The organism is Paenibacillus sp. RC67, from assembly GCF_030020805.1.
GTDB lineage: Bacteria > Bacillota > Bacilli > Paenibacillales > NBRC-103111 > Paenibacillus_S.
The window spans coordinates 4,667,644-5,590,389 of sequence record NZ_CP125098.1 but is presented as its reverse complement, the minus strand read 5'-3'; the positions used below and the strand labels follow the sequence as shown (position 1 = coordinate 5,590,389).

At 45.7% G+C, this 922,746-nt stretch carries 761 protein-coding genes, 29 pseudogenes, 1 riboswitch and 1 other annotated feature (2 of these 792 cut by a window edge); of the genes and pseudogenes, 611 read left to right on the top strand and 179 right to left on the bottom strand.

What is annotated here, in order from left to right; all coding sequences use genetic code 11:
• The 9 genes from QMA13_RS25375 to yidC all read left to right on the top strand — a co-directional run.
• On the top strand, window positions 1–56 hold the 3' portion of the coding sequence (locus tag QMA13_RS25375) for a DUF2500 domain-containing protein (RefSeq protein WP_282936497.1). 304 nt of this gene lie to the left of the window's left edge; 56 of the gene's 360 nt are visible here — the last part of the coding sequence; its start codon lies beyond the left edge, outside the window; the stop codon is at window positions 54–56.
• A 166-nt stretch (window positions 57–222) separates the two neighbouring features.
• Window positions 223–1,260 (top strand): alpha/beta hydrolase family protein, encoded by a 1,038-nt coding sequence (locus QMA13_RS25370; RefSeq protein ID WP_282936496.1) that lies wholly within the window; start codon window positions 223–225, stop codon window positions 1,258–1,260.
• 96 nt (window positions 1,261–1,356) lie between these two features.
• Window positions 1,357–2,775, top strand: a complete 1,419-nt coding sequence (locus tag QMA13_RS25365) for an extracellular solute-binding protein (RefSeq protein ID WP_282936495.1) — start codon at window positions 1,357–1,359, stop codon at window positions 2,773–2,775.
• Window positions 2,776–3,026: 251 nt separating this feature from the next.
• A complete protein-coding gene (locus tag QMA13_RS25360) occupies window positions 3,027–4,346 on the top strand; it encodes an ABC transporter substrate-binding protein (protein WP_282936494.1) in 1,320 nt (439 codons plus the stop codon).
• A gap of 28 nt (window positions 4,347–4,374) precedes the next feature.
• Complete coding sequence (locus QMA13_RS25355) at window positions 4,375–5,433, top strand: SGNH/GDSL hydrolase family protein (protein ID WP_282936493.1); 1,059 nt, start codon at window positions 4,375–4,377, stop codon at window positions 5,431–5,433.
• Window positions 5,433–6,200 carry an SDR family NAD(P)-dependent oxidoreductase gene (locus tag QMA13_RS25350; protein WP_282943550.1) on the top strand — a complete coding sequence of 256 codons (768 nt, stop codon included), beginning with the start codon at window positions 5,433–5,435 and terminating at the stop codon, window positions 6,198–6,200. The genes QMA13_RS25355 and QMA13_RS25350 overlap by 1 nt, the downstream gene beginning before the upstream one ends.
• Window positions 6,197–8,227, top strand: a complete 2,031-nt coding sequence (locus QMA13_RS25345) for a heparinase II/III domain-containing protein (protein ID WP_282936492.1) — start codon at window positions 6,197–6,199, stop codon at window positions 8,225–8,227. Before QMA13_RS25350 ends, QMA13_RS25345 begins: the two co-directional genes overlap by 4 nt.
• Before the next feature lie 210 nt (window positions 8,228–8,437).
• Window positions 8,438–8,806, top strand: a complete 369-nt coding sequence (locus QMA13_RS25340; protein ID WP_282936491.1) for a hypothetical protein — start codon at window positions 8,438–8,440, stop codon at window positions 8,804–8,806.
• Window positions 8,740–9,558, top strand: coding sequence for a membrane protein insertase YidC (gene yidC, locus QMA13_RS25335; RefSeq protein ID WP_282936490.1), 819 nt, complete (start codon window positions 8,740–8,742; stop codon window positions 9,556–9,558). Before QMA13_RS25340 ends, yidC begins: the two co-directional genes overlap by 67 nt.
• A gap of 108 nt (window positions 9,559–9,666) precedes the next feature.
• Here the strand turns inward: yidC and QMA13_RS25330 are convergent, their stop codons facing one another.
• On the bottom strand, window positions 9,667–10,572 hold the full coding sequence (locus QMA13_RS25330) for an SDR family oxidoreductase (RefSeq protein WP_282936489.1): 906 nt from the start codon (window positions 10,570–10,572) through the stop codon (window positions 9,667–9,669).
• Window positions 10,573–11,011: 439 nt separating this feature from the next.
• On the opposite strand from QMA13_RS25330, the gene QMA13_RS25325 reads away from it, so the two are divergent.
• From QMA13_RS25325 to QMA13_RS25310, 4 genes are all read left to right on the top strand, one after another.
• Window positions 11,012–11,905 (top strand): DUF2167 domain-containing protein, encoded by an 894-nt coding sequence (locus QMA13_RS25325; protein WP_282936488.1) that lies wholly within the window; start codon window positions 11,012–11,014, stop codon window positions 11,903–11,905.
• 39 nt (window positions 11,906–11,944) lie between these two features.
• Complete coding sequence (locus QMA13_RS25320; protein ID WP_282936487.1) at window positions 11,945–12,490, top strand: hypothetical protein; 546 nt, start codon at window positions 11,945–11,947, stop codon at window positions 12,488–12,490.
• A gap of 247 nt (window positions 12,491–12,737) precedes the next feature.
• Window positions 12,738–12,878: a hypothetical protein gene (locus QMA13_RS25315; RefSeq protein WP_282936486.1), complete on the top strand. Its 141-nt coding sequence runs from the start codon at window positions 12,738–12,740 to the stop codon at window positions 12,876–12,878.
• 211 nt (window positions 12,879–13,089) lie between these two features.
• On the top strand, window positions 13,090–14,358 hold the full coding sequence (locus QMA13_RS25310; RefSeq protein WP_282936485.1) for an alpha-L-fucosidase: 1,269 nt from the start codon (window positions 13,090–13,092) through the stop codon (window positions 14,356–14,358).
• Between the two features lie 62 nt (window positions 14,359–14,420).
• Here the strand turns inward: QMA13_RS25310 and aroC are convergent, their stop codons facing one another.
• Window positions 14,421–15,476 (bottom strand): chorismate synthase, encoded by a 1,056-nt coding sequence (gene aroC / locus QMA13_RS25305; RefSeq protein WP_282936484.1) that lies wholly within the window; start codon window positions 15,474–15,476, stop codon window positions 14,421–14,423.
• 434 nt (window positions 15,477–15,910) lie between these two features.
• Between aroC and QMA13_RS25300 the strand changes: the two genes are divergently transcribed.
• Complete coding sequence (locus QMA13_RS25300) at window positions 15,911–21,841, top strand: S-layer homology domain-containing protein (RefSeq protein ID WP_282936483.1); 5,931 nt, start codon at window positions 15,911–15,913, stop codon at window positions 21,839–21,841.
• 96 nt (window positions 21,842–21,937) lie between these two features.
• Here the strand turns inward: QMA13_RS25300 and QMA13_RS25295 are convergent, their stop codons facing one another.
• Window positions 21,938–23,671 carry an ATP-binding cassette domain-containing protein gene (locus QMA13_RS25295; RefSeq protein ID WP_282936482.1) on the bottom strand — a complete coding sequence of 578 codons (1,734 nt, stop codon included), beginning with the start codon at window positions 23,669–23,671 and terminating at the stop codon, window positions 21,938–21,940.
• On the bottom strand, window positions 23,653–24,516 hold the full coding sequence (locus tag QMA13_RS25290; RefSeq protein WP_282936481.1) for an energy-coupling factor ABC transporter ATP-binding protein: 864 nt from the start codon (window positions 24,514–24,516) through the stop codon (window positions 23,653–23,655). Before QMA13_RS25290 ends, QMA13_RS25295 begins: the two co-directional genes overlap by 19 nt.
• Window positions 24,517–24,613: 97 nt before the next feature.
• Here QMA13_RS25290 and QMA13_RS25285 point away from each other — a divergent pair, with 97 nt between their 5' ends.
• Window positions 24,614–25,204 carry a biotin transporter BioY gene (locus QMA13_RS25285; RefSeq protein WP_282936480.1) on the top strand — a complete coding sequence of 197 codons (591 nt, stop codon included), beginning with the start codon at window positions 24,614–24,616 and terminating at the stop codon, window positions 25,202–25,204.
• Window positions 25,205–25,325: 121 nt separating this feature from the next.
• Here QMA13_RS25285 and QMA13_RS25280 read toward each other — a convergent pair whose 3' ends face one another.
• The gene (locus QMA13_RS25280) at window positions 25,326–26,087 is read right to left on the bottom strand and encodes a DeoR/GlpR family DNA-binding transcription regulator (RefSeq protein WP_282943548.1); all 762 of its coding nucleotides are present in this window, start codon (window positions 26,085–26,087) and stop codon (window positions 25,326–25,328) included.
• A 337-nt stretch (window positions 26,088–26,424) separates the two neighbouring features.
• Between QMA13_RS25280 and QMA13_RS25275 the strand changes: the two genes are divergently transcribed.
• The 9 genes from QMA13_RS25275 to QMA13_RS25235 all read left to right on the top strand — a co-directional run bounded on the left by QMA13_RS25275 (window position 26,425) and on the right by QMA13_RS25235 (window position 38,426).
• On the top strand, window positions 26,425–27,765 hold the full coding sequence (locus tag QMA13_RS25275) for an ABC transporter substrate-binding protein (protein ID WP_282936479.1): 1,341 nt from the start codon (window positions 26,425–26,427) through the stop codon (window positions 27,763–27,765).
• Window positions 27,766–28,024: 259 nt separating this feature from the next.
• Window positions 28,025–28,660 carry a VC0807 family protein gene (locus QMA13_RS25270; protein ID WP_282936478.1) on the top strand — a complete coding sequence of 212 codons (636 nt, stop codon included), beginning with the start codon at window positions 28,025–28,027 and terminating at the stop codon, window positions 28,658–28,660.
• 21 nt (window positions 28,661–28,681) lie between these two features.
• Complete coding sequence (locus QMA13_RS25265) at window positions 28,682–29,221, top strand: GNAT family N-acetyltransferase (protein WP_282936477.1); 540 nt, start codon at window positions 28,682–28,684, stop codon at window positions 29,219–29,221.
• A gap of 215 nt (window positions 29,222–29,436) precedes the next feature.
• Window positions 29,437–31,767: a helix-turn-helix domain-containing protein gene (locus QMA13_RS25260; protein WP_282936476.1), complete on the top strand. Its 2,331-nt coding sequence runs from the start codon at window positions 29,437–29,439 to the stop codon at window positions 31,765–31,767.
• A 151-nt stretch (window positions 31,768–31,918) separates the two neighbouring features.
• Entirely contained in the window at window positions 31,919–32,890 is a 972-nt protein-coding gene (locus tag QMA13_RS25255) for an ABC transporter permease (protein ID WP_282943546.1), read from the top strand.
• Between the two features lie 24 nt (window positions 32,891–32,914).
• On the top strand, window positions 32,915–33,811 hold the full coding sequence (locus tag QMA13_RS25250; RefSeq protein WP_282936475.1) for a carbohydrate ABC transporter permease: 897 nt from the start codon (window positions 32,915–32,917) through the stop codon (window positions 33,809–33,811).
• Window positions 33,812–33,865: 54 nt separating this feature from the next.
• On the top strand, window positions 33,866–35,545 hold the full coding sequence (locus QMA13_RS25245) for an ABC transporter substrate-binding protein (protein WP_282936474.1): 1,680 nt from the start codon (window positions 33,866–33,868) through the stop codon (window positions 35,543–35,545).
• 274 nt (window positions 35,546–35,819) lie between these two features.
• Window positions 35,820–38,027, top strand: a complete 2,208-nt coding sequence (locus tag QMA13_RS25240) for an alpha-galactosidase (RefSeq protein ID WP_282936473.1) — start codon at window positions 35,820–35,822, stop codon at window positions 38,025–38,027.
• A gap of 24 nt (window positions 38,028–38,051) precedes the next feature.
• Window positions 38,052–38,426 carry a cupin domain-containing protein gene (locus QMA13_RS25235; protein ID WP_282936472.1) on the top strand — a complete coding sequence of 125 codons (375 nt, stop codon included), beginning with the start codon at window positions 38,052–38,054 and terminating at the stop codon, window positions 38,424–38,426.
• A gap of 132 nt (window positions 38,427–38,558) precedes the next feature.
• Here the strand turns inward: QMA13_RS25235 and QMA13_RS25230 are convergent, their stop codons facing one another.
• Window positions 38,559–39,020, bottom strand: coding sequence for a DinB family protein (locus QMA13_RS25230; RefSeq protein WP_282936471.1), 462 nt, complete (start codon window positions 39,018–39,020; stop codon window positions 38,559–38,561).
• A gap of 101 nt (window positions 39,021–39,121) precedes the next feature.
• Window positions 39,122–39,994, bottom strand: coding sequence for an AraC family transcriptional regulator (locus QMA13_RS25225; protein WP_282936470.1), 873 nt, complete (start codon window positions 39,992–39,994; stop codon window positions 39,122–39,124).
• A gap of 268 nt (window positions 39,995–40,262) precedes the next feature.
• Here QMA13_RS25225 and QMA13_RS25220 point away from each other — a divergent pair, with 268 nt between their 5' ends.
• The 7 genes from QMA13_RS25220 to pckA all read left to right on the top strand — a co-directional run bounded on the left by QMA13_RS25220 (window position 40,263) and on the right by pckA (window position 47,804).
• A complete protein-coding gene (locus QMA13_RS25220; protein WP_282936469.1) occupies window positions 40,263–42,056 on the top strand; it encodes a glycoside hydrolase family 36 protein in 1,794 nt (597 codons plus the stop codon).
• Window positions 42,057–42,151: 95 nt separating this feature from the next.
• Entirely contained in the window at window positions 42,152–42,922 is a 771-nt protein-coding gene (locus QMA13_RS25215) for a sugar phosphate isomerase/epimerase family protein (protein WP_282936468.1), read from the top strand.
• Window positions 42,923–43,036: 114 nt separating this feature from the next.
• Window positions 43,037–43,522 carry a MarR family winged helix-turn-helix transcriptional regulator gene (locus QMA13_RS25210; RefSeq protein WP_282936467.1) on the top strand — a complete coding sequence of 162 codons (486 nt, stop codon included), beginning with the start codon at window positions 43,037–43,039 and terminating at the stop codon, window positions 43,520–43,522.
• A 125-nt stretch (window positions 43,523–43,647) separates the two neighbouring features.
• Entirely contained in the window at window positions 43,648–44,772 is a 1,125-nt protein-coding gene (locus tag QMA13_RS25205) for an MFS transporter (protein ID WP_349254168.1), read from the top strand.
• Window positions 44,773–44,991: 219 nt separating this feature from the next.
• A complete protein-coding gene (gap, locus tag QMA13_RS25200) occupies window positions 44,992–46,032 on the top strand; it encodes a type I glyceraldehyde-3-phosphate dehydrogenase (RefSeq protein ID WP_282936466.1) in 1,041 nt (346 codons plus the stop codon).
• Entirely contained in the window at window positions 46,005–46,187 is a 183-nt protein-coding gene (locus tag QMA13_RS25195) for a GapA-binding peptide SR1P (RefSeq protein WP_282936465.1), read from the top strand. Before gap ends, QMA13_RS25195 begins: the two co-directional genes overlap by 28 nt.
• A 36-nt stretch (window positions 46,188–46,223) precedes the next feature.
• On the top strand, window positions 46,224–47,804 hold the full coding sequence (pckA, locus tag QMA13_RS25190; RefSeq protein WP_282936464.1) for a phosphoenolpyruvate carboxykinase (ATP): 1,581 nt from the start codon (window positions 46,224–46,226) through the stop codon (window positions 47,802–47,804).
• A gap of 121 nt (window positions 47,805–47,925) precedes the next feature.
• Here pckA and hrpB read toward each other — a convergent pair whose 3' ends face one another.
• The 3 genes from hrpB to QMA13_RS25175 form a co-directional block, all read right to left on the bottom strand.
• Window positions 47,926–50,454, bottom strand: a complete 2,529-nt coding sequence (gene hrpB, locus QMA13_RS25185) for an ATP-dependent helicase HrpB (protein WP_282936463.1) — start codon at window positions 50,452–50,454, stop codon at window positions 47,926–47,928.
• A 201-nt stretch (window positions 50,455–50,655) separates the two neighbouring features.
• Window positions 50,656–50,883 (bottom strand): hypothetical protein, encoded by a 228-nt coding sequence (locus tag QMA13_RS25180; RefSeq protein WP_028549766.1) that lies wholly within the window; start codon window positions 50,881–50,883, stop codon window positions 50,656–50,658.
• Window positions 50,884–51,100: 217 nt separating this feature from the next.
• Window positions 51,101–51,529, bottom strand: coding sequence for a cell wall hydrolase (locus QMA13_RS25175; protein WP_282936462.1), 429 nt, complete (start codon window positions 51,527–51,529; stop codon window positions 51,101–51,103).
• Between the two features lie 346 nt (window positions 51,530–51,875).
• Between QMA13_RS25175 and QMA13_RS25170 the strand changes: the two genes are divergently transcribed.
• Window positions 51,876–52,922 (top strand): glycoside hydrolase family 88/105 protein, encoded by a 1,047-nt coding sequence (locus QMA13_RS25170; RefSeq protein ID WP_282936461.1) that lies wholly within the window; start codon window positions 51,876–51,878, stop codon window positions 52,920–52,922.
• Window positions 52,923–52,986: 64 nt separating this feature from the next.
• Here the strand turns inward: QMA13_RS25170 and QMA13_RS25165 are convergent, their stop codons facing one another.
• Together QMA13_RS25165 and QMA13_RS36710 are read right to left on the bottom strand one after the other, a co-directional pair.
• Window positions 52,987–53,838 (bottom strand): IS3 family transposase, encoded by an 852-nt coding sequence (locus QMA13_RS25165; RefSeq protein ID WP_481858025.1) that lies wholly within the window; start codon window positions 53,836–53,838, stop codon window positions 52,987–52,989.
• A complete protein-coding gene (locus QMA13_RS36710) occupies window positions 53,835–54,164 on the bottom strand; it encodes a transposase (protein WP_481858024.1) in 330 nt (109 codons plus the stop codon). The genes QMA13_RS25165 and QMA13_RS36710 overlap by 4 nt, the downstream gene beginning before the upstream one ends.
• Window positions 54,165–54,491: 327 nt before the next feature.
• On the opposite strand from QMA13_RS36710, the gene QMA13_RS25160 reads away from it, so the two are divergent.
• The 9 genes from QMA13_RS25160 (at window position 54,492) to QMA13_RS25120 (ending at window position 67,475) form a co-directional block, all read left to right on the top strand.
• Window positions 54,492–55,355 (top strand): VOC family protein, encoded by an 864-nt coding sequence (locus QMA13_RS25160; RefSeq protein WP_282936460.1) that lies wholly within the window; start codon window positions 54,492–54,494, stop codon window positions 55,353–55,355.
• A 312-nt stretch (window positions 55,356–55,667) separates the two neighbouring features.
• On the top strand, window positions 55,668–57,998 hold the full coding sequence (locus QMA13_RS25155; protein WP_282936459.1) for a helix-turn-helix domain-containing protein: 2,331 nt from the start codon (window positions 55,668–55,670) through the stop codon (window positions 57,996–57,998).
• Window positions 57,999–58,295: 297 nt separating this feature from the next.
• Window positions 58,296–59,201 carry an ABC transporter permease gene (locus QMA13_RS25150; protein WP_481858247.1) on the top strand — a complete coding sequence of 302 codons (906 nt, stop codon included), beginning with the start codon at window positions 58,296–58,298 and terminating at the stop codon, window positions 59,199–59,201.
• An 18-nt stretch (window positions 59,202–59,219) separates the two neighbouring features.
• Complete coding sequence (locus QMA13_RS25145) at window positions 59,220–60,104, top strand: carbohydrate ABC transporter permease (RefSeq protein ID WP_282936458.1); 885 nt, start codon at window positions 59,220–59,222, stop codon at window positions 60,102–60,104.
• 156 nt (window positions 60,105–60,260) lie between these two features.
• Entirely contained in the window at window positions 60,261–61,802 is a 1,542-nt protein-coding gene (locus QMA13_RS25140) for an extracellular solute-binding protein (protein WP_282936457.1), read from the top strand.
• Between the two features lie 181 nt (window positions 61,803–61,983).
• Entirely contained in the window at window positions 61,984–62,685 is a 702-nt protein-coding gene (locus QMA13_RS25135; RefSeq protein ID WP_282936456.1) for a DUF1961 family protein, read from the top strand.
• A gap of 3 nt (window positions 62,686–62,688) precedes the next feature.
• Complete coding sequence (locus tag QMA13_RS25130) at window positions 62,689–63,375, top strand: rhamnogalacturonan acetylesterase (RefSeq protein ID WP_282936455.1); 687 nt, start codon at window positions 62,689–62,691, stop codon at window positions 63,373–63,375.
• Between the two features lie 44 nt (window positions 63,376–63,419).
• Complete coding sequence (locus QMA13_RS25125; protein WP_481858023.1) at window positions 63,420–66,029, top strand: exo-rhamnogalacturonan lyase family protein; 2,610 nt, start codon at window positions 63,420–63,422, stop codon at window positions 66,027–66,029.
• A 117-nt stretch (window positions 66,030–66,146) separates the two neighbouring features.
• Complete coding sequence (locus tag QMA13_RS25120) at window positions 66,147–67,475, top strand: ABC transporter substrate-binding protein (RefSeq protein WP_282936454.1); 1,329 nt, start codon at window positions 66,147–66,149, stop codon at window positions 67,473–67,475.
• A 106-nt stretch (window positions 67,476–67,581) separates the two neighbouring features.
• Here the strand turns inward: QMA13_RS25120 and QMA13_RS25115 are convergent, their stop codons facing one another.
• Window positions 67,582–68,754, bottom strand: coding sequence for an aminotransferase class I/II-fold pyridoxal phosphate-dependent enzyme (locus QMA13_RS25115; RefSeq protein WP_282936453.1), 1,173 nt, complete (start codon window positions 68,752–68,754; stop codon window positions 67,582–67,584).
• A gap of 208 nt (window positions 68,755–68,962) precedes the next feature.
• Window positions 68,963–69,175, bottom strand: a binding site (T-box leader).
• Between the two features lie 173 nt (window positions 69,176–69,348).
• On the opposite strand from QMA13_RS25115, the gene QMA13_RS25110 reads away from it, so the two are divergent.
• Window positions 69,349–70,179: an amidohydrolase family protein gene (locus QMA13_RS25110; RefSeq protein ID WP_282936452.1), complete on the top strand. Its 831-nt coding sequence runs from the start codon at window positions 69,349–69,351 to the stop codon at window positions 70,177–70,179.
• 146 nt (window positions 70,180–70,325) lie between these two features.
• Here the strand turns inward: QMA13_RS25110 and QMA13_RS25105 are convergent, their stop codons facing one another.
• Window positions 70,326–70,781 carry a MarR family winged helix-turn-helix transcriptional regulator gene (locus QMA13_RS25105; RefSeq protein WP_282936451.1) on the bottom strand — a complete coding sequence of 152 codons (456 nt, stop codon included), beginning with the start codon at window positions 70,779–70,781 and terminating at the stop codon, window positions 70,326–70,328.
• Between the two features lie 179 nt (window positions 70,782–70,960).
• On the opposite strand from QMA13_RS25105, the gene QMA13_RS25100 reads away from it, so the two are divergent.
• A complete protein-coding gene (locus QMA13_RS25100) occupies window positions 70,961–71,737 on the top strand; it encodes a type III pantothenate kinase (protein ID WP_282936450.1) in 777 nt (258 codons plus the stop codon).
• Window positions 71,738–71,804: 67 nt separating this feature from the next.
• Here the strand turns inward: QMA13_RS25100 and QMA13_RS25095 are convergent, their stop codons facing one another.
• Window positions 71,805–72,476 (bottom strand): DUF2642 domain-containing protein, encoded by a 672-nt coding sequence (locus QMA13_RS25095; RefSeq protein ID WP_282936449.1) that lies wholly within the window; start codon window positions 72,474–72,476, stop codon window positions 71,805–71,807.
• A 264-nt stretch (window positions 72,477–72,740) separates the two neighbouring features.
• Complete coding sequence (locus tag QMA13_RS25090; RefSeq protein WP_282936448.1) at window positions 72,741–73,436, bottom strand: hypothetical protein; 696 nt, start codon at window positions 73,434–73,436, stop codon at window positions 72,741–72,743.
• Between the two features lie 405 nt (window positions 73,437–73,841).
• On the opposite strand from QMA13_RS25090, the gene QMA13_RS25085 reads away from it, so the two are divergent.
• From QMA13_RS25085 to QMA13_RS25040, 10 genes are all read left to right on the top strand, one after another.
• Complete coding sequence (locus QMA13_RS25085; protein WP_282936447.1) at window positions 73,842–74,465, top strand: hypothetical protein; 624 nt, start codon at window positions 73,842–73,844, stop codon at window positions 74,463–74,465.
• 73 nt (window positions 74,466–74,538) lie between these two features.
• Complete coding sequence (locus QMA13_RS25080) at window positions 74,539–75,594, top strand: CotH kinase family protein (RefSeq protein ID WP_282936446.1); 1,056 nt, start codon at window positions 74,539–74,541, stop codon at window positions 75,592–75,594.
• Between the two features lie 140 nt (window positions 75,595–75,734).
• A complete protein-coding gene (locus tag QMA13_RS25075) occupies window positions 75,735–77,930 on the top strand; it encodes a RelA/SpoT family protein (RefSeq protein ID WP_282943539.1) in 2,196 nt (731 codons plus the stop codon).
• Window positions 77,931–77,976: 46 nt separating this feature from the next.
• Complete coding sequence (gene dtd / locus QMA13_RS25070; RefSeq protein ID WP_282936445.1) at window positions 77,977–78,417, top strand: D-aminoacyl-tRNA deacylase; 441 nt, start codon at window positions 77,977–77,979, stop codon at window positions 78,415–78,417.
• Window positions 78,418–78,545: 128 nt separating this feature from the next.
• Entirely contained in the window at window positions 78,546–78,722 is a 177-nt protein-coding gene (locus QMA13_RS25065) for a hypothetical protein (protein WP_282936444.1), read from the top strand.
• Window positions 78,723–78,954: 232 nt separating this feature from the next.
• Window positions 78,955–80,910: an FAD-dependent oxidoreductase gene (locus QMA13_RS25060; RefSeq protein ID WP_282936443.1), complete on the top strand. Its 1,956-nt coding sequence runs from the start codon at window positions 78,955–78,957 to the stop codon at window positions 80,908–80,910.
• Between the two features lie 165 nt (window positions 80,911–81,075).
• Window positions 81,076–81,207, top strand: a complete 132-nt coding sequence (locus QMA13_RS25055; RefSeq protein ID WP_282936442.1) for a hypothetical protein — start codon at window positions 81,076–81,078, stop codon at window positions 81,205–81,207.
• A gap of 179 nt (window positions 81,208–81,386) precedes the next feature.
• A complete protein-coding gene (gene hisS, locus QMA13_RS25050; protein ID WP_282936441.1) occupies window positions 81,387–82,646 on the top strand; it encodes a histidine--tRNA ligase in 1,260 nt (419 codons plus the stop codon).
• A gap of 41 nt (window positions 82,647–82,687) precedes the next feature.
• Window positions 82,688–84,463, top strand: coding sequence for an aspartate--tRNA ligase (gene aspS, locus QMA13_RS25045; protein WP_282943537.1), 1,776 nt, complete (start codon window positions 82,688–82,690; stop codon window positions 84,461–84,463).
• Window positions 84,464–84,544: 81 nt separating this feature from the next.
• Window positions 84,545–85,300: a tRNA threonylcarbamoyladenosine dehydratase gene (locus tag QMA13_RS25040; RefSeq protein WP_282936440.1), complete on the top strand. Its 756-nt coding sequence runs from the start codon at window positions 84,545–84,547 to the stop codon at window positions 85,298–85,300.
• A gap of 79 nt (window positions 85,301–85,379) precedes the next feature.
• On the opposite strand, the gene QMA13_RS25035 is transcribed toward QMA13_RS25040, so the two are convergent.
• The gene (locus QMA13_RS25035) at window positions 85,380–86,327 is read right to left on the bottom strand and encodes an AraC family transcriptional regulator (RefSeq protein WP_282936439.1); all 948 of its coding nucleotides are present in this window, start codon (window positions 86,325–86,327) and stop codon (window positions 85,380–85,382) included.
• A 214-nt stretch (window positions 86,328–86,541) separates the two neighbouring features.
• Here QMA13_RS25035 and QMA13_RS25030 point away from each other — a divergent pair, with 214 nt between their 5' ends.
• The 11 genes from QMA13_RS25030 (at window position 86,542) to QMA13_RS24980 (ending at window position 101,695) form a co-directional block, all read left to right on the top strand.
• Window positions 86,542–88,605 (top strand): glycoside hydrolase family 65 protein, encoded by a 2,064-nt coding sequence (locus tag QMA13_RS25030; RefSeq protein WP_282936438.1) that lies wholly within the window; start codon window positions 86,542–86,544, stop codon window positions 88,603–88,605.
• 82 nt (window positions 88,606–88,687) lie between these two features.
• Window positions 88,688–90,007, top strand: coding sequence for an ABC transporter substrate-binding protein (locus QMA13_RS25025; RefSeq protein ID WP_282936437.1), 1,320 nt, complete (start codon window positions 88,688–88,690; stop codon window positions 90,005–90,007).
• A gap of 20 nt (window positions 90,008–90,027) precedes the next feature.
• Complete coding sequence (locus tag QMA13_RS25020) at window positions 90,028–90,231, top strand: hypothetical protein (protein WP_282936436.1); 204 nt, start codon at window positions 90,028–90,030, stop codon at window positions 90,229–90,231.
• A 53-nt stretch (window positions 90,232–90,284) separates the two neighbouring features.
• Window positions 90,285–91,373 carry a Gfo/Idh/MocA family protein gene (locus tag QMA13_RS25015; protein ID WP_282936435.1) on the top strand — a complete coding sequence of 363 codons (1,089 nt, stop codon included), beginning with the start codon at window positions 90,285–90,287 and terminating at the stop codon, window positions 91,371–91,373.
• Window positions 91,370–92,266: a sugar phosphate isomerase/epimerase family protein gene (locus tag QMA13_RS25010; protein ID WP_282936434.1), complete on the top strand. Its 897-nt coding sequence runs from the start codon at window positions 91,370–91,372 to the stop codon at window positions 92,264–92,266. The genes QMA13_RS25015 and QMA13_RS25010 overlap by 4 nt, the downstream gene beginning before the upstream one ends.
• A 1-nt stretch (window position 92,267) precedes the next feature.
• Window positions 92,268–93,386 (top strand): DUF6807 domain-containing protein, encoded by a 1,119-nt coding sequence (locus QMA13_RS25005; RefSeq protein WP_282936433.1) that lies wholly within the window; start codon window positions 92,268–92,270, stop codon window positions 93,384–93,386.
• Window positions 93,387–93,411: 25 nt separating this feature from the next.
• Window positions 93,412–95,904, top strand: a complete 2,493-nt coding sequence (locus QMA13_RS25000) for a glycosylhydrolase-like jelly roll fold domain-containing protein (RefSeq protein WP_282936432.1) — start codon at window positions 93,412–93,414, stop codon at window positions 95,902–95,904.
• A gap of 27 nt (window positions 95,905–95,931) precedes the next feature.
• The gene (locus tag QMA13_RS24995) at window positions 95,932–97,224 is read left to right on the top strand and encodes an ABC transporter substrate-binding protein (protein WP_282936431.1); all 1,293 of its coding nucleotides are present in this window, start codon (window positions 95,932–95,934) and stop codon (window positions 97,222–97,224) included.
• A gap of 70 nt (window positions 97,225–97,294) precedes the next feature.
• The gene (locus QMA13_RS24990) at window positions 97,295–98,620 is read left to right on the top strand and encodes an ABC transporter substrate-binding protein (protein WP_282936430.1); all 1,326 of its coding nucleotides are present in this window, start codon (window positions 97,295–97,297) and stop codon (window positions 98,618–98,620) included.
• A gap of 159 nt (window positions 98,621–98,779) precedes the next feature.
• The gene (locus QMA13_RS24985) at window positions 98,780–100,102 is read left to right on the top strand and encodes a replication-associated recombination protein A (protein ID WP_282936429.1); all 1,323 of its coding nucleotides are present in this window, start codon (window positions 98,780–98,782) and stop codon (window positions 100,100–100,102) included.
• A gap of 216 nt (window positions 100,103–100,318) precedes the next feature.
• Window positions 100,319–101,695, top strand: coding sequence for a hemolysin family protein (locus QMA13_RS24980; protein WP_282936428.1), 1,377 nt, complete (start codon window positions 100,319–100,321; stop codon window positions 101,693–101,695).
• A 43-nt stretch (window positions 101,696–101,738) separates the two neighbouring features.
• Here the strand turns inward: QMA13_RS24980 and mnmA are convergent.
• Window positions 101,739–102,823 (bottom strand): annotated as a pseudogene (mnmA, locus tag QMA13_RS24975) (tRNA 2-thiouridine(34) synthase MnmA).
• A 250-nt stretch (window positions 102,824–103,073) separates the two neighbouring features.
• Between mnmA and cymR the strand changes: the two are divergent.
• The 16 genes from cymR (at window position 103,074) to QMA13_RS24895 (ending at window position 120,892) form a co-directional block, all read left to right on the top strand.
• A complete protein-coding gene (cymR, locus tag QMA13_RS24970; protein WP_282936427.1) occupies window positions 103,074–103,493 on the top strand; it encodes a cysteine metabolism transcriptional regulator CymR in 420 nt (139 codons plus the stop codon).
• Window positions 103,494–103,510: 17 nt separating this feature from the next.
• Window positions 103,511–104,659 carry a cysteine desulfurase family protein gene (locus QMA13_RS24965; protein WP_282936426.1) on the top strand — a complete coding sequence of 383 codons (1,149 nt, stop codon included), beginning with the start codon at window positions 103,511–103,513 and terminating at the stop codon, window positions 104,657–104,659.
• Between the two features lie 44 nt (window positions 104,660–104,703).
• The gene (locus QMA13_RS24960) at window positions 104,704–105,225 is read left to right on the top strand and encodes a PRC-barrel domain-containing protein (protein ID WP_282936425.1); all 522 of its coding nucleotides are present in this window, start codon (window positions 104,704–104,706) and stop codon (window positions 105,223–105,225) included.
• Between the two features lie 10 nt (window positions 105,226–105,235).
• Window positions 105,236–105,433: a hypothetical protein gene (locus tag QMA13_RS24955; protein ID WP_282943535.1), complete on the top strand. Its 198-nt coding sequence runs from the start codon at window positions 105,236–105,238 to the stop codon at window positions 105,431–105,433.
• A 231-nt stretch (window positions 105,434–105,664) separates the two neighbouring features.
• Window positions 105,665–106,735, top strand: coding sequence for an AI-2E family transporter (locus QMA13_RS24950; RefSeq protein ID WP_282936424.1), 1,071 nt, complete (start codon window positions 105,665–105,667; stop codon window positions 106,733–106,735).
• Between the two features lie 270 nt (window positions 106,736–107,005).
• On the top strand, window positions 107,006–108,286 hold the full coding sequence (locus tag QMA13_RS24945; RefSeq protein ID WP_282936423.1) for an ArsB/NhaD family transporter: 1,281 nt from the start codon (window positions 107,006–107,008) through the stop codon (window positions 108,284–108,286).
• Between the two features lie 530 nt (window positions 108,287–108,816).
• Window positions 108,817–111,444 carry an alanine--tRNA ligase gene (gene alaS / locus QMA13_RS24940; RefSeq protein WP_282936422.1) on the top strand — a complete coding sequence of 876 codons (2,628 nt, stop codon included), beginning with the start codon at window positions 108,817–108,819 and terminating at the stop codon, window positions 111,442–111,444.
• A 137-nt stretch (window positions 111,445–111,581) separates the two neighbouring features.
• On the top strand, window positions 111,582–111,845 hold the full coding sequence (locus QMA13_RS24935) for an IreB family regulatory phosphoprotein (RefSeq protein WP_028549809.1): 264 nt from the start codon (window positions 111,582–111,584) through the stop codon (window positions 111,843–111,845).
• 59 nt (window positions 111,846–111,904) lie between these two features.
• A complete protein-coding gene (ruvX, locus tag QMA13_RS24930; protein WP_282936421.1) occupies window positions 111,905–112,324 on the top strand; it encodes a Holliday junction resolvase RuvX in 420 nt (139 codons plus the stop codon).
• Window positions 112,325–112,329: 5 nt separating this feature from the next.
• Window positions 112,330–112,638 carry a DUF1292 domain-containing protein gene (locus tag QMA13_RS24925; RefSeq protein ID WP_282936420.1) on the top strand — a complete coding sequence of 103 codons (309 nt, stop codon included), beginning with the start codon at window positions 112,330–112,332 and terminating at the stop codon, window positions 112,636–112,638.
• Between the two features lie 22 nt (window positions 112,639–112,660).
• Entirely contained in the window at window positions 112,661–112,960 is a 300-nt protein-coding gene (locus tag QMA13_RS24920) for a DUF1292 domain-containing protein (RefSeq protein WP_282936419.1), read from the top strand.
• Between the two features lie 62 nt (window positions 112,961–113,022).
• Window positions 113,023–114,132, top strand: a complete 1,110-nt coding sequence (gene mltG, locus QMA13_RS24915; protein ID WP_282936418.1) for an endolytic transglycosylase MltG — start codon at window positions 113,023–113,025, stop codon at window positions 114,130–114,132.
• 15 nt (window positions 114,133–114,147) lie between these two features.
• Window positions 114,148–115,077 carry a peptidase U32 family protein gene (locus QMA13_RS24910; RefSeq protein WP_282936417.1) on the top strand — a complete coding sequence of 310 codons (930 nt, stop codon included), beginning with the start codon at window positions 114,148–114,150 and terminating at the stop codon, window positions 115,075–115,077.
• Between the two features lie 42 nt (window positions 115,078–115,119).
• Complete coding sequence (locus QMA13_RS24905) at window positions 115,120–116,400, top strand: peptidase U32 family protein (protein ID WP_282936416.1); 1,281 nt, start codon at window positions 115,120–115,122, stop codon at window positions 116,398–116,400.
• A 298-nt stretch (window positions 116,401–116,698) separates the two neighbouring features.
• Window positions 116,699–118,852, top strand: a complete 2,154-nt coding sequence (locus QMA13_RS24900) for a methyl-accepting chemotaxis protein (protein WP_481858246.1) — start codon at window positions 116,699–116,701, stop codon at window positions 118,850–118,852.
• 285 nt (window positions 118,853–119,137) lie between these two features.
• Window positions 119,138–120,892 carry a peptidoglycan D,D-transpeptidase FtsI family protein gene (locus QMA13_RS24895; RefSeq protein WP_282936414.1) on the top strand — a complete coding sequence of 585 codons (1,755 nt, stop codon included), beginning with the start codon at window positions 119,138–119,140 and terminating at the stop codon, window positions 120,890–120,892.
• Here the strand turns inward: QMA13_RS24895 and QMA13_RS24890 are convergent.
• Together QMA13_RS24890 and QMA13_RS24885 are read right to left on the bottom strand one after the other, a co-directional pair.
• Window positions 120,886–122,175, bottom strand: a complete 1,290-nt coding sequence (locus QMA13_RS24890) for an ATP-binding protein (RefSeq protein ID WP_282936413.1) — start codon at window positions 122,173–122,175, stop codon at window positions 120,886–120,888. The two genes, QMA13_RS24895 and QMA13_RS24890, sit on opposite strands and share 7 nt — an antisense overlap.
• Before the next feature lie 138 nt (window positions 122,176–122,313).
• Entirely contained in the window at window positions 122,314–123,372 is a 1,059-nt protein-coding gene (locus tag QMA13_RS24885) for a metallophosphoesterase family protein (RefSeq protein ID WP_282936412.1), read from the bottom strand.
• A 376-nt stretch (window positions 123,373–123,748) separates the two neighbouring features.
• Between QMA13_RS24885 and QMA13_RS24880 the strand changes: the two genes are divergently transcribed.
• The 4 genes from QMA13_RS24880 to QMA13_RS24865 all read left to right on the top strand — a co-directional run bounded on the left by QMA13_RS24880 (window position 123,749) and on the right by QMA13_RS24865 (window position 126,406).
• Window positions 123,749–124,135 carry a DoxX family protein gene (locus QMA13_RS24880; RefSeq protein WP_282936411.1) on the top strand — a complete coding sequence of 129 codons (387 nt, stop codon included), beginning with the start codon at window positions 123,749–123,751 and terminating at the stop codon, window positions 124,133–124,135.
• A gap of 263 nt (window positions 124,136–124,398) precedes the next feature.
• Window positions 124,399–125,619 (top strand): DUF2157 domain-containing protein, encoded by a 1,221-nt coding sequence (locus QMA13_RS24875; RefSeq protein WP_282936410.1) that lies wholly within the window; start codon window positions 124,399–124,401, stop codon window positions 125,617–125,619.
• Entirely contained in the window at window positions 125,616–126,155 is a 540-nt protein-coding gene (locus QMA13_RS24870; protein WP_282936409.1) for a GDYXXLXY domain-containing protein, read from the top strand. The genes QMA13_RS24875 and QMA13_RS24870 overlap by 4 nt, the downstream gene beginning before the upstream one ends.
• 101 nt (window positions 126,156–126,256) lie before the next feature.
• A complete protein-coding gene (locus tag QMA13_RS24865; RefSeq protein ID WP_282936408.1) occupies window positions 126,257–126,406 on the top strand; it encodes a hypothetical protein in 150 nt (49 codons plus the stop codon).
• 95 nt (window positions 126,407–126,501) lie between these two features.
• Here QMA13_RS24865 and QMA13_RS24860 read toward each other — a convergent pair whose 3' ends face one another.
• The 5 genes from QMA13_RS24860 to QMA13_RS24840 are packed head-to-tail and all read right to left on the bottom strand — an operon-like array spanning window position 126,502 to window position 132,334.
• Window positions 126,502–128,256, bottom strand: coding sequence for a hypothetical protein (locus tag QMA13_RS24860; protein WP_282936407.1), 1,755 nt, complete (start codon window positions 128,254–128,256; stop codon window positions 126,502–126,504).
• Between the two features lie 46 nt (window positions 128,257–128,302).
• Window positions 128,303–129,544, bottom strand: coding sequence for an efflux RND transporter periplasmic adaptor subunit (locus QMA13_RS24855; protein ID WP_282936406.1), 1,242 nt, complete (start codon window positions 129,542–129,544; stop codon window positions 128,303–128,305).
• 43 nt (window positions 129,545–129,587) lie between these two features.
• A complete protein-coding gene (locus QMA13_RS24850) occupies window positions 129,588–131,177 on the bottom strand; it encodes a DHA2 family efflux MFS transporter permease subunit (RefSeq protein WP_282936405.1) in 1,590 nt (529 codons plus the stop codon).
• Between the two features lie 36 nt (window positions 131,178–131,213).
• The gene (locus tag QMA13_RS24845; protein ID WP_282936404.1) at window positions 131,214–131,867 is read right to left on the bottom strand and encodes an efflux RND transporter periplasmic adaptor subunit; all 654 of its coding nucleotides are present in this window, start codon (window positions 131,865–131,867) and stop codon (window positions 131,214–131,216) included.
• A 38-nt stretch (window positions 131,868–131,905) separates the two neighbouring features.
• Complete coding sequence (locus QMA13_RS24840) at window positions 131,906–132,334, bottom strand: MarR family winged helix-turn-helix transcriptional regulator (protein ID WP_282936403.1); 429 nt, start codon at window positions 132,332–132,334, stop codon at window positions 131,906–131,908.
• A gap of 232 nt (window positions 132,335–132,566) precedes the next feature.
• Here QMA13_RS24840 and QMA13_RS24835 point away from each other — a divergent pair, with 232 nt between their 5' ends.
• Both QMA13_RS24835 and QMA13_RS24830 read left to right on the top strand, forming a co-directional pair.
• The gene (locus tag QMA13_RS24835) at window positions 132,567–133,001 is read left to right on the top strand and encodes a MarR family winged helix-turn-helix transcriptional regulator (RefSeq protein ID WP_282936402.1); all 435 of its coding nucleotides are present in this window, start codon (window positions 132,567–132,569) and stop codon (window positions 132,999–133,001) included.
• A gap of 107 nt (window positions 133,002–133,108) precedes the next feature.
• Window positions 133,109–133,942 (top strand): lipoate--protein ligase family protein, encoded by an 834-nt coding sequence (locus tag QMA13_RS24830; protein WP_282936401.1) that lies wholly within the window; start codon window positions 133,109–133,111, stop codon window positions 133,940–133,942.
• A gap of 82 nt (window positions 133,943–134,024) precedes the next feature.
• On the opposite strand, the gene QMA13_RS24825 is transcribed toward QMA13_RS24830, so the two are convergent.
• Window positions 134,025–134,753, bottom strand: a complete 729-nt coding sequence (locus QMA13_RS24825; protein ID WP_282936400.1) for an alpha/beta hydrolase — start codon at window positions 134,751–134,753, stop codon at window positions 134,025–134,027.
• A gap of 208 nt (window positions 134,754–134,961) precedes the next feature.
• Between QMA13_RS24825 and pdhA the strand changes: the two genes are divergently transcribed.
• The 9 genes from pdhA to QMA13_RS24780 all read left to right on the top strand — a co-directional run bounded on the left by pdhA (window position 134,962) and on the right by QMA13_RS24780 (window position 145,516).
• Complete coding sequence (gene pdhA / locus QMA13_RS24820) at window positions 134,962–136,035, top strand: pyruvate dehydrogenase (acetyl-transferring) E1 component subunit alpha (RefSeq protein WP_282936399.1); 1,074 nt, start codon at window positions 134,962–134,964, stop codon at window positions 136,033–136,035.
• Between the two features lie 18 nt (window positions 136,036–136,053).
• Window positions 136,054–137,034, top strand: a complete 981-nt coding sequence (locus QMA13_RS24815) for an alpha-ketoacid dehydrogenase subunit beta (RefSeq protein ID WP_282936398.1) — start codon at window positions 136,054–136,056, stop codon at window positions 137,032–137,034.
• 221 nt (window positions 137,035–137,255) lie between these two features.
• On the top strand, window positions 137,256–137,414 hold the full coding sequence (locus QMA13_RS24810; RefSeq protein ID WP_282936397.1) for a hypothetical protein: 159 nt from the start codon (window positions 137,256–137,258) through the stop codon (window positions 137,412–137,414).
• A gap of 162 nt (window positions 137,415–137,576) precedes the next feature.
• A complete protein-coding gene (locus QMA13_RS24805; protein WP_282936396.1) occupies window positions 137,577–138,899 on the top strand; it encodes a dihydrolipoamide acetyltransferase family protein in 1,323 nt (440 codons plus the stop codon).
• A 5-nt stretch (window positions 138,900–138,904) separates the two neighbouring features.
• Entirely contained in the window at window positions 138,905–140,326 is a 1,422-nt protein-coding gene (lpdA, locus tag QMA13_RS24800; protein WP_282936395.1) for a dihydrolipoyl dehydrogenase, read from the top strand.
• 401 nt (window positions 140,327–140,727) lie between these two features.
• Complete coding sequence (locus QMA13_RS24795) at window positions 140,728–141,327, top strand: TetR/AcrR family transcriptional regulator (protein ID WP_282936394.1); 600 nt, start codon at window positions 140,728–140,730, stop codon at window positions 141,325–141,327.
• A gap of 46 nt (window positions 141,328–141,373) precedes the next feature.
• On the top strand, window positions 141,374–142,585 hold the full coding sequence (locus QMA13_RS24790; protein ID WP_282936393.1) for an HlyD family secretion protein: 1,212 nt from the start codon (window positions 141,374–141,376) through the stop codon (window positions 142,583–142,585).
• On the top strand, window positions 142,566–143,720 hold the full coding sequence (locus QMA13_RS24785) for an ABC transporter permease (protein WP_282936392.1): 1,155 nt from the start codon (window positions 142,566–142,568) through the stop codon (window positions 143,718–143,720). Before QMA13_RS24790 ends, QMA13_RS24785 begins: the two co-directional genes overlap by 20 nt.
• On the top strand, window positions 143,717–145,516 hold the full coding sequence (locus QMA13_RS24780; RefSeq protein WP_282936391.1) for a hypothetical protein: 1,800 nt from the start codon (window positions 143,717–143,719) through the stop codon (window positions 145,514–145,516). Before QMA13_RS24785 ends, QMA13_RS24780 begins: the two co-directional genes overlap by 4 nt.
• An 85-nt stretch (window positions 145,517–145,601) precedes the next feature.
• On the opposite strand, the gene QMA13_RS24775 is transcribed toward QMA13_RS24780, so the two are convergent.
• Complete coding sequence (locus QMA13_RS24775) at window positions 145,602–146,363, bottom strand: IclR family transcriptional regulator (protein ID WP_282936390.1); 762 nt, start codon at window positions 146,361–146,363, stop codon at window positions 145,602–145,604.
• A gap of 295 nt (window positions 146,364–146,658) precedes the next feature.
• On the opposite strand from QMA13_RS24775, the gene QMA13_RS24770 reads away from it, so the two are divergent.
• The 5 genes from QMA13_RS24770 (at window position 146,659) to QMA13_RS24750 (ending at window position 151,844) form a co-directional block, all read left to right on the top strand.
• Window positions 146,659–147,774, top strand: coding sequence for an ABC transporter substrate-binding protein (locus QMA13_RS24770; protein WP_282936389.1), 1,116 nt, complete (start codon window positions 146,659–146,661; stop codon window positions 147,772–147,774).
• A gap of 10 nt (window positions 147,775–147,784) precedes the next feature.
• On the top strand, window positions 147,785–148,909 hold the full coding sequence (locus QMA13_RS24765) for an ABC transporter ATP-binding protein (RefSeq protein ID WP_282936388.1): 1,125 nt from the start codon (window positions 147,785–147,787) through the stop codon (window positions 148,907–148,909).
• Between the two features lie 3 nt (window positions 148,910–148,912).
• Window positions 148,913–149,779 (top strand): ABC transporter permease, encoded by an 867-nt coding sequence (locus QMA13_RS24760; RefSeq protein ID WP_282936387.1) that lies wholly within the window; start codon window positions 148,913–148,915, stop codon window positions 149,777–149,779.
• Window positions 149,776–150,579 (top strand): ABC transporter permease, encoded by an 804-nt coding sequence (locus QMA13_RS24755; protein WP_481858022.1) that lies wholly within the window; start codon window positions 149,776–149,778, stop codon window positions 150,577–150,579. The genes QMA13_RS24760 and QMA13_RS24755 overlap by 4 nt, the downstream gene beginning before the upstream one ends.
• A gap of 128 nt (window positions 150,580–150,707) precedes the next feature.
• Entirely contained in the window at window positions 150,708–151,844 is a 1,137-nt protein-coding gene (locus QMA13_RS24750) for a M20 family metallopeptidase (RefSeq protein ID WP_282936386.1), read from the top strand.
• 183 nt (window positions 151,845–152,027) lie between these two features.
• On the opposite strand, the gene QMA13_RS24745 is transcribed toward QMA13_RS24750, so the two are convergent.
• Both QMA13_RS24745 and QMA13_RS24740 read right to left on the bottom strand, forming a co-directional pair.
• Entirely contained in the window at window positions 152,028–152,483 is a 456-nt protein-coding gene (locus QMA13_RS24745) for a DUF2269 family protein (RefSeq protein WP_282936385.1), read from the bottom strand.
• A gap of 116 nt (window positions 152,484–152,599) precedes the next feature.
• Window positions 152,600–153,334 (bottom strand): hypothetical protein, encoded by a 735-nt coding sequence (locus tag QMA13_RS24740; RefSeq protein WP_282936384.1) that lies wholly within the window; start codon window positions 153,332–153,334, stop codon window positions 152,600–152,602.
• Window positions 153,335–153,543: 209 nt separating this feature from the next.
• Between QMA13_RS24740 and QMA13_RS24735 the strand changes: the two genes are divergently transcribed.
• From QMA13_RS24735 to QMA13_RS24705, 7 genes are all read left to right on the top strand, one after another.
• On the top strand, window positions 153,544–154,197 hold the full coding sequence (locus tag QMA13_RS24735; RefSeq protein WP_282936383.1) for an HD domain-containing protein: 654 nt from the start codon (window positions 153,544–153,546) through the stop codon (window positions 154,195–154,197).
• 281 nt (window positions 154,198–154,478) lie between these two features.
• Window positions 154,479–155,807 carry an ABC transporter substrate-binding protein gene (locus tag QMA13_RS24730; protein WP_282936382.1) on the top strand — a complete coding sequence of 443 codons (1,329 nt, stop codon included), beginning with the start codon at window positions 154,479–154,481 and terminating at the stop codon, window positions 155,805–155,807.
• A gap of 38 nt (window positions 155,808–155,845) precedes the next feature.
• Entirely contained in the window at window positions 155,846–157,135 is a 1,290-nt protein-coding gene (locus QMA13_RS24725) for an ABC transporter substrate-binding protein (protein ID WP_282936381.1), read from the top strand.
• Between the two features lie 36 nt (window positions 157,136–157,171).
• Window positions 157,172–158,968: a sialidase/neuraminidase family protein gene (locus QMA13_RS24720; protein ID WP_282936380.1), complete on the top strand. Its 1,797-nt coding sequence runs from the start codon at window positions 157,172–157,174 to the stop codon at window positions 158,966–158,968.
• A 154-nt stretch (window positions 158,969–159,122) separates the two neighbouring features.
• Window positions 159,123–160,025: a 4-hydroxy-tetrahydrodipicolinate synthase gene (gene dapA / locus QMA13_RS24715; RefSeq protein ID WP_282936379.1), complete on the top strand. Its 903-nt coding sequence runs from the start codon at window positions 159,123–159,125 to the stop codon at window positions 160,023–160,025.
• 51 nt (window positions 160,026–160,076) lie between these two features.
• The gene (locus QMA13_RS24710) at window positions 160,077–160,763 is read left to right on the top strand and encodes a GntR family transcriptional regulator (protein WP_282936378.1); all 687 of its coding nucleotides are present in this window, start codon (window positions 160,077–160,079) and stop codon (window positions 160,761–160,763) included.
• Between the two features lie 83 nt (window positions 160,764–160,846).
• The gene (locus QMA13_RS24705; RefSeq protein WP_282936377.1) at window positions 160,847–161,929 is read left to right on the top strand and encodes a Gfo/Idh/MocA family protein; all 1,083 of its coding nucleotides are present in this window, start codon (window positions 160,847–160,849) and stop codon (window positions 161,927–161,929) included.
• Window positions 161,930–162,079: 150 nt separating this feature from the next.
• Here QMA13_RS24705 and QMA13_RS24700 read toward each other — a convergent pair whose 3' ends face one another.
• Entirely contained in the window at window positions 162,080–163,120 is a 1,041-nt protein-coding gene (locus QMA13_RS24700) for a LacI family DNA-binding transcriptional regulator (RefSeq protein ID WP_282936376.1), read from the bottom strand.
• 466 nt (window positions 163,121–163,586) lie between these two features.
• The gene (locus QMA13_RS24695) at window positions 163,587–164,945 is read right to left on the bottom strand and encodes an ABC transporter substrate-binding protein (RefSeq protein ID WP_282936375.1); all 1,359 of its coding nucleotides are present in this window, start codon (window positions 164,943–164,945) and stop codon (window positions 163,587–163,589) included.
• 618 nt (window positions 164,946–165,563) lie between these two features.
• Between QMA13_RS24695 and QMA13_RS24690 the strand changes: the two genes are divergently transcribed.
• The 9 genes from QMA13_RS24690 to QMA13_RS24650 all read left to right on the top strand — a co-directional run bounded on the left by QMA13_RS24690 (window position 165,564) and on the right by QMA13_RS24650 (window position 181,086).
• Window positions 165,564–168,842 carry a glycosyl hydrolase gene (locus QMA13_RS24690; RefSeq protein WP_282936374.1) on the top strand — a complete coding sequence of 1,093 codons (3,279 nt, stop codon included), beginning with the start codon at window positions 165,564–165,566 and terminating at the stop codon, window positions 168,840–168,842.
• A gap of 38 nt (window positions 168,843–168,880) precedes the next feature.
• Entirely contained in the window at window positions 168,881–170,413 is a 1,533-nt protein-coding gene (locus tag QMA13_RS24685; RefSeq protein ID WP_282936373.1) for a sulfatase family protein, read from the top strand.
• Between the two features lie 506 nt (window positions 170,414–170,919).
• Window positions 170,920–171,897: an ABC transporter permease gene (locus QMA13_RS24680; RefSeq protein ID WP_481858021.1), complete on the top strand. Its 978-nt coding sequence runs from the start codon at window positions 170,920–170,922 to the stop codon at window positions 171,895–171,897.
• A 204-nt stretch (window positions 171,898–172,101) separates the two neighbouring features.
• On the top strand, window positions 172,102–172,968 hold the full coding sequence (locus tag QMA13_RS24675; protein ID WP_282936371.1) for a carbohydrate ABC transporter permease: 867 nt from the start codon (window positions 172,102–172,104) through the stop codon (window positions 172,966–172,968).
• Between the two features lie 30 nt (window positions 172,969–172,998).
• Window positions 172,999–175,404 (top strand): helix-turn-helix domain-containing protein, encoded by a 2,406-nt coding sequence (locus QMA13_RS24670; protein WP_282936370.1) that lies wholly within the window; start codon window positions 172,999–173,001, stop codon window positions 175,402–175,404.
• A gap of 172 nt (window positions 175,405–175,576) precedes the next feature.
• Window positions 175,577–177,136 carry a type 2 periplasmic-binding domain-containing protein gene (locus QMA13_RS24665; protein WP_282936369.1) on the top strand — a complete coding sequence of 520 codons (1,560 nt, stop codon included), beginning with the start codon at window positions 175,577–175,579 and terminating at the stop codon, window positions 177,134–177,136.
• Window positions 177,137–177,335: 199 nt separating this feature from the next.
• Entirely contained in the window at window positions 177,336–179,525 is a 2,190-nt protein-coding gene (locus QMA13_RS24660; protein ID WP_282936368.1) for a glycoside hydrolase family 88/105 protein, read from the top strand.
• 440 nt (window positions 179,526–179,965) lie between these two features.
• A complete protein-coding gene (sigK, locus tag QMA13_RS24655) occupies window positions 179,966–180,667 on the top strand; it encodes an RNA polymerase sporulation sigma factor SigK (RefSeq protein ID WP_282936367.1) in 702 nt (233 codons plus the stop codon).
• Between the two features lie 44 nt (window positions 180,668–180,711).
• Window positions 180,712–181,086 carry a hypothetical protein gene (locus QMA13_RS24650; RefSeq protein ID WP_282936366.1) on the top strand — a complete coding sequence of 125 codons (375 nt, stop codon included), beginning with the start codon at window positions 180,712–180,714 and terminating at the stop codon, window positions 181,084–181,086.
• Window positions 181,087–181,355: 269 nt separating this feature from the next.
• Here the strand turns inward: QMA13_RS24650 and QMA13_RS24645 are convergent, their stop codons facing one another.
• Window positions 181,356–181,979, bottom strand: coding sequence for a DUF6805 domain-containing protein (locus tag QMA13_RS24645; protein ID WP_282936365.1), 624 nt, complete (start codon window positions 181,977–181,979; stop codon window positions 181,356–181,358).
• Between the two features lie 147 nt (window positions 181,980–182,126).
• Here QMA13_RS24645 and QMA13_RS24640 point away from each other — a divergent pair, with 147 nt between their 5' ends.
• The 6 genes and pseudogenes from QMA13_RS24640 (at window position 182,127) to QMA13_RS24615 (ending at window position 188,584) form a co-directional block, all read left to right on the top strand.
• On the top strand, window positions 182,127–182,645 hold the full coding sequence (locus tag QMA13_RS24640; protein ID WP_282936364.1) for a hypothetical protein: 519 nt from the start codon (window positions 182,127–182,129) through the stop codon (window positions 182,643–182,645).
• A 672-nt stretch (window positions 182,646–183,317) separates the two neighbouring features.
• Window positions 183,318–183,599, top strand: coding sequence for a hypothetical protein (locus QMA13_RS24635; protein ID WP_282936363.1), 282 nt, complete (start codon window positions 183,318–183,320; stop codon window positions 183,597–183,599).
• A 355-nt stretch (window positions 183,600–183,954) separates the two neighbouring features.
• Complete coding sequence (locus QMA13_RS24630; protein WP_282936362.1) at window positions 183,955–184,806, top strand: hypothetical protein; 852 nt, start codon at window positions 183,955–183,957, stop codon at window positions 184,804–184,806.
• A gap of 571 nt (window positions 184,807–185,377) precedes the next feature.
• A riboswitch (cyclic di-GMP riboswitch) is annotated at window positions 185,378–185,466 on the top strand.
• 52 nt (window positions 185,467–185,518) lie between these two features.
• Window positions 185,519–185,998, top strand: coding sequence for an aspartyl-phosphate phosphatase Spo0E family protein (locus QMA13_RS24625; protein ID WP_282936361.1), 480 nt, complete (start codon window positions 185,519–185,521; stop codon window positions 185,996–185,998).
• 136 nt (window positions 185,999–186,134) lie between these two features.
• A pseudogene (locus QMA13_RS24620) lies at window positions 186,135–186,669 on the top strand (dihydrofolate reductase family protein).
• A gap of 1,807 nt (window positions 186,670–188,476) precedes the next feature.
• On the top strand, window positions 188,477–188,584 hold the full coding sequence (locus QMA13_RS24615; RefSeq protein WP_282936360.1) for a YjcZ family sporulation protein: 108 nt from the start codon (window positions 188,477–188,479) through the stop codon (window positions 188,582–188,584).
• A gap of 780 nt (window positions 188,585–189,364) precedes the next feature.
• On the opposite strand, the gene QMA13_RS24610 is transcribed toward QMA13_RS24615, so the two are convergent.
• Complete coding sequence (locus tag QMA13_RS24610; RefSeq protein ID WP_282936359.1) at window positions 189,365–190,249, bottom strand: AraC family transcriptional regulator; 885 nt, start codon at window positions 190,247–190,249, stop codon at window positions 189,365–189,367.
• A 125-nt stretch (window positions 190,250–190,374) separates the two neighbouring features.
• Between QMA13_RS24610 and QMA13_RS24605 the strand changes: the two genes are divergently transcribed.
• The 7 genes from QMA13_RS24605 (at window position 190,375) to QMA13_RS24575 (ending at window position 196,423) form a co-directional block, all read left to right on the top strand.
• Window positions 190,375–191,376 (top strand): glycoside hydrolase family 130 protein, encoded by a 1,002-nt coding sequence (locus tag QMA13_RS24605; RefSeq protein ID WP_282936358.1) that lies wholly within the window; start codon window positions 190,375–190,377, stop codon window positions 191,374–191,376.
• A complete protein-coding gene (locus tag QMA13_RS24600; RefSeq protein ID WP_282936357.1) occupies window positions 191,348–191,734 on the top strand; it encodes a hypothetical protein in 387 nt (128 codons plus the stop codon). The genes QMA13_RS24605 and QMA13_RS24600 overlap by 29 nt, the downstream gene beginning before the upstream one ends.
• 138 nt (window positions 191,735–191,872) lie before the next feature.
• On the top strand, window positions 191,873–192,823 hold the full coding sequence (locus tag QMA13_RS24595) for a DUF1861 family protein (protein ID WP_282936356.1): 951 nt from the start codon (window positions 191,873–191,875) through the stop codon (window positions 192,821–192,823).
• Window positions 192,824–192,947: 124 nt separating this feature from the next.
• Window positions 192,948–193,190 (top strand): MgtC/SapB family protein, encoded by a 243-nt coding sequence (locus QMA13_RS24590; RefSeq protein WP_282936355.1) that lies wholly within the window; start codon window positions 192,948–192,950, stop codon window positions 193,188–193,190.
• A 139-nt stretch (window positions 193,191–193,329) separates the two neighbouring features.
• A complete protein-coding gene (locus tag QMA13_RS24585) occupies window positions 193,330–193,470 on the top strand; it encodes a hypothetical protein (RefSeq protein WP_282936354.1) in 141 nt (46 codons plus the stop codon).
• 177 nt (window positions 193,471–193,647) lie between these two features.
• Entirely contained in the window at window positions 193,648–194,958 is a 1,311-nt protein-coding gene (locus QMA13_RS24580) for an ABC transporter substrate-binding protein (protein WP_282936353.1), read from the top strand.
• Window positions 194,959–195,085: 127 nt separating this feature from the next.
• Entirely contained in the window at window positions 195,086–196,423 is a 1,338-nt protein-coding gene (locus QMA13_RS24575) for an ABC transporter substrate-binding protein (protein ID WP_282936352.1), read from the top strand.
• A gap of 107 nt (window positions 196,424–196,530) precedes the next feature.
• On the opposite strand, the pseudogene QMA13_RS24570 reads toward QMA13_RS24575, so the two are convergent.
• Together QMA13_RS24570 and QMA13_RS24565 are read right to left on the bottom strand one after the other, a co-directional pair.
• Window positions 196,531–196,779 (bottom strand): annotated as a pseudogene (locus QMA13_RS24570) (glycoside hydrolase family 88 protein); the annotation flags it as partial.
• A gap of 318 nt (window positions 196,780–197,097) precedes the next feature.
• Window positions 197,098–197,922, bottom strand: coding sequence for a helix-turn-helix transcriptional regulator (locus QMA13_RS24565; RefSeq protein ID WP_282936351.1), 825 nt, complete (start codon window positions 197,920–197,922; stop codon window positions 197,098–197,100).
• A 134-nt stretch (window positions 197,923–198,056) separates the two neighbouring features.
• Between QMA13_RS24565 and QMA13_RS24560 the strand changes: the two genes are divergently transcribed.
• Both QMA13_RS24560 and QMA13_RS24555 read left to right on the top strand, forming a co-directional pair.
• A complete protein-coding gene (locus tag QMA13_RS24560; protein ID WP_282936350.1) occupies window positions 198,057–199,376 on the top strand; it encodes an ABC transporter substrate-binding protein in 1,320 nt (439 codons plus the stop codon).
• 163 nt (window positions 199,377–199,539) lie between these two features.
• Window positions 199,540–199,764: a hypothetical protein gene (locus tag QMA13_RS24555; protein WP_282936349.1), complete on the top strand. Its 225-nt coding sequence runs from the start codon at window positions 199,540–199,542 to the stop codon at window positions 199,762–199,764.
• A gap of 83 nt (window positions 199,765–199,847) precedes the next feature.
• Here QMA13_RS24555 and QMA13_RS24550 read toward each other — a convergent pair whose 3' ends face one another.
• The gene (locus QMA13_RS24550; protein ID WP_282936348.1) at window positions 199,848–200,372 is read right to left on the bottom strand and encodes a hypothetical protein; all 525 of its coding nucleotides are present in this window, start codon (window positions 200,370–200,372) and stop codon (window positions 199,848–199,850) included.
• Here QMA13_RS24550 and QMA13_RS24545 point away from each other — a divergent pair.
• The 6 genes from QMA13_RS24545 to QMA13_RS24520 all read left to right on the top strand — a co-directional run bounded on the left by QMA13_RS24545 (window position 200,361) and on the right by QMA13_RS24520 (window position 206,653).
• Window positions 200,361–201,386, top strand: a complete 1,026-nt coding sequence (locus QMA13_RS24545) for a hypothetical protein (RefSeq protein ID WP_282936347.1) — start codon at window positions 200,361–200,363, stop codon at window positions 201,384–201,386. The genes QMA13_RS24550 and QMA13_RS24545 overlap by 12 nt on opposite strands.
• Window positions 201,362–202,900, top strand: coding sequence for a hypothetical protein (locus tag QMA13_RS24540; protein ID WP_282936346.1), 1,539 nt, complete (start codon window positions 201,362–201,364; stop codon window positions 202,898–202,900). The genes QMA13_RS24545 and QMA13_RS24540 overlap by 25 nt, the downstream gene beginning before the upstream one ends.
• A gap of 395 nt (window positions 202,901–203,295) precedes the next feature.
• Window positions 203,296–203,874, top strand: a complete 579-nt coding sequence (locus QMA13_RS24535) for a DUF1349 domain-containing protein (RefSeq protein ID WP_282936345.1) — start codon at window positions 203,296–203,298, stop codon at window positions 203,872–203,874.
• A 407-nt stretch (window positions 203,875–204,281) separates the two neighbouring features.
• Window positions 204,282–205,274 carry an L-glyceraldehyde 3-phosphate reductase gene (gene mgrA, locus QMA13_RS24530; protein ID WP_282936344.1) on the top strand — a complete coding sequence of 331 codons (993 nt, stop codon included), beginning with the start codon at window positions 204,282–204,284 and terminating at the stop codon, window positions 205,272–205,274.
• Between the two features lie 542 nt (window positions 205,275–205,816).
• Entirely contained in the window at window positions 205,817–206,236 is a 420-nt protein-coding gene (locus QMA13_RS24525; RefSeq protein WP_282936343.1) for an NAD(P)H-dependent flavin oxidoreductase, read from the top strand.
• 291 nt (window positions 206,237–206,527) lie between these two features.
• The gene (locus QMA13_RS24520) at window positions 206,528–206,653 is read left to right on the top strand and encodes a hypothetical protein (protein ID WP_282936342.1); all 126 of its coding nucleotides are present in this window, start codon (window positions 206,528–206,530) and stop codon (window positions 206,651–206,653) included.
• A 94-nt stretch (window positions 206,654–206,747) separates the two neighbouring features.
• Here QMA13_RS24520 and QMA13_RS24515 read toward each other — a convergent pair whose 3' ends face one another.
• From QMA13_RS24515 to QMA13_RS24490, 6 genes are all read right to left on the bottom strand, one after another.
• The gene (locus QMA13_RS24515) at window positions 206,748–206,870 is read right to left on the bottom strand and encodes a sporulation protein YjcZ (protein WP_282936341.1); all 123 of its coding nucleotides are present in this window, start codon (window positions 206,868–206,870) and stop codon (window positions 206,748–206,750) included.
• Window positions 206,871–207,482: 612 nt separating this feature from the next.
• A complete protein-coding gene (locus tag QMA13_RS24510) occupies window positions 207,483–207,671 on the bottom strand; it encodes a hypothetical protein (RefSeq protein WP_282936340.1) in 189 nt (62 codons plus the stop codon).
• 232 nt (window positions 207,672–207,903) lie between these two features.
• Window positions 207,904–208,206 carry an alpha/beta hydrolase gene (locus QMA13_RS24505; RefSeq protein ID WP_282936339.1) on the bottom strand — a complete coding sequence of 101 codons (303 nt, stop codon included), beginning with the start codon at window positions 208,204–208,206 and terminating at the stop codon, window positions 207,904–207,906.
• A 261-nt stretch (window positions 208,207–208,467) separates the two neighbouring features.
• Window positions 208,468–209,340 carry a LysR family transcriptional regulator gene (locus QMA13_RS24500; protein ID WP_282936338.1) on the bottom strand — a complete coding sequence of 291 codons (873 nt, stop codon included), beginning with the start codon at window positions 209,338–209,340 and terminating at the stop codon, window positions 208,468–208,470.
• 15 nt (window positions 209,341–209,355) lie between these two features.
• Entirely contained in the window at window positions 209,356–210,573 is a 1,218-nt protein-coding gene (locus QMA13_RS24495; RefSeq protein WP_282936337.1) for an MFS transporter, read from the bottom strand.
• 81 nt (window positions 210,574–210,654) lie between these two features.
• Window positions 210,655–211,317 (bottom strand): type 1 glutamine amidotransferase domain-containing protein, encoded by a 663-nt coding sequence (locus QMA13_RS24490; protein ID WP_282936336.1) that lies wholly within the window; start codon window positions 211,315–211,317, stop codon window positions 210,655–210,657.
• A 495-nt stretch (window positions 211,318–211,812) separates the two neighbouring features.
• Between QMA13_RS24490 and QMA13_RS24485 the strand changes: the two are divergent.
• Both QMA13_RS24485 and QMA13_RS24480 read left to right on the top strand, forming a co-directional pair.
• A pseudogene (locus QMA13_RS24485) lies at window positions 211,813–212,387 on the top strand (class I SAM-dependent methyltransferase).
• Window positions 212,388–213,326: 939 nt separating this feature from the next.
• Window positions 213,327–213,539, top strand: a complete 213-nt coding sequence (locus tag QMA13_RS24480) for a hypothetical protein (RefSeq protein ID WP_282936335.1) — start codon at window positions 213,327–213,329, stop codon at window positions 213,537–213,539.
• A 22-nt stretch (window positions 213,540–213,561) separates the two neighbouring features.
• On the opposite strand, the gene QMA13_RS24475 is transcribed toward QMA13_RS24480, so the two are convergent.
• Window positions 213,562–213,741, bottom strand: coding sequence for a hypothetical protein (locus QMA13_RS24475; protein ID WP_282936334.1), 180 nt, complete (start codon window positions 213,739–213,741; stop codon window positions 213,562–213,564).
• A 21-nt stretch (window positions 213,742–213,762) separates the two neighbouring features.
• Here QMA13_RS24475 and QMA13_RS24470 point away from each other — a divergent pair.
• From QMA13_RS24470 to QMA13_RS24460, 3 genes and pseudogenes are all read left to right on the top strand, one after another.
• A pseudogene (locus QMA13_RS24470) lies at window positions 213,763–214,238 on the top strand (ATP-binding cassette domain-containing protein); the annotation flags it as partial.
• Window positions 214,239–214,491: 253 nt separating this feature from the next.
• On the top strand, window positions 214,492–215,037 hold the full coding sequence (locus QMA13_RS24465) for a response regulator transcription factor (protein ID WP_282936333.1): 546 nt from the start codon (window positions 214,492–214,494) through the stop codon (window positions 215,035–215,037).
• Window positions 215,038–215,224: 187 nt separating this feature from the next.
• Window positions 215,225–215,773 (top strand): DUF420 domain-containing protein, encoded by a 549-nt coding sequence (locus tag QMA13_RS24460; RefSeq protein ID WP_282936332.1) that lies wholly within the window; start codon window positions 215,225–215,227, stop codon window positions 215,771–215,773.
• 192 nt (window positions 215,774–215,965) lie between these two features.
• Here the strand turns inward: QMA13_RS24460 and QMA13_RS24455 are convergent.
• From QMA13_RS24455 to QMA13_RS24445, 3 genes and pseudogenes are all read right to left on the bottom strand, one after another.
• A pseudogene (locus QMA13_RS24455) lies at window positions 215,966–216,181 on the bottom strand (IS5/IS1182 family transposase); the annotation flags it as partial.
• A 156-nt stretch (window positions 216,182–216,337) separates the two neighbouring features.
• Window positions 216,338–217,249 (bottom strand): stalk domain-containing protein, encoded by a 912-nt coding sequence (locus tag QMA13_RS24450; RefSeq protein WP_282936331.1) that lies wholly within the window; start codon window positions 217,247–217,249, stop codon window positions 216,338–216,340.
• Window positions 217,250–217,419: 170 nt separating this feature from the next.
• Window positions 217,420–218,037: a 3-phosphoshikimate 1-carboxyvinyltransferase gene (locus QMA13_RS24445; RefSeq protein WP_282936330.1), complete on the bottom strand. Its 618-nt coding sequence runs from the start codon at window positions 218,035–218,037 to the stop codon at window positions 217,420–217,422.
• Between the two features lie 231 nt (window positions 218,038–218,268).
• Here QMA13_RS24445 and QMA13_RS24440 point away from each other — a divergent pair, with 231 nt between their 5' ends.
• The 8 genes from QMA13_RS24440 (at window position 218,269) to QMA13_RS24410 (ending at window position 223,119) form a co-directional block, all read left to right on the top strand.
• Window positions 218,269–218,397 carry a hypothetical protein gene (locus QMA13_RS24440; RefSeq protein WP_282936329.1) on the top strand — a complete coding sequence of 43 codons (129 nt, stop codon included), beginning with the start codon at window positions 218,269–218,271 and terminating at the stop codon, window positions 218,395–218,397.
• A 199-nt stretch (window positions 218,398–218,596) separates the two neighbouring features.
• Window positions 218,597–218,935 (top strand): hypothetical protein, encoded by a 339-nt coding sequence (locus QMA13_RS24435; protein ID WP_282936328.1) that lies wholly within the window; start codon window positions 218,597–218,599, stop codon window positions 218,933–218,935.
• A complete protein-coding gene (locus tag QMA13_RS36705) occupies window positions 218,929–219,135 on the top strand; it encodes an aminoglycoside phosphotransferase family protein (RefSeq protein WP_481858019.1) in 207 nt (68 codons plus the stop codon). Before QMA13_RS24435 ends, QMA13_RS36705 begins: the two co-directional genes overlap by 7 nt.
• 279 nt (window positions 219,136–219,414) lie before the next feature.
• Window positions 219,415–219,969: an AAA family ATPase gene (locus tag QMA13_RS24430; RefSeq protein WP_282936327.1), complete on the top strand. Its 555-nt coding sequence runs from the start codon at window positions 219,415–219,417 to the stop codon at window positions 219,967–219,969.
• A 268-nt stretch (window positions 219,970–220,237) separates the two neighbouring features.
• Entirely contained in the window at window positions 220,238–220,732 is a 495-nt protein-coding gene (locus tag QMA13_RS24425; RefSeq protein ID WP_282936326.1) for a GNAT family N-acetyltransferase, read from the top strand.
• 414 nt (window positions 220,733–221,146) lie between these two features.
• Window positions 221,147–221,815, top strand: coding sequence for a 3'-5' exonuclease (locus QMA13_RS24420; RefSeq protein ID WP_282936325.1), 669 nt, complete (start codon window positions 221,147–221,149; stop codon window positions 221,813–221,815).
• A gap of 88 nt (window positions 221,816–221,903) precedes the next feature.
• On the top strand, window positions 221,904–222,758 hold the full coding sequence (locus QMA13_RS24415; protein WP_282936324.1) for a hypothetical protein: 855 nt from the start codon (window positions 221,904–221,906) through the stop codon (window positions 222,756–222,758).
• 256 nt (window positions 222,759–223,014) lie between these two features.
• Window positions 223,015–223,119, top strand: coding sequence for a YjcZ family sporulation protein (locus QMA13_RS24410; RefSeq protein WP_282936323.1), 105 nt, complete (start codon window positions 223,015–223,017; stop codon window positions 223,117–223,119).
• A 552-nt stretch (window positions 223,120–223,671) separates the two neighbouring features.
• Here QMA13_RS24410 and QMA13_RS24405 read toward each other — a convergent pair.
• Window positions 223,672–224,818 (bottom strand): IS3 family transposase gene (locus QMA13_RS24405; protein WP_481858018.1). Its coding sequence is split into 2 segments (ribosomal slippage): window positions 223,672–224,548 and window positions 224,547–224,818, totalling 1,149 coding nucleotides; the frame shifts between segments, so codons are not numbered across the junction.
• 114 nt (window positions 224,819–224,932) lie between these two features.
• Window positions 224,933–225,451: a DUF3231 family protein gene (locus QMA13_RS24400; protein WP_282936321.1), complete on the bottom strand. Its 519-nt coding sequence runs from the start codon at window positions 225,449–225,451 to the stop codon at window positions 224,933–224,935.
• Between the two features lie 177 nt (window positions 225,452–225,628).
• Between QMA13_RS24400 and QMA13_RS24395 the strand changes: the two genes are divergently transcribed.
• From QMA13_RS24395 to QMA13_RS24385, 3 genes are all read left to right on the top strand, one after another.
• Window positions 225,629–226,624 carry an IS1595 family transposase gene (locus QMA13_RS24395; protein WP_282936320.1) on the top strand — a complete coding sequence of 332 codons (996 nt, stop codon included), beginning with the start codon at window positions 225,629–225,631 and terminating at the stop codon, window positions 226,622–226,624.
• A gap of 792 nt (window positions 226,625–227,416) precedes the next feature.
• Window positions 227,417–227,587, top strand: coding sequence for a hypothetical protein (locus tag QMA13_RS24390; RefSeq protein WP_282936319.1), 171 nt, complete (start codon window positions 227,417–227,419; stop codon window positions 227,585–227,587).
• Between the two features lie 546 nt (window positions 227,588–228,133).
• The gene (locus tag QMA13_RS24385; RefSeq protein ID WP_282936318.1) at window positions 228,134–228,250 is read left to right on the top strand and encodes a YjcZ family sporulation protein; all 117 of its coding nucleotides are present in this window, start codon (window positions 228,134–228,136) and stop codon (window positions 228,248–228,250) included.
• Window positions 228,251–229,528: 1,278 nt separating this feature from the next.
• On the opposite strand, the gene QMA13_RS24380 is transcribed toward QMA13_RS24385, so the two are convergent.
• Entirely contained in the window at window positions 229,529–230,794 is a 1,266-nt protein-coding gene (locus QMA13_RS24380) for an IS110 family RNA-guided transposase (protein ID WP_282936317.1), read from the bottom strand.
• 290 nt (window positions 230,795–231,084) lie between these two features.
• Here QMA13_RS24380 and QMA13_RS24375 point away from each other — a divergent pair, with 290 nt between their 5' ends.
• Together QMA13_RS24375 and QMA13_RS24370 are read left to right on the top strand one after the other, a co-directional pair.
• Window positions 231,085–231,873, top strand: coding sequence for a class I SAM-dependent methyltransferase (locus QMA13_RS24375; RefSeq protein ID WP_282936316.1), 789 nt, complete (start codon window positions 231,085–231,087; stop codon window positions 231,871–231,873).
• A gap of 318 nt (window positions 231,874–232,191) precedes the next feature.
• A complete protein-coding gene (locus QMA13_RS24370) occupies window positions 232,192–232,956 on the top strand; it encodes a class I SAM-dependent methyltransferase (protein WP_282936315.1) in 765 nt (254 codons plus the stop codon).
• Between the two features lie 195 nt (window positions 232,957–233,151).
• Here the strand turns inward: QMA13_RS24370 and QMA13_RS24365 are convergent, their stop codons facing one another.
• Window positions 233,152–234,141, bottom strand: a complete 990-nt coding sequence (locus QMA13_RS24365) for an SH3 domain-containing protein (protein ID WP_282936314.1) — start codon at window positions 234,139–234,141, stop codon at window positions 233,152–233,154.
• Window positions 234,142–234,511: 370 nt separating this feature from the next.
• Window positions 234,512–236,248: an Imm51 family immunity protein gene (locus tag QMA13_RS24360; protein ID WP_282936313.1), complete on the bottom strand. Its 1,737-nt coding sequence runs from the start codon at window positions 236,246–236,248 to the stop codon at window positions 234,512–234,514.
• 392 nt (window positions 236,249–236,640) lie between these two features.
• Between QMA13_RS24360 and QMA13_RS24355 the strand changes: the two are divergent.
• A pseudogene (locus tag QMA13_RS24355) lies at window positions 236,641–236,838 on the top strand (SDR family oxidoreductase); the annotation flags it as partial.
• Window positions 236,839–236,912: 74 nt separating this feature from the next.
• Here QMA13_RS24355 and QMA13_RS24350 read toward each other — a convergent pair.
• Together QMA13_RS24350 and QMA13_RS24345 are read right to left on the bottom strand one after the other, a co-directional pair.
• On the bottom strand, window positions 236,913–237,389 hold the full coding sequence (locus QMA13_RS24350) for a GyrI-like domain-containing protein (protein ID WP_282936312.1): 477 nt from the start codon (window positions 237,387–237,389) through the stop codon (window positions 236,913–236,915).
• Window positions 237,390–237,411: 22 nt separating this feature from the next.
• Window positions 237,412–237,891, bottom strand: a complete 480-nt coding sequence (locus QMA13_RS24345; protein ID WP_282936311.1) for a hypothetical protein — start codon at window positions 237,889–237,891, stop codon at window positions 237,412–237,414.
• Between the two features lie 150 nt (window positions 237,892–238,041).
• Between QMA13_RS24345 and QMA13_RS24340 the strand changes: the two genes are divergently transcribed.
• Window positions 238,042–239,025 carry a helix-turn-helix transcriptional regulator gene (locus QMA13_RS24340; protein WP_282936310.1) on the top strand — a complete coding sequence of 328 codons (984 nt, stop codon included), beginning with the start codon at window positions 238,042–238,044 and terminating at the stop codon, window positions 239,023–239,025.
• Between the two features lie 333 nt (window positions 239,026–239,358).
• Here the strand turns inward: QMA13_RS24340 and QMA13_RS36700 are convergent.
• From QMA13_RS36700 to QMA13_RS24325, 3 genes and pseudogenes are all read right to left on the bottom strand, one after another.
• A pseudogene (locus QMA13_RS36700) lies at window positions 239,359–239,706 on the bottom strand (transposase); the annotation flags it as partial.
• A 36-nt stretch (window positions 239,707–239,742) separates the two neighbouring features.
• The gene (locus QMA13_RS24330) at window positions 239,743–240,291 is read right to left on the bottom strand and encodes a hypothetical protein (protein ID WP_282936308.1); all 549 of its coding nucleotides are present in this window, start codon (window positions 240,289–240,291) and stop codon (window positions 239,743–239,745) included.
• A 359-nt stretch (window positions 240,292–240,650) separates the two neighbouring features.
• The gene (locus QMA13_RS24325; protein WP_282936307.1) at window positions 240,651–241,265 is read right to left on the bottom strand and encodes a cysteine hydrolase family protein; all 615 of its coding nucleotides are present in this window, start codon (window positions 241,263–241,265) and stop codon (window positions 240,651–240,653) included.
• A gap of 483 nt (window positions 241,266–241,748) precedes the next feature.
• Here QMA13_RS24325 and sigK (QMA13_RS24320) point away from each other — a divergent pair.
• From sigK (QMA13_RS24320) to QMA13_RS24250, 13 genes and pseudogenes are all read left to right on the top strand, one after another.
• A pseudogene (gene sigK, locus QMA13_RS24320) lies at window positions 241,749–242,254 on the top strand (RNA polymerase sporulation sigma factor SigK); the annotation flags it as partial.
• 777 nt (window positions 242,255–243,031) lie between these two features.
• Complete coding sequence (locus QMA13_RS24315; RefSeq protein ID WP_282936306.1) at window positions 243,032–243,946, top strand: hypothetical protein; 915 nt, start codon at window positions 243,032–243,034, stop codon at window positions 243,944–243,946.
• A gap of 32 nt (window positions 243,947–243,978) precedes the next feature.
• Window positions 243,979–244,785, top strand: coding sequence for a sensor histidine kinase (locus QMA13_RS24310; protein WP_282936305.1), 807 nt, complete (start codon window positions 243,979–243,981; stop codon window positions 244,783–244,785).
• Between the two features lie 425 nt (window positions 244,786–245,210).
• Window positions 245,211–245,402: pseudogene (locus QMA13_RS24300) on the top strand (sigma factor-like helix-turn-helix DNA-binding protein); the annotation flags it as partial.
• 295 nt (window positions 245,403–245,697) lie between these two features.
• Window positions 245,698–246,700, top strand: a pseudogene (locus QMA13_RS36455) (hypothetical protein); the annotation flags it as partial.
• A 444-nt stretch (window positions 246,701–247,144) separates the two neighbouring features.
• Window positions 247,145–247,528, top strand: a complete 384-nt coding sequence (locus tag QMA13_RS24285) for a hypothetical protein (protein ID WP_282936303.1) — start codon at window positions 247,145–247,147, stop codon at window positions 247,526–247,528.
• On the top strand, window positions 247,525–248,889 hold the full coding sequence (locus tag QMA13_RS24280) for a right-handed parallel beta-helix repeat-containing protein (protein ID WP_282936302.1): 1,365 nt from the start codon (window positions 247,525–247,527) through the stop codon (window positions 248,887–248,889). The genes QMA13_RS24285 and QMA13_RS24280 overlap by 4 nt, the downstream gene beginning before the upstream one ends.
• Window positions 248,886–249,449 (top strand): nitrous oxide reductase accessory protein NosL, encoded by a 564-nt coding sequence (locus QMA13_RS24275; RefSeq protein WP_282936301.1) that lies wholly within the window; start codon window positions 248,886–248,888, stop codon window positions 249,447–249,449. The genes QMA13_RS24280 and QMA13_RS24275 overlap by 4 nt, the downstream gene beginning before the upstream one ends.
• The gene (locus tag QMA13_RS24270) at window positions 249,446–250,264 is read left to right on the top strand and encodes an ABC transporter permease (RefSeq protein ID WP_282936300.1); all 819 of its coding nucleotides are present in this window, start codon (window positions 249,446–249,448) and stop codon (window positions 250,262–250,264) included. Before QMA13_RS24275 ends, QMA13_RS24270 begins: the two co-directional genes overlap by 4 nt.
• Window positions 250,257–251,012, top strand: coding sequence for an ABC transporter ATP-binding protein (locus tag QMA13_RS24265; RefSeq protein ID WP_282936299.1), 756 nt, complete (start codon window positions 250,257–250,259; stop codon window positions 251,010–251,012). The genes QMA13_RS24270 and QMA13_RS24265 overlap by 8 nt, the downstream gene beginning before the upstream one ends.
• Entirely contained in the window at window positions 251,005–251,547 is a 543-nt protein-coding gene (locus QMA13_RS24260) for a redoxin domain-containing protein (protein ID WP_282936298.1), read from the top strand. The genes QMA13_RS24265 and QMA13_RS24260 overlap by 8 nt, the downstream gene beginning before the upstream one ends.
• 87 nt (window positions 251,548–251,634) lie before the next feature.
• Window positions 251,635–252,264 carry a histidine kinase gene (locus tag QMA13_RS24255; protein ID WP_282936297.1) on the top strand — a complete coding sequence of 210 codons (630 nt, stop codon included), beginning with the start codon at window positions 251,635–251,637 and terminating at the stop codon, window positions 252,262–252,264.
• Window positions 252,233–252,883, top strand: coding sequence for a response regulator (locus QMA13_RS24250; protein ID WP_282936296.1), 651 nt, complete (start codon window positions 252,233–252,235; stop codon window positions 252,881–252,883). Before QMA13_RS24255 ends, QMA13_RS24250 begins: the two co-directional genes overlap by 32 nt.
• An 85-nt stretch (window positions 252,884–252,968) precedes the next feature.
• Here the strand turns inward: QMA13_RS24250 and QMA13_RS24245 are convergent, their stop codons facing one another.
• On the bottom strand, window positions 252,969–253,676 hold the full coding sequence (locus tag QMA13_RS24245; protein ID WP_282936295.1) for a response regulator transcription factor: 708 nt from the start codon (window positions 253,674–253,676) through the stop codon (window positions 252,969–252,971).
• A gap of 308 nt (window positions 253,677–253,984) precedes the next feature.
• On the opposite strand from QMA13_RS24245, the gene QMA13_RS36695 reads away from it, so the two are divergent.
• Window positions 253,985–254,110, top strand: coding sequence for a cytochrome c oxidase assembly protein (locus QMA13_RS36695; RefSeq protein WP_481858017.1), 126 nt, complete (start codon window positions 253,985–253,987; stop codon window positions 254,108–254,110).
• A gap of 58 nt (window positions 254,111–254,168) precedes the next feature.
• Entirely contained in the window at window positions 254,169–254,492 is a 324-nt protein-coding gene (locus QMA13_RS24235; protein ID WP_282936293.1) for a cytochrome c oxidase assembly protein, read from the top strand.
• A gap of 4 nt (window positions 254,493–254,496) precedes the next feature.
• Here the strand turns inward: QMA13_RS24235 and QMA13_RS24230 are convergent, their stop codons facing one another.
• A complete protein-coding gene (locus QMA13_RS24230; protein WP_349254167.1) occupies window positions 254,497–254,727 on the bottom strand; it encodes an SCO family protein in 231 nt (76 codons plus the stop codon).
• A gap of 1,153 nt (window positions 254,728–255,880) precedes the next feature.
• On the opposite strand from QMA13_RS24230, the gene QMA13_RS24225 reads away from it, so the two are divergent.
• Genes QMA13_RS24225 through QMA13_RS24205 form a run of 5 tightly spaced genes read left to right on the top strand, consistent with a single transcriptional unit; the run spans window position 255,881 to window position 261,205 of the window.
• Entirely contained in the window at window positions 255,881–258,205 is a 2,325-nt protein-coding gene (locus tag QMA13_RS24225; RefSeq protein ID WP_481858245.1) for a xanthine dehydrogenase family protein molybdopterin-binding subunit, read from the top strand.
• Window positions 258,192–259,031: an FAD binding domain-containing protein gene (locus tag QMA13_RS24220; RefSeq protein ID WP_282936291.1), complete on the top strand. Its 840-nt coding sequence runs from the start codon at window positions 258,192–258,194 to the stop codon at window positions 259,029–259,031. Before QMA13_RS24225 ends, QMA13_RS24220 begins: the two co-directional genes overlap by 14 nt.
• Window positions 259,028–259,501: a (2Fe-2S)-binding protein gene (locus QMA13_RS24215; RefSeq protein WP_282936290.1), complete on the top strand. Its 474-nt coding sequence runs from the start codon at window positions 259,028–259,030 to the stop codon at window positions 259,499–259,501. The genes QMA13_RS24220 and QMA13_RS24215 overlap by 4 nt, the downstream gene beginning before the upstream one ends.
• A gap of 44 nt (window positions 259,502–259,545) precedes the next feature.
• On the top strand, window positions 259,546–260,589 hold the full coding sequence (locus QMA13_RS24210) for an XdhC family protein (RefSeq protein WP_282936289.1): 1,044 nt from the start codon (window positions 259,546–259,548) through the stop codon (window positions 260,587–260,589).
• Window positions 260,576–261,205 carry a nucleotidyltransferase family protein gene (locus tag QMA13_RS24205; RefSeq protein ID WP_282936288.1) on the top strand — a complete coding sequence of 210 codons (630 nt, stop codon included), beginning with the start codon at window positions 260,576–260,578 and terminating at the stop codon, window positions 261,203–261,205. Before QMA13_RS24210 ends, QMA13_RS24205 begins: the two co-directional genes overlap by 14 nt.
• Here QMA13_RS24205 and QMA13_RS24200 read toward each other — a convergent pair.
• From QMA13_RS24200 to QMA13_RS24185, 4 genes and pseudogenes are all read right to left on the bottom strand, one after another.
• Complete coding sequence (locus QMA13_RS24200) at window positions 261,163–262,191, bottom strand: FUSC family protein (protein WP_282936287.1); 1,029 nt, start codon at window positions 262,189–262,191, stop codon at window positions 261,163–261,165. The two genes, QMA13_RS24205 and QMA13_RS24200, sit on opposite strands and share 43 nt — an antisense overlap.
• Before the next feature lie 21 nt (window positions 262,192–262,212).
• Window positions 262,213–262,331, bottom strand: a pseudogene (locus QMA13_RS24195) (SDR family oxidoreductase); the annotation flags it as partial.
• 582 nt (window positions 262,332–262,913) lie between these two features.
• Window positions 262,914–263,906, bottom strand: a complete 993-nt coding sequence (locus tag QMA13_RS24190; RefSeq protein ID WP_282936286.1) for a Gfo/Idh/MocA family protein — start codon at window positions 263,904–263,906, stop codon at window positions 262,914–262,916.
• Window positions 263,907–263,974: 68 nt separating this feature from the next.
• On the bottom strand, window positions 263,975–264,310 hold the full coding sequence (locus QMA13_RS24185) for an AbrB/MazE/SpoVT family DNA-binding domain-containing protein (RefSeq protein ID WP_282936285.1): 336 nt from the start codon (window positions 264,308–264,310) through the stop codon (window positions 263,975–263,977).
• A 190-nt stretch (window positions 264,311–264,500) separates the two neighbouring features.
• Between QMA13_RS24185 and QMA13_RS36690 the strand changes: the two genes are divergently transcribed.
• Window positions 264,501–264,803, top strand: a complete 303-nt coding sequence (locus QMA13_RS36690) for a transposase (protein WP_481858244.1) — start codon at window positions 264,501–264,503, stop codon at window positions 264,801–264,803.
• Window positions 264,804–264,956: 153 nt separating this feature from the next.
• Here the strand turns inward: QMA13_RS36690 and QMA13_RS24180 are convergent, their stop codons facing one another.
• The 3 genes from QMA13_RS24180 to QMA13_RS24170 are packed head-to-tail and all read right to left on the bottom strand — an operon-like array spanning window position 264,957 to window position 270,270.
• Window positions 264,957–265,181, bottom strand: coding sequence for a hypothetical protein (locus QMA13_RS24180; protein WP_282936284.1), 225 nt, complete (start codon window positions 265,179–265,181; stop codon window positions 264,957–264,959).
• A 13-nt stretch (window positions 265,182–265,194) separates the two neighbouring features.
• The gene (locus QMA13_RS24175; RefSeq protein ID WP_282936283.1) at window positions 265,195–265,458 is read right to left on the bottom strand and encodes a DUF5132 domain-containing protein; all 264 of its coding nucleotides are present in this window, start codon (window positions 265,456–265,458) and stop codon (window positions 265,195–265,197) included.
• 57 nt (window positions 265,459–265,515) lie between these two features.
• Window positions 265,516–270,270 carry a cation-translocating P-type ATPase gene (locus QMA13_RS24170; RefSeq protein ID WP_282936282.1) on the bottom strand — a complete coding sequence of 1,585 codons (4,755 nt, stop codon included), beginning with the start codon at window positions 270,268–270,270 and terminating at the stop codon, window positions 265,516–265,518.
• Window positions 270,271–270,476: 206 nt separating this feature from the next.
• Between QMA13_RS24170 and QMA13_RS24165 the strand changes: the two genes are divergently transcribed.
• From QMA13_RS24165 to ppk1, 3 genes are all read left to right on the top strand, one after another.
• On the top strand, window positions 270,477–270,701 hold the full coding sequence (locus tag QMA13_RS24165) for a hypothetical protein (protein WP_282936281.1): 225 nt from the start codon (window positions 270,477–270,479) through the stop codon (window positions 270,699–270,701).
• Window positions 270,702–270,826: 125 nt separating this feature from the next.
• Window positions 270,827–271,183: a glycine zipper domain-containing protein gene (locus QMA13_RS24160; protein ID WP_282936280.1), complete on the top strand. Its 357-nt coding sequence runs from the start codon at window positions 270,827–270,829 to the stop codon at window positions 271,181–271,183.
• Between the two features lie 173 nt (window positions 271,184–271,356).
• On the top strand, window positions 271,357–273,540 hold the full coding sequence (ppk1, locus tag QMA13_RS24155) for a polyphosphate kinase 1 (RefSeq protein WP_282936279.1): 2,184 nt from the start codon (window positions 271,357–271,359) through the stop codon (window positions 273,538–273,540).
• 5 nt (window positions 273,541–273,545) lie between these two features.
• Here ppk1 and ytfJ read toward each other — a convergent pair whose 3' ends face one another.
• Window positions 273,546–273,938, bottom strand: a complete 393-nt coding sequence (ytfJ, locus tag QMA13_RS24150; RefSeq protein WP_282936278.1) for a GerW family sporulation protein — start codon at window positions 273,936–273,938, stop codon at window positions 273,546–273,548.
• Window positions 273,939–274,126: 188 nt separating this feature from the next.
• Between ytfJ and ftsH the strand changes: the two genes are divergently transcribed.
• From ftsH to QMA13_RS24125, 5 genes and pseudogenes are all read left to right on the top strand, one after another.
• Window positions 274,127–275,977 (top strand): ATP-dependent zinc metalloprotease FtsH, encoded by a 1,851-nt coding sequence (gene ftsH / locus QMA13_RS24145; protein WP_282936277.1) that lies wholly within the window; start codon window positions 274,127–274,129, stop codon window positions 275,975–275,977.
• Window positions 275,978–276,279: 302 nt separating this feature from the next.
• Window positions 276,280–276,429: a hypothetical protein gene (locus QMA13_RS24140; protein ID WP_282936276.1), complete on the top strand. Its 150-nt coding sequence runs from the start codon at window positions 276,280–276,282 to the stop codon at window positions 276,427–276,429.
• 62 nt (window positions 276,430–276,491) lie between these two features.
• Window positions 276,492–276,698: pseudogene (locus tag QMA13_RS24135) on the top strand (transposase); the annotation flags it as partial.
• Window positions 276,699–276,719: 21 nt separating this feature from the next.
• A pseudogene (locus tag QMA13_RS24130) lies at window positions 276,720–276,920 on the top strand (IS3 family transposase); the annotation flags it as partial.
• Between the two features lie 49 nt (window positions 276,921–276,969).
• Window positions 276,970–277,077, top strand: a pseudogene (locus tag QMA13_RS24125) (sigma factor-like helix-turn-helix DNA-binding protein); the annotation flags it as partial.
• An 804-nt stretch (window positions 277,078–277,881) separates the two neighbouring features.
• Here QMA13_RS24125 and QMA13_RS24120 read toward each other — a convergent pair.
• The gene (locus QMA13_RS24120) at window positions 277,882–278,346 is read right to left on the bottom strand and encodes a VOC family protein (RefSeq protein ID WP_282936275.1); all 465 of its coding nucleotides are present in this window, start codon (window positions 278,344–278,346) and stop codon (window positions 277,882–277,884) included.
• 99 nt (window positions 278,347–278,445) lie between these two features.
• Between QMA13_RS24120 and QMA13_RS24115 the strand changes: the two genes are divergently transcribed.
• Window positions 278,446–279,372: a helix-turn-helix transcriptional regulator gene (locus QMA13_RS24115; RefSeq protein ID WP_282936274.1), complete on the top strand. Its 927-nt coding sequence runs from the start codon at window positions 278,446–278,448 to the stop codon at window positions 279,370–279,372.
• Window positions 279,373–279,436: 64 nt separating this feature from the next.
• Complete coding sequence (locus QMA13_RS24110) at window positions 279,437–279,772, top strand: SRPBCC family protein (protein WP_282936273.1); 336 nt, start codon at window positions 279,437–279,439, stop codon at window positions 279,770–279,772.
• Between the two features lie 240 nt (window positions 279,773–280,012).
• On the opposite strand, the gene QMA13_RS24105 is transcribed toward QMA13_RS24110, so the two are convergent.
• The gene (locus tag QMA13_RS24105; protein WP_282936272.1) at window positions 280,013–280,417 is read right to left on the bottom strand and encodes a CBS domain-containing protein; all 405 of its coding nucleotides are present in this window, start codon (window positions 280,415–280,417) and stop codon (window positions 280,013–280,015) included.
• Between the two features lie 175 nt (window positions 280,418–280,592).
• A pseudogene (locus QMA13_RS24100) lies at window positions 280,593–280,661 on the bottom strand (DJ-1/PfpI family protein); the annotation flags it as partial.
• A 542-nt stretch (window positions 280,662–281,203) separates the two neighbouring features.
• On the opposite strand from QMA13_RS24100, the gene QMA13_RS24095 reads away from it, so the two are divergent.
• On the top strand, window positions 281,204–281,647 hold the full coding sequence (locus tag QMA13_RS24095) for a cell wall hydrolase (RefSeq protein ID WP_282936271.1): 444 nt from the start codon (window positions 281,204–281,206) through the stop codon (window positions 281,645–281,647).
• Between the two features lie 709 nt (window positions 281,648–282,356).
• Here QMA13_RS24095 and QMA13_RS24090 read toward each other — a convergent pair.
• Window positions 282,357–282,569, bottom strand: coding sequence for a hypothetical protein (locus tag QMA13_RS24090; protein ID WP_282936270.1), 213 nt, complete (start codon window positions 282,567–282,569; stop codon window positions 282,357–282,359).
• 269 nt (window positions 282,570–282,838) lie between these two features.
• On the opposite strand from QMA13_RS24090, the gene QMA13_RS24085 reads away from it, so the two are divergent.
• The 6 genes from QMA13_RS24085 (at window position 282,839) to QMA13_RS24060 (ending at window position 290,539) form a co-directional block, all read left to right on the top strand.
• Window positions 282,839–284,632: a sensor histidine kinase gene (locus QMA13_RS24085; protein ID WP_282936269.1), complete on the top strand. Its 1,794-nt coding sequence runs from the start codon at window positions 282,839–282,841 to the stop codon at window positions 284,630–284,632.
• A 3-nt stretch (window positions 284,633–284,635) separates the two neighbouring features.
• Entirely contained in the window at window positions 284,636–285,691 is a 1,056-nt protein-coding gene (locus tag QMA13_RS24080) for a response regulator transcription factor (protein WP_282936268.1), read from the top strand.
• A gap of 140 nt (window positions 285,692–285,831) precedes the next feature.
• Complete coding sequence (locus QMA13_RS24075) at window positions 285,832–286,734, top strand: ABC transporter permease (protein WP_282936267.1); 903 nt, start codon at window positions 285,832–285,834, stop codon at window positions 286,732–286,734.
• Window positions 286,735–286,753: 19 nt separating this feature from the next.
• Window positions 286,754–287,614, top strand: a complete 861-nt coding sequence (locus tag QMA13_RS24070) for a carbohydrate ABC transporter permease (protein WP_282936266.1) — start codon at window positions 286,754–286,756, stop codon at window positions 287,612–287,614.
• A 42-nt stretch (window positions 287,615–287,656) separates the two neighbouring features.
• The gene (locus QMA13_RS24065; RefSeq protein ID WP_282936265.1) at window positions 287,657–289,201 is read left to right on the top strand and encodes an extracellular solute-binding protein; all 1,545 of its coding nucleotides are present in this window, start codon (window positions 287,657–287,659) and stop codon (window positions 289,199–289,201) included.
• Between the two features lie 45 nt (window positions 289,202–289,246).
• Window positions 289,247–290,539: a Gfo/Idh/MocA family protein gene (locus tag QMA13_RS24060; RefSeq protein ID WP_282936264.1), complete on the top strand. Its 1,293-nt coding sequence runs from the start codon at window positions 289,247–289,249 to the stop codon at window positions 290,537–290,539.
• 219 nt (window positions 290,540–290,758) lie between these two features.
• Here the strand turns inward: QMA13_RS24060 and QMA13_RS24055 are convergent, their stop codons facing one another.
• From QMA13_RS24055 to QMA13_RS24045, 3 genes are all read right to left on the bottom strand, one after another.
• Complete coding sequence (locus QMA13_RS24055) at window positions 290,759–291,994, bottom strand: multidrug effflux MFS transporter (RefSeq protein ID WP_282936263.1); 1,236 nt, start codon at window positions 291,992–291,994, stop codon at window positions 290,759–290,761.
• A gap of 488 nt (window positions 291,995–292,482) precedes the next feature.
• Window positions 292,483–292,731, bottom strand: coding sequence for an SGNH/GDSL hydrolase family protein (locus QMA13_RS36685; protein ID WP_481858016.1), 249 nt, complete (start codon window positions 292,729–292,731; stop codon window positions 292,483–292,485).
• Window positions 292,706–293,044 carry an SGNH/GDSL hydrolase family protein gene (locus QMA13_RS24045; protein WP_282936261.1) on the bottom strand — a complete coding sequence of 113 codons (339 nt, stop codon included), beginning with the start codon at window positions 293,042–293,044 and terminating at the stop codon, window positions 292,706–292,708. The genes QMA13_RS36685 and QMA13_RS24045 overlap by 26 nt, the downstream gene beginning before the upstream one ends.
• Here QMA13_RS24045 and QMA13_RS24040 point away from each other — a divergent pair.
• Together QMA13_RS24040 and cyoE are read left to right on the top strand one after the other, a co-directional pair.
• Window positions 292,969–293,212: pseudogene (locus tag QMA13_RS24040) on the top strand (IS3 family transposase); the annotation flags it as partial. The gene QMA13_RS24045 and the pseudogene QMA13_RS24040 sit on opposite strands and share 76 nt — an antisense overlap.
• A 340-nt stretch (window positions 293,213–293,552) precedes the next feature.
• The gene (gene cyoE, locus QMA13_RS24035; RefSeq protein WP_282936260.1) at window positions 293,553–294,473 is read left to right on the top strand and encodes a heme o synthase; all 921 of its coding nucleotides are present in this window, start codon (window positions 293,553–293,555) and stop codon (window positions 294,471–294,473) included.
• A gap of 80 nt (window positions 294,474–294,553) precedes the next feature.
• Here the strand turns inward: cyoE and QMA13_RS24030 are convergent.
• Window positions 294,554–295,056: pseudogene (locus QMA13_RS24030) on the bottom strand (IS110 family transposase); the annotation flags it as partial.
• Window positions 295,057–295,460: 404 nt separating this feature from the next.
• On the opposite strand from QMA13_RS24030, the gene QMA13_RS24025 reads away from it, so the two are divergent.
• Both QMA13_RS24025 and QMA13_RS24020 read left to right on the top strand, forming a co-directional pair.
• Window positions 295,461–295,547 (top strand): putative holin-like toxin, encoded by an 87-nt coding sequence (locus QMA13_RS24025; protein ID WP_282943529.1) that lies wholly within the window; start codon window positions 295,461–295,463, stop codon window positions 295,545–295,547.
• A gap of 396 nt (window positions 295,548–295,943) precedes the next feature.
• Window positions 295,944–296,546 carry a YdeI/OmpD-associated family protein gene (locus tag QMA13_RS24020; RefSeq protein WP_282936259.1) on the top strand — a complete coding sequence of 201 codons (603 nt, stop codon included), beginning with the start codon at window positions 295,944–295,946 and terminating at the stop codon, window positions 296,544–296,546.
• 97 nt (window positions 296,547–296,643) lie between these two features.
• On the opposite strand, the gene QMA13_RS24015 is transcribed toward QMA13_RS24020, so the two are convergent.
• From QMA13_RS24015 to QMA13_RS24000, 4 genes and pseudogenes are all read right to left on the bottom strand, one after another.
• A complete protein-coding gene (locus QMA13_RS24015; RefSeq protein WP_282936258.1) occupies window positions 296,644–296,985 on the bottom strand; it encodes a hypothetical protein in 342 nt (113 codons plus the stop codon).
• 30 nt (window positions 296,986–297,015) lie between these two features.
• The gene (locus QMA13_RS24010; protein WP_282936257.1) at window positions 297,016–298,221 is read right to left on the bottom strand and encodes an ATP-binding protein; all 1,206 of its coding nucleotides are present in this window, start codon (window positions 298,219–298,221) and stop codon (window positions 297,016–297,018) included.
• A gap of 705 nt (window positions 298,222–298,926) precedes the next feature.
• Complete coding sequence (locus QMA13_RS24005) at window positions 298,927–299,355, bottom strand: SRPBCC family protein (RefSeq protein ID WP_239614626.1); 429 nt, start codon at window positions 299,353–299,355, stop codon at window positions 298,927–298,929.
• A gap of 175 nt (window positions 299,356–299,530) precedes the next feature.
• Window positions 299,531–299,780: pseudogene (locus tag QMA13_RS24000) on the bottom strand (IS1595 family transposase); the annotation flags it as partial.
• 12 nt (window positions 299,781–299,792) lie between these two features.
• On the opposite strand from QMA13_RS24000, the gene QMA13_RS36450 reads away from it, so the two are divergent.
• From QMA13_RS36450 to QMA13_RS23975, 6 genes and pseudogenes are all read left to right on the top strand, one after another.
• On the top strand, window positions 299,793–299,966 hold the full coding sequence (locus tag QMA13_RS36450) for an SGNH/GDSL hydrolase family protein (protein WP_349254235.1): 174 nt from the start codon (window positions 299,793–299,795) through the stop codon (window positions 299,964–299,966).
• Window positions 299,967–300,179: 213 nt separating this feature from the next.
• A pseudogene (locus QMA13_RS23995) lies at window positions 300,180–300,344 on the top strand (IS110 family RNA-guided transposase); the annotation flags it as partial.
• A gap of 360 nt (window positions 300,345–300,704) precedes the next feature.
• Window positions 300,705–301,067 (top strand): hypothetical protein, encoded by a 363-nt coding sequence (locus QMA13_RS23990; RefSeq protein ID WP_282936256.1) that lies wholly within the window; start codon window positions 300,705–300,707, stop codon window positions 301,065–301,067.
• A gap of 148 nt (window positions 301,068–301,215) precedes the next feature.
• The gene (locus QMA13_RS23985) at window positions 301,216–301,635 is read left to right on the top strand and encodes a DUF1801 domain-containing protein (protein WP_282936255.1); all 420 of its coding nucleotides are present in this window, start codon (window positions 301,216–301,218) and stop codon (window positions 301,633–301,635) included.
• Window positions 301,636–301,972: 337 nt separating this feature from the next.
• Window positions 301,973–302,392: an HIT family protein gene (locus tag QMA13_RS23980; RefSeq protein ID WP_282936254.1), complete on the top strand. Its 420-nt coding sequence runs from the start codon at window positions 301,973–301,975 to the stop codon at window positions 302,390–302,392.
• A 27-nt stretch (window positions 302,393–302,419) separates the two neighbouring features.
• Window positions 302,420–302,992 (top strand): P-loop nucleotide/nucleoside kinase family protein, encoded by a 573-nt coding sequence (locus QMA13_RS23975; RefSeq protein WP_282936253.1) that lies wholly within the window; start codon window positions 302,420–302,422, stop codon window positions 302,990–302,992.
• 290 nt (window positions 302,993–303,282) lie between these two features.
• Here the strand turns inward: QMA13_RS23975 and QMA13_RS23970 are convergent, their stop codons facing one another.
• The gene (locus QMA13_RS23970; RefSeq protein WP_282936252.1) at window positions 303,283–303,687 is read right to left on the bottom strand and encodes a VOC family protein; all 405 of its coding nucleotides are present in this window, start codon (window positions 303,685–303,687) and stop codon (window positions 303,283–303,285) included.
• A gap of 977 nt (window positions 303,688–304,664) precedes the next feature.
• On the opposite strand from QMA13_RS23970, the gene QMA13_RS23965 reads away from it, so the two are divergent.
• The 4 genes and pseudogenes from QMA13_RS23965 to QMA13_RS23950 all read left to right on the top strand — a co-directional run.
• Window positions 304,665–305,159, top strand: a complete 495-nt coding sequence (locus tag QMA13_RS23965) for an NUDIX hydrolase (protein ID WP_282936251.1) — start codon at window positions 304,665–304,667, stop codon at window positions 305,157–305,159.
• Window positions 305,160–305,393: 234 nt separating this feature from the next.
• Window positions 305,394–305,852: a VOC family protein gene (locus QMA13_RS23960; RefSeq protein WP_282936250.1), complete on the top strand. Its 459-nt coding sequence runs from the start codon at window positions 305,394–305,396 to the stop codon at window positions 305,850–305,852.
• A 693-nt stretch (window positions 305,853–306,545) separates the two neighbouring features.
• A complete protein-coding gene (locus tag QMA13_RS23955; RefSeq protein ID WP_282936249.1) occupies window positions 306,546–307,436 on the top strand; it encodes an MBL fold metallo-hydrolase in 891 nt (296 codons plus the stop codon).
• Window positions 307,437–307,710: 274 nt separating this feature from the next.
• A pseudogene (locus QMA13_RS23950) lies at window positions 307,711–307,914 on the top strand (sigma factor); the annotation flags it as partial.
• 132 nt (window positions 307,915–308,046) lie between these two features.
• On the opposite strand, the gene QMA13_RS23945 reads toward QMA13_RS23950, so the two are convergent.
• The 3 genes from QMA13_RS23945 to QMA13_RS23935 are packed head-to-tail and all read right to left on the bottom strand — an operon-like array spanning window position 308,047 to window position 311,780.
• Complete coding sequence (locus QMA13_RS23945; protein ID WP_282936248.1) at window positions 308,047–309,363, bottom strand: glycoside hydrolase family 28 protein; 1,317 nt, start codon at window positions 309,361–309,363, stop codon at window positions 308,047–308,049.
• A gap of 43 nt (window positions 309,364–309,406) precedes the next feature.
• Complete coding sequence (locus tag QMA13_RS23940) at window positions 309,407–310,714, bottom strand: ABC transporter substrate-binding protein (RefSeq protein ID WP_282936247.1); 1,308 nt, start codon at window positions 310,712–310,714, stop codon at window positions 309,407–309,409.
• A gap of 10 nt (window positions 310,715–310,724) precedes the next feature.
• On the bottom strand, window positions 310,725–311,780 hold the full coding sequence (locus tag QMA13_RS23935) for a Gfo/Idh/MocA family protein (RefSeq protein WP_282936246.1): 1,056 nt from the start codon (window positions 311,778–311,780) through the stop codon (window positions 310,725–310,727).
• A 160-nt stretch (window positions 311,781–311,940) separates the two neighbouring features.
• Between QMA13_RS23935 and QMA13_RS23930 the strand changes: the two genes are divergently transcribed.
• The gene (locus tag QMA13_RS23930) at window positions 311,941–312,810 is read left to right on the top strand and encodes an AraC family transcriptional regulator (RefSeq protein ID WP_282936245.1); all 870 of its coding nucleotides are present in this window, start codon (window positions 311,941–311,943) and stop codon (window positions 312,808–312,810) included.
• Window positions 312,811–313,001: 191 nt separating this feature from the next.
• Window positions 313,002–313,556, top strand: a complete 555-nt coding sequence (locus tag QMA13_RS23925) for a dihydrofolate reductase family protein (RefSeq protein ID WP_282936244.1) — start codon at window positions 313,002–313,004, stop codon at window positions 313,554–313,556.
• A 177-nt stretch (window positions 313,557–313,733) separates the two neighbouring features.
• Here the strand turns inward: QMA13_RS23925 and QMA13_RS23920 are convergent, their stop codons facing one another.
• Window positions 313,734–314,807 (bottom strand): bifunctional 3-deoxy-7-phosphoheptulonate synthase/chorismate mutase, encoded by a 1,074-nt coding sequence (locus QMA13_RS23920; protein WP_282936243.1) that lies wholly within the window; start codon window positions 314,805–314,807, stop codon window positions 313,734–313,736.
• A 1,182-nt stretch (window positions 314,808–315,989) separates the two neighbouring features.
• Between QMA13_RS23920 and QMA13_RS23915 the strand changes: the two genes are divergently transcribed.
• From QMA13_RS23915 to QMA13_RS23900, 4 genes are all read left to right on the top strand, one after another.
• Entirely contained in the window at window positions 315,990–316,109 is a 120-nt protein-coding gene (locus tag QMA13_RS23915; protein WP_282936242.1) for a sporulation protein YjcZ, read from the top strand.
• Window positions 316,110–317,066: 957 nt separating this feature from the next.
• On the top strand, window positions 317,067–318,812 hold the full coding sequence (locus QMA13_RS23910) for an ABC transporter ATP-binding protein (protein ID WP_282936241.1): 1,746 nt from the start codon (window positions 317,067–317,069) through the stop codon (window positions 318,810–318,812).
• On the top strand, window positions 318,796–320,574 hold the full coding sequence (locus tag QMA13_RS23905) for an ABC transporter ATP-binding protein (RefSeq protein WP_282936240.1): 1,779 nt from the start codon (window positions 318,796–318,798) through the stop codon (window positions 320,572–320,574). The genes QMA13_RS23910 and QMA13_RS23905 overlap by 17 nt, the downstream gene beginning before the upstream one ends.
• 190 nt (window positions 320,575–320,764) lie before the next feature.
• Window positions 320,765–321,382: an FMN-binding negative transcriptional regulator gene (locus QMA13_RS23900; protein WP_282936239.1), complete on the top strand. Its 618-nt coding sequence runs from the start codon at window positions 320,765–320,767 to the stop codon at window positions 321,380–321,382.
• A 165-nt stretch (window positions 321,383–321,547) separates the two neighbouring features.
• Here the strand turns inward: QMA13_RS23900 and QMA13_RS23895 are convergent, their stop codons facing one another.
• Both QMA13_RS23895 and QMA13_RS23890 read right to left on the bottom strand, forming a co-directional pair.
• Entirely contained in the window at window positions 321,548–322,564 is a 1,017-nt protein-coding gene (locus QMA13_RS23895) for a phosphotransferase (RefSeq protein ID WP_282936238.1), read from the bottom strand.
• Window positions 322,565–323,650 carry a glycosyltransferase family 4 protein gene (locus QMA13_RS23890; protein ID WP_282936237.1) on the bottom strand — a complete coding sequence of 362 codons (1,086 nt, stop codon included), beginning with the start codon at window positions 323,648–323,650 and terminating at the stop codon, window positions 322,565–322,567.
• Between the two features lie 376 nt (window positions 323,651–324,026).
• Between QMA13_RS23890 and QMA13_RS23885 the strand changes: the two genes are divergently transcribed.
• From QMA13_RS23885 to QMA13_RS23875, 3 genes are all read left to right on the top strand, one after another.
• Window positions 324,027–324,479, top strand: a complete 453-nt coding sequence (locus QMA13_RS23885) for a MarR family winged helix-turn-helix transcriptional regulator (RefSeq protein WP_282936236.1) — start codon at window positions 324,027–324,029, stop codon at window positions 324,477–324,479.
• 24 nt (window positions 324,480–324,503) lie between these two features.
• Window positions 324,504–325,022: a spermidine/spermine N(1)-acetyltransferase gene (gene paiA / locus QMA13_RS23880; protein WP_282936235.1), complete on the top strand. Its 519-nt coding sequence runs from the start codon at window positions 324,504–324,506 to the stop codon at window positions 325,020–325,022.
• Window positions 325,023–325,132: 110 nt separating this feature from the next.
• Window positions 325,133–326,134, top strand: coding sequence for a Gfo/Idh/MocA family protein (locus QMA13_RS23875; RefSeq protein ID WP_282936234.1), 1,002 nt, complete (start codon window positions 325,133–325,135; stop codon window positions 326,132–326,134).
• 424 nt (window positions 326,135–326,558) lie between these two features.
• Here QMA13_RS23875 and QMA13_RS23870 read toward each other — a convergent pair whose 3' ends face one another.
• The gene (locus tag QMA13_RS23870) at window positions 326,559–327,104 is read right to left on the bottom strand and encodes a DoxX family protein (RefSeq protein ID WP_282936233.1); all 546 of its coding nucleotides are present in this window, start codon (window positions 327,102–327,104) and stop codon (window positions 326,559–326,561) included.
• A 410-nt stretch (window positions 327,105–327,514) separates the two neighbouring features.
• Here QMA13_RS23870 and QMA13_RS23865 point away from each other — a divergent pair, with 410 nt between their 5' ends.
• The gene (locus tag QMA13_RS23865) at window positions 327,515–327,919 is read left to right on the top strand and encodes a hypothetical protein (RefSeq protein WP_282936232.1); all 405 of its coding nucleotides are present in this window, start codon (window positions 327,515–327,517) and stop codon (window positions 327,917–327,919) included.
• 436 nt (window positions 327,920–328,355) lie between these two features.
• On the opposite strand, the gene QMA13_RS23860 is transcribed toward QMA13_RS23865, so the two are convergent.
• Window positions 328,356–328,709, bottom strand: a complete 354-nt coding sequence (locus tag QMA13_RS23860) for a hypothetical protein (RefSeq protein WP_282936231.1) — start codon at window positions 328,707–328,709, stop codon at window positions 328,356–328,358.
• A 238-nt stretch (window positions 328,710–328,947) separates the two neighbouring features.
• Between QMA13_RS23860 and QMA13_RS36680 the strand changes: the two are divergent.
• Window positions 328,948–329,064 (top strand): annotated as a pseudogene (locus QMA13_RS36680) (SF0329 family protein); the annotation flags it as partial.
• A 635-nt stretch (window positions 329,065–329,699) separates the two neighbouring features.
• Here the strand turns inward: QMA13_RS36680 and QMA13_RS23855 are convergent.
• From QMA13_RS23855 to QMA13_RS23845, 3 genes are all read right to left on the bottom strand, one after another.
• Entirely contained in the window at window positions 329,700–330,626 is a 927-nt protein-coding gene (locus QMA13_RS23855) for an alpha/beta hydrolase family protein (protein ID WP_282936230.1), read from the bottom strand.
• A 618-nt stretch (window positions 330,627–331,244) separates the two neighbouring features.
• Window positions 331,245–331,934: a response regulator gene (locus QMA13_RS23850; protein WP_282936229.1), complete on the bottom strand. Its 690-nt coding sequence runs from the start codon at window positions 331,932–331,934 to the stop codon at window positions 331,245–331,247.
• Complete coding sequence (locus tag QMA13_RS23845) at window positions 331,934–333,526, bottom strand: ATP-binding protein (RefSeq protein WP_282936228.1); 1,593 nt, start codon at window positions 333,524–333,526, stop codon at window positions 331,934–331,936. Before QMA13_RS23845 ends, QMA13_RS23850 begins: the two co-directional genes overlap by 1 nt.
• Window positions 333,527–333,762: 236 nt before the next feature.
• Between QMA13_RS23845 and QMA13_RS23840 the strand changes: the two genes are divergently transcribed.
• From QMA13_RS23840 to QMA13_RS23815, 6 genes are read left to right on the top strand one after another with little or no spacing between them, the layout of a single operon-like run.
• Complete coding sequence (locus tag QMA13_RS23840; RefSeq protein ID WP_282936227.1) at window positions 333,763–334,590, top strand: ABC transporter ATP-binding protein; 828 nt, start codon at window positions 333,763–333,765, stop codon at window positions 334,588–334,590.
• A gap of 35 nt (window positions 334,591–334,625) precedes the next feature.
• Window positions 334,626–335,417, top strand: a complete 792-nt coding sequence (locus QMA13_RS23835) for an ABC transporter permease (protein ID WP_282936226.1) — start codon at window positions 334,626–334,628, stop codon at window positions 335,415–335,417.
• 47 nt (window positions 335,418–335,464) lie between these two features.
• Window positions 335,465–336,562, top strand: coding sequence for an ABC transporter substrate-binding protein (locus QMA13_RS23830; protein WP_282936225.1), 1,098 nt, complete (start codon window positions 335,465–335,467; stop codon window positions 336,560–336,562).
• A 25-nt stretch (window positions 336,563–336,587) separates the two neighbouring features.
• Window positions 336,588–337,481, top strand: coding sequence for a methylisocitrate lyase (gene prpB, locus QMA13_RS23825; protein WP_282936224.1), 894 nt, complete (start codon window positions 336,588–336,590; stop codon window positions 337,479–337,481).
• Window positions 337,482–337,534: 53 nt separating this feature from the next.
• Complete coding sequence (locus tag QMA13_RS23820; RefSeq protein ID WP_282936223.1) at window positions 337,535–338,977, top strand: bifunctional 2-methylcitrate dehydratase/aconitate hydratase; 1,443 nt, start codon at window positions 337,535–337,537, stop codon at window positions 338,975–338,977.
• Window positions 338,978–339,847 carry a LysR family transcriptional regulator gene (locus QMA13_RS23815; RefSeq protein WP_282936222.1) on the top strand — a complete coding sequence of 290 codons (870 nt, stop codon included), beginning with the start codon at window positions 338,978–338,980 and terminating at the stop codon, window positions 339,845–339,847.
• 72 nt (window positions 339,848–339,919) lie between these two features.
• Here QMA13_RS23815 and QMA13_RS23810 read toward each other — a convergent pair whose 3' ends face one another.
• The gene (locus QMA13_RS23810; protein ID WP_282936221.1) at window positions 339,920–340,549 is read right to left on the bottom strand and encodes an RraA family protein; all 630 of its coding nucleotides are present in this window, start codon (window positions 340,547–340,549) and stop codon (window positions 339,920–339,922) included.
• Between the two features lie 267 nt (window positions 340,550–340,816).
• On the opposite strand from QMA13_RS23810, the gene QMA13_RS23805 reads away from it, so the two are divergent.
• The 12 genes from QMA13_RS23805 to QMA13_RS23750 all read left to right on the top strand — a co-directional run bounded on the left by QMA13_RS23805 (window position 340,817) and on the right by QMA13_RS23750 (window position 362,257).
• Entirely contained in the window at window positions 340,817–341,953 is a 1,137-nt protein-coding gene (locus QMA13_RS23805) for a PrpF domain-containing protein (protein ID WP_349254166.1), read from the top strand.
• A 36-nt stretch (window positions 341,954–341,989) separates the two neighbouring features.
• Window positions 341,990–344,716 carry an aconitate hydratase AcnA gene (gene acnA / locus QMA13_RS23800; protein ID WP_282943527.1) on the top strand — a complete coding sequence of 909 codons (2,727 nt, stop codon included), beginning with the start codon at window positions 341,990–341,992 and terminating at the stop codon, window positions 344,714–344,716.
• A 103-nt stretch (window positions 344,717–344,819) separates the two neighbouring features.
• On the top strand, window positions 344,820–345,188 hold the full coding sequence (locus QMA13_RS23795; RefSeq protein WP_282936219.1) for a hypothetical protein: 369 nt from the start codon (window positions 344,820–344,822) through the stop codon (window positions 345,186–345,188).
• Window positions 345,189–345,885: 697 nt separating this feature from the next.
• Window positions 345,886–347,712: an exo-alpha-sialidase gene (locus tag QMA13_RS23790; protein ID WP_282936218.1), complete on the top strand. Its 1,827-nt coding sequence runs from the start codon at window positions 345,886–345,888 to the stop codon at window positions 347,710–347,712.
• 14 nt (window positions 347,713–347,726) lie between these two features.
• Complete coding sequence (locus tag QMA13_RS23785) at window positions 347,727–350,819, top strand: exo-alpha-sialidase (RefSeq protein ID WP_282936217.1); 3,093 nt, start codon at window positions 347,727–347,729, stop codon at window positions 350,817–350,819.
• 246 nt (window positions 350,820–351,065) lie between these two features.
• Window positions 351,066–352,706, top strand: coding sequence for an extracellular solute-binding protein (locus QMA13_RS23780; protein ID WP_282936216.1), 1,641 nt, complete (start codon window positions 351,066–351,068; stop codon window positions 352,704–352,706).
• Window positions 352,707–352,786: 80 nt separating this feature from the next.
• The gene (locus QMA13_RS23775) at window positions 352,787–353,713 is read left to right on the top strand and encodes an ABC transporter permease (RefSeq protein WP_282936215.1); all 927 of its coding nucleotides are present in this window, start codon (window positions 352,787–352,789) and stop codon (window positions 353,711–353,713) included.
• A gap of 14 nt (window positions 353,714–353,727) precedes the next feature.
• Window positions 353,728–354,603: a carbohydrate ABC transporter permease gene (locus QMA13_RS23770; RefSeq protein ID WP_028550736.1), complete on the top strand. Its 876-nt coding sequence runs from the start codon at window positions 353,728–353,730 to the stop codon at window positions 354,601–354,603.
• A gap of 23 nt (window positions 354,604–354,626) precedes the next feature.
• On the top strand, window positions 354,627–357,116 hold the full coding sequence (locus tag QMA13_RS23765) for an alpha-mannosidase (protein WP_282936214.1): 2,490 nt from the start codon (window positions 354,627–354,629) through the stop codon (window positions 357,114–357,116).
• A 25-nt stretch (window positions 357,117–357,141) separates the two neighbouring features.
• Window positions 357,142–358,083, top strand: coding sequence for a dihydrodipicolinate synthase family protein (locus tag QMA13_RS23760; protein ID WP_282936213.1), 942 nt, complete (start codon window positions 357,142–357,144; stop codon window positions 358,081–358,083).
• 219 nt (window positions 358,084–358,302) lie between these two features.
• Window positions 358,303–360,642, top strand: coding sequence for a helix-turn-helix transcriptional regulator (locus tag QMA13_RS23755; protein ID WP_282936212.1), 2,340 nt, complete (start codon window positions 358,303–358,305; stop codon window positions 360,640–360,642).
• Between the two features lie 52 nt (window positions 360,643–360,694).
• The gene (locus tag QMA13_RS23750) at window positions 360,695–362,257 is read left to right on the top strand and encodes an extracellular solute-binding protein (RefSeq protein ID WP_282936211.1); all 1,563 of its coding nucleotides are present in this window, start codon (window positions 360,695–360,697) and stop codon (window positions 362,255–362,257) included.
• Between the two features lie 234 nt (window positions 362,258–362,491).
• Here the strand turns inward: QMA13_RS23750 and QMA13_RS23745 are convergent, their stop codons facing one another.
• Complete coding sequence (locus tag QMA13_RS23745) at window positions 362,492–363,334, bottom strand: AraC family transcriptional regulator (RefSeq protein ID WP_282936210.1); 843 nt, start codon at window positions 363,332–363,334, stop codon at window positions 362,492–362,494.
• 181 nt (window positions 363,335–363,515) lie between these two features.
• Between QMA13_RS23745 and QMA13_RS23740 the strand changes: the two genes are divergently transcribed.
• From QMA13_RS23740 to QMA13_RS23705, 7 genes are all read left to right on the top strand, one after another.
• Window positions 363,516–364,580, top strand: a complete 1,065-nt coding sequence (locus QMA13_RS23740) for a Gfo/Idh/MocA family protein (protein ID WP_282936209.1) — start codon at window positions 363,516–363,518, stop codon at window positions 364,578–364,580.
• A gap of 39 nt (window positions 364,581–364,619) precedes the next feature.
• A complete protein-coding gene (locus QMA13_RS23735; protein WP_282936208.1) occupies window positions 364,620–365,609 on the top strand; it encodes a sugar phosphate isomerase/epimerase family protein in 990 nt (329 codons plus the stop codon).
• 89 nt (window positions 365,610–365,698) lie between these two features.
• On the top strand, window positions 365,699–366,019 hold the full coding sequence (locus tag QMA13_RS23730) for a hypothetical protein (protein WP_282936207.1): 321 nt from the start codon (window positions 365,699–365,701) through the stop codon (window positions 366,017–366,019).
• Window positions 366,020–366,470: 451 nt separating this feature from the next.
• Window positions 366,471–366,776, top strand: a complete 306-nt coding sequence (locus QMA13_RS23725) for a hypothetical protein (protein WP_282936206.1) — start codon at window positions 366,471–366,473, stop codon at window positions 366,774–366,776.
• 195 nt (window positions 366,777–366,971) lie between these two features.
• Window positions 366,972–370,331 carry a pectate lyase family protein gene (locus QMA13_RS36445; protein WP_349254165.1) on the top strand — a complete coding sequence of 1,120 codons (3,360 nt, stop codon included), beginning with the start codon at window positions 366,972–366,974 and terminating at the stop codon, window positions 370,329–370,331.
• Window positions 370,231–374,055 (top strand): S-layer homology domain-containing protein, encoded by a 3,825-nt coding sequence (locus QMA13_RS23710; RefSeq protein WP_282936205.1) that lies wholly within the window; start codon window positions 370,231–370,233, stop codon window positions 374,053–374,055. The genes QMA13_RS36445 and QMA13_RS23710 overlap by 101 nt, the downstream gene beginning before the upstream one ends.
• A 720-nt stretch (window positions 374,056–374,775) precedes the next feature.
• Window positions 374,776–376,515 (top strand): Rieske (2Fe-2S) protein, encoded by a 1,740-nt coding sequence (locus tag QMA13_RS23705; RefSeq protein ID WP_282936204.1) that lies wholly within the window; start codon window positions 374,776–374,778, stop codon window positions 376,513–376,515.
• 663 nt (window positions 376,516–377,178) lie between these two features.
• On the opposite strand, the gene QMA13_RS23700 is transcribed toward QMA13_RS23705, so the two are convergent.
• The gene (locus tag QMA13_RS23700) at window positions 377,179–379,059 is read right to left on the bottom strand and encodes an FAD-dependent oxidoreductase (protein WP_282936203.1); all 1,881 of its coding nucleotides are present in this window, start codon (window positions 379,057–379,059) and stop codon (window positions 377,179–377,181) included.
• On the bottom strand, window positions 379,037–379,912 hold the full coding sequence (locus QMA13_RS23695; RefSeq protein WP_282936202.1) for a hypothetical protein: 876 nt from the start codon (window positions 379,910–379,912) through the stop codon (window positions 379,037–379,039). Before QMA13_RS23695 ends, QMA13_RS23700 begins: the two co-directional genes overlap by 23 nt.
• Window positions 379,913–380,243: 331 nt before the next feature.
• Between QMA13_RS23695 and QMA13_RS23690 the strand changes: the two genes are divergently transcribed.
• The 30 genes from QMA13_RS23690 (at window position 380,244) to QMA13_RS23545 (ending at window position 417,786) form a co-directional block, all read left to right on the top strand.
• Window positions 380,244–382,412, top strand: a complete 2,169-nt coding sequence (locus tag QMA13_RS23690) for a hypothetical protein (protein ID WP_282936201.1) — start codon at window positions 380,244–380,246, stop codon at window positions 382,410–382,412.
• Between the two features lie 79 nt (window positions 382,413–382,491).
• Window positions 382,492–383,649 (top strand): alginate lyase family protein, encoded by a 1,158-nt coding sequence (locus tag QMA13_RS23685; protein WP_282936200.1) that lies wholly within the window; start codon window positions 382,492–382,494, stop codon window positions 383,647–383,649.
• Window positions 383,650–383,956: 307 nt separating this feature from the next.
• On the top strand, window positions 383,957–385,273 hold the full coding sequence (locus tag QMA13_RS23680) for an ABC transporter substrate-binding protein (RefSeq protein ID WP_282936199.1): 1,317 nt from the start codon (window positions 383,957–383,959) through the stop codon (window positions 385,271–385,273).
• Window positions 385,274–385,382: 109 nt separating this feature from the next.
• On the top strand, window positions 385,383–386,216 hold the full coding sequence (locus tag QMA13_RS23675; protein WP_282936198.1) for a helix-turn-helix domain-containing protein: 834 nt from the start codon (window positions 385,383–385,385) through the stop codon (window positions 386,214–386,216).
• A 538-nt stretch (window positions 386,217–386,754) separates the two neighbouring features.
• On the top strand, window positions 386,755–387,594 hold the full coding sequence (locus tag QMA13_RS23670; RefSeq protein ID WP_282936197.1) for a helix-turn-helix transcriptional regulator: 840 nt from the start codon (window positions 386,755–386,757) through the stop codon (window positions 387,592–387,594).
• 119 nt (window positions 387,595–387,713) lie between these two features.
• On the top strand, window positions 387,714–388,535 hold the full coding sequence (locus QMA13_RS23665) for a sugar phosphate isomerase/epimerase family protein (RefSeq protein WP_282936196.1): 822 nt from the start codon (window positions 387,714–387,716) through the stop codon (window positions 388,533–388,535).
• 18 nt (window positions 388,536–388,553) lie between these two features.
• On the top strand, window positions 388,554–389,735 hold the full coding sequence (locus QMA13_RS23660; RefSeq protein WP_282936195.1) for a Gfo/Idh/MocA family protein: 1,182 nt from the start codon (window positions 388,554–388,556) through the stop codon (window positions 389,733–389,735).
• A 106-nt stretch (window positions 389,736–389,841) separates the two neighbouring features.
• Window positions 389,842–391,164, top strand: a complete 1,323-nt coding sequence (locus QMA13_RS23655; RefSeq protein ID WP_282936194.1) for an ABC transporter substrate-binding protein — start codon at window positions 389,842–389,844, stop codon at window positions 391,162–391,164.
• A gap of 24 nt (window positions 391,165–391,188) precedes the next feature.
• On the top strand, window positions 391,189–392,142 hold the full coding sequence (locus QMA13_RS23650; protein ID WP_282936193.1) for a carbohydrate ABC transporter permease: 954 nt from the start codon (window positions 391,189–391,191) through the stop codon (window positions 392,140–392,142).
• Window positions 392,139–392,972: a carbohydrate ABC transporter permease gene (locus tag QMA13_RS23645; RefSeq protein WP_282936192.1), complete on the top strand. Its 834-nt coding sequence runs from the start codon at window positions 392,139–392,141 to the stop codon at window positions 392,970–392,972. The genes QMA13_RS23650 and QMA13_RS23645 overlap by 4 nt, the downstream gene beginning before the upstream one ends.
• 84 nt (window positions 392,973–393,056) lie before the next feature.
• Entirely contained in the window at window positions 393,057–394,058 is a 1,002-nt protein-coding gene (locus tag QMA13_RS23640) for a phosphotransferase (RefSeq protein WP_282936191.1), read from the top strand.
• A gap of 755 nt (window positions 394,059–394,813) precedes the next feature.
• A complete protein-coding gene (locus tag QMA13_RS23635; RefSeq protein ID WP_282936190.1) occupies window positions 394,814–396,541 on the top strand; it encodes a sensor histidine kinase in 1,728 nt (575 codons plus the stop codon).
• Between the two features lie 64 nt (window positions 396,542–396,605).
• The gene (locus QMA13_RS23630) at window positions 396,606–398,228 is read left to right on the top strand and encodes a response regulator transcription factor (RefSeq protein WP_282936189.1); all 1,623 of its coding nucleotides are present in this window, start codon (window positions 396,606–396,608) and stop codon (window positions 398,226–398,228) included.
• Window positions 398,229–398,306: 78 nt separating this feature from the next.
• Complete coding sequence (locus QMA13_RS23625; protein ID WP_282936188.1) at window positions 398,307–399,239, top strand: ABC transporter permease; 933 nt, start codon at window positions 398,307–398,309, stop codon at window positions 399,237–399,239.
• Window positions 399,240–399,255: 16 nt separating this feature from the next.
• Window positions 399,256–400,140, top strand: a complete 885-nt coding sequence (locus QMA13_RS23620) for a carbohydrate ABC transporter permease (protein ID WP_282936187.1) — start codon at window positions 399,256–399,258, stop codon at window positions 400,138–400,140.
• Between the two features lie 55 nt (window positions 400,141–400,195).
• Window positions 400,196–401,698 (top strand): ABC transporter substrate-binding protein, encoded by a 1,503-nt coding sequence (locus QMA13_RS23615; RefSeq protein ID WP_282936186.1) that lies wholly within the window; start codon window positions 400,196–400,198, stop codon window positions 401,696–401,698.
• A gap of 16 nt (window positions 401,699–401,714) precedes the next feature.
• Window positions 401,715–402,530, top strand: a complete 816-nt coding sequence (locus QMA13_RS23610; protein WP_282936185.1) for a sugar phosphate isomerase/epimerase family protein — start codon at window positions 401,715–401,717, stop codon at window positions 402,528–402,530.
• Between the two features lie 41 nt (window positions 402,531–402,571).
• On the top strand, window positions 402,572–403,699 hold the full coding sequence (locus QMA13_RS23605; protein ID WP_282936184.1) for a Gfo/Idh/MocA family protein: 1,128 nt from the start codon (window positions 402,572–402,574) through the stop codon (window positions 403,697–403,699).
• Window positions 403,700–403,781: 82 nt separating this feature from the next.
• On the top strand, window positions 403,782–405,005 hold the full coding sequence (locus tag QMA13_RS23600) for an MFS transporter (protein ID WP_282936183.1): 1,224 nt from the start codon (window positions 403,782–403,784) through the stop codon (window positions 405,003–405,005).
• A 273-nt stretch (window positions 405,006–405,278) separates the two neighbouring features.
• Window positions 405,279–406,112 carry a histidine racemase CntK family protein gene (locus tag QMA13_RS23595; RefSeq protein ID WP_282936182.1) on the top strand — a complete coding sequence of 278 codons (834 nt, stop codon included), beginning with the start codon at window positions 405,279–405,281 and terminating at the stop codon, window positions 406,110–406,112.
• Window positions 406,113–406,154: 42 nt separating this feature from the next.
• Window positions 406,155–406,949: a class I SAM-dependent methyltransferase gene (locus tag QMA13_RS23590; RefSeq protein ID WP_282936181.1), complete on the top strand. Its 795-nt coding sequence runs from the start codon at window positions 406,155–406,157 to the stop codon at window positions 406,947–406,949.
• A gap of 24 nt (window positions 406,950–406,973) precedes the next feature.
• Window positions 406,974–408,287, top strand: coding sequence for an opine metallophore biosynthesis dehydrogenase (locus QMA13_RS23585; protein WP_282943525.1), 1,314 nt, complete (start codon window positions 406,974–406,976; stop codon window positions 408,285–408,287).
• 32 nt (window positions 408,288–408,319) lie between these two features.
• On the top strand, window positions 408,320–409,927 hold the full coding sequence (gene cntA / locus QMA13_RS23580) for a staphylopine-dependent metal ABC transporter substrate-binding lipoprotein (RefSeq protein ID WP_282936180.1): 1,608 nt from the start codon (window positions 408,320–408,322) through the stop codon (window positions 409,925–409,927).
• A gap of 22 nt (window positions 409,928–409,949) precedes the next feature.
• On the top strand, window positions 409,950–410,882 hold the full coding sequence (gene opp1B, locus QMA13_RS23575; RefSeq protein WP_282936179.1) for a nickel/cobalt ABC transporter permease: 933 nt from the start codon (window positions 409,950–409,952) through the stop codon (window positions 410,880–410,882).
• Window positions 410,883–411,791 (top strand): staphylopine uptake ABC transporter permease subunit CntC, encoded by a 909-nt coding sequence (cntC, locus tag QMA13_RS23570; protein WP_282936178.1) that lies wholly within the window; start codon window positions 410,883–410,885, stop codon window positions 411,789–411,791.
• The gene (cntD, locus tag QMA13_RS23565) at window positions 411,784–412,626 is read left to right on the top strand and encodes a staphylopine uptake ABC transporter ATP-binding protein CntD (protein WP_282936177.1); all 843 of its coding nucleotides are present in this window, start codon (window positions 411,784–411,786) and stop codon (window positions 412,624–412,626) included. The genes cntC and cntD overlap by 8 nt, the downstream gene beginning before the upstream one ends.
• Window positions 412,592–413,335: an ABC transporter ATP-binding protein gene (locus tag QMA13_RS23560; protein WP_282936176.1), complete on the top strand. Its 744-nt coding sequence runs from the start codon at window positions 412,592–412,594 to the stop codon at window positions 413,333–413,335. Before cntD ends, QMA13_RS23560 begins: the two co-directional genes overlap by 35 nt.
• A gap of 7 nt (window positions 413,336–413,342) precedes the next feature.
• Window positions 413,343–414,545: a staphylopine family metallophore export MFS transporter CntE gene (gene cntE, locus QMA13_RS23555; RefSeq protein ID WP_282936175.1), complete on the top strand. Its 1,203-nt coding sequence runs from the start codon at window positions 413,343–413,345 to the stop codon at window positions 414,543–414,545.
• A gap of 508 nt (window positions 414,546–415,053) precedes the next feature.
• Window positions 415,054–416,364, top strand: coding sequence for an ABC transporter substrate-binding protein (locus QMA13_RS23550; protein WP_282936174.1), 1,311 nt, complete (start codon window positions 415,054–415,056; stop codon window positions 416,362–416,364).
• Between the two features lie 141 nt (window positions 416,365–416,505).
• Window positions 416,506–417,786 carry a family 43 glycosylhydrolase gene (locus QMA13_RS23545; protein ID WP_282936173.1) on the top strand — a complete coding sequence of 427 codons (1,281 nt, stop codon included), beginning with the start codon at window positions 416,506–416,508 and terminating at the stop codon, window positions 417,784–417,786.
• A gap of 132 nt (window positions 417,787–417,918) precedes the next feature.
• Here the strand turns inward: QMA13_RS23545 and QMA13_RS23540 are convergent, their stop codons facing one another.
• Window positions 417,919–419,037: a GntR family transcriptional regulator gene (locus tag QMA13_RS23540; protein WP_282943523.1), complete on the bottom strand. Its 1,119-nt coding sequence runs from the start codon at window positions 419,035–419,037 to the stop codon at window positions 417,919–417,921.
• A 553-nt stretch (window positions 419,038–419,590) separates the two neighbouring features.
• On the opposite strand from QMA13_RS23540, the gene QMA13_RS23535 reads away from it, so the two are divergent.
• The 5 genes and pseudogenes from QMA13_RS23535 (at window position 419,591) to QMA13_RS23515 (ending at window position 427,894) form a co-directional block, all read left to right on the top strand.
• Window positions 419,591–420,757, top strand: coding sequence for a Gfo/Idh/MocA family protein (locus QMA13_RS23535; protein ID WP_282936172.1), 1,167 nt, complete (start codon window positions 419,591–419,593; stop codon window positions 420,755–420,757).
• A 31-nt stretch (window positions 420,758–420,788) separates the two neighbouring features.
• On the top strand, window positions 420,789–421,568 hold the full coding sequence (locus tag QMA13_RS23530) for a sugar phosphate isomerase/epimerase family protein (RefSeq protein ID WP_282936171.1): 780 nt from the start codon (window positions 420,789–420,791) through the stop codon (window positions 421,566–421,568).
• A gap of 157 nt (window positions 421,569–421,725) precedes the next feature.
• The gene (locus tag QMA13_RS23525) at window positions 421,726–426,030 is read left to right on the top strand and encodes a glycosyl hydrolase family 28-related protein (RefSeq protein WP_282936170.1); all 4,305 of its coding nucleotides are present in this window, start codon (window positions 421,726–421,728) and stop codon (window positions 426,028–426,030) included.
• A 425-nt stretch (window positions 426,031–426,455) separates the two neighbouring features.
• Window positions 426,456–426,713: pseudogene (locus QMA13_RS23520) on the top strand (CD3324 family protein); the annotation flags it as partial.
• A 216-nt stretch (window positions 426,714–426,929) separates the two neighbouring features.
• Window positions 426,930–427,894, top strand: a pseudogene (locus QMA13_RS23515) (alpha/beta hydrolase fold domain-containing protein).
• Window positions 427,895–428,063: 169 nt separating this feature from the next.
• Here the strand turns inward: QMA13_RS23515 and QMA13_RS23505 are convergent.
• On the bottom strand, window positions 428,064–428,600 hold the full coding sequence (locus QMA13_RS23505) for a histidine kinase dimerization/phospho-acceptor domain-containing protein (RefSeq protein WP_282936167.1): 537 nt from the start codon (window positions 428,598–428,600) through the stop codon (window positions 428,064–428,066).
• 6 nt (window positions 428,601–428,606) lie between these two features.
• Window positions 428,607–428,960 carry a hypothetical protein gene (locus QMA13_RS23500; RefSeq protein WP_282936166.1) on the bottom strand — a complete coding sequence of 118 codons (354 nt, stop codon included), beginning with the start codon at window positions 428,958–428,960 and terminating at the stop codon, window positions 428,607–428,609.
• A 59-nt stretch (window positions 428,961–429,019) separates the two neighbouring features.
• Here QMA13_RS23500 and QMA13_RS23495 point away from each other — a divergent pair, with 59 nt between their 5' ends.
• Window positions 429,020–429,310: a hypothetical protein gene (locus QMA13_RS23495; RefSeq protein WP_282936165.1), complete on the top strand. Its 291-nt coding sequence runs from the start codon at window positions 429,020–429,022 to the stop codon at window positions 429,308–429,310.
• A 162-nt stretch (window positions 429,311–429,472) separates the two neighbouring features.
• Here the strand turns inward: QMA13_RS23495 and QMA13_RS23490 are convergent, their stop codons facing one another.
• Window positions 429,473–430,378 (bottom strand): ArsR/SmtB family transcription factor, encoded by a 906-nt coding sequence (locus QMA13_RS23490; RefSeq protein WP_282936164.1) that lies wholly within the window; start codon window positions 430,376–430,378, stop codon window positions 429,473–429,475.
• Between the two features lie 418 nt (window positions 430,379–430,796).
• On the opposite strand from QMA13_RS23490, the gene QMA13_RS23485 reads away from it, so the two are divergent.
• The 11 genes and pseudogenes from QMA13_RS23485 (at window position 430,797) to QMA13_RS23430 (ending at window position 444,547) form a co-directional block, all read left to right on the top strand.
• The gene (locus QMA13_RS23485) at window positions 430,797–432,098 is read left to right on the top strand and encodes an ABC transporter substrate-binding protein (protein ID WP_282936163.1); all 1,302 of its coding nucleotides are present in this window, start codon (window positions 430,797–430,799) and stop codon (window positions 432,096–432,098) included.
• A gap of 259 nt (window positions 432,099–432,357) precedes the next feature.
• Window positions 432,358–434,202: a family 43 glycosylhydrolase gene (locus QMA13_RS36440; RefSeq protein WP_349254164.1), complete on the top strand. Its 1,845-nt coding sequence runs from the start codon at window positions 432,358–432,360 to the stop codon at window positions 434,200–434,202.
• 70 nt (window positions 434,203–434,272) lie between these two features.
• Entirely contained in the window at window positions 434,273–435,118 is an 846-nt protein-coding gene (locus tag QMA13_RS23470) for a helix-turn-helix domain-containing protein (protein WP_282936162.1), read from the top strand.
• Window positions 435,119–435,495: 377 nt separating this feature from the next.
• Window positions 435,496–437,256, top strand: coding sequence for a glycoside hydrolase family 2 protein (locus QMA13_RS23465; protein ID WP_282936161.1), 1,761 nt, complete (start codon window positions 435,496–435,498; stop codon window positions 437,254–437,256).
• Window positions 437,257–437,546: 290 nt separating this feature from the next.
• Complete coding sequence (locus tag QMA13_RS23460; protein ID WP_282936160.1) at window positions 437,547–437,708, top strand: TraB/GumN family protein; 162 nt, start codon at window positions 437,547–437,549, stop codon at window positions 437,706–437,708.
• A gap of 75 nt (window positions 437,709–437,783) precedes the next feature.
• Window positions 437,784–438,095 (top strand): annotated as a pseudogene (locus QMA13_RS23455) (YbjQ family protein).
• Between the two features lie 348 nt (window positions 438,096–438,443).
• Entirely contained in the window at window positions 438,444–439,592 is a 1,149-nt protein-coding gene (locus QMA13_RS23450; RefSeq protein WP_282936159.1) for a response regulator, read from the top strand.
• 34 nt (window positions 439,593–439,626) lie between these two features.
• Complete coding sequence (locus tag QMA13_RS23445; protein WP_282936158.1) at window positions 439,627–439,788, top strand: hypothetical protein; 162 nt, start codon at window positions 439,627–439,629, stop codon at window positions 439,786–439,788.
• Entirely contained in the window at window positions 439,789–439,962 is a 174-nt protein-coding gene (locus tag QMA13_RS23440; RefSeq protein WP_282936157.1) for a hypothetical protein, read from the top strand.
• Window positions 439,959–440,174 carry a sensor histidine kinase gene (locus tag QMA13_RS23435; protein ID WP_282936156.1) on the top strand — a complete coding sequence of 72 codons (216 nt, stop codon included), beginning with the start codon at window positions 439,959–439,961 and terminating at the stop codon, window positions 440,172–440,174. Before QMA13_RS23440 ends, QMA13_RS23435 begins: the two co-directional genes overlap by 4 nt.
• A 416-nt stretch (window positions 440,175–440,590) precedes the next feature.
• Window positions 440,591–444,547: an InlB B-repeat-containing protein gene (locus QMA13_RS23430; protein ID WP_282936155.1), complete on the top strand. Its 3,957-nt coding sequence runs from the start codon at window positions 440,591–440,593 to the stop codon at window positions 444,545–444,547.
• Between the two features lie 281 nt (window positions 444,548–444,828).
• On the opposite strand, the gene QMA13_RS23425 is transcribed toward QMA13_RS23430, so the two are convergent.
• The 5 genes from QMA13_RS23425 to QMA13_RS36435 form a co-directional block, all read right to left on the bottom strand.
• The gene (locus QMA13_RS23425; RefSeq protein ID WP_282936154.1) at window positions 444,829–445,182 is read right to left on the bottom strand and encodes a hypothetical protein; all 354 of its coding nucleotides are present in this window, start codon (window positions 445,180–445,182) and stop codon (window positions 444,829–444,831) included.
• Window positions 445,175–446,605, bottom strand: coding sequence for a radical SAM protein (locus QMA13_RS23420; RefSeq protein WP_282936153.1), 1,431 nt, complete (start codon window positions 446,603–446,605; stop codon window positions 445,175–445,177). Before QMA13_RS23420 ends, QMA13_RS23425 begins: the two co-directional genes overlap by 8 nt.
• The gene (locus QMA13_RS23415; RefSeq protein WP_282936152.1) at window positions 446,589–447,404 is read right to left on the bottom strand and encodes a prolipoprotein diacylglyceryl transferase; all 816 of its coding nucleotides are present in this window, start codon (window positions 447,402–447,404) and stop codon (window positions 446,589–446,591) included. Before QMA13_RS23415 ends, QMA13_RS23420 begins: the two co-directional genes overlap by 17 nt.
• Before the next feature lie 297 nt (window positions 447,405–447,701).
• Complete coding sequence (locus QMA13_RS23410) at window positions 447,702–448,583, bottom strand: IS3 family transposase (RefSeq protein WP_349254163.1); 882 nt, start codon at window positions 448,581–448,583, stop codon at window positions 447,702–447,704.
• Window positions 448,584–448,598: 15 nt separating this feature from the next.
• Window positions 448,599–448,835, bottom strand: a complete 237-nt coding sequence (locus tag QMA13_RS36435) for a transposase (RefSeq protein ID WP_349254162.1) — start codon at window positions 448,833–448,835, stop codon at window positions 448,599–448,601.
• Between the two features lie 338 nt (window positions 448,836–449,173).
• Here QMA13_RS36435 and QMA13_RS23405 point away from each other — a divergent pair, with 338 nt between their 5' ends.
• The 11 genes from QMA13_RS23405 to QMA13_RS23355 all read left to right on the top strand — a co-directional run bounded on the left by QMA13_RS23405 (window position 449,174) and on the right by QMA13_RS23355 (window position 461,727).
• Window positions 449,174–449,767 (top strand): CD3073 family putative ECF transporter S component, encoded by a 594-nt coding sequence (locus QMA13_RS23405; RefSeq protein WP_282936151.1) that lies wholly within the window; start codon window positions 449,174–449,176, stop codon window positions 449,765–449,767.
• Window positions 449,754–450,248: a CD3072 family TudS-related putative desulfidase gene (locus tag QMA13_RS23400; protein WP_282936150.1), complete on the top strand. Its 495-nt coding sequence runs from the start codon at window positions 449,754–449,756 to the stop codon at window positions 450,246–450,248. The genes QMA13_RS23405 and QMA13_RS23400 overlap by 14 nt, the downstream gene beginning before the upstream one ends.
• A gap of 18 nt (window positions 450,249–450,266) precedes the next feature.
• Window positions 450,267–451,079 carry an ATP-binding cassette domain-containing protein gene (locus QMA13_RS23395; RefSeq protein ID WP_282936149.1) on the top strand — a complete coding sequence of 271 codons (813 nt, stop codon included), beginning with the start codon at window positions 450,267–450,269 and terminating at the stop codon, window positions 451,077–451,079.
• Entirely contained in the window at window positions 451,076–451,984 is a 909-nt protein-coding gene (locus QMA13_RS23390) for an energy-coupling factor ABC transporter ATP-binding protein (RefSeq protein ID WP_282936148.1), read from the top strand. Before QMA13_RS23395 ends, QMA13_RS23390 begins: the two co-directional genes overlap by 4 nt.
• Window positions 451,963–452,754: an energy-coupling factor transporter transmembrane component T family protein gene (locus QMA13_RS23385; protein ID WP_282936147.1), complete on the top strand. Its 792-nt coding sequence runs from the start codon at window positions 451,963–451,965 to the stop codon at window positions 452,752–452,754. Before QMA13_RS23390 ends, QMA13_RS23385 begins: the two co-directional genes overlap by 22 nt.
• Before the next feature lie 309 nt (window positions 452,755–453,063).
• Window positions 453,064–453,348: an HPr family phosphocarrier protein gene (locus QMA13_RS23380; RefSeq protein WP_282936146.1), complete on the top strand. Its 285-nt coding sequence runs from the start codon at window positions 453,064–453,066 to the stop codon at window positions 453,346–453,348.
• Window positions 453,349–453,360: 12 nt separating this feature from the next.
• Entirely contained in the window at window positions 453,361–454,593 is a 1,233-nt protein-coding gene (locus QMA13_RS23375) for an MFS transporter (RefSeq protein WP_282936145.1), read from the top strand.
• 100 nt (window positions 454,594–454,693) lie between these two features.
• Complete coding sequence (locus QMA13_RS23370; protein WP_282936144.1) at window positions 454,694–456,208, top strand: stalk domain-containing protein; 1,515 nt, start codon at window positions 454,694–454,696, stop codon at window positions 456,206–456,208.
• Window positions 456,209–456,559: 351 nt separating this feature from the next.
• Window positions 456,560–457,885, top strand: a complete 1,326-nt coding sequence (locus tag QMA13_RS23365) for an ABC transporter substrate-binding protein (RefSeq protein WP_282936143.1) — start codon at window positions 456,560–456,562, stop codon at window positions 457,883–457,885.
• On the top strand, window positions 457,885–458,940 hold the full coding sequence (locus QMA13_RS23360) for a lactonase family protein (protein ID WP_282936142.1): 1,056 nt from the start codon (window positions 457,885–457,887) through the stop codon (window positions 458,938–458,940). The genes QMA13_RS23365 and QMA13_RS23360 overlap by 1 nt, the downstream gene beginning before the upstream one ends.
• A 69-nt stretch (window positions 458,941–459,009) precedes the next feature.
• Window positions 459,010–461,727, top strand: coding sequence for an alpha-mannosidase (locus tag QMA13_RS23355; protein ID WP_282936141.1), 2,718 nt, complete (start codon window positions 459,010–459,012; stop codon window positions 461,725–461,727).
• A 76-nt stretch (window positions 461,728–461,803) separates the two neighbouring features.
• On the opposite strand, the gene QMA13_RS23350 is transcribed toward QMA13_RS23355, so the two are convergent.
• On the bottom strand, window positions 461,804–462,898 hold the full coding sequence (locus tag QMA13_RS23350; RefSeq protein ID WP_282936140.1) for a GntR family transcriptional regulator: 1,095 nt from the start codon (window positions 462,896–462,898) through the stop codon (window positions 461,804–461,806).
• Between the two features lie 296 nt (window positions 462,899–463,194).
• On the opposite strand from QMA13_RS23350, the gene QMA13_RS23345 reads away from it, so the two are divergent.
• Genes QMA13_RS23345 through QMA13_RS23335 form a run of 3 tightly spaced genes read left to right on the top strand, consistent with a single transcriptional unit; the run spans window position 463,195 to window position 466,737 of the window.
• A complete protein-coding gene (locus tag QMA13_RS23345; RefSeq protein ID WP_282936139.1) occupies window positions 463,195–464,166 on the top strand; it encodes an ABC transporter permease in 972 nt (323 codons plus the stop codon).
• A gap of 24 nt (window positions 464,167–464,190) precedes the next feature.
• The gene (locus QMA13_RS23340; RefSeq protein ID WP_282936138.1) at window positions 464,191–465,078 is read left to right on the top strand and encodes a carbohydrate ABC transporter permease; all 888 of its coding nucleotides are present in this window, start codon (window positions 464,191–464,193) and stop codon (window positions 465,076–465,078) included.
• Window positions 465,079–465,135: 57 nt separating this feature from the next.
• Window positions 465,136–466,737, top strand: coding sequence for a type 2 periplasmic-binding domain-containing protein (locus tag QMA13_RS23335; protein WP_282936137.1), 1,602 nt, complete (start codon window positions 465,136–465,138; stop codon window positions 466,735–466,737).
• A gap of 64 nt (window positions 466,738–466,801) precedes the next feature.
• Here QMA13_RS23335 and QMA13_RS23330 read toward each other — a convergent pair whose 3' ends face one another.
• Both QMA13_RS23330 and QMA13_RS23325 read right to left on the bottom strand, forming a co-directional pair.
• Complete coding sequence (locus QMA13_RS23330) at window positions 466,802–468,376, bottom strand: response regulator transcription factor (protein ID WP_282936136.1); 1,575 nt, start codon at window positions 468,374–468,376, stop codon at window positions 466,802–466,804.
• A complete protein-coding gene (locus QMA13_RS23325; RefSeq protein WP_282936135.1) occupies window positions 468,348–470,018 on the bottom strand; it encodes a sensor histidine kinase in 1,671 nt (556 codons plus the stop codon). The genes QMA13_RS23330 and QMA13_RS23325 overlap by 29 nt, the downstream gene beginning before the upstream one ends.
• A gap of 312 nt (window positions 470,019–470,330) precedes the next feature.
• Between QMA13_RS23325 and QMA13_RS23320 the strand changes: the two genes are divergently transcribed.
• Genes QMA13_RS23320 through QMA13_RS23310 form a run of 3 tightly spaced genes read left to right on the top strand, consistent with a single transcriptional unit; the run spans window position 470,331 to window position 475,662 of the window.
• Complete coding sequence (locus tag QMA13_RS23320) at window positions 470,331–473,513, top strand: alpha-mannosidase (protein WP_282936134.1); 3,183 nt, start codon at window positions 470,331–470,333, stop codon at window positions 473,511–473,513.
• Window positions 473,514–473,565: 52 nt separating this feature from the next.
• The gene (locus QMA13_RS23315) at window positions 473,566–474,777 is read left to right on the top strand and encodes an enolase C-terminal domain-like protein (RefSeq protein WP_282936133.1); all 1,212 of its coding nucleotides are present in this window, start codon (window positions 473,566–473,568) and stop codon (window positions 474,775–474,777) included.
• Between the two features lie 24 nt (window positions 474,778–474,801).
• On the top strand, window positions 474,802–475,662 hold the full coding sequence (locus QMA13_RS23310) for an NAD-dependent epimerase/dehydratase family protein (RefSeq protein WP_282936132.1): 861 nt from the start codon (window positions 474,802–474,804) through the stop codon (window positions 475,660–475,662).
• A 97-nt stretch (window positions 475,663–475,759) separates the two neighbouring features.
• Here the strand turns inward: QMA13_RS23310 and QMA13_RS23305 are convergent, their stop codons facing one another.
• The 3 genes from QMA13_RS23305 to QMA13_RS23295 form a co-directional block, all read right to left on the bottom strand.
• Window positions 475,760–476,521: a polysaccharide lyase family 7 protein gene (locus QMA13_RS23305; RefSeq protein ID WP_282936131.1), complete on the bottom strand. Its 762-nt coding sequence runs from the start codon at window positions 476,519–476,521 to the stop codon at window positions 475,760–475,762.
• A gap of 118 nt (window positions 476,522–476,639) precedes the next feature.
• Window positions 476,640–476,843 (bottom strand): hypothetical protein, encoded by a 204-nt coding sequence (locus tag QMA13_RS23300; protein WP_282936130.1) that lies wholly within the window; start codon window positions 476,841–476,843, stop codon window positions 476,640–476,642.
• Between the two features lie 38 nt (window positions 476,844–476,881).
• A complete protein-coding gene (locus QMA13_RS23295) occupies window positions 476,882–477,841 on the bottom strand; it encodes an aminoglycoside phosphotransferase family protein (protein ID WP_282936129.1) in 960 nt (319 codons plus the stop codon).
• Window positions 477,842–478,055: 214 nt separating this feature from the next.
• On the opposite strand from QMA13_RS23295, the gene QMA13_RS23290 reads away from it, so the two are divergent.
• Window positions 478,056–479,702: a sensor histidine kinase gene (locus QMA13_RS23290; RefSeq protein WP_282936128.1), complete on the top strand. Its 1,647-nt coding sequence runs from the start codon at window positions 478,056–478,058 to the stop codon at window positions 479,700–479,702.
• Window positions 479,703–479,962: 260 nt separating this feature from the next.
• Here the strand turns inward: QMA13_RS23290 and QMA13_RS23285 are convergent, their stop codons facing one another.
• Window positions 479,963–480,889, bottom strand: a complete 927-nt coding sequence (locus tag QMA13_RS23285) for a helix-turn-helix domain-containing protein (protein WP_282936127.1) — start codon at window positions 480,887–480,889, stop codon at window positions 479,963–479,965.
• Window positions 480,890–481,071: 182 nt separating this feature from the next.
• Here QMA13_RS23285 and QMA13_RS23280 point away from each other — a divergent pair, with 182 nt between their 5' ends.
• Both QMA13_RS23280 and QMA13_RS23275 read left to right on the top strand, forming a co-directional pair.
• On the top strand, window positions 481,072–482,871 hold the full coding sequence (locus QMA13_RS23280) for a glycoside hydrolase family 35 protein (RefSeq protein ID WP_282936126.1): 1,800 nt from the start codon (window positions 481,072–481,074) through the stop codon (window positions 482,869–482,871).
• A gap of 264 nt (window positions 482,872–483,135) precedes the next feature.
• Window positions 483,136–484,419 (top strand): ABC transporter substrate-binding protein, encoded by a 1,284-nt coding sequence (locus tag QMA13_RS23275; RefSeq protein ID WP_282936125.1) that lies wholly within the window; start codon window positions 483,136–483,138, stop codon window positions 484,417–484,419.
• A 32-nt stretch (window positions 484,420–484,451) separates the two neighbouring features.
• Here the strand turns inward: QMA13_RS23275 and QMA13_RS23270 are convergent, their stop codons facing one another.
• Entirely contained in the window at window positions 484,452–485,291 is an 840-nt protein-coding gene (locus tag QMA13_RS23270; protein ID WP_282936124.1) for a helix-turn-helix domain-containing protein, read from the bottom strand.
• Window positions 485,292–485,530: 239 nt separating this feature from the next.
• Between QMA13_RS23270 and QMA13_RS23265 the strand changes: the two genes are divergently transcribed.
• From QMA13_RS23265 to QMA13_RS23215, 11 genes are all read left to right on the top strand, one after another.
• Window positions 485,531–485,815 (top strand): hypothetical protein, encoded by a 285-nt coding sequence (locus QMA13_RS23265; RefSeq protein ID WP_282936123.1) that lies wholly within the window; start codon window positions 485,531–485,533, stop codon window positions 485,813–485,815.
• Window positions 485,763–486,977 carry a LamG-like jellyroll fold domain-containing protein gene (locus QMA13_RS23260; protein WP_282936122.1) on the top strand — a complete coding sequence of 405 codons (1,215 nt, stop codon included), beginning with the start codon at window positions 485,763–485,765 and terminating at the stop codon, window positions 486,975–486,977. Before QMA13_RS23265 ends, QMA13_RS23260 begins: the two co-directional genes overlap by 53 nt.
• 36 nt (window positions 486,978–487,013) lie before the next feature.
• The gene (locus QMA13_RS23255) at window positions 487,014–488,801 is read left to right on the top strand and encodes a family 43 glycosylhydrolase (protein ID WP_282936121.1); all 1,788 of its coding nucleotides are present in this window, start codon (window positions 487,014–487,016) and stop codon (window positions 488,799–488,801) included.
• Window positions 488,802–488,912: 111 nt separating this feature from the next.
• A complete protein-coding gene (locus QMA13_RS23250) occupies window positions 488,913–490,706 on the top strand; it encodes a cache domain-containing sensor histidine kinase (protein ID WP_282936120.1) in 1,794 nt (597 codons plus the stop codon).
• A complete protein-coding gene (locus tag QMA13_RS23245; protein ID WP_282936119.1) occupies window positions 490,699–492,303 on the top strand; it encodes a response regulator in 1,605 nt (534 codons plus the stop codon). Before QMA13_RS23250 ends, QMA13_RS23245 begins: the two co-directional genes overlap by 8 nt.
• A 115-nt stretch (window positions 492,304–492,418) precedes the next feature.
• A complete protein-coding gene (locus QMA13_RS23240; RefSeq protein ID WP_282936118.1) occupies window positions 492,419–494,002 on the top strand; it encodes an extracellular solute-binding protein in 1,584 nt (527 codons plus the stop codon).
• A gap of 27 nt (window positions 494,003–494,029) precedes the next feature.
• Window positions 494,030–494,986: an ABC transporter permease gene (locus QMA13_RS23235; RefSeq protein WP_282936117.1), complete on the top strand. Its 957-nt coding sequence runs from the start codon at window positions 494,030–494,032 to the stop codon at window positions 494,984–494,986.
• A gap of 13 nt (window positions 494,987–494,999) precedes the next feature.
• Entirely contained in the window at window positions 495,000–495,893 is an 894-nt protein-coding gene (locus tag QMA13_RS23230) for a carbohydrate ABC transporter permease (protein WP_282936116.1), read from the top strand.
• A 27-nt stretch (window positions 495,894–495,920) separates the two neighbouring features.
• Window positions 495,921–497,936, top strand: coding sequence for an alpha-L-arabinofuranosidase C-terminal domain-containing protein (locus tag QMA13_RS23225; protein WP_282936115.1), 2,016 nt, complete (start codon window positions 495,921–495,923; stop codon window positions 497,934–497,936).
• A 14-nt stretch (window positions 497,937–497,950) separates the two neighbouring features.
• Window positions 497,951–500,317, top strand: coding sequence for a glycoside hydrolase family 43 protein (locus QMA13_RS23220; RefSeq protein ID WP_282936114.1), 2,367 nt, complete (start codon window positions 497,951–497,953; stop codon window positions 500,315–500,317).
• Between the two features lie 31 nt (window positions 500,318–500,348).
• The gene (locus QMA13_RS23215) at window positions 500,349–502,112 is read left to right on the top strand and encodes a glycoside hydrolase family 2 protein (protein WP_282936113.1); all 1,764 of its coding nucleotides are present in this window, start codon (window positions 500,349–500,351) and stop codon (window positions 502,110–502,112) included.
• A 60-nt stretch (window positions 502,113–502,172) separates the two neighbouring features.
• On the opposite strand, the gene QMA13_RS23210 is transcribed toward QMA13_RS23215, so the two are convergent.
• Window positions 502,173–503,099: a LysR family transcriptional regulator gene (locus QMA13_RS23210; protein ID WP_282936112.1), complete on the bottom strand. Its 927-nt coding sequence runs from the start codon at window positions 503,097–503,099 to the stop codon at window positions 502,173–502,175.
• A gap of 130 nt (window positions 503,100–503,229) precedes the next feature.
• On the opposite strand from QMA13_RS23210, the gene garD reads away from it, so the two are divergent.
• The gene (gene garD / locus QMA13_RS23205) at window positions 503,230–504,765 is read left to right on the top strand and encodes a galactarate dehydratase (protein ID WP_282936111.1); all 1,536 of its coding nucleotides are present in this window, start codon (window positions 503,230–503,232) and stop codon (window positions 504,763–504,765) included.
• 128 nt (window positions 504,766–504,893) lie between these two features.
• Here the strand turns inward: garD and QMA13_RS23200 are convergent, their stop codons facing one another.
• Entirely contained in the window at window positions 504,894–505,208 is a 315-nt protein-coding gene (locus QMA13_RS23200; RefSeq protein ID WP_282936110.1) for a polysaccharide lyase family protein, read from the bottom strand.
• Window positions 505,205–505,867, bottom strand: a complete 663-nt coding sequence (locus QMA13_RS23195) for a rhamnogalacturonan lyase B N-terminal domain-containing protein (RefSeq protein ID WP_282936109.1) — start codon at window positions 505,865–505,867, stop codon at window positions 505,205–505,207. Before QMA13_RS23195 ends, QMA13_RS23200 begins: the two co-directional genes overlap by 4 nt.
• 407 nt (window positions 505,868–506,274) lie before the next feature.
• On the opposite strand from QMA13_RS23195, the gene QMA13_RS23190 reads away from it, so the two are divergent.
• The 8 genes from QMA13_RS23190 to QMA13_RS23155 all read left to right on the top strand — a co-directional run bounded on the left by QMA13_RS23190 (window position 506,275) and on the right by QMA13_RS23155 (window position 524,598).
• Window positions 506,275–507,360: a putative 2-aminoethylphosphonate ABC transporter substrate-binding protein gene (locus QMA13_RS23190; protein ID WP_282936108.1), complete on the top strand. Its 1,086-nt coding sequence runs from the start codon at window positions 506,275–506,277 to the stop codon at window positions 507,358–507,360.
• A gap of 31 nt (window positions 507,361–507,391) precedes the next feature.
• Window positions 507,392–508,465 carry a putative 2-aminoethylphosphonate ABC transporter ATP-binding protein gene (locus QMA13_RS23185; protein WP_282936107.1) on the top strand — a complete coding sequence of 358 codons (1,074 nt, stop codon included), beginning with the start codon at window positions 507,392–507,394 and terminating at the stop codon, window positions 508,463–508,465.
• A 14-nt stretch (window positions 508,466–508,479) separates the two neighbouring features.
• On the top strand, window positions 508,480–510,186 hold the full coding sequence (locus QMA13_RS23180; RefSeq protein ID WP_282936106.1) for a putative 2-aminoethylphosphonate ABC transporter permease subunit: 1,707 nt from the start codon (window positions 508,480–508,482) through the stop codon (window positions 510,184–510,186).
• A 112-nt stretch (window positions 510,187–510,298) separates the two neighbouring features.
• A complete protein-coding gene (locus tag QMA13_RS23175) occupies window positions 510,299–515,740 on the top strand; it encodes a LamG-like jellyroll fold domain-containing protein (RefSeq protein ID WP_282936105.1) in 5,442 nt (1,813 codons plus the stop codon).
• 49 nt (window positions 515,741–515,789) lie between these two features.
• Window positions 515,790–521,117 carry a DUF2341 domain-containing protein gene (locus tag QMA13_RS23170; protein WP_282943519.1) on the top strand — a complete coding sequence of 1,776 codons (5,328 nt, stop codon included), beginning with the start codon at window positions 515,790–515,792 and terminating at the stop codon, window positions 521,115–521,117.
• A gap of 78 nt (window positions 521,118–521,195) precedes the next feature.
• A complete protein-coding gene (locus QMA13_RS23165) occupies window positions 521,196–521,990 on the top strand; it encodes a DeoR/GlpR family DNA-binding transcription regulator (protein ID WP_481858243.1) in 795 nt (264 codons plus the stop codon).
• A 107-nt stretch (window positions 521,991–522,097) separates the two neighbouring features.
• A complete protein-coding gene (locus QMA13_RS23160) occupies window positions 522,098–523,033 on the top strand; it encodes an HAD family hydrolase (RefSeq protein WP_282936103.1) in 936 nt (311 codons plus the stop codon).
• Between the two features lie 284 nt (window positions 523,034–523,317).
• Window positions 523,318–524,598: an ABC transporter substrate-binding protein gene (locus QMA13_RS23155; protein ID WP_282936102.1), complete on the top strand. Its 1,281-nt coding sequence runs from the start codon at window positions 523,318–523,320 to the stop codon at window positions 524,596–524,598.
• 66 nt (window positions 524,599–524,664) lie between these two features.
• On the opposite strand, the gene QMA13_RS23150 is transcribed toward QMA13_RS23155, so the two are convergent.
• Window positions 524,665–525,570 carry a helix-turn-helix transcriptional regulator gene (locus QMA13_RS23150; RefSeq protein WP_282936101.1) on the bottom strand — a complete coding sequence of 302 codons (906 nt, stop codon included), beginning with the start codon at window positions 525,568–525,570 and terminating at the stop codon, window positions 524,665–524,667.
• A 172-nt stretch (window positions 525,571–525,742) separates the two neighbouring features.
• Here QMA13_RS23150 and QMA13_RS23145 point away from each other — a divergent pair, with 172 nt between their 5' ends.
• From QMA13_RS23145 to QMA13_RS23090, 12 genes are all read left to right on the top strand, one after another.
• Complete coding sequence (locus tag QMA13_RS23145) at window positions 525,743–527,032, top strand: ABC transporter substrate-binding protein (RefSeq protein WP_282936100.1); 1,290 nt, start codon at window positions 525,743–525,745, stop codon at window positions 527,030–527,032.
• Window positions 527,033–527,242: 210 nt separating this feature from the next.
• On the top strand, window positions 527,243–529,084 hold the full coding sequence (locus QMA13_RS23140; RefSeq protein ID WP_282936099.1) for a cache domain-containing sensor histidine kinase: 1,842 nt from the start codon (window positions 527,243–527,245) through the stop codon (window positions 529,082–529,084).
• Window positions 529,062–529,826, top strand: a complete 765-nt coding sequence (locus QMA13_RS23135; RefSeq protein WP_282936098.1) for a response regulator transcription factor — start codon at window positions 529,062–529,064, stop codon at window positions 529,824–529,826. The genes QMA13_RS23140 and QMA13_RS23135 overlap by 23 nt, the downstream gene beginning before the upstream one ends.
• 108 nt (window positions 529,827–529,934) lie before the next feature.
• Window positions 529,935–531,263 (top strand): ABC transporter substrate-binding protein, encoded by a 1,329-nt coding sequence (locus tag QMA13_RS23130; protein WP_282936097.1) that lies wholly within the window; start codon window positions 529,935–529,937, stop codon window positions 531,261–531,263.
• A 64-nt stretch (window positions 531,264–531,327) separates the two neighbouring features.
• Window positions 531,328–532,017 carry a beta/alpha barrel domain-containing protein gene (locus QMA13_RS23125; protein ID WP_282936096.1) on the top strand — a complete coding sequence of 230 codons (690 nt, stop codon included), beginning with the start codon at window positions 531,328–531,330 and terminating at the stop codon, window positions 532,015–532,017.
• Between the two features lie 12 nt (window positions 532,018–532,029).
• Complete coding sequence (locus tag QMA13_RS23120; RefSeq protein WP_282936095.1) at window positions 532,030–532,947, top strand: carbohydrate ABC transporter permease; 918 nt, start codon at window positions 532,030–532,032, stop codon at window positions 532,945–532,947.
• Window positions 532,937–533,431: a carbohydrate ABC transporter permease gene (locus QMA13_RS23115; RefSeq protein WP_282936094.1), complete on the top strand. Its 495-nt coding sequence runs from the start codon at window positions 532,937–532,939 to the stop codon at window positions 533,429–533,431. The genes QMA13_RS23120 and QMA13_RS23115 overlap by 11 nt, the downstream gene beginning before the upstream one ends.
• Entirely contained in the window at window positions 533,431–533,793 is a 363-nt protein-coding gene (locus QMA13_RS23110) for a carbohydrate ABC transporter permease (protein WP_282936093.1), read from the top strand. Before QMA13_RS23115 ends, QMA13_RS23110 begins: the two co-directional genes overlap by 1 nt.
• 12 nt (window positions 533,794–533,805) lie before the next feature.
• A complete protein-coding gene (locus QMA13_RS23105) occupies window positions 533,806–535,149 on the top strand; it encodes an FAD-dependent oxidoreductase (RefSeq protein ID WP_282936092.1) in 1,344 nt (447 codons plus the stop codon).
• A 448-nt stretch (window positions 535,150–535,597) separates the two neighbouring features.
• Window positions 535,598–537,988, top strand: a complete 2,391-nt coding sequence (locus tag QMA13_RS23100) for a substrate-binding domain-containing protein (RefSeq protein ID WP_282936091.1) — start codon at window positions 535,598–535,600, stop codon at window positions 537,986–537,988.
• A 311-nt stretch (window positions 537,989–538,299) separates the two neighbouring features.
• On the top strand, window positions 538,300–538,629 hold the full coding sequence (locus QMA13_RS23095) for a transposase (protein WP_282936090.1): 330 nt from the start codon (window positions 538,300–538,302) through the stop codon (window positions 538,627–538,629).
• Window positions 538,626–539,477, top strand: a complete 852-nt coding sequence (locus tag QMA13_RS23090; protein ID WP_282936089.1) for an IS3 family transposase — start codon at window positions 538,626–538,628, stop codon at window positions 539,475–539,477. The genes QMA13_RS23095 and QMA13_RS23090 overlap by 4 nt, the downstream gene beginning before the upstream one ends.
• A gap of 65 nt (window positions 539,478–539,542) precedes the next feature.
• On the opposite strand, the gene QMA13_RS23085 is transcribed toward QMA13_RS23090, so the two are convergent.
• On the bottom strand, window positions 539,543–539,983 hold the full coding sequence (locus QMA13_RS23085; protein ID WP_282936088.1) for an RrF2 family transcriptional regulator: 441 nt from the start codon (window positions 539,981–539,983) through the stop codon (window positions 539,543–539,545).
• A 144-nt stretch (window positions 539,984–540,127) separates the two neighbouring features.
• Complete coding sequence (locus QMA13_RS23080; RefSeq protein ID WP_282936087.1) at window positions 540,128–540,781, bottom strand: nitroreductase family protein; 654 nt, start codon at window positions 540,779–540,781, stop codon at window positions 540,128–540,130.
• Window positions 540,782–541,021: 240 nt separating this feature from the next.
• On the opposite strand from QMA13_RS23080, the gene QMA13_RS23075 reads away from it, so the two are divergent.
• From QMA13_RS23075 to argC, 7 genes are all read left to right on the top strand, one after another.
• Entirely contained in the window at window positions 541,022–541,777 is a 756-nt protein-coding gene (locus QMA13_RS23075) for an ABC transporter ATP-binding protein (RefSeq protein ID WP_282936086.1), read from the top strand.
• Entirely contained in the window at window positions 541,778–543,712 is a 1,935-nt protein-coding gene (locus QMA13_RS23070; protein WP_282936085.1) for an FtsX-like permease family protein, read from the top strand.
• Window positions 543,713–543,731: 19 nt separating this feature from the next.
• Entirely contained in the window at window positions 543,732–544,091 is a 360-nt protein-coding gene (locus QMA13_RS23065) for a YxeA family protein (RefSeq protein ID WP_282936084.1), read from the top strand.
• A 27-nt stretch (window positions 544,092–544,118) separates the two neighbouring features.
• Window positions 544,119–545,162, top strand: coding sequence for a DUF418 domain-containing protein (locus QMA13_RS23060; protein ID WP_282936083.1), 1,044 nt, complete (start codon window positions 544,119–544,121; stop codon window positions 545,160–545,162).
• A 143-nt stretch (window positions 545,163–545,305) separates the two neighbouring features.
• A complete protein-coding gene (locus tag QMA13_RS23055; RefSeq protein ID WP_282936082.1) occupies window positions 545,306–546,013 on the top strand; it encodes a response regulator transcription factor in 708 nt (235 codons plus the stop codon).
• A gap of 3 nt (window positions 546,014–546,016) precedes the next feature.
• Window positions 546,017–547,420, top strand: a complete 1,404-nt coding sequence (locus QMA13_RS23050; protein WP_282936081.1) for a sensor histidine kinase — start codon at window positions 546,017–546,019, stop codon at window positions 547,418–547,420.
• Between the two features lie 204 nt (window positions 547,421–547,624).
• Complete coding sequence (gene argC, locus QMA13_RS23045) at window positions 547,625–548,578, top strand: N-acetyl-gamma-glutamyl-phosphate reductase (protein WP_282936080.1); 954 nt, start codon at window positions 547,625–547,627, stop codon at window positions 548,576–548,578.
• Window positions 548,579–548,762: 184 nt separating this feature from the next.
• On the opposite strand, the gene nspC is transcribed toward argC, so the two are convergent.
• The 3 genes from nspC to QMA13_RS23030 form a co-directional block, all read right to left on the bottom strand.
• Entirely contained in the window at window positions 548,763–549,890 is a 1,128-nt protein-coding gene (gene nspC / locus QMA13_RS23040; RefSeq protein ID WP_282936079.1) for a carboxynorspermidine decarboxylase, read from the bottom strand.
• Between the two features lies 1 nt (window position 549,891).
• Window positions 549,892–551,130 (bottom strand): saccharopine dehydrogenase family protein, encoded by a 1,239-nt coding sequence (locus tag QMA13_RS23035; RefSeq protein ID WP_282936078.1) that lies wholly within the window; start codon window positions 551,128–551,130, stop codon window positions 549,892–549,894.
• 967 nt (window positions 551,131–552,097) lie between these two features.
• Window positions 552,098–552,643, bottom strand: a complete 546-nt coding sequence (locus tag QMA13_RS23030) for a TetR/AcrR family transcriptional regulator (RefSeq protein WP_282936077.1) — start codon at window positions 552,641–552,643, stop codon at window positions 552,098–552,100.
• Window positions 552,644–552,840: 197 nt separating this feature from the next.
• Between QMA13_RS23030 and QMA13_RS23025 the strand changes: the two genes are divergently transcribed.
• The 3 genes from QMA13_RS23025 to QMA13_RS23015 all read left to right on the top strand — a co-directional run bounded on the left by QMA13_RS23025 (window position 552,841) and on the right by QMA13_RS23015 (window position 556,154).
• On the top strand, window positions 552,841–554,001 hold the full coding sequence (locus QMA13_RS23025) for an MFS transporter (RefSeq protein WP_282936076.1): 1,161 nt from the start codon (window positions 552,841–552,843) through the stop codon (window positions 553,999–554,001).
• Between the two features lie 65 nt (window positions 554,002–554,066).
• A complete protein-coding gene (locus tag QMA13_RS23020; RefSeq protein WP_282936075.1) occupies window positions 554,067–555,050 on the top strand; it encodes an aldo/keto reductase in 984 nt (327 codons plus the stop codon).
• Between the two features lie 63 nt (window positions 555,051–555,113).
• Window positions 555,114–556,154 (top strand): NAD(P)-dependent alcohol dehydrogenase, encoded by a 1,041-nt coding sequence (locus tag QMA13_RS23015; RefSeq protein WP_282936074.1) that lies wholly within the window; start codon window positions 555,114–555,116, stop codon window positions 556,152–556,154.
• A 175-nt stretch (window positions 556,155–556,329) separates the two neighbouring features.
• On the opposite strand, the gene QMA13_RS23010 is transcribed toward QMA13_RS23015, so the two are convergent.
• Complete coding sequence (locus QMA13_RS23010; RefSeq protein ID WP_282936073.1) at window positions 556,330–558,261, bottom strand: TOMM precursor leader peptide-binding protein; 1,932 nt, start codon at window positions 558,259–558,261, stop codon at window positions 556,330–556,332.
• Window positions 558,258–559,823, bottom strand: coding sequence for a hypothetical protein (locus QMA13_RS23005; RefSeq protein WP_282936072.1), 1,566 nt, complete (start codon window positions 559,821–559,823; stop codon window positions 558,258–558,260). The genes QMA13_RS23010 and QMA13_RS23005 overlap by 4 nt, the downstream gene beginning before the upstream one ends.
• Window positions 559,824–560,181: 358 nt before the next feature.
• Between QMA13_RS23005 and QMA13_RS23000 the strand changes: the two genes are divergently transcribed.
• From QMA13_RS23000 to QMA13_RS22975, 6 genes are all read left to right on the top strand, one after another.
• Window positions 560,182–560,295 carry a YjcZ family sporulation protein gene (locus tag QMA13_RS23000; protein WP_282936071.1) on the top strand — a complete coding sequence of 38 codons (114 nt, stop codon included), beginning with the start codon at window positions 560,182–560,184 and terminating at the stop codon, window positions 560,293–560,295.
• A 614-nt stretch (window positions 560,296–560,909) separates the two neighbouring features.
• Window positions 560,910–561,104, top strand: coding sequence for a sulfatase-like hydrolase/transferase (locus QMA13_RS22995; protein WP_282936070.1), 195 nt, complete (start codon window positions 560,910–560,912; stop codon window positions 561,102–561,104).
• Window positions 561,105–561,143: 39 nt separating this feature from the next.
• Window positions 561,144–561,755, top strand: coding sequence for a hypothetical protein (locus QMA13_RS22990; RefSeq protein ID WP_282936069.1), 612 nt, complete (start codon window positions 561,144–561,146; stop codon window positions 561,753–561,755).
• A 95-nt stretch (window positions 561,756–561,850) separates the two neighbouring features.
• Window positions 561,851–562,099 carry a hypothetical protein gene (locus QMA13_RS22985; protein ID WP_282936068.1) on the top strand — a complete coding sequence of 83 codons (249 nt, stop codon included), beginning with the start codon at window positions 561,851–561,853 and terminating at the stop codon, window positions 562,097–562,099.
• Window positions 562,100–562,158: 59 nt separating this feature from the next.
• Complete coding sequence (locus QMA13_RS22980) at window positions 562,159–563,295, top strand: glycoside hydrolase family 88 protein (RefSeq protein ID WP_282936067.1); 1,137 nt, start codon at window positions 562,159–562,161, stop codon at window positions 563,293–563,295.
• 122 nt (window positions 563,296–563,417) lie between these two features.
• Window positions 563,418–564,728, top strand: coding sequence for an ABC transporter substrate-binding protein (locus QMA13_RS22975; protein ID WP_282936066.1), 1,311 nt, complete (start codon window positions 563,418–563,420; stop codon window positions 564,726–564,728).
• A 110-nt stretch (window positions 564,729–564,838) separates the two neighbouring features.
• Here QMA13_RS22975 and QMA13_RS22970 read toward each other — a convergent pair whose 3' ends face one another.
• Window positions 564,839–565,606 (bottom strand): helix-turn-helix domain-containing protein, encoded by a 768-nt coding sequence (locus QMA13_RS22970; RefSeq protein ID WP_282936065.1) that lies wholly within the window; start codon window positions 565,604–565,606, stop codon window positions 564,839–564,841.
• 357 nt (window positions 565,607–565,963) lie between these two features.
• On the opposite strand from QMA13_RS22970, the gene QMA13_RS22965 reads away from it, so the two are divergent.
• The 11 genes from QMA13_RS22965 to QMA13_RS22915 all read left to right on the top strand — a co-directional run bounded on the left by QMA13_RS22965 (window position 565,964) and on the right by QMA13_RS22915 (window position 585,593).
• The gene (locus QMA13_RS22965; protein ID WP_282936064.1) at window positions 565,964–567,283 is read left to right on the top strand and encodes a Gfo/Idh/MocA family protein; all 1,320 of its coding nucleotides are present in this window, start codon (window positions 565,964–565,966) and stop codon (window positions 567,281–567,283) included.
• A 36-nt stretch (window positions 567,284–567,319) separates the two neighbouring features.
• A complete protein-coding gene (locus QMA13_RS22960; protein WP_282936063.1) occupies window positions 567,320–568,765 on the top strand; it encodes a sulfatase family protein in 1,446 nt (481 codons plus the stop codon).
• Window positions 568,766–568,841: 76 nt separating this feature from the next.
• A complete protein-coding gene (locus QMA13_RS22955) occupies window positions 568,842–569,285 on the top strand; it encodes an OsmC family protein (RefSeq protein ID WP_028551595.1) in 444 nt (147 codons plus the stop codon).
• A 280-nt stretch (window positions 569,286–569,565) separates the two neighbouring features.
• Window positions 569,566–571,164 carry a sensor domain-containing diguanylate cyclase gene (locus QMA13_RS22950; RefSeq protein ID WP_282936062.1) on the top strand — a complete coding sequence of 533 codons (1,599 nt, stop codon included), beginning with the start codon at window positions 569,566–569,568 and terminating at the stop codon, window positions 571,162–571,164.
• A gap of 148 nt (window positions 571,165–571,312) precedes the next feature.
• A complete protein-coding gene (locus QMA13_RS22945) occupies window positions 571,313–573,664 on the top strand; it encodes an ATP-dependent DNA helicase (RefSeq protein ID WP_282936061.1) in 2,352 nt (783 codons plus the stop codon).
• A gap of 428 nt (window positions 573,665–574,092) precedes the next feature.
• Entirely contained in the window at window positions 574,093–574,425 is a 333-nt protein-coding gene (locus tag QMA13_RS22940; protein WP_282936060.1) for a PadR family transcriptional regulator, read from the top strand.
• Window positions 574,418–574,942 (top strand): DUF2812 domain-containing protein, encoded by a 525-nt coding sequence (locus tag QMA13_RS22935; protein ID WP_282936059.1) that lies wholly within the window; start codon window positions 574,418–574,420, stop codon window positions 574,940–574,942. Before QMA13_RS22940 ends, QMA13_RS22935 begins: the two co-directional genes overlap by 8 nt.
• Window positions 574,943–575,047: 105 nt before the next feature.
• Window positions 575,048–575,470 (top strand): MarR family winged helix-turn-helix transcriptional regulator, encoded by a 423-nt coding sequence (locus QMA13_RS22930; protein WP_282936058.1) that lies wholly within the window; start codon window positions 575,048–575,050, stop codon window positions 575,468–575,470.
• A gap of 735 nt (window positions 575,471–576,205) precedes the next feature.
• Complete coding sequence (locus tag QMA13_RS22925; protein WP_481858012.1) at window positions 576,206–578,665, top strand: hypothetical protein; 2,460 nt, start codon at window positions 576,206–576,208, stop codon at window positions 578,663–578,665.
• Between the two features lie 59 nt (window positions 578,666–578,724).
• Window positions 578,725–583,647, top strand: a complete 4,923-nt coding sequence (locus QMA13_RS22920; protein ID WP_282936057.1) for a pectinesterase family protein — start codon at window positions 578,725–578,727, stop codon at window positions 583,645–583,647.
• Window positions 583,648–583,724: 77 nt separating this feature from the next.
• Complete coding sequence (locus QMA13_RS22915) at window positions 583,725–585,593, top strand: S-layer homology domain-containing protein (RefSeq protein WP_282936056.1); 1,869 nt, start codon at window positions 583,725–583,727, stop codon at window positions 585,591–585,593.
• Window positions 585,594–585,850: 257 nt separating this feature from the next.
• On the opposite strand, the gene QMA13_RS22910 is transcribed toward QMA13_RS22915, so the two are convergent.
• From QMA13_RS22910 to QMA13_RS22900, 3 genes are all read right to left on the bottom strand, one after another.
• Window positions 585,851–586,765 (bottom strand): serine hydrolase domain-containing protein, encoded by a 915-nt coding sequence (locus QMA13_RS22910; RefSeq protein WP_282936055.1) that lies wholly within the window; start codon window positions 586,763–586,765, stop codon window positions 585,851–585,853.
• 273 nt (window positions 586,766–587,038) lie between these two features.
• A complete protein-coding gene (locus QMA13_RS22905) occupies window positions 587,039–588,328 on the bottom strand; it encodes a pectate lyase (RefSeq protein ID WP_282936054.1) in 1,290 nt (429 codons plus the stop codon).
• 793 nt (window positions 588,329–589,121) lie between these two features.
• Window positions 589,122–590,840, bottom strand: a complete 1,719-nt coding sequence (locus QMA13_RS22900) for an alpha-keto acid decarboxylase family protein (RefSeq protein ID WP_282936053.1) — start codon at window positions 590,838–590,840, stop codon at window positions 589,122–589,124.
• Between the two features lie 413 nt (window positions 590,841–591,253).
• On the opposite strand from QMA13_RS22900, the gene QMA13_RS22895 reads away from it, so the two are divergent.
• Both QMA13_RS22895 and QMA13_RS22890 read left to right on the top strand, forming a co-directional pair.
• A complete protein-coding gene (locus QMA13_RS22895) occupies window positions 591,254–591,859 on the top strand; it encodes a pentapeptide repeat-containing protein (protein WP_282936052.1) in 606 nt (201 codons plus the stop codon).
• Between the two features lie 126 nt (window positions 591,860–591,985).
• Window positions 591,986–592,675 (top strand): queuosine precursor transporter, encoded by a 690-nt coding sequence (locus QMA13_RS22890; RefSeq protein ID WP_282936051.1) that lies wholly within the window; start codon window positions 591,986–591,988, stop codon window positions 592,673–592,675.
• A gap of 171 nt (window positions 592,676–592,846) precedes the next feature.
• Here QMA13_RS22890 and QMA13_RS22885 read toward each other — a convergent pair whose 3' ends face one another.
• The gene (locus QMA13_RS22885) at window positions 592,847–594,358 is read right to left on the bottom strand and encodes a hypothetical protein (RefSeq protein ID WP_282936050.1); all 1,512 of its coding nucleotides are present in this window, start codon (window positions 594,356–594,358) and stop codon (window positions 592,847–592,849) included.
• A gap of 178 nt (window positions 594,359–594,536) precedes the next feature.
• On the opposite strand from QMA13_RS22885, the gene QMA13_RS22880 reads away from it, so the two are divergent.
• A complete protein-coding gene (locus tag QMA13_RS22880; RefSeq protein WP_282936049.1) occupies window positions 594,537–595,691 on the top strand; it encodes a serine hydrolase domain-containing protein in 1,155 nt (384 codons plus the stop codon).
• A gap of 276 nt (window positions 595,692–595,967) precedes the next feature.
• On the opposite strand, the gene QMA13_RS22875 is transcribed toward QMA13_RS22880, so the two are convergent.
• From QMA13_RS22875 to QMA13_RS22860, 4 genes are all read right to left on the bottom strand, one after another.
• On the bottom strand, window positions 595,968–596,447 hold the full coding sequence (locus tag QMA13_RS22875; protein ID WP_282936048.1) for a hypothetical protein: 480 nt from the start codon (window positions 596,445–596,447) through the stop codon (window positions 595,968–595,970).
• Complete coding sequence (locus tag QMA13_RS22870; RefSeq protein ID WP_282936047.1) at window positions 596,447–597,250, bottom strand: DUF3100 domain-containing protein; 804 nt, start codon at window positions 597,248–597,250, stop codon at window positions 596,447–596,449. Before QMA13_RS22870 ends, QMA13_RS22875 begins: the two co-directional genes overlap by 1 nt.
• Window positions 597,251–597,271: 21 nt before the next feature.
• Window positions 597,272–598,531 (bottom strand): M20/M25/M40 family metallo-hydrolase, encoded by a 1,260-nt coding sequence (locus tag QMA13_RS22865; RefSeq protein ID WP_282936046.1) that lies wholly within the window; start codon window positions 598,529–598,531, stop codon window positions 597,272–597,274.
• Window positions 598,532–598,811: 280 nt separating this feature from the next.
• Window positions 598,812–599,219 (bottom strand): MarR family winged helix-turn-helix transcriptional regulator, encoded by a 408-nt coding sequence (locus QMA13_RS22860; RefSeq protein WP_282943516.1) that lies wholly within the window; start codon window positions 599,217–599,219, stop codon window positions 598,812–598,814.
• A 212-nt stretch (window positions 599,220–599,431) separates the two neighbouring features.
• Here QMA13_RS22860 and QMA13_RS22855 point away from each other — a divergent pair, with 212 nt between their 5' ends.
• From QMA13_RS22855 to QMA13_RS22845, 3 genes are all read left to right on the top strand, one after another.
• Window positions 599,432–600,397, top strand: a complete 966-nt coding sequence (locus tag QMA13_RS22855) for a quinone oxidoreductase family protein (RefSeq protein ID WP_282936045.1) — start codon at window positions 599,432–599,434, stop codon at window positions 600,395–600,397.
• 7 nt (window positions 600,398–600,404) lie between these two features.
• Complete coding sequence (locus QMA13_RS22850; RefSeq protein ID WP_282936044.1) at window positions 600,405–600,662, top strand: hypothetical protein; 258 nt, start codon at window positions 600,405–600,407, stop codon at window positions 600,660–600,662.
• Between the two features lie 307 nt (window positions 600,663–600,969).
• Window positions 600,970–602,403, top strand: coding sequence for a DHA2 family efflux MFS transporter permease subunit (locus QMA13_RS22845; protein ID WP_282943514.1), 1,434 nt, complete (start codon window positions 600,970–600,972; stop codon window positions 602,401–602,403).
• A gap of 231 nt (window positions 602,404–602,634) precedes the next feature.
• Here QMA13_RS22845 and QMA13_RS22840 read toward each other — a convergent pair whose 3' ends face one another.
• Window positions 602,635–603,408 (bottom strand): ANT(4')-I family aminoglycoside nucleotidyltransferase, encoded by a 774-nt coding sequence (locus QMA13_RS22840; protein ID WP_282936043.1) that lies wholly within the window; start codon window positions 603,406–603,408, stop codon window positions 602,635–602,637.
• Between the two features lie 340 nt (window positions 603,409–603,748).
• Entirely contained in the window at window positions 603,749–604,588 is an 840-nt protein-coding gene (locus tag QMA13_RS22835; protein WP_282936042.1) for a glycoside hydrolase family 73 protein, read from the bottom strand.
• 277 nt (window positions 604,589–604,865) lie between these two features.
• On the opposite strand from QMA13_RS22835, the pseudogene QMA13_RS22830 reads away from it, so the two are divergent.
• From QMA13_RS22830 to QMA13_RS22770, 13 genes and pseudogenes are all read left to right on the top strand, one after another.
• Window positions 604,866–605,996: pseudogene (locus QMA13_RS22830) on the top strand (sulfite reductase subunit alpha); the annotation flags it as partial.
• Window positions 605,997–606,139: 143 nt separating this feature from the next.
• Complete coding sequence (locus QMA13_RS22825) at window positions 606,140–607,927, top strand: sensor histidine kinase (protein WP_282936040.1); 1,788 nt, start codon at window positions 606,140–606,142, stop codon at window positions 607,925–607,927.
• Window positions 607,917–609,539, top strand: a complete 1,623-nt coding sequence (locus QMA13_RS22820) for a response regulator (RefSeq protein WP_282936039.1) — start codon at window positions 607,917–607,919, stop codon at window positions 609,537–609,539. Before QMA13_RS22825 ends, QMA13_RS22820 begins: the two co-directional genes overlap by 11 nt.
• 145 nt (window positions 609,540–609,684) lie before the next feature.
• Window positions 609,685–611,013 (top strand): ABC transporter substrate-binding protein, encoded by a 1,329-nt coding sequence (locus QMA13_RS22815; protein ID WP_282936038.1) that lies wholly within the window; start codon window positions 609,685–609,687, stop codon window positions 611,011–611,013.
• 103 nt (window positions 611,014–611,116) lie between these two features.
• Window positions 611,117–612,010, top strand: a complete 894-nt coding sequence (locus QMA13_RS22810) for a carbohydrate ABC transporter permease (RefSeq protein WP_282936037.1) — start codon at window positions 611,117–611,119, stop codon at window positions 612,008–612,010.
• Window positions 612,011–612,028: 18 nt separating this feature from the next.
• Window positions 612,029–612,856 (top strand): carbohydrate ABC transporter permease, encoded by an 828-nt coding sequence (locus QMA13_RS22805; protein ID WP_282936036.1) that lies wholly within the window; start codon window positions 612,029–612,031, stop codon window positions 612,854–612,856.
• Between the two features lie 30 nt (window positions 612,857–612,886).
• Entirely contained in the window at window positions 612,887–613,972 is a 1,086-nt protein-coding gene (locus QMA13_RS22800; protein WP_282936035.1) for a Gfo/Idh/MocA family protein, read from the top strand.
• A 19-nt stretch (window positions 613,973–613,991) separates the two neighbouring features.
• Window positions 613,992–615,077 carry a Gfo/Idh/MocA family protein gene (locus QMA13_RS22795; RefSeq protein ID WP_282936034.1) on the top strand — a complete coding sequence of 362 codons (1,086 nt, stop codon included), beginning with the start codon at window positions 613,992–613,994 and terminating at the stop codon, window positions 615,075–615,077.
• Window positions 615,078–615,098: 21 nt separating this feature from the next.
• Window positions 615,099–616,016, top strand: coding sequence for a dihydrodipicolinate synthase family protein (locus QMA13_RS22790; protein WP_282936033.1), 918 nt, complete (start codon window positions 615,099–615,101; stop codon window positions 616,014–616,016).
• Between the two features lie 159 nt (window positions 616,017–616,175).
• Window positions 616,176–616,862 (top strand): N-acetylmannosamine-6-phosphate 2-epimerase, encoded by a 687-nt coding sequence (locus QMA13_RS22785; protein WP_282936032.1) that lies wholly within the window; start codon window positions 616,176–616,178, stop codon window positions 616,860–616,862.
• Window positions 616,863–616,875: 13 nt separating this feature from the next.
• Window positions 616,876–617,856, top strand: a complete 981-nt coding sequence (locus QMA13_RS22780; RefSeq protein ID WP_282936031.1) for an ROK family protein — start codon at window positions 616,876–616,878, stop codon at window positions 617,854–617,856.
• Between the two features lie 44 nt (window positions 617,857–617,900).
• A complete protein-coding gene (locus QMA13_RS22775; protein WP_282936030.1) occupies window positions 617,901–618,401 on the top strand; it encodes a NanQ anomerase/TabA/YiaL family protein in 501 nt (166 codons plus the stop codon).
• Between the two features lie 197 nt (window positions 618,402–618,598).
• On the top strand, window positions 618,599–619,240 hold the full coding sequence (locus QMA13_RS22770) for a hypothetical protein (RefSeq protein WP_282936029.1): 642 nt from the start codon (window positions 618,599–618,601) through the stop codon (window positions 619,238–619,240).
• Between the two features lie 127 nt (window positions 619,241–619,367).
• On the opposite strand, the gene QMA13_RS22765 is transcribed toward QMA13_RS22770, so the two are convergent.
• Window positions 619,368–619,967, bottom strand: a complete 600-nt coding sequence (locus tag QMA13_RS22765; RefSeq protein ID WP_282936028.1) for a TetR/AcrR family transcriptional regulator — start codon at window positions 619,965–619,967, stop codon at window positions 619,368–619,370.
• Between the two features lie 155 nt (window positions 619,968–620,122).
• On the opposite strand from QMA13_RS22765, the gene QMA13_RS22760 reads away from it, so the two are divergent.
• From QMA13_RS22760 to QMA13_RS22695, 14 genes are all read left to right on the top strand, one after another.
• Window positions 620,123–621,370 (top strand): MFS transporter, encoded by a 1,248-nt coding sequence (locus tag QMA13_RS22760; protein ID WP_282936027.1) that lies wholly within the window; start codon window positions 620,123–620,125, stop codon window positions 621,368–621,370.
• Window positions 621,360–622,004, top strand: a complete 645-nt coding sequence (locus tag QMA13_RS22755; RefSeq protein ID WP_282936026.1) for a peroxiredoxin-like family protein — start codon at window positions 621,360–621,362, stop codon at window positions 622,002–622,004. Before QMA13_RS22760 ends, QMA13_RS22755 begins: the two co-directional genes overlap by 11 nt.
• Before the next feature lie 140 nt (window positions 622,005–622,144).
• Window positions 622,145–623,599 (top strand): hypothetical protein, encoded by a 1,455-nt coding sequence (locus QMA13_RS22750; protein ID WP_282936025.1) that lies wholly within the window; start codon window positions 622,145–622,147, stop codon window positions 623,597–623,599.
• 907 nt (window positions 623,600–624,506) lie between these two features.
• The gene (locus QMA13_RS22745; protein ID WP_282936024.1) at window positions 624,507–626,039 is read left to right on the top strand and encodes a hypothetical protein; all 1,533 of its coding nucleotides are present in this window, start codon (window positions 624,507–624,509) and stop codon (window positions 626,037–626,039) included.
• Window positions 626,040–626,831: 792 nt separating this feature from the next.
• Window positions 626,832–628,265 (top strand): L-fucose/L-arabinose isomerase family protein, encoded by a 1,434-nt coding sequence (locus tag QMA13_RS22740; RefSeq protein WP_282936023.1) that lies wholly within the window; start codon window positions 626,832–626,834, stop codon window positions 628,263–628,265.
• A gap of 24 nt (window positions 628,266–628,289) precedes the next feature.
• Window positions 628,290–629,135, top strand: a complete 846-nt coding sequence (locus tag QMA13_RS22735; protein WP_282936022.1) for a transketolase — start codon at window positions 628,290–628,292, stop codon at window positions 629,133–629,135.
• 2 nt (window positions 629,136–629,137) lie between these two features.
• A complete protein-coding gene (locus QMA13_RS22730) occupies window positions 629,138–630,082 on the top strand; it encodes a transketolase family protein (RefSeq protein WP_282936021.1) in 945 nt (314 codons plus the stop codon).
• 2 nt (window positions 630,083–630,084) lie between these two features.
• A complete protein-coding gene (gene glpK / locus QMA13_RS22725) occupies window positions 630,085–631,590 on the top strand; it encodes a glycerol kinase GlpK (RefSeq protein WP_282936020.1) in 1,506 nt (501 codons plus the stop codon).
• 67 nt (window positions 631,591–631,657) lie between these two features.
• The gene (locus tag QMA13_RS22720; RefSeq protein ID WP_282936019.1) at window positions 631,658–632,578 is read left to right on the top strand and encodes a nucleoside hydrolase; all 921 of its coding nucleotides are present in this window, start codon (window positions 631,658–631,660) and stop codon (window positions 632,576–632,578) included.
• A 296-nt stretch (window positions 632,579–632,874) separates the two neighbouring features.
• Window positions 632,875–633,867 (top strand): ABC transporter substrate-binding protein, encoded by a 993-nt coding sequence (locus QMA13_RS22715; RefSeq protein ID WP_282936018.1) that lies wholly within the window; start codon window positions 632,875–632,877, stop codon window positions 633,865–633,867.
• Window positions 633,868–633,930: 63 nt separating this feature from the next.
• Window positions 633,931–634,944: a FecCD family ABC transporter permease gene (locus QMA13_RS22710; protein WP_282936017.1), complete on the top strand. Its 1,014-nt coding sequence runs from the start codon at window positions 633,931–633,933 to the stop codon at window positions 634,942–634,944.
• Window positions 634,941–635,984, top strand: coding sequence for a FecCD family ABC transporter permease (locus QMA13_RS22705; RefSeq protein ID WP_282936016.1), 1,044 nt, complete (start codon window positions 634,941–634,943; stop codon window positions 635,982–635,984). Before QMA13_RS22710 ends, QMA13_RS22705 begins: the two co-directional genes overlap by 4 nt.
• A 68-nt stretch (window positions 635,985–636,052) precedes the next feature.
• Window positions 636,053–636,631, top strand: a complete 579-nt coding sequence (locus tag QMA13_RS22700) for a nitroreductase family protein (RefSeq protein WP_282936015.1) — start codon at window positions 636,053–636,055, stop codon at window positions 636,629–636,631.
• Window positions 636,632–636,853: 222 nt separating this feature from the next.
• Window positions 636,854–638,311 carry a helix-turn-helix domain-containing protein gene (locus QMA13_RS22695; protein WP_282936014.1) on the top strand — a complete coding sequence of 486 codons (1,458 nt, stop codon included), beginning with the start codon at window positions 636,854–636,856 and terminating at the stop codon, window positions 638,309–638,311.
• 68 nt (window positions 638,312–638,379) lie between these two features.
• Here the strand turns inward: QMA13_RS22695 and QMA13_RS22690 are convergent, their stop codons facing one another.
• Entirely contained in the window at window positions 638,380–639,276 is an 897-nt protein-coding gene (locus QMA13_RS22690) for a LysR family transcriptional regulator (protein WP_282936013.1), read from the bottom strand.
• 153 nt (window positions 639,277–639,429) lie between these two features.
• Here QMA13_RS22690 and QMA13_RS22685 point away from each other — a divergent pair, with 153 nt between their 5' ends.
• Together QMA13_RS22685 and QMA13_RS22680 are read left to right on the top strand one after the other, a co-directional pair.
• Window positions 639,430–640,917 carry an SLC13 family permease gene (locus tag QMA13_RS22685; protein WP_282936012.1) on the top strand — a complete coding sequence of 496 codons (1,488 nt, stop codon included), beginning with the start codon at window positions 639,430–639,432 and terminating at the stop codon, window positions 640,915–640,917.
• Window positions 640,918–640,935: 18 nt separating this feature from the next.
• Window positions 640,936–642,174, top strand: coding sequence for a 2,3-bisphosphoglycerate-independent phosphoglycerate mutase (locus tag QMA13_RS22680; RefSeq protein ID WP_282936011.1), 1,239 nt, complete (start codon window positions 640,936–640,938; stop codon window positions 642,172–642,174).
• A gap of 77 nt (window positions 642,175–642,251) precedes the next feature.
• Here the strand turns inward: QMA13_RS22680 and QMA13_RS22675 are convergent, their stop codons facing one another.
• Window positions 642,252–642,527 (bottom strand): hypothetical protein, encoded by a 276-nt coding sequence (locus QMA13_RS22675; RefSeq protein WP_282936010.1) that lies wholly within the window; start codon window positions 642,525–642,527, stop codon window positions 642,252–642,254.
• Window positions 642,528–642,847: 320 nt separating this feature from the next.
• On the opposite strand from QMA13_RS22675, the gene QMA13_RS22670 reads away from it, so the two are divergent.
• The 9 genes from QMA13_RS22670 to QMA13_RS22630 all read left to right on the top strand — a co-directional run bounded on the left by QMA13_RS22670 (window position 642,848) and on the right by QMA13_RS22630 (window position 652,841).
• Window positions 642,848–644,800, top strand: a complete 1,953-nt coding sequence (locus QMA13_RS22670; protein WP_282936009.1) for an ABC transporter substrate-binding protein — start codon at window positions 642,848–642,850, stop codon at window positions 644,798–644,800.
• A 294-nt stretch (window positions 644,801–645,094) separates the two neighbouring features.
• Window positions 645,095–646,123, top strand: a complete 1,029-nt coding sequence (locus tag QMA13_RS22665) for an ABC transporter permease (protein WP_282936008.1) — start codon at window positions 645,095–645,097, stop codon at window positions 646,121–646,123.
• 3 nt (window positions 646,124–646,126) lie between these two features.
• The gene (locus QMA13_RS22660) at window positions 646,127–647,272 is read left to right on the top strand and encodes an ABC transporter permease (RefSeq protein ID WP_282936007.1); all 1,146 of its coding nucleotides are present in this window, start codon (window positions 646,127–646,129) and stop codon (window positions 647,270–647,272) included.
• A gap of 36 nt (window positions 647,273–647,308) precedes the next feature.
• Window positions 647,309–648,346 (top strand): ABC transporter ATP-binding protein, encoded by a 1,038-nt coding sequence (locus tag QMA13_RS22655; RefSeq protein ID WP_282936006.1) that lies wholly within the window; start codon window positions 647,309–647,311, stop codon window positions 648,344–648,346.
• 4 nt (window positions 648,347–648,350) lie between these two features.
• Window positions 648,351–649,370, top strand: coding sequence for an ABC transporter ATP-binding protein (locus QMA13_RS22650; protein WP_282936005.1), 1,020 nt, complete (start codon window positions 648,351–648,353; stop codon window positions 649,368–649,370).
• A complete protein-coding gene (locus tag QMA13_RS22645) occupies window positions 649,360–649,914 on the top strand; it encodes an HAD family hydrolase (RefSeq protein ID WP_282936004.1) in 555 nt (184 codons plus the stop codon). Before QMA13_RS22650 ends, QMA13_RS22645 begins: the two co-directional genes overlap by 11 nt.
• 29 nt (window positions 649,915–649,943) lie before the next feature.
• A complete protein-coding gene (locus QMA13_RS22640; RefSeq protein ID WP_282936003.1) occupies window positions 649,944–650,969 on the top strand; it encodes a LacI family DNA-binding transcriptional regulator in 1,026 nt (341 codons plus the stop codon).
• Window positions 650,970–651,015: 46 nt separating this feature from the next.
• On the top strand, window positions 651,016–652,074 hold the full coding sequence (locus QMA13_RS22635; protein ID WP_282936002.1) for a Gfo/Idh/MocA family protein: 1,059 nt from the start codon (window positions 651,016–651,018) through the stop codon (window positions 652,072–652,074).
• Between the two features lie 47 nt (window positions 652,075–652,121).
• Window positions 652,122–652,841, top strand: coding sequence for a ThuA domain-containing protein (locus tag QMA13_RS22630; protein WP_282936001.1), 720 nt, complete (start codon window positions 652,122–652,124; stop codon window positions 652,839–652,841).
• A 44-nt stretch (window positions 652,842–652,885) separates the two neighbouring features.
• On the opposite strand, the gene thiM is transcribed toward QMA13_RS22630, so the two are convergent.
• Both thiM and QMA13_RS22620 read right to left on the bottom strand, forming a co-directional pair.
• Window positions 652,886–653,698, bottom strand: a complete 813-nt coding sequence (thiM, locus tag QMA13_RS22625) for a hydroxyethylthiazole kinase (RefSeq protein ID WP_282936000.1) — start codon at window positions 653,696–653,698, stop codon at window positions 652,886–652,888.
• A gap of 189 nt (window positions 653,699–653,887) precedes the next feature.
• Complete coding sequence (locus QMA13_RS22620; protein ID WP_282943513.1) at window positions 653,888–655,357, bottom strand: aminotransferase-like domain-containing protein; 1,470 nt, start codon at window positions 655,355–655,357, stop codon at window positions 653,888–653,890.
• Window positions 655,358–655,504: 147 nt separating this feature from the next.
• On the opposite strand from QMA13_RS22620, the gene QMA13_RS22615 reads away from it, so the two are divergent.
• Window positions 655,505–656,119 carry a LysE/ArgO family amino acid transporter gene (locus QMA13_RS22615; protein WP_282935999.1) on the top strand — a complete coding sequence of 205 codons (615 nt, stop codon included), beginning with the start codon at window positions 655,505–655,507 and terminating at the stop codon, window positions 656,117–656,119.
• 90 nt (window positions 656,120–656,209) lie between these two features.
• Here QMA13_RS22615 and QMA13_RS22610 read toward each other — a convergent pair whose 3' ends face one another.
• Window positions 656,210–657,646, bottom strand: coding sequence for an aspartate ammonia-lyase (locus tag QMA13_RS22610; RefSeq protein WP_282935998.1), 1,437 nt, complete (start codon window positions 657,644–657,646; stop codon window positions 656,210–656,212).
• Between the two features lie 240 nt (window positions 657,647–657,886).
• Here QMA13_RS22610 and QMA13_RS22605 point away from each other — a divergent pair, with 240 nt between their 5' ends.
• The 22 genes from QMA13_RS22605 (at window position 657,887) to QMA13_RS22500 (ending at window position 685,895) form a co-directional block, all read left to right on the top strand.
• Window positions 657,887–659,371, top strand: coding sequence for a response regulator (locus QMA13_RS22605; RefSeq protein ID WP_282935997.1), 1,485 nt, complete (start codon window positions 657,887–657,889; stop codon window positions 659,369–659,371).
• Complete coding sequence (locus tag QMA13_RS22600) at window positions 659,368–661,080, top strand: sensor histidine kinase (RefSeq protein ID WP_282935996.1); 1,713 nt, start codon at window positions 659,368–659,370, stop codon at window positions 661,078–661,080. Before QMA13_RS22605 ends, QMA13_RS22600 begins: the two co-directional genes overlap by 4 nt.
• A 138-nt stretch (window positions 661,081–661,218) precedes the next feature.
• Window positions 661,219–662,178: an ABC transporter permease gene (locus QMA13_RS22595; RefSeq protein WP_282935995.1), complete on the top strand. Its 960-nt coding sequence runs from the start codon at window positions 661,219–661,221 to the stop codon at window positions 662,176–662,178.
• Entirely contained in the window at window positions 662,172–663,068 is an 897-nt protein-coding gene (locus QMA13_RS22590) for a carbohydrate ABC transporter permease (RefSeq protein WP_282935994.1), read from the top strand. Before QMA13_RS22595 ends, QMA13_RS22590 begins: the two co-directional genes overlap by 7 nt.
• Window positions 663,069–663,087: 19 nt before the next feature.
• Complete coding sequence (locus QMA13_RS22585; RefSeq protein WP_282935993.1) at window positions 663,088–664,674, top strand: type 2 periplasmic-binding domain-containing protein; 1,587 nt, start codon at window positions 663,088–663,090, stop codon at window positions 664,672–664,674.
• A gap of 29 nt (window positions 664,675–664,703) precedes the next feature.
• Window positions 664,704–665,747, top strand: a complete 1,044-nt coding sequence (locus QMA13_RS22580) for an alpha-amylase family protein (RefSeq protein ID WP_282935992.1) — start codon at window positions 664,704–664,706, stop codon at window positions 665,745–665,747.
• Window positions 665,748–665,804: 57 nt separating this feature from the next.
• Window positions 665,805–666,776, top strand: coding sequence for a hypothetical protein (locus tag QMA13_RS22575; RefSeq protein WP_282935991.1), 972 nt, complete (start codon window positions 665,805–665,807; stop codon window positions 666,774–666,776).
• Between the two features lie 43 nt (window positions 666,777–666,819).
• Window positions 666,820–667,548, top strand: coding sequence for a phytanoyl-CoA dioxygenase family protein (locus QMA13_RS22570; protein ID WP_282935990.1), 729 nt, complete (start codon window positions 666,820–666,822; stop codon window positions 667,546–667,548).
• A 327-nt stretch (window positions 667,549–667,875) separates the two neighbouring features.
• Window positions 667,876–668,643 carry a ThuA domain-containing protein gene (locus QMA13_RS22565; protein WP_282935989.1) on the top strand — a complete coding sequence of 256 codons (768 nt, stop codon included), beginning with the start codon at window positions 667,876–667,878 and terminating at the stop codon, window positions 668,641–668,643.
• A 35-nt stretch (window positions 668,644–668,678) separates the two neighbouring features.
• Entirely contained in the window at window positions 668,679–669,902 is a 1,224-nt protein-coding gene (locus QMA13_RS22560; protein ID WP_282935988.1) for an MFS transporter, read from the top strand.
• Window positions 669,903–669,974: 72 nt separating this feature from the next.
• A complete protein-coding gene (locus QMA13_RS22555) occupies window positions 669,975–670,991 on the top strand; it encodes a Gfo/Idh/MocA family protein (RefSeq protein ID WP_282943512.1) in 1,017 nt (338 codons plus the stop codon).
• Window positions 670,992–671,096: 105 nt separating this feature from the next.
• Entirely contained in the window at window positions 671,097–671,864 is a 768-nt protein-coding gene (locus QMA13_RS22550) for a ThuA domain-containing protein (RefSeq protein ID WP_282943510.1), read from the top strand.
• Between the two features lie 27 nt (window positions 671,865–671,891).
• Window positions 671,892–672,860, top strand: coding sequence for an ABC transporter permease (locus QMA13_RS22545; protein WP_282935987.1), 969 nt, complete (start codon window positions 671,892–671,894; stop codon window positions 672,858–672,860).
• Window positions 672,861–672,905: 45 nt separating this feature from the next.
• Window positions 672,906–673,796, top strand: a complete 891-nt coding sequence (locus tag QMA13_RS22540; protein ID WP_282935986.1) for a carbohydrate ABC transporter permease — start codon at window positions 672,906–672,908, stop codon at window positions 673,794–673,796.
• 79 nt (window positions 673,797–673,875) lie between these two features.
• A complete protein-coding gene (locus tag QMA13_RS22535; RefSeq protein WP_282935985.1) occupies window positions 673,876–675,606 on the top strand; it encodes a type 2 periplasmic-binding domain-containing protein in 1,731 nt (576 codons plus the stop codon).
• Window positions 675,607–675,685: 79 nt separating this feature from the next.
• A complete protein-coding gene (locus QMA13_RS22530) occupies window positions 675,686–677,311 on the top strand; it encodes a response regulator transcription factor (RefSeq protein WP_282935984.1) in 1,626 nt (541 codons plus the stop codon).
• Window positions 677,308–679,047: a sensor histidine kinase gene (locus tag QMA13_RS22525; protein WP_282935983.1), complete on the top strand. Its 1,740-nt coding sequence runs from the start codon at window positions 677,308–677,310 to the stop codon at window positions 679,045–679,047. The genes QMA13_RS22530 and QMA13_RS22525 overlap by 4 nt, the downstream gene beginning before the upstream one ends.
• A gap of 283 nt (window positions 679,048–679,330) precedes the next feature.
• The gene (locus QMA13_RS22520; RefSeq protein ID WP_282935982.1) at window positions 679,331–680,350 is read left to right on the top strand and encodes a sugar phosphate isomerase/epimerase family protein; all 1,020 of its coding nucleotides are present in this window, start codon (window positions 679,331–679,333) and stop codon (window positions 680,348–680,350) included.
• A 310-nt stretch (window positions 680,351–680,660) separates the two neighbouring features.
• Window positions 680,661–682,343 (top strand): TIM barrel protein, encoded by a 1,683-nt coding sequence (locus QMA13_RS22515; protein ID WP_282935981.1) that lies wholly within the window; start codon window positions 680,661–680,663, stop codon window positions 682,341–682,343.
• A gap of 134 nt (window positions 682,344–682,477) precedes the next feature.
• Window positions 682,478–683,770, top strand: a complete 1,293-nt coding sequence (locus tag QMA13_RS22510) for an ABC transporter substrate-binding protein (protein ID WP_282935980.1) — start codon at window positions 682,478–682,480, stop codon at window positions 683,768–683,770.
• A gap of 215 nt (window positions 683,771–683,985) precedes the next feature.
• Window positions 683,986–685,005, top strand: coding sequence for a LacI family DNA-binding transcriptional regulator (locus QMA13_RS22505; protein ID WP_282935979.1), 1,020 nt, complete (start codon window positions 683,986–683,988; stop codon window positions 685,003–685,005).
• Between the two features lie 161 nt (window positions 685,006–685,166).
• Window positions 685,167–685,895, top strand: a complete 729-nt coding sequence (locus tag QMA13_RS22500; protein WP_282935978.1) for an SDR family oxidoreductase — start codon at window positions 685,167–685,169, stop codon at window positions 685,893–685,895.
• Between the two features lie 96 nt (window positions 685,896–685,991).
• Here QMA13_RS22500 and QMA13_RS22495 read toward each other — a convergent pair whose 3' ends face one another.
• On the bottom strand, window positions 685,992–686,705 hold the full coding sequence (locus QMA13_RS22495) for a 2OG-Fe(II) oxygenase (RefSeq protein WP_282935977.1): 714 nt from the start codon (window positions 686,703–686,705) through the stop codon (window positions 685,992–685,994).
• Window positions 686,686–687,246: a methylated-DNA--[protein]-cysteine S-methyltransferase gene (locus QMA13_RS22490; RefSeq protein WP_282935976.1), complete on the bottom strand. Its 561-nt coding sequence runs from the start codon at window positions 687,244–687,246 to the stop codon at window positions 686,686–686,688. Before QMA13_RS22490 ends, QMA13_RS22495 begins: the two co-directional genes overlap by 20 nt.
• 239 nt (window positions 687,247–687,485) lie before the next feature.
• Between QMA13_RS22490 and QMA13_RS22485 the strand changes: the two genes are divergently transcribed.
• Window positions 687,486–688,502, top strand: a complete 1,017-nt coding sequence (locus tag QMA13_RS22485) for a globin-coupled sensor protein (RefSeq protein WP_282935975.1) — start codon at window positions 687,486–687,488, stop codon at window positions 688,500–688,502.
• Window positions 688,503–688,589: 87 nt separating this feature from the next.
• Here QMA13_RS22485 and QMA13_RS22480 read toward each other — a convergent pair whose 3' ends face one another.
• Window positions 688,590–690,002, bottom strand: a complete 1,413-nt coding sequence (locus QMA13_RS22480) for a helix-turn-helix domain-containing protein (protein WP_282935974.1) — start codon at window positions 690,000–690,002, stop codon at window positions 688,590–688,592.
• Between the two features lie 240 nt (window positions 690,003–690,242).
• Between QMA13_RS22480 and QMA13_RS22475 the strand changes: the two genes are divergently transcribed.
• Window positions 690,243–691,532, top strand: coding sequence for an MFS transporter (locus QMA13_RS22475; RefSeq protein ID WP_282935973.1), 1,290 nt, complete (start codon window positions 690,243–690,245; stop codon window positions 691,530–691,532).
• Between the two features lie 30 nt (window positions 691,533–691,562).
• Window positions 691,563–692,969, top strand: coding sequence for a M20 family metallopeptidase (locus tag QMA13_RS22470; RefSeq protein WP_282935972.1), 1,407 nt, complete (start codon window positions 691,563–691,565; stop codon window positions 692,967–692,969).
• 225 nt (window positions 692,970–693,194) lie between these two features.
• On the opposite strand, the gene QMA13_RS22465 is transcribed toward QMA13_RS22470, so the two are convergent.
• The gene (locus tag QMA13_RS22465) at window positions 693,195–694,511 is read right to left on the bottom strand and encodes an ABC transporter substrate-binding protein (protein WP_282935971.1); all 1,317 of its coding nucleotides are present in this window, start codon (window positions 694,509–694,511) and stop codon (window positions 693,195–693,197) included.
• 276 nt (window positions 694,512–694,787) lie between these two features.
• Here QMA13_RS22465 and QMA13_RS22460 point away from each other — a divergent pair, with 276 nt between their 5' ends.
• The 6 genes from QMA13_RS22460 (at window position 694,788) to cydD (ending at window position 707,564) form a co-directional block, all read left to right on the top strand.
• Window positions 694,788–695,804 (top strand): LacI family DNA-binding transcriptional regulator, encoded by a 1,017-nt coding sequence (locus QMA13_RS22460; protein ID WP_282935970.1) that lies wholly within the window; start codon window positions 694,788–694,790, stop codon window positions 695,802–695,804.
• A 250-nt stretch (window positions 695,805–696,054) separates the two neighbouring features.
• Complete coding sequence (locus QMA13_RS22455) at window positions 696,055–699,861, top strand: Ig-like domain-containing protein (protein WP_282935969.1); 3,807 nt, start codon at window positions 696,055–696,057, stop codon at window positions 699,859–699,861.
• Window positions 699,862–700,062: 201 nt separating this feature from the next.
• Entirely contained in the window at window positions 700,063–701,097 is a 1,035-nt protein-coding gene (locus QMA13_RS22450; RefSeq protein WP_282935968.1) for a DUF4303 domain-containing protein, read from the top strand.
• A gap of 357 nt (window positions 701,098–701,454) precedes the next feature.
• The gene (locus QMA13_RS22445) at window positions 701,455–702,840 is read left to right on the top strand and encodes a cytochrome ubiquinol oxidase subunit I (RefSeq protein WP_282935967.1); all 1,386 of its coding nucleotides are present in this window, start codon (window positions 701,455–701,457) and stop codon (window positions 702,838–702,840) included.
• 40 nt (window positions 702,841–702,880) lie between these two features.
• Window positions 702,881–703,891 (top strand): cytochrome d ubiquinol oxidase subunit II, encoded by a 1,011-nt coding sequence (gene cydB / locus QMA13_RS22440; protein ID WP_282935966.1) that lies wholly within the window; start codon window positions 702,881–702,883, stop codon window positions 703,889–703,891.
• Between the two features lies 1 nt (window position 703,892).
• On the top strand, window positions 703,893–707,564 hold the full coding sequence (gene cydD / locus QMA13_RS22435) for a thiol reductant ABC exporter subunit CydD (protein ID WP_282935965.1): 3,672 nt from the start codon (window positions 703,893–703,895) through the stop codon (window positions 707,562–707,564).
• Between the two features lie 87 nt (window positions 707,565–707,651).
• On the opposite strand, the gene QMA13_RS22430 is transcribed toward cydD, so the two are convergent.
• Entirely contained in the window at window positions 707,652–708,512 is an 861-nt protein-coding gene (locus QMA13_RS22430) for an AraC family transcriptional regulator (RefSeq protein WP_282935964.1), read from the bottom strand.
• A 343-nt stretch (window positions 708,513–708,855) separates the two neighbouring features.
• Between QMA13_RS22430 and QMA13_RS22425 the strand changes: the two genes are divergently transcribed.
• On the top strand, window positions 708,856–710,166 hold the full coding sequence (locus tag QMA13_RS22425) for an ABC transporter substrate-binding protein (RefSeq protein WP_282935963.1): 1,311 nt from the start codon (window positions 708,856–708,858) through the stop codon (window positions 710,164–710,166).
• A gap of 70 nt (window positions 710,167–710,236) precedes the next feature.
• On the opposite strand, the gene QMA13_RS22420 is transcribed toward QMA13_RS22425, so the two are convergent.
• On the bottom strand, window positions 710,237–711,109 hold the full coding sequence (locus QMA13_RS22420) for a helix-turn-helix transcriptional regulator (protein ID WP_282935962.1): 873 nt from the start codon (window positions 711,107–711,109) through the stop codon (window positions 710,237–710,239).
• A 199-nt stretch (window positions 711,110–711,308) separates the two neighbouring features.
• Here QMA13_RS22420 and QMA13_RS22415 point away from each other — a divergent pair, with 199 nt between their 5' ends.
• From QMA13_RS22415 to QMA13_RS22405, 3 genes are all read left to right on the top strand, one after another.
• Window positions 711,309–712,424: a glycoside hydrolase family 88/105 protein gene (locus QMA13_RS22415; RefSeq protein ID WP_282935961.1), complete on the top strand. Its 1,116-nt coding sequence runs from the start codon at window positions 711,309–711,311 to the stop codon at window positions 712,422–712,424.
• Window positions 712,425–712,507: 83 nt separating this feature from the next.
• Window positions 712,508–715,063 (top strand): hypothetical protein, encoded by a 2,556-nt coding sequence (locus QMA13_RS22410; protein WP_282935960.1) that lies wholly within the window; start codon window positions 712,508–712,510, stop codon window positions 715,061–715,063.
• A gap of 75 nt (window positions 715,064–715,138) precedes the next feature.
• Window positions 715,139–716,827, top strand: coding sequence for a hypothetical protein (locus QMA13_RS22405; RefSeq protein WP_282935959.1), 1,689 nt, complete (start codon window positions 715,139–715,141; stop codon window positions 716,825–716,827).
• A 114-nt stretch (window positions 716,828–716,941) separates the two neighbouring features.
• On the opposite strand, the gene QMA13_RS22400 is transcribed toward QMA13_RS22405, so the two are convergent.
• A complete protein-coding gene (locus QMA13_RS22400) occupies window positions 716,942–717,376 on the bottom strand; it encodes a GlcG/HbpS family heme-binding protein (protein ID WP_282935958.1) in 435 nt (144 codons plus the stop codon).
• A 198-nt stretch (window positions 717,377–717,574) separates the two neighbouring features.
• Between QMA13_RS22400 and QMA13_RS22395 the strand changes: the two genes are divergently transcribed.
• The 3 genes from QMA13_RS22395 to QMA13_RS22385 all read left to right on the top strand — a co-directional run bounded on the left by QMA13_RS22395 (window position 717,575) and on the right by QMA13_RS22385 (window position 720,608).
• Window positions 717,575–718,453 (top strand): radical SAM/SPASM domain-containing protein, encoded by an 879-nt coding sequence (locus QMA13_RS22395; RefSeq protein ID WP_282935957.1) that lies wholly within the window; start codon window positions 717,575–717,577, stop codon window positions 718,451–718,453.
• Window positions 718,454–718,644: 191 nt separating this feature from the next.
• Window positions 718,645–719,373, top strand: a complete 729-nt coding sequence (locus QMA13_RS22390) for a hypothetical protein (RefSeq protein WP_282935956.1) — start codon at window positions 718,645–718,647, stop codon at window positions 719,371–719,373.
• A 17-nt stretch (window positions 719,374–719,390) separates the two neighbouring features.
• Window positions 719,391–720,608, top strand: coding sequence for a hypothetical protein (locus QMA13_RS22385; protein ID WP_282935955.1), 1,218 nt, complete (start codon window positions 719,391–719,393; stop codon window positions 720,606–720,608).
• A gap of 229 nt (window positions 720,609–720,837) precedes the next feature.
• Here QMA13_RS22385 and QMA13_RS22380 read toward each other — a convergent pair whose 3' ends face one another.
• The 3 genes from QMA13_RS22380 to QMA13_RS22370 all read right to left on the bottom strand — a co-directional run bounded on the left by QMA13_RS22380 (window position 720,838) and on the right by QMA13_RS22370 (window position 723,036).
• Window positions 720,838–721,950 (bottom strand): Gfo/Idh/MocA family protein, encoded by a 1,113-nt coding sequence (locus QMA13_RS22380; protein ID WP_282935954.1) that lies wholly within the window; start codon window positions 721,948–721,950, stop codon window positions 720,838–720,840.
• A gap of 175 nt (window positions 721,951–722,125) precedes the next feature.
• Window positions 722,126–722,740, bottom strand: coding sequence for a hypothetical protein (locus QMA13_RS22375; protein ID WP_282935953.1), 615 nt, complete (start codon window positions 722,738–722,740; stop codon window positions 722,126–722,128).
• An 89-nt stretch (window positions 722,741–722,829) separates the two neighbouring features.
• Entirely contained in the window at window positions 722,830–723,036 is a 207-nt protein-coding gene (locus QMA13_RS22370; RefSeq protein ID WP_282935952.1) for a hypothetical protein, read from the bottom strand.
• A gap of 447 nt (window positions 723,037–723,483) precedes the next feature.
• Between QMA13_RS22370 and QMA13_RS22365 the strand changes: the two genes are divergently transcribed.
• From QMA13_RS22365 to QMA13_RS22355, 3 genes are all read left to right on the top strand, one after another.
• The gene (locus QMA13_RS22365; RefSeq protein WP_282935951.1) at window positions 723,484–724,194 is read left to right on the top strand and encodes a glycosyltransferase; all 711 of its coding nucleotides are present in this window, start codon (window positions 723,484–723,486) and stop codon (window positions 724,192–724,194) included.
• Window positions 724,194–724,886, top strand: a complete 693-nt coding sequence (locus QMA13_RS22360) for a class I SAM-dependent methyltransferase (protein ID WP_282935950.1) — start codon at window positions 724,194–724,196, stop codon at window positions 724,884–724,886. Before QMA13_RS22365 ends, QMA13_RS22360 begins: the two co-directional genes overlap by 1 nt.
• A gap of 86 nt (window positions 724,887–724,972) precedes the next feature.
• Window positions 724,973–726,868 (top strand): glycosyltransferase, encoded by a 1,896-nt coding sequence (locus QMA13_RS22355; protein ID WP_282935949.1) that lies wholly within the window; start codon window positions 724,973–724,975, stop codon window positions 726,866–726,868.
• 87 nt (window positions 726,869–726,955) lie between these two features.
• Here the strand turns inward: QMA13_RS22355 and QMA13_RS22350 are convergent, their stop codons facing one another.
• Window positions 726,956–730,399, bottom strand: coding sequence for a BclA C-terminal domain-containing protein (locus tag QMA13_RS22350; RefSeq protein ID WP_282935948.1), 3,444 nt, complete (start codon window positions 730,397–730,399; stop codon window positions 726,956–726,958).
• Between the two features lie 408 nt (window positions 730,400–730,807).
• Between QMA13_RS22350 and QMA13_RS22345 the strand changes: the two genes are divergently transcribed.
• The 17 genes from QMA13_RS22345 to solA all read left to right on the top strand — a co-directional run bounded on the left by QMA13_RS22345 (window position 730,808) and on the right by solA (window position 748,875).
• The gene (locus tag QMA13_RS22345; RefSeq protein WP_282935947.1) at window positions 730,808–732,151 is read left to right on the top strand and encodes an ABC transporter substrate-binding protein; all 1,344 of its coding nucleotides are present in this window, start codon (window positions 730,808–730,810) and stop codon (window positions 732,149–732,151) included.
• Between the two features lie 231 nt (window positions 732,152–732,382).
• Window positions 732,383–733,276 (top strand): LysR family transcriptional regulator, encoded by an 894-nt coding sequence (locus tag QMA13_RS22340; protein ID WP_282935946.1) that lies wholly within the window; start codon window positions 732,383–732,385, stop codon window positions 733,274–733,276.
• Between the two features lie 143 nt (window positions 733,277–733,419).
• Window positions 733,420–734,433, top strand: a complete 1,014-nt coding sequence (locus QMA13_RS22335; RefSeq protein ID WP_282935945.1) for an LLM class flavin-dependent oxidoreductase — start codon at window positions 733,420–733,422, stop codon at window positions 734,431–734,433.
• Between the two features lie 55 nt (window positions 734,434–734,488).
• Complete coding sequence (locus QMA13_RS22330) at window positions 734,489–735,823, top strand: LLM class flavin-dependent oxidoreductase (protein WP_282935944.1); 1,335 nt, start codon at window positions 734,489–734,491, stop codon at window positions 735,821–735,823.
• Between the two features lie 20 nt (window positions 735,824–735,843).
• Window positions 735,844–737,490, top strand: coding sequence for an ABC transporter substrate-binding protein (locus tag QMA13_RS22325; RefSeq protein ID WP_282935943.1), 1,647 nt, complete (start codon window positions 735,844–735,846; stop codon window positions 737,488–737,490).
• Window positions 737,491–737,511: 21 nt separating this feature from the next.
• Window positions 737,512–738,444, top strand: a complete 933-nt coding sequence (locus tag QMA13_RS22320) for an ABC transporter permease (protein ID WP_282935942.1) — start codon at window positions 737,512–737,514, stop codon at window positions 738,442–738,444.
• A 57-nt stretch (window positions 738,445–738,501) separates the two neighbouring features.
• The gene (locus QMA13_RS22315; RefSeq protein ID WP_282935941.1) at window positions 738,502–739,395 is read left to right on the top strand and encodes an ABC transporter permease; all 894 of its coding nucleotides are present in this window, start codon (window positions 738,502–738,504) and stop codon (window positions 739,393–739,395) included.
• A gap of 18 nt (window positions 739,396–739,413) precedes the next feature.
• Window positions 739,414–741,465 carry an ABC transporter ATP-binding protein gene (locus QMA13_RS22310; protein WP_282935940.1) on the top strand — a complete coding sequence of 684 codons (2,052 nt, stop codon included), beginning with the start codon at window positions 739,414–739,416 and terminating at the stop codon, window positions 741,463–741,465.
• Window positions 741,466–741,522: 57 nt separating this feature from the next.
• Window positions 741,523–742,353 carry a transporter substrate-binding domain-containing protein gene (locus QMA13_RS22305; protein ID WP_282943508.1) on the top strand — a complete coding sequence of 277 codons (831 nt, stop codon included), beginning with the start codon at window positions 741,523–741,525 and terminating at the stop codon, window positions 742,351–742,353.
• 36 nt (window positions 742,354–742,389) lie between these two features.
• Window positions 742,390–743,115: an amino acid ABC transporter permease gene (locus tag QMA13_RS22300; RefSeq protein ID WP_282935939.1), complete on the top strand. Its 726-nt coding sequence runs from the start codon at window positions 742,390–742,392 to the stop codon at window positions 743,113–743,115.
• Window positions 743,105–743,887 (top strand): amino acid ABC transporter permease, encoded by a 783-nt coding sequence (locus QMA13_RS22295; protein WP_282935938.1) that lies wholly within the window; start codon window positions 743,105–743,107, stop codon window positions 743,885–743,887. Before QMA13_RS22300 ends, QMA13_RS22295 begins: the two co-directional genes overlap by 11 nt.
• Window positions 743,811–744,563: an amino acid ABC transporter ATP-binding protein gene (locus QMA13_RS22290; RefSeq protein ID WP_282935937.1), complete on the top strand. Its 753-nt coding sequence runs from the start codon at window positions 743,811–743,813 to the stop codon at window positions 744,561–744,563. Before QMA13_RS22295 ends, QMA13_RS22290 begins: the two co-directional genes overlap by 77 nt.
• A 48-nt stretch (window positions 744,564–744,611) precedes the next feature.
• Window positions 744,612–745,145, top strand: coding sequence for a GNAT family N-acetyltransferase (locus tag QMA13_RS22285; RefSeq protein ID WP_282935935.1), 534 nt, complete (start codon window positions 744,612–744,614; stop codon window positions 745,143–745,145).
• Window positions 745,126–745,590, top strand: a complete 465-nt coding sequence (locus QMA13_RS22280) for a DinB family protein (RefSeq protein ID WP_282935933.1) — start codon at window positions 745,126–745,128, stop codon at window positions 745,588–745,590. The genes QMA13_RS22285 and QMA13_RS22280 overlap by 20 nt, the downstream gene beginning before the upstream one ends.
• On the top strand, window positions 745,590–746,774 hold the full coding sequence (locus QMA13_RS22275; RefSeq protein WP_282935931.1) for an amidohydrolase: 1,185 nt from the start codon (window positions 745,590–745,592) through the stop codon (window positions 746,772–746,774). Before QMA13_RS22280 ends, QMA13_RS22275 begins: the two co-directional genes overlap by 1 nt.
• Window positions 746,775–746,780: 6 nt before the next feature.
• A complete protein-coding gene (locus QMA13_RS22270; protein ID WP_282935929.1) occupies window positions 746,781–747,356 on the top strand; it encodes a GNAT family N-acetyltransferase in 576 nt (191 codons plus the stop codon).
• A 385-nt stretch (window positions 747,357–747,741) separates the two neighbouring features.
• The gene (gene solA / locus QMA13_RS22265; RefSeq protein WP_282943506.1) at window positions 747,742–748,875 is read left to right on the top strand and encodes an N-methyl-L-tryptophan oxidase; all 1,134 of its coding nucleotides are present in this window, start codon (window positions 747,742–747,744) and stop codon (window positions 748,873–748,875) included.
• A 268-nt stretch (window positions 748,876–749,143) separates the two neighbouring features.
• Here solA and QMA13_RS22260 read toward each other — a convergent pair whose 3' ends face one another.
• Window positions 749,144–749,989, bottom strand: a complete 846-nt coding sequence (locus QMA13_RS22260) for an AraC family transcriptional regulator (RefSeq protein ID WP_282935927.1) — start codon at window positions 749,987–749,989, stop codon at window positions 749,144–749,146.
• A gap of 148 nt (window positions 749,990–750,137) precedes the next feature.
• On the opposite strand from QMA13_RS22260, the gene QMA13_RS22255 reads away from it, so the two are divergent.
• Window positions 750,138–751,283, top strand: coding sequence for a Gfo/Idh/MocA family protein (locus QMA13_RS22255; protein ID WP_282935926.1), 1,146 nt, complete (start codon window positions 750,138–750,140; stop codon window positions 751,281–751,283).
• 276 nt (window positions 751,284–751,559) lie between these two features.
• On the opposite strand, the gene QMA13_RS22250 is transcribed toward QMA13_RS22255, so the two are convergent.
• Complete coding sequence (locus tag QMA13_RS22250) at window positions 751,560–752,360, bottom strand: helix-turn-helix domain-containing protein (protein WP_282935925.1); 801 nt, start codon at window positions 752,358–752,360, stop codon at window positions 751,560–751,562.
• A gap of 191 nt (window positions 752,361–752,551) precedes the next feature.
• Here QMA13_RS22250 and QMA13_RS22245 point away from each other — a divergent pair, with 191 nt between their 5' ends.
• Both QMA13_RS22245 and QMA13_RS22240 read left to right on the top strand, forming a co-directional pair.
• Complete coding sequence (locus QMA13_RS22245; RefSeq protein WP_282935924.1) at window positions 752,552–753,361, top strand: phytanoyl-CoA dioxygenase family protein; 810 nt, start codon at window positions 752,552–752,554, stop codon at window positions 753,359–753,361.
• Window positions 753,339–754,250 carry a sugar phosphate isomerase/epimerase family protein gene (locus QMA13_RS22240; protein WP_282935923.1) on the top strand — a complete coding sequence of 304 codons (912 nt, stop codon included), beginning with the start codon at window positions 753,339–753,341 and terminating at the stop codon, window positions 754,248–754,250. Before QMA13_RS22245 ends, QMA13_RS22240 begins: the two co-directional genes overlap by 23 nt.
• A 45-nt stretch (window positions 754,251–754,295) precedes the next feature.
• Here the strand turns inward: QMA13_RS22240 and QMA13_RS22235 are convergent, their stop codons facing one another.
• On the bottom strand, window positions 754,296–754,514 hold the full coding sequence (locus QMA13_RS22235) for a hypothetical protein (RefSeq protein ID WP_282935922.1): 219 nt from the start codon (window positions 754,512–754,514) through the stop codon (window positions 754,296–754,298).
• Between the two features lie 170 nt (window positions 754,515–754,684).
• On the opposite strand from QMA13_RS22235, the gene QMA13_RS22230 reads away from it, so the two are divergent.
• From QMA13_RS22230 to QMA13_RS22210, 5 genes are all read left to right on the top strand, one after another.
• The gene (locus QMA13_RS22230; protein WP_282935921.1) at window positions 754,685–755,074 is read left to right on the top strand and encodes an enolase-like domain-containing protein; all 390 of its coding nucleotides are present in this window, start codon (window positions 754,685–754,687) and stop codon (window positions 755,072–755,074) included.
• A complete protein-coding gene (locus tag QMA13_RS22225) occupies window positions 755,001–755,153 on the top strand; it encodes an SDR family NAD(P)-dependent oxidoreductase (protein WP_282943505.1) in 153 nt (50 codons plus the stop codon). Before QMA13_RS22230 ends, QMA13_RS22225 begins: the two co-directional genes overlap by 74 nt.
• Window positions 755,128–755,502, top strand: a complete 375-nt coding sequence (locus QMA13_RS22220; protein ID WP_282935920.1) for an SDR family oxidoreductase — start codon at window positions 755,128–755,130, stop codon at window positions 755,500–755,502. Before QMA13_RS22225 ends, QMA13_RS22220 begins: the two co-directional genes overlap by 26 nt.
• A gap of 88 nt (window positions 755,503–755,590) precedes the next feature.
• Complete coding sequence (locus QMA13_RS22215) at window positions 755,591–756,277, top strand: GntR family transcriptional regulator (RefSeq protein WP_282935919.1); 687 nt, start codon at window positions 755,591–755,593, stop codon at window positions 756,275–756,277.
• Window positions 756,278–756,421: 144 nt separating this feature from the next.
• A complete protein-coding gene (locus tag QMA13_RS22210) occupies window positions 756,422–758,377 on the top strand; it encodes a YjhG/YagF family D-xylonate dehydratase (protein WP_481858241.1) in 1,956 nt (651 codons plus the stop codon).
• Between the two features lie 265 nt (window positions 758,378–758,642).
• On the opposite strand, the gene QMA13_RS22205 is transcribed toward QMA13_RS22210, so the two are convergent.
• On the bottom strand, window positions 758,643–759,617 hold the full coding sequence (locus QMA13_RS22205) for an aldo/keto reductase family protein (protein ID WP_282935917.1): 975 nt from the start codon (window positions 759,615–759,617) through the stop codon (window positions 758,643–758,645).
• Between the two features lie 164 nt (window positions 759,618–759,781).
• A complete protein-coding gene (locus QMA13_RS22200) occupies window positions 759,782–760,738 on the bottom strand; it encodes a D-2-hydroxyacid dehydrogenase (RefSeq protein ID WP_282935916.1) in 957 nt (318 codons plus the stop codon).
• Window positions 760,739–760,928: 190 nt separating this feature from the next.
• Between QMA13_RS22200 and QMA13_RS22195 the strand changes: the two genes are divergently transcribed.
• From QMA13_RS22195 to QMA13_RS22175, 5 genes are all read left to right on the top strand, one after another.
• On the top strand, window positions 760,929–762,671 hold the full coding sequence (locus QMA13_RS22195) for an ABC transporter ATP-binding protein (RefSeq protein WP_282935915.1): 1,743 nt from the start codon (window positions 760,929–760,931) through the stop codon (window positions 762,669–762,671).
• Window positions 762,672–762,711: 40 nt separating this feature from the next.
• The gene (locus QMA13_RS22190; RefSeq protein ID WP_282943504.1) at window positions 762,712–764,538 is read left to right on the top strand and encodes an ABC transporter ATP-binding protein; all 1,827 of its coding nucleotides are present in this window, start codon (window positions 762,712–762,714) and stop codon (window positions 764,536–764,538) included.
• Between the two features lie 101 nt (window positions 764,539–764,639).
• A complete protein-coding gene (locus QMA13_RS22185) occupies window positions 764,640–765,458 on the top strand; it encodes a rhamnogalacturonan acetylesterase (RefSeq protein ID WP_481858008.1) in 819 nt (272 codons plus the stop codon).
• A 297-nt stretch (window positions 765,459–765,755) separates the two neighbouring features.
• Window positions 765,756–767,081 (top strand): ABC transporter substrate-binding protein, encoded by a 1,326-nt coding sequence (locus tag QMA13_RS22180; RefSeq protein ID WP_282935914.1) that lies wholly within the window; start codon window positions 765,756–765,758, stop codon window positions 767,079–767,081.
• 128 nt (window positions 767,082–767,209) lie between these two features.
• Window positions 767,210–768,163: a D-2-hydroxyacid dehydrogenase gene (locus tag QMA13_RS22175; RefSeq protein ID WP_282935913.1), complete on the top strand. Its 954-nt coding sequence runs from the start codon at window positions 767,210–767,212 to the stop codon at window positions 768,161–768,163.
• Window positions 768,164–768,180: 17 nt separating this feature from the next.
• On the opposite strand, the gene QMA13_RS22170 is transcribed toward QMA13_RS22175, so the two are convergent.
• Window positions 768,181–769,044, bottom strand: a complete 864-nt coding sequence (locus QMA13_RS22170; RefSeq protein ID WP_282935912.1) for an AraC family transcriptional regulator — start codon at window positions 769,042–769,044, stop codon at window positions 768,181–768,183.
• 142 nt (window positions 769,045–769,186) lie between these two features.
• Between QMA13_RS22170 and QMA13_RS22165 the strand changes: the two genes are divergently transcribed.
• Entirely contained in the window at window positions 769,187–770,980 is a 1,794-nt protein-coding gene (locus QMA13_RS22165; protein WP_282935911.1) for an alpha-L-fucosidase, read from the top strand.
• 161 nt (window positions 770,981–771,141) lie between these two features.
• On the opposite strand, the gene QMA13_RS22160 is transcribed toward QMA13_RS22165, so the two are convergent.
• Window positions 771,142–773,334 (bottom strand): hypothetical protein, encoded by a 2,193-nt coding sequence (locus QMA13_RS22160; protein WP_282935910.1) that lies wholly within the window; start codon window positions 773,332–773,334, stop codon window positions 771,142–771,144.
• Between the two features lie 382 nt (window positions 773,335–773,716).
• On the opposite strand from QMA13_RS22160, the gene QMA13_RS22155 reads away from it, so the two are divergent.
• The 5 genes from QMA13_RS22155 (at window position 773,717) to QMA13_RS22135 (ending at window position 778,728) form a co-directional block, all read left to right on the top strand.
• Complete coding sequence (locus QMA13_RS22155; RefSeq protein ID WP_282935909.1) at window positions 773,717–774,766, top strand: aminoglycoside phosphotransferase family protein; 1,050 nt, start codon at window positions 773,717–773,719, stop codon at window positions 774,764–774,766.
• A gap of 164 nt (window positions 774,767–774,930) precedes the next feature.
• Window positions 774,931–776,085, top strand: a complete 1,155-nt coding sequence (gene wecB, locus QMA13_RS22150; protein WP_282935907.1) for a non-hydrolyzing UDP-N-acetylglucosamine 2-epimerase — start codon at window positions 774,931–774,933, stop codon at window positions 776,083–776,085.
• Window positions 776,086–776,279: 194 nt separating this feature from the next.
• On the top strand, window positions 776,280–776,789 hold the full coding sequence (locus QMA13_RS22145; RefSeq protein ID WP_282935906.1) for a MarR family winged helix-turn-helix transcriptional regulator: 510 nt from the start codon (window positions 776,280–776,282) through the stop codon (window positions 776,787–776,789).
• 123 nt (window positions 776,790–776,912) lie between these two features.
• Window positions 776,913–778,001: a Gfo/Idh/MocA family protein gene (locus QMA13_RS22140; RefSeq protein WP_282935905.1), complete on the top strand. Its 1,089-nt coding sequence runs from the start codon at window positions 776,913–776,915 to the stop codon at window positions 777,999–778,001.
• Window positions 778,002–778,449: 448 nt separating this feature from the next.
• A complete protein-coding gene (locus QMA13_RS22135) occupies window positions 778,450–778,728 on the top strand; it encodes a hypothetical protein (RefSeq protein ID WP_282935904.1) in 279 nt (92 codons plus the stop codon).
• A gap of 96 nt (window positions 778,729–778,824) precedes the next feature.
• Here the strand turns inward: QMA13_RS22135 and QMA13_RS22130 are convergent, their stop codons facing one another.
• Window positions 778,825–779,985 carry a nitric oxide synthase oxygenase gene (locus tag QMA13_RS22130; RefSeq protein ID WP_282935903.1) on the bottom strand — a complete coding sequence of 387 codons (1,161 nt, stop codon included), beginning with the start codon at window positions 779,983–779,985 and terminating at the stop codon, window positions 778,825–778,827.
• 145 nt (window positions 779,986–780,130) lie between these two features.
• On the opposite strand from QMA13_RS22130, the gene QMA13_RS22125 reads away from it, so the two are divergent.
• The 31 genes and pseudogenes from QMA13_RS22125 to QMA13_RS21975 all read left to right on the top strand — a co-directional run bounded on the left by QMA13_RS22125 (window position 780,131) and on the right by QMA13_RS21975 (window position 812,946).
• Window positions 780,131–780,727 (top strand): TetR/AcrR family transcriptional regulator, encoded by a 597-nt coding sequence (locus tag QMA13_RS22125; protein ID WP_282935901.1) that lies wholly within the window; start codon window positions 780,131–780,133, stop codon window positions 780,725–780,727.
• A gap of 217 nt (window positions 780,728–780,944) precedes the next feature.
• A complete protein-coding gene (locus QMA13_RS22120; RefSeq protein WP_282935900.1) occupies window positions 780,945–782,159 on the top strand; it encodes an MFS transporter in 1,215 nt (404 codons plus the stop codon).
• A 351-nt stretch (window positions 782,160–782,510) separates the two neighbouring features.
• Window positions 782,511–784,121 carry a ribosomal protection-like ABC-F family protein gene (gene abc-f / locus QMA13_RS22115; RefSeq protein WP_282935899.1) on the top strand — a complete coding sequence of 537 codons (1,611 nt, stop codon included), beginning with the start codon at window positions 782,511–782,513 and terminating at the stop codon, window positions 784,119–784,121.
• Window positions 784,122–784,269: 148 nt separating this feature from the next.
• Window positions 784,270–784,743 carry a GNAT family N-acetyltransferase gene (locus QMA13_RS22110; RefSeq protein ID WP_282935898.1) on the top strand — a complete coding sequence of 158 codons (474 nt, stop codon included), beginning with the start codon at window positions 784,270–784,272 and terminating at the stop codon, window positions 784,741–784,743.
• A gap of 257 nt (window positions 784,744–785,000) precedes the next feature.
• Window positions 785,001–786,326, top strand: a complete 1,326-nt coding sequence (locus tag QMA13_RS22105; protein WP_282935896.1) for an LLM class flavin-dependent oxidoreductase — start codon at window positions 785,001–785,003, stop codon at window positions 786,324–786,326.
• A 45-nt stretch (window positions 786,327–786,371) separates the two neighbouring features.
• Window positions 786,372–786,892: pseudogene (locus QMA13_RS22100) on the top strand (GNAT family N-acetyltransferase).
• A gap of 3 nt (window positions 786,893–786,895) precedes the next feature.
• A complete protein-coding gene (locus QMA13_RS22095) occupies window positions 786,896–787,738 on the top strand; it encodes an amino acid ABC transporter substrate-binding protein (protein WP_282935895.1) in 843 nt (280 codons plus the stop codon).
• 24 nt (window positions 787,739–787,762) lie between these two features.
• A complete protein-coding gene (locus QMA13_RS22090) occupies window positions 787,763–788,434 on the top strand; it encodes an amino acid ABC transporter permease (protein WP_028552852.1) in 672 nt (223 codons plus the stop codon).
• Between the two features lie 10 nt (window positions 788,435–788,444).
• On the top strand, window positions 788,445–789,176 hold the full coding sequence (locus tag QMA13_RS22085) for an amino acid ABC transporter ATP-binding protein (RefSeq protein ID WP_282935894.1): 732 nt from the start codon (window positions 788,445–788,447) through the stop codon (window positions 789,174–789,176).
• A gap of 58 nt (window positions 789,177–789,234) precedes the next feature.
• Complete coding sequence (locus QMA13_RS22080; protein ID WP_282935892.1) at window positions 789,235–790,392, top strand: amidohydrolase; 1,158 nt, start codon at window positions 789,235–789,237, stop codon at window positions 790,390–790,392.
• Window positions 790,389–791,750 carry an MmgE/PrpD family protein gene (locus QMA13_RS22075; RefSeq protein WP_282935890.1) on the top strand — a complete coding sequence of 454 codons (1,362 nt, stop codon included), beginning with the start codon at window positions 790,389–790,391 and terminating at the stop codon, window positions 791,748–791,750. The genes QMA13_RS22080 and QMA13_RS22075 overlap by 4 nt, the downstream gene beginning before the upstream one ends.
• Before the next feature lie 281 nt (window positions 791,751–792,031).
• Complete coding sequence (gene eutL / locus QMA13_RS22070; RefSeq protein WP_282935888.1) at window positions 792,032–792,688, top strand: ethanolamine utilization microcompartment protein EutL; 657 nt, start codon at window positions 792,032–792,034, stop codon at window positions 792,686–792,688.
• A gap of 56 nt (window positions 792,689–792,744) precedes the next feature.
• A complete protein-coding gene (locus QMA13_RS22065; RefSeq protein ID WP_282935887.1) occupies window positions 792,745–793,191 on the top strand; it encodes a BMC domain-containing protein in 447 nt (148 codons plus the stop codon).
• A 15-nt stretch (window positions 793,192–793,206) separates the two neighbouring features.
• Window positions 793,207–794,703, top strand: coding sequence for an acetaldehyde dehydrogenase (acetylating) (locus QMA13_RS22060; protein WP_282935886.1), 1,497 nt, complete (start codon window positions 793,207–793,209; stop codon window positions 794,701–794,703).
• 82 nt (window positions 794,704–794,785) lie between these two features.
• A complete protein-coding gene (eutM, locus tag QMA13_RS22055; RefSeq protein ID WP_028552846.1) occupies window positions 794,786–795,073 on the top strand; it encodes an ethanolamine utilization microcompartment protein EutM in 288 nt (95 codons plus the stop codon).
• Between the two features lie 5 nt (window positions 795,074–795,078).
• Window positions 795,079–795,867: a phosphate propanoyltransferase gene (pduL, locus tag QMA13_RS22050; RefSeq protein WP_282935884.1), complete on the top strand. Its 789-nt coding sequence runs from the start codon at window positions 795,079–795,081 to the stop codon at window positions 795,865–795,867.
• Between the two features lie 4 nt (window positions 795,868–795,871).
• Window positions 795,872–796,753, top strand: a complete 882-nt coding sequence (locus tag QMA13_RS22045) for a hypothetical protein (RefSeq protein WP_282935883.1) — start codon at window positions 795,872–795,874, stop codon at window positions 796,751–796,753.
• Window positions 796,754–796,765: 12 nt separating this feature from the next.
• Window positions 796,766–797,044, top strand: a complete 279-nt coding sequence (locus tag QMA13_RS22040) for a EutN/CcmL family microcompartment protein (RefSeq protein WP_282935882.1) — start codon at window positions 796,766–796,768, stop codon at window positions 797,042–797,044.
• Window positions 797,045–797,055: 11 nt separating this feature from the next.
• Window positions 797,056–797,397, top strand: a complete 342-nt coding sequence (locus QMA13_RS22035) for a BMC domain-containing protein (protein ID WP_282935881.1) — start codon at window positions 797,056–797,058, stop codon at window positions 797,395–797,397.
• A gap of 4 nt (window positions 797,398–797,401) precedes the next feature.
• The gene (locus tag QMA13_RS22030) at window positions 797,402–797,854 is read left to right on the top strand and encodes a EutP/PduV family microcompartment system protein (RefSeq protein ID WP_282935880.1); all 453 of its coding nucleotides are present in this window, start codon (window positions 797,402–797,404) and stop codon (window positions 797,852–797,854) included.
• Between the two features lie 105 nt (window positions 797,855–797,959).
• A complete protein-coding gene (locus tag QMA13_RS22025; RefSeq protein ID WP_282935879.1) occupies window positions 797,960–799,390 on the top strand; it encodes a sensor histidine kinase in 1,431 nt (476 codons plus the stop codon).
• 19 nt (window positions 799,391–799,409) lie between these two features.
• Window positions 799,410–800,009: an ANTAR domain-containing response regulator gene (locus QMA13_RS22020; protein WP_282935878.1), complete on the top strand. Its 600-nt coding sequence runs from the start codon at window positions 799,410–799,412 to the stop codon at window positions 800,007–800,009.
• Window positions 800,006–801,505 (top strand): ethanolamine ammonia-lyase reactivating factor EutA, encoded by a 1,500-nt coding sequence (locus tag QMA13_RS22015; protein ID WP_282935877.1) that lies wholly within the window; start codon window positions 800,006–800,008, stop codon window positions 801,503–801,505. The genes QMA13_RS22020 and QMA13_RS22015 overlap by 4 nt, the downstream gene beginning before the upstream one ends.
• Window positions 801,506–801,509: 4 nt before the next feature.
• Window positions 801,510–802,871, top strand: coding sequence for an ethanolamine ammonia-lyase subunit EutB (locus QMA13_RS22010; RefSeq protein WP_282935876.1), 1,362 nt, complete (start codon window positions 801,510–801,512; stop codon window positions 802,869–802,871).
• A 34-nt stretch (window positions 802,872–802,905) separates the two neighbouring features.
• Window positions 802,906–803,841, top strand: a complete 936-nt coding sequence (gene eutC, locus QMA13_RS22005) for an ethanolamine ammonia-lyase subunit EutC (protein ID WP_282935875.1) — start codon at window positions 802,906–802,908, stop codon at window positions 803,839–803,841.
• Window positions 803,842–803,898: 57 nt separating this feature from the next.
• Complete coding sequence (locus QMA13_RS22000; RefSeq protein ID WP_282935874.1) at window positions 803,899–804,027, top strand: hypothetical protein; 129 nt, start codon at window positions 803,899–803,901, stop codon at window positions 804,025–804,027.
• Window positions 804,028–804,085: 58 nt separating this feature from the next.
• Window positions 804,086–805,648: an amino acid permease gene (locus tag QMA13_RS21995; protein WP_282935873.1), complete on the top strand. Its 1,563-nt coding sequence runs from the start codon at window positions 804,086–804,088 to the stop codon at window positions 805,646–805,648.
• A 203-nt stretch (window positions 805,649–805,851) separates the two neighbouring features.
• A complete protein-coding gene (gene rbsK / locus QMA13_RS21990) occupies window positions 805,852–806,772 on the top strand; it encodes a ribokinase (protein ID WP_282935872.1) in 921 nt (306 codons plus the stop codon).
• Window positions 806,773–806,907: 135 nt separating this feature from the next.
• Window positions 806,908–807,924: a peptidoglycan-binding domain-containing protein gene (locus QMA13_RS21985; protein ID WP_282935871.1), complete on the top strand. Its 1,017-nt coding sequence runs from the start codon at window positions 806,908–806,910 to the stop codon at window positions 807,922–807,924.
• Window positions 807,925–808,364: 440 nt separating this feature from the next.
• Window positions 808,365–812,105: a rhamnogalacturonan lyase family protein gene (locus QMA13_RS21980; RefSeq protein ID WP_282935870.1), complete on the top strand. Its 3,741-nt coding sequence runs from the start codon at window positions 808,365–808,367 to the stop codon at window positions 812,103–812,105.
• A gap of 193 nt (window positions 812,106–812,298) precedes the next feature.
• Window positions 812,299–812,946, top strand: coding sequence for a rhomboid family intramembrane serine protease (locus QMA13_RS21975; protein ID WP_282935869.1), 648 nt, complete (start codon window positions 812,299–812,301; stop codon window positions 812,944–812,946).
• 87 nt (window positions 812,947–813,033) lie between these two features.
• Here QMA13_RS21975 and QMA13_RS21970 read toward each other — a convergent pair whose 3' ends face one another.
• The gene (locus QMA13_RS21970; protein WP_282935868.1) at window positions 813,034–813,465 is read right to left on the bottom strand and encodes an SRPBCC family protein; all 432 of its coding nucleotides are present in this window, start codon (window positions 813,463–813,465) and stop codon (window positions 813,034–813,036) included.
• A 186-nt stretch (window positions 813,466–813,651) separates the two neighbouring features.
• Here QMA13_RS21970 and QMA13_RS21965 point away from each other — a divergent pair, with 186 nt between their 5' ends.
• The 11 genes from QMA13_RS21965 (at window position 813,652) to QMA13_RS21915 (ending at window position 820,212) form a co-directional block, all read left to right on the top strand.
• Window positions 813,652–814,431 carry an alpha/beta hydrolase gene (locus QMA13_RS21965; protein WP_282935867.1) on the top strand — a complete coding sequence of 260 codons (780 nt, stop codon included), beginning with the start codon at window positions 813,652–813,654 and terminating at the stop codon, window positions 814,429–814,431.
• A gap of 13 nt (window positions 814,432–814,444) precedes the next feature.
• Window positions 814,445–815,245 carry an alpha/beta hydrolase gene (locus QMA13_RS21960; RefSeq protein ID WP_282935866.1) on the top strand — a complete coding sequence of 267 codons (801 nt, stop codon included), beginning with the start codon at window positions 814,445–814,447 and terminating at the stop codon, window positions 815,243–815,245.
• 5 nt (window positions 815,246–815,250) lie between these two features.
• On the top strand, window positions 815,251–815,742 hold the full coding sequence (locus tag QMA13_RS21955; RefSeq protein ID WP_282935865.1) for a GNAT family N-acetyltransferase: 492 nt from the start codon (window positions 815,251–815,253) through the stop codon (window positions 815,740–815,742).
• 78 nt (window positions 815,743–815,820) lie between these two features.
• A complete protein-coding gene (locus QMA13_RS21950; RefSeq protein WP_282935864.1) occupies window positions 815,821–816,003 on the top strand; it encodes a hypothetical protein in 183 nt (60 codons plus the stop codon).
• A 16-nt stretch (window positions 816,004–816,019) separates the two neighbouring features.
• Window positions 816,020–816,142 carry a hypothetical protein gene (locus QMA13_RS21945; RefSeq protein WP_282943707.1) on the top strand — a complete coding sequence of 41 codons (123 nt, stop codon included), beginning with the start codon at window positions 816,020–816,022 and terminating at the stop codon, window positions 816,140–816,142.
• Window positions 816,103–816,747 (top strand): serine hydrolase domain-containing protein, encoded by a 645-nt coding sequence (locus QMA13_RS21940; RefSeq protein WP_282943500.1) that lies wholly within the window; start codon window positions 816,103–816,105, stop codon window positions 816,745–816,747. The genes QMA13_RS21945 and QMA13_RS21940 overlap by 40 nt, the downstream gene beginning before the upstream one ends.
• Before the next feature lie 239 nt (window positions 816,748–816,986).
• Complete coding sequence (locus QMA13_RS21935) at window positions 816,987–817,280, top strand: Dabb family protein (RefSeq protein ID WP_282935863.1); 294 nt, start codon at window positions 816,987–816,989, stop codon at window positions 817,278–817,280.
• A gap of 174 nt (window positions 817,281–817,454) precedes the next feature.
• Window positions 817,455–817,814 carry a hypothetical protein gene (locus QMA13_RS21930; RefSeq protein ID WP_282935862.1) on the top strand — a complete coding sequence of 120 codons (360 nt, stop codon included), beginning with the start codon at window positions 817,455–817,457 and terminating at the stop codon, window positions 817,812–817,814.
• A gap of 233 nt (window positions 817,815–818,047) precedes the next feature.
• Complete coding sequence (locus tag QMA13_RS21925; protein WP_282935861.1) at window positions 818,048–818,569, top strand: cation:proton antiporter regulatory subunit; 522 nt, start codon at window positions 818,048–818,050, stop codon at window positions 818,567–818,569.
• Window positions 818,550–819,788 (top strand): cation:proton antiporter, encoded by a 1,239-nt coding sequence (locus QMA13_RS21920; RefSeq protein ID WP_282943498.1) that lies wholly within the window; start codon window positions 818,550–818,552, stop codon window positions 819,786–819,788. The genes QMA13_RS21925 and QMA13_RS21920 overlap by 20 nt, the downstream gene beginning before the upstream one ends.
• 61 nt (window positions 819,789–819,849) lie before the next feature.
• Entirely contained in the window at window positions 819,850–820,212 is a 363-nt protein-coding gene (locus QMA13_RS21915) for a hypothetical protein (protein WP_282935860.1), read from the top strand.
• Between the two features lie 59 nt (window positions 820,213–820,271).
• On the opposite strand, the gene QMA13_RS21910 is transcribed toward QMA13_RS21915, so the two are convergent.
• A complete protein-coding gene (locus QMA13_RS21910) occupies window positions 820,272–820,919 on the bottom strand; it encodes a hypothetical protein (RefSeq protein WP_282935859.1) in 648 nt (215 codons plus the stop codon).
• Between the two features lie 175 nt (window positions 820,920–821,094).
• On the opposite strand from QMA13_RS21910, the gene QMA13_RS21905 reads away from it, so the two are divergent.
• The 7 genes from QMA13_RS21905 (at window position 821,095) to hpaB (ending at window position 830,497) form a co-directional block, all read left to right on the top strand.
• Entirely contained in the window at window positions 821,095–822,867 is a 1,773-nt protein-coding gene (locus QMA13_RS21905) for a sensor histidine kinase (RefSeq protein WP_282935858.1), read from the top strand.
• Window positions 822,851–824,419: a response regulator transcription factor gene (locus QMA13_RS21900; protein WP_282935857.1), complete on the top strand. Its 1,569-nt coding sequence runs from the start codon at window positions 822,851–822,853 to the stop codon at window positions 824,417–824,419. The genes QMA13_RS21905 and QMA13_RS21900 overlap by 17 nt, the downstream gene beginning before the upstream one ends.
• A gap of 117 nt (window positions 824,420–824,536) precedes the next feature.
• On the top strand, window positions 824,537–825,865 hold the full coding sequence (locus QMA13_RS21895; protein ID WP_282935856.1) for an ABC transporter substrate-binding protein: 1,329 nt from the start codon (window positions 824,537–824,539) through the stop codon (window positions 825,863–825,865).
• Window positions 825,866–826,051: 186 nt separating this feature from the next.
• Window positions 826,052–826,951, top strand: coding sequence for a carbohydrate ABC transporter permease (locus tag QMA13_RS21890; protein ID WP_282935855.1), 900 nt, complete (start codon window positions 826,052–826,054; stop codon window positions 826,949–826,951).
• A gap of 1 nt (window position 826,952) precedes the next feature.
• Window positions 826,953–827,795, top strand: coding sequence for a carbohydrate ABC transporter permease (locus QMA13_RS21885; protein ID WP_282935854.1), 843 nt, complete (start codon window positions 826,953–826,955; stop codon window positions 827,793–827,795).
• Between the two features lie 75 nt (window positions 827,796–827,870).
• Entirely contained in the window at window positions 827,871–828,896 is a 1,026-nt protein-coding gene (locus tag QMA13_RS21880; protein WP_282935853.1) for a glycoside hydrolase family 88/105 protein, read from the top strand.
• Between the two features lie 155 nt (window positions 828,897–829,051).
• Complete coding sequence (gene hpaB / locus QMA13_RS21875) at window positions 829,052–830,497, top strand: 4-hydroxyphenylacetate 3-monooxygenase, oxygenase component (protein WP_282935852.1); 1,446 nt, start codon at window positions 829,052–829,054, stop codon at window positions 830,495–830,497.
• A gap of 30 nt (window positions 830,498–830,527) precedes the next feature.
• Here the strand turns inward: hpaB and QMA13_RS21870 are convergent, their stop codons facing one another.
• Window positions 830,528–830,809 (bottom strand): hypothetical protein, encoded by a 282-nt coding sequence (locus QMA13_RS21870; RefSeq protein WP_481858007.1) that lies wholly within the window; start codon window positions 830,807–830,809, stop codon window positions 830,528–830,530.
• Window positions 830,810–830,997: 188 nt separating this feature from the next.
• Here QMA13_RS21870 and QMA13_RS21865 point away from each other — a divergent pair, with 188 nt between their 5' ends.
• Entirely contained in the window at window positions 830,998–832,689 is a 1,692-nt protein-coding gene (locus tag QMA13_RS21865; protein WP_282935850.1) for a GDSL-type esterase/lipase family protein, read from the top strand.
• A 53-nt stretch (window positions 832,690–832,742) separates the two neighbouring features.
• On the opposite strand, the gene QMA13_RS21860 is transcribed toward QMA13_RS21865, so the two are convergent.
• From QMA13_RS21860 to QMA13_RS21850, 3 genes are all read right to left on the bottom strand, one after another.
• On the bottom strand, window positions 832,743–834,569 hold the full coding sequence (locus QMA13_RS21860; RefSeq protein WP_481858006.1) for an ABC transporter ATP-binding protein: 1,827 nt from the start codon (window positions 834,567–834,569) through the stop codon (window positions 832,743–832,745).
• Complete coding sequence (locus QMA13_RS21855) at window positions 834,550–836,307, bottom strand: ABC transporter ATP-binding protein (protein ID WP_282935849.1); 1,758 nt, start codon at window positions 836,305–836,307, stop codon at window positions 834,550–834,552. The genes QMA13_RS21860 and QMA13_RS21855 overlap by 20 nt, the downstream gene beginning before the upstream one ends.
• 260 nt (window positions 836,308–836,567) lie before the next feature.
• Entirely contained in the window at window positions 836,568–836,768 is a 201-nt protein-coding gene (locus QMA13_RS21850; protein ID WP_282935848.1) for a spore gernimation protein GerPD, read from the bottom strand.
• A gap of 94 nt (window positions 836,769–836,862) precedes the next feature.
• Here QMA13_RS21850 and QMA13_RS21845 point away from each other — a divergent pair, with 94 nt between their 5' ends.
• Genes QMA13_RS21845 through QMA13_RS21815 form a run of 7 tightly spaced genes read left to right on the top strand, consistent with a single transcriptional unit; the run spans window position 836,863 to window position 839,357 of the window.
• Window positions 836,863–837,117 (top strand): spore germination protein, encoded by a 255-nt coding sequence (locus QMA13_RS21845; RefSeq protein ID WP_282935847.1) that lies wholly within the window; start codon window positions 836,863–836,865, stop codon window positions 837,115–837,117.
• A complete protein-coding gene (locus QMA13_RS21840; RefSeq protein ID WP_282935846.1) occupies window positions 837,114–837,317 on the top strand; it encodes a spore germination protein GerPB in 204 nt (67 codons plus the stop codon). The genes QMA13_RS21845 and QMA13_RS21840 overlap by 4 nt, the downstream gene beginning before the upstream one ends.
• Before the next feature lie 60 nt (window positions 837,318–837,377).
• Window positions 837,378–838,034, top strand: a complete 657-nt coding sequence (gerPC, locus tag QMA13_RS21835; RefSeq protein ID WP_282935845.1) for a spore germination protein GerPC — start codon at window positions 837,378–837,380, stop codon at window positions 838,032–838,034.
• Window positions 838,034–838,207 carry a spore gernimation protein GerPD gene (locus QMA13_RS21830; RefSeq protein WP_282935844.1) on the top strand — a complete coding sequence of 58 codons (174 nt, stop codon included), beginning with the start codon at window positions 838,034–838,036 and terminating at the stop codon, window positions 838,205–838,207. The genes gerPC and QMA13_RS21830 overlap by 1 nt, the downstream gene beginning before the upstream one ends.
• Window positions 838,208–838,247: 40 nt before the next feature.
• A complete protein-coding gene (locus QMA13_RS21825; protein WP_282935843.1) occupies window positions 838,248–838,631 on the top strand; it encodes a spore germination protein GerPE in 384 nt (127 codons plus the stop codon).
• A gap of 23 nt (window positions 838,632–838,654) precedes the next feature.
• Window positions 838,655–838,867, top strand: coding sequence for a spore germination protein (locus tag QMA13_RS21820; RefSeq protein ID WP_282935842.1), 213 nt, complete (start codon window positions 838,655–838,657; stop codon window positions 838,865–838,867).
• A gap of 31 nt (window positions 838,868–838,898) precedes the next feature.
• The gene (locus QMA13_RS21815) at window positions 838,899–839,357 is read left to right on the top strand and encodes an Hsp20/alpha crystallin family protein (protein WP_282935841.1); all 459 of its coding nucleotides are present in this window, start codon (window positions 838,899–838,901) and stop codon (window positions 839,355–839,357) included.
• Between the two features lie 45 nt (window positions 839,358–839,402).
• Here the strand turns inward: QMA13_RS21815 and QMA13_RS21810 are convergent, their stop codons facing one another.
• Window positions 839,403–840,413 (bottom strand): aldose 1-epimerase, encoded by a 1,011-nt coding sequence (locus QMA13_RS21810; RefSeq protein ID WP_282935840.1) that lies wholly within the window; start codon window positions 840,411–840,413, stop codon window positions 839,403–839,405.
• A gap of 241 nt (window positions 840,414–840,654) precedes the next feature.
• Here QMA13_RS21810 and QMA13_RS21805 point away from each other — a divergent pair, with 241 nt between their 5' ends.
• A complete protein-coding gene (locus tag QMA13_RS21805) occupies window positions 840,655–840,837 on the top strand; it encodes a hypothetical protein (protein ID WP_282935839.1) in 183 nt (60 codons plus the stop codon).
• Between the two features lie 37 nt (window positions 840,838–840,874).
• Window positions 840,875–841,855: a phosphotransferase family protein gene (locus QMA13_RS21800; RefSeq protein ID WP_282935838.1), complete on the top strand. Its 981-nt coding sequence runs from the start codon at window positions 840,875–840,877 to the stop codon at window positions 841,853–841,855.
• A gap of 82 nt (window positions 841,856–841,937) precedes the next feature.
• Here QMA13_RS21800 and QMA13_RS21795 read toward each other — a convergent pair whose 3' ends face one another.
• Entirely contained in the window at window positions 841,938–843,575 is a 1,638-nt protein-coding gene (locus tag QMA13_RS21795; protein ID WP_282935837.1) for an RNA polymerase sigma factor, read from the bottom strand.
• 186 nt (window positions 843,576–843,761) lie between these two features.
• Between QMA13_RS21795 and QMA13_RS36430 the strand changes: the two genes are divergently transcribed.
• From QMA13_RS36430 to QMA13_RS21785, 3 genes are all read left to right on the top strand, one after another.
• A complete protein-coding gene (locus tag QMA13_RS36430; protein WP_349254160.1) occupies window positions 843,762–844,013 on the top strand; it encodes a GNAT family N-acetyltransferase in 252 nt (83 codons plus the stop codon).
• Window positions 843,992–844,342: a GNAT family N-acetyltransferase gene (locus QMA13_RS36425; protein ID WP_349254159.1), complete on the top strand. Its 351-nt coding sequence runs from the start codon at window positions 843,992–843,994 to the stop codon at window positions 844,340–844,342. The genes QMA13_RS36430 and QMA13_RS36425 overlap by 22 nt, the downstream gene beginning before the upstream one ends.
• A gap of 461 nt (window positions 844,343–844,803) precedes the next feature.
• Window positions 844,804–845,829: a phosphotransferase enzyme family protein gene (locus tag QMA13_RS21785; protein ID WP_282935836.1), complete on the top strand. Its 1,026-nt coding sequence runs from the start codon at window positions 844,804–844,806 to the stop codon at window positions 845,827–845,829.
• Window positions 845,830–845,895: 66 nt separating this feature from the next.
• On the opposite strand, the gene greA is transcribed toward QMA13_RS21785, so the two are convergent.
• Window positions 845,896–846,369: a transcription elongation factor GreA gene (gene greA / locus QMA13_RS21780; RefSeq protein WP_282935834.1), complete on the bottom strand. Its 474-nt coding sequence runs from the start codon at window positions 846,367–846,369 to the stop codon at window positions 845,896–845,898.
• 274 nt (window positions 846,370–846,643) lie between these two features.
• Here greA and QMA13_RS21775 point away from each other — a divergent pair, with 274 nt between their 5' ends.
• Window positions 846,644–847,081 carry a small multi-drug export protein gene (locus QMA13_RS21775; RefSeq protein WP_282935832.1) on the top strand — a complete coding sequence of 146 codons (438 nt, stop codon included), beginning with the start codon at window positions 846,644–846,646 and terminating at the stop codon, window positions 847,079–847,081.
• A 79-nt stretch (window positions 847,082–847,160) separates the two neighbouring features.
• Here QMA13_RS21775 and QMA13_RS21770 read toward each other — a convergent pair whose 3' ends face one another.
• Window positions 847,161–848,888, bottom strand: a complete 1,728-nt coding sequence (locus QMA13_RS21770) for a hypothetical protein (RefSeq protein ID WP_282935831.1) — start codon at window positions 848,886–848,888, stop codon at window positions 847,161–847,163.
• 294 nt (window positions 848,889–849,182) lie between these two features.
• Here QMA13_RS21770 and QMA13_RS21765 point away from each other — a divergent pair, with 294 nt between their 5' ends.
• Both QMA13_RS21765 and QMA13_RS21760 read left to right on the top strand, forming a co-directional pair.
• Window positions 849,183–850,226 carry a hypothetical protein gene (locus QMA13_RS21765; RefSeq protein WP_282935830.1) on the top strand — a complete coding sequence of 348 codons (1,044 nt, stop codon included), beginning with the start codon at window positions 849,183–849,185 and terminating at the stop codon, window positions 850,224–850,226.
• Window positions 850,227–850,427: 201 nt separating this feature from the next.
• A complete protein-coding gene (locus QMA13_RS21760; protein WP_282935829.1) occupies window positions 850,428–850,991 on the top strand; it encodes an NUDIX domain-containing protein in 564 nt (187 codons plus the stop codon).
• Window positions 850,992–851,533: 542 nt separating this feature from the next.
• On the opposite strand, the gene QMA13_RS21755 is transcribed toward QMA13_RS21760, so the two are convergent.
• Window positions 851,534–852,583 carry a ParB/RepB/Spo0J family partition protein gene (locus tag QMA13_RS21755; RefSeq protein ID WP_282935828.1) on the bottom strand — a complete coding sequence of 350 codons (1,050 nt, stop codon included), beginning with the start codon at window positions 852,581–852,583 and terminating at the stop codon, window positions 851,534–851,536.
• Window positions 852,584–852,799: 216 nt separating this feature from the next.
• Here QMA13_RS21755 and QMA13_RS21750 point away from each other — a divergent pair, with 216 nt between their 5' ends.
• Together QMA13_RS21750 and QMA13_RS21745 are read left to right on the top strand one after the other, a co-directional pair.
• Window positions 852,800–853,444, top strand: a complete 645-nt coding sequence (locus QMA13_RS21750) for a DUF6886 family protein (protein WP_282943706.1) — start codon at window positions 852,800–852,802, stop codon at window positions 853,442–853,444.
• On the top strand, window positions 853,377–853,958 hold the full coding sequence (locus QMA13_RS21745; RefSeq protein WP_282935827.1) for a Type 1 glutamine amidotransferase-like domain-containing protein: 582 nt from the start codon (window positions 853,377–853,379) through the stop codon (window positions 853,956–853,958). The genes QMA13_RS21750 and QMA13_RS21745 overlap by 68 nt, the downstream gene beginning before the upstream one ends.
• A gap of 33 nt (window positions 853,959–853,991) precedes the next feature.
• Here the strand turns inward: QMA13_RS21745 and QMA13_RS21740 are convergent, their stop codons facing one another.
• Window positions 853,992–854,294, bottom strand: a complete 303-nt coding sequence (locus tag QMA13_RS21740; protein WP_282943494.1) for a CPBP family intramembrane glutamic endopeptidase — start codon at window positions 854,292–854,294, stop codon at window positions 853,992–853,994.
• Between the two features lie 12 nt (window positions 854,295–854,306).
• The gene (locus tag QMA13_RS21735) at window positions 854,307–854,603 is read right to left on the bottom strand and encodes a hypothetical protein (RefSeq protein WP_282935826.1); all 297 of its coding nucleotides are present in this window, start codon (window positions 854,601–854,603) and stop codon (window positions 854,307–854,309) included.
• A gap of 170 nt (window positions 854,604–854,773) precedes the next feature.
• Here QMA13_RS21735 and QMA13_RS21730 point away from each other — a divergent pair, with 170 nt between their 5' ends.
• Together QMA13_RS21730 and QMA13_RS21725 are read left to right on the top strand one after the other, a co-directional pair.
• Window positions 854,774–855,553 carry an SDR family oxidoreductase gene (locus QMA13_RS21730; RefSeq protein ID WP_282935825.1) on the top strand — a complete coding sequence of 260 codons (780 nt, stop codon included), beginning with the start codon at window positions 854,774–854,776 and terminating at the stop codon, window positions 855,551–855,553.
• A gap of 14 nt (window positions 855,554–855,567) precedes the next feature.
• Window positions 855,568–856,551, top strand: coding sequence for a nucleotidyltransferase domain-containing protein (locus QMA13_RS21725; RefSeq protein WP_282935824.1), 984 nt, complete (start codon window positions 855,568–855,570; stop codon window positions 856,549–856,551).
• Window positions 856,552–856,630: 79 nt separating this feature from the next.
• Here QMA13_RS21725 and QMA13_RS21720 read toward each other — a convergent pair whose 3' ends face one another.
• Window positions 856,631–857,470, bottom strand: a complete 840-nt coding sequence (locus QMA13_RS21720; protein WP_282935823.1) for an SDR family oxidoreductase — start codon at window positions 857,468–857,470, stop codon at window positions 856,631–856,633.
• A gap of 103 nt (window positions 857,471–857,573) precedes the next feature.
• Entirely contained in the window at window positions 857,574–857,984 is a 411-nt protein-coding gene (locus QMA13_RS21715; protein ID WP_282935822.1) for a MarR family winged helix-turn-helix transcriptional regulator, read from the bottom strand.
• Between the two features lie 205 nt (window positions 857,985–858,189).
• Here QMA13_RS21715 and QMA13_RS21710 point away from each other — a divergent pair, with 205 nt between their 5' ends.
• The 3 genes from QMA13_RS21710 (at window position 858,190) to QMA13_RS21700 (ending at window position 863,375) form a co-directional block, all read left to right on the top strand.
• A complete protein-coding gene (locus tag QMA13_RS21710) occupies window positions 858,190–860,367 on the top strand; it encodes a glycosyl hydrolase family 95 catalytic domain-containing protein (RefSeq protein ID WP_282935821.1) in 2,178 nt (725 codons plus the stop codon).
• Window positions 860,368–860,570: 203 nt separating this feature from the next.
• A complete protein-coding gene (gene spoVB, locus QMA13_RS21705) occupies window positions 860,571–862,130 on the top strand; it encodes a stage V sporulation protein B (RefSeq protein ID WP_282935820.1) in 1,560 nt (519 codons plus the stop codon).
• A 138-nt stretch (window positions 862,131–862,268) separates the two neighbouring features.
• The gene (locus QMA13_RS21700; protein WP_282935819.1) at window positions 862,269–863,375 is read left to right on the top strand and encodes an ATP-binding protein; all 1,107 of its coding nucleotides are present in this window, start codon (window positions 862,269–862,271) and stop codon (window positions 863,373–863,375) included.
• A 43-nt stretch (window positions 863,376–863,418) separates the two neighbouring features.
• Here the strand turns inward: QMA13_RS21700 and QMA13_RS21695 are convergent, their stop codons facing one another.
• Window positions 863,419–863,517 (bottom strand): YjcZ family sporulation protein, encoded by a 99-nt coding sequence (locus tag QMA13_RS21695; protein ID WP_282935818.1) that lies wholly within the window; start codon window positions 863,515–863,517, stop codon window positions 863,419–863,421.
• A gap of 171 nt (window positions 863,518–863,688) precedes the next feature.
• Here QMA13_RS21695 and QMA13_RS21690 point away from each other — a divergent pair, with 171 nt between their 5' ends.
• The 3 genes from QMA13_RS21690 (at window position 863,689) to QMA13_RS21680 (ending at window position 865,778) form a co-directional block, all read left to right on the top strand.
• Window positions 863,689–864,579: an MORN repeat-containing protein gene (locus QMA13_RS21690; protein WP_282935817.1), complete on the top strand. Its 891-nt coding sequence runs from the start codon at window positions 863,689–863,691 to the stop codon at window positions 864,577–864,579.
• Between the two features lie 137 nt (window positions 864,580–864,716).
• A complete protein-coding gene (locus QMA13_RS21685; protein ID WP_282935816.1) occupies window positions 864,717–865,229 on the top strand; it encodes a GNAT family N-acetyltransferase in 513 nt (170 codons plus the stop codon).
• 63 nt (window positions 865,230–865,292) lie between these two features.
• Entirely contained in the window at window positions 865,293–865,778 is a 486-nt protein-coding gene (locus QMA13_RS21680; protein WP_282935815.1) for an NUDIX domain-containing protein, read from the top strand.
• Here the strand turns inward: QMA13_RS21680 and QMA13_RS21675 are convergent.
• Window positions 865,756–866,220, bottom strand: coding sequence for a hypothetical protein (locus tag QMA13_RS21675; protein ID WP_282935814.1), 465 nt, complete (start codon window positions 866,218–866,220; stop codon window positions 865,756–865,758). The genes QMA13_RS21680 and QMA13_RS21675 overlap by 23 nt on opposite strands.
• 90 nt (window positions 866,221–866,310) lie before the next feature.
• On the opposite strand from QMA13_RS21675, the gene QMA13_RS21670 reads away from it, so the two are divergent.
• Window positions 866,311–867,270 (top strand): D-2-hydroxyacid dehydrogenase family protein, encoded by a 960-nt coding sequence (locus tag QMA13_RS21670; RefSeq protein WP_282935813.1) that lies wholly within the window; start codon window positions 866,311–866,313, stop codon window positions 867,268–867,270.
• Window positions 867,271–867,500: 230 nt separating this feature from the next.
• Window positions 867,501–868,505 (top strand): nucleotidyltransferase domain-containing protein, encoded by a 1,005-nt coding sequence (locus tag QMA13_RS21665; RefSeq protein WP_282935812.1) that lies wholly within the window; start codon window positions 867,501–867,503, stop codon window positions 868,503–868,505.
• A 78-nt stretch (window positions 868,506–868,583) separates the two neighbouring features.
• On the opposite strand, the gene QMA13_RS21660 is transcribed toward QMA13_RS21665, so the two are convergent.
• The gene (locus QMA13_RS21660; RefSeq protein WP_282935811.1) at window positions 868,584–869,867 is read right to left on the bottom strand and encodes an alpha-L-fucosidase; all 1,284 of its coding nucleotides are present in this window, start codon (window positions 869,865–869,867) and stop codon (window positions 868,584–868,586) included.
• Between the two features lie 155 nt (window positions 869,868–870,022).
• Between QMA13_RS21660 and QMA13_RS21655 the strand changes: the two genes are divergently transcribed.
• The 5 genes from QMA13_RS21655 to QMA13_RS21635 all read left to right on the top strand — a co-directional run bounded on the left by QMA13_RS21655 (window position 870,023) and on the right by QMA13_RS21635 (window position 874,852).
• A complete protein-coding gene (locus tag QMA13_RS21655) occupies window positions 870,023–871,573 on the top strand; it encodes a LysM peptidoglycan-binding domain-containing protein (RefSeq protein WP_282935810.1) in 1,551 nt (516 codons plus the stop codon).
• A 200-nt stretch (window positions 871,574–871,773) separates the two neighbouring features.
• A complete protein-coding gene (locus QMA13_RS21650) occupies window positions 871,774–872,574 on the top strand; it encodes an ABC transporter ATP-binding protein (protein ID WP_282935809.1) in 801 nt (266 codons plus the stop codon).
• Window positions 872,574–873,587, top strand: a complete 1,014-nt coding sequence (locus QMA13_RS21645; RefSeq protein ID WP_282935808.1) for an ABC transporter substrate-binding protein — start codon at window positions 872,574–872,576, stop codon at window positions 873,585–873,587. The genes QMA13_RS21650 and QMA13_RS21645 overlap by 1 nt, the downstream gene beginning before the upstream one ends.
• Before the next feature lie 41 nt (window positions 873,588–873,628).
• On the top strand, window positions 873,629–874,375 hold the full coding sequence (locus QMA13_RS21640) for an ABC transporter permease (RefSeq protein WP_282935807.1): 747 nt from the start codon (window positions 873,629–873,631) through the stop codon (window positions 874,373–874,375).
• A 27-nt stretch (window positions 874,376–874,402) separates the two neighbouring features.
• A complete protein-coding gene (locus QMA13_RS21635; RefSeq protein WP_282935806.1) occupies window positions 874,403–874,852 on the top strand; it encodes an OsmC family protein in 450 nt (149 codons plus the stop codon).
• Window positions 874,853–874,915: 63 nt separating this feature from the next.
• Here the strand turns inward: QMA13_RS21635 and QMA13_RS21630 are convergent, their stop codons facing one another.
• Complete coding sequence (locus tag QMA13_RS21630) at window positions 874,916–876,175, bottom strand: MFS transporter (RefSeq protein ID WP_282935805.1); 1,260 nt, start codon at window positions 876,173–876,175, stop codon at window positions 874,916–874,918.
• 36 nt (window positions 876,176–876,211) lie between these two features.
• Window positions 876,212–876,676 carry a MarR family winged helix-turn-helix transcriptional regulator gene (locus QMA13_RS21625; RefSeq protein WP_282935804.1) on the bottom strand — a complete coding sequence of 155 codons (465 nt, stop codon included), beginning with the start codon at window positions 876,674–876,676 and terminating at the stop codon, window positions 876,212–876,214.
• Between the two features lie 217 nt (window positions 876,677–876,893).
• Between QMA13_RS21625 and QMA13_RS21620 the strand changes: the two genes are divergently transcribed.
• Both QMA13_RS21620 and QMA13_RS21615 read left to right on the top strand, forming a co-directional pair.
• The gene (locus QMA13_RS21620) at window positions 876,894–879,350 is read left to right on the top strand and encodes a S9 family peptidase (RefSeq protein WP_282935803.1); all 2,457 of its coding nucleotides are present in this window, start codon (window positions 876,894–876,896) and stop codon (window positions 879,348–879,350) included.
• Between the two features lie 236 nt (window positions 879,351–879,586).
• Window positions 879,587–879,877, top strand: a complete 291-nt coding sequence (locus QMA13_RS21615; protein ID WP_282935802.1) for a hypothetical protein — start codon at window positions 879,587–879,589, stop codon at window positions 879,875–879,877.
• Window positions 879,878–880,023: 146 nt separating this feature from the next.
• Here QMA13_RS21615 and QMA13_RS21610 read toward each other — a convergent pair whose 3' ends face one another.
• Window positions 880,024–880,761, bottom strand: coding sequence for a metallophosphoesterase family protein (locus QMA13_RS21610; protein ID WP_282935800.1), 738 nt, complete (start codon window positions 880,759–880,761; stop codon window positions 880,024–880,026).
• A gap of 189 nt (window positions 880,762–880,950) precedes the next feature.
• Between QMA13_RS21610 and QMA13_RS21605 the strand changes: the two genes are divergently transcribed.
• The 34 genes and pseudogenes from QMA13_RS21605 to QMA13_RS21440 form a co-directional block, all read left to right on the top strand.
• Window positions 880,951–882,192, top strand: coding sequence for a PucR family transcriptional regulator (locus QMA13_RS21605; protein ID WP_282935799.1), 1,242 nt, complete (start codon window positions 880,951–880,953; stop codon window positions 882,190–882,192).
• A 115-nt stretch (window positions 882,193–882,307) separates the two neighbouring features.
• Window positions 882,308–883,420 (top strand): alanine dehydrogenase, encoded by a 1,113-nt coding sequence (ald, locus tag QMA13_RS21600; protein WP_282935798.1) that lies wholly within the window; start codon window positions 882,308–882,310, stop codon window positions 883,418–883,420.
• Window positions 883,421–883,462: 42 nt separating this feature from the next.
• A complete protein-coding gene (alr, locus tag QMA13_RS21595) occupies window positions 883,463–884,641 on the top strand; it encodes an alanine racemase (RefSeq protein ID WP_282935797.1) in 1,179 nt (392 codons plus the stop codon).
• 18 nt (window positions 884,642–884,659) lie between these two features.
• Window positions 884,660–885,670 carry a serine hydrolase domain-containing protein gene (locus QMA13_RS21590; protein WP_282935795.1) on the top strand — a complete coding sequence of 337 codons (1,011 nt, stop codon included), beginning with the start codon at window positions 884,660–884,662 and terminating at the stop codon, window positions 885,668–885,670.
• Window positions 885,671–885,914: 244 nt separating this feature from the next.
• A complete protein-coding gene (locus QMA13_RS21585; RefSeq protein ID WP_282935794.1) occupies window positions 885,915–886,685 on the top strand; it encodes an HAD-IIA family hydrolase in 771 nt (256 codons plus the stop codon).
• 45 nt (window positions 886,686–886,730) lie between these two features.
• Window positions 886,731–887,285 carry a glycerol-3-phosphate responsive antiterminator gene (locus tag QMA13_RS21580; protein ID WP_282935793.1) on the top strand — a complete coding sequence of 185 codons (555 nt, stop codon included), beginning with the start codon at window positions 886,731–886,733 and terminating at the stop codon, window positions 887,283–887,285.
• 172 nt (window positions 887,286–887,457) lie between these two features.
• Window positions 887,458–889,152 (top strand): glycerol-3-phosphate dehydrogenase/oxidase, encoded by a 1,695-nt coding sequence (locus QMA13_RS21575; RefSeq protein ID WP_282935792.1) that lies wholly within the window; start codon window positions 887,458–887,460, stop codon window positions 889,150–889,152.
• A gap of 15 nt (window positions 889,153–889,167) precedes the next feature.
• Entirely contained in the window at window positions 889,168–889,932 is a 765-nt protein-coding gene (locus QMA13_RS21570; RefSeq protein ID WP_282935791.1) for an MgtC/SapB family protein, read from the top strand.
• A gap of 360 nt (window positions 889,933–890,292) precedes the next feature.
• The gene (locus QMA13_RS21565) at window positions 890,293–891,603 is read left to right on the top strand and encodes an ABC transporter substrate-binding protein (protein ID WP_282935790.1); all 1,311 of its coding nucleotides are present in this window, start codon (window positions 890,293–890,295) and stop codon (window positions 891,601–891,603) included.
• A gap of 20 nt (window positions 891,604–891,623) precedes the next feature.
• Window positions 891,624–892,574, top strand: coding sequence for a carbohydrate ABC transporter permease (locus QMA13_RS21560; RefSeq protein WP_282935789.1), 951 nt, complete (start codon window positions 891,624–891,626; stop codon window positions 892,572–892,574).
• Window positions 892,575–892,585: 11 nt separating this feature from the next.
• Entirely contained in the window at window positions 892,586–893,416 is an 831-nt protein-coding gene (locus QMA13_RS21555; protein ID WP_282935788.1) for a carbohydrate ABC transporter permease, read from the top strand.
• 42 nt (window positions 893,417–893,458) lie between these two features.
• Window positions 893,459–894,589 (top strand): hypothetical protein, encoded by a 1,131-nt coding sequence (locus QMA13_RS21550; protein WP_282935787.1) that lies wholly within the window; start codon window positions 893,459–893,461, stop codon window positions 894,587–894,589.
• Between the two features lie 14 nt (window positions 894,590–894,603).
• Window positions 894,604–895,320: a glycerophosphodiester phosphodiesterase gene (locus QMA13_RS21545; protein ID WP_282935786.1), complete on the top strand. Its 717-nt coding sequence runs from the start codon at window positions 894,604–894,606 to the stop codon at window positions 895,318–895,320.
• Between the two features lie 190 nt (window positions 895,321–895,510).
• Window positions 895,511–896,836 carry a sugar ABC transporter ATP-binding protein gene (locus QMA13_RS21540; protein ID WP_282943492.1) on the top strand — a complete coding sequence of 442 codons (1,326 nt, stop codon included), beginning with the start codon at window positions 895,511–895,513 and terminating at the stop codon, window positions 896,834–896,836.
• 18 nt (window positions 896,837–896,854) lie between these two features.
• Window positions 896,855–897,196, top strand: a pseudogene (locus QMA13_RS21535) (ABC transporter permease subunit); the annotation flags it as partial.
• Window positions 897,197–897,307: 111 nt separating this feature from the next.
• Entirely contained in the window at window positions 897,308–898,405 is a 1,098-nt protein-coding gene (locus QMA13_RS21530) for a GntR family transcriptional regulator (protein ID WP_282935785.1), read from the top strand.
• Window positions 898,406–898,482: 77 nt separating this feature from the next.
• A pseudogene (gene araD / locus QMA13_RS21525) lies at window positions 898,483–899,173 on the top strand (L-ribulose-5-phosphate 4-epimerase).
• A 57-nt stretch (window positions 899,174–899,230) separates the two neighbouring features.
• The gene (locus QMA13_RS21520; RefSeq protein ID WP_282935784.1) at window positions 899,231–900,901 is read left to right on the top strand and encodes a ribulokinase; all 1,671 of its coding nucleotides are present in this window, start codon (window positions 899,231–899,233) and stop codon (window positions 900,899–900,901) included.
• A 49-nt stretch (window positions 900,902–900,950) separates the two neighbouring features.
• Complete coding sequence (gene araA / locus QMA13_RS21515; protein ID WP_282935783.1) at window positions 900,951–902,441, top strand: L-arabinose isomerase; 1,491 nt, start codon at window positions 900,951–900,953, stop codon at window positions 902,439–902,441.
• 234 nt (window positions 902,442–902,675) lie between these two features.
• Window positions 902,676–903,458, top strand: a complete 783-nt coding sequence (locus tag QMA13_RS21510) for a squalene/phytoene synthase family protein (RefSeq protein WP_282935782.1) — start codon at window positions 902,676–902,678, stop codon at window positions 903,456–903,458.
• Between the two features lie 135 nt (window positions 903,459–903,593).
• Complete coding sequence (locus QMA13_RS21505) at window positions 903,594–904,094, top strand: DinB family protein (protein WP_282935781.1); 501 nt, start codon at window positions 903,594–903,596, stop codon at window positions 904,092–904,094.
• A 232-nt stretch (window positions 904,095–904,326) separates the two neighbouring features.
• A complete protein-coding gene (locus QMA13_RS21500) occupies window positions 904,327–905,517 on the top strand; it encodes a Gfo/Idh/MocA family protein (RefSeq protein WP_282935780.1) in 1,191 nt (396 codons plus the stop codon).
• Window positions 905,518–905,531: 14 nt separating this feature from the next.
• On the top strand, window positions 905,532–906,692 hold the full coding sequence (locus QMA13_RS21495; protein WP_282935779.1) for a dihydrodipicolinate synthase family protein: 1,161 nt from the start codon (window positions 905,532–905,534) through the stop codon (window positions 906,690–906,692).
• 50 nt (window positions 906,693–906,742) lie between these two features.
• Window positions 906,743–907,564 (top strand): sugar phosphate isomerase/epimerase family protein, encoded by an 822-nt coding sequence (locus tag QMA13_RS21490; protein WP_282935778.1) that lies wholly within the window; start codon window positions 906,743–906,745, stop codon window positions 907,562–907,564.
• A gap of 114 nt (window positions 907,565–907,678) precedes the next feature.
• Window positions 907,679–907,846 (top strand): hypothetical protein, encoded by a 168-nt coding sequence (locus tag QMA13_RS21485; protein ID WP_282935777.1) that lies wholly within the window; start codon window positions 907,679–907,681, stop codon window positions 907,844–907,846.
• Between the two features lie 170 nt (window positions 907,847–908,016).
• Complete coding sequence (locus QMA13_RS21480) at window positions 908,017–908,820, top strand: helix-turn-helix transcriptional regulator (protein ID WP_282935776.1); 804 nt, start codon at window positions 908,017–908,019, stop codon at window positions 908,818–908,820.
• Window positions 908,821–909,129: 309 nt separating this feature from the next.
• Window positions 909,130–910,512 (top strand): extracellular solute-binding protein, encoded by a 1,383-nt coding sequence (locus QMA13_RS21475; protein WP_282935775.1) that lies wholly within the window; start codon window positions 909,130–909,132, stop codon window positions 910,510–910,512.
• Window positions 910,513–910,603: 91 nt separating this feature from the next.
• Window positions 910,604–911,497: a carbohydrate ABC transporter permease gene (locus QMA13_RS21470; protein ID WP_282935774.1), complete on the top strand. Its 894-nt coding sequence runs from the start codon at window positions 910,604–910,606 to the stop codon at window positions 911,495–911,497.
• 17 nt (window positions 911,498–911,514) lie between these two features.
• Window positions 911,515–912,360, top strand: a complete 846-nt coding sequence (locus QMA13_RS21465; RefSeq protein ID WP_282935773.1) for a carbohydrate ABC transporter permease — start codon at window positions 911,515–911,517, stop codon at window positions 912,358–912,360.
• Window positions 912,361–912,473: 113 nt separating this feature from the next.
• Window positions 912,474–912,986 carry a L,D-transpeptidase gene (locus QMA13_RS21460; RefSeq protein ID WP_282935772.1) on the top strand — a complete coding sequence of 171 codons (513 nt, stop codon included), beginning with the start codon at window positions 912,474–912,476 and terminating at the stop codon, window positions 912,984–912,986.
• A 527-nt stretch (window positions 912,987–913,513) separates the two neighbouring features.
• The gene (locus QMA13_RS21455; RefSeq protein WP_282935771.1) at window positions 913,514–915,748 is read left to right on the top strand and encodes an efflux RND transporter periplasmic adaptor subunit; all 2,235 of its coding nucleotides are present in this window, start codon (window positions 913,514–913,516) and stop codon (window positions 915,746–915,748) included.
• The gene (locus tag QMA13_RS21450; protein WP_282935770.1) at window positions 915,745–918,888 is read left to right on the top strand and encodes an efflux RND transporter permease subunit; all 3,144 of its coding nucleotides are present in this window, start codon (window positions 915,745–915,747) and stop codon (window positions 918,886–918,888) included. The genes QMA13_RS21455 and QMA13_RS21450 overlap by 4 nt, the downstream gene beginning before the upstream one ends.
• Before the next feature lie 46 nt (window positions 918,889–918,934).
• Window positions 918,935–921,823 (top strand): RCC1 domain-containing protein, encoded by a 2,889-nt coding sequence (locus QMA13_RS21445; RefSeq protein ID WP_282935769.1) that lies wholly within the window; start codon window positions 918,935–918,937, stop codon window positions 921,821–921,823.
• 177 nt (window positions 921,824–922,000) lie between these two features.
• A protein-coding gene (locus tag QMA13_RS21440; protein WP_282935768.1) for a metallophosphoesterase family protein crosses the window boundary here: on the top strand, window positions 922,001–922,746 show its 5' portion. The gene runs 196 nt beyond the window's last position; only the first 746 of its 942 coding nucleotides appear in the window; it begins with the start codon at window positions 922,001–922,003; its stop codon lies beyond the right edge, outside the window.

The following is a 922,746-nucleotide window of genomic DNA, read 5'->3' as shown; positions in this document are numbered from 1 at the left end:
AAGGAACTTTGAATTACCAAGGTACGAGGTTTAATGATTTTCAAAGAGACATCTAATGAAAAATCGCCGACTTATTTCTTGCGTATCGCAAGGCTTGAGGGCGATTTTTTTGAATAATGACATATTTTAGAGAATATTCCGTTTTTCTATGGTATGGTTAAACCAGCACAACAATTGAACACCAGAAAAGTAAGCGCTAACATTATGAGGAGGTAAAGATTTATGTCTCATTTGGACTCTTTTCTTAGCCATATTTATGATTCCTTACAACAGGAACGTGAACAAAACGACTTGCCCTCGGAGCAGAAACGGGCATATCTAATGGAAAAACTAATTCCGGCATTAGGCGAATTCAAATTGCCAGAAGGAGATGATGCCGATTTTAGGCCGGTTCTTCTTGAAAGTGTGGAGCTAGATGATGTGATTCGTGAACGTGTTGAAATCACGACTTTGGGTGGGCTGCGGATGCCTGTTTACATTATGAAACCAAAGCTCATGCAAAAAGGAGAACAAAGGCCGGCTGTCTTGCTTTGGCACGGTCACGGCTACGGGAGCAGATCGATGGTCGGTTTGCTGGAGGATGGATCGCCGAAACCTGAGACAGGCAAACGGTCGGACAATATCGCATTGGAGCTTGTACGCCGAGGGATGATCGCATTGGCACCTGAGGAAGCGGGATTTGGTGACCGAAGATTGCAGCGTGACCGTGTGCAGGACCCTGAGCTGAAAAATTCTTGCTATAACTTATCGGTTTCACTGTTTATGACTGGAAAATCGACGGCTGGCTTACGCGCCTATGAGGCAATTCGCGTGTCAGAATATGCATCCACTTTGGATTATGTTGATGCCAGCCGGATAGGGAACATGGGACATTCAGGCGGGGGGACCGTCGCATCGTTATCTGCTGCACTTGATTCCAGAATCAAAGCCTCCGTAGTCGGAATCTATCCGAATACATATAGGGGCAGCATCCTAGCGGTACGTCATTGCCTTTGCAATTATATACCAGGTATTCTACATCATGCTGAAATGCCGGAGTTGCTCGGGTTAATTGCCCCTAAACCATTGTTTATTGAAGCCGGAATCAATGACCCTATTTTCCCAATTACAACGACACGAGAAGCCGTAGGGATATTGGAGCAAATATACGGGGAGATGGGGATAAGTGCGAGCTTTGAGTCTCATCTATTCGAAGGGGGACATGAAATTAGTGGAGCAAGGTCTTTTGATTGGATGGCAGATACTTTGAAGGCGCTCTAATCATCTTGACAGCATGTGACTTGTTCTCTCCCCATATTTTCAGTATGCTAATAAAAGGAAAAGACAAGGAATATGAGGCAGATGTGGGGTAGGTCCATGCAGAAAAGAAACAGCCGTAAACATTTTCGAGCTCGATTGGATGAGATGGTCGTTACTTTGAGGGAGGAAATCCTCTCGGGTAAGTTTCCTGTTGAGAGTTATCTTCCTTCAGAGAGCGACTTGGAATTAAGGTTTCAATTAAGTAATAACTCGATTCGCAAAGGGCTGGAAACCCTTGTTGAGGAAGGCTTGATCGAAAAGATTGCCCGTGTGGGAAATAAAGTGGTAAGTCCATCACGTAGGAACGGCACGGTAATCAAGTTCGGATACGTCCAGGCGACTGGCGAGCTTGCTGGGGTGGACGGTTTGCTGCAGGCTTTTCATGAGAAGTATCCGCATATTCAAGTACAGCCGATCGAGCTGGCATCGATGAATTACAGCCGAACGCTGCTCGAATATATGGACGCTGAGATGCTGGATGTCGCAATGATCAATAACAACAGCTTTCAGGATTTTGCCGAAGCCGGTCAAACCGGATTGTTGGAGCCGTTAGAAGCTGATAGCGAGCTATATCCGTTTGCAACGGCGCCTTTTGAGCAAGCTGGCAGCACGCTGGTCCAGCCGTTTATTCTGTCGCCTGTTGTTCTATGCTACAACAAGGAGCATTTCCGTGAAGCTAGAGTTCCCGAGCCAGACAGCAGCTGGACCTGGCAGGACTTATTCCGCTTTGGGAAACAGCTTGCTGTGAAGGGCAAGCGGTTCGGATTTTATTTTTACCTTCCCTCTCGTAACCGTTGGCCTATCTTTATGCTGCAGAGTGGCGGAAAATTTGAACCAGACCCTAATGGAGAATATCTTTTGGCAGCGAGCAAAGCTGTGGATGGTCTAGGGATATGCAGGGAGCTAATGGAGATGACAGACGTATTTCCTGTCCTGCTCTCGGAAAGCGATGCCGATGCGGAGGCTCTTTTCCTGGAAGGCAAGGTGTCGGTCATCATGACGACATACTATTTCCTAAACCAGCTCAAGGATGCGGGCATCTCATTCGATATCTCGCCGCTTCCGGGATTAGAGAACAACAAGACGCTGCTGATCGTCAATGGCCTAGCCGTGAACAGCCGCTCTCGAAACAAGGAAGCAGCCAAATTGCTCGTGGAGTTTATGACTTCGTACGAAATGCAGCTGAAGATACGGCGTCAAACCTTAAATATTACAGCTCACCGTGCGGCTATGGAATGGCATGGGGAGGAGACTACGTACCGCCCTTCGCGTTTTTTCATGTACCGTGAAATCATTCCGACATTCCGACTTGTTACGGAGATGGGGCTTAGCAACAACCAACTCAAAGAAATGCAGCGTGAAGCGATGCAGTTTCTATCCGGTCTGCAGGACAAAGAGATGCTGTGCCGCAGGCTCGAACAGCTGCTTCCTGCTGTGGATAAGACGAACGGGGCGGAATCATCGTCTAAAGCTTAATTGAGGTCGCTTAACAAGTAAGGCAGGATAGAAGCAGCAGCCCATTCGGTGCAGGCTCTTAAAAGAGCTTGCGCCTTTTTTGTATGAGCAAACTAAACGATAGGCTTGTCACTGACTCATATTTAACCTATAAATATCATGTTATAGTATTGACCACGCTTACAATGTGTTATATAGTTATTTTGTGAGTCAGATAAGAGTCAATAGTCATTGTATAAGCTAGTCAATAGAATATACAAGGAGGGGTACGAATGCGGACGAAATCAAGGCGCCTTGCTGGGATTATTGTATGCTTGCTTGCAGTATCACTAGCGGCATGCCAACAACCGGGGAAGAGTGAAGAGGTGACGGTAAAAGGAGCGGATTTAGTCAAGAAGGTTAGCGATACGCCAACGGAGCTTGTGTTCTATGTATGCGTCAATGGCTGGACGGAAGATCAGTTTATGAGCACGTATGGGAATCAAATCAAGAAGAAGTTCCCGAATTATACGCTCAAGTTCATCCCGCAAAAGGATGCGCAGACGCTGCCGAGTGTTATCACATCGGGACAGACTATTGATATTTTGATCACTTCCATCGGCCTGACCTCGAATTTCTTGCTTGCCTATGAAATGCAGGATGACATCAGCGAGCTCATCAAAAAGTACAATTTTGATTTGTCACGTCTTGAGCCTTCGACGATTGACATTCAAAGGCAGCTTGCTGGCGGTGGAATTTATGGACTGCCTGTTAGTACGACATCGGCTGCGCTATTTTATAACAAAAGCTTATTCGATAAGTTCGGTGTCTCCTATCCAAGAGACGGCATGACATGGGATGAAATCTACGATTTGGCCAAGACGATGACTCGTACGGACAACGGGCAGCAGATTAAAGGAATGACCATGTCCGTACAGCACTTGATGCAGTTGAACCAGCTCACGGCACCGCATATTGACTCCAAGACATCCAAGGCGGCGTTCACTTCTGACTCATTTCGGCAAGCCTTCGGCAATCTGACGAGATTTTATAAAATTCCAGGAAATGGATTGCTAGATAACAAATATAATCTGGTAAGCCAACAGGAGCCTTTCTACAAAGACCAGAACGTTGCCATGTTCGCTGCTCTTAGCACCACGGGGAGAGTGTTCAAGGATACGCTCAATTGGGATATCGTACAGCTGCCAGTCTTCAAGGAGAAGCCAAATGTTGGTCCGCAATCGTACCCTACTTACTTTTATCTTTCCAAAGGAAGCAAGAACAAAGATGCCGCATTCCAAGTCATGTCCTACATGACATCGGATGAGGCTCAAGATTTTATTGTCAAGGATGGCTATTCCTCTGTCTTAAAAAATCAAAGCCAGATCATGAAAAGCTTTGCTACGAACGATCCGGTTTTAGCTAGTAAAAATGTGAAATCGCTGCTGCCTGCGAAATTCGCAGATCCGACGGAGAAAACGAAGTACCAGGCTATCGCGGATAAAGAAATGCTCGCTGCGTTAGTCGATATCGCCTCGGGTAAAGATGAGAATACCGCTTTGCGAGAAGCCGAGGAGCGGGCGAATAAAGCAATAGAGGCTGAAAAGAAATAAGATATGGACTTAGGGTGGAGGGGAACTCATGGAATATCAAGGCATTCGCTTTCATAATGTGGTCGAACTGGAGCGTAAGGAGCTGCTGCCAGGCTTGAGGCTTCATCGGTTTCCTAAGCACGTGCGGTATGCTTTGAGTGAAAATGGAAGGATAAAAGCCGTTCAGTCGAACGGATGCGAGCTTCGTTTTGTAACCGACGCGAAACATGTGAGGGTTACGCTGGCTTCGCTTGAAACAAACGGGCGCGTGCTTGTATTCCGGGGAGACTTCTTTCACTCCTCCCATCATCTTCAAGCAGGCATAGCTCACACGATTCACCTTGAAGTACCGGAACGATTTGCGGATGTAGACCCGGAACGTCTGCATAACCGAGCTTTTTCTTCAAAGGTTTGGCGCGTTTTTTGTGAGCGATTTAACGCTGTATTTTATGATATTGATGCATTGGGTCACGAGGTTCGTCCTCCTTACAAGTTGGAAGAGCCGAGTCTGGCTTTCGTTGCTTACGGTTCATCCATTACTCAAGGAGCCGGTGCTCTGAGCCACTATAACAGCTACGTGCAGCAGGCAGCTCGAAGGCTGGAGGTGGACGCACTGAACCTTGGGTTAAGCGGCTCCTGCCATTGTGAACGAGAGGTGGCCGATCATATCGCCGAACGAGAGGACTGGGATTTCGCATTTCTTGAAATAGGCGTCAATATGATGTCGAGCGTCCCTATCGAAGAATTTTCACGCCGTGCTGCGTATTTGTTGGACACAATTATTGAGAAGCAGCCGGATAAGCCGGTCTTCTTGACGACGATTTACCCTAACCGTGCCAGTTACTATAAGGATCAAAGCCACACGGCTAGCGATAACTTAAGGAAATACAATCAATTTCTAAGGGAATATGCAGCAGCAAAGAAACATAGCCAGCTTCATCTGCTGGAGGGAAGCGACATTATGACCGATTTTACGTCGCTGACCAGCGACTTGACGCACCCATCCGATTACGGTCACATTACGATGGGAGAACGTCTGGCCGAGAAGATGCGTTCAGTAGTGGAACAATTGCGAATGACCAAACAACATGAGGAGGCGGCATTATGATAACGATGAATTTATCCGGACAAATTGCTTTGGTAACAGGAGGTAACGCAGGAATCGGTTTTGCTATTGCAAGTAAGCTGGCCCAAGCAGGCGCTCGGGTAGCGATTAACTATTTAAGTAAAAAGGAAGCGGCGGAACAAGCTGTGCAGGCTATTAGAGACGCTGGCGGTGAGGCACAATGCTTTCAGGCTGATGTTACCAATGTCGAACAAATATCTTCTCTTATCGAGCGTGTAGAAGCAGCGTTCGGAGGAACGATTGACATATTGATCAATAATGCCGGACATATGATTCAGCGTATTCCGAATACGGAGATGACAGAAGAAGGCTATCAACGTATCATGGATGTCAATTTTAAAAGTACGGTATTCTTGTGCAAAGCAGTTCTGCCCGAAATGATCGAGAAAGGAAAAGGCAAAATAGTCAATATGGCTTCGCTTGCCGCACACAACGGTGGCGGTCCTGGAGCTTCGGTCTATGCGGCCAGTAAGGCGGCAGTTATAGCTTACTCTAAAGGGCTAGCCAAGGAGGCTGCGCCTCACGGTATTCAAGTCAATGTACTATCCCCTGGTTTCATTGGTCAGACGGCGTTCCACTCGACATTTACGACGGATGCTGCAAGAAAGGCTACCGTGAATGGTATTCCGCTGGGTAGAGAAGGTGTTCCGGAGGATGTGGCTAATAGTGCCCTATTCCTGGTGTCTTCGCTGTCCAACTACTTAACGGGGGAAACCATCGAGATCAACGGTGGTATGTTCATGCGATGAATATTAGCGATAAGGTGACGAAATACGAGTGGGCAGCAAGTGTGCTAGAGCATCTTCAGAAAGAGCTGGATTCGGTAATGGCTTCTCCACTCGACATTCCGGTCGAGCCCGGCGGCTGGTGGCATCAATACGTGTGTCCAGAGCATCATACAGAGCTGTTGTTCGACCCGAACGAAGCGGATGCCCAGCAGTTTAACTGCCCTTATGGCTGCAAGCTTCATGGTGAGCCTTATCGCGGCGCTTGGCTGGTGATGAAGCACCAGTCTTATGCTCGCTATGCGCTTCAAGCTGCAGCGGTGTACGCTGGGACGCATGATGAGCGATACGCCAAGTGGAGCATGGACATTCTTTTGCGCTATGCGGAGCAATTTCCGAAGTACCCTGTACATCCTGAAGCCGAAAGCTGGATGCTGAAGGGGCGTGCGTTCCATCAAGCGTTGACGGAGGCCATCTGGGCTACGACTCTGCTTCGTGCCTATCTGCTGCTTCAAGATGTGGGTGGGGCAGCGGTAGGTGTAGAGGCGCTAGAACGGTTGGAGCCCTTCTTCACCATGCTGGAAGAAAGCATGACGCAATCGCGAATGCTGCTCGTTCATGAACAGAAGAAACCGGAGAGTAATTATACCGCCTGGCTCAATGCTGCTCTTGCTTGCTTGTATGCTCGAAGAAACGACACCGAGCGGTTGAAAGAACTCGTTGAAGGCGAAGGAGGGCTTAAGCATCATCTAACGATTGGGGTTAATCCAGATCAGTTGGAGTACGAGGGCAGTACGTATTATCACGTTTTTGTCCTTAGAGCCTATTTCATCCTGGCGGAGATGGCAGAACGGCTGGGTATTGACCTTTATTCCATTACAGGAGAGAAAGGACAATCGTTTGAAGGGATGCTGGATGTGATGGTTACACTAGCCAACGATCAGGGAGAACTGATCGCCCTTCATGACGGTCCTTACCAACGAGTACCTTATGCAAGAGAGATTGCAGAAACGGTCGAGATCGGATTAAGCCGTTATGCCAAAGGGGATTATGTTCCTATCCTTCGCGAAGCATACCGTCAAATGTATGGTAAACCGGATCGGGCAGGCCTGGAGGCATTGGTGTATGGACAAGGAAGACTGGACGAATATAAGGTGTCAATTCCAGAGTTGAAAGCCTCCTGCTTACTGGAGTCGTCCGGCTTTGTTATTGGTAAAAGAAGCAGCGGGCTGCTGTCATTTTATGCTGATTTTGGAGAACATGGCGGCTCACACGGGCATTACGACAAGCTGCATCTGACATTGAGCAATAAAGACGGCTGGTTGACGCCAGAGCTAGGAATGGTTCCCTATGGCTCTCGGATGAGAAAGGATTGGTACGCGTGTACTGAAAGCCACAATACGGTTGTGATCGGAGAGGGGTCACAGGCTGCCCATAAAGGCGAGCTTATCCATTATGAAGATGCTCAGGATTGGACTTACGTATGGCTTCGGTCAACCGAAGCATATGAAGGGTGTAAGTTAGATAGACATTTGCTGCTTACCGCAGATTGGCTGATGGATTGGTTCGATGTGGAGCTTGAAGCAGTGGAAACTATAGACTGGTGGATGCATGGCCCTAAGCTATACCCGGCTGAAGATGAGCTATGGCGGCCGACGGAAGGTCTGCTTCAGGAATCGGGACCTTACAGTAACGTTAGAACTGTCTCGGAATGGATCGGAGCCCCTAACGAATGCGCCCACTTGCACTTGTCCGGCTTGGAGGGTGAAGGTATCAGTATGACATCGCTGCTTTCCCCAGCTTCCCGATTAGTGCTAACGGAGACGCCTGGAACAGCGGACCGACCGCTCGATAAGATAAAAGGACTGCTTCATCGTCAAATGGATAAAAAAGCTTCCTTCATAAATGTATATAGTCGTATCGGTGATCCTGCTAAATTGAGCTCCTTCCAGGAAGCTGATACTATTCAATCGGTTGAATTCTCTATCCAATCTACGGATTGGCGGGCTGTTAGGCATGCGGAACGTGGACTTGAGATTGTGAAGCTGTAAATGTTCTAATAAATGGTTGGACTTGGGCCGTCGCCTCTATCCATAGAGTCGGCGGTTTATTGCCGATTTAAGGCTTATGTACAAAATGGTTCTGGACTTAATGTGAATAAGAAAGTAACATTACTATTGTAATGAAACATATTTGATATGGACTCGTATACATGAAGTATTCCCATCGGTTACGATTATTAATAAAAGGAGGTGAATGCATTGTTTGAGGTTCAGGAAATCGTCATCCATGAATGGATACCTTATTTGATTTCAATCAGTCTGATCTGTTCATTTACGTATGTTTATTTAGCCCACTTCCATGAAGGGGCCGTAGAAGGGCTGTTCCCCGTTCATCATGAATGGGTGCCCATTCTGCCGAAGCCGGAGCCAATAGGGAACCGGGTTGAAAAGCATCATTGGTTAACTAGAAGAGTCAAGCGTAAAGAAGCGCCTGATGGTGATTCGGATGATTGTTACCCTTCGTTTGGATTAAAGAATGATATCCAACGAGGAGGGCTTCTATGGGCAATCACAGTGCATTCACCTATTTCAAAAAATACAGTATATTCGCGGCTATTGCCGCACTAGTTCTTTTAAGCGGCTGTGGGGTTAGCGGGCCGAACGCCACGATTGATGCTAACACCCCGGGTTTTTTCAATCATTATATTGTGTATCCTTTTTCGTATTTGATTCAGCATTTTGCTTCGTTCTTCGATGGCAGCTACGGTATGGGGCTTATTCTTATTACTTTGCTGGTGAGACTAGTTCTGCTGCCGCTCATGATGAGGCAGTACCGAAGCCAACATATGATGAAGCAAAAGATGAACCTCTTGCAGCCAGAGCTGAAGGAGCTTCAGGAGAAATATAAGGACAAGAACGACACAGAGTCCAAGGCGAAGCTACAGCAGGAAACGATGCAGCTGTATCAGAAGCATCAAGTAAACCCTCTGGCCGTAGGCTGCTTGCCGATGCTGATTCAACTTCCCATCTTGTCCGGTTTGTATTACGCAATCAAGTTAACACCGGAATTGGCCGATCATTCCTTCTTATGGTTTCAACTGGGACGTCCAGATATGGTCCTGCCGTTTATTGCTGCGATCATCTATTTCTTTCAGTATAAGGTTTCGCAGATCGGCACCGATCCTGCTCAACAGAAGCAGTTTGCCATAGTAGGCTATATATCGCCGATTATGATGGCTGTATTCTCGTTCAGTGCTCCTGCCGCGGTTCCATTGTACTGGGTTGTTGGCGGCGTATTCGTTCTATTGCAGACTTGGCTGGCCAAAAGGATCTACCACCCGAAGTCTGTGGAAACACTAAGTTTAGAAAAGAATAGTTAATCTATAAAAGGCTGTAGCTGCGGGTAAGATAGCAGACAGCCTTTTTTGTCGTTAAAGAAGGTACGACTCCATGAGATTGACGGCGAGAGTGCGCTTTCGATCCTTAGCTTAGGATGTGATAAATTGCCCACCGTTCACGTGCATCGTTTCCCCGGTGACGAATCTTGAATCGTCGCTAGCTAGGTAAACATAGGCGGGAGCAAGCTCAAAAGGCTGACCCGCACGCTTCATAGGGGTATCCGTACCGAAGGTAGATACTTCGTCCGCCGGGTAGCTGGATACAGTCAATGGTGTCCAAATCGGACCTGGTGCAACCGAATTGACCCTTATATTTTGATCGACCAACGACATAGACAGTGAGCGGGTAAATGTAACGATAGCCCCTTTTGTAGAAGAATAATCGATCAGCTCCTTATTGCCTCTGTATGCTGTTATAGAAGCCGTATTAATTATCGAGCTGCCTGACTTTAAATGAGGTAACGCTGCCTGAGTCATATAAAAATAAGAGAATATATTGGTGCTGAATGTATTGATCAACTGCTCTTCGGTAATGTCGAGCAAGCTCTGTTGAGGGAACTGGACGCCGATATTGTTGACAAGAATATCTAGTTTGCCAAAGGCTTGAAGCGTTTGTTCTACGATGAGAGCACTATGGGCTTTATAACGAAGATCAGCTTGTATCGCAAGGCAGCGCCCGCCTAATTCCTCGATTCGCTTCTTGGTTTCTTCGGCATCCGGTACTTCATATAAATATACTATGACAACATTGGCTCCTTCTTTGGCAAAAGCAACGGCTGCCGCGCGACCTATACCACTGTCGCCCCCGGTTATAATAGCCACTTTATTTCTTAGTTTGCCGCTTCCGGTGTATGAGGGATTTTCGAAGATAGGGCGAGGGTTCATTAAGTATTCAAGCCCAGGCTGTTGATCCTGATGCTGTGGCGGGAAAGCAATGGGCTGCTCTTTACAGACCGTTTCTTTGCTGTAGTAAGGATAAACAGGGTATAGGTTCATGGGGACCTCCAAACATTCTAGGTATTTGCTCGGAGTTATTGTATTCGATTCACAAAGCTTAGGTTACTGGGCTTAGATTATTTTGTGAGAACGAGCCGACTTCACTTGTGAAGGTTGTTTTTTTTTGTGTGTTCACAAATTGTCCACATTCAAAACCTAAACAATAACCAGGTTAAAGTCGAAATAGTTAAAGTGTCTTAAAGTAAATTAAAACCATTAATGTTAAAAAATACACATTATTTGATGGTGAGGACAAGGATTTTAACAGCATAACGCAGCCTATGCTCTCTGTGATATGGGGATTAAGGCACAAATTGATGAAGGAAAGGAGTAGGCTATTGGACCTGGTCGTACACGGACGACAGGGATGATGAAGTAAGACAATTTGCATGCAAAAAAAGAGAGAGTAGTTAAACCGAATGTGGAGGATCAGAAAAAGATGAAAAAACGCTTGTTAGGAATGACTCTTGCTTTAACATTATTGTGGAGTACTGCCGTCTCGGCAGCGGAAAGCAAGTACAATTGGATCGATGGCGGAAAAAAAGTAGATTTGAAACAGATAGCAACGTTGGATTTAGACTCATCCTTTGTTTTTCTGGATGCAGCTAATACAATGAAAATGAGTAAAGAGAACCACGACTCACCGTCAGGTAAGGAAATTGGGAGTATATATCCGAAGGATGAGAATCAGAGTTGGGCTGTCATTTTTGAGTACGAGGAATCCGGCCACATTAAAGATGATGAGAAGCAAAAAATCGATGCCAAGGCTATTCTGAAGAGCTATAAGAAGGGGACAGAGGAAGCTAACAAGGACAAGCAGCCGGGAGAACGATTGTATGTCACCGGTTGGGATGTGGAACCTTTTTATGATGAGAAGACCCACAATTTGACTTGGTCTATGCTGGCGGAGGATGACAACAAAGAGCAGCTATTGAACTATAACGTCCGACTCCTGACTAGAAAAGGCTATGTTTCGGCTATTTTGGTTTCCGATCCGAAGCACCGCGAGGCAGATAAAAAAGTGCTGACTGAGCAAATTTTGACGAAGCTGGAGATAAAAGCGGGAGAGCGCTATGAGGAATTCGATGCTTCTAAAGACAAGGTATCGGAATATGGACTGAGTGCGCTTATCTTGGGTGGAGCCGGGCTGGCTGTTGCGAAGAAGGTAGGCTTACTTGCCACAATAGCGTTGTTCGGTAAAAAGTTTTTTATCGTGATCATTGCGGCGTTCGGTGCCATTATAGGCCTTGTTAAGAAATTGTTCGGAAGAAGGAAACCAGAACCAGTTCAAACTCATCCTTCAGAACAACAAGAAAATACGCCGACAATATAGAGAAGTTAATTTTCTTCATGCTAGAGAGGGGGAGTTGAAATGAATCACGTCTTTGCGAGGTTTATAAATAAATATGTGTTGGGCTATGCATTTCAACCTGCTCGAAGAAATCGACGTGGCGAAATGGTGCTTGTCAAAGGAAAGCTGATCAATTGGGGTGTCTACATAGGTTTTCTTATGGCGCTAAGTGCTTTTACATTATTTTACTTGAACGACGAAGATTCTGAAGAATGGATATATAATCTCATCTATATGGGAGCAGTAGCTCTGTTTCTTGGTGCGTGCTCTTTCATACTAGCTTGTTCACGGACAGTGGTTAACGAGCTGTCGGTAACGAGATATACATGGCTTGGGAAAAAAACGATGGATTTTGCAGATATTCATATGGTGTCTTTCACCCGATTTTTCGGAGGCTGTTTTGTTCTAAAGAGTGGAAAAAAAACAGTGTGGGTGCCGTTGGAAAATGTGGGTAGCGCTGAATTCGTTGAGCTTCTTTGTGAAAAGCTGGGTAAAGAGCGCTGCACTCCCGCTGTAGAAGCCATCAGCAAAAGAAGAAGAGAATTAGCTCAGTTGTTTCAGCATTAAAACATTTAGTATACATTTGACCGATTCCTAATTGGGGGTCGGTCTTTTTTATTAAAAGGCATTCAGATCATAAACTACGACATGCGAACTTAAAAAATCATATAGCAGGGAAGATGAGGCCTTTGTATAGTAAAAGAGGCATTACAGATGATGGAAATGGGGGAGAAAAAGAGATGAAATAGCTCCATGGCTCGAGTGAATCAGAAGTCGCTGGCTTATGTAGACCCAAAAACGAATAAAGCAGCTGTTGCTACGGAAGATTTCAAAAAGATTTTATCGGATTCCAGGCGCAGAATTCCCTAAGGATGTGAACACGGCGCTCCGCAAAGCTGCCGAGCTTGCCAACGCAGATATTGAAGCAGCTGTGAAGGCTCCTTCAGGCAAATAGGAGAATGACGGTAATGCTGTTAGGCAAATGAATCAACCTCGAAACCAAGGCTTCACTTTGTGGGGCTATTTGGGCTGCTTCAAGCTGAACGCGGATGATCTTATTTTTGTGCAAATGTGCATCAGCATTGGACATTCTTCCTGACCATCCCGTGACTTATAATAGAGCCACAAGCAATGGATAGACAGTTTAAAGTCAAGGAGGAAACAGGATGATACCTAAGTTTCACGATGCACGTGATGTGTTTTTTGAAAGGCGGTTCGGGCTTTTCATCCATTGGGGATTGTATGCTATACCCGCCTGGCACGAGCAAATCTTGTGGCGCGGTAAGATGAAGCGTAAGGAATACGAGCAGCTTATTCATCAATTTAATCCGACGAAGTTTGATCCGGATGCTTGGCTTGATCTGGTTGAAGAAGCGGGAATGCAGTATGTCTGTTTTACGACGAAGCATCATGACGGCTTTTGCATGTGGGATACGGCGCACACGGAATATAACATTATGAATACCCCATATGGTAAAGATATTTTAGGTATGCTGGCTGAAGCCTGCCATCGGCGAAATGTGCCGCTGAGCTTGTACTATTCATGTCCCGATTGGCACCATCCCAATTATCCGAATCAAGGGCGTCATCACGAAATGTTTGGTCCCCGAAGCGGGGACGATCCGGATATTGAGAAGTATTACGATTTTGTCAAAAAGCAGCTGGAAGAGCTGCTTACGAAATACGGCAGCATCTATCAGCTGTTCTGGGACGTCAATGTAGCGGAGTACTATGATCCGAGCATTAATGAATGGATTCGTACCCTGCAGCCTGGCATTCTCATCAACGACCGGGGTCCTGGAAAAGGGGACTACAACACACCTGAGAGGCATGTCCCCGAGGGAGGATCGTTCAGCAAGCCGACGGAAGCGTGTCAATCACTGGGACGTGAAAGCTGGGGCTTCCGCGAGGATGAAGATTATTATTCACACAAATTTATTATGCAGAGTGTAGATAAAATATTGGCTATGGGCGGCAACTATTTATTGAATGTAGGGCCTAAGTCTGACGGGGCGATCACGGAAGAGAATGTGGAGGCGCTTCGCAAGATCGGTACATGGTACAAGTCAGTGCAAGAGGCGTTCATTGGGACTGTTCCTGCGTCGGATATGGGCGGTCATGATGAAATCGTGATGGCTGGTTCACAGCGCAAGGTCGAACGTGATCATGTGCTGCTGACGCGAAAAGGCAACACGATCTACGTGCATCTGTATCGGGATACCCAGAGCACTTCTGTAGTGCTCAAGCCACTCGATATTCTGCCTATCAGAGCGGTACTGCTGAATAACGGCCAAGAGCTCCCTTGCAGTGTTGATCTTCTTCCATGGTATTGGAGAGAACGGCCATATCTACGGATTCGCCAATTGCCTGTCAACGAGCTGACAGATACCGTAATGGTCATTAAGCTGGAGTTTGATGAAGAGGTGTGTGACTAGGGAGATCATCATAAGAAAAACCAGCATGTCCTTACCGGAATGCTGGTTTATTGTATGTCGAACTAGCCATGCATAGCAGCCTGACGCTTGCAATGATCCTCAATAACCAGGCAGGCCATTGCCTCAATGACAGGTACAATTCGAGGGCAGATGCAAGGATCATGCCTTCCTTCGGTAACGATAGTCTGTTCTGCTCCATTGATACCGATTGTCTGTTGAGGAACGGAGATCGAGGAGGTCGGTTTGATGGCTACACGGAACACGATCTCATCTCCTGTGCTGATGCCTCCAATGATGCCTCCAGAGTGATTGCTCATGAAGCCGGAGGCGTTCATCGCATCGTTGTGCTCGCTTCCGAGCATCGCTGCAGCGGCGAAGCCTGCGCCGAATTCGATCCCTTTGACTGCACCGATGGAAAGCATTCCTTTGGCAATATCCGCATCGAGCTTATCGAATACGGGTTCTCCAATGCCAGGCAATACCCCTCTAATTCTGCATTCCACAATACCTCCGCAGCTGTCTCCGACGGCAGCCAACGCCTCAATTTTCTCGATCATCCTTACTGCTGCGTCCGGATCGGCGGCTCTAACTGAATTGCGTTCGATTTCACTTTCGATCAATTTGTTGCTTGTAATCCCGCCAATTTCTTTGGTGTAAGCAACAATAGAGATGCCTCGTTTCTCCAGAAGCTTGCGAGCTACGGCTCCCGCAGCCACCCTTCCCGCTGTTTCTCTGCCTGAGGCTCTTCCGCTGCCGCGATGATCTCTGATCCCATACTTTTGTAAATACGTGTAATCAGCATGTCCGGGACGGAATGCCAGCTTGATATCGTCATAAGCTGACGGTCTCATGTCTTTATTATATAAAATGATGAACAATGGTGTACCCGTCGTTTTGCCATCAAACATCCCAGACAAAATGTGAACTTGATCGTACTCACGTCGAGGAGATGTAACGGATGATTGTCCAGGCTTTCTGCGATCCATCTGAATTTGAATATAAGCTTCGTCAATCTCCACACCGGGCGTCACGCCATCAATGATGACTCCAACCGCTTCTCCGTGAGATTCTCCGAATGTAGTTATTTTGAATATATCGCCAAAAGAATTTCCTGCCATATGTCGTAGCTCCTTTAATTGAACGGTTTTGAATAGTTAATAGGATTATTATAAAGCGGAAAATGAAATAGATGAAATAGCAATAATCAAGTAATGATATAGAACGGATTAATATCATTTTAATCATTACTAGAGTTGGATAGTAGAGTAATACGAAAACGTTGCTGCCCGAAACTTTTTAACGCAGCTGAGTTTGTGCTAGAAAGGGAGCATCTCATGAAGAATGGTTCTGAAAGGGCTAAATAAAGGCGCTTTTGGATGTTAATACATTGTCATAAGGTGAACGAAACTATGTTTTATATAGAAAAATTAACGAAAAAATAGAAGATTAATGTAACATTTTACAGTATAATGGTAAATGTTTACTCGTTTTTATGCGAAACTATGGAGGTAGATCGGAACGAATGATTCGGCGAGAGATTTCGAAATTACTAGTGAGCGTATTGCTGCTCACCCAACTGTTTGCAGCCGTAGATGTAACGGATTCGTGGGGGAACCGTACGTATGCTGCAGAATCGGGCAGCATTGAAACGCCCGCCTCGGCAGAGGCAGAGTCAACTGTAAAACCAACAGCCGGATTTCAAGACATTAATGAGTCCTACGCAAAGAAAGAAATTAAAGCGCTGACAGACGCTGGAATCTTATCCGGATATTCCGACGACAGATTTGCTCCGGAGCAGCCGATGACCCGTGCGGAATTGGCAAAAATTATTGTAATGTCACTAGGCTTAAAAGAAAATGCTGATAAGGCTTCGGCATTCACGGATGTGGACCCGGATAGCTGGTACCGTGGCTTTGTGGGGTCGCTCATTCAATCGGGAATTACGCAAGGAACTTCCGATACTACCTTTTCACCTGAAGAGCGCGTAACCAGGGAGCAGCTTGTCGTATTTTTCATACGGGCGATGGGCTTGCAAACGGTTGCGGATAAATTATCGGCAGAATTGCCGTTTACAGACCGGAATGCGATCTCCGCATGGGCGCGCAGCAGTGTGCTGCTAGCCTCCAAGATTAGCTTTGTTCAAGGCATGGATAACGGAGATGGCGGTATACGCTTTGAACCGGGAACTCCGGCGCAGAGACAAGCACTGGCCCGACTAGCCTATGAGTTTCATAAGAATCGCCAGCAATACATAGAGGCAGCGCAAAAGCTGACTACAACCGAGCCAAAGAAAGAAGAAGTCGTGCAGGAAGAAGCACCAGCTACCTGTTGTTTCGGTGGAGGCGGTGGTGGCGGAGGGGGCAAAGGCAACAGCGGAGGAAGCACTTCGACGCCATCGCTCGATATTCCAGGCATCATTAATGGGAACGCAAGCATTTCATCCAGCGGGACCTATGGACCAAAGGATGGGGTAGGCACTGCGAATGTCACAGGAACATTAGTTATTGATCCTGGACCTAACGCCGAAGTTGTGATCCAAAATGTGACGGCAGCCACCCTTGAGGTGCGCTCAGGATCGTCCAATACGATCAAGCTGCGCAATGTTCATGGAGAACTGCTTATCATAAAAGCGAACCAGTCCCAAAGCGTTCGAGTAATGACGCAGGAAGGCACAGAGATTAAGAGAACCGAAATCCGTTCCAAAGCCATAGTTGAGCAAGAGGCAGGAAGCTTCGGTGCCGTGATGGTGACAACAGACGCGGCCAACCAAAACGTAGAGCTTCGCGGAATCTATAACGAAGTGACTACTGCTGCCGAAGGTGCTTCTATTACATTTGCTCCAACTGCCGGCGGCAAGGAATCTAACGTGAAGTCGCTCTCTATGCAAGCCGGAGGAAAGCTGGTCGTACAGCCTAAGGCTGCTATAGAGGCATTATCGGTATCTAAAACTGGCTCTTCCATTGAATTGGACGGATTGGGCAAAATAACAAGTATTACTTTCAATGCAGAAGCTCAGAACGTAAAACTAAATGTTCTTTCTGAGTTGGTTATTGAAAAGCTGGTATTAGAAAATGTGAAGATAGCGTTGAAGGGGAATGTCAAAGCCTTTTCGAATATGATTTTAGAGCTGAAAGGCGACAATGCTTTCCTGGACGCTGACCCTGCAATCGTTACAGCTTTGAAGAACAAGCTCATTGATGTTGTTCAAAAGGCAATCGATAGCATTGGAGAAGTAAAACAGTATTCTGCTGAATTGGAAGAGAAGATAGCAACTGTGGACAGCACGCTTAAAACAGCATTTAAGCTCGGTGCTAAAGAGTCGGAAATAGCTAATCTGTCGAAGTTCCGGACAGCTCAAGCGGCATTAACGGATCTTGCTTTGGCAAAGGCATCCGAGCTGCTTCAAATCGAATTCAAGCAGGGCGATCAGCTGGATCGCGTGACACAGAACATTACCCTGCCGAAGAATGGCTTTGCATCTACAACGGTAAGCTGGGATACCAATGACTCAGCTCACGTAACCAAAGAAGGTGTAGTTACACGTCCTTCCGCAGGATCTGCGGATGTTGTCGTCAAACTGACAGCTGTTATCTCTCGTAATAACAAGACAGTAGCTAAAAGTTTCACGATTACCATTAAAGCCTTACCGGCTTCGGGTACAGAGCCGACAAACGTACCGACGGTGTCAACTTCTGTTTATACTGATACGGCATGGATCATGGTATGGACGGAAGATAATGCGAACTTGACATTAACAGATGAACGAGCCCAGCTTATTGGAAAGACAATGGCAAACTCCTACGGGTATGCCATCATACCACTTCGCCGAGAGTTAGCAGCTAACGAGCAACTTCAGCTGGTTGCTCAAGGAAGCGGAAAGCTGGCAAGTACTCCTGTGAATATTGCGGTTAAAGCTGCAGCCGCGCCATCATTGATTACGGCGATGCCAGTGATTGTTGATAATATTTACGAAGATACCTCAAGTATTACATTGGAGATATTTGAACCATCTGTAGTTGTGTTGCAAGATGAAAAAGGCTTAGTATTGGATGCGGCATTTGTTGAGGGTAATATGCCTGGCCGTCGTACGTATGAACAGTTCGATCTAGATACAAAGCTTGTATCAGGCCAGAGATTAACTTTGTCAGCTAGAGGTAACGGTAAGAAATATAGTGGAACCATTCAACGAACGGTCAAGGAAGTTAATGGTAAAACTGCTCCTCCAGTACCCTTAGAGAGTTTATATGAACCAAATTCTATATTGCAAATTAAAACAGAACGAGATGCTGAAGTATTTTTTATGGACGAAACCATCATTTTAAGATCATCGGGAGTCATTTACACTGATGATACATCGTCCGTCATTGAGTATAATATTGAATCTTTAATTGCTGGGAAGAAGATTAATATCAAAGCCAAGTCGCCCGGGAAAGCAGAGAGTGATGAGGTTGAACTGACTGTTCTTCAGCAGCCTACTGTTAAATCTAAAGCACCGATTGTATACAAAGAGTCACCAAATGGTGTTATTGGCGGAGTTATTACTGAAAAGGCGGCAACAATTTATATAAGAGACAGTAAAAATAAATTGGTTTATGAACGCTCGCCAGATTCAATTTTATGGTACGATGATCCCTACCAATTCAAATATGAATACAGTAATTATGATCCGTCTGCTGATGTTGAAATTTATACAGTGACAGCAAAGGAGTTTGGAAAAGCAGAAAGTGAGTCTATCAAAGTCAATGTACACAAGAAAAGTAATGTTGTCGGTGGTGGAGGCAGCGGAAATAGCGGAGGTAGTGGAGGAATACCAGCGGAAAATGAATCAAAGAAGCCTGAGCTCATTTCGGCTAAGCTCTACCCAGATGGAGGGACTATAGAAGTAGTATCCACTGTGGTGGATAGAACTCTTTATTTAAAAACTGGTTGGGGAGAGTTAATTGCAACGGCAAAAGTGGACGCTGGACAAACCAAGGTTCAGTTTAGCTATCCCGGATGGAGTTCTATTCTTTATCCAGGTGTTGTAGTTTATATTACGTCCGAGGAGACAAATAAATCGATTAGTCCTGCAGTGGGAGTGGAGATAAGATCAAACAAACCTCCTGAAGCACCGTTACAGAGCGTTTCGATAAGTTTTAATGGATTTGATCTATTTATTTCGGGTAGGACCACAATAGGATCTACATTAAGTATTAAGAGAGCATCTGATGGCAAAACCTTATTTGGACCTGTGTTAGCGTATAGCTCTGATTTTTACTATTGGCTTTCTAAAGCATCTATTGTGGAGCTGCGGGCGGGGGATTTATTGGAGGTAAGCGCAAAAAACACATATGGGATCGAAAAAGCCATGTATGTAGCAGTTCCAGATATCGCAAAGACAACAAATGTTGAATTAAAAGCAAATGTGTTTAACAATGGTTTGTTTATCGAGGGACAATCTAAGGGTATCCCAATGGACATGGTAATTGTGGATGATCAAGGACACATTTGGGACCAATCCTCTTACAATGACAAAATTCAATTACATTTAGGAAAAACTCGAAATTTGGCTAAGCAAATAGCCATATATGTGCAAGAAAGCGATAAGCTATTCAGTGATCCCATTTATGCAAAAGTAGATTCTGTTCAGGACCAAAGAGCACTTCTTGGTATAGAGGAGCAAGTAAATGAACCATTCAAGGGTATTAAAGGTTTTTCAATTCCATATTCTACGATAGTGGTTAGGAATATGACTGGAGCTATTGTAGCTCAATATAACCTTGAGGAAAATAGAGATTTTAACATTACTGAATTTGATCGTCCTCTTGTAGTTGGTGAGGAGCTTTATATCACTACGAATCATTACGGTATGAAGGAAAGTACCCCTATTTCCGTAACCGTTCGGGAGAAGGAAATAACCGAAAAGCCAACGGTTAATAGTAGCGTTTATGACGAAAGTGTAGAAGTTAGTGTGACGACCAGTAAATATAGTAAAATCATTTTGGTAGATTATCAGGATTATTTGGTTGGTACATCTTATTCCAGTACATGGCGTGATGAAACTTATGTACCTGTTAGTGGAAAGATGACGGAAAATACAAAATTAAAGGTTTATGCAATGGCTCCTAATCAGCTACTAAGCCTTGCCAATAATGTACCAATCCTATCGGCACCAAAGACAAATAAACCTACTGTCCAAAGTGCTGTATATGATGTTGATAATTCTTTTAGGCTCTCAGTTGCAGCAGAGTATGATTCTGATCTTACACTAAAAAAAGAAGATGGAACTAAAGTAGGAACAGGACATGTCTATACTAGTAATTCTGGATACATTGACTTCTACAGCAATATTACACTCATTGCGGGAGAAACACTGCTGCTTACGGCAAAATTAAAAGGTATGAAAGAAAGCGATCCGTGGAAAATTATTGTTCAAGCTAGGCCTTTCACAAAAACACCAACAGTAAATGATGTTGTATATTCCGAGTCATATGTAATTACAGGCTCCACTGAACCGGCAGCAGATGTCTACTTAAAGAACGAGACAGGAAGCATAGTAGGAAGTACACATTCTTCATCCTATGATGGAACCTTTACTATGTATCTGTATCTGTATAGTCCTTTCGGTGTGGGAGAAACGTTGAATCTAAGTGCTAAGGTTATTAATAAAAAGGAAAGCTTACCGCTTCCAATTGTTGTTCAACAGTCACCTAAAACATTGCAACCCACTGTCACCAATACAGTCTACACTATGTCAAATTTCATTCTGGGACGTAGTGAGCCTTCAGCAGAAGTCGTTGTAAAAACAGCCAGTGGGCAGCTTTATGGATATTCAAATACTGCAGATTCAAAAGGCGACTATAGTATTTATAAGTTCATTTCGCTTAACCTGAACCCTAGTGATACGTTATTTGTAACAGCTAAGGTCAGGGGGAAAAGTGTAAGTGATCCGACAAAGATAATGCTTCTGGCTTCTCCTAAAACAAGCAAACCCATTGTAACGGGAGCTGTCTATGAAAATGGTTTTATTGTTTCGGGTACGGCCGAAAATGATTCTGAAATAAGTGTCAAGCAAATGGATGGTACTTTGATAAACAAGTTTAACACGAGTTATTATAATTCATCGTTCTTTGCAAAATATATTGCTAGTTTTTCTTTAGGGAGCCAAGTGCAAATAACAGCTAAGGCGTATGAAAAAGCGGAAAGTGATCCAGTTCTCGTTACAGTTCAGTCCGTCTCAGGTAAGACACCTACTCCAACGGTAACTGGTAGCGTGTATCAGGGTTACAGTAACGTATATGTTCAAACAGAACCCTACGCCAAAGTAACGACAAGATCATCAAGCAGTTTTGTTGAGGATAATACATATGACTATAGTGGATTATTCCCTAGCATCTGGCGCTTCCCAAATCGTCAAATCGGCGAAGAACTAACTATTACAGCAGAGGCAATAGGCAGAAAAGAAAGTGATCCAGTCCGGATTATCGTAAAATCAAATCCTTAAAATCTTAAAATAAAAAGATCGCTAACCCTTTTGCGGGTAAGCGATCTTTTTTATCCTTATTACGTCAGCATTATAAGTACCACCCAACCACCTTACCTACAACCCCTTCTCCACCGCAACCAACACCCCAAGCAGCACAAGCCCGGCCCCTACAAGTATCCAGTCCTCCTTAGCAAACTTGATAGGTTCTTTGATAGAACCTCCCAGCCTCCGCATCTTATACCCCCTAGCTTCCAAAGCCAGAGACAGATCTTCTGTATGCTTCATCATGGCAAGCAGAAGCGGGATCATAAATACCGGAACATCGCGCATGCGGAGTGTTCCTTGTTTTGCGGCAGATTTTCCACGAGCTTTTACAATCAACGACATCCGTTCTATCTCCTTAGCTATGAGCGGGATGAACCGCAGCAGCAAGGAAGCGGAGAAGGTAAACACAGAAACAGGAATCCGAAACCGTTCCAGAAAAGAGAGTCCTTGCTCTAAACCATGCTGCATCATGGATGGAGTGGTGCTGGAGGCAAAGGCGACTCCAGTCATCAACACAAGGAAAAAGACAACCAATTGGCGGATCGTACCGGAAGCGGCAGCAAACGAGAAAGAAATGCTCTGCCATTGCCACCACGCATCAGCAACAGAAATCTGTAAGCCAGAGATAATACCAGAGATTAGAATAAAGAGGGCAAATGCTTTTCCGGCTTTATATAAACTTTGCAGGGAAACACGAGCAACCTTCACGATACCCAGCGCCAGAAGAAGTGAAGCTAGGACGCCTATCCAATGGCTTTGAATAAGCATTCCCGTAGACACAGCTACATAGAAAACCCATTTTGCGATCGGATGAAGCTTATGGACTCCCTGAACTTCTGATGTTTGGGTTTCGACCGTTGGAGTTAGCTTTTTTTGAAAGTTGTCCGAACGATCGTCGACCCCATCAACAAGCAAGGCTGGCTCGTTAATGACATGCCCTACTGCAGCTTCAGCGTACGGCTTGCTCAAGCTTTGTAAAATGGCATCAGCGGTTTCCTCTGCGGTGAATGGTCTTTCCTCACTGATATTTATTCCTACCGCTCTTAATCTCATGGCAATTTGCATTGAAGTGGGTAATCCTACATGAGCCCGAATTAGCAGAGCAGGGTCCGCATATAGCTCCTTCGGTTCCAAAACCGCATCAACGGCCCCGCGGCGTATAATGATCACTTGATCGGCTATGGGGAGAAACGTATCGAGGTCATGACTAACGACAATGACCCCTCCGTCACTTTTATCCCTTTGATTTCGAATCGCATCCAACATTGGGCCAATACTTTGAGGATCGATACCTGCAGTCGGCTCATCAAGCAGCAGCCATGCCGGCTTGACAGCCAACGTTGTTGCCAATGCGGCTTTCCTTTTCCATCCATCCGACAGAGTAAAGACAGATTCACTCAGAATCGATTCGGGCAGATCTAATTGCTTTAAGACAACAAGGATTCTGTGCTTCTCATCCTCTTTCGTAAGTCGTAAATGCCGCAGCGAATAAGAGAATTCTTTCATCACACTATCTGCAAATAGCTGCCGCTCAGGGTATTGAAATACAAGTCCTGTCTGAAGAAGTGCGTTACGGTTCAATTTGTTTCCAACCCATAACGGGTTGTCATCATACGTTATGGAACCCGATTCCAAAGGAAGCAATCCCGCTAATGCATTCAGCAGCGTCGTTTTTCCCGACCCCGTTTGCCCGACAATGAGTGTAACGGTTCCTTTACGGAATTGGTGGTTGAAATGAGAGAGTATCGGTTTCCGATCCAACTTAGGCGATAATATTGTAGCATCTACGAGTTGTATTGACATAGTTCCTCCACAGCATCGCTCAGTTCTTCTGGAGAAAGCGGCTTGGACTTTAGCACGCAGCCTTGTCTCATCAACCGCTGAGCCACTTGAACAACATAAGGCATTGTAAAGCCAAGACGCTCACAAGGGCTCACTTCACTTTCCGAGAAGCTCTTGTCCGAGTCATCGATCGCTCTCCCATAAAAAAAATCCCTGCTGGACCCATCAAAAGCGACTCGCCCCTCCTCCAACGCGATAACACGATCCGTTCCTGTCAGTTCGTCAAGCAGCTGAGTAATCCATATTATGGTGCTGCCGTCGGCATGAAGCTGATGCGCAAGATCGAGGATGGTCTTCCTGGACATTGGATCAAGCATAGATGTCGTTTCGTCAAAAATATAAACGGAGGGACTCACAGCCAGACACCCGGCTATGGCGAGCAGCTGCTTTTGTCCTCCGGATAAGGAAGAGGCTGGAGTATGCGCAAGAGAAGTAAGCCCAACCTTACTCAACGCCTTCATAGCTAGTTGCTCCAATGCTGGTTCGATCACTCCATAGTTTACTAGACCAAAGCATACATCTTCATATACGGTTTCTCCGATGATGGAAGTATCCGGATTTTGAAAAACGAGCTGAACCGCAGGATTTCCATGATAGGAAGTAGTTAAGCTGCCCTCAGAAACCGGATGAAGTCCTGCCAGTACTTTGGCTAACGTGCTTTTCCCGCTGCCGTTTGTCCCGACAAAGGTCACCCATTCCCTGGAATGAATCTCGATATGTATGTCATGAAGGACAGTCTTCACTGTATCTTGAAAAGGAATGGCGCAGGATACATGATGAAGCGAAAAGATCACCGGTGTGTTCATATTAAATAACTCTTTTCTAACCGAAAGGTTTGTGCTAGAATTCAATTGTCAACTTGGTTCGTCATACATAGGTTAACAAATAAAAGGAGCGGTTGCAATGAAAAATGTTATAACCACAAGAGGGATGGCTTTCAGCGCCCTATTCGGCGCGTTATTGGTCGTATCGAGTTACTTGAATATTCACTTGGGCTTTACCCCGATTCCTATTTCGTTGGAAAATCTGGTCGTTATGCTGACGGGAGCTATTCTCGGCCCGCTATATGGATTTATTAGCGTAGCGCTCGTTGTCATTCTCACTTTGCTTGGGATTCCTTTGCTGCACGGGAGTGGGGGCTTCGCCTTGCTGCTTGGACCGACAGGAGGATTTATTTGGGCTTATCCATTTGCCGCACTATTGATCGGGTTGCTGGTTAAACGAGTTAAAGGACGCGGTCCGCTGACATTTGTTTTTACCTTTCTGATCTTGGAGCTGATCGGCTCGCTGTTTCTTTACCTGCCTGGGGTTCCGTGGCTGGCTCATAAAGCAGGTGTATCTTTGCAAAAAGCAATGGTTATGGGCTGCTATCCTTATTTGCCTGGAGATGCGGTGAAAGCTGCCTTAGCGGCAATTATTCTTGTTCCCATACGGCAGGTTTTTCCTACATCTAGAATCGTTGGTACGAAACAAGGAATGACTTCAGCAAAATAATAAAACGGCGCTTCGCAATATGCGGGGCGCCGTTTTATTTAAAAAGTTTCGGGGCTCCCTGCAAAGTACCTGAATCGTCTTCGAGGCCAAGGCACCACTTTGTGTTTTTTTATTTCAATACTTAGACCGTAATCAACTGTACGCCTGAATCTCTGAATAGCTTCATTTGAGATTCGGAAGCTTCAGAGCCGGTAATGAAGGTGTGCACGCTGTTTATTGGCGCTACTGTGTGCAAAGAAACCTTGCCTATTTTCGTATCGTCGGCTACAACAATGATTTCTTGGGCTGATTTAATCATACCTTGCTTAGTCGGGACTAGTTGAGCTTCAGGATGGGTCAAGCCATGGACAGGGTGAATGGCAGGAGTACCAATAAACGCCTTTTGCACATGGAGGCTCTGTAACAGTGCATCGGTATACATTCCGTTAAGCATAAAGCTGGAATGATAAAGCGTTCCCCCAGTCACAATGACATTAATGCCCGGCGAATCACGCAGCTCGGCAGCTACATTGATATCGTTGGTAACGACAGTAATGTTCGTTCGATTGATCAAATGGCGAGCAATGTGAATTGTGGTCGTACCGGAATCAATAATAACGTGATCCCCATCTTCAATTAAGGAAGCCGCTTTTTTCCCGATGCGGGCCTTCTGATCCACTTGATCGCTGACGCGTTCTGAGAAAGAAGGCTCTATATTGGCGCCCTTATCGACGATAACTCCACCGTGGGTCCTCTTCAGAAGCCCTTCCTGCTCTATTTCCGCCAAATCACGCCGTATGGTGGCCTCGTGCACCTGGAATTCTTTGGCCAAATCCGTTACCGTAGCCACATGCTGATGTTTCACAAGCTCGATGATGCGCAACTTACGCTCAGCTGCTAACAAGAATAACACCTCCAATATCGTAATCCGTTTCGCGAAAATGTTCATTTATATCATTATACATTTTTTTAGATTGTTTGCATGATTTTAGATTATGAAGAAAAATGGCTTGTGTCAAGAAAATCTTAACATTTTTTGCATTGACATAAAAATATCCGTTTAAGTAAAATGAATACAAATAAACATAAATAAACGTATTTTTGTTTGTAAATGAACATTGTGTAAAGGAGGGAATACCAACTTAAGCATTGGCAAAAGCATCAGGGGCGAGACATCCAAGTGCGGTATTAACGAAATACAGTGAACAAGAGCAATACACTATTTTCGTGGGGGCGCTGATATGGGGAATAATAGATCCGTTTCTTTGATTGCTTTAACAGCAATAGCAGGGGGAGTACTGCTTGCAGGATGCAGCACCACAAGGGATGTCAAGCCAAGCGCCGATCCGGCAAAGCCTGTCGTTGAAGAGCTGTACAACAATGAACCGGTTACACTGAGGTTTTACTCGCATAATGCGGGAATCCTTAGTGATGCCGATCTGGAAGAGCTTGTAGGTAAACCAGTCCGAGCCAAATATCCGAACATTACGGTAGAACTGATCAAAGGAACGAATTTGGATAAAATGCTAGCTGCGGGTGAAGTACCGGACATTATTGCGACGAGCAATTATTATTTGCATGATGTTCTTCAAATGGGGCTCGGCAGCGACTTGAACGAATTTGTGAAAAGCCAGCGGATCGATATGAATCGATTTGAACCTGAAGCTGTCAATGTGATGAAGGGCTTCGGCAAAAAGGGCGAGCTCTATGGCATCCCCTATGCCATGAACTACGGTGTTCTGGCGTATAACAAAGATATTTTTGATAAATATGGTGTTCCTTATCCCAAGGACGGGATGACCTGGAACCAAATTATAGATCTAGCCCGCAAGGTAACCCGTGTAGATCAAGGTAACCAGTACATAGGGCTGGATATGGGAGACCCCCAAACCTTAACCCGCGCTTATTCACTCCCTGTTGTAGACGAGAAACAAGAGAAGGCTGCACTAACATCGGATGGCTATAAAAAAGTGTTTGGCTTATACCAGCAGCTATACGAAATCCCGGGTATCGTTGATTCAAAGAAAAAGTATACGTACGGCATCGATGCATTTCTGAAGGAGCAGAAGGTAGCTATGTTTCCTTACTGGATTTCGGCTTTGACCGCTCGTTTGCCGCAGTTGAAGGAACCGGGCAAGGATTTCAATTGGGATGTCGTCTCATTCCCCTCTATAGATGACCGCCCCGGTCTAGGAAGAGAAATCGATTTTCATCTCGCCATGGTTCCACCGAACACCCCGCATCAGAAGGCTGCTTACGCGGTTATTCAAAGTATGATCAGTGATGCGGCGCAAACGACAATGAACAAATCGGGTAGCCGCTTGTCCATACTCAAAGATCCGGCCATTCGCAATCAGTTTGCTTCAGATGCTAAGCTGTATGATGGGAAAAACCTGCTGGGTATTTTTGCAGTGAAGCCAGCTCCATTGCCTGAGGCTACAGCTTACGATGTGAAGTCATACGGGTTTTTAAAAGAAGGGATCAAATCGATGGTCAACGACGGCAAAGATATTAACACGGCGTTAAGAGAATCCAATGATAAAGCGGATAAGTATATCCAGGAAATGAAGGCAGCCAAATAACAGAATAGCAAAATAAGGACTGTTCCATAATGGGAGGAGTCCTTTTTTCTATACCTTATGTAGAGGCGGAGGTAAGAGAGTCGATGGAGAAAAAATTTGCAAAACGTGGAAAAAGGTTATTGACAAACCGACGGTCGGTATCTATTATATGAGTATCAATTAACTGATGGTCGGTGATGGAGAGGAAACCAGTGCCCTTTGAATGAAAGAATGGATTGTGTAAGCAGTTAGATAATATTTTAGAGGAGGATACTATTTTATGTCACGTGTGTTTCGCGGAATTATAGTTACGTTGCTCATTAACGGAGCGGTTCCTTATATTTTGTACGTCTGGTTGTCTCATTATATGTCCAGCTTTGCTGCCTTATCCATTGCAACTGTCGTACCCATGGCCGATAATCTCATTCATTTGGCTAGGCATAAGAAGCTGGACGTGTTTGGAGGCATGATGCTATTCACCTTTTTGCTCGGGATCGGTCTTATTTTGTTAGGGGGCGACGAGAGGCTGCTGCTTATTCGAGAATCATTCATAACCGCTGCCGTAGGATTACTATTCTTGATATCCCTTATGTTCAAGAAGCCTTTGATCTATCACCTTGCGATACGTTTTACAGTAAAGGACAATGTGGATGAGAAGTCGACCTTCGCCACTAATTGGGATTATTCGTACTTTCGCTTTGTCGTACGACTGATGACGGCCGTATGGGGTGGCATGCTGCTAGTAGAGGCGGGGATTCGTATCATCCTTGTATATGAATTGACTACAGCTCAATTTTTGGCGGTCTCAAACCTTGTTTTTTACGGCTTCATCGGCATTACGATCTTATGGACCGCGCTGTATCGAAGACGTTCCAAAGCCCGTTTGCTGGAAATCAAATCAAGCAAGACTGTATAATCGTTATGGAGGGTGAGAGATATGCCGAATACAGATCAAGACATGAGTATTGTGCGAGCCGACTATACAGAGCTAGAAGCGGTAACGGAGCTGTATGCTGCAATAACGCGTGATATGCGGGAAAGAAACATCGATCAGTGGGACGAATATTATCCGACTATAGCGGTGTTTCAGAACGATCTTCATAACAAGCAAATGTATGGGATTCAAAAGGAAGGTCAGTGGATCGGTGCAGTGGTGGTGAATGAAGCGCAAGATACGGAGTTCGAGGGTCTGTCTTGGCAGGATCAATCTGGCAAAGCCGTGGTGATACACCGTTTGGCCGTCCATCCGGATTACCAAGGTCAAGGCATCGGCAAAAAGCTGCTCCAGTTTGCAGAAATGGAAGCCGCAGCGCATCCTTACACAAGTATTCGGCTTGATGCTTACTCAGCTAATCTCGCGGCTATTGGGATGTATGAAAAAGCGGGCTATACCAAGGTCGGAGAGGTGCGGTATCCATTTCACAATCATCCATTTTATGTATATGAAAAAATCATTTCCAAGGAGCTTCGCCCTTAATAGGCGAGGCTCTTTTTTCTGCTGACGATGCTTCTGTAAAGCAATCATTAATAATATTAATTGATGTCATGATGCGGTAAAGGAAGATATGGTACAATGTGAGAGCCGGGGAAGGATGCGCTTACATTTGAAAAAAGTCCTAATACAAGTGCATATCTATGACCTGAAGCAGCTTATCAAGTTGGAATCCGATTGAATTGGGGGGATCTCGATTGATGGTGAAAAGCGACGCTGTACGTGCCAAGGGAAGACACCGTCTTTTTGCGCGTCTTCTAATTCCATATCTTGTCTTTCTTATGCTTGCCATGATGATCGGCTGGATGATTTATCAGAAGACGATCGTTTTGATAGAGAAAGAAGCTACGGAGAGTCATATGAACCTGCTAGAGCAGAGTAAGGATGTGTTGGATCGAAGGCTGGAGGAGCTGGCTTCCATTACCCAACAGCTGGCGGCAGATACACGAATCATTCAGTTTCAACCGGTAACCAACCCTTTTAACGGAACGAATACATACCGAATTATGGATATGAATAAAAGCTTGTACGATTACAAGCTGTCCAACAACTTTGTCTTCAATTATTACGTTCTGTTCAAAAACAGCGAGATGGTATTCTCTCCAGGAGCCAGTTACTCTTATGAGCATTTTTTTCAGCGGGTTGCGAATTTCAACCAGATGGATTCCCGAGCTTGGTCAACCCTAATTGCGAATCAATTTCACACCCGGCATATGCTGCCTGCGCAGAGTGTAATGATGGAAGGGCTGCCTTATTCGATGCTGACCTATCTCCAGTCCATCGGCTACCCGGGTAATCCCCAGGGGGTTATCGCTGTAATGATTGATCAGAAGGAAATACAGAAGCTGTTTCAAGGGCTTCATATTTCGGATGGTGGCTGGGCTTATATATTGGATAATGAGGGGAAGATCATCAGCTCCTTGTCTCCTGGAATGGAGTTGGATAAAGTACCTTTTGAAACTAAGCGGCTTATCGGCTCCAAAGGTGTCATAGAACAGGAGCTGGATTCCAAACCCATGATGGTCACTTATACCAAATCCAGCTATAACGGCTGGACTTACTTAGTTGGGCAGCCAACGGCAGTGGTATTAGGTAAGGTTCGATATATCCAAAAAATTATTTTCACTTTCGCTTGCATCTTCCTGATAGCGGGCATATTCGTCGCCTATTTGTTAGCTTATCGTAACAGTCGGCCTCTAAGGAACATTGTGAATATGATCATGGAAAAAACAGATGCACTCTCGCAGCAGCGAGATGCCATTGGCTTTATAGGTGAGACGGTAAGCGGGCTGTTTCAAAACAATCATCGATTGCAATCGGAGATCGAACAGCAGGTTCCCTTGCTTAGAGCCGCCTATTTTCAAAGGCTTCTTAACGGACAATTCGTTTCGTCTCGCGATGCAGATGTGCTGCTGAAGCATGTGGGACTGGACTTGCAAGGCATGTCCTATCTAGTGACCATCGTTCATTTGCGAGGCTTTGATAATGGCTACAGCAGTGACCTGCTTGAGGAGCTCGATATGAAACGGGTATTGGCAAAAGAGATGCTGCGAAGGGCGCTGGATTATGATGGCTTCGTCTATGATATAGCTGATGATCAATTTGCTGTGCTTTTTATTTATAAGGCGGATCAAGTTGACTCTTATAAAGCGCTTGTTGAGCAAAAGCTGAAGGAAACGAGAGCGACAATCAACAACCAGCTCAAGCTGGTGTCTGTCTATGGCATGGGCAGTGTATGTGACAGTCTCACGGGGATATCCAGATCCTATGAACAGGCGCGCGAAGCGTTAAATGCGCAAATATGGAACAACAAGGAAGGCGGGCTCTGGTATGACGAGCTTCCTACCGATAGGAACCATTACTATTTTCCCCAGGATGTCGAGACTCGCCTGATTCATTTGGCTAAAGCAGGGGATCAGACCGAGGTCGAGCATCTGCTGGATGAGCTGTATCGCGAAAACTTCGAACAACGGCATCTTTCGATGTCTGTTATGAAGCTGTTTCTGTTTGAAATGTGGGGCTGCCTGGTCAAGCTGCTGCCGCAGATGGAACTGGATCAACAGACCGTATACAGTCGAATGGCCGTACTGAATGGCAGCAATGATTCGTACGACAGCATGCGCAAAAATTATGAATCGGTTCGAGATACCTTTCAATGGGTTTGTGAAATTGCGAACGAGAATAAGAAAAGCCAAAATGTTGAGCTGATTGAAACGATCATTGCTTTGCTTCAAATCTCTTATATGGACAGTGAGCTGTGTCTAGACAAGGTAGCTGATCAGATTCGGATATCCAAAGTGTATTTATCGCAATTTTTCAAAGAGCAAACCGGAATTAATTTTTCCGATTATTTGGAAAGCTTGCGTATGGAGCAAGCTAAAGTGCTGCTTCAATCGTCGGGTAAGACGGTAAACGAGATTTCAGAGTATGTGGGCTACAGCTCCTCCAATACATTCTGCAGAGCGTTCAAGCGGCTGCATGGGGTAAGTCCTACGGTTTATAAGAAGCTGAATACGCAAAAATACGGCTGAATAAGCCGTTTTCTTTATTTTTGCACAAAAAATAACGAGGTGCACAACCGATATCCTAACTTTTGCATAACATTTTAAGTCTTTCTTCTTACGCTTTTACGGTCATTCCCTTTATGATGAACTCATTCACATGAAAGGAGTTGAACGTATGATGAAAGCGGTTGCGCCGGCGAAGGCGGAAACTAACAGTATTATGAAGACAAGAAGCCAGCCGTTTTCCCGATGGAAGCAGATGAAACGCAGCTGGCAATTGTACGCCTTGCTTATATTGCCGGTTGTCTACGTCCTTGTATTCAAATATTATCCGATGTATGGAGCGCAGATCGCGTTTAAGGATTATATTGCATCCAAGGGAATTACGGGAAGCGAGTGGGTGGGCTTCAAACACTTTATCCGTTTTTTCAATTCGTATGAGTTTGGAAAGCTGATGAAGAACACGTTGATTATCAGCGTATACAGTTTGCTTGCCGGTATCCCGTTTCCAATCATTCTGGCTTTATCCTTAAATTATGTAAAAAACCAGTTTTTCAAAAAAACAGTACAAATGATTACTTACGCGCCGCATTTTATTTCTGTGGTCGTTATGGTAGGGATCATCCTGGAGCTGCTGGAGCCCCGTAAAGGGCTTGTGAATTTGCTGCTGGTCCAATTAGGCTTTGAACCTATTAATTTCATGGCGATTCCAGAATATTTCAGCTCCATCTATGTTTGGTCCGGCATTTGGCAGAACGTTGGTTTTTCCTGCATCATTTATTTAGCTGCCCTTGCTGGAGTAGACCCGGCTCAACATGAAGCGGCTGTAATTGATGGTGCCAACAAATTTCAACGTATGCTCCATATCGATCTTCCAAGTATTATTCCGGTCATGATTATTTTGCTTATCCTGAACACCGGTAATATTCTGGATCTTGGCTTTGAGAAGGTGCTGCTGATGCAAAATTCCTTGAACGCGCGGACCTCCGAAGTTATTGATACGTTCGTGTATAAGGTCGGTCTTGCTTCCCAGGCCATGAATTACTCTTACTCTACGGCTATTAATCTGTTCAAATCGGTTGTTGGTTTGATTCTGCTGGTAACGGTTAATTCCATCGCCAGAAGAACGAAGCAGGAGAGCCTATGGTAGCACCGAAGAGGGGAGGAAGCCGAGATGGAGTACGTCAATATTAAAGAAGGCAGAACAGATCGTTGGTTTAACATCATCAATTATGTCGTCCTTATGTTATTTCTCATCACGGTGCTGTATCCGCTAGTATTTATTGTAAGCGCATCCTTCAGCAGTCCGAATGCGGTGACCTCAGGACGTGTCTGGCTGTGGCCTGTTGAGCCGAGCCTGGAAGGCTATGCTGCGGTGTTCAAGCACAAGCTCATTTGGAGCTCGTTTCGAAATTCCGTATTTTATACGGTTGCTGGGACATTGATTAATGTCGTCTTGACGGTTATGGCTGCCTATCCATTGGCGCGAAGAGATTTGTTCGGTAAAAATGCCTTTATGCTTTTGTTCGTATTTACAACGATTTTTTCCGGAGGACTGATACCAAGCTATATTCTGGTGAAAGACTTAGGCATGCTAAATACGGTATGGGCGATGATTTTGCCTAGTGCCATGAGCGTGTTCAACGTCATTATTGCTCGTACTTATTTTAAGACAACAATACCGGATGAATTGCTGGAAGCTGCCCAATTGGATGGCTGTAACGATTTCAAGTTCGTATGGCGAATCGTAATCCCGTTGTCCGGTCCTATCATTGCCGTCATTATGCTTTATTCAGCCGTCGGCTATTGGAATCAATATTTCAATGCTTTGATTTATTTAAAACAGCCTTCCTTGTATCCGCTTCAGCTCGTGCTAAGGGAAATTCTAGTACAAAATGAGGTTGATGTAAGCATGCTAGCCAGTTTGGAAGATCAGGCGAGCCGTGAAGGCTTGCGATCGTTGCTGAAATATTCGCTCATTGTCGTATCCTCGTTACCACTGCTTGCCGTATATCCGTTTGTGCAGAAGCATTTCGTTAAGGGTGTCATGATCGGTTCTTTAAAAGGATAGAACGAAGAAGTCTATAGTCTATTGGATGGGCAAAATTAGAAGGGGGTTTTACAAATGCAGAGGAAAAAATGGCTTCCGGTGAGCTTAGGCTTGGCATTGGCAACAACAGCGGTATTAAGCGGATGCGCGGATAAGGGAGATTCTAAGGAGGCTTCTGGAAAGACTCAGCAGGTGACGGTGAGTCCAGCTGGACAACTGCCGATCACTAATGAGAAGACGACGATAAAGGTACTTGTGAAAGGAAGTCCGTTCGTAGAGGATTTCTCCAAAAATGAATTTACCAAGTTTCTGGAAGAGAAGACAAACATTCATATCGAATGGGACGTTGCTCCAGAGAAATCGGCGACAGAGAAGCTGAATCTTGTGCTCGGAAGCGGCGATTTGCCCGATGTTATTATGGGCTTTGGTGTCTCGCCAACTCAACAGCTGATCTACGGAAGTCAAGGCGATTTCCTTGATCTTACTCCTTATATCGAGAAGTATGGTGTGGAGACCAAGAAAATGTTCGACAAGGTTCCAGGAGTCAAAGAGGCCATTACAGCCCCAGGAGGCAAAATTTATGCTCTTCCTATGGTCAATGAATGCTTCCATTGCTCGATGTCGCAAAAGCTGTGGATCTATAAACCATGGCTGGATAAATTGGGACTGGCAGTGCCTAAGACGACCGATGAGCTGTACGAAGTGCTGAAAGCCTTCAAGACCAAGGATCCTAACGGCAACGGAAAGGCCGATGAAATTCCACTTGCAGGAGCGGCTGTAGGCCCGAACGTCAATATCGATTCATTCATTATGAACTCCTTTATATTAGATTCCAGTGCCAATGGAGTCGGACAAAACAACTGGAATCGTCTGTTTGTAAACAATGGGAAAGTGGACGTACCTTATAACAAACCGGAGTGGAAAGAAGGCTTGGCTTATTTGCACAAGCTGTATGCTGAAGGCTTGATTGCTCCTCAATCGTTTACCCAAGATAGGGATCAGGCTAGACAAATGGGAGAAAATCCAGATGTCAACATTTTGGGAGCAGAAATTGCGCAGCACAATGGGGTATTCACAACATTCAGCGGACCAAGCGGGAGATGGCTTGAAGTCGTGTCGGTTCCGCCTCTTAAAGGACCTAAGGGGACACAGATCACACCGCTTAACAATAGCGTAGGCCAAGGACGGTATATCATTACGAAAGCAAGTAAAAACCCGGAGGCTGCTTTCAGGCTTGCGGATCTGCTCTATAGTGAAGAGATGACGATGCGCGAAACGATTGGTCGCTTGGATGTAGAGTGGAAGTATGCCGATAAAGGCGAAGTAGGCATTAACGGCAAGCCAGCCATTTGGAAAAAAACCGACGTTGTCCTGCCAACCGTACAAAACGTAAGCTGGTCGCAAACGGCACCGACGCTTAGAACCAATGACTTCCGTCTCGGCCAGGTTGCCGATCCAAAAAATCCGCAAGAAACGATTCTGTACAATGAAACGAAGCAAAACTATGAGCCTTACAAACAGAATATGAATACGGTTCTGCCGCAAATGTTCTTTACTAATGAGCAGGCCATGGAACTCGCCGATCTCGAGAAAACCATTACAGACCACGTGCAGGAGATGATTGCGCGCTTTGTCATCGGGGATGCCAGCCTAGATAAAGATTGGGACGGTTACTTGAAAAATCTGCAAAATATGAATTTGAAGCGCTACTTGGAAATTTATCAAGCGGCCTATGATGCGAAGATGAAGAAATAGAACGTTTATGATTTATTTGAGGGTGAGATGGAAGGTTTCCTTGCCCGTGCGGCGATATTATCATTAATAATAAATTCTGATTCTGGAACCAACTGGAGCTTTGCTGACGCTTTCGCTATCTTGACCACAGTCCGAGCCTCTCGATAGGCTCGGACTTTTTTGAAGTTCAGGCTGAAACAGAAGTAATTTCTCCATATAAAAGTGTGTTTTGTCCATATTCGAACGTATGACTGCGTTATATAATGTTGGGTATATCTAACAACTGGAGGTAGCCATGAGCATAAGCTTTGATTCTGCAACGCAAACCTTTCATTTACAGGCTCGAAATGCAAGCTATATTATACAAATCATCAAGTCGAAATATATTGCACACGTACATTGGGGAAGTAAGGTGCGCGGTACCAATGTAGGAGGCTTATTGGCCAACCGCAAGCGCTGCTCGTTCTCTCCGTCAACGGATCCGAACGATCTTAGCTTGTCACTGGATACCCTGCCACAGGAGCTTCCTGCCTTCGGGGGAAGCGATTTCCGTGTTCCGGCCTACCAGGTTCAGCTGGAAAATGGCACAACCGTCAGCGAGCTTGTTTATGAGTCGCACCGCATTTACCCTGGCAAGCCGCAGCTTGAAGGGCTTCCAGCTACTTACGTTGAGCATGACGCGGAAGCGGACAGTCTTGATATCGTGTTGACGGACAAGCTCATTGGCTTGAAGGTGGTTCTTACATATACCGTTTTTCGCGATTGTAATGCGGTTGCCCGTTCTGTTCGCTATTACAATGAAAGCGGTGGGCCTATCAGACTGCTTCGGGCGCTCAGTATGGGCATTGATTTGCCACATCCGAATTTTGATATGCTTCATTTGTCAGGCTCTTGGGCGAGGGAACGGCACATTGAACGACGTCCTCTGACGACAGGAGGGGCAACCATTGAGAGCCGCCGTGGCTCGAGCAGTCACTCGCTCAATCCGTTTATAGCGCTGTTATCGAAAGATGCGGATGAGGATCGTGGTGAGGCTTATGGCTTCAGCCTGGTCTACAGCGGCAGCTTCCTGGCTCAGGCGGAAATTGATCCGTACAGCACCACGAGGGTCGTGATGGGAATTAATCCTTTTGACTTCACTTGGCTGCTCGAGCCGGGCGAATCGTTCCAGACTCCTGAGGCGGTGCTCGTATATTCTGCGGAAGGCCTAGGCGGAATGTCGCGCACTTATCATAAGCTGTATCGTACACGGCTATGCCGAGGTGAATTCCGCGATAAATCGAGACCAGTGCTCGTAAACAATTGGGAAGCGACTTATTTTAATTTCAACGCCAACACAATTGAAGAGATTGCCAAAGTCGGCCAAGAGCTTGGTTTGGAGCTGTTCGTGCTGGATGATGGCTGGTTCGGCAAACGTGATAATGATAAGAGCTCACTCGGCGATTGGTTCGTTGATGCGAAGAAGCTTCCTCAGGGCTTGGAAGACCTAGCTGCCCGGGTGAACAAACTAGATCTGCAGTTCGGGCTTTGGTTCGAACCGGAGATGGTATCGCCGGATAGTGAGCTGTACCGTGCCCATCCGGATTGGTGCTTGCATGTCCCGGATCGCAGACGTACGGAAGCGCGCCAGCAGCTTATCCTTGATTTCTCACGCAAGGATGTACAAGACTACATTGTCCAAGTTGTATCCGACATTTTGGCAAGCTGTCCAATAAGCTATGTCAAATGGGATATGAATCGCAATATGACGGAAATCGGCTCTGCATTGCTGCCTTCGGAGCGTCAAAGGGAGACTGCTCATCGTTACATGCTCGGTCTTTATGAGGTACTGGAGCGCATTACTTCCTCATTCCCACATATTTTGTTTGAAAGCTGCTCTGGAGGAGGAGGCCGCTTCGATCCCGGTATGCTTTACTATATGCCGCAAACTTGGACCAGCGACAACACGGATGCTGTGGAGCGCTTAAAGATCCAGTATGGAACAAGTATCGTTTATCCGATCAGCTCCATGGGCTCCCATGTATCTGCGGTACCGAACCATCAGGTTCACCGTGTCACACCTATCGAGATGCGCGGTCATGTTGCGATGTCGGGAAACTTTGGGTATGAGCTGGATTTAACCAAGTTTTCAGAGCAGGACAAGGAGATTGTGAAGCAGCAGGTTGTTGTATACAAAGAGTTAAGACCGTTGATCCAGTTCGGCGACTTTTACCGCCTGCTAAGTCCATTTGAGGGGAACGAGACGGCGTGGATGTTCGTATCCGAGGATCGTTCGTCAGCGCTGGTTGCTTACTTCCAGGTACTATCGAAGCCGAATGCGCCATTAGCTAAGCTGCGCTTAAAAGGTCTCGATCCTAATAAAGATTACCATGTGCTGGAAGATGGGATGTCGGAAGCTGAAGAGATTTTGTTTGGTGGGGACGAGTTGATGCACATAGGGCTTAATCTGCCTCAGTGGAAGGGTGACTTCCGTAGTCGCTTGTACCGCTTAACGGCACAATAATATACATGAATTGGAGGAATCGATATGAAAAAGTACCGTTTGTCTGATCTGCAGGATACGAGAGAAGGACACTTTTTACAAGGCATTTTACCAGGAGAGTATTTATCCTCTGGCGGTTTGGCTTTCGAGAAGCCGGGCTTCCGCACACATTCGAACGATGGTCCTGAAGGTAGAGACTACCATGTTCACAAGGATTGTGAAGTGTTCATTATTGCCCAAGGCAAAGGTGAAATGGAAGTGGATAAAGTATTTCATCCCGTCGTTACCGGTGATATCTTTGTTATCGAGCCAGGAGAGGATCATCATCTGATCTCCAGCAAGGAAGATCCTATCGTCACATTATGGGTTCACGCTGGACCGGCTCGCCATAAAAATCAATTGGAAGAACAGCAGGCTTAATCTGTCCCAATCATTCTGCCTACTATTGAAAAAAAAGTCCTCATATCTTTCGCCGTTGCTGCGGAAGAATGAGGGCTTTTTGCTGCTGCGTTTAACCTGACGCTTATCGCGATATAGGATTCAACTCTCTGTCTAACGATTCAAAGCTTTAAGCAAACCGCTGACCATACCGGAGTGAGTGCTTTCATGCATAATATGGAAGGGAAGGAGCTCGTCGATCGACTCCGCTTTCATAAAGTTCTCTTTCGCCAAACCCTGAGACAGCTTTCCGGATAAGACGGATTGAATACGGCTTGGCTGTTCCTTCAACTGCTCAATGATTGTTTCCCAGGCAGGTGGTTCTTCGGTCCAATCAGCAGGTTTAGTTCCATTACCGAAGAAAGAGCGGTACGATGCTGGGCATTCCGTAGGATGTCCCGAGATACTGAAGACCAATCCGTCCGTCACCGTAAGGACATGCCCCATCTGCCATAGGATATTGTTATTGAAGCCTTCGGGGACAACGGTTCTTTGATCTGCCGGGCACTGCTCCGCCTGTTTCAGAAGCTTATCTCTAGTTCTGGAAATTAATGAAAAAATAAACTCTTCTCTCATCTTCTTACCTCCAAATGGGTTCTGTTCATTCCATATTATACTATGCTTCGACGAGTATTTGCACGTAACGGAGTGGAGTAAGGGAATGTTCCGAGCACGCATTACTCGAATCCGCGAAACCGCTGCCGATACTGTGTGGCAGACTCCTGTACATATTTGCTGAATTGTCTTGCAAAATAATGCAACGATGAGAAACCTAGCTTAAATGCAATTTCTGTAACCGGCATATTCGTTTCCCGCAGGAAGGCCTTGGCTTTATCAAGCTTACATTGAAGCAGGTAGATTTGCGGACTAGTTCCTGTCTGTTTGCGGAACAGCTCGTATAAATATGCCGTACTGATGCCTAGCCGTCGGGCCCACTCGGTAACATTAGCGTTAGAGGCTTCGGCCTCTCCGAGCCATTCGATCATTTTGGCGATCCGCAAGTCATAAAAGGTGTTTTGCGGTTTCAATGTGTATTGAAGGTAACGGACAAGAAAGGACTCAAAATAGGAGCGCAGCAGCAGATCGTTACCGAGTGACAAATCGAAGTAGGTTTCGATGACAGAGAAAAAAGGCTCCAGCCAAACTGCATTTCGCGGCACACGTGTATGAACCGGTATAGTAAAGCCATCCGTAAAATCTACCTTAGAAGCGCACAATGACAGATCGTACTTGGAAATATCGTGGACATTTAATTGGGTATCTCCCTTTAACTTGGGAGTGGAGGGAGAGATTAGATCTACATACACGGACGCGTGGACCATTGGATCATCTTGCTTCGCAGTGAACACGTGAGCAGCGCCAGGGGCGATATAATACAAATCTCCCTTTTCTGCCTCCCACGTCTCCTCCCCAATCTTAATGTGGCCTGAGCCTTCTGTAATGTAGATAAAGATATGAACATAAGGCCAGCGTGGACCCACTGCTTGTCCTGGTTTGAACGGATAAAAGTTGGCGCTAAGAATGCGTGAATGAAGCTCATTTATAGACACAGTGCTGGAATGCAAACGAAGTCACCTCGCTTAAGATACGCTGATGTCATGGCAGCATGGTGCTATGGACTAGCTCAAGGCTATCATGGAACAACACCTATAACAATATTTTATCCTACAATCGTGCAAATCGTCGACATTTGGGTAAATGCAAGCTATGTCTTCATTGCTATAATATTTACTAATACTTCTGGAGTAAAAGAAGTAAGGAATGAACCTTTAGCTAGTAGAGAAAACAACAAATTAGAGCAATGGAGTGTTTACGGCGATGATTTCTACTCATACGTACTTTATTCAAAGAGCCTCTTCCTTTGTAAGAGAGACCAATGGCAATATTAGCGACCAAGCCCGCATTATCACGGTATGGGATGGCTCTACCGCCACGTTCCGCCTTGTCAATGAAGGCGATGCACCTGTATCTGTCAAAGAAATGGTGCTGTTTAAAGGAGAGTGGCCTTATACAAATAAAACTAAGTTTTACGGCGAAGGCTACAGTATGCTGTCCCAATATGGAGGGACCATCGGGCAACCGGGTCTTATTGGGAAGTTCGACGATCGTAAGCATTACAAGCTTCCTGCTACGGAAGGCTTCTTCACTGCCTATAACTTTGTGCTGCTATCGCCGGATACATCGAGCTATATGCTGATGGGCTTTACTTCCTGCAGCTGTTATACAGGAGAAATCCGATTGGGCGATGGTCATTATGAGGTCGTGCTGGACGGAGAACAGCTGGTCATCGAACCAGGACAAAGCTGGGAGCTGGAAAGCTTCGCTATCTTCGAAGGAAGTGATCGAGAAGCACTTCTGGAGCAATTCGGCAAACAGCTGGAGTCTCACCATCCTAGACTTGAGACACCAAACGCGCCTAACGGCTGGTGCTCCTGGTACTGCTTCGGACCCGAAGTGACTGAGCAAAATATATTCGATAACTTACGCGCGATAGGCGAGCAAGCGCCTCAATTAAGATATATTCAAATCGACGATGGATATCAAGCTTATATGGGCGATTGGCTTGTTCCAGGCAAATCGTTCACCGATATGGAGAAGCTGTGCAAGCAGATCAAATCCGAAGGCTTTGAACCTGCTATCTGGGTAGCACCATTTATCGCCCAGCAGGAATCGGCATTGTTCCAGGAGCATCCGAATTGGTTCATTCAAGATGAGCATGGACAACCGCTTGCTTCGAACAAAATATCGTTCGGCGGCTGGCGCGAAGGACCTTGGTACATGCTCGACGGCACGCATCCGGAAGCGCGTGATTATCTGCGCCATGTGTTCAGGACCATGCGCGAAGAGTGGGGATGCCATTACTTTAAGCTGGATGCGAACATGTGGGGCGCTCTGCCGGGTGGACGCCGCTATATTCCGGAGGCAACGAAAGTAGAAGCCTATCGGATGGGTATGGAGGCTGTATTGGAGGGTGCTGGACAAGACAGCTTCTTGTTAGGCTGTAACGCTCCTATGTGGCCGTCGCTTGGAACAGTTCACGGGATGCGTGTAACAGGCGATATTGCTCGGAAATGGCCTGTATTTGCTTTGCTAGCGGCTGAAGGCTTCTCCCGCAACTGGCAGCATAATCGTCTGTGGGTTAACGATCCAGACTGCCTGGTGCTTGAGAATCGCAATATTAAGCTCGTGGATCCTGATGGAACCGTGCGTCGAGGGTTATCCTCCATTACACCGGATGAGTTTACCTTCCATGCGGCATATATCGTGGCTTCCGGGGGTATGGTACTGTCTGGCGACGATATGTCTTCTATGTCTTCGAACCATATGGACATGGTGAAAAAAGCATTGACTACACGCAATATAGCGGCTCGGTTTGATGATGACAGCTTCCGCGTAGGCAGAGTCAATGAACATGACCGTCAGCTGCTGTGCTTGTTTAACTGGCAGGAAACGGCTTCAACGCTGACTGTCCAATTAGATCAAGCGGGGCACATAGAGGATTTCTGGACGGGCGAAGAGCTTGGCCTTAACCAAGAGCAGCTTACCTTAACGGATATGCCTCCGCATTCGGCGCGCGTACTTGTACTCTATCCATCAACACCAAAGATATAAGAAATAGGGAAGTTATGGTAGAACAATGAAGGCGAATATGGTAAATTGATGTTGAACTACTAGATCCTCATTTTATATGAATGGAGATGTCCTAATTGAAAATTGCAGCACAGCTCTATACGTTAAGAGAGTTTTTGAAAACACCGGAAGATATTGCCGAAACGCTGAAAAAAGTAAAACAAATCGGTTACAATGCTGTACAAGTATCTGGTGTAGGACCTATTGACAATGAAGCGTTGAAGGAATTGGCGGATCGAGAGCAGTTGACGATTTGTGCGACGCATATCGGTTATCCGGATTTGGCGAACAATCTCGACAGTGTTATCCAGAAGCATAAGATCTGGGGCTGCCAGTACGTAGGCTTGGGCGGTTTGCCACAGGAGTATCGGACAAGTGCTGAGGGCTACGCGGCTTTCGCGAAAGAAGCTTCCGAAATCGGAAGAAAGCTGAAAGCGGCAGGATTAACGTTCATCTATCATAATCATAGCTTTGAATTTGCTAAATTTGATGGTCGGACAGGGATGGATATCTTATTTGAAGAATCCGATCCGTCAGCATTTGATTTCGAATTGGATGTGTATTGGGTACAAGCAGGCGGTGCCGATCCGGTTGACTGGATTCGCAAGGTGAATGGCCGAATGAAAGTTGTTCACTTGAAGGATATGGCGGTTACTGGTGATCGCGAGCAGCGTTTTGCTGAGGTTGGAGAAGGTAACATGAACTTCAATCGTATCCTTAAAGCCTGCAATGAAATTGGTGTTGAATGGGGAGCTGTCGAGCAGGATCAGTGCTACGGACGGAATCCGTTTGAGAGTCTTACCATCAGCTTTAATAACTTGCAAAAGACAGGTCTTATTGACCTATAAAAGTATTAGATCGTGTGCCCGTACCGCTTCGAAGGAAGCGTACGGGTTTTTTTGTTACAAAATAAAAATTGCAGCATTTAGTTGTTTGTGATATTGTTGTTATAACAATTAAATATGAGATGGAAAGGACGAGCTGAATTGCAATTTTATGATTTGGATGGATCGTTCGGCTTTTTGCTTGGAAAAGCATATCGAAGAATGTTTCAGCTTCTGCTGATTCGATTTAAGCCCTTTAACATTACTCCGGAGCAGTGGACAGTGCTTTGCCGATTGCAGGGCAATGACGGGATTAGTCAGAAGGAGCTTGCTGCCCGTGCGGATAAAGATCCGCCTACCACAACTCGAATTTTGGACGTTTTGGAGCGGAAAGGGTATGTCCGCAGAGAAATGAATGCAGAGGATCGCAGGTCATTTTGCGTTTATTCGACGCCGCTTGGCATCGAGCTTGCGGAGAAGCTTGTGCCGATCGAGCTGCAAGCGCTGAAGGATGCTGCCAGCGACATTCCATTTGCTCAACAGGAACTATTGAAGCAATTGCTTTTGCAAATCAGCCGTACAGCCGAGCAGCTTCATGATGACTCCCAGGGTCAAGGCAAATAATTAGCCAACTTGCTACTACAACTATGGAAAGACTGGAAGGGAATTTACAACACAATGAAACCACCACAAACCTCGTCGTCCAGGCTCTGGACGATGAATTTTATTTTTCTGACCTTATGTAACTTATGCGTCTATTTAAATCTTCAAATGATTACTCCTTCACTGCCAGCTCATGTATCAAACACATTGGCAGCAGCGGCACGATGATCAGCTTCGTCATCAGCTTATTCGCGGTATCGGCGATAGCCACCCGTTTATTTGCAGCTAGACTGTTTGCGCTCATGGGAGAAAGACGCCTTATGTTTATAGGGCTTATCATATTTGCAGTTTCTACTGCAGGATACGCTTTTATGCACTTCTTGGGATCCTTGCTTGTACTTCGAATCGTGTATGGGATTGGTTTTGCTATTGCAGGAACGGCATTCGGTACATTAGCTTCTGAAATTATTCCGAAAAATAGGATGGGGGAAGGCATGGGGTATTTTGGTTTATCGACCAGTTTGTCGATGTCCATCGCCCCGGTTATTGGACTTTGGCTGTTGAATGCGTATGGCTTTAATACGCTTATCGGGGTTACATCCGTACTAGCCGTAATCGTATTTCCACTCGCAGCCTTCATTCGCTTTCCAGCAAAAGAAGCAGCAGCTTCTTCTCATACTAAAACTAGAGGAAGCAGCGGGATATGGGAGAAAGGTGCTGTATTCCCATGTGGCTTGAATCTGCTCTTGTCTGTCACTTATGGAGGTCTTATTACGTTTATTGCCTTGTTCGGCAAAGAAGTTTCGCTTGGCAATGTGGGCTGGTTCTTCTTGTTTAACGCTATGATGGTTCTTATTATTCGGCCATTTTCGGGTAAGCTCTTCGATCGAAAAGGTCATGCAGCTGTACTGCCGCCAGGAGCTTTATTTACAGCTCTGGGTTTGATCCTGCTATCCTATGCATCAGGCATGACGCTGCTCGTCATATCCGCGTTTTGCTACGGTATTGGATATGGAATGCTTCAGCCATCGCTGCAAGCATGGACCATTCAGCGAAGCGCTCCTGAGAGACGTGCAGTGGCGACGGGAATGTTCTATAATTCTATCGATTTAGGAATTGCCATAGGCTCCGTTTGCTTAGGTTTTGTCGCAGCAGGAACGGGCTATGCGGGGATGTATAGAGTTTCTGCTGTCAGTATGCTCCTGTTCTTGATTTTATATGCTTTGTACGTTATAGGCGCCAAGCGGAGTCAGCCTGTCACGAAGTCTTAATCCTTTACATTTACAATGAAGACCTGAAAACACTCTTACTATAAACTACGTAATCCTACGTGTTTTGTAGTATAGGGTGTTTTTTTGTTAAGATTATGACGCTATAAACAAAACTTTTCACCCATTATAGTACATCTTATCGATTATATATTGCGTCATAAATACAAATATGATATACCATATATATAAGTGATGCACAATAACTGAGGGAGGCAGAACATGACAACAGGTGTAGGCATTAGCGGTATGGGAAGAATCGGCAGATTATTGGTGAGAAGAATGTGCTCTAGCCCGGAATCGTCCATCATTTTAAAAGCTATTAATAGTATTTATCCGGTGGAAACGGTTGCACACTTATTGAAATACGATACGGTGCATGGAACATGGGGGGCGCAAATATCCATTCAGGATGGAGTATTGATTATTAACGGTCATCCGATTCAAGTGGTTTATGAGCGTGATCCCGACAATATTTCATGGTCCCAGCTAGGCGTTCAACTTGTTGTCGATGCTACGGGTAAATTCAATGATCGTGAAGGCGCTCAGAAGCATTTGAGAGCTGGCGCATCATCAGTCATCGTAACCGCACCCGGAAAGCAAATGGATCTTACTGTTGTTATGGGAGTTAATGATCAATCTTATGATCCAGCCCGACATTCGATTTTGTCGGCGGCTTCCTGCACGACCAATTGTGTCGCTCCTGTCTTAGCTATTCTGGACAATGCGTTTCAAGTGAAAAGCGGCTGGTTGACGACGATCCATTCCTCAACATCGGATCAGAATCATCTGGACAATCCGCACAAGGATTTAAGAAGAGCTCGTGCCTGCACGCAGTCCATTGTTCCAACGACAACCGGAGTAGGCAAAGCTTTGGTAGACGTACTTCCGCATTTGGCACCTCACATTGAAGGTCTCTCGGTTCGAGTTCCTACTCAGGACGTTTCGTTAATTGACTTAACGGTTCAAGTTAAACGCCCGGCTGAGCTGGAAGAAGTAAGAGAATCACTTCGATCCGCAGCTAAAGGAGCTTTTGCTCATTATGTAGATTACTCCGAAGAGCCTTTAGTATCCGTTGACTTTGTCGGCTGCTCGAAATCCGCAGTTATTGATGGCTTATCTGTTATGGCATCCGGCGATCAAATTAAAGTGTTGGCATGGTATGACAACGAGTGGGCTTATGCTTGTCGCGTTGTGGAATTAACTCAAACCGTAGGCGAAAGGGTGGGAGAAGCATGCGAAGCATCTATGGCGGTTCTTTAGAGTTGGGGGTCATTGTATGCAAACATTGTGGAGAAATCATCGATACAGTAGATACGGAAAAAGTAATTACTTATTATAGCCAATGCGATCATACACAATGCAAGGAAAAAAACAACAAACAAGAAGTATTGTCTGCCAAAACGGCATCGATATAAACCATTACACTCACCTGAGAGAGGATTCAAAAACCAATGAAAATAAATGAACTTACACTTGATCCGTTCGCTTTGGCGAAAGAAAACACACATAGGAATGGTTCAGCTGAGCAATTGGTTGAATATGCCCTAAGCCGTAAGGAAGGGAAGCTTGCATCTACGGGTGCGTTTGCGGCCACTACAGGCAAATATACCGGGCGCTCGCCAAAGGATAAATTTATCGTAGAAGAGCCGTCGGTTATGGAGCATGTAGCTTGGGGCGCAGTCAACCAGCCGATGTCACAAGTTCATTTTGAAAAGCTATACGCTAAGGCGTTGGATTATATGAAAGAACGTGAGCTATTCGTCTTCGATGGCTTTGCAGGGGCAGATAGTGAATATCGACTACCGATCCGTGTGATTAACGAGCGTGCTTGGCACAATCTGTTTGTTCGCCAATTGTTCATTCGTCCAACGGAGGAGCAGCTGGCAGCTCATCAACCTGAGTTTACGGTTATAGCAATGCCGGGCTTAAAAGCAGAGCCTGCTGAAGACGGAACGAACTCGGAGACGTTCATCGTCGTTTCTTTCGAGCGTCGGGTCGTACTGATTGGCGGTACAGAGTACGCCGGAGAGATGAAAAAATCGATTTTCAGTATATTGAATTACTTGCTTCCCTTCAAAGGAGTTTTTCCTATGCACTGTTCAGCCAATGTTGGTGAGCAGGGAGATGTGGCTTTGTTCTTTGGCTTGTCTGGTACAGGCAAAACGACACTGTCTGCGGACCCTAACCGCAGCTTGATCGGTGACGATGAGCATGGTTGGTCAGACCGGGGCGTATTCAACTTCGAGGGCGGCTGTTATGCCAAATGCATCGGACTTACCAAGGAGAAAGAGCCTCAAATTTGGGATGCTATTCAAAAAGGAACGGTACTCGAAAATGTCGTTCTGGATCCTCAGAGCGGCGTCGCTGATTACTCGGATAACTCCTTAACGGAAAATACACGTGCGGCATACCCGGTTGAATACATCGCTAATGCTGTCATTCCTGGTACTGCCGGACATCCTGGTGTTATTGTATTTTTAACTGCGGATGCATTCGGAGTGCTTCCTCCCATCTCCAAGCTGACGAAGGAGCAAGCAATGTATCATTTCCTTTCTGGCTATACGTCGAAGCTGGCAGGTACAGAGCGTGGAGTGACAGAACCTGAAGCAACATTCTCTTCTTGCTTTGGGGCGCCGTTCCTGCCGCTTCGCCCAAGTGCTTATGCAGAAATGCTCGGCAAAAAGATTGATGAGCATCAAGCCAAAGTGTATCTCGTAAATACCGGGTGGTCTGGAGGCAGCTACGGAGTAGGCAAAAGAATGAACTTGGCCTATACAAGAGCCATGGTTACTGCAGCATTGAACGGAAGCTTGGAGCAGGCTGAGTTTACACCGGATCCGATCTTTGGTGTTGGCATTCCGGATCATGTCGAAGGTGTTCCGAGCGAAGTGCTTCAGCCTCGCAAGACTTGGGAGGATCCAGCAGCTTATGATATGAAAGCTCTGGAGCTCGCAGGCCGTTTCATTCGAAACTTCGAGAAGTTAGGAGATGTTTCGGAGGCTATCCGTAACGCAGGTCCCAAGCCTGAATGATATGTTATTGTAAACGATAGGTGCTAGTACAACTATTTAAGAAGCTTCTATAACAGCATAAAGACCCGGTCTATGCCTTAACAGCATGCCGGGTCTTTTGGCGCTTCCTATTAGTATAGAGTCACACCCGGGGGCGTGTACGATTCGTAGGCATGGCTTCCAGAGGATTGTCAGGCCAATAATGCTTTGGGTAACGTCCTTTTAGATCTTTTTTGATCTCAAAATACGCATTGGCCCAGAAGCTGGCCAAATCCTTAGTCACTTGCACAGGCCGCCGTGCAGGTGAGAGTAAATGAAGCGTGAGCGGAACGCTGCCACGCCCAATGAGTGGCGTTTGCGTAAGACCGAACATCTCTTGAAGACGAACGGCAAGCAGCGGTGATGACGGATCGGAATAATCTATTGGTATACGGGAGCCGCTAGGGACGACTATATGGGTCGGAGCATAGGTATCCAGCTCCCGGCGTTGGTCCCATGTAAGCCAAGCTTCCAGTATATCGGCTAGATGAAGCCTTTCAAGCTCGCTGCGATTTTTCAGGTTGTACAAGTGAGGCGAGAGCCATTCGCCGAGTGTTGAAATTAATGCTTCTTCCGAAGCGTCTGGCCATGAAGGATCAACCTGATGCATGAAACAGATGCGCTGCTGCAGCTGTCTTGCCGCTTTGGTCCACGTCAGGATGGATAAGCCTTCTAGGGAGATTCCCTCAAGCAAGGCGTTGAGCGCTGCATCCGGATCAGGCTGAGTGATTTGCACATCCTTCAAGACCAAGGCTCCCAGGCGCTGGCGCTTTCTAGCACGTACAGCCTGAACAGAGGAGTCCCAGCCAACCCAGGTTTCTTCCTCAAGCTGATCTATCATATACTTTTCCAAATCGTTTAGCTCTACAGGTGCTGCCAGATGGATGCGGCTTTCTGCGCCTTGATCATCCAGTTCCGCTGCGACCAAGTAAGGAGAGCTAGCCAACGGCTGCATGTCATTAAATGCAGCTCCACGACCATTTTGCAGCAAGTAGCGGCCGTTCGGTCTACGCTGACCGATCCGGTCAGGGTAGGCAAGCGCAAGCAGGATACCGCAGCTGTCCACATCTTCAATAGAGTGGAATTTCGGCAGCTTAAGCGCGCGTTTCCATTGATTGGCCTCGGCATTTATTCTTTTACAGGCAGCCATATCGATTCGGAAGCCTTCATGATAAGGCTCATGGGAACGATCAGCAGAAGCCGCTTTACGGAGAGCTTCAATGCGTAACCGAATGTCGGCATTTCTGCCGGTGCCTTCGCTTCTCAGGATATCGCGTTCATTCAGAAGTGCAGCCAGCTCACATGCGAGGCTGCCCAGCTGCATCTCGACTGCATGAAGGAGCATATGCGCAAGACGGGGATGAAGACCTAGCGCAGCCATGCCTTTGCCGTGCTCGGTGATGCTGCCCCTGGCATCAAGCGCTCCTAGGCTGCGCAGCAGCTCACGGGCTTGCGAGAATGCCGCTGCAGGCGGAGGATCTAGCCAGCACAGCTCGGCCGGATCCATGACGCCCCATTGCGCCAGCTCTAGAGCAAGCGGCGCCAAATCGGCTTCCGCAATCTCGGGCACGCTGCGCGGCTGAAGATTGCGGTCTTCCTGCTCCGTCCAGAGCCGGTAGCACACACCAGGCGCTGTCCGCCCGGCACGGCCTCGGCGCTGATCCGCGGACGCTCTCGAGACGTGAATCGTCTCGAGCCGAGTCATCCCTGTGCGCGGAGAAAAGCGGGGGACTCGCATGAGTCCCGCATCGATAACGATGCGTACGCCCTCTACCGTAAGGCTCGATTCAGCAATCGAGGTTGCGAGCACAACCTTACGCTCATCCGGACGACCGGGTGCAATGGCTATATCTTGTGCGTCTTGAGGCAAACTGCCATAGAGTGGAGCAATCTTCAGGAACTGGCCCGGTACAGGGGAGTGGGATTGCTCCAAGAGCAAAGCCTCCACCCGCCTTATTTCTCCTTCGCCTGGGAGGAAGACGAGCAGATCGCCTGGATCATTGGAGAGTGCATTCACAATGCAGCGGACGACGGAGGCCTCGAGCCTTGCCCCTGCATTGCGGCTCCAATATCGTGTCTCCACAGGAAAGCTTCGCCCTTCACTAACAATGATCGGAGCATCGTCCAATAGCTGAGCGACGGGTTCAGCGTCTAGGGTTGCCGACATAATCAATATCCTCATATCGTCACGCAGCAGTGATTGAGATTGAATACACAAGGCGAGGCCGGTGTCGGCATGCAAACTGCGTTCGTGAAATTCATCGAAAATGACAATTCCTACATCTTCTAATGCGGGGTCAGCTTGAAGCATGCGGGTAAGAATGCCTTCAGTTACGACCTCGATTCGCGTCGACGCGCTTACCTGAGTATCGAGCTTCACGCGGTAGCCCACGGTATGGCCTACTTTCTCCCCGAGCGAGGCAGCCATGAATCGGGCTGCGGATTTAGCAGCGAGCCTACGTGGCTCCAACATGAGGATGCGGCGTCCCGCCAGCCAAGGCTCGTCCAGTAATGCAATGGGAATACGAGTTGTTTTTCCTGCACCCGGTGGAGCAACCAGCACGGCGTTACAGCTGGATCGCAGCGATTCTTTAAGTTGAGGTAATACGGGATCAATCGGTAATAGATTCATAGATTCACTCTTCCCTTAATCAACGGAAAATATAGCTGTCCTATCATTGTATACGAAAAGGGAAAATGCGAACAAGTGTAGTGTTGGGTCTAAGGGAATAGCAAGGGAGAAGAATGGAAATAAGAGGGTCGGCTGAGACCCTCCAGGAGACAAACGTATAGTAAATAAGAAGCTGAATAAGCGTTCTGCGGCGGTTATCTCTTAGTAGAGAGACAACGCAAGTGAATCACGTTCATTAAGAGAATGAAGAATGGCTTCGCACCCGACGATTTCGATACTGATGAGCGAATCGAGACATTTTTTAATTGCTTTTCTCCCTTTGGTTACTTTAGATTCCAAAGCGGATTTTAATAAATTAAATTTTTTACTTGTTTTCTCATCGGTGTATACGGGTACGGTTTTGTTTTGGACAGTAATAAATAGTTTCATCAATGATCACCAACCTAATATTGGATATGTAAATAGGATATATTACGATTATTAAAATAACATTAAAAAAGTTTTACAATTTTACTACAGAAACTATTATTTTTTTCTCTAACTATATCATAAGACGGATGATAGCTGGAAAAGGTTACACAAAATATGAAAAAACCTCGCAGAGAGAGAAGAAAAATATTTTTCTCCGCCGCTGCGAGGGGCCGATTTAATAAGTATTATAGATGTTCTCGCATTCTTCTCCTGTTGGCTGATAGAAGCAATGCAATTTCCAACGACCTACCAGCGGTTGATTATACCAAGTAGCTGGACAGTCTCCTGCGGGTCTGAAATACCACAAGCTGTATTTCCCTGGCCACAATCTTTCTCCATTTATCGACCGTTGGGCCAAACGTCTTTCTCTTTCCCTTGGCGATTGATAGAAATAACCATGCTGTACTGCTTCAAAGGCGTGCTCCTGGTACACCATTTGCGGAATGGTCCGCAGCCCTTTAAAGTCGGAGCAGTTCGAACGAATTCGGTTAATGCCTACGTTCCCTACGAGCAGCATCCCCTGTTCTCCCTCGCCTTCGGCTTCAGCACGGAGCAATCTTGCCAGCAAATTGACATCCTGTTCCCTGGCTTTTACAACAGCCATGGTTTCACCTCCTTATTCGGATTTATCCATAACATATGTGGTTTAAGGTCGATTTATGAGGCGACAAGGACTGTCCTGTCGTACTTTGGCAAGGAAGTCTCAAGAATTCAAAATAGTGCAAGTACAATTCATAGCTTAATCAAAATTGTGTAATTGTGTTCTAAACTGGCATCGTATAAGGTTAATTAAAGAAGATGGGATAACGATACAGGAGGGGAATCTCATGTTTGACTTGGAACAGCTTTGTACAAGGCAAGGTATGCAAATCAAGGCAAATATATTACATAAGCCATACATTAAAACCAATCACTAGTTAACTAGTTGAAAATAAGAGAGGAAGATCACAATGCCAAACCTTCAATTTGATGTAGAAACAATTAAACAAACCTTGGATCGAATCGTAGAAAGAACGAGCAATATGGATTTTACATGGGACTGGCCTGCTGGCGTTGCTTACTACGGAATTAGCTGCGCTTATGCCGCCACCAAGAATGAAGCCTATTTGAATATTATGACAAAATGGGTGGATGAGCAGCTGGAAGAAGGTATCCCTCCATTAACCGTCAATGCGGTTTCCATCGGTCATACGCTGCTCAGCTTGTACGAAGTAACCAAGAAAGAAGAGTATCTGGACACCGCCATTAAAATGGCGGAGCATTTGAAAAATGATGCAGTGCGCTTTGCCGACGGTATTTTTCAGCATACGGTTTCTCAAAACTATTATTTTCCGGAGCAAGCATGGGTGGATACGATGTTCATGGCAGGGTATTTCCTGATTCGCATCGGGACCATGCTCAATCGTAACGATTTCCTCGAGGATGGCTTGCTTCAATACCATGGTCATGAAAGATTTTTGCAAAATATGGATACAAACCTGTACTACCATGGGTGGGACAATATCGTGCAGAACAACATGTCTTCTGTGTACTGGGCTAGAGGCAACAGCTGGGCAGCTTACACGATGGGTCAAGCATTGGCTATCGTTGAGGTTACCCATCCTGGCTATATGAAAATCTACGATTCTCTCAGAGATCAGCTTAGTACGGTAGTTCGCCTTCAAGCGGAAGACGGTTTATGGCACACGGTACTGAATGATCCGACGGCTTATACGGAAACATCGGGCTCGGCGGGTCTGGCGGCAGGTTTAGTTCGATTCAACGAAGCTATCGGTTCGCCACTTTACAACAAGCAGATTCAGAAGGCGATTGATGGAGTACTGGGTCGGGTGAGCGCTAACGGAACGGTAAACGGAGTTTCGGCAGGAACAGCCGTTATGAAGGATGCCGATGGATATAAAGGGGTTGCCAATCAGCGCATTCAAGGCTGGGGACAAGGTCTTGCACTCGTCTTCTTGTCCTCATTGCTTACTTATAAATGGAAAGTAACCGAGTAAAATAGTATTTTTAAAAAACCTGCACCTCTGGTCATACCCCTGTCAAGTAGACAGATGAAAAAAGCTAAGCTGCCAACGCGCACCGGTACTCTATCGGTGCACGTTGTTTTAATTTGGCTTGAAAACGGTGGTAGTTGTACTCGTAAATATATTCTTCCACGGCTTGCCGAATTGCCGCTCCTGATTTAAACTGGTTGAGGTACAACTTCTCTGTTTTGAGATGCGAAAAGAAGGATTCGATGCACGCGTTATCCAGGCAGGTTGCTTTGCGAGAGTGGCTGCCTTTAACGCCGAATGCCTCTAATCGTGTGTTGTACGCCTGAGACGTGTATTGGAAGCCCTGGTCCGAATGGAGCACGGCCTCTGAGACGTCTCTTTTTCTTGTCCACTGCGTAATCGTATCCAGCACAAGCTGGAGATCGTTACGTTCAGACAATTGCCAAGCGACAATCTCGTTGTTGAAAAGATCTTGAATAACAGATAAGTAATGGAAATTCGTTCCATCGGAAATATAGGTAATATCCGTGACCATTTTTTGCTGCGGTGCCGTAGCATGGAATTGTCGCTTTAAACGATTTGGATACACAACAGAAGGCGTGTAGTTGGACTGTTTCCGCTTCCTACGTATGACCGACTGGATCGATAATTCTTTCATGATCCGGCATACTTTCTTGTGATTTACTTTGTAGCCAGCCTCCCACAAGGCGGTCGTCATCCGAGGGTAGCCATAGTAGGGATGTGCAAAATGGATGGCCATCATGTGTTCCTTGATCTCATGATCCTTTTCTTGACTTGCCTTTCGCTGAGGCTGTGTGGCTCTCCATTTGTAATAACTGGCCCGTGGTATTCCCGCAATAGCTAACAGGACTGTAATGCCGTGCTGGTGGCGCAGCTCCTCCATGATTTCATAATTCATTCGTTGGGTTGGCGCTTCTCCTTTACTAGATTTGGATACCGCTTTTTTAAGTAATCCACCTGCACCTTCAGGTAATCTCGTTCTTCCTCAATGCTTTGGAAGGACGTGCGTGGCCGCCCTTTCATTGGATTTGGCTCACTTTTACGCACATCGAACGACTCTCCGTTTTGCCATTTCCTCACCCACACCTTCAGTTGAGAACAGTTACGGATCCCTTCTCGCTGAGCTACCACCTTGTAACTCGCAGAACCCTCTACATACGCTCTAACCGCCTTTAATTTGAATTCTTCTGTATACGTTTGAAATGTTTGTCCTTTTTTAGCCATGAAAAAATCCCCTCCAAGTGGCACTCAAGCCTCCATGATAACATGAAGGTTTTTTTGAGTGTCTACTTGAAGGGGATAATACCACTCTGCAGGTTTTTTCTTTTTTCCCATATTTCCCCGATATGAATTCGATTACAAATAGTAATTGAGTTACAAAATGATATGATATTACATTGTTTCGAGCTGTTTACTGGGTTATAATAAGTGAACATTATGAGATCGAGGGTACCTAACATTTATGACAATAAGAAAATGGCATTGATTGTATTTTCGCTTCATAAGTGGAGCGGCAGATATCTGTATATTTAAACGGAGGTGAATTTTCTTATGTCATATGCCATTCATCCGGCAATGGAGCTTGGGGAGATCTGCTTAAGGGTAAGCGATTTAAACCGATCCCTTCAATTTTACGAAGAAGTTGTAGGTTTTAGTGTTCTCAAGCAGAGCAGCAAAACCGCTGAATTGACAGTGGACGGGAAAAATACGCTGCTCATTCTCGAAGAAATCCCGAATGCCGTGGGGGTTCCGAGGAGATCTGCCAGCGGGCTGTATCACTTTGCATTGCTGCTGCCGACACGCAAAGATTTGGGTGTTGTACTACAGAGGCTTATTGAATCCGGGATTCATATCGGTCAAGCGGACCATTTGGTCAGCGAGGCACTTTATATTACGGATCCGGATCATCACGGAATTGAAATTTACAGGGATCGCCCACGAGAGACGTGGGAGAGAGACGTACAAGGATATTACAAAATGGCGACGGATCCGATCGACTGGGACGGACTATTGAATGAGGTCAAGGGTAGTAAAGAGGGCAAGCTGCCTGCGGGAACAACGATCGGGCACGTTCATTTTCACGTTGGAGATTTGCTCAGGTCCAAACATTTTTATTGTGATGTGCTTGGTTTTGATATTACATCCGATGTTATGAGGCAGATGGGGGCACTCTTCATTTCCGCGGGAGGGTATCATCATCATATCGGCTTGAATATATGGGCAGGAAACGGCGTTTCCTCACCTCCTCCGAACGCGACCGGCATTGAGTATTTCACAATTGTTCTTCCCGATGATTCTGAATGGCTGAAGACACTGGAGCAGCTTAGGAGTGCAGGAATAACTGTCAAACAGCAGGAGCGGGCAATGCAAACCCAAGATCCATCCGGGATAGGCATACGCTTCATCGTCAAGTAACCTGGTTGGCTCTCAACAGGCGTATCATATTTGGAGACGATTTTGTCATTGGCATTACAACCTACCTCTACGCGGTCGTTCATTGTGAACAGCCGTGATAGAGGTTTTCTCATTACAGGCGACGTTTAAAGAATATTCCAAACAAACAAACATCTTTGTATTATTTCAAAATAAAACGGTTGAAAACAAAAACAAATAAAGGTATGGTAGTAATAGAATGATGTAAGAAAAGGTAATTTTTTTCAATGGTGCTTCCTTTCAGAACGTGACTAATTACTTTATACTTCGTGGTGGTGAATTGGATTGCTCGGTATGATGATGAAGCGCTTGACTAACTGGGGCTCCAGCTTTTATGGAGGGAAAGGGACACATTATCGGAAAATGCTTGTCCTTATTCTGATCATTGCCAGTATCCCAGGATTGATAACTGGAGCTTTAATCTACTGGTTTGTCGGTGGCCGGATAGAGAACGAGCTGCTTCAGCTGCATAAAAATCAAATTATTAAGAGAGCGGAAAATATTGACGGGCAGTTTGCAAATATGGAGCTATCCATGTCACATGGGGCGTTGGATACCAAGTTTGATTATACTTTGAAGGAAGTCGATTTTTATCGCCAGTTCTTACTCACAAGAGATATTTCCAAAACGATTGTGTTGATGCAAGGTGCCATGCCATTAGCCAAGCGATTGGATTTGTACATCGATGGGTTGCTCCCGGTTCACTTTAACCCAGAGATCAGTGTAATGGATAAAAATACGGATGAATGGAACCAGGTTAAACGAGCCAGTGAAAATGGACCTAATGTATATTGGACCACGCTTCCAACTTTGACTAAAAACCAAACGGGAAATGATGTGGCCCTTGTCCATAAAATCCCCGGTGGCACATCCGAGCCTTTCGGACTCATGGTAGCACGTCTGGACCGTGATAATGTCGTCTCTCTATTGAAAACGGTTGCTCCTTATGATGAAGGGGAAGCGTTCATGATGCAGGAAGACGGAGATATTCTGATTTCAACAGAAGAGAACAAACAGGCATCCACCTTGATTGAAGCAGTTAAAAAGGAAGTGCTCAGTCGCAATGTAGAGCAAGCATCTTTCCTGTATAAATGGGATAAAAATACGTATTCGGTATCTGTCGGAGCGTTGGATCGAATCGGTAATAAGTGGATCTATGTTTCTATTGCTCCTACTAGTGCTATTAAAAAGCCTATCGTTTTTCTTTCTCAAGCCATTATACTTGTTAGCTGTGCAGGACTGCTTCTGGCGGCTGTGCTGTCGTGGCTTGCTTCACGCAAAATATATTCTCCGTTAAACCAGCTTGTTGGTTTATTGAACGGTGGGAACCAGACGTACGGTAATGAATTTGAACTGATCGAGAAGCATTGGCAGCATTTAAATCGGGAAAGTCTGGAGCTGCAGACGAAGCTGGAGAACCAGCTGCCGCAGGTGAAGGAGGGCTTCCTGCTTCAGCTTATCCAGGGATATTTATCCGCTTATTCGGAAGCCGATCTTATGGAACGAATGAATCACTACGGCTGGAATACGGATCAACGCCAATATATTGTACTTTATATTCAATTGGTTGGAATGACGGAATTGGATACCGTTGGCCGATTTTCACATGGGGATGAAGGACTTATAACTTTTGCCGCAGCCAATATGGTCGAGGAGCTTGCTAGCGAACGGTTTGAGCATTGTCATGTCATTAATTTCCATAATTTAACTGTCGGACTTATGATCAATATTCCAGAAGGACAGTCGTTTAAAAATGAGCTGCTTCAATTAAGCGATACTTTAATGAAAACCATCAATCAAATTCTCAAGATGCAGGTTACTATAACACTAGGTAAAGCTACGAGAAAGATCAGGGAAATTCCTTTCTTGTTCGAAGAAGCGAAGCTTGCCATGAGCTATCGGAATTTCAGTAAAGAGAACCAGATCATTGATCTGGAGGCTTTGAGCAAAATGGAGGAGCACCAGTCTTTTCAGTATCCTTTTACCTTGGAAAGAGATATTATTCAAGCGATGCGGATGGGACAAGCAGACGAAGCAAGACACCATGTGCATGCTTTCATGGATGCCGTTGCTGCAGATGGAGTCAAGGAAATGGATGTGCAGCAGGGGATGATGAATCTGCTTGGATCCCTCGAGCACGCTATTATGCAATCCGGTCTTAATCCGAATCAATTGTTCAAGTCCGCGAATTTATTCGAACAGCTCTCCACGCTGAAAGAGCCGGAGCAGATCGAACAATGGTTTATGAATAAAGTCATTAATCCGTTTATTGAAGCGATGGAAAATCGCGCGGATTTCCAAATTAAGAAAATGATCGAGCAAGCCATGCTCTATATCCAAGCTAATTACATGAACGATATTTCACTGGACAGCTGTGCGGATCACTGCGGCACGAATGCCTTTGTGATGAGCCGAACCTTCAAGCAAGTCTCAGGCAAAAATTTCATTGATTACTTAACGGATCTCCGTATGGAAAAAGCAAAGGAAATGCTGCGCAATTCCGAGCTGAAGATTAACGAGGTGTCGGAAAAAGTCGGATACCAGCATAGTTATTTCAACCGTATTTTCAAAAAATACGAAGGCGTCACACCAAGTCAATATCGCGACATGAGTCGTAAAGCGTAGCCCGGAAACCCGCTTGTGGAGCGGGTTTTTTCTTTTTTTAACAAAAAAAGAGTAGGTTTGCAAAAGAAGTACAACAAGCCAAACCAGACCAAAACAAGAATATCTAATTGAAAACAAATGTCCCATACAACACAATGTGACTATGACTTAACCGAACGACGAAACAAGTCTTAATGTATCGTTAAAGGTCGAAACTTGTCACAGCATAAATAGGATATTCGAATAAGGAGTGAAACTATGGGACACACAACAACGACAGACAACATCCAAATGAAGGTGCGTAAAAAACAAAGTACCATGGACCTATTCCTCAATCGGTTAAAAAGAGACAAATGGATGTATATTCTTTTATTGCCCGGCTTGCTGTACTTCCTCATCTTTAAATATGTGCCTATGTGGGGCGTGCTGCTTGCTTTTAAAAACTATCAGCCTTTTACAGGCTTTTGGAACAGTGAATGGGTTGGCTTCGATCATTTCCGCAACTTCTTTCAAAATCCGGATTTTGTCCGCTTGCTGAGAAATACGCTGCTGCTTTCTTTATATAATCTGGTGTTCTTTTTTCCGGCTCCGATTGTTATCGCACTGCTGCTGAACGAGATTCGTAAAGACCTCTATAAGCGGACGATTCAAACGCTCATTTATGTGCCGCATTTTATATCCATGGTTATTGTGGCCAGTATTTCATACGTTTTTTTAACGACCGAAGGCGGTATTGTCAACAGCATGCTGGAGCAATATACCGGACATAAGATTGATTTTCTATCCAATCCGGAATGGTTCAGACCTCTCATTATTTTGCAAACGATGTGGAAGGAATGCGGTTGGGGGACAATCATTTTCCTTGCTGCCTTGGCGGGAGTAGATACGGAGCAGTATGAAGCAGCTATCGTGGATGGGGCTAACCGCTGGCGCCAGATGTGGCACATCACTCTTCCTTCCGTTCGCAGCACGATCATTATTTTGTTAATTCTTAGAGTCGGCGATGTGCTGGAAAATGGCTTCGAGCAAATTTACTTGATGACCAATGCTCTGAACAGGGAAGTGGCCGACGTATTCGATACTTATGTCTATATGATGGGGATTACGCAGGGAGCATTCAGCTACAGTACGGCAGTCGGATTATTCAAGTCGATTGTTGGTGTCATTCTCGTCTTTACAAGCAATTATTTGGCCAAACGATTCGGGCAATCAGGCATTTATTAATAAGGGAGGTTCGAGATTATGGGGAGACATCATAGAAGCTTTCTAGGCAATTTGTTCGACGGGTTCAATTATACGATTCTCGGATTACTTGGAATTTTAACGATACTGCCCTTCCTTTATGTTATTGCGGGCTCCTTCGCCACCGAGGCGGAATTGACTCAAAGAGCGTTCTTTCTTATACCGAAGACGTTCTCGCTATCCGGTTATCAATTCATTTTTTCTTCTGATACGTTGTTCCGAAGCATCCTGGTTTCGATCTATGTGACAGCGATGGGTACATTGGTGAACCTGATATTTACCGTTACAATGGCCTATGCCTTAGCTAGAAAAGATTTGATGGGGCGCCATACGATATTGAATATGGTTCTGTTCTCCATGTTATTCTCCGGAGGGATGATTCCGACATACTTAGTCGTGAAAAACCTGGGCTTGCTCGATTCCTATTGGGCATTGATGCTGCCGGGAGCGATAAGCGCTTTTAACTTGATTGTCGTGAAAAACTTTTTCCAGGAGCTGCCTCCTGGGCTTGAAGAAGCGGCTAAGATTGACGGCTGTACCGAACTCGGTGTTCTGTGGCGTATCGTACTCCCGTTGTCCAAGCCTGTGCTCGCTACCTTCGGTCTCTTTTATGCCGTAGGCCACTGGAACAATTTCTTCACAGCTTTGCTGTATATTAATGATCCGGATAAATGGCCGCTGCAGGTTATGCTTAGACAGCTCGTTATGCTATCCCAGGGAAGTATCGGGGATATGAGCCAGCTCGACCCGACCTTCGTTCAGCCTCCAGAGCAAACGATCAAAATGGCGGTTATCGTCGTCGGTACCATTCCGATTTTGCTTGTATATCCGTTTTTGCAAAAACATTTTGCTAAAGGCGTGTTGATAGGCTCAATTAAAGGCTAAACCACTGCGATATTAAATCCCTAATAACCGATTAGTTCTTCGCATTGCTAGAAAAAGGGGGATACCATCCGGTAGTGCGAATTATTATAAATTTTAAGCCAATCATTTAGCTAAAATTGTTATACTTTATGAAGATAAAAAGGGAGGCAATTATTCATGGAATCCAAAAAGAAATTGAAACGTTTAGTAAGCGGAGTGATGATCTCGACGATTGCGGTTACTGCAGTTGGCTGTGGAGACAAGGCTCCAGCAGCAGGGAAGGACACCGGTTCCTCCGCATCTTCTGCTCCACTTGAGCTCAGCATCATGCTTCCTGCATTTAAGCCTACATTTCCTAAGGATGGAAGCCCTGTAGTCGCGGAATTGGAGAAATTCACCAATACGAAAATGCATTTGGAATGGGTACCGGATTCCTCCTATGCGGAGAAAATGAACATCACTCTTGCATCCGGTAAATTGCCTACCGTCATGGTTATTAAAGATAAAACAGCTAGCTTCATCAACGCTGCGCGTTCCGGGGCATTCTGGGAAGTCGGCCCGTATTTGAAAGACTACCCGAACCTGAGCAAAGCCAATAAGATTGTAAACAACAATATCTCCGTTGATGGAAAAGTGTATGGTGTATACCGCGCCAGACCGCTTGGAAGAAATGGTATTGTGTACCGCAAAGAGTGGCTGGATAATCTCGGGATGAAAGAGCCAAAGACAATTGACGATTTTTACAACATGCTGAAAGCCTTTACAACCCAAGATCCGGATAAAAACGGCAAAAACGATACTTACGGGATGGTCATTTCCAAATACACCGGTCCTTTCGATATTATGCAAACGTGGTTCGGCGTGCCGAATAAATGGGGTACGGATACCAGCGGTAAGTTAATTCCTGCACACTACGCTCCAGAGTATATGGATGCTCTCAAGTTCTTCAAGAAGCTGTATGACGAGAAGCTGATCAATGCGGACTTTGCGGTTATGGATTCCAACAAATGGACCGATCCAATCGTAAATGGACAAGCTGGCGTTATGGTTGACGTTACAGATAATGCGGCAAGGATCGATGACAAAATTCACAACGCTTTGCAGCAAGCAGGCAAGGATGATAAGAACAAATACTTTATGGATATCTTAGGCTCTGTTTCCGGTCCAAAAGGCAATCGTGCGCTTCCTACTTCAGGTTACGCAGGTATGCTTGTTATCTCCAAATCTACTGTGAAAACAGAGAAGGATCTTCGCCAAGTGCTTGGTTTCTTGGATAAATTAAATGAAGCAGAAGCACAAAACCTGGGCTTCAACGGTATCGAAGGCAAGCACTACAAGAAAGTAGAAGGCGGCATAGAGCCAATTAAGGATACGGCTTTGATGGATCAGGAAGTAAGCGGCTTGAACCAAATGTTCATGGGTATTCCAGATAATAGATACTATGAAGTGGTTCAAACCCCAATTCGTATTAAATCGAACGAAGTACAAAAAGCAAACGAATCGATCGTAGTTGCAAACCCTGCTGAGCCTCTTGTTTCCAACGTATATGCACAAAAAGGACCTCAATTGGATAACATCATCAATGATGCTAGAACCAAATTTATCGTAGGTCAAATTGATGAAGCGGGCTTTAAGGCAGCTGTTGAGCTGTGGAAAAAAAGCGGTGGCGACGATTATGTAAAAGAAATCAACGACTTGTACCAAACATCGAAAAAGTAACTAAAGCAAAAGGGCTGTGTCCTGTGACACAGCCTATTTTCTTGCTTAAATACAAGGTTTTGCAAGGAAGTGATAAGCAGTGCAACAAAGTCTAAACGATAATAGGCAGCTTCACAAGAATATCCAATGGCTGTAAAAGGCAATGTCAGTTACATTAGAAACTAGATTAAGGGGGAGAGACATGACTGCGATTAGTGAAACATTGCCATATCAGCTAGGCGAGCTCATCTATCACAATCCTTTAAGCTGTGAGCAGGATGTGCAGAACTTTATTATGGAAGGGCAAGCGGCCATCAGCTTCCCTCAGCAAAGAATGCGAATGGAAAATGTGCTGGATCCTCAGCTGGGACAGCAAGCGAACTTTGTATTCTGGTGCCCGCAGCACTTTCCGGACTCCATTGCTATTACTTGGGATTTTTGGCCGATTCGGGAACCAGGACTGTGCATGACCTTCTTCTCGGCAACTGGGGCAAACGGTGAGGATTTGTTCGATGCAAGCCTTGCACCGCGGACAGGCATTTATCCTCAATATCATAACGGAGATATGAACGCCTACCATGTATCCTATTTCCGACGCAAAGAAGCCGATGAGCGAAGCTTCCATACCTGCAACCTGCGCAAAAGCCGCGGATTACACTTGGTAGCTCAAGGAGGAGATCCGATTCCTTCGGTTAGCGATGCATCAGGGCCATACAAGATCAAAATTTTAAAATGGAAAGATGAAATCGTATTCATGATCAATGACATGCCTGTATTCCAATGGAATGATGATGGACTAACCTACGGCAAACGACTTGAAGGTGGAAAAATCGGTTTTCGTCAATTAGCCCCTATGGTTGGGGAATATGCGAATTTACATGTTTATGCATTGGAGAGAGGATAGCTTATGCAGCCAAAGACACGGTTCTATATAGCCGGAGATTCCACAGCGGCCAACTATCCCCCGGAGCAATCACCAATGGCGGGCTGGGGACAAATGATCGGCGAATTGCTGACTAACGATGTGGCAGTCTACAACGAGGCCTCATGCGGAAGAAGCTCGAAGAGCTTTATGGACGAGGGACGTCTTAAACCGATAGCCGATAACATTCATCAGGATGACTATTTGTTCATCCAGTTCGGTCACAACGATCAGAAGCCGGATGAAGAGCGTCATACCGAGCCGTTCACCTCATATTTGGACCACTTGCTCCAATACATTGCGGCAGCTCGTAGAAAAGGGGCGACTCCCGTTTTATTCACCTCGGTTGCCCGCAGAAACTTTAATGAAAAAGGCGTTCTTGTCCCTACACATGGAGACTATCCCGCAGCTATGAAGAAGCTGGCGTCGGAGCAAAGGGTACTTCTGATCGATATGGAGGCAAAGACGGATGAACTTTACCGTTCATTAGGGTCTGAAGCTTCCAAGCAGCTGTTCGTATGGCTTGAGCCTGGAGAGAACCCGAATTATCCTGATGGCGTCCGGGATAACACCCATTTTAATGAGCAGGGAGCCAGGGAAGTCGCTAAGATCGTTGTGTCGCAGCTGGTCAAGATATGCCCTGAATTGACAAGATTTATTAAACGATCGTGAGATGAAATTCAAGCTATCACATCGATAAAGGAGAGGGTAAAACAGTGGGTGCACAAGCAGAACGAATTCAACTGCAATGGTTGGGGAAAAGCGGACATGTCTCCGATGGATTAGGTGTGACATGGGGTATTCCATGGGCAGAAGGAGAGCTTCAACGCAGCGAATCATTAGCCTTGATCGGATCCCTCGGGGAGGATGTTCCCGTTCAGAGCTGGCCTACGGCATTTTGGCCTGATGGAAGCGTCAAGTGGTCAGCACATGCAGCCTCTATTAAGAGGGAGCGCTCCGATACATACTATTTAAGCAGAGGAAGCTCTGCAGGGCCAGGAGCCGTCGTAACGGTGACGGAAACAGAAGAAACGATTGTTGTAGATACAGGACCGATAGTTTGCCAATTGAATCGCCAAGGGCAGTCCATCATCCGATCCATTCACCGTGAAGGTTCCCTCGTATGCGCGGACGGCAAGCTTCAATGCATTCGTGAGGAGCGTCATGTGACGGGTGGAAGCAAGACCTTCAAGGAGCATGCGTTCACAAGCTTTATTTCGAAGGTTGTGGTAGAGCAAAAGGGGCCTGTTCGAGCTGTAGTGAAGGTTGAGGGTAAGCATAAGCTGAATCATGGTGTAAGAGAATGGATGCCTTTCACGCTGCGCTTTTATTTTTATGCAGAACAGCATTCTATCAAGGCGATCCACACGTTCGCTTATGACGGCAATCCCCATATGGATTTTGTCAAAGGAATCGGAATGACATTCAAGGTTCCTATGCAAGGACCATTATATAATCGTCACGTGCGGTTTACGGGGGATAGCGGTTTGTTCAGCGAATCGCCGAAGCACCTAATGACAATTCGCACCACAGGTAAATATGAAGAACTGTTCAGACGGCAGACTGCGGGTGAAAATGTCAGCTTTGACCCTGTTGAAGACGAACGTTTTATCGGACTTATCGAAGAGTCTGCGGTATGGGACAGCTTCAAGCTTGTCCAAGGCACAGCGGATTCGTACACGATAACCAAACGCACTCAAGAAGGCTGCGCATGGATTCGCGCCGCATTCGGGCAGCGTTCTCTCGGAACGGTGTATGCGGGCGGCGAGAACGGTGGACTAGGCATAGGAGTGCGCAACTTCTGGAAGAAGTATCCTTCCTCTCTTGAGCTCCACCACACCTCCAAGGATGAGGCAGAAATGACCGTATGGTTCTGGTCTCCGGATGCAGAACCAATGGATTTGCGCCATTATGACACAACTACGCACTTACAGTCGTCGTACGAAGGCTTTGACGAAATGAGAAGCACTCCGTTTGGTGTCGCGAACACAAGCGAGCTGGCCATTTGGTGCTTCGACAAGACGCCGAGTCACGAGACTCTTCATGCAGCGGCGCTGGAATGCCAATCTCCGTCTCTGCTAGTATGCGAGCCGGAATATTATCATAAGGCCAAAGCTTTCGGTGTTTGGAGCCTTCCTAACCGCAGCACTGCGGTTCATACCAAAATTGAAGATCAGCTGGACGCAGCTATCGAGTTCTACAAAGAAGAGATTGAGCAGCGTAGATGGTATGGTTTTTGGGATTTCGGCGACGTAATGCACGGGTATGACCCGACCCGCCATACATGGCGTTACGATATCGGGGGCTGTGCTTGGCAAAATACGGAGCTAGTGCCGAATATGTGGCTTTGGTATATGTTCCTTCGTTCCGGACGTGAAGATATATTCCGTATGGCTGAGGCTATGACTCGTCATACCAGTGAAGTTGATCTGTATCACTTCGGCGAGTATTCCGGACTTGGCTCCCGTCATAACGTTATCCATTGGGGCTGTGGCTGTAAGGAAGCTCGGATCGGTATGGCAGGTCTTCACCGTTTCTTCTATTACTTAACAGCGGACGAACGGATCGGGGATATCATGGATGAAGTGACGGATTCGGATTATACGACCGCACATTTGGATCCAATGCGCTATTATTTCCCGAAAGACGAGTATCCGACCCATGCCCGAGTAGGTCCGGATTGGGCTGCCTTCAGCTCGAACTGGCTGACCCGTTGGGAACGCCATGAGGATACGACTTATCGCGACAAGCTGCTGGTCGGCATAGAAAGCTTGAAAAACATGCCGAACCGAATGAAAAACTTGGCTGTTCACGGCTATGATCCGAAAACCGGTACGCTATACGATATGGGCAATAATGCCGGCGGCCATTTGGCCATTTGTATGGGAGGTCCGCAGGTTTGGATGGAGCTTGCTCTTATACTGAAGGATGCCGAGTGGGAAAGCATGTTAGTTGAGATCGGAGAGTTTTATAATCTTCCTAGAGAAGAGAAGAGTGCGAAACTGGTGGGTGATCTTGGTAAAGGCGGCTATGCTTGGCCTATGTTCTCAACCGGTATTGCGGCATATGCTTCCGTCCATAACAAAGATGAAGCTTTGGCTGAGCTTGCATGGAGCATTTTACTCAAAGATGAAGTAGGTCAGGTCAAACTTACGGATATTACAAAACCGGTAGGAACTCTGGAGTACATCAGACCGATCCATGAAATTCCTTGGATCGCTACCAACACCATCTCCCAATGGTCGCTTAATGCTATTGTGTGCATGGAATTAATCAGCAGCTCTTTAGAGAAAGCCGCAGCAGCAAATGCAGCGATACATCAATAACGAATACACCACAGATAAAGCACAAGGCTCGTTCGACTTATTTGAGCGGGCTTTTGTGTGAATCTTAGATGTAATATTTTTCACTATTTGGGATAAATACGAAGGGGGTATATCAATATGAAAAAGAAAATGGTAGGTACATTGGCTGCGCTGGCCGCTGTAAGCATGGTTGCAACCGCTTGTGGCGGAGGAAGTAACGGTGCTAGTGCACCGGAAACCAAGGATTCTACGGTAAAGGAAAACAAGGATCCAGTAGAGTTGGTGTTCTATTCGATGAGCCGTGACTCCGAAGCCAGCTTTAATGACCGCTACGGTGAGGCAATTCGCAAGAAATTTCCGAACTACACGATCAAATACATACAAAGAGCGACGGGTAGCGATCTGCAGGATTTGATCAATGCCGGTCAAAGAATCGATATTCAGTGGGATTCTATCGGTTCCTTTCCAGGGAGCAATATGGTATTTGAGCTGAGCTATGACATGACGGAGCTAATGAAAAAGCATCAAGTAGATGTAAGCCGCTTCGAGCCTTCCTTGATCGATGCTATGAAGCAGCTGGGGAATGGAGCGATATATGGACTCCCTGTGTACAATGAACGTATGGCGTTATTCTATAACAAAGACATTTTCGATAAGCTGAACGTTCCTTATCCAAAGGACGGCATGACTTGGGTCGAGCTGAATGAAATCGCCAAAAAACTGAACGTAGAGAAGGACGGAGTGACCTACACAGGATTCTCGCCTTCCGTTAATCATCTTTTCTTGGTCAACCAGTATTCATTGCCGCTGCTTAACAAAGATCTGAGATCGAACATTTCGAACGAAAAATGGAAGCAAATATTGGATTTGCAGCTGCTTCAGCCGACGCAGAATCCGGTTTATCAAAAAGCGATGGCCAACAATAAAGGCAAAATTCTCGATTTGAACCAATTTGCCAAAGACCAGTCCCTGGCTATGTTCATTTCCTCGCCGATACTTCCTCAAGTGATGAAGGACGAATTGTCCAAATTTAACTGGGATGTCGTATCTGAGCCTACTATGCCGGATGCTCCAGGTGTAGGACCGCAATCCTATCCAGGCTATTTTGCCATAACGAAGACGGCTAAAGATAAAGATGCGGCTATGGAAGTTATTAAATTCTTGACTTCGGACGAATATCAAATGGAATATTCTAAGAAAGGCATTATGACGACGTTGAAAAATGAATCCATTCAAAAGGCGCTGGGGCAAGAAAGTGCATTCAAAGGGAAAAACTATGGTGCGTTCTTCTATAACAAATTCCCGGCCATTGCCGATAAAACCATCCAGGAGAGCCAAGTCGCCATCCTTGGAACTTACACGAAAAACCTGAACAAGCTATCCGCAGGTGACATGGATATCAATACCTTCATGCGTACAGCAGAGGAAGAATCTAACAAGCTGCTGGATAGCTTGAATAAAAAATAAGATAGTTAGCACCATTAGCGAGTGAAGCAATCGCTCCTTAAGGTATCACAGCCTCCAAGCAGGCCACGATACCTGAGGGGTGATTGTTTTTATATTAGGGTACTCCTTACTTAAAGCGCTGTACAAAGCTTCCCATTCGTTCGATTGCCTCAGTAATATTTTGGATCGAGGAAGCGTAGGAGCAGCGAATATGTCCCTCACCGCATGAGCCCAGCACATTGCCAGGGACGACAGCTACCTTCTTATCCTCCAGCAGTTGATCGGCGAATTGCTCAGAAGTCAGGCCTGTATGCTGTATCGAAGGGAAGGCATAAAATGCACCCTTGGGCTCGAAGCAGGGAAGACCGATCTCTTCAAAGCCTTTTAGTATAAGTCGTCTGCGTTGATCGTAGGAAGCGACCATTTCGTTCACCTCATGAGAGCCGTTGCGAAGCGCTTCGATAGCTGCCCTTTGAGTTGTGATGGGTGCGCAAATCATGGTGTATTGATGAATCTTGGTCATAGCTGCAATGACTTCGGAATGGCCGCAGGCATAACCGAGTCTCCAGCCTGTCATTGCGTAAGCTTTGGAAAATCCGTTGAGAAGGATCGTACGGTCTCTCATGCCAGGCAGCTCGGCGAAGCAGGTATGTTGGCCGACGTAGGTCAGCTTTTCGTACACCTCATCGGATATGACGATTAAATCGTATTTTTCCACCACTTTTGCAATTTTTTCTAGCTCTTCCCTTGGCATTGTAGCTCCGGTGGGGTTATTCGGATAGTTGATTAGCAGAGCCTTGGTTCGAGAGGTTATCGCAGCTTCAACCTGCTCGGCGGTAATTCTAAATTCATTGTCTGCACTTGTGCTAAGAGGCACCGGAACGCCACCAGCCATAATCGTGCAGGGAGAATACGATACGTAGCAGGGCTCAGCGATCAGTACTTCGTCCCCAGGATGCAGAATGGCTCTTAAAGCCAAATCCACTGCCTCACTAACGCCGACGGTAACGAGAACCTCATTGCGCGGCTCATACTTCACTCCATGGTTTCCGTGCAAGTGGAGAGCAATTTCTTCTCTCAATTCAAGCAATCCTGCATTGGATGTGTACATGGTATAACCTTTACGCAGGGAGTCGATACCGTTTTCTCGAATATTCCATGGTGTCACGAAATCAGGCTCGCCGACACCAAGCGAAATGACACCTTTCATCTCAGCAACCAAGTCAAAAAAACGACGAATGCCTGAAGGAGGAAGATCCCTAACCGTAGGAGAAATGCGATTGGACCAATTCATATTCATAACGTTCACCAGCTTTCTTCAAAATAAAAAGCCCCCGCCCCTGGAAAGGGACGAGAGCTTGAGCTCACGCGATACCACCCTAATTGACATCATAAAGCCAACCCCTTGCAAGTTAGACGGCTGGATCCAAGCCATATAACGAGAAACGGATAAAGGTGTTTCCGGGCAGGCTTCTGTTCATGGACAACAAAAAAAGCCCCCATCCCCGGAAAGGGACGAGAGCTTAGCTCACGCGGTACCACCCTAATTGACAATAATATGTCCACTCTTTCCGGTAACGGCGGAAGACCGGCCTTCTCCTACTATAAAGTTCAGAGGGCGACTCCGGGGCGGCTTTCAATCAGGCTTCACTCCCAGGCTCTCACCATCCCCGGGTCTCTTTGAGGTCTGCCTTATTTACTTTCCCCATCACTGTCTTTGGTTCACTAAATTAATGAAAACTATAACACGGTCGATTTTACCTGTCAATCGGTTATTGTAAAAAATGGGTTTGCTGCTTCAGCTCGGTGTTGTCTAATGCCATAACATGTATTATCATCAGACAAGTAAGGCTAATCATTCGGAACCATAAGCAGGAAAGAGGAGGAAAAGAAGTTGAGAATCGATGCGCACCAGCATTACTGGAAGCTGGACCGTGGGGACTATGGCTGGCTAACACCGGAGTCGACCGTGTTGTATAAGGACTATTTGCCTGAGCAATTGAATGCTCATTTGAAAGCGAATGGGATAAACAAGACGGTGGTTGTACAGGCGGCACCTACTTTAGCAGAGACGGAGTTCATGCTCAGCTTGGCAGAGAATAACGATACGATTGCAGGCGTCGTTGGCTGGCTAGATCTGGAGGACGAGAGCTTCAAAGAGCATTATGCGAGACTGAAGCAAAATCCGTATTTCAAAGGGATTCGCATCATGCTGCAGGATATCGATATGGAATATGCATTCCGACCTGCGGTTTTGGAAGCGCTGCGCTTTTTCGAACAGGAGCAGTTTCCCATTGATCTACTGATCAAAACACACCAGCTGGAGGAAACGGCAAAGCTGTTAAAGCTGCTGCCTAATTTACGCGGGGTTATCGATCATATCGCAAAGCCTATCATTTCTGAGCAGCAGTTGGAGCCATGGAAAACACATATGGCACAGATTGCCGCGGACAATCCTAATATTTATTGCAAGCTATCCGGGATGGTAACGGAAGCCGACCACCTGAATTGGCAGAAAGAGCACTTCATTCCTTATGTTCATCATGTGGTTTCTCAATTCGGTCCTCAGCGCGTTATGTACGGAAGCGATTGGCCCGTCTGCTTGCTTGCGGCTGAATACGATGAGGTCTACAAGCTTTTGGAGCTTACACTTCCAGAATCATTAAACGTATCGGACCTAAAGGATGTATTTGGCCTTAATGCCTCCCGATTTTATCGGTTGTAAGTTGGATCTTGATACAACAATAAACCGCTTCACTCCGTAAAGCCGGATGTAGAAGCGGTTTTTAGCATTGTATGGGGAAATAGAAGGATCTGACAGCGTTTTCAACAAGGGTTAGCTCTCGGCTCCTCATTTGGTCTTTTGCGATTTTAAGATTGCTTGCTAGTGCTTTCGTTGTAAGAAACTAACAAGGATTCCAAGCTTTCTGCCAAAAGAATATAATTCTGTAAGTCCGCATCAGAAGCTTTACTAAAGATGACTTTGGCTTCGTTCAATATATGATTACGCAATGACTGCACTTTCTCCTTACCTATCTCCGTAAGCTGGACGTAAATAATGCGTCGGTCCTCGACGGAACGAATTCGTTCTACAATATCCTGGCGTTCAAGCTTGTCGACAAGACTGGTTGCTGCACCTAATGTGATGCACAAGTAGTCAGCAATATCGTTCATTTTCATCGAGTGGTGCTCAAGTTGAAAAATAACGGATAACGTTGAATTGTTTAGGTTGGGATCTGTATTCATGGCTTGTAGAGAGCGCTTTAATTGACGGCTCACACAAAGAAGCTTACTCAACAATACGGTAGTGTCTTGTTCTTTGCTCATCTAACCTGTCTCCTATCTTATTGACATCTAGTATTATTTTACTACATTACGACAGAAATTAATATGTAAGTTGTCGATTTAAAGGAATTGGTTTCTAAATGAGTCGATTGGCTCTCTTGTTAGGATTGTATATAATAACAATAAAGAACACGGATAGAAATTTTGTTGGGGGATAAGTTATGAAATCTGGGCTGTTGGTAATAGATGTGGGCAATACGAATACGAAAATAGCGGTTTACCGCGACAACCGGATGGATCATTTCTGGAGGATTACGACACAAAGAGAAATGACAGAGGAAGAATTGTGGATCATTTGGAATCAGCTGTTCATACAGAGCGGCTTTGCTTATGAGGAAATAAGCGGAATCATTATCAGCTCTGTTGTGCCGCCTCTTATGACAGCTTTAAGGGAGGTGTGCCGCAACAAACTCGGAATTACACCGCTCGAACTTGGCCCTGGTATTAAAACGGGGTTGAAAATTATGACAGATCATCCAGCGCAGGTGGGAGCAGATCGAATCGCAAGCGCTATTGCAGCTATACATCTTTACGGAGCTCCTGTGATTATTATCGGATTAGGTACAGCGACAACGATCAGTGTCGTCAACGAGCATAACGAATTTATAGGCGGTGCTATCCTGCCCGGAGGTGTCATCTCTGCTGAAGCGATGTATGAGAGAACCGCGCAATTACCTACCGTTAATATAACAAGCCCGCAAAGGCATCTCACTCACGATACGGCTTCAAGCATGACCTACGGGATTGTGAATGGAATAGCCGGGCAAGTAGATGGTATTGTGACCAGGATCATCGAAGAAATGGGTCTGCCGTTTACAGTGGTAGCATCGGGCGGATTATCGGAATTGATATCTCCGGAATCAAAAACCATTCAGCACACGCATCCCGATCTTGTACTGGAAGGGTTAAAGATTACATGGGAGCTTAATCGATCATAACTATATTTCAATATATATCAAAAAGAAAGGTCCAACGCATCTTGCGAAGCGATGGACTTTTTGTCGTTTACGGTAAATGCACTGTTTTGATGTGATCCATATGCAGGAAAAGGGTCTCTCCTCCAGCTGCGACCAGCTCGATCAAGTTGTTTTGCAAAGATTTGAGTTGACCAATTTTATTGGGGTTCTCTCCAATATCGAGGACAACGAATTGACCTTCTAATTTTTTTAACTGTTGATCAAATGTTCTCGCCAACGTTATGGTCGATGGACTTAACGGAAATTTTTCCTGCGTTAGAGAGTATGGGGTTACATTCGGGTCATAAGGGATAATATATTTCATATGTTGCATAGGAATATATACTATGTGATATACCGGTGAGTAGAAAACAAAATAGTCGTTCATTATGCTTGTCACATATCCATGCAGCGATTGATTGCCACTGGTATATATTTCGGTAAAAACTCCCTTTGCATTCATCAAGATTTTGCGAAATGAAATATCCTTTTGATCTTCAAACGGCAGATCGGTCGGGACGGTTATAAAGGCGTCTTCCTTACTTTCATCGCACAGCGTCAATTGCTGTAAGTGCAGAAGTGGAACATACAGAAACTGTTGACCATTGTAGAGCACCAAGATGTCACCGCCGAGATTGATGAGTTTTCCACGGATTGGTGTTTTTTTTCCTGATACGAACAGTTCTACCTGTTTATCGAGCAATGCGTTCAAGATGGTCATAAAGCACCTCCTATTCTTAAAAAGTGGGAGATCAGGCTTAACCCAATCGGAGTGCCGGAAAGAAAACAACCAGCACTCCCGAAAGATGATTTTATGATTGGGTTGTTATTCATAAAGACGGCGTTAAATGCGGATGCGGTAACCCTTACTATCCGGTAAGAATGCCATTTTAGAAAAATAACCGTCATAAGAAAGACGGTTTAATTTGCTTCAGATGAATCAAGCAAGTGAATTCTAAGACTTGGATCATAGGCTAGTACCCTATTAGCGTCTATTGTTGTTGGATTTTTGTTTGCCGCTGGAGTTTTTATTGCTGTTGTTATTGTTTTTATTGCCACTTTTATTGTTATTGTTGTTGTTTTTATTGCCACTTTTATTGTTGTTATTGTTGTTGCCGCTTTTATTGTTATTAGTGTTGTTATTGTTATTATTATTGTTGTTTTTATTGCCGTTGCTTTTGTTTGCAGAGACGCTGATTGTTTTAATATGGAAAATAGGAACACGGATTAGCTCTCTGTTAACGACCACGAGGACGAAATCTTGAGTGACTTCAGCTATGAAACCTTCAATTTTTTCAGGACCTCCACGGTTGATCTGAACGAATTTGTGGCGCAAGCTTTGCAGTAGTTGATTGATTGTGTTGGCTTGGATGACATTAGTAGTACCGAGCGATCTGCCGCTTTTATTTCCGCCGGAACTCATTTGTGTAATACTTTTAATATGGGATCGATTCACATAGACCATACCGTCTGTTGTTCTTATTACAATAAATTGATTTTGGCTTGAAACCATGGTACCTGCCATGGAATCCGGACCACCGCGATTCACTTTTACTTGTGTGCCTAAAAGGTTGGACATCATATTGCCTGTCGACGTTTGAGTGTAAGTGGGTCTAAGACTTCCACTGGTGTTCTGGCCGCTCGGCATCATATTGGATGCCATTTGATGAAAATAACTCATTATACATTCCCCTCTCGATAAGTTGTCCCTGTTATTTTTTAATTGCTTGACTCTTCTTTGCTTCTTTTTCAACTCTACCTCACTCTGTTTGACTACCTTGCATTTTCACTCTACCTACACGCTGCCTGCTAGTGAATTAATTCATAGGCAGCGACCTCCTTTCATTAATCATGATAGGGAATTCATAGTTTATATATATGTATCCGGCAAGCGATGGTACTAGTTGAGAATCTATATTGCTAGAAGTTCCACATCTATCTATTAGAGATTGCAAGAAGGTAATAGGAAGGGTGATCGTATATTTTTTGTCTGACAAACTATTGTCTAGTTCACTTCATGAGCTGTTCTCATAGACTGAAATATCTTAATAGAGGAGGTATTTTCATATGCCGGGTTCAGGAGGAAATGGCAACGGAAGAAGCAGTGGCAACAACAGTAATGGAGGCAGAGATAACCGCAGTGGAGGTAGCAGAGACAGCCGTGACGTTAGAAGTACGGGCAATCAAACCGGTAGAAGCGTGGGCAACCAAACTGCTGAAAACAAGGGCAATCGCAGTGGAGGAAGCAGAGGTAACCACAACGGTAGAAGCGTGGGCAACCAAACTGCTGAAAACAAGGGCAATCGCAGTGGAGGTAGCAGAGACAGCCGTGACGTTAGAAGTACGGGCAATCAAACCGGTAGAAGCGTGGGCAACCAAACTGCTGAAAAAAAGGGCAATCGCAGTGGAGGAAGTAGAGGTAACCACAACGGTAGGAGCGTGGGCAACCAAACTGCTGAAAACAAGGGCAATAGCAGTCAAGGAAGTAGAGGTAACCGCAACAGTGGAAGCATGGGAAACCAAACTGCTGAAAACAAGGGCAATCGCAGTGGTAGGAGCATGGGAAACCGCAGTAACAACACCACCAACACTAACAACAACCGCAGTAACCGTAATAACAGCAGAGGCAATCCATTCGGCTGCTAGTATCGAAGCAGCATTTATTTGCATGGGAACAAGTGCCGTGACAGCTATGCTTACAGCCGCATAAGGTGAATTACCTAGAAAAGTCTATCAATCATTTGATAGGCTTTTTGCTTTCTACAGAAAGGCGGAATCGTTCCATGGAACTTTCTACTCGGTCAATTGTGATTGGGGATGAAGAGCGTTCAACTCTGCAGAAAAACGTATGGAGTGATAAATTCGTCAGTGCCCATATGCTTATTAAGGGAAAAAAAGAGCCCATTCTCCTACGCTATAGGGGAGGTCATACGCGCGATTATCCTAAAAAATCGTTCGAGGTTGTGCGTAACGGCAAAACGTATCATTATAATGCCGAATTCGACGATCCTTCCATGATTCGCAACGCGTTGTCTTTTCAATTCTTTCAATGGATCGGGGTACCTAGTCCAAGGACGAACCACTGCTTGCTCAAGCTGAACGGGCAAAGCCTGGGAGTGTATTTGGAGATAGAAGGAGTCGATCGAATTTTCTTCCGCCGAAGAAATATTTCTGTTAAATCTTTGTTCTATGCGGTTAATGATAATGCAGATCTAACTTTGGTGAATCCCGAGACGCAGCGCAAAAAATCGTCCCTATTCAAGGGCTATGAACAAATCATGGGGACGGAATCAGACCGTCAACAGTGGAAATCGTTCATAATGAATCTGAACACGCTTAAGGGCGCAAATTTAGGTCGATACTTGAAAGAACGGGTTGACATTGATAATTATCTCCGATGGCTGGCGGGGGCCGTCTGTACAGGAAATTACGACGGTTTTGACCAAAACTATGCAGTATACCGACATAAGAAAACAATGAAGTATCGCATGATCCCTTGGGATTACGAAGGAACATGGGGCCGTAACTGTTACGGTAAAAAATGCGGGAGCGATCTTGTTCGTGTCGAAGGTTATAATCAGCTTACCAAGAAACTGCTATCCTTCAAAAGCATCCGCAATCGGTATAAAGTTTTGTTGCGCTCCATTGTTAATCAACATTTGACGGTAAAGAAGATCGATCCTATCGTGCAGAGAATGTACGAAAGCATTGCTCCCCACATCTACGAGGATTCCATGCGCAAATGGTCATTATCGGTCTTTGATGGAGAGCCTCAGATGATTCAAAGCTATATTAAAGAACGGCGTAAAATTATTCTCGATTCGCTTAAAAAGCTGTGAAAATCGAGAAGTTCAAGCAACCTTTCCCAAAAGCTATAAATTTTTCGACAAAGTTTGTCGAAATGATGCAAATAAGTTGACGTAGCGCCTATTTCAAAGGCATAATGGATTAAAATCGAATTAAGGGAATGGATAAACGAATGGGCATTGAGCAGCTTCTTGAGAAGGCGTCCGGCTATGTAAAAGAAAATGATCTGAAGCGTATAAGAGAAGCCTACGAGTTCGCTGAACAGGCTCATTCGGGCCAGGTTCGCAAATCAGGGGAGCCTTATATCCTGCATCCGTTGGCCGTTGCGGAAATTTTGGTCAACATGCAGATGGATACAACTTCGATTATCGCCGCACTGCTTCACGATGTGGTTGAGGATACGACCGTTTCTCTTGAAACCGTAAACGAAAAATTCGGTAAAACCTGCGCTATGCTGGTGGACGGTCTGACCAAGCTCGAAAAAATTAAATTTAAAACCAAAGAAGAGCAGCAAAACGAAAATTATCGTAAAATGTTCGTGGCGATGGCACAGGATATCCGCGTCATTTTGATTAAATTGGCCGATCGCCTACATAATATGCGCACGCTTAAGCATCAATCGGAAGAAGCTCAGCGTCGGATAGCGGATGAAACGCTGGAGATCTTTTGTCCGATTGCTCACCGTCTCGGGATTTCCGCAATCAAGTGGGAGATGGAGGATATTGCACTCCGTTATTTGAACCCTCAGCAATATTATCGTATTGTGAACTTGATGCAGAAAAAACGAACGGAACGAGAGAAATATATCGAGGACGTTATTTCAACGGTCAATGAGAAGCTGTCTGAAATGGGAATTGACAGTGATATTTCCGGTCGTCCCAAGCATATTTACAGCATTTATAAAAAGATGACGGCCCGTAACAAGCAGTTTAATGAAATCTATGACCTGCTTGCGCTCCGAATCATTGTTGACAATATTAAGGATTGCTATGCAACGTTAGGCATTATTCATACGCTTTGGAAGCCAATGCCCGGGCGATTCAAGGATTATATTGCTATGCCTAAGCCCAATATGTATCAATCGCTCCATACGACAGTTATCGGACCGAAGGGTGAACCGCTTGAGGTGCAGATTCGTACGTTCGAAATGCATAAGACGTCTGAGTACGGGATTGCAGCGCATTGGGCGTACAAAGAAGGCAGCATGGTTCCCTCTGGGAGCTTTGAGGACAAGATGAATTGGTTCCGGGAGATTCTGGAGCTCCAACAGGATGCTCAGGATGCATCCGAATTCGTCGAGTCTTTGAAAATGGACTTTTTCTCTGATCTCGTATTCGTATTTACTCCTAAAGGAGAAGTCATCGAGCTGCCAGCAGGATCGGTACCGCTAGATTTTGCCTATCGGATTCATACGGAGGTCGGTAATCGGACCATCGGCGCAAAGGTAAACGGACGTATCGTACCGCTTGATTTTCGCCTGCAGACTGGGGACATCGTAGAAATTTTAACGTCCAAGCATTCTTACGGTCCTAGTCAGGATTGGATCAAGCTGGCGCAGTCTTCTCATGCACGCACGAAAATTCGTCAATGGTTTAAGAAGGAGAAACGGGAAGAAAACGTCGAGAAGGGCAAGGATTCGATTGAACGTGAGCTGAAACGTCTTGGGATTGATCCCCCGACCTTGATGAAGGACGATGACCTGATGGAGGTCGCAAAGAAATTCAACTTCAATGAGATTGAAGATATGTATTCTGCGGTCGGCTTTAACGGCATCACGGCGGCCCAGATCGTAACTCGATTGACGGAGAAGCTTCGCAGGCAGCAGGAGGAGGCTCGTCAGCAAGCGATGCAGCTTACTGAGGAAGTCAAGGAACTCAAGGCAGCTCCTTCATCAGAGCGGAAAGGCCGGCCTACGCATGGCGTACGTGTTAAAGGAGTGGACAACCTTCTGGTCCGTTTCGCGCGCTGCTGTAACCCGGTTCCTGGGGATCAAATTGTCGGATATATTACGCGCGGCAGAGGAGTATCCATCCATCGGCTCGATTGCACCAATATCCCTATTGCAGACGGCGGAGAGGAAGGCAACCGTGTCATAGAAGTGGAATGGGCGGATTCCATTGAAGCCAATTATAATGTAGAGATTGAAATTACAGGCCATGACCGCTTCGGTTTCCTGAATGAGGTGCTTCAAGCGGTATCTGAGAGCAAGACAGTGATTTCGGCCGTATCAGGACGTACGGACAAAAATCGAATGGCGATCATTCACATGACCATTTTGATACGCAATATCGAACATCTCCACGCAGTCGTGGAGAAAATTAAGCGAGTCAGGGATGTGTATTCCGTGCAGAGGATTATGCAATCCTAAGCGCCTTGAGTCTGCACCATCAACAGGAATTGAGGTTGTATTCAAAATGAGAGTTGTTGTTCAACGAAGCAAGCAAGCTCAAGTAACGGTCAATGGCGCCACTGTTGGTGCCATTGACCATGGGCTTGTGCTTTTAGTAGGGATAACCCATGAAGATACGGAGCAGGACGCTAAATTTGCTGCCGATAAAATTGCTGGTCTTCGTATCTTTGAAGACGAATCCGGTAAAATGAATCATTCGGTTATAGATGTTGGGGGACAGATCCTGTCCGTATCCCAGTTCACTCTTTATGGTGATTGTCGCAAGGGCAAGCGTCCGAATTTTATGGCAGCCGCCCGTCCGGAACAGGCCAAGCCGCTCTACGACCGGTTTAACGAGCTGCTCCGTGAGCTAGGCTTGACTGTAGAAACCGGAACGTTCGGAGCGATGATGGACGTATCCCTAATTAATGATGGTCCTGTCACTTTAATTATAGAAAGCAAGTAGTTAACTTTTTGCGTATTTTATTGATTCCATGGCTAAGAAAAGATGCGGCAAATAAGCATATCTCGTGGTTAGGTTTACTCCTGTTTGGACAAAATAAGAGTATACTCATACAAGGAGATAACATTCGCATGCACCAATCCGGCAAAGAAAAAGCAGTCGTTCAACCGGAGCAGCAGCTGCTCTTTTGCAGTATGGATGAATCATTGGGGATGGTCGCCGTTGCGCTGTCCGATAACGAATTGTCCGCAGGATATTCTTCCGTGAGCGAGCAATTAAAAAGACAGACTCGTCAAACATTCCGATAAAATCGAGAGGCCCCTGGGAGAACGATAAATCCTTGGGGTCTATTTCTTTTCGTTGAAGCAAACGTTGTGGTACACTATGTCTAGTTTTGTTTTTTTAGGCAGCAAACCTTGTAAATTGGAATTTTTCAGGGAGAAATGAAACATTCTGAGCGGTTACACCGTATATAGAGTTTGGGGAATTGTTCCTTTTTGCTCTTAAGCAAAGCTATAAAATACGTCAACGAGGTGTGTAATGGGGAAAGCAGGTTATTCGACCGGCAATGCAAAGGGCTGGCTGCTGGCAGTCATAGCTCTTGTGTTGGTGGCAGCCGTTGGAGCGGCAGCTTATTGGTATGCAGTGAAGAAAGAAGGCTCGACGGGCGTTAAACCCGCATCAAAAGCATTGATGGAAGTGAAGTCTAGCAAGGACATTAAAAGTAGCTATGATGTTATCGTCGTAGGTACGGACCCGGAAGGCGTCGCAGCAGCAGTATCCGCAGCCCGCAATGGAATGAAAACCTTGCTGGTTGACGGGAAGGATCGTACGATCTTGGGCGGGCTCATGACCGAAGGCTGGTTGAACAGCATCGACATGAACTATGACCCTACCAAAAGCATGCTTGGAAAGCATGATATCATGAACAAGGGTATTTTCAGCGAATGGTACGGCAAGATTGAAGGGGATTCCTTCGATATTACAACCGCAGCCAACGCATTCTATTCTATGGTATTGAAAGAGAAAAATATCGATTTGCTCATGAAAGCCAAATCTATTGAACCGTCGGTAGCAAAAACGACTGACAAAACAACGGTAACAGGCATTACAGTTACCAAGGCCGATGGTACTAAGCAATCCATTCAGGCTAAATCGGTGATTGATGCAACTCAGGATGGTGACATCGGGGATCTGGCCGGCGTTCCATTCACACACGGAAGAGAAGACTTGGCCGATGTGAAGAGTCGAATGGCTGTCACAGCGGTGTTCAGACTCACGAATATTACTCCTGAGCGCTGGAAGCAATTCGGCAAAACGATTCTCGCTGAGGATAAAGGCCAGCAAAAATATGGCATCAATGAAATGAGCCTATGGGGCTTTGATAAGATGCAGGATTACCCTGCTGTAAACAAGGAACGCGTGAGAATGCGCGGTTTGAACGGCGGACGCCAGAATGACAATACGATGCTGGTCAATGCGCTGCAAATTTTCGGCGTAGATCCGTTTGATCCGAAATCCAAGCAGGAAGCGCAGCAAATTGCGAAGGACGAGCTTCCAAACGTGCTTGCGTATTTGAAGAAAAGCTACCCGGATTTTGAAGGGGTAGAGCTCGATGGAATTGCTCCTGAGCTCTATGTGCGTGAATCTCGCCATATGGTCGGCGAATACAGATTGTCCATCATTGATTTACTGGAAAACCGCGATCAATGGGATCGCATTGCTTTCGGCGGTTATCCTGTTGATATTCAACGGACAAGCCCTACCGACAACGGAGCCGTTGTTATCGATCCGGACAAATATGCCGTTCCGTTCCGCAGTATCGTTCCCCAAAAGGTTGACGGTCTTCTGGTTGTCGGCAGAGCGGCAAGCTACGACACACTTCCGCACGGCAGCGCACGGGTCATCCCAGTAGGGATGGCCGAAGGAGAAGCGGCCGGAGCAGCAGCTAAGATCGCCATCGAGCAGAATATGACGTTCCGTCAAATGTCTGCTTCCAAAGAAACGATCGCGGTGCTTCAGGATACGTTGAATAAGCAGGGCATGGATTTGAAGCCTTACACAATCAAGCCGGCTCCTTTCATGGAGAACAAATCGTATGAGGGTCTGAAGACGGCTATCAGCTTAGGATTAGCTACAGGCGGTTACAAGAACGAATTCAGCCTTGACAGCACATCGAATCAACAGCGTATGATCAATATGTTGAACGGGATACGCAAGTTTAAGCCTACGGTATTGACAGGAAACCCGGCCGCGGTCATTCCGAACGAGAAGGAACCGCAAAAACAGCCGTTGTCCTTAGATATTGCCGCTGGCATGATCGCTTCTCTGCTGAAGCTGGATAGCTCCCAAGGAGATGCACTCAGTGTGCTGCAATCCAAGGGATATGTGACCAAGCAGACGATTGACGGCATTAGCAAGAAGCAGGAATTGACCAATGGAGACACTTATATGTTGATCCATGACGCATATAAACAGCTGAACGCGGCAAAATAATGACAGCTAAAGCGGAATTACACTGAATTTACATGGTTTTTGCTTGACTTTGCCAAATTTCAATATTACAATTATTCAAAGACTGAAGATCATGATCCGTTGAAGGGACAAAGTACTTCGAGCGCAGCATAACCAGAGAGGGAAGCCTAGGCTGCAAGCTTCCTTATGCAAACCGAACGAAAAGACCTCCCGGAGGACACACAGGGAACCATCGGCTGTACAGCCGAGGTAGTAGCTGTAGTGCGTAACGCGGGCGTTAACCGCTTAAGAGTGAATTTGCATTGTTCTGTTTTATAGGCGGAGCAAGATCTGCAGGTTCAAATCGTGGGTGGTACCGCGGGATGATTTGGATTACGAATCTCTCGTCCCTGACATAGACGTCAGGGGCGGGAGATTTTTTGGTTTTTATTGACCCGTAACCGAAGTTGTGAAATCGAATCTATGGGGATGAATTTCTAGAAAGGAGTGGCGTTATAGTGAGCATTCAAAAACCAAAAGGAACTCAGGATTTGCTTCCTGGAGAAGTAGAGAAATGGCAGTATATCGAAGCGAAAGCCAGAGAGCTGTGCCAGCGATTTAATTACCGCGAAATCCGCACTCCGATCTTTGAGCATACCGAGCTGTTTCAACGTGGAGTCGGAGAGACGACAGATATTGTCGAGAAGGAGATGTACACCTTCTTGGACAAAGGAGATCGGAGCATCTCGTTACGGCCTGAAGGGACTGCCGGTGTTGTAAGGGCTTATGTAGAAAATAAGCTGTACGGAGAACCAGACGTAAGCAAGCTGTATTATATTGGGCCGATGTTCCGGTATGAGCAGCCTCAGGCAGGGAGATACCGCCAACTGCACCAATTCGGTATTGAGGCATTCGGATCCGTTGATCCAAGTATCGATGCGGAGGTCATCGCTTTAGGCTACACCTTTTACAGCGAAGTAGGTATCAAGGATGTAACTGTTGAAATTAACTCCGTCGGTAATCCTGCTGTCCGTGCTGCTTACCGGGATACGATTCAGCAATTTTTTGCACCGGTTAAGGATAAGCTGTGCAAAGACTGTCAATCTCGTTATGATCGCAATCCGATGCGGATTCTTGATTGTAAAATCGATCAAAAGTATTGCGAAGGAGCTCCAACTATTCTGGAGCATTTGGATGAGGAGTGCAGCGTCCATTTCCAAGCGGTGCAGAAATATTTGACGGAGATGAACATTCCGTTCCGTATTAACCCTCGTCTTGTCCGCGGCTTGGATTACTACACGCATACCGCGTTCGAATATAAGGCTGCTGGTATCGGTGCTATCGATACTATCGGCGGCGGCGGACGATACAACGGGCTTGTAGGTCAAATCGGCGGCAACGACCAGCCGGGCGTCGGTCTCGGACTTGGCTTGGAACGCACCTTGCTTATTCTGCAAGCACAGGGAGTCGAAATTCCTACAACCAAGCCATTGGATGTGTACTTGATCGGCCTTGGAGAAGCAGCTGAACAAGAGATTCCACGTTTGCTGCATCAGCTGCGCCTGGAAGGCTTAAAGGCTGAGAAAGATTACTTGGGCCGCAAAATCAAGGCCCAAATGAAATCCGCTGACCGTTATCAAGCACATCATGTAGCTATTCTTGGCGATGATGAGCTGTCACGCGGGGAAATTACAGTGAAGACGATGGCAACCGGCGAACAGCAAACGATGAAGCTGGACTCCTTCGCTGCAGAAATGCGCAAGCTTAGAGAACAATAATCAACTAATTAATACTCATATATGGAGGTAGATGAATCATGATGTTGAAAACACACCATTGTGGATCTTTAACGAAAGCAAACGTCGGAGAAACCGTCGTATTAAACGGCTGGGTGCAGCGTAGACGTGACCTTGGGGGCGTATTGTTTATCGACTTGCGTGACCGCAGCGGTCTTGTGCAAATCGTATTTAACCCGGACTTCTCGGGTGAGGCACTGAATATTGCAGATCGTGCCCGTAATGAGTTCGTTCTTGCCGTTACTGGTAAAGTCGTAGAACGCGACGCCGCAACGGTGAACGCAAACCTGGCAACAGGTGAGATCGAAATTCAAGTGACTGAAATTGAAATTATGAACCCTGCTAAAAACCCTCCGTTCTTTATCGAAGACGGAATCGAAATCGACGAATCCTTGCGTTTGAAATACCGTTACCTGGATTTGCGTCGTCCGGAAATGCAGCGTACCTTAATGCTTCGCTCCAAAGCAGCCAAAGTGTTCCGTGATTTCTTGGACGATACCGGCTTCCTGGAAGTAGAAACACCTATTTTGACTAAGAGCACACCGGAAGGCGCGCGCGATTATCTGGTACCGAGTCGTGTGCATCCAGGCGAATTTTTCGCTTTGCCGCAATCGCCGCAAATTTTCAAACAATTATTGATGGTCAGCGGCTTGGAACGTTACTACCAAATCGCTCGCTGCTTCCGTGACGAAGACCTTCGTGCAGACCGTCAACCGGAATTTACGCAAGTGGACATCGAGACTTCCTTCTTGTCGCAGGATCAATTGCTCACTATGATGGAAGAACTGGTTGTACGCTTAATGAGCCAAACGGCTAACGTGGAGATTGAGCGTCCGTTCCAACGCATCAGCTATGCGGATGCAATGGGCAAATACGGTTCTGACAAGCCGGATCTTCGTTTCGGTCTGGAGCTTCAGGACGTATCGGATATCGTGTCTACTTCCGGTGTGAAAGTATTCGCATCCGTTGTAGAAAAAGGCGGCCAAGTGAAAGCATTGAACGCTAAAGGCTGCGGCAGCTGGAGTCGTAAGGAAATCGACGATCTGGGTACGTTCGCATCCCGTTACGGAGCGAAAGGCTTGGCTTGGGTTGTACTGAAAGACGGAGAAATGAAAGGACCGATCGTGAAGTTCTTCTCTGAAGAGGAGCTTGCTGCATTGAAAGAGCGTCTCGGAGCCGAAGAAGGCGACTTGCTGCTGTTCTCTGCAGACACGAAAAAAGTGGTTGCCGATGTGTTGGGTAACCTTCGTTTGAAAATCGGACGCGATCTTGGATTGATCGACGAGAGCAAGTTCAAGTTCGCATGGGTTGTTGACTTCCCGCTTCTGAGCTATGATGACGAGGCTAAACGCTATGTAGCAGAACACCATCCGTTCACACGTCCGAAGGAAGAAGATGTGCATTATTTCAACACCGATCCGGGCCAAATCCGCGCTCAAGCTTATGACCTTGTACTGAACGGTTATGAAGTAGGCGGCGGCTCCATGCGGATTTACAAACGCGAAGTTCAAGAGCAAATGTTCCAAGCACTCGGCTTCTCCAAAGAAGAAGCTCAAGAGAAGTTCGGCTTCTTGCTTGAAGCGTTCGAATATGGTACGCCTCCACATGGCGGTATTGCTTTTGGTTTCGACCGTCTGGTAATGCTGATCGCAGGCCGTACGAACCTTCGTGAAACGATTGCATTCCCGAAAACTGCTAGCGCAACGGACCTGTTGACCGATGCACCGGGAACGGTAGATGACAAACAGCTGGAGCAATTGTCCATCCGTGTGGCATTGAAGCAGCCAGCTTCCAAGTAAATAGATACACAGAGAAGATGCCGGGCATGTCCGGCTCTTCGCGTGTTCATGATCATGTACTATATAAGGAGGGCGGCCCTTATGCTGCACCAGTTTTCTAGAACAGAGCTTGCCATCGGCCCGGAAGGGCTTGACATTATGCGCAACAGCTGCGTAGCCGTCCTCGGCATCGGCGGCGTCGGCTCCATTGCGGCTGAAGCACTGGCACGCACAGGCGTAGGCAAACTCATCCTGATCGATAAAGACGTTGTCGATATTACGAATATTAATCGGCAGGTTCATGCGCTATTATCAACAGTGGGTCAGCCCAAGTCCGATTTGATGAGAGACCGCATCCTTCAGATCAATCCGGAATGCGATGTCGTGTCCTTGAGGATGTTCTATACGGAAGAAACGTATGAACAGCTGTTTGAGTATCCTCTCGATTATGTTATCGATGCCTCGGATACGATCAGTTACAAGATTCATTTGATCAAGCAATGCTTGCAGCGCAAAATACCGATCATTTCGAGTATGGGCGCCGCTAATAAAATGGACCCGACAAAGTTTCAGGTGGCCGACATTTCCAAAACGTCGATGGATCCTTTAGCTAGAGTCATCCGTCACAAGCTGCGGAAAGACGGCATTAAAAAAGGCGTTAAGGTCGTGTTCTCCACAGAAGAGCCGATCAAGCCACGGGAAGACGTTACTCAACGCATCGTTCCTGAAAACGCGCCAGAAATCCGTAAGGCACAGCAGCCTCCGGCGAGCAATGCGTTCGTTCCTCCGGTTGCCGGTCTTATTGCGGTCAGTGTCGTCGTACAAGATTTATTGGCGAAGGGCAATGCCAAAGACTAGTCCTCTCTACACGCGAAAAGCATGGTATGCGAGCAGCTGCTCGACATACCATGTTTTTTTGTAATGGAGCTAAACCCCTTTATCTGAAATGACTAGTAGGCAGACTCAATATGTTTGCGTTTTCAATTAGACCCGGAAAACATTTATCGACGAGATTAGGAAGAACGTAATCATTTTTACGATATTCTTGTGGAGTCATTCCCGCTCTTTGACGGAACAGCGTATGGAAAAACTTCATGTCATGATAACCGACGGCGCCCGCGATTTGCTGTACAGTCATTGAAGTGGTTTTCAGCAGCTCGCAGCACTTTTGAACTCTTAAATGCTGAACATAGGAAGTGAAGGAAGTACCTGTCGCTTGTTTAATGAGTCTCTGCAAATGACTGACACTCAAAAAAGCATGCTCGGCAACCTGCTTCAAATTAATATCATCATGAAAATGCAGCTTAATAAATTGCAGCGCATCCTGAACCTTCAGATTCATGGACTCGGGTGCAGTTTGAGACAATGTGTCCCTATGGAGCATGGCTAGAATTTGCGTTAGTAGAGATTGTACTATAACTTCGTAGCCAGGAAGCTTCAAGCGATATTCTGACAGAAGATTGTGAAATAGCTCACCGTATTTACTGTCTTTATCATAGTGATGAAACCAGGGGCACCTCATATTTTCGGCGTGAAATAACGAGTTATGCAGTTCGGAGCCTACTGGGGGGAAAGGTGCCCCCTGGAGCAGTTCAGGTCGAAACACACAGTTAAGAATGGACAAAGTTCTGACTTTATCCGGTGAAGGAGGCCGATACACATGAGAAGTACCCATGGGCAGCAGGTAAATGTCTCCGCGTTTGACCGGGACTACGGTATTATTAATGAATTGGTACCCTATCCCTTCGGTAACATAGCTGATTTCAATGGCGTCATGCGTATGCTGAGGGATACTGAACGCTTCAAATGCTCGATTGACGAAAATATTCATACCCGGACGAAATCGCTCTTCCGCTCTGAATACCTCTGAAGTCATTGGATTCATAATCCACCCCCGGTAACATTTTACAATCCTCAAGTTGATTATAAGCTTCAGTTCATGATGTAATCAACCCATAATCCAAGTTCATTTAGATGGTTTTATATCAAAAATGAGTTGTGACCCCTATAAATTTCGTGTAACCCCCCCATATGTCAGGTTATCAGACTGGTATATGATTTTAGAAGATTCTTTTTTCTTTAAAAGGGGGCGCATCCGTGTGAAGATTAACAGAAAGGCATTGGTTACCCGGCATAATCCGGTTATTAGAGAAATCATTTCTTTGTCTCCGCTCTCCGTAGGGAACGGAGAATTTGCTTTTACAGCAGATGTTACAGGGCTGCAGACTTTTCCGGATCAATACACGATTCCGTTAGGCACACAGACTCAATGGGCGTGGCATAGCTCAGGAGGAAGAAATGTATGGAGCCTGGACGATGTACGGTTGCAGTATCGTGATGAGGAACGTCAGCTGGGGGGTTACCCAATCCGTGCGGAAGACAAGGAAGAGGCTTACCACTGGCTCAGACAGAATCCACATAGACTTCAGCTCGGCCAATTTGGCTTTACCTTTAAATCTGCATCCGGTGAGCTGTTGACGTACGATGCGATTACCCATATAGAGCAATCTCTTGAACTTTGGAGCGGGATATTAATCAGCCGTTTTTGTGTTGAGGATCAACCTGTAGTTGTGCACACCTTCTGCCACCCAGAGCAGGACAGCTTTGGAGTCACTGTTGAAAGTCCGCTCTTAACGGAAGGGCGAATGAACATTCAGATTCGTTTCCCGGCTCCAGGCATGACTTCACGCAGTTGGGATCGATCGATAGACATGAATTGGGGAGAGACAGACAGTCACGTAACAAAATGGCTCAAACAGTTGCCTTCGAGTGCACTGATTGAACGCACCATGGATGATGATGGCTACACCGTAGCATTAAGCTGGTCGCAGGGCGATTTGGAGCAGACAGGTGTGCATGAATTTATACTGCATGGAAGCGGTTTGTCGGAAAGATTGGAATTCACAGCGCAATTTTCACCACTGTCTAAAGTGAGAACGCTTGCAACAGCACAAGAGATGATTCATGCAAGCCGCGATCATTGGGAAAGGTTCTGGCTAGAAGGAGGCGCGATTGAGCTTGCAGAGAGTACCGATTCTCGTGCGTTGGAGCTGGAGAGGCGCATCGTGCTATCTCAGTTCAACACGGCGATCCATAGTGCAGGATCTGTTCCTCCTCAGGAAACGGGATTATTGTATAACAGCTGGTTTGGAAAGCTTCATCTGGAGATGCATTGGTGGCATGCGTTTCATTTTCCACTGTGGGGCAGAGCGCAAATGCTTGAACGCAGCATGGGCTGGTACAAAGAAATACTTCCAGTAGCGCGTGATTTGGCTCAATCTCAAGGATACCAGGGGGCCCGCTGGCCCAAAATGGTTGCAGCTGAAGGAGCACAAAGTCCGTCAGTCATTGCGCCTTTACTCATTTGGCAGCAGCCGCATCCTATCGTCATGGCAGAGTTGTGCTACTTGGCGGAGCCTACATCAGAGACATTAGCGCGATACGAAGATGTGGTGTTGGAATCGGCTGAATTCATGGCTTCGTTCGCCGAATGGGATGAAGGACGAAATCGTTATGTGCTCGGCCCGCCTGTCATTCCCGCACAAGAGAATCATAAAGCCGAGAATACGTGGAACCCGACTTATGAGCTGGAATATTGGCGTCATGGTTTGGAAGTCGCTATGAATTGGCTACGAAGGCTGGGTAAGCCGGTGAATCCGAAATGGTTGGAGGTTAGTGAACGGCTATCCGAGCTTCCCCATGCTGAAGGTGTTTACCTTGCTCATGAAAACTGTCCTAACACCTACACGGAAGCCAATATTGACCATCCGTCCATGCTCGGTGCTCTTGGAATGCTGCCAGGTAAGATGGTGGATCCGAGCATCATGCGAAATACACTTCAGCGGGTGATGGACAGCTGGTGCTGGGAACGCACGTGGGGATGGGATTATCCGATGGCAGCGATGACCGCAGCGCGGCTAGGTGAAGGAGAATGGGCTGTTGACCTGCTGTTGAAGGAGGTTACGAAAAACACTTATTTGCCGAACGGACATAACTACCAGCGCCCTGGATTGTATGCTTATTTACCTGGCAACGGCGGTCTATTGACTGCTGTAGCCATGATGGCTTGCGGCTGGCAGGGAGGGCCTGATCGCCATGCCCCGGGCTTCCCTTCGGATGGAAGCTGGACTGTTCGCTGGGAAGGGCTGCATCCATGGATGTAGGCTAAGCCCAAAGTCAGCAACGATTACTGATGATCTAGGTGCATGAGGTACAAGGTTTGCATCAAGGAAAGGGGTTATCCTATTGCTCGCCAAACATATTTCGTTAATGACCGCCTTCCTGTTAACGGCTTCCATAGCCGCAGGCTGTGCCAAAGAGGCAGTGGAAAATGAACAGACAAACAAGAATACAACAGCTCCAATCAGCCAGCCAGTAGAACTTACGATCTATTCGGCCGGCGGGACTAACAACGATGAATTTGAGAAAAATTTCGGCAGCTACATTAAGAAAAAATTTCCTCATGTGACCCTTAAATATTTGAGTCCCAAAGATGGAGCTGGCGCTGCCAACTTGGAAACCTTGATTACGGCTGGGATTAATATAGATCTATATTACGAATCCATTGGCACCTTTTTTTCGACTTTGCCTAGAAATAAAGCGACTCTTGATTTAACGGATCGAATTAAGAAGAGTAAGTTGGATCTTAATCGTTTTGATCCCACACTTATCGAAGCCTTAAAGCAAAATGGCAATGGACAAATATGGGGTTTACCAGTAACGACGAATTCGCTGTCACTTTATTACAACAAAGATATATTTAATAAATTCGGGGTTCCTTATCTGAAGGATGGAATGAGCTGGGATGAGCTGTACGAGGTTGCGAACAGACTTAACCGCACAGATGGAGGGAAGAAGTATGTAGGCTTGGCGATTTCGCCAAGCCATAGCACAAGAATGAACAACTATTCGATCCCTTTTGTCGATCCGAAGACGGGTAAATCGACTTACGACAACGAAAAATGGAAGCAGCTGCTACAGCCGATTCTTGCTCCTGCCGGAGATTCCTTGTATCAATCCAAAATGGAGGATCTGGGAAACAAGCTGCCTTACTCCAGCGAGTGGTTGAAGACACAAGATTTGGCCATCTTTGGTGTATTCTCGGATTGGCAGGTCGTAAGTCTGGAGCCGCTTCCATTCGATTGGGACTTGGCAGCGTATCCTACCTATAAGGATCAGCCGGGAGTGGGAAGCCAACAATATCCGGTCTACTGGGCTATTCCGTCCTTCTCTCAAAATAAGGATCAGGCTTTCGAGGTATTGAACTATCTGGTTTCCGATGAATACCAGCTTGAATTGTCCAAGAGAGGAAGCATGACGGTACTGACGAACCCCGAGATCCGTAAAGCGTTCGGGGAGAGCAGTCCCAATAAGAATAAAAATCTTGAGGCAGCCTATTTTAACAAGTCAGCGCCGATTTCCGTGAAAACGGAATATGACAAGAATGTAGAGAAAGCGCTTACGGATAAACTTCCGGATCTGGCACTAAATAAAATCGACGTGAACACGGCTTTGCGTAAAGCAAAAGAAGAAGCGGATAAAGCGATAGAAGCGGCAAAGAAATAACAGGTTGAGGAGGAAGCGGCATGGCCAAGAAAATAATGCTGCTGAGTGGGTTGTTCGTCCTTCTTTTAGTCATATGGATCGCGGCAGGACTATTCTTCTCTTCGGTTTATGGAAACGCCGGTTTTGGCGGGACTCTGTTAATCGGATTTTGCATCGTACCGATCGTCCTCCGTTTGGCGGTAACCAAGCTATTTCGAGCTAACGAGAAGACGATTGATCAATAAATGCAATTCAATACACATGAACGAAACAGATTAGGTGAAGGAGAGATTAAACAATGTCATCAAAAGAAATTGGTTATGCTGTATTCGGTCTTGGGGTCGGCAAAAGTCATCTTGCCAGTGCGGTAAAAGCAAATGGGTGTAAGTTTGTCGCGATTTGCGATATGAATGAAACGGTATTGAACAAGCTCGGAGATGAATATGGAATCGATCCGGCAAACCGATATACGAGCTATGAAGAGCTTTTAAAGCGTGAGGATATTGATGCGATTAGCATTTGTACACCGAGCGGCTGGCATAAAGAGCATACAGTGATGGCATTAAGAGCAGGCAAGCACGTGCTGACCGAGAAGCCTCTTGAGATTAGCGTTGAACGTATCGATGAGATGAACCGGGTTGCTGCGGAAGAAGGAAGATTTCTGGGCTGTGTATTCCAAAACCGTCTCGCACCAGCAAATCAGCTGATTAAAGAAACCATCGATAGCGGGCGAATGGGCAAAATGATCACCAGCAATTTTCATTTAAAATGGTATCGCGACGACAAATACTACGCCAAAAACGGGGGCTGGCGGGGCACTTGGGCAATGGATGGCGGTGGAGCGATCATGAACCAAACGATTCATACCGTGGATCTGATGCAATGGTTTATGGGGCCAGTTCGAAGCATTTTTGCAAAAATGGGAACGTACAACCATCCGATCGAAACAGAGGATACGGCAGTAGCCGTCATTACCTTTGAGAGCGGAGCGATCGGAACGCTGATTGGCACAACATGCGCATATCCAGGTCTAGAGGTTTCCGTTCAAATCCATGGAGCGAAAGGCTCCATATATTCCAAGAGCAACAAGATCGAGCTGTTTAAAATGGCGGACGACGATGAACAGCGTTCCGAAGAATCGCGCGTTTTGGAATCTTATGGTATCAACGCTACAGCCAAGCCAACCTCCGAATCAGTAGGACTTCCTAAGACAGGTCACGCGGGCCAAGTGCAGGATATGATCAATGCTGTCATTGCAGGGTGCCCCCCAATGATTGAAGGTAAGGAAGGCAGGGCTTCCGTTGAGATTGTGCAAGCACTCTATGAATCCGCAAGAACGGGCAAAGAAGTATTTATGCCCTATGTGCAGGAGCTGAACAGAGTATGAGCGGGCTGAAAGAACGAATAAGTTCTCTTCCGGCGATTGGCTGCTGTTTGACTTCAGGCTCATTTATGCCACAGAGCGGGAATCAGGTGGACGCAGTGGAGGATCATGTTGATGTGCTTTTTGAAGGAGTATGCGCACTGCTTCAAGCAGGCTATGATTATGCGGAGCTGACAGTCGGATCGTTGGCCCAACTGACGGATGGTGAATTTGAACGGCTTCTTCATAAGCTGAGAAGTGCCGGGATTTCCATTCCTGTGTTTAACAGCTTTATTCCCCCTACGTTGAAATTGACGGGGCCGGATGTTCAGCAGCTTGCGGTTGAGCAGTATGTCAAGCATGCGATGAAACGAATCCATGACGTTGGCGGAGAGCTGATTATTTTTGGAAGTGGCGCAGCTAGAACCATACCTGAAGGTTTTGCAATCGAGCAGGGATTAGATCAGATTAAAGAGTTCTTAATCATGTGTGACCGATACGCAGCACAATATGAGCTTTCTGTTGCCATAGAACCGCTGAACAGCAAAGAGAGTAATGTGATCAATAAAGTGGAGGAAGCACTGGATATAGCTCAGGGATTGAACTTAGGGCATATTCAAGTGCTTGCCGATGCTTATCATATGCATTTGGAGCAGGAGTCGCCGGAAATCGTTAAACGGGCGATTGACAATAGGCTTCTCGCACATGTCCACTATGCCGAGTTCGACCGCAGCTTCCCAGTTAGGGATGTCGAAGGCGGAGTGGATTTAACCCACTTGTTCTCGCTTCTTAGAGACAGTCGTTATGAGGGCCGTGTATCCGCTGAATGTATGACGGAGAGTGCAGCGACTAGCAGCGGGGATTCGTTGGACTACGTAAAAAGCTTATTAACACAATTACATGAAAGAGGCGAATAACATGTCTTTATTCACTTTATTAGTCAAATCGGGCCATCACAGCCGACAGTTTTGTCCGGTATCCTATCGAGTAGCAGGAGATGCCGAGTTATTGAAGGGCGCAGATGAACTGCACATGTCAGGACCTAATGGAGAACTGGTTGCTCTGCAATGTGAGAGAGACAACGGGGATCTCATTTTGCATTGGATCGTAGAAAGCCTTCCAGCAGGAGAGAGCCATTCCTATACTGTGCATGCGGGAAAAGGTAAGCAAGACCAAGCTGCAGCGGGCGTTCATTTGGAAGAAAAAGAAAGTCAGATCGATGTTCTCATCGACGGCAGTTATTTTACCTCTTATGTGTTCGATCCTGAAATCGCCAAGCCTTATCTCGGACCCATTATGGGGCCATACGGAGAAAGCTATACGCGGCTTGATTTTGAAACTAGGGAGCATCCGCATCACAGGTCTCTATGGCTTGCTATCGGTGACGTCAACGATATTGATATGTGGAATGAGCCTAAAGAGCGACACGGGAAACAAATCGTAACCGGATTCGGGGAGAAAACCGAGGGTGCTGTATTTGCAAAGCTGACCTCAACTCAAAATTGGTGCTCATTCGGAGGAAAACCACAGCTAACCGAGACACGGACGATGACCTTTTATAATACGCCAGCTGAGGGAAGGTTTATCGACATCGACTTTGTACTGCTTGCCAACGGACGCGTTGAGCTAGGAGCAACAAAGGAAGCAGGGCCGCTAGGCATCCGGGTAGCTGAGTCAATGAAGGCTGATAACGGAGGAGTTATTCGCAATTCCTTCGGTTCTGTCGGCGAGAAGGAGTGCTGGGGGCAGCGTGCTCAATGGTGCGACTACTACGGCAATGTAGGTGGCAAGACACTGGGTATCGCGGCTTTCGATCATCCTGAGAATGTGGATTACCCAACCTACTGGCATGTGCGGGACTACGGTCTTTTGGCAGCCAACAATTTGTATTTCCTGGGCGGAAAGCTGCTGCAGAAGGGTCAATCTATTCGATACAAGCATCGCGTTTATTTCCATACAGAAGATACGTTAGCTGGTCGGGTTGCTGAGAAATATCAGGATTATATTCATCCGCCGGTTGTGTCTTTGGTTGAATAATAACAAAAAGAGGGGGCCTGATTCCATGCATGATCCACAAGTGAATCGATCATTGCAACAGCAATTTCTAGAGCCTTCCGAAGAATTCACGCCTGTCCCGTTCTGGTTCTGGAATGATGCGCTGACTTCTGAGGAAATTGTGAAACAAATTAACGGATTCGCGGAAAAAGGAGTTATGGGATTTGTAATCCATCCGAGAATCGGGATACCGGAAAGCATTCCATACTTATCCGATGTGTATATGGATCTTGTTGAAGCAGCTGTAAAAGAGGCCAACCATCTCGGCATGACCGTATTTCTATATGATGAGGCCATGTATCCGTCAGGTTCTGCCAAAGGGTTAGTGGTTCAGGATGATCCTGCGTTTGCCAGTAGAGGCCTGAGGATGCTGGAGTTAGATGGCTCTAAGCCTGTCGTTCTCTCAGATGTACTCGAACCAGGGGATGCGCTGATTTCTGCTCAATCCGTAACGAAGCAGGATGATAAGAAGATTGATTCGGAGGCGACGCAAGTTGTTGAACCTGTGAATGGAACAGTCCAGTGTCCTGCTGGCAGTTCCAATCTGGTACTATTTATCGAAACGTACTCGAGAGGTACCATCAGAGGGATTCATTTCGGAGAGGACGATGGGGAGCCTAACGCCCCAGCAGCTGCTGACCTGCTGAATCCGCTCGCTACTCAGAAGTTTATCCGATTGACGCATCAACGGTACTACGAGAGAGTGGGGACTTACTTTGGCAATACGATTCAGGCTATGTTCACTGATGAGCCGGACATTCTTGGACGTCGTCATGTGAAAGGTTTGAAGGCATGGACGGGGGAGTTTCTGGCATGTTTTATGCAGGAGGGTTGTAAGGAAACCGATCTGCCTTTGTTGTGGTTCGAAGCAGATAATTCAGAAACGGTACGAAGTGCCTACCGTAAGGCTGTGAATAAACGGATGGTTGAAGCCTACTATAAGCCGCTAAGCGATTGGTGCGCGGAGCATGGCATTGCTTTGACAGGACATCCTGCTGCAAGCGATGAGATCGGTCTGCTGGAGCATTTCCAAATACCAGGTCAAGATGTCGTTTGGCGCTGGGTAGCCCCAGAGAACGGTAAAGCTTTGGAGGGCAGACACACCACGATGGCCAAATGCTCTTCTGATGCGGCAAGACACAGGGGGAGACGTAGAAATTTGAACGAATTTCTAGGTGTGTGCAGCTCTGGGGGAGGATGGGCGTTAAACGGTGGAGATGTGAAGTGGTACATGGATTGGCTGCTGGTTCGTGGAGTCAATTTATTATGTCCTCATGCATTCTATTATTCAGTCGATGGACCGCGAAGATTTAACGAGCGTCCGCCTGATGTGGGGCCGAACAATATTTGGTGGCCTCATTATCGCTTGTTTTCCGATTATATGAAAAGAATGAGCTGGTTGATGACGGACAGCGTGAACATGGCACCGATCGCCGTGTTATGCCGTGAGGATTGGCTGCCGTGGCAAGCAGTTAAGCCTTTATTTGAGCATCAGATAGAGTTCAATTATTTGGAAGAAAGCTTGCTTGTTAAGGCAAGTACAATAGACAACGGTTATATTCGCATTAAGGACCAAGCTTACTCTATCGTATTGGTTGAAAATGAACGGCTGTGGGAAGAGAAAACGAAGAAAGCATTGCAATTATTCCGAGACGGCGGCGGTATCGTAATCGTCCTTCATACCGATAAGCAGGAGCAGAGCTTGGCGGCAACCATACGAATTACGGCACCAAACCGTTTGATACCCGAGCTGGATAATGTGATGCCGCGAGATGTCGTCTTGGATCCACCTTCCCCAGATATACGTGTAAGCCATGTTGTCAAAGAAGACCATCATTTTTACGTACTGGTTCACGAGGGAGAGCAGGCATATGAAGGAAAGCTAACCGTTGCTGTGACAGGCCGGGTGGAGCGTTGGGATCCATGGGAATGTTCAATCGATTTAGCAGATGCTCGACTGTCGAACGATGGTACGACCATTCCTGTTCTGCTGGATAGAAGGCAAAGTATGGTTTATAGCATAGATCCTTCCGTTCAAGTGCACGAGGAGAGTAACACGGTGAATACCGATGTGAGTACCGACCTCGATAAAACGGTTCACTCTCTCACGGACGAGTGGATGGTAGCTGCATCGCAGTTCCCAGTTCCATCAACACTTACAGGATTGGGCGATTGGTCACATATGGAAGGATTAGAGCACTTATCGGGTACGGTCCATTATGCTAACCACTTTGTAGTGGAGAGCGAGCACTTGCAGCAGCCTACACCTGTCGTTCTTGATTTGGGAGAAGCATATGAAATGGCTGAAGTATGGGTGAATGAACAGTTCGTCGGAGTGCGCATGTGGCATCCTTATACGTTCAATATCGAGTCGTTCGTTAAACCGGGTGACAATGAACTGCGAATAGCAGTAACCAATAGCTTAGCAAATCGAATTGATCGTGTACAACTTCCGTCTGGCTTGATCGGTCCGGTCAGCGTTACCGAATACCGTATGTAGACTGTCTTAGAAATTGGGGGGCTTACGGTGAATAAGAAAACATGGTTTCTCATGATGCTTGTTATTTTACTTCTGGTGGCAGGCTGCTCGACCCCAAAGTCAGGTCAAACCCAGAATGCGAAGACTACGGATGAAATGCCTTCCGGACCTGTAAAGCTTAGCTTTTATCTGGATGTCCCACTCACTGATGAAGAGTTCGATAAAATCTTTATCAAGCCTATTGCTGTTAAATATCCCAATGTCACACTGGAGCTGATTCGTAAAGCAAAAGGGATGATGCCTCAAGATTTGATGGCTGCGGGGATTGTACCGGATATTATTTTGGCTGCCAGCACGACCGTAATGAATTGGCAGGGGTTAGGCATGGTAGATGACTTGACTCCACTTATAAAGGGAGCCGGCATCGATATGAACCGATTCGACTCTGCCATTACGGAATCTTTGAAAATGTACACGGACAAAAACGAAATTGTAGGTTTGCCATACGTAATGAACTGGGTGGCGTTGTTCTACAATAAAGATATTTTCGATAAGCTGGCTGTGCCTTATCCCAAGGATGGAATGGACTGGGAAGCTGCACATGAATTGAACAAGAAGCTCACTCGAACTGTGGATGGCGTACAGTACCGTGGTCTTGATCCAGACACTGTCGATAAGATGGGATTTGGGTTATCTCTTGATTATGTGGATACGAAGACTGGAAAAGCAGTGCTGGATACGCCGGAATGGAAAAAAGTACTGGAAACCGCTCTTACGATTACAAGCATTCCAGGGCACAACATTGGAGGCAGCTCAATACCAAACTTTACGGATAAGCAAAATACGGCCATGCTGGTCGGCGGAATCACGTCTGATTTGCAGAAGCTTCACAGTGACGGTCACCCTATGAACTGGGATATGGTGACAATGCCGAACTTCAAGGAAGGACTTGGAACAGCGCGTGAGCTGGATGCCCATTACATGGTACTTAATAAGCAAAGTGCCAATAAACAGCTGGCTTTTCAAGTCATGCGTCACATTATTTCAGATGAAGTGCAGAACATCGTCGTACGTTCAGGCAGGCTGTCCAGCTTGAAGCAAACGGAAGAACATAAAAAAATATTTGCCAGCGATTTGCCAGCGCTTCAAGGCAAAAACTTCAATGCGGCTTTCGGAGCCAAAATTCGCAAAAACCATTACACAACTCCTTACGACGGGCAAGGGAGAACGGAAATCAAGAAAGCGCTAACCGACATGCAGCAGGGAAAAGACGTCAACACGGCATTAAGGGATGCGAATGAGAGATTTGCTCAATATTTGGAGAAGGAGAAAGTGAAATAAAAGAAAATCATCTGGGGCTGCACTTAAGATTTGGATCGAAACTGAAGTAGAGAAGGGGAGTTGTAAAAAGATGAAATTCAATAAGTCAATCCTGTCTGTTATTGCGTCCAGTATGCTTATTTCCATGCTCGCAGCGTGTGGGGGAAGCGGAGGAGGAGCGGGAGCCGATAAAGGTACGTCCGATAAAGCGGCGAGTAACACGGATAACGAACCAGCTAATCTGGTCATTTATTCGAACAGCGGCGATTCGCCAGACAGCTGGAACGAGCGTTTCGGCAATGCGCTTAAACAAAAATTTCCTAATTACAACATTAAGTACATTCAGAAGCAGTCGAACTATGGGATTAAGGAGCTGCTCACAGCCGGTGAGACGATCGACATTTATTGGGATTCTATCGGCGGCTTTGCTTCCGGTCTTCTCGATAACGGACTTGAGTATGATATGACCGATTTGATGAAGAAGCATCAGATCGACTTTTCGAAAATGGAACCCTCGGTAGCAGATTCTGTCAAACAGATCTCGAAGGATAAAATTTATGGTATTCCTGTTTTCAATAACAACATGGTTTTGTATTACAATAAAGATTTGTTCGATAAATTCGGCGTTCCGTATCCGAAGGACGGTATGACATGGACAGAAGCCAACAAGCTGGCACAGCAGTTGACGCGTGTAGATGGCAAGACCTATGTCGGTCTGTCATCGTCCCAAACGCATATGCTCCCTATGAATCAGCTGTCGATACCTTTTGTCGATGCAGCCGATAAACCGACCATCTTCACCAATGAAAAATGGCGGGAGTATTTCGACACTGTCTTTGTAGGACCAAGTAAAGCACAAGGGTATGTCGAATATATGAAAGAGCTTAAAGAAGCGATTCCATATCGAAATGAATTTTTGAAAGAAAAAAATGTGGCGATGTTCGCTTGGCTATCATCTATCGTATTTGTATTTCCAGAAGAATTCCAAAGCATGAACTGGGATATGGTATCTCTGCCAACGTTCGACAGCCTGCCTAAGGTCGGATCGCAAGCTTATCCAACTTATTTCACCGTAACCTCCATGTCCAAACAGCAAGACCAGGCGATGAACGTGATCAAATATTTAATTAGCGATGAACATCAAACCAAGCTGTCTAAAATCGGACTGATGCCGGTGTTGAATAACGATGCCGTGAAAAAAGCGTACGGACAGGAAAGCATCTTCAAAGGGAAAAACTTTGGCGCTTCTTTCTATAACAAATTCGCTCCGATTCCTGAAAAATCACGTTATGATAGCCTTCTGTTAACCCCTTACGCTAAAGCGGTTCCTAAGGTCATCATGACTGGAGATTACAATACGGTATTCCGGGCGACCGAGGAAGATACGATGAAAAAAATAACGGATGCCAAAAAATAATGCGTTGCGGGCTGTGATATGAACTAAGCGGTGGGGCTTGGTTTCAGACAGTCCGAGCTACAGGAACGTTGTAATTCCCTGAGGGTCCTTTATAATAGAGCATGAACGGTATTATGCCGTGCATGCTCTATTACAGTTTTATATAAAGGTAGTGATCGTATGGATTTATTCTCTTTTGCTGCGGAAGAAAATCAAACAGGTAAGCTGCTCGCGGATCGAATGAGGCCGCTTACGCTAAGTGAATATATAGGACAAGAACATATTGTCGGACCCGGAAAGCTGCTGCGTCGAGCTATTGAAGCAGATCAGGTGTCGTCCATTTTGCTGTACGGACCGCCGGGAACCGGGAAAACGACGCTCGCGAATATTATTTCGCATGCAACGCAGGGAGCTTTTGTTAAGCTCAATGCGGTAGATGCTACAGTGAAGGATGTTCGAGAGGTCATTGAGCAGGCAAGAACGAACAAGGATCTTTATGGTCGTAAAACGATCCTGTTTCTCGATGAAGTACATCGCTTCAATACGTCGCGTCAGGATGCGCTGCTTCCAGCGGTAGAGCAGGGAATTATAATATTCATCGGTGCCACGACCGAGAATCCGTTTCACCACGTGAACGGGGCGCTGCTGTCCCGTTCTACGCTCTTTGAGCTTCATGCGCTCACGCATGAGCATTCCCTTGTCGCGCTGCGGCGTGCGCTCAGCGACAAGAACCGCGGCCTCGGCATGCTGCCGATTGAGGCCGATGAAGATGCGCTAGCGCATCTGGCGCACATGGCGGGCGGAGACATCCGCCGTGCGCTCAATGCGCTCGAGCTCGCTGCGCTAACCACCCCTCCGGCTGCGGACGGGGTGGTTAGCGTGAATCTTGCGGTCGCCGAAGAATCAATTCGGCGGCGTATCGTGAAGGCCGACGAGTCGACGCAGTACGACGTCCTCTCGGCCTTCCACAAGAGCGTACGCGGCTCTAGTGACGCCGCGCTGTTCTGGTTCCTCTATGCCGTAGAGAAGCTCGGCATGGATCCCATGACCTTCCTGCGACGGCTGATTGTCGCCTCCAGCGAGGATATCGGCTTGGCCAATCCACAGGCAATGGTGCAGTCCGTATCCGCAATGGATGCGTATCATAAGATTGGCTGGCCGGAATCAAAGTACGTAATCGCTCAGGCGATTCTTTTTGCAGTGGAAAGCCCCAAGTCGAACGCCATTCCGATGGCGATCGCCAAGGTGATGGATGCTTTCGACGCCATCGGCTCTGCAGAGGTTCCAATGCATTTACGGGATACGCATTATTCAGGAGCTGAGAAGCTCGGGCACAAGGGGTACAAATACCCACACAATTATCCGGGGCATTATGTGGAGCAGCTGTATGTACCGCAGCCACTGGAAGGCCAGTATTTCTATGAAGCGACGCAGCAGGGAATGGAAGACAAAATCAGGCAGAATCAAGAACGTCGCAGAAACAGCAAAGGGACTCTACGCTAGTAAAACAGGCTTTCATATGATGGATATTCAAAAACGGCCGAATATTACGATTTGCGGTCGTTTTTTCCAAATTGTTCAAGCTTTTATAGCCCACATTCGTTATTTTTGGGCATAGCACAGCGTTTGACTGTATAGCTTATTAATATATAATTTACAATATAAACCTAAGGGAGGTGTACCTATTCACCTCGAGCGAGGGGAATAGGAAACGTATTGATGGATAGTGACCCGTTACCCGCGATATGGAATTTTAGTCTTGTGTTATTTCTGGTGCTACTGAACGGTTTCTTCGTGGCTGCCGAATTTGCCATGGTCAAAGTCCGCAACAGCCGCATTGATGCGCTGGTGCAGGAAGGAAATCGAAACGCCAGATTCGCCAAAACGATCGTGAGCAACTTAAATGGTTACTTATCGGCCTGCCAGTTGGGCATTACGCTCGCTTCTTTAGGGCTTGGCTGGATTGGCGAACCCGCAATCGCTAGACTCCTTGAGCCGGTGCTGCTTCCGCTGCAGTTCTCCACTGCGGTTATTCATACGATCTCCTTTGTCATCGCCTTCACAATCATTACCGCCTTTCACATAACGCTGGGAGAGCAGTTCCCCAAAACCTACGCCATCCGGATGTCAGAGAAAGTCACTTTGCTGTCTGCCGGACCTCTCATATTATTCTATAAGCTCATGTTTCCACTGATTTGGTTTTTGAACGGTACTTCGAATTGGATGCTGCGCAAGGCGGGGATAGAGCCTACAGAAGAGCATCACACCGTACACACCGAGGAAGAAATTCGCGTTCTCATGAAAGAAAGCAACAAGAGCGGGCTTATCGATAACACCGAATTGGCACTCGTAGACAACATCTTTGATTTTACCGAAACCAACGCCCGCGAGATCATGATCCCAAGAACCGAAATGATATGCCTCTACGCCAACTTATCCTATGAGGAAAACAAAAAGATCGCCATCACCGAGATGCACACCCGTTATCCGGTGTGTGATCCCGACAAAGACAATATTATCGGCTTCGTTCATATTAAGGATTTGCTGAAATTCAATCAAGGCAACGGGCAGATTAGCAGTATCGTCCGGCCTATCACCAAAGTACCCGAATCGATGCAAATCAGCGCATTGCTTAAGCTTATGCAGAAGAAAAAGAATCAGATGGCGTTGCTGATTGATGAATACGGAGGAACATCAGGCTTGGTGACCTTCGAAGATATCATTGAAGAAATCGTCGGAGAAATTCAAGACGAGTTTGACGAAGAACGTCCGCAAATTGAAAAAAAGGATGACGCGACGCATTCCATCGACGGTCGATTGCTTATTGAAGAAGTAAACAGTTATTTCGGATTAGAGATTGAGTCGGACGATTATGATACCATAGGCGGTTGGGTCTATTCGCAAGTGGAAATGCCACCGAAGAAGAGTCAGCATATCCGATACGACGACAACTATGAATTCATTATCGATGAAACGGATCAACTGCGAATCTCGAGAATCGTAGTGAAAAAAAAGGTAAGGGGCCTCATTCGGAGCACTCATCCATCAGTATATAAAGGTTATAATAAAAAGGTCACCTTATGGCTAAAACCATAAAGTGACCTTTTTTGTTCTTAAGCGAACTTATTTCGGAAGAAAGCTAAGGAACCATGACATCGATAGTAGCCCCGCCAAGACAAACCTCGCCGTCGTAAAATACAACAGACTGTCCTGGAGTAATTGCTTTTTGCGGCTGATCGAATGTTACCACACAGTTCCCGTCGCTGCCGAACGCTACGGTAACGCCTTGATCCGGTTGGCGATAGCGGAATTTGGCGGTGCAACGAATTGGTGCTTCGGGCAGCTTGCCGCTGATCCAATTCAGATCTGTAGCGCGAAGTCCGCTTGTGTATAGGCTTGGATGCTTCTCACCCTGAACTACATACAAAATGTTCTTCTCCAAATCCTTACCGGTAACGAACCAAGGTTCACCATTACCGGAGCCTCCAATGCCGAGTCCTTGACGCTGCCCGAGGGTGTAATACATTAAGCCGTCGTGACGGCCTTTAACCTCACCGTCCAAAGTAACCATGTTACCAGGCTTGGCTGGCAAATACCCGCTTAGAAACTCTTTGAAGTTCCGCTCGCCGATGAAGCATACACCGGTGCTGTCTTTTTCTTGGCGGTCGCAAGACCTGCGTTCTCAGCAATGGCCCGCACTTCCGGCTTTGGAAGATGTCCTATCGGGAACATGGCCTTGGACAGTTGGTACTGATTGAGAGCATTCAAGAAATAAGTTTGATCCTTGTTGTTGTCTACGCCGCGCATCAGACGGAACAGCCCGTCCTTTTGCTCCACTCTTGCATAATGGCCTGTCGCGATATAATCGGCGCCAAGCTCAAGCGCTTTTTGCAAAAACTCGCCGAACTTGATCTCGCGATTGCACATTACGTCAGGGTTCGGTGTTCTTCCTTTGCGGTATTCATCCAGGAAATATTGAAACACCTTATCCATGTATTGTTTCTCAAAATTTACCGTATAATAGGGAATACCGATTTGGTCGCATACTCTGCGAACGTCTTCCGCATCTTCTTCTGCGGTGCAGTGACCGAATTCGTCGGTATCATCCCAGTTTTTCATAAAAACGCCGATAACCTCGTAGCCCTGTTCCTTCAACAGGAGAGCGGAAACGGAAGAATCGACTCCGCCGGACATGCCGAGGACGACACGTGTTTTGTTGTTCATGCGGGTTACCTCTCCTTACAGCTTGTTCGACCTTAAGCTTGAAACCAGCTGTGGCTGTTCAAGTTGATTTATCCCTGTTGATCTGTTTAAAAGCAGTTTCAGGAAAGTCGTATCTATTGTATTATACATAGGTTTGCTTGAATAATAAAATATTTCATGAATATGTCAAGGTTTTTCTCCCACTTTAGAGGGTTTTATGTTACCATATAAACGATACCAAAATGTATGAAATGTAAATGAGGTGCTTTATTTGAAAATTTCTACCAAAGGCCGATACGGATTAACCATCATGATGGAATTAGCAACCCGATATGGAGAAGGTCCTACCTCTTTGAAAAGTATTGCCGAGAAGCATCAACTCTCCGAGCATTACTTGGAGCAATTGGTTGCGCCTCTGCGGAATGCGGGCTTGGTTAAAAGTATTCGCGGCGCTTATGGGGGATATATTTTATCGAAAACAGCGGAAGACATTTCTGCAGGCGATGTGATACGGGTGTTGGAAGGGCCAATTAGCCCAGTCGACTTTACCGAAGAGGACGATCCGGCTAAACGTGACCTGTGGGTTCGTATCCGCGATAGCATTGCTGAAGTTCTCGACTCTACGACTTTGCACGACCTGATATCCTATAAGGATGAAGGACAAAACGATAATTATATGTTCTACATATAGTTTAACGGAGCACGGATATGATGTTCATTTACTTCGATCATGCTGCGACAACGCCGGTTCATCCGGAAGTTGTCGAGGCTATGCTGCCCCTATTTACACAATCTTTCGGGAACGCCTCCAGTACCCATAGCGCAGGAAGAGAAGCACGTTCGGTCATCCATCATTCGAGAGATACGTTAGCTTCCTTTATCGGCTGCGCGCCTTCCCAACTCATTTTCACAAGCGGTGGAACAGAAAGCGATAATATGGCTCTATTTGGTGCTGCTTATGCAAGGGCATCTGAAGGGAAACACATTATTACGACTCAGGCCGAGCACCATGCCGTGCTGCATGCCTGCGAACATTTGGAACGGCAAGGGTTCGAGGTCACTTATTTGCCGGTAGATAGTACCGGTCGTGTCAGCGTATCGGATGTAGAGCAAGCCATCCGTCCGGATACGATATTGATCAGCATTATGTATGCCAATAATGAAGTCGGAACGATTCAACCGATAACGGAAATCGGAACGATTGCACGGAACCGTGGCATTTATTTTCATGTGGATGCCGTGCAAGCGCTTGGAAATATACGTATGGATTTGAGTAGTCTGCCAGTTGATCTCATGAGCTTTTCCGCGCACAAGATTAATGGACCCAAAGGTGCCGGAGCGCTGTACATATCGAAGAAAGTGAAGATTGAACCTCTATTGCACGGGGGCAATCAGGAACGCAAACGTCGCCCGGGGACTGAAAATGTCGCTGCTATTGCCGGGTTGGCCAAAGCGGTAGAAATCCTAAACGGTGAAATGTATGAAAAGCAACAAAAGTTGGAAAAACTACATAATGCAATGACTTCAAGGCTTCAGGAACTGCTTGGCAAGGATCAAGCCGTTGTCAACGGACATCCGACTGAACGGGTACCCCATATTCTCAACGTGAGTTTTCCAGGTGTAACAACGGAAACTATGCTTATGAATCTGGACCTTGAAGGTGTAGCGGCTGCAAGTGGCTCGGCCTGCACTTCAGGTTCTTTGGAAGTCTCTCATGTTTTAAAAGCTATGGACCTTCCGGAGTCACTTATGACTTCGGCCATACGCTTCAGCTTTGGCCTCGGCAATACATTGGAGCAGATTGAAATAGCAGCTCAAAAAATTGCAACCATCGTAAACCGAGTCCGTAGTACATAGTAAACAAATGTTTAATTAACAGCTGCTTCAGGAGGAAGTCTCCATTGAAAAGAGCGCGTGATGTGATCGGTTTACCGATAATTTGCGTACAATCCGGTAAGCAGGTAGGTACAGCAAAGGACCTTTTGCTGGGTGATGCTTGGCAGGTCGAAGCGGTATTGTTGGAGACGAAACATTGGTTTGCCACTCCAAGCTGTATTTTGTGGAAAGATGTTATCGCATTGGGCGAGGATGCCATTACGATTGAGCATGAAGAAGTTATAAGCCGTCTGGATGATGAGCAATGCTATACCTCATTGGTTAACGGAGACAGGAAGCTGAAAGGCATGCCCGTCTTAACAATAAACGGTCAGCAATTAGGAATCGTTGACGACGTTTATTTGGATCAAAATAGGGGTAAAAAGGTAATAGGATATGAATTAACAGAAGGTTTTATCTCCGACTTGAAGGAAGGGCGCAAATGGCTTCCTTTGCCTGATTCCGTAACTGTAGGTAAAGACGCGATTATCGTACCCGTTCACTGCAATGATACATTGGAGGAAAGTATAATACCAATTGAAGAATAGGGTGATTCAGATGCTACGTTGTCCAAATTGCAATTCCAAAGATATCGGCAAAATTGGCTCCCACCAGTTTTATTGCTGGGGCTGCTTTATTGAGCTGACGGTGAACGGAGAAAAAATGTCCGTCTATCAGGTTGAAGAGGACGGAACACTTAGTTCCCTCGATGATTTATTTTTTGAAGATGAAATGCCACAGGTTCATGCCAACTGAGTAGTTGAATGAATTCAATGATACAGTTTCTACCGGTCTCAACGCTTATTTATGCGTGGGGGCCGGTTTTTTTGCATTCAATCCAAGGTAGCCGTGCTATTAATCAGTGTATTCTGATTCAATCGAGTTATGACGTTCCATTGCAATTCTCGGGAGTTCAGGATTAAGATACCAGGGTTGTACATATACTGTAAGAGTACGATAGAACGTGCTACGAGGTAGGTGATCCGATTGGAACGATTTTATAAGAGCCATCTATTTATGGTCCTAGTTTATATCTTATTGAGTTTGCTGATATTGTTCTTTTTAATACAAATTAAACCGATGATCATGGCTATCTATAGCTTTCTTAAAGAAATCTTGGCCCCTTTTATTATAGCAATGATCATTTCCTATGTGCTTAATCCGGTCGTATCCTTGCTTAATGCTCGAAAGGTACCAAGAACGGTAGCCGTGCTGCTAATCTATGCGGTGTTCATCCTATCGACAACGGTCGTTCTCATGAACGCCATTCCCATGTTTATGAGTCAGCTGGCTCAGCTCAACAATCACTTGCCGCAGATGGCTATGAAGGCTCAAGGCTTCGTAGATGGAATGAACAGCGTGCAATTTTTACCGGACAGTGTCCGGACAGGCATTAATCAATCGCTAGCAAAGCTGGAAAATGGTATTTCGTTGGCTATTTCTCACTATATAGATGGCATTGGAAGCACAATCAATATGGTGTTTATTGCTTTTATTATCCCGTTTTTAGCATTTTACATCTTAAAAGATTTTCAGCTTATTGAAAAGACGGTATTGGCTATTGTGCCTAAGGCTAAACGAAAGCAGGTTATCACGCTGCTAGTTGATATGGACACAGCGCTTGGTAACTATATCCGCGGTCAATTCCTCGTCTGCATGATTATCGGAGTATTGGCCTATTTGGGGTATTGGATGATAGGCATGCCCTATGCCTTATTACTGGCCTGCGGGGTGGCAATATTTAATATCATCCCGTATTTGGGACCCTTTTTCGGAGCGGCACCGGCGATTATTATGGCATCAACCATTTCTTTAAAAATGGTGCTTATGGTCGTTATCGTCAATACGATATGTCAGATAATGGAGGGGAATATCATTTCTCCCCAGGTGGTGGGCAGATCGCTTAAAATGCATCCTTTGGTGATCATATTCGCTTTGCTGGTCGGCGGCGAGCTGGCCGGTGTTGTTGGCTTGATCTTGGCGGTCCCTTTTTTTGCTGTTATGAAGGTTATCCTTCAGCATGTGTTGATGTACTACGTACACCGCAGAACGACATAATATTTTCATAAGCTGAAGCAGCCCAAATTTTTGAAACCAACTATAGTTTGGCTGCGTATTACCTTAAGCTCGGAAAATTAGAGCGGTACAAGTGCATATGCATATGTTTTTGGAGGAGCCTGTCACCAAGGGCTCCTTTTTGCCGTTTTCAGGCTTACGAAGTAAGTTTTCTTACGAAAACTCAGCAATGCTTATGAAGCAAGTTTTCTTGCGAAAACTCAGCAACGCTTTCGAAGAAAGTTTGCTTCGCAAACTCTAAGGAGGGTCAACATGGATCAACAAGCATGGATTGCCATCGGAATTTTTTTAGTTATTTACGCGTTAATTATTAGCGAAAAGATCCATAGGACCATCGTCGCTATGATCGGCGGAATATTGATGGTAGCGTTAGGGATCGTCAGCCAGGAGACTGCGGTACACCACATCGACTTTAATACACTGGGTCTATTGATTGGAATGATGATCATCGTTGGTGTTACGGCTGATACGGGACTGTTCAAGTATATAGCCGTATGGTCCGCTAAAAAGGCAGGAGGGCATCCAGTACGGATTCTGGTTGTTTTATGCATAGTGACGGCTGTCGGCTCCGCTTTCCTGGATAACGTAACAACCGTACTGCTAATGGTGCCAGTTACATTGAGTATCACAAGGAAGCTTCAGGTTACGCCGATTCCATTCCTTATATCGCAAATTATGGCGTCCAATATCGGAGGGACGGCGACCTTAATCGGTGATCCTCCGAACATAATGATTGGCAGTGCCGTCAAAGAACTGACGTTTATGGCTTTTATCAACAATTTATCACTCATATCCATGTTGATTCTGATAGTGACACTGCCTTTTTTCGTTCTAATTTATCGCAAAAAAATTCAGACAACCGCTGAACTGCGACAAGGGATTATGGAAATGGATGAGAGGGCGGAGATTACGGATAAGAGATTGCTGAAAAAATGTCTTACTGTTCTTGGGCTCACCGTATTTGGATTTTTTATCCATCAAGTCGTTCATTTGGAGTCGGCAACTGTTGCGCTGGCTGGAGCGTTCCTGCTGTTATTGCTGACAGGAGAACATGCTTTGGAGCAGGCATTTCAACGTGTAGAATGGACCACAATATTCTTTTTCGTCGGGCTGTTTGTTTTGGTGTCGGGATTAGTGGAAACGGAGGTCATTGCTGCGCTTGCTGAATACGCAATTGGGATTACGGGGGGAGACGTCACAAAATCAGCAATCCTCATCTTGTGGCTTAGTGCGATCGCATCCGCTTTTCTCGATAACATTCCATTTGTCGCTACGATGATCCCTCTGATTCAAGAAATGGGAACCATGGGAATTGCGAATCTCGAGCCTTTATGGTGGAGCTTGGCATTAGGTGCTTGCTTAGGCGGAAACGGCTCTCTTATCGGAGCGAGCGCAAATTTGATTGTAGCTGGAATATCGGGAAAAGAAGGACATCCGATCTCTTTCATGACCTTTTTCAAAGTGGCTTTCCCACTGATGCTGTTATCGATTGTCATCGCCAATATTTACATTTATTTGCGTTATTTAATGTAGAGAAAGAAAATACTATGACCTCTGAAGAACAAACCGGTGCTGAGTTGACATAGATATCGTGAAACGTATATAATTTCCTTAATTACTGCAAAAAATGGATAATTGAAAGCGTTGATGAAATCAAGTAAGCCATAGTCCATGATCCAGAGATAAGGTTCTAGACTTCATGCCGCATGAAGACTAGCTGAGAGAACCTTTGAATGAAGGATGGCTGAAAGCTCATTTCGGAGTGCGGAACAAATCCGCCGGATGGACTCGTTATTCGTCTACTAAGGAGATTGTGCAGTCTGTAAAAAGCTTGTTATAAGCTTGAACGAGAGGCTGTACGGTAACCAGGGTGGTACCGCGATTGATTCGTCCCTGTTAGCAGGGGCGATTTTTTGTTGTTAAAGCAGTTTTTGTGGCTCAGCTGGCGGCTTATCGGGGTAAGGATTTGTTATAAGCGGGTACTTGGAACAAGGATTGCATCTGTCTGCTGACGGAACCGGGTTAACACAAAAACAGATTATATAGTAGGAGGACATATTAATATGAAAGCTAGTGAAATCCGTTCCAAATGGTTAGCTTTTTTCGAAAGTAAGGGACATAAAATCGAGCCGAGCGCTCCGCTTGTTCCTCATAATGACCCGTCGTTATTGTGGATTAACGCAGGGATGGCGCCGTTGAAGCCTTATTTTGATGGGCGAGTTGTTCCCGACAATCCGCGTATTGCCAATTCTCAGAAGTGTATCCGTACCAACGATATTGAAAATGTAGGCAAAACCCGCCGTCACCAAACGTTTTTTGAGATGCTCGGCAATTTCTCTATCGGCGATTACTTCAAAGAAGAAGTCATTACTTGGGCATGGGAGTTTTTGACCGGCAAAGAGTGGCTCGGTCTGGATCCAAACCTTCTTTCGGTGACGGTATATCCTGAGGATACCGAAGCGTTCGAATTTTGGAATAAAAAAATCGGTCTTCCTGAGGAACGCATTTACAAGCTGGAAGATAACTTCTGGGATATTGGCGAAGGCCCTTGCGGACCTTGTACGGAAATTTTCTATGACCGTGGGGACGCGTACGGTGATCTGAATGATCCCGAATGCTGGCCTGGGGGTGAGAACGAACGCTTCCTTGAAGTGTGGAACCTTGTATTCTCCCAGTTCAATCACAATAAGGACGGCAGCTATACGCCTCTTCCTAATAAGAACATTGATACGGGTGCAGGCTTGGAGCGTTTCGCGAGCGTGCTGCAGAATGTAGATTCCAACTTCGATACGGATTTGTTCCAGCCGATTATTCAGCAAACCTGCAAACTCACAGGCGTGAAATATCACGAGAATGAAGAGTTTGACGTGGCTTTGAAGGTTATAGCCGACCATATTCGTACGGTTGTTTTCTCCGTTGGAGATGGAGTGCTTCCTTCCAATGAAGGCCGTGGCTACATTATCCGCCGCTTGCTGCGCCGCGCGGTACGTTTCGGTAAAGTCATCGGTATGAATAAACCATTCCTGTACACCTTGACACCAGTCGTAGGTGAAGTGATGGGCGTATACTATCCGGAAGTGGTGGACAAACGCGAGTTTATCGAGAAGGTTATCCGTACTGAAGAGGAGCGCTTCCACGAAACATTGTCCGATGGCTTGATTATTTTGGCTGAGATGACGGAAAAAGCACTCAAAGAGGGCTGTACGCAAATTAGCGGTTCTGACGCTTTCAAACTGTATGATACTTACGGATTCCCGTTTGATTTGACCGAGGACTTTGCTGCCGAAAAAGGAATGACTGTAGATAGAGAAGGCTTTGACCGTTCTATGCAGGAGCAGCGTGATCGTGCAAGAGAAGCGCGTAAGGATGCAGATAGCATGAAGGTTCAAGGAGGACCGCTGTCTGAGTTAACGGATAAAAGCGAGTTTGTTGGGTATACTGATTTGGTAACAACTGCTAAAGTTATCGCGATTGTGCATGAGAACCAATTTGTCGATTTGGTCGGCGTAGGCGAAACTTGCCAAGTTATTTTGGATAAGACCCCTTTCTATGCTGAAAGCGGAGGTCAAGTAAGCGACCATGGCTTAATGACGGCAGGGGATCTTCAATTGCGTGTCGATGATGTCGGCAAAGCTCCGCATGGTCAGCATGTTCATACCGTCACTGTTGTAACCGGGGTCCTTCGTAAAGGTGATACCGTACAGGCGGCTGTCAACGTTGAGCTGCGTGACGACATCATTAAAAATCATACGGCGACCCATTTGCTGCACAAAGCTTTGAAAGAAGTATTGGGTGACCATGTCAACCAAGCGGGCTCTCTAGTGGCTCCAGAGCGTCTGCGCTTTGACTTCTCGCATTTTGGCAGTATTAGTGCGGAAGAACTGCAGGATATCGAACAGCGTGTCAACCGTCAAATTTGGAAAAGCACTCCACTTAGCATCTCGCTCAAACCGATCGCTGAAGCAAAAGCGATGGGCGCGATGGCGCTGTTTGGTGAAAAATATGGCGACGTCGTCCGCGTCGTACAAGTTGGCGGATACAGCTTAGAGCTGTGCGGCGGCTGCCACGTAGCCAATACAAGCCAAATCGGCTTGTTCAAAATCGTTAGTGAATCAGGAATTGGTTCCGGAGTTCGCCGTATTGAGGCAGTAACCGGACGCAATGCATACGAATATTTGGATCAACAGCTTCAATTGCTGCACGACTCCGCAGTGCTCCTGAAAGCAAACATTCAAGATGTCCCTAAACGGATCGACGGCTTGTTTGTTCAACTGAAGGAGCTCTCCCGTGAGAATGAATCGCTAAAAGCGAAGCTGGGTAAGATCGAAGCAGGTTCCTTAACGGATCAAGTGAAGGATGTACAAGGAGTTCCGGTATTGGCGGCTCAAGTAAGCGCCGGCGATATGGAATCACTACGCGGCATCGTGGATCAAATGAAGGCCAAACTAAGTTCGGCTATCATCGTTCTTGGAGCAGCATCCGAGGATAAAGTAAACCTTGTGGCAGCTGTAACGCCTGACTTAATCGCAAAAGGCTTCCACGCAGGTAAGCTGATCAAAGAAACGGCTGCTATTGTAGGAGGCAGCGGCGGTGGTCGTCCAGATATGGCGCAAGCAGGCGGCAAAGATGCTTCCAAGCTTCAAGAAGCGCTGCAGCAAGTAGAACAGCTTGTAGCACAAGTGACTGCTTAACAATTGGAGCTAAACTTTCCTATATGGTAAAATAAATTTGCTCTGTCAACAGGAATTATTCGACACGCAGCGAATATAAGAAGATATCAGCTGTTGTCAGCTATGCTTTACATTTATGTTTCTAAGGGGGTGTTGGGATGAGTTCGATGGATAAAACGATGAAGTTTAACGTAAAAGCAGAGGAAATCGAAACATCGCCCAAGGAAGTCATGTTGGCGGTATATGACGCGTTACAGGAAAAGGGCTATAATCCGATCAATCAAATTGTGGGGTACCTTTTATCCGGCGACCCGGCTTATATTCCCCGTCATAACAATGCAAGGAGCATAATTCGCAAAAGGGAGCGCGATGAACTGATCGAAGAGTTGGTTCGTTCCTATTTGCAGCAGCATAAATCGTAACAGGATGTCGGAGTCGGGCATTCTAGTAATGTCCGAATCTGCTTTTGGGAGTATAACAAATGGAACGTTTAATGGGGTTGGATTATGGTGATAAGACCATTGGTATTGCTCTAAGCGACGAATTGGGCTGGACTGCTCAAGGATTAGAAGTCATACGTCGCACTACCGTGGAGAAGGATTATGCCAGAATCCGTGAAATTATTGAGCAATACGGTGTCCGTGAGCTGGTTGTCGGATTGCCGAAGAACATGAACAATACGATTGGGCCGCGGGGAGAAATTTGTATCGCATTCGCCCAGTCTTTGCATGAAACTTTGCAAATGCCCGTTCATCTATGGGATGAGCGGCTGACTACTGCGTCCGCACAGCGAACGCTGCTAGAAGCCGATGTAAGTCGCAAGAAACGGAAACAGGTCATTGATAAAATGGCAGCTGCGCTTATTTTGCAAGGATATATGGATTCCAATTCGAAGAGGTGAATGGTATGTCTAAAGAGGAACAACTACAAGAAGAAGAACTGGATATCATTGTTATTCCGGATGATGACGGTAATGAAGAGGAATTTGAAGTGGTTGCAAGGTTCGAAGTGGATAGATCAGACAAAAAGTATTTGATGGTTGTTCCGATGGACGCCGATGAGGAGTCTGACGAAGTGTATGCTTTCCGCTACGAAGAAGACGGAGACGACTTACAGCTCTATACCATCGAAGATGAAGAAGAGTGGAACATTGTGGAAGAAACTTTCAATACTTTGATGGATGAAGCGGCCGAGGACGAAGAAGAATCCCGATAATCGCAATACAGGAGGCAGTCCTTTGTACGAATTGAAAGATATGAAACCAACGAATCAGTTGCGCAGCGCATACGGAGATGATATTATTTTGTATGATGACCGCGAACAATCCATTGCCTACAAGCTTCTGGCCGAATTTCAACTGGGTACCCAAAGCTATGCGGTGCTGCAGCCTGAGAAAGGCAAGAATGAAGAACCTGAAATTTTCAAGGTGACTTCGAATGACGGGGAGCTTGAACTCGAAACCATAGAAGACGATGACGAGTGGGAAACCGTTTCGGAGCTGTATGACGAAATGACGTTCCCGCAAGAAGATATGTAGCAAACTACAATTTGCTTTCAAACGGAGGCGAGCGGAGACAATCCGCTCTTTTTCGTTGTTTAATGGTACATTATGGAATTACTGTGGAAGGAGCACATGACAGCGTGACTGCAGGACAAAGGATGACGGTGGGCAAAAAAATCGTCATTACCATGATAATCGTAATCCTGGTAGGTGCAGCAGGTATAGGTTGGTATGCAAGGCAGATGCTGCAGCCTGTATCTCCTTCGGAAAAGCCTGTACGCGTGGTGATACCTTCCGGTACGGGATCTTCGGCTATTGCGCAAAAGTTAGAAGCATCTGGGATTATTCGCAATGCGGAGATGTTTACATTCTATTTAAAATACAAGGGACAAGGGGATAAGCTGCAAGCGGGTGAATATGAATTCACTCCAGGCATGACTCTTGAAGTTATCATTGATGTACTCAACAAAGGATTAACCGTAAAAGAACAGGGCATTAAACTGACCGTTCCCGAGGGCTATACGGTGAAACAAATCGCTGAAAAGGTGAATCAGCAGTTCGGTACAAATGTTTTATTGTTCATGGAAACCGCCCAACAAAAGAAAGACTTTACCGCGCAATCGTTTTCTTATATTCCTAACAATTTGCAGCTTAACAGCAGGCTGGAAGGCTATTTGTTCCCTGATACGTATGAGTGGAAGAAGGATATTAAGATAGAGGACATGCTCGATCAAATGATGCTGGAGCTGGATAAGAAGCTTGCAGCGCTGCCTGAGGGCTGGCAGGAGAGCTTGAAAGCGCGAGGACAAAGCTTCCATCAAATGATGACTATTGCTTCTCTCATTGAAAGGGAAGTCGTTTTGGATGAAGAACGCCCCATGGTAGCTAGCGTTATCTACAACAGACTTCAAAAATCGATGCCTTTGCAAATCGATGCTACGATTCAGTATTTATTGGATAAACCCAAAGATCGCTTATTTGAGAAGGATCTCCAAATCGAGAGTCCTTACAATACGTATTTGCATACCGGACTGCCACCAGGCCCGATAGCTAGCCCAAGCCTAGCATCCATTAAAGCTGCGATTTATCCCACTGACTCCAAATACTTGTTTTATGTGACAAAGAAGGATGGGAGCAAGGGGCATTTGTTTGCGGAAACCTATGAGCAGCATCAGCAAAATATTGCGGCGAGCAAAAAGAATCAATAAGGGGAGAACAGTACGATGAAAAAACCGGAGCTGTATATATCAGCGGGCTCGGCGGAAGAAGTAAAAGCTTATATTGAAGCCGGTGCAGACGCCGTTGCCGTCGGAGAGCACCGATTTGGAATGCGTTTGCCGGGAGAGATCAAGCTAGATGAGTTAAGTGAGTTAATTCCTTGGGTTCATGATCGCGGTGCGAAACTTGTGGTCGTAGCTAATAAAATCATGGAGAATGATCTGCTTGCGGAGTTGGCTGAATATTTACGGAGAGTAAAGGAACTGGGTGCTGATGCCGTTGTATTCGGTGATCCAGCAGTGCTTATAGCGATTCGTCAAGGGGCTCAAGGGCTGCCGCTGCATTGGAATGCAGAAATGACCTCCACCAATTATGAAACGTCCAATTACTGGAAATCTAAGGGGGCAACGCGGGTGGTTCTGGCGCGTGAGCTTAACCTAGAGGAGACTCTCGAGATCAAGCGACAGCTTCCCCACATGGAGGTCGAGGTGCAAGTGCATGGCATCACGAACATCTACCATTCCAAACGGAGCCTGCTAAAGAACTATCAAGACCATCAGGGACATTCCGACCGTCGGGGCACTAGCAAAGAAGAAGGGCTGTTTCTGATCGAGCAGGAACGACAGGATGAGCGCTATCCAGTTTATGAGGATGTCAATGGAACTCATATAATGAGTTCTGACGATATCTGTATGCTTGAAGATTTGCATGAGCTGATGGGTGGTCAAATCAATAGCTTCCGAATTGACCCGCTGTTAAAGCCTTTGGCCTATAATATTACGGTGCTTCAGAGCTATAGAAAAGCGATCGATGCTTATTTTGCCGATCCAGAAAATTACGCATTCCAGGAAGAGTGGATGGACGCGATTCGCGAGCTCCAAGACTCGCGGCGCGAGCTGTCTTTCGGATTCTTTTATAAAGAGCAAGTCTATTAATACGAGATTGTTTGAATAACATTTTTTAAAGGGGTTGAAACCATGACTTTAGTACAGCAAGATCTACTTGGTAAACGAGTTCGCCTGGAAAAGCCCGAGCTGCTCGCACCTGCAGGTAGTCTGGAGAAGCTGAAATTTGCCGTCCACTATGGTGCAGACGCGGTCTATATCGGAGGCCAACAGTACGGTTTACGTTCGAATGCGGATAATTTCACATTTGAGGAAATGCGTGAAGGCGTAGAATTCGCAGCTCGCTACGGAGCCAAGGTGTTCGTCGCTACGAATATTTATGCGCATAACGAAGATATTGCCGGAATTGAGGAATACTTGCGAGGCATTCAGGACGCAGGAGTGGCTGCGATTATCGTTGCCGACCCAGTTATCATTGAAACCTGCAAACGGGTAGCTCCCAAGCTGGAGATTCATCTGAGCACTCAGCAGTCGACGATGAACTGGCAAGCCGTGCAGTTCTGGAAAGAAGAAGGCGTGGACCGTGTCGTCCTGGCACGTGAAGCGAACATGCAGGAAATCGTAGACATCAAGAAGAATGTCGAGATTGAGATTGAAGTGTTCGTTCATGGAGCGATGTGCAGCTCGTATTCGGGCCGCTGTGTGTTGTCCAATCATTTCACCGATCGCGACTCCAACCGTGGCGGATGCTGCCAATCCTGTCGTTGGAAGTACGACCTGTTCACGAGCGAGGGAGATCAGCAGGAGGGTGTTAAGGAGATCCCGCTGTTTGATGAAGAAGATAACGCGTTCTCTATGAGCTCGAAAGACCTATGCATGATTGAACATGTGCCTGATCTTGTCCGTTCGGGCGTAGACAGCTTCAAAATCGAGGGACGTATGAAGAGCGTTCATTACGTTGCGACCGTGGTGAATGCGTATCGTCAAGCGATCGATGCGTATTTTGAAGATCCTGTAAATTATTCTTTGAAGCCGGAATGGCTGTACGAAATTCAAAAAGCGGCGAATCGCCCTCTGAACACAGGCTTTTTCTATGACGAACCAGGACACGAAGATCATATTTTTGAACCTGAGGATAAAGCAGCTCCTTACGATTTTGTTGGTGTAGTGATGGAGTATGACGAAGAGTCAGGTGTAGCCACAATTCAACAACGTAATCATTTCAAGCCGGGGCAAGAGGTTGAATTTTTTGGGCCTAAAGGTACGTTCTTCAAACAAGTGGTGTCGGCTATTCATGACGAAGCAGGGCAAGAGCTAGACGCGGCTCGTCACCCACTGCAAAGAGTGAAACTGAAGGTGGATCAACCTGTCAGACCGTTCGATATGATGCGCAAAAAAATGGGTAAGGCATAAAAGAAAGCTTAATATACAGGAAGTTCCTATAAAATAGGGACTTCCTTATTTTTTTCTAGGAAGTTAGGCCCATGGACAAAGTTGAAAAAAAGGAATATTATGCTACGTGTTACTATGGAAATGTTTGTGTGTTGACAGAATAAAGAAAAGTAAGTCAACGGAACTATTTTTTTGTAATGAAAGCGATTTTTTGAGAGGAAATAGGCGGACCGTGTCGAATATCATGGTAAGCTAAGCTACATCCCAACATACGCAGAATAACCTATTTCAGATCAGGGTGGTGGGTCCTTTGAAGGGGATACTGTCTTTATTTAAACAATGGACAGAGAAAATTGGAAACTGGTTCAAGGCAAAACAATTACAAGGTAAAGCATCAAGCAGGCAATCGCTGAAAGAAGCTGTACCCGTTAGCGGGGCAAGTCTTCGATTGGAGAATCCATTAAAGTCTGTAGGTACTAAGCTGTTCCTTATTTTCCTCGTCAGCATTTTGTTTTTTGTATTAGTGGTTGGTTTTACGTCATTCAATATTTCCAGCGGCGTGCTGCAGAAGAAAGTGGTTGATGCGTCGGAGCAAACGATCATTCAAGCCGGACAGAAAATGGATTTATTGTATGGGATTTATGAAGACTTATCTATGCAAGTGCTACTGGACGATGATATGAAGAAGCTTCTCCAAGAGGTTGAGAATGTAAACAGGAGCAGCTATGACTTTCTACAGTTGAGACAAAAAATCGGGGATAAGCTGAACGTATATACATATTCGAATAAAACGATTAAAGCTATCCACTTGCTTCGGGCTAACGGAGAGCCGCTCAGTTCCTCAGGGAGCTCTATTAACAAAGAGAGTGTAGCTCAAGAGGAATGGTACAAAAGAATCATCGAGAACAACGGGAAAGCGACATGGCTTGAAGCAAAAGCAAAAGGCTATACGGAGTCAACTAACGGATCTACCTTTGCACTTGGTCGCGTCCTGAAAAATACATCCACGAATACGCCACAAGCTATTTTGTTAATGGAAGTCAGTGTAGACGCTATCGACAAAGAGCTTGGCGACATCAAGATGGGCGACGATGGTCAGACCATGATTCTGACACAGGATATGAATGTTATTTTCTCCAAGGATCGCAGCCAGATTGGTGAGAAATCCAACTTGGAAGTTGCTAAGGATTCTCTAACCGAAGAATCTCACAACACGATGACAGCTAAGAAAGATATGCAAGTCGTCTATTATAAATCGGCGAAAACGAACTGGTACCTGGTAGGCGCTATGCCTGTCGCTGAGTTGGTTAAGGATGCAAAAGCGATATTTAATCTTACTTGGATTATGGCTGGAGTGGCTGCGCTTATCGCCATTGGTATTGGTATATTCGTGGCAAGAATGATCGGCCGTCCTGTTGTTACTCTGCGTAACCTGATGAAAGAAGGGGAAGAGGGTAACCTTACCGTAAGGATGAATGTCAACTCTCAGGATGAGATCGGACAGTTGGGGCATAGCTTCAACCAGATGATGGAGAAGATTACCCAGTTGGTGAAGCAAACGAATCTTTCTGCACAGGAAGTGCTCGCTACTGCAGCTGAACTGTCAGATGCCTCGAAGAAAACGGCGATATCAGCCAAAGAAATTGCTGTTGCTACCGAAGAGATTGCAGGCGGAGCTTCCAGCTTGGCGGTCGAGTCGGAACGAGGCAATGAATTGACACACAATATTAGCATGCAAATGAAATCGGTTATCGATTCCAATCTCGTTATGGGAACGGCGGCATCCAGTGTTCAGCAATCCAGTGAACAAGGGATTCAATATATGTCCGAGCTCATCGGCAAAACGAATGAGACTGAGACCATGACTCGTGATATGGTTGAAAAAGTAGACAACCTGAAGGAAAGCACGCGTTCCATTCGGAAAATTCTCGATGTGTTGAACAATTTGACTAAGCAGACGAATATTTTGTCTCTGAATGCGACAATTGAAGCGGCTCGTGCTGGAGCGGCAGGCAAAGGCTTTATGGTGGTTGCTGATGAAATCCGCAAGCTGGCGGATCAATCCCGTCAATCGATTGCGATTGTAGGGCAAGTGACGGAAACGATTCAAAAAGAAATCGACGAAACCGTAAACGCATTATCGAATGCTTATCCAATGTTCCAACAGCAGATTGTCTCGGTAAAAGAGGCCGATTCGATCTTTAAGGAAGTTCATTCTCATATGAACGGTTTAATAACTCAATTGTCCGATGTAACGGAATCGATCGATAATCTGAATGCATCCCAAGTGGTGCTGTCGGATGCGATGTCTAATGTAAGTGCCGTTGCCGAAGAATCTTCCGCTACTTCACAAGAGGTAGCATCGCTTAGCTCGGAACAGTTAAGCATCAGCTCTGGGCTGGTTCGCTTGTCAGACAAGCTGGAACAGCTGTCGAATTCACTGCAGGAGTCCTTGTCCAAATTTGAGGTTTAAGCGATTCCTACACAGCTTTACGCTACAATAAAGATTTCGGTATTGAAAGCTCTTTTCAGGGTGTGTATTAGCCTTGAAAAGAGCTTTTTTATATTTCTAAGGGCAAACCAGAGTGTGAAACCAATGGATGGTTGGAATCCAGAAAGAGCTTGGGATGAATGCCAGCGTGGGTTTGTAAACGGAAGAAGAAGCTCATACTGCTAATATCAGGCTCGAAGGGACGACAACCATATGGCGAAACGCAATCCTATAAAAAAGCACCGTCTTTTCTACATCTTATTACTTATGATTGCAGTGCTAGTTGTGTTAAATGGACGATTGTTTTGGGTTCAGGTAGCTGCGAGTCGGAATTTGACGAAACATCATATTGATTTGGTAGAAAACTCTGTGATTCAGAGGGAAAAGGGAATTGTGCTGGATAGCGGAAGAGGTGACTTTTTTGATAGAAGCGGAATCCGACTAACAGGTAAGAAGCTATCTGTCTTGACGGTATTTCCAGTAAGTCATTATTTCCCGGAAAATAAAAAAGAAACCGAAGACGAAATGCGTATGGCCCAAATATTGAATGTCTCCTTTGAGGATTGGAGCCGATATATCGTAGACTTGAAATCACCGCAAGTATGGTCCATTGCTGGGCATCCAGTAGAGCTTTCCGAGCAGCAGATCCAGCAAATTCAAGCACTCCAACTGCCCCATACAGCAGTAACGCAATTAAAGCAAAGATATAATTCGGAGCCAATCGCAAGTCAGCTCATTGGCTTTATTGGGCAAAATCCGGAACGTATTACCCGGCAATTCACAGACCAGTTCCATAGCGGCGAACTGCAGCTGACAAGTGAAATAGGTGGCTCTGGATTGGAAAAAAGCTTCGAGCCTTGGCTACAAGGGATCGGCTCAACCTCCGTTTCCCTTTTTACTGACGCTAAAAGAAATCCGCTGTCCGGTTTGGCGACAAGAATCTTTTCACCTCAGAATGATTATTATCCAATTAAAGTCATGACGACTTTGGATGCTGGGATCCAGCAGAAGGTGGAACAGATCATGTACAAGCTTCAAGTGAAGGAAGGTGCCGTTGTTGTGTTGGATACGGAAAACGCTGATGTAGTAGCGATGGCAACACAACCGTATTTTGATCCCGAGCATATCGATTTGGAGAAGGGGACCTGGAGTAATAAGGCGCTAAAAGCGGTTGCCCCTGGTTCAATATTTAAAACTGTGACAGCGGCAGCAGCATTGGAGGAGCACGCTGCGAGTCTTGAGGAAACGTTCGAATGTGACGGCGAGCTGGGTAAGTATGGATTGACCTGCTGGAAGAAGGATGGTCACGGGACTCTTACCTTAGAGGAAGGATATGCTCAATCGTGCAATATCGTCTTTGCCAAAATAGCTGCTAGACTCGACGGGGAAAAGCTCAATGAGTATGCGAATAAGCTGGGACTAGGGGTTCAGGTTGGCTGGCAAGGTGACTTGATGGAGCAAAAGGATTTTCGGGAATGGGATGCTGAAGAACAGGGGCAGGTATTCTCAGCCGATACTCCCCGGCAGGATGGCGGTGTGAAGGCGCAGACTTCCATAGGTCAGCGAGATGTGCTTGTTACGCCGCTGCAGGCAGCGAATATGGTAGTCACACTTTTGCATGAGGGGAAGGTAAGCTCTCCACGCATTGTGAAAGAGCTGCGTTTTGGTAATGACAGGGTCATGGACACATTAGCTCCCAAGGGAGTTGATGGGCTTCCACCCAGCATTGCTCCAGGCACGGCTAAGCTCCTGCTCTCTTGGATGCAGAATGTGGTGGACCATGGTACAGGTAGAGGACTCAAGAAAGCATCCTGGCCATTAGCCGGTAAATCAGGAACGGCCCAGGTTATTAACAAGCAAGGTGAGGAAAAAGTTAATCAATGGTTTATCGGATACGGACCGGTAGACAAGCCTCGATATGCTGTAGCTGTACTTGTGCAAAATATGGAGCCGGATCAAAAAAATACATCCATACCTTTGTTTAATCAGGTCATGGATGCGTTAGCTCAACAGACTCAATGATAGGAGTTGGTATGAATTGAGGGAATAAGCAGTGAAAAGCAGGTTCCTTTTCCTACTTCGCTAGTGACATCGATTTTGCCGTGAATTGTTTGGATAACACGGTAAGTAACCATCATGCCGAGCCCCGTTCCTTTTTCTCGGGTGGAATAGAATGGTGTGCCGAGTCTGCGAATTTCTTCCGGCGTCATTCCTACACCATGGTCGATGATATCAATACAGACGGTTCTGTTTTGTACCGTTCCGATAATTTTAAGTGTCCCACCGTTCGGCATGGCTTCGATTCCGTTCTTGCATAAATGCATGATGCATTGAACGAATTTGTCCTTATTGGCACTAATCGTTAGCTTGTCGTCCAGCTGAGCTTCGAAATCAACACGGCATAGCTTGGCATAGGGCTCTAGTGTTTGCAGAGCTTGTTCAATCAACAGCTTGGCATCAACAAGTGCGATAGCTTCCAGATGCGGTTTGGCGAAAGCAAGATAATCGTTAACGATAGAATGAGCCTTGTCGATTTCCTCCATGACCATAGAGGTATACAGGGTTCGTTTCTCTTCGGCAAGATCCGGCTGTTTTAATATTTGCATGAAGCCTCGAGCCACGGTCATTGGGTTTCTAATTTCATGAGCAAAGGAAGCTGCAAGCTCACTCAACACATTCATTTTATCGGTTTGTTGCACTTGGTGGCGTCTGCGCGAATTCGTCCTGATTTGCTCAACAATATATACGACGAGACCCAAGGTTATGCCACAAAATAAACTGTAAGAGCTAAAAAAAGTCCAAAATGTGATATCCATCTTCTGCTCTGTGAACCAGAAGGCTATACAGGAATAAAGTGTGGATATCATTCCGATGCCTAATCCGAGTAGGATTGCTGCGATTACGTTTTTACCTCTGGATTGATGAATAACGAATCGTTTGCAGCCAGTGACAAGAACCATCAGAGTCACTAAAAGAGAGGTGCTTACGATTAGTGCGGCAGGATTCCCGCCAAGATAGAATCGGTGAGCAAGAATGGCTAGCATAACCCACAGCGACGGAATTAGCCCTGCATATAAAATGCACATGGCCAATGGAATCAGTCTGAAGTCATAAAAAAATCCGGAAGAAAACCGGAATGGGTATGTCATGCACAATATGGCTATTATCGTCGATAATATGACAATAATCCGCTTATTGGTTGATGAAAGACTTTGATTATGCCGATCGCCCCAAAACAATTGATACAGTAATACAGGAGTAATAATGATAAGCATGTTCAAAAGAAGTTGATTAACTACGTCCAAATGAGATCACCTTATGCGAATGATGTGAGCGGCTAAAACACGACTCTTATTATATAACATTCGACAAAAACATATAATTTCCTACAAGCATTTAGAAAAAAGGAAATAAAGTCCTAATCCCATTATTCCACGCTGGGTTTAGGTAAATACAAGAGGAATCGTCCATTGAGCAGATTCAATCCAGCTGCGATCGCTAAATTCCCTGGCTTTAAGAACGACTTGATGGCCGTAGACTTCAACATACAATCCTTGCGCAGCAGTAGCGTTCTGACCGGGAAGTACGCTTCGGGTTCTGCCTACGGAGGCATTGTTGAACCAATGGAACGTATTTTGCCTGTTGTAATGGTCTTCATTTACGAAATTCCGGTGCGTATGCCCAGACAGCACGAATACGTTGCGATAAGGGGCAAGTATTTGCCGAAACGCCTTAGCTCGAATTAATTGATGCGTCCGGCCGTCACTGCCTAACTCAGGCAGCGGTTGGTGAATAAAGACGATAGCCGGTTTGCCATCCTCGTGAGCTTTCATTGTGTCCCTAAACCAATCCATTTGGGCATCCGAGTACCATGCTCCCTCACCTACGTCCGATTTCTCCTGAACATACAGCTCTTGAGAAACCATAATTAGATGGACGTCATTTATCCACACATCGAGATAGGGTTGATCCTTATAACCTATAAAATCTTGAAAACGTTTGCGAGACATTGCATCCGTTTTCCCATTGGGCATTGTTTCTGTGGAAAAAGCGCCTTGGTCTGTTAACCAAATATCGTAGTAATCATGATTTCCCATATTGGCATAGAGAGGGGGCAATGTATATTGATTCAGAATACTCTTGAGAAGCTTGTAATCGCTTTCCCTTCCGAAATCAGTTAAATCGCCGCCAAGTACGATAGCATCCAGTGGATTCTCCCAATCCCTTATATCTTGAAGAGCCATATGAAGCTTATCCGTCATGGAGGATTCGCCGACAGAGATGTGGAGATCACTTAACAGGAAAAAAGAAAGCAGTTTTTCTGTGGATGGTTGGGCTTTAATCGCTACAGGCTCTTCTGATTTAGGTTCGATAACCGTTTCAGTATCCGAGTCGGCTTGTGCAATCCAGCGGCGCAGATAAGGGGCGCTAAGGCCGACACCACCTGCAAGAACAGCAAGGGAGAACAACATTTTTTTTACAAAATTGCGTCGAGTTAACACAGCTCATCATCCTATCCAGTGAAGTGCGTTGATAAGGTTTGCTTTCATTATAACTGTACCTATGAGGGATCACAATAAAGGAATGGCCTCGAAAATAATCACCTTAACATTTTTTTACCACATAGGAAAGTTTAAGCTCACAAAAGCATTATCGTAGTGAAAAAGTTTCCTGTTGGCGATTAAAAACTTCAGCTAAACGCGGTCGCTCGTCTAAGAAGAGACATCGATAAAACGTTTTTCTCATAGGAATGTTGTTGAAGTATTCAGCATAAAAATAAAACGTAAGTTATTTTTTGTTAGTGACTTGACAAATGTAACTAATATATTTTAATATACTAACATAAAGTAAGTTATTAATTATTGAGGAGTGATTTTCATGATGAGTTGGGGTCTTCTTATTATTCGTTTGATCGTAGGGATCAGTTTTATGGGGCATGGGGCTCAGAAGTTATTTGGTTGGTTTGGAGGGTACGGCCTGAAGGGTACCGGAGGCTGGTTTGATTCCATAGGAATGAAACCTGGGGTCGCTATGGCATTCATAGCCGGGCTGTTTGAGCTCGTTGGCGGATTGCTGTTTGCGGCAGGCGTGTGGACACCTATCGGAGCCGCACTAATCGTTCTTACCATGCTGGGAGCAATCGTCAAGGTTCATGGTAAAAACGGATTTTGGGTCACATCAAACGGTATTGAGTATAACCTGGTTCTCATTGCCATTGCGGTTGGAGTAGCTTTGATTGGACCTGGAGCCTACGTTTTGTTTTAATCGTCAAGTGAGTTCCAGAAGGAGCCTTCGGAAAGCCGAGGGCTCTTTTTTTCATATATAAGAATTTATAAGTTTCGGGGCTCCCCGCAAAGTACCTGAATTGACTTCGAAGCTATAGTCCGCACATAGTTGGGGTTATTTTCATATACGATGTTATTGTTTATTTCCGTTTGCCCAAGGGTACTAGAGAAAGATAGTACTTTTATTTCCAGCCATGCGAGCTATACTTTAATTATGGATGTCATTGAAAGAGGTGCAGCGGAATGAGCCGTAAATGGTTGGAGAAAGAAGGTCTCCGTTGGGTAGACGAAAATATTGTAACCCCTGATCAGTATCATCGTATTCTCGGTTTATATGAAGATAAAAAGCATGCTGTAGGTGTATTACCTATACTTGGAAGTATCTTGGTCGGTCTTGGCATCTTGAGCTTTGTTGCGGCTAACTGGCAGGATATTCCCCAAATTATGCGGTTGTCTCTAATTATGATTGTAATGGTAGCTTGTTATGCTACAGGAGAGATTTTTCGGAGAAAGGATCACGAAAAGCTGGGCATCGCTTTAACGGCTCTTGGCTTTATTTCCTTCGGCGCAGGGATCGTCCTGATTGGTCAAATGTTTCATCTTATTGCTTACGATATTACATCATTTATTGTGTGGGGAACGGCAGGCATTGGCTTAACCTATTTGTATCGCAGCCGCTTTATTTATTTGCTAAGCTTGATAGTGTTCACGGCGGCGCAGCTCTATAATACGCTGGAATTTCACCAGTTCAGCTATACGGGATTTGCTATTATGGCGGCAGGACTTGGTTACTACGCATGGCAACGCAAGAACACGCTGCTAACTTGGTGCTTCAGCCTAAGCTATGTACTGCACGCACTTATATTCATATTGAATAAGGAATGGAAATTTCTATGGTTCTTCATTCCTGTTATGGTATTGTACACTCTGGGTGATTGGTATAAGGATCGTGTCACCGGCTACGCATTACAGTCAGTACCGCTTGCAGCAGCCTATATATTTGGGGTAGTAGCGGCAATAGCCTGGGATCATCATTCTACTGATCTGGATGATATCTGGGCAAACCCATGGTTTTATCTCATTTCCTTACTCGTCTTGTTTATCCTATCCGTTGCTGGAAAGTGGAAAAATAAACGATTATCGAGTGCTTTGGAGTGGATATTGGTTGTGCCTTTTATTTATCTGCCTTCTGGAATTGCTGTCCTTTATCTGCTTGCGCTGTTTTTCTTCTCATTTTATGTGCTCTGGAGAGGGTATATAGAGGAATGGCGTTTCAAAATTAACTTCGGCACCGTGTTATTCATCTGCAGCTCTATGGTTGCTTATGGGAAGCTGACGTGGAACTTCATGGATAAATCGTTATTCTTTATTATAGGCGGAATCTTATTGCTTGTGCTGAGCTGGTTCTTAAATCGGCGCAACAAACGATTTCTTGAAGAAATGAAAGGAGGGAAGCCGTCATGATCGATGTTCGTTCGCGTATACATCAAAGAAGAACATGGCTGCTTAGCCTTCTGGTTCTTCTTCAGGTATTGTTTCTTGTAGGAATCGCTTGCTCCTATTACGCAGTGGGCTGGTTCGGTACGGAAATTAAGCTGAGAACAGCTCCAGTTGATCCGAGAGACTATTTATACGGTGATTACGTGAGACTCGGCTACGACATTAGTTTATTGGATACAAGCTTATGGAAAGAGAGTGAAAAAGCAGTTCAAAATGGCGATCCCGTATATGTAAAGCTAAAGGCGTCCGCAGATGGTGTTTATGAGGCTATCGGAGTCTATGCAAGCAAGCCTTCTATTCAGTCTGGCGAAGCTGTACTTCGTGGAACAGTCACGAGTAATTGGAGGGATGGCATTAACCTTACCTATGGCCTGGAAAAATATTATGTTCCAGAAGGGACGGGACAGGAGCTGGAAAAACAAGCGGCCAATATGATTGCCAAGGTGAAAGTCGCTTCATGGGGGCAGGCTAAGATCGTAGCCTTAGAGCCTCATAGCTAATACTTTCAGCAAACATTCAGTTTGTGTTCAGATTCGATTCATCTTTAAGTGGGATAATAGGTATATAGAGAGTAAACCTATGAAACTTGGAGGTATCGAACATGACAAATCGCAGAGCAATTCGACTTGTACTGGCTGCTTTCATAATGTTCGGAGGAACCGTGGCACTGTACGAATGGGACCAAGCCGTCTCCGCGCATCAAGCGCAAACCATTAATGCCGCACAGCAACGTACTATTCCGGCTTCGTGATGGACTGATACCATTCTATCAGAAAGAATCCGCTAAACTTATGAAGGCGCATGGAACGATTCCATGCGCCTTCTTGCTTTTGAAATATATAGAGATTAGTCTCTTTCGAGCTGAGCTACAAGTTTTCTTGCCTGACCAGCAGGAGTATCGATTGTCTCATATATTTTTAAACGCAGCCTATTCTCAAGTTGATCTAACTGGGTGTCATTGAAGTAAATGAGCTGTTCCCCACTCGTTAAACGGCTTTCCCCGCTTAAATTTTTCGAAGTAGAAGCAATTTTTCTTCCATCCTTTGTTTCGAGCACCAACAGCAGCTTATTGTAATTGGCGTCGACCATGACGGTGTCCACACTTTTTAATTCCGTATTGATACGCAGCTTGTAATTGTAGCTGTACGTTTGAGTTGCCTGATTCATACCCGCTAGATTGCTAAGCGCCCAGTCTTTGATAGTTACCTGATATGGGTACGTATTCAATAGATTATTATCCAGTGCAGTCTTGTTCATGGCTACATAAGCTTGAGATATCGTTATCTTATAAGGTGCCGCTGTCTTATCGTCGATTAATTTGAGCGTATATTGACTATTGGCATCATTCATAGGGAGCACGAACGAATAATTGACAACGTAATCCGTACCTGGAACAACGAGGGTTCCCGTGCTGTTCAAACGGCTGCCTGCATAAGTGAATCCTCCACCGACAAGCTCTGCTGCGAATTGGGGCACTGGTAGAGGCTTATCACTTTTATTGTTGAATTTCATTTTAACGATACCCGTTTGATAGCCCATGCCTTCATTCTCATAGGTTTGCATATCCACAACGGATACAGAAATATCAGGGTTCACCGAATTATTGATCGGATCGATACGAAGCGGCGTGTTCATAGTATACGGAGCTGGCTCGGTCGTATCCTTGTCTGTTAGATTTCCCTCCGGAAGCTGAATGCTCAGTCGGCCGAGCTTATAAGAAATATTGGCGGAAGCGTCAGTCCGGTTTGGTACCTTATAGGTTTCCATGGTGGAGATAGTAAAGCTGTTTAGCTGAGTATCCAAGTCTGTCGGCACGGCATAATAAATATATTTTTTGTCACCGGGATCGAGCGTTGTTACGGTTTGGTCGGCACGAGTGCCTTTGTAGGTCAAAGCAGTCGATTTACCGTCAAGTGAAAAGCTAGGTATGGCTTCCGTTTTAGTTCCAGGGTTTTGAACTAGCAGCTTCAGGACTTTAACGGGTGTTTGATCTTTAAAATTTGTAGCCAAATGAATGGGCGTATAAGTTAATGAAGAGTCCAATGATGGGATAGTGAACGTTTCACCCCAAGCCTTAATCGCATTTGGATCGGAAATCTGTGTTTGGTCCCCATACCACACAAGATTGCTGACAGGCACATCCAGCATGGTTGTCTCAACCTTAGGATATACATCCTTATTCACATCGATCCACACCATATCAGTAAGCTGGAGATCATCTCCGCCATCGACCTGAGTCATGTAGCCGAGCTCGATGCTGGACATTGGGGGAACGGAAACCGCATTATCCGCGCTGCCCTTCAATACATATTTAGCGCCATTTCCGGTCGCAATACGTGGTTCATAATCGGGAACCCGTACCGTACCATTTGAAACGTTGTACATTTTGATTTTAACGCCGATTCGTGTGCCGTTTAAAGAGTGTTCACTTAGCAAGCCGTTGATTTTCACCTGGAGCGGACCATTCAGGGTAGTAGGGTAACGATTATCAATGGCAGCGGTAGTATCCGCTTCATCAGCTAGAGTGACGCTTCCTCCAAAAGTCAGGGCGAGGGAAGATATGATAACGGCCGACAGCGCTTTTTTTAGATGGTTTTGCATTGTATGTCCTCCATTATTAAAAGTAGTCTGAAGAAACTGGACGTCGCTATTTTCGAACCTCCACTTTATCCTTGTCTTTCAACTCCTGAATGCCTGAGACGATAATCGGTTCGCTTTCCTTGACACCGGAGAGGACTTCTCTGCTGGAATCAGCTGCGGTGCGACCCAACGCTACTTTTCTTCTTTCGGCTGTATCATTGGTTACGACAAACACATAATTGTCATTGCCTTCCTTGGTGATTGCAGCTGCCGGAATCGTTACGACATCCTGAGTGGCGTCTCCGCCCAGTTGAAGCTTTACTCTCATACCTGATTTGAGCTTCTGATCCGCGTTGGGGGCACTTAATTCAAGTACGAACGTTTTACTTTGCGGACTCATAACCTCAGCGAGATAGGTGATGGTGCCGGTCATTTTGGTTTCTGTACCTTGGAGTGTAAAAGGAAGCTCTTTTTTGCCGCGAACAAGTTTAAGCGCGCTTTCCGTGACATCAGCATGTATTTTAATCGGATTTTGCTGTTGGATGACTCCCGCAACATATCCGGCTGGCACCGTTACACCTTGTTCCGGATTCAAATCCGTTAGGATGCCGCTGATCGGCGCTTTCACTTCAAAGTCGGACAGCGTTTTGTCAATATCCTGAAGGGCGACATTCGCTGACTCAATTTGAATTTTGAAGGAAGCGAGAGGGTCAGTCGAATCGAGATTGGCCAACTGCTTTTGGGCTGTATCCAGATCCAGCTTCGTGGTTTCTAACTGTGTTTCTGCCTTTTCCAGCTGTGTCTTTGGAACGAGGCCGGCATCGTAATCGTTGCGGATATTGTTATAGCTTTTTTCCAGATCGGCGATAGTGAGCTGGAGCTTTTCGATCGTATTCTTGTAGACACCACGGTTCGTAGCGATATCTTCACGAGTTTTGTCCAGCTGAGCCTGCAGATTTTGGCGGGATAGCTCGGTCTTTTCCCGGTTTCTGGCTGCATCGGTCGAGTCCAGCTTAAAGATGACTTCCCCTTGTTGAACGGAATCTCCACGTTTTTTCTTCATTTCGACCACATCGCCGCCGACTTTGGTTAGAACATTGACTTGGGAGGAAGAAACGACGTCAGCATCCAACTCCTGCTTATTATCCATTTTTTGTTTGGCAGCTAGTTCGGTTTTAACGGATTTGGTCTGGCTTCCGTTCGCACTCGTAATCGAGCAGCCCGCGGCCAAAGCACCGCTGAGTATAACAACAAGACCTGTCATAAGTACGCGTTGAAGTCTGTTTGGATTATCTATCATACTGGTCATTGGATTGGTTGCCCCTTTGCTATAAGATCGGTAGCTGGTTTCCTTATTCACCCATAACGTGAGCTTTAGGACCGCCTTTAGCTTTTGAATTTTTCAAAAATAAAGAAAGAATCGCGGCGAAGACAGACAGGACGGCGGTTACAACGAAAACATCTTCAAGACCGTTTACTGTAGCCTGAATCTGTACCTGCCCATTAATAAAGGTAAGTGCGCTCGCTTTGGCCTGTGCTGCCGATTGACCCATGCCCAAATATTGGCCCTGCAGCTGGTTGAAATGATTGGCAACGTTGGAAGAGAACATATTCAACTGATCCGACAAGTCTGCAACATGGAACGTCCTGCGGTCGGAGTAGAGCAAGGCGAGCCAGGCTATGCCGAAGGAGGCGCTGATCTGACGAATCGTATTGGATAGTGCGGTCCCTTGACCCATTTTGTGCATCGGTACTGTATTCATTCCAGCAGTTTGGATAGGCATCATCATCAGTCCCATTCCTATAGCCCTAAGCACCAGCCACGTGATGAGTACAGAGAATGCGGTATTCAAATCGAGAGCCGAGGATAAATACAAAGACAGCGCTGTAAAGAGAAGCCCGACAACGGCGAGAAGACGAGCACCTATCTTGTCGAACAGGGCTCCCGCAATCGGCATCATAATACCCGATACTATAGCTTGTGGAAGCAGGATCAGACCGGTTTGAATCGCCGATAGGCCCGATAGTGTCTGTAAAAATATCGGGAGGAGGAAAAGAACGCCCATCATAATTAACGTAGCGATACTGGAAATGATGAGGGACAAGGTATAAGTCGAGTTCTTCAGCAATGACAAATCCAGCATAGGATGGTCAATCAGCAGTTCAATGAAAACGAATATCGTTAGGCAAGTGATCCCTATTGTGACGAAGGTGATGACCTCAGAATCTCCCCAGCCCTTCTCCGATACTTTGCCAATCCCGTATAGAAGCGTTGCGAGTCCGGTGGTTGAGGTAAGAAACCCCCATAAATCAAATCGTTGGGTGACAGGCGCTTTAAATTCTTTAAGCACGGCCATGGCGAGGAAAAAATCGATGATACCAATAGGGACATTAATAGTGAAAATGAGCCGCCAGTCCAAATATTCCACGATATATCCACTTAATGTTGGTCCAGTAGCAGGAGCAAACATGATGGCAATACCGAACAACCCCATAGCCATTCCGCGCTTCTCCGGAGGGAACATACGGAAGATCATCGCCATACTGATTGGCATCAGTGCTCCTCCCCCAATGGCTTGAACGATACGGAATACGATCATGCTGTCGTTGCTCCAGGCTGCGCCGCAAAGCCCTGACCCAAGGGTGAAGATCACGTTAGCGATCAAGAAAATTCTTTTATAGCCGAAGCGGTCGCCCAAATAGCCAGTTACAGGAACAAGCGCTCCGCTAACCAAGGCGTAGGCGGTAACGACCCACTCAATATCCGATTGGGTGACGCCGAAGACGGACATCATCTTGGGTAGAGCTACGTTGACGATACTCGTATCGAGAATGGCCATGAACACTGCAATGATAACGGCTAGCATAGCCAGACCGGGTCCTTTGGCTGCAGTTTGAGCCTGGGGGGCCGATTCTGCTGAGGCCGTGTTTGTGGATGCCACATCAATTCCTCCTTTCTTTACGTGTAACTTAGAAGGTTATTTCTCGATTTTTATGGCTACGTTCAAACCGGGAACGAGACGGAGTCCTTGATGATCGTCAAGCGAAATTTTGACAGGAATACGTTGGATGACTTTAGTGAAGTTGCCGGATGAATTGGAGCTTGATAGCAAGGAGAATGAGGAGTTTGTGCCCAATCCGAGACGTTCGACATGACCCGTAATGACAGATCCGGGATAAGCGTCGACTTTTATCGTAACTTTACTTCCTACCTTAACATCGGCGATTTCCGTCTCTTGGAGATTGGCGGAGACATACAGTTGATCCAAATTGGCGCTCATCGCGATAGCGCTGCTGGAAGATACCATTTGATCCTTTATTCCATTGAATTGAATAATGGTTCCATCCTCAACAGCAATAATTTCTTGCGTAACCGCTGGAGTATTACCGCGTGCAGGAGTCGTTTCGACTATGCCCAAGACGTCGCCTTTCTTGAAGGAATCGCCCTCCTTATAATTCCATTCGATCAACTTACCGGAGCCGGGTGCACCAATCGCCCGTAAGTCGCCTTGAATTTTTGCGTCCTCGGTGTTTATGTATTTGCTTGCAACCGCATAGTAATAAGTGCCGCCTGCTCCTCCTCCAAGAAGGATCAACGCGAGCAGGATGAGTAAAATGACTTTTTTCTTCATTGCGCAATAAGCCCCTTTCTTGTGTGGGAAACGATATATTATCCCAAATCCTTTGCATTGGACAGCATTTTACGAAAAGTAGTTACGAATTGTTCGGTCTCGTCATGGCTTAAGTTGACCAGCATAGCTTGTAAAATCATTTTTCGCCGTTGTCTTAGCTCAATAACGGTATCACGGCCTAATTCCGATAACTCGACCCACACCACTCTACGATCTGTATCATCTCGTGTTCGGATAATACGACCGTCTCGCACAAGACGATTAATGGCAATTGTCGTTGCGCTGGGTGATAGACTAAGCTCTTCGGCAAGCTCGCTTACGGTCATCCGGCTGTTGCCTGACAAAGTAGCCAGCAGCAAAAACTGCTGTTTGGACACAGCGGGGCATGGCATCCACCTGTTGGACTGCCGCATAGCTATATGGATAAGCTGTTCGAACTCATTCAGCCTGTCGTCGATGCTTACCAACGAATAACTCCCTCCTTTTCCGAAACAGGTTTACAAATTAAGGTATTATACATAAGTCATAAAAATGTTTTTCGGAATATATTTTTATAATAAAACTATTCATGGAAAAAATATCATGTTGGCTATTACACCGTCAATATATTTTTTTGTAAACTTGTTTGAAACAAAATCTCGGTTCGTCCGTATTAAAGATAAAACTACTTATAGATCTTTTGTATAAAGGAGCAAAACCATGAATGACCACCGCAACCTCTTTGAGCTAGAGGAGGTATCGAGGCAGCTATACCGCAAAATGTCTTTGGCCTGGAACCGGTTTAATGAGAAAGGAATGAGCTCCGCTCAAGGGTTTATTCTGGAGAAGCTGGAGACGGAAGGACCACTTAAGGTGTCGCAGATGGCAGAAGCAATGTGCTACACAGCTGGAGCTATTACGACGCTAGCGGACAAACTGCTGCTGGCAGGCTATGTGGAACGGGAGAGAGACGATGAGGATCGCAGAGTCGTCTATTTACGCATTACAGAAGAAGGCCGCACCATGCTGGGTTCGATCCGAGAACAAAGAAAATCAAATATTGATACGTTCTTTGGGGATTTGCCTGATGAGGACGTGCAGCATTTAATACGCATCTATAAAGGGATTTTGGCCCATTCGGAGAAAAAGGCTTAGTCAAACAACTCCACAGCCCCTATAATGAGACCATGGAGAGAGCTCGCAGCAAATGCAGGCTCCTTACGATATAAAGAGCGAAACGTATTTGGAAAGAGGAGTATTCAATGGAACAGATGACTTGGTCGTTACCAGAAGGAACCCTTATTTGGGACCGTACTCAGCACCCGGAGCAAGGGGAAGTGCTGTATCCTTTTGCCCTGGAGGAGCTGCTGTGCAGACTTGTAGGGGAAGGGAACGCCGCCCCGATTGTTCATTTGTGGAGACATCCAAGAGCATTCGTCATGGGACTGAGGGACAGCAGACTGCCTCATGCCAAGGAAGCCAAGCGTTGGCTTGAGGATCAAGGGTACTCGGTTGCCGTCAGAAATTCAGGTGGTGCGGCGGTGCCGCTTGATATGGGCGTTGTCAATGTCTCATTAATTTTGCCCAAAAAGCAAGGACAGATTGACTTTCGCCAAGATTTCGAGACTATGTACAGGCTAATGCGGGATGCGCTGCTTTCCGTAACACCTGATGTTACCAAAGGTGAAGTGGAGGGCTCCTATTGCCCCGGCGATTACGATCTTAGCATAGGAGGACGGAAGTTTTGCGGGATTGCCCAGCGGCGGCAGGCGCATGCTTTTGTTGTACAAGCCTTTGTCGTAGTAACGGGGAAAGGGCAAATCAAGGCGGAGCTTGCAAGAGAGTTCTATCGAATTGCGGCTGAAGGTTCAGACGGGACAAGCTATCCTGATGTGCAAGAGAACAGCATGGCTAGCTTACAGGAACTGGTCGGATTAAATGACGAGCAGCAATTTATCGATGCGGTAAAGCATACAGTAAGAACTCATAAGCTGGAAAACGGCGTTACGGAAGATCTTGGCCTGAGAATTCCAGAGGAAGCCCAGGTTCTGGATATGATAGCATCTATGAAGAGCCGATATGGAATTGAGGGGTAATCCACCATTAATTATTGGTATGAAAAAAGGCATAACCTGAATCCTCCTGAGAGGAGCGGGTTTGCCTTTTTGGCTTTTGACCTCATTTAAGAAAAAGCTTCATTGCGGCAGGCAGTTCATTTTGCCAAAATCCCCAGAGATGCTTGCCGGACTTTTCCTCGTACCACAGCCGACAGTTTTTGTCCTCAAGCCGCTTCTTGGTGATTCGGTTTGCCTCAAGGAAATCAAAGGTGCCGCGTTCCGTTTTTACTTCCGTTTCATCAAGACCGATCAGCATGTACAAATATAACCAAGACAAATCGTTTTCTTGCTCCAGCCTTGCTCTTGTTTCATCTAAAAATGCCCCCGACAAGGATATAACGTTGCAAAATAGGCTACGATAATCTAAGGCAAGATGTAGGGAGACGGTTCCCCCCAAGGAGTCTCCGGCAAGAATGCGATCTGCCGGTTCGGTTCTCACTGAATACTTGGACTCTATATAAGGAAGCAGCTCCTCGGCAAAAAAACGGGTATAAGCATGGAACCTTTCACCTTCCGGTGCATATTCGCTTGTTCTGATCGCTGTATCCACATCCACACCGACGATAATGGCGGGATTAACGCCTTCATCGAAGATGAGCCGATTCATATGGGTGACAATGCGGCCGAAGTTGAAAAATTGCTCTCCGTCCTGGCAGTAGATGACAGGGTAGGTGACCAATTCCTGATAACCCGGCGGTAAAAAAACGCGGACAAGTCTATCCGTATCCAATAATTGGGATGGCACTTGTTCTTTAACTACGGTGCGTTTGTAATAAATGGAATCATCCATGGAAAATCCTCCAAGTGTATTATAATAGTTTGCTCTTATTTTGCGATCTGTACTATATATTTATGTTAGCTGTTATAGTCCATCTTCTGGAGAGAACGTATATTTTTCAAGTAAGTAGTTGTGTTATTTATGAAAACAGGTTTATAATACTACTATAACAGAAACTCCGGTTTCAAGGCATCAAAATCTATCGCTGAGGTGAATGTACATGAGTAAGCCATATGAAGTGGCAGTGTCAAAGGTGCAGCCTTTGTCTGTTTTAGCGCCAGACGGTACTGTGGTTAACGAGCAAGAAATGCCGAAATTGGCGGACGATCAATTAAAAGAATTAATGAGACGCATGGTATTTACCCGTACTTGGGATCAACGGGCTGTTAACTTGACCCGCCAAGGACGTCTTGGTTTCTATGCACCGGTTTCCGGTCAAGAAGCGTCCATGATCGGAAGCGAGTTCGCTTTAAATAAAGATGATTTTATTTGCCCAGGTTATCGCGACATGCCGCAAATCGTATGGCATGGTCTTCCGATGTACCAAGCATTCTTATATTCCCGTGGTCATCAGCACGGCGGACAAATTCCTGCTGATGTGCATGTATTGATGCCGCAAATTATTATCGGTGCACAAATTTTGCACGCAATGGGCGTTGCAATGGCATTCAAAAAACGCGGAGAAAAACGCGTAACCATTACGTACACAGGGGACGGCGGTTCCTCCGAGGGCGATTTCTACGAAGGCTTGAACTTCGCAGGCGCATTCAAACTTCCATCCATTTTCGTTGTACAAAATAACGGCTATGCAATCACAACTCCGTTTGCCAAACAAACCGCAGCGGAATCCGTAGCTCATAAAGCAGTAGCAGCAGGTATTAAAGGCGTTCAAGTTGACGGTATGGACGTGCTTGCTGTTGTTAAAGCAGTTCAAGACGCAGCAGAACGCGGACGTAACGGCGAAGGCGCGACATTGATCGAAGCCATCACTTATCGCTTCCTGCCTCACTCCATGTCCGGTGATGATCCGTCCAAATACCGTACTAAAGAAGAAACAGCTGAATGGGAAGCAACAAGAGACCCGTTGAACCGTTTCCGCACGTACTTGGTTGGCAAAGGCTTGTGGTCGGAAGAAGAAGAGAACAAAGTAGTCGAAGAAGCGAAAGCTACGGTAGCTGAAGAAATCAAGAAAGCAGAAGCTGTTGAAAAAATGACGGTTCCTGGCTTGATCGACAGCATGTTCGAAACGACACCGGCTTACTTGGAAGAGCAAAAAGCGGATTATATCGGGTAAAGGAGAGGACACCATACCATGGCTCAAATGACAATGATTCAAGCGATAAAGGATGCAATGCGTGTCGAGTTGGAACGCGATCCTAACGTTGTTGTATTCGGGGAAGACGTAGGTAAAGTAGGCGGTGTGTTCCGTGCAACGGAAGGACTGCAAGCTGAATTTGGCGAAGAGCGTGTATTTGATACTCCGCTGGCTGAATCCGCAATCGGCGGTTTGGCAGTAGGGATGGGGATTCAAGGATTCCGTCCGGTAGCTGAAATTCAATTCGTAGGTTTTATTTATGAAGCAATGGACCAAATCTGTGTTCAAGCAGCTCGTATGCGTTACCGTTCCGGCGGTCGCTACAATGCTCCAATTACTTTCCGTACTCCATTTGGCGGCGGCGTAAAAGCAGCTGAGCTTCATACAGACCCATTGGAGGGCTTGCTCGTTCAAACTCCAGGGATTAAAGTGGTTGTTCCATCGAACCCATATGATGCAAAAGGCTTGCTGATCTCTGCAATCCGTGATAACGATCCTGTTTTCTTCATGGAGCACTTGAACCTGTACCGTTCGTTCCGCGCTGAAGTACCTGAAGGCGAGTATACTGTGCCTATCGGTAAAGCAAACGTAGTTCGTGAAGGTTCTGATGTTACTATCATCACTTACGGTGCTATGGTTCATACTTCACTTAAAGCTGCTGAAGAAATTGAAAAAACTCGCGGCGTAAAAGTTGAAGTTATCGACCTTCGTACTTTGATTCCATTGGATATCGAAACGATTGTAGAATCCGTTAAAAAAACAAACCGCGTTATCGTGGTTCAAGAAGCGCAAAAAACTTCCGGCGTTGCAGCTGAAGTTATCGCTCAAATCAACGAAAAAGCGATTCTTCACCTAGAAGCACCTGTGCTTCGTGTAACACCTCCAGATACGGTATATGCTTTCGCGCAAGTGGAAGATCAATGGCTTCCTAACCCGGCTCGCATTATTGCTGGTTTGAATAAAGTTCTAGATTTCTAAGATGGCGCTCCTGTGAAGGAGCGACTGTCAAAACCATTCGCGAAAGAGTTCAAGAAGGAGGGTGTGTACCTCCGGCCGCTGTTGAGATTGTGTATCTTAGAATGTAAGAGGAAGTTGTGGATACACAATCTCAAAGGCGGACGCAGGCTCCTCCGGTACACACCCTTCCTTTCTTTTCACTTTCGCGGTTGCTTTGACAAAACGCTCCTTTCAAGGAGCGTTTGAGCGATACTATAACGTTTGCTGATACAAGCAAACGGGTAATTTATTTAAAAGCGCAGCGTGAGCAGCTTTTTGGAAGTGAACTGGTGTATGAGATTTCGAGTGAGCTTAAGGTGGAAGATTGTGTAACTGTAGGAGAGTTTACGCGCCGCCTTTGAAAACGGGTTTCATCTGAGACATGATCATTCAAGAAACCCGTTTTCAATAGCGGCCGGAGGCAGTTGACACAAACTGGAACCGACCTGCTCACGAGTATCACACGCCTTATTCACTTCCAACCTACATACTCACGCTGCGCCACCATTAGGAGGGTCAGAATCGTGGCTATATTTGAATATAAATTCCCTGAGCTCGGTGAGGGCATTCACGAAGGCGAGATCGTCAAATGGCTTGTTAAGCCGGGCGATGTTGTAAATGATGAGACCATCATCATGGAAGTTCAAAACGACAAGTCCACTGTAGAAGTACCTTCTCCAGTAGAAGGTAAAATCGTGGAAATCAAAGTTAGCGAAGGCACTATGTGTACTATCGGCGACCTTATCGCTACGATCGAAGTCGAAGGTGCGGTGCCGCAGCAAGCTAGCCACGGTGGCCACAGTGAGAGCGCAGCTCCTGCTGCCCCAGCGGCACCGGCAGCTGTTCCAGCTCCGACGGCTCCTGCAGCAGCACCAGCTGCAGCGGCGCCTGCTCCGACCGCGGCTGCAGGCAGCGCGGTCCTGGCAACTCCAAGCGTGCGCAAGCTGGCACGCGAAAAAGGCTTGAACATCGCGCAAGTCACAGCAACGGGCCGCAACGGCCGTGTGACGAAGGAAGATGTTCTCGCGTTTGCTGCAGGCGGCAGCGCGCCTGCGGCAGCACCATCAGCTGCAAGCGAAGCGCCAGCAGCTGGATCAGCACCGGCAGCAGCGGCTTCCACAGCTGCAGCAGCAGTATCCGGCGACCGCGTCGAAGAGCGCGTGCCGCTTAAAGGCATTCGCAAAGCGATTGCGAACGCTATGGTTAAATCCGCGTACACGGCTCCTCACGTAACATTGATGGACGAAGTGGACGTAACTCAATTAGTTGCTTTTCGCGGTAGAGCCAAAGCAGCAGCTGAGAAAAAAGGCGTGAAATTGACGTACTTGCCATTCATCGTCAAAGCATTGGTTGCAGCTGCTCGTCAGTTCCCTGCTATGAATGCGATGATCGACGAAGAGAAGAACGAGATTGTCTACAAAAAGTACTACAACATCGGTATCGCTACAGATACAGACAACGGCTTGATCGTTCCTGTTATCCAAGATGCAGACCGTAAAAATATTTGGACTATTGCTGAAGCAATCAAAGATCTGGCAACACGCGGTCGCGATGGCAAGCTTAGCGGTAACGAAATGAAAGGCAGCACTATCTCCATCACAAACATCGGTTCTGCTGGCGGTATGTTCTTTACTCCGATCATCAACTTCCCTGAAGTTGCGATTCTGGGAACAGGACGTATTACTGAGAAACCGGTTGTGAAAAACGGAGAGATCGTAGTGGCTCCAGTTATGGCATTGTCCTTGAGCTTCGACCACCGTATCATCGATGGCGCAACAGCACAAAACTTTATGAATTACATTAAACAGCTGCTGGCTGATCCAGAGCTGCTCATTTTGGAGGTGTAATACAAATGGTAGTAGGAGACGCTTCCGTTGAGATAGACGTTCTAGTTGTGGGTGCAGGTCCTGGTGGTTATGTGGCCGCCATCCGTGCTTCCCAATTGGGCAAAAGCGTATTGATCGTGGATAAATCCGAACTGGGCGGCGTATGCTTGAACCGCGGATGTATCCCTTCCAAAGCGCTGATCTCGGCTGCTCATCATTATGAAGCAGCAAGCCATAGCTCCGAAATCGGAATTACGGCTGAGAATGTAAAAGTGGATTTTACTAAAGTCCAAGAATGGAAAGCTGGGATTATCAAGAAACAAACTGGCGGTGTTACTCAACTGCTGAAAGGCAACAAGATTCAAATTTTTAACGGCGAAGCACTGTTCATCAATGAGCATGAAGCTCGCGTATTTAACGATAATGAAACGGCTCGTTACCGTTTCAATCATTGCATAATCGCGACAGGTTCCCGTCCGATTGAGCTTAAAGCATTCCCTTACGGCGGCCGCATCATGTCGTCCACCGAAGCGCTAGAACTTCCGGAAATTCCGGAAAGCCTGGTTGTTATCGGCGGCGGCTACATCGGTATCGAGTTGGGTCAAACCTACGCGAAATTCGGAACTAAAGTAACGGTATTGGAAGGCTCTGATGCCGTACTTCCTGGTTTCGAGAAAGAAATGTCGCAGCTGGTAGCGCGCAACTTGAAAAAGCTGAACGTGGAAGTATTCACAGAAGCTATGGCTCAAGGCTGCGAGCAAACCGATAAAGACGTTACAGTTACCTTCACAGTGAAGGGCGAAGAGAAGAAAGTAACGGCACAATACGTGCTTGTTACGGTTGGACGTCGTCCTAACACCGATGGTGATCTTTCCTTGGAGCTTGCAGGTATAGAAGTTGGCGAGCGCGGTTTGATCCAAGTTAACGAGCAATGCCAAACGAATGTACCGCACATCTATGCCATCGGTGATATTGTTCCAGGTCTTGCTTTGGCGCACAAAGCTTCTTACGAAGGTAAAGTAGCAGCTGAAGCGATCGCTGGATTGCCTAGTGCTGTAGATTACAAATGCATTCCTGCCGTTGTGTTCTCCGATCCGGAAATCGCAAGCGTAGGCTTGAATGAAACGGAAGCAAAAGCTAAGGGAATCAACGTTGCTGTTGGCAAATTCCCTTACGGAGCTAATGGTCGTGCTCAATCTATGAACCTGAAGGAAGGTTTCGTGAAGCTGGTAAGCGACAAAGACTCCGGTCTTCTCTTGGGCGCACAAATCGTTGGTGCGGAAGCATCCAACCTGATTGCTGAGATGGGTCTTGCTATCGAGATGGGAGCAACAGTTGAGGATATCGCATTGACGATTCATGCTCATCCGACTCTGGGCGAAATCACGATGGAAGCGGCTGAAGTGGCTATAGGCCATCCGATTCACATTCTTGGAAGCAGTAAATAATACGTAACTCCAAGCTTGGCGCTGCAGCGTTTTGCAGCACCAAGCTTTTTGCTTTGTCTGCAAGAGGCGAGTAGTTTTCGAACCCAACATTTATCATGAGAACAGATAGAGAATGGATTTTAATAAAAGATATGAGGCTGTCCTTCCGGATCGAATTCTGGAGTGACAGTCTTTTTTTTCATTGGATTCTTCTTATTAGCCCTATTGACAAACCAGTGGAGCGGAGGTATTATCCATTTATAGCTAATTTGAACGGTTGTTCAAAACGATTGTTCAAAACAGTTGTTCAACATGATTCTGCTTATATTATCAAAGGATGGAACATGTATACATAGCTTAATAGCAAAATGCATTGCACATTGAAGAATAGCAGCAACAATGCAGCTATAAGGAGGAATCTCATGAAACAAGACCAGAAAGCCGTCAAAACTAAAATTTTGGAAGCCGCCAAGCATTTGTTTGCACGCAAAGGCTTCGAAGGCACAACAGTCCGTCAAATATGCGACGAAGCGGGAGTAGCGCTTGCGCTGGTGTCCTATCATTGCGGAGGCAAAGAGAATGTGTACTATGCGTTATTCGAAGCTTTAACTCCGCAATTTGCGCAAACGACCTATGATTTGAAGGATCCTGAAGCTGATTTGCGAAGCTTTATTCGGGATTTTGTACAGTTTCGTATCGCGGAGCCGGAGCTTATTAACATGCTCCAGCAGGAAGTCATGATGCAAAGCCCGCGGCTGGAGAAGATACAATCTATCGTCTTCTCCATATGGATGCAGCTGAGACATATTCTAGAGGCTGGCCGCGAAATGGGTCGATTCGATTATGAATCGTTGAAGCATACCATGCACTTTGTATTCGGAACGTTGATTTTCTCAAGAGTCAGTCCGTTTCTGGAGCCGGTATTTGAATCCGATTCGGCGCAAGGTAAGGAAGAAAGCTTGGAAACAGTAGTCGCTTATACGACGAAGTTTATTTTTAACGGACTGCAGTGTAAGGAGTAACAGTTCGTCCTAGAGAGAATGCACCATGTGGGAGGAGAACAGAGAGATGAAGCGGAATACGGCAGTAATTGCAGTGGTGGCATTGGCAATAGCTTTGGGTAGCGGGGGGTATATGTTAGCTGCTGAAGGGAAAGACGCAGTGACGCTTGCGGCCAGTAAGAAGGCGAGTATTGTGACTGCGGAGCAGGTGAATGTATCATTTCAAGGTGTTGGCGGGAAGATTATAAAGCTTCCGGTACAGGAAGAGCAGAAGGTAACTAAAGGAACCGTTCTACTAACTCTAGATCCAACGGATATTGATCTGCAGCTGCAAAAAGCTCAGGCGGATATCGATGTGACAAGTCTAAAGCTGAAGCAGACAGAGGATGGTCTTGAGGTAGCCCAGCAAAAATTGAGTAATGCTTTGAAGCAAGCTCAAATCGGTGTATCACAAGCACAAACCTCGCAAGAGCAGGTACATGAGGGAGCTCGGTCGGAAGATATCGAAAGACAAAAGCTGGCGGTAGCCGCAGCTGACGAGTCTTATACTCACGCATTGAAGCTATACAATCAATTGTTAAATATGGAAGAAACTTATGATAATAATCCATACTCCTACAAGGATCACAGGGATGCTCTGGAAAATGCACGCAGTCAGCTCACTACACTTCAGAATGCACGAGACCAGCAAAATGCTGCATTAAGCAAGATGGTAAACGGTGCGACATCTCAGGAGAAGCAGCAAGCATCCTTGTTAACGGATAAAGCGCAGGCCGTATTGGAGCAAAACCAGCTGGGGCAAGAGGATATCAATAACCAGCGTATAGGGCTGGATGCTTTAGGCAAGCAGCTGGAGCAGCAAAAAATATTGCTTCAATCCCTTCAAATCCAAAAGGAACGGATGACATTGAAATCACCGGTGGACGGGAAGGTCGTCAAAATCGTTCCGAAGGCTGGGGAGAACGTTGGCTCCGGTACGCCAGTCATTATAGTGGAAACAGAGAAGCTATATTTTGACTTGTATGTCGATGAACAACAAGTAGGCAAACTGAAGCCTGAGATGGCGGTTCCTGTACATTTTGCTGCAATACCGGATCAAGTGCAGGGACGTATACAGTTCGTTACTGCAGCACCGCAATTTGCAAGTCTTAGAATGAGCCGCGAAAAAGGGACAGCTGATCTCAATACATTCCAGGTTCGGATATACGTCGACCGGACGGATAAGCTGCTGCCGGGCATGACTGCGGAGGTGCGTGTCGATGAGATCCCAGCTCGATGAATGGCGAATTGCCCTAACGGGCAAGTTTGTTCCTGCCATACTGATTGCTCCGCTAATTGTAGCTGCATTATTCGGGTACATGTTTCAGAGCAGCCAAATCAATGAAGCTCCAATAGCGGTTGTAGATGAAGACAACAGCATCTACAGCCGGCAGTTTACGGAGAAGGTAAACGCCTCCCAGTACTTGCAGGTTACGGATGTGTTTCACCAGGCTATGCAGCCAGACACCTTATTAGCAAATGAAAAGTATATGGCGGTAATCTACTTGCCTCGTGGCATGGAACAGTTAAGATACCAAGGCAAGCAGGTAAATATTGGGGTACTAATAGATAACTCAATGCCTTCTGCTGTAGGGAATATTCGTAACGGAATACAAGAGCTGATAACCATCGAGAACTTGACCTTATCCGTTGGCAAATTGAAGGTGTTGGGGCTGAGTGACGAGGCTGCTGCAGGAATTGCCGCACCTTTGTCCATGCAGCAAAGACTGCTGTATAACCCAACCTCTGACTTTATTGGCTTCATGGTTATCGGATTCGTTAATGTAGTTGCATTAGGTGTCACCGCCATTGCTTCGGCATCTATCGTTCCACGATTAAGAATCGAAGGTAAGCTGCAGCAGGAGCTGGACCATCCGATCGGCTTATGGCTGAGAATCGTACCGTACGCCGTCATTTCCTGCATTAGTTTATTTCTTGCTATTGGGCTGTTGAAGCAGGTCGGAGGGCTTCGGTTTGCGGGAAGTGCACTGGAGTTTCTTATTCCTCTGCTGCTTTATACGTTGACCGTATCCTGGATGGGCATGCTGGTCGGATGGTCGGCTGCCGATCCTTCCAAGGTTGCGCTACGTACATACGCCATTGTTTATCCATCTTTCATGCTGTCAGGGGTACAGGTAGCACCGATTGTATTCCCGTATCCGATCCAAGTGATTAGCCATATGCTGCCTCTGACCTGGCTGTTCAAGTTTATTAGGGGAATAGGCTATCGTGGCGGGAGTCTCAAATATTTTTCGGCTGAACTTGGCGTTTTTATTGTAATGATCGGTGTGTTGTCCTTAGGCATCGGATTGATGATGATATGGGAATATCGGAAGTTGAGAGTGAATACAAGATTGGAGGAAATTGCAGCATGAGAAAGAACAGAAAAAAAGCGTCCTTATCGATCATAATGAGTTTATGCCTAATGGCTTCAGCACAAGCAGCTTGGGCCGACACAGGAGCCTCCGTACCTATAGAGACTGCTTCGACCGCGGCTGTGAACGTGCTTACCTCGCCAACCTATAAGTTATCGGATAACTTGAATGTAGAAATTAAAAGCTTGCTGAACGAGTCTTCTTCAGATGGAGTAAAGATTGCCGCCGTTGTTAGAATGAAAAGCAGCGCCGGTAAAGTGGTGAAAATTCCTGACTTGGATTTAAGGGTGAGAACGACGGAAGGCGACGAATATACGCTTCAAGCTAGCGTGCTAAACGCTCATGCGATACGTCCAAACACAACAGAGGAATTAAGCTACATCGTGACGGTAGACCGGAAGGATCCAGTAAGCTTGTCCGAGCTCGTCTGGTTATCCGTCGATTGGTATTCTTTTCCTAGAACGGAAACCGAAGTGCTAGCTGTTCCGGTAGCAGGGCAAAGCTGGGATGGGCCATTATCCTCCTTGAGTCAGCCGGCTTACTTAAAAACATGGGGAGAGTCCTTCCAAATTCCTAATATCGACTCCCCAGTGTTCTACACTCCGGTAGCGATTAGCAAAGAGAATTCACAACAAGGAACTATAACTTCCGTTAAGCTGTTGGTACAGAACCGGTCGGCTAAGAAAGAAACACTGCCTGAGTTTAATATGGACGGAAGAGCGGTTAACATTTCTGGAACGGATGCTTCGATTTTTGCAGGAAAAAGGGTGGAGCAAGGAGCTATCTCGCTCGACCCCCAAGAACAGAGATATATTCATTATGCAATTCCAACCGATAAAAATACGATTATCAGTAGTTTGAACCTTGTTACCAACGAGACGTTCAAACAGCTCGATGCAAAGGGAAGTCCAATTGTAACGCCTTTTTCCATTGGCAGACTGAATATCGCTTTGCCTACCAACGGGCAATCCGATATCTCTGTTGAAGGAGCTCCATACGAATACAATACTCCGTTCAAGTTCGATTCGAATACGGATGCGATCGATCCCAATATGGATGTGTCCCTTGTTGAGCTCCATATGCATGAGAATGAGGGGGAGGGATACCAGACGGTTATTGGAAAGTATAAGCTAACCAATCATGGAGAGCAGCCATTGCCTATTCCGGTATTTCAAACCAAATTAATGACCGAGAGTGGATTAACTTACTCAGGCAACCGTCAAAGCGCAACAACTCAAGAGATTATGCCGAACACGTCGTATGTTATCAGCTATTCGTATATCATGCCTTCAGAGCTAAAGGATAAAAACTTCGTTCTGAAAATCGTAGATACAAAAACGGCAGCACCGGTTTCAACGACGATAGGAGCATATCGGTTGGCCTTACAAGCGAATTCGCTTAACGAAGACATGTTGATGTTCTACCCGTTCAAGGTCAAATTGAATCAATGGCAGCTATCCGCAAGAGCCAATTTGTCGTCAGCTGCAGCACCTAGTCCGACTACCTATTCCTATAAGTTAAAGCTGGATCTGGATATCGAACGCCAGGAGCAGGTCATTGTCGATCAGAACTTCTCTAAAATGTCTTTCGAACTAATCGATCCTACAGGAAGACTGTTGTCGGTTAAAACATTAAGCTTTACTGGTGTCAATCGGCTTGTCAGTGGAACGCAGTTCATCCAATTCGACAACTTGAAAACGGATGAGCAGGAATATCCTCTCACGGTTAACGTTTATGAAACTATAACGACTCCTACAGGAGAGGCTAAGCGTCTTGTAGCCTCCTTGAAGCAATAGATTAAACTAAAATGACATTCGATCGATTCCGATTCGAATGTCATTTCATGATTATAGAGAAAAAATGATACTACTACGTCAACATTTAGTGGCTGCCCTTGAAGCCAAGACCTAATGAGATCGAATGTGTTGTGTCCAGTACAGCAGCAATCCATTCTTCCTTAGCAGGGACCATGCGGTCAGTAGGGCCTATCGTGCTTATCGATGCAATGACTTGACCGGCTGCATCAAAGATAGGGGCTGCGATCCCGGTAACCCCGACGTTACGAAGATTAGAGCTCATTTCATAGCCTTTCTCGCGAATCTGAGCCAAGCGGTCTTTGACATCTGCAGGATTTTTCAAGGAATGCTGAGTAAACGTACGCAGCTCTTCGCTTAAGACGCCGTCAATGAAGGATTCGGTTTGATAAGCGAGAATGGACCGCGAAGCGGAAGTTGCGTATAGCGGAAAGCGGCGGTACACTTCAATATCGAAACGGATCGGATATTGCGAATCAATTTTATCTACATAAATGGCGTCCGTACCGTCAATGACACACAGACACACCAATTCCTTGGTAGTAGACGCTAGACGATGCATATGCGGACGCGCAAATTCAACCATGTTATGGTCCTTGAGCACTTTGTTGCCGAGCTCGAGCAGCGTGTAGCCTAGTGCGTACTGCTTGTTCGCTGGATTTTGGCGGATCAATCCTTCACTTTCCAAAGTGATGAGAAGCTTGTGGACGGCGCCCTTGGATAAGCCTAGCCGTTTGCTGAGATCTGTAACGCCCAGCTCTTTAGGTGAGTCGAGAAACAGCTTCAGCAGATGGCAGCTATTTTTGACGGAAGATAAATACGTTTCCATAGAATTCCTTCTCCCTTAGACAAGTACGAAAATATTGGTATTTTATCACAATCGTTACATTTTTCCTAGTCTAAAAATTGAATATTTACAATTGCGCAAAATTTTAAATCATGCTAGAATTTATTTATGGTTCACATATAGTATACAACGTTCACATATAGTGAACAAGTGGTTCGAGGGATTTTTTTATCCAATGTATTGGAAGGCGTTTGCTGCAAAGGCTGATCGTTCGTGCTGCTGCTCCAGTAAATTCCTATACCATATAAACAGCTATTATAAGGGAGGATCAACATCAATGAAGAAAAAGACAATCTCTGTATTATCCGCTGTAGTTCTGTTTGGAAGTGTACTGGCGGGCTGTGGCACCTCAACGGATAAAGCGGCTAAGCCGGCTCCGGCTGCTGAAGGAAAAGCTGGAGAGGGTGGGCTCACCCCGGAAAAGCAGTTGGTCGTAGCAGGTAATGGAGCTACGGTTGAGCAGCTGATGAAGGATGAAATTTTTAAGAAATTTAATGAAAAGTATCCTGATGTGAAACTGACTTATGTATCTGGCGTTTCCACAGAGATTGTTGCAAAGGCTAAAGCGCAAAAGGCTTCTCCGCAAATGGATGTAACGATCGTAGAAGGCGGAGAGCAGGAAGCGGGCCGTGTAGAGGGATTATGGGATACCCTGAGCGATAAAGACATCCCAAGCATGAAAAAGGTTTCTGAAGATTTGAAGATGAAGGACAGCAGTGGGGTCGCCGTTAACTTTACTCCGATGGGTATCTCCTACAACGAGGCGATGGTAAAAGAGAAAAACCTGCCGATTCCGACTTCTTGGAACGATTTGACCCGTCCTGAGATGAAAGGCAATCTAACCATATCTGAGATTTCAAGTAATTTCGGACGCTCAACTCTCATTATGCTGGCTTATGCCAACGGCGGGAACGAGAAAAATATGGATGCTGGTTTTGCCAAAATGAAAACGATCGCAGGCTACATGCCTACCTTTGCGAAGAGTGCGGCACAGCTGCAGCAAAACCTGCAAAATAAGAGTTCGGCTTATACGACCTGGACGATGGCGCGCAGCTTAGTACAAAAGGATGCCGGATTGGAATTAAAATTTGTCATACCTAAGGAAGGCACGAACCTGGTACCGAACGTGGCGACGATTATCAAAGGAACGAAGAACCCGAATGCAGCTAAGCTGTTCGTAGAATTCTTGCTGTCGGACGAAGTTCAGAAGATGTATGCAAGCAAGCTATACTATAACCCTGTAACGAATGTTAAGCTGCCGGATGAAACGGCGAAGCTGCTGGACTTTGACCGCAGCAAGGTAGTGAAGTTCGACTTGGAAACCGTAGGTGCCAAAACACCGGAATGGATTGACCGATTCAACAAAGAGATTGCACCCAGTGTAGGAAAATAGGTGAGAGAACGTGGCCAAAACTTACGATGTAGAGCTTCACGGTATACGGAAAACGTTCGGTTCGAACGTAGTTGTTGACAATTTCGATTTGCAAATCGAGCAGGGAGAATGCATCTCCTTCCTCGGCCCATCTGGATGTGGCAAGACGACGACATTGAACATGATCGCAGGATTTCTTGATCCGGACCAAGGGGAGTTGATCGTCAAAGGGAAGAGAATGAATGGGGTCCCTTCCAACAAAAGAGATTTGGGTATGGTATTCCAAACGTATTCGCTGTTTCCTCATATGACGGTTGCGGGGAATGTAGGTTATGGTTTAAAGCTGCGTAAAGTACCTAAAGCTGAGATCGCTTCCAGAGTAGCCCGTGTGCTAGAACTGGTAAAGCTGCCTCATGTGGCTGACCGTTATCCGAAGCAGCTGTCCGGAGGGCAGCGTCAGCGCATTGCGATTGCCCGGGCGCTTGTTACGGAGCCGTCGCTGCTCCTGCTGGATGAGCCTTTAAGTAACTTGGATGCGAAGCTAAGGGAAGAGCTGCGGGATGAATTAAAGCGTCTTCATCAGGAAACCGGCGTTACGACTATTTTCGTTACACACGATCAGGAAGAAGCACTCTATTTGTCCGATCGCATTGTGGTTCTGGATCATGGTAAAGTCGAGCAAATCGGGACGCCTTGGGAAATATATAACGAACCGGCAAGTGAATTCGTTCATACGTTTATAGGCAAATCGAATCGATTGACGGGAAAAATGAAGGGCTTTGCTGGCTCCAAGCTAGTGCTTGAAGCAGGGCAGACTGGCGGCTCATTTGAGCTGGAAGCGGGACCGAGAGGAAAGAGCTTTACGGCTGGAGAATCGGTATCCATCTATATTCGTCCGGAGAAGCTTATGCTGGCATTGGATGAAGAAACATCCGAATCGCTTCAACGCAATAATACTTATGCTCATAACGAAGGTGTTGTGAAGCAGCTGTCTTTTCTAGGTTCCTTCGTGGAATGCGAAGTCGCAATAGGCAGCGAAACCTTGATGGTGCGGGTTCAATCCGCCGTTCAGCAAGGAAGACTGCAGCCGGGACAAAGAGTAAGGCTGTATTGGAACCCGGAGGACGTGTTCGTCTTTCCCGGAAAGGAGCGATAAGCGATGGCTGCATCCTCAGTAACGTCAAAAGGATCGCTGCGCACTGCGCTCCTACTACTGGCACCTGGACTTATCGTACTGCTCGGCGCCTTCTTAATCCCGATGCTGTATATCTTCTTGCAGAGCGTTCAGGATGAGCACCAGCAGTTCACTTTGAAAAATTATTTGTTGTTCGTTCAAGATCCTTACTATATCGGAGTGTTGTGGCGGACGATTCGAGTCAGCTTGTACACGGTTATCGTAGCGCTTGTTCTTGCGTATCCGGTGGCTATGTTTATGGCAAGAACAAGCGGCAGGCTCCGCGGGATCGTGACTTTTCTCATCATTTCACCGCACTTGATAAGTGTTGTTATCCGTAATTTCGGATGGGTCGTCATTCTCGGTGAGAAGGGGTGGATCAATACGACATTGATGCAGCTGGGCTTGATCGATAAGCCGCTTCGTCTGCTCTACAATGAGCTGGGTGTCGTCATAGGCTTGACCGATTCGTTCGTCGTCTATATGGTGCTTTCCATTGCAACGAGCTTGTATGCAATCGATTCATCGCTCTACAAAGCTGCCGGAATATTAGGGGCTTCGAGAATGCGTTCCTTCTTTACGATCACGCTTCCGTTAAGCTTGCCTGGCATGATCGCAGGGATTACCCTGGTGTTCAGCTTGTCCATGAGCGCGTTCGTAACTCCAGCATTAATGGGGGGAACATCGGTTAAGGTGCTGCCTGTTATTGCTTACGAGAAAATTATGGCTACGCTGAATTGGCCGTTAGGCGCAGCGCTATCCTTCCTGCTGCTGGCTTCGACGTATGCGTTGGTAGCGCTGTTCACGAAGATTATTGAAACGAAACGGTATAAAGAGGTGTTCTCATCATGATGCGGCGGTTTCCATTGTTAGGTCTCATTACGTTCTTCGTTATCTTGTTCGTCATTTCGCCGCTTCTGGTCGTAATACCGGTTTCATTGACTTCCAAAAACGTGCTTACGTTTCCGCCCCAGGGCTTTTCGTTCAAATGGTATGCTAAAATTCTGGATCGACCGGAATTTATCGATGCCTTTGTATTTAGTCTTGAGCTAGCCGCCATCACGGCGGTGCTGGCAACATTAGTTGGTGTGGTTGGCGCATTGGCGCTGCATAAATATAGTTTCCGGGGCAAAAAGTTCATTCACGCGCTTATGCTGTCTCCTTTAACGATTCCTTCCTTAATTATAGGGATAGCAGCGCTATTGTTCTTTACCCGAATTGCTATTGCAGGAACATTCTGGGGACTGTTGGCGACTCACATTCTGATCTCGGTACCGTTCGTTATTCGGTTGACTTTGACTGGACTGAGTGCTTACGATTACACGTTGGAAAGAGCGGCTTACATTCTTGGAGCAAAGCCGGGGCAAGTGTTTCGGGATATTACGCTGCCTCTGCTGAAGCCGGCGCTCATATCAGGATTTATTTTCTCGTTCTTGACCTCGTTCGATAATGTGACGGTTTCTTTGTTCTTGGTGTCCCCTCAGATGACGACATTACCGCTTGCTATTTTCAGCTACATGCAGGAAACATTGGATCCGTTAGTAGCATCTATATCGTCTGTTGTTATTTTGTTAAGCTTAGTTTTTATTTTGATTCTTGAATTTGTGTATGGATTGGATCGGTTGTTCGGGTCAAATTCCCAAGCACATTAACAGATGAAGCCCCCCTAAGAAAAAGAAAACAGTCATGAGGGGCTCCTCCATTTGTATTAGTACCTGGTTATAAGTGATAAAGAGATGCTGTACTTTCGGAGGATTTACAGGAAAGGTTATGGAGAGCGATGTCATTACTTACTAGAATAGAAACTTATATGCCGGAGCTGCTTGAGCTGCTTGAGGCGTGTGTAAATATGGACTCGCCCTCAAAAAGTAAGTCGCACAATGATCAGATGGCGGATTGGTTCACCGCATTAGCTGAAAAGCTCTTGGGTGCTCATGTTGTGAGACTGGCTCACGAGGAAGCGGGCGATCGCTTGCTGATCGAAGTCGGGCAAGGCTCGCGCCGCATCCTGCTTGTAGGCCATTACGATACGGTATGGCCTGTGGGTGAAGCGGCGAAGCGGCCCTTCTCCATCCGTGACGGACGGGCGTATGGCCCGGGCGTATACGATATGAAAGCCGGCGTACTGCAGGCGCTGTACGCCATGAAGGTGCTGCAGGACAGCGGAGCATGGCCTGCGGATACGCAGGTGTCGCTGTTTCTGAACAGCGACGAGGAGATCGGCAGCCCGGCGTCGCGCGGGCTGATAGAGCAGCTCGCGCGCAAATCGAGCGCGGCGCTGGTGCTGGAGCCGCCCATGGCACCCATGGGCGCGCTCAAAACCGCCCGCAAAGGGAGCGGGCGGTACAAGCTCGAAGTGCGCGGCGTTTCCGCGCACGCGGGGGTGGCACCGGATCGTGGCGTTTCCGCGATCCATGAGCTGGCGCTGCAGGTGCAGCGCCTGCACGCGATGTCCGACCCGGCGGTCGGAACGAACGTCAACGTCGGTATCATCCGCGGAGGCATCGGCACCAATGTGGTAGCCGATTACGCGGAGGCGGAGATCGACGTTCGTGTGCCATCCATCGCGGAGGCTGAGCGCGTGCATGCGGAGCTCATGGCGCTGCAAGCACATCATCCGCTGGCGCAGGTGGCAGTAAGCGGCCGGATGATGCGCCCGCCGATGGAGCGCACCGCTGCCAGCGCGAGGCTGTTTGAAATCGCGCAGCGCATTGCAAGCGAGGAGCTGGGTCTGACGCTGACGGAAACCGCCACTGGCGGGGTCAGCGATGGCAATTTCACCGCAGCAAGCGGCATTCCGACGCTGGATGGACTCGGCGCAAGCGGAGATTTTGCCCACGCTCCAGGTGAATATGTGACAGTGTCGGACATTCCTGTCCGCACATTGCTGCTAGCTCGTTTGATTGCAACGATATAAATGGACAAAGCCTGCTCTCAGGATTATGAACATAATCCTGAGAGCAGGCTTTTTTACCACAATAAAATTTATAAGATTCCGGGGTCATTGGGGGTGAAAATATTATTTGGCGATAAAACCAACCACTGAACGCGATCGCTCGTCTTTGAAAGGCCTCGATATAGGTTTTCTCATGTGCTATAGCTACATTACTGGTTTCATGAACATGAGTACGAACAATAGAATGCCTAATAAGGCTATGAGTAGCAGCATTCGGTTAATAGAAGCAACCTGCAGCTGTAACGGCTCCGATAGCATTTCCTGATCCTTGAGAGAAGTTTCTTCCAGCAAGTCTCTTAGTCTCATTTGTTTAGGTGTTATAACTCCAAAAACCAAAATTTGAATCATGACGTACAGCAATAGTGAACCAATAATCCAAAAATCAAGAAAATGTATAGGAGACATGGCGACAAGAGCAATACCACTAATAACTGCAATGCTTCCTCCGATCTTAGGGAATAAGTCGAGCAAAGCACTCAATCTTAAGGATTGCTTCAGTTCACCCACGGATTGTCTTTTGCGATACAATACATGAATGAAATACGTCGGTCCTATCCCTATGATGGAAGATAACACATGCAGCAATACTAACCACTTCAACTAATTTACCTCCTACAAATGAAAGTGAGTCCTTTATAACTATACATGGTTGAAGTGTTTTTGAGATACAGTTAAAACAAAAAATGGATATTAAATTTTCTTTATACATTTTTTTCCTAATGCTTGTGAGGCTTTGTCTTTTCTCTCTTCGGCTTATTTTTCTGGTGCAGCACAGGTGTTTGTGATTTGCGAACAGATTTGGCTGCTCGCTTCACATTTTTGCTGATTCCGGCTTCAACGGATTTATTCATCACAACACTTAATACTTTCGTTGTTTGATTATAAGCGAACTTCCATTTCTTTCTTGGTGTAAGACCCATCGCTTTCAAATTCGAAGCGCTCATCCGAAGCGTTTCATCCAGTTCATTTTCCGGTATAATCACTCTCAAGCGCCTAGTGATAGACCCATTATTCACTGTAATCATAGTTCCGGCTGCATCCTCCGGTATGCCTAACCAGCTTAATAATGCGTAGCCGATAGTAATGACTCCGTCTCTGTTCTTCCTCGAATCTACAAGCAATAGCCCACTTGCGCTGCTGGAATTTAGACGCTGCATTTGTAGTGTTTTGGTGTCGTTCCTATAATCCAAAACAACGCGGTCTCCATGCTCCAATGCGAATTTTTGGGCTGTCTCCGGACTCATCTCCATGTAATTGAAAGAGCATTCGTCTCCTTTTTCCTGAACTAACGTAATTTCACTAGTGACATTTCCCCGTTTTAACAAGAGGCCCTCGGTGTCTGTTATAAGATGAAGATCGTTCGGTAATCCGCCACCGCAGCCCAACACGAGATTCACATTATTATATTCCATCTCTGATAACACATTAACGTCCACGATACCCTTCGCCACGATCTCCACTCCTTGTCAAGCGTTTTAGCTGACTCTGACATTACACATGTTGTGTAGAATATGACTAGCCAAGTTATTGTGCTTGGATGGTTGTACCGAAATGGTAGAAATCAGCACGGCAATGCCTTATTGAAGTTGGTAAAGGAACAGGTTATAGTTATAATCTTGGCGCGAAACAGGCTTTATATGAAGGAAGGGAGTAATAGGTGATGAATCAACAACTTATAATAGACAAAGCGGCTGAAGATGTGAAAAGAGAGCTTGAATCGGATTCAAGCGGACATGACTGGTGGCATATCGTACGTGTGACACGTATGGCTCGATTGATCGCGGAGAGGGAGCAAGCGGACGTGTTCGTGTGCGAGCTGGCTGCGCTGCTCCACGATATAGCCGATGAGAAGCTGAACCCATCTGCTGAAGCGGGAATGAACAAGGTCCGTGATTGGTTGGTATCCTATGAAGTTGAGGCTCAGGTTGCATCCCATGTGCTGGATATTATCGGTACCATGTCGTTTAAGGGAGGTCATAATCCCCCCGTGAGGACCAAAGAAGCTCAGGTCGTACAGGATGCAGATCGAATCGATGCTTTGGGGGCGATTGGCATAGCACGTACTTTTGCTTATGCAGGCTGGAAGGGCAGCTTGATGTATGATCCGGAACTATCTCCCCGTGACCAATTAACCTATGAGCAGTATAGGAATGGCAAATCGACGGCAATCAATCATTTTTACGAAAAGCTGTTGAAGCTGTCCGATATGATGAACACAGAAACTGGCAAGCAGATCGCCCGCAGCAGACATCAGTATATGGAAGCCTTTTTGGAGCAGTTTTATGCTGAATGGGAGGGGAAGGACTCACTGTAAAGTGGCTCATTTCCTCCGAAGGTTGAATATTGAAAAGCTCTATTGTAACACGTAAAGGATTGCAAGCTATCTGACCAGGGAACGGATAGCTGCAATCTTTTTGTTTTATCTGGAACTTTTCAATTCAACAGACCTACATCCACCCTAATTATTTCATTTATCCATTATTTACATATTGTTGTATACAACATATAATATGAAATATATATTGTAATCGCCTTCATATTCATGCATTTGAAACTAATGGTAAACAAATTAGGACTAAAGAGGTGAAGGAGACCGTGAAATGGTTGAAGGGATGTGCAATTCTGCTTTCCGCAGCATCTATCCTCGTTACGATCCCAGCGTGTAATGGAGACCCCAAGAATGCCCCCGAAGAAACGAAAGCTTCAGAAGAAGAATTAAGTAAGAAGATTAACGAACCGACTGAATTGACGGTTTTTTCGCTAGAAAGCCCTGACGCGTGGAATCAGAAATACGGCGAATATCTCAAGAAAAAACTGCCCCAGTACAAAATCACTCACATCTCACAAACAGAAACTTCCCGGCTCGAACACTTGTTAAGCTCCGGCACAATGATTGATTTATATATGGCTAATGCCCGATCAGTTAAGCAGCAATACATACCTACTAACCTTGCGTTAGATATGTCGAATCTAGTGAAATCGCACCAAATCGATTTGAATGCTTTTGAGCCTGAAGGAATTAATCAGATGACTTCGGTCGAGGGCGCTGGTGGATTATACGGGCTGCCCTTATCCAATTACACGATGGTTATGTACTACAATAAAGATATTTTTGACAAATTGGGAGTTCCCTATCCAGTAGACGGCATGACTTGGGATGAAACGTATGCATTGGCCCAAAAACTGACGGTGAACAATGGAGAAAAACAGTACCTTGGTTTCTGGATATCCCCCAAGCATTATTTAAGGACGAATCAATTGTCTCTTGCATTAGTGGACCCCAAGACGGAAAAGGCGTCTGTTTCCACTGACGAGTGGAATCGGCTATTCGACACCATGTTCAAAAAGTTCTCGGATATTACCGCCTTTAGAGAAAGAGCGATTACTGCATGGCCCAGTCATGACGCATTCAATGTCTCTCAGGAATTAGCCATGTATGTTATGCAGTCCAGCTGGCTTATGGCCGCCCAAGAATCACTGAGCAAAATGAATTTTGATATGGTGGCTATGCCTACTTTTAAAGACAAGCCGAAAGTTGGCGTACAGGCATCCTACACCTATATGGGTATCACATCCATGAGTCAGAAAAAAAATCAGGCCATGGAGGTTATCCGACAGTTAACTTCTGAGGAGTATCAAATGGAGATGTCCAAGTTGGGCATCATGACCTCGCTCAAAAGTCAGGCAGTCCAAAAGGCCTATGCAACCAACACTCCATACAAGGACAAGAAACTGAACATGAATGCAGCGTTTTATAATACATTTGCTCCGACCGCGCCAATTACGCAGTACGATGAGTTTGTGGTGGAGGACGGCTTGGAGAAAACCCAGCTAAGGGATATTGTGAAAGGTTTGATTGACCTCAATTCGGGATTGAGAAAGGCTGAAGAAATTGCTAACCAGAAAATAGCGACATCAAAGTGAGGACCTTGCCAATTATTCATGATTCGGGGGGGAATTCCATGATCTTGAGAAAAGTGTTGCCTGTAATGATGATTGCTGTCTTGTTAGCTGCCACTGCTTGCACCAAGAGCCAAGATGCGAGAGGACAAGAGGAACCCTCAACTAAAGCGGTTGAAGAGGGACCGAAGACCCCCGTTGAGATCACATTTTATAGTTCGAGTAAGGAGCCTTTGTTTGTTGAAGCGGTCCGAAGAAAGTTCCCGGATTATACCATTAAGTATATTCAGAAGGGAGCGGGCTTCTCTTTTCCGGAAATGATCGCCAGCAATCAAACCTTCGATATCTATGTAGAGAGTGCGCGAACCTATGCAAGAGATTTGCTTGGAGCTAAGCTTGAGATGGATATGACTGATTTGGCTGCCAAGCATCAAGTGGATCTGAGCCGTTTTGATAAAAACGGGTTGGATCAAATGCGGTCAGCGGGTGGGTTATACGGCCTCCCTATCTATGGAAGCGGCATGGCGCTGTATTACAATAAAGAAATTTTCGACCGTTTCGGGATCCCTTATCCAAAGGACGGCATGACCTGGGAAGAGACCTATGAACTGGCCAAAAAGCTGACCCGCGTCGATGACAAATCGTATTACGGGTACTGGATAAAGACGAAAAGCTATTTGCGTAAAAACCAATACTCGCTGCCCTTTGTCGATATGAAGACGGAAATGGCACTGATCAATAACGAGAAATGGAAAAAGACGATCGAAACCGTATACGAAAAATTCAGCTCGATCGAAGGCATGGAAGGGAAGTTCGGCACTCAATGGCCGGGCTCCGATGTGTTTTATAAAAATAAGGATGTGGCAATGTATTTAACAGATTCGGATATGCATCAGGGTGTGAAGGAAATGAGGGATATGAAGTGGGATATGGTATCCGTTCCAACCTTTAATGATGCACCTCGGATCGGGCCTCAGATTATGTACACGTATTTGGGAGTTCCATCATTCAGTAAGCATAAGGACGAAGCAATGAAGGTTATTCAATATTTGACTTCAGACGAATTCCAGATGGAACTATCCAAGCAAGGCTTTCTAACGGCTCTGAACAATCAGGATATTCAAAATACGATCGGTCAGGATACGGTGGATAAGGACAAAAATTTGAAGGCGATTTATTATAACCCGTTTGCCCCATCAGGTCCGACTACCAAATACGATGAGTATGTCATCGAAGATGGAATTGACAACGTAGCACTTCGCGAGCTGGTTAATAAGAAGACCGATCTTAATACGATGATTCGCAAAGCGGAGGAACTGGCTAATCAATCCATACAGAAAAATAAAAACTAAGCTGGAAGTTATTCAAGTGAATGGAGGAACGCTAGGATGGATGACAACGATCTAATCCGTTATATCGGTGGAGAGTCGGCCAATACCGATTATCATGACGGACAGCTGAGACCTGTGGTGGGTACGCATAACTATCAAATAATTCGCGCCAATCGTACCCGGATAGAGTTTGCCGATGATTTGGGGTGGACGTACAATCATGCTCCGATGCTGGCTCATTGGCACGGGAAATTTTATTTGCAATATTTAAGCAATCCGGTTTCAGAGCATGTTCCTCCAGGACATACGCTGCTGACCGTGTCTGTTGACGGCATTAGTTGGGAGAAACCCAAGGTCGTGTTCCCGGCCATCAAGATTCCAGAGGGTGTATATCATAACCCAGATGCCCCGGAGCTCCCCCCTGATAGCTATGCTGTTATGCATCAACGGATGGGATTTTATGAAGCGCCGAACGGGAAATTACTTGTGCTTGGATTTTATGGCATTTGCCCTACTTATCGTGTACATCCGAATGATGGCAACGGGATAGGTCGTGTGGTCAGAGAGATCTATAGGGATGGCAGCTGGGGACCAATTTATTTTTTGCGCTATAACCTTCATGCTGGCTGGAACGAAGCGAATACGGAGTTTCCATACTATCCATCATCGCCGGATCCAGCATTCATAGAGGCTTGTGAGGCACTGCTTGCCGATAAGCTGATCACCATGCAGTGGTGGGAGGAAGACCGCAGCAAGGATGGATTCTACACGATAACTGGAGGCAAAGCTTCATCTACCTACCGTCTGCCTGATGGCAGGGTTATCGCGGTATTCAAGTCTTCCAAGGCTGCTGTGACGGAAGACGAAGGACAGACATGGTCTAAGCTGCACGATGTACCGTCGTTCATCATGGCGGGAGCTAAGGTGTGGGGACAGCAAATGGCTGACGGGAAGTACACACTCGTATACAACCCGACGCCGACAGGAAAATACCGCTGGCCGCTTGCTATGTTAACCAGTGTTGACGGCTTGCAATTCGACCATATGGCGGTCATTCATGGAGATGTATCGCCGATGCGTTTCTCCGGGCACTACAAAGACTATGGCCCTCAGTATATTCGGGGGATCGAAGCGGGGAATCCACTGCCGACAGGAAGCGACATGTGGCTAACCTACAGTGTGAATAAAGAAGATATATGGGTAAGCCGAGTTCCTGCACCTGCAGAGCTTCGAGTGGATAAGCCGGTACGGGACCTATTCGACGATATGCCTACTGGGGGCTATGTCCGGGACTGGAACATTTACAGCTGCCAATGGGCACAGGTGTCGATTGAGCCTTTCCCTTCACAAACCAATAAAAGCTTGAGACTGCATAATATGGATCCGTATGATTACAGTAAAGCAGTCCGCGTATTTCCCGAAAGCCGTAAAGTTCGTATTCATTTCAAGCTGCTCGCCGTTCCATCCGATACGGGGCAACTGCAAATCGAAGTTTGCGCTTACAAAGGAACGATACCGCTTCGCCTGATTTTGGATCATGACGGCTGGATCAAAGTGCAGCACGGAGGATTACACAAAGTCATGAGCTATAAGCCAGATCTATGGTATGAGGTTGTGCTGAACATCGATGTGCTCAGGCAAAAGTATGAATTGATCATAGAAGATTTCTGCAAAACATTTAGCTTCTTCTCCCCGGTGTTGTCCGTGGAGCGGCTTGTTTTTCGAACAGGCGCTTTCCGGAAGGAGCCGAATATCGATACGCCCTTAGAGTTTGACGATTGTTATGGAGCCGACGATCCCATAGAGGAATCTGTCTATTACATTCAATATGTGGAAACCTCGGAGCATGGATAAACAGGACGGTTAAGAGGCTAACGAGCGTTACGGGGAAACGTGATCTTTTATTCAAGCCAAATGGAAAGTTTTTCAAACATGTTGTATACAACGTTCCAAATATACATTATCATAATATTATTCCAAAAAAACGTGGATATGGAAGGGGAATTCAATGTTCCAGCCTAATGGGATCATACCAGCCATGATTACTCCGTTTCACAGCAATCAGGAATTGAATGAATCTGCACTACGGTTGCTAGTTTCAAAGTTACTCGCAGCAGGTGCTCACGGGCTTTTTTGCCTCGGGACCAATGGTGAATTTTTCTCCATGACCTTTGAGGAAAAAATACGAGTGGCTGAGGTCATCGTGGATGAAGTGAAGGGCCGGGTTCCGGTATACGTTGGTATTGGTCATATATCTACGGTCGAAACCGTGCAGCTTGCCCGAAGGATGGAAGATATCGGAGCAGATACGCTGTCGGTTATTACTCCATTTTTCTTAAAATTTACCCAGAAGGAATTGTTCGAGCATTTTCGGCGTATTGCCGAGTCGACATCTCTGCCGATCCTTTTATACAATATCCCCGCGCGTACGGGAAACCATTTGCAGCCGGAGACTGTTGCGGAATTAGCAGCTGTTGATAATATTGTCGGCATTAAAGACAGCAGCGGCAGCTTTGATACCATTCTCCAATATATTGAGTTGTCCGGGCCGGATTTTTCGGTTCTTGCCGGTACGGATTCTCTCATACTGCCCACCTTGATGGCTGGAGGACAAGGGGCGATTGCAGCAACTGCCAACGTGTTCCCCGAAGCAGTGGTCTCTATCTATGAGAATTGGAAAAAAGGCAACTATGATCAAGCAGAAAGCAGCCAAAGGGTGCTAAGAGACTTACGGAACGCATTCCAGCTCAGCACACTGCCATCTGTGCTTAAAGAAGCATTGAATATACTTGGGTTTCCTGCGGGACCTCCCCGGTTGCCAGTCAATCCTCTTTCCGGAAAGGAGAGGTCGGAGCTGATCTATGTGATGGAGAATTATCTTAGCAAAGGACTGCTTCGAGCGGAGTGTTGATTTTAAGTTAATCGAAATCGAAGTGCAATAAAATAGAAGGTGTGAACAACCATGGAATTGCCTAGAATTGATACCTCCAACTTATGGGACAAAACGTACAGCGTATTAAAGCATCAAATTATTCGCCGTCACTTTACTCCGAATGAAAAAATATCTATCCCGGATCTGGCTTTCAAGCTTGGCGTTAGCCGCACCCCAGTTCGAGATGCTTTAAATCGCCTGGAAATGGAAGGACTTGTGAAAACAGTGTCCAAAGTAGGCACCTTCGTGGTAGCGATTAATACTCAGGATATCATAGATATTATGGATACCCGGCTTATGCTTGAGCTTTGGGTGATCGAGAAATTGGGGCAGGCGGATAAGGATGTTAGGCAAAACGCTATTATGAATATGGAAAATATACTTCTGCGTTCCTCACAACTGATCGGAGCCGATCAAGTGGATGACTATTTATCAGCAGATTATAATATGGCCTTTCATATCGAATTTATGAAAATCGGACAAAATCAAAAACATATCGATATTTATTTGAGGCTGATGGATTACCGCTATATTACGATGAAATCTTCCATTGTTTCCTCGGAAATGGTCAGAGCAGCGCAGCTTCAACATGAGGAAATCATCCATGCCATGAAAAGCGGGACCACTGAGGAGATACGTAAAGTAATCCGGCTACACTTGGAAGATTCTCAACAACGACTTCTGAAGGTCATTAGCGATCACGGGGGAATGATATAATTTTTTGACCAAGCAGACGCCAAGGCGGCTGCTTTTCACTATTCAAGAATCCTCGATAAAGCTTAAAACTGGAGGTTCACCATATGTGCAAAGTTTGGACACTTGGTGTGTTAGGACTAGGAGAAGGCAGAAGTATTATATCGGCTGCGCTGCAGAGTGAGAAATGGATATTGGGGAATATTTGCGATTTGAACGAAGAGCTCTGCATAAAAAGGTGCCAGGAATTCGAATACCCGAGATATACATTGAAATATGAAGATCTCCTTAATGATCCGTCCATTGATGTCATAGGTATTTATACACCGGATCAACTTCACGCCATGCATATCAAACAGGCGCTGGAAGCCGGAAAACATGTCATTTGCACCAAGCCTCTGTTGGTTTCCTTAGAGCAGGCTAACGAGCTTCTAGAAACTCAGCGAAAAGCAGGGAAAAGTGTGTTTGTTGGCCAAAGCTCTCGATATTTTGAGCCTCTGATGATGCAGAGAAATGATTTCGATAATGGCTTGCATGGTGAGCTGTTGACGGTAGATACACACTATATCAGTGATGCCCGATGGTTCCTGAAAAAGGGCTGGAGCCATCAAAAAGGCTTCTCATGGATGTATAATTTTATGATCCACGCGGTCGATCTGGCGGTCTGGTATATGACCGATATCGAAGAAGTTTACGGCGTAGGAATCGTAAGTTCAAATACGATGGAATACCAACTATCTGTTCCAGATACCATGAAATTTATTTTGAAAAACAGAGAGGGCAAGTGCGTTAACGTTAGCGGGGTTTATGCAGCTCCAACACTAGGGAAAGAGGTTCAACAGCAAATCAGCTGCACCCTGACAGGAACAAAAGGGATCAGTAGAGCAGGATATCCCAAACTTGCTTATTATACTAATTTTGAACCTATTACCAAAACAGCACAGCTGCACCAGTATGACGAAAAACATGGTTATTATTTCCGCTTTGAGGGAGAAAGTCATCATGCTGGAGAATATCAGAACTATATTGAGGCATTTTCCGATAGAATGAATACTGGACAAGCACCAAAACCGGATTTGCAGGAAGGCATTCGCACTCTTGCGGTAATGGAAGCGATGGAAGAATCCATGAAGACAGGGCAGGTTGTCAGAGTTGAGGATGTTCTCAACAGACGCAACATTGTATTGTAAGGACAAAAAGACAGTTTCCCGATTGAATTGAAGATGATTACAATAAAACAAGCTGACTCTGTGGATTACGGAGTCAGCTTGCAGCTGTTTTTTTGTTGTTACATAATAGAGTCCTTGAGAAATATTCAAAAGCAATCTGCTTTGATAGATTTAGGTTAAGTCCTGAAGGGGCCTTGACGATTTGCGCAGGACAAGTCGAGTATCTACGAATGCCTTCATGTTTACACAATCCCCGGTTTCGATCATACTCATTAGCTTTTTGACAGCCATTTTGGCGATGGTTTCCTTCTCCACGTGGATGGTCGTCAGCTCTGGAGTAATGACCATGGATTCATGAATATTGTCAAAACCGACAACAGATATGTCATCCGGGACGCGTAATCCGGCTTCGGCTAGCGATTTGATAACGCTGATAGCGATATAATCACATTCGCAGAACAATGCCGTAGGCAAAGCTCCTTTACGCTCCTGAAACTGGGCTATAAGGCTCGGCTGAGCCGTTATGGCAGTAGGGGAGCTAGTAAAAACATCGGCTTCCTTCAGCGATTCTCCGTTCTCTTCCAGACAAGCGAGGACTCCCTTTCTCCGCATATCAAAATTGTACATCCGATAATTGGATTTAACATATCCGATCCGCCGATGCCCAAGCTCCAATAAATGCTGCACGGCTTGGTATGCACCCATCATATTGTTCATGACTATGAAATTGGCCTGTTCGGTCACGAAACACGTGTCTAGAACAACCAGATTCGGTTGTATGTTCTTGATCAAACGGATGTGTTCTTTCGATAAATTCGTACCCAACAATATAATGCCGTTGGACTCGTTCTCGGTCTCGAGTTGATCAATCCTTTGCTCCAACTGATCAGAAGGCACAGAGGAGAACAACAAGGAGTATCCATTAGTCCGGCACTGCTCTTCAAAGCAGCGAATCAACTCCATAAAGAACGGCTGTTGCGCATATTGCTCTAATACGATACCGGAATTGGTGCAGGCAACAAAGCGTAAAGTTTGAGTTATGCCGCTCGTTTTTTCGGTTCGAGCTTGAATGCGGGGAGTATATCCGCCTTCCTTGGCAATATTGATAATTTTGAGCCGAGTTTCTGGACTGATACCCGGTTTGCCATTGAGTGCCAGGGATACCGCAGATTTGGATACATTTGCCAGTTTGGCGATATCCTCTATTTTCAAAAATATGCACTCCTTTAATAGGGTTACTGATCGGTCAGAAAGAGATCACTAAACATTATACTAAATCAGATTCTAATAGACAAGAAACGAACAGAAATATATAAAAAAGTTTAGTTATTCTAGTATCCTTATAACAGACGGCAATCATCGACAACCAGCACAGTTTTAAAGACCAGAAATTCTATGAAGAACATAAAAGAAACTGCTTTCATTCATGAGCTGGCTACTAAAATAATCAAAAGTTTAGTCTCGTTACATCCTGAACGAGCACAACCGTATGGAGGAGGGAGATTTATTAAGCTAATCGGGCTCGAACGTCTTCACCCGACAAGACAGCTATTGTAATGCTTACTCTGTAGCAATTGACTGACGAATAACAACAAGCAGCCTAAGACGAATTCGGGTCCCTGGCTGCTTGTTATTCAATGGATTGGTATATATTATTGTAAAAAGCGCGTATGCTGCATCACTTCTTCAGCTTCTCGGTCTCAATCTTCTTATTGCCTTCTTCCTCCGCCTTTCTCAATACGGAGTTGACGTCCACATTACCTAGTGATAGATCGATGAATTGAGAGGTTAGTGCTCCTTCAGCAAGCCCGTCATAAGTAGTTTTATTCGGTATCGGGGCGAATTGATTTCGGAACACTGCTCCGAAATTAATATCTTTATAGTCCGTTTCCGTTGCAAATACTTTTTTGTAGCTTTCATCCTTTAATACCGGCATGACCCCTTTCTTCGAATATTCCATCTGATACTCGCTGGATACCAAATACTGGATCGCCTGAAAAGCCTCCTCTTTATGCTGGCTATTAGCTGGAATTGTAAAGAAAGTAGGGTAGGCTTGCGACCCGATTCCCGGCATATCTTTGAAGGTCGGAAGCGAGACCATATTAAAGTTCGTTGTCTTATAACTGGAATCGATAAAAGGAAGGTTGGATTGATGAACATACATCGCCAAGTCTTGAGTTCGTGTGAACTCGGTCGCATAGGGCAGCTTATTGTTTAAGCTGCGGATTTTCTCTTTATAGCCCTCACTTGCGGCAGGCCTGACGAACATCGTCTGGAGCAGCGTTCTCCACTTTTCATCTGTAAATGTCGTTGTGTTTGTCTTGGAATTAACGACTGGCAGAGAAAAGGGGTTCATTCGCAAGATATGGTTGGGGGATACAGCCAATCCAGCGTATTGTTTCCCTTCCTCAGACTTGTTAAACTGCTGCGACATTTCAATCGCTTCATCCCACGTCATGCCATCCTTAGGATACGAGACGCCGAAACGATCGAAAATATCTTTGTTGTAATACATGACCATATTGTTATTGTTGACGGGCAGCCCCCATATTTGCCCACCACCGGAATTCGACTTCATGGCATCGATTAATGTAGGCTCGAATGCATTCAAATCTACATTATACTTCTTAATAAGCGGTGTTAGATCCTGCTGCAGATTGTATTGAGGCACGCTAACGAAAAATCCGCCAATAGATTCGTAATAAATATCTACAGTGACGCCGGCAACGATCAAATTTTGCAGCTTCTGTGCTTCGTTGTTTCGAGGATTAATAAACTTGAATGTAATGTTAGGGTACTTCTTGCGGATCGGGTCGCCAAATCGTTCGTTCCACGATTCTTCTGAATCTCCGGGAGCAGAGTATACGGTAAGCTCTATCGGTTTATTGCTGGACGTCAAAGATGGTGCAGGAGTATTTTGAGAGTCGCCCATTCCTGTTGTATTGTCTTTGGTTCCAGTATTGCTGCAACCGCTAATGGAGGTAGCAAGCATCACAGATGATAAAAAAAGAGCTATACCTTTATTTCCACTTAACATACAAACACCCCTCTGGATTCATTCCTTTTTAAAGCCCAAAATGATACCTAGATTGTTTAGTAAAGTTTATATCGATCTAGTTAGAAAAGAAGAAATGCGATATGTAAGCGCTGTATTTTTGTGTCAAATTCATGATATCACCTTCGTTTATAGCCTGTCAATTAGATAATTTAATAAAATATGACTAAAATAAACTAAATTTAAATATATTTTAGTTGCTAAATTTGTGAAACGATTAGTTGAGTTCTTGGGTTCGTCAATTCTTATTGAATAATGTCGAGAATAAGCTGTGATAGTGTTAACCAGAAATATCTGGTTAACCTTTTTTATGGTCGTATACGATGGTGGTAGAACGTGGTTGATCAAGTCTTCCCTCCATATGAGGGAGTGTTCACCGTTCTGTATTCAAAAACAATGCAGTGTGTTGTATTACCATTCCGAAAATGGATAGCGATGGTTAAATGCTTGGTTTCGCAAGGATGTGCAAATCCCGCAAGATAGTTGAAGACGAAATCGCATGGCGTCAAAATAGTACGATTGTTATGCAAAAGGTACTTCCTATATAGTTTTAAATAGGTTAATGAAATAGTTATTCATATGTCGAGGAGATGAGCTTACATGGCCCAATTCAATATGCAATCTTTTGCGCAGCCGGAAGCTGCTTACCGGATTCATCCGTTTTGGTTTTGGAACGGGGAAATGGACGACGAGCAAATTCGTTATCAGATCGATGAGATGGCGGACAAGGGCTTGGGGGGATTTTTCGTCTGTGCGAGACAGGGGCTGCAAGTACCTTACTTATCCGATGCCTGGTTTCAAAAAGTACGCGTAGCTGTTGAAGCTGCCGAGCGCCGTAATTTGCATGTGTGGCTCTACGACGAGTATCCGTATCCAAGCGGTATCGCTGGCGGTGAGGTGACGCTGGAGCATCCGGAGGCCAAGCACTACACGCTGGAGCATCGGGCTGAGCGGGTGCAGGGCGGACAACATCTGTCCATCGAGCTGCCTTGGGCGCGTATTCTGTACGCGAAGGCGATTCCAATTAGTCAGGATGGCGAAAAGCTATGGAATAAAGTGGTGGATATCCGTTCGTCCATCGGGAACTTCCAAGCGGAGCCGATTTTTCAAAAAGCGGGCTTGACTGCTTATAACCAAAAGCGGTTCTTTACTTACCGCACAGTTCAGAAAATGGAATGGACCGCGCCGTCAGGCGATTGGGAAGTGTTGATCCTCCAGGAGAAGGAAATCGAGGATTTCAAATATTACGGCACGTTCGTCGATCCGTGCAATCATGAAGCGATGGCAACCTTTATTCGGTTAACTCATGACAAGTATGCCCAGCATTTGGGCGAATATTTTGGCGGAACGATCAAAGGAATGTTCACCGACGAAATCGGGCTCTTGGGCAGTATGCCATGGTCGCCGAAGCTGCCTCAATTTTTCATGGAGCAAAACGGCTATGACCTCCGGGAACATCTGCATGCACTGTTGTATGAAGAAGCCGATCAGGCGGCCCGCATTCGGTATGACTATTACCAGGCCATTCATGAGCTCTTGCTCGGTGCTTATCATAAGCAGGTGCATGATTGGTGCGAGCGGTACGGACTGCAGTATGTGACCGAGGTGCCGTCCGTACGACATACGACACAGCGGTACAGCCATGTGCCTGGAGGGGATACCGCGCATGAAAAGCTCGGACGTTCATTGGATTGGATTCTGAACAACGCTGCTGAAAGCTTCCGGAGCAGTGCCAAAATGGTCAGCTCCATCGCCCGCCAGTTCGGTCGTGAACGCAATTTAATCGAGTGCTTCCATAGTGTAGGATGGTCGATGACACTTCAGGATGCCAAGTGGATGATTGATCGGATGGCAGCGCAAGGAACGAACTTCTTTAACTTCCATGCCTTTTTCTATACGCTCGATGCGCTGATGAAGCATGACGCTCCGCCGTCGCAGTTTTTGCAAAATCCGTATTGGAAGCATTTCAGACATCTTGGCGATTATGTCGGACGGATCAGCTACGTCATGAGTTGTGGACAAGCGGAAATCAAGGCAGCGGTTCTTCAACCGACAACCTCGCTGTGGGCGCACATGGGTAATCCTTTCCACAATTTTGATTACGGCGGGAAACAAGCCGATGAGAAAAGGAAACTCGAAGACCTGAAAGCTTGGTGGACACGCATTTGCAATGAGTTGACGTACAGCGGCAGAGACTATGATCATTTGGATACGGGACTGTTGGCGGAAGCTGTAGTGGAGAACGGTCTTATTACGCTGGGGAATGCCAGTTATTCCATCGTAATCGTGCCGCCAATGACCAATCTGGAGAGCGGCGCATGGGCGAAGCTCGAAGCCTTCCTCGCGCAGGGCGGAACAGTGATCAGCATGGGGCAGTTGCCTTATCAGGCTATTGAATCGAACGGCTGGGACGCAGCTTCAGCTGCGAGCGCCTTCGGTTTGCCGCAGCCTAGCACCGAACAATTCTGGAGCGAAAGCGGTGAACAAGCGCTGTCGTGGTCCAAAGGCACAGCGAACGCGTATCATTTGCCGTACACGGCAAAGGCGGACGAAACCGCCGCGCTGGGTAGCATGACTTCGCTGCTGGAAGAGCTGCAGCCGCTGACCGTGAAGCTGGAGCCAGCTTATGGCGGACACAGTATATTGATGCAAACACGAAGAATTGATGCGGATAGCTTCCTTGTCTTCGTAAGCAATCAGGAGGAAGCGGTACGCGACTTGTCCTTGCAGGTATCGGCCGCCTTATGGGGTGCAGCTGGGGCGTCAGCCGCAGAGTTCACAGAGCTATCGTTGGATCGTGGAGACGAAGCTGTGGTGCACGCAGAGCAATCGGGTGATGGCTGGACGCTGCCTGTTCTGTTAGGCTCCTTCGAATCCAGACTGTTCCGTATTACCCGTAGTGAAGCAACTGAAGCGGTTCTGAGCAAACCATGGGATTTGAAGGTTGATGCGTCTGAGGTGACATTGTGGACTATGCAGACCGAAGAGGATAACGCGGTCCGATTGGATGCGTTCCAGCTCTCACTTCAAGGAGTGAATGGTTCGGAATCCGTAATTGAGGATGCAGGACAGCTGGTGCAGGTCAAGACATTCATTGATCAATGTGCGGATCTGGCAGCTTCCACAAAGCTTCCGGTGCAAATGAGTCAGCTCTTCGGAACCCCGATGCGCATCCGCTTGGCTTATCCGCTGCAAGCACGCTATACGGCAACCATCGTCGCAGAGAAGTCGCTCGATAAGGTGCATCTAATCATGGATCAAGGTGCGTTGTCCGGGGAGGGCTCGATTCTGATTAACGGTCATCGTCTCCAGAAGTCGGACTTTGCTCGCAGCAACTTGTATGACTATATGAACGTAGGCTGCGATATCACTTCTTTTATCCAACCAGGCGTAAATGAGATCGCGGTAGAGGTGACTATCGAGCATGATTGGAACGGTCTTATCGATGCGTTGTACATTACAGGCGCCTTCCAAACCGGCTTTGACGCTGAGCAGCGTCCAGTCTTGAAGCGTCCGGCCGTTCAGGAGCATCCGCTTGCAGCTAGTCCCTACACGGGTTATCCGTACTTTGCAGGAACCATGACATTCCGCCGCGAGCTTCAGATTGACGTATTGCCAGCGGAGGATAGCTTTGAGCTTACGTTTGAAGACTTGGACAGCGAGTTCCATGACGTGGCTGAAGTATTGGTAAACAGTGTGTCCCTTGGGGCCCGCACTTGGATGCCTTACCGCTTCCGCGGACAGACGTCAATACTTGAAGAAGGTACGAACCGCATCGAAGTTCGTGTGACCAATACGTTGATCGGTTTGCTGGAAGGTAAATATTTCGATTATGCGAAGCATGAGTTAAAGCCGGTCTATACGGCTCCACGTGCATAAGAGGAATACAATAAGCTTCGAAGGGAAGGAAGACGAAGATGCAAAACAATACAGAAAGCGAACCAACCAAACCGAACATTATTTTTTTCATGACGGATCAGCAGCGCTGGGATTGTATCGGCAAATACAACCAGCATATTCATACACCGAACATCGACAAGCTGTCGGCTCAGGGCATAACCTACAGCCAGGCGGTATGTCAGGCACCGATGTGCGTGCCTAGCCGCACCTCGATGATGTTTGGCTACTATCCATCGCAGCTTGGGGTGCGAACCAATCACGGCGGATTGTACAATGAAGACAAGCTGCCTAGTGATCCGCTCCCTGAATTAATGCGAAAAGCAGGGTATCAGACCGCAGGCTTCGGGAAGACGCATTGGAATCACGGCGTGAAAAATCCATCCCCTTCCACCCGCGGCTTCGAGGTGCGAGCTGTCGGGCTTTCCCACGACAGCGGGCATTACGAGGATGGCGCCGTCATGATGGGAGATGTCGAGCCGGAAGGGCTTGCAGCATATTATGAAGAAACAAAAGACTATGGTGGCGGCGAGGAAAATTCCAAAGGCTATATCGGCTGCACGAGTCAAGTGCCGATGCATTTGCACCGCGACGGATGGGTGGCCGAGCAGTGCTTGAAGTTCATCGATGAGGGACTGGATGAGTCGCGCCCGCTGTTCTTGTATCTTTCCTTCTTAAAGCCGCATGCCGGCTTCAATGTTCCGAAGGAGTTCGAGGATCTCTACGATATCAATGATATCCCGGATATGGATCAACCCCCATGGGAGCTTGAAGAAGGAACGCATCTGGCAGCCACAGACGCTGTCAACGAGAGCAGTCAGCGCAACTATTGGGAGAAACGGCATGTATGGGAAGCAATGACTCCGGAGGAGCGCAAGCGGACGACGCTTCGTTATTGGGCGAATTGCTCCTGGCTCGATGATTATTTAGGTAAGGCAATGGAGAAGCTGGAGCGGCAAGGTCGGCTCGACAATGCCCTGATCGTCTTCGTCTCCGATCACGGCGAAATGCTGGGCGAACGACAGCACCGCTTCAGCAAATACTGCTTGTATGAGAGCAGTGTCCGTGTGCCTATGATCTTGGCCGGCAGCTATTTATCGCAAGCGGCGCACGGGACGGTAGATGACCGCCCGGCTGAGCTGGTGGATCTCGTGCCGACCTTGTCTAGGGTAGCAGGACTGCCGCGCAATCCGCAGCTGCCCGGACTCGATTTGCTGGGAGAGACACAACGTCTCGGAACCTTCTGCGAATTCCACGGCAAAGGAGCAGAGCCGCATCATTCGGCTCCTGCATTGATGTGGAGAAAACAGGACTATAAGCTTATCGTGTATATGCCGGGTACACTCGGAGAGGCGATTGGCCGAATCGGCGAGTTTCAGGGAGAGCTGTATGATCTGGCAGCAGATCCTAACGAATGGCACAATGTGTATGCCGATGAGAGATATGCGGCGGTGCGCGAACGTATGACCGGAGAGCTTCTGATGCATTTGGCATGCGTCTGGTCTCGCGGCCCGGTCTTTTATGACAGACACGGACTTGCGGCAATGGAATAATTAGGGCTTCATTTTAACAATATAGAGTGATGTAGGGTCCAAGCACCGAGTGCTTGGGCCCTTATTTCTGTTACGCAAGAACCTATCGTCTGAATCCGGTTCCTATACTCGGGTACTACTGTGTCGAAACATTACGTACGAAGGTGTGAGAAGCTGCTGCTCTAATAACTGGACAAACTCCTGTCAGCTTTTTGGTTCAACAGCTACGGATGTGTATCGGTGGACCGAGAGCAAAGAGGGACCTTACTGCGATAGGCCTTGCACTCGATTAATCCGCGCTGCGACGCCGTTCTCACGCCTTTGTACAATATTGTCTCAATCGGCAAAATAGTCTCAACCCCCATTCTGACTGCGACAAATTTGCCTTCATTCAGGACAATAATGTCTGATTGTCAACGGTATGATTTTAATTTAAGTTGTTAATCATCCGGTGTTTAAGTCTTAAGCACTCCGCGTTGATGACGCATTACAATTCAACATGAATACGAGAAAAACTAGAAAGGGGAATGGAGAGGATGGCATTAGTACAACCAGAACCTCTGGCTTCCAGCAATTCCGCGAAATCCCAAACTCAGCGTAAGGGAGGCATCTTAAGGGATTTAAGACGTGACAAATATTTATATTTGCTGGCTTTGCCAGGTGTGTTGTTTTTTCTGATTTTCAAATTTGTCCCGATGTGGGGCGTTGTCATTTCATTTCAGAATTTTTCTCCGTTTGCCGGTATCACCGGCAGCGAATGGGTAGGGCTTGAGCATTTCCAGCGATTTTTCTCCAATCCGGACTTTATGCTGCTCTTCCGTAATACGATGGCGATTAATCTGATGAGCCTCGTACTCTTTTTTCCACTTCCGATCGTGCTCTCTCTGCTCTTGAATGAGCTGCGCAGCGTTGTGTATCAGCGAGTTATTCAATCCATCGTGTACATGCCGCATTTCTTGTCCTGGGTTATTATTTCCGGCTTGACGTTCTTGTTGTTCGCAAAAGGCGAAGGTTTGGTCAACAAAATGCTGGAAGGCATTGGCTTGGCAAGAGTTGACTTCTTAACGAATCCGGATACGTTCTGGATCATGCTCACGGTTCAATCCATCTGGAAGGAATGCGGTTGGGGAACGATTCTGTTCCTGGCAGCGATGGCAAGCATCGATCCTGGGGTGTATGAAGCTGCCAAGATTGACGGAGCGGGACGCCTTCGCCAAATGTGGAGCATTACGCTCCCGGCCATTCGCAACGTCATCATTACACTGCTCATCTTACGTCTCGGACATATGCTTGATGTCGGTTTTGAGCAAGTATTTCTGATGTACAATGGCGCCGTTTCCCAAGTGGCTGAAGTATTTGATACCTATGTGTACCGGGTCGGTATCCAACAAGGGGAGTTCAGCTACAGTACCGCTGCCGGTTTGTTTAAATCCGTTGTAGGCTTAGTATTGGTTGTTGTGGCTAACTGGATTTCTAAAAAAATGGGTGAAGAAGGCGTATATTAAGTTCGCCGCATCCTTAATTACGACGAAGGCATTGCAATAGTAATTCAAAAGTTTACATTGCTATAGCGATGCCAGGTTGATGAAAAACCCTATCATAGGGAAAAATGCGAAAGGTAATAGGTGGGGTACCAAAACAACTTTTCGGATTTTCAGGTTTTTCAACAGACTCACATTGCTATAGCAATGTCCTTAGGAGGGAATCATATGAAACTAGGACTGGGAAACCAGATGTTTAACGTATTTAACATCGCATTGCTGGGGCTGGTCGGCGTCGTCACCTTTTTCCCGTTGTATTATGTGTTTGTCGTTTCCTTTACCGATCCGACGGAATATTTGAAAGAAAGCTTCGTGCTCTTTCCGAAGACTTGGTCGCTCGAATCGTATAAATTTCTGATGGCGACAGGTGCTTTCCCGAAATCGATCGGTGTGAGCATCTACGTGACACTTGTCGGTACGGCGCTCAGTCTGGTGGTTACCGCTTCATTGGCATATGCCTTATCACGTAAAAGACTCCGCGGCAGACAAGTTGCCCTGCTCGCGATTCTGATCACTATATTATTTAATCCCGGTATGATCCCGAACTACATGCTGGTTCGGGAGTTGAAGCTGATCGACAGCTTATGGTCGCTCATTTTACCGGCGCTGGCAAGCGGCTGGAACGTCATCTTGATGAAGGGATTTTTCGATAGCATCCCTGCCGAGCTGGAAGAGTCCGCTTCGATGGACGGGTGTAACGATTTATCTACGTTTTTCCGGATTATTTTGCCGCTGTCACTTCCTTCCTTGGCCGCTTTCGGATTGTTTTATGCGGTCGCTTACTGGAACCAATTTTTCACTGCATTGATTTATATTAATGATGCAAGCAAATGGCCGCTTCAGGTTATGCTGCAAAACATTTTGCTGAATGCGAATAACGCGGACCTCCGGATGGACATTTCCTCCGTTCCGCCTCCGTCTGAAACATTGAAAATGGCTGCAGTCATCGTAGCAACGATTCCGATTTTGCTGGTTTATCCTTTCTTGCAAAAGCATTTTGCCAAAGGTGCCATGGTAGGCTCGGTCAAGGGATAAGCTCCTTAAGGGAAGGGATTTCAGCACAAGATGTCGAATCGTGTAGAAAATCAGTTTTTTTGGAAGGTGAGCATCTTGACTGGAATCTTCAAAACTTCACTTGGCTATATCCAGAAATACAAATATAACAAACGGTTTTTCCGGAAGAGTCTTGCTATGATTTTGATTATGGCAAGCATTCCGGGGCTTATTATCGGCCTCAGCATTTATTGGATTGCGACGAATAATGTAGAGGAAGAGCTTCAGCGGCTTCATCAGAATCAGATCACGAACCGGGCAGCCAATATCGATGACCAGCTTGCATTCCTGGAGATGACGGTATCTCATTGGGCGTTCGATTCCAAGTTCGATGAGAAGCTGAAGACGATTAACTTTGCTTACAATTTTGATACGGTTCAGGATATGTACCGGACCCTATTGTCATTGGAGAGCGCGCATCCTTTTCTGCAAAAGGTGGAGCTGTTTCTGGACAAGCCGCGACCACTGGTGTTTACAACGGAAAAGTACAAATTTCTTAGTAATTCGGCAGACATCGAAAACTACGAGACATTGCTCAAGCATGATAAGTCGATGTTCTGGACTCTCCCAAATTCGCAAGGAACGCTCAATCACGGACTTTCCATTGTCAATAAGATTCCTGGTGACAGCACCGAGCCTTTCGGTGCTCTTGTTGCCACGCTGAATCAGGATAACCTGTTGAAGGTGCTGAAGACGCTCACCCCCTATGATGAGGGAGTCACGATGCTGTTCAATGATAAGGACGAGTGGAATTTATCGAGCAGCGGAGCTGGTGGATCGGAACTTGATAAGGCGCTCAAACAGGCCTACGCGAAGCATCAAGCCGCGCTAGGGGATGCAGCGGTGACCGACGCGAAGCCGGAATCGTTTTTATTTGAATATAACAAGGTGTCGTACTCTGTATCATACGGTCATTTTAACCGACTGGGCCAGAAGTGGGTGTATATCTCTGCAGCGCCGCTGTCATCGATTACTGCTCCGGTCGTGTCGATCTCCAAATGGATACTGATCATTAGTTTCACCGGACTGCTCTTTGCTTTGCTTCTCTCCTGGTTCGTGTCCCGCCGGATCTATCATCCGGTACAGCGTCTCTTGACGCTGCTGTCCGGGGAAAAGCACGAAGAGGTGAAGGACGAATTTGCCATGATCGAGAAGCATTGGCAGCATATGTCCAAGGAAACTGAAACCATGAGGCATAAGCTTGAGGAGCAAATGCCGCTTCTGCGTGAAGGATTTTTCCTCCAGTTGGCGCAGGGTTACCTGATTTCTCTGCAAGAGAACGACATGAAGGAGCGGATGAAACGCTATGGCTGGGAAACGGAGGAGCGTCAATTTGTAGCGCTTATGTTTCAATTGACGGGTTTTGCGAACCTCGAGGGAAGGTTCTCTCAAGGAGATGAGAGCCTCGTAACTTTCGCCGCATCCAATATTATCGATGAGCTGATCAAGAACCAATATGAGCAAGCAGAAATCATTAACTTCCACAACTTTTCGATTGGGGTGCTGCTATCCTTCCCGTCCTCCCATCCACTGACATGGCTCGAGGATGACATGGAGCAGGTATGCCAAGAGATTATTCAGGCTATCAACCGTATTTTGAAGATGCAGGTTACGATATCGGTCAGCAAATGGATTCAGAACGTGAAGCAGATTCCACATCTGTTCGAGGAAGTAAGACAAGCGCTGGTATATCGAGATCTGCTGGATGAGAATCAGATCATTAGGACCGAGCAGCTTTCCAAATTAAACATATTGAAGGAATCCATCTATCCATTCACCTTGGATAAAGAAATCATAAATGCCATCCGCAACGGCCAAGAATCCGATGCGGTTGATTTGATCGGCCAGTTCATGAAGGAATTAGCTGCGAACGGCTCAACGGAATTCATGCTTCAGCAAGGGATGCTTCAGCTCTTGGGCAGCATCCGGTATGCTTCTCTGCAATCAGGGATGAATCCGGTACAGCTGTTCGGCAGCGTGAACTTGTTCGAACAGCTCGCGCAGATTAAAGAGCCGGAGCAAATGCTCAAATGGTTCCAGCACAAAGTGATCGCGGTCTTCGTGGAGGAGATGATCAGCCGCCAAGATTATCATTTCAAGCAGATCATAGAGCAGGTCATCGTATATTTACGTGAGCAGTACATGACGCCGCTATCGCTGGAGTCGTGCGCGGATCTATTCGGCACCAGTCCTTATACGTTAAGCCGGGCGTTCAAGCAGATTACGGGGATTAACTTCATCGATTTCTTGACGAACATTCGGATCAGTAACGCCAAGTCAATGCTCATAGAAACAGATATGAAAATCAACGAAGTCGCCGATTCTGTCGGCTACCAGCACAGCTACTTCAATCGTCTCTTCAAAAAGTATGAAGGGATTACGCCAAGTCAATTCCGCGAGCTAAACCGCACGGAATAAGGGTTTGCGGCCCTTGTGCATCGATGTGCAAGCTGCAATATAGTCCAAAACACGCCGAAATGGCTGTACAAAAAAGTACGATTGTCGATCAAAGTCGAATGTACTAATGTCTACCTTGTGCTCAGTTGGAGCGTTCGATACTCAGAAGTTCATAACAAGGGAGGATCACAAAATGAAAGTAAGAAAAAGCAAAAAAACCGTCTTAGGCTCGATGGTACTAATGTTGGCGCTTTCTAGTGTCGTTGCGGCATGCGGTAACAAGAACGATGCGGGAAGTAGTGCCGCGGGTGGAAATGAAGGGCCGCTTGAAGTAAGCGTCATGACGATTTTGCTTACGCCGTCTCCGGCAGCAGATGATAACAAGATTAAGCAGGCCATTGAGAAAGCAACGAACTCCAAAATGAAAATTCAATGGGTGTCCGGTAACAATTATACGGATAAGCTGAACGTGACACTGGCATCCGGTGATATTCCGGATTTGGTCACCATTAACGATCCGTTTACCTCGGTTTTCCGTAATGCGGTAACCCAAGGTGCTTTCTGGGATTTGACCCCATACATTAAAGATTATCCGAACTTAAATACCAAAATATCTCAAACCGCTTGGGAACTGACTAAAATGCAGGATGGTAAAAACTACGGTATTCCGCGTCCGCGTCCGGCTGAAGCCGATTCTTTCTTCATTATTCGTAAGGACTGGCTCGACAACCTGGGCTTGAAGGTTCCAACGACAACGGACGAACTGTACGATGTCATGAAAGCCTTTGCGGAGAAAGATCCGGATAAAAACGGTAAGAACGATACCACTCCAATGGCTGCCTATATGACGCCTCCGGCAGATATGGGAACACTGGCTATGATCGAGAATAGTTTCACCGGCGCGAACGTGAAAAACGACAAGTGGAAGCTGGTTGACGGCAAAATCGTGAATACCGCGCTGCTGCCGGAAACTCGCAAGTCCATCGAATATTTGGCTAAAATGTACAAGGATAAACTGCTTCCGGAAGACTTTGCATCCTTGAAGCTGTCTCAGGCATCCGATCTGTTCAACGGCGGTAAAGCGGGTATTATCATGGATAAAGCAGGTACGATGAACGATCACTACGAGCAAATGAAGAAAATTAATCCGGACATGAAGCCGACCGATTTCTATCCGTTGACCAATATGAATGGATACAATCCTAAAGGCCCTGGCTTCTCTGGTATGATTTCCATTCCAAAATCCGTGCCTGAAGCAAAAATGAAACGGATCTTGAAAATGGTAGATACTTGGATGAACGACGACGTATTCGCTATTCAGCAATACGGTATCGAAGGTGTGGATCACACGGTCAAAGACGGACAAAAAATTATCAACACTGAGCAATTGGCCAAAGATAACGGTCCAGACTTTAACCAAATCGTTTATGTAGCAGATCCTTATGCAAGCTCCACAAAGGTATACTTCCCGAAAGAAGCGAACGATCTGTTCATGAAAATTCAAGACGAGCGCGCAAAAACTAGCGTAGCCGACATCAGTATCGGTCTGTACTCGCCGACGGCGCAAAAGCTGCTGCCTGAGTTCGAGAAAAAAGTACAAGACTTGAAAACAAAGATCATCCTGGGTCGCGAGCCGATTACCGCATGGGACGATTTCGTTGCCAAAGCCAAAACGGATGCAGATTTGACCAAAATGAGCCAAGAAATGACGGATGCGTATCAAAAACGTAGCGGCGGCGCGGCAGCAAAATAATATAAAGTAGCTGCTGCGGAAAAGAAATGTGTCTGTGGTCGCTGTTGAGGCGAACGTTTCACTCCTACGACACATCTTTTTTCCTCCACTATCCTTTTGGATACTAAGGAAAAAGTAGAGAGAAAAGTAAGGGGGCGGAGAGACTCCGCCTCTTTACTTTTATAAAAATACGGATAATTACACTGGGGAGGAAGAAACCATGACTGAGCGTTACATCGACATCAACGAAAGCATCTTTGCCAAATGCGGAGACCGCGTGAGCGAAATTTTAGCGACCGTAGCGGACAGGTATGTAGGAAACAATCCGCCCCATCCGATGGCGTACCGGGCTTTTAGTGCTGGCGGGATTTTGAAGAAGCACGACTATAGCTACGATTTTTATTTAACTGAGCGTTTCCCTGAGCTTCAAAACGGGCAAATCGTTTATGCGTGGTGCAAACATTGGAGTGATGTGGAAACGCCGCTTAATTTCATATTGCATTGTTACGGCCCGCTCATTTTGTACGCAAACGGGCAACCCATTTATAAAGCGAACATCGCTGATGAACTGAATCCTAAGCGCAGAACGGTCGTTACCATTCAGATGCAAAAAGGCTGGAATCACTTGGTATTCCAGTTTACCAAGACGGAAGCGGGCTGCGGAGGCTCTCTTGGACCGGGCTCCTATAAGAGCAATCCGGTTCATTTCCTCGCACCATCGCCTGAGCGACTTGGCCACGAAGGGTGGATTTACTCCGCCCCGCAGGATCATGTATGGAGCGAGCTTCCAGGCGAGGGCAGCACGGAAGCGGATCATGGCATCTCTTGGTATCCAAAGCTGGAGTGGAGCGAAGGGGAACAAGCTAAGAACCCGACAGCACGTATATTCGGCGAACTGAACGGCAAGTATGCATTGGCTTGGACAAAGCTGCGTTCATTCGCGCAGGAGCTTCGCAACATTGAGCTTACGGGCACTGCGGAAGGGAATATTGCGGTATATATGGATGGAGAGCAGCAAGCAACCATCGATAAGGCAGGTGCATTTCGTGTTGCATTGTCATTAGCGTATGGTGAGCATAATCTCGTCATTCAAAGCTTCGGCACGAACGGGAGTGCAGGTTTTCGTCTGGACCAGCTGCCGACAGGTGTTCAGCTCGTGGAGCCTTATCCTGTACATGGGGCGAAAGACGAATGGCTGTATTTGGGGCCGTTCGCTGCAGAAGAAGCTATTCCTGATGTTGAAGATTCGCTGCATGCTTTGGTGGAGACGCAGGAGGGCGGAACGTTCTGGAGGCTCGATCAGCCGAAAACGTGGGTACGCCCGTTCACGGAGAATGCTTTGTTCGGTAAGTGGAACTATCCGCTTGGCGTGACATTGTATGGCATGCTCCAGACCGGTAAGCTGCTCGGCCGCGACGATTTGCTGCAGTATGTATACAATCATATTGAAACATGCACACGTCTCTACACCTATGCCAATTGGGATAAAGAACAGTATGGCGCTTCCGGTGTACTCAACACGCTGGCTACATTGGATAGCTTGGATGATTGCGGATCGTTCGGTGCAACGATGCTGCTTGCGCTGCAGAATCAGCCGCTTCAAGGCGCTGAGCGTATCGCCGATGTTATCGCAGACTACATCAGCAACAAGCAGGATCGCTTGCCTGATGGTTCCTTATACCGTAAGCCGAAGCATGTCGATTTCCCGAATGCGACCCTGTGGTGCGACGACTTGTACATGAGTGTGCCGTACTTGTGCCGCTGCTATCAGCGGACCGGTGAAATCAGCTATCTTGAGGATGCGGCGAACCAATTCATCCAGTTCAAGAAACAATTGTACATTCCTGAGCTGCAAATCATGTCTCATGTCTATGACTTCGGTATCGACAAGTCAACCAAGATCGCTTGGGGCCGCGGCAATGGCTGGGTGATTTTCTCCTTATCCGAATTGCTGGCCGTGCTGCCGGAAAAACATATGAAGCGTGACGAGCTGCTGCAGTTTTTCAATGAACTGAGTGAAGGCTACCTGCGACTGCAAGGAGAGAACGGCCTGTGGCATCAAGTGTTAACAGAGCCTGTATCGTATGAGGAAACCTCATGCACATCGATGTTCCTGTATGCTTTTGCACGCGGCGTAAGGTATGGCTGGATAACAGATACAGAAAAGTATATCGCTGCGATTCATAAAGGCTGGAACGGTATGGCCCGTATCTCGATCGATAAATTCGGTAATGTCTACGGCGTGTGCCGTGGATCAGGTTACTCCTACAGTGTTGGCTACTACAAGGATGATCTGTCCTGGCTGCTTAACGATACGCATGGAATCGGCATCGTGCTGCTTGCTGGCATCGAGGTGCTTCAACTTGAGCGACATCTCGCTCAAGGCAAATCAGCTGTTGTTGCAGGTTAATTGATATTGTCTTGGATTCTAGGCTTCTAGCTCAACTAGAGCGTGTGAATGGTATCAAAGAGCCGGAACTGAAATGATAGAACAGAAAATACAACTCTGTTATCCCCGTGACCAGATAGTCTGGTTTTACTTTCACCAAAGCTTCTTGATTCACGTCGGGAGACTAATGTTTTTTCATAGGTTGGACACTATGCCTTTTCCATGAAGGAAGAGGCGGAAGTGCCCAACCTATTTTTTTTACTTGTTTTGTCACGTGTGAACAACAACTTTTTACAATTTGATACATATCTGGCTGCTGCCTGATTGCAGAGCTCTAAACCTCATCAAATTTATGGAGTACAGGCACTTATAGGCCTTTGCCCACATAAAATGTTACTAATCTCTAAGCGGAGGCTTCCGAAGCAGTTTTGCTCCGCAAAACTTGTAGGAGGTGGCTCAACGTGCCTGGATTTTTCTCAGCAATTGCTTTATTTATTAAAGAATTGATGCTGCTGGTTTCATACGTTAAAAATAATGCTTTTCCCCAACCGCTGTCAGAAATGGAAGAGGATAAGCACCTCCGGTTAATGGCTGAAGGAAATCAGCATTCGAGAAATCTGCTTATCGAACATAACTTGAGATTGGTGGCTCATATCGTCAAAAAATTCGACAATACCGGTGAAGATCTAGAAGACCTCATCTCCATCGGAACCATCGGTTTGATTAAGGCCATCGAATCGTTTTCACCGGATAAAGGCACGAAATTAGCGACCTTTGCAGCCAGATGTATCGAGAATGAAATCCTTATGCATTTGCGATCCTTAAAGAAAACACGCAAGGACGTTTCCCTTCATGATCCAATCGGTACGGACAAGGAGGGAAATGAGATTACCCTGATCGATATTCTCGGTACGGAAGCCGATGATGTCGTAGATAAAGTACAATTGAAGATTGAGAAATCGAAAATTTACAAAAATTTAGATATTCTCGACGATAGAGAGAAAGAAGTGGTAGTGGGCCGCTTCGGGCTCGAGCATGGCGGGGAAGAACGGACGCAGCGGGAGATTGCCAAGGAATTGGGGATTTCACGTAGTTATGTGTCGCGGATTGAAAAAAGGGCGCTTATGAAGCTATATCATGAGTTCTATAAGGCAAAAAGGTAAGCACAATAAGATTGGCCTGCCTAAACGGCAGGCCTCTAATACATTTGAGAGCAGGTTATGAATTGGACGAGCTTATCCAACTAGTAGAGAAAAATGTAAACTCATTGAAAAAAACCATCGAATACAATAAAAAATACTTTGACTATCCCTTCACAAGCAACTGCGACCACTATTATAAACTCTTGCTATTGCATAATAGATTGGAAAATTGGGAGAAGTTTTTAAGTACACTCTCAACGTTTAAAAATACTCGGTGTAAAGAAATTAGTAAGAAAAGTGGTTACTTTGAAAAAGTGATGAAGATAGAAAATGAAGGTGTACACGGTTTCGTGACAATGCAAACTCAACTAGACATTCTAGAATATATGAAACAGTTGGAATGGAAGCTTGAGGAATCAGAGGGAATGTGGCTTAATTAAAGAGGGCACATAGATCCGAAAGGACAAAATTATCATATGCGATTCAAAATGAAGCAGTGATGTATGTTTTTTTGTGCAAACAATTATCGTTTTTCAGTGGAAGAACACCTGCTTGAGTTTCAGTTACCATTTATGGCGAATACGAGAATAGGCAGTGATGCTAGTAATTCAACATCATGCTGCCCTACCCATTAGTTTGAAATATGGGGAAATCAATAAAGAGATAACTTTGGTTTGGAAGCCGGCATTTATTGTGAAGTTGATTTCGTTTATAGCTTTAAAGTTCGTAGAATGCCATAGATACCTTTACAACCCCCGATTGGTACAAATTTGACCGTAATTGATGTTTGGCCAGCAATCATTTCCGTTGACAAGGGATATGTCTTTTCGTAAAATGAACGACTGTAGACATTCACAAATTCCTCCTCCGACAAGATCTGGTCATTGACCCAAATTTCCAACCTTCCACTTGCCCGACGTCCGAAGGTGATAGCCAGACCATTAACCTCGTCAGGCTGAACTTTTAAATCATAGCTAAACCATCCATCGGGTTCAGCTCTTCTACCGTTCAATCCTTCCCAAGTGACTGCATGCGTACGCTCACCTTTGACTTGATGCTGCAATTCATATTGATCGTTGCCAACTTGCACACTGTCAATGGTAGCATCCCTTAGGGCTTGTTCACGTTGGCACTTTTCCATATAATGATGAAATTCAGAGGAGTCTTGCTCAATAACTCTCCAATAAATGCCGTAACGCTTACGATGCTGCTTGTAATGTGGCGTGAAGACTAATCTGCCATCCTCATCCGTGTTGCGGAGGACAAATGCAAATTCATCCGACTTCCGGATAAAATGTTGATCGAACTGATCTAACCAATTCTGAATCGACATTCGCTCGGGAATGATGAAGTCCTTGATCAGCATTCCAATATAAAGCTGTAAAATGTTCAACTGAACTTAATAGTAATCATTGTACTAACGGGTACGATAGCCTAATCATCCCAGTTAGTTGAAGTGCTTTTTATTAAGGAAGAGCGAATGAAGTTTGTATACAATAGCGTCTCGTGTGATGTTGAATTGTACTTAAATGACCAAGATACAGTGGTAAGATTTTATGATAAACAAAAAGAACAGCATGAAGATGAAATTATTAATTTAGTACATGTTGATCCTGGTCACGGGTACCTTTGTTTGAAATATAAGGGTAAAGATGCAGCATTGCTAAGTGGATTTTTAGATGAAAGCTTTTTTAATACTGATGATATAGTCCATGCAGCAATTAACTTTATCGAATATGTATTACCAGATACAAAGAATTGCTATGTACCGTATCATATTTCTCGCATAAAAAAACGAGCTTTGCTGAATACAATGGCGAATATTAATAGTTCAAGAAACTATTGCGCTAAAGGGTACGATAGCTTAATAGTAAGACTTCAGCCAGCAAGTCGATCGACTTGCTGGCTGAAGTCTTTTATTGAAGTGACGGCAGGATTGTTTCAACAAAGGAGGATAGATACAAATTATCGTGAATATCATAAACATCAAAAATTTTAAAAATGATGCTGATCCCAGAACAGCTTCAAACACAGGTATTTAAAAAATGGGAGTGAATCTATATGATTGTACAAAGCATCACATTATTGTAGGGAAAAGACACTAGAGGTGCGCCTTATTCCGATTTACCAATTAAACATATTGAACGTTTATAATTCAAAATGTGATAATAAACAGATACTAGTTGAGAACATGCCATCAAAAGAATATAAGCAGTTGGAGATTCTCTTCTAGCTTGGCATCCAATTTCATTCAACTAGACGTGTACGTTACTTCAAGGAAACTTAAGCCCATCCATACGCAGAAGCAAAATGGAACTGGAGATATTTAGATTGTCAGGGGTGGATGCATGATCAATTCTAAATTAGTTTGGATGATTTTAATAGTACTGTATATTATTGCTTTCTTGGTTAAAACCTATCTAGTCGAAAAGCAAATTATTTCGGAAGACATGGCAAAGTTAATAAAATACCTTTTATACGGATTTTTACTTATTTATGGTGTTATTTTTCTTGCTATTGAGATTATGAATCAATAGAAATATGTAAGCTCTTTTGCGTCCGATTTCATATATCATGTTGGTTTATGAATAAAGCTAGCGGGCAGGAATGTCAATAATTAGTTTAATTTTTATAAGATGACTATTTATTTATGAAGAGTGAGGATTTCAAAATGAAAAAATCGAAATTAGAATTCAAAATGCGTTTAAGGGACGGTTATCCAGGACCTATATATTTTGCGGATTTTATTATAGATGGACAATCCTTATACGATATGTATGCTAAGGAATTCGACTTTGTATCTTGTTTGGGGTGGGGAAGTGAGGAATTTCAGCAAGAACACATTTCAAGGTTACTATTATTGAGTAAGCCAGATTTTTCAAATGGAAAGAATTCAATATATATATGCCCTGCATGTGCTGATCTGGAATGTGGGGCTGTATCTTTATTATAGAAAAAACCAAAGACATAATAACCTGGTCTTACATTGATGGTAGAGGAGAATTATTTGATAAGCAATTAACGTTCCATTTTGATAAACAAGATTATATTGATCAATTAAAAGGTACATATGGATTAGGTGGGTTTAAGTTTCCTTGGGACAAATAAACCTTTCTTATTCAACTACCGGGTACGATAGCGTGGAGCTGCCATAAGGGCACCTCCTCTTGATGTTCATTGAAGTAACGGGCAGAATAGTCCAATAAGAAAATATAGTGACAATATGAAAAATGATAAGATTGAACCGATCATTTATAATAGAGAAAGTTAAGATACAAAAAGAAACATAGAGAATTGGAGGCCATCTTTTGAAAAAGCCCTTTGATGAAAAAAACTTGCCTCTCGATGTAAGAAAGCACTATAAAGAAAACAGGAAGGTTCCTTGTAACATTCTAGCTTATTTGGAGGAACACTACCACGACGAACAGATGGAGAATATGCAACTCGCACTTTTTTTCAGTTACATAGAGATTGAATGCGCAACCACAGTATATGTGGATGAAGTGGGAGAGGTCTTGAAAAAGGCTCGGACAAGACTAGAAAGGTTTTCCGAATCCCCTCAAGTTGTCTCTTTTCTAAGAGAGTTAGAAAGGCTTGAGGGTCTGGAAAAGCGACGAAGAAATCGACTGGACAAGCTGCTGACGATGGATTTCGATTCATTGGACCTGAGTGAAAAAAAGGATGTTGCCTATGAGTTGTCGGATTCCAAGAATACGGAATGCAAAGCCCTCGCGGCCCAGTATTTTCTGAAGTTGTATCAGGAAACGAAGAACTTACATCTTTTTTGCAATTATGCTTCAACCCTCTATCGCTCAGGACAGAAAAGGGAAGCGATGGAAGAGTATGAAAGGATAGTAGAGTTGTTCAAGACGGAGGCTTACCCAGACAAGGGTTGGGTCATGATGACAATCCATGCAGATCGAATGGACTTCTTTAAGGAGGAACGACTTGCCTTCCGAAAGCACTGGGAATCAGCAAAAACGGATCCTTACCTTAAGCAGGTTACTTGTGAATTCCCAGGCTATCTTGGGTACCTGACCAGCTTTGCGGAAGTAAGCTTGCAATATGGCTTTTTCGATATATGTGATGAGCTGGTGACCCTTTTGAAGAAGAATAAGCTGCCGATACCGCCAAAGGTGAAAGCGCATTACGGAGGGTGATGAACAATTTTGTCAGAAGACAAGAACATAGCTCATAAGAACTCGCATTCCGCGAAGGTTTTCTTCCACATAAGTGGCATTAGAATTAGTCGTTGAACTAAAGGGTACGTTAGCTCAATAAGGACATCTGAACAAAACACCCACTTTTGTGTAGATGTCTAAAGATAAAATGCCGCCAAAATCCCAGCAAACGCCCTGTATGCCATTTTCTTTTGTTAGTTCGATAGAAAGCGAAAGTGTCAAATCAGGGCCTTTTTATTTGTTTAACGATGTTTGGTTTGAAGTCGAGTTTACAACTTCACAAAATAAGATATTTGATACGTATGTCTTTAATTTTTCACTATTTATTGGTTTCACAGTGATAGGTGGAAAAAAAGGTCCGACAGCGAGAGGCTTGCCGAGCCTAACAGCAATACATACGAACAAAAGTAGGTGTTTTTGTACATATGTTTCATTAAAATACAATTAGCAAAAACCTATACAATTTTCGACAAAATATGAAATTGATTTAATATATACTAGAAATATAATATGATTTGTTAAAGTATGGCTTTATAAACTAACCATACTACCTCGATAATAGCAAAACCATTGAAAAATGGTGACGCAAAACTAAAGGGGCTTCATCGGGAATTTCCGATATGCTTGCCAGTTGCCGAAATAGTAGTCTCCACAAATCCTTTTGAATGTTCAATTTAAGGGGGAGGGTTGAATGGTTAGCTTATTTGAATTTTTTTTCGACGAGATAGGACGTTTAAGAAAGAAAATGCATGAAGCAAAGGTTAATAGTTTGTGTGATCCTCGGATATTGAAAATTAGTGAAAGATTAGATGAGAAACTAAACAATTTTCAAAGATTATTACAAATTTCATCGCCGGAATGTATTGATCAAATACTTCATTCACAAGAGCAATTGATTCTGCAACATCAAAATAAGAATATGTCATTCGAATACAATGCGATTAAAACGTTTGTATATTTTTCCAAGACCTTTCTTGGTTATATGCAAAAGAGACCAGATATTTCCACTGATCCAATTGATAATGATGTCAGGCTTTTTTTATCTAGCATAAATGAATCAGATGAATGTATTTTAAACCAATTTGTTTTGACTTATGAAGGAAGAATTCTAAGTAAAGAAGAAGCGAAGAAGTTTATTTCTTTTGTACGAACTGAAAAGTCTTCAGTATGAAAATGTTTATTAGTTGGTCGGCCACCACAATTTTGTGTGCATGTCCATCAAAAAAACCTCTCCAGAAGCATAAGAAAGTCCCTACAAGGTATATTGAAACTATAAGAAACCCATTATATGAAAGAGGGAATGAAAAGTGGGAAAAATCGTAGCATCGATCTATCTATCTCTTGACGGAATCATGGAAGAGCCGGGGAATTGGCACATGCCTTATTGGGATGATGAAATGGCAGATTTTCAACGTGAGGTGTTTTACGCGAGCGACGCTCTTCTTCTCGGGCGAGTCACTTACGAAGGTTTTGGCCGCGGCGTGGCCTAACATGAAGGGGGAGGGTGCTGACGAGATGAATACAATGCCCAAGTATGTAGTTACTACCACGTTAGAAGAACCCAAATGGAACGCCAGTTTTATCAAGAATAACATGATAGAAGAAGTGACCAAGAAGAAGGAAGGAACGGATCAACAATATCTGATCTACGGCAGCGGTCAATTAATTCGCACCTTGATGGATCACAATCTTATTGACGAGTATTACTTTATGGTTCATCCGGTAGTTTTGGGAAAGGGCAAACGATTCTTTATGGAACAGAATCAAAGAAGCTTGAAGCTGGTACGCGTTAAGACAACGACAACGGGTGTGGCTCTTTTATCCTATCAAGCCTCAGAATGAGTTGACTTGAACGACCAATTAAATAACAACTGGGGACTTCGTCGATTTCCGCTTAGTGGCTTGCCAGTTATCCAACTCCGCTCTACCATTTTACCGCTAGAGATTCTTTTGTTATTGAAGAAAATAAATGTTGATAAGCGTAGATTGTCTTTGTCACGTTAACGGATTACGATAGCTCAATAAAGGACATCTGAACAAAACACCCGAATATTGTGCTCATGTCATCAACAAAATCCTTTCAGACGCATAAAAAAGGACCTATAGTCCATTTTCTTTTTCTTGATCGAATTCAGTTCGAAAGAAAAGGTGAAATGGAAAATTAGGGCCTTTCTGTGTTAACCAGGAAGCGCAAGCGGATGGAGTTACTATTGAGCGTGTTCAACAGATTGCCGATGAGTTCCAGGCGGGCAAAAGAAACTTATTATTTTATAATTGAAAATACACATCAATATAATGTATCTCCGTTAAAATGCTTGTATGATCTGTATGACACTTCTACTTCGTCATTTACGAGTGCCTCCTGCTTTATATCGAAAAACGGACAATGTTTGTGTCGCACGTTGAAAATGGGACAATATTTGTGTGTCGTTGGCTCACGACAAGAACATTGTCCCATTATTAAAAAAGCCGCAATATATCTGACTAAGAAAAGGACAATGTTTGTGTCGTCCGACAGTATATATTGTTACTATGCAACCCCGATCTAGAAAGATCTGAAAGAGTGATGGATATGTAATCGTTAAAGTAAGTTTACGAGATGTTAATGCCATCCCGCTAACGGGCACTATAGCTATAATAAACGGCTACGACGCGGCTGCCGGTACAAATCGGTGGCCGTCGTTATGCTCCCTCAATATGATGTAGTTTTCACACTCTAGCTCATTTATCAAGCAAACGTGCAACAAAAGGAACGGTACTTGTCGCACCATACCATAATCGTTCAGATAAAATTAGGGATTTATTTCATTTGCCATATTTCCCGATGTCAATGATTCTAAAGCAACCCTTTAATTCTATATCAGTTGCTCCTAAGATAATAACTCCCTTACTTTGTCTTGTTAGAGATGAAGATAAAAATATCCCAAACGAAAGCTCGATGAAGCTTGTTAAGAAATGGTGAGGCAAAACGACAACAAAAACATTTAAAGCAGCAGACCATTTCTTTTTGTTTACGAATAATGATGCATGGGTCGAATTAAATAGCTTCTTATTGGAAATATAGCGCCAAAAACGGAACTTAACTATAGCTCAATATTAAGACAGTCAAGTTACATACTCGGCTGTCTTTTTTGTTTGTGATCAATTTTGACTGCTATGGTGGTGTTATATTGAGCGAATCATTAAATAAAAAACAAAAATATTTTCTACTAGTAAGAAGTATCATAAATCAATTAGACCCAGTGGGATTGATATAGAGGGGAGAGCCAGAAGATGAGCATGATTTCTTGACAGTAAAAGTACTTAAGATTGTTTGTTAATGACAAGATGATTTGGTCCGAATCTACTTACATCTTCACAAAATAGGATATTTGGTACATATGTCCCGGTAACTCGCCGTATTATATGCTCTGATTTCGAGGAGAATGGAAATAGACGGTGCAATTAATGCAACCGTCTGTTCCATGATGAGGCCTATGGGAATTGGCGTGGCGGTTAGCTGGAGGTGGCCACATCATATATTATGAAAATCTATCAAATTTGGAACGACTTGTTTCTTCCGTATAAATGCACATTTGTTTAATTGTCCAATCTCTAAACCGCTTACGTTCATAAAATGCAGGAGCTAATGCGGAAGGAGGGGACCACTATGGGATTTGGAGGCATTGGTGGAAGTTGCTCAAGCCTATTCACTAGCACAGCTGTGATTCTTGTTCTATTCATTCTGCTTGTTATAGTTTCTCGTTCATTTATCTAACAATATCCAAAGGATCTTGCTGTAAACACATCAAGTCCATGCAAACGGCTAAGGAGCTGCCACTCGGGCAGCTCCTTTTACATCTTGACAAAAACAAATAGTTAAGGTAGGTTTCTAGGCCCCGTTGCAACCGGGATACATGTTGTTAGGCACATTCTGGTGTCGCTGCGTTTGTACTTTCAGTAAAATGTGTGCTTTTACTAATTCCAGTAGTCAACAGAAAATAGACGGCGCGATTAATGCAACCATCTATCTTCGGGGGAACTATGGGCGGAATCGTGGGATAGTTGGTGGAGTATCCCACATCACATCATATGTAAATCTATCAAATTTGGAACGACTAGTTTCCCCCTTGCAAGCGCACATTCTTCCAATGCAATTGATGGCAACTCAAAATAAGGGCATCTGCATAAAACACCCACTTTCGTGTACATGTCTACAAGCAAAACCTGTCCAGAAGCATAGAAAAGGCCCTAGAATCATTTCAGACTTTGGACAATTAAAGTAATCTACATGTAGCGCATGACAGGTACGATAGTGAAAAGCTTCTGTCGGGTGACAAGAACATTATCTCATTAATTGCTGCGTGTATCGCGGCTTTCTTGTTTTATGGGATAAAGTTCTTGTCAATTCTCCGTGACAAGAACTTTATCCCATTCCCGACGATGATCACATGTTTGCGAGCATCATGATTTAGGCAGTTACGTGGAATTTCAAGTATATTCGATGGTATCTTGCAGTATCACATCGTGTGCCGGGAGCAGCAGAGGATGAGAAAGGTTAGTAACGAGAGCTTGTTATAGCATGCGTTCTACGGTAGTCACCCGGCGTCATGCCTTTCAACTCGCGGAAAATCCGTGAAAATGACTTGTACGAACCGAACCCGGTTTCAATCGCTATATCAACTCCCGCCATTCCGGTCGATGAAAGCAAGCTGCAAGCATGTCTAATGCGCACCTCGTGCAAAAAACGAACAAAACCAAGGCCGGTACGCCGCTTAATCTCTTCGCTTAAATAGGAGCTGCTTAAGCCGAACTTCTCCGCCGTTGCCGACAGTGTAACCGGCTCCCTGTAACGGGCATGAATGTAATGAATAATTGGCCATACCGGTTTTTTATCGATTGTTCCGTTCGTTTGTACTGTGCTTGGAACACCTTGCCGGCGGAACCGGTCATATCGCGCAAGCGCTTCCAACAACTTCAGCTTGAGCAGCATGTTTCTCCATAAACCGTTGCCCGCAAATTCGGCAAGCATATCCTCAAAAGCCGACGATACAGCCGTGTACAGCTCCGGGCTTAAGAAAGCTTGAGGGGGCATCTCCTCCCCGACCAGCAGCTCCGACAAACCTGGTCCGACCTCTGCTGATTGGTACAGCAAATCCATATCAAACATGCAGTTATACAACCGGAGTGGATTCGCCGATTCCACATAAATTTCATGAACCTGATAAGGCAGCAAAAAAGTAGCCGTCCCCGTAAGCAGAGGATGTTTAACGCCGTTAATAACCTCGTAACCCTCTCCGTCTATTACTAGAGAAAATTCCAAAAAGTCATGGCGGTGAGCAGGAAAATGCCTTACCACTTTGTTAACGGATACATGAAATGGAAAACCCGGGTGAATGTCCGGATAGTCGGTTAAATGTTTGTTGGTTGGGTATACGGTCATCTTGACGGATCGCTCCTGAACGAAAATATGAGATAGTCTAGCGGAAAACTGTCATACCTCCTCTTCGATTTTATTCTATGATAGGAGCATGCTGCAACCCAAATCGAAGAGGGGAGGAATAGTGTGTGTCTATTCCAATTATTGGACCGCTAAAGTCAAGCCCGGTTATTGCCCGTCATCCTGCAAATCCGGTATTAACCGCCCGTGATGTGCCTTATTCTCCGGCACTTGTATTTAATGCAGGCGTTACCAAATTCCAGGGTCGTTATGTTATGGTATTCCGCAACGATTACGGCGATCCGCAGAAGCATACGCTGCTGCCAAGTTCCACGACCAATCTTGGTCTAGCCTACAGCAGCGACGGTATTCATTGGGAGGTACAGCCCGACCCTTGTTTTAGCCTGAATGATGACGAAATCATCCGCACCTATGATCCGCGGTTGACCGTTATGGATGGGCGCTGCTATATGTGTTTTGCCGTCGATACGAAACACGGCGTTCGCGGAGGCATTGCCGTAACCGATGACTTCGAAAAATTTGAAGTACTCCATATGACAGCGCCTGACAACCGCAACATGGTGCTGTTTCCGGAAAAAATCGGCGGCAAGTACGTCCGCTTGGAGCGGCCGTTCCCTGTGTACAGCCGGGGAGGCAAAGACCGTTTCGATATGTGGATATCGGACTCGCCAGATTTGAAATATTGGGGCAATACGGATTTGCTGCTTGCGGTAGAGCATGTGGCTTACGCTAACGACAAAATCGGTCCTGCCGCCCCGCCTGTCAAAACCGCTAAAGGTTGGCTAACTACGTTCCATACCGTCGATCTTGATCCAAGCCGAGGAAAAAACGGTTGGGAGAATTCCTGGGAGAAACGTTATAGCGCCGGCATTTTGCTTTTGGATTTGGAGAACCCCAAGAAGATAGTCGGTATGTACAAAGATCCGCTTATCGCACCCGAAGCCGTCTATGAAACCGAAGGTTTCCGGAATGATGTCATTTTCCCGGGCGGTATGATTCTTGAGGATGACGGCGAAGTCAAAATTTATTACGGCGCCGCCGATACTGTCGAGTGTCTGGCAACTGCCCAAGTCGACGACCTTGTCCGATTGTGTTTGGAAGGCAAGTAAATGTCCCCCCAAACGCATCTATACCGCTTATGTAGCAACCAAGAATAGTTGGTGGAAGGGAATAACGGCTGATGAATTTGGCGTTGCCTCTACCCGTCAGGGAAGACTCTTGGCCTTGAAGGACAACCAGTACAAGCAAGAGTTCGGGGCAGATCTGGTTTCCCTGAAAGGCAAGAACATGCAGGGCATCGTCCTCAGTGAGTCTGCTGCAAATCCGCCGTATTCGGATTACAACAATGCGGTCATTACTCTGATCGATACCGCTATGAACCAGATGATTAAGCAGCAAACTGGTGGGAACACGACGCTTCGCCAATTGCAGGAGAAGGCGAACCAGATCATCGTCGGACTGAAGTAAGACAAGTGAGATGAGCTAAACGAATAATGAGGAAAGCCGGTCTGGATAAGGTAGTTGCGGAATACCGGAAGCAATTCCAGTAATATCAGGCATCTCGAAAATAAACGAGTCTAAAACAAAAGGAAGGTGTGGAGAAATTTGACCCTGCAGAGGCAAAGAATTGAATTTGAAGCGACAAAAAAGATCTATGAGAGTGCGACCTTAGTATTTCATGGCGGGGACGGTTTTGATGTCTACAATATTTCGATTCCATTCATACGGGACGGGAAGCGCTATTTGTTCGGGCGGGTAGAACGTCGCGAGGAATGGACCCGCTCTTGGGTCCGCTTGTTCGAGGAGACGGGACAGGATGAATGGACCGTGGTGAAAGATAGCATGATCTATACTCTGGAGGACCCTTACATCAGCGAGATCGGTGATGAGCTTGTAATGGGTGGGACTCATGTGCAATATCAGAGTGGAAGATACAGCACGTTTTTCGGCTATTTCTTCCGGGGCACAGACCTCCACAATATGTACTACTTCACTACCGGACCTAACAAAATGAAGGATATTCGCCTTGTTCCGTTGTCGGATGGCAAGATCGGCATTTTCTCGCGCCCGCGCGGAGCTGAGGTGAGAGGCAAATACGGGAGCGAATCAATGATCGGCTTCACGGTCGTTGACAGACTGGAAGAGTTGACTGCGGACGTCATCGAGAACGCACCTTACATTCACGGCATCTTCGGGGAAGGCGAATGGGGAGGTGTTAATCAGGCTTATCTGCTTGACAGCGGCAAAATCGGCATCATCGGCCACATTTGCTACCGGGATAAGGATGAGAACGGAGGGGAAGTGAAGGTGTACTTGAATATGGCCTTCGTCTTCGATCCGACCACCCGAGAGTCCTTAGACCTTCAATTGATCGGAAGTCGTGCCTGTTACCCGCCGGGACCTGCCAAGGCACCGCATTTGGTCGACTGCGTCTTTACTTCGGGTATTGTGATGCGTCCGGACGGCAAGGCCGATCTTTACAGCGGCATTGGCGATTGCCAGGCGGGGCGTATTGCGATCGACTATCCGTTCGAAAGACATGGGCGTATTGTCTAGAGGAGGAAGACGGGGGTGACAGCAAATCCCACAATATGGCACATTGACAATCTGGAGATCGCCCTAAGGATGATCTCTAGGTTGGTTTGCGGTATAGTCTGCCTGGAGCGGGAGCGCGACTAGCATGATGAGGAATTCGGTTTACGGCTTTGGCCAGTTCGCCAATGAACCGAATGTGCGATTGGACCCTGCGCGTCTGACGGGCTCAAATCATAAGCGGCATCGGTTTTTTGGGGCTGGTACGATTCTGCACAACGGCAACAAGATATCCGGACTGACGACAGAGGCTTCTTTGTGGGCCATCGCTGCTTTGGGTATCAGTAACGGCGCGGGAATTTACTTCGGGACGATGCTTACCATTATATGAGTACTCTTCAGCTTATTTGTACTGCAATGGGTGGAACAATGGTTTCTTCCTACCAGCAAGACGACATCCTACACCATCACGGTCAACCGTGACGGTGACTCCGGATATTTCAGAACTATTTTCGGATGAGGGACTTCGGGTGAAGTCGTTCAGGATGGATATGCTTGAGGAAGGCGCGGTGCGCATTCACTTCGTACTGTCCGATAAGGTGTCCTATCTGAGACAGCTACTTGACCGTGCTTGCGGCCAAGAGCGGATCCCGGATCCATTCGAAATGTAGGGAGAGATGCAGCGTATCATATAAGCTGCTCGCTCTGGATATGGATTATTCGATACGAATTTCCGCTGCACAACAGATTTATTGAATGGACTGGCTTTCTAGGTGGACTGAATATTGTAACCTTTTGCAGAGGCATGGGAAACTTCGCTTCAATAATAATGAATGGGGGAAAAAGACATGGGAATGAAACGAATGGCCGCACTTTCACTATTATTGTTTGCAACCGCTTGTAGCAGCGGAAATGACGGTAAAACAGCCGATGAGCAGCCCGTTGGTGAGAAGAATGCTCCGCCTCAGGTTTCGACCGAGCCCGTCACGATCAAATTCGCGATGAGCATGGGATGGCTTGGACCTGGCGAGTTCCAGAAGTACGTTGAGGAGCCAGTGAAAAAGCGCTATCCGTACATTACAATCGAGCCCATTGACTTGTCCAAGCCGGAGAATGGTTTCGATAAGCTAATGGCCGCTGGCAACATACCGGATTTGGTGATGACCGCCTCACCGATCATTTATCGGTTTGTAGGAACCGGAATGGAAGAAAATATTGAACCGTTGATCAAAAAATTCAATTTCGACCTTTCGCGGTTGGACCCGATCGCCGTAGAATCGGTAAAAACGGCAAGCCGGCAAAATAACTTAATAGGTCTTCCATGGACGATGCACTTCAGCGGTCTCTATTATAACAAAGATATCTTCGACAAATTCGGTGTTCCGTATCCGATGGACGGCATGACTTGGGAGGATGTCAGAGAGTTGGCCAAAAAAGTGACGCGCAGCGACGGCGGCGTTCAATATCGGGGCTTGGAGCCGGATAAATCGACCCGAGTGGCTTCGGTGCTGTCATACGGCTTTATCGATCCGGTAACGGAGAAGCCGACCGTGAACAATGATAACTGGAAAAAAATATTCGAATTACTGAAAAGCATCTACGACATTCCCGGAAACAATACACCCCGTTTGGCCGGTGCCGGTATCGATCAGTTTAAGAAAGAACGGACGCTCGCTATGCTCGCTTCAAATAACAACCTGCCGAATTTGAAGGATGCGCAGGATTTGAATTGGGATTTGGCCCAGTACCCTTCATTCAAAGAAAGCCCCAACACCGGCATGCAAGTAGATGAGTGGATTCTTCACGTCACAGCGCAGAGCAAATACAAAGATCAAGCGTTTCAAGTCATTTCCACGATGCTATCCGACGAGGTGCAGACGGAAGTAGCCCGCAACGCGCGGCTGCCAGTATTGAAGGCAAGTAACATAGAGCAGGAGTTCGGCAAAAACTTGCCTTACTTGCAAGGCAAGAATGTGAAAGCCGCCTTTAAAACCAGCCCTGCGAAAGCGCTTCCGGTTAGCAAATATGATTCGTTCGCGGAAGAATATATAACTCGCGCCATCGAACCGGTCGTCAATGGGGAGAAGGATATTAACACGACACTGAGGGAGGCGGAAGAACAAATATCGAAAAATATTGAAACGAACCGACAAAAATAACTCAGCAATAAAAAAGATTTCAACTATATACGAATGCAATTTGATTGTAACATAAAATGAAAGCGGAACCAAAACGAGGCGTTCGAAGAAGAATGAAAGTGAAATTGGGGAAAATGGAGGTTTCTGCATGGTAAAAGTTTATGGAAAAGCTTTAATGGGAGCGGCTTCGTTACTCTTATTCTCAAATGTAATGCTTGGATGCACCAATGATAAGGAAGCGGTACTGAACACCGAAGGCAATACAGGCAAGCCGAAAGAGCCGATCACGTTAACCATTTTTAACGGGCAGCCCGGGGCTTTGAATTTGGAGAGCATGGGAATTACTGAAGCGATCAAGAAGAAGTTTCCCCATATCATGCTGAACATCATTCTCAGAGATCCCAATAGTACGGACTATAAGGATCTAATTGCCGCGGGAACGCTGCCAGATATTATTTATGAATCCGCCAGCTTTACGGTAGACCGCATTATTCAGAACGGATTTCAATACGATTTGCAGGAGCTCCTGAAAAAAAATAACTTCAATCTCCAGCAATTTGAACCGAACGTACTCGCGCAAACCCAAAATGCCAACGGCGAAGGAAAGCTGTACGGCCTTCCGTTTACGCTGAACCGGTATGCCTTATTTTACAATAAAGATATATTCGATAAATTTGGCGTTGCTTATCCGAAAGACGGCATGACATGGGATGAAGTCTACGACCTCACGAAAAAAGTGACGCGTGTGGAACAAGGAACGACCTATATGGGCTTCGCCGCTATACCGAATAATATGATGCTGAACAACCAGCTCTCCTTAAGTCCTTTGGATCCGAGGGAGGATAAGGCGGTGCTGAATACGGACGGCTGGAAGCTGATGTTCGATAACCTGACACGGTTCTACGAAATTCCGGATAATGCTCTCGTTCCTACATCCGAGACCGCTAAAGGGAGTATTGCGATGGCTCTCGAGAGCCATCCGCTCATGATCGGCTGGGTGAAAGCAAACCCAAATTTAAATTGGGACGTCGTTTCTCTGCCTGTCTTAAAGGAAAAACCGGGCACCGGCTTAAAGCCTGCCACTCTTGCTTTGTTCATTTCCCAAACGTCCAAGTATAAAGATGAAGCGTTCCAGATCGTTTCTTATCTTGTATCCGAGGAAGTTCAGACGATGCTTTCCAAACAGGGAGTAGGAACGCCGCTCGTTAACGCTAACGTTAAAAATGTGTTCGGCCAAGAGCTGCAGGAGTTGAAAGGGAAAAATACGGGTTCATTTTATTGTTACAAGGACGCACCTCCGTCTCCGTTAAGAGCTGCAGATCTAACGAATGTTAATGTGGATTTCGGCAAGCCGTTCGGAGATATGGTCAAAAATAAAGCCGACACGAACACTGTACTCCGGCAATTTGAAGAGGAAATCAATCAGGCGATTGCAACGGCGAAGTCGGATAAGGCTAAAAATAAGGGAGATGGGGTACTAAAATGAAGCTTTTAGCAAAGTGGGAGGGCAAAAGCTGGGGGACACTTGGCGACAGCATCACGGCAGCGTCTGGCTCAGTAAGATCTGAGTTTTTTAGGTTTCCTGTTCACTTACTTATTGTACATTTTTCCGCTTGAGATCAGCGCCGCGGCAATACCTGCCGACCCGGAAGTTCCCGTGTAGGAGGTCGGGTCGTTCAACACTGTGTGCTATAAGCCGGTTTCCTACTGCAAACGTACCAGCGCAGCTAATTGATCCCGTAACGAGCCTTCTATGACCATGAAAGAAGGATGTTTGACATGAATTAACTTCAATGCCCGTGCCATTGTAATAGCTGCCCATGAGTTTCCTCTCGCCCAGTAATGACGATTCCGGAGCCAGGAGACCTGCCTGTTCTGACAGCACTGCTGTACCTACAGGAGATAGGGGAGGTGTTAGATGTACCGTCATAATTTGCGTTTAAGAAGGCGTCTTTCCCTATGTTTTTTCACAGGGAGGGCGCCTTTTATTGTTATCAGAAAATGCAACATGAGCAAACGATGATTGAGGTCATTGCGAACTTAAATGCCGATGCATACAATAGCCTGCTTCGATGCGTTGCAAGTTGCCGTACTTTGTACAGGTTAATATTTATCAAATTGTAGTTAGCAATTATGATGTCCAAATCCGGCAGCTTCAGGCTATGATTGAGTTATCTCCCGGTATGAGGATGGCAGGAAGCCAGTATGCTTCTTGAACATCGGAGTGAAGTTCGAATGTTCGATGCCCACCTCGCGGGCGATCTCCGAGACGGGGAGCTGCGTCGTGAGAAGCAGCGTCTTAGACTTTTCCATACGCATATGCTTGATATATTGAACAGGGGAGGTGCCCAGTATCGAATGGAAGTAGCGGATAAAATAGTTCGGATGATAATGCGCAAGTTGCGCGAGTTGCTCCACTGTAATCCGCTCTGCTAGATGCTCCTGGATATAGCTTAGCACCCGACTGAGCTTCTCAGATTTCTCCGTCGGATTGTAAGGCAGCACATCCTCCAGCGTATAGTCGATGAAATGAGTAAGCAGCTCCAGCATCGAAGCTTTAATCATTAGCCCGGACGTTCGCCTCCGCTGTTCGAAGTGAAACTGGATCTGGTGGAACAACTGAGTCATTCTCGCCTTCTCTTTGACATCAATCACAACGGGAAAATGATACATTTGGAACAGATCGGTATCGCCGAACTTGAAGAAGCACCAGTATTTCGTGAAGCCTCTGTCGCTGATCGAGCCGTAGGAGTGCTCCTTGCCGATCGGCATTATGATCAGCTGCCCCGGCTCAGGGTAGTAGCGGGTGCCTTCCACCTCGATATAGCCTTTTCCGTCCAAAATATAGAACATGCGGTTATATCCCGGAATATGCGTCTCCCGCTGCCAATCCGCGCCTACGGAATCGTAGCCGGCGGTAATCAGATGAATGGTCAGTTTATTTAAAAGGTGGCGCATCGGGTCGTCCTGATGCAAGCTTTTCAAACCAGTCCAGCCTCCTTGAGATTCTACTCCTTGCTCTAGGATTGACCACTAGTGGCCTGCCCACTTCTAAGTGTATCGAGATTTCCTGAGATTGTAAATATGAAAGCGCATACCAAAAAAAGGGGAGTTCACACATGAATCAAGCGAAACTAACATTGCTCGGTGCCCTGATTATGGCCTCCACCGCCCTAACTGCCTGCAGCGGCAGCATGACAAGCGCACCGGAGAGCAGCCAGAACCCAAGCAATACCCCTCCTGCCTACGGCTCGCTGAGCAAGCCTGTGACCATTGTGTTCCAATCGGCTTATAACGAGACGAGCCTTGAGAGTGTCGAGCAAACTATGTTCAAGCGGGTGAAAGAGAAGTTCCCGAACGTCACCCCGGTCTACGTCCCTCGTGGCAAAGGCAGCACCATTCAGGACCTCATTACGACAGGCAGTATTCCGGACGTGCTGTGGGGCAACCTCTCCACCGTGAACGACATGATGATCAGCACCAAACTAAGTTACGACCTGACCGATCTCTTCAAAAAATACAACTATGATCTCACCCAATTTTCGCAGACCGCCCTCGACGGCATCAGGAACGTTAGCGACAAGGGTCAGCTCATCGGCCTGCCGAAGAACAATCTGAAGCCTGCGGTGCTCTTCTACAACAAGGACCTGTTCGATAAGTTCGGGGTGACTTATCCGAAGGACGGCATGACGTGGGATGAATTGTACGATCTCGCGAAGAAGATGACACGCATCGAAGCAGGCGAGCAATTCTATGGCTTCTCCATGTTCCCGAACGCTCTGCTGCGGGACAATTCCCTCTCCGTTGCGGCGATGGACGCCAAGGAGGATAAGCTGAACTCGTCCGACCAGTGGAGCCAAATTTTCACCAATCTGAAGCGGTTCTATGAGATTTCGGGCAACGACTGGAAGGACCAGGATAAGAAATTCCGCGAAGGCAAGGCAGCGATGTTCGTCGATCTGCTTACATCCAGCCCGTCCTTCACCAAGGCGAACTTGAACTGGGATATGGCTGCTCTGCCGGTGTACAAGGAGATGCCGGGGGTCGGCTCGCGCATTCCTTACGACTACTACTTCATCACGCAGACGAGCAAGAACAAGGAAGCCGCGTTCGAGCTGATCACCTTCCTCTTGTCCGAGGAGTTCCAGCTTGGAGATGCGAAGGATGGCTTCCTGCCTTCCACCACCAAGATCGATATTCTGAAGTCGTTCGGAACGAACGTCGAAGGCCTTAATGGCAAGAACCTGAAGGCGCTCACCGTGAAGCCGGCCGACGCCCTTCCAAAGCGCAACCCAGGCCTCGCGCCAATCAATACCGATACGAATATCAGCAAGGCGTTCGAGCGCGTCGCGACCGGAGCGGAGGATGTGAATACGTCGTTGCGTAAGGCGGATGAGGAGATCCGGAAGGCCGCCGAAGAGTATAAGCAAAGAAAATAGCCCTAGGAAGGAAACCCCGCCCACATGAATACTTCTATTATTTATTATGTAGATTCGGAGGTTGGCGATGACACCCATCCTGGGACGAGTCCCGAGTGTCCTTGGCTGTCGCTGGAGGCGGTGAACCAGACAGTCCTTCAGCCGGGGGACCGGCTGCTGCTTCGTGCGGGCGGTTATTGGCATGGAATGCTCTCCCCCAAGGGCTCCGGTAGCGAAGGAAGGCCGATCGTTATCGATCGCTATGGAGAAGGCGGCAGGCCGATCATCGATGGGGCAGGGCTCGAAGGCGCGGTCGTCCGCCTGTTCAATCAGTCCTACGTGGAGATCCGCAACTTGGAGATCACGAACGACGCCGCGGAGGAAGGCGACCGCCGCGGGGTGGAGGTGAAGGCCGCGAACATCGGCATGATCTGCCATATCGTACTGCATGGGCTGGATATCCATCATATTCGGGGCATCGTAGGCAACCACCTAACCGCCAAGAAGACTTCGGGCATCTATATCGCGGTCACAGCCGATGACGAAGTGCCCACCCGTTTCAACCGGATCCATATCGAGAACTGCTCCCTCAGCCATATCGCGAATCAAGGGTTGGTGACAAACAATGAGGTGGCGCACAACGATTATCCCGGCACCGAAGCCTGGCACCGCCGGAAATTCACGGACCTCATCGTTCGCGGCAATACCCTGTCCTACATTACGAAGAATGCGATGATCATACGGCTTGCCGAAGGCGGAGTCATCGAGCACAACGTATGCTTCGAGACCGCAACCGCCATTACGGGCAACACGATGTTCTCGCGGAGCTGCGACGGGACGATTTTTCAATACAACGAAGGCTTCCTGAACCGTTCCCCGGACTATGACGGCAGCATGTACGATCCCGATTACAGCAGCCCCCGGACTGTCTGGCAGTATAGCTACAGCCACGATAACGCTCACGGGCTCATCTGGTTCTGTACATCCCCGGAGGACGAAGGCATTGTGGTTCGCCATAACGTCAGTCTCAACGACCGGAAGAACCTGATTTATTTCAATTATGCGTTTGCCGGTGCCTATGTGTATGATAACGTATTCTTTATCGGCAAGCACTGCTCCCCCACCATTATTCGGGAACGGGAAGGGCTCCGTCATACGTATTATTATCACAGCAACCGGATTGTGAACGGAAGTAAATCGACCACTTACGCGCTGTCACACGACGGAACAACCACCCGATATCTCAGTGAAAATGTTTTCCGCGGCCACCATCCGGCCGGTGAGCCTTCCAATGATCCGGCTGGGGCTCTGGAGGCGGTCTTGGAGCTATGGGCTGCCGAGGAGGCAAGCTGTCAACAAGATGCTGCTTGCTGGTCGGATATGGGCGCAGGCCAACGCCCTGCAGCTCCGTTCTCGGCCAACGTCCGCTGTGACCTCGATGATGCGCGGCCTGCGGAGGAATCGCCAGGCATCACCGCACTGCTCTCAAATGCACCGCCGAACGCCGGGCCAGTAGTCGAGCCCGTGATGACCGTGAACGGTCACCCTGTCTCAGCAGCCGAGTTCGCCCTGCTCCTGCAACGGCACAAGGGAGCCGTCATCCGCTACTTCAGGGACACCTATGGAATCCGGTACGGCAGCGGCTTCTGGACCGACTCCTGCGCCTTCTGCGGAGAATCTCCACTCCAACTGCTGAAGCAGAGGGCCGCCAAGGAGGCTATCCGCCGGAAGCTACAGCAGGCTGCACTGCAGCAAGGCGGCCACAATACTCTGATTGATCCGCTGGAGCGCAGGAGGGAGGAGAATGAATGCCGCTCTCAGTTAGCCGCTGCTGATCGAGTCGTTTATGGCCCTTTATTTTTCGATGAGTGGAGTCATTATGAGTATGCCTTCAGTTTGGACTGTATCGAGATTCGGCTGCAGCAGGAGAAGCATACCGAGGAAGCCTACCAGGCGTGGCTCGAGGAGGCTGTGGAGCAGGCGGATGTGCAACTGCTTCCCGGGGCATGGGAAGGAATTCAAGTTCAATAGGATGTAATGCGGAGATGCGACAATGCATGGAAATCAGCGAAGATAATTATTCTTGGGCGGAGTTGCCTGAATCCTCATCGCAGCTTCGATCGGAGCCGCGCTGCTGCGGCAGTCCCCCATCCAATCCAACCGAAGCCCAGGAGGCGCATAACGTGACGAATCCAACGAACCCGAATGCACCCGTAATACAATTTCAAACAAGCAAGATCAGCTCCCAGGTGAAGCCGGACCAGCCCTGGAAGGATTATGATACCCGTACCCTGGAGCATCCCTCGCGCGCCAGCTACGATGCCGACCTACTCGATCGCTTTGGCGGGATCACTGCACTGAGGCGCACAGCGAAGGGCTTCTTCTATGCCGAGCAGGTGAACGGCCGCTGGTGGCTCGTGGATCCTGAAGGGCATCTGTTCATCCATAAGGCCGTCGTCTCGGTCACTCCCGAGTCGTCGCCCAACAAGAAACGCGCTCTGCAGACGAAGTACGGGACGAAGGAGAAGTGGTCCGAGGATACCCTGCAGCTCCTGAGGAGCAACGGCTTCAACGGCACCGGCGCTTGGTCGGACACCGAGGCCATCCGCAAATCCAGCCAGCCCGTCGTCTACACACAGATGTGGAATTTCATGAGCTCATACGGCAAGGAGCGCGGAGGCACCTTCCAGCAGCCCGGCCATACCGGCTATCCGAACGATGCCATCTTCGTTTTCGATCCGCAATTTACGGAATTCGCGGACCGGTATGCGAAGCAGCTCGCCGCAATGAAGGACGATCCTTATTTGCTGGGCCACTTCTCGGACAATGAGCTGCCTTTTCCCGCCAACCTGCTGAATAAGTACTTAAGCCTCGATCCGAAAGATACCGGCTATAAGGCGGCTCTCGATTGGATCACGAAGCGCAAGAACGTTACAGCCGAGCAGTGGAACATATCGATGATCGATGACGCGGACCGTCAGCAGTTCATTGGGTACGTGGCGGACACGTACTACGGTATCGTCAGCCGTGCGATCAAGAAATACGACTCCAACCATATGTACCTTGGCTCCCGGATTCATACGGCCAAGGATAATTCTTACCTATTCCAGGCCGCGGGCAAATATATGGATGCTGTCAGCGTGAACTACTACGGAGTGTGGACGCCTATGGCAGCGAGCTTGAAAAACTGGTCGCAGTGGTCCGGCGACAAGCCGGTCATGATTACGGAGTGGTACACGAAGGGGATGGACACGGGGCTTCCGAATCGGTCCGGCGCCGGCTGGAATGTGAAGACGCAGGAGGACCGCGGCAAATTTTATCAGAACTTCACGCTGGCGCTACTCGAATCCAAGATCGTCGTCGGCTGGCACTGGTTTAAGTATATCGATAACGATCCCGAGGACTTAACGACGGATCCTTCCAACCGCGACTCGAATAAAGGCATCGTCACGATCCGGTATGAGCCTTACCTGCCGCTGCTGAACCGGATGAAGGTACTCAACGATAGCACTTACGATCTCATCGATTATTTCGATCATCATTAGCGTGCCCGATTTTATGTCTGCCGAATATATGAATGCCTTAAACTTTTACAAAATGCTGTATGATGAAAAGTTGATCAAATTTATTATGAAAACGAGTCAATCGGAGTATCCAATCTGACCAATCCACTGGTGTCTGATATACGTAATAAGAAGGGCGTAAAATTATCGACTATGATCGAAGATACCAGAATCAAATATATCACTGGCAAAATCAATGAGGACGGTTGGAAAAAGGCTATAGAAGCCCCAAGACAGCATAATCCTCCTTTCTAGTGTTTCATCATATCGTAGCGGGTTGCTACATTTTTGTTACTAAACAATAAATGGTTATGGAAGTTAGCTAAAAAGTAAAATCGGATTGAGGGAGTGATTTGGGAGATATCATCTTATCAAGCGTGGATATTGGAGACCCTTCGGTACAAGGTTGGTTAAAAAAGCAAGCCGGACGTCACGAAATCGTCGCTGGCACCGAAGATATATGGGGTGTGAGGGATCAGTTTCATTTTGCGTATACCCTTCATTCAGGTGATTTTGATTTTAAAGTCCGTTTGGAGTCGCTAGACATGCCTCACTTGTATACGAAGGCTGGTTTAATGGCTCGTGCAACTCTGGATGCCGACAGCCCTCACGTATATATGATGGTATTTCCTGATAATAGACCCCGCAACAAAAATAACGGAGGCTGCGAGTTTCAATTCCGTGAAGTAGCAGGCGGTGAGAATACTGCGATCTATCCGGATGATTATACAACGGAACCACCGGAATTCCCTGTCAGATATCCGAATACTTGGCTACGTTTGAAACGGAGTGGCGACGATTTTACGGCTTTTTACAGCTCAGGTGGTCAGTCTTGGAAGATATATACCCAAATTACGAAGAAGTTTTCTAAAAAAATATTTTTGGGTCTAGCCATTACTTCACATGCGCACGACGCGGCCACCACGGCTGTACTTAATGACATTTCTCTAGTATAACTAGAGGTCAAAACCAAAATCCTAGAATTAACTATTCATTTGAGCTTCTGTCCCATAGTTGAGGTGCACAAATACCAACTGGGAGTGTTACTCCGCCATTGTGCAAGGGAAAGGTTATAAGCAACGCGAAGTGTATTTTTTGCAACTGAATGAATGTAAGGTGTGGTTAAAGAGGACGTGGGGAACAAAGAAGGGAATTATATAGGTGATACTTTTAGGGGCGATTGGTCCCGTGTCGCTAGACAACTGTCGAGCATAAGAACACAGTCCGATTAGTCCCGCGTAAACTGCGGAAATTGGTAAAATTTGATTATATAAACCCCAACTTGTTGAATGGTTGATTGTCTTTGATAATTAGTTAGACGACATACAAACAATACTAGCAAATATGAAAGGGTCGTGATATCGTGCCTTATCAAGCAAACAAAGACCGCTACGGGTCCATGAAATATTTCCGCACTGGAAAATCCGGACTTAAACTACCCGGTATTTCGCTCGGTTTGTGGCATAATTTTGGGGGCGTTGATACGTTCGAAAATTCCCGAGCTATGCTGCTCCGCGCATTCGATCTTGGGATTACACATTTCGATTTGGCTAACAATTATGGGCCGCCTCCGGGATCTGCAGAAGAAACGCTCGGCGAAGTGCTGCGCAAGGATTTGAAACCTTTTCGGGACGAACTCATTATTTCGACGAAAGCCGGGTACTGGATGTGGGAAGGTCCTTACGGAGAATGGGGCTCGAAGAAGTATCTGGTCGCAAGCTTGGATCAAAGCTTAAAAAGGATGGGACTGGACTACGTCGATATTTTTTACTCTCATCGACCGGACCCGGAAACACCGCTGCAAGAAACGATGGCGGCGCTCGATCAAGTCGTTCGTCAAGGGAAAGCGCTTTATGCAGGCATTTCGAGCTACAGCGCCGAACAAACGGCCGAAGCGATTAAGATTTTGAAGCAGCTCGGCACGCCGATGCTCATTCATCAACCGTCCTACTCGATGCTCAATCGCTGGGTGGAAGACAAGCTACTTGATGTGCTTGAAGAGAACGGTGCAGGCAGCATCGCCTTCTGTCCGCTGGCTCAAGGGTTATTGACGAGTCGCTATTTATCGGGAGTTCCGAGCGATTCCAGAGCAGCGAAGCCAAACACGTTTCTTCGCAAGAACGACGTCAAGGAAGAAATAATCCAGAAGGTGTGGAAATTGAATGAGGTGGCGGCCGCTCGCGGACAAAGCCTTGCTCAAATGTCTCTTGCTTGGGTACTTCGCGGCGGTAGAGTAACATCTGCGCTGATCGGAGCGAGCAAAGTAAGCCAAATCGAAGAAAATGTTGCAGCTCTAAACAACCTTGAATTTAACGCCGAGGAATTGAAAAAAATAGATGACATTTTGAAATCGTAACCATCGCTCTACATAGGCTGTCACATAAGTGATATGCTCCCCTTTAAATAGACAGGTTTAATATAAGCCGCTACTTGAAGGGGGAGCTCTCTTTGTCAAAAAAAATGAGTATGCGCTCAAGAGAAATTTGCCGAAATGCAAGGAAATCGAAGGGGAATATTTAGAGATCGAATTTCTTCTTTACGTCCGTCAAGGCAAACTTTATGCCTTGACAGGCTCTCTTTTGGCAACTTTCCCGAGCGTTGCTGCAAGAAGTGCATGTGAATGTTGGTTCCGATAATTGTAAGCGTCAAACCAATCCCACTTGTTGGTAGGCAAAGCAATCCCTCATAATGAATCCATCAGTCCTTGCTAAACCGTGCCACTTGTGTCATCTTCTCAAGCCGACCCTTCTTTTAGTGTATATGAAATTGATTTAAGAGTTTACACAAAATATTTTACAGATTCCTCAATAGTAGCTCGTGAAGCTACTTGTAAAAATATCGTTTAAAGATTCCTATCCAACATTAATTTGGAGGCAAAAGTTTTTCGTTTGCGGGATCATGGACGGACGCGGGCTTGTCGCCGCGCTTGCGCTAGGGGCCCAAGTTGTACAAATGAGCACTCGTTTTTTGACCTCGATCGAATCCGGTGCTCATGAAGCCTATCAGAAAATATTGCTCTCCGGCAATGAGGAAAGCACGGTCATCACGAAGGCTTTTTCCGGTCGTCCGGCCAGAGGGGTGAAAAACTCTTTTATCGAGATGTGGGATAAGAGAGGCATCGAGCCGCTTCAGTTTCCGACGCAGAATACGGCGACAAGGGATACTCGAAACGCGGCGTCAAGGCAAAATAACCCGGATTTTATGTCATTGTGGGCTGGGCAAGGGTTGAGGATGTTGACATCCGATCAAAGCGCAGCAAGAATCGTGGAAGAAACCATTCATCAAGCCCAATCGATTCTTCTTAATACCAATCATTAGTCGTTGAGATTTATCAAGAACGTTCAGAAGCACCCAAGCCAGAAAATCTCTCGCATCGTCAGATGAACGAATTGGAGCACTCCTTCCTGTCCAATGACACAAATGAACCTATATTACATATAGGAGAAAAGCTTGAGGAATCAGGCTTTTCATTTTTATGTAGGGAGATTTGTGTCATTTTAAAATGCACAAATCTCCCTACATTGTCGACTCGTGACACAAATCTCTCTACATTGCAGCGAAGTATAGTTGCTCATGTTAAATTAAAATAAAGTATTTCGACTAGACAACATGAACGACAAACTGAAACAACGGTATGTGGAAGAGAAGCATCAGGAGCCAGTTTCTGATGCTACCAATCAAAAAAACCACTATCATCGGGTGGATGATGAAATGGCTTTGAATAGTTTGAACTAAGCTGGAGGAAGTGGTGGTCGGAAGACTGCCGGTCAGAAAGTCGAGTAAAAAAAATAACCATGCTCCAATGAAACGGAGCATGGTTATTGGGAAATTAGTAAAGCCAGCTACGGCTAATAATGACCAAGAGAATAAAAAGTACCAAGATGACGCCAACACTAGTAAAGGCACCGCCACAACTAAATCCACCACCTACACCGCCTAATCCAAGTCCCATTGTTATGTCCTCCTTTCAAAAATGAATTTGAAATTAGGGAGTTTGTTTTATCCCAAGTTCAAGATATGTCGTTCCAGATTGGTTTGTTTGTACGTATGTACTTAGGGTATAAATATGGTCGATTCACATATGACTAATTTGGCGCATACCTAATTATTTCATCATAACCTGTGTAGCAGCACAATATGGAAAATGGTGTATAACATAATAAAGTGATGAAACGCCACATCGCCTGCCTCTAAGGCCAATACCCCTTGAAAGTGTACTTACCACTGGTTGTGAACCGGTGGTTCTTCCATTAGGATAGTTTCAATGAAATTGTATGAATGCTTTTATAAATATTGCACACAAATAGGAATAGACCCGGTGCTGGAACTAAACGGTAATAAAAAGAGGGTATACAGTCATCATTACCTTAACCAAGAACCGATGAAACCCTTGCATTTATACAAGATAAATTGATGTAACTCTTTATAGTAGAGATTAAAAAATGGGCAATAGATGTTTCTATATGATCCTAATCGGTTATTGGAAAACGAAACGCTCACCATAACTGATGATGTCGCAATAACGTTAAGTCCCAGGGTTTCTACCGAATTTAAAAACAAAAAGTCATTGATTCTGTTTTCCACCTTTTAAGGGGGGGCCAATTGACACAAATGTACCTAGATTACGTATCGGAGAAAAGCTTGCTGCTGCGAAACTGACCCAATGCTTGATTTCAGGGTAATCTGCACGAATGGCATCTGCAAGGTTAATTCCGAATAGCGCGATATTGAAGGGCATTTTTTGGTCGTTCATCCTCAGAGAAAAAGATTGCAGGCAGATGTACTGCTAAAGGTGTACTATAGTTCAATCACGACATGACGGCAGCCGGCATACGATCGGCTGCCTTTGTCTGTTGAAGTAACGGGAGGATAATGTAGCTATTATGAGTAGCCACTAGTACCTTTTTGAACGATCTTTCGTCTAAATTACAACAGATTAAAAATTTAGAAGGAGTGTTAAAGAAATGAAGAAGTTTATTTTAGGTTTAACTTGTTCCTTCCTTTAAATCCAGCGTATGATCTAGCCAATTGAATAGGTGATGATTGAACAGCAGCAGCGCTCCATAATGACAATGCTCTCCAGCACCCTCATAAGCAGTGAATTTCATATAGGATTTCGGACAAGTAAGTGCATCATAAAGCTGCTGGGGCTGGCCAGCGAAGAAGTGATCATCTTCAGCCTCGCATACCAGTGTGGGGCACTTAATTTTATCGGCCACACCTTCCAATGTAAAGGGCTCCGTTTTTTCGACGAGGTCAATAAGAGAGTCTGCTTTATACGTATACATCCCGTTCTCGACAGCCTTTAAATTAAGAAAGACGCCCGACGAGGCGTCTTTCGCTCTTTTGATATTACGGCGAATCGTACCATAAGCAGCGACAACTTTTGTTAAAAAACTTAATTTACATGGACCTTAGTAGACATATCGACTTTGTTAGATCATTGAAATACATACTGTGTTCCAAAAAAAATTTCTAGCTGATATGAGACTTTGAAGGCCTAGTTTGATAAGCGATTAGCCTTTTTCCTGCTTGGAAGAAGTGCATAATCAAACTGTCTTTTTCAGCGTTTCAATCAATGTCTTCAGATGGAGGGAATTCTGGTTTTTCATCTGGTACCCCAAGTACAGGTTGTTATGAACGGTACAAGCCGGGTATATTATCTTTACCTTGTTCCTAAATAAATGGTCATCCAGCATGAATGTAGGAAGCAAGCTGATTCCTGCGCCGTGCTCGATGGCCTGTAGCACGCTGTGCAAATCGGGCACGACGTGTGTTGGATGCGTTTGTGGACGCTTCTGGAAATGCTCCCGCCAAAAGCGGCGGATGATGGGTAAATCCAAGTCATAACTGATCCAAGGCTGGGAGCATAACCACGCTTCATAAGACTCCTTGTCTTCAAAGACTGGTTCCGCGTAATCGGGAGGTGCCACTAACGCAAACTCCTCTTGCATGTACGGGATATATTCGATTCCAGGGGCAGTAAGCTTTTTCGACATGATGATGATGTCTACCTTTTCCTCAAGCAGCCATTCAAGCAGCTTGGAAGCGACGCCGAGATAGGCAATGACACGCATCTGGTAGCTGCCGATATGCGGAGCGATATGTTCCCGAAAAAACTCATGCGCAGACCCAATTCGAAGTATGGGTAAAGAAGTGAACGCGTTCGTCTTGAGGGTTTGCGAGGTTTCCTCCAACGCTTCGATAAGCGGAACCACCTGTGTGTATAGTGCTTTGCCTCTCTCCGTCGGAATCATTTTCCGGGGAGCTCGTGTAAACAAAGGTTCACCCACCTCTGCTTCCAGGGAAGCCAGATGCTGACTCATGGCTGGCTGGGTCATCATCCTTGTTCTGGCGGCTTCCGACACGGAGCTATGCTTGTAAATGCTTATAAAGCTTCGGTACCATTCAAAGTCCACCATGTGCGCGATCCTCTCTTAACTGAGACGTTTCTGTTGCTTTCCTCCCCATATCGCAAACAAAATTCCTATGACAGTCACGAGCGAGGCAACCCAAGGTACGGCAGGGAGCCCTTCAGCAAAGCCTGAATCAATGACGATACCCCCGATATACGCTCCAAGTGCATTACCCAGATTAAAAGCCGCAATGTTCAATGTCGAAGCCAGTGTAGGGGCTTCCTTCGCTGTGTTCAGCATGTGGAGCTGCAGACCAGGGACGGTGCCGAATGCTGCGACTCCCAATATGAAAACAGTGATCAAGGTAAGGATCTTATTTTGATCCGTGAAACTAAATATGGCCAGTATAATCGCCAGCGCGACAAGTGTCCCAATCAGGGAGGGGAACAGGCGGCGGTCGGCCAATTTGCCTCCATAAATATTCCCAATGGTAATCCCGACGCCGAACAGGACGAGGATGTATGAAACAGAGCTAGGTGAGAAGCCCGTGATATCTGTCAGGATTGGCGAAATGTAAGTAAAAGCTGTAAATACGCCACCAAACCCGAATACGGTCATCAGCAATGCGACATGAACCGCCGGACGTTTGAGCACTCCGAGCTCTTTTCGCAGATTGGAGGTTGCACTGGCGACCTTCGGAACGAGTAAGACAATCCCGACCAGTGCAACGATCCCAATGATCGTGATTGCCCAGAAAGTAGAGCGCCAGCCGTATGCTTGTCCCAGAAACGTTCCCAACGGTACACCTAATATATTAGCCAGTGTCAGTCCGGTAAACATGATAGCGATGGCACCTGCGCGTTTTTCCTTGGGAACCAGCTCAGCAGCAATGACCGAGCCAACTCCGAAGAACGATCCGTGGGTAAGTGCAGCCAAGATGCGAGCCAGCATCAAAACCGTATAATTCGGTGCGAGAGCGGCAAGCGCATTTCCCGCGATAAATAAAATCATGAGGAATAATAAAAGTGCTTTGCGCGGCATTCGGTGGGTAGCGATCGTGATAAAGGGGGCACCGATGGCAACTCCCAACGCATAGCCCGTAATAAGGAAACCGGCCATGGGAATAGAGACATTCAGACTGGTTGCCACTTCAGAGAGCAGCCCCATAATGATGAATTCGGTCATCCCGATAGCAAATGCCCCAAGTGTAAGCGCGTATAAGGCGAGATTTGATCCTTTGCGATCGGCCTGTACTTGTTCAGAATGAAAGGCCCTATTTTCTGTTACCATGGTATTCAATACCCCTCCTTTTGTATAAAGAAAATAATAAATGAATATGGAAGGAGGCTGATAAACTTCATCTATCAGCCTCAAGTAGTATTAATTGCCTAATTTGCTCAATACTGCTTTTGTGACAGCGAGCGTAGATTGAGGATTTTGTCCGGTAATCAGGTTGCCGTCGACTTCTACATGAGTATTCCAGTTTGGCGCCGCTACAAAAATGGCACCCAGATCACGGATTTTGCTCTCCAAGAGGAATGGTAGGTAAGAGCCCAAGCCTGTCGCTGCTTCTTCTCTGTCAGTGAAAGCATTCACACGCTTGCCTGCGATTAGCGGCTGTCCATTGGATAAAGTCGCGCCAACGAGACCGGCAGGACCATGGCAAACAGCGGCGACGGTTTTTCCAGCTTCGTAAAATTCACGAAGCAATTGCTGGAGCTTTTTGTTTTCTGGCAGATCGAACATCGTGCCATGACCGCCAGGAAGGAAAATCACTTGAAATCCTTCCTCCGTTACATCATCCAGCTTTTTGGTGTTTTCCAGATGCTTGGCAGCGTCCGAGATTTCTTGCGGTGTTTGGTCGCCCACGCTGCTTGGGTCGATCGGGGCAGTTCCTCCCTTTGGGCTTGCTACTGTGATTTCATAGCCGTATTCTTGGAAGGCCAGATATGCCTCCGCGAACTCCGATAGCCAGATTCCTGTCTTCTTGCCTTCCTGCATATCTGTATGACTGGTGACAACCATTAAGATTTGTTTTCCCATATATATTGCCTCCTATTCTTTTGAACTTTGGTTACAGGTGTTATTCTACGCCCGTAGTATCGATAAAACAAATTATGTTTTATGTGTATATGTATAAATAAATTTATATCGTGGATGCGGAATAAAAGAAGTGGTGTTTGGAGACAAGGCGAAACTAGCTGTCAGGAGCTTTGGATACCAACTAACTGAAGTTTCAGCAGCTACAGCTGACGCATTGTATCGGGAAACGAAGGATGGATCTAGTATCACAGTGGCAGAATGAAGGAGGGGAAATCGTCAACATGGAATCAGGTGCTTTTTATGCCGCATCCGAGGTTTGTGGTGTGTAATAAACCACCGCGACGTTTGGTGTTTTTTTGTTGTCAATCGGAATTTTGACAAGAACATTATCTCTTTCCTGACGAGTCTCTTTGAAGTGAAAATGACGTTATACTAATTTTAAAATATTGGGTTGTGATTATTGTGCTTAGTCAAAAATAGGAATTAAGAGTTGTTATTGGTTCGGGACAATACAATAATAATCCTGAGTGGATACAAACTCAGGAGTCGGAATTAAATTTGATAAGGCGAAACGATTGGGTAAATCGATTTTTACCAAATATGATTTCTGCAAGATTGGCAGAGCATGTATGGGAACACTTAAATTATGAAGAGGGAATTGAAGCCGCAATGATTTGGTTTGAATTTCTTAAAGCCCAGCGGTTATGTGCGATGTGCAGTTCCTGACGGTTTTTTTCCAGATGAAAATTATCAAAATGGAGTGCAAGAAGGTGGACCTGGCCCCGCAGACCATCCAGCAGCTAGCCATAAAATTGTACATAACTATAAGACTTTATCTTCAAAGTTTGAATCAGCTGGATTTGAAGTTAATTTATTGGAATATTGTGATGAATATGTGGTGTTTCATTATCAAGAATGGGATGGAAAAAGGTTATATATACCATTCCAAACGGTTTGACCACAGAGATAAGGATGTTAGTCTAGGTTTTGTTTCTCTTATCATTGATGCTAGAAAGCCACAAAGCCACAAAGCCATTAAAAGAAAACTCGTGCTTTATGTGATGCATTGAAAATTATTCTTCTAAATAAACAAGAAATATTCTTGGACCCTTCATTTCTGGGAATCAATATTGGCCCATCAGAAGTAGAAAAATTATGGAGAGATAATCAAGCAGATGATTATGTAGTTACTCCAACTCGAATTAATCTTGAAACTTAACAGTCTAGAATTAGCTTTTAATTGCAATGATTAGTTAACCTAATGCAGAACGCTAGTTCAATACAGCAGATTAAAACCTCTCATTAGAAGAAAACCTAGATTTAATAGGACTAATGGGAGATTTTATTATGAATATAAGTCAATTGTGGAAACAATTCGATGCTGCCTCGAATAAACAGGGAAAGCGAATAAGACTGTATAAGAGAGGAACAAGCCTGTGGGAGCAAACTCAAAAGGAAAACGGAAATTAGAGTACAGCGGCAAAGATATTATTGGAATGTCCAAGAAGATGACGAAGATTATGGAAGAATTAATCTTAGTATTGTTTCAGAAGATAAGAAATTAATTGTTTCATATCATGTAGCGCAGTCAGACCATTATAAGACACCACATATATTCCTATTCGAATCGACTATCCAGGTCGTATTGAGGTTCAGGGAGAGGGAATCATTCATCTAAGCCAGTTGGAAGCATACAATTTATTTTCTTCGGAATGTTACACACTATAGAAGCACACATAAACCCTTCAAGAATGAGGGGATTTGGTCTGTTTTGTTGCTTTACAATACTTCAACATCGAGTGTGTACAACCGTAAGCGTAAAACCCTACACACCATCAAGAACTCAAATTTACGTGAAAGAATGTGAGCAGCCTAATCCAATCGGAGGTTGCCCTATGACCACTAAAGAACAGCGTCGCCAAGAATGGACAGCCCGTATCGCGGACTACAAAGCAAGTGGGCTTACAATGTCAGCGTGATGCGATGCACATCATGTTACAAAAGAGCAGTTGAAGTATTGGCTCCGCCAACTTGAAGGAGTTCTTTCCGAGGTCGTAACTGCCCCCACACACTGGGTGCCGCTAACAGTTGCTGATCCCATTCAATTTACCAACCATGCTTCCCTTGTCGTTTACATCGGTTCAGCCCATATTGAGATCCGCCCTGGCTTTGACCCAAGGCTGCTAAGAGAATTCGTACAAGCTCTGGAAGCACCATGCTAACATTATCCGGTGTCCAGCCCGTCTATCTTGCGTCTGGATCAACAGATCTGCGCAAGTCCATCGACGGATTAGCCGCCATCGTTGTCTCGCAGGTCGTTACTAATTTTGCAATAACATTTCCCGCATTTTTGGGTGTACTCCAACCTTTGATGAGTGGAGAAAGTGGAGCCATCAGATGGAGCATGACAAATTCTGTGAGCATATTAGCTGATGTCTTTCAAAGCAGCAAAGTCATTTTTTCCGGGGAACGATCCGGGATAACTTGCTAAAGGATGGTGAGGACCATTCTGACGGCGACCTGTTGGATATCCTCGCTAAAGTGTAATTGCCGACCACTTCATTAACGGACCCCGTGTACGAAAAGGGAGAAAATTTATCGGATGGCGAAAAACAGCGCTTAGCCCTGGCGCGGGCCATGCTTCGCAATGGAAAGCTATGGCTGTTGGATGAACCGACATCTTCGCTGGACTATGTGACAGAGCAACGTGTTTTGACAAACCTATACGAACAAGCATCCGAAGATACGCTTCTGCTAATCTGTCACCGGCTTAATGGCTTGGAAGGAATGGACAGAATTGTGGTCGTGGAGCAAGGAAGAGTGATCGAATCGGGATCGTATTCAGAGTTGATGGAGAAAAAAGCTATTTTTATAAGATGAAACAAGTTGAGTTACAATTAATCGGCGAAACGGGGGACTAAGCTTTTAATTTCTGATTTTTTATTGAATACGGAACACGTAATAACACTCGATCCGGTATATATGCCAATAATGTCAATAATTTATTACGGCGACCAATTAAATATGTCTTAAAAAGATCTATAATATGTCATTGACACTGAATGGTCATATTATTCAAGGAAAATAACCAATTCGGGCCATTCGACTAAACATATAAAACGCGATAATAGCAACAGGCATAGGTTTAAGGTTCCGTAAAGGGGTTGTGGAGCGGTGAGCCAAATCAACAGAGTGTTGCTTGCAGAACCATCGCAGAGCATAGAGAGCGGAAACCTGCTGGAGCTGGATCAGCTATTCGAGGTCGTAGCGGAAACTGACTGCGGAAGGGATGCGATATCACTCGCCGATTCATTAAAGCCGGAGGTTGCGCTTGTTGCGGTTGATTTACACGATATGAAGGGTACACAGACCATTCAAAAAATGAAAAAGATGAATCCCCAAATGTTAGTCGTATTGCAAGCGGAAAGCGCAGACGTTGAGTATTTTTTTGAAGCTCTGAAAAGCGGGGCGCAAGGTTACTTGCTCAAGTCGCTGCATCCAGCTTCCTTTCACGAGTATCTGAGATCGCTCGTGATCGAGGATGCGACTCTGCCGAGAGAGCTTGGATATCAAATTTTAAAGCAATTTGTTACCGAGAATATCCCATATGGCGTACAGCCCCTTCTTAGTGTAATGGAAACGGCAGTATTAAGAAATCTGTGTAGAGGATTCAACATCGAAGAAATCGCTGATCGGTTAGTAATACCGGAAATACAGTGAAGCTCATACTGAATGGCATTCTTTTTAAGTTGAAATTAAAGAGTCGTGCTGAGCTAGTCACTTATGCGTCTGACAAAGGAATTTTTATGTCTAAGGTAAGCTCGAAAAAAAGAAATAACTTTCGTCCGTATTGATTGATCGAAAATACCGTATTGGATACTGCCTGCAGAAGGAGCGTTTGGATCAAATGAACTCAAATGATCAACCAGCCAATAATAAAAGCTATGCGATTCCTATAATTGTAACGTCCTTGATTGTAAATTTTGTTATACTTCTTTTGTTTTTTTCACCGATAGGATACAAAGGAAGTATCAAATTTGATTTAGTCATCTTCCCGAGAATAAATGGAGTTTTAAATAGCTTTACGTTTATATTTTTGATATCGAGCTTAATTGCAATTTTAAGAAAAAACATCGAGGTGCACAAAGGTTTCATTCTTGCTTCCTTTACCTCGACATTATTATTTCTGGTTTCTTATTTAACATTTCACTACATGTCCTCAGAAATAGCGACATTTGGCGGCCAAGGCATTATCAGAACCTTTTATTTTTTTATTTTAATTTCGCACAGCATCCTTGCCGCAATAATCATACCGCTAGCCCTATTCACACTTGTTTGGGGATGGACGAATCAAATTCAAAAGCATCGGCGCATTGCTCGATGGACAATGCCTATTTGGCTATATGTCAGTTTTACTGGAGTAGTAGTGTTTTTAATGATGGAACCATATTACTGAATAAACTCGCTCATTGAGGGGAATACTAATTAGAACAATTCTGATATAAACCGGCAAAGCCCACGAGAAATCGGTGGCCACTGAAGAACTTAAGGTTTTTCGGTGAATCCTGGCAGTAGGCAAAAAAATGCGACACCCGATCTGGATTTTCCAGAGGGTGTCGCATTTTTCATGGGTTCTTTCGCTGTTTTCTTAGTCTGCCATCTTCATGATTCGGTTTAAATTCACTGCGAATATCGCCATTGCCCCTTGTATTTACATGCCTAACAGACCCGAGGAATCGGCTACGTCGTACCCGTGCCGATTCTTGAGTTCGCTGTTTTTGGCCTCAATTTTATAGCGTTCTTTTGCTTTTTCTTTGAAGTACTCTATTTCCTGGAAAGCCATTTGCTCCGCGTGCTCGCCAGATTATCCGCTGGACATTGAAATTCTGAAGAACGTGGCCAAGTAACTCATGGAGATAGCAAGTTTGTAGGTGCAGGAAAAAGGAGCTGTCGGAGCAGCTCCTTTTTCTTTGGTCCAGTTGAATTTCAATTCTTCCCTGCATCGTACAAGTCTAGCGACTTACTTTACTATTGGCACATCGGTCACGGAAATGATGTTGGCATCGATTAAAGGAGTGACGTCAAGGATACGACCCTTGGAATCTGTTTCTACGATTTTCATTACATAGCTTTTCCCGTTAATTTCAAAATAGGCGTTATCTCCTGAACCGCCGCTGCTGCTTTTTATACCCTTCTTACTAAGCACATCCAACAAGTCGAATAAGTACACACGAGTCACTGTATTCGATACTTTCTTATCGCTAGTGGCTTTCTTTTCAGGTTCCTTTTCTGTCTTCTGCGCAGGGTCATTTACCTTAGCGGGCTGCGGATTAGCACTTTTCACATCAGCCAGGGTAATGATGTTGGCCTCGATGAGAGGAGTGATGTCGAGAATACGACCGGTGGAATCATTTCCGACTACATTCAAAACATAGTTTTTCCCATCAATTTCGAAATTGGCTATATCTCCAGAGCCGCCACCTTTATTTTTTTTGATGCCTTTCTTAGCGAAAGCATCCAGTAGTTCACTCAAATATACCTGATTCATTGGATTTACAGCATTATTGCTTTTCTTTTCAGGCTCTGCGGCCTTCTGCCCCTCAGGAACGGCAGGAGGCTCCGTCTTCACAACAGGAGGCGCAGGTGGGGTACTAGCCGCACTGGCATTGTTAGTGAGTTCAATGGTTCGGGTGTCCTCTTTATATAAGAGTTCATATCCTGTCAGCTTGGCCACTTCTCTTACTGGCAGATAGGCGGTACCCTCGTACACAAGCGGAGTTGTTTCCAGTGGCTTCTCAGCTCCATTCACTTTGAAAGTAAATTTGGCGCATACCGCTTGGACGTCCTTGCCAATATCCTCCGATGATGCGAAAGCTGTTGCTGCCGATCCGATCAGCATTCCTGCAGTCAGACCGATGATTAACTTTTTCATTGCATAACAACTCCTATTCTATGTATCTAGTTCATTAATAAAGACGAGGTGATTTGGAAAAAGTTACATAAATATTAAAACATTTTACAACTCCAAGAGACCCTTTATTAGCGTTCTAATAAAGGGTCTCTTGGAGTTATTTTAAATCCAGCACCTTTTGACTGTTAAATCTATGAGAGGGTTACATCCAAGCCTAGAGCGCTCAGCCGGTCCCAATAGTCCGGACATGTTTTGGAAACGCAGCCGGGATCGGCTATCCGAATGCCGTCCGCTTTGACGGCAATCAGCGAGAGCGCCATGGCTACGCGATGATCGTCGTAGGTATCAAGCAGAGCGGGTGTGGGCTCGCCCGGATACACTGTCAGACCGTCAGGATGCTCCTCCACCCGAATTCCGAGCTTGCCAAGCTCAGTGCAGATGGCAGCTATCCGGTCGCATTCGTGATGGCGGATATGAGCGGCGTCTGTTAGCGTGATGGGGCCGTCTGCGAACGGGGCCATGGCAGCGATGGTTAAGGTTTGGTCAGACCAGCGCTTCATGCTGATGGAGAATCCGCCCTTCAGTTGAGGAGCTCCGGTAACTTCGATGAAATCCGCTCCACGGATGACGGTACAGCCCATTTGTTCAAGGACGTTAAGAATCTCAATATCGGGCTGACGGGTCTGTTCGTTGATGCCGTGGATTCGTATACAACCGTTGGTTTGGGCGGCTATGGACCAGAAGTAGCCGCAGGTGGAGACATCAGGCTCAAGGGCCAAGGATTGAGCCTTGTACTTGCCGGACTTCACGGAGATCGCTTGACCGTCTGGCGTCGGTTCTCAACATGTCTGGCACAAATCGCGGTTACATCTTCACAAAATATAGGTTTTTGTACATATGTCTCTGTTGGGCGTTGAGCTAACGGGCAGGAAATCTTACTTTTCGGAGAAGAAACTGACGAAAACAGCATTTGGTATACAGGTAATATTAAGCTGAACCCACATTATTCGATACAATTTACAACAGAAGACATAGAGCAGTTGCGATCTGAATTAATTGGCAGCGGCGTCACAGTGGGAGAGATTACGATCGGCGGTGGAGGAGATAAGGTTTTGATGTTTTTTGATCCGAACGGAAATCGTTTCTGGGCAATCGAAGAGCCTAAATGAATCCATTTGTATTAAACTATCGGGACACGATAGTTCAACGAACTCTAGCTACCTTATTACGAAAACCGGATTCCTTTGTGAAGTAAAGGGTCCGGTTTTTCATTCAATGAATTGCTTAACGTACGATTTTTTCCGTTTCGTGAGGTGACCCCTATTAGAAGAATGCTGGAAATGGAGAAACAGGATTTTCCATCCCCTTATGTCGAAGAAGAGTATAAGTAGAACTACTTCACTGAAAGGAGCCATTAGCGGCATGATTATGATCCCCGATACTTTTATTGTAAGAATGAACGAACTTCACGGTAAGCAAGGCGCAGCATGGGCGGAGGCGCTGCCTGGATTGATTAACGACTGTGCAAGACGCTTTGACTTTAGCCCGGAAGCTCCATTTTCTAATTTATCATATAACTTCTTGCTCCGGGCAAAGCGCAGTGACGGGAAGCCAGTCGTCCTTAAATCCTCATTCATGAAAGGCAAGCTTTCTAGGGAAATTAGTGTGCTTCGTGCCTATGAGGGTCGGGGGCGATTAATGTGCTAGATGAAGACGAGGATTGGGGCGTTGCCCTTCTGGAGAGTGTCGAACCTGGTACGCCGTTGTCGACAATTGAGGATGATGCACGTGCGACGGATATCTTCTGCGAAGTATTTCGCCGCCTTCATCTTCCTGCGCCAACCAGTAGTCTGTTCCCGTCTATAAGGCAGCACTTCGCTGCAATTGAGCGATACCGCGAACGATAGCGCAATAGCTAGGGAGCAGATTGCCACGCGGCGGCTGCTCCCTGTTTTTATTAAAGTAACGGGTGCAAATGTATCTAAAAAGCGACGTACAGACGATAAGCCAGGGAACGGGAGATAGTTGAGTTGAATAACTAAATACCCTTTTGGTAAAATTTACATACCAATATTTTTACTAATAGCAAATTCTAATTATTTTTGAAATGCGAGTCTGGTTAGGACTGATACTATACAAAATGGGCAGTTATTTATCATTTTATTACGTCATAAGGAGTGAAACACATGTCAAAGCCGTATTTAATAGTTGTCACTGGTAGGCCAGGTTCAGGGAAAACAACATTTTCTAAGGAGCTTGGTAATGAGATTTTTATGCCAGTAATCAGCCGGGATCAGATTAAGGAAGGGTATGTGCATACTTTCGGCAAAAGACATAACGAGCTTCCGGAGGAAGCCAATAAAACGGCCACGGAAATCTTCTTTGATACGCTCATGGGGCTGATAACAAACAACGTGTCGGTGATTGCTGAAGCAGCGTTCCAGCACAGGATATGGTCGACCATGCTTGAACAGTTCATGGAAAAGGCGCGGATCTATCTGTTGATTTGCAAGGTTGACGAAAAGATCGCGCTCGACAGGTTTGTCCGGCGGGGACTGGATAATCCGCTTCGGGAGTATTTCCATGGCGATAAGGGAGTCGACATGGCCAGAAAAGGAATTGAACTGAGCGTGAGCCCTTATGAGGAACCCCGGATCGACGTCCCTATATTCAATATTGACACTTCAGGGGAGTACAACCCCTCCATTAAGGAACTAAGCAGGAAAATTTTCGATGAATAGAATTGGCGATCTAGAACAACGAGAAGCGTCAAAAGACCGAAGTCTGAATAGCTTTTCCAACGACAATAAGAGATTTACGTTAACGGCGAACGTTAGTTCAACAAATAATAGGAGCATTCTGCCAGCGGCAGCAGCTCCTTTTTCATTAACCCAACGGACAGGATATTTTAGTTATAATAATTCAGTCCGAAAAGCTGTATGGTACTATTTGTATAACGTCAGGAACATTGGGGGAATTGTGTATGAATACCAACATTGAATTAGACAAATGAATAGTGTGGATGTTGATGCGATTTTCCAAGCACTTGAAGACCACAAGATTGGGAAACCAATGGACTATATAAAAAGATGCTGGGAAGAGAATATGTCTGGTGAACGGATTACTCTTATTGCTTTACACGATCAGCGGTTTGCTGGATGGTTACATCTTTTAGCTAAATCAAAATATCCGCATTTCATAGAAAAAGGGATTCCAGAAATCAATAACTTTGATGTGGTTCCCTCCCTACGTCGACAAGGCATCGGAAATGCATTAATGGGTGCTATTGAACAAATCGCATTCGACAGATACGGCATTGTTGGTATTGGAGTAGGACTCTATTATGATTACGGAAATGCACAACGACTGTACGCTAAGAGGGGATACATCCCTGATGGAAGAGGAATATTTTACGAAGGCAAGCAGGTGGAAGCAGGCAGTTTCGTGCGAGTTGGGCATGACCTAGCTTTGTTTTTGACAAAAGAGAGAGGGAGAGGTCTTTAAGAACATTCCGCTAACGAGTATGCTAGTTTAATAAAGTCAGTCTAAAACCTTCCATAAGAAGCAAACTAGATTTAGTAGCTATTATGGGAGGTTTTATTTATGATTTTAAGCGAGTTATGGCGACTGTATGAAGCTGATAAACGTATCCAGGGGTTTAGTCCCAGTACATTGAAAGCCTACGCCCTTCAGTTCAAGATGCTTGTAAGAGAGCTAGGAGACCTGGATACGCCCAGCTGCGCGGGGAACGCCGGCGAGAACTCTACCGTCGTTACTTTTAGGTTGTAGCAGCGATTGTTGTCTTAATGATGTCACCGCTCAACTAAAGGGCAGTAATGTCGCAGAAGGAATTGGTTAATCAAGGAAGAAATACTTACTAGGTTACTTAGGTAACATTTAGATGGGGGGGTTCAAGCAATGAGAATCACATTTTTATCAAAGTACGAATATTCCCTACAAGATGTAAACATAAAAAATTTGGTTAATCAGAAATATTGTGTTTTTGACCTGGAAGGGACTGGGATTAACTTTGGAACAGAACATATTACCCAGATTGGTGCAGTCATATTGCAAAATGGTGAGATAAAGGAGAAGTTTAGTTCTTTAGTTAAATCACCTAAGCGTATATCGCCAGAGATTGAAAAATTAACTGGAATATCAAATGAAGATATTAAGAATGCTCCAGCATTTCCTGAAGTATACAAGCAGTTTCTCCACTTCTGTGAAGGAACCGTCTTAGTTACACAAGCTGGCTATGAGTACGATGTTCCTATGCTAGAAAATCACTGCCAACAATACGGGACGACATTGTTCAGCAATCCAGTAATTGATACTAAGGGTTTATTTGCGAACATTCATCAGGAATATAAAGATGTGATTTCAACTAACTTTCTCATAAATTATTATCAGGTTGAACAAAAGGATGTCCCCCGTCACAATGCCTTAGGAGATTGTATTTTGATCAGCAGAATATTCAAATGCATTTTGGAGGAGTACGAAAAGAAAAACATTCAAGACTTTTTTGTTTCGGAAGGTTTGGCAATAAAAAGATTTGTGATACCCGGTATATATTTAGACCATGACTAAACTAACGGGCAGATTACTATAATACCAAGAGCGTGATATAATTTGAAAAAGTTGTAAGATACGCACCTTAATAGGTGTAATTAATGAGGTGAATAGTATGGGGACCTGCGGTACTGGAATATCAAGCAATGATACATATTGTGAGGTATATGAAGAGTTTTTCTCCATGTATAACGAAGGTAAAGAAGTCGATGAGATTACCGTTTCCCTTAGAGAAAGGTTTAAAGAAACTATTCAATTTGCTGAGGATCACACAAATTTTTGGTTTGCCCTTGCAAAGGCTCAATGGGAATGCAAAGCACTGAGACCTGAAATTTTTGAAAAAGTAAAAAGTATAATAGATGGTGAAGAAGATATTAGAATCTGGAGAGAGCTCGAGGCAGACGAAAGAGATATTAGAGCTAGAAATAAAGTTCTTAACAAATTTTTAAATACAATTTCTACGGAAAAAGAAAGTCCAAAAAAACGAAAAAAAATTAGATATAAGCCAGCAATTTTTCTTAAGGGGGATTGTATAGCTTTTCATTTACATAGTGGGAACTATGGCGGGGCTCTAGTTTTAGAAACGTTTGAGTCTAAAGAGGCAGGGTATAATTTGATAGTTAAGACCAGGATAAATCAAGAAACCAAGCCTACTATAAATGATTTTCAGTCAACTGAAGTTCTATTTCATCAAATCACGCAATTTGGTATTACGAATGAGCAAGAAGACGCTCAGTGGTTTTTTCCAGATGGATACAAGAAATTTGCTCATTTGTTTGAGGTAATTGGGAGGATGGAACCATTAAAGCAAATTGACATTAAAAACGGAATGATTATTGCAGGAGGCTGGGACCTGTTAATCAGTCAAACAGAAGAACAATTTGAAAATGAAATAAACGGGGTGTTACCTAAAAAGAGGATTCGGCTAATTGACTATATAAAAGAATCCCACTATAAATGAAAATACGTATTCAGAAAAAACTAAACAAGCTAACTCCAGTTGAGTACCGGCGCCAGCTTGTTTAGTTTTTTCAATGTCTACAAAATTGGGGCTTGACCAGAAGGAAAGAGGGCTTTTAGACTCGTGTCTGTCCATGACAAATTTTCTTCAATGAAATATAAACCCTCCTGTCACTCGTCCATACAGTATGTACATGATCCGCATAACTTGATTTTGAGGTAAAAACCTCAATTCAAATTGGAGGGGGAATTCAACAATGGGTGGATTTGAATTTGAAGAACGCAGACATCATTTTACTAGCATAGGTGTCATTTTGGTACTTTTCATTCTTTTAGTCATTATAAGTCGTAGTTGGCTGTAATAATTTCCCCAATAACCGTGCTCCGTTTAGTTGGAGCATGGTTATTTTTCTTTACTCATCTCTCTGGCCGGACGCTTTGCGCAACCCGTTCGCCAACCAGTTCAGATATTTCTTGTGCTTCTGAGTGTCATTAGACAGTTGTTGGAAGCAGATCTTTTGGCAACTCAAGAGGAACTTAAACCATTGCGAGTAGATATATAATCGGCGTATGAGTCAAGAAATATTCAAACCTAAAAGCTTCGAGAACTGACAGTACAATTTAATCAGTATGCAATGCAAAATGAGCAGTTGAGAGAGGAACTGGAGTTTATTAGACCAATGGTTTCGTTAATCGATCAGGAAAAGGAACTGAAGCGTCTCCAAGGCATTGAGCTATCCTTGCAAGATTTCAGCCTACCAAACGGAACTGACTGAGGATGTTTTTGCATGGCTGGAGTCAACGACAGGATATCGCAGCGAACAGGACTGAATGTAATGCCCCCCATTGTCAAGATTTTGGAAAGGAAATAAGTTAATTCCTCCTCTGCTTGAAATGGGTTGAATTTTAAACTTTTATGAAGCCTTAGCAATCAAACAATCGGTATAGATGCGCTCAGGTTTCGCATAATCAAGGGCTTGATGGGGGCGTTCGTTATTGTAAAATTGGACATAACGATCAATGCCTTCTCGTAGCGCTCGTGGAGTTTCAAACTCATGTAGAAAGATGCATTCGTACTTTAAAGCTCTAAAATATCGCTCTGTGCGACTATTGTCCGTAGCTCGTCCTTTACCGTCCATTGAGATCTGAATGCCCTCTTTCTCCAGCAGTTCCAGATAGGATGCGTTGGTAAAATGAGAGCCCTGATCGCTGTTTAGAACCTGGGGTTTGCAGCGCTTGAAGGCCCTTTTTAGGCAGCTGAAAACAAAGCCCTTCTCCAGCGTATTGGAGAGCTCATAATCGATGACCTTGCGGCTGTACCAATCGATGATGTTGAAGAGGTACATGAAACCCTTGCTCATCCGAATATATGTGATGTCAATCCCCCACACCTGGTTAGGACGATCAATAACGAGACCTCGTAGCAGGTAAGGACGACAGTAGGTAGCATGCAGACGCTTACTCAAGTTTGGCTTCGGATAGATAGCCTCCAGTCCCATCAATCGCATAAGACGCCTCACACGCTTCCGATTTACCCATAAGCCCTGATCCTGAAGCGCCTTCGTCATTCGTCGGTAGCCGATAAAAGGGTGCTTCATATAGATCGCATCGATTCGATGCATGATCTGTACATTTTCTTCAGTCGGGCTTTTGTCCACAAAAGGGCGATACACGCTCGTACGATTTACCGTCAGTAGTTCAGCTTGCCTCATGATACTGATGGTTGGATGATCATGTTCCACCATACCTTGACGCTCTCTTAACGGCTTATTTAAATCCAGATTTTTTTTTGAGCCAATCGATTTCAACCGTAAGTTGACCGACTAGCTTTTCCAGATGTTCCTGTTTGTTCTCGTATTCTTTTTTTAATTTTTCTGCTTCGCTCGGTCCTTTCTCAAACACTGTAGCTGCTTTGCCCAGAAACTCGCTTTTCCAACGACTGATCATCACAGGGCTAATTTCATACTTACCGGCTATTTCGTTCACGGTCTGCTCTTCCCGCAGTACCTCCAGCACAACTTTCGTTTTAAACTCTGGGGTGTATCGATTTCGTTTTTCCATGGTTTTAGTATAACTTATTTTTCGCTCTCCTGTGTCTCAGACTATGGGAGCATTATAGAATATTGAGGAGCTTGGGAAAATAATCCCACTCATTGAGCGGGATTATAATTCAAATTACGCGTGAACAGGTTCAGGCCGCTTGATTTGAAGAGGAGGAGGGATTAGCCAACCCTTTTCCTTGCTCATTTGGAGTAATCGAAGGCCAAATGCTGTTTTAGTAAGATGATATTTAGCAAATAATGCTCCAATATCTTCTCTAATTGATTGACCCATTGCTTGGCTGCAAGCAACCAGTCCAATCGATGTATCTGCTGAAATTATAGCAGCTATCTCAGGATCGGTAAATCTAGCACCGGCAGGGATATCTTCGAATTTTACTGGTGGTCTTTCGGGCATCGTAGGAGCAGGAGCAATACCGTTATCGGTGAGTAATATATCACATTCTTTTATCTCCATCTTTGCTTGATCAATAAGATCGTCAAGTACTTTTTTAAGATCCTTATCTCCACAGTGATTTAAATACGCTTGATAGCAGGAAACAGCGCCTTTTGCTGTCGTTGAGGCCATCCACACAGCGTGAATTTCACCATAATGCATAGGTTCATCTTTAGGATTACCGCTTAAAATACCCATTGTTAAATAATGCTCCTTTTCATTCTTAGATTCTTAAGCAGATTTAATATGCTCAGCATCACAGAAATAATGCATTATACAGATTTTTTATTTTTGTAACGCTCTTTTCGTATTGATTGTTGCTAATAAGGGCATCCTGTAAAATAAATAGATAATTTATATAGGAGCGATATAAAAATGGATTGGCTGCATGTGTACGAAGCGTTTGAGGACTTGCCAAAAAGTGAGAAAATTCGACTGTTTGATGCGATAAAGGATTCCATCTTTCCCGAACCAAAGACGCCAGTCGACGCGTTCACAAAAGAATTACGGGAGTCTCGTTTTAGCAACGGTGTCGCATGCTTACATTGCGGCAGTGTTTGTGTGAAACGAAATGGAAAGTACCGTTCTCGGCAAAGATATCTTTGCAAAGACTGCGGTACGACGTTCAACGATGCCACAGCTACCCCGATTGCAGGTACGCGTTATCCTGACAAGTGGAAAAAATATTTCGAATACATGGTACAAGGATTAACGTTGCCCAAAATCGCCAAGAAATTGGACATCCACATCTCAACCGCATTTTACTGGCGGCATAAAATCCTAAACGCCATCCGCAGCCTAGATGTCCATAAACTTCAAGGTATCGTCGAATCTGATGAAACGTTCTTCTTGGAGTCTCTAAAGGGAAAGAAAAAGATTACGCATCGGAAGCCTAGAAAAAGCGGCGGAAAATCGAAAATGCGAGGTATTAGTCATGAACAGGTCTGTGTCGTCGTTGCCGTTGACCGCACGAATGGCGTTGTCTCCAAAGTGGCGGGCAAGGGTCGCGTAACGGCAAAGGAACTTGATGCCGTACTCGGCAAAACTATCGCACCAAAATCGCAACTTTGCACCGATTCCGCTCGGAACTATAAGCTATTTGCATCAAAGTCGAACATCGAACACCATGCCGTGAATCTGCGAAAAGGCATTTTGATAAGGAAAGGTATCTATCACATTCAAAACGTTAACGCCTACCATTCCAGATTAAAAACCTGGGTTCGCAGGTTCAATGGGGTTGCGACGAAATACTTAGATAACTATCTGTTTTGGTTTCGCTTCCTAGAGCTTCACAAGAAGCTTGATGAGGCAGAAATTCAAAATGTGATGTTGCTCGATTCTTGCAAGAAAGCAAATTGGAGCACAGTATAGACATTCAGAAGTGCATAGTTCTGATTTCTTATTAAGCTTAGGGTGGGGAAAACATGAAAAAGTTTCACGGTAAAAAAAGATATTTCAATAAACTAAGGTCATTGGTCGAAAATTATCAGTTACATGTAGGTGAGGATTCTTGGTACGATTTTTGGCATAGGCATCTTGACTTCGGAGTCTAGGAAACGCCAGTTTAAAAGTTAGAAGGGCACACATTAAAGCACATATGCAACTATATTCGAGATTTTTAAAACAACTTGAACAGCTAAATAAGCCATTTCAAACCTGGGTGTGTATTCATGAGGAGGACGCTGGAGCTGATGCTGTTTACGTTCACACACCAAATCCTAATGCTCAGGATTTCCCTCTAGAATTGGATTATATTAAGTGGAATTGTAAGCTTCCAAATACATTTAGTGACCTCATCGACACATCTCTATTTAACGTCGGCTATTATGAGTCTGAATTAGAACGTACTTATTTTATACAATCAAAACTACTAAAATTTTCGTTGTAATAGCAATAAAAGATTATAATAGACACTTTTAACCATGCTATTAGCAACAATATTTACGAAAAGATCGCTTACCCGTTACGACGAGAGTGGGGAATGTGAGAAATAACGATCCGGATCTAATTAAAGAAGCCTTATAGGGTGCCATGATGGAAAACCAATGTTACTTAAACTAGTGGTTATGATATACTGTTTATACCTCCTGAGAGGGTTGCCCTTGGGCGATTGCCCTTTCGGTGAGGAGGAAGCTCCTGCTTTAATAGCAGGGGCTTTTATTAATGTTCAATGTTCAATTACAAAACCCTCCATCTAGTTGGCGGCTTTCTTACGCTTTTGGGAAGGAAGGTTTTATATCTTGTACAGCTTCAGGAAAGGCATTCAAACCTGCAGCATTATTTATGAATGACTTCCTTGATCTCCAACAGAATAAAACAATTGAAGAATATTGATGAACATAATTAGCTTTAAAGAGTTTGCCTTCGTTCCATAATTTAGATCGTGTCGAGTGACATTAATATAGTCCAATTAAGATCCGCGGATATGATATTATCCCCTTCAAGTAGACACTCAAAAAAAACCTTCATGTTATCATGGAGGTTTGAGTGCCACTTGGAGGGGATAATACCAACATTACTTTTTACTTGCTAATAAAGACCTCAATAGATAAATATTCCTTGTAAAAACAAAAGGATATTAATTAATTGAAGTCTAAACAACCCCAATAGCTTGCCGGTGGGGTTGTTTAGACTTCAAAATTCATGAGAGTCATTGAACGAGGAGGTTCAACACAATATTATATGATTTGCTTTTTATTTGATGTCAATAATAAAAATATGATAATTAGGTAGGAGCCTATTAGAGCATACTTACTTCAATCCCATTTATACCCTATGTATATTCGTCCAATCACATCAACCATGAACGACATATCTTGATTTAGGGATAAAGCACACTCCCTTGAGTCAAAAATTCATTTACTGAAAGGAGAACTTACAATGGGCGATCTAGGCGGTTTAGGCGGTGGATTTAGTTGTGGAGGTGCCTTTACTAGTGTTGGTGTCATCTTGGTACTTTTCATACTTTTAGTCATTATAGGCCGTAGTTGGCTTTAATATTTTTTCCCAACAACCAAGCTCCGACTAAACGGAGCTTGGTTGCTTCTCTTTACTCTTCTTTTTAACCAGACGCTTTGCGCAGCTCGTTAGCCAACCAGTTTAGATATTTCTTTTGCTTGAGATAACAAGTCTCCATTAAAGCATATGAACTAAGCGGTTATGTTAAGGATGATGAAGTAATGCTAAAGAAAAAGCTTTAATAACATCCACTTACACTATTCATTATTCAGCTAAAGGAGAATGATAGCGGAGGAGCTAGCCAAGCGGCGGCTCCTTCTTTATTTGTTGGAGTAACTGGCAGAATACATCAATGAGGTACTTTCTATAAATGGATATAAATGTTACTATTTTTACGAACAAACATTCTGATAGTAAAGGATGATACTATGACCTCTTTCTTCGAAATGGAGAAATATACAGAGAATGTTAAAGAGCGTATCTCTGCTTCGGCAGCTGCAATATGCGTTACAAAGACGCAACGGCAGCCGGTTTATTGAACTAGAGGGGAGATTCGCTCGGGCGGGAAGGGAAGGCTGTCGGACGACACAAACATTGTCCTTTTCTTAGTCATATATATTGCGGCTTTTTTAATAATGGGACAATGTTCTTGTCGTGAGCCAACGACACAAATATTGTCTCATTTTCAACGTGCGACACAAACATTGTCCGTTTTTCGATATAAAGCAGGAGGCACTCGTAAATGACGAAGTAGAAGTGTCATACAGATCATACAAGCATTTTAACGAAGATGATATGCAACCCCGATCTAGAAAGATCTGAAAGAGTGATGGATATGAAATCGTTAAAGTAAGTTTACGAGATGTTAATGCCATCCCGCTAACGGGCACGATAGTTGAATACTTTACATTGTTGAGCAGACTACCGCAGTCTGCTCATTTTATTAAGCTCCCTCAATATGATGTAGTTTTCACACTCTAGCTCATGAATTCGCAGGATTTCACCTTTAGTTATTTGAGAGATAAGAGAAACAGAGCATGCGGGAACTAGTTGTACCCTATAAGGGCATGCGGGAACAGAAGGGATGTAAACTCGCCCAGATTATTCCATATTATGCACGTCTCCATGCTGCCCTTAGAGATTCTCGCTCCCATGTCTCAACGGGTCTAAGCCCTTTCATTCCTTCGTCACATCTAACTAAGGGGTGGAGGTCGGTATTTCTAACGGAATGGGTCCGAGCCCTTTTGCGTAACGTCTCCCGATACTCCGTGCTTCTTATCCATCCTGCGAATACATCAACTGGTGAAGAAACAGTTCTTAAGCTACTGGAAGAAATACTTTTGTAGAGTTGTATACTTCATTGCTCTTAGCCAGCCCGACTAGCATTCTTGCCACTTTACCGCATAGTTTCATAATGGATTTCATTTTTTTTAACTTTTTCACTTGGACATTGTAATGGTGCAGGGCTCTGACATCCGGATTGGTCATGACCATGCACATCGTCATAAGATAAAGGAAGCGTCGCAAACGTGGGCGTCCGCGCTTGCTGAGCACCATTTTTCCACGCCATTTCCCAGAGCTGGCTTCAGCCAAGTTAAGTCCTGCATGACGTAGCAGGGCATTCCCATGTGTATACCCACTTAGATCACCTGCTTCCCCCAACACACCTGCTAAACTGGTTGCATTTAAGCCTAGAATCGCAAGCATTTTCTGGGCATAAGGGATGCGTTCAAGAACAAGCTTAAGTTCATGTTCAATAAGCTCAAGTTGGCGCGTCGCTAAATCGTATTCTTCAAGAAGCTGACCCAAATGCAGCTTGTAGGCATGTAGAGCTTTTGTAGCACCGACGCTGCGTTTTGCCAGTGCAATGAGCTGCTCAGCCCGCCATAAACCGGCATGACGCTTTACATACTGCTTCCAACCGGCAATGACTTGCTCTGTTGTTAGACGGCTAATGTCCTTCGGAAGAGGAAATAGCCTTAATGTAGCAATGGCACTTGTACAGGTAAGGATTTTAAAGACCTGCCGAAGTTCGGGAAACACAATATCTACCCAGCGATGTATCTGGTTCACTGCGCTGTTAAGCCGTTTAATAACCGTATCCCGATTGGCCATCAGGATCCGCAGTTCTTCGTATGTCTCTGGGTTGAAACGTACGGGAGAATAGTAGCCGTTTTTGATCATGTCTGCGATGACAAGAGCATCTTTACGGTCGCTTTTTGACGGGGTGTTGTCGCGATTTTCTTTATTCTTTTTGACAAGATGGGGGTTTACGAGAACAGCCTCAATGCCTTTGTTTGTAAGCCAGCGCGCAAGGCACAGCCAGTAATGGCCAGTGGGCTCCATGCCGACGATAACTTTGCTCAACTTGTAAGACTTAAGCAGATCTTGAATCCAACGACTGAACAGCCGAAAACCTTCGTCATGGTTACCAAACTCCAATGGAGTTCCAAGAGCAATGCCCCGGAAACTGACTGCACGAGCGACGTGACTTTCCTGAGCAATATCTACGCCGATGACCAAATGTGAAGAGGTAATGTTTTCAATGAGTTGATTTTGCTTGTCCTGAGCCTTAAACTTCATAGTAGAGCGACCTCCTGATGGGCTATTTGAGGCTATGACCTCGTGTGCAACCCCATCGTACCGAGGCGCTCGTTTTTGTTCAAACGCCAAATTATTCATTTTACAGGAATTCTAACGGGCAGTAGAGCGTGACGAGATTCTTTAACATGTCGATTTCTTCTGAATCGGAAATTGTAGAAGGATTTATAAAAATTAACTATAATAATACTCTCTAATGACTGATAAGTAGAAATCTTGTAAAATGATTAGTCTACTGTAAATTCATTTAGAGAGAAGGACTGACAATATTGATGGACTATGGTGCAGATTTATTTAAAGGTACTGCCTGGTATTACTCTAGATACAGACCTCTTTATCCTTCGTCACTATTGCGTTTCTTAGTAAACAAGTTTTCACTTAACGGTGAAGGTCGTTTGCTTGATTTAGGATGTGGAACAGGTCAATTAACTTTAAAATTTTATGATTGGTTCCAAGAAATTATAGGTGTAGATACTGAACCGGAGATGCTAATTGAAGCACTCCATTTGTCCAATGTTAACAGAGTTGATAACGCTTGCTGGTTACAAGGAAGGGCAGAAGAGCGTTCGAGTGATTGGGGGTCTTTTCGACTCATGTTAATAGCAAAAGCATTTCATTGGATGGATAGAGAATCGATTTTAGAAATCCTATATAACAGTTCTGATGATAATGGCGGTATTGCTATTATTGATTATGATATTGATAAGTGTGAACCATTACATTGGAAGCTTAGGGTAGCTGAAATAGTAAAAGTTTGGCTAGGTGATGAAAGAAGAGCTGGTAATAGTACTTACACGCCTCCCAAAGAAAGATTCGAGGACACCATTACAAAATCTAGATTTAGGGATGTTGAAAGACACGTTTTACCGAGTTATTCCTACAATTGGACCATAGACACTATTCTCGGAAATTTGTATTCCACTTCATATGCCTCCAAACGTTTTTTTGGTGAGAATCTGGAGAAATTTGAAAATGAATTGAAATCCGCTTTAATAGATATTGATTCAACTGGTATATTTACCGAAGAACTATCCGTATCAGTCATTACGGCTTATAAATAACTAAGAGTAATTCGGTCATTAAACTATCGGGCACGTTAGTGGAATAAAAAGATATGAAGGCATCTGATCGATTCGATCTGAGGTCTTTTTTTAACTAACTGGCAGAATAGTGAAATTAAGTTGGTCTGCTCGTAGACATGTATTACTCAATGAGTTAAATTGAAATTACCAAATATGGAAGAGAGTGATTGCGATGAATACAAATACTAAAGTTGAAAAAGCATTAAATTTCGAGGTGCGGAAGGGCTAATAGAGAATTCTTATTAATAACCTTCCGTGAGTGTAAAAAACATTTAAAGCATGGAGGGAACAACAAACATGTTGTTTAATAATGTTGAATCATATGAAGGTATTCTAGCGGAAACTTACGATATGCGAACGGGTAGCGCGTCCGATGACAGTGAGTTCTTCAAAAAAATGATTTTAGAAGTTCCAGGAGCTGCATTGGAGCTTGGATGTGGTACTGGAAGATTATTGTTGCCCTATTTGGACGCAGGTCTTGATGTTGACGGGGGTGATTGTTCTAAAGACATGTTAGATATATGCAAAGCTAAGGCTGAGAAAAATGGACAGGTTCCAGTTTTGTATGATCAATACATGCAACACCTAGATATACCTAAAAAGTATATGACTATTTATATACCAGCTGCTTCGTTTATTCTCTTATCAGAAAGAGAAGACGCAATGAATGCATTAAAGAGTATATACGAGCATCTTGAACAAGGTGGACAGACATTAATCCCTTTATTTGTACCAAAAGATCTGTTCATAAATAAAGGCGCTGATTGGGCACCAGGTTTTAAGGGTATAAGAAGCGACGGATCGGATATAGTCGTAAGTTCAAAATCAACTTTTAATTTTCTTGAACAGATACAAGTTAAGATAGAGCGATATGAAATTTTTAAAGATGGTCTTTTAATTGATACTCAGTATAGTACAACTAAAATGCGATGGTTTTTTAAGTATGAGTTCATCATGATGCTTGAGAAGGTCGGTTTCAAAGATATTTCTGTTTATGGCGGATATTCTTTACAAGAAGTAAATGAAGATCAAAATTTTATGATTATTAGAGCGAGGAAGTAAGTGTGTGTAATGCAACACAACAAAGGCTGCCTAATGGCAGCCTTGCACCCGTTGTTAAACTAACGGGTACGAGAGTTGAATAACAATAAGATGAGGCTGCCCGGGAACCCGGCAGCCTCATTACGCTAAGGGCAGAATAGTGTAGGAAATTAATCAAAGCAAATGACCCTAAATGGTTTATTAACGATTGGCCGCTTATAAGCCGCCATCCAGTTGGATCCATAGATCCCCGTTCCAGCTGTGAATACGATACCAACGGTGTCCCTCAGAATCATCCCACTGCTCGAAAGCCTCCACCTTCTGCGGGCTGAGCAGACCGAAAATTGGGCGCGATGTCGTGGGGAACAAGTGCAGCTCGGTCGGTTTCGTGAGTTCGAGGGTCTCGGTAATCTTCTTCGAACCTAGAGGCTGGGCATAGGTCGGATGGATCCAGAACGTATCGCCATTCTCCCCACGCACGTGGTATTCACCATTCTCCGTCCTTTCTAAAGCGAACACTTTCTGCGGGAGAATGAATCTCGCATCCGATGGCCGCTGGAGCCGGTAAGCCGTATCGTATTCCTCCATAAAGAGCGTTTCCGTCGGCAGCACCATCTCCTGATTCAGAACCTCTACATTGACCAGCATATAAGGATTGGAGACAAGCCATTGATCGCCGACCCAGGATTCAATCCGGTAGCTGTTGGTCAAATAGGAGTAGGAAGAAGCAAAAATCGCATTCGCATGAACCACTTGAGGGGTAAGCACGACGTCTGTTTTGGAAGACTGAACCGGTTGGCTGTACAACTGCGCCGGCCCCAATAGAAGAATATAGGAATCGATAGGCTGGATGACACCCATCTTCTCCTTCTTCAAGTGCATCCACAGCTCCCCAAGCCAAGTCGTCTTGATTCGAATCCAGACTTTCTCAACAGACTCTTTGGTATACCATTCGTTCTCCGCTTCGATAGTCTCCACATCCTGGGGGCTGAGTACCGCCCAGGGCTCCACGGATTCATCCTGCTCGGGATAAAGCTGCGTATCCTCCAGAAGCGAAATAACGGGTGGGATGCTCGGCGGCTCAAACTTACGCGGACCAAAGGCGTGGGAGGAATTCTCCGGATAAACAATGCTCGTGAAAAAAATAGCCAACCAGACAGACATCAGTACGACTCGGGCACAACGTCTCCAAACCACAGTTCTCACGATAACAAATTCTCCTTTGCTCGAGGGGATTTTATCTCATTAGACGCTGCAAAAGAGATCGAAGTTTCTTTGGACGGAAATTATTGTATATCACCTCGCCTGAAGCCATTACTTAGAAGATCGGCAGCCGTGTTACGCTAACGGGCAGGATACTTCCAACAATAGTGTATTTTCAAATACGGCAGTTTATTGGTGAAATTACACAAATGCAATGATGAGAAGAGTAAATACGGTGTACTTTAACAGAGAGCTCCGGTAGCTGCAAAGGTTTATAGAAACCTACAAAAGAAATCAGCCGGCTAGATTCGTCGGCGTATGATTCGTGATTTTCTACAGTTTCGGTCCGGATTACATTCCCCTTAACATTAGCTCAGTCCAACTCTGCGCGAGTGAACAGATCGTGAATAAGTACCTCATCCTCACAGGCAGATTTGAATGCCCATGCGAACTGTTCTACAGCGGCTCCATTACTCGAGTAGGCACAGAACATATCTGCTTCCGGGTCAAAATGAATCATGTCCGCGAGCTCCGGCATCCGCTCATTCAAGAACACCGCCGCCAGTGAAGCCCAATCGTAACCGTTGCCTTCGAACCCCTCGTCCGCCCGGGTGTCGAATAACTCGGCCAAATAGCTACCGACCGTCAGAATGACAGATTTGCCGCCATTTTTCTGTTCCACGAGGATAAAGGGGGCCATATCCTTCGTTTCTCCTGCAGCTGCCAATGTCTGTGTAGCTTCCGCTTCCGCTGAAAGCTTTGCTATCACCGCACTGCGTGCCTCGTCCGTGAAACGGAGAACTCCGTTCTCCTGAACGATAAGGCCTTCCCCGATCCGCCCATCCAGCCAATCGCTGATGAAGCCGGGAGCGTAACCTCCTTGGCCGAATTCGCCGCCGAAAGCGATCATTTGATCATAGGTATCTAGATACTGCTGACGGCTGGTAGTAGGGTAAGCGTTGGTGTATAGCCAGAACTGCACATCGTACATGAGATGAGACCGCTCATCCGCATGAAATGAGAAATGGCTCTTCTCCTGGACGATCCGAGTACAGACGCTGCGTATTTTGTACTCCAGCCCGTCCACTTCAGAGGCCTGAACGCAGAGTTCCGTGAGCAGTGGAGAGAATTTTCCTTCAGCCACTTTGCGCAGATCGTTCTCTTTATCTTCTTCAGAAGTGTCGTAATCCTCATCATTCACCAGACCGCGGATGAACGTCTCGAAGTCCGGTGCCAAGAATGTTATCTCGTAATCATCTTCCTGATCGACATGGATGACTTCAGGTTCGCCGTCCTTCCCACAGTGACGGTAATCCAGCATCACGACATCGTGCCCTGCCGAAGGGCAGTCACAGATTACCACGCCGATATCCGGATAGCCCCACTCTTCAATCATGAACGGACTGCCGAGATCACCGCAGATAGAGTAGGTTTTGTCGCGTCCGATCCCCATAATTCCCGTTATAGCAATATGATCCTCAGCCCAAGAGGTAGCTTCATCTGTCGGAAAGGCTGTATTATGGGGAACGCCCCCGTTCTGATGCATCATCAGAGCGATATAGGCTGCCGGTAGCTTATAGCCGAGTTCTTCTTCTACAGAAGAAATCAGCTCATCCGTAGGTGGATCAGAGACATATTGTTCTCTGGCATAGTTACTGTCTTCCCAGAAACTGTCGAGATCCATACCTTCAAAAGGGAACGCTCCCGGGTCTTTCTGTTGTTTGCTGAGTCTGCACCGGGATTCAGCCTTTTGTTGTTTTTGCCATTTGCTATGGCTCCAGTCTAGCAATCTGGCTGAATGCTGATCGTCAGGATCCAGCTCCAGCGCGGTGCTTAGCACACCTGCCGCTTCCTCATATCGCTTCATATAATAATAGGAATAGCCTACGCGAAAATACCACAACGGATCATTTTTTCCCTGCTCAGCAATGAAAGCAAACTGTTCCAGTGCTTTTTCATACAAACTCAGATTGTTATAAGCCCGACCCATGCTGCTGATCATGTCGTAATCCCTGTCCGCTGAAGGAATCTTCATCAGAGTATCTACGATCTGCTGGTGTTCTTTATCCTCGTGCCACTGCATTATCTGTGCGCTTAGCTCTTGTTCCATCGTTGCCGTCTGCCTCCCAAGTGAAAATATGATTTTCTCTATTTTACCAGAGAGAAGGCTGTGAATGGAAATGTCGAAGTCTGCCTCGGTCTGCCCCGTCGATTAACAGAACCTCCAAGGCATAGATCTGGTGGTTTAAGCATTATCGGTTTTACCTGTCCTGAGTACCTAAAAAAGGCGGGTATTATGATAGTTGATTGACCTAACGGGTACGATAGTGTGAAGCTGCCATAAGGACAGCTCTAAGATAGTTGAATATTAATTCTGGTGAACCGTATCACAAGTAGGTCGAATTGAAGGGAGAAGTATGAAAGTATTAATACAAAAATTATTAAATAAATATTATTATAGTAATAGTTTCCTATAACTCCAAAGAGGTGTCATATTAATGAGTTATGGTCAACGCAGTCGAACCCGGTCCTACCGATTCCGGCTGGATGTCCGAAGAGGTGAAAGATGCATTGCTGCCTCGATTCCCGATGGGCCGGATCGGTCTTCCAGAAGATGCAGCCCGTCTGATCGCTTTTCTAGCAAGCGACGATTCCCAATGGATTGCCGGCGAAATCATCCATTCTAGAGGCGGTTTCTAAAGGTGTCTTAAAGAAAGCGAACTCAACAAGGGCCATCCGCGTGTGTTTCGGGGTGGCCCTTTGGTAAAATCTTACTATTTTTTAACCACAGGAACCCAAAATTCGCCGTAGAAAGTGCCGTCACCGTTTTCTTTGCGATAAGTCGCGTTGGGACCGCCGATGTAAGCATAGTCAGTGATTTGAGACAAGACTTCGCCAAAAGCACGATAAGTCAACTGATCAAACAAAGTTTCCTTGTCGCCGGTTCCTGCGAGCACTATGTACTCGCTCTCTGGAAACTCAATGATGCGTGTTGCGTCAGCCACCGATTTGCTAGCTTCTACCGCGAAATAATTCCACGGTCTGCCTTGATAAACCTCGTTGACTGACCATTCGCGATCATCTTTTGCGGCCGCTTTGAGCTTATCAAAACGCCCGTCAGCCTTGAGTCCTCCCCAAAACTCTGCTTTTTCCTTCTGCAAAGCTCGCGCGTCTTGGAAATTGGATTGAATTGAAAAACCATAAGCGGTCAATGTAAATGATTTCTTATGTTCAACTGTGTAATTTGCCATGGGAGTGCTCCTTTGACTGAGATTAGCCTGCTACTTTTTTTGCACGAAGCCACATTTCGCCGTAGAATGTACCGTCTTCAGCTGCTTTGACGAAAGTTGAGTTACCAGGACCAACGTATTTGTAGTCTGTGATTTCTTGCAGCAAGCCACCGAAAACTTTGCCTGTTATTTCGTCAGCAAGGCGGTCTTTGTCAGAGCCTGTGCCAGGAACCACGAGGTAGTCCCCAGCGAGGAAGTCAAGGACGATCGCACCTTCCACGTCGTATGCACCCATCACGCCGAAGCCGCGCCAAGCCTTGCCGTCGATGACGTAGTTGATTTGATATTCTTGCCCGTCAGCGAGCGCGAGAAGTTCGGCAAGCTTGCCGTTTTCAGTGATTTCAGCTTTTTTCGCTGCAGTTTTTGCTGCATTGCCTGCCCAGTCGTTGTAGTCTTCAAGTAAAACTCCGAAAGCAGTCATTTTGTAGTTTTCTGAGATGGTTTGGATGGAGTAGTTAGACATCTTAATCTCTCCTTAGCGGATTTGTTTTTACAAGATTGATAATATTCTCTAAATGTATCAAAAAACGATACCTTTTATCGAATATCAAAAAGTATTGCAAAAACAGAATCAAAATCGGTACTGGTGCTACATTTCTGATACAATAAAATCATGAAAAAGACAGAACGAGTGAACCTGATCATGCGCTTCATCAATAACCGCGCGCATTTTACTATTGCAGAGATTCAGCGGGAGTTCAAGATTTCTCGCGCGACGGCGATCCGCGACATAAACGAGATTCAGGCGATGGGTTTTCCGCTGACGACCGAGCTTGGGCGCGGGGGCGGCTACAATGTCCTGCAAAATCAGTATCTGTCCGCCGTCCGTTTCACGCCAGAAGAGCTGAAAGCGATATTTATCAGCTTTATCGCCTCGAAAAATTCGCAGCTGCCTTATTTGCAAAATCGCCGCTCCATCACTGAAAAACTCATCGGCATCGCGTCGCAAACCCAGCACGACGAGCTGATCGAGCTGAATAATATCTTGCTTTTTGAAAATACAAATCCTGCTAATCCGAATCTTTTGGAACTCGATGATGCGGCGCCTGCGGAGTTGAACCAGCTGATTTCGCTTGCCGCGCGGGATAAGCACTTGCGCTTGACGTATGAGCCGAGTCCTGGCTGGCCGCAGTTGATGGATGTTTTTTTGATTCATATTTTTAACTCAAACGCTCGTTGGCTGGTCGAGGTTTATGATCATGATACCGATGAGTTTCGTTATTTGCCTGTTGAGATGCTGCGGGATTCGGCCATTTCTGAGCAGAAGATGAGGCAGTCTGAGCAAGAGATTTTAAGCAAAAAACGGCTTGGCGCACGTGAGTCCAATCTGATTGTAAAGCTTGATACGACAGGGATTCAGCGCTTTAAGCGCTTGCACCCGCCGGGGATTATTTTGTCCTTTACAGGGATGTTCCAGTCGAGTGGGATTTTCAATGCTCAACTGGATGTGACCGATGTTGAGGCGCTAGAGTATTATGCGGATTGGCTTTTGTTTTTGGGGAAAGGGGTCGAGTTTGAACGGATTCCTGATGAGCTGCGCTTGATTTTGGAAGAGCGGTTAAGGGGAAGTGCTGACACTTTAACAAAAACACGTTAGGCCAATAACTGGGCTGCAGCGTTCGCGAGCCCGAGTTGGCTTGGTGCCGCAGCAACCTCAAAAATTTTAGCGCTACTCTATATAACATGTGAAATATCAGAACGCCCGGTGCGCTGATATTTCGCTTTAGAGCTGATACGGGGAACCGTATCACAAATAGTGGTATGTGTAAGAGGACAAGAACATATATCCATTTGATCCGCGTTTTTGAGCGGATTTTTTATTTTATGGATATAACTTCTTGTCTTTTCTAAAAGACAAGAAGTTATACTGTTTTGCAATAATGGACACGAAGAAGATACCTTTTCCATAATTGTTAAATGATACAGATTAATAAGCTCTTAGTTTTTTATTTCTATTACTACGAATACCACATCGTACAGCTTGATATAGGGCAGTACGAAGCCTCCTGGAACTGTGCTTAGTTATTTTATTTATGGTTGCTGTAAACTTGCCTGAAGAAAAAACATTTGGATCTATCCCAGCAAAGGCAACCAAAGTACCAATCCCGGGTATCGATTGGATTAAGTCATATTCAAGTAACTCTTCAGCCAGGGCCTCTATCGATTTATCGAGGGTTGCTAGAAGGTCCTGGTATTAAAGAAGCAATTTGATGAGCAGCTGCATGGGGATCAGATGACTGGGAAATGCCATCTCCTTAAAGGGACTTCGCCTTGCTGCTGTATTGAATCACTTCGGCTCTTATGCTCCGAATATCTAATGCACTTCCCCACGTGCAGCGCGAGCGATGCTTTCTGCAAAAAGAGGAGCCTCTCGTCTGTTGTGATCTTCCGATATTTTTTGACGGGAGGTGGACGCCTGCTCAAACGTAAGTCCCTGATTCTCGAAAATGCTCAATAAATGTTCCGACGGATGGGTTACCACGGAATTCGTAAATTCTGTTTGATCGGCGTTGACAGGTTTTACGCTAAGCTCCCAAATCACTTTCATTTGGGTTCGTTGCTCGTTCGAAATAAAGATATCGGTCATGGAGACCATCCGGCATTTGTGTTTTTCGACTACCTCTCCGATATAATGCTGGATCGAGAGACTGGTGCCGATTTTCTCCACGTTTATCGACATTAGACGTCCATCTTCCGTCTTGGTTGTTCCTACCGCAATATGGTCTGGGGGACAGCAACGTTGATATTCGGCTTCGGAAAGCGAAAATAACCATTGTCCGATATCAACTTTTTCGACCGGAACGTCGATGATGTGACTAAAGCTCGATTTTGCGAGAGTTAGGTCTTCGCGAATCTTAGACATTAGTAAGCCTCCTACTTTAAAGTAATGTTTTCGCCCGGGAACCAATTACCGTTTCGACCTCTTACTTGCGTCAGACTGGCAGAGACCTTCTCCCGAGGGTTCATCAGGATGCGCAATCCTGCGAATTCCTTTGTGGGCAACTTCGGCTCGGAGTACTTCCCGTTACGAACGTCCTTTTAGTCGCTCTTCGTCTGCGGGTTATCTTCCAATTCTTTAGTCTTGTTGACATAATGTGAATTGATAACGATGACATGTCTGATCATGCAGGAATTAGGCTAGCGGAAACCCTTTATCCACCTTGCCAACTTCGTAAGTCCTACCTGATCATTTATGGTATACGCTATACTTTGACGAATCGTTTACAGTTGAGCAAGAAGTTCTTCCGTTGTTACAATAGCGTGAGCAAACGTAGGCCCATTAACTTCATGCGCCGAGTGCATAGCCTCTTTACTATAAGCCGCTGTAGCATCTTTAACCAGAGTAACATGGTAGCCCAACTCAGAGCCGAAGCGTGCGGTCGCTTCGATGCATGTATTAGCTAACAAACCGATAATGATAACCTTTTGTAAGCCATGCATTTTCAGTTGATGATCCAAGTCCGTGTTTGCAAATCCGCTGCTAGCCCAATGCTCTTTGATAATCACGTCGCCCTTTTGAGGTTGAAAATCGGGATGAAATTCCCCACCCCAAGTACCTTTTGCAAATATTTGTGATTTTTTGGCTCTGACCTGATTTGGATTTGGATACAACCAAGTATCGAAATCATCCGGTTCAGATCGGTGATGGGGAACATAAAAAACACGGATGCCGACTTTTCGAACCCTATCAACGATCACTTTTAGATGTTCGAGCAGGTTTACGGATTCCGATATTTCTTTATGGCGAGGATAAGCTTTACCTTCCGTAGATAAGAAATCATTATAGGGGTCAACCAATAATAAGCCCGTAATTCCTTTATCATAGGTTTTTGTCATTAGGCAACATTCCTCACTTTCCCTGTTGAGAGTAAATTTCGTTATAGATTTCGTCAATTGACCATACTTTATGCCGAATCGGGGCGTAAATTTTTCCACGATAAAGAAAAATGCCCCACGCTGGATACCCGGAGAAGGGCGAAGCATAAAGATCAAGACCGGTCAAATCGAAATTTCTGGCTATGGATGTGGGCTTCCTCCGCGTTGGTCACGCAATTGCAGTTCCATTTCGAAGAAATGATATCTCTGAGCCTTCCGCCGCCAAATGGGACATAATGTCCTTATTGACCAAGGTGGAGTACCAGAAGAATTAAGTCGATATAATGGAAATGAGGCTTGTCACGCTGGCATACATTGGGATTACCCAGGATGATCTGTATAAGGTGATGCTAAATTTGAATTTATAAAGTACAAGCATTCCAAATCCACAAACTGTATAGGTAAGTTGCGTCAATAGTTTTAAAAATTACATCGTTTCGTGTTCATATCGTCAAAAAATTCGACAACACGGGTGAAGACCTTGAAGACCTGATCTCCATTGGCACCATCGGTTTAATAAAGGCCATCGAATCGTTTTCACCGGATAAAGGCACGAAATTAGCGACCTTTGCAGCCAGATGTATCGAGAATGAAATACTTATGCATTTGCGTTCATTGAAGAAAACACGTAAGGATGTATCCCTTCATGACCCGATTGGTACGGACAAGGAGGGGAATGAAATTACCCTGATCGATATTCTCGGTACAGAAGCCGATGATGTTGTAGATAAAGTGCAATTGAAAATTGAGAAATCCAAAATTTACAAAAATCTCTTGACGATAGGGAGAAAGAAGTGGTAGTGGGACGTTTTGGTCTAGAGCATGGAGGAGAAGAACGGACTCAGCGGGAAATTGCCAAGGAGCTTGGAATATCTCGCAGTTATGTGTCAAGGATTGAGAAGAGGGCGCTGATGAAGCTGTATCATGAGTTTTATAAGGCGAAGCGGTAAGAACAATAAGATGGGCCTGCCTAAACCATTATTGCTATTGATTTTCGAGATTCAATAACTTTCCCTTTATGATAATCAGGTATACATCAAAAATGTATTTCCAAAAGAGCCCATGAGTTCACGGTAGTGAACTGTAACCTCATTTATGGACAGTGTTGAGAAACGGTATTAAAGTCTTAAGCAGCTAGGAGATGACTTCTGAATTCATCCGGAGTCATCTTTTTTAGTTGTCTACTGATAGCGTTCTGAATTGTAGTGAATCACATACTCACTGACGAATAGTGCATGGTCAGAATGGAAGATGGCATCTGGATGAATATTTTCATCCAATCGTTTGAGTATATGTGATGTCTGTAAGGAGAATCTTCTCGGGTTCTTCTTGGATCCAGGAGATTGGGACATGTACGATGTTCTTGCGTCGCTTTAGCTATTTTGCGATATAACCCATGTAATGCCCGTATGTAGATTTCGCCATTTTGTCTATTTGAACATCAGTGCTTTAATTTCATAACCTAAATAATGCATTAGCATACATCGAAAAGGTCGATTATGGTCAGATACCAATATGATTGACCTGTTTTTTGTTATACGGAAACGTTGGTAGGAAAGATAGAACCGACGGATAAGTAAACCGTCGCCTAGAAGGCTTTTGTTACCCTTTTTCTTCTCTTTAAGACCATATAACTCGTTATTTAGTTTAAATAATTTTTTTTTACATAATCCGACATTAGTGAATTATAATAGAGTAACATAAAGCCGTGAGGGAGAAAGAGAATCATGTTTAAATCAATAGAAAAATTCCCATTCAAAACTATATTGATCTTTTTAATTGCAATTATAAGTATGAATGTTACTTATTATCAACATTCAAAAATCCTTTTGTTGAGTCAACAAAAAAAGCAAATAAATATATTCTCTTCAAGTTTAGCTTCAGCAATTAATAAAGAAAGCGAAGGAGAAGCAACATACGAGGAAATGCTTGGTAGAAGCTTAAAGACAGCTGCAATTGCTATTCGAAGTTCCATCGATCCAGACTATCACAAAGTATCGAATGAGGATTTAGTTGAATTGGCCAAACTACTTGGTGTAGATGGGATATCATTGTTTGAAAAGAGAGCCGATGACTTTATAGGTGTAAGATCATCAGATCCAAAAGAAATCAACGCTAGTTCAAAAACATGGGGAATTGTTTACGACGCTCAGCTGCAGCTTTTTGATAAGAAGATTGTAGATATAGGCACCGGATTATCTCTTGAGAATTATTGGAGTGGTCCTATTGATACGGCATCTACGGATGAAAGCAACATAAGAAAATGGGGGTATTATTACGACGGCTCAACCAATTATCTTATTAATCCATATTTAAATGTTTCAAGTAGTTTAGCCCGTTATCGAGATAAGATGGGAGTGGACGTTAGCATCAAAGAACTACTTAATAATAATAAAGATAATCTTTTAGAAATCGCAGTACTGAATCCGGAGAAAATTAGTAAGAATGGACCTACACCTTTTAATAGAGATAATTTCTACTCGGAAAGACTAATTGAAAACGGTTCATATAACTATAGAGACGATAAAGAAAGTCAGAAAATAACGGAAGCATTAGAAACAAATAAACCTGTATTTTATGATGTTAATATAAGTGGAAAAACGATTCTTAAAGTTTTACACCTATTACAACGACCAATTTGAAATATAAAAAAGATGAATTACCTAAAGTCGTAATGATCGCTACCGATTACAGTATCATCAAGAGCACGTTAGAGAAACAATTTAGAGACGTTATATTTTTTATATCCATTGTTACTCTGTTGGTTCTAATTGTTATTTTCCTTCTCTTAATTTTTACTCGGAAAAAGAATGAAGGAGTGGTCCGATCAGTCCAAGATGTATATTTAGATAGTATAAATTCAGTTGTTCAGTCCATTAAAGAACAGCGTCATGACATCATAAATCACATAACAACTATATCCTGGATGCTTAGTTTAAAGAAATATGAAAGTGCACAAGATTATATAAAACCTTTAATCCAAGATGCAAAAATGATGGGAAACAAAATTAATTTAATTGAGATCAATGTTCCAGCTTTAAGCGCAATTGTCCAGGCTAAACTAGCACAATCAGAAGTGCATAGTATTGATATGCAGGTCGATTTCAAAAACATGGAAAACTTACAACTCACGACCATAAAGACCACTGATCTAGTTAGAATTTTGAGTAATCTTATTGATAATGCTTTTGAAGCAGCTATTGAGCTTCCTAATGTTGTTGAAAGAAAAGTTTATGTTGAGGGAACAGTACAATCGAGTCATTTATTATTTAAAGTCCAAAATTCCTGTGAATCAATTTCCCCTAGTATTCAAGCACGGCTTTTCGAACCTGGATTCTCTACAAAAAATGGTAAAAACAACAAGGGGCTCGGACTTCACATAATAAAGCAATTAATTGAAAATTACAAGGGAACTATTGATTTCACTGTTCAAGAGAGTTACGTCGTTGTTTCAATTGATATACCACTAAACGAAAAGTAAATATGCAATGTGATAGAAACTGCTTCATTACTCTAGGAGGGATAAGGCAGATGCATTGCTTCAGTCGGTCACTTGATGGCTTTGCCTAGAGACAACGTTGAAAACACTGAGGTAGACACAATTCTTCTCGAGCTCACAGAAGAGGTTTGGGGATTGTCAACACAAAACTGCACAACTTTTATAAGGGCATGCTCCTTGGACCAGCGGTCCTTTCCCGCTGGTCGCTTGGGCCTTAATTGGTCTTTCCGTTCGATCCGACTTGGCAGACTGCCCCTGCATTCCGATTGCTAAGCGAAAGCCACCCGACCTCCAGATTTACTTTGGGTAAGTCCCGAAACAGGAATCTTTTGAATCCACGGTTGTTCTTGATGTCACCAAATACAGGCTCCGGTTCAATCATCCGCAATTAAGAAATGGAAAATATACAAAATCCAGATATTCTCGACGATAGAGAGAAAGGAGTAGTAGTGGGACGTTTTGGTATAGAGCATGGAGGAGAAGAACGGACGCAGCGGGAGATTGCAAAGGAGCTGGGCATCAGCCGGAGCTATGTGTCGCGGATTGAGAAGAGGGCGCTCATGAAGCTGTATCATGAGTTTTATAAGGCAAAACGCTAAAAAACAGTGATTAATGGGCATGCCTAAATGGCAGGCCGCTTAAACATAATAAAGAAAACTGGTAATGAATTGGACGAGCTTATTCAACTAGTAGATAAAAATATTAACTCATTGAAGAAAACCATCGAATACAATAAAAAATACTATGACTATCCCTTCACAAGTAACTGTGACCGGTAATAAACTTCAGTTCGTCTTCAAATCTCTGAAGGCGAGCAATTCCTATTTGTGGGTATATTATATCCTGCTCTAACCTATAAGCGGCTAGGTTCATTTGCTGTGAGAAGCTTTTCAGAGCCCGTGGGCTCATCCATGGTATAAGTATTTTCAAAGCTTATATAACTTGCCGTACTTCACACAGCTTTTGAGCAACACACTGTTGATCAGTTTTTACAAGCTGGTTTTTGGTATTGTACTGCCGATCATACTTACGCTTTTAGTGAATGTATGCCGAATCATTTGGTATTGGTACTTGATCCAAACCCTAATCTATATGCCATATTTTCTGTCGGAAAGCTCTGGCTTATTCTCAATAAGAGGCTGACGGAAGCGGGATTACAATCCATTCCCTTCATGACATCGACGCTGGTTCCGAAGCATTCTGGTTGCTTCCGATATGTGGCAGTCAAATCGGTTCCGGAGCTATTATTTATTTGGCTGCAATGACCGGAATCGATCCAACGTTATACGAAGCCAGGAGGGTCGACAGGGTGAGAGCCGCTTAAGAATGATCTGGCATATTACGCTTGCCGGCTCCGTCTACCACATCGTAGAATTCGATCCTGAGACTGGGGAGCGGGTCGGAGCATTGGGTGGTCAAGGATATGCGCCGGAATCGGCATGGGCAAGAGGCGCGGCATGGGCACTGTACGAATTGGCACTTTGCTCCCATTATACGAAGGACGATAAGTATTTGCAGGGAATTAAGAAGGTGGCCCACTATTTCCTGGCCAATTTGCCGGAAGATCTCGTTCCTTATTGGGATTTCCGTTTGACAACACAAGAGGGCGTGCCAAGGGGCTCCTCTGCTGCGGCGATTGCAGCGAGCGGTCTTCTGCTGCTGGCGGAGATGCTGCCTGCGGAAGAAGGACGATTGTACGAGATGTCGGCCAAACGTATTCTGAAATCGATGGCGGATCATTACGCGATTTGGGGATGCAAGTGACGAAGCGATACTACTCCACGGTACAGGTCACTGGCCTGCTAATAAAAACATTGATGTCGGCTTGATATATGGCGTTTTTTATTTCGTAGAAGCGTTAGCCAAGCTGCGAGGACAGACAGAGCTGTTCAGGTAAATAAGAAGGATGAAAAAGAAATATGCAACCAGGCCCTTAACCTTGTCATGATTATGGAGATCAATTGAGGTTGGACTCCATCAGTGTCCATACCTCAAACATGAATAAGTTAATGGAAAACAGTCCGATCGCTGACCTTTCTTCTTATTCGTTTAAAGATTTGCACGATCTTAGGCATAAAATCTCTTTTGCCTTTCTACGATGTTCGTTTTAGGTTTCCGTGCAAAACATACAGCAGCATTGTGAGATAGAGTCCTTATCTACTTGCTGCTTTCCATAAGCCGACGCAAAATGCGTCGGTTCTTTTTATATCAAACCAGAATTTCATATGTTGTTCCCAATATTTTCACACGATGTTAACCGTAATAGCCCTATCGGGTGATAGGAATCGGAGACATAAAGCGTAGAATTAGAATTGGAATTTGTATGGAAAGGAGCAGTGACATGAGACACACCATCGCGTCAATTGTACTTGGCGGTCTTCTGCTGTTGAGTGTAACGGGTTGTTCTTCACCGCAGCAAGGACAGGATCCTGCCAAGGTTAAGGTTGAACTGGCTTCAGAACCTGCCAATGTACAGGTGGGACAAAAGGTAAAGCTGATAGCTAATATCTCGGGGTTAGCCGAAGAAGAGGGGGCCAACGTTCAGATCGACATTCGCAAATCAGACAATAGCATACTTCCGGATACGAAGGATGCGAGCTCGATAGGAAAAGGACAATATTCAGTAGAAAAAACTTTCGAAAAATCGGGAGCCTATTCGATCTATATTCATTTGTACCAAGGAGATCTGCACATCACGAAAAAGAAAGAGCTGCAGGTGTCATGAGCAGCAAGCTGAAGCTGCGGCATATCTTTCTACCAATCGTTAGCTTGATTTATTTTTGTTTGTTATGGACTTGGAATCCCCACAGCGTGAGGTCCGCGCATAGCTTCTCAAGCAGCGAGCTTCAGGCATTAATTAACCTAACGCCAGAAGGAGATACGTTGATTTTACCGGAAGGGAGTTACCTTGGACCCATATTTCTAGATAAGCCCATCTCGATTGAGGGCAAGGGAGCGGTTGAAATTATTGGCGAAGGTGAAAAATCGCCCGTGATTCAAATCGTGGCCGATAAGGTAACTTTGCGAAACCTGAAGATTAGTCAGCCATCGGGAACCGATAATTCCGCTGTGCTAATAACGGGGAATAAAGCATTGTTGGATACAATGACAATTGATACCCGTTCCTATGGAATCGTCCTAAGGGATGGAGGGCAGCACGAAATATCCAATACTACCATCCAGTGGGAACCACCTTCCATAGCACAGCAGAAAATAAATCTTTCAGACAAACGCAATGGAATCGATCTTTTTAATTCGCATGATAACCGAATCCATAATAATCGTATTTCTCAAATGAATGATGGAATTTATTTGGAAAGCAGTAACCGCAACATTGTCGAGAATAATAAGATTGATCATTCACGTTATGGCATTCACTGCATGTACACTAACGAAACTATGGTTCGAGGCAATTATGGTGAATTCAATGTAACTGGTGCGATGGTCATGGGGGTCCGAGATGCCGAGGTGACCGGAAATACTTTTGTCAAACAAAGCGAGAATGTCAATTCACAGGGTTTGCTGCTGTTCGACGTTCAGACTTCCCGAATTAAGAACAACAAAGTCGAGGATAACCGGGTCGGTCTGTATATTGAGCAGTCTCATAAGAATGAATTCGTACACAATGAGGTCAATCAAAATTTTGTTGGGATTCAGTTTCTGGAATCCAATCAAAATCATTTTATGAATAATCAATTTGTTGGCAATGTCATTCCAGCTGAAGCTAATGAAAGCAGTAATAATGAATTTGAGCGAAATTATTGGGACGAATTTCATGGGATAGATATAGATGGAGATGGGCTAAGTGATATTTCATATCCAATGAATCCCTTTTTCCAGCGTCTAACCTCATCTACGCCTGCCTTTCAGCTTTTTTTTCAATCACCGGGGATGCAGTTCCTGGAAGGTATGTACTCGGCGGGGAGGGAAGAATGGTCAACCGACATGGCTCCATTAATGAATCCTGAAGGCCTAGAGCCTGCACCAACTAAACATGCAAATGAGCAAAAAGTTTGGATACTGGGGCTTCTGCTCTTTCTAAGTTCCATAACGACAATCACTTTCTTGGGGGTAAAAAGAACATGAAAAAATCCATTTGGATATCGATTTCAATGGTTTTGATTTTAGTTTTGTTAGCGGGATGCGGCAAGGAAAAGTATACAGCTATTCCTATCAATGAAGCTACGGACAAGTGTGCTATCTGCAATATGCAGGTCAAGGACGATGCTTTCGCTGTGCAGTTAACGACCAAGGAGGGGAAAAACTACAAATTTGACGATATTGGCTGCATGAATGAATGGACTAATAAAAATGGGATTGAGACGGTAGGAGCTCAATTTGTTAGAGATTATAACACGAAAGAATGGATTTCGTATAACACAGCTTCTTATGTGTACGATGCTTCACTGAAAACTCCGATGGCTTATGGCATTTATTCCTTTAAAGAAAAATCATCGGCGCAAAAATTCATGGATGAGCAAAAAAAAGGAAAGCTGATGACAACGGCAGATTTAAAGACCCATACATGGGAGAGGGCAAAAGGAATGATGGATATGGGTGGACATGATCATGACAAAAACGCACATTCCGAATCCGAAAACAGTATGAAGATGGGTAGTGACAATAAAGGGATGCATGGACAATGAACTTCGTTCACATTGCACTTAGGGAAGTAAAACTTGGATTTCGAAATCCATGGGCTTATTCCTTCATGATCCTGTTCACCGTCTTCAGCTTATCCTTGCTATTGATTAATTCACAAAATTTTGTTGAAGGGTACTCTAGCGCCACCTCAACGATGCTGAATTTTATATTGTATTTACTACCATTGATGACTTTGTTAATCGGTTCCTTCTCTCTAACAGCGGAGAAGGAAGAGGGAAGCTGGCAGTTGCTCTCGACATACCCTATACGTACCCTTTCATTCTTATTGGGGAAATATGCCGGACTAGCGATGGTTCTACTGACTATAATTGCATTTGGCTTTGGAGTTACCGGCATCGTAGGAGCAATTTCCGGAAAAGGGCTGGATTTTCAAACATTCGGGTTGTTCATCGTGTTTTCGGGCGGACTTATTATCCTGTTTCTTGCTGTTGCTCTTTGTATAGGCACATGGGCCCGCAATCGTTGGCAGGCTTTGACGCTTGGTGTTGCGACTTGGTTTTTTGCAATTATTGGGTGGCCGACTATACTTATCGCTGTTCTTGGTCTATTGCCTTATTTATGGATCAAGCCGTTGTTGACGGCCTTGACGTTGCTTAACCCGGCCGAATTGGTACGTTGTTTTGTCGTTGTGAAGCTTGGTGGGGGTGCAGCGCTTGGCCCGGAATACTATGAATGGATTCGTTGGATTAAAGAGCCCACAGGGACTTGGGGCTTTGCTTTGCTGTGCTTGATTTGGGTAGGCGCAGCGATGAGCTGTGCTCATTGGGTATGGGAGAGGGGGCGTTCCCGTGGATAAGCCAGTACTGCTCCTGGAGAAAGTTACGAAGCGGATAGACAAGCAGCAGATTATCCATTCCGTGGACTTTAATCTGTGTCAAGGCCAAGCTCTTGCGCTTTGCGGCGGCAACGGCGCTGGTAAAAGCACCATTCTTCGTATGATCGCCGGCATCCTTCAGCCATCAAGTGGCACCATTGAAGTAAATGGATTCAGCTGGAAGCAGAATCGACAAGGCTACGCAGAGCAAATTGGCTATATGCCGGACGATTATTTGTTTGGTCAAGGCTTGTCAGCTGAAGAAACATTGATGTTCTGGGCCTCGCTTCGCAAGGTGTCCAAGGACAGAGTCCGCGAGATTCTACGCATCGTTGGACTCTATAAGGTGAAGTCCAAATCAGTCTCTTCCTTCTCCAAGGGAATGCGGCAGCGCTTGCTGTTTGCGCAAGCCTTATTGACAAAGCCGCCGGTGCTTATCATGGATGAACCTACTAACGGGCTAGACCCTTATTGGCTGGAATCCTTCATTTCACTTGTGCGTTCTGCTAAACAGGAAGGTCACGCCGTCATTTTCTCTACCCATCAGCTGCAGATTGCGGAGGCTGTAGCGGATCAGGTTGTATTTTTGAAGGAAGGCCGGATTATGGAAGAGGGGCCAGTGAACACGTTTTATCAAAAATATGGAAGCTCTGGTCTTCAAGGTGCCTTTAATCGTCTGTTTGGTTTACCGACCAATGGTCAGTCGAGTGGAGGAGATACCATTGAATAATTCAATGCTAAGACAAACAAAGATGATCTGGGTAGTCTGCGCACTTATGGTGATCGCATTAGTGTATACACTTATGACCACAAGCTTCAATAAGTCTAGTGAATCGATCCGAGTCGGTTCCACAGCTCCGGAAATTCGAGTAACGACACTGGATGGCTCCACGGTAAAGCTGTCGGACTATCGAGGCAAAGGAGTTCTTCTTAATTTCTGGGGCTCATGGTGCGGCCCCTGTGTGAGTGAAATGCCACGGCTTAAAGAGGCTTATGAATCAGGTATGAATGGAGTCGAAATTGTGGCTGTCAATGTTGGGGAATCTAAAGGAACGATTATGGAATTTAATCAAAAGCATCAGCTTCCTTTTCCAATCATGACCGATCCAACAGGGGAAGCGGCTGAAGCATATCGGGTGAACGGGCTTCCTGCTACGTTTCTTGTGAACTCACAAGGTCAAGTGAAGCAAATTTTTCCCGGAGAATTGTCGAATACGGAGCAGATTAAAGCGTTACTGAAAAGTGTCCAGCCTGGGACTTGGTAGTAGTTACCGTAACCTATGAACGCCGTACCCAAGGTACGGTTGTTTGTATATGACCCATGCTTTGTTTGAAAAGGAGTAGGTAAATCCATGCTGTACAAGCATCTCAAGAGTTTGATATTAATTATTCCAACATTAACGATAGGGCTTTGGGAATATGTGAGGCATGCATTTTTCCTGCCGTACATCTCTATGGAGCTTGGAAATTGGCTGGCGCCATTAATCGTCTATTTTGTAACGATGACTCTTCTGCGTAAATTATTCGCCCTGATGGAACAGCTGCATGAAGAGCTTCAGCAGGAAAAGGCGGGCAAAGCTGTGCTTGAAGAAAGAGAAAAAATGGCGAAAGAGCTACACGACGGGATTGCCCAATCACTATTTCTATTATCCGTAAGGGTAGACAAGCTTGCACCTAGCTTTGTGTCAACAAGTCCAAGTTCAGCTTCCTCCAGTGAAGCTTATCCTAGCTTGCGTAAAACGGTTCGGGAAGTTAATGAGTACGTCCGCCAAGCGATTGCAAATTTAAGATATCCCGCTAACGTGGAGTCTGAGCCATGGCTGTCATCTGTGACTCGTTTAATTCGGGATTTCTGCGAAGATACGGGGATTCTTGTGAATATGGACTGGAAGCTCATCATAGAACGCAGAGAAGCACGAACGATATTGGAAATCAGGAAAGGGGACCGTTATGAATCCGATACGAATTCTTCTTGCAGATGACCATTCTTTTGCCCGGGCAGCTATGAAAGACATTATCCAAGCGGATGATTCCTTTGAAATCGTAGGAGAGGCTGTAAACGGTCGTGAAGCAGTGCTTATGGCAGAACAAACCATGCCGGATATTATTTTGATGGATATCTCCATGCCGGAGATCGACGGTTTGGAAGCCACCAAACTGATTAAAGATCGCTTTCCTTATGTAAAAATCATCATGGTGACCGTTTCGGACGATATCACTCACTTGTTTGAAGCCATTAAGAGGGGAGCGCAAGGCTATTTGCTTAAAAATCTGCACCCTGCCTCATGGCATGAGTATTTGCGGGCTGTTGCATTTGATGAAGCTCCCATGTCGCGGGAGCTGGCCGTTCGTTTACTGAAGGAATTCTCATCTGTGCCCGCGACCATTCCAGAGAAATCTCCTTTAACATCACGTGAACAGGAAATACTGAAATGCGTGGCGCGTGGAAAATCTAACAAGGAAATCTCAGTGGACCTGTGTATCTCGGAGCATACTGTCAAAAATCATTTGAAAAACATTCTTCAAAAGCTGCATCTGGACAATCGTGTCCAATTAACGCGTTATGCCTATGAAAAAGGCTGGATTCGGATTACGAAGTAAAGAGCAAGAAGGAGCTGGTGTTCACTCCTAGAAGCTAACAAGCCTGTATTTTACAGATATTTCTGTTATATAAGGAGCTCCAGCTTTATCTGGTGGGGTCAAACTTATATCCGATCCCCCAGATCGTTTTGATTGCGTTGGAGAACGAAGGGTAGGCAGCATCGAATTTATCACGAAGCCTTTTGACATGGGAATCCACGGTCCGGTAATCGTTATATGCCTCACAGCCCCACACCTCCCGAATTAAATCCTTACGGGAAAGAGTTTTGCCGAAGTGTATTGCAAAGAATCTAAGCAAATCGTATTCCTTGGGGGTTAATGCCAACTCCTCATTGTTGAGAGTTACTCTATGTGCATGATGATCAATGGTTAGAGGGGACAAAATCAATTTATCGCTGTGGAATCTTTCCCTTAAAGCAATGTCCACTTTTGTTCTTTTAAGAATCGCATCAACTCGACACAGCAGCTCTCTAGGACTGAACGGTTTAGTCACATAATCGTCAGCTCCAGCCTCAAAGCCTTTTAAACGGTCGCTTTCGTTTGCGTTAGCTGTTAGCAATATGACCGGGGTTGTTTTCATACTTTTTAATAGTTGGCAAACTTCAAGTCCTGAAATTCCTGGCATCATCCAATCGAGAATAACAATATCGAAGTCTTCTGACAATGCTTTATTTAGTGCTGTTTCACCGTCTTCGGCTATATCAATAACGGCGACCTCATGATTTAGATACAATTGGATAAGCCTGCGAACATGCACTTCATCATCAGCTATGAGAATATGAAATGGGGACATCCTTATCGCCTCCTATGATTCAATTGTAACCTGATCAGGAAGGTGGCACATGGCACTATCGAGTTATTACGTTGACGTAACCTTGAACAAACAGTGACTTCTTTATGAAGTCAAAATAGCTCTTCGGGGTCATTTTGAAGGTAATCGTTCTTATGATGATAAGGTTACATTTACAATAAGGAGGGCCATTGAATTTGTTCGGCCACCTTTGGTTCAGTGTAGGGCTGCCAGTCAAGTAGTTCGGGCTTGTACAAAATTGCAAAGCCAGTAAGGGAGCCGCGGCATTCCTTGGAAATCCTCTCGTCGCTTTGTTTCTGTTTAACGGTGCATTTTCCTTTTACCATATTCCCCGCATATTTGATGCGGCAATGTCCAATTATGCGCTCCACAATGCGCTTCATCTATTGCTGCTCATTGCAGCCTTCGGGTTATGATGGCCTGTATTTAATCCTGTCAGCAAGCATGCTCTAAGTCCTCTGAAAAAGAGGGAAGATGGGATACATCTTCTTGAACGGTATTTTGCTGACCCCGGCCTGCGCATTGATTATTTTTGCCAATGATATCCTGTATGATACGTACTCTAGCAGATCGCATTTGCTGTGCTTGCCTTTTTATTTGGTTACGGTCGAGAGGTTGACGCTGACTGTGAGCTGGCTAACACCTTTAAGCGATCAACAGCTAGGGGGCGTTGTGATGAAAATTGTCCAAGAGGTGTCGTACGACTTTATGCTGGGATATGTGTTTTTTCAATGGTACCGTAAAGAAAAAGCAGAAGCAGAGGATACGAATTATCCGCTACTCCAAAATGAAACCTAGTTATTTAGGATCCGGCTGCTAGCCGGATCCTTTTTATGATTTCATCGTTATTCATTTCATCTCCTATTTTGAATATTTTAAGGATTTTGCCGGATGAATCGACAAGCATTAAAGAAGTGACGCTATGAACGAATGTATCGTCCGGCAGCTTCTGAACCAGCACGCCGAAGCTTCTGGCAACATCTGCCGTCTTTTTCTCAGTGCCAGTTAACAAGGTCCATCCGCTGTAGTTCATACCCATTTTGTCGCCGTAAGCTTTGAACACTTGGGTTTTGATTTTTTTATATAATCCTAATCGGAACAGATTCTTGTCATCCGAACTAATAAAGACGAATGAGCCTGAATTGGCTCAGAAAAATTTATATAGTGGTGAATGGACGGTATTGCTATAAGTACGCAGGCTAAATACGGAAGAACATGGCCGATTTGAAGAGTATCGGTTGGACTAAAAGAGTCACCATAGATTTGTATGATGAAGTCTATGGTACTGACGGTCGGGTATATGACATACTGGGTTGTCTTAAACGGGGTGCAGCAATCTACACTGCCAATAATAAGCTTAGGGATGACCATCATACCCGGATGCATCGAGTTGTTCGATAAGTACAGTCCATCTTCAAAGAAATGGATTAAGGATAGCCTGATTTTCGAAACTTTGATTGGGAAAACGGACAATAAAAAATCACCTATATCTAAGAAATAGGTGAAAAGTGGGTAATGACGTCAGCTAATAACGTCACAGTTTATAATATGAGTTATTTTTGTTTGGTGTGTAAAGCATGTGAATTAGTAAAAAAAATCCCCTATGTCAATAGACAGAGGGTAGTAAATGAGTGTTGAGGCTGAGCAGGTAGCTGAGGATCTTCTTGCCGAATCTCCAGTTTTATATTATGCGTCATTTCTTCCTTTAGCTTGGGGTACAAACCATAAAGCCAGTATTATGAAAATGAATATTCAAATCCATGGGCGGGCTAAACGTGGCAAATGTAACACATAAATGCAATCAATCACGATGGAAAGTTACGTTGTTTTCGAGAATGCTGACTTTGACCTTAAACATATTCCGACAGATGAAAGATACGGATGCTACGAATTCGATAGACCTCATTGTAACGAATGCAGAAAAGAATTTTTAGTTCTAGTCATCCCTCTTTACATCGTTCTTGACATGAAGGACAAGGGATCTAGGTGATTTCGAACAAATTGATTCAGGTTGCATTATAGCCTACAAAAGGCGGCAAAAGGAACGGAAGTATGAAGCAGAATCGAAGTCCCTATGATGGAAGATTATTCATAAAATAAAATAATACGGACAACAGATCTTGTATATACATAGGCATAAAGAAGTTGAGCGCTGCAAGGCTTTTTTTGAAAAAGGAGGGATCATCATCAGCCATTCGATTGGGAAAAGCATTCCAAGAAAAGAAACATGGGAGAAAGTTACAGGGACAACCCAATATGTCAATGATATTTCGACACCAGGGCTACTGCATGTCAAAATAGCTATCAGTCCGCATGCTCACGCTAAAATAAAATCGATCGATGCGTCCGAGGCCATGAAAATTCCGGGTGTAAGGGCAGTCATAACAGGAAGATACTTCCCGATGCTGACCGGATCACCATTGGCTGATCGACCGCCAATCGCAATAGATAAAGTGAGATATTATGGCGAGCCCGTCGCCCTTGTTGTTGCGGAACAAGAATATATTGCACAGATGGCAGCAAACCGTATCAAAGTGGATTATGAGCCTTTACCTGCCGTCCTTTCTCCAAGGGAAGCTTTTCAAAAAAATGCTCCGCTCGTACATGAGCGTCTTGCTGAGTACAAGCGGCATGAAGAGGTTTACCCGGAGCAGGGAACTAACATCGCGAATCGAACAAAAATACGCAAGGGGAATATGGAGGAAGGATGGAGGAATAGTCACCATACGGTTGAAGTCGAGGTCACCTTACCGCAATCGGATCACGCTGCGATGGAAATGCGATGCAGTACAGCAGAGATTATGCCAGACGGCAAAGTGATTATCCATTCCGCTTCACAATCGCCTTATGTTATTCGAAGAGCAATCAGCCAATCGTTTCATATTCCGCTTCATAAAGTGATCGTTCACACGCCCCTGGTCGGAGGCAGTTTCGGCGGAAAAGCCGCGATTCAGATGGAATTTCTTGCTTACTTGGCTTCCTGTGCGGTTGGCGGAAGAGCTGTGAAATTAGTAAACTCCCGTGAGGTGGATATGATCTCATCTCCAATCCATATCGGATTGGATGCCAAAATCAAGCTTGGCTGCACCCGTGAAGGGAAAATGATGGCCGCCGAAATTTTGCATCTGTATGATGGCGGGGCGTATTCGGATCGGGGTGCGGTCATGAGCCGGGCGGGAGCCGTCGATTGCACGGGGCCTTATCGGATCGACAACGTTCATTGCGATTCTTTATGCATGTATACGAATCACCCTTATTCCACTTCCTTTCGAGGATTCGGGCATCCGGAACTTACGTTTGTTATAGAAAGAGCGATCGATTTATTGGCGAATCGGGTGGGCATGGATCCTTTGGAATTTCGTTTTTATAATGCGATAGGGCCAGGGGATACATCACCGACACAAACTTTACTGGATAGGAGTAATTTGGGGGATTTGCCCATGTGCATTGCAAAATTGAAAACATTAATCGATTGGGACGACCGTCCGTCAAGGGAAACCGATGGCCATCTCATCAAGGCAAAAGGGGTGTGCTGCTTCTGGAAAAATTCGAGTACACCGACGGATGCCGGAGCGGGAGCTGTTATCGTATTTAATCCCGACGGAAGCGTTAATTTGCTGTGCGGTGCTGTTGAAATTGGTCAAGGTACAAGGACAGCGCTGACTCAACTGTTGGCCGAAAGGTTGCGTATAGATGACCGGATGATACATATCTCTACGGAAGTCAATACCGAGACCGACCCCCATCATTGGAAAACGGTGGCGAGTCGCAGCACCTTTTTAGTCGGCAATGCGATTCTGAATGCAGCCGACGATGCCATTGAACAGTTAAAAAAGATAGCGGCAATCGTACTGCAATGCCTACCTAAAGACTTGGATATCGGAGAGGGCAGGGTATTCTTTAAAGACCGTCCCGATATGGGGATAGCAATTGAACAAATCGCAAACGGATACAAATTTCCGAATGGGAATACGATCGGCGGTCAAGTCATTGGACGCGGGAGCTATGCGATGCGGAATTTAACCTTGATGGACCCTGAAACTGGAAAAGGAAATCCAGGACCGGAATGGACGGTAGGCGCTCAAGCAGTAGAAGTGGAGTTGAATACGAAAGAATACACGTACAAAATCGTTAAAGCGGCAACGGTCATTGATGCCGGCAAGGTGATCAATCCGGAATTTGCCCGCAGCCAAATTACAGGTGCCATGAGCATGGGCTTAAGTCTTGCCAGTCGTGAAGCTTTTTTATTTAATGATAAGGGCGACGTTCTAAATCCGCAATTTCGAACGTACAAACTGATTCGTTATGGAGAGCAGCCACAGTACTTCGTTGATTTCGTCGAAACGCCTCATTTGGAAGCGCCTTATGGATTGCGAGGAATCGGCGAGCATGGCTTGATTGGCATGCCCGCTGCATTGGCGAATAGTCTGACCGTCGCCGCAGGGGTAGAGATGAATCATTTGCCTCTGACGCCAGAGATGATCTGGAGGACGATCCATGATTCCGTTTGATTTTGAATACTACAAACCTTCTTCTGTTCAGATGGCTGTGGAGTGGTTTCAGTATCTGCAAAAGCAGGGGAAAAATCCGATATATTACGCCGGTGGGACGGAAATCATCACATGGGCTCGAACAAATTCCATTCATCCGGGTGCTGTTATCGATTTGAAGTCCATTCCGGAATGCAGTGTAATGGAAATGCAGAACGATAAGCTGATTATCGGAGCTTGCATCACGCTATCGACTTTATCCGCGGCGAACCCGTTCCCGCTGCTCAGTGAAACAGCTCAGGGGGTTGCCGACCAAACTGCCCGGAATCAAATCACGCTTGGGGGAAACATTTGCGGCAAAATTTATTATCGTGAGGCCGTGCTGCCGCTTCTGTTGGCAAACAGCCATATCGTTATAGCAGGAATGCAAGGGATAAGAGAAGCTTCCATTCACCAAGTTTTCTCACAACAAATGAGATTGGGCAATGGTGAATTTCTTGTGCAGACATTAACAGACCAAAGCTATTTATCACTGCCGTTCGTTCATTACAAAAAACGGCAGATCGGTAGTGTAGGCTATCCGCTTGTAACCGTAGCTGCGCTCAAGAAAGATAAACAGATTCATACCGCATATAGCGGTGTCTGCTCATTCCCGTTTCGATCCGCCCAAATCGACCAGGCATTGAACGATTCCTCAATACCGTTGGCAGCAAGAATTGAACAGGCGATCGGCAAATTACCTGCTCCATTGTTAAGTAATACGGAAGGATCCGCCCCTTATCGGAAATTTGTGCTCAAACAAACGATGGCTGATGCGGTACACAGGCTCGAAAGAGGTGAAGCATGACATTGCGCGATTCCGCTATGTATCCGGTTGAATTCGAAGTTAACGGCGAGAAAAGAATGATTCGAGTAAGAGCTGCGGATATCCTCTTGTATACACTTCGAGATAATCTCGGATTGACAGGAAGTAAATCCGGTTGCGGTAACGGCGACTGCGGAACGTGTACGATATTGGTAGAAGGCTTACCCATGAAATCGTGTCTTATACTCACTGTGGAAGCTAGTGGAAAACAAATCATTACGATCGAGGGTTTGTTGAACTCCCCTGTACAAAATGCCTTTGTTCAAAATCAAGCGTTCCAATGCGGATACTGTACTCCTGGCTTTATTGTGAACTGTGAAGGCTTACGGAATATGCTCCCATATGCAGATGAAGGAACCATCAGGGTATGGTTGGAATCTAACATTTGCAGATGTACGTCCTATGAAGAGATTCACAATGCAGTGAAGGACGTTTTTACGCCGAAAAAATAATAATGGGAACCCATGCCTTACGGGATCCTAAAGGAGGAGCGAGGTTGGAAGAAATACATCGTATTTTGGAAGCCATTCAACGTACCGACCTAAGAAGTGTGCTTGCGACAATTACCCAAGTGGAAGGGAGCGCATACCGAAAAGAAGGAGCCTCCATGCTGTTTCTGGAAGATGGTTCACAATTAGGGGTATTAAGCGCCGGCTGTCTTGAAGCTCATCTTTCGGTCTGTGTGCCCGATATTTTGGAAACAGGCGTTTCTCGAAGCTTTGTGTTCGATATGCAATCATTGGAGCCGATGGCCTGGGGGGAAGAACCGGGTTGCGGCGGTGTTGTTCATGTAACGATGGAGCCGGTACAAGATGAGTTTGTGGATTATTTATATACATTGAAGCATTATTTGGATCGGAAGATCGAGGTCATCCTCGTTAAAAAATTCGGTTCGGATGGCTCTGTTACCGATTATGGTTTCTTGACCAGAGATAGGCACCTGTTTGGGGAGTGGCGAGGAGAATTTCCACAGGAACTCATACATTCGATGTTATCCGACGATTCCCGAAGGAGCGGAATGAGATTTGTCTCATCCCTACAATCGGATATATTCGTCCATACCTATTATCCCAAACCGCGTCTGATCATATTTGGTGCGGGACCGGACGCAAGGCCGCTTGCCGCATTAGCGACTGCCACCGGCTACGCTGTTATCGTCTCCGATTGGAGACCTGTTTTATGCGATCGACGTTATTTTCCGGATGTTGAATCTATTCTATTGGGGTTTCCAGAGGAAACAGTAGGGATGATGCATTTTACACCTTACGATTACGCAATTGTTATGACTCATAATTTCAGGAGGGATCAGCAGCTGGTTCAACTTCTTGGGGAGCGGCAGCTTCGCTATCTCGGCATTTTGGGATCTAAAAGTAGAACCGAACGTTTGTTAACGGCCATGCCGGTTCGGATAAAAGTTCATTCTCCCGTCGGACTTGTCATTGGAGCAGAGGGGCCAGAGGAAATCGCAGTGAGTATTATCGCAGAACTAATACTTGAAAAAAATAAAAAGCAAAAAGTGGTTATCCATGAAGCAGAATAATATCGTTGGCATTTATTTAGCGGCAGGCCGAAGTAGCCGAATGGGTTCGGATAAGCTTCGGCTTCCTTTGGGACCAATGAATTTGGGGAATTATGCGTTGGCTGCAGCCTTGAGCTCCAACTTGGATTATGTTCTGGTAGTATCCAATGAAGCAGCAGTAGAATGGATGGACAACACCTTTTACAATGACCCGAACAAACGGAAATGGTCAGTTATTCGCTGTTCTGAAGCGCACTTGGGGCAAGCACACTCGCTGCGGTTCGGTGTACAGACTGCACTCGCGATGGAAGCGGCAGCCGTGATGATAGTACTGGCGGATCAACCGTTCATTTCAAAAGAGATGATCAATGAGCTGCTTATAAGGTTTCAAACGAACAGAAACATTAGTTTTGTGGCCTCAAGATATGACGGTTTGGCAAGACCGCCGGTTATTTTTGCTCAGCGAATGTTTCCGGAGCTCCTGCGATTGCAGAACGATCAGGGAGCGAGACATCTTATTCGAACAGTAACATCGGGAATTTGCATCGATTTCGCAAGTCCAGACTTGTTCATCGATGTGGACACTGCCGAAGATTACAGAATTTTATTGGAAAAATTCAGGTTTTGGAAATCTTGAATAACTTGTTCGGCGTTCATATATAACGCAAGCGGGTATTGGTAGTTCTCCATTTGGACAGGGGCTTTTATTTGCAAGGCTAACCCTTTAACCGAGCTAAATGCTTCCGGGTCATCTAAAGCCTGTTTCCATTGCTTTACAAGTTTCGCTAACATGGTTAAATGATCGGCCCATATTCGTTGATTTTCTTTAGCAAAATGACCACTTTCGGACCATTTGGCGCAAACTCGTATCATGTCGGCAAGATTGGCATAACCAGAGCGAAGATGTTTCATTTTCCGGGTTAGTTCTTGCAAGCTAGCGCGCTTTTGGGTACCTAATGGATTGTAACGTAAGCTTTGCTCCGCTTTATCCAACTCGGTTGTTGTTTGGTGAAGCTCCTGGAATAACGTTTGCAATTTTGTTTGCAAGATTTGAGTTTTACTTGAAGAACAGCCCTCTTTAACCCAAAGTGCAGTGTTCATAAAATGGTTGGAAAGATGATCTGCGAAATGGCTCATTTTTTTTCGGGCTTTGTTAACGGAATCGGGTGGGAAAATCAAAATATGGATTACGATGGCGACGACTGCACCGATAATCGTATCGCGTATCCGATCAAGGGAGTAGCTCGGCATCTTGCTTTGAAAGTACATGACCAATAAAATGCTGAGTGCAACTTGTACCATGATGGCGTGATCTAATTTCAACCACGTTACGATCAGAGCCCCAACGAGAAGAAGGAGTCCTATACTCCAGCCGTTTAAGCCGACGTACGGTGCTATGGTTACAGTGAAAAGAATGCCGGCAATGGTCCCCAAAACCCGCTGCCAAACAAATTGTATAGATTTGTCGACGGTTAATTGAATGGACAAAATAACCGTCAGAGGAGCCAAATACGGATGTTTGGACCCAGCCCACTCTGCAAGTTCCCATGACAATGCTGAAGCTAAGGGGATTTTCCATACAACCCCTTTGTATTTGATAAAATCTATCAATTTATTCGTCATTTTGTTCTCTCCATCTTTATCTTATCCGTACATAATGAAGCCGCCGGTGACATGAATAAATTGCCCTGAGAGACGTAAGAAGAATCGTCCGAAGCCAAATATACGTAAGCGGGTGTGACTTCATAGGGCTGCCCCGCCCGCTACATCTAGGAATACAGTTTTAAGTATTATTCCCAGTGGACTCAATATTAAACGATCAATGGCACACATAAACATTCGGATCATGTAGCAGTGATTGATTCTTTACCTGAGTAGCGTACTCGTAGTTGCGATTTCCCCTCTTCCTACCAAGTACTGATTTGTTGTAGATAGGGATGACCATAATACCCGTTCGATACAGTCAATCTTCAAAGAAACGGATTAAGGACACCCTGATTTTCGAGAAACTTGGATTAGGAAAACGGCCAATAAAAAATCACCTATATCTAAGACATAGGTGAAAAGTGGGTAATGACGTCGGCTAATAACGTCACAGTTTATAATAATTCCTCATGCTTTTCTTTGATATGTTATGTAGGCACTTCTGACTGTATTGTTCCAGTTTTGGACTGCTTTTTGTGATATTTCCACAAGAATAAATTGAATACATGTAAACAATGTGTAGGCCTTTATATTTCAGGGGTTTTTCACATGCTCGTTTAGATAACTAACGATAAAAAATATACGCTAAGCCTTCATAGACTTAGCGTTTTTTCATATTTTAAAGGCCCTGGGAAGAATCATTAAAAGGACCTTATTGGTTCTCCAGCTTTATAATATATGTCGGTTATCAGTTCCGTTGTCGTCTTTGCCGATTCGCCCTGGATAAATGGAGAGCGATCCTCTTCGATCGATTGGACAAAATCAACAACCAAGCGTTCGAATAACGATTCGTTCGTCGGCGCGTTCTCTGAAAAAATCGGCGGATCGAGCCCCGGAACATCAAAAGTCACGATTTCACTATAATTCGCAAAAATCGTCCCCTTCGTACCGGAAATTTCAATCCCTTCCTTCTTTAAACCAAAGCAGGAGGTGGATGTCTCGATCATGCCAATGGCACCGTTCTGGTAATGTATGATTGCGTAACCGTGATCCTCAGTTTGAATATCGTGGTAAACCTGAAACATTTTCGCAGTGATAACTTCCTTGTACCCTCCACACAACCATAACGCCAGGTCGATAATGTGGCTTCCCTGCTGAATGAAAGGTCCGCCGCCATCTAGCTCATGAGTACCATGCCAAGAATTGTAGTAATATTCTTTGGGTCTAAAATACTTAAGCCCTACATCAACAACGGTAATTTGACCTAGCTTACCGGAATCAATGATATTTTTGATATATTGCAAGTGACTGGCGAATCTACGCATATAGGAAACGGTTAATTTTACTCCATATTCCTTGCAGCTTGCGATCATTTCCTGTTGCTTCTCCGGTGAAATATGTAGTGGCTTTTCACAAAGGCAATGAAGTCCTAAACGGGAAGCCTCCATCACGTTCTGATAATGTACTGCGTTAGGAGTACAAATAATGACCGCCGTCGCACCCGCATTTTTTGCAACCTCGCCTAATTTTTTGCCGAAAAAAGGTATACTGAACTCACCAGCAAATGCTTCGACCTTTTCCGCATGACGACCAACCACACCAACAATTTCGGCGTTTGGGACTTTGGAGAAGGCTTTGAGGTAGGATTTACTGATCCCCCCGTGACCGATTAAAATCAACCGTTGTTTTTGCAAGCAGAATACCTCCATTTTCAGGTAAATATATGTTTTGAATCAACTGTGTTCACACAGCACCCCTAAATTCAAGTATTCTCTTTTTTCAAATCTTTCAACGAAGCAAACTCCCCCTGCTCATACTGCTGCTCGGGCTCCGTAATGTCCTTCATAAGAGCTTTTGCAAGTTCTTTTTTGCATTTGGGAATTTTCGCCTGAAAGTCTTCTTCAGAATACCCTTCGTTAATCAGATCTCGTTTAATTAAATCCTCCAGATCGTCTAACAAATTCCTTTTAAACAAAATCAAACGGCCTTGTTCATCAATGTCAATTTTTAGGTTGTCGCGGGGGTTGATATTTACTTTTTCACGAAGCTCTTTGGGTATCGTGATTTGACCGCGTTCATTAACTTGAATGACGAACATCCTTATACTTCCTCTCATAATTCAGTATTCTGAATTCATAATTTCTGAATTCAGAATTTACTATAACATATTCTTTCCGATTCCACTATCGTGTACGATGGTTCAGTAGAAAACAAAGTCGTGGCTGCCGGCATTGATTGGCAGCCGCATTATGCTCTAATGGGAAACGATAGCATTCAAAGCTTAAAGGCTGCCATATGGGAAAATCCTTCGATATACTCACATCAGCTTTCACACGGATAAACAAGCTTACACAAAGATGTATGCCTTAGAAACCAAGGACTGTAAGCAATGCGCGTTACGTACCCGTTGTTTCGGAAAAACAGGAAATCGAAAGACAGTGCAACGCCCGTTATTTCAAGAAGCGAGAGAACGAAATGTTGCCCGTTCACGTTCAAACGAATATGTTGCTATTCAGAAAGCAAGGCGCGTTAGGTGCGAGGGCAGTTTCGGAACACCACCGAACATTGCCTTCTTTCTGCATTGGCTTTAAACATAAAACGAATGATAAAAGCGATGTAAACCATCATGTTTGCTCACTCAACAAGTACTTTTAAAAATGAAAATGAAAAAAAATAAAGTGGTCTAGAGGGATTTATTCCCTTTAGACCACTTTGTCAACACTCCCATCCAGAGGACTTTGTGGTTAGCGAATTCGTGGAAACGTAATCCATCCGAGAAGATTGATTCTCGATTGTTTCCCTTTTTCACGAACTTGACCGATAAATTCTCCAAGAAATTGTTCCCATTTCAAGCCGATTTCTTTTTTTGCGTCATCCTTCTCAAGCACGCTTCGAACACTAAGGTCAAGTGCGGTTTCGAGATGGGATAAAGCTTCTTGTAAATGATAATCGATGGTTTGCTCCGACATTCCTTCGTACTCCTCACTTATCTTGATCATCAAGCATAGCAATCTCTTTATCAAGCTGTTTCTTCATCCGCTCGAATTGAGCTTCGGCTATAATATCCTCCACTTCCTCACGGGCTATTTGAAACATGGAACGGGTGCGCTGCAGCAAGCCAGCGCCACCTTGTGCTCCGCTGCCAGCGAGGGGACGCAGTGCCGATTTTGCAATGGGAATAAGGGCTGAGACGGCAAGAGAAAGTGCGGCGCCGATAATCACTTTCTCGATGTTTCTTTGATTCATGGTAAACTCCCTCAATATGTATTTGGTTGCTCGGTGTGAAAGAGAGGTAGCTGCGGCTTACGCCGCAGCATGGGTATTCTCGATGTTTGGTTGCACAGGAAAGGCATCTTGTGTTTTTGCAATGAGAGATAGCAGCGGTTTGGATAAGATGGATACAGACCCGGCCACCCCAATGATTGGAATCCATTGAGCTAAGGAGAGCGGAGCGGTATGGAAAAATCCAGCCAAAGGGGGTACATACAAGGCTGCAAGCAATGCTATCCAGGAGATGCCAAGAGCACCAAGCAGAAACCGGTCTCTGCCCCAATCGCGTACCGTTTCGTTCGAGCCTTCTTGACGCCAGGAGAAGGTTTGAAACAATTGGCCAGCTACCAGTGTGGCAAAGGCAACACTTTGGGCTACCGGAATGGATGCGCCAGCCGCTAAGCTTGCTGCAAATAAGCCAAGTGAACCTACTCCCAGAAGTAATCCTTTGGTAATGACTTTTTGATACAGTTCCTTATCCACGATATCCATCCGCTTCGTTTGCTTTGTCTTGCTTCCCGGGTTTATTGCCAATACCATGGCAGGCAGAGCATCGGTCAACAAATTCATCAGCAAGATCTGAATAGGGACTAAAGGGATGGGCAAACCGATCATCACGGCGGCGCTGGTCACGATAATTTCAGCTAAATTGCCGGTTAACAAGCAGCCAAGTGCTTTGCGAATATTACTGATGATGGTTCGTCCTTCTTTGACACCATCAACTATCGAGCCAAAGTGATCCTCTGTCAGAACCATGTCCGCTGTTTCTTTCGTCACTTCCGTACCGGTTCGTCCCATGGCAATCCCTACATTGGCTTGCTTGATAGCAGGAGTGTCGTTGACACCGTCACCCGTCATGGCAACAATATGTCCCTGTTTCTGCAAGGCCTTCACAATTCGGAGCTTATGCTCAGGTGTAACCCGTGCAAAAATACAGACTTGCTCTGCCGTGCGGAGCAGTTCTTCATCTGTCATGCGGTCGAGTTCATGTCCGGCCAACACTTTGTCGGTATCGTTGTAAATTCCGAGCTGCTTCGCGATGGCGATAGCGGTAATCGGATGGTCACCGGTAATCATCACAGGCTTGACGTCCAAGGACAAAGCCTCGCGAATACTAATCTCGACATCAGCCTTTGGAGGGTCCATCATTCCTGTCAGTCCTACATAAATAAGATCATTCTCGTCAAATTCATGCTGCTCTACTTTTTCTTCAATGGGCCGATACGCAAATGCAAGCACGCGCAGGGCATCAGCCGACAATTGTTCATTTTGCTGTAAAATGTGCTGCTTCTGTGCTTCGGAGAGGGGATAAATCTCCCCATTTTTCTGATACCGGCTGCAATGACGCAGAATGGTTTCGACAGCACCTTTAGAAAACACGTAACATTCCTGCACGGTTCGGGTATTTTTACAGACGACACTCATTTTGGCCGTGCCTGAATCAAAAGGAATCTCAAGGCCGCGATGCCAATGGGAAAAATCCTTTTCCCATAATCCATTTTTGGCAGCCAGCGTTAAAAGAGCACCTTCGGTCGGATCTCCCTTGGTTATCCAATGTCCTTCTTCCTGCTCAAGCTTGCTGTTGTTGCACAACACACAAATTTGCATGAGGCGATGCAAATCCGGATTACCGGTATCTCCATGCTGAGCTGCTGGCTCCATTACGCTTTCTAATACTGAAGCCGCAGCGACTTCCGGATTGAGCTCCTTTAATGTGCCTATCGGCTCATAACCGTCACCAGTGACCTCCCACGAACGATCTACCGTCGCTAGTGCTTTTACGGTCATTTCATTTTTGGTTAAAGTCCCAGTCTTGTCCGTACAGATGATCGTGGTTCTGCCTAAAGTCTCCAAGGAAGACAGCTTTCGAATCAGCGCATTCTTCTTAGCCATGCGATAGATCCCTGCGCTTAAAGCAATGGTAATCGTAACCGGAAGTCCTTCCGGGATGGCGGAAGCTGCAAGGGTTATCGATGTTGTAATCATTTGTGTTATAGGTATTCCGCGCAGCAGTCCAGTTAAGAAGACGATTCCTCCAGCAACGAGTGCGCCTTTCATAAACTTTTTACTGATCGAGGTTACCTTTTCTTGTAAAGGAGTTACTTCTTTTTCATGTTTTTTGAGCAGGGACATGAAATGGCCCATTTCCGTATTCATACCGGTATTTACTACAATGCCGATGCCTTTGCCTCCGCAAACATCCGTACCCATGAACAGCATATTTTTGCGCTCGGCTAGAGGACAATCTGCTTCCATTACGGCTTCGTTCTTATCGACAGGCAAAGACTCGCCGGTTAGGGGAGCCTCATTGACACGCAGATTCCACGATTGGAACAACCGGACATCAGCCGGAACACGATCTCCTGCTTCCAAACAAACGATATCCCCAGGCACTAGCTCCGCTGCGGACATTTCCATTTGCTGTCCATCCCGAATGGTCTTGCAAAGCGGAGGTTGGAACTGGTTAAGCGTCTCTACCACCTTTTCCGCTTTACGTTCCTGAATCGTTCCAACCGCTGCATTAGCGAGTAGAATCACACCCATCGCCAACCCGTCGAAGATACCGCCAGTGAATAGTGCAAGAACAGATGTTCCCAGTAAGATCAGCGTGGTGAATTCTTTGAATTGTGCCAAATAAGAAACGAGCCAAGGGGAGGGCTGTTTAGTTTCAAGACGGTTAATGCCGTATCGGTTTCTTAGGGCAGCAATTTGATCCGAAGTCAACCCGTGCTTGTGATTGACGTGAAAGCCATCTGCAATTTGCTCGCTCGATACAGCGTGCCACATGGAGATCTCCGATGCGGCGGCAACTTCGGTCGAACTTCCGTGGGCAGATGAATAGGGAAAAGCTTCGCTTATTTTCTTGGTCCTCGACATGAATACAAGGGATAAAGCATCCGCAGCCAGGTTAACGACCGGAGCACTTAACATACCAAAAGTAGCTAAAGCACCTCCGAAGAGATTCCATTTCTTAGTGATTTCAAAATGCTGGTTGACCGTGTGATCGATGGTTTCGGCGAAAACGGCACTTTCTTGTATCTGTTTCAGCTCATGAACGGAGATTGAAGGGATGCCTGCTTCCTTAAACAAATATTGAACAGGGCTTTGCTCTGGTCCATGAACAAATAAGACTTCTTCGCCTTGCAGCTGCAGGCCGGCAATCTTTTCAAGCATGTCTCCATACTCAAGTGAAGTCCAGCTGGAGTCCATAGCATGTTCAGACAGCACACCATCACTTATTTGCAAACTATTTTGCAACAATCCGACATCCCAACCCTTTTCTTTTAACACCGTTGCAGCGATACCGAATTCATTGATAGTCATTTCTTGGTGTCTGACCAGCAGTCCCAAGCATTCATTGCTTTTGGTTTCCTGTTTCCCAGCAAAAAGTACAACGCAGCCATTTCTTATCAGCCTTTTAGCCTTTAGCTCATAAAGGGAGCAGTCGATGCCATGGTCCTGAAGATATTTGCAGCTGCCTAGCAGGATTCGAGTATCATTGATTTTACCTTGAATGCCTTGCTCTTCTTCCTTCATGTGAAATGCAGTTCGCAGGGTCCGGCAAGTTTGTTTGGCTTTCGTCCATATTTCATCTCTCCACGGATGATTGCTTTTCTCCATTAAGGAAGCTGCATAACAGATGATCTTATCTGTATCCTCGTCATTTGTCGTTACACATTGTATTTCTTCAATTTGCGGTTGGTTATAGAGAAGAGATGTATCCTCCACCAAGACGGTTCTCGTCCGGGCAAGCTGAGATAATGAACCTTTGGCTGGAATGAGGTACTTCCGATCATTGGACACGAGCTCAGCTTGATCCCATGCACATTGCGCAGGAATGGTCATCGGCCTTGGATTTGCAGCCAATAGAACAGCGATGGCACGCAGAGGATCCCGAGTGGCGGCCCAGGTTACACCGGCTGCAACGAATCCCCATTTGCCAGCTTGCTCGCTGTATCTTTGAATTTCGGGCGATAAACAATTTCTTTGATGGTCAGAAGAAGCAGACCGGCTCCTTTTCCAGTACACGTATTGCAAAACACTGAGCCCGGCCAATACCACTAGATTCTCACGCAGAAGTGCAAGAGCGAGAGCACTAGTTCCTAATACAAGGTCAGAGTTTAACTGTCTGTTACGCGAATACGCTTGTACACCCCTTTTAAGAAAAGGGAAGCCAGTTACTACCGACACGAGGGCGGACAAATAGAATGGAACAGGGCTCCTTGCCATAGCCGAAGGCCCCATCAGAAGTTGTTTGGCCCCCAGCACAGCTAAGCCGCCCATAGATAAAGCCAGTGGAAGAGGTATTTTCTCCGCAGGTTCTTTGATAGTCTGATCTTGCAGTTGAGGAAGCACCCTCATGTCTTGAGGCAGGTCGGTATTCCAAGCTGTTGCAGCGGCTGCCTCATGCTTTGCTTCAACCATGTGGAGCTCTGAAATCACAAACTCAGAAACTTCCGGTTTTGACTGAAGGTTGTCTGATAGGGAGGGGTCCCGCTCCTCAGGGGAATTCTCAGAATTCATCAAGGAAACGGGTAATCCCATTTGCGTTTCAATGTCAAGAATTCTATTGAAAATATCTTGAAGGGCAATTCGCTTTTCGTCATAAAGAAGCAGTAGTCTGCCTGTTGCCGTACAAGGCTCTGCTTTGATAATCCCGTTAGCTGTTGAAAAAGCTTGGGATATAAGCTCTGCACCATGCTGATTCTGTTTCAAGCCGTTAATTTCTATGCGCATTCTTCCCGGTATGACCCGAAGAAACCTGTTGTTGCTTATACATGAAGACATCCGCTACTCTCCTTATACGAAATCCCTAAAAATTTATTTGGTTAGTATTAACACAAAGATTGGATTTATTCGTTATTTTTCGTTAGTGAACTCGATGTATAAAAAAACCTTTTTATGGAATTATTTAATAACCCGATGAAATTGGATAGTCATTAGCATTGCTTTATCGGACATCTGAGTAACCTATATCAAAAGGAGTTGTGTTCATGCTCAAATCCCCATTCGGTATACTAATAGGTGCAGCGGCTTTCGTACTTGCCGTTTCTCCGGAGGCAAGAAAAGCCGCCCGCAGGCTTGCTGTGAAGGGAACGGAAATGGTACTAGAGGTATCCGATCATATAAAGGAGGCAGCTTCCGTTCGTCAGGGAGGCCAGCAGGTAAAGCATTCTAATGTAGAGAAAACGAGCATCCGGTTGGATGAGCAAGATTGAGGACCATGGTCGGTAAAATAAGGCGTGAGCATGGCAAATGTATGCAAAGTTTTCAAGGATATTTTCTTCAATCCTAAGGAACAATTTATTCAATGAATTTATAATTACATCAAGGAGTGATCATTATGCTTCAAGGCGGTTCATTATGGGGTGGTCTTATTGCTGGAAGTTTGTCTGAAATCAACGATATAAAGAGCTTGTCAAACGGTCAATTAAACAAAAAAGATTTTGCTGTTAAAACAACAGGGAACGTGACAGGAGCTTTAGGCGTGATGGCAGGCATTGAATATGGTGCAATCGTGGGTACCAGTATTTTTCCAGGTGTAGGGACAGTCATAGGCTCTGCTGTTGGTGGAATCATGGGCAATATGTTGGGTCAAACGATAGGAGTCAAAGCCGGGAACGCCTTTGTAAATCATCCCTTGGTGAATAATATGACGCAGACGGTAACGCAACCCGCACAAGAGGTAATGACCAAGTAAATTTTTACGTGTCAAATCATACTTTACAGAAATAAGGGAAAACGATCATGCAAAATAACGAAAATGAAACCACAACCGGGTTCGTCACCATTCGTTGCAGTTCTACATGGCAGCTTTTCCGCAAAATCGGAGTGCTTTTGTTCAGAAAAAAAGGATGAAGTGGAGGACGCGCCGTGGCCAATGTCACACAGTGGACTAAAGCTGACAGCATTTATATCAACCGAGAGATAAGCTGGCTTCAATTTAACCGGCGCGTTCTTCAAGAAGCTCAGGATGACAGCACCCCACTCTTGGAAAGAATCAAATTTCTATCTATTGTCTCCACCAATCTGGATGAATTCGTGAGTGTCAGGGCAGCTGGTATCATGGAACAAGTCAAGTCAGGGAACCATAGTAAGGATTTCACCGGGTTCACCCCAAAGGAGCTGCTTAAGCAAGTAACAGCCATGATCGAACAGCTGGCAGCCGATCAGTATGCTACTCATGAACAGATTTGCCATTTACTCCAGCAGCAAGGCATCGTGTTTACGACGTTTAGTGATTTGGATGGTCAGCAGAAAAAGGAACTGGAAGCCTACTATGTTCAAAATGTGTTTCCGGTATTAACTCCTTTGGCGATCGACAGAAGCCGACCATGTCCGTTGATTCGCACGAAAAGCATTTACTTGGCTATTGTATTGAAGGAAACTAAAGCAGTGGCGGCAGATAGTCAGGGTACGAAGCTTGCCTTGGTTGAAATCCCGGCTAATTTATCGCGCTTTATTGAAGTTTCCTCCCAAGAGGAACATGCCAAGAAACACTATATTTTGCTCGAGGACCTGATCAAATCACATATTCACACGCTGTTTACGATGTATTCACCAGTATCCTTTCATGCTTTTCGCTTGACCCGGAATGCGGATTTGTCATTGGATGAGGAAGGCGCAGAGGATTTGCTGGATGAAATGGAAAAAGTATTGCAAACAAGAAGATGGGGGACCCCTGTTAGGCTTGAGATCGAGAAGGGCTTCGATCCATGGATACTGGAGCTGTTAAAAAGCGAGCTTGAAGTTGATAATCATATTATAATCACCACTGTCACCCCAATAGATTTAAGTTTTTTTATGTCATTTTCCAGTTCACTAAGCGGTTACGAGCATTTAAGATACCCGGGATTCGAACCAGGCTATCCCCGTGCGTTTGCGAGAACGGACGATTTTTTTGCCGTATTGCGGGAGCGGGATGTTATCGTTATGCATCCGTATGAATCGTTTGAGGCGGTGAATGATTTTATTCAACAAGCTGCTTTGGATACATCCGTGCTTGCAATAAAAATGACCTTGTACCGTTCCAATGGGGATTCGCACATTATTCAATCCCTTAGTCGAGCTGCGGAGATGGGGAAGCAGGTAACCGTTGTTGTCGAATTAAAAGCACGGTTTGACGAAGCGAGGAATATCGAATGGGCTAAGACTTTGGAGAAAGCGGGCTGCCATGTCGTCTATGGCTTAGCTGGATTGAAAATTCATGCCAAAATGACACTGGTTGTTCGCAAAGAAGAGGATATGCTGAAACGTTATATTCATGTGGCAACAGGTAATTACAATGAAGTAAGCGCAAGCATTTTCACCGATATAGGACTGTTTACAGCGAACCCGAGGATCGGAGAAGATGTGTCCAATTTGTTCAACGAAATTACCGGATTTTCCATGCCCGTGCATTGGCATTACCTCAGTGTAGCTCCAACTCATTTAAAACAGCAGCTGTTTCGATCGATCCAGCGTGAAGCAAAGCATGCACAAGAGGGGAAGCCGGCAAGGATCATTGCCAAAATGAATGCTTTGTCTAATAAAGAAATGGTAGATCAGCTCTATAATGCATCGAAGTTAGGAGTTCAGATAGATTTGATTGTCCGCGGCATTTGCTGCTTGCGCCCGGGAATTCCCGGCTTAAGTGAACACATTCAAGTGCGCAGCATTGTAGATCGCTTCCTGGAGCATTCCCGAATTTTTTATTTTGAGAATGCCGGTAATCCGCAAGTGTGGATGTCCAGTGCCGATTGGATGACAAGAAATTTGGACCGACGGATTGAACTCATGTGTCCCGTGCTAGACGAAGAACATAAATCCATGCTTATTCAACTGCTGACATTGCTGCTCGATGACAATGTTAAAGCAAGAGTATTACTTCCGGACGGCCAGTATATTCACGTCACCAATCATCTCGCTGTCTGCCGCAGTCAATTTGATGCACATTCTATCATCATGAAGCAGCAGGATACCCATGATCTTATTCATAATGAAAGCGTCCCGGACATCAAGCTGCCGCTTGACGCTTATCTAGAACAACCCGATCAAGAATGGATTATATATCATTGATGGCGTCACACTTCTGAATGGTGCTGACTGATTAATGACTGCAGTTTATCCAAAAGCTGAGGAGCAAGCTCCAACATTTTACTATAAATATTAGAGCTGTTTTCGAGAGTAATCGTTTGAACCCCTGCATGTCCAATAATCAAAAAAGCCAGCGGTGTTACGGATACTCCACCTCCTGTACCACCGCCAAATGGCATTTCAGTCTTGGTATAATCTTGGCTGTGATGGCCAAATTCACTGCCGCCCGAAGCAAATCCGAAGCTTACTTTACATACCGGTATGATAAGTGTGCCGTCGGGCGCAACAACCGGTTCTCCCATGGTCGTATTCACATTCACCGTTTCTTTTAACTGCTCCATTGCCGTTCGTATGAAGGATTGTAAGGGATGTTCTGACATTATTCAGCTTCACCTTTCTAATGTTAAAGCTCTTTTATGCCATTGTGGTCATTTTAGAAATAAAATAAACGGCCTCTTGGTAAGGAGCACTACGAGTACTAAGCGATTGATGGGAATGATGATAAATGCTTTAGGTAATAATGGGTATGTTTACTGAAAGGTACTTTGAACGAAATGAGTGAATGTTCATGGACATGAAGGGGATCAAACCACCCAAAAAATCCATCCTCTATTATTATGGAATCACTCTACTGGTGATCTTGCTGATTAATTCCATCGTGATGCCTGCTATTTCCAACTACTCCGTTAAGGAGGTTGATTACGGGACGTTCTTGCGAATGGTGAAGGATGGTCAAGTGAAGCAAGTGGACATCCAAGATAACGTGATAGTCTTTACTCCGGTCGACACATCAGAGGTCAAGATGTACAAGACAGGAGCTGTTGAGGATCCGAAGCTTGTTGATCGATTGTACGATGCGAAGGTTTCCTTTAATCGAATTATTCCAAGGCAAATGTCTCCTATCTTGAATTTCTTATTAAGCTGGATACTCCCGTTTCTTATTTTCCTGTTAATCGGACAGTGGCTTATGAAGAAGATGACTTCACGGCTGCCTGGCGGAGGGAACCCGCTATCTTTCGGTAAGAGTAATGCCAAGGTCTATGTCGAAACACAAACTGGGGTTACATTCGCTAATGTTGCGGGACAGGATGAGGCTAAGGAAGCACTGCAGGAAATCGTCGATTTCTTGCATAACCCAAAGAAATATACGGAGATCGGCGCTAATATTCCCAAAGGCGCTTTGCTGGTTGGTCCCCCAGGGACAGGGAAGACTCTGCTGGCGAAAGCGGTGGCTGGGGAGTCGAAGGTACCTTTCTTCTCCATCTCCGGTTCCGAGTTTGTGGAAATGTTCGTCGGTATGGGCGCAGCCCGCGTGAGGGATTTATTTAAACAAGCACAGGAAAAAGCTCCCTGCATCGTCTTTATCGATGAGATTGACGCCATCGGTAAAAGCCGCAATTCCGGAATTGCTGGAGGAAATGATGAGAGGGAACAGACGCTTAACCAGCTGCTGACTGAAATGGATGGTTTTGACGCGGATAAGGGAGTCGTTATTCTTGCAGCGAGCAACCGCCCGGAAACGCTGGACAAGGCGCTGCTTCGCCCGGGCAGATTCGACCGAAGAGTACCGGTGGAGCTACCGGATTTGGCAGGCAGAGAGGCTATTTTGAAGGTACATGCCAAGAAGGTGAAGCTGGCGGATCAGATCGATTTTCATGTCATTGCCAGAGCCACCTCCGGTGCGTCCGGTGCTGACCTAGCCAACATCGTCAATGAAGCGGCATTACGGGCCGTCAAATTAGGACGGACTGAGGTTACGCAGAACGATCTGGAAGAATGCGTAGAGATTGTTATCGCCGGTTATCAGCGAAAAAATGTCCTCATTTCCATGAAGGATAAGCTGACCATTGCTTATCATGAAGTGGGGCATGCTTTGGTGGCAGCTATGCAAAGTCATTCTGCACCCGTGCACAAGATTACGATCATTCCAAGAACCTCTGGCGCTCTCGGGTACACGATGCAGGTGGACGAGCAGGAGACTATCTTAATGTCCAAGGAGCAGGCGTTGGACAAAATCACGACCTACATGGGAGGACGTGCCGCGGAAGAAGTCATCTTCCAACGGATCACATCGGGTGCTTCGAATGATATTGAGCAAGCCACGAAAATTGCTAGATCAATGGTTACCCGGTTCGGCATGAGTGAGGCGTTCGATATGATGGCGCTGGAAACTGTAAATAATCCTTATCTAGGCGGAGATACCTCGCTATTGGTATCAGCAGATACAGCATCCAAAATCGACGATGAGGTGCTTACCATCATCAAAGACTGCCATCAGAACGCTTTACGGATCTTGGAGGACAATAAAGAGAAGTTACATGAAATCACAAAGTATCTGATGGAGAAGGAAACTATTTCAGGTGAAGAATTCATGGAAATTTTGCATCGCGAGCAGAGTAACAGAGGTGCTTCCGAGTGAGCTCTCTTCATTGTAAAGAATTTGCATGGCCCGTTTCATCAAAAATGAATGAAGAGAAACTGAAGGTTAAGAAGGAGCAGACTAGAGCTACTCCTTCTTGTTTTATATACAAAGCTTTTGATTATAGTATCATCTAGGAATATTCCCTGTTTATGGAGAATTATATCGGGAAGTAAGGAAGTGGGGAGGTAGTGTCATGGCAACAAAAGCAGCGAAAACAGCAGCAGGACCAACGGCGATAGTCGCAATGGAACAATATTTTCCTAAGAATAAGCGTATCATTGATTTCTAATCCTGAAGAAGTGAAGGTTATTTACATTGGTGAATTGGGCAGTGGGACACGTACTGCAGATGATGATTTTTTTGAGATGATGGAATGGATTGATAATGATGATTTTGAAGTGCAGCGAGGGAGTACGTTAGTTACATCGGAAATAATGCTGCTAGACTAAACAATGGACGCGGAGGAACGAGAGTGCGACAATAAAAGCATTCTAAATTGAGGTGTCTGACGATGAAGAAAAAGTACGACAAAGAATTCAAAATTCAAACCATAAGACTCATCCAAGAACAAGGGAAAACGGTAGCGCAGGTAGCCCGAGATCTGGGGCTTTCGGAGAACACGCTATACCGATGGATCGCTGAATTTAAACAGGACGGAAATAGCGCGTTTGTGGGTAGCGGTCAACTCAAGTCTGAAGACAAAGCGATGCGTGAACTACAGAAAATGATTCAAGACCTGGGCAACTGCTACGACAATGCTTGCATCGAATCCTTCCACAGTGTCTTGAAAAAAGAGCTCGTTTATCTGGAAAAGTACAAGACACGTGAGCAAGCAAAAAAGAGCATTTTTGAATACATTACGTGCTTTTACAATGGGAAACGAATCCATTCCTCCATAGGGTATTTGTCACCAAACAATGCGAACGTATGTGCCGTTTGACTGCGTAATTCTCTCGATTCTATGTGTCCATTCTATTGACAGAGGTCCACAGCGGGAAATTGCCAAGGAATTGGGCATATCACGAAGCTATGTGTCGCGGATTGAGAAGAGGACGCTCATGATGCTGTATCACGAATTCTATAATGCAAAGAGGTAAACACAATAAGAACGGCCTGCCTAAATGGCAGGCCTCTAAACATTGAAAGCAGGTTATGAATTGGACGAGCTTATCCAACTAGTAGAGAAAGATATAAACTTATTGAAGAAAACCATCGAATACAATGAAAAATACTATGACTATCCCTTCACAAGTAACTGTGACCACTATTATAAACTCTTACTTTTGCATAATAGATTGGAAAATTGGGAGAAGTTTTTAAATACACTCTTAACGTTTAAAAATACTCGGTGTAAAGAAATTAGTAAGAAAAGTGGTTACTTTGAAAAGGTGATGAAGATTGAAAATGAAGGCGTACCCGGTTTCGTGACGAAACAAACTAGGTTCTAAAGTAGCGGTCAAAATTAGGAAGGCAAAAGGACATATATACTCTATGAAACGTTATAAAGGCTTTAGAGAGCTTACATCAACGATCCATTTATACACTGCAGCTACAGATCGTAAACCGGTTATCGTTTTCAGGGTGAAGAATTAATTGGTAGCGGTTGTTGAAGACATAACAGAATTGCCAGTTAAGATAAAAAATGAATGCTAATTCCGTGAAATATGCAGGTTTTTCTACGCAAATTAATTCTTATGTGCAATGTTCCTTATTGATATACGGAACAAATGTTCTTATGATATAAGAGAGCCAATGGTTGGTTGATTTATGGGATGTGTGCATATGAATGACTGATAGTTTTTGTAGTAATTATGCAAATTAAATTGAATTTATAGGAAATTTGCGCCATTTCAGTCATTTAGTTTTAGCCTTCAGTTGCAAAGACCATTTTTCATAATGAGTTACCGTATGTTGGATATTACGTTATCAAGAAACTGATCTGCGTCGCTATTGAATTTCCAGTTAACCCCAAATTTATCAACTAGCATGCCAAAGCACGAAGACCAAGGAGTATTGGATAACGGCATAATGACATGGCCACCAAGGGACAAATGACTAAAGTATTCTTCCAGTTTTTGCTTATCATCGATGACTAGACTAATCAGAATATTATTCCCTTTCACCAGCTCACCTGTTACCGCCTTCATTGAAGGCAAAATGTCCGACATCATGATTTTCCCGCCTGCGAATTCTATGGAAGACTCCATGATCATATTTAACTCATTGTCCGGCATTGGGTAGTTTGGATCTTGCGGGATATCCCCAAATTTCACTTTTTTTACTTTAATAGCGTTTAAAGCCTCCGAATAAAATTCAATCACTTGTTCTGCAATTCCATCAAAGTTTAAATATGCAATAGCTGACATAAAGCATAACCTCCTTCTTGTTATAAATGGAGTATAATACATAATAGGTGACAGCTGTATGTCACCGTTTCATACTAAATTAAAAAAAGAGGGGAACCGATGGAAAAGGTTGAGAGACTAATCTCTATCATTATGATCTTGCTGAAAAAAGATGTCGTTTCCACCAAAGAATTCACGCAATTATTTAACGTTTCCAAAAGAACGATTCTTCGCGATATGGAAACCTTGAGTTTATCAAACATCCCGATCTATTCGGTCAATGGAGTTCATGGCGGCTACGGTATTATGGATGAATACAAGGTTGATAAACGTCTATTAAGCAGCTCCGACTTAGAAAATATATTGACTGCGCTCGGCGGATTGGAACAAATTCTAATTAGCGAAGGAGTTGAAATGACGATCAAAAAAATAGAAGCCATGGTTAGCCCATTGGCTCCGAAAGGTTCGATTCAACTGTCTTTTTATGATTGGGAGGGTCGGTCTGAGATTCGTCAAACCTTGAAGACATGTCAGGAAGCCATATTAAAGAGAAGAGTAGTTTCATTTGATTATATAGATAAAAATGGCACTGCGACGAAAAGAACTGTCGAGCCCTATCAGCTTCATTTTAGCGAAACGAGTTGGTATCTGAAAGGATTCTGTTTACAACGTATGGGATATAGAACGTTTAAATTATCTCGGATCGAGCATCTTAATATAAATGAACAAACGTTTAGCCCTAGAGATGATCTGTTGGAACATGAGCAGGAAGCAAATTATCAACCGGAACTAGTCTCGGTCAAGGCGTTGATTTCGCCTGTCATAAAAGATCAATTCATTGAAAGGTACGCTCGAAAGAGCATTGAATACTATAGCTCTGATTATTTATTAGCAACAATCCATGTTCCGCAAAACAGTAATGGATTTCAATTTTTAGCGAGCTTCGGTACAAATCTGAAAATCGTAGAGCCCAAAACCTATGTTGAAGAATTTCGAGATTATTTGAATAAAATGGTGGAGAAGTATACTTCAAAAGGCTCCCATTAACATTAAAATGTTAGCGGCGTGAGTATTCTTAAATCAATTATGCTGCCCGTTAGCATAGTCCTTCATGAATAATATAAGTTCCGAATTTATAATAGATTTCCGTCCGGGAGGTTATTTCCACTATAACATGCAATCTCCTGATGGTAATCAAATGTGGGGTAAATTCGTGTATCAGGAAATCGTAGCTTTCGAAAAGATTGTCTGGGTAAACAGCTTTTCAGATGAGGTGGGAAACATGGTTCGGTCCTCATTTAGCGATTTGATCCCGCTGGAAATACTCAATGCGGTAACCTTTAGTGAAAATAACGGTACTACCACAATGACCTTGTGTAGCGGACCGATAAACGCAACTGATGACGAGAGAAGCTTCTTTGAGGGCATGTTCGAGTCCATGGAATAGGGCTTCGGCGGGTACTTGATTCTTCGCCGTTCAGGACGAAGGAAAAAGAGCCGATCAGCTCAGGCGACAAGTCATCTTCAGGGCTGGTAGGCAAGTGGGTGGCTTAGGGCAAATATAAGTACGCGATAGTCCACGCACATCGCTTCCGTCTTTAGCTCCGGCGATAGAAATGGTTCGGTGGAAATAACGCCAAAGTAAATGAAAGACCCGATCATTTTCATATGATCGGGTCTTTCGCAATTAATCTGTAATATTCTGGGTGTAGTATTCGATGATGTCTTTGCGCCGGATAATACCAAGGAAGATGCCATCGTCATCTACGACCGGAACGAAGTTCTGATCTGCCGCAAGCGCAAGCATGTCGTCCAAATCTGCATCAATCTTGACGCATTCGATTTTTATTCGCTTATTGATAGAGACGACGGGAATTTCATGCATCGTATCGAAATTAAGGCCAGGTGTGGCCTTCATCTTCCATAGCAAATCTCCTTCGGACAGCGTCCCATAATATACTCCATTGTCTTGAAGGATCGGAATGGCCGAGTAATGGCACGCCTCCAATTTGTCTAAGGCTTCTTTCATATTGGAAGATGTCGTGATGTAAGAGACCTCATTCTTTGGATATAGAAATGTGTTAATGTCCACTGTGTATCACGCTCCTTTGATATATTAAAACATATTTTGCCACGCGGCGCATATGGCAATGACAGGTAATGAGTTTAAGTTCAAAAGATCAATTACAAATATTATTGAGATTGATTCAAACATCGACGTCGCCAGTTGTCATATTAACCGGCAGTAATGATGAGGTCTATGTTAAGGGACCAGCAAAATCAAGCACCTCAACATCGTTGAAGAGAAATATACCTACACTCCACTTCTTTTTCATCATGGTTCACACTCCCAATTTATTTTCATTTTAGTATACAACCCCCCGATCTCGGAATCAATTTCCTCAGACTTTTCCGCAGCATCGTTTGCAAGTTCATCTATATTATCCGGTAATTTAATGTAAACTGCTGTCACACCCAAGAAGCCCCCAGTTGTTTGACATAAACAAATCTTATTCCGCAACTGGACCCAGCCTACTTGAACAGGACGGTTGCAAGGAATATCGATCTTTAATGTTCTGGAGTAGCTATCGTCCGATTGATGAGCTGCATGATAATCCGGCCACTGAGCAACCTCTGAGCTTGCCGAGGCGTGTTGCTCAGGTTTACGATGTAAAGAGACAATAACATTACCCTATTCCCGACAGATCACTTTGAAGGGAAGGAGGTTATACCTAGCACAAGGATTTCTGATTGGATTATCGGGCAAAGTGTGGTGGAACGGCTATTTATTATCGCTCTCTATTTTTGCTGCCAAGTAATACTTTCGCTTCGCCTACAATATCATAAGTCTAGAAATACAATCTAAAGAGGTGAGCCAATGGCAGTAGTAAAAGCTAGGAACCAGGATATTAATATGTTGGCAAGGTTACTTCGAGCTGAAGCTGAGACCGAGGGCGAAATGGGTATGCTCCTTGTTGGAAATGTTGGCATTAACCGAATAAGAGCGAATTGCTCCGATTTTAAAGGAATCCGGACAATTCCCCAAATGATCAACCAGCCGCATGCGTTCGAAGCATTGCAACATGGTTTGTACTATCAAAACGCAAGAGATAGGGAACGCCGTCTGGCGCAACGATCTGTAAATGGGGAGCGGAGTTGGCCCGCCAAATTCTCCCTATGGTATTTCCGTCCAGGAACGTTCGAAAATCCTGGAGAATGTCCGCCAACCTGGTATAATCAGCCGCTCGCAGGACGATTCAAGAAGCACTGTTTTTATGAACCAACCGCGGAAGAATGTGAAAATGTATATAGTACGTTTTAATTTTATAAACGAAAAGAGCTCAGGATCTCTTAACCTTGTGCTGTAAACAAAAACATCGTCAAAATTATTGACGATGTTTTTTTGTCAGGAATGGGATAAAGTTCTTGTCATTTCCCGGTTGAGTGCTTCAGGTTTTGCTCGAACGACTCTTCGAACCAGGTAACATACGAATCCGTTAATATTCAAAAAAGGCCTTGACCATAATGGAACAAAATTATGCGAAAAATGAATTTAGCGTCATTTTGATTTCAACCGATTTTTTCTTAATAATCGCATCCGAGATATACTAATTTGAAGCCAGAAACATCAAGTTCACTATACCGAAAAGGATGTAGTACGATTGATTTAAAAGTTAGCTTCATGATTTAATCCGAAAAAAAATATGGTATAATTTTGATTAAGTGCGTGTGGCGGTTGGAATGTTTTTACCCCTAAAGGCAAGGGGGTGAGAACATATGGAGCAAATAATCTAATACGTTGGCAGTATTATTCTTCAACTGGTCAATCTAATGATTATCATTGCTGATAAAATGACAAAAAAGTAGTTCACCCAACCGCCGTAGGAAGTGTTTGGGCAAGACTACTTTTTTTAATGTGTTATTAGGGGTCTTAGAGCCAGTCGCGCAGCTCACGCGCTTGTCCCTTGCCTTACTGTTTGCTAATATTGACTAAAATTTTACCATGAGAATAAATAATGAGTCAAAAAGAATCAGAGGTTTTTGACTTTAGTGCCGCGTATATCGTGGCATTTTTTTATAATGGAATTTTTGGTACCACCGGGTTGAATAGAAAGATGAGGTTTGACTGGGAACAAATAATCGAAGAGGCCGCCTACTTCATATAACACCGTATTCAAACTGCTTGCACTATCAGGTCCTTGATCTGCCCGAAAATTCGTGAGGATGATGGCAGCCATTGCCATGACGTTGCTCCCCTGCTTCCCACTTTTTATTATGTTTCTCCATAAAAGAGAAGTATTTTATATTTTTTTATAGTATTGTTATTCTGAAAAAATGGGGTTACATTCCATTATTTTCGAACTTGTAGTTAGAGAGGAATTTTTCTATGGAGGTATATTTCTTTCTTACGCTCTTTTGGCTAGCCATCATTGTTTGGGGTGTAGTTTGCATTACTAGTCCTCAATTTGCTTGAGGGGTTCATGCAGATTGCAACGGAAAAGGAGATTAGCGCATGTGGAAAATATCCATACGCACCCAATTGATAACGCTTTTTATTTTATTCGTATGTATTCCATTTCTCGTGTTCGGCAAGTTATGGTATGACAAGTCTACCCTATCCATCGAGCGATCGGCTGCTAATTTTAATGAACAAATTGTCAAGCAGGTAAACGGGCATTTGAATGCGTATTTTCAGGACCTTGACCGTACAACGTTTCCGCTTATTACGCATCCATTAATTCGAGATTTTATGAAATTGAGTCCTGAGCAGACCGTTGATCGGATTACGTTAACAAGAAAGATTCAGGATGAGCTTTTACAGCAAGTGGTATTCGGTCGTCCTGAGATCTATTCATTTGCGATATATTCCGACAAAGGTCTCGAGGTCTCAAGCTGGGGTTCCTCCTTGGTCGAGAAGCCTTTTCAAGCCTATACGGACATTCCGGATAATTTGAATTACGCCATATTCGGCATTCGTCGGGATAACAAAATTCCACTGTTGACCACAATTCGAAAATTTAAAGATGTTACAAGTTATCAAACATCTGGTATTATGATCATTGATTTGCGACTAAATGAAATATCTAAAATAATGGATCAGATTAAGGTTGGCGACACAGGATTTTTATGGATTGCAGACGCACATGGACAAATAATATACCACCCGGATCAATCGAAGTGGGGCACGAAGGTGCCTGATTGGTATTCCGCAGAAATTAACAATCAAGAGAGCGGTGCGTTTATCCATTCTGGACAAGGGATAAAAGACTTGGTCGCTTTCCATAAATCTCCTTATACGAATTGGACTATTATCTCGCAGGTTCCAATTCATGAATTGAATGCAGAACTGCTGTCCGTACGTAATACGACCCTTTGGGAAGGCTTGACCCTTGCTTTGCTTGTTATACTGGTTATCGGAAGTTTTTCACTTTCTTTAACGAATGCGCTTTCAAGACTGAAACGTTTAATGGGGCAGGCAGAAGTTGGTAACCTTGACATTGAGGCGCCTGAGCATAAGGGATATGAAATTGGTAATCTGTACCGTGGATTCAATAAGATGGTTCGCGAACTGCGCAGTCTAATTGAAGAAGTGCATACATCTCAGCTCAGAGAGAGAGAGCTTGTCATCAAGCAGAGAGAATCTACGCTCAAAGCGCTTCAATCCCAGGTTAACCCTCATTTTTTATATAATACACTGGAGATGATCAATTCCTATGCCCTTATTGAGGGTGTAGCGCCAATCAGTCGAATGGCTATTGCGCTTGCTGATTTCTTCCGCTTCAATATCAGCGATTCAACGCAGATTATTTGTCTCAAGGATGAACTAGCGCATGTTCGTACCTACCTGGAAATCCAAAAAGAACGCTTCCCCTATTTGCAAATCGAGATGGATTTGGACGAAAGCGCGATCTCAAATGTCCAGACGGCTCGCTTATCGCTGCAGCCGCTCGTAGAGAACTGTTTTCGACATGGTTATGAAAAACATCGCGTTAAACCCACATATATAGGATTATCCGGTGAACGGTATGGTGACGATTACTTGCTGCGAATTATTGACAGAGGTAGAGGGATGGATGTGGAAAAGTTCAAACAATATAACCAGTTCTTTATGAACGAGCAAGCGATGGAACGGGAGGCAGAAGATGAAACATTATCCAGAATAGGGCTTAGGAATGTGCATCAACGAATTCGTCTTTTGTTTGGTTTCCCCTATGGACTACTGGTGTTGCAATCCGATGAACGGGGAAGTGTCATTCAGATTAGGCTGCCGTATCATCTGGAAGAAATACAGGAAACGGAGCGATGAGGAATGTATAAAGTGTTAATTGTCGATGATGAATACCTGATAAAAAAGAGCTTGAACAAATTGATCACAGAAAGTGGATATGGATTTACGACCGTCTTAGAGGCGGAGGATGGAGAGGAAGCATTGGAACTAGTTTTGCAGATGTCACCCGATTTGATCATTACGGATATCAATATGCCGGTCATGGATGGCCTTGAATTGATTCGGGAATGCAAAGTGCGTCAACTTATGTGTGAGATCGTAATACTCTCCGGCTACAATGAATTTGAATATGCTCGCCAGGCGCTCCGTTATGAGGTTAAAGATTACCTACTAAAGCCGATTCGACCGGAGCAGTTGGACAACGTACTTCGGATCGTCAGCAGCAAGCTCAATTTGAAGCAAAAAACGCTATCAATGAGGAGCGACTGGTTATGGTATTGCAAAACGACAGGGAGTCGATTAGCAGGTCTCATATGGGATCTGGACGAAAAGCAAGTGAAGATGGAACTGGAAGATACCTCTTCCAAGTTTATGGAACAATCGACAGATGTAGGCTTGCTTCAACAGTTGTGTTTTGAACTATTAACCTTTATTCGGAAGGAGTTGGAACATCGTTCAGGAAGAGAGATGCCTATAAGCGATCTTACTGCGTTCTATACGATTACTGAACCATCTGGTACATTGGGATTGCTTGAAGCTAACATCATGGGACTAATGCAGGATATACAGGCCAACCGCAACCATGGCGCTTTTCACCATATCAAACACGCCGCAGCCTATATTGAACAGCATTACATGGAAGAGGAGCTATCTTTGCAATCCATAGCCGAACAGTTGAATATGTCACTATCTTATGCCAGTCAATCTTTCAAGGAAGCATTGGGAGTCACCTTTGTTCAATATTTGATCGGCCTTCGTATGGAGAAAGCCAAGGATCTTTTGAATAATTCCAATTGTAAGACGTATGAAGCAGCCCATGCTGTCGGCTATAGTGATTACCCTCATTTTACAAGAACCTTTAAAAAATATTTCGGGTGCAGTCCGAGAGAATATAGAAAGAGGATAGGCTTAGATTAGAACCTTGAAAAATTGAAAGGTTCTTTTTTTGTTAAAATCCGCAGAAAAAAACACAGTTTTACTAAAGTTAAATCATGTATTAATTATAGGAAAGCGATTACGATAAAGGAGTCAAAAATGATTCGACCAGGAGGTAACGTATGGTTAGGAAAAATAACTTCCTAAAATACTGGCAAATCTACTCCATGATTTTGCCGGGTATATTATTCTTCATCATTTTCCGATATATTCCGATTCTCGGTAGTGTAATCGCTTTCCAAGATTATAATGTGTTTTCTGGTATCCTTGGCAGCGAGTTTGTAGGGTTCAAGCACTTTGTTAATCTATTTACATATCCCGAATTCTCGCGAATATTAGGCAACACGATTCTTATCAGCTTATACCAAATCATTTTTGGGTTCCCTGCACCGATAATTTTAGCACTACTTCTGAACGAAATACGGAAGATGTTCTTTAAGCGGGTTGTTCAGACGGTCATTTACTTGCCTCATTTTCTTTCGTGGGTCATCGTTGGCGGATTGGTCATTAGTGCGTTGTCACCTAATTATGGGGTAGTAAACGAACTGCTGAATTCCTTGGGTTTACAGAAAATCTTTTTCATGCAAAAACCGGAATATTTCCGTGGCATTGTTGTCTTATCGGGTATCTGGAAGGAAGTCGGTTGGGGAACAATCATTTACCTGGCAGCCCTCGCAGGTATTAATCCGGAGCTGTATGAAGCAGCAGAAGTAGATGGGGCCGGCAAATTTCGTCAAGTTTTCTGTATCACATTGCCTGCCTTATTACCTACCATTATGGTGCTTCTGCTTCTTAGAATCGGCAACATGCTTGATCTGGGCTTCGAGCAAATATATATTTTGCTGAACCCGCTGGTCAAGGTGAAAGGGGACATAATCGACACTTACATTTATGAAGTCGGTCTTCTAAGCTTCCAATACAGCTATACGACAGCTATCGGTATTTTCAAATCCGTGGTGGGGCTGGTTCTTATTGTTGGTGCGAATCAACTCAGCAAGAAATTAACAGGAAGTTCACTTTATTGAATCGGAGAGAGGGATCATCTTGAAGTCACCGAGAAAATGGTTTGTTTCGTTCAACTACGCATTTCTAACTATTACCGGAATACTTATGCTGCTGCCATTTGTCAATATATTGGCAGGTTCCTTTAGCGGTGGAACAGCCATCGTGAAAGGCCAGGTTACCGTATTTCCCGTAGATTTCACTTTGGCAAATTATATTTCAGTGCTGAACAATGCTGCGATTTGGAAATCCATTGGCGTGACTGTGTATATTACTATCTTTGGAACGCTACTCAATCTTATCTTTACTTCATTGATGGCTTATGGGCTCGCGAGAAAAGAACTTCAAGGCCGTTCCTTCTTCATATTGCTCATTCTGTTTACCATGATTTTTCCGGCTCCACTCATTCCTTCCTATTTGGTGATTAAATCTTTGGGCATGCTCAATACGTTATGGGCATTAATAATTCCCGGATTAGTCAGCGCATTCAACCTTATTATTATGATTTCGTTTTTCCAGGCACTGCCCGAAGGATTATTGGAAGCTGCCAAAATCGATGGCTGCAACGATTATCGTACATTATGGAGCGTTGCACTGCCGTTATCCTTGCCCTCATTGACAACGATTGGTCTGTTTTACGCAGTCGGACATTGGAACGGATACTTTTCCGCGATCATGTATTTAAGAGATCCCGGGCTTTACCCGATGCAAGTCAAGCTGCGTCAGCTTATTGTTGAAAGCGATGCGGCCAATGTCATGCAGAGCGTGCAGATGACAATGCAATCCGTAGAGGGGATCAAGATGGCGACGATTATCGTTGCTACTTTACCTGTTTTATTGATTTACCCAATGATCCAAAAGCATTTTATAAAGGGTGCCATGCTTGGATCAGTCAAAGGGTAATTTAATAAAGTTTACCAAATATAACAAAAGGGAGAGTTAAGAATGGGGAAAAAAAAGTTGAAAGCTGCAGTCTATATGCTTATAGCCCTCGTAACATTAGTAGGCTGCTCCAAAGCGGAATCTAACAAGGGATCGGGTGCTGCAAATTCTACGAAGGTCCCAACTATCAAACTGGCGATCAGCACGAGAGGACTTCCTTACGTAGAAGGATCGTCCAATATTAACGAAGATAAATATGTTAAAAAGCTCCGTGAATTATCTAAGACAAACTTGCAATTGGAACTCATTCCACACCAAGATTTCAGCAAAAAGCTCACACTTCTGCTTGCCGGAGGAGAATTGCCTGACATTCTACAGAATTACGGTATTGACTCTCCCGAGATGGCTCCTGCCGTTAATGCTGGTGCTTTCTATGAATTGAATGATTTACTTCAGCAGTACGCACCGAATCTTTTGAAGAAAATACCAAAGGAATCCTGGGATTCATCTATGATTAGTAAAAATGGAAAAATATATGCAATTCCGGGAGAGAATTATGTACGGAATTCCGCCGTATACGTTCGCAAAGACTGGCTTGATAAGTTGAATTTAAAGGTACCGAAAACAATCGATGAATACGTGGCTATGTTGAAAGCGTTTAAGGAAAAGGATCCGAACGGAAATGGCAAGCCGGATGAAATTCCATTTTCAGGACGTCAAAATTTTGCCTTCGCCGAAGCTTTTTTTGGAGCGTATGATGTTATTCCCGATGGATGGAAGTATGAGAACAACCAGCTTGTGCCGAATTTTATCAGACCACAAATGAAACAGGCACTGGAGCTTCATCGGATGTTGTACAAGGAGCAACTGATGGATAACGAAATTTTCGTTCAGCAAGGCAAAGACTGGGATGCTAAAATCAAAGGTGCGGCAAGAGTGGGGATGTGGATCCATGATCCTAGCTACCCGGATAAATGGCAATCTGAGGTTAGACAAGGTGATCCGAAGGCGGAGATTATCATTATTCCGGCTCCTACAGGTCCAGATGGTAAAGGCGGTTTGGGATTAAGCTCATCCGTAGGAAACGTATGGGCGATTCCGAAATCGAATAAAAACCCTCAAGATGCGATTAAGCTGCTTGACTGGTTCTATTCTGAAGAAGCGCAAAAGTTCCTTGACTACGGGCTGGAAGGCGAAGATTATACGGTTGAAAATGGTAAGAACAAATATAAATATGCGACATCCGTAGACGATATAAACAAAGAAAATATGCATTTGATGTTTCTTCGATTTGTTGGCTCATCATATCTGGCTAACGAAGAATTTATGAAGGGCCGCAAGGATTCTGAATTGATCCTAAATGGTCTCAAGGTGGCCAACAGTGAAGGACGCAAAAGTGATGGGCTGGGCATGCCGCTGCCACAGACGATGCAATCGAAGCCGGAACTCGCGAAGAACGGTTTGTGGATGGAAACGGCGGCTAAAATTATTACCGGTCAAGAACCTATCGATAGTTTTGATAAATTCATCGAGGATTGGAAAAAACGTGGTGGTGATCAGATTATTAAAGAAGCTACCGATTGGTACAATGCTCAAAACAAGAAATAGATAAATATATCGTTCCAGATGGTAGGAATAGTGGAGGGATGGAATGTGAATTTGAGTGGTATAAAAAACAAACCGATTACTGCTGTCATTGTGGGGGCAGGACACCGTAGCCTGTTGTATGCATCCTATGCTGTAGAGCAACCAGACGAACTTCGGATCGTAGGGGTCGTGGAACCGGACCCTGTGCGTAGGAAACTAACGGCAGAACGATTTGGCCTCGATGATAATTATTGCTTTGAAACGGTTGAACAGCTAGTAAAAGGTCCCAAAATTGCGAATGCAGCGATTAATGGGACATTGGATGATCTCCATATTGAAACGAGTATTCCTCTACTTGAAGCGGGTTATGATGTCCTACTTGAAAAGCCCATAGCAACGTCGGAAGAGAAGATGATGCAGTTGTATCAGGCCAAACAAAAGTATGGGCGAGAAGTTATGATTTGTCATGTTCTACGGTATGCTCCCTTTTACAAAGCGATTCGCGAAGTCGTTTTGTCCGGCGATATCGGCGATATCGTAAATATTCAAACTGCCGAACATGTAAGCTATCATCATATGGCGGTATCCTACATTCGGGGAAAATGGAATTCCGAAGAGAAAAGCAAATCATCCATGTTGATGGCTAAATGCTGCCATGATCTAGATATTATTACCTGGATGGTTGGAAAGCAGCCGAAAAAAGTAAGCAGCTTTGGGAGTTTAATGCAGTTCAGGCCGCAAAACGCACCGCAGGGTGCTGGAAAACGCTGTTTGACAGATTGCCAAATAGAGGAGAATTGTCCCTACTCTGCACGTAAAAACTATATTGATCAGGGACGATGGGGCTTCTACGTATGGAGTAACTCTTATTTGGGCGAAACCCCTAGCCTGGATGAGCAAATCGAATCTCTACGAACGGATAACCCTTATGGCCTCTGCGTATGGCATTGCGATAATGATGTTGTAGACCATCAATCAGTCATCATTGAATTCGAAGGTGGCAGCACGGCGACACACAACATGGTTGGAGCGACTTCGAGACCGTGTCGCACCATTCACATCATTGGAACGAACGGCGAAATATCCGGTGTTTTGGAAGACGGAACCTTCGTGGTCAGACATCCTGATCCAAGAAAAGGGCATGAATACTCGGAGAAGCGAATTTCGGTCAATGTAACCGATGATAGCCACGGTGGAGGGGATCTACTGCTTGTTGCCGATTTTGTGAGTGTTTTACGAGGGGAAGAGCCATCGATTTCTTCCACTGCCCTCGAAAAATCCGTCTATGGCCATCGGATTGGTTTTGGAGCTGAACGTTCACGGCTAGAAGGCAGAACAATGGAAATTGAAATGTTATAGTGGTTCTGGTAAGTAACGTTCTACTTAAATAATATTATGATGACTTCTATAATCAGGAGTCATCTTTTTTATTACTAGTCATTAACTATCGGAAAAAGGCTGTAGTAGCTTGCGCTATCGATGGCACGGTCTTATTTTCAAATTAAGGAGGTTTCCACAGCTGAAAGTATACAAAAACAGCCAAACACCTCGATTCAAGGTTTGGCTGTTTCGTTTCATTTATAATTGTTTCACTGCTTCTTTACCCAAAGCTTCCTGCTTGTTATTCGAACCTCGTTTAACTAAAAGGAAGTAGGACAGCATCGCTGCTGCACTTGTTGTCAAAATAATAACACCGAGCGGAACAGCCGTGCTTTCCCCAGCAATGCCGACTAGTGGAGAAACGACCGCACCAAGCAGAAAGGGTATAACGCCCATCAGTGCAGCTGCACTACCAGCCATATGACCCTGGCTCTCCATCGCAAGAGGAAAAGCCGCTGTGGATGTAATCCCGATGGCCGCTACGAAGAAAACGAGCGGAATCACGAGTGCGTACAGCGGCCCGTGGAACATCGCAACCAATAAGACGGCGATGCTGGCTGCGCCGGCAAGCCATAGACCGAACAGCAGGAAGGTCTGTTCTGACACACGGCGAGCCATTCGACCGACCAACTGCGAGCCGATAATCAGGGTGATGCCATTTGATCCGAACAACAGAGCAAATACCGTAGGGGAAACTCCGTAAATATTTTGATAAATAAAAGGAGTTCCGGAAACGTACGCGAATACCCCCGCGATCATGATCCCCTGCGCGAGCATATAGCCCGTAAATGAGCGATCACGCAAAAGAGATCCATAGTTTCGTAGTTGCTGAGTAAAATCGCTGGGACTGCGGCGCTCGATAGGCAGCGTCTCTTGGAGACTCCATTTGGTCATGGCAAGGAGGTAAGTTCCCAGTAGCGCCAAAGCGATAAATACGCCGACCCAGCTTGTGAGCGCTAGAACACCGCTTCCCGTTACCGGTGCCACAAGCGGGCCTAAATTTCCGACAAGCAAGAGAAGCGAGAAAAATTTGGTGAGCTCGTGACCACTAAACATATCGCGAGCAATTGCACGGGAGATGACGATACCCGCCGACGCAACAAACCCCTGCACGAGCCGAGACAGGATCAGCAGCCAAATATTCGGTGAGATCGCACAAGCTAAATCTGCCACAACATAGATTACCATGGAAATGAGCAGCGGCTTGCGCCTGCCATAGACGTCGCTAAGCGAACCCATGACCAGTTGGCCGATGCCAAGTCCCAATAAACAGGCAGTCAGGCTGAGCTGGACGAGGGAAGCTGTCGTACCAAAACGCTCAACAATTTGAGGAAAAGCGGGCAAATACATATCGATGGTAAATGGCCCAAGTGTCGAAAATAAACCAAGCAGCAGAGCTAATCTAACGGCAGTCTGGCTGTTCTTGTTAGTCATCGTATAAGATTCTCCTATTCTTCATTCCATATCCAGAACTCTTCTCTCTATTTTGTAACACCATATCATAACTGTACTCGTTTTGACAACAGTTTTAATTAATATAAGAAAAGCCTTTGTCGGCGGGTACAACGGTGATAATGACCCCGAGGCACCCTTCCACCTCACATGCTATACGAGACCAATATTCTTCAACATTTGATACTAATCATCTGAGTCTGCATCTGGAACAATTTCTTTATATTTGCTACCAAAAACATACTCAAGCATGAATGCATCAAAATCGTCAAAGCTGAGACCAATTAACTCGGGATGTCCTTGATAAAAAGATGAATTTTTCCAGTATGTTTATCCATAACCAAAGATTCATATGTTACTTGAGAACACATTCATGGTTGAAAGCTTCTTGCCTTCGTCTCGATGGCTCCGGATATATCGGATCGGTAGGGATCGATCGCTCTTCAGCTTATACGGCAAAGCGGCTTTCCTCAACCTTTGAGCAGACTGCGAATGGCGGGTTTCAGCGATTCCGCCATGCGGAGAAAGCCGAGATCGGTCGGATGAACGCCGTCAACGGTGCACTCCTCATAAAGCGAGTCGCCAAGCAACGTCCCTCCGTCAAGAAAATGCACGTTGACGTAGCCAGCGGCATGCAGCCTCTCGAGTATTGACCGCTGTACGTTTAGACGCGCTAGCCGGAGTTTCAGATCGTCAGGGATAGAAATGTTCCTTTGCATACGGGATTTTCGATACAACGAGAATCGGCACTCTGGGATGACGTTCGCGCAAGATATCAATGAACGGGGGCAGCGTCTCTGTCATTCTTTCTACGGTGCCCGTGTTCGCTTCGTAATCCAGCACGTAGAGAGCGGGATTCTCGATACTTGCGATCGTTCTGGCCACCTCGGGCTCGCCGCGGCCGCTTCCTGAAAAGCCAAGGTTGATGAACTCGTACGGAAGGAAGCGGCTTAGCACATCATAAGAAGGTGCAACGTTGGATGAACATATTAGGATTAAAGAGTCTTGTACGCATAAAGAAATATCGTTCATATAAAGGCATGGTTGGCAAGATTGCCCCCAACATTTTAGAACGGGACTTTCACGCTGAAAAGCCGAATGAGAAGTGAGTTACGGATATAACAGAACTTAAATTATTTGGAGAAAAACTTTATTTATCTATATAATGGCGAAATTATTACGTTTACGATCGGTTCAAGACTGTTCCAGATCTTCAATGCAATGCGCTCAACGACTTGGACGTTTTTGGCATTGGCTTTTTAAGTGGGTAGAGTCCGTGCCATTCCCGGCGTCCACATTCGTGATGTAGGAGAGTTGCAGGTCCGAAATATTGAGGAGTTTGGCAAGCTCCATCCGGTTGGTGCTGGCCTGATTCAGCATGACGATAAACTCGCTGTTGAGAGCATGGTGCCGGCGTGCAGATTCACCAAAGCGACAAAAAGTTATGACAGAATCATGAGGGTTGGCTTAGGAAAGGCACTTATACGATGTGATATGGTAACCTATAGAAGTGAAATTACTGAAAGGGAGTGTTACCTTCATGCGAATCCAAAGCAATGCGGTTAGTGTCGAACCGATTCCGACCTCGGTGACTAAGGTACTCTTTGAATCGATAAAGATTGGCATTATTAAGTCGAACCTCATTGCGATGATCGCGGGGATTAGCATGGCAATGTTCGTTCACGATATATCATTCTTCGATAAAATCGGAAACATGGTGTTGGCTTTGACCGGAGCAGTGTTTGTGATCGGAGCAGCCGGCATCTTCAATAATTTATACGACCGCGATATCGACACTGTAATGGAACGAACAAAAAATAGACCAACCGTATCTGGAATCATTGACGTCTGGAGCGGGTTGTTCATCGGGGGGTGGATCGCAGTTGGTGGTCTTATTGCGCTGTATATCGCTTCTCCGCTTTCAGCTTTCCTGGGTTTTCTAGGGCTGTTCATCTATGTCGTGCCTTATACGATTTGGACGAAACGCAGAACCATCTATAACACGGAAGTTGGAAGCTTATCCGGAGCGATGCCTCCATTGATTGGTTGGGCTGCGATCTCTCCTGACATTTTACATCCCGGTGCCATTGCATTGTTCGTGTTAATGGTAATCTGGCAGATGCCCCATTTTTATGCGATTGGGATTCGTCGCATGGAGGAATATCGTGCGGCCAACATCCCCATGCTGCCAGTCGTCAAAGGGATTCGGAGAACGTACGTGCAGATGAACGCCTATCTGGTTGCACTATTCCTATGCAGCTTTTTGTTCTGGTCCTTTAATCCTTACATCACCGTGGCCAACGCAATCCTGAGCTTAGGCTGGTTGATTCTAAGCATCAACGGTTATCGTCGTAAGCAGGAGGGGAAGTGGGCCCGTTCGATGTTTATTTTTTCGCTGAATCACATTACTGTGTTGCTAGTGATGATAGTAGGCTACTCAATAAGTGCTCATTTATTTTAACGTCAAATAAATCCAGCAATTATAAGTCAACATCCCAAATTTACGCCAAGGTCTATTGATGATGATGGAATTTGCTATGTCACTTCCCCAATTTCGGACAAAACCATTGCAGCGATTTTGCCGCCAATTCCGGGAATCGACTGGATAATCATAAATTCCTCAACTTTGCTGTAGGCCGTCTCCTGAAAAGGGTTATTCGAGGCTGCAACTAGAATAGCCTTAGCCTTTTCACTGGCCCAGTTCTCGGAACGTTTAGGGCAGAGGCATGCGATTCTGTCCGTAAGTTTCGTTAATCCAGCTTTAAGTGCAGTTTTGGACGTTGGAAATTCCCTTAAGACCAACAAAGAGACCACGGAATAAAGATCTCCAAAGATCCCCTATAATCAGGGAAGACCTGATCTAAAATCGACTGGAAATGAAGCTTAGCCTGGATATACATATGTGTAATGGATTCGTGCTGTCGAGTCAGATGACAAAGGTTGAGCAGACCAATACCTCTTTGTTTATACTTCTCAAACTCTTCATTGTAATAGAGTTCGCATAGCTGGTAGGCATCTACAGCATCTGTTTTCACCTTGCGGAGATCTCAGAGGGAACAGATCCGTGTTGGTGCTTCCGCTGTTTTAGCTTTAAACAAGGGAAAAGGTCATCCAATCAGGGAGGATGATGCTTCTCCCAGACCAGCAAGTCCTCCGACAAGTTGATTACCCATGATCCATATAAGTAATGAATTTGAACTTTATTATCAAAATTGCAGATATATTTTTCGTTGACTTGATTTTCTTTTTCATAACCATATCATTCAAAATATCAAGGTGATGCATATGGCTCCGTTAGAATAGCTATTTTAGCGAATTATGTAGATAATATAGTCACACAATCATAGTCCCTTCGACACTTCCACTTATATCCATTTAAATATAGAATTTACAATAAGACGACTTGTACAAAGGCGGACACCTTACCAGAAAGGTGGAGGCTGTAAACATGGATATATTTCAAGCTCTTTCAATCATGTTTGCATTTGGGTTATTTATACTCTCATTGTTAACTTACATTGACAAGAGGAAATGATCTGAATTGGCACTAGTTTTGGTTTGAAACCATACTAATTAAAGCCGCCAATTACAAGCCGCCGTACACGTCAGGTCAAATAATTTGATCTGACTTTTTTTGTATTAAAACTAACTGTAGGAGAAGAATCCACTGTTACAACTTCCCATCCTTCCTTACCTAAACTCTGGAAACTTAAAGTGCTCTGATTTGAAAACTTAAATCTTCTTGACGTACACGAAAGATGTGCACAAAGCTTGATACATGAATATGGACATGTATTGCATTATCGTATGTTAGGCCTCTTGGGCATTAATTCAACAAGCGAACAATACATATGGTTAAGTGAATGTGAGGAGAGACTGCGCAGCTGATTTGGAATCGTAGCTTGCGAGTCATTACAATCGACGAGAAGAAGTGTGGCTTAGAATAGCTAAGAAGGATTCGGGCATCCATTCAATTACCATTCCGCAAACGCTCGATGTCGCCTTGTGTTATGGATGGATCGATAGTCACCGTAAAGGATTCAACGAGGCGTATTACTTGCAGCGTTATTCGCCAAGGCGATTGAAAAGCCCTTGGTCCATGGTTAACGTGCGAAAAGTAGGAGTTCTAATGAAGACAGGACGAATGAAAGCCCACGGTTATGCTGAAATTCGCCGAGCGCAGGAGGATGGAAGATGGGATGTAGCCCATGAATCACAGAAATGCGCAACAATCCCGGCGGATCTCGCAGCGGCGTTAGTGCAGCATGAACAGGCCCAAAAAGCTTTCAGTCAGCTCGATAAGAGATCTCAATATGCGATCCTCCTGCCGCTCTTAAAGGCAACATCGGCAAAGAGTAGAGCTACGCTGTTAATGATTTCGATTGTAGGGTCATATTGTGGGTATTGCGCTTGTAGCATTTCGGCAAGAGCACCGACGGCAGCGTCGTCCTGTAAAGATAGCGTATTTTCAATAAAAGTTTGCCCTGCCTCGGTGAACACTTGCTGTATTGCAATCGTATTGTGCACAGCTTAACGGCCTTCTTCGGTATATTTCCTTGTACCGTATTGTAGTAATGCGTAACCATTCCGAACCTGGGGGAACGGGGGTGGTAGTCAGCAGAGATAAATGCTCAGCATAGGAGGTGCTTCCATCGAACGATAGTGAGCCTCTCTTGTCCAACCACGTGTAGAGGGTGAAATCGGGTTCCCCGGTACGTCAACATACAGAATTCCGTGTATCTGTCCAGTAATGCCGATGCCGCCGATCTCCACATCATCCCTTCAAAATTCGGCAAGCACCTCACGAACCGTATGCCAAATCCAATCGGGACCTGGCAGTGTTCCCATGAATTTGCCGTATAACACTCAGTATGATTGTCTTTTATCATCGATTTTGTGATTTCACCGCTGTTTCCATCCACAAGAACACCGCCAATGCTCATCGTACCGATGTCGAGTCCGATCAAGTACATCCTCATTTTCTCCTTCAAACGTTTCAGATATTAAAGGACATTCAACAATTGCTGACGATCGTTGGAGCCGAGAGCCATGTGAATGAGGTGGACCACCATCTTTTTCTGTTCCCGGTTCAAATCAATGAATATCTTCGGTGCCGCTTGATACATCTCACGGATCACGAATTCGAGCTCTTCTTTTTTAATCTGATCCTCGGGTATATCCAAAAAGGGAGGAAACGCATCGGCTTCAGTAAAATCCTGAATAACGACATCGGAATAAGTCTTCAGATACGGCTTCCTTTTTTGCTTAATCAATGCACTAACCTCATCGATCAGGAACAGATATTCTTCACTTCGTTTGTTTGCGCCGAAACCGAATTCCAGCTGTTCGCTGTCCGGATCCGTATCAAAATCAAAATGGTCAAAAAACGAGCTTTGAATATAAACGCTGTGATAAAAGGAGTCACTTTTATTATTAAAGGTTGTTGGCTGCTTATGCTTCTCTGTTAGCGTTGAATCAATGAAATAGATTTTGGAATGCTCGTGATTGATCCGGTCATTCCACTGAATATATTTCAGATGAAATACCGTTTGGGTCGGCTTATGAACAAATTCACGCCATTCCTTTTCTCTAATAAGGCTGGAATAGTCCAGTGGGCTTCCGTCCACTTTTAAATCGAAGCCCTTGTCCGAATTCAACTCAAGGAACCACCCGAATTCCCTGCATAAATAAGCTATCAGCTCTTCGTAAACGAAATCTTTTATGATGTTGTGGAAGGTTACGGTTGTCCCTGTGCCTTGAACGTCATTCGCCTGAACAGCCCCTGTCGCCTCATAAGAATCCATACGGTCCGAACGAACATGGATCGTGTACGTCTTGTAGGAAGCCCCGTCTTCATACGTAGTTCTCCACAAAGCGTCAGAAGCGAAACGATGAAACGTTAAACGGCCGATACCGTTTTTTCCATGCATGGCTGAGGTTACGCGAACACGTTTGCCGGGATCGAGCTGCTTCTCCGATTCGTAAAAAGGAGTAAACTTGCGCTCCAGTGCATCACGATCTATACCATATCCATTATCCGCAATCGTGATTTGGTCGATACCGCCCAATGGGTTCCTTTGAAGCTGAACATCTACAACCGTCGCGCGTGCATCAAATCCGTTCCATATGTATTCGGAAATTGCTTGAAGATAATTAAACTTGCGAAGCGTCTTCTCGATTCCTTTTGAGGTGATCCTGATTCGGTTCAAAAAAACCCCTCCTTTTAGGTGTTGAGCACTTCGAACAGCAAGCTGAACATACTCCTCCTACCGCTGCTTGACAAGTCCGCTAGTCATATCGAACAGTCTCGTTCAACTCTATCCGCGATACGGCGGGGAGTGGAATTTCGCGTTCCGGTCTTACAAGTCTAAGCTTCAAATCAATGTTCATCCTCAATACATCCTTGTAAGTTTATTGGATTATGCTAAAGAACATCTTTTGGTACTCTTATTTGCTAGTTTAATGTATTTAGTTATAATTTGTAAGCGGTTTAATTTGTCGAATGCTGTATTGGCAAGCGCAAGCTGAAGGGCGGACATATGTAAGTGTTAAAAGAAAATAAAACATTAGACTGAAAAAGTATTTTTTATTAGGAAAATAAAGTAGATTGAAAAAATATAGTATCAGACTGGGATCGGCATTAAGCTAAACCAGCTAATAACTTGTCAAGATTTTCAATAGAAAATGGGGAAGATGGTGCTATACTAATTACTGAGCATGCCAAATAACCCTCCAACATGGTCTTGGAAGTTTTTCATGGGTTTCGTCGTTTGATTGCCAATCAAATTAATTCGAGGTATGCTTCTTTTCGTTTGGCTATGTTAAATTCTACCATAAGAAAACCGCCTTGGTGAAAAGGCGGTTTATTAAGCTTTCGTTCCTCATTAGTGGAATGAGCAGTATAACTTAAATTATTAAAACTTACGTTTATGATAGGGGATACCATCGCCATCTTCACAATAGGATTTGAGACTATAAAGGAAAATAGCCCAGTTGTAGTTACAGGAGCGATAAAATGGCGTTACTTCTTTCCAGTTCGTATGACGCAAAGTAATAAAAGACTTCCCGTTCTTCTCTTGGATATCAAAGGAAATAATCGTACCAATCCATTCTGGATCTGAATCTATACACTGCCAAACGACTTTTTTATTAGTGATCAATTCCTCTATTCTCATCTTAGTTATGTCATTGCTGCCAAATCGAAATTCATTAATAAAGCCAATCTGATTATTAATAATGAGTTCATTGGTCCATATTTCCGACAGTCCTTCAGCGGTGGTTAAAGTTTCATACACTTTCGACGCTGGAACATGTACGGTTTGCAAGTGCTCGATATTTGCCATGCCTTACTCCCTTCTAAATGCAATAATTTATGTTTGATGCTTATGATAACATATGATGAATATAATAGTTTCTTTTGGATTGCTATGTTGTAGTTATTGCAATTATTTGTTCAACTATCCTACCGGTTAGCTTAACAAGAATAAGCAGAAAGCCTAAGTTTGGTATTCGTGTCGGTTACAGTAAACATGCACGATTTGACCAACGAATTTTTCTTATTCGATGAGGTATTCTCATATTCCGTGCTTTCTATATAACGAAACCAAGCCAAATAATGTTGCAAATATTTGGTTGCAACACCATTAAAGCGGTCCATCCATTTCTTCAAGCGGCTGTGGTAGCTGTTTACGTTTTGGATATGCTACACGTCTTTTACACGTTGTTTTCCGTCGGACTTGAATCGGTAATGAGCCAAGCCCTTTGAACGGTAAATGATTGGATTAGAACCAGTGGTAAATTTAATGCTGTGATCGATTTGGATGCCACAGTAAGAGATCCAGACGATCCAACAAAACTTTTGAGAGCTTATGACAGTGGAGACCATTTACAGCCTAGTGTGAAGGGATACCAAAAAATGGCAGAGGCAATAGATCTCAATTTATTTACTCCATAACAAGATAGATAATTATCTGACGCAGCCGGAGCTTGTATGATGAAGTTGCAGGCGCAAAGATACAAGTTAACATTCACCTTTGTTCCGGGAGTAAGAGGATGTCATCACCGGCTTTACCTTCTGAGGCGTAACTGACCATTACACGTGGCTGGACGACTTCCCCGTCAAGTAGAGGGAAAATTGGCCGTTCCTATTCAACATGGAAGATCGGGCGAATTTGGTCAGCCGCATACGTACAATGTACAGGTGAAGAAGATGAAGAAAATGAGGTCTCTTATGAAACTGTGTGGTAAATTAGCACGAATACTCGTTGGAATGGCTCGCAGCAACGAAGTCTACAATCCTCATAAAACGATGCCAATGCAGCTAGCAGCTTAAGACGTATTATTCCAGAAAGTAATACATTTATTATTGATTTAAGGTGGTGTCCAGACAGTAGATTAAATGGCGAATATAAATTAAATGTACATAAATCAAAGCGATCAAAAGACAGATTTGAAGTAAGAGATACAATTGAAATTTGGTTGCGGGAACTAAATAATAATCAAACTGATGATGAATTCTAATCCGTACTAACGGGAAACGATAGCTCAATAAGACACGATGGCAGTCTTCTAGACGATCGGCTGCCGTTTTTCATTGAAGTAACGGACAGATTTCTTCAATAAAAATGTTATATTAATATCGGAAGGATTTCACAAATGAAATATATTGTAATAGGGAAGTGAGGTGTGTTTGATGGAAATTCATTACCGCCAACTATTAGATATTACTCATGATGAAATCAACTATATCGATAGTAATGAGCAAACACAAACAATAAGTTTTATCGATTGTAGGAAGAATTGGGTTGCTTTCTGTAATGAGACAGACGGGACAAAAACCACTCTCGAAGATTCATTTTGCGTTGGTTGGCGTGATTGGTTCAGTCAACCTAAATATTTTGAATTCTTTTCAGAACCAAAAGTTAAAGTAATATTCCCATATAATAAAAACTGGTTTTCGATTATTAGGAATGAAAGAAAGAAAATTAGGCTTGAATTCATTAGATTACAATGGAAAATTAATGATTGTGGACATACCACATATGATCTAGGCTAATCCTATCATTCCGGTAAAGGAGAGTACGACCGCTCAAAAATCAGGATAAGGGCTGCTGCTCGATTTCGATTTTGACAGCCTTTTTGCATACATGATACTGTAACTTTGAAGTCTTACATTGTGAAAGGTAAGGGAGGGATTCCTAATTATGTATGAGCAGAAAACAAAAGAAACTGACAGAAGTGTCATTGAGTTTATTGAGAATGTCGAAAATCTCAAGAAGCGTGATGACGCCTACAAATTATTAGAAACATTCACCGAAACGACCGGTTACCCAGCGAAGATGTGGGGACCGAGCATCATCGGCTTTGGCTCATATCACTACAAATACGAATCTGGTCATGAAGGAGACGCACCATTAGTCGGCTTCTCACCTAGAAAAGCAAGTATCAGCCTGTATTTTGCGACAGGCGATACGGAGCGGGATGTATTACTGCAGAAGTTCGGAAAACATAAGTCAGGAAAAGCCTGTGTATACATCAACAAAGTATCCGACATTGATTATCATGTATTAAAGGCATTGATTAACCAATCTGTAAAGTTCCTGAAAGAGACTTACCCCAATTGATCCGGCAATCTTAGAAAAGGTCGCGCAGTATACTGAGAGAACGGGAGCCGAAACGACAGATATCATGGATTCAGGCAGTATTAATGTTGTTTATTTTTATGCTCTGAACGGTAATTATCTTGGTATATGTGAAGAAGTGGAGGTCTAGATTTCAGTACAACACAATCATCATGAGGCAGCCGCGGATCCATCGGGTAGCCTCTTTAAGCTAAAGGGTACGATCTTAATTAGTACTTTACAAAGGTAGCAACGGACAGGAGTGTTTGTTAGGGTAGTCGAATAATCATACTTAAATAACAACAAAATCTCCTTTTAAAGCGGGGTGTGTCACTACTATATGGAATGCTTAGGATGTAGGATTGCAAATGGGATTGAACCTAATCTGAATATTTTATTTGAGAACGAACTTATTACTTGTGTACTTGATATTGCTCCGTTTAATGAAGGGCATACGCTAATCCTTCCTAAAAAACACTACTTGGATGTCGATGAAATCGACCAAGAAACTGCTTACAGTATCATGGACGCCACTAAAATGATTTCAACTGTCTTAAAATGCGTGTATAAACCTGATGGTATTAGAGTGAGTCAAGACGGTGGGAAATTCAACGATTTGACACATTATCACATGCATCTCATTCCAAGATACGAAGGCGATGGATTTACCTGGGGTGAACCGTTACATCCAGATGGTGCTGAAAACCGATTACCACAAACTAAGGAAATAATCATTAAGGTTATTAGCGAACTATTCTAACGGATAACGATAACGGGGGAATATCTTATGCATTTTATCAAAAAATCAGTAGCAGTCTATCTTATCTCTGGTCCACTTGGCGTAGGGAAATCAACCGTCTCCAAGACTCTTGCGGACGCGACGAACCAATGTGCGTTGATTGAGGGTGATCTCCTTCTCCATATCTACCGTGGTGAAACCGAGCTGCCCTGGGAGGAACGACTCCGGCTGGCTTGGCTTAATATCGTTGCGGTGGCGCGAAACTTGCTCCAGGACGGACTAGACGTAGTTATCGATTTCGTCGTTGAAGACGAACTACAATGGTTCTATGACCAGCTATCGGATCTCGATGCGACTCTCCACTACGTTGTGCTACACGCAGAACCGGACACCCTTACCGCCCGACTCAATCAGCGGGGAGATGCGCAATATATCCACCGTTCGCTTTTCCTTCGGGATAAGTTGATGAAGTCGCCGACCAATGAGCCATTCCTGCTGGACGCCGATCATAAGCCGCCTGATGAACTCGCTGAAGAGATCTTAAAGGATGCCAGATTTCGGATAAATGGGACATTTTCACAAAATATCGGATTCTCTACATATGTCACTTATACCCGCTGATAATAATCCAGAAAGCAAGCAGAACTGAAAACAGTAAAGGAGCAGCTGTAGCTGCTCCTTTGAATTGCCCATGAAAATTCTTACATACTAAATGATAATGACCAAAAATTGGAGTAGTTTCTACCATAAGCTATATACACATTGGTAGTCGTGTTGCCCCATTCGGGTTCATTGTCATACCGGGAGAGACGATGTTATCATCGGAGAAATGTTAGCGGCACATTAGGCCAAAATGGCCATACGAATCGTTGCCACTCCCCAAATTAAGGCCTCACTCACTCAACTGTCCGTCAACGTCTACCGCTGAACCGTTTGATCGCTTCCTCGGTCACCGGCGCGAAGAGGTTAACCAAGTTGCCGTCGGGATCGCGAAACAGCACAGCACGGTTCCCCCACGGCATCGTGGTTGGTTCCTTTACCCACTCGTCGACAAACGGCTTCAAGCGCTCGTATTCGGCATCGACATCGTGGACGCGGAACTCGATGATGACAGTGTGATTGTCGGCCGCCACTGCGGAACCAGCGCCGAACAGTTGCACCGTCTGGGAGTGGCCGATCGCCAGGGTGCACGATGGCACAACGAGTTCGGCGAAGACGGGCGCGGGGCGTTCCGCCGAAACACCCATGACTTTCTCATAGAACTCGACGAGACGATCCACGTCGTCGGTAATGATGCGTACAGAAGCCAAATTCATGAGATACCATCCTTCCTATAATAAATGATACAATGCCGTATCATATCATTTTGGGCCAGAATACTTCGCATTTATCTCCCACTCCTTTATGTTTACTTACTCCGATTATAAAAAAACAATACTGACAACTGTATGTCAGTAGCGTTTTAACATTTTTTTGGCTTAATCCCGAATTCGATTTCGGAATGCGTCATGCTATCGATTCAATATAAGCTGCGCCACACCCTGTTTATCAAACAATTATGGATCTAGCATAAGTAAAGAAAACTCCCGTCTGAAACAAACGGGAGTTCGAAAATCAAAATATACGTTCGCGTCTGAAAACAAGAACGTTGCTTCTTTCGGTGATGATGACAAATCCGTTTCTTAAGAGACAATGGATAGCTTGGATCAAGGTAAATCCTACTCGTAAGAATTGACCGCAAGGATTAGCGCTTCCTATGATGCATACTCCAGTTATCCTATTATCTATAAATCTAATAGTAACAACGTTCTGGAGAAGTGGTAGATGAGCATGAACACATACTTATCACCTCCTTGAGTTTTACTATAATAGATTCATTTTTAATAGATTAGGAAACGGACAAACATGGAAAAACCTAAATAATGGGATAACCAAGGAAGCTTTTTGTCATAAACGTTGATGATCGATTTTATTAATTTAGATTAAACGGGCAGGATAATATATTCTAATTGGTCAAATTACCCATAAAAGTAGGTTGCTCTAGAGACCTGAAGGCCCTTCTGTTTGTTAAACAGTGGGTGATCCGAAGTGTTACATGTACTCAAATTTATAGATTTTGTACATATGCACTGCCCGGTACCATCAATCATCTTTTAACAACAATGATTCATTCACATTTTGATATTAGATAGTTTCCATCCCACAGGATACAATCAAAATAAGTGGCTATCCAATATTGATTGGGGTTGTATCAATGATGAGGTATAAATTCTGTCCCAAGTGTGGTGGAAGGTTGATTCTGAACGAAAACAGGGAGATATCTAAGCCGGTTTGTACTTCATGCGGGTTTATCTTTTATCAAAATCCAACGGTAGGCGTTATGGGAATCTTAATTAGGGACGGGAAGGTTTTGCTAGGCAAACGACGGCGAGGGGACTTTAAGGGGCAGTGGTGCTTTCCAGGTGGCCACGTTGAGTGGGATGAGGATGTATATGAGGCGGCTCGACGAGAATTTATAGAGGAAACGGGTTTAAATATTAAGATTACAGCAGTTTACACAGTTCTTTCAGATTATGGAAGTATACACGAACAATTTCGTCGTTTACATAACCTCGAACAACAAAATGCAATTATTTGGTTTCTAGTAAAAGAGATTGATGGTAAGCTCGTTGCTGGAGATGATATTGAGGAAGTAGAATTTTTCTCTTTTAGTGAAGTGCCGGTGTTGGCTTTCCCAACACATGAAATTGTATTGAAAAAATTGAAGGATGAACACCTTATTTTATAGTAAATGTTCTATTACGTTAATGGGGAACGATAGTTCAACTAAGGACTCTATATAAACGTCAAGAAGCTGCCGAGGCAGCTCTTTGACATGATCACAAATAAAGCGATTGATACATATGTACTGCAGGGCGTTAAGCAAAAGGGAGGGATAATACAATTACGGTACCGTATTTACAGATTGGATATTTAATTGTACTGTTACTTTGTGGATTAAATTTCCAATAGGTGGTGTAATATGGGTGACCAAGTAATCAATAAACATGAAAAGATTCAACCGAGCGTGAAAGAAAAAGCAACAGTAAAATCAGTTGCTTGTATTGAAGTGCCAGTTAAGAACATACAACGTGCAGTTGACTTCTATGTGTTTCAATTGGGTTTCTATATTAACACCACTAAAAATCGTCTTCCTATTGAATCTGACAACACCGAGGTATTTATCTATCCTGCATCAGGCGTAGAAATCATGCTTATACAAACTGATGGAGAAGAACGGCTGGCTTTTACTCATAAAGGAAGACCCAGTCATGTTCTCATATTGGAAATTAGTGAGGACATTGAAAAATGCTATAACAGATTAGTTGTAGCTGGTATTAGGACTAGCCCAATTAAAGATAGTGGCGGATGTGGAAAATCTTTTGATGTTTTCGACCCTGATGGAAATTTAATTAAATTGTGGTTTGGTTATCCAATTTAATACTCAACTAACGAAGTACGATAGCTCAACACCAGGCAGCCACGTGTGACTTCCTTTTCATAGTAGAAGCTCTGTAGGTCAGACTAACGGATGGGCTCTATGGCACCATAGTTCATCGACCTTCCTCTCCCAGCCATAGTAGCAGTATTGACGGATTCTACCCATTTTCATCATCTGTGGTGCACGCTTGCGCTGCATGGTTGTGTAAAAATAGCTATATTTTACTTATTGAGGTACCATGATTTTTGTTAAGATTTAAAAAAAGGATTGGGGTTGGAGAAAAACGACGGCATAAGAGAATCGAATTTGAAAGTATTTAAACGAATTGGGGATTGAAGGCAGCCACTCCTTCAAGGTGAGAATCTGCGTTAAGCTCGATGCAGCGAATCAGGGGGTATCAATTTGTTCGGCCGCAAGTTCGGAAACTACGATTAGGACATTTTACTAAGGATGGACTACAAGCCAAGAAGCTCATAATGTCTTATGGCGGGGGCTTGCCAATCTAGCTCTGTTTTACGGCCATTGAGTTAACAATTTTTGAATATAATTCTATAATTATGAAAAAAGGGCGAAAGTGCAGGTAAACGGGAATTATGGCGGGACCGGATTCATCCTTATTTGTTTAGACATTTCGTGGATGATATCCGTGATCGTATGGATATGATGGAATTATTGTAATGGAGGGATGCTAGAATGGAAAGTCTCTGTAAGGAGCGTTGGCGGAATCCGGAATGGCTTATGGAGGAAATACAAAGGACGAGGCCGTCATCCGGCTGTGCAGCTGTATGGTTCTTCGGACAAGAAAGCGTAGCTATCAAAGGAAAAGCGACTGTAATCCATGTCGATCCTTTCTATTCCGATTATCTCGAACAGATCAATGGGATAAAGCGAACGTATCCCACATTGGTTAAACCTGAGCATATTACCACCCTCGACTTCTGCCTGATTACTCATGAGCACGAGGACCACTTGGATCCGTGGACACTAAAGGTGATTGCTGAGCAATGTCCGGAGACACGCTTTATGGCGCCCTTTAGCTGTCGAGCTATGCTGGAAGCAAACTGCGGAATAGCCTCTGAGAGGATAATCGATGCTCTCACTGGGGAGTGGATTGAGCTTGAAGGCAGAGAAGGAGAAAAGATCCGGATCAAGCCGATACCAGCGGCTCATGAAACACTGGAGACGACAGGAACTGAGCGGGCCCACCGTTATGTTGGCTACTTGCTTGAGCTGAACGGCGTGAAGGTGTACCATGCAGGCGATACCGTAATCTACCCCGGTCTGATGGAGAATCTCGCGCAGGAGGCAATTGATTTGGGGATGCTTCCCATCAACGGACGGGATTACTTTAGAACTTCTGGCGGGATTGTAGGGAACATGAATTATCGCGAAGCAGCGGAGCTTGCCAAGGCTGTACATATGGATATGGTAATTCCGTTGCACTACGATATGTTTGCAGGAAATAGCGAGAAGCCGGGAAATTTCGTTCAAACGCTTTACGAGCGCTACCCTGAGCAGAAGTGTCATGTCATGGCGCGAGGGGAACGATTCATATACGCTTCACGGAGAGCTTTCCTTTCGTAAAATTACAGGTTGCCATTACGGAGCATAGATTTTATTTAACGATAATTAATCGCATTTACCTCCAAATGAAATTTTTCTCCTTCATCAGTAAAATAACCGATGAATCTGTATAGACGCAGAATCATCGGTTTCTTGGCATTTGTAAGCAAAGTGTGTTGGCGGGTGCTCTATCGGTGGTACATGTCCTGGTGACCCTTGTAAGTTCGGGAGATCAGTGGTATGGATAAAACACAATAAAACTTGGTTTGGAATTGCGAACCGCTAGTCATTTGTATTGATCACTCCTACAACGGTAATTGCTGATTTATTGCGATGTACATCGTTTCGTGTTCATATCGTCAAAAAATTCGACAATGCCGGTGAAGATCTAGAAGACCTAATCTCCATCGGAACCATCGGTTTGATTAAGGCCATCGAATCGTTTTCACCAAATAAAGGCACGAAATTAGCGACCTTTGCAGCCAGATGCTCGCTGAATATGCCCGAGATGGCCGATAAGCAAATCACCCGCATTTGATTTGCGGGTGGTTTGCCGTCTTCGGTCCATTGTTGGAAACGAATACGGCCTTTTCATTGCCAAGGTCTGAATGAGAGGACTGCGATATGAAGCCTATTCCTGCATAATACAGTCTATCAGCTTCACCGGTTCGAGTCCGGACGCGATTTTCGGATGCCGGACATTTTCCAGGGTGAGATGATCAACCGATTGCAAATAAAACTGCCCGCGGTCGCACAAAATTTCGCCGCTTCGGTTAAACACCTTCCAATTGCTGACGAGAAGTCCATCTACATGTACGGCGATCAATTGATACGGATTTACAGCATAATTGGCCCGGTTCGGGTCCATTTCGATCCGGCGTGCCCCGTCTGGCTTCTTGATATTGTCTGTCTTACACTTACCGGTAATGTTCCAAGTCATGTTGCGAAGCGATATATCAGATACCGGCACATCCTTGGTACCTTCGATATACAGCCTACCTTTTCCGGTTACGATAATATTATCGAATGTGATACTTCGGATCTTTCCGATCGTGGGCTCTTTGTAGTAACGTGGTGTCACGTCGATGACGATCGGGAATTCATTATAGGCTTCGACAACCATGTTGCTGAAAATAATATTTTCATAGGTGCTACCGTCCTTCATATAGAGAGCTAGCGCTACATTGGTATGGTCGATAATGCAGTTGTTGAACGTTATATTGCGAATCGCTCCAATGGCCTCGGTACCGAGCTTTAAAGCTGCGTGTCTTGAGCTTAGGATACAGTTCGTAATCGTCGTATTCTCGCATGCATCCCCTTCGGTGCTCTTGATTACGATGCAGTCATCCCCGGTCTTAATATGACAGTCGCTGATAATGACATTGCGGCAGCCGTCCGGGTCAATCCCGTCCGTATTGATCCGGTCCTGATGTGCCAAGATGGTCACGCCGTGAATGAGTACGTCGTTGCATCGCAGTAAATGAAGCGTCCAAAAGCAGGAATACTGCAGCGTAACGTCCAAAAATTTGACTTTTTCGCAATTGCGGTAAAAGACCAGCGCCGGCCGGAACTGAACGTGAACCGCATCCTTCGGGGCTAGCGGCGAGTTACCCCCTCCGTCAATGATGCCTTGACCCGTAATCGTCACGTTCGAAACATTGTCAGCCCAAAGGAGCGCCTGAATTTGCCCGGGCAGGTTGCCGTAGGGCGTTTTGCAAATTTCAGGATAGAGGGCTCCGTCATCCGCTCCGAGAATGACCGCCCCTTGCTCCAGATGCAAATTTACATTGGACCTTAGGTGAAGCGTGCCGCATAAGTAAGTGCCTGCAGGAACATAGACCGTTCCGCCGCCTGCTTCTGCGCACGCGTCCATCGCTTTTTGTATATTTTCGTGCGAGAGCTCGGTGCCGTTCCCTTTGGCTCCGAACTGTACAACATCGAATATCATCGTTTGCTGCTCCCTTCGACACACCGGTTCACCGCGCTTTATTTTATGGATGCGATTCGATCCACTTGTCGGCCTCTTCCTGAAGCTCTCTTAATATCGTATTGATATCCTTGCGGTCTACCGCCAGCTTTTGTTTGGCCCCTCTTATGATGATTCGGACCTGATTCTCATATTTGGAATGGGCGGGAAGCTGAGTCGGGGTCAGTTTGAATAAGGCCGCTATGTTTTTGCCGATAAAGGATGCGTTGGACTGCAAGTAATTTTTCTTGAACGATTCATCCTTAAGCGGGCTAATTCTTCCTGCTTTGGCCATCTTCATCTGAACTTCGTCGGAAAGTACTTCTTGCATGACAGCGAACGCTTCATCCTTATGTTTGCTCACTTTGGCCATCATAAGCATGTGGGTATCCACGTTCCTTCCTTTTCCTTCATAGCCCTTCACATACGGAATGGAAACGAGCTCCCAGTTTTTCAGCTTGGAGATGGTCGGATCCGTTAGTTTGCCTACCAAATCCGTAGCCCACATCGGAGCCATCGCCAAATTATCTTTAAAGAAATCGTAGTCGAACTTACCGTTGTTCACGTATCCGGGCATATCCGTCACTTGCTTGAACAGATTCAGCACATGGCCCCAGCCTTCAATATTGATGGTTGCCTTATTCGTCTTCGGATCGACAATCGGGAGCGTCATTTGGCTTCCGACGGCTTCGACCCTCCACGGGTCGATCCCGATATAGCTTGTTCCGTTGTCAACGACCGTCATTTTTTTGGCGAGCGCGATCGCGTCATCCCAGGACATCATATCTTTCGGGTAGGGGACGCCGAATTTATCAAAAATGTCTTTATTGTAAATCATCGCCGCCATATTCATCGTTAAGGGCAATCCGACCAAAATTTTGGAGTCATATCCTTTCATCATTTCCAAACCCGTATCCTGGAACCTGCTCAAATCAAATCCGTTCTTTTTGATCAGTGGATTCAAATCCTCAATAATGTCCAGGTCCTGATAGATTGGAATGCTGGGATTGCTGGTATAAATAAGATCGGGAAAATTGCCGCTGGTCAACAGCTCTTCGGGGCTGTTTCCTTTCACGCTGTCCCGAACCAATTCGAGGGTAATGTTCGGATATTTTTTGGCTACCGGCTCAACGAAATAATTTTTAAATTCTTCGTCGGAGATTGTCCCCCCCTTATGGTACATCTTAATCGTTACCGGGTCTTTCGTGACGGACGTCGGTATGTCCTTCGATTTGGGAGACTCCTGAAGCGGAGAGCTCGTCTCTTTTCCCGAACAGCCGGAGAGGATCAATAGCAAGCTTAGGAAGGGCAGCAGTGCTTTTCTTTTGTTCATAGACATCCTCCTACGATTGGTTTTGGTTTTGGAGCATAGGGTCATTGATAGCGGTAAGGCTTCTTTCAGGCATGCTGCGCCTTCCGATCAAATCTTCCGTTGCCGTCCGTGCAATCCGGGTTGCGATCAGTCCGTCCGTACCGGTAGGGACATCTTTCGGCGAACCGCTTTCTAGAGCTTTGGCAAAAGCTTCGTACATGCCGGGAAAATTTTTTTCCTTGGCAAAAGGAAACAGGGTCGTGCCTGTAGAATTTCTCATTTCAAATATTTTTGCTTCCCGATTGTAATACACGATGCCTTCCGTACCGATCAGATGATAGGTAAAATGGGATACCGGCTCTTTAGCTGTAAAGCAATAGGAGTAGCTGATTTCCACCATGGTATGGGCTCTGTTTGCATGCTTCATATGGAGATACATATGATCCGGGGCTTCATATTCATCGACCCAAGCACCTTCCGAACGATAGCTTGTCACTTCGGAATCGAGCCACCATCTGGCCAGGTCGATCTGATGTACGCCGCAATCCACCATCGGCCCCCCTTCGAGCATACGGATGGAGCGTCTCATATTCGGCTGATCCTCTGAGTTGATATACTTGCCGTGAAGGTTCCATATGTAGCTCAATCTCAAGGAGCGAACTTTGCCGATCAGGCCGTCTTTTACAATTCTTTTGATCGTTTGGGCAGCCGAGCTGAAACGGTAGTCGAACGCGGTAAATAACAGCAGACCGTTTTGTTCCATGACAGCGATCATTTCCGCAGCTTCGCGCTCATTCGTAGCCAGCGGCTTTTCGCACAAAACGTGTTTGCCGTAACGAGCTGCACACATTACATTATCGTAATGGCACGGAGCAGGAGATGTTATCACTACAACTTCAAAATCAGCCCGGAAAAAAGCTTCCGCATTCGTATACACCTGCACGTTGTATGTCAACTGCAATGATTCCGTTCGGGAAGGGTCGGGTTCATAAATCGCTGTCAGTTCAAATTCTTTCGAAGCCGTAATGACAGGAATATGTCCGTAGGAGGCTACGACTCCGCATCCCATTAAACCTATTTTAATCACAACTCTTCCTCCTTTAAGCAGGTCATGCTACTGAAAGGCTCAAAATGACAGCGCTTTCGTTCTTCTTTATTGTAAGCCCGGTACCAGCGGAAGCTCCAGATACAGAACTGTCTAATAATGATACAAAACTGTCTTTTTAGGAAATGGAGGGAGTCTAACTGTGGAGGGAAGAGCCAGGAATGAACAAGTAAATTACCACCATCCGCTGCTGCGCTACAAAATATGGGACCTGGAGTTTCCGACTATGCCATTAACTCCATGGAACACTTGGCATTATCATAAAGAGGTGGAAATTTTACTCTTATTGGAGGGCTCGATGCTGGTCGAAACCGTCGATCAAGTGTATGAGCTAAAAGGTCCGGATTTGCTGCTGCTCGGATCGTCCCGGCTGCATCGCACCAAACGTAATTCTCATGTCAAACAAATTGTTCTTCAATTCGACATGCTGGCGCAGATGGATTCGTACACCAAGGAATTTGCGCCTGTCTTATTGGAGATATCGGAGCCGCTCGATCGTTTAAACAAGATTTTGAGCGGCAATACGGCGGTGAAAGAGACGATGTTTCAGCTGCTGCTCAGCATTTATAAGGAAGCCAGCGAAATGGGAGCGGGGTATGAGTTGGTCATCAGCGGAGCGTTTAAGCAGTTACTTGCTCTGATTGTACGCCACATGGTCTCCTCCGCGCCTATGTCACCACCGGATTGGCAGCGACTGAAACCGGTTCTGGAGTATGTGGAAGCCCATTACCCTGAGCCGATTCGCATTCAGGATGTGCTCCCGCTTGTCCATTTGGAGTACCATTATTTTATTAAATATTTCCAGCAGCATATCGGCATGACCTTCGTCGATTATTTGCACGTGAGGCGGATTAAAGCATCCGAGCGTTTGCTTCTGACCAGGTCGCTTAGCCTTGCGGATATCGGAGTTCAATCCGGTTTTCCGAACGTCACCCAATTCATCCGCATTTTCAAACGGTACAACGGATGCACCCCGTCTGAGTTTCGCAAAAAGCGGCTGCCGGTACATTAGCCAGAATAGCATTGGATAAATTCCTTCAACTAACGGAGTACGATAGTATGGAGCTGCTGTGGGGCAGCCCCTAGTTTTTTCAACTAACTGGCAGCATAGTTGAAAAGATACCTTTCCGATATTAATATGACACAAGGTGACATACTTAAGGTCTATAATGGGTGGTAGATCAACGAAAGGAGTAACAAATCATGAAACGAAGAATAATTTTAGATTTAGCAGTTACTTTAGATGGTTTTATAGAAGGGAAAAATGGGGAAGTTGATTGGTGCATTATGGACGCTGAGACGGGGTTTGTTAATTTCTTAAATCAAATTGATACTATTTTATACGGAAGAAAAAGCTATGATTTATGGGGACAATTTACTCCAGAAATTGAAGATACTGAAACTGAAAAAGAAATGTGGAGATTAGTTCATAGTAAAGAAAAATATGTGTTTTCCAGAACGCACAAAGGGACTGATAATAAAGCATTGGTTATAAATGATAATATTCTTGAAGAAGTAATTAAATTAAAGAATAAGCCTGGTAAAGACATCTGGCTATATGGCGGAGCGAGTCTTATTACAACTTTTATCAATTTAGGGCTTGTTGATGAATTTCGATTATCTGTTCACCCTGTTATTTTGGGAGAAGGAAAACCGTTGTTTATTGATATTAAACAGAGGTTGAATTTAAAAATGGTTAATACAAAAACGTTCTCCTCTGGTGTTGTGCAACTAATCTATCATTTGAACGGAAAATAATACTGCACATGTCAATGATTAAAATACAATAAATATTATCATGTAAATACTGGATAGTAATTGTCACTTCTTCAACTAATGGGTACGAGTTCAATAATCCCCAATACAAGGCTGCCGGCACGAACGGCAGCCTTTTCTCACCTAACGGGAATATAGGAAAAGGGGCAGGAAGGTAATTTACGAAAGCAATCCAGATTCTCTAACACTGGCATAGAAACGATTGAATTCATCAATGTTAAGTTGTTGTGTAGCATCGGATAAAGCTGTTGCAGGATCTGGGTGGACTTCTACCATAACACCATCAGCACCAGCCGCGAGAGCTGCTTTTGCACAAGGAGCAAGTATATCTTTTCGACCAGTTGAATGGGTTACATCCACGAGGACAGGTAAATGACTTTCTTGCTTCAGTATTGGCACTGCGGAGATGTCCAGTGTGTTACGGGTCGCCTTCTCATAAGTTCGGATTCCACGCTCAATCAGCATAACTTGGGTGTTGCCTCGGGATATGATATACTCTGCTGCATGTAAAAACTCATCTATTGTCGCTGCCAGCCCTCGCTTTAGGAGTATTGGTGTGCGGGTTTCACCTGCAGCTTTAAGCAATTCGAAATTCTGCATGTTGCGAGCCCCGATTTGAATAACATCAATATATTCAGAAGCAAGTTCGATATGTCTCGGGTCTACAATTTCGCTAATCGTCTTCAGGCCAAATTCGCTTGCGACCTCCTTCAAAATATTCAGGCCTTCGAACCCGAGACCCTGGAAATCATATGGCGATGTCCTGGGTTTGAACGCTCCTCCGCGCATCACTGTAATGCCCGCCTCCTTTAAAGCTTTTGCCACAAGTCGAACTTGTTCATAGCTTTCGACCGAGCAAGGACCTGCGATTATTAATGGATTTGATCCCCCGACGGCTACATCGCCTATATGAACGATAGTGTCTTCCTGCTGCTTCTTGCGGCTGACTAGTAAATGTTTCTTATGCTCGGATTCTTGAAGATTTAAAGAGGCTTGAAAAATTTGCTTGAATAACTGTTGGATCGTTTTGTCATCAAACGGACCCTTGTTCGCGGCAACCAATTCGTCCAACATTTCCTTCTCACGAAGAGGATCGAACTTAGGCGTTCCTTGTTTTTCCTTTACTTCACCGATTTCTTTGACGATGTATGCCCGATCGCATAGAAGCTCAAGAAGATTTTGATTGATGATGTTCAGTTTGTCTCTTAAGTGTTTCAAGCTGGATGTTTTCATTTAAATCTCCCCTTATGATCGTAATAGAACAATAAAAAGACTCCTGTCTGAAAGGGACGAGGAGCCGTGGTACCACCCTTATTAGAAATGACGCTTATCCAGAGACATACCCCATTTCTCACTTTAACCTCTTTAACGCAGAGAACTACGGGTATACCTAGCGATCTCAGTAATTGAGATTCGTTCAGTAAACCAACTCAGGAGTGAACTTCGGCGGATAGATTCATTCGGGTGCTCTCAGTCAGTCGGCACACCGTCCCTGTCAAGAACCTTAAACCGCGTACTCTCTCCATCATCGCTTTTGTCTTTGATTGATCTGTAAGCACATCATTTAACGCGCATTTATTTTATCTCAGTACAACATTTATACGTAAAAACGTTGAACTAACGGAGAACGTAGGGCAGGTGTTGTAGCAGCTCCTCTTCATCATTAAGCTAAATGTGCAGATAACATGGTAAACGGGATCGGATAGCTCAAGTAAAGATATTATGGCAGCAGGTCAAAGCGGGCGATCGACTGCCTTTCTCATGCAAACGGAAGATATCGTTACTTATAACCGTTTTATAGGAACACATATTTCGCAAAAGTCATTGTTAACCATATTACCAGTGTATTTTTCTAAAATAGATTTGTTGACAATATGAAACCCCATTTTGTGCAAATAATGGAATAATTTCAGCCCATTCTGTTTTCTTCTTTTGTGATCACAATATATGCATCAAATCTACAGTTCTCAGGAAGTGATTAAAAACTCTGAAGGCTACGGATATACTAGATATGGATTATGATGCTCATGGGCGCATAATCATTACAGCCAAAGACCAGCAACAATACTTTTTACTTGCTAATAAGGACCTCGTACATGAATCATAACTCAATAAGTCTATATTAAACGAAAAAAGCCCTCAATCCCGAAGAATCAGTTGTTAGTCCACTTCAAAATTCATGAGAGTCATTGAACGAGGAGGTTCATCGACAAAATTATATGATTTGCTTTTTATTTGATGTCAATCATAAAAAAATGATAATTAGGTAGGAGTCTATTAGAGCATACTTACTTCAATCCCATTTATACCCTATGTATATTCGTCCAATCACATCAACCTTGAACGACATATCTTGGTCTTGGGATAACACACTCCTTAATTTCAAAATTTCATTATTGAAAGGAGGACATAACAATGGGATTTGGATTAGGCGGTTTAGGCGGTGGATTTAGTTGTGGCGGTGCCTTTACTAGTGTTGGCGTCATCTTGGTACTTTTCATTCTTTTAGTCATTATAGGTCGTAGTTTTATTTAATAATTTTCCCAACAACCAAGCTCCGACTAAACGGAGTTTTGGTTGTTTCTCTTTACTCTTCTTCTTGACCAGACGCTTTGCGCAGCTCGTTAGCCAACCAGTGGAGGGACAAGCGGTTGAATTAGCAATACTTCAACAACTATCTCCCCATTACTGTAGCTGCGGAGGTAGCATGAAATGCTGTCTCCATTCAGTAAAATATTATTTGGATACTTTTGGGAGTGAATAAATATTTAGAATTATATGGCAAAGTGCAAGCGGAAAAAACCTAGCTAGAATCGAAAGCGAAAACAATGAATTGTATCTGGTACAAGAAGAGAAAAGCCCTAATTATGAATTTTGGGCTGATTTATCAGATTGCAGCTATCGATGACGTAATTGAATTAGCCCATAAATGTAAAGAACTCGATGGAAGCAGGTTAATATTTACTCCGTTTTAGCTGTTTGCAACGCTAACGGGTACAATAGTTGAATAAAGACACCGCGGCAGTCGACCATCATGATCGGCTGTTTTTCATTAAATTAACGGGCAGTTTAGCTAAATGTACTAACAGAGGAAAGATGAGGAAATCTAAGGTTTGTAGAGATAAACAGAGTTGTTATTTTCTGAAAATCCTGAATTTAGGCGTTGTAATGTGAATGTGTAAATCTATGCAAAATAGCGAACATGCGTTTTTGAGGTTTGTAAAATAAGATATTATATTTTACGATAGGTAGCATTCGAAACCAAGAATTAAGAAGGATGTTTAAATGAGCAATATATTATTAAATTCAAGAAAAAACACTCTTGATAATAAAAGGGTTTTAGAACAAAAAAAATTGGGCTAATACTGCTGATAAATGGTTCAGTGTAACTACACTCCCAGAACTCGAAAAATTACTTTATTTGGGCCATTAGCCAATGATCAAGAGGCGTGAGCGTTATCCATATCTGCTATAGATAAGAGAGGTGCATTTATGACGACAAGGCAATGGGTCACAAAATTTGTGTTGATGCACAAATGGGTATTTTTATGTGGGTTCATCATCACTACATTAGCGACGTTGACTAATTTGATTTTTCCGTTCCTCAACGGGAAAATTGTTAATATCGCTTTTTATGATAAAGACATGACTGCCTTTTTGAATTTGTGCTTTATCTATGCTGGCATACTATTTTTCAATCAGTTTATCGTTATGACGTTAAACAATCTCATTCAGTCACAGTTGATGACGGGTTTTGTCTTTGATATACGGCGGGCTCTATTCAAGAAGATATTACATAAAAAAGGGAAAGACCTCTCCGGGATGTACAGCGGAGATATGATCAGCCGAATGAACAATGACACCACGGATATTGGAAATCTCGTATTTCAGAGCAGTCTTTGGGGATACTCTAACTTTTTACATATACTATTCGCTGTCTGCTTCATGTTTTACTACAATCTACTTTTAGGAGTTTTCACAGTCGTTCTGGTTCCCGTCGTGTTTTTTACCTCGAAACATTTCAAGAAAAAATCGCAAAATGTCAGGAAGGATATTTCAAAGGAACAGGGCAAACTATCCTCTTACTTGTTTGAAATCGTGAAAAATTTGCAGGAGATAAAAATCCTTAACGCACGTAAACAAGTAACGAGGTTTTATTTAAGAAAAACGACAGCCATCAATAAAATGAACGTGGTAAGCGGAAGAATCGAAGTGACGGCAGAAAGGGTTAATTCGTTCATTATGCTTATCGCGCAACTGGTGATATTTGTGACCTGTGCTTATTTCATTGTTAAAGGCCAGATGAAGCTCGGCGTTTTTGTAGCCGCCGTAAGCTATTTCAATATGGCTGTAAACTACTTCAGCACCATAAACGGCAAAATTATGGATGCCGGGAAGCAACTTGTCTCCTTACAACGTGTCGTGGATATTCTGAATGAAGACGAAGAAGATTACAAAGAAAGCCATCCTCCGAAGCAAATTAAGGATGGCACGATTGAATTTAACAATGTCACTTTTGGGTACACCGAAGATAAGCATGTTCTGAACGGATTCAATCTCCGTGTTGATGCAGGAAGCACAATTGGCATTGTCGGAAGGAGCGGCGCTGGTAAAACATCGATGGCGAACCTGCTCTACAATTTATATAACGTTAACGGCGGCGAGCTTCTAATCGATGGAATGAATGTCAATGAATATAACCTGCATAGCTTGCGGAGCCAGGTGGGTATTGTCCATCAGGAGACAATCCTTTATGATCATACCCTGCGTTACAATCTTTCATTTACGAATAACAAGGATCATGATGATGCGTTGCTGGAAGCGCTTAAGCAAGCCGCTCTTTATGATGTTTACCTGACACTTCCAAACGGACTGGACACCCTGCTTGGAACTGACGGGCAAGAATTATCCGGCGGGCAGAAGCAGCGTCTGGCTATCGCCAGGATATTAGTCAAGAATCCCAAGATTTTGATCCTCGATGAAGCCACATCGTTCCTTGACAGCCAGAACGAAGCGCTTATTAGGAGCATAATGAGGGATATGTCGGAAGATCGGACGCTTATTATAATCGCCCACCGTTTTTCCACCATCAAATACTGTGATAAAATCGCGGTTTTAGCGGACGGCGTTGTTGCAGGCTTTGATACTCACGACGTGCTGATTAATAGTAATGAAACGTATATAGACTTATTCCGCGAACAGTATATTGGAGATGAAGCTTATGAATCGGTTGGATAGCTTTAAGGCATTAACTCGGGATATAGATGGCATTAACAAGCCATTGATTGCGCTTGGCTTTTTCAAGGTGTGGAACTTAATATTCGGGCTTATTCCTTTGTTCTTGTACTCGTTTTTGGTGAATCGCGTTTTAGTGGAAAAAAATATGAACGAGCTTTCACCTGTCATCATCGGTTATCTGGCTGTTTTCCTGTTCGCGACAATCGGGATCACAGTCAGTAAGAGGTTTTCAAACCGGTTAATACTGAAATATGACCTGAGAATAAAGAATAAATTGTTGAAGAAGTATACCAGCCTTGATCATGATGTATATAGCAAATATAGCATTGGCGACGTTAAGAGTCGGATTGAAAGCGATTCTACTGTTGCCGGGAATTTTTTTACGACCCATATACTAGATTTTACTTACGGCGTCGGTTACGCTTTTGCGCTGGCGGTTATTTTGCTGTGTTACGACTGGCGGATCGCGCTTTTCAGTTTTATTTTTGTTCCGATATCTTTTTTAACGGTTAATTTTTTGGGAGGAAAAACGAAGAAAACCGGAGAGGAAATAAGGAAACTGCAAACAAGATATGAAACCTTTTTACACTCGACTTTTCAAAACTGGAAGGATATCAAGATCAACAACCTTGAAGACGGGCAACTTGATGAATTAAACGGACACTACAAGAAGATAAGGCATATTTGGTTTCTAAACAAGTTCTATTTGCATCTAGGGATTACCTATTCGTTCTTCACGAAAAACTTCATTACCCAGTTATTTATCTATTTTATTGGCGGATTATTTGTAATTATGGGTTACTCGCAAGTCGGTGGGTTGCTCGTTTTTATCAGCTTTTACGGGCAGTTTTTCGGGAATATAGAAAACATAAGTAATTCCATAATAAATTTTAAGAATGATTCGGTGAATATCGAAAAAGTTGTCGAGATACTGAATTTAGAAATAGGTAAGAGACCCTATAAGAAAATTGACGGAACAGATATTCATGTTGAAAATCTGAAATTTACATATGAGGGAAACGATTCATTTGCTCTTGGCGGTATTTCGTTCTCCGTGAGTAAGGGTGAACATCTGGCAATCGTCGGAAAAAGCGGCAGCGGTAAGTCTACCATCGCTAAACTGTTGACAGGGAAGATTAAACCGCAAGGTGGTATTGTACGCATTGGCGGCATTGATATATACACTGTGAACAGCGAGAGTCTGTCAGAAAAAGTTAGTATAGTTGTGCAGGAACCGGTTCTTTTCAATATGACGATCAGAGAAAACCTATTACTGGCAAAGGCCGACGCAACCGATGCGGAATTGATAGAGTGCTGCCGCAGAGCGAGTATTTATGACTTTATTGAAACCTTGCAGAATAAATTAGATACGATAATCGGAGAAAAAGGTGTAAAACTTTCAGGGGGCCAGAGACAGCGCCTATCTATTGCTCGTGCTTTTTTACAGGACAGGGACATCCTAATTTTTGATGAAAGTACAAGCGCTCTTGACAACGGAAATGAGAATGACATCATTACAGAACTCAAGAACCTTTCATCGGGGAAAACCATGATTTCCATTGCTCACCGTTTATCTACTATTTTGGACTGCGACAAGGTGATGGTTTTAAAAGAAGGCGTGATGGTAGCTTTTGATACCCATAAAAACCTACGTAACAGAAACGAAACCTATGATTTGCTTTTCCAAAATCAGTATGTAGCAGGTGGAAATGTTGTTGTAAAAAATACGGAGGACATAAAACCATTAGTCGTAGGCAGTTGATAAAGCATGTACAATACTTTGCCAATGAGATGTGAAGTGAACCGTATCTTAGGTAGAAGTAAAGCCGTTGCGCTCACGGGCAGGATAATTTAATAATTGGCACAATGAAATTTATTGAAATTGGTTCTTCTACAAGGCCACTCTACCGCTTTATTATTGTACTAAAGAAGCATAAAGAGGAGAGAAACATATGTATATACCGTCCCATTTCAAAATTACGGATTTAGTTGTTTCCCACAAAATTATGAGAGAAAATAGCTTCGCTACTTTGTTTTCTCAACTTGAGGGAGTACCCTATGCTACCCATTTGCCTTTAATTCTAGACACCAATTATCAGTATTTATACGGACATTTTGCTCGTCCTAATCCTCAATGGAAAGATATAAGAAATCAACTTGTATTGGCGATATTTCATGGTCCGCATTGTTATATTTCTCCCTCTTGGTATGAGACAAACAAGGCTGTGCCAACGTGGAACTACGTGACCGTTCACGTATATGGGGAAATCGAATTCATCGAGGACGAACAAGAGATAATGGCATCTTTAAATGATATGGTATTAAAGTACGAGGCCAGTGATAGTTCTTACAGGCTGCAGGACGTAGATCCAGAGTTTCTAAATGGCATGAATAAAGGAGTTCAAGCCTTTAAGATAAAAATAAATAGTATAGAAGGAAAAGCAAAGTTAAGCCAAAATCATTCCGCACAACGACAGGGACTTGTAATAGAGCAATTAGAAAAGATTAACAAGTCAGACGAGCAAAAAATTGCCTCATTGATGAAACAAAATCTTAAGTCGTTGAACTAACGGATACAATAGTTGAACAGTAACAACGAGCAGATGCCTTGCAGCCTGCTCGTTTAATTGTCATATTAGTTCGCGTAAAAAAACGGCGCAATTATAGCATATAACGCTTATCCCTTATTAGAAAAAAGCTCCGTTTAACGCAACGGATCGGCAAAGCCATAATAATTATCTCGCATATTTGTCTAAATGCTTAAGAAACAAGGTAATTCTCCTTTCGTCCTTAAGAGCTCGCAGAAATTCTTTCTCCGAAGTTGTTTTATCTTTTAGACTTCTATGATTAAATTTCCTGAGTAAAAGGTACGTCGTTTGAGGAAAACGTAGCCAGACCTTCAAAAGAGCAAAATCTTCTTTATTGAGTTTGTTAACCGATTGATAACCGTCAAGGATGGAGCGGGCGATCGCAAAATTCCAGCTATGGTCTTTACATGAATTATACAGGACCCTGTATAATTCGTAAGCGCGTAAGTCGAATCGGAGGGTTTCAAAGTCGATCAGATGGGTTCCTGTACTATTTATAATAAAATTTGTCGGTCCACCATCTCCATGACACAATGTAGCCCTATTTCGGCTTCCACTGCAAATTGCCTTGTACTTAGAATTAAGTAAACCCCGAGAAGCTGCTTTAGAATAGCCCAAAATCTCATGGCCATGCTGCTTAAGAAGATGATCCATCTGCCTGTGGAACCCGTTTTTATGGGCAGTAGTTACATGCTTTTTCAAGAAAATGTGTTGTATTCCAAGCATTCTTGGCCAACTCCCCAACATGTTAGAAGAACCAGCTTTGAATAAATCAACGTTCCGACCAGCACTGTGAAATTTCGCTAAGGCAATTCCGCATGCGCGCATATCTTTACTTGAACGAGGATCAGGCCATCTTCCTTGTATCCATGGTGTGAGTATATAGTTGGTTCTAGAATGTGCTCTTACGAATAATCGTTTCCCCTCTCGCGTCAAAGGCTTTCGCCAGGCCATTCTGGGAAACCCTGTTTTCTTAACTCTAAGGAGTGCTCTATCAATCCAATGCAAACGAGTCACCGGGCAGGGCATACGCTTCAAGCAATACATACTGCCATTGATCAAAACAACTCTATAAACCCCTTTTTGGACATAGTCTATTCGTTTGGCCTTTACCTTAAACCTGGTAAGCAATGTCGCTGCTTCACGAGAGTTGTTCTTACCCATTCACTTCCTCCTTTTTAGGCGTACAAATAATTTTTTGTATCGCTCAGCTATATCAGGCCAACGATAGCGCCGTGCCTTGAGTTTGGCGTTACGTATTCTCCACTTTGTTTTCGTTGGGTTTATCAAGACTTGCTCGATCGATGATGCGATTGCTTTACTAGTAACGTATGGAATGATTTGTGAGTTTTGATAATTGACAAGTTCCTTTAAACCGCCGGCACGGGTGGAAACAAGAGGGTTACCACTAGCCATCGCTTCAAGTGCTGTAAGACAAAATGATTCCCCCTTTTTACTTGGTACGACGACTATACCAAAGGATGCATATTTATGTTTTAGTTTATGTGGCGGAAGGAAACCGAGAAATCGTACTTTCGATGCAAATCCTTTACGTCGTGCGATGGTAGCAAGTCTATTTCGATATCTGCTAGAACCTTTGCCGATGATCGTTAAACTGAGCTTATTATGCTTACGCGCTAACGTACCCGTAGCCTCCACTAACGAGGAAACCCCTTTGGACGAAATCATTCTTCCGACGTAGAGAATCTTATGCCAAGGGGCCTTTGATGTTTGGGAGGAAGGCGTTACTCCATGGGGGATTACTGTTGTCCTTGATGAAGCTTTTGGATATCTCTTCACAATGTTATTCTTCAACCATTTACTTGGAGCAACGACTCGATCGGCACCTAGAATAATTTCCTTTAAGATTTTTCCCCATCTTTGTCTTGATTCAACTAAAGAGTGGCAGGTATACACAATGGGAATCCGATATCTTTTCTTGTATAACAATGCCTCCCTCGCATACTCCAAACTATGCACATGAATGACATCCGGTTTTCTCTTAATATATTTTGAGGCTGCTCGTTTCAAAGAACCGATTTTGTAAGAACGATTACTACTGTCAAAATAAAGAGCAGTTTGGGGAACACTAATTATAAGTAAGTCATTCTGACGGGTATACGTTACTTGCTTGCCAGAACCTTTACTCCATACGATAATCTTAATGTTTTTTCTACCCATCGCTTGTGATAGGTTGGTCGCAACAGTTCCAAGCCCACCGATGATTAGTGGACTAAACTCTGTTGTCATTACCCAAACGTTAGGAGATCGGAATCCTCCCATGTCAGCATCCTTCCCTTCGAACGTTTTGATTCGTTCTTCTTTATGAACTTCAAGCTAAAAGTCATGCCCACATCTATCCACATATTGTACTTACCTATCCATCGTATCGCAGAGACTGCTTATGCATAATTTATGTAGACATCGAAATAGTGTTTGGACGATTGTAACAAATGATGTAATTAGTACATCTCTACAAAAAACTATTGGTTCGGTTGCTTCTAAAACTACTGCCGGACGTAGTCCAATAAAATTATTTTTTGTTGCAAATGCAATAAAAATAGGTTAAATTTGTTTTAAATCATTTTTATTGCATTTGCAATAAAAAACGTTATGAGGAGTAATTATGAAGGAAATTCTTCGTGAAATTGGAATGATAGCAAGGGCATTAGATTCTATAAGTAATATAGAATTTAAAGAATATGACCTTACAAAAGGGCAGTATTTGTACCTTGTGCGAATATGTGAAAACCCAGGAATCATTCAAGAAAAGTTAGCTGAGAAGATAAAAGTAGATAGAACAACAGCTGCTCGTGCTATAAAAAATCTTGAAATTAATGGATTTATTGAAAAAAATGATGATAAACATAACAAAAAAATTAAAAAACTCTTTCCAACAGAGAAAGGGAAAAATGTTTATCCTTTTTTAAAAAGGGAAAACGATTATTCCAATATGGTCGCACTATCTGAATTCTCCGAAAGTGAAGTAGAAACCATTTTTAGCCTGCTGCAAAGAGTCAGAAAAAATGTAGAAAAAGACTGGGAGTTTGTAAAAAAGGGAAACAAGAGAAATTATTGATTTATTAATAGGAGGACAAATAGAATGACACTAAATACAAAAAAGTGCACGTTAGAAGATATAGGCTTACTTCAAGAAATTAGTGTTGAAACATTTAATGAAACTTTTATGAATCAAAATTCACCTAAAAATATGAAAGCCTACTTGGAAAGAGCATTTAACTTAAAACAAATAGAAAAAGAATTGTCCAATATATCTTCGCAATTCTTTTTTGTTTATTTTAATAGTGAAGTTGCTGGATATTTAAAGGTCAATACCAATGATGCTCAGTCTGAAGAAATGGGTGATGAATCACTTGAAATCGAGAGGATTTATATAATGAGCAAATTTCAAAAACATGGGCTGGGTAAATATCTGCTAAATAAAGCTATAGAAATTACGATGGAATATGATAAAAAGAAAATCTGGCTAGGCGTATGGGAAAAAAATGAAAATGCTATTGCTTTTTATAAGAAAATGGGGTTTGTTCAAACAGGAGCCCACTCTTTCTATATGGGTGATGAAGAACAAATAGATTTTATAATGACCAAAACACTCATATAACATTTTTTTGAAATGATATTGAGATAACGGGACACATTAGTTGAAAAAAGAAAGAGCTGCCAAGGTACTCTTATACTTCCAATTCGATTAGAAATTGAGGTGTTGCATTTATGAAATTAGCGATGATCGGTGTTACTGGGCACACCAATTATGTGTTCGGTGGGCTGCGTGAGCTGCCGGAGGTCACGCTTGCCGCCGTGTCTGTCGGTTCCGCCGGCGAGACGCTGGACAAGGTCACACAAACAGCGCATAAGGAGGGCCACTCGCCCGTCGTCTATGAGGATTACATGAAGTTGCTGAACGAAGTCGAGCCGGACATTGTGGCGGTCGCTTGTCATTTTCACGACCATGCCCGAATTACTGCGGAGGCGTTGCGCCGAGGTATCCACGTGTTTGTCGAAAAGCCGATCGCGACGACGCTGGACGACTTGGCTATGCTGCGTGAGGTGTTTGCTGTTGCGGAGGGCAAAGGCGTGCATCTTGCAGCAATGCTCAGCATCCGTTATCAGCCGGCTTTTTTGACCGCATGGCTTGCGGTTTGCGAAGGGGCGGTGGGCGAAGTGCGGCAATTGCAGGCACAGAAGTCATACCGGCTCGGCCGCCGGGGTGAACCTTTTACGAAGCGGCACACTTATGGCGGTACGATTCCTTGGGTCGGCAGTCATGCAATTGATTGGGTCCGTTGGTACAGCGGCCAACGGTTTGAAACGGTGTACGCAACGCATTCTACCTTATTTAATGAAGGACATGGCGAGCTGGAGCTCACGGCACAGTGCCAATTTACCATGTCAGGCGAAACCAGCGCCTCGGTCAGCATAGACTACTTGAGGCCGAACGAGGCGCCGTCGCACGGTGACGACCGGATTCGCATCGCCGGAACGTCCGGCGTGTTAGAGGTCCGGGATCAGCAGGTGCTGCTGATTAATGCACGGCAAAGTGGCGTGCAGGAGCTGCCGCTGGTGCACAAACGTGAAATATTCGCCGACTTCGTGCGGCAGATTAACGGAGAAGGGCACTGTTTGGTCAGCGCCGAGGATTCGTTTTACGTGACTGAGGCTTGCCTGAGGGCGCTTATGTCGGCGGATGAGAAACGAGTCGTTCTTTTTGAGTAAGGAACCATAAACATGAACTCCCGGCACTAAAGTACCGGGGGTTTTGATTATATGTTCCGTTATTCCACAAAATGTGCAGATAATGCAGGTTAGGGGGAAATGCCTTTATCAGGAGGACTTTTTTAAAAACGTGTACTACATTGCTACTTAAAGAGGAGGATAATCATAGCGAATGAACCCTTTGGATAAAGAGCTGATTTTTAGAACAAAATTCAATTCGCGGTAAGGCTTTCTTAAAATCATCAATTTCTTTAACAAGGGCATCGATCTTATGATGGTAGGCGGTTGTTGGGAGAAAAGGGAGAGCTTTCATTGGATTCCTATGACAGTTGGAAAAGCACTCTGAAACTTATTAATCGGGAATAGGTTAAAGTTAAAAAAGGATCCGCAACAGCTGATCCTTTTTGGGTTGTTTTGTTGTGGGTTAGGCATGTGCTGGTTTGTGATTTGTACCCGTTCCTGCTGTGCGGTTAGCGTCGTCTTTTTTATGTGTGAATAGCTTGCGCAGGTACGGCATCAGGTAGTAGTCTAAACCGAATCTGCCGGTATTTGCGCCTGCCAAGAACAAGATCCCGCCGATAAGGATGAACCAAGGGTTCGTGTTTACAGTACCCGCGAACATGAACATGAAGTTCATGAGAAGTCCGAAGAAAGCTGCGGCAGTAGCCAAAGCACCGAGAATCAAACCAAGACCAACTAAGAATTCGCCGAGCGGAATCACAAAGTTAATTATTTTAACATTTGGCAGTGCAAAATGTTCTATGAATGTGGTGAAGGTCGGATAAACAAGTTCATTGGTTGCTTTGTCGATCACCGGTTTAGTGACCGCGTTATTTAAGAATCCTTCGGCAGTAAATCCGCCTGTTAACTTTTGCCATCCATGAGTGAGCCATTCATATCCAATATACAAACGTATGAAAAGAAGGAAACCAGCTGCATATTTATTTTCTCTAAGCCATTTACCTAGCATGAGAATCATCTCCTAAATTTAAGTGGTGATTTTTTTCACAAAGTGTGTTAAAAAAATTACTCTATCTAATTCAGCCAAGAATGGGACCGTTTTTGTGCTTTCATGTTACATCTTCCTTTCGATTACAATGTTTACTTCCTTTCTACACCTTTAATGTACCATGTATTAAAGTTTAATTATGTGATTAAAATCACAAAGTGTGAATTATTTTCGATTGTACACAAAATTGGAGTAAAGGCAGCTGTTAAATTGGTTGCTTTTTCTCAACTAACGGGCAGTTATCTATGGCGTAACATATTTTAACGGAAATCCTTGGGTCTGCGCCGAAGAAACATGAATATGTCTGATATGACCGATATAGGGAGCTTAGGTGGGAATGAAGAAGATCCTCGTTAGTGGAATTGTAGCTAGTGGTAAGACGACATTGGCTAAACGATTATCAAAAAAATTTAATGAATGTACCTTGGTATTATCTCGATACCATTGTCCATCATCAAACGCCAACAGGGCGATATAAGCGTACAACAGAAGAGCAAATTGAAGTTCTAAAGGATATAGATAAAAATGGTGAATGGATATCTGAAGGAACTGATACAAAGTCCTATCAATGTTTATATCAAACGGCAGATACAATGTTAAAAATGATGTATAAATGGTCACGGGACTTTGAACTAGATAGAAGCAGTTTTGAAGCCAAGTTAAAAATATATAGTGAGAACCCCTTTGGGATGTCGTTTGGAAAAGAACGGCTAGAACATTACAACTTTTTGGCTTGTTCTGAAGGAACGGATCAGAAGGCTAAGTTTATCCTTTAAAAGCATAATCGGGTTATCGTACTCTCTCCACTGCCCAAATAGCTTTTTACTGAGGTAGTTGATTATATATCAATAAATTCGAAATATCTTCTGCTTGGTATTCAACCGATGATTATAGTCAAAAAAGGGAGTCGATGACATATACATTTCTGCCGAGTATTCGACTAAGCTCGTATTGAAGGAGCGTAAATATATTTGATCTCAGCCGTAGAGTGCTGAAATTGAATTTAGCTGCAGGGAGTGAAAAAATGTTTCCATGTCATAAAGAACAACGCCTAAGATCGGAAACCCCGACTTAGGCGTTAATGTCGAATGAAGAATCGGCTTAACGAACAATGCTTTTCAAGAAAGCACCTAGCTCAATAGGTAGGGTGTAGTTTGGAATTGGTACGCAGTGCATTATGAGTCCCAAATGAGAAATTAAGAGAAGTCATACTCATACGATTCTTGTTAATTCACTATTAATTACTCGATGTGCGGCAACATAACGATCTTTCGGACTAATCCCAAACGATGCAAATTGAACCTTTAATTGATTGGTAATAAATTGGACTTCATACTGCTTTGCATTTCCCACAAAAAAGCTATTGTATGTGGATGCATTCGGTTTCACTATAAACGCAACATTATGAATCAATTTCTTCTTTCCGTTTAATGCATACACTTTGATTCTTACTTTGGCATTCTTATGTTGATGCTGGTTTAGTGAGTTCACAACAATATCGCTGGATACAGTCTTGTCCTTCTCCGTTAGGTTATTCAGAGGTCCAGTCGTATATTTACGAATCATACATACTCGCCCTTTCATAAACAAGATATTATGAAAAAAGTCATGTCGCTGTAATATCTTATACATTCAAGGGTTTATCTGATTGGACGAAGCCTACTTCTTTATCTTCACAAAATAAAAAGGTGATCATAAAGATGCCCCCTCAGCGGTGGAGTTATTTTCATTGTAAGTAATAGTATTATGAGTAATAGGACAACTGCCTCAATGGGTAGTTATTAATATAGAACAAGGAGTAGTTATGACCTGGAGCAAATTGAAACAAAATCTGGAGAGTTTTCTCTGTCCTGCGTTATATGGAAGGGTCGAATACCGTGCAACGAGCTACCGTTATTTACCCGATAAAGCAGGGCATTGTTAAATTGCAGTAAATAATATTTGTAGCCTGGGACTTATATTGAAAAGTAAGGGAAGTAGAACAAATCGCACGATTTACGTAGGCTAAATCATTGCTCTAGCGGGCAGTTATGTTCAACAAGGGCGTTCAGATTCCATCTGGATACTCTCACCTTGTCCACGCAGTTGAACTAGTGAATGCATACGATACACCATAATCAAATTCGATTAAGGGAGGTGTATCACGTTGTCAAGTTCGTGTGGATGTGGGGGAAAGTTCCAGGAAAAGAAACATAACAAATTTGACCAAAATCGCATGATCAGTACACGAATTGGAAATGCCATGCTATCTATTCCATCATTTATATGTAAAGGTCGTAAACGTCGTCGTAGAACAGAAGTAGATTCTGTAACTTTATTCCATAATAGCCATTTTACGATCACCCAAATATCAATCACAGGAAGTGCCGAACCATGCACTCCATTAATCGCTGTAGGAATGTTCGATTGCAAAATCGGATTATCTGTTGGTTGGATATTTACTCTCCAGAGTATGCATCGTGTGTTTAAGGATTGGACATGCAAATGTTCAATAGCAACATATATTGTGATGTTTTTTTGAGAATCAAATTCAGTTTCTCATATATATTGTGCGGACTAAACCGACAGAATCCACTTTGCTACATCCTCTATAACAGTGCCGTCCACCGTTTGCGGAACATTGTATTCTTCCCATATGTCTTTTAGCGTGCCATATATCGCTTTCATAAACATGTGGTTCAATCCGGGGTAGAGTTTGCATGAGGCATTGGGGTGGTCTTTTAATATCTGTTGGTATTGGTTAAAGTCTTTTTCAACTGAAACCTGAACGTCTTTATCACCTTGCAAAACAAACACTGGCTTATTAGTTTTTATCAGATACTCTTTATTTGGGTGTTGCTGCATTTCCTTTAGATACCATGCATAGACGGAACCAAGCAATAGGGATTGCTTTGCTATCTCTTCAGACATGTCGGCGATGGAATCAAACTTGTCTTTTAGTGCTTTTATCTGCTGTGATGCCATTTCACGCTGAGATTCGTCAAGCTGTTTCAAGGAATCTTCATTTTGCTCAATGATAACTTCGTCCAGCGTCCGAAGTGTGCCAGCAAGAATTACAAGCCCGGCAAAATCGCCACCCTCGGCATCGATTCTGGGAGCGAGCATCCCACCCTGGCTGTGGCCAATCATAAATACACGGTTAGCATCTACACGCGGATCTGCCTTTAACATGCGGGAAGCAAATAGCGCATCGTGAATTATCTCTTCTTCCACGGTTAAACTGCCGCCGAATTCTTGAATAAGCTGCTTGCCATAGGTGCAAGTGCGTTTATCATACCGCAGGGATGCAATTCCTTTTTTGGCAAGGCCATCCGCGAGGTCTCGAAACAGTTTATTAGCACCAATTGTTTCGTCTTTATCCAAGGCACCGGAGCCATGTACAAATACAACCGCTGGAACTTTTTCTGTATGGGTATCTGGCAGCGTCAAAATCCCTTCCAATGGATAGGACGGGTTAGCTACAACTGTAACTTGTTCTATCATACTCAAACCTCCTTTAAGAATAACATTGTTAGTTGTAAGTCTTACTTCTCATTATTTCCAAACAACAAACGAATTACAGACATAAAGAGATACTATCACCCACCATCAAAATTTTCCAGCAAAAACGTGTGTGTTTTTGAAACGGGGGCGGTACATAAAGACGACGTGTATTGACACCACGCCCGCTGTTTCTAAAGCCCGCGGCAGCGCTCTCGAGACACCTTTACCGCGTAGCGGAAAGTGTCAGGGTAGGTCATATACTTTGCAAAAGTATATGAAACGTACCTCATGGCCCCATGCGCCTAGGCATAAAAAAGAGTCCAGTAGGAACAGAATAATGCCTAGGGGTAGAAAAGTGATGCACCTTTATTCGGTCATGGATTTTTTAACATTTCTGGGCTATTTTTGTGTCTGAAAATAAAAGAAGGGGGTAGGGTAATAAAAATTTTCCATCAAGCAGACAATTGGACCTATGAATTGGAGTGTATGCGACAATGAAACAGATATTGCCGTTGCTATTTATTAGTTCCATATCCCTTCATGCCTCCTGAATTACGCAAATGAACGAACTCAACAATTGCATAATTTCACAAAAAAAGATACGAACCTGCAGATTCATTATTTCATAAGGCAAAATAGCCGTTGCGGACGACCGACTGTCCCGTATTGCAGAAATTCGTTCGCTATTCCTTGTTCAATGAAATATTCCAGATAAGCGCGTGCCGTCGAGCGGCTGACTCCAGATAAATGGGCGATCTGTTCAGCACTACAAGGATTTTCGTTTTGCAGCATCGTTTGCTTAATTCGCTCTAACGTTCTAAGATCAATTCCTTTTTGAGGCTGCTGACCTACCGATGGCTTGGAGGATCTGAATTTTTTCAGTCCTTCCACGAATTGCTGATCCGGTTTGGCAAGGGATTGCAAATGAATTTTGAACAACTTGTATTTCTCCAACGTTTCCTTCAACAGATCAAGATCAAAAGGCTTAATCAGATAATCGAAAATTCCCAGTTGAAACGATTCCTCGATAATCCCGATTTCCTTGGCCGCAGTAATTAATATGACATCGCAAGAAATTTTATCGGACCGGAGCGTTCTAAGCACGTCAATGCCTGAACGGTCAGGCAAATAAACATCGAGAACTAGCAGCTCCGGCTTCAGCTCCCTGGCTAATTCCATGGTTTGTTCAAAATTACCGGCAATTCCCACCAGCTCATAGCCTTCCTGCAGCTCTATATAGCTGGCATGAACTTTGGCAATCATAAAATCGTCATCGACGACCAATACCCGCAGATTGGTTGACTTCATTAAATATTCCTCCTAATGGGCAGACTTGCGCGAATTGTCGTTCCTTCCGAGGAACTGTCGCAAGTAAGTAAACCGCCTTGATTCGAAATTAACCGGAACACATAGGCCAGCCCGAAGCCACGATTGTCTCCTTTTGTTGTCGTTCCGTCGTTGAACAGAATTTCCTTAACGGCTGGATCGATACCGGGACCATTGTCTTTCACATGAATTAGAAGATCGTCATCTTCTTCCTTCAAAAATACGGCTACCGTCGGTGGCTGCTGCTTGACGTCGGACGTCTGGATTGCCTCGAAAGCGTTCTCAATCGTGTTTCCCAGTAACGTAACGACAATTTCTCGATAGGAGCACTGTAAAGGTATATAGGATTCCGGACTGACGGTCAGTTGGATCCCAAGCTCTCCAGCCCGGTGTGTTTTGCCGATTAGGATGCCGACGACAGCCGAATCCCGAATTTTGGCCAAATAGAAATGTAATGCGTCCTGATGCTCTACGTTAATTTGTTGAATGACTGCCTTTGCCTGATCGTACTGCGATATTTGTATCAATCCGGAAATCAGATGCAGCTTGTTCATGAACTCATGTCTTTGGCTCCGCAGTGTATCTGCATACCTGCCGATGTCGGCGAGGCGCTCATCAATTTGGTTCAGCTGCATTTTATCCCGGAACGTACTGACCGCACCGATCACCTGCCCTAACAAGGTAACGGGGACGCGGTTCGCAATAACAAGCGTATTGCCGATGATCGTAGGCTGGTCACGCTGCGAAATCCCATTGTCCAGTACTTCCGGCAATCGGGTTGTCGGAATGACGTCGTAAATGCTTTTGCCGATCAGTTCCGTTTCTTCCATACCCAGAATTTTTTTGGCTTCCCGATTGCAGGTTACGATATTTCCCTCTTTGTTGACAGCGATAATCCCTTCACTAATTGCATCCAATATAGCAGATTGCTCTTGTGTTACGAAAGCGATTTCATGCGGCTCCATGTTAAAAATCTGCTTTTTGATATGACCGGATAACAAGTAAGCGCCGAGCAGTCCGAAGAAGAGAGCTGCCATTCCGATGACAAGCACTTTTTGAAGCAAAATGAACAATTGGCTCCAAACGTTGTCTAGCAAAAAAACGACCGATACCACACCGATTTGTTTATGGTTGCCGTCAAAGACTGGGGCTTTTCCCCGAACGGAATAACCGAGGCTTCCTTTGGCCTGACTAATGCTTTCATTCCCGCTTAAAACAGCATCATTATCGTCACCTACCATATGCTTGCCGATCTCCGCAGGGTTGGAATGGCTGTAGCGGATTAAATTCATATTGCTAACGACAATCGCGTCAGCCCCAACATTGTTCCGTATTTGTTCGGTAACCGGCTGGATCGTCAGTGAAGGGTTGGATTGTTCGAACGCTTCCACGATTTGTGTAAGGCCAGCTATGGTTTTGGCTACTCCCAACGCTTGTTTGCCCGTTTCTTTAAATTGATTATCAGCGACAATATAGAACATGGCAGAAATGACCAGGACAAGAACGAACAAAATGTTCAAGGTAACCAGCATGTTAATTTTACTTCGAAGCGTCATTTTCCTGAATCGGCTCATACAAGCGGCTCCTTTTATCCAAATATGCAAAATTAAAAAGGGAAGTTATAACCATAGTTTAATGTCTGTTGCAGATAGCCGTAAAGATATAAATTATCCCTGGGGCGTTAACAATATCGCCAAAATCGAAATAACCGCCAATAATCATAATATCGGCAAAATATTTCAATTAAGTTGGATTCGTTTATAATTTGTTGTAAGCGCTACCAAATAATATTCGCAAAGGGGACATCATCATGAATCCAATGAGCTCTCGCTTATCCGATTCTCCAATGATCGATCTGCAAGGGGTCACAAAAGAATTTTTAAAACCGTCGGGCGAAATTCACACCGTTTTGCAGGGAATTAATCTTCGTGTAGAAAAGGGGGAGTTTTGCTCGATTGTCGGGCCAACGGGATGCGGGAAATCGACGACATTAAGTCTGATCGCCGGTTTTGAGAAACCTTCGGTCGGCAAAGTACGAATCCAGGGAGAGCAGTTGGAAGGGATCAACGACCGTGCCGCATGCGTCTTTCAGACGGAGAACGCATTTCCCTGGAAGACAGTCATCGATAACGTTTCGCTTGGTTTAAGACTGACGGGAACGCCAAAAAACGAAGCTTATCATGAGGCGAGACGGTGGATCGAGAAGGTGGGGCTCAAAGGATTCGAAGGCCATTACCCTCATCAGCTGTCCGGCGGTATGAGAAAACGCGTCGCTTTGGCGCAATGCCTGATAACCCAACCGGAAATATTGCTTATGGACGAATCGTTTTCAGCACTGGACGTACACACGAGGCACTTGATGGAAAACGAGCTGCTGAAAATATGGGAGGAGACATCTGCATCGGTCTTTTTCATCACGCACGATCTGGAGGAAGCGATTGCTCTGAGCGATCGTGTTATCGTTCTTACGGCAGGTCCGGGAGCAACCATCAAGGGCGATTATAAAATTCATCTGGAGAGGCCGAGAAATGTAGCGGAAATTCGTTTCGATCGGCAATTCGCTGAGCTTCACGAACAAATTTGGAACGACTTGAGGGACGAGGTGATGCTTAGTTATGCAAACGCAAACAATGCTTAATACGCACGAAGAAATTGTATCCCGGAAAAAAGGAAATGAGAGCGAAAGCAGCAAAAATCAAAATTCGAAATCTAACATTACAAATCATCGTCTTCATTGCGATTTTCGGCTCGTGGGAAATATTATCGGATAAAAAAATTATCGATCCGTTCTTCTTCTCCAGTCCTTACGCCATTCTAAAGCAAATCATCGAATGGTTTGTCGAAGGCACTAGCCAGGGTCCACTCTATATCCACTTTGTCGTTTCATTCGAAGAAACGGTTATCGCCTTTGTCATCGGAGTTATTCTCGGAGTCATTGCCGGTTACGCTCTAGGGAGAAACGATATTTTGTCTGTCATCTTCGGTCCGTACATTCAAATGTTGAATGCGCTGCCAAGGGTGGTGCTGGCTCCCATATTCATTATCTGGTTCGGACTAGGCATGCCTTCAAAGATCGCACTGGGCGTAACGCTTACTTTCTTCATTGTGTTTTTCAATGCTTTTCAGGGAGTTCGCGAAGTGGACAAAAATTTGCTGAACAACGCCCGGTTGCTTGGCGCAAGTAAAAGCCAATTGGCGCAGCATGTCATTATCCCTTCGGCCTTAACATGGATTTTGTCCAGCTTGCATTCAAGCTTCGGCTTTGCGCTTGTCGGCGCGGTCGTCGGAGAGTTTATAGGTTCAACGAAAGGATTGGGCTTTCTTATTGCCCAGGCTCAGGGGGCTTTCAATACGACCGGCGTGTTTGCGGGAATGGTTCTTTTATCGGTGACCGCCTTGGCCGCTAACTGGGGCGTGACCAAGCTAGAGAAACGGTTTATTGCGTGGAGACACGTTCGGCAATAGTCTACGGTTTTACGAATTTATTTCATCATATAAAGGGGAAATGACGAATGAAACTGGGTAGAAACGCAAAATTGAGTGTAAGCGTGTTGATGTCGCTAGGATTGATTTTGGCTGGCTGTGGAACCGCACCAACAGATAAGCAGGCTTCCGGGCCTACACAGGCTCCGAAAGGAAATGACCAGCAAGCCACCGCACCAACACCGGCTCCGGTCAAGCTTCCGAAAGTCAACATTATGGTCGGCGGATTAGAGAAAATTATTTACCTCCCGGCCAAATTAACTGAAAACCTGGGCTACTTTAAAGAAGAAGGGCTTGAAGTGGAGCTAACGAGTCAGGCGTCCGGCGTCAATGCAGAGCAAGCGCTTATTGCCGGTGAAGTCCAAGGGGTAGTCGGCTTCTACGATCATACGATCGACATGCAAGCGAAGGGGAAAATCCTTCAAGAGGTCGTCCAGTTCGCTACGAATCCCGGTGCTAGATTGATGGTTTCAAATAAAGTGAAGGATCAGATTAAAGGCTTGCCCGATTTGAAAGGGAGAAATATCGGGATCACAAGCTCCGGAGCATCGTCCCACTTTCTCGTCAATTACTTGGTGACAAAAGGCGGAAACTCTACTAAAGATTACGTGCCTTTGGCCATAGGCGCAGGAGGAACGTTGGTTGCCGCCATGGAGCAGGGTAAGGTGGATGTGGCCTGGGCGACGCAGCCTACTACGGCATTGCTGGAACAAAAGGGCATTGCAACGACATTCGTCGATCTGGAGAGTCAGGAAGGAGCAAAGCAAGCGCTAGGTGGTACTTACCCGGCATCAAGCTTGTATATGAACGCGGATTACGTGAAGAAAAATCCGGAAGTTGTGCAGCGTCTGGCAAATGCTTTCGTTAAAACCTTGAAATATATGAGCACACATAAAGCGGAGGAAATTGCCGACAAACTTCCGAAGGAATATTACGCAGGCGACAAAGATTTGTATGTGAAATCACTCCAAGCTAGTCTTTCCATGTTTACGAACGATGGGAAAATGCCTGCTGGCGGTCCGGAAAAAGTATTGGAGGTTTTAACCGTATTTACGCCACAACTCAAGGATACCAAAATCGATCTTGCCAAAACGTATACGAACGAATTTGTAGATAAAGCAAAGTAATAAAGCCGAACAGGAGAGTGACATTTTGAGCCGTATTGTAACGCCTGGTTCCCGGTTGCGGGAAGCATTGACAATTGAACAACCACTGCAGGTCGTCGGAACGATTAATGCCTACACGGCTATGATGGCGGAGCGAGCAGGCTATCGTGCCATTTATTTATCCGGAGGCGGCGTCGCCAACGCTTCCTTCGGGTTGCCGGATCTCGGCATTACCAATTTAAATGACGTTCTTGAGGACGTCCGGAGAATTACGAACGCTACGCCCTTGCCGCTGCTTGTCGATGCCGATACCGGCTTCGGCGGTGCTTTCAATATTGGACGAACGGTCCGCTCGATGATTCAGGCCGGTGCGGCCGGCATTCATATCGAAGACCAAGTATCGGCCAAACGGTGCGGTCACCGCCCGAATAAAGCGATCGTCAGCTGCTCCGAGATGGTAGACCGGATCAAGGCGGCCGTAGATGCCAAGTCCGATTCCACCTTCGTCGTTATGGCGCGTACGGACGCGCTTGCGGTCGAAGGACTGGAAGCGGCGATCGACAGGGCATGTGCTTGCGTGGAAGCCGGAGCCGATATGATTTTTCCAGAGGCCTTACTTAATCTGGAGCAATACGAAAAAATCGTGAAAGCAGTCGGAGTCCCGGTATTGGCGAATATTACCGAATTCGGTCAAACGCCGCTTTTTACGGTCGACGAACTGGAGCAGACAGGAGTCCGTATCGTATTGTACCCGCTATCCGCCTTTCGAGCAATGAATGCTGCAGCTCTGAAGATTTACCAGACAATCCGCAGCGAGGGGACTCAAAAAAACGTGGTGGAGCTTATGCAAACGCGCATGGAGCTGTACGATTTCCTCAATTACCATGAATACGAACAAAAGCTGGATAGGCTTTACAAACAAAACGCAGATGAAACATGATCTAACGACCCTGATCTGTTCAATATCGATTAAGACTTCACGGAGGTATCCCGATGTCATCACCTATTAGTAATGTTCGACCGGAGCCGGATCGCGTTTTGCTGGATTTAGCTGACTATGTTTATGATTACGAGATTCAAAGCCCAGAAGCTTTTCAGACGGCGCGCCTATGCTTGATGGACACACTTGGTTGCGGTTTGCTTGCTCTGCGGTATCCGGAGTGTACGAAGCACCTCGGACCGATAGTTCCAGGAACCACAGTACCTCACGGAGCAAAAGTTCCGGGAACCCAGTATCAATTGGACCCGGTGACGGCAGCGTTCAACATCGGCTGCATGATACGTTGGCTGGACTACAACGATACATGGCTTGCCGCCGAATGGGGACATCCATCGGATAACCTGGGAGGCATTCTTGCGGTTGCCGATTACATCAGCAGAACGAGAGTCGCTGAAGGGGGAGTCCCTTTGACGATGCGAGACGTGCTGACCTCGATGATCAAAGCGCATGAAATTCAGGGCATAATAGCGCTTGAAAACAGCTTTAACCGCGTCGGCCTCGATCATGTGGTGCTAGTTAAGATAGCTTCAACCGCGGTTGTAACGAAGCTGCTTGGCGGATCGAAAGAGGAGATGATCAACGCAGTTTCGGGCGCGTGGGTGGACGGTCATGCGCTGCGAACTTATCGTCATGCGCCGAATACCGGTTCACGCAAATCTTGGGCCGCCGGTGACGCCACCAGCCGAGCCGTCCGTCTATCCATGATGGCGCTAAAAGGCGAAATGGGCTATCCTTCCGCACTTACCGCTAAAACTTGGGGGTTCTACGATACGTTATTCCGAGGGGACGAATTCAAGTTTCAACGCTCGTACGACTCTTATGTGATGGAAAACGTGCTGTTCAAAATCTCGTATCCGGCGGAATTCCACGCCCAAACCGCAGTAGAGTGTGCGATCCGGCTGCATACTGAGGTTCGGAGCAGATTGGAGGATATCGATCGCATCGTACTCACCACGCACGAATCCGCCATTCGCATCATCGATAAGCAGGGACCGCTTCACAATCCAGCGGACCGTGACCACTGCTTGCAGTATATGGTCGCCATCGGTTTGATTTTTGGTGAATTGACTGCGGATCATTACGAGGATACCATTGCGTGCGATCCCCGGATCGATTCGCTGCGAGCCAAAATGATGACGAAGGAGGATGAGCGTTACACTCGGGAATATCACGAGCCTAATTTGCGTTCGATAGCGAACGCGGTTCAAATATTCTACACGGATGGCAGCAGTACGGAGCAGGTAGAAGTGGAGTTCCCTATCGGTCATAAAAGAAGACGTGCGGAAGGAGTTCCACTTCTGGAACAAAAATATGCGGCGAACCTGGCAACGCGTTTTCCGCGGAAACAGTCACAAGCCATCATGGAGCTATGCCTGAACCAGCAAGAGCTTGAGCAAACGCCTGTCCATCAATTCGTGGACATGTTCGTGATCTAAATGGACGACAGGGATTGGAATATTATCAAAGTACTTTCCGAGCAGCGCAATGTTACTCGAACGGCGCAAATTTTATTTATTTCGCAACCTGCCTTGACGAATCGGCTGCAGCAAATCGAAAAGGAATTCGGTGTTCAAATCGTTCTGCGGAAAAGCAGAGGCATTGATCTAACGCCAGAAGGGGAATATTTGGCCAAATGCGCCGCCGATATGCTTCTACGAATCAATAACATAAAGGATCATGTCATTAATATGCGCAGCCAAGTCACGGGAACGTTGAGACTCGGAGTTTCCAACTATTTTACGCGCAATAAACTGCCGGCCATTTTAGAGTTATTTAAGCATAATTATCCCGATGTAGAGTTTAAAGTCATCACGGGCTGGAGCAGCGATGTACTTAAAATGGTTTATAACCAGCATGTTCATATCGGTTTTGTTCGTGGGGATTACCCTTGGAGGAATCGGAAGCATCTCCTCTTCGAGGAGAAGGTATGTATCGCATCCAGGAAAGATATCGAAATGGACGCTCTTCCTTTTATATCCAGAATCGATTATCAGACGGACTACTTGTTTAAATCGATGGTAAATGATTGGTGGTCCGGCAGATTCGCCCATCCTCCGGTGATCGGCATCGAAGTGGATAAAGTTGAAACTTGCCGGGAAATGGTAATTCGAGGCTTAGGTTATGCCATTATGCCGACCCTAATTCTCGAAGGTGTCCCTGACATTCACAAAATTAATATTGCCGATAGCAACGGCAAGCCTCTAATCAGAAGAACTTGGATGTATTACCATGAGGAAGCGTTGGAATTAAATCTGGTAAAAGCTTTTGTGCAATTTATGCAAAGTTTGGATTTGAGCAATCCTTAATAACAGGATAAAAAAATGGGAGGGAGAAATCCCCCCATTTTTTAACTGAAGTAACCATTAAAGTATCGACTCTTACGATTTGCTTGTACCGATAATCTCATCAATATAACGGATGATTCGTTCGGGATTTCCAGAATATTCAGCCGCACGTTTATGATCCAGATCCAGCTTGGTCATTGCCAATCGAAGCACTTCTTGTTCCTGCCTTTGGGGCACGATAACGACTCCGTCCGCATCACCGACGACAATATCGCCTGGATGAACCGTTGCTCCGCTGAATGAAACCGGAACATTAATCTCGCCGGCACCGGATTTGGCGCTGGCTGCAGCTGTTACCCCTCTGCAGAATACAGGGAAATGAAGTTGCTTCACACCTGCGATATCTCGAATGTAGCCATTCGCGACTATGCCTTTGATTCCTAACGATTGGGCCATGCCGACGACAAAATCCCCCGCGACCGCGCGATAATCATCCCCCTCCACGAAGATAACCAGAATATCCCCCAGCTTGGCTTCCCGGATCGCTCTAAGCACGGCCGTGTTATCCCCAGCAGGCATCCGAACGGTAATAGCTCTTCCCACCACCCGGTATTCCTCCTTTAAAGGTTTAATGTGGGGGTCCAAACCGTTCATTCCTTTCATAGCATCCGATATGCAGGTTGTAGGAAGCTGTTGGAATCGGTCAACGATATCGTAAGACAAGCGAAACCCTCCTTATTGGACATAGTCATATTGTGTATTTACTGTAGGATTCTGGCCTGTCAGCCAAAATCTTTTGCTAAATATAACTATAGAGGATGTTTCTGCTTAGATGAAATTCAAATAAAGAATAGCACACGATAAATAAATCTTATATCTCCAGATATTTAAAATCTTGATGGATACCCATTTGGTATAAGTATTATTTTTTTACCGAATCGTGCACTACAATGAAACCAGCTTAATCAAGCAAATTGAGTATGGAGGTCGATGGATATGCCCCAATTTTCCGTACCGTGCGCCGTTTACAGGGGTGGCACAAGCCGAGGTGTGTTTTTTGATAATAGCAGCCTACCGGAAGATTCAATAATGCAGAGGAACATTTTCCTACATGGGATCGACGCTTATAACGTGAATCAAATTAATGGACTCGGCAGCGGAACCTCGCATACAAGCAAAGTATGTGTCGTTTCGCGTTCGCAGCGCGATGGGGCGGATGTGGATTATACGTTCTATCAAATCGGAATTGGCGAAGAGATCGTCGATGACAAAGGAACATGCGGCAATTTAATGGCTGCCGTAGGCGCCTTTGCAGTAGATGAGGGTATGGTTGTAGTAGACCCTTACGCGGATGATGTGGACGTGTCCGTGTTTAACACCAATATTCAGAAAATGCTTCAGATAACAGTACCGCTTGTGAACGGTAAAGCAAAAGTGTTAGGCGAATATGCTATGCCTGGAATCTTGGGGACCGGCGCTAAATTCACCGTTAATATTATGAATCCTGGGGGAGGAAAGACGGGAAAGACTTTGCCGGTCGGTTTGCTATGTACCGTGAAGACAGAGCAGAGGGATTATAATGTATCATTCGTCGATGTCGTCAATCCTTTTGTATACGTGGCTGCTGAAGAATTGGGAATTAGAGGAATGGAACCGAATAGCGAGCTTTCAATGAACGAGGAGCTGCTTAATGAACTTGAAATCATTCGAAGTCGAATGGCTGTTCATGCGGGAATGGCGAAGTCTCCTGAACAAGTCGCAGGCTCCGTTCCTAAAATCGCAATAGTATCGAAGCCTCATGACTATGTTACTTCCACAGGCAAGCGGATCAAAAAAGAAGATATCGATATTGTGGCTAAAATGCTATCGATGGGGAAATTTCATCGAACTTTTGCCGGAAGCGGACTTTATAACATAGCTGCCGCCGCCTTGTTGCCGGGTACTCTACCAAATCGATTTGCGGCTAAGAAAGCCCGTTTGCAAGATCAAATCATCCGAATCGGTCATTCGGAAGGGATTGCAGAGGTACGCGTTTCGTTAACAGAGGATAACAAGGACGTTGCCTTCGTCGGACTGGACCGTACTGCAAGAAGAATAATGAAAGGCGATCTGTATATTCCAGAGTAAACATTACGTTTTCGGATATGGAGGGAATTCATCGTGATGGCAGATCAAAAAGATACGTGCGCAGCTCGTTCCCGCTTCGAATTAAATGGTAAAACATTTATCTACTACCGTCTGCTGGCTTTGGAGGAAGCGGGTTTTGGCCGTATTTCGAAGCTGCCTTATTCCATCAAAATTTTGCTTGAATCCTTACTGCGCCAATATGATGGACGGACAATTACTCGAGAACACATTGAAAACCTAGCCCGATGGGGAACCCCTGAGATGAAGAATAGCATCGACGTTCCTTTTAAGCCGGCACGGATTGTTCTGCAAGATTTTACTGGGGTGCCCGTGGTCACGGACCTCGCTTCACTAAGAAAAGCGATGAAAGATATGGGGGGAGATCCAGCTCTTATTAACCCGGAAATCCCTGTGGATCTTGTTATAGACCATGCGGAACAAGTGGACCGGTTCGGTTCGCCGGATGCACTTCAATACAACATAGACCGGGGCTTCGAACTGAATTATGAACGGTACAAGTTTTTTAAATGGGCTACGGGCTCTATCGATCGGTTCCGTGCCGTGCCGCCTTCAACGGCCATTATTCACCAAGCGAATCTCGAATACTTGGCCTCCGTCATTTGCTTCGTGGAAGAAGGGGAGGGGCAGGGGGAGTATCTCGCTTACCCAGACACTTGTTTTGGTACGGATTCCCACACCCCGATGATCAACGGGCTTGGCGTTGTCGGCTGGGGAGTCGGTGGCATTGAGGCCGAAGCAGGCATGCTCGGTCAGCCCTCCTGCTTTCCCGCTCCAGAAGTGGTAGGAATCCGCTTGAGCGGTAGGCTTCCTGCTGGAACAACGGGCACGGATTTGGCATTATACGTAACGAATTTGCTGCGCAAGAAAAAAGTTGTCGGCAAATTCGTTGAGTTTTTCGGTGAAGGTGTCGCGCAATTATCATTAGCAGACAGAGCGACGGTATCGAACATGTCTCCGGAGAATGGGGCTACGATGACGATCTTCCCTGTCGATCAGGAAACGCTGGACTACTTGAGGTTATCCGGCCGGGAGGAAGAGCAGATTCAACTTGTAGAAGCTTACTGCAAAGCAAACGATTTGTTCTACACGTTTGAATCCGAAGAAGCCACGTACACGGAGATTATCGACCTTAATCTATCGGCAATCGAAACATGTCTGGCCGGTCCGAAACGTCCGCAAGATGTGATTCGTCTCTCAGAGGTAAAAGAAACGTTCCGTAAAGCGTTGACGCTTGAAACAAGGAATCACGGATATGGCCTTAGTCAAGACGAAATTTCCAAAGAAGTGTTAATCAGCCACTCAGGGGGAATGACGTCGAAGCTCAAAACCGGCTCCATCGTCCTTGCGGCTATTACCAGCTGTACTAATACATCCAATCCGCATGTGATGATCAGCGCAGGGCTCCTCGCCAAAAAGGCTGTGGAAAAAGGGCTGATCGTTCCCGCATACGTGAAAACAAGCCTTTCACCAGGCTCGAAAGTCGTCGCGGATTATTTACAGAAAGCTGGGCTGCTGCCATTTCTGGAACGGCTCGGATTTTATCTTGTAGGTTACGGATGTACCACTTGCGTGGGCAATTCTGGACCGCTTCCGGAAGAAATCGCGGAGGAGATCGTTCGTAACGATATGATCGTGTGCGGTATTCTTTCGGGGAACCGCAACTTCGAAGGGCGCATTCATCCGCTGGTTAAGGCAAATTTCCTTGCTTCCCCACCACTCGTTATCGCATATGCCATTGCAGGTACGATAGATATAGACCTTCGCAGCGAACCGCTCGGCAAGGATACGGAGGGGAATGATGTCTATTTGAGCGATTTATGGCCGTCTGAGGCGGAGGTTCACCACATCATCAAAGAATCAGTCACACCGGAGCTGTTTAAGTCACGAAACGAAACATTATTTACCGGAAACAGCAGATGGAACGATATGAAAGCTGATGAAGGTTTGTTATATGAGTGGGATGAACGATCGACATTTTTGCAGAACCCTCCGTTTTTCACGAACTTGTCATGGGAGCCGGGAGAAATCCGCCCATTGGAAGGATTGCGTGTGCTGGCAAAGCTGGGCAATTCCATTACGACCGATCATATTTCTCCGGCAGGTGGCACGATTCCGCCGGACAGCGACGCAGGAATCTATTTGACGGATCGGGGTGTTAAGACAGAGGATCTGAGCTCATACGGTGCCCGCAGGGGCAATCATCACGTCATGGTGCGAGGAGGTTTTTCCAATATTAGAATTCGTAATCAGATAGCGCAAGGTACGGAGGGCGGGGTAACGACTTATTTTCCGAGCGGGAAGATCATGTCGATTTACGATGCCGCTATGAAATACCATCAGGATAGTACGGGATTAATCGTTATCGCTGGAAACGAATACGGTATGGGAAGCTCGCGTGATTGGGCGGCAAAAGCTACACATCTTCTGGGTGTACGTGCGGTTATCGCCCAAAGCTTCGAGCGCATTCATAGAAGCAATCTAGCTCTGATGGGGGTACTTCCCCTGCAATTTCGGGATGGAGAAAATGCCGAAACGTTTGGGTTGATTGGTACCGAGGTTTTTGATATCGACATCGATGAAAGCATGGGGCCACGGCAAACAGTTATCGTCTCGGCAGCAGATGAGAAGGGAAAACGAAAACGATTCAAGGCGATTGTTAGATTCGAAAACGAAACTGAAATCGATTATTACCGTCATGGCGGAGTATTGCAAATGGTGCTTCGTAGTAAATTAAAGAGCTGATTTTACGCAGCTCATCTCGTAAAGAGTAAAGCCCTTTTAAAGATTCTTTGAGAAGAAGTATCAATAGAATATCTTTGTCGAATAAGACAACCCTTGAGTAGCTGTGGCGAAGAAGCTTATACAGCTAAATCAAAATCAAAAAAATCAAAAAACATACCAACAAATGTCCAATGAATCCAATTTAAGCAAGAATCAATGGCCGGATCATGGACTTTATCATGATGCGCTGCGCAAAGGGATAGCTCGCTATGTCCAATCTTATTACCAAGAGCGTCCTCATCAATCTCTTAATGAAAGCCTGATCAATTTTATGCCCACTAAAACACTAAATATTTACGAGAAGGAGGACATAACTTATTCCTTAAAAGATCGTGTCTTGACAATGGGGAACATTACTGATACCGCTGTTACCATCAAATGTTACTCTAAAAAGAAAGGAACATCAACTAAATGGAGCGTAATGGAAATTTAGGCTCCAATGGCTAACACGTAATTGTGTTGGCCATTTTTTATTTGGGCGGTTAATTTAATCACTTTATAAACCAAGGATTTTTCACGATTGGAAGCATAAATTTGCAACAGTAAAATGAAAGCATAAGCTTGCCAAAGCGGCAAACCAATGGGTTAAGTGACAACGACGGTTGAAGACACTTTGAATGTATATGGTTGCCCACATAGTTGTCATGAAGGCGCTGGAACTGGTGGATGGGCGATTGAGTGAGGTTGGATAGGTGAATGTATGGACCGGTACTCCGATGGAGTGCCGGTTTTGTTGTTTTTCCGCATGAAACATCTCGATTTATGACTTTTTGCATCATAGCGGAGAAATGAATCAAGGTCCAAATAGCGGAAAAACGGCACTTGTAACACCAATTTGGATATTCAAATGTTCAAAAAAGCTATGCTATGCTCCTCGTGTGAGACAAACCAATGATATAGGAGGATCTATTCGATGAAATAATAATTGAGGATTACCGAAATAACGGGTTCATTAGTAGTGCCATCCATTGTGCTTAGCGGTTGTGATGAATTCACTGATTGTTATGTAAACGCATACAATCGCAAGAAAACAGGCATTAAAGGATAGTTTTTATTAACAATAGGAAAGGACGTGACCCAGCTTGAAGAAATTGGAGAAGATGAAACGTTTAAGCTTTTTATTGTCTCTAATGTTAATTTTAAGCGTGTTTAGTTCTGTAGTTGTGGATGCAGCAGCGCCGCAGGGCATTAGTCATTCTAGAATGATGCCCAACGACAAGATTGCGAATCACGGTTCCACTATGGTAGAACTGCCAGATGGCACACTCTTCTCTGTATGGTTTAACGGAAATGGAGAAAGAGATGGGAATTTAACCAAGCTGATCGGTTCTCGCTCGAAAGATGGCGGGAACACTTGGACAGAACCATTTGTTGTTTATGATACATGGGATTTCCCGGATAACAACCCGGTTCTTTTCGTAGATAGCCAACAAAGACTATGGTTGTTCTATGGTGTCATTTACAATGGCCAATGGGTATCCACTCAAACTAAATTTATGTATGCCGAAATGGGCAGCTATGAATACGCCGCTCGCAACGGCGGAAACCCGAAGTGGCATTTTCCGCAGCCAATATACACCAATGTTGGCGAAGGCATGTTTGGCGAGGGCAAATTCTCAAATGGACAGTGGACTTATGGCATCAAGGGTGCCGAGATTAAGTTTGTAAATCCAAGCTCTGTGACTGCTGCAGCTTATCTGGACCCGTCACAGTACGTATCCGTCACTACAAAGTTTGGCGGAGGTACCCGTTTTATTACAGACCGCTTTGTTGTCCAGATGAGAAATAAATATGATCAGTACGTTTCATATTTGAAATCCGCGAAGCCTTATGACGATGTGTATGCGGGCAGAACAGATGAAATCATTACTATGCTTACCACGGGAGTTTCCGTAAAAGAGCCGTCAATTATTAAAAATTCAATTGAGCGTGCTTCTGGTGCAGACAATGATGTAAATACATGGGGACCTATTTACCGGAGACTTGGATGGCAAACAAAAAATAAACCGATTGAAGTAACACTTGCAGATGGCGTTACCAAACGATTAATTTTGCCGTTATATTCAGATTCATTGGCCAATTCCGTTTGCGCGTATACCGATGATCACGGCATCACCTGGCAATTTAGTGACCCCATTGTAGGATCAGGTACGATTCAAGGCTCGCTGATCCAAAAGAAGGATGGCACGATTCGCGGTTATTTTAGAAGCGGTAAGCTAGATGGCAGAAACGGACGCATGGCTTGGCACACTACATACTCGGAGTCCACCGATTACGGAGCTACGTGGAGTGTTCCAAAAGTTGATCCTTATTTGAAAAACGACGGCGGTTTTGAACTTTCCAAGCTTCCAAATGGCAGCTGGTTGCTAGCTACAAATCAAGAAACCGCACGCAGCGTAGTGAAGCCTAAACAAGACGGAAATAGAAATTCTTTCAGTTTATTGCTTTCATCCGATGAAGGATTGACTTGGAAGCCGATCATGATTAAGGATGGCATGAACAATGGTGAGAGCTACGAGTATCCATCGGTTGTCGTCGACCGAGCTGGGAACGCTTTGATGAACTATACTTATAAGATTCCTGCAGCTGGTGGTGAAGACAGAACGATTGGCTTCTCTAAACTCGCAAGCAGCGAGATTGGAACCTTGTTTAATTCTGTTGTGACAGCAACTTACGGCTCTGGGAAATTACCGTCTATTGACAGTGTTACCATGTTACCGACAATTGAACTGAAAGCAGGAGACACTACACAACTGACCTACAATCTATCGATAGGCGGACAATCGTCCAATGCAGCAATCGATACACTGACAGTGACTTCAGACATGCCTGCTGTCGCTACGAATAACCCCACGACCGGAATCGTAAATGCAATTGCACCAGGAACTGCAATGATAACTGCTGTAAGCAATAAATACGGAACAATCTATAAATTCATCGTTAAGGTTACCCAATGAAAGGAGTAATGCAGATGAACAGGAAATTCAAACTACTAACATCACTGACTGTTTGTATCGCGATCTCAGCAACAAGTTTCATTCCTGCCTTGGCTGCTACTACGGGAACATTTAACATTTCTGATCAAGCTGTAAGTATTTTCAAACCAATTAAGGATAATGGTGCTACAGGCGACCACGTACATGGCTCCAGTATTGTAGAGCTGCCAAGCGGTGAGTTGTTGTGTGTATGGTTTCAGGGAAATGGCGAACGGGATGCGACTACGACAAAGATTATGGGAGCCCGTTCCATGGACGGTGGAAAAACATGGATGAACCCGTTTGTAATGACCGATGCTCAAGATATTGCTGATATTAATCCAGTCGTATACGTTGATTCCGGCGACCGCCTCTGGTTTTTTTGGTATCCCGTATTGGCGGGCAGATGGCAAACTTCCCAGCCTAGATATGCTTATGCCGAAAAAGGCAGCTATGAGCTTGAAGCGGTTGGAAACAAAACGCCGAATTGGACATTTTCAGAGAATGTTGGGATTAAACTTGGTAAAAATATTGGCGGTGTAGTCGATCCGAAAAGCGCAGATGATCATATAAGTCTGTCGCTCGATGATAGACCTGGAGCAGCATCAAGACCTTCTTGGGCCACAGCACCTGTTGTAGCGCGCCAAGAGTTGGCCAAAGGTTTCGTGAATACAGTAAAAGCCAAGCTTGATGAGCAAAAAGAGTACTTGTTCAAACCAATTGCTGACGGCGGAGCAGGTATGAGCCGTAAAATAAATGAAGCTGAATTTGATGGTTTAGTCATGCAGACCATGCAGTTGATTGGGGGTGACCCAACCAAATATCTGTATGCTCCCACAGTAGCGGACGCAATTACTGAACCTCGTTCAGGCTATCCGTATGCCCGCCGGCTCGGCTGGCAAACGAAAGATAAGCCGTTTGCAGTAGATTTGGGCAACGGCAAAATTCGTTTGCTCCTGCCTCTCTATTCCGACCTATTGGAAATGAGCATAATGGCTTTTACAGAGTATGATCCTTCCAAGCCTCTTGCGGATAACTCGGTTCGTTGGGAGATGAGCGAGCCCATTGTAGGTATCGCCAACATTCAGGCAACGATGGCTCAAAGAACAGATGGCACCATTGTAGCTTATATGCGTGACAACGGTCCAAGACCTTATCGTGTGGTGGCTTCCGAGTCTAAAGACAAGGGATTGACATGGTCAACGGTCAAGGATGTTCCTGAACTGCAGGATCCGGGTGTAGGGCACGACCTTCTGCAGCTTAAGAACGGTAATTGGGCATTCGTTCACGTAGATACGGAATCGAACCGGAACACGTTGGCTGTCGCCCTTTCGGACGATGAAGGGAAAACATGGAAATACAGAAGGCATCTTGCCCTGGATACAAGAAGCAGTATGGGAAGCTATCATTACCCTGCCATAACTCAAGCAGATAATGGGGATATTCTGATCAGCTTCAGCCGGTTCTTCTCTGCGCTTGATATGGACTCTGCTAATCAATCCTTGGGCGGCTATAAAAACATTACCTTCTCCAGAATTACCGAGGACTGGATTAAGCAAGGTGATACGGTAAACATAATCAGAGAATATGAGAGCATCGATCGTGAAATTGCAGTGCCTGCTTCTTTTAATATCAGTACTGCATCCGATAGTGCGATTAAAGCCCTGTTCCCATCTACAATCAAAGCATATACCTCCTATAAGCCGGGGCCAGCGAACGGTGTGCTTCCCTCTGTTGATTTGTCGGTGAATTGGGATGTTGCAGCTATTAAAGCGAATTATAAATTGAATTCATTAATTAGCAACCTGACTGGCGTTGTTGATGAGACCAAGCTTCCGCAAGGGGTAACAAGCGATATGCTGCCGTTCTTCAAAGTACCGTTGAGAGTATATCTCTATAATGATCCTAACGCGGTTGCGGCTCAAGGCTTGGAGTTAAATAAAACTAATCTTGCTATGTTCAAGGGTCAATCTGAAGCGCTGGCTGCTACAGTATCTCCAAGCAACACAACGAATAAGACGGTGCTGTGGAGTTCAAGCGATTCTAATATTGCTGCAGTGGATACGGATGGTATTGTCCGTGCTGTTAATAAAGGGACTGTTGTCATAACAGCGAAAACACTTGACGGTAACTTTAATATGACGGCTAACGTAGATGTAAGAATACCTGCTGCAAGCGTTATTGTCACACCGGGGGAAATTACGCTACATAGAGGTCAGTCAAGTGCTTTAGCAGCAGCTATAACACCGGATGATTCCAATATTAAATCAGTCAACTGGAGTTCAAGTGATGAGAATGTTGTTTCAGTTAATGATAAAGGGGAGGTTACAGCCAAAAATGTTGGTAACGCAATCATTACTGCAAAGGTGATTGACGGAAGCAACGCAGCGGCTGGAACGGCAGTCGTCAAAGTGCTAGGAAGCAGCGGCGGCAGCCGTGGCAGTAGTGGCAGCGCAACAGCTTCACCCCAAGTGCCGCCTGTGACCGAGCAGCCACCTGTTAATCCGCCAACAAAGCAGCCTGACACAACTCCAAAGCAAGTATTTAAAGATGTTAATGACAACTATTTATGGGCTAAGGATGCCATTTATGATTTGGCAAAAAAAGGAATTGTTAATGGGACGTCAGATCAGTTATTTTCGCCAGAGAAGCATATTACAAGAGCGGATATGTTAGTAATGGTTGTAAGAGCTCTTGGCTTGAAAGCTGAATTTAGTTCCAATTTTGATGATGTGAAAAAAGACGATTATTATTATGAAGCTCTGGGTGTAACAAAAGCTTTGGGAATTACAGAAGGGGTTGGCGGTAACAAGTTTAATCCGCTTGAAGAAATTAGCAGACAAGATTTGATGGTGCTAATTGCTAAATCTCTTCAAAAAGCAGGGAAGTTGTCGTTAAAGGGGAGCCAAGACGATTTAAATTCCTTTAAGGATGCATCCAGCATTGCGGAGTACGCCAAAGAAAGCGTCGCTTTACTTGTGAAAGCAGGAATTATTGAGGGTAGTGACAACTTGATAAATCCGGAAGGCAAAGCAACAAGAGCAGAAGTGGCAACCATGGTTTATAGGGTTTTAAAATTGCTAAAATAATATGATTTGTACAGGGGCTGTCTCAAAGTCAGAAATGACCTAGGAGATAGCCTCTTATTTTATAAACCGACTTCGTAACTGTTGAGCTAAGCTTTATGACTATTTGCATCATAGCGGAGAAATGAATCAAGGTCCGAATAGCGGAAAAACGGTGCCTAAAACGCCAATTTGGACATTCAAATGCCCAAAAAAGGTGTGCTATGATCCTCGTGTAAGCCAATCCAATACCATGGGAGGATTCATTCGATGAAATCAAAAAAGGGGATTATGGCAGTAACTGGTTCATTGCTTTTGCTATCAAGTGCGCTTAGCGGTTGTGGAAGCAGTTCAACTAGCAGTTCAACGGCTTCCACGACTTCAACGAATAATTCTTCGACTCCGGCAACTACCGCCGGTGCGTCAAGTACGCCAGTACCGGCCCAACCACTATCGCTGACTTGGATGAGATACGAACACCCCTCGCAAGCCATTGTGACTAATTCAAAAGCTGTTCAGGAAATTGCAAAACGCAAAAATGTAAAACTAAATCTCCAAAGCGTCCCACAAAGCAACTACGATGATAAGAAGAAAACGTTGATCGCCACGAATACCCTGCCTGATGTGATGCTTGTCAAACAAGACGATATTCAGAACTTTGCCGACTCGGGAACCTTTCTTGATTTGACTCCTTATTTGGACAAAATGCCTAATTTGAAGAAAGTCATTGCCCAGCAGCCGGAGATCAATAAAAACAAAATTGACGGAAAGCTTTATGGATTCCCTCTTGTTGCAAATTGGCAGGGTGTTGGCGGCCAGCTTTCGATGATCCGCGTGGATGTGCTTGATAAGCTAGGTTTGAAAAAGCCGACTACTTACGATGAATTATATCAAGTGATGAAGAAAATGAAAGAAGCGAACCCGGATTCCTATCCGTTCACTGCTCGGGCTGCAAATGGACTCACAGGCACAGAAAATCTAATCAATCCCATTGCGTTTGCCTTTGGAAGCGGATACACAACGTTTAATGGTACGAAGGTATATTACGAGCCGAAGGATAAAACATACAAATTCGGTCCGGCTATGCCAGAGTTTAAAGAGGCTATTACATGGTTGAATAAACTATACAAAGAAAAGCTTCTTGATCCGGATTATGCTACGGCTACATCGCAAATATGGCAAGAGAAATTAAACTCGGGTAAATCCTTCTATTTCCAAGATAATAATGGTTTCGCCAGCACGTTTAACATTAATCTACAGAAGAAGGATCCGAATGCTAAGTTTGATATGTTGGATACCATGACAACGCCGAGCGGAGCAAAACGGAACCTTATCTACGCACTTGGCCACTTGTCGGAATCGTACGTAATTAATGCGAAAGTAAAAAATCCTGAACAAGTTGTTCAATTCATGGATTGGTTCTATTCCCAAGAAGGAATCGAGGTTACCAACTTCGGTGTAAAAGGTGAAGATTTCACAGGCGAAAATGGCGATTACAAATTGACTGACGCTGTAGTGAATAAGTACAAGGACAGACAGCCAAGCGCATTTTATGCACTGCAATCTGAGTATGGCACGGGCTACCTGGGATTTGGTCTGGATAACGATGATCATGCTGGATTACCGTTTAACACCAAGGAATGGGTAGATTGGAACACGAAAGCATCCAATGGTTTGGCCGCAGGCGAAAATGTTCAATTCGTTAATGACCCGCCATTTACAAAAGAAGAGCGTGAGAAGCTAAAACAAATCCGTACACAGCTTGACGCTTACCTCGCTCAAAACATGGATAAATTCATTATGACAGACGGTGCGCTCAAGGACTGGGATAACTTCGTAAAACAACTCAAAGCTAAAGGTTCAGATGATATTGTCAAAATCTATAACGATGCCTTAGCCCGGGTGAAATAAAGCTCAAAGTTCAGTTCATACAGTGAGAGGGCAGGTTGCTTCTAAGGCATACCTGGCAGCCTGTCCCTTTATTTTCCGGAATGGAGTGGAGATATTTGACACCAGCTGTTGAGATTAAAAAGAATATCCGCAAGAGCATGCCGCTGTATCTCATGTTTTTATTACCGTTTGCTTATTTTGTTATTTTTCATTATGCGCCCATGGTTGGGAATTTGATGGCATTTGAAGATTATTCGATCGTCAAGGGTTTCTTTCATAGCCCTTGGGCAGGGACCAAATACTTCCGTCAATTTTTAACGGATCCGTACTTTTGGCAAGTGGTTCGCAATACAGTGCTAATCAACTTGTATTCTCTCATTTTTTATTTCCCATCTTCACTCGTGTTCGCTTTATTGTTAAACGAGCTGCAACAAAAAGTTTTCAAAAAGTTTATTCAAAGTATTACGTATATTCCTCATTTCTTGTCTACCGTTGTAGTCGTAGGTATGCTGGTTAATTTTCTCTCCATCGATGGGCTCATTAATGAAATAGTTAAGCTGTTTGGCGGGGAAGCAAAGACATTTATGTCCATGCCTCAGTGGTTCCGAACCATTTATGTCGGCTCTGAAATCTGGCAAGGGATTGGTTGGAACTCCATTATATATTTGGCAGCATTGACCACTATCGATCCACAACTCTATGAGGCAGCAACGATGGACGGGGCAAACCGATGGCGTAAATTGCTGCACATTACAATGCCTGGGATTTCAACCGTTGTTACGATTATGCTGCTTTTAACCTTGGGCAAAATGCTTTCGGTCGGATTTGAGAAAATTTTATTACTGTACAGTGGTCCCACTTATGAAACCGCAGATGTTATCCAAACCTTTGTTTATCGCCGAGGGTTGATTGACAGTGACTTTAGCTTCGCTGCGGCTGTAGGCATTTTCCAGTCGATACTGGCCTTTGCGCTTGTCATTTCAGCAAATCAAATATCCAAAAAAATAAATGGATCAAGGTTGTTTTAGCAGGAGGGATTGGGATGCGATTTCGCAACTTTTCTATTTTCGATACGATGAACTTAACTTTTATGCTGGTTATGATCTTTATTACGCTATACCCCCTTTATTATATGGGGATCATATCCATTAGCTCCGGATCATCGGTTAGCAGCGGTGAGGTGTTTTGGCGGCCTATAGATATTAATTTTAAAGCATACAATGTCATTTTTAATGATCCGGCTATTGTGCGCTCCTACGGAAATACCATTTTCTATACGGCCGCTGGTGTGCTTATTAACTTGGCGATGACGGCTCTTTGCGCATACCCTTTGTCGCGTAAGCATATGTATGGGCGTTCAGTTCTTGCTTTGTTTGTTGTATTCACCATGTTCTTCGACGGTGGTCTTATCCCGAGGTATATGGTGGTCCATGCTTTGGGAATGGTCAATACGATTTGGGCAATATTAATTCCGACTGCGATCAATGTTTTCAATATGATCCTTATGAGAACATTTTTTGAAGAAATTCCAGAAGCGCTGCACGAGTCTGCGATTATGGACGGCGCCGGAGAATTCCGAGTTTTCACAAAAATTGTGCTGCCGCTTTCTTTGCCTGTTATGGCAACCATGTTTCTTTTTTACGCAGTGGCTCACTGGAACAGCTTCTTTCCTGCACTTATTTACTTAAATGAGAAAAATCTGTACCCGATGCAAATCATCTTGCGTAATATCGTCATTTCGGGAGATATGGCTACACAATCAGCACAACTTGGTGCAGCAGAGGCAGGACTGGCCGTCATGACGGAAAATATTAAGTATGCCTGTGTTTTCGTTGCCATCTTGCCCGTGCTTGCTATTTACCCGTTTGTGCAAAAATACTTTGTACAAGGAGCCATGCTTGGTTCTGTTAAAGGTTAAAGATTTCTCTTAAGGGGGGTGAAATGGCTGTGGAAACGAAGCTTCATTTAATAGGTAATGCCCACTTGGACCCGGTTTGGCTATGGCGCTGGCAGGAGGGATATGCCGAGATTAAAGCGACTTTCCGTTCTGCGTTGGATCGCTTGAAGGAGTACCCTGATTTCGTATTTACTTGTGCTTGTGCGGCTTACTACAAATGGGTTGAAGAGAATGCTCCTGAGATGTTTGCCGAAATCAAGCAGCGTGTTGCCGAAGGACGCTGGGTCATTACAGGCGGTTGGTGGATACAACCGGACTGCAATTTGCCGTCGGGTGAATCGTTCGCACGACACAGCTTATATGGACAACGCTATTTTATGAAAAAGTTCCAGGTGATGGCGCGGGTCGGATACAATGTGGATTCGTTCGGTCACCACGGCATGATGCCGCAGCTATTGAAGCAAAGCGGGATGGACTACTACGTATTCATGCGTCCGGGAGCGCACGAGAAGACGCTGCCGCACGATTTATTCTGGTGGGAATCGGAAGATGGCAGCCGTGTGATGACATTTAGACTAGCCGACAGTTACGGCAATTGGGCGAGCAATGGAATGGAAGCTAAGATAATGAGTCACAGAGCTATGGCTGTCGCAAGCGGGCATGCTTTCATGTCATTCTACGGTGTAGGCAATCATGGCGGGGGACCGACCATTCAGAATATCAAACTGATCCGTGAGCTCGGGCAACGACCCGACATGGACGGCATCCAGTTTAGTTCTCCGAATCAATATTTCTCTGAAATGAGGAAGATGGCTCCGGATATACCTGTGGTTAAGGATGAAATGCAGATGCATGCCGTCGGTTGTTATTCTACACATTCGGAATCCAAGGCCGCAAACCGCAGAGTTGAGCACCAAATGCTTACGGCTGAGAAATGGTCTTCCCTGGCTAATTTAATGCGAGGTTTACCGTATCCAGTGGAAGCGCTTAATCGTGCTTGGGAAAATGTGATGTTTAATCACTTTCATGATATTATGGGCGGCTGCAGTATTAAGGAAGCTTTTGACGATGTTCGGGATTTTTACGGCGAAGCGTTTAGTATTGGGGCTAAAGCGATTAATGCGGCTCTTCAAAAGCTATCTTGGTCCATTCATACGATGAAACCGGGTGTTACATCATTAAGCAAGGAGAAGGACTGGCAGCTTTGGGAGCAAGATGATCTCGGGTCACCTCTTGTGGTTTTTAACCCCTTATCGTGGGAAGTGGAGGCACCCATTGAAATTAACAAGAAGCTGGCAGGTGTGACAGATGCCGCAGGCAGGCCCCTGCCGATTCAAACGATCAGGGCATCTCGGACAAATACCAGTGATAAATGGGACACCTTAATTAAGGGGAGAATCCCGGCTTTTGGTTATCAAGTATTTTGGGTATACCGTGATAAAACGTTTGATGCAGAGCAGTCAACCGCAGCCGTTAGGGCAGAAGGGTGCTTGCTAGAGAATAGTAAGTTATGCGTTGAGCTTGATCCAGCTACAGGATATATCCGTCGTATGATTGACAAGTTGAATGGCGGACATAATGTACTGCTAGGTGATGGAGCGGTGCCTATCGTCATCGATGAGAACCACAGTGATACATGGGGACACGGTCTGACACAGTATCGCGATGAGTTAGGACGATTTGGTAACGCTGAAATGAAGGTGCTTGAAACTGGACCGCTGCGAGCGACGATAAGGGTAACTAGCTATTATGGAACTTCTGTGCTTCGTCAGGATATCAGCCTATTCAATGATAGCTCCGATGTGCATGTCAAGGTAAGGCTGGACTGGAGAGAACAGCACAAGATGCTAAAGCTTGCCTTTCCCGTTAATGTCGAGCAGTCTCTTGCCGTGTTTGAAATTCCGTACGGTTTCATAGAACGTCCTGCTAATGGAAATGAAGTGCCTGGACAAATGTGGGTGAATCTATCAGGCAGTAAGCCAGGCACAACGGACAGCGTGGGGCCATCTACGTTCGGTCTGTCTTTGATTAACGATGCAAAATACGGATACGATGTGCTGGACAATGAGTTGAGGATGACAATGGTACGAAGCCCGATTTATGCCGACCATTTTGGCGAACGTGATGAACAAGTGGAATTTATGGATCAAGGTGTACAGGAATTTGTCTATTTACTTTCGCCTCATATCGGTTCTTGGCAAAATAGTGGAGTTGTACGTAAGGCATACGAATTGCACAATCTGCTGCATCAAGTATGGGAAACGTATCATGAAGGGGATTTGCCTCAAATTTCGGAGGGAATTGTTATTTCTTCAGACAATGTTATTGCTGTGGCCTTTAAACCGGCCGAAGACGGAAATGGATGGATTCTTCGTTGTCAAGAGCTATACGGGAGAGAAGCGAAGACAGAAATAAGTTTAGCAGCCTTAAAGCGAAATTGGCAAAGTACCTTTGGCAAGTGTGAGATTAAAACGTTTTTCATACCTTCCATACCGCATAATCCGATTATGGAGGTCAATTTTTTAGAAATGTAAGCTAATGATGAAAGGGAGCTGCCAAATGAAGATTAATAACCCTGACGGCGTATGGCCAACGATGATTACTTTATATAAAGAGTCTGGAGAAATTGATTTTGAAGCTATGGAACGAATGGTTGAATGGTTTATTCAAAATAAGGTCGATGGACTATTTGCTGTATGCCAGTCGAGCGAGATGTTCTTCTTGAGTTTAGAAGAGCGTGTGAAGCTTGCTGCATTTATCGTGGAAAAGGCGGCGGGCAGAGTTCCTGTCATTGCTTCTGGGCACATCTCCGATTCGTTTGAAGATCAGGTTCGAGAATTGACTGCGATGTCGGAAACAGGCGTCGAAGCTGTCATCCTCATCTCGAACCGGATGGCGGCACAGGATGAGTCCGATGACGTGTGGAAGGCTAACGCTCAGAAACTGCTGGAGCAGCTGCCGGACCATGTCGCGCTTGGTATCTATGAATGTCCGTTTCCATATAAAAGACTATTATCCCCCTCTGAATTAAAATGGTGCGCAGATACCGGGAGATTTTTCTTTTTGAAAGATACCTCGTGTGACGTGGAGTTGATTAAAGAAAAGCTGGACGTTATTGCAGGAACCCCTTTGAAGCTTTACAATGCCAATACAGCTACGCTTCTGGAGTCATTGAAGTTGGGAGTTAATGGGTATAGTGGAGTTATGGCGAACTTCCATCCGGATTTGTATGTATGGTTATTGCACAATTGGGCGAAGCGGCCTGAGGAAGCGGAGTACCTAATGAGTATACTGGCTGTAGCGTCATTTATTGAGCGCCAGTGTTATCCCGTTAACGCAAAATATTCTCAAATGCTGGACGGGATAGCTGTAAATTACTATTCCCGATCGAGAAATCACGAGGAATTTACAGCCACTAACCGGCTGGAGGTTGAGCATCTTTACCGTGTCTCCAAACAGTTAGCCAAACAATTTACGGTTGCAGCGGCACAGAATAAATAGAGGAATGGTCCATACAAAACGGAAAACGCAGGGATGCAAAAGCCTTGCGTTTTCTTTTGTTTTTTCTTATAAAGTTTTCCAAACAATTCTAGCTATATTTCAAATTTTTCCCTTGTGCAACAGGATTTTACGGCCCCTTTGGCGAAACTAACATTAAAATATGAATGCGTTTCCAATTGGACCGACAAATGGTGTCGCGTGATAAATGGGGGATTACACTTGAATTGGAAGTATCTGAAGCAATCTGTGAATAAAAACAGACTTTTCTTCAAGATTCTGCTGTATTTCTTCTCTTTGCTGATTCCAATTGTCATTATTGGAGTTATTGCTTACTTTAATGCAGATCAATTAATTAAGAGGGATGTTTCAGAGAAGCTGAAGGATAATTTGATTGCATCCTCCAAAACCATCGATATTTATTTAGGCATGGCACAGGCAACCAATAACAATTTGCTGCTAAGTGATACGATTCAACAAAATTTAAGGCCTTATCCATTGCTGACGGATGAAGAGAAAATCAAAATGCCATCGATTGTAAGATCAATTGCCGGTAATCGTAATACAATCAGTCATTTTGTTGACAATATCTTTTTATTTATTGATGACAAGCGCGTTTATTTGAGTGACGGAATCGTTGATTTTGATGTTTTCTTTGATAAATTTTATGAATTTGATGGATACGATAAAGATTTTTGGCGTCAACGATTATCTCAAAGCAGCTTATTCGAACTACTGAGGCCTACAAACGTGGTCAACGCAAATATGAATTCTAACCGTGAGGTTATCCCGAGTATTACGACACAATATTTGAATGGGCATTTGGCCACGATGGTAACAACCATCTCTATCCCGACAATTATGACAACGCTTCAGAATAACTCGATTTTCTCGACTACGAAGTATGTCGTATTAGATAAAAATAATCAGACTATTCTTCAAAGCAGCGGGCTGGATAAGAAGGTTCTTAATCAAATAGCTGTTAGCTATCCAGCCAATAAGCACAGTGAAGATGCAGCTATTCAAATAGGTCAGGAGCAAAGCTGGATAGCTCAAACCACTTCCGATTATGGCTGGAAATATGTTTCTATTACTCCTGTTGGCTCTTTTAATCAGGAATCCTCTAATATTTTCAGTTTGATTATATGGATTTGCATAAGTTTAATCATCATTAGCATAGCTTTTTCTTTCATATTTAGCGTTCGCTTATATAACCCGATCAAAAATATTAGAGATATTTTACAAAAAAATGAAAAAGTCGAGCAATGGAGCGGTGAAACTAACCGCAGCGGCGAGCTTCAGAAAATCGGAGACAGTATCAATCAGTTGGTTCAGCAGCATATGGATGCGAATATCAAAATTAATACCTATTCGGAAGAAATTCTTGAGCAGTTTTTTAAGAATTTAATTAAAAGCTTTCGAGTGGGACAGGCCAATGCCGTGCACCAAGTGCTAAGTAAACTTGATTTTCATTCAGGAAGCTATCTGTGCTGCTGCTTCATGTTTATTTTTAAAGATAAATTTTATCATGATATCCTGGAAGCAGATCGTTTATTGATTTTGGAAAAAATGAAGAATGTCCTTTCGGGAATTATGAAAAAGTATGTAAACTGTTATTTGCTGGAATATGAACCTTACTTATATGTTTGTGTGGTCAATTTAAAAAATGAGGAAGACCGAAGAAAATTGGATCAGTCTTTAGAGATGATTAAACTGACCTTCGCTTATGATATGACGTATTGTGAACTAATTATTGGTTTAGGAAAAAAATATGAGAAGATTGATGATTTTTCAAAATCCTATAGCGATGCTATTACAGCCATTGATAAGCGAACAGACTCGTCTAAGATGGCTATTTTAGATGCCACTGATCTTGTTATTGATCAAAACTACTACTATTCGTTTCTTGAGCAGAACAAAATTGTAAACGGACTGAAATCAGGTGATATGGATGCCTTAAAGATGGAAGTGGAAGAAATCATCGGTTTGAATAAAACGAGAGGCGTCTCTTATCATTATCTTGGTGCTTTACTTGTGGAGTTGTTTCATACAGGTAATCGCTATTTGAAGGAAAAGAGACTAAATGTATATGATTTCCTTGAAGCAGATGAGTATGCTTCCTTGGATGACAAGGAGCTTCTACCGAATGAGTTTGATGGAAGACTGCAAATGATTTTTGAATTTTATGAGAAAATTATTACAGAGACGCTAGATAAGCCTGAAAGTAAATCAGGTGTTGTTGTTTCGTTGATCACAGCATATATCGAGAAGCATTATGAGAAGGACTTATATCTAGAGGTAATTGCCAACGAGATAGGGCTATCCGCCAAGTATGTATCAAGAATGTTTAAAGACGCGACAGGGACGAATATTTCAGACTATATCAGTCTTGTTCGGATTGCGAAAGCAAAGGAATTATTAGCACATAGCGATTTGAAAATTAGTGATATTTCTAATCAGATCGGCATATTTAGCCGCACCACATTTCTTCGTTTATTCAAAAAGTATGAAGGTGTTTCGCCGAATGAATATCGAAATGCACATGGATTCAAGCAGAAATAGGGCGTAAGCGGATGTTTGCTACAGCAGATCCAGGTTCGTGAGGGGGAACAACATGGTTATTAAAAACAGAGAAATAGTAACCGTTTGCTGTTTACTGGCTTTAGTTGGTAGTTTACTAGCGAGTTGTAGCAGCCCACCAGCAATGAATAAAACGAGAACACTTTCATGGATGAGATATGAGCATTCTTCGCAAGCAATAGAAGTAAACTCGAAAGTAGTTCAAGAAATTAAAAAAAGAAAAAATGTAAAGATCGACTTACAAAGTGTTCCACAGAGTAATTATGAGGATAAGAAGAAAACCCTGATGGCTACAAACTCCATTCCTGATGTCATCTTGGTTAATCAAAATGATCTTTCGGACTACGCTGATTCGAATATTTTTCTAGATATTACCCCCTACCTGGATAAAATGCCGAATCTCCAGAAGCTTATTCAAGAGAAGCCTGATATCAACAAGACAAAAGTGGATGGTAAGCTGTATGGTTTCCCTTTAGTAACCAAATGGAGTGTTCAGTCCGGTCTGCTACCCATGATTCGTATAGACCTGGTGAGAAAGCTTAATTTAGAACCGCCAACCACCTATGATGAGCTCTATCGGGTGCTCAAAAAGCTAAAAGAAGCTTATCCAGACTCTTATCCTTTTACTAGCCGTGCAGCGAATGGGAAGACGGGAACGGAAAATTTGATTAATCCAATTGCTTTCGGGTTTGGTAGTGGTTTTACCAATATTACAGGATCTAAGATTTATTTTGAGCCAACTGCCAATCGATATCAATTCGGCCCATTCGCGCCAGAATTTAAAGAAGCTATTGCCTATCTTCATAAGCTCTACAAAGAAAGACTTCTTGATCCTGATTATTCCGTAGCAACATCACAAGTATGGCAGGAAAAATTAAGCAGCGGCAAGTCCTTCTTTTTCCAAGATAATAATGGATTCGGAGCCAACTTTAATAAAGCTCTTCAGGCCAAGGACCCCAATGCCGAGTTTGATTTGCTGCCGGTAATAGCCAGTGATAAGGGGGTCAAGCGTAATTACATTTATCAACTGGATCATCTCGGTGAAATGTACGCTATAAGCTCCAAGGTGGAAAATCCTGAAGACGTTATTAAGCTTATAGACTGGATGTATGGAGAAGAGGGAACGCATCTTACAAGTTTTGGTGTAGAGAATGTGGATTATACGTTTGATGGTGGGGAATATAAGATTTCTGATGTAACGAAAGCGAGGTTTATGAATAAGCAAGATCCTTTCCGCGCAATGCAATCTGCCCTTGGGACAGGATATCTGGGTTTAGCGCTTAACGCTGACGATCATCCGCTCGTTCCTTCTTCTCCACCGGAAATAATTCATTGGTCTGAAAAGGCAATGAAGGATCTGGTTGGAGGTATTAATTTTAAGGAAGTAAATGATCCGCCATTTAATAAGGTTGAGCGAGAAATGCTTAAGAAGATTCGCACACAATTAGATGCGTATGTAACACAGAATATGGATAGATTTATTGTAAGTGATGGGGCCTTGAATGATTGGGATACTTTCATTAAACAATGTAAAGACAAAGGTGCGGCGGAAGTTGAAGCGATTTACAATCTTGCATTCGCAAGAGTAAGTAAATAAATTGGACGCGGAGTTAATAATGTGATGAAGAGATTGAAATAACTTAAGGTCAATTCTGACAGCATTGAAGAATAGGATATTGGCGGCTCTACTTAAAAAGTAGAGCTTTTTTTTATACACTTAGGGATGAAGCGAACGGGCAGAAAAGTTGAATAGTGCCCCTAGCAAAGCGGAAGAATCCTTCGGTTTATGGGGAACAGGGTATGGTTTCGATACTAAGTTACGCCAATCCCATCATAGGCGGGTCAGCGTTTTTTTGTATTTGCCGGGACTGCTGCCGTACATCGATTTAAAAAATCGGATGAACGGATACGTATGATCATAGCCGATCCGATTGGCGATTTCCCCCATCGTCAAATCCGTCGTAGCCAACAAATATTGAGCCTCCTTCAATCTCTGCGCTTGGATATATTGCATCGGAGAAACTTGGAAGGCTTGTTTGAATTCTTTATGAAAATGGGAGATGGACAAGTACATCAGCTCGGCCAGCTGTGTCACTTTTATTTTCTCGGCAAGATGTTTCTCCATGTAGTCGAACACGGGTTGAAACCGTTGGAGATTCCTCATATCCTCGAAGCTGCCGATTTTGTACCGGGAAACAGAAAGAACAATTTCCAGCAGAGTGAACAGTCGCTGCTTGACTTGCGCCGCCTTGTACAAGGATGTGCTGGCGTCGATCGGATCGGTGTTCATCAAGGCGGTTATTTCAGTTTGAAGCCGACCGATGTTATTTCCGATATCTTCGGAGGTGACATAAGGAGTTTCTATAAAGTCGAACAGTTTAAAATGGTCAAAAAGAGTGATGTCCACATTCAGCCAATGCGTGACGAATTGAGGTCCCAGCATATTGATTTCATATTTGGTATGTGGGGGGATAATCAACCCTTGACCCGGCTCGACCTTATAGCTCTCATTTCCGATGTGAAGAAGCAGTGGGCCGTCCGTAATTTGGGAGATAAGGGTGAACGGCTGATCGAAACTATGAGATTTCTTCACGTCAAATCGCGTCGTATTGCCCTTGAAATAAGTAAAATCAAGGGAATTCAGGACCGTGGTCAAAAACCGGGAGTCATTCATACTTCTTCCGCCTTCTTCGTGTAATTACACTTATTATAGTGGATCGCGCAATCGAATCAAGCGGAATGAAGCAGGCTTCGAACAAAAGGTGTATAAAATCAGACGATTTGTCATTTCTGCCTTCCATCCCACGGTGAGATAATGTTCCCGTGACAGAAATTATGAGGGAGTTGAAGCGGAAATGAGCGATAAACTGAAGATCGGCATTCTGGGAGGCGGAGGCATTTTGACTGCACATGCCCCGGGATATACACGTCTCACGGATCTTTGCGAAGTCGTTGTGGCCGAGTCTGACGCAAGCCGCCACAGCGAGATCCGAAGACTGTTGGGCGAGGATGTTGACATTGTAGGAGATTATACCGAGATTTTGGCCGATAAGGACGTGGATGCGGTTGATATTCTTCTTCCGCATTATTTGCACGCGCCTGCAGCAATCGCGGCTGCGGAAGCAGGCAAGCATGTACTGATCGAGAAAGTGATGGCCCGCAATGTGGAGGAGTGCGATCGAATGATCCAGGCTTGCGAGAAAGCTGGCGTATCGCTTACCGTCTGCCATGACCGGCGCTACGATTCCGATTGGCAGGCGCTTAAGCGGGTGGTCGATTCCGGCGAACTGGGGGACATTTTGTTCTGGAAATTGGAGCATAATCAGAATGTCGTTTTCCCCGAGCGAAGCTGGGTGCGATCGAAGGAAATGCTTGGCGGCGGTGCCATCATGAGCTGTCTCACCCATCAGATCGATTCGCTCAGATGGTACGAAGGCGAAGTGGATCAGGTGACTTGCATGACGAAGACGGAACCGGATCGCATGGAAGGGGAAAGCATCGGAGCCGTATTGGCCAAAATGCGATCGGGTGCGCTAGCCCTGCTCTCCATAAACTGGTACACGCAATCGCATCACGCTCCGGATGGATTATGGTACGAATTCAATCATGTCACCGGTACGAAGGGTGAAGCGTATTTTATGAGCGGCAAAGGTACATACGTCAAAATTCATGACGGATCATCCAAGCAGTTTCAGTATGACATGAAAGGCGAAGGAAGTTTCGTCAAGGTTGACGTCAAGAAAGAATTAACGGGCCATCAGCGCTGTATTGAGCAATGGGTGAAAAGCTTGAGAGGCGAACAGGCGGAGATTTTGACCGACGGGATAGATAGCCGTAACACGGTTGAAGTGGCGGAAGCCGCTTATCGGGCTGAGGAAATGAAGGCGGTAGTCAGCCTTCCCCTGCAACCGGCACGTTGAAAGCGATAATAAGACGATTAAAGGAGGATTGGCGTTGCGTTGAGGATAGGAATCGACAGCTTTACGCTCCGGGAATTGAACCTGGATCCTTATCAGTGTCTAGATTATGCCAACAAACGGGGATTGGAAGGCGTGCAGTTTGGTGGCATGGACGGTTTGAGCAGCAAGCGCGATTTGGGAGAACTACTGCACTTAAGGGATTACGCCGATTCACTAGGGATGTATATGAACGTTTCCGTAGGTGTCTGCAATCCGCTTCTGTTCCAGCAATCGGAAGACGAAGCGAGAACAGCATTCATCCGTGATATTCAACTCTTCGCCAAAGCCGGCTGGCATGAGCTGGCGGGTATAATCAGCCGCAGTGACGAACGATACAAGCACCCCGTTCCATGGAACACGCATTTATCGAAGAGTGCCGAATTCATGCGAAGCCTGAGACCGGTGCTGGAGGAGTGCGGCAGTCGGATCAATCTCGAGAATCACGGCGACTCCACCTTCGATATTTTGCACGTCGTTGAAGCCGCCGGTGAGGATATATGTGGCGTAAACCTCGATACCGGGAATACGCTTGTGAATGCGGAAGACCCTGTACTGGCGGCTAGAAGGGTCGCTCCCTATACGCACTTGACCCACATCAAGGATGGAATCGTCTTCTTCTCGGCGAATGGGGTCAGTAGGCAAGGAAAGGCGCCGGGCCAAGGGATTGTTGATCTCGCGAGCATCATTGCCATTTTGGGAGAATATAACCCGGATTTGCCTTTGTCGATCGAAGATCACAAGTGGATTTTTGAATTCCCAGTATTCGAGCAGGATTGGTTCACTCCAAACCCGGACTTGACGCCCTATGAATTCGGACAATTTATCAAACTGGCAAGAATGGTAGAGCAAAAGCTTGCCTCTGGAGAGCTGCCAGCAGTTGATGCATACGAAGCGATACCTTATTTGGGACAAATGGAAGAGAGGATTGCAAGCGGTGCCAAGCATTTGCAGGGGATTCTGGAAAAATTGAATTTACAAAGCGGCAAATAAAAGATGGCCCGCCATACACCAAGTATGACAGGCCTGAAGTGTACGCGCTTAAGAAGTTAAGGCGCAATTAAGGGATACGCATCAGGCGATTGGCGGAGATCGTTCATCATGTGTTACTCGCCCTGGTAAAATTCCCTATCGCGCAAGAAATTATCCCAATGAGATACTATGAAAAATGCATATCCAAGCTTCAAGCAGCCAAAAAATACTTTGCAGGAGGAGTTGCCAGTTCTTTGCGGGTGTCGATGAAACCAACTCTCTTATATGCAGCGTCAGCGAAAGGGGCTCGCATCCGCGATGTAGACGGAAATGAATGTATCGACTATTTGCTTGCACACGGCCCCTTAATTCTTGGTCATGCTCATGACGGTCTGACTGAAAGCGTACATCAAGTCTTGCGCATTTATTAAAAACGCTTACGCACCTGCTCTCTCTATGGGAGCAGGTATTTTTTTACTTGCTTAGGATTACGGAGTCCCTTTCTTCTATTCAGTTTCTCGATGAAGGTTCTAAATATCTAATTACTAATGATCAATTCACTCGGTGGTATACATAAAAAAGTCCACGTAAAACGGTCGTAAAACGGCTGTCTTTTTCCACTAACGGATTTGGAAGTAGAGTAACTTGCTCAATAAATTAACAGTTATAATCCCAAAATGGATATTGGGGTATAAAATTTAAAATTTTAAACCCGAAGCCATATACCGCTAAGCACCAACCTCGAAATGGAGGTTTTTCAACCTGATTGGATCGATTAATCAAACGGATACCTAGTGTTCAACATAGAAATAGTTGCCACTCGGCGTTATTTGTTCCATTTTAGAGGGAATTACGTTACTTCGTGTAAAGTAGATCCGAAATTTGATCGTTGACAGACTTGGAATTAGTGTGAATATTGCTCCTGATGCTTTGGCCCGAAGCCTTGATGCAGGCCAGCCGGAACGTCGTAGGATATCTGCCGGTAAAGAAGCAATAAAGCTGGCGCGCGAAAGTATACGTCACAGACGCGATTTTTCTGTTGAAACAACATTGCCCGGTGGTAACGTACTAAGGCTTACACGGGATGCAAGAACGAGCGAATTCGAAGTGACGATGGTTTACGTGGGTCTCGGTGATTATCTTCGAACGGGTTGCTATGAGGGTTCTCTTATGTTCAGTACAATATAATCATTAGATCACCTATGTTTGAAAGCGCTTCAAATAGTGGGGTCACCCGGATATAATAATGGACGAGACAATTTAAAACAGAAGGGAGTCTTATGTAATTACATGAATCTCGGCATGTGGATATAAATGAACCAGCCATCAGAGATTCAAAAGATGAACAGGATCAAGGATTTGAAAATGAAAGGAAAGTGAAAAATGAAGCATCGCAAGCTAAACAAGATCTTCGCTATCATTCTTACGTTGACATTAGTGCTGAGTTTACTGCCACAAATTTATGTACCTGCAGCGTTGGCAGCCGCAACGAATTTGCCTTCCGGTTGGAACGATGTGGCGATGAATGATGGCATTTCGAGCGGAAATGCAATGGTGAAATCGACCAGCGCAAGCTATGATAGTACGACCCAAGCATTCACAATCGCCGGTTCGGAAGGTAAGCTTCAATCCACTGGTGATTCGGCTTATTTTGTAAATACAACCATCGGCGGGGACTTTGTCGCTACGGTTAGAGTGGCGTCCTTTGCTCCTTTTGGAACGCAAAGTACCACGACTACATCTCAAGCCATGCTCATGCTGAAGAACGGGACAACGAAGACTAGCAATGGTTTTTTCGCAGTGTTTAACAGCACCAATGTTGTGGCTTACAAGCGTTATACATCTACAGGGACTGTAAATGCAAATCCGGCTATTACGGCTACAGCTCCTTTTTACTTGCGTTTGGAGAAAGTCGGAAATAAATACAATACTTATTATTCGAAAGACGGCAGTTCCTTCGGAACTGCTTATGCTACAATTACCGACTCTACGTACGTAATTGACAGCGCTAACAACAATGCCATGTTGAATATCGGTCTTGCGGTTACAGAAGCCAATGTAAAGTTTGATAATTTGGTGATCAAAAGACCTGATGGAACAGTGCTTTTCGGTCAGGATCCAGTGACGCCGCCAAATGCGCCAACCGGTTTGACGGTTGTGAATCCGGGCAGCAATGCGACTGTCAATTTGTCCTGGAACGCAGCTAGCGGTGCGGCAAGCTATACGATTAGACGTGGTACGCAAAGCGGCGTATACACGGACTTGGCTACGATACCGAGCAGTAGTACAACGTATGCCGATACGACAGCCGTAAATGGAACTCCATATTTCTATGTTGTCACGGCGAAAAACTCTTCAGGGCTTGAAAGCGCTTCTACATCGAATGAGGTTTCAGATACCCCTGTATTGCCGAAGCCTAACGTTCCAACCGGCTTGACCGCCAATGCGGGAGACGCCCAGATTACATTGAATTGGAATGCTGCAGCCGGAGCACAAAGCTACACGGTTAAATATGCAACGACCAGCGGAGGTCCTTACACCTCTGTGACGGGCATTACATCCAACTCGTACACTTTAACAGACTTAATGAACAATACAACCTATTACCTCACGGTTTTCGCTGTGAATGACGCAGGTCCGAGCCAAGACGCAGCAGAAGTGCAAGCAATACCGATGACATTGCCTCCGCCTCAGGCGCCTACAGGTGTTCAAGCTACCGGGGCCGACACTAAGGTAAACGTATCGTGGAGCGCTGTAAACGGAGCAAATAGCTACAGTGTGAAACGGAGTACGGACGGCCAGAGCTTTACGACTGTGGCTGCAGGTGTGACAGGGACTAGCTACACGGATACCGGCTTGACGAATGGTACGACTTATTACTACGTTGTTACAGCTGTTAATCCCCAGGGGGAGAGTGGAAACTCAGCTATTGTCTCCGCTGCTCCTGCACAGATGGTTGTTGGTAGCCCTGTAATAACCAAGAGTGGGGGCTGGTTTGAAACAGCCTATGTGGAATGGGCACCTGTAAGTAACTCCCAAGGCTATAATGTATACGTTAAACCGGCAAGTGCATCGGATTCTCAATATGTACAAATGGATACCCAATTAATCCGTCAATACCCTACTTATTGGAGAGCAGACGCTGTTGGGCTTCCATCTGGAGATTATGTAATGAAAGTTGAAGCACTACTGTCAGATGGTTCAAGTAAAAATACGGTTTCCGACACACTATCGGTAATGAAGCATGACAGATCGGGATTTGCTTTTTCATCCCAGTCACCATTTAAAACCGGCTCAGGCGCTTACAATGACGATGGTTCACTTAGGAGCAACGCTCAAGTTATTTATGTAACATCTGAGACTGCACAAACCGTAACTCTTGATGTCATAACCAACAGCAAAGGTGCTAAAACAACAGGGAATGGTATAGGCGATATTTTAAAACTAAGGCAAAAAGGCTATGATAAAACACCGCTTGCTATCCGATTTATTGGACAAATTACAAAAGATAATATGCGTGATCAGCTGAACTCCTCTGGATATCTTGAAGTAAAAGGGAATGCGGCTTATTCCGAAATGAATATGACACTTGAAGGTATTGGAGAAGATACCTATGCGTATGGATGGGGCTTCCTGGTAAGAAATGCCGGTAATGTAGAGTTGAGAAACATAGGCATGATGAGATTTCCTGACGACGCTTTCTCAATGGATACTAAGAATGTTAATGTCTGGGTCCACAATAATGATCTTTTCTATGGAGATGCAGGAAGTGATGCTGACCAAGTAAAAGGTGACGGTTCAACTGATATTAAAGGCAGCTCGACGTATATCACCATCTCTTACAATCACTACTGGGATTCCGGGAAATCCTCTCTGTCCGGTTTGAGTGAGCCAACTGAATATTTTGTAACCTATCACCATAACTGGTTTGACCATTCAGACTCTCGTCATCCACGCGTAAGAGTGGGAACGATCCACGTATATAATAACTACTATGATGGAGTCGCAAAATATGGTGTTGGCGCTACAACAGGAAGTTCAATTTTTGTAGAATCAAATTATTGGAGAAATGCTCATGATCCAATGATGATTTCTTTACAAGGCACGGATATTAAAGATGGTGTTGCTAATGGCACATTCTCCAGTGAAAACGGAGGTATGATTAAAGCCTATAATAATATCATTACTAATCCTAATAGTCTTATTTATGCAAATTCTGATACAGGAACAGCTCCGGCTAATCCAACATCATTTGACGCCTATTTAGCATCGTCAAGAAATGAAACGGTTCCAAGTACATACAAAGCATTAGTAGGTGGAGCAGCTTATAATAACTTTGATACTTTGATCGAAACGGCAGTAAATCCAGCAAATATTGATGACGTAAACCATATTCCACAAATGGTTACGACAAAAGCTGGACGCCTCAATCAAGGAGACTTTACTTGGCAATTCGATAATTCGGTCGATGACGCATCGTATGTCGTTAATACAGCACTGAAGAATAAAACACTTAATTACAAAACTCAACTTGTAGCTGTAGGGGGCAATTCAACACAACAGACGACACCGGCACCAAATGCACCGACGGGCCTGACAGCAACGGCGGGCAACGCGCAAGGTAGCACTGACGTGGACGGCAGTGAGCGGCGCGACAGGCTACAATATCAAGCGCAGCACGACGAACGGAAGCGGGTATGCGCAAGTCGGTACAAGCGCGACGGCTTCGTACACAGATACTAGCGTGACGAACGGCACGACCTACTATTATGTAGTAGAAGCAACCAATGCGAGCGGTACGAGCGCAGCATCGGCTCAAGCAATTGCAATGCCTGCAGCTACTCAAGCTCCGGCAGCACCGACGGGCCTGACGGCAACGGCGGGCGATAGACAAGTAGCACTCGCGTGGACGACAGTGAGCGGCGCAACCAGCTACAACATCAAACGCAGCACAACGAGCGAAAGTGGCTATACGCAAGTCGGCGCAACCGCGACAGCTTCGTACACAGATACTAGCGTGACGAACGGCACGACCTATTATTATGTAGTAGAAGCGACCAATGCGAGCGGCACGAGCGCAGCATCGACTCAAGCGAGTGCAACGCCAACAGCAGCGAACAACGGTGAATCCGGCGGATCGGGCAGCGGTATTACGTTGATTAATGATAATTTTGAAAGTGCGGCAACGTTGGCGGATTTGGGATACTCGGTAACCGTTCCGACTCCTTCTGCCGGCACGGCACTCGATGCATCCATTGCGGTTCCATCGAAAGTTCTGCCGGGAAGCACCAAGAGCCTGTATCTGCACGATACGGATAAGAGTGCAAGCGCTCAGTTTGTTAAAGTGAACAAGGCGTTTGCACCTCAAGATGGGGTGGTAACAAACGAGTTCGATTACATGCTGACAGCAGCAGCAAGCGCGACCAAAGTCATCCGCCTGTTAAGCTCGACCGGAGCGGTAGCTGTTGATATTCAAACTGCCAAAAACGGATCGGCTACGGTATTCTCCTACAAAACAGTACCGTTAGGGGAGTCTTCGGCGGCAGATCATTTTATGGCAGGGTATGCAATCAATACCTGGTATCATTTCAAAATCGTGACGGACGTATCTGAACAAACCGCGGATGTGTACATCAACGGAACGAAGCAAAATACTACGCCATTGCCATTCTACACGGCAACGACAGTGAAGGATATCGGTTCGATCGAAACATCGACGCCAGGCTCCAATACGATTGACCAGTATTTGGATAATATTTCGCTTATTACTGTTGGAGGAACTCCACCGGCACCTAGCTCGCCGACAGGCCTGACAGCAGTGGCGGGTAATGAGCAGGTAGCATTGGCTTGGACAGCGGTCAATGGCGCGACCAGCTATAACATCAAACGCAGCACGACAAGCGGAAGCGGCTATACGCAAGTAGGCCTAAGTGCAACAGCGTCTTTTACGGATAGCGGCTTGACGAATGGCACGACCTACTTCTATGTAGTGGAAGCGGTGAACTCGGCTGGCACCAGCCTGGCATCGGCTCAATCCAGCGCGACACCGATAGCACCAGTACAAGCGCCAGCGGCTCCAACGGGCCTGACGGCAACGGCGGGCAACGCTCAGGTAGCGCTGGCGTGGACAGCGGTAGATGGAGTGATCAGCTATAACATCAAACGCAGCACGACGAGCGGAAGCGGCTATACGCAAGTAGGCGAAAGTGAAACAGCGTCTTATACGGATAGCGGCTTGACGAATGGCACGACCTACTTCTATGTAGTGGAAGCAGTGAACTCGGCTGGCACCAGCCTGGCATCGGCTCAAGCCAGCGCGACACCGATAGCACCAGTACAAGCGCCAGCGGCTCCAACGGGCCTGACGGCAACGGCGGGCAACATGCAGGTAGCACTGGCGTGGACAACGGTCAACGGAGCAACCGGCTATAACATTAAACGCAGCACAACGAGCGGAAGCGGCTATACGCAAGTAGGTACGAGTACTACGGCGTCTTACACAGATAGCGGATTGACGAACGGCACGACCTACTACTATGTCGTGGAAGCGGTGAACTCGGCTGGCACTAGCCCGGCGTCTGCAGAAGCAAGTGCAACACCAACAGCACCAGCGCAAGCGCCGGCGGCTCCAACGGGCCTGACGGCAACGGCGGGCAATGCTCAGGTAGCACTGGCTTGGACAGCGGTAGATGGAGCGATCAGCTATAACATTAAACGCAGCACGACGAGCGTAAGCGGCTATACGCAAGTAGGCAGAAGTGCAACGGCGTCTTACACGGATAGTGGCTTGACGAACGGCACGACCTACTACTATGTCGTGGAAGCGGTGAACTCGGCTGGCACTAGCCCGGCATCGGCTCAATCCAGCGCGACACCGTCAGCACCCGCAACGATTACAATCCCATCCGTAACGGCAAGTGTTTATGCAACAGGCTCACCGTTCCGAGTCGATATTACTTGGGCAACGGTAACGGGAGCTACCTACTACAACGTGAAGCGTTCCTTGTCGGCAAGCGGTCCGTTTACGAATATCGCAACCAATTTGACGGTGAACTCGTACTCAGATACCAGTGTAACGAACTTCACGACTTACTACTACGTCATAACGGCTGCTAACACGGCAGGCGAAAGTGCGGACTCGATTGTGGCAAGTGCGACGCCTAGAAGCAGCTCGAGCAGCAGTCCGAGAGGTGGCGGCGGCGGATCTGTGAGCAGCAGCACTGTAACATCGGATAAAGACGGCTCTGTCTCAATCAACACTCCAGCGACAACGCAGAAGACAACGGACGGCAAGACCGCAGCCGTGATTACGCTGGACAGCGCTACGCTGGATCAAGCGATCAACACCAGTATGTCTTACAGCAATAAAGCAGTGGTGGTTGAAGTCAAGAGCGATGGAACGGTGGCACAAGTCACTCTTCCGGCATCGTCCATGCTGAATGCTTCCAAGCAATCCCCAAATACGGTGTTAGTAGTGAAATTCGGTAATGTGACCTATACCCTTCCGGTGAACCTGCTGAATATTGATTCGCTGGCCAAATCGATAGGTGCAGATGTGAAAGATATGAAAGTAAACATTGTGATCGAACAGGTCAGCGGCAGCCTGGCAACGCAGATTGCGAACGCAACGAAGCAAGCGGGAGCGCAGCTCCTGACCCCAGCCGTCGATTTCACAGTAACGGTTGAAGCCAACGGAAAGAGCACCTCTGTCAACGATTTTGGCAGCACCTATGTCTCCCGTACGCTGAAGCTGAGCAGTACGGTGGACAACAAGAAAGCGACAGCGGTGATGATCGACCCGACTACAGGCGAAATGACTTTCGTACCGGCATCCTTCAAGGAAGTCGATGGCAAAACAGAAGTGACGATCAGCCGTCCAGGCAACTCGATCTACTCGGTTGTACAGTTCAGCAAAACATTTGCTGACATGAAGGACCACTGGGCTAAAGACGATGTCGAATTGTTGGCATCGAAGCTGCTGGTCAAAGGCCGTACGGAAACCACATTTGATCCGCAAAGCTCCATTTCCCGTGCAGAATTTGCAGCGCTGCTGGTAAGAGGCTTGGGACTTGGCGAAGACAAAACAAACAAGTTCAAGGATGTATCGGCAAGCGAATGGTACATGGGCATCGTCGGAGTCGCTGCAAAAACGGGCTTGATCGAAGGAGACGAGAGCGGCAAGTTTAACCCGAACGCCTCCATCACCCGCGAGGAAATGGCCGTGATGATCAACCGGGCCATGGCCTTTGTCGGCAAGAAAACGAGCGGTGACGTCAATCAGTTGAATGCGTTCAAGGATGCGAGCGCGATCAGTGCATGGGCGAAGGATGCGGTAGCCAAAGGGGTAACGGCAGGGTTGTTGAACGGCAAGAGCACAAATGCGTTTGAGCCTTCCGCAACCGCTACCCGTGCCGAAGCGGCTGTCCTGCTGAAGCGTCTACTGCAAACGGTAGGATTTATTAACTAATCATAATCTAAGGGGGCTGTCCCTAAAGTCATCGTAGATGACAAAGGGTTGCCCCTTTTCTTTTTTCGTGCCCAGAAGCACACATCTTCTAGTCGGTGAAAGTCCGGCCACAGGAGAGGCCAAGCCCCGTGTAGCTAGGATACTCGCTTATGGCGAAATCTGTGCATAGAAGCGTTTCGACAACCGTGGCCGCTAAATTTTTACAGTGCTGCACGGAAAGCTTCCCGGAATCTACATCGTACGAAACTCGGATAAGCTTACCCGGATTTAGGTAGTCAATTGCAGACTTTTCAATCATGTTAAGGCCACCTGGTGTCATTGGGTGGCTTTTTAATATTCATAGTTATTTATTGTTTTGGGGAATCGTTACAAATACTTGTCATTTATCGGATGACAAGAACATTGTCTCATTAAAGGCCGCGTATATCGAGCCTCTTTATATTTATGGGATAAAGTTCTTGTCAAAACCAAATGACATGAACTTTGTCCCATTCCAGATTTTTGACAAGAACTTGGTCTCATTCCCGACGGGACCGGACAGTCGAACGGACAAGGAAGTTAAGTTCTTATGCACTGGCGGCAGGGGACCATACGTTAACAGGAGAATTTTGTTATATAATCATGCATCAACTTTATAAATATACATATTTATAAAGTATCCAAAGTATGATATTGTATAAACAAGGAAAGTGCATTATATCGAGAATTGGAGGCGTTTTCATGAACGGTTGGATTCAGGCGGGTACGGTAGAAGAGATTCGAGAGCAAGGTCCTAAGCTGATCAAGGGGGGCATCGTAGTTTTCTATCACGAGGATAAAGTGTATGCACTTGACAACCGGTGCCCTCACCTCGGTTTTCCCCTCCACATGGGAAGTTTGTGCAACGGAATTTTGACATGTCATTGGCATCATGCACGGTTTGACGTGTGCAGCGGCGGAACGCTCGACCCTTGGGCGGACGATGTTCCAGTACACGACTTAATCGTTCGTGACGGATTGATTTGGGTCAACCCAAATTCCCGGAACGGCAATCAAGTGCAGCTGTATAAAAACCGGCTTCTGGGCGGCCTTGAGCAAAATATCGGTCTTGTCATAGCCAAGGCCGTAGTAGGTTTAATCGAAGCGGGCGTTTCCGAGATGGAAATCGCAGCGATTGGGATTGAATTCGGGGTCAAACAGCGGAGGCAAGGGTGGAGTTCCGGATTAACGATTCTTACTGCGATGGCTAACGTCCTGCCCAAGCTTGATAAACAAGGCCGCATCCTTGCGTTGTATCAAGGGCTGCAGCGTACTGCCCGCGACTCAGCCGGAAGCGGAACGCGCTTCTTACTCGATCCACTCCCAAATACGGGAGTCTCCGAAGAACGATTAAAGGAATGGTACCGCGATTGCATCGAGGTTCGGGATACGCGCGGCGCCGAACGGGTACTGCTGACCGCCGTACAGGCGGGAGCGGATGAGAAGCAGTTATTCTCTATGATGAGCTTGGCGTCGACGGACCATTTCTATATTAATGGAGGCCATACGCTGGATTTCCATAATAAAGCATTCGAGAGCTTGAAGTATATCGGGCACGAACAGCGCAATTATGTCCTCGCTTCGCTTGTTCCGATGTTCGGAGACGCCTCGCGAAGCGAAGAGCTTCACAGCTGGCAGTCTCCGGTCAATTTGGTTCAGCCGTTGAAGGAAGCTTTCGAGGAGCTGTCCAATAAGGGCGTTGCCTCTGAAAACGAAGGCTCCGGCATCGGCGACGAAGAGCTTTTTCAAGCGCTGCTCGGAGACGAACCGCTGCAGACCGTTCGCGTGCTGAAGGAAGCTTTGCTCTGCGGCGCCTCTCCGGTGCGCATCTCGCAAATTGCCGCATTGGCTGCGGCGGAACGGGTCGTCCGCTTCCATACGCAGAACGATTTCGGGGACTGGATTTCGGTGCTACACACGTTTACGCATGCTCACGCCGTTCACGAAGGCCTGATCCGTTCCGCCGATACATGGCTGGTTCGCGGCATTTTCCATACAGCGGTTACGATTTACCTCGACCGGTTTTTGAACATTCCCTCTGCCCCGAGACCGTCTGCAATTGGCGCGGCTGAGGAAGTGCCACAGCCCGCGGAGCTGCTTGAGATTCTCGACAAACAGCAGCAGGTGGCGCCGGCGGCGGCATGGGTGATCCGCTATCTGCGCAGCGGTGGAAAACCGGAGCCATTATTTAACGTATTGGGTCATGCGCTGCTTCGAGAGGATGCGGAATTCCACTCCTTCCAAATGTACGAGGCGGCCGTATCAGAATATGACCGCTGGACTTCCGAGTCGGGGCCGTTCGCTGAGAAAGCCCGGGAAACGCTGATCCTTGCGGTAACCCGTTATTTGGCGGCACATGCTCCGACTTCCCGCGAGACGCCTCATACGGCGAAAATTGCATGGCGCCTCCATCGCGGCGAGAAACTGTTCGAAGAAGAATAAAGTGAGATAGCCAGGTGTAATTATTGCAATCTAGGGGTATAAGCGGAACCATTTTTTATGGGATTAGCAGAGAACCGGCGTGGGTATTAACGTACCTCCTCCTTTGAATGCCTGGCCAATTTTACCTGGGTAAAAATAAAAAAGTCAATATTACCCGGGTAAATTGTATATTGTCGTTCGTTATGGAGGGACTAAATACAAAAGACGCGGCCTAAGAGGAACCGCGCTGTTGAGGGCTAGTGTTTGATTTATGTTGTACATGCTGTGTTTTGTCGCAAAATAGCAGGCAAGTGAACTAAAGAGGCCAATAACTCTTGTAATGGTAGGGACCTAGGATGAAGATGTATACATCACTTTAGAATAGAAAAAACGTCACTGCATCATTGCAGTGGCGTTTTTTTGAGCCATTTGGACTTATAGTCTCGGATAATCGGCTTGAACCTTGAGTCATGCCTTACTTAAAACTTCAGCTATCCGTAGCCCATGAGAAATCCATTGTGATTTTCCGAGCCTTCCGTGTCATGGTTTATTGTGGACCACCATGTTCATTGCCCCTTTAATCAACATGTAATTTCCTTACCAACAGGTTGTCAAAAAAAGGAACAACTAAGTTTCGCCTTAATCTTCTTTTTTATCATATAGGGAAGCAAGCACTAGCTAGGGTTATTGCATCTCAACTTCTGCATTCCATCTCTGCAGCGTCTCATTAATGACTTTGCGGATTTTCCCGTTCATATCACATTTAATGTCTGTACTGCCTTTGAAAGTAACGGATAAATTCAGGCCGCTCCGGCCAAGCAAGGTACGATAACCATTAATAATCTCTTGGCGGCAGTCCAGATGGCTGTCACCAATTCTTGCTAATGCCATAATCGAGAAGGATACATACTGGAAATAAAGCTCATGGCTGTCCGCCAGAAACTCTTTATTTTCATCCCCATACGTCCATTGTCCTGACTCATACGTCAGAATTGAAGTCAAGTCCGGTACAATCTCACGATCCGCTAACAAGCCAAGCAGGAAGATCGCTGTATAGCCTCTAACTTGATTGTATTTACGGCTCGTCTTCGGTACAAACGGATCCTTCTCCCGCACCATCTCTCTAAGGACTGGGGCTGCAGCTTCATCATCCAGCAAGGCCAATGCAAAAGCGGCATGCTTGCGAAGATGCTCTTGCTCCGTTGCAGCACTCCATTTCGTGAGCTGTGCTCGAATGCTGTCTTTTAACAGGAAGGAGGACCATATCGCAAGACCCGGCTTGTTCCCGGCTAAACCACGTTTTATATGTTCGGGATTCGTCACCCATTGAACAATAGGATTGGCTTCGTCATGAACGGATAACGTTTCCTTGAATCGAATCTCATCCTTAGCGGACAAGCATCCGGTTTCGTGCAACGCAGCAGCCAATTGGGAATAGGGAATGTCCCTCAAAGAAAGCTGCATACTTATGGATAAATACGCAGCATTGGCGGCAGCTTCTCCACATTTCTGCATATCGCGTTTCATTCGGACGCATGCGGCCATATCATGATCAACGGATAGGCAGCGCCCTGCAACAAGCAGCCCGTCATAGCCTTTGGGAATTAGCGCTCCGATTGGAATCGGGACGGTAAAATTGTAACCCCACATGCTGGAGGCGACAGTCCAGCGCTGTTGGAACTCACTCTCGAAAGCAAGGTCTTTACTGTGGTTGTCCGCATTCGAATATGCGAAAAACACGGGCTCACTTGAATAACGTTGATTCAGGAAGCTCTCCAGCGTTACTGTTTCTTCTCCCTCTATAAATCGGCCTTCTCTGACCCCGAGTAAGGGGGCAATCCGCAGCATCCGGTTGTCCTTCTCATAAACGGGTCTTAAATGCGTACGCAAGGTCGCCGATGAAATTATAGCCTCTGATACGCTGGAAGCATCTCTGGGATCTACATAACCTGAATCGGTATATCGGAAGTTGACCTTGCCTTGATCCAAATAGACATATACATTCGAGTAGGGCTGGGCCTGGCTGTCAAAATCACGACCGCCCCGCAGCTCGCAACCGGCCATTGCGCATACATCTGCATCGCCGGTCGCATCAATGATAACGGAGCATCCTGCCGTGAACCTGCCTTCTGGAGAGAACCACTCAATGCCCCGTAGCATCATCCCCTCAAGCAGCACGCCAGTCACTGTACTGTCATAGCGAAGAGCAGCTCCGGCTTTCAATGCTTCTTGTTCAAGCACATACTTTTTGGCCTCGGCGTTAATGCCTCGGGAGGGCGTGTAGATCTGCTGCTTTTCCAAAGCTAATGAGTCGTCATCTATCGATTCGAACAGTCCGCCCTTGTTCCCGAAATAATAACCTAGAACGGCCCCTGCTGTGCCCGTACCGCCCATGCAGGTTAATCTCTCGATTCCTAGTACCCTTAAGCCCTTTTGCGCTGCGGAGATTGCGGCTATAGCACCTGCTGTTCCCAATCCTACTACAATGCAGTCAAAATGGAAGTCGGTCTGTCCGGTAAATGGCTTAGTTACAGCGTGCCCGTTATATAGTCTTGCGATATCCATCGTTAACGCCCTCCTCTGATTGAAGCCGAGAATACTGACATCCTTGGCGGAACGCTAGTAATGGGTGAGGGCTAGATTCCGATGGAAGCCATATCCAATGCGCTGCAAGCTCTATCGGTCCTTGCGGAACCTGCTCGCCGAATGTACTGGCAACGGCTGCAATCGTCCATAATGCAAGGCTGGCAGGACGTGCCCTCCAATATTCCTGCAAGCTGTGCCGGGCGGCCGGCCAATCTGTACCGGTATCCACAGTAAGTGCCAGGATGCGTTCCGATGGAAATCTGCCTTGGAGGATTTGTGCCTGCTCATCTAACGGCTGAACGATTGGTGTGGTTTCGTTACCGGATATCCCAGCTGATAAATGCGCTCTTATGATTTTACGGTTAACCGGCGCATAATGCTGGTCGGGTCGTGAAAATCTGCAGCTGGTCGTATCTAGAATTCGGTCCACTCGTATTGTTTGAAAGCCGGAGACGTTGTATAGCGTCACCTCGAAGCCATCCCCCGTAGGCGTTATTTCTATAATCTCAGTCAGAAAAAGCACCTTCAAGCCAGCATCTTGAATGCGTTTGCACAGCACGGAATGAACGCCTGGCAAATGGACGGGACCGCCTCCGGGCTCCATCAAACTCCGTTCAATCAGCTCTGCATGCAGCGATTGTTCCAATGGACTAACCCGAAGATCATCCATGGCTTCGAAGCTGCCTGGATTAAATGTCTCGATAAACTCCTGACCGACACCTGCCGACCTTTCCACTACAATGACGGGGAGTTTAGCAGCTAATGCTGCGCCTAGTCCGGCACAGGTTGCTCCGCAAACGAGCAGCTGATAATGGGCTGCTTCAGCTGTCATATCCTATCCCTCTCTTCCTTCATTTTCACAATATCGAACACTGAATGGATAATTAATAAAAATCATATTCCCATTATATGTTTATATTTATTAGAGTAAATGGACGGAATTATAATGTTTATGGATTAATGTTTAAAATGTATGGCATGTTTACAGCTATAATGTTAACAAAAAAAACGATTGGGAAGATCCCAATGCAGTATCAATTAATTCTCCATATTTTTTTATTTATCGTCTATGTACATGTCGCAGCTTTGTGTTTACATTAAAGATGAAAGGGGTTTCAAATGCGGGACATTCTTTCAGTATATTGCATTGAAAAAGGAGGATTATGGTGTATCCATCAACCAGTGTAGTCAAGAAATCCTTTGTGAAGGTATTGCTTGTTTTTGTAATGCTAAATGCGGTGTTCGTACATTATCAAGCTTCGGCTGAAGCCGCAGGAGGGAACGAACAGCTCGTTTATGAAGATAATTTCGATGCGTATGCAAGCAGAAGCGAGATGCCGTCTTCATCAACACAGCCCATTTGGTGGCAGTTCAGCGCACCGGCAACGACTTCCGTCACGCTTGAACCGTACCCGTCAAACCCGAGTAATAAATATATACTTATCACCGACTCGGGTACGAGCTCCGCTTATGCAAAAGTCAATTTTCCGAAGCTCAAAAGCGGATTTGCTTATATCGAATTCGATATGAAGACGGTAGCGGACACGGATCCGAGCTACAAGCATGATTATTTCGGTGCTACGCTACTCAGCGATCAGAACGAAAACATTACCCAGGTTCAGAACAGTACGGCAGGTAACGGCTATGTGTACAAAATGCTGCAAAAAAACGAAGCAGGCCAAAATGTCTCCACCAATATGATGCCTGCAAGCTCCTACGTAGATGGAGACTGGTACAAGATTAAGCTGGAGGTTGATTTTACCCAGAAGAAAGTGAAGAGCTATACCTATGATCAGACGGGCGCGATACTCCTCGGAACCGTTGATTACGAAGGGTTTCAAGTCGCGGAAGCAAGCAGTGTCGCTTCACTAAGGTTTATTTCCATATCGGCAGGGAGGGGAGCCATCGGCATTGACAACCTGAAAGTGACAGCAATTCCGGACGAGAACAGCTCTGGTCCTCCGGCGAATCAGAACGTTACGGTTAACGTATATTCCATACTTAATGATGTAAGCCATTCGCCTCTCGGTGTAGTATCCAACCATTTGTTCGACTCCGATTTGTATCATCCGAACCGACAAAAAACACTTTCCCAATCGCTGCAAGCACTCGGTGCGGGAACGGTGCGATTCGGGGAAGGTGAAGCCAGTGACAGATACTTGTGGACAGGCGCACCTTATCCAACAGCAGCCAACAGTGTCCTTCAACCACAGCTATCGTATTATTATTCAACCGAGCATCCGTTGACTACTGCCGAGAAAGCGCTGATTAATCCGGATGGAACGTATAAAGAGACTCAGGATTTCAATGAGTTCATGGGTGTTGTGAATGAAACCGGCGTACAGCCATTCGTTATTGTCGGTCTTGATGCGATGAAAGCGACAGATGCGGATTGGTTCAAGACGAAAGCGCAGTTAAAGGAGGCGGCAGTGGAATGGGTCCGTTATGCTAATGTCATTAACGGATGGAACGTGAAATATTGGGAAATTGGTAATGAACCGTTCTACTCGTCACAATCCGGTTACATATGGACTCCTCAGGAGTATGCCGATGTGTTCAATGAGTTCGCCACAGCCATGAAAGCAGTCGATCCCACGATTCATGTAGGCGTACCCGTCTATGATTCGTTCACATGGAATAGTACGGTGATGCCTGCCGTGTCATCCAAAGCTGATTTCGTTATTGTTCATTTGTACGGGAGTGCCAATGTCAGTCCGCTGAATACGATCGTTACCCATGTCAATACGTATTTCAAGCCGGAAGACAGGAACCGAATTCAAATTTCGATAACGGAGACAAGCACGTATTCTTCAGGTGCCCAAATGCCTAACAATATGAGCCGTGCCGCGTTATTTGCTACGAAGATCGGTAAAATATTGCAGTATGACAAAGTCGATTACGTCCACTTCTGGGTCACTCGCAAAGGGCTCAACAACAATCCGCGGGATGAAAGATCAGCCATTGATGAGAATGGTAATCTGCTGCCTATGGGTAAGGCGATTCAAGTGTGGAATAAGTTTCTAAGAGATCAGATGGTATCGACGACCGGAGCGACGGATGTTTCCGCCTTCGCCAGCTATTCACCGTCAAGCCGTGAGTTGTCCGTCTTTTTCGTTAACTCTAACGCCGATCCGGTACCAGTCCAACTGAACATACAAAACTATACAACCAGCGCCAATATTGAAACATGGGTACTGAAGGGAACGGGCGCAGCCGATACGAACCCTGCTTTGGCTCAAGTCAATCCGGTTCAGTATGAAGCGGGAGCGGCTAGCTTGTCTCTTGATCCTTATTCTGTCACAGTCATTGCCTTAAAGCCTTCGGTTGAGTAGACCGCAATGGCTTCAAGAAGTACCACGGTCGGGCTTAACGCGGCTACATAATACGCCCAAAGAGGAGGAAATAGCAGTCATGAAACAAACGAATGTACCAACGTTAATTCAACTTGACTATAAGGAATTGATATGTATCCGAGAGAGGGTGAAAGCGAATGAACCGAGTCTGATGCCAGCTTATTCTGCATTACTTAATGAGGCGGACTCCTATCTTCAAAAAGCTCCCGATTCCGTAGTTAACAAGGGACATCTCCCTCCTTCCGGAGATATGCATGATTTTTTCGCAATTGGAAAATACGCTTGGCGCAATCCGGATACGCCCGACGGAATACCCTTCATCCGTCGCGACGGGTATACGAATCCGGCGGCAGCCAGTGACGAGTATGACTTGGGACCTTATTTCAATATGCGCGTAAGGGTTAACACTTTGGCGCTGGCGTATTTATATTCGGACTCGGAGGCTTACGCTGCCAAAGCAGCCGAGCTGCTGCGAGTTTGGTTCCTGAATCCAGAAACCCGAATGAACCCGAATTTCAAGTATGCGGCCTCGCTGCCCGGGGTTAATGATGGAATGGCCATCGGCATTATAGAAGGAGTACAATTAATCGGGCTCCTGGACTCGGTCAATCTACTGACGCAATCGATAAGCTGGACCCAGGCCGATAACGAGGCGTTACAGCAATGGTTTGCCGCTTATTGCGACTGGTTGTTGGAGAGTCCTGCAGGCAAAGAAGAGTATCGCGCTACCGATAATCACGGGTCCTGGTATGCGGCGCAATTGGCGGCTTTTTCCATCTACATCGGCAACTTGGAAACAGCGCGGCAAATGATGGAACGTGCCAAGTGGCAAATCGATGTGCAATTCACACCGGATGGAGGACTTCATCGCGAGTTGAAACGCAATCGGGCGCTTTTCTACTCATTATATGGACTGAGCGCCTTTGTAAGCTTGGCTAGGTGCGGCGATGTGCTCGGAGTCGATTTATGGCGTTATCGGACCGAGGATGGTAGAGGGATTGAGCTTGGGTTTCAGTTTTTGGCACCTTACTTGGCAGAGGAATTACCTTGGGCCTGGCAAAATATTGACAACGAGATCAACGGGCTGGCAGTCCAGCTTACCAGAAGAGCAGAAAAAGTATACTCATCTCCGAGGCTGATCGCGGTATCAAGGCATTTGACTGCTTTACGGCCTCCCAAAGACTGGTCGTTCTGGCTAATGACTATCCCAAGTTGAGAACACGGATAGTCCCATTCATCCAGCATTATCGCTCCCTTGGGATGATAATGCTGGGTTTTTACTATGAGTTCGAACTTTCCAATTGGTATCCTTTTTTGTGCTTATGCCATCATTATGAATAAAAAATGTACCAACTAATTATCCATATATATAAAACTGATATCCATTTACTTTCATAAATAGAGATTTTATAATTTAATTAAGAATTAACTAATCGTATAGGTTTCTGAAAATTAAAGCAAATCTAAAGCAGCAGGAGAAGAAATAGGTGGGATTTTGAAAACGTTTTTATAGGGGGTCTTCGATGAACAACAAAATGATCATTATTTTCTCGGCAGTCGCGTTGATGCTTACGGCGTGCGCCAGTGGGGGAACACAAGCCGATAATAAGCAAGAGAGGACACGGACAGACTTGGCTCAGGTAGTGAATACGCCTGCAGAGATAAGCTTTTACATGTGGTCTATGTCACAGAACGAATTTGATTATATTGCCCAGCAAACCAAGACCAAATTTCCTAACTATACTTTGAAAGCGGTTTCGAGCACGGGAACAGGTGGTGTAACCATCGATACGCTGGTTGCTTCAGGAGAGATGCCGGATTTGTTCGTCGGACGCGGAGTAGCTACTCCGGATCTGCAAAGGACCGGCTTGCTTTACGATGTAAGCGAGCTGATAAAGAAATACAGTTTCGATACGTCGGACATTGATCCTATGGCTTTTGAAATGATGAAAAATGAGACAGGAGGCATTATTGGAGGTATACCGCTTAGCGGCACGAGCGGAGGGACGATGCATTACAATAAGGATCTGTTCGATAAGTTCGGAGTTCCTTATCCTAAAGACGGCATGACTTGGGATGAGGTTTACGAGCTTGCTAAGCTCATGACCCGAGCCGAGGGAGGCATTCAATATCGCGGATTTTCCGATCGCTGGATGGAAACCTTTTTCACCCAGAATCCGTTTGGAGAACCTATTCTCAGTTTGACGGAAGATAAGGCGGCGGTGAATACGGAAACATGGAAAAAAATCGGCGAGAACTGGAAGCGGTTTTATACTCTTCCCGGTCTGAAATTCGATTCCACAACAATTAATAAAGATTTGGATTGGAAAGAGTTTATTAATGGACACTCAGCGATGACGACGTTTGTATCCAGGAATTTTATGGATTGGGACTTCAAGTGGGATATCGTCAGCATGCCTACATACAAGGAGCTGCCGGGAATCGGGCGGTTATCCGATTTCCGCAATATCTATATAACGAGCAGCAGTAAAAATAAGGACGCTGCATTTCAGGTTGCGGCATGGCTTGCTTCAGACGATATGCAGGCCAAGCTCGCTGCGGATTTGGCTGTATTTCCGGTCTTGAAAAACGATGAAATCAAAAAAATGTTTATGAAAAACGATCCGATGTATAAGGACAAAAATATAAAGGCAGCCTCCTTTAATAAAGTGGGACCGGCCATGCCTGGCCGTAAGCCGGGATTAACGAATGTCAAGGCCGAGAACATGTTCATGAAAGAGCTGCAGAAGGCTATCGTGGAAAGCAAAGATTTGAATACCGTGCTGCGCAGCGCCGAAGAGGTGATCAACAAAGCGATTGCTGCCGAGAAAGCGAAGTAAGCCGGCATGTAGAGCATCTTTCAAGAACAGCATTCCCTGCTATGTGGGGGGATGCTGTTCTGTGCTATGATAGCAGTATTAACTTGCTTCATCTTGGGAGATGAGATAGGTGCATGATCAGTATTTTGAGCGATTTTTTCCTAAAATGATTGAGGTGCTTCTTCGGGGGGAGTTATTTTGGAAACAAAGAAAGTACAGGTTTGAGCTTAAGCAAACCAGCATTTATAATTTTATTTGTGTCATTGGAGGGAAGGGCACCTTTGAAATGAATGGTACGGAATGGACCTTGAATCCAGGTACGATTCTGCATATGGCTCCTGATGAGCATATCGTATTATCGAGCTCACAGGAAGATCCTTTGACGTATTATAGCGTCCATTTCCTTTATTATCCCATAGAATGGGAAGGGAACCAGGTCAAGCTGGGCCAATACGGTGCTCCATTGCCGTTCGATCGTGTATTTCCGTTCTATGCGGATCTGGCAGAACTGGAAAGGCGGCTTAAGCAGCTATATGAGCTGTGGAACGATAAGAACACGAGTACGGAATGGACCGTCAGACTTCACTTCTTGACACTGCTTAAATGGGTGAGCGAAGTGTTGAGCTATAAGCTTCACAATGAAGATGAGACGGCTCGACTCATAGCTGATTCGATGAAGTACATTCAGGAGCATTATCAATCTTCTTTAGAACGCGATAAGCTCGCCTTTATGGCGTCACTATCGTCTAGCTACTATTCGATTCTGTTCAAAAAATATTCCGGTTACACGCCGATCGAGTTTATTAACAAGGTCAGGCTGGATAAAGCGAAGCAGCTGCTCCGTTCCACCAATGAACCCATTTCGAAAATTGCAAGAGATGTGGGCTATCAAGATCCGCTTTATTTCACAAGACTCTTTGCAAGAGAAGTCGGAATGGCTCCCCGTATGTACCGCAAATCATGATAAACCAGTAGGGAATCAAATACTAATTTTCCCATATGTTCCCTAGCCTAGACCTTGAGTTGAATGGTATCCCGATCGCCAATAATATAGCGGTGACCAACATTAACAGTAATAGGACAGGGTAGATCCCTGTCCTATTACTGTTAATTATGTTATGAGAACCGTTGAATTGTTACCACTCTTTTTCTTATCCAATGTGCGGTTACACCTCGATAATAAAAACCCGGTTCAACGGTATAAGTTAAAGTGTTCGTGAATTGATCCATCCTCCCTATAACTTTGTGAAGTACCCATGTCCACTAGCCGAATAAAGTTATTCATCAGGACGATATTTCTCTTAAGGAATCTGAACTTTGAAGAATTGGTGTTTAAACTAGTCGGACTGATGACTTATCATACCCGATCTGGCGGCGTCAAACTTATTTTTCGTGCCCATATCTCAACTCTTAATTTCGTAATCCAGTAAGTGTAAAGCGAATGATATAATAGTGGCAAAGCAGCTATTCTTACATTATTTTACGATGCTGGAGGGATATGCATGGAACGGTTGTATTTACTGCAGTACGAGTATTTAAAAAGCGCTCCGGTTCCGGAAGGTCACTTTCAATCCCATGATAACTATGAATTTTTTTATTTTCATGAGGGCAAAGGAAATTATTTGATTGGTGATAAAATTCACGTGTTAATGCCGGGAACGCTCATCGTCATGCATGGTTTGACACTGCATATGCCTAAAAGCTTTGATGGTTATCCTTATATCCGAACCCTTCTTAATTTTGACCCGGGTTACTTTCGTGCGGCATCAGATCATATGTTTGCTGTCAATCCACTGGAGCCATTCGAGAGACTCGGTAACTATAAAATACAGCTCCATGAAGCCCAGAGAGCTGAATTTGAAGAGCTTCTATGCAAAATGAACCGTCTATACTGCACAACAGATGCCGTCTCGCAAGAGAGGTTCCGCGTGGTCTGTCTAGAAGCATTACTATTCATCTGCCAAGTTCTAATGAAATTGGTAGAGGTGGAAGTGAGCTTCCCCTCGGAAAAAGAACAGCATGTACAGAACGCACTGACCTATATTGAAAAGAACTATATGACGGATATTTGTCTCGATCAATTGGAAGAATCCTTGCATATCAACAAGTATTATTTAGTGCGTATTTTTCGTGAGACTACGGGTATGACCATGTTTCACTATATTTACAAGAGGAGAATTAATCAGGCCAAAATTTTATTTTTGCTTGAACCGGAAAAATCCGTGACCGATATTTGCTATATCATTGGATTCAAAAACCATTCTCATTTCAGTAAAGTATTCAAGCAATGGGAGGGTAAGACACCGGATCAATACCGCCGACTATTAAAAAGTCAATTATAGAACAATTTCATATCAAACCTGGTCAATGGGAAAGTAACTTAAGCCCTTCATCTCCTGTTACACTATGTAATATCAACTGCAGTTGAAATCGCTTTCAGTCATTGGAGAGGTGAAGCCATTTGCTAGTACTGACAGGTTTTGCAGATGAGATCTCTGGTCAATTGGAAGAACAGTTGGACGTTCTTGCAGCCGAAGGAATTTCCCATTTGGAACTACGAGGCGTTTATGGCAAGAACGTCATGGATTTAACCGAAGATGAATTAACCCAGTTGAAAGCATCGCTCGATGAGAAAGGCATAGGTGTATCGTCCATCGGCTCCCCGATTGGCAAATACCCGATACAGGATCCGTTCGATAAGGAGCTTGAGAAAATACAGCGTGCTCTAGCTATCGCTAAGAAGCTGGGCACACGCTATATCCGGGTGTTCTCTTATTTTATTCCACCCAATGAATCGCATGAGAACTACCGGGACGAAGTGTTTTCCCGTATGAAGCAGCTAGCTGAACGTGCCGAACAGGAAGGCATTACATTGCTTTTGGAAAATGAAAGCGGTGTCTATGGCAATACAGACGAACGCTGTTTAGAAATATTACAGCATTGTGGTTCATCAAGCCTACGGTTGGCCTTCGATCCGGGAAACTTCGTAATGAACGAGATCATGCCGATGTGTGAGGCTTACCCGCTGCTATCCTCTTACCTTGAATATGTACATATTAAAGATGCCGACAGACAAGCGCGGATATTTGTCCCGGCAGGAGACGGGGACGGCGAGTTCCCTTTATTCGTGAAGGCACTGAAGGAGCGGGAGTTCTCGGGATTTTTGTCAATTGAACCGCATTTGCACAAGGCGTTTCCTGAGCATAGCGGACCAGAGCGCTTTAAGATTGCTGTTCAGGCCTTGAAAAAGCTGCTGCAAAAGGAAGGCTTGGCTTGGTCCTAAAATAGGGAGGGACGACAGATGAGTACTTCAAAGATAAAAGTAGGTTTGGTTGGTTTGGGTAATATTGGTAAAACCCATATCCGAAATATTAAAGCCATTGAGCAGATAGAACTGGTAGGCGTGTGTGATCTCGTGGTTGAAAAAGCAGACCGAGTGGCATCGGAGTGCGGAACGACTGCCTATTACGATCATAAGGAGTTATTTAAGCATTCCGGTTTGCAAGCTGTCATTATTGCGGTACCGCATTATAGTCATCCAACGATCGCTATCGATGCTTTCGAATACGGCATCCATGTGCTTTGTGAAAAGCCATTGGCGGTTCATGTAAATGATGCGCGGCGAACTATCGCGGCTTATGCCAAAGCCAAGCAGCAATACCCTGAGCTAGTGTTCGGTATGATGTTCCAGGAACGAACACTTCCTTTTTACAAGAAAATTAAAGAAATAGTAGATAGCGGTAAGCTTGGACAGCTGACTAGAGCATCGTGGATTAATACGGCTTGGTTTCGTTCGCAGGCTTACTACGATAGCGGTGACTGGCGTGCAACCTGGGCTGGAGAAGGCGGCGGTATCTTGACGAACCAATGCCCACACAACCTTGATTTTTATCAATGGGTGTTTGGAGTGCCGGCCAAGATCAGCGGACATGCTCACATCGGCAAGTATCATCATATTGAAGTAGAGGATGAGGTTACAGCCTATTTCGAGCATGAGAACGGCATGATCGGTCATTTTATAGTGACCACGGCGGAATCCCCAGGAGTCAATCGTCTAGAAATTGTGGGAGAGAACGGCCGGCTCGTTTACGAAAAAGATAAGCTGCTGCTGTACCTCAACCAAATTTCTATGCTTCAGCATTTGAGAGAAACGACACAAGGATTCGGCAATGTGGAGTGTGAGGAAACCGAGATCGAAGTGGATACAGACGTACCGTCAGGACATAAGGTTGTGACAGAGAAATTCATCAGCAGGATTGTTACAGGAACAGGGGAATTGGTTGCTGAGGGGACAGAGGGAATCCATTCGGTCACCATTGCCAATGGCATTATGCTTTCTTCCTTCACCAAGCAAATGGTGGAGGTGCCCTTTGACTCAGATCAATATGAAGAGCTATTGAAGGAACTCATATCGTCTTCAAAGTTCTATAAAGAGGCATCTATTGCAATAGAAGAGGATATAACACAATCGTTCTCCAAATAACAGACTGCATGATCTGAGGAAGCTGGCTGCTGTGTATCCGGGTATATAACGGCGCAGCAGCTAATGACTACTTCATTTGCGTTTCAAAACAAAGGAGGAATAGCCTATGCAAATCGTGTTAAAAAATATAACCGTAGTCATTGCATCCTTGGTGCTAGCGATCTCAACGGCAGGCTGCAGTTCCCTCGGTGTGAAGGAAGAAGCTCAACCTTCTGCCAAACCGGCCGGAACAGGAGCGGACGCACCTGCCGGGGGTAAGCCCATTAAGCTGCGTGTCATGTGGTGGGGCTCACAAGCAAGGCATGATGCAACGCTAAAGATATTGGATCTTTATTCAAAAAAGAATCCTAATGTGACCTTTGAAACGCAATACCAAGGTTTTGACGGTTATTTGGACAAGCTGACGACCCAGGCTGCTGCCAAAAACGCTCCGGATATTATACAAATGGATGCCGCTTGGCTTGCCGACTGGAACGGTAGAGGTCAGCTTGCGGACTTGTCCTCCGGTATCAACACCAAGGACATTGATCCTAGCTTATTGGATACCGGGAAGTATAAAGGCAAATTGACGGCTGTACCGTTAGGCAACAATGCGTGGGGCATGATATATGATAAAGCCGCGCTAGAGAAGTTAGGAGTTGCTGCGCCGAAGGACGGCTATACATGGGATGATTTCTTCAAGCTGGTAGAAGAGATCAAGCCGAAGCTCGGTAAGGGGCAGTATGTCATCAAGGACGGTACAACCGATACAACCCAATATGCAGCGTTCCAGTTGAGCAAAGGAAAGGGCTGGCCTGTTACATTGGAAGGCAAGTTTAATTACGACAAAGAAACATGGCTCGAATGGACGAAAAAATTTGCTCAGTTAAGAAAAGCCGGCGTCGTGCCGCCGCCAGATGTACAGTTGGCCGATAAGGACTTAGATCCGACCGCCGATATGCTGATTAACGGCAATTTATTGTTTAAAGGATTGCATGCTGCACAGGTATCCGCGTATGAAGAATTAAAGCCCGGTGCGATCGGTGTGGCGGCAATGCCTAAAGCAGCACAAGGGGGCGGATGGCTGAAAGCAACTTTTTACTTCAGTATCGGTCAGGATTCTCCTTATAAAGAGGAATCGAAGAAATTTATAGACTGGTTCATTAATGATCCCGAAGCAGGAACAATCGGGGGCACCACGCGAGGCGTTCCGATTACGAATAAAATCGTGTCGCTGCTGCAGCCGAAATTTAGCCTTGGAGACAAGCTGACAGTGGAAATGATTAATAAAACTGCTGTGAATTCGCAAGTATTCAATCCGGGTGCACCAGGCTGGGCGGATTTCGGTAAAGATGAAAAGGATATCAGGGAACGGTTAATGTTTGAGAAAATCACACCGGAGCAAGCTTATGACGAGTTGGTGAAGGCTGGCAAGAAATACGAGAAATAACCTCAGCAGAACGGAGCTGATAGGATGAATCAAGAATCTGTGATGGCCGTTAGCAAATCCTCAAATAAAGTAAAGAAATCCAAATTACATAATCATTCGTATTCGCCTTTGGCAGGTTACTTGTTCATTTCTCCATGGTTGATTGGTTTTGCTATATTAACCGTGTGGCCTATGATTCAATCATTTTACTACACGTTTACGGATTTCTCGCTTCTCAGTCCACCGAGGTGGATAGGGATGCAGAACTTCAAGGAGATATCGGAGGATCGTTTTTTCTACAATTCTTTGAAGGTAACCTTTACTTTCGTATTGACCTCCGTTCCGGCCAGGCTTATCTTTGCACTACTTGTCGCTATGCTGCTCAACAAAAAAATGAAGGGCATCGGTTTCTACCGAACTATTATTTACTTGCCTTCTCTCATTGGAGGCAGTGTTGCGGTGGCTGTGTTATGGAAAAATATTTTCGGGATTAATGGCTTTATCAATCACATTGTTCCATTGTTCGGTATCGACCCTAAAAACTGGATCGGAACACCGGGAACCGCACTAGGTACACTGGTCGCTTTGAGCGTGTGGCAGTTTGGCTCTGCGATGATCATTTTTTTGGCGGGGCTGAAGCAAGTTCCGAATGAACTCTATGAAGCATCATCTGTGGATGGCGCGTCTAAGCTTCGGCAGTTTTTTACCGTGACGCTTCCTCTATTGTCACCCGTTATCTTTTTCAATCTGATTATGGGTGTCATTAACTCATTCCAGTCATTTACTGCAGCATTCATTGTGACGAACGGCGGCCCTCTTAATTCTACGGAAATGTATGCTTTGTACTTGTACCAAAAGGCTTTCGCGACGCTTCATATGGGCTATGCCTCTGCGTTAGCCTGGATACTGCTGGTCATTGTGGCGATCGCGACCGCAATCAATTTTATAGCCTCCAAGTATTGGGTGTTCTACGAGAATGAGCCGGGAGGGAATCGATGAGGACGTTAACCTCGAGCAAGCCGCTCACCCATATGCTGCTGCTGATTTTTAGTGCGATTATGTTTTATCCGGTGCTCTGGTGGATCGGTGCATCGTTCAAGACCAACACAGAGCTTAGCTCTCCTGGGATATTTCCCAGCACTTTTCAATGGAGCAACTTCTCGGACGGCTGGGTAGCGCTTCCCAAGTATACCTTTACTTATTTTTATATAAACAGCATACAGCTGACTCTTTCGACGACAATATTAACGGTGATTTCAAGCAGCTTGGTTGCTTTCGGCTTCGGAAGATTGAATTTTCCACTCAAAAAAATGTGGTTTTCGCTGCTACTTCTGACGATCATGCTGCCAAGTCAGGTGACATTAATTCCGCAATACACTATGTTTCATAAATTTAACTGGATCAACACCTACCTTCCATTTATCGTACCTAGCGCGATGGGCGGAGCCTTCTTCATCTTCTTGCTGATTCAATTTATAAGGGGCATTCCCGGTGAGTTGGATGAATCGGCCAAAATAGACGGCTGTACTTGGTTTGGAATTTATTGGCGCATTGTTATGCCTTTAATGAAGCCTGCTCTAATTACCGTCATGATCTTTTCGTTCCTATGGCACTGGGAAGATTATTTCGGTCCGCTTATCTATTTGAATTCAGTTGATAAATTCACCGTACCCCTTGCCTTACGGATGTTCATAGACACTCAGTCAGCGGTTTCCTGGGGGCAAGTGTTGGCCATGTCGCTTTTATCGATTATCCCTCAAATCCTATTATTCTTTGCAGCCCAACGCTATTTCGTGGATGGAATAGCCACTTCAGGGCTTAAGGGATAGAGAAACATAACACAATGAGAAGAACCAGTTGCCGGTACAGCTGGTTTTTTTCCTTTCAGAATGGTAAAGGAGATGTGAAATACGATGCGAGAGCCTAAGCCTTACTGGCGAGATGTCCCCAAAGAATTACGCGAACAAATTGAAGATAAAATGGCAAGCCCTATACGTAGGGCCTCTCGTGTATTTGGGGGCTACGGACCCACTGCAACCTTCCGATTGTTCCTAGAGGATGGTAGAACTTTATTTGCCAAGGGAGCCGGGAAAGATTCTATTGCTGAAAATTGGAGAGTGCTTCCGTTGGAAGAAGCCATGTATCGTAATGTCACTGCGATTACCCCAATTTCTCCTCGTTATTATGGGTCCGTTAGTGTTGATGGATGGCATCTTTTATTATTGGAAGATTTAAGACAGGTAAAGAAGGTTCCTCCTTGGTCTAAGGCATTGGCTTTGCAAGCAATGAGAGACATAGCAGCTTTTCACATAAGAGGAATTTCTGAAATGGATAAGGTTGAAGCCATGTCTGGCAAAGGTGTAACCGATAATTGGCTTACCATAAAAAATAACATGGAGGAAAGAAATTATTTTCTTGGACTGTTCCAGGACAATGAGAAAGAAGCAGAGGCTTGGCTTGATGCGGTTATTGACACGTTAATACCCATAGAAGAGGAGCTAATGCGTTCAGACCAACCTTGGGGGCTAATCCATAAAGACATACGCTCGGATAATCTTTGTTTCCGAAACGATGCTCTGGTGCTGTTTGATTGGGCATTGGCATGCAGGGGACCCTTAATATTCGACATTGGTTTCTTCTTTCCCAGTATTGAGGGGGAGGGCGGATCTCCTGCAGAATGTTTATTACCTGAATATAGAAAAGAAATGGCTGCTCACGGTATTGATTTCCCCCCATTCGCCGAACAAGCTGTGGCCGTTGCTACAGCGGGATTTTTCGCAACCAGAGCCGGGAAGCCTCCAATCCCCGTGCTTCCACGGCTCAGATACATTCAACGGTTACAATTGGGACCCGCTCTACGCTGGTCGTCTAATCTTCTAGGGCTCCCGTATCCTCCTGCATTAAAGTTTATTTGATTGATAAAAACGTTACATACACGTGACACTTTTAGTTAAACATCATTATTGAAAAGGAGCCGCTGTGGTGAGCTGCTGAAAGCAAACCTTGAACTCGGTGGCTTTCACAATCGACACAAGTAGTGCAAAGATGAAAAGATCGAGTTTAGGAGGCAGCTATATCCTAGACTCGGTCTTTTTGCACAAAAAGTTTGCCGCGGTAAAATGGAAGCATCAACTTTCCCATTTTTCAAACATATGAGTTAAGTGAAGATTGCACATCAGGCTTATTATACAAATTACATCGGTTCGTGTTCATATTGTCATAAAATTCGACAACACAGGTAAAGACCTCGAAGACCTAATCTCGATCGGAACCATCGGTTTGATTAAAGTCATCGAACCCGACGAAGAGGTAACAAAACTTCACAAAAGTGTAAGCGGCCTGCCCAAATGGCAGACCTCTATAACGTTATGAAAGCAGGTTGAGAATGGGACAACCTTTTTTGACTTGTAGATAAAAATGTAAATTATCTGGAAATGATAATCGGGTACAATAAAAAAATGATTATCCTTTCACAATTAACTGCGACCACTATGATAAACTTTTGCTATGGAGTAGTAGATTGGAAAGTAAGTTGGGAGAGGTTATTCAAAAAAGACTAAAGAAGTACGAGGCGGAAGCTACACTTTAGTTTTAAAGAGATGTTAAAATATTAGTGAGTTGTTCGATCGAAAAGAAGGAGTCCCGCACACTTAATCCATTTATCGAGGGAGTGATTGCTATTTCACTTATTTATCGGTTTACGAATCAATCAATTCGTTTCAAGCTCATAGTAGGTTTGTCGGTATTTGTCGTTCCTCTCTTGGCGCTGTTAATTTTTCATAGCTTCTATGCTATCCGGGTTGTAAGTGATCAAGTGGCAAAATCGAACGAGAATATAACGATGTTGTATATGGATCAGATCGATCGTACTTTACAGGAAATGGATACTTATCTAAGTATGACCGCCGCGTTTGAAAGTGATTTACTTCAGCTTGGTTTTCCGGAGCAAGACGCTCGGGACCAATATCAATTTGCCAAAATTAATTTGTTTAATAAGATGGAAAATGATTATACCCAATATAAGTTTGTTGACTTAATGTTCGTTTACTCAGCTGTTAATCATGATATTATAACGAATGCCCCTCCTGCCATTGCTTCCGGGGATTTAAAGAAGAGGAAGCTTTGGTTAAGCGAGCTATTGCAAGATGAGAACCAGGTACTTACATATGGTAATAAACGATGGTTTGTTCATCAGTCGGGTGATCAGTACTATCTCGTTATTATTAAAAGTATTGGAAACGTATACATTGGCGCTACTGTAGAAGCCTCCAAGCTCATGGTACCGCTCAATTTATTAGAGCTAGGAGAGGATGGAAAGGCGATACTTGTGAGCGATAAGGACGAACTAATGACAGTAAGTCAAGAGAATGCTGCGGACATCGCCTTGTTGACGGACGAAGGGCTCAAAGAGCATTCAGAGGAATATTTGCAAGTACGCAAGCATTCTAGCCAAGGAGATTTTTCGTTGCTGATTCTACTGCCTTATCGAACGATTTTGGAGAATTTGCCTGCACTCCGTTCGATGTCTGCACTGATCGTACTGGGTTCTGTTATTCTTTTTCCTATATTTTACATGTATTTGAGAAATATCATTCTTGTCCCTATGAACCGGATTATGAATGTCATGCGGAGAGTAAGAGACGGCAATTTAGAACATCGTGTGGAAAAATACCCGGTATCCTATGAATTTGGATTGATGAATGAAGTGTTTAATACGATGGTTTCTCAAATCAAGGAGCTGAAGATTAGTGTGTACGAAGAGCAGCTGTTATCCCAGCGCGCAGAGCTGAAGCATCTGCAGCTGCAAATTAACCCCCACTTCTTTTTGAATGCACTTAATACGATTTACAATATGGCTCAGATGAAAAATTACCCGTTTATTCTGGAAATGTCCAGCTATATGATTCAATACATGCGCTTTATGTTCCAAACCAATCTAAAGTTTGTATCGCTAAAGGACGAGTTGACGCATACACAAAACTATTTACGTATACAAGCCATGAGATTTCAGGATGGTTTCACTTATGACATTACTGAACCAGAATACGGATCGAAAGTACAGGTTCCGCCGCTCCTGATCCAGACCTTTGTAGAGAACACAATCAAGCATGCCATTACAATGGACGAACCAATTAAAATAACGATCGATATACAACTGTATGAGGAAGAACAGCCTTACTTGAGAATTGTGATTAAGGACACAGGACGAGGCTTCCCCGAGGAGGTTCTTGAGCAAATGGATAGGGGGAACCCCATCGTTAGTAATGAGCGAGAACATATTGGAATATGGAATATTAGGCGGAGGCTTAAATTGCTATATCACGAAGAGGCACGAGTTGACTTAATCAATGTAAAGCATGGGGGAGCCCAAATTGAAATTCATGTCCCTGCTTATTGAGGAGCTGAACTCGGCATTTTGCAATCTTTTTTTACTAATCCATTGGTGACTGGGGAGGGGCAATATGTTTCACTTGCTAATTGTTGATGATGAAATGCACGCGGTAAAAATGATAGAGTCCTGTATCGACTGGGAGCAGTTGTCCATTAGTCATATCCATGTCGCGTATAACATTAGACAAGCCCAAAAAATGTATGAGCAGTTCTCGATCGATTTGATGATATGTGATATCGAAATGCCTCAGGGAAGTGGAATCGATTTGTTATCCTGGGTACGGGACTACTATCCGGATAGCGAGTCTGTTTTTTTAACCTGTCATTCCGATTTTCATTATGCTAAAAAGGCAGTGGCACTCGGGAGTCTGGATTATTTGCTCAAGCCGGTCCAATTTGACGAATTAAAGCAGGTTGTACAGAGAGGATTATCTAAAGTAATGGAACGCAAGCAACAGCAGGACATCCAAGAAAAAAGCCAGTATTATACGGAACTGTGGAAAACACAGCAGCCGCTTGTTTTGGAACGGTTTTGGCAAGATGTATTTCATCAGCGAATATCCACATATCCAGCTAGTATTTATGAGACTATCCGAACAAATCATCTGCCGATTGATGAACAGGACCAATTTATTCCTATCTTGATCTCGATTCAGCGGTGGACCCATAAATTCACACTCCGTGAAGAGCGAATGATGGAGTATGCTTTGCAGAATACCGCGGAATACTCGATCTTGCACGGTTCACGGAGCAGACAAATTACGTGGGTAACCGCAGATATGCTCCTTGTGATTGTGCCAGTGGACGAACAGCAGCAGCTCGGAAAGAGTGAGCTTGTTCATGAATGTGAAACCTATATGTCCTCATGTACACAATACTTCGGGTGTGAATTGAGCTGCTATGTGGGTGAAAGAGGTCAAGTGACGTCCTTAGCCAAGCAATTTGAGGGCCTGCTGGAGTTGAGGAAAAATAATATCAGTCCTACGAATAAGGTCATCTTCTACAATGATTGTAGTCAAAATTCCGACGAGGTAGACATCATTGAAATGAATGTATGGTTGGAACTATTAAAGCGGGGAGCGTACCATTCCATACTCGCTGGAACCGATCAATACCTGACTACACTTATGAATAGGGAGCAATTGTCAGCGCAGGTGCTCCAGAAGTTTTTGCAAAGCTTTCTTCAAATTATGTATCATTTCATCCAATCGAAAGGCTTATTATCCTATCAAGTGTTAGGGGAGCTAACGTCGACGGAACAGCTATCCCAAGCAGTCCGCTCTGTGACCGATTTGAAAACATGGGTCAGACAAACCTTGGAGCTCACCATAGTAAGCTGCCGCACGGAGCATACCTTGATGTCCAAAATAAAAGGATATGTGATGCAGCACCTGGATCAGCCCATTTCCAGAGAGGACATTGCCAAATATGTCAGCCTGCACCCGGATTACTTATCCAGATGGTATAAGAAGGAGACGCAAAAATCCATTATGGAGTACATCACAGAGGAAAAGGTAAGGGTGGCGAAGGAAATGCTGCTGACGACAGATATGTCGGTCAGTGATATTGCGATGAGCGTAGGATACAGTAACTTTTCCTATTTCTCTAAAGTGTTTAAGCACGCTGTAAGCATGAATCCCAACGAGTATCGCAAAACAAAAGGTCAGAAAAGTGCTACGAATAAGTCAGTATAGTAGTGGTTCAGAGGCTGCTGCCCGGCTTACAATGAATTTAGTAAAGCGCTTACTAAATTATGCTGGAGGGAGGCCGTCATGACCGCACTACGAAGCAGCTTGAGCATGAGAAAGCATCAAAAGTTTATGGCACTCTACTTAATGTTATTACCTGGTGTTATTTACTTGATCATTAACAATTACATTCCTATGCTCGGCATTGTTATTGCTTTTAAAGACGTGAATTTTGCGCAAGGGATTCTCGGAAGTGACTGGGTAGGGTTCAAAAATTTCGAATATTTATTCAAAACAGAAGATGCTTTTATTATTACGAGAAACACTATTCTGTATAACATTGTATTTATAGTCCTGAATCTTGTTGTTGCTGTTGCGCTAGCTATATTGTTAAACGAATTAAAGAACAAGTTTGTGCTTCGCTTCTATCAAAGCGCTATATTACTGCCTCACTTAATGTCTTCCGTTATCATTGGTTACTTGGTGTATTCATTGCTCAGTATGGAAAGCGGGTTGATGAATAATACCATCCTTCCACTATTCGGGCTGGAAGGGATCATGTGGTATAGCGATCCGAAATATTGGCCCTTTATTCTAACCTTTGTGAAGGTGTGGAATACAGCAGGATATTTATGCATCGTGTACTTTGCTGCGGTAGTGGGTATCGATCAAGAATACTATGAAGCAGCAACTCTGGATGGGGCCAACAAATTGCAGCAAATTTTGAAAATAACCATTCCGGCCATTACTCCTGTAATTATCGTTATGACCTTGCTTCAAATCGGTCGGATTTTTTACTCGGACTTCGGTTTATTTTATCAGGTTCCTCTAGACTCGGGAGTACTGATGCCTACCACGAATGTGATTGACACCTATGTCTATCGAGCCTTGTTGAAAAGCGGGGATATCGGCATGGCGTCGGCAGCGGGGGTTTACCAGTCTATCGTTGGTTTCATCATTATTATGATAGCGAACTATGCTGTCAAAAGAATCAATCCGGATAACTCCCTATTCTAGAAAGGAAACAGCAGCCATGAAGTCTAACCCAGTTGAGCAGTGGATTATTAATGTGATCTTTATCGCCGTCACCCTCTTTTGTTTAATTCCGTTTATTTTGCTTATCACATCATCCATTACCAGCGAAACCGAAATCGTGAAGAATGGTTATTCCTTAATACCGGCAGAGCTAAGCTTCGAAAGCTATATGTATTTGTTCAAGGATCCTACGGTGATTGTTCGCGCTTATGGGATATCCATTCTGGTTACAATCGTAGGTACGCTTTCCAGCTTGATCATTATGACTTTGCTGGCATATCCGCTGTCCCGTAAGGAAATGCCCATGCGAAATTTCTTAGCCTTCTTTGTTTTTTTCACGATGCTGTTCAATGGCGGACTGGTGCCTACTTATCTGATGTACACCAATCTGTTTAATATGAAAAATACGATATGGGCATTAATAGTGCCCGGAGCCCTTGTCAACGCCTTCTTCGTCATTTTAATTCGAACCTTCTTTTCTATGAATGTTCCGAAGGAAGTCATTGAGTCCGCTTATATGGATGGTGCCGGTGAGTTCAAAATTTTTACACGTATTGTCATTCCTTTATCTACTCCAGTATTAGGTGCAGTTGGCCTATTCCAGTTGATTCACTATTGGAATGACTGGTTTAACGGCCTGATCTACATTACGGATGAAAGGCTGTACAGCATCCAGGTATTACTGAATACGATTTTGCTTAATGCACAATATTTATTGAATAACGTACAGTTTTCGGACGATTTAGGGCAGACGGGTCAAATTCCGGGCAATGGATTGAAAATGGCGATTGCTGCGATCGGCGTCATTCCCATTTTAATTACATATCCTTTTTTTCAAAAATACTTCGCTAAGGGACTTACAGTTGGTGCAGTAAAGGGATGAATCCATTGCTGTTAAACGTTGTTAGCCTATTAAAATAACATAGGAGGGGCAAGTCATGCGAAGTCGGTTTCAATCTATCCTAGTTGCCGTGTTACTGCTTACATTGCTTGCAGGCTGCAGCACTGCGGCACCTGCATCACAAGATTCCAATAAAAAAGATGGGAATGTCGGTAAGCCGCCTCCATACGAAGTCAAGCTCGTATTTTACAGTTCACCACAAAAAGATTTAAAGCTGATAGAAGAGGAAATGAGTAAAATTACGCTCGAAAAAATTAACGCAACCGTCAAGCTGGAAAGAATTGAGCCTGCTGCTTGGGATCAGCAAACGATTCTAATGTTGACCGGCCCTGAACAGGTAGACCTTATTGTTACCGGCAATCAGTCCTTTTGGAGACAGGTAGCACAAAAGCAACTGCTTCCTCTGGATGAACTGGTCAAGAAATACGGCCAAGATATTATGAAAGCATTTGAGCCTGAAATATTGAATGCCGCCAAGGTAGACGGGATTTTGTACGGCGTACCGACCATTCGAGATTTCGCATCCAATGTAAACGTATACATGAGAAAGGATCTGCTAGACAAGTATCATTTGGACTTAAGCACCGTTAAAGCGCTCGACGACTTGGATCCATACTTTGCAGCTATCAAGAAAAATGAACCCACTATTACTCCTTTAGTCAAATCGGTTGCACCAAAGCCGATTATCAATCGTGTCATTGATAACCAATGGGATGTACTAGGAGATTCTGTGGGCGTATTGGAAAATCTCGATAGTCTTAAGGTCGTAAATCTGTATGAAACCCCAGAATACGAGAAGCTCATTAATACGGTTCGACGCTGGTATGAAGCCGGATATATCAGCAAGGATGTTGCGACAAGTAAGGATGCGGCAGCAGAATTAATTAAAGCCAAGACAGCCTTCGGCTCCATTCAGAAGGGCAAACCAGGAGCACATGCACAAATCGAAAGCAGAGTAAACTTGAAGCTGGAGTCTGTCGATATTGGCCGTCAAATTACAAGTACGACTAACGTCACAGCCGCCATGCTTGGAATTCCCAAAAACTCAAAGGATCCTCAGCGTGCCATGATGTTCTTGAATTTGCTGTATTCCGACGCCAAGCTAATGAATCTGATCTCTTGGGGCATTGAAGGTAAACATTATGTGAAAATAAATGATAAACAAATCGACTTTCCGCCCGGTATAGACGCAAGCAACAGCGGATATAACAGTCGTCAGGGCTGGATGTTCGGCAATCAGCTGCTCACCTATACCTGGAGTACCGATAGTCCCAGCCTGTGGGAGGATATGGATAAATTCAACCGCGAATCCAAGAAATCCATTGCGTTAGGGTTTAACTATAATCCTGCACCTGTAAAAACCGAGCTTGCTGCGATCACCAATGTGGTTCGTCAATATCAGGACGGTCTGGAAAATGGCAGCTTGGATCCGAAGGTAAATTTGCCTAAATTTAATGCAGCGCTCCATGCAGCGGGAATAGATAAAGTCATTGCGGAGAAGCAGAAACAGCTGGACGAGTGGGCTGCAAAAAACAAGTAACCAGGAGGATGTATCCATGAAACTATCAATTGGCGGATATTCATTTTACAACACATTTGCTAACGGAATGATAGACGTATTTGGCTATCTGGAGACGGTTAAGTATCGCTACAATCTTAATGCAGTGGATATGTACAATCGCTTTATCGGAGACAACAGTAAACCATTGCTTGAGCTTGCTGATGAGAGCTATATTCGGAAGGTTCGTCAGGCTCTTGATGAAAAGGAGCTGCAAGTAGTGAACTATGCTGCGGATGCGGCAAGTATTTGGGATGAAGATCCGGACAAACGTGAACTGCTCTATCAAAATGCTTTGAAAAATATTAGGGCCTCTGAGATTTTGGGTGCTAAAACTATACGCATTGATACTGGTGGTGCTTTCTCGAATAATCCTAATGGAGTTTTTGATCAAATGAGTGATGAGCAGTTCGAGCTTATTGTTACAAGGTATCAGGAGTATGCCAAGCTTGCAGCTGATTTTGGCGCTAGGATCGGTCCTGAGAATCATACGGGTCCATCACTGAATCCGCACTTTATGAAAAAAATTGCAGAAGCCGTTGATCATGAGAATTACGGTGTGCTCCTACATGTTGATCGATGGAAAGTGGATCCGGAAGCAGGGGACGCTATGGTAGCACCTTACGCTTATCATATCCACTTTGGCGGAAATACATTGGCCCAAGAGGAAAAGTCTATTGCTATTGCGCAAACCATAATAGACTCCGGCTTCGATGCTTACTGGGCTGTGGAGCATAACGGTCCTGGCAATCAATATATTGAGGTAGAGTGGACGCTCGCCGCAATGAAAAAAGTACTTAAGAACGTCAAGTAAACAATACAACCATTAAGGTTGAACCAAAAGGAGAGATAGCCATGAGTAAAGTTCGGATCGGCATTATCGGAGTAGGATTAATTGGTATTACCCATTTACAAAGATATGCAGAAATTGAAGATGCCGAAGTGGTTGCAGTATGTGATATTAATGAGGAGGCGGCACGGCGGGTTGCAAGCCAGTTCAATGTCCCTGATATTTATACAGATTTCCGCGAGCTGCTCCAACGCGATGATATTGAGGCCGTCGATGTATGCCTTCATAATAATTTTCATGCACCGGTAACGAATGAGGCATTGCGCGCCGGTAAACACGTTTATTGCGAGAAGCCCATTGCAGGCACGTATTATGATGGCCAAACCATGTTGGACACAGCAGAAGATACAGGCAATATGCTGCACATCCAGCTCAACACTTTATACAAGAAAGAAACCCATGCAGCTATGGCGCTAATTGAAGGCGGTGCTTTAGGAAAGCTGTATCACGCAAGAGCAACAGGCTTCCGTCGCAGAGGTCGTCCGTTCGTAGATGGATACGGCACGAAATTTTTCAATCGGAAGGAAACTGCAGCTGGTGGAGCCCTAATAGATATGGGCGTTTATCATATTGCGCAGCTATTATATTTAATGGGAATCCCCAAGCTGGAGCGTGTGTCAGGTAAAATCTATCAAGAAATGGATATGGACCCTGTCCGTCGTGCAGAATCGGAGTTTGATGTGGAGGAGCTAGGGGTAGGCTTAGTCCATTTTGAAGGCGGGGCTACCATGGATATTATTGAAGCCTGGTCCATTCAATTAGATGGTTTCGAGGGGCCAAGTCTGGTAGGCAATAAGGGAGGGATACGATTCCCGGTCAGCAATCCCAATCTGCTACAAACGCCGTTTTCCTATCATTCGACTGTATGTGACATCGATTTGGACAGTACGGTAAATTTGAACATTATGAGCCGTCGCTGGAGCGGTATCAGGGAAAACTATACGGCATATAACTCTTCGCAGGAGCACTGGATTGCAGCTTTGCAAGGAAAAGTATCCCTGCTTCCAACGGCCGAGATTGCACTGAAAACGATGATGATTAGTGAGGGCATCTATTTGTCTGACAAACTGGGTCGTGAAGTGACGGCAGATGAAATTGCAGCGCATTCCAAATCCACACTTGTTTGCGTATAAAATGTAAAGACGGTCTGGATAAACCCTGCAGCGCTTGCTGCGGGGGACTTTTTTTCAGTTGTGAGAGGAGAGGGGATTACGCGTGCCGGAAGAAAACGTACGGATTGTTGGTAATCAGATGTTAAGGATGCTTAAAGTTTTCAATTTTGTTGTGTATGGTGCAATTGCCATCTATAGTACTTTTTTTGCTTTATACTTGCAAAACCTCGGCATTTCCAAGGTTCAGATTGGTCTGCTTGTTTCAGGTGGGCCGTTAATTGGTTTGGTCGCCAACCCGCTATGGGCGTATTTTGCAGATAAAATACGCAATAATAAAAGAATTCTTATAATTTGCTTAGTAGGTAACTTCATCTGTATGCAGTTTGTGTTTTTAGCGGAAAATTACGTGTGGATTTATAGCTTGATGCTCTTTTTCTTTGCTTTTCAAAGCCCGCTGTTTACACAATCCAATAGTTTGATTCTCAATGTGATTGATGGGACCAAACATAAGTTTGGTGAGATTCGAGCGTGGGGCTCGCTTGGTTGGGCGCTTATTGCAGTTGCGGCGGGGCCCATTATTGGCTGGCTTGGAATTCGGCAGTTATGGATTGTATTTGATTTCATGATGCTGATGGCCATCTGCTTCACATTCCTCCTTCCAAGCGGCAATGAACGGGGATTAAAAGAGAAATTTACGAATAAAGGGTACTTGCAGGTTTTTAAAAATAAATTTTTTATTACCTTTGTCATTCTAGGTGTATTGATTTCCATTCCTAACTCTATCAACCTTACTTTCATTTCTATATATATACGTGATTTGGGCGGCTCAAATACGATGGTCGGCTGGTCCGCATTCGCAACCGCTATTTTGGAGGTTCCTGTATTTTTATTGCTGGACCGTTACTTAAAGAAGCAGTCCGGTACGATGCTGGGGTGGGTGATTATTATCGCGATGCTATTTTCCTTCCGCTGGTTATTGATGTCGTACGCTGCATCAGCAATCCAGGTGGTATTCATTCAGCTGCTGCATTCGGTTACCTTCGGTGGCTACTATTATATGGGTACTCAGCTAACCTCGCATTTGGTGCCTAGTCCCTATCGTTCAAGCGGTCAAGCGATTTACGGTTTAACCTGGGGAGGCATTTCCGGAATTGTGGCAGGTGTTGTCGGAGGATGGATGTTTGAGAACCTGGGGCCGACAACCTTATATCAAATATGCTTCGGGTTAACTTTAATTGGTGTAGTAGGATTTTTCTTGCTATGGATTTTTTTCAAGCGTCAAGAAAAGAGCGGCCGACTGCGGTATGCAGACTCTTACACCGCATGAACCCATTGTAAAAGTAGCAACACATCAAGGAAGGGGCGGCTCGCCTCTTCTTTTTTTATTTTTATTCCCGACGGATCGTGCTATCAAAGAATTACAATTTACAACCGAATCTTAGACACGTCAGCTGCTGAACAATACAAAAAAGTTTCTGATTTTCAGATATTGACGTTATATTAAAAAGTGGTTATAATTTACATCAATTAATAGTAATAATTACAATTAAGTATTTTCGTTGAATTCTCTGCTCAAAAAAAAGTCTAGGAGAATGTGGAGATGAAATTGGAAATTGAGTTTGTAAAATTCAATCCTACTCAAAACATGACCATTCTTGTAAGGACACAGCATCCAATTAATGAGTATGCATACATTGCATCAAAAATGATGTCTTATGACCACGTGTATGCTGAACAAGTAGGCTTCATCGAAGAACCGATTCATCATGGAGCTGCTGCGCATCTTCAAATGGCGGGAGGTGAGTTTTGCGGAAATGCATGCATGGCATTGGCCGCACTTATAGCATCTGAACGAGGAATAGTACATAACGATTGGATGAATATCGAATTAGAAGCATCGGGAACAGAACAATTCATCGCGTGCCAAGTGAAAAAAATCAAAGAGCAATATGTATGCCAAGTTTCCATGCCAATCCCTAATAAAATTGAGAAAAAGACACTCAATTACGAGGGCGACGATTTGGATATTGCTATTGTGAGGTACCATGATTTTCTGCATATTGTAATCGAAGTCGAGCAGTTTGATCTGACGATGAGAAACAAGGCCCAAGGCCTTGCCAAGCTACTGGGGGTAGTGTTAGGTGCGAACTTAATTGGTGTTTTATTGTTCAAGTCCGACTCTCATGAGTTGGCTCCTCTCATTTATGTACCGCCTTTAGACAGTATGATCTGGGAAAGAGGCTGCGGGTCGGGTACGGCTTCCCTTGGGGCCTATCTCTCCTGGATTCGCCAAGCAGCTATAGCTGTCCCTATCAGGCAACCAGGCGGCACGATTCATGTTACGGCCGATTGTTATCAGGATGAGGTAACGAATCTCCGAATTGAAGGTTCCGTCGAAATTGTCGCTCAAGGCAAGGCTTATATCCATATTTGAGATTAACGATACTTAGAATTCCATAGAAACGGGGCGGAAGAATTGACGACAACCGTATGGCTTCAGCAACTATTGACGGATTATTTAAATAAATTCATAAATTTGGCTGAACAATATGACGGCACCATCCGGAACAGCTCGGAATTAGAGCAGGTCGTCGATGACTATTCCGCTTTCATCACAAACAAGCGAAACCAGGATGCTTGGGAACAGCTGGAAAGGCAATCCTTGAGCGAGACTCTCCAGCTAGCAGCTGAGTTAAGGAAGACGTCGGCGCGATGCGTTGCGGTAATGGAGAAATACCGCGCCTTGAAGCTGCTGAGCGGGGAGACCGATCGAACCGACTACTTCCGTAATATTGAATCCTGCATCGAGCAAGAATTCGGAAGCTTTCAAGTCAGCCCTGATTCCAAGGTGTTCATGGTAGGCTCGGGTTCATTTCCCATGACGCCCTTGTTAATTGCTAAGCGTACAAATGCAGAAGTGATGGGTATAGACATCGATAGCGAGGCTATCGAGCTCGGTCGAAGGGTTGCGAATATGCTGGGAAGCGGGCTGCGTATTAGACTCGAGAATGCTTCCATTGAACATCTTGATTGGGTGAAGGATGCGACCCATATCGTTTTTAGCTCAACGGTTTCGAATAAGTATGTTCTGCTAGACCGTCTGCATTCGTTAACTCAGGAGCAAGTGGTCGTGGCGATGAGATATGGCAACCGGTTGAAGTCTTTATTCAATTTCCCCATGCAGGATGTCGATGGACGTAAATGGAGGCTGGTAGATACCATCCTGCGTCCCGACCATGTGTTTGATATCGCGCTGTACCAAAAAGCATAGGGTGTACATAGAGGAAGAGGCAAGATTGATTTGAAACGAATATTACTATTGGGAACGGGTCCTGCTACCATTCAGCTTGCCGTCTTGTTCAAAAACCGGCTGAACTGTCATGTTGGAATCGTCGGACGAGAATCCGTTCGTTCGGAATCGTTCTTCACGGCGCTTCAGCAAAATAACCGGCGTATTCACGTCGGTATTCAGAATGAAAAGCATCGCCAGTTGGAAGGCGATTGTGTAATTGATCGAATATTTCGTGGCTATGATACGATTACGGATGAATGGGATACGGTTATTTTATCCGTGACGACGGACGCTTACCTCAAGGTTTTACAGCAAATGAGCATACAGCTTATAAAGCAAGTAAAGTGCATCCTATTGGTTTCTCCGACCTTCGGTTCCAACAGCTTACTACGCCAATATATGAGTGAGATCTCTTCGGAGGCAGAAATTATAAGCTTTTCTACCTATCTTGGAGATACGCGTTGGATGAATGATAAGCCTTCGAACCATGTGATCACGACCGGCATGAAGAAAAAAGTGTACATAGGCTCGACGCTCGAAACTTCCGATAACGTCAAGCGTCTTTGCGAGCTGTATGAGCAGCTGGGAATAAACTTGGAGGTTATGCCTTCTCCGATCGAAGCGGAAACGAGAAACATTTCTTTATATGTTCATCCCCCGCTTTTTATGAATGATTTTTCATTGAACGCGATATTTGGAAACAACGCAGCAAAGAAATATGTGTACAAAATGTTTCCCGAAGGCCCCATCACCCAGGATTTGATTCGCAATATGCTGGCCGGATGGAAAGAAATCACGAACATTGTTGGTAGGTTGAATATACAAGGTGTCAATCTGATCAAGTTTATGATTGATGATAATTATCCGGTCAGATCAGAGAGTATATCGCGCTATGATATCGATCATTTCGTTGATTTGGAGACGATTCATCAAGAATATTTATTGTATATCCGTTACACGTCACTATTAATAGATCCCTTTTCCGATCCAGATACTGAGGGGCGCTATTTTGATTTCTCTGCCGTCCCCATTCGGTCGATCTTTATGAACAGGGAAGGGCAGTGGGATATTCCTCGAATGCCTAAGGAAGATTACTACCGGATCAAAATCATTCAAGGCATTGCGAAATATACGGGTACGAGCTGCCCGACGATTGATTCATTCCTTGCCGTCTACGAGCGTAAACTGGCGGAAGCAGCCCGATCCCTTAAGGGGGAATTGTTGTCGGATGCCTTCATCGTGCAAAGTTTTGAGGAAGATTTGAAGAGAATATACAGCGATATCGAGAAAAGAATAGGTTCCAGAACGCCGCATTAGGGACGTGCGCGTTATTATTAGGAGGATACGACATGATAAAAAGAATGTTGATTGTAATAGCGGTTTTCATAATGTCCATAGCATGGCTGGCCGGATGCACTGGAGGGAATGCTGCCAAAACGGGGTTAATGAATAAAACCGAAGAGCTGGTCTACGCTACAGCAAAGGATATCAATGATATGAATCCGCATTTATATGCAGGCTCCATGCCCGCTCAAGGGATGGTATACGAATCGCTGGTTGAAAATACGAAGGATGGCATCAAGCCGCTGCTGGCCGAATCCTGGGATATTTCCAAAGATGGCAAAGTATACACCTTCCATTTAAGAAAGAATGTGTCCTTCCATGACGGGGAGCCGTTTAACTCGGAAGCGGTGAAGAAGAACATAGAAGCCGTACAGCATAATCCGAACAAGCATTCCTGGATCAAATTGTCTACTAAGATCGTGAGCGTCAACGTCATCGATGAGCATACCGTAGAGCTGGTGCTATCGGAGCCTTATTACCCGGCTTTGGCCGAGCTGTCTATGACCAGGCCTTATGTATTCATCTCGCCTAAAAATTTCATGAACGGGGAAACCAAAGACGGAGTTAACGGCTACCATGGAACAGGGCCTTATAAGCTCACCGAACATAAAACCGATCAGTATGCCATCTTTGAGGCCAATGAACATTACTGGGGCGGCGTACCGAAGATAAAGAAAATAACATCGAAGGTTCTACCCTCAGGGGAAACGACGTTTTTGGCGCTGCAAAAAGGTGAAGTGAATTTCATCTTTACGGATGATCGTGGCGCAGACAGCATTGATATCGAAGCAATGAAACAGCTGACTGATTCGGGGAAATACCAAATGATTCGAAGCGAACCGATGAACACGAAAATGATCGTGGCCAACAGCAGCAAAAAGGATAGTCCCATTCATGAAACAGCCGTTCGCGAAGCGATCTGGTATTCGATCGACAGAGAAACCATCAGCAAGCAAATCTTTAACGGTATGGAAAAAACGGCCCAAACCTTATTCTCTTCTAACATCCCTTATGCCAATGTCGAGTTAAAGAAACGGGAATATGACTTGGATAAGGCTAAATCACTGTTGGAACAATCGGGATGGATACAGGAAAATAACGGTAAAGTCCGAACGAAAGCCGGAGCTCCGTTAACGATGAAGCTTTATTATGATGTGAATTCCTCATCGCAAAAATCGCAAGCTGAATTCATTCAAAATACGTTGAAAAAAATAGGGGTTCAAATGGATCTTGCAGGCGAAGAGTCTTCTTCTATCGCAAACAGGAGATCAACAGGCGACTATGATTTGCTGTTCAATCAAACATGGGGACTAGCCTATGACCCGGTAAGCACGATCGCCGCTTTTACTTCCAAATCCTCTTACTACCATACGACAAGCGGCATAGTACAAGCAGACGAGCTTTACAAGAAAATCGATGAAGTGATGGTGTCCACGGATGAGAACAAACGGAAGTCGTTATATGCGGATATTTTAGCCATTGTCCAAAATGAAGCCGTCTTTATACCGATTTCTAGCGGCAACATCACAGTCGTGGCTCCCACAAGCTTGCAAGGCGTCTCCTTTAAGCAAACGCAATATGAACTACCCTTCGAACGCATGGTTTTTAAATAGAAGTGAGAAAAAGGAGATCGCCATGGGAATATATTGCATCAAACGCTTGCTATTATCGATTCCTTTGCTTTTAGTTAGCTCATTTCTGACGTTTGGTTTAAACCATCTCTCGCCGTTAGATCCGGCTGAAGTGGTATTACAAGCGCAAGGGGTACCGACCATTACGGATGAGTTAATCAATGAGACGAAAGCGACTCTTGGAATGGACCGGCCGTTCTGGACCCGTTATTGGGATTGGCTCCTTTCCTGCTTGCAGCTTCATTTTGGAAACTCGTACGTTACAGGAAAGCCGGTATGGACCTTGCTTGGTCCGGCTTTTCTCAATACATTAAAGCTGACCATAATTTCCGTTATCGCCATTGTTGTGCTGTCCGTTACGCTCGGTGTCATCTGCGCGCTGCGAGAAGGAAATATACTGGACAAGTCGGTTCGAGGCGTTACTTTTGTTCTGACCTCCATGCCTTCGTATTTGCTTGCTGCGCTAATGATCTGGTGTTTCTCCGTCAAGCTCGGCTGGCTGCCTACAAGCGGAATGGATTCATATCCAAGCTATGTATTACCGGTTGCCGTCATGACGATCGGTTATGCGGGCATTTACTTTCGTGTCATCCGGAGCTCGATGTTAAGCAATTTAAATGAAGACTATGTGCTGTACGGTAGAGCCTGCGGCTTGCCGGAGAGCAAAATTACGATGCACATCGTAAGGAATTCCTTGCAGGTGGCCGTCTCAGTGTTTTGTATGGCGATTCCGACCATCCTGGGAAGCACGGTCGTTGTGGAAAATCTGTTTGCCTGGCCCGGGCTAGGGACATTAACCGTAAAATCCATCCTAAGCAGGGACTTTCCTATCATACAGGCCTATGTCCTGGTACTGGCTGCAGCCTTTGTGCTGTTTAACACCGTGTCCGATTTGATCCAAACGATGATGAATCCCAAGCTAAGGAAGGAACTATAGATGACATTATTTAAAACAATATGGAAAGACAAGCTGGCTGTCCTAGCTTTATCCGTTATCGTCGTAACCGTTATCGCCGGATTAGGGGCTCCTTACTTGGCGCCGCATGACCCGGAAGAAATCCATATGGAGCTTCGATTTGCAACTTCGTCATGGGAATATCTATTAGGCAACGACCATTTGGGGCGGTGCATCTTATCCCGATTAATCTATGGAATTCGACCCAGCATGCTCTGGGTGTTCGTTGCGCTGACCGTATCGGTATGCTTCGGTGCCATTCTTGGCTTCATTGCAGGTTACTTCAGGGGGAAAACGGATGCCGTTGTGATGAGAATTTGCGACGTTATGCTTTCTTTTCCGGGATATGTGATGTTATTGGCGGTGATCGGCGTGTTAGGTCCAGGGCTGGAAAATATTTTGATCGCATTTGTCTTAATGAAATGGGCCTGGTTTGCCCGTATCATCCGAACGTCCGTTATGCAATATGCCGAATCCGACTATGTAAGGTTCTCCAAGGTGCTTGGCGTCCATCACTTGAGCATTATGGTGAAGCATATTGTACCGGTTTCGCTTCCTGACATTGCGGTAATTTCTAGCAGCTCCTTCGGTTCAATGATTTTGCAAATATCAGGGTTTTCCTTCCTTGGACTAGGCATTGAAGCACCTCATGCGGAGTGGGGTATGATGCTGAATGAAGCGAGAGCGGTCATGTTTTCCAGGCCGGAACTCATGGTTGCGCCGGGTTTAGCCATCGTGATTGTCGTGTCGGCCGTTAACTTTTTATCCGACGCGCTTCAAACTGCTCTAGACCCTAAATTAATGGGTTCCAAATCCAAAATGCAAGAGCTGGCCGTCCCCTCCGCTGCCAAATCGCAAGGAAAAGAGGTGGCTTCATCCATCCATGTCTAATCTGGAGGTTTCCAATTTACGAATTTGGGATAGCCACTCAGGTAGGGTGCTGGTACCGAGCAGCTCGTTTCGAGTGAGACAGGGAAGCTGCCTGGCTATTGTCGGGGAGAGCGGGAGCGGCAAGTCTGTGACCTGCAGGGCTATCATGAGACTGAATAAAGCCGCAATTCGCCAATCCGGGAGAATGATGTTCAATGGGATGGATTTGGCTGAGCTTCCCGAGAGAGAAATAAGGAAATTGCGCGGAAAGCATCTGTGCATGATTTTGCAGCATGGCATGTGTGCTTTTGATCCCTCCTGCGTCATCGGCGTTCAAATCAAGGAGACGCTTGGCAGGCATTTCGGCTGGAATCGCCATAACATCGAAACCAACATGAAAAACGCCATGGAAAGTGTACGGCTAAAAGACCCGATCTCTATAATGAATCAATATCCTCATCAATTATCAGGCGGGATGCTGCAGCGAATTATGATTGCGTTGGCCATTGTCTTGGAGCCTGATCTGATTATCGCTGATGAACCGACGACGGCGCTCGATACGGTCTCTCAGTTCGAGGTCGTGGAGCAATTGGACCGATTGCGGGCCCGAATGGGCGGCTCCATGATCTTCGTCTCCCACGATTTAGGCGTTGTCCAAAAAATAGCCGATGAAGTTCTCGTCATGAAAGACGGAGAGATTGTGGAAAGAGGAACGTCTCAAACCATTTTTACGGAATCCCGGCATGAATATACCCGCTACTTGGTATCGGCGAAAGAGGCGCTGAATCAGCATTTTAAGAAGATCATGGGAGGCGTTGGCGTTGTTGATCGTGGATCGCGTGGAGAAATCTTATAGAAGAAATGGAATGTTCTCCCGAGAAAAGCATAAAGTGCTGCAAGGTATCAGCTTCGAATGCAAGCAGGGGGAATGCCTCGGCATTATCGGAGAAAGCGGAAGCGGCAAATCAACGTTGGGGCGTCTACTAGTAGGGATCGAGATGCCGGATCGGGGAACGATATTGTTCGAGGGGAAAAGGGTGGAGGAACGGAAATCCAGATTGGGAAATATCAGCGCCGTATTTCAGGACTATACGTCCTCCATCAATCCGTTTTATACCGTGAAACAGGCGCTCCAGGAGCCGATGAAACTGCAGGGAAATACTCCTCGGGGTATCGAAAAAAAGATGGAACTGCTATTGCACCAAGTCGGATTGAACCCCACCTATCTTAAGAAATACCCTCATGAGTTATCGGGGGGAGAAGCCCAGAGAGTATGTATTGCGAGGGCTGTGTCTACAGAGCCGAAATGCATTCTGCTGGATGAAGCTGTCAGCTCGTTGGATGGATCGGTTCAACTGCAGGTGCTTGAACTGCTTAAAAGCTTAAGGAGCATTTATGAGGTGAGCTATATCTTCATCACTCACGATATTCAGGCTGCCGCTTATATTTGCGATAGGGTGATGATAATTCGAAATGGACAAATCGAAGAAATAGTATCCATTGACCGATTGAAAGACGTACAGTCCGCGTATGCAAGGAAATTGCTGCAGATGGTCATTACGTAAAGAAAGGATGAAGAGTGTTAAAGGAGCCCTGTCTTGGCCTTTCCTGCGGCTATATTTATTGACGCTATTGTATTTCAGCGCCAATGCTATTCTCAATGTGATTATTCCCTTGAAGGGAGAATCCCTGGGCGCAAGCAACACGACGATCGGGATCATTATGGGAGCGTATTTGTTTACAACGATGCTGTTTCGCCCGTGGGCAGGCCGTGTGATTTACAAGCATGGGCCGATCCGAGTACTGCGTATAATACTTGTCATAAATGGGCTGGCTCTAATCCTGTACACGATTACAGGGTTGGGGGGCTATTTCGTCGCCCGCATGCTGCAAGGCATTTGCACCGCTTTTTTCTCGATGGCATTGCAGCTCGGCATTATTGATGCGCTGCCGGATAAGGATCGTTCCCAGGGGATTTCGATGTATTCCTTGTGCGCGTCCATGCCGGGAGTTATCGGTCCTTTACTTGCTCTGGGAATGTGGCGAACAAAGGATATGACCTTGTTTACGGTGGCGATGATAGCCATTGCCATTCTTACCGGGGTGACGGGGTTTAGCGCCAGAATGGACAAAAAGGAGGAGGGAATGGATAAGGGGAAGGCAGAGCAGGGAGTAACGATGCTTCATTCCTTCGGCCAGTTGGTGAAGAGCCCTCCTATGCTTAAATGCAGCGTCCTGATGCTGACAGCTTCCATTGTCTTTGGGGCGGTGACAATCTTTATCCCGCTGTACGCTGTACAAATAGAAGGTGGCAATGCGGCCATTTATCTCATGCTTCAGGCTGGAACCTTGGTTGCGGCTCGCTTCCTCTTAAGAAAGAAAATCCCTTCGGACGGCAAATGGCATACGACTTTTGTTATGGGTGTTATGCTTATTCTGACAGTGGCGGTGCTAAGCGTAAGCTATTCTTTCAATGGCGGTGCTGCTTTTCTTTATGCAGGCGCTGTATTGATGGGGGTTGCTCAAGCGCTGCTCTACCCGACGCTAACTACGTATTTGACCTTTGTATTACCGCCATCGAACCGCAATGTGTTGATCGGCTTATTTCTTGCCACAGCGGATCTGGGCGTTTCGCTAGGCGGTATTTTGATGGGTCCGATTGCAGATAAGTTCTCTTATTCCTCTATGTATATGATTTGTGCCCTCCTAGGCATGTCAATGGTCATCTTTGCTTCTGCTTCTAGTAGACGTGGCATTTTTGTTGGCTCAAAATAAACGGACAATGTTTTTGTGGCTGCCGAAAGGCAGTCTTATTTTTTTGAAAGGAAGTCACCGGGCAACGGATCTACATTTGGAAAAATTACCCAATACGACAAGCTTAATGCTTGCATTAATTCCTTTCATAGCTAAAGAAAAAGCTTGTAAATCAATTTGAAAAAATAGGAGAGGAAAAAAATGATATATATGTTATAAATGAACATACAATATATTTACAAGTTGTAACTTGAATGTTATAATCTGACTAATTCTTAGAAATGCGCATTATTATATGTTTATTGAGAAATGAAGATAGAGAGGTGAACAAAGTAATCGTATCCAAGAAACAGTGTGCTTTTGGGGAGCTTACATTTAGTACAGAAGGGTCTTGAAGGAATGGAAAGCGGTTACATCATGTTTTAAGGATTTATCAGGCTATTCAGCGTATGGTTCGAGAGGGGAAGCTCATCATCAGTGGTTTGTCCGAGAGTTTGGATATTGCAGCACTATTTGAATGGAGGATTCTATGGTGAAAAAAATTATTTCTTTTATTATGTCCTTAGCCATGATCGCATTTCTCTTTACAGGCTGTTCGCCCAAAAGCGGGGATTCGAAGAATGAGTCAACCAATAAGCCCGCCGTCAATGATACCCCGGTTACTTTAACAGTTGGTATGCCTAATGGGTGGATGACCGACGCAGAAATTAAACGTTACATAATGGACCCTGTAAGCAAGAAATACCCGTGGATTACGGTCCAAATGATGCCGTATGTACAAGGGAAAACCTTGCCTGAGCTCGTAGCTGCCGGTCAAACACCAGACATTGTCATCGACAGCAACGTTGGTGGTTTTGCCACCTGGAGGGAGCTGGATTTGGTCATCTCTTTATCTGATTTGATCAAAAAGAATAATTTGGATCTTGGGCGGTTTGAACCCGAAGCACTCGATGCGATCAGGGCGGGAACGCAAAGGGAAGATCTTATTGCCATCCCCTATTGGAGGCATTTTTCCGCACTATATTACAATAAAGAAATATTCGATAAATTCGGTGTGCCCTATCCGAAAGACGGTATGACTTGGGACGATGTATATGGGCTATCCCAAAAATTAACAAAACTCGACAACGGGATTCAATATCGCGGATTGGAGCCGAATGTGACTGAACGAATGGCATCCCAGTTAAGTCTGCCATTTGTTGACCCCAAGACGAACAAGTCACTCCTGAATACGGATCAATGGCAGAAGGTATTAAGTAATGCAGCCAGAATTCGCCAGATCCCGGGGAACGAGCAGATCACTTATAACTCAGCTGCCAACGATCTCTTGTTAAAGGGAACCTTGGCTATGATCGCTTCGGTCAACATTATATATGAGGGGAATTTGTACACGAATCCTCAAATATGGGATATAGTCAGTTACCCGACGTGGCCGGAGGCACCAGGCATTGGAATGAGGGTCGACGAACATGCGATGGGAATTACAACAACTAGCAAGAATAAGGATGCTGCTTTTCAAGTGATTGCAACCATCACATCCGATGAGGTTCAGACGGATATGTCGAAGCAAGCTCGGGTCAGCATTCTCAAAGATGCTAAGATAAGAGATGCTTTCGGCTCCAATATTGAATTCCTGAAGAATAAAAACGTTCAAGCTATCTACAAAACAAAACCGGCGAAATCGTTCACTCCAACCAAGTATGATTCAATAGCAAGCGCAGCTATCAACGAGGCGCTGAAAGATATCATCGAGAAAGGTAAAGACGTTAATACCGCATTAAGAGAAGCGGACGAGAAAGCAAATCAGAAAATACGTGAGAAAGAAGCAGGCGCCAAGTAAACCGAAACTTCCCCCGTCATGAGACAGGGATAAGATACTATACAAGTCTGTATAACCAGTCGTCGGGAATCAACCGGCGATTGGTTACTTAGTGTCGTTTGAATGCAAACAGAGCATATTTTATATTCGGGAGGAATTAAAATGACTAATCCAATTATTACTTCAATTTTCACGGCTGACCCCTCCGCCCACGTATGGGAAGACGGAAGGATATATATTTATGCTTCTCATGATATGGATCCAGCAAAAGGGTGCGATCTAATGGATCGATATCATGTGTTTTCCTCAGATGATTTGGTGAATTGGGTAGATGAGGGTGAGATCCTCAGTTCCAAAGATGTGGCTTGGGGCAGGCCAGAAGGCGGATTCATGTGGGCACCTGATTGCGCGTATAAAAACGGCACCTACTATTTTTATTATCCACACCCGAGCGAATCAGATTGGAATCAGTCATGGAAAATTGGGGTTGCCACAAGCCAAAAGCCTGCAAGTGGTTTTACCGATCAGGGCTATATCCCGGGGCTTGGCGGATTTGCGATGATCGATCCGTGTGTGTTTGTCGATGAGGATGAATGTGCGTACATGTACTACGGTGGTGGGGGACATTGCCAAGGTGGCGAGCTTGCAGAGGATATGATGTCATTGAAGGGTGACATGCGAACTATGGAGGGCTTAGAGGACTTTCACGAAGCTGCATGGGTTTTTAAAAGAAACGGCCTTTACTACATGACTTATGCAGATAACTTTAAAGATAACAACCGTATGCGTTACGCAATCAGCAAAGATCCATTAGGTCCATGGACATACAAGGGGATTTTTCTTGAGCCGACCGGCTGCTCAACGACGCATGGCTCAGTGGCGGAATATAAGGGGCAATGGTATCTGTTTTATCACAATCAGGAAATTTCGGGAAGAGGCAATTTAAGAAGCATCTGTATGGATAACTTGCATTTTAACCAAGATGGAACTATTCAAACCGTGATTCAGACTAAAGAAGGAGTCAAAGCGGTAGGGGAAGGTACGGTTCCCTATAAAAGCAAGAAAACATACGCTGCCAGCGAGAGTATGGTAAGAGGTGGCGCAGTCATTGAAAAAACAGAGACTGGCGAAACCGTAGTCAATAATTTCCATATCGCAGGTTCTTATTGCTTGTTCGATCGTGTGGAAGGAGCAAATGGCGGCAGGGGAACAATAGCTATCCATTATGCAACGGAAGAAAGTTTAGCGAAATTAGAATTAATAGTAAATGACACCAACTACTCTTTACTCAATACTCCTTCGACCGGTAGTATGATGAACTTTACTGGATGCGCTACTATCACTGTGAATTTGAAGCCAGGTAACGAAAACGTCATCACCCTCTTAGGAGGCTATGGTGAATTAAGACTTAGCTTCATTACAGTCTGCCTGTTACATGACTAGTCTTCCAACGTAAGAAGGCCCATACACAAAGGAGTGCCTGTCTTCAGGCCTAGGTTGGCCAAACAAAGTTGACTCTTCTAAACATCTACGGAAAGTCATAGGATGAAGCTTGCTATAGGCATAAGCTTCGTCCTATTTTTGGTATTTGGAAGAGGTTACGGTTCCAAACAAATGAGCTGGAGCAGGACTTACTGTCGAATTTCGTATAACCAGCTTGTTAGGAAAAAGGATGTTACGACGATCCTGTGTAGGATCTTGAATAAGGGAAAGAACAAGCCTTGCAGCTTCTCTCCCCATGTTCTTCTCATTCTGATCTATATAGGTTAGCTGAACTTCTGAGAGAATAGAATGCACATAGTCATCGAAACAAACAATAGACAGAGCCCTTGGAACATCGATATGTAAAGAACGGGCCGCTTTCATGGCGATTAGACCTATAGCCGAATTCGTTGTAACCAATGCTGTAACATCTGGATTCTCCATTAAATAGTTCTGGATTTGTTCGACGACCGGCATTTTGGTAAGACTTAATCTAAGCCGATAGTCAATGAAAAGCCCTGAATCACTTAAAGCCTGCTCATAACCATGTAAACGATCCTCGATACTTGTGGTTCCCGTAATGGCTGTGCTTATAAAGCTAATCTTCGTATGGCCAAGATTCGTTAAATGTTTTGTAGCTTCATAAGCACCCGCAAAGTTATCGGAACTTATACAGTTCGTATCCAGTCCGCGCAAATACCGGTCAATAATGACAAGAGGAAAATGGTCTAAGGTTAACTTCAAGATTTCATCATTGAAAGTCTCACCGTCCACCGGGTAAATAATGATCCCTTTGACACCGATCTGGGTGAGCTCTTTCAATATTTTATTTTCTAATTCCTGCGAATAGTGGGTAAGTCGGAACACCAGGTTATAACCATGTTCGGCCAACTCCTGTTCTATTCCTGTTATCAAGTTGGCTGTAAATAAGTTATTAAGGCGAGGCATAAGGAATGCAACAAAGCGTCCATTTTCTTCTTTATGCTCATATGACAAGGGTGGCTCCAATATGTCATCGGAGATGTAGGAACCTCTTCCTTGAATTCTATGGATTAGGCCTTGTTTAACGATATCGGCCAAAGCATTTTTTATGGTAATTCGGCTGACGTTAAACTGCTCTGCAAGTTCATTTTCCGATGGTAATTTATCCCCAGGTTTCCATATGCCTTCGCTCATTTGATTCATGATGTCATTTTTTATTTGTATATACATAGGGACTCTCTTTGGGGATTTAGGCATAACATCATTGCTCCTTGTATGTTTTTTATAACAAATATACAACTAATATTCATTTGTGTAAAGCTATTGAACTAAAGCTATCGATTGGATGGATACATTACTTGATTTTCTTGAGGGATTACATGAGGTTCAGAAGTGAAGAATATGCTCCTAGTGATTCAAAATATTAAAAAAATTAGTTTTATTTTTATAAAAAAATAGCATATAGATATTAAAAATATATAATTACATAATTGAATATACAATATATTTACATGTCTTTTTTTGAGTGTTATAATCAGTTCTGGTCGACCAACGATTTGCAGGGGATGCCTTTAATTTTTACGCAGCTGGTGATGCTAAGCACTGTGTTGAACCAATTGAGAAGGAGCGGGTTACTTTTGACTTCATTACTAAAATAAGGAAACCTGTGCTGAGCAAGGGCCAACGAACGAAGTGAGGAACTGGTGGGGGAATCCCGCCATGAGCTCGCTTCTCAGAAGGATTCATCCATGCAGTATACTTTTAAAGGAAGAAGTGATTTTTAATGAAAACCGTACGTTATGGAATTATTGGAGTAGGGAACATGGGCCGGGCACATGCAATCAGCCTGCTGGGTGAGATCAAGAATGCAGAGCTGGCGGCAGTGTGCGATACCAGTAAGGAGCGTCTGGAATGGGCGGAAGAGAATCTGCCGGCTGATGTGAGACGGTACAGCAGTCCGGAGGAACTGATTAAAGCAAAGACAGTGGATGCCGTACTTATTGCGACACCCCATTATGATCACCCGACGCTGGCCATAGATGCGCTAAACGCTGGATATCATGTCTTGATCGAGAAGCCGGCAGGCGTGTACACCAAGGCTGTGCAGGAAATGAACGACACCGCTGCAGCCCATCCCGAGCTCAAGTTCGGAATTATGTACAACCAGCGCACGAACCCGCTTTACCAAAAGCTCAGAGAACTTATTCAGTCAGGAGAGCTAGGTGAAATCCGTCGCACCAACTGGATTATCACAAACTGGTACAGAACGCAGCACTATTACAATTCCGGTGGCTGGCGGGCGACCTGGGGCGGCGAAGGCGGTGGTGTGCTGCTAAACCAAGATCCACACCAGCTCGATCTGTGGCAGTGGATAACCGGGATGATGCCAAAGCGTGTGCGTGCCTTCTGTCATTTCGGCAAGTATCGGGATATCGAGGTCGAAGATGATGTAACCGCTTTTGTCGAGTATGAGAACAGCGCTACCGGCTTGTTCATAACCACTACCGGTGAAGCACCGGGAACGAACCGTTTCGAGATTAATGGGGATAACGGGAAAATCGTAGTAGAGAACGGTACCCTGACCTTCTGGCGGTTGCGCACACCTGAGCCAAAATTTAACGCTGAATTTGCAGGTGGCTTCGGTACTCCTGAATGTTGGAAATGCGAGATTCCAGTGAAGCCGGGTGGCGGCGATCAGCACAAGGGCATTTTGCAGAATTTTACCAACGCGATCCTGCATAACGAGCCTCTCCTCGCACCGGGAGAAGAGGGAATCCTTGGCCTGACGCTTTCCAATGCGATGTACCTTTCTTCATGGACCGACAACTGGGTAGAACTGCCGATTGATGCCGATCTGTTCCATGAGAAGCTGATGGAAAAGATTAAAAATTCCACCTTTCAGAAGATAGCGGCTCCGGACAAAGCTTTTGAAGTTAGCGGATCGCATTAATCAAATGTCATTTTAGGAGATGATTTCAGATATGCAACCTTCCCAAATTGCTGTTCAAATGTATACACTCAGAGAATTTGCCAAGACACCGGAAGCACTAAGAACGACCTTTCAGAAGGTAGCGGACATTGGTTACACTGCTGTTCAAGTATCCGGCATTGGGCCGATGAATCCGGCGCAGGTCAAGGAATATGCCGATGAAAGCGGATTGAAGATCTGTGCAACCCATATTTCGTGGGACCGGCTTGAGAATGATCTGGATGCGCTGGCACGGGAGCATCAGCGGTGGGACTGTAAATATGTAGGGATTGGTGGGCTTCCAGATCATTACCGCACCAGCCAGGAAGGTTATCGCACCTTTGCTAAGCAGGCTTCAGACATTGCGCTTCGTCTTAAGGAACAGTACGGATTACAATTCATCTATCATAATCATGCTTTTGAATTTGAAAGTAGGGATGGCATCACCGGAATGGACATCCTTCTGAACGAATCGAATCCGAAGCATTTTGGATTTGAACTGGACTTGTATTGGCTGCAAGCAGGTGGAGCCGATCCAATCGAATGGATTCGTAAGGTGGAGGGCCAAATGCAGGTAGTTCACCTTAAGGATATGGCTATCGTGAACGGCAAACAGGCCACTGCCGAGCTAGGCGAAGGGAACATGAATTACAAGGGAATTATGGATGCATGCCGTGAGACAGGCGTGGAGTGGTATGTGGTGGAACAGGATACATGCCGCCGGGATCCATTTGAGAGCGTTGCCATCAGCCTTGATTATTTGCAGCGCTACCTCTTGGAAGGTAACAAATAAGCCGTAGGAACAAGTTGTTGTATTTACGTTTGTCAGGAACTGGGGAAACAGCCGAAACGGCTGGCTCCCCTCGTATAAACACTGCTGCTGCGAGCGCCCATGACATCTAAGATAGCTTATTAGGTTAACCGAAAGACTATTTAGAGGAGGAAAGCGCATGGCGAGAAAAGGAATTAGTGCAGTAGCTCTAGTCGTTACTGTGGTTTTGACGATGCTGTTGTCTTCAATCGCGTTGGCTGACAATGTGAACCCCGACTGGCAGCTGTTCGAATCCAGCTACCAATCGGATGAGCTGGTCGTGGCAGGTGCGACGGTACAGGAATTTGGAGCTGTTGCAGATGGAGTAACGGATAATACGGCAGCCTTTCAAAACGCCTTGAACTTCATGGCCCAGGCAGGGGGCGGAGCGGTTTATGTGCCGAAGGGTAAGTATGCGCTTCGCGGGAATCTCACGGTACCCAAAGGGACTACCTTAATTGGAGAAATCAAACCAGCTGTAAAAGGCCAGCCCGTTGAAGGAACAGTTCTCATGGCTTACGCAGGGAGAGGCAATGCAGACGCCAAGGCTTTTATTACTCTGCAGCCGGTCACGGCCGTCCGGAATCTGGCGATCTGGTATCCCGAGCAGACTCCGGATAACATCAATGCGTATCCGCCTTCAATAATGATGGGGGATCCTTCGATCTGGGGGGACAACTACAGTACGGTTGAGAACGTTCAATTTGTAAATTCTTACATCGGCTTTAAGAAAGCGCTTACTATGGGCGGGTGCCCTGTCATACGTAATATAACAGGTTCACCGCTCAAAGCGGGAATTATTATCGACGCACTGGCCGATGTGGGGCGCGTTGAGCATGTCGATTTTTCCCCGGAATATTGGGAAGCCTCCGGACTGCCCGGCTCGCCGAGTGCGGCAGGGGCACACCGTACGTTTATGTATGAGAAAGGCATCGCGATCGAGATGCATCGGAACGATTGGTCCTACGGCCGATTCTTGTCGGCGGAAGGCTATAATGTAGGATTCCACACGCTGAACTCGTTCAATGTAGAAGCCTATAACTCAGAATCGAATATGCGGCTTAAGGATCAGTTTCCGAACGGCGAGAACTACGGACTGAGCTTCAAAAACTGCTATATCGGCGTAGCGATAGAGAATACGTCCAATGCGGGCGTGATATTTACCAACGTCAAAATTACCGATAGCGAGAATGGCATCGTCCTCCGCAACACCTTTGATAGCAAGGTCAACCTCATGAACTGGAAGATCGATGTCTCCGGTTATGCGGTTCTGCATGAAGGAAGCGGAATTCTAATGGCACACGACCTCGACGTGGAACGTGGCAAGGTTGAGATTTCCAGCGGATACGCCAGTATCCTGGATTCTGATTTCAATAATGCTGCCCCGCAGGCAACGTATGGGGTACAAAGCGCAGGAAGTCTGCTAGGCAACCGCTTCAAAGCAGCAGCCAATATTACGAACAACAGCACCAAGGGTGTAACGATCGACCATACTCCGGTGGCTATGGAGAAGGTTCCAACGTTTCCGGAAGTCGGTATTTTGGAGAAAAAACCGGCGAAGGCCGTGTTGTATAACGTTAAGGCAGCTCCTTATCTGGCTAAAGCCGACAATGTTACGGATGACAGCGCGGCGATCCAGGCGGCTTTGAATGATGCCGGGCAGAACGGCGGGGGTATTGTATTCTTACCGTCAGGGAAATACGCGGTGAAAGCGAATTTGACTGTACCGGAAGGTGTGGAGCTGAGAGGGGCGCTCGATACGCCACAAGCTCCAATGAATCTCGGATCTACGATTGAAGTGTATCCGGGTAAGAATCAGGAGAACGACACACCGTTCATCCAGGTATCCCCAAATGCTATTGTTAGAGGCTTATCCCTCGACTATCCGGAGCAGGATTATAAGACAGTGATTCCTTATCCGTATACCATCCGGGGTATGGGCAATAATGTAAGCCTTATCAATATCGGCGTGAGAAATTCTTATAATTTCATCGATCTGTTCACGAACAAAAACGACCATGCCTATGTCGAATACATGGGCGGCCAAGTCTGGCGCACGGGGATTCGGGTAGGCGGGGGCACCGAGCATGCCCTGATCATGAATACGCAGTTAAATTACGGCAATCTGGTGGACGGCTCCGAAAGCAAATGGGGCTCTTGGAGCAATAGCCCTCCCAAAGGCTCGACGTCTGCCGAAAAGGATGCCTTTGAGGCAGACAGGAGCAGCATTGAAGGTTACATGAAGAACAACTTCGAAGCGTTCGTGCTAGGGGATGCCAAGCATATTTTGTTTTACAACAACTTTACCTTCCCGGCCGGGGTAGGCCTGACGCTGAAATCCGAGAACGGAACGGCACCCTCGGGCTTGTCGCTTGGCTATGCTTCGGATAACAGCAGGATTGCTTTTCTGGTTGAGGACATCGCTCCTGAAGGATTTAACTTCATCAATACGCAGCTTGTTGGGATAACCAGTCACAATCTGATTCCTATCGGAGTGAAAACTAGCCCTAGCTTTACGAAGAAAATCACTTTGTTCGGCACTGCTTTGTGGGGGAGTCTGGACAGATTTACCGAGCTGGACGGCAATGGTACCGTCGAGATCCAAGGAGCCAATTTTGCTTCCTCGATCAATCGCGACTTCGTTGTGAATCAGGGGAAACTGAAGGTGATTAATTCCAAAATCAATACTTACAAAACCAAATTGATTGACATGGCACCAGGCACCCAAGTAAGCTTTATCGCTACGAATTACTTGCATGATAGTAAGGCACAGCCCATAACGCAAACTGATTTTCATCAGTGGCTCGCGAATTCCGACCAGACCGGGGTCAAGTATCAAACCCCCGCTCAATCAGCGGTAACCCAGGTTGTCGTCAACGAATCCATATGGGTGAAGGTAGCGGGAAGTACGGTCAAGTTTACAGGGCAAGCGCCATTTATAAAAGGAAATATTGTCTATGTTCCCATCCGAGCGGTCCTGGAGAAACTTGGCTATCCGGTAATCTGGGAAGCAGCGACCAACACGCTGGTTGTGGATACGTATGACAAGAAACTTCGCATGCAGGTCAATAGTATCACCGCTATAGTCGATGACCAAGTGATTACGTTAGATGCGCCAATCCAAAAACCGAACGAGGATGTGGTTGTCCCTAGCTCCTTTATCGGTGCCGCCCTGGGCTCAGACGTAACCTTTGACCTTGCCAAGCGCGAGTTAAATATCTCCCTGCCGCATATGGAGGATACCCCCCGGGATTCGCAGAAGGAAGCTTCGCAGCTGAGGGTGTTTGTAGCCACGGCTTCGGCCTCCCAGACCGGTAACGAAGTTGACCATCTGATCGATGGTAAGAACGACACCAGATGGGCTGCGGAAGGCAATCAATATGCCATTCTAGATTTAGGTGCCAAACGAATCATCACCTCTGTGAAAATTTCGTTCAACGCAGGAGAAAGCCGGATATATCCATTTACGATCGAAGTGTCGGAAGACGGGCAAAACTGGACACAGGCGATCTCCGCACAAAACAGCGGAACGACGCAAACCTACGAGGAATACCTTGTATCAGGCTTTGCCTATGGCCGCTACCTGAAATACAACGGAAACGGAAGCAACGTAAACAAATGGAATAATATTTGGGGCATCAAGGTTTACGGAATTGACAATGTGTTGAAGGGTACCCCAACCAATCCCCCGGTCACGACTGCCACTGTGGCTCCGTCTCCTAACGTGGCGGGATGGAACAAAAACGATGTGACGGTCACTCTGTCGGCTTTAGATGGAACCGGAAGAACGAGTGTACAATCGGTTACCTACCGTGTTGAAGGAACTCTGGCGAGAGATCCCGTTACGGTGCAAGGGAGAACTGCATCCATACTTATTGCTGAAGAAGGGATCACATCGCTAAAGTACTACGCTGTCGATACAGCCGGCAACAAAGAAAATGAAAAAATGTTAACCTTTAAGCTAGACAAAACACCGCCAATCGTTAATTTTCAGGGTGGCGGGACCTATACCGTAAGCCAGGCAGTATACATCAGTTGCAGCGCAGAAGACCGCTTATCCGGATTGACTATGAATCCATGCGGTAACGCGCTCATTAGCGCCCCCGCGTACACTTTAGGGCTGGGAACCCAAATATTGACTGTCACTGTGTCGGATCAAGCCTCAAACACCGCTTCCTACAATATTAGCTACACAGTAGAAGTGACTTACGATAGTTTATGTGAATTGACAACAGGGTTCTTGACACAGAATGGGAAAGAACAGTTGGCCAATTCGCTTTGTTCAAAGCTTCAAGGGGCTAAGGATGCAGCCAACAAGGGGAATCAAAATGCCGCAAGCGGCAAGATCGAAGCCTATATACATGAAGTCGGTGCGCAGAAGAATAAAGCATTTACTAACGAACAAGCCGACCTGTTGGTCAAATTCTCCAATTCGATCAAATAACGGAGTAGAAGCAGATATCAGTAGAGACAGGGCAGGATGATATGCCTCACATAGGCTTTTCAACAGACACAGCGTTGCTGAAGCAATGCTGTGTCTGTATCCATTTGATGACCCTTTTCTGGGGGCAGTATGGCTTCTATTACGTCCCAATGCTCGGCGATCTTTATCGAATCATAATCACGTTCGATTCCAGCGGTTACAAGAGAGCATTCTTTTGAAGATATGCTATACTAGCAAAGTAAAGGGGGTGCCTACTGATGGATAATTTCTTGAGATTGTCCGTGACTTCTACTACTCATGCAAAGCCAATTATTAGGAAGCGTTACTTTGTATGGGGCGAAATATTTTATAACGCTGAATAAGCTTTTTTAATATTTTGGCTTTGCACCTTATTTTGTGTGATTAAAAATAAGGGGTGGAGTAAATTGAAATATACGAATGCCAAAAAACTATTACCTGAAAAGCTAATCATAGAGATCCAACAGTATATTCAAGGAGAAACTATTTACATTCCTAAGCAGGAGAAGGAATATAGCCGTTGGGGAACCTTAAGTGGCGGAAGACAGTGGCTTGATCACCGAAATGCCGCTATTAGACTTGCATTTAAGAATAATAGTAGTATGGAGCAGCTTGCTGAAGAATATTTTCTCTCCATTGATACCATTAAGAGAATTGTTTATTCACATAGAAAAAGACTGATGAAATTTCTTCATCAGTCTTTTTCTATGTCAAAAATGATTCTAAGTTATTGTTTTCATATAGATAGCTTATTGCAAACTTTAGAATATGAATTACCTTTGAAATCGATCCAAATGGGGAATACTTGAGCCATCATCATTCGATTTCAGCAGGAACAACTAATGAATGGTGGATATCAAGAAAGTGAGGCAACAATAACAATGAGTGAACAAAATAGCAGAAGCAGACATCTGATTGATCTGGAAATTATTAGTGCCATTGATTTATTTCCAACAAGTGATCTTACCGAAACTACGCTAATGGAATCACGTGAAAATCAATCAAAGATGTTACCGCAAATCGATGTAACACAGATGTTCCCTGTCACATTCGAAGAAAGGGCGGTGCCAAGTTATTTTGGCGGTCCTGATATTCGCATAGAAATTATTAAGCCCAGCCAGCCAAAATATAAAAAGATGCCGTTATATTATTCGATTCACGGTGGCGGAATGGTTTTGGGTAGTCCAATCGTTGATCGACCAGGCAATGCGTCACTGGCTGTACAGCATGGTTTTTGCTGCGTATCTGTGTATTATCGTCTAGCGCCGGAACATGTTCAGCCAAGTCAATTGCAGGATTGTTATTCAGGCTTAAAATGGTGTATTGAACATGCCGTGGAATTGTCAATAGATACTCAGAAAGTCGCTATTGCAGGCAGCAGCGCTGGCGGTGGTTTAGCAGCAGGTCTAGCCCTATTCATTCGTGATCAAAAGGAATTCGATATCCATCATCTGAGGCTGCGCAGCCCAATGCTCGATGACCGCACGGGTATTACGCCAGAGCATCCGCATGCCGGTGAATTCGTTTGGACAAAACGAAGTAATTATTTCGGCTGGAAATCGGTTCTAGGACATGAAACAGGTCAGGAGGAGGTAAGTGAGTATTACGTTCCTGCCCGTGCAAAATCACTGTACCACCCACTTATATCAGTATTGGCAGCATTGATTTGTTCATCGATGAAGCCCTATTATTTGCAAAACAATTGGCCTTTGATGGCGTCTTAGTCGAATTGCATGTATATCCTGGATATCATCATTTGGCTCCCATGTTCCCAGATGCGCATTTTTCCCAAGAAGGTGCTAAATCATGCGAATACGCCTTACTGAAAGCTCTGAAGTTGCTTTGAATTTTTCAATAATACAAGAAAAGTAGCGGTAATCTAGGACTTATTTTCAAGTCCTAGTGCGCTTTGTTTTTTACAATCAGCAATGAGTAAGCGGCACTCGTCTCGATCCCCAGACTGGGCCGTTTGCTTGACGAAACGGAATTGACTCTGCCGCCAACGCATCCGGCCATCATTCTAGATATCGTCTTGCAGTTAGGGAAGAGGGGGGACGACGCTCCACCGTCTCCGTGATTAATTCTCGTACCGGGACACGGTCCATGTGGAATATCCCTTCTTCACTTTCCAGCTTGGCGAGAAGAATCATTTCCGTCACGATTTTTTTCAACCGTTCACATTCCTTGACGATAACATCCAAGCCTTTATCGGCATGATCCCCCGTAAAGATGCCGTCCTTGATGCCCTCGGCGTAGCCTTGGATGGACATGAGCGGCGTCTTCAACTCGTGCGAAGCGTTTTGAAAAAACTGCTTCTGCGTACGCTGGTATTTCTCCAATTTACCGTCGAGATCATAGACAGCCTTCGCAACGTCTCCAATCTCGCCTCCCGATTCGACCAACTGAACTTCGGAGAAACGGCGCGTCTCCACCTTGTTCAGTTCCTTCCTCAAATCCCCGAGCGGTTTGACGAGCCTTCTTGTGATGAGCATGCTAAGCAGGAAAGCAACGATAATCCCGACGGACAGGATGATCATTAACCGTTCAAACAAAGCGAGCTACATCGCTTTGATTTTGCTTAGCGGAGCGGCCATCACTGCCGTGACACCCTGTGTGTCCGATTCGATTCCTTGGCTCGTCGATACCGTTTCGATAACATATTGATCGTCTTTTCCTCTCCATATTCCTCCTGAGACGAGGTCGCCTTGCTTCGATAATTCCATTAGTTCTGAAGTCACATCGTAGGACAGGGTGGTGTAGACCACTTTGTTCCCGGGTGCGATCAGTACCGCGTTCGTGATCCCTGCAGAAGGGCTTGACATCACGGATGTCTGTACATCACTTTCTTGAGTTGGAATGAGTGGCATGACTGGAGAACAGCAAATCCCACGTTCAACCGGAAGCATGGGCATTCATCAAGTTTTTGCTTTCCGATGAAATCCAAGCAATGCCCAATCTCACGGGTTTGCCGATGAATAAAGGCGTCGCCGATCAGAGATTGAATGAAGCTTTACAGAAAATCAAGAACGGAACCCTGGATACGCCGACGCCAAAAAACATGCTGCCTGATGGGGAAAGGGCGAAAAAACGGATTGAAGAGGTACAGAAGCTGATCTCGGAGGCGGATGTCCGAAGATCCAGCGATATGAAAGTGTTAATGATCGCGATGGAGGAGTTCAAAAGCTTCATGAGCGGGCAGAAATCCGCGGAAGAAGTAAGCAAGCTGATCCAGAACCGGGTGAAGACGTATTTGAATGAGTAACGGAAGAAAGCAGTAGGTAAGATCGAACGTCGAATTATTCCAAATATTTACAATATTTTCATTTAAGTCTGTCTAGCGTAAAGAACTGCTGCACACAAGAAAACAACCTAAAACCATTGAATTGGGCCTTAGGTTGTTTCACGTTCGTTAGTTAATAGGGATCTAAACTGAAACAGTGACTCGAATGTCCTGTGGATAGTTGCCGAAGTTCTTGCCAAAAAGGCTGACACCTCCACAATTCGCAGCGGATTCGGGACTAGAGATTCGAAAGAGGAGTTCCTGTCCTGCATGGATGTTCAATTCATGAATTCGAACATCAGAAAACCGTACTCCATCGACAAATGAACCTTCATTCGTAATGGAGAGGACCTTAAGAAGTCCATACTGCGTATCCACCCACCACTCTGGCGTGTATTGTCCGCGTTTGCTGCCAAAATCCCCAGGGCAGGTCCATGTAGCAACATCCATATTATTGACGGAAAAAGTAATATCCGACGGCCAATTTTCGTTATAATAAGGTGCCTCAGAACAAATCTCCATAGAAATGTTTAGACTTGACGCGGATTCTTTTCCTACCAAATAATTCGGAATCCGATATTCGACAAAACCGCATGCAAACCAGAGGTGCTCAGCCGTCATGCGCTCGGGATCATCGAAATAACGCGGATCGTCCATCATGCCGATGCGCTTGTCGGAGGACGCCAAACCACAGGTTGGGTGAACCTCGTACCGGATATATTGTCCAACCGGAAGTTCTACCGTAAACCCAGTTTGGTTCCGTGGCTTTTCTTCTTCGGCAGTTCGGAGTACTAGCGTCATCTTGTCCACTTTCAATGAACAGACCTTCTGCGTACCTCGTTTTCCTACCGTATTCTCCGTAGAAACAATCCCAGCTTCTTCCAGCTTCTGGATATGCTTTGTCATTATGGCTGAGGACAAGCCTAATGCCTCTGCGAGTTCACCAATGTTATAAGGTTTCTCATTCAATAATTCAATGATCCGAACTCGTGTTTCAGAAGAAAAACACTCCAGCACGTTCATATATCTCGTGGTCACGTCTATTTTCATACTGCACGCTCCTAACTCACTCCATTATATAACCTGTTTGTTAATTAATCAACTTTGCATTGACAAAAAAGCAGAGCAAATCTATTATATTAACCATTATAGAATAAAGATAATTATTTTATTAAATAGAAGAGGGGGAGTGTGGGCATGGCTTAAGTTAGGAGATGAAGAACAGCGAGGGGTAGGTGATAAAGGATTTACGAAACAAATGGAGATTCTTTCATATACCGAGCGAAATTTGTGAAAACGGTTTCCGGGACAAGCATATGGCTGATTGGTTAGATTCAGCATGTGAAACTGCTTCATTTTCAAAAACCGAAGTTCAAGCCTGATGTGGATAAGAACTACATTCATTTTACTGGCACTGTGTCATATAGAGTTTAGGTTGGATACACACATTGAATATGGAGGGATCTAATTGAAAAGGAAGTTAGTACTTACTGCTGCAGTCTTATCGTTGCTCCTGAATATCGGCTGCCAAAGCCAGAATAGGTCTGGCGAAAAAAGCGCGGATATGTCCAATATCAGTACGGAGCCTGTTACTTTGAAGTTAATGGTTGCCCAAGGCTTTTTCGCCCAGGAAGATTTTGAATCCTATTTTGTTGAGCAGGTAAAAAAGAAATACCCGTATATTACCTTGGAAATGGTTAGTGGCAAGCTAGAGGATATGATCACCTCCGGTGAGGTGCCGGATATTTTAATCGCCGGGCTGCCTGGTATTCCTTCTTTACAGGATTTACAAATCATTGAGGATCTAAATCCGTATATCAAAAAGCTTGGAATGGACCTGTCCAAATTTGATCCGGTCACGATTGAAGCCATCAAGAAGTTTGGAGCAAAAGGTGAAATGGTTGCGCTGCCATTTCGCATGAACATCCCTGCTCTCTTTTATAACAAAGACATATTTGATCGGTTTGGAATCACTTATCCTAAAGACGGTATGGCATGGGAAGAGACTATCGATTTGGCGCGCAAGCTGACACGAATGGATGAAGGCGTTCAGTATTTGGGTCTCTATACGGGTGGGGCGGATCGCTTTGCAATGGGGCTTACTTTGCCTTATGTGAATAAGCAGACAAATGAAGCCGTATTAACTACGGATAGCTGGGCAAAGGTACTGAATCTGTATAAAACGCTGCATGACATCCCGGGATTTGTGAAGGATGGTAAAATAGTAAACAATTCGCACACCGTATTTGTGAAAGAAAAATCCGTTGCTATGGCCGGCTATTGGGGCGCTGATGTCATCGGTGAAATCGATAAGCTGCAAAAGAGCGGTCAGGACTTTCATTGGGACATGGTATCACTCCCCACGTTTGAGAAGGGCAGCGGTTATGCATGGCAGGCGGAAACGCATAATATGTTCGTAACCACGACAAGCAAACACAAGGATCAAGCTTTCCAGGTGGTGTCCCTTGTCGCAGGAGAAGAGGTACAGAAGCTGATCAATAAGAGCGGAAGAATAACGGTGCTGAAGAAATCCGAAGAAACGAAGAAAGAGTTTGGTACGGACTTGGAGTTTCTGAAGGGGAAAAACACAAATGCGTTCTTCACCCTCCAGCCGGGGATGCATGAACATACGAAATTTGATCTAAAGGGTAGAAGCTTCATTGTAGAAGCCAGCAACGATATGATATTGAAAGGTATCGATGTCAATACCGCTTTGAGGAATGCTCAGGAAAAATTAAACCAATATATCAGGGAACAAACCGTTAAGTAATTATTCATCGTGATATACAAATGATTATAGATCCATCAATGAAAATCTGCTCGCCGAGTTTCGTATTCGGGCGAGTTTTTTTCATTCATACCCCATCCGTCAAAACCGAATTCGACCGTCGAATTCGGTTCTTTTTCAGCTTGTTTATTCGCGAGAAGCAAACGCTTTCGGCAACTTTCACAGCGAGTTACCGTGTATCATTGTATTTGTTAGATCGCGATCGCAACAACCATCCTAATGCCGGAGGTGTACGGAACTAATGCGCGTTGCTAAAGGATTTGGCTTAAAGTTAACGGCGCTTGTTCTCATGCTTATGCTAATACTGACTTCTTTTGGGGCAAACGATTCGTCTGCTGCATCCACTTCGACCTATTCGAATCCGATCAACACTGCTGGTGCGGACCCGTATGTCATGCTGCATGAGGACGGATATTATTACTTTACCCGCACATTAGGCAATAGATTGGATATTTGGAAATCGAGATCGTTAACCGCAATGGATCTGGGACAACGAAAAACGGTATGGACACAACCTTCCGGCTTAAAAGACATTTGGGCTCCGGAGATCCATTATATCGACGGTAGATGGTACATCTATTATACCGCGAATACGGGCTGCGGAGATAATTGCCGTGGAGTGTACGTCTTGGAGAATGATTCCGCGGATCCGTTGCAGGGACAATGGACCGAGAAAGGAAAGCTGAATACGCAGTATGCCGGTTTGGACGGCACCGTATTTGACCATAACGGCAGGTTATACTTCTTGTATGCAGCATACGGGAATTGGTCCGGCGCTCACGGAAGTGCGATCGCCATAGCACCGATGTCCAGTCCATGGACACTGGATGGCGACAACGTGATTTTGACGAAGCCCGAATACGACTGGGAAAAGAAGGGGATGCCGGTAAACGAAGGGGCAGTCGTCCTCAAGCGTAACGGTAAAATTTTTCTCGTCTATTCCGCAAGCGCCTGCTGGGAGGACGATTATTCGCTCGGCATCCTGACAGCGAACGATACAAGCGACTTGCTTAATCCCGCACTGTGGACGAAGAGCACCCAACCGGTATTCGCCAAATCACCGAATAACAGTGTGTTCGGCCCGGGCCATAACTCCTTCGTCCAGTCCAAGGACGGCACTCAAGACCTGATCGTCTACCACGGCAACAGCGGTCCCGGCCAAGGCTGCAGCGCCCGTCCGTCCCGTGTGCAATCTTTTACATGGAACAATGATGGCACTCCGAATTTCGGCGTTCCGACGAATGGCCCGCTCTCCGTTCCATCCGGCGACTACCGGATAGAAGCAGAGAAAGGCACTCCGGTTAAAGCGGAAGTAAAGGACAAGACAGCCGCTTCCGGAGGTAAAATCGTGCGTCTGAACAATGTAAATAGCTCCTTGACGATCAAGGATGTCATTGCACCAGAGGAAGGGAGCTACACATTATTGGTTCGGTATTCAAATACCGCCGGCCAGGATGCCACAGAACAAGTTTCGGTGAACGGCAAGCCGACGACGTTGTCTTTCCCCCATACCGGAAGCAACCAGTTTGCCATCGCCTCATTACAAATCGATTTGAGAAAGGGTTACAATAACGTCATCGAATTCACGAAGGGCAAACATGCCGTCGAGATAGATTATATCGAGATATCAGGCAGTAACACATTCACGGTCAAGTCCGGGGCTGAATATAAGCTCATCAACCCTAACGGCGGCAAGGCACTCGACGTAACCAATGCGGGTACGGCTGATGGGATCTGGATCCAGATGGGAAATGATACCGATGGCGGGGCAGCACAGCGCTGGAAAATGATCCAGAACACGGACGAAACCTACTCGTTGATCAATCCAAACTCCGGTAAAGCATTGACCGTTATGGATCCATCTGCTTCTTGGGGAAGAGTGGCAGTATCGGAGGATAAGGGACTTGACACGCAAAAATGGAAGCTCGTCGACACCGGCAATGGCTATTGTAAATTGATGAACGTGCAGACGGGCAAAGCACTCGATGTAGGCGGTGCCAGCATCGATAGCGGAGCGAGTGTAGGGACTTGGCAGGAACTCCCTGGCGGGATAGCGCAATTTTGGCTCATGTACCGATTGGACTGACGTTGTAAGCGCGTTCGGAATCCATTACAATGAGGGGGAAGTCATTAACTTTAAAGGCATGGGATCCCCTATGAGCTACGGATTTGTGGAAAGCATCGAACATTTTGCCCCTCATTGCTTTACGGGAGAGGAGGGAGCAGGGTTGTTTCGTTCTCATTCGCATGACGCTGATGAAATTACACTTATTCTTGAGGGTGAAGGTTATTACACATCGGCGGGACAAAATGTATCGGTTGCGGCAGGCGATTTGATCCTGATTCCGGCCGGCATCCATCACGGATTCGTGTGCCTGAAAGCGTGGGCCGGTATCTCGGTTCACTACGATTTCCGTGTAATCCCGGCTTATTGCCAATATTTGCTTCAGCATGCATACAAGCAGCGTCCGAATCAAATTTTGAAATCATGCTTATGCGGGAATTCTCTCCATAGAGCCCAAGTGGCATTGCTTCAATTGGAGGAAGAAGGACAGCGGGAGCGGCTGAACGAATTCTCGGACGATCTGATGCGCAATGCGCTGGAGACACTGCTGCTAACCTACCATTCAAATACGCTCTGCGCTTCGGAACCTGCTCTTGCAGAGGGGGATAGCGACGAACGGATGGTCCGCGACGTACTGCAAGAAATTCACAGGACTTATTTCACGTCATTGAAGATAGCCGATTTGGCGGCGCGTCACTTTTTATCTGAAAGTATATTCCGCAAAAAATTTACGGAGCGGGTCGGTGTACCCCCGAAGCAGTACATCATCACGCTTCGCTTGAACGAAGCCAAAAGGCTGCTGAGAAATACCGACAAGCCGGTCGAGTTCATCGCTTCTGAAGTCGGATTTACTTCCTCGAGCCGCTTTCATGATTTATTCGTCAAGCATGCGGGTAAAACTCCGCTTGAGTGGCGCAAGAACTTCGATACAAAATAGCTCAGCCCGGTCGTACGCCGGACTGAGCTATTTTTATTGCTCTCGACAATATCAACGGTAGGATGGACATCCATAAACCTTCACACCCTTCAAGTTAGGAAGAACCAGTATATCAGAAGCGCTCCGCCAACGTGCAATTCGGGGTCATGGAACTAACGAGGATCACCTATCATGCCGGTCCGCCTCTCATAGGAGGATACTAAATGACAGGAGGCATAACCTCTTTCATCACTGTATTTCTAATTCTCATCCATTTGCATAACAAATTAGTTAATAAGTAAACTTTTTAATTGACAAAAAGAATGGGTTCTCCTATTATATTTACTTGAAAGTAATTATTTTAATTTCTACATTAATCAAACAAAGGGAGTGCAAACATGAATCAAGAGATCCAAAGACCGGAGTACCCGCGCCCGCAGCTTGTAAGGGAGAAATGGCTTAATCTAAATGGTACATGGGAGTTTGAGTTCGATGATCACCGTATGGGAGACGAACAGCAGTGGGGTTCGGTTACGAAGGAATTTACGAAACAAATTCAGGTTCCTTTTGCGTACCAGAGCCAATTAAGTGGAATTGGAGAGACGGGTTTTCATGATCTGGTGTGGTATAAGCGTAGCTTCACCATCCCAGCGGATTGGACAGGCAGCAGGATCATTCTTCACTTCGGCGCTGTAGACTATGCGGCAGCTGTGTGGGTGAACGGAAAAAAGGTTGCCTTTCATGAAGGGGGACATACACCATTTCATGCAGACATAACAGCCGTTCTGCAGCAAGAAGAGAATACAGTTGTCGTTCGAGTTGAGGATTTCAGCCGAGATGTCACCCTTCCTCGCGGAAAACAATATTGGAAGGAAAATTCAGCTTCTATATTCTATACACGGACAACCGGCATATGGCAGACCGTTTGGCTAGAGCCGGTCAACCCAATACACATTAAGAAGCTCAAATTCAAACCGGATATTGATAAGAACGAAATTCAAATCCGGACTTTCTTGAATCAGGCTCCAGCAGCAGATAACGTAGAAGCTCGTATCGATATTCGATTTAAAGATGAATATTTCACCAGCACAACGTTAAGTTTTCATCATACGGAAGAAAGCAGAACCGTGGGGCTGCACGATTTTAACGATCACGGATTGGGGCGTTGGTGGTCTCCACACAATCCAAATCTATACGACGTGACTATAACCTTGCTGGTGAATGGTGAGGCAGTAGACTCCATTCAAAGCTATTTCGGCATGCGTAAAGTATCGGTCGAGGCAGGTAAGGTCTTGCTGAATAATCGGGTATATTTCATGCGTCTTGTCCTTGATCAGGGGTATTTCCCGGAGGGAATCCTAACAGCTCCGAACGATGAGGCACTGAAACGGGATATTGAATTGGCCAAGGAAATGGGCTTTAACGGAGCGCGTAAGCATCAGAAAATTGAAGACCCCCGTTTTCTTTATTGGGCGGACAAATTAGGTTTTCTGGTATGGGGCGAAATGGCCAACGCTTATAATTACTCGGAAGAGTACGTTAGGAGGATTACCTCCGAATGGCAGGAGGCCATTGAACGAGATTACAATCATCCATCCCTTGTCGTCTGGGTACCCCTTAATGAAAGCTGGGGAGTCACGAACATTCTGGTCGATAAGCGACAGCAGCAGCATGCGTTAGCTATGTACCACTTAACCAAGTCCTTAGATGATACTAGACTGGTCGTTTCTAACGACGGTTGGGAACATATGACTACGGATCTCTTGACCATTCACGACTACGAGTGGAGACGAGAAGAGCTGGAGAAGCAATATGCTACACTGGAAAAAACGTTGGATATAAAGAGTCCCCATCGCGAGCTCCTGGTCGGAGGCACCGTCTATGAGAACCAGCCGATTCTTGTGACCGAATTTGGTGGTATTGCCTTTAAGAAAAACGAGCAGGAGGGTTGGGGATATTCCGGAGCCGAGAATGAAGAGGATTTTCTTAAGAGGCTTGCTGATGTCGTCGAGCCACTGCTTCAATCCCCACATATCCAAGGTATTTGCTACACACAGCTAACTGACGTAGAACAAGAGATTAACGGGCTGCTAAGCTATGATCGTACTCCCAAATCGTCACTAGAGAATATTCGGAAAATCATTGGCGGGAGGATTTAGTACCCCTACTATATAGATAAAAGAAAGCAGCAAAAACGGTAGTTCCCCAAAAGCCGGAATTACCGTTTTTGTTTGCTCCCCTGTTCACGCGCGTTCTCCTCTAAGAGAGAGTATTTTACACCCATTTTTGAAAGGATATTATCTATGGCTATTACAAAAAGGACGCGTAATTTCAAGGTTGTCTCTGTTGTTGCGTCTTCAGCATGGTACTGATTTTTAGGTGAAAGATTAAAATCCTTGCAGTTTTTCACCTGCTGCGTCCATTTTCTTAATCTTATCAACGGGAACGGGTGTTTACATCGAAATCGTGCGGGTTGCATCATCATAGCCTACTTCGGCACCGAGCAGCTCGGCGAACGTATATGGTTGTAGTTGGAATGCTGCATATGATGGGCGACGAGGGTGTGGTTCCATTGCTGGAGAAGGAAGGCTTCACGGTGGAAAGACAGTAGTAAACCAGGCCTGTTATTACTTTCCGATGGAAGCATACGGCAAACCTAGCCAGGCCAATTGAGGAGGATAAATGTATGATTATAACTACTACATCAATGATTGAAGGTACCCCGATCAGGCAGTATTTGGGCATCGCAACCGGTGAAGTCATTATGGGGGCCAATGTATTCAGAGACTTTAAGGCATCGATTACCGACCTCGTAGGAGGGCGCTAGCGCGCTTATGAAAGTAAGCTTCAGGAAGCGAGAGATGCGGCATTTGCTGAGATGACCCAGAAAGCTTCGGGCATGGGAGCTAATGGGATTGTCGGAGTCGACATTGATTACGAAGTCATTCGCGATGGCATGCTGGTGGTTGCCGTAAGCGGGACGGTTGTGATCGTATAAGCTACCTCACCAAAGCCGCTACCATTCAGGTAGCGGCTTTTCCTTCTACGTCGGAATCGCCCATTTTATCATCACACTTAGCAAATAAAATTGTTTTCTCAAGGGCTTTTTCATTTTGGAAGCACAAATATCGATAAGCTTGATGGGTTAATTGTTTGAAAACACATTGGATATACAAGCTCCCCATCGAGCTTGTTAAACAAATCACATCGTTTTCGTCCTTAATCTCTAGGAGGATGGGCCTAAAAGATTGGTTTATGGTGGTACAAAAGAGAAGGACATCCGCTGATTTTGTCGAATAAATCACTCACAATGAAATGAGAGCATACGGGTACTGGGGGAGCATCGATGATTCGCGTCGTACTGATTGATGATGAGGAACACGCGCTGGATATGCTGGAAATTATGCTGCGTGAGCTCGGCAATGTAGACATTGTCGGAAAATATATGAATCCGCTGAAAGCGGTTGAAGATATCAAGCAGCAGCAAGTAGATGCTGTGTTCCTGGATATTGAAATGCCGGGAATGAAAGGCGTGGACGTTGCACGCATCATTCAGACAACGCATCCTGGCTTGCACATTATTTTTACAACGGCCTATGCGGAGTATGCCATTGAAGCGTTTGAAATTCACTCTCTCGACTATTTGTTGAAACCGATCAAACAGGAGAGGCTGCACCATTCAGTTAAGCGGATTGAAGAAGCTGTCATTGGACGGTCTGGGGGACGTGAGGAGATCGAGGGTCCGAGAATCTGTTGTATGGGAGGCTTCTCCGTTCAGTTGGGGAAGAACGAGAGCGCGCAATTGTCGTGGCGAACGAATAAGGAGAAGGAGCTGTGTGCACTTCTTGTCCACCGATCCGGTCAAACCGTGGAGAGTGCAGCTATCATGGAGGCGCTATGGCCGGAATCGAATGCCGAGAAGGCAAGGACTTATTTGCATACGTGCATCTCGCTGCTCAGAAAAAATATACGGGAGAGCGGCCTGCCATTAGCCGTTCATAAAACGGGCAATGGCTATTCGCTTGATTGTGGCAGCCTGGTTTGTGATGCAACCGAGTTGGAACAGCTGCTCGACAAAACGCTGGAAGAAACGGGACTCGGCGTGCAGCGTCTGGAGCGGATAATGGCACTGTACAAGGGGGATTACCTGGAAGATTGCGACTTCATTTGGGCGTTCCTCAGACGGGAAAAGATGGCGGACAAGTACGCACAGGCGCTTCGGAAACTATCCCAATTTTTCAAAAGCAATGGCCAGTTCTCGTACGCATTGGAGTGCTTGCGTAGGATCGTAGCGATTTCTCCGGATTCCGAGCAGGATAGCCGGGAGTTGATGAAGCTGCACATGGAGATGGGGGAACGCAAAGAGGCGATTAAAGTATACCGGCAGCTAGAGCTGGAGGTCCGCGAGCGACTAAATGTTGAATTAGAACAGGAGACCGTTGGATTGTACCAGCAGCTGACTTCGCCAAATTTCCGGATCAGGAGCGGACCGTGAAATAGAAGATAACCGCATTGCTTATACACTTGTTATGGTCGTCTGCACATATGGAACGATCCCTTTGATCTTGAAGCATGACGATAATGGAGCACCGAAGGCGGAACAGGGTGTGCTTGATTTAATACACTGGCGTTTTGCTGAAGAGGGCGTAATTAAGCTCGACGGGCAGTGGGAGTTTTATCCCAATCTGTAATTGTTCTCGCAAAATTTTGCTGAGGGGCGTGTCCCTTCTCCTCAGATGATTGCCGTGCCGGGATCATGGTCGGATCAAATGAGTAAGTTCGGCAGCGCGACGTATCGTCTGCTCATTCAAAACGATAAAGTTAACCGATTGTCCGGGAGTGATAGTCCAAGTCTCGAATTATGATTTTCCGGCAAGCAGGTATTGGTATAGAACGGGAAAAGCTGAAGCAGCTACTGACGCCCGATCCGGGTGCCGAACCGAATTCTCGTTCAGGTGTGGGGTTGCAAAACATCGGCAAACGGCTGAAATATATGTACGGCACAGAGTTAAGCATCGAGAGCACAGCTGGCGTAGGTACGAAAGTGACGGTAAGCGTACCGATCCAAGCGATGTGAAGCAATGTGCATAGAGGAAGGTCTCTTTCCGCATAACAACGAACAGACGAGGACATTTTGCTCAAAATGCTTCTGTCGTTTGTCGAGCGGAAGGAGGCTTTTTTGTTCCATTTACCCGGTCAAATGCATTCATTATCGAAGGGAGTAGGGTCGTTTAAGACAGATTCTCGAGGATGTTTAGCTTTTGTTAAGAATGGATATGGTATGCTGTCAGTAATTTGTCGAATTTTGATAAAGATTGACACATTCCATCTTGATCAATTCAGAAAGTGGTGAGTTTATTGCAGCATTTGCGAAGAAACATATCTATTCTTATGGTCATCACCCTGCTAATTAGTTCATTGGGACTACTTTCGCCAACTCTGGCTAAGGCAGACCCAGCGAATGAGAGTTACGCTTGGGTAAGAACAAGCCCAATGGGCATGATTGCTATTACATACGGGAACGGCCTTTATGTAGGAATCCAAAACAAGCAGATCTACACATCACCGGACCTGGTAACCTGGACGAAGCGGGATGTGAGTGCCCAAACATTGAAGGGACTCAATACTGTAAAATTTTTGAATGGGAAATTTTATGCGGCAACTACCCGGGATGATGCAAAAACGGGGGCCATGTTTATCTATTCGAGCGATGGCATAAATTGGAGTGCCGGTAGCGGCTCACCGTCCTATAATTCCTATGCATTTTCCTCTATTGCATATGCGAATGGCAAGTATCTTGCATCATCCTCCAATGGCGGAGGGATTGTAGGATCTTTGAATGGCATCGATTGGAGCAACACGACTGTCGGAATAGGGAACAACAGTTTCTATGATATTAAGTATGTCAGCAACCGATTTATTGCGGTTGGCTTCAGCTACGTGGCTGGTGGTATCGTCAGACAATCGACAGACAATACGGGAACCAATTGGGGAGCGGAAACGCCGATACCAGAAACGTCGAGCATGAACGGCCTTGCGTCGAATGGCAGCCAAGTCATCGCTGTCGGCAATAGCGGAAAGATCTTCCGTACAGACACTGCAAATCCGCAGCTGCCAACGATTATCGTTCCCTCGCCTGTGACCGCGGATCTTGCCAAAGTGGCGTACGATAGCAGAGACGGAGGATTGTATGTTGCAGTTGGCGCGAACGGTACAATCATCACTTCGAAGGACGGTTTGAACTGGAAAAACGAGCTATCATCTCTCTCAACTGATTACTATTATGATGTGATCTATGGTGCAGATACGTTTGTCGCCGTTTCAAGCGGAGGCGTGTATAAAAGAGTTCAGGCTTACACGATTAGCTTTGATAGCAACGGGGGTTCTACGGTGAACAACCTTACCGTGCCGATTAACGAAAAGGCCACTCGACCGGCTGCGCCGACAAAGACCGGCTTTACGTTCGAGGGCTGGTATACAGACAGCGAGACTTTGTCCCCATTTGATTTTACGACTACGCCAATAACAAGCGATATCACACTTTATGCAAAATGGACCGCAAACCGCTATACGGTAAACTTCAATAGCAATGGCGGTTCGTCTGTAGACAGCCAAAATATAAACTATAACGGTTTAGTCACTGAACCTGAAGCGCCGACTAGAGAAGGGTTCGGATTTGCCGGATGGTATGCGAATGTCCAATTAACAACTCCATTTAATTTTGCGACAACGGCTATAACCGCCAACACGGTACTGTACGCAAAATGGACCATGAACAGCTATACAGTAAGCTTTAATAGCAATGGCGGATCTTCTGTAAGCAGCCAGAGTGTAAACTATAATGGCTTTGCCACAGAACCTGCAGCACCGACAAGAGAAGGGTACGGATTCGCCGGATGGTATGCGAATACCCAATTAACGACGCCTTTCCATTTTACGACATCGGCTATAACCGTCAACACGGTGGTGTATGCAAAATGGACCGTAAACAGTTATACGGTAAGCTTCCATAGCAATGGCGGATCTTCTATAGACAACCAAAGTGTAAACTATAACGGTTTTGCCACTGAGCCTGAAGTACCGACAAGAGAAGGGTACGGATTCGCTGGATGGTATACAAATGCTCAATTAACGACGCCGTTCCATTTTGCAACAACAGCTATTACCGCCAATACGGTGATATATGCCAAATGGACCGTATTGCCGCTTGCTGCACCAGCTAATGTTACAGCGAGAGCTGGAGACAAGCAGGCAACGATATCGTGGAGTTCTGTGACAGGAGCAACTTATTACAAGGTTTTTCAAGGAACTGTCCCTAACATCTACAGTGACAAACCAGTAGCGACAGTATCAGGCAGCACCTATAATTACAACGTGATCAATCTTACGAATGGCGTTACCTACTATTTTGCGATCAAGGCCGGCAATACAGTTACCAGCAGCGCGTATTCCAATGAAGTATCTGTAACGCCAGCAGCAATCGTACTCCCTGGCTTAACTGTAGTTAATGTCTCCAGCGATAATCTCAATCCTGCATTTGCCAAAGCTGGCGATACGGTGACATTGACATTTACAGTGAATAAAGCTTTACACGAGCTTCCGTTAGTAACGATAGCAGGTCAGTCTGTAAAGGTAGTCAGCGCTGGTAACTCTGTATATTCGGCGAAGTATACATTCACAGGAAGCGAAACTGCAGGCGTGATATCGTTTACGATTGATTTCACAGATACGTCCGGGAACGTTGGTGAGACGGTAACCGTTACAAGCGATGGAAGCAGCGTGACCTTTGACAATGACCCTCCGTCAGGGACCCTTCACATCAACGACGATGCATCTTCGACCACCACGACGGCAGTTACTTTAGCGGTAACAGGCACAGATGGCAGAGGATCGGGCAATTTACAGATGCGGTTTTCCAATGATAATGCGAACTGGAGTGTGTGGGAAGCTGTTACTGCAACAAAAGCATGGACACTGACAGACGGCAGAGGCCCCAAGACTGTGTACATGATGCTTAAAGATGCAGCAAGCAATGTAACCACCCAAGCAATTACAGCTAGCATTGTGCTGCAAGGATCGTCTTCGAGCTCTTCAGGTTCAAGGGGGAGCAGTAGTGCTTCGCAGAATGAATCCATTACGGCCAATGTAGAGAATGCGGGCAACATGAACAAAACCGTCGTCTCGACAGTCATCATCAGCCGTTCTACAGATGCTGACGGATTAAAGAAAGACAGTGTCATTTTCTCACCTGAACAAGTGGCGAAAACTGTGGAGCAGCTTGCAGCAGCAGGTTCCTCTTCTGCACGTGTTGTTATTCCTGATACAAAAGATGAAGTTTCTGAAACGAATATCAAGATTCCTCAAGCTTCAGCAGACCTGTTGGCAAATGGCAGCGTAGGGATCGAGCTGATCACAAATAATGTGAGAGTTGACATCCCGGGCGGATCCCTGCTGGAATTGAAAGATGATATCTATTTCCGCCTCGTTCCTGTCAAAGAAGAGGACAAACGCAAGGAAATTGAGCAGCGCGCAAGAACAGAGCAGATGGTCAAGCTTGCAAGCGGCAGCAAAAATGCAGTTGTCATCGGTCGTCCGATGACAATTGATACGAACCTGCAAAGCCGTCCAGTTACATTGATACTGCCTCTGGGCGGAGCATTATTGACTAAACAACAATTAGATGATTTAGGTGTTTTCATTGAGCATAGCGATGGAACAAAAGAGTTTATTCGGGGTGAAATCGTCTCATATGACGAGTCAGGCAAGTTAGGCATTCGTTTTTCCATCAATAAATTCAGTACATTTACGATTGTTCATATTGAAAATTGGAATGGTAAGGAAAAAGCCGATAATCACAAAGCATTTATTTCCGGATATACGGATGGATTGTTTAAACCGGATGCCAGCATCACCCGTGCTGAAATGGCAGCAATTGCTGCCAAAGCGCTGGATAAAGAGCTGAAAGCAGCATCCCTTTCCTTTACTGATGTTCCAGCGGATCATTGGGCGAAAGATGTCATTGATCGTGTGACGAAAATGGGATTGATGGAAGGGTACCCGGACGGCAGCTTTAAGCCGGAGCAAACCATCACGCGCGCAGAAATGGCAAGTTTGGTTGCGCGTTTGAATAACACCACTGTCGGCAATGGGGAAAGCTTCTCCGATGTGAGCGGCCATTGGGCGAAAAAGGCGATTGAAAGTGCGAAAGCAGCTGGCATCATCAATGGTTATGAAGACGGCACGTTCCGTCCGGAAGCGAAATTGACCCGAGCAGAAGCGGTGACGATGTTCAGCAAACTGCTGGGTAGAGGACCGCTGAACGGCGCAACTCCGAAGTGGACAGACGTTCCGTCGTCGCATTGGGCCTTTGGCTACATTCAGGAAGCTTCCATTGAACATACAGTTGGTCAAAAGACAGCCGATGGGGAAAAGTGGGTTCCAGCACCTTAAGAAAGCTGGAATAGCGCGATGCGGACCTCAGTAGATTTTCTGCGGAGAATACGTGGTAAAATAGCGCTTGGCCTCTATAAATCCTGAGATTTCATTAGAGGAACACCAAAGATTATTACATTAAGCACTTAGCATAAAAAAGGATAGAGTCTTCAGATTGCTTCTGATTAGACTCTATCCTTTTTGTTGATTGCGGTCCACGTGCTCACATAAATCTGTTTCAGCACTATCAGTGCTTGACATCTCAAACCAATCAAGGCAAGAAACCTGCCACCGCTTCGCTATAATCTAAAATTGCCGCCAAGTAGAAGACCGAAGCAGGCGGCATTAAGCAGAAAAGTAATTCCTGCGCCGATCAGCAAGCCTTGAAAGATGCCTTTATTTTTACGTAAAAGAATTAATGCCGGAATTAAGTATACAAGCTGAGCGATACTTATAAAGAAAAATGCAACCGGTACAAGAAATAGTAATAGATGAAGCAGCAGCAGCAATCCAATGCCCTTCAGCACTTGCAAGGTGTGGCTCTGCCGTGGCTGCTCGGGAGGAGGACTCTGTTCGTTGGGATGCTGCGTGCTGGTTCCTGCGTCTTCTTCAGGTGGATGATTATTCCGTTCCTTGTTGCCGTCCTCACTCATGGGCTACACCTCCTGCCTGTAAGTCAAATTCAGCGCGGAGCTCAGCCAGCTTCCGCTCCTGTTCTCCCCGATAGAACATATTATATGTGTCAAACGGGATGATTCTTCCATCGGGATGCACGATATGGACACAAGATTTTTTGACGGATCGCACATCAAAATTGTAGGGGTCCAAAAACTGCATGATAATGACGCGGAATACGTTATCGTAACTGATATTCTCTGGAACGGCGACCATTGGCAAACAGCACAATAGGCTTTTAAGCGAAAGCGCTGAAGAGATTGGTGAATGGGCTGTCGAGAATAGCTCGAAAATTTTCGACTTGAGCGTTTGATCCTGTTCGAATACGATGGTGTTGCGGCCGCCTTCTAATAAAATCTGCGGGTCCATAAGACCCGTAAGCGGCAGCACTTCATCTCCGAGCTTAAGAGCATAACCCATCGCCAGACAGTCCGGATGGCACGGAACAGGGATTACATCCTCAGCACGGAAAACACCGGATTGCTCGATAATACGCTGCCTTACCTCGCTTAGCGTCAAGCGATCCTTAGCCGGATCGTATTCCTCCAAACGTCCTGCAGCTTGAATAGGCTGGAATGTAACCCCGCGCACTGCGGGCTGCTTCAGACCGAACTGAATGATGTCTCCGATCTCATGATCGTTCAACCCTTTTTTCAGAGTAACGACTAAGGTGGTTGAGATGTTGAATTCATTCAAATGCTCCAAGGCCCGCCTTCGTATGTCCCGTAAATCCGCACCTCGCAGCTCCCGTAATGCTTCTTCCTGAAAGCTGTCGAACTGTAAGTATATTTCAAATCCAGGCATATAGCCTGCTAATTTTTTTGCAAATTCCCGGTCATGGGCGATTTTGATGCCGTTGGTGTTAACCATAATGTGCTTGATCGGCTTGCTTTTGGCGAGGTCGAGTATGTCAAAAAATTGGGGATGGATGGTTGGCTCTCCGCCGCTAATTTGCACAATATCCGGTTCACCCTCGTTTCGGACGATCGCATCAAGCATCTTCTCTATCTGCTCTAGAGATCGCCACGTTTCCCGCTGAGGTGAAGACTCCGCATAGCAGATGGGGCACTGGAGATTACATCGATCTGTGACCTCGATCAAGGTCAGGCAGCTGTGCTGCTCATGGTCCGGGCATAGCCCGCAATCATAAGGACAGCCGTAGCGGATCGGTGTGTTCCAATGTTGGGGCATTTCTGCGGGCTTTAGAAACTCGCGGCATTTCTTGTAATAGGCTGCATCATTGGCGATTAAGACTTTCTCGCGGCCGTGCTTCCCGCAATACTTGAGCAGGAACACTTGATCATCCTCAATGATAACCTTAGCTTCCACCTTTCGCAGGCACTGGGAGCAAATGCTGTTCGTAAGCTCATAGAAAATATAAGGTCTATTCTTGGTTGACATTACGATATTCCTCCTTAGGTATGCTATGTGATTTGCCAATCCATTTACTCATTAAAGTGATGTAATAGATCAAGCCCGCGAGACAAGATAACTGAATATTGTTTAACCCGACAAAAGGGTGGAGCGTCGGCTTGATGAAATCGATGAACAAGCGAAACAACAAATATCCTGTCATGAACAGTTGAAACAGAGCTCCGTCAGGTATAGTCCTGGAGGTGAATGATGATTGCGGCGTTCGCACTCTATTCTTGTATTTCCAAATAAGCAGAGAGCCGCCAAGCAGCAATAAGAAAACGACTTCATAGAGCTGAGTAGGATGACGGGGAATGCCATCACCAAAATCGACGCCTGTAATCCAAGAAGTAGGAGTGCCATAGGTATGGTCATCAAGCCCTGTCATAAAACAGCCGATACGTCCAATCGCCATACCCAATATTATCGGCAGTGCCATATCATCTCCAGTTGAGCGAGTAATACCGACGCGCTTCTTGACCCACTCCACACCAATCAACCCGCCTAGCAGCCCTCCGACAATCGTTTTTCCTTCCATTAAGTAAGTATAACTGTTCCAGTTTTCTAAAGTTTTCAGAGGATCTTCCAGCCAATATAGCACTTTAGAGCCGATAGCAGCGCCTAAGATCGCTCCTACAATCACCCATATGCCCTGTTCAGCCGGAATTTTGCTCTTGCTGCGAGTATATAGGTACACTCGAAAGCCAATAAAATAAGCCAATGCTTCAAAAACCATATGGGGATGAAGCTGTATAAATCCAAGGTTGATCCAAATGGGGAAAGTCATGGTACCCTCCAATCTTATATCGTATTTTATTGAGATGAGGTCCCAAATTAACTATATTTTGGATAGTTGATTCCTATACATTCTCTTAATCTATTAGATAATCCTTGTAATGTAGGAAAAAAAGAGCGGACTGAACGAATTTATCCCTAATTGGAGTGAAATCCATATTTCTCTCTTAAATGAAGAGGTACTTAGGTTGTTCTGTGGCGATTTGTAATGCCCCCCATTGTCAAGACACTTTTGGAAAGGAAATAAGTTAATTCCTCCTCTGCTTGAAATGGGTTGAATTTTAAACTTTTATGAAGCCTTAGCAATCAAACAATCGGTATAGATGCGCTCAGGTTTCGCATAATCAAGGGCTTGATGGGGGCGTTCGTTATTGTAAAATTGGACATAACGATCAATGCCTTCTCGTAGCGCTCGTGGAGTTTCAAACTCATGTAGAAAGATGCATTCGTACTTTAAAGCTCTAAAATATCGCTCTGTGCGACTATTGTCCGTAGCTCGTCCTTTACCGTCCATTGAGATCTGAATGCCCTCTTTCTCCAGCAGTTCCAGATAGGATGCGTTGGTAAAATGAGAGCCCTGATCGCTGTTTAGAACCTGGGGTTTGCAGCGCTTGAAGGCCCTTTTTAGGCAGGTGAAAACAAAACCCTTCTCCAGCGTATTGGAGAGCTCATAATCGATGACCTTGCGGCTGTACCAATCGATGATGTTGAAGAGGTACATGAAACCCTTGCCCATCCGAATATATGTGATGTCAATCCCCCATACCTGGTTAGGACGATCAATAACGAGACCTCGTAGCAGGTAAGGACGACAGTAGGTAGCATGCAGACGCTTACTCAAGTTTGGCTTCGGATAGATAGCCTCCAGTCTCATCAATCGCATAAGACGCCTCACACGCTTCCGATTTACCCATAAGCCCTGATCCTGAAGCGCCTTCGTCATTCGTCGGTAGCCGAAAAAAGGGAGCGCATCGATTCGATGCATGATCTGTACATTTTCTTCAGTCGGGCTTTTGTCCACAAAAGGGCGATACACGCTCGTACGATTTACCGTCAGTAGTTCAGCTTGCCTCATGATACTGATGGTTGGATGATCACGTTCCACCATACCTTGACGCTCTCTTAACGGCTTATTTAAATCCAGATTTTTTTTTGAGCCAATCGATTTCAACCGTAAGTTGACCGACTAGCTTTTCCAGATGTTCCTGTTTGTTCTCGTATTCTTTTTTAATTTTTCTGCTTCGCTCGGTCCTTTCTCAAACACTGTAGCTGCTTTTCCCAGAAACTCGCTTTTCCAACGACTGATCATCACAGGGCTAATTTCATACTTACCGGCTATTTCGTTCACGGTCTGCTCTTCCCGCAGTACCTCCAGCACAACTTTCGTTTTAAACTCTGGGGTGTATCGATTTCGTTTTTCCATGGTTTTAGTATAACTTATTTTTCGCTCTCCTGTGTCTCAGACTATGGGAGCATTATAATTCCTCATTGCAGCGAAGAGAGGACGTTCTTTTTTTCTTCTTGACAAAATGTCCGATTTCGTGGAAAGGCTATTGACTAATAGGCAAAAACTCATTAAATTATTTACAAGTTATACTATAACTTTACTAGGAATTATATTCGTCGGTAGGGAACATTCGTAAGGCGCCAATATGTTGCCTCGTTTATGTACAAAGGGGGAATTCGGATTCGCTTATAAAGCGCGATCTTTCTGTTAAGAAAGGCATGTTTTTATTCTTGAATCCTCGGAGGTAGTTTGGCATGAGAAACCAAAAAACAGTCATTATTACGTTAGGTGCTCTGGCGGTCGCGATCAATGTGATTGCCGGTACCGTTGTTGGCAGCTTGAAAATTCCGTTTTTGTTTCTGGATACAGTAGGAACCATATTTATGTCAGCTTTGTTTGGTCCGTTATGGGGGATGATGGTGGGCATTCTCACTAACCTGGTGCTCGGTGTAACGAAATCTTATACATCAATTCCATTTGCCGTCGTGAACGCGATTGTCGGTCTGGTTGTCGGCTGGATTTCCGTGAAGCGGGGCTTTACCCTCTCTTCCTCAGTGATTGCCGGTATTATTCTGGGTATTGTGTGCCCGGCTGTAGGGAGTGTCATTGCGATCGGCGTCTTCGGGGGATTGACCGGTGGAGCGCAGGATATTGCAGTCTTGTGGCTGAAGCAAACGGGGTCGAGTGTGTTCACCGCGGCCTTCCTGCCGAGGTTGTTCGATAATTTGATTGATAAAATTTTGTCCGCTATTCTCGTTTATTACATTATAAAAGGAATTCCGCAATCGCTGCTCGGCCGTTCCGGACGTTCTTTGCCGAAGCGAGGGGTATCTCATGAAGCGAAGTAAAAAAATCATCGTAGCGTCCCATTGCGTGTTGAATCAAAATGCCGTCGTGTCACATGAAGCCAGAAGTCCGGGAATCATGAAGGCGGCTGTAGAATGGTCCGATGAACAAGGGTATGGGATCGTACAGCTGCCATGCCCTGAGTTTACCTTCCTTGGGCCGGAACGTCCGCCAATGACGGTGGAGGAATATGACACACCTGAGTTCCATGCTCATAATCGGCGCATCCTGGCTCCAGTCATCGAGCAGTTGAAGGTGTATCAGGATCACGGCTACGAGATCGTCGGAGGGCTTGGCATATCAGGCAGCCCTTCATGCGATCCGGGCAAAGGCGTATTTATGCAGGACCTGCTGGCCCTCGCTTCAGAAGAAGGCGTTCATATCGATTTCTTCTGGCAAATTCCGAACACGGAAGACGGCACCTTTGATCCACATGATGCGAAAAGCGTATTCGGTTCAACCAGTGCCGTATCGAACGGGTAGAGGGGAGCGAGAAAACCGATGATATCGATTCGAGACGTTTCGTTTTCTTACTTCGGGGCGGAGTCGAATGAATGGGCTCTGCGGGACATCGATCTCGATATCGCTCCGAACGAATTCATTGCATTGCTGGGGCCTAACGGCTCCGGCAAATCTTCTTTATCGAAGCTGCTGAACGGGATCGAGTGGCCGACGAAGGGAGACATTACGGTTGACGGCATAAGTACGACCGATCCAGTAGGGATCTCCGCCATTCGCCGTGCCGTGCAAATTGTATTTCAGAATCCGGAAAATCAACAGGTCGGAGTTACGGTTGGGGAGGATATCGCGTTTGGGTTATCCAATATCGGCTGGCCGCAGCAAGATATCCAGGCACGCATGGAATGGGCGCTTCAGCTCGTGAATTTGCCTGTGGATGAGGACCGGCTCGTAGCGCACTTGTCGGGAGGCGAAAAGCAGAAACTAGCATTGGCGTCCGTTCTGGCGCTCTCTCCGCGTTACTTGATTCTCGATGAATCGACCTCCATGCTCGATCCTATCGCCAGAAGACAGTTCGTCGACATTCTGCATTCAGCTCGCCGCGCGCATCCGTTTGCGGTCATTTACATTACGCATCATTTGGAGGAAGTAGTAGACGCCGACAGGCTGGTATTGTTTGAAAAAGGGCGTGTCCGGGCAACAGGCAAACCCGAACAACTGCTGCAGGAGGGCGAGCTGCTGGAGGCGTGCGGTCTGGAGCTTCCCTTCGAGAGGAGCCTTGCATTGTCTTTGCGCAAGGCGAGCATTCCAATCTCGGCTTCTCCTAGCCTGGAAGAATGGAGGAGATGGTTGTGAATATCGAGCTGGCAGAAGTTTCTTTCTCCTATAAGAAGCGACGCAGAAACACGAAGGTTACGGAGCTTCCCCTTGTACTGGATCATGTTAACGTAACGATTCAGAGTGGAGAAATGCTGGCGGTTGCCGGGAAATCCGGTTCGGGCAAATCTACTTTTATGCAGCTGCTGAAGGGCTTTCTTAAGCCTAGCTTTGGCAGTGTGCGGATAGACGGAATCGATCCATATGCGGCCAAGCGGGCAGAGCTTTTTGACCGGGTCGGCTTTATTTTTCAATATCCCGAACATCAGCTGTTTTCCGTCACCGTAGCGGAAGATGTGGCGTTCGGTCTGCGTCACAGCGGGCTTACGCCGGAGCAAAAAGACGGGAAGGTCAAGCAGGCTATGAACGCAGTAGGTCTTGATTATCATACCTTTGCGGAGCGTAGTCCATTCGAGCTTAGCGGAGGAGAGAAACGGCGTGTAGCCATTGCGGGCGTAATCGTGCTGGAGCCGGAGCTCATCATTCTCGATGAACCGACCGCCGGCCTTGACTATCCATCGAGAACCGCGCTCTTCGAGATGCTCCATAAGCTGAATGCGGAGCATGGAACAACGATTCTGTGGGTCAGCCATCAGCTGGAGGAGATGCTGGAGCACGCCTCCCGTATGCTAATATTGAAGGATGGCAGCTTCATAGCTGAAGGAACGCCTGATGTGCTGTTATCCGACAAGGCCGTATTGGATACGATGGGCTGGGAGCAGCCGACCGCTCTGGCGCTGGCCCAGCTGGTGTTGGACACTCACGGAATTGAGATTCCTTGTCCTTGGGATGTCAGTGAAGTTGCACCAGTGCTCCTGGAGCTTTTTCAACGCAAATTGAAATCGGACAGCGAGGGGATATCATGGCCGCAGCGAGCTATTTGATTTATCAAAAGAAGAACTCCTGGCTCGAACAATGGGATCCGCGAATGAAGATCGTGGCTGCCGTCCTGTTCGTAATAGGGCTGCTTGCATCCCATAATTTGGGTATGAAGAGCTTCATGATCGTCCTGTTGATTGTCTTATGGGGAGTTGCCAAATTATCATGGCGGGTGTTGGCAGTAACGGCGCTTTCCCTGCTGTTGTTTTTTGCCTCGACGATGGTGTACCAAGCTATGCTGCTTTCGGTGTCTGGGGAGAGGATGATTCAATGGGGCCCTTTGCAGTTTTCCTACGAAGGGGCCATCAAGGGCATATTGATGTGCGAGCAGATCCTCGGCATTGTGATTGTCTTGTCGCTCGTCGTCAGAACTACCTCGCCCATCATCTTGGCGGAAGGGCTGGAGCTCTTGTTAAGCGGATTGAAAAAGTGGAAGGTACCCGTTCACGAAGCCGTCATGATGTTCTCCATAGCGCTAAGGTTTCTTCCGCTGCTGTTGGAGGAATTCGATAAAATTCGCAAAGCCCAGACCGCGCGAGGAGGCGGGTTTCATCGCAAAGGGGTACTGACCCGGTTTCGCGGAGTTCTGCCGATGCTTGTACCTCTGTTCGTTCTGGCCATCGTAAGAGCCAAAGATTTGGCGACAGCCATGGAATCCCGCTGCTACACAGGAGACGAAGGGCGGACCCCGATCCGCCTCTATCGTTTTGCATTCCAGGACTACGCGGTGCTGACGTCGTCGATCTTGCTACTGGTATTAATGGTTTGGCTATAAGCAAGGCTGCTTCTTAATCAGGTATATCGCTGCTTGAGAAGCAGCTTTTTTCTTTTTGAGAAGGCGATGAGTTTATGCCTGGCGCTATAAAGGAAAGGCAGTCTGCCGTAGTGCCTTGTTGCATGAAGAGGAAGTACCGAACATAACGTCAGATGCCATTGACTTGAAAAGGGTAGTAGGTTATAATTTGTTTATTACATAGTATTCCAATTGGAATTATCAAATAACCGACCAGACTACTGGAGATTCGCCTATTCTATAGGTTTGAATCTCTTTTTTATTTTTTAATCTCATAGGGAGGGACCAGATATGACGATTTTACGAAGTTATAAGTTTCCTAACGGATTTTCATTGAGACAGATCCTTAAGTTTGCCAGTGCAGCCAATCAATTTCAAAGCCAAGTCTCGTTTGCATCAGACGGTTATTTATTTAATTCCAAGGGAGTCCTAGGTATGGTATTGTTCTTCTCCCAATTCCCAAGAACCGAGGAAATCCAATTAATCATAGAAGGTACGGATGCTAATGAAGCAACTACAATCCTTGAGTCCATCTTATATGCCGGCAGTACGTTCTCGGTTGGTACAAAGTCGTAGGAAAGTCATGTTTTGCCGATCAAGCAAATGAAAGCGGAGGGCCGCATGGAGCTTAATTGGAGACGAAATCTTTACGTATTATGGGTCGGTTTATTTCTCAACCATATGGCTTACACGCTATCGGTGCCCTTTTTCCCACTCTTTCTGCATAATGAACTAGGGATCGGGAAGGGCGTCGAGGCCTGGTCTGGAGTTTCGATCTCAATCAGCTTCTTCATCAGCGGTTTATGTGCTCCGTTCTGGGGATCGCTTGCTGATAAATACGGCAGGAAATTAATGCTTGTTCGCTCGGGTATTGGACTAGGCGCGGCTCATCTCGCTAACTACTTCGTTTATGACCCGTATACATTCATCGTGGTCCGCATATTCCAAGGGCTTATGGCTGGCTTCAGCCCTGCATCGGTCGCGCTGGTTGGCACAAACACGCCGGAGAAGCATGTCGGTTACGCGCTCGGTGTCATATCGACAGCGACGGCAGCAGGAGGGATTCTCGGGCCGCTGGCGGGAGGATTATTCATCCATTGGCTCGGATTGAGGGAATGCTTCATAGCTTCGGCCTTGATCACATTTCTTTCTGCCATTATCGTTCTGGCAGGGGTTGTAGAGAATCATAAGAGGCCGGAAGGTCCGCGGCCTTCTATGATAGACGACTTGAAGCAAGCAGGGCAGAACTCCAATTTGATGCGGATTTACGGGCTTATTTTTCTGGTATCGACATCCGTCATGGTTTTGGAACCGCTGATCACGCTCTATGTTGTGCAGATCGGCGGTAGTACGGATAATGCCTCGCTCAGCTCGGGCATCGTATTCTCTGCGGTCGGAGTCGCTACGGTCATCATGGGACCCCGCTGGGGAAAGATCGGCGGACGAATTGGTTATCACAAAACACTGCTGATCGGCTTGCTCGGAGGGGGGATCGGCAATCTGCTGCAGCTTGGAGTCACTCATTTGCTTGGCTTCGGCCTTTTGCGTTTCGGTTACGGGCTATTCTTTGCTGCCGTTTATCCGGCTTTGAACGCGCTCATTATCCGGTATGCAGACCGTGATTTCCGCGGCAGGGCGGTCAGCTTAAGCCAGTCCGCCAACCAGTTCGGCATCGTGGTTGGGCCCTTGCTTGGCGGATTTGTCGGCGGATGGATCAGCATCCCGTTCGTGTTCCTGCTGACCGGAGCCGCGCTGCTGGCAGCCGCATATACGACAAGAACGTTTGGTTCTGAACCAACCGACCGGACAGCATCCGGATAATTCAAGGCGGCAGCACTACTGAGGAAATAGATTTACATATTTTTGAAACTAATTCATCATAATGGCGTCTAAGGGTATAAACCCCAAAAGAGGTGCGTTTATGAAACCAAAACCATTTGTATTGGGCTTATGCTTCGGTATAGTCATTGCCTGTTCATCCATAGCATTCGCATCAGATTCTATTCAGGCGTTATTATTTCCTGCTCGCTTTGAAATAAATGAAAGTAACATTTCCTTGAATGAAGATTATAAAGTACTTAATGTTGATGGTCATGCATACGTACCCGTTCGATTCGTAGCCGAGCATTTGGGTGCAACGATCGACTATGATCAGGAGCAGCAAAAGATTTATATCAAAAATCGAAAACTTGACTTATCGGATCCGGATTATAACGAGATCTATGTTGGCAATTTAATCTTAACTAAAGACGGCAGCAGCACCAAAGTTACTGGTCAATTGAAAATCGAAGGTGTAGGGAGTACGAAAAATACCGTCGAAGCGACCCTTGCTTTTTACAATGATAACAGTGAAAAAATTGGTGAGGTTGAAATAAACGGAAATGATTTCGGGGTAGACGCTCAAACCTTTGTCTCTGAGGGCTTAGGGGATTTTAGAGCGTTTTCGACGGTTAACCTCCATGTTGGCCATATAAATGGCCATAACGTTAGTGCCGCTCCAAGCATCATTTATGAAAATAAAAAAAACAACTTCACCCTCAATCTTCCCAAGAGCTGGGAAGGAAAATATGATGCCGTGGAAGCCACAGATGAAGCTTCCAAATTCGAAAGCATTTCTTTTATTGACATAGCCAATAAAGAATACGGGGGAGTTGTTTTTTCGATCGGCATATGGTCCAAAGAGGATTGGAGTCAAAAGGGTCAAACCGCTATGGAGGTCGGTCATATATCGAAAATAGGAGAACGTGGAGACAAAGTGTTCACAATCAGTACTCCGGGTGATGTACAATATGATCCGCACAATGAGAAATTAACAGCAGAATATACTTCCATGCTGCACTACGTAAATACGATTAAGACTAGTTTTCATGCAAATGTAAGTCTTACTGACAAGGAAGCAAAGGATATTCTCAATCAGCTTTTGCCAAAGGCGGTAGCTATCACTGCAGGATTATTTAACGGCCCTTGGTCTGGATTTACCAAAACCGATGCGACGAAAACGATTCCGGGTGAAGAACAGTTTGTTCTTGTAACAGGGGTGAACGGAAAACCGGAAGTTGGCACCGATAACTTAAAATCAGTGGCAGATATAAAAAAAGCAATAGAGGATGTATTTACAAAAGATACCGCTCAACAGCTATTTTATAGTCGTTATCTGGAAACGGAAGATAGTATATCTCTTCCTCTTTATAAGGATTATGAAGGGCAGCTTTATGTAAACACGAATAATTCAGGACACGGATGGGCGACACAATTTTTAATGGATACCGCCAAGATAAAAAGTCAAAAAAATAATATTGTAGAAATAACGTTAGATACTACAGTGCTTGACGACCCGTACGGTACACTGGTTATCAAATTGCAATATGCAAATGGACATTGGTTGATGGCATCAGGACTTGATGATTATGAGTCTATAGAGTCCTCTACTGCATAGAGAAAAATATATCGGTAACAGGCCTGCCTGGGTGGCAGGCTTTTTCACATTTCAAAAGAAACATAGGCAATAGAAGTAGAAAAATCGTATACTGGGAAAACAATAAAAAATACAAATGTTATAAATGAATATACAACATATTTACAAGGATACATTTGAATGTTATAATCTGATCAATCAAGAAATCCATTTGGGCAAAAAAGGAGGGATTCATCGAACGTTTATGGCAACGTTAGAATAGGGCAGGTGGGGCTTGGTCGTCACATTGAAACTCGATATCCAAATCACCGGATCATCACTTCGATGTTTCAATGAGAAGTTCAGATACATACCAAGGAGGGACTAATTTCAATGTTCAAATTATACAAATGCTCTTTTAGGAAAGCGCATTCATTTATGGTGATCGGTTCTTTGTTATCCGGTTTGCTGGCAGGCTGCAGCGGCCAAACGACTTCGGAGACCGAGTCGTCCAACCCCAAACAAAAGGATCCTGTTCCTGTTGAGCTAACATTGGCACCGTATTTCTTAAACATGACCGACGAAGAATTTAACCAGGTACTTATCCAGCCTTTAAAGAGCAAGTATCCTCATATCACTTTGAAGATTGTACGGGATGATATTACCAAACTGGTTACCGCAGGTCAGACTCCCGACATTATTTATTCGGCCAATTCAAGATTTTCTGTCCTTAAGGAATTGGATATTCCGTATGATGTAAGTGAATTCGTAAAGAAATACAATATGGATTTAAGTAAATTCTCAAGTCCAAATATCGATTGGATAAAGGATTTAGGTCCTAAGGGGGAGATTTACGGGATTCCTTTTGCTCTAAATCAAATGGCGCTATTTTATAATAAGGATCTTTTTGATAAGCGGGGTGTTCCCTACCCTAAGGAAGGCCTAACGTTCGATGAGTATTTGGAGCTTGCCAAGAAAATGACCTATTTTGAGGACGGGGTCCAATACCGCGGAAGTCTTCCCACCAATCCCGAGTTTTATGCCAGAGTGAGATCTTTGTCTTTTGTCGACCCGAAGACCAATAAGGCGGCCCTTAACAATGATCAGATTAAATCGATTATGGAGCAGGTCCAAGCTTTTTATCAAATTCCCGGAATGATCCAAAATGGACAAAAGCCACCTGGTTGGGACAGCTTCACTAAAACGCAGCAAACCGCCATGTATCTGAACTGGATTCCTGATACGGTAGGCTTCATTCAACAGGCCGGAGGGCAGCTCAATTTCGACCTTGTTGGAGCTCCTTCCTATAAGGATAACCCTGGAGTCACCATTGACCACGGCGCCCAAATGATGGTCGTTTCCAAATCATCCAAGAATAAAGAAGAAGCCTTTCAGGCGATTCAGCTCTTTGCTTCCCCGGAAGTTCAAACCATTTTGAATAAGAAAAGCCGTTTGACCGTTTTGAATGACGAGTCGATCAAAAAAGATTTTCTTGCCGATGTAGAAGTGGCGAAAGGGAAGAACATTCAAGGGGCGTTGAAAGTCAAATCGGCGAAAATGGCTCCGCCCAACCCGTATCACGTTATCGTTGCAGGTAAAATCAACGCAGCGGCTGAGACGTTCGTAAACGGAACTAAGGATGTAAATACCCTGCTCAGGGAAACGCAAGAGGAAGCAGATAAGGCGATTGAACAAGAGTTAGCCAATAAAAAGAAGTAATGTCGGAGCATATAAATATATTGTTTATTGGGACCTATTCTTCAGCTGATCAAGAAGGTATTCATGTCTTATCTTTTGATCCGGAATCCGGAGAATTAGTTCGCCTCAGCGGTATTGCCGGAATAGCGAATCCTTCGTTTTTAGCATTCCATTCAGGGACAAACAGACTGTATGCAGTTAGTGAAACGGCGGATAACGGCTTTGTGGTAGCCTACCAATTTGATCCGGTTCGAAATGATCTCGTTGAAATAAACCGTCAGCCGACGGGAGGCGGGTACCCATGTCATCTCAGTTTGGATGCGGAAGGAACCTGGCTGTATAGTGTCAACTACATGGGCGGTAGTGTCTGTTTGTTTCCTATTGATGAAGATGGGGCAATACTCCCGCTCTCTGATCAGATTCAGCATGCGGGAAGCAGCATTCATCCTGGCCGACAAGAGGGGCCCCATCCCCACTCCATTGTGAATATCCCTGGCACGGATTGTTGGCTAGTACCGGATTTAGGAACTGACCAGCTATACCTTTACAATCACGACAAAGTCAATGGAAAGCTGCAGTTGGAGTCCGTAGTCGCTGCTGAATCAGGCGCAGGTCCTAGGCATGTGGCATTCCATCCGAGCCTGCCGATGGTTTATATCATCAATGAACTGAACTCCACGATAGCTGCTTACCGTTATGAGCGCCATACAGGATCGCTAACGTATTTACAAACCGTGACCACACAACCGGTCAATTTTAAGGGAGAGAGTACATGCGCGGATATCCATATCAGCCTGAATGGACAATATTTATACGGATCCAACCGTGGGCACGACAGCATCGCTGTGTTTCAAGTGTTACATGACGGAAGGCTTGAGCAGGTCACAATAGCTTCAAGTGGAGGCAAAACACCGAGGAATTTTGCGCTTGATCCGAGCAATACCTTTTTATTAGCGGCAAATCAAGATTCGGTCTTGGTTGTCACTATGAAATTGAATGATAGAGGAATTCCGCAATCTACGGGTCATGCAATCCGTCTATCCAAACCGGTTTGCTTGAAATTTTATCAGAACTAAAAGCAGAATCATTCGTTGGACGCCAGAAATTTTACGTAGAATACCCTATAGATAAAAGGAGTGGAGCAAGTGGTATCACAAAAGTATGCACACGTTATATCCCATTCGCACTGGGATCGGGAATGGTATTTGCCCTTTGAAAAGCATCGGGTAAGATTGGTTGAAATGATGGATACGTTAATCGATTTATTTGAGAAGGACCCCGAGTTTGAAAGTTTCCATCTCGATGGACAAACCATTGTTTTGGATGATTACTTACAAATTAGACCTGAGAAAAAAGAGATTATTGTACGCATGGTTCAAGAGGGGAAGCTTCTCATCGGTCCGTGGTACATTCTACAGGATGAATTCTTAACGAGCAGTGAGGCGAATATTCGGAACTTATTAATCGGTCATCAAGACGCAAGTGAGTACGGCAGCATTTGTAAGCTGGGGTATTTCCCCGATTCGTTTGGCAATATGGGGCAGGCGCCGCAAATTTTGCTTCAAGCCGGTATGGACACAGCTGTTTTCGGTAGAGGAGTAAAACCGGTCGGTTTTAATAACGAGGCGAGGGGAGAGTATGAATCGGCCTTTTCGGAGATGAATTGGCAATCCCCGGATGGCTCAACTGTACTCGGGATCTTGTTCGCCAACTGGTATCACAATGGAATGGAAGTTCCGACAGATCCGAACGAAGCACTGGTTTATTGGGAGAGGAAAATCCGCGATGCGGAGAAGTATGCCTCTACTCCTCACCTGTTGTTCATGAACGGCTGCGATCATCAACCTGTGCAAACGAATTTGTCGGATGCGCTTCGTACAGCGAGAAGCTTGTACCCGGACGTTGAGTTTATTCATTCCAACTTTAACGAATATGTAGCCCAGTTGAAGGGCAAGCTGCCTGAGAATCTTTCGACCATACGCGGGGAGTTACGAAGTCAGCGAACGAACGGTTGGTGGACATTAGTCAATACTGCTTCTGCTCGGGTGTATATGAAGCAGGCGAATCAGAAAATCCAAACCTATTTAGAGAAAGTCGCAGAACCGATAGCTACATTCGCCAAGCTGACGGGGCATACGTACCCTAAGCATTTGTTCACTTATGCGTGGAAAACACTGATGCAAAATCATCCGCATGATAGCATTTGCGGTTGCAGCGTCGATGAGGTACACCGCGAGATGATGACCCGGTTTGATAAAAGCTATCAAGTTGCTGAGCAAATTACAGCCAATAGTTTGAAAGCCATCACTTCTATGATCGATACCAAAACGGCATATGATCAATCTGCGATTCCATTTACCATATTCAATACATCAGGATGGAAGCGTACTGGTGTAGTCAACATTGATTTGGAAGTCAAGAGACTCCCGCTCGCGAATAGGAATCGTAAGAAGATCGTCGAGGAGCTAAAGGAGTTATCACTAGAAGGTTATGTTGTAAAAGATAGAAACGGGGATTCCATCGATACCAAGGTGGAGGATCTTGGGGTGACCTTTGGCTATGAGCTGCCTGAAGATAAGTTTCGCCAGCCTTACATGGCTCGTTCCGTCCGTGTTCAATTCCTGGCACAAAATATACCGGCATTGGGTTATAAAACTTTTGCCTTATGCACAGATTTATCGCAAACTGTAAATTCGCCCAACTCTCAGAATAAAGCCAATCCATATAAGATGGAGAACGAATTCTTATCGGTACTCATCGCCGATGATGGAACCTATGAGATAACGGATAAAAGAACCACCAAGACTTTTTCCGGCCTCGGTGCTTATGAAAATACGGGTGACATTGGAAATGAGTATATATTTAAGGCGCCGGAAGGAGATATTCCGCTTACAACCCGTGGATTACCTGCTGAAATCTATATAGAGGAACAAACATCATTCCATACGGTGATAGCCATCGTTCATCATTGGGAAATTCCTGCTAGCGGCGACGCAACATTGGAGCAAGAAATCCAAGAATTCGTTCCTTTTCTTGAACGTAAAGCGCAGAGAAGCAAACAAACCGTTCCATTAACGGTAACGACTCGTCTCACACTGGAACAAGGTGTCCCGCACCTTAAAGTCAAAACGAGTCTGAGAAACGATGCTAAGGATCACCGTATCCGAGTACTATTCCCAACCGATATTCACTCGGCCGTTCATTACGCCGACTCCATATTTGAGGTTGTGGCCAGAGATACGGTACCCGCATCCGAATGGACAAATCCGAGCAACTGTCAGCATCAGCAGGCTTTTGTCAATGTACGAAACGACCATTACGGACTAACCATTTGCAATTTGGGTCTAAATGAATATGAGGTACTGCGTGACGACAGAGGGACGATAGCCATCACCTTACTAAGAGCGGTTCAGGAGCTGGGTGACTGGGGAGTTTTCCAGACTCCGGAGGCGCAGTGCTTAGGGGATCATGAGTTGGAATACGTGCTCATTCCACACGGAGATAACAATGATGCCTTACAGTCGTTTGCTGCAGCTTACCAAGCGCAGATTCCTTGGACAGCGGTACAAACTCCATTGCAATCCGGAACTCTTCCGGCGGAGCATCAATTTATCGGCTGGACGGGCAACGGGCTCGCGCTCTCTGCGGTTAAGATGAACGGATCTACTGAAGACTTCGTTATTCGATGGTTCAATATGACTGATCAACCGACACAATTGCATATTGAGCATGTACACGGATCTTATGAAGCAATTTACAGAAGTAACGTACTCGAAGAAGAGGGTGATGAGATTGGTGTTGGAGGTGTAGTCCCGATTCGTCCAGCGGAGATCGTGACCATCCTAGGAAAGCCTGGTTTATAAATTTATAAAAAGCTGCCCGTAAAATGTCTCAGCTGGGCTATATCAGCTGCTATTTTACGGGCTTTATTTTGCCATTTTAAGCTTTAGCACCGGCTTCATTCGAAACGGTTGAACTCGCTGTTGAACTTCGAACAACAAGCTCGTTCGGTAGAATGATGTTACGGCGATCCTGATTGGGATCCTGAATGAGGGAAACAAGAAGTTTTGCAGCTTCTCTGCCCATATTCTTCTCATTTTGATTTATATAAGTTAATGGAACTTCTGTATGCTCGGAATGGTCATAGTCATCGAAGCAGACAATAGACAGATCTCCAGGAATCTGGAGATTCAGCGACCGGGCCGCTTTCATTGCAATCAGACCGATAGCGGAATTCGTTGTCACGACGGCTTGAACATCCGGATTCTCACTCAAATAGCTTTTGATTTGTTCGACAACGGGCAATCCGCTGCTTAGAGTGAGTCTCAACCGATAGTCGATGAAAAGGCCAGAATCGCTCAGTGCCTTCTCATAACCATGCAACCGATCTTCAATACTAGTGGTACCGGAAACGGCTGTACTTATAAAGCTAATCTTAGTATGTCCGATATTCGTTAAATGCTTTGTAGCTTCATAGGCACCTTTAAAGTTGTCTGAACTTATAAAGTTAGCATCAAGCCCGCGAAGATACCGGTCGACGATGACAAGGGGAAAACGATCTAGAGTCAACTTCAATATTTGATCATTGAATGTTTCTCCATCCACCGGATAAATAATAATACCATGGACCCCAAGCTGCGTGAATTCCTTCAGTAATTTATTCTCTAGTTCCTGCGAATCGTGGGTAAGCTTGAATACCAGGTGATAACCATGTTCGGCCAATTCCTCTTCAATACCTGTCATTAAGTTGGCAGTAAATAGATTATCAAGCCTCGGCATAAGAAATAGAACAAGAGGGCTATTAACCACTTCTTGAGGCTCATAGGATATCAGCTGATTCGATGCATCATCGGATATATAGGAACCTCTTCCTTGGATTCGGTTGATCAAGCCCTGTTTCACAATATCCGCCATGGCGTTTTTTACGGTAATCCGGCTGACATTGAATTGCTCGGCTAATTCATTTTCCGAAGGCAGTTTATCTCCTGGTTTCCATACCCCCGAATTCATTTGATTAATGATGTAATTTTTCAATTGTATATACATAGGAACCCTTTTTGGGGTATTCGTCATAAAGTTATTGCTCCCTTGTGATTTTTATAACAAATATACAACTTTTTATGATTTTAGTAAAGTCTATGGGGCTGTTTAGCGAACACTGACCGTGCTGGGTTTTCTTCACAGGGAGAAGGCTGACGCTTCGTTCAGCTGACAGGTAGGCCAGATACAACTTTGGTAAAAATAGATCAAGTTTTGTAAAGATATATCATTCCTTTCGTTTAGGCAGATCGGTAAAATGAAGAATATAAAAAAGCGCTTACTTTTTAAAAATGGAAAAGGTGATGATGGTGAACGTAGCTCATGAAGAATTCAGAGTTAATATTTCAGCAAGTAAGAGAAAAACCGTGTTTTCCTTGTTAAAGAAACAAAAGTTTTTGTTCCTATTGCTGCTTCCAGGCATGCTTTACTTTCTAATATTCAAATATATTCCGATGTACGGGATCTTGCTTGCATTTAAGGATTACAATCCCCAGGTCGGAGTACTCGATAGTCCTTGGATCGGGCTTAAACATTTTCATCAAATGTTCCAAATGAACTATTTCTGGACCGTGACAGCTAATACGCTGAAGATCAGTATATTAAAGATTGTTATTGGCTTCCCTGCACCGATTATCTTCGCCCTGCTGCTGAATGAGCTGGTTTCCAATAAATTTCGGCGTATTGTTCAGACCATTTCTTATTTACCGCATTTCCTTTCATGGATTATTGTTGCAGGGCTTATTTTTCAACTCGTATCTCCCAGCTATGGTATCTACGGCTTCTTGTGTGAAGCCTTCGGCTGGCAGCCCAGAATCCTAATGGGTGACGGAAAATCTTTCTTGCAAATTCTCTTGATTTCTAATGTGTGGAAAGAAATTGGTTACGGCAGCATCATCTATTTAGCAGCAATTGCCGGTATTAATCCCGACATGTACGAATCGGCCAAAATAGATGGGGCAGGGAGATTCAAACAATGCTGGTACATCACTATCCCATGCATATTGCCTACCATAGCCATGCTTTTCGTACTTGGATTAGGAGGAATTCTCGATGGGGGATTTGACCAGATCTTTAACCTGTACAATTCCATGGTTATGCCGACAGCGGATATCATTGATACGTTTGTTTATCGGATTGGTCTGGTGGAAATGCAGTACAGCTTCTCAACAGCTGTAGGAATAGCCAAAAGCTTAATTGCGCTTATTCTGGTACTGGGAGCCAATTGGATTGTAGGCAAGATCTCCAATTATACTATCTTTTAATATATCGAAATAAGGGAGACACTCATGAAAAAAAGCGCAGGAGTAAGAATTTTCGATCTCATGAATATCTTATTGATGTTATTTATATGCCTGACCATCGTCTTTCCTTTTGTGCAGCAGCTTGTCATTTCCTTAAGTCCGCCAAGTGAATCCAGCACTGTCGGTATTCACCTATTTACCAAGAATCCGACGCTGGACTCCTTCAAGCAAATTTTTGCTTCAGGCTCTATCGTAGAGGCCTATTCCTGGACCCTACTTCGTACGGTCATGGGAACTGTCCTTACAGTCATTGTATCCGCCATGCTTGCTTATCCGCTATCCAAAAGATATTTGCTAGGCAGAAACGTATGGATGAGCTTAATTGTATTCACGATGTTTTTCGGCGGCGGTCTGATCCCCACCTATCTGCTGGTTAAAGAGCTGCATATGCTAAATACCATATGGGCATTGGTATTACCCGGACTTTGCAGCGCATATAACATCGTCATCATCCGCAACTTCTTTACTTCGTTACCGATTGAGGTAGAGGAAAGCGCCTACATGGATGGTGCCAACGACTATACTATTTTCTTTCGCATTGTACTGCCACTTTCCATGCCGATTATGGCAACGGTGACACTATGGTCGCTGGTGGGTCAGTGGAATGCGTGGTTTGATGCGATGATTTATATCTCTAATGGAAAGATCAAGGTTCTTCAAATTTTGCTAAGAGATGTGCTAAACAACGCGCAGGATGCGGCACTGGCTAATTCTCGCGGGGGCGAAGTTGTCGATATGTCAGGGCAGCGGTACACAGCCGAATCCGTCAAAGCAGCCATACTGCTCGTAACTACGATTCCAATCGTGATGGTATATCCATTCCTGCAAAAATATTTTGTGAAAGGAATCATGATTGGCGCAGTAAAGGGTTGACAGAAGGCATCTATGAATTCCACATATATCATACTATAAGAAGAGGGGAAACTATGTATGAACAAAGGTAAAAAGCTGCCAGCAGCATCACTCAGCTTGTTTATGGCCGTTACGGTTGTCGCTTCGGCTTGTTCCTCATCTGCACCCAACGGAGCTTCCAATGAGGATACCGGCCAAAAGAAATATTCTGCAGACGTGTTTACTATCCGAATTCAGCCTGATCCGACCACTGAAGTCATGAAGAAGGTCAATGAAAAGCTGGGTAACGTGAATCTGAAAATTACGGCTGTTCCCGACGATGATTATAATACAAAGCTCAATTTATTCATGGCATCTGGAGAAATGCCTGACGTATATGGAGGATATATTTCTAGCAGTGACGCCCTTTTTAATTCGGCGGCTGATTTGACAGAAGAAGAGGTTAAACAATATGCGCCTAATATTTATGCGTCATTTGTAAGCAGAGCAGGTTCTCAAAAAGATCATATCTTAGGATTATGGTCTAGAAATGGAAAGCTGAAAGGCTTTAACAACGGCAATTTGAATAATTCACTGCCCTATGGTGCCGTCATTCGTACCGATATTCTGGAGGAGTTAGGGGTCGGTATGCCCAAAACCATTGCAGACTGGGATCAATTGCTGAAATTATACAAAGAAAAATACCCGAAAAAATACCCGCTTACGGTCCAAAACGGCGGTGAGAATCAGGCGATGTATTATTTCCTGTCCGCTTATGGGGTTAGACGAGACGCATGGGTTTATAAGGATAAAACATTGCAGTATTCCCCGTTTATGCCGGGCATGCGTGATGCTCTTGTGCAGCTTAACAAATGGTATAAGGCAGGCTACATCAACCCTGAGTATTACACGATGTACCAGAACACTACTGCCCCTGTCAATGAGTTTGTCAATGGAAATTCGATCTTCTTCCAATACTACAATACAACGAACCAGATTCGTCCGCCTTTCGATGAAGGGAGTATAGGAGACAAGCTGCTTGCCAACTTCCCGAATGCCAAGATCGATTGGATTCCATTCCCAACCCTGGGAGACGGAAGCAAGCCGCTTGTGGCTAACGCCTCTATGTTCAGTAACATCACGTTCTTCAGCAAGGCATTAGAGAAAGATAGAGATAAGCTGCATGCTATTATGACAGCGTGGGATAAAATATTCAGCGACCCCGAGCTTTATACGCTAGTTAAATATGGCTTGAAGGATAAGCATTATACGATGGTCAACGGGGCGATTGTGACGAAGAAAGAGTTTGGCACCAATGACGCCAAAGCGAAGGAAGGCTTCGGATGGCCGTTCAACGGTCAGTTTGACCCTACCGACGAGGTAAACAAAGCAACTCTCGCTCCATACATTCAAGATAACAGACAGAAGCTGATTTCTGATAAAGATGGCTTATATGGTTCGAATCATGTTGATTATCTCGCAACCAACGATAAGCCTACCGTCGAGGGTCCGATTCTTTCGGAATCCGGAGAGAATCTCGATATCAAAAACCAAACCTACTTAACCCAATGGAACACGATGTACACTGCCGTCATTGTCGGACAAAAGACCATTGAGGATTTTGATAAATTTATTGCAGACTGGAAGAAACAAATGGGGGATGAACTGGTTAAAAACGCTAATCGTTTGTATAACAAATAGGCAGAAGTGAAGCATTCATAATTTCTAATATAGCCACCGGCGGCGCCGGTGGTTTTTATATTTGCTATATTGTTCTGCCGTCCATGAATTGTTTCGGACTTTTCCCCGTTATTTTCTTAAACATCCTGCTGAAATGCTCTGGAGAAGTATAGCCGACCTCGCTGCAAATTTCATAAATTTTGAGATTGGAGGTCTTGATAAGCTCAATAGCTCTGGTTATGCGGACCTTCGCCAAATAATCCACGAAGGTTATATTTTCTTTTTCCGAAAATAACCGGCTCAAGTAACTGCTGTTGATACTGAACTTGTGCGCAACCGACTGCAGATTGACATCACCTCCATAATTTTGCTCCATATAGTGCTTGACCTGATTAATAATGGTGTGGTCGCCCTTGCTTGACCTGAACACAGCCATCACCGATGCAAGCCAATCATTTAAGGAGCTCAGGTCGCCGTACCATTTCAGGTGCTGTTCATAGGCGTGGCTTAAATGCTTGATTTCATTAAAAAGTCCGTTTTGCAGGGCAAAGTCAATCACAATAAAATGATACTTCATATAAAGGTCTTGAATCATCTGGAGCTGATTCGCACTTACCGATTGAGGTGAAACCAAAATGCCGTCAAGCTCTGCCTTGCTATTGTCAAAGAGGATGGAGCTGAGAAGCTTTTTTAGATTGGATGTTTGCTTCACTATATCCATCTCCATCGGCGACGACTTTTTAAAATCGGTTCGATAGCGAATGATGGAGCCGTTTCCTGCAATAAAACAATAATTCTGGGAGATTTCCGCCTCGGACATAAGCTGAGGAAGCTTTGAGAAATCAACCTCCATACTGCTAATGCCCATATTTACAAGGTAACCCGGCAGACTGAAATGACGATAGGTCTCCTTCAGCTGATTCATGATAGCAGTATCGGATTCCTGATGGGAATACAGCAGGAGAGTGACGTACTCGTAGAGGGAGGTTTGGATGATCTCATAATGTATATCATTCCTGTTGACAAGCCTATTCTCCGTAGATCTTAAATACTCGGAAAGTTCCTTCTTACAGGATGATTTAGGCTCGGGGGTATTCCTATCTATCTTGATCAATTTCATGCTCATCAGGACAAGGCGATTCCTTTTGTGCTTGCCCAACAATTCTCTGAGGGTGTTCAGCTCAGTGGGTTGAATATTTCCTGTGACGAGCCTGCTGATCAGGCTTTCCCTCACCAGCTCCCTATCTAAGTGATCTGCTTTCGTCTTGACTGCCAAGCCATTGCGCTCTTGAAGTCTCAGGCTGCCCAAAACCTGATGGAGCTGCTCCTGCGTCATTTCTGATTTCAATAGGTAGTCTTTTGCACCAAGCATGAAAGCATTCTTGACCAAATGAAAGTCGTCATAGGCACTGATAACTATAAAATTCAGCTCTTGTCGGTAGGCTAAGGAGGATTTAATCAGCTCCAGACCATCCATAACTGGCATGGTTAAATCTGTAATGACCAAATCGATATCAGGGTCTTCTCTGATCGCATGATACGCGTCCTCACCGTTGAAATACTCGCCAACCAGCTCCAATGATAAGGCTTCCCAATGAATCATACTCCGGATCATCTGCCTCACGTAAGGTTCATCGTCGACTATAATGGTTTTGATCATTATTCTTCTCCGTTTCTTTAAGTATGGGTAAAATGAGCTTCACGCAGCAATATTCACCTTGTACACTTTCTAGCTCGATTCCATAGGGCTCCCCGTATAATAGACGGATTCGTTTATGAATATTCAAGAGTCCGATGTGCAATGTATCGGAAACCATAGGGGGATGGTGCTGATCAAGTATGCTGCTCAGTATGGAAGCTGCTATACCCACACCATTGTCATAAATCGATACAATATGAATATTTGAGTCAACGATATAGGAAGAGATCATGATGCTCGCGAATTCCCCCAAGTTCAGCCTGTGACTTATGCCGTGCAAAATGGAGTTTTCGACGATAGGCTGTAAAATCATATGTGGCACAAGTAAATGCTCCGTATCTTCTTGGATGCTGTAATCTACATTTAACTTGTTACTATATCGCAGTTGCTGCAGCAGGATATAATCCTTGATGTTCTGAATTTCCAGCTCCAAAGGAATGTCGTTGCCGGTATGACTAAGCGTATTTCTCAGAAGCCGGCTGAGAGTAACGAGCATATGAGCGGTGACCTCGTCTTTATGATTCATCGCCGAGAATCGTATCGAGTTGATGGTATTGTACAAGAAATGCGGATTTATCTGATACTTCAGCATTTCTATCTCGGATTTGCGTTTCTTTCCTTCAATTTCAATAGTCAATTTAAAAAGAGTGTCGATCCGCTTGACCATTTGATTGAAGTCATTCGTAATTTCAGCGATTTCATTCCCCGATGCATGTGCTACCTCAATCGTAATATTTTTCTCGCCTACCTTTTTCATGGCAAAGGCCAGACGCTTGATAGGAAGGATGATTTCTTTAGAGATAAAAAAGGAAAACAAAAACATAAAGATCAGTAAGCCTATAACTAAAAAAGTGGTAAAAACAATAATCGCAGAAGATGCTTTTGTCACATATTTCGAGGGTGATAATTGAACGGTATGCCAATGTGTCGTATTCGAATAGCTATTCAATACTAGGTAATCATCGACGAATTCCGTATGGGAAGCATATGGATCCATGAGTGTTTGTTGGGATAACCGTTGAAAAAATCCCTCATTTTCTTGGGGATCGCCTTCATTACTGACAACGATATGGTTATTCTTATCGGTAACTCGGATGATGCTATCAGCGAATCGAAGGTGGGTGTTCAGCATCTCGGTGACTTTGGATTGGGGGATCAAGATAACGAGTTGGCAGATGCTATCCATTGGATTGTTTCCCAAAATATCATAAATATTTTTCGTTATTACCGTATAACGACCTTCAAATAAACCGAAGGGGCTATTTTGATTGCTGAACCAATGCATGTCCGGGGTATTGACCGTATTAATAATGACCGGGTCCTGCTTAAGATCGTTCGTAACCGAGACAAAGTCTCGATAGCTATATACCACACGCCCTTGAACCACGACCAGCACGGCTGAAATCAAATCGTCGGTTGCAAACAAGCTCTTAAATTGCGGTTCAAAATTCATAGATGCCTGGAACTTTGCTTGTTCAACACGTCCTTTCGCAAAATCCGTAGAAGTCGACATCACTGTGTTGTAAAAGGTTGTAGAGTTGGTCAGGATGTCCATATATTTCTGAAGTCTGGCATATAGTGTATCAAAAGAGGACTGACTCACCCTTAAATCAAACGAAATCGAATTGATTAATTCTTTTTGAGAGTTCGTTTTGATGTTGAAATAGGAAAAGTAGGAAAGGGCTATCAAGGGAAGAATGGTCAGAAAAAGATAGTAAAGGAAAAACTGGTTTTGGATCTTGGTCTTCAACGGTATGCATCCCTTCATACTCAATTTCGAAACTTTAATACAACTAACGGAATTAGTAGTATATATATTATATATGAATATACATTATATTTACAGGTGTATAGTTGGATGTTATAATCAGTTCGTGTCGATCAACAGGAAATAGTAGCCAAAAGGGAGGAGAACATGATTAGCATCATTCATGAGCGTCACATAGCGAAAACCTTGGATAAATTGAAGAAGATTGAGCAAAATTATGCAGATTTTATTTTCGAACAGAAGAGCGAGATACCGGTCCGTTACATGGAAACAGAAGAACATTTGTATGAGGTACCGGCCGAGTCGGAAGCTTGGCAGCCCGCTTATTCGGGAATGACCTGGGGAAATGAATGGGGATCCGCCTGGTTTAAAGGAGCTTTTACAGTTCCTATGGAATTGGATGGTCAAGATATATATATTCGTGCAGAAACAGATGCGGTGGAGGCACTTTTTTGGGTCAATGGAAAGCCGCGAGGAATCTTCACACATCCTAAGGAGGCTGAAAACCGCGGGAACCACCATACGCTCCTTCTTACGTCTAGAGCGAATGGTGGAGAAACTTTGGTGTTAGCGTTGGAAGGGTACGCAGGACATCCTTGTTATGGAACACAGCCCTACCAAACCTATGATTCCAACGGCGGATATCACAACCGCTTCAAGCGAGTTTACCGATCCGTACAAGTTATGCTTCTGCGCGAAGATGTCCAGAATTTTGTGTTTGGACTGCGTACTCTGAATCAGCTAGCTGCTGCTGCAGCCGTTGACGCTTTTCGCAGATCGAGGGTTATTGAAGGATTGCTTCAAGTATATGAGGTAGTCGTTCAGTCTCCAGACGAAGCTTTGGAAAGCGAGTGGCGACCCTTATTAGCAGAGGCTCTTAAGATCATGAATCCGCTGCTATCTGCAAAAAACGGCGATTCCGCACCTGTCGCAGGCATTGTTGGGCATTCACATATGGATACTGCCTGGTTATGGACTCGGGATGAAACGATTCGCAAGTGCGCACGCACCTACGCAAACGTACTTAGTTTAATGGAGCAGTATCCGGAATACACCTTCGTACAAAGCTCGGCCTTTCACGGAGAATTAATGCGGCGTCATTACCCTTCCATATTTGAAGGAATGAAACAACGAATTGCAGAAGGGCGTTGGGAGCCCAACGGTGCAGTTTGGATAGAATGCGATTGCAACCTGGTTTCCGGTGAATCGATGGTCAGGCAGTTTCTGAAGGGACAAAAGTATACGCAGAAGCATTTTGGCTATACATCGGATGTGTTCTGGCTTCCGGATACATTTGGATACAGTGCGGCAATACCGCAGATTATGGCTGGATCACGAGTGAAATACTTTTTGACCACCAAGTTATCCTGGAATGATACGAATGTGTTCCCTTATACTACATTCTCATGGCGTGGTTTAGACGGAACGTCTGTGCTATCCCACTTTAACTTCATTCACTGCTGGCCTGATGCGGGATCACTAATCCAGCGGATTTATGGTGCGGGTTACAATAGCAACGGCTCCAACATTAATGGAAGGCCGTCAGGTTCAGCTCTGGGGCGACGGCTTGTATCCTATGGTTTCGGAGATGGAGGCGGAGGACCACAATATGAGATGCTGGAGATGGCCAGAAGGACTCGGGATGTGGAAGGAGCTCCTCGTGCGGAACATACATCAGTAAGCCGGTTTATGAAGGAAGTCGAAGAAAGTGATTACGTTCCGCCGATTCATTCGGGTGAATTGTACTTGGAAGGACACCGTGGAACTCTTACCCAGATGCACCAAATCAAGCGAAACAACCGTAAAGCGGAATTCGCCCTTCGGACGGTTGAACTGGCTGAGGTCGTTCGGCGTTTAGAGGAAGGATCACTGGCTCCTGAGGCGGCAGTGCACCGGGAGGAATTGTATGAGCTGTTGTTAATTAATCAGTTTCATGATATTTTGCCGGGCACGTCCATTCCGGAAGTACACGATCGTGCGATTCAAGAGGTAGGTGATGTTATCTCGGACGCAGAAGCGCTAGCGATCACCTTGCTCTCGGAAACGGCAGCATCTCCAGTAGAAGCAGTGACGGTATGGAATACGCTGAGCTGGGAACGCTGCGGCACGCTTGTACTGGACAAGGTTCCTGTGGGCATGGTCCCGGCAGATTCGGCATATAGTTGGCAGTGGATCCGGGATATTGCCGGCCGAGAGAAGCTGCTTATCGGCGGAACCAGCGTGCCCGCTATGGGTGCGATAACATTGAGGCTGCGTAATGGTAGTGGCAGTTCCGGTAATTCTCCTTTCAAGCTGGAGGGACAAAGACTGGAAACGCCCTTTGCTATCGTGACATTCGATGAATACGGATATATCGACTCCTTTGTGGATCGTTCCTCCGGTCGCAAGCTTCGACGTTCAGGTACCGACCCCCTTAATGCCTTGCTCATGGGTGAGGATATCCCGAGATCCTGGGATAATTGGGATATAGACCGGGATATAGCCACCAAATTAAAGCTGCAGACGGATTTAATAAGCCGTGAGGTTGTGGCGGATGGACCTTTGCAGCTGCGAATCCGCAGCCATTACCGGATTGGGCGCCATTCAACACTTTTACAGGACATGGTCTTCCGTTCAGACAGCCCGCAGGTTGATTTTGAAACGATCATTGATTGGAAAGATCCGCATCAACTGCTCAAAGTAGGATTTGATGTCAATCTGCTCTCACAAAGTGCACGGCATGAAATCCAGTTCGGTCATGTTGAAAGACCTACGCATACCAATACATCGATTGAACAGGGAATGTTTGAGATTTGCACCCACAAATGGAGCGATCTGTCGGAATCCCGATTTGGAACGGCTCTTCTTAATGATTGTAAATATGGAATTTCCGTGGAAGGCTCGGATCTCCGACTTACCTTGCATAAAGGAGGCACGCATCCAGACCCGCGCGGGGATGTAGGAATGCATGAGCTGGTTTACGCTTTCCTTCCGCATAGTGGTTTTGATGTGAAGAATGTTGTCCGCCCGGCCTACGAACTGAATGTACCGCCGTTGACGATACAAGGTGCATCCGAACTATCCTTTACTTCTTTAGCGGCAATAGACGCTGAGCATGTCATTATTGAAGCAGTGAAACCATCGGAAGAAGATGACGCTTTTGTATTGCGTCTTTATGAAGCGGAGCGCTGCGCTGTCCAAGGAGCAAAGCTAAAGCTTGGGATGACACCGAAGAGAGTCTCGCTAGTTAATTTGTTGGAGGAAGAATTGGAGGAGCTTGTGCCGAACGGAACAGAGCTTACACTGGATTTCCGGCCATTTGAAATCAAGACCGTCAAAATCTATTTTTAAACAAGCGGAAGAACGGATAATTAGCTAAAGCGCTTGGAAGGAGGAACGCAGAATGGCAAGAATTACAGCCGTTCGATGTATTCGTACAAGGCATGACGGAAGCTGGGTTATCTTGAAAGTAATGACGGACCAGGATGGGCTCTACGGGATTGGGTCTGCCAGTGATATGTATCAGCCCGGAGCCGTGGTCAGTATAGTGGAGGAATTGCTGGCTCCGCTACTTATTGGCCGGGATGCCAGTCAAATCGAGGATTTATGGCAAACCATGTATACCAGCGGTTATTGGCGTAATGGTTCGACGCTTCACACGGCTATGGGAGGAATCGACATGGCGCTGTGGGACATCAAGGGCAAAGAAGCGGGGCTGCCGATATATCAGCTCCTGGGCGGGGCGGTTCGCTCGGCCATTCCTTGTTATGCACATGCCAATGGCGCAACCTATGAGGAGCTGGAGGAAGATGTCAGCTCTTACCAGGAGCAAGGATTCGGTGTGATCCGCTGCCAGCTTGGCGGCTACGGTGGAGGCGGCTTTGTAGCTTCGCAGGGCATGAATCAATTTCCCTCTGCAAGTGTATTCGATGAAGCTAAGTACATCACGGCAATACCCGACATGTTCGAAAAGCTCCGCATACGTTTCGGCATGAATCTGAACTTCACGCATGACGTTCACGAGCATTTGACGCCATCCGGGGCCGTAACCTTATCCAGATTACTCGACCCTTACAGGTTGTTTTTCTTAGAGGATTTGCTTCAATCGGAGCATACGGAGTGGTATCGCAGGGTAAAAGAGACAAGCATCACGCCTCAAGCGATAGGTGAACTGTTCGTTCATCCTCAAGAGTGGCTGCCGTTGGTAACGAATCGGCTGATCGATTTCGTCAGGATGCGCGTCTCCAAAGCCGGAGGCATTACCCCATGCCGCAAAATCGCTGCAGTTTGTGAAGCTTTTGGCGTTCGAACCGCTTGGCAGGAGGGGGGAGAGAATGACCCCGTCAATCAAATAGCGGCTGCTCATCTGGATATGTCCAGCATGAGCTTCGGTATACAGGAAATTAATCATTTTCGTTCCCATGAGAAGGAAGTATTCCCGGGACTTGCAGTATTGGAAAAGGGGCATTTGAAGCTTAGCGAAAAGCCCGGACTTGGTATTGACTTCGATGAGATGAAGGCAAAAGCGCTGCTTGGAAACCCGGATTCATTGAAATCCTATCATCATCCCTATAAGCTGGACCGAAAGCCGGATGGAACACTGATCCGTCCGTAAGTTTGACCAGAAGGAGGAACCGTTTTGAAGAATATTGTCGTTACGGGATCGGAGGGCAAGCTTGGACGCTTTGTTGTGGAAGAGCTCAATAATGCAGGTTACAGGGTTATTGGAACCGATACCCGACCGCAGAGCAGCCGCAACCGCTATGCCCGTTATATTCAGGGAGATTTGAATCAGCTTGGTGAAGTTTATGGCATTCTTGCCGAATCGGGTGCAGTACTTCATCTGGCAGCCGTGCCGAACCCCATTAACTTTTCGCCTGAACGGATATTTGCCAACAATGTCATGTCCACCTATAACATTATGGAGGCGGCATCTAAACTGGGCATCCAACGGGTTGTATTCGGATCTAGTGAATCCGCCTATGGCTTCTGCTGGGCGAAGCACCCATTCGCACCACATCGGCTTCCAGTAGACGAGGATCATGTGCTGCTGCCGCAGGAAAGCTATGGCCTGTCCAAGCAGGTGAATGAGCAGACGGGAGATATGTTCGCCCGCCGGGTGAATATGCAGGTCTATGCCTTGCGGTTCTCCTTAATTCTTGCCCCGGAGGAATATGCAAGGGAGATCTCGATGTTTGGCGATACCGCGAGACATCACCGTACGCTATGGAGTTATGTAGATGCACGTGATGCTGCAATCGCCTGCCGGATGGCCCTAGAGTCAGAATGCAGTGAAACCTCAGAGGCATGCCGTCTTAACATTACGTCTAGCGATATTCTAAGCAGTGAAAGTATCCGTGATCTGGCAGCAAAGTATTATCCGCAGGTGCCTTTTTCAAACCTGACTCCCGATAAGCTTACGGCATTCGTATCCAACGCCAGGGCGAATTCGATTTTGAATTGGAAGCCAGCTTATTCTTGGAAAGATACCGCTCTTTAATAGGGTATATCGGTCGGACCAAGCCTACTGCGTATCGTTGCAGCAAAGGCTTGGTCCGACTTTTAGTTCTTATGAATAAGAGCGGCGGTTAGATAGCTTACTTGTGTACAACGCTGACAGAATAAAGCTCAACAGTAGTATAAGGTGTTGTGCTTACCGAGCCAGATGTTGCTGTTTGATCGTAATTGCCCGTCTTGAAGTAGAATTTCTTTCCTGAGAAGCTTGGTGTTTTAGAAAATACCTGTGAGCCATTGATTTTCACGGTCGCCACGCCACCTGAAAGCGACATATCAAAAGTGAATTTTGAACCCAAAGCAGCTTTGGTGCTTAATTCGGTATAGGTACCTGCTCCCTTTGCTTCTTCATATAATATTCTGAAATTACCGCCTTTGGAGTTGGCGTTTGCCTGATACTCCAATTCGACCAATGGTATAGAATCGGTGCTGTTAAAAATTTGACCGATAGTAGTTACGCCGCTCGAGCCGCCACCCTGTAACGTGACAGCAGCTGTATTCGTCATGGTGTTAGTTCCAGACCAGCTCCAAGCTGCGTTGCTTCCGCTGGTCGTTTGTTCCCGCATCTCGGAACGAGGATGAGACGAGCCTGAGGTCGTAGAACCCGTCTTAGGATCCATGAACGCCTGGCCTCCGTCGGAAGCTGTATAGAAATATTTGCTTGAATACCCCGAAACCAATTGCGACGAACTTATCGTTGATCCGTCCGGTTGCTGTAATAACCAAATATGATAATCAATATTTGGTGCAGCACCTACCATCGACAATACAGGGACATTCAACAATACGGTCAAACCAAGCGCCAAACCCAATTTTTTTACCTTCCCGAGCGAAGCCAGTTTCATTATCCTCATCCTCTCTTCGTTTGAGTTGAAAACGTGTACGACCTGACTAACTACGTTGTAAACGTTTTCTAAATCCACTTTATACTAAATTCCATCCCTTTTGTTTCACTCAATTGCTCTAAACTTTTGTTGTTTTGCTGAAATCAATCACGATACTGTCTGCGCTGAAAAATCCTGAGATGAGCAACCATTTTGGTGAGAACCTGCCGCTGTCAAAAGGAATGACAGTCGAAGGGTTCTCGAAATGTTGAATGAGGCTGCACAATGACCCATAGCAAAAAAAAGCCGCTGACGGATGATTTCCGACCAAGCGACTTTTCATAACAACTGTGAATGCTCCTTATAATGAGTTTTCTTTCATCAGGGTCCTTCAGCAATATATTCTAGACAATCACTGATAATGGCTGTGAGCTCTTCTTTCTCTTTTAAAAGCAAGTCTCGATCAAATTTTCCAGTCTCCAGGTCGCTAAACAGCCATTTTAACGTAAGCACTGAATAAATAAGAACATAAAGATGATAGTTCTTAATAAAATGTGCAGGTGCCTGCCATCCGGTCTTTTCTCTCTCTTGAATATACGTTTGGAGGACATTCATCCTTATGTGTTTATTAGGCTTAATACGATATCTGACTACTGCCATGTCGATCAAGGTGAATAGATCGAAATAGACTGAATTTATTTGTAGGAACTCCCAGTCGAGGACTATAAAACGTCCGTTTTTACTAGCTAAATTAATAAATAGGAAGTCACCATGAGAAACAGTTTGCTCCGTAGGGAACACACCATGGAGTGACGATAGATGTTCGTACAACACATCAATCTGGCGTTTATGTACACCCATATGGACAAGCAAATCACGATAAAGAGCTTCATTTTCTATAATTGTGATTAGCGCCTCATCGATATAAGGGAGGAACGCCTTGGTGTGCTTGATTTCAATTGAAGGGGGGAGTTTATGCCAGTTGACCACTGTGCGTGCTGCCTCAATCAGAATATCTTCAGAATAGGTATGAGTTAAAGTACCGGCATCTTCTAATACCATCCAATACTCCTGCTTACCTTCATCTATGCAATAATCTAGAATAGCTGGCGTAGTAACAGCTGGGATAAGTGCTTTAAAATGCTCCTGCATCCACAGCTCTTGATCAACCTCTACAGCTGTGTTTGTAGGCTTAAACACATAAGACGCAGCCGGATTCTTTTTGAAGGAAAATCGATACAGGCATTTTTTGTTTTCATTCGTATACTCATTAATAACCTGTAGGTTCACTTGCGTAGGGTCTAATTCCCCATGATTGATGACTGATTTGAAGTTGTTCATTATAACCTCGCTCTACCTGTGAAAAATGTCGAAATACCAAAATAAATGACGAACATGAAACGAATGTGGTAAATTAAAGAGAAAATAATTGGATGGGATTGGTAAAGAATTGAAAAAGAAATTCATAGCAGCATTTCTAGCTTCTATATTATTAATATTATTAATTAATAATATAGCCTATTTTTACTCAACAAAGAAGTTATTAACGAATAATTTGGCGAATCATGACGAAGCGATCGCTAAACAGATCAGCATATCTATTGAGCATTCCCAATCGGGAAGTCAGTATTTAATGGACATGATAGGGTCGCAGCTAAGAACAACTGCCCTCTTGATACAGGAACGGCTCAATCCAGATATCAATAAGGTAACGGATGAAGAATTGATCTCATTAAGAGACGAAATAGGATCGGTTACTGGCATCACCTTATTTGAGAAGAAGCCCGATGGGGACATTATAGGAACGCGTTCTACTGAGCCAAGGGAGAGGGCTCTAAGCACCAAACCATGGGGAGGGACCTGGTTTAAAGCATTTAATCAATTGTTCGACGATAAAAATGTGAATGTAGATAAAGGCATAAAGCTACCGAATTATTGGGTAGGACCGTTTGAGATTTCAACCTCCGATCCTACTCATGTGGGAACGTGGGGGTATTATTACGATGGAAGCACCAACTACCTCATTGATCCATGGGTATTAGATGAGTCGATCAAGAAATACGATGAAATAACGGGGCCAAAAATTATTTTTGATAAGACTCTGCAAGGAAATGAAGACTTTATACAAGAAATCACCATTTTTAATCCTGAAAAAGTCGGTAAAGAGATCGCTCGTGGCGTTAATGCTAATAATGAGAAGTGGGTAAAGCTAGTTGACCGACAAATCATGTACGGCTCCTATACTTATCAGCATGAGAATGACTTTGCCAACGTCCATGCTGCCATGGACAAAAAACAAATCATTCGGGATGAAGCGACTATAAACGGAAAACATGTGGTGAAATCCTTTGTTCCTATTTTGGATGTGAAGATTCCGTATGTTGTTTCCATCGTTACGGATTACGCTGTCATTCAAAATCAACTAAACTCCGAGTTCAAGGTGCTTGCAATGATTATCATCGCAGTGTCCATCATCATCATTGGGCTTGTATATATTATTGTTTACTTTATTGGAAAAATCAGAGACGATGCGGTACGGTCTACGCAGGAGAACTACATCGAGCAAATCAATGCGATGTTCACAACGATCCGAGGGCAGCGGCATGACTTTTTGAATCATGTGTCAACGATAAATGCATTTATAAAGCTTGAAAAATACGAGGAACTTCGTTCCTACTCTAACGAATTTATTCAGGATATAGATGAAATGAACGATATCATTCAGATAGGGAACCCAGCGATTTCTGCCTTGATGCAATCCAAGATGGCGAGTGCAATGATGTATAAAATCGACCTCATCTATAGGTTTCAGGGCATGGAAGAATTGTCCAACGGGATTCGTTCTGTGGATATTACTAAAATCATGGGCAACTTGATTGATAATGCATTTGATGAGGTCATTGAATTGACCGAAGACTCCGCAGATGAACGGTGGGTATCGGTTACTGGTGAGGTTACACATGGGGTCATGTCACTCCTTGTTTCCAATCCTTTAAGCAAGCCGATAACAGCGGATGAGGTAAGAGCTTTTTTAAAACCTGGAGTTTCGACGAAGCCGGTAGGTCATTCTGGACTAGGACTTGCCATTATCGAGAATCTTATCAAACAATATAAGGGGAGCATTGGTTTTACCATCGAAGATAGTACTATCCACTTTCATGTAAGATTGCCTATTGAAAAGCATCGAAAAGAAGCAAGCTAGACCTTAGAAAAACCAGTTGGTATAAGACCGACTGGTTTTTTATTACTATGATTAGTAGGGTGAATATGTAAGATGTTTTTTGGGGATTACGAAAACAATTAGTCGTTGGAGCACTGAGATATGGATCGGAGCGGCTATAGGAACAATTTCCCAGACTCCCCGTTCATCTTATAAGGGAAAAGCCATTATTTCGTATTGTGTAGACCCTGCCATCGGGATCAAGATCTGTCAAAACCAATGACAAGAGCTTGATCCCATTTTTAAATGTGACCGTCACGGCCTTTCAGCGATGAAGGCTCGACAGCATGCTTAGGGCGAAAATGATTCGGCGACTGTCCGGTCCAGCGCCGGAACTGACGCGAGAAATGTGTCGCTGAGTGGAAGCCGAGCAGCTCTGCAATCGCAGCTACCGATTGATCCGTCGTCACAAGCAGACGCTTGGCTTCATTCAGTTTCAACTCGCTAAGAAATTGGCGCGGAGAGACGCCGTATATGTGCGAGAACACTTTGGAACACTGAAAGCGGCTCATATTCATCCTTTTGGCAATCTCCGCAATAGTAATGTCGGAGTATAGATTGGCACTTAGCAGCTCTTCCATCCGATGAGCAATTTCCGCTGTGAATTGGGTCGCATCATGTACAGGTTCTTCGTTTATCGTTTGCTCCTTTAATAAGCCTATCATTTCCGATATGATCAGCAAAATATGAGCTTGTACGGCCAGTCGATCCTGCACGCCTAGAGAAACATGCTCCTCCTTCGGGCTGCCGGACAGCTGGTTGCCGGCAATGCTCTGGCCTAATACAGCTTCAAGCTGCCTAACGTAAGCAGGGAGCAAGCTATCCGATGCGGTCCTGCCGCTAATGAACTGATACGGCTCTACGCCAAAGATACGCCGCATCTCGGAATCATCGAGATCGAAATGAAGATTGAAAAATACATAAGGGAGATCGCTATCGTTAACGATGGCATGCTTGACGCCGGATTTTATCAGGAGCCAATCTCCTTGTTTCATCGATAGGGTATCTTGGCCGAACTGCTGCCGGACTTCGCCATCGAGACAGCAGACCAGTTCAATAAGATGATGATGATGCTTTGGATAGGTCCACGCGGGAGGCTTAATGCCAAAGTGGCATCCGGATACTTGCAGCGTATTGGTAAAGTTGGTGAATGTCCACTGCCTGTCCATAGTTGCTCGTTCCTTTCAGTAAAAAAATGTCCGGTTCCGAATGTTAGGTCATCTTTAATAGTACCGCAATTCGATTCGCAGCACAAAAGGTTATACAAACGACACGTTTGGTTATTTCGATTGTCCGCTCAATTACTTACAATTTGAAGAGCAAATAAATTAAAATCTGTGAGGTTGAGCATATGGCTGTATCATTCGAAGTAGTTGGCAATCAATTTAGGCTGAACGGGGAGCCTGCACGTATTGTTGCGGGAGCGATTCATTATTTTCGCGTGGTGCCTGAATATTGGAAGGATCGTCTGATTAAGCTGAAAGCTTGCGGCTTCAACACGGTGGAGACTTATGTAGCCTGGAATATGCATGAGCCGGTGGAAGGCAAATTTTGCTTTGAGGGTCTTGCCGATATTGTCCGGTTCATCGAACTGGCTGGGGAGGTCGGTTTGCATGTGATTGTCCGCCCTAGCCCGTATATTTGCGCGGAATGGGAATTCGGAGGACTTCCAGCATGGCTGCTCCAATATCCGAACATTCGCTTACGCTGCAATGATCCGCTATTCTTAAGCAAAGTGGACGCTTATTACGATGTGCTGCTGCCGAAGCTGAAGCCGCTATTATGCACAAACGGCGGACCGATCATCGCGGTACAGATCGAGAATGAGTACGGGAGCTACGGCAACGATATGCAATACCTCGAGTATTTGCGCCAAGGACTGATTAAGCGCGGCGTCGATGTGCTGCTGTTCACATCCGATGGTCCGACTGACCAGATGCTGCAGGGGGGAACCGTCCCAGGGGTGCTGGCCACCGTCAATTTTGGCTCCCGTGCAGCGGAGTCGTTCGAGAAGTTCAAGGAATACCGTCCTGATGAGCCTCTTATGTGTATGGAATATTGGAATGGCTGGTTCGACCATTGGATGGAGGAGCACCATACCCGCGATGCGGGCGATGTAGCCAAAGTACTGGAAGAAATGTTAGCCATGGATGCTTCCGTCAACTTTTATATGTTCCACGGCGGCACTAACTTCGGCTTCTATAACGGAGCCAATCACATCAAAACGTATGAGCCTACGATAACGAGCTACGACTACGACTCGCCGTTGACGGAATGGGGTGATGTCTCAGATAAATATGTCGCAGTCAAAGAAGTGTTGAAGCGTTACGGATACGAGGTAGAGGATACGCTGCCGGAGCAGGTTAAAAAAATCCGTTACGGAGAAGTCACGCTGACAAAACGCGCTGCACTGTTCGAACAATTGGATAACCTGTCAGCTCCAGTGAAGCGTACAAATCCCGAACCGATGGAAAAATTCGGCCAAAACTATGGCTTCATTGTGTACGAGACGCAAGTATCCGGACCTCGCCGCAGTCAACAGCTGCATATCCAAGACGTACACGATCGGGCGCAGGTGTTTCTGGACGGAGTCTACATCGGGGTCATCGAACGCTGGAATTATGCTCCGCTTACTGTGGATGTTCCTGCCAGCGGCGCTCGTTTGACCATTCTGGTTGAGAACATGGGACGCATCAATTACGGACCGCTGTTGAAAGACTACAAAGGGATTACGGAAGGCGTGCGTCTCGATTTTCAGTTTCTATTTGATTGGACCATGTATACATTGCCGCTGGATACGCTCTCTGCGCTTCAATATTCGGAGACTCCGGCCGGAGCTCAGCCTGCGGACAGTCCGTCGTTTTATCAAGGCACGTTCGAAGCTGAAGAAACGGCGGATACATTTATCCGCATGGACGGCTGGAAGAAGGGAGTCGTTTACGTGAACGGCTTCAATCTAGGCCGTTATTGGGAGGCTGGCCCGCAAAAGGCGCTGTATATCCCAGGGCCCATATTGAAAAAGGGCAGCAATGAGATCGTCGTATTCGAGCTGCACGGACCCGCTGCTCCGGTCGTCACTTTGGACGACAAGCCGGATCTTGGAGGTATAACCACAGTGGAGGATAGCATGATTAGTTTTACTTCTAATTAATGAATCGGGGTACCGAGGCAGGAAGCGACTCTATTTTAACCTACGATAATTCCATAAAACAGCGGTAGTCTAGGACTTGATATTCTCGTCCTAGGCTTCCGCTGTTTTCCTATGCTCTATGATGCGAGCCAGATCCGGTTTTCAACTCCAGCCCTATCGTAATCCTTGTCCGAAATACTCACTTTTCAGACTCACAATTGTATTTTAACTCTCTGAGCTGCAATGTATGATTAGGAAAATGAGAAGAGGGGGGTTTTCTATATAATGAACAGGAAAAAAGCACTAAGCCTTGCATTGATCGGTATCGTAGCGATGACTACCGCGTGTAACGGATCAAGTCCATCGCAGCAGGGAGCCAAGGAAGAGGAAAAGAAGGAGCCGATTAAGCTGACGGTTCTTCAATATTTGCTCACGGTAACGGACGAGGACTTCAATAAGCTGATTGCGGAGCCTGTCAAAGCGAAGTTTCCTCACATCACTATGGAGCTGGTCCGTAAACCGGCGAATCAATCCTTCGAAGATATGCTCACTGCCGGGACGTTCCCTGATCTGATGCTTCAGGCAAATTTTGATATTTACAAATATACGACCTTAGGTCTTGCCGAGGATTTAACCGCGCTGGTGAAGAACAACAACATCGATTTGTCGCAGTTTGATCCGAACATCATTCAGACGCTGAAGAGCTATGGACCGAAGAGCGAATTATATATGCTGCCTTTATACAGCAATCCTGCGGCACTTTACTACAACAAGGATATTTTTGACCGCTTCGGCGTTCCCTATCCGAAGGATGGGAGCACTTGGGATGAAGTGATCAGCCTTGCCCGCCAGTTGAGCCGAACGGATGGAGGCCAGCCGTATTACGGTCTCGATTTGATAGCCGCCCCGCGCGTATCCGCATCCATGATGCTCCCGCTGTGGGATCCGGGCACTGGCAAAGCGGTTCTTACGACGGACAGCTGGAAAGCTTATTTCGAAATGTACAAGTCCATCAAGGATATTCCCGGCAACCAGACGAAAGGCATCTTCAATGATTTTGAGAAAAATAAAAACCTGGCTATGATGGTCGCCTATAACCGGTTGACTCAACTGGAGGACCTGCACAAAGCAGGCACCGCTCCGAACTGGGACATTGTGACCTTCCCAAGCCGCAAGGAAGCGCCTCTGGTTAAAGAAACCGATGTATCCGGTCTCCTTTTATCTACCAATAGCAAGCATAAAGAAGAGGCGTTCCAGGTTATGAAATTTTTGACGGAGAAGGAAAGCCAAGCCCGAATGGCCAGAAGAGGGCTGATCCCGGTCATTACCGATTCGGAAGTGACGAAGGAATTTGGAGCTGATCTATCGTCTCTCCAAGGGAAGAATGTACAAGCTCTGCTGAAGATGAAAATCGGGCAGAACCCACCGCCGACCGAGCATGAGGAGATTATTAAAGACGTCATCAATAAATCCATGACCGAGTATCTGAAAGGAAATGTGGACGTCAATTCGATCTTAAGACGGGCGGAGGATGAGGCTAATAAAAAAATCGCTGAATCCAAAAGATAGCTCAGTTCCATGGCTTGCCGGCTAGAGAGCTTCTATTGGATTTTACTAAAAAGCTTTCGAAAGGCGCTCGGTCTCACTCCAGTTTTACTTTGGAACAGGTTGGAAAAATAATGCGGATCCATATAGCCAAGCCTATAGCCAATATCGCTTATGGTCAGCTGGGTGTCGAGCAGCATCAGCTTGGCGGATTCCATTTTTTTGGTGATCACGTAGTTATAAATCGTCGTGCCAACTTCTCTATTGAACAAGCGATTCATTTGCCGGGTAGAAATGCCTACCTGTGTAGCGAGCTGGTTCGAATCGAAGGGCTGAAGGATGCTGTTATCCAAAAATTGCTTGATAGCTTGAACCGCAGATGATAGCGCTTCCCCTCGTTTGCGCAAAGTTTCCGAGAGGGTGACGATGATCCGCATGAGGATGATCTGCAGCTCGTTTTGCATTTCTTCAACCGATTTATGTATAGCGCTTTCAATGGCCTCTTCAAATAAAGGTCCCGCACCGCATTGCGATGTCACGACATGGGGAAGCAACTGGTAAGCTTCAAGCATCTTCAGAATCCAGTTGCCGCTAATGTTCAACCATATATAAGACCATTGCTCCGGATGATTCGGATCGGCGTTAACTTCATGATAGCAGCCTGCAGGCAGAATGAAGACGTCTCCTTGTCGGGCAGTATGGGTGTGGGAATCGACCTTAACAATGCCTTGCCCGGTTAAGATAAAGCCCATAACGGTAATTTTGGCAAGCTTTCGAATGTTGCTGTAGTCCGTATCACAGTAGTTAATTCCTAAAAACTGCACGCTCAGAGGAGGAGGCTCACCTAACGGAGGCAGGTGATAGATAGGGCCGTGCTTGCCGGGTTTGTTCAACATTGTCATCCATGCTCCCTTAACGACGTAGTTCCTGGTTCCTATGATGTATTGTAGCATGGAATAGCCTGACAGGACATGACTTGATGATGCGCTGCTTTTTTTTACAAATAAAATAAGCAGGATCTTGAATGTCCTTTTTCCTCACCTTGAGTGCCGATTTCTCTATTAAGTAGTTAAAACAGCCAAGATATAATGAAGATAACTTACCACTTACACAGCTAAGAAAGGGGACGAATCAAGTGACAACATCAAGCATGGAGCATCAGAAACAACGAAACGCCTATCTCATGGGTTACTTCCGTTCGGGTCCCGGACAAAGCCACACGGATGAAAAACTGCATTATGCCTACAGCCGTGACGGCCTTCACTGGTATGAGCTGAACGAGAATAAGCCGGTCTGGGCATCCCGTCTAGGAGAAGGCATATTAAGAGACCCGTTTATCGGCAAAGGACCGGACGGCAAATGGCATCTTGTCTTTACGATCCGCCCTCGGGGGGCCACATATTGGTTATGCAACCTCTGATGATCTAATTCATTGGAAAGAAGAACAAGCGCTGCCTATCATGAAGGACATCCCGAACACCGTCAACAGCTGGGCTCCTGAGTTTACTTACGATCCCGTACAGGAACACTTCCTGGTTTACTGGGCTTCAAGCACAGGCAAAGATTTAAGCAATAGCAAACACTATTGTGCGCGAACGAAAGACTGGACATCATTTACCGATGCTGAATTATACTTCGATCCGGGTTTTCAAACCATTGATGCAAGTCTTGCTCCCTATGAGGGGAAATATTATATGGCGGTCAAGGATGAAAGTCATGTCTACGAGCCGTTAAAATACCCTCACCCGCCCATGAACTTCTTGGCCGTGTCCGATCAGTTGGAAGGTCCATACGAAAGAATACCTGGTGTTCAGACGCCGGATTATACGGAAGGTCCGGAATTTCTATGGATCGAAAATGAAAAAAAATGGCTGTTGTACTATGATTATTGGGCTTATGGCAAGTTTGGCGTTATGGAGTCCTCCGATATGGTTCAATGGTCCGATGAATTGGAAGAGGATAAGATCCGGTTCCCTTACCGTGCAAGACATGCAACGATGTTTTCTGTCACCGAGCAGGAGCTTCTGCGTTTATTGGACAAGTACGCTTTGCTGGCGCAATACCGCACACCGACTTATTCTCCGGTTAGAGTTGCAGCAGAAGAGTCGGAGGGCTTCTTCCACGATGGCTTCGCCATGCGTTCCATTGCGATGCATATTCGACCGAATTCTATTACGGGCACTCAAGTTTTGTTTGACGAAGGCGATTCCATGAATGGACTAGCTCTTCGTATCCGTGAGGGCCGTTTAGAAGCTGCGGTATGTTCGAACGGGCACCGGTTCCAAGTATCCGGTGAGCTGTTACAGCTGAAGCTGATGCAGTGGAACCATACAGCAATGACTTATGATGAAGGAAGAAAGCTGTCCTTGTATGTGAATGGCCTTCTTGCAGGCGAAGGCAGCGCGCCGTTTGCTCTAGTGAGAGCCCATGACTGCTCAGGGGGCTACGGAGGAAGATTCGGCACGGATGCCTTTGGTGATCAAGGAAACAAAGCAGCCTTTGACGGGGGAATTAAGAATGTGCAGATCTACTCCGTCCCGCTGCATATGGAGGATATTAGGGCAATGACTGCATCCCAATAGAACCTGTTCAATTCGCGATAAGAAAGGAGCCATAGTATGCAAAGTGATTTTCTTATACAGCCGCCTCATCCAGAAACGGAATGGTCCTCCTGCACCGGGTATTCCGATTCGGCCGGAGTTGTACAACGAATCCTGGATACCCCTTTAAAGGACGCCAGCATTTGCGCTGGGCCGGATCGTATGTATTACTTGACTGGAACGAACGATGGGTCAACTGTACAGGTATGGACGTCTTCAGATTTAAAGCAATGGACGGGGCCAAAAGTCATATGGAGTTTGGAGCAAGATGGAACGTGGCAGGAAGAAGGTGCCGGCGCCAATGAAATCTGTGCTCCGGAAATTCACTACATACAGGGATCGTATTGGATCGCTTATGGACTGCAGCGAGGCGGCACCGGGCTGCTGAAGAGTCTGTCCGCATCCGCCTATGGCCCTTACCGCGATATGGGGAGGATGACCGAAGACGGACAGGATGCTTCTTTATTTGTAGATGAAGACGAGGTTGTGTATTGGATCTATGCCAATGGCAACATTGCGAGAATGAATGAGGAAATGACGGGGCTGGCGGAACATCCCCGAATGGTGGAAGTACAGCCTTGGAAGATCGCGGGGCGGGAGGATCATCCATCGTACTCCGGGAACTTGCAGGTTGGAACGCATGGAGCTTTTCTAACCAAACGGGACGGTTATTATTTTATGTTTTGTGCCGATGCGCTCGAGAGAATGGGCAGCAATGCTGTCGATACCTTTGTAGCGGTAAGCCGCTCGATTTACGGCCCTTACAGCCGGCGGTATTTGGCGCTTCCCCACGGTGGGCAAGTCACCTTATTTACCGGATGGGACCAAAGGTTGTATGCATCCTTCACGGGCTGCGGGAGCTATTCCCCTGTAGAGCATTTTCCTTCCGTTGTGACTATGGACTTTGCAGGTCCGGGCTTCATTAGACCCGTCGAAGAAGCGGTTCTTGAGAAGGGACCTGTCGGAAGTCTGAAACCTCTTGCGGGCTTTCTGATTCGGGATCCTCATATTAGTACTAGCCCGGATGGGACGTATTACTTGACGGGGACATCGGATAAGCCGCACCGGAATTTTTGGGACCGGAATAATCAGCTCCATTTGTGGAAATCACAGGATCTAGAGGAATGGACCCATGTGGTCAAAGTATGGGATCTCGCCGAGAATGGCACCTGGGAAAATAACATTTATGAGAATCCCTGCCTCTGGGCACCGGAAATGATCTATTTATACGGCACCTTCTGGATCACTTATTCTCTTAAAGGTGGAGGCACCGGGCTGATTAAAAGCGTGTCAGGAAAAGCAGAAGGGCCGTATATCGATATGGGACGAATGACGAATACGGATATTGACTCCAGTCTGTTCCAGGATGATGATGGTCAAGTCTATTATGTATGGCAGGACGGGAAAATTGCCAGGATGAAGAATAATATGACCGGCTTTGCTGAAGACCCCCGCAAGCTGTTATGCTCAGACGGGCAGCGTGTTGGCTACGAAGGCGCCTTTATTGTGAAATACAAAGGCAAGTATATTCTGGGAGCAGCGGAATGGAACGGGGACAAACGTGTGGACGGTACTTATGATTTGATGTATGCCGTCGCCGATGATTTGTACGGTCCGTATACTCCAAGAAGGCTTGCGGTACCTCACGGCGGCCACGGAACGATGTTTATTGACAATGAGGGCCGACTTAGGTCTACTTTTTTTGGTAATGATCGAACCGCTCCATTCCGGACTCGAGTGGGTATTGTCACTCTTCAAGGCGAAGAGGATGGACAGGGGATGCTCATAGAGCCGTGTTTCGAATAATAATAGAAACATGAATCAAGCTCCTGAGCGGGCAGGATTCATGTTTTTTTAGTGACTCATCTAATTCCAAGTATTAATATAGTATTAATTGAAGAAAGGAGGTGCCAGCCCATGAGATTGTTCTCTATTAGAAAGCTGATTTCTCCGACCCTAAGCATTCAAGGCAAAATCTTTGTTGCCTTTAGTCTCGTTACTCTACTTGGCATAGCTGCCGTAACGAGTATCGTCTACTTGTATATGAGAGAAACGGTCAAGAATAATGCGATAACTTCTGTCGTAGATAGTATACGGCAAGCGGATGAGTCCTTGAATCTCCGATTTGAGGAAATCAGCCGATTAAATACGGTGGTTGCGACCAATAAAACCGTACTGAATACGCTGCAGAGCGCTACTGAGGAGCCAAGCTACGAATGGTTTCAAGAGCAGAAACAGATCGAGGAGTTTTTATCGGCAGTGATTGCGTACAAGCCTTATATTTCGCGGGCTTCCGTTATTGGACTGAACGGGAAGGTGTTTTTCGTCGGCTCCCCGTGGCTGGATAAGAGCATATTACATTCACCTGTAATAGATTACTTGCTTCAGAATGGCTCAGGGCATGCGTATTTTCACCACACAGGCTCTAGCGATTCCATTGTGACTGGCCGTGAGCTTCGATATAACCGGCAAGTCATCGGTCTCGTCATGTTCGATCTGAATTATGAGTTTATTAAAAAGACCTACGATGTTAAGCCTACATCGGACAGCATGCTGTATGTCCTGGATGAGAAAAACGAATTCATCTACCAGCCCGGAATAAGCGAGGTTACCCAAGATATGATCATCCAGCTGAACCAAGAGCTTGGCGGTTCAGGGACATCGGTGGAAAGAACTATTGGTCAGAAGTCTTATCTTGTTATAAGCCGGAAATCAGCAAATACGGGGTGGTCTACGCTGGCGCTCGTTCCTATGAAATCGCTATTGAGCGAAACGGTGCGTATACGCAATGTGTTGGCTGAGGTGGCTATCATCGTCTTTGTGATTATCGTCATAGGTACTTTGCAGGTTTCGTCAAGGATGACCCGAAACATTCGTAGGCTGAGATCCATGATGATGCATGTAATGGATGGCAACATGACGCTTCCGCCCATAGAAATTCATTCCAAGGATGAGATAGGACAGCTTTATCAGGTGTTCAAAAGTATGGTGGCGGAGTTAAGACGGTTACTGGAAGGGATTGTGACCACGGAGAGGGAGAAGCGGGAGGCGGAGCTCGCCGTTTTGCAGGCACAAATCCGTCCGCATTTTCTATATAACACGTTGAATACGGTAAAGTATTTGGCCAAGCTTAACGGGGTACCCAATATTGTAGAAGTATCCGAATCGTTGATAGAGCTTTTGCGCGGTGTACTGGGGAACTCGAATGAGGTTCTCTCTCTCCGGGAGGAATTACAGTATGTCCGCAGCTACGTAACCATCGAAAAATACAAATATGTAGAACCTGTTCATTTGACCGTTGATATTGAAAATGACGAGCTGTTGCAATGCCATGTCCTTAAACTCATGCTGCAGCCTATTGTGGAAAATGCCATTATTCACGGGATCACCTCCGCGGAGCATGAAGGTATTGTCCTGATTCGAGTATATAAAAATGAAGAGCATGATGAACTGCGAATTGAAGTGAGAGATAACGGCAAAGGCATGACGAAGGAGCAGATGGATGCCCTGTTTGAGGTTAAGAACGGGCAAACTAGCAACCGCTTCAGCGGCATGGGTGTCCGCAATGTGCACGAACGCATCGTTCGGCAGTATGGAGAGCCTTATGGCGTGTCCGTCCAAAGCGAACCGGGTGAATATACTCAGGTACAGATCCGATTTCCGCTGCTTCCGGGTGCGGATAGTATAACAGGAGGGATGAGGAATGTTTGAGGTGTTATTGGTCGATGATGAAGCATTGGCCCGCAACGATGTGAAAGGAATGCTGAACTGGGAGAAGCACGGGTTCACCTTATGCGGCGAAGCAGCGAACGGAGCAATGGCCCTGTCGATGATCGAGCAGCATCCTCCACATATTGCGATTCTGGATGTGAGCATGCCGACCATGAATGGCTTGGAGCTAAGCCGCATCATCAAGGACCGCTTTCCCAAGGTCAAGATGATTATGCTAAGCAGCTTTGACGATTACGATTATGTGCGGGATTGCCTGAAGAATGGAGCAATGGATTATGTACTCAAACATCGCTTAACCCCAGAATCCCTGGTATCGCTTCTGAATAAAGCGGTTCAGGATTTGGAGTACGAAGAACGGGAGCATCAAGTCCGAAGCGCTCAAACCAAAATGATGGAGCGGCTAAGTCCTGTTATTTACCGCGAGTTTGCAGCTAATCTGGCTAGAGAGGGGCGGGAAGCCGGTGAGGAGCTGGAAGCTTATGCCCGGGAGAATCAGCTCTATGCTCATTCTGTAGTATACGGCAGCGCAGCTGTGCAAATCGTTCCTTTTCAGTTACTGACGGAAGCCTTGACGGATGTGCAAAAAAACCGGCTTGTACAGCAGGCCACGGATGTGATGCAAATGGCTGTCGGGGACATCCATAAGCGGACAGTAGGCTACGTAGGAGAGGGGCGCTTCATCGTTCTGTTCGCCTCTGAGGATCGAAGCGAACATATGATTGCAACCCAGATCAATCAGGCGATGAGCAGCCTTTCCCATTCATTGGAGAAATTCCTTAATTTAAAAAGCATCCATGCCACAGGGCCGCTTTGCGGACGGTTGCGGCAGCTCGCAGCCAGCTATTGCAAAGCGGATCAGGATATTACCCATACGTTGTCTCCTGACTCGATTCGTTCCGTACAGCAGGAAACTCTGTTTGCGGAAGAGCAGAAGCAATTGCAGCTGTTCCTGGAGCAGTTGGAAGCAGAGAGAATGAATGAGGTCCTATCCAGCGTGTTTGCTTCCATTCAGCACCTGCCCGTTTACTCCATGCATGTACAAATCACGATAAGCGAGCTGCTGCAGATCGTTGAAAGATTTGTTAAGCGGCATTTTCCTAATCCGTCTATGGAAGAAACCGAACTGATTCCGTCACGAAGCGACCTTGGGCGAATGGGAAGTATTGCCGAGCTGGAGTCATGGTTGAAAGCTTATTATATACGCTGTGTTGAGGCGATCAAGAAGCAGCATGCAGGAGGACCTTATTCTCGCCATATTTCGAAAGCTATTCAATTCATTACGGCCCACTATGCCTCCAATATCTCCTTGGACGCTACGGCAACGGCCTTAATGCTTAATTCCTCCTACTTAAGCCGGTTGTTCAAAGAGGAAACGCAAATGACGTTCACGGAGTATTTGAACCGGGTTCGTATTAAAACCAGCTGCATCCTTATGGAATCCGGCGCTTATTCTTTAAAGCAAATTAGCAGTCAAGTCGGTTTTTTAAATTACACTTACTTTTTTAAAGTCTTCAAAAGCATCACAGGCATGACACCTCAAGCGTACATGGACAGCTTGAAACCGTCAAAGAAGTAGAATGGAATGTCAAATATTTGGAACGGACAGATACGGAGCAGGGACTATAATAAAATTAGCCCTTAGAAAGCGCTTACTTAAAAGGGCGATAATCAACGATCGGAGGAACGAAGGAATGAAAAGAAATTGGGGGACGGTCGTGCTTTCCACCTTGGTAGTTTCCGGATTGACACTGACCGCATGCAGCTCGGATGCCCCGGGCAAAGAGAAAGCGGGCGGCTCCAACACAGATGCAGCAAAAGGCGTGTCAGCAGCCGGTTTTCCTATTGTGAAAGAGCCCATTAAGCTGAAAATGTTCACTAGGGTCGCTCCAACCAACGGGCCGTTTAAGGATATGCCGGTGTTCCAGGATTATGAAAAAATGAGCAATGTTCAGGTGGAATTCATCGAAGCGCCGACAGACGGGTTTAATGAAAAAAAGAACCTGCTGTTCGCATCAAACGAGCTCCCTGATGCTCTCTACCGCTCAGGCTTAACTCCGTTAGAAGCTATTCGTTACGGCTCAGGAGGGCAATTAATCCCGCTCGAGAAGCTGATTGATTCGTATGCGCCCAACCTTAAAAAGCTGATGGACACGTATCCTGAGATTCGCTCAGCCATAACGACACCTGAAGGCCATATTTATGCTATTCCTGGAATTGTAACCGTTAACTCGGCCAGAACCGATAAGCGATGGATGAATCAAGTATGGCTGAAAAAGCTGAACCTTAAGGAGCCTGAGACTACGGACGAACTGTACGAGGTATTGAAAGCGTTCCGGGATAAAGATCCTAACGGCAATGGCAAGCAAGACGAGATTCCGATGACGGCGCGCAACGGCCTAAGCATAGTCCCTATCATGGCGGGCTCTTTTGGCCTGGATTTCCAGTTAGGCTATAACATCAACCTGGAGAATGACAAGGTTAACATTTGGATGGGGAACGACCGTAATAAAGAGCTATTGATGTATTTGAATAAGCTGTATTCGGAAAAGCTGCTCGATCAGGAGCTGTTTACGCAGAAGGAAGCTCAATATCTTGCCAAGCAAGGATCAGCGAACACCGGCTTCTTCTTTGATCAGACGAACAACCCTATGCTGGATACCAAGGTGGCCGATCAATATATCGGGATAGCTCCTGTCAAAGGGCCTCACGGGGACAGACTGCAGCTCGCAGCTCCGGTACCACGGGATTTTGGAGCATTTGCCATTACCTCGGTTAACAAGTATCCGGAAGCAACGATGCGCTGGATCGATTATTTCTACGGCGACGAAGGCTCCACTTTATTGCGGTTCGGCCGTAAAGGCGACAACTATGAGCTGAAGGACGGAATTCCGTATTATACGGATGCTTTCTTGGCCACGGGGAATCAGTCCAAAATCACCCCTTATGCCGGAGGCGGGGCTCCGCATCTGATCAGTGAGAAGGTCGCTTCTTATATTAACCCGCCTCAGGTACAGGAAGCTCAGAAGAAGCTGGATCCATACATGCCGAAGATCCGCTACGCTGCGCCTATGTTCGATGAAGACACCGCTCAAAAAATCAACGTGCTGCGCAATGATATTGATAAATATTACGAGGAACAAAGCACCAAGTTTATAGCTGGCGCCCTTAGCTTCGACAAGTGGGGAGAGTTCCAGGCTACGTTGAAGAAGATGAAGATCGACGAGCTGCAAAAGCTGTATCAGGATGCTTACGATAACCTCAAGAAGCAAAAATAAGTTCATAAGATGGTTGGAGGGCTACAGATGAAGACTACAGCCAATACAGCCGGCGTTGCGTCTCGATCCAGATCGAGGCGCTCCAGCCTTTGGAGAGCTATGGCGAGCCGATACGATCTCTACCTTATGCTGCTCGTTCCGATCCTATGGTACCTTGTGTTCCATTATGGACCGCTGTACGGTTTGCAAATCGCATTCAAAAATTTCAGCCCGGCCAAGGGGATCTTAGGCAGCAAATGGGTGGGACTGGATCATTTCGAGCGTTTTATAGAATCTTACTATTTCTGGAGGCTGCTGTGGAACACCGTTTCCATTAACTTGTTCTCCCTACTTTTTGCTTTTCCAATTCCGGTTTTTCTTGCCTTGCTGATCAATGAGATCCGCAGCAAAGCCTTCAGCAAGATCGTGCAGAACGTCACGTATATTCCTCATTTTATTTCGGTCGTCGTGATGGTGGGGATGCTGATGCTGTTTCTATCTCCGCAGGGAGGCCCTGTGAATACGATCATTGAGGCCTTCGGCGGAGAACCGGTTCGATTTTTGGATTCCGCAGCCTGGTTCAAGACGCTTTTTATCAGCTCCAATATATGGCAAAACATGGGGTGGCAATCGATCATTTATATAGCGGCCCTTAGCGGAGTCAACCCGCAGCTCTATGAAGCGGCCAAGATGGATGGAGCCAGCCGGCTGCAGCGAATATGGCATGTATCCATTCCAGGCATTCTACCAGTGATCGTTATTCTGCTCATTCTAGATGTAGGACATTTCATGAATGTCGGCTTTGAGAAAATATTGTTGATGCAAAATAATCTGAATCTGGAATCCAGCGATGTCATCTCTACCTTTGTCTACTCGGCAGGGATTTTAAAAGGAGAATACAGCTATACGGCAGCCATAGGCTTGTTTAATTCCGTCGTTAACCTGGCGCTGCTGATACTTGTAAATCGCTTTGCCCGTAAAAAGGCCGAAACAAGCTTATGGTGAGGAGGATCATGCGGTGAGGGAAATAGCGTTCAAGAAAAAGAACTCAGATGAAGCCCTATTCGATATTATCGTCAACGTATTAGCTGCCCTTATATTGGTAGTGGTGCTGTATCCGCTGCTATTTATTGTCAGTGCATCCTTCAGTGATCCTGCCTTGGTACTGAACGGGGAGGTGGTTCTGCTGCCTAAACAGATTACGCTGGAGGCCTATCGGAATGTTCTTCAGAATAATCAAATATGGAGCGGGTACGGGAATACCATTCTCTATACGGCAGTAGGTACGGCGATCAACCTTGCTATGACGACATTAGCGGCTTATCCGTTATCAAGACCGGACCTGCCTGGGCGGGGAGTCATTATGTTTTTTGTTACGCTGACGATGTTTTTTAGCGGGGGGCTTATTCCATCCTATCTCTTAGTGAAAAATCTGGGCATGGTGGATACCATGTGGGCGCTGATCATCCCGGGAGCCATTGCCACGTATAATTTGATAGTCATGAGATCGTACTTTCAATCCAGTATTCCTTGGGAGATTCAGGAGGCTGCTCATATCGACGGCTGCTCGAACTGGAAGCTGTTGACTCATGTGATCCTGCCGCTTTCCAAGCCGATCTTAGCGGTGATGGTCCTGTTCTATGCAGTTGGTCACTGGAACTCTTATTTCAATGCCCTGATCTATATCCGCAGCAAAGACATGTACCCGTTACAGCTTGTGCTGCGTGAAGTGCTAATGGTCAGTCAGGCGGACGCCGTGGACAGCAATGTAGGATTGGAATCGAAAGTACTGCTCGCCGAGAGCATCAAATATGTCGTCATTATCATTTCCAGTTTGCCGGTATTAGTAATGTACCCGTTTGTACAGAGGCATTTTGTCAAGGGCGTTATGATCGGCTCTTTAAAAGGATAATCGGAGAGAAAGGATGCGTTGATTTCCATGGTGCAAGCAAGAGCTAAAATACAGGTGGATACGAATCAAATCGGCAAAGATCGAATCAATCCTTATTTGTTCGGTCATTTTGTGGAGGACATTCGCGATCATATGGATGCCATGCTAGCCTATCCTTTATCGGATATGGATTTTGAAAGTATGGATGATTCGTTCCGAGGGCTTGCCGGATGCTGGCGTCCTTATACGAACGGGAAAAGCACCGTCTATGCGCTCGAACCGGCGGCTGCGCATCATTCTGGCCATAGTCAGCTGGTGCGCAGCTTTAGCGGCGACGAAGGGTACGCAGGCATAAGCCAATCCATTGCTGTGAAACAGGATCGGAATGGTTATCATTTGCAGGTGTACGCAAGAGCTTCTATCGATATCAAATGGCTCATAGCTGAGATCGTAGATAAGCATAGTGAAGACGTGCTTGCTTCGACGCGATTGGACCTGGTTAGCCATAACTGGGAGCAATATGAGTCCAGCCTCAGGGTGTCACGCGACTGCGAGCATGCGGAGTTCAGGCTGTACGTTTCTTCGGAGCATGAGCGCTGGTTGGATCATGTTTCTACAGGGATGCTGTGGATCGATCACGTATCGCTCTTGCCCTCTGACAGTGTAGGCAATGTTCGCAAGGAAGTCATCGATATGACCAGGGACTTGAATGCCGGCATGATGCGGCTCGCCGGGAATTATATTAGCGCCTACCATTGGCAGCAGGCTATCGGCCCTGTATATGAGCGGCCTTGTGTGATCAACGAAGCATGGGGTGGATGGACGAACAAGTATTTTGGCACGGATGAGTTTATCCGATTTTGTCGCGAGCTGAAGGTGGAGCCGTTGATTTGCGTCAACGACGGTTCGGGTACGCCGGAAGAAGCGGCCCAATGGGTGGAATATTGCAATGGCGATGCGAATACGCCTATGGGTAGACTGAGAGCCGCTAACGGGCACGTCGAGCCTTATGGCGTGAAGTACTGGGAGATTGGCAACGAAGTGTGGGGTGCCTGGCAAGTGGGCCATTGCAGCGCAGAGACATTCGCAGAACGCTGCGTGCGGTTTGCCGAATCCATGAAGGCGGTTGCTCCCGGAATTATATTACTGGCATGCGGAGATGCCAAGATGGATTGGAATCGAACCTTGCTGGAGCGGGCTGCTGAGCATTTCGATTACTTAACGCTGCATTTATATCACGGTTACGGCCGATTCGGAATGAACGAGCGCACGCCAAAGGAAGATCGCTATAAAGCAATGGTCTCTTATCCGGAATGGACGAGAGAAACTTTGAGGAAATTGAGGGAAATGCTTGACTCCTCTGAACGTTACTCCCACCTGAAGGTGGCGATCACGGAATACAACACGATGTATTATCCAAATACCATTCGTAAAGGTCTTCCGAATGAACATACTCTGGAAGCGGCTGTCGCGAATGCTTCGAATCTGAATGAATTTATTCGAAATTGCGATCTGGTGGAAATCGGCAGCTTCTCCGATCTGGTCAACGGCTGGCTTGGAGGATGTATCCGGGTGGGGGACTACTTCGCGGATCAGTTCCGCGGTAAAGCTCCAGGCTGGAGCGGTAAATCCCTGACCGTATATGGGACGCCAAGCTATTACGTTATGACTATGTATGCGAACAGAGACTTGGCCTATGTCGTTCAAAGCCATACGGAATGCGGCAGCTTTGAGGTTCATAGCCCTCTGTCCGAAGCGCCTCGGCTTAATGACCTGCCGAATCTGGATGTTGTCGCTTGTCTGAATGGCGATGGGGATAAGCTGACCGTCTTTATGGTCAACCGCAGCCTCGAAGAGACGATAACCGAAGTGCAGCTGTGCGGATTCGCAGCGTCAGGGACAGCGAAGCTGTTAGAACTGACCGATGACGATTATGAAGGTATCAATAGCGTACATAATCCAAATCATATGGTCTGTGTAACCCATGAAGTACCATTTTCTAATGATCATGTAACCTGCCGTCTGAAGGCGTCTTCCGTCTACGTCTTGGAACTCTCACGATAACAGGTTCATAACTAATGGAAAAGATGATATGGATCAAGAAAGCAGGACTCATTACCGGTGCGGCGGTTATCATTCTCCTGGTTATTGTGATGATAATTCAGCCTTGGGAAAAGAAAGGAGCGGACCGAATGGTTCTATCCATGCAGAGGACATATGAGAATCCGTTCACATTAGATCAGGAATGGGAAGATTACGGGATCGGCGACCCCTACGTTCTCCGTTATGATGGCAAATATTATCTGTATTGCAGCACAAAAGATCGAAGAGTCGGGATCAAGGCCTGGAGCTCCGATGATCTTGTGAACTGGCGCTATGAAGGCTTAGTGACGGAAGAGCCCGTTAGCGTTGGAGCCTATGCACCGGAGGTTGTCTATTGGAACGGAGCGTTCTATATGTACACCTCTCCGGCGGGCAAGGGACATTACGTCCTGCAAAGCGACAAGCCGACGGGACCCTTTGTGAAGAAGACGGATAATCTCGGCTTGACGATCGACGGCTCCGTCTTTATCGATGACGATGAAAAATGGTATTTCACGCATGCCAAATTCGGTGGCATTATGGCGAGCCCGATGACCGATCCGTACACGATCGAACCGGATAAGCAGCTGAACACTTCGCTCGGGCATTGGACGGAGGGATCGATGATTATCAAGCGCAACGGACGCTATTTCATCACCTACACGGGCAATCATGTGTTCAGCAGAGGATATCGCGTTAATTACGGAGTAGCTCACAAATCTCCGACAGGAACTTATACGATCCCAGAGAACAACCCGATCCTGATTTCCACCGACAACGACTTTAACGGTCTCGGACACAGTGCAACCGTCATAGGCCCGGACCTCGATTCTTATTATATGGTTTACCATAATCTGATCGGCCGTTCCGCGGAAGGACCGCCGGTACGCAAGCTGAACATGGATCGTCTCGTATTCAACGGTGACAAAATGGCGGTGCTTGGACCGACGCACGGAACTCCACAGGAAGCGCCAAGGCTTCCCGAATTTCAAGATCTGCCGGGTGCGACACCATCCCAAGATAAGTGGGGGTCGGCTGTTCAACCCGGTGGTGATGAGACCCTGCTGAGCCGAACAAGCTCAGGCAGCCGTTATACGGCGGAATACAACTTCAGTTTGAAGCAAGTTCCTAATACAGGGCATGCATCTTCCTTGGATGTAGTATTTGCATACAGGGATTCGGGGAATTTCCGCATAGCTCGGGTAGAAGCAACGACGATGGAGCTGAAGTTGATCGATCGCGTGAACGGGGTCGAGGCAACGGCTGCAGTGATTCCGCTGCCCAAGGGCACCGACCTGACGAAGCTGCACACAGTTCGCATCGAGTCGGATTCAAGCGGCACGAAGCTCTACTGGGACGGGCTGCTGAAGATAGAGCAGGCTGCTATGACAGCCGAGCCGGGACGCATCGGCTATGCATGGCCGGAAGGAGCCAAGCCGGACCTGCACTACACCGCTTTCTCTAATGAAGCGGGGGGCAGCAGCGATTCGAAGGTGATTAAGCCGCTGCCGGGAGCGGTAGAGGCTGTTCATGGAGAACGTGACGGCAATGCGGTCATTCACTCGGGAATAACACCCGATGGCAGCGATGCCGTGGCCCTCACGAAGAAGGGCGATAGGGTCTCGTTCCCGGTGAATCCTCGCCAGGACGGATCTTATCTAATCTCCGTTAACGTTTCCAAATCCTCGGCTGGCTCCACGCTGATGCTTGAAGCTGGCGGACGAACAAAGGAAATTAAGCTGGATGCTTCCTTATTCGCAGAAGATTCAGATTGGACGAAAGTACCTCTGGGCGCGTTTGAGATGAAAACAGGTCCGCAATGGTTGACGATTCGTCTCCAGAAAGGTGAGGCTGCCTTGAGGTTCATGGAGGCAGGTCTAACAGAGCCCGTGCCGGAGCAATCGGTCATCAAGCCGTCCGACGTCGGTATTGTGAATCGATTCGGCGGTAATTCCGGGTGGACGGACTATACCGTAAGCTTCGACGTGACCCTGAAAGAAGCTGCGAAGGACGAGTTAGGAGTCCTGCTGCGCACATCCAACGAATCTGAATTTCGCGATCAGGTTAAAGATGCCTACATGGGCTATGCGCTTGTATTTCGCGGCGACAGGGTCGTTCTCACTCGAGTAAGCTACGAGAATGTAGCGGATAAAGCGTCCGGTTCCCTTTCTTTTAATCCCGGTCAGACCCGCCGGATTACCGTAAAGCTGCAGGGAGCTTCAATAGCCGTTTACTCTGACGGCAGCAAGGAACCGGTCTTGAAGTGGACGGATCCGTCCGCATTCCTTGAGGGCCGAGTAGGGCTAAGGGGCGTTTCGACGGCCTGGACCGTATCGCCGCTTACCGTAACGAAAAATAAATAATGGCTGGAACTGAGGGAGTGGAAGAAACAAGATGACAACCAAAAAATATATAAAGGACTATCCAAGGCCTCAATTCGTGAGGGACAACTGGGTCGATCTGAACGGCGAGTGGCGCTTCGGTTTCGACGATACCCGCACCGGTGAAGCCGAGGGCTGGCAGCGAAGCTTCGGGGGAGACCGCAGCATTGTCGTTCCCTTCACATACGAGACGAAGGCTAGCGGCATCGGGGAGGAAGCTCATCATCCGTGCGTCTGGTACAATCGACAGCTGGATATTCCAACAACGGCTGAAGGCAAGCGCATCCTCTTGCATTTTCAAGCGGTCGATTATATAGCCAAAGTGTGGGTTAACGGTGAATGCATCGGAAGGCATCAGGGCGGCTATGCCGCGTTTACGTTCGATATCACTCCATACGTAACGTTCGGGTCCTTAAACGAGCTTACCGTCAAGGTGGAGGACAGCAAGGACGCTGCCCAGCCGCGAGGAAAGCAGCGGTGGGTGGACGATAATTTTGAATGCTTCTATGTGCAGACGACGGGGATCTGGCAATCCGTTTGGCTGGAATACGTCGAGCAGGAATACGTCGATTCGGTAAAAATCACACCGGACCTTGATTTCAATAACGTTAAATTCGAGTACCAGGTCAAAGGAGAGCTTCACGCCGGCAGCGGATTAAGGTTGGAAACGATCATCACCATGAAGGGCCGCCAGGTCAAACAGGCTAGCTTGATGATCGACCGCCCTTGGCTGTCGTTAGAGGTCGACCTCATTCACGAAATGAACGGTCCGTGGAAGCGCTGCTATTGGTCGCCTGCGCATCCGAATCTGTACGATGTGGAATTTATTCTTTACCGTGATGACAAAGTGATTGACCATGTCTACTCCTACTTCGGCATGAGAAAGATATCCATCGAGAAGGATAAAGTGCTGCTGAACAATGTCCCGATCTATCAGCGCTTGCTGCTAGATCAAGGCTATTGGCCGGACAGTCACTTAACGCCTCCATCCGAGGAAGCGCTGATCGAGGATATTGATCTCCTTCTGGAGATGGGCTATAACGGTGTCCGTAAGCACATGAAGGTGGAGGACGCCCGATTCCTGTATTGGTGCGATGTCAAAGGCGTGCTGGTCTGGTCGGAGATGGCGGCCACCTTCGAGTTTAACGATCAAGCCGTGCAAAATTTCACAACTGAGTGGATGGAGGTTGTCCGTCAGCAGTATAACCATCCCTCCATTATTACATGGGTTCCTTTCAACGAATCTTGGGGCATTATGAATATTTTCAAGGATCGTAGACAGCAGAAGTTCACCGAAGCGATCTATCATATAACTAAGGCGTTCGATCCGAACCGCCCGGTGGTGACGAACGACGGTTGGGAGCATACGATATCCGATATCTTGACGCTGCACGATTATGTGGAAAAGAAAGATCGCTTCCTGAAGCGCTACGCAAGCAAAGAGGACATCGTAAACAACCAGAAAACGTTCAATCAATGGAAATATGCCTTCGCTGACGGCTACAGCTACCAGGGGCAGCCGATTATCATTAGCGAATTCGGCGGCATCGCCTTCAAATCCGACAAAGGCTGGGGGTACGGAGGACAGGTGGCCTCGGAGGAAGCGTTCCTTGAACGGTTCCGCGGCATTCACGAAGCGATTAAACAAACGGATTACATCGTCGGGTACTGCTATACGCAGATTACCGACGTCCAGCAAGAGGTGAACGGGCTGTTGACAGAGGATCGCAAGCCAAAGGTGCCGATGGAGAAGATCAGGGAGATTAACCTAAGCTGACGATAAGGAAAATGTAACGAAAAAAGCCTTCTTCTGACCTACGGGTTCAGAGAAGGCTTTTCATTTCCCCTTTAGATCATTCATTTTTTGCAACCAATAATCCGTACATATCGCGATCAATTCTTTTGCCGCTTGGCTTAGATAACTGTCTTTTTTGTAGCTGGCTGCAATTTCCCAGACCGGTTGCTGCCGGAGGGAGAAGAAAGTAACGTTTCGTTGCGGCTTCGCGTAACTGATCGGTAAGACGGAACAGCATAACCCCTCGGCAACCATTTCATATAGCGTTTCACAGCTCCTTGTTTCCAATAAAACAGGAGGAGAGATGTTGTCTTCAGCTAGAAGACGATCGTAGATTTCGCGAAGCGTGGATCCATGCTGCATGACGGCAAAGGAGTCCTGTTCGAAATGCTTTAGGCTAGTTGCAGGAAGCGGTTCGCCAAGCTTACCTCCCTGATAGGCAATCGGATGGGAGCTAGGCACTCCCAAAATAATCTCCTCCGAACAGATAGGAAGGTACACATCCTTTGTTTTCTGAAAATCCTGGAGCGTTACAAAGCCTATATCCAGATTCCCCTGGGCTATTTCGTACTGCTGCTTTTTTACGGGCATTTCAAGGGGCTCGATTTTTACTTTGGGATACTTTTTGTAAAAAATCGGGTAGACAGACGCGAACATATCGGTACCCCGCTCGGGAGTTAAACCAATCGTTAATTTGCCTTCTTTGATTTCCAGCAGATCATTGATTTGGTTGTAGGTTTCTTTTTTGATCTGCAGGATGTTTCTGGCGTTTTCCACATAGATGGCTCCAGCCAGTGTCAGATGCCAATTGCTCCTCGAGCGAACGAAGAGCTGTGTCCCTAATTCTTTTTCGAGCTTCAATAGCTGTTGATTTAGAGCGGATTGGGTAATGAACAGCTTTTCCGCAGCTTTGGTAATGTTGTTTTCCTCCGCAATTTGGATCATATATTCCAACTGCTTCAAGTCCATCTTCCAACGCCTCTCTACTCTTAATTTTTTTAAGAGAAAACTCACTTTTATCACTTTTACTTTTCAATAATTACAGCTTACTATGAGTTTGATTCATGAACAAGTGTTGTGCAGAGAGGAGATCGTTATCATGACTACTCCACGATCCAAAGCAGAGAAGCCGCTGTATATCAGAGTGAATCCAAAGGATAATATGGCAATTGTGGTCAACACGGGAGGATTGCCGGAAGGAACCGTATTCCCATGCGGACTTAGACTCCTTCAGCATGTTCCGCAGGGACATAAGGTAGCCCTTACCCATATCGATCAAGAGGAGAAGATCATTCGTTACGGAGAAGTGATCGGCTACGCTTTGAAGAAGATTTCAAAAGGAAGCTGGATTGATGAATCGCTGGTAAAATTGCCTGAGCCGCCGCAATTGGAGGATTTGCCTATAGCAAGCTGCGTACCGGAACCGCTTCCTCCTTTAGAAGGCTACACCTTCGAAGGATACATCAATGAAGACGGCAGCGTTGGAACGAAAAATATTTTGGGAATCACGACCAGTGTACAGTGTGTTGCCGGCGTACTTCACTATGCGGTAAAGAAAATAAAGGAAGAGCTGCTTCCATGTTATCCGAATGTCGAGGATGTTGTCGCGCTAACCCATACTTACGGCTGTGGGGTGGCGATTAACGCTCCGGATGCCATCATTCCCATACGCACGATTCAGAATATCACAAGAAACCCGAACTTTGGCGGTGAACTCTTGGTCGTTGGGCTGGGATGTGAGAAGCTGCTTCCCGAACGCTTGGTACCTGACGGAGAAACGGGTAAGATCATGACCTTACAAGAGAGTCACGGTTTTATTCCCATGGTGAAAGTGATCATGGCGATGGCAGAGGAACGGCTCGACAGATTGAATCGACGGAAGCGCGTCACTTGTCCCGCATCGGCTCTGGTTGTTGGATTGCAATGCGGTGGGAGCGATGCTTTTTCGGGAATTACCGCGAATCCTGCAGTCGGGTACACTGCCGATTTGTTGGTACGTGCGGGAGCTACGGTTATGTTCTCCGAGGTAACGGAAGTCAGGGATGCTGTTCATTTGTTGACACCGCGAGCAATCAATGAGGCCGTTGGGAGGGCTTTGATCCGCGAAATGCAGTGGTATGACGATTACCTGCAGAACGGTAGGGTGGACCGCAGCGCGAATCCTACTCCCGGCAATAAAAAAGGCGGACTTGTCAACATTGTTGAGAAGTCCCTCGGGTCCATCGTGAAATCGGGCACGAGTCCGATCGTCGGCGTGCTGTCTCCGGGCGAAAGGGCTGTCGAGAAAGGACTGTTATTCGCGGCAACGCCTGCCAGTGATTTCGTATGCGGGACGCTGCAACTGGCTTCCGGAATCAATGTGCAGGTGTTTACTACGGGCAGAGGCACTCCCTACGGCTTGGCCGCAGCTCCTGTTATCAAAGTGTCAACGAGAAATACTTTGGCGGATCAATGGCATGATCTTATCGATCTGAATGCGGGAACTATTGCGACGGGAGAAGCGACCATCGAAGAAGTGGGCTGGGAGTTATTCCGTCTCATTTTGGATATCGCGAGCGGAACGAAGAAAACTTGGGCGGACCATTGGGGGCTGCACAATGATTTGGCTCTATTCAATCCGGCACCTGTCACCTGAATGGAAGAAAACCCGTTATTGATATAAAAGGCTGAGTCAGCCTGTTGTGAAACCTCTCAACAAGCCTTCTTACTATATGGCATATGGCAGAAAGCCGGGGCGCTGCCCCGGCCTTCTTGATTCAAAAGTTAATTATCCAATTCTACACAATCGTATGCCCAACCCGCGCTCAACCAGGAGCTCAAGTCACTTGAACCGCTAGCAGGCGTGATGGTCAGGGTGTTCGTGCCTGCTACAAAATTAGTTGCCGGTATGCTCCACGTAAAGGTCGTATTATTTCCACGGTAAGTGCCGATAGTGATGCTGCGTGAGTTGGGTTGAGTTGAGGCGCTAGGTACGCTCAATGAAGTACCGTTGATAGCAACACTTGGACGACCGTTGTTATAGGCTGCGGTTATGCCGATTTTTAACGTATGTGCGGCGGCAGCCTGGGCAGAAGTCAAATTGAAGGTGATTCTTGATCATTACCGTAGTACTTTGAAGTGGTTGTTCCATCGGAGTGACTAAATACGTCCGTACTCTCAACATTTCCGTTATTTCCACTGTTATTGGAATTAGGTGGAACGTTAGTAAGAACGTTGGAATTACCGCGGAAAATGTACCGTAATTCGCCGACAGACGGCTCAGTGGTGGTGTAGGTTGCCATGTAGATGTTATTTTCACCAGCACGGGAAACGTAGTAGTGGGTGATTGAGCCACTGTTTGACATGATTGCGGTAGACGTAGCAGTGATTGTCACGATAGAACCTGAGGACGATGTGTTCCAGGTGACAGTAGCTGATCCAAAGCCTGAAGCAATTTGTGAATATTTGCCGGACGAAGTTGTGAGCTCGATGCCATTCAACTTGCATGAAATCATATCACCGTTGGATTTATTAATTGTGTAAACCAAGCCTGCCCCGGTGTCCACAACAATGGTGGAGCCGTTATCCGTGACGCCAATTCCAGCAGCGTAACCGATATTCACATGGAAAAGACTTGCACCAACAACAATAACCATAGCTAGAAGAATAACGACTAATTTTCTCATTATTGAAAAGCGCACATCATAAGAAGATGGATAACTGTTCTGTTCTAACCGGATAGAAATGTCCTTTTTCATAAACTGTAAACCTCCATTCTTTTGAATGCCTTTCCTCAAAGCAAACATCTATCAAACATCCTATATCCAAATACTTCAGCAATCACCTCCTGATCTCCAATTTCCCATTTATTTGTAAGCGCTTACTGCGATCGGAATCATTATTTCAAGTAAATCCCCAATTGTAAATTGGACTTTTTTGCAATACTTGTACAATTTGGTATTTAGCTTGAATTGTTAGCCTTTTATATAACTGGTTAAGGATGTATGTTAGAAATATTAAATCCAACATAGAACAACAACTATACAGAATAATCAACAATCTTAATCAAAAATTAACATAGAAATAACGATCCGTTAACAAAACTAAGTTACATTTTAAATTGAAAAGAAATTGACACTTAGCAAAGAAAAGGGAGAGATAGTACATGAAAAAAGTAGTTAAGCTTTCTGTTGCAGTAACGTTGTTGGCATCACTTCTTGTGGGATGTGGTACAAACAAAACCACAACATCGGGCAAACCAGGAGAGGCAGACGCAGGACAAGCTGCAGTCAACAATAAAGAGCTGACGGTTTATACAGCGCTGGAGGATGACCAAATCAAATCGTACTTGGAAACGTTCAAGAAAGCTCATTCCGATCTAAAAATCAATATCGTTCGCGATTCCACCGGTGTTATAACAGCTAAATTACTCGCCGAGAAAGACAATCCGCAAGCTGATGTCGTCTGGGGTACGGCTGCAACCAGCTTGCTTGTGCTGAATCAAAACAGTATGTTGGAGCCTTATGCCCCAAAAGGTGTGGAGCGTGTCGTTCCAGAGTTTAAAGATACGGCAAATCCGCCGACTTGGGTCGGGATCGATGCTTGGGAGACGGCTTTCGTTGTGAATACCAAAGAAATGGAAAAACGCAATCTGCCAATCCCGCAATCGTATGAGGATTTGGTGAGGCCGGAGTATAAAGGTTTAATTACGATGCCAAATCCGGCTGCCTCGGGTACAGGTTTCCTGACCGTCAGCGCGCTGGTGCAATTAATGGGTAAAGATAAAGCCTGGTCATTTATGGACAAGCTGCACGACAATATCGGCATGTATACGCAATCCGGCTCCAAACCATCCAAGATGGCAGGCACTGGCGAATACCCGATAGGGATTTCTTTCGGCTATCGTGGTATTACCGAGAAGAAAGGCGGAGCTCCTGTTCAAGTCGTGTTCCCTAAAGAAGGTTCCGGCTGGGATGTGGAAGCCAATGGACTCATTAAGAAAAAGGCACTTAAGCCTGTTGCCAAAGAATTCCTTGATTGGGCGATAAGTGAAGATGCCATGAAGGAATATAACAAAAACTATGCGATTCTCAGTGTAAAGAGCGATAGCAACCAAATTCCGGAAGGCTATGAGAAAGATCCGGTAAAACAATTAATTAAAAACGACTTGAATTCGATGGCCAAAGAACGTGACGGCATTCTTACTGAATGGCAAAAGCGTTACGACTCGAAGAGCGAAGGTAAAAAGTAATCCGTTTGCCGTAAATGAGAGGTAGGACATTATGACAGACTACTTAAAGATAAATAATGTAAATAAATCGTTCGGTAAATTTGATGCTTTAAAACAAATTCAAATTGGCATCCAAAAAGGAGAGTTTGTTTGCCTTCTTGGACCAAGCGGCTGCGGTAAGACGACGCTGCTTCGAATCCTTGCTGGACTGGAATCGTCTGATTCCGGTTCGGTCGTTATGAATGGGAAGGATATTACCTATGTATCCCCTGCCAAGCGCAATTTCGGCATTGTATTCCAATCGTACGCCTTGTTTCCCAATCTGACGGCATATGAAAATATTACTTACGGTTTAAAAGGAAAGGGAATGGCCAAGCAGGATATTCACAGGAAAGTGGAAGAAATGCTGGAGATGGTTGGACTTAGTCAAGCGAGAGATCGCTATCCTTCGCAGCTTTCCGGCGGACAGCAGCAGCGTATTGCTTTGGCTAGAGCGATTGCGTTATCACCAGATGTTCTGTTGTTGGATGAACCGTTATCTGCCCTCGATGCAAAGGTACGCCATAAGCTGCGGCAGGAAATATGTGATTTACAGAAAAGGCTTGGCATAACGACGGTCATGGTGACTCATGATCAGGAAGAAGCTCTCACGATGGCCGACCGGATCATTGTAATGAATCATGCGGAAGTCATTCAAATCGGAACGCCGGAGGATATCTATGATAGGCCAAGAACCCCTTTTGTCGCCGATTTTATCGGGACTATGAATTTTATCCATCAGCAAGCGGATCCGAGAAGCGAACGAAAGGATGAATGTTTGTTATCTGTTCGGCCTGAGCATATCCGAATCGTATCGAAGCCTATGGAAGGCGGAATTCATGTTGCTCTGAAATTCATTGAATTTCGAGGTTCCTTTTACCGGATTACGGTACAGACCGTGCTGAAAAGCCATCGAATCGACGCAGGACAAACTTTAAAAATCGATGTACCGGTCGAAGAGTTCCGCCATTTGAGGATGGATAAAGGAGACAAATTTACCATCGTTATTCCTGAAGAGAGCCTAATTTCTTTCAAAGATCCAGTTGAGCTGGACATGGAGTTGCTTGAAACGGCGGTAAGTAAATGAGGAGTACACGAAGTATGTTATTTAAACTAAAGACAAGGCAAAAAGCTAGAGTCGATGGGTGGTACATTCGGTTTTTGTTGATCTGTATGCTTGTCATATTGACGATATCTATCCTCTTACCTCTGGGCGATTTATTCGTAAAGGCATTTCACAATCAGCAGGAGGAATGGGTAGGCCTAACCCATTTTGCCAAATATTTGTCTACTCCAGCATTGTCAAGATCGGCAGGGCATTCGATTTATGTTTCTCTCATTACTACATTGATTTCCGTGGGAGGTGCATTTTTTTATGCTTACGCATTGACGCGCACGAGGATACCAGGCAGTAGATGGTTCCGTTACATCGCTCTGCTGCCTTTGTTTGCACCGACGATGATGCATGGGATTGCTTTGACCTATTTATTCGGCAACCAAGGGTTAGTGACTACAGGACTGTTCGGGCTGCTTCCAGGATGGAATATTCATTTGTACGGAAGCACCGGGATTATAATATCTGAGGTCATTTATACGTTTCCGCAGGCATTTTTGATTCTCATTGTATCATTCTCCATAGCGGATTATCGATTGTACGAAGCATCGGAAACGCTTGGAGCCGGGAAGTGGAAACAGTTCCTCTCCATAACGCTTCCTCAAATGAAATACGGCTTGATCGGTTCGCTCTTTGTTTGTTTCACACTCAGCTTTACTGACTTCGGTGCTCCCAAGGTAGTAGGAGGCCAGTACAACGTGCTGCCGACGGACATCTACAAACAGGTCATAGGACAGCAGAACATGTCTATGGGTGCGGTGATCGGCATACTACTGACAATTCCCGCTATAGCGGCATTTTTCATCGACCGGTTTGTGGAACGCATGCAGAAGACCATGGTATCCGTGAAATCGACGCCCTATCAAATCAAGCCTAGCCGGTTGCGTGATTTAATCTATACGGCATATTGTACGATTATCGCTTCAGGCATCGTGGTATTGCTTCTTACGGTACTCTTCGCATCACTAGTTAAGGTGTGGCCGTATGATTTGAGTGTTACGTTGAAGCATTACGATTTCTCCAACGTATCTGCCGGCGGGTTGACTCCTTTCTGGAACAGTCTGCTTGTTGCGCTGCTAACAGCCATCATCGGTACGGTCATTGCGTTTGTACATTCTTATCTTATTGAAAGGGTACGAATCTGGAAAGCAGCTCGGCAAATCGGTTATTTCATCTCTTTACTCCCGTTAGCCTTGCCTGGGCTGGTTATCGGACTTGGATATATTTTTTTCTTCAACCGTCCTGAAAACCCTTTGCATGGGCTATACGGAACGATCTGGATAATTGTGCTGGCGAATATCGTGCATTTTTACTCGGTTTCGTTCGTTACCGCAACAACATCGCTGAAGCGATTGGATAAAGAGTATGAAATCGTTTCGGAATCAATGGGTGTGCCGGTTTATCGCCTGTTTTTCCGTGTTGCAGTACCGATATCGCTTCCGGCTTTATTGGAAATTGGAGTGTATTATTTTGTCAACTCTATGGTAACCATTTCGGCAGTGGTCTTTCTGTATTCGCCGGATTTCAAGCTTGCTTCGGTTTCCATAGTCAATATGGACGATGCGGGTGACGTGGCGGCTGCGGCGGCTATGGCAAGCCTTATCATGCTGGCGAATATCATAGTCAGATTAGGCTACGAATATTTGTCCCAGCGTTTGTTGAAAAGGACGGATGCTTGGGAGAGAAGAGCTTAGCTTCTTCTAAAGTGCAACTTATGGAACTATACAGTTACATCGAGTGCTTTAACTTGGATGAGAAGTGAAACAAACATAGTAATTATCACACCTATAAGGAGGCCTCACCTTAATGCCCCGAATCAAATTGACGCTATTGGCATCCATTTTCTGCTTCGTCGCGGTGTTCCTGTTGTTTATTTATGATGACTACCGAGTACCTCAGGCCTACGCAGTTTCGAACGATACGGATTTATTTGATAAGCAAATCTTATATTTGCCATTTGAGAGCAGTACGCTTGACGCTTCAGGCAATGGGAATAACGGTACGGTTAAAAACACACTGACTTATACGGCCGGAACAATCGGAGATCAGGCCATCGATACGACGCAAGGTGGATATGTGAATATTGCCGACTATAACAATAGCAGCAGTAAATTCAGGTTCGGTGCCGCCCAAGATTTTACGGTCTCCTTCTGGATGAAAGCCAACAGCTCGGTTATCGGGACAGCCGATGCTACCATTGTCTCCAACAAGGATTGGTCGGGCGGTGCTAATCAAGGTTGGGAAATAGGCGTATATAACCACTATTTGACGTGGAATTACAAGGGTGCCAATTTGGCGCGGATGGATTTGCACAAGTCCAGCTTGAATAACAGCAGTCCCATTCAGCTTATCGTGGACGATAACCAATGGCATCATATCGTCGTCTCGCATAATCGTACCGGGAATGCCACCTTTTACATGGACAATGTCCTGAAGAAAACGATCAGCATTGCCGGTGCGGGCACGATTGATCCGGTAACGATCTTAAACCTGAACATCGGTGTAGATGGCAAGCAAAACATTCCATTTAAAGGGCAGCTTGACGATTTCCGCATCTTCACCAAAGCACTCAATAATGATGAAGTTCAGTTATTGTACAACATCAAGTCGACCCAGAATAACAACGATGCTCCAAGCTGGCCATCGAACAGCTCACTGACAGGAACCCCTGTCGATCCTAACGGTTATCAATTGACATGGCCGTCGGCTACGGCCCATGCTGCAGCGGACAGCATGGGCGTAACACAATACATGGTATACAAAAACAATAATTTACTAGCAACAGTAGATAGTTCAACGAATACATATACCGCCTATGGCTTCGCGACAGGGGAGTTGGCCACTTTTCGGGTAGAGGCTATGGATCGGCTTGGCAACTTGACGTCTAACGGACCCTCGATCAGCTACAGAGTACCAGGCATCGGATTAAACTTCGAGCAAGCAAACCTGACCGTTGGAGAAACCGCCGTACTTGAAGCATCGGTCGATTCGCCAAGTACGATATTGCATTGGACTATTGACAATTCAAGCATCGGGCGGATAGAACCCAACGGAAACAAAGCTGTTATTACCGGATTAGCGGTTGGTACTGCAAATGTAACGGTGACCGGAGGAGGCGTTACCGCAACATGTAAAATCACTGTAACGGCATCATCCGTACCGGATGACAGCGGCAAGATCTTCGCATACACAACGGACGACACGTTTGTGCAAGGCAATCCGGGAACCGGCAATTACGGCAGCCAGTCCATTATAAACATCAAGAACAGCACGACAGTCGACAACTATTTGCGCTACGGTTTTTTGAAATATAATTTGAGCGGCATCAAAAGGGAAGATGCGGATAATATCGAATCGGTGAAGCTTAAGCTGTATGGAGCTATCAGTGATTCGCGAGCAACGGATGCCACACTTCAGGATATAACGGCCTTTGGGATTTCCGACGATAGCTGGAATGAAGGCACCCTAACCTATAACAACATGCCCGCTATGGGCGATAGTATTCAGACCATCTCATTCAATAATAAGCTGCAATGGCGCGAGTACGACATCACATCGTATGCAAAAGCTCGTCTGTCCGCAAATAAACTGGTCAGCGTGGCACTGAAGGAAGTAGGCAGTGATTATACGATGAACGTGTACAGTAAGGAGAATACGGCAGGCTCCTATGCCTCTTATTTGGAAGTAACAACCAAGCTGAAAAGACCGGTTGACACCCTGTGGCCAAACGGCACTCAAATTAACATTCAAAGGAATGCGGATGGCGGAGTACTGCTTTCGTGGCCTGAGGCGGTTGACGTTCTGGGAGTGGATAAATACCGGATTTCCATGGACGGTAAAGTCATAGCGACCGTTCCGGCAGCATCCCGGCAATTCAGTCTGAAAGCGTTGCGTCCTGGCAGTACCTATACGGTTGATATCGAAGCGGGTGTAACGACAGGACGCTGGGCGGCACCGATTCTTTCCACAACCTACCTTGTGCCCGGGAATATCATGGCTGGCACGGATGAAAAGGCGGATTTGCTGGACTATCGCTTTGAACAATCCGCTACGGAAGACAACAGCCCGGGGCACCATAATGGATTTTCAATCGGTTCGGCCGGTGTAAGTTATGATCCAACCTTTGGCAAGAACGTTTTGTCGCTGGACGGCAGCGGTTCTTATGTCCAAGTTCCGCATCAATTGGCACTGAGTCCCGAATATATGTCCATTATCACTTCTTTTTCATTGGAAGATTTGTACAGTTCGCAGACGATCGTGGCCAAGAACAATCAGTCCGATTATGTTCTGCAATATAATCCGATTACGAGGAAGCTGGAAGCCTGGTTTTATGTATGGGACATGCTCGGCAGCGCAGGAGCGTATATCATTGTCGAAAGTACCCCGACACTTGAGGCTAACAAAATCTATCATGCCGTCGCAACCTACGATGGATTGACGGCAAAGCTATATCTTAACGGAGTGGAAGTGGGCAGCCAGTCTAGAGCCGGCGCGATAGGCGGTTCGACCAAAGTGGATCTGGGTATTGGAGCTTCCATTGATAATGCGGGGAGAGCATCCGGTTATTTGAAAGGGAACATCGGATTAATTCAACTGTACAGCAAAGTATTTGCGGCAGCTGATGTACTTACCCTGTACAACACTTATTTGGCAGGCAGCAAGCCCGAAGATGTTGCAGCGATACAGTGGGACATTCCATCTGAATGGACCATAGGTCAAGCTGGACAAGCCGTCGTTAAGAAGAAAAATGCCGGCGGCGTAGAAAGCGAGCTTCAACAAGGTGTCGTTTATAAAAGCTTGAATCCTGCAGTAGCTTCGATTTCTAGCTCGGGTCTGATTACACCACAGAGTAAAGGGACGGCAAAGTTAACAGCTCAATACGGCATGTATAATGCCGACGTTACCATTACAGTCAAAGAACCTGTAGCGCAATATATTGTACTTGAAGGTCCTGTTGAACTGAAAACCGGGACAACTGATTCTTTGCTGACAAAGGTCTTTTATAAAGAGGGAACTAATGAAGTCCTAACCTCTGGTGTAGCATACACTTCAGATCAACCTAAGGTGGCAACCGTCGACAATCAAGGCGTTGTACATGCTCTAGAGCCAGGTGAGGCTGTGTTGCATGCGGCGTGGAACGGGCTGCAGGCAGATTGGTTCGTCAAGGTCGTGCCAGACAAGCCCGTTGTTGATCCAAGTCAGCCTCAGATGGAGTCATTACTATTTAAAGGACCATCCGTATTGTTAGTCGGTGAAACTGCGAATACGGTTGTCCGAGCGGTATACAATGACCAATCGTCCATCGTTCTGCATCGGGATGTCCTATACTCTAGCGACAACACCGACATAGCGTTCATCGATTCCGTAACGGGAGCCATCTATGGGGCGAAGACGGGGATTGTTACTTTCAAGGCATCCTATCAAGGCTTTAACGCTCAGTTCTCCACGGTTGTGAAGAATCAGAAGGACCCGGAGCCTCCGACGGAACCGGATAAGCAGCTGCAATCCCTTCGCTTAGTAGGACCGAAAAGCGTGAAAGCCGGGGAGCAAGCTTCGTTCACATTGGAAGCTCTCTATGATGATAAGACTACCGTTACTGTAACGAACTCGGCACAGTGGACTGCAACGAATCCGGTTATACTCCGGGTTGACGCTCCTGGACAGTTCACGGGACTTCAGCAAGGTACAACGGTAGTACTGGCAACGTATCAACAGCTGCATACCCAAGCTTCACTTACTGTCATAACGGATACGCCTTCGACTGAGCCGAGCAGCAAGCTGCAATCGCTTCGCTTGACAGGTCCCCAGGACGTAAAGGCAGGGGAGCAGGCAGTATATGCTTTAGAAGCAGTGTATGATGACGCCACCACGATATCCGTTACAGGTTCAGCGCAATGGACTGTAGCAGACTCTTCCTTGCTGCGTCTGGATGGACCCGGTAAACTGACCGGCTTGAAGCAAGGCAATACGGTGCTAACAGCCACTTATGAGAACTTGAAGGTACAAACATCTATTGCTGTACGATCGGAGCAAGGTGCAGATCATGGTGACAGTGGAGGCGATGACTCTTCCGGCAGCAGTGGTTCAGGCAGCTATGGAAGCGGCGGCAGTAGTGGTAGTGGGTCAAGCGTTTCAGATGCAAACGTGAGCAACGGCGTGATGGATCTGAGTGAAACGGATGTAAAACAGGCGGTAGGGAATGCTGCCGTATCACTCGGAACGGATGTATCCAAAGTGACATTACCGGTTAACGCCGGAGAGCTTCTGGGCAACCAAATGCTCCGGCTTGAACAAAATGGTCTGGTACTGCAAGTGCCGGGGAAACTGCTTCAAACTGCGCCGGTCGACGGTGTAGACGATAAGAATCAAGCGCGAATTGCGATCTCGCTGCCGATCATTTCCGGCTCGTTGAAAGATGCTCTGATTGGTCGTGCCGAAGCATTCTCCAATTCCAAACTTAATCCCGTATCGCCGATTTACGATTTTAATATCGCCGTCCAATCGGCTAATGGGCAGGACAGACCGATTGCTCATTGGACTGAACCGGTGCAGGTCACTTTGCCAGTGCCTGCGAATGCAGATAAACAACTGCTTGGCGTCTACCAATTGTTTGCTGACGGCAGCATGAAATACATCGGAGTACAATGGACCGATGCGGGCATCCAGGCTGAGCTGCGCGAAAGCGGTAAATACGCTGTGTTGGAGTATCGAAAAATATATAACGATGTTCCTTCAGCTCACTGGGCTTTTCGTTCGATTCAGATTATGAGCGCCATGCATAAGGCTGAAGGCTCTACCAACCATTATTTTTACCCGAACCAGGCAATAACGCGAGCCGAATTTGTCGCATTGCTGGTGAAGTCATTGAATCTCCCGCTTGAAACGGCTGCCCAATTCCATGATGTGCCGACAGATGCTTGGTATTCATCTTATATTGGAGGAGCGGTGACGTCAGGGTTAGTTGAAGGCAAAGACGGAAATCATTTTGATCCGGAAGCGACGATCAGCAGAGAGGAAATGGCCGTATTGCTGGTTCGCGCTTACAAGCACACAGCCGGGAAACAAGAGCTTGACCGGGAATTCAAATTCGCCGACGCCGATCGATTCGCTCCATGGTCTCTAGCTTCCGTGAATCGTTCTGCACAGTTGGGATTGATGGAAGGCAGAGAAGACGGAATGTTCTACCCGAGCGATTCCGCTACGCGTGCCGAAGCGGTACAAGTACTGTTGAGATTGCTGAATCAATAGTTGAAAGACAACAACCATCTCAATGTAGGAGGAGACTTTCTTGCGAATAATGCTGCGTATAAAAAAGTGGTGTGCGGTTATCGTGGCCTTCATGCTCTTATGTCAGATAACATGGTCATTTTCCCCTTTGAATGCTTATGCGGGTACGACAGACACGGTACCTGAGCCTGCTCCATGGAAGGATTCGGACCGGAATTACCGAGTCATGCTGACGATTGACAATTCCGACGGTATGGAGGATTTAGCCGATTTCCCTGTTCCCATTACATTGAGCAAAACAACGATCGACTACGGAGTAACATCGGAGACCGATCTGAAGTTTTACAATGACGATCAAACGAAGGAATTGAGCTATGAGGTGGAAAAATGGGATCCAAACGATGAAAGCATCGTTTGGGTCAAAGTTCCGCTAATTCATGGTCATTCCAGTATAGACCGCGTTTGGTTGTATTACGGGGGCAGCACGTTAAATAATCCCCAGCAAAAAGCGGTGTGGGACCCGAATTTTTTACTCGTCTACCATTTTGGTGAACGAATTCAAGATTATTTCTATCAGCCTACGGCCGTCCAACAATATCAGGACTCGACACCCAATAACAATACCGGCTTGCGGCAGGCAGTAGGAGCAAGCTCCAGCGGACCTTCCTACACGTTGTACGCCAAAGATGATCCGAGATATAACATGGTAGGCCGTTATTATGAGAGCCATCGTGGTTATGTAAGAGCGAAAAACGGGAATGTCGGAGATGGGGAGCAGCAGCTTACCGTTTCCTTATGGGCGCGTGCGAACGATTACGAATTGTCCAAGCTTTCCTATTATCTTATTGCCAGACAGCGGAGCGCTGATAGCTTGAATCAAGCCTATTTTATGAAACTGTCCGGTGGAAAATGGAGTGCGAATCTGTTCACTAACGATGCCGATCCTGTGAAAAACGGAAGCAGCGCAGCCTCGCTTAACGGAGGAAACGTAACCGCAGATTGGACTTATTTCACACTTACCTATGACAAGAACGCAGCGGGGAATAACCTTAAGCTATACCGGGACGGAGTTCTGGTTGATTCGGCAGCCCGCACAGGTTCGTTGATCACGACAAGCGGCACGTCAACCGCGCCATTGACAATCAGTAAATCTTCCGATGCTGGTGCAGCCGGTGGCGGTTATCGCGGTGGCGTCGATGAGGTTCGGGTTTCCAAGGTAGCCCGCAGTGAAGCATGGGTGAAGGCCGAATATAAAAGTATGAGAAAAGGCAATCATTTTATCGTAATTGGCCAACCAGAAAAGAAAAATGCGCTTCAGCTGACGCTGCTTCAACCGAAGCAAGGAGAAACGTACTATGCTCCGGACTTAAGCTTAAGCGGACTTGCAAGTGAAAGTGCCACTATTCGTTATAAGCTTGATGCCAATGATATGGTGACACTGAATGCTAATGCGGGCGACAAAGCCTTTCAATCTATCATGAAAGAGCTTAAAAGCGGTATTCATACGCTTTACGTCGAGGCGGCTTCAAACGGCAACCCTTCGGTCGTCGAGAGCAAAACGGTTACTTTTACGATTGATGGCCGGAAACTGAATCCATCTGTTGTACCAGTAAGTGCAAGCGGGGAGCAAGCACAGCAAACTGGTGATGTAACACTTCAGGTAAAGGCGAAGTCCCCTACAGGAGAGCCATTGGATGTCAGCTTTTATGAGAAAAATGTACAGTTTGTAAAAGACTTCGGCAGCAAACTGACGACGGATACGGCCTATGAGCGCACGGATTCTATGGATCCTCCGAGCAATGCATCCATCACTTCGGAAACGGCGCTCCCTGCTGATGCATTGGATCGAATCAAAGCTTCAGACGGAAGCTATTACAGCAGCAAGTCTTTGTCTAATTATCCGTATCAACGTTTTGATTTGACGATGAATAACGATTTATCCAGTATCAACGAATTGGAAGTAACTTGGGAAGGACATTCCAAGGAAAAAGTCATGTTGTACGCCTGGAACTATTCATCCAGCAAATGGGAGCTTATCGCATCCCGTAACGGGAATAGCGACAATAGCGATTTCAAGCTGACCGGTACGCTGAATAAGAGTACGATGGTGAACAGCACGACCAAAGTAGCCAAGCTGTACGTAGCTGCAACGCAAAGGGATACTATGCTTCCTGGACAAAAACCAGGGCCCGATCAGTACGATTTTTCGTTCGTATGGATGACGGATACACAGCTTGAAGCCGAGTCATTTCCGGGCGCATACGATGCCAGCACGCAGTGGATTGCCGACAATAAGGATGCGCAAAAAATCCAGTATGTGATTCATACCGGGGATATTGTAAACAGTGCGAGCCAGGAATATCAATGGCAAAACGCGGATCACAGTATGAAAATTTTGGAGGATGCCGGGATTCCATATGGTGTGATTCAAGGAAATCACGATATGAACAACGCCTTATACGGGAAATATTTCGGGGCGTTCCGATTTGCCGGAAAACTGTTACAAGGAAAGCCTTATTATAATGAATATAACAGCTGGAATCAGAATCATTACGATCTCATTTCTGCCGGCGGCGTCGATTTCATCATCATGTATATCGGCTGGGGAGGCTTTAACCAAGCTTCGGTCAATTGGGCCAACCAAGTCTTGCAGCAATACAAGGATCGCAAAGCCATTCTAGCCGTGCACGAATATTTACTGTATTCCGGAACGTACGGCACAGATGATTACGGCGGCAAAAAAATTATGGAGCAGATCGTACAGCCTAACAGTAACATTTTTATGGTATTGTGCGGTCACAACCAATCGGCCTATTACAACGTAAAGCGAATTGGCGGTAAAGTCGTATATGAGCTGCTGCACGACTATCAAGATGCTGCATTGGGTGGAGCCGGGTACATTCGTATGATGTATTTTGATCTGAAAAACCAGAAGATCTATATGGTCCCTTATTCTCCTATTACCAAGGATAACTACGGGTTTTTCCAGGAGAAGCACGAATTTTACACTATGCCCTTAAATTTCAACAACGAGCCTATCGAACTGGCAACAGGCTATATCGGTGTAAAAGGAAGCACACTTAACGTGATCCAGAATACACCAGCCGCCTCGGATACGGGATTGGCTGAATACACTTGGAATCAACGTGCTTTTAACCAGCCTTACACATGGTATGCAGTGGCCAAGGATTCGTATGGCAATCAAACCAAATCAGAGGAACGTACGTTCTCTATCACAAAGCCTGTTATTGAATCGATCCGCTTGCAGGGACTAGCGCCAATGAAGGTGGGAGAACGACGCAATTCGGTGGTAGAAGCAACTTATACGGACGGTAGAAAGGAAACCGTGAACGGATTCCTAATCAACAGCAGCAAGACGGAAGTTGCCTCGGTCGACGCAAATGGCACTGTAACTGCGCATGCAGAAGGCGAAGCGATTATTACAGCGTCTCTTGGTTCTCTGACTACTTCCTACAAGTTATTGGTTCAAGCTGTTCCGGTAACTATTCCAATTCTGCAGTCTATTCAGTTGGAGGGATTAAAAACTTCAACGATGGATGATGAATTGCAGACGGTTGTGAGAGCAACTTACAGTGATGGCAGTTCTACAGTACTTATGGATGCTGGAAGAATACCAGCTAAGGGGCTCCAGCTTACCAATTCCAATCCGGAAGTGGCGTCGCTCGATGTAGCCACCGGCAAAGTGAAGGCACTTAAAGCAGGAGAAACGGTCATTTCAGCAACCTATCAGGCTCTTCACAGCAGCTATACGCTGTTGGTTCAAGCCAAGCAAGAAGAAGTGGATAATACTCCTAAGCTTCAGTCACTCCTAATGGATGGGCTGCATCAATTAACCGTCGGTGAGAAAGGTCAGGCAACCGTTTTCGGACTATATAGCCCTGATAACAAATTAGTTTCCATCCAGGACGGTTTAAAATTTTACAGCAGCTATGAGCAGGTAGCCACCATCGACAACGATGGCATTGTGGCTGCGCTAAGCCCAGGTCGTGCTACAATCACGGTAACCTATAACGGTCTGGAAGCTAGCTCGGAACTTGTTGTAGTTGCAGACAGTCATAACGGCAACGAAGGCGGTAACGGAAATAATGGTGGCAACAATGGCGGTAACGAAGGCGGCAATGGGAATAATGGAGGTAACACCGGAGGCAGCAAACCATCGCACTCTAGCGGTTCTAGTGGTGGCGGAGGCGGCTATGTACCTCCAACCGTACCAGGAGTAGTTGATCAAGAATTTATTCAGAAAGTGAATGCCGAGCAATTGAAGTTAACGAACGGTCAAGGGGCCGCCATCATTAAAGTAGAGGAAGGGAAGACGCAAGTGGATGTCCCTTACTCTGCGGTACAAACGATGACCGTGCCAAAAGTTTTATTCCAACTTGACTGGGGATCTGTTACGGTTCCTGCTGAATCTCTCAAAACAACGACTTCGACTATGACGGAGGCTCAGTTAAGCCAAGCTGCCCTTTCGTTATCGTACCGAATTTGGGATGACGAGCTGCTGGATGTGCTGACGGAGCTGCAAAACCGTCAGGCGGTGCAAATTACCCCTGTAGCAAAGATGATTCATATGGATTGGAAACAGCTTACGTCAAATACTTCCATTGTTGATAAAGCTGCGGGTAATCAAACGGCTGAAATTCATTTCCCATTACCGCCAAAGGCAAATGGTAAGCGTCTTGGCTTGTACCGTGTAAATGAAGACGGGCAATTGAGATTTCACTCGCCCAACCGTTCTTCCGATTCCTCCGAAGCTGTGTTTACCATGTCTGGCAGCGGAGACTTTGTCATTCTTGAATACAACGTGAATTACTTTGATGTGAGAGAGCATTGGGCCGCTCCAGTGATCGGCGACCTCGCGGCGAGAGAACTGTTTCAGTCTATGGTGGCCGAACCGATAGTCAGCGCTTCAGGATCACAAGGCTTCTATCCAGACAAGCAAATTACACGAGCAGAGTTTGCCGCACTACTTGCACGCATGCTAGAGCTTCCTTTGAACGGTACGAGCGGATATGTAGATATTCCGAATGCGGCTTGGTATACCAACGAAGTCAATGCTGCAGCAAAAGCGGGAATCGTTGAAGGAGTCAGCGATCATGAGTTTAGTCCGGATTCGGCTATCACACGCGAACAAATGGCCACGATGCTTATGCGCGCTTGGAATGTAAAATTCGGAAACCAAGCGGCATCCTCAAACGATGCTACGTTCTCCGATCAAGGACAGATTAGCGACTGGGCCAAGCCATCCGTATTGTCTGCAGCGGGTCTGCACTTACTGAACGGACGGGTGGATGGAGTTTTTGTACCTGAAGGAACGACAACAAGAGCAGAGGCAGCACAAGTGATTCATAATGTTTTGTTTCGCAATACTCTAAAATAGAGACTTAGCGTGTCTTTGAATTCGATTTCAAATCCGCTATACTTAAACTAATTTTGTATCTATTTCAGTCTGATGGTGGTGTGTAAGTTGTCGCTTTTGGCTCAGGAAAGAAAAGATCTTATATTACAAACCTTGTATCGTGAAGGCAAGGTGAAGGTACTCCCGATGGCTGAACAATTGGGAGTTTCCTCAGAAACGATACGTCGGGACCTGGATGCGTTGGAGACAGAGGGCAAGCTTCATAGAGTCTATGGAGGTGCAGTACGTTCTGGTTACGAGCATGGGGAACCTTCTTTTCAGCAGCGTACCCATTTGTATGCTGACGCCAAACAGAGAATCGGTAAACGAGCGGCTGAGCTGATCGAGGACGGCGATACCATTGCATTGGATGTAGGTACTACCATGATGGAACTGGCCAGATCGATCCAGGGCAAAAGAAATATTACCATTCTTACCAACTCGCTGCCGATCGCTTCCTACTTATCCGAAGCATTAAATAACAATCGCTTTACAGGCAAAGTATTTATGCTTGGAGGGCAATTGAATCCGGAACAGCAGTCCATAACCGGGCCGCTTTGCGAGCAAATGATGGCACAGTTTTATCTGAACAAAGCGTATCTATCCATCGGAGGTCTTTCTCTGACGAGCGGTGTGACGGACTATGATTTGAACGAAACGTTTATTTCCAAGCTGTTTGCCAAATCGGCACGGGAAGTGATAGTTCTAGCAGACCAATCCAAGATTGGGGTACAAGCGTTTACTCAGATCCTCCCTCTGGAAGAGGTTGATATTGTAGTATCGGATCAGGAGCATCCGAGGGATTGGAAAGATTTGCTTGAGAAAAAAGGCGTATTTTGGATCGCTTGCGAGTAATGACTTTTTAGGAGATCTTATTTCAACGAGCAGCTAAGCAGCTTTTGCAGCTGCTCGTTTTCTTCTCCATAAAGGCTCTCTGAAGAGGGAGAAACCTTGGTGGGCAGATGCGCGGCGGAGATCAAAATACAAGAATATTATTATCGCAACTGAACAAGGAGAGTTTAAGATCCATGAGTAGGGTAGAGGCACTAATATTTGATTTGGATAATACACTGATTTGGGATGAAAGAAGTATCAATGAAAGCTTTCAGGCTACATGCTTGCAAGCTGCAGCCAAGGTTTCCGTTCAGACGGCTGCCTTGGAGAGTGCAGTCAGACAATCAGCGAAGGAGCTTTTTCACGAATCAGAATGGTTTGAATGGGCAGATAGCATAGAGCTGACCTATTTAGAAGCTCTATGGGGAAAATTTGACGGAGAAGCCAAACAGGTGAACCCTTCCATGCATCAATGGGCCCTTGCCTATCAAGCTGAAGCATGGACAAGAGGGTTATATAGTAGCGGAATAGACAATCCGGAGTTGGGCGTACAGCTAGCCCGTCAGTTTGCTTCTGAACGTAGAAACCGCCCACACATCTATAAAGATACGTTTGAGGTTCTCAACCTCCTTCATTCCCGCATTCCCATGCTTCTACTAACTAATGGGGATTCGCAATTACAGAGAGAGAAGATAGATAGTATCGTTGGGTTAGCTGATTATTTTGACCACATCATCGTTTCCGGGGAGTTTGGCGTAGGGAAACCTTCTCCGTTGATTTTCGAATATGCGGTTAAATTGCTGGGGATATCATCTGGACAGTGCATGATGGTTGGGGATACGCTAGGCACTGACATTTTAGGAGCGAATCGGACGGGAATCCCTAATATATGGATTAACCATTCTGGGAAAAATGCACCTATAGACAACCAACCTACTTTTGAGGTTCATAACTTAGAGAGCATTATTCCGATTATTCAGCCAGATCTTTCTTACCACAATAGAATTAATAAGATTCCGAGGTCATCGGGTGTGAAAGTTTTTGGTAATAGAACCAACCACTGATGTTATTCTTTGCCATTTGGGAAGGTGACGGGCCGGATGAAGGGAATGTGAACTGCAAAGGGATCAGCGATTAATCGGTGATGGTAAAAAGCTTTAGGCATTTTTGAAGGACACTAGGAGCAGTTATGCCATGGCAGCTGCTCCTTATTTTATTAACCTAATATATTCAGTAATTTATACTAGAATATGTAAATATATATCTATAATGATGAATGCATTTTTGAAATAGTTTGGAGGGACAAGTTTTGTAAGCGCTTTTAATCGAGGAATAAGGGGGAATTCCGATGATTCGACGAATAGCAGGAACGCTATCGGTGCTCATGACGTACCTTGTGTTTGCCGGATGCACGGCCCAAAATGGCGATACCACTTCCAAGAATGCCGAAGTCAAGGATTCGTTAGAGGATACTTCCAAACCAGTCACAATCAAGCTTCTTCGCGCTGCTTCCATGAGTGATGAGCTATTCCAAAAGCTAGTGGTCGAACCGATGGCCAAAAAGTATCCGAATATTACGATTGAACTGCAAAATGGCAAGCTCGAGGAGCTGATAGCCGCCGGCGAAACCCCGGATGTGCTGACCTACGTACACAACAACTTGCCGATTTTGAGAAGTCTGGATTTGGTGGAGGATATGACGCATCTCCTGAAGAAGCATAATTACGATTTGGGCCGCTTCAATACGGTTTACTTGGATGCGCTCCGGGTCAACTCCGAAAAAGGAGAACTGTACGCCATTCCGTATTTCGCTCAGACTTACGCCTTGTTTTACAACAAAGATTTGTTTGATAAATTCGGAGTTCCTTACCCTAAGGATGGAATGACATGGGAAGACGCGACGGAGTTGGGTAAGAAAATGACGCGGATGGATAACGGCCAGCAGTACCAAGGTTTAAATATCGAGAAAATAACCCGCATCTCATTTCCCTGGTCGCCCACCCTAATCGAAAAGGACAAAACCACACAGAAAGACAGAGCCAACGTCAATAACGATACTTGGAAAGAAATATTTAATTTGGGCTACCGCATTCAGACGATCCCCGGCAATTACCCCAATAAAGATTTTTACAAGGGCGAAGTGGCCATGTTCGCAGTGGTTGGCGATGCCTTTCAGAATATCAAGAAAGTGGTCGAAGAGCAGAGATTTCGGGTGGGTGTCGCGCAATATCCAAACTACAAAGAGCTGCCCAATACGTATGGCATGGTGGATGAGCACGTCATTCTTGTAACGAAGCAGAGCCAACACAAGGATGCGGCTATGAAGGTAGTCGAAGTGCTGACCTCTGACGAAGTGCAGATGATGGCTTCCAAATCTTTGGCCCGGCTGTCGCCGCTCGCCGATCCGGAATTTCAAATACAATTCGGTACAGAGTATCTGAAGGATGTCGATGTGCGGTCGATCTTCAAAAGTCAGCCTGCTCCCGGCATCGTGTTCCATCCATATTATCAGGATGCGCGCAAACTTTTAGATGCTGAGTATGCAGAAGTCTTGTCGGGACAAAAAGATGTCAACACCGCTTTGCGGGTTCTGGAAGAAAAAATCAATAAAATGTTATTAGCGCAATAATGCCTTGGAAAAGCGAAAGAGAGCCAAGCAGTGTTAAATAGATCGATGTCAAAGATAGAGGTGTAATCATTGAGCCTTAAGATCGTTATCATAGGTCTTCCTGTACTCGGTGGGCGACATACCGGTATGCGCTTTGAACTTTTTGCAAAAGTAGCTGCTCGATGAGTATTCGGCAGAGTGCGCCACTTCCTCTACGGTGAGCTTCGTCACGGTGAGCAGCTTCTTCGCAAGCTCAAGCTTTTCGAGCGACAGCTTTTGCTTGAAGGTCATTTGGAATTGTTTTTTCATCAACCGGTGCAGATGACGTTTGCTGACCTTTAGTTCGCTCGCCATTTGATCCAGCGACATATCGGGGGTTTCCGGGTTCATGAGAGCATCGAGCAGATGCTCTCTTTTATCGTTTAAAGTTTTGTTGGGCAGCGCATAATCGGCTTTATTCCCGCCACGGTAGCTGCGGACGGCATTGACGATAATTTGCGATACGTAGCTGCGGATGTTGTGGTAGTAGCCGACGAGTCGGTTATCTAGTTCGTCCATAATTTTCTGGAACAGCTCAATGCTGCGGTACTCGTCATCTCCGAACCAGAAGCGAGTGGAAGACAGCGTTTCGATTATTGCATCGGTTTCGATGCGGACGAATTCGTTGTCTTGCTTTCTTTTCTTATTTACGGTGATATCAAAGTTAATGCAGCACTCCGCAAGCGGATTGTCGGCATAGGTCATTTGTTCGTGATATATCATCGGGCCGGTCAAATAAAACGTATTGGGCGTAATCTCGTAGTGGATTCCTTCGGCAATGAGCCGACCGAACCCATAAGGGATGAAGTGCAGCTCATAGCCGCCGTGCGCATGCATCTTATTCGTCCGGATGGAAGCAGGGACGAACCGGATATACCATACGTTGATTTGCAAATGTCCCATCTGAATCCGCAAGTCCAGATCGTCATAATCACGGCGAAATTGAATTTCCATCCTCTGTTCCCCCCTTATTTTGTATGATCAGGACATATTAATTGAAAAATTGTCCATTATGTCTATTTTAAACCATATGTACATTTGATACTATATCGAATTGTAAGGGGTTACATATATTGGGTATCGAATGTTAGACGGGGTCTTTAAATAGAAAGGGAGGTTAACGATCATGGTTCATCCCGTTGTGAAAAAAATGGCAGTCACCTTGGCGCTCGTCGCAATAACCGCTTCCTGCAGCAGCACAGGCAGCGCGCCGCCTACGGCCACAATAGCCGAGGCACCGCCGGTCACTTTAAAAATTTATATGTGGGACGCGATTTTCCAGGAGGATGTATTTCAGAAATTGATTGCGGAGCCCGTCAAGAAAAAGCACCCGAACATTACGCTGCAGCAGATAGTGCGCGGACCACAGACGCAGCCGGATAGCATCGTAACCAATGCTGACAATGAGGTTGATATCATTATGGCCTGGAACGACGTGCTGGTGCAGTTTCAGGAATTGAAGCTGCTAGGCGATATTACGCCGGATGTCAAGAAGGCGGGGTTGGACCTCGGCTTGTTCGACGCTCAAGTTCTCGACGGAATGCGCGATGGAGAGAAGAAAGAGATTTTATATGGACTGCCGTTCGCGCAAGATTTCTATGCTTTGTTTTACAACAAAGACTTGTTCGACAAGTTCGGTGTTGCTTATCCTAAGGATGGCATGACCTGGGAAGATACGATAGAGCTAGCCAAGAAGCTAACGCGCGAAGACGGCGGAATCCAATACAAAGGGCTCGACCCGGAAGGACCGGAGAAGCTTGGCAATGCGTTGTCCTTGCCTTTTGTTGACCCGAAAACACAGAAGGCGACGCTTGATACCGAAGAATGGAAACGAGTATTCGAAACGCTGAAGCAAATATACGGCATTACCGGCAACCAGAATACGATTTCGAATCACGCGGGAACGGTAAACCGCTTCGCCAAGGATAAAAATGTGGCGATGTACGCATCCCATGGTGTGGTAAGCGGCCTTGCCCAGTCCGATGTAAATTGGGATATCGCCCAATACCCGAGCTTCAAAGACAAGCCGAATCTGTACGGCATGGTGAAGGCATACGCGCTCTGCATTACAACGACAAGCAAACATCGCGAGCAGGCGATGCAGACGCTTCAGGTGATGACTTCCGACGAAGTGCAGCTTGCTTATACGAAATCGACCGCGTTGCTGTCTGCTCTGAAAAATCCAGAGATGAACAAACATTTCGGTGAAGACCTGCCTTTATTGAAAGGGAAGCATATCGAAGGGATTTTCAAAAGCAAGCCGGCTCCCTTCGTCGCCCAATCGATGTATTCGGGCAAGGCGCGTCCACCGCTGGAAGCGAAGTTCAAAGATGTGATGGCCGGCAAAGATATCAATACGGCACTGCGGGAAGCGCAGGAAGAAGCGACCAAGCAGATCGACGCGTTGAAGAAGTAAGCTTCAGTTATGCGAATGGACAGTTGATGCCCGCGCGATTGATACTGCATTGGCACGCATGTGGCAAAGTTAACAATCTGATTAAACATCGTATCGAAAATGATGCGATGTTTTTTCTTGTTTGCTTTACAACATAAAAATAGCTATTTTCGAACAATAGGGCAAACGATTACAATGATAAGAACATGGTATGGATGAGGAGATGCAACAATGAACTGGAAATGGCGAATTCTTCAACCTTTCTTTGCTCGAATGAGTTTGCGTAAAAAAATAGTAACCATATTCATCCTGCTAATCACGATACCACTAACCTTACAGGGGTTGATCTCCTATTACGAATTCTCCAGCACCATTGAGAGGAGGACCGCTGACTCGACGATTCAGATTGCTGGTCAAATTAATCGCAACCTGGATCGGACATTAGTAGAAATGCAGCGTCTTTCCTTGATGCCGCTCTATGATCAAAAGGTGTTGTCTATTCTGGATAAATACAGCATGCCGGCGTATGTGCAAACGCGTCCAACGCTAGAGGAAATGGAGAAAATGTTTCTTTACATATCGGGATTGGCTTATAACCGTTCTGAGGTGAGGGGAATACAAGTCATTGCCAACAACGGTTTTATTTTTACCAACGTGGATTCTACCCGAATGCAGTTTTCCGTGGATGTACAGAAGGAAGCATGGTACGCGAAAGTCAGCCAAGCGGACGGCGCTTGGGCCATCATTCCTCCGCATAGGCCGGATTACTACATGGAGAACAATCCACAGCAATATTTCTCCGTCGCCCGCCTGATCCGTGAGCCGAATACGAATCGCTTGCTGGGGCTAATTAAAATTGACCTAAAGATGGATGTATTCAAGCAGATTTTATCAAACGTGAAATTTGAGGAGAAATGCAGCCTTTCCGTAGTAGATAGTAACAATGAGCTCTTTTACAACGAAAGAAGCTGTACACAGGACCCCTATACGGAGCAAGTCTTACTCGAAACGAAGCTGCCGAATGAAAGCTTTGCGAAAGATGTTACGTATGAGGGGAAGCGTTTTTTGACTGTGGTCGATTATTCCGATTTCACTGGACTTAAAGTGATCAGCTTCATTCCGGTAAGCTCGCTTCTCAAGGACACGAAGACGTTACGTAATTTTACGGTTCTGCTCGCTATTGTTTTTTTGGTAGCTGCAGGGCTGCTTGCAATCTATTTTTCATACCACATCAGCCGACCGTTAGACAGGCTCAAGAAAAAGATGATGCTTGTGCAGCGAGGAGACTTCCAGCAAAATGTCCCTGTGGAATCACAGGATGAAATCGGTCAATTGAGTAGAGGCTTCAACCGGATGACGGAGGAGATCGACCGCTTGGTCAAAGAAGTGTATGAAATTGGACTGAAGGAAAAAGAAGCCGAGCTCGCAGCACTGCAAAGTCAGATAAATCCCCATTTTATTTACAACACGCTGGAATCCATTAACATGATCGCCATTGGAAAGCAAAACTACGAGGTATCCGATATGGTGACAGCTCTCGGCAAAATGCTGCGCTACACCGTTGATAAGTACGATCGGATGGTCTTATTAAAAGAGGAATTGGACTCCGTCGCGTCGTACGTCAAAATCCAAAAGATGCGTTACGGGGAGCGGCTTCGTGTCGTATTTGACTTGGAAGAAGGGATTGAACGTTATTCCATTCCGAAGCTTCTTCTACAGCCTTTGGTTGAAAACGCGATTTATCACGGAATCGGCGACCAGGAGCAAGGAGGTACGATCTGGATCACGGCTCTTCGTTTTGAACACTATCTGCTGGTTACGGTCAAGGATGATGGGGTCGGAATGACAGAGGAACAACTGGAAAGCCTGCGCGCCTCGCTTGCTTCGACATTGCCTTTAGAGTCCGGGGAGCATGGGCTGGCTCTGCGGAATATTTACCATCGTTTGATTCTGATGTACGGAGAGGAATACGAGCTGGACGTCGATGCAAGTCCGGGAAAAGGCTCCGCATTTACTATTACCATACCTATCATCGAAAGGGTGACTGATCATGATCAAAATCCTATTGGTTGAAGATGAAGAAATCATCCGAAATGGATTGAAAAACTTAATCGCACAAGTGTCCGCGGATTTCAACATAGTCAAGGAAGCTGTAAATGGACGAGAGGCATTGGACTATTTGCAAAAGGAAGTACCTGATGTCATCATTACGGATATTCGTATGCGCGAAATGGACGGGCTGACGCTAACCGCCAAAGTACGGGAACGCTATCCTCAAATGCCGATCCTGATCATTAGCGGTTACGGAGATTTTGAATATGCCAGACAAGCACTCCGGTATGGAGTCACCGACTACTTATTGAAGCCGATTGACCGATTGGCCCTGATTTCGGTTCTGGATCAAATTCGGCGAGGATTGTTGCCCAAGGAGGGAATCTCGTCTCAGCCAGGGGAAGCAACGGAAACCCATGAGCTCCCTCTGAAAAATGACAGTCGGCGTCTGATCCGCAAGGTCAAAGAATACATTCAAGAAAATCCGGATAAAGACCTCAAGCTTCAGGTTCTTGCAGAGTACGTTAATTTAAATCCGGCTTACCTCAGCCAGTTGTTTAAACAAGAAGCCAAAATCCATCTGTCCGATTTTATCACGGATGTCCGAATGCAGCGTGCGAAATACTTGCTGTCGAGCTCTGACCTGAAGATTTACGATGTGGCTCGGCTCTCCGGCTACCAAAGCCCGAAGCATTTTATGCTGCTCTTCAAACAGCAGGTGGGCAAGACTCCTGGAGCATACAGGGAAGAGGGAGATTCATAAATCTTCTAAACAAAACATACCAAACCCAAACATGAAGTGATTTATTTTGTAAAAGCGCTTTCAATATAATGAAACTATCAAGATCATCACTTAATGGGGGGAAACAGAATGAAAGCATCCAAACGTAAGGCCAACATCATGCTCAGTATATCGGCCCTACTCGCAGTTCTGGTTGCCGGCTGCAGCAATTCCGGTGCAGGTACACAACCGAGCGCAACGCCAAGCGGCGGAAATGCGACACCTGATACAAGCAAGCCTATCCAGCTCAAATTTTTAACTTGGGGAAATCAGGCTCACCTCGATCTGTACAAGACATTAATCGATAAGTACAGACAGACTCATCCGAACATCACCGTGGACCTGCAATCCGTTCCTTTTCCGGACTATCAGCAGAAGATTTCGGTATTGGCTGCGGGACGCGAGCTCCCTGATGTCGCTTGGCTATCCGAGCGCATGGTCCCGCAGTTTATGGCCAACGGGATTTTGCAGGACATTTCCGACGTAAAGCAGGATGCTTCCTTTAAGATGGACGATATTATCCCGTCCACTCTAGATTTGTTCACTAAAGACGGGAAATTGTACGGACTGCCGTTCTCGACGCCGCCGAGCGTTATGTTCTACAACAAGGATCTGTTTGCTAAAGCAGGACTCGCTTCTCCCAATGATTTGGCCAAACAAGGAAAATGGACTTGGGATGAATTTGTAAAAGACGCCAAGGCACTCACAAGCGGTACAGGGGCTAACAAAATATATGGAGCGGACTTCTTCCGCGATTGGAAAACGTATATTTTGCTGTCCAGCTACTCCTGGTCCAATGGAAGCGGACCGTTCGATAAAGGCATGACCAAATTTACATGGAATGATCAATACGGAATTGAGACGCTCAAAATGCTGCAAAACATGATGTTCGTCGATCAATCCCATCCTAAAGCGGGCGAACAGGTCAGCTTCGAATCCGGTAAAATCGGCATGTTCTTCGATGTATACAGCTATGTGTCCAAAGCAAGGACGATCAAAGACTTCAAATGGAGCATCGCTCCGATGCCGTCCGGTCCGAAAGGCTCCGTACCGATGCTGGGCCAAGCCGGATATGTCATGTTCAAAGGCAGCAAATATCCTAAGGAATCCGCAGAATTCATGAAATTCCTCGCAAGCGAGGAAGGTATCAAGGCAACCCAAACGTTCTTCGTACCTCCGCGCAAGAGCGTGCTAGGTTCCGATGATTTTCTGAAGCAGCCGGGAAATCCTGATACGGCAGACATTAAGCAAGCCGTAATCGATGAAATGCCGAAGGCCATCGTTCAACCAGGGCACGTCAATTGGGAGAAAATCGATAACGAAATGCTTGCTGGCTTCGATCAGCTTTTCAGCCAAACGGCAACGCCGGAACAAATCGTAAAAACGATGGAAACCAAGATCACCCCTCTTTTGAAATAGGTAAGGAACGATGCGGTTCGTTGAAAACGGACCGCTGGTTTACTAACGAAAGGAGAACCCATAGATGAATCGTTTGAAGACATCACTCAATCAAAACAAACTCCAATTGTTCGTTAGCCTTCCGGAGAATGACGCGGGATTGGCTAAAGCCGCAATCGAAGAAGGTGCGGACGGCCTGAAGGTGCATATGAATGTGGGCCATCGTGCCAGTGGCACCAGCTTCGGTGAGCTTTCGTTGTACAGAGAAACGTTCAAGGAGATTCGTTCCTTGTTCCAGGGTCCTTTGGGTATAGTACCTGGAGGGTCTATAGAGGCCATTCTTCCAGATGAAATGGATGAGCTACCGGAGCTCGGGATCGACTTTTACTCCGTTTATGCCTGGCATCTGCCGTCCTTTTTATTAAAATCCGGCAAGCTAGCCTCCACTTTTGCTATCGATAACCGATTTGACCTCCGCTTTTTGGATGCGGCCAAATCCTTTCCCATGTTGGAAGCGTTGGAAGCGTCCATCGTCCCGGGAGAGGAATACGGATCACCGCTTAGTTTTGCCGATTTGTTAAAATACCGTTGGCTGGTAGAGAATGCCGGACTGCCCGTCATCGTTCCTTCCCAGCGTAAAATCGTCCCCGAGGACATCCCTGCTCTAAAAGATTGCGGTATTCGAGTCCTGCTGGTTGGAGCTGTCGCAATCGGAAAACATGAGGACGAAATCCGGCGCATGGTCCATGCGTTCCGCAATGCGATCGACAGATAGGGGGGGACGAACATGAGTGGCGATCAAGCCGCAGCTATCAAGAGGAAACATCCTTTATCACGAGAAGCTACTATCACCGGATGGCTGTTTGTAGCGCCGATGGTTCTTGGATTTATCACCTTCCTTATTGCTCCTTTAGTCATGGCTTTTTACATGAGCTTGACTGATTGGCCGATACTTGGCGATGCAAAATTTATCGGTTCTGCTAATTACAAAGCCATCATCACAGATGTTGAATTTTGGAAAATACTTACCAATACATTTTACTTCTCAGCGGGCCTTGTGCCGCTGAATATAATCCTGGCTTTGGGGCTTGCGCTGCTCCTTGCAAAAGGGAAGCGTGGCATGGGTCTCTTCCGTACCGCCATATTCGTACCGGTCATGACTTCGCTCATCGTGTGGGCCATTGTCTGGAAATATTTATTTGCGACAGATACAGGCTTTATTAACCAGCTGCTGCAGTTGTTTTTCGGCGTTCAAGGCCCGGCCTGGCTGTACAATGCACAATTGGCTATGCCTGCCGTTATTGTCACTAGCGTGCTAAAGAACGTCGGGCTGAATATGGTGTTGTTTATCGCTGCCTTGCAGCAGGTTCCGGCTCAGCTTTACGAAGCGGCCAAAATCGACGGGGCAGGCCGGCGGACCGTTTTCTTTCAAGTGACGGTTCCGATGATTACGCCAACGATATTTTTGACAGTCATCATGACCGTCATCGGTTCGTTGAAGGTGTTCGGACAGATTTACGTGATGACCCAAGGCGGACCGAGCGGAAGCACTAAGGTGCTGGTGTACTATATTTGGGAAAAGGCGTTCAAGCTGTTCGAGTTCGGTTATGCGTCGGCTCTTGCCTATATTCTCTTTTTCATTATCCTGATCTTCACACTGATTCAGTGGCAGCTCAGAAAAAGGTGGGTGTTCCATGAAAACTGAAGGTGCAGTCTTAAAATCATCGAATTGGATCACTGGCGGGCTGCATTATCTGATTCTGACCTTAATTTCGGTGGTGATGCTGATCCCGTTTTTATGGATGGTGTCTACTTCGCTTAAGGAGCCTGCCAAAATATTCGTATTCCCGCCGGAGTTTATACCTTCGGCGATCCGCTGGGCGAACTACACGGAAGTACTGAACAACACGCCTTTTCACTTGTATTATTTTAACAGTGTTTATATCGCGGTTGTAGTAACGGTTGGGACCGCGTTTTTTGCTTCGCTGGCCGGATATTCCTTTGCCCGGATCCCGTTTAAGGGGCGCGATCTCGTGTTCCTGCTATTGCTTAGTACCATGATGATTCCGGCCGAGGCCACTGCGATCCCGATGTTCCTGTTCATGCGGGATTTGGGGTTCAACAACACGCATGTTCCCTTGATCGCTCTGCCGATCTTCGGTGCGGAGGAGCCTTCGGCGTATTTGTGATGCGGCAGTATTTTATTGCCATGCCAAAGGATCTGGAGGAAGCTGCTATGATCGACGGCTGCTCGCGAATGCGCACATTTTTTGAAATTATGCTTCCGATGGCCAAGCCGGCGCTCGCTTCACTGACGATCTTTACATTTTTAACAACTTGGAATGACTTTTTCAATCCGCTTATATTTATTAACAATCGGAATTTGATGACACTGCCATTGGCACTTTCCCTGTTTACAGACGAGGCAGGCACGGCCTGGAACCTGCTGATGAGCGCTTCCGTTATGGTGACGCTGCCGCTGCTGCTGGTTTTCTTCTTCGCTCAGAAGCAGTTTATTCAAGGCATTGCAATGACAGGGTTAAAGGAATAGAGGAGGAACGAGATGAATCGCATTTTAGAAGCTGATGTCGTGGTTGTCGGAGGAGGGCCTGCCGGAATCAATGCAGCCATCGCCGCCGGAAGACAAGGGGCATCAACCATATTAATCGAACGCTATGGTTTTTTGGGAGGGATGTCGACGGCCGCCTCCGTCTATCCGTGGATGACCTTTCATACCGAGGAAGGAAAGCAGGTCATCAAGGGGATCGCGCAAGATTTGGTAGATCGATTAATGGCGCAGGGAGGCTCACCAGGCCATCTGCGGGACACGGTGGGATTCGTTCACACGGTAACACCGTATCACCCCGAAATTTACAAACTGGTTGCCATCGATATGCTCAAGGAAGCGGGCGTGCGGCTGCTGCTGCACAGCTTTGTGGATGCAGTTGAGGTAGAAGACAACCGAATTCGATCCGTACAAGTGACGGGCAAATCGGGGCATTATCAGATTCGCGGGAACATGTTCGTCGATACCTCTGGAGATGCGGATGTGAGCTATTTATCCGGGGCTCCTACGCTGCAAGGGCGTGAAGGAGATCACGGCACCCAGCCGATGACGATGAAATTCCGGATGCGCGGAGTGGACCTGGAGGCCGTTCGCCGCAATATGATAGAGAACCCGGATAATTTTTACCGGAAAACCCCTTTTGATGAACTGGATCAAATTCCATTGACAGGGGTTCAAGGATTTTATTCACAATGGAAAGCGGCAAATGTCCCTATTAATCGGGACCAGGTTCTTTTCTTTACCGGCCCTGCGGAGGATGAGGTATTGGTGAACTGCACCCGCGTACAGGGGTTGGACGGTACGGACATCGAAGATCTAACGAAGGCCGAGGAGGAGGGCCGCCGTCAAGTGATGATGATGGCCCAGTTTCTGCAAAACTGGGTTCCTGGCTTTGCCAAGGCAAGCATCTCGTCGGTTGGAGCACAAATCGGGATCAGAGAGACGAGACGCATTAACGGGCTATATAGTCTGACTATTGATGATGTTGTGTCGGGAAAACGGTTCGATGATGTGATTGCCAGAAGCGGATATCCGATCGATATTCACGATCCAAAAGGAAATGGAGTTACAGCCGCATGGATCGGTGGAGACGGAGCTTACGATATTCCGTACCGTTGTCTTGTACCGCAAAAGATACAGAATCTGCTGGCAGCAGGGCGCTGCATCTCCACTTCTCATGAGGCTTTAGCAACTACCCGGTTAACGCCTAGCTGTATGGCCACCGGGCAGGCAGCTGGAACGGCCGCTGCTCTAGCCAGTGCAGAGAACTTATCCGTCGCGGAAGTGGACGTAAAGAAGCTGCAGCAGATTCTGCTTCAATCCAATGTCGTGTTAGCCTAATGGGTAAAGTGAAGAGATTAGGATCATTTCAGGGATGCCATGATGAAACGGCATAGGCAAGCTACAGCTCCATAAATACAGTGGAGACACCAACACAAACAAATAAGAAATAAAACAAAAAAACGGAAATTCGTCTTGCGACGTAGTTTCGTTTTTTTGTTTTTTACAGCAACCTCGTTATAAAGAATATATCGTTTCGTGTCGATTGACGGATACATTTCCAGATCGTTTGATTCCGCATCTCCCTAGCAGCACCCTTTCATGAAATTAACTTGACAACGGGACCCACTTCAATAATATATATTGTTATATACTGGAAATATATAAAGTCCGGTACATCCAAGTTTTTTCGTTGAAAAGAGCAGAAGCATTCATGCAAAGGGCATAAAGGGATCGGGATGGATATTGCAAGAAAAAGAGTAATTTATCTAGAAGGAGAAAATGCAATATGAGCTTAAGCCGTTTTATCGGTGTGATTACACCTTATTTGGATGGAAGCTTATACGGGAGCTTTTTATACGAATTAAATCGAATAACCATAGAACGTGGATATAGACTTATCGTAATTAAAACTCCCAAAACGAACAATGATTACTCTATCCCGCTAGCTACCGTTCATGCGGCGGCGTGGGTTGTTATCGATTACCCTTTAAACGATGGGATTGCAAATGAACTTAAACGTCTGAATCGACCGATTATAGGGATCAACCACGACTCTTTGCATTATCCCAGCATCCATTTTGCTAATGAGAAAGGGATGGAACTGGCTGTAGAACATCTCTTTCAACACGGACACCGTCGGATCGCGTTTGTCGGAAATATGATGAACCGGGCAACAAATTCTAGATATTTGGGGTATGCAAACGCTTTCGATCGATTCGGAATAAAAATGGACCCTAGTTTGTTGGTTCAAATTGGAACCGACGCTCAAGCAGGAGGGCATCTTGTGGCCGATCTCATTGTGAGCGGAGAACTCGACTGTACGGCTGTCGTTTCTAATAACGATATAACGGCTATATCCCTCATCGATCGGCTCCAAAAAGATGGATACCGAATACCTGAGGATATAGCGGTCATGGGATATGATAATAATCCCTTATCGATGCATACGATGCCGGCCGTTTCTACAATCAAGCCTCCGCTTGCGGAAGCGGCTAGACGGTCCATTGACGTTCTGGAAGAGGGGATGGCAACGGGGCGGCTGCAGATGGACCGTGTCCAAATGAATATGACCTTTATAGCTAGAGGATCATGCGGTTGCCACTATGAGCCGGAGAGCTGGGATGAGGATCAAGGAAGGCTGTTCCATCCCTACCAGTTATTGAATCAAAGTATGTCGGCCAATCGGACCATTCATTACTTATCTTATCGGGATGCTAAGAAGCTAAACAACTTGTCATGGATGCATTCTTTACAATGCATATGGGGGTGCTACGGCCAGTGGTTCAATGAATCCTCAGAGCAGGAGAGAATGTATGTCAAACACTATTATGCTAAGGATGAGTTGGCTGCTCCTACAGGTGAAATACAATGCTCTCCTATGGAATTCCCTCCGATACATTGTATACCTGAGGAATTACTCGCCGACCCCAAAAATATCATATCGATTCATCCGATAATCCCCAACGAACGGGATTGGGGAGTCATGGCTATGCTCCATCCGGTCGATGAAAGCTGGTCCTATTTCAAAAGCGATACGATAACCTATTCATTACACAGATTGGCAACCGCATGGGAAAAAGAAGACCTTCTTGCTCAGCTTCGGAAAACGAATCATTTGTTAGAAACCGTTTCAAAGGCTGCCATGGATGCAATCTTCGAATGGTCCGTCGAGGAAAAACGGTTTTTATGGTCCGAGCGGGCAAATGAGTTTTTTCAATGTCCGCCGGTGACAGAGAAGGACTTGCTTTCCTTCGTTCACACGGAAGATAGGGCGGATGTACAAACGGCGTTATTTGACCAAACTCAGATGGGACAGCCCGTTCGGTTAGAGTATAGAATAAAGCAGTCCGATGGCAATTATTTATGGGTTGAGTGTAATGGGCAAGTGATACGTGATATGGAGGAGCAGAGGGTTCGTCTGATAGGTTCCATAAGGGATATCAGTGAAAGAAAGAGCGCGGAGGAGCTGTTGAGAAGATCAGAAAAGCTGTCCGTTATTGGCCAGCTTGCAGCCGGAGTCGCTCACGAAATCAGGAATCCCCTAACCTGCCTGAAGGGATTCACACAGCTGTTGAAGACTAGATATCAAGAGCCATTTCCTTATATTGAAGTTATGGAAAGCGAATTAGATCGGATTAACTTTATCGTTACTGAGTTCATGTCACTTGCAAAGCCGCATCTTACCCATTTCAATCTCAAAGATATAGCGCAAATCATTACCAGCGTTGTGTCCATTTTGGAGACACAGGCGATTCTTACAGGAGTGCACATCATAACACAATTCGAGACTACACTTCCCCCTATACTTTGCGAGGAAAATCAATTGAAGCAGCTCTTTGTGAATCTCTTGAAAAATGCCATTGAGGCTATGCCTAAGGGTGGGAATGTTTATGTAGATGTTGCTTTGGCGAGTTCAGATGCTTTATGCGTACAGATCAAGGATGAGGGTCACGGAATAGCGTCTGAGATCATAAAGAAGGTAGGAGAGCCCTTTTTTACAACAAAAGAAAAAGGTACGGGGCTAGGCCTCATGATTTCTCACAGAATCGTAGAGGCTCATGGAGGCGCGATGAAAATAGATAGCAGTGGTGCGGGGACGATTGTAGAAATTATTCTACCGCTCAACGGGTCCTCACAACTATCCGAGTCTTCTTCATCCCCGCTCGTATATCCATAGCCTGAGTCCATATGCCGTACTTTTCTGAATCTGCCGGTTCTCATGGCCAATTGGCCGTCCTCATATTTCCTTACTTGACCTATTACAGAAGGGTAGGCGTCATGAGCGTCCCAATTTTGGTGGTGTTTTTGGCAAAATTGCTGAACTTGTATCCGACTGAAATTGTGTTTCAGTGTTGTTATCTTTCAATGAGACCACGTGTAAATAGAACAAAAAATCCGTGCGCTTGGTATTATCCCCTTCAAGTAGACACTCAAAAAAACCTTCATGTTATCATGGAGGCTCGAGTGCCACTTGGAGGGGATTTTTTTATGGCTAAAAAAGGACAAACATTTCAAACGTACACAGAAGAATTCAAATTAAAGGCGGTTAGAGCGTATGTAGAGGGTTCTGCGAGTTACAAGGTGGTAGCTCAGCGAGAAGGGATCCGTAACTGTTCTCAACTGAAGGTGTGGGTGAGGAAATGGCAAAACGGAGAGTCGTTCGATGTGCGTAAAAGTGAGCCAAATCCAATGAAAGGGCGGCCACGCACGTCCTTCCAAAGCATTGAGGAAGAACGAGATTACCTGAAGGCGCAGGTGGATTACTTAAAAAAGCGGTATCCAAATCTAGTAAAGGAGAAGCGCCAACCCAACGAATGAATTATGAAATCATGGAGGAGCTGCGCCACCAGCACGGCATTACAGTCCTGTTAGCTATTGCGGGAATACCACGGTCCAGTTATTACAAATGGAGAGCCACACAGCCTCAGCGAAAGGCAAGTCAAGAAAAGGATCATGAGATCAAGGAACACATGATGGCCATCCATTTTGCACATCCCTACTATGGCTACCCTCGGATGACGACCGCCTTGCGGGAGGCTGGCTACAAAGTAAATCACAAGAAAGTATGCCGGATCATGAAAGAATTATCGATCCAGTCGGTCATACGTAGGAAGCGGAAACAGTCCAACTACACGCCTTCTGTTGTGTATCCAAATCGTTTAAAGCGACAATTCCATGCTACGGCACCGCAGCAAAAAATGGTCACGGATATTACCTATATTTCCGATGGAACGAATTTCCATTACTTATCTGTTATTCAAGATCTTTTCAACAACGAGATTGTCGCTTGGCAATTGTCTGAACGTAACAATCTCCAGCTTGTGCTGGATACGATTACGCAGTGGACAAGAAAAAGAGACGTCTCAGAGGCCGTGCTCCATTCGGACCAGGGCTTCCAATACACGTCTCAGGCGTACAACACACGATTAGAGGCATTCGGCGTTAAAGGCAGCCACTCTCGCAAAGCAACCTGCCTGGATAACGCGTGCATCGAATCCTTCTTTTCGCATCTCAAAACAGAGAAGTTGTACCTCAACCAGTTTAATTCAGGAGCGGCAATTCGGCAAGCCGTGGAAGAATATATTTACGAGTACAACTACCACCGTTTTCAAGCCAAATTAAAACAACGTGCACCGATAGAGTACCGGTGCGCGTTGGCAGCTTAGCTTTTTTCATCTGTCTACTTGACAGGGGTATGACCAGCTGCACGGATTTTTTTAAAACCTATAATTCAACTATTATCGCATAAAGGGATACGCGTCATGATATCGGCTATCGTAAATTGACGAAGGTGTTCAATCGTTTGCTGCTCCGCATCGAATAATATAGTGACGAGCATAGAATCCAACTGCTTGTCGGCCTCACTGCAATTATCATTGTCTTCCAACTCTGTACATTCGGTCTTGAGCGCGACATAGACGTCAGCTAACGTAATTTCGCTGGCCGATTTGCCGAGTGCATATCCACCGTCTCTACCTTCTCTTGCTTCTACCATCCCCGCTTGAGTTAAAACCTGAAGGACTCTCCGCAAAAAAGTCGCATGTGAATTGACCTGGCAAGCGATCGCCGAGCTGGGGAGAAGCCCTTCGCTTCGGGCCAGCCACACCAATGCATGTATAGCAATTACGAAACGGCGAGGTCCTATAGGTATCCCCCGATTCGTCATACCCATGTCGGTCACTCCTTATTATAAATCACTCTACGATAGCTTGGTGCGATGTTGTTGTATTACTTATCTTGTTTCGTAAGCTCATTATAATAGTTTTCGCGGAGATGAACAACAAGCTGGACCAACGTTCAACTATTAACCAAACGTTTAGACTTCTTCAGGAATTGCATTCCAGAAGGTAACTTCCTCCACTGGTAGGCGCACTGTCTTATGAGCCTCTTGAGCCGCTTTTCCTACTGCAATCAGCATAACAACAGAGTAGCGATCGGAAATTTGAAATGCACTTCTAAGCGCTTTTTCATCATATCCAGCCATCGGAACCGTGTCATAGCCCCTTGCTTTGGCCGATAGCATTAATTGCATCGAGACGAGACCACCGTCGATTAGTGATGCACGTTTAACAACCTCAGACGTAGGATCTGCATAAAATCCACGCAAATTTTTCAGCATTTGTTCTTTAGCCTGTTCACTCATATACCCGGCATCTACAGCCGCGCTATAAATTTGCTCCGCTTTATCGATTGCCTGCAAATCACCCAGAATGGCTACGACTGCAGAAGCCTGAATTACTTGCTCCTGATTGTATGCTATCGGCAGCAGCTGTTTTTTGAGCTCTGCATCATCGATTACAAGGAACCTCCAAGGCTGCATATTAGCACCTGAGGGAGCGAGGGTAGCTTCCTGCAAAAGATCTGTCATTTCTTCCTTGGAAATAGTCCAATTCGCATCATATTTTCTTACTGAATGACGATCCTTTACTACATGTGAAAATAAAACCGCTTGCCCAACTTGAATAGACATATAACTCTCCATCCTTCCAAATTTAGATGTGCGCTTTTTTTATCAACGAACCGACATTTCATAACCCGCTCGTTAACTGCGCATTTATAAGCACAGTATATGTTATAACTGCAATCATGTCAATCACAGTATAACAATGCGATCCTCTACCTTTTTAAGGTTCCTGTAAGGTTCGTATTAAAACGGTGTAAGGTAGGAGAACTATAATTGTCTTAGTAGAGAAACTAGGAGGATTGCTTTATGAAAACTGTCTTACTGGCAAACAACGTTCAAAAAGTATATGGCACGAAAGAAAATCAATATAAGGCGCTGGAAGATATAGATCTGGAAGTGAAAGAAAGCGAGTTTATCGGCATCATGGGGCCTTCAGGGGCAGGGAAATCAACCTTGCTCAATATCTTGTCTACTATTGATACCCCATCATCCGGAGAAATCTTCATCGCCGGTCAAAATATCTTGAAGATGAACGAGGAGCAATTGTCGGACTTTCGCCGCAATCAGCTTGGCTTTATTTTTCAGGACTATAACCTTCTCGATACGTTGACGGTGAAGGAGAACATTTTGCTTCCACTTGCCTTATCAAAGGTTCCTGTCAAGGAAATCGAAGCACGTGTCCATGAAATCTCCGATACGTTTGGCATTCGAGACATCCTCGAGAAATATCCCTATCACATCTCAGGGGGCCAGAAACAGCGGACGGCCGCATCCCGCGCCATTGTTGCCAATCCGAGCCTGATCCTAGCGGACGAGCCAACGGGTGCACTGGATTCGAAATCGTCTGCCAGCCTGCTCGAAAGTCTGACCCTACTTAACGAACGGCAGCGTTCAACCATCATCATGGTGACACATGACGCGTTTGCCGCAAGCTTCTGCAAGCGAATCTTATTTATTAAAGACGGCAACATGTACGCGGAAATTCATAAGCATCAGCAATCGCGGCAGGAATTTTTTCAGCAAATATTGGATGTTCTTGCTTCACTTGGAGGTGGGCGGTAAATGACGTTATTTCAGCTTGCAGGAAAAAACATTCGGAAAAACTTCACCAACTACTTCCTGTACTTTGCTTCAATGATTTTTAGTATCGTCGTTTACTTTACCTTCGTTTCGTTAAAATACGATTCAACGATTCTAGCTACATCGGACAGTTCACCCAAAATCAGCTCCGTCTTTACTGGAGCTTCCGTGGTCTTAATGATATTCGTAGCTATTTTCATCTGGTACTCCAATTCCTTCTTCACTAGGAAGCGTAAAAAAGAAGTCGGCCTTTACTCTTTGCTGGGTGTGCGGAAGAAGCAAATCGGCAGGATGCTGTTCTATGAAAACTTTATTATGGGGATCTTAGCCCTCATCATTGGCATGTTGCTTGGGTCAATATTGTCCCAACTTTTCGTATCGGTTTTGATGAAAGTCATGGGCTACGACGTGATTGCAAATTTTCATATCTCGCCTCAGGCCATAATTAATACAGTCGTTGTATTCACCGTGATTACCGTCATTACTTCGTTCCATGGGTACAGATTGATTTATCGGTTCAAATTAATTGAGCTGTTTCAGGCAGACAAAGAAGGGGAGCAAGAGCCGAAGGCCTCTTGGACCATAGCATTGTTAGCCCTAATATTGATCGGCGTCGGCTATTGGCTGGCCCTTCAAAACATAATGGAGTCCGCCATTTGGCGAAACATGGGCTTCATGGTCACACCGCTGGTCATATGCGCCACCGTGATCGTAGGCACTTATTTATTGTACAGTACGTTCATCGTGTACTTGTTAAAGATAGCCCGAAAAAACAAAAAGAGATTTTGGAATGGCATTCATCTCATCAGCACCTCCCAGCTTCTGTACCGCATGAAAGGAAACGCTCGTACGTTAACGATCATCGCGGTCCTAAGCGCTACGACATTGACGGCCGTCGGAACAGCGTACAGCTTTTATTACAACAACCGAAGCAATGTTGAGCTTGCCGATCCCAACAGCATGATGTTTATAACGAACAACCCTCGCATAGCGAGTGAAGTTGACGATCGGATTTCGCACGATAAGAAACATGAGGTTGTTTATCATGTGAGCATTCCGACACTGCAAATGAAGGTTGATATTACGGACCTGAACAGTAAAATCTCCAGCAATATCGTAAATTATACGCTCATATCCAATACGGCATTTAATAAGCTGACTGAAGTACAGCAAAGAAACGATTCGCTGTCACTGAAAGGACAAGAAGCGGCTGTGTTGGACGCAGGATATTACGAAGGACTATCGCCTGAGTATGTAGGCTCGACGATTTCATTAAAAGCGAAGGAGCTTACGGAGAACGTTACTTTTAAAAGCTTAAAGCGATATAACGTCCTGAACCTTCGGACGGCGAATACAGCGGTCGTCGTTAGCGATGAGGTATTTGCCGAATTGCAAAAAGAAACCCCGCTCGTGAATATGGAATCTTACAAGATCACACACGAAGACGACGCCAAGCCACTGTCCGGTGATGTTCAATCCTTACTGCCGCGAGAAGCGTACTTCTCCAGTTTCTATACGGATTATGCCGCAGGAATGGAATCCACCGGGTTAATCATTTTTATGGGAGGATTCCTGGGATTGGTTTTTCTCGCCGCCACGGGGAGCATCATTTACTTTAAACAACTGACGGAAGCCAATTCAGACAAGGAGCGTTACGTCATTTTGCACAAAATCGGAGTAAACAAAAAAGAAATTCGCAAATCGATCGCTAACCAAATGTTGTTCGTGTTTGCCCTGCCATTAATCGCGGGAATTGCTCATTGCGCTGTTGCTTTAACGGCCCTTTCTAGGCTCATCCAATCCAATCTGGCGATACCCGTCTTCCTCTGCATAGGCGCATATGCTTGCATATACATCGCTTATTATTTGTTAACCGTCAATAGTTATTACAAAATTGCCATCAAATCGAATGCTTAACAGGGAACGGGAGAGGGCTATGAAAAAAATCATCATTTCTATAATCGTCATCGCGGCACTTGCAGTTGGAGGTTTGTTCTTATTACAGAACGTTAATCTAAACCGACTAGGGACAGACGTCTATTATACGCAGATTCAAGGGCAAGGAAAGAAGCTTGAAGATAAAATCGATAGCGGAGAAATCTTAGTGAGATACGAATACGAGCTGCCTGCTTTCGATAAGAACGGACAGCAAAAAACATTGAAGTTCTCCGCCCCAAAGCTACTTAGGGAAAAAGCATATCTTAGTCTGTTTGTAAAAGAAGAAAAAAACGTGACCTCTTACCAGGAAGTAACAAAAGCAGAGCTGCCCGCAAAAGCAAGTCAGTATTTGAAATAATTGAAAGATCATAAGGAGCAAATCAGTATGAAACCATCCATTCCACAGCAAGATAGGATAATAGCTTTGGATATCATTCGGGGACTTGCGTTATTCGGAATTTTGTTTATTAATGTAAAAGGATATATTATCCTTACCGAAGGGATGATAATACCAGAATACACCGGAATCAATCAAGTAATTGACACCCTGATTATTATATTCGTAGAAAAGAAATTTTTCTCTATCTTCTCGTTCTTGTTCGGAGTTGGCTTCTACATTTTCGCCTCGCGCGCTGAGAGTAGAGGGGACAAGCCAATCAAGCGGTTTACGCGCCGCTTGCTCGTGCTCCTCCTGATAGGAGTTATCCATACCCTTGTCTTCTGGGGCACTATATTGCCCGCATACGCGTTGATCGGTCTGTTATTACTTCCTTTTTACCGAGCCAAGGCGACAACCATTCGCAATTGGCTTGCAGGAATCACCGGTGTTTACATGCTTGCGCTCATCCTTAAACTCACTATGGGGGGAGCAGGTACGTTATCCAACGTGGTCGATTTGGCGATCTCAGATGTGACCTTAATCTTCATCATGTTCCTGGCCGGATTTCTAGCAGCGAAGGCCGACTGGATCCGAAGCATCGGGAAATTGAAAAAGCGACTTCGGTTCGCGCAGATTGGCTCCTTGCCAATCTTTGCCGGGTTGTCGCTCTGGATTTGGATAGCAGCTCAGCATGGAGCCGATAACCTGAAGCTCATCGTTTCTTTGAGCTCCATTCCGGGAGTCTTGTTGTATGTAACATCTTTGTTTTTGATACTTGAGCATAGGTCAGTCCGAACGCTGCTGCAGCCCTTCGCACGCGTGGGCCAGATGGCGCTTACGAATTACGTCGCCCAAAGCATTATCGGACTATGGATCATCTCGCTCATGGGGCTAGAAACGCTATCCCCCGCCAATGTGGTCCTCATTGCTTGCCTTATCATGATTGTGGAGCTAATCTGGAGCAATCTGTGGTTCCGCTATTTTAAAATGGGGCCGTTGGAAAAGGGATGGCGGTTTATGACTTATGGCAAAAAACAAACCGTCCAATAAACAAGAACAATGCGCAAAGAAGCCTATTCAGCATGGCTTTCCTGCGCATTTGTTTCATGCTAAGCGGCTCACAGCGGTCGATTAATGAGAGAAAGGCCGCATACTCACAGAAAATCTCGTTCCCTTCCAGGAGGCAGGTTATCATGTCAATTAACAAAAAGGTTTTGATTATAGATGATGAGGAAGCGATATTGAAGCTTGTCGCCACGGTTCTGCGAAAAGAAGGCATTGATCACGTCATCACGTCCACGACAGCAGAAGACGGATTCGCACAATTCCAGCAAAAGCAGCCCGATCTTGTTCTGCTGGACATTATGCTGCCGGATGGGGAAGGCTACGAAGTGTGCAAGCAAATGAGAGCCGTTTCAAAGGTTCCAATTTTATTTTTATCGGCCAAAACGGAGGAAATCGATAAAATTTTAGGCTTTGCCATTGGCGGCGACGATTATATCACGAAGCCGTTCAGCCCCAAAGAGCTGGCATACCGCGTAAAAGCCCAATTACGCAGAGCCGATTATATGCAGCCGGAGGCCGTGAAGGATACGATTCTATCTGCTGGCCCCTTTAAATTAAACGAACAAAAAGCGGAACTATTAAAGAATGGGATCAGCATTGATCTGAAGCCGAAGGAGCTTGGCTTAATAAAGTATTTCCTTCAGAACGTGAATAAAGTGATTAGCAAGGAACGGCTTTACGACGCCGTCTGGGGGGAGGATTTTATCGGCATCGATAATACGGTCATGGTCCATATCAGAAGACTGCGTGAAAAAATTGAAGAGCAGCCTTCCGAGCCCCGATATTTAATTACCGTCAAGGGCTTAGGCTACAAACTTGCTATAGAGGATGAATAGTTCATGAAATGGAAGTTAACAGTAAGTTATCTGATCTCGGTTGTCTTCGTAGTGATCTTCATTATTTTCATAAACCTTTTCATTACAATTGCTTTGTTCACGGCTCAGTCTGTTTTAAATATCCCCCTTCTTCAAGAAGAGGAACATTCTCCCGAGCAATTTGCAAGGCAGTTTCAGGATCAAATCACAATCTTCGGCGATGAACTGACGATTGCCGAGTCAGGTAAGGAAGAACTGAACAGCAGAAATGCATGGATTCAAATTTTGGATGAAACCGGAAAAGAGCTTTTCCGCTACCAAGCACCAGAAGGGTTAAAGAAGCACTACACTCCCTCGGAAATCATTCAAATGTATAAGTACAAGGAAGTGAATGCTGAAACGACGGTATTTGTAGGAGATAAGAAAGCAAACGGCCGTGCTTACAGCTACTTGATCGGGGTTGAAAACCCCAATATTAACCGGTATTTTTTATTATACGATAATCATTCGCTGTTTCGCATGATTAAACTTGGCGGCTTCGTTTTAATTATCGATGTTTTGATTACGTTATTGATTGGGTATTTCTTGAGCAAACGACTGACAATGCCGCTGTATACATTAATCGACGGGATTAAGAGGTTGGCAAGCAATGAATATTTTCAAGCACAGCCCGGAGGGATTTTTAAACAAGTATTTTCGAATATCAACCAATTATCCAATCAGCTTAAGGCGAATGAGTCTGAACGGAAAAAATTAGACCGGATGAAAGAGGAATGGATCACTAACATATCCCACGATATTAAAACACCTCTAGCCTCGATTCAAGGCTTTGCCGAAATGATAAAGAACCCTGATTATCACTTTACTGTAGACGAAATCAGGGAATATGCCGATATTATCGAGAAAAAGTCGCTTTATATCAAAGAGGTCATAGAAGATTTAAGCTTGACAACAAGATTGAAACATAAAGAACTGACGATAAACAAAAAAATGACGAATATGGTTTTGTTCTTGCGAAATATCGTAATCGATATTGTCAATGACCCGAAATACGCCAAACGACATATTGAGTTTCATGCCAACCAAGAAAATATACCGACAGAGGTTGATGAAATTCTAATACAGAGAGCGATCAACAATTTAATTTATAATGCGCTTATCCATAATGACGCAAACGTAAACATAACCGTAAGTATTGAGAAGAGCGATAGGACCCACATCATGATTCAAGATAACGGAAAAGGCATCAGGAAAGAAGAGCTCGACAAAATTTTCGACCGCTATTACCGGGGAACCCATACCGGGGATGCTCATAAAGGCTCTGGGCTCGGAATGGCTATAGCCAAAGATATTATTCAGGTGCATGATGGAGAGATTTTGATTCACAGTGAAGTAGGTCTTGGGACAACCGTTGACATTCTGCTATAGATTTGGCTTGAATACGAGGGGAGGGAGCACGGTATAACGGGCTCCCTTATTTATATTATTAGGGGAAAATCTTCAGAAGATTAAGGATGGGGAGAATAGATTAATACTTATTTTTAATAATTTTCAAGAGATATTTGATTTCAATGAAAAATGTGTATAAATATACTTATTATAGTATATTTATTCATTCTAAGGAGGGCGATTATGAAGTATAAGGTATTTGTTGACGGACAAGAAGGTACAACAGGCTTAAAGATTTTTGAGTATTTATCAAAACTATCAGACATAGAGGTTCTCAGGATTGACTACGATAAAAGAAAAGATCCTAAAGAACGAAGCAATTTTCTTAATGAAGCAGATATTGTTTTTCTTTGTCTCCCAGATACGGCTGCAAAAGAGTCCATCGCTCTTGTTAAAAATGAAAAAACCAAAATCATTAATACCAGCACTGTCTTTAGAACTGATAAAAATTGGATATATGGTTTGCCTGAATTAAAAAATCAAAGAGATTTAATACGTACCACTTCAAAAGTTTCCGTCCCTGGTTGTCATGCTACTGGTTTTATCCTTACCATTAGACCGTTGATCGAAGCGGGTATTCTTCAACAAGATTATCCCATTACCTGTTATTCAGTGACTGGCTATTCCGGAGCAGGAAGAAGTGGAATTGAGGAATATGAGAATTTAACATTAGTTACTGAAAAAAAACTCAATGTTCCAAGACATTATTCGTTGCAACTCAATCATAAGCACATCCCTGAGATGTTGTTGTATTCCGGGCTTTTATATGAGCCATTATTTACACCCATTAAAGCTAATTATGCGCAAGGACTAGCAATGTCAGTTCCCTTAATGAGTAGGTATATGCCGAAAAACCCTTCCGCAAAAGATGTCCATGAAGTATTATCAACGTACTTTGAAACAGAGCGCTTCGTACATGTGATGCCGTACGATTCAGAAGCTTACCTCGATGAAGGGCACTTGATGATATCTGAATGTAATAATACGAACCGACTAGAAATATTTGTTTTTGGACAAAAAGACAAGATAAATATTATATCCAGATACGATAATTTAGGAAAAGGGGCATCAGGTGCTGCTGTACAAAATATGAATCTGATGCTTGGATTCGACGAAGGAAATAGTTTGGTATACTAAATCATGTTTAAACCTGTTGTCAGATGAACAAATATTGTCAATGTGATCCAACTATCTTAATATAGAGGAACACTTGAAAAACACTAACGGGCAGTTTAATTGAGGTTTAATTCCGGTGAACTAGACGTTAGACTAAAAAGCCTTAACCCTTCTTATAAAGCAGGGTTAAGGCTTTGATGAATTATTAAGCTAGTCTCATCTTAAAATCCTGATAGCCGAACTCGCGAACGATGCGGCAATTGCCATCTTTCATCTGCACGGCGATGGCTGGCAGCGGCATGCCGTTGAAGGTGTTGGTTTTGACCATGGAGTAGATCGCCATATCTTCAAAAACTAATCTGTCGCCGCTCTTTAGGGGCTGATCGAAGGAATAGTCTCCGATGACATCGCCCGTAAGGCAGGTCGGACCGCCAAGTCGGTAGGTGTATGGTTTCTCCCCGGCTTCGCCCGAACCGATAAGCGGCGGACGATACGGCATTTCCAGAACATCCGGCATGTGGCAGGTTGCCGACGTGTCTACGATGGCAATCTCCATACCGTTCCTATGGATATCCAGGACGGAGGTGACCATATAGCCCGCATTGAGCGCAATGGCTTCTCCAGGTTCAAGGTAGACTTCCAAGCCGTATTTATTCTGCATACGCGAAATGCAAGCTTCTAATCTTGGGATATCATAGTCGTCTCTAGTAATATGGTGACCGCCACCGAAATTGATCCATTCCATTTGCGGCAAATAGGGTCCGAACTTTTCTTCGACCGCATTCAGCGTGGTCTCCAAATCGTCCGAGTTCTGTTGGCAAAGGGTATGGAAATGCAGTCCCGATACGCCTTCAAGCAGCTCTGGCCGGAAATCATCCCGTTTCACGCCGAATCTAGACCCCGGTGAACAAGGATCATAAATTTCATGTCCCTCTTGCGTCGAGCATTCCGGATTGATGCGAAGGCCTACTTTTCTACCTGCAGCAAGAGCTTTCGCTTTATACTTTTCCAACTGGGAAAAGGAATTGAAGATGATATGGTCACAAATGGATATAATTTCGTCCATTTCATCTTCACGATAGGCAGGGGCAAAGACATGATTTTCTTTGCCCATTTCTTCGTGACCCAATCGTGCCTCGAATAAACCGCTCGCGGTCGTACCGCTTAAGTATTGTCCGATGAGGGGATACATAGCGGTCATGGAAAAAGCTTTTTGCGCCAGCACAATCTTGGCTCCCGTACGCTGCATGACGCCGTTCAAAATGTTCAGGTTTTTTTCGATGAGTGCTTCATCGACTACGAAACAGGGTGTGGGCAATTCTTCGAATCTCATATTAGCGAACGAGCTCCGGTTGTTTAGTTTCTTCAGACAACGCGTCAACAAGCACCGGACTAAAATCTTCTACCCATGGAAGTCCCCATTTGTTCAGCTCTTCCATGAATGGATCCGGATCGAACTCTTCGATATTGAATACGCCCGGTGTATTCCATTTGCCAGTCATGACCATCGCCGCGCCGATCATGGCAGGAACGCCAGTTGTATAGGAGATGGCTTGGGAGCCCACTTCTTTATAGCACTCTTGATGGTCGCAAATATTATAGACATAGTAAGTTTTGTCTTGGCCGTCTTTTTTTCCTTTGAAGATACAACCAATGTTCGTCTTGCCTACCGTACGAGGTCCCAGGGAAGCCGGGTCCGGAAGTACAGCCTTCAGGAATTGAAGCGGAATGATTTTTTTTCCTTCGTATTCGATTGGTTCGATGGAAGTCATTCCTACGTTTTCAAGCGCTTTTAAGTGCATGAGATAGCTTTGGCCGAAAGTCATGAAGAAACGAATGCGTTTCAGTCCAGGCATGTTTTGTGCAAGGGATTCAAGCTCTTCATGGTACAGCAGGTACATGTCCTTTTCGCCGACTTCAGCGAAGTTATAAACACGTTTGATCTCCATCGGTTTTGTTTCGATCCATTCCCCGTTTTCCCAGTAGCGTCCGTTAGCAGACACTTCACGGATATTAATTTCCGGGTTGAAGTTGGTTGCGAAAGGATAACCATGATCCCCGCCGTTGCAATCCAGAATGTCGATATATTCAATTTCGTCAAAATAGTGCTTCAGCGCATAAGCAGAGAATACACCGGTTACGCCTGGATCGAATCCGCTACCCAGAAGAGCTGTGATTCCTGCTTTTTCAAAGCGTTCGCGGTACTCCCATTGCCATTTGTATTCGAATTTCGCCGTATCTTCTGGCTCATAGTTTGCCGTATCCATATAGTGCGTTTTGGTGGCCAAGCAAGCATCCATGATCGTCAAATCTTGGTAAGGCAGAGCCAGGTTCATGACGATATCTGGTTTGAATTCGTTAATCAGATCGATCAGATCTTCCACGATGTCTGCATCGACCTGTGCGGTTGTAATCTTGGTTTTGCCACCGTCCAATTTTGCTTTCAATTCATCGCATTTGGATTTCGTACGGCTAGCGATACAAATTTCTTCGAACACCTCGCTGTTTTGAACGCATTTATGAATTGCTACAGAAGCTACGCCGCCGGCGCCGATGATTAGTGCTTTTCCCATTTTTCAATCTCCTATTCTAAATAAATTGTTTTCAATGTAAAAACGGCAACAAAAAAAGCAAGCGAAACACGCACCATGCGCATTACACTTGCTTCGATATAGTCAAATAATAAGATTGTCCCAATAACCATGACCGGACAAACCTCTAGTGTGCTCGTCAGTCAGCCATAAAACTCATCGTTTCATGGAAAGGCTCTTAATATTCAAATATACGATGTTAGGATCAGAGTCTATATAGCAAATAATTACTTTTACCACTCTTATTGACCGTTTCACAAGTTGTATGCATATGCACTGGTTGTAAAGTAACCAACTTATAAAATTTGAGCTTTTAACTCAATCAATAAAGCAACGAAAGTTGCCAATCGGCATTTGACCCGGCTGTCCGTATGGCCTTGACTTCCTTAAAGGAAGAGGTCAAAGATTATCTGCTTGGAAAGATCCTAAATATATATTGAATGTTCGCTTTCCAAAAATCATGCTTCTTCATAATAGCAGGCTAGGGGTGATTGAGCAAGAAAAAATTTAAAATAATTGCATGTTTTTTTTTGACAGCGTTGACAACAAAATGAGATATCAAATTCAAGGTATCCAACAGGAATATTAAAGGAAATATTTGGTCGATTCATTTAGCAACCGCGTTACGCTAATGGGCAAATTAGTGCAATAAGAATCTATGGTAAAATGATGTAAGCGAAGGGGATGAATGTTGAACATGAACTCAAAGAAGGCAAACTATTTAATAGCAATAGTAGTTTTAATGATATATACACTTATCGGGTACCTGTTTGATATTGATGTCTTAAAGATATTTGTTTTCCGAACAAATGAATATAACATTAGCATTTTTGGAGTGGTTTTATGGATTTTTACAGCTATTTTTCTTAAGTTCATTTGCAATTACTTGGCAAAGAGATAAAAGCACTGGAAACGAGATCCCAATTGTAAGGAGTTGCGATCCAATCGACTATACAATCCTCTCTAGCAAAATCCCCACTTGATTTGCCATGACCTTAGGCGGATGCGGCATTCCATTCATGATCCACCATTCCACTGTCCCTACGTAAGCCGTACCCATAAATCGAAGCATCACATCTTCATGTAAAGCTTGATTTTTTTCTTCTGTTATATTGACCTCATCTTTGAACTCATCGATAAGAAAATCAAGGAACCGACTACGGAAGGAAGGGGCACCTTTGCTCGCTAACATCGTTGAGAAGAATAAATAATTACGCTCAAAATATTCGAAAAGGACTACAGTCGCATCACTCCAATCCATTTCACATGCCCATGTGCAGATTTCGCGCATTTCATTAATATGTTCTTCTATGAGCCTATCCAGTAAATCATATTTATCCTGGTAATGAAGATAGATGGTCCCTCTGTTTACATTTGCCCTGCCGGAAATATCTTGTATGGTAATGTCATCAAAACTTTTTTCAGACATCAGCTCAATAATAGCTTTTTTAATCGCTTCTTGGGATTTAAGTATTCTTCTATCTACTTTGGACATTCTGAAAATCACCAAACTTTCTTAAATAATCAACAATTTTGTTTGTTATGTTCAAAAATCAACAAAACACGTTCATTTAACCATTGCAAACATCTCATTACTTTTTATAATAATAGACAGACGTTGATTATTCAATTATTATCGATTTACTTAAGGGAATTAAGTCTATTGTTATCCCACATGAGGAGGCAGAAACCGTGGAACGCCTGTGGACGAAGTCGTTTATCCTTATGACCGTAGGAACGCTTTTCCTATTCAACGCATTTTATATGCTGTATCCAACGCTGCCGCTATTTATTAAACAGATTGGCGGCAATGAAGCTCAGGTCGGCATGTCGATGGGCGCTTTTATGTTGACTTCCGTTATGGTTCGGCCGATCGTTGGCGGGCTGCTGGACCGTTATGGAAGGAGATCGTTTATCGTCTGTGGGCTGCTGCTCTTCATCTTGGCCATGTATTTATATAACTGGATCGGTGGAATTACCGTTTTAATGGGGCTCAGAATCTTGCACGGGATAAGCTGGGCTGTTTCTACTACTGCCATAAGCACAGCCGTAACGGATATGATCCCGTCTGCCCGACGCGGAGAAGGCATGGGGTGGTTCAGCACGTCGATGACCTTGGCTATGGCATTCGGCCCGATGGTCGGGATCTGGGTGATCCAGGGCTTGTCGTACCAGACTTTGTTTCTATTCGCACTCGTTCTCTCTGTAGTAGCACTGCTCCTAACGTTTGGAGCCAAAATGCCTTTCCGGCCGCAGACGAGCGCAAGGAGAATCGAGTTGTTTGAAAAATCGCTTCTGCCTATCTCAGCCTCTGTCTTTTTCATGTTTATCGCATATGGCGGCATTACCACCTTTGTCCCGCTGTTCACTGAATCTATTCATGTCAATTCCGGAGTGTTTTTTCTAGCCTTCGCCGCAACCCTTGCGCTGAGCCGTCCTCTTTCGGGGAAACTCTCGGATCGGTATGGGGAGATGCTAGTTATCGTTCCGGCCCTTGTCATTACGATTTTGGCTTTAGTTTGCTTAAGTTTGTCAACCGGATTGTTCGGCGTACTCACTTCAGCGGTTTTGTACGGGATCGGTTTCGGTTCTGCGCATCCAGCCTTCCAGTCGGCAACGATACGTCTTGCCCGCCCTGATCGTAAAGGAGTTGCGAATGCATCTTTAGCGACAGCCACCGACCTCGGAATCGGGTTAGGCGCGATCCTGCTAGGCTGGGTCTCTCAGTACACTAGCTACTCGTTCTTGTTCGCTGTCAGCGCAGTGACCGTCGTTATTTCCATGTTGGTGTTCATATTCATTGTGAAACGTTCGATGAAAACAAAACTGCGATTCACTTCAATAGATGGGTGAAAGAACAAGATCGGGCCAATTGAATTGCATAAATGAAATCATACCTGAATAGGAGGTTTATTAATGTGAAATACCGTACAGTAGGAAAAACGGGCATTCAAGTCTCAAGTTTATGTTTTGGGACGATGTCGTTCGGCGGAAATGCGGATGAAGAAACCGCCAAAGTGATGTTCAAGCGCTGCCGCGAAGCGGGTATTAACTTTTTCGATACGGCAAATGTTTATAGCGGGGGGCGTGCTGAAGAAATATTAGGGGAATGCTTGGCGGACTGCAGGGATGAGATGGTGCTTGCGACAAAACTATATTATCCAATGGGTACGGATATCAATGCGAAAGGGCTCTCTCGCCGTCATATTATGCTTGAAGTCGAAAACAGTTTGCGCCGTTTGAAGACCGATCGAATCGATTTTTACTTTGTGCATATGTTCGATGAGCTTACACCTATGGAAGAAACCCTCAGAGCACTTGATGATCTTCAGGCACAGGGCAAGATTCTCTATCCTGCGGTGAGCAATTGGGCTGCTTGGCAAATCGCCATGGCCTTAGGGATATCCGCCAAAGAACAACTGGCTCGCTTCGAATTGATCCAACCGATGTACAACTTGGTTAAGCGTCAAGCCGAGGTCGAAATTTTGCCTCTCGCCGCCTCTCAACAAATGGGAGTTATCTCTTACAGTCCTTTGGGAGCTGGCCTGCTTACAGGAAAATACGGCGTGAATAAACGACCGGAGCAAGGACGTTTAGTTGAAGAAAAGCGATATACGGATCGCTATGCAGATGAAATGAATTATGTCGTCGCCGAGAGGTTTCAAGCCTATGCTGCCGAGCATGGCATTCATCCTGCAACGCTTGCTGTTGCTTGGGTTATGTCCAATCCGGTCATAACGGCACCCATTATTGGAGCTAGAAATGTAGACCAGCTTGAATATTCACTTGCTGCTATCGATGTGGAGATGAATTCTGAATGGCGTAATGAAATTTCTTCAATTTCGATAACACCTGCTCCTGCAACAGACCGTGGAGAAACGCTGCTGCCGATGTGGACATGACCTCCAGTATGGATTATAGTTAAGGATTTTATAATTTTATTTAATAAAGGGGTAATAAACATTATGTGTAATACTCATGTACTAAGCGTATCAAGCGCAAAAGCACCATTTGAAAAGAAAACGATTGAGCGCAGAGAGCTGCGGCCTGACGACATTTTAATCGATATTAAGTATAGCGGGATTTGCCATTCTGATATTCACAGTGCACATGATGAATGGGGAGGGGGAATCTTTCCGATGGTTCCTGGTCATGAAATCGCTGGGGTCGTGGCAGCTGTTGGATCGGAGGTTACTAAATTCGTAGTTGGCGACCGTGTTGGCGTCGGCTGCTTCGTAGACTCCTGCGGAGAATGCGAATACTGCCTCAGCGGCGAAGAGCAATTTTGTATGAAAGGCGTTGTTTCAACTTATAATGCCTTGGACTACGATGGTCAACCAACTTACGGGGGATACAGTCAAAAAATAGTGGTAACCGAAAGGTTCGTCGTTCGTATTCCGGACGTTCTGTCTATGGATGTGGCTAGTCCTTTATTGTGTGCTGGCATCACCACATACTCACCTTTGAAACACTGGAACGCCAGCCCGGGCAAGAAGGTTGCGATTTTGGGAATGGGCGGACTTGGCCATCTTGCGATCCAATACGCTCATGCCCTGGGTGCTGAAGTTACAGTCTTGAGCCGGTCTATGAATAAGAAAAATGAAGCCATGGAATTTGGCGCAGATCATTACTTTGCAACTAGTGATCCCAATACATTTAATGAGTTGGCTGGCCGTTTTGACCTCATTTTGAACACTGTGTCTGCCAATCTTGATGTGGATGCCTATTTATCGCTGCTTCGCATAGATGGAACACTTGTCAATGTTGGTGCTCCAGGCAAGCCTGATCAATACAATGTGTTTTCCTTAATTATGGGCCGCCGCAGTATAGCCGGGTCACTCGTTGGTGGAATTCGGGAAACCCAAGAGATGCTCGACTTCTCGGCTCAACACGGCATTGTGCCTAAAATTGAGGTGATTCGTGCCGATCAAGTAGATGAAGCCTATGAGCGAGTCCTCCAAAGTGATGTGCGTTATCGATTTGTTATCGACATCTCGACCTTATAATTGGCAAGATACAAAATCCACTATTGGTAGCTAGATGAAAAGCAATCATAAGTGATTTGATTACTACTAGTTACGCAAGAGGCCTCCAGGTTGCTCCCATGGCAGCGCTGGAGGTTCTCTTCTTAATGAGGACAGTGCATCTTGATTTATACTGAAAAAGACTTACACGACATGGTTACGGAAAAGGATGCGGATAGGGGTTCAGCTCCTCCAGCGACAGCTTGTGATCGGCATATCCCAGCTGCATCGGCACCTCCAACACTCTGTTCAGGCCCGTCAATCGAGTAAGCGAGTGTCCGAACGTCATCGGCAGCATTCCTGGTATCAGCACTTTGAAGCAGTACAGCTCGTTGCGGAGCGTCTCGCTTGTTGACTGGTCGACTACGACGACATCCAGCTGCAAGCTGCGAAACACCTCAAGAACCTGCTTCAGATCATCCGCTAAATCGTCATTCGCCGCTACAGAGCCGAATTCTTCGTCAAAAGTCCGTAGAGGACGCTGTTCGTCCAGCAAAAATCCGAGTCGTTCCTCCGCTTGAGGCAAACTATAGAGCAAGGAATGATCCTCCATAAATTGCACCAGGAAAGGATCATGAAACATAGCTTCAGCATCATCTCGGCGTTCTTTCCAGATTGACTCAACCCTAGTGATCGTCCCAGCCAGCTCATACACTGCGCTCTTGGCCGCACGGATAGGATCCAGATGGGCTCCTGCAGCGCAAACGAGATTCAGTGCTTGATTCGGGCTTCCCTTAGCTATAGCCCAGATGCTTGGAATGCCGTTTTCCATCGTCGTATTGTACAGCAGCACCTCATACCCCGTTACAGCTCTTAAACGTTCGATCATCGTCATCAGTTCCTTGTCTCCTGACGAACGATAATCGAGCCGTGGAACGGGTAATTTGGCATACCAGGTCATCAGGAACGAATCGCGCTCAACAACTTCCAAAATGCCGTATAAAATTGCTTCCTCCCGACTCCCGCCTAATGCACAACCGTTAGAAGTCTCATAAACAAAGCCTCCACCATAGCCCAGGCTATAATAAGCCAGCAGCTCGGGGACCAGAATCGGACGTTCCTGCAGCAATGAATATCCCCACACCCAAGGAATATCGGCATCAGGATCGAACGGTAAATAGGGAAAATCCGGCTGCTCCATGTGCTCCTGCGCGTGGAGCCCCACCTTCAACGGATCCAAGGCATCATCCTTCAAGTTAATGAAGCTGTCATGCACAACCGTTCGTTTACCCCGCGGAGCGAACCCGCAATATCGCTCCAAACCTTCGAGGATGGCAGCCAGCTCGCTGTCAGCGAACGAATGCGAATGCCCTCCTGTCAATTCATTCAACATGGGCAAAGGAAGATTCACAACCACGCAGGCAAAGGTGGACAGGAAGTCCTGCACCCTGTCGTTGAAGAGTCCGGTTTGTCTATCCCAGTAATCCTTAACCAGAACCTTCTGCAAATCATTCATCGAGCGGCTGCGGTAATTGTCCCGGTTGAGCTTCCTGCGAGCTTCTAGTGTTATCTGGGCTGCTTCCTTCGAATCCTCCGGACATTGGCCGCAAACCGGACAAGATTGGTCAGGTAGGATATAGTGAATTGTGGTATTCAGGTCAATCAGGTCAACTAAATAGATGTGGCTTTTGGAATGCGGTTTATCGCCTTGCAGCACCTTGGCTGCTTCTGATGAGACCAAGTATGCGATATGTCGTAACGCCAAAGGAGATACCTCTGGAACCGGTGTAGGGAGAGAATCGGCGGAGATGAGTCTCATGATCAGATCGTCCATATCCTCCTTGGTTTCCCTCGCCATGGAGCGTCTATTTTCCGCACATTGGGAACAGCCAGCAGTCCCGGGACGGACTAGCGGCCCAATAACTCCTTCTCCATCGGACACAAAGCAGCGCAGCCAAGGGATGCCAAGCGGCTGCAGCACCTCCTCTGCTTGGAGATGAGCAGAGGAGTTCCCTCCCAACACCAATACTAGCCCCGCAGGAGGTAAATTGTCACCGAGTGCGGATCTGCGCACTATCGGGAATCCTGACAAATACTTGCACACTGTATCTGCCAACAGTCCCTCTCCGATAATAACGACGGTATTCATAGAGATGCCTCCTCACCGAGCAGTACGCCAACGACTTCAAGCGGCCCTTTTTCCAGAAAGGGCTCGCACCGCATGTCGAAGAACTCCAGCCGTTTATGATGCTGCTTCAAGGTCTTTACCGCTGAGAGCATTCTAGATGCGTGACCTATGGAAGCTGCAGAAGAAACGGCAATGCGTTGCGGCTTATCGTCGCTCCATATCATGGCACCAACCGCGGCGATTTCCGTTTTCATCAAGGCATTTTGCAGCGATCGGCGAAGCGCTAAGGTCATATCAAGGCCTACGCAGCCATACCAGGAATTATCCGAGAGAACCCACACGACCGGAAATCCGAGCAGCGGCTCTCCGGATGCAATGAGAATCTCGCCCTCCATAATATTCAGAGCTTGCAAATAATACCGGCAGTGAACATCTTCAATTCGGACCATTTCCATGCGAGAGAGAACCCTATCATGATGGAGGGTCCGTCTGTTCAGCTCTTTGGTCAAACAAGCTATCAGCCCGCGCCCAGCCGCTTCGGCAAACGTGAATCCTGCTCCGATGCTGATGTCCTTCTGCTGGCTCGAGGATAGCCGAGGTATCCAGAGCGGGGCCATGCGAGCGGCATAGGATTCTATTCCTGCAAGCCCGGACTCCCGCCGGGCCTCTACATGCGTCAGAGCACTGCAAATGATGGTCGGCAAAAGCTGCGCAAAGCCTGCGGATAGCGGGTCTACGGGCTGCACGAGACATTGTGCCAGCGGAAACTGCTTCAATGCTCCTTCCTCCCAAACATGGAAAATGCCCGACACCTTGGAGGTCAGTCCGTTGAACCAAGAAAACCATTGCTCCGCATCAGGCTCCTGATCTGATTCAAGGGTTCGCTCCAGCTCCGGCGCCATGTGGACCGCTTCGTGACCCGATAAGAAAGGATGCGGAAGAACCGGATGCCAGCTTCCCTCCAGCGTGAGCGGATTCAAGATATAACAATGATTATTGCTATTTGGCTCGCTGTCTCCAGCATGCCACTTGTACCATTCATATACGATAAGATTGGATAAGAGGGTAGCGGTCATCCCATAGAAAGGGTATGATTCCCATCCCGGGGGGAGTACGGACGCGTGAATGCGCCGCCAAGCACTCTTCCCACAGCAGTCTCCGTCCGGGTGCAGCAGCGGCCCGGCGATGCCTATTCCTCGTAGATCCATTACAGGGAGCAGCGGCTTCTTTTCTGCTAAGCAGGCGCTCTGAAGCTTCTCCAGCTTCTCCAGCTTCTCCAGCTTCTCAAGTTCCTTCAGGTCGTCATGCTGAGCAGCATACAGAATAAAGGAGAACGGCCTAATCGCAGCGTTCCAATTCACTTCGCCGCCCTCCGCTTCGGCAAGGATAATATCCAGAGATGTTTCCGGATTGCTCGGAAGCGCCTGTTCCCAGGCCGCCTTAAGCTGCTCCGCTTCTGCAAGCGATGTGTTGATTGCCAATATGGAGAGCTTCGATAAACGCGATTCATACCATGCTTTAACCAGCTCGACCAAGATGGTTCCGGAACCGACTGCCAGTACCTCTTCACCTTGAGATGACATTTGTATTACCTCCATCCATGACATGACACGGTTTGAGAAACGCTCGCGGTCATGCCGTTATCCCCAGACCCTAAATCTACTGTAAAAATATGTCGCAGCCCTTTGTTTTATTACGTAATCGAGACAAGGTTTCATTTTAATCTTCAGCAGCAAGTCCGTGGCGCAGCTGATTACTATCTAGATGGAGAGTCCTATTACAAATGAAGACGCAGCAATTTTTGCGAATTTAGTATATGAAAGGGGTAGGAGGTTTGTAACGACGGATGATCCCTGATATTCAAACAATTTTTGACTTGGCCCAATCCATGATCGGCACAAACACATACAATACCTTAGAACCGGGAGGGAGGATGTCACAATGGGATTAGGAGTAGCAGGTAGTTGCAGTTGTGCAGGTGTGTTTACTTCTACGGGTGTTATTCTCGTACTTTTCATTCTGCTTGTCATTGTTACTCGTGGATTTATCTACTAATTGGTATACACTAACGCCCGGCCGCTAAACAGCCCGGGCGTTTTTTAGCATTGACAAGCTCTTGCTGGATAAGAATCTCGTGTGGTACATCCGGGCATGTATCGGGACATGCTGAAAGGAATGACGAAGTAAAATGTTAATAAAACCGTCAGGAAGCTTTCCTGACGGTTTTTTATTAAACAAATGAATTATACGCTTTGTGAATAGAATCACACATAATAACAAGTATTACGACAATTAGAGCATTCGTTACGCGGGGGACGAATGCTATGCTAAATGATGTCTCAATCATAACCTGAATCCGATATGCATAGCCCATTTGCGACTTATCCATTCCACCTCATCGACAGCGTTCATTTTGCAAAGGTAGAGTATGGACTAGAACATCTTAGAGTCATTTATTTATGAGCGCCAGCAGGAATTTGGACTGTAGAGCTGGAGTGGAATTCGAAACATGGAACAGATTGCACACGACAGTACATAGTTACGAAAGAAGTGACGGACGAAGGTGGCATCCTTCATTGAGAGTCGGCGGTGGGAGCCGGTCGTCGAATCCGCTTGAGCTACCGTGGAGATGCCGAACAAATGTATTCAAATGAGGGAGGGAGCGACAAGTGAGCGATAAGCCGAATATCGTTATCATTATGGCTGACCAGCTCCGGTGGGATACACTAGGCGATCATACACCGAACATCAATCAATTGAAAACAGAGAGTGTCGTGTTTGACCGGGCTTACTGTGCATCGCCTCTATGTGTTCCTGCCAGGGGAGCTTTTTTTACCGGTAAATATCCTAACATAACGGGCTAGCTGATCAACCCATGGACAGAGCAAGAGAACCAGCATGGCATGGTTCGCCCGGGACATACGAACTTGTATGAGCTGCTCGAGGATCACTGGGACAGCTGGCATACCGGCAAGCAGCACCTGTACACCGAACCTAAGCTGGAGCACAGTGATAACAACACAACCCATTGGCTGCAGCTGGAAAAGCGGTATGAAGCGTTTTTGAAGACGAACGGGAAGAATAAACCGGGAGGACCGGCATTTCAAGGACCCGTGCGAGAGCTAGCCTTCGGTAAAATAACGCGGATGCGCAAATATTCGATTCCAACGATTGGACGTTATGAGGAGGAGCTTGACTATTTCTTCGACGGGTTCATTCTCAACGATTCTTTGGAGGCGCTTCGCAATAGAGACCGAAATAAGCCATTTGCGCTTAATGCCATGTTTCTTGCACCGCATCCACCTCTTGAAATTCCGGAGCCGTGGTATTCGATGATCCAGCAGGTGAAGCTGCCGGATAATGTCGGTAGGTGGGCCGACAAACAATCGCCGCTCCAGCTGTACAATTTGACAGGAATGCTGGGGACGTCTTATAACCGCGAAGAGTGGGAACGCATATGGAAAGCGAATATCTCGATATCGAGACACCTGAAGGTGTGTCGGGTCTGTCCTTAATGCCGCTGATACGTGGAGAACAGTAACGACTCGAGCGCGATCGGATCTTCATCCAGTTCGATGGCAACGGGGCGCGGAGCAACTTCCAACGATGCGTGATCTATGGAGATTTTAAGCTCATCGTGGACATATTCAAGGATGAAATGTTCATAGAGCTTTACGATGTAAAGAATGACTCGCAGGAAATGACTAATTTGGCATTTCAGTCGGATGAGCATGGCAGCCGGATCGAAAGGATGTTGGACTGCCTAAGGCAATACATGCAAAATACGAACGATCTGCTTAAATTGCCAGACGACTTGTATGACCGCTTTTTGGGAGATTACGGGCAATTTAAAATATAAAGTCGAGTGGTATTGTAACGCAGCAGGACTAACAACTCAACCTAAGGAGAGAACGAAAAATGTGCGCAGAACGAAATGAACTATGGATTGACGAGGCATGGAACAAAGTAATTTCAAAAATCGAACAAACGAGCCGGACGATCGGAGCTGGATTTCCGCATGTATCCAAAGAAGGTAAATACGATAATACGGATCCAAGTTTCTGGACATCCGGCTTTTGGCCGGGGCTCTTGTGGCTGATGTACCGAGATTCGGGTAACGAGGAGCTGAAGAGGATAGCTGAGGCTTGCGAGAGCAAAATGGATCTATGCATTGATGAATATATGAATCTGCATCATGATGTCGGCTTTATGTGGAGCCTAACCTCTGTGGCTAATTATAAACTGACAGGAAGCAAAGAGTCTAAGCTGCGTGCTTTGAAGGTGGCAGCATGGCTCGCGAGCCGATTCAATATCCGAGGCAATTTCATCCGTGCATGGAATCAAAGCAATTGGAAAAGCGAGAACGGCAATACCGGATGGGCAATCATCGATTGCACGATGAACCTGAGTTTGCTGTTCTGGGCTTCTGAGGAAATAAAAGACCCGCGGTTCAAGCATATTGCAGTGGAGCATGCCAACACCGTACTGCGTGAATTTATCCGTGAAGACGGCTCCGTCTACCACATCGTACAATTCGATCCGGAGACAGGCGAACGCGTCGGAGCATTGGGTGGTCAAGGGTTTGCGCCAGAATCGGCGTGGGCGAGAGGAGCAGCATGGGCGCTGTATGGCTTGGCGCTTTGCTATCAGTATACAAAGGACGATAAGTATCTGCAGGGGAGCAAGAAAGTGGCCCACTTTTTCCTGGCCAATTTGCCAGAAGACCTTGTTCCTTACTGGGACTTCCGCTTGACGACTAACGATAATGCTCCCAGAGATTCCTCAGCCTCAGCGATTGCGGCGAGCGGTCTGCTGCTGCTCGGGGAGCTGCTGCCTGCGGAAGAAGGTCGATTGTACGAAACTGCGGCTAAGCGCATTCTGAAGTCGATGACGGATCATTACGCGATCTGGAATGCAAGCGACGAAGCCATACTACCCCACGGTACGGGCCATTGGCCTGCTAACAAAAATATCGATGTTGGATTGATCTATGGCGATTATTATTTCGTGGAAGCTTTGGCTAAACTGCGTGGACAAACAGAGCTATTCTGGTAATGAAGTAATGTCAAGCTACGTTCCGAAGCTCTTCTACACCGCCATGATAGTGGATGAATTGATAACGCTTTCTAATGCAAGGGAACGCTTACATACAGGTACTAACGAAGGAGGATCTGGATATGCAAAATAAAATCGGTTATATCTCATTCACGCTTGCTTTATCGGTGGCAGTGTTTGCCGGCTGTAATTCCGCCCCTCTTGGCGAAGAAGATATCAAGCAACAGCAGCAGCCCGTTACGTTGAAATTTTATACGGGGGACAAGGATTATGAAAACAGGTTTAAAAATGAAATTGCTGACAAGGTGAAGGCAAAGTATCCGTATATATCCTTTGAATTCCAAGGGGCTGACAAAGGCAAGGAAATTAAGGACCTCGTACTCGCAGGAGATAGTCCGGACCTGTATTATCAGGGCTTATCTGCACTGGATAACAGTCTTGTGAATTTGAATTTGCAATACGACCTGTCTGATATGATCAAAAAAACAGGCTTCAATCTTAACCGGATAGACCCAGCATATTTGGACATTATACGCAGCGCATCGCAGAGTTATGGAGGCACTTATTTTGGTCTGCCTGTCACCACGTTTACCCCGGTGTTGTACTACAACAAGGACATTTTTGACAAATTCGGACTTCCTTATCCAAAAGACGGAATGACTTGGGATGAGGCTTATGATTTGTCTGTCAAGCTGACGAAAGTGGTTGACGGTGTTCAGTATAAGGGAATGACGATGAATTTCCAGTATTTATTTGATAATAATCAGCTTGCAGCTCCTTATTTACATCCTAAGGAAGATCGGGCAGCGGTCAACACGGATGAGTGGCGATCCATTTTTACGACACTTGGCAGGTTTTATCAGCTTCCGCTGGACAAACCGCTTGATGAGCGGAGCCGGGTCAAAGAGGTGAATGATTTCACCAAGGAACGGATCTCCGCTATGCATGCAGACGTAACCGCAGCAATCGATAGCTTCCCGTCCGATTTCGTCAACTGGGATATGGTTTCACTACCCACGATGACTGAGGCTAAAGCCACTAACGCGCAGCTGAATCCCCGGTTTTACTACATCATGAGCTCCAGCAAATACAAGGAAGATGCGTTCAAGGTTATCGATTTCATTCTGTCTTACGAAATGCAACTGGCGGCAAGTAAAGCTGGAAAGGTAACGGTGCTTAACAATGAAGATGTGAAGAAAGCATACGGTCAGGATTTTGCGATGCTGAAAGGGAAAAACACAGGTGCACTCTATATCAACAAACCGGTAAAGCCGGCTCCTTCCCGCGATTCCAAGCTGACGACAGTTCCAACGGCAAGCATTGCGAGTAAGGTTTTCAATGAGTTCATCAAAGGAACGAAGGACATTAATACGACGTTGCGCGATTTCGACGAGTCACTCAACAGAGCCATCAAAGAGGCGAAAACAAAATAAATGAAATCATTTTGGACACGTCGCCTGCCCATTTAAAAAACGAGCTAATCCGTGAGTTAAAATAACCTGGATTCATGCTTGCACAAGTTCATCCAGGCCCTCATGACTGACTACAAACTGCGCCAGGAAGCAAACTTCCTATTAAATTGTCGTGGGCTTTCGCCTGTATGCTTCTTGAAAAATTTCGAGAATGAAAATAAATCGTTAAATCCGAGATCGGCGGCGATTTCGGAAATGCTTTGTTCTTTGTAACGCAGCAATTCCTCTATCTTTTGGATACGGACATGGTCGATATAAGATTTTAGGTTCTCACCGGTAATTTCCTTGAACTTCTTTGATAAATGACTGCGTGTATACGATAGCTCTTCAGCAAGCTCGTTGATCGTGATTGCTCTTCCGTTGCGCTTATTTACCTTTTCCATAATAAGCTTCACTAACAACTCGGAGGAATCGTCTGTTTTATGGAATTCGTCGGACTGAACGTAATGAAGCATCGTTTCAAGAAAACCACTAATAAATGTTTTCTCGAAGCTCCTGTAAGGGGATTCATGAATTACCGTCTTGAAAGAGGAGACTAGTCTGCTTGTAAACTGGTTGCCGTGAATAATTCCTCCCCATACAGGAAAGCCATCATCTTCCCGTTCGAACTTTAAGGTAAGCCAGGAGACGCCTTGCTTATTATATGTAAATCCATGCTCCCAGCCTGGTGGAACCAGCAGCATATCACCCATTTCCAGAGAAAGTTCCTCTCCGAGCATTCTGCTTTGCATAACGCCATGAGTAACAATCTCCAGCTGCCAATACTCATGCGTATGCAGTTCCCTAATAGATTGATACGTTCGAGAGCCGAAATAAACGGAAAGTACTTTGGATTTCATAGACATCCTCCTAGAAGTGAGAAGCAAATTCAGTTAAATCACACATATTTACAAGTAATGCGATTATTCGGACATTCGTTTCCTGAAATGTACATGGTAAGTTAAAGGTATTATAAAACATTAAAGTCCTCGCTAACAAGGCGATAAAGTCAGGAATTTTAAAGGAGGAAAAGACGATAGCGGAATGAAGGTGGCAGATGCTTCTAACCCGCATTTGGTTAAGGACCATTCGATGATGGAGGTAAACGTACTGCATTATCCGTATTTCGCAACAGCAGCTAGTGAATAGATTACGATTGTCCGAGTATTCATTTGAACAAGTACAATTATCATTAATTCATACTGGGGGAAATAAGAATGAGCTACCAATTATCAGAGAATCTTGAATATAAGAACAATAAGGCCGGACCTGTAACCGTCGTCATCGTTGGAGCCGGTCACCGCAGCCTTATATACGCCTCATACGCCAAGCAGCATCCTGAACAAATGAAAATTGTCGGGGTCGTTGATCCGGATGGTGAACGTAGATCTCTAACCAAGGAGAGATTTGAATTATCAGAAGGATGCTGTTTTGCTGATATCGAGGAATTTATAAGTAAGCCTAAGATGGCGGATGCTGTGATTAACGGTACCATGGATCATTTGCATGTATCCACTTCGATTCCTTTGCTTAGGGCTGGATATGACATTATGTTGGAGAAGCCGATTGGTATTAACGAGGATGAAGTCCTGAGTCTGTATAAAGAAGCGCAACGCTGTGGCAGAAAAGTAATGATTTGTCACGTGCTTCGATATGCGCCATTCTACGAATCGATTCGTCAAAAAATAGCCGATGGAGTCATTGGTGATATTGTCAGTTTAACCTCATCCGAAAACGTCACATATCACCACATGGCGATGGCTTATGTCAGAGGAAAATGGGGGCGTCTGGATAAAAGCGGTTCCTCTATGCTCATGGCTAAAAGCTGCCACGACTTGGACGTATTGGCATGGATGAAAGGAGATGTCCAGCCGGTGAAAGTAAGCAGCTTCGGAAGTTTGTCGCAATTCCGACCTGAGAAAGCGCCTTTAGGGGCAGGTACCCGATGTCTGGTCGATTGCGCAATTGAGGACACTTGCCCCTATTCCGCTCGTAAAAACTACATTGAGCAGCGATTGTGGAAGGCTTATGTAACCTACAATACGCATTTGGGTGTTACGATGAGCGACGAGGAATTGGCGGAATCGCTTCGACAGGATAGCCCATACGGTCGCTGTGTTTGGCATTGCGATAACGACGTGGTTGATCATCAAACGGTAATTATAGAGTTCGCAGATGGCAGTACAGCAACACATGTAATGACCGGTGGTGTTTCTAAACCATGTCGTTCCATCCATATTGTAGGGACAAAAGGCGAAATTCAGGGAGAGATGGAGGAAGGAAGTTATGTCATACGACGTCCCGATGCACGCAAAGGCCACATCTATTCTGAACAACAGATCGAGCTTGGGGTATCAAAGGATATGCATGGCGGAGGTGACTTGCTTCTTGTCGCCGATTTCGTCAAGGTTTTGAAGGGTGCAGTACCATCGATTTCCTCCACATCTCTGGAGAAGTCGCTCTACGGGCACTTGATCGGATTTGCAGCCGATCAGTCGCGACTTGAACAAAGAACCGTAGAACTCCAGCTAGTATAAATCATTCTAATAGACTGCTTTGGAGGGGAGATGGATATGAGAAACGAACACCCTAATCTCATTATTATAATGGCGGATCAATTAAGGCTGGATGCCATCGGCAGCTATACCCCGAACATAAATCAATTGAAAGAAAAAAGCATTGTATTTGAAAGAGCTTACTGTGCCTCTCCTATCTGCGTACCTGCACGCGGGGCATTCTTTACCGGCAAATATCCTAACGAAACCGGCTGTTTAATCAATCGTGGTGAGGAAACCCATTCCAAGGTAAGCCCCGAGCATCCCCATCTATATGGGCTCATGGAGGATATGTGGGACAGCTGGCATACAGGGAAACAGCATTTACAAATGGCATCAGGCTTGGATAAATCCCCTGACAGCAAAACCAACTGGAGGAAACTTGAGGGCAGATATGAAGCGTTCTTAAAGGAAAGTAACAAGGTTAAACCGGGTGGACCGAACTATAGGGGAATTGTGCCTGAGATGGCAAATGGAACGATTACGCGTCCAAAAGCCTATTCGATACCAACAGTTGGCCGTTACGAAGAGGAGTCAGATTACTTTATCGACGAGTTTATAGCGAGAGACTCCGTTGAAGCTATTAGAAAGAGGGATCGGACCAAACCGTTTCTTCTCAACGCAATGTTTCACGCCCCTCACCCACCTTTGAATATTCCTGACCCTTGGTTCTCCAAGGTCGATGAGGTGGAACTGCCAGTGAACGTAGGGGAATGGTGCAGTAATCAGTCTCCACTTCAATTGTATAACTTGACCGGTGCGATTGGAGCACGATACTCAAGGGAAGAATGGAAGCAGACTTGGAAGGTCTATCTGGGCTTAGTATCGCTGCTTGATCATTGTGTCTGCAAAATTATTGATGAGTTGAAACGAGAAGATATGTACGATAATAGCCTAATTATTTTTACAAGTGATCACGGAGAGATGCTGGGTTCACATGGATTATGGCAAAAAATGTGTATGTATGAAGAATCCGTTCGCACGCCGCTTTTTATGAAGTTTCCTGTTGATTTTAAACCCTCCGTAGCTTCTTGTAACACGCTGGTAAGCAGTATCGATGTGCTGCCGACCATTTGCGATTATATGCAGATCCAGCATAAGTCTCCCATGTCCGGCCGATCACTCATGCCATTAATTGCTGGTAGTACATTAGGACGCGAGAGAATCTTTATTCAATATGACGGCAATGGGGGAAGAGGCAACTTCCAAAGATGTATCGTCGATGGCGACTATAAGCTAATCATCGATATGTTTAAGGATGAGACATTTGTCGAGCTGTATAACGTAATCAGCGACCCACAAGAGAGAGAAAATCTTGCTTTCCAAGATCATACTCACCGGACACGCATAGAACAGATGTTGATTCATCTGCAGGAACATATGCAGGTTACGAACGATTTGCTGGAATTGCCAGAGATCCTCTATGACAAGTTTCTTAAAGACTACACCGAGTTCAAAGCATGAGATAATATTATATTAACACTATAGGAATTATATGATATTATGGTTTTGAATTAACATACACTAAGGGGTGATTATCATAGCTATTACAACATTCAAAGCGACTGCACATTTGCAAGAAGGTGTAGTTGTCAAAGTTCGTTCCAGAAATTTCGAGTTTACGATTGATGAGCCTAAAAGTTTAGGGGGAACAGATACTGGAATGAATCCAGTAGAAGCGCTACTCGGTTCATTAGGAGCTTGCCAATCTATCGTTGCCAGGGTGTATGCTAAGAAATTTAATATTCGTCTTGATGATTTTTGGGTTGAAGTAGAGGGAGATCTCGACTTGGATGGATTCTTTAAAAAGTCGGATGTTCGTCCAGGATATTCTGATATCCGATACACTTTCCATATCAAAACAGATGCTGCCAGAGAGCAAGTCGAAGAGTTTGTAAAGTTTTTGGAGGAAACTTGCCCAGTCGGAGATACAGTAGCTAATCTAGTAAATCTTAAATTAAGCGGTATTATCATCGAAAACTAATCATTCAAACTAACACCCTATTAGGGTGTTTTATTCTGTAATAAGGAGACTATTTCTTTCCTCTTGCTTTGCAATGACTTCCTCCGGATTTATTTCCCTTAGTAGAGGTTTTCCTGAAGAGCCTTTTCTGTCATCTAACAATCCGATAATTCCATCCCTTTTGTAAACCTTTTTCCACCGGTCTGCTGCTAGTACAGAGTAAGTTCTGCCAAAGGGAAAAAGAAAAAGATGTCGAATAATATCGATAGGTGATTATAAATAGATAAAAGAGGGTCATGCCATGCCTAATCTTCACAATTACCGAAAGCTCGGGAAGAACAAAATCAGTCTCACTACGCTTTTAATTGGGCTGGTTTCCGTCTCTGTCTTATTAACGTTAACAATTCTGCTTTTCGCCTCATACCAATCTAACAAGCAATCGCTTTTTACTACGACGCTGACGCTTAATTACTCCACAGCTGACAAAATGAGCCAGACGATGGACTCCTTATTCAAATCCATGCGCAATAGTCTCGTCTTTACCGCAGCCTATTTGTCGAGCAATAGCCAAATGAGTGAACAAAACATGCAAAACCAGCTCGAGCTGCTCCGTCATAACAGTAATTATTTCAATTCCATCGCCGTGATTGATGAGAATGGAATTTTCCGCAGTATGGCGCCCTCATCTATCGGGAATATCGGGCAGCGGATTTCAACCCCGGCAGCATGGGAAGCATTGGCCTCACGTAAATCATATATATCCCTACCGTATACCTCCACTTCAACCGGTCGTCTTATTGTTTTAATGAGCGAGCCCTTATTCGATCATGACGGCACATACCGCGGCTTTCTTGCAGGAACACTGTATTTGGATGAAACGAATGTACTGAATACAATTTTTGGAACTAGCCATTACGATGAATCCGGTTCCTATCTTTATGTCGTTGATACAAAGGGTAATTTATTATTTCATCCGGAGAAAAGTCGTTTAGGAGAAAATGTAAGTGCCAATCAGGTCGTGCAAAAAGTGCTTCAAGGAAAGAGCGGTCACGAGCTCGTTGTAAATACGCTTGGCGTCGCTTTGCTTGCTGGCTATTCGCCAGTGACGGAAAATGGCTGGGGTATCATTGTAAACTCCCCTATCAGTGTCGTGTACGAACAATTAAACCGGCTCATTCGATCCATTTTCTTTTATACACTTCTTCCATTCACGTTATTGTTGGTAGGCGCCATACGGATTGCTCGCAAGCTGGCGAGTCCATTCGTATCGCTGGCCGATCTCGTTACTCGTCTGGGGCAAGGAGCCAGAGTCACTCCGCCCGATATAACGCGGCACTGGAATCGTGAGGCTGACTTGTTGACGAGGACGATTACCGATGCTTTTCATGGCTTGCAAATACAAACCGATCAGCTCGCCCACGCCGCAATGACCGACCCGTTAACAGGTTTAACGAACCGGAGAACTCTCGAGACACTGCTGAACCAATGGACGTCAGAGCAGTCCCCCTTTAGTCTGATCGTCATGGACTTAGATCGCTTCAAATCCATTAATGATACTTACGGTCATCTAATAGGCGATGAAGTGCTGAAGCATTTGGCCCGGATTGTCATTCAATCTATTAGGGTGGGCGACATTGGCTGCCGTTTTGGTGGAGAAGAATTCGTCGTACTGCTCCCTCATGCCACATTGATCGAGGCGAGACTGGTTGCCGAACGAATCCGCATAAGCATGGAACAGAGCGTAAACCCTAGCGGGAGGACGGTTACAGTATCACTAGGAATTGCTCACTATCCTTCCCACGCGCAGACTGCGGAGACTTTGTTTCATTTGGCTGATCAGGCGTTATACAAAGCCAAGGAGACCGGCCGTAACCGAACAATTGTGGTAGGGATGGAATGACTTACTGGATGGTTACGTTCCGATCAGTCCTGCAACCGATCTGTACAAGTTTTTACAATTCCTTGCATCGTATGATATAATAGGAACATATGTTTTGTTTACGAGCATTAGAACCTTACCGTAAGGCAGGTGCATTATGTCCCATATCATGAAAGTATCGGTAAGATCACTGGTGGAATATGTGCACCGCTCAGGAAGTATTGAGTCGGGTTTTCGAACAACCGCCTCCTTGCAGGAGGGGACCAAAGCGCATCAACAAATCCAAAAAAATTACACCGAGCTTGACCAAAAAGAGGTTCATCTGGCAGGCATCCTACATTATGGAGATATAGAGCTGCAGGTGGAGGGCCGGTGTGACGGAATATTGTCAGACGGTGTAGGGTTTACGATAGAAGAAATCAAATCTACGGGTGGGAGTCTAGACCACATTGAGGCTGATACTTATCCGGTCCATTGGGCCCAGGCCTATTGTTACGCTTATTTCTTTGCCAAACAGGAGGGACTGGAGAGCTTAAGCGTTCGCCTAACCTATGTACAGATCGGTACGGAGCAGCAGAAGCGATTTTTAAGAGGTGTCAAGATTGTCGAGCTTGAGTCAATCATTCAATCTTTAGCGGCAGCCTATGAACCTTTTGCCGTCATGCAGCTCGAATATGAGGAAAAGCGAAATCACAGCATTCGTGAGCTCGCCTTCCCATTTGATTCCTATCGTCAAGGGCAAAGATTGTTCGCTGGCGCCGTCTATAAATCCATTGTAGAACGGCAAAAGCTGTTCGCCAAAGCACCTACGGGAACGGGAAAGACGATATCCACTTTATTCCCGGCGGTTAAAGCGATCGGCGAAGGCGAGCTTCAACGGATGTTTTACTTGACCGCCAAGACGATTACACGGACGGCTGCAGAGCAAGCCTTCGACTTTATGCAAAACAAGGGTCTTCATTTGAGATGTGCTACGCTGACTGCTAAGGATAAGATTTGTTTCAAGGAAGAGACCCTATGTCAAAAAGAATATTGCGAATTTGCCAATGGATATTACGATCGCATCAATGAGGCAGTCCTGGATATTTTAAGCAACGAAACGTTGATAACACGAGAGACGTTCGAGAACTACGCCCGTAAACATACGGTGTGCCCCTTTGAATATTCGCTGGATGTATCGTATGTCGTTGATGCAGTAATTTGCGATTATAATTATATTTTTGATCCGCGGACTTCCTTGAAGAGGCTGTACGAGGAACAAAAGAAACAGACAGCGCTTCTTATCGACGAGGCACATAATTTGGTCGATCGTGGAAGAGAGATGTTCTCGGCTGAGCTAAGCAAAGCTCCGTTCCTGCAGCTAAAAAGGGATTACAAAGGGATCAGCCGCTGGGTAGCCGGCGCAGCCAAAGATATTAACGATTATTTCATTCATTGGCGAAAAGCCCACGCTGAAAGTAAAACCTTCGAACAGCCAGAGCCCCCTGAGGAATTGCTCCCGCTGGTCGAAGCTTTCGCAGAAGCGGCGGAGGAGGAGCTTTCCTCGGCTTTCATTAGCCGGTCTTCCGCAGGAGAAGCGCAGCAACAGCTGCTGGAAGCCTACTTTGCAGCTCAGAGTTTTATTCGCATAGCGGGATATTATAACGACGCTTATGTCACTTATGCAGAGATAGACCGAAGCGATGTTCGGCTCAAGCTATTTTGCCTTGATCCTTCCACCTTGCTGAGCCAAATGAGCAAAGGTTACCGTTCACAGGTGTTTTTCTCGGCAACGCTTTCTCCGCTCTCCTATTACCGTGATATGTTGGGCGGATCGCTTGATGACTACGTACTCACGATTCCGTCGCCTTTTCATAAGGAACAGCTGGACGTATGGTTATTGCCGCTTTCCACCCGCTATCGCGACAGGGAAGCTACCAAAGGTCGGATCGCAGACGGTATTCATCAAGTATTGCAGGAGAAGAAAGGCAACTTTCTAATTTTTTTCCCTTCCTACGATTATCTAAATGAGGTATATGAACGTTTTATGGAGCAGCCTATCGAAGCGGACATCATCGTTCAGCAGCCTGTAATGACAGAGCCGGAGCGCGAAGCGTTTCTCGCGTCGTTTCAGCCAGAACGAGACAAGCGCTGCATCGCATTCGCAGTAATGGGGGGCCTATTCTCTGAGGGGATTGACCTTGCAGGAGAACGGCTGACAGGGACCATCGTTGTCGGGGTCGGTCTGCCTCAAGTGGGGCAGGAGCGGGATATTATTAAACGTTATTTTGATGCTCGAGGCCGCAGCGGCTTCGATTACGCTTATGTGTATCCTGGAATCAATAAAGTTCTGCAGGCCGGAGGCCGATTGATACGAACGGAAACCGATCAAGGAACGCTGCTGCTCATTGACGACCGTTTCTCCCAGATAAAATACCAGCAACTGCTGCCCGATGAGTGGAAGCCGCTGAAAGTTATGGAGATTCCAAGATTGGAGCAAGGGAGAAGAGTTATCGAATCTTTCAGCAGCTACGAGCCTTAAGTGAATAACGGGTGCCACGTTCATTTCTTAATTGGACAAGGCTTTTGGGCGCTGATGTGGGGGACATAAGTAACTTTCTTGCAACTGCCGGATATACAGATTTGAGCACACAAGTGGGGCAACCGCCAATCTAATAACATAATACCCACGCCGATAAGTGTTGCTGGATCTGTAATGAAGTAATCTACTATGACAAAGAACTCGATTTCCTTAACTGCAGGAAATCGAGTTTTTTAATACATCGAATTTGCTAAACGTGCGAAACTCGCGTTTTGTTAGTGGTACCTCTTTACCTTTTCCTCCTTTTAAAAGCCTATTGCGCACTATATCGCCGCGTGATATAATCACTCCATGATAGATCGTATCACGATATATCACAGCGCGATATAATAAGCCAAATGCGGCTTCGATGCGGGAAAGTAGGCCCTATGAACATCAATAAGCTATTAGAACAATACATTCCGATGTCTGAGACAGCTTTTTATACGCTGCTATCCCTGCTGGAGGTCCGCCATGGATACGGCATCATGCAGCATGTGGACGAAATAACCGGCGGCCGGATACGACTCGGGGCGGGCACGCTATACGGAAGCTTGTCTCGTATGGAGAAGGACGGCTTGATTGGCATCATCGCCGAAGAGGACAGACGTAAGCTGTACCAGGTAACCTCTGCCGGTAAGACACTGCTGAAGGCGGAAATGGGCCGGATCGGGGAGCTTTACCATAATGCCAAGAAAGTCGAGGGGAAGTTAGATGAATGAGAGCAAACGGGTGTTCAAATGGTGGTGGGCATGGAATCCGGAGACAGTAGAAAACTGGCTGGAGGAAATGGAGGCTGAAGGCTGGCATCTCGTAAAGGTCCAGCAAGCGGTGACACGGTTTTATTTTGAGAAGGGTCAGCCTCGACAAATTCGCTATTGTATAGATTACCAGAACAAAAAGGATTCCAATTACATGAGTATCTTTCAAGATACCGGCTGGGAATACATTTACGAGAGCAGCGGCTGGTACTTATGGAGAATGCCTTATACCGGTACACGCCCGGAAATTTATACCGATCTTGATTCGCTGATTGAGCGGAACAACCGATTGTCGGGAGTTTTTGTAGTCCTTATCACTACCCAGATCCCAATCATGACCGCCATCACAAACACCATCTGGAAATACCCGTACATTCTGATCCTATACGTCATCTTATTCGGTATCCTTATCTACTCCTTGGTCCGTATGACAAGTGCTACTAATAAGATGAAGAAAAAGCGGGATGCCCTGAAATGACGTGGCAGCTGCTTCCCCCAACAAAAGCGACTCCGTACATCACGTAGCAGCACTTTGCTCAGCTAGCGTATTGACATTAGTTTGACGTCAAACTATAATACGATTATGGAAAATAGAGATGCTATTTCATTAATTTCTAAAATTAGAGAGAAAGTTAACCGGTTTATTGTAGCAGAGATGGTGAAGTGTGGAATAGACGGTATTGGCACTTCGCATGGTGATATCTTCTATGCGTTATTTAAGAAGCCTAGACTCACTATGGCCGACATTTCTAAAAGAATTAATAAGGATAAGTCTACAGTCACAGCACTTGTTGATAAGTTGGTTCGGCTCGGATATGTGACAAAGGAAAGGGACAGAGAGGACACGAGGGTTGTTTATGTTGCTCTAACCCATAAGGGTAATGAACTGAAGCCGATCTTTGAATCAATATCTACCGAAATGTTAGACGTGTTTTACTTAAACATCTCTGAAAAAGAAAAAGAAGAGCTGCTAAGCATTCTAAAAAAGATATATAACAACTTATAAATTTTTTTCAATATATAGTTTGATATCAAATCAAATGTGAGGAGGAAATAATCGTGAGAGATTTTACGAACGAGTTGCCCGATCATATGGAGAAATACATTGGGGAAAATGATTTATTTTTAGAGATATTTGAGGGGGAACCCGTGAAGAGCTTTCAAGCATAGATGAAACAGCAGATGACATTGAATTTCAAAGAAAGTATCTAACAATGGAGTCATCAAAGGCATTTAACGCTTTTGTTTTTTCAATCGAATCAAAGGGTATATCCATAGATAGCAGTTCCATTTCTTGCCCGTGCTTGGTTATCAAAGCAGTGAACTGTGATGATGACGACCGTCGGGGTAAGGTGACAGCGGAGCACCTCCGTGCTGAATATAATGGGCTTTGGAACACAACTCATACCGGCGTGCTCGTAGGGCAGAGATATACGGAAGCCGTTGATACAATCATGAATTGGTTAAAAAAATACAAAAATGACGCCAGGCTAAGTTAGCATTCCGTCTATTGAAAAGGGTACGCTAAACGCAGATGACCTGGGGAGTGTTGTCCCCAAATGATCGTTTCTCCCTATGAAAATGCAACACCTGCCCTAATATGGCAGGTGTTTTTTTGTATTACAGTAGTCAAGAAAGAAGCAGTTCTAATAACACACTTAGAAAGGAGTGCTGTATTCAACCCAAAACTGAAAACGTTTGCAAATTAATTCTGCATTCACTGAATTCGGAGGTGTTACGATTGCGTATGATAATTCAAAAAATATTGTGCTGTGCCCTTCTGCTTCAGCCACTAGCTATCGGAGGCAGCCTGTTGAATCAGGCTCCTGCATCCGCTGCGACTGTCAACGATGGGCAGATCACCTTGTTAGAGAAAGATTTCTCGACCGCAGTGGAAGGGCAATCCGCCGCCCAATTGGGCTTCGATTATTCTACGCTTCCTTCCGGGGCTACGAGCGACGCTACGATTCAAGAGGAACCGAGCAGCAAGCAAAAAGCATTGCATCTCGCCGTTAATGATGCAGGAGCGAGCCCTTTTCTCATCAGCAAAACGTTCGGGGAGAGCAAAACCGGAACGATTACCGCTGAGATTACATTCATGCAGCCTGGCAGTGCAAAGAAGCAGGACCAGCTGCTTCAGTTGTATAATTCCGGCAGCGGCACGAGCAGCAAATATTTGGTGATAAGCGGCCTGGATCCGAGCAAGGGTGCGGTGTATTGGACGGATACCGCCCCGACCGATTTGAAAATTCCTTACCAGTTGAATCAATGGCATACAATGAAGCTGGAAGTCAATACGCTGAATAAAAGGTTTAGCCTTTGGCTGGACGGAGTAGAGATTAGAGCCAGGGATAAAGCCAATTTATTTTCTAACGATAATTCAAATGCCTTTAATTTCAAAAAGCTGGTTATCGGAACTCCCGCCGGCAATGGGGAGGTATATGTCCGCAACGTCAAAGTTACTCACACTCCCCCGAAAGAGCCAGATGCGCCGCAAATCGCTTATTGGGTTGGGCGTGATCAGTCGATCGCGATGTGGATTTACCCTGATACGGCGGTAACCAAGTATTCTATTAAAATTAAAGCGAGGGAGGAAGACCCATGGTATACAACCGCCACTTACACAGGCACCCCACAGACCATTCCTATTCTAGCCTCTCCTTCGGCAGGGAACGAATGGGATTATACACTGAACAAAACAGTCAAACTAACGAACGGCAAGAAATACATCATCGGTGTAGCGGCCATTACGAGGGATGAAGTAGCAAAGGTGGATATTGAAGGGAAGATCACGCAGTTCGAAGCGACGCCGTATGCCGTCACTCCCATTGAACCACCTGCTGACAGTATTATGGGAACCGTCAATGCTTACAACAATTATCAAGCGCATAGATGGTCTATTCATGCAGGATTGAAAATAGGAGATGAACCGTTCGCCGATAGAGCTTCACCGCTCAAGATCGTCTCCCTACCCGAGAAGTACCAGAAGGCAGATTGGATCAAAACCCATGTCGATACGATGAAATACAGCGGTCCTTATCCGCAAATAGCGACCTTTTCCGTTCGGGATAAAACGGCTGTTTATGTAGCTATGGATCAGCGGGAAACTCTGCCAGATTGGCTGAAAGCAAGTGAGGGATGGACGGATACAGGGGAGGTCATTCAGTTGGCTGATCCGGCTCTCACCTATTCTTTTAAAATCTATAAAAAGATGTATGGGGCCCAAGAAGAGGTCGTCATGCCTTGGAATAATTATACCGAATACAACAGTGGCAATAATGCGGGTTACTTCATGTTTGCGGAGCGCGTTCCCACTGACTTGAAGCTGGATCCGGTCAAACCCTATACGAATCTTGCGAACTATACGATATCCGGTACGGTTGCGGAGAATGTGTATGCCGGAAGCGTGTCGTCCTCTGTCTATCAGAACGTTTATAGCAGTACAGTAACCTTATCGGTTTACCAGAACAAATCGCTCGTATACAACACCTTGTTGACCCAAAATCAGTATATGGTGGATCTGAAGCTGGTGCCGGGTGCTAATCTCGTTGAGGTTATCGCACAAAGGCCGAATGCCGCGTTCTTCGATATGGTTACCGCGACCGTTACTTATGATCAGATCTCGCCTGAGTTTCAGATTGCTGCCCCGCCTCCGGTCGTCAAGGAAGCAGGTTATATATTACACGGAAGCTTGAGCAAATCTGTATTGCTGACGGTAAAGCTAAACGGCACCATCGTGGCGGATTCCGTATCGCAGACCGGGCAAGTTCCGTTTGCTTATCCGCTTAATTTAAAAGAGGGCAGCAACACCATAGAAGTATCTGCTGTAGATACAGCCGGTAATAGGAGTACGGTTAACTATGTCGTTCAATATGTATTTTGGATGGGCCCGCCTGAGACCGTTGACTTGGAAGGAAAGCAAATCACCGCCATTACTCCATCGAAGGATATGCTTGCGCAAAAGCAAGTAACGAACCCGACGTCTTCCCATAAGCATGTTACTTTATGGTTCGTGCTTTACGACAGCAGCAATTCCATGGTGGATTACTCCAGCGTCGACGCGGACCTCGAACCGGGACAAACGAAAACGTTATATGCCGGCTTTACACTCCCTTCCCAAACAAACGGCTATAAGGTAAAAGCGTTCATATGGGATAGTCTTACGGGAATGAAGCCTTACTCAGATGTATTTGAGCTGTAAAAATAGCTAAGATGAGCATGGATCATAGTTTCGCTAGTCAAACATAAGGAGGTTAGGATATGAAGAATGCCCTGCGAGTGGGGCTGTGCCTTGTGATCAGCCTGAATCTCATGCCGATAAGCCCATTTACCGGTTCTTCTGCCGCTTTCGCAGCGGTGCAATCGATACCGCCTTTGGAGCAGCCCAAGGCGCTTCAAGCAGTGCCGGCCAATCATCAGGTCACTTTATCTTGGGATGCCTTGCCCGGTGCGGCGGCTTATCAGATCAAGCGAAGTATGGTGAACGGGGGGCCTTATTCCGTTATCCAAAGCAACCATGCCGCAACGAGTTATACGGACTTGAGCGCAGAAAATGGCAGTGTTTATTACTACGTAGTTACGGCAACTAATGCATCGACGGAGAGCATGATTTCCAATCAGGCTAAAGCATCGCCTTATGTTCCCCTTGCCGGTGTTCCCGTGCCTCCCACAGATTTTGCTTCTACAGCCTATTACGGGAGTGTAGAGTTGACGTGGTCCAAGACGTCCGATGCAGCCAGCTACAACGTGAAAAGAAGCGGCACGAGCGGAGGACCTTATACGACAATAGCAAGCGGCCTGACAGATTTATCTTTCAAGGATATAGTCACGGAAGGGAACGCCGCCTCCATTCAGAACGGACAAACGTACTACTATGTGGTTACAGCCCTGAACGCTAACGGCGAGGGCCAGCCGGCGAAGGAGCTGGCAGTGTCCCCGGCCAAAGTGATATCGGTAGCTCAGGATGGAAGTGGCGATTTCACCAACGTGAAAGACGCTCTTGCAGCCATTGACTCCAATAACACCCTGCGTACGGTAATTTATATAAAAAAGGGGACGTATACCGAGAATGTTGTTATTACGCCGCCTTATGTAAGCCTGGTGGGGGAAGGAACCGAGCATACCAAAATAACAAGCAATAAATCGAATGCGACAAATCCGGATCAGTTTATATCAGCAGCAACAGTAGTAGTCAAAGGGGATCATTTTACGGCGATGAACCTTACGATTGAGAATAGTGCCAAACCTGCTGACGGGCAAGCCGTCGCGTTAGCTGTCCAAGCAGACCAGGTCGTGATGGAAAATGTACGGCTTCTTGGCTATCAGGATACGCTGTATGCAGGAATTCGAGCCGAAAGCCCGCGAATTGGAAGACAATATTACCGTAACAGCACGATTGTCGGACGTACCGACTTTATTTATGGCCCGGCCAGTGCCGCTGTGTTCGATCATGTGGATGCCATCAGTATTAACAAGGCTGACAGCAGCGGGTATGTGACGGCGGCGGCTACAAAGAATCAAACCGATCCCGGACTTGTATTCCTAAATTCACGTTTATTGAAGGACAGCAGCGTGCAAGGCAAGCATTTTCTAGGCAGACCTTGGCAAGATAATCCGGTTGTCCGCTTCATCAATACGTATATGGATGATCATATCGATCCGCTCGGCTGGACGACGATGCAGGTAGAGACGTATACATTTGCGGAATACAACAGCACCGGTCCGGGAGCAAGTCCTGCTACCAGAGTCATGGGAACTCAAATGACCGCTGCAGAAGCCAGCGAGCTCACCATTCCCCGCATGTTTGACGGCTGGGACCCATCCCGCTCGATTATTATTCCTCAGATGTTTCCCGAATTAAAGGCTACAGTTGCTCCTGCACTGCCGGATGGTCAGAACGGTTCGTACACGAAGCCTGTCATGATATCTATTGAGGAGAATCAGGAGCTTCCTGAAGAAGGACGGGTTCAATACAGGATCAATGACGGAGATTGGAAAGGGTATGCGGCTGAATTTGAAGTCAGTGAGCAAGGCGATAACATTATCCAGTTCCGTTATGTCGATAAGGCTGGAAATGTAAGCGCCATCCAATCCGTAATCGTGAGGATTGATCGCGATGCTGTTCCGCGAGTTCCTGCCTTTCCAGGTGCGGAAGGGGCTGCCATGTATGCCAAAGGAGGCAGAGGCGGTCAGGTTTATGAAGTGACGACTTTGGATGACTACGATATATCAGCAGGAGAAGCTCCTATTCAAGGTTCCCTTCGCGATGCGGTAAGCGCAGGTAATAGAACCGTAATATTCCGTGTGTCGGGAACCATAAACCTGAAGCGTGAACTGGATATTACGTCGGGCAACCTAACGATAGCCGGCCAAACGGCGCCGGGGGATGGAATCGCAGTTAGCGGGTATATGGTCAAATTCGGTAACAATGATGTAGGAACCGATCAAATTATCCGTTATATTCGGTTTCGCGATGGGATCAACGTATTAAGCGACGCCGCAGATATTACGGGCAACAATATTATTGTTGATCATTGTTCATTCAGTTGGAGCTCTGACGAAACCTTCACGATTAAGAACCGCAAAAATTTCACGGTGCAGTGGAGTATTATCAGCGATAGTCTCAACCTATCCATACATGGAAAGGGGGCTCACGGCTATGGCGGTATATGGGGCGGAACGAACGCTACGTATCACCATAATCTTTTGGCCAACCATAACAGTCGAAATCCGAGGTTTGACAGGCAAACCGATCCGGATAATTATCCTACCAAGATTGATTACCGGAACAACGTCGTTTATAACTGGGGCAGTAACTCGGCTTATGGAGGCGAACAGGCCGTTGGCATTAATATGATCAACAATTACTATAAGCCGGGTCCCAGTACATTTGATGGGGTCAAGAGTCGAATCGTCGCTCCTTCCGGAGAAGTAAATAGCGGCACATGGTACATTGACGGCAATATTGTGGAAGGTGCACCCGACGTCTCGGCTAATAACTGGGTAACCAATCCCCAGGGACAATGGAAGGCCATCAATCCTCAGGGACCTCTTGTCCGAAAGTATAAGCCCATCCTAATACCGGATGCTAAAGATCCGATAGGAGGACCAGTTATTACGGATACGGCTCAAGAGGCTTATGAGAAAGTTCTTCAAAGCGCAGGCGCTTCTTTGCCCAAACGGGATTCACTCGATGCCAAGCTCGTGGCTGATGTGAAAAATGGTACCGGCCGTATCATTAATACGATCCAGAGCGACGGTGGATTACCGGTCCTCAATTCGGCAGCAGCTCCAGCGGACAGCGATCATGACGGGATGCCGGATGATTGGGAGATTGCACACGGACTCGATCCCATTAACGCTGCGGATGCCGCAATGGTGGATAAGAATGGATACACCTATTTGGAGAACTATATGAACTCTCTGGTTGTTCCCGTATTGCCAAATCCTGTTGTCCAAACGACTGGAATTCGCATGCATCAAGCTTTTAAGGAGGGGCAGACGATATCTCTCCATGCAGAAGCTGCGGCGGATAGCGGCATTGCTCAGATCATTTTTTATTCCGGTAATCAAGAGATCGGACGGGATAGTACAGCTCCATACTCGCTTGATTGGAACCAGGCTCCCAAAGGAGAGCACTATATCTATTCTAAAGCTATCGATAATGAGGGGAGAATGACCTTGTCCTCCGTTACTATCATCTATGTGAACGGAGCGGGAGACACCTCGCCTTGGGTATCTCAGGATATAGGCTCAGCCGCAATCGAAGGCAGTGCAAGTCAGGAAGGGACGGCTTTCACCGTGAAAGGAGCTGGAGTCATTGGCGGCAGCTCGGACACGTTCCACTACGTCTATCAACCGGTCCAAGGCAATTTTGAAATGGTTGCTTATGTCAACTTTGCTTCTGAAATTGATGACTTGACCAAAGCGGGGCTTATGGTAAGGAGCAGTCTTTCCGACAATTCCCAGGCTGCGGCGGTTGTCTTGACACCAGATACGGCGGAAAATGCGCCGACCGGGAGGCAAGCACTCTTTATGAACCGAACGGCGGAAGGGGAGAAGTATGGTTCGAAAGCCGTCGCCTCCAGTAATTTGAAGGCACCCTTCTGGTTGAAGCTTGTCAGAACGGAAAATACGATCACCGGCTACGTGTCGACCGATCAGGTTAACTGGGGGATCGTTAGCTCTGCGGTTCTGAACCTTCAGGACCAAGCCTATGTCGGAATGGCCGTCGATGCGCCAAAATCCACAAGCAATTCCGATTATTTGGCCGCAGCCACTTTTAGCGATGTCCAATTGCGCCGTTCGGCGAATTTTGTCCTGGATAACCCAAATACGGATACCGTCGATATTCCTTCTTATTCCGTCCGAGGGACGATGCTGGATAGCGCCAATATGGATGTCATTCTCAACGGTACTACGGTTGTCAATTCGGTTTACCATGAAGCAGGGTCGCATTTCAGTCACAAGCTGCAGCTTATTGAAGGTCTGAATACGATTACCGTATCGGTTCATAATGACCAGGCGGGCAATGCGGCGAGTTCGAAAACATTGAATGTCACCTATAACAAATCAGCCATTGTATTCAAGCCGACCTCGGCGGTTCCTGCTGAAGTCAACACCGCATCCTATGAGCTCTCGGTAACGGTAAACCGGGGAGCGACGGCAATCGTGAAAGTTAATGGCTCGTTACTGCTCAATAACGTCGCGATGACCGCCGATGTACCGCTGCGCATTCTTTTACCGCTTCAGGAAGGAAGCAATGAGATCGTCATCACCGGTAAGGATGAGTACGGCAATACAGGTTCGAATACCTTCTTAATTACTTACAATAAAAATTGGGGAACGGGAAAGTTCACCATTCAAAAAACAACGTTAAGCGACCTCGGCGGCAACTTGCTGTACAGCCTTAACGGGGTAAGGGATGTGTCGGTCAAGGTGAATTTATCAAGCCACTCCAATGTCAGTCAGAACGGCGTGGTAGTGATCGCTCTGTTCGATGCACAGGATCGCATGACCCGTTACGCGATGACGCAGCAGACGATTCCGGGAGGTTCAAGCTATGAAACGAGCGCACAGTTACGACTGCCTGAGAATGTAACGGAGGGCTACCAATTAAAAGTATTTGTCTGGGATCAGATGACCAGTAAGAATGTGATCTCGAATGTGGTCACAATTCCCTAATCGAATATAGGGGCTTATGGGGATAGGGCGGCTTCTACGCCGCTGCTATCCTTTGTCCCCCTAAGGAGGAGTAAGGTTTGAAACAATCGATGGTGCTTTTGATCGTGCTGCTATTATGCTTCAGTCTAGTGCTTCCAGCTGCAGCAGCCTCTGCTCCTGCGGTGAGCGTTACTTATGAGAGCTCCAGCGGTCAAGTTAAAGTGACGGGCAGTCTAGGCAATGCTCCAGGCAGCATCGTGACGGTTCAAGTGAGAAATCCGAACGATGTGCTCGATTATTTGGATCAAGGAACGGTTGATGCATCGGGTCATTATTCCTTTGTCTACACGCTGAAGCAGAGAGTCAACGGGAACTATATTGTCAAAGTAAGCGGAGAAAACGTACTGACCGTTTCATCAGCGATGTTCTATGTAAGCCCGATGCAAGCGCCGAGTGTAACCGCAACATTTGATTATGGGACACGCAGCGTCCTTATTTCTGGCTCTGAGGGAACGACTGAAGGCAATCCCATTCATGTCGAGCTGCTCAATCCATATCAGGTAGTGGAATATTCCGACCAAAGCTTAACCGGAGCCAAAGGAGCTTATAACTTCAAGTACACTATTAGTCAACTGACGAATGGCACTTACACTATAAGAGCGTGGGGGCAAGACAGCGGTTTATCGCAAACTGCAACTTTTACTGTTTCAATAGGCAGCAGTCCCAGACGCCCTTCGTCATCAGGAGCGGCGACCGTGCTGGAAATCCCTCAGACACCGCAAAATCCAGTTTCTTCGTCAGAAGGAGGTTTGAAAATCACTCTTGATACTCAATTAGATCCTCTCACTGGGGTAGCCTCTGCTCAATTAGAAGATGCACTGTACAAAAGTGTACTGGAGCAGGCTCAAGCCGCCGGTTTACGCACAGTCACAATAGAGCTGGGGAAAGCAGAAGAGACCCTTTGTTATGAGCTGCTTGTTCCAGCAGCCTATTTTATGATTAAGCCGAATGTTGAATTATTGATTGTAACCGAGCTAGGAACGCTCCAGATTCCATCCCACATGTTGAGCAATATATCTTTGAATGCGGCAAAGCAAATGGGTATACGGATTGGCAAAGCCGATGCAGGATCACTTCCCGTATCGGTGCAGAACAATGTAGGGGAGCGCCCTGTTGTCCAAATGGAAGTTCGTGTAGACGGACAAATCATAACTTTTAATAACCCGGAAGCATCCGTAACTGTGGGGGTTCCATACCAGGCTGCGAACGAGGAGCTACAGAACGCAGAGCATCTGACCGTCTGGTATATCAATTCGCAGGGAAAAGCGGAAGCTGTGCCGACAGGGAAGTATAATGCTTCCCCGGAAAACGTAACGTTTAGCACGACCCATTTCAGCTCCTTCGCAATAGCTTACGTATTCAAAAGCTTTGAGGACCTGGAATCGGTCCCTTGGGCCAAAAAATCTATCGAAGTGATGGCGTCGAAAGGTGTGATTACTGGTGTGTCAGACAGGGAATTTGATCCGACTACGAAGGTCACTCGGGCGGATTTTATGCTGCTATTAACGAAGGCTATGGGGTTCAATGCAGCGGTTCAAACCAACTTCAGTGATGTAGCAGCCAGTGATTATTATTATCATGCTGTAGGTGTAGCCAAAGCGCTCGGTTTGGCGGAAGGACGGGACGATGGCAAATTCCATCCCGAAGAGCCTATCTCCCGACAGGATATGATGGTTCTCATCTCCCGTGCATGGAAGAAAGCGAGGAAAGCACCGATCGGAGGCACGGAAGACGATCTGAATACTTTCGCGGATCAATCGGAAGTTTCATCTTACGCAGTCAACGATGTAGCTGCGATGGTCAAAGCAGGTGTGGTGGAAGGAAGCGGAAGCACATTGAACCCGTTGGCAAATACTACAAGAGCTGAAGCTGCTGTACTGTTGCATAGAATTTATTATTCATTATAACAAAGCATTACCTAGCCATAGAAAATATAGGGGCTGTCCCTCAGTAGTTTTAACTATTGAGAGACAGCTCTTTTTCCCTTATACCGCGTTAAATTGTAAAAATATCATAGCTATTATTTTAATTACATAATTTTACATATTTAGTCTATAATAAGTGATTGATCACCGAAAGGAGCGACAGATCATTGACAGGATGAACGACACGAACTTAACGCTCTGAATACAACCGTCATCTCGGAAACGCCCCATTTTGTAGGTTAACGGGCTGTACTGATGGAGGGGTTTTGTTGCAAACATTTTAAAAGTGTCTCCGTATGTTCTGTCGCATACTGGTTATACATGCGGACTGCAACGGTATTATACTTCGGAATAACGACGACATGGCAGCCAGTTGCGCCGTAAGCTTCAAATAAATCTTCATTATAATACCATCCCATAATCCGTTTAGTGGCGTTTCCAGGTGCAGTTCTTAATGCCTGAGATAATTGAAATATGGAATTTGGGATGATCTGCTGCCCATTTACATTACCATTGTTTAGAAAAAGATACCCCCAATAAGCAAGGTCCTTAGTGCTCATATATAAATTACGATCATGCCCCTCATTTGACCCAAGTCTAACAGATGCATGACCATCGCCAGCTGTGAAATCACAGACTAAGCCTTCTTTCGGTATAGCAATCCATTGCGTATTCTTAAGCTGCATCGGTTCAAGTACTTTCCCTGTGATAACTTGCGATATCGTTTGACCTGTAATGCCCTTAATTATTCTGGCAGCTAGCCCTTCACCTTCTACTTTTTCCGCTCCGAAAAATTTAGGTTTTGTTTTGGTAAGGACGTTACTTAAGGTAATTTCCTTAATCTCATCATGTGGGATATCTTCGATATATGGATTAATAGGAGTATTAAGGTCGAGACCGGCATCCATGATTGCGAATGCTAAAGCTAGCGCAATGTGTGTTTTCCTAATGGAATATACGTTAAATTGGGAATCGGATGTGACGGGGAGAGCGCCGTGCTGATCGTGATGATAACCAGAATACCATTCGGTAACTATCCGATCGTTCTGAATGACTACAACTGCTGAAGCCGTAGCTTTAATGGCATCTCTAGTTTGTTCGACATGTACAACTAGGGGATCAAAAAGAGGATTGGGTTGTATTTCAAGCTCCATAACAAGTCTCCTTCATAATACCATTTATGGAAAATGACAATTTAATATTAAAATAAGTGGACATTTCCCACAACCTCCAAAAACATACGTTCGCCTTTATCTACCAGAACACAAATTCCCCTACCGTGCTTGCACGAGGGTTTTCAGAAAACAACAACTCTCTAAATCTATTCTTTTCTTGTATTTTCATAGAATAGCGTTTAAGAGCTCAGTAAAAACACCTCCCTTACAGAGCATAGCCACTGCAAGGGAGGTATTTTCTATGAGGATATACTATTGAAATTTACCGGCGCCTGCGTTTGCTTTGACTACCGTTGCCACATTGCTGCTCGCATCGATTGTGCCATAGAGAGACGGCGTCCAGCCGACAGCGGTGCTAAGACTGTTACTTGAGGCTACATTAACGGAGCTGCCATTCAGCAAGGTCCCGGAATCATACAGCGTCGTGCCGCCGCTGAATACGCTCGCTATTTTGGCTGCAGACAGGCCAGGAATGCTGAAGGCGTTATTTTGAGCGTATATTTTGGACGATTTTCCAACTCCCCATGCGTAGCTAAATGGATAAGTGGAATTTGAAGTGCTGCCTTCATAGTAGTTGTTGTAAATATGGACTTGTCCAAAGCGAACACGAGGAGCACGCTGTACAACATCCTTGTAATAGTTATGATGTAATGTGACCTTCAAATGCCCATCATCAGTGGTGGCGCTGTCGCTGCTGCCGATGAGTGATGTTTTGTCATGGTCGTGGAAGTAGTTATAGGAGGCTGTAATGTAATCGGCCGCGTTGGAAATGTCAAGAGTCCCGTCGTGATGCTGGTATTCTCTGCCGAAATAGGTGCCGTTCGTGCTATCAGGATGGGCTCCATCGCTGAAGGTGCAGTGGTCAACCCATACATGAGTGGCTCCTTTGATGGTAATGCTGTCATACATGGAATTCCAGTTGCCGGAGCTTCCGTCGGTAGGATCCCATTGTGGGAAGTAATCATAAGCATCTTGGAATTCAATATTACGGATAATAATGTTGTTGGCTCCACTCTTCAGATTGAAGTTGCCACCTGTAATTTTGGCTGTCGTTCCTGAACCGACAATCGTAGTGTTTGAAGGGATGTCAATCACAATGCGGGCGGCTTGATTTTGCTGCGACTTTTTCCTAGCATCCTCCTGTGTGCCGGAAGGAACCTTGGACGTTCCCCATGTTGCAGGATCGTAAGCAGTCAAATATTTATTGAAATCATAGGCGGGATCTTTATAATCGTTAAGTCCCATTGCATTATTGCTGTCATTGACATTCATATTGATCGTTCCCGAAATATAAATGATTTTGGGCGTGGTGTTGGTGCTGCTTCCCAGTGCGGTTACTAGCTGTTTGCGGTTGGTGACGGTAAAAATGTTTGAGGACGAAGCGGTTGAACCTCCCGTGGTACCTGTGGAATAAGCGGCCCAGCCGTCATTGGATGCAAGCACCTGATGGCCGAGGTCTGTTGCTGCAGTTGCAGGAACTATGCCTACCAGCATGGTTGCGACAGCTGCCGCAGTTACGTACGAGAACCATTTTTTCTTCATTAACAATCATTCCTCCGATAGCTTTTGTTTTTTTTGAGACAGCATGGCCTGTTAACTATCCTTTATTTCTAAGCGCTATCTGGTTGCTGCAATCATTATGAATCTCCCCTTAATGGCTTGACTATAGTCTAGTTTTAACTTTCGCATTTAACCTTGATGTGACGCCTTTTTTTGGGTTATTTGGTTGAAACGGGTGGCAGGAAATAGAGGCTAGTGATTATTCGATCAAGAGGCTTGATTACTACGAAGCAAACTTATCGTAAATTGAATCATTTGCAGGATTTTGAATAGTCTCAACAGAGAAGTTAAGGAAGAAGCCATGAAGCATCTTAAGCAGCAGGAGCTCGTTTGGACTAGAAAGCTGCATCCGCTTGTAGTGACATTCCCATAAAATGGGAGAACGCAGTCGATTTTCATCGAGTGGGATCAGAAAGGCACCGAAGGGACACCATCGAACCTCGGTGAATATGCTTTACGAATCGTTCCGACTTTATTTCACTATGAGATAGGTGGGGATGGAAAGGCAAGGAGAATCACAGAGGAAGAAATTAGGCAAATAATAGGTAATATGGATTTTTTTATATTTTACCGAACGAATGATGTTTTCGGTAAAAGATGCGAATAGCATCCGATGGAGCCAGACACATTCGAACACGTTAATACACATTTGATCGACACATTCCGTTGGATTAAGTAAAGCCGGATAAGCTTGGTTCATAAGCTTATCCGGCTTTTTTTAAGAGTACTATCATGTTTACGAAGTAAGAAAAAGCAAGCCTAGGTCCCGCTGGTTCTAATTCTGGCTTCGCTGCTTCTCCTGCATCTCCAGATAGTTACGCATCCGACGCATATTTTCGGGTGCGTCCATAGGATCCGCAGCGATCATTTCAATGATGCAAAGTCTTCGGGCACGTTCCTTATCAGCTTGGATGATAGCCTGATCAAGCTCTCCATAGGTCCGGACAGTCACGGCAAATGCATCGCCTCCAAAAGCTTCGGCCAGCTTGGTGTATGACCAACGCGGAACTTTGTTATATTGCTGATCCTCTGTTTTGACATTTAAATATTTCTCGATCGTATAACCATCATTGTTCAAGACGAAGATAATGGGCTTGCATTCATAATAGAGCATGGAGCTGATTTCTTGGGCTGTCAGCTGCAAGGAGCCGTCGCCTGTAAATAACAATACCCGGCGGTCCGGTGCAGCGATACTGGCACCGTATGCCGAGGGTGTGGCATAACCGATGGATTCCCAGCCTCCCTGAGCAATATACGTTACATTGCGAGGCAGCCTCACCTGCGCCATCCCGTTGTAAAACGTACCGGTCTCAGCAATCACAATATCTCCCTCTTTCAGCATCTGCTGAAAACGAGGATAATAAATGGCCGCACTTAGCGGCTCATCGGTACCACCGGTTATTTGGTCGTACGGGAATATCGCTTTTTCCACCAAACCTTGACCTTTGTACCCAACCTTCTGCACCGCAAGCAGCATGTCGGCTGCTAGCACATTCGGATATTCCGCTTCTGCGACCTTGACCATGTCCGGTTGAATATCGACCGTCACCAGCGGGTTCAGCTTTGCGGTGAAATTCGCAGTGTTAACGTCCGCCCATAACATGCCTACCGCAATGATACAGTCTGCATTTTCTACCGTGGTTTGAACTTCAGAACTTCCGAAAGAGCCCCCGTACATCCCCATATAATTCGGATGAGTTTCGTCGAATGCCCCCTTTCCGAACATCATAGTCGCAACAGGTACGTTCATGGCGTCGGCCAACCGCCGAACCGCTGTCTCTAGACCGAACCGCATTGTTTTGACATCAACAAGAATGACCGGCCGGTGGGCACGCTCAAGCAGATGGCGGACCTGTTCTGTTGCTGCCTGAAGGGTATTCAAATTGGATGTTGGACGCGGCGGCACCGGCTCTTTCCGGGCAATAATCGGCTTGGTCACTAAATCATCAGCCACAACCAGGTATACCGGCTTTTTCTTTTCCTTCGCTATGCGAATTGCGGTTGGAATTTCAATCTCGGCGTTTTCCGGCGTCAGCACCGCGGTATAAGCCGTAATCAGCTTATACACTTTGTGGAAGACGTCGAAATCTCCATTCATAAGAGTGTGGTGCATCAACTTGTGTTCCTTTTGATCCTTCTCGGGAGGAGCACCCACTATATGAATCAGCGGCACATGCTCGCTGTTAGCTCCTGCTATCGCATTGCAGGCACTGAGCTCCCCGACCCCAAAAGTCGTAATAAGAGCGGACAAGCCTTTGATTCTTGCGTAACCATCCGCCGCATAACCTGAGTTCAATTCGTTTCGGCCACTTTTAAAGCGGACCCCGTTATACCGCTCCAGCGTATCCAATAGGGTAAAATTATAGTCTCCGGCAACGCCAAAAATATCGGTAATGCCCTCCAGCTTCAGGCAATCGAATAAATACTGGCCGAGTGTTTTTTGAGCTGTGCCCGTTTGCGTGTTAGAGCTGCCAGGCGCTGTCATGGTTCCCATCTCTTGCTCACTCCCTATCTTTTCAAGTCTGCACTTGCATAAGATTCCCTTTTCATTGGATTGGTTATTCATTAAGGAATGCTCAATATGCTAGTGTTCTGTGTGACCTAAAAAGGATCTCCCAAGCGTTAATCGTAACGTTAGACGAGCCAGAAAGGTTAATGGACTAATTTTTTGAGCTTAACGATGACGTGGAGCTTTGATTATTTCTTTAAAAAAGAAATATAAATATCTTGACTTTTAGTTGAGATCAAACGGGTACTTGACAGCCGTGTGCTATTATTAAAAAAAATAGTATAACCGGGAAAGAGGTGGAGAGTAGATCCTTTTTTTGAGAGAGTCAAAGATAAACTGTATATTCATGCTTTAATTCAAAAATATCTAAAATGACATTCATACTTGGGAGGCATCTTATGTTTCAGCATAGCAATCAAAAATATGAAGGAGTAGACTTTGCTAGACAAGATTTAAGGTACGGTGAGTTAATAAGTTGTACATTTAATCGCTGCTCGTTTTCTAATGGTTCACTAGATGAGATTACGTCTAGCAACTGCCGGTTTATTGAGTGTGATTTTCGCGGAGCATCGTTAAATGGCTCCATTCATAAAGAATCTGCGTTTGAGAATTGTAGCTTTAATGGAGCTAATCTGTTTGTTTCGAAATTTGAAGTATGTAAAATGACGGGTTCAGATTTTTCAGGCTCAAATATGGATGGGATCACAATGTTTCAAGGAGATTGGTCATATACAAATTTGAGAAATTCCAGACTAGTTAAGCAGGACTTACGGAGGGTTAAATTTTATGAAGCAGACTTGTCAGGAGCTAATTTAGAGAAAGCCGATTTAAGAGATTGTGATCTGACTATGGCGATACTGGCAAAAGCAAAGTTACAGGATGCTGATGTAAGAGGGGCTAAAATGGAAGGAGTGGATTTTAAAACATTTACCATTACAGGCATGAGAATGGATCGAGAGCAATCTGTATTGTTTTCCCTTTCTTATGGAGCCAAGGTAGGTTAAGAAGCATATACGTTATTGCCGGAATCGCCAAGCCATGTTAGAATCGTATTCTGCTCAATCGGTGAGCCTATAGCCGATCGCGGTTCGAGACCATCCCGCGTGATCAAAACTAAGGAGTAATTGTTTATGTTCAATTTTATTTGGGGCATTGTTTTTGTCATCATCAATTTCGGGTTGTTTCTGCTCAGCTATCGGCTGTTCGGACGCAAGGGGCTGTATGCCTGGGTCGCCTTCGCCACTGTGCTGGCCAACATTCAAGTGGTCAAGACAATCGAAATGTTCGGCATCGTCATGACGCTCGGCAATTCGATCTATGCGTCGATTTACATGACGACGGACTTGCTTAACGAGAAGTACGGGCCTAGAGCCGCGAGGCAGGCCGTATGGCTCGGATTTTTCAGCCTGTTCGCCTCAGCCATCATTATGCAAATGGTGCTCGTCTTCGTACCTCAGGAAAGCGATATTTCGCAGGAAGCGCTCAAAACGATCTTTGGCTTGGCGCCGCAAATTGCGCTAGGAAGTCTAACGGCTTATTTCGTGAGTCAATTTCTGGATGTACGCGTTTTTAGCGCCTTGAAGAATCGGTTTCCCGCCTACAACCAGTTCTGGCTGCGAATCAACGGAAGTATGGGCCTTAGCCAATTCGTCGATTCGTTAGTGTTCTGCTCCATAGCCTTTTACAAAGTGTATCCGCTGGATGTGTGGCTTCAGATTCTGTTAACCACCTATGTATTGAAGTTCGTCATTTCGGCAGCCGGCACACCGGTGCTGTATTTGGCGCGCTCTTTCCGCTTTCGCGAAGAAGAGAAGGAGTAAATTCCGTCGCGAAGGGATGCTTTAAATGGTCTGAAGGTCCCTTTGCAGGTTGGCCGGATCGTGTTTCTTGCTCCTCTTCAGAAACTAAAAAAAGAAACGACGGCTACCGGTATCAGCATAGATCGGTAGCCGTCTTCCTATTCACTCACGTGGTGCCGAATGAGCTTTTATTTAATGTGTGACTAAGATTTGATCGTCGTACCACATAACAGAGGTGTTGTCAGTGTAATTGGCGAGATCGTTATTTTTGCGAATCAGATATAGCTTTCCGTCGATTCCCCTATAAACAGGCCATTCTGAAAGGGAGGTTGGCAATAACGGAGTTTCCTGAGCGAGTGGGTCCAAGGCATCTACCTTGGTCATTTGAAAGCTCGTATCGATGAAGTAGTATCCTCTGCTTGGTGTGATCTGCGGATCGTAATTGAATGGATGGACATAAATCAACAGCTTTCCTTCGGCATCTATTAGATTCGTAAAAGCAGAATTATCGGATCCTGGCACCATGATATCGTAGCCCTCCATCAATGCATTGACTAGTTTAATCTTTCCTTGGGGAGAAACAAGTGCCAGCCTCCGGCTGCCGGGGAGTATTCGGCCGTGCATCATGCTCATACCATTAGAGGTGAGCCAATAGCTTCCGTCCGAATTCGGGATGATACGGTCTGGTGGTTGAGGAAATTCAGTTACTGCTTTCTCCTGTCCGTTTTCAATGAGATACGAATAATGAGTGGTTATGCTGTTGCCATAGTTATAGGAGGTCACCTTGGTCACGCTCAAGAAAGCCCGCTCAGATCCTAATGGGAATAAGACTCCGGTTAACTGATTGATGAAAGGGTTGCCAGCAGAATTTGAATCGACCGTAATCTCCTCCTTTGGCAGGAGCTTCATGTTTTCATAGTAGAGACCGTTGTCTTTCTCTGTTAAGGCCACCGTTTCGCCCGAGAGCAGGCTTTGTTGCTGCTGAATACGCTTATTCAACGCTTCAGTTTCTTCAATAGTCATCCACTTAGGCGGTTCATCCATCGTCTTTTTCACCTTAAGGCTGCCTTGCCCTTTCTCAGTAATGAGAGTAGGGTGAACATACAAGTACTCTGTATCATCGTAATAGATGCTCGAGAGTACCTGCTGCTGACCGCCGATGATCTGAAGACCTTTCTCCCTATCCCATAGGAGCCCGAGCTCTAATAAATCATGGGCATATTTCCACGTTAGCGGCATGTATGTAACGTCATTCCAAACAAGGAATGGATAAGGCTCCTGTCCGTTATTAATTAGGGTATCGTTGATAGCCAGCGCGAAGCTCGGCATAACTGCCGTGTAGCTCTGACTTCGGTTATTCGAACCGGAAAGGTCCAAAGGGAAACGCTCCTTCTTCCAGCCAAACCATCCGCCACTCCGCTGTCCTCCGCCTTTAAGAACAGTCAACCCTCCTTCGCTATAAGCGAGGTTGAAGCCCAAGGATTGTGTCATCTCCCAGGTTAGCGGCAGGTAAGTGATGTCATTGTACACGAAAAAAGGGTACCTCAAGCGCGTATTATCGACAGGCTGCCCATTGATTTGAATGGAAAAAGAGGGCAAAGTCAATTTCTTTTGGGATTCTGCTGAAGCCCCAGCACCTAGTAGGAAACAAGTGAGTAATAATCCAATTAAGCAGGCTCCAACCAGACGACTTTTACAAACCACTATAAACACATCCTTTCTTTTAGATTTACTCTTTTGACGTAGACTGCCTAAAAAAGTTGCCTTCCAAAAAGATATTGCTGAAGGCTGCAGGATCGAGGAAGAGAAAACCTATATATTCACAAAATGGAATAATATGCTATAATTAGTTGTTTATTATATTGTAGCGGGGTGGTTTAAGATGAGTCTACGATATGGGCATCCTAATGAAGCAGGAATGTGTGAAGAGCGAATCGCAAGATTGGAGTCGTTACAGCAGCAATGGGTTGATTGTGGAGTCTCCCCGATTATAGTTTCATTAATTGCTCGCAAAGGCATCATCGTTTCGCATAAACTATTTGTCGATCCTGCTTACGATAAGGCATACGGTCCGATGAAACTGGACACGATATTTCAGCTTGCCTCTATTTCGAAGCCGGTAACGGCGGCGGCTATTCTGATACTAACGGAGGAAGGCAAAGTTGCGGTTGCTTTGCCCGTGCAAGATTACATACCGGAATTTGTCGGGGAGAATAAAGAAAGCGTTCTCATTCATCATTTAATGACCCATACATCCGGAATCGATGTATCGAAAATTTGGGGATCGCCGAATAACAGCGAGAACAAAATCCACATGATCCACTGCCCGGAAAATCAGCATCCCGAAGTATACAAATACGTAACGGCCGGTTATACAGCGCCATTATCTTCATTCCCCGGGACCGAGATGAGCTATTGCAGCTATGGCTTTGTAATGCTGACGGAAATTATCCGGCGCGTAACTGGACAAAGTTTTGAGCAGTTTATGACGGAGCGCATGTTTCACCCATTGGGAATGAAGGACACATCGTTCATCGTACCGCCTGATCAATATCATCGGGTCGCCAAACATCCGCCGAGTGCGCCGTTCCCGCGCTTTGCTGACTACGAGAACCTGACTATCCCTTGGGGAAGCAGCGGATTATGCTCTACCGCATACGACATGGCAGTGTTTTGCCAAACGTTCTTAAATGGAGGAATATATGACAATCACAGACTTCTCAGCAAGCTGAGCGTGCAAAAAATGACCACGAACCAAGTACCTGGCGTTTCATCACGACTAGGTGACGAATTTTTTAAAGAAGCTAGCTGGGGATTAGGCTGGAATGTTAGCGGGACAAAACACGACTACACGGGGACTTTAAGGTCTGAGAAGACATATTCGCATTCTGGCCGCGGCAATACGCAAATTATGGTTGATCCAGAAAATGAACTCATCACAATCAATTTTCAAGTGACGATGAAGAGAGTGAAAGACCGGCCTTATCATCATTTTGAATATTTTAATGATGCTGCCTTATCTTGTATTGTCGATTGAAGATTATGGTAAGGTACCTCTGAATCTTAAATTTGATGCAACATATTCTGGAAGTCATTCACTTTTCCCATTTGAAAGAGTCGTTCCAGCAAAAGTACTAAACTATACTTCAGTCAATTTAAAGGTACTCGATAGTTAACAAAATCGAAACCTATTTTCAGGGATAAATATTCAAAAAACCTTAGCCGTATGACGCGGGACTAAGGTTTTTTGCTTTACAGGAAATGAGGCGAAGTTAGATTCCTGATAATTATCGGGGCTTCTGCCATAAGATGATTAGGAAAGATGCAAGCCAATTTGCGCTAGGATGGCGCTGCCTACGTACATCGCACTAAAGACGAAAATGGCAACAATGGCTACCTTCCAGGATGTTTTGCGCAGGTCGATCAAACGGTCTGCAACCGAAATTCCCGCGAAGGTCAGGATCGGCGTCGTAATGGACAGAAAATCGACAGCTTGGATCATTTTGATAAAAGTATCGGAAATAAGGCAAAAAACGAGTGAAGTAATCGAAACCCAGCCGAGCACAGGGAAATCCTGAATCAGCTTGAGCGGAACTTTTTTCATCAAGCCGGAGATCAAGATGCCGATGAAAGAAAACAGCCACAGCACCATCAGTCCGTAAATCGTCATCATTGAAATCGGAGTGCTGTTAGGGTTTTTGAGCAGCTTAATTTCTTGTGTGAACAAGATCAAGCATATACTCAGCAATAAGACCAAAGCGTACTTTGCGTATTTATTCAATCTGCCTTCCATCACTTAGCACCTCTAACCAATAGTTTATACATGAATCGTTGAATAGGTACGGCGAGGAATACCATCGTGTATGTACCCATGAAGCTTGTCAGCAGCTGGCTTGCCGAAGCATAGGCCGTAATAGTGGCCGCCTTGTCCGGAATTCCTGCGACAAGGGCTGAGGAGGCTGCGGTCATCATACTGGCGGAGCCGACGCCCGCCGACATGGCTAATGCTTCTACGTCGAAGCCGAGAGACAGCAGAATCGGTGTGACGATGCTGAAGAACAGGGTTCCGAATAATGTACCGATAATATAGAGGGACAAGACACCGCGGCCTTCATCCGAATCAAGCGTATATTTCTCGGAAATATAGGCGAGCTCGCCTTCCCGTCCGATTCCGAGCGTCGCTCCGATAGCTTCTCTTCTCAAACCGATCAGAATCGCAATCGGCAAGCCGATCAAGACGGTACATAAGTGGCCGAACTCCTGAATTACGAAAATCCAGCCGACCTGCAAAATTTCATGAATTTTGGGAGCAACATCCGCTCCGTATCTAGCCATCAGGGGAAGCATGATGAAGATTAAATATTTTCCTGAGAAGTTGACGTTGTCTTTGCTGTAGACTTTCTTCAGGATGCCTTTGCGCACTACGGTGATCCCCAGAATCATCGTAATCAGGATCGCGTACACCAGCGGCAGGAAGCTGATTTTGATCGTTCCGATCTTTACCGCTTGAATGCCGATAAGCTCTGACACGGTAATGACCAAAAGCGCGAAAACGAGCAAAAGTATAAATTGGGACTTGGAAACCGTCGATTTCATGATAATCCTCTTTTCCGTTAATTACTGTTGCGCAATTGAATTGATTAATTTCTCATATTCCTCGTAGGAACGGCGATACAGCTTGGCTGGATCAATCCGGCCATTGAAACGTTCAAATACGTCGGCGAGGAATCTCGGGAATACTTCATAAATGAACTCGGGATCGATATCCTTGAAGTCGTCCCCATGGATGGTACCGGAAAATCCGCTGTAGCCGATTTGAATGCAAGGGATCATATAAGACAAGTCTCCGATATCGCCCGCAGCGCTGATCGGCGTTTCATTCCGGAAAGCGGCGATTTCGTCATTGGCATGGAACGCTTCGATAACGAATTCAGACAAGTAGCGGTCCTGTACGAACGGCAGATAGCCCATTTGCGTTTCGATGGAAACAGTTCCTTGCAGTGCAAGCGCGCTTCCTTTGGCGGCATCATCCATTTTGACGGCAGCTTCCTTCATGTAATCGACCGTTAACGTTCTTAAGTCGGAACCGACCTTAATCCGGTTAGGAATGACATTGGTAGACATGTCGGACTCCATCACGATCGGATTCATCCGAACCTTCTCCGAATCTTTCATTTGTTGTCGGGCGAGGCCGAGAGCGACATTGAACAGCGTCGACATGCTGTAGGCGTTCTTCGCGGAGAACGGGTCGAAGCCGGCATGAGTTGCCTTGCCCTCGAACGTATACCGCTTGTACAAGAATCCGGCCAGGTCGCAGTTCGTTTCAATCGTCCGCACCGGGAATTCGCCGCCCATAGCATGGACACAAACGCCGATGTCGATATCGTCGAACACGCCGAGCTTCATCGCCTCTGGCTTGCCGCCGTAATACGAAATCTGCTTATTCTTGAGAAGCTCGTCCCGATAAGCGAGATCAAGATATTCTTCCGCAGGAACAAAGATGAACGTCAGTGTGTAATCCCAAACCTTGTATGCGCCTGTCGTAAAAAAGTATTGGTACAACGCCAGCGCGATAGCTACCTGGGTATAGTGGCCGCAATTATGCGCTGCGCCAGTAGCTTTATCCGAACGCCAATGCGAAGGGGCGTAGACAGCATCAAGCTCTGCGATGAAGGCGACATTTAGCTTCTTCCCACTGCCGAGCGACGTCCTGAACCCCGTTGTGCTAAAGCTTTCAAGTTCAATCCCGGGATGGATGCGAGTCAAAAAATCCACGACTGTTTGCCGGGTTTTCACTTCTTTATAACCCAGCTCGGGATTGTCGAAGATCGTCCGTGCAATACGTTGGATCTCGTTGAATTGCTCTTTGAACAGCATATTTACCTCCTGATGTCTATTATTTTTCCGCTATATAATATTACTTAATTTAGGTGTGAAAATACATAGTTTTTTTATATTGATGCAAATAAGGGTTTAAGTAGGAGCCTTCCGACGGGTACGCGGATGGATATATTGGGTATAAGCAGAGGCGGATAAATGGTGAACAGTAGAATATGCCTCTGAAAAAGAACCGCTCTTTTATTTTTTAGTATTTTTAATTGTATGGAAAAAGAATCTATGTGGTAGTAGAGCGTACTCTATAGGGTGGTAGTCTTGGTCAGTCATTTGAACTTGCAGAAGTGCCAAGGATTTTGGTTGCAAAGGCAGCGAGATGTGAGCGTTCTGTCTCAGTTATTACTTCAATTACAGCATTTAACTGACGCTCGATCTCATCACCGACCACATGTACGAGCTGCCGCCCGGCAGAAGTCACCCTGACATTGAATCCACGTCGGTCGTTTGGAGCAATCGTACGTTCGACGAGTCCACGGCGTTCAGCGCGATCGACTAGACCTGTAATACTGGATTTATCGAGACCCAGATGCTGGGCTAGTTGTAACATGCTAGGTTCTCGATCCCGTAGAATTCCGAGTAGTCGAATTTGAATGATCGAAAGCTCATGATCGGCTCCAACTCGGCCGATAATGCTCTGGACAAGGTATGACAGTTGGACCAGGCTATCCACGATCGATAGATCGCTTTGAATTTTAGAGGGGTCGTTGTTCAAATTATTCACTCCGGACTTAGCTGTATTCGAACGAGTGGCAGGTAGCCATATGGTTCGGACTTATTCTTCCCATTGTACCACAACAGCCATTGACTTTGTACGTGAAACAAACTATATTGTTTGTAACACAAACTAAATAGTTGCGCAAAGTCGCAAATGGAGGTCTTAATATGTATGCAGCCGTAGTGCGTTCTTTCAATACAGCTCCAAGCTACGAGATTTTTGACACGCCACAACCATCAGGAAAGAATGAAATTCTTGTTGACGTTCTTGCTGCGGGTTTACACCCTCGCGTGCGGTCTCAGGCAAATGGTTCTCACTACACAAGTAAAGAAGACTTGCCACTTATTCCTGGTATTGACGGAGTAGGGCGGTTGCCAGATGGTCAAATGGTTTATTTCGTAGCTCCTGACACCCTGTTTGGGGCTTTGGCTGAGAAGTCAGTTATCGACCTGCGCCGTTGCGTGCCTTTGCCCGAAGGTGTCGATCCTGTACTAATCGCTGCAGCCATGAACCCAGCTATGTCTTCGTGGGTAGCTCTCCATCGCAGGGTTGATTTCCAACCGGGACAAAAAGTTCTTGTACTTGGTGCAACAGGAAATTCAGGACAGATGGCTATCCAAATTGCCAAACTTCTTGGCGCAAGCCAAGTCATCGGTTCCGGACGAGATCAGGACCGTCTTAATTCTCTTACTGCTCTAGGCGCCGACGTTATCATCTCCCTTGCTGGTGATCCGGAGGAGGCTGCGAACCGGCTGGGAGAGGCGGCTTCCGAAGTCGACATCGTGATCGATTATCTATGGGGGAAGCCAGCCGAACTTGCGATGCTTCCATTGTTGACTCAAAGATCGGATCGAAGCCGAGCTTTGACTTGGATCCAGATTGGTTCCGTGGCTGGTCCTACAGCTGCTGTGCCTTCCGTCGCTCTTCGATCTGCTAACTTTCAATTAGTCGGTAGTGGTCAAGGTTCGGTCTCGACTGCTGGGTATGTTGTCGAATTTCCAGCTCTAATCAACGCTATTGCCGCTGGTAAGCTTAAAGTGAACTCGGTACCTTTCCCGCTTTCCAAAGTAGAGGAAGTTTGGAATGCTCCTTATGACCTCGGGCAACGAGTTGTGTTTGTTCCCACGATTTAGGTGAAGAATGAGCAAAAGTAAACGAGTCTGGATTCCATCTATTATAGCCCTAGTAGTCACAGTGCTGTTTATGGGGTATTATTACTACTACATCTCTTGGTACGGGAATGGCGATAGTGCGCTAAAGAAACTGGCTGAGGAACAGCTAGCAAAGGGCTTTGTCGATCGTAACCTTAAATTCAACACTATCCTACCAGAAAAAATTGGCGCTTCATCCTGCGGCAATTCCACCAAGATAGCTTCATCGCCTCACCATGGTGAATGAGCGGTTTGTACTCTTTGGCCTCATCTCCTTCAAATTCTTGAGCACTTAACTCGATCAAAAAACAATTTCAATATCCTTACTTCTAGAAAAATCGTACTGCAAGGTGAACCCATGCTAATTCATCTGGTTCATTTCGTACTTTATTTAGTGTTTTCTTTAAAAAAATTAGGCGAATCTCTTTTATTTACAATTAAAATATGTGTCGGGTATTGACAAAAATAACTGTAACTATTATCGTGACAGAAAGCGAGCGAATACAGGGTCGCGTACAAATAGAGATTTTCAGGAGAAGGAAGTGGAATCGATTATGAAGCAATACAATACGCGAGCCATCATGGCGTCGCTGCTCATCTGCGGCTTTGTAGGCATGTTCAGCGAGACGGCACTCAACATCGCGATCAGTAATTTGATGGACGTGTTCCGAATTTCTGCCGCGACCGCACAGTGGTTGACGACAGGTTTTCTGTTGACGCTCGGTATTCTTATGCCGATGACCGGGCTGCTGCTGCAATGGTTTACAACAAGGCAATTGTTCATAGGCTCACTAGCGAGCTCGATCATCGGAACGTTGATCGCAGCGCTCGCATTCAATTTCGAAATGTTGATGGTAGCTCGGGTTCTGCAGGCGGTTGGCATGGGCTTGTTAATTCCGCTCATGTTCAATACGATTCTCATCGTCTATCCGCCGGAGAAGCGTGGGGCTGCAATGGGCTTTGTCGGTCTCGTCATCATGTTCGCGCCAGCAACCGGTCCTACTGTGGCAGGTCTGCTGATCGAATATTTTACATGGCACTATATCTTCTGGCTTTCTCTGCCATTTTTGGTCATAGGGATGTTGGTAGGGCTAAAGTATTTGGAAAACGTTACAGAAGTTACAAAGCCTCGTATCGATCTATTGTCCATCGTATTGTCCACGATCGGCTTCGGCGGCGTGGTTTTCGGCTTCAGTAAGGCAGGCGAAGGCGAGGAAGGCTGGACCAGCGCGGTCGTGGTTGCATCGATCGTCATCGGGTTGGTCGCGCTCGCGTTGTTCGCACTGCGGCAGATATTTATGCGCGAGCCGATGATGAACTTGCGCGTTTTCAAGTACCCGATGTTCATCGTGGGGCTGCTTATGGTATTGTCGTGTATGATGATCATCTTGTCGAGCATGATTATTCTGCCGATGTATCTGCAGAACGGCATGAGACTGTCTGCGTTCGCTGCCGGGCTCATGCTGCTTCCAGGCAGCGCGCTGAACGGCATCTTGTCACCGCAAATGGGGCGCTTGTTTGACAAGTATGGGCCAAAATGGCTCGTAATTCCAGGCCTTTTCATCGTCGCGGCTATGTTATGGTTTTTCTCCGGCATTACGTTGGCGTCTTCGATCGGTTTGATCGTCGCCTTGCATATTGGCCTAATGGTCGGCATCTCCATGGTTTGGATGCCAGCGCAGACGAACGGATTGAACCAGCTGCCACCGGAGCTGTATCCGCATGGAACAGCGGTCATGAACACGCTGCAGCAGGTTGCGGGCGCGATCGGTACGGCGATCGCGATCAGCATCCTTACGAAAGGTATGGAGAAGTACTTGCACGCTTCCCAGACGCCGAACGAAATGATCGAGAAGGCCAACGCGATGACATTTGGCTCGCAGAACGTGTTCTTTTTCGCGATGATCGTGACGATTATCGGTCTGGCCATAGCGTTCTTTATCCGCCGTGTCGTCGTCAAACATGCTGCGGTGAATCCGATGCATTGATTATCCAAGAGGGAGCCTGCGGGCTCCCTTTTTTCGTCGCTACCGGAAAGTTGCGGTCCTATTGGTAGGGGATATGAGCGTCGAACTCCATTCCTCAAAGCTCATATATCGAAATGCAATGAAGATTGAATATGTTGGATTCATCACAAAACAGACTTACAAGTTCGAGTGAAGCCTCGGGTAAAACCAAAGACCCCTCGTAGGAGGGGCCCAGCTTAATTCGCCTTAGGGTCAAAAGGGAATTCGTTTTGAATTGATTTCATAACCATGTTCGGCTGCCCAAGCGATGAGACCGCTCCAAAAGCTTTCGCAGGCTGAAACGATCTTTGAGGGCTCAGCTAGTTGGCCTGACATTACCAGATTCGCAACAAGGTCAAAGCCTTTTGGACGGTCAGGCAGATCTACTGCCTCTGGTAGAACCATCGCTCCCGTTGAAAAAAGCTTTCGATTGTGCAAGCCGACTAACATGGCACCGTACTGGGCAAACTCCATTGCCAGATAGGGTAAGTAGGTGTAAGGACCTTGCAGGTTTACATTTCTAAGCTTACCAATAAACTCATACATCTCACCTACAAGGACCTCGTTGATTGCATGTCTGAAAGCTTCCTCTGTGGGAGATTGTGCTGCTTTCCTCAGGCTTGCAAAAAATCCTTCAGGATCATAAAGGCTTTGCTGGAAAAAGTAAGGGCCATGTGTCAGTGGCCAATCTCCTTCAACTATGGAGGCCTTATTAAGAAGAACGTCCGCGCTGCACACGTTTACTTCCGCTTTCCACGGTCCCGACGACCATTCATATCTAAACTCAATGGGTTCACTTGACTCATCGCCACGTACGCAAAACATCTCAATGTCCGAGAAAGGACCGTCGGTGCCTCTGGAAACAGAGCCGTAGACCCCAATAGCTTTGACTTTATCTCCATAAACCTCATGTAATCTGTTGGCAATCTCATGGCAGGTTAGAAGACGTTCACTTCGAGAAATTTTTACTGGTCCATACATGTTCATTAGCACGCAGCTCCCTTTAGTTTTTTTGGAGTGAGCAGAAGCTAACGCATGGATGGAGGACCTCGGGCTTAACGGGGGATTTTGTCGGGATGCATTTGAACTCCTCCTACTAAGTTTCATCTAAGGGAATTATATCCAATACAGGTTTGATTTCGCAAGTAGAGAACCGACTTCCTATAAGTTTTCAAAGAGGATCAACCTTGCTTGATACTTGGAAGTTGACCATCATATAAGCTTAAAAGACAACCAGGCATGCGGAGAATACTCGTTTTATGGTTTCTTTTTTTGTTGCTGCTGCTGGTGGTCGTGGATAGCTTTCCACCCGATAAAGGGCTTACTATTACACTTCTATATTGCGATCAATCCGGCCATCAAGAACCGTATTTAAGAACGCAAGCTCAGCAGCAGTAAGCGTCTTATCAACAATTTTCTGCATCCAATTCCAATTAAGTTGATTCGCGTTATAAGCCGTTCCCAGAACTTTGTACAACATGTCCCACTGCCATTGCTCCAATTTCATTGGCATATTATCTTCATCCTCCAGTATATCGAATTTGTAGAGCTCATTGACCTGAATGATTTGTACTACCTTATCTGCATAGCTAGGATCCGTTGCATAACCTGCATTTTGTAAGGAACGCGCAGCTCCGACATAATCCAAGGCTGCACAGTAACTGAAGAATCCTGCTTTTGAATATCGGCTATTTTCAATAAGGAAATTACTGTGATCGATAACACTACCTTCCCAATCGCTATATGTCCTGAATCCAGCAACCGTACCAATAAATTGTCCATTTACATACTCTAGTGTAGTGAATTCCTGTCCAGTTCCTTTGATCCCAAACAGATTATTGCCAGGAGCTGACGATCCCCACGCACTTTCTAAAGCCCCTTGAGCAATGGTTATTGAAGCTAAAATACCAGTTCGGCTTTGTTCTGAAATAGCAATTGGAGCTAGTAGATTTATAAAATCTTGGGCTTTCACACATATCATCCCCATTTTTAATAGTTTATTCGGAATGAGATTGGCCCGAATCATACAGCTATCCCGTAGGCTTAATCGATAAAATGGAAACAAAGGAAGGCTAAAGTGTGAAAAAAAACAAGCTGACTCCGGCACAATCCGGTCGTCAGCTTGCTGCTTGATAAGGGTCCCAACAGTATGCTTGATTAACTTCACCCATTAATGTGAACCAATGCTTAGCCTCGGAGCTGTTTAATCTCCAAATAACGATGACCATACCTGGGCTGCCCAGGGAGTAGACGCCAATAACAATATTAAAAATGGCCGCAGCATAAATCAAACTTCAACATAATTTTGACAGTTTAATGTAACAAAACCATAATAATTGTCAATAATAAGAGAATTTACGTCAATTAATATATCTGATTTTCCAATCTTGTGGTATTCTACATACAAACAACTTTTAGAGGTGAAATTTATGCAATCGACTGTAGTTCCAACAACCTATTCAAGAACAAATCCTTTTCAAGCCAAAGTACTCAAAAATGTAAATTTAAACGGTGCAGGTTCTAAAAAAGAAACGAGGCATCTTGAGCTTTCGTTAAAAGGATCTGACCTTTCATATGTTCCAGGAGATTGTCTTGGTATTATCCCGGAAAATGATCCGCAGCTGGTAGCTTCCCTTCTGGATGCAATGAAATGGGATGCGGAACTGCCTGTTGTAGTAGGAAAGCAAGGGGAGACTCTTCCTTTAAAAGAAGCTTTAGCGGGTTACTTTGAAATTACGCTATTGACGAAAAAAATGCTACAGCAAGCTGTCGAATTCACTGATAACGAAGAGCTGAAGAAGCTGGCAGCCGATGCAAATCAATTGAAAGAGTATGCCGAGGGACGCGACTTGCTTGATATGCTGCAAGCTTTTGGTCCATGGAAAGCTTCCGCCCAAGAGATCGTTTCCTTATTGAGAAAAATGCCGCCGCGCTTATACTCCATTGCAAGCAGCATTGCCGCTAATCCGGAGGAAGTGCATCTGACTATCGGTGCAGTGCGCTACACGGCTAATGGACGCGAGCGTAAAGGAGTTTGCTCTGTTCAATGCGCAGAACGTCTTCAAGAAGGAGACACGCTTCCAGTATTCATTCAACAAAACAAACACTTTAATCTGCCGGAGTCTCAAGAGAAAGATATTATTATGGTTGGTCCGGGAACAGGAATTGCCCCATTCCGTTCCTTTATCCAAGAACGTGCGGTGAATAAAGCAGCAGGCCGAGCATGGTTATTTTTTGGAGATCAACACTCCACGACGGATTTCTTGTATCAAAGCGAGCTGGAAGGCTATCAAAAAAATGGAGCTTTAACAAGAGTAGATGTTGCGTTCTCCCGTGACTCTGAGCAAAAAGTATATGTACAGCATAAAATGCAAGAGAACAGCAAAGAATTATTTGCATGGCTGGAAAACGGAGCCTACTTCTATGTTTGCGGAGATAAGCAGTATATGGCCAAAGACGTCCACAACACCCTTATCGATGTGATTGAAAAAGAAGGCTCGTTGACCCGTGAAGCAGCTGAAGCGTACTTAATCGCTATGCAAGAGCAAGGGCGTTACCAACGTGATGTATATTAAAATCAAAAGCTAGCAGTACCAAGGAAGAGTGACTTTATTCCGCAATGAGCGGTTATAGAGTCACTCTTTTTTTGATAAGCTAGGTAGGAACAAGAACAGCCGTTGTGTTAGAATGATGAACAAAGTTCTTCGGGGGTGAACAGATGGGGCGCATATATAACGTAATAGGCCGATGGAACACAATACGTCACCGGATTTTTTTCTCGATTTTGCTATTTCTCGTTATTCCTTTTATTCTGACGTTTTATTTGGTGGACAAGCCATTGGAGCGTGTCATTGAGCAAAAAATTGGCGACTCTGCCCGTGAAACGCTGTATCAGGTTAATTTTAACGTGGGCTTGTTTCTTGATGATATGTTGAAGCAAGCAGTGGACATTTCGACGAATCCAAGTATAACCGAGCTGCTGAAGTCGCCGGACAAGTTCACTGATTATGAGAAGCTGCGGCTGAAGGATACGGTCATCAACAAACAGTACAGCTCCTACTATACCGAAACCTATGTGACCCTCATGGATGTATACGGCCACTGGCAGAGCACAAGATATATGGAGGAAGGTTTGTACCGACAATATACGGAAGCCCCCTGGTATAAAGAAATGATCGAGAAGCCTTTCCAGCTCCGCTGGATGTTCACAGGTGACAATTACGTCTACTCGGACAAGCGACCGCTGATCACCTTGGTTAAGACCATCACCGATTTACAGACGAGTCAAAATATCGGAATGCTGCTGTTCGGCGTGGCGGAAAAGGATATACGCAAATATTTGACACCGCTGGATGGAGAGGTATATTTGGTCGATCAAGCCGGTACTGTGGTATCCAGTCCCATTGAAGCAAAAATCGGACAAAACGTAGCGGCAGAAACATACATCTCCAAGATCAGGGGTGATCGTAAAGGGCAAGTCATTGTCGTAAAGGAAGGCAAGAAGTGGATCGTCAATTACGATACCGTTACCCAAACCGGTTGGAAGATCATTCAGATCATTTCTTATGATACCGTATTCAAAGAAATTTTTAACATCCGAAGAGCCAATATTATTATTGTGCTGCTTATCTTCCTGGTGTTTATGATAATCACCTTATCGATTGCCTTCAGCATTTCGAGACCGCTTAAGCTGCTTAATAAACGAATGCAGGAAGCGGAAGAGAAAGAATTTAACAGCGGACTGCTCGTTACAGGACCCCAAGAAATCAATACGCTGATAGCGACCTATAATAAGATGGTCAAGCAGATTCGAGAGCTGCTCCAGCGTCTGAAGGAGCAGTACCAGCAGAAGGAGGATATGCGGTTTCGTGCGCTGCAGGCGCAGATCAACCCGCATTTTATCCTGAATACGCTCAATAACATCAAGTGGATGGCCTATATTCGCAATGAGAGGGAAGTTGGCGATATGCTGTCCAATTTGGGAAGTATGCTGGAGGCAAGTATCGGCCGCGGAGGCAGCCTGATAACCCTTCGCCAGGAAATGAGCTATATCGAGAATTACATTTCTCTGATGAGGCTCAAGTACAACGACAAGCTGCAATTGCTTACAGATATTCCGGAAACATACTGGAATCAGGAAGTGATCAAGACGATGCTGCAGCCGATCGTAGAGAACAGCATCCTTCACGGTATCGATCCGCTCCCGGGTAAAGGAGTAATCCAGGTACGGTGCTGGATCGAAGGAGAGCGGTTGATCCTGTCCGTGGAGGATAACGGGGTTGGGATGACTGCTGAGAGGCTGCGGGAAGTTCACGCATGGCTGGACGATCCATCACAAGAAACCTGGTCCAAGCGGATCGGCATCAAAAATGTGCATGAGCGGATTCGGCTTCAGTACGGAGATGAGTACGGACTAGTTATTCAAAGCGAGCTGAACGAAGGGACGAACGTTCAAGTGATTTTACCGGTGAAGCTTGTCGAGGAGGGGAAAGAGTATGACCATTAAAGTCATGCTGGTAGATGACGAAATACTGGTTCGACTAGGGATCAAATCGTTGATCGATTGGGAGCAGCACGGCTTCTCCTATATAGGGGACGCTCCCGACGGTAAAAAGGCGATGGAGGCAATGGAGCAGACGGTGCCCGACATATTGCTAACGGATATTTTGATGCCGCAGATGAACGGTCTGGAGCTAATCGAAGCAGTAAGAAAAAGATTTCCCCATACGAGGATTATTGTACTGAGCAGCCATGACGAATATGAGTATGTACGCAAAGCGATGAAGCTTGGCGTAGACGATTATATTTTAAAGGCATCTATGAAGCCTGATGAGCTGTTGGAGCTGCTGCTAGAAACAGCTGGAAAAATTGAAGCCAGATACGAGGATGTCAAGCAGCTGCTCGTTCCAGGTGAGACGGAGAGCAAGGGACCATCATTAGCCGAATGGCTAAGAACACAGCTGGAAATTGCGGATTCGAACAAAGACAACGAAGTGAAAGCAACGGAAAAGCGGACGGATATGCATTGTCCCATAACGCTCGGGGATCAAAATGTACTGATCGTTCTGAATATACACCGTTCTCCCACTGTTTCCTTAGAGGATTCATCTTTGTTACAAACGATAATGAATCTGATTGAGCTGGAATTGAACAAATGGCTTCCCGGTTATCCGGTCCATTACAAAGAGAAACAAATTGTTCTGTTAATACCCTTTCCCAAAGATTTGCAGCAAGGCCTCATTCATACCGATGTAAAGACAATGAGCCAGGATCTGATCAGTGCGGTCAAGCGTTTCTTGGGCGTATCGCTGAGTGCTGGCCTTAGCTTGCCGTTCCAGGGCCAGGCTGCACTACATCTAGCCTACCAACAGGCGCTTCAGGCAGTTGAGCTGTATTATTACGAAGGTAGGGAGAAAGCTTATCGATATTCCAGCAGTTCGGATCGACAGACTGGCTTCGTGAGCTTTTCCCAAGAGACCGAGAAGAACCTCCGACATTCCTTGGAAGCCATTGATGGGGACCGCATCCGACTTACGTTAAACGAGTTATTCGACCAGCTTCAAGAGGTACGGGGACCGAAAGAGCACAGCATCCAGTTCTGCCTCCAACTACTGCATGTGATTCAGACCGCCTGGAAGCCTTATGGTGAAGATGGGTTTGAGGGCTTGGAAGGACCTCTGTACAAGCAGGTATTGGCCTTTGACGAGCTGGAGGATGCCAGACACTGGTTCATCCGGTTAATCGAAGCGGGCTTGGAGCGAATTCAGAGAACGCGCCGTGAACCTTATCATGAAGAGATCCGCAAGCTCATTCAGTATATGAGGGAGCATTTCATAGAGGATCTATCTCTCAAGGAAGCAGCGGAGATGGTAAACATGAATGAAACCTATTTAAGCTACTTGTTCAAAAAGGAGACGCAAACAGGCTTCACGGAATATTTGAATCAACTGAGGTTGGATAAAGCATCTGAATATTTGGCCGAGACGAATCTGCCGAGCTATTTGATTGCTGAAAAGGTTGGATATGCGAATATTAATTATTTCGGGCGCATCTTCAAAAAAATGATCGGACTCAGTCCTCAGCAGTACAGGGCCAAGTTTCAAAACCAAAAAAAGTGAACAGTCCATCCAAAAATAATGAACGTCCACCGGAAGCCCCAAACATTGTGAACAATGAGCGAAATTGCGTTCATTTTTACCGTTAGCGGGGCCGGATATAATAAAACATGTAAGCGATTTACGAATGATATAAGGGAGGGTCACTATGAGAAAAACACTGGCACTATTAATGGCTCCCGTGCTGACAGCGGGGCTCCTTGCAGGCTGCAGCGGGAACACGAATGCACCTGCTAAGGGAGCAGCAGAGAGCAGCTCGTCCTCGGCACCGAAGGTCGAGCTGACCTGGTGGGTCGTTCAGGATGAGGACGCGCAGGGCAAGTTTTACGATGAAATGATCGATGCGTTTCAGAAGCAAAATCCGAATGTAAAAATCAAACGTGAAATTATCCCTACCGACAAAATTAACGAGAAGCTGAGCATCGCGGCAAACACTGGACAGCTTCCGGATTTGCAGCAGGGCTCGATCTTCTGGCCATTATCTTATGCATACAAGGACTTGCTGGTACCGCTCGACGATTTGATCGACAAACAAGACTTTGACGATGCCATTCTGAAAAGTGTATCGGTTAACAATAAAGTTTACATTTACCCAAATAACACAGTGGCTATCGGACTTGTCGTTAATAAAGATTTGTTCAAGGAGAAAGGCGCACTTGACCTGCTGCCTAAGAATATGGAGCCTTGGACGATGGATCAATTCATGAAGGCCGCCAAGGCGGTAACCGATCCGTCCAAGGGAACCTACGGTTATGCAATGTACGCAGCGGATGTTCTTGGCGATCAAGGGCATCATGCGATGCTGTGGGGATTCGGGGGCAAATCGTTCAGCGATGATAATAAGAAGGCGATCCTCAATTCTCCGGAAGGCATCGAAGGCTTGAAGTTCTACGTGAACCTCGTTGATGAGAAAGTTGTCCCTCCAGGCGCAGCGGGTCTTAAAGCGACCGAGGTCATCAACAATATGTTCCCGCAGGGCAAGATTGGAATGACGATGGGTAATATCGGACATATCGGCGCCTTTGAGAAATCGTTCACGGATGGTACGAACAAGCGCTTCGATATGGATCTGATTCCTTATCCGACCAAGGATGGAAAAGGAACTAACTCCGTACTGTTCGGCTACGGAACTTGGGTGTGGAAGACAAAAAATACGCAAAATATCGAGTGGGCGAAGAAATTTACCCAGTTCATCAATAACAAGGAAAACATGGCGAAATTCGCGCAAATTCCGTCCGTAGTTCCGACCCGTAAATCACTCGCGGCCAACTATAAGGATGACTCGTTCCAAGCAAAGACCATTAAGCTGTTCAAATATGCAGGCAATATCGGGGTTAGTGTACCAGGCTATGCAGAAACACGCTCAGCGTTCTATCCGGAGCTGCAGGCAGCGCTGACCAAGGCCAAGACTCCAGAGCAGGCGCTTAATGACTGGGTGAAGAAAGCCAACGATATTATAGAACGAAGTTCTAAATAGTAGTACTACTATTGAATGCGGTTCCCATACGGCTGCTTCCGTCTTTATGGATAAGGGGCTTGTATGGGGGCCTATCCACCAAACAACGAGAGGAGTGAGTATCATGTCATCGAAAGGGGTCCAACAAGGAAGAGCGGTTCACAATCAGTTTTGGGGACTGTTTTTCATCGCTCCTTTTGCGATTTTTTTTCTGATGTTCGAGCTGTATCCGATGATTCGCGCGTTTTACTTAAGCTTGTACGATTACGGTCTGGGCAAGCAAACCTGGGTTGGCTTGGATAACTATGTTCATTTGCTGACGGATAAAGTGTTTCTCCGTTCCGTCGCCAACACGTTCGGCTTTGTGGTTGGCTCCGTTCCGCTAACGTTCTTCTTTGCCTTGTTTGTAGCAACTGTCATTTATAACAAAAACAAGCATATTGCCTCATTTTTTCGCGGCGCCTTTTATTTGCCGATCGTCGCCTCTCAGGTGATCTTATCCATCGTCTGGGCATGGATTTACAATCCGGTGAACGGAGTCGCCAACTATGCGCTCTCTCTGGTGCATGCCGGTCCTTATATGTGGTTATCCGATGAAAAGCTGGCGCTTCCGGCGCTGATTCTGATTGTGGTTACGTTCAATGTAGGTCAGCCGATTATCCTGCTGCTGGCCGGTATGGGCAATATTTCACCGGAATATTATGAAGCTGCCGATATAGACGGGGCGTCCGCCTGGAGCAAATTCCGGCATATTACGATGCCGCTGCTGAAGCCAACGTCTTTATATATTCTCGTTATGGCCACGATCTGGGCGTTTCAGACATTCATTGTAGTACAAATGATGACCGGAGGCGGACCGAATTACGCTACCTCCACTATTATGTATTTGCTGTATAATACGGCTTTTGTGTACGGACAGCTGGGCCTCGCTTCGGCCATGGGCATCATTATTACGGCTCTGATTTCCATTGTGGCGTTTGCGCAGTTCAAACTGATGAATTCGGATATGGAATTTTAAAAGAAAGGGGGCCATCCTATGAATTTGGCAGCCAGAACGATCAAATTGGCCGCAGATATTGTGCTGTACATTTTCGCCGCGCTGTTCCTGTTTCCTTTGTACTGGATGATGACGGGAGCGTTCAAGGATCAGACCTCGTCTGTGAAATTTCCGCCGGAATTTATCCCGAGTCATCCGACCCTGGTAAACTTTAAAAAGCTCATTACCGATGGAATGATCTTTCATTGGCTGTATAACAGTGTGTTCGTCTCCGTTATTGCTACCATCAGCGTTTGTCTCGTTGCCTCCATGGCGGGTTATGCTTTGACGAAACGACAGTTTAAAGGGGCAAAGCTTGTTTTTACCATCATCGTCATCGTGATGTTTATTCCAAGACAAATCACGTTAGTTCCTTTGTTTACGATGATGCGGGATTTGCATTTGGTGGGAACGCTGGCGAGCGTTATATTGCCGGTCATCTGTCTTCCGTTCGGCGTGTTCTTAATGAAGCAGTTCAGTCATTCCGTGCCGACCGAACTGTTAGAAGCAGGCAGAATCGACGGGTGCAGCGAGCTGGGCTTATTCTTCAATATTTTCTTGCCTGTCGTCAAGCCGGCGATCGGGGCATTGGCAATCTTTGTATTCACTTATGCCTGGAACGATTTCTTATGGCAGCTGGTCATGCTGAACGACCAGAAGCAAATGACGATCAACGTCGGCATAGCGACTATGGTGACGGAATACGTAGCGAATTACGGCCTCCAGATGGCCGCAGCAACACTGGGCTTTCTTCCTGTGTTCATAGTGTTTATTGCGTTCCAGCGGTACTTTGTGAAAGGTATTACGATGGGTAGTGTAAAAGGATAAACAGATAAGAGGGAAATGAGGGGCATACCAATGAAAAAAGTAACATTCGGTGTAGTTGGCTGCGGCTATTTCGGCGGTGAGCTGGCAAGAATCTTAAACCGCATAGAGAACTCCCGTGTAGCAGCCGTCCACGGAGGTACCCGGGCAAAGGCGCTTGCCGAAGAGCTGGGCTGCGAGGAAGCAGCAGAGCTGGAAGAGCTTGTGCTTCGTGAAGATATCGATGCGATCGTCGTAGCTAACCCGAGCCATTTGCACAAGGATTCGGTCATTCAGGCGGCAAGAGCGGGCAAGCATGTATTCTGCGAGAAACCGGTCGCACTCTCGCTTCATGATTGCGATGACATGATGGCGGCCTGCCGCGAATCGGGTGTACTGTTCATGGTAGGACATATCATGCACTTTATGAACGGCGTGAAGCAGGTCAAACAGTGGATTGCCGACGGGGAAATTGGCCGTCCCATCGTCTGCCATGCCGAGAGAACGGGCTGGGAGGAGCGTCAGCAGACTGTCAGCTGGAAAAAGAACCAGGCAACCTCCGGCGGCCATTTATTTCATCATATTCATGAGCTCGATTTCCTGCAGTCGATTATGGGACCTGCCGTGGCCGTCACGATGGCCTCTGGTAATTTAGCTCATCAAGGGGATGGCTTCGGAGACGAGGACGATGTGCTGCTGCTGACGCTCGAATTTCCGGGCGGGGCGCTTGGCACGATGCAGTATGGATCTGGATTCCGCTGGGGTGAGCATTTCGTCAAAATTAATGGAACGGAAGGTGCTATTCTGCTCGACATGACCAACTCCAAGGTTCAGCTCAAAAAAGGCAATCAACTCATCGAAAGCATGCTGAACTATACGGAGGAAGAGGATCAAGAGAGGGCCCAATCTTACCGCAAGGTCGACGGCGGAGTCGCCTACGGAACCGCTGCCTCGCCAATGCCGGGCTGGTTGTCGACGGTCATGAAGCTCGAGATGGAAGCGTTCCGAGACGCGGTGCAGGGCAAGCAGCCGGAGGCAGGATTGGACATGCTGTTCGACGGCTCGGCGGGAAGATCCTCCATCGCTACGGCGGAAGCGGCTCTGGAGTCCGCAAGGACAAAGAAACGGGTCTTGATCTAGGAACAGGAGGTAGAGTGGGATGACGTCGATAGTGAACATTGGCATCATCGGCTGCGGTAATTTTGGTGCCGAACTGGCGAGAATTGTTGACAGCATAGAAGGGATGCGTACGGCATCGGTCGTCGGAGGGCAGGATGACAGCGCACAGCGTCTGGCCGGAGAGCTTGGCTGCGGCTATGAAATGGATGTACGGAGCCTCGTCAGCCGATCGGATATCGATGCCGTTATCGTAGCGAGTCCGAATTTTCTCCATAAGGAACACGTCCTGATGGCCGCTCAATATGGCAAGCATGTTTTTTGCGAAAAACCCGCTTCGCTATCGCTATCGGATTGCGACGAAATGCTGGAGGAATGCGAGAAAGCTTCCGTCCGCTTTATGGCAGGACATATTATGCATTTCATGGACGGCATCCGCCGGGTTAAGCAGCTCATATCAGCTGGGTCGATCGGCAAGCCGATTGCGGTTCATGCCGAGCGGACCGGATGGATGGAAGGCGGCGGCGACAGCTGGAAGCATCGTCCCGAGCTGACGGGCGGCTATTTGTTCCATTACATTCATGAGCTGGATCTTGTCCAGGCTTATATGGGACCAGCTCAAGAGGTGTATCTGGCAGGAGCAAGTCAATCTCAAGAGTCTGGGCAGGATGTACTGCTGCTTACTTTAAAGTTCCCAGGCCAAGCACTGGGCACTATGCAATATGGCTCCGCGTTCCGCTGGGGCGGGCATTCACTCAAAATCAACGGAACGGAAGGTGCCGTTCTGTTCGACTTCAAACGCTCGGAAATCGTCATCCGGCGTCCGGATGGCACCGAGCGCTTCGGAATGAACGGCTGTGCCGAGGAGGACGAAGCGCGCGTGCAGGGCTACCTTGCCATGGAAGGCAAGGTGGCGTTTACAACGGCGAGTGAACGGCCGCCGTTGTTTCTGCGAGGGCCGCTGCGGCTGGAGATGGAATGCTTCCGCGATTGCCTGCTCGGCAAGCCGGTGCCTCAAGAATTCGCATCGCTGTTTGACGGCTCGTCCGCCCGCTCGTCGATAGCGACAGCGGAAGCGGCAATGTCTTCGCTAGCGCATCAGGAATGGGTTCAAATCCAAACGAAATAATACGACTGGGAGATGGATACTGTGAGTTCATACGATCTAAATAAGTTTAAAGGTGTCATTATCGCCATGTATGCTTGTTACGATAAGGATGGGAACGTGTCGGTTGACGCGGTAAAGCGGCTTGCCCGTCATTATGCGACGATTGGCGTTCGCGGATTGTATGTTGGCGGAAGCACAGGAGAAGGCATGCTGCAAAGCGTAGCCGAGCGTAAGCAGGTGCTGGAAGCCGTTATGGAAGAGGTGCGCGGAGAACTTACGATTATCGTTCACGTAGGAGCGCCTTCAACCAGGGACAGCGTCGAGCTGTCCGTTCATGCGGAGTCGGTCGGAGCGGATGCGATTTCCGCAGTACCAGCCATCTATTACAGACTGTCCCCGCAAAGTGTGGAACAGCATTGGCAAGCAATGATCGACAGTACCTCACTGCCCTTCATCATCTATCATATCCCACAAACGACCGGATTCCAGCTGTCGACCGCTTTGCTTAGCAAAATGGCGGCTCAAGATAAAGTCATCGGTGTGAAGATCTCCTCTGAAAGCACATACGAGCTTCAGCAGTTCAAAGCGGCCGGCGGCCCGGATTTCCTTGTGCTGAACGGACCGGATGAACAGTATTTGGCTGGGCGCAGCATCGGGGCCGACGGAGGAATCGGAGGCACCTACGGCGTTATGCCGGAGCTGTTCATGAAGATCGAGGACTGCTTCCTCCACGGACAGATGGAGGAAGCGAGAGAGTGGCAGTTCCGAGTCAACGAGATCATCTCGGGCTTGCTGGCTACTCCATCCTTATATGGCGCTTGCAAAGCGATACTGCGGCTTCGCGGAATCGACTGCGGCCAGCCGAGGATGCCGCTGCTTCCGATTCATGAGCAGGATATGGCTCCTGTCGCGCTGCTTAACGAAAAGATTTTGCAATATATCGAGCTGGCTAAAGCGTGATCCGATTTTTATAATAAGGAATAGGCTAGGAATATAGGCGATTGATGCCAATGGGATGGAAGGGGACGGTATGGAGGGAAAATGGAGCTTGTATCGGTAAGAAATGTGAAGATACAGCGGCTTCCTCCATCGTCTCGCAGAAATGGAGGTTAAACGGAAATGAACGAAAAAAACGATATCTTTAGCCAACGCGGCTTGATCGTCTCCTGCCAGGCTCTGGAGCATGAGCCGCTGCACGGGGGCGATACGATGGCCAAGATGGCCAAGGCAGCTCAGCAATCCGGTGCCATTGGAATCCGTACGAATGGGGTGCATGATATTCGCGCCATCAGGGAAGCGGTGGATCTTCCCATCATCGGAATTATTAAGCGCGACATCCCCGGCTCGAGCGTATTTATTACGCCGACATTGGAAGAAGTGGAGGCTATCATCGAAGCCGGAGCGGATATCGTCGCACTGGATATAACGGACCGCGAAGGCCGCCTGGAGCAAGTGCACAGCCTGATCGACTGCGCCCACCAGTCGGGCGTTGCAGTCATGGCCGACGTCTCCACGTTCGAGGAAGGTATCGAGGCGGAGCGCCTCGGCGCCGACTTCATCGGCACGACGTTATCCGGCTATACGCCGTACAGCCGCCAGTCAGAAGAGCCCGACTTCGAGCTGATTCGCCGTCTAAGCGAGCATGTGAAGGTACCTGTGATCGGCGAAGGCCGAATCTGGACACCAGAGCAGGCAGTGCAAGCACTCGAAGCCGGTGCTACTTACGTCGTCGTCGGCAGCGCCATCACCCGCCCGCAGCTCATTACGGAGCGTTATGTAACAGCGGTCAATAAGCTGCTTAAGTAAAGGAGGTCCTTGCATGAGAAGGAGCGTATTCGACGCGAGGGCTCCCTATGCTATCGGTGTCGATGTAGGCGGCACGAAGATCAATACCGGCATCATCGATGCACAAGGCAATGTACTGGCCACGCACAGCATTGCTACGCTGGCAGCGGAGAAGAACGTACCGGAGCGGATTGGCCTTGCCGTTGAAGCGGTTATCGCCGAGTTCTGCCAAGCCGATACAAATTCGTTGGAGTCCAGGGTTGTCCAACTTAGGGGCATCGGAGTCGGCACGGCCGGACAGGTAGACTGGGAAGCTGGCAGTATCCGCTTCTCCTCTGATCTTATCCCAGGATACGGAGGAACGCCGCTTAGGCAGCTTTTACAAAAGCGCTTTGGGCTGCCTGTATGGGTAGACAACGACGTGAACGTGCTGGCTTTGACGGAGAAAACCCTTGGGGCTGGCCGCGGGGTGTGTCATTTGCTATGCCTTGCCCTCGGCACCGGAGTGGGCGGCGCCGTAGTGATCGACGGCAAGCTCGTTCACGGGACATGGGGCGGGGCAGGGGAGCTTGGCCACATGTCCGTGGATTTTAACGGACTGCCGTGCGTATGCGGCAGCATAGGCTGTCTGGAGCAGTATGCATCCGGCACAGGTATTGCCAAGCGGATGGCGGCCAAGCTGGCATCGCTCGGGCTACCCGAGCAAAGCATCGACGCGCGAACAACGATCACGCGATGGCAAGCCGGAGATCCGGCAGCATCCGATGTGATGCGCGAGACGTTCGCTGCACTCGGTTCCGCTATTGCATCGCTGCTCCATACCTTCAATCCCGAGGTTATTGTCATCGGCGGAGGCGTTGCAGAGGCAGGAGAAGCGCTGCTGGATGAGGTCCGCAAGGAAGTAGCCCGGCGAGCCATGCCTTCGTTTATGGATGACGTGCAGATCGTGCCCGCGTACCGCGGCAATTGGAGCGGCATGATCGGTGCCGGTCTTCAGGCGTGGACATACGTTTAGTCGAATTATTATGTCATCAAGCATGACCAGAAAGGAAGGTTCCAATGCTTGTAGGGAGTTTGGAGCAAGAAGAGAGCCAGCGGTGCGGGATGCATCCCGCTCTTTCCAAAGTGATCGATTTTTTGCAAAATACTGATTTTCGTCAGCTGGAAAATGGGAAATATACGATAGACAGTGACCGTCTCTATGTGAACGTGATGGAGCTAACTACCAAGTCCAAAGAGGATGCAGCGGCAGAAAAACATCGGCGGTATATCGACATTCATTATTTACTGAAGGGTGAGGAAAGAATCGGATGGTCGTTTCATGATGAAGAGATGATTCCTTCCCAAGCGTTTAACGAAGAGCAGGATTATGCATTGTATCAGGGTGTGGCTGACGAGCACTTTGTTAACCTAACTCCCGGTATGTATGTCATTTTATATCCGAATGAAATTCATCGTCCCGGTTTGTGCCAAGGTGCTCCTGCATCGATTCGCAAAGCGGTCGTTAAGATCGATATTGAGCTGCTAAAAATACAAGAAGCTGGCCCCTTTCTATTATGATAGGGGCTAGCTTTTTTTAAACCGCAGCATGATAGGCTGGGGGAAGTCAGAATGAAACATCTTTCCAATACCAAGCGTCAAAAGAAAGAGTTAGTCAACAATCTATCAAGGAAGCTCGCTTTAACCGACAAATACTATTAAGAGCTCTTTGCTGATTAGTATTATGAGAATGGAAGCCTAGCATAAGGAGGAATTTAATGAGCAAGCTAGAACAACTGCCAGAACCAGAAGCTTTAAAAAAGTTACTGAGAATACAAGCCGTATTAAATACCATTCTTTGTGAAGATGAATGGCTCCGTTATCACAGTTTTACTCAAGAATGGGACGAAGGTGTGTGTATGGCCAAAATAGATAACGGGTCAGGCGATCATCTCATCCTGTTATTTTCCCCGGAAGGCTCCATCATAAAGGGTTTTGATCATGAATCGGCATTGAGCCCGTATGCGCAAGACGAGCATAAAGTATGGCCGGGTATTTATGATAGTGTTCCGAAGGAATTACTAACTTTACTTGAAGATGAAGCGATTCAACAAGAAGATGTGACCTTTTGTATTTGGCGTACACCTAATGACTCCAGCTGGCAGAAGGGAAACATTGTAATCCCAGATGGTAATGATGATGGTTCCGGCTTTTTGCTGAGCACGATTTTCCAAACACCAGAGGATTTTGTCCAATTCTCCAAAGACTATTTTGAAATCACAGCGCCACTCGATCCAGTAGAGAACATTTATCAAGGTGCACCAATAACGGTTGATTTGATTAAAAAGATAAACCCCGACTGCGCCGCCGAGGATGTCTATCAAGAATTGGAATCATTAGGCTTAGTTAAATTGATGTAAGAAAAACGCCAAATATTTTATTAGAAAAACAGCCTGCCTTAATGGCAGGCTGAGCTGTCTATACACCTTATCGAACATGAAAAGGCAAAAGGGATCTCCCCACCGGAGTATCTTATACTTATGCAGTTCAATCCCCCTTCAAACAACATTGCTGAAGATAAGTAGTAAAACTGACAATATTCATTTGCATGTGCCTGTTGTTCCCTTCCAGCTTGCTGAGCATGATGCCTCCTTCCATTAAGGAGAAAGCAAATGTGGCCAAAGCATCCACGTCCAAGTGTTCCTTAAACTCTCCGCTTTGTATCCCATCATTAATAATGCTCTTCATCCTATCTAATGTACTGTGCAGACCCTGTTCAGCACGCTGACGCAGGGAGGGATGAGTATCGTCGCTCTCTACCGCCGTGTTCTGCAAGGGACAGCCACCGATGAATGGGGGGGCGTTCACTACATCCCCATAGACATGGAAAAATGCGAGCAGCCGGCCCGCTGCAGTTTCCTCTTTATCTAGTGCTTCATCGAATCTACTGCCGACTACGCTGGCTGCGTAGTTGTAGGCTTCAAGGGCAATTTCGTCCTTGCTGCTGAAGTGACGATAGATGCCTCCCTTCTTGATTCCTGTGGCTGCAATAATATCGTTTAACGATGAACCGGCGAAGCCTTGCTGGTTGAATAGTTCAGCCGATTTCATAATAATATGCTCCCGTGTTTGATCTCCTTTTTTCATGAGCCCTCCAATTGAACCATAATCCTTTGCAACTAGTATAACAAATTTTTTCCACTGCGCCCTTGCCAACCGAGGAATGTGTGCTACAATAAAAGAGACCGATCGGTATCTTTTATTGTATACATAGAAACTCATTAAATCAAGGGAGGGACACCATGCGGATAGATCAAGAACGATGGTATATACGTCACTATGCGTGGATCGGACTAACAGCACTATGGATCATCGGCTTTATCGGAGCCATTTCCCGTTTCATCATGGCTTCCTATCAAGTTCAAATAGCAGAGGATCTGCATGTCAGCAGAGGATTCATTTCAGCAGCATGGTCTACGAATCTGTTCATCGCCGCGCTTTGTGCTCCAATAGGAGGAAGGCTTGTCGACCGCTTTGGAGCGAAAAAGGTCATGCTGATTTCAAGTATGTTCAGCATAGCCGGTACTGGACTTGTATGTATCAGTCACCATCCTGCTGCCTTCTTTATAGGCTACGGTATTTTATCCGGATTGGCCGGACTTGCGGCATCGACCGCTTACGTACTGCTGTTCAGATGGTTTGAACGCCACAAAGCGAAAGCAGCTGGCATACTAAGCAGTGCCTCCTCTGTAGGCCTTGCCATTTGTACCCCTGTGTTCCTGTCCAATAGCAGCTTGTCATGGCAGGATGCCTTTCTATTATCAGCCTTACTCGGACTGGTCGTTACGGTGCCTATCATTTTGTTCCTCATACGACCAACGGAACGCAATAGCCTGATGAAGAATGAACAGCTCCCGCATACAGAAGATCCCCCCGCTGAGGCCCCTAATCAGCAAGTAGCCCATTCTCAAGGAGCCTTTTATTTGCCATTTGTCATCGTTGCTTTTGCCCTGTTTACTTGCGGAATTAACATGGGAACCGTGGAGATGAATTTGGTGGCAATTCATCAACTAGCTTCTGTCCCATCTGGAATGATCGCCTTATCCATGAGCATTCTTGGTGTTATGGAAATCATAGGTTCGCTTGTTTTCGGAAGCTTAATGGATATTATGAATAAGCGGTCAGCACTAATGCTGCTGTACGGTATTCGGATACTTAGCTTTGCCATTCTGCTGCTTCATACCTCCTGGTCTCCCATCCTGTTTGCCATTACCTTTGGAGTGACCTACTTGGGGGCCGTTCCTGGAGGCATGCTAGTAGCTAATGAGTTTACGAATAAGACAGGGAGGCTGATCGGCAATTTGATGCTGTTTCATCAAGCAGGGGGCATTCTGGGAGCCTTGGTCGGAGGGATTGCCTTTGACGTATTTCATAATTACCAAGTCTTAATCGTTCTGGATGCCGTACTGTGCGGCATTGCTGTAGTTGGCTATTCGGTACTTAAGCTTCGAAAATTCATTCACAAAGGAGAGCTGTATCATGCCGGTTAAAGAACAATTGGAATTAGCCAAGGCGGGCTTTATCGCTAACGCACCAGTAGAGGCACAAGCGGCCATTTTTCGCCATATAGAGGAGCAGCAGCAGTCCGGTATTCTTTACGGTTTGAAGGAAGGAGATAAGGCCCCGACCTTTACATTAGACAATTCGCTGGGTGAGCAGGTCACTCTATATGACGAGCTTGCTCAAGGTCCGGTTGTCCTGACCTTCTACCGAGGCAGCTGGTGTCCGTTCTGCAGCATCCAGCTTAGAGCCTTCCAGCAAGTACTTCCGGAAATTCAACTGCTCGGCGGTCAGTTGATTGCCATATCTCCTCAAAGCCCCGACAACTCGCTATCCCACAAAGAGAAAGAAAAGCTGGCGTTTCCGGTACTCAGCGATCCGCAAGGTACTATCTCCGACAGCTACCGCCTTTTGTTTGAATTGCCTGAATACCTTCAAGCCATTTTCAAACATACGCTGCGACTGGATCTTACCCAGTTTAATCAAATCGACCGTTGGGTGCTCCCGGTCCCGGCAACTTTCCTTATTGATAAGGAAGGGATCATCCAGCAAGCCCATGTCAACCCGGACTTTATGAAACGGATGGACCCTCAGGAACTGATAGATCAACTGAAGATGCTCTAAGAGATACTTCCCCCCGCGTCCATTTTGCAAAGCCAGAAAAAATAACTAGGGCTGTATTTGTAATTCTGGTAAATTCCATTGTTTATTTGTCCTGGAAACTATAAAATAAAGGTAGCAAAAATGATCCGGGGGAGATAATAGTGAGCGTTAAGATACAAGAGATTCCTCGATTCATATTTGATGAGCTGCTTGTTCTTATTGGGGAGAAAACACGGGAACGGCTGCTGAAGCTGATCCATAAAGAAGAAGAAGAATCCGATTTTGCTCTATCGATTGAAAACTACATCCGCAATATTATGAATAACATCTTTTTTAATGATGATGACGTAGTGGATTTGCTTGAAATTAAGTCTACTTATCATAGAAGACGCCAGCTAACGAAGAAAAACTGGTATAAGCAGCTGAAAAAAGACGTAGAAAGCAAAAAGAGCACCAGCATTCATGAGGAAAGAGAAGTACTGCTTCAATTCCTCAACAGTAAAAGCGCCGACGCCAGCTTTAAGGAAATGCTGAGTAATATTAAAGACGAACCAACCTTTGTGCAAAATCGCCTGGATGAAATTGAAGCTTGGGCTAATGACACGGAGACGCGTCTGACCGATTACCCCTACCTTGAATCCAAGCAGCAGTACCAGATCGAGAAAGCATTTGAGAATGATCTCGTGTATATTATCGCTGATTTTTTGAAAAATGCGCCGCGCAACTGGATTACTCACCGCTTCAAGGACTTGATTGATAACCCGATATTTGCCGACGGGAAAGCGAAATTAAAAGGAAATGTGCTGTTCGACTCCGAACAAAAGGCAACCATCATTTATGATGATTATAAAATGAGCGACAACCGCGTGCTCCGCTCATTTATATCTATCGAGGAGAATGAAGAAGTACAACTGGATAAAATGTTTTTGCTGGACGAGACGGATTCGGAGATTTTAGAGCATATCATCGAGCACCGATCGGAGCGGTTTTACACGGACAAAACCATTGCGTTTGATATTCGTCCGCTGTTGACCCGAATTTATGGCAATACAAGCCAAAAAGCCTACGATCTCATCACGAAACGATTGCAAAAAATAGGCCGATTCAGCTTGGAAGGTAGAACAACAGGACCAAATAAAGAGACGAAAACGACGTTCTTATATAATTTATTCGAATATGTCATCGTCTCGAAGGAAGATGCAACGGGCCGCCGATATGCCGAGATTAAATTCTCCGACACGCTTCATCAGCAATTTATTACGAAGCAAACGGTACAAATCTACAGTCACTTTATACATCGTCTAGAGAACCGTCTGTCTAAAATATTGATCTATGCCTTTCAAAAAGAGCGCCTGGACGCTTACTTGCAAGGCCGTAAGATGAAGCAGCATTTCGAATACAGCTTCTTCTCAGACCGTATCCGGTTTCGTTCCAAACGGATTGACAGCAATCTGAAGCAAATCGATGCTTCTCTTCAGGAGTTTAAAGAAGCCAATATACTCATTAATGATTACAAAAGGGTAGGGAACGGGTTTGAAATTATTTTGACACCGGTCACGGAATCGGAAAAAGCCGACTTTTTTACAGCCGGATCTACTCCGTTTCTCATCCAGTAGATTTTACTTTTTACGAAATTGACGTACTTTATTAATGTAAAAAGTGAGGGTGTGCTTTCATGCACGCTCTCTTTTTTTATGTTTTTACGGTTTTTAACCACAGTTTTTAACAAAATAGCGTACCTAGAATTCGCTTTTTACAAATATCACGTACCGAAAATAGGCTTTTTACAAGATTAGCGTACCGTAGAAAGAGCTTTTTACAATCTTAACGTACTCTTTGAAAGGCTTTTCTTTGTTAATTATTAACAATTTAGGTGTAAAACGTGCTTATCAAAATCATTTTTTTACAAAAATCGCGTACTTCTATTTCAGTTTTACAAAATACACGTACTTTAATCATGGTTTTTACTATAATCACGTACCATACTTCCTCATTTTTTTTCGATAAACCCCTGTGGGTTGAGAATCCGCGGTGTATAAGGGGTGATTTGGTTTTTACTAAAAACGCGTACTCCACTTTCGCCTAGAAATGATACGACTTTTACAAAATACACGTACTCTATGAACTCTTACATGATATTACCAAGGTTGCTATAATGGATGATGTTGAACTATAACTTATCCACATGTGGATAAAAAACCTACATATTCTATGCACTTGAACAGAAAAAAAGCCTCCATATAGAATGGAAGCTTTACAAAATGGAATGCTACCAACATCCCATTTTTACCGAGCACTACCAATGCTCAGTTTCAAAGGAAAGACATTCGGAATCGATCCCTGCCGCTACCAACGATAACGATCGAATCCTCACGTGACTAGCTTCTTCAACTTCTGAAAAAAATCAGAAGGCTAAGAGGCCTATTTAGCTATTGCCTTTCTCCTATTCTACCAAATCTCAGGATAAAAATCTATGAGGCAGGCAAACAAACTGTGAATTACTGACAAAGGAGGTGACCCTGCTTGAAGAAACTCGTATTTTTAAATAATCCTAAAGGTAGGGTCCACCTCCAGCCAACAAATCCTGTTGTGGTCAGTTATCGTTTTTTTCATGCCTTTAAAAAGATCGAGGAGCAGTATGAGTACAATCGGGATCAATTTCAAATCCGGAATGACGGTCGAGGAAGACTGATTCACCATATGACGAAATCCGATATCCAACTCTTTATAACCGTACAGACTGTTTTCAATACAAAAGGTAGATTAGAGTTTTGTAACCGGAATCGAATCTATCAAAAGCAGGTAGAATTGTTTGAAGAGCCTGTTACGAATGATCAGTTCTATGTCTCCTTTCAAAAATTCGTCGACCTTGGATTAATTCAACTTGTAAAAGAAGAGATCACAGGAGCGTACCATTACACTTTAAATGATTATCTTCAAGACGACACCGGCACCATCGGTTATTATTTCTTATTGCCTCCTGCGGTGTATACCCAGGCTTTTTACAAGCTTCCTTTAGCTGCACAAAAGTGGTATTTAGAAGGCGCTGCGCAGCAAAATGATAGCCCCCACAAAGTACTGGAAAAGAATTTGCGCTCCGATGGTAAAGACGGTGGACTGTATAGCTATCTACATAAAACAAATCTCAATCAGATCAAACAATTGATCGAAGTTCTAACCGATACACCGGTTTTGGACGGGCAACCTTTGTTTGCACCTAATGCCTTAATCAAACCCAATTCAACCGGTTACTATAAAGCCTCTTATGCGATTAACCCCTACTACATCATACCGAAAGAAAAGGGCACTTATTATCATGAAGTTATCAAGCCGAAGAAGACTTATCATCGGATGACCTCATATATTAAGTCGCAATTATTCACGATGGGGATAGGCGATCTGGAAGAACACAATGATGGCCAAACCCTAATCCAACTCGTCAATTTAATGAAGAAAAAAAGCTATTCCTTCATTCGCTATGTATTGTTAAAAATAAAAGATCTGCATAGTAAGCACCTCGTGTTTCCTTCGGATATTATCCGGTTCATTAGGGAAGAGGTCAAAAATAAAGGAATGGCTGTGTACTTGGATATAGCCAAAAAAACGGGTGTCTATTCCTTTATTGCACCTAAAAGTACAGATGAATTAGGTCATCGTTTATCCGAATTCACAGCGGCGATGAGTCGATTTGATTTGAATACATTCCGTAACCTTTGCAAGTCGGCGTTACCTATCCTGAACAGGCAATACACCCGTATGCCTGTACTTAGTCCAGTTGTTTATAAACGTGCGAATGAGCAGTTGGAACGCTTGATGGGAAGGTCGTCGGCTGAAGAAATTCATTCGTATGCCTATAAAATGCAAGTAGATCTTCATGAGTATCGAATGTTTGAAGATATTGCTCTGCAGAAATTACACCGTGAAGCTCCTAATGAAGTAAAACAATGGATGTTAAGCGAAATCCGAAAATTACCTAAATGGGAGCCGGTCCCCGATGTTCCTTTCAACTTTAACGTTGAGGATCTCCTTTTAAATCTACATAGCCCTTGTCACTAGCTCTCTTTTTTTAAAAGACAATAAAAGAGGGCTGTTCGTATTGCTGTTTATGTCCGGAAATCAAATTCCCTCTAGCCTTCTATCATTTAAGAACATCTAATATTTATTCACTCATCCCATTTCTTCTTATTCAAACGTATAGGAATGCAAGGGCAGCCTCTCTATATAAGATAAAAACAGATTTTAATATGTTGATTCATTGCATAGTGTGGGTAGTTGAGAAAGCTTAGGTAATTATTGCTTCAGTGATACTATATAAAAACAGAATAATGAACAGGGCAATAATAGGAACAATGGGGATAACGAATAAAATAATAGGAAGAAAGCAATCTATCTGTGGATATGTAAAATATTCATTTTTATTTATAAATATTCATCTGTTTTATTCTTTCTTTTAAAAATAAGTTCTGTTTTCATATAGATTTAAGATAATCCATCTGTATTTAAATAAAAAAGTCGCTCGAATCGCTTGTCACACGGGTGCTGCTACATTCTATAAGAGATTTATTATTTAAGAGATTTTTATTTAAAAGAGAATAGTATTAAGGGGGATTCAAAATTCCCCATTCCTCCAAATTTCAGTTGTTTAGTAATTTTAGTTTATTATGATACAGATGTTTAGGCAATAAAAAGAACGATTTTAAACTTAAATTTTTAGTTTAATTAACTAAAACTAAACTAAACAAATCGTTGACGACGAAAAAAAGCCGTGATAACATGAATTTAACTTAATATTTACAGTAATATTTTAGTTATTATTTAGTTTATTTTAGTTAATTGGAGGTGTAACTGTTGAAAAAATTAAAGCTAGGCTACGCACCTACGCGCAGATTCGTGTTCAGCGCAGAGGATGCATTTAAGTACAAAGTAATGATTAAAGAAAAGATTGAAAGCTTCGGACTGGGCATCGATATTGTGGACTTGGAGGGCATCAACTCGGAAGGACTGCTGTATGATGACAACATTAATGCGGACCTTATCATCGACCGATTCAAGAAGGAGCAGGTAGACGCAGTATTCGTTCCGCATTGTAACTTTGGAACGGAAGATACGGTAGCACGGGTGGGTAAAGCATTAGGCAAGCCGGTGCTGCTGTGGGGGCCTAGAGATGAGGCGCCGCTAGAGGATGGCATGAGACTCAGGGATACACAATGCGGATTGTTCGCTACAGGTAAAGTCCTTCGCCGGTTTAACGTTCCCTTCACTTATGTTACGAACACCCGTGTAAATGATCCGGTCTTCGAGAGAGGATTCACCAATTTCATAGCAGCGGCGAATGTCGTTCGTCAATTCCGCGGGCTGCGTATTCTACAAATCGGACCGCGTCCTGCCTCCTTCTGGACGATGATCTGCAACGAGGGTGAGCTGCTTGAGCGTTTTGGTATTGAGATTCATCCGATTACGCTCGTGGACATACAACGTGCTTCTTCGAGAATTGAGAAAGGCAGCTCCTCCGAACTTGCTCAAGCGATAGATTATATCAAGGAGAAGCTGGATTGGTCAGAAGTGACGGAAGCAGACGTCAGACGGATCGCTTCGCTTAAGGTAGCAATGAACCAATACGCTCTGCAGACAGGCAGCTCGGCGATTGCCATCCAGTGCTGGTCTTCGCTTCAGGATGCGATGGGTATTATGCCCTGTCTTGCCAATGCAATATTGACCGATGAGCAAATTCCAGTTACCTGTGAAACAGATATTCACGGTGCGATTACTTCTGTTATGGTGCAGGCAGCTTCGATGAATCAGGCGCCGACATTCTTTGCAGACTTGACGGTACGTCATCCAGAGAATACGAACGGAGAGCTGTTGTTCCACTGTGGTAACTTCCCGGTATCCCTATCTGTCGAGAGCAAACCTAGGCTGCGGAAGCACTTCCTGTTCGATGACCACTCACCGGGGACCCATGAAGGAGAGATTAGGGGAGGCAGCATGACGTTAGCACGTTTTGACGGAGACCATGGGGACTACCAGCTGTTTCTGGGCCGTGCAAAGGGCATACCTGGTCCTTACACACGCGGATCTTACGTATGGGTGGAAGTAAACGATTGGCCGTTATGGGAAGAAAAGCTGGTGCAAGGGCCCTATGTTCATCACTCTGTAGGGATTCATGCGAATGTCATTCCTGCTTTATATGAAGCTTGTCGGTACATCCCAGGCTTGACACCGGATGCAGTGGATCCGACGGAGAGCGAAATTCAGGCTTGGCTGAGAGGGAAGGGACTATAATCCTAATCCTGAGGAGGAATGACTATGGAAGTTAGGGCGCTTCAAGTCAAAGCTACCGAAATTCGGATGGAGCTGCTGAAAATGATTCATAGGGCTAAAACCGGTCATACGGGAGGCTCGCTGAGCAATACGGATATTTTAACGGCTTTATATTATCGTATTATGACCATTGATCCCCTCCGTCCTAAGGCGGCTGAACGTGATCGGTTTGTGCTTAGTAAAGGACATTCGGTGGAGTCGCTGTGGGCGATTTTGGCTGATCGCGGCTTTTTTCCGAAGGAGGAGCTTACGACCTTCAGTCAGTTCGGCACGAAGCTGATAGGCCACCCTAATAATAAGGTTCCTGGAATTGAAATGAACACTGGTGCGCTTGGCCATGGACTGTCGGTAGCTGTTGGCATTGCACTGGCGGCCAAGCGGGATGGCAAGAGCTATCGCGCGTTCTGTCTCATGGGCGACGGGGAGCAGGCGGAAGGCTCCGTATGGGAAGCTGCCATGGCAGGGGCACATTATAAGCTCGATAACCTTGTAGGCATCATCGATCGGAACCGCTTGCAAATCAGCGGCACTAATGAAGAGGTGATGGGGCTTGATCCATTGGAGGACAAATGGGCTGCATTCGGTTGGAATGTCGTTTCAATTGATGGAAACGATATGAAAGCGCTTGTCGAGGCATTCGAAACGGGACCTGCTGCCAGTGGAAAGCCTACTCTTATTATGGCGAATACTGTGAAGGGCAAGGGTGTATCGTTTGCAGAAAACGCGCCCCATTGGCACCATCACGTTCCGAATGATGAAGAGCTGAAACAAGCGTTGGCGGAGCTAACAGCTAAGCTGGAGCTTTACAGCCAGGAAGGTCAGGTGAGCTAGCCATGAATACGATTCCTAATCGGCAGGTCATTTGTGAGACGCTGTTAGAGCTTGCGAAGGATGATCGAGATATTATGGTGCTTACGAGCGATTCTCGCGGATCCGCAGCGATGGCTCCATTCGCCAAGGCTTATCCTGAACAGTTCGTTGAGGTGGGCATCGCGGAGCAAAATATAGTCGGCATCTCGGCAGGCCTTGCCCATAGCGGAAAGAAGCCTTTCGTAACGTCTCCTGCGTGCTTCCTCAGTATGCGCAGCATTGAGCAGATCAAGGTCGATGTTGCTTATTCAGGTACGAATGTGAAGCTTGTCGGGATTAGCGGTGGTATAAGCTATGGGGCCCTGGGGATGTCGCATCATTCCGTACAGGATTTGGCGGTGGCACGTGCTATTCCTGGTCTGGCTGTGATGATGCCAGCCGATCGCCACGAAACGAAACGAATGACCGAAGCGCTGGTCATGCACGACGGTGGCGTTTATGTCCGCATTGGTCGCAATGCGGTTGAGGATGTGTACGAAACGGATGACTTTGAATTTGTCATCGGAAAGGCTGTGATGATGCGTGATGGATCAGATCTCACCATCATTGCAGCAGGAGAGACGGTTCGCATCGCTCTGGATGCCCACGAGGCGCTGAAGGAGGCGGGCGTATCGTGCCGGGTAATCAATATGCACACAATTAAACCGCTGGATGAAGAAGCGATTCTAAGTGCGGCAAGAGAAACGGGACATCTAATCACCGTAGAGGAACACAGCGTGCTCGGGGGCTTGGGAGCGGCGGTAGCTGAAGTAGTCGTGCAGAACAAGCCGGTACCGATGAGGATTCTTGGGATTCCTGACGAGCCTGCAATCGCCGGTAAGACAGCGGAAGTATTCCGCCATTACGGGCTTACGGCAGACCGCATCAAACAGATCGCGCTTGAGATGCTTGGCCGGCAGAAGAGGTAGCTATGGAGAAACGATATATCCTCGTGATCGATCAAAGCACCTCCGGTACGAAAGCGCTTATCGTGGGACGTACAGGAGAAATTGTCTCCCGAAGCTCTGCCGAACACAAACAGTATTATCCTCGTCCGGGCTGGGTTGAGCACGACCCGGTCGAAATATACGAACGGGTAAAACAAACGGCAGAGCAGGCACTGCAATTGGCCGGCATCGCACCCGGAGAGCTGGCGGCAATGACGTTGACAAATCAGCGTGAAACCGCTGTACTATGGGATCGTATTACGGGTCTTCCGGTGCATCCTGCCGTCGTATGGCAATGTCAACGCACTTCGGAGCAGTGTGCGCGATATAAATTATCGGGACTGGAAGCTAAGGTCCGCTCCAAAACCGGGTTAATGCTCGACCCCTATTTCTCCGCCACCAAATTTGCCTGGATGCTGGAGCATGCTGCTGAAGCAAAGGAGAAGCTGGCTGAAGGTCGCTTACTTGCCGGTACAATCGACAGCTGGCTGCTTTGGAAGCTGACCGGCGGGAACGTGCATGCGACCGACTATTCTAACGCCAGCCGTACATCCCTTTATAATATTCATACACTGAGCTGGGACGAGGAACTATGTGAGCTGTTCGGCGTTCCATCTGTATTGCTGCCTGAAGTGAAATTTTCGGATGATAGCTTCGGATACACCGCTGACCAGGATCTGTTTAATGGTATCCAGATTCCTATATCCGGTATTATTGGTGATTCGCAGGCGGCGCTGTTCGGCAATCAGTGCTTTCAACCCGGGATGGCAAAAGCTACTTATGGTACGGGAACCTCCGTCCTTATGAATATTGGTGAGAAGCCTCCTTCTTCGGAGCGGGGACTTGTTAACACAGTCGCATGGGGGGCCGGAGGCAAGGTAATCTACGCACTGGAGGCGATCATCCGCACCTCTGGAGATTGCATCAAGTGGGTGCGCGATAACTTGGGGCTGTTTCAAACTTTTGAGGAGATGGAACAGCTGCTTAGAGAGACGAAGGATAGTGAGGGGGTATACTTGGTGCCAGCCTTTGTCGGCCTTGGAGCACCGCACTGGGACCCTGATGCTAGAGCTTCTATCTCTGGGATAAACCGAGGGACCCATAAGTCGCACATTATCAGGGCGGCTCTCGAGAGCATTGCTTATCAAGTGTATGATGCCGTTCAATTGATTGAAGCCGAGTCCGGCGTTCCACTTCAAGAGCTGCGTGCCGATGGAGGAGCAACGGGAAATCAGTTGTTGATGCAGTTTCAGGCGGATCTTTTGTTGCGGCCCGTGGTCAAGTCCGAAGTGGCCGAGCTATCGGCCATGGGATCTGCGTATATGGGAGGACTGGGCGTTGGCTTCTGGAGCTCTTTGGAAGAGATCGTATCTAGTTTGTCCAAGCGGCAATCCTACGTTCGTTACAGCCCACAAATGGCGGTGAAAGATCGAGAAGCTTACTACCAGGGCTGGCAGCGTGCTGTGGCCTCCGTGCTCCAGCGGATTTAATTCATTATATGAACTGATTTAGAGTGGGAATCGGGCATTTAGATTCATGGAAGCGGAGGCAGGATAAATGAAAACGACATGGATGCCGTACGATGTGCCTAAGGGGAAGCAAATCCGAGTGATCATGAATACAGATGCGAACAACGAAGCGGATGATCAATTTGCCATTGTCCATGCGCTGTTGACCCCGCGATTTCAGATGAAGGGTATTATCGCAGCGCATTTTGGCACTAATCGGTCGAAAGAATCTATGCTGGAGAGCTTCAGGGAATGTGAATACATCTTGTCGCTTCTGGGTGAAGCAGGACGCGTGCCGTTATTGAAAGGAGCGACTGTGGCGCTGCGGGATGAGAAGACGCCTGTATTGTCTGAAGGGGCGCAGCTTATCATCGACGAGGCGCTGTCGGGAGACTCCGCTCCGCTCTATGTTGTTTTCTTGGGGCCGCTGACGGATTTGGCTAGCGCCTACTTGGCGGAGCCGTCCATCGCGGATAAGATGACGGCGTTGTGGATCGGTGGAGGGAAGTGGCCGGAAGGAGAAAGGGAATTTAATCTGCTGAACGATATTCATGCGGCCAATGTTGTGTTTGAATCGCCCATTCCGTTATGGCAGGTACCGCGTAACGTCTATGGCAAAATTCGGGTAAGCCTAGCGGAGCTGGCTCTCAAAGTAAAGCCATGTGGCGAGATCGGTGAGTATTTATTCACACAGCTGATCCAATTGAACGATAAGCTTGGCGATAGCGGAGGCAAATTTCCAAAGGGAGAAATGTGGGCTCTGGGCGATTCACCAGCGGTCAGCCTGCTTATTGATGAGCAACCATACGATTACGAGCTTAAGCCGGCGCCACGTATTACGTCTGATATGCACTATGTGCATTATCAGAAGGAGCGTGTCATTCGGGTATATCATGACGTGGACGCGCGTTTTACCCTTGAGGACATGTATGCCAAGCTTGCATTATTTGCTTCAGGGAAAGAGCAGTAGCCAGTGGGAAATAATTAGGGAATAAGCAAACATCCATGCAAATATCCATGGACCGGATCATAAACTGATTCGGTCATTTTCTTTTATTAAGGTAATGCAGGGGGCCAATGCAGATTTGAGGACATGATTGTTCTTGAAGAAAGGGCTCTTTGATCAAGTACAGGACAAGGCTTAGATAAATTCAGTATAAGAAACGGCTAAAATTAGATATGTACAAGGGGAAGCACGCCTCCTATAATTGATAATAATTATCAGTATCAGCTGAAGAGGATCTATTTACGGGGGGAAGCAAACAGATGAGAGCTATTAAAATGATATTGGTGCTATTCTTGGCGCTGGCAGTTTCGGCTTGCGGACAATCGAGTGCAACCGGAGGCGGAGAGAAAAGCAATGGCAGTTCGGCAGATGGCGGAAAGCCGACGCAAAGCACAGCAGCGAATACAGAGAAGACGATTAAGCACGCTATGGGTACCGCTACGTTGAAAAAGAAACCGGAACGCGTCGTTGTGTTGTTCAATGGCGCTGTAGATATTGTAATCGCACTGGGTGTGAAGCCTGTCGGGGCTGTTGAATCTTGGGATCAAAAGCCTTGGTACAACTATTTGCGCCCTCAGATGGAAGGTGTCAAGAACTTGGGTGATGAGCTTCAGCCGAATGTGGAAGCCATTATGGCTTTGAAGCCTGACTTGATCATCGGACAAAAAACACGCGATGAAAAGATTTATCCCCAACTGAATAGCATCGCCCCTACGATTATTATGGAGGAATTGTTTGATTGGAAAGAAAACATGAAGATCACTGCCGAAGCACTCTACAAAGAAGACGAAGCAGCGAAATTCTTCAGCGATTGGGATAAACGTGTAGCTGAATTCAAGCAAAAGGTTGGTAATAAGCTGGCGAATACAGAAGTATCGCTTATCCGCTTCGAGAAAGATGGCAGCGCACGGATCTATGTTACAGGTTTTGCAGGGACGATATTTAAAGAGCTTGGACTTAGTCGGCCAAAAGCTCAGCAGGTGGAAGGAAAGAACGTGGTCAACTTAACTTCGAAAGAACAGATGTCTCAGCTCGACGGAGACTTCATTTTCGACATCACACAGAGCACAAGCGATCCTAATCATGCGAAATCACAGAACGATTGGACATCTCATCCGCTATGGAAGGGCCTAAAAGGGGTCAAGAACGATAAATACTTCAAGGTTGACGTCGTGTCCTGGAATTTAAGCGGCGGTGCCTTGGCAGCAAAAGCATTGCTGGACGACTTGTACAAATACTTCGATATTAAATAGTTTAGAATGCCAAATGAATGAGCTGGGTGCTCATTCATTTGTGCATCACAGGGAGATTCTAGGATGACAGTAAGCAAACTTACAAATGGATGGAAGTGGAGCGGGTTGCTGATCGGCAGTATCGTCATGCTCTTGTGTGTAGTATCGAGCATCCTGTTCGGTGCTACGAACTACAGCTGGCATACGGCTTGGGAAGCAGCTTTTCATTACAATGAAGAAGTAACGGATCAAGTCATTATCCGTACAACCCGGATACCAAGGGCATTTATTGCAGCGTCGATTGGTGCGAGTCTTGCTATTGCCGGAGCGCTCATGCAGACCTTAACGCGCAATCCGCTTGCTGCACCTAGTGTGCTTGGTGTGAATGCCGGTGCCTCCTTTCTCGTCGTATTGGGGGCTGTCGTATTCTCGGTTTCATCCATGCAAGTGTTGATGGTATTAGCCTTTATAGGAGCGGCTGGAGCGGCAGTCATTGTATATGTACTGGGGTCGGTTGGTCGTGACGGATTGACTCCGCTAAAGATTGTTTTAGCCGGAGCGGCAATGACTGCCTTGTTTTCTTCCTTTACCCAAGGCATTCTCGTCTTGAATAAGCAAGGACTGAACACGGTGCTCTATTGGCTAACGGGTACCATAGCGGGACGATCACCCGATAATTTAATCGCAGTTCTTCCCTATATGGTCATTTGCTGGGTGGCGGCATGGGCCATCGCGAGGGATATGAATCTCCTGATGATGGGAGAGGATACGGCTAAAGGCTTGGGACAGAAGACGATCTGGATTAAAGTGACGGCTGGGACCATCATCGTTATATTGGCTGGAGGCTCTGTATCCGTAGCAGGCCCTATCGGCTTCATAGGAATTGTCATCCCGCATATATCGAGATTCTTTTCAGGTGTTGACCATCGTTGGGTTATACCCTACTGCGCAGTGCTAGGAGCGATTCTGCTTCTTGCAGCCGATTTAATAGCGCGCTTCATCATGATACCAGAAGAGATGCCTGTTGGCGTCATGACTGCGATTATTGGCGCCCCATTTTTCATGTACATTGCGCGAAAGGGGTTATCACGATCATGAAACAATATATCCCTTTTCGCTCAAAGCAAGGCAGTCTGTCCATTCTTATGCACAAGAAAACGTTGTGGGTCTCGCTAGGGCTTCTATTAACTTGTTTGCTTATTGTGATCCTTAGCACCGGGATGGGAGAACTGAATATTTCTCCGTGGAATGCCATCCTTGGTATTATCGGAGCTGGTTCTGACGATTATTCGATGGTCATACAGAAGCTGAGGCTTCCGCGAATTATTGTTGCCTTACTGGCAGGAGCATCGCTTGCTGCGTCAGGAGCAATGCTGCAGGGCATCGTCCGTAATCCGCTCGCTTCGCCGGATATTATGGGAGTGACGGGGGGAGCATCTGTTGCAGCTGTAGGTTTTCTTACTTATTTCGCTGGCAGCGTGAGCATTCGCTTTCTGCCATTTGCAGCCATACTGGGAGGCGCCGTCGTCTCCATAATATTGTACTTGCTAGCATGGAAACGCGGCATAACCCCGTTTCGACTTATTTTGGTCGGCGTCGGCATGTCTTCACTTATGTCAGCGGCGACCACGATGATGATTATGTTCAGCCCCAAAAACGATGCAGGCCAAGCGTATTTATGGCTAACTGGATCGGTGTATGCCACCAATTGGGAGAACGTCCTGACGATACTGCCTTGGACGATTATATTGCTTCCGCTTTCCTTCGTGCTCGCTCGCCATGTCAATATCGGACAGCTTGGGGATGACATTTCGGCCGGAGCAGGAAGTTCAGTCGAGCTGAATCGGCTCCTCCTTCTGCTCGTCAGTGTCGCACTCGCCGCCTCAGCCGTTGCTGTAGCTGGAGGCATCGGATTCGTTGGGCTCATTGCACCGCACATGGCGCGCAAGCTGGTCGGTTCCAGCTTTGAGAATGTGCTGCCTGTCTCCGCTTTGTTAGGCGGCGCTATCGTCATGTTGGCGGATCTTGTAGGGAGAACCTTCTTTCTCCCGCTGGACGTCCCTGTAGGTGTATTTACTTCCGCTGTAGGAGCGCCATTTTTTATCTATTTATTGTATGCAAGACGGAACTCAAGATAGGATGGGCAAGCAAGTCAATGTGCATAACTTTTAAAACATGAAATCGAGAACAGGGAGGCTGTACAAGTATGACAAGGACAGATACGAAGCAGGCAGGAAGTGTGGCGGAGCTGATTAAGCAGAGAAGAACCGTTAGATTATTCAAGAGTGATGCGGTTTCCGCTGAACTGTTGACGGAGCTGCTGAATGTGGCGGTATGGGCCCCGAACCATGGACACAGAGAGCCTTGGAGGTTCATCTTGTTTCAGGGAGAAGGGAGAGCCAAGCTTGCCCAGGCGATGGTTCAGACCTATTCGGCCGAAGATCGGGAGAAGCATGGAAACAAGAAAATGGAGTATTTCATGCAGGTCCCGGCGCATCTTGTTATTGTCATGCAAGAGGATCCTAGGCAAAAAGTATGGGATGAGGATTATGCGGCTGTCTGCAGCCTGATTCAGAACTTCCAGCTTGCAGCATGGGAGCAGGGACTTGGTGTCGTCTGGAAAACGAATAATTACGGTTACGATCCCAAATTTAGGAATGCTATCGGAATGCAGCCGGGTGAGAAAATTGTTGGTGTGCTGCACGTTGGCTATCCAGAAGTTATTCCACCTGCAAGGCCGCGCACTTCAGCCGAAGAGCGGTTGACTATTGTAGAACATACGTAAATTAAAAAATGCACTTGAATAACCCTTCCCAACAGCAGAAAAACCATCTATACTACAATAGGTGATAATGATTCTCAATGTTGTTGGAGAAGGTGAAGTGTGATGGTGCAGATGTCGAATTTACAATATCCCCTGATTTTCCTCTCCTCTATCCATAAACGACGGTACCGTAAGTACCATACCCTGCAATTTCCAAAGATTCCTTCTGATCTATTATGCGTTGTGACTGGTGGTAAGGGATTGGTGCGGATTCAAAATCAAATGATTCCCCTAGATCCTAATCAAATATTTTATTTGAAGCCTTCTACGGAGATTGAAGTCATGCTGGAGTCCGATTATGTGAACTATTATTTGCTGACACTGCGTCCTGTTACGGTAACTAGGAAGAAAGGCAAATGGTCATGCGATGTCTCGAAGGGCAATGAAGCCTTATTTCCTCTGGGGAAGTTGCCTTTTCAGCATATAAAAGTATGGCTTGAACGAGTAGAACGGCTGTATGCTGCAAGTAAGGGGAAGTCGTTGTCTACTTCTTTTGAAGTCCAGCCCCTTTTTCAAAGCTTCATCCAAGACCTGCTTCAGGAATTACCAGAGCAGAGAGGAGTAGAACCATCGAGCAATGGAATCGACGAGAGCATCGGGTATATGTACAAGCATTATTACGAGAAAATTAAGCTGGATACGTTAGCGGATATTGCCGGCTTAACCGAGACGTCCTATTCCAGAAGCTTCAAGAAGGCTAAGGGGATCACGCCGGTCCAATACTTGAATCAAATTCGGATTGAAAGCTCTAAGGAGTTTCTGAAGCAGGATTGCTCGATCCAGGAAGTTGCCGAATCTGTCGGGTTTGGGAATGAATTTTATTTTAGCCGTATATTCAAAAGAACCATCGGTCTATCCCCTACCATCTATATGAAACGCAAGCAACTGAGAGTGGGAGTAGCTTCCTGCTATAGATACCAGGAAAATCTCCGCACCTTGGGGACCGAAGCCTTGTATGAAATGAACGGATATACCATTGAACAACTAGATGCGGAAGAGTATCAAAGATTCGTTCAGGTTCAATTGGATGCTATGCGTGAAGCGCAGCCTGATATGATTTTGTCCGACTATCGGCACTTGCCTTTCTACGATCGTTTGAAGGACATTGCTCCGACCATTTGTTTCGACTTCACGATGGACTGGCGCCAAAATCATTGGAGAATTGCCGAGCTGGTAGGCCGGGAGAAAGAAGCACAGCATAACTTCGACCAGATGGAACTAAAGGTTAATTATGCTCGAGAAGTGCTATCTCAACTGATCGGAAATGAAACGCTATCCATCATGCGATTCTATTATGGCAAGTTCCGCGTTTACGGTATGACCGATCATCCCTTAAATCACTTGCTCTATAAGGAGCTTAGCCTGAAGCCCGGTAGCTGTGTACCGCAGCATGAACGGAGCAGGGAGTATGCGCTCGGAAATATGCCCCCCTTCGAAACGGACCATCTGCTGATCTATAAGCATCACATTCAGCCCGCAGATGAAGCAAATTTCAAAGTACTGCTCGCTAGCGAAGGGTGGAGCACGATGAAGGCAGTGCGTAAAGATCAGATTCGATTCACCCCGAATTGGATTGGCATGAGCTGGTCGCCTACTGGACAGAATCAGATTATCGACTATTTGCTGGCCGCTTATTCATAGGATTGAAATCTCATTAAGGTAGACCTCAATTTCACTCGAAAAGTGGAAATTGAGGTTTTTTTGTTAACCTAAACGGGCTGCACGTTCGGGCTCAATAAAGGAATGAATTGCTTGGCTGCCGGTGACAGGTGTTTATTGCGATGATGAACATAGCTGATTCCCCTAAGAAACTGAATTTCTTTGATAGGTATCTTAACGAGTAACCCGCTATTTATTTCCTGCTGAATAGCAAAGCTGGAAACGATGGATACACCCAGTTCATGAATAACCCCCTGCTTGATCCCTTCCAGATTGCTGATTTCCATATAGTTGGAGGGGGCAAATCCGTTCATTCGGAATTGTTCACTCAAATAACTGCGTGTAGCTGATTTCTCAGGCTTTAATATAAAGGTTTCGTTGAACAAATCGGCCAACGTACACTCCTCCTTTTGTGCCAGTGGGTGTGACGGATTCACGATAAGAACCAGTTCATCCTCATAAAAGGTCGTTCGCTGATAACTTGATTCATCCAGGATAACCCGATCCGATAAAATCAGGAACTCAACCTTGTTGGAGTCCAACATGTGAATCAAGTGATTGGATGACGTGATGTTCATATTGATTTTTATGTTTGGAAATTTCGTTGAGTATTCCCTTAATAATCGGGGGAGTAAGTAAACTCCAACAAAATTACTTGCACCGAAGGATAAAGTTCCGTAAGATAAATCCTCCAGCTGTCTGATATGGTCCTTGGCCGAGTGCAGCAGGTTAATAATTTGTTCCGCATAGGGTTTGAAATGCTCGCCTTGCTTCGTTAAGTAGAGCTTTTTTCCGATTCGATCAAAAAGGGGAACTCCCAATTCTTCCTCAATGCTTTGGATTTGCATGCTTACAGAGGGTTGAGAGCAATAGAGCTGTTCTGCTGCTTCGGTAAAATTAAGGCATTCTGAAAGAGTAATAAAGGTCTGCAATTTATTAACGTTCAACTTTTGTCACACCCTTTTTTAATGATTTTACTATAAGGAAATGTTATGGTTATTCAAAAATAATCAAATTGTATAATAACAATACGGCAAATATAATGAAATTGCAATGAAATTGAAAGCGATAACATGACGAACAATGAGGAGAATGATCGAATGGCAAATGACTTGGCATCATTAGAGAGGAATGGCAAAGAGCCGCCTCTTGAAAAGAAAAGCAGGCTGGAAGAGGGGATGAAAAGGTGGGGAGTTCCCCTTGCGGTTATTGTTGCACTAGTATTATTCTTCATGCCTACCCCGGCAGGATTGAGCGCAGAAGCACAAAAATCGATTGCTATTTTTACAGGGTCCCTCATTCTCTGGATTACCACACCTATACCTATTTATTTAACATCGATGATTGCCATTCTGCTGCTTCCTTTAGTTGGAGCGGTTAAAGATCAGGATGTGGCATTCGGTACTTTAGGCTTCGACGTGATTTGGTTAATGGTTGCAGCATTTATTCTTACTTCGGCTATGATGAAGTCTAATTTGGGAAGAAGATTCGCCTTGTGGATGGTCACATCCTTTGGAAAAACACCGAAAAAGACGCTGCTTGTGCTTATCATTATTAATTTTGTCCTTGCCTTTTTCGTACCTTCGACAACTGCCAGAGCTACATTGATGGTACCTATATGCTTGATTTTGCTGGAAGTGTATAAAGCCGTACCGGGTAAAAGCAACCTTGGGAAAGTGATGATGCTGCAAGGCGTTCAAGCCGATGCGGTTGCTACTTCAGGCATAATGACTGCTACCTCGGGAAATATCATTGCCGTTGGATTTATCAATGAACAAGCGGGAGGCAGCATCGGTTATATCGATTGGCTGCTGGCATCTATGCCTACGGCAATCATCACGATGCTTCTGACATTTTTTATAGGTCTTAAGCTTTTTTCTATAAAGGGTGAGTCCAACTTTCAGAATGCGATGGATACGCTGAAGGATGAACTGAAGAAGCTAGGCTCGTTCTCTTTAAATGAGAAGAAAGCTTTAATCATCTTTGTTAGTACCGTTATCCTGTGGGCCACTGGAGATTATCAGAAGGGCTGGTTCGGTTTTGCCATCAGTACTGAACAGACAGCGGTTCTTGCAGCACTCTTCTGTTTGCTCCCGAGGATAGGAGTGCTGACCTGGAAGGAAGCAAACATCAAGTGGGAACTCATGATATTCGCTGCTGGTGCGTACGCCGTTGGCAATGCATTGGATAAGTCGAAGGGTGCAGAATGGATTATTAAAAATGTCGTGAGCTTCCTCGGACTGGAGCATATGAATCATGCCTTGGTTTATGTGGTAGTAGTGTTCCTGAGTATGTACAGCCATCTCATTTTCACGAGTAAAACCGTGCGTGTCACGATTTTAATTCCGGCGTTCATTGCATTGGCCAAGTCATTAGGCATGGACCCAGTTCCTCTGGCATTAGCTGCTGCTATGACGATGACTTACACTATAACGCTTCCGCCACATTCGAAGGTCAATACGATTTATTTTGGAACCGGATATTTTTCCGTGTTGGATCAAGTGAAGTATGCCATAGTGACTTGTTTTATTGGGGCAAGCGTAATTAGTTTATCGATTTTTACCTGGTTTAAGCTGCTGGGATTATAAATATATTCGGAGGAAACCATGCTGAAAAGAAAAGTACTATTGGCCATTGCAGATGGATTAGGGGATCGTCCACATCCTTTATTAGATCATAAAACACCTTTGGAATATGCCCAAACACCTCATTTGGATTGGCTGGCAGCAAGAGGAACTACGGGAATGATGGATTTAATAGCCCCAGGAATTCCAGTAGGCACCGATATGGGCCATCTCATTTTATTTGGATATCAGCCGGAACATTATCCGGGACGCGGACCGGTTGAAGCATTAGGAATTGGTATGAGCATTCAGCCGGGTGATGTTGTGTTTCGGTGTAATTGGGCCACGGTGGATGAGAATAGAATCGTCATTGACCGCAGGGCTGGTCGGATACGAGAAGGAACAGATCCAATAGCTGCTGCTGTTAGCGGCATAGAAATCGATGGGGTTGTCTTTGATGTAAAAGCGGCTACAGAACATCGGGCTGTACTAATTATGCGCGGAGAAGGACTAAGTGATAAGATCAGCGATTCAGACCCCAAGGCTCCTAATGATGGAGTGCCATATCATGAGGTACAACCGTTGGACCAATCGGAAGAGGCACATAGAACGGCGGTTGTTTTAAATAGCTTCCTGAAGAAGGCGCATGATATTTTATCGGTTCATCCGGTGAATGCAGAGCGCATGGAACAAGGGAAAAGGCCTGCGAACTTTCTGTTGACCCGTGGAGCCGGACAAATGACGGAGCTAGAGCCTATCACCGATAAGCTTAAAATAAAGGGGAGCTGTATTGCCGGGGAAAGCACCGTTCTAGGAGTTGCCCAACTAGCAGGCTTCCGTACGATTACGGATTGCAGTATGACTGGGAATATAGATACGAATATACAATTAAAAGCTAAATGGGCAATCGAGGAAATAGCTAACCAAGATATGGTCTATGTGCATATGAAAGCGCCTGACGTGAAGGGGCATGACAACTTGCCATTTGAGAAAGCAAGAGCTATCGAGCTGTTTGATCAGATGGTTGGGGCTATTCTGCAAATGCTGCCCGATGACACTTACCTTGCATTAGCTGCCGATCATTCCACCCCTTGCGAAATAGGAGAACACACGGGCGACCCGGTTCCCATTCTTATTTATGGGCCTAGTATCCGTAGAGATCGGGTTATGGAATACAATGAAATGGAATGTGCTTATGGGGGATTGGGACGCCTGTCCGGAGCCGATTTTGTCAGAACGCTGCACGGTCTTATGGGAGTTGTGAAGAAGCAGGGAAACTGAAATATAGGCTCTAATGACTATCCGTACTATCAAAAAGAATCAAGACTTCAGCGTGAATGAAGAGCTTGGTTCTTTTTTTATTGTAATATAAGTGAGCTGGTTCCAAAATCGTTAGGTGGCGACACAAGCCCGATAGCGTCCGCCTTTGAAACTCGTGAAATACCGCAAAAGAGCTGCTGCTGGACGTAGGCTATCGGGTACGCTACTGCCAAGGATTTGCTAACATGAGGATCTTCGGTAATCGGATAGGAACAAGCCTGCCCTATGGCGGGCTTCAGTGCTTTTAAAGGAAGAACGGGTATAAGTGGAATGTAACATTTTTGTAAAGTTATTGCATTCTTTTCCAATCCCATGTAGTATTAGGTTAAGCGCTTACGCATTACTTTCGGTACATATTAAACCGGTTTAATTCTAAGCACATAATATAAGCAGCAGCACTCAACATCTAATGATCAACTACATAAAAATGTTTCATCGGTCTCATACTTTATCGTATCATTAAACCGGTTTAATTTGTATATCCATTATATAAAAGCGTTTACATTTAAATCGTATAGGAGATTAAACCGGTTTAAGGAATTAGGGAGGTGAAGAGCACAGGGGAACAACGTAACGTGATGAACGTTTTGCTTGGTAGGATGAAATGCTAGTTATGATCATGGAGGGGATTATCTTGAAACGTAGTTGGTCTCTACTTTGTTTGATTTTGATTCTGGCAGTCAGTTTAACAGCCTGCGAAAGTGATCCAAGCGCTAAGACCACCCTAGAGGTAACTCCAACAACAGCCCCTGTTGCTCCCGACAAGATAGAAGCATTTAAAGAAGCCCCTATGTTAAATAAACTTGTAGGTTCTGGTACTTTGAAGCCAGTTGCAGAACGGATGCCAGCCAAGGAAGAAATTATGGTGGAGAAAGTGTTAGAAGAAACCGGAGTATACGGAGGCGACTGGAAGCTGCCATGGACCGGACCCAATGATCGTTGGACTGTTGGTCAGCCTACGGAAGAACCGCTTTTCCGCTTTAGTAAGGATGGCAGCACGGTAGAGCCCAACGTAGCAAAGGGCTATGACGTGAATAAAGACTCGACCGAATTTACGATCTATTTAAGAAAAGGTATGAAATGGTCCGACGGCATGCCATTCACTGCAGACGATGTTCTCTTCTATTGGGAGCACATGCTCACGAAAGAGACATTCGGTAAAAAAATCTATGATGCGTATTACTCCGTTGATCCGGTAACGGGAGATAAAGCTTTGGCAACCGTAACCAAGGTAGATGATTACACGTTCAAGGTGAAGCATAAGTATCCGAGCGTACAGTTTCTAGAGCGCGTCGCTATTGACAACAAATGGTTCTTTGCACCAGCCCATTTCCAAAAAACGATACTGCCTGAATTTATAGGCAACGACAAAGCGCTTGAGGTCGCTAAGAAATGGGGCTTTGAAGATACCAAATCGTTCCTAGTAGCAACCGGTTATTATTATTGGATTTACCCACAAATTCCGACCTTAAGAGCTTGGGTAGCGAAGAATGATCCGAACAGCGATCAATTTATTATGGAGCGTAATCCGTACTATTGGAAAGTGGACGCGGCTGGTAATCAGCTTCCTTATATGGACCGCATCGTAGCATCCAAGGTTCAGGACCCAGCCCAGCGCATACTTGGCTCTTTGGCGGGTGATTTCAACCTTCTGGATTTTGATTTTAAAGACTTTACCGTTTTGAAGGAGAATGAGAAGAAGGCTAACTTCCGGGTTATCCCATGGAACACTCCGTCATGGTCCAGTGCAGGCATTGAGTTGAACCAGACGATAGATGACCCTAATCTGCGCAAGCTGTTCCAGGACATTAAGTTCAGAGAAGCGCTGTCTATTGCCGTAGATCGCAAAGAGGTATCGGAGATTGTAACGAACGGACTTGGTGCACCACAACAAGCTTCGGTTCCAGAAGGACTGGTTGGCTACCAAAAGGGTTGGGCTGAGCAGTGGAGCGAATTCAATCCCAAAAAAGCGAATCAAATACTCGATGATTTAGGCTTAACGAAACGTGATAAAAATAATTTCCGATTGAATGCGGATGGCTCGGATCTGACGATTACGATTATTGAACCGAATACGAGTACGGCATCGTTCCTTGAGTTAGTCAAGAAATACTACGAGGCCATCGGAATTAAAGTAGATACCAAGGTCGTGGATCAAGGAACACATCAAGAAATGAAATACTCCAATAAAATTCCAGCTACCACTGAAAATATTTCGGTAGTTAACGTTTCCTTCCGGCCGGATACGCTGGTGCCTCTTCGAGTGTTGACTCCGTGGTACGGACATTATGGACTCTACACACAGTCCAATGGAAAAGAGGGAGTTAAACCCGAAGGGGATGTAGCTTTAATTCTCGATTATTGGAATAAAGTTAAAGCCTCCGCAACGAAGGATGAGATCAATAAGTGGAGCAATGAGATCGTGAAACTTCATCAGAAGAATCAATGGGTTATCGGTTACGCAGGACCGACGCCTAAGCTGATTGTAGCATCGAATAAAATGCATAACGTACCGAAGGATCTGATTTATTGTGATGAGTTCCGCAGCATAGGACATGGGCATCCTTCGCAATTTTTTATTAAATAGTTAATGTAATCCTTATGATAACAGCGGGGAATTCCCCCAGTTTGTTGAGAAACCTTGTTTTTCGAGGACAATTGCTATATAGGGAGGGGTAGGGTATTCCTCGGAAGAGCGATAGCGTTCGCCTTTCTTATCAGGAAATTACCACTGCACAGCGGATTAATTATAAATTTCCTGATAACAACAGCGGCTGGAGGGGCATATCCTACCGGAGTATAGTGGCAATGTTTCTAGTTTCTTAGGTTTCTCAAAAGACTCGGGATCCATATTCCCCATTGTTACCTTAAACCGGAAGCAGTGAATAAAGCGGAGAGGATAGGATATAAGATGCTCCCTTATATATTAAGAAGGATTGTATTAGTCATCCCGGTCGTTATCTTTATTTCTATTATTGTATTCTACATTATTCAGCTTCCGCCCGGTGATTATGTCTCGAATTACGCATCGAAGATGTCTCTCGCAGGTGATGTTATGTCACAGCAGGATATGGATGAGATGAGGGCCAATTTGAAGCTGGATCAGCCATGGTTCGTGCAGTATTTATTATGGATGAAGAACATCATTTTACATTTTGACTTCGGCTATTCCTTTAATTATAACAAGCCAGTAATGGCCGTTATTGAGCAATATATGGCATTGACGTTAATCGTTTCTCTGTTAACGATGGCTTTTACGTATTTAGTTGCTATTCCTATCGGAATTTACTGTGCGGTCAAGCAATACTCTGCTGGAGATTACATATTCTCTGCCCTGGGCTTTCTCGGCATGGCGACTCCCCATTTCTTATTGGCCATTATCTTAATGTATTTATCCTATGAATATTTCGGTGATCCGCTGCTGGGTTTATTTTCAAGTGAATATGTTAATGCCGGATGGTCCCTGGGCAAGGTGCTCGACCTGTTGAAGCATATGATTATTCCCGTTCTCGTTATTGGCCTGGCTAACACGGCGGAGCTGATTCGTGTCATGAGAAGCCAAATGCTGGATGAGTTGAACAAACCGAATGTAATTACTGCCCGTTCCAAAGGGTTGTCGGAAACTCGAATATTGCTTAAATATCCGACGCGTGCAGCAATGAATCCTATCATCAGTACAATCGGCTGGTCATTAACCTCTATTTTTACCGGATCGACGGTGACTGCAATCGTTCTGAACTTACCGATTCAGGGACCCGTTATGTATAACGCTTTACTGGCTCAGGATATGTATCTTGCAGGTACATGGTTGTTGTTCATGGCTGTACTAACGGTTATAGGAACCTTGATTTCAGATATTTTGCTAGCTTGGCTTGACCCCAAAATTCGTACCGAGTTCAGGGGGATGTGATTTATGAAAACGATAACTATATTCAGAAAGCCAGGGATCACGAGCAGAAAGTCCGCCAAGAACGACGATGTTTACTATAGCTCCCAATGGCGGCTTATGTACCAAAGGCTGAAGAAGCATAAGCTGGCTCGCGTCAGTCTAATTGTATTATCGCTATTATACCTGGCTGCCATTTTCGCGCAGTTTATAGCCCCTTATAGCTTGCAAAGCTATGACAGTAAATATGTGAATGCTCCTCCGATGAAAATCAAATTTATCGATGCAGACGGCAAATTTCACTTCAGGCCCTTTGTTCATGAATTAAAATCAGGAAGAGATCCGGTCACATTCCGCAAAACGTTCGTGCAGGACGACAAGATCCAATATTCGGTCCGGTTTCTGGTTGAGGGTGAGAGCTATTCATTTCTCGGATTCATTCCGACTAAGACGCATTTGTTCGGAGTGGATCAACCCGGTCGATTGTTTATTTTCGGCACGGACGGGATGGGGAGAGATTTATTCTCGCGGATTTTGTTAGGGAGTCAGATTTCCCTTAGCATCCCTCTGATCGGTGTCGCAATAAGCTTCGTTTTAGGAATCATCATCGGCGGGATCTCAGGATATTTTGGCGGCTTAATTGATTCCGTTATCCAGAGATTGATTGAAATTATTCGTTCGTTTCCGACGCTTCCGCTGTGGATGGCTCTTTCGGCTGCCATTCCGCCACGAATACCGGTTGTCACGATGTATATCTATATCGTCATCATTTTTGCTTTTATCGGGTGGACGGATTTGGCTCGGGTGGCGCGCGGAAAATTCATTTCGCTAAAAAATGAAGAGTACGTACTAGCTGCCAAAATAGCAGGAGTCAGCGATACAAAAATTATTGTTAAGCATCTTCTGCCTGGCTTCATCAGCTACCTGGTTGTTGCAACGACTTTGGCCATCCCGGGGATGATTCTTGGCGAGACCGCGATGAGCTTCCTTGGTCTTGGTATTCGTTCGCCTGCTACAAGCTGGGGAGTGCTGCTGCAAGAAGCCCAACAGATTGACAACGTTGCATTATACCCGTGGAAGCTGATTCCTTTAGGTTTTGTTATTATCACGGTTTTGACGTTTAACTTTTTGGGTGACGGCTTGCGCGATGCGGCGGACCCGTATAAAAGATAATAGCTTTCACATATTCATATAAAGCGAGGGGATAGGATGACATCTCAAGCTTCCCGCATGGAAGAACCGCTTCTTACGGTTCAGGATCTGAAAATTCGCATTCAAATGGATAATGGAGAAATGAAAGCGGTAGACGGAGTTGATTTTGAAATTAAGAAAGGGAAAACCTTAGGGCTTGTTGGTGAATCCGGATGTGGTAAAAGCTTGACCAGCCGGGCGATCATCAGCATTAATCCCAAAGAATGCGAAACATCCGGTCAAATTGTGTATCATTCGGTCTCGGAAAAGGCTTCCCAATCAGTCAATTTATTATCTTTAAACCCGCGTAGCAAGCAAATCCGTTCTATCAGGGGCCGGAAAATCGCTATGATCTTCCAGGAGCCTATGACTGCTTTTTCGCCCATGTATACGATCGGCAATCAGATTATGGAAGCTATCTTAATCCACCGCACGAAGGATAAGAAAGAAGCGAAGCAAATAGCGCTCGAAATGCTCAGTAAGGTAGGGATTTCCGATCAGGAGAAACGGTTCGATCAATATCCGCATGAATTTTCCGGAGGCATGCGTCAGAGGGCGATGATCTCTATGGCCTTATCCTGTAACCCGGAGCTGTTAATTGCTGACGAGCCGACTACTGCGCTGGATGTTACGATTCAAGCCCAAGTGCTGGAATTGATGAAGAGCTTGCAAAAGGAATTCGGCATGGCCATTCTGCTCGTAACGCATGATCTCGGCATTATCGCAGAAATGTGCGACGAAGTGGCAGTCATGTATTTAGGAAAAATTGTAGAGCAATCGACGGTCGATGAAATTTTCTATAATCCAAAGCATCCATATACGAAAGGTCTGCTTAATTCGATGCCCAAATTAGGCGGGAATAAGCATAAGCGGCTGGAATCCATTGAAGGCACCGTTCCTATTGCAATCAATATGCCTCCGATGTGCGGTTTTTATGACCGCTGCAAAGATCGGATTGATGGAGTGTGCAACACGCAAGCCGTACCGAAAACCTATGTGGCCGACAATCATATGGTGAGATGCTTTCTGCATCAGGAAGAGGGAGGAGGAGCATAAGCGCATGTCCAAACTTTTGTTGGATGTAGTTAATTTGAATAAAGATTATCAAGTGAAATCCGAAAAAACATTTTTTCGCAAGCCTACCTCTGTCCGCGTATTAAGTAACGTATCTTTTAAGTTATATGAGGGTGAAACGCTAAGTATTGTTGGAGAGTCAGGCTGCGGTAAGACGACATTAGGCCGTTGTATTGTAAGAGGAGTGAGTGCCAGCTCAGGGCAAGTGCTCTATAACACGGAACGTGGAGAGCAGGTCGACTTCTTAACCTTGAAGGGCAAAGAGTTCAAGAATTTAAGAAAAGATATCCAAATGATTTTTCAGGACCCGTATTCTTCCTTAAGCCCGCGGATGAGCGTGTATGACATTATATCCGAGCCACTATTAGCTAACTTTAAGATGCCTAAGTTCGAGGTGGATGAGAAGGTAACGGAAATTGCTCACAAGACCGGCTTGAATGTCAGTTATCTTAAAAGGTATCCACATGCTTTCTCCGGTGGACAAAGACAGCGTATTGCTATTGCGCGTTCCTTAATTTCCCGGCCTCGGCTTATCGTATGCGATGAAGCAGTGTCAGCCCTGGATGTATCGATTAAAGCTCAAATTATCAACCTACTGAAGGACCTTCAGAAGCAATTACAAATTACTTATATTTTTATTTCCCATGACTTGTCTATTGTTCAAAATATATCGGACCGAGTAGCGGTCATGCATTTGGGTAAAATTGTGGAGCTGGCGACGGTGGAGTCTTTGTTTGAGCATCCAAAGCACCCTTATACGGAAGCGCTGCTGTCCGCAGTGCCTGAGCCTGATCCTCATCTGAAGAAAGACCGAATTATATTAGAAGGGGAAGTTCCGAACCCTGCGAATCCACCAAGCGGATGCCACTTTCATCCTAGATGCGCTTATAAAACAGATAAATGTATTCATCTGGAGCCTGAGCTGCAGCAGCTGACTGAGGACCATTTTGTAGCCTGCCATTATGCTAATGAATTGAAATTGAGGGGTGTATCCAATGAATTCTAGCCAAGAGAATGCCATGGAACCGAAAAAACTAATTATTTTTCTGGATTGCGGTGATACGATTATTGATGAAGGGACTGAAATTCGCGATGAGCATGATATCGTGATTCAGGCCGATATTATTCCAGGTGCGGACATCATGGTGAAGACTCTTGCAGAGAGGGGCTATACACTAGCCATTGTCGCGGACGGCTATGCTCAATCGTTCAAAAATATTTTGACGCAAAACGGTCTGTACGATTATTTCACCACGATGGTCTACTCAGAAACGGTGAAAGCATTCAAGCCAAGCCCACGAATGTTCAAGGCGGCAATTGGGGCTTTAGACTTGACCGAGCAGGATTGCTCCCGGATCATTATGGTAGGCAACAATTTGAGCAGGGATGTCAAGGGGGCTAATCAAATGGGGATCACGAGTGTCTTCCTAAGCTGGACTCCCCGATACCCTAAGCAGCATGCCGACGATAGCGAGAAACCCGATTACATCATTAATGAACCGACAGAATTAATTGAATTAGCGGAAAAGCTGAATCAGCAGCTAGCATAACGAATCACCGAGAGGATGTAAGGGTTCAAATGGCAAAAATCGACGATGTTGCAAGACTGGCAAAAGTTTCAAAGGGTACCGTATCTAATGTATTTAGCCAAAAAAGACGTACAAGTAAAGAAGTGACGGAAAGAGTGCTTAGTGTTTCAAGACAGCTCAATTATGTGCCGAATCATATTGCACGAAGCTTGGTTACGAAGAAAACAATGGCTATCGGGTTGACGATCCCTCATGGCAACTTTTTCTTCAGCGCTTTTCATAATCAGTTTATTAATGGTGTGATTCTGGAAGCGTCCTATTACGGTTATCGGGTTTTACTGGATATGATTCCTGCCCATAAGGTGAAGACGCCGTTCCTGTCCAGTTACCCGATTGATGGAGCGGTAGTCATGAGCCCAACTACGGAAGATGAGCGTATTAATCTGATGCATATGGAGAACATTCCGTTCGTTACCGTGGGCAGAGTTATGAATTCTAATATCGAGAATGCTCCTAGCGTAGATAATGACAACCAAGCTATTATTTACAATATATGTAAATATTTAATTGATAAAGGGCATCGAAACATTATGTTTCTCAATGCCAATGAGCTGATGACGGTAGCCATTGTTAGGAATGAGGGTTTTATCCGAGCACTGAAGGAACATCAAATTCAAGTGGAGGATCATATGATTCACCACAAGCCGGCCATCCTTTCGACGGATTATATGGATTATGGGTATGAAGAGACGGTTCGAACACTGGGTATGCTCGACAAAAAGGTAACCGCCATTATCGCTGATGACGATAGAACTGCTTTTAGTGTCATGAACGCCATTAAAGATCTGGAGCTGCGTGTGCCGGAGGACGTCTCGATATTTGTTATTTGCGGTGATCTTTCGATGATGGTTCAATCGAACCCATCCTTAACTAGTATGGATCTACAGCCTTCTGAGCTTGGGGCGCAGTCGGTTAGATTATTAATGCGCAAGCTGGAAGTGCTGCAGGGTGACTTCCCGGATCATATTATCATAGATAGCAAAATCGTCGAACGAAATTCATGCGCTGAACTTTAAACGATGCCATTCTATTTGAAATCAACATTATAGGAGGATTTGATCTATGAGTCATAAAGTTTGGAATGTGGGCCTTATCGGGCTTGGAAGCATTGGCGACTATCATATGAGTCAGTTATCTAAAATCTCGAATACTCGTGTAGTGGCGGTTTGTGACGTTAATACACAGGCGGTAGAGCAAACGGGGAATCGTTTGAATTTGCCACCGTCCAAAAGATACACCGACTTTCGAGCAATCATTGAGGATCCGGAAGTGGACTTTGTCATATCTGGGGTATCCAATAAATATCATGCCGATATTTTAAAGCACGCGATTCATTGCCATAAACCGATTTTCTCTGAAAAGCCATTCACTAGAACCGTAGAGGAAGCAGATGAGTTAATAAGCTTGTATGAAAGCAATCCGGTCCCATGCATGATTGGATTCTCTTACCGCTACAGGCCTTGCTTTCAATTTGTAAAACAATTGCTGGAGCAGAAGACGCTAGGACAGATTCGGCATATTGCAGCTCACTATTTGCAAGAAGAAAATGCTCCGATGTTCAACAAAGAGTTTACATGGCGATTTAGCAAGGAGATGGCGGGATCTGGCATTCTAGCGGATATCGGCTCTCATATGATCGATGCCGCACGGTTTTTTGTAGGCGAGTTTAATCAGGTGTCAGGCTTGATGAGCACGTTTATTGACAGCCGAATCGATTTGCGTACCGGGGAAGCAGCCAAAGTGGACGTAGATGATTTTGCCGGATTCCAAGGTGTTCTGGATGGCGGAGTGATGGGAACCTTTTATACTCACAAAAATGCGATTGGCATGGGAAATCAATTTCAAGTTACCTTGTTTGGCGATTTGGGCACAGTCAGGATATCGGTTGAAAAACCAAATGAAGTACATTTGACGCTTAGAGAAGGGGACGATCGTGAACTTACGGAAAAAGTTATTTATTTGGATGGAAAGCCGATGAGGGTGATGCTGCAAGATTTTGTAGATTCTTTAACCGAGCCTCAATCTTCTATTTTCCCAGCTATACTAGATGGTTATCGGAATCAGCAGGTGCTGCAAGCCATTCTAGATTCAGCGGAAGATGGTGTTACAAGAAGGTTATAACTTCAATGAATGAAAATCCATATCCATATCAAAGGAGCCGATTTACGATGATTAAAGTAACGATCTTCAATGAATTCATTCAAGAGCAGCGCAAGCCAGAGGTTGCAGCCATATACCCGGAAGGCATCCATGGAGCGATTGCACAAGGAATTAAGCAGGATGGGTTTGAGATTCAATTTGCAACCTTTGACGAACCGGAGCATGGGTTAACGCAGGAAAAGCTGGATGATACAGATGTGCTGATTTATTGGGGGCATGTGGATCATAAAGGATTTCAGGACGTCGTTATCGACCGTATTTGTGAGCGCATACATAAAGGAATGGGGCTGATTGTGCTGCATTCAGGACATCATTCGAAGCTGTTCCGTCGGTTGATGGGGACATCCTGCGATCTGCTGTGGAGAGAAGCGGACGAGAAGGAACGCTTATGGGTTGTTGACCCTTCGCACCCTATAGTAGAGGGAATCGGCCCTTATATTGACTTGCCCGAAGAGGAAATGTACGGTGAACATTTTGATATTCCTGTACCGGATGAATTAATATTTGTGAGCTGGTTTGCGGGAGGAGAAGTATTCCGCAGCGGCTGCACGTACCGCCGCGGACAAGGCCGAATCTTTTATTTCCGTCCGGGCCATGAAACCTATCCTACTTACCATAACAAAGAGGTTCATCGTGTCATATCCAATGCGGTGAAATGGACAGCTCCTGTGCAAAGAGAAGCGACCTATTACGGTCATCACACGCCATTGGAGGAAATAAACAAATAACGGTAATCCGTCCGGTTTATCTACGCTTTGTTCAACAACTATCCTCAGCTGATTTTGCTAACTGACATGGACTCGCTCCAGACGGCTCCGTTCATTTGGGAAAGCTGATTCAATAATTCCATTTGGAACGTACCGGGCTTGTCCGCTGAAGATGCAAGGATCGCAGCGTCCGCTGCTGCGCTGTAGAAGGACAATGCGGAGGCGGCTGCCAGCATGAAATCTTTTTCTACGGCAGAAAATGCGCCGATGATTGACGTTAACAGGCAGCCCGTACCCGTTACACGAGTGAGCAGTGGTGTGCCGCCACTAATCTTGTAGGTATCCGTTCCGTCACTCACATAATCATCTGCTCCCGTTACAACTACGACACAACCAAAAGCTTGTGCCGCACGCTTCGTAAGCAAGCCGATATCTTCGGCCATATCTCCTGCGCTATCCACGCCCTTAATGGTCCAGGCTTCGCCAATGACATTGGCTATCTCGGCAGCATTACCTCGTAAGATGGATACATGAAGCTCCTTCATGATGCGGCGGGAGGTTTCGGTGCGATACGGGGTGGCTCCTGCACCTACAGGGTCGAAGATGACAGGAACCTGATGCTTATTAGCGGATCTTCCCGCGATCAGCATGGATTCGACCACCGTTTCGTCCAAGGTTCCGATATTCAGCACCAAAGCGCCTGCGATGCGGGCCATGTCGGCCACTTCTTCCTTGGCATAGGCCATTACTGGAGAAGCGCCTAAAGCCAGCAAGCCATTCGCTGTAAACTGGGTAACGACGACATTCGTAATATTATGTACTAAGGGGCTTGAAGATCTTACTTTGTCCAAGGTGCTGATCAATTTATGTTTGTCCATTTGTAATGTCTCCTTATTCTTGACTTTAGACTCTATCAAGCTCTAGATTCTCACTTATTCCTTATTCATTTTAGCACTTATTTATAAGGAATGTGAGGATCATGGGGCTAATAGAGAACATTTTTTATAAGAGATAGGGGAGCGGGGGAACCTGCTCCTCTTTGATTCTACACCATGCATGGATTGTCTCTAAGTTGAACGGTTGGGGTGGCTTATCGCCATCTCCTTCATAATAACCGATAATTTAAATATGCCTGTTTTCAAATCCTCCATGGAAGCGTAGGCATAAGAAATGCGAAGATGTCGACTGTTCTCCCCCTCATACAGATGGCCTGGATTAAGAAGAACCCCTTCTTTCAGTGCTGCTGAAAACAAGAGCTTTAAAGGCAAGTCCTGATACAGATGCACCCATATATAAAACCCTCCCTTAGGGATATTCCATTGAGCGTAATTCCCCATATGCTTCTCCAAAGCCGAAAGGGCAATCGTTCTTCGCATATGAAGCCGATCCCTTAAGGACCGAATATGCTGCTGGTACAAGCCGCTTTCAAGCCACTGCGCGGCCGCCGCTTGAGAGAGAGAGCTTGCTCCGTAATCCGTTTGCATTTTAATGTCCGCCAATCGGTCCATAACAGGCTCAGGGCCTATAATCCAGCCAATTCGAAGACCCGGACTGACGGTCTTGGAGAAGCTGCCTACATACAGAACGATTCCGCTGGAATCGACTGCTTTTAACGGCATTGGAGGAGGTTCATCGATCCATAAATCCCTGTATACATCATCCTCGATCAGGGGTAAGCCTTCCTTGATGCAAACCTGCATCAGCTGTTCTCGTCTTTCACGAGTCATGACCGTGCCTGTCGGATTATGAAATGAAGGAATCGTATAGAGCAGCGCCCCATTATATTGTTTTTTGTACTTGGGGATTAGATCGGCTCTAATCCCTTGAATGTCCATCGGAATACCGCTCAGCTTCATTCCCGCAGATTGAAAAATAGGAATGGAATACAAGTACGAGGGTTTTTCCAGCAGGATCGTCGACCCTCTGTGCAGCAAGCCGATAGAAATGAGATGCAGTGCCTGCAGGGCACCGGAGACGATCAAGATCGACGAAGGAGCAGCATGAATGCCGTATCCCTCGACATGCTGAGCAATAAGTTTCCTTAATTTTGCGCTTCCCTTTGGCTCCTCATAGCCAAGTGTTATCGTTTTATTGGAGGATAATGCTTGAAGCACCGCTTTCATCTCTTCATGAGGAAGCAGATCGGGACTTAATTCTCCTGTTCCTAGCCGGATGATATCTGGACGAAATTCAGCTTGATTAATTTCTTGTACAGTCGGCAAATTAGAGGACTGAACTCCTGAATTGACATAAGAGGTCCAATCCGGCGGGGGTGGAGAACTGGGGTGATCCCTTGAGCTAGCCACGACGGTTCCGCCACCGCGATTGCCCATCAAGAAGCCGTCTGCCGTTAATTCGTCGAGCGCCATCACAACCGTGCTTCGATTCACTCCAAAATCATTTGCTAATCGCCGCTGCGATGGAATTTTGGTTCCAACAGGCCATTCTCCATGTATAATTTTGTTTCTTATGTGAAGGCTGATCTGATAATGGAGTGGAAGATCAGATTTCCGGTCGGGCTGCCATTCAACTAACAAAGTCACATTTCTACCTCCGGTCGTGGATCATATCTCTTAGTATACGACTTGGTTGGTTCCTTATCCATCCAAATGGATGGAGCCAAGCTGGTTCTCCTGTTTTACAATAGTCGGGTGAGCCCATCAAGAACAACCGGAGGATATAAGATGATTGAAGCTTTAGTTCATGGAATCATTTTGGCAGGGGGACTGATTCTGCCTTTAGGAGTGCAAAATTTATTTATTTTTAATCAGGGAGCGAACCAACCGCGATTTATCCAGGCATTGCCATCCGTAATAACAGCCGCGTTATGCGATAATTTGCTCGTCATTCTTGCTGTGTTAGGCGTTTCAGCCGCTGTGTTTACATTTACATGGCTGAAAATGATTCTACTGGGAATAGGTATAGTATTTCTTCTATATATGGGCTGGACAACCTGGAAAAACGATCAGTCGGGAAGCTTAGCTTCAGGCACTTCCCTTTATGGATTACGCAAGCAGGTGCTCTTCTCGTTGTCCGTCTCTCTATTGAACCCGCATGCCATAATGGATACGATCGTTGTGATCGGAATGAATTCACTCCAGTACACAGGCTCGGACAGAATGGCATTTACTGTAGCTGTGATCGCGGTATCCTGGCTGTGGTTCATAGGTTTGTGCGCCGTTGGGAGCCTAATGAAGAAGATGGACAAGTCCGGCGATGGGATGAGACGATTGAACAAAGCATCCGCCTTTATCATCTGGGGAACGGCCATCTATATGGTCTGGCGATTATTTCATTGAGCCGTCATTGAACATAAGCCGACTCGTTTAACAGCCAAAGAGAAAAGGACAGCCGAGATTGTTCATCGTCTGTCCTTTCTTTATGTTAAGCTACGCTTTCCTAAGCTTCTCTCTCATTTGGTATATCAGTTCATCCATCTGATTAGAATCGGTCATGTTGATCGGATTCAAGAGGAGACGGGCATCTTCCTCGGTCATCAGCTTGGATTGGATAACGACGTCTTTTACCGATTGATTGGTTCGTATTGCCTCCTTGGCTATTCGGCTTCCAGTTTCATAATCGAAAACGGCAGAAATCAAAGCGGAGACAGCGGTCGAGCCTTCAGAATACTCACGGCATACTTCAAGATTGGCCTCTATACCGCTAACGCATTGTGTCGCGAAGATAGGAATCGATTTAGTGAGCAGCGTGCAGGATTCAAATAAACATTTGGTAATAATGGATTCCCACACATTCAGATCGAGCTCTCCACCCTCGACGGCCATCGTAACTGCCGTGTCGTTGCCGCATACTTGATAGCATACCTGATTGATTAATTCGGGAAGGACCGGGTTAATTTTCCCTGGCATAATCGATGATCCGGGCTGCAGCGCCGGGAGCTTGATCTCATTAAGGCCAGCTTTCGGTCCTGAGGACATCAGCCGGAAATCAGATGCGATTTTGGATAGCCCTGTTGCCAACGCTTTAAGCGCGGCCGATATTTTTAAATAGAGATCCCCATTTTGCAGTCCGTCAAAAAAGTTATGCTCTCGAGTAAACGGTTTACCGGTCATACTCCTTATATGTCCATAGGCTTTATCTAAAAAGCCGGGAAGGATGCCAACGCCCGTACCGACGGCTGTAGCACCTAGAGGAAGTTCCAGGCATTCAGCTGCGATGGCCTGCAGAAAGCGGATTTGCCGATCCAAGAAAGAAGCGTAGCCGCTAAATTCTTGTCCTAAGGTTAGAGGAAGCGCATCCTGCAAGCAAGTACGCCCGATTTTAACCACATGCTTGAATTGGTCGGCTTTACGATCCATTTCGAATTTCAACGAATTCACTTCTGAGATTAGCTGCTCCAGCATGAACAGAAGCGCTATTTTCATAGCGGAAGGCAGCACATCATTCGTAGATTGTCCTTGATTGACATGGGTATTAGGGTGAACGGCACTGTAGCCTTTATGCCCTGTAATGAGCTCATTGGCCCGGTTTGCGATGACTTCATTTATATTCATATGAACAGCAATGCCGCCGCCTCCTTGAAACATATCGACAGGGAACTGATCCTTGAAGCGTCCTTCTCTGATCTCGTCGGTTGCTTGGACAATGGCATGGCATACTGCTGTATCCAATGCGCCTATTTCATGATTGGCGAGCGCTGCTGCTTTTTTTATGGTAGCGAGACTATGGATGAGCCAAGGCGCGTCTTGGCTGATCTGTCTGCCGGATATATTAGAGAGCTCAAGACTGCGTAAAGTCTGTATCCCGTAATAGAATTCGTCGGGTATTTTCATGGTACCTAATGAATCTTTTTCTTCCCTAAACATGCATGATTTCCTCCCTGTTAGTTCAGTGCTGCTGAATATCGAAATCATTAATAATAGAGAGCTATGATGTATCCTTCCTACATAGATCCATTGTAAGTCCAATAATCAAAGCATGTCAAAGCTGTTGAAAGTGCTAAGCGAATGAATAAGAATTTCATAAGAAACACGATTTTACAGACATCGACAATTAAACTGCATATAATGATAACAGTGTAATTCTTCATTTTCCGGGAGGGCTCTATGTACAATATTCTTATTGTGGACGATGAGAAGATTGAGAGGGAAGGCATCAAGCTGTTAATCCGGAAGTACAAGCTTCCTTTTTTAACGGCTGAAGCTGAGAATGGATTGAAAGCGCTTCAATATATGCAAAATAATCCAATCGATCTTTTGCTAACCGATATTAAGATGCCTTTTATGGATGGTATGCAGCTGGCCTCCGAAGCGAGAAGGTTGGACCCTTCGCTGCAAATTTTGCTTTTATCTGCTTATGGAGAATTCGAATATGCTAAGAGGGCCATGCAGCTGCAAGTGGCTAATTATATTTTAAAGCCTGTGGAAATAGAAGAATTCCTCCATGTTATGGAAGAGGAGGTTCAACGTTGTGAAGAACGCAGAAGGCAGCAGCTTCTAGAATTGCTCCACGGAGGAACGACGTCAATAAGCCGGAAACGCTACTGGAATGTGTTTCCTTATAAGCAGATGATGGTAATGGAGAGCCGAACTAAGTTTTTTGATACCTGCTTGGATGATATGGAACGAACACTGGGAGAAATATTGGGGCAGCCCGTTAATTATATCAATTTGAATGAGTACCAGAGCCTCTTGCTATTCCAGAATATACTATACGAAGGGACAAGCTCTAAAGAGCACAGCCTTATGGGAGAACGAGTGCAGTCAGAAATGAAGCGCCGCTATCAAGCTGACTTCTATATGGTGTTCAGCGGCAGGTTGAGTTCCGAGGAGACCTTTCATTCGGAATGGAGCAGGATGGAAAAGCTTCTTGAGTCGAAATTCTTCACGGATGCTCCCTTTATTGTGTTCTCGGATTCATCAGTGTCGAGCCTCCATGGTCCAACCGATTCCATAGATGCGGTGGTGGAACGGGTTCAGTCAGCTATTGAGCACAAGAATGTTCAACTCGGACGTGAGGAGCTGGAACGTTTATTTCATATTTTGGAAGGGAGCAGCTCGTTCTCGACCATTTACGTAAAACATATCTGTACGCTATTAGTTAAACACATGGTAATTCACCTGCAAGGCTATGCAAAGAAGTCCGTTCAGGATATGGCGCAGGACATTTACTTCTGCCACCATCTTACTGAGCTGAAAGGATTATTACTACAGTTTTTGGATGAGAGCTTAGAAGGGAGTTCTCCAGACGATAGCATTCATTTAAAGCCCGGACGGAAACCGATTGCCCAGGTCCTGGACATTATTCATGGGGAATACCAGACCGATATCAGCCTTGAGCAGGTCGCGGAGAGGGTCTATTTAACCCCCAGCTATTTGAGCTATTTATTCAAGAAAGAGACGGGATGCAGCCTGGTAAAATATGTGACTCAATATCGTCTGGAAAAGGCGAAGCATTATTTACGCTGCTCGAATATGAAGATCGTGGATATCGGTCATGAAGTGGGATATGTGAGTCCGTCCTATTTCGGTGCGCTGTTTAAAAACTATGTCGGCGTGTCTCCAGCCCAATACAGGGAGGAGAGTCCATGAACCGATTGCTGCACTATTTCCTCAATTTGCGGCTGAAGCAAAAGCTGGTGCTTACATATATCGTTCTCACGTTCATCCCGATTATCGCTTTGGGAGTCTATTCTTACCACCAATCCAACCAATATCTTCATCGTCAAGCGATGCAGGGGATGAAGGATACGGCTGGAGTCATGGCTGATAAATTTAATTACAAAATTGGCAAGTATAACAATTTAACCAATTTGATCGTGTTCAACTCGGGCATTCAGCGTATTTTCGCAAATCAGTATGAGGATCTGGACAATTTGGCGTACGATTTAAGGCACGATTTGGACCCTTTTTTCAAAATGATTTTGACCATCGATAAGGAGATTGCCCAACTTACCGTATATTCTCAGAACGATCTTCCTGAATACGGCGATTACATCCAATCCTACGATAGAGTTAAGGATACTTCATGGTACAAAAGCTCCAACAAGAATACATATTCCCCAGGATGGTACTACGAGCAGGGAGAGCTGCTGCTTACCCGCAAATTCCCCCTTTTTTTCACAAACGGTAAATATGTTCTGTTATGCATCAAATTGCGATATGCCGACGTTTTTCAGGACATTAACCCACCTGATTTAAATGAGTACGGGATCGTTATAACCGATTCGGACCATCGCGTTATTTTTTCCAAAACAACTGAATCCGGCGCGCAGTTAAGTCTGAAGGACGCAGAAGCCTCTGGAATACCCGAGGGGATTATCTCCTTAAACGGAGTAGATCATTTTGTCATCAAGAGCAGGATGGAACAACCTAATTGGACGCTTTACTATTACGCTCCGGTGGCACAAATGTCTCCAGGTCTTATTCAAATTGTCGGTGCAACGATCGTTATTATTATGCTGTGTCTTATTGTCCTGATGATTCTGATCGGGCTGTTCTCCAATACGCTGCTGAAGCAAATTCTCGTCTTAAATCGTACGATGAGGTCAGTGGGAGACGGCAATTGGGATATCGTTATTCCAAAAGGCACAAAGGATGAGATAGGCGAACTGGCCGTCCGGTTCGACGATATGCTTCGCAAAATCAAGGAGCTGATTAACGAGGTATACCATAACCGACTGCTTCAGAAGGAGGCGGAGCTAAAGGTACTGCAGACGCAAATTAATCCCCATTTTCTGTATAACAGCTTATCGATCATTAATTGGAAGGCGCTTCACCTTGGTGCGACGGATATTAGTCATATCGTGACGACGTTGTCCAAGTTTTATCGTACGGCGCTGAATAAGGGAGAGTCGGTGACTTCAGTCCGTAGTGAATTGAATAATATGATGGCTTATTTGGAAATCCAACTAATTATGCATGATGAAAGTTTTGATGTGAACTATAGGATTGACGAGGCGCTGTATCGCTGCCATACGTTGAACTTTATTCTTCAGCCGATTGTTGAGAATGCAATAGAGCATGGGATCGATCAGAAGCCGGAAGGGCGGGGACTGCTTATCGTTACAGGGGCTCTGAAGGAAGACAACATCGAGTTTATAGTGGAAGATAACGGACCGGGTATGAGTAAGGAGCAGATAGCTTCATTGTTCAGTACTGCAGCCAAAGGCTACGGTTTAAAGAACGTACATGATCGTATTCGACTATCATTCGGTGATTTGTACGGGGTTTCAGCAGAAAGCAACGAGGAGAAGGAACCCGAATGCGTATTATTTTGCCACACGAGGTACGGAACGTAAAATTGTGATTCTTTTCTAAAGAATCTGATAATTTAATCCAAGTCAAAGTCTAGTATAGTTAAAGCATGAAATGTAAGCGTAGTCAAATAGGAAGGAGGTTAAGGCTTCGGATTTATTACCCGCCCAAGGAGGTGTCCGATGAAAAGCGCAGTGGAACTCAGCGAACCGGTTCGTGAAGTCGTCAAGCTTCGATCTTTTCGATATAAACAAATCAAAGCCCATAAAGCACTGCTGTTAATGTTGGTCCCCGGTCTGTTATATTTTATCATCTTCCATTACATACCGATGCTTGGAGCTGTGATCGCATTTAAGGATTTCAAAATTCTTGGAGGCATCAGTGCAAGTCCTTGGGTCGGGATGAAGCATTTCCATAAAGCGTTCTCGGACCCATATTTCTACATCGTACTCAGAAATTCATTACTTATCAGCTTCTATAAGCTAATCTTTGGTTTTCCGGTACCGATTCTATTTGCCTTGTTACTGAATGAAATTCGCCATGTGCATTTCAAAAAGGTAGCGCAAACCGTATCTTACCTTCCACATTTTATCTCATGGGTCGTGCTGTCCGGTATCTTCATCAGCATTTTCTCCCTTGACGGAGTCGTTAACAGTATTCTGAAGCTGATGAGTGCACAGCCGATTCTATTCTTGGCAGACGAGCGATACTTTCGCAGCATTCTGGTCGTTACGGATATATTCCAAAGCTTTGGCTGGGAGTCGATCATTTATTTTGCTGCCATAGCCGGAATCTCGCAGGAGCTGTATGATGCGGCAGTAATCGACGGAGCAAGCCGCGTTCAGAAGATGATATACGTGACCTTTCCGATGCTGCTTCCAACGATCTGTATTCTGCTGGTATTGCGGATGGCCCATGTGCTGGATGCAGGCTTCGATCAAATCTTCAACATGTACAGCGCAAAAGTGTACGACGTGTCGGATATTATAGACACTTATGTATACCGAAAAGGCCTGATCGATGCCAATTACAGCTACTCGACCGCAGTGGGGCTGTTCAAGTCAGTTGTTGCTTTAATTCTCATTGTAACGGTAAACAAGGTCGTCCGCATGATGGGGGGAAGGGAGCATACGTTATGGTGAACAGCGCTCAACCGAAGAAATCGGTAAACGGGAAGCTGGTTGATGCGTTCCTATATGCGATCGTTCTTCTAATGATGGTTATCACGCTGTTTCCATTCTGGAATCAGGTGGTTATTTCCTTAAGTCCAGGCAGTGCGGCCTTCAACACAGGAGTTCAGCTCTGGCCGTCACGTATAACCTTTGACAGTTATGTGATGGCGATGAAATATGAATCGCTCTGGACCGGGTTCGCCAATTCTGGATTGCGGGCCTTTGTCGGGGTAGTGCTCAGTCTCATATTAACCTCCATGTTCGCCTACCCACTATCGAAAAAGGGGCTGCCGTTCAACTCGCTGCTTACGGCGTTCATTATCTTCACGATGCTTTTCAAAGGCGGTTTGATCCCTAACTATATTTTGATCAAGAAACTAGGCTTGTACAACTCCATGTGGGCGCTCGTATTGCCTGGCGTTATTAGTGCTTTCAATGTCCTTATCATGCGGAACTTCTTCAAGTCGATCCCTGAGGGATTGGAAGAATCGGCGAAGGTCGACGGGGCTGGATACTTTCTGATCTTCTGGAAAATTGTGCTTCCGTTATCCAAGCCGGTTTTGGCTACGGTGGCTTTGTGGGTGGCAGTGGGACACTGGAACGCCTGGTTCGACAGCTTGATCTACATATCAGATCCACACAAGCAAGTACTGCAGGTCGTGCTCCGTAAAATTATTGTCGACAACAATATGGATGAATTGAATGCGATGCTGTATCGGACGGACCAGTCGGGCGCTTTCTCAGGTAGACAGCTTCAAGCGACCATGATAATGATGTCTGTCATTCCGATGCTGCTCATCTATCCGTTCGTTCAAAAATATTTTGTCAAAGGGATCATGATCGGTGCAGTGAAAGGTTAGCTTATAAGGAGGCTTGGATATGAAAAAGAAAAGTGTGGCCGCCTCGCTAAGTTCTGCCATTTTGCTTACGGCGCTAGTGGGCTGCAATTCATCTGAAAGTCAGCCAACAGTACCCTCCACTGATGCAGGTACGACCAATAAGAGAATGAAGCTTACTTTTTTGAGTGCTAATTACGATAAGGTGACTCCGAATGGGTACGCCAACAACCAGATCAAAGAGAAATTCAACGTGGATATTGATATTTTACCGATTCCAAACGATGCGAATGCTCGCAAAGATGCCATTTTGCTTAAAATAGCCTCTGGTGAAATACCGGAAACTTGGGCGGATATGCCTTTTACATCGTACAACAAGTTGGTAGATCAGGGAGCTGTAGCCGAAATTCCCCAAGAGCTGCTGGATAAATACGCTCCAAAATACATGGCTTGGCTGAAAAAATACTTGGGCAACGATCCATTCGTTTATACGCGCAGAAACGGCAAAAACTATTCGCTGCCGATCGTCTGGAGCTTGGGACCAACTTGGCAGGTTCTCGGAATTCGTCAGGATTGGCTGGAGAAGGTCGGCATTTCGAAAGCACCTGAGACCCTGGACGACCTGGAGGTCATGCTCCGGAAATTTAGAAACGACGATCCCGACGGGAACGGTAAGAAAGATACGTATGGCTGGACAGTGAAAAGCGAAGCCATTGAGAATTTATTCTCACCGATATTCGGAGCCTTTGATGTATATCCCGGAGCTTTCGTCGACCGGGGAGGCAAGCTTGTCAGGGGTGAGGTGGAGCCAGGAGCCAAGGAGGCGCTGACCCTCTTGAACAAATGGTACAAGGAGGATCTTATCGATCCCGAGTTTGTCCTTAACAAGCAGAAGAACGTGGAGGATAAAGTCATTTCAGAGAAAATCGGGATGGTGCAGGATGCTTGGTACAAATTTATCCCGAGAGATGCTTTTAACTCCGGAATATTTTACGAGAAGACGAAGGAGAAGAATCCTAACGCGAAATGGACGACGATATCAGGACCCAAAGGACCTACTGGAAAGCTTGGTATCACGCAGCGCAATCCTATTCCAAGCTCCGGCGTACAGTTTGGTGTGCAGATGGCTAAGGATCCGGACAAAATGATTCGCTATATTCAGCTATGGGAGGAACGGTCGTTTAACCCTGAATTTTATGAAAAGCTCGTTTACGGAGAAAAGGGGAAGACATACAAGATCAACGCTGACGGCGATTTTGAATATATTCCTCCTTTTGATAAAGAAGAGGAGCGCATTAAGTTCGGGATTGGTGATCAATATGGGACGTCCTTCAACGATTATGATCTGCAGGCACCGTACATGACGAAGAGCAAATTAATGCCGATTCGCAAGCAAGCTGAGAGTGTGGCTAAAGGGGAATATGATGTGATGAGTCCTGTTGAGCTGCCCATTTATTATGAAAACAAAGATAGATTGGATCAACTGACAATCAAAAATTTTATCGACTTTGTTACAGGAAAACGTCCAATCTCCCAGTTCAATGATTTTGTGGATGAGTGGAATAAATCTGGCGGTTCCAAGGTAATGGAAGAAGCACAGAAGGAATACGAGAAAATGAAGAAAAAATAATGTATCAATCAGATGGGAAGGGTGAATGCATGGAAACGAAAAAACAGGTGGAATGGTTTAAGGATGCCAAATGGGGCGTATGCTGCCATTACTTGCCGACCCCGCCGAATAATCAGGAAGGACGCCATCTGACAAGCGAGGAATGGAATGATCGCGTCGATTGCTTCGATGTAGAGGGGCTTGTCTCCCAATTGGAGGCGGTCGGTGCCGGATACTTCCTCATGACGATCGGTCAAAATACAGGGCACTACTGCTCGCCGAACGCTACCTATGATTCCATCGTCGGCATCCATCCGAGCAAATGCTCGCGTAGGGATCTCATTAGTGATCTGGCCGATGCACTTACCGACAAAGGAATCAAGCTGCTTGTTTATCTTCCGAGCGGGGCGCCTGCGTCCGATCCTGTTGCGATGGAGAAGCTGGAGTGGGAGTGGGGCTATGAAGAGGATTGGGGCAAACCTCGCAAAGCTCCCGAAGCCAGCCGTCTCGTTGTCGTTACGACAGAACAAGGCACCCGTAAAGCTATACAGCAGCGCAAGCTAGAACAGAGACGGAAAGGGAAGCGGCTTGCTGAGTTTCAGCGGAAGTGGGAGGCCGTTATTACAGAGTGGTCGCAGCGTTGGGGAAGCAGGGTCAGCGGGTGGTGGATTGACGGGTGCTACTTCGCTGATGAAATGTACCGCCATACGGATGAGCCCAACTTCCAAAGCTTCGCGGCTGCGTTGAAGTCAGGAAATCAAGACAGCATTGTCGCTTTTAACCCGGGCGTTGTTGTGCCTGTAGAGTCTCATACAAGCTTTGAGGATTATACAGCCGGCGAAATCTCTAAAGTATTTCCTATGCGTCACAGCCGATGGGTGGATGGAGCACAATATCACACGTTAGGTTATCTTGGTTCAACCTGGGGGGACGGTAGCCCCCGCTTTCCGGATGAACTCGTTATCGGTTATACGAAGCACGTAAATCGAAACGAAGGTGTTGTGACTTGGGATGTGCCGATCTCGCATCAGGGACTAATCGAAGAACCGTTCATCCGGCAGCTTAAGGCACTTCGTCAGGGGCTGGACATTTAGTAAACGGTATCCACTGTAGCGGCTTGCTGGCTACCTAAGGACAGGGAGGATAGGAAGATGGAAACTAAGCGAAATGTCGATTGGTTTAAGGATGCCAAGTGGGGCGTGTTTTGTCATTATCTACCTACCCCGCCGCATAATCGGGAAGGTTGCCAATTGACGGCGGAGGAATGGAACGAACGCGTAGACGCATTCGATGTGGAAGGCTTGGCGGCTCAGTTGGAAAGTATTGGAGCCCGTTACTTCTTCCTCACTCTCGGGCAAAATACGGGACATTACTGCGCACCAAATGCTGCATATGACAGTCTCGTGGGACTGCACCCGAGCAAATGCTCCAGACGGGATCTGGTTAGCGATCTCTATGAGGCATTAGCTCCCAAGCAGATTAAGCTGCTCGTTTATTTGCCAAGCGGAGCGCCAAACGGTGATCCCATCGCCATGGAGAAGCTGGAATGGGAGAATGGGTACACAGGTCCAGGCCTAAGGCATAATCGGCAGCGTACTGGCAAGCGGTTGGCGGAATTCCAGAAGAAGTGGGAGGCTGTCATTAAGGAATGGTCCTTACGTTGGGGCGACAAGGTAAGTGGGTGGTGGCTCGATGGCTGCTACTTCGCAGATGAAATGTACCGTCATCCGGATGAACCGAATTTCCAAAGCTTTGCAACGGCTTTGAAGGCAGGCAATCCGGACAGCATCGTAGCCTTCAATCCGGGAGTCATTGTACCGGTGATCTCTCACCGCACGGAGTATGAAGATTATCTAGGGGGCGAAGTGATAAGGTCGTTCCCGGTATGCGACGGTCGCTGGCTCGAAGGAGTTCAATACCATATCCTTAGTTTTCTAGGTCAGGATTGGGGGCATGGAGAGCCGGAGCTTCCTGATGAGTTCGTAATCGGTTATACGAAGCATGTTAACGAGCATGAAGGGACTGTAACGTGGGATGTACCTATTTCGCATCAGGGATTAATAGAGGAGCTGTTCATTCGCCAGCTCCAAACGCTTAACAAGGCGTTAAAAGAAGTACATTAACGCCATTCACTTTCATAAAAAATGAATCGATGGAGGGAATTGCATGAACGAGAAGGAGAAATATTTGTTTGATGTTCAAGGTTATCTATTGGTGGAAGATGTGTTAAGTCAAGAGGAATTAACTGCGATGAATAGGGCTATAGACGAGAAGCAGGCCGTAGGTGAACCCATCCGTGATTTCTTTATGTGGGATGAGCCGGGCTTTCGCAACTTGATCGATCATCCGAAAACAAAGCCTTATTTGAATGCGATGTTCGGCCAGCATTACCGTCTAGATCATGAATATGCAATCATTCACCGTAAAGGAGATAAGCAGTTGCAGCTTCACGGAGGCAATAACCCGTTCGACCCTGGACAATTTTATCATGTTCAGGATGGCAACATATTCAGCGGCTTGACGGTTTACTCCTTCGCACTTTCCGATATTGGTCCGGACGACGGTGGCTTCTGCTGCATCAGCGGCAGTCATAAAGCGAATTTTGCCTTACCGGAGGAATACCGATATTACGAAGAAATCGGTCCTACCGTTCATGTGCCTCAGAAAGCAGGGAGTCTATTAATCTTCACAGAGGCGCTCACGCATGGTACCTTCCCATGGCAGGGAACTCAAGAGCGAAGATCGTTCTTATACAAATATTCACCTCTGATGATTGCATGGCGTAATTACGACCGTACTCCCGAGCTGCTGGAACGATTGACGCCAGAACAGCGTCTGATCTTGGATCCGACCTATCATCCATACCTGCGCAGATCTAAAGTATACGAGGGTTAATCCCCGTTTAGCCAATAGTTACACCTTCGTGATTATTGCTTGCAATGTCCCGAAGGTGTTTGTCTTGCCAAGAAACGGAGTGACGCATTATGCCATGGAATCACAGAGCCCTCTGGGCGTTAGCCTGGCCATGGTCATTCACAGCATCTGCTACATCACTCGTTGGCGAAAGAAGAGGCGAAGCTGGAATTTGGACAGAAGTGTGAAATCGATACATTTTTCGTTGGATCGTCGTATGTAAATGCGGCTAGCCATTGATTACAATGATTTTGTAAGCAATGACGATGCCTAATGAGATCATAAAGGGGTACGAAAGGAGCCAGTCAGATGGATAGTAAAATACGGGTTACTGTATGGAATGAGTTTTGGCACGAACAGCACCAGGATAATATTAAGGCGGTTTATCCGGAGGGAATTCACCGGGTAATTGCGGCCCATCTCGAGAAGCAGCAGGATATGGATGTTCGAACAGCTACTTTGTACGATCCGGAGCACGGCTTGACGGATGATGTGATTGAGAATACGGACGTACTGATCTGGTGGTCCCATCTCAGAAATGATCTGGTGCCTGATGCTCTAGTCGATAAGCTTTATAAGCGGGTGCTTGCAGGTATGGGGACGATTTTTCTACACTCGGCTTCCGGCTCCAAGCTGTTCAAGCGGTTGCTAGGGGCAGCAGGAGGACATAAGTGGCGCGAGGCGCATGAGAAGGAACGGCTGTGGGTGATGAAGCCTGGTCACCCGATCGTAGATGGCATAGGCGAATACATCGAACTGAATGAAGAAGAAATGTACGGCGAGCATTGGGATATTCCAGAACCGGATGAGCTGATATTAGCCAGCTGGTTTGAGGGAGGAGAAGTATTCCGAAGCGGTATAACGTATACGAGAGGGAAAGGAAGGATGTTTTATTTTCGTCCGGGTCATGAAGAGTATCCGACCTATTATAATGCTAACGTGCTCCAAATAATCGAGAACGGGGTGCGCTGGACGAAGCCGCAGATTGCTTCTCCGGTTATTACAATCGGGAATGTCCATTCCATTGAGCCGATTAACGGCTTTGTCAGGGACGGTCGCGGTAACCGCCTTGATTAGGCTACTCGTTTTCCAGCTGGAAGGAGAATGAGATTATGTCAACTGAAGCAGCAGGGAAGGCGAGATCGACGGTTTATCCCATCTTGTTTGCTATCAGTATCGCCCATCTTATCAATGATGCCCTTCAAGCTGTTATCCCAGCTTCCTACCCGATTCTGCGGGAGTCGCTCCATTTGTCGTATACGCAGCTTGGTATTATAACGTTCATTCTGTACTTCTCCTCTTCCATCATTCAGCCTTTCATTGGGGCGTTTGCGGATAGACGTCCTACGCCTTACATTTTACCGGCGGGAATGGCGTTGTCTCTTCTCGGGATGTTAGGGCTAGCCTTCGCTCCCGGCTATATAACGGTTCTTCTCTCCGTTATTATCGTAGGAACAGCTTCGGCAGTATTTCATCCCGAAGGTGCACGTATCGTTTATCTGACTTCAGGATCGAGGAGGGGACTTGCGCAATCGATTTTTCAAGTCGGAGGAAATGCTGGGAGCGCTATGGCTCCTCTGATGACGGCCTTCATCTTTTATCCTTTCGGTCAGTTCGGCGCCGTCTGGTTTACATTGGTAGCGGCTCTTGGCGTAGCTCTTCAAGGGTGGGTAGCTGGATGGTATAGAGACCGAATGCAGCAAGTGCGTGCATCCAACAAAGGAGTGGCATCAGAGGAAGAACAGCTGCTGCAGAAACAAGTTATTGGCGCTATCATCATCATCATTATGATTTCGTTCGCAAGATCGTTGTTTGGCTCGAGTGTCGGTACATACTTCGTTTTCTATCTTATGGAACATTTCCATATGACCATTCCAGAAGCGCAAATGTATATTTTCGCCTATGCGGGAGCTGGTATTGTAGGCACATTTCTGGGTGGACCGCTATCCGATCGTATCGGGAGAAAGAACGTAATGCTTTTATCGGTATTGGGTGATGCTCCTTTTGCTATGCTTATGCCGCATGTGGACCCGATGTGGATTTTTCCGCTGCTTATTATTTTGGGAGTCATCACTCATAGCAGCTTTTCAGTAACGGTTGTTTATGTGCAGGAGCTTGTTCCCGGTAAAGTAGGCATGGTCTCCGGCCTCATTACAGGACTCGCTTTCGGAATGGGCGCCATAGGAACTGTCGTGGTCGGAGCCTTAATTGACCTCACGAGCTTGACCACTATCATTATCGCGTGTTCTTTCATGCCTTTGTTCGGAGTGATCGGGTTCCTGCTTCCATCTGACCGAAAGCGAAATGCGAATCAAAGCATCCAGGGAGAAGCATAGGAAGAGTCGGGAGCTACAGCTCTGAGATAAGTAAAATATATCACTATTAGGGAGGAATGAGATGTGAATAGGATGAGAGTGATTCAGGTCGGTGTGGGCGGTTTCGGGAAGTACTGGTTAGAAAATATAAAATCGGTCAAATCGATAGAGATTGTTGCTATTGCTGATGTACAGCAAGCAAATCTGGACGAAGCGCTCAAGGTACTGGGTGATGTGAAGGTGCCGGCGTACTTGTCCCATGAAGAGGCTTTCCGAGAGGTAAGGGCAGACCTCGCACTGCTTATTACTCCTCCTCCGACGCGTCATCGTTTGACTCGTGACGCGCTTGAAGCGGGTATGCATGTCATTGTGGAGAAGCCGATGGCCTCCACCTACAGAGAGGCGATACAGCTGCTGGAGATCTCAGAATCGTACGAGTTGGTGGTCTCCGTGAATCAAAATTATCGCTGGACACCTGAGATGAAGGCGATTCGTACAGCTCTGGAATCAGGACTTATCGGTGCTGCCGAGGTGGTGGAGTGGCAATTCAACCGTGATGGTTCCAGAAATCGTGGCCCTCAATCTGAATGGAGGAAGCATCGTGAAGAACCGCTGCTTACCGAGCTCAGCATCCACCATTTCGATCTGATGCGGTATTTACTGAATGCGCAGCCGGTGTCGCTGTTCGCAAACAGCTTCAGTCCTTCCTGGAACGAGAGAGGGGGCAATGTATCGGCATCCGTCATTCTACAATTTGCAGGAGGGACGCATGTCAATTACTTTGCCAGCAGCGGCAATAAGGGCAAAGATACTACATGGACGGGGAACTTCCGTATCGTTGGCAAACTCGGAGCCCTTGAATTTATAGATGGCATAGCATATCACATCACGGAGGATGGAGAAAGTCGCCCTCTAGAGCTTCCAACGCAGGAATACAGCAATGTGGCCTATACGGTGAATGAGTTCGTGCAGGCGGTCCGGGAAGGCCGCAAGCCGGCAACTCATATCACGGATAACCTGATAAGCTTCTCTATGGTCGGAGCAGCAGTGGAATCGTCCAAGACAGGCAAGGTCGTACGGCTGGATACAGGGTATTACCACGCTTATTAAGAACAATGGCAATATGGACTATTGTCCAATCCAATGAATCCGGCTGCGGGAGGCTGCTTCATTCAAGGAGCCTCCGTACCCGGGAATGAGAGGGGAGCCATCGGCATGGCAGCGAATATTCGCGTAACGATCTGGAATGAATTTTATCACGAGCAGCATCTTGCCATTGTAAAAGAGATTTATCCGGAAGGAATTCATCAGGCACTCGGGAAGCATCTGACGCAGCAGCATGGATTGCAAATAACGACGGGCACTTTATACGATCCTGATCACGGTTTGCCGGATGAGGTCATTGAACAGACGGATGTGCTGATCTGGTGGTCGCACATGAAAGACAATGAAGTACCAGATGTATTGGTCGACAAGCTCTACGAGAGAGTGATTTCAGGAATGGGGGCTATCTTCCTGCATTCGGCTTCCGGTTCCAAGCTATTTAAAAGGCTTATGGGAACAGGCGGCGGTGGGAAATGGCGGGAGGCCCATGAGAAGGAGCGTCTCTGGGTTCTGAAGCCAGGACATCCAATCGTGAACGGAATCGGCGAATATATCGAGCTTCCTCATGAAGAAATGTATGGTGAGCCATCGAATATTCCTGAGCCTGACGAGCTGATTTTCATGAGCTGGTTTGAGGGCGGGGAAGTTATGCGCAGCGGCAATGTGTATACCAGAGGCAAAGGTCGGGTGTTCTACTTCCGTCCGGGGCATGAGGAATATCCGACTTATTATAACAAGGATGTATTAAGAGTAATTGAAAATGCCGCGCGTTGGGTTGCACCTCATAGTGCGCCTCCTTGCATTACGACAGGTAACGTTGCATCGTTAGAACCGATAAAGGGTGTTCGTCGTGATGGCCGTGGCAACCCGCTTGACTAATAGCTGAGTGGAAAGGAGGTGCGGCGAATGGAGAAACCATCAGCGGCCTTGCAGCACACCGTGCGTTTATCTGAGCGTTCTGGCTTATGGAAACGCGTGAGGCAATATAAAATGATGTATTTATTTCTATTACCGGCTTTCATAGTAACCATCATCTTCGCATTTATTCCTATGTTCGGCCTTATTATGGCCTTTCAGGATTACACCGCGGTGCAAGGATTTATGAATAGTCCGTTTATAGGTCTGAAGCATTTTCAAAATATGTGGTCGAATCCTGAGTTTATTTTAGGGCTGAAGAACACGGTGTTTTTGAACGGTATGCTGATCTTGATTGGGTTTCCGCTTCCTATACTATTTGCTCTGCTGCTGAATGAAATCAGGAGTATGTTGTTCAAACGTGTGTCGCAAACGATTTCCTATTTGCCGCATTTCATTTCCTGGGTAGTCGTTGCAGGCTTAGTCTATAAGCTGTTGGAAGAAGATTTCGGAAGCGTCAACCTACTGCTCCAAGCACTCGGCATGGAAAAGATTTCGTTTATGCGAGAAGTAGATTACTTTCGCGGCGTCTTCGTCACAACGGTCATCTGGAAAGAGCTGGGCTGGAATTCGATCATTTTTTTGGCAGCGCTTACCTCGATTGATCAGGATCAGTACGAAGCAGCGACGATTGATGGAGCTGACCGATTTCAAAAGCTTTTGTACATTACACTGCCTGGCATAGCCAATGTTATCGGACTGATGTTCATCTTCAAAATTGCTACAATATTTGGAGGTGGTGGAGGGGGAGCGAGCTTCGATGCGGTGTACAATATGGGCAATCCATTGGTTGCGGATGCTTCTCTTACGCTTGACTACCATGTATATTTGGCGGGTATTCGGCACGCTGAAATATCGTATGGAACAGCCGTGGGACTCGTTCTATCGATCCTGTCATTCGGGATACTTATATTATCCAATCGGATTAGTAAAAAAATTAGTGGTTACGGTGCTTTTTAGCAGCTGCCTGCTCCATGTGCTTCAAGAAAGGAGGACGATCCCTGAGTGAGATTACGAGCCAAGGTTCCGGTTGCGGACATAATCATTACTCTCGTGATGCTGCTTATTTGTATGGTAACTCTGTATCCGTTCTGGTACGCTATCGTGTTTTCGTTAAGCAGCAGTAATGCGACAATGAGTCATCCGGTGACGTTTCTGCCAATTGATTTTACATTCACGAACTATTATACCGTGTTTGAGAATCCCCAAATTTTCCGTGCGTTCCTCGTAACGGTCGGAAGGACGTTAGGTGGTATCGTTTATTCGGGCACAATCGTAGCGCTGGCCGCTTATGCCATCTCCAAACGATCGTTACCGGGTAATCGTGTTATCGCTATCATTCTGCTTATCCCTATGTATTTTAGCGGAGGACTTCTTCCTACTTACATTTTGATTTACAAGCTCGGGCTCTTCAATCATTTTCTCGTTTATATTTTGCCGCATGGCTTTTGGGCATTCAACATGTTAATAATGCGGACGTTCTTCGATTCTTTGCCTGCGAGTCTGGTGGAATCGGCTATGATCGACGGAGCGGGAGATCTGAAGGTGTTTTGGAAAATTATCGTACCGCTCTCCATGCCCGTTACCGCAACGATCGCTATGTTCAACGGGGTGTTCCATTGGAACTCGTGGTTTGATGCTATGCTGTATGTCAGTAATGATAACCTTCAGCCCTTATCGTTTATATTGCAGCGTATTTTGAAGGAGACACTAGCTGCTCAATTACTAGCTTCACAGGGCTTAGTCATGGCTGTCGATACAGGATCCAACCCGACTTCACCAGAAGCGCTCAAGATGGCTACATTGGTCGTGTCTACCGTACCCATTATACTGATCTATCCGTTCCTTCAGAGATATTTCGTTAAAGGGTTTATGATCGGAGCAGTGAAAGGTTAAGTCGCTCGATGGCTTCTTCCGAGCACCTATGGCAAGTGTCACGTGTTCAACCAAACTTTTGAATAAAGGGGATAGGTCCATGGCAAAGAAGGTTCTTCAACTTCTTTTGATCGGTTCATTAGGGTTCGTCACGGTGACGGGGTGCACGGACGGAGGTGCGGTTAAGCCGGATGCTTCCAAGATGCCGAACGGAACGGCTCAGCAGGCGAAGATGCCTATTCGATTTTACAGTCAAGGCTATCAAACCAAGATCGATGTGGCATCGCATGATGTGGTAACACCCTATATTGAAAATAAGTTCAACATAGAATTTACCGAGATGTATGTCAATAACGATCAGCCTCTTAAGGAAAGACTCAATCAATGGATTGCCACCAAGAACCTGCCGGACGTTATGATGATGGATAAAGCGGGGGCCAGCTATGCCGTAAGCACAGGACAGTTCGTTGATTTGACGGACTACATCAAGGATATGTCGAATTTGCAAAAATGGTTTCCGCAGCAGTATTGGAGCCGATTTATGAACGACGGCAAGAAATACCAGATCCCAACACCTCTAGTCGACACGAATTCCAGTGATCCCAAGTACGCTGATGACCCTTATAATTCGGGTAAAAGACTTACCTCACTTTATGTACGTGAAGATTTACTCGCCAAGGCAGGTTACAAGTTCAAGTCATTGAAGGATATTAAAAAGGATACGGTGGATCAGGGAAAGAAACCGACGATTCAGGATTTTGCAATCGAACCTGCGATCAAGACACCGGAAGACTTTTATCAGCTGCTGAAAAAAATGAAAGATTTGAACGTAACCGCAAATGGAAAGCCGCTCATCCCGATATCGTTTCCGATCTGGGCACAGTTTCATTTTGGCTCGATGTTCGATTTCGGTCATTGGACGCTGGATAAAAATGGAACAGTCGACGGTTTCCTCGGATCACAGGATGCTAAGAAATACCATGAATACATGAATCGGCTGTATCAGGAAGGCTTACTGGATAAAGATTTTATTATTCAGAAGGACGATCAGCTGCAAACCAAGGCGGCCACCGGGCAGCTAGGAGTCATTTTGGCCGTATTGAATCTGGATGCGGTACGGCAATCGCTGCTGAACATCGATCCTTCAATGGAGCTTCGTGCCATTCCGTGGCCTAAGGAGAATCCTGACAAAGGATATTATGATATTTATGAAGGGTCTTTCTGGCGGATACTCATCCGTAAGGATTTCCCCGATATTAAGCGCCTGACACAGTACCTGGATTGGACGCTTAGTGATGAGGCACTGGATCTCATGTCGTGGGGACCGGAAAATGCTGGTATTTGGAAAATGCAGGACGGTAAAAAAGTATTCATAGATCCTCAAGTTGAAAGCGACATGCTTACCGGTAAGCTTGGAGGCAAGGGAGCTGATTATTACGGTTTGTATTCCCGACAGTTCTACAGCAAGGCTTCCTATTTTGGGCTGGGCTGGTACTTAGTTCGAGACTATAATCCGAAGAGTCCGCTTCGCAGCTATCCGCCCAAATATGATCTGTACGTCATGAACAGCGGCATGATTGCCAACGGATCGTACAATGTGTCGGGAACGGCGTCCTACGGCGACGGCAGCAAGGAGGCCGAAGCGGTTTCCAATTCTTATTGGACCTTCACGACACTTGATGTCGCTAAGCTGCTGACACCCAAAACGAAAGATGAGTTCGATAAGAACTGGAATGCGATCATTACGAAATATATGAAGGACACCAATTACGAGCAGGCCGCAAAAAATATGGTGCAATGGTTCAAGGATAATCCTCCTGCAAAAAAATAAGCCTCAAACAAACCAAACGGGACTCCGATGAGAGGTCCCGTTTGGTTCACTTTCACTTTTGAACATTCGGGAGGCAACGATGATCAAAATATTGATTGTAGATGATTTTCAAGTAGATCGCGAAAATCTTAGGCAGCTTCTTGACCATGATCCTGCATTCGGTCATGTGACGGTCATCGCTTCATGCGAGAACGGAAACGAAGCGCTGGAGTTTATGCAGGCATATCAACCTGATATTCTAATTACCGATATCGAGATGCCGATCATGAACGGATTCGAATTGGTGAGGACGGTTCGGCAATTGTATCCGAAGATCAAAATCATTTTCTCAAGTCTTTATAGTGAATTTGAATATGCCAAGAACGCTTTGTACCTTGGAGGCTATGGCTATCTCTTGAAGCCGGTGGACGCGGGAGAGCTGCTGCAGTGTGTCAGTGCTGTCAGAGATGAGCTGGCGAACGATCTCAAAGCCCGGAAGGACTATGAATTGCTGTACCGTCAGCTTGTGGAGAACAGGCCTTATTTAATCGAAAATTTGATGATTTGCCTGATATACGGAACAGCCGGAGATATGGCGAGAGTGCAGGAGCGGCTTGAGCTGTTGGAGCTGAATCTATCGGGCTGCTGCTTTGTAACAGCTCTGATAGAGATAGATGGATTCACCCAGTTGACACGAGAAATGAACATCGAGGAGAAGCATCTGTTCCAAATGATGGTGCTAAGCCGGATTCGTGGCACGCTAGGGTCCGATAGCAATCACATTGCAATTTCTCTTCAAGATGCGCATATCGGTGTTATATTCTATATTCATGGCGAAGAGCAGCTTTCAGAACCATTAAAGCAAATCCATAGCCAATTAAATGGAATTTTACTGGAATTCACCAACTCAGATATCAGCTTCTCCATTGCAGTTAGCGGCCACTCGAACGATATTTTGTGTGTCAAGTTTCTTTATGAGCAATGTCTATATATTTTGCGCTATAAATATTTGCTGGGCAAAGGAAAGGTACTGTACACCACGGACATTCCTGCAAGCAAAGAGAAGCCTCTATGGGATTATAACGGGATTGAGAAGGAAATGCGTGTGCTATTGAATACGGGCTCTCCTGAGGAAATTACGGCATATGTTGGCAGGTTAGCAAGCAGAATGCCGGAGAACGGCTCACCGGAGGAGCTCAAGAGCTTTTTTTATTTTCTTATGATTTGCTTGCAAAATATCGTCAGTGCCAATCCTGAAGGGTTTGCAGGACATGCTTCACTGACCTCACCCTTGGCCTGGGAAGCACTGTTGGCCTTGGAAACGATCTCCGATGCCATCACTTGGATAAGGGAGCGGCTGCTTATTGTTAACAAGTGCATTCGTGAGCGAGAGTTTCACAAAAATAAAGCTGTTGTCGACAAAATCAAGCGATTTGTAGAGCAGCACTATCGCGCTAATATTACTCTCGAGATTTTGTCGGAGGTGTTCTATTACAGTCCGAATTACTTAAATCAAATCTTCAAACAGGAGACAGGCAGAACGATCCTGGACTACGTGACTCGCTTCAAGATGGAAAAGGCCAAGGACATGCTGCTTGACGAACAATATAAACTGTACGAAATTGCGGAGCAACTGGGATACCAGCATACAGCTTACTTCAGCAGCTTGTTCAAGAAGTTTACAGGCATCACCCCCAAAGACTTCCGAAGGCAGCTTGAAATATGAGAGCACTACTTCGCAGCACGGCTGCTGCTGTTTTGACAATTCATGCGAATACGAAGCTGAAGTATAAGCTTATGTGGGCTTATTCGATTTTGTTCATTGTCAGCATCCTCTCCGTCGGTATGACCGCTTACTATCACTCGCGCGATTTCATGACGCAGTCGGAGAACAATGCGGCGGCGCAGAGTATGATTCAGCTGCACAACGCAATGGACAGCTTCTTGGAAATGTATTTCAATAAGAGCGAGATGGTATTTTTCAATCTGCAGCTCCAGAAGCATCTGTCCGCACCGCATAAAGAAATCGACGATTTGGTCTATACGCTCAAGGACATTAATGATATCGTCAATCAAATCATGAGCGATGTGAAGCGGCCTTATTTAAAAAATTCCTACTATTTTGGAGGAAACATTCAGCTGCTGCTTTATCCAAAAAACAATACGCTTTTCTCAGACGGCCAAACGATATTTCGCTACGACGAGATCAAGGAGGAACCATGGAATAAGCGGATGCTTGAGACAGACACCTATTTTACATGGGAAAGCGGAGTTCGGTTCAGCAATCAAAATTATGTCGCTCTCGACCGTAGGTTAATCGACTTTGGAACATCGACAGACCTTGGCGTAATGAGACTCCTCATCCCCGTGGAGCGTATTCAAAATATTATCGAGCGAAGCATCGGCCATTCCGATTACTTGTTGGTTTATTCGGACCAGGAGGAGCATACCATAACGAGCTATGGTCCTATTCAGCCACGATCTGCTGGGTTTCAGGAGTTGGTGAAACAGCTTGATCCTAATTCAGGAGTAACAGAAGTGACAATGGATGGAACACGCTACCTCGCAGGTGTGATGAAATCGGAGATGACAGGCTGGAAGCTCGTTTATATGATTCGATTGGACAACATTACAAACAAGGTTAGCAGGATCACATATTCGATTATCATCTCAATGGTCTTGTCCGTTGTGCTGTGCATCTTTATCGCTCTGCTAATCTCCACTTATATGACGAAGAGAATTGATGTGCTTGTCCGCAAAACGGATCTTGCGAAGCAGGGGAATTTGATTGTGACAGATGTCATAAAAGGAAACGACGAGATCGGCCGGTTAGACAAAAACTTCAACAGCATGATGAAGCGGATTCATCAATTCATCGAGGTCGAATACAAATCCCAGCTCGTATTAAACCATATGAAACTGGAGCTTCTGCAAGAGCAAATCAATCCCCACCTTCACTACAATACGTTAGCGATGATTGCATCTATTGCCCATAAGTCGGGTCAAACGGAAATAGTTGAGGTTACCAATCACCTCATTGATTTTTATAAAAATATGTTGAACAAAGGAAGATTGATTATCGGGCTCACTGCAGAGTTCGAAATGATTCGGCATTACCTTGAGTTAAGTAAATTCGTGTATTCCCTGAATCTTGATGTAATCTTCGAGGAGGATGACGACTTTTTGAATTACTATTCTGTCAAAATGCTCCTTCAGCCCTTGGTTGAGAATGCGATCTTTCACGGTATTATGCCTTTGAAGCAGGGCACTATTATTATCGGAGGCAGGGTGCTGGAAGATGCAATTGAGCTCTACGTCTCGGATGATGGAGTAGGGATGCCGGAGCCGATGCTTGAGTACATAAAAATGCTCCCGCAAGCAACGGATGACCGGCATGGGTATGGACTCACTAACGTATTCCGAAGGCTTCAGTTGTTTTTTGGGGGAGTCGTTCCGGTTTGAATGCGAAAGCGCTCAAGGTATGGGGACTACATTTGTAGTCACCATACCTAAATTTACAGAAGAAGAGATCATGACCTATCTGAAAAAGAAGTCGATGTATTCTTGATATTCTAGATCATCATCTAGATGCGTACACAAGAGCAGGGAAATTGGAGGGGCAGAGGATTCTGCTTCTCTTTTACCCACTTGGGAGCTTTTCTACAAAGAAAGGTTGACAGAGTAATTGCTATAATATAACATTTTCATATTAACGTTAATATGATAATTGGAGAGGAGCAATAGCATGAGCCGCGTACAGCCTAATGAAGAAGCGTCCAATCACGTTTACATGCAGATCCCAACCAGCCAATATTTGGCCGATATCCCCAAAGGTGCCTACTATAAGGGAGATTACAAGCTGGGCCTTAACTTTTACAGTTTCAGCCATAATTTGAATTCATGGATGAAAGGCAGCACGGAAGGTGCTCCGCCTATCGATACAATGCAAGTGATCCGGTTCGCCAAGGAAGCAGGCTTTGATGCTGTTGATATTACGGCGTACTACATTCCCGGTTATGACAATATGACGATGCCAACCAAGTCGGACGAAGAAATTTTCGAATATGCAAGGAAGATTAAGCAGCTTTGTGCCGAGCTTGGAATCGCTATTAGCGGAACAGGGGTTAAAAATGATTTTGCCGATCCAAACGAGGAAAGACGTTTATTGGATGTTAAAAGAACCAAGTACTGGATTGACGTTGCAGCTGAGATGGGTGCTCCTGTCATGCGGGTGTTCAATGGCGCGGTTCCAAAAGATATTCATCGTTTTGGTTGGGAAGCGATTGCAAGAGAGAGGATCGTTCCCGCACTGAAGGAATGTGCTGAATACGGCGCCAGCAAAGGAGTCATTGTTGGCATGCAGAACCATGGCGATATGGTTTGTACAGCAGACCAAGTGATCCGTATATTGAAATGGGTTGATCACCCGAATATCGGATTGATCAACGATACCGGTTTTTTCAAAAAGTTTATGCATCCTACCGGATTGGATTATGCTTGGTATGATGATATCGAAGCGGTTCTTCCTCACACGGTGAACTTCCAGGTGAAGAGAAAGCCGGCTGGAGCGAATACGGATGGCTTAATTGATCTGGAGGAATTGTTTAGACGGATACGCAGCAGCAATTACCGGGGATACATTCCTATAGAGACACTATGGGTAAACGGGGACGAGAATCATCCGCAACTGCTCTCCGAGCCTCCCTACGAGCAGGTAAAACAGTTTCTTGACCAATTAAAAGCTGCGTTAGAAAGCACGAAATAGAAGGGCAGCAAAGACAATTAGATGTAAACCAAGGTTGTGATGAAAGTATCGCAGCCTTGTTTGCATTTAATTCAATTGCTAAAGCGCTCAAACTGCAGCATTCGTATCCATACTGATTATGCCCGTGTGTCCTCCCAGCGGTAAAACCCAATGGAGCGTCAATGGCTGCAGACAGCCTGTTGAATAAGCATAAATAAAAAGATGATAAAACCTTTTCTTATCGTTGACAAGGCAATCCGCGAGGATGTAATATGGGATTATATTCCTTTGTATTAACGTTAATACATTAACGCAAGAGAGGAGCAAGGACTTGAGCACTTTGCAGACTAATGAAGGAAATGTCTCATTAATCGTTCAGATTTCAAGCAGTGGGGGAGGGCTTCAGGAAGCGATCGACGCAGCAGGGGCTGCTTACGATTCGATTCAAAGTCTTAGTATTACGGAAGGAACGCTGAATACGGATGACTGCAGTTGGATTCAAGAACATTTGGTACACCTTATAGATCTTGAAATTGGAGGAACAGCTGATTTTGAGAACTCTATGGTACCGAAGAGCGCCTTTAATGAGAATAAAGTACTTCAGAATGTAAAGATCGACCATGCAGTTGGTGTCTGCAAGATGGCGTTTAACGAATGCCACAGTTTGGTAAGTATAGATTTGCCGCAAGTCGAGAGCGTGGAGAGCCATATCTTAACTAACTGTAAATCACTTCAATATGCCAACCTGCCGAAGCTGCGTTCTATGGATAGCAGAGCATTCTACGGCTGTGCAGCGCTCAAGTCCCTCCATCTCGGAGAAGAACCGCCTGAACTGCTTGGTCGAGGATATTGGTTCAAGCATGTGTACACTGCTACAATTTTTGTTCCGACGGAAGCGTCTATTCAGAAATACAGAGAAACTTACGAGTTGGCTGACTTCAAAATTAAAGCGGTTGGCGATGACAGTGTTGATGAAGAGGATGGCATAGATCCTTTCGCTAACCTGTATGAACCTATCAGCACCAGCCATTATTTGAAGGACAGTCGCAAAGGCTCGTACTATACAGGAGATTACAAGATCGGTCTTAACTTATACAGCTTCAGCCATAATTTGGCTTCTTGGCTCAAAGGCTCAACGAAAGGATCCCCGCCGATCGATACGATGCAAGCTATCAAGTTCGCCAAAGAGGCAGGCTTTGATGCCGTGGACGTTACATCCTACTATATTCCAGGATACGACAACCATACGATGCCTACCAAGTCTGACGAAGAGATCTTGGAATATGCCAAAGCTATCAAGAGTTACTGTGAGGAGCTTGGAATCGATATTAGCGGAACGGGAGTTCAGAACGATTTTGCAGACCCAAATCCAGCAAGACGCGCTCTGGACCTTGAACGTATCAAGTATTGGATCGATGTGGCTGCCGTGATGGGAGCACCCGTGATGCGTGTGTTCTCGGGTCTCGTTCCAAGAGATATCCTGAAATCCGATTGGGAAACGATAGCGAAGGATCGTATTGCTCCTGCTCTCAGAGAGTGTGCTGAATATGGATCGGACAAAGGCGTGAGGATCGGTCTTCAGAACCATGGAGATATGACGGCAACCGTCGATCAAATCATTCGTATCCTTCAATGGGTCGATCATCCAAATATTGGAATAATTAACGACACGGGGTACTTCCGAACCTTCCGCAATCATACGGGATTAGGCTACGACTGGTATTCCGATATTGAAGCTGCGCTTCCGTATACGGTTAATTTTCAAGTTAAGAAGAAGCCTGCTGGACAAGAAACAGATATCCCGGTCAATCTGGCCCAAATATTCACCGCTATCCGATACAGTAATTATAGGGGGTATATTCCTATAGAGCTGCTTTGGCAGTCTGGCGATGCGGGGCATCCTAAGGATTTGAAGGAGCCTCCGTTTGAAGAGATTCGGTATTTTTTGGCTCAAGTCAAAGCTGCGGCAAACTACACGAAATCGACAGGGCCCTCATCTCTAGCCGAAAAATAGATGAAAGATGTTATGCCCAATTGCAGCTACACTGACTCAAAGGTTAGCTGCTTTTGGATAGCTTAATGACTTAAAAAGCGTATTTGTACGGAAAAATGGTAGCGCTATCATTAAGTGGAGATGAGGGTTATAAGATGAAACGAAAACCATTAATGTTGGGCTTCGCACTGTTAATCGCGATGATGAATGTTGGCTGCAGCAAGGATTCGGCCGGGTCGAAGGATAGCGGAAAGACAGAGATCGTATCGAATGATCCTGTAACATTGCTGGTCTATTTGCAGGCCGCTGTAAGCGAGGAAGACTTTAAGCTGTTGTTTACCGATCCGGTCAAAAAGAAATATCCGAACATCACGTTAGAGGCGATACGTCCGAAGACAGGAACGAAGCTGGCAGACTTGATTACAGCAGGTACGATCCCGGATCTTATTGCCGCACCGAATGCCGATATTTGGGCGTTCAATACATTGGATCTGCTTTATGATATTACGCCTCTCGCTCAAGCGCGAAAGGTAGATTTGAATCGGTTTGAGCCGGCCACCCTTGAGGCCGTGAAATCGGATAAAGGCGAGCTGTGGGCGCTTCCGTACGCCATGGAATTTAACACGATGTATTACAACAAGGACATTTTCGACAAGTTCGGTATTGCTTATCCCAAAGACGGCATGACCTGGGACGAAACCATCGAATTAGCCAAAAAAGTGACAAGGGACGTCGACGGTGTCCTGTACCGCGGATTGGATGTGGTTAACAGCAATATTATGGGCTTTCCGTTCGCTTTATCCTATGTTAACGGAGTGACGAACAAGGCAAATATAAATAACGATCAATGGAGAAAGATATTCGATCTAACCAAACAAATTCAGACCATTCCCGGAAACGAGCCACCTAGCCCTGAGCCGAGTACATCGGTTGTAGCGAATTATTTCGTAAAGGATAGAAATGTGGCGATGGTCGTGTCCCCTAACCTGATGAAATATTTTGGTGAATCCGCCACAGGCTTGAATTGGGATATTGCTCAATATCCAAGCCATAAAGATAAACCGAACGTCTCTGGTAAGGTTGACGCACATGTTCTTACCATTACCAAGCCAAGCAAGCATAAAGAAGACGCGATGAAAGTATTGGAAGTGCTTACATCGGATGAGGTTCAGCTGCTGAACGTGAAAAATACTTCCAGGATATCTCCTCTCAAAAATCCTGAAATGCAAAAGCAGTATGGTGCGGATATGCCGTTCTTGAAAGGGAAAAATACTCAGGCTATTTTTAAAAGCAAAGTGGTGGCGCCGCCGGTATATTCTCCTTACGAGAGTGATGGAAGCAAGATTGGGAAGCAGAAGTACAAAGATTATATGACAGGCTTGATTGATGCGAACACGGCGCTACGTCAAGCAGAGGATGAGATTAATAAGGTGCTTGCAACCAAATAAGATTATTATTGGTTGCCTAAATTCATTGTTCTGGCGGCCGAACTGCCCTATACCCATATAGGTGCAGTTATTTTTTTGGCTGAAAATAGAAAAACTGGTTATAGGAATGAATTCTTAGCATGAAATTAAAGGATATTCGAACGTGAATGCAGAATGGTATAAATGCATGATCAGCTTATAGAACCAGGTAACGGAATAGCGCAGAGGTGAACTTAATGAGCAGGCGAGTAAGACAAGAAGACATTGCCAAGGAGCTTGGACTCTCCATTAATACCGTATCTTTGGCATTAAAGAACAGCAAACGAATCAATGAGGAAACAAGGCAAAAAGTACAGCAGGTGGCGAAAGCTTTAAACTATATACCGAATTCCATAGCTCGTTCTCTCGTAGAGAAAAAAACAAAAGTAATAGGTTTTATCGTACCGAAAATAACGAATCCAGTTCAGATAGAGACAGCTCAGCTTATTGAACGAAAATTGATCAAAAAAGGCTACAATATGATGCTTATGACGACCGACAGCGATATAAACTATGAATCCTATGCATTGGATATCCTTGTATCGCGCCAGGTGGATGGATTATTCCTATTCCCTACGAATAAGCAGAACCAGGAAAAAATCAAAATGATGCGGAGCGCACATATCCCCATTGTCCTCCTGTCTGGAGGCAACTACGAGCCCGCAAGCGATTCCGTCTATATGAATCAGTTTAAAGGCGCCTACATTGCGGCATCCCACTTAGCTCAGTTAGGTCACCGCCATATCGGCTTTATTCACGGAGGAGTAGGCAATGTAGAGAAATTTACGGGATATCAGCAAGCGTTAATGGACCACGGAATTGAATTCAACCCAGAGCTTGTTGTATCCGTCGATAATTTCAACTATGAGCAGGGGTATTTGTCTGCGGCAGAGCTGATACCTGCTAAGAAGGTGACTGCCCTGCTGGCGTCGAGCGATTATTTGGCTCTTGGGGCGCTGCGTTGGTGTAGAGAACAAGGAATGCGTGTTCCTGAGGATATTGCAATCGTCGGTTTTGACAACCTGGAGGCGGCTCAGTACGCCGAAATACCGTTAACTAGTGTAGCTTATAGAGTGGAGCAGTTATCCACTTCCGCCGTGGAGTTAATGTTCAAATTACTTGCTGAGCAGGATAAGTTCTCTACGCAGCAGCCTGAAAGAATTGTATTCGAGCCAGCTTTGGAAATCAGGAGCTCCTGCGGCTTTAAATTAAAGTAAATGAATTGACACTATGTCGTATGTCATATAACATTAATTTTATAATAGGAATGGAACTGCCGCTAACCTGTATAGGTAAGGCTGCTTAAAAAAATACATGCGGATGTATTTTTTTATTTAACCCATTATATTAACGTTAATATTAAATGAGGTGGTTACAAATGGAACTGACTGGAAAGATAGCCGTCGTTACAGGGGCGAGCTCGGGGATAGGTTTAGCAGCAGCAAAAGCTTTATATTCACAAGGAGCTTCTGTCGTTTTATTGGCAAGAGATGAGCAAAATCTGCAAAATGTGATCCAGTCGATGGATCCGGATTCGATGGGTAGACTGACCGGTATCGCAACCGATGTCAGAGATGAAGCATCCGTGCAAAATGCGATAGAGCAGACGATATCCTTATACGGACAAATCGATATTTTGATTAACGCGGCTGGAGTGAGCTTGCCTGATAAGCAGCTGGTTCAGGACGTAGATCTGAACCAATGGAAACGAATTATGGAAACGAATTTAACGGGTACCTTTCTCATGAGCCGTGAGGCATTACTTCGAATGAACGAAAGAAATTCCGGATACATCATTAACATTTTATCTACATCAGCTTTTCAGGCCTCAGGAGGAGACAGCATCTATGCTGCTTCCAAATATGGGGCAAGAGCTTTAACGGAATCGATGATATCAGCAAACCGCCGTTCGGGAATCCGAATTTCTTCCATCAGCCCAGGTGCTGTAAACACCAACATTTGGAGTCATAAAACAAAACCGGTTTCCCAGGAAACGAAGGATACGATGTTAAAGCCTGAAGATATTGGTGAAATGATTGTTTTTCTAGTTACGAGACCTTCCTATGTTCATATTGAAAATATGACGGTGACTTCTTGGCTTCGATAAAACTCTTAAGTCAAGGGAGTAGAATCCGCACAAAATGGAGAGCGCCAAGTTCTATGAACTAGGCACTCTGCCTGCGTAAGCGGTTGAGTAGCCCATTCATTGAGCATCATGAAAGATGATTCCCAAACTATACCTCGTTCCCGATGTAACGGTACTGACCCCGTGTCGGAGAGTCGTTTTATAATAACCGCGAGTTCCAAGAACGGGGCGATGTTGGGTCGGAAAGATAATTCCTTCGCCTTGCTCTAGCGTGAGAACACGGCCTCGGCTTTGGGCCCGGGGTCGCTGCTCTACGAGCAGAAATTCGCCACCGGTGTAATCGTTCCCGCGTTGATTCAAAGCGAAAACAACCTGAAAAGGGAAATACACAGCTCCATATAAATCCTGGTGCAAACAATTGTATCCATCGGTCTCATATTTCAGAATGAGTGGGGTAGATCGGGTCTGCCCTTCCTTATGGCACTGCTCCAGAAAAGGTTCGAGTGATTCCGGGTAGGCGGGGCTTTCGCCCAACTGCTCGAGCCAACGATTGGCTGTTTGCGCCAAGGGTGGATACATGCCTTCGCGCAGCACCTGAAGCAAAGGGGGCAGGGCTGAGCCATAATATTTGTACTGCCCGATTCCAAAGCGATATCTAGCCATGTCGATGGTGCTTCGAAATTGACTTTCATCCTCGTACGTTCCGATGACTTCCAAGCACTCCGTTTTAGTTAACAAAGGAGGAAGCTTGGCATAGCCGTTAGTGTCCAACGATTGTTGGAGCGAGGCCCAATCCAAATCAGCGATACGTTTACTGATGTGCTCCTGCATGAGTTATCCCTCCTCCAGCACTTATGCCGCATCGTTCAAGCTCCAGCAGTCGCGTCTTCATATCCATGCCACCGCGATAGCCTGTTAATGCTCCGTTCTTACCAATTACACGATGACAAGGTACAGTAATTAACAATGGGTTTGCCCCAATGGCCGCACCGACAGCACGGACAGCAGCTGGCTTTTGAATTTGGCCGGCAATATCCGAATACGATTGGGTCGCACCATAGGGGATGCTCCTTAGCGCACTCCATACGGCCATTTGAAATGGCGTTCCGTGATAGTCGAACGGAATTGAAAACTGGGTACGATTCCCCTGAAAATATTCGATGAGTTCCTCTACATAAGCCTGAAGCCCCTCATCATCTCGTTTCCACGCGGAGTCGGGAAATTTGATATTTGCCCACTCGCTTATTTCCGTGAACGGCTGATTGTGCGAGCCAACATAACATAATCCTTTTGAAGTAGCCGCGATGTGTACATTCCAATCGTTGTAAGTTAATAATGTCCAATACAAAATACGTTTCGCAGAGCTTTCCATGAGCATCCACCTCCACGAACAGTATAACCCCGTATTGGAGGCTTTGTACGTATTTTTGAATGGAAGAGCAAGATATCAAAAGACTTGGAAGGGAGTCAGATAGTCAAAGCTGCTACTTTTCACTTTCCTGGTATAAAGTACCTATATCTTATAGTCACCTAGATGCCGATATAGTAACATTATAGAGAGATAGTATGATTTATCTCACATTTTATAAGAGAAAGTAGTTGAGCAGCAGCGTGATCAAACTTGGGGCAGAACGACTGAAGCAAATACAGTATATTGGAATTACCGAAAACGATCTTCGGCTGTTACATAGTAAGGAAAGCGATTTCAGATCGATCGTACATGACCTGGTAGATGAGCTGTACCGGCAAATTGCCGCAGAGACTGAGCTTCTTCAAATCATACAGCGTCACAGTACATTAGAGAGGTTAAAAGAAACGCAGCGCAGCTATTTTCTGTCCATGACTTCAGGAGTTTTGGATGAAGCCTTTATTGAAGGACGGCTGTTTATTGGAAAAGTGCATTCACGTATCGGATTGACTTCAAATTGGTATTTAGGCACTTATATTATTTATTTGGATATAGCTGTCGCCCATCTGGAGAAAGTGCTGCCCAACGATTGGAGACCGGTTATCCATGCGTTAACCAAAATGTTTAATCTGGATTCCCAACTGGTGCTGGAAGCTTATGAGACGGACGAAAAAGCCAAGATCGAAAGCTTGGTGGAACAACAAAATCAGCTGCTTACCGGAGTCAGCTCTGCGGTTCAGGAACTGGCTTCTTTAATGGTGCAGTTGAATGAAAGCAGCCAATCGGTAGCCGTATCTGCAAGCAAAACGGCTGATTTTCAAGACCAGACGCATCAAAACCTGGTCTATTTGGGAAAAGAAGTCGAATCGGTTCACCAAGTGGGTGCGATCATAAAAGAAGTAGCGGACCAAACGCATTTACTAGGTTTAAATGCTGCTATTGAGGCGGCCAGAGCCGGGGAACATGGTAGAGGCTTCGAGGTCGTTGCCAATGAAGTGCGCAAACTGGCTCACAGTACCAAAGAATCCTTGGGCACTATTGATGAAAAATTAAAAAATATACATACGACCTTGGCTCGCGTCCAAAAAGACTCGGGGCAAACCTCCGTTTATTCCAAGCACCAAGTTGATAATTCGAAAGAGCTGGCTTCCTTCGTGAAGCTGATTGAAAAGGTAACGGTGGAGCTTGAGGAGCTTGAGAAGACAAGCGAAGTAAAATAAGTAAGCAGAGAAGACCGCCTGGCGACTTAGCCGGACGGTCTTTTTTGTGATGTTATTATGGATCAACTAGTTGATCCTATAACAGGGCTAACTTATTGGGAAATGAATCTTATAAATTTTCTTCGGTCTGCCTCGCAATTTCTCCTGTTTCTTGTAGGCGATTTGGGCAATACCCTTTTCCTCCAGTTGATTCAGAATGCGATTGGCGCTGCGAATGGTGATGCCAAGATGAAAGGCGATCTCTTCAGAGGTCAGCTCGCTGCTCTCCGTTTTGGAGATGACGGCCATAATTTTTTGAATCTGCAGCGTCGAAATGTCCAGCATCTCGCTTAGCCGTTGGATTTGCGGATTGACCTCGTTCAAGTAGGCTAGGTTCGTATCTTCGCCTAACGGTCCTATCACTTGTCCGCTCATTTGAATGACATAAGTGCCTCGAACGGGGCTGGACTCGGACTGTTGGTTAGCAAGCTGGGCGTTCATCCGCGCTTTATACATCGTATCGCCTGTCCCCCAACCCAAATTTACATCGAATGGAACGTGCTGGTTCAGGAAAGCCATCAGCTTGCAGCGGGTGAAATTGTCGGTAATGATTTTCAGATCCTTGGCTGAGCTAATAATTTCAAAGCTGACGTTTGATTTTTGAATAATAAGCGGGATCTTCTCTTGCATCGTAAATTCCAGCAAGCTTTTGTGCAGAAGCATCGTTTTCAGTTCCAAATCATTCATGGCCGAAGGCAAGTCGTTCAGCTTGTGAATGGACACGTAGCCGATAGCGATTTGATTATCCGCCAGCTTGATCATTTCGATTTCGGTAATGATAAGCTCGAACTGCTGGATGATCGACTTATGGGAAGGTACCAAGTAAATATGGGGTACGCCCTGCTGCTCGAGCCTGGGCACAATGTTCCCGACACGAGTAATCGAGAAATCGATTTTGTTTTCTTTCCAGAGTCCAATATGGTAATCCGACAGCTCCTGATAGATTCGGTCTGTGATGACAGTGTACGGATAAATTTGCGGAAAATGATCAGGGGCCAGAATCGGCTTAAGCCCCAAATAATCGTTATGGCTCATTATAAAATCGATGCAGACACGAGAGAAATCAATATCCTTGCGTTCCACACTGAGCTGAAAGAGGCATTTGTAAAAGTCTTCCTCGCTGATTCTATAGATATAGGTGGGAACAGGGAAGGAGCCTTGCAATCTTTCTTCTAAATAAAGGTAACCTAATTCGGTGATAATAATTCCATCTACATGAGCATAGTGCCGATTGTAGTGATCGTAGGTGTCGCTTAATTGCGAATAAGTCAAAATTGTCAGCTCACAACGGTCTTGTAACGATTGTTGTACTGCTTGCATCCGCGGCAAAAACTGGTGCGCAATGATAACAGCTAATCGAATCAAATGGCGAGCCTCCCTTACTCTATGAATAAAATGATGGTTGATTGCAGTAGATTTGCAGTTGTTGGATTGCTTACGAACCGTCAGTTTCGACAGCATGATTCATCTTTCTATTTATTATAACGAAAAACAACATGTAATGAAAACGATGAAAACCTAAAATTTCTATGTAACAAAAGGTTACATGCATATTGCAATAATTTTAAATGTAGTTTATATTAATTTTATACAAATGTCCAAAAGGTGTCTAAAAATAAAAAGAGCCATCGAAAAGGCTTGGGGGAGGCAGAACAGAACACAGCTTACACTTCAAAGAAAACGCTATCAGGGAGGCACACTATGGAAAACAATTCAGCTATCGTCAACCGCAAGTATTTAATTCTCGGTCTTTTATGTTTTACATGGATCATCAATTACTTTGACAAAATTGCCATAAACGTGGCTGCAATTCCTATTTCCAAGCAGTTTGGGTTAAATGAATCTCAAGTCGGTCTGATCCTCAGCAGCTTTTTCCTTAGTTATGCCATTATTCAGCCTATCGGCGGTTGGTTGTCGGATAAGTTCGGATCAAGAAAAGTTATTCTTGCTTCCGCCTTGATGTGGTCCCTTTTCACGATCATGACAGGATGGGCTTGGTCTTTCACAGCACTTTTGGTCATTCGCTTCCTGTTCGGTATCGGGGAAGGAAGCTATCCTTCCGCCAGTACGGTAGCGGTTGCAGAGTCATTCCCGCATAAGCAGCGGGCAAGAGCTAAGTCAGTCTTGACCTCTGCGACGACGATCGGCGGTATGCTGGGCTCCCTGATATCGGCCTTCCTTATTACCAAGCTAGGCTGGGAGAATATGTTCATGGTTCTTGGGGTAGTAGGGCTTGCGGTATGTGTCATTTTATTTTTCTTCTTAAAGCCTCCGATTCAAGAGAAGAAGACAGCAGCTCAAGCTGCTAAAGTGAAAGTTCCGTTCAAAAAGCTCCTGACAAAGCCGCTAATCTGGCAGATGATGCTTATGTATTTCGGCTCCAGTATCGTTACTTGGGGAATGAACTCTTGGATGCCAACTTACTTGGTTAAGGTGCGTCATTTAAGCATGGTTTCTATGGGGGCTTTGTCTTCCATTCCTGCTATTGTTGCTTTTGTAGGTGTGCTTGTGCTTGGCTGGCTGCTGGATAAGAAGTTTTTGGCTGGCCGTGAGAAGTATGTCATTATGATCGGTGCCCTTGTTTCATGCTTATGCATTTATTTGATGTTCCAGGCACCGTCGATATCTTATGTCGTTTTTTACCAATGCTTAGCTGCCTTAGGTTCCTTGGGCGTTATTACCCCAGCGCTTACGATGCCATTGAAGTATTTACCTAAAGAAATCGTAGGTTCTGCAACGGGTATCGTCTATTTCGGAGGCCAAGTAGCGGGGATCATCGCACCTTCACTGATGGGTTATATGATCCAAATCAATAACGGTTCTTTTACAGCTGCGTTCTGGGTCATGATTGTAGCTATGATCGTACCATTTATTACAGGAATGACCTTGCGCACAAAAGGCTTGTCTTCAGATCCTGAGAACCGTGACGAATCACAATCAGGAGGCTCCATCGGAACGAAGGAAGAAGCAGCACCGGAATTCGTTAGATAACAGCCCAGATAAACATAGGAGGGATACAGGATGAGAGGCAATGAACAACTAGCCGCTATTATTGAAAGTAAAAAAGATTTTTTTATTCAAATCAGCGATAAAATATGGGATTATGCAGAAACACGCTTTGAAGAAAAGCAATCTGCTGAGCTGCTGTGCCAAGCGCTAGAGCAGGAGGGCTTTACAGTCGAACGCGGCGCCGCGGGGATTGAAACGGCTTTTATAGGAAGCTTTGGGAGTGGGAAGCCGGTTGTAGCCATTCTAGGTGAATTTGACGCGTTGTCCGGCCTTAGCCAAAACAGAGGAGTCGCAACGCATAATCCGGTTCAAGAGGGTGGTAACGGCCACGGCTGCGGCCATAATTTGCTTGGCACAGGTTCGCTGGCTGCTGCAGTTGCGCTGAAGCAGTATATGGAAGAGCATCAGCTCCCAGGAACCATTCGATATTACGGCTGCCCAGGGGAAGAGGGAGGCTCCGGCAAAACGTTCATGGCAAGAGAAGGCGTGTTCAACGATGCGGACTTCGCGCTTTGCTGGCATCCAGCACCGGTGAACGGCATTATGCCGGGCAACTCACTTGCGAATTATCAGGTATATTTCAAATTCAAAGGCCGCAGCTCCCATGCCGCAGCAAGTCCGCACTTGGGAAGAAGCGCATTGGATGCGGTAGAACTAATGAATGTTGGTGTCAATTATTTAAGAGAGCATGTCATTCAAGAAGCCCGAATTCATTATGCCATAACCAATACCGGCGGTACCTCACCGAATGTGGTACAGGCTAATGCGGAAGTGCTCTATTTGATCCGTGCGCCTAAAACGCCTCAAGTGGAAGAAATATACCAACGTGTCTGTGATATCGCACGTGGAGCTGCATTGATGACGGGCACACAGCTGGAAATCGTGTTTGATAAGGCGTGTTCGAATTTGATCGGCAATTCCACCCTAGAGGAAGTTATGCATAAGCAGTTCGCTGAGCTGGGCGTACCGGTCTTCAATGAATCTGAGAAGGAGCTTGCCAGGGCAATTCGAGAGACGCTAACTGAAGAAGACTTGAAGATGTTCCGCCGTTTAAAAGGCTTAGAAGACAAGGAATTGGCTGACTTCCTTTTGCCGTTCTCGATGAAAGGGATGAATGTTGGCTCAGGGTCGACCGACGTGGGCGATGTCAGCTGGATCGTACCAACCGCCCAGTGCGTAACGGCCTGTATGGCTATCGGAACTCCATTCCACACCTGGCAGCTGGTAGCTCAAGGAGGTACATCGATAGGTCACAAAGGCATGCTGCATGCAGGGAAAGTCATGGCAGCAACTGCACTTGAGGTCATGCAAAATCCGGAGCTGCTGGAAGCCGCTAAGGCTGAGCTTAATCAATACCTGGAAGTGGAGCCCTACGTTTGCCCGATACCGGCTGATGTTAAGCCATCGGCTGTGAAATAACTTATGCGAACTGAACTCATTTTACTTTTATACCTGAATCAAATCGGACACCATGCGAAGTATTCGACGCATGGTGTTTTTTTGTACGGACATGAAACGCTAGGCATGCCGACATCCTCCGGTAGAAGGCGTTCGTAGTGCTATATGAGATTCGCTTTGGAATATAAAACAGCCGCTAATAGTCAGCTATCGGCGGCTGTTTGCTTGTGTGTTCCACAAATGAAGCTACTTTTTCTCGGCGAATTTCTGAGTAATTTTCTCATCTGCTTGCCTCAAAGCGGTGTTGACGTCAATGTTGTTTAGAATCATGTCGGTGAAGGCGTCGTTAACGATATTAATGGCATCCTGCCTGATTGCATTGTTCAAGCCTTGTGCACGCGGAGGTTCGATTGGAGCATAAGTGTTAAAGTAAGCAGCTTCAAGGTTTTTGCCTTTCAGCTCTGGTGCATCCGTACCAAAGGCTTTACGGATTTCAGGCTTGTTGACGGGGGTGAGCAAGCCTTTCTTGGAATTATCCATCATTCTTTCGTCGTTCATTAAATACATGATAACTTCAAATGCTTCGTCCTTATGCTTGCTCGTTGGTGTAATTCCCCAGAAGGTAGGGCTGCTTTGCTGACCGACTTTCGGTTTGTCTTTAAAGGTAGGCATCGAGACGACGTCCCAGTTCAGGTTGGGCGGGAAATTGACTTGACGTCCATAGCCACTGATAAGGGTTGCGACGTTTAATTGTTTCTCAAATTGTTCGACCTCAGGAGTAATGGATCTTGTGTTCGTCGGACGGTTATTGCCAGGAATTTTATAGATTTTATCTAAAGTGAGCAGAAGCTGTTTCCACTGATCGTTATTGACATTAGGTTTATCCTCGGTCGGGATGAGAGGGGAGATGGACAGCTGATTTTCCCGCAGGATGGTGCTGTAGAAGCTGCTCATGCCGCGGTAAGATGTACCGTCCACGGTTCTTGTCATAGTCCGTGCCAGCTCATAAGCATCATCCCAAGTCATTCCGTCTTTCGGGTAAGGAACGCCAAATATATCGAATATGTCTTTATTATAATAGAGTACGGATTGGCTGATTTCTTTTGGAATCCCGTAGATTCCTTTGCCGCCCGTGTAATATTTTAACGTTTCCAGAGCTTGCGGATAGTAACGGTTCATATCGTAATTATATTTTTTGATGAGATCAGTTAAATCATAATCAAGGCCAAGCTGTTGAATCGTGTTGACGAAGGAGGAGTGTACAAACCATGTAATATCAGGAGCCGTACCGGCAGAGACGAGGTCGTTCAGATTGGTTCCATTGCCCCGTTCAATATATTTTGGAGTGATGTATGGAAACTTCTGGCGTATCGGATCTCCGATTTCTTTATTAAACGTTTCCTGGCTCATACCTAAATGTGATGCGAAGACTAACTCGAAAGGTTCTTTTTTCGTTTCCGCCGTAGATTTTGGTGCCGGTTCGGTACTGGTAGAGCTGCTGCACGCAGATAGGGCTATGACGGCAGCTAAAGAAGCAAGAGAAACCATTTTTGTTTTACGCATACTTAAAAAACCTCACCTTCGTTAATATTTGTTTGATAATAAGGCGGCAAGCAACAAAATGATAACGCTATCATATCTCTATAAAGCATGATACCAAAACTCCCCCGGATAGAAGTGTTTAATGTTTCCGGAAACTTTCTAATCCAGTTTATACCACCAGCTACTCATTTGTAAATCGTTTTGAGGAAATTTTCCTATTGTTGACAACCATATAGCCTTTCGCTACGATGGGATAAATATCAGAAACGTTACAGATCGTTTCTTAAGGGGATTTACATGGCTAACTTACAAGATATTGCTACCAAAGCGGGAGTATCCAAGGTGACTGTTTCCAAAGTTATTAACAATTACGAGTCTGTTTCTTCGGCGACACGGGAGAAGGTTCATCGAGCATTGCGAGAAATGAACCTTCATGCAAGCGATTTGAAACGGTCCAAAGACAGCTCCATGATGATCGGAATGCTGATGCCTCTAGGCGACATGAGCGGAAACCGGTTTAGTATGGGAATATTGGCCGGTGCAGAAGAGAAGGCGCTAGAGAAAGATTATTTTATATTGATAGGCAATACCGTAAGTATGGAGAGAGAAACGAAGGTTGCTGCCAAAATGCTTCAGCGGGATGTGGATGGACTCATCTTATTAAGTGTTAGCCCCGAGCTAGAGGGCAAGCATCTGGATGAGCTGATTCATAATAGGGTCCCTGTCGTTTTGGTGGACCAGACGTTCAAGGATTTTCCCGCTCATGTCGTTCGTGGAGACAACTTTGCCGCTGCCATTAAACTAATCGATCATCTGGTGGAGCTTGGGCATCGTCGCATTGCCTGTATCACCTTGAATCCGACACGGTCTACTCATGTGGATAGAGTGAAAGGGTACCGAATAGGTTTGATGAATGCCGAGATTCAAGGACAAGAAGAGTACTATAGAACGGTAGGCAAAGGAATTAACTCCTATGAAGCAACTCGAAGATTGCTGACGATGGAGCAGCGACCAACAGCATTGTTCGTTGCCCAGCCGTCGATGCTGATGAACGTATTTAAGGCCGTTCAAGATCAGGGCTTACGAGTCCCAGAAGACGTTAGTATTGTGGCGTTTGACGAGCAATACGCAATTCTTCCGGATGAGTATCGGGGATTCTTCACGTCTATTAATCAGTCGGCCAAGTTGATAGGAAGCATGGCGATTGAAATATTGTGCCAGCAAATGAACGATGCTTCGTTGGAATATCAGGAAATTATTTTGCCTGGGGTTTTGAACATCCGTAAATCATCGGGACCGGCACCCGCGATATGAGAATCAGGCTCACCATGGATGAGGGAACCGCGCGGTTGTGCGGTTTTTTTGGCATATCCGGAAGATGACTGGAAGAGAAAGTTTCTAGAAATGATTTGCATAAAGGGAATATATGGTATAGTAGAAAAGGAGAGGAGGGACGTTTAATAAGAAGAATTTGCTTTTGTTTTATGATAACGCTTACACACTTACTGACATTCAATTGCCCATGTAGAACAAAACCAGTTCATACGAGAAAGGTGATGATTTCGTGTACACCGTCCGTAAGCCGCTTTCCATTGGTATTATAATGTTTCTTATCTTTACATTAATGCTTCCGCTCCAAGGGCTCTTTCCGCATGCCGCTGCTGCGGCTGAGCTGAATTATGCTCTCAATAAACCAGTCCCGGGAAAAAGCTCGGATACCTCTGCTGGCAGGGCAACTGCCGCTGTCGATGGGAATGCCGGCACGTATTGGCAGCCACTTGCAAGCGACCGCGGGGATGACCTGAATGTGTGGATGACCGTGGATTTGACGGTACAGCAAACGTTTCAAAGAACGGTATTGGACTTCGCTGGAACTCATGGCATTGTGAGCGGCTACACCATTCTGTACTCCAATAATAACAGCAGTTGGACACAGGCGTATTCTCGTGACAGATCGACTGGAGCGATTCAAGCTAAGGAGATGGCCAGCTTCGCACCGGTGACTGCACGATATATTAGAGTTTCGATAAACTTGACTCAGAATTCGCTTTTCAAGCTGGCAGAATTCGAAGTGTTGGGAGAAGGAGGCTCCGGCTCTCAGCCCGCTTTAAAAAGAGCTTACATTTCCGCTGCAGCAGGTCAGGAATATGCTGAGAGTACGACCATTAAGCTCAATGTTAATGAACAGACTCCGCTGCAGCTTCGCGGCATGCTTGTTACCGGAGAAGAAGCGGATTTATCCGAACCGGATTTTGTCACTTCTATGCAAAGCTCCAAGCCGGATGTTGTATCAATTGATTCGACAGGAAAAGTGACGGCTTTGAAGGCTGGAATTAGCCAAATTACGGGAACCATCGTACAAGGCCCAATCACGATGTCGACCTCCATCTGGTTTGATATCACCGATCCGGTACAGCTTATCGCCGATCTTCAAATAACCCACCCAACGATGGAGATACAGGTGGGACAACCCGCACTGGTGAAGCCAGGGGACCCGTATCCGACCCTTCAGGTTAAACCTTATGTTGAAGGTGTATTGAATGGAGAGCTGGTAGACAGCGCACAGCATAAAGTGTACCAGCTTCCGGAAACCCAGTTAAGACCGGGTGAACCCATGCAGCTGGCTATTCCTGGAGCCGTCAATTCTATCGGTGAGCATCAGCTTCGCCTGACGGTGACTTCTACAGGCCAGGCGTCCGTATATGACACGTTCTATTTCTTCTCAGTGGATGCCAGCACGATTCCATCCGGTCAAAGCCATCTAGCATTCATAGGTGCGGACGGTAAATTGGTGTATACGCCGGATTACAAAGGAAATAAATTGATCGATTACTCCAATTCCGGCTATATGGGTGGGGGAGTTCCGCTGCCTGATGTTCCGGTCCGAGTGACTTTGAGCCCGACCGCGGAAGGGGACGATACGCAGAGAATCCAAGCAGCCATCGATGAAGTGTCCCAGCTCGCTCCGTCTGCCGAAGGATTTCGCGGCGCAGTGCTCCTCTCTAAAGGAACATACCGGGTAGGCAGCAAGCTGTTTATCCGCACCGGAGGCGTCGTCCTTAGGGGTGAGGGTCAGGATGCAAATGGAACGATTCTTTATGCAACCGGTACGGAGCAGCGCAACATTCTGGAGATTGGCGGCGCAAGCGGGCCGGTCATTAGCTCGACCGTCAAGACGAGCATTACGGATCTGTACGTGCCATTGGGCTCACGAAGCTTCCGAGTAGCCGATCCCGGCTTGTTTAAAGAAGGGGATACGGTCATGGTGCGCCGAAAAGGAAATGACCGTTGGATTCACGAGCTGCTGATGGACCAAATTACAGACAGACCGGGGACGACGGACAGTACACAGCAGTGGGGTCCATTCGATCTTAACTTCGATAGAGTCATAACGAAGGTGGAGGGCAACGTCATTACGGTAGACGCGCCATTGGCTAACTCGATCGAGCTGCGCTGGGGCGGAGGCGAAGTATTGGCCTATAACGATGCCGCGCGGATTCAGCAGGTCGGTGTTGAACATTTACGCGTCGATGTGAACTTTGATCCATCCATCGTTAAGTCCGATGGCGGCGTCAATTATTACGCGGATGATAATCATCCGGAGACATTCATTGCGTTCAAAAGCGTTAAAAATGCATGGGTTCGCGATATCACGGCGCTTCATTTAGGCTATGCCATGGTCTACACCGGAAGAGATACGAAGTGGACTACTACCCAGGACAGCTCAGTTCTCGAGATGGCGAGCACATTGGACGGCGGACGCAGATATCCCATGTTCTACGAAGGACAGCTTGGATTGACCCAACGGGTCAATGTCGATACAGCCCGGCATTCCTATATTGTCGGAAGCCGTGTGCCGGGTCCTAACGTATTCCTGGACGGCGTAGCAACCACGCAGTTTGCTACTAGCGAACCGCATCACCGATGGTCAGTCGGCGGCTTGTTCGATAACATCGATGCCAATATTGCCATTCAAGACCGCGGTTGGCTGGGAAGCGGTCACGGCTGGGCCGGAGCCAACTGGGTGGCATGGAATACGAAGGGCGGTCTGGCTTTGCAGAATCCGCCAACCGCACAAAATTATGCCATCGGTTTTACCGGCAAAGTCAACAAGCCATACCTGCCTAACAAAGACGATCTTAGACCGCGGGAGGGCGGGTACTGGGAAAGTCTTGGCACCAGCGTATATCCGAGAAGCTTGTACTTGCAGCAGTTGGAGGATCGGAGCGGCAGCAGTGCCGTAAGCAATATTCAGAAAAGCAGCTATGGCGAACCGGCGCTAAGCAGCTTGAGTATAAGCGAAGGAGTTCTCACTCCTTCCTTCACACCTAAACAAACTAGCTACGAAGCAAGTGTTACTTATAGCGTCTACAAGCTCACAGTGACTCCAGAGCCTGTTGATACCGGCGCGAAGATATGGGTGAACGGAGCGGAGGCAGCAAGCGATCAGCCGAGTACTGAGATAGAGCTTGGAGTAGGAGCCAATACGGTTCAAGTGGCTGTGTATTCCCCTAGTCTTAACGCTTCTCGCACCTATTCGCTGAAGGTGAACCGTGAGCAGCCGCAGCTTCAATCTGTTGCTCTCAAGCCGAAGTATGTTTTCGTTAGAGCCGGAGAGGCCCAATCTACAGAGCTCCAAGGCATATATGAAGACGGATCAGCAAAGCCGATTGCTGCAGGAGCAGCTTATCAATCATCGAGTCCGGGTGTTGCACAGGTTAATGCAAGCGGTGTTGTGACAGGTATTGTCCCAGGAGTAGCCACGATAACCGCCCAGCTGGAAGGAAAGAGCGCCAATGCCAAAGTGATAGTATATGGCCGACCTGTACAGCTGGTTGGAATTGACCTGGATTCCGAGCGATATTACATAAAGGCTGGGGATGCCCATCAGACGGTTGTGCAGGCTGTTTATTCAGACCGGAGTCAAAAGCGGGTCACCGAAGGGGTCACATACCGTTCCTCTCATCCGGACATAGCTCAAGTGGATTCCAATGGGCTGGTGAGAGGTATCAAAGCGGGAAAAGCGGACATTATCGTAACCTATGGCGGGGAGCAGGAGAGAGCCAAGGTGACGGTGCTCGGGAAAGACGGAGGTCAACCGGTGAAGGTAACCCATATTGAGCTTGATGACGATGCTTACTCGTTAAAGGTCGGGCAAACTCATACAACCGTGGTCTATGCCAATTTTACGGATCGCAGCAAGAAGAAAGTGACGGATGGGGTAACCTATCGCTCATCGAATCCTGCCATCGTTCAAGTTGATGCTAATGGGACCGTCAAAGCTTTAAAGGCGGGCAAGGCTGAGATCATCATTGAATATGATGGGAAGCAGGCAAAGGCCAAACTTACGGTGACTTCAAACAGCCATTGATTCGGACATGCTGAAGATTAGACTTGTGCCAGCAAAGGTACGAGCATCCGAGGGGTGAAATTCTGCTGTGTGAGGCTGGTTTGATTGTGTTATTTGAAAGTAAAGCGATAGACTCGCACGTCAGCTCTGACTTGGCAGGATAATGGTAAATCATGTGGAATCCTTTTAGGGTACCAGATAACTAGGAGGATGTATTCAACAATGAGTAGTTCCTATGATGTACATATCGGTAAGCTAATCAGTGGCAGACGTGGCTTGGAAGGCAGCAATAAATACTTACTTTGTACACCCAACAAGGAAATTATCGAGGTTGAACTGAAACCCGAAGATGGAATCTTCATCAGTTCAAAGGATATGGAGGACGCACTCTACGAGTATTGTATATCGGCTCTGCAAGATTATATCCAGGATGGTAACAATCAAGATGTCTACACCTTCTCCATTTATACAGATTCTTATCATGGTAGCTATATCATTTACATTAATAATCTAGCGTCTTTAAACCAAAGTGTAGATGAATCTTACGTGCAATACCAACAGATATATCTTGAGAAAGGCAATGACCATTACAATCGGACTCGTGAGCAGCTTTATCTTGAATTTAAGTATGGCGAAGGCGATTATCACTTTATGTACGAAGAGATGCCTGAGCGTCTAGAGAAGTGGCTTAATATTTTCAACTCCATCAGTTTAGAAGAACCTGATTATCTGAATAACGAACAAAATTATATTTTTGAGAAGAATATCGTCGACTCACAGCTCTTCTTGATCGCCATAGATGTTATCCATCGCTTACAGGGTGACTTTAAAAAGTTGGATCGAACCGATGATTTTCTTGCATACGTATCTGCGGCAGATGGCGTTGGTGGTGACTACTTGACCACAAGTCAACTGATCCGAAGATGTGTAAGTGAAGATCAACTGTACAAAGCCATGCCTGAACTGAAAGATAAAGACTTAGCTTTTAATGCAGCCGTAGCAGCAGTGCAACAGAGACCAATTCACGAACAAGTCCAGCACTGGGTTACCGTGATCGAAAATGGCGAATTCGGCGAAGGTAGTATGCGTAGCTTCTGGAAAACCGACTTCGAAGCTTACGAACAATTATTTGACCTCGGCGCCTCGGGAATCCCTTACATTAAGGAGCATTTGGATGGTCATCTTGAGCATGAGACAAGGGATATTTTAAAAATGTTACTGGAAGATCTAGAAGATAGAGAGGAAACTCGGTCTTGAATGCATCTGTGATTGGTATGAACGAACATAGGGTCCAATTAGTATCTTGAAAGCTCCCATGATGAGGAAACTTAAGCGGAAGTCTTTCAATATCAGCATAACCATGAAGAATGGTGGAGCAGCGAACGTCGGCGGCTCCGCCATTCTTTTTTATAACTGAACGAGAACAAGCCATTCCTTCCTCCGGTATCCGATGCTTCACCTGATATTTTCAAAATCATGAAATCGTACGAAGTAATGAAAATAGGTTTTTTTAACAAAAAATGTTCAAATTCTGCCACCTACTTTGTGATAAAAATCACATGTGATTTCGTGACTTCGATCTATACTAACATCGTACAGAAGGGAGGATTTCAGTTGGATACTTTGGATTTAAGCAGGTGGCAGTTTGGTATTACGACGGTTTATCATTTTTTCTTCGTTCCCTTATCCATCGGGCTTGCTTACCTTATTGCGGTGATGCAAACGATGTATGTGGTGAAGAAGGATGACACGTACAAAATAATGGCTAAATTCTGGGGGAAGTTATTTCTGCTGAACTTTGCCGTTGGTGTCGTGACCGGGATTATGCAGGAGTTTCAGTTCGGCATGAACTGGTCCGACTATTCACGATTTGTAGGAGCGGTATTCGGGGGTCCGCTTGCTATCGAAGCGTTAGTATCCTTTTTTCTCGAATCGACCTTCTTGGGGATCTGGATCTTCGGTTGGGATCGGCTGCCGAAGAAAGTGCATTTGGCATCAATCTGGCTTGTGGCGATCGGAACGACGCTATCCGCTCTTTGGATTTTGAGTGCGAATTCCTTCATGCAGGAGCCGGTCGGTTATGCCATTAACAATGGTCGCGCGGAAATGACTAGTATTTTTGCGATTCTGGGCAATAAGCAGCTGTGGGTGGAGTTTCCACATGTTATTTACGGAGCTCTCGCGACAGGAGCCCTGTTCGTTACTGGAATCAGCGCGTATAAAATCATTCGCAAGCAGCAGCCGCAATTGTTCAAAACCTCCTTCACGATCGGCATTACGATCGCGCTTGCAGCAAGCTTTATGACCGCTGTTGCGGGCCATGAGCAGGCGCAGCATTTGATGAAATCCCAGCCGATGAAGATGGCAGCTTCGGAAGCTTTGTGGAATACGACAGGGGACAGCGCCCCTTGGACGGTATTCGCTTTGATTGACGTGCAAAAGCAGCAAAACCGCGCGCAGATTGAAGTGCCTTATGCGTTAAGTATTTTGTCTTATAACAAGCTTCATGGAAGCGTTCCTGGAATGAATGAATTGCAAGCTGAATACCAAGCGAAGTATGGTCCAGGCAACTATATTCCACCAGTGAAAACAACGTTCTGGAGCTTCCGCATCATGGTGGCCGCTGGAGTCTTGATGATTCTGCTCAGCTTGTTCGGAACGTATGCCGTATGGCGCAATAAGCTTGAGCGGTACAAGCGTTATTTAAAATGGATGATTCCTGCGATCAGTCTGCCCTACATAGCCAATTCGGCCGGGTGGATCATGACGGAGGTAGGGCGTCAGCCTTGGCTCGTGTTTGGACTGCAGAAAACGGAAGCGGGTGTATCTCCAACCGTATCGCCGGCTATGGTCGCAACATCGCTTATTGGCTTCACCGTCGTGTATGGACTTCTCGCAGCCGCGCTTATCTATCTCTTTATCGTCTTCGTAAAAAAAGGTGCGGTGGACGAAGAGCAAGAAGCGCACGACAACCAACCAAGCACGGCTACTCCTCTGTAAGAGTGTCGGGGCAATGAATTAGAAAGCGAGGCGAACGAATATGCTGGAAACCTTATGGTTTATTCTGATTACCGTACTGTTCGTCGGATTTTTCTTTCTCGAAGGATTCGACTTCGGTGTGGGCATGCTGACTCCGTTTCTCGGGCGTACCGATACGGAACGGCGTGTGCTTATCAACACTATCGGGCCTGTCTGGGACGGCAATGAAGTATGGCTCATAACGGCGGGAGGAGCGATGTTTGCCGCGTTTCCGGAATGGTATGCCACCTTGTTCAGCGGGTTCTATATGGCGCTATTCCTTATGCTTCTGGCCTTGATTGGCCGAGGCGTGGCATTTGAATTCCGCAGCAAGCTGCCGAACCCGAAATGGCGCAAGATGTGGGATGGTATCATTTTTGGGGGAAGCCTGCTTCCGCCCCTATTATGGGGTGTGGCGTTGGCAAACTTAATGAAAGGCGTACCTATTGACGCCAAGAAAAATTATGTAGGCTCTTTCTGGGATCTGATTTCCGTATACTCCGTTACGGCAGGAATTAGCATTGTACTGCTCTTTTTGCTGCATGGGTCACTGTATCTTTCGCTTAAAACCGAAGGAGAGCTGCGGGATCGTGCTCGTAGAGCAGCTAACCGCTTTGGAGCGTGGGCAAGCATCATGCTGCTAATCTTCGTTTTTCTAAGTTATTTTCAGACCGATATGTTTACCCGCGACGGCATCATCCCTGGCATGGTGCCTCTAACGGCAGGCTTCACATTATTGTCTGTACATTTCTTCCTGAAAGCAGATCGAGATGGCTGGGCGTTCGTCATGACCGGATTAACCATCGTCCTGTCTACCATTACGGTTTTCATGTCCTTGTTCCCTCGGGTGATGATTTCATCACTGAATCCGGAGTGGACCCTGACTATTTACAATTCGGCATCGAACGAATACACGCTGAAGGTTATGACCGTGATTGCTCTCACGACGGTACCCATTGTCATTGCTTATCAAGCTTGGACATATTGGGTATTCCGCAAACGGGTGAGCGTCAAGGATCATTTGGACTACTGATATGATGAAAAAGCTGCTTGGCCGCGTATCGGGAACATTCCAGCTCTTGCTGATCAGCATCGGATTCAGTGTCATCGGTGGGATGCTTATGATTATGGAGTCCGCCAGCTTAGCCCGTCTGGTACATCAAGCGTTTCTTGAAGGGCTCGGCGTCACTACCTTGCTGCCGGTGTTTGGCCTGTTGATCGGATGGATTCTCTTAAGAGCGCTTGTACAGATGTTGAGCGACTACGCTTCCTCTCAAATGGCGATGCGCATCAAAAGCGATCTCCGCCAGCAATTGCTGAGCAAGCTGGTTGCGCTCGGGCCCCATTATGCCAAAGGAGAGCGAAGCGGGGAGCTGCTTGGAACCGTGTATGAAGGCGTGGAGCAATTGGAAGCCTATCTAGCGCGCTATCTGCCCCAGATGGCCTTATCCATGCTTATTCCTGCCGCTATATTTTGTGTAGCTGCCAATCTGGACTGGATATCTGCTGTCGTGCTGGCGGTGACGCTGCCGCTGCTCATCGTATTTATGATCTTGGTAGGCCTGGCGGCCAAATCCAAAGCACAGCGCCAATTCCAAAGGCTCGGTCAGCTCGGCGGTCATTTTATGGATGTGCTGCGCGGGCTGCCGACCCTGCAGATGTTCAATAGAAGTCGTGCTCAAATCGGTATCATCTCGTCTATCAGTGAAGAGTACAGGAAGACGACAATGGGGACGCTCCGTCTCGCGTTCTTATCTTCCTTTGTCATGGAGCTGTTCGCAACGTTAAGTACCGCTATTGTAGCGGTATTCCTCGGGCTGCGGCTTATCAGTGGTGATATTGGCTTTGAGCATGCATTTCTTGTGCTGTTATTGACTCCAGAGTTTTATGCTCCAGTAAGGGCACTCGGCACGCAGTTTCATGCCAGTACCAACGGGATGGCTGCTGCGGCGCGCATTATAAGCATTTTGGAAATGGAGGCCCCTGAAGGCTCCAAGCAGCATCAAGACTTAAAGGTTACGGCTAAGCCAAGCGGCTTTCGTATTGAGTTCAGAGAGGTTAGTCTTACTTATCATGAGGCATCCAATCCGGCACTATCCGGAATTACTTTTACCCTTGAGCCTGGTGAGCGAATAGCCGTCATTGGTCCAACGGGCTCGGGCAAAAGCTCGTTGTTGGATGTGCTGCAAGGATTTGCTCATCCTACGAGCGGAAGCGTATGGGTTAACGGTGTGAATCTGGCAACGCTGTCGATGGAACAATGGCGGCAGCAATTATCGAGTGTAAATCAAAATCCTAAGCTCTACTACGGCACCCTGAGGGCTAACCTGACTTTGGGCTGTACAGGGCAGGTGGATGACGAGCACATGACTGCGGTGCTGAAAGCGGCAGGAGTAGATTTTGTGGATCAGCTTCCAGAAGGTCTGGATACCATGATGGGTGAATCCGTTCCTTTGTCAGGGGGACAGATTCAAAGAATAGCGATTGCAAGAGCGTTTCTGAAGGACGCGCCGCTCCTGCTGCTGGATGAACCTACGTCCGGATTGGACTTATGGCACGACGCTGTTGTGCGGAAAGGCTTGGATTTGCACCTGGAGAGCAGAATGTCCATAACGGTTGCCCATCGGTTGGAGACAGTGCAGCATGCGGATCGCATCATCGTGATGAACCAAGGGAACATCGTCGAGATGGGCACGCCTGCCGAGCTGCAGGCTGCCGGAGGGATGTATGCACGCATGATGCTGGCTTTAGAACAGGATCAGGTCGGGCACAGCTTCATTGAGCCTACTTCAGAATGCGCGTCTTCAGTCCGAAAGGAAGAAGATAAGTCTTTAAATGGCAATACGGTTCCGTATGAAGAGGAGACCAATCAGCCATCAGGTGATCGAGGTGTCCTGCTCCGTGTTCTGGCATTCCTGCGCCCCTATCGGGGAAGGATGCTTGCAGCGGTGTTGTTAGGCTGCTTGACTATAGCCGCAAGCATTGGTCTGATGGGCACATCAGGTTATCTGATTGCCAGTGCAGCCTTGCGCCCGGAATCCGTGCTGCTGCTGTGGGTACCAATCGTTGGAGTCCGGTTCTTCGGCTTGTCGCGCGGAGCGTTCCGTTACCTGGAACGGCTTGTGTCACATGATCTGACCTTCCGCATTTTGCATAGAGTGCGGGTATGGCTGTACGAAAGCATGGAGCCAATGGGTGTTAGGCTGCTAGAACAAAGACGCAGTGGCGAGCTGCTCCAATCGCTGCTCAGTGATGTAGAGCAGCTACAGCATATGTATTTGCGCGTCCTGGCGCCTCCGCTCATCGCAGGTGTAACCGGAGCGCTGGGATGCTTCCTGCTCGCTGTGCATCAAGTACAGCTGGGGCTGATTCTTCTGGCGATGCTGGCGCTATCCGGCGTTGGCCTGCCATGGCTTAGCGCCAAGCTGGGCAAGGAACCGGGCAAAGCCATTGCCCGCCAGCAATCTCTAATGTATGCGCAAACGGGCGATCTGCTCATGGGCATGAAGGATCTTCTCGTCTTCGGGCAAGCACAGAATAGATTAACAGCTATACAGCAGCAGCAATTGCAAGTAAATATCAACCAGACCCGTTCGAATAAGGTCAATGCCATGGTGAACGGAATGATGCTGGGTGCTGCCCATGGGAGCATGTGGCTGGTGCTGCTGGCTGCTGTCCATTTCGTCAGCGCGGGTCAGTTGGAGCCAGTGTACATTCCAGCGCTTATCCTGATGACGCTAGCTTGCTTTGAAGCGGTTATACCGCTTCCGGCTGCCTTCCAACAGCTGGGCCATACAGCAGCAGCTGCCGGACGATTATTTCGATTGGTTGACGAGAATAAGGCTATGACGGTTCATGAATCGGAAAGTCGTTCATTGGCGGCTAATAAAATGGCGCATACAGATTCAAAAGCGTGGGAAGTGGAAGTCGACAACGTATCTTTCCAATATGAACAGGGGAGAGGTTACGCGCTTCACAGCTTGTCTTTAACCTTAAAGCTAGGCCGACGAATCGCTGTTGTGGGAGAGAGCGGTGCTGGCAAAAGCACGCTGCTGCAGCTGCTGCTAGGACTCCGTCATTGTACGGAAGGCTCGATTCGTATGAACGGCCAGGAGCTTCATGAGCTTCCGGAGACGTTCATCCGTTCTCAGTTTGCGGTTGTTTCACAGGAGGTTCATCTATTTAACGCGTCGGTAGCCGCTAATCTTAGGCTCGGTTGCCCAGAAGCGACGTATGAACAGCTGCGGCAGGCTGCACGAATCGCGTTGATAGATGATACGATCATGAATTTGCCTCAAGGCTACGATACGGTAATCGGTGAGCGGGGCGATCTGCTTTCGGGTGGCGAGCGGCAGCGGTTGGCGCTTGCACGTGCACTATTGCGACAAACACCGGCGCTTCTGCTGGATGAACCCGTTACGGGTCTGGACGTATTGACCGAGCGGGCGTTCATGAGCAATCTGGAACCGATTTGGAAGCAAAAGGCGGTTGTTTGGATTACACACAAGCTAACCGGACTCGATCAAATGGACGAAATTATTGTCATGCATCACGGGGAAGTTCAAGAGCGCGGGACTCATAAGGAACTACTGCGCTTGGAAGGGTACTATTATCGTCTATGGCAGCTGGAAAAAGAGAAGGAATGTCTTTTTGCCGGGCTTCATGAGCCCGAGTTCCCGGAGCATAATGCACACCTGTTCAATTAAGCTAATACCTACAACGTGGGGGATGTTGTTTAAACAGCTTGGCCGGCAACGGTCAGGCTGTTTTTCTGCCCAATCCACTTGTGCAGCCTATTCCACAGTGTCATTTTTTCCAACATATCGTATGACATACTGTTTTGGTGTGGTCCCGTAAATTTTTTTGAACACCTTGATGAAGTAGCTTGTTTCCATCCCGACTTGTCCAGCAACCTCATCTATAGCCATACCGGGATCGTGCTGGAATATTTGCAGCGCTCTTCGCAAACGGACCATTTGCAGATAACGATTCGGCGTCAAACCGTATGCGTTCAAGAACAGCCGGTGAAAGTGCTGCACGGAATAGCCAACGGCGCGAGCAACATTTGCCAAATGCAGATCTTCGTTATAATGCTCCTGAAGAATGTGAATCGCATGTTTTAACGCTTTATTCGATTGCTCCCGAGAACGCAGCTCCTCCTGCCGACCGTCCGTAGTCCTATTTTTTTGAAAGGCTAGCAGAATCCCATACAAGCGTCGCGATGCTTCCCAGGCACCTTCTGGTATAGCGTCGTTGATTAAATGCCACAGCTGGATAAGCTCAGCCCACATAGGCTCAAACTCTTCCTTATGGATCATTACGCTCCTATTTACACCCGCCACCTCCGCAACACTGCGTGAAGCCTCCCCCTGAAAGCCGATGAAACCAAGCTCCCATCCCTCGTCCTTATTAACGGGGAAATATTCGTGCGGAGCGCCTTCACCTAACAAAAGCACTGTCCCTTCTGTCATGAGAATATCCTTGTGCCCTAGGATACGAAAAATTCCGCTTCCTTTACGCGTGAAAAAGAGCTGATACACAGGGAAGCCGGTCATCCGGGACGTTGCCTTTTGTTCATGATAGCCTATGCAGTAAATGTAGAGAGGAGGGGGATTTTGCTGCGGATTAGCGTTGGACAAAATAAAGGGCAGCATGAGGATCACCTTTCACCTTTCATGTTAAGAATGAACGATTTAATCGTATGCATAAGGGGCAGCTCGTGAGGTTGTTTTGCTTACAGCTAGTATACGATAAAACAAAAGGAAACTGTATATATCGAGGTAATAAGGTGACATCAAGAATATCGGAAGGAGGAGGCAATAAATATCAGAATAGCATTAATAGGTTAGGATTCGACGATTTAATCCTAGTATTGTACTACTGGAAATAAATTGAATTCCCTATAATGAGATTAATATTGTAAGCGCTATCTTTAGGTGAGGAATGACTTCATAGGCGGCGATACATGGAAGATGAGATTGTAGGAGGAAGATAAGGATGAGAAGAAAGAACATACTGCACTTGTTGGTTCCATCTATTTTGCTGGTTTCTATAACAGCATGCAGCGGCGGTGATAAACCTAGTGTGGGTGTCAAGGACTCTGCAGCTCCCGCAGCGTTCAAAATGGGGACAGAACCCATTGAATTATTCATCGTGTCGGCAAGTGGTGACTCCGTCGAAAGCTTCAATGATCGTTTCCAGGATTTGATTGCCGCCAAATATCCGAACGTGAAGCTGACGTATCTTCCTTGGAAGAAAGAGGGACCGTCTATTCAAGAGATGATAACCGCAGGGCAGCAAATTGACCTTTATTTTGACTCCATCGGGATCTTCAGCACCGTACAAAACTATCAGCTGCAAATGGATATGACCGATTTGATCAAGAAGCATAACCTTGACTTAGGGAGCTTGGAGCCGGTGACGGTGGAAGCTGCCAAAATCGCTTCGGGCGGCAAAGAAATGTGGGGAGTGCCCGTATTCAACAATAACTTGGTGATGTACTATAACAAGGATTTATTCGATAAATTCGGAGTGAGCTATCCTAAGGAGCAAATGACCTGGGACGAGTTAAACGAGCTGTCCAAGAAGCTTGGCAGAACTGATGACAGCAATGTATATGTCGGGTATACGACCTCGGCTAACCATGCGCTGCGGATGAATCAGCTGTCTCAGCCTTACCTGAAGCAGGATGGACTCAAATCGGCTATCACTAGTGACAACTGGCGGAAATATTATGAAACGGCCTTCCTGACTCCGTACAAGGCATCTGGGCTCGACGCATTTACAAGCAAAAATAACCGTATGCCGAATTTCCTCACGCAGGAAGCGGCGATGTTCATGTATTTATCTTCTGCCATGTTTATTAATAAGGAGTATGAAACGCTCAATTGGGATATGGTTCCTATCCCTACATTCAAGGACATGCCCGGCGTTGGCTCCCAGCCGTACCCAACCTTTTTCAGTGTAACCTCGACAAGTAAGCACAAGGATGAAGCTACGGAGATTGTGAAGTATTTGGTCTCGGAAGAAGTTCAGATGAAGCTGTCAAAGAAAGGGATTATGCCGGTATTAAACAACGATGCAGTCAAGAAAGCGTTTGGTCAGGACAGCAAGTTTAAAAGCAAGAACCTGAAAGCGGTGTTCACGAATAAATTTGCTTCCGTACCGTTCAAATCCAAGTATGATTCTTTGGTGGAGAAAACGTACAACGATGCAGTAGGGGTTGCTTTGAACCAGGATATCAATACGGCATTGCGGTCTGCAGAAGAAAAGGCCAATCAAATATTGGCTTCAGAGGCGAATAAATAACCAATTGAGAGCGCTTAGATTCCTAGAACAATGTAGAGGGCAGTCCTTATCCGAGGGCCGCCCTTTTCGATTAATTGGCATTATTTTTTCTATAATCGCGCGGTGTAAGTCCGGTGTAGGTTCGAAACGCTTTTGTAAAATAGGAAAGACTGTTGAAACCAACTTTATCGGACACTTCAGATACGGGCATTTGAGTATGTATCAATAGCTGCTTCGCATGGTGAAAGCGAGTCTGAAGCAGGAAATCAGAAATCGTAATGCCTAACGTTTTTTTAAACAAATGACATAAATAATACCGGTTAAGAAACAGCTCCGCCGCGATTTTATCTAAAGTTAAATTTTCAGAATAGCTATTGGAAATATATTGAATTGCCTGTTCAATCTTCGGATTAATCGAGCTTCGGTCCACCTGATCTGCCTGCAGGGCAGAGGCTTGGAACATATAGTGCCTAATCTCTAGAAGAAGCTCGCTTAAATAGATCCGGATGGATAACAAAAAATCGTCGGGTCTGTGTGCATAATTGTCATGAAGGCGGTTCCATAAATAATGAAAACGATCCAGTCTGCTGCTGTCGAGCCTTAGATGCCGATACTTTAGTCCTTGACGAAATATTTCCAGAAGAGCCTCTCTGGTTTGCTGATCCAGCAGCTCGGGAAGGAAGTGCAGCACGCTCCTCGTATTCGGGATATCCAGATTAGGTGAGCTCTTATGGGATTCATTAGGGCAAATAAAGATGAGATCCATCCCCTCGAGAGGGTAAATGTGATCCTCTATAAGAAAACAACCGTTACCTTCTATGAAAAAGTAAATTTCAAATCCTTGATGGGAATGAAAGTCCATGTAGAAATGGTTTTCGGTTTCAAGGTATTTCATCGAAATAGGCATATCGTTAAATTTGTTATTAACAAAGTCGTCTGTACGTCTGACTTGGTTCGGTATCATATCCACCGTTCCCCCTTCTTGCCAAAGTGCATATGGATCTACAATATAATGTACTTCGTCTGGTGAAAAAAAACAATCCAGTTATATTAACGTTTTAAATTTTTTTATAACACGTTTTATAAACAGCAATATAATTATAAATTTGCACAATGTAGTGGAAGAAGCTGAAGTGTGAAACCTTTATAATAAGATCAGATTTATGGAATCGCTTTCTAACAAAAGAATGAGCGGAGGTAACCATTTGCTGGCGATGGAATTAGACAAAATGGAAATTCAACAGGTGCTACAGAAAGTATACAACTACACTACATCCTCTAAATCCGGCGATTGGGGTATGGATATTCACCAGTGGGACTGGACCCCAGGAGTGGGGATCATCTCGGTTTTGCATTATTTTGAGATGACCGGAGATGCACAGGCTTTGCAATTTTTGGAGTCTTGGGTAGAACGTAATAAGGACAAAGCGGCACAAGCAAAGGTTATCAACTCCATGGCGCCATACGCGGTGTTCCCGGAATTGTATCGAAGAACGAATAACCCGTATTTCCTTGAAGAGGCTGTTAGCATTGGAGACTGGATGCTGCATACGGCTCCAAGGACCCGTGAAGGGGCTTTTGAACATACGGTCACGGAGAAGGCGAGCTTCCCCGAGCAGGTGTGGGCGGATACGATCTTCATGGCCGTATTGTTTCTGTCAAGACTTGCCGCATTGACTGGACGTAAAGAGTACGCACAGGAGGCTTTAGCTCAGACGGAAATTCATTTTAAGCTGCTCCAGCAGCCGGAATCAGGTGTTTTATTCCACGGATGGAACTGTATTGAAGGCAACCATATGTCCTCAGCGAAGTGGACTCGTGCCAATGCATGGGTTGTGATCGGACTTCCGATGATCGTGGAAGAGCTGAAGAATATCATCGATATTCCGAGCGACTTAATGGAGCGATATCGCGCATTGGTAGACGGAGTACTCAGCTATTGCGGAGCCAATGGTTTGTGGCATACCGTTATGGATCAGAACTCCTTCTATCAAGAAACATCTGGCAGCGCAGGAATTGCCGCAGGTATTCTCCATTCTGTCCGCACGGGCATGCTTGACCCGTCTTATACCAATCGGGTAGTACTTACCTGCAAAGCGGTACTCGGACAAATTCAGGATGACGGTCGGGTAGATGGAGTTTCGGGAGGAACACCTATCATGGAGACCATAGAAGCCTATAACCGAATTCCGATCATTTCCGCATTGTATGGGCAAGGGTTGACCTTAATCTTGTTGTCCGAGATGTACAATCGGAAGGTGCCTCAAATTACAAGCTAGCAATCGAATACTAGTGAATGGGGAAGAGTCTGCACGTCCATGCGTGCCGGCTCTCCTTTTATGAGAGCAGAGGGGGATAAGATATGCTGACTGAAGAACAAATACGCAGTGAACTGAAGCCAACGATGGAGGTGCGACGGTATCTGAGCAGCGCTCTAAACGAGATGAGAGGTGACGAGACTCGTGGTGCAGAACTAGCCCTTGTACGCGTAAGGCTGCTTACGGAGGCTTGGAAACAGGATAGAGATCATGGCGTTCAAGGCCAAGCTTCCCATACTGCGCATTCGGGAGCTTCGATCAGACAGACGCTCAGAAGCTGTTTCTTCTCCCAGGGCTTATACTTCCAGCTCTTCGACAAGCTTTGCCATAAAAACCTTGTGGACAATGAGCTGAAATCTAATGTATCGGAGCTTGCAAGAGACATACTGAATCCGGCGGAGAGGGGAGCGAACAACCGGTCATTTTTCTTCGCGATCGGGCATGCGCTTGCTTCCAAATGGTTCTCTGACGTTCAGGAGGCAGCTACTTGGACTGCCTATGCCGAAGCGGTATGGGAAGATTGGTATGGTCCGGGAGATTGCTATGAACCGGGTTATGTCGCGCATAATATTAAGCCGATCATTGAACTAGGCCTCATTCTTGGTAAGACAGAAGAGCTGAGAAGTGAGAAGGCACTTGCTGCCTTTAGACGCTACCGAGATCACATTAGCCCGTCAGGACTTGCTATACAGCCTGGAGATGGAGGAACTCAGTCGGCTTATGTAGACGCCTTGTCTTTAATGGCGGAAATCACAGGTGACGGTACATTTCTATGGGCTGCGCAACAGGCGTTCTTGGCTGGCGAATACGGCGGCTACTACAATGCTAATAGCGGCAGAATACCGAAGGAAGAGACAGTGTCGGCACTTGAACGGAAATTCGCAAAATTCAAAGCAATCGGTATAGAGCCTGTACTGCCCCCTTCCGCAGGTCAAGTGCAGACCATGTATCCAGAGACTTATAAGATTCCGGACCGGTTGATTCTTAATCCATCGCGAGTAGAGGATAAGCCTTTTGCTGCGTTTTACTTGAACGATAGAATGGAAACCTTGCATCATGGGCACGAGGATAACCGCGGGGATCTATATCATTATGAAGTCAACGGAGTTATGTATATTAAGCGCTCAGGCTGGCAAAAGTGGGTGGGCCAAAGCAATTCGTTAGTTGTGGACGACGCTTTGTCGGAGTTTCCATTTTGCTACACGAAAGGACTTCTATCGAACCATTGGTATAAAGCGTCCTCCAGCTTGCGGATGCTGAGGGATTTCAATCCTTCCGAGCGATACATACAGTTGTACAGCACACCGGATACGTTCCGCCATACAGGAGAAACGGTTGTTGGCGATGAGACGATGATGCCCTTGCCGCATTTTTTCCTGGATAAAGAAAGCCCCTATGGGGTGCATCTCGGCAATCCTGAAGGGATGGCTGGGGACAATGAACTGTTGACAGTACGAACCGTTACATTGTCTTTCCATACGTTTCTACGGGGAGGAAAGCACGAGTTTCCAAAAAGCATGCAGTGGTACAGAGATTACCGCGAAGTGGCTCCGGCCGACGGTCCCGTTGAACTGCTGATTAAAAACATTCATTTGGGTGGATCCAAAGGAAAGCTGGTCTTGATTGAGCCGGAAGCGCTGATGAAACAGCTGGAAGTTACCTTGTACGAGGACGGCAAGAAAGGAACCTCGGAGGAAAAGAAGGTACTCAATGAAGATGAAATGCTCAAATGGGTATCGGTTGTTACTGATGAGTTAACGGGCGAGCGTGTATTGAAGATCGTTAGTCCGCCTGGAAGACTGGATCTGACCTGGAAAGGTCTCCATGAAACCGTCCATCTTACAGACGAATACCATCGAATCGGCTACGACTACTTATATATCAGCGATGTAAGAGATTACTTACGGACTCCTATTCGGGTTTTTGTCAACGGAATGACCTGCAGAAGCTTATATTCAGATCATCAGCAGGGCGGGATATTAAAGTCAGCTGTAACGACGAAGCAAGGAGAAGACAGCTTTGGCTCTATGGAGTATGAAGGCGTGTATACGCATGATTCCTGCTGGACACGTCAGACTCTTCTGACGGAAGAAGGAGTTCTTCTGGTTGTTGACCGTTTGGTACCGGGAAAGGAAGCGGAAGGATTAGCGGGAGGTCCGGTATGGCAGATCAACAGGCCGGATGAGCAAGGTCTGTTCTGGTTTGATTCGGTTGCGGATGCGGAGCTTGGGAAAAGTTTGATGGTCTACTTCCATCCGCAGCGCGGCCATGAGTTTGGCGTTCAATTTCAGCCGAAGCTGTGGCATGATAAATCCTATGCAATCTACGATAAGACAGTCCTGGTAGCAGGACGGGAAGAAACCTTCGTCTCGGTATTGGTTCCTCATGAAGCTGACGTTTCCGGGATATCGGTTGCTGGCAAAAAACATTTTCATTCGTTGATTGTTGATCCGCGTGAGGAGTCGAAAGGAATAGCTACTGAGGTATTGTCCGATGGAACGGTTAACATCAAGCTGCAGCCTACTGATGAATGGCAGCCGACTCCGCTGCATGTAAGGATTCAAAAGAATGGAGATTGGCAAGTAACGAGAAATCAATAGTAAAGTTAATTTGTGCGACTCTGCCGTTGCAACAACAGCAAATCTTTTTCTAGGGTAAAAAGGGGGGAGTTTTCAATGCATTACGAACGGATGGTAAAGCTTACGGATCGGTACGTTCGGTCTTTGCTGCCCAAACAGGTCTTGGAAACGACAGACCGAGATTATGGTGGCTTCAGAAACCCAGTAACACTGTATACGGATACTCGTCCTTCTGCATATTCCATTATTTACTTATTAACGTCTTATCTAAATTCCGATTCTACTTACAGCTTCTCTGACGATTTATTGCATCGAATTCAAGCTGGAATCAAGTTTCTGCTAAGCAGGCAGTATAGTGATGGAACGATTGATCTTGGGGTGTGGAAGCACGCACCGTGTGAGGTTGGCTTCACATTGTCTGCGTTTTGCCGTCATTATGTGCGGTTGGAACGAGGTGGAAGAATCGAGCATGATGAGCTGCGCGAGCAGCTAAAGTCCTATATCATCAAAGGTGCCAATGCGGTACGAGACGGCGTTCTCTATACACCAAATCACCGCTGGGCGGCGGGCATTGCTCCCCTCGCATCGGTGGCTGATTTGTTTGGGGATGACGGCTACTTGGCTAAAGCTGAGGATTTCCTTGCCGATGGAATTGATATTAATGAGGATGGCAGTTATTACTATGAGAATAGTCCGAATTATAACACCGTAGCGAATAAGGGAATGCTGATCGCAGCAAGGTTTATGCAGCCTGAAGTCCTGCTGGATGCCGTAAGAAGAAATTTGAATTTTATTATGCATAACGTGCAGCCTAGCGGAGAGAGCGAATCGGCATTTAGCCGGAGACAGGATCGGGGAAGATCGAACTGCTCCATGGGTGGATACAGCATGTTCAAGGAAATGGCTGTTCTTGATTCTAACGGGCAGTATGCCAAAGCTGCGGATTTGCAGCTGGATTGGATCGAAATGAACGGGGGGTCTCCAGGTGATTTTTATCCTGCTTTGCTGCTGCTTGAAGAGGATAGATTCCGGGAAGAGCAGCTTAAAAGAGAAGAGCTGCCTTCACGTTATTTGAATCACTATCGTTCCACGGGTATCGTCCGATACCGCAACGATGACTTTGCTTGTACGTTGATGTACGATCTTCCTAAGGGAGAGGTTAAGAAGGAACGTGGAGGCAGAGAAGCGAGCGGAAATATATTAACTGTCCATCATGGCAGAACGGTAATTGACGGCTTGTACATCAAATTCGCCTATCAGGGGGAGCAGTCCTTTAAGCCGGATTCCATTACCGAGCTTGGAGAAGGACATTACCGTTTGGAACAGCACTATAAAGGATGGCCGCTTCATCTTCGTCACCGTCTTGAGGGCAAGAGAGAAGAATGGATGCAAGCGGATTTGAAGATTTCCGTGACGGTACGCATTCACAACGATTCGGTGGAAATTGAAGTCGATTCGTCGGAGGGAACGACCAATATTCCTATATCGGTTGAATGGCTGGTTCGTCCAGGATCCCAACTGGCTGGAAAGACAGGGATGCAGCTGATTGAGAATGACAGCATAACATGGTTCAGTGAACCTGAGGTTATCATCAAACGTGACTCTGGTTTGAATATTGAGCCATTATCAGCACTTGAAATTACCGGCGGTTGCTTGGAACATCGTCTGCCTATCGGCTATTGGAGAGTGGTTACGGGGGTCGCGGAACAGACTTGTACAAGGTTGACAGCCACGGGGTATACTCCATTCGTACGAAGTTTTCAGATCAAAGCAGCAAAACATTAGTAATGCTATAAGGCTTGTGTTCAATGGAACATTGAAGCGCTCCTGCAGCTTGAAAGAGCTGTGGGAGCGCTTTGTTGTTGGCCTAGTCCGTTCGTTTCCGGTATCATTCCCCAACTAATTAAAGCCTATTCTAGCATGAGGGAGACCTTCAAATGCCTGAATAGCTGCGTTAGCCACTATGACATCATTCGCGCTCGTACTTCCGCTGACACCAATCCCTCCAACCACCTTGCCGTTCCAAGTGATCGGTACACCACCTCCGAGAACAACGATCCGACCGTGGTTTGTCGTATTGATGCCATACGATTCTCCATTGGGAAGGGCGGCTTTGGCCAAATTTGCCGTAGGTACTCTCATCGCTAGCGCTGTCCAGGCTTTATTCTGGGCAATATCAATGCTTCCAAGCTTGGCATCGTCCATTCGATGGAAAGCTAACAGATTGCCGCCCTCATCCACTATGGCGATGGACTCGTCGATGCCAAGCTCTTTCGACTTTTGTTCTGCGATTCTCAATAAATATTTGGCGATTTCCAATGACAATACAGACATTTGCTTCGCTCCTTCAATTAGGGTCATTTGCCTATCATACACATTATGCAAGGTACGCACGTGGGGTTCTGACCTTCTAACTTTAGTTATAAGAGCGGTTCATGCTGCATTACCATTTGATGCAGCTAGATAAATAGATGGATTTGTGCAATGATTAGATTATAATAGAATAGAATCTAATAATAGAAGGATACAGCGATGAAAAAATTCAAAAAGTTTTATATTGAAATAACGAGCGTATGCAATCTGGCCTGCACCTTCTGTCCTCCGACGAAGCGGGAAGCCAATTTTATTAAAATCGATGCATTTACCCATATTTTAGATCAAGTGCGGCCTCATACGGACTATATTTATTTTCATGTCAAAGGCGAGCCGCTGCTTCATCCGAAGATCGACCAACTGCTAGACTTAAGTCATGAGCGCGGGTTTCAAGTGAATTTGACGACAAACGGAACGCTAATTCCTAAGGTAAAGCATAAAATTTTGATGAAGCCTGCACTCAGACAGGTGAATATTTCTCTGCACAGCTTTGATGGACACGTAGGCTCGACGGATAGGGAAGGATATATCGCCAACGTCCTTTCTTTCGCTAAAGAAGCCTCTGAGAAGAATAATGTTACTATTTCCTTAAGACTTTGGAATCTGGATACGGATAATGCTACGAATGCAGAGCGGAGCCGAAATCGCGAGATTCTTGGGATGATAGAGGAAGAATTTGATCTGGATTACAAGATTGAAGAAAAAGTCGTTCGCGGCAGCGGAACCAAAATTGCTGAGCGCATCTATATTAATCAGGATCATGAATTCCAGTGGCCGGATCTCAAAGAAGATGAGGATGACGGAAAAGGCTTCTGTCACGGGCTTCGCAACCAAGCTGCAATATTGTCTAACGGAACGGTTGTACCTTGCTGCCTGGATGGAGAGGGAGTTATTAATTTAGGAAATGTACATGACAAGCCGTTTGCAGAAATTATCGAGGGTGAGAGAGCGAATCGATTGTATGACGGATTCTCGCGGAGAGAGGTCGTTGAGGAGCTGTGCAGAAAGTGCGGCTATAGAAGAAGATTTGATATGTAATAGGTGTTAATAACCAAACAGTATGCCCAGCCTTGGCGGTCATGCTGTTTTTTTTTTGCAACAAAAAGGAGTCGGAATATGAAAATGAAGCAAAAAGAAATGAAGACTGGACATTTATTGTGTTGCCGCTTTCAGTATATGCTTCTTAAGAAGCATTTGTATAAATTAGGAAAACTATCGGAGGCGTTACTATGCAATCAGATGTTACAGTGTGGAAAGACGAAGCTCTGATCGAGCTTTTGCACGAAAAGATGGACACCAAGGTAGGTTATCCTGCGCTATTGGCGCCTGAAGATGCATATCCAGATGTGACGATAACGATTAATAGCGGAGGAAGCGTCACGGTGAAAATCATTCATTTGCCTACAGGTCAAGTAGTGGCATCTGCTATGAACAAGCACATTGAAGCCAATGACCAAACTGTTCTCAGCTTTCAAGAGAAGTCTGCGTTGCTGGGTGCTTATAGAGTTGAAGTGGAACTCTCACTGGAGGGGAACGCGACTCGCAGCGAATATTATTATTTCACTTTAATCTCGGAGCTTCCTGCACGCAGCAGTAAAGCTGCTTATACGAATGAGACAGGTGCTATGAACTATTTGCCGGATTATCGCGGCAATCGTCTTCCGGATTTCTCGGGAGTTGGCTACCGAGGAGGAGGCGAATCGATTCCCGACGTACCGGTTCAAATAAAGCTGGTTCCTATATCTGGCGATAATACAAGCCATATTCAAAAAGCTATCGACCAGGTATCTCAATTGCCATTGGATGCGAATGGATTCCGTGGAGCGGTCTTGCTGGCCAAAGGGGTTTATGAAATCGCTTCTTCCCTGGAAATCAGGGTAAGCGGCGTCATACTGCGGGGGGAGGTCAGGGAGATGTACGTAAGCTATGGTACGATCCGGACCAATGTGCAAGTCTAGAGCAGCTGAAAGCTCAGTTGTATGGGCAGGACGCGACAATTCTCATCGCTACAGGAAGCGAAAGGCGAAGATTGATCAGAATTTACGGTTCGGAAGCGGGTTTTCGTGAGAAAATAGGCGAAAGCAGTGAGATTATCGATAGCTATGTCCCCGTAGGGGCCAACACGTTTCGTGTGGAGCATCCTGAACGTTTTGAGATTGGGGATGCCATAATTGTACAAAGAAGTGGCAATGCAGCGTGGATTCACGAAATCGGTATGGATAGCATCCCACCGCGCTCTGACGGCTCTAAGATAACCCAATGGTCACCGTTTGAACTGGAATTCGAGCATGTCATCACCGGGATCGATGGAAATTCGATCATAGTTGATTCCTCCTTGATGAATGCGATTGAAAGCCGCTGGGGGGGAGGAAGAATATCTAAATTCGATGATACAGCCCGAATTAGTGAGGTCGGTGTTGAAAACTTACGAGGCATTGCATTCTGGGTACCGAATAGTGATGGCGTTGATGATACGCGTCATGCGAACGAGTTCGTCGACTTGGATTATTGCAAAAACGGTTGGGTCAGGAATGTGACACTGGAGCATTTCAACAGCACTAACGGCGCTTTCAGGACTGGTAGAGGCTCCAAGTGGATCACCATCGAGGACAGCTCCAACCTGATTGCCGATAAAAAGTTTTACAACGGCAAAGGCTATGATCCGACCGGCCGCACCTTTTATGAGACGAATATTTATGTGGGGCGATACGGATTCTATTTGATTGGACAGTCTGGTCTGGTGCTCCGATGCTTTGCGCTGAATAATCGCCACGGTTTTACACTGGGCTCTAGAGTGACAGGACCTAACGTGTTCCTGGATTGTGAAGGTGAGCAGCCCTTAACTTGGAGCGAGCCGCATCATCGTTGGTCGGTGGGAGGTCTGTACGACAACGTCCATGATATGATTTCGCTCATGAACCGACTCAATATGGGTTCGGGTCATGGTTGGGCAGGAGCGAACTATGCAGCATGGAATACGGAAGGGACACTTGTTGCTCATCAGCCGCCTACCGCCCAGAACTGGTCTATTGGACACATTGGGAAGAAAGATAATGGCGGTAATCGAGGTCCGGACGGTTTCTGGGATTCCTATGGGGAGCATGTGGAGCCACGCAGTCTCTATCTGCAGCAGCTGAAGGATCGGCTAGGTGAGGGAGCTTTACTGAGGATTGGATACGGAGAAGATTTATAATCTTTGTAGAATTTTTCGTTTGAGGTTTAAGGCAGAGGCTTTGCTTTTATGGCAAAGCCTTAAGCTTTTGGTATTAGGGTGAGGTAATGCGACAATTCTTCCAAGTCCAGTATGGGGATAAAAATGGATTAGGAAGCAAATGATTAAAATCGTTGGTAATAATGCCATCAAATAGATTTCATTGCTCTGATAGCGTGCTTCATTTTTCCCCTCTATACTTTCTCCACTATTATATATAACTGCTGCGAGTATCGAATATTTGTGGATCCAATCTAGCCCATGGAGTAAACGTAGTCGTCAACTGATAACGTTGACCCGACTCCGCAGATTGATACGCACCGAACATGATCTCATGTACATGCAGCTGTTGTTTGCCTGATTGTACTGGCTGCTCACCAGTTCTGAGACAATGAACAAAGTGGGCGATCACGCTCTCATTTTTCTGTTTGGAAATCACCCCATGAGGGATATAGCAATTCTCCATACCACGCCAAGTGACTTGTTCAGCATCAGGTATGATTTGATCCAATGTCTGTACAATCAATGGAAACCCGCTATCATTAAGAGCCAAGGTCCCCTTACGTCCATAAATAATGGTATTGTTCTGTTTGAACGACATCCCCCATAAGGAACGAATGACGGCATGCTGCCCTTCTGCAAATTGGACGATTATCGTCACATTATCATCCACATCACTGACCACTTTTTTGCCGTCGCCGACAATTCGATTTGGAATCAATGTATTGACTTCTGCCATAACGCTTATAGCAGGTCCTAACAATCCAACAAGTCGGCTGACCGGATAAACCAAGCAATCAAGCACTGCACCGCCATGCGATATGGATTTATCGTAGTACCAATTGTCTCGCCAGGGTCCTGGAAGGGAAAGCTGTGCCTCGGCACCTGTGATCTTTCCGAGGTATCGCTCATTGACACATTCAGATGCGGCTAAGAAAGCAGGCTGTAGATCAAACGGTAAACTCATAAAGATGACGTTTTTTTCCTCTGCAAGGGCAACCATCCGCTTACAATCCTCAAAGGTTGTAGCCATTGGCTTCTCATTTAGCACGTTCAGTCCTCGCTCAAGCGCAGCAAGGACCGGTTCAGCATGCATAGAATGGGGAGTAGTGACGACAACGGCATCAAGGTCCACTTCGTCCATCATGACTCGATAATCGTCATACCATCTTGGGACTCCGTACGAGGCTGCCTTCCTCTCTGCATTTTCCAAATGTTTAGAGCAAGTTGCAACAAATCGCACTCCCTCTAGTTTGGCCGCTTTTTCAAAATATCGATTACTGACATGGCCGCTTCCAATCATGCCTAGATTAATAGTTTTCATTGGAATCTCCTATTTTCAATCAATACTAGTTTCCATTATTTCGAAAAGGGTCTGGGTACAAATGCTGTCAATCTATCTCTATAAGTAGTTGTTTTGTTCTAATATTTTTTATTTCGTTCATATCTTAAGGATACTATTTAATATAAGTCATCCTTATATTTGTATTACATACATACTATGTATTATCAAAAAACCATTTTTTCATTTTCTGTAACATTTCAATTCCAATTTCATTATTTTTATTGTAAATCCATTCAAATAAAGGTTCATTAATAAATGCAATTAAGTCTTTCTGTGAATGATCCAAGCTTTGGAGCAATTCCTCGTAATCGTATTCTATAGAAAACGGTGTTTCTCTATTTTCCACAGATGAGTCGGGATTATCCGACCATACCCTAACCAAATTGTTCTGATACAATATCTCTGGGCTTGGATTATGTCCTAACCATGGGCTGGATTTACTTTTTACAGAAAGATGCACCTCATTCCAATTCTCTAATCCACAACAACAACTAGGTAATATTTTTTTGTTTTGATTTTCAAAAAAAGCAATTCCGCCTGAGACTGCAATATGATCTTCCTTAAATAAATCATTAAATGAATCTTCTAGAGTTTGTTGTACATTTATATCGTTATAACCAAATAACAGTATTAAAAATAAACTAACATCTTCGTTGCTACTATCTGCACTTAAGATAACGTATTCTTTACGTATCACATTATTTTCAACCCAGATAGGACATTCAAAGTGAGGTGCTATAATTACTGGTTTGGTATAAGGTTTTGTCATGCCCCAAATCACTCCGCACATGTGAAATAAAGTTGATTCATATCTAGAAAGGCCATATAAAATGCTTTAAGTATTTATCGATAATCTTTTTAATAATTGCTCTCCTGGAGATTTAAAAATTGTATTTTTTTTTTAATGAATTCCTCTACTTCAGATAATTTAGCCGGTCTATACCCTGGGCCACCGCACCCACAGGAATGATATGAAAAACCGCTATTATACAAGAGTTCAACCTTTAGCCATTGCTTAAAGTCAGTTTGTTTTGGAGCTTTGAAATCATGTCCCACATTTTTCATAATTTCACTACACTGTGGTTCCCTTTTTTCTAGCTCGGATTCTGATTCTTGCTTAAATACCTTATTACATTTAAAGCAAGCGTAAATATTTTTATACGGGCCAGAGAATCACTTCATTAGAGCATAATAAATGGAGTGTAACTCCCCTTGTAAACTACTAGCAAACCACTAGCAAACCACGAGTATATTTACATCCGGATATATATTCGTGAGATTCATAAAGCATCCTTTATTTGGATATAAAAGATTTTGAATATTCCTTATTAAGCAGTTCTACTCAGCGACTTTTTGAGAAAGCCCCTCTATATGGAGGGGTTCTTCGTGTTTCGCGTAGTAAAGTGATTTTTCAATATATACTGCGGCATTCGTTCAGAAACTCGAAATAATACGCAGGGTAAAAGCATATTTTTATATAAATAAAAGCTTTGTAACAAAAGGAGGTGGGAGATGCGAGCACTGAATTCGAAGCTAACCCTTTCAATGATTGTTCGCAATGAGAGTGAGCGTTATTTACCGCGTGTGTTGGCTTCATTGAAGCATATGATTGATGAAGCAGTCATTATCGATGATGGCAGTACGGACAATACGGTGAATATGGTACGTGATACGTTAAGTGGACTTCCTCTGAGGCTTGTTGAAAATCAGCAATCCACATTCTCCAATGAGGTCATCTTACGAAGACAGCAATGGGAGGAGACGATTCAGACTAATCCGAGCTGGATTCTTAATCTGGATGCCGATGAGATGTTTGAGGATAATTTTCACGAGCAATTAGATGACATTCTGAAACAACAAGAGCATGATGCTATTTATTTCCGTCTGTACGATATGTGGAATGAAAAGCAGTATCGGAGTGATAGCTATTGGTATGCGCATCAAAATTACCGTCCATTTCTTATAAGATACCGTGAGGATATGGAAACCAAGTGGCGGGATACACCGCAGCATTGCGGCCGCTTTCCAGAATCGATTAATCAGCTTTCCTATACATGCCATTCAGCAAGAATAAAGCATTACGGATGGGCGCGGGCTGAAGACCGGTTAGCTAAGTATAAAAGATATATGGAACTGGACCCCGATGCGCGGTATGGCTGGAAAGAACAATATGATTCAATCCTTGATCCAAGCCCTACACTAGTTTCATGGGAGGATGTTTAATGCTTGTTAGAGATATTGAAACGGCCTTGTCTCATACTGACCAATGGGAATGGAAACATGGCTTAGCGCTTCATAAAGGGGCAATTGTTCATTTATGCCGGCGTATTGAAGCAAATTCAAAGAAATTTCAAGTACTGGAGCTGGGAGGAGGGTACTCCACGTTATTTTGGCATGCTCTTCTCAAACTAGATTTACTGCAGGTTCAAGTTACGACCCTTGAGCATCATGGAGCATGGGCAAAAGAGCTTGCGGTGCTTCTGGAGGGATGGGAAGGGGGGAGTATTTATAATCTATCCTTGAAACAAATAAGCGAAGAGCAAAGCGAGAGCTTGTTTGCATCACCAAAAGAATCATTGGGAAGGTGGACCACGGTGGGTGCGGTTGTGCCTAAGGAGCTTGAGGACCATTATACGATTAGAAATACGTTCTACGATGGATTGGAACAGCTCTCACTACCTGCTCAATCCATTGATGCAATGATCGTTGATGGTCCTCATGGTAATGGACGCTCTTTTGCGTACCCTTTATTTTGCAATGCGCTTAAGCCGGATGCTTTAGTATTGATTGACGATTTTGATCATTATCCGTTTCTTCCTGATCTTGGACGGGTGTTTCATTATGAGGAGCTTTACAGAGAAGCGGTGGGCAATAAGCGGTGGGTTCTTGTTCGTTTGCAGGGAATGAGGGATTAATATTCCTGGAGTTCGATAGCTCTCACATGGAGGAATAGTTCATGAAGGAAGGACGAGAAGTGCCTTACTAGGAAAGGGGGAGGCTTTTGGAGCGGCGACGTGTTCTGATCGGAAGTCCTGTCCAACAAAAACCGGCTATTTTGCGAGAATTTTTATTATCTTTGACTGAATTGAATGTAGAAGCCGTAACGGTAGATTACCTGTTCATCGACGACAATGTTGAAGAGGCATCCGGTGAACTGCTTAAGCAATTCGAGCAGGAACGAGAGAATGTGATAATCCGACGATCATGTGAGAATACGGGTACTAATACATATGTAACGAATGAGCATACTCATATCTGGAAAGAGGAGCAAATTTGGAAAGTTGCCAGACTGAAGGATTCCCTGATCGATCACGCGAGAGAAGAGGACTATGATTACTTATTTCTTATCGACTCGGATTTAGTACTGCATTCACTTACTCTTGAGCAGCTCGTGCAGGCGGATAAAGATATTATTGCCAATATTTTCTGGACACGCTGGCAGCCAAATACTATGGAGATGCCGCAAGTATGGCTTCAGGATGAATATCAATTATTTACTAAGGATCGCGCGGGTAGCATGAATGACTTGGAGAAAAACGAACGAACCGCTCAATTTTTACAACAGCTCCGTATTCCTGGTATTTATGAGGTTGGTGGACTAGGAGCATGTACTCTGATTAGCCGTAAAGCGTTAATGCAAGGCGTCAACTTTCAAGAGATACGGAATGTTTCGTTTTGGGGGGAAGATAGGCACTTCTGTATTCGGGCTCAAGCTTTGGGATTGCAGTTGTACGTGGACACACACTATCCAGCCTACCATATTTATCGGGAATCGGAGCTGTCTGGCATAGCCTCATATAAAAAGAAGAGCTTTGAGCGCAGCAGATGCCTTACGATCAGCTTGTGTATGATTGTCAAAAACGAAGAAGGTTCATTAGAACGCTGTTTATCCTCTATAAAAGATATTGCAGATGAAATCATAATCGTGGATACAGGCTCAACGGATCGAACCAAACGAATCGCTGAGCAATTTACGAATAAAATTTATGATTTTGAATGGATAGATGATTTTGCCGCTGCTCGCAACTATGCGTTTAGCAAAGCAACGATGGATTATATATTATGGTTGGATGCAGACGACGTCATTGAGGAAAAGGACAGAAAGCAATTTATAGCATTGAAATATTCTCTTGCCCCTGGAGTAGACAGTGTGTCGATGCCATATCATCTAGCATTCGATGCTCAAGGTCATGTTGTGCAAAGCCTGAGACGCAATCGTTTGGTACGACGGGAACGAAATTTCATTTGGATTGGTGCGGTTCATGAGTATTTAGCGGTAGGCGGGACTATTCACCATAGCTCGGTTGCCATCACACACAAAAAAGATAAAGAGTACTCAGACAGGAACCTGGGAATTTATCGAAAACGTTGGGAGCGGGGAGAGTCTTTCACAGCACGGGACTTATACTATTATTCCAATGAATTACGGGATCATCGCTACTATGAGGAAGCGATTCTCGGTTACGAAGAGTTTCTGGCCAAACAGGAAGGCTGGATTGAAGATAATATAGCTGCTTGTATGAAGCTAGCGGATTGCTATGGTCATTTGTATGAGGAGGAACAACGGCTCAAGTCTTTGCTGCGGACGTTCGAGTACGATCTCCCTAGAGCTGAATGTTGCTGCCGACTAGGAGATCTATATTTGGAAAAAGAGGAATATGCAAAAGCAATAGAATGGTATAAATTGGCTACGACGTTAGAAAAGCCGGTAACGATGGGAATGTCGGATCATCGTGCATCTACATGGCTCCCCCATATTCAGCTGTGCGTCTGTTATGATAGATTAGGGCAATATGAGAAGGCGAAATATCATAATGATATCGGTCTATCCTATGTTCCCGACCATCCAGGCATGATATATAACAAACAATATTTGGAACGAATTCTCACTGCATAAGGTACATGGAACAGGCATCCGCCAGGTGACATAAGTCATTAGGGGATGCCTGCTTGCATGCTACTATGTTTACGGTCAAATTCAAATTTAGCTTAATCTTATAATAGTTAAAGTTGCTCCAGGAGGTGAAAGAACAGCTGATGCAAGGAGTCCAAACAGTTGCAGCTGGATGGTAGAGCCTGCAGTTATGTTTATTATTGACTCAGAAAGCAATGACGATGTAGAAAGAGCAGGTGTAACGACAGATGCTGGTACTTGAGCTCCATTGAGAAGAATGGCGGATTGGACAAGTAAAGCGGCTGTTAAAGTAAGCCTATAAGATATATAGTAATTTCCCGTAGTGGCTATTGTAAGGGTATCATTAGAGCCATTGATAGTAATCCCAGCACCAATGTTTTGGTTTGTTGGAAGTGGAACAAGGGTACCTCCTAATAGGACGGCAATGGTACCATTTGTATTTTCCCCAAAGAAATAAGTCGATGTTAAGCTCGAACCTGTAATTCCGGTTGTACCCGTAACTCCAGTAGTTCCGGTAACCCCAGTTGCCCCAGTGGCTCCAGTAGTTCCTGTACCTCCAGTAGTACCAGTTGGTCCAGTGTCCCCGGTGGTTCCTGTAGCGCCAGTAGCGCCTGTGACTCCGGTGGAACCGGTCGGCCCGGTGTCCCCAGTGGTTCCTGTAGTGCCGGTAGCACCCGTGTCTCCGGTGGAACCGGTTGGCCCGGTGTCCCCAGTGGTTCCAGTAGCGCCAGTAGCGCCCGTGTCTCCGGTGGAACCAGTCGGCCCGGTGTCCCCTGTAGTTCCCGTAGCGCCAGTAGCACCCGCGTCTCCGGTGGAACCAGTCGACCCAGTGTCCCCAGTGGTCCCTGTAGCGCCGGTAGCGCCCGTGACTCCGGTTGAACCGGTTGGCCCAGCATCCCCGGTGACTCCAGTAGTTCCGGTAGCGCCCGTGTCTCCGGTGGAACCGGTTGGCCCGGTGTCCCCAGTGGTTCCTGTAGCGCCAGTAGCGCCCGTGTCTCCGGTGGAACCAGTCGGCCCGGTGTCCCCTGTAGTTCCCGTAGCGCCAGTAGCACCCGCGTCTCCGGTGGAACCAGTGGAACCAGTCGACCCAGTGTCCCCAGTGGTTCCCGTAGCGCCAGTAGCACCCGCGTCTCCGGTGGAACCAGTCGACCCAGTGTTCCCAGTGGTTCCTGTAGCGCCGGTAGCGCCCGTGACTCCGGTTGAACCGGTTGGCCCAGCATCCCCGGTGACTCCCGTAGTGCCGGTAGCGCCCGTGACTCCGGTTGAACCGGTCGGCCCAGTATCCCCTGTGGTTCCCGTAGCGCCAGTAGCGCCTGTGACTCCGGTTGAACCAGTCGGCCCAGTGTCGCCAGTGGTCCCTGTAGCGCCGGTAGCACCCGCGTCTCCGGTGGAACCAGTCGACCCGGTGTCTCCAGTGGTTCCCGTAGCGCCAGTCGGACCTGTGACTCCGGTTGAACCGGTCGGCCCGATGTCCCCAGTGGTTCCCGTAGCGCCAGTAGCACCCGCGTCTCCGGTGGAACCAGTCGACCCAGTGTCCCCAGTGGTTCCTGTAGCGCCGGTAGCGCCCGTGACTCCGGTTGAACCGGTTGGCCCAGCATCCCCGGTGGCTCCCGTTGCCCCCGTTGTCCCTGTAGCACCAGCCGCAGCAAGAAGGGTATAGTCCGGAGAAGAACCAGGAGTTCCCGCAGGCCCAGCCACATTGGCAATATAGGTGCTGCCATTAAAAGTAACGACTTGGCCCTGCGGATAAGTAGGGCTAACTGCAGGATCAAAAGCAACGATACCCTCTAAACCGACTCCTGTGGCGCCTGTATTCCCAGTCGCTCCTGTAGATCCAGTGTCCCCGGTAGCGCCCGTAGCTCCTATGTCACCGGTGGCACCGGTATCTCCCGTGCTTCCAGTGCTTCCCGTAGCACCCGTATCACCAGAGCCTGTAGCCCCTGTCGCTCCCATCGTCCCCGTTGCGCCGGCCGCAGCAAGAAGGGTATAGTCCGGGGAGGTTCCAGGGATACCTGAAGGACTAGCGATATTGGCAACATAGGTGCTGCCGTTAAAAGTAACGACTTGCCCCTGCGGATAAGAAGGACTCACTGCAGGGTTAAATGCGACAATTCCATCCAGGCCGACGCCAGTCGCCCCGGTAGTTCCTGTTGCTCCAGTGGATCCAGTGATCCCCGTAGCCCCTGTGGCTCCTGTAGTACCGGTACTTCCCGTGCCGCCAGTGATACCCTGCGCACCCGTGGCACCGGTCGCGCCAGAGCCCGTAGCCCCAGTAACTCCGGCAGTCCCCGTGGCTCCCGTAGAGCCAGCGGCAGCGAGAAGGGTATAGTCAGGAGAGGTTCCAGGGATACCCGCAGGCCCAGCCACATTGGTAATATAGGTGCTGCCGTTAAAAGTAACGACTTGCCCCTGTGGATAAGAAGGACTCACTGCAGGGTTAAACGCGACAATTCCTTCCAAGCCGACGCCAGTAGCCCCGGTAGTTCCTGTTGTTCCAGTGGATCCAGTGATCCCCGAATTCCCGGTGGCCCCTGTAGCTCCGGTACTTCCTGTCCCGCCAGTGATACCCTGTGCACCCGTGGCACCGGTAGCGCCAGAGCCCGTAGCCCCAGTAACTCCGGCAGCCCCCGTGGTTCCCGTAGAGCCAGCGGCAGCGAGAAGGGTATAGTCAGCAGAGGTTCCAGGGATACCCGCAGGACTGGCAACATTGGTAACATAGGTGCTGCCGTTAAAAGTAACGACTTGGCCCTGCGGATAAGAGGGGCTAACCGCAGGATTAAACGTAACAATTCCTTCCAATCCGACGCCCGTTGCTCCAGTAGCCCCCGTAGCACCAGTAGCGCCAGTGGCCCCAGTAGCTCCCATAGGACCAGCAGAACCGGCAGGGCCAGGAGGGCCTGCTGCGCCAGCTGCTGCCAGCAGCGTATAATCAGGTGTTGTATTAGGAAAACCGACAGGACTTGATACATTAACAAGGTAAGTACTTCCCTCAAATGTAACAACTTGACCTTTAGTGTAGGATGGGGCATCAGAAGGATTGAAGACAACAACACCCTCTAAACCTTGACCTCCAATGTAGACAGATGGAAGAATGACGGACAACTGAATTTCTAGATTACGAATTAAGGCAACTAAATGGTCTTTCGTACTCGGAATAATTTTTAGCAGCAAAATCGTAGTTAAAAGTGATTCTAACAATTGTTGCAAGTTAATAAGAATTCCAATGGTCGGAAAAGGATTGATTTCTGTAGAGGTAATAATCAGTTCTAGAATAGACTGAAGCTCAGCGGTTAGAGGGATTTGAGAAATAGAGTTATTAACAAATGTAAGCAAGCTCTGAAGAGTATTTCTGAAATTGGTTATGTTAACAGGGGTTTGAGTAGTAAGAGCGAGAGGAGCTGTGTTCGTCAAACTAACTAAAATGCGATCTAACTCTGCTACTTGCGCTGGTGTGATATAAATGATTCCGACCGGTTTCTCTCGTTGGTTACCACCGTCCGATGAATTGCTCATGAATTTGCCTCCTTCTTTGATGTTCGCGTTGATCGGGAAAAGCTGCTCCGAAACGCACAGTTCTCTTCCAGAAATATGCCATTTTACTGAAGATTATCCCTACTGGACCTTGCTGATGAATATTAAGTTTTTCAAGGGAATCCTAGGATGACTTAGTACAGGATTAAATGCAGGAGAAGAAAAGAAAGGAGGACTTGCGGCATTTTTTATTAGTCAAAGAGGATCGATTTCTGTTCCATGCTTGATGGGAAATGTATATGTGACAAGAATCTTAAATAACTGCACAAAAATATGCAATTATTTATTCGAGAAAACCTTTACAATAATAACATATAAAGTAAGCGCTATCATAAAATGATAAATGCTCCTTGGTGCCTTACTATTTACATTGTATAGGAGGTTGTCGAAATGTACGCAAAGAAACGATTGCCTATTGTTGGAGCATTTCTCGCCATTGCAGTAATGACCGCTTGTACAAATCAAACGAAGGTCGATAACACCGCACCTCTACCAAATAATCCGTCCCCGACTAAGGAACCGACCGTAGATAAAAGCAGTGAGAAGGCAGATCTCGTCATATATGGCGCTGCCGGGAATACGGAGGACGAGTTTAACAATCGTTGGGGAAATGCATTAAAAGTTAAATTTCCCAATTATACGCTCAAATATATTGCGAACCAAAAAGGAAGCACGCTGCCTGAACTCATTACGGCCGGTCAACCTATTGACATTATTTTCGATTCGATTGGTGGCGCTGCGGGCAACTTGATACAGAATGAATTCCAGTACGATATTTCAGACCTCGTCAAAAAACATAACGTGGATTTAAGCCGTTTTGAGCCGAGCTTTCTTGATGCGACCAGGCAATTGGGAGGCTTGTATGGCTTGCCTGTTAACGGTGGAGGGCTCGTTTTATATTACAACAAAGATATATTCGACAAGTTCGGTGTAGCCTATCCGGCGGATGGAATGACGTGGGAAGATTTACTGGCCTTATCCAAAAAGGTGACGAAGAACGAAGGAGGTAAGCAATACGCCGGATTTGCCACCTCCGTTACTCATCCAATGAGGATGAATCCTATGTCGATGGATATTGTAGATAAAGCAACGACGAGAGCGGCGATCGACAACGACAAATGGAAGCAATTCATACAAAATGTGATTGTCAATCCAATCGTGCAGGATGCGGAATACAAGGCGTTTATTCAGGAAAAGAAAGGTATGCTGTTCACGAACGATTTTGCCAAGGAACAGAATTTGGCTATGTTCGCAATGAACTTTGGTTTGCAGTATGCGGTGAAGGAATTTGAAACTTTGAATTGGGATATGGTTTCTTTACCGACTTTCAAAGATGCCCCTGGGGTTGGTACACAGCCTTATCCTAACTTCTTCTTCATTACAGCCTCAAGTAAATATAAGGATGCTGCGATGGAGGTGCTGAAGTATGTTACGTCCGATGAGCATGAACTGATTGAATCCAAAAAAGGGAACATTCCGGTTCTAAAAAATGAGGAGATTAAGAAAGTGTTCGGCCAAGATACTGCGTTCAAAAATAAAAATATGAAGAATGCCGTTTTCTTCAATAAGTTCGCCACGCCTCATGCCAGGACGATCTATGATGATAAAGTCATTGGAGCTATCGACTCGAATATTAAAAAAGTCGTCTATGGGGAAGCGGATTTGAACACGGCTTTCCGCTTAGCACAAGAAGAAGCGAACAAAGCGATTGATGAAATGAAGCTGAAAAAGTAATACTGTGCGCATAAATAAACTAAGCCTAGCGGCGAACCGCTAGGTTTTTTGCTTAGGTAAACAAGCTGACTGAAAATTCTGCAATTTGTGGTTGACAAAAAGACGTAAAGATCGTTTAATTAAATACAACTAATCGCATAGGAATTATATAGTATCGACCGGATCAACTGGAGATACATCGGCTTCCCTAGGAAGTTGGATGTATCTTTTTTGTTTCCATGGAGGCTGCGTATGAATATTGAGAATATCGAGGCTTTTGTTTACGTCATTCATTTTAAGAGCTTCAACAAGGCAGCTGACGCCTTATTTTTGTCCCAGCCTTCCATATCGGCCCGGATTCAGACATTGGAGCGGGAGCTGGACGTGAAGCTGTTTGAACGAGAAGGGAGGCATTTTACACTGACAGAGAAGGGGAAACAATTCCTCCCCTATGCTCAGCAAATTTTGCAATCGATGAAAAAAGGGAAGCAGCAGCTTCAGCAAATGAAAGCTACGCCTTATGAGGTTACCATAGGTTGTACCGTATCGGTTTCCAACTACATTATCCCTGAACTGGTGCCGGTTATTCAAAGTAAGTTTCCTGAGCTTCAGTTAAAGCTTCTGACGGCTTCGAGCGAGGCCATTATGGAGAAGCTGATGAACAAGGAGATCGATATGGGCTTGATTCGCAATATGACGCATCCGCATATGGACTCCGTCAAATTTTACGAGGATCCCATACGGCTGTTTGTTTATGAAGGGCATCCTTTTCTGGAGAAGCATCACGTAACTATTGAAGATGTCGGAATTCAGCCGTTAGTGTTTTTCGAATGCGGTTCACTGGACTGGATGAAGCTGCACCATTGGTTCGAAACATTAGACCATCCTCCGAATATTGCTTACCACATGGATAATTTGGAAACGGCTAAGAAGCTGATTCTTAAACAGATGGGAATCGGGTTCCTGCCCTCCTTGTCCGTAGCAGAAGAGGTAAGAGCTAGGAAATTGTTTCCCATCGATGTTCCTTCGCTTGCAAGTCTTTCGTTGAGAACGAATCTGATTGCAAGGAAAGGGGACTGCACGGACTTTTACAAACCGTTCTTGGAGATAAGCAGAGAGATTCTTTTTCCGTCAACGTTTCCATAGAAAGTTTCAATTCAAGGATAGAAAAAGCCTATTACCTAGCCCGTTGACGCTATATTAGGGCGATGATAAGCTTTACCCATGCAAATAAAACCGACAAAACCAATAGGAAATATGGTTTATTGTTAAACGAGGAGGAGTGGAGCTTGGGGCTTAAATTAAGCATTCTGGATCAGAGTCCAATAGATGAGGGAGAAACAGCCGAGGAAGCGTTCCTTCATACAGTGGAGCTTGCGAAAAAGGCGGAGGAGCTTGGATATTATCGTTTCTGGGTGTCGGAGCATCATGACTCGGATAAATTAATGGGTTCCTCACCGGAGGTGCTGATCTCCTATTTGCTGGCACAAACCAAGCGAATTCGGATCGGATCCGGCGGGGTGATGCTCCAGCATTACAGCCCCTATAAGGTGGCGGAAAACTTTAACGTTCTTGCCTCGCTTGCCCCTGGTAGGGTAGACCTCGGTATTGGTCGGGCGCCAGGCGGACTGCCAAGGTCTACGAAGGCTCTTCAGCAGGAAAGCTATCGAGGAGCAAAGCCACTGGAAGATAAGCTCGTTGAGCTGGAGCAATACCTTAGCAGCAGCTTGCCTGAGAATCATCCCTTGTTCGGGGTTAAGGCCGTGCCCGCGCCACAAAAGCTGCCAGAGCTGTATTTACTCGGCACGAGCGCTTCCAGCGCTGCATTAGCCGCACAAACCGGAATACCTTACGTATTTGCAAAGTTTATCAACGGGGATGAAGCAGTGATCGAGCAAGCGCTGCGAACATACCGCTCCAAGTTCATTTCCCTCCATGGGGCAAAACCGCAAGCCATACTGGGAGTATCCGTTATTATAACGGATACGGATGAAGAAGCGAAAGCATTAGCCGTTGATTCCAAGCATGTGAAGATTCAGCTGGAAAGCGGAAGAACGATCAATGTTAAGAGCTTAGAGGCTGCTGAGGAGTATGGCAGGCAGTCTGATGAGAAATTTACGGTTGAGGTGAAGGATACACCCATTATTCACGGATCCAAACAGACCGTACGTGAGCTGCTGTTGGACCTTCAACGGCGCTACGAAGTGGATGAACTCATTATTATCGTTGCTATGAAAAGCTTTGCCGAACGGCTCCATGCCTATGAGCTGCTGCAGGAAGCTTTTTCGGAATTAACAGTGTAGTTATCAGGGCTTTCTATGGAAGAACACATTAAACGAATCTAAGGGAGGAATTACAGTGAGTAAAGAAAGAAAAATCAAGTTTGGCGCGATCATTCACGGTGTTGGAGGCAATATGGCGGCGTGGAGGCATCCGAAAGCAACAGCCGATGCAAGTGTGAATTTTGATTTCTATACACAGCAGGCACAAAAGGCGGAGGAAGGCAAATTCGATTTGGTGTTCATTGCAGATGGTCTCTATATTAATGAGAAATCGATTCCGCATTTTCTAAATCGTTTCGAACCGATCACTATCCTGTCGGCACTTGCAGCCGTAACTTCCCGTATCGGTCTTGTTGGCACGCTGTCTACGTCTTATAGCGAACCGTTCACCGTAGCAAGACAATTTGCTTCGTTGGATCATATCAGTCACGGTCGCGCCGGCTGGAATGTAGTTACTTCTCCGTTGGAAGGCTCGGCTCTCAATTTCAGCAAAACCATTGAAGAGCATCCTAATCATCCGAAAAGGTACCGGATTGCTACCGAATACCTTCAAGTAGCCAAAGGGCTATGGGATTCTTGGGAGGATGATGCGTTTGTTCGTGACAAAGAATCCGGCGTATTCTTTGATCCGAAGAAGCTTCATAGATTGGATCATAAAGGCGAGTTTTTCTCCGTTCAAGGCCCGCTTAATATCGGCAGGTCCAAGCAAGGCCAGCCTGTAATCTTCCAAGCAGGATCCTCAGAGGACGGCAAAAATCTGGCTGCCAAAGAAGCGGACGCCATCTTCACCGGACATCCGACCTTAGAAGATGCTCAGCAATTTTATCAGGATGTGAAGAACAGAGCCGTTTCATTCGGCCGCTCACCCGATGATATCGTGATCTTACCTGGCATCAGCCCGATTATTGGCCAAACCGAAGAGGAGGCAGAGCGTAAATATCAGGAGATAGTGGACCTCATAAGCATAGATAAGGCTTTGGATTACCTCGGAAGATATTACGAGCATCATGATTTTACTCAATATCCGCTGGATGAGCCATTCCCTGACTTGGGTGATCTAGGCAAGAATAGCTTCCGAAGCACAACGGACCGGATCAAGAAGGAAGCGGATGAGCAAGGCTTGACATTGCGACAAGTAGCTCTTAGAGCAGCCACTCCTAAGACACAGTTCATTGGAACACCGGAGCATGTCGCCGATCTTGTACAGGAGTGGTTTGAAGGCCGTGGTGCAGACGGATTTATCGTTGGATCAGCCGTTCCGAACGGGTTGAATGATTTTGTCGATCATGTGGTTCCGATACTGCAGGAACGTGGAATTTATCGGGAAGAGTACGAGGCGGATACGCTGCGCGGTAATTTAGGCTTAAATATCCCAGTAAACAGATATGTAAAACAGGAAATTCGCAGTTAGACTAGAGTGGAGTGGTTAGTATGATAAAGAAATCGATAGCATGGATGAAATATATCGCTTTGGCGTCTGCGCTGCTGCTTGTTCTTTCGGGCTGCGTTAAAGATGGCGGAGCAGCAGCAACAGGCTCTTCTCAGAATGCAAACGGACAGCCCGCAGTTCAAGGTGGCGATCTGAGCTTTGCGTTGGCGACCTCACCAGATACGCTGGATCCTCATCGGAGCGGGCTTGCGGTAGCTGTCCGAGTGATCCGCACGATCTATGACAGCCTTGTCGTCCAACTGCCGGATAATACGATCAAGCCATGGCTTGCTACCGAATGGTCGATATCCCCTGATGGCAAGAGTTACACCTTCAAGCTGCGTAAAGACGTAGTGTTCCAGGACGGAACTCCGTTTAACGCGGAGGCGGTCAAATTCAACTACGACCGCATCATTAACCCGGAGACCAAAGCAAGTAATGCTTTAGCTCTTATCAGACCTTACAAGTCTTCTGAAGTGATTGATGAGTACACGATCAAGCTGAATTTGGAAACACCGTCGACTGCATTTTTGGGCAATTTAAGCCAAGCGCTGCTCGGCATTGTTTCTCCTACGGCGGCCAAGAAATATGGAGATGATTTTGGCAAGCATCCTGTAGGAACCGGACCGTTTACATTTGTCAAATGGAATGAAAATGCGGATATACAGGTTGCCAGGAGCTCCAATTACCAATGGGCACCTGATCTTGTGAACAATAAAGGGCAAGCTTATTTGGATAAAATCACATTCAAGATCGCACCTGAAGAAGCGACACGGATAGGAAGTGTCCAGAGCGGCCAAGTGCTGGCAGCAGAGACCGTTCCACCGCAAAACGTCCTGTCCCTCAAAAATGATCCGAAGACGCAGCTTCTGCAAGTCAATACAGTTGGCTTACCGTACACGCTGTTCTTCAATCAAAGAAGAGCTCCCTGGAACGAAGTGAAGGCAAGACAGGCAGTGCAATATGGACTGGATGTGGATGCCATCGTCAAAACCTTGTACTTGGGAACGTATCCTAGAGCTTGGTCGGCTCTGACGCCAGGAATTTTCGGATATGACGCTTCTTTGGAGAATGCCATAAAACCGGATATTGCCAAAGCTAACAAGCTGTTCGATGAACTGGGATGGGTTAAAGGCGCTGACGGTATACGTGAAAAAGACGGCAAGAAGCTAACACTGCATTATGTAGACGGCTCTCCGAACCGCGAGAAACGTAACGATATTGCCGTGATGGTGCAGCAGCAGCTGAAGCAGATTGGTGTGGCGGTGGAAGTGGAAATAACGAAGGATACGGCAAATGTAGTCTATAAGAACGGAGCACATGATCTGTACGGTAACAGTCAGGTCAACTCCGATCCTGATGCTCTTCGCAACTTCTACCATACACAGGACCCGAATGCTACGAAGCTCACCATTGCAGGGGCATCTGACCCAGAGCTTGATAAGCTGCTGGAGCAGGGAACGGTTGAACAAGATCCAGCCAAGCGTGCCGACATTTATAAAAAAGTGCAGCGTAATTTAAGCGATAATGCCGTTATTATACCGGTTTACGTATTTCCGTACACGGTAGCCGCCTCCAAAACCGTGAAGGGCTTGAAGTTCGATTCTCTTGGCTACCCGTTATTTAATGATGTAACCATACAAAAATAAGTAATGAAGGAGTTCATGGTTATGGTCAAGACGCTGATAGAACGGTTGCTGTCCTCCGTGTTAGTCATCCTGGGATCACTGGTACTCGTATTCACTATCATTTATGTGCTGCCTGGTGATCCGGTTCTCTCGATGCTTGACCCATCCTCGGCGACTCCGGAAATGATAGCGAATTTACGGCATCAATTAGGACTCGATCAACCGTTCTATGTTCAATTCGGCCGCTATTTTGCGGGAATTTTGCAAGGGGACTTCGGTAAATCGATGATCAATAGCGAGCCTGTGCTGCCGAAGATTATGAACCATTTCCCGGCAACCTTGACACTGACCTTAGCAAGCACGCTGCTATCCGTCGTTATCGGTGTATTGCTCGGAGTATTGTCGGCAGTGCACCGAAATCGCTGGATTGATGTCATTGCACGGTTGGTAGGGTTATTCGGAATCTCGATGCCGACTTTTTGGTCGGGCATCCTGTTTATTCTCTTGTTTTCAGTCCATTTAGGCTGGTTCCCGGCAATGGGTTCGGATGGGATTGAAACCTTAATTCTTCCAGCATTAACATTGGGGATCGTAGGAGCAGGATTTATCGTACGAATGGTACGCAACAGTATGGTGGAAGTGTTAAATGAGCCCTTCATCATAACGCTTCGCTCGAAGGGACTATCGGAGAAGAAGGTCATGTATCTCCACGCGCTGCGCAATGCATTGATCCCGGCTATTACCGTGATCGGAATTCACATAGGCGATCTGATGGCAGGGACTGTCGTTGTGGAGACGGTGTTCTCAAGACAAGGGATTGGAAGGATCATTGCCGATGCCATAATGGCTAGAGATTTACCTGTCGTTCAGGGTGTCGTGTTTTTCTCAGCCATCGTCTATGTTGGCGTTAATTTACTAGTGGACCTTTCTTATTCCTATATTGATCCGCGGGTTCGACGTTCGAATGCAAGCTAAATCAACTATGCTTCACTTATGCGAAAATTCAGTACAGCTCTTGGGAGGGAAACGGTTATGAAGGAAGTGATATCCGCTAAGACCGTCTGGAAGGAAAGGAGTGAACGCGCACCTCAAATCAAGCCGGCAAGGTCGTTATCAGCAGCAGAGCTTTTTGTCTGCGCAGCATCATTGGTCGTACTGTTTATTATCGTGTGCGCCATCATTCCAGGGGCGGTCGCTCCGTATGCTCCGACACAGATGTTCACGGACCACATATTGCAGCCGCCCAGCACAGCTCATTTGCTCGGGACCGATTATTTTGGAAGGGATGTATTCAGTCTTGTGGTCTATGGGAGCCGTGATTCTTTGTTTATCGGAATTGCATCGGTTCTGGCAGGAGGTATCCTTGGTGGGACCATCGGAGCGCTTTCCGGATATATCGGAGGGGGGCTTGATAAGATTCTGATGCGATTCATCGATGTGCTTATGACTATTCCCGGCATCCTGCTTGCGCTAGCCATTGCGGCAGCATTGGGTCCTCATTTGTTTAATATCGTATTTGCAGTAGCGGTATCAGCCGTACCGGGCTATGCGAGAGTGATGAGGGGACAAATTCTAAGCATCAAGAATCGCTCCTTCGTTACCGCTTCGAGATCTATCGGAGCTTCCCCGTTCCAGAGATTTTGGTGGCATGTACTGCCCAATGCTTGGTCTCCCCTATTGGTTATGGCGACCATTGGGCTGGGTTCATCGATATTGGTAGGCTCGGGGTTAAGCTTTCTCGGATTAGGCGTCATCAAAGAAATCCCAGATTGGGGTACCTTACTGTCACAGGGGAGAGGCTATTTGACGGTAGCCTGGTGGATAGCGACTTTTCCCGGCTTAGCGATTACGTTATTCGTTCTGTCCGTCAATTTGATCGGGGACTACATCAGGGACCAGCTGGATCCGAAGAAAAGCAGGGCTTAGGACAGGGAGGCGGCACAATTGAAACCATTGCTCGATATTCAACATTTGTCGATCGATTTTGCTACCAAGCAGGGAGCCCTTAGGGCGATTACGGACGTAAGTCTGCAAATTCAACCCGGAGAAACGGTCTGCCTAGTAGGGGAATCGGGAAGCGGCAAAACGATTACCTCCAAGTCGGTCATGCGATTATTGGACTATGAGAACGGCAAGATTGCTGAAGGGAAAATTAGCTTTAACGGGGTTGATTTAACGGTACTTTCCGAGAAAGAGCTGCGTTCTTTACGGGGAAAAAAGATAGCTATGGTATTTCAGGAGCCTATGTCGGCATTCGATCCGGTGTTTACAATCGGAGGTCAAATTACGGAGGTCATCCTGGGACATCGGCAGGGCAATAAGCAGCAAGCTTGGGAGCATGCCATTCATTTGTTGAAAAGAGTGGGCATTCCCGAGCCGGAGCTGAGAATGAAGCAGTATCCGAATGAGCTGTCAGGAGGCATGCTGCAGCGGGCTATGATTGCGATGGCCTTGGCATGCGGCCCGGAGCTGTTGATCGCCGATGAACCGACCACCGCGTTAGATGTGACCATCCAAGCGCAAATTCTCCACTTGCTGCAGGAGCTGAAGCAAGAGTTCAAGATGTCCATTCTGCTGATCACACATGATATGGGCATTGCAGCTGAAATGGCCGATCGAATTCTCGTCATGTACGCAGGCAAAGTAGTAGAGCAAGCTACGGTGCAGCAGTTGTTCGAGCAGCCTCATCATCCTTATACACGAGGACTTCTGCAATCCATTACGACGCTGGACAGTGAGCATGGCGCCAAGCTGTTCTCGATTGAAGGTTCAATTCCGAGTTTAACGGAGCTTCCGTCGGGCTGTCGGTTTCATCCCCGATGCCCTTACGCAACTGACCGGTGCGTGAAGGATAGTCCACCCTTATTTCATGTGAACGGTCGGCAATCGGCCTGCTGGTATGCAGAGGAGCTTGTTCAAGAAGAAGCTTGGAAAGCTTGGGAGCCATCGGCCTTCTCTATCGATTCCGAGCCTAAAGTAACAATACAGTCTACGACATCGGACACCACTTTTTTTGAGTCATCGCCGGTTCAAAGCAATCTGATAGAGGCTGAACATCTCAGCAAATGGTATCCGATCAAAAAAAGCGTGCTGACCCGTCCCACATCTTTTATCCATGCAGTCGACGATGTGTCCTTTTCAATCAAAAAAGGGGAAACCTTTGGATTAGTCGGAGAGTCTGGCAGCGGCAAATCCACGCTTGGACGGCTGATTTTACAGCTGGAAAAGGCAACTGCAGGCATGGTGCGCTTTCAGGGAGAGGATTTAACAGCGCATAATTCACTTGGCCTGTTGAGGGCACGGAGAAATATGCAGATGATTTTTCAAGATCCGTACGGTTCCGTGAACCCCAGGTGGAGGGTCGGAGATATTATCGCCGAGCCGTTAATAGTGCATCGATCTGTTAGCACGAGCGAAAGGCGAGGTCGAGTGGAGGAGCTGCTGCAGGCCGTTGGATTGAATCCATCCTGGTATGACCGTTATCCGCATGAATTTTCAGGTGGGCAGAGACAGCGTATCGGGATTGCACGAGCCATTGCACTGAATCCTCAGTTTATCCTTGCAGATGAAGCCGTATCGGCGTTGGATGTGTCGGTACAAGCACAGATTGTGAATTTGCTTCAGGAATTGCAAAGCCAGCGCGGACTGACGTACCTGTTTATCGCTCATGGTTTGAATATTGTCCGTCACATATCGGACCGGATAGGGGTTATGTACCTTGGCAAGCTGGTTGAAGTAGCCCCAAGCGAAGAGCTCTTCAAGCACCCTGTCCATCATTACACGAAAGGGCTTATTTCTTCCATACCAACAGCCGATCCGTCCCGCAAAAAACCATTCGCTTCTATTCAAGGGGAAATTCCGTCCCCCTCCAATCCTCCGTCAGGCTGCCGATTCCATACGAGATGTGCTGCAGCTACAGCCCAATGCCGGAATGAGGAACCCGAATTAAAGCAGGTTGCCGAAGGTCGATGGGCCGCTTGTCACCATCCTTTATAGCGAACTTGACATTAGACCCCGCAATGATGATGAAACCAGAGGAGATGATCTATTTTGATGAAAAAAAGCATCGCAGTATCCGTTATCGCCCTATTACTCCTTGCTGCAGGGTGCGGCACGGCACCTTCAACCAAAGATGCGGCTTCCGATAAAACCGCTGCCGGAGGCGCCGTTAAGCCTAAGAAAATCATCGTCGGCACGGGGACGCAGTTTGCTAATATTTGCTTTATTGACGACAAAGGGAATTTGACAGGCTATGACGTGGAGCTCGTGAAAGAAATTGACAAGAGGCTGCCAGAGTACGAGTTTGAGTTCAAAACGATGGATTTCTCCAACCTGCTGCTCAGTCTTGAAACGAAGAAGATTGATTTTATCGCTCACCAGATGGAAGTGAACAAGGAAAGGGAGGAAAAGTTTTTATTTAATGACGAGGCCTATAACATTTTTCCTAATAAAGTAGTCGTTCAAAAGGATCGAAATGATATTAAGTCCATTGACGATTTAAAAGGGAAAAAAGTCATCGTCGGCGCGACAAGCAACGCTTCGGTTCTTCTTCAGGAGTATAACAAAACCCATAACGATGCGATCCAAATCGTGTATTCGGGAAGCGGGGGCACTAACGATGTGATTGCTCAGCTCAAAGCCGGGCGCGTCGACGCTACGATTAGCACACAGTTTGCTGTAGATCAACGAAATGAGAGCGCCGATGCTCAGCAAAAAACAGTCGGGCCCGCCATATCCAACTCCAAGGTGTATTTCATTCTCCGCAAAGATGAAGCCGAGCTAAAATCCAAGATTGACGAGACGATTAAGGCCATCAAGAAAGACGGTACTTTATCCAAGCTGAGTACGAAATGGCTGGGTGCAGACTACACCGTGTCGGAATAACAAGGACGCTGCGGTCAGAAAGGATCAAGATGTACGATGGGCAAATCGTTTGATATCCAGCTAGTAGCGGTGTTCCTGCCTAAATTGTTATCCTACCTGCACATTACGCTTTTCATCCTGGTAGCTGCTATGCTGCTTGGGGTTATTATAGGATTTATTATCGTCCTGCCAAGATTGTATCAGGTTCCCGTTTTGAATCGATTAGTAATTATCTATGTTTCTTTCATCCGGGGTACGCCGATTATTATTCAGCTGTTCCTGGTTTACTACGGATTGCCCGAAGCACTGCATCTGCTCCATATTGACGTTACGAATGTAGAGGCCATCGTATTCGTTATCATCACGTATGGGCTGCATATTGGAGCTTACGTGTGCGAAATTGTTCGTTCAGCTGTTAACAGTGTAGAGAGAGGACAGCTTGAAGCTGCGTATTCGACTGGGATGACAGGTAAGGATGCCTTCCTTCGTATCGTTTTGCCTCAAGCGTTGGCTATTGCGCTTCCGAACTTCGGCAATCTAGCCATTTCCAGTATGAAGGATACGTCATTGGCTTTTTCGCTTGGTGTCATGGATATGGTAGGGAGAGCGGAGACGCTTCTAACAACAAACCATTTTTTGGAAATTTATATTTCACTAGCGATTATTTATTATGCACTGTGCATTCTGCTGGAAAGGCTGTTTGTTATCGCGGAGCGGCGTCTGCTGCGGCATGAAAGAAGGCTAAGCCCAGGTCAGGTAGGAGGGCTGCACTATGACGCTTGATATTCCTTTTATCGGAAAAGCGTTCGTCGAGATTATTAAGGCGCTGCCCTTGACGCTGGTTATTTCTTTAGTTCCCTTACTGTTTGGTTTTATTTTGGGTACCGGAATAGCGTTAATTCGGATTTACAAAATTAAATTCATTCATTGGATAGCCGATTTCTACGTCTCATTTGTTCGCGGGACTCCTTTGCTGCTGCATATTATGCTTATTTATTTTGGACTGCCGATGCTGTTCGATTATTTATCTGAGCATTATGGCTGGGGCATCCGCTCCAAATCCGTTCCGCTCGTAACCTTTATACTTATCGCTTTCTCTCTGAACTCCGCTGCTTATATGTCCGAAGCTATCCGCTCAGGAATTATATCTGTATCGCACGGTCAGATGGAGGCCGCCTATTCGGTAGGAATGACCACTCCACAAGGCTTGAGAAGAGTTGTTATCCCGCAGGCACTCATGGCCAGCTTGCCTAATTTGCTGCATAAGTTCATAGGTCTGCTGCACGGCTCTTCCCTTGCTTTTACGATTTCGCTGGTGGAATTGAACGGCAAAGCCAATATTGTCGCGACCTCCAATCTGAAGTTTCTAGAAGCTTTTATAGCTGCAGCGCTTATTTATTGGGGATTGACCTTGATTTCAGAAAAAATTACATCCGTGCTGGAGCATCGTTTAAATCGGTACAACCGGGGGGAGTCGTATGATTCAACTAAGCAACATTCAAAAATCGTTTGGCAAAAATCAGGTGCTGCGCGGTATCGATCTTACGGTCAGTAAAGGGGATGTAGTGGTTATTCTTGGGCCTAGCGGCTCTGGCAAAACTACACTTCTGCGCTGCATAAATTTTCTGGAAAAGCCAAACGACGGTGAGGTACGAATCGGAGATTATCGCGTGCAGTGCAAGCATCCCAGCAAGACGGATATTTTGACGCTGCGCCGAAAGACGGCCATGGTATTCCAGCACTACAATTTGTTCAAGCATAAAACGGTTCTGGAGAATGTGATGGAAGGTCTCGTCGTTGTTCAGAAGCTTCCGAAGGAGGAGGCACGCAGCAAGAGCGTGCTTATGCTGGAGAAGGTCGGCTTATCGCATAAAGTGGACGCTTATCCAGTCGAGCTGTCGGGCGGGCAGCAGCAGCGGGTAGGTATCGCCCGGGCACTTGCGTTAAACCCGGAGGTGATCTTGTTCGATGAACCGACCTCAGCACTGGATCCCGAGCTCGTTGGGGAAGTGCTGGCCGTCATCCGCAGAATCGCCCGTGAAGGAGTTACGATGATCGTTGTCACACATGAGATGAGCTTTGCACGTGATGTGTCCAATCATGTGGTATTTATGGATGAAGGAAGAATTGTAGAGGAAGGCAATCCTGATGATATATTTGCAAGGCCAAAGGAAGAGAGAACGAAGCAATTTCTTAAGAGGATTACTCCGGAATGGAGCTATGTGATCTAGGAATGGTTTCGGGTTAAATAGCCTAACTAAATCAAGGAGGTGCTATCTATGAGCTATACGTACCGGTTGGCTGCCGAGGAAGATGCAGAACAGGTTCTGTACGTCATCCAAGGCGCTTATGAATCTATACGACAGCTTGGCATCGAGTTTAGAGCCGTACATGCCGATTTGGACATGATTGTAACGAATATCAAGGACAATTCCTGCTATATATTAATTCATGACGGTTCTGTTGCAGCTACACTTTCTCTCAAACCGCTTCCTGAAGTGACGCCGCATCCTTTCTTGTATTGGTTTGCTGTTGATCCGGAGCGCAGCGGTCAAGGCTTGGGAGACCATCTCCTTACCTATGTAGAGGAGCATATTGTGCGGGATACGCTGAACGCCGATGCGGTTACGTTGGCCACCTCGAAGAAGCATCCTTGGCTGCTCCCTATGTACGAGAGAAGGGGCTATGAACGATTTTTCGAAAGGGATTTAGGAAAGGACGATCAGCTCGTCTATTTAACTAAAAAACTAACGGCTGCAGAAACAGCGGCTAGGACATTGGGAGGAACCTATCATGAGTCAAACCGTCATTGATCTAACCTCGTATACGAGAACATTGGACCAATTAAAGGAAGCAATTAAAGGGCTATCGGAAGAACAGCTGAAGCGCAAGGAGGCTCCGGATAAGTGGAGTGTGACGGAGGTCTTATCTCATCTGGCGGACCATAGCATTGTTTTTTCGTTCCGCATTCGCAAAGTAATCTCCGAAAATGATGTACAGCTGGCTGCTTTTCAGCAGGACCCGTGGGTTAGCCATTCCAGAGCCAATGAGAGCTCGGCAGACGATATTCTGGCTGTATTCGGTGCGTTGCTTGCTTATAACAGCTTACTGTTCAAGCGCTTGAGCGCGGATGATTGGCAAAAATCGGGAGTCAATGTCAAAGGAGACACCGTCACGCTGGAGAGCTCGTATAGGGCCTTCATTCAACATGTACAGACGCATTTAGCGCAAATTGAACGAATCAAGCGTGGTTTGTGATGAGTACGTCAGGAGAGCTGAAGCTGCTGCCAGAGCAGTGGCTGGAAGATGCCAGAACGTTGTATCCGGTCTTGGCAGAGTTCCGCCGAGATTTGCACCGTCATCCTGAGTTGTCAATGCAGGAGGTAGAAACGACACGCAAAATTAAGGAGTTTCTCTTGAAAGAAGGCATAACCCTTCTGCCGTTGGATCTGCCTGTAGGTGTGTTGGCTGAAATCGAAGGCGCCACGGAAGGACCGATTATTGCCTTAAGAGCCGATATCGACGCGCTTCCGGTTCAGGAGGAAACCGGCCTGTCGTATGCGTCAATAGTTGAGGGTAAGATGCATGCTTGCGGGCATGATTTTCATACCGCAGCCATTCTTGGGGCGGCCGTTTTATTAAAGCGGCAGGCCCATAGGCTCCATGGCAAGGTTCGATTGTTATTTCAGCCCGCGGAAGAAAAGGGAACCGGGGCTAGAGCCATGATTGAAGCTGGAGCGCTGAATGGCGTTGAGGCAATCTTCGGCATGCATAACAAGCCTGAGCTGCCGGTAGGCACGATTGGCTTGAGTGCCGGACCGTTGATGGCCAGTGTCGACGGCTTCAAGATTAAAGTGCATGGTAAGGGCGGCCATGCGGCTGTGCCTGATGCGGCCATCGATCCTATCGTGGCCGCCAGTGCCATCGTGGGCGGGATTCAAACGGCGGTCAGCCGCAATACGAGCCCTTTTGACCGCGCGGTCGTTAGCATTTGCAGCTTTCACTCCGGTACAACGTGGAACGTCATACCGGATTTGGCTGTATTGGACGGAACCGTGCGGACGTTCCGTCAGGAGGTCAGGCACGAGATGCCGGACCGGCTTCATCGTATAGCAATGGGCATCGCCGCTGGCTATGGGGCCGAAGCCGAGCTAAGCTGGTTCTCCGGCATTCCAACAGTGAATAATGATGCTGCTGCTGTTGAAGTCGTACGCCATGCTGCAGAAGCATTGAATCTGCAAATCACAGAAGCTGTTCCATCCGCAGGAGGCGAGGATTTTGCTCATTATCAGGAGAAGGTGCCTGGTTGCTTCATCTGGATGGGTACGAGCGGAACGGAGGAATGGCATCATCCGAAGTTTACTTTAAATGACGAGGCTCTTATACCTAGCTCAGCATTATTTGCTTTGACCGCTGTTCATGCATTAGAAAAGGATAGGTGAATAGGGATGGAGAGCTTGAGCGCCATAACGATTAGGGATGCCGCTGCATACGACAAGGAAGCGATTCAGCAAGTCATGCTTGCAGCCTATGTGCAATATGAAGCCGTGATGCCGCATTCTCGTTGGGCGGCGTACCGGGAAGGGATTCTTGCCGCAGTAGATAGCGACAAGGCACTATTCACCATCGTTGCTGAACAGGACAGTGTTATCGTCGGCAGTGTACAAATGTTTGTATCGTCGGAAGCCGCGTATGGAAGGCCTGAGATGAACATCCATACTCCCATTATCCGCTATTTGTCCGTCCTGCCCTCGGTAAGAGGTCAAGGGGTGGCGACAAAGCTTATTATAGAGAGTGTGAAACGAACAGCGGCTTTGGGGGCCACGGTTCTGCATCTGCACACATCCGATCTGATGCAGTCGGCTGTCCGGCTGTATGAACGGCTTGGTTTTGAGCGAGCTTACCACAAGGACTTTAACAATGGTGAAACCTTGGTTAAAAGCTATCGGCTACCGCTTCATCCCAATGTGCTGGAACAGCTATCTACCAAAGCAAGTATGACGATCAAGTCAAGCGAGTCATAGGGTGGAGTAGAGAAAGGGAGTTCATATGAATATGAACTACGGATTGTGGAGAAACCCCAAAAAGCTTGAAATATTGCTATTATACTCCGGTGGGGTATGCCCCTCCGGCCGCTGTTGTTATCGGGAAGTTTTTAATTATCGCTTTACAGCGGTTACTTCCCGATAACAAAGGCGGACGCTCTCGCTCCTCCAGGGCATACCCCACCTCCCTATATAGCAAATTTCTCGTGGAGATGGGTTTCTCTACTGAATCGGAGTTCATAGCCATATGAACTCCTCTTTTGGTTAGTTAAGTAGAAAAATAATGGATAAAAAAGGTATTTTTAATACGGTGATGCTGATATGATTTAACTAGATAAATGAATGGAGAAGGAAGGTGGCACCTATAAGTACTTCATATGATGTCATCGTTGTTGGAGCTGGCTCGATGGGGATGAGCGCAGGATATTATTTAGCAAAACAAGGTGTCAGGACGCTGCTGCTCGACGCGTTCGATCCTCCTCATACAGCCGGAAGCCATCATGGAGAAACTCGGCTAATTCGACATGCTTATGCTGGAAGCCTAACCTATACGGCCATGGCGCTTCGCTCTGATCAGCTGTGGATGGAATTGGAAGCCGCCTCAGGTGAGACCTTACTTATACGCTCCGGTGTATTGAATATAGGACCGTCAGAAGCATCAGGATTGAAGAGCAAATGGTCAAGATCTCGAGAGCACGGATTACCGGTTGATTACCTAAGCGCGGAAGAGATCCGTTACCGCTGGACCGGAATTCATTTACCTGAATCCTATATCGGGCTGTATGAACAGCAAGCGGGCTTTCTGCTAAGCGAGGCTTGTGTCGGAGCTTTCCGTAAGCAGGCTATCGCCCATGGAGCAGTCGTCATGCCGCACAGTCCTGTGGTACGAATAGAGACAAGCGCAAGCCATGTTACGGTACATACACATACCGGGACGTTTACAGCAGACCGGGCTATTATAAGCTTGGGAGCGTGGTTTAACCTACTAGACGGGTTGGATACTCTTCCCATAAAGCCGGTCAGGAAGGCGGTCGGTTGGTTTGAAGCAGACGAGGCTTTATTCGATTACACGAAGTTTCCCGGATTTACATTAGGGTGGTCGGAAGGTGGATACTACGGATTTCCGAGCATGAATGGCTCGGGTGTCAAAATCGGAAGGCATGACGTCGGACAGCCATGGCAGCCGGGACAAAACTTTGAGCCTTTCGGGAACTATCCAGAGGATGAACAGGATTTGCGTCAAGCGCTGGAGCAATTCATGCCCCGTGCTTCTGGCCGATTGCTTCGCGGAGCCGTATGCAAATACGAAATGACCCCGGATGAGGATTTCATTATCGATACGCATCCAGAATACGATCGTATATGGATAGCCGGGGGATTCTCCGGTCATGGATTTAAATTTTCCAGCGTGGTGGGGGAAATATTATCTGAGCTTATTGTTAAAGGAGAAACGAAGCAGGACATCAGCCCGTTTGCGCTTTCAAGGTTTAAAACCTAGTATTCTCGATCAACAAGGCCGCCTTAAGGAGTCTGAATTTGTAGAAGAACCTAATTATTAAGAAGATGGATGATGGAAGGAGGTGGGGTATTCCCTGGAGGAGCGATAGCGCCCGCCTTTGTTATCGGGAAATACCCGCTGTAAAGCGACTAATTTGAAAATTTCCGGATAACAACAGCGGCTGGAAGGGGATACCCCACCGGAGTACCACGCAAACTTCAGAAGTAACATAGGTTTCTCCACAATCTGGACGCCGTCAGGCGTCATTTTAATTTTTCTGAATTTGCAACCGGTATTGATGCGGTGTGATTCCCATCGTCTCTCTGAATAGTTTACAAAAATAAGAAGGATTAGGAATGCCAGCTCTAACTGCAATCTCAGGTATAGTGAGTGAAGTCTTGGTAAGCCAGACACAGGCGTGTCGGATTCGTGTTGCGTGGACATAGGCAAGGATGGTTGTTCCTGTCGCTTCCTTGAATAAGTGGGCGATATGATAGCGGGATACATGCAGCTCATTTGCCATCGTTTCCAATCGAAACGGCTCATGATAGTGGCGCTCAATCCATTGCATGACCTCCCCTGCCCGATGAGAAAATTTCGAGTTGTGGGTTAGGGAGGCTTCGGGCTGCCGTTGAAGTCGCTGCAGCTGCTTAAGGAAGCTTAGCAGGAAAAACATATATTCCTCCTGATGCTCATGCGAGCTGAGCCTTTGTTCACTTTCATGGAATTGAGTCATAAGTGTAACGAGAGCATCCGATTCCTTCAGATGATGCAATGGTCTTCCTCCTGCTTGCTGCTGCTTAAGGATATGAAAATAATGCTTGAGCAGAGGAAAGCTGTCCCAATACGGCTGCAGCAGTATCGGATCGAACATAATTAGGCTCCTTACAAAAGGACGCTCCGGTGTGACATGGATTTGAACGCGATGGAGCTGAAAGGGCTGAAATATCATCAAAGTGCCGGGCTCCACCGGATAGCTCTTTCCTTCGATAATTAGGTTTCCTTCGCCTTCATGAACATAGGTAAATTCCATTTGGAGATGCGCATGAAAAACCTCTTTGAATACAACAGCAGAAGTTCTTCGATAGTCAAACTCGAACGGTCGGGACCCCATGTGTATCGTTCACCCTCCATGAAACAATCGACATCATTTATTTCCATTATAGCAATATCCCAACATTTAATCACAATATTGCTTCATAAATATCGTAGGCTTTCTTTTATGATAATGATGAACAACCATTGTAGAAGGGTGGAACGATATGATAAGAGTAGCTGTTATTGGAGCTGGGGCCATATCTAGAGCGCATATCGATGCTTATCTAGCATTCTCGGACCGATGCCAAATTGTTGCGGTCGCAGATGTGTTCAAGGAAAAAGCGGAAGAGGCGGTAAGGAAATATGATTTAAATGCAATTGCCGTTCAGGACTACAAGGAGCTTCTCGGGCAAGGTATTGATCTTGTCTCGGTATGTACGCCGCCCTATACCCATGCATTTATAACGCAGGATTTTTTGCGAGCGGGTTCACATGTGATTGTAGAAAAGCCTATGGCAGCATCCCTTAAAGAATGCGATGAGATGAACAGGGCAGCCGAGGAGTCCGGTAAGATTTTATCGGTGATAGCTCAGAATCGTTTTACTAACCCGATGATGAAATTGAAACAAACCATAGATCAAGGCTTGGCGGGCAAAATAGTTCATGCACAGGTAGACTCCTATTGGTGGCGGGGACATTGCTACTATGATTTATGGTGGCGCGGCACTTGGGAGAAGGAAGGCGGTGGCTGCACGATCAATCATGCGGTGCATCATATAGATGCCCTGCAGTGGATGATGGGAATGCCGGAAGAAGTACAGGCCATCATGAGCAATACTTCTCACGATAATGCGGAGGTCGAAGACCTTTCTGTTGCCATTTTGCGTTTTGCAGATGGGGCGTTAGGGCAAGTCACCAGTTCCGTAGTCCATCACGGTGAGGAACAACAGCTTATTTTCCAAGGGAAGGCTGCGCGAATTTCCACTCCATGGAAGGTGAAGGCATCCGTCTCCAAGGAAAACGGGTTTCCTGAACCAAATCTTCAACTAGAGCAGCAAATTCAAGCTCAGTATGATGCTCTTCCCGATCTGCCGCACTTAGGACATAGAGGGCAAATCGATAACGTCCTGCAAGCGATTGAGAGCGGTTCCAAGCTATTGATTGACGGCGTGTCCGGTCGCAATACGCTAGAGCTGATTACCGCTATTTATAAATCAGCCAGCACGGGAAGTCGTGTGAAGCTGCCGCTTTCAAAGGAGGACCCTTTTTATACGAGGGAAGGGATTCAGGAGAACGCAACGCATTTCTACGAGAAGACTCGTTCTGTTACAGGGTTTGGGAGTAATGAGATTAAAGTATCGGGAGAGTGAGAAGAAGAGGATGCGGATTTAAACCTTATGCTGTAGAGAACTCGTGAAACTTCAGAATGGTATAAGGTACTCCGGTGGGGTATCCCCTTCCTGCCGCTGTTGCTATTGGGAAATATTTAATTTATTCAATTTATAGCGGAGATTTCCCAATAACAAAGGCGGACGCTATCGCTCTTCCAGGGGATACCCCACCTCCAGCCTTTTAGCTAGCTTCTGAATAACTTAGTTTCTCAACAGCACAAGGACGCAAATGCGTCCTCTTCTTTTTTTAGTAGGCTATGTCGTCTTTTTATAAGAACCCGGATTCACTCCGTAATGCTTACGGAACTGATTCGTAAAATGGTTATAGTTCTGATACCCGACATCAAAAGCGATTTCGGTTAAGCTGCGGTCCGTATGCTCAATCATAAGAGCGGCTTGACGAATTCGCATCCGGTTCAACGTATCGATTATGGAATAACCTGTACTTTCCTTGAACAAATGGGAAAGCCGGGAGGGAGACAAGCCGATGATTCGTGACAATTCTTCAATACGGAGGGGCTTGCGCATATTAAGGGATAAATAATTCAGTGCTTCTTCTATTCTAGCATCGAGCCGCTGGATGCTCTTTTGGGCCAATAATAGCAGGATCTCTCTTAAACCGTTCAAGCTCAGCTCATGCCAATATTCTCCGCGCTCCCTGGAATCATTAATAATCTTCTTAAAGGTACGGTAAATACGTTTGCGTGATGATGTATTGTCAACGGGCTGAACGACAATATCCGCTTCCGGCAGCAGGCTGGATTCCATGAAACGATCGGAGAAATGAGCCCATACAAAATGCCAGTTTTGTCCTTGCACCGTTCCGTATTGATGCGGAGTTCCTGCCCTAAGCAGCGAGACATCTCCAGATTTACAGATGGTTTCTTGACTTGGGGTTATAAAGTAACCTTCACCGCTCAACGTATAGGTAATGAGCCAATCGCTCATGCCTTGAGGTCGTTTGGTCACGTAAGTATCTGGCTTATCAAAATGCCCCGCAATGACGATTCCATATGCTTCTCCATCAAAACGAAAGGTTTTGTTATCGAAATCCACGCTTATAGGCTCCTTTCTTTGACAGAATGAGTTTCTTTAAGCATAATCGATAATCTTTACTTTTTCCATAGTGATAGCAGGATCATAGGATTACTTAGCATCATTGTTACTTCATCCTTGCAGCATTTTGCTTTATGCTAAGAGCATAAATGATCATCCATGAAATTCGTGATGCAGAGGAGAGGATGAAGATGGACACCGGTTTGCAGACTCTAACGCTAGAACAGAAACAGCATTTTGAAACCGAGGGTTTTTTAATTGTCAAAGGCTTGTTCAGCAAAGAGGATATTGCAGAAATTGAACGTACTTTTGAGGAAATAAGCCATAGCACGATTCCGGGGCATTTTGAACCTGTTATGGATGCTGAGCACAACGACCCCTTAAAGCGCTATCCGAGAGTCATGCACCCGCATCGATTTAACGATACGGCTAAACATTATATGCTGCACAAGCCAGTCCTGGACGTGCTGGGGGATTTGTTCGAGGAGCAGCCGCTGGCGGCACAAAGCATGTTTTATTATAAGCCACCCGGGTCGAGGGGCCAGGCGCTTCATCAGGATAATTTCTATTTAAAAGTAGAGCCTGGTAACTGTATCGCCGCTTGGACGGCAATTGACGCTGCGGATGAGGAAAATGGAGGACTTTTGGTCGTGCCTAAGACGAACCATTACGAAATCATTTGTCCAGAGAAGGCGGATGCGAATGAGTCATTCACCAATCATTATGTGAAGCCTCCCAAGGATCAAAAAGTCATTCCTGCCATCATGGAAAAAGGCGATGTGCTATTCTTCAACGGCAACTTGATACATGGTTCTTATCGCAACAGATCAAAGGACCGCTTCCGCCGGGCATTTATTTGTCATTATGCTAACGAGTCTGCCGCACGTATCAGCCACCACTATCGGCCGTTATTTCGCGCAGACGGAACGCCGGTCGATTTGGAGATGAATCCGGATGGGGGGCCTTGTGGAGTTGAACATGAAACCGTCTATCCCCATTAGTTCGAACTCTCCACGTATGGATGTACAAATGTCCTGGTGGGCAATGAATGGTCTTCACAGCAGCGGAGATCGGCAATCAGCTTGGAGTCAGGAAGCGAAGCTGCAGCGTATAGCTGAAGCGGGTTTTGCTGGTGTTAATGCCTTTATCCCAGAACCTGCACAGGCCAAAGAATGGCGAAGACTGCTAGAGCAGTATGGTTTGACCTTGAGCGTCAATGCCTATCCGAAAAGCGCAGTGGATATGACCGAGTTCATCGAGAAGCTTAGAGCTTATGATGGCGCCGTACAGTACGTGAACGCTCAGGTGATGACTCCCTTTATCGTCGATACTAGTGCGGAGAAGTTGTTACACGATATCGCTCGGTTAGCAGAGGATGCCAGGATTCATGTGTTTATTGAAACTCATCGCGGGACGATTACGCAGGATCTGCTGAGAACAGTAGAATATGTGAATAGTCTCCCTTCCTTGAGGCTTACCATTGATTTCTCTCATTATGTTGTGGCAGGCGAAATGAGGACAATTAGCGATGAGGCTGAAGCGTTGCTGCAAACGCTGCTCACGCGTACATCATGCATACATGCGCGTGTATCGAACGGGGAGCAGGTGCAGGTGAACGTAGGAGAGCAAGGGGAGCATCCGATGCTGTCGCATTTCGAGCGCTGGTGGGAAAGCGGGATGAGACACTGGCTTGCACAGGCGAGCCTTGGCGATCATTTTCCTTTTGTATGCGAGTTAGGGCCGCCGCCGTATGCGATAACATTGGACGAATATGGTGACAAGTCTGACGAAATCAGTGACAGATGGACCCAGTCATTATTATTAGCAGACAGAGCGCGCAGCATCTGGAGCCGTATTTCAAAATCACAAGGAAGCACCGGTTTGGCTTAATGCCAGGCACGGTGCTTTTTATTTAATACAAGGCTTACATAAAGATTATTTAATCATCCCTCTACGCTGGATATCGGTCGATACGTGTACGGTCACCTTCTGCTTGCTAAAAAGGGAGTTTTGCCATTCGTCTTTATCCAATGATCCCCCATGAGCCAATCTATAGGCTTCTCCAAAATGCTCCACAACAAGATGTGATAGCTGGGTCGTATCGAGTAAGCTGTCGATCTGTATACTGTTAATCCGGTTCGTAATATTAGTCACGAGCGTGGTTGATTATGGAATGTTTTTACATAAAAATCCAAATGTATTTTAAAGAGGTTTTGCTTAAAAATCAATTGTAAAGAAAACACAGATTTGATATTATACATACTAGTATTACTAGTATTACTTAATTTTTCTTTCTTTACATTATGAGGGAAACGGGTGATCGGATGAAAATTACGGATATTAGATCAACGACAGTCAGTGTGCCGCTGGAAGCGCCTCTACGACATAGCAACGGGACTCATTGGGGACGCTTTGTTCGCACGATTGTAGAAGTAGAGACGGATGAAGGTATTACCGGCTTTTGGGAAATGGGCGGGGGCGGTGAAAGTGCGGAGCTGGCTATACGCGGATTAAAATCGTATTTAATCGGTCATGACCCGTTCGAGTTCGAATCGCTTAAATATAAAATTTGCAATCCGACGGCAAGCCTGTACAACAACCGGATGCAGCTGCTCGCGAGCATTGAATTTGCTTGTCTGGATATCGTCGGCAAAAAACTCGGCCCCATCGGAGTCTTTAACACTCGACAATTGGCACAAATGTATGTCCATTAATCTGGACGGAACGTTTCTTTGCTGTCAAAAGGTAGGCAAGCATATGATCGAGCGTGGAGGCGGGGGGGAAGATCGTTAATATTACTTCCATCGTAGCGCATGCCGCGATTCCGCAGAGAGCAGCTTATGCGGCAAGTAAAGGTGGCGTTATGCAGCTGACCCAGAACCTTGCGGTTGAATGGGCGCCTCATAATATACAAGTCAATGCCATCAGCCCCGGCTTTATTCGGACAGAAATCGTGCAAGAGCTTATCGCCAAAGGTATCCACAAACCGCATTTGATGGAAGCTCGCATTCCCGCTGGTCGAATGGGGGAAGTGGAGGATAGGGTCGGTCCTGCCGTCTTTTTATCCTCATCCATGTCCGATTATGTGACGGGGATTATCTTGAAGGCTGATGGTGGTTGGCTTGCTAACGGATATATTTAAGTGCAACGAATGGAATGAGTCCTGCTGCCTTGTTTCCCTATAGCGTTGTTGTTATAGTAGTAATACTAGATCATTCGGAGGAAACAGGATGGAACTTCATGTAGAGGCATTGCAAGGGAATAAGGGGCTCATTCGGGATTACGTGCATCAGACACTTAAAAAAAATATTATGGAACTGCGGCTTGAGCCCGGCAGGTTTATATCCGAAAAAGACGTCATTGAAATGCTCCAAGTCAGCCGAACGCCAATCCGAGAGGCTTTTGTAAGGTTGTCACAAGAGGAACTCATCGAGACCGTACCGCAAAAAGGCTCGTTTATTTCGTTGATTGATCTGCAGCATGTCGAGGAGTCACGATTTATTCGGGAAACTCTTGAATCGGCGGTTGTGCGTGAAGCATGCGCTGTGCTTAGCACCGAACAGGTGATGCATTTGCAAAATCTGCTTAATCTTCAGCAACTCTGCGCATCCGAGCACAATTACGAGAGGCTGTTTGAGCTCGATGAAGAATTTCACCAAGCTATCGTTACCGGTTGCGGCAAAATCAGGACTTGGACTATGATCCAGCAAATGAGCACGCACTACAACCGCATCCGCTTTTTGCGGTTAGCCTCCAATACGGATTGGGAAAGCATTTTGAACCAGCATCAGGGCATTGTTCAAGCCATTCGCGACAAAAATGCCGAGCAAGCTGAACGCATCATGAAGGAACACCTCAGTATGCTAGATATCGACAAAACGCAGCTGAAAGAGAAGTATCCGACCTATTTTAAATAAGTCATAAGGAATGCCTTTAGAAAAAGGCATTTCTCCTACTTGAATGAAAGCGCATACTTACACTGGGGAGTGTCGTAGAACTCTTATTTGGATTTGATAAATCGCTGAGAGGGTGAAGGTATGTCCAATGCGTTGAACGATATAATGGGACAGGATATGGAAGAAGGGTTCGCTGTTCAGACACATGCTGAGGGTCCGGCTGGAAAGCTGCCTTTGACCGGGGAAATGCTGATGAATTCACCGAGCGGTGAGTTATTTGGACTTTCACAAAATGTTGGAATGGGCTGGAAGCCAACTAAGCTTAATGGACGTCAGTATTTGCTATTAAGTACACAAGGGGGCATTCGTAAAGAAGATGGAACCGCCATCGCCTTGGGTTACCATACCGGCCATTGGGAGGTAGGCTTGTTGATGCAGGCTGCTGCTGACGAAATCAGCATGAGCGGCGGCATTCCTTTTGCCGGCTATGTCAGTGACCCGTGCGATGGGCGTTCCCAAGGAACAGAGGGAATGTTCGATTCCTTGCCCTATCGCAATGATGCCGCCATCGTGTTCAGGCGGCTAATCCGTTCGCTGCCGACGCGTAAGGGGGTCATAGGTGTTGCGACCTGTGATAAGGGACTCCCTGCTATGATGATGGCTCTTGCAGGAATGCATGAGCTTCCCTGTATTATTGTGCCGGGAGGCGTCACTTTGCCGCCAACAGACGGAGAAGACGCTGGCAAGATACAGACGATCGGAGCGAGATATGCTAACGGAGAATTGTCATTGGAGGCCGCTGCCGATCTTGGCTGTAGGGCATGTGCGACACCTGGCGGGGGCTGCCAGTTTCTTGGAACGGCAGCTACTTCGCAGGTGGTGGCTGAAGCGATGGGGATGACTGTCCCTCATGCAGCGCTGGCGCCGTCGGGACAGTTGATATGGAGCGAAATGGCTCGGCAATCGGCGCGTGCGATGATGTTGATGGATAATAAAGGACTACGTATGAAGCATATTTTGACGGATGCGTCTATACATAACGCAATGGTTGTACATGCAGCTTTTGGCGGATCTACTAATCTACTGCTGCATATTCCAGCCTTTGCACATGCTGCCGGTCTTAGGGTTCCCACCGTGCAGGATTGGATACGGATAAACCGAGCGGTTCCCCGGCTTGTCAGTGTGCTGCCGAACGGGCCCGATTATCATCCAACCATCCGAGTGTTTCTGGCTGGTGGAGTACCTGAGGTGATGCTTCATCTACGCCGTATGGGGGTGCTAGAAGAACAAGCTATGACGGTAACGGGAGAAACGTTAGGCTCGGTATTGGATTGGTGGGAGCAAAGCGAGCGGAGGAAGAGAATGCGAAGCAGGCTTCTGGAACAGGATAGGATTGATCCTGATGATGTCATTATGTGCCCACAAAAAGCACATGAGCGAGGACTAACCTCAACCATTACGTTTCCCATCGGCAATCTGGCTCCGGAGGGATCTGTCATTAAGTCAACGGCCATTGACCCTTCGGTAGTAGGGGATGACGGGGTATATCGACATCGAGGCAAAGCCAAAGTATTTACTTCGGAGAAGGATGCTATTGCAGCGATCAAACAAGGCAGTATTGAGGCAGGAGATATTATGGTGTTGATTGGACGCGGACCGTCTGGGACAGGGATGGAGGAGACGTATCAACTGACATCTGCGCTAAAGCATTTGCCTTTCGGCAAACGAGTGTCGTTAATTACCGACGCAAGATTCTCCGGCGTATCGACGGGAGCCTGCATCGGCCATGTCGGCCCGGAAGCTCTAGCAGGAGGTCCAATCGGGAAGCTTCGTGATGGGGATACTATCGATATTACGATTGATCGGTTTCGACTGGAGGGAAGTGTCCATTTCCTGGGACACGGGGACGTGTTACTGACTCCGGAGGAAGGAGCGCAGCTACTAGCTGCTCGAGAGTCACATCCCGGTTTGGCGGCTGATCCTAAGCTGCCCGACGATACACGCTTATGGGCTGCTTTGCAGTCCGTTAGCGGTGGAACGTGGTCGGGAAGCGTTTATGATGTAGATCGCATCCTCGCTGTATTGGATGCGGGCAACAAAGTACTAAATAACATGGAATAGTGAAAAAGGATTCGCTTCAGTGTGCAGGTTGTCGAGAAACCAAGTTTTCAGAGGTAGAGATGGCAGGAGGTAGGGTGTCCCCTGGAGGAGCGTAAGCGCCCGCCTTTGTTATCGGGAAATCACCGCTGTAAAGCGAATAAATTCAAAATTTCCCGATAACAACAGCGGCTGGAAGGGGATACCCTACCGGAGCACCACACACTCCTGAAGCTTTTTGGTTTCCCCACACTCTGGGTCTATGTCATAGGATCCTTTTTCACTATCTTTAACGAAGCGGAGCAAATCCAGCGACTTGCTGCAAGATGCGCTCGATTTCGTCCAGCGTTTCCTGCTGCAGCGTAAACTCCACCGCCTTCACATTTTCCTCGATTTGCTGCGGATGGCTTGCCCCGATCAAGGCGCAGCTGACGCCTGGCTGTCTGAGCACCCAAGCCAACGCCAACTGGGATAGCTTCATATCAAGCTGCTGCGCCAATTGTTCAAGCTCCTGCACACATAACAGGACATGGTCTTGAAGATAGCTTTTAATGACATGATTCACGGAGTTATTCGCTGCTCTACTGTCTTCGGGCAGCTGCTGAGCCGACTTATATTTACCAGTCAAAATGCCCTGAGCAAGCGGCGAAAACACGACTTGTCCCAAACCGGCAGCTGTAGAAATTGATAGTACTTCACGTTCGATATATCTTTCAAACATATTGTAAATAGGCTGGTTGGAAATTAACGGACGCAATCTCAACTGCTGCCCGATTCCGACAGCCTTGGCTATTTGTGCCGCACTCCATTCGCTGACGGCGGCATACAATATTTTGCCTTCTGTCTGCAAATCGTCCAAAGCACGCAGTGTTTCTTCAACAGGGGCTTGATCGTCATGGCGGTGACAGAAATACAAATCGACGTAGTCAACGCCCAGTCGTTTAAGACTGGCTTCACATTGCTCTTTAATATGTTTACGGGATAAACCACGGTCATTCGGACCTTGTCCCATTGGAAAATACACTTTGGTTGAAAGCACATAGCTTGATCTTTCATAAGGCTTCAAGGCAGCCCCGATAGCCTTCTCTCCTTCGCCCCGATTGTAGGCGTTCGCCGTATCGAAGAAGTTGATGCCGCATTCGAATGCTTTGTTAACGCATGCATCCGCTGCCTTCTGCTCAGCAGCAGTTCCATAGGTTAGCCAGCTACCCAATGCAATTTCACTTACTTTTAAACCGCTTGCTCCCACGCGTCTATATTTCATGATCATTCATCCTCCTTGAGTATGTACTGGCGCTATTATAGCTAGAAAGAAAAAGTTAGTGAAGTACGCAATTTTAGCTTACTTAGTTACTTTTAGTTAAGTGATCCTACGAAAAACGGACTAAACGAATAGAGTTATTCGTCAGTCCGTTATTGTTTCTGTGATCAATTGACTACGTTTATTGGACGCCCTTCAAGGAAAGCAGATACGTTATCGGCTGTCGTTTCCATAAGCCTAGCCCGAGCTTCTTGTGTCGCCCATGCAATGTGAGGAGTAATAATGCAGTTTCTCGCTGAGAGAAGCGGATTACTTGTTGAGGGAGGCTCGACGGAAAGAACATCCACAGCGGCTCCTGCGATTGCTTGTGCATTCAGGGCATCAGCTAAATCTTGCTCATGGATCAGACCCCCGCGTGAAGTATTGATCAAGAAAGCCGATGGCTTCATCCAGGATAGACGCTGGCGGTTTATAAGCTGCTCTGTATCCGGAGTCAACGGGCAATGAAGGCTGACAATATCGGATTCCTTCAATAACGTCTCCATATTGGTCCATTCAACGCCAGCCACCGGTTTCGGGTGGCTGCGCCCGCTACCAACAGCCAGCACTCGCATATCCATTGCCGAAGCGATACGTGCAGTCTGACTGCCAATTTTACCGAGCCCGACCAGCCCAATAGTTTTTCCAGATAACTCGATTAAAGGAGCTTTGGTAAAGCAGAAGTCGATACTGCCGGTCCATTCTCCCGCTTTCACAGCGGCATCGTGACGTCCGATACTGTGGCACAGCTCAAAAATCATAGCAAAGACAAACTGCGCGACAGATTGTGTACCGTAGGTGGGGACGTTCGAGACCGGGATGTCTCTCTTACGAGCAGCATGAATATCAACAATATTATAGCCGGTTGCTAGAACGCCTATATAGCAAAGGTTTGGCAGCTTTGCAAGCGTTGTGGCGGTTAGTGGCGTTTTGTTCGTCAAGATGATCTCCGCATCTATAGCGCGTTCTACGATTTGTTCAGGAGAGGTGCGATCGTAAACGGTCATTGAGCCCATTTGCGCTAACCGTTCCCAGCTCAAGTCTCCGGGATTCAGAGTATATCCATCCAGTACAACAATGTTCATGAGGCCATGTCCTCCTTTGAAATAGGGATACTTGGAACTCATTATACTACGATCCCGGGAACAAGCCTAACTCCTTTGTGCTATTTGAATCATTAAGCAAAATATTCGAAAAATGAAGTGACAATTTGGTTTGAAAGGAGTATGTTTTATATAGGGAAGCTAAATAAATTAGGAGAGGAAGAACAGGGCCTTGTCGTTCTTTAAAAAATACGTTCGCAAGTATTGGAAGCTGTTTATGATTGCTGTTTTATTTTTAACCTGTGAAGCTTTGGCGGATTTGACCCTGCCTACCATTATGTCACACATCATTGATGTGGGCGTTGCCGGCAGCAATATGGATTATGTGCTCCGTATGGGCGGATTTATGCTCCTCATTACGTTTCTTGGAGCGTTGGCGGCTACAGGGCGGAATATATTGGCGAGCCGTGTGTCACAGAAGTTCGGTGCTGAGCTGAGGAAGGACTTGTTTGCCAAAATACAAACGCTTTCATTTGAGAATATTGATCAATTTGAAAGAGCCTCCTTAATCACTCGACTCACGAATGACGTAACTCAGGTACAAAACTTTACTAACGGCCTCATGCGCATTTTTGTTAAAGCGCCGCTTTTGTGCATAGGTAGTCTGATTATGGCTGCACGCCTCAACCCTCAATTAGCCATCGTCTTGGCTGTCGTGGTGCCTGTCGTTGGCGTATTAATTGCATTGAACATGAAGGTTGGATTTCCTCGGTTCATTCGCGTGCAGAAGGCTCTCGATACGGTAAACGGGGTGATGAGAGAATATTTGTCCGGCGTTCGGGTTGTGAAGGCCTTTAACCGGTTTGATTATGAGGTTGATAAATTCAACCATGTCAATCAATCTTATCAGGCCCGTTCTATAGAAGCGATGCGTGCGATGTCGATCTTCAATCCTGCCATAATGCTGACGGTTAATATAGGAATCATTGCGGTGCTGTGGTTCGGCGGCCTAGGTGTGTCTAACGGTAACATTCAGGTTGGACATATTATTGCGTTCATTAACTATATGACTCAGATTTTATTTTCCTTAATGACCATTTCAATGGTATTCAATATGTTTATTCGTGCGAAAGCTTCCGCGCTGCGGATCGGTGAAGTGTTCGACCAGCAGACCCAAATGACGTGGTTGCAGGACACCCGATTGAATACGCATCAAAGCGGCAGAGTGGATTTTGAAAATGTGAGCTTCTCTTATGAAGGAGCTTCGGGTGATCCGGTTATCAAAGGGATTACAATGACTTGTATGCCTGGCGAAACGGTAGGGATCATCGGTTCCACCGGTTCGGGTAAAAGCAGCCTTGTCGGTTTAATACCCCGATTCTATGATGCCATATCCGGTAAAGTCAAAGTGAACGGTGTCGATGTTTCGCAGATCGATCCGGCCAAGCTAAGAGAGAAAATAGCGATTGTTCCTCAAAAGACCGTGCTGTTCACTGGAACGGTAACGGAAAATATCCGTTGGGGCAAAGAGGATGCGACGATGGAGGAAATCATTCAAGCATCGGAGATAGCGGAGGCGCATCCGTTCATTACCTCCTTCCCTGAAGGATATGAGACACGCCTGGGTCAGCGCGGGGTCAATTTCTCGGGAGGTCAAAAGCAGCGGGTGTCGATTGCGAGAGCATTGGTCAGAAAGCCGGAAATCTTAATTCTGGATGACTGCACCAGCGCAGTAGATACGGCAACGGAAGCGAGGATCAAAGAAGGGCTGAAGAAATATACGCAGGGACTCACCTGCATTCTCATTGCGCAAAGAATTACATCCGTTATAGATGCTGACAAAATCGTTGTCCTTGATCAGGGTGAGGTAGTTGGAATCGGGAAGCATGAAGAACTGATGAAAAGCTGTCAGGTCTATCAGGAAATTTATTTATCCCAGATGGGAAAGGAGGCGCATAGGAATGTCGAAGCCTAATGAATCATCCAGAGATAATCAGCCACCGCAGGAAGTTCCTATGCTGCAAGCAGGAAGACCCGGCGGATTCGGCCCGCGTCCAGGAGGACGTGGAGGCCCTGTCGTTAAACCTAAAAATTTCAAAGCTACACTGCGTAGAATATGGAAGTTTGTCGGTACACAGCGGAAAATGCTATCCATCGTATTCCTGTTCATTCTGGTAGATGCCCTCATTACTTTGACTGGACCCTATTTTATAGGAGAAGCGATCGATTCAATGACAGCCTCCAATGGCACGGTTCATTTCAAAATGCTTGAGATGATGATATTGGCGCTGACTGCGGCCTATTTAACAGACGGTGTGCTAACCTTCCTACAAAGCTGGTTTATGGCCGGCGTCTCACAGAGAATTGTCGGTAATTTGCGCACTACGTTGTTTGACAAGCTGCAAAAGCTTCCCTTGTCCTTCTTCGATTCCAGACCGCATGGGGAAGTCATGAGCCGGTTGTCCAACGACATTGATAACGTGAGCAATACGATTTCACAGTCTACCACCCAATTGATGTCAGGTACCATTGCTATTATCGGTTCATTGACCATGATGATTATTTTAAGTCCGATTCTAACTCTGGCTACTTTAATTACGGTGCCGTTGGTGTATATTCTCGGGAAGACGATCACTAAGAAAACGAGCGTATTGTTTAAAGATCAGCAGGCGCAGCTTGGCAAGCTGAACGGCCACATTGAAGAAACGATCTCAGGCATTCATGTCGTCAAAGCGTTCAATCATGAGGAGAAGGCCATACATGAATTCAATGCTGTCAACGACAGGCTGTATGAGGTTGGCTTAAAGGCGCAAATCTATTCCGGGTTTCTAATGCCTCTGCTTGCCGTGATCAATAATATCGGTTTCGCGGCTGTAGCTATCGTCGGCGGGGTATTGGCTGTTAAAGGTCATATTACGGTAGGGGTAATTGCAAGCTTTCTCAGCTATTCACGTCAATTCGTACGTCCTCTGAACGAGATGGCGAATACGTACAATATTCTCCAGTCCGGGGTTGCAGGTGCGGAGCGGGTATTCGAGGTATTGGATGAAAAAGAAGAGCCAGGCGACTCGCCTGAAGCAATAGAGCTGAAGGATACAAAGGGACATGTCGTTTTCGATAATGTAACCTTTGGTTACAGGCCGGATGTTCCGATATTAAAAAATATCAGCTTCGAATCCGATCAGGGCAGCAGTACTGCGCTAGTCGGGCCTACCGGTGCAGGGAAGACGACCATCGTGAACCTGATCACCCGATTCTATGATATTCCTTCCGGAACCATCTATATCGATGGCCGGGACATTAAGGAATATACACGGGATAGCCTTAGAAGATGCTTCGGTATCGTGCTTCAGGATACGTATTTATTTTCGGGAACGATCAAGGAAAACATTAAGTATGGCAAATCTGATGCTACGGATGAAGAAGTAGAGATGGCAGCAAAGATGGCGAACGCGGATGCATTTATTAAAAGACTGCCCAAGCAGTATGAAACGGAGTTATCTGAGAACGGCGGTAATTTGAGTCAGGGGCAGCGGCAGCTGCTGGCGATTGCAAGGGTTATTTTGGCGAAGCCGTCTATTCTTATTCTGGATGAAGCGACGAGCAGTATCGATACCCGTACCGAGCTGCATATCCAGGATGCTCTGTTGAACATTATGGAGGGAAGAACCAGCTTCATTATCGCCCACCGGTTGAACACCATTCGGGATGCGGATACGATCATGGTCATCGACCATGGGGAAATCGTGGAACAGGGAAGTCATGATAAGCTGATTGAACGCCAAGGCACGTATTATCAAATGTTTTATAATCAGTTCAGGAATTTGGAGGGCTCACATTAAGTGCTGCTTAAAGACCAAGTCCCGCAGATGCGGAGCTTGGTTTTTTGTTGCGAACGGTTGTCAACGGTAAACATTTCTCTTATTGTATAGGAGGCTGCGGCATGTTAACCATGAACCGGGCAGCCGGGATAACAGTGCTGTTACTAATACTACTACTTTGGATGACTGGATGTGGAATACCCATGATGGAGAATGAACAGATAGGTACTAGCAAGAATAGCAACACGGAGGAAGCCCTACGACCCATTACGGTCTATTTGGTGGGAGATTCCACCGTATCGGACTATCCCGACAATCGAGCCCCTCGAGCGGGATGGGGTCAAGTGATCGGTACTATGCTCGACAAGCAGGCAACCGTGCGCAATGCCGCTTCCTCAGGCAGAAGCTCCAAAAGCTTTATAGAAGAAGGAAAGCTGGATACGGTTTTGCAGCAGATTAGTGAAGGGGACTACCTGCTTATCCAGTTCGGTCACAATGACGAGAAGAAAGAGGATGAGACAAGATTCACGGAACCCAATACGACGTATAAAAGCTTTTTAAAACAATATATCGAAGGAGCAAGGAAAAAGGGGGCTACTCCGATTCTTGTTACTCCTGTGGAGCGCAATGGCTTTGGTGCTAACGGGAAAATAAAAGATTCCCACAGCTTGTACACGGCTGCAATGAAATCGCTTGGCAACGAAATGAACGTAGCTGTTATTGATCTGACAGCAAAGAGCAAAGCACTATTCGAACAGCTTGGTTCCGAAACGACGAAGGAGCTCTTCTTGAACCTTCAACCCGGACAGAGCCCGAATTATCCTGAAGGTGTTAAAGATAATACCCATTTCCAACAGCGTGGTGCGATGGAAATAGCGAAGCTGGTTGTGACAGGGGTTAAAGAGCTGAATTTGCCTCTTAGCCGGTATGTTTTGAACTAAACTAGTTACATCTATGATTGCCTTTGTATCGAAAAGCAAAGCATGATAAGCTGAACCAAGGGGGATTCCAGTTAGCTGGCCCCCTTTTTGCTATTTGTCTAGCAATGATTTTGAGTCCGAGGACTCGGCTGTCTACAACGCAAAAGTGGAGGTTTATCTTAATAGGAAAAAATGAGCAAAAAAATGAAATTTTTGGGCAAATATTATGAAGAATGTTCAAATTCTTTATGTTATTGTTAAATAGACAGTTTGATGAAGCGCTTTCTTTTTAAAGAAAAATAAGGGGGGGATTTGAACATGATAAAGAAAAGTTTAATCGTATCAACGGCCATGCTAGTTGCACTGACGACAGCATGCAGCAGTAAGCAAGGAGCAGAAGGGAACACCACGGATCAGACCCAGAAGCAGCCGGCGGTAAGTAATGAACCGGTAGAATTGGTACTCTACTCTACGGCAGCAACATCCGATGAAGAAGTGAAGCAGAAGTTTTCCGATCCGATTAAAGCCAAGTTTCCGAATATTACGATAAAGTATATTAAAAAAGGAACAGGTACAACGATTGATGAAATGGTTGCCTCCGGTCAAACGATCGATATTTTCTACGAAAGCACGAACTATTTCTACACAGTTGCCAATTATGGGCTTGCTTACGATATGACAGACCTGATTAAGAAAAATAATATGGATTTAAGCGCTTTCGAGCCGACGATGATTGACTTTGCTAAAAATATGTCTAAAACCGGGATTTACGGCCTTCCCGTATGGTCGCAAAACGTGATCCTGTTTTATAACAAAGACATTTTCGATAAATTCGGCGTACCTTATCCAAAGAACGATATGACATGGGATGACTTGGCACAATTGGCCAATACTTTAACACGGGCAGATGGAGATAAGCAGTATTTGGGCTTTGCGGCTTCTCCGGCACACTCGATTAAGGCGAACCAGTTGGGATTAACTTTCCTGGATCCCAAGACGGATAAAGCGACGATTAATACGAACGAGAAATGGAAGCAGCTGTACCAAGCCTATTACATCAATACATCGACCAATCCGGGATACAAGAAGGCCATGGTAGCCTTGAAAAACAAGCTTCCGTACAAAGACCCGTTCCTGAAGGACAGAAATCTTGCGATGATGGCTTATTTATCCGAACTGGATTGGGCAGGTGGCGGTTCGGAGGGCATGAACTGGGATATTGCGGCGCTGCCGACATTTAAGGATCAACCGAAAATCGGTTCCCAGGCGTATCCATTCTACTGGGGCGTTACCCAACAAAGCAAGCATAAAGATGAAGCTATGCAGGTTATCAAATATTTGACCAGCGTAGAGTACCAAACAAAGCAGGTTCGCGCCGGAACGATGACGGTTCTTAAAGATGATGCAATAAAAAAACAACTAGCTCAAGACAGTAAATATAAAGATAAGAATACTAGCGCGGTGTTCTTTAATCAATATGCACCTATGCCGACAAGATCCTCATTTGAAGGCGATGCGCAAAAGGCTTACGAGGATGCGATCCATGAAGCGGCTCTCGGAGATACAGACATCAACTCCTTGTTCCGTAAAATCGAAGAAACGGCGAATAAGGCTGTCGATGCGGCTAAAGCGAAAACTAAATAATAGTGTGCAAGAGAGCATGGAATTCCGAATTTCGGGGCCTATGCTCTTTCTATTTCATTTCATATCGTACACCTGCTTTTTAATGAAAAGGAATAAAATGCTATAATACAAGGAAAGGAGCTGATAGTATGTCCAAAATGGTCTGTGTTCATTCCTTAACGCAACAGCAGGAAGAACGAATTCGACAAGCAGCACCCGGTTGGGAACTCATCCATGGCAAAGAGAAAGACTTGTGGATGCCGCATCTGAAGGATGCAGAAATTGTCATCGATTGGAAAAGCGCATGTGAAGCCGAATGTCTACAGCCCGGCGCCAAACTTCGCTGGGTGCAAAATTGGGGTGCAGGTGTGGACAAGCTGCCTTTGCAAGAGTTAGCATCAAGAGGGATTGTACTGACGAATGCCAGCGGGGTTCACGCCTATCCCATTTCGGAAACGATCTTAAGCATGATGCTCGCCTTTACCCGGAAGCTTCATCTCTCCATTCGGAACCAGCTTCAGAGTCAGTGGAAGGGGGCTGGAATGCTTGGAGAAATTCATGGAAAAACCATAGGTATTGTTGGGGTTGGTGCCATAGGGGAAGAAACGGCTCGCTTAGCGAAGGCCTTCGGGATGAAGGTTCTTGGCATTCGCAGGTCGGGAAGTCCGAATGAGTTCGTGGATCAGATGTATGATAACTATAGTTTGGAGCTTGTTCTTAGAGAAAGTGATTTTGTTGTCGTAACCCTTCCGTTAACCGATGAGACACGTCATACGTTCGGTAAAGCCCAGTTCGAGCAAATGAAGCCGAACGCGATGTTCATCAATATTGGACGGGGCGGTACGACGGATACGGATGCATTGGTTGAAGCATTGCAGACCGGAATTATTGCCGGAGCCGGGCTGGATGTGTTCGAGCAGGAGCCGCTGCCGGAATCCAGTCCCCTGTGGGGCTTGGACAACGTCATTATGACGCCGCATAATTCCGGCTCCACAGATCAATATAACGATAGAGCCTTTGAAATCTTTATGCAAAATTTAGAGCAATATATACGCGGGGAAGAACCGACCGTGAATCGGGTAGATTATGATCTGCAATATTAATATTCGTTGAGTGACATTTAAGCCTCATCGTTTTCGCGGCTGTTGGAGGAACGCGGCCAGCTGCGGAATTCGGATGGGGCTACTCCTATTCTTTTCTTGAATGCCTTGGAAAAATGAAAGATATCGTGGAACCCCGTTGCCTGAGCTATTTCCCCAATGGTCATGTCGGAGGCCATCAAAAGCTGCTTCGCTTTCTCCAATCTTCTCTCATAGATATACGCCATCGGCGTCATGCCCAAATGATTTTTGAAAAAACGGATGAAATAGTTCGGATGATGATGCACCAGCTCGGACAGCTCGGTGACCGTCATATCCTTGGTTAAGTTAGCGTCAATATATTGCAGTGCCGTGCTCAGCTTATTGCTGGCTAGCGTTGCCGGTACTTGAGGCTTGGCTCTCACCGCCTGTTCAATATAACAGGATATAACCTCCAGCAGTGCGGATTGAATTCGAATCGATTTGGCAGGTCCACTGCCGTTCTTGTACTCAAACACCAGCTTCTCGAAAGCCGCTATAACGGCAGAGGAGTCGGTTGAAGTGATGCAAAACGGGAGCTGAAACAAAGTAAACAGGTTCAAAAAGCTGATATTGGACGTGAAATGGCACCAGAACATCTTGTAGGTATGGCTGGTGTCAGTTACCGAGAAATATTGAGACAGCCCAGCAGGAGCGAATACTAGCTGTCCCGGTTTGGGAAACAGTTCCTGACCGCCTATCATCATCCGGCCTTCGCCATCCACTATGTAATATATCTTGCTATAAGTAGGCAGGAAGGGACCCTGAACCCAGTTGGGCTTGCATTTGCTCAGCAGCGAGATCATGAGTTCAACCTTAACTTCGGCCAAAAAGTGGCTTATTGCCATATAATTTTGAGATTCCATACATATAAACCACCTTGTTTGGATGAATGCAGTCTCGAAAAGGTTAGTTTAGTACAAATACGAGTTAACCGCGTCCATATGGATTATAGCATACCCGGCGTACAATAGAGGAGAAGCGTTAGTAAATTTGCGGAGGGTATTTATGACTAAAAAAGATATGTACATGGATAATGCGGAAGCGGAAACAGTGGAGCTAGGGGCTGCCGTTACCGAATATACGGAAGAGGTTCAGGACCGTAGGCTCGCCTGGTGGAGGGAAGCGCGTTTCGGTATATTCATCCACTGGGGCTTGTACTCGCTATTAGGCGGAGTATGGAAAGGTAAAGAAGTTCCTGGTGCTTATGGTGAGCACATCATGCTAAGAGGACAAATTCCCGTGAAAGAATATGAAAAGCTTGCCGAAGACTTCAATCCGGTTCACTACGATGCGGAAGCTTGGGTGAAAGCGGCTAAAGCGGCGGGCATGAAATACTTGGTTATTACAGCTAAACATCATGACGGCTTTGCTTTATACGATTCTGCCGTATCTGATTTTAATATTGTGAAGCGCTCACCCTATGGACGTGACCCTATGAAGGATTTGGCGGATGCATGCCACAAGCATGACGTGAAGCTGTGCTTCTATTATTCGCATTCGATGGACTGGCATCACCCGGATTCGCAAGGCAATACCCATGACTACCCTAACAATATCGGTGCCTGGGATGCGCTGGAGTCCTGGATTGACGATGAGGATAAACGGACCCGCTATGAGCGGTATTTGAATGAAAAAGCGTTCCCGCAGCTTAAGGAGCTGTTGACTCAGTATGGCGACGTTGCGGTAATCTGGTTCGATTGCGGGCATAAAGTAACCGATGAGCAAGGGCAGCGTTTTGTCGATTACGTGCGCAGCCTCCAGCCTAACTGCTTGATCAATCGCCGCGTGAGAAGAGATGGCTTCGGAGATTACGGCAACTCAGGAGATAATCAGCTTCACATCCGAATTAACCGTAAAGACTGGGAATCCATTCACACGATGAACAACTCGTGGGGCTATAAAAAGACGGACCATAACTGGAAATCAGTCAAAAGCATTCTGCACAATATGATTGATGTTTTCAGTTTGAACGGCAACTATTTGCTCAATGTCGGCCCGACTCCTGAAGGTGAATTCGACGCGAAGTCCACCGAAATATTGCAAGGGGTAGGTCAGTGGATGGACGTGAACGGCGAGAGCGTGTACGGGACGACAGGCAGTCCGATTGGGAAGCCTCAATGGGGTCGTTGCACGTCAAAAGGCCAAACGTTATATATGCATGTGTTCGACTGGCCGGCTAGTGGCGAACTGATTGTTCCTGGTTTGCGCAATCATGTTAAGAATGCGTACTTACTTGCTGATGCGAAGCAAACATCGCTTGCCCACCATCGCTTGAACGAAGAGGATGTAGCAATCTCGGTACCTGCTTCTCCACTCGATCCTAACGCAACCGTCGTAGTGGTGGAAATTGAGGGAGACGTCAGTGCGAATAAACTTAAACGCCTGCATAACAAAGATCATATCAACGTGTTCGGTGCATTCGACGGTGACATTGAAGGCAATCAGCTTCGCTATGATACGGGCAAAGCAGGCCGCGATGTCATCACGAATTGGACGGACGTTTCAGAACGTATCAGCTGGAACTACCGCGCAGCTGAAGCAGGTGTATATGAAGTCAAGGTCATCTATGGTGCAGAGGTAGGCACTGCAGGCGGTACTTTTATCGTGGAAACGGCTGGGCAGAAGTTCCATGGTCAAGTCACTCCCAAGGGCGATGGCTATACGTTCATCGAAGAGACGCTTGGCGTTATCCGTCTGGAGCAACCGGGGAATTATCATTTGACTGTAAGTGCGGATACCCTATCAGGTGAAGCGCTGATGAATTTGAAAGAAGTACAACTAAAGCCTGTTGTTGAATAAACAATAGGAAGGGAACAGGATAAAGGAAAATCGGAGAGTCGCTGAACGCGAATATCCGGTTTTTCTTATTGGCAAACAGAATAGCAAGAAGCGGGTGGAACAACCCACTGGGACTACATCTGCTTGCTGCATTAACTCAAACGAGAGTAGGTTGATGCGGATCAATAAGTAATTTGTTGACCTGAAGCTTTATCTTGGAAGATCGCCGTATTGTAAGTGATACTCAGATTCATGCCCGCATCGTCGATAACGACCTTTGAAACGGTATTTTTGCTCGAATCTACATACGTAGGCGTTACCGTGAACGCTTCGTATTGATTCCCTGAGGCAGCGGTTTGCGGCGTGAATTTGGCGACCGCGCAGATGATGTCTCCTGCAGCAAAGCTAACTCCGCTTGAGGAATCAATTACATTGACCCGGAGATCGTCGGTATATTGGATGTTGCTTTTGCCGGATTTGATTTCCCACCAAATGTTGGAGCCAATCAGTTTCTCCAATGTTTGGGTATAGTTGGTGCTCGACATCCATTCCACACCGCTGCCTACGTTATTGTCCGCTTTCAGCTGCGGCCACCCCTGGATAAAGACGTTGTCTCCGTAATTGCTCACATTACCGATTTTGAGGATGTTGCTCGTCAAAGTCGAAGCCGTAGGAGAGCTTAGGTCCAATACATTGGATAGGTTATTCCCATCAAAAATGTTTACAATTCGCTGCGTGTTGGAGAAGTTAGGCAGCCCTATCATGACATTCGATGATTTTAAAGTGATGGGTGAATTGAACTTGACCATCGTAATGTGATAAAGCGATGTCCCATTAGTTATATACCGCGTTTTTATACTGGCATTGGAATTGGTATCCGTCCCCGTTATGGAGCGCATTGTATAATTGTTCGTGTTGTTGTAATAGTTATTAGGAGTTGCACTTGCGGAGTTCCAGACGTTATTAGCGTCCTTGTAATAAAAGCTTTCCGCTTTAATGCTGTTGTTAATCATGTTTTCAGTGAAAGATGTTCCATTCACGGATATTTCCTGGGGTTGATTATTATTTTTATCGAAATAAATGGAAACATTGCCTCTGCGTAACGCGACATTATTGTTGACGATTGGCTGAGTGTTAACCCATGGGGAAAAATACTGATGCAGCATAATGGTCCCCATAGCCCGGTGCCCATAAATTTGAGAATTAGAACCTGCGGTAGAGATCGTTCCGCTATTAAGTCTTACACGTCCCAAATCAGATCCCAAAGCGGCACTGTAATAGTTGTAGCCAAGTACTACCGCGGCATCTGTAATACTTCCTGATATTTCGTTATGTCGGGTTCCTCCATGCATGGTTCCACTAGCCGACAATCGATAGTTCATGTACTGCGCCTGCGAGAGAGCATCAGCCTGTACATTGGCGTTCGGAGACGACCCCATTAAGCCGAGAAGCGCAGCCATAAAGCTCAATTGAAATCCGCTATAATGAGTTTCGAATCCGCCTTGCTCGAAGAAGACGTTAAAGCCCTGAATGCTTCCGATCTCGCACTCCCGATAACCATGTCCGGGTACATACGATGGATTAGCGCAGTTTGCTGCTTGGACGTTATCCAGATTCGATCCCGTAACGCCCGTGTTATAATAGGCAAGTGCTTCGTTCATCAAATTCGTGTCATTGTATAAAGAACCAAGCAAATAGCCCCCATAGATCATGCCCATCACTTGATTAGGTGTTCCTTGCGGATTATATTTCACGACTCGTGACAGCCAGCGCCAATGGGAATAGGCTTGCGTTTTCAAGGTATCCTTCTGGGCCTGTGTGAACAAATGGTTACCGGAAACTCCATCAGCCTGAAGGATCATGGCTTTAAAGACTAGTGCCCAAGCGGTAGTAGGAAAAGAAGCTGAGCCTCCCACAGGATTCCCATTGTTTAGGGAATAAGCAGCCCAATGCTCCCCTTTACCGGTTTGACGCAAGGCACTTGTATCTGCCGGATCCGTGGTCCAGTCCCTGTTGGCAATGGCAAAGTTAATTCCTCGGTTAGCCGCAGGAGCTACGCGAGCATCCGTTTGGCCGCTATTATGGTACCAATAGGCGAGAAGGGCTACGGCTCCCCAATCGGCATTTCCGATCTCCGTATTATCGCTGCCGGTTTCAAAGTTGCCATTCGGCACCCCGACGGGTGCCTGCTCACCACTCAAAATAGCTTCTTTTTCCCTGGTTAACGCATCCATGACAGAGGCTTGATCAGGAAACATGCTGTTAAGGGTTGCCTTCGTATAGGTAAAATCGGTAGCGGCCCAAGCTGGTACATTGATCCCTAAGGAGAACAGTACGACAGCTATTAAACTAACAATCCAACTTTTTTTGTGCATAATATCCCTCCGTGATAATTTCTTTACATTCTTGTCTTTGATAAGGCCCAAAAATGAAAGCGCTATCAAATCAACGATGAAATAATCTCTATTTTCACCTCCAACTTAAAACTACTAAAGCACACAGGTTTCAGTCCTTTCAGGATGCTTTAGTTATTTCATTATAAAATAAAACCATTTCCTGCTTCTCTCACTTTATTGTGAGAAAATATAAAAATATTGCGAAAATGTAGTTGCTTTATACTACAAGAACAAATACTTTAGCCCACACGTAAATTATTAATAGGGTTGATTTTTCCCTTTTTATTCCTTTCTGCTTATGTCATCCTTGTATGATAACAAAGTATGTAATCGTCAAAAAATAAAGGAGGCGTAACGGATTATGACAACAAACCTAAGCTATCGAATAGATTTCAGTAAGTTGTGCGCAAAATTCAATCTGGGACAATTATCAGCTGAACCGGAACCAATATTCGGCGGTTTTCTTCATAAAATGTATCGAATGCAAACGGATCAAGGTTTGTATGCTGTCAAAGCTTTAAATCCTCAAATCATGAAACGCAAAACAGCGATGGGTAATTTTATTTTTTCGGAAAAAGTTGCTCGCTTAGCATACCAAAATGGAATCAATGCACTTCCTGCCATCGTATCCAATGGGAGCTGTATACATGAGGTGGACAGTCAATATTATTTACTGTTTCCATGGGTTCTAGGGAGGATAATACCAACGGGAACCGTGGAGATGAACTGCTGCAAAATAATGGGGGAAATACTCGCCCAAATACATAGAACCGATTTCTCCCAGCTTCTTCTCGACCAGCAAGATAAAGAAGGGAATGCAACTAAAGCGGCCGTTAATTGGAAGGATTATGCATTTAGAGGTGAACAGGAAGGCTTGGAATGGGCCTACTTGCTTTCTGATAATTTGGATAAAATCTATCATTGGGAAAAGCTTGTGAGCTCGTCCGGGAATTTATTGACGAAACATAAAGTGATCTCTCATAGAGATCTAGATCAAAAGAATGTGTTATGGGATGAGAATCATATGCCCATCCTCATAGACTGGGAAGCAGCAGGAACCATCAATCCAACCCAAGAGTTGATGGATGTAGCTTTTTATTGGTCAGGCTTTGAATCGGGAAATGTAAGTAAAGAAGCTTTCTGTACACTAATCAGTACTTATCGGAATCATGGAGGCGAGATCTGTGATAACTGGCTTGATGTGCTGAACGATGGCTTTAGAGGGAAAATAGAATGGCTAATCTATAATATCAGACGATCTCTTGGTCTAGAATGTACGGATGAGACGGAACAAGAGCTGGGAGCAAGCGAAGTATTCAAAACAATACAAGCTTTAAACGACTATGCCGATGTTATTCCACAATGTTTAGAATGGTTGTTAGAAATGGATGTACCATTTAGCGATAAATAGTTTGTGACCCTGTGGGAGACTGGAAGTATAAGGAGTGAAAAATTCATCCACTCACCCATCCATCAGATGGTTATCAGTCGCCCGTGATTGTAAAAAATGGAAAAATGAGTGATGCTAATCTTGTAACCGCTTTTCATGCCGTACATATAATAGGGGGTCTTGACATGGAAAAGAAAAAAATAATGGTCATCTTCGGTACGCGTCCTGAGGCAACAAAAATGTGTCCTGTCGTGCAGGAGCTTAGGCGATATCCAGAGTGGTTCGAAACGAAGGTTGTCGTTACCGGGCAGCATCGTGAACAGCTGCATCAGCCGCTTTCACATTTTGGAATTGTGCCGGATGTTGATTTGAATCTGATGAAGGATAACCAAACGCTAGCTTATTTTACCTCCGCGGCTATAGTCGGGTTAGACCAAGCGATAGCTGAAGACAAGCCTGATATGATTCTGGTTCACGGGGATACACAAACAGCACTGTGCGGCAGTCTGGCCGCATTCTTTCATCAAATTCCGGTAGGACATATAGAAGCGGGACTTCGTTCACATAACAAATGGTCTCCATGGCCGGAGGAGGTTAATAGGAGAATGGTCGATGTTGTGACTGATGTACTGTTTGCTCCGACACAAGTTGGGAGAAACAATTTATTAAGCGAAGGATACGATGCCCATTCCATTTATGTGACGGGTCAAACAGCTGTTGATGCTGCGATATTGACGAATCAGTCGGAGTATACTTTTCAAAATGACAGCCTGAATCGATTGATTGAGCATCCGGGAAGAATCGTAACCATGACGGCTCATCGGCGGGAGAATGTCGGAACACCGATGAAGCAAATGTTTAGAGCTATTCGACGTTTAGTGGATGATCATCCCGATGTGAGGGTGATTTATCCGGTTCACCTCAGTCCTGGTGTTCGTGAAATAGCATTTCCGATGCTGTCTGGTCATGACAGAATTCATCTGCTCGAACCTATTGAATATGCCGATATGATTAATCTCTTGTCCCGTTCCTATCTTATATTAAGTGATTCGGGAGGACTTCAAGAGGAGACAACTGTGTTCCATAAACCTCTTGTACTGATGCGCGATACAACGGAAAGACCCGAAGCTGTGGAGGCTAATGCTGTATATCTTGCAGGGACGGAAGAGGAGTCAATCTATGATATTGCAGCAAGCCTTTTGAATGACAGGGAACGGTATCTTCACATGGCTAGTGCCAGAAATCCTTTTGGCGACGGGCATGCTTCCGAGCGTATCGCACGTTATTTGGCGAATTATTTCGGACTGGTAGGAGAGCAGCCGGAACCTTTTCATGGATGAATAAGATTCACCGATAGTATAAAAAAATAATCATACTTGACTGATAGGAATAGATGTGATATTTTGTTAAAACATATTTCTATATCAAAATAAGTGATTTGCCTACTGGAGTAACCAATGGCCCCGATGCATTCAGCATGTCTGAGTGAGCTTCGCGGGTCTATTTTTTGTTTGGGGGAAGAAGGGGAGACAGGATGGATGCACCATCTCATACAACAATCGTTCAGATGGATGAGCAGCTTCGTACGATGATCCGTAAATTTGTTGCTGAGCGTGACAAAGTTGTAGTACAGGATACCGTGACACTTCCGCAGCTGCATGTTTTGATGAAGCTGAAGCAGCAAGGACCTATGAAGGCAGGACAACTGTCCGATGAGCTTCAATTCTCTCCTGGAGCCATGACTGCCATATGCGATAGGCTGGTAAAGGAGAAATACGTTACACGTGAAAGGCCGCAGAAGGATCGGCGCATTATGCTGTTAAACCTTACGGATAAAGGGACACAATTGCTAAAAGCTACAGCGTCTGTACAAAGCGAGCATCTAAGATGGTTATTCCGTGGATTTTCAGAGGAGGAAATGAGCATGTTGCACAGCTTTAGCGAAAGGCTATTTCATAATCTAGACGGTTACTCAGAGGTACTCCTGAGAGCAGCTGACCTCCAAGGCGAACATGCTGCTAATCAAGAATTCTTCAAAGTATAATGACAATAGATGCGTTTCCTCTAAATGAGCAAAATTCTGAATATAGCTTGAAATAAAAGGCATCGGGTAGGTATTATGAATGTAAGCTCGATATCGGCAGAAGCCAAGTTATGGAGGTTAGGTATGAATTATAAAATCAAATTTGCCATTATAGGCGGCGGTTGGCGGACAGAGTTTTATTTAAGAATAGCTCAAGCTAGTCCTGAGCGTTTCGAGGTTGCAGGTGTCGTTGTCAGGGATGAGATCAAAAGACAGGCGCTGGAGGAAACATGGGGTGTACGAGCATATGCAACTCTGGAAGAGCTGCTTCGTTCGGAAACGCCTTCGTTTGTTGTTGTTTCCGTTTCATGGGCATCATGCCCCATTGTTCTAGAACAGCTTGCGGAACACGGCATCCCGGCATTGTCCGAAACACCGCCTGCACCAGACCTGGAGTCTCTGCTAAAGCTGAATTCGAGACTCGGCGAGCTCGACGCTCGCGTACAAGTGGCGGAGCAATATCCGTTCCAGCCGCTGCATGCAGCACGCCAGGCATGTATCGAATCCGGAAGACTGGGACAAATATCCCAAGTCCAGGTATCGGCAGCACATGGCTATCATGGCATGGCGTTGATGCGCCAATGGCTTGGCGTGGGCTATGAGCCTGCTGTCATCCGAGCATTCACCTTCGAATCGCCGCTTGTCGCAGGTCCCACCCGTACAGGAGCCCCTGCTTCCGAACAGAAGGTGATGTCGAAGCAGACTTTCGCTTCTCTGCATTTTGCAGATGGACGTTTAGGCCTTTTCGATTTCACAGGCGACCAATATTTCTCCTGGATTCGATCACAGAGAGTACTAATTCGCGGGGATCGTGGAGAGATCGTTAATGAGACGATGACCTATTTGCTGGATTACTTAACGCCCATTGAGACGCCGTTGCTTCGCAAGGACGCTGGGGAGAACGGGAATCTGGAGGGCTACTATCATAAAGGAATACTGGCTGGTGAGCAGTGGGCCTACCTGAATCCGTTAGCTCCGGCCAGACTGACAGATGATGAAATTGCCGTTGCTACCTGCCTCCTAAGGATGGACGAGTATGTTCATACCGGTAAGCCATTTTACAGCTTGGCCGATGCGTCCCAGGATCATTACTTAAATCTCCTTATTCAGCAAGCCGCAGCTATTGGAGAAGCTGTGACCTCCGTCCTACAGCCATGGTCAGAGAAAGCTTAAGTGCTGACCTGCCAACAAAAAAGACAATTATTAGCACAAAAATATGGTGCTAAGGAATTGTCTTTTTGCTGTTATATGCGTCATGATTCTACAACAAATTCAAAAATGTAATAAAATGAGGGGTAAACCACAATTTTAGGAGGACTGTAAGGGATGAGAATGAACTGGTATTATCGCATACTGCTGTCCTACGCCCCGATTTTTTTCTTGTTATTTCCATCCTGATCTTTGCTTTCTTCGCTGCATTGAATGAATCCGCCAAGCTGCTAATCGGACTGACCGATGAAGCAATTGCTACCAAAGTCATGCAACGACTCTACTTCCCGTCGACCCCTTCACCAACTATGAAGGCAAGCACATTAAACAAATCTATCATCCACTGTCTGCACACATCATGATTCCAAAAGCAAGCAAGAGATCTGTTGAAGCGATCAAATGACTGAACTGGATGTCCGATTTTAAAGTCATCTTTGATTTGCAAAATGGTACGGAGGGCGTCACCTATAAAAAAGGCGATGACGGGATTCCAATCTTCCTAGATACAGACGAAACCAAAAGAATTATGTACAACTACCTCGATTACAGCATGCTGATCAACGGTAAAGATATGGGGGATCCCGACTTTGATAAGCTGTACGATGATATGGTGGCGGAATATATGAAGATCGGCGGTAAAGAGGTACAGGATGAGATGCTGAAGGCCTATCAGGACATGAAAAAGAAGTAATAGGATGGAGGAGTCAGTCTATCCAAAGGTAAAAAAGCCCCGTACAGAGGTTCATTTCAACCTCTGTACGGGGTTGTTTGCCTTTAGTTTGTCAAATTAACCGTGAAAAGGACAACCGTGTGCTTTCCCGTTAACTACAGCATCCGTTGTCTTAGAGTCAGCTGGCGTTTCATTGGAATTATAAGGGGCAGGCTGATAAGAAAAGCTCGGCTTGATCTCAAATTCAGTGAAATAATGGTCCCATATCGGCGTCGCGGCGGGAGACATGGGCGGGATGAGCCAAGACCATTTGCCGTTCACCTTGCGTCCGGCATCCAGCTCCTGCTTCTCGAACCGCATATATTGTTCAGCTGCCGTATGATGATCTACAATGCTAACGCCTTTGTTCTTGTAAGAATAGAGTACAGCTGCATTAAGCTCCACCAAAGCGCGATCTTTCCATAAGGACGAGTTTGTGGATCTATCCAATCCCATCATGTCGGCAATGCGTGGGAGCTGGTTATACCGGCTCGTATCGGAGAAATTACGTGCGCCTATCTCCGTCCCCATATACCATCCGTTAAACGGAGCCGCTGTATAGCTTAGCCCGCCGATTTCAAGGCGCATGTCCGATATGCACGGCACGGCGTACCATTTCAAGCCAAGCTCAGCAAACTGCTTTATGGTTGGATGAACAAGCGGTACCTCTAGAACAAGGTCAGGAGGAATCGGGTACCATCTTGGCTCTTGTTTATTAATCTGAATCACCAACGGCAATATATCGAAAGGAGTTCGCTCTCCTTGCCAACCCATACGCAAGCACTGCTTTGTGAAGGCAACGGAAGCGGGATCGCCAATGATCCCATTATCGGTCTCGTAACCGGCGTAGCGAATCAGTTGATGGTTCCAGATTCGAATCGTTTGCTTGTCCGTTTCAGGCGCAAACAACGTGATTGTGGGACGAATACGGCCTCCGTTCGTTGCGTATTCAATATGCTGGAAGAGAGCCTTCGCAATCGCATCCTCTGTCTCAAGATCTCGTTGGTCGAAGATTTCGAGTGATGACCAGAAAAGTCTGCCAATGCAGCGGCTGTTGTTCCGCCAAGCCCATTTGGCACCGAATCGCAATTCATCTATAGTATGGGAATAAGTTCCTGTCAGGCTTATACTCTCTGTAATATCTTTAATCCGCCGTTCTGCTTCTTCGGGCTGTTTTCCATATTCGGCATAACTGGAGCGGATGAAGGAAATGGCTTCGTCTAGCTGCTTGTTGTTCATACGGCTAATCCTACTTTCCTACGTTCTTATGCGTCATTCCTACTATACTGCATTTGATTCCGTGCTGCCACATACAGGTTTGACAAGTTTAAGAACCGGATATATGATGTTGTCAAATTGACACCTTTTCAGGGGAGTGAACTTTTTGCCGCGTAATGTGGAACGGGATCAGGAAGCCCGTAAAGAACGATGTGAACAAATTTTGGCTGTGGCCGTAGAGCTTTTTGCTAAGAAAGGTTTGGACGCTACCAAAATTTCTGACATCGCTGCCAAGGTGGGAATTAGCCACGGCTTGGTGTACAACTATTTTCAATCTAAGGAAGAAATTTATGCTTCTCTAATTAATAAAAATTTAAATAGCATGAGAGAGCAGCTAGAGAAAGTAGTCCACCTGAAGGTTCCTCCTATTGACAAGCTGAAGTTGCTGGTCGATCGTTTGCTGGAGGACAAGTGGGAGGACGCTTGGTTTCATCACATCTTCGTTGATCAGATCATGACATCGGACAGTATTGCGGAAGAAATCAAGATATCGGTTCGCGAGCGAATTGCCAATAGTTTAGATATCATAGCTGATATATTTGCAGAGGGGCAGAGGAAAGGCGAGCTTCTGGAAGGAAACCCAAAAGAGCATGCATTATTTCTAATGTCTTGTATTCGGTCCTCCAGCTTGTGCCAAAGGCAGGATCTGTACGTGAATTCAAGTACACAAAGTATTTTGCATTATTTTAAACCTCATAGGTAGTTCTATTATATTCTTATTAAGCCGTGCTATCTCATGTCGATGACATGAATGCACGGCTTATTTGTTGTGAAGGATGAATGGAAATCCGGAAAGTTTTTTTAGAATAATTTCACAACTTGACTTAAAGTCAATCTATAAGGTAAGGTGAAAATGAACCGTTCTAAAATATAGAGAAAAAACGGATGGAAGCTGATAGTAAAGGGAGAGAAACGATATTATGAATACAGGGCAAAGCCGTGTATCCCCTCTGATGCTGCTTATGGCGAATATGTTTATTGCCATGCTGGGGATCGGTCTTATTATTCCCGTGCTGCCGGAGTTTCTGAAGGAATTCGGAGCAGGCGGTAAAACTGCGGGCTATCTCGTAGCGGCGTTCGGACTTACGCAATTCTTGTGTTCCCCCTTCGCTGGGGAATGGTCGGATAAATACGGCCGTAAAGTGATGATTGTATCCGGTCTGGCACTTTTTACCTTATCTAATTTTTTATTTGCGATAGCCTCTGATGTATGGATGTTATACTTATCCCGCTTGCTTGGGGGGATCGGTGCGGCTTCGATGATTCCTTCTATTATGGCTTATATCGCAGATGTGACGACGGAAGAGAAGCGAGGCAAAGGTCTTGGGCTGCTCGGTGCCGCGATGTCGCTAGGCTTTGTAATTGGTCCAGGAATCGGTGGATTCCTGGCGGAGCTTGGTCTTCGTACTCCATTTTATGTCTCCGCAGGGGTAGGAGCCGTGGCCATGATTTCCTCTCTGCTGCTGCTGCCGGAATCGTTAACTAAGGAAATTCGTTTGGCGAACCGGAATAAAGTCATGCAGAAGGTTAGTATGGTTACTCAATTCGCACAGTCGTTTAAAGCACCTTATTTTATTTATTTGCTGCTTATATTCACATTGACCTTCGGGTTAGCTAATTTCGAAGCGATTTTTCCGCTGTTTGTCGATAAAAAATATAATTTCACCGCGCGTGACATTTCCATCCTCATTACGGTGGGAGCACTGATCGGAGCTATTATTCAAGCGGTTCTGATCGACAAGCTGATTCGCAGATTCGGAGAGCGCACGTTAATTAACAGTACCTTCCTATTGTCTGCTGCTTCGTTGATCCTTATGCTATTATCCGGGAACTTCTGGTACATTTTGCTTGTCACGTTGTTCTTCTTTACATTTACATCCGTTATGAGACCCGCGATCAACACGCTGCTGTCCAAGATGGCTGGGGAGGAGCAGGGCTTCGTTGCTGGAATGAACAATGCCTATATGAGTCTCGGTAATATTTTTGGCCCGGCATTGGCAGGGATTTTATACGATGTTCATTTGGATTTCCCTTATATTTTTGGGGCCATCATTTTGCTTGGAAGCTTTGCTTTGTCGGTAATGAAGGGCAAACCTAGAGCAGTCCGAAGCGAATTAAAAGTGGACACGCAATAGTACAACCAGCCGTTCCAGAAGTTGAGAATGGGCAGCGCAACGACTTGACATTGCCATCATAACAAGTTATGGTAAAACTAATCCAATTTTGAAAGGGTGACCCTTAAGCCGATGAAGTACTAATTCCTTTTTCCACGAAAACCATCGTTTTTAATAACGACAGATGTTTCTGGATAGGGATAGGTGCGGGCTTTTTGAGGGATACCCCTGCGTGTTGAAATACTGGTTTGCTATGAAAGCAATGATTGACGCTCGTTAACGGACGTCTGTTATTTTGCCAGTGCTTCTTGTACACAAAAAAGACCGATCAACGATACCTCCTGTCCAGAAATGGAATAAGGAGGTTTTTTTATGATTATTTTAGAAGCCAAAGGGATTGAAAAAAGAATAGGGGATCGCCTGCTGTTTAAAGCGGATCATCTGCGGGTTGGAGAACGGGACCGGATTGGGATTGTGGGCAGGAACGGAGCAGGGAAGACCTCCTTGTTGAGCATTCTTGCTGGAGTGGTGGAACCAGACCATGGTAGAGTCTGGACGTCTTCCTCCCATCAGGTAATACCGCAGTTAAAAAAGGAAGACACGCTGCAAGAGACGACCAAAAGCGGTGGAGAAATCACGATGCTGTATATTGAGCAAGCTTTTGCCGTTAATCCCGATATCGTGTTCGCGGACGAACCCACAATGAATTTGGACGTGGAGAGAATCAAGCAGCTGGAGCAATACTTCCTGAATTTCATCGGCGCCATAGTCGTTATCTCCCATGACAGAACGTTTCTTGATACGGTGTGCAATGTCATATGGGAAGTAGACGCGGCCAAAGTGACCGTATACAAGGGCACCTATAGTGACTATTACCAGCAAAAGCAGCTGGAGAAAAGGCAGCATCAGGAACGCTATGAAGACTATGTGCGAAAGCGCTCGGATCTGGAGAGAGCGGTTCTATTGAAGCAGAACAAGGCGCAAGGGATGCTGAAGGCTCCCAAACGGATGAGCAGCTCGGAGGCCAAGCTGGCCAAGGATAAGAAAGGAACCACACAAGCAGGTGTTCATCAGTCGATCAAAGCGCTCGAGACGCGAATTGAGAAACTGGAGAGAGTGGAAAAGCCGCGCGAGGCGACTCAAGTAAAGATTGATCTTCCGAATGAGCTGAGCTTCAAGAATCAGACGATAATCCGATTAGATCGGCTTGTAGCCAAGCTTGAGGACAGAACACTTTGGCAGGACGTATCGCTCCGTATTCGCTTTGGAGAGAAAGTGGCTTTGAACGGTGCAAATGGCAGCGGCAAGACGACCCTGCTAAAGAAAATCATAAATCAAGAAGCGGGTGTTCATATTGCACCTGGGTGCAAGCTCGGCTATTTCAGCCAAAACCTCGATATATTGAAGCCGGACCTCACGATCATCGACAATGTGAGAGCTTCCTCTATTCATCCTGACCCGTTTATTCGAACGGTGTTGGCACGCTTGCTCTTCACGAGGGACGACATTTATAAACGCGTTGAGATGCTGAGCGGTGGAGAGCGGGTCCGAGTTGCTTTTGCCAAAATATTTCTAAGTGATATGAACGTGCTTATCATGGATGAGCCAACGAATTTCCTCGATATCGAATCGGTCGAAGCACTCGAACAACTGATCAAGGGATACTCAGGCACGGTGCTGTTCGTCTCGCATGACAGACAGTTCGTAGAACGGACGGCTACCCGTGTACTGGAAATTACCAAGGAAGTCGTCGTTTCTTATGACGGAACGTATAAGGAATATGAGGAGAGTGGGAAGCGGCACGGTGCTGGGCAGCGCGACAACGACAAAGAGGAGCTCCTAATAGTTGAGATGAAGCTTGCGGAGGTCATGAGCAAGCTTGGCGATCCGCTAACATCTGCGAGAGCTAAAGATGATTTAGAGGCAGAATTTCAACGGTTGATTCAGCAGCGGAAAGAGCTCCGAACGCTTATTGAGCGGTAGAAAGCTTAATGGATCTGCCTAAAAATAGATTGATAATTTTGGTAAAAATTGATATAAATTCATTATTGAAAAAAGTATTTGGTCTCGGCCAAGTACTTTTTTTGTAATTCAAATTCAGATATCAGAAGATGAGTTCGGAGGTAGGTATATGAACATTCGTTTTTTTCAACAGTCAGATTCTGCACAGGTTCAAACTATAATGTCAGAGCACACACTGCAATTCCCCAAGTTCGTAGTACGACAATATCCCGGGCGATGGGATGCATTCTTGACATCCATGGATTTAAGTAAAAATGGTTACTATGTAGCTTTCGACACAGATGGAGCCCTGCTAGGTCATGCCGGATATCTATTTAATGAATTAATGGGATTATATGAAATCGTAGGTGTTGTTGTAAGAATAGATAGGCAGGGCCAGGGCATTGGGAAGGCCATGCTGGAAACCATATGCCTAGCTATCGCTGAATTTGGAGAAAAGCAGGTTGTCCTGTTCACGTTAGGACATAGTGGGAACGAAGCGACAATTGCTTTTTATCAACATAACGGATATGAAATGATCAATGTGGAACACGATTTTTATAGAACCGATTTTCATAGAGTAACATTCACGAAACAGTTGTAGTGGTACTACAAGCCGAATAAAAGCCTTGACATCATATAGGTCTGGATATAAAATAAGCAAATAAATTATTTAATCCGACTAAATCAATCAACATTAAAATCAGCCGGTAAATAAGGGGGGAAACCTTTTTTACCGAGTTTTTTAGTTTCAGAAATGTCGAACTATTAGATGAACTGTCGAAATTGTAAATTAATAGTTAATTAACGCTTTAATTCCTAGTATTTCAATCTGATAAATAGTAAGGAGCTAGATCATCTATGACTAACGAGAAGAAGCATTTGAAAATCGGTGTGTTCTTGGCTGGAACAGGCCATCATGTTGCATCCTGGCGTCATCCGAAAGCTCAAGCTGATGGGAGCATCAACCTTGATTATTTCAAGGAGTTAGCCAAAACGGCTGAGCGCGGCAAGCTGGATATGCTGTTCCTTGCGGATAGCTTATCCATTACAGCGGATTCTCATCCGAACGTGTTGGCACGATTCGAGCCGTTCACCCTGCTGGGTGCGTTAGCACAGGTTACGAGCAAGATCGGCTTAGCGGCAACAGCTTCCACAACGTATAGCGAGCCGTTTCATGTTGCGCGCCAATTTGCTTCTCTCGATCATATTAGCGGTGGCCGTGCAGCATGGAATGTTGTGACCTCTTCCATTGAACTGACGGCACTCAATTTCAGCAAAGAAGAGCATTTGGAACACAGCAAACGCTACGAGCGAGCGGAAGAGTTCGTTGATGTAGTCAAAGGCCTGTGGGATTCATGGGAAGAGGGCGCACTCATCAGAGATAAAGAAGCCGGGGTCTACTTCACGCCGGACAAGCTCCACGAGCTCAATCATAAGGGAGAGTTCTTCTCGGTTCGCGGGCCATTGAATGTACCTAGACCACCGCAAGGACATCCGGTTGTAATTCAAGCAGGGTCTTCCGAGCCAGGACAGCATTTGGCAGCCAAGACAGCCGAGCTGATCTTCACGACACAAAATAATCTGAAGGATGCCCAAGCCTTTTATAAGAGTGTGAAGAGCAAAGTCATCTCCTATGGTCGAGCACCGGAAGAAGTCGGCATCATGCCAGGCATATTCCCTATCATTGGTGAGACTGAAGAAATAGCCAAGCAAAAGTATCAAGAGCTGCAGGACCTCATTATTCCTTCTGTCGGGTTGAAAATATTATCCAGCTACTTGGGAGGGTTTGATCTATCGCCTTATCCATTGGATGGGCCATTGCCGAATCTTGAACATCTTGAAGTGAATGCGGTCAAAAGCCGCTTCGAATTAATCAAAGAGTTAGCCAAACGGGAAAACTTCTCGATAAGACAGCTTTATCAATATATTGCAGGATCTCGCGGGCATCACATCTTTGTTGGTACCCCGATCCAATTGGCAGACAAGATGGAAGAATGGTTTACACAGGGGGCTGCCGATGGCTTCAACCTGATGCCGCCGCTGCTGCCTGAAGGATTGGAACTGTTCGTCGATCAGGTCGTTCCGATATTGCAAGAACGCGGATTATTCCGCACGGAGTACGAGGGAAGCACACTAAGACAGCATCTAGGTATTCCTAAACCGGCTAATCGTTATGATAAATAAAGCATTTTTCAAAATACGTTATTCGAAAAAGAGAGGTGCATAAGAATGACGACATCATTCAGACTAGCAACAGAACAAGATGCGCCGGAGCTTCAGATTTTATCCCATGCGGCATATGAACCGATCCGTCAGTTGGGCATACATTTTACGGCTGCAACCGCGGATTTGGAGACCGTGAAGACGAATATTCGCAACAACGCCTGCTATGTGATGGAAGAGGACGGTAAGATTATCGCAACGGTATCGGTTAGAATGCCGTGGGGTCTCCAGCCCGGTCCTGCAGGAGTTCCTCATATTTGGTGGTTTGCTGTAGACCCGATTCTTGGTAAAAAGGAGTGGGTTCAACCTTACTGACCTGGATAGAGGAAACGGTTATTCGGGATACGTTAAAGTCGCCTGCCGTAACTCTGGGTACTGCGGATAAGCATCCCTGGTTAATCGAAATGTATGAGCGTAAAGGATACAAGCGTATAGGTGAAAAGGATTTGGGTAAAGGACATATCACAGTGTTCCTTCGAAAAATTTTGCGAGCCGATCTAATTCAACCAAACAACAGAGGAGATTAATAGATGAAAAAGAATAACAGAAAGCTTTGGACAGCAGCAGTCATGATTACTTTATTATTCGTATTAGCGGCATGCGGTACTACATCCAAAAATCAACCGGCCACAGGAGCTGCAGGAGGCACGAACTCGGCTGCTCCACAAGAAGAGAAAGTACTGCGTGTCGGCGCAACGGGCCAAAGCTATCCATATGCTTATAAAGAAGATAACAAGCTTCAAGGGTTCGACGTAGAGGTGGTTGAAGCAATTGCCAAGAAGCTCGGCTACAAAGTGGAATGGCAGCTGACAGAGTTCAGCGGTGTTATGGCACAGCTGGAGCTGGGCAAGCTCGATACGGTATCTAACCAGGTCGCTATTACTCCTGAGCGTCAACAGAAATATGATTTCTCCCAAACCTATGCTTATGCAGGCTCTCAGGTTGTCGTTAAGGAGAGCAACAATGATATTAAATCCGTCGCCGATTTGAAAGGCAAAACGGTAGCGGTTGTTCTAGGCTCGAATCATGCCAAAAACCTTGAAAAGCAGGATCCAGACAAGCAAATCAAAATTAAAACCTACGAGTCCCAAGAAGGAACGATGAACGACGTAGTTTATGGTCGTGTGGATGCTTATGTGAACAGCCGGAACGTTCTGCTGGCGCAAATTAAAAAGAACAAGCTGCCTCTGAAGCTTGCAGGTGAGCCTTTCGTCTATGAAGAAGTTGGCTTCCCATTCGCTAAAGATGAGAAGCATGCCAAAATTAGAGAAGAATTCAATAATACACTGGACGAGCTTCGCAAGGACGGTACTTTGAAAACATTGTCCGAGAAATATTTCAGCGAAGACGTTACAGTTAAAAACGCAAAATAAGATTTTAGGCGGTGTGTGAAAGAGATGAACTTTGATGTACAGGCGATGTTGGGAGCTTTTCCAATCCTAATCAAATATATTCCGATCACGATTATGATGGCGGTTGTGTCCATGATTTTCGCAATTATTATGGGCTATGCTATCGCAATGCTGACGAAAAATAGAACTCCGGTTATTTATCAATTGGCATCGTTGTATTCGTCTTTTTTCCGTGGAACACCGACACTCGTACAGCTTTTCCTGATTTATTACGGTCTTCCGCAATTGTTTCCGTCATTTAGCGCTATGGATTCTTTAACGGCTGCCATTATCGGATTGAGCTTGAAAAACTCCGCCTATTTGGCTGAAATTTTCCGGGCAGCGTTAAATTCCGTGGAAAAGGGGCAGTTGGAGGCGTGTTTGTCCGTAGGGATGACGAAAGCTCAGGCTTTCCGCCGCATCATTTTGCCTCAAGCGATACGCAATGCGATACCTGCTACAGGAAACACATTTATTGCCTTGGTTAAGGAAACGTCGCTTGCGTTCACGTTAGGTGTGGCCGAGCTGTTTGCGGAAGGTAAAATGATTGCAACGGCGTCCTTGAAATTTTTCGAGACGTATTCGGCTATCGCTATTGTGTACTGGGTGTTGACCATCATCTACAGCTTCCTGCAGGAGCTGCTGGAGCGTAAACTGAGCAAACCATATAAGAGCTAGGAGGAGCCCGATGATTAAAGTATCGAATTTGCATAAAAAATTTAAAGATCTCGTCGTCCTTGACGGAATAGATATCGAAGTTAACCGCGGTGAAGTGGTAGCTATTATCGGGCCGTCCGGCTCAGGGAAGTCTACACTGCTGCGCTGCCTCAATCTGCTGGAAACTCCGGATGATGGAGTGATCCAGATTGGCGAGGCTACCTTAAATGCTAAGAGCTATTCCCGCAAGGAAGCTCATATGCTTCGCCAGCAAACAGCGATGGTGTTCCAAAACTATAATCTGTTCAAAAACAAAACGGCTCTTCAAAATATAACGGAATCGTTGATTGTTACGAAGAAGATGAAAGCGGCTGAAGCTAAAAAAATCGGAGAAGCTTTATTGGAGCAAGTGGGTCTATCAAGTAAGGCAGACAGCTACCCCATTACTTTATCCGGCGGCCAGCAGCAGCGTATTGGTATCGCCAGAGCATTAGCTGTGAATCCTCATGCCATATTGCTGGACGAACCGACATCAGCTTTGGACCCTGAGCTGGTATCCGAGGTGCTTCAGGTTATTAAAGGGATTGCCGAGAGGCAAACGACCATGGTGATTGTCACCCACGAGATGGCTTTCGCACGTGAGGTAGCAGATAAAGTGATTTTCATGGCTGACGGCCATATTGTAGAGCAAGGAACGCCGGAGGAGTTATTTGAAAATACGCAAAATGCTCGAACCAAGCGGTTCCTACAGCAAATCGGATAAAGACGGGCTTCCATTGGGGAGCCCGCTTTTGGCTATCTTGGAGTAAAGGGGAATAACGATGAACATTTCAGATAATAACTTATCCGCATTGCAAAATAAATTGGTTCAAATGCGACGTGAGCTGCATGAGCATCCCGAGTTATCTTTGGAGGAATTCGAAACGACGAAACGTATACGCAGCTGGCTGGAAGAAGCGGATATTCCTGTCGTCGATTACCCAGCCTTACAAGTTGGAGTCATCGCAGAAATTGTAGGGAATCAACCAGGTCCTACTATTGCCTTGAGGGCAGATATCGATGCTCTTCCAATAAAAGAGCAGACAGGCTTGCCATACGCTTCGAAAACGGACGGAAAAATGCATGCCTGCGGTCATGATTTCCATACAGCCTCCATGATAGGAGCGGCTCTCCTGCTTAAGGAACGCCGCAAGGATTTGAAGGGGACGGTTCGGTTTATTTTTCAACCGGGGGAAGAAGTGGCGGCTGGAGCTAAAGTGGTGGTTGCCGCAGGCGCACTAAACGGGGTCGAAGCCGTATTTGGAATGCACAACCGACCGAATCACCCGGTAGGAACGATTGGGGTTCGTCAAGGTCCTTTAATGGCTAGCGTGGATCGCTTCGAAATCGATGTCATTGGCGTTGGCGGACATGCAGGCATCCCTAATAACAGCATTGATCCTATAGTTACTGCAAGCTTGATAGTGAGTGGCTTGCAATCGGTCATTAGCCGAAATATCAGCTCGCTCCACAATGCGGTAGTCAGTGTATGCCGGATTCAAGGAGGGACGGCGTGGAATGTCATTCCGGATAAAGTAACTCTGGAAGGTACGGTCAGAACATTCCAGCAAGAAGCGCGCGAGGCCATACCTCAGCTGATGAAACGGATGGCTGAGGGTGTCGCAGCAGGCTATGGAGCCCGAATTGATTTTCGCTGGTTTCCTTATATTCCGATGGTGAATAATGATGCGAAATTTACGGAGATCGTGTCTGAGGCTGCAACCGAGCTTGGTTATAAGATCGTGGAGGCCGAGCAGACCTTGGGCGGAGAAGACTTCTCCGTCTATCAGGAGCAAGTGCCCGGTTATTTTGTTTGGATGGGGACGAGCGGAATCGAAGAATGGCATCACCCTGCATTTACGTTGAATGAGGATGCGTTGGCGGTGAGTGCGAATTATTTCTCCCATCTAGCGATTAAAGTGTTGGAGGAGTGGACATGAGCGAGAATAAATTAACCCTATCATTGGCTGAGCGGATTCTTCAATCCCGTCCGGAATCGGACGAAAAGGCGATGCTTGCCGCACGCATGGGATTGATCGATTACTTGGCTTCCTCGTTCGCCGGACGACAGGATACAGGGATCGCCAAGCTTTGGAGCATCGTTGATTCAGAGGGGGGGCATGCTGTCGTTCCCGTTGTCGGCCAGGACAGAAAGGCAAGCCCTCGTCAGGCAGCGCTGTTGAACGGATTTATTGGCCATGCTCTCGATTACGACGATGTTCATTCCGATGTCCGAGGGCATCCGAGCACAGTCATTCTGCCGGCTCTTATTTCTGCAGCTTCCACTAGCATTGCAGTGGGAGGCGAAAGACTGCTGGCATCCTACATTCTCGGCGTGGAGACTATGGCGAGATTTGGTAAATCCATTGGTTCAGAGCACTATTTGAAAGGCTGGCATAATACTTACACTTTGGGAGTGATTGCTGCTGCTGTCGCAGTCGCTTATTTAAAGAGCTTCACACAAGAGCAGCTCGAGAGAACGATTGGATTTGCTGCGACACAGTCGAGCGGGCTCCGTAACCAATTCGGCACGGAAGCAAAGCCACTTCACGCCGGCATGGCTGCACAAGCTGCGCTGCTTGCTGTGAGTTTGGCGGAAGTAGATTTTGGCGGAACACGCACCTCCTTAGACGGCAAAAGCGGTTATTTCGGTGTGTACGGAAATCTGGAGCTGGCTGAACAGACATTACTGGAAGGCTGGGGACAGTCTTGGAAAATCGTTGAACCTGGCTTATGGTTCAAAATTTATCCGTTCTGCTCAGCGGCTCATCATGCGGCAGATGCCGTCGTACGTCTTGCGGAGCAGCATAGCTTTGACCCTAGGGATATCGAGCAAGTCGATATCGTGTTTCCAACAGGCGGAGATGCCGCTTTGATTGAAAGAAATCCTCGAACAGGCGAGCAGGGAAGGTTTAGCGTGGAGTATGTGACAGCAGCGGCACTACTTGGGCTCCCATTATCGGTAGAAAGTTTCACTAACGCAACTATTCCCAAGCATGTGTTGGAATGGCTGCCTCGCATTCAAAGAAGCTACGATGATACAATTGAAGCAGCACCACATGCTGTTCCAAAGGGGCGATTTACTATTGTTAAGATCACAGTTAAGAATGGTGAAAGCTATTCTGAACGTGTAGACTGCCCAAGAGGAGCACCAGGCAATGCCTTGTCGCTGGAAGACCTGAAGCAGAAGCTGGAAGGTTCGCTATCTTATGCTCCCGAAAGTGCTTCTGCTCTATTGAAGACGATTCTGGCTCTTCGATCGGAAACGGATATGCAGACACTCCTCCATCAGCTCTAGGGAGTTAAACAGAATAACTGCTGCAATGCGAGCATATGATGTAGCATAAACAGCAGCCAGGAAATTTCGAAAAAAAACGTGATATAACAGCGATGATAACGCTTGCAAAAATAAGATGTCCCGTTTACAATCAAGATAACAGCAAAAAAGAATAGCTTCTCAGGCAATGGTGCCTTGGGCTCGGATAGATGCGACTGTAGTCACATCTATCCGAGCCCGGGCATCTTTTTGTTTTTTATCGGCAGCTTGCTGCGATTCATTCAAGAAGAAGAGGTGAAGGAGTGAGACAACAACCGATACGCGCCGTCCCGCTCGCCGTCAGGATTATCCCTAATGTGGACGCAGGATTGGCTGCAAAGCTGGAGCTGATGCCGCATATCCGCAGCATCGGGCTGCTCACGTCAAGCATTGATGACGTAGGCTACACGGCGATTGATGAAGCGACGAAGAATGCTGCAGTCGAAGTCGTTTACGCCAAATCCTTCTACGCCGGCTCAGGTCATGCGTCAGGACCTCTATCCGGAGAATTTATCGGTATGCTGGGCGGTGAGACGCCAGCTGAAGTGAAGAGCGGTCTGGACGCGGCTATCGCACTGATGGAAAACGCAGCCTGCTTTTATTCCCTCAACGACGAGGGAACTCATGCGTACTATGCTCATGTGGTTTCCAGAACAGGTTCTTACTTATCGAAAGTAGCAGGCATCAAAGAGGGTGAGCCGTTGGCGTATTTGATTGCACCTCCTCTGGAGGCTGTGTATGGCTTGGATGCGGCTTTGAAGGCTGCGGATGTAACGGTATGCCAGTTTTACGGTCCTCCAACGGAAACGAACTTTGCAGGGGGATTGCTCACGGGCAGCCAATCTGCCTGCAGGGCTGCGGCAGACGCATTTGCAGAGGCGGTACGGCTTGTGGCGAGCCAGCCGGTTAAATATGGTTGAAAAGCGGGTGATCGAACGTGAGCCTACAATCAAGTTATAGCAAAATGGCATTGGGAATGATCGAAACCTTAGGGGTTCCCGCTCTGATTGCAGCGGCAGATGCAGCTGCCAAGACGGCGGACGTCCAAGTGACCGCATACGAGAAGGCGGATGCCGGAATTGTAACAGTCTACATATGGGGTGACGTGTCATCCGTCAAGGCAGCAGTGGAAGCAGGCGAGGCGGAGGCTCGCAAAGTGGGACAACTTTTGTCTGCACATGTTATTGCGCGACCGGACGTTACAGTCGCCACTATGCTAGAACGGCTTCGTTCGGACGAGAAGAAGACTGAAGGAGACGGACTTGAACCTGTCGCGCTGGATGTGGAGACGTTAACCAAGCTTTCCGTTCAGGAGCTAAGGGAGTTGGCTAAAAATACTCCCGGATTTCCTTTAGCGGGTAGGGAAATCAGTGCAGCCAACAAAGCCGATCTTATCCGTCTGCTCACAGAGCTTAAGGAATGATGGGAGGAGTGCGGCATGAAGCTTGATCCGGATTTACAATCCATTCAGGAGGTAAGGCACTTTCTTCAAGAAGCCAAGGCTGCTCAGAAGCAGCTGGAGGCGATGTCTCAACAGCAAATTAACGCTATGGTTGAATCGATGGCCCTAGCAGCGGATAGAGAAGCGGAACGGCTTGCCGCACTCGCTGTTGAGGAAACCGGCTTCGGCAATGCGCCTGATAAGGCGGCAAAGAATCGGTTCGTAGCCATGAACGTCTATGAAGCGATCAAGGATATGCAAACCGTAGGAATTATAAAAAAAGACGAGCAGCTTAAAGTATGGGAAATCGCTCAGCCAGTCGGGATCATCGCTGCCATCATACCTTCCACAAATCCGACCTCAACGGTACTTTTCAAATGTATGATCTCCATCAAGTCGCGCAATGCCATTGTGATCAGTCCTCATCCATCGGCACTCCGCTGCTCACAGGAGGCGGCAATGCTTATGCAGCAGGCGGCGATAGAAGCAGGGGCACCGGAAGGAATCATCCGCTGTCTCACTCAACCAACACTGGAGGCGAGTGCAGAGCTGATGAAGCATAAGCTGACGGATGTCATTCTTGCCACAGGCGGTACGGCGATGGTAAAAGCAGCATACAGCTCTGGAAAGCCAGCTTATGGTGTTGGGCCTGGCAATGTTCCGGTTTATATTCATTCGAGTGCAGATATTCCAAATGCCGTCAGGTTAATAGTACAAAGCAAAACGTTTGATTATGGAACGATTTGCGCCTCAGAGCAAGCATTGGTCGTGGATCAGGCGGTGAAACCTCAACTGATTCAAGAATTGAGGCATCAGGGCGCCTATTTTTTGAACGAGAAGGAAAAACAAAACGTCGAGTCGATTTTGATGATTGGCAAAGGCTTGAATCCAAAGGTTGTAGGCAGATCACCGGGGGTCATTGCTGGCATGGTAGGCATCTCCATCCCCTTGGAAACGAAAGTAATGATTGCTGAAGAAACAGCAGTCGGCCCAGCCCATCCTTTTTCGATGGAGAAGCTGAGTCCATTGTTGGCTCTCTACACGGTGAGCGATTGGAGGGAGGGCTGTAAGCGATGCAAGGAGCTGCTGGAGCTGGGCGGACTGGGTCATACACTAGGTATTCACTGCGTGGATGAGACGGTCATCGAAGCGTTCGGTCTGGAGAAGCCTGCGTCACGAATTGTGGTCAATGCGGGCACTACGTTCGGCGGCATAGGAGCGACGACGGGCATTATGCCATCTTTGACACTCGGATGTGGATCGTTCGGCAACAATATTACTTCAGACAATATAGGTCCGCAGCATTTGTTGAATATAAAGCGTCTTGCGTTCGGAATACGCGAGATGGTTCCTTCAGGACCGACCGAGGCTTCTTCAGCCGAGGCGATAGAGCAAGCGGTGGAATCCATTCAAGCACGGAGCAAGCTGGGAATTTCACGCGAAGAAGTGATGCAGCTGGTCAAAAGCGTACTAGCTGAGATGCAATTGCAATAAATTGGGGGCTTTGCACAGCAAAGCCTGCTTCGGAAGCTTGGCAGAGAGGCTTTCAGCAAGCAAATAAAAGGAGGCTATTCAAATGGCAGGAGAAATGGCGGCACTAGGAATGGTGGAAACGAAAGGGTTGGTTGGATCCATCGAAGCAGCTGACGCGATGGTGAAGGCAGCAAATGTTAAGCTGATCGGCAAGGTACATGTCGGTGGAGGACTTGTGACAGTTATGGTACGAGGGGATGTCGGCGCGGTTAAAGCAGCGACAGATGCAGGCGCGGCCGCAGCGGAGAAGATCGGAGAGCTTGTCTCCGTTCATGTGATCCCACGACCTCACACGGATATTGAATTCATTCTTCCGAAGCTTGAAGGCTAACGACTATGGCGCTTATCACGGAATCCGGTCTGCGAGCTCAGCTGGCCAGAGGCATTCCGAATCCTTTTCCCGTCAACGAGGAGGATAAGCTGACTCCGGCCGCAGCGGACTTTTTGAAAAGCAGGGGCATCCCGATTCAAAGAAATAGGACGTCTAGAGTATCCAGCAGCACACCGAGTGTAGTGGATAAGGAGCTCCAAATCCCCGTTGGCGTATCGAACCGTCATGTCCATTTGTCAGAGGAGCATGTCGAGCTGTTGTTCGGCAACGGATACCGGTTGACTCCTCTAAAGGAACTGTCTCAGCCCGGACAATTCGCAGCCCGGGAGACGGTTACTTTGGCAGGACCCAAAGGGGTGATTCCTCAGGTGCGGGTGCTTGGGCCATCCCGTGGAGCATCGCAGGTTGAAATATCTCGGACGGACGGGTATTTGCTCGGAATTCATCCTCCTGTGCGTCTCTCAGGACATTTGCAAGACACACCGGGAATCGTTCTGATCGGGCACAAACAAATGGTAATGCTGCCTGAAGGCCTCATCGTCGCCAAAAATCACGTCCACATGTCGGTGGAGGATGCTAAACAATTTCAGGTGGAGCAGGGTGACCGCCTTATAGTACAAACTGCAGGAGATCGTCCAATTCTGTTTGCTGATGTGGTAGTTCGTATTCATGAGCATTATTCGCTTGAACTTCATTTGGACACGGACGAAGCCAATGCTGCACAGCTAAGCACGGGGCAACAGGTAAGGGTTATAGGCCGCAACGGGGACATCACGCACACCATAAGGGGGTGAGAGAATGCGGACGGAATGGAAGCAAACGGTTGAGTCGATTATTCGGGAGATCCTGCTGTCGATGCAAGGGGATACAGTTAAGCCTCCTAAGGTTTTGTATGTCTTTTGCGACAGTACAGCTCATGAAGCGTTCACGGATCATTTTATTCTGCTTGCGAATCACGGCATTTGCCACGATATTTTATTTCTGGACGGAGAGACTTCATCTTGGCTTGGCCTGCATAAAATTGAATGTGGAGGACGAGGCAAAATTATCACTTCCGACGAATTCGCTCCTGCTCCCTTGGAGGTGCCGCTGGAATACGATGGCATCGTCATTCCAGAGATTGATCTGGACAATGCGGGGAAAGCGGCTGCGGGATTAAAAGGAACGGTCAAGTCCGAGCTCATCTTATCAGCCCTGCTCCTGAACAAATTTGTTTTCATCGGGGATGATGTTCCTGGCATCAAAAGAGCGGATCGTCGAACCTTGCAAACATTGACACTACCGAAGCCCTATCAGACCTTATTCGATCGATATAAAAAAGAGCTGCAGACGCTTGGAGTGGAATTTGCTCCGCAAAAGCATTTAGCCGAGCGGGTAGTGAGTCAATGCTCGAATCGCTCTAAAGAGAAGATAATCGTTGTCGAAGCAGCAGTTCCTACCTTTCAAAAGGCTGCGGTGGAAGAAAACAAAAATGTTGGAAATGAACAAAACGATACAGTCGAAGGAAGCGGAACGATCACTTTTGAAGGACGACTGATGAGTGCGGATTGGGTTCAACAGCAGGTAAGGAATGGAACAGTGGTTAGTATCGTAATTAACAAACGGACCCTTGTGTCTCCCCTGGCCAGAGATTTGCTGAAGGCAACGGGTGTAGAGCTGCACTACGCAGATCAGGGATAAGGAGGGAGGCAGATGTTTCTCGGCAAAGTGATTGGTAGCGTATGGGCAACTCAGAAGGAAGAAGGAATGGACAACTTGAAGCTGATGGTCGTTCAGCCGATTGACTTCAAGCACGTGGAGTCCGGGCAGACGGTGATCGCCGCCGATCGGATTGGAGCCGGCGTCGGCGAGAAGGTTATCGTATCGCGGGGAAGTCCCGCACGAGTGCTGTTCAATGGCAAAATGGTACCGATCGACGCCATGATCGTCGGGATTGTGGACAGCTTCGAGGTTACGGACGACGTGGAATAAGGAGGGCGGACATGGAACAGCCAAAGCAGCGGGTGATACAGGAATACGTGCCGGGCAAGCAGCTTACGTTGGCTCATGTAATTGCCAACCCGGATCCGGTGTTATATACAAAGCTGGGCATTGAGAATGCAAATGCTCTTGGCATAATGACACTGACCCCGACGGAAACGGCAATCATTGCCGCAGACATTGCGACGAAAGCGGCTAACGTAGACATTGGATATTTGGATCGCTTTACTGGCTCGCTTGTCATCGTCGGAGATGTATCTGCAGTGGAAATGGCGATTGAGGCTGTAAACAGCTTTTTGCATGAAAAGCTGCAGTTCTCCATTGCCCCGCTGACGAGGTCGTGACGAGATGAAAAAAGTGATGATTATCGGTGCCGTAGGCGCCGGCAAATCGACGCTGGTTAAAGCACTGTTCGGCGAAAGTCAGCCTGCAGCTAAGACCCAGAGCCTTGTTTACCGGGAATGGCTCATTGATACACCCGGTGAATATACCGAGAATCCGATGTACTATCGCTCCTTAATGGCTACTTCTCATCAAGCGGCAGCGATACTGCTGGTTCATGATGCATCAAGAACAAGAAACTATTTTCCTCCGGGATTTGCTGGGGGATTCCCAATACCAGCCTTTGGCGCAGTTACGAAGACCGACCACCCTAATGCCGATCCCGCCAAGGCGATGTCTCTGCTTAGACAATCTTTGCCTCAAGGGGAAATTTTCTTGACCTCTTCGGCAAGAGGTGAGGGAATAGAGGAGTTAAAGAATAGACTGCTGCCTATCGTGTATCCGGAAAGCAAGAATTGAGTGGAAGTTGAACAAGTTTTTTCTAAGAGACTCCTTCCTAAATTGTGTCCATTATGTGACAATAGAATCATTGGAACACAATCATGAAGCGATGAGGGATTCCCGATGATATCAATCACAACCCTATGTGTGGAACGTACTCTGCTGACTTTGGAAGAAACGGCGGTTATTGAAGACATGGCTCGCCACTTGCAGCTTATTGCCGATGTGTCGCAATCGGATGTGTTCATCGATTGCCCGCTGCCGGATACGGGTACAGCGCTCGTTATCGCGCAGGCTCACCCTGCGACAGCACCGTCACTGTACAAAACATCGGTTGTCGGACAGCTTGCCTACGCGCATAACGAACCGGCTGTAATGTTTTGTCTGCTGTCGGGGCAGCCAGTCATTGGCTCAAGAGGAATATCGCAAGAGCATATTGCGATGCAACAGCATGTCGTACCGATCCGTGCCAAGGCTGATGGGCGAGTGATAGGCGCCTTGATTATGGAGCAGGACATTTCCAAAAAGCTGGAGCAGGAAAAGCACGTGGAGCAGCTCATGGAAACGACGGAACAGCTAAGTGAAACTCTGCTAAAGGTAGCAATGTCCGAGGGCAGCATGCCACTCTTGATGCATGAAGGGATTGTGCTGTTCGACAATACGGAACGTGTGACCTATACGAATCCACGGGCTGCGACGATGTTATGCGACATAGGTCATTCCGGAATGATTCAGGGAAGAACATTGCGTGAACTATTCCATGATCGTTTGGAGAAAAAGTCGGTCATAGGTACTGGCGGAATTTTTCATGAAGAAATTCAGATCGGAGCGACAGCCTTTGAATTGAAGGCAGTATCCATTTACAAGGAACAGCGGGTTGTTGGCGGTCTTATGCTTATTCGCGATGTTTCGGATCTGAAAGAGAAGGATAAGCAGCTCATGATCAAGTCCGCCGTCATTAAGGAAATTCATCATCGCGTGAAAAACAATCTGCAGACGGTGTCGAGCCTCCTTAGGCTGCAAATGCGGAGAACGAAGATGGATGAAGTGAAAACAGTCTATCGCGATAGCATGAATCGTATTAACAGTATTGCTATCATTCATGAAATGCTTGCATTTGACGGCCTGGATACGATTCGATTCATCGATGTGGTAGATCGAATTGCCAAAAACATCGTCTCCTCAACGGCGAAGCCGGATCAGAGCATTCGCGTTCAGCTATGCGGTGACGAGCTGACACTGCCTTCAGATATGGCAACGACACTGGCCCTTGTCGTCAATGAGTTGGTTCAAAACTGCGTAATTCATGCTTTTCGTGATAAGGAATGCGGCGAGATCGATATTGCCCTTCATCGCAACGGTCAGATTGTGACGGTAAGGGTAGCTGACAACGGAGTTGGTATCGATCCAAAGAAACAGATCGACCCAAAAGGGCATTTGGGTCTCAAAATAACCGAAACGCTGGTCAATGAAAATCTGAGTGGCATTATGAGCATCACGTCGGACGAGAAAGGTACGGAGGTTCAGCTGACATTTCCGCTTTCCAAACCATAGTTGAGGAGGGGCTGCAGCTATGAAAAATTCCATTGTCGTTGTAGATGATGATCCAATTATTCGTATGGATATCCGTGAAATGCTGGAAGAGGAAGGCTACACTGTTGCCGGCGAAGCGAAGAACGGGGAAGAAGCCGTTGCGTTGGTAGCCAGATTGAAGCCCGATCTCGTTATTATGGATGTGAAAATGCCGGTTATGAACGGGATTAAGGCATCTCAAATTATTCGTAGGATGCAGGATACTTCCGTGCTGCTGTTGACTGCTTACAGTCAGAAGGAGCTTGTACAGGATGCAAGACGAGCTGGTGTCGCTGCTTATCTAGTGAAGCCCATTTCCGAGGAGGACTTGATCCCTGCTGTAGAGATCGCTTTGAGTCAGAAGGAGCGAATCGACGGCTTGAAAAAGGACCTGGAGGAATTAAAACAATCGCTCGAAGACCGCAAGCGCATCGAGAAGGTCAAAGGCATGTTAATGAAGGCCTACGCGCTGGAGGAGGAGGAAGCTTACCGACGAATGCGAGAGGCCAGCATGGCAGCTCGGATATCTTTGGGAAAGCTGGCGGAGCAGCTGCTGGCTGAAGGACCCGAGGTAGGGTTCTTAATGGCGAGAAACGGGTGAGAGTATTGGAAATCCGCAGTGAAGAGCGTTGGATCACGAGTGTAGGCATCGATATTGGGACGAGTACGACCAAAATGATCATCAGTCGCCTGAGACTGGCGCGCACCTCCGGCGCGCTGAGTCTTCCGAGATATGACATTGTGGAAAGAGAGCTAGTATATGCAAGCCCAATCTACAGCACTCCTTTAAAGAGTGCTGATGAGGTCGATGCAGAACAAATCGGTAAGCTGCTTGCCGCAGATTACGCGCGTGCGGGAGTGCAAGTAAGCGACCTAAAATCGGGAGCGGTCATAATTACAGGTGAGACCGCCAATAAAGCCAATGCGCGACAAATCGTCCATCTGCTTGCAGAGCGTTCAGGTGATTTTGTCGTAGCCACGGCCGGACCTGATCTGGAAGGGCTGCTGGCAGGCAAAGGCGCGGGCGCGGAACAACGCTCCAGGCAGATCCATGGTGCGGTTGTTAATGTTGATATCGGCGGCGGGACGGCTAATGCGGCCGTGTTTCAAAGAGGCAAGCTGGTAGGAACAATGACTTTTCATGTCGGTGGCAGATTAATTCAGATCGATGGCAGAGGGAGACTTACCTCCATCTCCGAGTCATTGAGACCTTGGTTGGAAGCTAGTGGCTATAGGCTGGAAGTAGGTCAGCAAGTTAGCTACGAATGGCTGAAGCAAATTTGCTCTGGCATGTGTAGGGATATGATGGAGAGCTTGAATCCATTAAAAGTAGATCTGATTAAGGATGCAGCGAGAAAGCTGGTGCTTGGCCAGCTGCTGCGTTCGATTCCGCCTATCGAAGAATGGATGATCTCCGGTGGCATAGGCCGCCTGATGAGCCAGCCTAAACCAACTACCTTGGAACAGACAGCTGCCTATGGAGATTTAGGTCCTCTGCTTGCACACACGATTCAGGAAAGCTTCGAGGCAGCGCAGCTGCATCTGACTCAGGCGGAAGAAACGGTAAGGGCTACCGTCATTGGAGCGGGTATGCAGAGCACGGAAATTAGCGGAGCTACGGTTCATTTGGATGAATCGCTGCTTCCGATCCGCAATGTGCCGGTGATGAAGCTGGAGCTGTCAGCCGAAGTTGTGGAGCAGCCTGAGCTGCTTGAGCAGACCATTGTCCAAGCGATGAGTACCGCTTCAAGCTTGTACGAACGGGATGAAGCCGCGTCGGCTTCAGTTGCCCTGGCTCTTCCTGCCCTTAAGCATTGGAGTTACATATCCCTTCAGAACATATCGGCGCTGCTGGTGGACGGCTACAGACGGTATTTTCCGGCAAGCAGTGTCATGGTTGTCATCTGCGCCAATGACATCGCTAAAGCCTTAGGCCAGTCGCTGGTTCGCCGCAGTGGTGAAAGACCGAAGATCATCTGCATTGATCAAATTACGGTCGAGCACGGCGATTATATCGATTTGGGGGAGCCGATAGGAGGCATAATGATCCCAGTGGTGGTCAAAACGCTAGCATTCCACGGCGGGAACAGGAGGTAGACGAGTGAAGCTGAAGGTCGCTTTGCACGGTACAGTATTTCAATTTAAAGATTTGAAGGAAGTGTTGGCCAAGGCGAACGAAGAGAAGTCGGGCGATCAGCTGGCCGGCATTGCCGCACAGGATGCCAAGGAGAGAATGGCAGCAAAGCTGGTGCTATCTGATTTGACACTCGGAGATATTCGCAATCATCCTCTGCTGCCACCGGAAACCGATGAGGTGTCAAGGGTCATAGAAGAGGCTGTGAACGAGAATATATATGCGGAAGTCCGCGGCTGGACGGTAGCTGAGCTTCGCGAATATTTACTGCGCCAGGAAACGGGAAACAATGAAGTTCGTCGCATCAGCCGAGGACTAACGAGTGAAATGGTAGCTGCAGCCGCAAAGCTCATGAGCAATCTCGATTTGATTCAAGCTGCATCGAAGATGGAGGTGACCAGTCATTGCAACATTACGATTGGACAGAAGGGGGTACTAGCAGGACGGGCACAGCCGAACCATCCGACGGATAACATTCAGGGAATTAAAGCTTCCTTGTTCGAAGCGCTGAGCTATGGAATAGGCGATGCCGTTCTTGGCATTAATCCCGTCATTGATACGGCGGAGAGCGTGAAGGACATCTTGCTCGTAACCAAAGAGGTGATGAGCAAGTGGCAAATTCCAACGCAAAACTGCGTGCTGGCTCATGTCAAAACCCAGATGAGGGCGATACGCCAAGGTGCGCCAGCGGATATGGTATTCCAAAGCTTGGCCGGTTCCGAGGACGGCAACAAAGCATTCGGTATCAACGTTGAGATGCTGGATGAAGCTGACGACTTGATTCGCAGAGAAGGAACGGGCACAGGACCAAATCTTTGGTATTTTGAAACGGGGCAAGGCTCCGAGCTGTCGGCAGAAGCCCATCATGGGATTGATCAGGTGACGCTCGAATCGCGCTGCTATGGCTTAGCTCGAAAATACAAACCGTTCATCGTAAACACCGTTGTTGGGTTCATCGGGCCTGAATACTTGTACGATTCCAAACAGGTGATTCGTGCCGGACTGGAGGACCACTTTATGGGGAAGCTTCAGCAGCTTCCAATGGGTGTCGACGTATGCTACACCAATCATATGAAAGCCGATCAGAATGATATGGATAATTTGGCGGTGCTGCTAGCTGCCGCTGGTGTCAACTACTTAATTGGCGTCCCGATGGCTGACGATTGTATGCTTAATTACCAATCGACAAGCTTTCACGATATAGCTTCGCTTAGGGAAATGATGAGATTGCGTCCTGCCCCTGAGTTTGAGAGGTGGCTGGAACGGATGGGCATTATGGAAAATGGAAGGTTAACACCAATAGCTGGAGACCCCACGATGTTCATGTAAGAGATGTCTCAAGTCAGAGGAAAGGAAGAGGGAGATGAATCGAACGATTCCGTTGGAGCAGCTGGTTGATAAGGTGATGGCACAATTGCAGAAAAGACAGCTTGCAGAAGAAATAGCACTTGCAAGCGATCCCCATTCTTCATCCGACACTGCCGGCTTCTACAATAACCTTGGCACGAGCACGCAAGATTTCACAGTCCCCGATGTGGCAGGTGCCGACGAGGAGTATCTTGAGGAAGAAGCAGCAGTTTCCCATGTTCCTGAGCCAAAATGGGGTGAAGGGATGGGTGAGCTGTTGTCCAGCACTCCGGCAAGAATTGGTGTATGGAGGGCAGGCACGAGACCTTTAACTAAGGAGATGCTAAAGTTCCGCTGCGATCATGCTGCTGCCGTCGATTCCATTTATGGAGAAGTCAGCTTATCGTTGTTGGACTCATTCGGCTTGTTTCAAATCGAAACGTATTATGAGAACACGGACAATTATTTGAAACGGCCTGATCGAGGGCGTGTTATTATTCCCCAGGGGATTGACCTCATTCGGAGCCGATGTGCAATGAAGCCCCAAGTGCAGGTGGTAGTTTCAGACGGATTGAGTGCCAATGCCATAGACGCCAACTTGCCGGATGTGTACCCGTCATTACTCGATTCCCTTGCTTCCTACGGGTTAAGTGTAGGTACTCCCTTTTTTGTTCGGGGCGGTCGAGTTGCGGTAATGGATCATATTGGGGATATTTTGCAGCCGGAAGTGCTTGTGCTGTTAATTGGCGAGAGGCCAGGTCTCGTCTCATCCAAGTCGATGAGTGCTTACATGTGCTTTCGTCCGCGTAAGGGGACAGTGGAAAGCGAACGAACCGTGATCTCCAATATTCATCGCGGAGGTACCCCTCCGGTAGAGGCGGGAGCCCATATCGGAACCTTGCTGAAAAAAATGATTGAACAGCAGGCCAGCGGCGTCAACATGGAGCTGTGAGCTTACAAAGCTGGTTAAGCTGGTTTTCCATACATTCCATGTAAGGAGGTGACGCCCATGTCCACTGTTATAGGAATTGTCATTATCGTGATCACATGCCTGTTTGCTCTGGCTGTCGTCCGTATTGCCAGCAACAGCATCCGCAGCTACAAAGAAAGTGAACATGAAAGCTTCTTAGGAAAGTAAGGCTTCTTGTCAACCAGAACAAGCAATCGTTCGTTATCCTTTGGAGGAGGTTGAAACTATGAATGCACAATCTCATCATCACGATAAGGACAAACAAGATTTAAACAAGTTCGGTTACGCGCAGGAGCTCCTTCGCAGTATGGGTGGTTTTTCCAACTTCGCCATATCCTTCTCGATTATATCCATTCTTACCGGAGCCGTCTCGTTATACGGACATGGACTGACTTATGGGGGCGCGGGGATGATGGGCTTTGGTTGGCCTATCGTAGCGTTGTTCGTCATGTTCGTGGCTGCAGCTATGGCTGAATTAGCCTCAGCTATTCCTACAGCAGGAGCGCTGTATCACTGGGCCGCGATTCTTAAAAACAAGCGTTGGGGCTGGTACACCGCTTGGATCAATTTGATCGGACAAATAGGGATTGTTGCGGGCATCGACTATTCAGTTGCTTTGTTCGCAGACCCGCTGTTAGGCAGCGTGTTCGGATATACGTCGGATAATACTTCTGTATTAATTGCATTTACGGTCATCCTGCTGACTCATGGCATTCTTAATCATATTGGGATACGTATTGTATCGAGATTGAATGATTTCTCAGCCTGGTACCATATTATCATTGTTGCGGTACTGGTCGTTTCTCTAGCATTTTTCACTAAGGGTGGGCTAAACAGCGTTGACTATTTATTTAAAGTCGGTGAAACGTTCTCGGATAAGCCCTATATGTTCGCTTTCCTTATCGGCCTTCTTCAGGCGCAGTGGACGTTTACGGGCTTCGATGCTTCAGCGCATACAATTGAGGAGACGATTAATCCTCGTGTACGCGCGCCTTGGGGGATTTTTACTTCTGTAGCTTACTCTTTTGTTTTCGGGTTTCTCATGCTTGCGTTTGTTACGCTCTCCATCAAGGATGCCGGAGCGGCAGCAGGTTCCGATAATGCTTTTATTTATGTAATTAGCCAGGCGCTCGGCGGTACGTTTGGTTCAATCATCCTATGGCTCGTTACAGCAGCTATGTGGTTCTGCGGTCTGTCCTCCATTACTTCGTTCTCGCGGATGATGTATGCTTTTTCCCGTGACAAAGGAATGCCGCTCAGTGGACAATGGGCTCAAATCTCCAAAAAATTCCGCACACCGGCCAAAGCCATTTGGCTTGCTATTGTTCTTTCATTCCTTCTTGCTTTTATCGATTATATCATTAAGCTTGTGAATCCGGACGCTCAATATACAACGATCGCATTTCTGACTGCGGTGAGTGTGGTTGGCTTGTATGTAGCCTATGGTATTCCTATCTGGTTGAAGCTGAGAGCGAAAGCTAGCGGAAGGTTCCAAGAGAAGCATCTCGGACCATGGAATCTCGGTAAATACAGCGATGCCATCTCGATTGTCGCTCTCATCTGGATTGTGTTCATATGTATTATGATGGTTATCCCTCCGAATGAGACAGCGGGTTACGCTTTGGCTGCGATGCTGGTTATTTTGGTTATTATGGATTTTGCATACTACAAAAATCATTTTCTGGGGCCTCAAGCCGCGCTGAACACGTCAATGGACGAAATTCTTCGTCGGGAAAGAGAGCTTGATAGCGATTCTTCTTCGGGTTCCGGCATATCCCATAAAGCGTGACTTCGTTTAGAAAATTTGGAACATCGGGTACATATTTAGAATTCTCGACACTCGGGAACAGCCATAGGGCTGTTCTTTTCTTTTATACCAATACGATGATGATCCCCTTTTAACCATACTTCTTCTGATGGTACAATAATAAGCGGCATGTCCCAATGGTAAGACTTCTTAGAGAGGCACATTAGAACGACTTGGAGGTTATTATGACGAAGCTGTTAATTGTAGGAAGCGTAAATATGGATATCGTGACTCAAGTTACGAAGCTGCCTGTACCAGGCGAGACGGTGAAAGGTCTAAGCACGGCCTATTATCCCGGTGGTAAGGGGGCGAATCAAGCGGTTGCTGCAGCTATGGCTGGTGCGGAAGTTACGTTTGCAGGTGCTGTAGGGGAAGATGCATACGGAGCGAAGCTAATCGAATCGTTGGATTCTAAAGGGGTACATACGGATTATATATTGAAAAAGCCTTTCGGTTCAGGGATTGCCTACATCAATGTTGATGAAGCGGGAGAGAATCATATCATTCTATCCGAGGGGGCAAACGGGCTCTTCACAGCTGAAGACCTGATTGGAGCTTCGCAGGCTTTTGAAGGCGTCCGTGGAATGCTATTACAAAACGAAATTCCGTGGAAAACAACACTACAGGCTATGAAGGAAGCCCATCGACACGGTGTATTCACCTGCTACAATCCGGCTCCGGTAGCACCTGTTCCTGAAGAAGCATGGCAGTTCATCGATCTTATTGTTGTAAATGAGAGTGAGGCAGAGCAGTTAACTGGTATTCATGTGGAGCATCCGGATTCCTATACACAGGCAGTAGAAGCTATCATTGCTTATGGTGCTCAAGCTGTACTTTTAACACTTGGGGAAAAAGGTTGCGTGTACGGTAATCAACAGGGTGTTGCTTTGACTCAGCCGGCCTACAGGGTAAAGGCTATTGATACGACGGCTGCAGGGGATACTTTCATAGGTAGCTTTATGGCTGCATACTTGGATGGACAAAGGCTGGAGGAGAGTTTAAAGTTTGCATCCGCTGCGTCAGCCATTGCAGTTTCAAGGGCAGGAGCCCAAGCCTCGATTCCTTCTCGTCAAGAGATCGAAGATTTCCTTCAAGATCATACCTAATATATACAAAACGGAGCTGCTTATGCAGTTCCGTTTTTCGTTTTTATGATGAAAATAATTATAAACCCTTATCTGGTGGATGGTGTTGGGAAAGATAGAGTAATGCTTTAACGCAATCATATTATTGAGGAGAAAATGGGCATAGTAAAAACGCAGAAATTTAAACCATATAAGCAAAAGGAAGGTGTCTGTTTAGTGAAGGATTTTTATCGGAAAATGATTTCTATTCGTAAAAATGCGGGGAGATATGTTGGTGTAATGGTGCTGGCTCTCTCACTTCTAATGTGGGTACCCAGTACAACGTTAGCAGTTGGAAAGGACGCATCTGGACCGGATGTATTTGTTATTCAAGGTATGCTGAAGACTCTCGGAAGTTATTCTGGAGAAATCAACGGTTACTACAATGAAGCGACAGTTCAAGGTGTGAAATTTTTTCAGAAAAAGCATGGGCTTCCGGTAACTGGGGCAGTAGATGACCGCACGCTTGAATCGATAACTTATGTATATAGTAAGTTGAAGAACTTATCACCGCAGCCTGGTCCTGAGGCAGGAAAGGGCAAAGGCGGCCAGGGTAACGGTGAAGGCAAAGGGCATGGAGGAGGCCGAGGAGAAGGCGGAGGCCGAGGAGAAGGCGGAGGTCAAGGACAAGGCGGAGGCCAAGGACAAGGTGGAGGCCAAGGGCAAGGCGGAGGCCAGGGACAAGGTGGAGGCCAAGCCGAAAACAAGGGTCCAAGTGAAAATAAGGGCAAAGGCGGCTGGTTTAAAGGCGAGGGTCAAGGCCAAAAGCAAGAACAAGGTGAAAACAAGGGTCCAAGTGAAAATAAAGGAAAAGGCTGGTTCAAAGGTGGAGGCCAAGAGCAAAAACAAGAACAAGGTGAAAATAAAGGTCCAACTGAGAATAAAGAAAAAGGCGGATGGTTTAAAGGTGGAAAAGGGAAAGGCGAGAACCCTGCACCAAATGAAAATCAAGGTAAAGGCAACAATATGAAGCCAGGCCCAGGCAGTGGGCAAGGTAACAGCGGCCAAGGTGGTCAGGGCAATGGCAGTCAAAATAACAATCAAAATCAAGGGCAAGCGATAATCAGGGTAATAATCAAGCCCCTAGCAGCGAAAAGGACAACAACAACGCACCGAAGCCAAATTCGTCAATAGATCAATAACCTAATTTGAAGTGCTAAGGGCTGCCAAACAAGGCAGCTCTTGTTTTTGTAGCGTGGATATAAATATATCATTCAAATCCATTGTTCAGCTGGTCCCTAATACCTAGTAGGTCTTATAGTTATACAAAATAACTTTAACTAGGTAGATACTCCTGTTTTATAGCCCTAGCGGAAAAACCTAGGCATGTGCTTTTACAAGATTGACAAATAATTTAAATTTTGAAGCAAAATTAGCATAAGGCTATAAAGATTCCATCATAAACCTGTGCTAATATGTAACCGCTATCATAGTGTGAACCTAAGAATTAAAGAACCCAGAAAGCGAGGGAGGATTCGCAACAATCTGCAGACCTACGACCCAATAGGTTAGAAGACCTAGTGTTCAGCAAACTGTAAGAAGCACTTGAATAAAAGTCTGGAGGAGGAGATAATTTGCACGCTATTAAAAGAAGTTTATCAGCGTTATTGGTTGTTACGCTTGCTGTATCCATGATAGTAGGGACTGCGAATGTAGGGATGGGACAAGCTGCTGCAGCTTCTACGGGTGCTTCTGGATCTAAATTTGACTTTGGTTCCGATACGAGTCCTGTGGCTCCGGGTTATACTCAGGTATCCAACACAATGCTTTATAATGCGTCGAGGGGATACGGCTTGGACAAAACGGTGAATAACCGCGATCGGGGAACCGCAGACCCTCTGCTTAGGGATTTCGTGCTTGCTTCAGATTTTAGCTTCATGGTGGATTTGCCTAACGGTGAGTATTCGGTTCGAATCATTGCAGGGGATGCTATTGCCTCTAACAAAACAGATATCAAAATTGAAGGCGCTACCATGGGGTCGCTCTCCTCGAGTACAGGTAGTTATGCCGAAATGACCAAAACAGTGCTGCTGACAGACGGCCAAATGAATTTTCAATTCAGTAAGGATGGTCGCGTTAATGCAATCGAAATTACTCCTAAGAAAGCACCTACTGGACTATCCGTATCTGCAGTGACCTATTATCCGAATTCATCAGTCAGTTTAGTGTGGGACGCGGTCTATGGTGCGACAGGGTATAATGTATACCGGGTGTCTGATGGAGGAAGTGATTTTACCAAAGTTGGTGGCAGTACCGGCACTTCCTATACGGATAGTACAGTACAGCTTGGCGGTATGTATCAATATCAGGTGACGCAGCTGATGCAGCAAAATATCGAATCGGCTCCAAGCAGTCCGATTACTGTTGCAGTACTTGACCGATCCGTTCCTGCACCTGCTGCTCCTGATGGACTATCGGTAGTTAACGCCTCCAAGGAACAATTGTCAATCCGGTGGAATCCGGTAAATTATGCTTTGCAATACAATGTGTACCGCTCCAAAACGGCTCAAGGTCCGTTTAATCTTGTTGGAACAGCCGTAGAAGCGACGTTTGTGGACAATGGCGTCATTACAACGATGCCTTATTACTATCAGGTTGCGGCAGTGAATAACGGCGGCTTGTCCAATCGATCAGAAGTACTGGCTGTGCCTGTTATGACTGTTTTGAACCGTCAGATGGAGAGTCTGGACCGCAGTCCTGTTGCTGTAAAGGTGGAGGGCGGAGTGTATACAGGCTGGCGCTTGTTTGGAACGGATGATAAATCGACGACTTTTAATTTGTATCGTGACGGTCAAAGGGTGAACGCTTCGCCTATTGCTGATAGTACCAATTATTTAGATGCAGTTGGCACATTAAATTCCGAATATGAGATCCGAGCCGTGATCAACGGTAATGAAGAACCGCAAGGTGAAAAGTTCAGTGTATGGAACAAAAATTACCTTGATGTTCCACTTCAAAAACCGGCTAATGGCGTGACGCCTTCCGGAGAAAAGTACACGTATAATGCAAACGATGCGAGTATCGGAGATTTGGACGGCGATGGTAAGTATGAGCTCATCGTGAAATGGGACCCATCGAATTCTAAAGACAATTCACTTTCCGGATATACAGGCAACGTATTCATTGATGCCTATAAGCTCGACGGTACTATGTTGTGGCGTATCGATTTGGGTCGAAACATTCGCGCTGGCGCGCACTATACGCAGTTTATGGTATATGACCTTGATGGTGATGGTAAAGCGGAGATAGCTTTCAAGACGGCGGATGGTACGGTAGATGGTAAAGGTCAGGTGATCGGAAACGCCCAAGCGGACTACCGCAATTCCAGCGGCTATATTTTGAGTGGTCCTGAGTATTTGACCATCTTTAATGGTGAGACAGGTGCAGCGATGGTTACGACCGATTATGATCCCCCTCGCGGCAGCGTATCCAGCTGGGGAGACAGCTATGGCAACCGGGTCGATCGCTTTTTAGCGGCAATTGCTTATCTGGATGGTGAGCGGCCGAGTCTTGTTATGGCACGCGGATACTATACCCGGACGGTACTTGTAGCTTACAACTGGCGTGACGGCAAGCTCACCAAGCTGTGGAAATTCGATACGAATGATGCGGAGAATGCGAATTACACGGGGCAAGGAAACCATAATCTTTCCATTGCCGATGTCGATCATGATGGAAAAGATGAGATTACGTATGGGGCTATGGCAATCGACGATAATGGGAAAATATTGTACTCGACCGGACTTGGTCATGGGGATGCGATGCATCTGGGCGATTTGGACCCAAGCAGACCTGGATTGGAGTATTTCGGCGTGCATGAAGACTATCCGAGCCCTGCTGGTCTTGAATTCCGCGATGCAGAGACCGGTAAGCTCATTTGGGGAATTCCAGCGAACTACGATGTAGGAAGAGGGATGTCCGGAGATATTGATCCTCGTTACCTGGGAGAGGAAATGTGGGCAACAGGAGATGCAGGCGGCGTCTATAACACAAAAGGGGAGAAGATTAGCTCCTCGAGACCTTCCGTAAACTTTGGTATCTGGTGGGACGGCGACTTGCTGCGAGAGCTGCTGGATCACCAATGGACCGATCCAATAGGTGTAGGCAAAATCGATAAATGGGACTATATGAATAGTAAATCGGTGAATCTTCTCACGGCAACAGGAACGTATTCTAACAACACAACCAAAGGAAATCCTTCCTTGCAGACGGATTTGTTCGGGGATTGGAGAGAGGAAGCGATCTGGCGTACGGAAGATAGCAGTGCGCTTCGAATTTATACAACAACAGATGTTACACCACATCGGCTTTACACACTGCTGGACGATCCAGAGTATCGATTGTCCATCGCATGGCAGAATGTAGGGTACAACCAGCCTCCTCATCCGAGCTTTTATTTGGGGGATGGAATGGCAGAACCCCCTGTGCCGCATATTAACCGAGTTCCGCTGAAAGTAAAGGAGATTTCGATCACATCTACTGCCAATGAGATAGTTGCTGGGCAAAGGATGAAGCTAAGTGCACAAGTAAAGCCGGATGCAGCTTCTAATAAATCCATTCAATGGAGTGTTCAGTCACCCGACGGAGCTCCAACTTCTCTAGCTACAATTGATGCTGCTGGAGTTATTCAAGCGTTAGCCCCAGGGAAAGTTGTTGCTAGAGCTGCAGCTGCGGACGGTTCAGGAATAACAGCTCAATTTGCTGTAACCATTAGGGTACCTGATGGACCTGCAACCAGCTTGCCTGGGAAAGGAGTTTTGTCCAGCGATAATGGTTATGATACCGGCCTTCAGGACGGTGACTACAAGATTATGATGAACCTTTGGTGGGGCAGTAATGGGACCATCTACAAGCTGTACGAAAACGGCAAGCTAATTGACATTAAGACACTTGCAGACCAAACTCCGAGTGCTCAGACGGCATTTACGGTTATTAATGGAAAACCTAATGGGACTTATCAATATACTTGTGAGCTCATCAATCGTCACGGCACTACCGCTTGTGAACCATTGACAGTACAAGTTAATCAAGCGATGCCTGCTAAGCCAGTATTGTCGCATAACAACTGGGATGGCGATGGAAGCTATGAAGTACAAATGAACATGTGGTGGGGAACGAATGGGAAGGTTTATAAGCTCTACGAAAACGGCGTGTTAATTGACACACAGCAGCTTGTATCCTCGACTCCTGGAGCGCAGTCTGCCATAACCGCAGTAAAAGGGAAAAAGCTCGGAACCTACCAGTACGTAGGAGAACTGATTAATGACGCTGGAGTCGTTTCTAGCGACAAGATCACAGTAGAAGTAAACAAGTAAAACCAAAGGCGAAAGCTTAGTAGGACAGTCATGGACTGCTTACTAAGCTTTTTTGGCGTTATATGGACGAAAGATTGGAGAATATACATCTACATACTATGGATATGGCATGAATGTTTCTCCCGTGTAACCTTGCAGCAACTAAGCTATAATAGAATAAACAATGTATGAAGAACAGAAGGGAAGAGGAATTGTGTTTAGTAGAACAGAGAGCTTAAAACAGTACATTCGGCTGTATCCGGTCAATACGGCCATTATTGTTATTCAATTGCTTGTTATGGCCGGGATGACGATATACGGCTCATCCAAAGATAATTCCACATTGATCCGCTTCGGGGCCATGTTCGATCTTCCACGCATGGAGCCTGAGCTGTGGAGATATGTGACGTCTATTTTCGTTCATATCGGCTTTGAGCATTTATTGTTCAACAGCTTTGCGATCTATGTGTTTGCCGCGCCACTTGAACGGATGTTTGGCTCTTTTCGGTATGCGGTATTTTACCTTTTGAGTGGTATTGCCGGCAATATAGCTAGTGCCTTGCTGCACAAGGACTACTATATCGGGGCGGGTGCATCGGGAGCAATCTATGGCGTGTATGCCGCTTACTTGTATTTATCTGTTTTCCGTAAGGACCTGATCGATTATCAGACCAAGCAGACGGTACGTATTATTGTTATCATCGGATTCATCTATTCCGTCGTTATACCGAATGTGGACATTTATGCCCACTTAGGTGGGTTTGTTGGCGGCTTGCTATTTACCGCATTGATGACTCTTTTTATTAAGCGTAGACAAAGAGAACAGGATCACATTGATCACCTAGATCACCAGCAACAATAGCTTCGATTAAAGACGCAGCGGCAGCTGAGGATGGATAACTATCCTTGGCTGCCGCTGTTTGCTTATCCCATAAAATCGATTTTGTTGCTAATCCTTCACTAATCCTGTTCTTAATTCATTAATACTAAATTCCAAATAACCCTTTAAACAGGACAAGACGAAAACCCAGCCCTCTTTATTATCAATCATGTTATATATTAGATTATCATCATTTTCGTTAAAGCCATCCTCATTCACTTCAATAATTGTCGAAGAATGATCCAATTCCTTGAGATTTATTGTAACCACATTGCCTTCTGAGCCCCATCGAAAAACGATCTTCTTATTTGTATTGATTTCCAATATTTCGATATTCACTTTAGCGTTGTATTCTTGATACATCAATGTAATCGTCTTGCCTTGTTCCCATCTTGCGGAGCTTGAGGAGAACCAGAAATTCCCGATTTTTGAAGGGTCTACGAAAGCCTCGAATACTTCAGCTGCCGGTTTTAAAATTTTAAATTTCGTTAGGTTGTTCATCGATGAATTCATCCTTTTCCTAGTGCATAGATTTAGTGGCCATTGAATTAATCTTATACTTGCTTATTAGTAGTATATTTTGAGTGTTCCCCGCTAAGGCGTTTTTTAATGGAAAAAAAGGACAATTCGACAATGGGAAGAATTACTACAATATGACAAGAAGTATTGCTTAGAGGAGGTATATAAATGGCTTGGCTTCATATGCACTATCACTCTGAAACGCTCCGAATGCCTGTACCCATGGAGGTGCTTTTGCCTCAACATGTAGCGGGTGGATCACGCGAGGTAAAAGATCCTGGTCCTTACCAGACGTTATATTTATTGCATGGGATGAGTGACAATCATACCGCGTGGATGCGAAGAACTAGCATTGAAAGGTACGTAGAAGGGCTGCCGCTTGCGGTTGTCATGCCTGCTGGGCATTTGGGCTTTTATACGGATATGGCCAAAGGCCGCGATTATTTTCAGTTCCTAACGGAGGAGCTTCCATCATTATGCGAGAGGCAATTCCGGCTATCCAGCTCCCGAGAGGATCGATTCATTGCCGGTTTGTCTATGGGCGGTTACGGAGCGATGAAAGCAGGGCTATTGGCTGCGGATAAATACCGTGCTGCGGCTTCGTTCTCAGGCGCGCTGGATGTTGCCTTCATGTACAATCGAATATCGCCGAGCCTTGCCTCCGAAATTTTTGGCGATAAAGAGTCGGTTCAAGGGAGCGTTAACGACCTTTTTACAGCGGCACAGAATCTCTCGCAATCGGAGCAGCCGCGTCCGGATTTATATATGTGGTGCGGTACCGAGGACTTCTTGTACGACAGTAATGTACGGTTCAGGGACCATGCTAGGGCGCTCGGGCTGCCTCTCACTTATGAGGAAGGTCCGGGAGATCATGAATGGAAATATTGGGATACATGCATAGAGCGCGTGCTTCAATGGCTGCCATTGCGTAAATCGAACGTGGATTGAGGAGGAAACGGGTATGGCTTTAATCGAAACGCATGTTTTTTCTAAAGTGCTGGGTATGGAAATGACGGTCAATGTCGCGCTTCCTCAAGAGAAGCGTCCTTATTCAGGAGATGGCAAGGTGAAAGTGCTGTGGCTCTTACACGGTGGTTCCGGAGATGAATCGGCATGGTTGCGTATGAGCAATGCAGAACGTTATGCAATGGAATACGGCGTGGCGCTCGTTGTACCGGGAGGATTGCATTCTTGCTTTACAGATATGGCGCATGGCGGTCGGTTTTTTACTTACTTGACTGAGGAGCTGCCGCGCGTCCTTCGCCATATGTTTCCTCGTTTATCGGAAGCTAGGGAAGACAATATGATTTCCGGGTTCTCCAATGGGGGATATGGCTGCTTAAAAGCAGGCCTTGCAAGACCTGATCTGTACGGGGCGATAGGTGCGTTCTCGGCTGGCGATAAGACCGATGTGGCTTTTGTCAACAACGGGTCCCGCAAGGCTCTGGATCGGATTATTTTGTTCGGAGATGGCGATATGAGAGGAACGGATAACGACTTGCAGCATTTGGGCAGGGAAGCTCTCAAGAAAGGTGCTCCATTACCTAAGGTATATCATGCTTGCGGAAGCCTCGATCCTTGGTTGGATTTGAATGAACTGGTAAGAGAGTTCTTCGTGGGGTTAGAAGGTAATCCTTACGATTATGAGTACCATGAGGCTGAAGGCTATGGGCATACGTGGGAGTTCTGGGAGATGGAGTTGGTCCGTTTCTTAAATCATTTGGGGCTTGAAAAGAATGGACATCTATACATAGGCATATAACAGCGTTGTGGATATACATAATTAGAGCTTTTGCGGAGCTGGACTTAGATTCGGTGTATTTGATCTGGAATCAAGTCATTCAGGAGGGCGAGAGCTTTCATTGGACGGAGCCTTTTTCCAGACAAAAAATAGAGGAGATCATCAAAAATCAAGACGCAGTGTATTGTGCGATTAATGATTCAGGTGATCCGGTAGGATTTTACATCCTTCATAAAAATGCATCTGGCAGGGGAAGTCACATTGCTAACGCATTGTATGCTATCCGTAGTGATTACAGGAGACGGGGCATCGGCAGAATGCTAGGAGAGCATTCGATAGAAATGAGCAGGCAATATGGCTATAGAGCCATCCAATTTAATTCGGTCGTATCCACTAATACGGGTTCTGTACGTTTATGGGAGAGCCTAGGCTTTCAACGTGTTGGGACGCTAACCGGGGCATTCAGGACCGACAGAAATGAGTATGTCGATGTGTATCTTTACATGAAGACACTGTGAGGCTGGAGGTAGGTTTCAAGGCAACCAATGAGATGGGGATGTTTCGTTGAACATACGAATGTACGGGAGGTGAGACCATTGACTCCGTATTATCCACAATCCGAATCAAAGGGTGGCTGGAGATCTGTTCATCATAATCGTAAAGCCATTGCTGATTTAGGGCTAGATCAAGTTAAGCTAGACGAATTTGTACAATGGAATCTGAGCATTCAATGCGATCCTCCAACACAAGTTGGTTTTATGGTTATAAAAAATGGTTGAATAGCAGCCGAAGCTTATGATCGGCCGGAGACTCGTTGCCGAAATCAATGGTTGGCTTCAATCGGGAAAAGTATCGCCTCCTGTTCGTTTGGAAGGTGGATCGATGCGGGTAGAAGAGGAGAGGCTCGGTATCCGTTAGAATTGGACAGCTTGGTATACAACTCCAAATACTTACCGGAAGGCCACCCGCTATCGGATGAAAGAAAGAGCGCAATAACGTTTAAGCATTTATTAACTCATACGGCGGGTCTTCCGTCCGGTTCAGATAAATACGACTCGCCGTGTTTTGATTTTATCGATTTTACAGTAGGACGCTGTACTGCTTATCCTCAGTCTAATCATTTACTTTTTGATCCGGGCTGCGGGTACGAATACAGCAATATAGGATACAATCACTTATCGGTCATCTCGCCGCATATTACTGGAAAACCGCTGTACAAGGATATCGAAGAGGGAATTTGGTCCCGAATCGGTGTGGAAAGTGCAGATTGGCCGGAGAGGACTGGGGCTTTCATAAGAAATGGGCTTGTTTATCAACCAGCAGGGTCCGGCCCAGGGATGACGACACTCGATTTGGCTCGGTTTGCTTATTTATTGCTGCACAAGGGGCAATGGGAAGGGCATTGTATTGTGCCAGAATGGTACTTACGCACTGCTTTACAGATCGATCCGATAAATAACAGTCAACCGGAGTATTATGGACTGGGCTTTTACTCTAACACCACATACCAATTAGCTGCTTAATTACCTAAAAACGCGTTTGCAATGTCAGGTTAAGGCTTAAACTATGTTGTTATCGTTCCTGATGCGGAACTTATCGTGATACGGACAAGCCGAATCACTGGCGTCATTAATCCTGCTCTTTTCAAGAAAGAATTCACTCGTATGGCGGCCGAATTGATACATTGACAGCGATGAATATAGAAAAACCTGGGCCAACATGGTATAGTGAAGCGTATTGATTTATGAAAAGGGGAATAAGAATGATCGATCATATTGTATTGGTTAAATTCGGCGAAAGCACAACGCAAGCTCAGCTTCAAGAGGTTGTAGATCGTTTTAAGGCACTGAGAGGCGAACTAACGGGAGTCGTCGATTTGCAAGCAGGCATTAACTTTTCCGACAAAAATCAAGGCTATCAAGTCGTGCTCTCCGTTCGATTTGAAGACAAGGCTGCGCTTGAAGCTTATGGCCCGAATCCGAAGCATCAAGCTGTTGCTGCATATATTAGAGAAGTCGGTCGCGTAGACAGCATCGTTTCCGATATCGAGCTTTAATGCTATCTTCGACTACATAACGGCACTACAATTTTAGCTTAGTCTTGGAGCCCTGCTCCGGCTAAGCTTCTTTTTGCTGCCTAGTTGCAACAATTTCATCATTATCAAATTTGAAAAAAAGGCCGTTTTATGCTATAATTAAGTTAAATTCGAGGAAAAGGGAGGTGAATGTGTATGTTATCTCGCGATACCTCGTCCAATCGTTGGTTATCATTGATTTTAATCGTTGTATTCATGCTGTTTGCTACACCTACTCCAAGCTTAGAGTCCAATGTAAGCGAAACAACACGCACCTCGGTCCAACAAGGGGTGGAATATTTCTCGAGCAAAGCAACCGTGCGCAAACAGAATGCTTCCTCAGATACGCTACGTTGGAGCATGCTCTTCTCCGTACTGTCTTTACTCTTAATGGGTATGTTACAAGGCTTATGCCGCGCTATTCCGGAAACCCACGTTACGTTTCACCCCCTGATTGCCCGCCGACTCATTCGGCAGATTTTATCCCCTATTAAGTTTACTTCTCTCTTCGTTTAGTATTATTCGGTATCTCTCCAATTGACTTTTTCAAAAGCCAACCGTTCCCACAGCCATTTTTTAGCTCAATCTTAACGGTTTATTTGTGCTGCTCGAATGTGTTCATTCTTATCGTTTCGTTTAAAAAAACTGCAAATTACCTACACTCCACGTTTTCTTTTTGAAAAAAAGAGAGTCTGAGGGTCTGTTTGCTGCTGCCTAAAAAACCAAATAGGATGAAGGAGGATGGAGGTATGACCATTAGAGAAACCGACCTTCCGGGGATCGGTAAAAAATTTCAAATAACAACGCGAGGTGGAGAGAAGCTCGTCATTGTCGTCCATGACGACGGCAGGCGTGAATGCTATCAATACGAATATCCTGACGCGGATGAAAGTATTTCGATGATTTCACTTGATGATGATGAGGCACGCATGATTGCGGGTATTATCGGGGGAATGACGTATAAGCCTAAGGCGCTTGAGACGATAGAGATGGCGCTGGATGATCTTATTATTGAGTGGTACCGTGTGGAAGCTGATTATCCGTCTGTCGGAAAAACGATCGGAGAGTTGAACATTCGCCAAACGTGCGGAGCGACGATTATTGCCGTCATCGAAAAGCATCAAGCCGTCAAGCACATTAATCCGGGTCCGGAAATCGTGCTTACGGCGGACTCAACCCTTGTTGTAGCGGGAGAAAGGAGGCAGCAGAAGCTCTTTAAAACAATTTTGACGAATGGATGTGATGGAACGCATGAACTACATCGTATTTGAGATTGGAGTGGCTATTGCGCTCATCGCGTTGTCTGGGTTATTGTCGGCGAAGCTTCGTTTCTCGGTCATCCCGTTTTATATATTGGTTGGTATGGCGGTAGGACCGCATTCCTTTGAAGTATGGCATATCGATCTGCGATTTATTTCCAGTGCTCCATTGATCGAATTTTTAGGAAGGATTGGGGTCTTGTTCTTATTGTTCTACTTGGGATTGGAGTTCTCGGTGGGGCGGTTAATCCGTTCTGGGCGGTCCATTGCCATTGGTGGCACCATTTATATTTTAATTAATTTTACTCTCGGATTGTTGTTCGGTTATGCTGTTGGATTGCCGTTACTGGAGCTGCTTGTAGTGGCGGGCATAACCACCATATCCTCCAGTGCCATAGTGGCTAAAGTATTGGTTGATTTAAAAAGAACGGCTAATCCTGAGACCGAAATGATTCTAGGCATCATCATGTTCGAGGATGTGTTCCTTGCAATCTATATTTCGATCATATCCGGTCTAATATTAAGCGGCTCCTCTTCTTTAGGCGGGATACTCTTGTCTGCGCTTGTGGCACTCGGGTTTATGCTGTTCGTACTAATTGTAGGGCGTAAGGCGGTGCCATTGTTGAATCGGATGCTGAATATTCGATCCAATGAGCTGTTTTTGCTTGTGATCTTCGCTATTTTGTTCGTCATCGCCGGTTTTTCCGAGACGATTCATGTGGCGGAAGCGATTGGGGCGCTTCTCGTTGGGTTGGTCTTTGCAGAAACAGAGCATCGCAGACGGATTGAGCAGTTGATATTGCCGTTTCGTGATTTTTTCGGCGCCGTCTTTTTCTTCAGCTTCGGTTTGACCATCGATCCGACTACCCTCGGAGGAGCCGTTTGGTTGTCCTTGGGAGCGGTGTTATTAACACTTGCGGGCAATTTTGCGGCCGGTATGTGGGCAGGTCACAGTGCGGGGCTATCTCCGAAAGCCTCAGTCAATATCGGCTTCACCATAGTTGCGCGCGGTGAATTTTCGATCATCATGGCAAATCTGGCCAAAGCCGGGGGGTTATTACCGATCATTCAGCCCTTTGCCGCCTTGTATGTGCTGATACTTGCTGTGATAGGACCGCTGCTGACGAAAGAGACGAAGCATATTTACCGTGGGATAGACCGAATATTCAAGCTATCCGCAAGAGATAAGCACAATAAAAGGGGAGAACAGGCGGCTGCACCGGATAGATGAACCAGTTGAAATAGTACGAAGGAAGAGCTTCTAACTCATTATGGGTGAGGGGGAATTCAATTTGAAAGATGTGAGGGATGTTTTTTGGAGGCTTGTGAATAATTCTTCTTGGACTCGGAGTATGACCATTCAAACAAGCCGCGCACAAGAAATAGGAGAGATAATTCAACGGAAGTTCGGAAGGCAAGTGGAAATTTTGGCATGCAGGGATAACGGTTATGGGAAATCGATTAGCACTTTAAGGCTAGTTATTTTCAGGTTAGAGGAAGTGGAGCTGACCGATTTGGTAACTGAAACGGATGCAGACGCGATTATTGATGTTGTTCCCACCTATGGAACGGAGGAAAGGAGGGGTAGATGGAAGAGGCATACGAATGATGAACTAGCGGACGTATCCAAGTATGGCAATGATCTGTCGGATTAAAGGACAAAAAACCTTAGCGGCTTTGGCTGCTAAGGTTTTTTCGTATTCTACTATGGAATTCATTTCATATCGCTATACACGATCTTAAGACCGATGACTTCGCCTGTTTGCACATTTACGTCAGCATAGCCCTTGTAAAAGTAACCGCATACACCCCATACAATGCAATATTTTGCGGATACGTCTTTGTTGTCAAGGAAGTAAGGCTGTTTGATAACAAATCGGTAACTTATGGTATCTCCGTTTTCTTCAGCGGGATGATCCGTCAATATAACCTCTGACTGGTAGTAGGGAAGGGAGGGGAAGAAATGCCCCTTTGTTCTTGTTTCATTGCCATAGTTTCCTTGAGGATCGGTAGGTTTGGCCCATCGGGCATTGTTCGCAGATTTTTCCCTGATATCAATTATGACTCCAGGAAGCTCGTGGTTCAAAGCATTCTGCAAAGCAAAATCCCTCCGTTGATCCAATCCCTGTCTAACAACGAAAACAAGCAGGAGTCCAAGAAGAAAGGAACCAACAATCGTCCTCCAGTCAAATCTGCGCCGGTGAAGCAGGAGTAAAAAGCAGACAAGGCTCAGAACGATGACCATAGATGCTGTAGAATAGAACAGAAGCGGTTGATTCGTATTATGCAGTAAATAATAGTATAGTAACCCGGATAGAAAAAGGAAAAGCCTTATAAGAGAAAATCCGATTCGTTTACCCATTAAATACTCCTATCCTCAACTTGTAAAAAGTAATTGGTTATCCCAAATAATGGGACGCCTTCATCGTAGCATGTCCCATGACCATGCGGCAATCCCGAAATGGTATTGGCTGTTTACTGCGAGATATTGTACGATAGGTAGAAAACGAACGGCCTCGAAGGAGGAGCGGCTTAGCATGAAACGGTTTGCATTTCCTTTTTTTCAGACAGCTGTCAACTGGAAGATTAAGCATAAAGTATTCTCGCTTATTTCTCTAATTATGGCGATTTGCTTTCTCATTACGTATTTCTCGTTACAGTATGCTTATTCGATTTACGATGAACAGCTTTATTCCAAATCCTCCCAGCTGCTCAATTTATCCTCAAGCGGGATAGAGAATGAGCTGAAGAAGATGGACAGGCTATCGTTCAGTATAGCAACGGACTCGCAAATTCAAAGCTTGCTGCTATCTATTACGGAGGATACGCCGGAGTTTGAAAAATTGCGTATTCGCTCTTATATATCCGATAAGCTCGTGCAGTACGCTGGGTATGAAAAATACATTTACTCCATAGAGGTTACTGATTTGCTGGGTGAACAAGCCCTGGCCGGGCAATCTTCTACAGTATCTAAAGAAAAGAAGCAGACGATTCTTAGTGAATCGGCCAAAGGCTCCGGCGAGATACGCTGGATTCTTCCGGACTCAGAGGATGCTAACTTGATAGCTGCACGTGAAATCCGTTCTTATCAAAATCAAAATTTCAGTCTTAACCGGATAGGAACGCTAGTGGTTCGCATCAGGTTCGAAAAAATCGTAGATGATGTCATAGCAGGCACGGAGTTGAAGAACGGGGAAATGCGAATCGCCTCCGGGGAGCATGTCATTTATCCTCCCAAGCCAGATTACGAACTGGGCTCGTTCGTCCCGGTTACGGATCAATGGCAGCATAACTATGAGATCAAGCAGTTCAATGGCCGGTCCTATTTTTGGACGCAGATTCAATCAGGCTATTTGGGCTGGGCTTACCATAGTCTGGTCCCCTATGACACGATCTTTCAAAAAATCATTCTGATGAAACGATTCCTGCTCATCGGTTTTATTGTCAGTTTGCTTGTGGTGATGGCGGTAGCAATTAATTTTGCGCGAAGCCTTACCCGTCCTATAGAGGACTTGATCGGTCGTATGAAGCAGGTACAAAAAGGGGATTTCAGTCTTAACGAATCGGAAACTGCAGACCCGATCGCATTGCAAATGGATGAAGTCGGCCAGTTGCACCGGACATTCCGCATGATGATGCAGCAAATTAATGAGCTGATTACAGAGAACTATGCCAAGCAGCTGACCATTAAAGAGACACAGTTTAAAGCGCTTCAGGCTCAGATCAATCCGCATTTTTTGTATAACACACTGGAATCGATCAATTGGCTTGCCAAAACGAACGGTCAACCGCAAATTTCTAAAATGGTAGAGGCGCTCGGTTTTTTGCTTAGAAGCTCGATCAGTATGCGGGAAACTTTAATTACGGTCGAAGAAGAATTGGAAATCGTGATGTGTTATATTACGATTCAGAAGTATCGCTTTGAGGAGCGGCTTGTGTTCGAGATGGATATCCCGGAGGAAGTCAGGAAGCTAATGCTGCCTAAGCTGACGCTGCAGCCGCTGCTGGAAAATTCGATCCATTATGCGCTTGAGCAAATGCTTGAGCCGTGTACGATTCGAATTTATGCCAAAAGAGAGCCGGGCAAGATGATTATCGTAGTGGAGGACAACGGCCCAGGTATGGATGAAATGCTGTTGGAGCAGGTAAGAAAAGGTGAGGCCCGTACGCGCGGCAGCGGGATCGGTCTGAAAAATATCGAGGAACGCATCCAGTTGGCTTATGGAGAAGAATACGGCATTCGGCTGGACAGTCAACAAGATAAAGGGACGAGCGTCTCCATCATCATTCCGGATGAAACGAGGGATTAATGTGTATAAAGTATTGCTGGTAGACGATGAACGAATCATACTGGACGGCATATCGAGAATTGTAGATTGGGAAAGTACCGGAACGGTCTTGGCGGGAACGGCCCGCAATGGAATTGAGGCTTATGAGAAGGTTATAGAGGATCCGCCTCACATTATCATTAGCGATATCAAAATGCCTGGCATGGACGGACTTCAGCTCGCCGCTAAAGTATCCGCAGAGTACCCCGAGATTAAACTTATTCTACTATCCGGCTTCGGGGAATTTGAATATGCACAGTCGGCGATTGAGTATGGTGTCAAGCATTACCTGCTGAAGCCATGCAATGAGAACAAGATCATGGAGGTACTTCAAGAACTGGTATCCGAACTGAACCAGGAGCAGCAGAGCGAGCAATTCGTTAGCAACATGAGAGAGGGCCTAGCCAAAGTACTGCCCCATGTGAAGGAACAATTTCTGAAGGAGTTCGTTACGAATAAAACGTATGGTAATCGGGATTGGGAATATTTCAGCCATTTGTTTCAATTGGATCTTGGCGATCGCAAGGTGAGATTGATCTTGTTTCATCTCGATGGTCCGTTCGAATTTGAGCATTTATTTGCTGTGAAAAATATAGCCGAGGAGCTGCTCGACAACAATGTACTGAGCTCAACTGTCGGTGATCATGTGCTCATCGTGGTGGAGGACACAACCTCCGCAGGCACTCTTCAGGAACAAATCAAGCTTATTCGTGAAACCTTCCTGCGGTATTACAAAATCGACCTGACCATTGCTTTAAGCGAATCGGGAGAAATCATTCAAGCCCGCAGCCTGTACAAGCAGACAATAGAATGCTTGAACTATCGATTCTACCTTGGTGAAGGCAGCTTGATTACGGAGACCGATATCGTAGGTTTGGATCGGACGGAGAGCGAGGAGCTTAGCTTTAACGAAGACAACTTGATTATGCAGATCAAAACGGGGAACAGAGAAGAGGCAGTTCGCGAGATCAATCTCTTTTTTCAAAAGCTGTCCGAGCTGCGGTCGGATATTACAACAGTCAAATCTTACGTTATTCAGCTTTTTATGGCGATGATAAGGCTGGGAGATTCGGAGAATAGGCACGGCTATATGGATAAAGTAGTGAAGCTGATGCAGCTCGATACCCTTCAAGCGATTCAATCGTTCTTCAAGGAAACAGCAGACGAGATTACCTCGAACCATTACGAGCAGACCAAAAATAAGCACAGCGCTATCGTGAGCAAGGTAGTGGATATTATTAACGATCATTTAGGCAATCCTGAGCTATCTCTCAACTGGGTGGCTCATCAAATGCTGTATATGAACTCGGATTATTTGGGGAAGCTATTCAAAAAAGAAACCGGCGAGAAGTTTTCAAACTATGTGATGAGGGTCCGAATATCTAAAGCTATCGATCTGATTCATCAAAAATCAGACATCAAAATATTTGAGCTTGCTGAACAGCTCGGATTTGGCGATAATCCCCAATATTTCAGCCAAGTATTCAAAAAGTATGCAGGCTGTTCGCCATCGGAATATATGAAGACCACGTAATCTGAAGCTGCAATAACTCTGTTTTTTAAACAAGGTTAACGGTTTTTTGAATTCTTTTTCCTGGTCCAAAGCGAGATAATAGCAATGTAAAGACGAAGAACAGGGGAGGAAATAGAGATGAAGAAAGCGTTACCAATGGTTCTCTCGCTATCGATGGTTTTAACCGCTGCAGGCTGTGGAGGCGCGGCTTCCAGTGGAGATGCAGGCAAGAAAACGGATGCGGTAAGCTCGGGCACAGGCGCAGGAAGCAAAGATCCGGTGACTTTGCGTATTGCATGGTGGGGTGGTCAAGCAAGACATGACTACACATTGAAGGTTATTGAGCTGTATCAACAAAAAAATCCTAACGTAAAAATCGAAGCGGAATATGCTTCCTTTGACGACTATTGGAAGAAGCTAGCTCCGCAAGCGGCTGCTAACGGATTGCCGGATATCATTCAAATGGATATGTCTTACTTGAGCCAATTCGGTGGCAGAGGCCAGCTGGAAGATCTTCGTCCTTACACAACCAACGGCAAGCTTGATATGAGTGCGGTCAATGCTAATACACTGAAGAGCGGCGAGTACGACGGCAAGCTGTATCAAATCCCTCTTGGCGTTAATGCTCTGGGTGCTACGGTTGACCCGGATATGCTGGCTAAAGCCGGTGCAAGCATGCCTGCCAAAGATTGGACTTGGGATGATCTGGATGCCTTAGGCGCTAAACTAAAGGGCAGCGGTAAAATCTTGATGGACTACTTGCGGTATGATGTATTCTTCCCTTACTATTTGCGCACGGTTGATCAAAAAATGTACAGTGCTGACGGCACGAGCTTAGGTTATACAGATGATAAAGCATTCGTAGACTACTTCAAGCGTTACCAAAAAATGTATGATTCTGGTTATTTGCTAAGTCTAGATAAATTGGCACAAAAGAAATCCACTCCTGAAGATGATGAAATGGTTCTTGGCAACGCATTCGGCAGCTTTGCATGGTCCAATCAGTACGTAGCTTGGTCCGCTGCGGCTAAACGTAACACAGAACTCATTCCTATTCCAGGTCCTAATGGTAAAAAAGGCTTGTTCTTGAAACCTAGTATGGGCTTCTCCATTACTAAAAATTCGAAGCAAAAAGAAGAAGCGGCGAAATTCATTGACTTCTTCACCAACGATATTGATGCGAACAAAATTATTAAAGGCGAGCGCGGCGTGCCTATCTCCTCTAAAGTTAAGGAAGCACTTAAACCTAGCTTGACTCCAGCAGAAGCTAAAGTGTTCGACTATGTAGCTTGGGCTGAAACCAACAGCAGTCCTATGGATCCTCCGAACCCTGTCGGTTCTGTTGAAGTAGAAAAGCTGTTGAAAGACTTGAGCGAGCAAATCTTGTATAAGAAAATTTCAGTAGAAGATGCTGCGGCGAAGTTCCGTAAAGACGCCAATGCCATCCTGGCCAAAAATAAAAAGTAATCAGTGAAGCGGACCTAGACAATCTCCTATGAGAAGTCGGGTTCGCTTTTTTTATACGGAAAGCCGGAGTCTGTTTTTTAAACAAAATGAACGGTTTTTTGCATTCTTATAACGGAAGCCAATCTTTATAATGAGGATATAGAGCTAAGAGAAGCAAGCAAACTACATGCATAGGGGTTGAATTCCATGAAGCTGCGGGACAACAACAACGTCGTCGGATACGTGTTCACCGCTCCGTTTATCATCGGCTTTCTTATCTTCACGTTGTATCCTATTCTATCATCATTGTATTACTCATTTACCGAGTATAACTTGATGGAAGCCCCCCGATGGATCGGGTTTGATAACTACGTCAAAATCTTTACGGATGACGACAAAATATGGAAGTCATTTCAGGTTACGTTTACTTATGTTTTTGCCAGCGTTCCTCTGCGACTGGGCTTTGCCTTGATTGTAGCTATGCTATTGAACAAAGCAGCTCGCGGTATCGGCGTATATCGCTCAGCATACTATCTTCCTTCTCTGATCGGTGGCAGTGTGGCCGTATCGATCATGTGGACGCAAATTTTTGGCGATAAAGGGCTGCTAAATTCCTTCCTCGGTATGATCGGGATTCACACGGATACATCATGGATCGGTAGCCCTGGAACAGCACTATGGACATTAATCGCCTTGTCGGTATGGCAGTTCGGATCTTCGATGCTTATCTTCCTGGCGGGGCTGAAGAACATCCCTGCATCACTATACGAAGCGGCTAGTGTTGATGGAGCTAGCAGCGTTTATAAATTTTTCAAAATTACACTCCCGCTGCTTAGTCCTATCATTTTGTTTAACTTGATCATGCAAACGATTTCGGCCTTCATGACCTTTACTCCAGCCTATATCATCTCTCGAGGTGAGGGCGGACCATTGGATAACACGCTGCTGTATTCCTTGTACCTTTACCGTAGAGCATTCGTTTACTTCGAAATGGGTTACGCATCAGCTCTAGCATGGATCATGCTCATCATTATCGGTGTTATTACGTTAGTTATCTTCAAATCATCCAAGTATTGGGTGCATTACGAGGCGAAAGGAGACAAATAACATGGCTGGAACTAAACAGATTTCAAATGTCTTCTATCACTTGATCGTCGGCTTGCTGGCGCTGCTCATGCTGTATCCGATTATTTGGCTGGCGGTAAGCTCGCTCAAGCCCAATGGTGAAATATTCTCTCAAGCTTACAGCTTAATTCCTAGCCGGCTTGAGTTCGTGAACTACGTAACAGGGTGGAAAGGATTTGCAGGCAACACCTTCGGTACGTTTTTTAAAAACTCTTTTATCATTGTTATTTTTTCCACCATCGGCGCTGTAATTTCTTCCGCACTTGTCGCTTACGGATTAGCTAGAATTCCGTTCAAGGGAAGCGGTTTCTGGTTCGGCTGTGTGATGATGACGATGATGCTGCCTCATGACGTTACAGTCATTCCGCAATATGTAATGTTCGCTAAGCTGGAGTGGTTGTCTTCCTTCAAACCGATTATCGTACCTAGCTTTTTCGGAGTTCCGTTCTTTATCTTCCTGATTATGCAGTTTATTCGTACCATCCCGCCAGAGATGGATGAAGCGGCCAAAATGGACGGCTGCAATAAATACTCGATCTTTTTCCGTATTATCGTTCCGATGATCGTTCCATCTCTAGTAACGGCGACGATTTTCCAATTTTATTGGAAGTGGGATGACTTCATCAATCCGCTATTGTATTTGAACAAGCCTTCGCTGTATCCTGTATCGTTAGCACTGAAGCTGTTCTTGGATGGAGATTCGATCAACAACTGGGGCGGAATGTTCGCGATGTCCACGCTGTCGTTGCTACCTATCGTTATTGTGTTCTTTATATTCCAAAAATATATCGTTGAAGGCATCAGCACCAGCGGCTTGAAAGGTTAATTCGGTCATAGAACAATTATCGAGTCTGTTCGAGAAGCTCGGACAGACTCTCATCTTAGAGGAGGAATTATGGACATGCCAGCATTAATTTATGATGAACAAGAAATCAGAACCGTCATTGACCGCGTCGTTCGCCGTACTTTCCAAATGGACTACAATTGGGATTGGCCAGGCGGGGTTGCTTTTTATGGAGTAGCGGAAGCTTTTGAAGCGACAGGCAATCAGGAATATATCGAGCTGCTAAAAGCTTGGGTCGATGAACAGTTAGAAGACGGCTTGCCGAAGCTGACGGTGAACGGGGTTTCCATCGGGCATTCACTACTTAGCTTGTATAAAGCGACCGGAGACCAAAAATATTTGGATTTCGCCGTTCAAATGGCGGATTTCCTGAAGAATGACGCAGAACGGTTTGCTGATGGTATATTTCAGCATACAGTAAATTCTGAAGACTATAACTTTCCGGAGCAGGCTTGGGTAGATACGATGTTTATGGCAGGGTATTTCCTGGTTAGGATCGGAACGATGCTGAATCGCAACGATTATTTGGAGGATGGGATTAAGCAGTATCACGGTCATGAGGAGTTTTTGCAGGACCCGTCAACAAATTTGTACTATCACGGCTGGGACAATCTTGCGCAAAGCCACATGTCCGGCATTTACTGGGCGAGAGGAAACTCTTGGGCAGCTATTACGATGGCACGGGCATTAAAATTAATTCATGTAACCCATCCTTCGTTTATGATCATTGAAGGCTCATTGCGGGATCAGCTAGCAGCATTGGTGCGCCTGCAGTCCGAATCCGGTCTGTGGCACACGGTATTGAATGACCCGTCCTCCTACACGGAAACATCCGGATCGGCTGGGATTGCCGCGGCGCTGATTTCAAGCGGAAAGATGTACAATAAATATGTGAACAAGTCCGTGACAGGGATACTCAGCCGTATTGATGAAGACGGCTCGGTTAGAGGCGTTTCGGCAGGAACTGCGGTCATGCGCGATGCCGAAGGCTATAAAGGGGTGCCGCATAAGCGGATGCAGGGCTGGGGTCAAGGCTTGGCGTTGACCTTCTTATCCTCCTTATTGACTCGACAAGAGTGGTAAAAATTGATATGGAAATGTCGGCTGCTATAGCCGGCATTTTTTTGCGTTCAGAAGGGAAGAAGCTTCCCATATTTTTCAGAGGTAACTAAGCGGACGCCCTATCCATCTGCGAAGGCTCACGTATGATATAAAAATATCTGAAAGGTGGTTGCCTAATGCCGATCAAGAACGGAAAGCAGTATGTCGATCGTCTGAATAATTCCAATCCGCATGTCTGGGTTCGTGGGAAGCGGGTGAGCGGTTCCGTATCCAGCCATCCTGCATTTCATGGGCTCATATCGACTCAAGCGGAGCTCTATGATATGCAGGGGCAGGATGAATATAGGTCGAGGATGACTTATACTTCTCCAACAACCGGGGATCCGGTAGGATTATCGTTTCTACGTCCTGAATCCCGCGAAGATCTGGAGAAACGAAGAATCATGATGTCATTATGGTCCGATCGCCATCACGGTTTGTTGGGCCGTGCACCGGACTATATGAATACCGCCATCATGGCATTCGGTGCAGCGGCAGACTTGCTGAAGGAGAATAATCCACAATACGCAGAGAACATGAAGAATTACTATGAGTACTGCAAGGAAAAGGATATTACGCTCTCGCATGCGTTTATCCTGCCTCCAACCGCGAGAATGACCAGCTTTATGCAGACTTTGGAAGAACCGGATGCACCGAGGGTCATGGAGAAGACGAAGGATGGGATTGTCGTCAGCGGTGCTTTCCTGCTGGCGACCCAAGGCGCTACGGCGGATGAAATTCTTATTTTCCCTCCGGCCCTTCCTTCATTTGCTGACGAGAATCCTCATGCCTTTGCCTTTGCAATTCCCAATAATCTTCCTGGTTTAAAATTTATTTGCAGAGAAAGTCTGGTTGCAGGAGATTCCGAATCCGATTATCCGCTTAGCTCGAAGTTCGAGGAGATGGATACGCTGGTTGTGTTAGATCATGTTCTTGTGCCGCATGAACGAGTGTTTATATATGGGGATGAGACCCTATTAGCAAAATTTATCGAAGAAAGCCATTTTCACACCCATGCTACGCATCAAGTTTTATGTCGATACATTGCTAAGACGGAATTGATGCTGGGAACCATTGAGTCCATTGTGCAGATGCTTGGCCTTCGTGCCTATTCGCAGGTAATAGAAAAAGTCTCGGAAGTGATTACGGTACTGGAAACGTTAAAAGCATTGCTCATCGCATCAGAGGTTCAAGCGAAACCCGACCAATGGGGCACGATGCTTCCGAATCCAGCTTCATTCTACACAGCGAACTGCCTTTATCCTAAAGTGATTCCGCGGATGATGGATATCATTCAACTGCTCGGGGCAAGTGGCTTGGTGATGCTTCCTAATGATCTTGATTTTCAATCAGAGATCGGTGGGGAATTGTCGAGGTATTTAAAAGGCGTCGATACCGATGCGCAATTAAAGGTACGCCTGTTCCGTCTGGCTTGGGAGCTTAGCACCAGTTCCTTTGCCGGAAGGCAGAGCTTGTATGAGCGTTTCTTCTTCGGGGATTCTGTGAAGGTCTCATCACGGCTGTACTACAATTATGCCAATAAGGAAGCTTATGCGGATAAAGTGAGGAGTTTGTTGACTTAGTAAAAAACGCTGAACGTAAGTTCAGCGTTTTTAACGGTGTCTGGCAAAGCTGTATTTGAAATAGCTGAGGAACAGCAGTATTGCAGTAATAATATGGCAGATCATGCCTACAATCGGAATCCAAGCAATACACGAAGTGATGATCCCTGCAATACTGCCGTGCATGTCTTTGTATTCTTTCATTGATAGTACTAGCGTAATGATGTGGAGGACGAACATCATAAATAATGGAACGTAGCCAAACCCGATGACAATGGACCCGCCTAGTATCGGAATTCCGAGTATGCCTTCCAGCAGGGCCGTTATAAGCATAAATATCCTTGCATTGCTCACCGTATTCATCCTTTCAAGAATCATTTGATCCTAATCATTATTCGGCATTAAAGATGAAACCCCTTCAATCTATGACAAATTTCAACTTCATTTCCCAAATCAATCCAATGGAACACGTTAACATGTTATAATAAGGAAGAAGAAAATAATGGGAGGATTCACGACAGATGGGGACTTTGTTTCAAAAGGATGGGGTTGTACCCAGTTCGATTACGATCGCCTTTTTGGGCGATAGCATAACCGATAAAGGACGTTACATTGCCTTTATGCAGGCTTACTTTGCACAGCATATGCCTAGTCAAAATCTAACATTCATCAATCTTGGAGTAAACAGTGAAACCGCTTCCGGACTTAGTGAGCCTGAGCATCCTTTTCCGCGTCCTTGTGTCCACGAGCGGATTGATGCCATATTAAAAGAAAGCAAACCGGACTGGGTTGTCGTTTGCTATGGGATGAATGATGGCATTTATCATCCTTTCTCTGAAGAGCGCTTCGCAGCCTATCGAGACGGAATGCTTTCCCTGATTCATAAAATAAAACAAGCGGGTGCCAAAGCCATTGTAATGACACCGCCTCCATTTGATGTAAAATCGATTAAGCGTGATTTGGAGGAGGGAGCCATAACGGGAGAAGCAGATGCCTATAGTCCTTCTTACAGCTGGAAAAATCCTTACGCCCATTATAATGATGTTCTAAAAAAGTATGCTGAATGGTGTCTTTCTCTTCGAGATGAAACGGACGCCGTGATCAATATACATGATCCATTGGCCAAAGACTTTGGGCTGGCACACGCACAAAATCCCGATTATTCGTCGGGTGATGGAATTCATCCGAATGCTAGAGGCCACTGGGTTATTGCTCAGACACTCCTTAGTCGGCTTTTCAACATTGCATTGGAGCGGATTCCGGAGTTTGTTCGCCTGCCGGAAACCGAGCTGCCACAGTGGTTTGCGTTAGTGGTAAAACGCCATCGTCTGCTAAGTGCGGGGTGGAAAGAGCATGTGGGTCACACGAACCCGAATAAGACAACGGCACTTCCGTTAGCACAGGCAATGGCTGCAGCTGTTGAGCTGGACGTGGAGATACATAACTCGTTATCCGAATTCAATCTCACGAGTGGAAGCACCACCTCGGAGTGGAAAGGTTATTCCCGGACCGACTATTATTTTGAAGGGCGGGAAGTGATTGTCGTTGCTCCGCAAACCCCGGTAGCCGGTCGGCCTTGGATTTGGCGAACGGAATTTTTCAACGCTTTTGCTTACGCGGATATGGCTTTGCTTGAACAGGGCTGGCATATCGCATATTACCGACTAAGCAATATGTACGGCTGTCCGGGAGCTGTGGAGCGTATGCATCGTTTTCACGCTCATGTCATACAGAAGTATGAGCTGGGAGCGAAACCAGTATTATTCGGCTTCAGCCGCGGTGGGTTGTATGCGGTCCAGTATGCATCGGCCCATCAGGACGATGTAATGGCGCTTTATCTGGATGCGCCGGTGCTAGACATATCCAGTTGGCCTGGGGGCAAAGGAAGCGGCAGTCCATCGCTGCAAAATTGGGAGGACTGCTTAGCGGTGTACGGGCTAACTGAGCGAACGGCAGCTGATTTTAAAGGGAATCCCTTGGACAAGGCAGAGATTTTGGCGAATGCAAGGATTCCAATCTTAATTGTTGCCGGGGATGCAGATGAATCGGTACCGCTGAATGAGAACTCGGCCATACTTGAAAAGAAGCTGAATCAATTGGGCTGCCCTTTGCAGGTTATTATCAAACCAGGAGTAGGTCATCATCCTCACAGCCTGGAGCAGCCGCAGCCTATTGTTGATTTTATGAATTCCGTAATCGCAAACCGCATATAACAGCAAACGCTCCGACTAGAGGCGAATCGCCTGCTAGCCGGAGCGTTTTTTTCTTACATTGAGCCCATGGCCATTTTACCTTGAGAATGGCGGTACAACTGGTCATAATAGCCTTGCAGCTCGATCAGCTGTGTATGATTGCCTTCTTCGACTATTTCCCCTTGTCTCATGACAATGATGCGATCTGCCTGCATGATCGTAGATAAGCGATGCGCAATAACGAGAGTCGTCCGACCGGCTGAAACCACATTCAGTGCCGTTTGAACCAATTGCTCGGTCTGAGAGTCCAGATTTGCGGTAGCTTCATCGAGTATCAATATTTTTGGCTGGAATACAACGATTCTTGCGAAGGAGATCAGTTGACGCTCCCCTGCAGATAGGCCGCTGCCTCTTTCGGACAGCTTAGTGTCGTACCCGTCTTTCAATCGTTGAATAAGCGAATCCGCACCCACGAATGTGCAGGCTTCAATAACCTGTTCCCGACTGATCGATTCATCGAACAATCTCACATTGTCAACAATACTTCCGGAGTAAAGGAACGGCTCCTGCTGAACAAGTCCGATGATCCGGTGAAGCTGTTCTTGAGGAATGCTCCGTATATCGGTTCCGTCGATAAGAATGCTTCCTTTGTTCACATCATAGAATCGGCATAACAGACTCATAAGCGAGCTTTTACCTGCACCGGTCGTTCCAACGATTCCGATCATTTCACCGGCTTTGATGTGCAGATCAAGGTCACGGATCACTGGAATTCCTTCTTGATACCCGAATTGAACATGATTGTAGTCAATTTGGCCTTTTACCTCAGCTAAGTTCACTTGAACAGGGCTGTCGGCATCCTTGATGTCCGGTTTGACAGAGAAGATTCGATGCAGCCGGTCCATGGAAACGGTGGTGGACTGAAGCGTGTTCCACTGTTGGGTAATGGAGTTGATTGGCTGGAAAAACTGGCGTATATACGTAATGAAGGCATAAAGAACACCGAATTCTATCGTATGATGAAATACAGCCATTCCCCCGATCCATGTTAAGAATGCGACCGATAGATTGCCTAGAATATCAAAGGATCGGTTGAATAGCACGTTGGTGCGAATTTCACGCAAGTTGGCCCGATAGTAACGGGTGTTTTGCTCGGTGAATCGTTTCTCTTGTTCTTTTTCCTGATGAAAAGCCTGAATCAAATTCATGCCTGCCAAATTTTCTGCGACAAAGGCGATTAAGCGGGACAGCTGCGTACGCGCGATTTGATAGGTCTTGCGCATATACGAGCGGAAGCCAATGGCTATAATCGCGATAATAGGCAGTAAAATCATGCTGTAGCCTGCCAATACAGGGTCTAAATGGAACATTAGGAGGATGATGAACACCAAGGTCATCCCATCGCGGATCAAGCTCAAGAACACTTGAGTAAAAAATTGGTTAAGCGATTCCGTATCGCTTGATACGTGAGTAACGAGACTACCGCTTTGAAACCGGTCGAAGAACGGCATGGACAGCTTGGAAATATGCTCGAACAGCTCTTTCCTAATACGACCTACAATGCGTTGTCCGGTGAACTGGAGCAAATTGTTCTGAATGTAGGTGAATACAAGACTGATGACGGAGAGCAGCAAGTAAACGCCGCAGATCATAATCAGCATATTAAAATCGTTCTTGCCAATGAGCAAATTGTTATCGATGGCGATTTTCACCAAGTAAGGCTGGAGCAAATCGGCCGCGATAACAAGCATCGTACAGCAAAAGATAAGCAAAAACTTCCAGCGATGAGGTTTCGCATAAGCTAACGTAGAACGAAAGGCAGCCTGCCGGTCTTCCTTGCTGACGTGGTAAGCGCTGCTGATCTCCTCCGGCGGCTTCATACTACCTGTTTCCTTCGGCATAACGGGTTCCCTCCTCCTGAATGGAATATAGGGTAGCGTAAATTCCTTCCTCCGCCATCAATTGATGGTGAGTTCCCCGCTGTACGATCTTTCCCTCATCCAGTACTATAATTTCATCTGCATGCTTGATGGCGCTTATCCGGTGTGCGATAATAATCGTCGTTTTATTTTTCCGACCGAGGCGCAAGTTTTCGATGATTTTCGTTTCAGTTACCGCATCGACCGCGCTGACACTGTCGTCGAGAATTAATATTGGAGCATTCTTGATGAAGCCTCTCGCCAAGCTTGTTCTTTGTCTCTGACCCCCCGACAAAGTGACTCCGCGCTCGCCGAGCTTCGTTTCGAATTGGTTGGGAAATTCCATAATATTATCATGAATTTGTGCCTGCTTGGATGCTTTGGCAATGGCATCAAATTCGGAATCCCTTTTAAAGAAGGCGATGTTGTCGCGAATCGTCGTACTGAACAGGAAGCCGTCTTGCGGCACGTAAGCGATATCATTTCTAAGACTCTCTAGAGTGAGATTACGGATATCATCACTTCCGATCATAATGGTTCCTTCAGGAGGCTCATAGATACGCAGCAGCAGTTTCACAAGAGTGGTTTTGCCGCTTCCGGTTTTTCCGATGATACCTACCGTCTTGCCAGGCTGTATCGTCAGGTTGATATCGTGCAGCGCAGGTTTCGGTGAATCCGGGTATGCAAACGTTAAACCTTTGATGCGAAGACCAGCTGAATTAAGCTGCAGCGGCTTTGCTTGGGCCGATTCTTGAATGTCAGGCTTAAGATCGAGCAGCTGATTGATCCGTTCGAGCGACGCACGTGATCTTTGCATGGTATTGATGACGTTACCGATTTGCTGCAAAGGGTTCACCATCATCCGCAGGTATAAAGTGAGGGAGACGAAGTTACCTAACGTGATTTGATGTTGTATGGTCAAGTATCCGCCGTACAGGATCGAGACAATCAGCGATAGCGCTCCCAAAAATGGCAGTATAGCTTGAAATAGAGAAGAAAGTCTGACTAGACGCAGCTGATTATCTGTAATGTTATCGACCGTTTTACCGAAACGGTTCCGCATAATGGGTTCAACTGCGAATTTTTTCGTAACGCGGATTCCGCCGAATTGTTCTTCTGCTGATTCTGTCATTTTAGCTAATGATTCCTGTACCTTCATGGAACGCTTACGAATAAGCGGACCGAAATACACCACAACGACGGGAATAGCAAGCAGAGGGATAATACAGATAAGAATGAGATTTAGAGGAATGGCGGTCAGTGACATCATTACGATAACAGAAATGATGAGAATAACGGCATTCGCCGTTTGGTTAAACCCGCTAGATATGGCCTCTCTAACACTCGTCACATCGTTCATCACATAGCTTAACAGCCGTCCAACGCCATTCTTTGAATAATAGCTTTCACTGAGCGTTAAGAAATGCTGGAATAGTCTGCGTCGGGTGAAAAATTCGAACCGTCTCCCGAGGCGCATCACCGTGTATTGACCAAGGCCGACCAAAACACCATAAATAAGGCCAATTTCCAACAATAGGACGCTGTAATCAACAATGGTATTTTGCGTTATCCCATCGGTTTGCAGCTGATCGGTGAAATTGCCTAGTACCTTCGGATAATAAGATTGAGTAATATTTGCCACACTTGTAAACAGTAGCGCCAACAAATAAAATAACCAATGCGCTTTAAGGTAATCCGTTAAAAGCCGTCGATCTTTCAATAGAATCCACATCCTGTTTGTTTTTATGGTCTCGATTTTTAATTATACTTCGGCACACTAAATATTTCATCTGCCCTTAGCATACTGTAGATGCTATTTTTCGAGCGATACCACGAGTATAGGAGAATAACAGCTGTTATTCTTCCAATATCTCCTTTTTACGGCTAATACAAGGTTAATATGAAAAAAAGACAAAACGGACTGATACGCCATCCGACTTTGTCCTATATGTTAAAGACATAAAACCATTTACTTCGATACTATGACTCCTCTTGCTGATTCCTACGTACAGGGTTCAGAGGGATATTGGGGCTATATACAAACGAGCTTGCAGGTGTATCAAAGTAAGAAGAGGTTGCAATAGTCTCGGCATCTCCTACTAGTACAAGGGAAGCTCCCCCGACACCACTAATTTTCATATCCCCGACATGAATGCACTTGTTATTCACGGTTATCTTCATTGTACGCTTATCCCCTTTCTAGAAATGGATGAATACATGGAAACCCCCGTCATAAACTACAATAAGGACATTTTATTAAAAAGGATGTCGTGATATGCCAGCATTGGTTGGAGTGATTAATGTCAATATTATAAGCGGCGTGTTCAACGTTGGCGATGTCGGAATCATCTCTCCAAGTACCTTCAGTACAACATATGCAGGTGGGGGATCATTCAATTCCGGCAACACGTTGAATATTCATAATGAGCCGAGCGTGATCAATGTGTATGATACGGCAACATTTGAGGAAAGAAGCCTTACGGCCGCACCGAATATCACAAGTATCCAGGAGGTGGGGCAGACATCATGAATTTGTTTATCCAACAAAACATTGTCATTCATACTTTAAGAATCGAAGCGATATCGAACTCATCAGTCCTCCAGATTGGCAGTGCAGGGATCATCAAGCCGGTTTCCCAGCTGTTTAATACCGGTGGATTCAGTGGGCCAGCTCCGGCTGTGGGAGGATCCATAGTTCCTTTTATTCCATTATCTGAACCTAGAATATAAGTTGGATTGAAACATTCCGCAGTATAAACCCGGCAGGTATTGTGGGAGAGGTTGATCACTATGTACTACTTGAGCCCCGAAATGATGCGCTACATACAGCAGGTGAATGAGTGCTTACAATACCAGAATCAGCAAATACAGCAGCTGAATGACTATATACAATACCAGAATGAGCAAATAAAACAGCTTAATGAAAAAATGGATGGGCTGATGAAGGAAGTCAATGCGTTGAAAGGGAAGAACACCGAGCCGCCTGTGGTACGCAATGAATACCGGTTTGATTTGTTAAAGGTGGAGAAGCTCGAAGGCACATTGAACATCGGCATTAATCCTAATGCAAAGGACTCAGACTCCTCGATAGACGAATTTTCCGTTGGGCAGTCTGTCAGTGCGCCTTCAACCGATGACACGAATCCTTCCCAGATGTACGAGGGAATCCAGAGCAAAGTGGATGATTATTTCAGCAACGGGGCTTATCAGGCGTTGGAGCAGTACGAGCAGATGTATCAGAATCCGCTTGATGAACCGTACCGGAGATTTATTTTGGACGATGTTAAAAAACAAATCGATAAACGGATCCAATATTATATGAACAAAATGGGCTCGGAACGGGGCTCAGGGAAGCAGGATTCTATTTTTCAAGAAGTGAAACGGGATATCGAAAGAACCTTTGAAGCTTTTATCAAAAATCTGCCGCGTAGGGACGGAGGGGTTTAATGGAGTTCAACGTCATCAATGGTGAGATCAATGTTAACAAGATCGATATTACATATCTAAGTACTTCTTCCGTATTCTTCGTTGGGGATATCAGGACGGTAACTTTGTACGGTGCATTCGAGTCACCTCCGGAGAAAGTGATTGTCGGGGTAACGATTCCTTTTATTGAATAGCTGTTTGTAAGTAGATGTGCCAGTCTAAGGAGGCGGTAAAGTGGATCGGAGAGTGTCGACGGTTGGGTATTTGAAAGTTAACACGTTGGGGACAGCAACCGTACTCGAAGTTGGAGATTCCGATCAGCTTACCCCGTTTAATTATACGATAGCGGTACAGAGGGAGAAGGCGATATTTGTTCAGAATGAATTTCGCTTCTCTGATTATAGCTTGTTCTCGCGTCACTTGCTGGACCCGATCATCGATGAAAGCTTGTACATGAAGCGAACCAATGTAACGCCTAACATAACGGTGAATAAAATCAATATTTTCTTGGTCTCTTCCTCCTCTATTGCTCATATCGGCTCGAGTGAAAATTTGCTAGCCCAGTCACGGATCAAGCATATTCGGCATTTACTGAAAGAAAGACCCGCTGCGACGTGAGTCTTTTGGAAGGGGGAATTGCTTTGCCATCAATTGTTCAGTCCGTAAATATAAACAGCAATAGCGGGACGGTCAATTTTGGAGATGCACTGAGCATTTCACCAACCACTAATACGAAATCCGTTTCAGGTCAAGGCGGAAGCAATACAGGAAATATCGTCAACACGTTAAATGGCGCGAATATAAATAATGTGTCGGATGCAGCGTTAATCGATCAGCCTACGGCTACGCTGTAATGAATGGATAGTCAACAAGGGAGGGCAAAACATGGATCCCAACAACAATAATCCCTTTTCGAGATTTGACTGGAACCAGTTTGAAAATTATTTCCGTGGTATGCTGCCTCAAAGCTCGGATGATCCGAAGAACAAGTCCCATTGGGTAGAAGATTATGTTCAGCAAATATTAAAGGAAAGCATACCTCCCGGACAATCCTATACCAACGTTAGCCACTACGACACGGAAATCGTGGAAACACTGGATCATCTTCTATTGAAAATTATGATTCCAGACAAGACTCAAGCTCAAAAACTTAACGTCCATGCGGCAGATCACCAGGTTAAGCTGGAAGGAAAGGATCAGCAGGCAGTACAATGGTTCCGCCTTCCACACCCTGTTGATCCAATAAGCTGTAAAGCGGAATATAAAGAAGGGGCTATACAATTACGTATGCGAAAGCGGACTAAGGAAGAGCCGTTTCATCAAGTGGATGTTGAATTTGGATAGGAAGAAAGGGCAAAGAACGTAATGTTCTTCTGCCCTTTTGGGTTTTCACTGCTTTTGCGGAATACAGTACAAACGGCCGGTTTCTTCCCAAATCTCTCCTGGCTCTAAAGAGAGCAAGCCGATCTGTTCGGCTGGAAGATTGACGGATGGAGCATTGACCAAATTGATCTGAGGCTCAGGGCAGAAAAAGCCTTCGGTAGCGTTATTATTCCAGATCATCCATTGCTTGAACGAAGTACCCACATCATAAACGAGTGTGACGCGGTTACGGGTATCCGTCAGCTCCATTCGATTCCGTCCGTTTTGCGGCTGTGACGTATAATGGTTGTCCATAGGCTCGAAAAAAGGAGAGATCCCCGTAGTTTTCATGAGCTCCTCCTCGGCAGTGAGCAGCTGGAATTGTCCAGTCGGAAGCATCCGATCGTTTAAGGCCCATCGTTGTCCTGTCGTCATTTTGAATCGGTAATCCGACGCAAGGCTGTTGGCAGCAAACGGTGCGTTGATAGAAGTATGAAATGCTAACAGGCAAGGCATAGAATCCGTTCCGTCGTTGCGAACGAGGATATGTTGATGTAAACCCAGCTCGTTTAATGTGTAGCTCAGTTTAATAGTAAATTCGTGTGGGAAGTAACGATAAACCGGGTGCTCTGTACCGACTTGTTGTACAAGCGTAATCCGGCTGGCATGCTCGTCTGCGCTGAACTGCTCTACAGTCCAGGGGATATTATGTAAAAATCCGTGCAGATGGTTTCCTGTGCTTGGTTCGTTGACCGGAAATTCGTAGCATTTGCCGTTCCAAGGGAACTTGCCGTCCTCATATCGGTTCGGGGGAAAGAGTACCGGAATTCCATGAATAATCGGTTTTTCTTTGAAGGATTCCATTTCTTCCGGTGCTGGTTCGTGCAAAAAACGGTATTGATTCACGTTATCGCGAAATGCGATACAATTGCCGCCAATCTCAGGTAAAATAACGGCTTCGTAAGGCCCGTAGGTCAGCCATACAGCTGGCTCACCTTGGTAAGGGGCCTCATAGGCTTGGGATTGAAGAGTAACCATCACTGCCTCCTGTTTTCTATGTATGATATCATTTCAAGCATACCATACGGGATGGACGAGTAGAATCGAATTAAGAGAAAATTGTAAATGGTATTTGGGGAAAAGAGGATATCCCCCATTCCTCCCGAAATAAAAATAAGAATTTACATAAGGATTTGTACAACCGTTTCTGTTAAGGGACCCGGACGGACATTGGCTTGCTTTACAGCAGTATATAAAAATGGGCGAGGTGAGCGAAGCTATGATTGAGAAGTACCCTCTGGTAAATGAACCCGGACGTACGATGATTGTTTTTGCAAAAGACGGCAAGTTCTACGGTCATATTGTGAAGGATAAAACGGATAAAGCCCCGGCGAAATTTGTTTTTGAAACGCCAAGATTTCAAACGATTGAAGAATTGAAAGCGGAATATCCGGGAAGCTGATGAGATTCATCCATTATTACTATGAGGAGTCGGGTTAATGAAAGAAGGGTGGGAACGAACAGGAGAGCCTGCCTCGCTAAACGTGAAGCAGTTAAACAAAATGATTCAGTCTGCCTTTCCAGGTAAACGGATCCGTACCGCTGAGCGGCTGGGTGTCGGTTTAAGCAATTCCAATTATAAAATCGTACTGGAGCAAGGCAACACCCCCTATGTGCTCCGATTATACAGAGGAAACTCAACGGTTGCTGCTAAAGAGCAGGATATAGCTAACTGGGTTCGTGGTACTGTACCTGTAGCAGAGTTCATACACTTGGATGCAAGCTGCACCATTTACGATCAGTCTTGGGCTGTGCTGGAGTGGAAAGAAGGAGGTCTCTTACATGACGTTCTGAAGAATGGAACAAACGAGGATATAGTTTCAGCCGCTGCTTCTGTCGGGAGCACTCTTGCTCAAATCCACCGCTATAGTTTTTCAGAATCCGGATTCATCGAAAAGGATTTGTGTATTTCTCAACCGATTCCCATGAACGGCGAGCAATTTATAGTCATCCTCGAACAGATGATATTTCAAAGCCCATGCGCTAGATGGCTCGGGGAGGAGCTCACTCAGAAGCTTTGGTCATTGTGCCAAGTTAATGCCTCCTTATTGTCGCAAGCGGATGAAAAGCCGGTTCTAGTTCATTCTGATTTCAATGGATTGAATATATTGATTCAGCAGGATCAATCAGGATGCACCGTATCGGCAGTTCTTGATTGGGAGTTCGCCTTCTCCTGGAGGCGGCATGTCGATATTGCCAATATGCTCCGTTATGAAGAGGAAGGATCACATTTCGAACGGCATTTTATACAGGCTTATATGGAGCATGGGGGAGTACTTCAGGAAAACTGGAAGCTAGTATCCAAATTGGAGGATCTCGTTGCATTATGCGATATGCTAAGCCATTGTACTGAGGATATGTCCAACCGGATACGTGATCTCAAGCAATTAGTTGCTAACACCGTTCAACGCTATGGATAGAACACAAAAAGACGCAAGCAGGCTTCTTCTCTACGAGAGGAACCGGCTTGCGTTTTCTAACATAACTTGGATGTGAGGCTTTTTATTTGATCAGGCCCATCAAAGTTGTAATGGTTTTTCTTTGATGCGGTTGAGGAGGGTTAAGCTTATTGCGATCGACCAGCTCATTCAAAATGTAAGGGATCAGTCTGCCGCTTGCAGTATTCATTCGTGTCATATAAGCGATCTGACGCTCTAGATGCTGTGGCTGATTGGACATGGCAAGCTTCAATACTTGCTCATACAGCCTTGTAATCGCCGGAGAATAGGCCGATGAAAGGTCTGGTATCAGAGAGGTTACATCCCTCCACGTTTGGGGACAATCGACCCATACTAAATTTAACTTATACCCCTCATCCGTCTTGAGCAAATATTGTTTGGAGAGAAGAAGGGCGTAATCCTCCGCATGGGCCTCATCCTCTGGCAGTTCTCCGTTCAAAAAGGCATTACACAGCTGTGCATCTTTAAATGTGAGGCTCTTCCATCCTGGGCGATCACTCCAGAATGTGTTGAACTGCCAGATGGATAAACTGCCCCCTCCGTTGCGTGTCATGGCGCCATTATACGAATATTTATTAGGATCGTACCCCAGATTATCAAATGACTCTTTTTTCAATTCGGCATAGGCGATGTACCGGCCGCCATCCTTTCGGATAGGAACGATGCTTTGTACATCCGGTGTTACTGGGAGACATAGAAATCCTTGTCTTTCGATATCCCTAGGAAGTAAGGTCCAAAGCAGAAACTCATAATCTTGATCAGGATAATACAGCGATGTTGCCTCGATATTCTTGCGGATGTCCATCAAGGCTTCAAAGTGAAGATCGGCGAGCTCTGCCGCACATTCCTTGTAAAGCTTATGACTTCCTTGCAGCTGTTCTCGCGTATAGTCCCAGATGATAAAATCCGTTCTGTATTTACGGGAACTGGTCTCCGTTATAAAGCCGTGCTCCGCAAGGTAATTCACTTCATCCTCAATAAAATGAGCTGGCGTGCCGAGTTCAATGGCAAGGTCATTAACGCTCATTGGTTTCTGATACATGGCGTAGACCAAATTTTGTGTCAAGCTTCTTTTTAGGAAATCATAAGTTTCTCCAATTTTACCGGGATTTCCGGCGTGCCCGGTGCGTGTTAATTGGATCGGATTAAAGCTCAATTGTCCGCTTGGCTGCATACGATTCATTCCCTTCTTGATTTCATTCTTGGCATCGTGAAGATGCCATTTCACCGTACCTACCGGAATACCTAAAGCAACCGCAATGTCCTGCTGCTTGAAACCTTCGTAATAGTACATGACGACAACTTGTCTCTGCATCTTGGAGAGGTAGGCTAATTCGCGCCGCAGCATTTGGTAATCCTCGCCATTCACCAGCTGATCGAGAGGCTGCGGATTGGGACAGGACAGGTCATCCAGGAACCCATTAGTATCAAGGGACTGCGGGGTACCGCTGCGCTTCTTAAGCCAATGAATCCAGCAGTACTTCGCTACAGTCCATATATAAGAGTTCATATGACGAATCTCAGCGCCCGCTGTCATGGATTTTAGCAGCTGGAGCACAATGTCTTGGGCCAAATCCTCCGCTTCTTCCCGATTTTGTGTACGATTCAGGGCATATCCGAATATTGGCTTGGTGTATTGTTTGATTGTTTCTGTGATATTTTCGGTAGAATGAGCGCTCATTCTTAACCTCCCTTAATGACCGGTCAATAATATAGTGAAGGTTTGTTGGAAAAGGTTGGGGGAGCATTGATTTTTTTTGAAAAAAGAATGGACTATTGAAAAATGGAAAAATCGGTTCTTTATTTCATCTATTAACTAGATTAATATGATGCTTACACAAATGTAAACTAAGAAGGAAGTGGAAAGATGAATTTATTATCGATTGAGCTTGAAGGCGTTCGTGCCAAACTGATTCCTTTAGACAGAGAGCATGCCGAAGCGTTGTACCATGCTGCAGCCAATCCAGAAATCTGGACATATCTTCCGGAAAAGATCTACTTTATAGAGGATACACGTATGTTTATTGAGAAGGCTTTGGCAGCAAAAGAAAATGGGGGAGAGCTCCCTTTATCGTATGGGATCAAGAAACTCAAAAGGTGGTTGGCTCTACGAGGTTGATTAATATTTCGGTTCCGAACCGCAGCTTGGAAATCGGGTGGACTTGGTATCATCCATCGGTATGGAGAACACGTATCAATACAGAGTGTAAGTATTTGCTTCTGAAGTATTGCTTTGAACAATTACAAACGGTACGTGTGCAATTTTGCGCAGATAAGCGAAATACAAGATCCAATCAGGCGATTCAAAGACTGGGTGCGATTAAAGAGGGGGAGCTGCGACGAAACCGAATATTGAACGATGGTTATATACGCGATACCTGTGTGTACAGCATAGTAGATGCAGAGTGGCCACAAATTAAGCTGAAGTTGGAAAATTACTTGGGATAAACGATGATTCTGAAGAGTTTCGTGACATAGTATTTAATGGTATTATTTTGTAATCAACTTGTAATCTAATATTCACCTGATTTTAATGTACGCGAGCTATAATGTACTCAAGACCCCCTTTTTAATATATAACTTTAGACCCGCATCCCGTTGATGTGGGTCTCTTTTTTTGCTACGAGATCAAGTAATTAGTTATGTATAAGAAAAGAACAGCAGGTTCTTAAATGACCAGAGATGTAGTAACCGACATAATATAAAGAAAACAAGCGATATACGAAGAGAATTGAAAAGGATAGTTTTCAGAAAAAGGGCTAATACCATATCCTGTAAGTTGTTGTTGAGAATGTCCACAAATATAAATCAATCATTATGACATTTGACCCTAGAACGGGAGTTCGCTTAAGATTTTGAATAATAAGCAGCAATGGATCCAGCGATTTCTTCGAGAAAAGGGGAATAATATGACAAATTCGACGGAGGCTCGTCTAGTTGAGGAGTCCGTGGTCAGAGAGGATGTTTTTGCCCATTTAAAAGTAAAATTCAATATCGAGATCAGCAGCTACAGTGCACTCTATATGGGGTTTCACAATTGGAAATGGATTGTAGCTACTCCGATAAACAAACTGTTCATCAAATGTTACCACCCAAAACGGTATTGTTTGGCGGAAGCCAACCTCAGATTGAAGGTCTCCAAATCGTTGTCCTTTCAAAAGATACTGCATGATCAGGCTCAGGTATGTCCAGATGTGCTAAGTCATGAAGGAAAATATATTTTTCAATCGAATTCAGGGTATTTCTATGTGGTTATGGAGCATTTTGAAGGATCAACACCCCCGCGTGCCGGCCATTTGAACGTGGAGTTGATGTACCGAATAGGACAAGCTACCGGGCGCATGCACAGCGTACTATCCCGTTATCCGGGAGAAGGAGTGCATTGGACTCCCACACTTGGAACAATGAAGGAAAAGTGGCGGAAACAATTTGACATGGCAGATGATTTGCCTTCATCCAAAGCTCAATTGAAACGTGCTCTTGAACGTCAGGGACAGTTATTGTCTCAACTTGATCTATCCCTATTCGATGAGCTGGAGCCTGGGTGGGCACATTGGGATCTATGGAGCGATAATATGCTAGCTGGGGTGGACGGAGACATTCGTATAGTAGATTTTGATACGGTACAGTACGGCTATCAGGAAATCGATATAGCGAGAGCTATTTTATCAGGTTCATTAAGCGAAGGAGTTCTTCATATCGGACCAACGGCAGCTTTTTTGAAGGGATATAGAGAGGAACATTCTTTTCCGGAGGGACGCTTATCATTATCGTTAAAGCTGTTATGGTGCCGTGAGGCGCATTGGTGGTTAAAAACAGATATAGACACGTTCAGCGCACCTCCCAAACGGTTTGCTGAAGAGTTGATCTGGTTGACGGAGCACTGGGATCACTTGGAGCCTTGGTTCGGTCGTAACGGGATGGTAATGAAATAAATAAGAGACATGCGTTAGAAGCATGCCTCTTGGCTCTGTACTGCCGTTGGATTCCATTATTAAAGACTACTCGGCTCTAATCTCCAGCAGCTCGTACTTGATTTCCCCAACAGGTGCGTTGACTACGATAATACTTCCTACGGATTTACCCATGAGCGCACTGCCCAGAGGGCTTTCGTAGGAAATTTTATTTTCCAGTACTTCTGCTTCGGATGGCCCTACTATTTTATATTCGATTTTCTCAGCAAATTCTACATCTAATAGGACGACAACAGACCCAACGTTGACAGAAGAAGTGTCTATTTTATCTACGACACGAGCCCTTTTGAGCATTTTCTCAATCGTGAGAATCCTGGTTTCCATGAATGACTGCTCATCCTTGGCGGAATGGTATTCGCTGTTTTCCTTCAAATCGCCATAGCTGATAGCGGTTTTTATACGGCTGGCTAATTCCTTCCGCTTTACGGTTTTGAGCTCTTCGAGCTCCTGCTCTAATTTGGCCAGTCCGTCTGGCGTTAAAATAATTTCTTCGTTTGCCATTCCAGCATCTCCTAATTCACTATACAATTTCTAATCATGTTCATTATTGCATTGTACACTATTTTAAGCCATGATGCGAAGACGAGAGAGATTTATTTTTGATGGATAATAAAGCAGTTGGACAAAATTGTGGTAGGATGGGGCAAGTTATGAAAAAATTTGTTTCCATTTGCTCGGAGGTACGTATATACCTTCTATCTTAAGCTTGAACAGCATGGAAGGGTGGAAAACAGTATGAAATGGAGTCCTATACACAACAACTCAGGTGATCTGAATGAATAGCTTGCTAGCATGGGCTTCTGTTCTTGGGACCGGCATATTGGAACTGTGGGCAGCGATCCCTCTTGGATTCGCCTTGAAGCTGCATCCGGTAATGACGGCAATACTAAGCGGGGCGGGTTCATTAGTGAGTGCTATTGTCGTTATTTTCTTTGGGTCATCGCTGCGTAATTGGCTTGTACGTCGTTTTCAAAGCAAGTCGGGAGGTAGGGGAGGCACCATGACCCGCATTTGGCATAAATACGGAATTGCCGGACTCGGTCTGTTGTCACCGCTTTTGACAGGAGCTCCACTGGGGGCGGCTATTGGTATATCGTTCAGCGCCGATCCCAAAAAGCTAATTACTTGGATGACGATCGGGATCGTTTTTTGGAGTGCGGTATTGACGACTGCAGTGGCGTTTGGAGTAAGCTTTACTTCATTTGGCGGGTAAACGATATATTGAACCTATCGCAAGTCATTAGGTGCTTATCTTGTTTCAATCCAAAAAAAGCCGTTTATACGGCTTTTTTTCATGCAGAATGTGTATTTCCTTTGCGGAATATGGAATAAATGATCCATCCGATTACCGCAACGATAAATCCCAGACCCGATAAAATCCACCACAGCTGCCCTTTTAACGGATTTTCTTCTACCTTCGGTGCAGTCTTCTCGGCCGCTGCGGTGGGAGGCGCATAACCGATATTCGTGAGAGCACTTGGGCCCAGACGTTCTTTCAGCTGCGCAAGATATAAGCTCTCCGGAGCTACTTTTACTCCCCAAGAGTCATATTGGCCTTCTGGATCCTTGGAAGATATTTTCTTACCAGTGCAACCAATACACCAGTTCATCGTTCCAGGAGCTTGGGATACGAGAATTTGCGGAGACTCCACGTTCCATGCTACAGACCATCCCATAGGCCAGCCATGTCCTGATCCCGCTGTCGTCCGATTCATAAATACGATGCCTTCCGCATCGTTGCCCTGGTTTGTAAAACGGCTGTTATCGACAAGGATGCCTGTTGTCCAGCGCTGATGAGGTGCAATTCCATTTTTTTCGGTTGAAGTAAAATTCAAAATCACGATAGGACCAGCGCCCTGATTTTGCGTTACGAATGCCCAGGAGCCTTTGCCTTTGTTCTGAATATCATTGGCCTGATTCTTATTAAACAGTATTTGAGTTCCAGTGCAGGTAAAGCTCGCAGGAGCAGCAGAATCCGTTGAGGAGATCGTATGATTCACCGTTACGTTATCGACCGTAATCCGCTTAGACGCTTTATCTATCGTAAAGTTGTCTATACCGTCTTGAATCACAACATTACGTACCCAGGAGTCCATGATTGCATTCATATAGACGGCTCTATACCTTTCGACTACAGCTGGAGCTTGAATTTTGAGGTTCTCCAGACCTACCTGCGATATTCTGCCGGGAAACGTATATTTGGCGACGGTTCCTACCGGGCTGCCGATATATTTGGAATCGAAGGAGTCTGTCAATGGTGCGTCGAACGTAATTTTATTACCGACAATGGATTTGATAACCCGGTCTGTCGTGCTTTTGCTACCAGGGGCGATCCAGGTCTGAGCCTTACCGTCCCTGACTAAAGTATCCATTTCCATGAAATGAATCCACTCTTTAGTGGCGGTGCGGCTGATTAGCACATTATCTCCTTCTTTGAAGCCAGACGCGCTGCTAACCGAAATGGTATCAGTTCCTGATGGCACATAGGGATCAGAGATGTTAACACCTACGCTAGGTGTTTGCGTGCCGGTACCAGCGATATTGAAAAGCAGGAATGGAGATCCGTTCATTTGAATAACCGTACCGCCATTGCCTGAGCCGCTTCCACGCACAATGACGCCGCTGGTTTTCATGTTTATTTGCTTGGTCGTTATAAAGGTGCCGGTACCGAGCAGAAGCGCCCCTCGAAATCCGTCTTTGAGAGGCATAGCGGAGACTTCGTTAATGGCATTTTGTATCGCGGAAGTATCATCGCCTCCAGAAGGCTGGATGGTTTTCACTACAGGAACCTCTGGGAACGCCACACCTCCCCCCATATATCCTGCGGTCGAAAAGTCCATTATGCGATTGCCGGATTCATCTTTTTTATAGACCAGTTTACCGTCTTGGCCATAAGAAACCCAACTGGAGGTTGCTTCAGAGCCAGCCGATAGGCTAAAGGGAGCATTAAGAACAGTGAGAGAAACCAGTAGAAGAAGCAGCATAACAAATCGGGGACGAGTACTCTTAAAAAGAATCATAGAATCTACCTCCAGGACGCCGCTTTATTTCATCGATGCCTATAAAGTTTCCGTTCCAGCGGTCATTAATCTTTGAAAATCCATAGTGAAAAATTACCAAACATATTCAATATACTTTAAGTCAGAGCTAAGAGCAACTGAGCTAAGAAAGAACATTCTGATTTTAATATGACTTATCTAAATTTGTTGACAAAGGAACGTATGTTCTATATGATTAAATGGAATAAATAACCATTTTTATTGGAGTTTTGTTTTGTTAATCTTCTACTAACAATCTCTGAAAGAGGTGTTCATATGTCCAAGTTGCAATGGAGCTTAATCGATGATTTGGATTGCTTTGATATTGGCCATTCAGGTGCATGTCCCGCACATTGGTGCTCTAAGGATGCTCTTTATTTTAATCATAATGAACGAGCAGCACCAGTGTTGTCTCGTGAAGAGTTAGACCTCGATTGTTATCGTCTGCAGGCGGAAATTGGTTGTCCAGGACTAGGTTATATCGGATTAGTGTTCGGGGCGAGAGATGCATTCAACTATGAGATGGTCTATGTATCGCCTGGAAGAGAGCAGACACCGGGAGAAATTCAATATGACCCAATGATGAACGGTTCAACGACTTGGCAAATATATAATGGCCCGCGCTATCAAGCGCCAGCGACTTTTGATCGTGGAGTGTGGACAAAGCTTGTCCTTGACGTCTACCGAAACCATGCTATTGTCTGGGTTGGAAACGTTGCGGAACCACAGTTAGTTATATCCAATCTTCAGCACGGGGGTTCAAAGGGAAGGGTTGGAGTATGGGGCTATCTTCCTGGTTACATCCGAAATCTCTCTGTAGAAGAAATTCCCTCTGAATCAATCCAAGCGAACGATGCGTATTTGCAGGAGCTGGCGGACGATACCTTTGTTACGAAATGGAAGGTGTCCAAGCCATATACTGAAGGTGCCCAAGCAGAGCATGAATCGAATTGGCTGGAAGCTTACGTTGAAGAGAATGGGGCGCTCAATTTGAACCGTTTATATCCTTCAGGAAGCGGAGTCGCAGTTCAAGCCGAATGCAAGTTTATGCTATCCGAGGAAACGGAGTCGTTACTCACATTTGGCTTCAGTGATAGATTGCGTCTATGGGTTAACGATGAAGAAGTGTATCAAGGCGACTGGAGATGGGATCCACCCGGCAGTGATGGTCGGATACGTCCAGATTTTGCAAGTGCTATGGTTCGGTGGCAGGAGGGCATAAACACTATTCGCGCTGAAGTAACAAGTACTGAAGTTGCATTTGGCTGGGGCTTGAGTGTGAAGACAGGATTGAAAAATCTTGATCTATCAATCAATTAACAGGATAAGAAATTTTGTAGTACGATGCTCATAGAAGGATAAACATTATTCATAACTGTCAGTCTCAAACCATCTTGAAAAGAGATGGTTTATTCTTATATAAACAGCTTGTGCTTACAAAAAATGGATGATAAAATATGTGAAAGGACGTAAAAAGTCCATATGGGACATGTTAAGTCCCTTGTAAAAGGAGGGTATACCATGATCTATCCAGATATCGTATTGCCACGCCTTAGGTATCAATACTGCCCGATGTGCCGTTCGGAGCTGAGCAAGCAAGTAATTAATGATGATCAGATTGAACGGGTCTGCTGTCCTCAGTGTAAGTGGGTCCATTTTCCATCCAATGCGATAGGAGTTGTTATTCTTATTACAGCTGGAAACGGCATTGTGGCCATTTTGCCTCCCAAAGCTCCTCTTGAATATCCCGCTGCGCTACCTGCAGGTCATGGAGAGTATGGGGAATCGCCAGAGGAAGCAGCTATCCGAGAGGCTTATGAGGAAACGGGCTTTCAGGTAGAAATAACTGATTTATTGGGATGGCAGTTCAATAAGAACTTGGCTTATCCAGGCCCTATGATTAATTTTTTCTATGAAGCCAAAGCTATCGGAGGCTCGATCCGCGACAGTGAAGAGGGAAGAGTGAAAGTTTTTGCTCTCGATAATTTCCCGGCTATTGCTCCGCAACGAGGCGGAAGTCGAAAAACGATGGAGCTTTATTTACAAAAAATAAATTCGTTAAATGGGCTGATGTCCGATGAATGACCTGATAGAGATCTTTGATTATCATTCGTGATGCTATCACTCATTTTAACTCCATTCAGTCACATATACGAGAGCATTTTGATACATGGTACAGAGTTACCACAGCGTTTCACGTGATTATGCCTTTTATTTGAACAGGAAGAGAGCTTAAATTGACACTACTCGGGATGATGTTAGGGAGAGAAGAAATTGAAGCTAAATAATAAAATGGCGTATGCTTCAGCTTGGTTGGCTTTATTCACAATCCTCCTGTTCCCGGGCTCCGTTGTAACAGGAGCTGGACCTCAACGAACAGGATATGGTTTTCCATTTCGATTTTTTATACAGTACCATGAGCTAATAGATAATGGAGTGTGGTTTATTCAAAGCATCAATATACAGCTATTCATTTATTTCGTAGATTGTGCAATTATATATGGTGTACTTTGGGGGCTGAATTGTATTCAAACTCTATGGAAAGAGCGGTACAAACCTAAGGACCCGGGCAGTGATTTATAAATAAAAAAGGCTGTCCTCCAATCTGCGAGAACAACCATGATGAATTATAGAGTGAGTCCAGAGGACACCGGTTCGGAAGCGGACTTCACGCTGTCTTGAATATGTCTCCACTCGGCAAGCTGCTTTTCCAGCTGCTCAATGAGCCTTCCCATATCTTGTGCCAAAATCTCTCTGTCGTTGTCCTGGATGTTAATGAGATCCATAGGCTGTGGAGTATGGGCAGGAAGAAAATCAAGCAGACGCTGCAGCTTGCCTTCAATTGAGGCTTTGGCAGATGCGGTAGCCGCTGGCGATGCTGATACGGGTTCTTGATCAATTATCGCCGGGTTTTCCTTTTTTGTTGTTTCCTTCGGTTCCTTAGGTTCTGATTTTTTAGCTCGTTCCGCTTTATTTTGCTCAAATGTCGACCAGGTTTCCAGTAGCTCATGACCCGATTTATATAATAGCTTGTCCTTCGTGCCTGCAGAGATTGTTTTATCTTTAAATAAACGGGCGATTTTTTTGACGTCACTCACTGGCATCTCGTCACGAGCAATGATCAGGGCGAGCGAATCGCGATGCTCCAATGGCAAATCCTTGAGTGGGAGCAGTTGATCTTCGGTAAGACGATCTTTTTTGATCTCGGTGCCTGCGACGATGATCTTTTTGACAGCATTGCTGAATTTGAGCAGCTCACATTTGTTTTTAATATAGGATTCCGGTTTGCCCAGCCGGCTGGATAGAAATTTGGTCGAGCTGCTGAACTTCGGATCATTCAACAGCTTGTTAAACGCTTCCGCTTCTTCTATCGGAGAGAAGCCTTCCCTCGTCAAATTTTCCGCGATTTGCTCCAAATATATTTCCGTTTCGTCTGTAATATCGGATACGATACAAGGGATGGTCGGACGGCCTAGCGTTTTGCATGCTTTGTAGCGCCGGTTGCCGTATATAATTTTATAACGTCCATCTTTGACTGATCTTACCTTGATAGGAGAGAGCAATCCGAGCTCCTCGATACTTTTCATTAATTCCTGAAGCGCATCTTCATCGAACTGGTATCTTGGTTGGTCCGTATCTTCATCTATTAAATGAGTCGAAATTTCAATAATGTCCATTTGCTAGCTCCAATCCTTTCATAAAAATATAGAAAAACCCCCAAACATCATGGCGGTTGTTGACGAGCCTGTACGGTTGCATGTCAAGGCGTTGAGTTGCAGTACATCTAACTTTATCAAGAGATAAACAAATAGTCTATACTTTTTCCGAAAAATGCCATATGATTTTTGTGAACCTGCCATGAAAGAATGAAAGAAGACAGGAGGCTAATTGGATTGCTTTATCATTTTAGCGAAGAACCGGACATCCAAATGTTTATTCCCAGAAAATTGGATTATCGCTCTGAAGAGCCAGCTCAAGTATGGGCGATAGACGAATTTCACGCGCCTCATTATTATTTTCCAAGAAATTGCCCCCGAGTGTGTATTTGGCCGGATGAACGTACGACAGAAGAAGATAAGCATCGTTTTTTCGGACAAGCCGCGGTCCAACGAGTCATAGCAGTGGAAGCAGGTTGGCTGGATGGAATGCGGGAAACCAATTTGTACCGGTATACCTTTAACGAAAGTGATTTCGAGATCTATGATCTAAATGCTGGTTACTATACATCCCTGCAAGCCGTAAAGCCTGTCTCCGTGGAGCCAGTGGGTGATTTATTATCCGCCATATGCAGCACAGGTATAGAGTTAAGATTGACGCCATCGTTAATGCCTTTGAGAGAAGCGATTCTTCAATCGACTGTCAATTTTTCTATGATCCGTATGAAATATGCTAAGGAAAGGAGGGCATATGAAGCTCCTACTAACCTCGGACGGAATCAGCAGCAGCGCCATCGAAGAACAAATCCTTACCATGCTCGATTCCCCTCCCGCAAAGTTAAAAGCCTGCATCATTACTACAGCCTCTTCCAAAAAACATAAAAGCCAAACCGCACTAACCGATCAAGCCTGCCTCCTACGACTAGGTCTCGTTTGTTGCGATTTGGTGGATATCGAATTCGATGACCCTCGACTGCTCGCGAATTATGATGTTATTCATATTAATGGCGGCAATCCTTTTTATCTCCTGCTGCAAATGAAACGTAGAAATGCGGTAGAACAGATGAGACAACTGGCAGAGCAGCACAAGCTGATCATAGGTGTCAGTGCCGGTGCTATGGTAATTGCCGACACTTTGGAGCATGTCAACGATTTGAACCGTATTGCCGGCTACGAAAATATGGATTTGGAGGAACTTAAAGAAGATTACTATGCTGTCGGTTTGACCCAACAGGCGGTCATTCCTCATTACAATCGCTTTATCGCGGACGATCCCGATTTTGAGCGAAAGCTTCAGCAGCTTGAGCTTAGCAGAAACAGACGTTTTGATAGAGTACAAGATGGTGAAGCGCTTGTTATACTGGGTGATACGGTTAGCTATGTACATGCTGAATGAGCTTTTAGCTTCCGCTACTCAATCTTAAGTTACTTATAGAACATACTTTAAATATAAAACGATAATGCCTGCATCCGCCATAGCGTGAGATAAGATGGAGCCCCATAAGCTTCCATGGTTGGAGGCCATCCATCCCCATACAATCCCAACCGCGAAAATAGGTAAACAGACCAGAAGCGAATAAGGAAACTCGAACAGCGGCAAAAGAACGCCCCCATGATAGAGGCTATAAAAGAAGGATGAGATCCATACGGCTCCTTTTTTCATACCTAGCTTCTGCACCATAAAGCCTCGCCAGTACAATTCCTCGAGAATGGGATTAATGAAGGTAAGTATGACTACCAGTCCCTAAGTATAGCTATAGTCAATATGCCAATCCTGCAGCAGTCTCCTAACCTTATCGGCATCAAATAGCAATGGAGAGAGTACGGCTCCGCCAATGACAATAACGCCAAATGAAATCATTCCAAGTACGAGGCCGAGAATTACATTGCCTTTTTGAATTATAAAGCCTAACTCACTAAGGCGGGTGGAGCGCTTCTGTACAATAGGAATCAGAAACAGCCAACCGTAAAATATCGCAAAAGTAATAGGGACAGAGTGTAACAGATATAAGCCTATAAAAACTAAAATTGTTGGACCCATTAACAGAAATAACAACGGCATCTTTGATCACCCTATTACAAATTTTAGGACCTGTGGTGGTTCCCATGTAATGATCGTAGAGCAAGTACGCCTTATGCATAAGTACTAACTTTGGCTTGTACCCTGACAATAAATAAGACTGAACGACTAACTCCCAACTTGGAGGTATCATGCGAAATCTCAAAGGAAAATTAGCTGTTGTAACTGGAGTGAGCCGCAGAAGCGGGATTGGCACCGCAATTTGTCGATCATTTGCAAAGGAGGGTGCGGATATCTTCTTTACACACTGGACTCCTTATGATTCGGAGGAAGGATGTGGGGTCGACGAAGATTGGCCTAATATGCTAAGGGAGGAGCTGCAGACTCATGGAGTCAGGGTCGGACATATGGAAGCCAATTTATCCGATCCGGAGGGCCTTTCTACTATATTGGATCACGCAGAGGAAGCGATAGGGGTACCAACGATTCTTGTTAACAATGCATGTCACTGTGCTCCTAGCACCTATTTGGATCTGAATGCTAGTGTGCTTGATCAGCATTATGCGGTCAATGTACGGGGAACCTTTTTGCTAAGCACGGAGTTTGCAAAACGCTTTGAGCAGAAGCATGCCGCCTCAGCAAAGGGACGTATTATTAATCTGGTGTCCAAAGGACCCGATCCGAATAATTTGGCTTATACAGCCACTAAAGGAGCGGTTATCGCATGGACAGAACCGTTATCGGTAGGACTCGCGCCACTAGGAATTACGGTCAACTGTGTGGACCCGGGACCCACGGATTCTGGGTGGATGACGGAGGAGATAAAGAAAACGCTGCTTCCGCGATTTCCCATGGGACGCATAGGTAGACCGGAGGATGCAGCAGAGCTGATTACCTTCTTGGCAGGAGATCAATCTCAATGGGTTACCGGTCAAATCATTCGATCTGAGGGTGGATATACCGGCCGATGAGAAGGAGTGATGGGTTGAATCATCGTAGTGAACAGTTTATCCGATTAGCCAAACAGGTGGTCGAGGAGCTTGAGCTTCCGAATGTTAGGGCAGCTAAGGTAGGAGGCTCTGTAGGTAGAGGAGATGCGGATTCGTTTAGCGATTTGGACTTAACGGTCTATGTTTCTAACGGAAGCGAGAGCTATGACCAAATTTTCGTATATCAGGGTGAGATCATTCAGCTTTTTGTGACGGATCAACTACCGACGGTTCAACAAATAGGGGATGACCCATGGGAACATCGATTTATTCTGGAAACGATACCTATATACGATCCCAAGCATGAATTTACCGATACGTGGAATGAAGCGAAGAATTATTATTTTTCCGTGTCAGGAAGAGAACGAACAGCGGCTCAGGCTATTGAGATCGTCAATGACCGCAAAAAATGGGCAATAGATAGTCTACAGAGACAACAGAACGTATCCGCTAGGTTGGGGGCAGGCTCGGCATGGGCGGATGCGGCATTTATGCATTTATGGTTCGTACATAATACTTTGTCAACAGGAGCGTTAATACCTATAACCCAATTACAAACAAAGAATTATGAAGCCTACATCCGTATACTTCCGTTTTCAAGCCATTTACTTGAGTATGGATTCGGTGGCGCAATAAGAATTGTGGAACGATACAGGCAGTTTTTGAGAGCAATGCATCCGGCTGAAGCTCAAGGCTTCTATTTGTCTAGTCTTCAGGATTTATTGATTCATCGCAAGGCACAAAGATTGTACCAGCATAGGCAGTTAGATAATTTGCTCTGGCAATTATTCGGAGAAGTATTCATGCTGTTCTTGGAGTTTGCTAATGGGAAATTCTTTGAGGAGCATGCTTGCTCGCTGCCGCCGAATCTTCAACATGAACTTACGCAGATAGGTTTTGCAGCAATAGATGAAGAGCAGGTTATGCAACTGCTTCAATTAAGTGATGATTTGGTGAGCAAGGCACAACGAATGATTTGATACAAAGCTTATGCAGTCATTAAATCACAAATAAAGACGCTATCGTGGATGATTCTCAAGATAGCGTTTTTATTTAATTTTACATATTCAATTGGGTTTTTCTTATCTTCAAAACTCCATCTAAGCCGGTAGGATCAGCGCTAACCTTAAGACTAACGAATCCTTCTGCCGCTTCGGAAGTGCGGATTCGTAACGGCTTGGTTTCCATACGCAGCAGATCAAGGATAACTTCGGCAACCGATTCAGAAGTTTGTGGGGCTGTATTGCGGGTGCTGAAGCTGTGCAAATAGGCGTCGATGATCAACTTGTATTCATCCTCTAAAAGTCCGCCAGTCTTCTCGACATGCCCGAGAACGGTTTTGACAAAGTTCGTGGCGATGGCACCAGGTTCAAGTAAGGTGATGTCGATATTAAATAAGGGCTTGTAATAGGTAGCCATACTTTCCAATAACCCTTCTACAGCAAACTTGCTAGCGCAGTATATTTCGTTTAATGGCTGCCCTACCAATCCTCCCACACTTGATGTCGCTATAATATGGCCCGACTCTGCTTTCTGTAAAAGGGGAAGAGCGGCACGAATAGAGTGCATGACCCCATAAACATTGGTATTAAACACATCCTGTATTGCATCCATGGAGGCTTGGCCTAGCGATCTTAGAAATCCATACCCTGCATTGCAAAACAAGACGTCCAGGTGACCATGGGTTTGTTCAATGACGGAGAATGCTTGCTGGAGTGATTCAGGACGAGTGACTTCCATCTCAACAAAATGAAGATGCTCGTGGTTAGCATACTGTTCTTGATCGCGTTGAACATGACGAGTTCCCGCATACACAACCCAACCCTCTTGTGCTAACTTTAGAGCTGTTGCGAGACCGATTCCCGAAGAAGCACCGGTGATAGCTATAATCTTATTCATAAAGTCACTCCTTATGTTTAGAAGGTATAATGTTTATTTACTAAACAGTATAATAACTAAACGTATTAGTCAAGAAAAATCCCTTCGTTATTAACGAAAGGATTTATAAAGGTAACTTATTTAATAGCGTTCTCAATGTTGAAAGTTCTTCTATAGAATAGTGAGCGAATAGACGCTCTATTTTACTGTGGTAAGCATCTAAGATGTTCTTGATCAATTCATTTCCTTTGGGAGTAACATGAATTTGTAAGCTCCTTCGGCTTGTCGGATGAGGTTTGCGAATAACAAGATCTTCCTGTTCTAGCTTATCCAGCAGCTGTGTAACTGCGCCGCGTGTAAGACCAAATTCTTTGGCGATATCAACGGCTTTGGAATCGGGATGTTTGCGGAGAAACTCTAACGCATACATCATAATCGGAGATATATGATAGTCAGGAAGCACTTGGTTCAAAAAGGACGTAAGCAAATTTTTTATTTCTCTGAACCTGTAGGCAATGAATTGGTCATCTTCCATTTAAATCCACCCTTATGTACGTGTTGTGTGTAACCATTATACCAACATATCGGAGCGTTTTGGCAAGCTTATCTTATGAATTGGATGTACTTTTGATGCAAAACGTTAGCATAATGCAAATGTTGCTTTGGATCGACCATTCCTTAATCTAGTACAAGCTTTAGAATAGAAGCGGGCAACTTTTATTTTATGGGAGGGACAGTAAATGCTTCAACAGCAATCGGTGCTTCAAACTATGGAGGTAAAGGACTGGGAGTCTTTTTTATCACGACATGATCTGGTATGGAATGCACTTCCATCGAACTGGGAGAGCGGCGCTTTTATAGGAAATGGTTTGCTTGGAGCAATGATATACAGTCAGACGCAGTACGAAGTCCAATGGGATATTGGGAGAAGTGATGTAACGGAGAGGCAGCCAACGGATTCAGCGATTTACGGTAAACATAGATTGCCCATCGGCAAGCTAGTCTTAAAGACAACAGGGCGAATTCAAGCAAGCTCCGTTAGATTGGACTTATGGAATGCCGAAGCGGTTGGCTCTATACATACGGATAGCGGGAAAATAGAGTGGAGATCGTTCGTTCATACCGAGCAGCACGTCATTGTTGTGGAGTGGAGAGCGGAAGAAGGAGAAAATGAATGCTCATGGAGCTTCGTTCCTGAGAGGCCTATCAATCCGAGACAAGTGAAGCGCAAAGAGGCGATTACGGATCTTAATCCACCACATGTGACGAGCCATGTCCATGGGACGGAAGTGACGGTTCAAGCACTTGCTGCCGGCGGTGAATTTGCAACAGCATGGAGAACAGCTTCTTATGCCGATAGCGGGAGCGAGGTATTGTACCTTAGCGTTGGTTCGTCGTACCCTGAGCCAGGTGGGCGTGAAGAAGCTATTCGTGCTGTTGAGACAGCAGCGAAGACTGGTCTAAAAGCACTGGTTGCAAGTCATCAAGCCTGGTGGCACCAATATTATCCTGAGAGCTTCCTGTCCATACCGGACACGCGTCTTGAGAGCCTGTACTGGATTCAAATGTACAAGCTAGCTTCTGGGACGCGCGCAGACCGTCCGCTCTTAGACTTAATGGGCCCTTGGTTTTATATCGAAACGCCATGGCCGGCGATATGGTGGAATCTGAATGTACAGCTTACATATTGGCCGGTCTACGCTTCGGGAAGGCTTCACCTTGGAGAGTCGTTAACCCGGTTCCTGGAGCATAATTTGGAAAACCTGATCCGGAATGTTCCAGAGCCATACCGTCATGATTCAGCGGCCATAGGTCGTTCTTCAAGCTATGACGGCATTCGGAATGCTGGAGAAGAGCTTGGCAACTTACCTTGGATTTGCCATAACTATTGGCTGCACTATCGCTATGGTATGGACGAAACGATGCTGAGGGACAAGGTGTACCCGCTTCTTCGTCGAAGCATCAACTTTTATCTCCACCTTTTAAAGGATGGAGAGGATGGAAAGCTGCATCTGCCGCTCGCCATTTCGCCGGAATATCCGGATAAGGCGGAGGATTGCAATTATGACCTGTCATTGCTGCGCTGGGGATGTCAGACTTTGCAGTATATTTGCAAGAGACTTCAGCTGAATGATCCGTTAATTCCGAAGTGGCAAGAGGTGCTTGAGCGGTTGACGGAATATCCGCAGGATGAAACCGGGTTTATGATCGGTAAAGATGTGCCTCTGGCTCTATCACACCGTCATTATTCGCATTTATTTATGATATATCCGTTGTATCTGATGAGCTGGGAGCAGGAGGAGCATCGGGATATCATCCTGAAGTCGCTTCATCATTGGATTGGGTTTAAGGGGGCTTTGCAAGGATATTCCTATACAGGAGCTTCTTCCATCTATTCCAGCATGGGACGAGCGGATGAAGCAGTGAAGTGCCTGAATGATTTCATGAATCAATACTTGAAGCCGAATACGATGTATATGGAGTCAGGACCGGTTATTGAGACACCGCTTTCAGCTGCGTCATCGATTCATGATTTACTGCTGCAAAGCTGGGGGGATAAAATTCGCGTATTCCCTGCTGTTCCTAAGCAGTGGGAGGAAGCAGCTTTCCATGATATGCGTGCAGAAGGTGGCTTCCGGATCAGTGCGGTAAGGAAGGGGGGAGAGACTCAGTTCATTATGATTCATAGTGAAGCGGGTGAGCCTTTGCGCCTCCAAACCGATCTTCAAGGTCCGTTAGAGACTTCAGGCAGCAGAGAGTATACAATAAAACCGTTGGAAGAGGGCTCGATCGAAATCGATCTGAAGCGCGGTGAATTTGTAGTTCTTTATCCGCAAGGGCGCAAGCCGGATTTAAAGATAGCTCCCGTTCCAGCCCAAGAAGCTTCCGTTAACTTCTTCGGCTCCGTTAAATCATAAGTTAGGAAATACATGAACCCGCAGATGTTGCGGGTTTATTTTCTTTTTCAACAAGTTCGCCCTTCTTAATAGAGACTCTCAACTACGAAATAGCAGCTAAATTACTCAGCCTAAACATGATCGCCTGATGGCTTGTTCGCATACAAGCCATCCTTTCCGAATATATATCAATTTAAGTATATAGATATGGAGAGGAAGGCGACATGGACAAACGGGACTCATCTTTTGTACGGGGCACATTTATACTCACTGCAGCGGCATTTATCACAAGAATATTAGGGTTTATAAACAGCATTATTTTAGCCCGCTATTTAGGACCTGAAGGAATCGGCTTGCTCATGATGGCACATCCGTTAGTACCCATGATGATCACCTTAACCAGTCTTGGACTGCCGGTTGCCATCTCCAAACTGGTAGCTGAAGCGGAAGCACAGGATGATGAGGCGAAAATAAAACGGATTTTGCAAGTATCGTTAACATTGACGGTGACACTTAGTATAGTGTTAACGCTAGGCAGCTTCTTCGGCGCTAAGCCTATTGCATCCATGATTCTTGCGGATCAAAGAGCCTATTATGCGATGTTGGCTATCATACCTATCACCCCTCTTGTAGCGATATCGTCGGTGCTTAAAGGTTACTTTCGCGGCAAGCAAAACATGAAGCCTATCGCCATCTCGGATGTGATCGAGAACATCGTTCAAATTTCCTTGCTGGTCGGAGTCGTGCAGATGCTGCTGCCATACGGAATTGAGTATGCTGCGGCAGGAGCAATGATCTGTACGGTGCTTGGCGAAGGCGGCGGATTGATTTATCTAATGATTATGTACTCACTGCACAAAAAGAAAATACGCATCAAGCATGCGTCATCCCAACAGACTATGAATAAAAAACAAACTTTATATGAGCTGCTCAATATCGGGCTGCCTACGACTGGACAAGGCTTCATACATTCAATTTACAGAGCAATCAAGCCAGCACTGGTCATCAAAAGCTTGGCGGTAGCAGGAATCGGGACTGCTCTGGCGACCAAACAATACGGGTTGCTAGCCGGATACGCGTTTCCGCTGCTCATGTTTCCAACCTTCATCATGCACTCCTTATCCGCTGCGCTCATGCCTTCTATTAGTGAAGCTCATGCAACGTATAATCGGAAGCTGATTCACCAGAGAATCGATCAGGCCATTCGACTCGCTTTCATGATTGGAGCGCCTTGCACTCTCGTGCTGTATATGTGGGCCGTTCCATTAACTACGGTAATGTATCATTCTCCGGAAGCCGGGAATTTGCTTAAGCTATTGGCGCCTTTTTTCCTGCTGCATTATTTTGAGGAACCGTTCCATGCCGTATTGCTTGGAATCGGTAAAGTGAAGACAGTGATGTGGAATTTTATTATGAGCACGCTTCTTCAAGCGATTGCTATGTATATCTTCGGTTCCGAATGGGGGATATACGGTGTGGCTACAGGCATCAATTTTGGAATATGCATCATCACGATGCTTAACTTTCTATCTATTTCAAAGTTTATTGGGATATCTTTAGATGTACGCCATTACATTAAAACGGCGCTATGCTTAACGGTTATGGCAATTGGTGGGCAAGCGGTTTATGTGTTCATGAACCATGCAGGATATCCTCTTCCTTGGGTAGTAACGTGTTCTATTCTTATCTCTCTGCTTATGTACTTCTTATCCCTCATGGCTACAAATACTTTGAAGTTAACGGATCGAAGCGGTTCTGCCAAAGGTTTTTTTACAAAAATGTAGCTGAGTAAGCCCCCGGCTCCCTAGTGGATCGGGGTTTTTCTTTCTATATGGAAGTATTTACAAACAACAAAAGAGATGGTATTATTTAATTACGTAATAACGTAAATACGTAATTACGTAAAAATGGAGGTGGTTGTTTTGACTCGCGATGTACTGCTTGAATTGGATGAATTGAAGCAACAAATGAACGATTTGCAAAAGCTTGTCCGACAGCAGCTTAGCATTGCTGATACAGGGCACAAGGGCATCATTACGAGAGAGCAGGATACAGATAGTACTGCAAGCGAAGGCACGATTTACTACTCCGGGCAGTATCGGAATGAAACGCTGAAATATAAATGGGAAGCTCATGAACAACACGTAAGCACACTGCTAGCCCAGGATGGGGAGAAGCTGGCCAAAATTTTATCCGCTCTTGGGAATAAGCAGCGCCTGGATATTTTAAGGTCCGTTCTTAAAGGACCGGCTACTGGCACAGATCTTGTTGAGCAGCTCCATATGGGGACTACAGGGCAGCTATATCACCACATTAAGGCACTGCTCGGCTCCGACCTTCTTGTTCAAGAAGAAAGAGGAGGAGAATACAGCTTACCGCCGCATCGTGTACTTCCTGTTCTGCTGCTTCTGGCTGCTGCCACCGAATTGGCAGATACAAGCAGTTATATGGACATGGTTGACGCGAGAGAACATGCGGGAACATATTTAGGGGGAGACGGTCAGCAATATGATCCCCATGTATTGGTATGGGCGCTAATGGAAAACAGTATATTAGAGCATCAAGCTGGTTATTGTACGGAAATCGATATTTTTGTACACAACAGTAAGTTGGTTACGCTATCTGATAACGGTAGAGGCATACCCGTTAGTATGCTTTCCCAAAGCAATAAACCCAACGTTCAAATGGTATTAACGGATATTCAGAGGCCCAGCTTGAGTGCGCCGTTCTTTGCCCCAGGTGGAGAGAAAGGGATTAGTGTTGCAGTCGTCAATGCCTTGTCCCACAAGTTATCTGTTGAAATACGAAGAGATGGCCACATCTATAGGCAGGATTATAAGCAAGGCATTCCACAAACAGGTGTGATGACCGTAGGTGCTACTAAGGAAACGGGAACGAGCATTACATTGGAACCGGAAGCGGAGCTGTTCAGCAACCCCTTCGACATTCACCAACTGGAACAAAGAGTGTCGGAAGTGTTGGATGCTTATCCAAATCTTCAAATACGGATTCATTCTACAAGCTTGTAAAAGACCGGGAGCTGCTGCGGCAGCTCCTTTGTTTTACCCTGCTTTAGAAGAACAGGAGAGCGCCACCGATAATGATTAATAGAATAAAAAGGACTAGTATCGAGGCAGGAGAACCGAAACCGAATCCATCCACACCGCTCATCTCATCAACCTCCTTCATCGGGTCATATGACTAGTGTATGAATGTACCGTAACCAGTGTTTGGACTCTTTACCTAATCCTGCGGATTTCAAAGACCTTATTTGTAGAAAAGGAAATTTGTGGATTATAGAGAATTCATAGTGGAGTCCATAGCATGAGAGGATGGTTTCCTATGAAAAATACGAATTTTGACTTTATAAAAGGCAAGCTACCGGAGTTCTATGCTTTAGCAGCCCAAGCTGAATTCACTGTAGATAGCAATCCACTGCAATGTCTTAACCATCTTCAACGACTAGGACGAATGCTAACTGAACGAATCATCACTCATGAGGATTTAAAAGTAATCGGGAATGAGCCTTTGGATTTACTGGAAGCGTTAATCCATCATGAGATTATTCCTCCTCCCCTTATTTCTCCATTGAAGAGGGTAGAATATTTGGATCCAAGGGAAAGTGAGTTGTTACTTGATCCTACTGAAGTAAAGAGGCTATTACTTGATATGTATGATTTGACAGGCTGGTATTATAAAACTTATATCGATGATAAGTATGCCGCTAAACCCATGTATTTACAGCCTCAGCTTACTAGCTTAAGTAGTATACAGGGTCACCAAGAAGGCGGTGAGCACAGTCCTGCATGGGTTGTTATCGAGGGACGGGAATATGCAGCTGACTGGCAGGAGCGTGTAGAGAATGAACAGCACGTTGAGATAGGCCCTCAGGAAAGCTATCAGGGACAAATGTGGAATGGCATGAAACATGGTAAAGGTAGGTATCAGTGGTCGGATGGAACACAGTATTTGGGACTATGGAGCCGCGATGTGGAGCATGGTACAGGAACTAAGCTTTTTGCTAATGGTGATCGGTATCACGGGGAATGGAAGGATGGATTTTTTCATGGGAAAGGGATATATGAATGGAAGGATGGAACCAAGTTCGAGGGATGCTGGGAGTATAATTTGGAGCATGGCTTTGGAATACAGACGCGTTCGGACGGGACGGTCAGAAGAGGCTTGTGGGCCAATGGGGAATTTATCCTAAACCAAGATCAAATAAAAGAATAGATCGTTACAGCAAAAGAATAATATTTGGTTATACCTAAACATTCTATACCTCAAGACTATGAAATCGAGTACGTTAAAGTGGAGATTTAAAGTGTTATGAAAGCAAGCGCTTTAATCTTCAGGAGGTGAGCTTCACTATGATTTCCATAGAACGACTGGATAAAGAAGAATACATAGACTGGTTAGATCGAGAATTTAGAGCTCATGGCAAGAAACGGCAGGATGGCTATTACCAAAGATGTTTTGAAGAAAATAAAAATGGGAAGCGAGTTACGTTAATAGGCTTCGACGGAGAAAGGCTTGCGGGTTGCTGTCATTTACTTATGCACTCGGATTATTCGCTGTTTGCAGATCGAAATATTCCAGAAATCAACGATTTGAATGTATTTCCCGAGTATCAAAGACAAGGGATCGCAAGTAAGATGTTTGATGAGTTTGAGCAAATAGCAAGGCAGCTCTCTTATAAGCATATTGGTATTGGTGTCGGATTATATGAAGACTATGGCAAAGCACAAATCATGTATTTTCACAGAGGGTTTATTCCTGATGGTACAGGAATTAAGTACGAAGGGAAAGAAGTTCTGCCAGGTACGATGGTACGTGTGGATGATGATTTAGTGCTGTATTTTACCAAAAGCTTGGAATCATAGAAAAAAGCACAGCCATTAATAACAACGCAAAGAAAGGATCCTACTTATATGGAAGTAAGGCAAATGGCAACAGCTTTCTTAATGCATGAAAATCGTTTATTAATGATGAAGAAATCGGGGAGCAAGCTCTTCTCCTTTGAATTTTGGGGCGGTATCGGAGGCCATCTGGAAGAGCAAGAGCTCAACTCACCTATGAAAGCCAGCTATCGGGAGATTAAGGAAGAAACCGGATTTGCAGAAGAAGAAGTTCTTAATTTTCGGCTTAAATACATCTTAATAGAAATGCGAGAAGGTGAAGTAAGGCAGCAGTTTGTCTATTTTGGCGAGACGAAGCATCCTGACTTTATCGTTTCCGATGAAGGGGAGTTGTTCTGGATTCCTCAAAATGAACTAAAACAGCTGCGGACGTCAACTTTAATTAAAGAAATGCTGGAGCATTATTTTCTTCATCCGGAAGTGGATCACGTGATTATGGGGACTTTTACGATGAACGAAGATCAGGAGCCTTACATACAATGGGGATCGCTCAAAGATCCGAAGGTTTTCTGATACAAGCCAGCAATCCCGCCATGATGCTCAATATATGAGTTAATAAAAACGAATAATTGTTGAAATACATCCGATTCGTATACTGATTAAACCAACCAAAACGATAAATTTTAGAATTGGGGTTTGTAGGTGTTCCTCCAAGTGCGGTGACCAGTTCATGGATATTTTGGAACAAGAAGCTTGTCAGGATGATACCACACAGAATTGCGATAGAGCCGAGGCATACAATTATTTTTGTAGTGCTGTTTTTAAAAAGAGTTCTTATCATGTTAAAGGTAAGGACTAGACTGGTTATAAAAAAAGGACTCCCTATCAAAATCATCAATAAACCAAGATTTCCGTTTCCGGACACTTTATCAGGCGGAATGGTGAATAGATGTTCTATGACATAGAAGCCAGCAAAGGAAATAACTAGACTTAGAAACCAAACTATATATTTCATAGGCGAATCAATCCCTCCTCCTTTTATTGTATACTATTCCGTAGTAAAGTTATTGTATTATAAAACGAGTACATAGGGAGGAAGTCAATAATGAAACTGCGCTGCGCCATATTGGATGATTATCAACAAGCTGCTTTGCAATTAGCCGATTGGCCTTCTCTAAAAGATAAGGTCGATGTAAAAGTCTTCACGGAGCATATTGACGATGAGGATGAAGTAGTCGAGGCGATTCAAGATTGCGAAATGGTTGTCATTATGAGGGAACGTACGCCTTTCCGAAAATCCTTGTTGGATCGGCTGCCCGAGTTAAAGCTGCTTGTTACGACAGGGATGCGCAACGCATCCATAGATTTGGCGGCTGCCGCCTCCCATGGAGTTGTTGTATGTGGAACGGCTGGAAAGTCGGAGCCGACTACGGAACTGACTTGGGCCTTAATATTAGGTCTAGCAAGGAATATAACTTCTGAATATAATGCCCTTCGAGCTAATGGTCCTTGGCAAAGCACACTAGGGATGGATCTTGGCGGCAAAAAACTCGGATTGCTGGGACTTGGCAAGATTGGCAGTCGAGTGGCACGCATCGGTCAAGCCTTCGGAATGGAAGTGACTGCTTGGAGCCAAAATTTAACAAAAGAGCGGACTGAAGAACTAGGAGTACAACTAGCTAGCTCTAAGGAAGAGTTGTTGGAAACAAGTGATTTTGTATCTATCCATCTCGTATTAAGCGAACGGACCCAAGGGTTAATTGGAGCAGACGAGCTGCGGCGAATGCGTCCGACCTCATATTTAATTAACACGTCACGCGCGCCTATCATCGATCAACTGGCTCTTATTGAAGCACTTCAGAACAACTGGATTGCTGGTGCCGGAATAGATGTCTATGAGACCGAGCCGCTGCCTAAGGATAACATCTTTAGAAAGCTTCCGAATGTCCTGACCACTCCACATTTAGGATACGTATCCCAAGGGAATTACGAAATTTTTTACCGTGATGCTGTGGAAGATATTCATGCTTTTCTGAACGGTGCTCCTATTCGGACATTAGGGTAATAACGCCGCAAGGCGTTTTTTTTCTGCAAGTTCAGGCTAAGATACTCCTATTTTTGAGCACATATTTGATATAAATCTCAAGACATAATCCGATATAATGGCAATATATACCGCTTTGCACCTTGGTGCGGGAAGACGTTGAGGTATATACCGACTCAAGGTCTCCTACGTAAAGGAACCTGTGTAGTATGGTTTTCTTTGCCCAATCTAGCAGGAAGGTGTGTAAAGCGATGCATTGGAAGCGTCAGATGGTTGAGACCGCCTATCGGATAGCGGAGCCGTTTTGCAGTAACCCGGATATTGTCGGTGTTGCGCTAGGAGGAAGTATCGGAAGAGGGCAGATGTGGAAGCATTCCGATTTGGAATTATGCATTGTTGTAGAGAAGCGGCTTGAGCAATTTCAGCATTTTAATTATATGGATCAGATGGGCGTAGAAATCATTCAAATTACGAAAAGCCGAATGAAAGAGTTTACGGAACAGTTCCGTGAACCGGACCGGTCCATGCTCGGATTCCCAATCCAGATTTACAAATGCAAAGTTATTCACGATCCCGAACAACTATTGAAGCCATTTAAGGAGCTGTACGACTCCTATTTGTTTCATGAGAATATAACGCAGTTCAAAGAAGATGAGGCTTTACAGCAAGCTGACTCCAAACTGCTCAAGGCTAAGGAACTTATGGCAAAAGGAAACTACAAAACCGCTGCAGCCCATTTGCGAATCGGTCTGAATTTCTTAGTGCTTGCCTACTATTGGCGCCATCACATTTTTCCTAGAAGCCAGAATCGGACAGTCTATTTCTTGCGTAAGAATTCGTGTGTTATTGGACATACGAAGCTGTATGATGCTTTTATCCGCGCCTTTTGCTTGGATCAACCGGTCAAACGCATGAAGGATGGATTATGGAGCGCTCAGCGAGATATTTTCAAATTATCTGAAGCTTCTTGGGGCAGCAACACCTCCTCATTTCTAAAGAACGCTGTAGACGGCAATCTGGAATGGGGACATAATCAGAGTATTGTATATGTCTATAAATATTGCGTTCACCGGATGCATACTCATGATAGCCATCCTGAGGATCTTTACGATCAACCAGCGTTTGCGGAACAGTTCCCAGAGCTGCATCATTTCTTGGATATGGACACGATGACGCTGGAGGACGTAAAGGAATGGATGACCATGTTCGAAGAGGCAAGAGCAGCATTACAACCTAATCCTTCTGTTTACGCATAATAAAATAAGGGCAATTGCCTTACCAACCCACATTGGTCAGTAAAGCAATTACCCTTATTTATATTCGTTGCTCTGCCATTATAAATCGCTCTCAATCCACTCTGCTCTGGAATAATCTTCTTGAGCCTTCGGGGGAGCTGCGAATTTCACTTTAAAGACGGTGAAGAGCGGCTCTGTCGGCATATCCGGCAAGTCCTGAAGAATAAGGCGTCCAAAAGACTCTTGTCGGAACGAAATGTCCTCACCCGTTCCCAGAACGGTCACGGATTCAACCTTACCCTCGATTCGAACGCTCCAGAATTCTTTGCCTGACCAACCTAGTGCTGCAAGGTAATGCACGGTAGGATCATCCGAACCGATCCAGCGCCCCAGGCATCCGTTAGGACCGTGCGGCCCAAATTCGTTCAAGGTGCTTCTTCTTGCGTGATAGACCATCTCCGCGTTGCGCTTGACCCACTGCCCGGCTTCCAGGATACTCTCCACTTCAACCTGGTTCAACGAACCGTCAGGGTTAGGTCCTGTATTCAAAAGCAGATTACCGCCTCCGGAAGCGATTTCGATGAGATCTCTTACGATAGCTGCCGCACTCTTACGGTTTGGACTATACGGAACGTAGCTCCAACTCAGCGGACAAATGCTTAAGCAGCTTTCCCATGCCAGTCCTTCTTTGGCTGCTTCAATCTTGCGCTCAGGAGTGACATAATCTTCCTGTGTACCAGAGCGATTGTTAATAATGATATGCGGCTGAAGCTCGCGTACCATCGCGTTTAATTCATGGCTGCGCCAAAACTCAGCTATATCCTCGGTTTCCTTCCACTGCCACGTAGTGACGGTGGCTCCGTCATACCATAGTAAGTCGATCATGCCATAATGGGTCATAAGCTCCCTAACTTGAGCATGGGCTTGTTCGACCATTGCCGCAACAGAATCCGGATACGTATCATGATCCCATGCCCCTTTATACCGCCAATCGACTAGGGAGTAGTACAATCCAACTTTTAAGCCGGCACGACGCGCCGCTTCGGTATACTCGCGAATAAAATCCCGCTTTGGTGTTCCTTTAACCGAAGTGAAGTCGCTAGCTTGACTATCATAGAGGCAATACCCGTCATGATGCCTTGCGGTGAGAACGATATATTTCATACCTGCTTCTACTGCGGTAGCACATATTTTGTCGGCATCAAAGCCTTCTCCTGTAAATTGCTCTGCCAAATGAGCATACTCCTTCACCTTATACCCATCCAGGCGGAACGCCCACTCGCAGCGTCCCAATAGTGAATAAGGGCCCCAGTGTACGAATAGCCCCAGCTTGGCGTCACGAAACCACTGCATTCTCTCGTTGTTATTCACCTTGTCATCCATCCTCCATCCAACGAATAAAATGATTCCATTTTATTGTACTAGCCTCAAACTCGTTTGAGGATGCATGATCCTAGGACAGATGTGCATAATCCTAAGAATTTTTTATAAAAAAATGGCTGGAATCGATGCCATCTCATGGGCGTTTTGAATAACATATGGATAACAAGTTGCATAAAGGAGCATACCCAGTGATTACTTATGTGGTTCAGCAAGGAGATTCCTTGTATTCGATTGCCCAGCGTTTCGGAGTTACGGTTGATGCTTTGATGAAGGCGAACCGGCTATCATCACCTGCTCTTAATGTAGGACAACATCTTTCCGTTCCAGTCTCCGGTCCGGTTACGTATGTTGTGAGAGCTCACGATTCGCTATACAGTATTGCTAAAATGTTTAATACGACGGTAGAGGCCCTAATGCAGTTAAATCCGCAAGCCTCCATGAACTTGAACATCGGTCAAAGATTACGTATTCCGATCTATACAGAAGTGATAGTCAGAACGGATACGGCCAATATTCGCAGATATGCTAGTGCACAGGCTCCAGTTTTGGCTCAAATGGCTAGAAGCGCAAGAATCCCTGTCACCGGCATAGTCGGAGATTGGATACAGGTGCGCATATATAATGGGCACCTTGGTTGGGTGAACCGAGCCAATGTTACCTTAGTACCTCATGACGGGCAGCGTCCGATACAGGAGGTGTTCGGATTTTATACGGAGGAGGAGGGACCAACACTCCCCAGCTCTTATGATGTTTTCGCGGCCCAAACGGCCAATTTGTCGAATGTCGGTATGTTTCATTTCCGAATCAACAGGCAAAACCCTACCGAGATTGAAAAGTTTCCTGCAACGTTCACTGATGAGTATATGAGGGACGTTGTCAGCTTTGGGCATCGGCATAATATTAAAATGCTGCCTACTGTACACAATTTGTTGTATGAGCGTGGAAATCAAAATGCCAACAAAGAAGTTATTCACGGCATGCTCGATACGCAGGAGAATCGCACCGCTTTTATTGCAAGCATTGTCAAACTTATTCAGAGCTACGACTTTGACGGCGTTAATATTGATTTCGAAGATGTGCGCTATGAGGATCGGAATAAGCTTTCTGCGTTTTATAGGGAGCTGGGCGCTGCAATGAAAGAAAGAGGTTACTACTTCTCCGTTGATGTGCCGTCTAGAGAGTCTGATGAGCCTACGAATCCTTTTTCCGCTCCGTTTAATTATTCCGTTCTTGGCGAGGTTGTCGATGAGTTGGTGCTGATGCTCTACAATGAGCATGGTTGGCCAGGCAGCGGTCCGGGTCCTGTCGTTTCCATTGGCTGGATGAAGACGGTTATAGGCTACGCGTTGACGAAAATGCCGGCTAATAAAATCACAGCTGCTGTGTCGGTATTCGGTTTTGACTTCAATCTGACGACCAAACGGAATACGTATGCCACCTACCAGATGGCTATGGACCTGGCGAAGAAATACAATAAAGATATCATCTTCGACGAGAAGACTCAGACACCGATGTTCGCCTACACGGATGAGTCGGGCAACGAGCATGAGGTATGGTTTGAGAATGCAGCCAGTATCAAAGCGAAGATGGATCTTGCCAATCAGCTTGGGATTCGCGGAATCGCCTTGTGGAGATTAGGAATGGAAGACCCGGCGATATGGACGATGATGCGAGACCATTTTGTCATAAGAAAAAGCGTCATGTAGTAGGATGAGTGCGAGCGATCGGCCGCTTAGTTATGTTTCTTTCCAGTGTCATTCAAGGTGGCAGGAGAGAGCATAACTAAGCGGTTTTACGCTTCTTGGAGCAAGGGTTTCAATAAGTTTTCACTTGACGTATCGTTCAGCCAATGGTACTTTAATTTGATAAAACATACTATTATACTATGAATTAAAGGGCGGGAAACATGACGGAAATGCAGTCAGAGTCTTTAATCCTCGAAATCGAAGATGTCTCGATCCATTATCAGGGTAAGAAAAGCATTCTTAACGGTATTTCTCTCTCCATTCATAAAGGAGAATTCATAAGTATCATCGGCAAAAGCGGGTGCGGTAAAAGTACGCTGCTTAACGCTATTGCAGGCTATTTGCAACCGAGCAGCGGAACGATCAGCGTCATGGGCAAACAGGTAGTTCAACCCGGTCCAGACCGTGGCTTTGTGTTCCAGGACTTGGCTTTATTTCCATGGCTCAATGTGCTGGATAACGTAGCTTTCGGGTTGAAAATGTCCGGAATGGACAAGCAGGAGAGAGAGAAGCGAAGCAAGGAAGCCATTCAGATGGTTGGTTTGGCGGGTAACGAGCAAAAGAGCGTCAATGATCTATCCGGCGGGATGAAGCAGCGTGTGGCGATTGCGCGGACGTTGGTCACTCAGCCTAACATATTGCTTATGGATGAACCGTTCAGCGCCTTGGACGAGCAGACGAGAGAGCAGCTTCAAGAAGAGCTTCTGCGGATTCAGAAGGAAACGAGAATGACGGTCATTTTGGTTACACACAGTATTGATGAGGCGGTCTACTTGTCGGACCGGATCGCTGTGCTTCAAGACAAGGGCCAGCTGCACAGAGTGATGAAGGTTGCTTTGGGTCGTCCGAGAATTCCGGAAATTCGCGTATCGTCCTTATTTAATGAGTACAAAAAACAGCTGATGCTGGATTTACGCAACGATTTTGTCGTTCAATACGAGCATGAAGGGGCAGGAATATAATGAAAAAGAGAAAATTATTAGGGCTGGTTAGCACTGTGCTGATGACCGCGGTGCTAGTGTCAGCTTGCGGATCAGGAGCTGGACAGAAGCCTGCTGCGGAAGCGGGTAAAGATGCGGCGCAGGGCAAAGTGGAAGGAATTAAAGTAGGCTACGTCAATTTGATTGCTGCTGCACCAGCGATTGTTGCTAAGGAAAAAGGACTGATTGACAAACAGGGCTTGAAAGCGGAATTCTTCTCCTTTGCCAATGGTCCGGATTTGTACAAGGCGTTATCTTCCGGTAAGCTGGATGTGGCTTATGCTGGGATGCCTGCTGCAGTCAACTGGGGCTCTCGTGGAGCGCAATTCAAAGTCATTGCCAAAGTCGATGACGGCAAATTCGGGTTGCTGACGAAGGATTCCTCTGGCATTAAACAACCTGCCGATCTGAAAGGCAAGAAGCTGGGTACTTTGGTAAAAGGAAGCGGCGTCGATTACTTGATCCGAGCTATGATTCTTCCTGAAGGTCAGCTGACTGAACAGACTACTTCGCTCGTACAGCTTGAAATGGGCAATATGGAACAGGCGATCAACAGCGGTACGATCGATGCAGCGGTTGCCGGTGAACCTTTCCTTACGTTTGCAGAGCTTCGCGGACTGAAAGTGGTCAAGGAAGTTCCGGATCCTGCGTTTGTTATATTGGCTTCCGACTCGTTTCTGAAAGATCATAAAGACGCAGCCCAAAAATTTCTTCAAGGTCACATCGCATCGGTGGATGAGTTGAACAAAAACAGCAAGGATAACGCCGAATTGCTAGCCAAAGCGTTCAACGTTCCGGAGATTAGTGCAAACGGTAAAACTTACAGTCCTGGCGATGTCATGGCGCAAGCTTTGAAGCGTAACAAGTTTGAAACCAAGTTCACGGATAACGATATGAAATTTTATCAGGAAGTCGCGGATAACAGCCTCAAGTTGAAATCCATTGATCAGCCGTTAGATGTGAAAACGATAATGGACCGGTCTTGGATTAAATAGCCTGAACCTTCGAAGGACAGGTAGGGGGTCAATCGATCAACATGAAAAAAATACATTACGGTATCTTCGCCGTTCCTTTTATTATTCTTGTATGGGTATTGGCAGCAAGTCATTACCCGGCTCTTGTTTTTCCAGGTCCGCTTAAAACCTTCGCAGAATTGAAGAAGCAGCTGATAACACCGGATTTCTATCATCATATAGGGATCAGCTTGTACCGACTGTTTGTCGGCTTTGCTATTGCTTCGGTATGCGCTTTTGTTGTCGGACTCTTGGCAGGCATCAGCAAGCAGTTTCGTCAATTTTTAACGCCGATGGTCATGCTGTTTCAAGCAACACCGCCTATGGCTTGGGCACCGCTCCTTATACTGCTGTTGGATCTGGGGAATGCTCCGATGATTGCTGTCATTGTTATCGCCGCTTTTTTCCCGATTGTTGTCAACGTTATCCAAGGGATGGAGCAGATCAAGGTTTCCCATATCCGAGCAGCGCAAACCTTGGGAGCCAATCGGTTCCAGCTGGCGTGGCATGTTTACTTGCCTGAGGTCATGCCATCAGCCTTCACGGGTATGGTCGTAGGCTTCGGGATTGCATGGCGTTCGCTAGTTGCTGCTGAAATGATAGGCGGTAATGCAGGACTGGGCTGGTTGATTTCTTCGAGCGGACAGATTGGTAACTCTCCGCTTGTCATGGTAGGTATCATTACCATTGGCATATTAGCTATGTTCTTCGAGCTGGTGCTGCTGCATCCTCTTAAGAAGCGGTTTGCAAGCTGGGCACCTAGAGCATAATAGGATCGTAAAAAGGGGATGAACATCTTGAAAATCCAATTACAACGATTACGCCGATTTCTTCAGCTGGCTACCGCTCAAACTCGCACGGTTACGATAGATCAAGGTCCGGATCGTGGCGGTGAAAATACAGGGTTTCGCCCAACAGAGCTGTGGCTCATCGGACTTTCTGCTTGCTCGGTTACTACGATGACCCGTTATGTGGAAGATAAGGGATGGTCAGTGGATGATATTCATGTATCTGCAGAGGATTTCATGAACGAGCAGGGAGATATCGCTAGAATTGAATTTCAGGTAACGATAAAAGGTCAAATAAACGACGAGCAAAAGTTAGAGCTGTTGACACATGTGAAAAACAACTGCAAGCTGCTCCGTACCGTAGCTTCTCAAATCGAGATTCAATATACAGAAGCAACCAGGCTTGCTGAAGCGGCACCTGCTGTATGTCACTTGGCTGACGGAAGCTGCTGTTCATAACAAGGAAAAAGAGCTGTTCTTTCAGTCTTGTAATCAAGACGTAAGGACAGCTCTTTTTATACGTTATACGGCGGGAAGCTCTGCTTGCTCTGTTTTTTTCTTGCGAAATATAATTAAAATAATCGAACATGGAATTATGCAAAGAAGACCACATGCCATAAATGCTCCATCGGCGCCAAATCGGTCCGCCATGTAACCAGCAAATAGATTGCCTACCGGAGTAGAGCCTGCAAATACCAGGGAGTATACGCTCATAACCCTCGCTCTGTATTCGTCCTTGGAATAAATTTGCAAAGAAGAATTGCAGTTGGTTGCGAACAAAATGTTAAACACGCCCGTACATGCTAGAAATAATCCGGTCAAATAAGGAGATGTCGTCCATCCCGTAATGCACAAGAAAACTCCAATGAGAATAGAGGCTATAGCGATAACCTTCATTTTAGGCCCGCTCTTGCTTCTCAGTGACACGGTTAATGCTCCGATTAGCGATCCGACACCCAGACAGGACATCAGCATTCCGTACGTTCTTTCTTCCATATGTAGAACGCCCTTCGTAAAGACCGGAATGAGTATGGCGAAGTTATAAGCGAAGGTTCCTATAACCGTTACAAGCAGTAACGTTTGTGCGAGACGTTTATCTTGCGATATGTAGACCATGCCGTCTTTAATTTCTTTGAATATGCCGACATTCTTTTTCTTTTGTCGAACATATGGTGTTGTTTTAATCTGTAGCAGCCCGTAAATAACGGCTATAAAACTAATCCCGTTCAATAAAAAACACCATCCAGGTCCAAGCAAAGCCATCATAGCAGCCCCGATGGATGGGCCTAAAATACGTGCTAAATTGAATGTAGTCGAGTTTAGAGCGATGGCATTCATCAAGTCTTCCTTGCCAACAATCTCTATGTTGAACGATTGTCTTGTCGGCATATCAAACGTGTTGGTCAAGCCCAATATAAAAGCAACGATGAGCACATAGCTGTACTGAACGGTGTGGGTAAATACCAGAATCGCTAAGATGAAAGCCAATATCATAGAAATCGTCTGAGTGACAAGCAAAATTTGTTTCTTTGGAAATTTATCAATAATGGCACCTGCAAATAAGGAAAAACAAGTAATCGGCAGGAATTGGATACTTCCGACCAAGCCTAGTAATAATGGTGAGCCTGTTAACGTTAACACGAGCCACGATTGGCCGATATTTTGCATCCAGGTTCCGATTAATGAAATGCACTGACCAAACCAGAAATACCGATAATTTTGATGCGTAAGGGCATGAAAGTGGTTATTGACCATACGTTGGCCCATCGCTTTAATGTTCATATTCGTTCACCTTCCTAGCCAGCCGTAAGCTTTGGCTTACTCTTTGTTGTTCTTTAATGCTTCTTCATCCAGCTCATGAATACGGGCTGCATTAGTGCCCATCTTTTCCAATAGGACCAGCGCCAATTGCTTCTCCTCCTCCGTTAATCCTTGGGATATAAGATTACGCCAGTCGGTTAGGACTGACTTGACTTCGTCCTGAATAAGCAATGCCTTTTCTGTCAAAAAAACCTGATAAGAACGTTTATCATTGTCTCTTACTTTTCTTACGACATAGCCTTGCTCTTCCAGTTTCTTCAGAGCCTTGGCGGTCGTTCCTTTGTCGATTTTGAGGTGGCTTGAGAGCTCCTCTTGGCTAAGGCCGTCTTCTCGGTACAGCGTGTTTAGAAAAATATGCTGCCCCCGGCCAATATCCAGATGCTTTAACCGATCCCCTATGTACATATGACCATATCGATATAATAGTGAGACCCAACGGGGGATGGTGCTTTTATAATCCATGAGCGGTTAACTCCTATTCTCAAAAAAAATAGTTGCACGCGCCACTATTATAACGATTTATATAATCGTTGTAAATGCAACTTTTCATGATTTTGAATTATTTATGCCTTACGTCAGGTCACGGCTTCCTCTATTAAATCCTCTATTTACCATTCGATAGCTTGAATGATATATTAATGGCGATGTGACTAATTTGTGCCAATAGAGGAGATTGTTAATGAAGAGCCCACTGCGAAAATTGTTCTCCGTACTGCTCGTTGTTGCGTTGTTATCTAACATCGTGACGATTGCAAGCGCTTCCGATAAGGAGGCCCCGGTTCAAGGCTATCGGGATGTACCAAAGGACCACTATGCTAGTAAAGAGATTGCGATGCTGTCTCAGAGAGGGATTGTTCAAGGAAACGCGGATGGGTTGTTCCAGCCTGATGATGAAGTGACACGGGGAGTCACGGCACAATGGTTAAGTAAAGCTTTGAAGCTGGGTTATCCTGCTTCCTTGAAAGGATTTTCGGATGTTCCTGAGAAAAGCGAGTTTGCTGTCGCTATCAATGTGTTAGCAGAGAAAAAAATCATTCAAGGTGACCAAGGACTTTTTTCACCAAATGCGCCATTGACGAGGGAACAAATGGCCAGCTTGCTGGTACGAGCCTTTCAACTGAAAGATAATGGCATGAACGTGTGGTTTAAGGACGAGGGCATCATGAGTGATAGTCATTATAACGATGTCATACGTTTAAAGCAGTACTTCCTTACGAATCAGGTCGAGTTCATGCCTAAGGATAAAGTCACTCGCGCACAGCTGTCGCTGTTTCTGTACCGGGCTATTATGATAGGGGAAACCGAGACGGGCCAAGTCCCGTTAGAAGATTTTTTGCGTGGCTCCGATCTGGGAAGCTATGAGGTTTCGCCTGATGGTAAATATACGGCTTTGCTGAAACAGAGCGATAACCAGCAGCAAATATTTGTTTACAAGAAAAGTCAGGATAAGAAGGATGCAGTTAAGATCACCAGTATAAAAGACCGAAGTATCGTAGACTTCACGTGGTTTAATAACGATACGATTTTATATATGACGAATAAAGGCGGTGATGAGGATTACCACCTCCATTCCATTAAGTTCGACGGAACTTCGGATAAAGACTTAACACCGTTTGATAACGTGCGGGCGGAGTACTTGGAAAACATGTCCTATGATCCTGCTCATCCTTACGATATTTTAATTTCTATGAACAAGCGAAACCGGGAACTGTTCGACTTGTTTGCGCTTAATGTCAACACAGGCGAATTTCAGATTGTGGAAGGGAATCCTGGCAATGTTACGCGCTGGATGACGGATTTGTATGGAGATGTCAGACTTGCTGTTGCTACAGATGGAATCGACAAGAAGATATTATACCGCGACTCAACGTCACAGAAGTTTGAATCTATATTAACTGTGAAGTTCGGTGATGAATTTTATCCGATCATGTTTTCCTTTGATAACACCCAGTTGTACGCCTTATCCAACATCGACCGTGATAAGCTTGCTCTTGTCAAATACAATCTCAACACCAAAACCATTGGGGACACCATCTACGAAAATCCAGATGCCGATGTAAAAGATATTATCGTATCGTATAAGAAGCGGGCTATTCTAGCGGTCAAGTACGAAACGGATAAAGTACACTATGAATACTTGGACAAAGAATACGAGCAGTTAAGAAAAGAAATTGAAAGCCAATTACCGCCTAATCAGCAATTTGCTATTGTCGGTAATCCGTTGCCCGAAACGAAAGTTACGCTGAGAGCATACAGTGATAAATCGCCGGGGACTTACTATTTTTACGACCGAAAAACGAAGCAGTTGGAGAAATATGCAGACGTCATGCCTTGGATTAAAGAAGAGGATATGGCGGAAATGAAGCCTATTTCATACGGATCTCGTGACGGGTTAACGATTCATGGCTATTTAACTATGCCTAAGAATGTAGGAGTTCAAAATTTACCTGTTGTAGTTCTACCCCATGGCGGACCTTGGTCACGTGATTCTTGGGGATTCGATCCAGAGGTCCAACTGCTAGCGAACCGTGGCTATGCTGTTCTGCAAATGAATTTCCGCGGGTCAACAGGCTACGGTAAGCAGTTCCTTAATGCCGGCAATAAGCAATGGGGCCAGGCGATGCAAAATGATATTACCGATGGAGTTCAATACTTGATAAATTTGGGAGTTGCCGATCCTAAACGGATTGCAATATACGGCGCATCCTATGGAGGCTATGCAGCACTAGCAGGTGTGACGTATACACCGCAATTGTATGCTGCAGGAGTGGATTATATGGGGCCGTCCAGCTTGTTCACCTTCCTCAATTCCATGCCGGCGTATTGGGAACCGGATCGTCAGATCATGTACCAGCAGGTAGGGGATCCTAATAAAGACAAAGTCATGATGGAAGCAAACTCACCGGTTCTTCATGTGGATAAAATTCAAGCTCCGATTTTATTCGCTCAGGGTGTCAATGACCCTAGAGTGAACAAGAAGGAGTCCGATCAAATGGTCATGGCCCTTCGCCAGCGTGGTATCGACTCCAACTATATGATCAAACAGGATGAAGGGCACGGATTCCGCAGATTTGAAAACCAGATGGACTTTTACAACTCGCTGCTTAAATTTTTGAACATTCATCTTAACAAATAAGAGGAGATACGGTGAGTCGATTTGTATCTTATCTGGAGCCATAAAGCCAGCTTGTAAGTTATTTATCTATCAAATAAAGCCAAAATGTGACAAAAGTCTCATGAAACTTTACACAATATACCATAATATATAACTATTGAGCATTTGTGTAATAAATACTTGAATAGGAAGCGACTGCACTCTATTGGGGTTAAGGAGATTTTATTGCTCAAAATAGTTATTTAAGGGGAACGCACGTGGAACCAAATGTAAACCAGAATCTCGGTTATCCTACACCAGGATACCAACAACAAGCAGCACCAGTTATTTCTGTTAAGGACTGGATGCTGACGATGTTACTATTGATCATCCCAATTGTTAACATCATTATGTTATTTGTATGGGCTTTTGGAGGCGGCACAAGTCCTTCAAAGGCGAACTATGCTAAGGCCAGTCTTCTTTGGGCGGCTATCGGTATTGTCCTTTATTTTCTGATCGTTGTCCTTATTATGGGTACTTTTTTTGCCAGTGTAAAAGGGATGAATTAATTGGTAAAAAAGTTCCATATCTAATAGAGCAAGTCTCTACGGATAATGTAAAAAGGTTACTAAATAAGCTGACGCCAGCATTCCTGCGGTGTCAGCTTGTTTAGTTATTCAGCGCATCCGAAAATTATATAGTCCTCCATTATTTATCAGGATTTGGATTCAACCGCATTGACATGGTAAGCCCGGTATTCCTGTCCGTTAGTGATTTCGAGGCAATTCAACTGCATTCCGTACGCACATCCACCGTCAATGCCTATTTTGTCTCCGCCAAACCAGATATGAGCCGTATCGTGCATCTTAATGGCTCTAGTATGCCCGAACAAGACGGTTTTTTCCACGATAGTCGGTTTACTGTAGAAAGGATCTCGTATCCATAGGAAATCAAGCAAAGGCTGCTCCTTCCAATTGACATACTCAGGATTAATGCCGGCATGAACATAAATATGGTGATCATCCTCGTAGTAGTAAGGAAGCTGGTTCAAAAACGCAAGGTGATGCCCATACGTTTGTTGGATATAAGCTCTTGCTGCTTCCAGGTTACGTCCTTCCTCGGAATCATTCCATAACGGGGTTCCACTGCAGTAACTGCTTAGTGTTTGATGCCCTCCATACTCGAAAAAACGCTGGGTAGCGTGCTCATTGGCTGAATTGTCCATAACTTCTAGAAAGCGTTGATCATGGTTTCCGCGCAGAGCGATGGCTTGTCCGGCTTCTACTATTCCGATCACTTGCTCGATTACTTCCTTGCTTTTAGGGCCACGGTCTACGAAATCCCCGAGAAGAATGAGCTTGTCTTGTTCAGGCATGTATCTGACGGTGTTCAATAATTCGTTAAACGATGCGTAGCAGCCGTGAATGTCGCTAATTACTAAAGTTCTGTTCAAAAGGGACCATTCCTTCCTGTCAGGCAGTGGGATATTTATCTTGTATTTACACTTTCCTCTATGGAAATTAACTATATAGTCCTACGCTAAACTTCTCAACCTATTTCTTTCTATTGATTAGAAAAGGGAAGGTGCTTTACAATGAGGAAAGAATTTTTCTAATACGATGTTCGGGGAGCAAGAAGCCGTATGCCAATGGAGAAAGACCCTTTTGACCGACATTTCGATAGTTTTACCAGTTTGGCGGACCTGATTTGTGAAACTCTTCATTGTCCGATTACCATTGAGAATGCAAATCATCAGCTTATTGCATACAGCTCCCACAGCCCGCAAACGGATCAGGCTCGAATTGCGACAATAGTCGGTAGACGTGTTCCTGAACAAGTTATTAGTGCACTATGGAGAAACGGGGTCATACAAAAATTAATGGAGTGCGAGGACCCTGTAAGGATTGAAGCGGTGCATGATGTGGGGCTCGGTGATCGAATCGCCATTGCCATTCGTAAACATAACGAAATACTTGGCTATATATGGGCCATGGAGGAGAACGAACGGCTCGGCTCGCAGGAGTTCGCTTTATTGAAGAGGGCGGCTCAAGCCTCCAAGCATTTGATGCTCCAGCTTCAGATTCAAAAGCGTAAAGAGGAGGAGGGGCAGCAAAATTTGTTCTGGCAGCTGCTGACCGGACATTTGAAGTCCCCTGGCGCCATTAAAGAACAAGCAAAGCTGTTCAATATTTCACTTCCTTCGTCTTTTCAAGTGATTGTGTTTCAATTTGAGCAGGAAATTACAGATTCTTTGTTTCAGCGTATACAATACATGATTACGACTACACAGTCCGTTAAAATTGTGCTGCATGTTGTAGACGGATTTCAGCTTATTTTATTGACCTCCTGGAGATTTTCCCGCACGGCAGCTGAGCCTCACCATTCAAGCTCAGGATTTATTCGTGATTTCATGGAGCAGATGAAGGAACGATTCGGAATTGCTCCTGTCGATGGTGCGAGCGGCAATGAGTTTGACGATTATACCGTTGTAGAAAGGGCTTGGAAGGAAGCACTATCGGTATTGGAGTTGAAAAAGCACTTCCCTGCTGCATTGCAGGACGCTCATCAACATCGGGAGCTTGGCTTTTACCGTTATTTTCCGATGATGACCCAATCCGATGGCACACCACTTTATGAGAATAGCGGTCTCCGCAAGCTCAGAGGGTATGACACGGAACACAACAGCTGTCTGCTTGAAACGTTGGATGTATTTCTTAATCACGATAGCAGTTTGAAGGATACAGCTGATGCGCTGCATATTCATATCAATACGTTGAACTATCGTTTGAAGCGTATTACAGAAATAGGCGGAATCGATCTGAAAAACATGGACCATAAGGTTTCCTTGTATCTGGATTTGAGGCTAATGAAACTCTCAAAGTAGTCTTTTTGTTGGATGAATACAAAAGATCATGCAATAATTCTCATTTTTATACAAAGTCAAAGCTTCCTAACCATTCTATAATCCTCAATAGAAACACATTTGGGGAGGATTTAATATGAGAATTGGCATACCAAAGGAAATTAAAAATAACGAGAATCGCGTCGCCATTACACCTGCTGGAGTATTGGAGCTAGTACGCAATGGCCACGAAGTTTGGATAGAGAAGGATGCTGGAATTGGAAGCGGTATCTTGAACGAGCATTATGAAGCATCCGGTGCGAAATTGATCGAACGAGCTGCGGATGTATGGTCGGCTTCGGATATGATTCTCAAGGTAAAGGAGCCGCTCCACTCGGAATACCAGTACTTCCGTCCAGATCTCGTCTTATTTACTTACTTGCATCTCGCAGCTGAGCCGGGACTTGCTCAAGAGCTTGTAAGCAAAGGAGTCACTGCGATTGCTTATGAGACGGTTCAGGTTGGCAGAACACTTCCTTTGTTAGTTCCGATGAGTGAAATCGCGGGCCGTATGTCGGCACAAATCGGTGCACAATTTTTGGAGAAGCCTCATGGAGGCAAAGGGCTGTTGTTAAGCGGTGTGCCAGGAGTTAAAAAGGGCAAAGTGACGATCGTCGGTGGGGGAGTAGCGGGAATCCATGCGGCACAAATTGCCGTTGGGCTAGGAGCGGAAGTGACGGTCATCGACTTGAATTCGGATCGTCTTCGTTATTTGGACGATATTTTCGGTCCGCGCATTCAGACCTTGATGTCCAATCCAGCCAACATTGCTGAGGCAGTAGAGCAATCGGATTTGGTCATTGGAGCCGTTCTGATTCCTGGCGCAAAAGCGCCCAAGCTTATCACGGAACAGATGGTAAAAACGATGGGGCACGGATCGGTTATCGTCGATATCGCTATCGACCAAGGCGGCATTGTTGAAACAGCAGATCGTACAACGACACATGACGCTCCTATATACACCAAGCATGGAGTGCAGCACTATGCGGTAGCCAATATGCCGGGCGCTGTGCCAAAAACCTCTACGTTTGCTTTGACAAACGTAACGCTGCCGTATGTGCTGCAAATAGCGAATAATGGAGTTAAACAGGCTATTCTTGATAACGCGGCGCTTGGAAGCGGAGTTAACATTATGGGAGGATGCGTTACGCATCGAACGGTAGCCAGAGATCTTCAATATGAATTTGTTCCCGCAGCAAATGTGATATAGTCCAAACAGGGCTAGCCGGACGATAAGGGGGAGCAAGGGTTTATGTACAGTTACCGGGATACACGAGTAGAAGTATCGCTGGATGCAATAGCCTTCAACACCGCGTGGTTTAAACAAAGCATCGGCTCTTCTTGTCGTCTGATGGCTGTCGTCAAAGCGGACGGATACGGCCATGGAGCCGTGCAAACGGCTAAGGTTGCAGTTGAGGCCGGTGCCGATTACTTGGGGGTCGCTATTTTGGATGAAGCGCTGCAGCTTCGCAATGCAGGCATCGATAGCCCTATTCTTGTGCTGGGCTACACGCCTCCCCATGCCGTCGAAGCGGCGATTCGTCACCGCATAGCGCTGACCGTTTTTTCGGACGAGGTGTTGGACCGTATTATGGATTGCTCGAATCGTTTGGAGCAAGCAGCGGTTATCCATGTGAAAGTCGATACAGGCATGTCAAGGCTTGGTTTGACGGATAGGAGAGAAGCTGCGGCAATGCTGCATAAAGCGAGCCAAAGTCCTTTTGTCATTGTGGAAGGTATATTTACTCATTTTGCTCAAGCCGATCATGACGATACGGCTTATACTCAGAAGCAGTTTGAAGCATTTACTGCAATGCTGCAGCATTTGGAACGGGAAGGAATGCATATTCCTATTCATCATTGCTGCAACAGTGCAGCTGCCCAGCGATTTCCTACTATGCATATGGACATGGTTCGTATTGGTATCAGTCTGTACGGCTTACTGCCATCACCTGGCATGAATGGCGCTGCCGTTGGGCTCAAGCAGGCATTTCAACTCAAAACGTCTATCGTTTCGATAAAAAAACTGACAGCGCATCAGCCGATAGGATACGGTGGTACGTTCAGATCCGAGCGAGAGAGTGTCATTGCAGCCATCCCGGTGGGGTATGCCGACGGTTTTTCCAGGGGATTATCGAATCAAGGCTCCGCTGTCGTAAACGGACAGAAGGTTCCTGTTGCAGGAAGAATTTGCATGGACCAAACCATGCTCGACATAACGGATATCGGGGATGTTCACGTTGGAGACGAAGTGATATTATACGGAGGGACGGAAGAGGCTTACATATCGATAGATGAAGTGGCTGATCTGCTTCAATCGATTAATTACGAGCTCGTATGCACGGTCGGGAAGAGGGTCCCTCGGCTTTATCTTCGAGATGGACGTATGATCGGCTATTCTAACCCGACTTTAGAAGGGACAGCCTATTAGGAATGGGAGTGAACACGGTTGAAGGTTCATTTGTTGGAGCGTAGGCTAGCAGAGCAATTTGATGCTTATGCCGAACAGCAGCAATTCAGCGGAACGATACTGGTTGCACAAGAGGGAAGCATTCGTTTTGCAAAAGCGTATGGATATGCCAACTATGAGCACAATGTTCTGAATCAGCTGGATACGAGATTTCAAATAGCTTCGATTACGAAGCCGATTACAGCAATGGCCGTACTGATGCTTGCAGACAAAGGTCTTATCGATATTCAGGGGCGACTACTTGAATACATTCCTGAATGCGACGTACTGGGGCTCGAACCCCGCATTACGATTCATCAATTGCTGACCCATACTTCGGGCATAAGAGATTTTGAAAAGCTGCCTCAGTTCGTAGGAGGGCAGGAGAGGACTCTATACGAAGGTCTAGACATATTGAAGCTGATTCAGCACGCTCCCAAGGAATTTGAACCTGGTACGAAGTGGTCTTACTGCAATACAGGCTACAATTTGCTAGGAATCATCATCGAATCTGTTACCGGTTCAACCTACTCGGAGTTCGTTGGTCGACATATATTAGCCCCCCTTGGAATGGACTCGACTGGCTTCGGATGCTCGCGAAGTGTTGTACTAGGGTTGGCGGATGGATATTCCTTAAACGAGCATGGCACTAAAGTAAAAGCCCGTTTCTTTGAGCTGGATAACTTCACCGCATCCGGTCATATGTACTCTACGGCGGAAGATTTGTTGAAATGGGATCAAGCCCTGTATTCGGGTCAGCTGGTTTCTGAAGAACGGCTCCGACAGATGTTCACGCCTCATGCTTATGTGGATGCAACGAGGTATTACAGCTACGGATGGTCGATCTATAACGGAAGTCGTGGTCACGGTGGCTGGCTCCCAGGGTATTGGTGTAAATTCAGACAGTATCCAGATCAACAACAAGTCGTTATTATGCTTTCCAACCATGATTACACCAAAGAAGAACGAATACTGGATCGAACGGAAGCCCTGTTTGAGGAATGTCTTTGAACTTATTCGAATAAATAATCATTGACAAATGAATAAAGCGGTTCTATAATTCAATTCAATGCATTGATATACGGTAGGTTCGAGTAGATGGAGAAACCCTTATCCGTAATCATGCCCTTCTAAGAGGAGGGGTGTGTTTACTGTTGATAGGGGTTTTTTGTTATTGTACGAACGATTCGAATCGTACTTTCCGCGCGGATACCGGACAAAGCCTTTTATCTTTTATATAAGCGAGGAAGATGATATGAGAGGTTACATATTTGACCTGGATGGTACCGTTTATTTGGGTGACAAGATGATTGAGGGTGCTGCCGAAACGATTCGAGCATTAAGGGAAAGGGGAGACAAGGTTGTCTTCTTATCTAATAAACCGATAGCGACGAGACAGTCCTATTCGGATAAGCTGACGAAAATGGGAATACCGACTAAGGTTGAAGATGTTCTGAATTCATCCTTGATCGTAGCACGCTATTTGAAAAAAATGCTTCAGCCCGATGATAAGGTGTATGTGATAGGCGAAAAGCCAATTCACGACGAGCTTCGAGAGCATGGGATTCCCATTACTGAGGACAGTGTGAATCCGAAGTATGTTATCTTGTCCTGGGACCGCCAATTTACGTACGATAAATTGAATATTGTATATCAAGCAGCAGTAAGCGGTTCCAAGATTATTGCTTCCAATCCGGATGCTACCTGTCCGCTGGATAGCGGTCAAATCCCCGATACCGGGACCTTCATTGCGGCATTGGAAGCGGCTACGGGCAAGTCAATTGACTTGGTAGTAGGCAAACCGTCTCTGATTGCGGCAGAAGCAGCTGTTGAGCACCTTGGCTTACAGTATGAGGACTGCTTCATGATAGGAGATCGTCTGGAAACAGATATCAAAATGGGCAACGATGCCGGCATGGCGTCGGTCCTGGTTCTAACCGGCGTAGCAACAGCTGAAATGGCTGCAGCTTCGCAATATAAGCCTAAGCATGTGATACCAAGCATCAAAGAAATCGTCCGCCTCTAGACGAATCATGATATAATGGTTTCACCTTTAGAAAGGGGGAGACGAATGTATCCGATCGTCGATTTGGTCGAACATCAAACTATTGCGGCCGTACAGAGAGAAGAAGACTTAGAACTTGCTCTGAAAAGTCAAGCGAATATTATTTTTCTGCTGACTGGCTCCATCTTTAACATCAAAGATCTGGTGGACAGAGTGAAAGCGTCGGGTAAGCACGTATTTCCTCATATGGAATTTATCGATGGCATATCCCCCGATAAAAGCGGGGTTACCTATATGGCGCTAAATATTAAACCGACGGGTATCATTTCTACCAAAAGCAACTTGATTCGAGTAGCCAAGGATTTGAAATTAATGGCCATACAGCGTATTTTCCTGATAGACCGTAGCGCAGTGGCTAGAGGCATTAAAGCCGTAGAACAAAGTCAACCGGACGCAATCGAGGTTATGCCAGGCATTATGCCTCGTATAATCCGAGAGATGACGAATATGACTCCGCTGCCGATCATTGCCGGAGGCTTGGTTGGCAATCAAGAGGAGATTGACGACGCGTTAAGAGCAGGCGCTTTAGCAGTGTCGGCAGGAACATCTGTGTTGTGGTAGTAGAGCTACAATAATGAAAAAAAACTAATTATGCAGCCAATTCAAAGTGGGATGAGACAATGGAGAAACCTCTTTGGAAAAGTGCGGCCGAGCCTAAAGCCGGTTGTTCTTTTTCATGGGGGTTTTTCTTATACCATCAGAAGAGGTAAGCGTCGCTCTGGAGGTGAACATAATGAACAATCAGGGATCCTTTTCTGCAGCAAGCCGAACGTCCGTGTTGCAATTGATGGCCGAGAGCGAGTTGGATTTGCTCGTTGTAGGAGGCGGTATTACCGGGGCAGGCATTGCGTTGGATGCGATCACTCGTGGTATTAAGGTGGGTGTGCTCGAAAAAAACGATTTTGGTTCAGGCACGAGCAGCAGATCGACGAAGCTGATACACGGTGGACTAAGATATCTGAAGCAAGGGGACTTTAAACTGGTGCAGGAGGTTGGCAGAGAACGGGCCATTTTATACAAAAATGCTCCGCATCTCGTGATTCCAGCTCCCATGCTGCTGCCGGTATACAAAGGAGGCACCTATGGGTATTTGGCTTCCTCCATCGGTCTGTACATTTATGACTGGCTTGCCGGAGTTGCCCGCAAAGAACGACGTAAGATGCTCAGCAGAAAAGAAGTTATGGAGAAAGAACCGCTGCTGAAGAAAGATGGCTTGAAGGGCGGCGGCTTATATTATGAATATCGCACCGATGACGCGCGCTTGACACTGGATATTATGAAAACGGCTTCACAGCGTGGTGCTCTTGCCGTCAATTATACGGAAGCCAAGAAGTTCATTTATGAAAATGGTCGTGCGGTGGGTGTTGAGGTTCATGATAGGATAAGCGGCAGGCGGCTTAGTATTCGTGCGAAGCACATTGTGAATGCGGCTGGCCCATGGGCCGATCAAGTGCGAGATATGGACGGATCGTTGAAGGGCAAGCGGTTATTCCTGACGAAAGGAGTGCACCTGGTTGTCGATTACCATCGGTTACCGGTACATCAGGCCGCGTACTTTGATACGCCTGACGGTAGGATGGTGTTCGTCATTCCTCGTGGCGATATCACCTATGTCGGTACGACAGATACGGCTTATTCCGATTCCGTCGATCAACCTAGAACGACGCAGGAGGATAGGGATTATCTTATACGTGCGGTCAACGCGATGTTTCCAGCAATCAAGCTTAAGCAGCAGGACATCAAATCACATTGGGCAGGGCTTAGACCGCTGATCTATGAAGAAGGCAAGGGGCCATCTGAGCTTTCAAGGAAAGATGAAATTTTTATATCGGACAGCAAGCTGATTACGATAGCAGGCGGCAAGTTAACCGGATTTCGCAAAATGGCAGAGAAGGTCGTTAATCTGGTTGCGGCTCAATTGAGCACGGAAACGGGTATTATTTATCCAGCCTGCACGACAGATCAGATTACGATTACCGGCGGAGAGAAGAAGGAAGGTATGAGCTTTACTGAGTGGAAGCAGGAAATGCTGATTATGGGCGTTACCCAGGGGATTAGCGGTAAGACGATGCAGGAGTGGATCGATACTTATGGTTCCAATGCCTTGAAAATACTAGAGTATTTACCGGAAGCCCAGTATCATAACGTTCCCACTAATCTGCAGTGGCTCTTTGCGCAGCTGTTGTATTCCGTTAAAGAGGAGATGACCGTTACAGCATCCGACTTCTTAAGATTGCGTTCGGGTTGGTCTTACTTTCAGCTCAACAAAGCAGAGAAGTACCGAAATATGGTAGAGAAGATGCTTAATGATTTACTAGATCTGGATTCACAACAGCAGGACATGCAATTGGAACTGCTTAATCAAATGTTCAATAATATCCATGAGCTTCCGACAAGCGATAAGATGCTGCAGAAAGTCTCATCGTAGGGAAGGGGGAGAAATATGAACAGTATATGGTATATTTCTCATTTGGATCTCACCTTGCGCATTCTAGCAGCAGCTGCTATGGGCGGCTTGATCGGGTTTGAAAGAGAATGGAGCAATCATGCCGCCGGACTTCGTACGCATATTCTCGTCTGCATCGGCGCTGCTGCAATCATGCTTTTGTCCATCTATGGCTTTGGAGAATTTGCCGTTGAGCCTAATGTAAGGATGGACCCTGCCCGGTTGGCAGCTCAAGTCATCAGCGGCATCGGGTTCTTGGGTGCAGGGGCTATACTGCGTACAGGTTCGACTATATCTGGTTTGACCACAGCGGCCTCGATCTGGGTGGTAGCCGCAATAGGTCTATGTGTAGGCGCGGGGTTTTATTACTGTGCGGCTCTGGCTACCGTCATGGTATTTCTTAGTTTATTTGCCTTGAATAAATGGGAAAGACATTTAATGCGCCATCGCAGAAACCAGGAGGTAATTATCAAAGTATTGGATCGACCGGGTGTTATGGGGAAAATATCCACCGTATTCGGAGAACAGGGCATTCAGATCGTTACAGTCAAAATGAAATCGGAGGAGCCTCAGCAAACGGATGATGGAGCCTACCCGGTTATGGAGCTCAAATTTAGCGTGAAAACGACGAGCTCCGACAAGCTGATGCGCGCTATACAGACCATTTCGGCTTTAAGCGAGGGAGAGATTCTATCTCTGGAAGCTTCACCGTGGAAAGTTACCGGAGGAGGCTTGGAAGCAACAAGAACACCCATGATGTAAGCGAATGCAAATGGAGAATATTCTTGTATATCACATGAATTAGTGGTATCATTAATAATTTATTAACATTTCAAAGGATTGACAAGCTTTATAGCGTATGGCATACTTTTTTGTGTAAGAGGTTGTTACACAGTATCATACATCATACTCACTTGGGTGCGGAGATCATGAGATAATCCAAGGGACAATAATCTTGCCTGTATGTATACGTACAGCAAGTGTCTCTTGATATTCTCGATGGTCTTTTTTTGTCTGCATATTCCTTTTTGGAGGTGAGACCCGCATCGCTATTCGGTCTTGGGACCTGATGTAAGCCTTTTCATAAATATAAAACATAGTAAACCGAGAGGGGTAATGAGAATGAGACACAAGAAATGGTTATCTTTGACGGTCATGGCAGCACTGTTCGGTTCAGTGATCGGGTGCTCCAATTCCAATACAGGTGAAGGGAAAATTGAGGATGCAAAAGCAGCAGCGGAGGATAACTCTCCAATAACTATACAGTACTGGCATTCACACTCTGATGAACAAATGGCCGGTGTGAACTACATGATCAGTGAGTTTAACAAAAAATACCCTAACATCACTGTTGAGCCTGTGTTCCAAGGAGGATACACAGATTTGCATAAGAAATTGCAGGCTGCGGTTGCTGCAAATGATGTTCCGGCTGTAACGAATGTTGAAGTATCGGCATTGCCTAACTTTGCGGACGGCGGTGTGTTTGCAGACCTGGGCCCTTACATCAAGCGTGACAGCGTCGATATGAATGACTTTTCCAAAGGTATGCTGCAAGCTTACGCCTTTAAAGACAAGCAGTTTGGATTCCCGTTAATCGTAAGTACGAGCGTTATGGTATATAACAAAACGATGTTTGAGCAGTTGGGTGTGAAGCCACCTCAAACGTGGAGCGAGATTGATGAATTCAATAAGAAGCTGACCGTGAAGGAAAATGGAAAAACAACACGCTATGCGTTCTCCGTTCCAGGTTGGGATACATGGTACTACGATCCTTGGATTTCTAATGGTGGCGGTACAATTCTGACAAAAGACAATAAATCGGGCTTTGATCAACCAGACAGCCTTCGTTGGGCTCAAAATTTCCAAAAATGGATTAAAGACGGTTCCTTGCAAATGGGTTACGGAAAAGGCGCATCGGATGTTATGAGACAGATGTTCCTTGAAGGTAAAGTAGGTATGGTTCAGCACTCTTCGGCAATCATTAAAACCTATGTCCAAAACGCTAAGTTCGAAGTAGGAGTATCCTTCATCCCTGGTGATAAAGAGAGAAAATCTCATATCGGCGGCGCCGGAATCGTGCTTATGAACGGTGCTAATGCAAAGCAAAAAGAAGCGGGCTGGAAGTTCCTGAAGTTTATGGTTTCTGCTGAAAACAATGTGAAATGGGCGGACTTTACTGGATATCTGCCAACTCATAAATCAGTTGTTAATACAGAAGAAGGTAAGAAGTACTTTGAGAAATGGCCGCAATATAAAGCCGTGTTCGAGAATTTCGATAACGTAGCTCCACGGATCCAACACCCTGCTTATCCTGAATTTAGTGAGAAGTATAAGGAAATTGTCGGTAAAATGATTTTGAATAATGAAGATCCAGTACCTTTGCTGAAAGATTCGGTAAAAGGCATTAACGAAATTATAGCTGATTACAAGTAAGCCCCGGAAGGAGCAGCACAATGAAAGAAACTGGAAGCACTAAAATAAACGCACGGATGGATTCGGTTGCCAAACCGGCTTCGAAGCGCTCTGCTTACCGCCTACTGGAGGGGTTGAAGGATTTTTCCTTCGCCCTGCCAGCTTTGGCGTTTCTGGTCATCTTCATTTATTATCCTTTATTGAATTCATTCTACTTAAGCTTTACGAACTGGAATATGACGAAGCCAGTGAAGCAATTTGTTGGCTTCGATAATTATGAGAAGCTCTTGACTAATGAAACGTTCTATAACGTGCTCAGAATTACGTTTACTTATACAGTCTTGGATGTTGTATTGACTTTAGGCTTCGGGCTTCTGCTAGCGCTATTGTTCAATGTGTCATCCCGATTCTTCAACTTCTTGAGAATGCTGATTTTTATGCCGCACTACATTTCCATGGTCATTGTGTCCATGATCTTTCTTTGGATCTTCAACTCTCAGTATGGCTTAATGAACGAGCTGTTAGAGCTGATGGGAATCGAAAAGGTGCAATGGCTGCAAAATCCGAAAACGGCGCTGTGGGTTCTTATCGTCGTATCGGTCTGGAAGGGCGTCGGATTTGCAATGATTATCTTTATTGCAGGTTTACGTGGTATTCCAGTGGAATATTACGAAGCTTCAAGCATTGACGGAGCCAGTAAGTGGACGCAGTTCTGGAGTATTACGCTTCCTTTACTGTCGCCAATCACCTTGTTTCTCGTGGTCACCAACTTTATTTCTTCCATGCAGGTGTTCCAATCTGTCGATATCATGACCAATGGGGGACCTTTGGAATCGACCAAAGCGATGGTGTACTGGATCTATACGATGGCTTTCTCTGAATTTAAAACAGGAAGAGCGTCAGCCTTGGTCATCATTTTCTTCATTATTATCGTGCTGCTGACCATGGTACAAATGTACGTCTCCAAGAAGAAAGTTCATTATGAAGGGTAGGTTATAGATCAATGACGAAATCACTAGGGGTAACCACCCGTTATATAGTGGCCATTCTCATTACGCTTCTTATCTTTTTCCCGGTTTACTGGATGCTGGTAACCGCATTGAAATCACCGCATGAGCTTCGCTTGGCCGTTCCTACGTTCTGGCCAGAGAAATTAATGTGGCAAAACTTCTTTCAGGCTTTCAACACCATTCCATTTTGGCGGTTTGCATCCAATACATTGATTCAGACGGTAGGAATTATCTTCCTTCAAATCAATATTGGCCTTATGGCTGCCTATGCTTTTGCCAAAGGAACGTTCCCGGGCAGAGAGAAGCTGTTTATCCTTGTCCTGGCGGCACTGATCGTGCCTGACCAAGTTACTTTTGTACCCGTGTATGTCATGATGTCCAAACTGGGCTGGATCAACACGTTCTATGCGCTTATCATTCCACATGCGGCTTCGGCTTACGGCATATTCCTGCTTCGTCAAACGTTCAAATCGATCAACAACGATGTTATTGAGGCGGCCAAGGTAGATGGTGCGAACCGCGTGCAGATTCTATACCGTATTTTGACGCCGATGGCGTTCCCGACGGTTATTACCTTGTTAGTCATCAGCTTTATCCATAGCTGGAACTCCTACTTCTGGCCTCTGGTTATGACGAATTCCAATCAAATGCGCGTATTGACGGTCGGTATTGCTATGATGAGAGATTCTATCGCGGGTAACGAAGCATTAAACTTCCATCTGCTGATGGCTGCGAGTGTTGTTGTCATTTTGCCGATCGTATTGGTGTTCATCTTCGCTCAAAAATATATTGTGGCGGCCATGGCCAATTCGACCTTTAAGTAATGGGGATCGCTCCCCTCAAAGGGGAACCAAGGAGGCTGTCCAATGAAGCATAAAGCAGTAATGATTGTACTATCGGGTATGCTGTGCCTAACCGCAGCCGGCTGTCAACCATCATCGGCAGGCAGTGCGAAGAAAGCATCAGAGCAAGCGGTTTCCGCAGAAGCGAAAAAGCCGGAAGAGAAAAACGTATCGAACAGCGGAAAGATAACGCAGGAAGAAGCCGGAATTAAAATCCGTATTGATTTCCCTGAAATTAAGCCATTTTTGCAGGCTGCGAAGCAGGGACCGATTGTGCCGGCTTTGATGCAAAAAGCGGTTCCTCAGGGAATCGGTTTTATTGAAGAAAAAAATTGGATTCTCGTCAGCCATTATAGAGAAGGTGGTCTTCCGAGTCTGCTGTCCGTAGTAGATGCCGGCACCGGCTCGATGGTTAAAGTAATGGAGCTTTACAAGGAAGCCGACAAGCCTTACACTGGTCATGCCGGGGGCGTTACGGTAAGCAAAAGTCATGTTTGGATTTCATCCGACAATAATGTCTATCAGTTAAACATCGAGGACATAATCAAAGCTGATAATGATACCAAACTGACATTTAGAGGCTCGATTCGTACAGATACAAGGGCTTCTTTCACAACTTATGGTGACGGTGTCCTATGGGTAGGCGAATTTGCCAGTGGAAAGGACTATCCTACGGAAAAATCGCATTATATAAACAATCGCGATGATAAGGAATATAAAGCGTGGACCGTAGGCTTCAAGCTGGATCCGCAGACCGATTTGCTTCCTGCCAGTAAGGCGGCACAAGCTAATACGCCCGTTGTCCCGGACTACATATTATCCATACCGGACAGCGTTCAAGGAATGGCGGTCTTGAAGAATAAGATTTTGCTGAGTCAATCATCTGGACGTAATGCAGCAAGTGCATTAATCCAGCATCCAAATGTGCTGGCTGAACAGCCGCACACTAAAGCGGTTATCGGCTCTGAGTCGGTTCCTGTATGGTTCCTGGATTCGAAGAACAAGCCGGAATCGATGGCGCTTCCACCGATGTCGGAGGGAATCGTTTATTCCAAAGAGACGCTATACCTATTGTTCGAGTCCGGTGCTAGTACGTACAAGGCTTCCTCCAGCTATGCGCTGGATCGTATTCAACTGTTGAAAATGACCGATTAATCAGGAGGATGAACATGAGCATCGTCGGATTGGCACATCGCGGGTACCCGAAGAAATACCCGGAGAATACGCTTTTTTCGTTTCAAGCTGCATTAGATCTGTCTTATAGCCATTTGGAATTGGACGTAAATTTGACGAAGGACGGCGTTCCGGTTGTCATTCACGATCCTACAGTCAACCGCACGACCAACGGAAAAGGTCTAGTCCTCGATTATACTTGGGATGAGCTGCAGAAGCTTCGTACAAACGGTGAGCAATCCATTCCGACTTTGGAGCAGGTGTTAAACTTGGCTAAAGGGAAGGCTAAAGTGGATATTGAGCTAAAGCAGAGCGGAAGCTTGTACACGGGAATGGAAGAAAAAGTACTTGAAGTGATTCGCGCGTGTGATGTGCAGGATCAAGTATTCGTTACTTCGTTTGACCACTATTCCATACAACGAGTACGTCAACTATCTAAGGATATCGAAGTGGGACTTGTCATCTACGGCGCAACACCTTCGGTGTTCGGCTTCGCCAAGGAGATTGATGCTAAGTACATTTCCGTTAAATACATCTATTTAACGGATGATTATGTACGTTTGTGTGAAGAAAAGGGCATTCAGCTTATTGCCTGGACTATTGATGATGAAGACGCCATGCGTCAAATACGCAAGCAATATCCAGATGTTTGGGTATGTACCAATGAGCTGGAGAAGTGGAAAGCATGCTTTCTGGAGATGGCGTCTAAATAAAGATAGGTTAATCAGGGCTGTTTTGTAGGCAACTTATCGTTGCTTGCAATTCAGCCCTTTTTGCGTTCTGGTAGGTTAACATCGTAAGATTTTAAACCTTTTTCAAGAGATTACTCCATTCTTTTTACCTCGGTCCAAATATACAATGAACTCATAGTTTAAGGGATTTGGGGTGGTGGTAGTGACTGCAATGATAGAGCCTCTAGTTGAAATGGACGGAATCGACAAGCACTTTCCCGGCGTACACGCTCTGAACCAATGTCGGTTCACATTAATGCCTGGTGAAGTTCATGCCTTGGTAGGTGAAAATGGAGCTGGCAAATCGACATTAATGAAAGTGCTTACAGGAGTGTATCAAAAGGATTCGGGAACACTTCGCTATAAAGGCAAAGAGGTCCTTATTCCAAATACCCGAACCGCGCAGCAGCTTGGCATCAGCATGATTCATCAGGAGTTGAATTTGATGCCCCATCTGACCATAGCGCAAAATATTTTTATTGGCAGAGAACCTGGTAAAATATTCAAGATATTTCTAAATGATAAAAAGCTGAACGATCAGGCGCAGCTTCTTTTTAACCGGATTAAGCTTCAATTGGACCCTCGAACTTTAGTATCCGAGCTTACCGTAGCCCAACAGCAAATGGTCGAGATAGCCAAAGCGCTTTCTTATCAATCGCAAGTACTAATCATGGATGAGCCGACGGCCGCATTGACAGATACGGAGATCAACGATTTGTTCAGAATCATTCGTGAGTTGAAAGAAAATGGGGTAGGGATCGTGTATATTTCGCATCGAATGGAAGAACTAAAACGGATTACGGATCGGATCACGGTCATGCGGGACGGCTGCTATATTGATACCATCGGAACTCAAGAAGTCACGACGGACCGCATAATAGCTATGATGGTCGGAAGGGAGCTGTACCAAGCATCCAAACCATCGACCAGCAGTGCCAACCAAGGAACAGTACTGGAAGTTCGTAAGCTGAATCGGAAAGGAAAGATCAAGGATGTCAGTTTCTCGCTGCGTAAAGGGGAAATTCTAGGCTTCGCCGGTTTAATGGGAGCAGGTCGTACAGAAGTAGCCAGGGCTATATTCGGAGCAGATCCTATAGATTCAGGAGAAATTCGCGTACACGGTCAAAAAGTTCGAATCAAGCAGCCGCATCACGCTGTCCGTCACGGGATTGTAGAGCAAAAAGTCAAGTATCTTTCGGGTGGCAATCAGCAAAAGGTAGTCATTAGCAAATGGCTGCTGCGCGACTGTGAAATTTTAATATTTGACGAACCTACTCGAGGCATTGATGTCGGGGCGAAGACCGAGATTTATAAGCTATTGGAGAAGCTGGCTGAACAGGGCAAATCGATCATTATGATTTCCTCTGACCTGCCCGAAATTCTTAGAATGAGTCATCGCATCATGATCATGTGTGAGGGGCGTATTACTGGCGAGCTTAGCAGTGAACAAGCGACGCAGGAAAGTATTATGAAATACGCTACAATGCGCAGTGAATAGGGGGGAAGCATTATGGAAATGACGGCAGTCAGTAAGAAGCCGACGACAGTCAAAACTGGCGCGACACAAAAATTGCTGGCTTTTGCTAGCTTAATTGTATTAGTTATTTTTTTCTCGTTTTCTTCAAGCAACTTTTTTCAATTCGATAACATAGTCGGTATCATGCTGTCTACTGCGGTCATTGGCATACTCGCTCTTGGGTCCACCTTCTTCATCATTACTGGTGGTATTGATCTGGCAGTGGGCACTGTAATGACGTTTGCTGCGGTTATGACCGGGGTTATGATCACGATCTGGCATTTGCCTTTGCCCATAGGTGTAGTAGGTGGTATTGCAACGGGAGCATTATGCGGAAAAATAATCGCATCATTGGGATGAATAGCATTAATATGTACTTACAACTTTGAATAATGATATAATGAACCTAAAATGGGAACGACCAGCATGGCATCGGTTCTTTTGAGGTGAAATATGACAGACGTAAAGCAGCAGCCTAAGTATATGATATTAAAACAAGAAATATTGTCCTGGCTTCAATCGGGCAAACTAAAGCCCAACGATCAAATGCCTACGGAGAATGAGATTGCAGAACAGTTTCAAATGAGCAGGCAGACGGTAAGGCAAACCTTTGGCGTACTAGAGCAGGAAGGATGGATTTACAGGGTTCAAGGAAGAGGAACGTTTGTCTCTAATCCCCAAACCGCGCGGAAACAGCAGGATGTGCAGACGATCGGCATTATTACGACGTATATATCCGATTATATTTTTCCTCATATCGTGCGAGGAGCCGAAGCGGCATTGCGAAGCAAGGGATATCGATTGCTCCTGTCCAGCACAGATAACGACAAAGACAGGGAAAGGGAAAGCTTACAGATGATGATGAGTCAGCCGTTAAGCGGCCTCATTATCGAGCCGACCAAGAGCGCGGAGGGCAACCCGAATTTAAGCTATTATTTGACATTGAATTACCATAACATTCCTTTCTTAATGATCAATGAAAGCTATCCGGAGATAAGTTGTCCGTACATTAAAGTGGATGATGAAGCTGGAGGGTATAAAGCAGCAGAGCATTTGATGAAGCTCGGACACCGAAGTATAGCCGGTTTTTTCAAAATGGACGATTTACAAGGCGTCAATCGGCTCAAAGGCTTTATTAAAGCCCATCAAGATTATCGTATTCCGTTGGTCCCTGATTCTGTCATTCATTATACGACGGAAGATAAGGAAACAAAGCCTTTTGCAGCAGCACTTGAGATGCTTACTAATGCATCGGAACGTCCAACAGCTTTCGTTTGCTACAACGATGAGTTAGCGGTTATGCTTCTCGAAGCCGTGAGACAAGCGGGATTAAACGTTCCTGACCATATTTCAATCGTCGGGTTTGATGATTCCTCATTGGCTGTTGCTACAGAGGTGAAGCTTACGACACTGACTCATCCCAAAGCAGATATGGGGACGTTGGCAGCAGAAATGCTAATTGCTATGATCGAGCATAATACGAATGAGATGGTCGGTAAGGTGATAGAGCCAGAGCTTATTATTAGAGAATCGACAAAATTAATAAAATAATTGTGGAAAAATTGTACGTACAAATATATAATAACAGTATCGGATTCATTCTTCTTATGGAAAGGTGATGATACAAGTTGTTATTACAACTCAAACAGGCCGTATTGGAAGCGAATCTGGATTTGCCCAAATACGGCCTTGTTACGTTTACTTGGGGAAATGTAAGCGGTATCGATAGGGATCAAGGCCTTGTTGTCATTAAACCGAGCGGAGTGCCTTATGAGAAGCTGAAGCTGGAAGATCTAGTCGTCGTCGATCTGCAAGGAACCGTTGTGGAAGGGACGTTGCGTCCTTCTTCAGATACGCCGACACATTTGGTCTTGTACAAGGCGTTTCCGCATATCGGTGGAGTTGTACATACCCATTCGCCGTGGGCAACTATTTGGGCGCAAGCAGGAATAGGCATTCCGGCGCTCGGAACGACGCATGCCGACTATTTTTACGGTGAGGTTCCTTGTACGAGAGAAATGACTGGTGCAGAAATTCAAGGCGCTTATGAGCTGGAAACTGGCAATGTGATTGTGGAGAGATTCCAAAATCTCGACCCTCTACAAATGCCAGGTGTTTTAGTTCATTCTCATGCTCCGTTCACCTGGGGGGAAGGACCCGCATCAGGCGGTACATAACGCGGTTGTTTTGGAAGAGGTGGCTAAGATGGGCTACCATACGAAAGCTTTAAATTCGCATATTCCATCGATGGACTCAACGCTGCTTGACCGGCATTTTTTGCGCAAGCATGGTGCAGACGCTTATTACGGACAAAAGTAGTAAGGTACAGATACAGAACTGAAAAAGAAAATGATCCAGGGAGGAACATAGAATCGTATGGGCAAAAAGTATGCTATTGGCATAGATTACGGTACGGAGTCAGGACGTGCCGTATTAGTCGATCTTTCGGACGGTACAGAGATAGCTGATCATGTCACACCTTATCCTCATAATGTGATTGATGAGAAGCTTCCAGGCTCCGGACAGAGGCTTGAGCCTGATTGGGCTCTTCAACATCCTGGGGATTACATTGAGGTGCTCAAACGTTCCGTACCTGCCATTATTCAGTCTTCCGGAGTGAACCCGGCTGACGTAATCGGTCTTGGCATCGATTTTACGGCTTGCACGATGCTGCCTGTGGATGCTGAAGGTGAGCCGCTGTGCTTCGATCCGGAGCTGAGAGAGAGACCGCACAGCTGGGTGAAGCTATGGAAGCATCATGCTGCACAGGATGAGGCGAATCGCATCAATGAACTCGCAGAGCTTAGGGGCGAAACCTTTTTGCCGCGTTATGGAGGCAAAATATCTTCCGAATGGATGATCGCAAAAATATGGCAAATCCTTAACGAAGACCCGGATATATATGAGAAGACGGATCAATTTTTGGAAGCGGCGGATTGGGTTGTTTCCAGAATGACAGGAAATCGACTCAGGAACAGCTGCACGGCAGGCTACAAAGCGATATGGCATAAGCAGGACGGTTATCCTTCTGAAGCGTTCTTCAGAGCGCTGGATCCAAGATTGGAAAAGCTGACAAGCACTAAGCTCCGCGGGGAAGTCGTACCTTTAGGGACGAAGGCTGGCGGATTGACAGAAGAGATGGCGAAATGGATGGGTCTGAACCCTGGTACAGCGGTAGCCGTTGGGAATGTAGATGCACATGCGGCCGTTCCTGGTGTTGGTGTGGTTGCTCCCGGCAAGCTTGTCATGGCGATGGGAACCTCGATCTGTCACATGCTGCTAGGTGAGGAAGAGCGGCAGGTTGAAGGTATGTGTGGAGTCGTAGAGGACGGAATCATTCCCGGATATATGGGTTATGAAGCGGGACAGTCTGCTGTAGGAGATATTTTTGCATGGTATGTCGAGCAGTCAGTACCTGCTTATGTCCATGATGCGGCTCGAGAGGAAGGCATTAACGTTCATGAATGGCTGGAGAAAAGAGCTGCTGCATACAAGCCGGGAGAGACGGGACTGCTGGCGCTTGACTGGTGGAACGGGAACCGTTCCGTACTGGTAGATACGAATTTAACAGGTTTATTGGTTGGCTACACGCTGTTGACCAAGCCTGAAGAAATTTACCGGACGCTGCTTGAAGCGACGGCTTTCGGCACTAGAAAGATCGTTGACGCCTTTCACGATAACGGGGTAGTGGTGAATGAGCTCTATGCCTGCGGAGGACTTCCGCAAAAAAATCGATTGTTAATGCAAATCTACGCGGACGTTACAAATCGTGAGATCAAAATTGCAGATTCCAAGCAAACGCCGGCTTTGGGTGCGGCGATGTTCGGAGCAGTAGCAGCAGGTGCTGCAAATGGAGGGTACGACTCAATTGTAGATGCTGCTGAGAAAATGGCGCGTGTGCGCGAAGAAACTTTCAAGCCTATTCCAAAGCATGTAGCTGTGTACGAAAAGCTGTATGAAGAATATAACAAGCTTCATGATTATTTTGGTCGTGGAGAGAACGATGTGATGAAGCGTCTTAAGTCGATCAAGGAAGCATCACGTTAATCAATGCACAAGCCTTTAAGTATGCAATTAGTAGGAGGGTATTCATACTATGTTATTCATAAAACCGTACACATTTTGGTTCGTTACCGGAAGCCAGCATTTATACGGCCCTGAAACACTGCAAGAAGTAGATGAACATTCCAGCAGGATTACCGAAGGGCTTGATAACGATCCGGCCATTCCGTTCCAAGTTGTTTTCAAACCCGTGCTTACGACTCCAGAAGCCATTCGCAGTCTATGCATTGAAGCTAACGCCGACGATAACTGTGCGGGTATTATTACATGGATGCATACGTTCTCGCCAGCAAAAATGTGGATAGCTGGGCTGTCTGAGCTGCGCAAGCCTTTGCTGCACCTTCATACGCAGTATAACCGCGATATTCCTTGGGATAGCATCGACATGGACTTCATGAATTTGAATCAATCAGCTCACGGTGACCGGGAGTATGGCTTCATCGGTGCCAGAATGGGGATTGCGCGTAAAGTCGTAGTTGGTTATTGGGAGGACCCGCAGGTTCGTAACCGTATAGGAGGATGGATGAATACGGCGGTTGCCTTTACGGAAGGACGCAGCTTAAAGGTAGCGAGATTCGGCGATAATATGCGTCAGGTTGCCGTAACAGAAGGGGACAAGGTAGAGGCTCAAATCAAGTTTGGATGGTCGGTAAATGGCTATGGTATCGGTGATTTGGTTCAAAGGATGAACGATATTTCGGAAAATGAAGTGAATCGGTTGTTTGAGGAGTACAATGATTTGTACGGAATAGCTCCGGAAGCGCGCGCGGCAGGTCCTATTCGTGAAGCTATTCTCGAACAAGCTCGTATTGAGTTGGGAATGAAATCGTTCCTTGAAGAAGGCGGCTTTGGTGCCTTCACAACGACCTTCGAGGATTTGCACGGCATGAAGCAGCTTCCAGGGTTAGCCGTTCAACGATTGATGGCGGCTGGTTACGGCTTTGGAGGAGAAGGCGATTGGAAGACAGCGGCTATGGTGAGAACCATGAAGCAGATTGCTGGTAATGTGGGTACCTCTTTCATGGAGGATTATACATATCATTTTGAACCGGGGAATGAGCTTGTCCTCGGAGCGCATATGCTGGAAGTGTGTCCGACTATTGCAGCGACTCGTCCTTCCATTGAAGTGCACGCTCTTTCCATTGGGGGCAAAGCGGATCCTGCAAGGCTCACCTTCGACGGTAGAGGTGGAGCGGCGCTTAATGCGTCTATCATTGACATGGGTAACCGTTTCCGTCTCGTCGTCAATGAAGTAGATGCCGTGAAGCCGGAACAAGCCATGCCGAAGCTTCCGGTAGCGCGTGTTCTTTGGAAGCCTCAGCCAACCTTGAATCTTGCCGCGGAAGCATGGATTCATGCAGGAGGAGCGCATCATACGGTGTTCTCGTATGTCGTATCTGCAGAGCAGCTCGCGGATTGGTCCGAGATGGTTGGAATTGAATGTTTACTTATCAATAAGAATAGTACGATCCCTACATTACGTAATGAATTGAGATGGAATGAACTGTACTGGCGTATGAAATAACTTATATTGATGGAAGTTGAGAGGCCTTCTGCAAATGATTTGCTGCGGAGGGCTTTTTACTGTAAAATTTATTTCGATTTTGTGAAGCAAAATGGCGATAATAGTAGAAAATGCAATCTAATTTGGCTTGACCATATGATTTTATGATATCATGATGTAAATGCTACGAACAGAGAATAGCTAAGCGCATACTTGGAGGGAGCACTCATTAATAATATCGTTCTAAATGATGCAATGACCATGTTGAAAAAAACAAGTCGAACTTTTTATATTCCAATCAGTCAATTGGATTCTGGTTTGAAGGAAGCGGTGTCATCTGCTTATCTATGTATGAGAGCCATTGACGAAATCGAGGATCATGAAGAACTGCCGAATAGCTTGAAAGTACAATTATTAGTCGGAGTACATGACGCCTTCCAATCCGATAAACTAATTGAAACGATACAAGAAGTTATGGCTCCACATCGGAACGTACTGCCGGATGTAACGGTACAGCTGGATGATTGGGTTAGGCTATGTCCGACTACTGCGCTGCCCGTCATCATTCCTTACATTGCCAAGATGTCAACGCAAATGGCTGATTGGGTACAAAACGGATGGAGTATTCAAACGGAAGAGGATCTGGATCGGTATACTTACAGTGTGGCGGGGATGGTTGGAGAAATGCTGTCCGAGCTGTGGATGTGGTATGACGGAACCCCCTCCGATATTGAGAAGGCGGTTGCGTTCGGAAGAGGGCTGCAAGCCGTGAATATTCTTCGTAATCGAAAAGAAGATCTTGAGCGCGGTGTCGATTTTTATCCGAACGGATGGGACTTTAAGGAGATGCAGGCGTATACGCGTCGCAATTTGCAAATTGCCGATTCTTACATTGCTGACCTCAAGCAAGGTCCGGCATTGAAATTTTGTAAAATACCTTTAGCTTTGGCGCATGCTACTCTTAATCTTTTGTCAGCCGGCGGCAGTAAATTAACGAGAGATGCGGTGCTCAAAATTGTAAGCCGCGTGATGAATTAATTTGAATGAGTTAAGAAACGTCTAACTGAATACCAAATACTTTAGCTATCTTGACATACCGTTGTCAGGGTAGCTGTTTTATTATAAAGGAAATTATTCATTTTACAGAATGATGATGTAAAGGAGACGATGACTATGGAAAATACAGCCAAGCAAATGTACGAATATCATGTATGGGCGAATCAAACGATGATCAACCGGCTGAAGGAGCTTCCCGACGAGGTTTATACAAATGAAATACAGAGTGTGTTCCCTTCTGTTTCGAAGGTCATTGCTCATATCTACATCGTAGATACCAGCTGGCTAAACATTCTTTGCGGTAAAAGTATGAGGGAAGCGATGGCGGAAGCGAATCCGTTGAAAGAACAAACCGAAGCCAAAAGCGTTAGGGAAATGGAGCTGCTTTATGCCGAGCTTGCTGAGGGGTATAGAACAGTCCTGAATACATTAAACAATATGGAAGAGACCATTACTATTGACAACCCTTATGCAGGAGTAAGGGATACGAGCTACTCCGAGATTATTTTGCAGATTGTGAATCATGCTACATACCACCGTGGGAATATAACTGCTATGCTTCGCCAGATGGGGCATGCATCCGTAATGACCGAGTATGCATTGTTTTGGTATTCGTAATTGTTTGCTAGAAGCCAACAAGAAGTTTTTCCATGGTTCAACCGTCCGGTTCAGCTTCCGGGCGGTTTTTTTGTGCGCTTGTTTCGGATAAAAGGGTTCCAATAGTTAGAATACAGTTCTTAAAGTGATAAGACTTACTCTCTGTTTATAACTAGTATGAAAATATAGGTTTTTTATACTAAGCGGTGGCATCATGACACCAGCTATAATGAATGGAGAGGGGATTCAAACAATGACAGTACACAATGTTGGAATCATTATGAACGGGGTTACAGGACGTATGGGGACGAATCAGCATTTAATCCGATCCATTATGGCTATTCGCAAACAAGGCGGCGTAACGCTTCCTAACGGAGATGTAATTATGCCAGATCCTATATTGGTTGGTCGTCAGGAGCATAAATTGAAAGCGTTAGCAGAAACGCATGGATTGACTCGTTGGAGCACTGATCTTACTAGTTGCTTGGCTGATCCTAACAACACGATTTATTTTGATTCTCAAACGACCGTCCATCGCGCCGAAAGCATCCGTCAAGCTATAGCGGCGGGTAAACATATTTATTGTGAAAAACCAACGGCAACGAATTTAGAGGAATCATTGGAGCTGGCGCAGCTTGTAACTTCTGCCGGTTTAAAAAACGGAGTTGTACAGGATAAGCTATTTCTTCCAGGTCTCTTGAAGTTGAAGCGCTTGGTGGATTCCGGATTCTTCGGCAAAATATTGTCAGTTCGGATGGAGTTCGGGTATTGGGTTTTTGAAGGTAATTGGCAGCAGGCTCAACGTCCTTCATGGAACTATCGCAAAGAGGATGGCGGCGGTATCATTGTTGATATGTTCGCTCACTGGAGATATGTGCTCGATAATTTATTCGGTGAGGTTCGCTCGGTATCGTGCCTGGGTGTAACTCATATACCTGAGCGGGTAGATGAGCTAGGCCATACTTACGAGTGTACGGCTGATGATGCAGCATATGCAACGTTCGAGCTCGAAGGCGGCATCGTAGTTCAAGCCAACTCCTCTTGGGCGGTTCGCGTGAACCGGGATGACCTGCTTACGATTCAAGTGGACGGTACAGAGGGCAGTGCGGTAGCTGGCTTGCGGGACTGCAAGGTTCAGCATCGTGTCAACACGCCTAAGCCGGTCTGGAATCCAGATATTCCGAATCCATTCCAATTTGAAGCGCAGTGGCAGGATGTACCGGACAATCAATTGTTCGATAATGGATTTAAAATACAATGGGAGCTATTCTTGAAGCATATCGTTATTGATACGCCATTCCCATGGGATTTGCTCGAAGGAGCCAAAGGAACGCAGCTGGCGGAATTGGGCTTGCGCTCGTGGGAAGAACGTCGGTGGGTGGATGTGCCTGAACTGAAGCTAGATTCTGTGTCTGAGGACCAATTGGCTTCGGCCAAGCGGTAAGGAGGGACGCTGAGATGAGTCGTGAATTGCAGCTGCCCCGTGCAGGGGGCTCGCTTTATTCTTATACACCAGGTCATTCGGCACCGATTGAATTGCCAAAAGGGCCATTACAAAGCCGAATTGCTTTTTCGGCGGCTCATGTAGTATGCGATCCGTTTGCCGATGCGGATCCATTGAATAATGCCCAGATCGATTGGGACGCAACCTTGGCCTACCGTCGTCATCTGTGGTCCTTAGGACTCTCTGTTGCCGAAGCGATGGATACGGCACAAAGAGGTATGGGCCTGGATTGGAATCGGGCGAAGGAGCTTATCAGTCGTTCGGTTGCGGAAGCTAAAGCTGTTCAAGGACGTATTGCCTGCGGAGCTGGGACCGATCATTTGGTTCCAGGGCCGCATGTAACGCTCGAGCAGGTGGAGCAGGCTTATGAGGAACAAGTGGCATTCGTAGAAGGACTAGGTGGACAGGTTATCCTGATGGCGAGTCGCGCTTTAGCAGCGTGCGCCAAAGGTCCGGAGGATTACGAGAGGGTATACGGCCGTATTCTGAGCCAAGTCTCGCAACCTGTCATATTACATTGGTTGGGTGATATGTTTGATCCTGCCTTGGCCGGTTATTGGGGAGAAAGGGATTTGGACGCAGCAATGGAAGTGTGCCTCAATGTTATTCGCTCTCATACGGATAAAGTAGATGGCATCAAAATTTCATTGCTTGATGACGAGAAAGAAATTCGGATGCGCCGTCTTCTCCCAGAACAAGTGAAAATGTATACAGGGGATGACTTTAATTATCCCACATTGATTCGTGGTGATGAGCAAGGCTACAGCCATGCTCTGCTTGGAATATTCGACGCGATTGCGCCTGCTGCCGCGGCTGCGATCCATGCGCTCGATGCTGGAGATGAGGCGCGCTATAATGCGCTGCTGGAGCCTACAGTAGCATTGTCGAGACATATTTTCCAAAAGCCGACCTATGCGTACAAAACCGGAATTGTTTTTATGGCGTATTTGAACGGCCGTCAAAATCATTTCCGAATGATCGGTGGAGCAGAAGGCGCCAGATCGGTTGTTCATTTATCTGAGCTATTTGTCTTGGCGGATAAAGCTGGCCTTTTAGTAGACCCGGATTTAGCTGCTCAACGGATGCGCAACGTATTGACTTTAGCTGGAATTTAAAGCTTACGAAGTCAGTTTTTACTTTCGTAAAAACTCTTAGGAGGTTAACCATGGAAGCTTTACAAAATATTGATCGTTTAAGCTTTAATCAAATAACAGCAGATCGCCTAAGCTTGCCTGAGGTTGTGGAAGGCTGCGTTCGTGCAGAGGTGCCTTGGATCGCACTTTGGCGCCATAAAGTGAAAGAGACCGGCTTGGCTGAGAGTAAAAGGCTCGTCCAAAATGCTGGCTTGCGCGTATCCAGTCTTTGTCGTGGAGGGATGTTCCCAGCGGCGACCGCTGCGGAACGTCAAGCTCGTATCGATGATAATCGCAGGGCTGTGGAAGAGGCGGCTGAGCTAGGTGCGCAAGTGCTCGTGTTGGTATGCGGTCCCGCTCCAGATAAGGATATTGCCGCTGCGCGCCAAATGGTCGAGGAGGGCATTGCTCAATTGATGCCTTATGCTCAATCTTGCGGAATTAAGCTTGGCATCGAGCCTTTGCATCCGATGTACGCGGCAGAACGATCCGTCATCAATACGTTGGCACAAGCTAACGCGATAGCAGAGCAATACAGTCCAGAGCAATGCGGAGTTATTGTCGATGCTTTTCATGTATGGTGGGATCCAGAATTATACGCACAAATTTCAAGAGCAAGCGGTCGCATATTAGGATTTCATGTCTCTGATTGGATTGTGCCTACTCCTGATTTATTAATGGGGCGCGGGATGATGGGAGACGGAGTCATTGATTTACGCAGCATGCGCAGCGCGGTTGAGGCGGCTGGCTATAACGGTCCAATAGAAGTTGAGATCTTCAATCAAACGATTTGGGATATGGCGGGGGATGATGCCCTTGCGTTAACCAAAGAGAGATTTTTAAAGCACGTCTAGTCGATGTCTTCTCATCCGTCTCACTGTAAGGCAAGTCTGTTGTTACCGTATTCCCTTTCGTTCGCAAGTGCTATGTGGAATCTAATTTTCCTTTCGAAGGCGGTGCCCTCATCGATGGATACGGATTTTGTATGTCATTATTATTGGCCTGACGATAGTAAACAAACGGGAGAGCGCAGTGAAAAGCTTTGCGAGAAGCAGCAGACTCCGGTGAAGAGAGAGTGGCTATTTGGTTTGTTCGGTAAAAAGGACAAGCGGCCTCTATTGAGAAGAATTAAGTAATGAGTGTAGGGCAGCAAAAAACTCAGATAAACATCTGAGTTTTTTTGTGCTCATTTTAAGAGAAAGGTAATTCAAAACTACAGGTTGTTGGCAAAAGGTAAAAACGGTAAAATAGGGTAACGAACGGTCCAAGACAATCGTTTGAATACGCTCACAAGGCGGGCTTGACTATGATTGGTATTCATTTGTATGAAAGTAAACACCAGGAAAGCTATGAAGTCAAGATTCATCACCATGCCAATGTGCAAATATTATATGCAATTGAAGGCGAAGGAAGCATATGGATCGACGGGCAGCAGCATTCTTTTGAGCAGGATAATGCCGCATTCATTTATCCGTTTTCCAAGCATGCAGTTTCTTCAGATTCTCATTTGACGCTCTTGGTCCTTGCTTTTGACGATCTATCCGAGAAGTCGGTGTTTCATCCGGATTGGATGCCGTACCTATTCAATCGGTCGGAGCTTTTAAAACTAAATGCTTTTCAGGCCAGTGAGCTGCGTTTAATGTTAAGAAAGCTGCTTTTTGAACAGAAGCAATCTGACCCATTAAGTGCGTGGGCCATGCACAACTTAATTCAGGATATCTATCTTTTGTTGGTTAGAGCTAAGGAATCGAAGCCGATCCAGGACGCAAATGGTTTAAGAGCAGAGCGAATTCGGAATTACATTGATTTACATTACTATGAGGCGGTAACTTCAGAAGAGCTGAGCGGGAAACTAAGTATTAGCATTCGGCAAATGAACAAAATCTTTAAAAAAGAATATCAGATGACTCCTATGCAGTACTTGACGGAGGTCCGCATAGGGCTGGCCAAGAAATTGCTAGCGGAATCAGAAAAGGATATTGTATCGATATGCTTTGAAGTAGGTTATGAATCGCTGCCAACTTTTTATCGCACATTTAAGATGGCGATGAATATGTCGCCGAATAAATACAGACAGCAGCTCCTGTCTTCTGAAATTAATTTGCATTAAGATGCAAATTTAAATAAGGCCTTTACCTAAAAAAGGATACAAAGTATAATAATATTACTTTGGAAGCGATTACAATTAAATGGATTAACCACAAAATGGATATTAAACAAATTTTAAACAAAATGTTGACTCTATGTAATTTATGATGCTATAGTATAGACGACAATTGAACACTTTCATCACATAACGTGTTACCTTTTGAGGGCATTAGTTATGGGAAGCTATAAAGCTTCTCCTAACTATGCCCTTTTTTGCTTGTCCGATGAAAGTTTCATTGGCTCCATTCTAAGAATGCAAAGGGAGAGAAGTATGATGATGAAAAAGATTAAATGGTTAAACCTGGCATTAGTCAGTACGTTTGTCCTGTCTGCGGCCGGATGTGGAACACCTGCTGCAAAACCTACAGGCGGTGAAACGAAACCAAGCACGGATACGAAGCCAACGGTAACTGCACCAAGCGGTACTGCAACGGCGTCTACAGACAAGAAGCTGACGGGGGATTTTGAAATACAGTATTTTGTCGGCGGCTACGGTGATGCGTGGTGGAAAGAGATGATTGCCGAATTCAAAAAGAAATACCCTGATCTGAACATTAAAGAATCTGCAGGAGCAAAAATCAACGATCAAATGAAACCGCGCTGGATTCAAGGCAATCCCCCTGACTTTGTCTATATAGATGGGGCAGGTGCGAATGCAAGGCAAATGGTGAAAGACGACCAATTAATGGACATTACGGATTGGCTGAAAGATCTGAAAAATGTGGAAGGAGAAAAGGTATCTGATCTACTGATTTCAAAGCCCGAGGAATATGAGCCTGGTAAAAACCACACCCTTCCTCTTGTATTCGGATCATGGGGTACCTTTTACGACAAGGCGCTGTTTACGAAGAATGGGTGGGAAGAGCCGAAGGATTTTCCAAGTTTCCTGGCCGTAGCAGATAAGATCAAAGCTTCCGGGATGACCCCTTACATCCACACCGGAGTCTATCCTTACTATATTGCAGGCGGTTTGCTGGATTCGGCTACTGTATCGGCTAATAAGGACGATGCTTCGATTTTGAAAAAAGTCGCTTCTCTTGAGCCAGGCATTTTCAAGAGCGAGCCGGTTATGAAAGCATTGGACAAAATCGTTCAGCTGCGTGATAAAGGCTTTATCGACCCAGGCTCTGTTTCTCTCAATCATACAGATTCACAAGCATTATGGCTTCAGCATAAAGCCGCCTTTATTCCAAACGGATTATGGCTTGAAAATGAGATGAAGAAAGATATTCCGCAAGGCTTTGATTTTGGATTCATTCCATCCATTTCTCAAGACAAAGGTGGCAAATACATTGCAATCCCTTACACAAGCACAATTGCCGTAGCTAAGAAAGCTAAAAATCCGGATGCTGCCAAAGCTTTCATCCAATTCTTGTTCACAAAGCAGCACGCTGTAAGGTGGGCGGAATTGACAGGAGCTCTGATGAATGTGAAGGCTGATCTTGATTCCTCTAAAGCGAGCAACGTCGTTAAATCAGCAATGAAATATTATAATTCCCCTAATACGGTTGTAGCTCCTGAAGTTGTGCTGCCGGCTGATGTGGAGAAAGCTCGGAACGATGCAATCGTAGCGCTGACAACGAGTAAAATCACACCTGCTGAGTGGGCGGATCGTTTGGAGAAAGCAGCTGAGAAAGCGCGCGGAAGTAAGTAGTCGGTGATCGAACGGTACTGGAGAAAGCGAGGGGCTTCAGGCCCCTTGCTGCCTTGCCAAACAATAATCAAGAAAAGGCTGGTAAACGATCATGAGCGCCAAAGCCAAAAAAGTTTTGTTTATTGCATCCTTTATAGTTCCCACCTTTGTACTGTTTTGTACCTTTACGGTATATCCGATTCTTAAGGGGATTTACATTAGTTTATACGATTGGTCTGGAAGCTCAGAGCATATGGATTTTATAGGTTTGCAAAATTTCCGTGACTTAATTGCCGATCCCATCATTCGCACTGCGATTTACAACGATTATTTTCTTGTATTTTGGAAAGTTATCGGCATTATGCTGCTGGCGACTTTATTTGCTGTAGCATTAACCCGCTTTCATATTAGAAGGGCAGCATTTTTCCGCGTCGTTTTCTTCTTCCCGAATGTCATTTCCGTTGTTGTTATTGGTGTCCTGTGGCGATACGTATATAACCCGAATCTTGGCTTCTTGAATTCATTCTTATCGTTGTTCACTGATGAACCTGTGAAAATCCCTTGGCTCGGAGATGAAAATTATGCCATGTGGTCTTTACTTCCTCCAACTGTTTGGGCAGGAATCGGGTTTTATATGATCCTTCTTATAGCCGCTATTTTGAGTATATCCGATACAATGTACGAAGCAGCTAGTATAGACGGCGCCTCACAATGGGAGCAATTCTGGCATGTGACGCTTCCTCTTATATGGGAGCAGTTAAAAGTGTCTATTTTATCGATTGTTATGACGACCTTGAACGGCTCCTTCATTATCGTCACCATTATGACGGAAGGCGGTCCTGATAACGCCACACAGGTAATGGGCTCATATTTGTATCAGATGGGTTTCAAACAATATCATATGGGTTACGCAGCAGCTATAGGCGTTCTCATTCTGGTGCTCTCGCTCATTACGACTGTAGCCTTACAACGATTAATGAAGCGCGATGTCATCGAGATCACCTAGAATGGGAGGAATGAGATATGCAAACTGGGATTAAAAATCCGTTTCTAAGCTTATGCATGAAAATCATATTGGTGATATGGACTGTATGTGTTTTGTACCCGCTCGTCTGGACTGTATTAGGAGCTATAAAAGACAACGCCCAATTTATGCAAGGGAAACCATGGGATTTGCCCAAGCTTCCACTGGTGTGGTCGAACTTTTCCTATGTCTGGGATAAATACCATATTGGAGGGTATTTCCTTAATTCCCTAATGGTTACGATTCTAAGTACCGTCTTGGCTGCATTGTTAGCAGCAACGACGGCATATGTCATTGCGCGATTCTCGTTTAAAGGGAGCGGGCTGCTGTATACGACTTATATGGCATCGATGATGATTCCCATGATTTTAGGATTGATCCCGCTGTTCTTTCTATTGAATGATCTGCATTTAATCAATAATTTGTTCGGGTTAAGCATCGTCTATGGGATGGGGGCACTACCGTTTGGAGTATTCGTATTGGTTGGATTTTTCAAGTCGCTTCCTAAAGAAATGGAGGAGGCCGCTTCTATTGATGGAGCTAGCCATTATCGGACTTTTTTCCAAATTATGCTTCCTCTAGCCAGACCGGGTATTATTTCGGTAAGTATCATGAACGTATTGAATATTTGGAATGAATATATTATGGGTACGGTTTTCATTAACGATCCAGCTAAATATACACTGCCCGTAGGCATTGCTATTATGCAAGGTGAAATGCAGTATCGAACGGAATGGGGGCCATTATTTGCCGCGCTGCTCATTTCGATGGTGCCAGTCTTATTGTTCTACGTTATATTTCAAAAGCAAATATCCGGCGGAATTACGGCTGGCGCTGTTAAATAGAAGAAACACGTTGAGGAGAGGCTTGCGAGCCTGCTCCTTTTGATTTTGTTATACATAAAACTGAGGCAGTAGAGAACAATAACCGTGCATAATAGGCAAAGGATGAGGTCACATTGAGGCTTATTAAGATACCGGTAGTAGTAACGATTTGTTTGTTCCTCTGCTTTCAGGGGTGGGTGAAGCAAAATGTGACCGTGGCGGCACCATCCGCCATGCCGTTGGAGGCACTTCAAGAAGAGGGGGTCTATATAGAAATCAATAAACGAAGCAATACACTGATTGTTTATGTGAATGGCCGTGCCCACTATTACTTCCCCGTAGCAACAGGGCGGAGGAAGGAATTGACTCCGGTAGGAGAATTCCATATTGTAACTAAAATCGTAAAGCCGTACTACGTGCGCAAGCAAATTGCCGGAGGTCATCCGAAAAATCCGCTTGGCTCAAGGTGGCTCGGTATTAGTGTTCCCGGCACTGGAGGGTATACGTATGGCATTCATGGTACGAATCGGCCTTATTCCATTGGAAGCTACGCTTCATCGGGTTGTGTTCGGATGCATAACCGGGATATCGAATGGTTATATAGGCATATCCCATTAGGAACCAAAGTCATTATTAAAGAAAAATAATCGAAGTGAATAAACCTAAACCGTCTTGGTCATAATAGGTTTAGCGGTGAAAAGAGAGGCGTGGTTCCGTTGAACGATTCAGCGAAACATGGCGGGAATATTGTGATAGACTCCAGATAGAAGCGGAGGGATGTGCCAAAGACACGTTAGTGTAGTACACGTACTGCAATAAAGTGAACAAGGTTATCACTAGCTTTTGGAAGGATCGAGGCAACATTCAAACAATCAATTCACCGCTAAAAGGACCCCGAAAGGGGTTCTTTTTTTTGGGTATAATCAATATCGACATTAGAAATACGCAGGATGCTTACATTTTTTCAATTGAAAAAGTGTCAAAAGTGTCCTTTTTTTTACACTTTTTTCACATTTATATCATAGTTTCATCATGAATGTACGCTAAGTTTGTGATAGTTGGTGCGTTTTATATTGAGCACCTCGTTTCGTTGACCTTGGCAGCAAGGGAAACCCTCGTTTTGGGAGCAACTCCTTATTGAGGAAGACGGGCATGAATACATGGAGGTATGGGAATGATCAGGTGGATCCAGAATGTATCCAAAAAGTGGATAGTTGCCACTATCGCAGTAATTGCTATTATTGCTGTTGTCGGTGCAACATTCACAAGCTGGGGAACTCCGAAGACAGCACAGACAGGAGCTCCGGCAGGACAAAGAGGCGGAGGAGGCGGCGCCGCTAGACAGTTTCCAGTAGAAACACTTGTCGTCAAGAAATCCGATGTGGGAGGCGGGCAAGTCTATACAGGATCGATAACTCCGCAGTATACAACTAACGTTTCTTCTCGCGTTACCGGTCGTGTTACCGATATTATGGTCAAGCCGGGTGATCGTGTTAAAGTAGGCGATCCGTTGGCTAAGATCGATACGACACAGCTGGAGCAGCAAATTGCTCAGTCTCAAAGCGCGCTTGCTGTAAGCGCAGCACAGCTTCAAAGATCCACCAATGATCAAGCGAACAGTGAAGCAACGGCTGAGAAACAGCTGTCTGTTCAAAAAGCAAACCTGGAGAAGGCGATAGTCGATCAACAGAATGCCGTGGCTACAGCCAAGCAGCAGGTAGCTATATCGCAAGGAAATTATAATAAAGCTTTGAATGATCAACAAAATGCCATTGCAACCGCAAAGCAGCAGGTGGCGATTTCACAGCAAAGCTTAAACAATGCCATTACTACATATAACACGAACTTGGTCAATGCCCAAAATACGTTGAACGCGCAGCAGGACAGTATCCAGACGTCTCAAGTGAATTCCAATAATTCATTAGATACGCTTCAATTGAAGCTTCAGCAGGCCATTATCAATTATAAGAATGTGAAAGAGACTTCCGCTTCGAAAAAGACAGATGTTGACAGTGCGTTGCAAAAAGTTCAACAGGCGCAGCTTGACTTGGATCAGGCGCAGCAAACGACGCCGAGTGCTCTAACTTCAGCAAACTCAGCTTTGCTTAAAGCGCAGGGGGATTTGGCAGCGGCTCAAAACTCTCAATCGGTGCAGGTTGCACAGGAGCAGCTGAACCGCGATACGATCTCGCTTGCCAATGCTCAAAACACGTTGTCTGTCATTTTGGATACGAACCAGCAAACGGTGCAGAAGGATCAACTTTCATTGGCGAACGCTCAATCGACTCAAGACTTAAGCTTGAACGTATCTAAGGCTCAGGTTGCACAGTCGGAGCAAGCTCTTCAAACGGCTAAATCTACGGATGCGGTTACTGTAAGCGCGGCTCAATTTGATCAGGCTCAATCCAACTTGAAAATACTTAATGAGCAGCTTCAGGATGGAGTGTTATTATCACCGGTTGACGGTGTTGTAACCGCAATCAATACTCCGGTTGGACAAAATGCGGGCAATAACGGAAATATCATTTCCGTAGCGGCTTTGAATCCGACTCAAGCTACTGTCAATATTCCGGAATCCAGTATCGGGAAGATTAAAAAAGGGATGGAAATGAAGGTCAATGTGCCTACGCTAAACAAAACGTTTGAAGGCACTGTGGCCGCTATTCGTCCGACATTGGATGCCGTAACCAAAGCGTATGGAGTAGATATTAAAATTGATGACCCTAAAGGCGAAGTGCTTCCTGGTATGTTCGCGACCTCAAGTATGAAGAGTGAGGGCCGTCAAGCCATTATGGTACCGGCAGACGCCATTCTTAGCCAGCCGAACGGAACCGCAGCGTTTGTCGTTAAAGACGGCAAAGCCAAAAAAGTAACCGTAAAGATTGGTACGATGACCAGCTCTGAATTCGAGGTTACGAGCGGATTGAGCGAGGGCGACGAGCTTGTAGTTAAAGGTCAGGAGCTATTGTCTGATAAAGCAAGTGTCCAGATCGTACAACCAGGTCAGGAAGGTCAGCAAAAGCAAGGCCAACAGGGCCAGCAAGGTCAGCAAAATGGCCAAAGGCCTCAAGGCCAAGGTCAAGGCCAACAAGGTCAAAGCCAAGGTCAACAAGGTCAAGGCCAAGGTCAACAAAACAGTCAAAGAGCTCAAGGTCAGCAAGGCCAAGGTCAACAAGGTCAGCAAAACGGTAAAGCTGCGCAAGGTGACAAGCCAGAACAAGCTGATAAAACCGCAGCAGATAAGAAGCAAGAAGAGAAAAAGCAGGGAGAAAAGCCTCAAGCTGATAAAGCGCAGGGTGAGAAACCAAAGGAACAAGGGGAGCAGCCTAAGGTAACGCCCCAAACGAATCGTCCCGCTAATTCGAATGGCGGTGCCGCCGGTCAAACGGGAGCAGGTGGCGGTCAGTGAATTTAGCTAATTTTTCAGTTAATCGTCCTGTAACGATACTGATGATTATGATCGCATTAACGATATTGGGATCCATCGCGGCACCGCTTCTGCCTGTAGATTTGTATCCTAATATGGAAATTCCAACTGCAACCGTGTCGGTTAGCTGGCCTGGAGCCTCTCCAGGACAAGTGGAAAATCAAGTGACGAAGCGGGTAGAGGCCTCGATGGCTACAATTGCCAATGTGCAGTCAGTCACCTCGAACTCGCGAACCGGAAGCAGTAACGTTACCATACAGTTTAATTTCGGTACGGATATTAGCGAAGCGACATTAGCCATGAGGGATCGTTTGGACCGAGTTAGGAGACAACTTCCGACAGATGCGGACGCACCAGTTGTATCCAAAGCGGACCCGAACAGCTCCCCTATTCTGAGTCTCTCGTTATATGGAAATGCTGTCGATCTGATAACATTACGGGATTTAGCCGATAACATCGTCAGCCCGGCTGTGCAGCGCGTCGAAGGGGTTGCATCGGTTGGAGTGAGCGGAGGTCGCGTCCGTCAAATTCAATTATTGGTAGATCAGAATAAACTGACGCAATATGGCATTACGTTCAACCAGGTTACTCAAGCACTTGGTAACGATAATCAGTCGATGGATGCGGGTCTCGTCTATAAAGGAGATCAACTGGTTCCTTTAAGAATTAGCGGTGAGTTCAAGTCCACTTCTGAAATCGAAAAGGTAAGAGTTCAGCTGTCCAGAGGGCAATCGCTCGAACTGGGTGAGCTGGGTAAAATTATTGATACCTATCAAGATGTTACCTATGATTCCCGTCGAAACGGGGAGCAGAGCGTTGGTTTATCCGTACTGAAGCAATCTGATGGTAATACGGTTAAAGTTGCAGACAATATACGAGCTGCTATGACCGATATTCAGAGTAAGCTTCCGGAAGGTGTCAAGCTTGCTATTCTTAACGACTCATCCAAATTTATTAAAAGCTCGATCAACACAGTTATTGAGCATACACTTCTTGGAGCCGTGTTTTCCATCATCATTTTGATGCTGTTCCTGAACAGTATTCGAGCAACTTTGATTATCGGAGTCGTCATTCCAATTTCGGTTATCAGTACGTTCAGTATGATGTATTTCTCGCATCAGACGATCAATACGATTACACTTGGAGGTCTGGCGCTCGGTTTAGGTTCCCTTGTGGACTTTGCCGTCGTTGTACTCGAGAGTATTTACAGGAAGAAAGAAGAAGGACTGTCGCCAACGGAAGCGGCCAAGCAAGGGACGGCCGAGGTGGGGACAGCCGTATTGGCATCCGCATTGGCACAGATCGCTGTATTTGCACCAACGGTATTCATCAACGGAATGATCAAAAACTTCTTCGTCCCGATGGCGCTTACAGTCAGCTTTTCGCATATTGCAGCTTTGTTCGCAGCCATTACCCTAGTACCGATGCTTGCGGCTAAAATTTTGACCAAGCATCATGACGAATCTTTACCGGAAGGGCGTTCTTACAACCCGGCAGTCTGGTTCGGGCGCGGCATGAACCGTTTTACGGGAGGCTACTTAGGCATGCTGCGCTGGTCTCTTCGGAACCGTTGGGTAATTATTCTGGTTACTGTCGGAATGCTTGGAGGCAGCGTGTATTTAGCCAAATTCGTCGGTTCGGAGATGATGCCAAAATCCGATGAAGGACAGCTGAACATCAATATTAGTTTAGGGCAAGGAACGAAGTTTGAAATAACAAACGCACTCACAACGAAAATCGAAGACCAAATCAAAAACATCGAGGATATCGATACAATCTTCACTACTGTTGGTAGTGCAGGAGGCGGCGCTTTCCAAAGCTCTTCAACCAACTCGGCCAACATCAGCGTTACACTTAAACCTCTAGCGGAACGTAAGCTGAAAACCGAGCAAATTGTTGAACAGATTCGTAACATGACCCAAGGCAACCCTGGGGCACAAATTTCGGTTAACAGCCGTTCTTCTGTTCGTCTTCCAGGCTTAGGCGGAGGAGGCGGCGCGGATATTACGGTGAATCTAAATGGACCGGATATGGCGGTTCTTAGCAAGCTTGGCGATATGGTAGCAGAGGAACTGCGTAATATCCCGACTTTGCGGAGCGTACAAAATACATTGGAGCGCAGTATCCCAGCGTACGATATGACGATTGACCGCGATGCTGCGGCCTACTACGGTATTTCCGTTCGTGAGGTTATGACAGCAGTCAGAACCGCTTACCAAGGTTCGGTTGCAACGAACTTCAAGACAGGGGATGCGCAAATTTCGGTACTTGTTAAATATCCGACGGAATTTACCAATAACCTGGAAAACTTGAATCAAGTGGTATTGAACACCTCTTCCGGTGCACAAATTCCATTGAGTGCTATTGCAAAAGTAACTCCAGGCTCAAGTCCTGCGCAAATTCGTCACATTAACCAGCAACGGTTAACTACGGTTCAAGCTTCCGTATCCGGAGCTGCCATTGGAGATGTGGAGAAGGTTGTCCAGGAGCGGTTGGATACAATACAGCCTCCAGACGGTTATTCGATCAGTCTGACATCGAAGAGTGAAGCCAACAGCACATTCAGTAGCTTGTATTTAATGCTTGGTCTTTCTGTCGTCCTGGTTTACATGGTTATGGCGAGCCAGTTTGAATCACTGTACGGACCCTTTATTATTATGTTCTCGCTGCCTCCGACATTTATCGGAGCCATTCTCGGATTGTACTTAACCAACAGAACCATTAATATGAACTCGGTTATGGGGATGATTATGCTGATGGGGATTGTCGTAAATAACGCGATTGTTCTCGTCGATTATACGAATCAGCTGAGAAAACGAGGTTATACGCTCTTCGATGCTCTTATCGAAGCAGGCAGAATTCGACTAAGGCCTATTTTGATGACGACAGGTACTACTGTTCTTGCGATGCTACCTCTTGTAATAGGCTTCGGTGAAGGGGCGGAAGCTCAAGCTTCCATGGCGACTGTAGTTGCTTTCGGTTTGACGTTGTCCACCATGGTAACCTTGCTTCTTGTTCCTGTTGTCTACACTATGATGGACGGCATGATGGATTTCTTACGGAGTAAATTTAAGCGTAAATCCCCTCCAGCCCTGCCTGCCGACAATACTAACCTTTTATAATGCAGGGTCTAGATAAGATTCAATACAATGGAGGAGAGAGTGAAAAATGGTTCGAAACCTTCGGAAAAATAAATGGAGTCACGGGTTTGCTTACTTAGTAGTAATAGCAATGGTACTCCAAAGCTTGTTCGGTGCCGGTATGGTGCGTGCAGAGGACTCCCCCGAAAACGGGGGAGCGGCTCCCACCGGAACAGATACAGTCAAAGCTTCTACCCAAACTGCTATTCCGTCATTGGGACTTGTACAAATAACGGCTGGCTTGGGACATACCGTCGCCCTCAAAAGCGATGGAACGGTTTGGACATGGGGCGATAGCCTTCATGGAAAGTTGGGAACGGGACCTAACGTTTTCCGTTATGCTCCTAACCAAGTGAAAGAGCTTTTCGAAATTAAAGCCATTGCCGCAGGAATGAATCACACATTGGCTCTGCGGAAGGATGGAACGGTTTGGGCCTGGGGACAAAACAATAAAGGTCAACTGGGTGATGGAACGAAAGAAGATCGTCCTATCCCGTTTGAAATTCCGGATTTACGGGATGTTGTTGCTATTTCGGCGGGCAATAATTCCTCAATTGCACTTAAGAAGGACGGAACCATTGTCACTTGGGGCGATAACGAGAAGGGACAGTTGGGGGACGGGACTAACGATAATAGGCTTTCTCCTAATCAAGTATCCTATCCTACCAATGTAATCGCAATCGCAGCTGGCGGTAACCACATGCTGGCTCTACTTACTGACAAAACGGTCGTTGCTTGGGGCGATAACACATATGGTCAAGCCGGTGACTCTGTCACGGAGACTAAGACGAGCCGTCCAACAAGAGTCAATTATACTTACGATACCAAGGCCATCGCCGCAGGCAGCAACTTTTCTATGGTGTTGAAGGAAGACGGTAAAGTATGGACTTGGGGCTACAACTCGTCGGGTCAGCTTGGAAATGGCAATACAACAGATCGGCCATTTGCCTCCGAAGTAATAGGTATTACAGATGCAGTTGGAATTGCTGCAGGAAATTCTCATGCGGTAGTCCTTCATAAGGACGGTAAGGTTAGCGCTTGGGGATTGAATAATTACGGTCAGCTCGGTTCAGGCGATTACAAAGATAGTGTCATTAATTTGTATATTGATAATTTAAAGGATGTAGTGTTGATCGGATCGGGACATTTTCATTCCTTTGCCGTAAAATCGGACGGAACGGTCTGGTCCTGGGGGAACAGTGCGCTTGGCCAGCTTGGTGACGGTGCGACCACAAATCGCATATTACCGACGTTAGTTCCCCGATTTTCCTTGCTGGTTAAGCCTCCGGATGCATCGATGGAAGGCCAATACAGTTACAACAACACCCAAGTTTCTAGAGTTCTAGCAGCAGGAGACTCCTTTACAATGGTGTGGAAAAACAGCAAACTGTGGTCTTGGGGAGAAAACCTGTATGGTCAATTGGGACAAGGGCAAAACATCGGTAAGAATAAACCGGATGAAGTTCTCGGTCTCACGCAGATCACTGCTCTTGCCAGCGGTTCTGGTCATGCTGCCGCACTTAGAACAGATGGGACAGTATGGAGCTGGGGCTTAAATCTGAGCAGTCAACTGGCAGACACAGCTTCTATCGGGCGTAACTCCCCATCGGCTACAGGGCAGTGGAAGGACATTACGGACATTGCGGCTGGAAATGCATTTACAATAGCTTTAAGAAAAGATGGTACGGTCTGGGCTGTCGGAGACAATACATTTGGTCAACAAGGTGACGGCTCTATGACCACTCATTCGGAGCCGGTACAAATTCCTGGCTTAATGCGCATTAAAGCGATCGCTGCCGGATTCAATCATGGTTTGGCTTTAGCCGACGATGGTACCGTATGGGCATGGGGAGACAACAGCAATGGACAACTTGGAGATAACACCACACTGTTAAAGCGCACCGTACAACAAATCGTAGGCTTGGACGGAGTGCAAGCCATTGCTGCCGGGAAGAGTCATTCCATTGCTTTGAAATCGGATGGCACCGTATGGACATGGGGCTACAATGGATTTGGGCAATTGGGCGATAACACCAGCACGAACCGGCTGCTGCCTGTTCAGGTAAGCGGAATGTCGAAAGTAACTGCCATCGCAGGCGGAGCATTCCACACCCTTGCTGTTCGGTCGGACGGCAGTGTATGGACTTGGGGCCTTAATAACTTTGGCCAGCTGGGCGACGGTACTAAGACGAATCGGCAGCGTCCGGTTCAAGCCCAAGGCGTTGCAGGCGCAGCCTTCATCGCCGCAGGAAGCACCCATTCCGCTGCGATGACAGCGGAAGGAAAGCTGTGGACATGGGGAGGCAACATGTCCGGCCAATTGGGCGACGGTACGTATTTGAACCGTACCGTGCCCGAGGTGGTGACCGGCTTCGTTCGCTCCTTGAGCGATACGGCCGGTCACTGGGCGGAGGCAGCCATTGCCTCCGCATTGGAAAAGGGCTATGCCGACGGATATCCCGACGGCACATTCTTGCCGAACGGCACGATTACTCGTGCCGAGTTCGCTAAGATGACAGCAGCTGCCATGCAGCTTCCTGCAGCATCTTCGGCGTCAGGTGAGGCTTGGTACAACCCGTATACGGATGCTTTAAGCAAAGCAGGTTACTACGGACAAGAGCATGTTGCTCAGACATGGAATGATCCTATTACGAGAGCGGAGATAGCAGCTATTGTTGTACGCGCAACGAATAAGGATTTGCAGAAGCCTAATACGGTCGTGACGGATTCCTTTGCAATGCAGACAGCAGTTCAAAAAGGAATTTTGCAAGGCTTGGATAATGGACAGTTGGCTCCAGAGCAATCCACGAATCGGGCGCAAGCCGTTACGATTATCGAACGGATACTCACTTTGAACAACGGCGGCAAGCTGCAGGTCGATGAAGCTGCGGCAAAGAACGCTTTACAGCAACAATAAAATTTGAGATATAGAGAGGAAGCTGGGCCGTAGAGCTCTGCTTCCTTTTTAATTTGCACAGCAAAGAGAAAGGATGAAATTGACAGCTTGGCAGAGCCGCAATACAATGAAACAAACATCCAAAGAACAGCATGGTTCTAGTATCATTAGTCCAATTAGCAAAAGGAGAAGATGGATATGAAACAATCACTTTCGTTTCGCCAAGACGGCACTTTCACGATCGTTCAATTTACGGATGTTCACATGAAATCCGGAGGAGAAGCTGATGACCGTACGCTTTCCTTAATGCAAATGATTCTGGAAACGGAACGTCCTGATCTTGTTGTATTCACGGGAGACGTAATTGAGGACAAGCATTGCGACGAACCTCTTCAGAGGTTTCATAACGCTGTGTCCGTCGTCGAGAACACCCAAACTCCTTGGGCACTCGTATTCGGTAATCACGACACAGAAGCCAAACTGACTCGAGAGCAGCTTATGGGAGCGGCCACACAGTACGAATTTGCTTTGGCCGAGGCAGGGCCGGAGGATATCGGAGGCGTGGGCAATTATGTGCTTTCCGTAGGTGATGTGAACGGCAACGTGGCAGCATCGTTGTATTTTTTTGATTCTGGCAGTGTATCCCCACACTCTCATGTAAAGGGGTACGGCTGGGTCGGTAGAGATCAGGTGGCATGGTACGAAACAATGTCGAGAGAGAGAACGCAGTCCAACAATGGCATTCCGCTGCCCTCCTTGGCCTTCTTGCATATACCTTTACCGGAATATAATGAGGTATGGCAGCAAGAGGTTTGTTACGGCAGCAAAAATGAGAGGGTATGCTGCCCGCGTATCAACACCGGTTTGTTCTCTGCAATGGTTGAAATGGGAGATGTAATGGGGACGTTTGCAGGTCACGATCATCTCAACGATTATTGGGGGGC

Coding starts and splice junctions, on each gene's coding strand:
- QMA13_RS23055 (WP_282936082.1), top strand. CDS start 545,306: ATGTCAATTAACAAAAAGGTTTTGATTATAGATGATGAGGAAGCGATA.
- QMA13_RS22630 (WP_282936001.1), top strand. CDS start 652,122: ATGATTAAAGTAACGATCTTCAATGAATTCATTCAAGAGCAGCGCAAG.
- QMA13_RS36440 (WP_349254164.1), top strand. CDS start 432,358: ATGCGCGTTGCTAAAGGATTTGGCTTAAAGTTAACGGCGCTTGTTCTC.
- QMA13_RS22410 (WP_282935960.1), top strand. CDS start 712,508: ATGCTGACTGAAGAACAAATACGCAGTGAACTGAAGCCAACGATGGAG.
- QMA13_RS23660 (WP_282936195.1), top strand. CDS start 388,554: ATGAGTACTTCAAAGATAAAAGTAGGTTTGGTTGGTTTGGGTAATATT.
- QMA13_RS24160 (WP_282936280.1), top strand. CDS start 270,827: ATGCTTCAAGGCGGTTCATTATGGGGTGGTCTTATTGCTGGAAGTTTG.
- QMA13_RS23905 (WP_282936240.1), top strand. CDS start 318,796: ATGAATCGGTTGGATAGCTTTAAGGCATTAACTCGGGATATAGATGGC.
- QMA13_RS22280 (WP_282935933.1), top strand. CDS start 745,126: ATGAGTCAAACCGTCATTGATCTAACCTCGTATACGAGAACATTGGAC.
- QMA13_RS22305 (WP_282943508.1), top strand. CDS start 741,523: ATGAAAAAAAGCATCGCAGTATCCGTTATCGCCCTATTACTCCTTGCT.
- QMA13_RS25075 (WP_282943539.1), top strand. CDS start 75,735: ATGGGCATTGAGCAGCTTCTTGAGAAGGCGTCCGGCTATGTAAAAGAA.
- QMA13_RS23535 (WP_282936172.1), top strand. CDS start 419,591: ATGAAAACCGTACGTTATGGAATTATTGGAGTAGGGAACATGGGCCGG.
- QMA13_RS24910 (WP_282936417.1), top strand. CDS start 114,148: ATGAAAAAACCGGAGCTGTATATATCAGCGGGCTCGGCGGAAGAAGTA.
- QMA13_RS21490 (WP_282935778.1), top strand. CDS start 906,743: ATGGAAGCTTTACAAAATATTGATCGTTTAAGCTTTAATCAAATAACA.
- QMA13_RS24660 (WP_282936368.1), top strand. CDS start 177,336: ATGACTGAGCGTTACATCGACATCAACGAAAGCATCTTTGCCAAATGC.
- QMA13_RS22930 (WP_282936058.1), top strand. CDS start 575,048: ATGGAAAATAGAGATGCTATTTCATTAATTTCTAAAATTAGAGAGAAA.
- eutM (WP_028552846.1), top strand. CDS start 794,786: ATGGCAGGAGAAATGGCGGCACTAGGAATGGTGGAAACGAAAGGGTTG.
- QMA13_RS21865 (WP_282935850.1), top strand. CDS start 830,998: ATGGGGACTTTGTTTCAAAAGGATGGGGTTGTACCCAGTTCGATTACG.
- QMA13_RS25370 (WP_282936496.1), top strand. CDS start 223: ATGTCTCATTTGGACTCTTTTCTTAGCCATATTTATGATTCCTTACAA.
- QMA13_RS22405 (WP_282935959.1), top strand. CDS start 715,139: ATGCATTACGAACGGATGGTAAAGCTTACGGATCGGTACGTTCGGTCT.
- QMA13_RS21900 (WP_282935857.1), top strand. CDS start 822,851: ATGAAACGAGGGATTAATGTGTATAAAGTATTGCTGGTAGACGATGAA.
- QMA13_RS22230 (WP_282935921.1), top strand. CDS start 754,685: ATGAAAATTACGGATATTAGATCAACGACAGTCAGTGTGCCGCTGGAA.
- abc-f (WP_282935899.1), top strand. CDS start 782,511: ATGATTATTTTAGAAGCCAAAGGGATTGAAAAAAGAATAGGGGATCGC.
- QMA13_RS24055 (WP_282936263.1), bottom strand. CDS start 291,994: ATGACTAACAAGAACAGCCAGACTGCCGTTAGATTAGCTCTGCTGCTT.
- QMA13_RS25325 (WP_282936488.1), top strand. CDS start 11,012: ATGAAAAAACGCTTGTTAGGAATGACTCTTGCTTTAACATTATTGTGG.
- QMA13_RS21885 (WP_282935854.1), top strand. CDS start 826,953: ATGGCTGGAACTAAACAGATTTCAAATGTCTTCTATCACTTGATCGTC.
- QMA13_RS22160 (WP_282935910.1), bottom strand. CDS start 773,334: ATGCACAAAAAAAGTTGGATTGTTAGTTTAATAGCTGTCGTACTGTTC.
- QMA13_RS22325 (WP_282935943.1), top strand. CDS start 735,844: ATGATAAAGAAATCGATAGCATGGATGAAATATATCGCTTTGGCGTCT.
- QMA13_RS23740 (WP_282936209.1), top strand. CDS start 363,516: ATGAGCGATAAACTGAAGATCGGCATTCTGGGAGGCGGAGGCATTTTG.
- QMA13_RS23140 (WP_282936099.1), top strand. CDS start 527,243: ATGAACTGGAAATGGCGAATTCTTCAACCTTTCTTTGCTCGAATGAGT.
- QMA13_RS23465 (WP_282936161.1), top strand. CDS start 435,496: ATGAATCAAGAGATCCAAAGACCGGAGTACCCGCGCCCGCAGCTTGTA.
- QMA13_RS24880 (WP_282936411.1), top strand. CDS start 123,749: ATGATGAGTTGGGGTCTTCTTATTATTCGTTTGATCGTAGGGATCAGT.
- QMA13_RS23750 (WP_282936211.1), top strand. CDS start 360,695: ATGGTTATTAAAAACAGAGAAATAGTAACCGTTTGCTGTTTACTGGCT.
- yidC (WP_282936490.1), top strand. CDS start 8,740: ATGGGCAATCACAGTGCATTCACCTATTTCAAAAAATACAGTATATTC.
- QMA13_RS23895 (WP_282936238.1), bottom strand. CDS start 322,564: ATGGGTAAGAACAACTCTCGTGAAGCAGCGACATTGCTTACCAGGTTT.
- QMA13_RS23155 (WP_282936102.1), top strand. CDS start 523,318: ATGATTCGACGAATAGCAGGAACGCTATCGGTGCTCATGACGTACCTT.
- QMA13_RS24120 (WP_282936275.1), bottom strand. CDS start 278,346: ATGTCAGCTATTGCATATTTAAACTTTGATGGAATTGCAGAACAAGTG.
- QMA13_RS23335 (WP_282936137.1), top strand. CDS start 465,136: ATGAACAAAGGTAAAAAGCTGCCAGCAGCATCACTCAGCTTGTTTATG.
- QMA13_RS23150 (WP_282936101.1), bottom strand. CDS start 525,570: ATGGAAATTCAATTTCGCCGTGATTATGACGATCTGGACTTGCGGATT.
- QMA13_RS21650 (WP_282935809.1), top strand. CDS start 871,774: ATGACGGAAATGCAGTCAGAGTCTTTAATCCTCGAAATCGAAGATGTC.
- dapA (WP_282936379.1), top strand. CDS start 159,123: ATGTTCCAGCCTAATGGGATCATACCAGCCATGATTACTCCGTTTCAC.
- QMA13_RS23135 (WP_282936098.1), top strand. CDS start 529,062: ATGATCAAAATCCTATTGGTTGAAGATGAAGAAATCATCCGAAATGGA.
- QMA13_RS23985 (WP_282936255.1), top strand. CDS start 301,216: ATGTATGAGCAGAAAACAAAAGAAACTGACAGAAGTGTCATTGAGTTT.
- QMA13_RS22735 (WP_282936022.1), top strand. CDS start 628,290: ATGGAAGTTAGGGCGCTTCAAGTCAAAGCTACCGAAATTCGGATGGAG.
- QMA13_RS22395 (WP_282935957.1), top strand. CDS start 717,575: ATGAAAAAATTCAAAAAGTTTTATATTGAAATAACGAGCGTATGCAAT.
- QMA13_RS24205 (WP_282936288.1), top strand. CDS start 260,576: ATGAAGCAGAATAATATCGTTGGCATTTATTTAGCGGCAGGCCGAAGT.
- QMA13_RS25240 (WP_282936473.1), top strand. CDS start 35,820: ATGAGCATAAGCTTTGATTCTGCAACGCAAACCTTTCATTTACAGGCT.
- QMA13_RS22415 (WP_282935961.1), top strand. CDS start 711,309: ATGGAATCGCTTTCTAACAAAAGAATGAGCGGAGGTAACCATTTGCTG.
- QMA13_RS23120 (WP_282936095.1), top strand. CDS start 532,030: ATGAGTGGCGATCAAGCCGCAGCTATCAAGAGGAAACATCCTTTATCA.
- QMA13_RS24175 (WP_282936283.1), bottom strand. CDS start 265,458: ATGAATCAAAGAAACATCGAGAAAGTGATTATCGGCGCCGCACTTTCT.
- thiM (WP_282936000.1), bottom strand. CDS start 653,698: ATGGACAAACATAAATTGATCAGCACCTTGGACAAAGTAAGATCTTCA.
- QMA13_RS25080 (WP_282936446.1), top strand. CDS start 74,539: ATGGAACTTTCTACTCGGTCAATTGTGATTGGGGATGAAGAGCGTTCA.
- QMA13_RS21445 (WP_282935769.1), top strand. CDS start 918,935: ATGGTTCGAAACCTTCGGAAAAATAAATGGAGTCACGGGTTTGCTTAC.
- QMA13_RS24230 (WP_349254167.1), bottom strand. CDS start 254,727: ATGAACTACAGCGGATGGACCTTGTTAACTGGCACTGAGAAAAAGACG.
- QMA13_RS24835 (WP_282936402.1), top strand. CDS start 132,567: ATGAATGACCACCGCAACCTCTTTGAGCTAGAGGAGGTATCGAGGCAG.
- QMA13_RS22560 (WP_282935988.1), top strand. CDS start 668,679: ATGTCAACTGAAGCAGCAGGGAAGGCGAGATCGACGGTTTATCCCATC.
- QMA13_RS22470 (WP_282935972.1), top strand. CDS start 691,563: ATGAGAGGCAATGAACAACTAGCCGCTATTATTGAAAGTAAAAAAGAT.
- QMA13_RS22700 (WP_282936015.1), top strand. CDS start 636,053: ATGACAAGGACAGATACGAAGCAGGCAGGAAGTGTGGCGGAGCTGATT.
- QMA13_RS25155 (WP_282936459.1), top strand. CDS start 55,668: ATGATGATGAAGCGCTTGACTAACTGGGGCTCCAGCTTTTATGGAGGG.
- QMA13_RS24110 (WP_282936273.1), top strand. CDS start 279,437: ATGAATAATATAAGTTCCGAATTTATAATAGATTTCCGTCCGGGAGGT.
- QMA13_RS22805 (WP_282936036.1), top strand. CDS start 612,029: ATGAATTTGGCAGCCAGAACGATCAAATTGGCCGCAGATATTGTGCTG.
- QMA13_RS22505 (WP_282935979.1), top strand. CDS start 683,986: ATGAGCAGGCGAGTAAGACAAGAAGACATTGCCAAGGAGCTTGGACTC.
- QMA13_RS25205 (WP_349254168.1), top strand. CDS start 43,648: ATGCGTCTATTTAAATCTTCAAATGATTACTCCTTCACTGCCAGCTCA.
- QMA13_RS23075 (WP_282936086.1), top strand. CDS start 541,022: ATGAAAACTGTCTTACTGGCAAACAACGTTCAAAAAGTATATGGCACG.
- QMA13_RS23285 (WP_282936127.1), bottom strand. CDS start 480,889: ATGGACAGGCAGTGGACATTCACCAACTTTACCAATACGCTGCAAGTA.
- QMA13_RS21495 (WP_282935779.1), top strand. CDS start 905,532: ATGAGTCGTGAATTGCAGCTGCCCCGTGCAGGGGGCTCGCTTTATTCT.
- QMA13_RS24990 (WP_282936430.1), top strand. CDS start 97,295: ATGAAATTCAATAAGTCAATCCTGTCTGTTATTGCGTCCAGTATGCTT.
- QMA13_RS24905 (WP_282936416.1), top strand. CDS start 115,120: ATGACTTTAGTACAGCAAGATCTACTTGGTAAACGAGTTCGCCTGGAA.
- QMA13_RS25040 (WP_282936440.1), top strand. CDS start 84,545: ATGCTGCACCAGTTTTCTAGAACAGAGCTTGCCATCGGCCCGGAAGGG.
- QMA13_RS24005 (WP_239614626.1), bottom strand. CDS start 299,355: ATGGCAAATATCGAGCACTTGCAAACCGTACATGTTCCAGCGTCGAAA.
- QMA13_RS21845 (WP_282935847.1), top strand. CDS start 836,863: ATGCCAGCATTGGTTGGAGTGATTAATGTCAATATTATAAGCGGCGTG.
- ruvX (WP_282936421.1), top strand. CDS start 111,905: ATGGAACGTTTAATGGGGTTGGATTATGGTGATAAGACCATTGGTATT.
- QMA13_RS22680 (WP_282936011.1), top strand. CDS start 640,936: ATGCTGAAAAGAAAAGTACTATTGGCCATTGCAGATGGATTAGGGGAT.
- QMA13_RS22520 (WP_282935982.1), top strand. CDS start 679,331: ATGAGCCGCGTACAGCCTAATGAAGAAGCGTCCAATCACGTTTACATG.
- aspS (WP_282943537.1), top strand. CDS start 82,688: ATGTTGAAAACACACCATTGTGGATCTTTAACGAAAGCAAACGTCGGA.
- QMA13_RS24680 (WP_481858021.1), top strand. CDS start 170,920: ATGGAGAGGATGGCATTAGTACAACCAGAACCTCTGGCTTCCAGCAAT.
- QMA13_RS23670 (WP_282936197.1), top strand. CDS start 386,755: ATGGAACGGTTGTATTTACTGCAGTACGAGTATTTAAAAAGCGCTCCG.
- eutC (WP_282935875.1), top strand. CDS start 802,906: ATGAATCGAACGATTCCGTTGGAGCAGCTGGTTGATAAGGTGATGGCA.
- QMA13_RS21805 (WP_282935839.1), top strand. CDS start 840,655: ATGATTGAGAAGTACCCTCTGGTAAATGAACCCGGACGTACGATGATT.
- greA (WP_282935834.1), bottom strand. CDS start 846,369: ATGGCAAACGAAGAAATTATTTTAACGCCAGACGGACTGGCCAAATTA.
- QMA13_RS22200 (WP_282935916.1), bottom strand. CDS start 760,738: ATGAACATTGTTGTACTGGATGGATATACTCTGAATCCCGGAGACTTG.
- QMA13_RS21830 (WP_282935844.1), top strand. CDS start 838,034: ATGGAGTTCAACGTCATCAATGGTGAGATCAATGTTAACAAGATCGAT.
- QMA13_RS25150 (WP_481858247.1), top strand. CDS start 58,296: ATGGACCTATTCCTCAATCGGTTAAAAAGAGACAAATGGATGTATATT.
- QMA13_RS22375 (WP_282935953.1), bottom strand. CDS start 722,740: ATGACAAAACCTTATACCAAACCAGTAATTATAGCACCTCACTTTGAA.
- QMA13_RS22525 (WP_282935983.1), top strand. CDS start 677,308: ATGAGAGCACTACTTCGCAGCACGGCTGCTGCTGTTTTGACAATTCAT.
- QMA13_RS24245 (WP_282936295.1), bottom strand. CDS start 253,676: ATGTCCCCATTTCATATTCTCATAGCTGATGATGAAGTGCATGTTCGC.
- QMA13_RS36435 (WP_349254162.1), bottom strand. CDS start 448,835: ATGGAAAAACGAAATCGATACACCCCAGAGTTTAAAACGAAAGTTGTG.
- QMA13_RS25360 (WP_282936494.1), top strand. CDS start 3,027: ATGCGGACGAAATCAAGGCGCCTTGCTGGGATTATTGTATGCTTGCTT.
- QMA13_RS23110 (WP_282936093.1), top strand. CDS start 533,431: ATGCGGCAGTATTTTATTGCCATGCCAAAGGATCTGGAGGAAGCTGCT.
- QMA13_RS23100 (WP_282936091.1), top strand. CDS start 535,598: ATGAGCTTAAGCCGTTTTATCGGTGTGATTACACCTTATTTGGATGGA.
- QMA13_RS22820 (WP_282936039.1), top strand. CDS start 607,917: ATGACCATTAAAGTCATGCTGGTAGATGACGAAATACTGGTTCGACTA.
- QMA13_RS23760 (WP_282936213.1), top strand. CDS start 357,142: ATGAAGATTAATAACCCTGACGGCGTATGGCCAACGATGATTACTTTA.
- QMA13_RS23190 (WP_282936108.1), top strand. CDS start 506,275: ATGAAAAAAGTAGTTAAGCTTTCTGTTGCAGTAACGTTGTTGGCATCA.
- QMA13_RS21895 (WP_282935856.1), top strand. CDS start 824,537: ATGAAGAAAGCGTTACCAATGGTTCTCTCGCTATCGATGGTTTTAACC.
- QMA13_RS23295 (WP_282936129.1), bottom strand. CDS start 477,841: ATGAACAACTTCAAATCAGTCATCAATCATGGGGAATTAGACCCTACG.
- argC (WP_282936080.1), top strand. CDS start 547,625: ATGAAGTATAAGGTATTTGTTGACGGACAAGAAGGTACAACAGGCTTA.
- QMA13_RS22765 (WP_282936028.1), bottom strand. CDS start 619,967: ATGAAAAAAGGAGATCAAACACGGGAGCATATTATTATGAAATCGGCT.
- QMA13_RS21620 (WP_282935803.1), top strand. CDS start 876,894: ATGAAGAGCCCACTGCGAAAATTGTTCTCCGTACTGCTCGTTGTTGCG.
- QMA13_RS22605 (WP_282935997.1), top strand. CDS start 657,887: ATGTACAATATTCTTATTGTGGACGATGAGAAGATTGAGAGGGAAGGC.
- QMA13_RS22370 (WP_282935952.1), bottom strand. CDS start 723,036: ATGAAAAATGTGGGACATGATTTCAAAGCTCCAAAACAAACTGACTTT.
- QMA13_RS22245 (WP_282935924.1), top strand. CDS start 752,552: ATGGACACCGGTTTGCAGACTCTAACGCTAGAACAGAAACAGCATTTT.
- QMA13_RS24590 (WP_282936355.1), top strand. CDS start 192,948: ATGATGAGGAATTCGGTTTACGGCTTTGGCCAGTTCGCCAATGAACCG.
- QMA13_RS24075 (WP_282936267.1), top strand. CDS start 285,832: ATGGTTAGGAAAAATAACTTCCTAAAATACTGGCAAATCTACTCCATG.
- QMA13_RS23855 (WP_282936230.1), bottom strand. CDS start 330,626: ATGATAGAACAAGTTACAGTTGTAGCTAACCCGTCCTATCCATTGGAA.
- QMA13_RS22430 (WP_282935964.1), bottom strand. CDS start 708,512: ATGCTGCCCTTTATTTTGTCCAACGCTAATCCGCAGCAAAATCCCCCT.
- QMA13_RS23840 (WP_282936227.1), top strand. CDS start 333,763: ATGAATCCAATGAGCTCTCGCTTATCCGATTCTCCAATGATCGATCTG.
- QMA13_RS21890 (WP_282935855.1), top strand. CDS start 826,052: ATGAAGCTGCGGGACAACAACAACGTCGTCGGATACGTGTTCACCGCT.
- QMA13_RS24690 (WP_282936374.1), top strand. CDS start 165,564: ATGGCCCAATTCAATATGCAATCTTTTGCGCAGCCGGAAGCTGCTTAC.
- QMA13_RS24215 (WP_282936290.1), top strand. CDS start 259,028: ATGACATTGCGCGATTCCGCTATGTATCCGGTTGAATTCGAAGTTAAC.
- QMA13_RS24540 (WP_282936346.1), top strand. CDS start 201,362: ATGGGAAGGAATTCAAGTTCAATAGGATGTAATGCGGAGATGCGACAA.
- QMA13_RS21810 (WP_282935840.1), bottom strand. CDS start 840,413: ATGGTTACTCTTCAATCCCAAGCCTATGAGGCCCCTTACCAAGGTGAG.
- QMA13_RS25210 (WP_282936467.1), top strand. CDS start 43,037: ATGAGATGGAAAGGACGAGCTGAATTGCAATTTTATGATTTGGATGGA.
- QMA13_RS22590 (WP_282935994.1), top strand. CDS start 662,172: ATGGTGAACAGCGCTCAACCGAAGAAATCGGTAAACGGGAAGCTGGTT.
- QMA13_RS23065 (WP_282936084.1), top strand. CDS start 543,732: ATGAAAAAAATCATCATTTCTATAATCGTCATCGCGGCACTTGCAGTT.
- QMA13_RS21995 (WP_282935873.1), top strand. CDS start 804,086: ATGAATGCACAATCTCATCATCACGATAAGGACAAACAAGATTTAAAC.
- QMA13_RS24785 (WP_282936392.1), top strand. CDS start 142,566: ATGAGATCCCAGCTCGATGAATGGCGAATTGCCCTAACGGGCAAGTTT.
- QMA13_RS24865 (WP_282936408.1), top strand. CDS start 126,257: ATGACAAATCGCAGAGCAATTCGACTTGTACTGGCTGCTTTCATAATG.
- QMA13_RS21880 (WP_282935853.1), top strand. CDS start 827,871: ATGCCAGCATTAATTTATGATGAACAAGAAATCAGAACCGTCATTGAC.
- QMA13_RS22360 (WP_282935950.1), top strand. CDS start 724,194: ATGCTTGTTAGAGATATTGAAACGGCCTTGTCTCATACTGACCAATGG.
- QMA13_RS22320 (WP_282935942.1), top strand. CDS start 737,512: ATGGTCAAGACGCTGATAGAACGGTTGCTGTCCTCCGTGTTAGTCATC.
- QMA13_RS22450 (WP_282935968.1), top strand. CDS start 700,063: ATGAGTAGTTCCTATGATGTACATATCGGTAAGCTAATCAGTGGCAGA.
- QMA13_RS21560 (WP_282935789.1), top strand. CDS start 891,624: ATGAAAGAAACTGGAAGCACTAAAATAAACGCACGGATGGATTCGGTT.
- QMA13_RS24580 (WP_282936353.1), top strand. CDS start 193,648: ATGGGAATGAAACGAATGGCCGCACTTTCACTATTATTGTTTGCAACC.
- QMA13_RS23275 (WP_282936125.1), top strand. CDS start 483,136: ATGAACAGGAAAAAAGCACTAAGCCTTGCATTGATCGGTATCGTAGCG.
- QMA13_RS22315 (WP_282935941.1), top strand. CDS start 738,502: ATGAAGGAAGTGATATCCGCTAAGACCGTCTGGAAGGAAAGGAGTGAA.
- QMA13_RS23160 (WP_282936103.1), top strand. CDS start 522,098: ATGCGCGGCGGAGATCAAAATACAAGAATATTATTATCGCAACTGAAC.
- QMA13_RS23955 (WP_282936249.1), top strand. CDS start 306,546: ATGGAAAGTCTCTGTAAGGAGCGTTGGCGGAATCCGGAATGGCTTATG.
- QMA13_RS23145 (WP_282936100.1), top strand. CDS start 525,743: ATGGTTCATCCCGTTGTGAAAAAAATGGCAGTCACCTTGGCGCTCGTC.
- QMA13_RS25035 (WP_282936439.1), bottom strand. CDS start 86,327: ATGAATCCAATGACTTCAGAGGTATTCAGAGCGGAAGAGCGATTTCGT.
- QMA13_RS24795 (WP_282936394.1), top strand. CDS start 140,728: ATGAAACAAGACCAGAAAGCCGTCAAAACTAAAATTTTGGAAGCCGCC.
- pckA (WP_282936464.1), top strand. CDS start 46,224: ATGAAAATAAATGAACTTACACTTGATCCGTTCGCTTTGGCGAAAGAA.
- gap (WP_282936466.1), top strand. CDS start 44,992: ATGACAACAGGTGTAGGCATTAGCGGTATGGGAAGAATCGGCAGATTA.
- QMA13_RS24435 (WP_282936328.1), top strand. CDS start 218,597: ATGTCGAAGAAGAGTATAAGTAGAACTACTTCACTGAAAGGAGCCATT.
- QMA13_RS23695 (WP_282936202.1), bottom strand. CDS start 379,912: ATGACAGCTGAAGCAGCCCATTATCAGCTGCTCGTTTGCGGAGCAACC.
- QMA13_RS21530 (WP_282935785.1), top strand. CDS start 897,308: ATGACAGACGTAAAGCAGCAGCCTAAGTATATGATATTAAAACAAGAA.
- QMA13_RS21920 (WP_282943498.1), top strand. CDS start 818,550: ATGAACTACATCGTATTTGAGATTGGAGTGGCTATTGCGCTCATCGCG.
- QMA13_RS23380 (WP_282936146.1), top strand. CDS start 453,064: ATGACGATTTTACGAAGTTATAAGTTTCCTAACGGATTTTCATTGAGA.
- QMA13_RS25175 (WP_282936462.1), bottom strand. CDS start 51,529: ATGGCTGTTGTAAAAGCCAGGGAACAGGATGTCAATTTGCTGGCAAGA.
- QMA13_RS24315 (WP_282936306.1), top strand. CDS start 243,032: ATGTTTAAATCAATAGAAAAATTCCCATTCAAAACTATATTGATCTTT.
- QMA13_RS22535 (WP_282935985.1), top strand. CDS start 673,876: ATGGCAAAGAAGGTTCTTCAACTTCTTTTGATCGGTTCATTAGGGTTC.
- QMA13_RS22960 (WP_282936063.1), top strand. CDS start 567,320: ATGAGAAACGAACACCCTAATCTCATTATTATAATGGCGGATCAATTA.
- QMA13_RS23070 (WP_282936085.1), top strand. CDS start 541,778: ATGACGTTATTTCAGCTTGCAGGAAAAAACATTCGGAAAAACTTCACC.
- QMA13_RS23680 (WP_282936199.1), top strand. CDS start 383,957: ATGAACAACAAAATGATCATTATTTTCTCGGCAGTCGCGTTGATGCTT.
- QMA13_RS24825 (WP_282936400.1), bottom strand. CDS start 134,753: ATGGATGATTCCATTTATTACAAACGCACCGTAGTTAAAGAACAAGTG.
- QMA13_RS24045 (WP_282936261.1), bottom strand. CDS start 293,044: ATGAACGATATTTCTTTATGCGTACAAGACTCTTTAATCCTAATATGT.
- QMA13_RS25130 (WP_282936455.1), top strand. CDS start 62,689: ATGCAGCCAAAGACACGGTTCTATATAGCCGGAGATTCCACAGCGGCC.
- QMA13_RS21930 (WP_282935862.1), top strand. CDS start 817,455: ATGTTATCTCGCGATACCTCGTCCAATCGTTGGTTATCATTGATTTTA.
- QMA13_RS24375 (WP_282936316.1), top strand. CDS start 231,085: ATGGACTATGGTGCAGATTTATTTAAAGGTACTGCCTGGTATTACTCT.
- QMA13_RS23005 (WP_282936072.1), bottom strand. CDS start 559,823: ATGTCATCTCAAGGTGAAGAGGTACTGGCAGTCGGTTCCGGAACCATC.
- QMA13_RS25195 (WP_282936465.1), top strand. CDS start 46,005: ATGCGAAGCATCTATGGCGGTTCTTTAGAGTTGGGGGTCATTGTATGC.
- QMA13_RS23805 (WP_349254166.1), top strand. CDS start 340,817: ATGGATATGCCCCAATTTTCCGTACCGTGCGCCGTTTACAGGGGTGGC.
- QMA13_RS22285 (WP_282935935.1), top strand. CDS start 744,612: ATGAGCTATACGTACCGGTTGGCTGCCGAGGAAGATGCAGAACAGGTT.
- QMA13_RS21570 (WP_282935791.1), top strand. CDS start 889,168: ATGAACAGTATATGGTATATTTCTCATTTGGATCTCACCTTGCGCATT.
- QMA13_RS24815 (WP_282936398.1), top strand. CDS start 136,054: ATGGCTCAAATGACAATGATTCAAGCGATAAAGGATGCAATGCGTGTC.
- QMA13_RS22845 (WP_282943514.1), top strand. CDS start 600,970: ATGAAGCAATACAATACGCGAGCCATCATGGCGTCGCTGCTCATCTGC.
- QMA13_RS23445 (WP_282936158.1), top strand. CDS start 439,627: ATGGTCGTCTGCACATATGGAACGATCCCTTTGATCTTGAAGCATGAC.
- QMA13_RS21485 (WP_282935777.1), top strand. CDS start 907,679: ATGGATACGGATTTTGTATGTCATTATTATTGGCCTGACGATAGTAAA.
- QMA13_RS24500 (WP_282936338.1), bottom strand. CDS start 209,340: ATGGTGGACTTTGAATGGTACCGAAGCTTTATAAGCATTTACAAGCAT.
- QMA13_RS24395 (WP_282936320.1), top strand. CDS start 225,629: ATGGATTGGCTGCATGTGTACGAAGCGTTTGAGGACTTGCCAAAAAGT.
- QMA13_RS24755 (WP_481858022.1), top strand. CDS start 149,776: ATGATGCGGCGGTTTCCATTGTTAGGTCTCATTACGTTCTTCGTTATC.
- QMA13_RS24985 (WP_282936429.1), top strand. CDS start 98,780: ATGGATTTATTCTCTTTTGCTGCGGAAGAAAATCAAACAGGTAAGCTG.
- QMA13_RS24870 (WP_282936409.1), top strand. CDS start 125,616: ATGATCGATGTTCGTTCGCGTATACATCAAAGAAGAACATGGCTGCTT.
- QMA13_RS22850 (WP_282936044.1), top strand. CDS start 600,405: ATGAGCAAAAGTAAACGAGTCTGGATTCCATCTATTATAGCCCTAGTA.
- QMA13_RS23090 (WP_282936089.1), top strand. CDS start 538,626: ATGAATTATGAAATCATGGAGGAGCTGCGCCACCAGCACGGCATTACA.
- QMA13_RS22480 (WP_282935974.1), bottom strand. CDS start 690,002: ATGCTGTCGAAACTGACGGTTCGTAAGCAATCCAACAACTGCAAATCT.
- QMA13_RS23385 (WP_282936147.1), top strand. CDS start 451,963: ATGGCCGCAGCGAGCTATTTGATTTATCAAAAGAAGAACTCCTGGCTC.
- QMA13_RS22495 (WP_282935977.1), bottom strand. CDS start 686,705: ATGCAGGAGCACATCAGTAAACGTATCGCTGATTTGGATTGGGCCTCG.
- QMA13_RS24640 (WP_282936364.1), top strand. CDS start 182,127: ATGAAGTTTGTATACAATAGCGTCTCGTGTGATGTTGAATTGTACTTA.
- QMA13_RS24065 (WP_282936265.1), top strand. CDS start 287,657: ATGGGGAAAAAAAAGTTGAAAGCTGCAGTCTATATGCTTATAGCCCTC.
- hpaB (WP_282935852.1), top strand. CDS start 829,052: ATGCCGATCAAGAACGGAAAGCAGTATGTCGATCGTCTGAATAATTCC.
- QMA13_RS22000 (WP_282935874.1), top strand. CDS start 803,899: ATGTCCACTGTTATAGGAATTGTCATTATCGTGATCACATGCCTGTTT.
- QMA13_RS36685 (WP_481858016.1), bottom strand. CDS start 292,731: ATGCAAAGGAACATTTCTATCCCTGACGATCTGAAACTCCGGCTAGCG.
- QMA13_RS22185 (WP_481858008.1), top strand. CDS start 764,640: ATGTTAACCATGAACCGGGCAGCCGGGATAACAGTGCTGTTACTAATA.
- QMA13_RS23545 (WP_282936173.1), top strand. CDS start 416,506: ATGACTAATCCAATTATTACTTCAATTTTCACGGCTGACCCCTCCGCC.
- QMA13_RS22475 (WP_282935973.1), top strand. CDS start 690,243: ATGGAAAACAATTCAGCTATCGTCAACCGCAAGTATTTAATTCTCGGT.
- QMA13_RS23745 (WP_282936210.1), bottom strand. CDS start 363,334: ATGAATGACTCCCGGTTTTTGACCACGGTCCTGAATTCCCTTGATTTT.
- garD (WP_282936111.1), top strand. CDS start 503,230: ATGACTACTCCACGATCCAAAGCAGAGAAGCCGCTGTATATCAGAGTG.
- rbsK (WP_282935872.1), top strand. CDS start 805,852: ATGACGAAGCTGTTAATTGTAGGAAGCGTAAATATGGATATCGTGACT.
- QMA13_RS23525 (WP_282936170.1), top strand. CDS start 421,726: ATGGCGAGAAAAGGAATTAGTGCAGTAGCTCTAGTCGTTACTGTGGTT.
- QMA13_RS22875 (WP_282936048.1), bottom strand. CDS start 596,447: ATGGAAGGCAGATTGAATAAATACGCAAAGTACGCTTTGGTCTTATTG.
- QMA13_RS22610 (WP_282935998.1), bottom strand. CDS start 657,646: ATGTTTAGGGAAGAAAAAGATTCATTAGGTACCATGAAAATACCCGAC.
- QMA13_RS23530 (WP_282936171.1), top strand. CDS start 420,789: ATGCAACCTTCCCAAATTGCTGTTCAAATGTATACACTCAGAGAATTT.
- cntE (WP_282936175.1), top strand. CDS start 413,343: ATGAAGAGTGTTAAAGGAGCCCTGTCTTGGCCTTTCCTGCGGCTATAT.
- QMA13_RS21645 (WP_282935808.1), top strand. CDS start 872,574: ATGAAAAAGAGAAAATTATTAGGGCTGGTTAGCACTGTGCTGATGACC.
- QMA13_RS21470 (WP_282935774.1), top strand. CDS start 910,604: ATGAGCGCCAAAGCCAAAAAAGTTTTGTTTATTGCATCCTTTATAGTT.
- QMA13_RS23060 (WP_282936083.1), top strand. CDS start 544,119: ATGAAACCATCCATTCCACAGCAAGATAGGATAATAGCTTTGGATATC.
- QMA13_RS22340 (WP_282935946.1), top strand. CDS start 732,383: ATGAATATTGAGAATATCGAGGCTTTTGTTTACGTCATTCATTTTAAG.
- QMA13_RS25245 (WP_282936474.1), top strand. CDS start 33,866: ATGCAGAGGAAAAAATGGCTTCCGGTGAGCTTAGGCTTGGCATTGGCA.
- QMA13_RS23010 (WP_282936073.1), bottom strand. CDS start 558,261: ATGAATACCGTCGTTATTATCGGAGAGGGACTGTTGGCAGATACAGTG.
- QMA13_RS23770 (WP_028550736.1), top strand. CDS start 353,728: ATGCGATTTCGCAACTTTTCTATTTTCGATACGATGAACTTAACTTTT.
- QMA13_RS21555 (WP_282935788.1), top strand. CDS start 892,586: ATGACGAAATCACTAGGGGTAACCACCCGTTATATAGTGGCCATTCTC.
- ald (WP_282935798.1), top strand. CDS start 882,308: ATGAGAATTGGCATACCAAAGGAAATTAAAAATAACGAGAATCGCGTC.
- QMA13_RS23000 (WP_282936071.1), top strand. CDS start 560,182: ATGGGATTAGGAGTAGCAGGTAGTTGCAGTTGTGCAGGTGTGTTTACT.
- QMA13_RS22295 (WP_282935938.1), top strand. CDS start 743,105: ATGACGCTTGATATTCCTTTTATCGGAAAAGCGTTCGTCGAGATTATT.
- QMA13_RS23080 (WP_282936087.1), bottom strand. CDS start 540,781: ATGTCTATTCAAGTTGGGCAAGCGGTTTTATTTTCACATGTAGTAAAG.
- QMA13_RS23395 (WP_282936149.1), top strand. CDS start 450,267: ATGATATCGATTCGAGACGTTTCGTTTTCTTACTTCGGGGCGGAGTCG.
- QMA13_RS23400 (WP_282936150.1), top strand. CDS start 449,754: ATGAAGCGAAGTAAAAAAATCATCGTAGCGTCCCATTGCGTGTTGAAT.
- QMA13_RS23820 (WP_282936223.1), top strand. CDS start 337,535: ATGTCATCACCTATTAGTAATGTTCGACCGGAGCCGGATCGCGTTTTG.
- QMA13_RS22085 (WP_282935894.1), top strand. CDS start 788,445: ATGATTAAAGTATCGAATTTGCATAAAAAATTTAAAGATCTCGTCGTC.
- QMA13_RS23085 (WP_282936088.1), bottom strand. CDS start 539,983: ATGGGTATGACGAATCGGGGGATACCTATAGGACCTCGCCGTTTCGTA.
- QMA13_RS23775 (WP_282936215.1), top strand. CDS start 352,787: ATGGAGTGGAGATATTTGACACCAGCTGTTGAGATTAAAAAGAATATC.
- QMA13_RS22705 (WP_282936016.1), top strand. CDS start 634,941: ATGAAACAATATATCCCTTTTCGCTCAAAGCAAGGCAGTCTGTCCATT.
- QMA13_RS22800 (WP_282936035.1), top strand. CDS start 612,887: ATGAAAAAAGTAACATTCGGTGTAGTTGGCTGCGGCTATTTCGGCGGT.
- QMA13_RS22120 (WP_282935900.1), top strand. CDS start 780,945: ATGAATACAGGGCAAAGCCGTGTATCCCCTCTGATGCTGCTTATGGCG.
- QMA13_RS23875 (WP_282936234.1), top strand. CDS start 325,133: ATGAAATTAGCGATGATCGGTGTTACTGGGCACACCAATTATGTGTTC.
- QMA13_RS21735 (WP_282935826.1), bottom strand. CDS start 854,603: ATGGGTCCAACAATTTTAGTTTTTATAGGCTTATATCTGTTACACTCT.
- QMA13_RS24430 (WP_282936327.1), top strand. CDS start 219,415: ATGTCAAAGCCGTATTTAATAGTTGTCACTGGTAGGCCAGGTTCAGGG.
- QMA13_RS23625 (WP_282936188.1), top strand. CDS start 398,307: ATGACCGCACTACGAAGCAGCTTGAGCATGAGAAAGCATCAAAAGTTT.
- QMA13_RS24845 (WP_282936404.1), bottom strand. CDS start 131,867: ATGAAGAAAAAAGTCATTTTACTCATCCTGCTCGCGTTGATCCTTCTT.
- QMA13_RS25085 (WP_282936447.1), top strand. CDS start 73,842: ATGGCAACGGAAGAAGCAGTGGCAACAACAGTAATGGAGGCAGAGATA.
- QMA13_RS22775 (WP_282936030.1), top strand. CDS start 617,901: ATGCTTGTAGGGAGTTTGGAGCAAGAAGAGAGCCAGCGGTGCGGGATG.
- QMA13_RS23780 (WP_282936216.1), top strand. CDS start 351,066: ATGAAATCAAAAAAGGGGATTATGGCAGTAACTGGTTCATTGCTTTTG.
- QMA13_RS24330 (WP_282936308.1), bottom strand. CDS start 240,291: ATGTCTAAGATTCGCGAAGACCTAACTCTCGCAAAATCGAGCTTTAGT.
- QMA13_RS23250 (WP_282936120.1), top strand. CDS start 488,913: ATGAGATTGTTCTCTATTAGAAAGCTGATTTCTCCGACCCTAAGCATT.
- QMA13_RS24165 (WP_282936281.1), top strand. CDS start 270,477: ATGCTCAAATCCCCATTCGGTATACTAATAGGTGCAGCGGCTTTCGTA.
- QMA13_RS25310 (WP_282936485.1), top strand. CDS start 13,090: ATGATACCTAAGTTTCACGATGCACGTGATGTGTTTTTTGAAAGGCGG.
- QMA13_RS22500 (WP_282935978.1), top strand. CDS start 685,167: ATGGAACTGACTGGAAAGATAGCCGTCGTTACAGGGGCGAGCTCGGGG.
- QMA13_RS23885 (WP_282936236.1), top strand. CDS start 324,027: ATGAAGGAAATTCTTCGTGAAATTGGAATGATAGCAAGGGCATTAGAT.
- QMA13_RS23220 (WP_282936114.1), top strand. CDS start 497,951: ATGGAAAAGATGATATGGATCAAGAAAGCAGGACTCATTACCGGTGCG.
- QMA13_RS24370 (WP_282936315.1), top strand. CDS start 232,192: ATGTTGTTTAATAATGTTGAATCATATGAAGGTATTCTAGCGGAAACT.
- QMA13_RS25365 (WP_282936495.1), top strand. CDS start 1,357: ATGCAGAAAAGAAACAGCCGTAAACATTTTCGAGCTCGATTGGATGAG.
- QMA13_RS22255 (WP_282935926.1), top strand. CDS start 750,138: ATGATAAGAGTAGCTGTTATTGGAGCTGGGGCCATATCTAGAGCGCAT.
- alr (WP_282935797.1), top strand. CDS start 883,463: ATGTACAGTTACCGGGATACACGAGTAGAAGTATCGCTGGATGCAATA.
- QMA13_RS25355 (WP_282936493.1), top strand. CDS start 4,375: ATGGAATATCAAGGCATTCGCTTTCATAATGTGGTCGAACTGGAGCGT.
- QMA13_RS23235 (WP_282936117.1), top strand. CDS start 494,030: ATGAAGACTACAGCCAATACAGCCGGCGTTGCGTCTCGATCCAGATCG.
- QMA13_RS24310 (WP_282936305.1), top strand. CDS start 243,979: ATGATCGCTACCGATTACAGTATCATCAAGAGCACGTTAGAGAAACAA.
- hrpB (WP_282936463.1), bottom strand. CDS start 50,454: ATGAATCTATTACCGATTGATCCCGTATTACCTCAACTTAAAGAATCG.
- QMA13_RS23915 (WP_282936242.1), top strand. CDS start 315,990: ATGGGATTTGGATTAGGCGGTTTAGGCGGTGGATTTAGTTGTGGCGGT.
- QMA13_RS23705 (WP_282936204.1), top strand. CDS start 374,776: ATGAACGGTTGGATTCAGGCGGGTACGGTAGAAGAGATTCGAGAGCAA.
- QMA13_RS21670 (WP_282935813.1), top strand. CDS start 866,311: ATGAAACTGCGCTGCGCCATATTGGATGATTATCAACAAGCTGCTTTG.
- QMA13_RS22365 (WP_282935951.1), top strand. CDS start 723,484: ATGCGAGCACTGAATTCGAAGCTAACCCTTTCAATGATTGTTCGCAAT.
- QMA13_RS22165 (WP_282935911.1), top strand. CDS start 769,187: ATGACTAAAAAAGATATGTACATGGATAATGCGGAAGCGGAAACAGTG.
- QMA13_RS24360 (WP_282936313.1), bottom strand. CDS start 236,248: ATGGAACAAGAGCTAAGCGCACAGATAATGCAGTGGCACGAGGATAAA.
- QMA13_RS24945 (WP_282936423.1), top strand. CDS start 107,006: ATGGATCAACAAGCATGGATTGCCATCGGAATTTTTTTAGTTATTTAC.
- QMA13_RS22555 (WP_282943512.1), top strand. CDS start 669,975: ATGAGAGTGATTCAGGTCGGTGTGGGCGGTTTCGGGAAGTACTGGTTA.
- QMA13_RS22135 (WP_282935904.1), top strand. CDS start 778,450: ATGTCCGATTTTAAAGTCATCTTTGATTTGCAAAATGGTACGGAGGGC.
- QMA13_RS24610 (WP_282936359.1), bottom strand. CDS start 190,249: ATGACCGTATACCCAACCAACAAACATTTAACCGACTATCCGGACATT.
- QMA13_RS22975 (WP_282936066.1), top strand. CDS start 563,418: ATGCAAAATAAAATCGGTTATATCTCATTCACGCTTGCTTTATCGGTG.
- QMA13_RS25290 (WP_282936481.1), bottom strand. CDS start 24,516: ATGAACACACCGGTGATCTTTTCGCTTCATCATGTATCCTGCGCCATT.
- QMA13_RS24665 (WP_282936369.1), top strand. CDS start 175,577: ATGAAAGTAAGAAAAAGCAAAAAAACCGTCTTAGGCTCGATGGTACTA.
- QMA13_RS24895 (WP_282936414.1), top strand. CDS start 119,138: ATGATTGCAGTGCTAGTTGTGTTAAATGGACGATTGTTTTGGGTTCAG.
- QMA13_RS21910 (WP_282935859.1), bottom strand. CDS start 820,919: ATGGGTAAACGAATCGGATTTTCTCTTATAAGGCTTTTCCTTTTTCTA.
- QMA13_RS22490 (WP_282935976.1), bottom strand. CDS start 687,246: ATGGAAAGCTCTGCGAAACGTATTTTGTATTGGACATTATTAACTTAC.
- QMA13_RS22155 (WP_282935909.1), top strand. CDS start 773,717: ATGACAACAAACCTAAGCTATCGAATAGATTTCAGTAAGTTGTGCGCA.
- QMA13_RS24275 (WP_282936301.1), top strand. CDS start 248,886: ATGAAAAAATCCATTTGGATATCGATTTCAATGGTTTTGATTTTAGTT.
- QMA13_RS25060 (WP_282936443.1), top strand. CDS start 78,955: ATGGGGAAAGCAGGTTATTCGACCGGCAATGCAAAGGGCTGGCTGCTG.
- QMA13_RS21765 (WP_282935830.1), top strand. CDS start 849,183: ATGTCCAAGTTGCAATGGAGCTTAATCGATGATTTGGATTGCTTTGAT.
- QMA13_RS24250 (WP_282936296.1), top strand. CDS start 252,233: ATGAATCCGATACGAATTCTTCTTGCAGATGACCATTCTTTTGCCCGG.
- QMA13_RS24180 (WP_282936284.1), bottom strand. CDS start 265,181: ATGTCGGAGCAAACCATCGATTATCATTTACAAGAAGCTTTATCCCAT.
- QMA13_RS24085 (WP_282936269.1), top strand. CDS start 282,839: ATGTGGAAAATATCCATACGCACCCAATTGATAACGCTTTTTATTTTA.
- QMA13_RS21760 (WP_282935829.1), top strand. CDS start 850,428: ATGATCTATCCAGATATCGTATTGCCACGCCTTAGGTATCAATACTGC.
- spoVB (WP_282935820.1), top strand. CDS start 860,571: ATGGACAAACGGGACTCATCTTTTGTACGGGGCACATTTATACTCACT.
- QMA13_RS22840 (WP_282936043.1), bottom strand. CDS start 603,408: ATGAACATGTATGGACCAGTAAAAATTTCTCGAAGTGAACGTCTTCTA.
- QMA13_RS21840 (WP_282935846.1), top strand. CDS start 837,114: ATGAATTTGTTTATCCAACAAAACATTGTCATTCATACTTTAAGAATC.
- QMA13_RS23845 (WP_282936228.1), bottom strand. CDS start 333,526: ATGAGCCGATTCAGGAAAATGACGCTTCGAAGTAAAATTAACATGCTG.
- QMA13_RS22650 (WP_282936005.1), top strand. CDS start 648,351: ATGTCCAAACTTTTGTTGGATGTAGTTAATTTGAATAAAGATTATCAA.
- QMA13_RS25285 (WP_282936480.1), top strand. CDS start 24,614: ATGAAAAATGTTATAACCACAAGAGGGATGGCTTTCAGCGCCCTATTC.
- QMA13_RS24965 (WP_282936426.1), top strand. CDS start 103,511: ATGATGTTCATTTACTTCGATCATGCTGCGACAACGCCGGTTCATCCG.
- QMA13_RS21510 (WP_282935782.1), top strand. CDS start 902,676: ATGACCATGTTGAAAAAAACAAGTCGAACTTTTTATATTCCAATCAGT.
- QMA13_RS23185 (WP_282936107.1), top strand. CDS start 507,392: ATGACAGACTACTTAAAGATAAATAATGTAAATAAATCGTTCGGTAAA.
- QMA13_RS25120 (WP_282936454.1), top strand. CDS start 66,147: ATGAAAAAGAAAATGGTAGGTACATTGGCTGCGCTGGCCGCTGTAAGC.
- QMA13_RS24220 (WP_282936291.1), top strand. CDS start 258,192: ATGATTCCGTTTGATTTTGAATACTACAAACCTTCTTCTGTTCAGATG.
- QMA13_RS21785 (WP_282935836.1), top strand. CDS start 844,804: ATGACAAATTCGACGGAGGCTCGTCTAGTTGAGGAGTCCGTGGTCAGA.
- QMA13_RS23215 (WP_282936113.1), top strand. CDS start 500,349: ATGACAACCAAAAAATATATAAAGGACTATCCAAGGCCTCAATTCGTG.
- QMA13_RS23170 (WP_282943519.1), top strand. CDS start 515,790: ATGCTGCGTATAAAAAAGTGGTGTGCGGTTATCGTGGCCTTCATGCTC.
- QMA13_RS23115 (WP_282936094.1), top strand. CDS start 532,937: ATGAAAACTGAAGGTGCAGTCTTAAAATCATCGAATTGGATCACTGGC.
- QMA13_RS23655 (WP_282936194.1), top strand. CDS start 389,842: ATGCAAATCGTGTTAAAAAATATAACCGTAGTCATTGCATCCTTGGTG.
- QMA13_RS23650 (WP_282936193.1), top strand. CDS start 391,189: ATGAATCAAGAATCTGTGATGGCCGTTAGCAAATCCTCAAATAAAGTA.
- QMA13_RS21960 (WP_282935866.1), top strand. CDS start 814,445: ATGGCTTTAATCGAAACGCATGTTTTTTCTAAAGTGCTGGGTATGGAA.
- QMA13_RS23645 (WP_282936192.1), top strand. CDS start 392,139: ATGAGGACGTTAACCTCGAGCAAGCCGCTCACCCATATGCTGCTGCTG.
- QMA13_RS22465 (WP_282935971.1), bottom strand. CDS start 694,511: ATGCGTAAAACAAAAATGGTTTCTCTTGCTTCTTTAGCTGCCGTCATA.
- QMA13_RS22180 (WP_282935914.1), top strand. CDS start 765,756: ATGATAAAGAAAAGTTTAATCGTATCAACGGCCATGCTAGTTGCACTG.
- QMA13_RS22635 (WP_282936002.1), top strand. CDS start 651,016: ATGAGTCATAAAGTTTGGAATGTGGGCCTTATCGGGCTTGGAAGCATT.
- QMA13_RS25165 (WP_481858025.1), bottom strand. CDS start 53,838: ATGAATTATGAAATCATGGAGGAGCTGCGCCACCAGCACGGCATTACA.
- QMA13_RS25320 (WP_282936487.1), top strand. CDS start 11,945: ATGAATCACGTCTTTGCGAGGTTTATAAATAAATATGTGTTGGGCTAT.
- QMA13_RS23015 (WP_282936074.1), top strand. CDS start 555,114: ATGTGTAATACTCATGTACTAAGCGTATCAAGCGCAAAAGCACCATTT.
- QMA13_RS22980 (WP_282936067.1), top strand. CDS start 562,159: ATGTGCGCAGAACGAAATGAACTATGGATTGACGAGGCATGGAACAAA.
- QMA13_RS21795 (WP_282935837.1), bottom strand. CDS start 843,575: ATGAGCGCTCATTCTACCGAAAATATCACAGAAACAATCAAACAATAC.
- QMA13_RS22970 (WP_282936065.1), bottom strand. CDS start 565,606: ATGAAATCCAAAGTACTTTCCGTTTATTTCGGCTCTCGAACGTATCAA.
- QMA13_RS21800 (WP_282935838.1), top strand. CDS start 840,875: ATGAAAGAAGGGTGGGAACGAACAGGAGAGCCTGCCTCGCTAAACGTG.
- QMA13_RS25055 (WP_282936442.1), top strand. CDS start 81,076: ATGCAAACCGAACGAAAAGACCTCCCGGAGGACACACAGGGAACCATC.
- QMA13_RS23830 (WP_282936225.1), top strand. CDS start 335,465: ATGAAACTGGGTAGAAACGCAAAATTGAGTGTAAGCGTGTTGATGTCG.
- QMA13_RS22035 (WP_282935881.1), top strand. CDS start 797,056: ATGGAACAGCCAAAGCAGCGGGTGATACAGGAATACGTGCCGGGCAAG.
- QMA13_RS22550 (WP_282943510.1), top strand. CDS start 671,097: ATGGCAGCGAATATTCGCGTAACGATCTGGAATGAATTTTATCACGAG.
- QMA13_RS23340 (WP_282936138.1), top strand. CDS start 464,191: ATGAAAAAAAGCGCAGGAGTAAGAATTTTCGATCTCATGAATATCTTA.
- QMA13_RS25005 (WP_282936433.1), top strand. CDS start 92,268: ATGTCTTTATTCACTTTATTAGTCAAATCGGGCCATCACAGCCGACAG.
- QMA13_RS22080 (WP_282935892.1), top strand. CDS start 789,235: ATGAACATTTCAGATAATAACTTATCCGCATTGCAAAATAAATTGGTT.
- QMA13_RS25180 (WP_028549766.1), bottom strand. CDS start 50,883: ATGAAACTATTTATTACTGTCCAAAACAAAACCGTACCCGTATACACC.
- QMA13_RS22870 (WP_282936047.1), bottom strand. CDS start 597,250: ATGAAATCGACGGTTTCCAAGTCCCAATTTATACTTTTGCTCGTTTTC.
- cydD (WP_282935965.1), top strand. CDS start 703,893: ATGATGAAAAAGCTGCTTGGCCGCGTATCGGGAACATTCCAGCTCTTG.
- QMA13_RS25220 (WP_282936469.1), top strand. CDS start 40,263: ATGATTTCTACTCATACGTACTTTATTCAAAGAGCCTCTTCCTTTGTA.
- QMA13_RS23365 (WP_282936143.1), top strand. CDS start 456,560: ATGTTCAAATTATACAAATGCTCTTTTAGGAAAGCGCATTCATTTATG.
- QMA13_RS22215 (WP_282935919.1), top strand. CDS start 755,591: ATGGAACTTCATGTAGAGGCATTGCAAGGGAATAAGGGGCTCATTCGG.
- QMA13_RS24015 (WP_282936258.1), bottom strand. CDS start 296,985: ATGTACTTGATCGGACTCGACATCGGTACGATGAGCATTGGCGGTGTT.
- QMA13_RS22990 (WP_282936069.1), top strand. CDS start 561,144: ATGGTTCGCCCGGGACATACGAACTTGTATGAGCTGCTCGAGGATCAC.
- QMA13_RS24425 (WP_282936326.1), top strand. CDS start 220,238: ATGAATAGTGTGGATGTTGATGCGATTTTCCAAGCACTTGAAGACCAC.
- QMA13_RS23960 (WP_282936250.1), top strand. CDS start 305,394: ATGGGTGACCAAGTAATCAATAAACATGAAAAGATTCAACCGAGCGTG.
- QMA13_RS23495 (WP_282936165.1), top strand. CDS start 429,020: ATGAATAAAGGCGTCGCCGATCAGAGATTGAATGAAGCTTTACAGAAA.
- QMA13_RS22825 (WP_282936040.1), top strand. CDS start 606,140: ATGGGGCGCATATATAACGTAATAGGCCGATGGAACACAATACGTCAC.
- QMA13_RS23030 (WP_282936077.1), bottom strand. CDS start 552,643: ATGTCCAAAGTAGATAGAAGAATACTTAAATCCCAAGAAGCGATTAAA.
- QMA13_RS22090 (WP_028552852.1), top strand. CDS start 787,763: ATGAACTTTGATGTACAGGCGATGTTGGGAGCTTTTCCAATCCTAATC.
- QMA13_RS21755 (WP_282935828.1), bottom strand. CDS start 852,583: ATGGACATTATTGAAATTTCGACTCATTTAATAGATGAAGATACGGAC.
- ytfJ (WP_282936278.1), bottom strand. CDS start 273,938: ATGTCAGAACATCCCTTACAATCCTTCATACGAACGGCAATGGAGCAG.
- alaS (WP_282936422.1), top strand. CDS start 108,817: ATGAAAGCTAGTGAAATCCGTTCCAAATGGTTAGCTTTTTTCGAAAGT.
- QMA13_RS24200 (WP_282936287.1), bottom strand. CDS start 262,191: ATGACGAATAAATTGATAGATTTTATCAAATACAAAGGGGTTGTATGG.
- QMA13_RS25010 (WP_282936434.1), top strand. CDS start 91,370: ATGAGCGGGCTGAAAGAACGAATAAGTTCTCTTCCGGCGATTGGCTGC.
- QMA13_RS21505 (WP_282935781.1), top strand. CDS start 903,594: ATGGAAAATACAGCCAAGCAAATGTACGAATATCATGTATGGGCGAAT.
- QMA13_RS21640 (WP_282935807.1), top strand. CDS start 873,629: ATGAAAAAAATACATTACGGTATCTTCGCCGTTCCTTTTATTATTCTT.
- QMA13_RS24410 (WP_282936323.1), top strand. CDS start 223,015: ATGGGTGGATTTGAATTTGAAGAACGCAGACATCATTTTACTAGCATA.
- QMA13_RS21480 (WP_282935776.1), top strand. CDS start 908,017: ATGATTGGTATTCATTTGTATGAAAGTAAACACCAGGAAAGCTATGAA.
- QMA13_RS22075 (WP_282935890.1), top strand. CDS start 790,389: ATGAGCGAGAATAAATTAACCCTATCATTGGCTGAGCGGATTCTTCAA.
- QMA13_RS24575 (WP_282936352.1), top strand. CDS start 195,086: ATGGTAAAAGTTTATGGAAAAGCTTTAATGGGAGCGGCTTCGTTACTC.
- QMA13_RS23700 (WP_282936203.1), bottom strand. CDS start 379,059: ATGGATATCGCAAGACTATATAACGGGCACGCTGTAACTAAGCCATTT.
- QMA13_RS23175 (WP_282936105.1), top strand. CDS start 510,299: ATGCCCCGAATCAAATTGACGCTATTGGCATCCATTTTCTGCTTCGTC.
- QMA13_RS23970 (WP_282936252.1), bottom strand. CDS start 303,687: ATGAATTTGGCTTCTGTACGCATCATTACCGACGACGTGGATCGTCTC.
- QMA13_RS24790 (WP_282936393.1), top strand. CDS start 141,374: ATGAAGCGGAATACGGCAGTAATTGCAGTGGTGGCATTGGCAATAGCT.
- QMA13_RS22810 (WP_282936037.1), top strand. CDS start 611,117: ATGTCATCGAAAGGGGTCCAACAAGGAAGAGCGGTTCACAATCAGTTT.
- QMA13_RS22855 (WP_282936045.1), top strand. CDS start 599,432: ATGTATGCAGCCGTAGTGCGTTCTTTCAATACAGCTCCAAGCTACGAG.
- acnA (WP_282943527.1), top strand. CDS start 341,990: ATGGCAGATCAAAAAGATACGTGCGCAGCTCGTTCCCGCTTCGAATTA.
- QMA13_RS25100 (WP_282936450.1), top strand. CDS start 70,961: ATGAAATCTGGGCTGTTGGTAATAGATGTGGGCAATACGAATACGAAA.
- araA (WP_282935783.1), top strand. CDS start 900,951: ATGTTATTCATAAAACCGTACACATTTTGGTTCGTTACCGGAAGCCAG.
- QMA13_RS25090 (WP_282936448.1), bottom strand. CDS start 73,436: ATGAGTTATTTTCATCAAATGGCATCCAATATGATGCCGAGCGGCCAG.
- QMA13_RS25270 (WP_282936478.1), top strand. CDS start 28,025: ATGTCACGTGTGTTTCGCGGAATTATAGTTACGTTGCTCATTAACGGA.
- QMA13_RS24115 (WP_282936274.1), top strand. CDS start 278,446: ATGGAAAAGGTTGAGAGACTAATCTCTATCATTATGATCTTGCTGAAA.
- QMA13_RS21870 (WP_481858007.1), bottom strand. CDS start 830,809: ATGCTTATAACGGCCCTGCTGGAAGGCATACTCGGAATTCCGATACTA.
- QMA13_RS24860 (WP_282936407.1), bottom strand. CDS start 128,256: ATGCAAAACCATCTAAAAAAAGCGCTGTCGGCCGTTATCATATCTTCC.
- QMA13_RS21965 (WP_282935867.1), top strand. CDS start 813,652: ATGGCTTGGCTTCATATGCACTATCACTCTGAAACGCTCCGAATGCCT.
- QMA13_RS22270 (WP_282935929.1), top strand. CDS start 746,781: ATGGAGAGCTTGAGCGCCATAACGATTAGGGATGCCGCTGCATACGAC.
- QMA13_RS22420 (WP_282935962.1), bottom strand. CDS start 711,109: ATGATACCGAACCAAGTCAGACGTACAGACGACTTTGTTAATAACAAA.
- QMA13_RS21985 (WP_282935871.1), top strand. CDS start 806,908: ATGGGCATAGTAAAAACGCAGAAATTTAAACCATATAAGCAAAAGGAA.
- QMA13_RS22615 (WP_282935999.1), top strand. CDS start 655,505: ATGATTGAAGCTTTAGTTCATGGAATCATTTTGGCAGGGGGACTGATT.
- QMA13_RS23835 (WP_282936226.1), top strand. CDS start 334,626: ATGAGAGCGAAAGCAGCAAAAATCAAAATTCGAAATCTAACATTACAA.
- QMA13_RS24460 (WP_282936332.1), top strand. CDS start 215,225: ATGAACTCAAATGATCAACCAGCCAATAATAAAAGCTATGCGATTCCT.
- QMA13_RS21630 (WP_282935805.1), bottom strand. CDS start 876,175: ATGAACATTAAAGCGATGGGCCAACGTATGGTCAATAACCACTTTCAT.
- QMA13_RS22905 (WP_282936054.1), bottom strand. CDS start 588,328: ATGAAGAAAAAATGGTTCTCGTACGTAACTGCGGCAGCTGTCGCAACC.
- QMA13_RS23125 (WP_282936096.1), top strand. CDS start 531,328: ATGAATCGTTTGAAGACATCACTCAATCAAAACAAACTCCAATTGTTC.
- QMA13_RS25015 (WP_282936435.1), top strand. CDS start 90,285: ATGTCATCAAAAGAAATTGGTTATGCTGTATTCGGTCTTGGGGTCGGC.
- QMA13_RS24770 (WP_282936389.1), top strand. CDS start 146,659: ATGAAGAAAAAGACAATCTCTGTATTATCCGCTGTAGTTCTGTTTGGA.
- QMA13_RS24400 (WP_282936321.1), bottom strand. CDS start 225,451: ATGGGTATTTTAAGCGGTAATCCTAAAGATGAACCTATGCATTATGGT.
- QMA13_RS23470 (WP_282936162.1), top strand. CDS start 434,273: ATGAGCTACGGATTTGTGGAAAGCATCGAACATTTTGCCCCTCATTGC.
- QMA13_RS25095 (WP_282936449.1), bottom strand. CDS start 72,476: ATGACCATCTTGAACGCATTGCTCGATAAACAGGTAGAACTGTTCGTA.
- QMA13_RS23920 (WP_282936243.1), bottom strand. CDS start 314,807: ATGAAAACATCCAGCTTGAAACACTTAAGAGACAAACTGAACATCATC.
- QMA13_RS24185 (WP_282936285.1), bottom strand. CDS start 264,310: ATGTTCGTCATTCAAGTTAATGAACGCGGTCAAATCACGATACCCAAA.
- QMA13_RS22795 (WP_282936034.1), top strand. CDS start 613,992: ATGACGTCGATAGTGAACATTGGCATCATCGGCTGCGGTAATTTTGGT.
- QMA13_RS24515 (WP_282936341.1), bottom strand. CDS start 206,870: ATGGGACTTGGATTAGGCGGTGTAGGTGGTGGATTTAGTTGTGGCGGT.
- QMA13_RS21660 (WP_282935811.1), bottom strand. CDS start 869,867: ATGGATGACAAGGTGAATAACAACGAGAGAATGCAGTGGTTTCGTGAC.
- QMA13_RS23610 (WP_282936185.1), top strand. CDS start 401,715: ATGAAACTATCAATTGGCGGATATTCATTTTACAACACATTTGCTAAC.
- QMA13_RS23280 (WP_282936126.1), top strand. CDS start 481,072: ATGGCTGTATCATTCGAAGTAGTTGGCAATCAATTTAGGCTGAACGGG.
- QMA13_RS24625 (WP_282936361.1), top strand. CDS start 185,519: ATGGTTAGCTTATTTGAATTTTTTTTCGACGAGATAGGACGTTTAAGA.
- QMA13_RS24325 (WP_282936307.1), bottom strand. CDS start 241,265: ATGACAAAAACCTATGATAAAGGAATTACGGGCTTATTATTGGTTGAC.
- QMA13_RS24705 (WP_282936377.1), top strand. CDS start 160,847: ATGTGCAAAGTTTGGACACTTGGTGTGTTAGGACTAGGAGAAGGCAGA.
- QMA13_RS22580 (WP_282935992.1), top strand. CDS start 664,704: ATGGAAACGAAAAAACAGGTGGAATGGTTTAAGGATGCCAAATGGGGC.
- lpdA (WP_282936395.1), top strand. CDS start 138,905: ATGGTAGTAGGAGACGCTTCCGTTGAGATAGACGTTCTAGTTGTGGGT.
- QMA13_RS22640 (WP_282936003.1), top strand. CDS start 649,944: ATGGCAAAAATCGACGATGTTGCAAGACTGGCAAAAGTTTCAAAGGGT.
- QMA13_RS21545 (WP_282935786.1), top strand. CDS start 894,604: ATGAGCATCGTCGGATTGGCACATCGCGGGTACCCGAAGAAATACCCG.
- QMA13_RS21775 (WP_282935832.1), top strand. CDS start 846,644: ATGAATAGCTTGCTAGCATGGGCTTCTGTTCTTGGGACCGGCATATTG.
- QMA13_RS22175 (WP_282935913.1), top strand. CDS start 767,210: ATGTCCAAAATGGTCTGTGTTCATTCCTTAACGCAACAGCAGGAAGAA.
- QMA13_RS22890 (WP_282936051.1), top strand. CDS start 591,986: ATGTTCAATTTTATTTGGGGCATTGTTTTTGTCATCATCAATTTCGGG.
- opp1B (WP_282936179.1), top strand. CDS start 409,950: ATGGGAATATATTGCATCAAACGCTTGCTATTATCGATTCCTTTGCTT.
- QMA13_RS22065 (WP_282935887.1), top strand. CDS start 792,745: ATGATCGAAACCTTAGGGGTTCCCGCTCTGATTGCAGCGGCAGATGCA.
- QMA13_RS22275 (WP_282935931.1), top strand. CDS start 745,590: ATGAGTACGTCAGGAGAGCTGAAGCTGCTGCCAGAGCAGTGGCTGGAA.
- QMA13_RS23330 (WP_282936136.1), bottom strand. CDS start 468,376: ATGATCAAAACCATTATAGTCGACGATGAACCTTACGTGAGGCAGATG.
- QMA13_RS24550 (WP_282936348.1), bottom strand. CDS start 200,372: ATGGCGAACCACAATGCCTTCGTCCTCCGGGGATGTACAGAACCAGAT.
- QMA13_RS24270 (WP_282936300.1), top strand. CDS start 249,446: ATGAACTTCGTTCACATTGCACTTAGGGAAGTAAAACTTGGATTTCGA.
- QMA13_RS24345 (WP_282936311.1), bottom strand. CDS start 237,891: ATGTCTAACTACTCCATCCAAACCATCTCAGAAAACTACAAAATGACT.
- QMA13_RS22045 (WP_282935883.1), top strand. CDS start 795,872: ATGCGGACGGAATGGAAGCAAACGGTTGAGTCGATTATTCGGGAGATC.
- QMA13_RS22145 (WP_282935906.1), top strand. CDS start 776,280: ATGGATGCACCATCTCATACAACAATCGTTCAGATGGATGAGCAGCTT.
- QMA13_RS21680 (WP_282935815.1), top strand. CDS start 865,293: ATGGCAACAGCTTTCTTAATGCATGAAAATCGTTTATTAATGATGAAG.
- QMA13_RS23630 (WP_282936189.1), top strand. CDS start 396,606: ATGTTTCACTTGCTAATTGTTGATGATGAAATGCACGCGGTAAAAATG.
- QMA13_RS22030 (WP_282935880.1), top strand. CDS start 797,402: ATGAAAAAAGTGATGATTATCGGTGCCGTAGGCGCCGGCAAATCGACG.
- QMA13_RS22900 (WP_282936053.1), bottom strand. CDS start 590,840: ATGGGAACCATGACAGCGCCTGGCAGCTCTAACACGCAAACGGGCACA.
- QMA13_RS24510 (WP_282936340.1), bottom strand. CDS start 207,671: ATGAACGACCAAAAAATGCCCTTCAATATCGCGCTATTCGGAATTAAC.
- QMA13_RS23540 (WP_282943523.1), bottom strand. CDS start 419,037: ATGTATATACAAATAAAAAATGACATCATGAATCAAATGAGCGAAGGC.
- QMA13_RS24775 (WP_282936390.1), bottom strand. CDS start 146,363: ATGGAAACGTATTTATCTTCCGTCAAAAATAGCTGCCATCTGCTGAAG.
- QMA13_RS23270 (WP_282936124.1), bottom strand. CDS start 485,291: ATGTTGAACAAACCCGGCAAGCACGGCCCTATCTATCACCTGCCTCCG.
- QMA13_RS22300 (WP_282935939.1), top strand. CDS start 742,390: ATGGGCAAATCGTTTGATATCCAGCTAGTAGCGGTGTTCCTGCCTAAA.
- QMA13_RS22945 (WP_282936061.1), top strand. CDS start 571,313: ATGAAAGTATCGGTAAGATCACTGGTGGAATATGTGCACCGCTCAGGA.
- QMA13_RS22565 (WP_282935989.1), top strand. CDS start 667,876: ATGGATAGTAAAATACGGGTTACTGTATGGAATGAGTTTTGGCACGAA.
- QMA13_RS25275 (WP_282936479.1), top strand. CDS start 26,425: ATGGGGAATAATAGATCCGTTTCTTTGATTGCTTTAACAGCAATAGCA.
- QMA13_RS22920 (WP_282936057.1), top strand. CDS start 578,725: ATGAAGAATGCCCTGCGAGTGGGGCTGTGCCTTGTGATCAGCCTGAAT.
- QMA13_RS23980 (WP_282936254.1), top strand. CDS start 301,973: ATGGAATGCTTAGGATGTAGGATTGCAAATGGGATTGAACCTAATCTG.
- QMA13_RS22780 (WP_282936031.1), top strand. CDS start 616,876: ATGAGAAGGAGCGTATTCGACGCGAGGGCTCCCTATGCTATCGGTGTC.
- QMA13_RS36445 (WP_349254165.1), top strand. CDS start 366,972: ATGAAGCATCGCAAGCTAAACAAGATCTTCGCTATCATTCTTACGTTG.
- QMA13_RS25115 (WP_282936453.1), bottom strand. CDS start 68,754: ATGAATATGAATTGGTCCAATCGCATTTCTCCTACGGTTAGGGATCTT.
- QMA13_RS23425 (WP_282936154.1), bottom strand. CDS start 445,182: ATGAGTGAGGACGGCAACAAGGAACGGAATAATCATCCACCTGAAGAA.
- cyoE (WP_282936260.1), top strand. CDS start 293,553: ATGCGAATCCAAAGCAATGCGGTTAGTGTCGAACCGATTCCGACCTCG.
- QMA13_RS22060 (WP_282935886.1), top strand. CDS start 793,207: ATGAAGCTTGATCCGGATTTACAATCCATTCAGGAGGTAAGGCACTTT.
- QMA13_RS22170 (WP_282935912.1), bottom strand. CDS start 769,044: ATGGAATCTCAAAATTATATGGCAATAAGCCACTTTTTGGCCGAAGTT.
- QMA13_RS22095 (WP_282935895.1), top strand. CDS start 786,896: ATGAAAAAGAATAACAGAAAGCTTTGGACAGCAGCAGTCATGATTACT.
- QMA13_RS23490 (WP_282936164.1), bottom strand. CDS start 430,378: ATGAAAATAGACGTGACCACGAGATATATGAACGTGCTGGAGTGTTTT.
- QMA13_RS22910 (WP_282936055.1), bottom strand. CDS start 586,765: ATGGAGCTTGAAATACAACCCAATCCTCTTTTTGATCCCCTAGTTGTA.
- QMA13_RS24695 (WP_282936375.1), bottom strand. CDS start 164,945: ATGTTAAGTGGAAATAAAGGTATAGCTCTTTTTTTATCATCTGTGATG.
- QMA13_RS22190 (WP_282943504.1), top strand. CDS start 762,712: ATGCTGCAAGCAGGAAGACCCGGCGGATTCGGCCCGCGTCCAGGAGGA.
- QMA13_RS23405 (WP_282936151.1), top strand. CDS start 449,174: ATGAGAAACCAAAAAACAGTCATTATTACGTTAGGTGCTCTGGCGGTC.
- QMA13_RS24380 (WP_282936317.1), bottom strand. CDS start 230,794: ATGAAGTTTAAGGCTCAGGACAAGCAAAATCAACTCATTGAAAACATT.
- cntA (WP_282936180.1), top strand. CDS start 408,320: ATGATAAAAAGAATGTTGATTGTAATAGCGGTTTTCATAATGTCCATA.
- QMA13_RS24095 (WP_282936271.1), top strand. CDS start 281,204: ATGGCAGTAGTAAAAGCTAGGAACCAGGATATTAATATGTTGGCAAGG.
- QMA13_RS23925 (WP_282936244.1), top strand. CDS start 313,002: ATGAAACGAAGAATAATTTTAGATTTAGCAGTTACTTTAGATGGTTTT.
- QMA13_RS21695 (WP_282935818.1), bottom strand. CDS start 863,517: ATGAGCGGTGTGGATGGATTCGGTTTCGGTTCTCCTGCCTCGATACTA.
- QMA13_RS23300 (WP_282936130.1), bottom strand. CDS start 476,843: ATGAAAAGTCGCTTGGTCGGAAATCATCCGTCAGCGGCTTTTTTTTGC.
- QMA13_RS21970 (WP_282935868.1), bottom strand. CDS start 813,465: ATGAACAACCTAACGAAATTTAAAATTTTAAAACCGGCAGCTGAAGTA.
- QMA13_RS24830 (WP_282936401.1), top strand. CDS start 133,109: ATGGAACAGATGACTTGGTCGTTACCAGAAGGAACCCTTATTTGGGAC.
- cydB (WP_282935966.1), top strand. CDS start 702,881: ATGCTGGAAACCTTATGGTTTATTCTGATTACCGTACTGTTCGTCGGA.
- QMA13_RS23420 (WP_282936153.1), bottom strand. CDS start 446,605: ATGTCAACCAAGAATAGACCTTATATTTTCTATGAGCTTACGAACAGC.
- QMA13_RS23035 (WP_282936078.1), bottom strand. CDS start 551,130: ATGGGAAAAGCACTAATCATCGGCGCCGGCGGCGTAGCTTCTGTAGCA.
- QMA13_RS25145 (WP_282936458.1), top strand. CDS start 59,220: ATGGGGAGACATCATAGAAGCTTTCTAGGCAATTTGTTCGACGGGTTC.
- QMA13_RS22570 (WP_282935990.1), top strand. CDS start 666,820: ATGAACGAGAAGGAGAAATATTTGTTTGATGTTCAAGGTTATCTATTG.
- QMA13_RS21580 (WP_282935793.1), top strand. CDS start 886,731: ATGTATCCGATCGTCGATTTGGTCGAACATCAAACTATTGCGGCCGTA.
- QMA13_RS22390 (WP_282935956.1), top strand. CDS start 718,645: ATGCAATCAGATGTTACAGTGTGGAAAGACGAAGCTCTGATCGAGCTT.
- QMA13_RS24090 (WP_282936270.1), bottom strand. CDS start 282,569: ATGGCAATGGCTGCCATCATCCTCACGAATTTTCGGGCAGATCAAGGA.
- QMA13_RS22595 (WP_282935995.1), top strand. CDS start 661,219: ATGAAAAGCGCAGTGGAACTCAGCGAACCGGTTCGTGAAGTCGTCAAG.
- QMA13_RS21655 (WP_282935810.1), top strand. CDS start 870,023: ATGGATAACAAGTTGCATAAAGGAGCATACCCAGTGATTACTTATGTG.
- QMA13_RS23210 (WP_282936112.1), bottom strand. CDS start 503,099: ATGGACTTGAAGCAGTTGGAATATATGATCCAAATTGCGGAGGAAAAC.
- QMA13_RS22575 (WP_282935991.1), top strand. CDS start 665,805: ATGGAAACTAAGCGAAATGTCGATTGGTTTAAGGATGCCAAGTGGGGC.
- QMA13_RS22660 (WP_282936007.1), top strand. CDS start 646,127: ATGAAAACGATAACTATATTCAGAAAGCCAGGGATCACGAGCAGAAAG.
- QMA13_RS21720 (WP_282935823.1), bottom strand. CDS start 857,470: ATGAATAAGATTATAGCTATCACCGGTGCTTCTTCGGGAATCGGTCTC.
- QMA13_RS21815 (WP_282935841.1), top strand. CDS start 838,899: ATGGATCCCAACAACAATAATCCCTTTTCGAGATTTGACTGGAACCAG.
- QMA13_RS21710 (WP_282935821.1), top strand. CDS start 858,190: ATGCTTCAACAGCAATCGGTGCTTCAAACTATGGAGGTAAAGGACTGG.
- QMA13_RS22950 (WP_282936062.1), top strand. CDS start 569,566: ATGCCTAATCTTCACAATTACCGAAAGCTCGGGAAGAACAAAATCAGT.
- QMA13_RS22655 (WP_282936006.1), top strand. CDS start 647,309: ATGACATCTCAAGCTTCCCGCATGGAAGAACCGCTTCTTACGGTTCAG.
- QMA13_RS24420 (WP_282936325.1), top strand. CDS start 221,147: ATGAGAATCACATTTTTATCAAAGTACGAATATTCCCTACAAGATGTA.
- QMA13_RS36430 (WP_349254160.1), top strand. CDS start 843,762: ATGAATTTATTATCGATTGAGCTTGAAGGCGTTCGTGCCAAACTGATT.
- QMA13_RS23315 (WP_282936133.1), top strand. CDS start 473,566: ATGGCAAGAATTACAGCCGTTCGATGTATTCGTACAAGGCATGACGGA.
- QMA13_RS22040 (WP_282935882.1), top strand. CDS start 796,766: ATGTTTCTCGGCAAAGTGATTGGTAGCGTATGGGCAACTCAGAAGGAA.
- QMA13_RS25330 (WP_282936489.1), bottom strand. CDS start 10,572: ATGAACCTATACCCTGTTTATCCTTACTACAGCAAAGAAACGGTCTGT.
- QMA13_RS21625 (WP_282935804.1), bottom strand. CDS start 876,676: ATGGATTATAAAAGCACCATCCCCCGTTGGGTCTCACTATTATATCGA.
- QMA13_RS22240 (WP_282935923.1), top strand. CDS start 753,339: ATGAAACCGTCTATCCCCATTAGTTCGAACTCTCCACGTATGGATGTA.
- QMA13_RS22380 (WP_282935954.1), bottom strand. CDS start 721,950: ATGAAAACTATTAATCTAGGCATGATTGGAAGCGGCCATGTCAGTAAT.
- QMA13_RS22545 (WP_282935987.1), top strand. CDS start 671,892: ATGGAGAAACCATCAGCGGCCTTGCAGCACACCGTGCGTTTATCTGAG.
- QMA13_RS23195 (WP_282936109.1), bottom strand. CDS start 505,867: ATGAAAAAGGACATTTCTATCCGGTTAGAACAGAACAGTTATCCATCT.
- QMA13_RS24645 (WP_282936365.1), bottom strand. CDS start 181,979: ATGTCGATTCAGAATTGGTTAGATCAGTTCGATCAACATTTTATCCGG.
- QMA13_RS22865 (WP_282936046.1), bottom strand. CDS start 598,531: ATGCTGTTCAAAGAGCAATTCAACGAGATCCAACGTATTGCACGGACG.
- QMA13_RS22020 (WP_282935878.1), top strand. CDS start 799,410: ATGAAAAATTCCATTGTCGTTGTAGATGATGATCCAATTATTCGTATG.
- QMA13_RS25140 (WP_282936457.1), top strand. CDS start 60,261: ATGGAATCCAAAAAGAAATTGAAACGTTTAGTAAGCGGAGTGATGATC.
- QMA13_RS21500 (WP_282935780.1), top strand. CDS start 904,327: ATGACAGTACACAATGTTGGAATCATTATGAACGGGGTTACAGGACGT.
- QMA13_RS23945 (WP_282936248.1), bottom strand. CDS start 309,363: ATGATATTCGATGTTGTACAGTTCGGAGCCAAAGGGAACGGCACCGAG.
- QMA13_RS25295 (WP_282936482.1), bottom strand. CDS start 23,671: ATGTCAATACAACTCGTAGATGCTACAATATTATCGCCTAAGTTGGAT.
- QMA13_RS24935 (WP_028549809.1), top strand. CDS start 111,582: ATGAGTTCGATGGATAAAACGATGAAGTTTAACGTAAAAGCAGAGGAA.
- aroC (WP_282936484.1), bottom strand. CDS start 15,476: ATGGCAGGAAATTCTTTTGGCGATATATTCAAAATAACTACATTCGGA.
- QMA13_RS21565 (WP_282935790.1), top strand. CDS start 890,293: ATGAGACACAAGAAATGGTTATCTTTGACGGTCATGGCAGCACTGTTC.
- QMA13_RS22260 (WP_282935927.1), bottom strand. CDS start 749,989: ATGGGGTCCCGACCGTTCGAGTTTGACTATCGAAGAACTTCTGCTGTT.
- QMA13_RS22585 (WP_282935993.1), top strand. CDS start 663,088: ATGAAAAAGAAAAGTGTGGCCGCCTCGCTAAGTTCTGCCATTTTGCTT.
- QMA13_RS23640 (WP_282936191.1), top strand. CDS start 393,057: ATGCGAGAGCCTAAGCCTTACTGGCGAGATGTCCCCAAAGAATTACGC.
- QMA13_RS24340 (WP_282936310.1), top strand. CDS start 238,042: ATGAAAAAGACAGAACGAGTGAACCTGATCATGCGCTTCATCAATAAC.
- QMA13_RS23685 (WP_282936200.1), top strand. CDS start 382,492: ATGAAACAAACGAATGTACCAACGTTAATTCAACTTGACTATAAGGAA.
- QMA13_RS24780 (WP_282936391.1), top strand. CDS start 143,717: ATGAGAAAGAACAGAAAAAAAGCGTCCTTATCGATCATAATGAGTTTA.
- QMA13_RS22460 (WP_282935970.1), top strand. CDS start 694,788: ATGGCTAACTTACAAGATATTGCTACCAAAGCGGGAGTATCCAAGGTG.
- QMA13_RS22710 (WP_282936017.1), top strand. CDS start 633,931: ATGACAGTAAGCAAACTTACAAATGGATGGAAGTGGAGCGGGTTGCTG.
- QMA13_RS22940 (WP_282936060.1), top strand. CDS start 574,093: ATGAACATCAATAAGCTATTAGAACAATACATTCCGATGTCTGAGACA.
- QMA13_RS23370 (WP_282936144.1), top strand. CDS start 454,694: ATGAAACCAAAACCATTTGTATTGGGCTTATGCTTCGGTATAGTCATT.
- paiA (WP_282936235.1), top strand. CDS start 324,504: ATGACACTAAATACAAAAAAGTGCACGTTAGAAGATATAGGCTTACTT.
- QMA13_RS21905 (WP_282935858.1), top strand. CDS start 821,095: ATGAAACGGTTTGCATTTCCTTTTTTTCAGACAGCTGTCAACTGGAAG.
- QMA13_RS22760 (WP_282936027.1), top strand. CDS start 620,123: ATGCGGATAGATCAAGAACGATGGTATATACGTCACTATGCGTGGATC.
- QMA13_RS21860 (WP_481858006.1), bottom strand. CDS start 834,569: ATGCCGAAGGAAACAGGTAGTATGAAGCCGCCGGAGGAGATCAGCAGC.
- QMA13_RS23815 (WP_282936222.1), top strand. CDS start 338,978: ATGGACGACAGGGATTGGAATATTATCAAAGTACTTTCCGAGCAGCGC.
- QMA13_RS23500 (WP_282936166.1), bottom strand. CDS start 428,960: ATGCCCATGCTTCCGGTTGAACGTGGGATTTGCTGTTCTCCAGTCATG.
- QMA13_RS36710 (WP_481858024.1), bottom strand. CDS start 54,164: ATGGCTAAAAAAGGACAAACATTTCAAACGTATACAGAAGAATTCAAA.
- QMA13_RS21540 (WP_282943492.1), top strand. CDS start 895,511: ATGATAGAGCCTCTAGTTGAAATGGACGGAATCGACAAGCACTTTCCC.
- QMA13_RS23910 (WP_282936241.1), top strand. CDS start 317,067: ATGACGACAAGGCAATGGGTCACAAAATTTGTGTTGATGCACAAATGG.
- QMA13_RS22400 (WP_282935958.1), bottom strand. CDS start 717,376: ATGTCTGTATTGTCATTGGAAATCGCCAAATATTTATTGAGAATCGCA.
- QMA13_RS23765 (WP_282936214.1), top strand. CDS start 354,627: ATGGCTGTGGAAACGAAGCTTCATTTAATAGGTAATGCCCACTTGGAC.
- QMA13_RS24385 (WP_282936318.1), top strand. CDS start 228,134: ATGGGCGATCTAGGCGGTTTAGGCGGTGGATTTAGTTGTGGAGGTGCC.
- QMA13_RS21945 (WP_282943707.1), top strand. CDS start 816,020: ATGATCGGCCGGAGACTCGTTGCCGAAATCAATGGTTGGCTTCAATCG.
- QMA13_RS22350 (WP_282935948.1), bottom strand. CDS start 730,399: ATGAGCAATTCATCGGACGGTGGTAACCAACGAGAGAAACCGGTCGGA.
- QMA13_RS24855 (WP_282936406.1), bottom strand. CDS start 129,544: ATGACCAGTATGATAGATAATCCAAACAGACTTCAACGCGTACTTATG.
- QMA13_RS22685 (WP_282936012.1), top strand. CDS start 639,430: ATGGCAAATGACTTGGCATCATTAGAGAGGAATGGCAAAGAGCCGCCT.
- QMA13_RS23615 (WP_282936186.1), top strand. CDS start 400,196: ATGCGAAGTCGGTTTCAATCTATCCTAGTTGCCGTGTTACTGCTTACA.
- QMA13_RS22965 (WP_282936064.1), top strand. CDS start 565,964: ATGAGCTACCAATTATCAGAGAATCTTGAATATAAGAACAATAAGGCC.
- QMA13_RS21585 (WP_282935794.1), top strand. CDS start 885,915: ATGAGAGGTTACATATTTGACCTGGATGGTACCGTTTATTTGGGTGAC.
- QMA13_RS24760 (WP_282936387.1), top strand. CDS start 148,913: ATGGCTGCATCCTCAGTAACGTCAAAAGGATCGCTGCGCACTGCGCTC.
- QMA13_RS23450 (WP_282936159.1), top strand. CDS start 438,444: ATGATTCGCGTCGTACTGATTGATGATGAGGAACACGCGCTGGATATG.
- QMA13_RS22130 (WP_282935903.1), bottom strand. CDS start 779,985: ATGAACAACAAGCAGCTAGACGAAGCCATTTCCTTCATCCGCTCCAGT.
- QMA13_RS21685 (WP_282935816.1), top strand. CDS start 864,717: ATGATTTCCATAGAACGACTGGATAAAGAAGAATACATAGACTGGTTA.
- QMA13_RS23305 (WP_282936131.1), bottom strand. CDS start 476,521: ATGAAACTGGCTTCGCTCGGGAAGGTAAAAAAATTGGGTTTGGCGCTT.
- QMA13_RS23245 (WP_282936119.1), top strand. CDS start 490,699: ATGTTTGAGGTGTTATTGGTCGATGATGAAGCATTGGCCCGCAACGAT.
- QMA13_RS21465 (WP_282935773.1), top strand. CDS start 911,515: ATGCAAACTGGGATTAAAAATCCGTTTCTAAGCTTATGCATGAAAATC.
- QMA13_RS23105 (WP_282936092.1), top strand. CDS start 533,806: ATGAATCGCATTTTAGAAGCTGATGTCGTGGTTGTCGGAGGAGGGCCT.
- QMA13_RS23620 (WP_282936187.1), top strand. CDS start 399,256: ATGAAGTCTAACCCAGTTGAGCAGTGGATTATTAATGTGATCTTTATC.
- QMA13_RS22600 (WP_282935996.1), top strand. CDS start 659,368: ATGAACCGATTGCTGCACTATTTCCTCAATTTGCGGCTGAAGCAAAAG.
- QMA13_RS23240 (WP_282936118.1), top strand. CDS start 492,419: ATGAAAAGAAATTGGGGGACGGTCGTGCTTTCCACCTTGGTAGTTTCC.
- QMA13_RS23860 (WP_282936231.1), bottom strand. CDS start 328,709: ATGATTCGTAAATATACGACTGGACCTCTGAATAACCTAACGGAGAAG.
- QMA13_RS25260 (WP_282936476.1), top strand. CDS start 29,437: ATGGTGAAAAGCGACGCTGTACGTGCCAAGGGAAGACACCGTCTTTTT.
- QMA13_RS24675 (WP_282936371.1), top strand. CDS start 172,102: ATGAAACTAGGACTGGGAAACCAGATGTTTAACGTATTTAACATCGCA.
- QMA13_RS21475 (WP_282935775.1), top strand. CDS start 909,130: ATGATGATGAAAAAGATTAAATGGTTAAACCTGGCATTAGTCAGTACG.
- QMA13_RS21520 (WP_282935784.1), top strand. CDS start 899,231: ATGGGCAAAAAGTATGCTATTGGCATAGATTACGGTACGGAGTCAGGA.
- QMA13_RS23415 (WP_282936152.1), bottom strand. CDS start 447,404: ATGACTTTCCCCATTTGGATCAACCTTGGATTTATACAGCTTCATCCC.
- QMA13_RS22290 (WP_282935937.1), top strand. CDS start 743,811: ATGATTCAACTAAGCAACATTCAAAAATCGTTTGGCAAAAATCAGGTG.
- QMA13_RS24735 (WP_282936383.1), top strand. CDS start 153,544: ATGAATCAACAACTTATAATAGACAAAGCGGCTGAAGATGTGAAAAGA.
- QMA13_RS21850 (WP_282935848.1), bottom strand. CDS start 836,768: ATGAAGATAACCGTGAATAACAAGTGCATTCATGTCGGGGATATGAAA.
- QMA13_RS21770 (WP_282935831.1), bottom strand. CDS start 848,888: ATGATTCTTTTTAAGAGTACTCGTCCCCGATTTGTTATGCTGCTTCTT.
- ftsH (WP_282936277.1), top strand. CDS start 274,127: ATGGACATGAAGGGGATCAAACCACCCAAAAAATCCATCCTCTATTAT.
- QMA13_RS24390 (WP_282936319.1), top strand. CDS start 227,417: ATGTTCAATGTTCAATTACAAAACCCTCCATCTAGTTGGCGGCTTTCT.
- QMA13_RS21745 (WP_282935827.1), top strand. CDS start 853,377: ATGCTCGATTCCCCTCCCGCAAAGTTAAAAGCCTGCATCATTACTACA.
- QMA13_RS24615 (WP_282936360.1), top strand. CDS start 188,477: ATGGGATTTGGAGGCATTGGTGGAAGTTGCTCAAGCCTATTCACTAGC.
- QMA13_RS23850 (WP_282936229.1), bottom strand. CDS start 331,934: ATGAAGTCAACCAATCTGCGGGTATTGGTCGTCGATGACGATTTTATG.
- QMA13_RS23050 (WP_282936081.1), top strand. CDS start 546,017: ATGAAATGGAAGTTAACAGTAAGTTATCTGATCTCGGTTGTCTTCGTA.
- QMA13_RS21730 (WP_282935825.1), top strand. CDS start 854,774: ATGCGAAATCTCAAAGGAAAATTAGCTGTTGTAACTGGAGTGAGCCGC.
- QMA13_RS23180 (WP_282936106.1), top strand. CDS start 508,480: ATGTTATTTAAACTAAAGACAAGGCAAAAAGCTAGAGTCGATGGGTGG.
- QMA13_RS21715 (WP_282935822.1), bottom strand. CDS start 857,984: ATGGAAGATGACCAATTCATTGCCTACAGGTTCAGAGAAATAAAAAAT.
- QMA13_RS23550 (WP_282936174.1), top strand. CDS start 415,054: ATGGTGAAAAAAATTATTTCTTTTATTATGTCCTTAGCCATGATCGCA.
- QMA13_RS23320 (WP_282936134.1), top strand. CDS start 470,331: ATGATTAGCATCATTCATGAGCGTCACATAGCGAAAACCTTGGATAAA.
- QMA13_RS21690 (WP_282935817.1), top strand. CDS start 863,689: ATGAAAAATACGAATTTTGACTTTATAAAAGGCAAGCTACCGGAGTTC.
- QMA13_RS24475 (WP_282936334.1), bottom strand. CDS start 213,741: ATGCTCACAGAATTTGTCATGCTCCATCTGATGGCTCCACTTTCTCCA.
- QMA13_RS21925 (WP_282935861.1), top strand. CDS start 818,048: ATGACCATTAGAGAAACCGACCTTCCGGGGATCGGTAAAAAATTTCAA.
- QMA13_RS25235 (WP_282936472.1), top strand. CDS start 38,052: ATGAAAAAGTACCGTTTGTCTGATCTGCAGGATACGAGAGAAGGACAC.
- QMA13_RS25065 (WP_282936444.1), top strand. CDS start 78,546: ATGCACCAATCCGGCAAAGAAAAAGCAGTCGTTCAACCGGAGCAGCAG.
- cntC (WP_282936178.1), top strand. CDS start 410,883: ATGACATTATTTAAAACAATATGGAAAGACAAGCTGGCTGTCCTAGCT.
- QMA13_RS25020 (WP_282936436.1), top strand. CDS start 90,028: ATGGCCAAGAAAATAATGCTGCTGAGTGGGTTGTTCGTCCTTCTTTTA.
- QMA13_RS23975 (WP_282936253.1), top strand. CDS start 302,420: ATGCATTTTATCAAAAAATCAGTAGCAGTCTATCTTATCTCTGGTCCA.
- QMA13_RS21675 (WP_282935814.1), bottom strand. CDS start 866,220: ATGAAATATATAGTTTGGTTTCTAAGTCTAGTTATTTCCTTTGCTGGC.
- QMA13_RS23255 (WP_282936121.1), top strand. CDS start 487,014: ATGCAAAGTGATTTTCTTATACAGCCGCCTCATCCAGAAACGGAATGG.
- QMA13_RS24505 (WP_282936339.1), bottom strand. CDS start 208,206: ATGTATACGTATAAAGCAGACTCTCTTATTGACCTCGTCGAAAAAACG.
- QMA13_RS21575 (WP_282935792.1), top strand. CDS start 887,458: ATGAACAATCAGGGATCCTTTTCTGCAGCAAGCCGAACGTCCGTGTTG.
- QMA13_RS22675 (WP_282936010.1), bottom strand. CDS start 642,527: ATGGGATTGGAAAAGAATGCAATAACTTTACAAAAATGTTACATTCCA.
- nspC (WP_282936079.1), bottom strand. CDS start 549,890: ATGAGATTCGAAGAATTGCCCACACCCTGTTTCGTAGTCGATGAAGCA.
- QMA13_RS24955 (WP_282943535.1), top strand. CDS start 105,236: ATGCTACGTTGTCCAAATTGCAATTCCAAAGATATCGGCAAAATTGGC.
- QMA13_RS23870 (WP_282936233.1), bottom strand. CDS start 327,104: ATGCTAGGTAAATGGCTTAGAGAAAATAAATATGCAGCTGGTTTCCTT.
- QMA13_RS24980 (WP_282936428.1), top strand. CDS start 100,319: ATGGATAGTGACCCGTTACCCGCGATATGGAATTTTAGTCTTGTGTTA.
- QMA13_RS25105 (WP_282936451.1), bottom strand. CDS start 70,781: ATGAGCAAAGAACAAGACACTACCGTATTGTTGAGTAAGCTTCTTTGT.
- QMA13_RS23900 (WP_282936239.1), top strand. CDS start 320,765: ATGTATATACCGTCCCATTTCAAAATTACGGATTTAGTTGTTTCCCAC.
- QMA13_RS22715 (WP_282936018.1), top strand. CDS start 632,875: ATGAGAGCTATTAAAATGATATTGGTGCTATTCTTGGCGCTGGCAGTT.
- QMA13_RS24235 (WP_282936293.1), top strand. CDS start 254,169: ATGGGATACATCTTCTTGAACGGTATTTTGCTGACCCCGGCCTGCGCA.
- QMA13_RS23690 (WP_282936201.1), top strand. CDS start 380,244: ATGGTGTATCCATCAACCAGTGTAGTCAAGAAATCCTTTGTGAAGGTA.
- QMA13_RS22785 (WP_282936032.1), top strand. CDS start 616,176: ATGAACGAAAAAAACGATATCTTTAGCCAACGCGGCTTGATCGTCTCC.
- QMA13_RS22425 (WP_282935963.1), top strand. CDS start 708,856: ATGAGAAGAAAGAACATACTGCACTTGTTGGTTCCATCTATTTTGCTG.
- QMA13_RS22105 (WP_282935896.1), top strand. CDS start 785,001: ATGACTAACGAGAAGAAGCATTTGAAAATCGGTGTGTTCTTGGCTGGA.
- QMA13_RS24255 (WP_282936297.1), top strand. CDS start 251,635: ATGCTGTACAAGCATCTCAAGAGTTTGATATTAATTATTCCAACATTA.
- QMA13_RS24560 (WP_282936350.1), top strand. CDS start 198,057: ATGAATCAAGCGAAACTAACATTGCTCGGTGCCCTGATTATGGCCTCC.
- QMA13_RS24525 (WP_282936343.1), top strand. CDS start 205,817: ATGGACGGACGCGGGCTTGTCGCCGCGCTTGCGCTAGGGGCCCAAGTT.
- QMA13_RS22510 (WP_282935980.1), top strand. CDS start 682,478: ATGAAACGAAAACCATTAATGTTGGGCTTCGCACTGTTAATCGCGATG.
- QMA13_RS24350 (WP_282936312.1), bottom strand. CDS start 237,389: ATGGCAAATTACACAGTTGAACATAAGAAATCATTTACATTGACCGCT.
- QMA13_RS23990 (WP_282936256.1), top strand. CDS start 300,705: ATGGAAATTCATTACCGCCAACTATTAGATATTACTCATGATGAAATC.
- QMA13_RS22880 (WP_282936049.1), top strand. CDS start 594,537: ATGAGTCTACGATATGGGCATCCTAATGAAGCAGGAATGTGTGAAGAG.
- QMA13_RS24925 (WP_282936420.1), top strand. CDS start 112,330: ATGTCTAAAGAGGAACAACTACAAGAAGAAGAACTGGATATCATTGTT.
- QMA13_RS21455 (WP_282935771.1), top strand. CDS start 913,514: ATGATCAGGTGGATCCAGAATGTATCCAAAAAGTGGATAGTTGCCACT.
- QMA13_RS22645 (WP_282936004.1), top strand. CDS start 649,360: ATGAATTCTAGCCAAGAGAATGCCATGGAACCGAAAAAACTAATTATT.
- QMA13_RS24025 (WP_282943529.1), top strand. CDS start 295,461: ATGGATATATTTCAAGCTCTTTCAATCATGTTTGCATTTGGGTTATTT.
- QMA13_RS22730 (WP_282936021.1), top strand. CDS start 629,138: ATGAATACGATTCCTAATCGGCAGGTCATTTGTGAGACGCTGTTAGAG.
- pdhA (WP_282936399.1), top strand. CDS start 134,962: ATGAGTAAGCCATATGAAGTGGCAGTGTCAAAGGTGCAGCCTTTGTCT.
- QMA13_RS23345 (WP_282936139.1), top strand. CDS start 463,195: ATGGAAAAGGTGATGATGGTGAACGTAGCTCATGAAGAATTCAGAGTT.
- QMA13_RS22530 (WP_282935984.1), top strand. CDS start 675,686: ATGATCAAAATATTGATTGTAGATGATTTTCAAGTAGATCGCGAAAAT.
- QMA13_RS25230 (WP_282936471.1), bottom strand. CDS start 39,020: ATGAGAGAAGAGTTTATTTTTTCATTAATTTCCAGAACTAGAGATAAG.
- QMA13_RS23435 (WP_282936156.1), top strand. CDS start 439,959: ATGATTTTCCGGCAAGCAGGTATTGGTATAGAACGGGAAAAGCTGAAG.
- QMA13_RS24725 (WP_282936381.1), top strand. CDS start 155,846: ATGATCTTGAGAAAAGTGTTGCCTGTAATGATGATTGCTGTCTTGTTA.
- QMA13_RS24685 (WP_282936373.1), top strand. CDS start 168,881: ATGCAAAACAATACAGAAAGCGAACCAACCAAACCGAACATTATTTTT.
- QMA13_RS24635 (WP_282936363.1), top strand. CDS start 183,318: ATGAAAAAATCGAAATTAGAATTCAAAATGCGTTTAAGGGACGGTTAT.
- QMA13_RS25250 (WP_282936475.1), top strand. CDS start 32,915: ATGGAGTACGTCAATATTAAAGAAGGCAGAACAGATCGTTGGTTTAAC.
- QMA13_RS25255 (WP_282943546.1), top strand. CDS start 31,919: ATGAAAGCGGTTGCGCCGGCGAAGGCGGAAACTAACAGTATTATGAAG.
- QMA13_RS22815 (WP_282936038.1), top strand. CDS start 609,685: ATGAGAAAAACACTGGCACTATTAATGGCTCCCGTGCTGACAGCGGGG.
- QMA13_RS25345 (WP_282936492.1), top strand. CDS start 6,197: ATGAATATTAGCGATAAGGTGACGAAATACGAGTGGGCAGCAAGTGTG.
- QMA13_RS23095 (WP_282936090.1), top strand. CDS start 538,300: ATGGCTAAAAAAGGACAAACATTTCAAACGTACACAGAAGAATTCAAA.
- QMA13_RS23605 (WP_282936184.1), top strand. CDS start 402,572: ATGAGTAAAGTTCGGATCGGCATTATCGGAGTAGGATTAATTGGTATT.
- QMA13_RS23430 (WP_282936155.1), top strand. CDS start 440,591: ATGGGCATGATTGCTATTACATACGGGAACGGCCTTTATGTAGGAATC.
- QMA13_RS24670 (WP_282936370.1), top strand. CDS start 172,999: ATGTCGAATCGTGTAGAAAATCAGTTTTTTTGGAAGGTGAGCATCTTG.
- QMA13_RS24280 (WP_282936302.1), top strand. CDS start 247,525: ATGAGCAGCAAGCTGAAGCTGCGGCATATCTTTCTACCAATCGTTAGC.
- QMA13_RS24720 (WP_282936380.1), top strand. CDS start 157,172: ATGGATGACAACGATCTAATCCGTTATATCGGTGGAGAGTCGGCCAAT.
- QMA13_RS24080 (WP_282936268.1), top strand. CDS start 284,636: ATGTATAAAGTGTTAATTGTCGATGATGAATACCTGATAAAAAAGAGC.
- QMA13_RS22770 (WP_282936029.1), top strand. CDS start 618,599: ATGAGCAAGCTAGAACAACTGCCAGAACCAGAAGCTTTAAAAAAGTTA.
- QMA13_RS25160 (WP_282936460.1), top strand. CDS start 54,492: ATGTCATATGCCATTCATCCGGCAATGGAGCTTGGGGAGATCTGCTTA.
- QMA13_RS24450 (WP_282936331.1), bottom strand. CDS start 217,249: ATGAAAAAGTTAATCATCGGTCTGACTGCAGGAATGCTGATCGGATCG.
- QMA13_RS22345 (WP_282935947.1), top strand. CDS start 730,808: ATGTACGCAAAGAAACGATTGCCTATTGTTGGAGCATTTCTCGCCATT.
- QMA13_RS24750 (WP_282936386.1), top strand. CDS start 150,708: ATGTCATTACTTACTAGAATAGAAACTTATATGCCGGAGCTGCTTGAG.
- QMA13_RS23360 (WP_282936142.1), top strand. CDS start 457,885: ATGTCGGAGCATATAAATATATTGTTTATTGGGACCTATTCTTCAGCT.
- QMA13_RS24285 (WP_282936303.1), top strand. CDS start 247,145: ATGAGACACACCATCGCGTCAATTGTACTTGGCGGTCTTCTGCTGTTG.
- QMA13_RS23595 (WP_282936182.1), top strand. CDS start 405,279: ATGAAATTGGAAATTGAGTTTGTAAAATTCAATCCTACTCAAAACATG.
- QMA13_RS25265 (WP_282936477.1), top strand. CDS start 28,682: ATGCCGAATACAGATCAAGACATGAGTATTGTGCGAGCCGACTATACA.
- QMA13_RS23940 (WP_282936247.1), bottom strand. CDS start 310,714: ATGAACAAAAGAAAAGCACTGCTGCCCTTCCTAAGCTTGCTATTGATC.
- QMA13_RS23890 (WP_282936237.1), bottom strand. CDS start 323,650: ATGACAACAGAGTTTAGTCCACTAATCATCGGTGGGCTTGGAACTGTT.
- QMA13_RS22755 (WP_282936026.1), top strand. CDS start 621,360: ATGCCGGTTAAAGAACAATTGGAATTAGCCAAGGCGGGCTTTATCGCT.
- QMA13_RS21935 (WP_282935863.1), top strand. CDS start 816,987: ATGATCGATCATATTGTATTGGTTAAATTCGGCGAAAGCACAACGCAA.
- QMA13_RS22935 (WP_282936059.1), top strand. CDS start 574,418: ATGAATGAGAGCAAACGGGTGTTCAAATGGTGGTGGGCATGGAATCCG.
- gerPC (WP_282935845.1), top strand. CDS start 837,378: ATGTACTACTTGAGCCCCGAAATGATGCGCTACATACAGCAGGTGAAT.
- glpK (WP_282936020.1), top strand. CDS start 630,085: ATGGAGAAACGATATATCCTCGTGATCGATCAAAGCACCTCCGGTACG.
- cntD (WP_282936177.1), top strand. CDS start 411,784: ATGTCTAATCTGGAGGTTTCCAATTTACGAATTTGGGATAGCCACTCA.
- QMA13_RS22895 (WP_282936052.1), top strand. CDS start 591,254: ATGTTTCAGCATAGCAATCAAAAATATGAAGGAGTAGACTTTGCTAGA.
- dtd (WP_282936445.1), top strand. CDS start 77,977: ATGAGAGTTGTTGTTCAACGAAGCAAGCAAGCTCAAGTAACGGTCAAT.
- QMA13_RS21605 (WP_282935799.1), top strand. CDS start 880,951: ATGCCAATGGAGAAAGACCCTTTTGACCGACATTTCGATAGTTTTACC.
- QMA13_RS24490 (WP_282936336.1), bottom strand. CDS start 211,317: ATGGGAAAACAAATCTTAATGGTTGTCACCAGTCATACAGATATGCAG.
- QMA13_RS25135 (WP_282936456.1), top strand. CDS start 61,984: ATGACTGCGATTAGTGAAACATTGCCATATCAGCTAGGCGAGCTCATC.
- QMA13_RS25170 (WP_282936461.1), top strand. CDS start 51,876: ATGCCAAACCTTCAATTTGATGTAGAAACAATTAAACAAACCTTGGAT.
- QMA13_RS23790 (WP_282936218.1), top strand. CDS start 345,886: ATGTTAATTTTAAGCGTGTTTAGTTCTGTAGTTGTGGATGCAGCAGCG.
- QMA13_RS24170 (WP_282936282.1), bottom strand. CDS start 270,270: ATGTCTTCATGTATAAGCAACAACAGGTTTCTTCGGGTCATACCGGGA.
- QMA13_RS21665 (WP_282935812.1), top strand. CDS start 867,501: ATGCATTGGAAGCGTCAGATGGTTGAGACCGCCTATCGGATAGCGGAG.
- mltG (WP_282936418.1), top strand. CDS start 113,023: ATGGTACATTATGGAATTACTGTGGAAGGAGCACATGACAGCGTGACT.
- QMA13_RS25000 (WP_282936432.1), top strand. CDS start 93,412: ATGCATGATCCACAAGTGAATCGATCATTGCAACAGCAATTTCTAGAG.
- QMA13_RS21550 (WP_282935787.1), top strand. CDS start 893,459: ATGAAGCATAAAGCAGTAATGATTGTACTATCGGGTATGCTGTGCCTA.
- QMA13_RS22025 (WP_282935879.1), top strand. CDS start 797,960: ATGATATCAATCACAACCCTATGTGTGGAACGTACTCTGCTGACTTTG.
- QMA13_RS22210 (WP_481858241.1), top strand. CDS start 756,422: ATGGGACAGGATATGGAAGAAGGGTTCGCTGTTCAGACACATGCTGAG.
- QMA13_RS22205 (WP_282935917.1), bottom strand. CDS start 759,617: ATGAAATATAGACGCGTGGGAGCAAGCGGTTTAAAAGTAAGTGAAATT.
- pduL (WP_282935884.1), top strand. CDS start 795,079: ATGGCGCTTATCACGGAATCCGGTCTGCGAGCTCAGCTGGCCAGAGGC.
- QMA13_RS22110 (WP_282935898.1), top strand. CDS start 784,270: ATGAACATTCGTTTTTTTCAACAGTCAGATTCTGCACAGGTTCAAACT.
- QMA13_RS24520 (WP_282936342.1), top strand. CDS start 206,528: ATGAACGACAAACTGAAACAACGGTATGTGGAAGAGAAGCATCAGGAG.
- QMA13_RS22720 (WP_282936019.1), top strand. CDS start 631,658: ATGAAAACGACATGGATGCCGTACGATGTGCCTAAGGGGAAGCAAATC.
- QMA13_RS24875 (WP_282936410.1), top strand. CDS start 124,399: ATGAGCCGTAAATGGTTGGAGAAAGAAGGTCTCCGTTGGGTAGACGAA.
- QMA13_RS22140 (WP_282935905.1), top strand. CDS start 776,913: ATGAATTATAAAATCAAATTTGCCATTATAGGCGGCGGTTGGCGGACA.
- QMA13_RS24710 (WP_282936378.1), top strand. CDS start 160,077: ATGGAATTGCCTAGAATTGATACCTCCAACTTATGGGACAAAACGTAC.
- QMA13_RS23130 (WP_282936097.1), top strand. CDS start 529,935: ATGAAAGCATCCAAACGTAAGGCCAACATCATGCTCAGTATATCGGCC.
- QMA13_RS23225 (WP_282936115.1), top strand. CDS start 495,921: ATGGTGCAAGCAAGAGCTAAAATACAGGTGGATACGAATCAAATCGGC.
- wecB (WP_282935907.1), top strand. CDS start 774,931: ATGGAAAAGAAAAAAATAATGGTCATCTTCGGTACGCGTCCTGAGGCA.
- QMA13_RS23785 (WP_282936217.1), top strand. CDS start 347,727: ATGAACAGGAAATTCAAACTACTAACATCACTGACTGTTTGTATCGCG.